Genomic DNA, 922746 nt, shown 5'->3' on the forward strand with positions numbered 1-922746 from the left:
GCCCTCGGTGCCGACGCTCCAACCAACTCGTGGGACTTGCTGTTCAAGCCGGAAAACGCGGCCAAGCTGAAAGCCTGCGGCATCAGCTTCCTCGATTCGCCGACCGAAATGATCCCGGTGGCGCTGCATTACCTGGGCTATCCGACCGACAGCCAGGACAAGAAGCAACTGGCTGAAGCCGAAGCGCTGTTCCTCAAGATCCGTCCTTCGATCGGCTACTTCCACTCCTCCAAGTACATCTCCGACCTGGCCAACGGCAACATCTGCGTAGCGGTCGGCTACTCGGGCGACATCTACCAGGCCAAGTCCCGTGCGGCCGAAGCTGGCGGCAAGGTTAAAGTCAGCTACAACATTCCGAAGGAAGGTGCTGGCAGCTTCTTCGACATGGTCGCCATCCCCAAGGATGCCGAGAACGTCGAGGGTGCCTACAAGTTCATGACCTTCCTGCAAAAGCCGGAAATCATGGCTGAAATCACCGACACCGTGAGCTTCCCGAACGGCAACGCGGCCTCTACGCCGCTGGTCAGCAAGGAAATCACCAGCGACCCGGGCATCTACCCGCCGGCAGACGTGCAAGCCAAGCTTTACGCGATTGCCGACCTGCCAGCCGCGACCCAGCGGATCCTGACCCGCAGCTGGACCAAGATCAAATCCGGTAAATAAGCCGGCCTGAAGCATCTTCCTGTTGTCGCTGCCATCGCGGCGGCGGCAACAGGAGCCATTAAATAACTAAAAGTTTTGCTGGATCGGTTTATCGAGGGTAAGTTGCGCGCCGGTTTTGTTGCAGGGCCTCTCATGGTCAAGTAACGGGGGCAACTTGGGCCCAACTATTTAAGAGGACCTCCACGTGCCAGTCTTTTCTTTGTTACGCAACGCCTTGCTGGTCGGTGCCGGCCTGACGCTCGCCGTCAGCGTCCAGGCCGCCTCCACCGTGCATATTTATAATTGGTCGGACTACATCGGCGAGACCACCCTGGCGGATTTCGAAAAAGCCACGGGCATCAAGCCGGTGTATGACGTGTTCGATTCCAACGAAACCCTGGAAGGCAAGTTGCTGGCCGGGCGTACCGGTTATGACGTGGTGGTGCCGTCCAACCACTTCCTGGGCAAACAGATCAAGGCCGGGGCGTTCCAGAAGCTCGACAAGGCGCAGTTGCCCAACTATGCCAACCTCGACCCTGTGCTGCTCAAGCGCCTGGAAAAGAACGACCCAGGCAACCAGTACGCCGTGCCTTACCTGTGGGGCACCAATGGCATCGGCTACAACGTCGAGAAGATCAAGGCGGTCCTGGGCGTCGACAAGATCGACTCGTGGGCCATGCTGTTCGAGCCGGAAAACATCAAGAAGCTCTCCAACTGCGGCGTTTCGTTCCTCGACTCCGGCGACGAGATGATCCCGGCGATGCTCAATTACCTGGGCCTGAACCCCAACAGCGAAGACCCCGAAGACTACAAGAAGGCCGAGGCCCAGCTCCTCAAGATCCGGCCTTACGTGACCTACTTCAACTCCTCCAAGTACATCTCCGATCTGGCCAACGGCGAGATCTGCGTGGCCGCCGGTTTCTCCGGCGACATCTTCCAGGCCCGCGAACGTGCCAGCGAAGCCGGCAAGGGCGTCGAAATCGCCTATGTGATTCCCAAGGAAGGCGGCAACCTCTGGTTCGACATGCTGGCGATCCCGCGCGACGCCACCAACGTCAAGCAGGCGCATGCCTTCATCAACTATGTGCTCAAGCCTGAAGTCATCGCCCAGGTCAGCGACACCGTCGGTTATGCCAACCCGAACCCGAAGGCTGGCGAGCTGATGGACCAGAAAGTACGCACCGACGAAGCGGTTTACCCACCGCAAGCGGTCGTCGACAAGCTCTACGTCAACTCCGAGTTGCCGCCCAAGATCCAACGACTCATGACCCGCAGCTGGACCAAGGTCAAGTCGGGTAAATAACGTCAACACTCTTAAGGTTCGTCCGCGTGGGGCGAACTGCAAATTCTGTGGGAGTTTCGTAAATGGCAGTTGCCTCCGGCGCCTATAAGAAAGCCCTCGAGGGCGACCAGACACCCAAGCAGGTGTTGGTCAAAATCGACCGGGTCACGAAGAAGTTCGACGAGACGATTGCCGTGGACGATGTGTCCCTGGAAATCAAGAAAGGCGAGATCTTCGCCTTGCTCGGCGGTTCGGGATCGGGCAAATCCACCTTGCTGCGCATGCTGGCCGGTTTCGAGCGGCCTACCGAAGGGCGGATTTACCTCGACGGTGTGGACATCACCGACATGCCGCCGTATGAGCGGCCGATCAACATGATGTTCCAGTCCTACGCCTTGTTCCCCCATATGACCGTGGCGCAGAACATCGCCTTCGGCTTGCAGCAGGACAAGATCCCGAAAGCCGAGATCGATGCCCGCGTGGCTGAAATGCTCAAGCTGGTGCAGATGAGCCAATACGCCAAGCGCAAGCCGCACCAGCTATCTGGCGGCCAGCGCCAGCGCGTGGCCCTGGCCCGTTCCCTGGCCAAGCGGCCGAAGTTGTTGTTGCTCGACGAGCCGATGGGCGCGCTGGATAAAAAACTGCGCTCGCAGATGCAGCTGGAACTGGTGGAGATCATCGAGCGGGTTGGCGTGACCTGCGTGATGGTGACCCACGACCAGGAAGAGGCCATGACCATGGCCGAGCGCATCGCGATCATGCACCTGGGCTGGATCGCCCAGATCGGCAGCCCGATCGACATCTACGAAACCCCGACCAGCCGGCTGGTCTGCGAGTTCATCGGCAACGTCAACATCTTCGAGACCGAAGTGGTGGACGACGCCGAAGGCCACGCGGTGCTGACCTGCAAGGACCTGGACCGCAACATCTACGTGGGCCACGGCATCAGCACCTCGGTGCAGGACAAGTCCGTGACCTATGCCATTCGCCCGGAAAAACTGCTGGTCACCGCCGAACAACCGACCTGCGAGAACAACTGGTCCAGCGGCAAGGTCCATGACATCGCCTACCTGGGCGGCCACTCGGTGTTCTACGTCGAGTTGCCGAGCGGCAAGCTGGTGCAGTCCTTCGTCGCCAACGCCGAACGCCGCGGCCAGCGTCCGACCTGGGGCGACCAGGTGTTCGTCTGGTGGGAAGACGACAGCGGCGTGGTACTTCGCTCATGAACATGCGCAAACTCAAACGCCGACTCGATCGAATAACGCCCGGTGGCCGCCAACTGGTCATCGGGGTGCCCTTCATCTGGCTGTTCCTGTTCTTCATGCTGCCGTTCTTCATTGTCCTGAAGATCAGCTTCGCCGAAGCCGACGTAGCCATCCCGCCGTACACCGAGATCTACAGCTACGTCGACCAGAAGCTGCAGGTGCTGCTCAACCTCGCCAACTACGCGATGCTGAGCGAGGACGAGTTGTACATCGCCGCCTACCTCGGCTCGCTGAAAATGGCCCTGATCAGCACGGTCTTGTGCCTGCTGATCGGCTACCCGATGGCCTATGGCATCGCCAATGCCCGCAAAGAGATGCAGACGGTGCTGGTGCTGCTGATCATGATGCCGACCTGGACCGCGATCCTGATCCGCGTCTACGCGTGGATGGGCATCCTCAGCAACAACGGCTTGCTCAACGGCTTTTTGCTGAGCATGGGTTTTATCAACGAACCGCTGCAGATCCTCAACACCAACCTGGCGGTGTATATCGGGGTCGTCTACTCCTACCTGCCGTTCATGATCCTGCCGCTGTACGCCAACCTGGTGAAACATGACCCCAGCCTGCTGGAAGCCGCGTCGGACCTGGGTTCGAGCACCTTCAACAGTTTCTGGAAAATCACCGTGCCACTGTCCAAGAACGGCATCGTCGCCGGTTGCATGCTGGTGTTCATCCCCGTGGTGGGCGAGTTCGTGATCCCGGAACTGCTGGGTGGCCCGGAAACCCTGATGATCGGCAAAGTGCTGTGGCAAGAATTCTTCAATAACCGAGACTGGCCGGTGGCATCCGCCCTGGCGGTGGTGATGCTGGCGATCCTGATCGTGCCCATCATCCTCTTCAACCGCAGTCAGGCCAAAGAAATGGAGGGCAAGGAATGAAGCGCTTCAGTTTTTCAAGCCTGATGCTGGTGCTGGGTTTGCTGTTCATCTACGCGCCCATGCTGATCCTGGTGATCTACTCGTTCAACGCCTCGAAACTGGTGACGGTGTGGGGCGGTTGGTCGATCAAGTGGTACGTCGGCCTGTTGGACAACAGCCAGTTGATGGGCTCGGTGGTGCGCTCGCTGGAGATCGCCTGTTACACGGCGATTGCCGCGGTGGCCCTGGGGACGCTGGCAGCCTTCGTGTTGACCCGCATCACCCACTTCAAGGGCCGCACGCTGTTCGGCGGCCTGGTCACCGCGCCGCTGGTGATGCCGGAAGTCATCACCGGCCTGTCGCTGTTGCTGCTGTTCGTGGCCATGGCCCAGATGATCGGCTGGCCTCAGGAGCGTGGCATCGTCACGATCTGGATTGCCCACACCACGTTCTGCGCGGCGTATGTGGCGGTGGTGGTCTCGGCGCGCTTGCGTGAGCTGGACCTGTCCATCGAAGAAGCGGCCATGGACCTCGGTGCGCGGCCGTGGAAGGTGTTCTTTTTGATCACCATCCCGATGATCGCACCGTCACTGGCAGCGGGGGGCATGATGTCGTTCGCGCTGTCCCTGGACGACCTGGTGCTGGCGAGCTTCGTCTCCGGTCCGGGTTCGACGACCTTGCCGATGGAAGTGTTCTCGGCGGTGCGCCTGGGTGTGAAACCGGAAATCAACGCCGTGGCGAGCCTGATCCTGCTGGCGGTGTCGCTGGTGACTTTCCTGGTTTGGTTCTTCAGCCGCCGCGCCGAAGAAAGCCGTAAGCGGGCGATCCAGCAAGCCATCGAAGAAAGCGCCGCTGACTCCTGGAAACAACCGGAAGTGCGTCGGGCCGAGACCGCTCCGGTCTAATCGGACGCTGAGGAACTGTGGGAGCGGGCTTGCTCGCGAAAGCGGTGTGACAGTCGACGAAGATGTCGATCGTTCCCACGCTCTGCGTGGGAATGCATCCGGTGACGCTCTGCGTCACCTTGCAGAAGCGGAACGCGGAGCGTCCCTGGCGGCATTCCCACGCGGAGCGTGAGGAACGATCGATACCTGTGGGAGCAAGCTTGCTCGCGATAGCGGCCGGCAGGTTATTGGCCGTTCACTTCTTCAACGCGTCATGGGCCTCCAGCGCGCGCAGGGAGTAGATATAGGCCGCGCCCGCGTTCAGGGACACCGCGGTGGCCAGGGTGGCGGCGATTTCTTCGCGGGTGGCGCCGGCCTTGATGGCGGCGTCGGTGTGTACGCCGATGCAACCGTCACAGCGCGTGGTGATGGCGACGGCGATGGAGATCAGCTCACGGGTCTTGGCATCGAGCACGTCGTTTTCAGCCGCGGCTTCGTCCAGGGCCATGTAGGCCTTGACCATCTTCGGATTGCTTTTGCCCAGGGCGCCAAAGGCGCTCTTGATGGTAGGCAGCAGCTCGGACCAGTTATTGAACATTGCATTGACTCCTGTGAGAGAGGGCGGGGTGTTGAACCCCTGTAGTCTTGACCATCAATGACGATTGAGCTTGTTGGTAATGAAAAATTACACCCGCCAGAATCAGTGCGAGCTCCTCGCCGGTAATAGTTTCAGGGTCGCGCGGGTATTGGCCACCACTTCTTCCTCGGCCAGGTGCGCCTGGTGATAGACCCCTTCGATGTACGCCTCGGCCTGATCCTCGTAATGCTTGTCGAAGGGCACGCCGCTCTGGCCGACCGGATTGATGGTGACGCTATGGGCCGGATCGGCGAAGTCGATGATCCGCCGGGTAGAAGGACCATAGGTCACCGGCCAAGGGGCCGGACCGATTTTGGCCGATTGGTTGTTGGGCACTTCATGGGTGCCGGGGGCCGCAAACGGACCGACATTGAAGATCCGGTCCAGCGGCTTTTGCAGACCCAGCGGATGACCATGGGTCAGGGTATGAGCCTTGCCCCAATGCCATTGCGTGGCATCGTCACCCAGGGTGGTCCGCAGGTGCGCCAGGCTTTTCTTCCAGGCAATGTTCACCGTGTCGGCACGGGTTTCCACGCCCAGCGTCGTGCGGTCATCCCACCACGGTGAATCCTTTGAAGCCGCCAGGCGTGGCAGGGCTGCGTCGATCACCCGGGTCGACAGGGCGGTTTCGAAGAAGCCGTCACCCAGTTCATCGTGCAGGGCGGCGTCGGCCAGGTTGAACAGGAACTGGTTGAACAGCGTGGCGCTGATGGAATCCAGCGGGTAATCGCCTTGCCATTGGGCCAGTTGCTCCACCCATTTGCGCTCCTGCGGATCGCTGACCACCTCACGCAACACCGGCAGCAAAGGCGCGAGCAGGCGCGGGCCGTAGGCGGTGGTGGTGCCCAGTTGCAGTTTCTGGGTGGTTTCGATGTCCCATTTCGCCTGCTTGTCGCTGAGCTGGTGGTTGAGTTGCTGGCCACGGTCGGCGAGGTTGTAATAACCGGGGATCTCGATGCCGCTGGCCGGCACTGGCTGGAAATTGGCCGAGACGATGTAGCCCCGCGCCGGGTTCTCCTCCTGCGGGTTGTTGCTGAACGGATAGAAGCCTTCCTTTTCCGCCTCCGGGCTGCTGCCATCGAGAATGAAGCCGGGCTTCACGCCGACTGGCCGCTTGGGCAGTTGCGCGGCGGCCCACCAGCCGATGTCCCCCTTGGCGTTGGCCCACACCACGTTCAGCCCCGGCGCGTGGATCTTGGCCGAAGCGCCGCGAGCCTTGGTGAGGGTGTCGGCGCGGTTGAGCTGGTAAAAGGCCTCGAGGATCGGGTTGCGGCTTTCCAGGAATCCCCACCACATCGCGACCGGGGTCTTGCCGGCGTTCGCGCCGAGGGCATCGTTGACGATCGGGCCATGGGGCGACTGGCGCAGCACCAGCGTCACCGGCGCCTGGCCCTTGACCGCGATCTGCTGCTCGCTGCGGGTCATGTCCACCCATTTGTCGCGATACCAGACCTGTTCGGGATTGTCCGGGTTGACCTTCTCGGCGATCAGGTCCAGGTCGTCGTTCTGGAACATGGTGATGCTCCAGCCAAAATCCCGGTTCATACCCAGCGTCGCGAAGGGCAGCAGCGCCTGGTATTGCCCGTAGAGTTCGAACCCCGGGGCCGACAAGTGCGCCTCGTACCATACCGAAGGCGTGGAAAAACGGATGTGCGGGTCACCCGCCAGCAACGGCTTGCCGCTGTGGGTGCGGCTGCCGGAGACCGCCCAGGCATTGCTGCCCTCGAACTGCGGCAGACCGTTATCAGCCAGGGCCTGCTCGCTCAGGCGGGCCAGGGCGTCGAGGTCTTTCCAGTCGGCGGCAGCCAGCGGCAGGCTGCCCTTGCGACCTTCGGCCAGCACGCCCTGAGGCTGCCAGTCGAGGTCGAAAATGTTCAGGTAGTTGGCACCCAGCACATCGCGCACGTAGGTCAGCAGGGGTTCGGTGCGAAAGGCGGCGGCGAAGCTGTAGGCCATGTAGCCGGTAATGCTCACGGTGTCTTCGGCGGTGAAGGGGCGCTTGGGAATGCCCAACACGTCGAATTCCATGGGACGGGTGTGGCTGTCCTGATAGGCGTTGATCCCATCCAGATAGGCTTGCATGGCGAGCCAGGCCGGGGATTGTTGGTCCTGCTCGGTCACGTAGGCCGCGGCACGCTCGCGAATGCGCAGGCTGCGCATCAGCTTGTCGGTGTCGAGCAGTTTCGGCCCCAGCACCTCGGCCAGCTCACCACGGGCGAGGCGGCGCATGATCTCCATCTGAAACAGCCGATCCTGGGCATGGACATAACCGAGGGCGCGGTACAGGTCGGTTTCATTCTCGGCGCGGATATGCGGCACACCGCGTTCGTCGTAGCGCACCGTCACCGAGCCATGCAGCCCTTGCAACTGCACCGTGCCTTGGCGGGTGGGCTGCTTGCTGTAGAGGTAGCCACCCGCGACGATGATCGCGGTGACGATCAATGACAGGAAGGCGATGAGGGTGCGTTTCATGGTGATTCCTTATTCTGGGTGACAGCGGTCCCTTGGTGTCGCTGTTGATTCCCTGTGTAGCATAGGGCTGCTTCCCGGCGCATCGTCCGTCGGAGGGATTTTCTCCAAGTCGCCTCGCGGGCCAGAGTATAGGCGGTGGAAGGTTTCAGGCAGCGGCTGGGCTTTGGAGGCCGGCGCCGCGAATCGGAAGGCTATCGTTGATCGGCATGGCAATCACGTCGGTCGTCGTCGAAGCGCAAAGGGATGTGAGTCGGCGTGTGTCGCGAGGGCCGGCCACAGGAGGCTCCTGCGGCCGGCGTAGAAGGACGGTTTCAACCGATGAGCGTCAAGCCAGCGAAGGATGGCCCGGCGAATTCATCAGCTTGGCCGGGTAGTGGGTGCAGGTTCGTTGGACGGCCCGCCCTGGGGCCGCGCTTCGCCTCGCTCTGCCAGTTGAATGTCATCGCCAGAGGCTTTTTTGGGCCGCGGTGCCAGGCTTTGGGCCCATTCGGTACCCAGGTTAAGCCCCGCGATAGCGGTTTGCGGAACGACCTGGGTAAGGCCGCGGGTCACGTGGTAGGTATTTTCCAGGTCGCGCCGCCAGCCTTCCGGCTGGGTGTGGGGCAGGCCGTCTCGGTTTGGATTTGTCACGTTCTGCAGCGGTACGTTTGCTCGCTTGGTCAGGTCGTCTTTGCCGCTCAGCGCCTTGTTTTCGAGCGGTGCCGCCACACTGTTGGCGAAGAACGGAAGCAGGGTCAGGCCGGAGGAGAAGAAGGTTGTGACAATCTGCTCCATTTTTTCCCGCACTTCCGGGTTTTCACCCACCGCGGCTGCGTCGCCCACGGCTGTACGCATGGCGACCCCTTCGCCTACGCCAACGATCCGGTTGGCGAGGTCGCTGACGTTGGCCATGCTGATCGGGTTGAGCTTTCCTGTCGCTTCGGAAAGCGCCTTGGGTAACAGTTCGCCCCAGTTGCGGTTTTCCTTGGTCACCCGGTAGGTGGGAATCTCCTCATCACCGTGGGTTTGCGCATATTTCGCCACTGCCTGGCCCCCCGCCATGAAGGTGCCGCCTACTGCTGAGGCCGTCGTGCGGGCGATGATGCCGCCGGCATTTACCGAGGTGAATTGATCAATGGTATCGCGCACGGCATGGGCGGCACCGAAGGCGAGGTAGCCGGTGAAGTCACCACTCATGGTGCCAAAGTTGTTCGCGTTCTGTTTTAGCTTGAAGTCGTTGCGCTTTTGCTCCTGTGTGAGGTCGAGGGCATCGCGTCCAGCGTTCTCGACCCGACGTCCGTCCTGGGTGACGACTTGCAGGGCCTTGGGATAGACCGACATCGGATCGACTTTTTCCAGGCCGGCGCCGATGGTCTTGTCGACGACGACCTGGACGAATGGGCGGATGCCGTCGCTGATTACCTTGTGGGCGGCGCCTAGGACAGTCGAGGTCGCCGCGACGTGTTTGCCGTAGGAGGCGTCCGCCATTTTTTCATCAATCGACGCTGTGATCGCGCCAAAGTGGCCCGCAGACGCCACGCCCTGCGGGATCCCCGCCCCGGCGAACACCGCCAGGCCGGTTACAAAGCCGCTCTTGGTCTTGAGGTCGGCGACATAGTCCTGGCGTGCGACGTTCTTCAGTGCGGTGTCCAGCACCTCGTTTTTCTTCGTCGCCGTCGCCAGTTCGCTTGGCGTGTTCGGCTTGTCGTCATCGGTCTTGAGCAACTCGCCAAGCTCCCCCTGGACCTCGAGCAACTGATCCAGTTGATCTTTCGCCAGGTCGCGTTCGGGTTGGGAAAGGCTCTCGTTGGTCGCTGCACTCTGCGCGTGCTCGATTCGGCTTTCCATGAAGGTATTCAAGCGCGTGGGCATGTCTTGCGTCATGGCTTGCATGACACCCTTGGCATAACCGCGGAAGGCTTCATGGCTATTTTTCAGCAGTTGGCGATCGTTCCCTTCCGGGGTTTTATCAATGACTTCCTGGCACAACGAATGATAGGCGCCAAGGGTATTACCCATGCGCTCGCAATGTTTGTCCCAGACTGCCTTGAAACCGCCGTCTTCTTTCCGGTCGTCCTCATTCTTGGCCAGGTACTCGTTGAAGTCCTTGACGAATGCCTCGGTTTCTTCGTGGCCCGACAGCATTGGGTGTGGCGTGCCGCCGAGTGCGGCGAGATGCTTCTGTACATCTTGATAACTTGTGCCTGGCGCGTAGCCCAATACCTTGCCTTCCAGGCTCATGTGCTCACGTGCATAGCCAATGGGGTCGCTCTCAGGGTTTTTCTTGCCGAGGCTGGTGACCAGTCCTGTCAGGCGCTGTTGCCTGGTTCGGAGTGTTTGCTGGGTCTTGTCGGTCGCCTGTCCTTCGAAGTGATAAGGCACCAGGGGATTGGTGGAGGGACGAACCTGCCCGGACAGGCTGGTTCCCACTGGCGTGATCCGATCGTCCTGCTGGTGCAACGCCGCCGAGCTGGTGCTTCGTCCTACTGATAAATCTGGCATGTCGTGTTCTCCTAGATTGACAGGGCGCTGTTGAGCCCGGTGCTACGGGGGGTGGGTTTGTGCTGGGTGGTCTTGGCGGTGTCGTTTGGGCTGGCACCGTCGAAGAAGTAGCCATCGCGCCAAATCAGCGCCATGTCGGCAGCACCGCCCATCAGCCCGAGCAGACGCTCGGCCGTGAGGGTTTCCAGGGGGACGTGGCCGATCAGGATCACCTGTTCGCTGTCGCGGTTGTAAGACAGGGAAGGGCAGAACGCGCCGCTCAGCAGGTACAGGTTGGTTTCCAGCAACCGTTGCAGGACCGCTTCCCGATTCGCCACCGGCAATGGTCCGAAGCTGCAGTAGATAAAGACGTCTCCCTCACCCACGCCTGGGGTGTGCTTCAGGGAAAAGTCCACATCCTTGACCGACAGGTTCGCCTGCTCGTAGAACGCTGCCGGGGTAGGAATCATTGTGAGTTCGCAGAGCTGATCGATCAGCTTGCAATAGATGGGTGACGCCATGAGTGACCTCGCATTGTCATCCAGGCGCCGACGAGCGCCTGCTGCCCATGGTGAGTGACAGCTGCGGCATTTCGGTTCCAACCGAGCCCCTGCCGCCCGATGACAGCGTGCCGGACGAGCCGCGTGGAACCGCTGCCTTGCGATCTGCCACCCAATGGCGCCACCTCACTCAAGGTTGACCGCCCATGCCTCGATCAATTGCACCTTTGCCGGCCCTTCGCTTCGTCCCCAAAGGGTTGTCCATGCTGGTCATGGGGACCTTGCTGTATGGCTGCCAGCACCTCGAACCGCAGTTGACCATCGGTGATCCGTTCGCCAACGAGCCTTACCGCTCGCAACTGCGCTGGCTTGAGCCGGCGCCTACGGACACGATCATCCAGATCGGCGAGTCATCCCCGCAAAGCGGCGGCAGCCTGTGGACGCGCATGCGCCAGGGGTTTTCCTTGCAGGCCAAGACCCAGGGTGTGGCGCGTATCGATGAGCAACGCCGCTGGCTGATGGATCGCCCGGCTTTTCTCACCCAGACCGGGCGTGCCGGCAGCCGTTACTTGCATTTCATCGTGGGTGAACTGAACAAGCGCAACATGCCGCTGGAACTGGCGCTGTTGCCAGCCATCGAGAGCGGGTTCAATCCGAACGCCCAATCGCCGGCCCAGGCCCTGGGCCTCTGGCAATTCATTCCCGCCACGGGGCGCCGCTATCAATTGCAGCAGCGGGGCGACTATGACGAGCGCCGGGACATTCCGTCATCGACGCGGGCCGCCCTGGATTATTTGTCCTACCTGCACGATTACTTCGACGGCGACTGGCTGCTGGCGCTGGCCGCCTACAACGCCGGGGAAGGGCGCGTACGCGACGCCATCACGCGCAATCGCGCCCGCGGCCTGGCGACCAACTATTGGAACCTGTCGTTGCCCGGCGAGACCCAGAACTATGTGCCGCGGCTGCTGGCGCTGTCGCAACTGGTGAATGCGCCCGCCGACTATGGCGTGAGCCTGGCGCCCATCGCCGACCAGCCGTATTTCCAGATGGTCGCCTTGGCGCAGCCGGTGGATCTGGCGCACCTGGCGCAGTTGTCCGGTGTTCATGAACGAGAATTGCGCATGCTCAACCCTGCCGCGCGCGGCCGGGCCAGGGGGCGCCTGCTGATGCCCCTAGATGCATCGCGCAGGTTGCTGGCCCAACCGGACATGATCGCCAAGGCCGCGCTGCCCCGCGTGGCCGGTAGCGAAGAACAAGTGGTTGCCTCACCCGATACCGGCACGGCCGAGCCGCAGGTGGCGGAGGTGGTAGTGCCGCCAGGGGTGTGAGCCGATTGCTTCCAGAAGCGGAACGCAGAGCGTCCCTGGCGGCATTCCCACGCGGAGCGTGGGGAACGATCTTCCGCAGCCTGATCTTTCGCTTAAGTGAATAGCATCGAGCCGGTCATCCAGGGTTTACAGGCAGCCCATCGCGACATTGGCCAGGCCGCGCGCGCGTGGGTCCATCAAGACGTAGGAGCCAATGGTGTTGCAGGCGAAGCCGAACGCCACGCCGCGTTCAGGGTCGGCAAACCCGATGGTGCCACCGGCGCCCATGTGGCCGAACGCCTCGTTGCCCATGCCATAACTGCCGTTCGCCACGTCCGGCTGGTTGAGCATGATGCCCAGGCCGAAACGCGTTGGGGTCTGGATGGTCGGGTCGTATTCGGCGCTGTGCTCGCGCAACATTTCGTTGAGCAGCGGTGACTCCAGCAGTTGCCCGTCGAGCAGGCCTGCGTAGAACGCCGCCAGGCTGCGGGCATTGCCGTGTCCGTTGGCCGCTGGTTGGGTCATGCGTTTCCAGCCCGTCTCGTTACTGCGTCCCAGCACCATGGGCGGGTTGGCGAAGGCCAGCGCGCTCATGGCGGTCGGCTCGTTGAGCACGTCCTTCAACACCCGGCCAAACGCTTCGTCGTCGATCTCGTCTTTGGTGCGCGCCATGTAGGCACAGCGGGCGATGGTCGCGTCGTCCAGGCCGAGGTGAAAGTCCAGCCCGAGCGGCACCGCCACGCGTTGGTGAATGCTTTGCGCCGGCGTCAGGCCATCCACCCGGCGTAGCAGTTCGCCGAGGATCCAGCCGAACAGCAAGGGTGAATAGGTCTGCTGTTCCCCTGCCGCGGCCCAGGGAGTTTCCTCGGCGATCAGGTCGGTCATGGTGTCCCAGTCGTAGAGGGTTTCCGGTGCCAGGGGCGTGCGCAGCGCAGGCAACCCGGCACGGTGGCAAAGCACCTGGCGCAGGGTGATCGACGCTTTGCCGGCGTTGGCGAAGGCCGGCCAGTAGTGGCAGACCGGCGCGTCCAGGTCCAGGCGTCCTTCGCCGACCAACTGCATGATCGCCACCGCCGTGAAGGGCTTGGTGCAGGAAAACAGATTGAGCAGCGTGTCGCGCTGCCAATGGCTGTCCGGCTCCGGCCCGGCAGTGCCGGCCCACAGGTCGATAACGGTTTCGCCGTCAATCTGGATGCAAAGGGCGGCGCCGCGTTCGAAGGGGCTTTGCATCAGCCGGATAAATGCCTCTTTGACCGGTTCGAAACGAGTGTCGCATTGGCCATGGATTGCAAGTGCACGCGTCATGTCAGCTTCTCGCAGGGGTTGGTGTTTTCCCTTGAGTGACCGTGGCCGTGCAAACGGTTCACCGGCAGGTAACCCACATGGATCTTTTTTGGCGCGCCCGGCCACTCAGGAGCAACGATTCATGCCCCTGGAGAGTGTTCATGGCTTACGAGCGTACCCTTGATTTGAATAGCGACGCCTTTCGTGGCGAGGCTTATCGGCATTATGCGGCGCTGCGCCAGGCGTCCCCGGTGTTCCTCAGCCAGGCCGAAGGGCAGTTGCCGATGTGGTACGTCACCGGTGCGCGGGAAGTCGAGGAGGTGCTGCTGGACAACGAGCGCTTCGCCCGTGACCCGTCGCGGATCGATGCGCAGTTCGCCGCGATGCTCGGCGGCGAACAATCCATCGCGTTTCTTAACGACCACATGCTCAACCGCGATGGCGACAGTCATCGCCGCTTGCGTCGCCTGGTCAACAAGGCCTTCACCTTGAAGGCGGTGAATGCCCTGCGACCGCGTATCGAACAGATCGCCGAGACGTTGCTGGAACCCGTGTGGTCGAGCGGCCAAATGGACGTGGTGAGCCAATATGCATTCCCGTTATCGATCACTGTCATCGCCGAATTGCTTGGCGTCCCCGCACAAGATCGTGACGATTTCCGCCGCTGGTCCCACATGATCGTCCAGCAGGTGGGGCATGACTTGAGCGAGTTGCAGCATTGCTACAAGGAATTCGCGGGCTACATGCTCGCGTTGATCGACCAGCGTCGAGCACAGCCGGGCGATGACCTGGTTTCGGCGCTGGCGCAGGTCGAGGAAGAGGGCAGCATGCTCAGCCAGAGTGAGCTGTGCAGCATGATCGCGCTGCTGATCATCGCCGGGCACGAAACGTCGGCATCGATGATCGGCAATGCGATGCACATGCTCGTGCAGCACCCGAAGGTGCTGGCGCAATTGCGTGACGAGCCGGCGTTAATGCCTGGCGCGGTCGAGGAGTTTCTGCGCTATGACTCGTCGGTGGAGCGGGCCATGGTCCGCTTCGTTACCCGGGACACCGAACTGGCCGGACAACGCTTGCTACGCGGGCAACTGCTGATTGCGGTGGTGGGCTCGGCCAATCGTGACGAAACGCTGTGTGCAAACCCTGACACGCTCGACATCACTCGTCCGGCCTGCCCGCACATGTCGTTCGGCAAAGGCACGCACTATTGCCTGGGCGCCTCGTTGGCCCGGCAGGAATTGGAAATCGCCTTGAACACACTCCTACGGTGCTGCCCTGGGCTGCAATTGGCGGTCGATCCCGGTGCCGTACGCTGGCGCTACGTGCCCAACTTCAGGGGGCCGGAGGCGTTGCCGGTGTGTTGGTCGGTGGATGGATGACCGAGGTCTTGATGAAAAGGGGGCTGCTGCGCAGCCCAGCGGGAGCAAGCTCCCTCGCCACGGGGTTATCGACTGAACAGCAGGGGCTGCGGGGGCTGTGCAAAAAATGGCATCGGCTCGAATGAGCGCAGGCCCATGCCTTGGAAAGAGGCGGCTCGCCCGACGTCCAGCCGGACGAGCCGTGGACTCACGCCAGGCTGGCCTCCTCGTTTTGCGCTGGCGCTGAAAGGGAGATGGATGCCGTGTCGCCTGGCGTCAGGTGCAGTCCATAGAGCACGACGTCCGCACGGTTATCAGCGAACCGGGCAATCCCTGGGAAGCGTCCCCATTGGGTCGCGCCGAGCCCTTGTACGCCGCGTTTGCTGGCCTCGTTGTGCTCGATGATCCAGGCCACCAGCGTCTCGAAACCATACTGCCTGGCCAACACCACCGCAGCTTGGCCAAGGCGAATGCCGACGCCGCTGCCGATGTGGTCGCTGCGTACGTAGATCGACACTTCACCGGTCAATCGGCAGGCCTGGGCTCCCCAACAGAAGCGGTTGACGATCAACCAGGCGACGACTTCGCCAGCGCGTTCGAGCACATAGATCGGATCACCCTCCTTGACGAAACAGTCGACGAAAAACGTCATTTCCTTCAGGGAAAACGCTCTGAGCACGGGGGAGCTGGTACCTCCCAGAGCGCTTTCGTTGAAGATATCTGTCATCACCGGCAAGTCGTCGGGGGTGTAGCGGCGCACGCCGCGTGGCAGGTCGGGCCGGCTGTTCAAACGATTGTGGGTCATGGCCGGGCTTCTCCATAGACGCTTCGTTTGAGTTGTTCACGCGCGCGAAACAACCTTGAACGCACGGTACCAATGGGGACGCCCAGCCGCTCGGCGGCATCGCGGTAGCTGCTCTCGGTGTCCACGGCGGTCCACAGGGTATCGCGCATGTCCTTGGGCAACTCGTCCATGGCTAACAGCGTGCGGTCCAACAGCCGACGGTTGTCGCACAGTTCACTCAGGTCAATGTCGTCACTGGACTCGCTGAACTCGCTCTCATCGAACGTGCTCAGCGGCGGCTGCGCATAGAAGCGGCGGAAGTGGTTGCGGATCAGGTTGAGGGCGATGCCACACAACCAAGTGTCCTGCTTTGCCAGTCCTTTGAACTTCTGCTGGTTGCGCCAGGCTTCCAGGTACGTGAGCTGGATGATGTCGTCGGCGTCGTCTTGATTGAGTACGCGTTTTTGCACAAACAGACGCAGCTTGCGTTCCTCGCCGAAGCAGATGTCTGGCACACCTGTGGGGGCCGGGGAGGTTTGCGGGGGGGCCATGAGATTCAGGCTGTTCATTAATAAATCCCTCTGAGTAGGTTCCATAGCGCCGATCAAAATGTCGACGTTTCCCCCGTCAGCAGGACCTGTGCCAAGCCGGATTAATGATTTATCTGTCTGATAATTAAGTGTTTTTTGCTAGTGCTTTTGCTCTATTTGTGCAAGGGCATGCACAGCCGTCCCAAGCGCCACTGCATGAAATTGCACCGAGCGAACGCTCGGGCAGGAAACCCTTGCGAAGCGGTCAGAAAGGGCCATGGCCGCTGATGGAACTGAATGCTGGATAGCCGCCACCCACTGAGCGTCCGAAACCACGCTCACGGCCATCATGAAAGTAGAAGCCCCGACAAATGCGCATATTGCCGCCAACCTTGCCCAGGCCGCTTCGGCCGTCGTGGGCATCGGCAAGCCTGTCGAATCGTTTCAGGCCGTGCAGTCCAATTCGATGGAGGAGGTCGGCATGACCTTCAGCCATCATGTGGAGCGCAATACCAAGGCGCTGAGCCAGCGGCGCATCCGCAATGCCCGCAGCGAGGTGGGCCAGGTGCGCGTCGAGACGCGCGAGCAGTTGGAAGAGTGGTACGACCAACTCGGCCACCCAGGCAAGCAGAGCCTGGGGGCAATGGCCGCCCAGGCGGGTTTGTTGTTGTGTGGCGAGCCGGTGCTTGAAGAGGTGGTGCAATCCACCGGTGGTGACCCGGCCCGTACCGACCTGATCCTGCAGCAAGCCTTGCGCGAGGCCGAAGTTCAAGGTCGTCTCGTCGAAGCCCAGCGCGCTCGCGACTACCTGCAACTATTGCGCGAGCGTTATGGCGCGCAGATCCAGGCGGGCATGAACATCGCCGAGGCCTTGCGCGCTGCGGGCGGCGATCCCGAACTGCGCCAGGCGGTACGGCGGCTCTATTACGACACCGTGGTGCTCAAGCAATCGTTGCCCACCATGATGCAGGCGTTGCTTGGCCTGTTCGGCGAGGCGGCCTTCGTGCCGGGGCTGGACATGATGCGCCGGGCCCTGGCTGACGACATCGCGGCGCACACACCGTCACGTCCCACCGCCCTGTTGCGCACGTTGTTGATCGGCCTGGCCGCCTCGACGCAACTGGGCAGTGTCCTGCACAGCTGCCGCCGTTTGCTCGAGCAACTGGCCTGTAGTTGCCCGGCCAGCCAGCTCACGGCGGTGCTGTTGCTCCAACGCATGCTGGGGTTTGTCAGCAGTGGCCTGTCGGCGGCGGAAGTACGGCGTATCGGGCGTGAACTGGGTGGAGAAGAGGAGCGGGACCAACTGGTCTCCCTGAACGGCCTGTACCCTTTGCTCAAGCGTTTGCCGCTACCTCTCTGGCGGGATAGCAAAAGCCGACAGACCGCGCTGAAGAACCTGTTGGTGCTGCTCGATGAGCGTTCCCGTGGCGAGCCCCGAAGCCAGACCGCTGCCCCGGTGATTGGAGCACGCTCATGATCGCCCTGTTGAACAAAGTCGCCAACGAAGCGGTGCGGCGCATCGAGGTGGTCGGGGCGTTCGTGGTGCTCGGCATCGTGTTCATGCTGATCCTGCCCTTGCCGACCTCGGTGGTCGATGCGCTGATCGCGATCAACATCTGCATCTCCTGCCTGCTGATCGTGCTCTCGCTGTACCTGCCGCGACCGTTGGCGTTTTCCTCGTTTCCGGCGGTGCTGCTGCTGACCACGCTGTTCCGGCTGGCGTTGTCGGTGGCGACCACCCGGTTGATCCTGCTCCAGGGCGACGCCGGTCATATCGTCCAGGCGTTCGGCGATTTTGTAGTGGGGGGCAACCTGGCGGTCGGGTTGGTCATCTTCCTCATCCTGACGGTGGTCAACTTCCTGGTGATCACCAAGGGCTCGGAGCGGGTCGCCGAAGTGGCGGCGCGGTTCACCCTGGACGCGCTGCCGGGCAAGCAGATGTCCATCGACAGCGACCTGCGCGCCAACCTGATCGATGTCAGCGAAGCCCGGCGGCGTCGCGAGGAATTGAACAAGGAAAGCCAGCTGTTCGGTGCGATGGACGGGGCGATGAAGTTCGTCAAGGGCGATGCCATCGCGGGTTTGGTGATCGTGGTGATCAACCTCATCGGCGGCTTTTCGGTCGGCATGATGCAGCATGACATGGGCGCATCCGAATCGATGCACTTGTACGCCGTGTTGACCATCGGTGACGGTCTGATCGCGCAGATTCCGGCCCTGCTGATTTCTCTTACTGCGGGCATGATCATCACCCGCGTGTCGCCGCAAGGGGAGCCGGCGGGCAGTAGCGTCGGCAAGGAAATCGCCCAGCAGTTGACCGCCGAACCCAAGGCCTGGGTGATCGCTTCGGTGGGAATGCTCGGCTTCGCGGCCTTGCCCGGCATGCCCACGCTGGTGTTCATCGTCATCGCCTTGATCACCGGCACCGCCGGCATCGTCCAGCTCTACTCGCGCGCCCGGCTGGCCCGCCAGGGCGACCAGCCAGCGGAGGTCGTGGCCCCGGCACAGAACGGCGCCGAAGACCTGCGCAGCTTCGACCCGACCCGTGCCTATCTTCTGCAGTTTTCCAAAGCCATGGAAGGCAACGCGGCCGCCGAGGAAGCCATCCAGGCGATCCGCAAAAAGCGTAACGCGCTGGTGGCCGGCTTTGGCCTGACCCTGCCGCCCTTCGAGATCGAATACAGCGCGCTGCTGGAAGACGACGAGTTCCGCTTCTGCGTGCACGAGGTGCCGATGTTGCGGGCAACTTTCGGAGAGCGCGTGGCCGTGGCGCGCGGGCCGCTGCCGTTGGAACCGCGCGACGGGCAGGTCGGCAGCGAGGTGCGTGACGAGCAGCAGTGGCTCTGGCTGACGCCTGACGATCCGCTGCTGGCGGACGAACGCGTGGAGGCGGTGTCGGCCGCCGAGTTGCTGGTGGAGCGCATGAGCCGCGCGATGTTTGCCACGGGCCCACAATTCTTGGGGCTTCAGGAGAGCAAGTCGATTCTCAGTTGGCTCGAAGCGGGCCAGCCAGAGCTGGTGCAGGAACTGCAGCGGACCATGCCGTTGGCCCGTTTCGCGGCCGTGCTCCAGCGCCTGGCCGGCGAAGGTGTCCCGCTGCGCGCGGTGCGGCTGATCGCCGAGTCCTTGATCGAGCACGGGCAGCACGAGCGCGACGTCGGTGCGCTGACCGACTACGCGCGCATCGCCCTGAAGTCGCAGATCTATCACCAGTACCGCGACGAAGATGGCCTGCACGTGTGGCTGTTGACGCCGGAAACCGAAGGCCTGTTGCGCGATGCGCTGCGCCAGACCCAGACGGAAACCTTTTTTGCCCTGGAAAGCCTGCATACCCGCGCCTTGGTCATGCAGTTGCGCGAAGGCTTCCCGTTGCGCGCCAAGCGCGTGGCCGTGCTGTTGGTGGCGCAAGACCTGCGGGCCCCGCTACGCGATTTGTTGCGTGACGAATTCAATCACGTGCCCGTGCTCGCCTTCAGCGAGTTGCACAGCAACGCCCAGGTCACCGTGCTGGGGCGCTTTGACCTCGAGCAGGAAAAACTACGGATGGAGGATGCCGCGTGACGGGCTTGTCTTGGCACGCCAGCAGCGGCGTCTCCACGTAACGATGCAAATCCAGGTGCGTTCGATGGCCTGGCTGTGACAGAGGACGGGGGCCGCCGGTGCCCCGTCGTACAACCGGATCGTGGGCGAGCGTCTGTCGCCCCTTGAGGAATTGACCATGTTCGAACTGCGAGTCTTGAGTGGTCTGCACCGAGGTGCGGCGTTGCCGCTGGTTGGCGAGCAATGGGTGGTCGGGGCGGCGGAGGAGGCCGACCTGGCGCTATACGATCCGGGTATCTGTGGGCGTCACGTGGGCCTGCGGCAGGTGCAGGGCCAGTGGCTGCTGGAACGGCTGGAGGGCACGGTTTGCGATGGACAAGGCCAGCCCTGGGCCGCGACCGAGCCCTTGCAGAGCAATGCTCCGTTTGCCGTGGCAGGCGTCTGGCTGTGCCTGGCCCCGGCCGATCAGCCCTGGCCCGAAGAGGCGGCGCTGGATGACGCTGCGCATCTGGCGCTGGACCGGGAAGCTCCGAAGCCTGCGGTGCGGCCGTCGTGGCCCAAGCGCCTGGCCATTGCCGCGGCGGTGATCACCGTTGCCTCCAGCGCCTGGGCCTTTACCAGCCAGCCGGCGCAGACCGTGGCGCGCAGCCCGGCCCAGCAGCTCAAGCAGACCAAGGTGGCCTTGGACAATGTCGAGGCGGTCCGCCTGGAGCTGGATCGCATGTTGCAGGAGCGCGATTTGGGCGCCGGTGTGCGGGTCGAGAGCCAGGACGACCGGCTGGTCCTGGTGGGTGAGTTGCCGCGCCAGCGCCTGGCGATGGTCGAACGACTGATCGAGCGCTTCCACGAGCGCTACGAAACGCCGATCGGGATCACGGCCAACGTCAAGGAACGGCTGACGAAACTGCCGTTCCAGATCGCCCAGATCGTGGGCGGCAAGCATGGTCACGTGGTCACCGCCGATGGCCGTCGGTTGTTCCTGGGCGACCAGATCGATGGCCTGCGCTTGACTGCCATCGACAGCGGCAAAGTCACCTTCGAGGGCGACCAACGCTACGAGGTCACCTGGTGATGATGCAGGCGGCCATCGCGCGACTGGAGGCCTGGGAGGCCGGGCAATTGGCGCACTTGCGTCGCTTCGCGCCGGTCATGGTGCGCGGACGGGTGCAGCGGGTCAGCGGCATCTTGCTGCAGTGCCGGCTGCCGGGGGCGCAGATCGGCGACCTCTGCCGGGTCGAGCGCGACGCCCGCGAGCCGCTGCTCGCCGAAATTGTCGGCTTCGACCAGCACGATGCCTTGCTCAGCGCCTTGGGCGGGCTGGAGGGCGTCCGGGTCGGGGCGGCGGTGGAGCCGCTGGGCATGCCGCATCGGGTGTGCGTGGGGCCGCAGTTGTTGGGCCAGGTGCTGGATGGATTCGGCCGGCCGCTGGTGGATGGCGGCGCGGGAGCCTTCGCCGGTGCGCATGTGCCGAATGCATCGCAGGTGATTGGCGAGGCCCCGGCGCCCACCGCGCGACCGCGCATCCAACGGCCCTTGATGACCGGCGTACGGGCCATCGATGGCCCGCTGACGCTCGGCGAAGGCCAGCGTGTAGGGCTGTTCGCCGGCGCCGGCTGTGGCAAGACCACACTGTTGGCGGAGATTGCCCGGAACGTTGACTGCGATGTCATCGTGTTCGGCTTGATCGGCGAGCGTGGGCGTGAACTGCGTGAATTCCTCGACCACGAGCTGGATGATGAACTGCGTGCCCGTGCGGTGCTGGTGTGCGCCACCTCCGATCGCTCCAGCATGGAACGCGCCCGCGCAGCGTTCACTGCGACGGCATTGGCCGAGGGTTTTCGTGCCCGGGGCCAACGCGTGCTGCTGCTCATCGACTCGCTGACCCGCTTCGCCCGGGCCCAGCGTGAGATCGGCCTGGCCGCCGGCGAGCCGTTGGGGCGTGGCGGCCTGCCGCCGTCGGTCTACAGCCTGCTGCCGCGCCTGGTCGAACGGGCCGGGCTGACCAACGAGGGCGCTATCACCGCGTTTTATACGGTGCTCATCGAGCAGGATTCCATGAACGATCCCGTGGCGGATGAAGTACGTTCGCTGCTCGACGGTCACATCGTGCTGTCACGCAAGCTCGCGGAACGCGGCCACTACCCGGCAATCGATGTGCTGGCCAGCCTGTCGCGAATCTTGGCCAATGTGGCCGAGGCGGAGCACCTGCGGGCGGGCATCAATCTGCGTCGGTTGTTGTCGGCCTATGAACAAATCGAACTGATGTTGCGCCTGGGCGAATACCAGGCCGGCGCTGACCCCTTGACCGACCTGGCGGTGGAGTCGCGTGGCGCCCTGGACGCCTTCCTGCGCCAGGACCTGCGTGAGCCGGAGCAGCTTGCTTCCACGCTCGCCCACCTGCAGCAGTTGACCGCCTATGTCCCGGGTTGATCTGGACGCCCTGGCGCCGATACGCCGCCACCGCGAAGCGCAAGCCGAGCGGGCGTGGCGCCAGCAGCGCGAGCTTTTGCGTGAGCGCGAAGCCGCGGCTGCCGCCGCGCGCGCGCAGATGCAGGCGACCCGTGAGCAACAGGCGGTGCAGCGCGAGGCGTTGTACGGCGAGCACCGTGGCCGGGCGTTGAGCGTGTGCGAACTGAATGCCTGGAATACCCAGGAACGTCGCTTGATTGGCGAACTGGCTGAGCAAGCGCGGGCATTGCAGGCGCTGGACGATGAACAGGCGCAGCAGGCCCGGCACACGGCCGCTGCCCAGCAGCGGCTGCAAGGGCGCCGGCGAGATCTGGAAAAGCTCAGCGCAATGATGGAGTACCTGGTGGAGCCCCCCAGCGATGAATGAGCACAGCGTGCGCGGTGGGCCGACACCGCACGGCAATCCCCCGGCGGCCCCCGTCCGGCATCCGCCTCGAGCGTACGAGCAACCGCCTGCCCAGGTGAGTCGGGCAAGCCGTCCGGTGGAGCGCGAGTCCGCCCCTGCCACCGGACGCGACCCCGACCTGACGGCAGGCAGCAGTGACGGTTACTGGTTCCGTCAGTGGGTCGATGCGCCACGGGGCGGCGCGCAGGATGACAGCGCCGGCACCGGTTCGCTGTCGGGCCTGGTGAACCTTTCGAGCGGCGAAGAGGAGGCGTTTGTCGACCAGCTCACGCCACGCTTGCGCGCCACCCTCGACCAGCAATTGGACCTGCTGCTGCATCTGCCCAATCTGGGCCGCATCAAGGTCTCCGCCCGGCGGCCAGGCGGGGCGTGCGGATGGGACGTCGGCCTGAGCAGCGAAAGTGCAGACGTACAGACGCGGCTGTCGAGTCGATCCGGTCGTCTCGAAGAGGCGCTGACCCAAAGCCTGGGCCAGCCGGTCAGCGTGCGCGTAGCGCAGGAAGACGAGGTTAGCGCGACATGACAGTCCATGCATTGGTGCTGCCGACGGTGGGCAGCGAGGACGCCACCGCCCGGCGGCTATTGGGAATTGGCGTCCGGTTGCCCTTCGAGGTGGCGGGCGAGACGGGCTTGCTGGAACTGACTCCGGGCGGCGTTGCGGCTGGGAGCACGCCGTGTGTGCTGGCGTGTGCCCATGGTGTCTTTACCTTGGACGAGGCCGGCGCGGTGCTCAGCCTGTTCGGTGAATGCCCGGTGGTCCTGCCTGCCGAACCCGGGCCGGATGACACGTGGTTCTGGTCGCTGTTCCAGCAAGCCCTGAGCGAGCCCCTGCGCCAGGTCTTCGGTTTTATCAAACCAGCGGCCGGACCCGCGGTGCAGGGCATTGCCTGCCGGCTCGACGTGAGGGTGGGCGCGGCCCGCGTCACGAGCCATCTGGAAATGACCGGTGCGACCTTGCTGGGGCTGCTTCGCACCGATCCCTGGCAACGGCTAGCCGCGCCGGTGATCGAGGGCTTTGCGCTGCGTGTCCCGTTGGAACTGGGACACCTGGCGCTGGCCGCCGGGCAGGTGGCGACGTTGCGCCCCGGTGATGTGTTGGTGCCGCAAACCCCTTTGTTCGATTCATCCGGCCAAGGGCTGATTCGCCTGGGCCGGCATTGTTTGCAGGTGCGGGTACACAGCCGTGCCGCGCCGTTGCGCCTGACCTTGCTCGCTCTGGAGGAGACCGTTATGAGCACCACCGCCGACACCGACATCCTGACGCCGGACTGGGACGATAGCACCGGCTATGAACCTGACGCCCAAACTGGCGAGGCGACTGAGCACCCGCTGTCGGCCTATGCCGCTGAAACCGAGGTGGCACCGATGACGGAGCCGGTCGCTGCCGATCTCCCCGAGCGTTTCGACGACCTGCCGCTGGCGCTGACGATACGCTGCGGTCATTTGCACCTGACCTTGGGCGAGCTGCGCAATCTGGCGCCCGGCGCGGTGCTGCAAGTGCCAGGTGTGGCACCGGGGACGGCGGCGCTGTTTTATGGCGAACGAGCTCTGGCCCAGGGCGAGCTGGTCGAGGTCGATGGCCGATTGGGTCTGCAAATCGCCCGCGTGGATGTGGCTGGATGAGCTTCCAGGGGGTCGACCCCTTTCTGCTGGCGCTGTTCATTGGTGGGATTTCGTTGGTCCCCCTGCTGCTGATTATCTGCAGCGCCTTTCTCAAGATAGCCATCGTGTTGACGATCACCCGTAACGCCATCGGTGTGCAGCAGGTGCCACCCAATATGGCCCTGTATGCCATTGCCCTGGCCGCGACGCTGTTCATCATGGCGCCGGTGGGCCACAACATCGCCGAACAGCTGAAGGAACAGCCGCTGGATTTCAGCAGCACCGAGGCGTTGCAAGGTTCTGCGCTGAACGCGGTAAAACCGTTGCAGGCTTTCATGTCGCGCAACACCAACCCGGACATCCTCGCCCACCTGCTGGAAAACACCCAGCGGATGTGGCCCAAGGAGCGCGCCGAGCAGGCCAGCCGCGACGACCTGATGCTGCTCATTCCGGCCTTCATGCTGTCGGAGCTCGAGGCCGGTTTCCAGATGGGATTCCTGATCTATATCCCGTTCATTGTCATCGACCTGATCGTGTCCAACCTGCTGCTGGCACTCGGCATGCAGATGGTCGCGCCCATGACCATTTCGTTGCCGCTCAAGCTGCTGATTTTTGTCCTCGTGCAGGGCTGGACGCAATTGCTCGACAGCCTCTTCTATTCCTATCTTTGAGGACGTGCGATGGACGCGCTGACGTTGTTTAAGGAAGGCATGCTGCTGGTGGTCCTGCTCTCCGCACCGCCCTTGATCGTTGCGGTGATCGTCGGTGTACTGACGTCCCTGGTGCAGGCCTTGATGCAGATCCAGGACCAGACCTTGCCCTTCGGCATCAAGCTGGTGGCGGTCGGGCTGACCTTGCTGGTGACGGGCCGCTGGATCGGTGTGGAGCTGCTTGGACTGTTGCGTCGGGCATTCGAAATGATGGCCAATACCTGATGACGGCCCAGGCTTTCGTCCCGTATTTCGACTTGCTGCTGTCGATCGCGCTCGGCATGGCGCGGATTTACCCGGTCGCTTACCTGGTCCCGGTGTTTTGCTTCCAGCACCTGCGAGGCTTGCCGCGCCATGCCGTTGTGTTTGCCCTGGGCATGTTGCCGGCGCCCGGTATTCGCCAGGCGCTGATCGATGCCCAGGTCAATTGGCTGTCGCTGGCCGGGTTGATGTTCAAGGAGCTGGTGCTGGGCTTCTTGCTCGGGGTGCTGTTGGCGATGCCGTTCTGGTTGTATGAATCGGTGGGCGCCTTGCTGGACAACCAGCGCGGTGCGCTCATCGGTGGCCAGTTGAATCCGGCGCTCGGCACCGACACCACGCCCCTGGGCCTCTTGTTCAAGGAGATGACGATCTTGCTGCTGGTCACCACCCTGGGCATTGGCACGTTGACCCAGGTGATCTGGGACAGCTACCTGGTGTGGTCGCCCACCGTTTGGTTTCCATTGCCTGGCGCGGATGGCTTCGGCGTGTTTCTCGGGCTGCTCGCCGAAATGTTCATGCACATGATGCTCTACGCGGCGCCCTTTATCGGCTTGCTGTTGCTGGTGGAGTTCAGCCTGGCGCTGCTCAGCCTGTATAGCCCGCAATTGCAGGTGTTCGTCCTCGCCATGCCGGCCAAGAGCCTGATTGGCCTGGGCTTCCTGCTGTTCTACCTGCCCACGCTGTGGGACGCGATGACTGGCCGTCTTGGTCGCTATGGCGAAATCCGGCATCTGCTTCACCTGTTGTTGCAGGCGCCCTGAAGGAGGGCTTCGCCCATGAGCGAAGACAGTGGCGAAAAGACCAAGCGGGCGACGCCGAAGAAGATTCGCGACGCGCGCAACAAAGGCCAGGTCGGCCAAAGCCAGGACTTGAGCAGCCTGCTGGTGCTTGCGGCGATCACCGAAGTGGCATTGACCCAGGCCGACGACAGCATGCAGGCCTTGGGAGACATGGTGGCATTCCCGCTGCATCGGCTGGATGTCGACTTCGTGCGTGCCTTCGAGGAAACCTTGGCCCACGCCGGTGGCGTGCTGCTCAACTTCACCTTGATGACCGTAGGGTTGGCGATCGTCACGCGCCTGGTGGCCGGTTGGATACAGTTCGGTTTCCTGTTCGCCCCCGAGGCCCTTCAGCCGGACCCGAACCGCTTGAACCCGATGAACCAGGCCAAACAGATGTTCTCCGGCCAGGCGCTGATCAACCTGTTCATGGGGCTGGTCAAGGCCGTGTTTATCGGCACCGTGATTTATCTGGTGACCCTGCCGGCACTCGGGTCGTTGATCAGCCTGGTCAACGGCGACCTGCACAGCTATTGGCGCGGGCTGGCCAGCCTGTTTCGGCACATCATGCACATTTGCCTGGGTGTATTGCTGGTGCTGGCGATCCTCGACTTCGGCCTGCAGAAATATTTCTTCGCCAAGCGCCTGCGCATGAGCGAGGAGGAAGTGCGCAAGGAGTTCAAGGAAATGGAAGGCGACCCCCACGTAAAAATGCATCGCCGCAGCCTGGCCCGGCAATTGGTCGACCAGCCCGTCAACAAAGAGACCAAGCCGGTGGAAGACGCCGACATGCTGGTGGTCAACCCCACCCACTTTGCCGTCGCGCTGTTGTATCGTCCCGAGGAAACGCCGCTGCCGCAGTTGATCGTCAAAGGCGTCGATGCCGAGGCCCGGGCGCTGATCGAGCGGGCCAAGGCGGCCCGGGTTCCGGTCATCCAGTGCATCTGGCTGGCGCGCACGATCTACCGTGAAGACGTCGGCGGCTACATCCCCCGGGAAACGCTCCAGGCGGTCGCCCACATTTATCGGGTGTTGCGCGAACTGGATGACGAGGCCAAGGGCGAGGTCATCGAGATACCGGAATTGAACCAGCGTTGAGGTCGATGGAACCGATGCATACGCGGTTGCCACTCAGGGAGTGAGCCAGGCTCGTCCGCAGGATCCGGCCTGCCGACAGTGCACACCACACAGACATCGACCCGTGGAGGATTCCCATGCCCGAACCCAGTTCCCTGACAAGCCCCTTAAGGGGCACAGGTGCCCTGCACGGCACCGACAGCTTATCGCCGTCGCGCTCCCCCTCGCTGAGCCAGCGGCCCCGTGAGGCGCAGCAGCGCGAAGGCACCCAAAGCCTGCATGGCCGGGGACGTTCCTCCTCGACGCCACCGGCAATGCATCAGCGTGGCCGCCCCCGAGCGCGGGACGCCAATCACGCGGCGCCGTCGAATGACACGCAACCGCTGAATGACACGCAAACGTCCAGTCCCGCTTCGGAATCTCGCACGCCGGACTCTTTCATGCGCGAGATGGAAACCCGTCAAAAGCAGTTGATGGAAAAGCAGTTCGAGATGCAGATGGGGATGGAAGAGCGCCAGAGCACCATGATGCTCATTAAAAGCTCCGCCGACATGGCCAAGTTGATGAGCGATACGGTGACGGAGGTCACCAAGGGCTTCATGGACAGTGCAAGGAAAGTCATGCAGGAGGGTGGCGAAGCGATGAAGCTTCGATAAAGCGATGAGCCCACATAAAGCGGCGCAGGAGCTGTCGAGTGCAACGAGGCTGCGATCTTTTCAATGACACTTGAATCTCAAGCGAAAGATCAAGAGATCGCAGGCTTCGCCAGCTTCTACAGGGTTAGCCCAGTCGGGTGCGGTTGGTGTTGAGCGAGGCCGGACGAGGGCTGCCCGGCGGTGCAGGCACCGCCAAGCGCGCTCGAATGTCGCCGACCTGGGCGACGAAACCGACGATCCAATGGCAGAACCGCGCCTCGTCGAGCATCGCCAGCGGACAATGGGCACACAAGCGAACGCTGCCCTTATCGTCCAGGGCCAGCCAGCTGCCGCCGAGCAGATCCAATCGAAAATTGAGTTCCAGCAGCCGCTTGTGCAAGCCGGGCGCGTGGGCGGGTATATCGATGGCGCTATGGAGGATGGCGACATCGCCGTGATCGGGCAACTCGATGACCACGGCTTCGCGGTTGCTCGCGTCATACAGCGCGCACACGCCACCTTCCAACTGCAAGTGCGCATGCAAATGTTCCGCGAGGGCCGAGATCAAGCGCTGGGCAAGCGGTGCGACGGTCATGGAAAACCTCTCTCATAAAGTCTCTGGATGAATCACTGTGGCGAGGGAGCTTGCTCCCGCTGGGCTGCGCAGCGGCCCCAAAACCATTCAACGCGGTGCACCGGGAGATACCGTTTGCGGTAGTTTTTACGACTGCTGCGCAGCCGAGCGGGAGCAAGCTCCCTCGCCACGGGTTCAGTGTTGCTCCTGGGTGAACAGCATTGCCCTCAATACGTGGCCGAGTAATCATCGAGGTCTTCCAGGCCCAGCAGCGACAGCTGACGGGACTGGATTTCATCAAGCAGCTCAGTGGATAGCGGCGCGTCGGGCAGCGCCTGCCAGACCACGAGTGCCCGCTGCGGATCGAGAAATACGAACAGCTGGGCGTAGTCGGCCGGCTGGGCGAAACGCCGTTCGAGGGCATGCTGGATCTGGTTTGCACGCAGCGCCTGGCTTTGTATTTGTAAGGCGAGCCCCACGCTGTGTGGCTCGCGTCGCAGACAGAACTCGATGCCTGGAGCTATTTCCCAATACGTCGCGATGCCGGCGATGATGTTCTTCTGGAAGGCCTGGCGAGTGCTTACGCTGTGTACCGAAAAAGACATAGCGTTTCAGTTCTCCAATGGGACGACCGTATGGTCCAGTGGGTGTTCGGGGGAGCCAAGGCCGCCGCGCATGCCGGGTGACCACCAGATCACCAGCCGACCGTTGTCCGGTTCGGCGCGGCTGCAGGCATCGCCCTGGCAGCCTGAGCGGTACGCGCAGCCGGCGAATACCGGCAGGCTCAGCAATAAAACGAGCAGCAGTGGCGTGCGACTCATGGCAGGGTCCTCGCGCTGGTTTGCAGAAGAGAAGGGCGCTCGCCGCCTGGCGTGCGTGTGGGTTGTTTCATGACCACGAACACTTCCGTTTCCTCACCGGGCTCAAGCCACACCTTCGGCCAGGCGGAGGTGGCCAGGGCCCAGCGGCTGCCGCAGCTCGCTTCGTCGAAGCGCAACCTTTGCTGGCCATCGTTGCGTACCACGCCCACGGCAATGCCGTAATCGGGGCCGGCGAACCATTGGGCCCGGGCAGCGTCCAGCGATAGCCCGGGTTGCAACGCGCACAATGTGTCGGGCGAATAAGGAATCGACGCCGCTTGCTTGAACGTGGCCGGAATGTTGCCGTCGGCGAGTTGGGCGAGCACATCGCTGACCTCGATACGACCGACGGGGCGGGTGCCGTTGCGACGCTCTTCCAGGCGGGCCATGGCGCTGTCGACCTGTTCGCGGTCAAGGGCGGAGATGTAGCGGGCCGGGTCGACCTGGTCACCGATCAGGCGAGGCGTCAGGATGAACACCCGTTCGCGGCGACTGGTCTCGCGCGTGGTCGAGGAAAACAGCAGCGGCCCGATCAGCGGGATGCGACCCAGCCATGGCACCCGTTCGAGGTTGTCGCCGGTCTCTTCGGTATGAAAACCGCCTACCACCAATGACCGGCTTTCCCCCATGACAGCCTGGGTGCTGACCACGCCCCGGCGCACGCTGGGCGTCTGCTGGCCGACTTCCGAGGGCTCGATGCGGCCGTCCTCGATGTCCAGGGACATCTGGATCTGATTGCGGCCCCCGGTCTCGATGGCATGGGGCACGACCTGCAAGCTGGTGCCTGCCGTGATGGGCTCGACGGTGGCGACGCGCTCGCCGATGGCCGAGATGTACTCGGTCCGGCTGAAGTCGATGACCGCCGGCTGGTTCTCCAAGGTCAGTACCGAAGGGTTTGCCACCACCGAGGCCAGGCCACGGCCCTCCAGGGCCCGCAGTTGCGCGGAAAAATCGCCGTAGTCCTGAATGAACACCGTCGAGCTGGCACCAGGGCGAATCATCGAGGCGCCGCCGATCAGGTCGCCGCTCTCGACGTTCCAGTTCGAGGCCAGCTCAGCCAGTTGCGTGCGGTCGATGTCGAGGATGATCGCATCGATTTCCACCAGCTTGCGCGGCACGTCCACATCGCGAATCAGCGGCGTGTAGATTTCCCGTCGCTTGGGTGCGTCGTAGATGAGCACCGCGTTGTTGCGCACGTCGGCTTCGACGCGGATCTTGCCCCGAGCGCCTGCACCGCTGTTCGCGCCGGACGGTACACGGCTGGTGTTCGGCCGACCCATGCCGTTCAACGCCAACTGTTCGATATTGCCCATGGTCATGGACTGCTGGGTCTGCATGTTCTGGAACGATGCTTGGGGCGAGGCCGTCTGCATGCCCCCCGACACGGCGCTGCGACTTTCCAGCAAGCCTTTCAGGATGCTGGCGACCCCGGGGATGACCAGCGTTTCGCCGCGGTACTTGACGTTGCGGTCGGCGGCGGTGGCATAGCGCAGCGGAAAACTGATCACTTCCTGCTTTTCCTCGGGGGTCTTGCGCGCTTCGGCAAACTGCGCCACCAAGCGCACATAGCGTTCCGGGCCGGAGACCAGGACCACGCCTTCGTCGGGTAACTCACCCCAGCCGAAGCGCGGATCCAGCAGGCCGATGTCGGTCAGGGCTTGCTTCATGTCCGGCACGGCATCGGCGGACACTTCCAGGCGCGTGGAGTCCTGGTTCTGCAAGGGGCTGACGTACAGCGTGTTGCCATACATGAACCACTGGAAGCGATTTTCCAGGCCGAGCCTGTCGAGGAACGCCTGGGGACTTTCGGCGCGCATCCGCCCGTCGACGGTGCCTTTCACCGTGCCGTCGATTACCAGTTGCACGGCGAAGGTATTGGCGAAGTCGCCGAGTACCTTGGCCAGCGGTGTGTTCTGGGCGTCGTAGGCGTAAGGCGTGTTCTTCCAGTCGGTCGGTATGGCTGCCTCTGCCGGCATGCCAGCGCCAAGCGCGCCGGCCAATGCCAGTGCGATCAGCGAAGGTTTCGCCCAGCGGCGTGCGATCGACTGGCGAAGGTGTACCTTGCCTGCGGTCATCAAGCGGTACGGTGCAAGCCACCTGTTAGGCATGGCGGATTCCTGTTCCGAGCAAGTGAGAGTGCGAGAGGCGTCGCGCCACAGGCGCGGCAACGGCACGTTGGTCTTTATTGAGAATGGATTGCCAGGTGTCACGCTGGTTGAGCAGTGCTTCGAGCACCTCGATCAAGTCGTCGATGTGCCCGCCCAGCGGCACCTGCGCCAGCAGCCACAACCGACCGTCTTGCGGCGAACGAGCCAGCGCGCCGGGAAATCGCGAGAGGCTTGGGTGCGCCAGCCGAAGCAGGTCTTCCAGAACCACCTCATGGGTCACCGGGACGGTCAATTCGACCGATGCCAGCAGGCCTTCGTCGAGCTTGCTGAACGCTGCTTCGCCATCGTCGATGACAACGGTGAACCGCTCCGGGCCATCGACGTTGGCGTTCCAGCGGGTGAGCTGTGTGCGCAGCTCATGGCATTGCATCGATGATCGCCTTGGCGAGGTTGTGATGGGCTGTGGTCTGTTGAGTCGCTGCGTTTACCGCGACGGACATGCCGTTCATGCTGGTCAGGAATGAGTGCATGTCGTCGAGCGACTGACTTTCTGCTGCGTTCATCGCAGCGTTGTTGACGTTGTCGGTCGCGCGTTGGAAGTAGGTGTCGAGGCGGCGCTGGACGGCATCGGTGGAAGACATGGGCGGTTCCTCTGGGCTTGGGCATATTCACGAGGTGAGTGGTGCCTATGCCGTTGGCGGTTCCGCGTGAATGAGGAAAAAAATGGGCGTCGGGATGTGGGGCGCGGTTCTCTTGTGTGGGCTTGCTCGCGATGGCGGCCTGACAGCCGGCCATGCTCTTGTTGACTGCGTACATATCCATTGCTGCGGTAACGGCCACTTAGGGTTCCGCCCTGACGGCGGCTCACTTTTGAGAAGCGCAAAAGTAAGCAAAACGCTTTTTGCCCCACCACTCGGTGCCTCGCTTAGGCTCGGCATGCCCGAACGCAGGCATTGCTCCGTGGGCCCACTGCGCAATACCTGCGTTCGGCCAGCGTGGTTAACGGGGCGCCGAGATCAACGTCCACCGCGAGGCGGCCTTATAGCCGACCTGGTTCTGGGTGATCGTGTTTCTCCTGTGGGATCACAGGTATGGCAGTCACCAACAATCCTCTGTGGGATCACAGGTATGGCTGTCACCACCAATCCTCTGTGGGAGCGAGCTTGCTCGCGAAAGCGATGGGTCAGCTTGCGGTGATGGGTTGTGGTTCGGGCAGGCGTAGGGTTTCGACGGCGGTGGGCCAGTCGAGCAGGTATGTACCGCCCGGCGTTTCCAGCTTCAGTTGATGTCGTTCCATGTCGACATCGGCCACCGGCGTCCAGGGGCGTCGGTCGTCGATGCCCAGGCTCTGGGTCAGGCTTGCCAGGTCTTCAGGATGACAGCGAAGGGTGGCGCTGACCGGGTCGTCCTGACGCGACGCCAGTTGGCGGACGAGTGCATCGATGCGTGCCTGCTCCGGGACTTCGTTCAACAGCGTTCCCAGGGCCTCGTTGACCACGTGTGCAGCACACGTCTCGATTCGCTCCCACATGGCTTGACGCTGGGCTTCCCAGGCGGCGAGCACGGTTTCGGCCTTTTCCCAGAATTGGGCTTGAGCCACGAGCACGGTCGCGTCCGCCTCTGCGCTGGCGCGTCCAAGCAATTGCGCGGCCTGCGCCTGGGCCTGTTCGAGGATGACCTGGGCGCGGGCACAATCGACCAGGGTTTCGCGAGCGATGTAGGGCTGCGACAGGCCTTGGCCATCGGGGCGCAGTTCAAGCGAACGCCGAGCGAGCATCGTGTCTCTCCGTTTGGATAGGTGCCGAGGGTGCCAGGCTTTGCTCAGCTTTCCAGCAGGCGGACTGCCAAAGCGTATTCAGCTTGGCAGCTGGCGGTTGAGGGGCGGGTGCCGATTCGATGGCGATGATTCTGTCGCGTGGGAACGCCAGGCGCGCCCGTTCCCAGGCTTGTTCGCCCAGCCAGGCACGCAGCAGGGCGAGCGGATCCTGGTCTTGTTCGAGCCAGTGTCCCGGGCGCAGGGCTTTGGCGGTGCGCTCGCACCAGGCCCGGTCCTGCACCGAAAGTGCCTGTGTTGCCGTTAACGGTGCGCAAGTGCTCGCCACCAATTCGTAGGCAAGGGCCAAGGTCCGGGGCGTGCCGCAGAACAGCGATTGCAGCGCCGGGCTGGGTTGGGGGGGCGTGCACGGCGTCATACCGAAGCTGCGGGCAAGCGCGGCATGCTGCGCTCGGGCGAGGGCGTCGATCTGTGGCGCGGTCAGCAGGCAAAGCGCTGACGAATACCAGCCCCGGTCTGCTTCGCGCCAGGCGAGGGTCCACCAGCGAACCCATGCAATCTCCGCCGTCATGCGGCGGTCCCGTTATGGTCGGGTTTGGTCCCTGGGTTTTTCACGGCGAACAGCCCAGGTGGCATGCTGCTTTGGGGGGCGGCGGGCGTCCCGGCCGGTTTGGTGAGCGTGCGATCGAGAAATCGTGGCAGCACCAACACGCCGTTGCGCCACAGCCGATAGAGGCCATACAAGACGCCCATCAGGATGGCGAGCAAGGTGATGCTTGCCGTCACGGTCACCGCTCGCCAATAGCCGATGTCGTCGGCCTGCATGAGGAAGGGGCCGAAATATGCCATCTTGCGCCGTTCCTGATACGGCGCGGCGGGAACGAATACCACCGATAGCTTGGCCGGGTTCTGAGCGGCGTCGGCCATGCCGGGAATCCCGCTGGCGACCAGGTTGCGCACGCGCGGGGTGATGCTGTCGGGGTCCAGCGCACGGGTATGCTTGATAAACACCGAGGCCGATGCGGGTTGGACCGGCTCACCCGGGGCCACCCGCTCCGGCAGGACCACATGGACCCGGGCGAGCACCACGCCATCTATTTGTGACAGCGTCGATTCGAGCTCCTGGGACAGCGCATAGATGTAGCGGGCACGTTCCTCCATCGGCGTGGAAATGACCCCTTCCTTGCGGAAGATCTCCCCCAGGCTGGAACGTGAGCGACGCGGCAGGCCGGCGGCTTCGAGTACCTGGACGGCGCTGTTCATGTCGGCAGGCTCGACCAGCACGGTCAACCCGTCTTTGTCGACTTGCTTGCTCGCCTCCACGTTCTTGTTCGCCAACTCGGCGATCACTTCGTTGGCATCCTGCTCGGAAAGATGGCTGTGCAGCACCGTTCGTTCGTTGCAACCGGTGAGCAGCAGGCACAGCAACAGTGTCGAGAACGCGCGCTTGGACATGACCGGCCTTCCCTTTACTGAAGATTGGTGAGCTTCTCGATGGCCTGGGAGCCTTTGCTGACCACTTTCGCGGTCATCAGGCTTTCCAGGTGGAAGGACGACAGTGAGCGGTTCGACTGCAACATGTCCTGCGGGTCGGCAGTGCGGATGGCCTTGAGCATGTCCCGGTTGGCGCGGTCGTCCAGGCGCTGCAGTTCACCGGAGCGGCTCGACAGCGAGTCAATGATGCGTGCCGCGACATTGTTTTCGCTGTTCGGGGCGGGGGCTTTTTCGCGCATTTGTGCATTGAACCAACTGACATCGCTGGTCTCGGCGCTCGCTTGTGTCTTGGCGCTCGTTTTGGCGGACGTGGAGGCGAGGTTGCTGGGGTCGATGGCGTGTATGTCCACGGAATGTCTCCTGTTTCAACGGTCGGTTTGAAAACTCAAAGGTCGGGTGCCTTCAGGCGCACATCAGCCTCAAGACGTTGCGAGCGCTACCGGTGACGCTCAGGTGAAACTCGATTTCTTCCCGGTTGCGCCGGGCACGTTGACGCGGCGGGGCTTGCTGGCCGGCCAGGCGGGCGAGGGCGAAGTCCAGCTCTTCCAGGGCAAGTTGGAACAACCGGGTTTCGCCAGCATCCAGCGCTGTGCCGCGGGCAATGCGTTCGGTCCATGTCCACCGTTCTGCGTCGAGGGTCGCTGGCGGGGGATAGCGCGTCGGGTGCTGGTCCATGAACGCGGCGATCTCGAACAACAGGTCCTGGTCGTCTGGTTCATACCGCGCCTGGCCGTCACCTTCGTCGATATCCAGCAGCGTCAGCAGTTTCCTGCGGCCCAGGACCGCGATGATCTTGAGCAGCAGCGACAGGCTCGCGTCATGACGACTGCGCCGCGTGGCGTGATCGCCCTCGATCTCCCAGGCGCCGAACAGCGCGCCGCAGAAGGGGTTGTTGGCATTGCCGAAATCGCTTTGGCTGTCGACATCGTTGTCACCGATGGGCTGCCGGCGATAGGCGAACATCTGGGCCAGATCGTTGAACAGGTCTTCATTGGAATAGGCGTCATCGATATCGACGTCGAGATTGGAGCCGGTGCCGCTGTTGATTTCTTCCAGGATGTCTTCCAGTACCAGGCGCAAAGGGTCTTGGGTCTCTGCGGCGAATCCGTCCTGGGGGCTCGGCCAACCAGGTCGAGACTGTCCGCCCGCCGAACCCTTTTCGTTGCCCCACTGGACGAGCGACTCTCGCAACCGGTCGCCGGCTCCGTGCAGCGCCAGGTGCAGGCTTGGCGGAGTCGGCGCAGGACGCAGCGTGGGGTCGTCATGGGACAGGTCCCTGAGAGCTCGAAGGCTGTCTGGCAAGTCGATGTGCATAGGGCCTCCTCGCATCGCGCTTGAGGTTACCCCGCCGGAGCGGGGCTGAAGCGAGAGGGTCAGAATCGTATGTTTTTCGAGGCTTCCCCCATGGCGGTGATGGCTTTGGTTGCGGTGTCCATCGACCCTGCCGCGATTGCGTTCATGGTGTCAGCGACCAGTTTCTTCTGGTCGAATTCGGATTTCATGGTTGTCATCGCAGCCGAGGTCGCGTCCATCTGCTGCATGGCAGCCGTGGAAGCCGCGAGAGAAAGTCCACCAAAACTCATAGTCGTATCTCCGGGTTGTGGAATGGCGAGACGATCGTGAGCGTCTCGCTGGTTAAGTGGCGGCCGTTGCGTAAACGGTTCCACCGATCCCACTCAACTCGTCGATATTTGCAGGCACTTCATCCGGTAATACAGCGTGCGCCGGGCGATACCCAGTTCGGCGATGACCTTGTCGATGCAATGATGGTGGCGGCGCATGCAGTCCTCGATGAGGATTTTTTCGAACTGCTGCAGGTGTTCTTTCAACTTGAGTGTCGAGCTGCTGTGTTCCAGTTGCTCGGCGCGGGGCAGTGCCGGCAAGCCGAGTACGTACCGCTTGGCGGCGGACTGCAGCTCGCGGATGTTGCCAGGCCAGGCGTAGCCGAGCAGTTGGCGCAACAGCGCTGGCGACGGCGCGACGTAGGGCCGGTCAAGTGCCTGGGCCTCCCGGCGCACCAGCGACTGGAACAGCGGCACGATGCGCTCCTTGCGGCTGCGCAGTGGCGGCAGCTTGAGGCTGATGATGTTCAGGCGAAAATAAAGGTCCCGGCGAAACTCGCCACGTTCGACCATTTCTCCCAGCGGGCACTGGGCGGAGGCGATCACTCGCATGTTCACCGGGATGTTCTGGGTCGAGCCCAGGCGCTGGACCGTCCTGGATTCCAGGACTCGCAGCAGCTTGGCTTGCAGGCCCAACGGCATGCTGTCGATTTCGTCCAGGTACAGCGTGCCGTTATGTGCGGCTTCGACGAACCCCGCGCGATTTTGGCTGGCCCCGGTAAATGCGCCGGTGTTGGCCCCGAAGAGCTGGCTCTCGGCGAGGGTTTCGGGAATGGCGGCGCAGTTGATGGCCACGAACTTGCCGGAGCAGCCGGACATGCGATGGATCTTTTCTGCCAGCGTGTCTTTACCGGTACCCGTCTCGCCGCGCAGCAACACATCGATCATGAGCGGAGCGACGCATTGGACGAACGCCTCAAGGTTGAGGGCATCTTCTTTATAGGGATTGGAAAGTGCAGCGCATAGCAGCTTTTGCATCACTGACGATTCCATTTCTTGTTTGGTTAGAAGGGTCGACAAGTTGAACGATGAAAAGGCGTGTGAAACTTCCTCGCGTTAGCGCCGCCGCGCGACTGCACAGGTAATAAACATTTTGCTGGTCACGAGGTTTAGAGAAGAGATTAAAAAAAAGTTCATGCCGGCACGGCCGCTGTTAATCGATTCAGCTAAACGGTCAACCGGGCTGAAATGCCCTGAACAACCCGTCTGGCATGGGGCACAGGCCGAAAATGAGCGGTAATGGCGTCGTTTCGAAAAATTGGATCCGACAAACGGTTCAGCCCAGGCCCTTACTTTGAGCAAGAGCTCTAGAGGCAAGCACTAGTCTCAACTTGTCACCGCCCAAGAGAGGGGTGGGGCAATACGTGTTGTAGTTAATTCGTCAGTTTGAAACCGACCATGGGCAATAACAGCCCACCGCCAACGTGTGTGTCGCACTAACTTCCCGGCCGACACTCAACGCCTCGAGAATCGGCTCGATGAAGCTGTTGTTCGAGTTGCAGGTCAGGCCTTCGCTGTAGGGGCCGAAGTACGCCAGTTTGCCGCTGCGATCCCAGATCGCTACGGCCGGGCTTGCAGGAATCTGGCTTGAACCGGGGAGCGCCGGGAGGGTTTTCAAGTGGCTCAATGTGGCCGGCAGCTGACCTTGGCTGTCGGCTTTTTGTACCGCATAAAACTCGACGCCTTGCGGTACATATTTATCGACCAGCTCGGCAAGGTGTTGCTGGTTGCCGACGTTGCATGGGCACGCCGGGTCCCAGAAATGCACCAGGCGTATTGCGCCGGGGCCGGCCAGATCGGCAGGCAGGCGCAGCGGGTCGCCGGAAAACACCGCGGTGTGTTGGCTGAACGCGCGCAGGAAACGGCCTTGGAACCAGTCGTAGGCCATCCACAATACGACGGCGCATCCGAGGGCGAGCAGGCTGGCGAGCAAGGCTGTGCGGTGGGACGGGCGCATGGAGTCGATCCTCTGAAGCCGCGTAGCTTGCCATGCCTGCCGCGACAGATGAATATCGCAGGCCTACAAAGTCTGTTTCGCGCGATGCGCCTATGCCTGGAAATCTTGATGCCTGCCACTTTCGCCCCCGATCTCCTGCGTGCCAGCCTGCAGCCGCTGGCCCAGTGGCAAGCCCTGTCCGAGCAAGCCCAGGCCTACCAGCGGTTCTATGGCCTGGACTTTCCTCAACGCAGCGTGCGCAAGGGATTGGGGCGTTTCGAGGTGGGTGGGTATGAGCTGGTCAGCCAGGTCTGGTGGCCGGAAAAAGCCGTGGCGACCTTGTTTGTGTTCCACGGTTATTACGATCACATGGGGCTGTATCGCCACTTGATCGAGTGGGCTCTGGAGCAGAAGTTCGCGGTGATCGCTTGTGATCTACCGGGCCACGGCCTGTCCAGTGGCGAGCGCGCCAGCATCGAGGATTTTGCCGAGTACCAGGCCACCCTGCAGGGCCTGTTGGCCGAGGCCGGGACGCTGGACCTGCCGCAACCCTGGCATCTGTGCGGGCAAAGCACCGGCGGGGCCATTGTCGTCGATCACGTGCTCAACCAGGGCGCACAGAGCCCGGCCCAGGGCCAGGTCATCCTGCTGTCACCTCTGGTGCGGCCGCGGGCCTGGGGCTGGTCGCGCCTGAGCTATTACTTGCTCAAACCCTTCGTGACCGGCATCGCCCGGCGCTTCAGCGAGAACTCCACCGACCCGGACTTCCTGCCGTTCCTGCAAGCCGACCCGCTGCAACCACTACGCCTGCCCACCGCCTGGGTGGGCGCATTGGGGCAATGGATCAAGCGTATCGAAGCCGCCCCGAGCAGCCCGCGTCAGCCATTGATCGTGCAGGGGCAAGCGGACATGACGGTGGATTGGGTGCACAACCTGCAAGTGCTGCGCAGCAAGTTCGATCGGCCCCAAGTGTTGATGCTGCCCGAGGGACGCCATCATTTGGCGAATGAGGCGCTGGCGTTGCGGCAGGAGATGTTTGGGTTTTTGACGAAGCGGATGAGCCGGGTTCGGCGGTGACCGGGCTACTGCTATCGCGAGCAAGCTCGCTCCCACAGGGTATTGAGCTGCGAGATCCAATGTGGAAGCGAGCTTGCTCGCGATGGCGGCGCTGAACTACTGCCCGAGATTCTGCCCCACCGCCAACCCCGCCCGAATCGCCGCCAGGGCCGCTTGGTAATAAGCCTGGCCCTCGGTCGATTCGGCGAAGGTGGCGAACTCTTCCAGCTCGGTATCCGTCAGGTCACGGTAGACGTACAGCAGCGTGTTGTTCAGATCCGCGCCGATCTGTTCCATTAACCGCTGGCGCTGGCTGTCGAGCATGCCCTGGGCCTGGCCGCCGCCCAGCAGCCCCGGGATCATCGAACTCAGGCTGTCGGCCGCCACGCCGGCGATCGCCAGGCTGACTTCGGCGCCGGCCTCGCGGGCGGGCAGGGCCTGGGCCAGGTGGCCGATGATCAACAGGCGGTTGTCGCTGGCTGGCATCTTCGGCAGGCCCTTGGCGTTTTTCGCCAATTGATCACGTCGGGTCGCCAGCAACTCGGCCGCCACGACCTTGCGGCCCAGGGGCGACTGGAAAAAGCTCAGGGCCGGGCTGGGGTCACGCAAATTCTTGCGCATTTGCGCCTCGGCCCGCTGGTCCATGGCCTGGGGGGCGAAACGTTGATTGCTGTTGTTCACCAGGGCCTGGAACACCGCCGGCGGCAGGCTGCTCTGATAGCGCTGCTGGGCGGCGCTCAAGGCGTCATTGAAATGCGCCCGCTGTTCCGGCCAGCCGGCGACCTTGTACAACTGGTCGTAGCTGTCTGCCCAGGCGGGCAAAACGCAGAACATCAACAGTGAGAAAAGCAAACGGCGCATAGGGACTCCTGTCAGCAGCCGACTATTCTCCGTGGGGTGTGGGGTCTTGTCGAGAATTCGTATCAAGTTCGTACGACGGTGCTATCTGGCGGCAAAAAACCTGCCGAGCGTCGCTGTCGGTTTTGCAGGCACAGGCATACTATGCGCGCCATGCAAATACCTTCTGATCACCCGCTGCTGTTACGTATCGTCGACGACCTGGCCGAGCGCGGCTGGTCGCAGCAGGACCTCTTTCTGCCGGAGGCGCTGACCCGCGCCCTGGCGGCCGAATGCCGCCAGCGTGCCGCCGAGGGCGAACTGGCCCCGGCAGCGGTCGGGCGCGGGCCGTTCTCGGAGATCCGCGAAGGGATCCGGGGTGATCACATTCAGTGGATCGAACCCGGCCAGGCGCAAGCCTGCGACCATTACCTGGCGCTGATGGACAGCCTGCGCGAGGCGATGAATCGCGGGTTGTTCCTGGGCCTGGAAGACTTCGAAAGCCACTTTGCCCTCTATCCACCTGGCGCGTTCTACCTCAAGCACGTCGACCGCTTCCGCGATGACGACCGACGCACAGTGTCGGCGGTGCTTTACCTCAATGACGACTGGTTGCCGGAACACGGCGGCCAGTTGCGCATGTACCTGGACGAAAGGCTGGAACAGGACGTGGTGCCCATCGGCGGCTGCCTGGTGGTGTTCCTGTCGGGGGACATTCCCCATGAAGTGCTGCCGGCCACGCGTGATCGCCTGTCCTTGACCGGTTGGTTCCGTCGTCGCGGCAACGAGTTGTTCTGAAGATGGAAAAAATCCTGGTCAGTCGCTGCCTGCTCGGGCATCGCGTGCGCTACGACGGCGGCGCCAGTGGGCCGTTCGATCAGTTGCAGCAATGGCTCGACGAAGGCCGGATCGTGGCGCTGTGCCCGGAAGTCGCCGGCGGTTTGCCTACGCCTCGGGCGGCGGCGGAGATTCCTGGCGGGCAGGGCGGGCAAGTGCTCGACGGCCAGGCACTGGTCATCACCAGCGACGGCGAAAATGTGAGTGCGCAGTTTTTGTCCGGTGCGCATCAAGCGCTGGCGTTGGTGCGCGAACACGGCATCCGCATCGCCGTGCTCAAGGCCAATAGCCCATCGTGCGGCAACCTGTTGACCTATGACGGAACGTTCAGCGGTGTGAAGGTCAGCGGCGAAGGCGTGACGGCGGCGCTGCTCAAGCGCCATGGCGTGCAAGTGTTCAGCGAGCTGGAATTGCCTGAAGCGGCGGCGGCCCTCAAGGCCTTGAACAACGATTGACGGATTGCTTTTGTGGCGAGGGAGCTTGCTCCCGCTGGGCTGCGAAGCAGCCCTAAAACCTGACACCTCGGTGCATCAGATCAATCACATTTTGGGGCTGCTGCGCAACCCAGCGGGAGCAAGCTCCCTCGCCACAGGGTTTTGTGTACTTGGCACAAGGTTTTGTGTCGTTCAGAGCTGCTCAGCCAACTGCTCAATCAGTTCCTGGCGTTCTGCCTGGCTCAATCGCGGTTGAGGGTTCAGCGACGACCACTGCGGATGCGCTCGCGCCTTGTTCAAGGCGTCGGGCAGCTTGCCCTCGCGCCAGGTCTTGTCCTGGGGCGTGGCGATGCGGATGCTGTCCATCGCCGCATGGCCGCGCTGGTCGAGGGCTTGCAGCAGTTGGCGTTGGCGCAGGGCCAACAGGCGCAGCACGCTGTCGTCCACGGTCAATTCCCGTTGCCCCTTGAGCTTGCCCATCAGCCGGTTGCCATAGCTACGGGCGGTTTGCAGGGTGCCGCCGACAATGGCCCCGGCCAGGGCGGCGGCGCCAAGGGTCAGGCCGCCCACCAGCAAATCCACGCCAGCCCCCGCCGCCGCACCCGCCGCGATCCCGCCACCGACGCGTACGCCCAGTTGCTTGAGAGTCTCGGGGTTGAACAGGTCATCGCCCCAGCGCCCGTCGAGCAGCGGCAGATCGCTGGCGGCGGCGTCCTGGGGACGAAAAGCGTAAAGCTTGAGCAGGGCCTCGACGCAGCGCTGCTCGCGCTGACGCACCGCTTTGCGCAGTTCACTGATGGCCTCGCGTTCCAGTTCGGCGTCGCTGGCGACGCTGCGTCGGCAGGCGGCGCAGTCGATCAGCAGTTCGGCGATCAAGCGCGCCGCGCTCTGCTGGCGGGCCAGGCGTTGGACCTGTTGATCGGCGACCAGGCGTTCCAGTTGCCCACGGGCGCTTTCCAGCAGCAGCGCGAGGCTCTCATACAGGCGTCGCTCGCCGTCCTCGGGCGGAGCCACGCTGTCAAAACGCACCAGGGCGTGCAGCCCCAAGCGCGCCAGGGCTTCGCGCCAGTCGGGCTCGCGATGGTGGGCGCTGCTGACGAAATTCAACACCGGCAGCAGCGGCTTGCCACAACTGGCGAGGACTTCCAATTCATCGCGGTACTTGGCCAGCACCGGCTCCCGGGCGTCGATCACATAAAGCCCGGCGTCGCTGGCGAGCAGTTGTCGCAGCACTTTGGCTTCTTGTTCGAAGCGTTGCCGCGCCTCGCTGCCCTCGAGGAAGCGGGCCAGGCGCGCCGGGCCGTCCAGGCGTTCGCCAGGACGCTCCAGGCGCTCGAGGTAATCGAGCAGGGCGATGGCGTCTTCCAGGCCCGGCGTGTCGTACAGTTCCAGCAGCGCTTCGCCGTCCACCGACAGGCGCGCACCTTCGACATGGCGGGTGGTGCTCGGGCGATGGGACACTTCGCCGAAGCCGACGTCGCGGGTCAAGGTACGCAGCAGCGAGGTCTTGCCCACGTTGGTGTGGCCGACCACCGCCAGCTTCAGCGGCTTCATGGGCTCAGTCATGGCCGGTCTCCAGCCAGTTCAAGGGCATGCAATCGGCGAACGGCAACTGCAACTGTTGCAGTGCGGTGTGCCAGTCGCCCAGGCGCTCGGCGTCCAGCGCTTCGCCAGGCGGCGCCTGCAACAGCCAGACGCGGGTGGCGCTGGCGCTGCGGGCCAGCTCGGCGATCAGCGCCAGGCTGCCGCGGTCCGGCGAACGGCGTGGGTCGCAGGCAATTGCCAGGCGTGCCGGCGCAAAGCGCGACAATTGTTCGAGAAGTTTGTGGCGCGACTCGCGGCTGTCGAGAATGCCGGCGCTTTTCACGGTTTCGGGCAGCTTGGGCGGCCAGGGCCGATCGTCCAACTCGATTGCCACCAGCAGCGCGCCGTCGCTGTTTATTGCACTGACAGCATTTTCGATGGGATGCAATTGCGCGGGGGCGGCGTCGTTGACGCCCAGTCGCTCGCTGCTGGGCATCAGCCGTTCACGCAATTGGGCGTAGCCCGGCAGGTTCAGGTCCAGGCGCAGCGTGGCGCGGCCGCGCCGCCAGCGCCACAGGCACAGCAGTGCCAGGCACAAGCGCGGCAACAGGCCATAGACCAGCAGCACACCGACCAGCCAGGCAGCCCAGGCCTGGCGCGCGCTCTCGATGTTCAGGGCGGCATCGCCACTGGCGCGGATCATTTCCACCGTCGGCACGCTGAAACCCAGCAGGGCGGGCAGCGCGCCGAGGGCCTGGGTCATGGCGACGAAGGTCTCGCCGCCGAGGATAGTGGTTTCCCAGACGAAGCCGTAGCGCCGGGTCGCCATCAACATCAGTACGATGACCAGCGCGCTGAGCATCGCCAGCAGCCACAGGCCATTGACCAACACGCCGAGGGCCCAGCGATTGAGCTTGTGCCGTTGCAGCAACAGCAGCAGGGCCGGCGCCAGTTGGGCGGCCTTGGCATCGCGGGCAAGTTTTTCGCTGAGCCACAACCACAGGCGTCCCAGCGTGGCACCTTGCTCGCCAGCGAATATCAGGCCCAGGGCCCAGCTGATGAGCAGGATCAGGTTCAGCCCCAACAGACTGCCCAAGGCCCAGAACACATTGACCGGTGCCTGCCCGTCGCCGAGGGCGGCAAATCCCAGGCCGGCGCCGCTGATGATGGCGATCAGCACCAATGCAATCAGCGCCAGGCGCGCCCCTTGCAGCCAATGGCGCAGGGCCTCGGTGAGGCCATCGCGCTCGGCCAGCCAGCGGGCGCGGTGGTGGATGCGAGTGGCTAAGTCGCCGCCGGCCGCACGGGCCAGGCGATTGGCTTCCTGGTCCTCGAGCGGGCCGGCGTGTTCTTCACGCAGGCGTATCGTCTCGGTCAACCAGAGGTTCTGCAGTACTGTCACGAGGGTTTCCGTTGCTCGAATGAGGGTTGAGCATAACCGCTGTGAAGCCTGTCGGGGTACGCCGAGCCTCTGGTATCCTCGCCGCCATGAACAAAACTCTCCCCCTAAGCCTGATCGCAGCCCTCGGTGAAAACCGTGTGATCGGCGTCGACAACAGCATGCCCTGGCACCTGCCGGGGGATTTCAAATACTTCAAGGCCACCACCCTGGGCAAGCCGATCATCATGGGGCGCAAGACCTGGGATTCCCTCGGTCGACCGCTGCCGGGACGCCTGAACATCGTGGTCAGCCGTCAGCCGGGCCTGGTGCTGGAAGGCGCGGAAGTGTTCTCCACCCTGGAGGCGGCGGTGGCGCGCGCCGAGGCCTGGGCGCTGGAACAGGGCGTCGATGAGCTGATGTTGATCGGCGGCGCGCAACTGTACGCCCAGGCGCTGGCGCAGGCGGATCGGCTGTACCTGACCCGCGTGGCCTTGAGCCCGGAGGGGGATGCTTGGTTTCCGGAATTCGATTCGAGCCAGTGGACGTTGGTTTCGAACCAACCGAACCCGGCGGAAGGGGATAAGCCTGCCTACAGCTTCGAGGTGTGGGAGAAGCGTTGAGACAAGCGTAGATCGTTCCCACGCTCTGCGTGGGAATGCAGCCCGTGACGCTCCGCGTCACTGGACGCGGAGCGTCCCTTGAAGCATTCCCACGCAGAGCGTGGGAACGATCAATCGAACGATCAATCGATCAGGTGCCACCCATCAAGCGTGTACCAACTCCCCATGCTCCTCGGCATTCAGCAGCGCCTTGTCAGTCTGCTGCATCACCTGGCTGGTAATCGCCCCGGCGGTGATCGAGCCGCTGACGTTCAACGCCGTACGGCCCATGTCGATCAGCGGTTCGACGGAAATCAGCAACGCCACTAGCGCGACCGGCAACCCCATGGCCGGCAGCACGATCAGCGCGGCGAACGTCGCGCCGCCACCGACCCCGGCCACACCGGCCGAACTCAACGTCACAATCGCCACCAGCGTCGCGATCCACACCGGATCCAGCGGGTTGATGCCCACAGTCGGCGCGACCATCACCGCCAGCATGGCCGGATAAAGGCCGGCACAACCGTTCTGGCCGATGGTGGCGCCGAACGAGGCGCTGAAGCTGGCAATCGTCCGTGGAATGCCGAGGCGGCTGGTCTGGGCTTCAATGCTCAACGGGATGGTGGCCGCGCTTGAGCGGCTGGTGAAGGCGAAGGTCAGCACCGGCCAGATCTTGCGGAAAAAGCGCAACGGGTTGATCCCGGCAGCAGACACCAGCAGGCCATGGACCACGAACATCAGGCCCAGCCCCAGGTACGACACCACGACAAAACTGCCGAGCTTGATGATGTCCTGCAGGTTGGAACCGGCCACCACCTTGGTCATCAGCGCCAGCACACCGTACGGCGTCAGCTTCATTACCAGGCGCACCAGGCGCGTCACCCAGCTTTGCAGGGTGTCGATGGCGTTGATCACTTTCTGGCCTTTCTCCACGTCGTCCTTGAGCAACTGCAGCGCCGCGACCCCGAGGAACGCGGCGAAGATCACCACGCTGATGATCGAGGTCGGCTTGGCCCGGGCCAGGTCGGCAAAGGGGTTTTGCGGAATGAACGAAAGCAGCAATTGCGGGACATTCAGGTCGGCGACCTTGCCGGCGTAGTCGCTCTGGATCACTTGCAGGCGCGCCAGTTCCTGGGGGCCGGCCACCAGGCCTTCGGCGGTCAGGCCGAACAGGTTGGTCAGGCCAATACCGATCAGCGCGGCGATGGCGGTGGTCAGCAGCAGCGTGCCGATGGTCAGGAAGCTGATCTTGCCCAGGGACGAGGCGTTATGCAGGCGGGCCACGGCGCTGAGGATCGAGGCGAAGACCAGCGGGATAACGATCATTTGCAGCAACTGCACGTAGCCGTTGCCCACCAGGTCGAACCAGCCGATCGAGGCCTTGAGCACCGGGTTGCCGGCGCCATAAATCGTGTGCAGGGCGAGACCGAACGCCACGCCCAGTACCAGTGCCAGCAGCACTTTCCTGGCCAGGCTCCCGGTGCGGTGACGGGTTTGTGCCAGGCCGAACAGCAAGGCGAGGAACACCAGCAGATTGAGGGTCAGCGGCAGATTCATCAAAAAGACTCCGACAAGACGTGCCAGTCGCCCGAAGCCGCGACTGTGAGCCGGGAAGCCTAACAGCCTGATAACTAATGAATTAATACTAAAAACGCATGTAGATTGTCGTTTATGGAATAAGGCAGCGACGTTTACGGATATGTCGCTGGCGCAATCAAGACGCAGGCGGTCGCGGGTAGGCGAGGGCTATCACAAGCATTTGTTAGCGTCGAGTTCTTTTGAACCCGGGAGAAATGCCGATGAAACTCGCACCTCGTTTTCTCGCTGTCGCCTTGAGCCTTGGTCTCGCCGGCCAGGCATTGGCCACCGATCTCAAACACTGGCCGGCGGAACAAGCCAAGGCTCTGGAGACGATGATCGCGGCCAACGCCAACAAGGGTAACTACGCGGTGTTCGACATGGACAACACCAGTTACCGCTACGATCTGGAAGAGTCGTTGCTGCCGTTCATGGAGAACAAGGGCCTCATCACCCGGGAAACCCTGGACCCATCCTTGAAGCTGATGCCGTTCAAGGACACCGCCGATCACAAGGAAAGCCTGTTCAGCTATTACTACCGCCTGTGCGAAGTGGATGACATGGTCTGCTACCCATGGGTGGCCCAGGTGTTCTCCGGCTTCACCCTCAAGGAACTCAAGGGCTATGTCGACGAGCTGATGGCGTCCGGTAAACCGGTGCCGACCACCTATTACGATGGCGACAAGGTGGTCCAGTACAACGTCAACCCGCCGAAAGTCTTCACCGGCCAGGCCGAGCTGTACAACAAGCTGATGGAAAACGGCATCGAGGTCTATGTCATGACCGCCGCTTCCGAAGAGTTGGTGCGCATGGTCGCCTCCGATCCGAAGTACGGCTACAACCTCAAGCCGCAGAACGTCATCGGCGTGACCACGCTGCTCAAGGACCGCAAGACTGGCGAGCTGACCACCGCGCGCAAGCAGATCACCGCCGGCAAATATGACGAGAAGGCCAACCTCGGCCTGGAGTACACGCCTTACCTGTGGACCCCGGCGACCTGGATGGCCGGCAAGCACGCGGCGATCCTGACGTACATCGACGAATGGAAAAAACCGGTGCTGGTCGCTGGCGACACGCCGAGCAGTGACGGCTACATGTTGTTCCACGATGTGGACGTAGCCAAGGGCGGCATCCACCTGTGGGTCAACCGCAAGGACAAATACATGACCCAGATTAACGGCATGATGGCCAAGCACGCTGCCGCCCAGGCCAAGGAAGGACTGCCGGTGACAGCGGACAAGAACTGGGTGATCGTCAAGCCGGAAGATATCCAGTAACACGGCATCAAAGAGGCAAGGTATTGCCTTTGTGGCGAGGGAGCTTGCTCCCGCTGGGCTGCGTAGCAGCCCCAAAACCTCCAAATGCGGAGCATCAGACACACCGCACCTGCCGGTTTACGACTGCTTCGCAGCCGAGCGGGAGCAAGCTCCCTCGCCACGGGGAATCATGTGGTTCCAGAGTCCGAACAGGCGCCCAAAAAAATGCCCCGCACTTGGCGGGGCATTTTTATTGCGACGAACGACGCTTACAGGCCGTCGAGCATCGCCTTGTTACGCACCGCGCCCTTGTCGGCGCTGGTGGCGAGCAGGGCGTAGGCCTTGAGGGCCGTGGTGACTTTGCGTGGACGCACTTCCACCGGTTTCCAGCCTTTGTTGTCCTGTTCGACGCGACGCCCGGCCAGCTCTTCGTCGCTGATCAACAGGTTGATCGAGCGGTTCGGAATGTCGATCAGGACCTTGTCGCCGTCCCGCACCAGACCGATGGCGCCGCCTGCCGCAGCCTCCGGCGAAGCGTGGCCGATGGACAGGCCCGAGGTGCCGCCGGAGAACCGGCCATCGGTCAGCAAGGCGCAGGCTTTGCCCAGGCCCTTGGACTTCAGGTAGGAGGTTGGGTAGAGCATTTCCTGCATGCCCGGGCCGCCTTTCGGACCTTCGTAGCGAATGATCACGATGTCGCCGGCCTTCACTTCGTCAGCGAGGATGCCCCGTACGGCGCTGTCCTGGCTTTCGAAAATCTTCGCGTTGCCTTCGAACACATGGATCGACTCGTCGACACCGGCGGTTTTCACCACGCAGCCATCCAGGGCGATGTTGCCGTAGAGCACGGCCAGGCCGCCTTCCTTGGAATACGCGTGCTCGACGCTGCGGATGCAGCCGTTTTCACGGTCGTCGTCCAGGGTTTCCCAACGGGTCGACTGGCTGAACGCGGTTTGCGTCGGAATGCCCGCCGGGCCGGCCTTGAAGAAGTGGTGAACGGCCTCGTCGGTGGTCTGGGTGATGTCCCACTTGGCGATGGCTTCGGCCATGGTCTTGCTGTGCACGGTTGGCAGGTCGGTGTGCAGCAGGCCGCCACGGGCCAGGGAGCCGAGGATGCTGAAGATCCCGCCGGCGCGGTGCACGTCTTCCATGTGGTACTTCTGGATGTTCGGCGCGACCTTGCACAGTTGCGGCACGTGACGGGACAGGCGGTCGATGTCGCGCAGGTCGAAATCGATCTCGGCTTCCTGGGCCGCGGCCAGCAAGTGCAGGATGGTGTTGGTGGAACCGCCCATGGCGATGTCCAGGGTCATGGCGTTTTCGAACGCCTTGAAGTTGGCGATGTTACGCGGCAACACCGACTCGTCGTTTTCGCCATAGTAGCGCTTGCACAGCTCGACGATGGTCCGGCCGGCCTGCAGGAACAGCTGTTCGCGGTCGCTGTGGGTGGCCAGGGTGGAGCCGTTACCTGGCAAGGCCAGGCCCAAGGCTTCGGTGAGGCAGTTCATCGAGTTGGCGGTGAACATGCCGGAGCACGAGCCGCAGGTCGGGCAGGCGCTGCGCTCGTACTCGGCAACCTTCTCGTCGGAGGCGCTGGAGTCGGCGGCGATCACCATGGCGTCGACCAAGTCGAGGCCGTGGCTGGCGAGCTTGGTCTTGCCGGCTTCCATCGGGCCGCCGGAGACGAAGATTACCGGGATGTTCAGGCGCAGGGCGGCCATGAGCATGCCCGGGGTGATCTTGTCGCAGTTGGAAATGCACACGATGGCGTCGGCGCAGTGGGCATTGACCATGTACTCGACGGAGTCGGCGATGATCTCGCGGCTGGGCAGCGAATAGAGCATGCCGTCATGGCCCATGGCGATGCCATCGTCCACGGCGATGGTGTTGAATTCCTTGGCAACGCCGCCCACGCGTTCGATTTCCCGGGCGACCAACTGACCCAGGTCCTTGAGATGCACGTGACCCGGTACGAACTGGGTGAAGGAGTTGGCAATGGCGATGATCGGCTTCTTGAAGTCGTCATCCTTCATCCCCGTGGCGCGCCACAAGGCACGGGCGCCGGCCATGTTGCGGCCATGGGTGGATGTTTTCGAGCGGTAATCAGGCATGGAGCACTCCGGGCGGCTAATCAGATATCAAAGGGGAAGTGAGCTTCTGTTGACGTTCTGGAACACCGGGGATTGGCCGAGTGTCCGGAAGTGGCCGATGACTTTGCAGGATCGCTGCGCGCCTCAGCATGAGCTCATAAACCCGCCGGGGATGAATGGCGATGAATGTCGCGATTCTACACCGCTGGCGCCAGGATGAAATGACGCAAAGCGCTGATCGGGCGCCAATGTCGCGCTTGGGATGACGACTGGCAGCGCTCAGCCTGCCAACAGCGCCCTGTGACGGTGCCGGGCCAGGCTATTGAGCCCCAGCCCCAGGGCGCTGAGCAGCATCAGGCACAGGGCCAGCGTCATCTGCCTGTCCAGCGGGGTGAGGCTGATCGCAGCACTGGTCAGGCCGCCGACGATGAAGATCAGCACGCTACCGGCCGAGGCGGACGTACCGGCTTGCTCCGGGAATCTGTTCATTGCCAGGGTATGGGCCGCCGCCCGGGCAATGGTCGTTCCGGCGGTGCACACGATCATGGGCAGCAGCAGGGTGGTGATCGACAAGCCCAATTGGCTGGAGAGCCCAAGCATCAGGATCCCCGCCGCCAGGATCAGGCCAAGGCCTGTGATGATTTGCGTCTGGGGGGCGATTCGATTGCTCAGCACGGTCGCCACCGCTCCGCCGCCGATATAAGCCAGTCCGTAGCCCAGCAGTGCCCACGAAAAGGCCTCGGGCGAGAGTTGTAACTGATCGATGAGCAGCAGCGGCGAAATGACGATAAACGAAAAGTGGCAGGAAAAGGCCAGTGCCGATGTCAACCAATAGGTCATGAAGCTGAAGTCGCCACAGACGTTTCGATAAGACGCAATGAAGTCCAGGCGCTGGCGTGGGCGACCCGCGGGGGTAGGTTTGAGTAACAGGCTGGCGCCCGCAAACACGCCGACCGCCAGGGCCGCGAACACCAGGAAGCTGCCGCGCCAGCCCATCCAGCTTTGCAGCCCGGTGCCGGCCAGGGGCGAAACGGAAATGAAAATGCCGCCGCAGGTGACCAGGAATATACGCAGTCGCTGCTGCTCCCCGCCTGTGAACAAGTCCTGTATCAACGCCTGGGACAGCACGAAACAACCGCAGCCCAAGGCCTGGACGACGCGGAAAAACAGAAAGGACCAGTAGCCATCGGTGAGTACGCAACCTGTTGCCCCGACCGCTGAAACGCTGATCCCGATCAACAGCAGGTTCTTTCGTCCCATGACGTCGGAGAGTGGGCCAACCAGCAGTTGCGAAAGGGCGATGCCCACCGCGAACAGGCTGACAGACAGGGCAATGTCCGACGATGGACGTTCGAACTGCTCGGACAGGGCGGGGAACGAAGGCAGCACGACGTCGATTGGAAAGACCCCGAGCAGTGTCAGGGTCAGCAATAGGCCGACGGTGGCGGGTTTGCGGGTGGCCAGGTGGTTTTGCGGATCAGTCATCGAACAGTTCCAGGACGTACCTGAGGGTCGCTTTCAATCCTAATGCGTCATGCCAGCCAGGCGAGGGGGAGATTGAGTAGGAAGGTTCTGGTAATGACGTGGGGGGACTCCTACAGACGTTTGCTACTTATTGACTTTTGCGCCAGGGACTTATTCAGGCACGCAAAAAAAACGCAGCCAAGGCTGCGATCAGAATGCAATTGGAGTGCGCGGGGCACAGCGCTACGGCACTGGCCCCGCCTGGCCTCAGCTGTTGGGCAACAGCCGGCAGGTGATGCTCTTGATGTAGCGGGTTTCGGCAATGGCCGGGTGTACCGGATGGTCCGGCCCCTGGCCGCCGCGTTCGAGCAGTTGAATGTTGCGGTCCAGGTGACGAGCGCTGGTCAGCAGGATGTTTTGCAGGTCGTCTTCGGGCAGGTGCATCGAGCACGATGCGCTGACCAGGATGCCGTCCTTGCTGAGCAGGCGCATGGCTTGTTCGTTGAGGCGGCGATAGGCGCCCTCACCGTTTTTCAGGTCTTTCTTGCGCTTGATGAAAGCGGGTGGGTCGGCCACGATCACGTCGAAGCGTTCTTCGCTGGCCTTGAGCTCCTTCAGGGCTTCGAACACGTCGCCTTCGATGCAGGTCAGCTTCTCGGCAAAGCCGTTCAGCGCGGCGTTGCGCTCGACACCGTCGAGGGCAAAGGCCGAAGCATCGACGCAGAACACTTCACTGGCGCCGAACGCTGCAGCTTGCACGCCCCAGCCGCCGATGTAGCTGAACAGGTCCAGGACGCGCTTGCCCTTGGCGTACGGGGCCAGGCGTGCGCGGTTCATGCGGTGGTCGTAGAACCAGCCGGTTTTCTGGCCTTCCATGACCGGCGCTTCGAACTTCACGCCGTTCTCTTCCAGGGCGACCCACTCCGGCACCAGGCCGAACACGGTCTCGACGTAGCGGTTCAGGCCTTCGGCGTCACGGGCCGCGGAGTCGTTCTTGAACAGGATGCCGCTGGGCTTGAGCACCTGGGTCAGGGCGGCGATCACGTCGTCCTTGTGAGCTTCCATGGTGGCAGAGGCGATCTGCACCACCAGGATGTCGCCGAAACGGTCGACCACCAGGCCTGGCAACAGGTCGGAATCACCGTAGACCAGGCGATAGAACGGCTTGTCGAACAGCCGCTCGCGCAGGGACAACGCCACGTTGAGGCGGTGCACCAGCAGGGATTTGTCCAGCGGCAGCTTCACGTCGCGGGACAACAGCCGGGCGCAGATCAGGTTGTTGGGGCTCATCGCAACGATGCCCAGCGGCTTGCCGCCGGCGGCTTCGAGGATGGCCTGGTCACCGGCCTTGAAGCCGTGCAGCGGGGTGGCGGCTACATCGATTTCGTTGCTGTAGACCCACAGGTGGCCGGCGCGCAGGCGACGGTCGGCGTTGGCTTTGAGGCGCAGGCTAGGCAGGGACATGACGTCGCTCCGGAAAAAAGAGCGGGAGTATACCGTGTTGCAACCGTGGCGGGGCTGGTGGTGGACATGTGGTGAGGAAGCGGGCTCCCTCACCACGGTATCGGGCAGGTTTCAGGCGGACAACGCGCTGATCAACTCGCGGTTGAACGCCGGAATGTCATCGGGCTGACGGCTGCTGATCAATGTGCCGTCCTTGACCACTTCCTTATCGACCCAGTTCGCGCCGGCGTTGACCAGGTCATCCTTGAGGGTCTTGTAGCTGGTCATGGTCTTGCCCTTGACCAGCCCGCTCGACACCAGCAACCAGCCGCCATGGCAAATCACCGCAATGGGCTTGCCCGCCGCCTCGAAGCCCTTGACCAGTTTCTGGGCATCGGTGTCGATGCGGATGGTGTCGGAGTTCTGCACGCCACCGGGCAGCACCACGGCGTCGTACTGTTCGACATTGGCCGCCTTGAAGGTCAGGTCGATCCGAAAGTCGTCGGCCGGCTGGTCATGGTTCCAGCCTTTGACCTGGCCTTCGCGGGCCGAAACGATGTCAACTTTGACGCCGGCCTGTTCCAGCGCCTGTTGGGGGCCGGTCAGTTCGGCCTGTTCAAAGCCGTCGGTCACGAGGATGGCGACACGTTTGTTGTTCAGGGAGCCAGGCATGAAAAATCTCCTCAAGCTGAGTGGCTGGGTTGCCGACTCAAGCCTTATGCAGGCTTGGCTGTCGGCCCTGTAAGGTCCGAAGCCAATGCCTGAAGGAAAGTTCCGCCGATCTACCCGGCGGTGTATCGGATCCATCTTTAAGGGTTAGAATCCCCCGCCTGACACCGGAGTGTGTACTCATGTCCAAAGAGCTTTCCGCCGAACAGATCCAACAGTCCTTGCAAGGCATCAGCGTGCCGCCCCAGCCGCAGATCATGGTGGATCTGCAGATGGAGCAGTACATGCCCGACCCGGACCTGGAGACCATCGCCAAGCTGATCTCCCACGATCCTGGTCTTTCCGGGGCCTTGCTCAAGATCGTCAACTCGCCGTATTACGGCCTGCGCAACAAGATCACCTCGATCCAGCGCGCGGTGAATCTGTTGGGCAGTCGTTCGATCATCAACCTGATCAATGCGCAGTCGATCAAGGGCGAGCTGCACGACGACGCCATCGTGACCCTGAACCGCTTCTGGGATACCGCCCAGGATGTGGCGATGACTTGCCTGACCCTGGCCAAGCGCGTCGGCCTGGAGAGCGGTGACGAAGCCTATGCGCTGGGGTTGTTCCACGATTGCGGGGTGCCGTTGATGCTCAAGCAGTTCCCCAACTACATGGGCGTGCTGGAAGAGGCCTACGCCAATGCCAACGCCGAGTGCCGGGTAGTGGACACCGAGAATCGCGAGTTCAACACTAACCATGCGGTGGTCGGTTACTACACTTCCAAATCCTGGCGCCTGCCGGATCACGTCAGCCAGGCCATCGCCAACCACCACAATGCCCTGGCGATTTTCAGCGACGAGTCTTCACGCAATAACAGCCAGTTGAAGAATCTGCTGGCGATCCTGAAGATGTCCGAGAACATCTGTGCGTCCCACCGGGTGCTCGGCAATCAGGCCGAAGACCACGAGTGGGATTGCGTCGGGAGCCTTGTGCTCGATTACATCGGGTTGTCGGAATACGACTTCCAGACCCAGAAACAGGAAATTCGCGACCTCGCCACTCGTTGAGTGCGGGGCTTCGCCTGACTCGAGAGCCTCATGCCAGAACTGCCGGAAGTCGAAACCACCCGTCGCGGAATCGCGCCCCATCTTGAAGGCCAGCGGGTCAGCCGTGTGGTGGTCCGCGACCGCCGCCTGCGCTGGCCGATCCCGGAAGATCTCGACGTGCGGCTTTCGGGCCAGCGCATCGTGCAGGTGGAGCGGCGGGCCAAGTACCTGTTGATCAATGCCGAGGTGGGCACGTTGATCAGCCACCTGGGCATGTCCGGCAACCTGCGCTTGGTGGAAGTCGGCATGCCGGCCGCCAAGCACGAGCACGTGGACATCGAGTTGGAATCCGGCCTGGCCTTGCGCTACACCGACCCTCGCCGCTTTGGCGCGATGCTCTGGAGCCTTGACCCGTTCAATCACGAGTTGTTGATTCGCCTTGGTCCCGAGCCGTTGACCGACCTGTTCGATGGCGAACGGTTGTTCCAGCTCTCGCGGGGGCGGTCCATGGCGGTCAAGCCGTTCATCATGGACAACGCGGTGGTGGTGGGGGTGGGCAATATCTACGCGACCGAGGCCCTGTTCGCCGCCGGCATCGACCCGCGCCGGGCCGCCGGAGGCATTTCCCGGGCGCGTTACCTGAAGCTGGCGATCGAGATCAAGCGCATCCTCGCCCATGCCATCGAGCGCGGTGGCACCACGCTGCGGGACTTTATCGGCGGGGATGGCCAACCCGGCTATTTCCAGCAGGAACTGTTCGTCTACGGACGGGGCGGGGAGCTGTGCAAAGTCTGCGGCACGGGGCTGCGGGAAATCCGCCTGGGCCAGCGCGCCAGCGTCTGGTGTCCACGCTGTCAGAGCTGATTTGTCCTACGGTCTATAGTCAGTAGTACTGATTTAGCCGAAGGATCGCCCGATGAGACTGCTTCGACCTGTCGTTCTAGCGCTGCTGCTGAGTGTCGGTTTGCCTGCCCTGGCAAGCGATGGCAGCGGCGACCCGCGCTACACCATCCAGAACCCGCCGGCCTTCGCCATGCTCGGCGACCTGCTGATTGCTCGTCCGCTGCTGCTCGCCGCCACGGTGATTGGCGCCGGGGCATTCGTAGTGTCGTTGCCCTTTACCGCGCTGGGCGGCGGGGTCGGGGATGCGGGGAAGGCGTTGGTGGTGGACCCGGCGAAGGCCACGTTTGTGCGGTGCCTGGGGTGTATCGGGGAGGGGTTTGAGCGGCAGGAGTGAGGCAGGCAGTTGAATCTTGGGTGTTGCTGCTGGCTTCATCGCGAGCAAGCTCGCTCCCACAGGGGCTTTGCTTCAGGCACAAGTGGTGTAAACACAGCAGATCCCTGTGGGAGCGAGCTTGCTCGCGATAGGGCCCGCACAGACCCTACAGAATAATCTGGCTCAATCCTTACCCGTAATCTTGCGATATTTCGCCATCAACTGCTCTTCAGTTTCCGGATGAGCCTCGTCCAGGGGGATGCAATCCACCGGGCAGACCTGTTGGCACTGGGGTTCGTCGTAATGGCCGACACACTGGGTGCACAAGTTCGGGTCGATGACGTAGATCTCTTCGCCTTGGGAAATGGCCTCGTTCGGGCATTCGGGTTCGCAGACGTCGCAATTGATGCAGTCGTCGGTGATGATCAGGGACATGCGGGCTCCTGCCGGGGCGTTGGGCCCGGGCATATGAAAAACGTATGGGCGCAATTGTGCCGCATTGGCGAGCGCAGTGCACGCGGGCGCGATGGACTGCGCTGTGCCGGGCTGCGCAGCGGGTCGCAGCCCGCGGGTTATTTCTTGAAGCGCAGGGTCAGCGCATCGGCCACGGCCGGGTGGACGAACTTGGTGATATCACCGCCCAACGCCGCGATTTCCCGGACCAGGGTCGAGGAAATGAAGGAATAACGCTCCGACGGCGTCAGGAACAGGCTCTCGACGTCCGGTGCCAGTTGGCGGTTCATGTTGGCCAGTTGGAACTCGTACTCGAAGTCCGAGACCGCCCGCAGGCCGCGCAGGAACACATTGGCGTTCTTTTCCTTGGCAAAGTGCGCCAAAAGCGTCGAGAAGCCGACCACTTCCACGTTGGGCAGGTGCTTGGTGACCTCGCGGGCCAGTTCCACACGTTGTTCCAGCGGGAACAGCGGGTTTTTCTTCGGGCTGGCGGCGACGGCAATGATCACGTGGTCGAACAGGCGCGCGGCGCGTTCGACCAGATCGCCATGGCCCTTGGTAATAGGGTCGAAGGTACCTGGGTACAACACTCGGTTCATCGCGTCGTCCTGGCGGGAGTCCGTTGGGGAGTCGGATGGTATCGCAGCCTTCTCGGTCGGCCAAGTCGGCTGTTGCGTAAGAAAGCACTATAGACGGTGCGAATAATCCGGATATTCAGATGTTCGGTAAGCCCGTGGCGAGGGAGCTTGCTCCCGTTTGAGCGCGAAGCGCTCACAAAATGGGTCTGCTGCGCAGCCCAGCGGGAGCAAGCTCCCTCGCCACGGGTTCGTTGTTTTTCTCAATAAATGGTTCATGGGTTTTTCAGGCGTTCGGCCAGGGCCGTCGCTAATTGCGCGGTCAGCCCGTACACCGATAATTGCGGGTTGGCGCCGATGCTGGTGGGGAACAGCGAGCCGTCATGGATCGACAGGTTGCCCAGTTGGTGATGGCGGCCAAGGCTGTCGGTGACAGCGGTTTTCGGGTCTTCCCCCATGGCGCAACCGCCCATCACGTGGGCGCTGCCCAGGCGTGTGCGGTACAACGCCAGGTCGAGTCCGTCGATCAGTGTGCGGGCTTCGGCCAGGGTCTTAACGTAGCGGGCATCGCTGTGCAAGGGCATGACCGCCTTGGCGCCGCCGGCAAACTGGATCTCGGCCATGCTGTGGAAGGCCCGGCGCAAGCCATCCCAGGCATACGGCGTAACGGGATAATCGAGCACGGGCGTGCCGTCGCTGCGCAATTCGACGCTGCCGCCGGGGCTGTCCGGATGAAAGCCGTCGCGCAACAGTGCCAACATGGCGTGGGTATGGGGCAGTCGGGACATGTGCAACGCGTTCTCGGGACCGAACCCGCCCAATAGCGTCGCGGCCAGGGCCGGGTGCAAGGGCGGGACTTCAAGCTTGTAGGACATTTTGCCGGTGGTGCCGTCCTGCCATTGGAAATGATCCGAATAAATCGATTGCGGCGCGCCGTAGAACGGGTTGATGACCTCGTCGAATTGCCCGGCGGACATGTTCACCAGATGCAGGAAGGTGCGTTTGCCCAGGCGTCGATGTGGATCCGGTGCATCGGAGCGCAGCAGCAGGCCTGGGCTGTTGATGCCGCCGCCCGCCAATACATAGTGCCGCGCCTTGACGGTGATGCGCCGCCCTGTCGGCGCCACGCAACGCTCGTCCATGGCTTGGCACTCGAGGCCGATGACGGCATCGTTTTTGATCGTCAGACGCTCGGCCCGCGCCAGGTAAAGCAGCGCGCCGCCCTTGTCCAGCGTAGCCGGGATGGTGGTGACCAGCATCGACTGCTTGGCGTTGGTCGGGCAGCCCATGCCGCAATAGCCCAGGTTCCAGCAGCCGCGTACGTTGCGCGGGATGACGTGCCAGGCGTAGCCCAATTGTTCACAACCTTTGCGGATCACGTCGTTGTTGGCATTGGGCGGAATCAGCCACGGCGCCACGCCCAGGCGTTGTTCCATCTGCGTAAACCAGGGCGCCATTTCAGCGCGGCCGTGGCCTTTTACGTTGTGCTCGGCAGCCCAGTGGTCGAGGGTCTGGTCGGGCGTGCGGAAGCTGGAGGTCCAATTGATCAGCGTCGTGCCGCCGACGGCCCGGCCCTGGAGAATGGTGATGGCGCCGTCCTTGCTCATGCGCCCCAGGCCTTCCTGATACAGGCTGCTGTAGGCCTGGTCTTCGAGCAGCGTGAAGTCATGACTGGTCTTGAGCGGACCTTCCTCGATCAGCAACACGCGGTAGCCGGCGGCACTGAGGATTTCTGCCGTGGTGCCGCCGCCAGCACCGCTGCCGACGATGGCCACGTCCGCTTCCAGGGTCAGGTCCTGGGTCAGTTGCGCACCGTTGTAGGTGGTCCAGCCACGGGCCAGGCCTTCGCGGAAGGGATCGGGTACGGGCATGTGCAGGGCTCTCTTATTATTATGGATGGACGATGAAGAACCCTGTGGGAGTGGGCTTGCTCCCACAGGAGTTGGGCCTGGCTTTCAAATCTTGGGCGGTCCTGGATACCCGCAGTGCGCCCAGGCTTCGGATTGGGTGTACCAGGCCATCATCACCAGTTGCAGCAACGAGCTATGGCCTTGACGCAGCAGATCCAGCGAACTGTTTTCCCACCGCCCGAGGAACTGGTGGATGTCATCGGCGCTGGCGTTTTCCCACGAGCCCCAGACCCCGGTCAGCGGCCCACGGGTAACGCCCAGCGTGAGCACGTCGAACAACTGGCGCGTGAGTTTGAGCAGGGTGGGGGACAAGTGGGCCAGGCTGCTGTCCAGGCTTCGCAGGGTCGCGTCCGTGGCGGTGCTGATCTGTCCGGCGGCCACTGCGCCGTCCAGCATCACGGGGATGACGCTGCGTAAAAATGGCAGGTCGCTGTCGCGCAGGGCCGCCAGGCCGTTGCTCGGTTGGCTGGGCGAACAACCGCTCAAGCTGGCGCCCAGGCCGACGGTGGCCAGGAAGGCGCTGGCGCCGAGGCTGAACCTCAGCAGGCCGCGCCGTGACAGCGCGGGTGTATCGGTGAGGCTTGGGTTCATTATTGTTATTACCCGGGAAGAGACGCGTCAGCGGACAAACAGCTTCTGGATCAGTTTCTGCAAAGGCTTGCCGTAGGGCGGATAAATCAGCTTCGCGGCGTTGAATCGTTGTTTGGTCAGCACGCCCTTGGCCTTGCTGAAGGTCAGGAAACCCTCATGTCCGTGGTAATGCCCCATTCCCGAGGGCCCGATGCCGCCGAACGGCAAGTCGTCCTGGGCGACGTGCAGCAGCGTGTCGTTCAGGCAGACACCGCCGGAATGGGTTTCATGGAGTACACGGTTCTGTTCGGCCTTGTTGTAGCCAAAGTAGTAGAGCGCCAGCGGGCGGGGGCGCTGATTGATGTAGGCAAGCGCCTGATCCAGATTGTCATAGGGCACGATGGGCAGCAGCGGGCCGAAGATCTCGTCTTGCATGACGGTCATCTCGTCGCTGACGTTGAGCAGCAGGCTGTGGGCCATGCGGCGGTCCTGGCCCTGGTCGAACAGTTCGATCAGCAGCGCGCCCTTGCTGGTGGCGTCGCTGATGTAGCCGTTGAGTCGCGCCAGCTGTCGTTCGTTGATGATTGCTGTGTAGTCCGGGTTGTTCGCCAGGGTCGGATAAAACCCGCGTACCGCCTCGCGATAGGCCTCAACGAACTCGCCGACGCAATTCTGCGGTACCAACACGTAGTCCGGGGCGACACAGGTTTGCCCGGCATTCAGGGTTTTGCCGAAGGCAATGCGTTCGGCGGCATCCTTGATGGGGACATCGACCGACACGATGGCCGGCGATTTCCCACCCAGCTCCAGAGTGACCGGGGTCAGGTTTTCGGCAGCGGCCCGCATGACATGCTTGCCGATGCTGGTGGCGCCGGTGAACAACAGGTGATCGAAGGGCAGCTTGGAAAACGCCATGCCGATTTCCGCCTCGCCAAGCACCACGCAGACCAGGTCCTGGGGGAAGACCCGGGCCAGCAATTGCTTGAGCAGCAAGCCGGTCGCCGGTGTCGATTCGCTGAGCTTGAGCATCACCCGGTTGCCCGCGGCCAATGCCCCTACCAGCGGCCCGATGGCCAGGAACAGTGGGTAGTTCCATGGCACGATGACGCCGACCACGCCCAACGGCTGATAGATCACTTTGGCCGATGCCGGTTGAAAGGCCATGCCCACCTTGCGCCGGGAGGGTTTCATCCAACCCTGGAGATGTCGGCTGGCGTAATGGATGCCGTGCAGGCTCGGCATCAGCTCGGCCAGCAGTGTTTCGTCGGCGCTGCGGTGGCTGAAATCCTGGCTGATGGCGTCGATCACGGCTTGTCGTTCGTTGCTCAATACCTCGCGCAGTGCCTTGAGCCATTGTCGGCGCTGTTCGGCCGGTGGCATTGGATGGGCGGCGTAGGCCTGGCGCTGGGCAACGAAGAGCGACCGCAGCTCGTCCAGTTGTTGTTGAGACTCGTGCAGGTAGGCAACGTCGGCAGGCATCGTCGGGCACCGGATATTATTAGAGTGGGTGTTTTCTAGAGCTTATACTCTAAAAAGTCAATGGCATCCGTAACGGCGATGGGTTTTTCCTGTGACCGATAGGTCGTAAGATGCCGATCAATGCCTTCGTCGAATTAAAGCCCAAACCATGGCCCCACGAATGAAAACCAGCGAGCGCATCGTGCAAAACAGCCTCGAGCTGTTCAACCAGCAAGGCGAGCGCAGCGTCAGCACCAACCACATTGCCGCCCACATGGACATGTCCCCAGGCAACCTCTATTACCACTTCCCCAACAAGCAGGCGATCATCGCCGTGCTGTTCAGTGAATACGAGAACCTGGTGGACAGCTTCCTGCGCCCGCCCCAGGGCCGTGCGGCCACGGTGGAGGACAAGCGCTTCTATTTGCAGGAGCTGCTGGCGGCCATGTGGCGCTACCGTTTTCTGCACCGGGACCTGGAACATCTGCTTGACAGCGATCCGGACCTGGCGGCGCGCTATCGACGGTTTTCCCAGCGCAGCCTGATCCACGGCACCGCTATTTATGAAGGCTTCGTTGCCGCCGGCATCCTGAAAATGGACCGGGTGCAGATCGAGTCCCTGACCCTCAATGCCTGGATCATCCTCACGTCCTGGGTGCGGTTCCTGTGCACCACGCGGGAAAACTTCAGCCACCTGAGCGAGCAGGCCATCAAGCGTGGCGTGTATCAGGTACTGGTGTTGGAGGCCGGTTTCGTGACCGATCAGGCCCGCGAAGAAGTGGATGCACTGTTCAAAGAGTATTACGTCCCCCTGGCCCAGACCCTGGAGGAAGGGCAGTAGGACCGACCCCCCGACTTAGCCACAGGAGTTCACCATGCCCATTGCGCAACTCATCAGCCCTCAAGCCCTCGAAGAGCGGCGATCACGGCCGGGGCTGGTCATCCTCGATTGCCGTTTTGCCCTGGAAGACCCGGATTATGGCCAGCGCAGTTATGCCGAGGGCCACATCGCCGGTGCGTCGTTCGCAGACCTTGAGCGCGACTTGAGCGGGGCGGTGACCAAAGGCGTGACCGGGCGTCATCCGCTGCCGGAGCCGGGGGCCTTGATCGAGCGCCTCAAGGCCTGGGGGATCGATAACGACAGTGATGTCGTGCTGTACGACGACGGTCCCGGCGCCTATGCCGCGCGGGCCTGGTGGTTGCTGGCCTGGCTGGGCAAGCGCGATGGCGTGTACATCCTCGACGGTGGGCTCAAAGCCTGGCATGCCGCCGGCTTGCCCTTGAGCCTGGATCCGCCGCAGAACAGTCGCGGGAACTTCAGCGGGGCACCGGATGCGAGCTTGGTGCTCAGCGCCCAAGCGCTGCAACAACGCCTCGGCCAACCGGACATGACCCTGCTGGATGCCCGGGCGTTGCCGCGTTTCAAAGGTGAAGTCGAGCCCATTGACCCGATAGCCGGGCATATCCCGGGCGCCCAGTGCGCGGCGTTTGCCGATAACCTGGGCGCCGATGGGCGCTTCCTGCCGGCCGACCAGCTCAAGCAGCGCTTCGCCGAAAAACTGGGCGAGCGTTCGCCCACCGACCTGGTGGCCTATTGCGGCTCCGGCGTGACGGCGTGTCATAACCTGTTTGCCTTGTGCCTGGCCGGGTATCCCTTGGGGCGGTTGTACGCGGGCTCGTGGAGCGAGTGGATCACTGATCCCCAGCGGGGCGTGGCGAAGGGCGAGTGATGTGATTGGCCAGGGCGCTTTTGTGTGGCGAGGGAGCTTGCTCCCGCTGGGCTGCGAAGCGGCCCCCCTCAGGTGAGTGCTGCGCACTCAAGCGGGAGCAAGCTCCCTCGCCACAGAAAACCAAGCCACGGTTCAGCCCCGACCCAGATGGGCCAGCCAATCGGGAATCCGCCGCTCCAGGTAATACCCCGGGCGCCGCAGGGTTCCGTCGACAAACCCCACATGCCCGCCCCGGGCGTGCAGTTCAATCCGGGTCGAGGCGGATAATTCGTCCGGTTCTGGCAGGCTGTGAGGGAACACAAAAGGATCGTCGGCGGCCTGGATGACCAGGGTCGGCGTGCAGATGCCCGCCATGAAATAACGGCTGGAGGCACGGCGGTAGTAATCCGCGGCATCGGAGAACCCGTGCAGTGGCGCCGTCACCCGGCCGTCGAAGTCCCAGAAGGTGCGCATGTTTTCCAACGGGCCAAGCGCTGCCAGGGTTGCCAGGCCTTCGTGGCGTCCGTCGTGCTGGAACTGACGTTGCTTGTTGCGCACATAGGCCACGAGCTGGCGCATGAAATGCGCCTGGTAGAACCTGGAGAATCCTTGGCCGATGCGGTCGGCACACTGGTCGAGGCGAAACGGCACCGAGACCGCCACCGCCCCTTGCAACTGGCTGTCGCGGCCGGTTTCCCCCAAATGCTTGAGCAGCACATTGCCGCCCAGTGAATAACCCACCGCAAACAGCGGTGCCAGGGGGCGTCGGGCGCGCAAATGGGTGATGGCGGCGGCGAGGTCTTCGCTGACGCCCGAGTGGTAGCTGCGGGGCAGCAGGTTCGGCTCACCCGAGCAGCCACGCCAGTTCAAGGCCGCACTGGCCCAACCCTGGCGACCGAGAGCCTGTTGCAGTCCGGCCACGTAAGGCGAGTTGGAAGAACCGGTCAGGCCGTGAAGCACCAGCACCAGTGGTGCCTCGGCGCTGTGGGGGCCGTGCCAGTCAAGGTCGAGGAAATCACCGTCTTCCAGCCACAGGCGCTCGCGTTGGCGCTCGATGTGTGTGGTCTTGCGCCATAGCGGGCCCCACAAAGTCTGCAGGTGTGGGTTGCCAAGGCCCGGGGCGGGGACGAAACGCTCAGATGCAGCGGACATCATTATTGTTCTCGATGCACTGGTCAGCCGTTCAGTCAATGTCCTTTGCCAAACGCTGCCACAACGCGTAATACACCCGTCCGGATTTCTGCTCGCGATGCAAGCGCCAATTGCCCGGCAAGCCCAAGGTGGACGGGGCGGTCTCGCTTTCAGTGTAGACCCAGGCATCCTCGGCCAACCACTGGCGTTCCTCGAGCAAGGTGCAGACCGTCGGCAACAGGTTTTGGTTGAAAGGTGGGTCGAGGAACACCAGGTCGAAAGGCGTTGCCGGTTGGCTGTCCAGGTAGCGCAGGGCGTCGGCGGTCTGCACCTGGCCGACGGTGCAGCGCAGGGTGCCCAAATGTTCTTTCAGGCTGGAGACGGCCAGGTTGCTGGCGTCCAGCGCCTGGCCCATGGAGGCGCCACGGGACAGGGCCTCGAGAAACAGCGCGCCGCTGCCGGCGAACGGGTCGAGCACCCGGGCACCCGCCACGTAGGGTGCGAGCCAGTTGAACAGGGTTTCGCGCACGCGGTCCGGGGTGGGGCGCAGGCCCGGGGCATCCGGGAAGCTCAAGCGCCGGCTGCGCCATTCGCCGCCGATGATACGCAACTGGTTCACACCGTTATGCACGGGTTTCTTGCTGGAATTCGATGGGCGGGCCATTAGTGCTCCGGAACTCCGAGCGGCTGCTCGGCAGGTTTGTCAGTGGGGGGCGGCAGCGGCTTTTGCGGCACGCTCGGGCCGGCGGTGACGATGACCATTTTGTCGGTGCTCAGGTGCTTGTTCAGCGCGGCCTTGACCTGATCGACCGTCAGTTCCTGGGACTGACGCATGAAGTCCTCCAGGTAGCTCAGCGGCAAGTCATAGAAGCCCATGGCGCCGAGCTGGCCGACGATGTCGGCATTGCTGGCGGTGGACAGCGGGAAACTGCCGGCCAACTCACGCTTGGCGTCGTCGAGTTCTTTCTGGGTCGGACCGTTCTTGAGGTAGTCGGCGAACACGTCCTGCACCAGTTTCAAGGTACCTTCGCTCATCTCGGCACGGGTCTGCAGGTTGATCATGAACGGGCCCCGGGCCTGCATCGGCGTAAAGCCGGAATACACACCGTAGGTCAGGCCACGTTTTTCCCGCACCTCGGTCATCAGTCGGGTACCGAAACCACCGCCGCCAAGAATCTGGTTACCCAGGGACACGGCGGCATAGTCCGGATCATCGCGGTCGATGCCCAGTTGCGCGAGCATCAGGTTGGTCTGCTTGGACGGGAACTCGATGTGGCCGATGCTTGCCTTCGGTTCCACCGGTGGCGGGGTTTTCGCCAGGGCTGGGCCTTTGGGCAGCGCGGCGGAGACCTGGCTGGCAATCGCTTCGGCTTCGACACGGGACAAGTCCCCCACCAGCGCGATCACGGCGTTGCCGGCGGCGTAGGCCTTGGCGTGGAAAGCTCGGGCCTGGGCCAGGGTGATCGGTGGAATGCTGTCTGCAGTGCCGTCGCTGGAGTGGGCATAAGGATGATCGCCGTACAGGCGCTTCATCAGTTCCAGGCCGGCCAGTTTGCCTGGGTTCTGTTTCTGGTATTCGAAACCGGCGAGCATCTGGTTCTTGATGCGGGCGAAGGAGTCGGCAGGAAAGGTCGGTTTGCCGACGACTTCGGCGAACAGCTTCAATGCCGGCTCACGCTTGTCGGCTGCGCTGAGGCTGCGCAGGGACGCCACGGCCATGTCTCGGTAGGCGCCGTTGCCGAAGTCTGCACCGAGGCTTTCGAAACCTTGGGCAATGGCGCTGACGTCCTTGCCGGCCACGCCTTCGTTGAGCATGGCGTTGGTCAGCAGCGCGAGGCCGGGAGCATCGCCGTCCTGGCTACTGCCGGCGGCGAAGGTCAGGCGCAGATCGAACATTGGCAATTCGCGGGCTTCGACGAACAGTACCTTGGCGCCGTCGGCGGTTTTCCAGGTTTGCACGTCGAGCTGGCGGTGGCTGGGGGCTTTACCGTCCAGTTCCGCCAACGATTGCAGCTTGTTGCCGGACTTGGCGTTATCCAATGCCTGGCTGGCGGTGACGTCGGTGGCCGGCGACAGATAGAACGCCAGGGAGCCGGCCAGGGCGATGAGCGCCAGGCCGATCAATGCCGGGCGCCGTGATTTGCGCTCACTCATGAGCTTTCTCCTCGGGCAGGACATGCGCAACGCTCAGGCGCGAGCGGGTGAAATACAGCTGGGCTGCCTTCTGGATATCTTGTGGAGTCACGCTTTGCAGTTCAGCGAGTTCGGTGTCCATCAGCTTCCAGGACAAACCGACGGTCTCCAGCTGGCCGATGGCGGTGGCCTGGCTGGTGATCGAGTCGCGCTCATACACCAGGCCAGCGATGACCTGGGCGCGCACACGCTCCAGCTCTTCGGCGGTCGGCGCGGTGGTCTTCAGTTGATCGAGCAAGCGCCAAAGCCCTGCCTCGGCCTGGGCGATGGTTTTGTTTTTCTGCGTGTTGGGCGTCGCCGACAACGTGAACAACGTGTCGCCACGGGTGTAGGCGTCGTAGCTCGACGAACCGCCGGACACCAGCTCTTCGCCGCGCTCCAGCTGGGTCGGGATCCGCCCGCTGTAGCCGCCGTCCAACAGGGCCGAGATCAGCCGCAGCGCATTGACCGAACCCTTATCCGTCGCGGTGGCGATGCTCGGGACATTGAAGGCCAGCATCACGCTGGGCAGTTGGGTCTGCACATGCAGGGTGATCTGGCGCTCGCCGGGTTCGGCCAGCTCCAGGGGGATTTTCGCGACGGGCACCGCGCGCCGTGCAATCGGGCCGAAATAGCGCTGGGCCAGGGTCTTGACCTCGTCCGGCGTCACGTCGCCGACCACCACCAGGGTCGCGTTGCTCGGGGTGTACCAGGATTCGTACCAGTGACGCAGCTCCTCGACGGTCATCCGGTCCAGGTCGGCCATCCAGCCAATGGTCGGCGTGTGGTAGCCGCTCGCCGGGTAAGCCATGGCCTGGAAGCGCTCGTAGGCCTTGGACATGGGCTTGTCGTCGGTGCGCATGCGGCGCTCTTCCTTGATCACTTCGATCTCGCGGCTGAACTCCTCCGGCGGCAGGCGCAGGCTGGCCATGCGGTCGGCTTCCAGTTCGAAGGCCACGCCCAGGCGGTCGCGGGCCAGCACCTGGTAGTAGGCGGTGAAGTCGTCGCTGGTGAAGGCGTTCTCTTCGGCACCGAGGTCGCGCAGGATCAGCGACGCTTCGCCGGGACCGACTTTTTCGCTGCCCTTGAACATCATGTGCTCAAGGGCGTGGGACAAACCGGTCTGGCCTGGCGTTTCGTAGCTGGAGCCAACCTTGTACCAGACCTGGGACACCACCACCGGCGCACGATGGTCTTCGCGCACGACGACTTTCAGGCCGTTGTCGAGGGTGAATTCGTGGGTGGGTTGTGGATCGGCAGCCAAGGCTGAAAAGGGCAGACAAACTGTGCTGAGCAGCAGGCCTGCGGCGCGGCGGGCAAGAGCATTCATTCGTGTTTAAACCTGTTGGGTTGCCTGCTTGGCCTTAGCCTCAGCAGGCGAGGAGGTGCTAGGATACTGATCCGTTTTACTGGCGGCCACGCCTATCGGGCCTTTTATCGGCCCGGGGTTGTCTGGGTTCCCCGGAGAAATGTCGGGTTTACTCGTTGATCCCGGCGTTTTCGCCGATGATGCCGTACCAGTCCTTCGAAAAAATCGACTTTGGGGCGTCCTGGGGACGCTTCGACAAAATGTTGCGCGTGAACAAGCTGGATGAAACGCAGTCTGTTCAGCATTGAATATTTATCACCGAGGCGCCCTTGTGGCGCGTCGCTACCGTGAGATAGCCGTCCTCCATGTTTGGTTCCAACGACGACAAGAAGACCCCAGCTGCGGCTGGCGAGAAAAAAGGCCTGTTCGGATGGCTGCGCAAGAAGCCGCAGGAAACCGTCGTCGAACAGCCACAACCGCTGCCTGAATCCGCCGCCGAGGCAGTGGCCGAAGCAACCGCGCCCATCGTCCTGCCGATTGCCGAGCCGGTGCTGCAACCGGTCGAGCCTGAGCCCGTTGTCGAGCCGGTGGCCGAGCAGCCGCTGACCCCGCCCGCCGAGCAAACCCCCTGGCTGACCTTGCCGGTGGCGGAAGAACCGGTCGCGCTGGTCGAGGAAACGGCGCCGCATGTCACCCCGCCGATTCCAGCGCCGACGCAGGTTGTCGAGGCGCCAGTGGTCGACGCGGTCATTGAGCCGCCGGTCGCCGTCGTTGCGCCCGTGGTTGCGCAAGCCGCACCCGAGTCGGCACCTGCGCTGTTGGAAACCATCGCCCCCGTCGAGCCCGTCCGTAGCACCGAGGAAAACAAGGTCGGTTTCTTCGCCCGCCTCAAGCAGGGCTTGTCCAAGACCAGCGCCAGCATCGGCGAAGGCATGGCCAGTCTGTTCCTGGGCAAGAAAGTCATTGATGACGAATTACTGGAAGACATCGAGACCCGCCTGCTGACCGCCGACGTCGGTGTAGAGGCTACCTCGGTGATCATCCAGAGCCTGACCCAGAAGGTCGCGCGCAAGCAGCTGACCGACGCCGATGCACTGTACAAATCCCTGCAGGGCGAGCTGACCAGCCTGCTCAAGCCGGTGGAAAAACCGCTGGTTATCGCCTCGCAGAACAAGCCGTTCGTGATCCTGGTCGTCGGTGTCAACGGTGCTGGCAAGACCACTACCATTGGTAAGCTGGCCAAGAAGCTGCAGCTCGAAGGCAAGAAAGTCATGCTGGCCGCCGGCGACACCTTCCGCGCCGCCGCCGTCGAACAGCTGCAAGTGTGGGGCGAACGTAACAAGATCCCAGTGATCGCCCAGCACACCGGCGCCGACTCCGCTTCGGTGATCTTCGACGCCGTGCAGGCCGCCAAGGCCCGTGGCATCGATGTGCTGATCGCCGACACGGCCGGTCGCCTGCACACCAAAGACAACCTGATGGAAGAATTGAAGAAGGTGCGCCGGGTGATCGGCAAGCTCGACGCCGACGCACCCCACGAAGTGCTGCTGGTGCTGGACGCCGGTACCGGCCAGAACGCCATCAACCAGGCCAAGCAGTTCAACCAGACCGTTGAACTGACCGGGCTGGCCCTGACCAAGCTCGACGGCACCGCCAAGGGCGGGGTGATTTTCGCCCTGGCCAAGCAATTCGGCCTGCCCATTCGCTACATCGGTGTGGGTGAAGGCATCGACGACTTGCGCACCTTTGAAGCCGAGCCCTTTGTCCAGGCACTGTTTGCCGAACGGGAGCATTCATGATTCGTTTCGAACAGGTCGGTAAACGCTATCCGAACGGTCACGTCGGCTTGCATGAGCTGAGCTTTCGGGTCCGTCGGGGCGAGTTTCTGTTTGTCACCGGCCATTCTGGCGCCGGTAAAAGTACCTTGCTGCGCCTGCTGCTGGCGATGGAGCGGCCCTCCACCGGCAAGCTGCTGCTGGCCGGCCAGGACCTGAGCACCATCAGCAATGCCCAGATCCCCTACCTGCGGCGGCAGATCGGCGTGGTGTTCCAGAATCACCAGTTGCTGTTCGATCGCACCGTGTTCAACAACGTCGCGTTGCCGTTGCAGATTCTGGGCCTGTCCAAGGCCGAGATCATCAAGCGCGTGGACTCGGCCCTGGAGCGGGTGGCCCTGTCGGACAAGACCGACCTGTACCCGGGCGACCTGTCCACCGGCCAGCAACAGCGCGTCGGCATCGCCCGCGCCATCGTCCATCGCCCGGCCTTGCTGCTGGCGGACGAACCCACCGGTAACCTCGACCCGCGCCTGGCGGCGGAGATCATGGGCGTATTCGAAGACATCAATCGCTTGGGCACCAGCGTGCTGATTGCCAGTCACGACTTGGCGTTGATCGCGCGTATGCGTCACCGCATGCTCACGTTGCAGCGTGGACGCCTGATTGGTGACGGGGAGGCTGGCGTATGAGTGCTACTCGCAGCCCGAAAGTGGCCGAACGCGTGGCCCCGAAGGCCTCCGATCCGCAGCCGCAAAAGAAAAAACGCGACGATGACGACGGGCCGGACTTCGCCACGCTGCTGCGCGCCTGGATCGAAAGCCATCGCGCCAGCCTGCTGGACAGCCTGCGGCGCCTGGGCAAGCAACCCATTGGCAGCTTCTTTACCTGCATGGTGATGGCGGTTGCCCTGAGTCTGCCCATGGGGCTGTCATTATTGCTGAACAATGTGGAGCGCCTGGGCGGTTCCTGGCAGCGCGCGGCGCAGATTTCCCTGTACCTGCAGATGGACGCGAGCCCCGGTGAAGGCCAGGCGCTGCGCGAGCAGATCAAGGCCATGCCGGGCGTAGCCGATGCCGAATACATCGGGCGCGAACAGGCGCTTGAGGAGTTCCAGCAGCAGTCTGGCCTGGGCGAAGCCCTCAAGGAACTGCCGGAGAATCCGCTACCGGGCGTGGTGCTGGTGACGCCGAATGAGGTCGACAAGCCGACCCTTGAAGCATTAAGACAAAGACTTTCCGAGTTGCCGAAGGTACAACAGGCGCAACTTGATCTAGTCTGGGTCGAGCGTCTTGCGGCGATCCTCAAGCTCGGCGACCGGTTTGTCTTCGGTCTGACGGTGCTGCTGGTTTCTGCATTACTTTTGGTGATAGGCAATACCATTCGTCTTCATATTGAAAACCGCCGCACCGAGATAGAAGTGATTAAACTCGTCGGCGGTACGGACAGTTATGTACGCAGGCCCTTCCTTTATATGGGGGCGCTGTATGGCTTCGGTGCCGGGATTCTATCCTGGGGCGTATTGGCGTTTGGCCTGGACTGGCTGAACGATGCGGTTGTGGGGCTGGCCGGTTTGTACGGCAGTGATTTTGCGCTGGCCGGAGTGCCAGTCGCCGACGGTCTATCGCTCTTGCTTGGCGCGGTGCTGTTGGGTTATATCGGTGCATGGATTGCGGTCGCACGCCACTTGCGTGAGCTTGCGCCAAAATAGAGTTTTTTGCGCGTATTGACCTTTCGGTTTTTGTGGGAACTTGTCCTACGGTTCCCGGTCAATTTTCGCAGTGCTGAACTGCACGAGTTATGTGAGTCGGAGGTTTTTTCGTATGACCACTTCTTTGCAACCTGCTTATGCTCTGGTCCCGGGTGCGAACCTGGAGGCCTATGTGCACACGGTGAACAGCATCCCCTTGCTGACCCCCGAGCAGGAGCGTGAACTGGCCGAGAGTCTCTATTATGAGCAGGATCTTGAGGCGGCTCGGCAGATGGTGCTCGCCCACCTGCGTTTTGTCGTACATATCGCCCGCAGCTATTCCGGCTACGGGCTGGCCCAGGCCGACCTGATCCAGGAAGGCAACGTCGGCCTGATGAAGGCGGTCAAGCGCTTCAACCCGGAAATGGGCGTGCGCCTGGTGTCGTTTGCCGTGCACTGGATCAAGGCGGAAATCCACGAGTTCATCCTGCGCAACTGGCGCATCGTGAAAGTCGCGACCACCAAGGCCCAGCGCAAGCTGTTCTTCAACCTGCGCAGCCAGAAGAAGCGCCTGGCCTGGCTGAACAACGAAGAAGTCCACCGCGTGGCTGAAAGCCTGGGCGTAGAGCCGCGGGAAGTGCGCGAGATGGAAAGCCGCCTGACCGGCCATGACATGGCCTTCGACCCGGCCGCCGAAGCGGACGACGACAGCGCTTTCCAATCGCCGGCCAACTACCTGGAAGACCACCGGTACGACCCGGCACGTCAACTGGAAGATGCCGACTGGAGCGACAACTCCAACACCAACCTGCACGAAGCCCTGGAAGTGCTGGACGAGCGCAGCCGCGACATCCTCTACCAGCGCTGGCTGGCCGAGGAAAAAGCCACGCTGCACGACCTGGCGCAGAAGTACAACGTGTCGGCCGAGCGGATTCGTCAGCTTGAGAAGAGCGCGATGAACAAGCTCAAGGTGTCGATTGCGGCTTGACCTGCGATAGCAGCCATAAAAGCGCCCCGATCAGCGATGATCGGGGCGTTTTTGTTTGTGTGATCGTTCCCACGCTCTGCGTGGGAATGCCTCCACGGACGCTCTGCGTTCGGCTCTTGAGGGGACGCGGAGCGTCTCAGGCTGCATTCCCACGCGGAGCGTGGGGACGATCATAAAGCGAGTGGCTACTGCGCCCAAGGCGCTCGCCGCGAATCATTGAGCCCCAGCAAATAACTGTCGCCCCCCAACTGGCTCATCTGCTGGCGAATCCAGCTCGCCCTGCGCAGCACGTAAGGGCTCGGCCGGCTGGCGCTCCATTTCCGCGGGTTAGGCAAGACCGCCGCCAACAGGCTGGCCTGCTGCCGGGACAACGCGTCGGCGCTGACGCGAAAATGATGCCGTGCTGCGGCTTCGGCCCCGAACACGCCGTCATCCCACTCGACACTGTTGAGGTACACCTCGAGGATTCGCTGCTTGGGCCAGAACACTTCGATCAGTGCGGTGAACCAGGCCTCGAGCCCCTTGCGCAACCAGCTGCGGCCCGACCACAGGAACAGGTTCTTGGACACTTGCTGGCTGAGGGTGCTGGCGCCGCGAATCGAACCGCCACGGCCGTTGTGGGCGAACGCCGCCTGGATCGCGCCGATGTCGAAGCCCCAATGCTCGGGGAATTTCTGGTCTTCGCCAGCAATCACTGCCACTTTCAGGCTATCGGAGATCTGGTCCCAAGGCTGCCAGGTGCGCTGCAGGTCGATCGGTTCGCCGCCGAACCAGGATTCAACCTTGCGCTCGATCATCAGCGCCGTGAACGGTGGCGGCACCACGCGAAACAACAGCACCAGCACAACACTGCCGACGGCGAACCAGAGCAGGGCTTTAACGAATCGTCGAAACAGTAAACGCAGCATAGAGATGGCTTGGCCGAACCCGTCGAGCGGGCCATTATACAGACCCTGCCCACCGAGTCTGATTGGAGTTCTCATGTTGCGTAGCTTTCTGATGCTGGCTGCTTTTTTCGGCTTCACGGGCGTGGCACTGGGAGCATTTGCCGCCCACGGCCTGAAAAACCGCCTGAGCGCCGAGTACCTGGCGATTTTCCACACCGGGGTCACCTATCAACTGGTGCATACCCTGGCGTTGCTGGGCGTTGCGCTGCTGGCCACGCACATCCCCGGGCGCATCGTCACTTGGGCCGGGGTCTCCTTTGTGGTGGGCATCCTATTGTTCTCCGGCAGCCTTTACCTGTTGACGCTTACGGGCATCAGCAAGCTGGGCATCATCACGCCGTTCGGCGGCGTGGCCTTCCTGGTCGGTTGGCTGTGCCTGGGGCTAGCGGCCTGGCGCCTCCAGCTTGCCGCTTGAAGCTTGCCGCTTGTAGCTCTCCCTGACCAAGGGGCTTGGGTCCCCCAGACTGATCGGGCTAGAATGCCAGCCCCTAAAAATGATGACGGCATCCGGCATGCGCATTCAGTTGAACGGCGAACCCCTTGATCTGCCCGACGGTGAAACCGTTGCGGCCCTGCTGACCCGTCTGGAACTCACCGGACGTCGTGTGGCGGTGGAACTCAATCTGGATATCGTCCCGCGCAGCCAGCACGCCGAAACCACCTTGAACGACGGCGACAGCGTCGAAGTGGTCCACGCCATCGGCGGCGGCTAGTCGCCTCGGTTTCGCAGCCTTTCGCAAGAACCTCACCCCAACAGAGGATTTCCCATGAGCATCGTTCGTAGCGACAAGCCCTTCGTCCTGGCCGGTCGTACCTACCAGTCGCGCTTGCTGGTAGGCACCGGCAAATACCGCGACATGGAAGAAACCCGCCTGGCCATCGAAGCCTCGGGCGCCGAAATCGTGACCGTCGCCGTGCGCCGGACCAACATCGGCCAGAACCCGGGCGAACCGAACCTGCTGGATATCCTGCCGCCGGATCGCTACACGATCCTGCCGAACACCGCCGGCTGCTTCGATGCCATCGAGGCCGTGCGCACCTGCCGCCTGGCCCGTGAACTGCTCGACGGCCACAACCTGGTGAAGCTGGAAGTGCTGGCGGACCAGAAAACCCTGTTCCCCAACGTGATCGAAACCCTCAAGGCCGCCGAAACCCTGGTCAAGGAAGGTTTCGACGTGATGGTCTACACCAGCGATGACCCGATCATCGCCCGCCAGTTGGCGGAAATCGGCTGCATCGCGGTCATGCCGCTGGCCGGCCTGATCGGCACGGGCCTGGGGATCTGCAACCCGTACAACCTGCAGATCATCCTGGAAGAAGCCAAGATCCCGGTGCTGGTGGATGCCGGTGTCGGTACCGCCTCCGACGCCACGATCGCCATGGAGCTGGGTTGCGAAGCGGTGTTGATGAATTCCGCCATCGCCCACGCCCAGCAGCCGATCCTGATGGCCGAAGCGATGAAACACGCGATTGTCGCCGGTCGCCTGGCGTACCTGGCTGGCCGCATGCCGAAAAAACTTTACGCCAGCGCCTCCTCGCCGCTGGATGGTCTGATCAAGTAAGAGCCATTGATGACTGAATCGAACGACACGCCGGTCCTGCCGGAAGAAGGCGAAGAGCGCCAGCACCGCCGCATCAAGAGTTTCGTGATGCGCGCCGGGCGCATGACTGAAGGCCAGCAGCGCGGCCTGGAGCAGGGTGCGCCGCTGTTTGTCCTGCCGCTTGCCGATGCGCCGGTGGATTTTGACCAGGTGTTCGGCCGCTCGGCCCCGCGCTCGCTGGAAATCGGCTTCGGCATGGGCCATTCGTTGCTGGAAATGGCCGCCGCTTCGCCGGAGCAGGATTTCATCGGTGTGGAAGTCCACCGTCCCGGTGTCGGTGCGCTGCTCAACGGCGTGCTGACCCAAGGGCTGACCAACCTGCGGGTCTACGATTGCGACGCCATCGAAGTGCTCAACCGCTGCGTGGCCGACAACAGCCTCGACCGACTGATGCTGTTCTTTCCGGACCCTTGGCACAAAAGCCGTCACCACAAGCGCCGTATCGTCCAGGCGTCGTTCGCTGAGCTGGTGCGCAGCAAGTTGAAGGTCGGTGGTGTGCTGCACATGGCCACGGACTGGGAACCCTATGCCGAATACATGCTGGAAGTGATGAATGTCGCCCCGGGTTATCGCAACCTGGCCGAGGACGGCAAGTGCGTCCCGCGCCCGGCTGAACGGCCGATCACCAAGTTCGAGCGCCGTGGCGAACGGCTGGGACATGGGGTTTGGGATTTGAAGTTCGAGAAGTTGGCGTAAAGCCCGAAGATCCTGTTGAAATGGGATCTCCTGTGGGAGCGAGCTTGCTCGCGATGGCGGCATAGCAGTCAACATTGATGTTGGATGTTATGGCCCCATCGCGAGCAAGCTCGCTCCCACAGTTGTTTTGTGGTGTCTGAGGGATCAGCGACGATCCGCCACCACGCCAATCAACACCAGCACCACCAACAACACCGGCGCCAGGCTGTAGTTGTTGAACTGGCTCAAGCCCCGGACGACCCACGGCGTGGCATAGATCAGTGCCGCGCCGCTGCCGATCATGCACAGCAGGGCGATCAACGGTACGCGCAAGGCGCCGGCGATGCTGCCCAGGCGTTGCTCGACCCAGCCCTTGATGTCGGCACCAAACAACACCAGCAGGCAGCCCACCAAGGCCAGGGAGATTTCCGACAGGTTGCTGCGGCTCCAGCGGGACACGGTGGCGAGCAGGTCGAGTACCAGATCCATTCGATTTCCTTGTTTGGGTAATTAGCTCAAAAATGTCTGCAGCAAGTCGTTGAGAAACAGCTGTCCGCGCTCGGTGGCCGCCAGACGTGTCGGTTCGACCTGCAACAGCCCGCTTTGTTCGGCCTCGCGCCGGCCTTCGGCCAGGCTTTGCAGGGGCAGGCCGGTGCGCTGCGCAAACAGTTGCGCGTCAACGCCTTCGGTCAGGCGCAGGGCGTTCATCAGGAACTCGAACGGCAGCTCTTCGTTGGTCAGCGTTTTCTCCCCTGCCAGGAAGCGCTTGGCCGGGTTGAGATAGTCCTTGGGCAGGCGGGTCTTCCAGGTGCGTACGATGCGCCCGTCTGGATGGCTGAGCTTGCCGTGGGCACCGGCACCGATGCCGATGAAGTCGCCGAAACTCCAATAATTGAGGTTATGCCGCGCCGCCCGACCGGGTTGGGCGTAGGCCGAGACTTCGTATTGAGCGTAGCCGTGCTCGGCCAGCAGGGCTTGCCCGGCTTCCTGGATGTCCCACAGCGTGTCGTCTTCGGGCAAGGTCGGCGGCTGGTTCCAGAACACCGTGTTCGGCTCCAGCGTCAGTTGGTACCAGGACAGGTGGGTCGGCTTCAAGGCGATGGCTTGGCTCAGGTCGCCCAGGGCGTCGTCGAGGGACTGGTCGGGCAGGCCATGCATCAGGTCCAGGTTGAAGTTATCGAACCCGGCCTGACGGGCCATGCCGGCGGCGCGCACCGCCTCGTCACCGTTGTGGATCCGTCCCAGGGCCTCGAGCTTGGCCTGCTGGAAGCTCTGGATGCCGATGGACAGGCGATTGATGCCCAAGGCCCGGTAAGCGACGAATTTTTCTTGCTCGAAGGTGCCGGGGTTGGCTTCCAGGGTGATTTCAATGTCCTGGGCGAAGGGTATCCGCGCCTCGACACCCTTGAGCAACCGCCCCAGGGCTTGGGCGCTGAACAGGCTCGGGGTGCCGCCACCAAAAAAGATCGAGCTCAGCGGGCGACCATGGGCCGCATGCAGATCCTGGTCGAGGTCGGCCAGCAAGGCGTCGACATATTCCTCTTCCGGCAACTGCGGGCTGGCGGTGTGGGAGTTGAAGTCGCAATACGGGCATTTGCGCACGCACCACGGGATGTGGACGTACAACGCCAGGGGCGGCAGCACTGGCAGTGGCACCCGAGGTGTTTGTGCACCGCCGTGAATCAGCGGTGCGGGAGAATCAATGGTCATTGCAGGCCCAGGCGTTGACGCAGCAGGGCCATGGCGCGGGCGCGGTGGCTCAGCTGGTTTTTTTCCACCGGGCCCAGTTCGGCGCTGGAGCAATTGCGCTCCGGCACCCAGAACAACGGGTCATAGCCAAAACCGTGCTCGCCGCTGGCTTCGGTGAGAATGCGCCCGTGCCACAGGCCTTCGCAGAGGATCGGCAGCGGATCATCGGCATGGCGGACCAGGGCCAGCACACACACGAACTGCGCGCCGCGCTCGGCTTCGGGCACGTCCTTGAGGGCGTCGAGCAGCTTGGCGTTGTTCGCCGCGTCACCTTTGCCGTCAGCGTAACGGGCCGAGTAAATGCCTGGCGCGCCGCCCAGGAAGTCCACGGCCAGCCCGGAATCGTCGGCCAGCGCTGGCAGGCCCGAGATGCGTGCGGCATTGCGGGCCTTGAGGATGGCGTTCTCGACGAACGACAGGCCGGTTTCTTCCGGTTCCACCTGGCTGAACTCACCAATCGAGCGTAACTGCACCGACCCGCCGAGCATGGCCTGCAGTTCCTTGAGTTTGCCGGCGTTGTGGCTGGCCAGTACGAGTTGGGTGAAATTGATCATTGGCCCGGGAACAGTTCCTGGTTGAAGTTGATGGTGTTGATCTTGTCGCCGGTTTTCACCTTGATTTCAAAGGTGCGGGTTTCCTGTTGGTCCACTGGATACTGGGCGATGTAATAGATCGCGCCTTGTTCGGTGATCTGGCGGAAGGAGAGGGGGACTGTCTTGCTGGTCAGGTCCTTCACCGTGCCGCTGACGTCGGCGATCAATGGCTTGCCGCTTTTGATCACCGAGACATTGATCACGCCTTGGTTCTTGCTGCGAATCAGCTCGGCAGCCTTGGCGATATCCGGCGTCAGGAAGGTGGAGTTGAAGGTGTTGTAGTGCACGGTGATATCACCGAACACTTCCTTGCGCTCGCCCTTGATAGCGTCGGCGGCCATGGCGCCAACGCTCAGGCAAGCGGTGATGAGAAACAACGCTAGACGGTTCATGTCGTGCTCCTGGTGAGGCCGGGGCTCACACCGCGACCTGATAATCGGTAAGGCCTGGGCTGCTGACCCGATAGATGCCTATTTCACCTAACAGATTAGGCCATAGCTTGCTGGCCCACCCGTGGCGGTGCTGCTGGTCCACGGCCAGGCGATCGATGACCTTGGCTTCACGCTCGCGGCACAGCGCTTCGAAATCCTCGAAGGTGCAGAAGTGGATGTTCGGCGTGTTGTACCAGGTGTAGGGCAGGAACTCCGAGACCGGCATGCGGCCTTTGCTCGCCAGGTACCAGCGGCAACGCCAGTGGCCGAAGTTGGGGAAGGTGATGATGCACTGGCGTCCAACCCGCAGCATTTCGTCGAGGATCTTGTCCGGGTAGTGCACCGCTTGCAGGGCTTGGGTCATGACCACGATGTCGAAGCTGTTGCTGGCAAAGTTGCCCAGGCCCTTGTCCAGGTCCTGCTCGATCACGTTGATGCCCTTGGCGACGCACTCGGCAATGTTGTCCGGGTCGTTTTCCAGGCCGTAGCCGCTGACTTGCTTGTTGTCCCGCAGCCAGGTCAGCAGTTCGCCGTTGCCGCAGCCCAGGTCGAGCACGCGGCTGCCGGCGGGGATCCATTCCTGGATGATTTCCAGATCGGCTCTCATGGCGTCCTCACAGCGTTATACGGTTCATGTAGTTGCCGAACGCCTGCAGGTAGCGCGGGATCGGGATCAAAAAGGCGTCGTGACCCTGGGGCGCGTCGATTTCCAGGTAGCAGACGTCCTTGCGCGCGGCCATCAGCGCGTCCACCAGCTCCCGCGAGCGCGCCGGGGAGAAGCGCCAGTCGGTGGTGAACGACATCACGCAGAACTTGGCGGTGGCATTGGCGAAGGTTTTCGCCAGGTTATCGTCGAAGTTTGCTGCCGGATCGAAGTAGTCCAGTGCCTTGGTCATCAACAGGTAGGTGTTGGCGTCGAAACGCCCGGAGAACTCTTCACCCTGATAACGCAGGTAGCTTTCGACCTGGAACTCGACGCTGTGGAAGTCGTAGTTGAGCTTTTCGCTCTTGAGGCCACGGCCGAATTTCTCGCCCATGGAGTCGTCGGACAGGTAGGTGATGTGCCCGACCATCCGCGCCAGCATCAGCCCGCGCTTGGGGATCACGCCGTGTTCCTGGAACGAGCCGCCGTGGAATTCGGGATCGGTGAGGATCGCCTGGCGCGCCACTTCGTTGAAGGCGATGTTCTGCGCCGACAGCTTGGGCGCCGAGGCGATTGCCAGGCAGTGGCGCACGCGGTCCGGGTAGGTGATGGTCCACTGCAAAGCTTGCATGCCCCCCAGGCTGCCGCCGATCACGGCGGCCCACTGGCCGATCCCGAGGCGGTCGGCCAGGCGTGCCTGGCTGTGGACCCAGTCTTCCACGGTCAGCACCGGGAAGTCGGCACCGAAAGGTTTGCCGGTGTCCGGGTTGAGGCTGCTGGGGCCGGTGGAGCCGTTGCAGCCGCCCAGGTTGTTCAGGCTGACCACGAAGAACTTGCTGGTATCGATGGGCTTGCCCGGGCCGATGCAGCTGTCCCACCAGCCGGGCTTGCGGTCGTCGACGCTGTGGTAGCCGGCGGCGTGGTGATGCCCCGACAAGGCGTGGCAAATCAGCACGGCATTGCTCGCCGTGGCATTGAGGGTGCCGTAGGTTTCGTAGATCAGGTCATAGGCTGGCAACGAACGGCCGCAGGCCAGGGCCAGGGGCTCGCTGAAATGCGCCATTTGCGGCGTCACCAGACCAACGGAATCGGGGGGAAAGGCAGCTGGCATCGACCCTGCTCGCGTTGAAATGAGGCGTAAGTCTAAAGACCGCTGTGGCAGGCGGCAAGCAACGGGCGGCGCTGATTGTTTCTTGAGTGAAAACCCTGTGCCGGATGAGTTTCCTTGTGGCGAGGGAGCTTGCTCCCGCTGGGGCGCGAAGCGGCCCTATCAGGCCGATGTCCCGTACCATAGGTAATAGCGCGTTGCCTGGTTGGGGGCTGCTTCACGCCCAGCGGGAGCAAGCTCCCTCGCCACAGGGTTGGTCATTCATCAGGTGGGCCGGACGAGGCCCGGCAACTCCGGCAGCTTCTTCGGCGCATGTATCCGCACCCGCTTCTGCCGGTTCAACTCGCCACTGATCAGGCTGACCTGGCTCTTGGACACGCCAAACGCCTTGGCCAGGAACGCCATCAGGTAGGCGTTGGCCTTGCCCTCGACCGGCGGGGCGGTGAGGCGGATCTTCAGGCGGTCACCGTGCAACCCGGCGAAATCATCGCTGCGGGCTGCCGGTTGCAGGTGACACTCCAGGATCAGGTCGTCGCCATCCCAGCGAAAGTAGCTCACTGGGGTCAGATCAGCAGGCGCAGGATTTCCGGCATCATGGTGATCGCCGCCAGGTTGTTGATCACCAGCATGTCGATCAGCTTGAGCACCATGAACGCCAGGATCGGCGAGATATCCAGGCCGCCAAGGTTCGGCACGATACGACGGAACGGCGCCAGGGCCGGTTCGCAGATCTGGTTGACCAGTTCGGCACCTGGGTTATGGCTGCCCGGCGCGACCCACGACAGGATCACGCTGATGATCATGGCGAAGAAGAAAATCTTCAGGAACAGCGCGGTCACGCCAATGAGCGACCAGATCAGCAGTTGCAACGGGTTGCCGGTGGTGCCGTAGGTCAGCAGCAGGGTCAGGGCCATCAGCGCCAGTTGCACCAGGATCGCCAGTACCAGCGAGGACATGTCCAGGCCGAACACGCTTGGGATGATCCGGCGCAGTGGCTTGAGCAGCGGCTGGGTGGCCTTGACGATGAACTGGCAGAGCGGGTTGTAGAAGTTCGCGCGCACCAGTTGCAGCACGAAACGCAGCAGCACGATCAGCAGGTACAGGCTGCCGAGGGTTTGCAGCACGTAGACCGCTGCAGTGTTCAATCCAATCATGAATAACTCCTTATTGGCCCAGTTGTTCGGCCATTTCGGCCGAGCGGTGCGCGGCGGCGCCGAGTGCTTTTTCCACCAGGGCTTCGAAGCCCCCGGCCTGGAACGATTTGATGGCCGCTTCGGTGGTGCCGGCCGGCGAGGTCACGCGGCGGCGCAGCTCGGCCGCGTCGACGTCGCTGGAGACAGCCATGTGTGCGGCGCCTAGTGCGGTCTGCAAGGTCAGCTGGGCGGCGGTTTCCCGGGGCAGGCCGAGTTTCTCGCCGGCGGCGGTCATGGCTTCGATCAGCAGGAAAAAGTACGCCGGGCCCGAGCCGGAGACGGCGGTGACGGCGTCCAGTTGCTGTTCGGTGTCCAGCCACAGTGCCAGGCCGACAGCCGACAGCAGTTCCTCGGCCTGCTGGCGTTGTGCGGCGGACACTTGGGAAGTAGCGAACAGGCCGCTGACGCCCTGGCGCAGCAGTGCCGGGGTGTTGGGCATGCAGCGTACGATCGGCTGCTCGCCGAGCCAGTTGTTCATGCTGGCGCACGTGATGCCGGCGGCAATCGACACCACCAGTTGATGAGGCTTGAGGCTTGGGCGCAGGGCCGCGCAGACGGTTTTCATCGCCTGCGGCTTGACCGCCAGCACGATGACGTCCGCGCCGTCGATGGCCTGGGCGTTGTCGGCGAAGGTTTGGATGCCTTGTTCGCGGCTCACCCGGTTGCGGGTCTCTTCACCCGGATCGCTGGCGCGGATCAGGGAAGCGTCCAGGCCCTTGGCCCGCAGGCCGCCGATCAGGCTGGCGGCCATATTGCCGGCGCCGATGAAGGCAATACGCGTGTTGCTCATGACAGGTCCTTATAAAGAGATGAGTCGGCCATGTTTCAGGATTGACCGTAGTCGCGGGCACCGAACAGGGCCGTTCCGATGCGCACCCAGGTGGCGCCTTGGGCAATCGCTGACTCAAGGTCGTGGCTCATGCCCATGGAAAGGGTGTCCAGCGGTAGCGCCAGGCTGGCTTGCAAGCGTTGGACCGCGGCGAAGGCAGCATCCTGGGCGGCGCGGTCTTCGGTGGGTTCGGGAATCGCCATCAATCCGCGCAGTTTCAGGCGGGGCAGGGCGCTGATAGCGCTGGCCAGGGCGGGCAGGTCCGCTGGGGTGCAGCCGGATTTGCTGGCTTCACCGCTGACGTTGACCTGAATGCAGATGTTCAGCGGTGGCAAGTCGGCCGGACGCTGCTCGGACAGACGCTGTGCAATTTTCAAGCGATCCACGGAATGCACCCAGTCGAAATGTTCGGCGATAGCGCGCGTCTTGTTCGATTGAATGGGGCCGATGAAGTGCCAGATCAAGGGCAGGTCGGTCAGTTCGAGCTGTTTGCCCAAGGCTTCTTGCAGGTAGTTCTCGCCGAAGTCCCGCAGGCCGGCGGCATAGGCTTCGCGCAGGGCCTGGACGGGCTTGGTCTTGCTCACGGCCAGCAGCTGGACACTGTGTTCGGCACGCTGGGCGGCCTGCTCCGCAGCGCGGATGCGCGAACTAACCTGAGCGATGTTGTCTGCTATCGTGGACATAAAGAAGCGCCAGCGGTGAGGTTCGCGGCATTCTACTGGAATTGAGGAGCGCTATGGATATCACTGAGTTACTGGCGTTCAGCGCCAAGCAGGGCGCGTCGGACCTGCACCTGTCCGCCGGGCTGCCACCGATGATCCGCGTCGATGGCGATGTCAGGCGTATCAACCTGCCGGCATTGGACCACAAGCAGGTTCATGAACTGATCTACGACATCATGAACGACCGGCAACGGGTAGATTACGAAAAGTTTCTGGAGACCGATTTTTCCTTCGATGTGCCGGGCGTGGCGCGGTTCCGGGTCAACGCCTTCAACCAGAATCGCGGTGCGGGGGCCGTGTTTCGGACCATTCCGTCGAAAGTCCTGACCATGGAAGACCTGGGGATGGGCGAGGTATTTCGCAAAGTGACCGAGGCGCCTCGCGGACTGGTGTTGGTGACCGGGCCGACCGGTTCAGGCAAGTCCACCACATTGGCGGCCATGATCGATTACTTGAACAGCCACAAGCACCATCACATCCTCACCATCGAAGACCCTATCGAATTCGTTCACGAACCGCGCAAATGCCTGATCAACCAGCGTGAGGTGCACCGCGACACCCAGGGTTTCTCCACGGCCCTGCGTTCGGCCCTGCGGGAGGACCCGGACGTGATCCTGGTGGGGGAGATGCGCGACCTGGAGACCATTCGCCTGGCGCTGACAGCCGCGGAAACCGGGCACCTGGTGTTTGGCACCCTGCACACCACATCGGCGGCCAAGACCATTGACCGGGTGGTGGACGTGTTCCCCGGCGACGAGAAGTCCATGGTTCGTTCGATGCTGTCGGAATCACTGCAGGCGGTGATTTCCCAGACGCTGGTCAAGAAGATCGGCGGCGGCCGGATCGCGGCGCATGAAATCATGCTGGGCACCTCGGCCATTCGGAACCTGATCCGTGAAGACAAGGTGGCGCAGATGTACTCGGCCATCCAGACGGGTGGTTCGCTGGGAATGCAGACGCTGGATATGTGTTTGAAGGACTTGGTGAGCAAAGGCCTGATCAGCCGCGAACATGCGCGGGAGCGGGCGCGTACACCGGATAATTTCTGAGGCGGGGAAACGGTCAGTAAGGCCTGATACGGTCCCTGTGGCGAGGGAGCTTGCTCCCGCTGGGCCGCGAAGCGGACCCAAAATAATTGGGTCCACAGAGATCATGGGTCTGTTTTGGGGCGGCTGCGCCACCCAGCGGGAGCAAGCTCCCTCGCCACAGGGGGGGCGGTGAGCGCTTCGGATCAGCGCTGAACCACGCGCATCGCACCCGGCTCTTTCGGCAGCACGCGCTTGGCCACCACGTAATGGGTGTCCCAGTACGGTTTGTTCAAGGTGTCGATGCTCACCGACTTGCCACGGCGCGGGGCGTGGATGAAGCGGTCGTTGCCCAGGTAGATGGCCACGTGGTTGACCCGGCGGCTCTTGAGCTTGAAGAAGATCAGGTCACCGGGCTTGAGGTCCTTGCGCTCGACTTTCTCGCCATGACCGGCGGCCATGGCGTTGGAGGTGCGCGGCAGGTCGAAGGTGGCGTCGTTGAAGGCGTATTTCACCAGTCCGCTGCAATCGAAACCTTTACTTGGGCTACTGCCGCCCCAACGATAAGGTGTGCCCAGTACATTCACGGCGCGACTCAACACATTGCTGCTCGCTTTGGTCGCCATCGGCGGGACCAGCTTGCTGTTGGTCGTGCTCACGCGCTGGGCGCTTGGCTTGTCCTTGCTCAAGGAGGCAGAGACATGGGATTTCGGGGTATAGCCGTTGACGTTGGGAAGACGTTGCTCACGATTGGTGGCGTGGGCGGCCAGTGGCAATAATAGGCAAATGGTTAGCCATGTCTTGAAAAATGGACGCATTAGGCAAGGCTCTTAAAGGTTAGCGCGCAACTTTATAACAGCTTTTTTTGCCATTCCGAGGCCGTTTGTCGATTCGAAACGCAGCGCAAAACCCAGCAAAATGCGACAAATTGACCTGATTGTCCGACAGAACCCCGATATCACGGGGCTTTCGCCGGTTCGAGTTGCCCAAGACCGCTTGTCGGCTGGACACGAAAAAGTCACAAAAACTCCGAAAAAATTTATCTATCGAGGCAAAAGAGGCCATTCATGAACAGCTATCAGCAGGACGCAATCCGCGATACCCACAGCAAAGTCATTGGGTATCTGCTGTGGATTTTCGGTTTTACCGGCGCCCACCGTTTCTATTACGGCAAGCCGGTCACGGGCACGATCTGGTTCTTCACCTTCGGCCTGCTGGGCATTGGTTGGCTGATCGACCTGTTCCTGATCCCGGCCATGGATCGCGAAGCGGACCTGCGGTTTACCCCGGGGCCTATCGAGTACAGCGTGGCGTGGATTCTGCTGACGTTTCTCGGGGTGCTGGGCGTACACCGCATGTACCAGGGCAAATGGCTCAGCGGGATCCTTTACTTGCTGACTGGCGGGGTATTTTTCCTGGGGGTGCTGTATGACTTCTGGACGCTGAATGATCAGGTGTCGATCCGTAATGCGCAGAAGCGTGGGGCTTTTCAGTAAGACCTGGTCACCTGCATCGCGAGCAAGCTCGCTCCCACACTGGATTGAGGTGTTCACACATCATGTGTTCACCAAAGATCCACCTGTGGGAGCGAGCTTGCTCGCGATAGGCGCGGCGCGGTATCAGGCCTGGTGGGTAATCCGCCCATCCATCAGGGTGTAGCGCACCGCACCCGGCAGGCTATGGCCGATGAACGGGCAGTTGTCACCCTTGGAGCGCCAGGCTTCACCGGCCACGGTGGACGCGGCGGGGTCGAACAGCACCAGGTCCGCCGCAGCGCCAACCGCGAGTTTCCCCGCCGGCAATTGCAGTGCCTGGGCCGGGCCGTCGCTCAGGCGTGCCAGCAGGGTCGGCAGGTCCAGCAAGCCGTCCTCCACCAGCGTCAGGGCCAGCGGTAGCAGCAGTTCGACACTGCTGATGCCCGGCTCGGTGGCGCCGAACGGTGCCAGCTTGGCATCGCGCTCATGGGGTTGGTGGTGGCTGGAGATGGCCGAGATCACCCCGGATTTCACCGCTTCGCGCAGGCCATCGCGGTCGGCGCGGGTGCGCAGTGGCGGCTGGACGTGGTAGACGCTGTTGAAATCGATCAGTGCTTCGTCGGTCAGGATCAACTGGTACAGCGCCACATCGGCGGTCACCGGCAAGCCGCGGGCCTGGGCCTGGGCGATCAGTGCCGCACCGCGAGCACTGGTCAGTTGGCTGAAGTGGGCGCGTACGCCGCTTTGTTCCACCAACAATAGGTCCCGGGCCAGGGCCACGGTCTCGGCGGTTTCCGGGATGCCCGGCAGGCCGAGGAAGCTGGCGGTCGGGCCTTCGTGGGCCAGGCCACCTTCGGCCAGGTCGTGGTCCTGGGAGTTGAAGATCACCGTCAGGCCGAAGGTCGCCGCGTATTCCAGGGCGCGGCACAGGGTACGGGTGTTGCGGAAACTGTTCAGGCCGTTGCCGAACGCCACGCAACCGGCGTCGCGCAGGGCGATGAGTTCGGCCAGTTGCTCGCCGTCCAGGCCCTTGCTCAGTGCGCCGATCGGGAAGACCTTGGTGTTTCCGGCTTCGCGGGCGCGGTCGAGGATCAGTTCGGCCACGGCCGAGGTGTCCAGCACCGGTTTGGTCTGTGGCGGACAGCACAGGCTGGTCACGCCACCGGCAGCGGCGGCCCGGGTTTCGCTGACGATGCTGCCCTTACGGCTGTAGCCCGGTTCGCGCAGGGCGACGTTCAGGTCCACCAGGCCCGGGGCGGCCACCAGGCCGTGGGCGTCGAGGATTTCAGCCGCCACGAAACCGGTGGGGGCGGCGCCCAGGGCGACGATCTTGCAGGCATCGATATGGATATCAGTCACTTGATCCAGGCCACTGGCTGGATCGATCACGCGTGCGCCGAGAATGCTGAGCTTCACTGGGCGTTCTCCTGGTCGAATTGGCGCTGGGCCGTTTGCCCGCTCATGGCCATGGACAGCACGGCCATGCGGATGGCGATGCCGTAGGTCACCTGATTGAGAATCACCGAGTGCGGCCCGTCGGCCACCGCCGACTCGATCTCCACGCCGCGGTTGATCGGCCCTGGGTGCATGACGATAGCGTCCGGCTTGGCCCCGGCCAGGCGGGCGGTGGTCAGGCCGAACAGGCGGTAGAACTCGCCTTCGCTGGGCAACAGGCCGCCGGTCATGCGCTCGCGTTGCAGGCGCAGCATGATCACCACGTCCACATCCTTGAGGCCTTCGGTCATGTCGGTATAGACCTTCACGCCGTACTGCTCGACGCCGATGGGCAGCAGGGTCTTCGGCGCGATCACGCGGATGTCCGGGCAGCCGAGGGTCTTGAGGGCCAGCATGTTCGAACGGGCCACCCGCGAGTGCAGGATGTCGCCGACGATGGCCACCGACAGGTTCTCGAAGCTGCCCTTGTGCCGGCGGATGGTCAGCATGTCCAGCATGCCCTGGGTCGGGTGGGCGTGACGGCCGTCGCCGCCGTTGATGATCGCCACCTGCGGGCACACGTGTTCGGCGATGAAGTGCGCGGCGCCGGAATCACCGTGGCGCACGACGAACATGTCGGCGGCCATGGCTTCGAGGTTGCGCAAGGTGTCGAGCAGGGTTTCACCCTTGCTCGCCGAGGACGTGGACACGTTGAGGGTGATCACGTCCGCCGACAGCCGCTGGGCCGCCAGCTCGAAGGTGGTGCGGGTGCGGGTGGAGTTTTCGAAGAACACGTTGCACACGGTCTTGCCGCGCAGCAACGGGACTTTCTTCACCGCCCGGGCACCCACTTCGAGGAAGGAGTCGGCAGTGTCGAGGATTTCCGTCAACAGCTCGCGGCGCAGGCCGTCGAGGGACAGGAAGTGCCGCAGCTGGCCCTGATCGTTGAGCTGCAGCGGGCGCTTGGTTTCGAGAGGCGTCATCGCGATGGACTCTTACAAGGGCAGTTAAAGGGCAAGGTCTTGCAGTTCGAGTTGCAGTGGCGACGGCCCGGAGAGCTTGACCCGCTCATGGGCGGCCAGCGTCAGCGTCGCGCCGACCACGTTCGGCCGGATCGGCAGCTCGGCGGCGTCCAGGTCCAGCAGGCACACCAGCGTCACGCTGGCCGGGCGGCCGTAATCGAACAGTTCGTTCATGGCGGCGCGGATGGTCCGGCCGCTCATCAGTACGTCGTCGATCAGCACCAGATGCTGGCCTTCGATCTCGAACGGCAGGGCCGAGGGGCGCACTTGCGGATGCAGGCCGTTCTGGCTGAAGTCGTCGCGGTAGAAGGACACATCCAGGGTGCCCAGCGGCGATTGGCTGCCCAGTGCTTCGAGCAGGGCCTGGGCGACCCAGACACCCCCGGTGCGAATACCGATATAGCGCGGGTCGCTGATGCCGCGGTGTTCCAGGTGTGCCTTGAGACGAATCGCCATCTGGCTGATCAGTTCGGCAGGATTGGGCAGGCTCATGCTGGCTCCTTCAGGTTCCCGGGCCGGTGGTGAGTGGCGCGGCTTATCGCTAAAAGAAAGCGCCTTGGCGGCGCTTTGTAAAAAATCAGGTTTCGAACAGGGCGGCGTTGGCGTCGAGCCAGCCTTGCAACAGCAGGGCGGCGGCGATGGCGTCCACCGGGTTGTCGCGGTAACTGCCTTTCTGCCCACCGCGCACCAGGCGCTCGCCCTTGGCCTCGAAGGTGGTCAGGCGTTCGTCATGGGTATAGAAGGGCAGGTTGTAGCGACCGTTGAGCCGGCGGGCGAATTTTTCGGCGCGCAGGCACATGTCGCTGGGCGTGCCGTCCATGTTCAGCGGCAGGCCGACCACCACGGCATCGGGTTTCCACTCCTTGATCAGCGCTTCGACCTGGTTCCAGTCCGGAACGCCATTCTGTGCCTTCAAGGTGCACAACTCGCGGGCCTGGCCGGTAATGACCTGGCCGACCGCGACGCCGATCTGTTTGGTGCCGTAATCGAAGCCCAGCAGCAAGCGCAAGGCCATCAGGCGTGTCCCGCCTGGCTGGTGAGCAGGCTGAGGTTGACCCCCAGCCGGCTGGCCGCCGCTTCCAGGCGGAGTTCGCTGCTGGTGTTGAACAGGATGTCAGCGTCGAACGGGCAGGTCAGCCAAGCGTTGTCGGCCAGTTCGGCTTCCAGTTGCCCGGGTTCCCAACCGGCATAGCCGAGGGCGATCAGGCTTTTCTCCGGGCCGACGCCGTCGGCGATGGCGAACAGCACGTCCTGGGAGGTCGACAGTGACACTCCGTCCAGGTCCACGGTGGCCTGGTATTTGGGGCCCGACGGGTGGAGCACGAAACCGCGGTCAGTCTGCACCGGGCCGCCGATGAAAATCGGCACGTGCTGGCACAAGAGTGGCGGTTCGACCTCGGGGCGCAACTGCTCCAGGATGTCCGCCAGGTTCAATTCCTGCGGGCGATTGATTACCAGCCCCATGGCCCCATTGGCCGTGTGCTCGACGATGTAGGTCAAGGTGTGGGCAAAATTCGGATCGGCCATGTGCGGCATGGCAATCAGGAAGTGATGCTTGAGGTAGGTGGGGCTGACGTTTTTCATAGGCGCTAGTGTGGCGGGGCGGGGCGAACTGACAAGCTGGGGATGTGCAGGAAATACCCGAAACCGACATGAAACCCCTGTGGGAGCGAGCCTGCCTGATCGTTCCCACGCTCTGCGTGGGAATGCCTCACTGGACGCTCCGCGTCCACCAGGCTGGGACGCGAAGCGTCCCTGGCTGCATTCCTACGCAGAGCGTCACTAGTGTCCGGTAAAAACTGAAGGGGGAGCTTGCTCCCCCTTGCTGTGCCTGCGTCTTAAGCAATAATCAGGTTTTTCAGACTCGATTTTCGCCTATGTTCAGCAGCACGCGATTTGCACAAATGCTCCAGGCCCTTCCTCATCAGCTCTTCAAGGCAGCCGTCAAACGCTGTGGTGCTGATCGTTACGCTAAGCAGTTCACTTCCTGGGATCTACTTATCACGCTGATTTACGGTCAGCTTGTCCAAGCTAAAAGCTTGCGCACGTTGGCGACAGCTTCACAGTCGCTGGAACCCCATCGTTATCACCTAAACGCCAAGAACATGGTGCGTTCAACCCTTTGCGATGCCTTGAGTAAGCGCAGCTCTGAACCGTTTCGCCTGGCCTGCGAGCACCTGCTTCAAGGTGTTGGTCGCAAACAGCGCAAGTCGCTCGAAGCGATGATCACCTTGATCGATTCGACCTCAATCAGCCTGCGTGGACCCGGTTTTGACGAATGGACCACCGCGACGAAAACCCGCATAACTCAAGGCCTGAAGGTGCATGTGGCAATCGATCCACGGCAAACAGCCCCGACTTACGTGAACATCACCGCCGCCAACGTCAACGATCTGAGCGATGCTCTGACCATGCCTCTTGAAGCGGGTATGACATACGTTTTCGATAAGGGTTACTGCGACTACAACTGGTGGTACCAGATCGATCAGTTGGGCTCTTTCTTCGTCACACGGCTGAAAAAAAACGCCAACCTGAAGCAGGTAGAAAGCTTGAGAAAAGACGATGCACCGGAATTCATTGAGGCAGACGAATCGGTGCTGTTCGGTAAGAAATACCTGAACACTCGACGTCCGAATCACTATCAGGATCAGGCTGTGCGCCGGATTCAGGTTCGTCGAGACGACCATGAAACGCCACTGGTGCTGGTTACCAATGACTTCTCTCGCTCATCTGAGGAGGTCGCTGATCTGTACAAACAACGTTGGCAGATCGAGTTGTTTTTCAAGTGGATCAAGCAAAACCTCAAGTTAAAACGATATTTCGGCTTCTCCGAAAATGCCGTTCGTCTGCAGATCTACAGCGCCTTGATTACCTACCTTTTGCTGCACCTTTATCAGCACCGCTCAGGATGTTCGGGGCCTATTTCAGACTTTGCTATTAGGCTGACCCACAGCTTGTTCGAACGCCCATTGAGCATCGAACGCCTTGAAGGCCGAAGGCAGAAGCGAACAGAGCTGAAGGCTACCCAAGGTAACCTTCAGCTCTGAAAAGATTTTACCGGACACTAGTGACGCAGAGCGTAGGAACGATCAATCAATTGCTCGAAAGCCGATCGCCACGGGCAAACTTCCAGGTGCGGATGATTTCCAGTCGGTCGATGTCCGACAAATCCCCGGTAAACGGCGCGAACGGCGCAGCCAGGCGCACGATCCGCTGGGCGGCCTGGTCCAGCAGCGGCTGGCCGGAGGACTCTAGTACCAGCACTTCATACAACGAGCCGTCGCGGTTGATCGAGACCATCAGCCGCAGGTTGCCGTAGATCTGTTTGCGTCGGGCTTCGTCGGGGTAGTTGAGGTTGCCGATGCGCTCGACCTTCTTGCGCCATTCGTCCTTGTACCAGGCGCCCTTGTCGCGCATGGTCGAGGCGGCGCTCAGGCGATGGATGCGCGGGCGCTTGGCGTAGAGCTGTTGCTCCTGGGCCAGTTCGGCTTCCAGGCTGGCGATGTCGCTGGACAACTGTGAGCTGTCGAAAGTGGGTTCGGGGGCCTTGGGCTTGGGATCAGGCTTGACCTCTTCCTTGACCGGGGCCTTTTTCGGTTTTGGCGCCACGGTGGTCACGGCGGCCTTGGGCGCCGTTTCCTGCACCTCGGGCTTGGCGGCTGGCGGCGGGGTGACTTTCTGTACCGTATTGTCCTGGAAGGGGGCGATCTCAGTGGTCTTGGGAATCGCCTTTTTTTCCAGGGTGCCGCTGCCTTGCTGGTTTTCCTGGGCGAGGAAGTCGGCCTTCTTGGGCTTGGTCTCGCTCTTGAAGGTGGCCAGGGTGATTTCCAGGGTCTGGCTGATCTGCTTGGGCTCGACCGTGGCAAACCCGACGCCCAGCAGCAGGGCCAAGTGGATCAGCGCCGCCAGGAACAGGGTAAAACCGAGGCGATCAGCCGGGCGCACGCCACGATGGGCGAGCTCTTGGGGCAGATCGGACGGGAGTGTCATGACAAGGAAACCAACATCGCGTTTTTTTCAGGCCGGGCATGATAGCGCAATGTGGGTTTCCTTCAGCAGGATCTGGATCAACGAGCCTTGAGCTTCTGATCGATGGCATCCATCAGCATCCCGCCGATGTCGGTGCCAAAGGCGTTGTCGATCTCGCGGATGCAGGTCGGGCTGGTGACGTTGATTTCCGTCAGGTGCTCGCCGATCACGTCCAGGCCCACGAACAGCAGGCCTTTCTCGCGCAGGGTCGGGCCGACCTGGGCGGCGATCCAGCGATCCTTCTCGGTCAATGGACGCGCCTCGCCACGCCCGCCGGCCGCCAGGTTGCCACGGGTTTCGCCGGCGGCCGGGATGCGCGCCAGGCAATAATCCACCGGTTCGCCGTCGATCATCAGGATGCGTTTGTCACCGTCGACGATGGCCGGCAGGTAGCCCTGGATCATGATCTGCTGCTTGCCGTGCAAGGTCAGGGTTTCGAGGATCACCGACAGGTTCGGGTGGCCGGCGGTGTGGCGGAAAATCGAAGAGCCGCCCATGCCGTCCAGGGGCTTGAGGATCACGTCGCCGTGGTGGTCGGCGAACTCACGCAACACGTCCGGGCGACGGCTGACGATGGTGGGTGGCGTGCACTGCGGGAACAGCGTGGCGAACAGCTTTTCGTTGCAGTCGCGCAGGCTCTGGGGCTTGTTGACCACCAGCACGCCGGCGTTTTCAGCCTGTTCCAGCAGGTAGGTGGAGTACACGAACTCCATGTCGAACGGCGGATCCTTGCGCATCAGGATCACGTCCAGGTCGCTCAGCAGCGCGTCGCTCTCGGTGCCCAGCTCAAACCACTTCTCGGGGTTGGCGAAGACTTTCAGCGGCTTCATCCGCGCCCGAGCCTGGCCTTCGGCCTGGTAGAGGTCGCGCTGTTCCATGTAGAACAGCTCCCAGCCGCGCTTCTGAGCGGCCAGCAGCATGGCCAGCGAGCTATCCTTTTTATAGGAAATGCTGGCGATAGGGTCCATGACAATGCCGACGCGTACGCTCATGGCTTGGTTCCTCGAAATGTGATGGGCACATAATGGCGTGAAAAAGTGGCGTCAGAGTGGCGCCCGGAAGATTGGCGGTCAAGGAAAAACCACCGCGCCGAGCGGCCGATAGATCGGCGATGGAGACTGTGCTAAAAAGGCTGCCATGTGACGTGCGGGCCTTGAACATCAAGGGTTTGCGCTGTCGATCACACTTACGCGTTAAAAACCGGTTTGCAGTGGCAATGGCAGAGCATCTCACGCAGCAGCAACCCAGCGCCTTGAAGGTCATGGTCATCGACGATTCGAAGACCATCCGCCGCACCGCCGAAACCTTGCTGCGCAACGTGGGCTGCGAGGTGATCACGGCCGTCGATGGTTTCGATGCCCTGGCCAAGATCGCCGACCATCATCCGGGCATCATTTTTGTCGACATCATGATGCCACGCCTGGATGGCTACCAGACCTGTGCCCTGATCAAGAACAACAGCGCGTTCAAGGCCACGCCGGTGATCATGCTGTCGTCCCGCGACGGGCTGTTCGACAAGGCCAAGGGGCGCATCGTCGGTTCCGATCAGTTTTTGACCAAGCCGTTCAGCAAGGAAGAACTGCTGGGCGCGATACAGGCCCATGTCCCGGGCTTTGCCGCTGTCCAGCCGCACCAGGCACATTAATGACACGTGGCCAACGGGCCAGGGGTCAACAAGAAAATGGGGAACACCATGGCACGAGTTCTGATCGTCGATGATTCGCCGACTGAAATGTACAAACTGACCGGCATGCTGGAAAAGCACGGCCATCAGGTCCTGAAGGCCGAGAATGGCGCCGATGGCGTGGCCCTGGCCCGCCAGGAAAAACCCGATGCGGTGCTGATGGACATCGTCATGCCCGGCCTCAACGGTTTCCAGGCCACGCGCCAGCTGACCAAGGACCCGGACACCGGCCACATCCCCGTGATCATCATCACCACCAAGGACCAGGACACCGACAAGGTCTGGGGCACGCGCCAAGGTGCGAGGGACTACCTGACCAAACCGGTGGACGAAGAAACCCTGATCGCGACCTTGAACAAAGTGCTGGCGGGTTGACGGCACGGCCATGAGCCAATCCCTGACTGCATTCGAACTGCTGCTGCAGATCGACCGGCGCTGCCGGTTGCTGGGGGCGGACTTGCCCTCCCAGCCGGCCCATCGCGCCGGTTGGAGCGGCATCGGCTTTCGCATGGGCGAGCACTGGTACGTGGCGCCGATGGGCGAAGTCAGCGAAGTGCTGCACGAACCACGTCACACGCATTTGCCCGGGGTCAAGCCGTGGGTGCGTGGAGTGGCTAACCTGCGCGGGCGCTTGTTGCCGTTGATGGACTTGTGCGGGTTCTTTGGCCACGAGCTGTCGACCGTGCGCAAGCAGCGGCGCGTGTTGGTGGTGGATCACGACGAGGTGTTCGCCGGGTTGTTGGTGGACGAGGTCCTTGGGCTGCAGCATTTTGCCCAGGAAAGCCTGGAACCGACGCTGGTGGACGACCTTGACGGCCCCGAAGCGGCCTTCGTCAAGGGGCGGTTTGGCGGCGAGCGCGAGTGGCAAGTGTTCAGCCCGTTTGCCCTGGCGCGGTCGCCGGGGTTCATGGATGTGGCGATTTGACGAGGTGCAGCGCAGGCCCCTTGTGGGAGCGAGCTTGCTCGCGATTGCGGTGGGTCAGCTAAATCACGGCTGACTGATCCAATGCTATCGCGAGCGAGCTCGCTCCCACATTGGGTCGGCGGTGACTGGGTTGGATTGGGCAGTACAGGCGAGAACCGATGATCAAAGCAAAAACAGGCAAGCCACTGGAAGCGTCGCGCAGTCGTTCGCAGATCATCGTGCTGTTCGTCGCGCTGATCGTCTTCATCATGCTGCTGTTCGCCAACTTCGCTTACCTCAACACCCAGTCCTCCTACGACAAGCAGTACATCGGCCATGCCGGTGAGCTGCGGGTACTGTCCCAGCGCATCGCCAAGAACGCCACCGAGGCCGCCGCCGGCAAGCCCGCGGCATTCAAGCTGCTGAGCGATGCGCGCAATGACTTCGCCCAGCGCTGGGGCTACCTGAAACAGGGCGACCCGGTGACCGGCCTGCCCCCTGCGCCCGCCACCCTGCGCCCGCAGATGCGCGCCGTGCAGTTGGATTGGGAGCGCCTGCTCAAGAACACCGATGCCATCCTCTCCAGCGAACAGACCGTGCTGTCGCTGCACCAGGTGGCGGCGACCCTGGCCGAAACCGTGCCGCAGTTGCAGGTCGAGTACGAAAAAGTCGTCGAGATCCTGCTGCAACGCGGTGCGCCGGCCGCCCAGGTGGCCATGGCCCAGCGCCAGTCGTTGCTGGCCGAACGGATTCTCGGCGCGGTGAATACCGTGCTGGCGGGGGACGAAAACGCCAGCCAGGCCGCCGACACCTTCGGTCGCGACGCCGCGCGTTTTGGCCAGGTGCTCAATGGCATGTTGCAAGGTGACCCGGCCCTGAAGATATCCCAGGTCCAGGACCGCGATGCCCGGGCACGCCTGAGCGAAATCAGCGAGCTCTTCGAGTTCGTTTCCGGCTCGGTGGACGAAATCCTCGAGACCTCCCCGGAGCTGTTCAAGGTCCGCGAATCGGCCGGCAACATCTTCAACCTGTCGCAGACCCTGCTCGACGAGGCTTCGCACCTGGCCACGGCCTTCGAAAACCTCGCCGGCGGGCGGTCCATCAATACCATCGGCGGCTATGTGCTGGGTTTGCTGGCGCTGATGTCGATCATCCTGATTGGTCTGGTGATGGTTCGCGAAACCAACCGCCAGTTGCACGAAACCGCACAAAAGAACGAACGCAACCAGAACGCGATCATGCGGTTGCTGGATGAAATCGAAGACCTGGCCGATGGCGACCTGACTGTCACGGCCTCGGTCACCGAGGACTTCACCGGCACCATCGCCGATTCCATCAACTATTCGGTGGATCAACTGCGCGACCTGGTGGCGACCATCAACCTGACCGCCGGCCAGGTCGCCGCTGCGGTGCAGGAAACCCAGGCCACGGCGATGCACCTGGCCCAGGCTTCCGAGCACCAGGCCCAGCAGATTTCCGAAGCTTCGACTTCAATTAATGAAATGGCCCAGTCCATCGACCAGGTGTCGGCCAATGCCGCCGAGTCGTCGGCGGTGGCCGAGCGGTCGGTGGAAATTGCCAACAAGGGCAACGAGGTGGTGCACAACACCATTCACGGCATGGACAACATTCGCGAACAGATCCAGGACACCGCCAAGCGTATCAAGCGCCTGGGTGAGTCATCCCAGGAAATTGGCGACATTGTCAGCCTGATCGACGACATCGCCGACCAGACCAACATCCTGGCACTCAACGCCGCCATCCAGGCGTCCATGGCCGGTGATGCCGGGCGCGGGTTCGCGGTGGTGGCCGATGAAGTGCAGCGCTTGGCCGAGCGCTCTTCGGCGGCGACCCGGCAAATCGAGACCCTGGTGCGGGCGATCCAGGCCGACACCAACGAGGCGGTGATTTCCATGGAGCAGACCACCACCGAAGTGGTGCGCGGTGCGCGACTGGCCCAGGACGCCGGCGTCGCCCTGGAAGAAATCGAAGGCGTGTCCAAGACCCTGGCGGCGCTGATCCAGAGCATCTCCAACGCTGCGCAGCAACAGACCACCTCGGCGGGGCAGATTTCCTTGACCATGAACGTGATCCAGCAGATCACCTCGCAGACCTCATCCGGTTCCACCGCCACTGCCGAGAGCATTGGCAACCTGGCGAAAATGGCCAGCCAGCTGCGCCGTTCGGTGTCGGGTTTTACCTTGCCGGCGGCGGCAGCGGCTGGCGATGAGGAAAAAGGGTGACTGACCTGTTGGGAGGGAATGTACCTGTGGCAAGGGCGCTTTTGTGGCGAGGGAGCTTGCTCCCGCTGGGTGGCGCAGCCGCCCCGAATATTTTGTGAGCGCTGCGCACTCAAGCGGGAGCAAGCTCCCTCGCCACGGGGTTCTGGGCCGTACCACAGGCATACGACTGTTGATTTGGAGTGGTTATGGGTGATCGGCACGACTATGTGGCCCTGGAATGGGTCAAGGGCGAGATTGCCGAAACGCTGAAGCAGGCTCATCTGGCCCTCAACCGCTTGGTGGACGATCCGCAGGCGTCGGACGCCCTCGGGCAATGCCTGGCCTGCATTCACCAGGTCCACGGCGGCCTGCAGATGGTCGAGTTCTACGGTGCGGCGCTGCTGGCCGAGGAGATGGAGCAGCTGTGCGCCGCCCTGCAGGACAACCGCGTCACCCATCGCGACGAAGCCATCAGCCTGTTGAGCCAGGCCTTGGGGCAGTTGCCGATCTACTTGGACCGCGTACAAGGTGCCCGTCGCGACCTGCCGCTGGTGGTGCTGCCCTTGATCAACGACCTGCGCAGTGCCCGGGGCGAGAGCCTGTTGTCGGAAACCAGCCTGTTCAGCCCCGAGTTGCCCGATATCGCGCCGCTCAGCGACGAGGCGTTGCAGCGCCTCGAACCCGCAGACCTGCCAAACACCTTGCGCAAACTGCGCCAGACCCTGCAAATGGCCCTGGTGGGCCTGTTGCGCGAACAGGATGACGCGACCCACCTGGGTTACCTGGCCAAGGTCTTCCACCGCCTGGAAACCTTGTGCGCTGGGGCGCCGCTCAATGCGTTATGGCAGGTGGCCTCGGCGCTGGTCGAAGGCATGCGCGACGGGCGTATCGCCAACAGCCCGGCGCTGCGCAGCCTGTTCAAGGAAGCCGACAAGGAACTCAAGCGCCTGCTGGACCAAGGCATGCCTGGCATCAATCAGCCGGCACCGCCCCACCTGCTCAAGAGCTTGTTGTTCTATATTGCCAAGGCCGAACATCCCAGCGGGCAGATGCAGATCATGAAAGAACGCTACTCACTGGACGACGCGCTGCCCGACAGCGCCATGGTCGACGAAGAACGCGCGCGCCTGGCCGGGCCCGACCGCGATGCCATGCGCTCGGTGCTTGCCGCGCTGTGCGAGGAGTTGGTACGGGTCAAGGAGCGCCTGGACCTGTTCGTGCGCAGTGACCGCCAGCATGCCTCGGAGCTGGACAGCCTGTTGGCGCCCCTGCGGCAGATCGCCGACACCCTGGCGGTGCTCGGTTTCGGCCAACCGCGCAAGGTCATCATCGATCAACTGGCGGTGGTCCTGAGCCTCGCCCAGGGCCAGCGCGAGCCGGATGACGCGACCCTCATGGACGTCGCCGGAGCCTTGCTCTACGTCGAGGCGACCCTGGCCGGCATGGTCGGCACCGTCGAGCCCGAGAGCCGCGAAGACACCCACCTGCCCACCACCGACCTGACCCAGATCCACCAGATCGTCATCAAGGAAGCCCACACCTGCCTGCAACAGGCCAAGGACATGATCGTCGACTACATCGACGCGGACTGGAACAGCGAGCAACTGCAACCCTTGCCCGCGTTGCTGACCCAGGTGCGCGGCGCGCTGGCGATGATTCCCCTGAGCCGTGCCGCCAGCCTGGTGGAGGCCTGCAACGCGTTCATCCGCGACCACCTGTTGCTGGACCAGGCCCAGCCGGGGTGGGAAGAACTCGACCACCTGGCCGACGTGATCACCGGCCTCGAATACTACCTGGAGCGCTTGAGCGAGGACCCGGAAACCTCCGGCGAGCCGTTGCTCAATGGGGTCGAGCGGAGCTTGGCTGCGCTCGGTTATTTCCCTGACGAAGCGCGGGTGCCGGTGCTCGACGATGTGTTGAGCCCCAACGAAGCCCAGGTCATGCAGGACTTGCAGGAACTGGATGACCCGCAGACGGTGCAATCCTTGGCCGAGGTGCTGGCCAGCCCGATCTCGGCGGTCAATCCGCCGGCCAGGAGCACCCCAGGCAGCCTGTTGCCGCCACCGTCGGATGAACGTCCGGTGGACGACGAGTTGCGCGAGGTCTTCCTCGAGGAAACCGGCGAGGTGTTGGACGTCCTGCGTGAATACCTGCCGCGCTGGAGTGCTCATCCCGACGACCACGGCGCGCTGAGCGAACTGCGCCGGGCCTTCCATACCCTCAAGGGCAGCGGCCGGATGGTCCGGGCGCTGGTGCTGGGTGAACTGGCCTGGGCCGTGGAAAACCTGCTCAACCGGGTCCTGGAGCGCAGCGTCGAGCCGCAGGCCTCGGTCCGCCAGTTGGTTGAAGACACGGTGCAGTTGTTGCCGGCCCTGGTGGCCGAATTCGCGGCCAATCACCAGCGCCAGCGCGACGACGTCGACCGCTTGGCCGCCCGCGCCCATGTCCTGGCCAAGGGCGGCGACGAGGAGGATGAAGACGAGCAGGACGTGGCCGCTCTCGATCCGCTGCTGTTGAAGATCTTCGACAACGAAGCCCAGGGCCACCTCGCCAGCCTCAATCGCTTTCTCGATCAGTCGGCCGACCACCTGCCCTTGCAGGCCAGTGATGAATTGCAGCGGGCCTTGCATACACTCAAGGGCAGCGCTTCGATGGCCGGCGTGCTTCCGATCGCCGAACTGGCCGGGGCGATGGATGAGCTGGCCCGGGAATACCGGGTGCATCTGATTGCCCTCGACCTGGATGAGGTCGAATTGCTGCTGGAAGCCGAAGGGCTGCTGCGCCGGGGCTTGCGCCAGTTGCACAGCGAGCCGCTGGCGGCGATTCCCGGGGCCGAGGATCTGATCCTGCGTGCCCAGGCCCTGCTGGCCGAGCGTCTGCACGCCGCCAACAATGCGCCAGACAAAGTGCTGCGAACCAAGCGCGACCCACAACTGATCAACAATTTCCTCGCCCAGGGCATGGACATTTTGCTGGACGCCGAAAGCCTTTTGCAGCGCTGGCAGCAGCACCCCGGCGAAGGCCAGGAACTGAGTGCGCTGCTCGATGAGCTGACCACCCTCGGCGAAGGCGCGCACTTGGCCGACTTGCACCCGGTGGACGAACTCTGCGAAGCCTTGCTCGACCTCTACGGTGCGGTAGAGGAAAGCAGCCTGGCGGTCAGCAATGAATTTTTCCAGGAGGCCCAGCGCGCCCATGAAGCGCTGATCGACATGCTCGATGAGCTGGCGGCCGGGCAGCATGTGCATCCGCAGCCGGCGCGGGTACAAGCCTTGCGCCGCCTGCTCCAGGAGAGCCTCGACCCGTCGGCCACCGGTCTGATCCGCAGCGACGGCAGCCGCACCCTGAGCATCCGCGAACTGAGCCATGCGACGGCGGAAATGGAGCGTGACGCGCCCGTCGATACCTCGATGGAAGATGACCTCGTGGCGATTTTCCTCGAAGAAGCCCAAGACATCCTCGAAAGCGCCGCCCAGGCCTTGCAACGCTGGTTGGCCGATCCGGATAACGGCGCGCCGTTGTCCTCGCTGCAACGTGACTTGCACACCCTCAAGGGCGGTGCGCGAATGGCCGACATCCGGCCGGTGAGCGACCTGGCCCAGGAGTTGGAAAACCTTTACGAAGGGCTGGTGGACCGGCGCTACAGCTACAGCGAGGAGCTGGCGCAACTGCTCGCCAGCAGTCATGAACGCCTCGACCTGTTGCTCGGGCAGTTGCAGCAGGGCCAGCCGTTGGGCGATCCCGTTGCGCTGATCGACGCCATTCGACGCTTGCGCCAGGACAAGCCGAACGCCATCGAGACGAGCGCAGCGGCCCAGGCCGACGGCGCCGGCCATGATCCCGAGTTGCTGGAAATCTTCCTTGAGGAAGGCTTCGACATCCTCGATAGTTCGGGCGCGGCGCTGCTGCGCTGGCAGGAAGAACCGTCGAATCGCCAGGCCGTGGAAACCTTGCTACGGGATTTGCACACCCTCAAGGGCGGTGCGCGCATGGTGGAAATCGTCCCCATCGGCGACCTGGCCCACGAGTTGGAAAACCTCTATGAAGGCCTGTCGGCGGGTCTGCTGCAGCCGACCCCGGCGCTGTTCACCTTGTTGCAAAGCAGCCATGACCGACTGGCGCAGATGCTCGACGCCGTGCGTGCTGGCCACCCGTGCCCGCTGGCGGACCGGCTGATTGCACAGATCCAGGCGGTGAATCATTCCCAGGAGAATGCCGCGCCGCAGGCTGTCTCGGCGCCGGAGCCGGTGCCTACTCCCATCGTCAGCCCACCCGCGGCGCCTGCAAGACCGGACCCCGGCGCGGCGGGCGACGGTGCGGACATGGTCAAGGTCTCCGCCGAACTGCTCGACGACCTGGTGAACCTGGCGGGCGAAACGTCGATCTTCCGTGGGCGTATCGAACAGCAGGTCAACGACGCGCGCGTGGCCCTGGGCGAAATGGAAACCACCATCGAGCGCATGCGCGATCAACTGCGACGCCTGGATACCGAAACCCAGGGGCGAATTCTCAGCCGACAACAGGTCGAGGCCGAGCGCCTGGGCTATGAAGAGTTCGACCCGCTGGAGATGGACCGCCATTCCCAGTTGCAGCAGCTGTCCCGGGCACTGTTCGAGTCCGCCTCGGACTTGCTTGAGCTCAAGGAAACCCTTGATCGCAGCAATCACGATGCCGAGGTCCTGCTGCAACAGCAGGGGCGTATCAACACCGAGCTCCAGGAAGGCCTGATGCGTACGCGCATGGTGCCCTTCGAGCGCATGTTGCCGCGGCTCAAGCGCATTGTCCGGCAAGTGGCGCAGGAGCTGGGCAAGGACGTGGAATTCCTGGTCGGCAACGCCGACGGCGAGATGGACCGTAACGTGCTGGAGCGCATGGCTGCCCCTCTTGAACATATGCTGCGCAACGCCGTCGACCACGGTCTGGAGCCGGCCGACGTGCGCATTGCCGCCGGCAAGCCGGCACGAGGACGTATCAGCCTCGACCTGTCCCGGGAAGGCGGCGACATCATTTTCGACATCCGCGACGACGGCGCCGGCGTGCCGCTGGAGGCGGTGCGCAGCAAGGCGATCAAGCGTGGCTTGCTGGCGCCGGACAGCGACATCAGCGACCGCGACGTGCTGCAGTTCATCCTGCAACCAGGGTTTTCCACTGCCGAGAAAATCACCCAGATCTCCGGGCGTGGCGTCGGCATGGACGTGGTCCACGAAGAGGTGCGGCAATTGGGCGGCAGCATGGTCATCGATTCCACGCCGGGGCAGGGCGTGCATTTCCGCATTCGCTTGCCGTTTACCGTGGCGGTTAACCGCGCGTTGATGGTGCACTGTCACGAAGACCAGTACGCGATCCCGCTGAACACCATCGAGAGCATTGTCCGGGTATTGCCCGCCGAACTGGACGGCCATTACCAGCTCGATCCGCCAACCTACACCTACGCCGGGCAGCGTTACGAGTTGTGCTACCTCGGTGAGCTGCTGAAAACCGGCGCCCGGCCGAAACTGCTGGGCCAGAGCCAGCCCTTGCCGGTGCTGCTGGTGCAGTGCAACGAGCGGCATGTTGCGGTGCAGGTGGACGCTACCGCCGGGACCCGGGAGATTGTGGTCAAGAGCCTCGGTCCGCAGTTCTCGGCGGTACAGGGCCTGTCCGGGGCGACGATCCTGGGGGACGGCCGGGTGGTGTTGATTCTCGACCTGCTGGCGCCGATCCGCGCCTTGCCCCACCAGGTGCCGCGCCGCCAAGTGCCGGTAGAAGGCGAGGGCGAACCGCAACGGCCGCTGCTGGTGCTGGTGGTGGACGACTCGGTGACGGTGCGCAAAGTCACCAGCCGTCTGCTGGAGCGCCATGGCATGCACGTCCTCACCGCCAAGGACGGCGTGGATGCCATGGCGCTGCTGGCCGAACACGCCCCGGACCTGATGCTGCTGGACATCGAAATGCCGCGCATGGACGGCTTCGAAGTGGCCACGCAAGTGCGCAACGACCCGCGCCTGGCGCACCTGCCGATCATCATGATCACCTCCCGCACCGGCCAGAAACACCGCGACCGTGCCATGGCCATCGGCGTCAACGACTACCTGGGCAAGCCGTACCAGGAATCGGTGCTGCTCGACAGCATCGCCCACTGGAGCAAGACCCATGCATGACCTGCACCACTCGCGTACCGACCACCTCACCGGCCTGCTGCTGCCACTGGCCGACCGCCACCTGATCCTGCCCAACGTGGCCGTGGCCGAGTTGATCGACTATCAGAGCAGCGCCTTCGACATGGACACCCCGCCGTGGTTTCTGGGTTGGGTGAGCTGGCGCGAACGGCAAATCCCGCTGCTGAGCTTCGAATCGGCCTGCGGCCAGAAAACCGTGATCGGCGAAAGAGTGCGCATCGTCGTGCTCAACGCCCTGGGTGGCCGGCCAGAGCTGAGGTTCATTGCGCTGTTGGTGCAGGGCATCCCGCGGTCCTACAAGCTCGACACTCAACTGAGCTACGTCGACGTGCCGCTGTGCGGGTTGGAGCAGGCGGCGGTGCAGGTGGGGGAGCATGTAGCGAAGGTGCCGGATTTGTTGGCGTTGGAGGAGTTGGTGGTGGCTGCGGGATTGGTTCGGCAGCGCAAATCCTGAGACATACGAAGTTCTAATGAGCTTGCCCGCGAGGTGGCCTGACAGTCGTTGACCGGGTACATTTCCATTTCTTCGGTAACGGCCACTTAGGGTTCCGCCCTGACGGCGGGTCACTTTCGAAAAGCGCGAAAGTAACCAAAGCGCTTTTGCCCCACCACTCGGTGCCTCGCCTAGGCTCGGCATGCCCGAACGCAGGCATTGCTCCGTGGGCCCGCCGCGAAGGACCATCCATGGTCCAGCGCGGCTATCCCGGCATCCATGCCGGGATGCCCACTACGCAATACCTGCGTTCGGCCAGCGTGGTTAACGGGGCGCCGAAATCAACGTCCATCGCGAGGCGGCCTTATAGCCGGCCTGGCTCTTGCGGGCGGTGTACATCAATCAGACCTGTTTGGGCTGGATCTGTGGGAGCAAAGCTTGCTCGCGAGGCGGCCTTATAGCCGACCTGTTTCGCCCGCGTGTACTCAATTCCAATGTGGGCTTGCCCGCGAAGGCGGCGGCACATTCTGCATTGATGCGAGCAGAGCCGCCGCCATCGCGAGCAGGCTCGCTCCCACACGGGGCATCGTTGCGCCGTGATTAACCGGCCTACCAATAACCCTGTGGCGAGGGAGCTTGCTCCCGCTCGGCTGCGTAGCAGCCGCGAACCCGGCAATGCGGTCTGCCTGAAAATACACAGGGGCCTGCTCGCAGGCCGGCGGGAGCAAGCTCCCTCGCCACAGGGCGGTGTGTCCATCCCACCATTACTCCAACCGTAACGATCCGCCGCTGAGCTTGATTGATGCCCTCGCCACAACACTCCTAAGGTAACCCCCACGACAGCGAACCCGTGGAGTGGTCATGACAACAACAATATCCCCCGACTCGCGCTGGACGCGGCGACGCAGCGAAAAGCAGCGGCGTCTCGAGCTGGTGAAGGGGCTTGCCGACGGTGTGGTGTTGCCCACCGACAAGATCGTTGCAGCGTTGGAAGCGTTGATCCTGCCCGGCGACCGCGTGGTGCTGGAGGGCAATAACCAGAAGCAGGCGGACTTCCTTTCCCGCTCCCTGGCGAAAGTCGATCCTTCGAAGCTGCACGACCTGCACATGATCATGCCCAGCGTCGGCCGGTCCGAACACCTGGATCTGTTCGAACGCGGTATCGCCCGCAAGCTCGATTTCTCCTTCGCCGGCACCCAGAGCCTGCGCATCAGCCAGTTGCTGGAAGACGGCCTGCTGGAAATCGGCGCGATCCACACCTACATCGAGCTCTACGCCCGGTTGGTGGTGGACCTGATTCCCAACGTGGTGCTCTCGGCCGGTTTCATGGCCGACCGTGCCGGCAATATCTACACCGGTCCCAGCACCGAAGACACGCCGGCGCTGATCGAACCGGCGGCGTTCAGTGACGGCATCGTCATTGTCCAGGTCAACCAGTTGGTGGACGACGTCAGTGACCTGCCGCGCGTCGACATTCCGGCGTCCTGGGTCGATTTCGTGGTGGTGGCCGACAAACCGTTCTACATCGAGCCGCTGTTCACCCGTGACCCGCGCCACATCAAGCCTGTGCATGTGCTGATGGCGATGATGGCGATCCGCGGGATCTACGAAAAACACAACGTTCAATCCCTCAACCACGGCATCGGTTTCAACACCGCCGCCATCGAACTGATCCTGCCGACCTACGGTGAATCCCTCGGTTTGAAGGGCAAGATCTGCCGTAACTGGACCCTCAATCCTCACCCGACCTTGATCCCGGCCATTGAAAGCGGCTGGGTCGAGAGCGTGCATTGTTTTGGCACTGAGTTGGGCATGGAAAACTATATCGCCGCCCGACCGGATGTGTTCTTCACCGGACGTGACGGCTCGCTGCGCTCCAACCGCATGGTCTGCCAATTGGCCGGACAGTACGCGGTGGACCTGTTCATCGGCGCCACTTTGCAGGTGGACGGCGACGGCCATTCCTCAACGGTGACGCGCGGTCGATTGGCCGGTTTTGGCGGTGCGCCGAACATGGGGCACGACCCACGCGGTCGCCGCCACGGCACGCCGGCCTGGCTCGACATGCGCCATGGCGATGGCGAGGCGCCGTTGCTCGAACGCGGCAAGAAGCTGGTGGTGCAGATGGTCGAGACGTTCCAGGAGGGCGGCAAACCGACCTTCGTCGAGACTCTCGACGCGGTGGACGTGGCGAAGAAAGCCGGCATGCCCCTGGCGCCGATCATGATCTACGGCGATGACGTCACCCATTTGCTCACCGAAGAGGGCATCGCCTACCTGTACAAGGCCCGCTCTCTGGAAGAGCGCCAGGCGATGATCGCGGCTGTGGCCGGCGTCACTGCCATTGGCCTGCGCCATGACCCGAAAGACACCGCGCGCATGCGCCGCGAAGGGTTGATCGCTTTGCCGGAAGACCTCGGCATCCGTCGCACCGACGCCACCCGCGAGTTGCTCGCGGCCAAGAGCGTGGCCGATCTGGTGGAGTGGTCCGGTGGCCTCTACAACCCGCCCGCCAAGTTCAGGAGCTGGTAAATGCACGCCTTTAACCTGCAACCGAAAAAACTGTCCTTGGCCGAACGTCTGGCGGACATGGCGGTGGATGCGCTGATCGACGAGGCCGACCTGTCGCCCAAACCCGCCCTGGTGGACCGGCGCGGCAACGGCGCCCACACCGATCTGCACCTGGGCCTGATGCACGCCTCGGCGCTGTCGCTGTGGCCCGCGTTCAAGGCCATGGCCGAAACCGCTCTTGATTGTGGCGAAATCGGCCTGCCATTGCGCGAAGCCCTCGGCCGGATCGGCCGTGAAGGTGAAGCCGCGATGCTTGCCACCACCGGCGGCGTGAACACCCACCGTGGCGCGATCTGGGCCTTGGGCTTGCTCGTGGCGGCGACGGCGCTGGAGCCTGAATCCAATGCTCCAGGCGCAGTCACCCTGAGGGCTGCGCGCCTGGCCTTGCTCAACGACCGCTATGCGCCCCAGCCCTTGAGCCATGGTGCCCAGGTGGCTCAGCGCTACGGCGTACGCGGTGCCCGGGAAGAAGCGCAACTGGCGTTCCCGGCGGTGACCGGCCTCGGCCTGCCGCAACTCAAGCGCAGCCGCGCGGCGGGGGCGGGCGAGCAGAACGCCCGGCTCGATGCCTTGCTGGCGATCATGACTACCCTGGCCGATACCTGCGTGCTCTATCGCGCCGGCGAGCCGGGTTTGCAGGCCATGCAACAGGGTGCCAAGGCGGTGCTCGATGCCGGTGGCAGTGCGAGCCTGGGCGGACGCCGCCAGTTGCACGCCCTGGACCAACAACTGATTGCCTTGAACGCCTCGCCCGGCGGCGCTGCCGACCTGCTCGCCGCCTGCCTGTTCCTCGATCGTATCGAACGCGGCGATGGCCTCTTCCCTGGAGTGTGCTGATGGAAACCTTATCCTTTGAATTCCCCGCCGGGCAGCCGCCACGAGGGCGGGCGCTGGTGGGCTGCGTCGGCTCGGGCGACCTGGAAGTGCTGATCGAACCCGGCCTGGCGGGCAAGTTGACCATTCAGGTGCAGACCTCGGTCAACGGCAGCGAACAACGCTGGCAGCACCTGTTCGCCCGCATGTTCGACGGCCAGACACCGCCGGCCTTGTCTATCGACATCCACGATTTCGGCGCAACCCCCGGCGTGGTGCGTTTGCGCCTGGAGCAAGGCTTCGAGGAGATCGGCCATGACTGACAGTGCAGCGTTGCTCAACAAGCACAGCTTCGTCGAGCTCGGCGCCCGGCAGCGGGCCAAGGCCTTGCTCGATGACGGTACGTTCCGCGAACTGCTCGACCCGTTCCAGCGGATCATGTCGCCCTGGCTGCTGCGCCAGGGCGTGGTGCCGCAAAGCGACGACGGTGTGGTGATCGCCAAAGGCAGCCTCGATGGCCTGCCCGTGGTGATCGCCGCCATCGAAGGCGCGTTCCAGGGCGGCAGCCTCGGTGAAGTCGGCGGGGCGAAGATTGCCGGTGCGTTGGAACTGGCCGCCGAGGACAACCGCAAGGGCATCCCGACCCGCGCCGTGCTGCTGCTGGAAACCGGCGGCGTGCGTTTGCAGGAAGCCAACCTCGGGTTGGCGGCGATTGCCGAGATTCATTCGGCGATTGTCGACCTGCGCCAATACCAGCCGGTGGTCGGCGTGGTGGCTGGCAGCGTCGGCTGCTTCGGCGGCATGTCCATCGCCGCCGGGCTGTGCAGTTATCTGCTGGTGACCCAGGAAGCGCGGCTGGGCCTCAACGGCCCGCAAGTGATCGAGCAAGAGGCCGGGATCGATGAATACGACTCCCGCGACCGGCCGTTCATCTGGAGCCTGACCGGCGGTGAACAACGTTTCGCCACCGGCCTGGTGGATCGTTATGTCGCCGATGATGTGGCGCGGATCCGCCAGCAGGTCAGCCAATTGCTGCACCTGGGCGTTCCCGCGCAACACCGCAGTGGCCAGGCCGAGCTGTTCCTGCAACGCCTGGCCCGTTTGGACACTGAAGTGCAAATCGAGCCGGCCACGGTTCGTCAGCTGTATCAGGGAGAACGCCCATGAACTCGTATTCATTGAGAGGCTTGCGCTGGTTCGAAGCCTTGAGCGGCGGCGCCAAACCGTTGGAAGGCTTGCCTGCTTCGTTGAAGGTCGCGGACGTCACGCTGGGCGGGCAACACGTGCGCCTGCTGGCGGTGGTGGCGGATCCCGACAGTCGTTTTCCCCGTGCCCGCAATGGCGAGGTGGGTTTGCTCGAGGGTTGGGGCCTGGCCAAGGCCGTGGACGATGCCATCGACGCCGACCGCGGTGCCCCTCACAAGCGTGCGTTGATCGCCATTGTCGATGTGCCGAGCCAAGCCTATGGCCGGCGCGAAGAAGCCCTCGGTATTCATCAGGCCTTGGCCGGTGCGGCGGACAGTTATGCGCGCGCGCGGTTGGCCGGGCATCCGGTGATCGGCTTGTTGGTGGGCAAGGCGATGTCCGGAGCGTTTCTGGCCCACGGCTACCAGGCCAATCGGCTGATTGCACTGCGCGATCCGGGGGTGATGGTCCACGCCATGGGCAAGGCCTCGGCGGCGCGGGTGACCCTGCGCAGCGTCGAGGAGCTTGAAGCCCTGGCCGCCAGCGTGCCGCCGATGGCCTATGACATCGACAGCTTTGCCAGCCTGGGGTTGTTATGGGAAATTTTGTCGGTGGAGCAAATCGAACAGCCCTTGGTGGAGGATCTGACGCGGGTAACGGATTGTCTGCTCCAGGCGATTGAAGATGTCGAGGCGGGGCCGCGTGATCTGAGCGGCCGTCTGGGGGCGTACAACCGCATCGCGTCGAGCCGGGTTCGCCAACTGCTGAGAGAGCAGTGGTGAGTACGTATCTGGCCCATGACCTGCTCTGGGGGCTGACCCCGGAGCAGTTGGCTGCGGATGCGCCAACATGGGTAGTCGAGTCGATCACCGCCGGTCAACCGGTGGTGGTGCGGCGCGCACTGACGGCACCGGATCAAATCGCGGTCGGCGTGCGCGGGCGCTTGCGCGAGCAGCGTTATGCAACCTCGATGGCGATCGCGGCAACTGCCCGTCGCGTCATGCCAGAAGACCTTTGTCACGTTGCCTCGACTCGCGACTTGCCAGCCCTGCAAGCGCTGTCCCGCCTGCGTCCGCTGCTCGATGCCAGTGGCTGGACGTGGGGCGTCAGCGGCAGCGCCGGGTTCGAGCTTGCCACGGGTATCGAGGCGCTGCATGAACGCAGCGACCTGGATTTGATTCTGCGGGTGCCGCATTTTCTCGATCGTCTCCAGGCCGGGGAATTGCTGGCGCAACTGGATGCCTCGGTTTGTGCCGTGGATATGCAGTTGCAAACACCCTGCGGTGCCGTCGCCTTGCGCGAGTGGGCGGGTTCGTCGCGGCGGGTCTTGCTCAAGGACGACGTGCAGGCACGGCTGGTGAGCGATCCTTGGCAGCCTGCATTGGAGCAAGTCGCGTGAGCAGTCTCTTTGTCTTTCCCGGCCAGGGTGCGCAGCGCGCGGGCATGCTCCAGGGCCTGGCGCCGCAAGTCCTTGACGAGGCGACTGACGTGCTCGGTGAGGACGTGTTGCAACTGGACAGCGCCGAAGCCTTGCAGTCGACCCGCGCCGTGCAGCTGTGTTTGTTGATCGCCGGTGTGGCGGCGGCCCGTCAACTGCTGGAGCAGGCACCTGCCCCGGACTACGTGGCGGGACTGTCCATCGGTGCTTATCCGGCGGCGGTGGTGGCCGGGGCGCTGGGGTTCGAGGATGCTTTGCGGCTGGTCAGCTTGCGGGGCGAATTGATGCAGCAGGCGTATCCGCAAGGCTATGGCATGACCGCGATCATCGGCCTCGACCTCGCGGCAGTGGAGGCATTGCTGGCGCAGGTGCACAGCGACCACACTCCGGTCTACCTGGCCAACATCAACGCGGATAACCAGGTGGTCATCGCTGGCAACGATGAGGCCATGAACAACGTTGCCAGGCAGGCGCGCAGCCTGGGCGCCGGGAAGGCCTGTCGGCTGGCGGTGAGCGTGCCGTCCCATTGTCCGTTGCTGGAAGCACCGGCCCGGGCATTGGCCCAGGCATTTGCCGACGTGTCGTTGAAGGCACCGGCCTTGGGTTATCTCAGCGGTAGCCGCGCGCGACCGCTGATCGACACCGAGGCTTTGCGCGACGACCTGGCGTTCAACATGTGCCGCGTGGTGGATTGGCGCGGCACCGTGCAAAGCGCCTACGAGCGAGGCGTGCGACTGCAGATCGAACTGCCGCCCGGTGCGGTGCTGACCGCCCTGGCGCGCCGGGTATTCGAGCAGGGCACTGTCATGGCTTTCGACGGCGCCCGGCTCGACACCTTGCAGGCGCTGTTGCGTGAGGAGGGAAACCGCCAACCCTAAACCACCGACTCAAGCTGGCGAAGCACAAAAACAACAACTTCGACGATGCACTTTGAGGACTACAACAATGATTATCTACGGTGTGGCGCTGTTGGCGATCTGTACGCTGACAGGGGTGATCCTGGGCGACATGCTCGGGGTGTTGCTGGGTGTCAAATCCAACGTGGGCGGGGTCGGCATTGCCATGATCCTGCTGATCTGCGCGCGGTTATGGACACAAAAGCGCGGCGGCATGACCAAGGACTGCGAGATGGGCGTCGCCTTCTGGGGCGCCATGTACATTCCGGTGGTGGTCGCGATGGCCGCGCAACAGAACGTGGTCACGGCCCTGCACGGTGGCCCGGTGGCGGTGCTGGCGGCGATTGGTTCGGTGGTGCTTTGCGGTTGCACCATTGCGCTGATCAGTCGGACCCACAAAGGCGAACCCTTGCCCGATGAACCGGCTGAACTCACGCCGCTCGGCACCCCTGTAGGAGGCCGCTGATATGTGGGATCTCATCGAGAAAGGCCTGGAACATAACGGTCTGGTCACGGCGTTCGCGTTCGTGGGCGTGATCATGTGGGTGTCGGTGGTGTTGTCCAAGCGCCTGACCTATGGCCGGGTCCACGGCTCGGCGATTGCCATCGTCATCGGCCTGGTACTGGCCTGGGTCGGCGGAACCATGACCGGCGGGCAGAAAGGCCTGGCGGACCTGTCGCTGTTTTCCGGCATTGGCTTGATGGGCGGGGCCATGCTGCGTGACTTCGCCATCGTTGCCACGGCGTTCGAAGTGCAGGCCACCGAAGCGAAGAAGGCCGGGCTGATCGGAGCCATCGCGTTGTTGCTGGGGACGATCCTGCCGTTCATCGTCGGTGCGAGCATCGCCTGGGTGTTCGGTTACCGCGACGCGGTGAGCATGACCACCATTGGCGCGGGGGCGGTGACGTACATCGTCGGGCCGGTGACCGGGGCCGCGATTGGCGCGACGTCGGATGTCATGGCGCTGTCGATTGCCACCGGGTTGATCAAGGCGATCATCGTGATGGTCGGCACCCCCATGGCGGCACGCTGGATGGGCCTGGATAATCCGCGCTCGGCCATGGTGTTTGGTGGTTTGGCCGGGACGGTGAGTGGGGTGACGGCAGGCTTGGCGGCGACGGATCGGCGGCTGGTGCCCTATGGTGCGTTGACGGCGACCTTCCACACCGGGCTGGGGTGCTTGCTCGGGCCTTCGTTGTTGTACTTCATTGTTCGTGGGATTGTCGGTTAATCGGCGACTGCTTTTGTGGCGAGGGAGCTTGCTCCCGCTGGGCTGCGCAGCAGCCCCAAAAGAGCGGGTGCTACGCACCCGAGCGGGAGCAAGCTCCCTCGCCACAATAAGGTTTCAGGCCTGGCGATTGGCATACATCCGGCACTCAGCCAACAGCGCCAGCAGATTCGGATCACGCTCCTTGGCCTTCAGGAACACCACGCCAATGCGCTGTTGTAGCCGATACCTTTCCTGCAACGGGATCAATTTCACCCGGTTTTCATACACCGCTGCAATTCGTCCCGGCAGCAACGCGTAGCCCACCCCGGAGCTGACCATGCTCAGCAGGGTGAAGATGTCGTTGACCTGCATTGCCACCTTCGGCTCGAACCCCGCCTGCTTGAACACCCGGATACCGTCCTGGTGCGTGGCAAAACCCTGGGTCAAGGTGATGAACGTCTCGTCGCGCACCTCGGCCAGATCGACCTCGCTGCGCTGGGCAAAGGGTGAATCAGCTGGCGTGGCGAGGAAGATGTCGTCGGAAAACAGCTCGATATGCTCACAGTCCGGGTCGTTCACGCTGTCGTCCAGGGAGATCAGGATCGCGTCCACTTCCATGTTCTTGAGCTTGTAGAGCAGGTCGATGTTCGAGCCCAGGATCAGGTCGATATTGAGCTCGCTGCGACGGATTTTCAGGCCCATGATCAGTTGCGGCACGGTCTTGACCGTCAACGAATACAGCGAGCCGAGCTTGAAGCGTTCGGCGGAGAAACCAGCGGCTTCGCGGGTCAGGCGTACGCTTTCGACCACGTCCTGGATCAGCTTCTGCGCCCGCTCTTCCAGCACGTAAGCGCTTTCCAGCGGCGTGAGGTTGCGGCCTTCGTGCTTGAACAACGGGCAGCGCAGGGCGCTCTCCAGCGAGTGAATGGCCCGGTGCACACTGACATTGCTGGTCTGCAACTCGGCTGCCGCCCGCGCCAGGTTGCCGGTGCGCATGAAGGCCAGGAACACCTCGAGTTTCTTCAGGGTCAATTCTTCGTCGATCAGCATGGGGTGGGCTCTTATTCGTATCGCCCGATTGTGCCCCAATTGGCCTTTGTAGCGAGGGGATTTAGCTGTGATGAATATCCAGTGGCGGAACACTAATCTGTGGCGAGGGAGCTTGCTCCCGCGCGGCCGGGCTGGCGCTCCAGTGCGCAGCGCCCGCTCTTTTTGGGGCCGCTTCGCAGCCCAGCGGGAGCAAGCTCCCTCGCCACTGAAACCTCACTGCACTTGAGTATTGGCAGGCTGCAAGCAAACCATTGCACTTTGCCGCGCCAGGCCTGAGCCTTGGCGTCTGCTCTGGAATGTGAGGTGGGACTGGATGTATCACGGAGAACGACTCAATGCCTGGACGCACTTGGTCGGGGCGGTCGCGGCTTTTATCGGGGCGGTGTGGTTGCTGGTGATTGCCGGGATGGCGGGCGATCCGTGGAAGATCGTCAGTGTGGCGATCTACGGGTTCACCCTGCTGGTGCTGTACAGCGCTTCGACGGTTTACCACAGCGTGCGCGGGCGCAAAAAAGCGATCATGCAGAAGGTCGATCACTTTTCGATCTACCTGCTGATCGCCGGCAGTTACACCCCGTTCTGCCTGGTGACCCTGCGCGGGCCGTGGGGCTGGACCTTGTTCGGGATCGTCTGGGGGCTGGCGCTGATCGGGATACTGCAGGAGATCAAGCCACGCTCCGAAGCGCGGATCCTGTCGATCGTCATCTACGCGGTGATGGGCTGGATCGTGCTGGTGGCGGTCAAGCCGCTGCTGGCGGCCCTGGGCAACGCCGGGTTTGCCTGGCTGGCCTCGGGCGGCGTGTTGTACACCGTGGGCATTATCTTCTTCGCCCTCGACCATCGGCTGCGCCACGCCCATGGCATCTGGCACCTGTTCGTGATCGCCGGCAGCCTGCTGCACTTCGTGGCGATTCTGTTTTATGTGCTCTAACCCCTGAGCAACCTGGATTCAATGTGGGACCTGCGGCGGCTTAGAAATCCCCCCACAACTGCTGCGCCACCGCCAGCGCCACCACCGGCGCGGTTTCGGTGCGCAGCACGCGAGGGCCGAGGCGGGCGGCTTGGTAGCCGGCGGTCTTGGCCTGTTCGACTTCGGCGTCCGACAAACCGCCTTCAGGACCAATCAGGAACGCCAGTGTCGACGGTTTGTCATGGCTGGCCAGCGGCTCGGCCACCGGATGCAGCACCAGTTTGAGCTCGGCCTCGGTCTGCTTCAGCCAGTCGGCCAGCAGCAGGGGTGGGTGGATGACCGGCACGCTCGAGCGCCCGCATTGCTCGCAGGCGCTGATTGCCACCTGGCGCCAGTGCAGCAGGCGCTTGTCGGCGCGCTCGTCCTTGAGGCGCACTTCGCAGCGTTCGCTGAAAATCGGCGTGATCTCGCTGACCCCCAGTTCCGTGGCTTTCTGGATCGCCCAATCCATGCGCTCGCCCCGGGACAGGCCCTGGCCGAGGTGGATGCGCAGCGGCGATTCAGGTTGTCCGGCGAACTGCTCGTCCAATTGCACCCGCACGCGTTTCTTGCCGACTTCGGCCAGGGTGCCGCGAAACTCCTGGCCCGAGCCGTCGAACACCTGCACCGCATCGCCTTCGGCCATGCGCAGCACACGGCCGATGTAGTGGGCCTGGGCCTCGGGCAGTTCGTGGTCGCCGAGGCTCAGGGGCGCGTCGATGAAGAAGCGAGACAGTCTCATGTCGGATCTCTGAAAAAATTAACGGTGCTATGAGGCCCCCCACACCTGTGGCGAGGGGATTTATCCCCGTTGGGCTGCGAAGCAGCCCCAAATACATCCAGCGCGATTTGCCTGAAGCACCGGGGTATCCGGTTTTAGGGCTGCTGCGCAGCCCAACGGGGATAAATCCCCTCGCCACAATGGTGTTCCAACAGTGCATCGGAGTGTCAGCCCGGGTCGCGATAACCCGGATGAAAGTCCTTCGGCACCGCCACGCTGACCTTGTCCCGCGTGGCGATGTCGATGCCTTCGCTGGCGACTTCTGCCAGGAAGTCGATCTGCTCCGGGGTAATGACATACGGCGGCAGGAAATACACCACGCTACCCAACGGACGCAGCAACGCGCCGCGCTCCAGGGCATGCTGGAACACCGTCAAGCCACGTCGCTCCTGCCATGGGTAGGCGGTCTTGCTGGCCTTGTCCTTGACCATCTCGATGGCCAGCACCATGCCGGTCTGGCGCACTTCGGCGACGTTCGGGTGATCGGTCAGGTGCGCGGTGGCGCTCGCCATGCGCTGGGCCAGGGCCTGGTTGTTTTCGATGACGTTGTCGTCCTCGAAGATATCCAGCGTCGCCAGGGCCGCCGCGCAGGCTAGCGGGTTACCGGTGTAGCTGTGGGAGTGCAGGAAGGCGCGCAGGGTCGGGTAGTCGTCGTAGAACGCGCTGTAGACCTCGTCGGTGGTCACGCACGCCGCCAGCGGCAGGTAACCGCCGGTCAGGGCCTTGGACAGGCAGAGGAAGTCCGGTGTGATACCGGCCTGCTCACAGGCGAACATCGTCCCGGTACGGCCAAAGCCGACGGCGATTTCGTCGTGGATCAGGTGCACGCCATAGCGATTGCAAGCCTCGCGCAGCAACTTCAGGTACACCGGGTGGTACATGCGCATGCCGCCGGCGCCCTGGATCAGCGGTTCGACGATCACTGCCGCCACCGTGTCGTGGTGCTCGGCCAGGGTCTGTTCCATGGCCGCGAACAGGTTGCGCGAATGTTCTTCCCAACCCATGCCTTCAGGGCGGTGGTAGCAATCGGGGCTCGGCACCTTGATCGTGTCCAGCAGCAACGCCTTGTAGGTTTCAGTGAACAACGGCACATCGCCCACCGACATCGCCGCGATGGTTTCGCCGTGGTAACTGTTGCTCAGGGTGACGAAGCGCTTCTTGTCCGGCCGACCGCGATTGATCCAGTAGTGGAAGCTCATCTTCATCGCCACTTCGATGCAGGACGAGCCGTTATCGGCGTAGAAGCATCGGGTCAGGCCTTCGGGCGTCATCTTCACCAGGCGTTCGGACAGTTCGATCACCGGCTGATGGCTGAATCCAGCCAGGATCACGTGTTCCAGCTGATCGACCTGATCCTTGATGCGCTGGTTGATGCGCGGGTTGGCGTGGCCGAACACGTTGACCCACCAGGAGCTGACGGCATCGAGATAGCGCTTGCCTTCGAAATCTTCCAGCCACACGCCTTCACCGCGCTTGATGGGGATCAGCGGCAGCTGTTCGTGATCTTTCATCTGGGTGCAGGGATGCCACAGCACCGCGAGGTCGCGTTGCATCCACTGGTTATTCAGGCCCATTAACAGTCTCCTCGAGGCGGCTCGCGGCGGGCGCGGGCAAAACAATCGCGCAAGCCTATGCAATGGCGGCCCCGGGGACAACCCATTGTGTCATTGCGGCGACTTTGAGCGAGGCGATAGACGCCGCTGGCGGCGCTTTGATGGCTGTCGTATTCTTCGCGGCTCTTCTGGGCTGTCTGGCTCGAAAAACTGAAATTACCTACGTTTACTCCGGAGTTCGTTGAATGTCTGCTGGTTGGCTGCGCGCCTGTGCGCTGGTGATGATAGGGCTGTTCAGCGTTTCGGCGCTGGCCAAGGACAAGCAACCGACGGCCATCGTCATCGGCGGCGGCCTCGCGGGACTCACGGCGGCCTATGAGCTGCAGAACAAAGGCTGGGTCGTGACCCTGCTGGAAGCCAAGCCGAGCCTGGGCGGTCGTTCGGGCATGGCCACCAGTGAGTGGATCGGCAACGAGAAGACCCAGCCGGTGCTGAACAAATACGTCTCCACATTCAAGCTGAGCACCACGCCGGCGCCGGAGTTCGTGCGCACCCCCAGCTACCTGATCGATGGCACCTACTTCACCGCTGCGGACCTGGCGACCAAACAGCCGGCCACGGCTGAAGCCCTCAAGCGCTACGAAACCACCCTGGACGAACTGGCGCGCTCCATCGAAGACCCGCAGAACCCCGCGGCCAACAACACATTGCACGCGCTGGACCAGATCACCGTGTCCAACTGGCTCGACCGTCTGCAACTGCCGGCCACGGCGCGGCAGTTGGTGAACCAGGAGATTCGCACCCGTTACGACGAGCCTTCGCGTCTGTCGCTGCTGTATTTCGCCCAGCAGAACCGCGTCTATCGTGGCGTGTCCGACCGCGACCTGCGGGCCTCGCGCCTGTTGGGTGGCAGCCCGACCCTGGCCCAGGCGTTCGTCAAGCAACTGAAAACCATCAAGACCAATTCGCCCGTGTCGGCCATTTCCCAGGACAAGGACGGGGTGACCGTCAAGGTTGGCGCCGTTGGCTATCAGGCTGACTACGTGGTGCTGGCGGTGCCGCTGCGGGCGCTGAACAAGATCCAGTTGACCCCGGCCCTGGATGCCCAGCATCAAGGCGCGATCAAGGGCACCAACTACGGCTGGCGCGACCAGATTATGCTCAAGTTCAAGACCCCGGTCTGGGACAGCAAGGCGCGCATGTCTGGCGAGATCTACAGCAACACTGGCCTGGGCATGATGTGGATCGAGCCGGCCATGAAGGGCGGCGCCAACGTGGTCATCAACCTGTCCGGCGACAACGCCCGGGTGATGCAGGCTTTCGGCGACAAGCAGATGGTCGACCAGGTACTGATCCGTCTGCACGCGTTTTATCCCCAGGCCCGTGGCGCGTTCACCGGTTATGAAATCCGCCGCTACAGCACCGACCCGTCCATGGGCGGCGCGTACCTGGCCTTTGGTCCGGGCCAGATCAGCAAATACTGGCGCCTGTGGGAAAAGCCGTTGCAGCGCGTAGCCTTTGCCGGTGAACACACCGACACCCTGTATCCGGGCACCCTGGAAGGCGCGCTGCGCAGCGGCCAGCGGGCCGCCAGCCAGGTTGAAGACCTGGCGGCGGGCAAGTCGTTTGAACCGGCCAAGGTCGCGCCTGCTGCAACGGCGGCAGCTGCCGGTGCCGTGGCGGCGAAGAAGGGCAACTTCTTCAGCAACCTGTTCGGTGGCTCGGATGACGAGAAGAAGCCGGAGCCGGTCAAGGCACCGGAGCCGGTAGCGCCGCCTCCAGCGCCTGCACCGACACCCGCCCCAGCGCCTGCCCCGGTAGCGCCACCCGCGCCTGCCCCGGTGAAAGTCGAACCCGCCAAGAAAGCCACGGCCAAGCCTGCGGCGAAAAAACCGGCGGCCAAGACCCCAGCCAAAAAAGCCCCGGCCAAGGCTCCGGTAAAAAAGGCCGAGCCGGTGAAGAAGCCAGCAGTCAAACCGACGACGGCTACTGAGACGAAGGCTCAGTAACGATCAGGCGGAAAGAACGCGGCTCAAGGACCTAATGCTGTTCACTTAAGGCAATCGACAAACCCGTGGCGAGGGAGCTTGCTCCCGCTGGGCCGCGAAGCGGCCCCAAAACCTGCCAAATGCGGAGCACCAGGCACACCGCACCCGCCGGTTTACGACTGCTTCGCAGCCGAGCGGGAGCAAGCTCCCTCGCCACGGATTCATCGCTTTTCTTAAGTGAGCAGCACACCCAGAGCCCGGCGTTGTACAACGAGCGCCAACGTCCTATACGCCGCGGCGATATATCGGAAACTTCCCACCTATTAACAGGATGGAAGTGATAGAGCGCACCAGTCATCGGCCCTAGGCTCCTTAATACACATGCTTCATGGCACAAAAAACGCCGTGAGCAGGCTGCGATAGGGCCCTTTCAATCACGCGATTACTGCTTGCGCCGGTCGCAATCTCCCACCATCTCCCCTTTAATCTTTCCTTAACCCACCTCTCCCAGACTGATCATCGTATTTCTCGATATTTCAAAGCGAAAATTTCCGCTTTAAATCGATAGATAACTCGCTAGTCTTGGACGCAGTTTTTACAGGATATGAGCAATGCAGCTACGCAACTCTTCTTCTCGTTATGGCTGGGTCAGTATCACCCTGCACTGGGGCATTGCGCTGGTGGTGTATGGGTTGTTCGCCCTAGGCCTGTGGATGGTCGGCCTGGATTACTACAGCACCTGGCGCAAAGACGCGCCAGACCTGCACAAGAGCATTGGCCTGGTGCTGCTGGCAGTCATGTTGCTGCGGGTGATCTGGCGTTTCGTCAGCCCGCCGCCACCGACCCTGCAAAGCTATGGGCGCCTCACCCGTATCGGCGCCAAGCTTGGCCATAGTGCTCTGTATCTCGGGTTGTTCGCCGTGATGATCGCCGGTTACCTGATTTCCACCGCAGACGGTGTCGGGATTCCGGTGTTTGGTTTGTTCGAAGTCCCCGCGCTGGTGTCCGGACTGCCCGATCAGGCAGACGTCGCTGGCGAGATTCACCTGTACCTGGCATGGGCGTTGGTTATTTTTTCCGGCCTCCATGCGTTGGCAGCATTGAAACACCACTTTATCGACCGTGACGCGACCCTCAAGCGAATGCTGGGGCGCCAAGCCTGATGTTCAACCTCGACTCCAAAGGAATAGAAAGCATGTTGAAAAAGACGCTCGCCGCCCTGGCAATCGGTTCTGCCCTGCTGTCGGCCGGCCAGGCCATGGCTGCCGACTACGTGGTCGACAAGGAAGGCCAGCACGCCTTCGTCGACTTCAAGATCAGCCACCTGGGCTATAGCTACATCACCGGTACTTTCAAGGACATCGACGGCAAGTTCAGCTTCGACGCCGCCAAGCCAGAAGACAGCAAGATCGAGTTCAACGTACGTACCGCCAGCGTGTTCACCAACCACGCCGAGCGCGACAAGCACATCGCCAGCAAGGACTTCCTGGAAGTGTCCAAGTACGCCGATGCCAAGTTCGTGTCCACCAGCGTCAAATCCACCGGTAAGAATGCCGCTGGCAAAGAGACTGCCGACGTGACCGGCGACCTGACGCTGCACGGCGTGACCAAGCCAATCGTGGTCAAGGCCACCTTCCTGGGTGAAGGCAAGGATCCATGGGGCGGCTACCGTGCCGGCTTCGAGGGCACCACCAGCATCAAGCGTTCGGACTTCGGCAAGATGATGGACCTGGGTCCACAATCCGACGCCGTTGAGCTGTACATCTCGTTTGAAGGTGTCAAAGCGAAGTAACCTTCGCACTGACAAAAAACGCCCCTGGTCTTGCGATCAGGGGCGTTTTTTATTGCGCGGATTCGGGCAACACAGAGAATCCTGTGGGAGCTTGCTTGCAATGGCGTCTTACCGGTCGACTTGATGTTGACTGACATACCGCTATCGCGAGCAAGCTCGCTCCCACATTTGGAATTGTGTTGGACCAAAAAAAAGCCCCAGGTCGTGAGACCTGGGGCATTTTTCAAGGCTTGGAAAAACTCAGCGATTGCGTGTCAGCAATGCCGGTTTTTCGCCCCGTGGACGGCTTGGCAGTTGATCCAGCTGTTCAGGCGTCGGGAAACGATCGGCTTTCGACTCCTTGTGCATGATCTTCGGCTGGTTGCTGCGCGGGTTCTGCACGGCGGGTTCCTGACGAGGCTGGTCCTCACGGGCCGGACGGCGCGGGCGGGTGTCATCACGGCGAGCCTGACCGTCACGCGGGGCACCGTTGCGTGGGCCGCTGCGCTTGGCCGGTGGCGTGCCGGTGGACGAGCCGTTGCTGTTGCGCGGGCCATTCTGGCGGCCTTGTGGCTGGCCGCTGCGCGGCGCGCCTGCAGCTGCACCCTGTGCCGGGGCACCCGGGCGACGACCACGGCCCTGGGCCGGTTTCTGCTGGGGCACGTAGTCGACGCGGTTACCGAAGTTATCGATATCGTCGTCCAGGAACTCGTCCGGGGCACGATCAGCCGCGGCGCGCGGGGCTGGACGCTGCTGTTCACGGGCTGGCGTGCCTTCGCGGGGCTTCTGTTCGCGGGCTGGGCGTTCGCCGCGGCCGTTGCTGTTGCTGGCTGACTTTTCCTTGCCCTTGTCCTTGCCTTTGTCTTTGCGGCCGCCACCACCACCGCTGCCATTCGGACCGTCGCCACGCGGGCCACGGGCATTGCGCGGATTGCGCACGTCCGGACGTTCGCGCACTTCAGGCTTCTCGGCCTCGATGGTGCTGGCATCGAAGCCCATCAGGTCGCCGTCGGCAATTTTCTGCTTGGTCATGCGCTCGATGCTTTTGAGCAGCTTTTCTTCGTCCGGTGCGACCAGCGAGATCGCTTCGCCCGAGCGACCGGCCCGGCCAGTACGGCCGATACGGTGCACGTAGTCTTCATCGACGTTCGGCAGTTCGAAGTTGACCACGTGAGGCAGTTGGTCGATGTCCAGGCCACGGGCCGCGATGTCGGTGGCCACCAGGATGCGCACTTCGCCGGCCTTGAAGTCGGCGAGGGCTTTGGTGCGGGCGTTCTGGCTCTTGTTACCGTGGATCGCCACAGCCGGCAGGCCATGCTTGTCCAGGTATTCGGCCAGGCGGTTGGCGCCGTGCTTGGTGCGGGTGAACACCAGGACCTGTTCCCAGGCACCGGCGGTAATCAGGTGCGCCAGCAGGGCACGCTTGTGGCTGGCCGGCAGGCGGAAGACGCGTTGCTCGATGCGCTCGACCGTGGTGTTCGGTGGCGTGACTTCGATGCGCTCCGGGTTGTGCAGCAGCTTGCCAGCCAAGTCGGTGATGTCCTTGGAGAACGTCGCCGAAAACAGCAGGTTCTGACGCTTGGCGGGCAGGCGAGCGAGGACTTTCTTCACGTCATGGACAAAGCCCATGTCGAGCATGCGGTCGGCTTCGTCCAGCACGAGGATTTCCACGTGGGACAAATCGACGCTGCCCTGGCCGGCCAGGTCCAGCAGGCGACCGGGGCAGGCCACCAGTACATCGACGCCACGGGACATGGCCTGGACTTGGGGGTTCATGCCCACGCCGCCAAAAATGCAGGCGCTGACGAACTTCAGGTCGCGAGCGTAGACCTTGAAGCTCTCGTGTACCTGGGCCGCCAGTTCGCGGGTTGGGGTCAGGACCAGTACGCGCGGTTGGCGCGGGCCATGACGCTGGGACTTGTCTGGGTGACCGTTGGGGAACAACCGCTCCAGGATCGGAAGGGCGAAACCGCCGGTTTTACCAGTACCTGTCTGCGCCGCGACCATCAGGTCGCGACCTTGCAACACGGCGGGAATGGCCCGCTGTTGCACGGGGGTAGGCTGGGTATAGCCGGCGGCTTCGATGGCGCCGACTAAAGCCTCGGAGAGACCGAGGGAAGCAAAGGACATGAGTAATCCTGTTTTAGTGAGGGCCTGGCCCAATGGGATAGTCTTGCCTGGCGCGAATGACGTTCAACATGGAAACGTCATCCCGTCCGGTCCTGCCGGGTCTGAAAGACGGGTCCGGACAGGGCTCGCGCGGGCTGGAAGCTGCGCTGTAGCGGTGTCGGGATGCCTTTTGCAAGACCGGGCGTCCGGGCGTGAGCCTGGCGGGAAGGCCGGAGTATAACAGAGCAAACGCCGTGCGCCGCTTTCCTGCTGCTCAACGGTTTATTTCAACGTTGACCCAGGCCGGGCGAGATGACCTTGGCCACTGGGCCGGCACCGTAGCGGGCGCTCAGTTCGGCATAGGCGGGTTCGCGCTTGAAACGCTTGAGTTCGGCACTGAAGCGTTGCACCAGCAAATCCATCCCGGCATTGCGCCGCACCGCCAGGTATTGGCTTTGGCGGCTCACGACCATCGGGTTTTCGGTAATCTGGTCGCCCAACTGCATGTGTTCGAGCACATGTCGGCCCACCCTGCGGTCGGTGATGAGCAGGTCGATGCGTCCCAACTGCAACTTGCCGAAATTGGCTTCGTGGGTTGGCGCCGTTTCCCGGGTGAACAGGGTCGACTCACTGAAGGCCTGGCTGTAGAGATAACCGGGTGAGGTGCCGACGGTCAGGCCGCGCAGGTCATCGAGCGTGCGAAACGGATGGGGCCGGGCATTGGCGTAGAACATCACGAACTCTACGTCCGACAGCGGTTCGCTGGGGTAAAGCAGCATGGCATCGCGTTCATCGCTGTGGAAAATGTCCAGCGCACCGTCCGCCAACCCCTGCTCCAGCATCACCAGGCAACGCTTCCACGGCAGGAACTGCCATTCCACGTCGATACCCAGGCGCTTGAAGACAATGGCCGTGGTTTCGTAGTCCAGGCCCAGCATCTTGCCGTTCTCTTCGTAGACATACGGGGCCCAGGGTTCGGTGACAATGCGCAACTTCTCGGCCCGGGCAGTCATGCTCAGGCACAAGAGGAGAAGGGCTGTCAGTAACCGGGCAATAACGGGCATGGCCTGAGGTTACGACGAGAACTCCTCAAATAGCTAGAGCGCTCTGGCTCGCGCCTTAGTTGCCTTTTACTTGCAGTCGGTGCAGATCGAAGGCTTCGCGGTATTTGTCCCGAGGCAAACACATCCATTCGGGGCCGAAGACCCTCACGACAACTGGATAAAAAAAGGCCCTGGTTTTCACCAGGGCCTTTTGTACCACGGTATGGGCTGTTAACGCGGCAGCTTGAGGTTGTTCCATACCGCCAGGCTGGCTTCGGCCTGGTTCAGGGTATAGAAGTGCAGCCCCGGGGCTCCACCTTGCAACAATCGCTCGCACATTTGCGTGATGACTTCCTCGCCGAAGCTTTGGATGCTCGACGTGTCGTCACCATAAGCTTCCAGTTGCTTGCGGATCCAGCGTGGGATTTCTGCACCGCAGGCGTCAGAGAAGCGCGCCAGCTTGCTGTAGTTGGTGATCGGCATGATCCCCGGTACCACAGGAATGTCGACGCCCAACTTGCGTATGCGCTCGACGAAGTAGAAATAACTGTCGGCGTTGAAGAAGTACTGGGTGATCGCGCTGTTGGCGCCAGCATTGGCCTTGCGGACGAAGTTGCGCAAATCGTCTTCGAAATTGCGCGCCTGGGGGTGCATTTCCGGGTATGCCGCGACTTCGATATGGAAGTGCTCGCCAGTTTCTTCGCGAATGAACTCAACCAGGTCATTGGCGTGGCGCAGCTCGCCGCTGGCCATGCCCATGCCTGACGGCAGGTCGCCGCGCAGGGCAACGATGCGCTTGATGCCAGCGGCCTTGTACTGGGTCAGCAGGCTTCGCAGGTCGTCCTTGCTGTCACCCACGCAAGACAGGTGAGGGGCGGCCGGGACTTTGACTTCGCTTTCAAGCTGCAACACGGTGTTCATGGTGCGGTCACGGGTCGAGCCGCCGGCGCCATAGGTGCAGGAGAAGAAGTCGGGGTTGTAGCTGGCCAACTGACGGGCAGTGGCGATCAGTTTTTCATGCCCAGCATCGGTCTTCGTCGGGAAGAACTCGAAGCTGTAGCGACGGTCTTGGGACATGGTCATATCCTTGGAAACTCGTAGGCCGGTGAGGCGCTCAGGCTTGTGTGGGAGCGAGCTTGCTCGCGATTGCCATCGCCTCGCTCCGGCAGTTGGGCCGAGGTGTCTGCATCGCGAGCAAGCTCGCTCCCACAAAGAGCCGGCTCCCCCTGGGGGAGCCGCGCCGATCAGTAGCGGTAAGCGTGCGGCTTGAACGGGCCTTCGACGGTCACGCCGATGTAGTCAGCCTGTTGCTTGGTCAGCTTGGTGACCACGCCGCCGAAACCGCGGACCATTTCCAGGGCCACTTCTTCGTCGAGTTTCTTGGGCAGTACTTCCACGGTCAGGCGCTCGGCTTTCTGGGCCGGCGACAGGTCGGCGTATTTCTGGCCGAACAGGAAGATCTGGGCCAGGACCTGGTTGGCGAACGAACCGTCCATGATGCGGCTTGGGTGGCCGGTGGCGTTGCCCAGGTTAACGAGGCGGCCTTCAGCCAGCAGGATCAGGTAGTCGTCGTTCTGTGGGTCGAAGCTGCCGGTACCGGTGCGGTGAACCTTGTGCACCTGTGGCTTCACTTCTTCCCATGCCCAGTTCTTGCGCATGAAAGCGGTGTCGATTTCATTGTCGAAGTGACCGATGTTGCAGACCACGGCGCGCTTCTTCAGGGCCTTGAGCATGTTGGCATCGCAGACGTTGACGTTGCCGGTGGTGGTCACGATCAGGTCGATCTTGCCCAGCAGGGCCTTGTCGATGCTGGCTTCGGTGCCGTCGTTGATCCCGTCGATGAACGGCGAAACCAGTTCGAAACCGTCCATGCAGGCTTGCATGGCGCAGATCGGGTCGACTTCGGACACCTTGACGATCATGCCTTCCTGACGCAGGGACTGGGCCGAACCCTTGCCCACGTCACCATAGCCGATCACCAGCGCCTGCTTGCCCGACAACAGGTGGTCGGTGCCGCGCTTGATGGCGTCGTTGAGGCTGTGACGGCAGCCGTACTTGTTGTCGTTCTTGCTCTTGGTCACCGAGTCGTTGACGTTGATGGCCGGGATCTTCAGTTCGCCCTTGGCCAGCATGTCCAGCAGACGGTGCACGCCAGTGGTGGTCTCTTCGGTCACGCCGTGGACGTTTTCCAGCACGGCCGGGTACTTCTTGTGCAGCAGCTCGGTCAGGTCGCCGCCGTCGTCGAGGATCATGTTGGTGTCCCATGGCTGGCCATCCTTGAGGATGGTCTGCTCCAGGCACCACTCGTACTCTTGCTCGGTCTCGCCTTTCCAGGCGAATACCGGGATACCGGCGGCAGCGATGGCGGCAGCGGCCTGGTCCTGGGTCGAGAAGATGTTGCAGGACGACCAACGTACTTCGGCACCCAGGGCAACCAGGGTTTCGATCAGCACGGCGGTCTGGATGGTCATATGGATGCAGCCGAGGATTTTTGCGCCCTTCAATGGCTGTTCGCCAGAGTACTTGCGGCGCAGGCCCATCAGGGCTGGCATTTCGGATTCGGCGATGATGATTTCGCGACGGCCCCAGGCAGCCAGGGACATGTCGGCGACTTTGTAGTCGGTAAAATCGGCAGGCGTGATAACAGCGCTCATGAAGAGTCTCCATTCGTAATGTATGCGAATGGGCGCCGTTGTGCGTTTTAGTGTCCGTGCGGGGAGCCCCGTACAAACAACGCCCCATCCGAGCCTGACAGGTCGAGCCTGCTGCAGCGCCCCTCGGACAGGTGGCGGGAACGGTCCAACGGGTGGACCGGGTAAAGCGGTGGCGATTATAACGGGCTAATCGGATCTTCCAAAAGGGTTTCTGTCGGCAAATCGAAATTGCCGATGATCGTCATAGGGCCCGCGACGTAGAGCCGGGCAGCCTGGTCTGCCATGATGCAGGCATTCATCGGCCAGACGCTCAGGAGTGAACATGAATTTCCACACCCGCAAATGGGTCAAGCCCGAAGACCTCAATCCCAATGGCACGCTGTTCGGCGGCAGCCTGTTGCGTTGGATCGACGAGGAGGCGGCGATCTACGCCATCGTCCAGCTGGGTAACCAGCGCGTGGTCACCAAGTACATCTCGGAAATCAATTTCGTCAGCGCTTCGCGTCAGGGCGACATCATCGAGCTGGGTATCACCGCCACCGAATTTGGCCGTACTTCCATTACCCTGACCTGCGAGGTGCGCAACAAAATCACCCGCAAGAGCATCCTGACCGTAGAGAAGATGGTCTTCGTCAACCTCGGCGAAGACGGCTTGCCGGCGCCTCACGGGCGGACCGAGATCAAGTACGTCAAGGATCAGTTCAAAGATGCTGTCGTCGAGTGAGATCGATAGCGGTTTCAGGCCCAGGTGACTGAACAGCTCCGAACGCCGCGTGTCGTAGGTACATCACGCCACCGGTTCAGGAGCTGTATGGACACCCACAAAGACGGCAAGACCCCTGACCTTTCGGCCCAGGAGCAGCACGAAGTCGACCGCAACCAGCCGCCACGGGCCGCGGTGCTGCATGAAATCATCCGCACCCAGGGTAATCAGGAATTGGAGCGCAGTATCGCCGCGCTCTGGTGGTCGGCCCTGGCGGCTGGGTTGACCATGGGCCTGTCGCTGATGGCGATGGGCTTGCTCAACTCCCGGTTGCCGGACCACGAAGGCTTCAAGGTGATCGCCAGTTTCGGTTACTGCGCCGGCTTTCTCGCGGTGATCCTCGCCCGCCAGCAGTTGTTCACCGAAAACACCCTGACCGCCGTGCTGCCGATCATGAGCAAACCCACCCTGGGCAACTTCGGTCGACTGTTGCGGCTCTGGGGCGTGGTGCTGGTGGGTAACCTGTGTGGCACCTTGCTGGTGGCCTACGTGATGCTGCACCTGCCGATTTTCGACCCGCGCACCGACCAGGCCTTCCTGGAGATCGGCCGCAAGGTGATGGAGAACGACACCGGCCAGATGTTCGCCAAGGGCATCATTTCCGGCTGGATGATCGCCACCATGGTCTGGATGATCCCATCCATGGAAAGCGCCAAGATGTGGATCATCACTCTGATTACTTACCTGATGGCGCTGGGGGATTTCACCCACATCGTCGTCGGCTCGGCCGAGGTGTCGTATCTGGTCTTCGCCGGGCAGTTGTCGTGGGAGGACTTCTGGATGGTGTTCGCCGGGCCGACGTTGGCGGGGAATATCATCGGTGGCAGCTTTATTTTTGCGCTGATCAGCCATGCGCAGATTCGCAGTGAAGTGGGCTTGCCCAAAGATAAAGGCGCTGCTGAACCAGCGCGTCGCATCGACCCGGAGTAGGCGGGAGCCGGTTCATAGGCTCCCGGTGGGCGTGGCGGCTATTTGAATTGCATGTCGCGCAGTGTCTGGCGGGTTGTCGACTTCGGATTGAGTAGCCCCGTGGAGCGCGACCTGTACTTCGCGATGACCCGTTCAAGTGAATTGTTGAACGCGATCTTCTGCTCTAATGAATTCTTGGACGCCTTTGGATCTTGCACTTCCTGCAATTCCCGGATGGCCCCGTTGATCAGCTTGATGTTCGTATTGGGCTGGCCGCTGAGAAAGCGCGCAGGACTCAGTACGTGTTGCACGACGTTACGGGCGCGGGTGGCAACGTCCTGCTGGTGCATTTGCTCGACGGCCTGCTGGGTCACCACGGAAATGCCGCTGGGCGCGCCTTTGTCCCATTCGGCGGCGGCCTGCAGGAACTGCATGAAGTCCGGGTCATTGCCGTGATTGAGGCGTTTTGCCAGCCATTCCAACTGGTCGGGTTGATCCGCAAGCTGGTCGAGGGCCCGGATGGCCATGTGCATCTCTGGCGTGGGTTCAAGCTTGGAGGACGTTTCGTTGGCTGTCTTGATCGCTTTCTTTAATTCTTTCAGCGCCACTTGTGCGTGCCGCCTGAAGGCGATCACCTCGGCGCAGGCTTCGTCGTGCTCCAGCTCTGCGCTTAGCTGCTCTAACGTTTCGTCGTCAAACGCCAGCAGGGCCTCCCTGATCGAGGCAAACGAATAGGTTAGCTGAGTGGCGTTGCGCTCGTCCAAATGGGTTTGGACAGCCTTGCGCAGTTCTTCCTGAAGAAAATTCTTTGTCTTCTTGGACATACTGAAATTGACCGTTCCATTCAACAGGTCGGAGTAATTGCCTGTTTTGAATATCAGCGGCACGACGACAGTATGTTCGGCAAAACGCTTCAGTTGCTCGGCATTCCACACAGAGCTGGCCGTATGGGGAGCCTTGAGAAGTCTATCGATCAGGGCTGACATGCCCGTACCCCGCTGGGGTCCCTGGTCTGATTCTTCGGCCTCGAATACCAGGATCAAGTGTTCGCCGTCCGGGATCGGGCTCATGGCGGTAACCGGGTTATAGATAGCGGGTACCGGTGTATTGTTCAGGATGCCACCGTCGGCAAATGCCGTGGTGGTGCCCATGGGTTGGAACGGCTGCCCTTGCAGGGTCGGCTTGCTGAACACCACTGGCAGCGACGCGGAGATATGCGCTGCCACGGCAATGTCCATATCCGGGGTCAGGTCGGCGCTGAAGACCACCGATTGCGTGCCTTCCTCGAACATGGCGGTGCCGGTCATTTCTAACGTCTTGATCTGCGGGATCTCTTTGCTCAGGACCGCCAGGTCGGCAAAAGTGACGTATTTTTTCACTTGCACTTTGGCGACGATTTCTAAGGCCTCCTTGGAAAGTGGAGTCTTGGCTTCGGCACAACGCTGTAGAAACGCCGCGCAGGATTCCTTTCTGATCAGTTCCTCCAGCGGTATCCCCTTGGAGCCCAGACGTGGCAACAAATCACAGAGCAATTGCGCCAGCGGAATATTTTTCAATTGCTCGCCCAATTTCGATAACCTGTTCTGCCAGATGGAAACCTCGGGCTTGCTGCTGTTGAGCAACTCAACGAGGGAGATGTCATCGGAGATCCTGTCGAAGCCCGCATGACTCATGCCGCTGGCGAGTAAAGCGGCCGATATCGCCCCCGCAGAGGCACCTGAAATCTTTTCGATTAGATCCATGACACCGTTGGCTTCGAGTGCATCGACGAAGCCGGAATAAGCCACCCCCTTGGCACCACCGCCACTCAGGACCAGTATTGTGATGGTAGGCCGATTCATACTGACTTGGACGCTACCGTCCTCATTTCGAACGAGGGTGATCGACCGGTCTGTCGCGCCGCAGACCAACTGTTGGGGGCCTTCAGGGGAAGCTTGTTCGGCAAGCAGGTGTACGTTTTCATAAACGCGAAAGGAGGGGGTGTGTTGCGAGATCTCTAGCATTCTGGTTCGTTCCGTGTACCCAAGAGGTGGAGACGAACTGTAAGCAATATCTGAAGGCTAATTGCGTTGTGACTCAACTGGACAAATATCCGCCGGCTGCAAACGGCAGTCGGCGAATCTCGATGAGAAGCGCTCTAGAACAAGGCTTCTAGACGGTCGGTAAAACAGCTCGCACGCATGAGGACAAAATCCTACTGAAAGCGTCGCCCATTCGCTCGCGGGCCGGGTAGGTTTCTCAGGTGATCAAACAGCCACCGCCGCCAAGCGTCGTTGTCGATGAATAAAGAACAAGGCCGTCAATACCGTGAGGCCGCCGACAGCGGCCCCCGTCCACGGCAAGTCCGCCAGATCAGCCCCACTGGCCACCACCAGCCCACCGATCCATGCTCCGGCCGCGTTGCCGAGGTTGAAGGCGCTCTGGTTCAAGGTCGAGCCGAGGTTCGGCGCCTCAAAGGCCTGGTCGATGATCAGCAATTGCAGGATCGGGCACAAGGCGAAGGCGAAAATACCCCACAACACCAGGGTGATTGCCGCCGGAATCACCGACTGGCTGGTCTGGCTGAACGCGGCGAGCACCAGCACCACGGCCAGGGCCATGCCTACCAGCGAGGGCAGCAGGCGCCGGTCGGCCAGGCGTCCGCCGAGGAAGCTGCCCGCCGTCAGGCCGACCCCGAACAACAGCAGCATGACGGTGATGCCATGGGGGCTGACGCCGGTGATGTCTTGCAGGATCGGCGCGATGTAGGTGAATACGCTGAACAGGCTGGTGGAGGCCAGCACGCTCATGCCCAGGGCCAGCAATACGTTGGCCTTGCCCAGGACCTTGAATTCGCTGGCCAGGTTGGCTTTGTCCATGGGGATGTCCTTGGGCAGCCAGACCCATTGGGCAATGGCGGCGATTACGCCGATCACCGACACCGCCCAGAAGGTCGAGCGCCAGCCGGCGTATTGGCCCAAGGCTGTGCCCAGCGGTACGCCCAGCACATTGGCCAGGGTCAGGCCGGTGAACATCATCGCAATCGCCTGGGCCCGTTTGTTCGGCGCCACCAATCCGGCCGCCACCACCGAACCGATGCCAAAGAAGGCGCCGTGACACAGCGCGGTGATGACCCGGGCGGCCATCAGCGTGGCGTAGTTCGGCGCCAGGGCGCAGAGCACGTTGCCGAGGATGAACATCAGGGTCATGCCCAACAGCGTGGCCTTGCGTGGCATGTTGGCGGTGCCAATCGCCAGGATGGGCGCGCCGAACACCACGCCCAGGGCGTAGCCAGTGATCAGCAGCCCGGCCTGGGGAATGCTCACGGCCAGGTCACGGGCGACATCGGGCAATAGGCCCATGATGACGAATTCAGTCGTGCCGATGCCGAAAGCGGCGACGGCCAAAGCAAGCAAGGCGAGTGGCATGCGCAGGGTCTCTGTCTGTAGTCTTGACGCTCTGATCAGGCATACGCATGCCGGCGTCCTGGTTCGAACGAACAGGACAGCAGCAGAATTATTGGAATAGGCTTATGCGCAACTGAGTGCGGCGTGGTCGCTAGCAGTATAAACGGCTGCCGATGGATGGCGAATCAATTCTCTGAATGGATAAGGAGCGTGCCGTGCTTGCAACGGCCTTGGTGTTGGTAGCGGCGCTGTTGCATGCGGCATGGAATACGCTGATCAAGTTCAGCGGCGAGCGTTTGCTGGTGGTGGCTTGCATGGACAGCGTTGCGTTGCTGTTCGTCGCCTTGGCCCTGGGCTTCGTGGCACTGCCGCCGTTGGCGATCTGGCCGTGGATCCTGGCTTCGGCGGCGTTCGAGCTGCTCTATCGCTATTTGCTGATCCAGGCGTATCGGGTCGGCGACCTGGGGTTGGTCTATCCGCTGATGCGCGGCCTGTCGCCGCTGGTGGTGCTGGCCCTGACTTTCATCTTTGCCGGTGAAGCGCTGACCACCCAGCAAATCTTCGGCATCCTGCTGATCCCGTTCGGCATGCTCTGCCTGTTATGGCAGGGAGGTGGCGGGGCGCGGTTGCCCTGGTCGATGCTGCCGGTGGTGGCGCTGATCGGCCTGTGCATCGGTTGCTACACCTTCATTGACGGCCATGCCTTGCGACGCTGGTCCCATCCGTTGGATTACCTGGTCTGGGTCACGCTGCTCAGCGCCTGGCCATTCCCGTTGCTGGCGTTGGTAGGCAAGCGGCCGGCGTTCATGCGGTTCTGGCGTGAGCAGTGGCGGCTGGGGTTGGCGGTCGGATTCTGCGTGTTATTCAGCTACGCTCTGGTGCTGTGGGCCATGCAACTGGGCTCGATCGCCGAAGCGGCGGCCCTGCGGGAGATCAGCGTGATCCTGGTGGTGCTGTTCGGCATGCGTTACTTGAAAGAACCTTTTGGTTTGCCGCGGCTCTTAGCCTGCGGGCTGGTGTTGGTTGGCATGCTGGTGATGAAGTTCTGACCGGCGCCCGAACTCGCGATTTTCTATAAAACTCAAAGAAGGAACTGCGTCAATGACGGTTGCCCTGTGGTGTATTTTGATTGCCTTTCTCCTGCCTTACCTGTGCGTCGCCATTGCCAAGATCGGTGGAAGATACAGGCTGGCAGATAACCACGACCCTCGGGACTTTCTGGACACACTCGAAGGCGCTCCCCGGCGGGCATACGCGGCGCAACTGAACAGCTTTGAAATCAGCCCGTTTTTTGCCGCCGCCGTGATCGTCGCGCACCTGGCCGGCAATGCCGAGCTGGTGACCATCAATGTGCTGGCGGTGCTGTTCATCACCAGTCGCCTGCTCTACATCATTTGCTATCTGGCTGACTGGGCGATTCTGCGTTCGCTGGTGTGGTTCGTGGGGGTGGGGTTGGTGTTGAGTTTCTTCTTCGTTTCTGTCTGAACCTGGCGGCGGAATCCCGGAGTCGGTGCTGGCCCCATCGCGAGCAAGCTGGCGATGGGGCCGACACAGTCAGCCCATTCCCTAGGGATTGGCGGTAACCGTATTCGCCACCTGTGGTACTTGCGGCAACGCCATGCCCTTGGGCCAGAACATCCAGATCTGCCCCTGTTGCTTCATGTCCCCGGCCAGTTGTCCGGCCGCCTCGCCTGTGCCCCAGAACAAGTCCGCCCGCACTTCGCCGGCAATTGCACCGCCAGTGTCCTGGGCGGCGACGGGCCGGTTCAATGCGCTGCCGTCGGGTCGGGTGGTGGATAGCCAGAGCAGGCTGCCCAGCGGAATTACCTTGCGGTCCACCGCCACGCTGTAGCCGGCTGTCAGCGGTACATTCAGCGAGCCTCGCGGTCCTTCGTTGCTGTCGGGGTTACGGTTGAAGAACACGTAGCTGGGGTTGCTGCCCAGCAATTCGGGAATACGGTTCGGGTGGGCCTTGGCCCAGGCACTGATGGCGCCCATGGTCACGTCTTCTTTCTTCAACTCGCCCTGTTCAACCAGCCAGCGCCCGATGGGACGGTAAGGGTGGCCGTTCTGGTCGGCATAACCGATGCGCAGCTGGCGGCCATCGGCGAGTCGAATGCGTCCCGAACCCTGGATTTGCAGGAATTGCAGGTTCATGGGGTCGGTCAGCCAGGCGATGATCGGTGCCTTGACGCCGTTGGTTTCGATGGTGGCCGCGTCGTCGTATGGCTTGAGCACGCGCCCTTCGAGGCGGCCACGCAGGCGTTTGCCCTTGAGTTCAGGGTAAATGCTGTCCAGCGACACAATGATCATGTCCTCCGGCACACCGTAGACAGGGATATTCGCCGTGGCGGTCTGGGTGAGGCTGCCGGGGTAGACCGGCTCGTAGTAGCCGGTAATCAGGCCATTGGGGCTGTTGTCCCCCGAGCGCAGGCCATAGACGTCCAGGTTCTGTTTCAGGAAATTGCGTACATCCTGTGCGGTTTGCGGCACATTGGCCGCCGCCGCGCAGGTCGGCCCCCAGTTCGCGTCGGCCTTGAGCCGGGTGCAAGCGCTGCGCCAAGAACCGAACCCGGCCAGCAGGTCTTCATCGGACACCGCCGGCAAGGCCTCCCACGGTACGCTGACATAGGTGGCGAGGGCGTGGGTCTGAGGTTCTTCGACCTTTTCGCCGCGATTGCAACCGGCCAACAGTGCGATCAGCGGTAGGGTCAACGCCAGGCCTTTGTGCCAGGTCTTGAAGCGGCTGTTCATGAAGATTTCCCTTGCAGTCATTCGAACGCTGTCTAGGGCGCCTGAATAACCCGTATTGTTGATAAGGCCATTGGTCTTTGCCGATGACCCGAGGATACTAACCGCCGTTTCCTGCCCCGAGGCCAAGATGTTTGTAAAACGATTTTCCATGGCAGTGCTGGCTTGCCTGATGTTGTCCGCCTGTGGCGGCGTCGATCCCAATTCTCCCCTTGGCCAGCGCAAGGCGATCTTCAAGCAGATGCTCAAGACCAACGAAGAATTGGGCGGCATGTTGCGTGGCCGGGTCCCGTTCGATGGCCCACGATTTGCCGAAGGCGCGGCGCAACTGGATCAACTCTCCCATGAGCCGTGGAAACATTTCCCGCAAGTGCGCGAGCAAGACCACACCAGCGCCCGGGATGAAGTCTGGCAAAAGCAGGCGCGTTTCCAGGAAATGGCCCGCCACCTTGAAGCCGCCACCGGTGAATTGGTGACCGCCAGCAACGTTCAACCCTACAAGGCCAGTTACTTGGGGCCGGCGGTGCAAAAGGTCGAAGATGCGTGCAGCGCCTGCCATAAAGAGTTTCGCGATCATTGAATGAAAGCAGCTTCAAGCTTCAAGCGGCAAGCTCAAAGCTCCACACTTGCAGCTTGCAGCTGCTACTGATCCAACTCATCCACCGCTTCCTGCAGTTCCTTGCGGGAGGCTGCCAGCTTGTCCTTGCGTTTGTTGATCCGCTCGGCGTCGCCTTTCTTCATGGCCTTTTCCAGGTCGGCCTGACGCCGACTGACCTCGTGCTTGGCATCGAGCACCTTGTTTTCACGCTCCTTGCGCAAGGACGCATCGGTGCAATGGCTGGTGACTTCGTCCAGCGCCGTTTCCAGGCCTGCCTGCTGGTCCTGGTTGCCACGGGACTTGGCCAGTTCGATCTGGTTGATGATGCCCTGGCGCTTGGCCGCGCAACCGGTGAGCTCCGGGGTTTGCTCGTCCGCCATCAAGGGGGCGGCCATGGCACTGCATAAGACCAGCAGGGCAACGGGGGACAGGAAATTCATAGCAACTCCGTAAAAAATCTCGAGCGGTCGGTACAGATGCGCTGTTGGAACGCATGCTTGCCCCTTGGGTTCAACCGCACAGGGCCCGGATTAAAAACCGTCGACCCCGGCAGTGCGTAATACGTCACTCAAGGCCTGTACCTGCGGGTCGCGAAAAAATGCGCTCAGTTGCGCGGCGCGTCCCGGTCCGATACCGGCCTCGGCTTGCCATTGTTCGGTGCTGCGCTCGACCAGCACCTGCCACGGCCCTTCCAGCCGGGCCTCACCAGCGGGCGGCAGGCCCAGGGCCTTGAGCCATTGCGCGAAAGGGCGTTGCCGGGCGCTGTGCAGGCTGGCGAGCAGGCGGGTGCTGCTGTGTTCGCCGAAGCCGGCAATATTAGCAAGCTCGGCGGCATCGAGGGTCATCCAATCCAGCAATCCGTCGAGTCGTCCGGCGGCCAGCAGCTTTTCCCAGGTGCCCGGGCCGACGTGGGGCAGGGCAAGCCCTTGTTTGCCACTGAGCCAGCCCAGTCGTGCGAGGAACTGGCTTTCACAGCCGGCTGTCGGTTGCCAGCAACTCAAGAAGTGATAGTCGGTTTGCGCAGGGACGTTGAGGTCCTGCCGCTCGGCGCTGCGCAGCACGACGCTGTCGAGTCGTGGGATGGTCAGCCCGGCCAGGCTGATAGCGACCCGGTCGCCGGGACGAATGTCCATTTCCTTCCAGCGCTTGAGGGAACTGACGCTTACCCGGCGAATCCACCGGTCGTCGAGCCGGATGCGTTCAAGCTCCAGTACGGGCGTGATGCGTCCGGTACGACCGACCTTGAAGTGCACCTTGCGCACTTCGGCCAGCGCTTGGGCATACGGGTATTTCCAGGCCGCGCTCCAGAACGGCGCCCTGGCCTGCCAGCGGTCGGCGGATGGGCGGCGGCTCTGGTGCAGGACGATCCCGTCGCTGGCGAATGGCAGCGGTGTGCGGTACCAATGGTCGCGCCAGTGTTCGGCATCGGCCAGAACCTGGACAGGCTGGTTGTAATGGAGCGTGTCAGCGAAGCCCAGTTCATTCAGCGCGGCCATCCGTTCCGGCAGGGTGGCCGGCCCTTCAGGCCAGTCCCAGACAAACAGGCCAATGTCTGCCGCCTCCTGCGCCGTCATGTTCGTGCGCGCCATCAGGCCCGCCACGGTCCCCCGGGCGTTGAGGCTGCCGCTGCTGGCCTGGACATGGGTGAGCAAGCGCCAATACAACTCGCCTTGGACGACCAGGTCCAGAGGCTGGCGCAGCCGTTGTGGGATGGCGCCGATCTTGCGCGCATTCGGGGTCCAGTCGTGCCCTTGCACGCCATCGCCGCGGCTGATTGCCTGATGCAGGCGACCCTTGCGATAGGCCAGGGTTACCGCCACGCCATCGACTTTCGGTTGCGCCCAGACGTCCTTGCGACCCCGCAACCAAGCCCCCACGGCGTCGGCGTCCTTAAGCTTTTCCAGCCCGGTGTGGACCACGGGGTGCGGTATCTTCCCGCCCGCTGAGCGCAGCGGATCGTCGGGCGCTGCGAGGTTGAAGCAGTGGCGCCATTGGCCCAACTCTGTGCGGGATTGATCATACAGTTCATCGGCCACCAGCGATTGGCCGAGGCGGTGATAGCTGTCGTCCCAGGTGTCGATTTGCTGTTGCAGCGCGGCGATCTCGGCCTGGGCGCGTTCAGTGGGCCAATCGGGGCAGGGCGCGGCGAGCGCAGGAATGGCAATGAAGACAAGACAGGCGAGTGCATACAAAAACGGTGGCATCGAAGCATCCTTGCTTGGTTGAGTACTGAAGGCTAGCCACCGTCCCGGAAGTTGCGAGGCCCGGAGCGTTACCGGATTTTGCGGGGCTTGGTGGCAAAATCGCGGCGGTACAGTGCGAGGCGATTTAGCCGCGCAACTGTGCCTTGTCCTCGTCAACGGCCGGCGCAGAATGGACTTTCGATTCGCCGCTGCCTGGAATGCTCCCGATGGAACTGTCGACGCTCGCTGTTTTCATCCCGGCCTGCTTCGCGCTGAACATGGCGCCGGGGCCGAACAACCTGCTGTCCATCAGTAACGCCTCGCGTTATGGCTTCGTCCGAGCGTGCAGTGGCGGCATTGGTCGATTGCTGGCATTTGCGATCATGATCGCCCTGGCAGCAGTGGGGCTTACCGCCGTGCTGCACACCTCGGAGTTGCTGTTCCTGGGGATCAAGCTCGTCGGTGCCGGTTACCTGTTCTATTTGGCGGTGCAATTGTGGCGGGCCCAGCCCGAGGCCGGCAGCGAAGCCATGGTTGCGTCGATGAGCCGGGCCGGCCTGGCACGCCAGGAGTTCCTGGTGGCGATCGGCAATCCGAAGGCGATCCTGTTGTTTACCGCGTTCCTGCCGCAATTCGTAGACCGTACAGGCGCCGTCACCCAACAATTCGCCGTGCTGGGTGGTTTGTTCCTGGCACTGGAGTGCATCGCCATCGGCTTGTATTGCTACATGGGCATTTACGCGCGACGGCTATTCGCCCGGCCCAGTGGCAAGCGCCTGTTCAATCGGATGTGTGCGGGGCTGTTGGCCAGTGCGGCGTCGTTTTTGCTGGTGGCACGCAGGACCTAACTTCACTGAGGATCCCCTGTGGCGAGGGAGCTTGCTCCCGCTGGGTTGCGAAGCAACCCCAACTAACCAACCAGGCAACCCAATACTCCTGAGGGTTGCAGGGGGGGCGCTTCGCACCCCAGCGGGAGCAAGCTCCCTCGCCACAGGGTTATCTTTGGCACAAAAAAAGCCCCTGGAGACCCAGTCGCCAGGGGCTTTTTCTTTACGCGCCGGTATTACAGGCCGGCAGCGGCGCGCAGGGCGTCGGCGCGGTCGGTTTTTTCCCAGGTGAACGTGGTGAAGGTATCGTCACCCACGGTCTTGGTCTGCGGCGTACGACCGAAGTGGCCATAGGCGGCAGTGTCCTGGTACATCGGGTGCAGCAGGTCGAGCATGGTGGTGATGGCGTATGGACGCAGGTCGAACACTTCACGGACCAGGTTGATGATCTTGTCATCACCGATCTTGCCGGTGCCGAAGGTATTCAGCGAGATCGACGTAGGCTGGGCCACGCCAATGGCGTAGGACACCTGGATCTCGCAACGCTCGGCCAGGCCGGCGGCGACGATGTTCTTGGCGACATAACGGCCGGCGTAGGCCGCCGAGCGGTCAACCTTCGATGGGTCCTTGCCGGAGAACGCGCCGCCGCCGTGACGGGCCATGCCGCCGTAGCTGTCGACGATGATCTTGCGACCGGTCAGGCCGCAGTCGCCCACCGGGCCGCCGATGATGAACTGGCCAGTCGGGTTGATGTGGAACTGGGTGTCCTTGGACAGCAACTCGGCAGGCAGCACGTGCTTGACGATCAGCTCCATCACGCCTTCGCGCAGGTCTTTGTAGGACACGTCAGGGTTGTGCTGGGTCGACAGGACCACGGCATCGATACCCACCACCTTGCCGCCTTCGTAACGGCAGGTCACCTGGGACTTGGCGTCCGGGCGCAGCCAAGGCAGCAGGCCGGATTTGCGGGCCTCGGCCTGACGCTGGACCAACTGGTGCGAGAAAGTGATCGGGGCCGGCATCAGCACGTCGGTCTCGTTGCTGGCGTAGCCGAACATCAGGCCCTGGTCGCCGGCGCCCTGGTCTTCAGGCTTGGCCCGATCAACGCCTTGGTTGATGTCGGGAGACTGCTTGCCAATGATGTTCATCACGCCACAGGTCGCGCCGTCGAAGCCGACGTCGGAGCTGTTGTAGCCAATGCCGAGGATCACGTCGCGGACGATCTGTTCCAGGTCGACCCAGGCCGACGTGGTGACTTCGCCGGCGATGATCGCCACGCCCGTTTTCACCAGAGTCTCGCACGCCACGCGGGCGAACTTGTCTTCAGCAATGATGGCGTCCAGCACCGCATCAGAAATCTGGTCGGCGATTTTGTCCGGATGCCCTTCAGACACGGACTCGGAGGTGAAAAGGGAGTATTCGCTCATCTCGATGTTTTCCTACAAGTTACCGTTGGTGAGTGTCGCCAGTCGGCCGCTGAAAGTGGCGAACCTGGATCTGGAAACCATTGCGTAAGCCTACATAGAGGCTTTCCCCGGGCACGAGGCCCGCAGCGGTGGCCCAGCGGGCCAGGTCGTCCTGTTCGAATCCGAGCCAGAGATCGCCACAGGCCTCCCTGGCCCAGCTCTGGTTGTGACTGCATAACTCCGTCACCAGCAGGCTGCCGCCCGGTTGCAGCAGGCCGGCCATGTGCCTGAGTGCATCGGCCGGCGCGGCGAAATGATGCAGCACCATGTTCAATACCACGCAATCGGCCTGCAAGCTCATGCCATCCAATGCATCGGCCAGTTGCAGGCTGACATTAGCCAGGGTCTCGCGTTCACACACCTGGCGCGCCAGTTCAAGCATGGCCGGGCTGTTGTCCAGCGCCGTCACCTGGCTGAAACGCTGCGCCAGTTCCGGCAGGAAAGCACCATCACCGGGGCCGACTTCGATCGCCGTGGCCGTGGCTTCGAAGCTTAGTTTGTCGAGCAGTGCCACGACGCTTTCGCGGTATTGCGGCAGACCGGCGATCAGGTCTTGCTGGGCGCGAAATTTCTCGGCGACCCGGGCGAAAAAGTCCTGGCTGGCGGCGGCCCGTTGCCCGTGTACCTGGGCGATGCGAGCCTGCACGTCCGTCGGCAGGTTCAGCGTGTCCACTTCGTCCAGCAGCGCGGCGTGCAGCTTGCCGCCCAGCAGGTCGGTGTGGGGCAGGGCGCGGCGATAGAAAATGGCGTTGCCTTCCCGGCGGGTCGCCACCAGGTCCGCTTGGGCCAAGACCTTGAGGTGGTGGCTCATGCCGGACTGGCCGATGCCGAAGATCTGCGCCAGTTCCAGCACGCCGAACGAGTCGTTGGCCAGGGCGCGCAATACATTGAGCCGCAACGGATCGCCGCCGGCCTTGCAAAGGGCCGCCAGCTCATCGCAGTCGTCATGGCGAATGGAAGGCGCAGGTAAGTTCATAGTGCGGCAGTCTGTTTCATAGTGGGGCAGTCTAGTGAGGGGTTTGGATCACCGCAAGTTCAATATCAAAAAGTTTTGATATTGCTGGATAAATGGCACTTCCCAGCCTGTGCTTGACTCTACAAGCCATCAGCGGAAAGGTTTCACCTGGTGAATGCGACTTTATCTGCCGGAAAAACGCCCAAGGATGACTATCTGTCATTGCCCCGGGGCGGGTGGGTGAGGGAAAATGCTCGCCTTTTTTCAGTTCCATTTTATTCATTCTCGATTCAATACCCGCAGGAGAACAGCGATGCCCAGCCGTCGTGAGCGTGCCAATGCCATTCGTGCCCTCAGCATGGATGCCGTGCAGAAAGCCAACAGCGGCCATCCCGGTGCCCCCATGGGTATGGCGGATATCGCCGAGGTGCTTTGGCGCGACTACCTCAAGCACAGCCCGAGCAACCCAGCCTTCGCCGACCGTGACCGTTTCGTACTGTCCAACGGTCACGGCTCGATGTTGATCTACTCGCTGCTGCACTTGACCGGCTACGACCTGTCGATCGATGACCTGAAAAACTTCCGTCAACTGCACAGCCGCACCCCGGGCCACCCGGAATACGGCTACACCCCAGGCGTGGAAACCACCACCGGTCCATTGGGCCAGGGCTTGGCCAACGCCGTGGGTTTTGCATTGGCAGAAAAAGTCCTGGCGGCGCAATTCAACCGCCCCGGCCATAACGTCGTCGATCACCATACCTACGTATTCCTGGGTGATGGCTGCATGATGGAAGGCATTTCCCATGAAGTCGCCTCCCTGGCCGGCACCCTGGGCCTGGACAAGCTGATTGCTTTCTACGACGACAACGGCATCTCCATCGACGGCGAAGTCGAAGGCTGGTTCACCGACGACACCCCCAAGCGCTTCGAAGCCTACAACTGGCTGGTGATCCGCAACGTCGACGGCCACGACCCGGAAGAGATCAAGACCGCCATCGAGACGGCCCGCAAAAGCGCCCAGCCGACCCTGATCTGCTGCAAGACCACCATCGGTTTCGGCTCGCCGAACAAGCAAGGCAAGGAAGACTGCCACGGCGCGCCATTGGGTGCCGAGGAAATCGCCCTGACCCGTGCCGCGTTGAAGTGGAACCATGGCCCGTTCGAAATCCCGGCCGACATTTACGCCGAATGGGATGCCAAGGAAAAAGGTCGCGCGGTCGAAGCCGAATGGGATCAGCGTTTCGCCGCGTATTCCGCCGAATTCCCTGAACTGGCCAATGAACTGGTGCGTCGCCTCAGCGGCGAGCTGCCGGCCGACTTCGCCGAAAAAGCCTCGGCGTACATCGCTGAAGTCGCCGCCAAGGGCGAAACCATCGCCAGCCGCAAGGCCAGCCAGAACACCCTGAACGCCTTCGGCCCGTTGCTGCCGGAACTGCTGGGCGGTTCGGCCGACCTGGCCGGTTCCAACCTGACCCTGTGGAAAGGCTGCAAAGGCGTCAGCGCTGAAGATGCCAGCGGCAACTACATGTACTACGGCGTTCGCGAGTTCGGCATGAGCGCGATCATGAACGGCGTGGCGCTGCACGGCGGCCTGGTGCCTTACGGCGCGACCTTCCTGATGTTCATGGAATACGCCCGCAACGCCGTGCGCATGTCGGCGCTGATGAAAAAACGCGTCCTGTATGTGTTCACTCACGACTCCATCGGCCTGGGTGAAGACGGCCCGACTCACCAGCCGATCGAGCAACTGGCGAGCCTGCGTTGCACGCCGAACCTGGACACCTGGCGCCCATGCGATGCCGTGGAATCGGCGGTGGCCTGGAAATACGCGATCGAGCGTAACGACGGCCCGTCGGCGCTGATCTTCTCCCGCCAGAACCTGCAGCACCAGAACCGTGATGTCGACCAGATCGGCGACATCGCTCGTGGCGGCTATGTGCTCAAGGACTGCATCGGCGAGCCTGAGCTGATCCTGATCGCCACCGGTTCCGAAGTCGGCCTGGCCGTCCAGGCCTACGACAAGCTGACCGGGCAGGGCCGCAACGTGCGCGTAGTGTCCATGCCTTGCACCAGCGTGTTCGATGCCCAGGACGCCGGCTACAAGCAAGCGGTGTTGCCGCTGCAGGTCAGTGCACGGATCGCCATCGAGGCTGCCCATGCCGATTACTGGTACAAGTACGTGGGCCTGGAAGGTCGCGTGATTGGCATGACCACCTACGGCGAATCGGCGCCTGCGCCAGCGCTGTTCGAGGAATTCGGTTTCACCCTGGAAAACATCCTGGGTCAGGCTGAAGAGTTGCTGGAAGACTGATCCGCAAACAGGTTGTCTGTTCTGTCGCCATCGCGAGCAAGCTCGCTCCCACAGGGATTTTCACAGATCCTGTGGGAGCGAGCTTGCTCGCGATAGCGGTGGCTCAGACGACACTGCCTTAATGGATTCAACCAGGTCAGAGAACCCCATGCCCCAACCGCGTCCCTACAAAGTTGCACTCAACGGCTACGGCCGGATTGGTCGTTGCGTCTTGCGTGCGTTGTTCGAGCGAGGGGCCAAGGCCGGGTTCGAGATTGTGGCCATCAACGATCTGGCCGACATGGCCAGCATCGAATACCTGACACGCTTTGACTCCACCCACGGCCGGTTTCCCGGCGAAGTGCGGGTCGAGGGCGATTGTCTGCATATTAACGGCGATTGCGTGAAGGTCTTGCGCAGTGCCACCCCCGAAGGCATCGACTGGGCGTCCCTGGACGTCGATCTGGTGCTCGAGTGCTCTGGCGCCTACCACACCCGCGAAGACGGCCAGCGTTTTCTCGCTGCCGGCGCGCCACGGGTGTTGTTCTCCCAGCCGATGGCCAGCGAAGCGGACGTGGACGCCACCATCGTCTACGGTGTGAACCAGGATTGCCTGACCGGCGACGAACTGCTGGTGTCCAACGCGTCCTGCACCACCAACTGCGGCGTGCCGCTGTTGCGCCTGCTGGACCAGGCCATTGGCCTGGAATACGTGTCGATCACCACCATTCACTCGGCGATGAACGACCAGCCGGTGATCGACGCCTACCACCATGAGGACTTGCGCCGTACCCGTTCGGCGTTTCAATCGGTGATTCCGGTGTCCACTGGTCTGGCGCGCGGCATTGAACGGCTGCTGCCGGAACTTGCGGGGCGAATTCAGGCCAAAGCCGTGCGGGTGCCGACGGTCAACGTGTCCTGCCTCGACATTACGATGCAGACCGTGAGCGATACCGACGCCACCGAGGTCAACCGGATCCTGCGCGAAGCCGCCACCAGCGGTCCGCTCAAAGGCCTTCTGGCCTACACCGAGTTGCCTCATGCCAGTTGTGATTTTAACCATGACCCGCATTCGGCCATCGTCGATGCCAGCCAGACCCGTGTTTCCGGGCCTCGGCTTGTGAACATCCTGGCCTGGTTCGACAACGAATGGGGGTTTGCCAACCGAATGCTGGATGTTGCCGAGCATTACCTGCAAACCGCTTCAAAAAAACCTGCTCTCTAAACAGTTACCCAGGAATTGCGACCCATGACCGTGTTGAAGATGTCCGACCTCGATCTGCAAGGTAAGCGCGTACTGATCCGCGAAGACCTCAACGTCCCCGTCAAGGACGGTGTTGTCACCAGCGACGCGCGTATCCTGGCTTCGCTGCCGACCATCAAGCTGGCCCTGGAAAAAGGCGCGGCCGTGATGGTCTGCTCCCACCTGGGCCGTCCGACCGAAGGTGAGTTCTCGGCGGAAAACAGCCTCAAGCCTGTGGCCGATTACCTGAGCCGTGCCCTGGGCCGCGATGTGCCATTGGTGGCTGACTACCTGGGCGGCGTGGACGTGAAGGCCGGCGATGTCGTGCTGTTCGAAAACGTGCGCTTCAACAAGGGCGAGAAAAAGAACGCCGACGAACTGGCCCAGCAATACGCCGCCCTTTGCGACGTGTTCGTGATGGACGCCTTTGGCACCGCCCACCGTGCCGAGGGTTCGACCCACGGCGTGGCGAAGTTCGCCAAAGTCGCCGCAGCAGGTCCGTTGCTGGCTGCTGAACTGGACGCACTGGGCAAGGCCCTGGGCTCCCCGGCCCAGCCGATGGCCGCCATCGTTGCCGGCTCCAAGGTCTCCACCAAGCTGGACGTGCTCAACAGCCTGAGCCAGGTCTGCAACCAGTTGATCGTCGGTGGCGGCATCGCCAACACCTTTCTCGCCGCTGCGGGTCACCCGGTCGGCAAATCCCTGTACGAACCGGACCTGCTGGACACCGCTCGGGAAATCGCCGCCAAGGTCAGCGTACCGTTGCCAGTGGACGTGGTCGTGGCCAAGGAATTCGCAGAAAGCGCCACCGCCACTGTCAAGCTGATCGATGACGTAGCCGAGGACGACATGATCCTCGACATCGGCCCGCAAACCGCAGCCAACTTCGCCGAACTGCTGAAGTCTTCCAAAACCATCCTGTGGAACGGCCCGGTCGGCGTGTTCGAGTTCGACCAGTTCGGCAACGGCACCAAGGTGCTGGCCCAGGCTATCGCCGACAGCGCTGCGTTCTCCATCGCAGGTGGCGGCGACACCCTGGCGGCCATCGACAAATATGGCGTGGCCGAGCAGATCTCCTACATTTCTACGGGCGGCGGCGCATTCCTCGAGTTCGTCGAAGGCAAAGTGTTGCCAGCCGTGGAAGTCCTGGAAAGCCGGGCCAAGGCCTGAAGCTGCGTTGACCAGGCAAAGGAGTGTTCTGATGGTCAAGACGATCCCGTTGCTGTTGGCGGCGACGATGCTGGTGGCCTGCTCAAGCGGCCCGCAGGCTCCGGCCCCGCAACCCGGCACGCCGACGCCTGAAGATGGCTGTTACCAGGCCGACTGGCAGGCCGAGACCAACCCGGTGCTGAACAAGCGTTCCGGGCCGGACGGCCTGGACAAATACGAGACGCAAACCCCGACCAAGGAACATGGCTGTCCTTGACGGGTCTGACTCTTAACTCATGGCTGGCGGCGTGTGCCGTCAGTCGAGGAACACGGATGAAAGGCTTGATCGCCGTCGTGGCGTTGGTATTGCTGGGCGGTTGTGCGCAGTTGGACTTTTTACACTCGTCCGAACCTGTTGAAGGTTGGACGACCTGGACCTGTGACAGCGAGGCCAAAGTGCTCTGGCGCTACACCGATACCGCCCACAAGGAAGTCGACGTGCGCCTCGGCGGTGCCGATAAGGTTTATCGCCTGAAGCTTGAGCCGGGTGCTGAAGGTTCGCTGTACAGCGACGACATGCTGGCGTTTCACGTCAAGGGTGAGGAAGGCCTGGTGTATTGGGTCGCCACCAATGACTTGATTGGGCGGGGTTGCAAGGCCAATTGATCCACGGAGACCCAATGTGGGAGCGGGCCTCTATAGTTTTGAGATTTTGTTTCACCGAACACGCAGGCCGGGGCCGACCCCCGATCCGCAATGACTTGAATAGCCGCCGCCGCTCCGGCAGGCTGGCACGATTAACGACCCTCGACCGGGAGAGACACACTAATGGCACTTATCAGCATGCGTCAGATGCTGGACCACGCAGCCGAGTTCGGCTACGGCGTTCCAGCCTTTAACGTCAACAACCTTGAGCAGATGCGCGCCATCATGGAAGCCGCTGACAAGACTGACTCTCCGGTGATCGTCCAGGCTTCGGCCGGCGCCCGTAAATATGCCGGTGCGCCATTCCTGCGTCACCTGATCCTGGCGGCGATCGAGGAATTCCCGCACATCCCGGTGTGCATGCACCAGGACCACGGCACCAGCCCTGACGTCTGCCAGCGCTCCATCCAGCTGGGCTTCAGCTCGGTGATGATGGACGGCTCCCTGGGCGAAGACGGCAAGACTCCGACCGATTACGAATACAACGTGCGCGTCACCCAGCAGACCGTTGCCATGGCCCACGCCTGCGGTGTCTCCGTGGAAGGCGAACTGGGTTGCCTGGGCTCGCTGGAAACCGGCATGGCCGGTGAAGAAGACGGCATCGGCGCCGAAGGCGTGTTGGATCACAGCCAGATGCTGACCGACCCGGAAGAGGCTGCGGACTTCGTCAAGAAAACCCAGGTCGACGCCCTGGCCATCGCCATCGGCACCAGCCACGGCGCCTACAAATTCACCAAGCCGCCTACCGGCGACGTACTGGCCATCGACCGCATCAAGGAAATCCACAAGCGCATCCCCAACACCCACTTGGTGATGCACGGTTCTTCCTCGGTACCGCAGGAGTGGCTGGCGATCATCAACCAGTACGGCGGCGACATCAAAGAAACCTACGGCGTGCCGGTTGAAGAAATCGTCGAAGGCATCAAGTACGGCGTGCGCAAGGTCAACATCGACACCGACCTGCGCCTGGCCTCTACCGGTGCCATGCGTCGTTTGATGGCGACTAACCCGAGTGAGTTCGATCCGCGTAAGTTCTTTGGCGCTACTGTGACGGCCATGCGTGATGTGTGCATTGCGCGTTATGAGGCGTTTGGGACGGCGGGTAATGCTTCGAAGATCAAGCCGATTTCGTTGGAAGCGATGTATCAGCGGTATTTGAAGGGTGAGTTGAACGCTAAGGTCAACTAAGGCTTCAGTGGTGTGAGAAAACCCGCAGTGATGCGGGTTTTTTTGTTTTGGATTTGTGTGTAAATCCCCTTTGACCCTACACAGAATACTGCACGTTAATCGTCCAGTTCACATTGCAAAGCGACTTCAAAGTCCTGCCCCCCATAAAAAACGCCCAAGATGAAAACCTGCTCGGCATCAACGACAAAGGCAATCACGGTCCGCTTGCGGTAGTTTGTGATACGCAGCCCCGGGCGTATGTCGTCCCTCTGGTTGCCTCGGTGCGGGAACGTCCGTAGTTCCTCGCAATAGGTCACGATGGCGTTGGTATACCGTTGCGCGGTTTCTGGCGAAGACGCCGTGGCAATGTAGCTATATAGCGCAGCTAACTGTTCAAGGGCTTCCGGGACAAAATCAACGCTATACGCCATTACGATTTGATAGTGGCATTCTGGTGCTCTGCCGCCAATCGGGAGCGCACTTCATCGATGCTCAGCGCGCGTGAGGGATCAGCTTTCAATGCATCGTAAGCGGGGGCTACTTGGCCTACGAGCCAGTTTTCCAAAGCGCGATCACGGGCCAGCAGCGCCCGGAGGCCATCACGAATGACTTCGCTTTCAGTGGCATATTCACCGGCAGCAACCTTGGCTTTCACCACGTCGGCCATCTGGTTAGGCAGCGTTATGCTGAACTGTTGAGTGCTACGCATAATGGGTATCCTGGATAAGATAGGATTTAATCCTACTCTGCTCTGGAGAATATGCACATGACTTTCCTGAGTCAGCGATGACTGTAGGCGGATGGTAGGCGAGTCCGCTCGCGTTAAAGGCGTGTCAGCCAACAGCCCTTGTCGCTGCGCCAACACTGTCGCGAGCAGACTCATCCCGTAGGATTTTTACTGTCCTTCGAGCCCGCGCTGTTCAATCACTCCAAAAACATCCGCCACATCCTGGACCATGATTCGGGCGATGTTGGTGATGGTGTTGATGTCGGTCTCGGCCGAATCGCGCAGCGTGGTGCAGGCCATGAGCGTCAGGTAGTCGAGGGTGGCGTGCAGGCGTTCGCTGGCGCAGGCGTGGAGTTCGGTCAGTGGGGCGGTTTTATCGATGAACAGGACCGGGTGGGTGGTGGCGGTTGGGGTGAGCGGGGTGAAGCTGCTGGATGATTGCTTTGTTGTCATAAGGTTGAAGTCCTCGAAGAAAAAGAAATGCCACATATTCCTCGATAGGGCTGCGAAACCCTCCGCTGACCAAAGCCAGCAGGTGAATCGAACTATAGAAGGGAATTTTTGACGCAACAACCGACCTGTAGGGCGCCCGCAAACCCCGTGGCGAGGGAGCTTGCTCCCGCTCGGTGGCGCAGCCGCCGTAAATCCTGGGTATGGGGTCGGTCTGACGAAAAGAGGGGACTGCTTCGCAGTCCAGCGGGAGCAAGCTCCCTCGCCACGGTGAGTAAATTCCTACGAGACTTTCAGAAGGCCGGGCGAGCAATTGCTTGTGCTCGTTCCCACGCTCGTGGGAATGCATCCCGTGACGCTCTGCGTCACTTTCCAGAAGCGGAACGCGGAGCGTCCCTGGCGGCATTCCCACGCGGAGTGGGAACGATCAGGTAAATCACCGCCATGGCGAGCAAGCCCGCCCCAACAGGGGGAGCGCGTTCGCGTCAAAAGCGTTGTGATCGTCCCCGCAGGATGAGCGCGTCCACTCCAAGCCAGGCCGGCTATAAGGCCGCCTCGGGCATGCCGAGCCTAGGCGAGGCACCGAGTGGTGGGGCAAGAGCGTTTTGCTTACTTTTGCGCTTCTCAAAAGTGAGACGCCGTAAGGCGGAACCATAAGCCGCCGTTACCGCAGCAATGGATATACACACGGTACCTCTCTATCGAAAGCACCCGATCAAGTGTTGTGATCGATATCCAACTTACTGAACGTCACTTTCCCACCCTCGCTGGTATACCCACTGTTGTCCTGCACATACACGCCAGCCTTGAAGTACAACGGCTTGACCCGCCACGTAGAACTGATGGTGGTGTACCAACTACGACCCGCCGCAGTAATACCCAAGTCGCCGGTTCGATCAAGGTGAAGCCGGTAACTGAAGGACTGAGAAAGCTTCACGCCGCTGGCCACGGTAATAACCCGACCCTCGTCGTCATCGGGGCGCATGCGCACTTTGGCGACGATGTTGCCGGTCTTGCTGTCGTCCTTGTACTGGTACTCCAGCTTCACCATGGGTTTGCTGCTGTCCTTGGCATGAATCTGCCCGATCACGATCTTGCCAGTGCTGGGTACCTGGTTGACCACCAGGGTCGCACTCAATTTATTGTCGGCAGCGGGATACAGCCAGTTGCGCAAGGTGCCGTCTTTATAGGTTTCTCGCAATTCACTGCGCGGGTAAATCGCGTTCTCAGTCTTGGTGCCAGTCACCGGTGACCAGAAATACACCGTGCTGCCTTCGGAATTGAAGTACTTATCTTGGAAGCCATCCAACAGCCGAGGCGTTTCAATGGTTTTCGGTGGGCTGCCCTCGGGGATGCTCAAGTTCCAGGTTGCAAGATCGACCATGTTCGGATCCTTTCTGTACATAAGAAATGATTTACGCCACAGCCGAAGGCTCTAGGACGCGCTTTCACTGAGGCCAGGAGGAAGCGGAGCTCATTTTTTTTCACGGGGCTCCGGCGGAAGGCTGGCGTCAGCAGACCGTCAGAGTGACGTTTGCCGCTTTGGTGCCCGAGACAGATGACCGTTAGTCGGCTAAAGCAGATTTTTTTTGAACGATGGCGATATGGCACTGCTGCGTGCCTTGTGCTCGATTGAGCGTGAGATGGGTTGCCGAGGCGTCGAGGAGGGCCCCGCAAGCAGCATCCGTGCTGCCATGGCGCCAGGAAAAGTGATCAGATGTTGTGTTTGATTTCCAACAAGCTGAACGTCACTTTGCCGCCTTCGGTGGTGTAGCCGGTGTTGTCCTGCACATACGCCCCTGCTTTGAAATACAGGGGCTTGACCTTCCAGCTAGGATCGACGGTGGTTCTCCAGTTGTAGCCCGCTGCGCTGATACCCAGTGCGCCCTTCGGGCTCAGGTGGATCATGTAGGAGAAGCTGCGGTCCAGCTTCACGCCGGTGGCGATGGTAATGACTTGGCCGGTTTCATCGTCGGGACGCAGGCGCACCTTGGCGACGATGTTGCCGGTGGAGCTGTAGGTTTTGTACTGGTACTCCAGTTTCACCATGGGGCTGGTGCTGTCTTTGGTGTGGATCTGGCCGATCACGATCTTGCCGGTGCTGGGTACCTGGTTGACGGTCACGGTCGCGCGCAGGATGTTGTCCGCCGCCGGATACAGCCAATTGCGCAAGGTGCCGTCGCTGTAGGTTTCCCGCAGTTCGCTGCGCGGATAAATCGCGTTGGCAGTCTTGGTACCGGTCACCGGTACCCAGAAGAACAGCGTGCCGGTGTCGGAGTGGAAGTATTCATCCTTGAACCCCTGGGCCAGCCGAGGTGTTTCGATGGTGATGGCGGGGCTGCCTTCGGGAATGCTCAAGTTCCAAGTGTTGAGATCGATCATGGTCGGATCCTGCGTAACGGGCGTAAAAGTGCTGAGTACCAAAGCGGGAGGCTCTACTCCGAGCATTTGGAGTGTGTTGATCGCGCAGGAAGGGGGTTTTTTGAACAGCCATCCGGCGGATGTTTGACGTCAATTGTCCGTCAAGCATGTCAATTGCAGCATTTATGCCTGGATGGATGACCGTTAGTCGGTAGTTTCGAACTCGCGCTGAACTATTACGCGTCTACAGTGTATGGCTGGGCTGGCAGCATTCCGTTGCTGCCCTGGCGCCACGCAAAGCGCCTAGATGTGATCGATATCCAGCAGGCTGAACGTCACGGTCCCACCTTCGGTGGGATAACCGGTATTGTCCTGCACGTACACGCCCGCCTTGAAGTACAGCGGCTTGTCGCTCCACGTGGAACTGATGGGGGAGCTCCACTGGTAACCCGCGCCATTGATGGTCAGGACGCCGGCGGGGCTGAGATGGATCAGGTAAGAGAAGGATTGATTCAGCTTGATGCCCGTGGCGATGGTGATGACTTGGCCTGTTTCGTCGTCGGGGCGCATGCGCACCTTGGCGACAATGTTGCCGGTGGAACTGTAGGTTTTATATTGGTATTCCAGCTTCAACAGGGGGCTGGTGCTGTTCTTGGTATGGATCTGACCAATCACGACCTTGCCGGTGCTGGGCACCTGGCTGACGGCCAGGGTGGCAGCCAGCTTATTGTCCGCCGCCGGGTACAGCCAATTGCGCAAGGTGCCGTCGCTGTAGGTTTCACGAAGTTCACTGCGCGGATAAATAGCATTAGCGGTTGTGGAGCCGGTCACCGGCGCCCAGAAAAAAACCGTGCCGGAGTCGGAGTGGAAATACGGGGCCTGGAACCCCTGCACGAGTTGGGAGGTTTCGATGGTAGCCGGAGGGCTGCCTTCGGGGATGCTCAGGTTCCAGGTTGAGAGATCGATCATGGCGGGATCCTATGTCACTCGATGAAGAAGCTGCACACCACAAGGCAAGGCTCTAGGCCGGTCTTTTCGGGCGTACGAGTAAGCGACGGAAGAAACTGCACGGCAACTTTTCGGCGGGTGGTTGACGTCAATTGTCCGTCGAGGGGGTCTTTGCAGTTTCTGTGCCCGAGGAGGGTGACCGTTAGTCGGCTATTTCGGGCTTTGTCTGGATGATGGCGCGTTGACACCTACTGCTTTTGACAATCCCGGTCTAGAGTGAGGGGACAGTATTTGTCCGCTTTGCTACGTAAAAAACGGACGTGGCGCCCGATAAGAGAAGCAGCATGGAATGCGCGCAACCACCGCTCGGCGAAGACAGCTCTGTCCTTTTGATTGTTGATGATTACCCTGAAAACCTGCTCAGCATGCGAGCCTTGTTGCAGCGTCAGGATTGGCGAGTCATGACCGCGTCCTCGGGGGTCGAGGCGCTTAACCTGTTGCTTGAACACGACATCGATCTGGTTCTGTTGGATGTGCAGATGCCCGACATGGACGGTTTCGAAGTGGCGCGCCTGATGCGCGGCAGCCAGCGTACGCGGCTCACGCCGATCATTTTCCTGACGGCCAATGAGCAATCCCAGGATGCGGTGATCAAGGGCTATGCCAGTGGCGCCGTGGATTACCTGTTCAAACCCTTCGATCCGCAAATCCTCAAGCCCAAGGTCCAGGCGCTGCTCGAGCACCAGCGCAATCGCCGGGCCTTGCAGCGCCTGAGCCAGGATCTCGAAGCGGCCAGGGCCTTTAATGCCTCGGTGCTGGACAACGCCGCCGAAGGCATCCTGGTGGTGGATGAGAATGGCTGTATCCGCTTCGCCAACCCTTCTACCTGCCGGTTGCTCAATGCCACCGCCGAGCAATTACAGGGCATGCCGTTCCTGGACTTCCTGCAGAAACCGCACATCCCCGAATGGCTCGATTCCGATATCCACAACGCCTATCGGCGCGGTGAAACCTGGCGACTGCATGACGCGGTGCTGCGCACGGCGCCTGGCCAGCAGGTGTCGGTGGCCTTGTCCTGTGCGCCGTTGCCGTCGGAGCAGAAGGCGATGGTGGTGACGCTCCAGGACATGTCCGTGGTTCGCCATTTGCACCAACAACTCGAATACCAGGCCGTCACGGACCCGCTGACCGGTTTGCTCAACCGCCGGGGGTTCTACCAGACCGCCGAAAACCTGTTGATGCGCAGCGAGCGCCTGGAAAGCAACTGGGTGTTGCTGTACCTGGATCTCGATGGCTTCAAGCGGGTCAATGACTCGCTGGGACACGATGCCGGGGACCGGGTATTGCGCTGGGTGTCGGAACAGTTGAAGGCGTGCCTGCGCCCATTCGATATCCTGGCGCGCCTGGGCGGGGACGAGTTCACGGCGCTGCTGGACCTGGAGTTCCCCGAGCAAGCGGCCAAGATCGCCGAGAAACTCATCGAGCGGGTCGCGATCTGCCAGCAGATAGAAGGCATGGACGTCGCACTGGGGGCCAGTATCGGCATCGCGACGTACCCCGATTGCGGCGCCAATCTCGATGGGTTGCTGCGGGCGTCCGACATCGCCATGTACGAAGCCAAGCGTGCCGGTCGCCAGCAATACCGCTTTTACGATCATGAAATGAACGGTCGCGCCCGTTCACGGCTGATGCTGGAAGAGAGCGTGCGCTCGGCCATCGAGAACCGCGACTTCAATATGGTCTACCAGCCGCAGGTAAGCATCGTCGATGGGCGGATCCGCGGGTTCGAGGCGCTGTTGCGCTGGCAGCACCCCAGCGTCGGTGATGTTCCGCCGGGCCTGTTCCTGCCCTTGCTGGAAGAGGCGCGGTTGATCAGTCGCCTGGGCAGCTGGATTTATCATCGCAGCGCGGCCCAGCGCAAAGTCTGGGAGCGCTTGTTCGCTGACGACCTGGTGTTGGGGGTGAGCTTGAGTAGTACCCAGTTCGGCATGCCCAACCTGGTGACCGAGTTGCGCCAGGTCCTGGAGCGTCATGCCTTGAAGCCTCGGCAACTGGAGGTCGAGGTGACCGAGGATGCGCTGATGCGCAACCCCGATGAAACCCAAAAGCAATTGCGACTGCTGCGCCACCTCGGAGTGAGGGTGGCATTGGATGACTTTGGTTCGGGGCCCTGTTCATTGACGCATCTGCGCGACCTTGAGCTCGATACCCTCAAGCTTGATCGGCATTTGATCGCCCGCGTACCGGGGTCGCCCCGGGATGCCGCGTTGGCCGCCTCGGTGATTGACCTGTGTACGCAACTGGGCTTGCGGGTGATTGCCGAAGGGGTGGAGACGCGCGAGCAATATGAGTGGCTGCAGGCCCATGGCTGCGAGTATGTGCAGGGGTTCCTCGTGGCGCGGCCCTTGATGGCCGAAGACACCGATGCCTTCGCCACACCGTTCGACTGGAGCGCGGTGCAGGCTTGAATTCGCTACACTGGCGGCCTCTTTTGACTGTGTTGCCCCTTGATGACCGCGCTCAAATACCTCCAGGCCTACCCCGCCGCCCTGCAAGCCCAAGTGCAGCAATTGATCGCCCAGGACCGACTGGGCGATTACCTGCAACAGCGCTATCCGGGCCGACATCCGATCCAGAGCGACAAGGCCCTGTACGGTTATGCGCTGGACCTCAAGCAGCAATACCTGCGTAACGCGCCAGCCATCGACAAGGTGTTGTTCGACAGTCGCCTGGACCTGACCCATCGCGCCCTCGGCCTGCATACCGCGGTGTCGCGGGTGCAGGGTGGCAAGCTCAAGGCCAAGAAGGAAATCCGCATCGCTGCGTTGTTCAAGGACGCGGCGCCCGAGTTCCTGAACATGATCGTGGTGCACGAGCTGGCGCACTTCAAGGAGTCGGACCACAACAAGGCGTTCTACCAACTCTGCGAGCACATGCTGCCGGGGTATCACCAGTTGGAATTCGACCTGCGGGTGTACCTGACCTGGCGGGATCTGCAACCCCACAAGGAATGACCGAATGGATGTCAGCAAGACCAAGAGCAGCTTCTACCGTCGCTTGTACGTGGCTTACCTGATCGACAGCGGTGTCGCCAGCAACGTCCCGGCCCTCACCGAAACCACCGGCATGCCACGGCGTACCGCCCAGGACACCATCGCCGCGCTGGCTGACCTGGATATCGTTTGTGAGTTCGAGCAAGAGGACGGCGCGCGCAACCATGCCGGGCGTTATCGGATTCGCGATTGGGGGGCGATTGATCGGGGGTGGATCGAGAGGAATTTGCAGCGGATCAAGGCGGTGCTGGAGTACCCCTGATTTTTCGGTGCCTGGGCTGGCCCCATCGCGAGCAAGCTCGCTCCCACAGTGGGTCTTTGGTGAGCACAGTAGGCGGGCCAAAGATGATCTATTGTGGGAGCGAGCTTGCTCGCGATGGCCTTCTCAGGGGCGGTGCATACCAATGTGTGGAATCCCATCCTCCATGTACTCCACACCCACCACTTCAAACCCATACCGCCCGTAATACCCTTGCAAGTGCGCCTGGGCCGACAGTGAGATCGAGGTGCCGGGCCAGTGTTTCTCGGCGTGCTTGAGGCCCTGTTCCATCAGTTGATGGCCCAACCCCTTGCCCCGTGCTTCTGGCGCAATGATCACGCGCCCGATCACCACGTCACTGTTTTGCGAGTGCGGGTCGAGCAGGCGCAGATAGGCCACCAGGTGGTTGCCCTGCCAAGCCATCAAATGGCACGTATCGCCCTCAAGGTCCAGGCCGTCAACGTCCGGGTAGGCGCAGTTCTGCTCGACAACGAACACTTCGGCACGCAATTTTAGGATGGCATACAGCTGTTCCTTGCTCAGGTCACTGTGATGTTTACAGACCCACTCGATATCCATTTTTGAATTTCCTGAAGAGCTTGATGCCGATATTAAGCGTGCTTGGCCCGGAAGTCTCTTTCTCGGTCGACTGGAAAATCTGCGATAAAGACCAAAATGCCATCATTCCTCTGTCGCGACGTTGTCGTCTTTGTGTAATCTTCGTGACAGCGCTGCGCAGCGGTTTCAATGAGCTAATGTTAGGACCGGGTGTCTGAGGATGCCTGTTGAGTGTCGGCTAAAAACAAACCGGGCTTTGAACCCGTCAAGGACGTTTGGCATGCCGCGATTGCATCGAGCTCTTGCATTGATCGGATTGCTGTTACTGAGCTATGAGGCCTGCGCGCAAAAGCTGCGTCTGGTCGCCGATGCCTGGCCGCCCTTTACCGATTCCACATTGATCAATGGTGGCCTGGCGACCGATATCGTCAGCACGGCGCTGGCGCGGGCCGGCTATGCCACGGACTTCGAACAGGTGCCTTGGGCTCGGGCGATGCTGGGCATCGGCGAGGGCCGCTATGATGTGCTGGTCAACGCCTGGTACAGCGAGGAGCGCACTCACATTGGCCAGTTCTCGGCTGAGTATCTGCTCAACCGTGTGCGTTTCATCAAGCGCAAGGACGAAACGATCCAGTTTGACAGCCTGCAACAGCTGCGTGCCTATCCCATCGCCGTGGTTCGCGGCTACGCCTACTCCAAGGACTTCGACGAAGACCTGCAAATGCAGAAAGTCCCTGTGCATAACTTTGCGATGGCGGTGCGCATGCTGGCTGCCGATCGTGTGAAGTTGACCCTGGAAGACGAGTACGTCGCCCGCTATTACCTGGCCCGCGAATCCGCCAAGGTACGCAGCGCCGTGGAGTTCCTGCCCAAGCCCTTGAGCGAAAACAGCCTGCACATCCTGGTCAGCCTGAAGAACCCGGAGCATGAGCAGATCGTGGCGGGGTTTGACCGGGAGATCGCGGCGATGAAGGCGGATGGGAGTTATGCGCGGCTGTTGAAGGCGCATGGGATGTAGGGGGGAGCAGCTTCAAGCTTCAAGCCATAAGCTGCAAGCAGAGCGCACGAACTTTGCTTGCAGCTTATGGCTTGAGGCTTGAAGCTGAGGCCGTCAGGCCTTCATCAAATGCGCCGCCAAGGTCCGCAATGGGCCAAGCTGACGGCAAATCAACGCCAGTTGCGTCTGCACCAGGCGCTGTCCTTCGTCGATTTCATCGGGCATCCGCTCAAGCTCGCTGGCCAGGGCTTCTTCTTCGTCGCTCTGGATCGCGATCGGCTGTTTACTTGCCAGGCCCTGGGCGATTTCGTCGATGCTCGCTGCCAGTTTCACCCCGGCACCGTCGATCAACTGTTCGCGCACTTCGGTCGGCAGTTCGGTGCCCCGGTGGGCGCCCAGGCCCGACAGGTAGCTGAGCAGGGTGTGGGACAGCACCAGGAAACGGAACCCTACATCGGCTTCCTTACGGAAATGCCCCGGCTCCATCAGCATGTTGGCCAGGGTGGTGGACAACGCCGCATCGGCATTGTGGGCGTTGCGGCGGGCCAGGCGATAGGCCAGGTCGTCGCTTTTGCCGGCGGCGTACTGCTGCATGATCTGGCGCAGGTAGATGCTGTTGCAGGTCAGCGTATTGGCCAGCACCTTGTTCAGCCGACGGCCCTGCCAGTCGGGCAGGAACAGGAAGACCGCCAGCCCGGCAATCAGGCTGCCGAGCAAGGTATCGAACAGCCGTGGCAACAGCAGCCCGTAGCCGTCGCCCACCTGGTTGAAGCAGAACAGCACCATGATGGTGATCCCCGCTGTCGCCAGGGTGTAGCGGGTCGTGCGGTTGGTAAAGAACACTACCCCGGCGGCAATGGCGAAGCTCGATTGCACCAGCGGATTGGGAAACAGATCGAACAGCGCCCAGGCCACCGTCAGGCCGATGGCGGTGCCGATGATCCGCTGGCCGAGCTTGCGCCGGGTGGCACCGTAGTTGGGCTGGCACACGAACAGTGTGGTAAGGATGATCCAATAGCCCTGGGACGGGTGGATCAGGTGCACCATGGCGTAGCCCACGCTCAAGGCCAAGGGCAAGCGCAGGGCATGCCGGAACAGCAGCGAAGTGGGCGTGAGCTGGGTGCGCAAGCGCAGCCAGACATCCTTGAGGTTGCGCGGCGAGCGGTCGAGCAGGCTGCTGTCGGTGGCGTCGGCCAGGGCGTCGGGGTTGCTCGCGTCGCTGAGCAGGCGGTCCATGGTAGCCAGGTTCACCGACAGTGCCCGCAACGAACGCAGCAAGCCGCGCCAGGCCGGGTTGCTCTGGATGCGCAGGTGTTCGAGGGACGCGTGCAGGTCGTTGAGGGCCTCGGCAAAGGTGTCGTCGTAGACGAACGGCTGGCGCAGTTGGATCGACTCGGCCAGCGCCTGGCAGGCCTTGCCTTGCTGACGCAGCAGGCGTTGACAGCGGAACAGTACGTCGCTGTGAAAGAAGGCCTCGGCCAGGGCGTTGTAGGGATAGTGAGAAGAGCTGGCGCGTTCGTGGATGTCCTGGGCCAGGAAGTACAGTTTCAGGTACCGGCTGACTTTCGAGCCGGGGCGGCCATTGCCCACGCGGTGCAGGATGATTTCCTTGGCGCTGTTGAGCGCAGCGACCACCCGGCCATTTTGCTGGGCCAGTTCCAGGCGTCGGGCTTCGACGTCCAGTTGGCGGATCGGCTCCAGCAGCGACGATTTGAGTTTCAGGTAGCGTCCCAGCTCGCGAAACAGCCGAGCCAGGCTTTGTTGCACCGGTTGGTTGGAAAACAACGCCTGCCACAACACCGACAGCAAGCCGTACCACGCGGCCCCCGTGACCAGTAGCAGGGGTTCATGCCAGAAATCATTGACTGCGCCGCCGCGCTGGTCCACGCCGATCATGGTGTAGACCGACAGAATCAGCGTGGCCGAGGCGATGGCGCCATAGCGCTCACCCAGGGCGCCAAGCATGGTCAGGCCAAAGGCCGCCAGGGCCAGGGCGATGATGAACAGGACGGGATAGGGGAACAATAATTCAACCGACAGTGCCGCGACGGTGAAGCACACCAGGGTCACGGCCAGCGCGTTGAGGCGGCCCTGCCAACTGTCGTCCGTCTCGGCCAGGGCGCTGGCGATGATGCCCAGGAACAAGGGAATCAGCAGCCCCATCTCATCCAGATACCAGCACAGCCCCATGCTGCCGGTCAGGGCGATGAAGACCCGCACGCTATAACTGAACTTATCCAACGCCCAAAGGCGACGCAAAGACTGGCTAAACGAGTTTGCTGACATGAAGTGCACGGGCCTGACGGGCAATGACGCTAAATTGAGGCAGTAATGACGCCGACGCAATGGCGGCGATCACATCCGACAGCAAAAAGTGTTCCGCGATGCACCTGAGGCCACTTCCCCGTGGCGAGGGAGCTTGCTCCCGTTGGGGCGCGCAGCGGCCCTGGAGCCCGGCGACACGGTGGATCAGGTTGATTGAGTGAGCTTGAGAGGGGGGTTGCTGCGCAGCCCAGCGGGAGCAAGTTCCCTCGCCACAAAAGCAGGCTCAACCCAGGTGGGGATCAGACGTACTGCGCGGCGGCATACCCCGAAGCCCACGCCCATTGGAAGTTGAACCCGCCCAGGTGCCCGGTGACATCCAGCACTTCGCCGATGAAATACAGGCCGGGGCTTTTCAGCGACTCCATGGTCTTGGACGAGACTTCCCGGGTATCGACGCCGCCCAGGGTGACTTCTGCGGTGCGGTAGCCTTCGGTGCCAGCGGGGACGACGTTCCAGCTCGCCAGTTTTTCGGCGATGTCTGCCAGCTCCGCATGGGTGTATTGCTTCATGGGTTTGGAGACGAACCAGGTGTCCGCCAGCAGGTTGGCCATTTTCTTGGTGAACAACTCGCCCAGCAACGTCTTGAGCTCGCTATTGGGGCGTTCGCTCTGCTGCTGTTGCAGCCATTGCGGCACGTCGTGGTCCGGCAACAGGTTGATCTGCACCGTGTCCCCCGATTCCCAGAACGAGGAAATCTGCAGGATCGCCGGACCGCTCAGGCCGCGATGGGTGAACAGGATGTTCTCGCGAAAGCTCTGGTCGTTGCAGCTCACCAGGCAATCCACCGACGTGCCCGAAAGTTCGGTGCAGAGGGTCTTGAGCTGGTCGGTGATGGTGAACGGCACCAGGCCGGCGCGGGTGGGCAGCAGTTCATGGCCAAACTGTTTTGCCACCTGATAGCCGAAACCGGTCGCCCCCAGGGTCGGGATCGACAGCCCGCCCGTGGCGATCACCAGGGACTGACAGGCGATGGCGCCGAGGGTGGTTTGCAGCAGGTAGCCGCCGTCGGCTTTTTCGATCTGGGTGATCGACGTGTCGAGGTGCAGGCTGACGCCGGCCTGGTCGCATTCATCCAAGAGCAGGCCGAGGATGTCGCTGGATTTGTTATCGCAGAACAACTGGCCGAGCTTTTTCTCGTGATAGGGCACGCCGTGCTTGGCCACCAGGGCAATGAAGTCCCATTGGGTGTAGCGGGCCAGGGCCGATTTGCAGAAGTGCGGGTTCTGCGAGAGGAAATTGCCTGGCTCGGTGTACATGTTGGTGAAATTACAGCGCCCACCGCCCGACATGAGGATTTTCTTGCCGGCCTTGTTGGCGTGGTCCAGCAATAGCACCTGTCGCCCGCGCGCGGCCGCGGTCAGTGCGCACATCAATCCCGCGGCGCCAGCGCCAATGATCACGACTTCGGTAGAGCGCAAAACGGTGTCCTCTGCATATCTGGGGTCTGACAGGAGTTCGCTCTTGTGGCGAGGGAGCTTGCTCCCGCTCGAGCGCGAAGCGGTCGAAAAGCCAGCGAACTGTCTGAAGCATCGCGTTCATGGTTTTCAGGGCTGCTGCGCAGCCCAGCGGGAGCAAGCTCCCTCGCCACAGGGTGAATCAACAGCGGTCAGAGGATCCGCACCCGCAACGAGCGGCCCTTGATCTTGCCATCGTTCAGGCGTTGCAGGGCCTGTTTGGCAATGCCGCGTTCCACGGCCACATAGGCCTGGAAATCGAAGATCGCGATTTTGCCGACCTGGGCGCCAGGGATGCCGGCCTCGCCGGTCAGGGCACCGAGGATGTCGCCGGGGCGGACCTTGTCCTTGCGCCCGGCGCCGATGCACAGGGTGCTCATGGCCGGCAACAACGGGCCGCCGCCCTGAGACTTGAGGTTGTCCAGTTGGTCCCAGCTCAGCGGTGACTTCTGCAGTTGCTCGATGGCCTGGGCGCGGTGGGCTTCGGACGGCGCCACCAGGCTGATGGCGATGCCTTTCTCCCCGGCACGGCCAGTGCGACCGACACGGTGGATATGGATTTCCGAGTCCCGGGCCAGTTCGACGTTGATCACCATGTCCAGTGCATCGATGTCCAGGCCGCGGGCCGCCACGTCGGTGGCTACCAGCACCGAGGTGCTGCGGTTGGCGAACATCGCCAGTACCTGGTCGCGGTCGCGCTGTTCCAGGTCGCCGTGCAGGCCGACGGCCGAGATGCCCTTGGACGTCAGGTGATCGACGGTTTCCTGGACCTGCTGCTTGGTGAAGCAGAACGCCACGCAGGAGGCCGGGCGGAAATGCGCCAGGACCTTGACCACTGCGTCCATGCGTTCCTCGGGGGCTATCTCGTAGAAGCGCTGCTCGATCTGCGCGTCGGAGTGGAACGCCTCGGCCTTCACTTGCTGCGGGTTACGCATGAACTTGGACGACAGTTGCTTGATGCCCACCGGGTAGGTGGCGGAGAACAGCAGTGTCTGGCGGCGTTCCGGGGTCTGCTGGATGATGTCTTCGATGGCGTCGTAGAAGCCCATGTCGAGCATGCGGTCGGCTTCGTCGAGGATCAGCGTGTTGAGGCCGTCCAGGACCAGCGAACCCTTGCGCAGGTGCTGCTGGATGCGTCCTGGCGTGCCGACGATGATGTGGGCACCGTGTTCCAGGGAAGCGATCTGCGGGCCGAAGGACACGCCGCCGCACAGGGTCAGGACCTTGATGTTGTCTTCGGCGCGGGCCAGGCGACGGATTTCCTTGGCGACCTGGTCGGCCAGCTCACGGGTCGGGCACATCACCAGGGCCTGGCAGCCGAAGAAGCGCGGGTTGATCGGGTTCAGCAGGCCGATGCCAAAAGCGGCGGTCTTGCCGCTGCCGGTCTTGGCCTGGGCGATCAGGTCCATGCCCTTGAGAATCACCGGCAAGCTCTGCGCCTGGATCGGCGTCATCTGGGCATAACCGAGTGATTCGAGGTTAGCCAGCATGGCGGCGGACAGCGGCAAAGTATTAAAAGCGGTGGCGATGGTGGTCACGGGACTGGCCTGCAAAACAAAATGTCGCGCAGTGTAGCAGCCTCGTGCCACTTTCTTCGAAAGTTCTGGACGAGCGTGGTGTGCCCCCTGTGGCGAGGGAGCTTGCTCCCGCTCGGCTGCGCAGCAGTCGTAACCCAGGCGACGCGATATTTCAGGTACACCGTGTCGACCGATTTTGGGGCGCTTCGCACCCCAGCGGGAGCAAGCTCCCTCGCCACAAGAGCCAGCATGTCCCCCGGTTCGGACAGCGCCCCAAGCGCCTGGCTTAGTGCTCGATATGCTCGTCGTGACGCTTCTGCCGCCGCCCATCCTGCTTGGACAACTGGGAAAAAATCGTCGCTGCCAGCATCGCCATGATCCCCACCGTTACGAAGGTCAGCTGGAACGCGCCCAGCACGGTATCGACCCCATCGTTGCCCGCCTGGGCGGTAAAGCCGCCGAGTAGGGCGCCGGCGCAGGCCACGCCGAGGCTCAGGGACAGCTGCGCCACCACCGACAGCAGGCTGTTGCCGCTGCTGGCGCTGGCGTCGTCCAGGTCGATCAGGGTCACGGTGTTCATTGCGGTGAATTGCAGCGAGTTGATCGCCCCCAGCACCGCCAGTTGCGCCAGCAGCAGCCAGTACGGCGTCTGTTCGCTGACCAGGCCCATGCTCGCCAGCATCAGGCCCAGGGCCAGGGTGTTGCCGGTCAGGACGATGCGATAGCCCAGGCGTTCGATCAGTGGCCGGGCCACGGACTTGGCGACCATGGCCGCCGCCGCCAGGGGCAGCATGCTCATGCCAGCCTGGGACGGTGAATAGCCCAGGGCGACTTGCAGCAGCAACGGCACCAGGAACGGCAGGGCACCGCTGCCCAGGCGCGCGAACAGATTGCCAAGAATGCCCACGGCGAAGGTCCGGGTCTTGAACAGCGATGGCGGGAACAGCGCATTCTCGACGTGCCCGGCCCGCAGCCAATAGGCCGCCAGGCAGGCCATGCCGCCGAACAGCAACAGCATCACCCGCAGGTGCGGCAGGTGCAGTTCACCCAGGCCTTCCATGGCAATGGTGATCAGCACCATCGCCGCACCGAACAGCAGGAACCCCAGGCCATCGAACCGGGTGCGCTCGCTGCCGCGCAGGTCGGGGATGAACTTCCACACCGCATAACAGCCGATCACGCCCACCGGCAGGTTGATGATGAAGATCCAGTGCCAGGTCAGGTACTCCACCATCCAACCGCCCATGGTCGGGCCGATCAGCGGGCCGAGCAGGCCGGGGATGGTGATGAAGCCCATGATCCGCACCAGTTCCGAGCGCGGATACGCTCGCAGCACCACCAGCCTGCCCACCGGCAGCATCAGCGCACCGCCCAGGCCCTGGATGACCCGGGCGCCGATCAGCATGCTCAACGAATTGGATAAGGCGCACAGCAACGAGCCGAAGCTGAACAGCAGGATCGCCCCGAAGAAAATCTTCTTGGTGCCGAAGCGGTCGGCGATCCAGCCCGAGGCTGGGATCAGCAACGCCACGGTGAGCATGTAGGCGATGATCACGCCCTGCATGCGCAGCGGGTTTTCCGCCAGGTCGCTGGCCATGGCGGGCAGGGCGGTGTTGAGGATGGTCCCGTCCAGGGACTGCATGAAGAAGGCAATCGCCACCACCCACGGAAGCCAGCGGGCGGTGACGGCGTCGAGCGGTGCGCGGTTGGGCATGGGACCTCTTGTATGAAGTGTTGATCAGGAACAGGTATCGCTGTTGTGGAGGGAGCTTGCTCCCGCTGGGTTGCGAAGCAACCCTGAAACCAGGCACCGCGGTGTTTCAGATGCATTGGGTCAGCAGGGTTTTGCGACTGCTGCGCAGTCGAGCGGGAGCAAGCTCCCTCGCCACAGGGGTACAACTCCGGTCATTACAACGTCAAGGTCAACCGCTTCACCAGCGCCCCCGGCAACAACATCGAGGCCGTGGCCCGCTGGCTGTAGGTGCTGGCCGAGAGCAGCAGTTCCCGCTCTCGGGTCAGGCCTTCGAGTTGCGAGCCGAGCAGGCTGTAGACGCTGTCGTCGAAGCGCATGGTGCTGACCGGCGCGACAATCTGGCCGTTCTCGACCCAGAACGTGGCGAAGCGGGTCATGCCGGTCAGGCGGGCGGCCGGTTGGTCCGAGTAGTTCAGGTACCAGAGGTTGCTGATGTACAGCCCGGTGCCAAGTTGTTCGAGGATGTATTTGTGCTCCAGTTGTCCGGCCTGCATGTCCAGCGCCGTGGGGTATTCGTAGCTGCTGGCGCCGTTGGCGGCGAGGCCGTATTCAGCGGCGCTGCGGGAGTTGACCAACTGCGCATTGGCCGTGCCCTTGGCGATCAGCCCCAGGTCATTGCGGGGATAACCTTCGTCGGAAAACGCCGGGCTCAAGGAGCCGCTGACCTGCTCGCTCAGCCACACGTTGGGGCTCAAGCTTGCTTCGTTGGCGTAGAACTTCTGCAACGGGCTCTGCTTGCTGGCAATCGCCCGGGCCGAGAACCCACCCCAACTGAGCATGCCCATGATCTCTTCAAGGGCGGCCGGCGCCAGGTAGGCGCGGTATTCGCCGGGCGGCAACGTGCGCAACGGCAGGCCGAGAAACGCCAGTTGCTCGCGGGCCTGCTCGAAGCGCCGGGAAAATCCCTCACTGCTCCATTCATGCCCGGCGTAACTGGCTTTCACGGCCTGGCCGTTTTCATGGAACAGGCTGAAATCGAAGTTGAAGCTGTTGGCCTGATGCCAGCCGAACGCCCCCGCAGAACTGGCGAAACCTCGACTGATGGGCCCGGCGGCGTAGAACCCCACCAGGTCCAGGCCTTCGGCGGCGCGGCTGATTTCGGCCACGGCCTGCTCAGTGTCCGGCAACGGATGGTCCTGTACGTTGTGGCTCTGCCAGTGGTTGTGGTTGAGCAGCAGGTACGGATCGCGGGGCAGCAGCGGCAGGGTTTCACGCAGTTGTTGCAGGCCTTCGGCCAGGCGTTGCAAATCCGTCTCGGCTTCGCCGGACAAGGTGATCTGCAAGTCGGCGTGGCGTCCGTCGTCGATCAGTTTGAAACTGACATTGGCCTGTTGCACCTGGCCGGCCTGGCGGACCTTGCCATGGTTGAAACGGACGAAGGCCGAGGACTCGGCGGCGTAGCCGAGGGTGAACTGTTCTGGCGTGTGCAAGGCATCGCGCAGCCAGTCGACCAACGCCTTGAATGCCTCGGCCTGATTCTTGACGGTGCTCATCAGGCATCTCCCCCAAACACATCGACGTTGCTGAACACGCAGGCCGGCGAGGCATGACCGACGCGGATGACCTGGTTCGGTTCGCCCTTGCCACAGTTCGGCGTGCCCAGGACCTGGAAGGTGCTGGCATCGCCCACGGCGCGCAGGCTCTTCCAGAATTGCGCGGAAATACCCCGGTAGTTGGGGTTCTTCACCACGCCCTTGAGCTCGCCGTTCTCGATCAACTGGCCCCACTCGCAGCCGAACTGGAATTTGTTGCGGGCGTCGTCGATGGACCAGGAACGGTTGGTGCGCATTAGCACGCCGTGCTCGGTGCCTTGGATCAGTTGTTCCAGGGATTGGTCGCCGGGTTCGATGTTCAGGTTCGCCATGCGGTCGATGGGCGGGCGATTCCAGCCGCAGGCGCGGCTGTTGGCGACACCGTCCAGGCCAGCACGGAACTGTGACAGTGCGCCGCCCAGTGGACGCAGCAGCAGGCCTTCACGAATCAGGAATTGTTTGCTGGCGGCGCTGCCATCGTCGTCATGGCTGTAGCTCGCCAGTTCTTCGGGAATGTTCGGATCGAAGGTCACGTTCAAGAGGTTGGAGCCGTATTGCAGGTGTCCGAAGTCGCTGGCCTTGACGAAGCTGGTGCCGGCGTAATTGCGCTCGTCCCCGAGGATGCGGTCCAGTTCCAGCGGATGGCCGATGGATTCGTGGATCTGCAACATCATCTGGTCCGGCATCAGCAGCAGGTCGCGGGGGCCTTGCGGGGTGTTCGGCGCCAGCAGCAGTTGCAGGGCCTGGTCGGCGATTTTCAGCCCGGCGCCGAGCAGGCCGCTGCGGCTGATCACATCGAAGCTGCCTTGCTGGCCGAAATTTTCCCGGCCCAGGGTGCGGGTCTGGCTGTCGTTGCCGTCGAAGGCGGTGACTTCCAGGGCCGGGTAGATGAAACGTTGGGCCTGGCGCAATTCAGCGCCGGCACTGTTGAGGTAGATCTGCTCGACCTGGGTCAGGCCGATGCTGGCTTGCCAGTTCACCAGGCGCTCGTCCTGAGGCACTGCGGCTGACTCGTCGCCGAGCAATTGGTAGCAATCGCTCAGTGGTGGGAAGGCCTGGTCGAAATTCGGCGAGAAGTAATCGGCGCGGTCGCTGGACACCGCTTGCTCGCGCAGGTCCAGCAGGGCGTGGGGCTTGAGCCGGCGGGCCTGTTGCTCGGCTCGATCCAGCGCCGCTTGCAGGCCGGTTTGGGACAGATCGTTGGTAGCGGCATACGCCTCGACCCCGTTGACCCGCACCGTGAGCATCGCCCCTTCATCACGGCCCAGGCTGGGCGGTTCGGCGACATTCTTGCGCACCGACAGGTGCTGGCCGGACTCGCGCACGTAACGCAGGGAAAAGAATTCAGCGCCCGTGCGCAAGGCAGCAAAACGCTGCTTGAGCTGGGGGTGGAAGTCGAACATGGAACCTCCTTGTCTGGAGCGAGGGTACGGCGCAGTGCGGTGATTTGACGCGGCGGCTCTAGATTAGGCCTGGGGTGGGGGTGGGATCAAGGTAGAAGGGAATTTGAGGGCCTGGTCGAGCGCCATCGCGAGCAGGATGCTGCTGTGGAGATCGTTGGAGATCGTTCCCACGCTCTGCGTGGGGAATGCTGCCTGGGACGCTCTGCGTTCCGCCTTTGGGATGTGACGCAGAGCGTCACGGGATGCATTCCCACGCAGAGCGTGGGAACGATCTTTATCCAAGCGAGCTTGAGTCTTACTGGGCCATTGGCCCCACTTCCCGCAGTGGCTTGCCGCGCACCGGCGCATCGCCAGCCACGTAGTACGGGGCAGTGCTGCGTGGCAATGGCTTGCGACCACGGATCTTGTCGGCGATTTTCTCGGCGATCATGATCGTCGGCGCGTTCAGGTTGCCGGTGGTGATGATCGGCATGATCGAGGCATCCACCACGCGCAGTCCTTGCATGCCATGCACGCGGCCTTCGCCGTCCACCACCGCCATGTCGTCGGTGCCCATCTTGCACGAGCAGGATGGGTGGAACGCGGTTTCGGCATGCTCGCGGATGAACTGGTCCAGTTGCGCGTCCGTCTGCACCTCGATGCCCGGGCTGATCTCGCGGCCACGGAACGGATCGAGCGCCGGCTGTTGCATGATCTCGCGGGTCAGGCGGATGCCATCGCGAAACTCCTGCCAGTCCTGCTCGGTCGCCATGTAGTTGAACAGGATGCTCGGATGCTGGCGCGGGTCCTTGGACTTGGCCTGGATCCGGCCGCGGCTTGGCGAACGCATCGAGCCCATGTGTGCCTGGAAACCGTGCTCCTTCACGCCGTTGCTGCCGTTGTAGTTAATCGCCACCGGCAGGAAGTGGTACTGGATGTTCGGCCAATCGAATTCCGGGCGGGTGCGGATGAAACCGCCGGCCTCGAACTGGTTGCTGGCGCCGATGCCGGTGCCGTTGAACAGCCATTCGGCACCGATGGCCGGCTGGTTGTACCAGAGCAGCGACGGGTACAGCGAGACCGGTTGGGTGCAGGCGTATTGCAGGTACAACTCGAGGTGATCCTGCAGATTTTCACCGACACCCGGCAGGTCGTGGACCACCGGGATGTCGAGGCTTTCCAGCAACTTGGCCGGACCGACGCCAGAGCGTTGCAGGATCTGTGGCGAAGCGATGGCGCCGGAGCACAGCAGCACTTCCTTGCGCGCCCGGGCTTCGACCCGCTCTTCGGCGGCGCCCACCAGGTAACGCACGCCGACCGCGCGCTTGCCTTCGAACAGGATCTTGTCGGTCAGGGCGTGGGTGACGATGGTCAGGGTCGAACGCTTCTTGGCCACGTCGAGGTACCCGCGAGCGGTACTGGCGCGGCGGCCGTTGGGCGTGACGGTACGGTCCATCGGACCGAAGCCTTCCTGCTGGTAGCCGTTGAGGTCTTCGGTACGCGGGTAACCGGCCTGTACGCCGGCCTCGACCATGGCGTGGAACAACGGGTTGTTGCCGGCCTTGGGGGTGGTCACGCTGACCGGACCGTCGCCGCCGTGGTAATCGTTCGGGCCGATGTCCCGGGTCTCCGCTTTCCTGAAGTAGGGCAGGCAGTCCAGGTACGTCCAGTCCTCGAGGCCAGGCAGTTTTGCCCAGTTGTCATAGTCCAGGGCGTTGCCGCGGATGTAGCACATGCCGTTGATCAGCGAAGAACCGCCCAGGCCCTTGCCTCGACCGCACTCCATGCGGCGGCCGTTCATGTGCGGCTCCGGGTCGGTCTCGTAGGCCCAGTTGTAGCGCCGGCCTTGCAGCGGGAACGCCAGGGCGGCGGGCATTTGCGTACGGAAGTCGAGGCGATAGTCCGGGCCGCCGGCTTCGAGCAGCAGGACGGTGACGCCTTCGTCTTCGGTCAGGCGGGTGGCCAGGGTGTTACCGGCCGAGCCGGCGCCGATGATGATGTAGTCGAATACGTGGGACATGAAATGCACCCTCTTTTGAATTGGGTTCAGGTCGTGGTCGCCGAGTGCCCTTGTGGCGAGGGAGCTTGCTCCCGCTCGGCTGCACAGCAGTCGCCTGTAGAGCGACCATGTTCTGTCTGGATGACCTCGGGGCCTGGTTTGGGGCCGCTTCGCAGCCCAGCGGGAGCAAGCTCCCTCGCCACAACAGCGTTCACTCAAGGCCTGGTGTCAGATCAGAACACCGACGCGTAATCGCCCAACTCGACCTGTACCGATTTGATGCGCGTGAAGTTGTTCAGCGAACTGATGCCGTTTTCCCGGCCCACGCCCGATTGCTTGTAGCCGCCCACCGGCATCTTGGCATCGGACTCACCCCAGGCATTGATCCAGCAGATACCGGCTTCGAGCTGGTGGATCACGCGGTGGGCGCGGTTCAGGTCGCGGGTGACGACGCCGGCGGCCAGGCCGAAGTCGGTGTCGTTGGCGCGGCGGATCACTTCTTCTTCGGTTTCATAAGTGAGGATGCTCATCACCGGGCCGAAGATTTCTTCACGCACGATGGTCATCTCGTCGGTGCAATCGGTGAACACGGTCGGGGCGACGAAAGCGCCCTTGGCCAATTCACCGTCGGTCAGGCGATTACCACCGCACAGCAGGCGCGCGCCTTCGGCTTTGCCTTTCTCGATGTAGCCCAGCACGCTTTCCATGTGGGCGAAGCTCACCAGCGGGCCGAAGTTGGTGTTTTCGTCCTCTGGATTACCGATGCGGATGCGCGCCACGCGCTCGGCGATCTTGGCTTCGAAGGCGGCCTTGAGGTGGCTCGGCACGAACACGCGGGTGCCGTTGGTGCAGACCTGGCCGGAGCTGTAGAAGTTGGCCATCATCGCGGTGTCGGCGGCGCGATCCAGGTCGGCGTCGTCGAAGATGATCAGCGGCGACTTGCCGCCCAGTTCCATGGTCACGTCCTTGAGCGAAGAACTCGAGGCGCTGGCCATGACTTTCTTGCCAGTGTCGGTGCCGCCGGTGAAGGAGACTTTCTCGATGCGCGGGTGCTCGGTCAGCCAGGTGCCGACTTCACGGCCGCTGCCGGTCAGGACGTTGAAGACGCCTGGCGGAACGCCGGCTTCGGTATAGATCTCGGCCAGTTTCAAGGTGGTCAGCGAGGTGACTTCGCTCGGCTTGAAGATCATCGCGTTACCGGCTGCCAGGGCCGGTGCGGATTTCCACAGGGCGATCTGGATCGGGTAGTTCCACGCGCCGATACCAGCCACTACGCCCAGGGGTTCGCGACGGGTGTAGACGAAAGACGTGTCGCGCAACGGGATCTGCTCGCCTTCGATAGCGGGCACCAGGCCGGCATAGTATTCCAGCACGTCGGTGCCGGTGACGATGTCGACGTAGCGGGTTTCTGAATAGGCCTTGCCGGTGTCCAGGGTTTCCAGGGCGGCCAGTTCATCGTTGCGCTCGCGCAGGATGTCCACGGCGCGACGCAGGATGCGCGAACGCTGCATGGCGGTCATGGCGGCCCAGACTTTCTGGCCCTTTTCGGCGCTGACCACGGCGCGCTCGACGTCCTCGAAAGTCGCACGCTGCACTTGGGCAAGGACCTCACCGTTGGCAGGGTTGATGGCTTCGAAAGTGGCGTCGCCGCTGGCATCGCTGTACGCGCCATCGATGTAGAGTTTTTGCAGTTCGAAACGGGCCATAAAGTCCTCGCAAGTGCATAAGTGGTTGGCTGGCCACCGGAGCGTGTCGTTTATAGCTGACTACGCGGTTCGGCGGCGGTTCAGGAGTCGAGCGGTTCTGTGTGCTCTGGTGCCCCTGCTTTGGTCAGTTGGAAATCCATGTATTCGTAAGCGATCCGGTGCGCCTGGGCGGTATCGAAAGCGTCTCCCGACAGCGCTCCGCGCAGCCACAAACCGTCAATCAACGCGGCCAGGCCCCTTGCTGCGCTGCGCGCCTGATCGACGGGCAACACGCGGCGGAACTGGCTACACAGGTTGGAATACAGGCGGTGATCGTTGATCCGCTGCAACCTGTGCAAAGACGGGTGGTGCATGCTGGTGGCCCAGAAGGCCAGCCAGGTTTTCATTGCCGGGCCGTTGACCTGGCTGGCGTCGAAGTTGCCTTCGATGATCACCTTCAGGTGAGCCCGGGGGCTTGTGTCCTCCAGCGCCTGGCGGCGCGCGGTGACGTTCTCGCTCAGGACAGTCATCAGGTACTGGGCCGTGGCCGCGATCAGGCCATTCTTGTCCTGAAAGTAGTGACTGATGATGCCGTTGGAGACACCGGCCAAACGAGCGATCAACGCAATGCTGGCGTCCCCCATGCCGACTTGATCGACCGCTTGCAACGTGGCTTCGATCAGTTGTTGGCGGCGGATGGGTTGCATACCGACCTTGGGCATCTAGCACATCTCCTTAGGCCATCCGGCGGGCGAGAGTCGTCTGCCGGAATGAAAGCCAGTCTATTTTGTTTTGATTGAACGTTCAATCAATAAAAAACAGGTTCTATGACAAGTCATCGCTGTCTGTCGGGATTTCCATGTGTAAAGGGCGCTTGAAGGCACATGGGAAACCCGCCGTGCGGGGCGAGGACTTTTTCGGGATGTCTTTATAACACTCGTTGGCTGTGTGGAGGCCTAACGCCCATTGATAGCTGGAATACTGTTGTGGCGAGGGGATTTATCCCCGTTGGGCTGCACAGCAGCCCCAAAAGCGGCGACCTCATGTTGTCTGACACACCGAGACACCTGGCTTTTGGGGCTGCTTCGCAGCCCAACGGGGATAAATCCCCTCGCCACAACTGTATTTCAGGTCAAGCTTGTCAGTAGTCAGTAGTCAGTAGTCAGTAGTCAGTAGCCAGCAAATGCACAAACAAAAACGCCGCGATCATCTCGCGGCGTTTTCGTGTGCAGGCTTAGCCCAGGTTCTTGCCCAGCAGTGCGTGGTACAGCTCGCTGTCGCCCAGGATGCCGACGACTTGCTGGTTATCGTGGAGCACCAGTTTGTTGCCGGTCTGGTAGCGGATCTGCAGCGCGTCGCGCATGCCGATGTTGGAATCAACCAGGGTCGGACGCCGGCCCAGGTCTTCGACGGCTTGGCCCGGTACCCAGTTCTGCAGGTCCAGCGCCGCGCCATTCTGACGGGCGCCCTTGATGGTGTTGCCTTCGGCCAGGTCGAGCCAGGAGTCGCCGCCCGGGTCCAGGCACACCGAACCGTTGATGCGCTTGCAGTTGTCCAGGGTGCGCATCAGGCTGCGACCGCACAGGACGTTGAGTGGGTTGGTGTGGGCGACAAAGGTGCGCACATAGTCGTCCGCCGGGTTGAGCACGATCTCTTCCGGCTTGCTGTACTGGATGATCTTGCCGTCTTTCATGATGGCGATCCGCGTACCCAGCTTCAGGGCTTCGTCCAGGTCATGGCTGACGAACACGATGGTCTTTTGCAGTTTGCGTTGCAGTTCCAACAGTTCGTCCTGCAAACCCTGGCGGATCAGCGGGTCGAGGGCCGAAAATGGTTCGTCCATCAGCAGGATGTCGGCGTCCATCGCCAGGGCGCGGGCCAGGCCGACCCGTTGCTGCATACCGCCGGACAGCTCGTCGGGTTTCTTGTTGCGCCACTGGGTCAGGCCCACCAGCTCAAGCTTCTCATCCACCAGCTTGCGCCGTTCCTTCTCGGGACGGCCCTGCATTTCCAGGCCGAAGCTGATGTTCTCGCGCACGGTCAGCCAAGGCATCAGGGCGAACTTCTGGAACACCATGGCGATGCGCTTGGTGCGCATCATCTTCAGTTCGGCAGGGGAGCAGGAAGCGATGTCGATCTGCCGCCCTTCATGCTCGACGAACAACTTGCCACGACTGACCGTGTTCAAGCCGTTGATGCAGCGCAGCAGGCTGGATTTACCGGAGCCGGAAAGGCCCATCAGGACGCAGATCTCACCCTTCTCGATGGACAGGCTGGCTTTTTCCACGCCAACGATCAGGCCGGTCTGCTGCAGGATCTCGGGTCGCGATAGGCCCTTGTCCAGCAGGTCCAGCGCGGCCTTGGGGCGGTTGGAGAAAATAACATCGACGTCTTCGAAACGAATGATGCTCATGCGTCACCCCCTACTTTAGCGTCGGGTTGTTTGCAGATTCGGTCGAGCATGATCGCCAGCAATACGATCGCCAGGCCGGCTTCGAAGCCTAGGGCGATATCGGCGGTGTTCAGTGCGTTGACCACGGGTTTGCCCAGGCCATCGGCGCCCACCAGTGCGGCGATCACCACCATCGACAACGACAGCATGATGCACTGGGTGATACCGGCCGCGATGCTGGGCATCGCATGGGGCAGTTCAATGCGCGACAGGAGCTGGCGACGGGAGCAGCCGAAGGCTTTGCCGGCGTCCATCAGTTCGTCCGGTACGTCGCGGATGCCCAGGTAGGTCAGGCGGATGGGCGCGGCAATCGCGAACACCACCGTGGAGATCAAGCCTGGGACCACACCCAGCCCGAAGAGGGTCAGGGTAGGAATGAGGTAAACGAAGGTCGGTACGGTCTGCATCAGATCGAGTACCGGACGCATCATTGTGTAGAACATCGGCTTGTGCGCGGCAACAATGCCCAGCGGCACGCCGATCAGTACGCAAACCAGGGTCGCGAACAGCACCTGGGCGAGGGTTTCCATGGTTTCTTGCCAGTAACCCAGGTTGAGGATCAGCAGGAAGGACGCGATGACGAATATGGTCAGGCCCCATTTGCGCTGGATGAAGTGCGCCAATAGCGCAATGAGGCCGATCAGGGCCAGGGGGTTGAACCAGGTCAGCGCGAACGTCACGCCGTGAATCATCGTTTCCAGGAACAGCGCGATTGCGTCGAATGTGTTGGCGCCGTTTTGCGTCAACCATTCGACAAAGCCCGCGATGTACTGGCCCAAAGGTATTTTCTGATCAATAAGCATGGTAGTGAACGTCCGCATGCAAGGGAATAAACAGCCCGGGCGAGCGAACTCGCCCGGCATAACATCAGCAGTTATTGCGCAAGTTTGGCTTTCACGGCTTCCAGGCCAGGTTTACCGTCAATGGTGGTCACGCCAGCGAGCCAGGTATCGAGTACCTGTGGGTTTTTCTTCAACCAAGCCTTGGCGGCGGCCTCAGGTTTCATCTTGTCATCGAGCACGTTGCCCATCAGCTGGCTTTCCATGTCGACGGTGAACTCCAGGTTTTTCAACAGTTGGCCAACGTTGCTGCATTCCTGGCTATAGCCCTTGCGGGTGTTGGTCGCCACGGTAGCGGCACCGAAGTCGGGGCCGAAGAAGTCATCGCCGCCGGTCAGGTACTGGATCTTGAAACGGGTGTTCATCGGATGTGGTGCCCAGCCGAGGAACACCACGTCGGTGCCACGCTTGGCGGCACGGTCGACCTGCGAGAGCATGCCCGCTTCACTCGACTCCACGACTTTGAAACCGGCGTCCTTCAGGCCAAAGGCGTTCTTTTCGATCATGCTCTGGATCAGGCGGTTGCCGTCGTTGCCGGGTTCGATGCCGTAGATCTTGCCGTCCAGCTCTTTCTTGAATTTGGGGATATCGGCGAAGTCGTGCAGGCCTTTGTCATACAAAGCCTGAGGCACGGCGAGGGTGTACTTGGCGCCCTTGAGGTTGGTGCGCACGGTTTCCACGGTGCCGGCTTCGCGGTAGGCCTTGATGTCGTTTTCCATGGTCGGCATCCAGTTGCCGAGGAATACATCCATGTTCTTGCCATCGGCCAGGGACTTGTAGGTCACCGGCACGGAAATCATGGTGGTCTTGGTCTTGTAGCCGAGGGCGTCGAGCACCACGCTGGTGGTAGCGGTGGTCACGGTGATGTCGGTCCAGCCGACATCGGAGAAATTGACGGTGCTGCACTGTTCGGGTTCAGCAGCGTTGGCCAGCATCGGAAGACTCAGCATGGCGGCCAACAACAACGATGTGGAACCTTTCATGGGTGGACTCCTGGTGTTTTATCGGCGGTGTCCGGTCAGGACAACCGCGCTTATTGGATGTTGCGGTTGGTGGCGCGTGGGCACTCTCTGACACGCGGCCTTGCAAACGAGCCGTAACCGATCATGTACCAGTGCAAATCTGACGCCTACAGGGTGGGTCGTATCCAGTACAGGGAGGGTCGCATCCAGTGTCGGTGACGTCGTTTACAGATTTTTTCCGCCCCTGGCGGGCCTCTGATACGCAGAAAAACGGCGCAAAACCGGGGCCAGGACGGGACGGCGTTGCTGGGCATGATTGCGTCGGTGTCAGACGTCGGACCCCAAGGCAAAAACCGGATGATGCGGCCATCCCGGCGTTGAGCGTAGCAGCTCCGTCACCGGACGCTTCTGCGCCCGGATGTGCCTGTTCTGGAGGTTTTCGGCAATGGCAATCAGCGTTTTCGACTTGTTCAAAATCGGTATCGGCCCGTCCAGTTCCCACACCGTGGGCCCCATGCGTGCCGCGGCGCTGTTCGTTGAAGCGCTGAAGGCAAAGGTCCTGCTCAATGATGTGCGCCGGGTCGAGGTGCAATTGTTCGGTTCGCTGTCGGCCACCGGCATTGGCCACGGCAGCGACAACGCCGTGATCATGGGCCTGATGGGGGAGTGGCCGGACGCAATCGACCCGTCGCAGATCGGCCCGCGTATCGAGCTGCTGCGTGAAACCCAGACCCTGCTGCTCGACGGTCGCCTGCCGGTGCCGTTCGTATGGTCCCGGGACATGCGCCTGATCGACGAGAACCTGCCGTTCCATCCCAATGCGATGACGCTGGTGGCCGAGGGCGCCGACGGCGAGCTGCACCGTGACACTTATTACTCGGTCGGCGGTGGCTTTGTCGTCGATCAGGCCCAGGCCTCCAGCGGCGTGGTGGATCTGGACAGCACTGAGCTGCCTTACGATTTCTCCAGCGCCGAAGAATTGCTTGAGCTGTGCCGTACCCACAACTTGCGAGTAGCCGAGTTGATGCTGGCCAACGAAAAGGTCTGGCGGTCCGAAGAAGAGATCCGCAGTGGCCTGATGAAACTGTGGCGGGCCATGCAGGATTGCGTCGAGCAGGGCCTCAAGCATGAAGGCATCCTGCCGGGCGGTTTGAATGTGCGTCGGCGGGCGGCCAAGTTGCACCGCAGCCTGCAAGAATTGAACAAACCCAATGTCATCGGCTCGACCCTCAGCGCCATGGAGTGGGTCAACCTGTTCGCCCTGGCGGTCAACGAAGAGAACGCCGCCGGCGGACGCATGGTCACGGCGCCGACCAATGGCGCGGCGGGGATCATTCCGGCGGTCCTGCACTACTTCATGAAATTCAGCGAAGCGGTCACCGACGCCAACGTTGTGGATTATTTCCTCGGTGCGGCGGCCGTCGGGATCCTGTGCAAGAAGAACGCATCGATTTCTGGCGCCGAAGTCGGTTGCCAAGGTGAAGTGGGATCGGCCTGCGCCATGGCGGCGGCGGGCCTGGCGGAAATCCTCGGAGCCACGCCGGAGCAATTGTGCAACGCGGCGGAAATCGGCCTGGAACACAACCTCGGCCTGACGTGCGATCCGGTGGGCGGCCTGGTGCAGGTGCCGTGCATCGAGCGCAATGCGATTGCCGCGGTGAAAGCCATCAATGCCGCGCAAATGGCGCTGCGGGGTGACGGCCAGCACTTCATCTCCCTGGACCGGGTGATCCGCACCATGCGTGATACCGGGGCCGACATGCATGACAAATATAAAGAGACCTCGCGCGGCGGCTTGGCGGTCAGTGCGGTGGAGTGCTGATCCACTGTGGCGAGGGAGCTTGCTCCCGCTGGGTTGCGAAGCAACCCCAAGGCCTGATCTCGCAGTGCTTCAGAAAGACCGCGTAGACAGGATTTGCGACCGCTTCGCGGTCGAGCGGGAGCAAGCTCCCTCGCCACAGGTGAATTTAAAACCGCTCGTAAAATGCACACCCACCTCGAAACACGCCACCTTTTAGCGCGTCGCAAACAGACAAGAGACGAACGGTCGGCCCCGCCGTCGGGTGCCACGCGACCGTCCGTCGCCGCACTTGTGGTGATACCTGTTGCGCAAGCCCCGCAGCCCAGTTCCCACAAGTGCTACCGATCTGCTCACGGTGCCGCGTGACGGGGCCCTGACACCCGCCAAAGTCCTGATAACCGTCCCTCGAAATACACCTTGAATAGACAGGTCGCGATGTCGTTTTCAGGATTTATTGAACGCGTATTCAATTTAGGCATGACAATTGCTGTAACACTGTAAAGCCCGTCTCCCTCGTGGAGAGCAATGGCAAATAACCCAATAAAAAGAGCCTCCGCCTGAGGCCATCACCCGCTTTGTGTGAGGAGATACCGCGATGACGACGTCCAACTCCGGGGCCCAACCCCAGAACCGTGCGCCTCAATCCATCGGCTTTTTGCTGCTGGACAATTTCACGCTGATTTCCCTGGCGTCCGCGGTAGAACCGCTACGCATGGCCAACCAACTGTCCGGTCGCGAGCTATATCGCTGGACGACCCTCACAGTCGATGGCGGCCAGGTCTGGGCCAGCGACGGCTTGCAGATCACCCCCGACGCCTCGATGCACAAGGCGCCGGCCCTGGATACTGTCATCGTCTGTGGCGGCATCGGCATCCAGCGTACCGTGACCCGCGAACACGTGTCGTGGCTGCAGAGCCAGGCCCGTCAATCCCGTCGCCTCGGCGCGGTTTGTACCGGCAGTTGGGCCCTGGCCTGCGCCGGTCTGCTGGACGGCTTCGATTGCAGCGTGCACTGGGAATGCCTGGCGGCAATGCAGGAAGCTTTCCCACGGGTATCGATGAGTACCCGCTTGTTCACCCTCGACCGTAACCGCTTCACCAGCTCCGGCGGCACCGCGCCGTTGGACATGATGCTGCACCTGATCAGCCGTGATCATGGCCGTGAACTGTCGGCAGCGATCTCGGAAATGTTCGTCTACGAGCGTATCCGCAACGAACAGGATCACCAGCGTGTGCCGCTCAAGCACATGCTCGGCACCAACCAGCCGAAGTTGCAGGAAATTGTTGCGCTGATGGAAGCCAACCTCGAAGAGCCGATCGACCTGGATGAACTGGCGGTGTACGTCGCCGTGTCCCGGCGTCAGCTGGAGCGGTTGTTCCAGAAATACCTGCACTGCTCGCCGTCGCGCTATTACCTCAAGCTGCGGTTGATTCGTGCACGGCAACTGCTCAAGCAGACGCCGATGTCGATCATCGAAGTGGCCTCGGTATGCGGCTTCGTCTCCACCCCGCACTTCTCCAAGTGCTACCGCGAATACTTCGGCATTCCGCCGCGTGACGAACGCGTCGGTTCCAACACCACGCAGCAGGTGGCGATGATGCCGCTGCCGCAGGCGCTGGTGCTGTCGCCATTGTCCGGCCCGCTGTCGGCGCTGAGCCAGGCGCGTAATGAGTCGACGTTTGCCAGTGTGAGGCTCTAGCAGCTTTCTGTGGCGAGGGAGCTTGCTCCCGCTGGACTGCGAAGCAGTCCCAAAACCGGCCTATGCGGTGTATCAGTCAAATGGCATTCGCTGGTTTTGCGACCGCTTTGCGGCCGAGCGGGAGCAAGCTCCCTCGCCACAGGGTCAGGCGCTGTGGTTCTGCTGATACTCGGCCAGTGCAGGCAACAATTGCTTATCAATCGCCTGGCGCACGGCTGGCAGGATAGTTGCACTGCTGGTGTACATGTTCTTGACCATCAGGCGCAGTTCATTGGCGCGGGCCCTGTCCAGCCCCCGCACGGCGCACTCGCAGGCCTGCTGGGCGGTGGAGCCGCTGGGTATCTGCAACCCCAGGGCCTTGAGCTGGCCCAGCAGGTCTTCCTGGTCGATCAAATCGGCGTACATCATGACGCTTTTCCTTGTTCAGGGATTGGGGTCGTGTCTCGATTCTGGTAGCCGCCCGAAGCGGCGGCAAGGGCAAATGGTCGCAATGTCATGAATGACTATGGAGGCGTCGTTTTCGGCTAACTTGCACGGGGCTGGACTGGGCACACTGACCTCAAGCTGAATCACGATGGTCTGGTCACCCTCGCGCGACAGCTCCTCCAGTAACGCAACCTGCCCCGATCCTGTCACGGCTTGATCGGGGATTTTTTTGCCTGTGAATCAGGGAAAGCTTGGGTGTCCGGCGATGAACGATGACGCGGCCTAGCGCTGCAACACCAGAATCCGCGACAACAACTCATCCCGATCCACATAGCATCCCTGGAAATGCCGGGCCCCGGAGGCCGGGTCGAAGGCATTGCGGGCGTGGAGGGTGCGGCGGTTGTCGAAGCACCAGAGCTGGCCGGGTTCGAGACGCTGTACCAGGCGAAATTGTGGCTCGCGGGTCAGGGCAATGAAGCGGCGGTAGGCGCGGTAAAGCTTGGGCATCTGCTCGACCGTGGTGTCGAACGGCCCACGCAGGAAGTTCGCCATGCGGATTTCCGAAACCTGGCCGAGGGCGTCCAGCGCGATGATTGGCGCCAGGCAGCGGTAGTCGCTGCGACGGTCCTTGTTGCGAAACTCCACGGGGATCCGGCACAGCGCGTCGAAGGCCTCGGGGTCTTCCTGGCGCAGTGCTTCAGCAATGGCAAACCCGTCGACAAAAATGCTCTCGCCACCGTCGGCGTCATTCACCAGGCAATGCAAGAATTGCAGCCCCGGCTGTAATTCCCGGGTCGGCAAATCACTGTGCAATGGCAGGTTGAAAGCGGTGTAGGCGTTGCTGTCGGCATCGGCTTTGGACTGCACATTGAACAGCACACCGAAGTTGCTCTCGCGAATAAAGGAAATGCGCTGGGCAATCCGTGTCAGCGAGCCGGGTTCGGTGGGTACGCCGCGCACCTGGGTCAGGCCGATGTCGCGCACCGCCAGCAACCATTGCAACAACGCATGGGCATCGTCCATCAGTGCCGGGTAGTCGAACACTGGCAATTGCAGGTCGTGCCGCCACAGTTGGCGCCGAGGCTTGTTCGCCAGGCGCTCGGCCCGGGACTGATCATCGTAGGCGTGGGCGCGCAACCAGCCCGGGTCGAAACGGCTCTGGTGACCGTCCTGCCAGTTCACGCACAGGCAGCCTTCGTCGTCGAGGTAGGTTGCGCCGGGGGCAATGTCTTCAGGGACGTCGATGATTTCCAGCACCTGCTCGCGGGTGACGCTGTAGACGCATTGAGGGCAAGGGCAGTTGTCCCGCAGCCACGGGTGATGAAAGGGGCTTGCCCGGCCATCGGCCCACATCACTTGGATCCGGTCGGCCAAGGGTGTGACGGCGGTCAATGGGAAGATCAAGGGGTAATGGCGAAAGTCGGCAAAGGCGGCGGCGGTGTTCATGGCGATCTCCTGTTCGCGGCTTATCGGGGGAGAGGCAGGGCGATGATCCGGCCGATGTACAGCGGCGGCGGCAGGTCGGATTGTTCGTCGAGCAGGGCGCTGAGCCGGTCCAGGGTCTGTTCGGTGAAAGGCGCCGAGCGCGGGCCGGCCAGGTCGACGTGCAGTAGCATCTGTTCATTGCCGGCCAGCTCTTTATCACCGCCGACCAGATGCAGGCTGTGGTAGAGGTGCAGGCGTTTGGCGTCGTGGCCGATGATGTGCGTGTGCACCTCGACCTGGGCGTCGAGCTTCACTTCGTGCAGGTAGTTCAGGTGCAGTTCGAGGGTGAACAACGAGTGGCCGCTGGCTTCGCGGTTCTGGCTGTCCATGCCGAGCCGGTCCATCAGCGCGTCGGTGGCGTAGCTGAAGATCAGCAGGTAGAAGGCATCGCGCAGGTGGCCGTTGTAGTCGACCCATTCAGGGAGGATGCGGGTTTGATAGGTGGTTAGGGTGGGCATGCTGGAACTCCACAAATAGTCGCTGGTGTACACCCTTGTGGCGAGGGAGCTTGCTCCCGCTCGGCCGCGAAGCGGTCGTAAAACCAGCGAATACGATTTGACTGATACACCGCATTTGCCGGTTTTGGGACTGCTTCGCAGTCCAGCGGGAGCAAGCTCCCTCGCCACAAGGGGGGGTTATTCGCTGAACGCCATGCCATGCTTGGCCTTGGTGGCCTTCACCGCCTCCAGCACCGCCAGCAGGCAATCGTCACGATAGCGCTCCAGGGCCGAGATGCTATGGCTGCCCAATTGCGCGCTTGTGCCGTCCACCACATCGTCGATCAGCTTTTCGGTCAGCTCTGGCGCTGGCAGGTAGGTCCACGGCAGTTGCAGCGCCGGGCCGAACTGGGCCATGAAGTGCCGCATCCCGGCATCGCCGCCGGCCAGGGTGTAGGTCAGGAACGTGCCCATGAACGACCAGCGCAAGCCGGCGCCAAAGCGGATCGCATCGTCGATTTCTCCGGTGGTCGCCACCCCGTCGTTGACCAGGTGCAGGGCTTCGCGCCACAGCGCTTCGAGCAGGCGGTCGGCAATGAAACCGGGCACTTCCTTGCGCACGTGCAGCGGCCGCATGCCAAGGGATTCGTACACCTGCATCGCCGCCTGTACGGCTTCGGGCGCGGTGTTTTTGCCGCCGACCACTTCCACCAGCGGCAACAGATAGACCGGGTTGAACGGGTGCCCGACCACGCAGCGCTCCGGATGGGTGGCGCCTTCGTAGAATTCGCTCGGCAGCAGCCCCGAGGTACTGGAACCGATCAGCGCGTTCGGCTTGGCAGCGGCGCTGATCTGGCCGTGCAATTCGAGTTTCAGTTCCAGGCGCTCGGGGGCGCTTTCCTGGATGAAGTCGGCGTCGCGCACGCATTCTTCGATGGTCGCGACAAAGCGCAGCCGATCCTGCGAGGCGCCAGGGGCCAGGCCCTGTTTTTCCAGCGCGCCCCAAGCGTTGGCGACGCGTTTGCGCAATGCCGCCTCGGCACCCGGCGCCGGGTCCCAGGCAATAACGTCGAGGCCATGGGCCAGGGCCCTGCTGATCCAGCCGCTGCCGATTACACCACTGCCCAGGGCGGCGAAGGTCTTGATGTCGGTGATAAAGCTCATGGTGTTTTCCTAATGATTCGCCGATTCCCTGTGGGAGCGAGCTTGCTCGCGATGACGGATTCCAGGTGCAGCAGATGCCCTGGATGTACCGCCGCTATCGCGAGCAAGCTCGCTCCCACATTTGATCTTGGGTGGTCTTGAGAACTGCAGTCACTGCAGATCCAATGTGTACGTTCGGTTCAGCCGCGCTGGGTCAGCCCCATTTTCTTGCGACCTTCAGCCGGGGTGAGCACGCGGGCGCCGAGGCGGCTGAGGATTTCGCCGGCCCGCTCCACCAACTGACCGTTGGTAGCGAGTACGCCTTTGTCCAGCCAGAGGTTGTCTTCCAACCCGACCCGCACGTTGCCCCCCAGCAGTACGGCCTGGGCGGCCATCGGCATTTGCATGCGGCCGATGCCGAAGCCCGCCCACACCGCGTCCGCCGGCAGGTTGTCGACCATGGCTTTCATGGTGGTGGTGTCGGCCGGTGCGCCCCACGGGATACCCAGGCAGAGTTGGAACAGTGGGTTGTCCAGCAGGCCTTCCTTGATCAGTTGCTTGGCGAACCACAGGTGACCGGTGTCGAAGATCTCCAGCTCGGCCTTGACCCCCAGTTCGGTGATGCGCTTGGCGCCGGCCCGCAGTTGCGCCGGAGTGGAGACGTAAATGGTGTCGCCGTCGCCGAAGTTCAGGGTGCCGCAATCCAGCGTGCAGATTTCCGGCAACAACTCTTCGACATGAGCCAGGCGGGTCAGCGGGCCCACCAGGTCGGTGTTGGGGCCGAATTCCATTGGCTGTTCGCCCGCACCGATCTCCAGGTCGCCGCCCATGCCGGCGGTGAGGTTGACGATGATGTCCACGTCCGCTTCACGGATGCGCTCCATCACTTCGCGGTACAGCGCCACGTCGCGGCTGAACTTGCCGGTCTGCGGGTCGCGGACGTGGCAATGGACCACCGTGGCCCCGGCCTTCGCCGCCTCGATGGCGGCGTCGGCGATCTGTTTCGGGGTGACCGGTACGTGAGGGCTCTTGGCGGTCGTGTCGCCAGCACCGGTGAGTGCGCAGGTGATGATGACGTCGTGGTTCATGGTGCGGATTCCTTCAGGCGTGGTAAGTCACTGCGCAGCCCTTTGGTGCTGCGCAGATGGATAGCGGTTGTTCAGTTACTGGTCAGTTTCAGGTTGTCGGCGGCGGGCTTGCCATCGAAGGTAGTGACGCCTTCGAGCCAACGCTGCTTGTCTTGCGGATGATCCTTGAGCCATTGCCGGGCCGATTCGAGCGGGTCCTTGTGATCGAGCAACGGCTGCATCATCCGGCTTTCATCTTCGGCGCTGAACGTCAGGTTGCTCAGCAGGCGACCGACGTTCGGGCATTGTTGGGCGTAGTCCGGCGCGGTGACGGTCCACACGGTGGCCATGCCTTCGTTCGGGCCGAGGGCGTCGTCGCTGCCGGTGAGGTAGGTCATTTGCACGTTGACGTTCATCGGGTGCGGCGCCCAGCCGAAGAACACCACGGCTTCCTTGCGCCGCACGGCGCGGTCCACGGCGGCGAGCATGCCGGCTTCGCTGGACTCGACCAGTTGGAATTTGCCCAGGCCGAACTGGTTCTTGGCGATCATCGCCTTGATCTGGGTATTGGCGCCGGAGCCCGGCTCGATGCCGTAGATCTTGCCGCCCAGTTCTTTTTCGAATTTGGCGATGTCGGCGAAGGTTTTCAGGCCCTTGTCGGCCAGGTAGGTCGGTACCGCCAGGGTGGCGCGGGCGTCCTTGAGGCTGGGCTGCTCCAGCACCTTGACCTGCTTGGCTTCGACGAACGGGGTGATGGTCTGGGTCATCAACGGGTTCCAGTAACCCAGGAACAAGTCCAGGCGCTGGTCGCGGATGCCAGCGAAGATGATTTGCTGGGAGGCGCTGGTTTGCTTGGTCTTGTAGCCGAGGCCGTCGAGCATCACTTGGGTCAGGGCGCTGGTGGCGATGACGTCGGTCCAGTTGACCACGCCCAGGCGCACGTTCTGGCACGCGGCGGGCTCGGCAGCCATGGCGGTGCCATTGAGGAAAGTGGTGCCGCAAAGTGCAAGTACACAGGAGCTGATCAGTCGTTTCATGTCGGGTTCCTCGGCAGCTTATTGTTATGGGTTCCGGCATCTGCGCACCGGTGATGCCAAGTTACGCAGCCCGGCGCCTGGCAAAACGCACAGCGGCGACGTGCTCTTGCACTGCAGCGACTCTTGAATGGGCCTTGCAACTGGCGTATCAAGGTCCGCACGCTACCCGCCAACCGAGTGCGCTCCATGTCCCAGGATTTCTACTTTTTGTTGATGCCGGGTTTTTCGGCCATCGGTTTCATTTCGGCCATCGAGCCGTTGCGGGTTGCCAATCGGTTTCGTGGCGAGCTGTACCGCTGGCATGTGCTGAGTGTCGATGGCGGGCCGGTGCTGGCGAGCAATGGCATGTCGGTCAACGCCGATGCCGCGCTGGAGCCGCTGAAGAAGGGCGCGACCCTCTGGGTGGTGGCCGGGTTCGAACCGCTCGAATTCTCCACCCCGACGCTGGAGCGCTGGCTGCATCGGCTGGACAACGAAGGTGTGACCCTGGGCGGCATCGACACCGGCAGCGTGGTGTTGGCCGAGGCGGGGCTATTGGAAGGGCACCGCGTGACCTTGCATTGGGAAGCGATCGAGGCGTTCAAGGAGTCTTATCCGCAACTCAGCGTGACCCAGGAACTGTTCGAGATCGACCGTCGCCGCATTACTTGCGCGGGCGGCACGGCTTCCATCGACCTGATGCTGGACCTGATCGGCCAGGCCCACGGTTCGGAACTGGCGATCCAGGTCAGCGAGCAGTTCGTGCTCGGCCGCATCCGCCCGCGCAAAGATCACCAGCGCATGGAAATCGCCAACCGCTATGGCATTCGCAACAAGAAGCTGGTGCACGTCATTGGCGAGATGGAAACCCACAGCGAACCGCCCCTGAGCACCTTGGCACTGGCCGAATCCATCGGCGTCACCCGGCGCCAACTCGAACGCCTGTTCCGCCTGCACCTGAACGACACCCCGAGCAACTTCTACCTGAGGCTGCGCCTGGAGAAGGCCCAGCAGTTGCTGCGCCAGACCGACATGAGTGTGTTGGAAGTGAGCATCGCCTGCGGCTTTGAGTCGCCGTCGTACTTCACCCGCAGTTACCGGGCACGGTTCGCGCGCTGTCCACGGGAGGATCGGCGGCGGCAGTTGGTTTGAAAACAAACTTCAAGAGCTCGCTCGCCGACAATAAGTATTTAAATTTTTTGATTTAAATTACTTCTGGCGATTCCCTTGGCTTTTTTAAAGACTGTTCGCTGTTAGTACTGACGAACGGATAGGGAAGTCTGTCCATTCAAAAAACATATTTTAACTCGGGCTGAACAGGTGCCAAGGGAGGTACTGTGCATGAAGGGAAAGGGTTGGCTGTTTTTTGTATTGCTGTTGGTCAGTCGGTTGGCACAAGCAGATTTTTCCCATCCCGGAATTCTGGTGGACTTCAAGCAATTACGATATGTGAAGGAAAATATATACCGAGAACCCTGGAAGAGCGCCTATGAAAAGACTTTGCAAGACTCCTTGGCCGATAGAGATTACGAGCCTAGGCCTTGGGGGACTGTAGAGTGTGGTTCGTATTCCAATCCAAATAATGGCTGTTCGGACGAGACCCGGGACGCCCGGGCAGCCTACACCCAGGCTTTATTATGGCGGTTGAGTGGTGATCCGCGTTATGCGGAAAACGTACGAAAAATCCTTAATGCATGGGCCGATACGCTGACCGGTGGTCACACCAATAGTAATGGGCCCTTGCAAGCCGCATGGACGGCAGGGCTGTTTACTCGGGCCGCTGAAATTGTCAAATATTCCTACGATGGTTGGCCCCAGCCGGAAAAAGACAAGGTAACCAGGTTATTTGCAAGGCAATACTATCCTGATGTGCTGCGCGCTTTTTCCGGAAACTATACTTGCTATAACAAGAACTGGCATGCAAGTGCAGTCGAGGCGATGTTTAATATTGCCGTGTTCAATAAGAACCAGGCGTGGTTGGATGATGCTGTTTCGAAGTGGCGGGGCCTTGTTCCGTCGTATATTTATCTTGCCTCGGATGGCGCACGCCCGAAGGATGCTCCGTGGTGTCGGCGTAGCAATGCGCAAATCAATGCGCACTGGGGCAGCCCGGAAGCCTACTTGGAAGGCTTGTCGCAAGAAAGTTGTCGGGACTTTGAACATGCAGCTTATGGTTTGGCGGCAATCATCAATGTGGCGGAGAGCGCTCGTTTACAGCAGATTGATTTATATGGGGATCAAGCCAGCCAGGCAGCGTTACGCATTGCGGCGGCGATGGAGTTGCACAGTGCCTATCAAAATGGTGACCAAGCAAAATTATGCAAGGCCTACGATGGCCACAAGAACGATACGGTCGGTACGTTCGAGATAGGATTCAATCACTACGCGCTGCGTCAAGGCGCCTCCTTGCCGCAGACGTCGCTTTTTCTGCAAAAGCATCGCCCCGTCAAAGGAAAGTTTCATTACCTTTGGGAAACGCTGACTCACGGGTCCACGGGGACCATTCCATAGAACCAGTCGTATCTGGTTTGAGAGGACCCGGCAGCGATTGGAGGGTGGTCGGGAGCTGGTTTGACAGGCTTTTATACTCAATTATGCCCGGGACTATAAATTATACCTGTCGCCATAATTGGGTATAAAAGCTTGATACCGCCAGTCATCGGTCATTCATCTGTGGCGAGGGAGCTTGCTCCCGCTGGACTGCGTAGGAGGCCCTAAAGGCAGGGCCGCTGCGCGCCCCAACGGGAGCAAGCTCCCTCGCCACGGGGGTGTTTCGTCTGAGAGATTGGCTTACTTCTTTACCAACGCCGAACACGCCGCCTTGTACGCCTCATGTTGATATTTGTTCAGCGTCGCCGGCAAGGCGAAGTCATGTTTCTTGTGCTGCGCGTTGAGGGTCTGCGGCGACAGCAGTGTCACCTCGCAGCCTTCCAGCAACTGGAGAATCCCCTCGATCTTGAACGTGGTCGGTCCGCCGGCGAACTCGCCTTTCTTGCTGCGCTTCTTTATGGCGATGCGTTCGATGCCATTCTCGACCACGAATGCCCGTACCTGGGCGGCAAACGCCTTGACGTTGGCGGCTTCGTCATCGTCGTCCAGGGTGATTTTCTTGGTGTTCAGGGCGACGTGGGTCAGTGTCTGCTGTTCCAGCGAGGCAACGGCGATGATCGCTTCGCTGCCTTTGATTTCGATGCCGCAAATGATCATTGGAACCCTTGATGCCCGGAGGTGTGGAATTGCAGTTTATCCATCTTGGTCTGGAACGCCGCTCTGATTTTTTCATCTGCGGCCCACTCAGTTCATGCTTTGGCGCAGGTCGAGCATGATTTTGTCGAAGTAGTCGACCCGGATGACGCCGAAGCGGGGGTATTCGAAGTCCAGGATCACATACAGCACGCAGACCATGACCGCCGCGTAACCCAGGCTGTGCAGCCAGTTGCGCCGCTTTGTACCGGCCATGCCATAGCCGATCAGCAGGGCGCTGATCAGGGCCATGGTCACCAGCATCAGGTAGATGACCAGCGGTGGGTGGGTTTCATGGGCCACGGCGCGGGTGGTGGTGATATCGATCATTTCATTTTGTGCCTGCAGCACACTGACCCCCAGGGTTGGGGTGGGCATTTGCTGCAGGGCGGCGATCGTGCGTTTCCAGATGATCTGTTGCAAGTCACTGGCGCGATCATGGGCGGCTTCGTCGAGTTCGTCTTCGCGCAGGTCACGGTAATACTCGATGCGGGCGTCGACATAGTCCTTGAACGCCTGGCGCAGGGCCGGTTGCTCGCTGGCCGGTAGCAGGTCCAGGCGTAGCCAGGCGGTGCCCATGGCATTGGTTTCGGCAACGATCAGCGCGCGCCGTTGATCCAGGCGTGTGGCTGCGCCAGAGAAGGTAAAGGCAATCAGGAGTGCCAGCAGGCCGAACACCGCGCCTTCTATTGCACCAATGCCTTGGCGGGCGCCCTCCGGGTCTTGGGCCAGGTGACGGTTGCCGATCCGGCGACCGGCCTCGATGCCCGCCACGATGGCGATAAAAATAGCTAACCCATATAAAGGCAAGGCGGTAAGAGAGAGCATATGAAAATCCCTTGATAGGCAATAACACCGACTAACGTGAGCGCCTGTCATGAGCTGATCCTAAGCCCCTCCTTTCGCTTCGGATACTGTCAGAGTTAACAGTATCCGAAGCCTAATGTCTGTTGGGATATCCCCCGTAGGCCTACAGTTCCAACTGATCAGCATGGATACCAAAGGCAGCGGCAATTTTCTCTCGGGTAGCCCGGCGAGGCTTTGCGACCGATTCCTGTTGGGCAAACGCCGACTGAGAAATACCCAGGCGCCTGGCGACTTCATCCTGAGTCAGGTTCAAGTGTTCGCGCCAGGCGCGGATAGGCGTAGCGCCGTCGACGATACGGCTGACCACTTCGTGAGGGATCAGATCGGGTTCCAGTTTTTGTGCAACGTATTGTGCGTACGGAATGACCACAAATGCCGGGTTTCCGTCTGCATCGTTGATGATCTGAATATCAGTAGGTGCGTTCATCATGGAAAAATATAAGTCTTTTATAAGATTTTCGAATCCTGACTTATATTTTTCCCTGGGCCAACGCATGAAGGGTGTCTGGATATTGCTCCGTGGATAACCTTCAATCCTGCCCAATCGACTCCAAAAACTCCGACCGATCATCGCTTACCTGGGCCATGCAGTCGTTTTCGGCGATCTTGTAGGCTTCGCTGCCGGGTTTGGCCGGGAAGGCGGCGATGGCGCAATCGGCGTCGCGTTGTTTGAGCCACAGTTGTTGGGCGGTCTTGACCTTGGCGGTGATGTCGTTGAGTTGCGCCTTGTCGCTGGCGTAGCGGGTTTGCAGGCGCTCGAAGAGGCTTTGCAGGTTTTCGTTGAGCAATTGTTCGGCGGCGGTCTTGCCATAGGCCGAGCAGGCCAGGGTCTGGACGTCGTTTTCAACTTCGTCGCAGGGGTTGGGCTCGGTGTCTTCGGTTGCGTGTGCCAGGGTGCTGATCAGTGCCAAAGCCAGGAAGAGTGATTTCATTGCGTTGCCGCTCGAGTCCAGTGAAAACCAGTGATGCGGCGGATTCTGGCGCAAGCGTCGGGTAAAGAACAGACGGGTAGGATGGGCCTGTTGTAGTCCATTGTCGTGGATTGACGCTTTCGGCAATTCCCCTGTCGTTTTTGCACCGGGTCGCCACGCCCCTCAGGCATATGCTGGCCCCAAAGCGCCGGCAGACGATTCGGCGCATGAAATCCGATAAAAGGGGACTGCCTGATGAGCCCAGCCGAATTGCACGCCGACAGCATCGTTATCGACGGGCTGATCATTGCCAAATGGAACCGCGAACTGTTCGAAGACATGCGCAAGGGCGGCCTGACCGCAGCCAACTGCACCGTGTCGGTATGGGAAGGCTTCCAGGCCACCATCAACAACATCGCAGCCAGCCAGAAACTGATCCGCGAAAACAGCGATCTGGTGATCCCGGTGAAAACCACCGCCGACATCCGCCTCGCCAAGGAGCAGGGCAAGACCGGCATCATCTTCGGTTTCCAGAACGCCCATGCCTTCGAAGACCAGCTTGGCTACGTCGAGATCTTCAAGCAGCTCGGCGTCGGTGTGGTGCAGATGTGCTACAACACCCAGAACCTGGTGGGCACCGGTTGCTACGAGCGCGACGGCGGCCTGTCGGGCTTCGGTCGTGAGATCGTCGCCGAGATGAACCGTGTCGGCATCATGTGCGACCTGTCCCACGTCGGTTCCAAGACCTCCGAAGAGGTCATCCTCGAGTCGAAGAAGCCAGTCTGCTATTCCCACTGCCTGCCGTCCGGCCTGAAAGAGCACCCGCGCAACAAGTCCGATGAAGAACTGAAGTTCATTGCCGATCACGGCGGCTTTGTCGGCGTGACCATGTTCGCGCCGTTCCTGGCCAAGGGCATCGATTCGACCATCGACGACTACGCCGAGGCCATCGAATACACCATGAACCTCGTCGGTGAAGACGCCATCGGTATCGGCACCGACTTCACCCAGGGCCACGACCAGGCGTTCTTCGAGATGCTGACCCACGACAAGGGCTACGCCCGTCGTCTGACCAGCTTCGGCAAGATCATCAACCCCCTGGGCATCCGTACCGTGGGCGAGTTCCCGAACCTCACCGAGACGCTGCTCAAGCGCGGTCACCCTGAGCGGGTGGTGCGCAAGATCATGGGTGAGAACTGGGTCAACGTCCTCAAAGACGTCTGGGGCGAATAACCGCCGCCGCACCGCTGAATCCTTTACCTGCGGCCTTGTGCGCCGCAGGCAATACCACGCATTTCCGGAGTCAAGTTTTCATGGCCAAAATCGCCCCCCAACTGCCTATCGAAGTCGACAGCGAAACCGGTGTCTGGACCTCCGACGCCCTGCCGATGCTCTACGTGCCGCGTCACTTCTTCGTCAATAACCACATGGGTATCGAAGAAGTCCTGGGCGCCGACGCTTACGCCGAGATTCTCTACAAGGCCGGCTACAAATCCGCCTGGCACTGGTGTGAAAAAGAAGCCGAATGCCATGGCCTGGAAGGCGTCGCGGTGTTCGAACACTATATGAAGCGCCTGTCCCAGCGTGGCTGGGGCCTGTTCAAGATCCAGGACATCGACCTGGACAAAGGCACCGCCAGCGTCAAGCTCGAACACTCGGCGTTCGTCTATGTGTACGGCAAGGTCGGGCGCAAGGTCGACTACATGTTCACCGGCTGGTTCGCCGGTGCCATGGACCAGATCCTCGCCGCTCGCGGCAGCAAGATCCGCACCGTGGCCGAGCAGGTCTACGGCGGTTCCGAAGAAGGCCACGACGACGGCCTGTTCATCGTCAAGCCGTTGTAAGTCGAGGATCGCACCATGGCTTTTGAAGCAATGTTCCAGCCGATCCAGATCGGCAAGCTGACCATCCGCAACCGCGTGCTCAGCACCGCGCACGCCGAGGTCTATGCCACCGACGGCGGCATGACCACCGACCGGTACGTGAAATATTACGAAGAGAAGGCCAAGGGCGGCATCGGCCTGGCGATCTGTGGTGGCTCGTCCGTGGTCGCCATCGACAGCCCGCAGGAGTGGTGGAGTTCGGTGAACCTGTCCACCGACCGCATCATTCCGCATTTCCAGAACCTGGCTGACGCCATGCACAAGCATGGCGCCAAGATCATGATCCAGATTACCCACATGGGCCGTCGCTCGCGTTGGGACGGTTTCAATTGGCCGACCCTGATGTCGCCGTCCGGTGTGCGTGAGCCGGTGCACCGCGCCACCTGCAAGACCATCGAGCCGGAAGAAATCTGGCGGGTGATCGGCAACTACGCCCAGGCGGCACGGCGTGCCAAGGCCGGTGGCCTGGACGGTGTCGAACTGTCCGCCGTGCACCAGCACATGATCGACCAGTTCTGGAGCCCGCGGGTCAACAAGCGGACCGACGAGTGGGGCGGCAGCTTCGAAGGCCGCATGAAGTTTGGCCTGGAAGTGCTGAAAGCCGTACGCGCCGAGGTGGGTGACGATTTCTGCGTGGGCATGCGCATCTGCGGTGACGAATTCCACCCGGACGGCTTGTCCCACGAGGACATGAAGCAGATCGCCAAGTACTACGACGACACCGGCATGCTGGATTTCATCGGCGTGGTGGGCTCGGGTTGCGACACCCACAACACCCTGGCCAACGTCATCCCGAACATGAGCTATCCACCGGAGCCGTTCCTGCACCTGGCCGCCGGCATCAAGGAAGTGGTCAAGGTTCCGGTGCTGCATGCGCAGAACATCAAGGACCCGAACCAGGCCACGCGGATCCTGGAGGGCGGTTACGTCGACATGGTCGGCATGACCCGCGCCCACATCGCCGACCCGCACCTGATCGCCAAGATCAAGATGGGCCAGATCGACCAGATCAAGCAGTGCGTCGGTGCCAACTACTGCATCGACCGCCAGTATCAAGGCCTGGACGTGCTGTGCATCCAGAACGCCGCGACCTCCCGTGAATACATGGGTGTGCCACACATCATCGAGAAGTCCACCGGGCCGAAACGCAAGGTGGTCGTCGTGGGTGCCGGCCCAGCGGGGATGGAAGCGGCGCGTGTGGCCGCCGAACGTGGGCACGACGTGACCCTGTTCGAGAAAAAAGAATTCATCGGCGGGCAGATCACCACCGCCTCGAAAGCCCCGCAACGGGACCAGATCGCTGGTATCACCCGCTGGTTCCAACTGGAGCTGGCGCGGTTGAAAGTCGACCTGCGCCTGGGCGTGGCGGCGGATGCAGCGACCATCATGGACTTACGTCCGGACGTGGTGGTGCTGGCTGTCGGCGGGCATCCGTTCCTGGAGCAGAACGAGCACTGGGGCGCCGCTGAAGGGTTGGTGGTCAGCAGCTGGGACGTGCTCGACGGCAAGGTTGCGCCAGGCAAGAACGTGCTGGTCTACGACACCATTTGCGAGTTCACCGGCATGTCGGTGGCCGACTTCCTCGCCGACAAGGGCAGCCAGGTGGAGATCGTCACCGACGACATCAAGCCGGGCGTGGCCATTGGCGGGACGTCGTTCCCCACCTACTACCGCAGCATGTACCCCAAGGAAGTGATCATGACCGGGGACATGATGCTGGAGAAGGTCTACCGCGAAGGCGACAAGCTGGTGGCGGTGCTGGAGAACGAATACACCGGGGCCAAGGAAGAGCGCGTGGTGGACCAGGTGGTGGTGGAAAACGGCGTGCGGCCGGACGAAGAAATCTACTACGCGCTCAAGGAAGGTTCGCGCAACAAGGGCCAGATCGACGTCGAAGCCCTGTTCGCGATCAAGCCCCAGCCGTGCCTGGAGCAGAGTGGCGATGGCTACCTGCTGTTCCGCATCGGCGACTGCGTGGCCCAGCGTAATACCCACGCCGCCATCTATGACGCCCTGCGGTTGTGCAAGGATTTTTAACGGATTACCACCATTACCTGTGGCGAGGGAGCTTGCTCCCGCTGGGCTGCGAAGCAGCCCCAATCATCAGTCGAGAAGCATCAGGTTTACGCCTGGGGCTGTTTTGGGAGCGCTTCGCGCTCCAGCGGGAGCAAGCTCCCTCGCCACAAGTAGGTGCGTCGCTCTCACTGGCGCGCACATGATCCTGCGTCTTTGGGAGCAACACCTATGCTGAACACCCTTCTTCCTATCCTGCTGTTCGCAGCCCTGGGCCTCGCGGTCCTCGGCGCCTTGCGGCGGGTGAATATGTGGCGCCGGGGGCGACCGTCCAAGGTCGACCTGATCGGCGGCCTCTTCGCCATGCCCAAGCGCTACATGGTGGACTTGCACCATGTGGTGGCGCGGGACAAATACATTGCCAACACCCACGTGGCCACGGCCGGTGGTGCGGTGGCGTCGGTGGTGCTGGCGATACTGGTCCATGGTTTCGGCCTGCATAACCGCTTCCTCGGCTACGCCTTGCTGTTGATGACGGCCGTCATGTTTGTCGGTGCGATCTTCGTCTATCTGCGTCGGCGCAATCCGCCGGCCCGTTTGTCCAAGGGCCCATGGATGCGCCTGCCGAAAAGCCTGTTGGCCTTCTCGGCATCGTTCTTCCTGGTGACCCTGCCGGTGGCGGGGATCCTGCCGGAGAACTTCGGCGGTTGGCTGGTGGCGGCGGTCCTGGGTGTCGGTGTGCTGTGGGGCGTGTCGGAACTGTTCTTCGGCATGACCTGGGGCGGGCCGATGAAGCACGCCTTCGCCGGTGCCTTGCACCTGGCCTGGCACCGCCGCGCCGAGCGTTTTGGCGGCGGTCGTTCCACCGGGCTCAAGCCGTTGGACCTGAACGACCCAGCGGCACCGCTGGGCGTCGAGAAACCCAGGGATTTCACCTGGAACCAACTGCTGGGTTTCGACGCCTGCGTGCAGTGCGGCAAGTGTGAAGCGGCCTGCCCGGCGTTTGCCGCGGGCCAGCCGCTGAACCCGAAAAAGCTCATCCAGGACATGGTCGTCGGCCTGGCCGGTGGCACCGATGCGAAATTCGCTGGCAGCCCATACCCGGGCAAACCCGTGGGCGAACACGGCGGCAATCCTCATCAGCCGATCGTCAATGGCCTGGTGGACGCCGAGACGCTGTGGTCCTGCACCACCTGCCGGGCCTGCGTCGAGGAATGCCCGATGATGATCGAGCACGTCGATGCCATCGTCGACATGCGTCGTCACCTGACTCTGGAAAAAGGCGCCACGCCAAACAAAGGTGCCGAGGTCCTGGAAAACCTCATCGCTACCGACAACCCAGGTGGCTTTGCCCCGGGCGGGCGGATGAACTGGGCGGCGGACCTGAACCTGAACCTGCTCAGCGAGAAGAAATCCACCGACGTGCTGTTCTGGGTCGGCGACGGTGCCTTCGACATGCGCAACCAGCGCACCCTGCGGGCGTTCGTCAAAGTGCTGAAGGCGGCGAAGATCGACTTCGCCGTGCTCGGCCTCGAAGAACGCGACAGCGGCGACGTGGCCCGGCGCCTGGGTGATGAGGCGACGTTCCAGCTGTTGGCCAAACGCAACATCCAGACCCTGGCCAAATACAGCTTCAACCGCATCGTCACCTGTGACCCCCACAGTTTCCACGTACTGAAAAACGAATACGGCGCCTTCGATGGCAACTACCTGGTGCAGCACCACAGCACCTATATGGCGGAAATCATCGACGCCGGCGCCCTGAACCTCGGCCAGCACAAGGGCGACAGCGTGACGTATCACGACCCGTGCTACCTGGGCCGCTACAACGGCGAATACGAGGCGCCGCGCCAGGTGCTGCGTGCGCTGGGTATCGAGGTCAAGGAGATGCAGCGTTCCGGTTTCCGTTCGCGTTGCTGCGGCGGTGGCGGCGGTGCGCCGATCACCGACATCCCGGGCAAGCAGCGGATTCCCGACATGCGCATGGAAGACATCCGCGAAACCGGCGCTGAGCTGGTGGCGGTAGGTTGTCCACAGTGCACCGCGATGCTCGAAGGCGTGGTCGAGCCGCGGCCGATGATCAAGGACATCGCCGAACTGGTGGCCGACGCGCTGCTGGAAGACGCGGCCCCGAGCAAACCGGTGATCCCGGTCAAACGTGAACCCGCGGAGGTGCATTAATGAGCGACATCATCCGCCGCGACCCTCGCGCCGAGTGGATCGCCCGCAACCGCCTGCACCCGCTGCACGCGGCCATGCAACCGGTGCAACACAGCTGGATGGGGCCCAACGGCGTCATTCGCAAAAATGTCCATGGCATCGGTTTCATCGGTCCCAACGGCATCAAGCGCATCGACCGCAGCGGCGCCCAGCAGGGAGGCGCGAGCAAGCGTACTGCCGCCGTTGAAGTGCAACTGCCGTTGCATCAGGTGCCGCAACCGGCGTTCTACATCAGCGTGGTGCCGGACATGGTCGGGGGCCGCTTGAGCAGCCACGACCGCGATCTGTTGGGCCTGGCCCATCAGCTTGCAGGTACGGACGGTGCAGTGCTGGCGGTGGTCTTCGGCGAGCACAAGGAAAACACCTTCGCCACGGCCGGTGTCGACCGCTTGCTGGTGCTCGATGGCGAGGAATTCAGCGGTTATGCACCGGAACAACGGGTCCAGGGCCTACGGGCTGTGGATAACCAATTCAACCCCCGCCATTGGTTGCTGCCCGACAGTCGCACCGGTGGCGGCGAACTGGGCCGGCGCTTGGCGGCGGCCCTGGGCGAACGCCCGGCCACGCGGGTCTGGCAGGTCAAGGGCGAAGAGTGCATCGGCCGCGCCGGTGCCGGCCTGCAAGACCTGGCCCGGCCATTGGCGCGCTTGATCCTGGCAGCGGCCGAATGCGCTGAACCGGTCAGCGAAACCCGCCACGAAGCCTTGCCGGTGGAGTTATCCACAAGCGTGGCCCGCAGCTTGTCGCGTATCGAAGACCTCGGCGCGGTGGCGGTGGACCCGGGGGCGATCCCGATGGCCGAGGCCGAATTCATTTTCTCCGGCGGCAACGGGGTCAAGGACTGGGCACTGTTCCACCAGACCGCAGCGGCCCTGGGCGCCACCGAAGGCGCTTCGCGGGTGGCGGTGGACGACGGCTTCATGGCCCGCGATCGCCAGGTCGGTGCGTCCGGCACTTGGGTTACGGCGCGGGTTTACGTGGCCGTGGGGATTTCCGGGGCAATCCAGCACCTGCAGGGCATTGGCGCCTGCGACAAGGTGGTGGCAATCAACCTCGACCCAGGCTGCGACATGATCAAACGGGCAGACCTGTCGGTGATCGGTGACAGCGCGGCGATTCTCCAGGCCTTGATCGCGGCGGTAGAGACTTACCGCAACGAAGCCAAGCGCGATGCGGCTTAAGAAGGATAAGTTGATGAGTACCCAAGTGATCAGCCTCGTGTCCATCGGCGCCCACCCCACTTCCGGGCGCCCCCGGCGCGCTGAACAGGACGCCCGGGCCGTGGAGCTGGGCCTGCAACTGGCCGGCAGCGACCTGCAAGTGCTGCACGCCGGTGACGTGGCCGAACCGGCCCTGCGCGCCTACCTGGGCATGGGCCTGGATGAATTGCACGTGCTGGAAAACCCCGTCGGCGCCGACGCCCTGCCGGCCCTGACCGATTACCTGCGTGATGCCGGCGCCCAAGTGGTGCTCACCGGTAGCCAGGCGGAAACCGGTGAAGGCTCGGGCATGCTGCCGTTCCTGCTGGCCGAGAATCTCGGTTGGCCGCTGGTGGTGGGGCTGGCCCAGGTCGAATCCATCGACGGCGGTGTGGCCCTGGTGCTGCAAGCCTTGCCTCGTGGCCAACGGCGTCGCCTGAAAGTGCGCCTGCCGTTCCTGGCCACTGTGGATAACGCCGCGCCAAAACCTCGGCAAAGCGCCTACGGCCCGGCCCGGCGCGGGGCGTTGCACGCTGAAGAGGTGGAGGTGCTCGATGACACCTTGCTGGCAGTGGCGACCCTGCAACCGGCCAAGCCACGCCCCAAACGCTTGAAAGTGATCAAGGCCAAGAGCGGCGCCGACCGCATGAAAGCCGCCACGGCCAAGGCCAGTGGCGGAGGCGGGCAGGTGCTCAAGGGCGTGAGCCCTGAGGCCGGGGCCGAGGCGATTCTCAAGCTGTTGATTGAGGAAGGGGTTGTTCGCTAAACCCAGGAACACCTGAGTCCCCCTGTGGGAGCAAGCTCGCTCCCACAGGGGGGCATGTGTTTGCCCGCCGTTGCTGTGGGCCTCTGTGGATAACCTGTCCGGCTTCGCCGCAAAGGCCATCCAGGCCTGCGCTCAAAACACCCGCCTGACCTGCTGCAACATCCGGCCATAAAACCACTGGCCTGGCGGGTTGCCGCGTCTCACGCCTGTGGGTAAAAAAGGTCGTTTCATCGCCAATGGAGTCCCCTCAATGGAAGTAGCAATTCGTCCGGCCTTGCCCACGGATACACACGAGATCGCTCGTTTGTTCCGGATCTCCTCGGAGGGTGCATCGGATTACATCTGGAGCCAGCTGGCGGAGCCAGGCCAGGATCTCCTTGACGTGGGCGCCGCGCGTTATGCCCGGGAAGATGTCGATTTTTCCTACCAGAACTGCCTTGTCGCCGAGGCCAACGGCCAGGTCATTGGCATGATGCACGCTTATGTCACACGTCATGATCCACAGGCGGCCCCCGTGACAGACCCGGTCCTGGCGCCCTACGCCGACATGGAAATCCCCGACACCCTCTATATCTCCAGCCTGGCCCTCCATGAAGGTTGGCGCAGCAAGGGGTTGGGCGTGCGTTTCCTCGAGCGGGCCCAGCAGCGTGCCGATCAGTTGGAGCTCAAGGGCCTGAGCTTGATCGACTATGCCGCGAACACCGGCGCCCGGCGCTTTTACGAGCGCCATGGCTTCAGCATCGTCAAGACCTGTCAGGTTGTCCCGCATCCGATGATTCAGGTAACGGGCGCCGCCTACCTCATGCATCGGCCTTGACCGGCACGGCGCAAACCCTGGCGCGGGGCACAGGTTGGCCCGGTCCCACAGGTAAGTATGGGGTTACCCACAATCCCTGTGCGCGCCTCTGTGGATAACCTGTTCGCCCCTCGCGGTACACCACGCCAATCGGGCTCTCCAGGGCAGTGCTCAAAAAATAGACAGGCTAACCTACGGTTTTTCATGGGTTTTGTGTGTGAATAAGCTCGGGTGCATAACAACACTTGCCCCCAATCTCTGTTGGCGCTTCTGTGGATAAGATGTTCGCTCTACGCTACAAGCCATACGAACCGGGGGCTTCCGTGGGCTGGTCATAAAATGATCAAACAGCCATTTTTATCAGGAAAACCTCCGTGAAACCGCGATTTACAAGCCGTCAGAAGGGTTTTCCACAGAATCGTCAAAACTACCCCCAAACACTGTTGGCGCTTCTGTGGATAAGGTGTTCGCTTACCGCCACACGCCTTGCCAGGCATGGCTTACAGGTATTTGATCAAAAAACAACCGATGGGCCGGTAAAACCGTCATTGTTCATAAGTCACGGTTTTTATTCACTTTGTCGGTGGAAAAATGCCGGACATACACGTACTTGTCCCCATTTGCTGTGGGTGGTCATGTGGATAACTTGTTCGCCAAACGCTGCAAGCCACGGCGGGCATAGCGCAAATCGTGATAGATCAAATTTCATACAGTTCTAAGTCATACCCTTGACGAGGGTCTGTGGGCTGTCTTCACTCCATGGCACAAGGACATCGCTCATTTATCCACATCAGGTTCAGGGAGAACACATGATGGATAGCCAACCCCCTCGCTCGTATTCATTTTCTCCTGCGACGTGCGTCCCGACGCGTCCCACCTCGTTGCCCAAACGGCCCGCTCGCCGTGCCGTCAATCTGCGTGCGCGGCTATAGCGCCCCAGCAGGTTCCCGCGTTTCCCCGTAACACCGCTGACTGCCGCTCGAACCCGTACGGGATAGTGGCCAGGCGTTCGTGCGCCTGTCGATTTGCAGGCAACCGCAGAGTTGCCCCTTCTGCCTTGAGGACTTGAACATGACACGGATCTCGACCCCCATCAGTGATATCCAGGAGCACTACGACGTCATCGTCATCGGTTCCGGCTACGGTGGCGGCATTGCTGCCTCGCGCCTGTCCCGGGCCGGGCGCAAGGTGTGCCTGCTGGAGCGTGGCCGGGAGATCCAGCCCGGCGAATACCCCAACACCCTGCTCGCGGCCACCGAGGAACTGCAGGTCCATGACCCGGACGGGCATATCGGTTCGCGCACCGGGCTGTTCGACCTGCACGTTAACGCCCAGCAGAACGTGGTGGTCGGTTGCGGCCTGGGTGGCACGTCGTTGATCAATGCCAACGTTGCGCTGGAGCCGGAGCCTGGCGTGTTCGACGACCCGCGCTGGCCCCTGGCGGTGCGTGAGCACCGCGACACGCTGCTCAAGGATGGCTACGCACGGGCCCGGGAGATGCTCAAACCCAACGCCTATCCGGCGTCGGAACCAAACCTGCCCAAGCTCGATGCCCACAAGAAGTCCGCCGATTACCTCAAGCAAGGCGCGCATTTCTACAAGCCGCCGATCAACGTGACTTTCGACAAATTGCCCAACAACCTCAACCACGTCGGCGTCGAACAACTGCCGTGCAATGGTTGTGGTGATTGCGTTTCGGGCTGTAACAACAAGGCCAAGAACACCACGCTGATGAACTACCTGCCGGATGCCTGGAACCACGGCGCGGAGATTTTCTGCCAGGCCGAGGTGCGGCACCTGGAGCGCGACGGCGATGGCTGGATCGTGCACTTCCAGTACTTGGACAGCGGTCGCGAGATGTTCTCGGCGCCGACCCTGTTCGTGCGTGCTGACATCGTGGTGGTGTCCGCCGGCACCCTGGGTTCCACCGAAATCATGTTGCGCTCGCGGGACAAGGGCCTGTCCATGTCCGACCAACTGGGCGAGCACATGAGCGGCAACGGCGACATCCTCGGCTTCGGCCACAACTGCGACCAGGTCATCAACGGTATTGGTTTCGGTGCCCATTCGGCCAAGGAACTGGAACCGGTGGGGCCGTGCATCACCTCGGTCATCGACATGCGCACCGAGGGTGACTGGCGCAGCCGCATGGTCATCGAGGAAGGTTCGATTCCCGGCGCCCTCGGTCGGGCCATGGTGCCGAGCATGGCGGCGTTTGCCGGGATGATAGGCGTGCCCACCGACACCGGTTTCGGGGCCAGCCTCAAATACAAAGGCCGGGAGGCCGAGAGTTTCCTGCGCGGCCCTTATTACGGCGCGCTGCATAACATGCAGACCTACCTGATCATGAGCCACGACGACGCCAAGGGCCGCATGGTGCTCGACAACAAGGACCAGTTACGCATCGACTGGCCCGGCGTCGGCGAACAGGAGAACGTCACCCTCGGCAACGAGCGGCTGCACCAGAGCACCAAGGCCCTGGGCGGGATCTGGGTCGAGAACCCGATCTGGACCAAGCTGCTCAAGCACAGCATCGTCTCGGTCCATCCTCTGGGCGGTTGCGTGATGGGCGAGGATGCGACCCAAGGCGTGGTCAACCACAAGGGCCAGGTGTTCAGTGGCGCCAGTGGCACGGATGTCTACCCGGGCTTGTACGTGACCGACGGTGCGGTGATCCCGACGTCCCTGGCGGTCAACCCGTTGCTGACCATCTCGGCCGTGAGCGAGCGCAACATGGGGTTGCTGGCAGCCGACCGCGGCTGGACCATCGACTACACGCTGCCCTCGGCCCCGCGCAAGCCGGTGGCCGCGCCGACCCTCGGCGTGCAGTTCACCGAAACCATGAAGGGCTACTTTTCCACAGCCTTCATCCAGCCCCAGGGCACCGATCTGAGCCTGTACGAAGCAGCGGTCAAGCGGGGCAGGGCCGACAACTCATCCATCGAATTCACCCTGACCATCACCGCCGTCGACCTCAACCGCCTGATCAAGGAGCCGGAACACGCCGCGACCCTGGTGGGCACTCTCGATGCACCGCTGCTCTCACCGCAACCGCTGGTGGCCAGCAATGGGGTGTTCAACCTGTTCGAGCAGTACCAGGAACAGGTTGGCGTACGGCACATGAACTACGACATGAAGTTGACCGCCGAGGACGGCAACGATTACTACTTCAGCGCCTTCAAGACCGTGCCCGAGGACAACGGCGTGCTGAACATCTGGCATGACACCAGCACGCTCTATGTCACGCTCTATCGCGGGCCGGACAAGACTGGCGCGGTGATCGGTTCGGGGGTGATGCACATTCTGCCGACCGACTTCGCCAAGCAAATGACCACCATGAAAGTGCTCAATGCCCGCAATGAACGTGAGCGCGTGGAGGCGCTGGCGCGGTTCGGCAAGTTTTTTGCCGGCATCTTGTGGGAGAGCTACGGCGGTGTCTTCGCCGGCGACGTCTACTTCAACCCGGACGCGCCGCCCCGGTTGAAACGGCCGTTGGATGCGCCGCCACCGATGGTGCATTTCTTCCAGACCGAAGACAACGTCGAGCTGCGCCTGACCCGTTACCAAGCCGGCACCAAAGGCCCGGTGATGTTGGTTCATGGCCTGGGCGTGGGCTCGAATATTTTCTCCACTGACACCATTCACACCAACCTGCTGGAATACCTCTGCAAGCACGAATACGACGTCTGGCTGCTGGATTTGCGGGTGAGCATCCTGCTGCCGGCCAGCAAGCACGAATGGAACGGCGACCAGGTGGCCCAGTACGATTTCAAGGCCGCCATCGAGCAGATCCAGCAAGCGACCCTGGCCCGTGACGTGCAGTGCGTGGTGCATTGCTACGGCGCGACGACGTTCTTCATGTCGATGCTGGCGGGGTTGCAGGGCGTGCGTTCGGTGGTCTGCTCGCAGATCGCCGCCGACACGGTGGTGGCCACCGCCACCGGTCTGAAAGCCGGTTTGCATTTGCCGGGGATGCTCGATGCCATCGGTATCAAGTCCCTCACGGCTTACGCCGACACCAAGGAAAGCTGGTTTAACAAACTCTACGACAAGGCCCTTAACGGCTATGCCCGGATCGAGGCCCAGGGCTATTGCACCAACCCCGTCTGCCATCGCATCACGTTCATGTATGCGTCGCTATACCGCCACGACACCCTCAACGAAACCCTGCACGACAACCTGCATGAGTTGTTCGGCGAGTCGAACATCCAGACCTTCGAGCACCTGGCGCTGATCGTGCGCAAGGGGCACCTGGTGGACTTCAAGGGCAACGACGTCTACATGCCGCATTTCGATCGGTTGAAATTGCCGATCTGCTTCATCAGCGGCGCCGACAACCAGTGCTACCTGCCGCAGAGCACCCTCAAGACCTATGAGCGACTGTGCGATATGCACGGCCCGCAATTGTTCAGCCGCCACGAAGTGCCGGGCTACGGCCACATCGACTGCATGTTCGGCAAGGATGCGGTGGTGGATGTTTATCCGATCATTCTTGAGCACCTGGAGAAGACTGCGCTCGGCTAGGCGCGCAACTGACCCGTGGCGAGGGAGCTTGCTCCCGCTCGGCTGCGAAGCAGTCGTCGCTTCTGAGAGCTGGGGGCCGCTGCGCGACCCAGCGGGAGCAAGCTCCCTCGCCACAAAAGCTTTGCTCTGGGCCAAGAATAAGGAAAAGGATGCCATGAACGCTTACATCCGCTGGTTCCAACGCATCATCTGGGTGGGCATTGTGATGAACATGTTCTTCGCGATCCCGGCGCTGTTCGCGCCGGCGTTGCTGACGTCCATGCTCGGCTTGCCGCCCGTGTTGTCCGATCCCTGGCTGGAAAACGCCGGCATGTTGCTGGTGGGGATCAGCCTGTTCTACATGCCCTCCGGGTTCAACGCGCCGCGTTTCGTCGTGCATTCGTGGTTGTGCGTGCTGTCGCGGCTGGTGGCGGTGGTGTTCTGGATCTACCTGATCAACACCAACAACCAGGGCCAGTTGTTCGTGCCGATGTTGATGGGCGACCTGAGCATGTTCCTGATCCTGGGCGTGCTGCTGTACCTGGGTAGCACGCTGGCCAATCGGCCACTGACCTTGCTCTGCGCCGGTTGGCGAGAGTGGCGCGCCGGCTGGGCGCGGCGCTGGCACAGCCACGGTTTCAAGGTCGGCACGCTGGTGGTCGTGCTGGTGCTGGGCTTCATCGGCTACCAGACCTGGTACCAGATGATCCGCGAAGTGCCGCAGCCAGACTTCGCCTCCGATGAAGACCATTACAAATACGCCGCCATCGGCCTGGGCATCGAGGCGCGGATTCCGTACTACCTGTTCGCCGTGCTGCCGCAGATGTGCCCGGAGAAACTGCCCAAGCCGGGCGGTTACGAGGTGTTCGGCTTCCTCTACGAAAATGGCAACGACCTGCCCATCGGCATGGCCAAGCGGCAGCTCGGCTACCCCACGGTGGAACCGAACTGCGCCCTGTGTCACACCGGTTCCTACCGGGCCAACGCCAGCGACGTCGCCGTTCCGGTCGCCAGCGCACCGGCCAACACCCTGCAACTGCAAGCCTTCCAGTGGTTTGCCTACGATTGCGCCAGCGATCCGAAATTCACCCCGGATGCGGTCATGGCGGCGATCAACGGCAAGTTCCAACTGGGCTTTTTCGAGAAGCTGTACAACCGTTACCTGATCATCCCGATGGCCAAGAGTGCGCTGCTCAAGCAGAAACAGGCCTACGCCTGGCAGAAGCTGCGTCCGGCCCAGGGCCCCGGGCGGACCGACACCTTCAACCCGACCAAAATGGTGGTGTTCGGCTTCCCGGATGACTCCACCATCGGCACTGTGGACCTGCCGCAGGTCTGGAACCAGAAACCCCGCGAGTCCCTGTATCTGCACTGGGATGGCAATAACAACAACATCCATGAGCGCAATTACGCCGCGGCCATGGCCGTGGGCGCGACACCGCAATCGGTATTGCCGCCGAGTTTCAACCGGGTGACCAATTGGCTGTTGGGGCACAAGGCGCCCGTCTGGCCGTTCGCCCTGGACCAGGCGAAAGTCGCCCAGGGCAAACCGATCTGGGAGAAAAACTGCGCCGGTTGCCACGACTTCGGCCGCACCGACACGGGCCAGGTTACTACCAACATTGACCAGTTGGGCACTGATCCCCACCGACTCAATTCTTTCACCGAAGGTTTGGTGACGGCGTTCCACGGCTTCAAGAAACCGCCGTTCGACTTCAACGCCTACCGCAAGACCCAGAGCTACAGCAACACCCCCACCGACGGCATCTGGCTGCGCGCGCCGTACCTGCACAACGGTTCGGTGCCGACCCTGTGGGATTTGCTGCAACCGCCGCAGTTGCGTCCGCAGGTGTTCTACACCGGCTCCGACATCTACGACCAGGAGAAGGTCGGTTTCATCACCAGCGGCGCGCAGATGAAGGCGTCGGCGGATTTCAAATACGACACCCGCCTGGAAGGCAACCACAACGGCGGCCACCTGTATGGCACGCAGCTGCCGGACGTCGATAAACGGGCCCTGATCGAATTCATGAAGACCCTGTAGCCCAGGGCATTGCGAAGGAGCGTTCACATGTCATTACTGCACCATTGGGAGCATGAGTTCGACAAGGTCAAGGTCCGCCTGCACGGGTTGGTCACGCGGTTGGAAATGTCTTGGAAAAAACTCGTCAACGACCTGGAACCCGAGGAGTTCCAGGCCATCGTCAAGCTGCTGCAACGCGGCCACGACCAGGCCCGGCATGTCATCGAGCATGGCGACCTGCCGGACGACGAACCGGCCGTGCCATGGGAATTGTCCCACGGCTTGTCGATCCTCAAGATCGGCAACGTCACGCCCTTGCCGCAAAGCGAGGACGAGCTACCGACCCGGGTACTCAAGGACGGCACCTTGCTCGGCTGCCGCAAATGGGAACTGCTGGACCTGTTGTGGAGCGAGGCGTTGCTCAAGTGGATCGAGAACCTGCGCCACCACGCGTCGTTCGCCACCAACCCGGCGCTGGTGAAAATGGACAGCGACGTGGTGCTGGCCATCGCCGGCGACTGGGGCACCGGGCCGTTCGACAGTCATGCCCCGGCGGTGGCGGTGGCCAACCAGATGCAACTGGCCCTGGCCGATTTCACCATCCACCTGGGTGACGTGTATTACGCCGGCACCCATTCCCAGGAAGACGTCGACATGGTCGGCTGGCCCCAGGGCAAGCACGGCGCGTTCACCCTCAATTCCAACCATGAGATGTACAGCGGTGCCCACGGCTATTTCAAGGAATTGTCCAAGCGTTTCCCGGTGCAGCAAGGCACCAGCTACTTTGCCCTGTACAACGACGACTGGCTGGTGGTTGGCCTCGACAGCGCCTACGCCTCGGACGCCATGAACTTGTACATGGACGGCACCCTCAACACCCAGCAGATCGAATGGATGAAGACCCTGCCCAAGCGCAAGAAACTCATGGTGCTCAGTCATCACCAGGGTTTTGATATTTCCGGGCACCACAAGACGGCGCTTTACCAACCGGTATGCGATGCCTTGGGGCGCGAGCCGGATTATTGGTATTGGGGGCATTTGCACAACGGTATCTGCTACGCGCCGCAAGGCGGATTGCATGCACGCTGCGCCGGGCATGGGGCTATCCCCTACGGCACCACCAGCGAGCTGAACGGGCATGCCGGGGTGTTGTGGTCGGAGACTCAATTGGCGGGTGACGAGGCGTATCCGCAGCGGGTGTTGAACGGGTATGTGAAGGTGCGGCTGAAGGGGGAGGAGATTGTCGAGACGTTTTATGGGGAGGATGGCAGTGTGCGGTGGTCTTCTCACTAATGATCATTCCCACGCTCTGCGTGGGAATGCCTCAACGGACGCTCCGCGTTCGGCTTTCGGGACGCAGAGCGTCCCGGGCTGCATTCCCACGCGGAGCGTGGGAACGATCACCGACCGAAGCGCCTGGTTTTAGCCCTGGACCGGAACGCCCTTGAGGTATGGCGCTGGCTCGGCCCCGAGGTTGTTGAGCATGCGCTCGCTGTACCAATCCACGAAGTTCACCACGCCGAACTCATAAGTCTTGGAGTACGGGCCTGGCTGGTAGGCGGTGGAGTTGATGCCGCGCTGGTTTTCTTCGGCCAGGCGACGGTCCTGGTCGTTGGTGGCGTCCCAGACCTGGCGCATGCGCGCCACGTCGTAGTCCACGCCTTCGACCGCGTCCTTGTGCACCAGCCACTTGGTGGTAACCATGGTTTCCTGGGCGCTGATCGGCCACACGGTGAACACGATGATGTGGTCGCCCATGCAGTGGTTCCACGAATGCGGCAGGTGCAGGATGCGCATCGAGCCCAGGTCCGGGTTCTTGATGCGGCCCATCAGCTTGGCGCAGCCTTGCTTGCCGTCCATGGTCATCGACACGGTGCCCTTGAGCAGCGGCATGCGCACGATGCGGTTGCGCAGGCCGAAACTGGCGTGGGCGTAAGGGATCTTCTCGGCTTCCCAGGCGGCGGCGGAGGCGGCCACGTGGTCCTTGAACGCCTGGTCGGCGCGCGGGTCGGTGACGTCGTCCCATTCCAGCAGGGTCTTGAGCAGTTCCGGGTGCGCGCCGCCGCAGTGGTAACACTCGCGGTTGTTTTCCAGGACCAGCTTCCAGTTGGCTTTTTCCATCAAGGTGGTTTGCACCGCCACCTTGGTGTTTTCCATGTCGTAGGGTTCCATGTAATGGGCCAGGGTCGACAGGAAGTCATCGATGGCCGGCGGGTTCTCCGCCAGGCTGATGAAGATGTAGCCGCCGGCGGTCTTCACGTTCACGGGTTTCAAGCCGTATTGCTTCATGTCGAAGTCGGCGCCCATTTCGGTGCCGGCGAACAGCAGGCGACCGTCGAGTTCGTAGGTCCACTGGTGATAATGGCAAACCAGTTTGGCGACCTTGCCCTTGTCACTGGTGCACAACCGCGAGCCACGGTGACGGCAGACGTTATGGAACGCGTGCACTACGCCGTCGGCGCCGCGAATCACGATGATCGGGTTCTTGCCGACTTGCAGGGTCAGGTAGTTACCCTTGGTCGGGATTTCGCAGGTCATGCCGGCGATCAACCATTCCTTCTGGAAAATTTCCTGCATGTCGATATCGAACAGGCGCTCATCGCTGTAGAACGGCTGAGGCAGCGAGAACGTGCGCTCGCGTTCCTGTAGCATCTGTGCGGTGGCCTTGCGTGCGGGTTCCAGCGGATCGCCCAGGCTCAGGGTAGTGGTGACGTCCATCGTTTTATCCTCATGGCCCTCTACGTGACCATCAAAAAGTGGCTGATCGGTTGTGCTACGCAAGGCAGAAAATTGTGTTTGTCTGTGGGAGCGAGTGTGGGGCCGCGCAGGGGCCGAACCTTATCCATGGGCGACATGGCCCAATCTGTTCCCGACGCGCAAGCCCCGGTAGTTAAGGGCTGGTCGCGATAAGTATGTGAATGTCGCAGATAGGTAAATGGCCGTTCAGGCGCCTGCGCACAATCGCCAACATGAAGGCCGGCAGTCGGCCGTGGAGATCAGCATGTCCAATAACTTCCTGAACCCGGTCACGACCCAGACCTGGGCCAATGGCCGACATATCGTACGTTGCGTCAAAGTCATCCAGGAAACCTGGGATGTGCGCACGTTCTGCTTCATGGCCGACCAGCCAATCATGTTCTTTTTCAAGCCGGGACAGTTTGTCACCCTGGAGCTGGAAATCGAAGGCCAGCCGATCATGCGCTCCTACACCATCTCCAGTTCGCCGTCGGTGCCCTACAGTTTTTCGGTGACCATCAAGCGCGTTCCGGGGGGCAAGGTTTCCAACTGGCTGCACGACACCCTGCATGAAGGTCAGGAGCTGGCGGTGCACGGGCCGGTGGGGTTGTTCAACGCCATCGATTTCCCAAGCCCGAAAGTCCTGTACCTGAGCGGTGGCGTGGGGATCACGCCGTGCATGTCCATGGCGCGCTGGTTCTACGACACCAACGCCAATGTCGACATGACCTTTATCCACAGCGCCCGCTCGCCCAAGGACATCATCTACCACCGCGAGCTGGAACACATGGCGTCGCGGATCGACAACTTCAGCCTGCACCTGATCTGCGAAAAACATGGCCTGGGCGAGCCTTGGGCCGGGTATCGCGGTTATCTGAACCACAAGATGCTGGAATTGATGGTGCCCGACTTCCTCGAGCGCGAGGTGTTCTGCTGCGGCCCGACCCCATACATGACCGCGGTCAAGCGCCTGCTGGAAGCGGCCGGCTACGACATGAAGCGTTATCACGAGGAATCCTTCGGCGCTACACCACCGGAAGCCCGCGCCGACGCCGTGGAACAGGCCGAACAGGCTGCCGACGCGCCGGAAGTCGATGCGGCGGACCTGCACCTGGTGGAGTTCACCTCCTCTGGCAAGAGCATTCGCGTGGGACCGGGCGAAACCGTGCACGCTGCGGCTGCCAAGCTCGGCATGATGATCCCCAAGGCTTGCGGCATGGGCATCTGCGGCACCTGCAAGGTGCTGAAGCTGGGCGGGGAAGTGGAAATGGACCACAACGGCGGGATCACCGAGGACGACGAGGCCGAGGGCTACATCCTGTCGTGCTGCAGCGTGCCGAAGGGGGATGTGCGGATCGAGTTCTGATCCTGCAGTGAGCCCCCTGTGGCGAGGGAGCTTGCTCCCGCTCGGCTGCGTAGCAGTCGTCGCTTCTGAAATCTGGGGGCTGCTGCGCAGCCCAGCGGGAGCAAGCTCCCTCGCCACAAAAGTCCCAAAGCCACCCGGGCTTTGGGAGTCGCCTTAAAGGCTCATCACTTCCCGAATATCCGCCGCCAATTCCCTTACCCGCGCCTCTTCGGTATCCCACGAGCACATGAACCGCGCGCCGCCCTTGCCGATGAAGGTGTAGAAGCGCCAGCCGCGAGCGGTCAGCGCGGCGATGGCCGGTTCCGAGAGTTGCAGGAACACGCCATTGGCCTGGACCGGAAACATCAGTTCCACGCCTGGAATGTCGCTGACCAGCTCTGCCAGCAATTGGGCGCAGTGGTTGGCGTGGCGGGCGTGCTTGAGCCAGGCCTGGTTTTGCAGCAAACCGACCCAGGGCGCGGAGAGGAAACGCATCTTCGATGCCAGTTGCCCGGCCTGTTTGCAGCGGTAGTCGAAGTCCACGGCCAGGTCGTGATTGAAGAACAGGATCGCTTCACCCACCGCCATGCCGTTTTTCGTACCGCCAAAGCACAACACGTCCACACCGGCCTTCCAGGTCAGGTCGGCCGGGGAGCAGCCGAGGAAGGCGCAGGCGTTGGAAAAGCGCGCGCCGTCCATGTGCAGGTTCAGCCCCAGTTCCTTGCAGGTGATGCTGATGGCGCGGATTTCTTCCGGGGTGTAGACACTGCCGACTTCCGTGGCCTGGGTCAGGGTCACGACCCGGGGCTTGGGGTAGTGGATGTCCTGGCGCTTGAGGGCGATCTCGCGGATCGACTCGGGGGTCAGCTTGCCGTTTTCAGTGCGCGCGACCAACAGTTTGGAACCGTTGGAGAAGAACTCCGGCGCGCCACATTCGTCGGTTTCGACGTGGGCGGTTTCCGAGCAGATCACGCTGTGGTAACTCTGGCACAGCGACGACAGCGCCAGGGAGTTGGCCGCCGTGCCATTGAACGCGAAGAACACTTCGCAGTCGGTTTCGAACAAGGCCCGGAAATCATCCGCCGCGCGATGGGTCCACTCGTCGTCACCGTAGGCGCGCTGGTGGCCCTGGTTGGCTTCTTCCATGGCGGCCCAGGCTTCGGGGCAAATGCCGGAATAGTTGTCGCTGGCAAACTGTTGACTCTTGTCGGTCATGGCCTTGCTCCTTGAATAGAGAGTCCTGGGTAAAGAGATCCCTGGCGGAATGCCTGGATGGGGCGTTCCATGGTTCGGCGTGTTTGGGTCCACAGCGCCGTGGTCGATACTGGTGCGCACTTTACCCAAGATTAGCGGGGGAACACACCGGATGTTGCTGTCAGAAAGTCACAAGGTCTTCGGGCCGCTATACACATGAGCCGGCGTGACGGCGCCCTGGACCTGCTCAAGTGGCTGGCTCTTTTGTCGATGGTCCTCGATCATCTGCGATATGTCGGTTTTTCCGTCGATTGGTTGTATGTGCCAGGACGGTTGGCGTTCCCGTGGTTCTGCCTGGCGATGGCGGCGAACCTGGGGCGCGGTGGAACCCACGTCGCTCCATGGCGTTACCTGGGCTGGTTGCTGCTATTCAGTGCCGTCAGTGAAATCCCTTACCGCTTGTTCATTCCCGACCCCACCACCCTGAATGTGATGCCAACCCTGGTGTTGGGGTTGTTGGTGGCGCGCTGCTGGCAGACGCCCACCCTGGAGGCGCGTTGCCTGGCCGCGATGGCGTTGCTATTGGCGGCGCTGTTTTCGTCGCGGCTGATGTTCGGGTTCTTCGGTGTGCTGCTGCCGCTGGCCGCGCTACTGGTGTTGCGCCGACCCTGGTATTTCGCGGCTTTGCCAGGGGTAGTCTGCGTGGCGGCCAATCAATGGCGAGTGTTGTATGGCGCGGCGTGGCTGGGGGATGGGGTGGCGCTCTGGGGGTTGTTGGCTTGCCTGATCGCGCCAGGGCTTGGGTTAGTGGTTTTGCGACAGGCCGGTCGCTTTCATCCTCCAGCGATGCGGCGTTGGGCGTATGGCCTTTATCCGGCGCATTTTCTGGTGTTGCTCGTGGTTCGCCAGATCGCCGCATAACCCCTTGTGGCGAGGGAGCTTGCTCCCGCTGGGCTGCGAAGCAGCCCCAAGGCCTGAGAATACGATTTGTCAGGTCCACCGCGTTTGCCGGTTTTGCGACTGCTTCGCAGTCGAGCGGGAGCAAGCTCCCTCGCCACAGGGTCGGTGTTCCATTCCATTTGAGTGCATGTCGTAAACGCACCTTTGCGTGGCGTCCATAGGCATTTGACATGCCTGCGCCAGCCATACCATCGCATCCAAAGGGCACGACCGAATGGTCCGTGCCTCACCGAGACGAAAGGCGCACCGCCGCCGCTGGGAGAGACGCGATGTTCAGCAAGCAAGACCAAATCCAAGGCTACGATGATGCACTGCTGGCGGCGATGAACGCCGAAGAGCAACGCCAGGAAGATCACATCGAACTGATCGCGTCAGAAAACTACACCAGCAAGCGCGTGATGGAGGCCCAGGGCAGCGGCCTGACCAACAAGTACGCCGAAGGCTATCCAGGCAAGCGCTACTACGGTGGCTGCGAGCACGTCGACAAAGTCGAAGCCCTGGCCATCGAACGCGCCAAGCAACTGTTCGGCGCCGATTACGCCAACGTCCAGCCGCACTCCGGTTCTTCGGCCAACAGCGCCGTATACCTGGCCCTGCTGCAGGCCGGCGACACCATCCTGGGCATGAGCCTGGCCCACGGCGGTCACCTGACCCACGGCGCCAAGGTGTCGTCCTCGGGCAAGCTCTACAACGCGGTGCAATACGGTATCGACACCACCACCGGCCTGATCGACTACGACGAAGTCGAGCGCCTGGCGGTCGAGCACAAGCCGAAAATGATCGTGGCCGGTTTCTCCGCTTACTCCAAGACCCTGGACTTTCCACGTTTCCGCCAGATCGCCGATAAGGTCGGTGCTCTGTTGTTCGTCGACATGGCCCACGTGGCTGGCCTGGTTGCCGCCGGTCTGTACCCGAACCCGCTGCCGTACGCCGACGTGGTCACCACCACCACCCACAAGACCCTGCGCGGTCCGCGTGGCGGCCTGATCCTGGCCAAGGCCAACGAAGAAATCGAGAAGAAGCTCAACGCCGCGGTATTCCCCGGCGCCCAGGGCGGCCCGCTGATGCACGTGATCGCCGGCAAGGCGGTGTGCTTCAAGGAAGCGGCGGAGCCTGGCTTCAAGGCTTATCAGCAGCAAGTGATCGATAACGCCCAGGCCATGGCTGGCGTCTTCATCAAGCGCGGCTACGATGTAGTGTCCGGTGGTACCGATAACCACCTGTTCCTGGTCAGCCTGATCCGTCAGGGCCTGACTGGCAAGGACGCCGATGCTGCCCTGGGCCGCGCCCACATCACCGTGAACAAGAACGCCGTGCCGAACGACCCGCAATCGCCGTTCGTGACCTCGGGCCTGCGCATCGGCACCCCGGCGGTGACCACGCGTGGTTTCAAGGTGACCCAGTGCGTCACGCTGGCCGGCTGGATCTGCGACATTCTCGACAACCTCGGCGACGCCGATGTCGAGGCCAATGTCGCGCAGCAAGTAGCGGCCCTGTGCGCGGACTTCCCGGTTTATCGCTGAGTCGGTTTTGGAGTAATGACTATGCAACGCTATTCGGGCTTCGGCCTCTTCAAACACTCTCTCAGCCATCACGAAAACTGGCAGCGGATGTGGCGTACGCCGACACCGAAAAAAGTCTACGACGTGGTCATCGTCGGCGGTGGCGGGCATGGCCTGGCGACCGCCTATTACCTGGCCAAGGAACACGGCATCACCAACGTGGCCGTGGTCGAGAAGGGCTGGTTGGGCGGCGGTAACACCGCGCGCAACACCACCATCGTGCGCTCCAACTACCTGTGGGACGAATCGGCCCACCTGTACGAACACGCGATGAAACTCTGGGAAGGCTTGTCCCAGGACCTGAACTACAACGTGATGTTCTCCCAGCGTGGCGTCTACAACCTGTGCCACACCCTGCAGGACATCCGTGATTCCGAGCGCCGGGTCAGCGCCAACCGCCTCAACGGCGTAGACGGCGAGCTGCTCAACGCCAAGCAAGTGGCCGACGAGATCCCCTACCTGGATTGCTCGAAAAACACCCGCTACCCGGTGATGGGCGCCACCGTCCAGCGTCGCGGCGGCGTGGCCCGTCACGATGCCGTGGCCTGGGGCTTTGCCCGGGCGGCGGACGCGTTGGGCGTGGACCTGATCCAGCAGACCGAAGTGATCGGTTTCCGCAAGGAAAACGGCGTGTGCATCGGCGTGGAAACCAACAAGGGCTTCATCGGCGCCAAGCGCGTCGGCGTGGTGACCGCCGGTAACTCCGGACACATGGCCAAGCTCGCCGGCTTCCGCCTGCCGATCGAGTCCCACCCGCTGCAAGCGCTGGTGTCGGAACCGATCAAGCCAATCATCGACAGCGTGATCATGTCCAACGCCGTGCACGGCTACATCAGCCAGTCCGACAAGGGCGACCTGGTGATCGGCGCCGGTATCGACGGCTACAACGGCTACGGTCAGCGTGGTTCGTACCCGGTGATCGAACACACCATCCAGGCCATCGTCGAAATGTTCCCGGTGCTCTCGCGGGTGCGCATGAACCGTCAGTGGGGTGGCATCGTCGACACCACGCCGGACGCCTGCCCGATCATCTCCAAGACCCCGGTGCCGAACATGTTCTTCAACTGCGGTTGGGGCACCGGCGGCTTCAAGGCCACCCCGGGCTCGGGCAACGTCTTCGCTGCAAGCCTGGCCAAGGGTGAAATGCACCCACTGGCCGCGCCGTTTTCCATCGACCGTTTCCACAACGGCGCACTGATCGACGAACACGGCGCTGCTGCCGTCGCCCACTAACAGGAGAAATCCCTATGTTGCACATCTTCTGTCCTCACTGCGGCGAACTGCGCTCCGAAGAGGAATTCCATGCATCCGGCCAGGCGCACATCCCGCGTCCGCTGGATCCGAACGCCTGCACCGACGAGGAGTGGGGTGACTACATGTTCTTCCGTGACAACCCACGCGGCTTGCACCATGAACTGTGGGACCACGTCGCCGGTTGCCGCCAGTACTTCAACGTGACCCGTGACACCGTGACCTACGAGATTCTCGAAACCTACAAGATCGGCCAAAAGCCGCAGTTCACCGACAAGGCTGACAGTCCGAAAGCGGCTGCACAGGCTCTGGGAGAGAAGGTATGAGCCAGATCAATCGCCTGTCCAACGGCGGACGGATCGACCGCAACAAAGTGCTGAGCTTCACCTTCAACGGCCAGACCTACAAAGGCTTCGAGGGCGATTCCCTGGCCGCTGCACTGCTGGCCAACGGCGTCGACATCATTGGCCGCAGCTTCAAGTACTCCCGCCCGCGCGGCATCTTCGCCGCCGGTGCCGAAGAGCCGAACGCGGTGCTGCAGCTCGGGGCCACCGAAGCCACGCAGATCCCGAACGTGCGCGCCACGCAACAGGCGCTGTATCAAGGTTTGGTCGCCACCAGCACCAACGGCTGGCCGAACGTGAACAACGACATGATGGGCATTCTTGGCAAGGTCGGCGGCAAGCTGATGCCGCCGGGTTTCTACTACAAAACCTTCATGTACCCGCAATCGTTCTGGATGACTTACGAGAAGTACATCCGTAAGGCCGCAGGCCTGGGTCGCTCGCCGACCGAGAACGATCCGGACACCTACGACTACATGAACCGTCACTGCGACGTGCTGGTGGTCGGCGCTGGCCCTGCTGGTTTGGCCGCCGCACTGGCCGCGGCCCGCAGCGGTGCGCGCGTCATCCTGGCCGATGAGCAGGAAGAGTTCGGCGGCAGCCTGCTCGACTCCCGCGAGAGCCTGGACGGCAAGCCGGCGACCGAATGGGTAGCTTCTGTTGTCGCGGAACTCAAGTCGATGCCCGACGTGGTGTTGCTGCCTCGCGCCACGGTGAACGGTTACCACGACCATAACTTCCTGACCATCCACGAGCGCCTCACCGATCACCTCGGTGACCGCGCGCCGATCGGCCAGGTTCGCCAGCGCATCAACCGCGTCCGTGCCAAGCGCGTGGTCCTGGCGACCGGTGCCTGTGAGCGTCCGCTGGTCTACGGCAACAACGACGTGCCGGGCAACATGCTGGCCGGCGCGGTGTCCACCTACGTGCGTCGCTACGGCGTGGCACCGGGCAAGAAACTGGTGCTGAGCACCAACAACGACCATGCCTATCGCGTGGCCCTGGACTGGTTCGACGCCGGCCTGCAAGTGGTGGCCGTGGCCGATGCGCGCAGCAACCCGCGTGGCGCGCTGGTGGAAGAAGCCCGCGCCAAGGGCATCCGTATCCTCACCGGCAGCGCCGTGATCGAAGCCCGTGGCAGCAAGCGCGTCACCGGGGCACGTGTTGCCGCGATCGACGTCCGTGCCCATAAAGTCACCAGCCCTGGCGAATGGCTGGACTGCGACCTGGTGGCCAGCTCCGGCGGCTACAGTCCGGTGGTTCACCTGGCGTCGCACCTGGGCGGCAAGCCGATCTGGCGTGAAGACATCCTCGGTTTCGTACCGGGCGAAGCACCGCAAAAGCGCGTATGCGTCGGCGGCGTGAACGGTGTCTACAGCCTCGGCGATACCTTGGCCGATGGCTTCGAGGGCGGCGTGCGCGCGGCCAGCGAAGCCGGCTTCAAGGCAGTGGAAGGCGTGTTGCCCAAAGCCCTGAGCCGTCATGAAGAGCCAACCCTGGCGCTGTTCCAGGTGCCTCATGAAAAATCCACCGCACGGGCGCCGAAGCAATTCGTCGACCTGCAGAACGACGTCACCGCCGCCGCCATCGAACTCGCCACCCGCGAAGGCTTCGAGTCGGTGGAACACGTCAAGCGCTACACCGCACTGGGCTTCGGTACTGACCAGGGCAAGCTGGGCAACGTCAACGGCCTGGCCATCGCGGCTCGTTCGCTGAACGTGAGCATCCCGCAGATGGGCACCACCATGTTCCGTCCGAACTACACGCCGGTGACTTTCGGCGCGGTGGCTGGCCGGCACTGTGGGCACATCTTCGAGCCGGTACGTTTCACCGCGCTGCATGCCTGGCATGTGAAGAACGGTGCTGAATTCGAAGACGTCGGCCAGTGGAAGCGCCCTTGGTACTTCCCGAAAAACGGTGAAGACCTGCATGCCGCGGTCAAGCGCGAATGCAAGGCGGTGCGTGACAGCGTCGGCCTGCTGGACGCCTCGACCCTGGGCAAGATCGACATCCAGGGCACGGACGCCCGTGAGTTCCTCAACCGCGTCTACACCAACGCCTGGACCAAGCTCGACGTGGGCAAGGCTCGCTACGGTCTGATGTGCAAGGAAGACGGCATGGTCTTCGACGACGGCGTAACGGCCTGTCTGGCGGACAACCACTTCCTGATGACCACCACCACGGGCGGCGCGGCGCGCGTGCTGCAATGGCTGGAGATCTATCACCAGACCGAATGGCCGGACCTGAAGGTGTACTTCACCTCGGTTACCGACCACTGGGCGACCATGACCCTGTCGGGCCCCAACAGCCGCAAGCTGCTGAGCGAAGTCACTGACATCGACCTGGACAAGGACGCTTTCCCGTTCATGACCTGGAAGGAAGGCCTGGTGGGTGGCGTGCCGGCGCGGGTGTTCCGGATCTCGTTCACCGGTGAGCTGTCGTACGAAATCAACGTGCAGGCCGACTACGCCATGGGCGTGCTCGAGCAGATCGTCGAGGCGGGCAAGAAATACAACCTGACCCCGTACGGCACTGAGACCATGCACGTACTGCGGGCCGAGAAGGGCTTCATCATCGTCGGCCAGGACACCGACAGCTCGATGACCCCGGACGACTTGAACATGGGCTGGTGCGTAGGCCGCACCAAACCGTTCTCGTGGATCGGCTGGCGCGGCATGAATCGCGAAGATTGCGTGCGTGAAGACCGCAAGCAATTGGTGGGCCTCAAGCCGATCGACCCGAATGTCTGGCTGCCGGAAGGCGCGCAACTGGTGTTCAACACCAAGCAGGCGATCCCGATGACCATGGTTGGCCACGTGACCTCCAGCTATGCCCACAACTCCCTGGGTTATTCATTTGCCATGGGTGTGGTCAGGGGCGGCCTCAAGCGGATGGGCGAGCGCGTGTTCGCGCCATTGGCCGACGGCAGCGTGATCGAGGCAGAGATTGTTTCTTCGGTGTTCTTCGATCCGAAGGGGGATCGGCAGAATATTTGATACCTGATCGTTCCCACGCGCTGCGTGGGAATGCATCCCGGGACGCTCCGCGTCCCAAAAGCGGACGCAGAGCGTCCATGGCGGCATTCCCACGCAGCGCGTGGGAACGATCAATCTACGAGACAGGTGCTCCACATGACCGCAGTCAACGTGTACCAACAACGCCCAACCACCGGGGCCAAGGCCGAGTCGTCGCTGCACCATGCCGACCTCGCCAGCCTGGTGGGCAAGGGCCGCAAGAACGCCGGTGTCACCGTGCGCGAGAAAAAACTCCTGGGCCACCTGACCCTTCGTGGCGACGGCCACGACCCGGCGTTCGCCGCCGGCGTGCACAAGGCCCTGGGCCTGGAATTGCCAGGCGCCCTGACCGTCATCGTCAAGGGTGAAACCAGCCTGCAATGGCTCGGCCCGGACGAGTGGCTGCTGGTAGTGCCCACTGGCGAAGAGTTCGCAGCCGAGCAGAAACTGCGTGAAGCTTTGGGCGACCTGCACATCCAGATCGTCAACGTCAGCGGCGGCCAGCAGATCCTCGAACTGTCCGGTCCGAACGTGCGCGACGTGCTGATGAAATCCACCAGCTACGATGTTCACCCAAGCAACTTCCCGGTGGGCAAGGCCGTGGGCACGGTGTTCGCCAAGTCGCAACTGGTGATCCGCCACACGGGCGAAGACACCTGGGAACTGGTGATCCGCCGCAGCTTCTCCGATTACTGGTGGCTGTGGTTGCAGGACGCCGCGGCTGAGTATGGGTTGAGCGTGCAGGCCTGAAAACACGTTCTAAAGCCGAACACTTTTGTGGTGAGGGGATTTAGCGAAACGTCGCACCGCCCCGCTGGGCTGCGAAGCAGCCCTCAACCAGCCAGCTCGGTGTATCAGGCCGATTGCATCAAGCTTTTTGGGGCTGCTTCGCAGCCCAACGGGGATAAATCCCCTCGCCACAGGGTTCTGTGTTCGGCGGGGGTTAGCCATAACAAACAGGAGTCACCGCAATGAGTCGTGCCCCAGACACATGGATTCTCACCGCCGACTGCCCCAGCGTGCTCGGTACGGTGGACGCGGTGACCCGCTTTCTGTTCGAGCAGGGCTGCTACGTCACCGAGCACCACTCCTTCGACGACCGGCTCTCGGGGCGTTTTTTCATTCGCGTGGAATTTCGCCAGCCGGATGGCTTTGACGAGCAAAACTTTCGCACCGGCCTGGCCGAACGGGCCGAAGCCTTCGGTATGGTTTTCGAACTGACGCCGCCCAACTACCGGCCCAAAGTCGTGATCATGGTGTCCAAGGCCGATCACTGCCTCAACGATTTGCTCTACCGCCAACGCATCGGCCAGTTGTCCATGGACGTGGTGGCCGTGGTGTCCAACCACCCCGACCTCAAACCGTTGGCCGACTGGCACCAGATTCCCTACTACCATTTCCCCCTGGACCCGAACGACAAGCCTTCCCAGGAACGGCAGGTGTGGCAGGTGATCGAAGACACCGGTGCTGAGCTGGTGATCCTTGCGCGCTACATGCAAGTGCTGTCGCCGGAGTTGTGCCGCAAGCTCGATGGCAAGGCGATCAACATCCATCACTCGCTGCTGCCGGGTTTCAAGGGCGCCAAGCCGTATCACCAGGCCTACAACAAGGGCGTGAAACTGGTCGGCGCGACGGCGCACTACATCAACAACGACCTGGACGAAGGCCCGATCATCGCCCAGGGCGTGGAAGTGGTGGACCACAGCCACTATCCCGAGGATTTGATCGCCAAGGGCCGGGACATCGAAGGGCTGACCCTGGCCCGGGCCGTGGGGTATCACATCGAAAGAAGGGTGTTCTTGAACGCCAATCGCACTGTCGTTCTTTAGATTTTTGGGGCCGCTTCGCAGCCCATTCGCGAGCTTGCTCGCGATGAGGCCCTTACAGACAACAAAGAAACAAAGACACAAGCACTAACCCGAGCAATCAACGCGCTGCCTGCCTGGGCAACGCAGTTCCACAAAAACAACAGCGAGGTGAAAGCATGTCTGGTAATCGTGGTGTCGTGTATCTCGGCCAAGGTAAGGTTGAAGTACAGAAAATCGACTATCCAAAAATGCAGGACCCGCGCGGCAGGAAGATTGAGCACGGTGTCATCCTGCGCGTGGTCTCCACCAACATCTGCGGCTCCGACCAGCACATGGTGCGCGGCCGTACCACGGCTCAGACCGGTCTGGTCCTGGGTCACGAAATCACCGGTGAAGTGATCGAAAAGGGCAGCGATGTCGAGAACCTGAAAATTGGTGATCTGGTGTCGGTGCCGTTCAACGTGGCTTGCGGGCGCTGCCGTTCCTGCAAAGAGCAACACACCGGCGTCTGCCTGACCGTCAACCCGGCCCGTGCCGGCGGTGCCTACGGTTACGTGGACATGGGCGACTGGACCGGCGGCCAGGCCGAATACGTGCTGGTGCCGTATGCCGACTTCAACCTGCTGAAGCTGCCGGACCGCGACAAGGCCATGGAGAAAATCCGCGACCTGACCTGCCTGTCCGACATCCTGCCGACCGGCTACCACGGCGCCGTGACCGCCGGCGTTGGCCCTGGCAGCACCGTCTACATCGCCGGTGCCGGCCCGGTTGGCCTGGCGGCCGCCGCTTCCGCACGCCTGCTGGGCGCTGCGGTGGTGATCATCGGTGACGTCAACTCAGTCCGCCTGGCCCACGCCAAGGCCCAAGGCTTCGAAATCGTCGACCTGTCCACCGACACCCCGCTGCACGAGCAAATCGCCGCACTGCTGGGCGAGCCAGAAGTGGATTGCGCCGTCGACTGCGTTGGCTTCGAAGCCCGTGGTCACGGCCATGACGGCGTCAAGCACGAAGCCCCGGCCACCGTGCTCAACTCGTTGATGCAGGTGACCCGTGTCGCCGGCAAGATCGGTATTCCCGGCCTCTACGTCACCGAAGACCCAGGCGCGATCGATGCCGCCGCCAAGATCGGTGCCCTGAGCATCCGTTTTGGCCTCGGCTGGGCCAAATCCCACAGCTTCCACACCGGCCAGACCCCGGTCATGAAGTACAACCGCCAGCTGATGCAGGCGATCATGTGGGACCGCATCAACATCGCGGAAATCGTCGGTGTGCAGGTGATCAGCCTGGATGATGCGCCGAAGGGGTATGGCGAGTTCGATGCGGGTGTGCCGAAGAAGTTTGTGATTGATCCGCATAAGTTGTTTAGTGCGGCGTAAGGTTGGAAGCAAGACGGAAAAAAGGGCGACAGTTATGTCGCCCTTTTTTGTTAGTCGTTATTTTCATTGCTCGCCGCATGCATGCACCAGGTCCGAAGCCTATTCATTGGCGGACCTGATTGACTTGAACAGTCATAGGGTTGCGCCTGAAAGAACCATGGTATTTAAATGAAATATCCTCATAGATATGAGGGCGCAAAGACTTTATCCCCTCGCTCATCCCCTTGCCTCGGTAATAGTCAATGTCGAGTGCTTTTGAAGGCATATCGGTTACGTATACTTTTAGTACGACTGTTCGTTCGCTTTTTGAGAGCAATGAACGAGCGTATTCCTCTGCAACTCCGGGATCTGTGGCTATGTAGAATCCTTCACCCAGTACCAAGTCTTCCGGTTTGCTGTTGGCCCCTGCATATCCATCCAGAACTCCGCGGTTGAGCAAATTTCGTGCGCTGCTATCCGTAGTGCCATGGTAACCCACAGCATATTGTTTGGTCGGCGAGGGGGCTTCAGCTTTATGGGGGGATTTTTTTTGGCCCAACAAGTTTCTGAGCCCTTTGAGAGGGTTGAACCCTTTAGGAAAAAAGAAGTGTCCTGTTGGATCCCGCCTATTAAGCGGATCCCCGTCGCAATAGGTATATGCATTCAGCCCACCCTTACCAAACGGACTCAAACTGTCCGGACTGTTAAATCGCATCAACCCCGGATTGAACACCCGATAACCATTGCCCAACAAATAATGCCCCGTCACCGGGTCCGGCCGTTCGCCATTGAAGCCGAGCAGGCTTAGTAAGCCGTTCTCCGCAGGGCGGTGGCCGTACGGGGTATAGGCGAGGGGATGAGGCTGCGTGGCATCGAGCGCGTGTAGCACCGAGCGTTGTTGATCGGTGGCGAGCAAAGTGGTTCCGACGGCGCCATCCTGGCGCTGTTGTTGCGCCAGGAGTTGCTCGTCCTGTTGGAAAATCGACCGCTCTACCGGGCCCTGGATTTCGCTGGTCAGGCGCTCCTTCAGGTAGAAGCGCTGGGCGCGGGCCTGGGTCGGTGGTGTGCAGTCGGTCAAACGATCCAGTGGGTCGTAGTGGTAACGGCAGAGCACGGTTTCATCTGCGGAGGACATGGGCTTTGTTCTATGGAAAATACAGATAGCAACATCATGTTCAGGTAGAAGGTCGGCTGTCTAGCTAGCAGAAGTGTTAGGTTTAGCTGCCCGCAGCAGCCAGCCCTCACTCATGAAATGAAACCGCCCACTGGTGCAGGCGATCATGTGGGACCGTATCAACATTGCTGAAATCGTGTACAGGTGATCAGACTGCATGACGCACCGAAGAAGTTTTTGATTGAACCGCACAAGTTTTTTTGCGCGACGTAAGCGGCAAAGGGCAAGACGGAAAAAAGGACGACAGTGATGTCGCCCTTTTTTCGGGGGTTTCTTCAGTGGAAACGTAGCAACTAATAAATTTCGATTCTATTTTGCTTGGTAAGATAAGATTTAAGTTTGATTGCGTATATGTCGTGAGTGCTGCTCTGCCCACTCGTAAGTTGGAGGGCCACCAGGATAGGTAAAAAAGAACGATGTTGGTTGGAAGGCCTCGTCAGTCATCTGCTTGATTCCCGCTTCATACCTGTGCAGATTAGCTTTGTGAGTCGTTCTAGATTCTAGTGTTTTTTGAATGATTTCGTGAAGGTCTTCTATTTCGGATGTGAGGTTGGCGGAGTTTTTTAGTTGATGGGCTAAGAATCTTTCTTGTTTGATTATTTTGTTGCTGTCTTTCCATAGTTTGAATTCGAATCGGGAAATGCGTGGAATTTCATGTTCAGGGCCTATAGGTAATATTAAAAATTCCTCTGTAGGGGATATGAATATATCTATATTTTTTATGTCGTTCGTTGCAGGAAGTGTTATGCCATGAACGTCTATGATCGTAGCCGGATTCGGTCTTTTTATGATTTTTAGGTGTCTTAGTACAGGCTTTAAAAAGTTAGGTAGATGTCCCGTCGGATCGCTTCGATTCACAGGGTCCCCAACGCAGTATCCATACGCATTCAATCCACCCTTTCCAAATGGACTCAAACTGTCTGGGCCGTTGAACCGCATCAACATCGGATTGAACGCTCGATAACCATTTCCCAATAAATAATGCCCCGTCACCGGGTCCGATCGTTCGCCGTTGAAGCCGAGCAGGCTGAGTAGACCGTTTTCCAGGGCTCGGTGACCGTAAGGCGCATAAGCGATAGGGTGAAGCTGCGTTGCGGCGAGCGTCTGTAATACTGACCGGTGGTGATCGGTGGCGAGAAAAGTGGTTTGGACAGTGTCTTCCTGGCGTTGTTGCTGCGCCATGAGCTGGTCCTCCAGTTGAAAAAAGGAGCACTGCGCCGTCCCCCGAACTTCTGTGGTTAGACGATCCTTGAGGTAGAAACGTTGGGAGCTGACTTGGGCTGTTGGCGTGCAATCGGCCAAGCGATCCAATGGATCGTAATGATAGCGGCAGAGCAGCGTTTCACGGTTCGCTGACATGGGCTAGATCCCTAAATGGACCGGTCTCTATACCGGCGTAACTCTCGTGGCCTGCATTCCTTTTCTTGTAAGGTTGGAAACAAGACGGAAAAACGGGCGTCAGTGATGTCGCTATTTTCTAACAGACAACGATAAAGGACGACCTTGACAGCGCGTGTGAAAATGCAGTTCGCTTGAGGCCATGTTTTTTTGAATAAGGTGTCTTGAATTATCCACGAATGTTTTTAGGCTCTAAAGTATATCTGTTGATGTAATAGGTGCGTAATGCCTCCAAATCAAAAGGAATTGGTCCTAGGCCATACATTGGTAAGTTGGTTATTATATTTGAATTGACCTTTCTACCGGCGAGCGTTACTGCTCGTCGCTCCCTGTATTTTAGTCGATGCACTTCGTCGCTGAATTTAAGTGGAGCAGAGTTTTCTAACTCTTTGTCTGGGAGGTTGGCGCCGCTTTCAATCCAGTTCGGGATGTCTTCGGGATTTGTTCTGTGTGGCGTTTCGGATTTTTCGGCAATCCAGTGTTGAGTGCTTCTTTCACTGTGTTTTTTTTGAGTCTTTGGATTTTTTACATAAGAAATGCGCTCAGGTAAATCCATGGTTTTTTGTTTTATTGGGATGTTTTGGCCAGGTTCTTCAGAGCCTCCTATTATATCTGCCGGGCGACGAGTCGATGGGGTCCTGAACCTGTATTGCTTCATGAGTGGGCGCCAAACATGGCCCGTCGGGTCGTTCCGATTCACCGGATCTGCTGCGCAGTACACATACGTATTCAACCCTCCCTCTCCAAAAGGACTCAAAGTGTCGGGGCTGTTGAACCGCATCAACACCGGATTGAATGCCCGATAACCATTACCCAGCAAATAATGACCCGTCACCGGGTCCGACCGTTCGCCATTGAAGCCGAGCAAGCTAAGCAAACCGTTTTCCGGCGGGCGGTGGCCGTAAGGCGTGTAGGCAAGGGCATAAGGCTGCGTTGCATTGAGTGCGTGCAATACCGAGCGTTGTTGATCGGTGGTAAGTAACGTGGTTTCGACGGCGCCGTTCTGGCGCTGTTGTTGCGCTAGGAGTTGATCGGCCTGCTGGAAAATCGAGCGCCCTATAGAACCTTGTATCTCGCAGGTCAGGCGCTTTTGCAGATAAAAGCGCTGGGTACTGGCCTGGGTCGATGGTGAACAGTCGGCCAGACGATCCAATGGGTCGTAATGGTAGCGACAGAGCGGTGTTTCACGGTTAGCAGACATGGGTTGGCTCCCTGAATGGACCGATTATTCCGGCGTAACTTTCGTGGCCTGCATTCCCTTGCTTCCCTGCTCGATTTCAAAGGAGACGGTTTGTCTCTCTTTCAAGGTTTTATAACCCTCGCCGGATATCGCCGAATAGTGAACGAACAACTCCTCGCCACCTTTGCCACAGGAAATGAAGCCATAGCCCTTTGCATCGTTGAACCATTTAACGGTTCCCTTGATTCGGTCGTTCATTTTTATTGTCCTGATTGCCCGAATGGATAAAGGCGTGGTTGCCCATGGCCTTGTTTTCGTTGACACGACGGGAGCTTAGGATCGGGGCAAATCGTTGCCTACTGTCAGAGTTGACAGTAGGCAATACCGAGAGGGAATAACCGATTGCAGGTGATATTCAGATCACGGTCACGTGGCAGTCATGCCAGGGCTTGCGCCTGCAATCGTCGGCCGATCACGTCCAGCACGTCGCAGCCATCGCGCAACGGAATCGCCAGGAGCAGGGCGAAGTCGTGGAGGACGACGGCGTCGGAACTGATCTCCTCGCGGAAGGCGATGTTTTCCAGTAGTTGGGTGGCGGCACGGATGCGGTAGGCGGCGGTTTCGTAGAGGACGTCGAGGGGGCTTGGGTGTCGATAAGCAGGGTGGCGGGGGTGCAGTCGACGCCGGTGATGGGGATGTATCGGTTCATTGGGTAGATCTCCATGGGTTCGATGATGCCGCCACTCACTCGTCGCCAAACGAATGGGTGGCAGCTGTACGCAGGTTGGCGAACCGGACACCATGGAAGCCGGCAGACCCGAAGGCCTCCCGCGCACAACTGCCATTGAGCAATTCTGCGAGTGCAAAAGCCCGTGCCAAAAAGCAGGGCTTCTGACCATAGTGTATCGAGTCGCCAAACCCGAGTCGCCATGTGGACGACGGGAAGAACTATAGGCATCGCCTATTGGGCTGGGCAAGGCTCGCTGTTGCGGGGGATTTCCCAAGTATTTGTGGGATTTTTGGTCGTGAGTATTCAGGCAGGAACACCGCTTCCATTGTGGTGAGGGGATTTATCCCCGCTGGGCTGCGAAGCGGCCCCCCAAACCAGGCAGCTCGGTGCGTCAGGAGGATTGAGTTCGCTGTTTTAGGGGCTGCTGCGCAGCCCAGCGGGGATAAATCCCCCTCGCCACAGAGGGAGAGCAGTCCCCTGCTTTTCAGATACCAGCGGCGAGCGCTTCGCACTCGAGCGGGAGCAAGCTCCCTCGCCACCCGGTTATTGGTGTGCAGTCGCGGCCTCGACCCGGTCGCAGAATTCAGGGTAGAAGCCCTGGGCGCTGGGGCCTTGGCAATAGTCTTGCGCCTGGGTCAGGGCATCGGCGCTGAAGTCCAGGCTACGGGGCATGCTGGCGAAGGTGACGTAGCCATCCTGTTGCGTCTTGATGGCGTCGAAGCCTTGCATGTCGTAGACCAGCTCCACGTCATCATCGGCCAGCAGGCGCGCCTTGACCGTCACTTGCGTGTACTGCTTACCCCCCGGTGCGCCGTTGAGCGCCGCCAGGCCATGGCCGACAACCCGCAGCAGGTCCGCAACCCAGGCGTTGCTGTCATCCGCGGCGGTGTTTGGACGGTAGCGCAACCTCAGCGTTTGCTGGTCGCGGGTCACATCGGTAAGCGTCGGGGCGGAGCGCTTGATGCGGTGTTCGATGGTCAGCCAGGTCTTTTGTTCTTCGCTGGTGCCGTCGGCCAGTTCCGGATTCAGCGGGCCACGCTGGTACTCGTTGACGCCCAGGACAATGAGCATGCCCGTCAGGATGACGGCGAGGGCCGCGCCGCCGATTTTTACGTTCATAGGCAAACTCTGCAGGAGAAAGCCGCACTGTACGGTAACGGTGCAGGCGATGGCAGGGCGCCTTGAAATGCTGTGCAGGAACAGTGACGCGGTTGCCATTCCCGATCAAAGCAACAGGTTGAAGTAGTCTGCGTCCATTAACCTGCACATTTTGGTGTCCGGGCTTTCGCAGCGATTATTCACCCACCCTGAAAAGGCCGGTTCCAAGATCTGCTGATACTCCATATTCAGATTTATGTCCCCGTACCGGCACGTGACGGTCGCCGTTGTGGCTGCCTGTCTATCCTCGTCGGCTTCATGGATAACGTACTCGGCGCCTTCGAATTGCAGCCTTGCCGGGTCGACCACGTCCACCAGGCTTTCGCTCTCCCATTCGTGGTTGTCTTGTGCCTCGACGAAAAAAACATCTTCCACCGATTCAATGTTTTTATGAATGTCAGTGACGGCAGGGCAGGTTATTTCACCGGCATGGGCGTGGCCGATGATCAGCAAAAGCAACGCCGCGCCTCCAGCCAGTATTTTTCTCATGTGCCAGGCTCCAGGGCTCAGATCAACGATTCACGGCTTTGGTCGGGCGGGCTACTGTCAATGTTGGCAGTTATTTATGTCAATTCAGAACTGTATATGGATGTTTGGTAACTTATAGCTATAAGAAAAAGCGCAGTTTTCATTGAATCAGACACTTCTGACGGGCTTGGAAGATTTTTCTGTAGTGGCTATCGGCCATTCCTGTAATACGTTTAGGAACAATCTGCATCCGCTCCAGTCCAACGCTCGCTTTACGCCGCTCTTGATGAGCGGCTTTTTCATGGTCTAGAGGATGTCCCGGATGAAGGTTTCACGTGGTTTTGCTCTGTCTTGCCTGTTGACGCTGGCTGCCAGCCCAGCCTTCGCGCAGTTCAGTCTCAGTGATGCAGCCAATGTGGTGTCGGCGATGCAGGGCAACCAAGGCGAACAGGGCGAGGGCGCCGTGGCCGCCGCGCCGAAAGCCGCCGGGTTGCTCAACACCTTGGGATCGGAACTCAAGATCACGCCGGAACAGGCCATCGGCGGTGCCGGTGCGATGCTGGGGCTGGCGAAGAACCGACTCAGCGAGCCGCAGTTTTCCGAGTTGAGCAAAAGTGTTCCGGGCCTGGATCAGATCGCTGGGAACAGTGCTATTGGCGGGCTTAATGGTCTGGGCGGTTTGCTCGGGGGCGGGTCGGAGAAGAATGCACTGCTCGACGGCTTGCTGGGCAACGTCAAGGACACCGGCGACCTGAACAATGCCTTCAGTGCGCTGGGCATGGACAGCGGCATGATCGGCCAGTTTGCCCCGATTATCTTGCAGTACCTCGGCCAACAGGGCGTGGCGGGTTCGTTGCTGCAGAATCTGGGGGGATCTGGGGCACGGGGCGGGTGTTTGATGAAGGTGGCGACATCGAAAATCCGCCACGGAACCATCAAAACCTCAAGCTGAAATAGTCGGCGTTCACCGGCTTGCAGGAGTAGGTGTCCCGACTGGCGCAATGGTTGGCCGACCAGGGCAAGGACGCCGGCTCCTGGACGTCAAGATAATCCAGCGTGAGGTTGTTCTCGCCGTAATTGCAGCTAATGATCACTCTCCTCGGCACCTGTTCATCTTCGTCGGGTTCATGGACCGCGAACTCAGCACCGTTGAATTGCTGCACCGCTGGATTGGCCTCCTGTCCAAGGTCCTGGCTCTGCCATTCGCGATCATCCTGAATTTCTACTGTTTCAGTGGTGTCATGGATGAGTGTTGTAGCCGGACAGGTGACTTCTGCGGCATGAACATGGCCGATTATCAGTAAGCAAATTCCTGCGCCGCCATCAGTCATTAAGTTTCTCATGGGCTTGCCTCCACAATGTGTCCCGGCGACATGTTTGCGGCTGTGCTTGGCGAGGGCTACTGTCAATGCTGACAGTTGTTTACGCTGATTTGGAATTAGCTGGTTCTTGCCTGTTAACCTTTGGCGATAAGAACTCAAAACTTCATGAAAAGCGGAAACGTCTGAAGGATTAACAGAAGGGGCGGTTTTTTCAGGGGTCCGAGGATGTTCGGGATGAAGGTTTCACGCGGTTTTGCGCCGCTGCCAACTATCAGAACTGTTAGGAATCCATTGTTTCGCTACGCAACGCCGCAATCCGCCGATCCTTCTCAGTCCACAGCTGGTTAACCCAATCCTGCACATGCTGGCGAAACACCGGGTCGTTCTCGTAATCCCCCTGCCACAGCGCCGGGTCCAGCTCGCGGGTCTGGATGTCGACGATGACCCGGGGCACCGCGCCGCTGATCAAATCCCAGAACCCGGGAATCCGTTCCTGCGGGTACACCACCGTGACGTCCAGTACGGCATCGAGTTGTTCACCCATGGCCGCCAGCACGAACGCCACGCCACCGGCCTTGGGTTTGAGCAGGTGGGTGAAGGGTGACTGTTGCTGTTGGCTTTTGGCGGCGGTGAAGCGCGTGCCTTCGAGGTAGTTGACCACGGTGACCGGCTGGCGCTTGAACAGCTCGCAGGCGGCCTTGGTGATTTCCAGGTCCTTGCCGGCCAGTTCCGGGTTCTTGGCCAGGAAGGCCTTGGTGTAGCGTTTCATGAACGGGTAATCCAGCGCCCACCAGGCCAGCCCCAGGAACGGCACCCAGATCAGTTCTTTCTTGAGGAAGAACTTGAAGAACGGCGTGCGCCGGTTGAGGGTCTGGACCAGGGCGGGGATGTCGACCCAGGATTGGTGATTGCTGATCACCAGGTAAGAGGTGTCGCGACGCAAGTTACCGCCGCCGCGGATGTCCCAGCGGGTGGGGATGCACAGGGCGAAGATCAGCTTGTCGATTTCGGCCCAGGTCTCGGCGATCCACATCACCGCCCACGAGGCATAGTCGCGAAAGCGCCCGGGCAGGATCAGTTTGAGCAGGGCGAACACCATTAGCGGCCCGAACAGCACCAGGGTGTTGAGCAATAACAGCAGCGTGACGAAACAGCCGGTGAGCAGGCGGCGCATACATGACTCTTGCAAGCGGGTGGGCGGGCCATGATAAGCAGCTTCGGGCGGCAGGCCAAATCGGCGTGGACAAATGCTTCACCTTTTGGCGGGTATGCTGGGTTGGCTTTTGTGGCCAGAGATTGCTCCCGCTGGGCTGCGAAGCGGCCCCCCATAGTGGCCATGATCGGGTCGATTTTGCGACTGCTGCGCAGTCGAGCGGGAGCAAGCTCCCTCGCCACAGGTACCCGTCCAACCGAACGAATTCACCCGTCACGGTCTAAACCCCCACCCCACACAGGAAGCCCTATTGCATGAAATCCTTTCTCGCCCTGCTTACCCTGGTGGCCCTTCCAGTGCTGGCCGCCGAGCCGACCCTGTACGGGCGCTACGAATACATCGCGCTGCCGGAAATCGGTGGCGAAGTGCTCAAGGCCAAGATGGACACTGGCGCGTTGACCGCCTCGCTGTCGGCCAAGGACATCGAAACGTTCACCCGCGACGGTGACGACTGGGTGCGCTTCCGCCTGGCGACCAAAGGTGCGAGCAACAAGGTCTACGAACACAAGATTGCGCGCATCAGCAAGATCAAGACCCGCTCTGAAGAGGATGAGGACGACGACGAAAAAATTGCGCCGACCAAGCGCCCGGTGGTGGATCTGGAACTGTGCCTGGGTAACGTCAAGCGCACCGTGGAGGTCAACCTGACCGACCGCAGCAGTTTCAACTACCCGTTGTTGATTGGTGCCAAGGCATTGCGTGAGTTTGGCGCAGCGGTGAACCCGGCGCGGCGGTTTACGGCAGATAAGCCAGATTGTTGAGGGATGAGGGCTAAGGCGTCCAGCAGCGTTGTGCTTGGACGCCATATCCGAATGGTCTTCTGTTTCGATGCTCGGATAATAGGTGGATTTTTGTACTGACGTAGAAGTTTACTTGGCTGGAGATCATCATTATCTGCTTTCTCTTTCAGGCCCTACTTGAATGGAAATGTTATCTCCTGTAAAGGCTCATAGAACGTCCGAATCTTAGCGTGGTTAAATTCATGGCGAAGTCGTGATGTCTTGCGAAGATGTTTGTAGCGTGGGTGGAAAAAGTGGGGGGGTTGGATTTATCTCTCTATCGTATAATATTTATAAAGTCATCTATGGGGCGCACGTTATCGAGTGAAAGCATGTAGAGTCTATTTTCTTGTTTCTTTAGCCCAAAGTCTTGGCGTATTTGTTCGGATAAAGTAGAGATATCCATGCTGTCGCTTAAAAGCAGGAAATCGTAAGTGTTTCTCTGGGTGGGTGTGATCTGTACGACTTCTATAGTTTTATAGTTTTGTGTGTCAATAATTTGAAAACTAAATGCGCCTTGCGATTGCCATTTTTCGACAAATACTTCCGGAATAGATGGGTATGGGTTCGTGCTGCTTGACTGAGAGCTTTTCCTGGGCGCTTGCAACGTACTGCCACTGCTACTGCCGGGCGCTGATGCACTAGATAAAGGTTTGGGGGGCGATGCTTTGTTTGAGGCAACAGTGGCGGTTGTGCTTGTCTGGGCAACAGGTATGCCCTGATTGACCGTAGTAGGAGTGCGGGGCCTCCGAGTAAACAGTGGAAAGCATTTAAGGGGCATGTGCCCCGTCCGATCTTCAAGATTCACCGGATCTCCCAAGCAATATACATACGCATTCAACCCACCCCTGCCAAACGGACTCAAACTGTCCGGGCTATTGAATCGCATCAACACGGGATTAAACGCCCGATAACCATTGCCCAGCAGATAATGCCCGCTCACCGGATCACGGCGCTCGCCGTTAAACCCAAGCAGGCTGGTCAGGCCGCTGTCCGCTGGGAGATGGCCATAGGGCGTATAAATCAATGGTTGATGTGTTTGAGCATCGAGTGTGTGCAACACCGAGCGTCGTAGATCGGTGGCCAGCAGAATTGCATTCGCGACGCTCCCCTGTCGCTGTTGCTGCGCCAATAACTGATCGTCGTGCTGGACAACACTACGCTGCACCGCGCCCTGTATTTCAGTGACCAATCGGCTTTTGCAATAAAAACGCTGAATGGCGGCAGCATTCATGGGGGCGCAATCGCTCAGGCGATCAAGCGGGTCGTAGTGATAGCGGCACCATACGGTTTCGTTAGGGACGGTAGACATCGACTGAGTTCCAGGTAAGGACCAAGAAATCCAGCCTCAGCATCGGTCTTTTTCCGGTGGATGCCAACTATCAGAACTGTTAGGTGCAACAGCGTCCCACCCATAAACTCAACTGCCAATTGACGTGCCCCAAGCCTTGCGGCACCGTTCCGGCAACTTTATTGCCGGGCTCGCAAGCCATGCCTCATATCCTGATTGTCGAAGACGAAGCCGCCATCGCCGATACGCTGGTGTTTGCCCTGCAAGGGGAGGGGTTCGACACCACTTGGCTGAGCCTTGGCGCCGCCGCCCTCGATCACCAGAAGAACACCCCGGCCGACCTGATCATCCTCGATGTGGGCCTGCCGGATATCAGCGGATTCGAGACGTGTAAAAATCTCAGACGTTTCAGCGACGTTCCGGTCATCTTTCTGACAGCCCGGGATGGCGAGATCGACCGGGTCGTGGGCCTGGAGATCGGTGCCGACGATTATGTGGTCAAGCCCTTCAGTCCCCGCGAGGTGGCGGCCCGGGTCCGGGCGATCCTCAAGCGCGTGGCGCCGCGACCGGCGGCGGACTCAAGCACAGCGTTGTTCCAGGTGGACAGCGACCGGGTGCAGATCAACTATCGCGGCAAACCGCTGAACCTCACGCGCCACGAATTTCGCCTGCTGAACTGTCTGCTGGAGCAACCTGAGCGGGTTTTCAGCCGCGAACAATTGCTCGATGCCCTGGGCGTGGCCAGTGATGCAGGCTACGAGCGCAGCATCGACAGCCATATCAAGAGCGTGCGCGCCAAGTTGCGCCTGGTGAGAGCCGAGGCCGAACCGATCCAGACCCATCGCGGCCTGGGCTACAGCTACAGCCCGGGGCACAGCTGATGTCGCTGGGGATCCGGATTTTCCTGGTCTATGTACTGTTTATCGGTCTGACCGGGTATTTCGTGCTCAACACGGTCATGGAGGAAATCCGCCCCGGCGTGCGCCAGTCCACCGAAGAAACCCTGGTGGACACGGCCAACCTGATGGCCGAGATCCTGCGGGACGATTTCAAGGCCGGCACCCTCAACCAGAACCGTTGGCCGCAGTTGCTCAAGGCCTACGGCGAGCGCCAGCCGGCGGCGACGATCTGGGGCTTGCCGAAAAACCAGGTCAGCCATCGCATCTATGTCACGGATGCCAAGGGCATCGTGGTGCTCGACTCCAGTGGCGTGGCGGTGGGCCAGGATTATTCGCGCTGGAACGACGTTTACCTGACCTTGCGTGGCCACTACGGCGCCCGTTCGACCCGCAGCGTTGCCGATGATCCAACGTCTTCGGTGATGCACGTCGGCGCGCCGATCCGCGATAACGGCCGCATCATCGGTGTCGTCACCGTGGCCAAGCCCAACAGTTCGCTGCAACCCTATGTCGACCGCACGGAGCGGCGCCTGCTGGCCTACGGCGCCGGGCTGATCGTCCTTGGCCTGCTGCTGGGGGCTTTGTTGTCATGGTGGCTCAGCGCAGCATTGCGCCGTTTGACGACCTACGCCCAGGCGGTCAGCCAGGGACGCCGGGTGGAAGTGCCGCATTATCGCGGCGGCGAGTTCGAGCAACTGGCGGGGGCGGTGGAGCACATGCGCACCCAACTCGAAGGCAAGGCCTACGTCGAGCGTTACGTGCACACCCTGACCCACGAGCTCAAGAGCCCGCTGGCGGCGATCCGCGGCGCTGCCGAACTGCTGCAAAGTGATATGCCGGCGGCCCAGCACCAGCGTTTCGTCAGCAACATCGAGAGTGAAAGCGTACGCATGCAGCAGTTGATCGAACGCTTGCTCAACCTGGCCCAGATCGAGCAACGACAGGGGTTGGAGGACGTGGTCGCTGTGCCGCTGGTGGCTTTGCTGGATGAGTTGCTGGAGGCGCGCGGTGGCTGGATCGAAAGTCGTCAGCTAAAGGTCGAGCAACGTATTGCCGCCGACCTGACCCTAACGGGTGAGGCATTTCTGTTGCGCCAGGCCCTGGGTAATCTGCTGGAAAACGCCCTGGACTTTACTCCCGCCCATGGATTGCTGCGCATCAGCGCCGAACGAATCGACAACCACGTCGAGATCCGCCTGTTCAATCAGGCCGAACCGATTCCCGACTACGCCCTGCCACGCCTGAGCGAGCGCTTCTACTCCCTGCCGCGCCCGGACAGCGGTCGCAAGAGCACGGGCCTGGGGCTCAACTTCGTGGAGGAAGTGGTGCAGTTGCATGGCGGTGAATTCAGGATTGGCAACGTCGAGGGTGGGGTGGAGGTGGTGCTGCGGTTGCCTTGAGAAAAATTTGATTAATTTTGTTATTGGTTAATTTACATAATCAATTTTTAGGTTTAGTTTTCGCTCAGCACTGACGAACAATAACTAGACCTGTCAGCACGCCCCGCCTTACGGCGAGATGGCTTTCGGTTCGTTGGTCCTATTCGTGGCTACACAACCGGGAGCATGAGCATGGTAAGCCTCTGGCAAAAATTGCAGGCCAAGTTGCTGCGCGCCTTCGCCAAGCGAATGAAGGCGAAGTTCACCTATGACCCCGCGCGGTTTCCGTTGCGCGCCGTGGCCGAACAAACCATTGCAACCCCATGGGGACCCGCGCGGGCGTTGTTCTACTGGCCCCATTCCCAGACCGCGACGACGCTGCCGGTGTATCTGAATTTCCACGGGGGTGGTTTTGTCGCCGGAACGCCCGAGCATGACGATAGCTATTGCCGTCGACTGGCCCACAACCTGAATTGCCTGGTGGTCAACCTGGACTATGCGCTGGCGCCAGAGCAGGTCTTTCCCGCAGCGCCGCGGCAATGTTTTGCGGTGCTCGAGTGGTTGGCAGGCCAGGCCGAAGCGTTGGGTATCGATCCCCAGCGGATCGCCGTCGGTGGTCATAGCGCCGGCGGTAATCTGGCCGCGGTGGTGGCGGGCCTGGCGCGGGGGCATCGAACATTGAAAGTGGTGCATCAATTGATCGATTATGCGGCGCTGGACCTGGCCCAAGACCCGGCGCTGAAGACCTCCACCGTTGCCCGTCCCTTGCTCGGTGTCGGCCTGATGCGCTTCTTCATGCGCTGCTACCTGAGCGATCCGGCACACGCGCTCGATCCGTTGGCGTCGCCCTTGCTGTCGCCGGTCGATGCGCTGGTAGGGATGCCGGCCGCCACGGTGATTACGGCCCAGTACGATATCTTGCGCGGCGAGGGCGAGGCCTACGCCGAGAAATTGCGTCAGGCTGGCGTGCCAGTGCGGTTGCGAATGTTTGAAGGCTGCGACCATATGTTCACTCACCTGGGGCCGGACGAGTCGGCCGAGCAGGCCTGGCAACTGATGGAAGATTCCCTGCGCGAAGCTTTCCAGGCCGTGGACGTGGCGGGTGCCGGCGTTCGTGCTCGACACGACGATGGCAGTCTCCACACAATCTCCACAATCGCTCCATAAGCCCAACACACAGCCACCCCAGACTCTCCCTCATTCGAACAGGGAGAGCCCCACATGAACCGCAGTCTCGCCATAAAACTGGGCATGATCGCCCTATTGATTCTCTTGTTGATGATCCCGTTGTTGATGATCAACGGGCTCATTGATGAGCGCCAGGAACTGCGTGACGGTGTGCTGCAGGACATCGCCCGCAGCTCCAGCTACAACCAGCAACTGATCGGGCCGATGATCGTGGTGCCGTTTCGCAAGAGCGTGAAGGTCTGGAATACCAACGAGAAGACCGGCGTGCGTTTCCTGGAAACCGTCGAGCGAGCAGGTGAGTTGTATTTTTTACCGGAGCAGTTTGAACTCGACGGCCAAATCCGCACCGAAACCCGTGCCCGGGGCATCTACGAAGCGCGTTTATTCCATGCCGATAACCGGATCGATGGCCGCTTCAAGGTGCCTGAGCGCTACGGTGTCGCTGCCAAGGACTTTGCCGACTACCGCTTCGACGAGCCATACCTGAGCGTCGGCATCAGCGATATTCGCGGCATCGAGAATGCGCTGACGCTGACGCTGAACCAACAGACCGTCGATTTCCTGCCTGGCTCGCGGCTCGGCTGGCTGGGGCAGGGTGTGCACGTGCCGCTGCCAATGATCAGCGCCCAGGGCGGCCCTGAGCTGACCTTCGGTTTTGACCTGCGCCTGCAAGGCACCGGCGAGTTCCAGATTCTGCCAGTGGGCAAATCCACCAAGGTGCACCTGTCGGCCGACTGGCCACATCCCAGCTTCATTGGCAACTACCTGCCCACCAATCGCGAGATCAATGAGCAGGGTTTCAGTGCCGACTGGCAGACGTCGTTTTTCTCCACCAACCTTCTGGAAACACTGCAAGCCTGCGAACCAAGCGATAGTTGTGAAGCGTTCCGCAGCCGGGCCTTCGGAGTGAGCTTCATCGACCCGGTGGACCAGTACCTCAAGAGCGACCGGGCGATCAAATATGCGCTGCTGTTCGTCGCCCTGACCTTCGCCGGCTTCTTCCTTTTCGAAGTGCTCAAGAGCCTGGCGGTGCATCCGGTCCAGTACGCCTTGGTGGGTGTGGCGCTGGCGTTCTTTTACCTGTTGCTGCTGTCATTGTCGGAGCACATTGGCTTCGCCTTGGCCTACCTGGCGTCGGCCAGTGCCTGTGTGTTGCTGATCGGCTTCTATGTCTGCCATGTGCTGCGCAGCGTCAGCCATGGCCTGGGGTTTTCGGCGGGGCTGGCGGGCTTGTACGGTTTGCTCTACGGCCTGTTGAGCGCAGAGGACTACGCGTTGTTGATGGGCTCGCTGTTGCTGTTCGGCCTGTTGGGGGTGTTCATGGTGCTGACCCGCAAGCTGGACTGGTACGGGGTTGGCGCGAAGCCGGCGGCGGCGATGAGCTTTGATCTGGGAGAGGTGAAATGAGCCGGTCGCTGGGGTTGCGGGAGGATCAGCGGGTGCGCGAAGTGTTGGTAATGCGTATTGCCGGGTTGTTCCCGCTGGATCCGGTGCGCTGCCATCGCGAGCAGGCTCGTTCCCACAAGGTGCAACACGATTCTATGTGGGAGCGAGCCTGCTCGCGATGAGGCCGGCACAGCTTGTGCAGCGTTAGACCCGGGGCACTGTTTCAAGCATTGATGGCCGCAAACTGACCTCGGCAAACCACGCCGCCAGTTGCGGATTGGCCTTACGCCATTCCAGGTCGGGATGGCGCAGGTCCAGGTAGCCCAAGGCACACGCCACGCTGATGGAGGCCACGTCGAAGTGGCAGGCCAGTTCGGCAATCGCCTCGGCTTCGAGCATGCCCAAGGCGCGGCGAATCTTGTCCCGCTGCGCCTCGAGCCATTCGTCCCAGTGCTTTTCCGCCGGGCGTAGCGCGGTTTCGTAACGGATCATCACCGCCGCATCCATGATCCCGTCGGCCAGGGAGGCCAGGGTCAGGCGCCGCCAGCGGGCCGCGCCATCGCGGGGGATCAGCGGGTTGCCGACGTGCTGGTGGTCGAGGTAATCGAGAATGACCCGGCTGTCGTGGATGACACTGCCGTTGGCCAGGCGCAGGGCCGGGATCTTGCTCAACGGGTTGTCATCGATGAGCGCCCGATCCGGCTTGACCGGCGTGAGCTGGCTGAGCTGCAATGCCACGCGATCCTGCTGACCGGTTTCGTGCAGCAGCACCAGGACCTTGCGAACGAAAGGCGAAGCGGGGTTGTGGAACAGCGTCATGCTGGGGGTGGACATGCAAAGTCTCCTCGATTGGCGGGCAGGACTTAGCCTAGACAGTTCCGGTGCGGCTGGCGAGTGGCCGCGTCCGGCTGAGCTTATCCGCGCTTGAGCAATCCCCAGGTCCCCAGCACCGTCGGAACCCCCAGGCCCACCCAGGCCACTGCATCCCACATCCCATCGCCCAGCAGCGCCGAAAACAACCCTGCTGCGCTCAGTACGCCAATCACCACGGGAATACCAAACACCTTCCAGAAACTCGACTGCCGAGGCCTCACGAGACGACCTCCGTGCCGACGGCTGCGCGCTTGGCCGCTTTACGCCGCACCAGCCACAGGTAGACGCCGCTGCCGAGGACGATGATGGTGAGCACGTCGAGGGTGGCCCAGAAGATCTGCATCGGCCGGCCACCGTAGTCGCCGAAGTGCAGTGGCAGGGACAGGCTCATGACATCCATGTACCACGGCCGCTCGGCCACGGCGGTGACTTCCAGGGTGCTGGCGTCGATCAATACCGGCGTCAGCAAATGCGAGGTCAGGTGGGTGCCGCCTTTCATGAACACGCCGTAGTGGTGTTGGCTGGAAAACAATGTGCCGGGGAAGGCAATGAAGCTCGGTTCCATGCCCGGCGCGACTTCCTTGGCGATGTCGAGCAAGCGGGTAGCCGGAGCCAATTGCGTCAGTGGCGGGGCGTTGCGATAGGGTTCGACCATGGCGCTGAGGCTGTCGTTGCGCCAGGCGGCGATGATCAGGTCGGCGCACGCGGCAATCACGCCGGTGACGCCCACGGTGAGCGCCCAGACCAGCGTGACCACGCCGATCAGGTTGTGCAGGTCGAGCCAGCGCAGGCGTGTGGATTTGTCCTGGCGCACCGTGGCGAACTTCAACCGGCGCATGAACGGCAGGTACAGGACTACCCCGGAAACGATGGCGATCACGAACAGCAACCCCATGAACGCCAGCAGCAATTTGCCCGGCAGGCCGGCGAACATGTCCACGTGCAGGCGCAACATGACCATCATGAAACCGCCGTTGGCCGAAGGCATTTCCAGGGCCTCGCCGGTGCGCGCATCGAGCATGAAGGTATGGGAGGAGTTGGGCTCGGTGTCCGGTGTCGGCGCCATGATGGTGAAGATGCCGTTGGGCTCGTCTTCGTCCCAGCCAAAATACTGGACCACTTCACCCGGACGATGGGCCTTGGCCTTTTCCACCAATTGCTGGAGGTCCAGGTGTGGCGTGTCGGCAGGCATCTCCCGGAACTCAGGCGCGTCGCCCAGCAGATGTTCGATTTCATGGTGGAAAATCAACGGCAGCCCGGTGATTGCCAGCATCAGCAGGAACACCGTACAGATCAGGCTGGTCCAGGTGTGGACAAAGGACCAGCGGCGGATGGTTTTGCTTTTCATGATGGTTCCAAATGCAAAAAGGCCGTTTGCGGCGAGCACACTATTGACTCAAGGCGCCAATCCATTGTGGCGAGGGAGCTTGCTCCCGCTGGGCTGCGCAGCAGCCCCTCTTGGATGAGCGCTGCGCACTCAAGCGGGAGCAAGCTCCCTCGCCACGGATTCATTCACTTCGACGAGCAACATTGCACTCAGCGGCGTGCCCTCAAAAGATTTTGCAAATGCTAACCGTTTACCATTTGTAATTCACGCTGGCGACGACGTTGCGTTGGTCGCCGTAGTAGCAGTAGGAACCGTCACAAGTGGACAGGTAGTCCTTGTTGAAGACGTTTTTTGCGTCCACCGCCACCGATACCCCTTTGAGCGAGTTGTTCAGGCGCCCCAGGTCGTAATGGGCCGACGCGTCATACACGGTATAGGAGCCGACGTGGCCCCAATCGGTGTTGGTGGTGTTGCCATAGGTGTCGCCGACATAACGCACACCCGCGCCGACACCGAAACCGTCCAGCGGGCCGTTGTGCCAGGTGTAATCGGCCCAGGCTGTGGCCTGGTGACGCGGCACCTGGGTCATGCGCTTGCCTTCTTCAGCCACGGTGCCTTTGGTGATTTCGCTGTCGTTGTAGGTGTATGAGCCGATCAGCTTGAGGCTGTCGGTCACGTCACCGGACGCCTCCAGTTCCAGGCCGCGTACTCGTACTTCACCCACTTGGCGGGTGATGTTGTTTTCAGTGACGGAGTTGTTCTGCTGGGTCAGGTCGAACACCGCCGCCGTCAGCAAGGTTTTGGTGCCGGGCGGCTGGTACTTGATGCCCACCTCGTACTGTTCGCCTTCGGTCGGCTTGAACGCGTCGGTGCTGTTGACGGTTGAACCCGCCGCCGCCTGGAACGACTGGGCAAAGGAAATGTACGGCGTCACCCCATTATCGAAGACGTAACTCAGCGCCGCGTTGCCGCTGAATTTCTTGTCGCGCTGGGTGTTGGTCGCACCGGCCTGGTTGTGGAACTCGGTGCCGGTGTGGATCCAGTCCTCACGACCACCGAGGGTCAGGCGCCAGTTGTCCAGGGCGATCTGGTCCTGGACGTAGAGACCGGTTTGCTGGGTCTTCTGGTTGTAGTCGTACATGGTGAAATACTGAACGTTGGAAAAGTCCTGTCCGTAGATCGGGTTATGGATATTGCTGTCGGGAACACCAGTGGAACCCCACAGCCAACGCGAATTGCTGTTGGAGCGCTGGTGATCCAGGCCTAGCAGCAAGGTGTGGCTCAGGCTTGCCGTTTGGAAGTCGGCCTGGAAGTTGTTGTCGACGGCGAACTGGCTGATGTCTTCGTCAACAATCCCGGCGCTGCGCTTGACTGTACCGTCGGGGCTTACTGCTTGATCAGGAGGAAATGTTCCCGCGGTGATGCCTTGGGACTCCAGATCACTCTTGGTATAACGCAAATTCTGGCGGAACTGCCAGGTGTCGTTCAGGCGATGTTCGAAGTTGTAGCCCAGCGCGTAGTAGGTACGGTCGTAGAATTCCCAATCCGGATCGCCGAGGTTCTTGTGGTGGGAAATCTTGCCCGCCGGCGAAGACAGCTTGGTGCCTTGCAGCGGCAAGAACTGCCCGGTGATGCCGGTGTCGTCGCGGGTGTACTGGGACAGGAAGGTCAGGCGGGTGTCGTCGTTGATGTTCCAGGTCAGGCTCGGCGCGAGGTTGTAGCGCTTGTCCGGGATGTGATCGACCTGGGAATTGCTGTCACGTACGGTGCCGCTGAGCCGGTAGAGGAACTGGCCTTCGTCATCGACCTTGCCGGTGCTGTCGAAATTGATCTGCTTGTGTTCGTAGCTGCCGGCCTGCAATTCGACTTCATGGCTGCTCTCGGCTTGCGGGCGACGGCTGACCATGTCCAGCATGCCGCCAGGTGGCGTCTGGCCGTAGACCGAAGACGCCGGGCCGCGCAGCACGGCGATGCGCTCCAGGTTCCAGGGCTCGATTTTCGGCGTGATGTAGTTGCCCTTGGGCAGCGGCAGGCCATCGAGGAATTGGGTCGGGATGAAGCCACGGACCAACAGCCAGTCGTTGCGCGAATCCGAGCCGTAGCCGCTGCTCTGCACACCGGCGGTGTAGCGCAGGGCGTCATTGAGGTTGAGGACCGAACGGTCTTCCATCTGCTGGCGCGTAACCACGGAGACTGAGCGCGGCAGTTCGACAATCGGCGTATCCGTCTTGGTGCCGGCGGCAGTGCGGGTGGCGACGTAGCCCTCGGTCGGGCCCCACGCGGTTTCGCTGAGACCGGCACCGATCACACTGGTTTCCGGCAGGGCCATGACACCTTCGGGCGCCGCCACCAGGCTGTAGGTGCCGGCGCTGCTTTGTTCCAGTTGCAGGCCGGTGCCGCGCAGGGCCTCACGCAAGGCATCCGTGGCGTCGAATTGGCCCTGGACCGGCGCCGAGGTTTTACCCGAGGCCAGGGACGGATTCAGGCTCAGGGCGAGACCGGCCTGGCTGGCGATCTGGTTCAAGGTGCTGGCCAGTGGCGCGGCAGGCAGGTTGTAGGTGCGCACGCTCGAGGCCTGTTCGGCGGCCAGTAGCGGGCCGCTGGCGAAGGGAGTGGCGAAGGCAATGGCGATTGCCAACAGGCTGGGGCGCAACAGGGTGTCTAGCGGGCGGGACATACGGCGGCTCCTGAATGGAAATATTTCTCAATTGCCTGGGTGCCGGATGAAAATTGAAAAGTGATAGGGCTGGATGAAAATAATTTAGATTCGTTTTGCGGGTAGTGGCTTTGTATCAGTGATGGCCTCATCGCGAGCTTGCTCGCGATGAGGCCATTCTCTTCACCACAAAGCCATTCAGGGCTTGGCTTTAGCCCGGGGGCCCACCACCACCCACCACCGCGTGTGATGCTCGACCTGCACCGGCAAGGTCGGCAGCAGGGCGGTCAAGGCCAGGTCGGTGTCGTGCAGCGGGAAACTGCCGGTGATGCGCAAATCCGCCACTTGCGGCTCCACACCCAGGTAGCCGCGACGATAGCGCCCCAGCTCATGGACCAAATCTTCAAGACGGGCGTTATCCACCACCAGCATGCCGCGGGTCCAGGCATCGGCGCCGGGGTTCAAGGCGAGGGTCGGCCCGAGGCCGTCGCGGCGCATCAGCACTTGTTGGCCTTCGCGCAGGATCTGTTCCTGGTCCGTGGCCTGGGGATGCGCCGCCACAGCGGATTTCAACACGCTCAGGCGCGTGCCTTCGTCTTCACGCTTGACCAGGAACCGTGTGCCCAAGGCGCGCAGGCGGCCTTCACGGGTCTCGACGATGAACGGGCGCGGGTCGTCGTGGCCGGTTTCCACCAGGATCTCGCCTTCCTGCAGAACGATACGGCGCTGCTTGTCATCGAAACGCACGTCCAGGGCACTGTGGGTGTTGAGGTTGATCAGCGTGCCGTCGTCCAGGCGCAGGGTGCGCTGTTCGCCTGTCGCGGTGCGCTGATCGGCCAGCCAGTAATCCAGCGGCAGGTAACGATCGCCGGCAAACAGCGCCAGGCCGATGGCCGCGATAACGCTGGCCAGGCCGCTGCCGACCTTGCGTATCCGGCGACGAATGCTCACCCGCGATTGCAGCAACGCGGCGCGCGCCGGCCCGTTGGCCACACTGAAGCGTTGGTCAAGCATGCCCAGCTGTCGCCAGGCCCGGGCGTGTTCTTCGTCGGCGGCATGCCATTGGGCGAAGGCTTCACGTTCCTGGGCGCTGCTCGAGTCCAGGGACAGCTGCCAGGCAATGGCGGCATCCAGCACGCTGGCCGAGACCGGTTTGGCATGGGCCTGACTCATGTCGGCTCACCATAAAGTGCGATGTAGCACTGGCGGATGCCTTGGGCGAGATACTGCCGTACGCGCGGCACCGAAACCCCCAGGCGCTCGGCGATTTCGGCGTGGCCGAGGCCGTCGAGGCGGTTATAGAGGAAGGCTGCGCGGGCCTTGCTCGACAGTTTGCCAAGCAGGCGATCGATGGCCTTGAGGTCTTCGAGGATGATTTGCTGTTCTTCCACCGAGGGCTGCTCGGCCTCGGGAATCAGCATCAGTTCGGTGAGGTAGGCCTGCTCCAATGCCGCTCGACGGAAATAATCGAACAACAGGCCCTTGGCGATGGCCACCAGAAACGCCCGCGGTTCGCGGGGCGCCTTCAGCTCTTCGCGACCCAGCAAGCGCACAAAGGTGTCCTGGCTCAGGTCCTCGGCCCGTTGCGAACACGCCACGTTGCGTCGCAGCCAGGCCAATAGCCAACCACGATGGTCACGGTATAACGCACCAACCAGATCACTGTGGGGGCTAGGGACTGACGACACGGAGCATCACCGATGTTTTAAGTAACGAGAATTGTTCGCGATTGTGTCAGAGGCGGGGGCGGGAAAGCAATTGGCGCTGGTCGGGCGGCGCGGGATAAGGAAATTGAGGCCGGGTTCTGCGTGGGAGCGAGCTTGCTCCCACAGGGTAGTGTGTTCATCTTCAAGGTGAGTCAAAGCGAAGGCGCTTGCTGCCGCCGTTTCCATTGGCCCAGGCGCTGTTGCAGGTCAAGCGGGCTCAGGATCTGTTGCTGGCGGGCGCGGCTGAACAGGATCAGCGCCAGTTCTGCCGTGGCCAGGGCGTCGGCACTGGCGTTATGGCGGTCGAAGACTTGCAGCTTGAACCAGTCGATCCACTCGTCCAGGCCCGACTTGCGCAGGTTGGCCTGGGGACAAAGCATCGGGGCCAGGTCCGCCACGTCGAGGAATGAATGCTGCAGGCGATAGCCCAAGTAGTCTTTCAAGGCGCGCCCGAGCATGTGGGAATCGAACGGCGCGTGAAAGGCCAGCAGCGGACTGTCGCCGACGAACTCCATGAACGCCAGCAGCGCCTCGGCCGGGTCGCTGCCGGCGGCAATGGCGCTGGGCGCCAGGCCATGGATCAGCACACTGGGTCCGAGTTTCTGCTTATCGCATTGCAAGGTGCGTTCGAACTGCTGGCTGAAGTCGATGGCGCCGTCTTCGATGACCACCGCGCCGATGGACAGCACCTGGTCCTTGTTCAGGTTCAATCCGGTGGTTTCCAGGTCCAGCACGACCCAGCGTTGTTCCCGCAGATCGCATTCACCCAAGGCTGAAGCCGTCGGCAGGCGTTCCAGGCGCCTCTGCATTTCTTCGGACAACATTGGTTGGGCTGGGCGCAACCAGGAAAAAATGCTCACAACTGATACCTCAGCGTCAGGCTGCTTTGCAGGCGTTGGGCCTGGCGCAGGGATTCGCGCAGGATGCGTCGGTCCAGATGGTTGAGGCTGTCGGGGTCGACGCGGTTGGAGTAGGGCAGGTTCTCGCGGGTTTGCAATTGATGTTGCTGCATGCGGGTCTGTTGAATGAAGTGATAGGCCTCTTCGTAGGCTGCGCCATCGAGCGGTTCGATCACTTGCTTGTCGACCAATTGCCGCAAGCGCTCCAGGGTATTGTTGGCTTCGATGCCGTTGGCCAGCGCCAGCAGACGGGCGCCGTCGACGAAGGGCGTCAGGCCTTGCACTTTCAAATCGAGGGTGGCTTTTTCGCCGTTCTTGCGACTCAGCACGAAATCCCTGAAGCGGCCCACGGGCGGGCGGTGGCGCAGGGCGTTTTCGGCCATCATGCGTTGGAACAAACGGTTATCGGCCACTTGATCGAGGATCTGCCGGCGCAACTGCTCGCAGCCTTGCTCATCGCCCCAGACCACCCGCAGGTCGAAATAGATGCTCGAGCCCAGCAGGTTTTCCGGGGTTGCTTCGCGAATGAATGCCGAAAAACGCCGGGCCCATTCAGCTCGGGACAGACACAGCTCGGGGTTGCCGGCCATGATGTTGCCCTTGCACAAGGTGAAGCCGCACAAGGCCAGGCTCTGGTTGATCTGCTGGGCGATGGGCAGTAGCAGGCCGCGAATCTGCGCGGCATGGGCGGCGTCCCGGGCCTCGAACAAAATGCCGTTGTCCTGGTCGGTGTGCAGGGTTTGTTCGCGCCGGCCTTCACTGCCGAAGCACAGCCAACTGAACGGCACGCCTGGGTCACCTTTGTCGAGCAGGGTCAGCTCTATGACCCGGCATACGGTGTGATCGTTGAGCAGGGTGATGATGTGGGTGATCTGGGTCGATGACGCGCCGTGGGCCAGCATGCGTTCCACCAGTTGGCCGATCTCGCCGCGCAGGGCTACGAGGTTTTCCACCTTGGGCGCGTTGCGAATGGTCCGGGCCAGGTGCACCAGGTCGACACGCTGCAAGGAAAACAGATCGCGCTCCGACACCACGCCACACAGGCGTTGGTCCTTGACCAGGCAGACGTGGGCGATGTGCCGTTCGGTCATGGCGATGGCCGCGTCGAAGGCGCTGTGGTCCGGCGAGAGGAAAAACGGTGCCTGAGTCATGTGTCCTACGATGGCTTGGGAAAAATCCCCGGCCCCATCGGCCACCACCTGCCGCAGGTCGCGCAAGGTGAAGATTCCCACCGGAGCTTTCTGTTCATTAACCACCACGATGCTGCCGACCTGCTGGTCGTGCATCAGCTTCACGGCTTCGCGCAGCGGCGTGTCCGGGCTGCAACTGACTGGATGGCGCATCGCCAGTTCGCCCAGCCGCGTGTTGAGGGAGTACTGGGTGCCCAGGGTTTGCGCAGACTTTTGCTGGACCTGTTGATTGACCTGGTCGAGCAGGCTGCTGACCCCGCGCAGGGCGAAGTCGCGAAACGGGCCGGACAGGGCGAACAGCTTGATGAAGGCCAGTTTGTTCAACTGCAGGCAGAACGTGTCTTCGCCGGCCCGGTGTTCGGTGCGCGTGGCCCGTTCGCCCAGCAGCGCGGCGAGGGGGAAACATTCGCCGGTGGTGATTTCGAAGGTCGTCTCGGTTCCACCCTTGGCCGTATGCGGACGTTCACCTACCACCCGGCCTTGCTTGACGATGTAAAAGTGCTCCACCGGGCCGTCGGCTGGTTTGATGATGGTTTCGCCCGGGGCATAAAAACGCAGCAGGCATTGCTCCACCAGATAGGCCAGGTGAGCGTTTTCCATCTGGTTGAACGGTGGGAAACGCTGGAGAAACTGCAGTGTCCCCTGGATGTTTTGCAACACCGCGGTTTTCCCTGCCTGGGTGAAGGCGTCCGCTTTTTTCATAACCATTACGCAGTCTTTTTTGAATTGTTGTGGTCGATCTGTTCTCCCATGGTCGGCCCCTCAGAGCGGGGTGCCCATTGGACGTAAGTCTAGGTCGCGGCCTAGGGGTGAACTTACGGAAAAAACCTACGCCAGGCGTCAGAAAAATCTTCATTAAATGTTCTTGGAAAAAAATCCGACGAAGTGCACATTGAAGCGCCGCAGAACGATGTCTGACCACTGTGCCAGGGGATCGATTTAAAGAACGTAGAGAGCACCATGTCCGACCACGATATTTTGAGTGACGCCGAGCGCGAGGCGCTGAGTGCCGTCATGCTGGAACCCGACCTGCCGCCGCAGCGCGTCTTGATCGTCGATGACGACAAGGACGCTCGTGAGCTGCTGTCGGAGATCCTGGCGTTGGACGGGATTCACTGCATGACCGCCGCCAGTGGTGAAACGGCACTCAAGATGCTGGAAACCAAGCCATCGATCGGCCTGTTGATCACCGACCTGCGGATGGGCAATGTTGATGGGCTGGAACTTATTCGCCTGGTGCGCGAGTCTCCGCGGGCGGCGCTGCCGATCATCATCGTATCGGGCGATGCCGACGTGAAGGACGCCATCGAAGCCATGCACCTGAGCGTGGTGGACTTTCTGCTCAAGCCGATCGATACCGACAAGTTGCTGGGGTTGGTCAAGCATGAGTTGGGGATGGATCTCTAGCCTGTCGTGAGAATGGCGCTATCGGGTGCTTTTGTGGCGAGGGAGCTTGCTCCCGCTCGGTTGCTCAGCGACCGCAGTGCAGGTCAATAAGATTCCGAACGCTGGAAAAGGGTCTGCTTCGCAGCCCAGCGGGAGCAAGCTCCCTCGCCACAAAAGCGCTCATGTATTTGCAAATGAAAAAGCCCTGATCTTTCGATCAGGGCTTTTTTCGTTGTCACGGCTGCTCAATCACAACCCATTGGCTGCCTTGAACTCACGACGACGACGGTGCAACACCGGCTCGGTGTAGCCGTTAGGCTGCTTCGTGCCTTCGATCACCAGCTCGACCGCCGCCTGGAAGGCGATGTTGCGGTCGAAGTCTGGTGCCAGCGGACGGTACAGCGGGTCGCTGGCGTTCTGGCGGTCGACCACCGGCGCCATGCGCTTGAGGCTTTCCATCACCTGGTCTTGGGTAACGATGCCATGGCGCAGCCAGTTGGCGATGTGCTGGCTGGAGATACGCAGCGTCGCACGGTCTTCCATCAGGCCGATGTCGTTGATGTCCGGCACCTTGGAGCAGCCCACGCCCTGGTCGATCCAGCGCACCACGTAGCCAAGGATGCCCTGGGCATTGTTGTCCAGTTCGTTCTTGATCTGCTCCGGCGTCCAGTTCGGGTTGACGGCCAGCGGGATGGTCAGGATGTCGTCCACCGATGCTCGCGCGCGCTTGGCCAGCTCGGCCTGGCGGGCGAACACGTCGACCTTGTGATAATGCAGCGCGTGCAGGGCCGCGGCGGTCGGCGAGGGAACCCATGCGGTGTTGGCGCCGGCCAGCGGATGAGCGATTTTCTGTTCGAGCATCGCCGCCATCAGGTCCGGCATCGCCCACATGCCCTTGCCGATTTGCGCACGGCCTTGCAGGCCGGTGCTCAAGCCGATGTCGACGTTCCAGTTCTCATACGCGCCGATCCACTTCTCGGCTTTCATGTCGGCCTTGCGCACCATCGGGCCGGCTTCCATGGAGGTGTGGATTTCGTCGCCGGTACGGTCGAGGAAGCCGGTGTTGATGAACACCACGCGCTCGCTGGCGGCCTTGATGCAGGCCTTGAGGTTGACCGTGGTACGGCGTTCCTCGTCCATGATCCCGACCTTGAGGGTATTGCGCGGCAGGTTCAGTACGTCTTCGACACGGCCGAACAGCTCGTTGGTGAACGCAGCTTCTTCCGGACCGTGCATCTTCGGCTTGACGATGTACACCGAACCGGTGCGGCTGTTGCGACGGCTGGTGTTGCCGTTGAGGCTGTGGATCGCTGCCAGGCTGGTGATCAGGCCGTCGAGAATACCTTCCGGCACTTCGTTGCCGTGCTGGTCCAGGATCGCGTCGATGGTCATCAGGTGGCCGACGTTACGCACGAACAACAGCGAGCGGCCGTGCAGGGTCACGCTCGAACCGTCGACGGCGGTGTAGACACGGTCGGGGTTCATGGTGCGGGTGAACGTCTGGCCGCCTTTGGCGACTTCTTCAGCCAGATCGCCTTTCATCAGGCCGAGCCAGTTGCGGTAGATCACCACTTTGTCATCGGCATCGACGGCGGCGACCGAGTCTTCGCAGTCCATGATGGTGGTCAGCGCGGCTTCCATCAGGATGTCTTTGACGCCAGCGGCGTCAGTCTGGCCGACCGGGGTGCTGGCATCGATCTGGATTTCGAAGTGCAGGCCGTTGTGTTTCAACAGCACGGTGGTCGGTGCCGAGGCATCGCCCTGGAAGCCGATCAACTGGGCATCGTCACGCAGGCCGCTGTTGCTGCCGCCCTTGAGGGTGACCACCAGTTTGCCGTCGACGATTTTGTAAGCAATGGAGTCGACATGGGAGCCGGCCGCCAGGGGCGCGGCTTCGTCGAGGAAGGCACGGGCGAAGGCGATGACCTTGTCGCCGCGGACCTTGTTGTAGCCTTTGCCTTTTTCCGCGCCATCGGCTTCGCTGATGGCATCGGTGCCGTACAGCGCGTCATACAGCGAACCCCAGCGGGCGTTCGATGCGTTGAGGGCGAAGCGGGCGTTCATCACCGGCACCACCAGCTGCGGGCCGGCCATGCGGGCGATTTCGTCATCGACGTTTTGGGTCGTAGCCTGGAAATCCGCCGCTTCTGGCAGCAGGTATCCAATGTCTTGCAGGAAGGCTTTGTAAGCCACGGCGTCGTGGGCCTGGCCAGTACGGGCCTGGTGCCAGGCATCGATCCGCGCCTGGAAATCATCGCGTTTGGCGAGTAGGGCTTTGTTCTTCGGCGCCAGGTCGTGGATGACCTTGTCGGCACCGGCCCAGAACGCGTCGGCGGTGAGGCCGGTTCCGGGAATGGCTTCGTTATTCACGAAGTCGAACAGGACTTTGGCGACCTGCAGGCCACCGACTTGAACGTGTTCAGTCATTGCTTGCCTCACTCTGCTCAGCTATTTCGCTTTTCAGCTCTTCGATTTTGACAATGAAGCCTCGGGACATTTAAAGCACAAACCCCGGAACCAGTACATGCCATCGCTGGCGGCTGGGTGGTAAGCCTTGCTGACGGGGCTTTTCAGGGATGCGACTGCGCCTTAAGCAGACATCGGTACAACGTTATGTAGTGCTCGCTGCGGCATACTACATGATCAATTGCGGTTGTGAAAATTAGACTAATTGCGTCGTTCCGCGACCGACTAAAGCAGTACAGTCACGACGCGGTAGCGGATGTTCTCAAAAAAACGGATCATTGTTCCAGATAAATCTAATTAATGTACACATTTACCGTGGCGAGGGAGCTTGCTCCCGCTGGAGTGCGAAGCGCTCCCCTGTTTAGGGGGCTACTGCGTAGTCCAGCGGGAGCAAGCTCCCTCGCCACGAAAGCAGGGCGGTGCCGATTCATGGCTTGCCTATACTGTCCCTTCCCCAACAAGAGGACTGCGCCATGGACCACCTCGTCATCACTGTTTTCGCCCCGGACAAGCCCGGGCAGGTCGAGCGCATTGCCGATTGCATCGCCGACCACGGCGGTAACTGGCTGGAAAGCCGCATGTCGCGCCTGGCTGGGCAGTTTGCCGGGATCTTGCGAATCGGCGCTCCCGCCGAGGCCCATGAGGAACTGATCGAAGCCTTGCAGGGGCTATCGACTTACGACATCCGCGTGTTGATCGCTGAAAGCGCCCTCGAGGAGTCCTGCACCTGGAAACCCATCACCATGGAGCTGGTGGGCAACGACCGTCCCGGCATAGTGAGGGACATCACCCGGCTGTTGAGCGAGCGGGGCGTCAATGTCGAGCGTCTGGTGACTTACGTCCGGCCGGCGCCGATGAGCAGCGAGCTGCTGTTCCACGCCGAAGCGATCCTGGGGGTGCCCTTGACCCTGTCGCTGGAGACGTTGCAGGAACGCCTGGAGACCCTGGCCGATGAGTTGATGGTGGAGCTCAAGCTCAGCGACGAAGCGTGACGAAGGTTATCCAAGGAAAAACTGCGCCTGCCTGTGGATAACCTGTAGAGACCCGGCTCCAGCCCAAGCCCGCCGGGCCTCGGCGAGGAATGCTCAAAAAATCATCAGTTTTCAAGGGCTTGTGCACAAACGGCGGGGATCACGCTGTGGATAACCTTGGGAAGGATGAGCGCAGGCCACGCCAGACGTGGCCTGTAGAAGGTTGTGCGTTTTTTGATCAGCTGCGCCGACGCATGCTGATCACCGCATCGACGCTGTACACCGCCAGCCCGGCCCAGATAAACAGGAACGCCACCAGTGTGCTGGACGACAGGTGCTCACCAAACAGCATCACGGCGAGCAGCAGCACCAGCGTCGGCGCGATGTACTGGAGAAAACCGATGGTAGTGTAGGGCAAATGCCGTGTTGCGGCGTTGAAGCACACCAACGGCACCAGCGTCACGGGGCCTGCCGCCACCAGCCACCAGGCTTCGGAGGTGGTCCAGAATGCCGCCTGGGCACTGGTGGCCGTGGGATTGAACAGTAACCAGGCGATGGCGATCGGCACCAGCATCCAGGTTTCTACCACCAGCCCCGGCAATGCCTTGACCGGTGCCTGCTTGCGGATCAACCCGTAGAAGCCGAAGGTCAGCGCCAGCACCAGTGACACCCAGGGCAGGCTGCCCACTTGCCAGACCTGCTGCGCCACGCCGACCGCCGCCAAACCCACCGCCAACCATTGCATGCGGCGCAGGCGCTCGCCGAGGATCAACATGCCCAGCAATACGTTCACCAGCGGGTTGATGTAGTAACCCAGGCTGGCTTCGAGCATGCGCTCGTTGTTCACCGCCCAGACGTAGGTCAGCCAGTTGGCTGCGATCAGCGTCCCGCTCAGGGCGAGGATAGCCAGGCGCTGTGGGTTGTCCCGCAGTTCGCGCCACCAGCCCGGGTGTTTCCAGACCAGCAGCAACGCCGCGCCGAACAGGGCCGACCACAGCACCCGATGGATGATGATCTCCACCGACGGCACGCTGGCGATGGCCTTGAAGTAGATCGGGAACAGACCCCAGATGATGTAGGCACTCAGGCCCAGGATATACCCGCGACGCGGGTTGGCGGCTTGCATGCAGAATCCTTGCTTAGGCAGCTAACAAAGGCGTGATTGTAAGGAGATTTGTCGGGTCGTGCTGTGAACCTTTGTGAGCGTTTCACTGCAATTCCTTGCGGGAGCGAGCTTGCTCGCGATAGCGGTGGATCAGTCGACAAGGGCGTCGAATGTTCGATCGCAATCGCGAGCAAGCTCGCTCCCACAGGGGATCCGCGGTGGTCGTCAGAACAGCTTCAACGGCTCTTCATTGAGCGCCGCCAGTTGCTCGCGCAACGCCAATACCTGGTCGCCCCAGTAACGTTCGCTGCCGAACCACGGGAAGCTGCGGGGGAAGGCCGGGTCGTCCCAGCGCCGCGCCAGCCAGGCGCTGTAGTGCATCAGGCGCAGGGCCCGCAGTGGCTCGATCAGTGCCAGTTCTCGCGGGTCGAAGTCGTGGAACTCTCGGTAGCCGTCCATCAGTTCCGACAGTTGGCCCAGGCATTCCTGGCGATCGCCGGCGAGCATCATCCACAAATCCTGCACCGCCGGGCCCATGCGGCAGTCGTCCAAGTCGACGATGTGGAACACCTCGTCGCGGCACATCATGTTGCCGGGGTGGCAATCGCCGTGCATGCGGATGTTCTTGTGGGGCGTGGCGGCGTAGACCTCTTCGACACGCTTGAGCAGATCCCTGGCCACCGACTCGTAGGCCGGCAGCAGGCTACGAGGGACGAAGCCGCTTGCCAGCACAGTGGCCAGTGAATCGTGGCCGAAGTTCTTCACGGCCAAGGCTTCACGATGCTCGAACGGACGGGTCGCCCCGACCGCGTGCAGGCGCCCGAGCAATTGTCCCAGGCGATAGAGCTGATCGAGGTTGCCCGGCTCCGGTGCACGGCCGCCGCGACGAGGAAACAGGGTGAAACGAAACCCGGCGTGTTCGTGCAGGCTGGTGCCGTTGTGGATCAGCGGCGCCACCACCGGCACTTCGTATTCGGCCAGCTCGAAGGTGAAGCTGTGCTCTTCCAGGATCGCTTCGTTGGTCCAGCGCTGAGGGCGATAGAACTTGGCGATCAGCGGCTCGGAATCCTCGATGCCGACCTGATAGACGCGGTTCTCGTAGCTGTTGAGGGCCAACACGCGGGCGTCGCTGAGGAAACCGATGCTTTCAACGGCATCGAGTACCAGGTCGGGCGTGAGGGTTTCAAACGGATGGGACATGCTGACTCCTGCGCAGCGGCAGGGCTGCCGCGTCCGGCCCAGCATGGTAGCGCAAAGCAGCCTGGATTGATCGGTGAGACTTGCATCGTTGTGGCGAGGGAGCTTGCGCCCGAGTGGGTGCGAAGCGCCCATAGAAGAAGGGGGCGCTGCGCAACCCAGCGGGAGCAAGCTCCCTCGCCACGAAGTGTTATGTCCCCGGTCCAGACAAGGGTCAGGCGCCGATGACCCCGCCGTCTTCGCGGGTAATCACCATCACCGATGATCGCGGCTTACCGTTGGGCAGGTGCTCGGGGAAGGTTGAGCCGCCGCTGGGATGCTGGATACCGACAAACATAGCCTTGTAGTCCGGCGAGAAGCTGATCCCGGTCACTTCGCAGCCCACTGGCCCGACCATGAAACGGCGGATTTCACCGCTGTTGGGATCGGCACAGAGCATCTGGTTATTGCCCATGCCGGCGAAGTCCCCGGCGTTGCTCGAGTCGCCGTCGGTCTGGATCCACAGGCGTCCGCCTTTGTCGAACCCCAGGCCATCGGGGCTGTTGAACATGTTCTGGGGGGTGATGTTGGAGGAACCGCCCTTTGGCGTGCCGGCATGTACCGCCGGGTTGCCGGCGACCACGAACAGGTCCCAGGCGAAGGTCTTGGCGGCGTGATCGTCGCGGTCGGTGCGCCAGCGCAGGATCTGCCCGTAGACGTTCTTGGCTCGAGGGTTAGGCCCGTCCACCGGTTGGCCGGCGTCGCCGCGTTTGGAGTTGTTGGTCAGGGTGCAATAGACCTGGCCGTCTTTCGGGCTGACCACGATCCACTCCGGGCGGTCCATGCGGGTGGCGCCAACGGCGCTGGCGGCCAGGCGTGCATGGATGAGAACTTCGGCCTGGTCGGCGAAACCGCTGCTGGCGTCGAGGCCGTTCTTGCCATGGGTCAGCTCGATCCACTGGCCTTGGCCTTTGGGATGGTCCGGGTTGCCGTCGCCGGCATCGAAGCGCGCGACATACAAGGTGCCATGGTCCAGCAGGTTGCGATTGGCCTTGGCGTTCTTGTGATTGATGCGCTCGCGGCTGACGAACTTGTAGATGAATTCGCCACGCTCATCATCGCCCATGTACACCACGGCGCGACCGTCATTGGTTTGCGCCAGGGCGGCGTTTTCGTGTTTGAAGCGGCCCAGGGCGGTGCGTTTTACCGGGGTGGATTGCGGATCGAACGGGTCGATTTCCACTACCCAGCCGTGGCGATTGAGTTCGTTGGGGTTCTTCGCCAGGTCAAAGCGCGGGTCGTGCAAGTGCCAGTTGATTTCACTGCTGGTGACTGTGGCGCCATAGCGTTTCTGGGCCGCGTCGAACTGCAGGTCCGACTTGCTGCTGCCGAAGCAGTCAGTGAAGTTCTCTTCACAGGTCAGGTAGGTGCCCCAAGGCGTCATGCCGTTGGCGCAGTTCTGGAAGGTGCCCAGCACTTTCTTGCCGCTCTTGTCTGCGCTGGTTTTCAGCAGGTCGTGCCCGGCAGCTGGGCCACGCAGGCGAATCGGTGTGTTGCCGTGGATCCTGCGGTTGTAGCGCGATTCCTGGACGAATTGCCATTGGCCGCGCCGACGCTGGATTTCGATCACCGAGACGCCTTCGCTGGCCTGGGCCTTGCGCACGTCTTCGGCCGACTGTGGCTGGCCGCCGTGAGGGAACAGGTATTGGTAGTTGGTGTATTCGTTGTTGATCGCCATCAGCGCCCGGTTGTTGTCGCCGGGGAACGGGAACAGGCTCATGCCGTCGTTGTTATCGCCGAACTGCACTTCCTGTGCGCGGGCGGTGCCGTTGCCACTGGGGTCGAAGGCCGGTGCATTTTTCTGCAGGGGCTGGCCCCAACTGATCAGCACCGAGGCTTTGTAGCCCGGCGGCAAGGTGATGGTGTCAGTCGTGGCGGCGGCGATGCTGTTGAAGCCCAGCAGCCGGCTGTTGCCTTCGCTCACGGCGGCGGCCAGCACGCTGCGGCTCAGCAGGTTGCCGCCCAGGAACATCGCCGCGCCGCACAGGGCGCCGGCGCTGATGAAACTGCGCCGGCTCAGGCCGACGATCTTTTCCAGGTCGGTGGATTGGTTTTCTTCTAATAGGCTCATCTCAGGCTCCCTGCTGGTTTTGGCAGTCACCTTAAAGCGGGTCGATGAAACTATTGTTGCAACACGCTACAGCGGTGTGCCGAGCAGCACATTTGTCGCTGAAAACGTCACTTGCACCGGTGAGCCGCCTTCCAAATGCTGCTTTTGTAGCTCAAGCGGGTCGGCCAGGGCGCACAGCGTCTGGCCGTTGGGCAGGCTGATGCGCACTTCGCTGGGGCCGTCTTCGGCGGTGTCGACCTGTTCGATCATGCCGCGCAGCGTATTGATCCGCGGTTTTTCCACTTGCTCGACAGGGTGTAATTCCAGCCAGCCGGCCTTGATCAGCGCCACCACGTTGGTGCCGACATCCAGCTCCAGGCGCAGCGTGCTGTCGTGGGTAATCTGGGCTTCGATGACCAGGCCCCGGGCCAGCTCCAGGCGTACCCGGTCGTTGTGCCCCTGGGCCTCGATGCCCAGGACCTTGCCATACAATTGATTACGGGCGCTGGTGCGCAGCATCAGGCGACTGAGCAGGCCCAGGTCGTCGGCATCCTCGCTCGCTTCCAATAGTTGTGTCTGCAGCGCTTGCAGGCGCAGATACAGGCGCAGCACGCGTTGGCCTTCCTCCGACAGCCTGGCGCCGCCACCGCCCTTGCCGCCAACACTGCGCTCCACCAACGGTTGGTCGGCGAGGTTGTTCAACTCATCGATGGCATCCCACGCCGCCTTGTAGCTCAGGCCCGCGCTCTTGGCGGCGCGGGTGATCGAACCTTGTTCGGCGATGTGCTGCAACAGGGCGATGCGTTGTGGTCGCCGAGCGATGTGCTGGGCCAGAAGCGTGGGCAAGGACATGACGGAAAACTGCGTGCAAAGGTCGATGAGTGGACGTTGGCGCCTTGGGCGTGGCGCGTCAAGCCGACTCTCCGGGTTTCGGCGTGCGAGCCAGGCAGTACACATCGACCCGCGCAGCGCCGGCATCGAGCAGCAGGGCGGCCAGCGCCTGGGCGGTGGCGCCCGTGGTGAGCACGTCGTCGACCAACGCCAAGTGACGGTTGTGCAACACAGCTTGGGGTGCCAGGGCAAAGGCCTGACGCAGGTTTCGCCGCCGAGCCCTGGCATCGAGTGCCTGTTGGGCGGGCGTGTCCTGGGTGCGTCGCAGCAGGTGTTCTTCGCAAGGGATCGCCAACGGCCCACTGAGCCAGCGGGCCAGCAGCGCTGCCTGGTTGAAACCGCGCTGGCGCAAACGCCGGGTCGCCAGTGGCACCGGGACCAGTGCGTCGGGTCGTTCCAGCCCTTCGTCGAAATGATGTTGCAACGACTGCGCGAGCAGTTCGCCCAGCAGTCGGCCCAGGGGCCATTTCGCCTGATGCTTGAAACGGGTGATCAGGCTGTCCACCGGGAAGTCGTAGGCCCAGGGCGCCAGGACCCGTTCGAAGGCTGGCGGCTGCGTGGCGCATTGTCCGCAACGCAGCCCGGCCATGGGCAGCGGCAAGGCACAGACGCTGCATTGATCGCCGAGCCAGGGCAGCTCGCTTTCACAAGGGGTGCAGATAGGCTGCGGCGTATCGGTGCTTTCGCCGCACAGCAGGCAGGATTGTTTGTTTTTTAACCAGATGTAAACCTGCCCTTTGTATCGTGGTTGACAGCGCATGACTCTTCCTTAAATATGCCGAACATCCGTGTCGCGCCTGTGGGTATTCCATGTCCCCAGGCGCCAGCCAAGCATAATCAAGGAAATGCCCATGAGCGCCAGCACCACTGCCAACCTGCGTCATGACTGGTCTTTGGCCGAAGTCAAAGCACTCTTCGTCCAGCCATTCAATGACCTGCTGTTCCAGGCGCAGACCGTGCACCGCGCGCACTTCGACGCCAATCGCGTCCAGGTTTCCACGCTGCTGTCGATCAAGACCGGCGCGTGCCCGGAAGATTGCAAATATTGTCCGCAGTCCGGTCACTACAACACCGGCCTGGATAAAGAGAAATTGCTCGAAGTGCAGAAGGTCCTCGAAGAGGCTGCACGGGCCAAGGCCATCGGTTCGACCCGTTTCTGCATGGGCGCGGCCTGGAAACATCCGTCGGCCAAGGACATGCCGTATGTGCTGGAAATGGTCAAAGGCGTGAAGGCCATGGGCCTGGAAACCTGCATGACCCTGGGCCGTCTCGACCAGGAACAGACCGAAGCGCTGGCCCAGGCCGGCCTGGACTATTACAACCATAACCTCGACACCTCGCCGGAGTTCTACGGCAGCATCATCACCACCCGCACCTACAGCGAGCGCCTGCAAACCCTGGCCTATGTGCGTGATTCGGGGATGAAGATCTGCTCGGGCGGCATCCTCGGCATGGGCGAGTCCCTGGACGACCGCGCCAACCTGCTGATCCAACTGGCGAACCTGCCGGAGCACCCGGAATCGGTGCCGATCAACATGTTGGTCAAAGTCGCCGGCACGCCGCTGGAGAATGCCGAGGACGTGGATCCGTTCGATTTCATCCGCATGCTCGCCGTGGCGCGGATCATGATGCCCCAGTCCCATGTGCGGCTGTCCGCCGGCCGTGAAGCGATGAACGAGCAGATGCAGTCCCTGGCGTTCCTGGCCGGTGCCAACTCGATTTTTTACGGCGACAAGCTGTTGACCACCGCCAACCCACAAGCCGACAAGGACATGCAGTTGTTCGCACGCCTGGGCATCCAGCCCGAAGCCCGCGAAGAACATGCCGACGAAGTGCACCAGGCAGCGATTGAACAGGCGCTGGTGGAGCAGAAGAGCAGCGAGCAGTTTTATAACGCCGCTGTCTGACCACTCACCGATACCCGGATTGGAATGCAAGACCCTGTGGGGGCGAGCTTGCTCGCGATGGCGATGGAACATTCGCATTGATGTCGACTGACACACCGCAATCGCGAGCAAGCTCGCTCCCACAAGGGGCTTTGGCCAGTCTTTAAACAGTTGAGGCCTGCATGCCCTTCGATCTCGCCGCACGCCTGGCTGCCCGTCGTGCCGACAACCTCTATCGCCAGCGCCCGCTGCTCGAAAGCCCGCAGGGCCCGGAAGTGGTGGTGGACGGCCAGCCGTTGCTGGCGTTCTGCAACAACGATTACCTGGGCCTGGCCAATCACCCGCAAGTGATCGAAGCCTGGCGCGCCGGGGCGCTCCGTTGGGGTGTCGGGGGGGGCGCCTCCCATTTGGTGATCGGCCACAGCGGCCCTCACCATGCTTTGGAAGAAGCCTTGGCCGACCTGACCGGCCGCCCGCGGGCGTTGCTGTTCACCACCGGTTACATGGCCAACCTCGGTGCGGTCACCGCGCTGGTGGGGCAGGGCGACACGGTACTGGAAGACCGCCTCAATCATGCCTCGCTGCTCGACGCCGGCCTGTTGTCCGGTGCGCGTTTCAACCGTTACCTGCACAACGATGCCCAGAGTTTGGCCAGCCGCCTGGAAAAAGCCACTGGCAATACCCTGGTGGTTACCGATGGCGTGTTCAGCATGGACGGCGACATCGCCGACCTGCCGGCCCTGGCCCGTGAAGCCAAGGCCAAGGGCGCCTGGCTGATGGTCGACGATGCACACGGTTTCGGCCCGTTGGGAGCCAATGGCGGCGGTATCGTCGAGCATTTTGGCTTGAGCCAGGATGACGTGCCGGTGTTGGTGGGCACCCTGGGCAAGGCCTTCGGCACCGCCGGGGCTTTTGTCGCCGGCAGTGAAGAACTGATCGAAAGCCTGATCCAGTTCGCTCGCCCCTACATCTACACCACCAGCCAACCGCCGGCCCTGGCCTGCGCCACGCTCAAGAGCCTTGAGCTGCTGCGCAGCGAGCATTGGCGGCGCGAGCACTTGCAGGTGCTGATTCGTCAGTTCCGCCAGGGCGCCGAGCAGATCGGCCTGCAATTGATGGACAGCTTTACGCCGATCCAGCCGATCCTGATTGGCGATGCGGGACGGGCCATGCGTTTGTCGCAAATGCTGCGTGAGCGCGGGCTGATGGTCACGGCGATCCGCCCACCCACCGTAGCGGCTGGCAGCGCCCGTTTGCGCGTGACCCTGACCGCCGCTCACAGCGAGGCCCAGGTGCAGCTATTGTTGAATGCACTGGCCGAGTGTTTTGCCCTGTTGGGACCGGAGCCAAGCGATGCGTGACCGACTGATATTGTTGCCGGGCTGGGGCTTGGGCGTTTCACCGCTGGAGCCGCTGGCGGCAGCGTTGCACGGGCTCGACGAACACTTGCGAGTGGAAATCGAACCGTTGCCGGCGTTGCTATCGAACGACCCGGATGAATGGCTCGAAGAATTGGACGCCATCGTGCCCCAGGATGCCTGGCTGGGCGGTTGGTCCCTGGGCGGTATGCTGGCCTCGGCGCTGGCGGCGCGTCGGGGTGAGCGCTGCTGCGGCCTGCTGACCCTGGCGAGCAATCCGTCCTTTGTTGCCCATGAGCAATGGCCGAGTGCGATGGATGGAGCAACCTTCGATGGTTTTCTCGCCGGCTGTGCGGCCGATCCACGCCAGACCCTCAAGCGCTTCAGTTTGCTGTGCGCCCAGGGCAGCAGCGACCCACGCGGGTTGTCGCGGTTGTTATTGGCCGGGGCGCCGGGCACATCGCCCGAGGTCTTGATGGCCGGGCTCGAACTGTTGGCGCAATTGGATACTCGCGCCGCATTGCAGCGCTTTCGTGGCCCGCAATTGCATCTGTTTGCCGGGCTCGATGCCCTGGTGCCGGCCGAAGCCGCGGGCGAGTTGCTGGTGTTGCTGCCGGATGTCGAAATCGGCCTGATCGAACAGGCCGGCCACGGATTCCTTCTGGAGGACCCGCACGGTGTCGCGGGGGCGATCCAGGCTTTTTTGCATGAGTCCGGCGATGACTGATCTGTCTCTTCCCAAATTGCCCGGTGCCTTGCCCGACAAGCGCCAGGTGGCGGCTTCGTTTTCCCGGGCGGCAACCAGCTATGACAGCGTGGCCGAACTGCAGCGCGACGTGGGCCAACAGTTGCTCGGGCGCTTGCCGTCTTCGTTTATCCCACAACGTTGGCTGGACCTGGGCTGCGGCACTGGCTATTTCACCCGGGCCCTGGGCGCGCGTTATGGCGTGGATTCCGGCCTGGCGTTGGACATCGCCGAAGGCATGCTCAACCATGCTCGTCCCCAAGGTGGCGCTGCGCATTTTGTCGCCGGTGATGCTGAGCGGTTGCCTTTGCAAGCGGCGAGCTGTGACCTGGTGTTCTCCAGCCTGGCGGTGCAATGGTGTGCGGATTTTGCCGCGGTGCTGAGCGAGGCCCATCGTGTGTTGAAACCGGGTGGGGTGTTTGCCTTCACCAGCCTTTGTGTAGGCACTTTGTACGAATTGCGCGACAGTTGGCGTCAGGTGGATGGGTTGGTGCACGTCAATCGTTTCCGTGGGTTCGAGACGTATCAACACCTTTGCGCGGACAGCGGGCTGAATGTCGTCAGTCTGGAAAACCGTCCCCATGTGCTGCATTACCCCGACGTGCGCAGCCTGACGCATGAATTGAAAGCCTTGGGCGCCCACAATCTGAACCCCGGCCGCCCCGGCGGCTTGACCGGCAGGGCGCGGATCCTGGCGCTGGTTGAAGCCTATGAGCAGTTTCGTCAGGCGCTGGGACTGCCGGCGACGTACCAGGTGGTCTACGCCGTTTTGGAGAAACCGCTATGAGCCAGGCCTATTTCATTACCGGCACTGACACCGACGTGGGCAAGACCACCGTCGCGGCAGGCCTGCTGCATGCTGCGCGACAGGCTGGCATGAGCACGGCTGCCGGAAAACCCGTGGCCTCTGGCTGCGACGTGACGCCCAAGGGCCTGCGTAACGCCGACGCCTTGGCCTTGCTGGCCGAATGCTCGATACCGTTGACGTATGCACAGGTCAATCCGGTGGCGTTCGAACCGGCAATAGCGCCGCACTTGGCCGCTCGGGAAGCGGGCGTTGCGTTGACGGTGCAGTCGCTACTCGGCCCGATGCGCGAAGTGCTGGCGCTGGGCGCCGACTTCACCTTGATCGAAGGCGCGGGTGGTTGGCGTGTGCCGCTGGCCGGCCAGGACAATCTTTCCGATCTGGCGATCGCGCTGGGCTTGCCGGTGATTCTGGTGGTGGGCGTACGCCTGGGTTGCATCAGCCACGCGTTGTTGACCGCCGAGGCTATCGCCCGTGATGGCTTGCAGCTTGCCGGTTGGGTCGCGAACATCGTCGACCCGGCCACCTCGCGCCTGGAAGAAAACCTGGCAACCTTGGCCGAGCGACTTCCGGCGCCGTGCCTGGGCAGGGTGGCGCGGATTCAGAGCGTGACGGCCGAAGCCGTGGCCGGGCACCTGCAACTGGACCTGCTGGACTGAGTCCCGCCAAGGTTTTGCCTATGACGCGGCACTGTGCCATTAGTGTTTTTGTCGGGCCTTTTCCTTGGGGTTCTGCTTCAATGGCCACTGTCGACCCTTCAAGAAGACGAGCTCTGCCATGGAAATCTCAGGAAGTACCGCGTTCTATGCCGGTCTGAGCACGATTCAGACAGGGCAGAACCGCGTCGATCAGGCCTCCAGCCAGATCGCCAACAATACGATCGAGCGTTCGGTCACCAGCCAGTCGTCCGAAGTCCAGGTCGATCGCCTGCGTTCGGTGGACCGTAGCCAGCAATCGGACGTGGCCAGCAACATGGTCGATATGGCCCAAGGCAAGTTCCAGGTGCAACTGGGTGTTAATGTCGCCAAGGCATCCGACGAAATGCTCGGTACGTTAATCGATACCTTCGCCTGATCCTGCCCTTCAGATTTACGAAAACGCCGCGATTATTCGCGGCGTTCTTGTCTCTAACGTCTTATTGCTCAACTAATCTTTTCCTACGCGCATCGCGGAATCTTCAGCGCGATAGATTTCCTGTGTCCGACATTTTTCTCAGGCCGATGACGAACGGCAAAAGATCGGCGCTTGACAAGATTTCGGCGTAAACGTATGTTTCAAACAACTGTTTGACCGCTACAACAAATCCACGCGGTCGTTCATTCCCGGTTACATCAGCAGAGGTTTATCGCTATGCCTGACTACAAGGCCCCCTTGCGTGATATTCGCTTCGTTCGTGACGAACTGCTTGGCTACGAAGCGCATTATCAGAGCCTTCCGGCTTGCCAGGACGCAACTCCGGACATGGTTGACGCCATTCTCGAAGAAGGCGCCAAGTTTTGTGAGCAGGTGCTGGCTCCGCTGAACCGTGTGGGCGACATCGAAGGTTGCACCTGGAGCGAGTCCGGCGTGAAGACCCCGACTGGTTTCAAGGAAGCCTACAAGCAATTCGTCGAAGGCGGCTGGCCAAGCCTGGCCCACGACGTCGAGCACGGCGGTCAAGGCCTGCCGGAATCCTTGGGCCTGGCAGTCAGCGAGATGGTCGGTGAAGCCAACTGGTCGTGGGGCATGTACCCGGGCCTGTCCCATGGCGCGATGAACACCATTTCCGAGCACGGTACGCCTGAGCAACAAGAGGCTTACCTGACCAAGCTGGTGTCCGGTGAATGGACCGGCACCATGTGCCTGACCGAACCGCACTGCGGCACTGACCTGGGCATGCTGCGCACCAAGGCCGAGCCTCAGGCCGATGGTTCCTACAAGGTTTCCGGCACCAAGATCTTCATTTCGGCCGGCGAACACGACATGGCCGACAACATCGTTCACATCGTGCTGGCGCGCCTGCCGGACGCACCGGCTGGTACCAAGGGCATTTCGCTGTTCATCGTTCCCAAGTTCCTGCCTAACGCCGACGGCTCCATCGGCCAGCGCAACGCGGTGAGCTGCGGTTCCCTGGAACACAAGATGGGCATCCACGGCAACGCCACTTGCGTGATGAACTTCGACGCGGCCACCGGTTACCTGATCGGCCCGGCGAACAAAGGCCTGAACTGCATGTTCACCTTCATGAACACCGCACGCCTGGGCACCGCGCTGCAAGGCCTGGCCCACGCCGAAATCGGTTTTCAGGGCGGCCTGAAATACGCTCGCGACCGCCTGCAAATGCGTTCCCTGACCGGCCCGAAAGCGCCAGACAAGGCCGCTGATCCGATCATCGTCCACCCTGACGTGCGTCGCATGCTGCTGACCATGAAGGCCTTCGCCGAAGGTAACCGGGCGATGGTCTACTTCACCGCCAAGCAGGTCGACATCGTCAAGTACGGCGTGGATGAAGAAGAGAAGAAAAAGGCCGATGCACTGCTGGCGTTCATGACGCCGATCGCCAAGGCCTTCATGACCGAAGTCGGTTTCGAATCGGCCAACCACGGCGTGCAGATCTATGGCGGCCACGGCTTCATTGCCGAGTGGGGCATGGAGCAGAACGTTCGCGACAGCCGTATCTCGATGCTGTACGAAGGCACCACCGGCATCCAGGCCCTCGACTTGCTGGGCCGCAAGGTGTTGATGACCCAGGGCGAGGCACTCAAGGGCTTCACCAAGATCGTCCACAAGTTCTGCCAGGGCAACGAAGGCAACGACGCGGTCAAGGAATTCGTAGAACCCCTGGCTGCGCTGAACAAGGAATGGGGCGAGCTGACCATGAAGGTCGGTATGGCGGCCATGAAGGATCGTGAAGAAGTGGGCGCCGCGTCGGTGGACTACCTGATGTACTCCGGTTACGCCTGCCTGGCCTATTTCTGGGCCGACATGGCGCGCCTGGCGGCGGAAAAACTCGCAGCCGGCACCACTGAAGAAGCCTTCTACACCGCCAAGCTGCAGACCGCGCGCTTCTACTTCCAGCGCATCCTGCCGCGTACCCGTACCCATGTGGCAACCATGCTGTCGGGCGCCAACAACCTGATGGATATGAAGGAAGAGGACTTCGCGCTGGGCTACTAAGCCTCACGCGTTTCTTCCAAAAGCCGCTGCTTCTTCGGGAGCAGCGGCTTTTTCATGCCACAAATTTGTATTCACCGCAGGCCCTTGTGCGAGCAAGCTCCCACAGGGCCAACCAGGATCCTGAAACAATATTCATCCAACTCGACCCTAAGAAAACCGTCATCTCTGCCGTTACAGCGATGGCAGTGTGACATCTGTCACATCTCGCGTGCCTTACTGCTCCAGTTGCAGGCACAATGCCATCTTTGATCAGCCGGGTCGGAGCTTTACCCTTGCCGCGTTCTTCCGCTGTACGTTTCAGCCATTTCCTGCCGTCATTGCTGCTGTTGCTGGCGGGGCTTGCGGCTGCCTACGTCAAGGATCTCAACGTTTTCTTCACCTCGCTGTTCAACGTGCTCCCGACGCTGGTGTTATTGCTGGGTGGGGCGTATTGCGCGGTCTACCGACGTCAACGTGAACTGTTTCTGATGGTCACGGTGTACATCGCCTATTTCCTTCTGGACACCCAGACTGACTTCTATCGCGATAACGGCAAGGTGCGCGAAGACGCGGCGGTGGTGTTCCATCTCGTTTGCCTGTTGTTGCCGTTGTTGTTCGGGCTGTTCGCCGCATGGCAGGAGCGCACCCATCTGTTCCAGGACATGGTGGCGCGGTTCGCGGTGTTGCTGGTCTTTGGCAGCGTGGCGCTGGCCCTGGAGCAGAGTTACCCCCAGGCCTTGCTGTTGTGGCTTTCGGAGATCCGCTGGCCGGCGTTGCACGGTGCCTGGATGAGCCTGATTCAATTGTCTTACCCGATGTTCGCCGCCGCGTTCCTGCTGCTGGCCTGGCAATATTGGCGCAACCCCCGGCCACTGCATGCTGCGCAATTGGTGGGGGTGCTGGGGTTGTTCTGGATGTTGCCGAAAACCTTCATCCTGCCGTTCACCCTGAACATCATGTGCAGCCAGGTGATGTTGATGATCGCGGCAGCGGTCGCCCATGAGGCCTATCAAATGGCCTTCCGTGATGAACTCACCGGCCTGCCGGGCCGTCGGGCGCTGAACGAACGCATGCAGCGCCTGGGGCGCAATTATGTGCTGGCGATGAGTGACGTGGACCACTTCAAGAAATTCAACGACACCCACGGCCACGATGTGGGGGACCAGGTCCTGCGCCTGGTGGCCAGCAAATTGTCGAAAATCGGCGGTGGCGGTAGGGCGTATCGCTACGGCGGTGAGGAATTTGCCCTGGTGTTCGCAGGCAAGACCATCGACGAGTGCATGCCCCATCTGGAAGTCATTCGCCAGTCCATCGAGACGTACGCCATCCAACTGCGCAACCCTGACAGTCGTCCCCAGGACGACCAACAAGGCCGCCAGCGTCGCTCCGGTGCCGGTGCGTCCAGTGTCTCGGTGACGGTCAGCATCGGCGTCGCGGAACGCCTCGAGCAACGCACGCCTGAAGAAGTGCTCAAGTCCGCCGACCAGGCGCTCTATAACGCCAAGGGCGCGGGGCGTAACTGTGTGATTGCCTTCGGGCAGAACCGCCGCGGTGCGGTACGCATGGAGACTGCCGCGGGTTGAGTGATGACGGCGCATTCAGCGTCTGGACTGTGATTGTGGGCCTGGGTGGCCGGCAGTAGGTTGAAACGATCTGCTACCGGAGAAAACCACCATGCCCGAGTACAAAGCCCCCCTGCGCGACATGCGCTTTCTGATCGATCACGTCTTCGATTTCCATGGTCGCTATGCCGAGCTGGGCGTCAGCGACGCAAGCCCGGACATGGTCAGCGCGATCCTCGAAGAAGCTGCCAGGTTCTGTGAGAACGTGCTGGCGCCGCTCAATCGCTCCGGTGATGAAGAGGGTTGCCACTTCGACAACGGTGTAGTCACCACGCCGACAGGCTTCAAGCAGGCTTTCGCACAGTATGTGGAGGGCGGCTGGCATGGGCTGGCGGCGGACCCGGCGTATGGCGGCCTGGGCTTGCCTAGCTCCCTGGGCCTGGTCATCAGCGAGATGATCGGCTCCAGCAACACGTCTTGGGGCATGTACCCGGGCCTGACTCATGGCGCCATGTCGGCGATCCATGCCCACGGCACGTCAGAACAGAAACAGACCTACCTGAGCAAACTCACCGCCGGCCAGTGGACAGGCACCATGTGCCTGACCGAAGCCCACTGCGGCACCGACCTGGGCATCATCAAGACCCGCGCCGTGCCCCAGGCCGACGGCAGCCATGCGATCTCCGGCAGCAAGATCTTCATTTCCGCCGGCGAACACGACATGAGCGATAACATCATCCACCTGGTGCTGGCCAAGTTGCCGGACGCTCCCGCCGGGACCAAGGGCATCTCGCTGTTCATCGTGCCCAAGTTCCTGCCCGACGCCAGGGGTGAGGCAGGGGCGCGCAATGGCGTGTCCTGTGGTTCGATTGAACACAAGATGGGCATCAAGGCATCGGCCACCTGTGTGCTGAATTTCGATGGGGCCAAGGGGTTCCTCATCGGCGAGCCGAACAAGGGCCTCAATTGCATGTTCACCATGATGAACCACGCCCGGCTCGGCACTGGCATGCAGGGCCTGTGCCTGGGCGAGGCGAGCTTCCAGGGCGCCATCAGGTACGCCAACGACCGTTTGCAGATGCGCGCGCTGACCGGCCCCAAGGCGCCGGAAAAAGTCGCCGACCCGATCATCGTCCATCCCGATGTGCGCAGGATGCTGCTGACCATGAAAGCCTTCAACGAAGGCAATCGGGCGCTGACCTATTTCACCGCGCAATTGCTCGATACCGCGCACCTGAGCCCGGACGAAACCGCCCGCCAGGAGGCCGAGGACCTGCTGGCGTTTCTCACCCCGATCTGCAAGGCCTTCATGACCGACACCGGGCTGGAGGTGACCAACCACGGCATGCAAGTGTTTGGTGGCCATGGTTTCATTCGTGAGTGGGGCATGGAGCAGTTGGTGCGCGATTGCCGCATCGCGCCGATCTATGAAGGCACCAACGGTATTCAGGCCTTGGATCTATTGGGGCGCAAGGTGCTGGGCAGCCAGGGCAGATTGCTGCGAGGTTTCACCAAAATCGTCCATAAGTTCTGCGCTGCCAATGCGCAACATCCGCAGCTCAAGGCGTACGTCGCGCAACTCGACGGGCTCAACCAGCAGTGGGGCGAGCTGACCACTCGGGTTGGCATGGCCGCCATGAAGAATCCAGATGAAGTCGGCGCCGCCTCCGTGGATTATTTGATGTACAGCGGTTACATCATCCTGGCCTACCTGTGGTTGCGCATGGCCTTGGTGGCTCAGTCGCAACTCGACAGCGGCAACGGTGACGGTGATTTCTGCCAGGCCAAACTGGCGACCTGCGAGTTCTACTTCAAGCGCCTGCTGCCGCGTACGACCGCCCATCGGGCTGCGGTCGAGGCCGGGAGCGACTGCCTGATGAAGCTACCGGCAGAGTTGTTTGCCCTCTGACTGAACCTGTGGCGAGGGAGCTTGCTCCCGCTGGGCTGCGCAGCAGCCCCTTTTTTTGTGAGTGCTGCGCACTCAAGCGGGAGCAAGCTCCCTAGCCACCATCACATTCAAGCCTACATGCTGACTAAAAATAACAAAACAGTCATAGGTTGACCCTATGTGTCTCAAAAGTTGTTGGGGTACACTCCAATCCATGTAAAAACCGTTTTCTCACGAACCAACTGTTTAGATCCTGCGAGGTTTGCCATGGCTGACTACAAAGCGCCCCTGCGCGATATGCGCTTCGTCCTCAATGAAGTGTTCGAGGTCGCGAAACTCTGGGCCCAATTGCCGGCGTTGGCCGATGCCGTGGATGCCGAAACGGTCGAAGCGATCCTTGAAGAAGCCGGCAAAGTCACCAGCAAAAGCATCGCGCCCCTCAGCCGCGCCGCTGACGAAGAAGGTTGCCACTGGGCCGACGGCGCCGTCACCACGCCGGCAGGTTTCCCACAGGCCTACAAGACTTACGCTGAAGGTGGTTGGGTCGGTGTCGGCGGTGACCCGGTGTACGGCGGCATGGGCATGCCCAAGGCCGTTTCGGCCCAGGTCGAGGAAATGGTCAACTCCGCCAGCCTGTCCTTCGGCCTGTACCCGATGCTGACCGCCGGCGCCTGCCTGTCGATCAATGCCCACGCCAGTGAAGAGTTGAAAGCAGCGTACCTGCCAAACATGTACGCCGGCGTCTGGGCCGGTTCCATGTGCCTGACCGAGCCTCATGCCGGTACGGACCTGGGGATCATCCGCACCAAGGCCGAACCCCAGGCCGACGGTTCCTACAAGGTCAGCGGCACGAAAATTTTCATCACTGGCGGTGAGCACGACCTCACCGAGAACATCATTCACCTGGTGCTGGCGAAACTGCCGGACGCGCCGGCAGGCCCCAAGGGCATCTCGCTGTTCCTGGTGCCCAAGTTCATGGTCAATGCCGACGGCAGCCTGGGCGCGCGCAACGCGGCCAACTGCGGCTCGATCGAACACAAGATGGGCATCCAGGCATCCGCCACTTGCGTGATGAACTTCGACGAAGCCGTGGGTTATCTGGTAGGCGAGCCGAACAAGGGCCTGGCGGCGATGTTCACCATGATGAACTACGAACGTCTGGGCGTCGGCATCCAAGGCCTGGCCTCGGGTGAGCGTTCCTACCAGAACGCCATCGAATACGCCCGTGACCGCCTGCAAAGTCGTTCGCCAACCGGTGCGCAGAACAAGGACAAGGTCGCCGACCCGATCATCGTCCACCCCGACGTGCGTCGGATGCTGCTGACCATGAAAGCCTCGAACGAAGGCGGTCGGGCATTTTCCACCTACGTGGCGATGCAATTGGACACCGCCAAGTTCAGCGAAGATCCAGTCACGCGCAAGCGCGCCGAAGACTTGGTGGCGTTGCTGACACCGGTGGCGAAGGCCTTCCTGACCGACCTGGGCCTGGAAACCACAGTCCATGGTCAACAGGTGTTCGGCGGCCACGGTTACATTCGTGAATGGGGCCAGGAGCAACTGGTGCGCGATGTGCGTATCACCCAGATCTACGAAGGCACCAACGGTATTCAGGCGCTGGACCTGGTGGGGCGCAAGATCGTCGGCAGCGGCGGTGCGTTCTACAAGTTGTTTGCCGATGAAATCCGGCACTTCACTGCCACCGCGAACAGCGACCTGGCGGAGTTCACCAAGCCGCTGAACGATGCGGTCGGTACGCTGGATGAGCTGACCGAATGGTTGTTGGACCGGGCGAAAAGCAACCCGAACGAAATCGGCGCGGCGTCGGTGGAGTATCTCCAGGCGTTTGGCTACACCGCGTATGCCTACATGTGGGCTCTGATGGCCAGGGCGGCCTTGGGCAAAGAAAGCCAGGATGATTTCTACGCGAGCAAATTGGGCACGGCGCGGTTCTATTTCGCCCGCCTGCTGCCGCGTATTCAGTCCTTGAGTGCTTCGGTGAAGGCGGGAAGCGAGTCGCTGTTCTTGCTGGAGCCCGGACAGTTCTAAAAACTGACATTGTGTAAGCAAACGCTTACACAATGTGCTGGCGTTTTCCCTCTATCGGCAGGTTGGATCCAAGGCTAATCTACTTCACATGGACGCCGCGCAGGATGCGCAACAGTAACAACACGGACACGTAGGATTCTGCCAGGAAGGCGGAGTGAAATGGATGTCAGGGAAACAGTCTGCAAAGCCCCGCTTCGGCGGGGTTTTCTTTTGGCTGCGTTTTTTGTCCCTCGCAGGCGCCCCCCATCGGGGCTGCTTCTGGTTGCGTTTCACTGAACCCTGGCGAGCGGCCTGGGGTCAATGAGCTATATGGCAATTTGGCCATCGTCGATCAGGGAGTCATCCATGGATTTCATTCGTATCATTATCGCCATCCTGCTGCCGCCATTGGGGGTGTTTCTGCAGGTGGGTTTTGGCGGGGCTTTCTGGCTGAATATCCTGCTGACGCTGCTGGGTTACATCCCCGGCATCGTGCATGCGGTGTACATCATCGCCAAGCGCTGAGGCCATGAGGGGATTTATCTGTGGCGAGGGAGCTTGCTCCCGCTGGAGCGCGCAGCGGTCCCAATGTTTTTGCGATTGCTGCGCAATCGAGCGGGAGCAAGCTCCCTCGCCACAATGAGCGCCGTTGTCATAGACCGCAATCGATCACCCTGCGATAAAACAACCACTCATGCTCCAGCGCATGGGCCTGGTTCGCCGCTTTGCGAAAACCGTGGCGCTCATCGGGATAGTAGTGCGCCTCGACCGCCACGCCGTTGGCTTGTAAAGCGTTGACCATATCGCGGGTTTGCTGCGGTACGACCACCACGTCCAGCTCACCCTGGAAAAAGATCACCGGCACGCGGATGTTCCCAGCATGCAGCTGCGGCGTCCGGGCGCGGTAGCGTTCGGCATCCTGTTGCGGGTCGCCGATCAGCCAGTCCAGGTAATCCCCTTCGAACTTGTGCGTCGCGCGGCCGAGGGCGACGGGGTCGCTGACGCCATAGAGGCTGGCGCCGGCCCGGAACACCTCATGGAACGCCAGGGCGCACAGGGTTGTATATCCACCGGCACTGCCGCCCCGAATGAATGCGCAGCGACCATCGATCAAGCCTTGCTCGTCCAGATACGCGACCACCGCGCAAGCATCCTCGACATCCACCACCCCCCAGTTCAAGTGCAGCGCCTGTCGATACGCCCGGCCATAACCACTGCTGCCTCGATAATTGAGGTCGGCGACGGCGAAACCGCGTTGGGTCCAGTATTGGATACGCGGATCAAAGATGGGGTAGCAGGCTGAGGTCGGTCCACCGTGGATAAACACCACCAGCGGCGGTTTCTCGATGGCAGTCATGGCCGGATAAAAGAACCCATGGGCTTCGCTTGAGCCTGAGGGGTATCGCAGGGTGCGGGGCCGACTGATCTGTTCGACGGGCAATGGCGCGATGCCGCCGGCCAGCACGGCCACTTCCTGACTATGCCGCTCGATGGCAATGACCGCCGATGGGCCGGTCGGCGAGGCTGCAACGGCGTAGATGAACCGCTCATCCAGCGCCAGGCTGCGAAAGCGGGTATGGGTGCCGGTGAAGTCCTCATCGACATCGTCAATGTGGCACAGGCCCAGGCGTCCAAAACCCGCTTCGGTCCAACTGGCCAGGTACGTGTGTTGGTCCAGCGGCAGCCAGGTGCAGCCACCCAGTTGCCACGGCGCTGGGGCGTGATCGGCTTGGACGGCAGGCAGCGGTTCCAGGCCCTGGGCCGACTCTAGCCAAGGCTGCCAATAACCACCGCGATCAGTCAGGCAATAAAGACGACTGGCCGCATCGAAGCGCGGTTGCTGGATGGACTCTTCTTCACCGTTGCCCGCGACACAGCGCGGCGCACCCCAACCCGTAGCGTTGCGCTCGGCCAGCATCAAGCGCGTTGCGGTCCAGGGTTGATGCGGGCGGCTCCATTCAATCCAGGCGAGCCGCTGGCCGTCCGGGCTCACGGTGGGTGACGCGTAGAAATCTGCACCTTCGGCCAGCAGATGTCGCTGATGATCCACCAGCCCGATCGACACCAGGCGATGCTGGTTGGCCCGTTCTTCCACTGCCAGTACCTGGCCGTCGGCGAAGCTCAGATCCCCATAACGGCAGTCACCCGAGGTCAGCGCTATGGGGCGTTCGTCGTTCAGGGATTGGTGGTACAGCTGCTGGTCGGCCTCATTGACGAACAGCACACCGTTATGGCTCAGGCAGAATGATCCACCGCCGTATTCATAGACCCGGCTGCGCGCGCTGAACCCGTCCGGTGTCAGGCAGCGGGGCATGGCGTCTTGCCAATGCCAGATCCGGCAGGCACCGTCTGCGGGGCGGTATTCATTCCAGAACAGGCCCAAAGGCCCGAGCTGCAGTTCGGCGAAGTCGGTGCCGGCGGCAACGGCCTGGGCGGCGCTGAAAGGCTCAGCCTTTGGCGATGAGGCGCGAGTTTCGTTCATTGCGAAAGGCCAATTGTTCGATGGTTTGCGTGGCGTGCTCGGCGTCTTCACGCGCCTGCAGGATCACCCCGTGATGTGCGGATTTGCTGCACACCGGGTCGGCGTTGCTGGCGTCGCCGGTGAGCATGAACGCCTGGCAGCGGCAGCCGCCGAAGTCCTTCTCTTTTTCATCGCAGGAGCGGCACGGTTCGGGCATCCAGTCATAACCGCGGAAACGGTTGAAGCCGAACGAGTCGTACCAGATGTGCTGCATGCTGTGGTCGCGCACGTTGGGAAATTGCACCGGCAACTGGCGGGCACCGTGACAGGGCAATGCCGTGCCGTCCGGCGTGACGGTGAGGAAAATGCTGCCCCAGCCGTTCATGCAGCCCTTGGGGCGCTCTTCATAGTAGTCCGGCGTGACGAAGATCAGCTTGCACGGATTGCCTTCGGCTTCCAGCTTGGCGCGGTATTCGTTGGTGACACGCTCGGCGCGTACCAGTTGCTCCCGGGTGGGCAGCAGGCCGACGCGGTTGAGCTGCGCCCAGCCGTAGAACTGGCACGTGGCGAGCTCGACGAAGTCGGCTTCCAGGGCGATGCACAGTTCGATGATGCGATCGATCTTGTCGATGTTGTGCCGATGGGTCACGAAGTTCAGCACCATCGGGTAGCCATGGGCTTTCACCGCCCGGGCCATTTCCAGTTTTTGCGCGAAGGCTTTCTTCGAGCCGGCCAGGAGGTTGTTCACCTGCTCGTCGCTGGCCTGGAAACTGATCTGGATATGGTCGAGGCCGGCCTTCTTGAAGTCGCTGATTTTCTGCTCGGTCAGGCCGATGCCGGAAGTGATCAGGTTGGTATAGAAACCCAGCCTGCGCGCCTCGCCGATCAACTCGGCCAGGTCCTGGCGCACCAACGGCTCGCCGCCGGAAAAGCCCAGCTGCGCAGCGCCCATCTCGCGGGCCTCGCGAAAGACCTTGAACCACTGTTCGGTGCTCAGCTCCTGGCCCTGCTCGGCGAAGTCCAGCGGGTTGGAGCAATACGGGCATTGCAGCGGGCAACGGTAGGTCAGCTCGGCCAGCAGCCACAGCGGCAGGCCGACTTCAGGCTTGGGCGGCAGCCCGGTGGTCTCAGACAAGTTCGATCCAGTGCTGTGCACGGGCGACCTCCATGAATTGCTCGATGTCGTCACCGAGTTCCGGCACGTCGGGAAACTGCTTCGCCAACTCGCCGACGATGGCCGCGACATCCCGTTCACCGTCGATCAGCCCGCCGATCAGCGCAGCGCTGTCGTTCAGCTTGATCATGCCTTCAGGATAGAGCAGCACATGGCCTTTCTGGGCCGGTTCGTACTGGAAGCGATAGCCGGGGCGCCAGCGTGGGGTTTGGCTGCGGTTAAAACTCATAAGGTAATTCCTTTGTGCCAAACCCGTTGGTCGGTCACGCTGTGATAGGGCGGGCGGTTCAATTCATAGGCCATGCTCATGGCGTCGAGCATGCTCCAGAGGATGTCCAGTTTGAACTGGAGGATCTCCAACATGCGTTCCTGCCCTGCGCGGGTGGTGTAGTGCTGCAAGGTGATCGCCAGGCCATGCTCCACGTCACGCCGGGCTTGGCCCAGGCGGGTGCGGAAGTACTGGTAGCCGGTCGGGTCTATCCATGGGTAATGCTGCGGCCAGCTGTCCAGACGCGACTGGTGGATCTGCGGGGCGAACAGTTCGGTCAGCGAGCTGCTGGCGGCTTCCTGCCAGCAGGCCCGCCGGGCGAAGTTGACGTAGGCGTCCACGGCAAAACGCACACCTGGCAGCACCAATTCCTGGGAGCGCAGTTGATCGGGGTCCAGGCCCACCGCCTGGCCCAGCCGCAGCCAGGCTTCGATACCGCCGTCTTCGCCGGGGGCGCCGTCATGATCGAGCAGGCGCTGGATCCACTCGCGGCGGATCTCCCGGTCCGGGCAGTTGGCCAGGATCGCGGCATCCTTGAGTGGGATATTCACCTGGTAGTAAAAACGGTTCGCGACCCAGCCCTGGATCTGCTCGCGAGTCGCGCGGCCCTCATACATCGCCACGTGATAGGGGTGATGGATGTGGTAATACGCGCCCTTGGCACGCAGGGCGGCTTCGAACTCGGCGGGGGACAGGGGGGTGTCAGTCATTTCCGTTGCTCCTACAGTTCAATACTCATGCCGTCGTAAGCCACTTCGACATTGCGCCGCACCAGCTCAGCCCGTTCGACGGAGTCTTCATCGAGGATCGGGTTGGTGTTGTTGATATGAATAAGGATCTTGCGCTGATTGGGCAGTCGCTCCAGCACTTCCAGCATCCCGCCGGGCCCATTCTGTGCCAGGTGGCCCATTTCCCGGCCAGTGCGGGTGCCGACGCCACGGCGCTGCATTTCATCGTCGTCCCACATCGTACCGTCCACCAGCAGACAATCGCTGCCGGCCATGATCTCCAGTAACGACTCGTCGACCTTGCCCAGGCCCGGGGCATAGAACAGTTTGCCTCCCGTGCGAAGGTCTTCGACGATCAGCCCGATGTTGTCGCCCGGGTGCGGGTCGAAGCGATGCGGTGAATAGGGCGGTGCGGCGCTGCGCAGGGGCAGCGGGGTGAAGCGCAGGTTCGGGCAGGCCGGGATGGTGAACGATTGGTCGAGTTCGATACGGTTCCAGCTCAGCCCACCGTTCCAGTGGGTCAACATGTTGAACAGCGGAAAGCCGGTGCTCAGGTCTTCATGGACCATGTCGGTGCACCAGACCTGGTGCGGGCACCCTTCACGCAAGCTGAGCAGGCCGGTGGTGTGGTCGATCTGGCTGTCCATCAGGATGATCGCGCCAATGCCGGTGTCGCGCAGGGCCCGGCCCGGCTGCATCGGGGCGAACGCCTGGAGCTGGGCGCGAATGTCCGGGGAGGCGTTGCACAGCACCCAGTTCACACCGTCATCGGACAGGGCGATGGACGATTGGGTGCGCGCCTGGGCCCGCAGGCTGCCGTCGCGAAAACCTGCGCAATTGGCGCAGTTGCAGTTCCACTGGGGGAAACCGCCACCGGCGGCAGAACCTAGAATCTGGACGAACATGGCTGCTCCATCTGCAAACCGAAATAAAAACGCCTCGGCTGGCCGAGGCGTAGTGCTGCGTGCTTAACCGCCTGCAGCATTCAACGGCTGGCGAAGTACATGGTGACTTCGAAACCGATACGCAGGTCGATATATGCGGGTTTGGACCAGGACATGGGAATACTCCTTTGGTTGGGATGCTTTCGTTAGTTGGAACGGTTGAGACCTATACATATAGTCCACCTCCGCGCGGAGATGTTCAGATGCTTAGGCGGCTATGTTACTAAATCTGACAGATCGTTCGCCGCGATTCTCGAAGAAAGCTCATTACGGCCGCTGCAACGATCACTGCGGCGCTTGCCAGCGCTCTCCCGGACAGGCTCCGTTGCTCAGGCAATACCAGCCCCCTTCAGCTTCGATCAGACGTTGGGCGGCTCTTTGTAGCTGCGTGCGATCCAGGTACACGATGGCGGCGGAGAGTTGTTCAAGATAATCCGACGGGTGGCCGGCCAGCTTGCCCTGCCAGAGCAGCTCGGCGGCCTGGGCGCAGGGCAGGGCGGTGCTCTGGAGTTGGGCGGCAAGCGCCTGCTGCTGGCCGGTCAGGGAAACATCATCGAGTTGCTGGAGCAACGCCGGTAACCCGGCCAGGAACTGTTCGATGTGGGCGCTCAGTTGCGTCGCCGAAAGGCTGGGCGATTGGACGCCGAACAATATCCCGGTTTGCCCGTCGATCTGCTTCAACCCACTGAACACCGCATAGCCCAACTGCAACTCGACGCGCAGGCGCTGATAGAACGGCGTCTGACACAGCTGTGCCAGCAATCCCCAGGCGGCTTCGTCGGCCAGCGTCGGGGTGGCTGTCGGGCAAAACAGCAACACGGCCGATTCTTCGCCGTGAGTCTGGAGCGTATGCCAGAGGCGTTGCCCGCGAGGTGCCGGCGCCAGGCTGGCTTCATCGCCGGCAATGCCCGGCACTCGGGCCAACGCAGGGCCCAACGCCCCTTGGGTGGCCGCCGCCAGGCCGATGCACAGCCCGTCCCATCGGGCCGTTGTCCACACGCTTTGGTCGCTGTCGGGCATTGGCAACGCTGACGCTTGGCGGTTGGGGTGGCAGTGATCTGGCAGCGCCTTCAACAGATGCCGAATCGGCATCGGCGGGGGTTCCTGACTGGCCAGGGCCATTGGCAGCGGTTGCGCAAGCTTCGTCAGAGCGTGTTCGAGCACCAACGGTATCGGCGCCTGTAAGCCGACCAGTTTCAGTAGCCATTGATAACCGGAACGCTGGAAGCTGACATCCACTCCGGCCTGGCGAGCATCCTCTCGCACATCCTGCAGGTGCCGGTCGAGCCTGGATTGAAAGTCCAGTGGTGTCTGGGTCGTCAGTTGCCAGCGCAGGTACACCGCGCCTTCACGACCGTTGTCTGGCAGCGCCTGGCTGAACTGCATGGGTGAGCGTTCCCGGCGACCCCGGGAGCGGTCCTGGGCGAAGGTTCGCAAGCCGCGGTGGGCGCTGGTCTGGCCGCGTATCAGCCCGGCGCGGGGCGCTTCGCTTGGCGTTTGCAGGAACGGATTGGGTGCGGGCAACTGCCAGGGTTCCACGACGTTATCGGCGGGGTGCAGTTGCCTGAGGATTTCCCTGAGCCTCACGAGGTCGTTTGCCAACAGCGGCCCGTCACGTCCTTCACCGTCCCAGCGGGCCACCTGCAAGGCCGATCCTGTCTCCTGCCGGCGCTGCAACCGTGCGGTGAACTCCTGGCGCAACGGCGCCCAGTCGTCCTGGGCGGCAAAGAACCCCAGCCAGTCGTGCAGCAACGGCTGGATTTGCGCCGCTGCCGGAGCGTTGGCGTGCTTGAATTCGAGGTGCAGCAGCGCCTGCCCGGCAAACTCATACAGCGCGGTGGCCTTGAGGCTGTCAGCCAGGCCGCGCTGACGCAACGTGGCGAGCAAGCCGCCCGGTTTGCTGGAGTTCAGCCACATACAGAGAAAGTCCAGGGCTTGACGCGAGGCGGCCGGTAAATCTTCGAAGGCGAACAGCAGATCAAGGCAACCCTCGCGGGCCTGTTGATAACTTGTCGGGGACGATGCCATCAAACTTGGTGGTGCCGGCCTGGCAAGCGCTTCGCCGGCAGGTAGGTGGCTGTCGAACTGTTCAGCCAGCGCTTTCAAGGCGTCGATGCTTTGCGGGCCGGCCAGGCTCAAGGTCATCTGGCCGCTCTGGTAAAACCGGCGATAGAAGTCGTGCAAGGCGCTTTGGAATTCGCTTTGCGCCACCGCGAGGCTGTCGCGATTGCCGGCATGAAAACCCCGCAGCGGATGGGTCGCCGACAGGCCGTCGTGCAGGGCAAGCTGCCGCTGGGCAGCTGCATCCTGGGACCAGGCGATGAACTCGGCGTGCAGCACTTCTCGTTCGCGCAACTGATCGGCCTCATCCAGGCGTGGGTGAGTGAGCATGTCCCCTAGCCGTTCCAGTCCCTCGGCGAAGGTTGCGGGTGGCAATTCGAAGAAAAAATCCGTGGTGCGTTCGCTGGTGCGTGCATTGACCTGGCCGCCATGGCGCTGCACGTAGGCCATCAGGTTCTCCCCAGCGGGAAAACGCTCGGTGCCGAGGAAGAACAGATGCTCGAGCAAGTGCGCCAATCCCGGCCAGGCCAGGGGCGCGTCATGGCTGCCAGCCGCGACTCGCAGTACTGCAGCGCTGCGCTTGAGGCCTGGGACGTGACGCAATGTCACCCGCAAGCCGTTGGCCAGGGTTTCAGTGTGGGGGCGGAGGGAGTCGGGGGCCGGCATGAGCGCTTCCAGAACAAAGATGCGCTCATGCTAGCGGATTAGGCCGCGTTCTCAATCCTCAATCAGTGTTTGTGCAGGTCGTCGTAAAGCTCAGGGCGGCGATCGTGCAGGTAGTTGTAGGCCGCGCGGGAGTCGTCCATCAGTTGTCGATCCAGTTCTGCGACGATCAAGGCCTCATCCAGCCCTGCAAGCGCCGGGCGGCTGCCATTCGGTGCGGCGATACTGCTTTGGCCGCAATACTGCAATTCACCTTCGTGGCCGCAGTAATTGGCGTACGCCACGAAACACTGGTTCTCGATGGCCCGGGCCCGCACGGTGACGTCGGCGATGAACTCGTAAGGTTGCATGTTGGCGGTCGGCACCAGGATCAGCTCGGCGCCGGCCAGGGCCAGGCGTCGGGCATTTTCCGGAAATTCCAGGTCGTAGCAGATCAGCAGGCCAAGCTTCCAGCCATTGAGCTCCACGATGGGCAATGCGGCGTCGCCGGCGCTGAACATGGCGTGATCGAGGTCGCCGAACAGGTGGCTCTTGCGGTAGTTGGCCAGGCGCTCACCCTGGGCGTCGATCAGCTGCACGGCGTTGTAGATCTGCCCGTCTTCGCCGCGCTCCGGATAGCCGTAGACAATCGCCAGGCCGGCGGCCTTGGCAATGCGGGCGATCTGTTGCGCCCACTCGCCGTTGTAGACCTCGGCCAATACATTCACCGCATCGACGCCGATGTTGTAGCCGGTCATGAACATCTCCGGCAGCACCAGCACATCGGCGCCCCTGGCCTCCAGCGCCACCTGGTGCAGGCGGTGCAGGTTGCCGGCCGGATCCAGTGGCAGCGGCGGGCATTGGTAGAGGGCTACACGCATCAATAACTCCTTTTATTCGGGCAGGGCGATCGGACCGATCTCGTGGAACACATCACCAGGACCCGGGTTCTCGGCGTGAGTTTCACCGCCGAAGTGCTTCATGATTCCCCACACGGCATTGAGTGAGGTCTGTACCGCGCCTTCGACCCAGGCCGGTGTCCATGAGACGTCATCACCGGCGATAAAGATCCCGCGTTGTTCGGCCGGCATGTCGTCCTGCATGAAATGCGCATACATGCGCTGGTTGTAGCGATAGTGGCCAGGCAGCGCGCCCTTGAATGCGCCGAGAAAATGCGGGTCGGCTTCCCAGGACACGGTAATCGGATCGCCGATGATCCGCGCGGCGATGTCCACCTTGGGATAGATTTTCTTCAGGGCATCGAGGGCCAGCTTCACGCGTTTTTCCACCGGGTGCGGGAGCATTTTCAGCGCGTCGCTCATCCAGGAATACGATAGGCAAATCACCCCTGGCTTGTCGTCCCCGTTGTCGAACAGGTAGGTGCCACGGGTAAGACGGTCGGTCAGGGTCATGCTCATCAGGTCGCGGCCGGTCTCCGGGTCCTTGTCCTTCCAGAATGGCCGGTCGACCATCACGAAGGTCTTCGACGATTGCATGTAGCGGGTGCGGTCCAGGGCCATCCACATCTTTTGCGAGAACAGCGCTTCTTCACATTCGATCTGAGTGGTCAGTAGCCAACTCTGGCAGGTGACCAGCACAGCGGCGTACTCGCGGGTGTTGTCCCAGACGTCGGTCACGCTGAATCGGCCATCAGCCGCGCGGGCGATGCGCTTCACGCCGCTGCGTGGGGCACCCAGGTGCAGCGAATTCAGGCTGGTCCCTTGCGGCCAGTGCGCGCAGCGTTCCGGCACGTGGTTCCAGATGCCGTGGGGCACCTGCTCGACGCCGCCGACCACCAGGTGCTGGTGGTCGTCGCAGTTGGTCATCACGACCCGGAAGATTTCCAGCATCGAATTGGGGAAGTCCGAATCCCAGCCGCCGGTGCCGAAACCGACCTGGCCGAACACTTCGCGGTGCTGGAAAGAGAGCTTGGCGAAGGCCTTGGAGGTGGCGACGAAGTCGTAGAAGGTGCGGTCGTCCCATAGTGGCACCAAGGTGTTCCACAGCGCCTTGAGGCGTGGCACGTCGCGGTCGCGGATCGCCTGCTGGATGTCGCCGAAGCGCGAACCATCCTCCAGCGCATCGGCCCAGGCGTCGGCGACTTCCTGGAACAGCGCGGGAAGGTCCGCCAGTTTCTGTGCGTAGTAGGTCTGGCCTTCCAGGTCGATGACCGTGCTGCCGGACGCGGGGGTCAGCGGGTTGGGAAAGGGTTTGGTCTCCAGGCCCAGCTTGTCGACGTAATGGTAGAACGCGGTGGAGGACACCGGAAAACGCATGCCGCCCAGCTCGGCGATCACCCCTTCGGCACCATTGAACGCTTGTGAGCGCAGGCGCCCACCCATCTTCGACGCCTCGTAGACCACGGGTTTGAGACCCAGCTTCATCAGCTCGTACGCCGCCACCAGGCCGGCGATCCCGGCCCCGACAATCGCCACTTCGGTACCGTGGTTGTGGGCGGGTATGCTGCCCAGGCCAGCCGGATGCTCGATCCAGTCGTCAAAGGCGAAAGGAAAGTCCGGCCCGAAAATGGTGATGGGCTTCTTACCGTCTGCTGGGTGGCGATTGTTCTTGTTCATGGCTGACCTTGATGGGCGACTCGACGCGGTGTTCGCGTCTGAGTATAGGAAAGATGCCAGCCATTCTAGGGAGGGTGGAACACGTTAATAAGACACAATATGTCGTCGTTTTGAGCGCATGTCAGTCATTTTGACCTATCCATAAATCATAATGACGAAACCTGTCCACTGTGGGAGCGAGCTTGCTCGCGATAGCGGTGCGTCAGTGCATGAAGGTGCTGAGTGCCGTCGCGAGCGAGCTCGCACACAGGTCAAGTGACGCAGGGCTTAGACCGGTTGGCCTCGATCGATCTTGCTGCTGAGGATGATCGAGGTGGTGGTCTTTTCCACGCCGTCCACGCTGCCGATCTGGTCCAGCAACTGGTCCAGCTGTTCCGGCGAGTCCGTGCGCAACCAGGCGACATAGTCGAACTCACCGCTGACCGCGCACAGTTGCTGTACCTGGGCCATGGCGCTCAAGCGTCGCAGCACGTCCTTGCCGGAACGCGGCTGGACCTTGATGCCGACGTAAGCCTGCAAGCCGCCGTCAATCACTCGTTGGCCCAGGCGCACGCCATATCCGGTAATCACTTTAGTCTTTTCCAGGCGTGCCAGCCGCGAGGTCACGGTTGTGCGGGCGATACCCAATTGCCGGGCGAGCATGGCGACGCTTTCCCGGGCGTTGATTTGCAGCGCCGCAATCAGCTGCCGGTCGATTTCGTCGAGGACGGGAGGGCGGGTATCAGTCAAAGTGGGCTCCGGCGCAGGCATTCGATGGCGAGTATGTTACAGGCTCTCATGTGCGAAATAGTCGATGGCAGGCAAAGCCAGTGCGCGCCAGGCGCAGGCCCGGTGTACCTGTGAAGTCCTGAACCAGAGACCGTCCTGGCAAACCAACTGTTCGGTGGGCAACTGCAATAAGAGATCCAGTGAGAATGACTGCACTGAGCCTGGGTCGTCATCGTCTTGCGCTTCCCAATCGCGCTCAAAGCAGCGTACATGCAGCTGTTCGTCGTCGAAGCTTTCAAACAGCGGCCGATTGCCCAGCCACTGCGGATGCACCCGCAACGTGTGTTCCTGGACATCCAGGAGCAGCAATTGCCAGCCTCGATAACTGCCACACTGTTCTGTCACATCGGTTGCCATGCAGGTCAGGGCCAGGTAACGGCTATCCGTCGACCAGATCATCGACGGTGCCAGATCAACCAACGCGCAGCCTGAGGCTGTCAGCAAGTGGCCTCCGAGCCGGGGCGCCTGTGCACGCACCCAACTGTCGGCATATTCCGTTTCGCTGCCGAACAGCCAGGCGGCATCCTGATGGTCGGGGGCAGGCTGGATGAAATCACCGTCGGCGTTGGCCGCTTGCGGACGATCCACCAGGCGCCAAGGGGCAACGCTGTGCAGGTGTGTATCGCTCACCTGCAGCTCCACGGTGTTGTAGAACAGCCGGGATTGTTCGTCGGATTGAAAGAACGAAGGGACGCTATCGCTCTGCGGCGCAGGGATGTTGAAGCGTTGCAGCGCGCTGCTCTCCAGGTCTTGATCAAGACGTCCGGCAACCACTGCCAGGCTCAGCCGGCCGGCGCGGAAATCGAGCAGGCGGGCGACCCACATCGCGGGCCCCTGCAGCAGCTGTCGTTCCTCCATATCGGCAACCACCCCGTGGGTTGCGACCGTCGTGGCACCGTCGAAGGGCAGCAGGGCCAGGTAACGCCCGCAATCGGAGACCCGATGATCCAACAACCAGCGGCCAGGCAATTGCCAGTCGCCGATCTGACAGCGATAACCGCCCAGCCCATCGGGATTATCGCCAAGCCAGGTCAACCGCGCGCGCACCCCGTCCTGCATCGGCTGCGTTTCGATGGATGAATCGCCGCGCTGGCCTTGGCTGTCCAACGGCATGGCGATGGTCATGCGGGTCAGCGCAAATTCGCCCACCTGCACGCGGCCTTGGGCGTCGTGACCGACCTGGGTCTCGGTATCGCCGTGGATGCTGTCCAAGCGGTAGCCATAACGCCCGGAGCCCGGTCGCGGATAGTCAAGGTACGAGCCGATCTGCACATGGCTTGCGTCGAGACCCAGCAGCTGGTGCCAATAGAAGGACGGTTCTGCTTCGCACTTCACCCATGGCGAGGGCAGGGCGCGCCAGCCCAGGTCCAGCTGCCACAGCCAATACTGGTCGCCGTCTGCATGAGGGGTTTGTTCCTGGGCCAGACACACCATGGCGCGTTGATCGCTGCTCCATACCAACGGCGCATCGGCCGCCATCAACAGGCCGGACGGTTGCCCGTTGACGCTGATGGCGTAGCGCGGTGAAACCAGCGGTTCCAGCGGCTGGGCCAGGTCGCGAAATGTCGCGGGCAAGGCAATGTCGCCCCGCAGGCAGTGCTGGCCGTCCGCCGAACGCCGCTCGAAGGTATGTTGAACCTGCTCGGGATGCCAATCGGAGTCCAGCCACAGGTCGGCGAAGGCGACCAGGTGGGTAACGCTGGCCGTCTGGAGCAACTCATCCAGTCGGATTTCGCGAACGCTGTCGTCCACCAGCGGGCTATGGCGCCCGCTCAACACGCCGAGATCAAAAGCGTCCAACTCCCAGAGCTCGCTGTCGGCACAGCGGTACACCTGGCGCTGTTGACGATCGAGGACGACCAGCCCCCAGTTCTGCCGGGACGGTACGGTCGCCGCAAAATAGCGCCCGTCGCGGGAGAACATGGACGAAGAGCCAAGGCCTTGCAGGAGCACGCCATCGGGAAACAAATAGTCGCAATAAGTGGGGCCACCCATGGCGATTTCACTGTGGTTGAACACCCGGATCGGCTCGCCTTCAGGCGTCAGTTGCGGCTCGCTTCCACCCCAAGCACTGGCGCCTTTGCCGGAAACGGACGCCAAACCCAGGCGCCGCTCCCAGGCACTGACACACGCCAGCCCGACGCCAATGCTGGCGATGGCCGCCAGGATGCCCCACCACTCAGGCAAGGCCCGACCCACACTGAAACCCAGGCCGAACACGGCGCCGACGATCAGCCTGCCACAGACTCGCCCGGCCGACAGAAAACCGAATCGCGCGGCAAGCCCCATCAGCAGGCCGAAGAACAACACTGCCAACAAAGCCAATGGAGGCGGCAATATCGTGACGAAAAAAGCCGGCACCAGCAGGATGCCGAGTTGCCAGAACAGTTCAAGAAACAGTCGGGAGAGGCTGGGGCTGGCGATGATGGAGATCTCGCTTGAGGAGGTTGAACGGGCCTCGCCCGTCGTTAATTCCCCAGAGTATTACTTCCAGGTGAGTCGAGGAACAAGGAAAGGGGGCGGCCAGTTGCCAAAGTTGCTATCGCGGTCAAACAACGGCGAGCTTTAGTGCTGGGGGCCCTGGATTGTGAGTTCGCCGTGGTACCGGCTGCGATGCCTACGCTTGAGGAAATCCAGGGAGTGTTCGACTGATGACGACCAGTTGCAAGCACTGGAACAAGTGCTGGCCCGCTCGACTGAACTTTGTGAACAGGCACCGAATGTGGTCGCAGCCATCAGGCAGTGTGCAGAGCTGTTTATGAAGACCTTCGCCTAGGGCGCAAGAGTCAACAGGCTCAAGAACGCAAAAGCCGCACAATGCGCGGCTTTTTGTATGGTGGGCCCACAAGGACTCGAACCTTTATGTGGTGCATGAAATATCTTTTTGCGTACTGTCCGTCCGGCATAAATCCCTGTTAACCCCAATGAAAGCGTATCCATTTGCCAGGGCACGGAATGAAGAAGCACGTTATTATAAATACCACCTATGTGTGACATTTGAATGCTAGAGCGTCATCCTCACCCTCAGAGGCACGGCGGGCTGACAATGGAACGAACCGCTCCTCCCCAGCAGAATTTCTCCGGCGCGTACCGAGCAGAGTAATTACTCAGTAAAATCCGTAAACCGATCTACCTGCCGTCACCTGCCTATGCGCGTGCTTTGTATTATCATTGCGCCAGCACCGGATCGCCGAATGGATAATTTATGAAAATTGACGCAATGATGCGGGATATACGTGTTATCTCCCTGGATCAAATTAAGCTCGACCAGGAGAACGTGCGATTCGGTAACGATGTCGCTCAAAATCAGCGTGAAGCGATAAAGCTGATGCTTTCCAACCCGGAAGATGCCAAGAAAATTCTTCGTCTTGCCGAGCATATTGTTGAGAACGGGCTAGACCCTACCGAGCTGCAACTCGTGACTCCAGAGGACGATAGCAATTTCATTGTCCTTGAAGGTAATCGCCGACTCACCGCTCTCAAGCTGTTGCAGCGTCCCGACCTTTGCCCTGCAGATCGCGGCTACAAGGGGTTCCTAAAAGCTCACCACAATTTGACGAGCGGGGTTCCTGAAAGCCTGCAGTGCAGCGTCGTACCCACACGCGCCGATGGTGACCTTTGGATCGAGCTAAAGCATACGGGCGAGAACCGAGGTGCAGGACGGGTTGGATGGGACAGTGATATACGAGACGAACGCCGAGCACGTCAGACGGGTATTGAGTCGATTGGACGTCAGATCAGAAACCTAATCGTCGACAACCAGCACATTTTTACCAACAAAGCGGCCCTTGATGTTTTCGAAGTCGACGTAACGACCCTCACCCGAATTTTCTCGTCCACACTCGGCCAGAACACCTTCCGTCTTAAGGTCGAAAATAAGATCCTGACTCCGCAGCTGCCACTCGATCAGATTGCTCCCGCACTACAGTTCATGCTGGATATGTTTGTGTCTCATGGGTACAACGTTAACGATGTACGCAAATATGAGAATCAGGTAATTACCCTCGGGCACATCCCACCGGAAATACTGCCCGATAGTTTGGCTGAGGCTGCAAAGGTAAAGGTCAAGCCGGCTCAACCGGACACGACGAATGGTGGGGGGTCAGGGGGCAGTCAAAGCGCTGGCGGCACCGGTGGCTCTGGCGATGAAAAAGGTACTAACGCGCAACCAGGTGGCGGTAACGGTGCTCGACCAGGTGTAGCCAGTGGCCCTCAATCGGGCGGGACTAAGCCGGGCAAGCCAGACGGCTCCGAAAATATAAAACCTGAATCTCAAACTCCACCGGGGATTCGTGCGAAGCCTCAAGCACGCGCTAGAAAATACTTGACACCTTGGTCGCTGAAGATCTCCAACTCTCGTATAAATGCGATATATAACGAGCTTCGGTCGGTTCTACGGGTAGATGAGTGCCCAAATGCAGTCGCAATAACTTTTCGTGTATTTATTGAAACAACTTGCGATGAATACGCGCGAATCCAGAAAGAGGCTGGTAAAACTGTTTTGCGCTGGGATACCAACAATGAGCTTCGAGGGGGAGGAAGTGGTGACAAGTTGGTCATGAAGGTTCAGTCGGTAGTCAAACATCTGGAAGCCGAAAAGAAAATAGCGGCCCCTGCGGCTAAGGCCATTTTCAAGCGTGCCAGTTCCTATGACCAGCCAGGATCGGTTGATCACTTCAACCTGTTCGTGCACGGGACTCACAGCGCACCGCTACCATCCGAGCTGAAGGACATTGCGGAGGAATACCAACCCATGCTTGAAGCCATCTGGCGCTAAGCATTGGAAAATGCCTTAGCATGTGTTCTCATGTACAGCTTGACAAGCTGGGATAAGATTCATGGGCGCTTCTAGGGTATTTTCCACACCGCTACGTTACCCTGGTGGTAAGGGAAAATTTGCTCACTTCATAAAGCAAGTTTTTGAGGTGAACGGCTTGCATGATGGTCATTATGCAGAACCCTACGCGGGCGGAGCTGGTGTCGCTCTGGAGCTTATGTTCCACGAATACGCTTCAGTTATACATATCAATGACTTTGATCCGGCTATCTACGCGTTTTGGCATTCCGTAGTACATCATACTGATGATATCAGTAAAGCTATTACTGACACGCCGGTTACCATGGAAAACTGGCATAGATTTAAGGCCGTGCTTGATAATCCAGAAGATTGTTCAGTCGTGGATCTTGCCATGGCTACCTTCTTTCTCAACCGCACTAATCGTTCGGGAATTTTGAAGGCCGGCGTTATTGGTGGGAAAGAGCAGGCAGGCAAGTGGAAGCTAGATGTTCGCTTCAATAAGCCTGAGCTTATTAAGCGCATAGAGCTGATTGGAAAGTATAAGAATCGAATTAAAATCTATAATGAAGACGCTCTTGGTTTCATTAATAATACAATTCCTACCCTCCCCAAAAAATCCCTCACCTATCTTGATCCTCCCTATTACATCAAGGGATCTGGTCTCTATCGAAATTTCTACGTGCACGACGATCACGTTCAGATCGCTAACGCGCTGGGCAGTATCGACAAGCCTTGGATCGTTTCATATGACAACGTGAGCGAGATAAAAGATATCTATACCAGCTACCGCCAAGATGAGTATTTCTTGAGCTATACCGCTCAACAAAAAAAGAAAGGCTCTGAAGTTATGATCTATGGGCCATCTATTTTAGCGCCTGACAGTGGCCTGAACCGGAAGGCATCGTAGATCAAGTCTCCTATACCTCCGAGATACCTTTGAGCGCTGGTGCCAAACCGTTTTTCCACGTGGACGACGATCTGACCTTTAAATACCCCGGCGGTAGGCAAGTCAGCACGGGCCCTCTGGCCCCTATGAGTGGAAGGATCAGTTGGGACGGACGCTGGCAAGCGTTGTACCCCATCTTCCTGGCGACGAGACTTCGCGCAGGCTGCTACGGCCGATCCTTGAGCAGCCCGATGAGATTGCAATGCGGCTACTCGCCCCGTTCACTGTATCGCTGGTTTGCAGTGAGGTTCTTGATGCGCTGGAGATCCGGGACGACACGTTACATTTGCTGCAGGTCGTGCTCGAACGAACGCTAGAGAGCGATGACCTGCGCCGCTCGCGGTATAACGATGGGCGCATCGGTGGGTTCGACCTGCCGAATCTGATCAAGTCACTATTCTTCGTGATTGTGGAACACGCCTCTGGGGCTGCTCGCTTTGCCAACGGCAATTGGGACGACGTTTCCCGTGTCATGCCATTGATCGACCGCATGGTGCATGCCGCTGGCTGGAACTCCTACGTCATGCGCCAGTTCATTACGTTATGTGAGCGTTCTGGTGCTACCTACCCGGTCGACACATTCGCTGACCAAGTGCTGGAGCAGATCGTTGATGGCCGCTTGCCCACGGGCTGGAAGGGTAGCTCGATACCAGCCGCGATTGCTGCTCTTACATAGGCGCATGCTGATCGCTTGCATCCGCTACCTATCCCTTTGGCCCGTAAGCTGCTTCAAGTGCTTGATGCGCTGGTCGACCTTGGCGATCGCCGCAGTGCCGCCTTGCAGCAAAGCGAGTCGTTTCGCGGAGTGTGTCTCGTTGGGGCAGTTTGAGTCGATCCATGTGTGGCGGTCATAGTCGGGAACCATACTGCGATGTAGGAATGTGAACCTATACACGGTGCATAGCTCACTGGAGTACATCAAATGACGCCATGTCGCACCTACCTAGACATCGAGTTCGCCATTTTTAACCGCTATACCCGCAAATTGATCAGCCTCGCTCTGGCCGTACTTGGTGGTCCGGAGTTCACTACACGTCCGCCTCAACTGCTAGAACCTCGCTCCACAGCTTGTCGAGGTCAACGTCCTCGCTGGCAGGCTGCTTGCTGATTGGCAGCCTGTCAACCTGGATCAGCATTGGCAGTTCAAAGGCGGTGCCAGTGACCACGCAGCACCCTTGTGAGAGTCCCGGGATAAGGTTTCGTGACAGAGTATCCAGCGTAGAGATCGTATTGTCGATCAAGTACAGGTCGCGGTCATTCACCAAGCGGTGAATGAAGAAATTATGTAATTGCGAAACGATGGTGGACGATATGTCTGCCGGGCGCTGGCTAGCGATGGTAATGAACATCCCGAACTTGCGCCCCTCCTTGATGATTTCCTCGAACTGCTCGAGCCGATAGTCCTTCCAGGTTTCGCTTTCTCTCGAAGATTGATCGGAGAGAATGTTGTGCGCTTCGTCGATGATGAGGTGGATGGTGCGGTCGGGAGGATTTGCGACTGTTGTCTTGTGATTGTTGTAATAGTGCTTGGCGAACAGCAGCGGCAGAACCTTCTTGACCTCGTTGTTACAGCGGCGCATGGAAATGACCGTGAGCAGGCGCTCAGGTGGAATATCATCTGAAATCGATAACACCTTACGCAGGCTGGTGAGCGAAGACTCAACACGCTTCAGAAGTGGCTGGATGTGCTCGAACTGCACGTATCCGGCGTTCAGGTCGGATAGGAGTTGAAGATTGACGCGCAGAACTAACTCGTCGAACTTATCGAGATCTTGGGTGCCCAGCGTGTTGACGGTTGGTGCGATGTGTTCTTCGTAATTCCTGCCATCAGGATCGATCCACACCCCACGGCACACGAAGCGAGCCCCATTACGGAACCAAGTTACGTCTGCTAGCAGATCCATTATTGTTGATTCCCCATTCGCCTCGCCACTGTTCGCATCAAGTCCAGAGTCGCAGTCTTGACCTCTCCGGCGCAGAACGACCTCTGAAACATCCGCTTTGCGTAGGTGGCCAGTGATCCTGGATTAGCCCCAAAGCGCTGCTTGCCTGCAATGACGCGGTTTAGGAAAGGCTTTTGCGTGTTGGGAGTGGCTTGAAAAAGCAGCGACATCGTCTCGAGCTCCCAAAACTCATCCGGTGCCAGCGGGAAGCGGGAAGTAGGGTCGTCTAAATCAGGGGAGGTCAGCGTGGACAACTGATATACGGTCTTGTGACCTGCCGCCGCGAGCTGCTCTCCGCCGTATTCACCATTAAAGTCCAGGATAATGAAGCGGCTCTTGCCGGTGATGAGAGGTAGTTTCTGATTGAAGAGAACCGTGTACAGCTGCGCCAGCGTATTAGACTTGCCGCTTCCGGTGTTGCCGAAGATGCCGATGTGGCTATTGAAGAGCCTTTTCCACGGCAGCCCGACCGCAATCTCCTCTTTCAGCATGAGCCCAATTCTGAAATCGCTGTCCGCCTTGCGGTCGAAGATGGATCTGATTTTTTCCTCAGAAAGGAGGTGGGCCGCATCCTGGATCATTGGCAGATACTTTATGCCCTGAGTGAAGCCAGAGCTGTCAAAGTAACCAATCGGCCTCGCCTCTACCTTCCGCACAAACGTCTGCCGGCCTTCATGCATCTCCGTGCGGCCTTCATCCAGGAACTCGCCCTCGACCATGCAGACGATGTCGCGGAAACCGCGCTGGATGGACAAGTATTCGCGGATTGAGACTCCCTTGTATTTCTCGCCCTCATAGAACAGCGTTTCCTTGCTCGACTGCTCGTCGATCTTCAACACCACTTTGGTGCCATGGACTGCGATTACCTCACCAACCCTGATGCTCATATCTGATCCTTGATGTCTGCATGGGCAGCATGGGCAACAGGAGCAAGAGGAGCAAGAGGCGCAGGAGGAACAGGAGGAGGACCTGCAGGCGCCGCAGCTTCTGGCCAGGCCAAAACCTGCTCATTGAACGCGGTGAAGTCCATCACGCTATCCTGCAACATCAGGCATTTGACGCTGCGGTGTCCCTTGAATTTGTCTTCCATCGCGGCGTGCCCTGACTTGCTGTAGCAGCAGACAAACACCTGCAGTCCTGGATTGGAAAGAGAACGCATCACCAAATTGAGGATGTGCTCGTCGGCAAACGAGAAGCCGAAGGTGATGAGTACGGCGTTGGGCTTCTCAAGCTCATAGCTGAGCAACTGCAGCATCTGATAGTAATGTTCCTCGTATACCGTCTCGTGGAACTTCCATTTGGTAGGGTTGACGATAGGGATCTGCTCATAACTTGCCCAGAATGCTTCCAGCTCTGCATCGGAAAAGTCTGTGTCTGGCACGTCGGCAAGTGTTGATGCGGGATTGTTAAGTGCCACCGAAAATGGTCGCAGTAACTCCATCGTGTCGTCATCCAGCAGGCTTTCGCGGCCAGACAGGTCGTAGCCAACCTTAATCGCGGCATCCAACTTGTTCCAGTAGACCGACCCATGCAAATTGATGAGGTTGATCTGAGGGATGCTGTTCTGATGACGCCCAAAGACGCCGGCCTGGCAAAGGTAAGACCCGAAGTTTCGGGCCTGTAGAATGCGTCGCGTGAATCCTCGCGCGCCGTCATTCAGCACGAAGTCAATGTTGCCCTCTTTAATAAGCGCGTCAGCCACGAGTGGGAAACAGCCGTCATAATTAGTTGTGAACACATTGCAGCGACGATCCAGCGCTTTGCGGCGTTTCACCATTTCAAGTGCTGTAGTTAGGAATGTGCGGTAGTTCTTGATAACCGTAGCGCCGGGCTCTCCGGCTAACGCCTGTTCCAGGCTGAGTTGCTCGGCGGGACGTATGCAAGTGGCGTAGTAGTGCATAAACAGCGGGATCAGACGCCGGTCTTTTTCACGTTCAAACTTGGTGGCCAAGTCTTCTAGAGTAAAGCGAGAGTCGCCCTCACCGGTCTGAACCTCCAATTGAAGGGTCGGAAGGAGGCCGAACGATGCGCCCGACCCGAACAGAAAATTGATGTCTTGGTTGTAGATGTCGCCGATAGAAATCACTGGCTGTCCTTCCTGGCTGCGCAGCTAAAGGAATGAATGTTTCTGTTAGACGATACATGCCAGCGTGGGCAGAGTGCCACTGTGGGTTCTTTAGTGACTTTTAGGCGGCAAAAAGTCGGAACCTGTCGCTCATCAGCGACAGGTTGCTTCTGTCCGTTTGCGACGTGTAGGAGCCTCGATTAAATTGAAAGGCGACGACCTATGCACGGTGCATAGCTTATGCGGCTGACTCTTGGATTTTTTGCTGCTCTGGCGTCAGTGCCTTGATTGATCCTTATGACCTCGACGAGAGCCGCGCTATGGCCTCGACGGCTAAGCTGCTGGCGGTGTGATAGCTTCGCTCGGCGTTGCATGGCGTAGGCGTCTAGCGGCCCAGCTTGCGCCGATTGTGGATCCGACTGCATCGGCAAAAAGTTGCTCCCATTGGAGGGTGCCACGCGGTCCGGTGCCATAAACGTCTACGAGTGGCTGGTTGTAGAGTTCCCAGAGCCATGAAATGGCGAGGCAGAACAGCAGTGTGAGGCTCAGTGCGTAGCGACCGGCCGTCCAGGTGAAGATTTCGCCCATGGTCGCGCGCGCAAAGGCGGCAAGAAGCATGGTCATCGTTATTGCTGCGGCCGCGGTGCCGCTCATGATGCCGCTTTGATTCGCCAGCCATACGACCCCAGTCCCTGCCGAGGCTGCCAGCAATAGCCGTGGTAGGCTCTCCTCAAGCCGCTTGCCTTGTGCCTGACTTAGTAGAGGAACCAGGCATGCCGCCATGCCTGCAAACCCAACGAAATGAGCGACTGCTCGCCACCACAACACATTTCCAGCGAACAGAGGTATGGCCGAGAGTGCGATGCTCACAAGCGCAGTTACAAGGCCGATCTGGGTTGTCTGCTTACGAAGTACCACTGCGCTGCTCAACGATGAAACTCCCAGGTGAATAGCGGGCATAAAAAAACCGCCTTAGAGGTTAGAGGCGGTTTTTGGCGGCGGTAATTAACAGGCGCGAGTGCGAGCCCCTGCCATCGGCCCGGCAGGCTCCTGATCACGGCCTCGTGTTGCTGCGATGCGGAACATCCGGCGCTGGCCATTGGTGGTGCCCATCAGGCTAAGAGCTTCAGCTTTGAAAAGCTCAATCATTGCCGGCTTAATCGATTCTTTCTTACGCATAGTCACCTCTGTGCCATGTGTTGGTGGACTCATGTTAGGCGTCTGCAAGTGAAATCACAAGCCGACCCTCGTCGTCAAAGTTGAACCCGAAGGCATTGTAATGCGGAATCGCGGCTTGCCAGGGATCCTCAATCTCAATCGTTTCTAGGCCAAGGGCCCTACCGTAGTTCCCAATGGCAGTCATCGCTAGGGCCAATACGAAGCCCTTTAGCGGGTGTGTCTCATCAGGCTTCCCCTCCAGCAGTATCACCTTAATGCAGATGGTGCTCTTGCGTGGCGATGCATAGCACAAACCACACAGCTCCGGTCCGAACCATAGGGAGATGTCAAAGCCCTTCCGGTCTTTTGTCTTCCACTGAGGGACGGACTCCCATGGAAAGAGGGCGGCTGTCTCGCCCCACAGCGCGGACGCCTCAAGAGCTTCACGTGTGATGGGCTCTAATCGGACCTGATCTACTTGCAAACCAGTGCCCAAAACGTATGGGTCGGCTGAAAATGAGGCAAGAGCTTGCGACATAGCGGTCGAACGAAAGACTTGGTATTTCAGGCTGTTAAATTGGGCCACAGACTGTCCTTGGCAGATTGTCAGGTATCCCAGCTAGAGCCGGGATCACAGAGTAGGGCACTCAACCAGGTGTCAGATCACCATGAGGGCAAGAATGTCGTTGTCGTTCAGCATGAAGACTGGGCATGAAGAGCTGGCGTCTGTCGTACCCATTAGCATTAGGTCTCTGTACATATCCCGCGTGAACGCAAAGCCTTGTTGTGCGGTCGGCGCTGTGTAGCTCCCCAAGAACTCCATACCGGCCTTCTCGTAAAATTCCACTAACTCATTGGAGCAGAGCAGACAAGTCGCGTGGCTTTCTGCGAGTAGCCCTTGCAGCATCTGGCTGCCGATACCATGGCCGCGATACTGCTCATACACAAATATCTTGTGGCAGTAACGTGCAATCGAAGGGTCTGGGTGGACGAAAAGCAGGGCGTAGCCGTACAGCATTCCATGCTCGTGGCTAATCATCACTTTGAGATGTCCGGCGCGATAGCATTCTTCAAGGATGCCTTTCACATGAGCGATCGCTCTGTGGGTTTGCGCCTCGGTAAACCCCATGAAGTGGAGCGCGAGAGCCGGCTGCGCGAGCAGATCAGAAAGGATACCCTTGGCATCATTCTCCAAGATCGTTGGTACATACTTGTCGAAAAGCTCTTGCTCAGATACTGACTGTGGCATTGACGATCGCCCTGTGTTTGGCCCGATACAACGCGCCAAGGGTAGGTGTTTCTACCCGGCGCGGGTTCCTAGTGTGACTCCCCGGCGCGATCTAGGGAAACTTGGCTAGCGCCTGTGAATGCTAACTCATACCAGCAGCCAGTGCGCCCGCTGGATTTTCTAGGGGTTATGCCAGATAACTGAAATACAGCACGAGGCCCGAAAACATCAGGAGCGGGTGACGAATCCAGCCCCAGAACCAGCCCAGCATGCAATGGAGTGCAGCAGAGCATTTAAAAGCGTGGGATCGATCAGCATAAGAGGGTACTCAATAGGCGAGGCGATGCTGCCTCACTCTAAATAGTGCGGAGGCGCTGCCCCCTTTTTCGGCCTTTCTCCCCTGAGAGCCAAAAATATATTTCGACCACCCCTGCCTGATTCGTACCAAGTTTCCCGCAAAATTAGCTTGCTGCGCCCCTGCAGCGCTGTGCCGAAAGCCGCGCAGGGGGATGCCCAGGTATTCCGCGCTTACAGAAGTGGGGACTGAGGCGGGGACCAAAATGGCCGGATACGAAAAAGCCCACCAATGTGGTGGGCTTAAGTCTTTGATTTGTATGGTGGGCCCACACGGACTCGAACCGTGGACCAAAGGATTATGAGTCCTCTGCTCTAACCAACTGAGCTATAGGCCCTCAGTAGGTCGCGGATTATAGCGACGGTTTCTCGGCTGTGCTATCCGAAAAATCCGATACGGCCACACGAAGAAACGTTGCGGCAAACTCATCGGCGCACAGGGGCAGGCTGACGATGTAGCCCTGGATCTGTTCGCAACCTTCCTCGGTCAGGAATTGCTGTTGGGCCAGGGTTTCGACGCCCTCGGCGATGATGGTGAATTGCATGCTGCGGCCCAGGGCGATGATTGCCCGTACGATGGCTGCGTCGTGGGGGTCGTCGGGCAGGCCGCGGACGAAGGATTGGTCGATCTTGAGGATGTCCAGTGGCAGGCGCTTGAGGTAGCTCAGGGAGGAATAGCCCGTGCCGAAGTCGTCGATGGCCAATTGCACGCCGAGTTTTTTCAGCTGGTGCAGCACTGTCAGGGCCTCTTCAGCCTGGCTCATGATGAAGTTTTCGGTAATTTCCAGTTGCAATAAGCCGGGTTCGAGCTGGTGCTCTCGCAGCAGTTGTTCGATACGCCCCAGTAGATTGGGTTGACGCAGCTGGGCTCCGGCCAGATTGACCGAAAGGGGGCCGAGGCTGTCGTAGGCGTCATTCCATTCACACAGCTGCCGGCAGGCGCGCTCCAGCACCCAGTCGCCGATTTGCAGGATCATGCCGTTTTCTTCCGCCAGGGGGATGAAGTGTTCCGGCGGCACGTCGCCAAACGTGGGGTGCGTCCAGCGGATCAATGCTTCGGCACCTACCAGTTGGTTGTCGACGAGGCTGATTTTGGGTTGGAAGGACAATGACAACTCGTTGCGTTCAATCGCCCGCCGTAGCTCATGCTCCAAGGCCACTCGCTCGCTGGCCTGGGCGGTGAGGTCGCGGGTATAGCTTTCCACCCGGTTGCGTCCCTTGGCCTTGGAACGGTACATCGCCGCGTCGGCATTCTTCACCAGCGTGGCGACATCGCAGCCGTCCTGCGGGTAGAGGCTGGTACCGATGCTGGCACTGATGAAGAACTCGTGCTCGCCGGCCTGGAACGGAGCGGCAAAGCAGTTCAACAGTTTTTGGGCGATGTGCTCCGCATCGCTGGGCTGTTGCAGGCCCGGCAGCAGGATAATGAACTCGTCGCCGCCCAGGCGCGCCACGGTGTCGATGTCGCGCAACTGCTCGCGCAAGCGCACGGCAATGCCCTTGAGCAACAGGTCGCCGACCGGGTGTCCGAGGCTGTCATTGATGTGCTTGAAGCGGTCCAGGTCCAGGAACAGCACGGCACCCTGGCTACCGTTTTCCTGCTGGCCATTGAGAGCTGCCAGCAAGCGGCTTTCGAACAGCGTGCGATTCGGCAGGCCGGTCAGCGGGTCGTGGTGGGCCTGGTAGTCGAGACGGGCCTGGGCGTGTTTGAGGCTGGAGATATCGGCGAAGACCGCGACGAAATGGGTGATCTGTCGGTCCCGATTGCGCACCGCGCTGATGGTCAGCCAACTGGGGTACAGCTCGCCGTTCTTGCGTCGGTTGGAGATCTCTCCTTGCCAGTGCCCTTCGGCCGTCAACTGATGCCACATCGCGGCGTAAAACGCGCTGTCGTGCAGGCCGGAAGCCAACAACCGGGGCGTATGGCCCAAGGCTTCGGTTTCGCTGTAGCCGGTGATTTCGGTGAAGGCTCGGTTTACCGCGCTGATGTGCTGTTGCGTATCGGTGATCAGCACGCCTTCGGCAGTGCTTTCGAACACGGTGGCGGCCTGTTGCAGTTTCTCCTGCATGAGATGGCGTTCGGTGATGTCCCGGGCGATGGTCAGCATGCAGTCTTCGTTGCCGATAGGCAGCGGGCGACTGGAGACTTCGCAGAGCCGGATCTGCCCGTCGTTGCGACGGATGTGGCAACTGAAGTCCCTGACGAAGCCGTCCCGCTTCAGCAGGTCGAGCATCTGCTTTCGCTCGTTGAGGTTGACCCAGATGCCCAGGTCCAGGGTAGAGCGGTCCACCGACAGGGCACTGTTGAAACCGGTAATGCGACTGAAGCCTTCGTTGACTTCGATCAGCAGGCCATCGCTTTGCCGGGACAACAGCAGGCCATCGGGCGAGGCGTGGAACGCCTTGGCAAACTTCTCTTCGGATGTCTGCAATTGCTGCTGGGTTTCCTTGAGCTGGCTGATGTCCCGCACCACCACGACCAGGGCTGGCGTCGTGTCGAGGTCGAAGGGCTCGGCGGAGATCAGCCCGGTGAACACCTGGCCATTGCTACGGCGGAAGGGCATTTCCAGGTTGCGAATGCTGCCGGCCTGCAAGCGCTGCAACAGGCCCGGCCCCACGCCCTGGATGCCCCAGATATTCAGTTCGGTTGCGCTGTGTCCCACCACCTCGGCGGCGCTCAGGCCGATCTGCTCTTCGAAGGCCTTGTTGACCTCCAGCAGGCAACCGTCCAACAACCGTGCAATCACCAGGATGTCCGGGCACTGGCGGAACACCGAGGCAAATTTCTGCTCCGAAAGGCGCAGGGCTTCCTCGGTGCGCTTGGCTTCGCTGATGTCGATCATTAGCCCACGCATCACCGGTTCGTGCCCGTGTTCGATCAGGCTGACAATATCGCGCACCCACAGGCAGCGGCCATCGGCAGTGATCACACGATAATCGATGCAGTGGTCGCGACCCGCCAGCACTTCATGATCGCAATAGGTCTGGGCACGGATCAGGTCGGCGGGATGAATGATGTTGCGCCAGAAGCCCGGTATCAGCCAATGGGAAAGGGGATAGCCCAGCAAGTCTTCGGCGTGGGGCGAAACGTAGCTGTAAGTGAAGTCGCTGACCCTTGCCTCCCAGGCGATGGCCGACAGGCTCTCCACCAGCCCACGGTAATGGTATTCACTGCTGCGCAGCTCCTGTTCCAGCTCGACCCGCCGGGCGATTTCCGAGCTGAGTCGGCGGTTGATGCGAATCACCACTGCCAGTATGCCGATCAGGAGCAGCAATGCAGGCAGGCCGTAAAGCAGCAAGTCTGACCAGAGCTGGCGGTAGTCGTGCACATTGCCGACCCACTTCTGCTGGATCTCGGCAACTTCGGCGGGGCTCATGTCCGCCATGACCTTGTCCAGGATGCCCACCAATATCTTGTTGTCTCGAGGGACGGCCATTGCCAACTGATAGCGATACGGCGTTTCCCCGCTGACATAAAGGCCTTCAAGCTTGAGTTGACGCAGGCTCCAGACGCTGGAGGCCAGATCGCCCACTACCGCGTCCACCTCGTCGGTCGCCAGGGCTTGCAGGGCTGAACTGACGTTGGGCAGCGCCACGAGGTTCAGGTCGGGGTGGTGGTTGCGCAGCAATTCATGGGGGGCATAGTTCTCCACCACGGCTATTTTCAGCCCGTACAGTTCCTTGAGGTTGTACGGCTGGGCGCCACCGCGGTGGGCCAGGATGACGATGGGGAAGTCCAGGTAAGGGCGGGTAAATGCCAGGTAATTCTGACGCTCAGGTGTGGACATGATGCCCGGCAAAAGGTCTATCTTGCCCTGTGCGACCTGCTCCAGCACGGCGGTCCAGCTGACCGGCTCGATGGGTGTGAGCTTGATGGCCAGCCGTTCACGAATGATGTCGACGTAGTCGGCGGCCAAGCCCTGATAGCGGCCCTGGTCATCACGAAACTCAAACGGCGGCCATGAGGCATCGACACCCAGGCGCAGGTCGGGGTGGTCCTTGAGCCAGCGGAGCTCCTCGTCGGTGAGCGTCAACGCGCCAGCTGTTGCGGTCCAGGTCATCAATGACAGCAAAAGCGCGGCCGTCAGTCTGGGCATCACTGTCTCGTCATGGCTTGGTGAGGATGATTCGAGTGTAGACGGGCAACAGGGTGCTGAGGAGCGTAGCGAAGGGGATTTTATCTGTGCATAGCAAAACCCCCGGCAGGGCCGGGGGTTTTGAAGGTCACTCGTCGAGGAAGGAGCGCAGATGCTCGCTTCGCGTCGGGTGGCGCAGTTTGCGCAACGCCTTGGCTTCGATCTGACGAATCCGCTCACGGGTTACATCGAACTGCTTACCGACTTCCTCAAGGGTGTGGTCGGTATTCATGTCGATGCCGAAGCGCATGCGCAGTACCTTGGCTTCACGGGCAGTGAGGCCGGAGAGTACTTCGCGAGTCGCTTCCTTGAGACTCTCGACAGTGGCGACATCGATCGGAGACTGCATGGTGGAGTCTTCGATGAAGTCACCCAGATGGGAGTCTTCGTCATCACCGATCGGGGTTTCCATGGAGATCGGCTCTTTGGCGATCTTCAATACCTTGCGGATCTTGTCCTCGGGCATTTCCATGCGTTCGCCCAGCTCTTCCGGTGTCGGTTCGCGACCCATTTCCTGCAGCATCTGCCGGGAAATACGGTTGAGCTTGTTGATCGTCTCGATCATGTGCACCGGGATACGGATGGTGCGGGCCTGGTCGGCGATCGAGCGAGTGATCGCCTGACGGATCCACCAGGTGGCATAAGTCGAGAACTTGTAGCCGCGACGGTATTCGAACTTGTCCACCGCCTTCATCAGGCCGATGTTGCCTTCCTGGATCAGGTCGAGGAATTGCAGGCCGCGGTTGGTGTACTTCTTGGCGATGGAGATCACCAGACGCAAGTTCGCTTCGACCATCTCTTTCTTCGCGCGACGGGCCTTGGCCTCGCCGATCGACATGCGACGGTTGATGTCCTTGATCTCGGCGATGCTCAGGCCAGTCTCAGCCTCCAGCGCACTGAGCTTCTGCTGGCAGCGAACGATGTCCGGTTGCAGGCGGGCAATGGCTTCAGCGTATTTGCTCTTGCCCTTGGCCAGTGCATCGGTCCAGCTTTCGTCGACTTCGTTGCCAGGGAACTGGCGCAGGAAATCGGCACGCGGCATGCGGGCATCACGCACGCAAAGCTGCATGATCGCGCGCTCTTGCTGGCGCAAGCGATCCAGGGCGCTGCGAACACGTTCGACCAGGCCTTCGAATTGCTTGGGTACCAGCTTGATCGGCATGAACAGCTCGGCCAGTGCCAACAGCTCGGCAATCGCCTGCTTGTTGTTGCGGCCGTGCTTTTTCAGCGCCTTGCGGGTGATTTCCATCTGGTCGGCCACAGCGCCGAAACGCTGTGCTGCGATGATCGGATCCGGACCGCTTTCGGCTTCTTCCTCGTCGTCGCTCGCTTCGGCGTCGTCGTCATCGGTGTCGTCGTCGGCCTTGACGGCTTTCGCGTCGATCGGTGGCGGCACTTCGGCGGCAGGCGGCGCAATGCCGTCGTCCGGATCGATATAACCGCTCAAGACGTCGGACAGGCGGCCACCTTCGGTGGTGACGCGGGTGTACTCGGAGAGAATATGGTCAACCGTGCCAGGGAAGTGCGCGATAGCGCCCATCACTTCACGGATGCCTTCTTCAATACGCTTGGCGATTTCGATTTCGCCTTCACGTGTGAGGAGCTCTACCGTACCCATTTCACGCATGTACATGCGCACGGGGTCCGTGGTGCGACCAATGTCGGTCTCGACCGCTGCCAACGCTGCGGCCGCTTCTTCAGCGGCCGCCTCGTCGGTATCGGCGTCGGCCAGCATAAGGGCATCCTTATCTGGAGCAACCTCGAATACGTTGATCCCCATGTCGTTGATCATGCGGATGATGTCTTCCACCTGTTCCGGATCTGAAATATCCTCCGGCAGGTGGTCGTTGACCTCCGCGTAAGTCAGGTAGCCCTGCTCACGACCCAATAGGATCAACTCTTTGATACGAGACTGCTGTTGCGCTTTTCCGGACATAACACCCTATCCACTGAAGGTCTTGGCGGGCAAAAAACAAGCCGAGGATTATACCTGAGCTGTGACCTCACGCGCCAGTTGAGGTCGGGTTTGATGCGCAAACATTGCGGCTGAGTAAGTCGCGCAATTGGTTTTTCTCTTCGCTGGTCAACTCGCTCTGGCGAGCTTTTCGCAGAAGTTGTTCCAGGTTTCGCTCGCGTTGGCGGGCGGACAAGCTAGTAATGGTGTCGAAAAACTGTTGTTCAAGGTTGTCTCCCTCAATCAGCCATTCCTTCTCGGCCAGGGCCTTCAACAGGCGCCCCTGCTCGGTGCCGTGCCACCGTGCAATCAACTGGAAAGAGTTTAGCTTGGGGTTCTTCTGCACGGCTTCAAGGAGTGCGACCAGCAATTGCGTATTGCTGTGGTCCTCGGCGGCGAAGTGCCCGGCGTCCTCTACTTTTTCCGCCAGTTGCGGGTGATGCAGCAAGGTGCGCAAGGCGGCCAGTGTTGGTGGTTCGACGGCGGCCGGCACGCGCGGGGCACGTGGCTGGTCGCGATCGCCGCGCTTGCCGTTCTTGTCCCAGGGTTTCTTGTCCCATTTCTTGCCGCCACTGCCGGTTTTTTTCGGTGTCCATTCCTGCTGGGGGGCGTAATCCTGCTGAGGTTGATGATAGTCGGCGAAATCCGGCATCGCGTCGTAATCGATGCCCGGGTCATAAGCCGGTGGCGCCTCCTGGGGGGCGCTGTGCACCAGTTGATTGACCGCTTCGCTGTTCAGGCCGGTGATCTCGCTCAGGCGCTGGCGCATGAGTGTGCGCAGGTTGGCGCCGGGCACCTTGTCGATCAACGGTGCCGCGAGGGTGGCCATGTGGGCCTTGCCTTCGAGGGAGCGTGGATCGGCTTCTTCGGTCAACTGCTGGAAAAAATAGTCGGCCAACGGTTGTGCGTGCTGGTTGATCCGGGCACGGAACGCATCGGTGCCTTCGGAGCGCACCAGGGTGTCCGGGTCCTCGCCCTCGGGCAGGAACAGGAAGCGTGCCCGCCGGCCGTCCTGCAGGCACGGCAAGGTCGCTTCCAGGGCGCGCCAGGCGGCGTTGCGACCGGCCTGGTCGCCGTCGAAGCAGAACAGCACGTTGGGCACGACACGAAACAGGCGTTTCATGTGCTCTTCGCTGGTGGCCGTGCCCAGGGTCGCCACGGCGTTGCGCAGGCCTTGCTGGGCCAGGGCAATAACGTCCATGTAGCCTTCGACGACAATGATTTCATCGAGGTTGCGGTTGTTCTTGCGTGCTTCGTACAGGCCATAGAGTTCCTGGCCCTTATGGAACACCGGGGTTTCCGGGGAGTTCAGGTATTTCGGCTTGTCGTCGCCCAGCACCCGGCCACCAAAGGCGATGATCCGTCCGCGTGTGTCGCGGATCGGAAACATGACCCGGTCGCGGAAGCGGTCGTAGCGCTTGCCGGTTTCGGCATTTTCAATCAGCAGGCCGGCGTCGATCATGGCGCGCTGTTGCAACGTATCGCTGCTTAGGTGCTTGTACAGGTTGTCCCAGCCGGGCGGGGCGAAGCCGAGGCCGAAGTCCCGGGCGATTTCGCCGGTCAGGCCGCGGCCCTTGAGATAATCCACCGCAGCCTTGCGTGCCGGATGGCTTTTGAGGGCCTGGCGATAAAAATCCGCCGCCGCCGTCAGCAGTGGGTAAAGCGGAGAATCGGTCGGTTGGCGTGGCTTGTGCTGTCGACCGCTTTCCTCCCGGGGTATTTCCATGCCGGCGGCTTTGGCCAGTTCTTCGACGGCCTGGGGGAAGTCCAGGTTGTCGTGGTCCATGATGAAGCCGAGGGCATTGCCGCCAGCGCCGCAGCCGAAGCAATAGTAGAACTGCTTGTCGGGGCTGACGCTGAAAGAAGGCGTTTTTTCTTTATGGAACGGGCAGCAGGCTGTGTAGTTCTTGCCCGCTTTCTTCATTTGCAGGCGAGAGCTGACCACGTCGACGATGTCGGTGCGGTTCAGGAGGTCGTCAATAAAGCTCTGGGGAATCAGCCCGGCCATGGCGTTCTCATCATCACTGCGCGAAATATGGACCCGAAATCGGCAGGCGTAACCGAGTCTGGGTTTGAGGCACGCTAAATCGGTGGCTCGACCGGGTCGTCTGCATCATCGCTGTCGGGAAGTGTATCTGCCGATAATCCACTGACGTTAATAACTATCAGTATTCGACTGTTTGAATGTGTTGCGCTGAGTCCGGTAACGGCTGTTCAGGCCTCGGGTAGCTCATGAAGCGGACACGCAGGCAGGTGCCTTGGGCTGATCGTCGTTAGAGGAATCAGGGTGTGCTCGTCGGTAGCCTTGGAAGGCTCGTCAGGAAAGACGTGCACCGCTGGCAAAAGAGCCAGGTCTGACGCGGTGAAGCAGGTTGTCTATGTCGCGTCTGCGACTTTGACAGTGAAGCATCAAGCGTTATTCCGCAAATGCCATAAGCCCGGCTTGAGGGCCGGGCTTGGCAGAAGCTTGCTACGGACGTCTGTGTATTAGTACAGACGTACGGCGCGGCGCTGTTCGCGCTGAACTTTCTTGGCGTGACGCTTAACAGCGGCTGCTGCCTTGCGCTTACGCTCAGAAGTCGGCTTCTCGTAGAATTCGCGGCTACGAACTTCAGCCAGAACACCGGCTTTTTCGCAGGAGCGCTTGAAACGACGCAGAGCTACGTCGAAGGGTTCGTTCTCTTTTACTTTGACGGCTGGCATCCAGAGCTACCTTCATTCATTACCGGGGTCAACATCCTCGCGGCAAAAGAGCACTTGAAGACGTCGGTTTTTAAGGGTTGCGGATGTTAACCCCTCAACGCTCGGAATGCAAAGCCTCTGATCGAAAACCGCTGGTCGGGGCACAACGCGGCGACTATTATGCGCGCCTTCGAATTCAGCCTCTACAAGGCGCAAACCCATGCTAGTACTGGGATTAGAAACCTCCTGCGACGAAACCGGTGTCGCACTTTACGACAGTGAACGTGGCCTGCTGGCCGATGCGCTGTTCAGCCAGATCGACCTGCACCGTGCCTACGGCGGGGTGGTGCCGGAGCTTGCCTCTCGCGATCACGTCAAGCGCATGCTGCCCTTGATCCGCCAGGTCCTGGCCGAAGCCAACTGCGTGTCGACCGAGATCGACGGCATCGCCTACACCGCCGGCCCGGGCCTGGTGGGCGCGTTGCTGGTGGGCGCCTCCTGTGCCCAGGCGCTGGCCTTTGCCTGGGGGATTCCGGCCTTGGGCGTGCATCACATGGAAGGTCATCTGCTGGCGCCGATGCTGGAGTCGCAACCGCCGCAATTTCCGTTCGTCGCTTTGTTGGTATCGGGCGGCCATACGCAGCTCATTCGAGTCGATGGCATCGGCCAATACGAGTTGCTCGGCGAGACGCTCGATGATGCTGCCGGCGAAGCGTTCGACAAAACTGCAAAAATGATGGGCCTCAATTATCCCGGTGGGCCGGAAATTTCCCGGCTTGCGACGCAAGGGGTCGATGGGCGTTTCGTGTTCCCGCGGCCGATGTGCGACCGTCCCGGCCTGGATTTCAGTTTCAGCGGGTTGAAGACCTTCGCCCTGAACACCTGGCAGCAGTGCGTCAGCGCCGGGGACGACAGTGAACAAGCCCGTTGCGACATCTCGCTGGCGTTCCAGCAGGCCGTGGTGGAGACTTTGACCATCAAGTGCAAGCGTGCCCTCAAGCAGGCCGGGCTCAAGCGCCTGGTGATCGCAGGCGGCGTGAGCGCGAACAAGGCCTTGCGGGCATCGCTGGAGAAAATGCTCGGCGACATGAAGGGCGACGTTTACTACGCCCGGCCGGAGTTCTGTACAGATAACGGCGCGATGATTGCCTTTGCCGGTTGCCAGCGCTTGCAGGCCGGCCAGCACGAAAGCCTGGCGATCAGCGTGCAGGCGCGCTGGCCGATGGAGCAGTTGGCGCCCCTGTGACAGGGCATTTAAAAATGCCGTTCGCGCCCGGCGAACAGGTCGCGTAGATTGCCCCGGTGACGCCAGACGATCAGCGCAACCAGCGCGGTCATCGGTAGCAAGGCCGCCGGTTCCTGCCAGGCCAGTAGCGGCAGGGTCAGCGGCGTGGCGATCAGCGCGGCCAGGGAGCTGGTGCGGGTCAGGTAGAACGTCAGCAGCCAGGCACAGACAGCCAGCAGGGCGGCGGGCGGGTACAGGCCCAGCAACATGCCGGCGGCGGTGGCGACACCCTTGCCGCCACGAAAGCGAAAGTACAGCGGGAATAGATGGCCGATGACGGCGCAGACGCCAATCCAGGCCTGTTGCTGCAACGAGAGCCCTGCGAGGCTGGCGATCAATACCGGGACAAGGCCTTTGCAGAGGTCGCCCAGCAGGGTCAGGATGGCGAGTTTGCGTCCGGCCAGGCGCAGCATGTTGGTGGCGCCGGCATTGCCTGAGCCACTCATTCGCGGATCCGGGCGACCGGTCAGGCGGCTGAGCAAAATGGCGAAGGACAGCGAGCCGAGCAGGTAGGCGAGAATCGCCAGTAACCAAAACATGCTAACTATTCCGGGCGAGGACGCCCTGATTCTAACGGCGCATTGCGCCCTTGTCGTGCTGCGGAGAAGAGTGCTTGGACAGAGTGTTTATCGAGGGCCTGGAAGTCGACACGGTAATCGGGGCCTACGACTGGGAGCGAGGCATCCGACAGTGCCTGCGGCTTGACCTGAGCTTCGCCTGGGACAACCGTCCGGCCGCCGCGGGCGACGACCTGACCCTGGCACTCGACTACGCCAGCGTATCGTCGCGCATCCAGGCATTTGCCGAACAGGCGCAGTTCCAATTGGTCGAGACCTTTGCCGAGCGACTGGCCCAGGAGCTCATGGATGAGTTCAAGATCACCTGGCTGCGTCTGAAATTAACCAAGCCTGGCGCCGTACCGGCGGCCAGCGGCGTTGGTGTGGAGATCGAGCGCGGATGTCGCTGACTCAGGTTTTTCTCGGGCTCGGCAGCAATATCGAGCGCGAAACCCATCTGTGCGCCGGTCTTGAAGCCTTGGCCGGTTTCCTGGTGGACATCCGCTGTTCGGCCGTGTTCGAGAGCCAGCCGGTGGGTATCAAGAGCGGGCCATTCTTCAATTTCGTCGTCTCGGCCTTCACGGATCTGCCGCTGATGGAGCTGGATCGTCGTCTCAAGTTCATCGAGGCGGACAACGGTCGCTATGCGCCGGACCGCAAGGGGCTGCCGCTGGATATCGACGTGTTGTTGTATGGCGAACAGGTCGGCAACTTCGATGGGTTGATCTTGCCGCGTGCGGAAATCCTCAAGAACGCCTTCGTCCTATGGCCTTTGTCGTTGATCGCGCCGGATCGGATTCACCCAGGCGTCGGCAAAAGCTTCGCCACTTTGTGGGAAGAATCGCAGATCGACCAGGTGCTGGCGCCAGTGGCTTTCGAATGGCGTGGCCAGCAGCTTACGCCATCGAATCTGCTGTGAGGCGCCTGCCGTCATCGCGAGCCTGCTCGCGATGGCGGCGTTACATCCGGCCGGAATGCGAACTGACCTGAAAAGCCCGTCAGCTCGCCGCCTCTTTATAGGCCTTCAACGCCTTGAGCCGCTCGCGCTTGATCGCCTCACCCAGCTCCGGTCCCTTGAAGCCTTTCTCCAGCAAGGGCTGCACCGCCACTGCGCGGGCTGCTGCCGCAGCGCCCCGCAAATAATCAGCCTGTGGATAACTTCTGTCTTCAAGCCCTTTGCGCCCCCGCGCATCCATCTCACAGGCTGCGATGAATTCCTCGAAGCGCTGAGGTCGACGGTACACATCGAAACTCTGCAGCAGCTCAAGCAAAGTGGACGCCTTGAGCTCAAGCGCGCGATGACCATGGGTGTGGTATTGGCCTACCAGTAACGCCAATTCCTGACAGTCGCGGGGCGCCTTGAAGCGTTCGTTGACCGCTTTGATCAGCTTCAGCCCCGTGTGCTCATGGGCGATGTGTCGCGGCCATTCGTGTTGGGGCGTCAGGCCTTTGCCCAGGTCATGGAGCAGGCAGGCCCAGCGGACTGTCAGCGGTTGTTGGTGCAGGGCGGCTTGTTCCAGCACGCTCAGGGTATGGGCGCCAGTGTCGATTTCCGGGTGATGGGCTTCAGGCTGGGGTACGCCAAACAGCGCATCGACCTCTGGCATCAGGACCTTGAGGGCCGTGCAGTCGCGCAAGACCTGGATAAATACCTGCGGCTGTTTTTCCATGAGGGCGCGGGAAATTTCTTTCCAACTGCGCTCGGCCGTCAGTGCTTCCAGCTCGCCGGACTCGCTGAGTTGGCGCATCAGTTCAAGGGTTTCGTCCGCCACCTTGAAACCCAGCGGGGCATAACGCGCGGCGAAGCGGGCAACCCGCAGGACTCGGAGTGGATCTTCGGCGAAAGCGGGGGAAACGTGGCGTAGCACCCGGGCTTCCAGGTCGCGCTGGCCGTGGTACGGATCGGTCAGGTTGCCGTGGTCATCCTCGGCCATGGCGTTGATCGTCAGGTCCCGGCGAACCAGGTCCTGCTCCAGGGTCACTTCAGGGCTGGCATGGAACACGAAGCCGCCATAGCCTCGGCCGCTCTTGCGTTCGGTGCGGGCGAGGGCGTACTCCTCGCCGCTCTTTGGGTCTAGGAATACCGGAAAATCGGCTCCCACCGGGCGAAACCCCTTGGCGAGCATTTCCTCGGCGGTGGCCCCCACCACGACCCGATCGATGTCGGTGACGGGAATGCCTAGCAGGCGGTCGCGAACGGCGCCGCCGACTTTATAGATCTGCATAAAAAACCTCCGTTGGTCCGACAGGATAACCTTTGCGTCGGACGTCCGGAGGCGAAAACGGGATCAAAGATGAATGACGGCCAGGTCCAGGCGACCGTAGTCTCCTTCGGCTTGTTCGCCCCTGGGGGGGACGTGATGGGTTTTCATCACCTGGTCGCCTTGCAGGGTTTCCAAGTGGATGTCGAAACCCCAGAGGCGATGCAGGTGCTTGAGCACTTCGTCGGTGGAGTCGCCCAGTGGTTTGCGGTTGTGTGCCTGGTGTCGCAGGGTCAGCGAGCGATCCCCGCGGCGGTCAATGCTGTAGATCTGCACATTGGGTTCGCGATTGCCCAGATTGTACTGCGCCGCCAGGGTTTCGCGAATGATGCGGTAGCCGCCCTCATCGTGAATGGCAGGTACCAGCAGGTCATCTTTCTGATCGTCATCGAGGATGCTGAACAGTTTCAGGTCGCGAATCACCTTGGGCGAGAGGTACTGCAGGATGAAGCTTTCGTCCTTGAAGCTGCTCATGGCGAATTTAATGGCGGACAACCAGTCCGAGCCGGCAATTTCCGGGAACCAGCGACGATCTTCCTCGGTGGGGTTTTCGCACATGCGCCGGATGTCGCGGTACATGGCGAAGCCCAGTGCGTAAGGGTTGATACCGCTGTAGTACGGGCTGTCGAAGCCAGGCTGGAACACCACGCTGGTGTGGGACGTCAGGAACTCCATCATGAAGCCGTCTGTGACCAGGCCCTCGTCGTACAAGTCGTTCATCAGCGTGTAGTGCCAGAACGTGGCCCAGCCCTCGTTCATGACCTGGGTTTGGCGCTGTGGATAGAAGTACTGGGCGATCTTGCGCACGATGCGCACGATTTCCCGCTGCCACGGCTCCAGCAGCGGCGCATGTTTTTCAATGAAATAGAGAATGTTCTCCTGGGGCTCGGCAGGGAACCGGGCATTGTCTTTTTCGTTGTACTTGTCTGCACCTTTGGGAATGGTGCGCCACAGATCGTTGATCTGTTTTTGCAGGTGCTCTTCGCGATCCTTCTGGCGCCGACGTTCTTCCTCGGCGGAAATCGGATACGGCCGCTTGTAGCGGTCCACGCCGTAGTTCATCAGGGCGTGGCAGGAGTCCAGCAGGTCCTCCACCGCGTCGATACCATGGCGCTCCTCGCATTGCATGATGTACTGCTTGGCGAACACCAGGTAATCGATGATCGAGCTGGCATCGGTCCAGGTGCGGAACAGGTAGTTGCCCTTGAAGAAGCTGTTGTGCCCATAGCAGGCATGTGCCACCACCAAGGCCTGCATGCAGATGGTGTTTTCTTCCATCAGGTAGGCGATGCAGGGATCGGAGTTGATGACGATCTCATAGGCCAACCCCATCTGGCCCCGGCTGTAGGATTTCTCGGTGCTGAGAAAGTGCTTGCCGTAGGACCAGTGGTGATAGCCCAGCGGCATGCCGACCGACGCGTAGGCGTCCATCATCTGCTCGGCGGTGATCACCTCGATCTGGTTCGGGTAGGTGTCGAGGGCATAACGGTCCGCGATACGGCTGATTTCGCGGTCGTAGGCCTTGATCAGCTCGAATGTCCATTCGGAGCCGGTGGAAATAGGCTGGCGCTTCTGCTCTTTTTTGGCGGTCATGTCACTAACCTGCGCTGGAAGAGTTCACGGAAGACCGGGTAGATATCCCCGGCCGAGACCAATTGCTGTTGGGCAAATGTGTCGGAAAAAGCTTCGGCAATCCGTTCGTATTCGTACCACAAGGCCTGGTGTTCGCGTGGAGTAATTTCCACGTAGGTGTAGTACTGGACGAACGGCATGATCTGGTTGATCAGGATGTCACGGCAGATCGGTGAATCGTCGTTCCAGTTGTCACCGTCCGACGCCTGGGCTGCATAGATGTTCCATTCGTTGGCGGGGTAGCGCTCGGCCATGATCTCCTGCATCAGCTTCAGGGCGCTGGAGACGATGGTGCCGCCGGTTTCCCTGGAATAGAAAAACTCCTCTTCGTCCACTTCCCGGGCGCTGGTGTGATGGCGGATGAACACTACATCGATCTTGTCGTAGTTCCGTTTCAGGAACAGGTACAACAGGATGAAGAAACGCTTGGCGATGTCCTTGGTGGCTTGGGTCATGGAGCCGGAGACGTCCATCAGGCAGAACATCACCGCCTTGGAGCTGGGGTTTGGCTGCTTCACCAGCAGGTTGTACTTGAGGTCGAACGTGTCGAGGAACGGTACGCGATGGATGCGGGCGCTGAGTTTCTCGATTTCCGCTTCAAGGTCCTGAATGTCGCCAAAATTGTCGGGTTCTTCGCGTTTCAGGCGGGCCAGTTCTTCCTTCACCTCGCGTAGTTTTGCCCGGCTGCTGCCCGACAGCGCGATACGCCGGGCGTGGGCTGAGCGAAGGGTGCGGATGATGTTGATGCGTGATGGATTGCCTTCGTTGCTGATACCGGCACGCACGGTCTTGAAGGTGTCGGTGCCGGTCAGGTTACGCTTGACCAGGTTCGGCAGTTCCAGGTCCTCGAACATGAACTCCAGGAATTCCTCCTGGGTGATCTGGAACACGAACTCATCCATGCCTTCGCCGGAGTTGCCGGCCTTGCCGGGTCCCTTGCCGCCGCCTCCGCCCTGGGGACGGGGGATGTGCTCGCCACTGGTGAATTCCTTGTTGCCGGGGTGTACGACGGTCTGTTTGCCACCGCGACCATGGTGAAGCACCGGCTCGTCGATGTCGCGACCGGGGATACTGATCTGTTCGCCGTGTTCCATGTCGGTAATGGAACGCCGGCTGACCGCCTCTTCGACGGCCTTCTTGATGTGGTCACGGTAACGCCGCAGAAACCGCTGGCGGTTCACCGTGCTCTTGTTCTTGCCATTAAGGCGTCGGTCGATCACATAGCTCATAGGCCCCTCCGGGGGAGCTTCAAGTCGTAAGCCTCAAGCTGCAAGGGGCGTGGCGTCGAGCCATGGGCTCAACGCCGTTCCCTTACAGGCTGTAGCTAGAAGCTTGCCGCTGCTTACTGCGATTTCCGGACCCGCAGATACCACTCGGAGAGCAGTCGTACCTGTTTGTCGGTATAGCCACGTTCGACCATGCGTGTGACGAAATCGTTGTGTTTTTGCTGGTCCTCCTTGCTGGCCTTGGCGTTGAAGCTGATGACTGGCAGCAGGTCTTCGGTGTTGGAGAACATTTTCTTCTCGATGACCACCCGCAGCTTTTCATAGCTGAGCCAGGTTGGGTTCTTGCCGTTGTTGTTGGCTCGGGCGCGCAATACGAAGTTGACGATCTCGTTGCGGAAGTCCTTCGGATTGCTGATGCCCGCCGGTTTCTCGATTTTCTCCAACTCCTCGTTGAGGGCCACGCGATTGAGGATTTCGCCGGTTTCCGGGTCGCGGTATTCCTGGTCCTGGATCCAGAAGTCTGCGTACAGCACGTAGCGGTCGAAGATGTTCTGGCCGTACTCGCTGTAGGACTCCAGGTACGCCGTCTGGATTTCCTTGCCGATGAACTCGATGTAGCGCGGGGCCAGGTATTCCTTGAGGAAACGCAGGTAGCGCTCGCGGGTTTCGGCCTGGAATTGCTCTTGCTCGATCTGCTGTTCCAGCACATACAGCAGATGAACCGGGTTGGCCGCGATCTCGTGAGGGTCGAAGTTGAAGACCTTGGACAGGATCTTGAACGCGAAACGTGTGGACAGCCCGTTCATCCCTTCATCGACCCCCGCATTGTCGCGGTATTCCTGGATCGACTTGGCCTTCGGATCGGTGTCCTTGAGGTTTTCACCGTCGTACACGCGCATCTTCGAATAGATGTTGGAGTTTTCCGGCTCCTTGAGGCGCGACAGCACCGTGAACTGGGCAAGCATCTTCAGGGTGTCGGGTGCGCAATGGGCCTTGGACAGCGAACTGTTGAACAGCAGCTTGTCGTAGATCTTCACCTCATCGCTCACTCGCAGGCAGTACGGCACCTTGACGATGTAGATCCGGTCGATGAAGGCCTCGTTGTTCTTGTTGTTGCGGAAGGTATGCCATTCCGATTCGTTGGAGTGGGCCAGCAGGATGCCGGTGAACGGAATGGCCCCCAGCCCCTCGGTGCTGTTGTAGTTGCCTTCCTGAGTGGCGGTCAGCAGCGGGTGCAGCACCTTGATGGGTGCCTTGAACATTTCGACGAATTCCATCAGGCCCTGGTTGGCCCGGCACAGCGCCCCCGAATAGCTGTAGGCGTCGGCGTCGTTTTGTGGGAATTCTTCCAGTTTACGGATATCGACCTTGCCCACCAGGGCGGAAATATCCTGGTTGTTTTCGTCACCCGGTTCGGTCTTGGCCACCGCGATCTGGTTGAGGATCGATGGGTAGAGCTTGACCACCTTGAACTGACTGATGTCACCGCCGAACTCGGCCAGGCGCTTGGTTGCCCAGGGCGACATGATGGTATTGAGATAGCGGCGTGGAATGCCGAAGTCTTCCTCGAGGATCGCGCCATCTTCAGTGGCGTTGAAAAGCCCTAGAGGCGATTCGAACACCGGTGAGCCCTTGATGGCGTAGAAGGGCACTTTTTCGATCAGTTGCTTGAGCTTCTCGGCCAGGGACGATTTACCACCACCCACGGGGCCGAGCAGATAAAGGATTTGTTTCTTCTCTTCCAGGCCTTGGGCGGCGTGGCGGAAATAGGAGACGATTTGTTCGATGCATTCTTCCATCCCGTGGAAGTCCGCAAAGGCCGGATAGCGGCGAATCACCTTGTTGGAAAAAATTCGCGAGAGCCTCGAGTTGGTCGAGGTATCCAGCAACTCCGGTTCTCCGATTGCCAGCAACAGACGCTCCGCAGCCGATGCATAGGCACTGCGGTCCTGCTTGCAGAGTTCGAGGTATTCCTGCAGCGAGTATTCCTCCTGCCGCGTGGACTCGAAACGTTGCTGGAAGTGGCTAAAAATGCTCATGACGTCACCTCGCTCGATACGTGGAGCCGGTGTCGGATCAATCAGTCGATGCTGGACAGCCGCTGGGAACCCAGTTGCCGTTTTACCCCCCAGAATGCTTTCAAGCATGCAGGCTCTTGAAAGCTGACTCCCGATGACCCGCGCGCCGGTGTACCGGCTCTCCCCTGTTTTGGATGGCCTGAGGCTAAGGATAGTTCGGAATCGCGGAGGTAAAGGTGGAATACGTAATTAGTTATGGCAGACCGTTCGTCTGCCATCGCTCAAGCCCACGGTTCACGCGGGCTTGGACGGCATAAAAAATTATTCGTGATTGTCTTGCGCTGTTTCTGAAGGATAAGTCGCACGCCACAACTCAAAACCGCCGTCCAGGCTGTAGACGTCGCTGAAGCCCTGGCTGACCAGATAGGCGGCTGCGCTCTGGCTGGAGTTGCCGTGATAGCAGACCACGACCGTAGGCGCATCGAGGTCGGCGGCCCGGATGAAGTCGGAGATGGAATGGTTGTCCAGATGCCGGGAGCCACTGATATGCGAAGCCGCAAAAGTGGCTGGGTCGCGGACGTCGACGACGACCGCGCCTTGCTCGCGCAGGGCCTGGGCCTGTTCCGGGGGGATGCGTTTGAATTCGCTCATGAGGGGCTCCTGTAGCTGAAGCGCAACGCCGGTCAAACGGCAGTGCCGGCCGGCAATGGTGCAGTGGTCGGGTGATGGATTTTGGCGTGGCCCTGTTCATCGCAATCGCAATGTAGTTGCTCGCCAGTGTCGACGTTCATCAGGGTCATGGCGCTGCCCCACACGCAACCGGTATCGAGGGCGAAGACGCCGGGTTCGTCGGATTGGCCGCCCAGTGCGGCCCAGTGCCCGAAAATGATCTTCAGGTTACGGGTCTTGCGCTCACTGTGCTTGAACCAGGGGGCATAACCGGGTGGCGCCGTCTCGATACCTTCCTTGCCCTTGAGATCGAGCTTGCCGTCGCGGGTGCAGAAGCGCATGCGCGTGAAATAATTGGTGATGACGCGAAGACGAGCGCTGCCGGTGAGGTCGTTGTCCCACTTGACCGGCTCGTTGCCGTACATGCCATCCAGGTAGGGGGCGAACAGGTTGTCGTCGCGCAATGCCTGTTCGACTTCGCCAGCGCACTTGAGCGCCTTGCGCAGGGACCACTGGGGCGGGATGCCGGCATGGACCAGTGCAAGGTTGCGCGCCTCGTCGTAGTGCATGAGCTTCTGCTGGCGCAACCACTCCAGCAGTTCAACGCAATCGGGGGCGTCGAGAATTTCGCTCAAGGTGTCGGACTTTTTCAGGCGCTCGATGTTCTGCCAGGCAGCCAGCAGATGCAGGTCGTGGTTACCGAGCACGCACACCAGCGACTGGCGGATGCCGTAGAGAAAACGCAACGTCTCAAGGGACTGCGGGCCACGGTTGACCAGGTCGCCCACCAGCCACAACGTGTCTTTTTGAGGATCGAAAGCAACGCGCTCCAGCAAGCATTTGAGCGGGTCGAGGCAGCCTTGCAGGTCGCCGACCGCATACGTGGCCATTAGTGCAGGGCTCCGGGCACGGCCAGGCGAAAGGGTTTGATGACGGCGTCGAAGCGTTTGCCGTCCTCGGCCAGCATCTGGTAGGTGCCTTGCATGGTGCCGACCTTGGTCGTCATCACTGTGCCGCTGCTGTAGCTGTGGCTCTTGCCTGCATCGATCAATGGCTGCTGGCCGACCACCCCTTCGCCACGCACCTCTTCGACATGGCCATCGCCGTCGGTGATGATCCAATGCCGTGACAGCAGCCTGGCTGGCAAGGAGCCGTTATTGCGCACGGTAATGCTGTAGGCGAAAGCGAAGCGGTCATGCTCGGGTTGCGACTGTTCTGCCAGAAAACGGGTGGTGACGCTGACGTCGACCTGGTAACGAGGATCAGACATGCAAATAAGGCCTTAAAAACGAAGCGGGACGCGGGCGCGACTCAGGAGATCAGTCTAGGCCAAGTATCGGGTAGTAGACCAGACTGGCGTACTGCCCGATAGCGATCGTCACCCGTTCAGTTGGCGTCGACTTGCGGGGCGACCTGCTCACTGAGTTTGTCGGCCAGGCGCACGAACGCTGCCAGGTCCAACTGCTCTGGGCGCAGGCTGCCATCGACGCCGGCGGCTTCGATTTCGGTGCTGCTGAGCAATAGTTTCAGGGTGTTGCGCAAGGTTTTGCGGCGCTGGTTGAACGCTTCGCGTACCACCCGCTCCAGTAGGCGATGATCCTTGGCCGGGTGCGGCAGGACGGCATGGGGCACCAGGCGGACAATGGCCGAGTCGACCTTCGGCGGCGGGTTGAACGCGCCCGGGCCTACGTTGAACAGGTGTTCGACCCGGCAATGGTACTGGACCATGATCGACAGGCGACCCCAGTCACCACCGCCAGGGCCGGCGGCGAGTCGCTCGACCACTTCTTTCTGCAACATGAAATGCATGTCGCGGATCAGGCCGGCGTTGCTCAGCAGGTGGAAGATCAGCGGAGTGGAGATGTTGTACGGCAGGTTTCCCACCACCCGCAGGCTGTTCGGTGCAGCGTTCAGGCTATTGAAGTCGAACTTCAGCGCGTCGCCCTGGTGCAGGCTGAAATTGCTCCTGCCGGCGAACTGCTGGTTGAGGATCGGCACCAGGTCCTTGTCCAGTTCCACCACGTCCAGTTGTGCGCCGCTGTCGAGCAGGCCCTCGGTCAGGGCGCCTTGGCCCGGGCCGATTTCCAGCAGGCGGTCGTCGGGCTTGGCCCGGATCGAGCGCAGGATACGATCGATCACGCCGGCGTCATGCAGGAAGTTCTGGCCGAAACGCTTGCGCGCGCGGTGTTGGTATTGCTCGGTCATAAATGGGTCTCGGCCATCTGGTAGGCGGTTTCCAGCGCGACTTGCAGGCTGCCGGTATCGATCTTGCCGCTGCCGGCCAGGTCCAGGGCAGTGCCATGGTCCACGGAGGTGCGGATGATCGGCAGGCCCAGCGTCACGTTGACCGCCGCGCCGAAACCTTTGTACTTCAGCACGGGCAGGCCCTGGTCGTGGTACATCGCCAGCACCGCGTCGCAGTGCTCCAGATATTTTGGGGTAAACAGAGTGTCGGCAGGCAGCGGGCCACGCAGGTCCATGCCCTCGCTGCGCAGGCGCTCCAAAGTGGGTTCGATGATGTCGATTTCTTCACGGCCCAGGTGTCCGCCTTCGCCCGCGTGGGGATTGAGCCCGCAAACGAGGATGCGCGGCCGGGCGATGCCGAATTTTTCCTGCAGGTCGGCGTGCAGGATGCGCGTGACCCGCTCCAGGCGTTCCGGGGTGATGGCGTCGGCGACGTCCCGCAAGGGCAGGTGAGTGGTCACCAGGGCCACACGCAGCCCACGGGTAGCGAGCATCATCACCACTTGCGCGGTGTGGGTCAGGTCCGCCAGGAATTCGGTGTGCCCGGAAAAGGCAATCCCGGATTCGTTGATCACGCCTTTGTGCACCGGTGCGGTGATCATGCCGGCGAACGCACCGTCCAGGCAGCCCTGGCCGGCGCGGGTCAGGGTCTCGAGGACGAACGCGGCGTTGGCCTTGTCCAACTGCCCTGTGACGACCGGAGCACCCAGGGGCGTATCCCAGACATACAGGCTGTTGGCGGGTGCCGGGACGTCCGGCCAGGCCTGCGAGGTCACGGGCAACAGGTTGACGACCAGCCCCAGTTGCGCGGCCCGCTCAAGGAGCAGGTCGCGACTGGTGATGGCAATCAGGGGGTGTGGCTGGGCTTGCGAGGCGAGCAGCAGGCACAGGTCGGGACCGATGCCGGCTGGTTCGCCGGGGGTCAGCGCGAAACGCTTGGGTTTCACTGCGCTGCCTGGTCTGCACCAGGAAGTTTGATTTCAACGTAGGCTTCGTCGCGAATCTGACGCAGCCAGGTTTGCAGCTCTTCGTCGTATTTGCGGTTGCGCAAGACAGTCATTGCCTGCTGTTCGCGAGCCTGGGTGGTGCTGTCAGTGGCGCGGCGGCCAAGGACTTCCAGCACGTGCCAGCCATAAGGGCTCTTGAACGGCTTGGACAACTGGCCTTGCGGCGTGTCGGCCATGACCTGGCGGAACTCGGGAACCAGTGCATTGGGGTCAACCCAATTCAGGTCGCCGCCGTTGAGGGCCGAGCCCGGGTCTTCGGAAAAACTCTTCGCCAGTTCAGCAAAGTCTTCGCCCGCTTCGATGCGGTCGTAGAGTTTCTCCGCCAGGCGCTTGGTCTCGGCTTCGCTGCGAATCTCGCTTGGCTTGATCAGGATGTGGCGAACATGCACTTCGTCACGGACCTGGGTTCCGCCACCGCGCTTTTCCAGCACTTTCAGGATAATGAAGCCGCCTGGGGTGCGTGCTGGCTGGGTGATGTCGCCCACGGCCATGGCGCTCAGTTCACGGTCGAACGGAGGCGGCAGTTGAGCGGGTTTTCTCCAGCCCATGTCACCGCCTTCCAGGGCGTTGTCGCTGCCCGACTTGGCAATGGCCATCTGACCGAAATCAGCGCCTTGCTTGAGTTGCTGGTAGACATCCATTGCCTGGCGATAAGCGCTCTGGATCGCTTCGGAGTTGGCGCTTTCCGGGGTCGGAATCAGGATGTTCGCCAAGTGCAACTCTTCGGAAAGCTGCATCTTGCCCAGGTCCGAGGCGAGGAAGTTTTTCACTTCCTGCTCCGACACCTGGATGCGTTCGGCCACACGGCGCTGACGCACACGGCTGATGACCATTTCGCGGCGGATCTGATCACGGGCGTCCTCGTAGGAGAGGCCGTCGCGAGCCAGGGCGGCGCGGAACTGGTCGATGCTCATGTTGTTGCGCTGGGCAATGGTGCCGACGGCCTGGTTCAGTTCTTCATCGGTGATGCGAATGCCGGAGCGTTCGCCGATCTGCAACTGCAGGTTTTCGACGATCAGGCGTTCAAGCACTTGCTGGTCCAGTACGCCTGGTGGCGGCTGGCCACCGCCGCGCTTGGCGATGGTTTGCTGCACTTCATGGACGCGCTGGTCCAGCTGGCTCTGCATGACCACGTCGTTATCGACAATGGCCACCACTTTATCGATGGACTGTACCGCGGCGTTGGCCGCGGTACCCAGGAACAGCGCGCCCAACATCAGCGGGCGCAGACAATCAGAAAGCTTGGTCTTCACGTTCACGATAACCTTGGATGCCTTTGTCGAGGAAGCTCTCTACCTTGGCGCCGGTCAGGCCGCCGAGTCCCTTCAGAACAATTTGGAGGAAGATGCCGTGGTCGCCTTTTTCGTTTTCCGGGGCGGCTTGACTGAACTCTTCGTAGTCGACCCAGTAACGGTTGATCAGGCGCAGTTTCCAGCAGCAATTGTCGTATTCGAAACCACCGAAGGCTTCCAGGGTACGGTTGCGGTTGTAGTCATACTGCCAGCGGCTGATGAGGTTCCACTGTGGCACGATCGGCCAGATGACCGAGAAGTCGTGCTGCTTGATCTTGTAGTAGTCCTTCACATAGTCCGCATCGCCCGGGCGACCATAGTCGCCACCGCCCACTTGCCATTGGCCGGTCGCCTCGTCGTAGCGGACCTGGTCATTGCGGTAGCGGTAACCGGCATTGATGACCTTGTTCGGGTTGTCTTCCGGCTGGTAATGGAACATCGCGCTACCCGAGCGAGGGCTGCGGGTGTCCGGGTCCCAGTTGTAGGTCGCAGTGGTGCGCCAGTCGCGGTTCCAGTGGTATTCGTATTCCAGTGCGTACGGAGAAACGTCCGACTTGGCGTCTTCTCGAGTATCGAAGTCAATGCCTGGCAATTGGACTTTGCGATCCTTGAAATAAAACGCCTGGCCGACGGCGAGACGTTGGCGCTCAAAGCCGTTCTCTTCAATCCAGCGGCTGGTCACGCCCAAGGACAACTTGTTCTCGTCCCCGACACGGTCAGAGCCGGTGAAGCGATTGTCGCGAAACAACGAGGAATAGCTAAAGGTCGATTCGCTGGTATCGAAGATAGGAATGTCGCTCTGGTCCTTCTCGGGTACATAGAGATAGAACAGGCGTGGTTCCAGGGTCTGACGATAGTTGGTGCCAAACCATTGCGTGTTGCGGTCGAAGTACAGACCGCTGTCGATGCTGGCGATAGGGACACTGCGGTTTGGCGTGCTGTCGTAGCCGTTTCCAACGACGCTCTTGCCCGTACCATCCAGATCCAAATCATATTGGGTGTATTGGTACTTGAGGGACGGTTTGAGATAGCCATAGGACGCGGTCATCGGCAGGCTCATAACCGGCGCGAGGTTCATGCGATTGCCGTTAGCCCGTGCCAGGCCGCGAACGTTGGTATCCAGCCACGGCTCGACGTTGCCGTCCTCATCGGTATAGTTGCCAGTGCGCAAATCACGGTCAAACCGCACCAACTCTGTCTTGTATGCGAAATCCAGCCCATACGGGTGCTCCGGCAGAGCACCGCTGAACGTAATCTGGGGCAGGCGGTTGTACGGTGTGATCTTCGAAATCGTCGCCAACTGGTAGGCCTGTGCATTCAAGCGGGCAACGTAGTTATCCCCCCGATAGCTGACGATCCCTTGCTGATTGACGCGATCATTGGTCTCGATACCAATCTGATCGCTTTTAAGATCCTGGAAATAGTAAGGATCGCTGATCTTGGTGTAGTCGACTTCCGTCAGCACGCGCGAGTCGAGGCCGCCCTTGTGCTGCCAGTTATACATGTAGCGGGTCTTGTCGTAGTCGCTTTGCCCGCTGCGCTCATCGTCCTCGTCGTTGAGGTACGCAGCACCGAACTGACCTTCGCTGGATTTGGTCAGGTAGCGGAATTCGCCTTCCATCAACAGGCCGCGCTTGGCCATGTAGCGCGGATACAACGTGGCATCGTAGTTCGGCGCCAGGTTGAAGTAGTACGGGGTGACCAGCAGGAAGCCGGTGTCGCTGCCGCTGCCGATGGTCGGCGGCAGGAAGCCGGACTGGCGACGGTCGTCGATCGGGAAGTAGATGTACGGTGTGTACAGGACCGGGAAGTCCTTGACCCGCAGCGTCACGTTGGTCGCGGTACCGAAGCCGGTGGCCGGGTTCAGGGTGATGTTGTTGCCCTTGAGCGTCCAGGCGTTGCTGTTCGGTTCGCACGTGGTGTACGTACCGTCCTTGAGACGGATGATCGCATTCTCTGCACGCTTGGCGTACAGCGCGTTACCGCGAATACGCGACTTGTGCATCACGTATTCGGCGTTGTCGACCTTGGCTTCGCCGGTGTCCAGCTGTACATCGGCATGGTCGCCGACGATCAGTGCACCGTTGTCGCGAACGCGGACGTTACCGCTCAGCTCACCGCGGTTCTCAGCCTGGTACAGGCTGGCCTCGTCGGCCTCGACCTGCATGCTGCCCTGGCGCATGACCACGTCGCCGGCCAGGGTCGCCACCTGTTCTTCCTGTTGATAGCGCGAAGCCTTGGCGCCGAGGAAGGTAGGAGCGTCGCTCTTGGCCGTCTTGTCGTTCATGCCAGGACGGGTCGGCTCGATATAGGCACCCGAGCAGTAAGGGCCGGTTTCAGCCAATTGCGCCGGGGTAAGGTTCTCCCGTGGAACCCAATCCAGGTGACTGTAGTCTGCACTGCGCGACTTCAGGCCGCGGCCCTTGGCTTCGGTAACGAGCATCGGCTTTTCGCCGGCTTCCTCGCCCGAGCTGCTGTCGGCCGGAGCCGCGCCGCTGTCGGAAACCGCACTGCCGTCATGCACGGGACGCGGCGGCAACGCGGCGGCCGGTGTCTTGGGCGCACAGTCCCAGGCACCCGAAGCGGAGACGGAGCAGTCATACTGCTGCGCCGCGACGACGAATGAAGAGGCCAGGGGTTGCAGGGCCAGCAGACTGCCGGTGACCAGCAACGGAAATTTTTTACGAAACGCGGGGGATTTCAATGCCATCTTATTAGTCCGGGCTTCCTGCGTGCCATCTGCCCGCGGTGTGGGCCGCACGCCTCTCGATGGTCTGAAAAAGATGCTGGATAATAAAGCATGACCCGCTTGACGGCTAGCGCCGTCGGAGACCCTTGCAATGCCCGACCAAGATGTACGCTTGCAACACCTGAAAGTTTGGCTCGATGAACAACTGCCGATCCTTTTCACTCAACAGGGCTGGGGCCCCGTACCCCCGGCCACGTTGACCGCCGCCAGCAGTGACGCGAGTTTTCGGCGTTATTTCCGCTGGGAAGGCGAGGGTCGCAGTTTGATCGTCATGGATGCGCCACCGCCCCAGGAAAACTGCAAACCCTTCGTGGATATTGCTTTTTTGCTGGCGAAATCCGGCATTAACGTGCCAAAAATTTATGCCGAAGACCTCGAGCGCGGCTTTCTTTTGCTCAATGACTTGGGCAACCAAACCTATCTGGACGTAATCAACGGCGAAAATGCCGACGATTTATTCCGCGATGCCCTGCAAGCCTTGCTGGCTTTCCAGCAGCTGCCAATGGTTGCGCCGTTGCCGAGCTACGATGTCGCGTTGCTGCGTCGGGAGCTGGAATTGTTCCCCGAGTGGTACGTCAAGCGCGAGCTGGGGATCGAATTGGATTCGGCCCAGCAGCAACTCTGGCAGCAGGCCAGCGAGCTGCTGATCGACAGCGCCCTGGCCCAGCCCAAAGTGCTGGTGCACCGGGACTACATGCCACGCAACCTGATGCTCAGCGTGCCGAACCCCGGCGTGCTGGATTTTCAGGATGCCGTCTATGGTCCCGTTACCTACGACGTGACCTGCCTGTTCAAGGACGCTTTCCTCAGTTGGCCCGAGGCGCGCGTGCGCGGCTGGCTGGAGAGTTACTGGCAGCAGGCCGGCGCCCTCGGCATTCCCGTGCAGCCGGACCTCGAGGACTTCCTGCGGGCCAGCGATTTGATGGGCGTGCAGCGTCATCTAAAGGTCATCGGGATCTTCGCGCGCATTTGTCATCGTGATGGCAAGCCACGCTACCTCGGTGATGTGCCGCGATTCTTTGCTTATATAGAAGCGGTCATTGCCCGCCGTCCGGAACTGGCACCGCTCGATGAACTTCTGGGCAGCTTGCGGCAATCGGCTGGAGCAACGGCATGAAGGCGATGATTCTGGCGGCGGGCAAGGGCGAACGCATGCGCCCCTTGACCCTTACCACGCCAAAGCCGTTGATTCGCGTCGGCGGTGTTCCCTTGATCGAATACCACTTGCGGGCGCTGGCCAGGGCCGGATTCACCGAGATCGTGATCAATCACGCCTGGCTCGGTCAGCAGATCGAAGATCACCTGGGGGATGGTGCACGGTTTGGCGTGAGCATTCGGTTTTCCCCTGAAGGCGAGCCGCTGGAAACCGGCGGTGGAATCTTCCGTGCCTTGCCGCTGCTGGGCGATGAAGCGTTTGTGGTGGTGAACGGCGATGTCTGGACCGACTACGACTTCAGCGCTTTGCGCCGACCGCTCGAAGGGTTGGCGCACCTGGTGCTCGTCGATAATCCCGAGCATCACCCAGACGGCGATTTCGTCCTGGTCGACGGAAAGGTTCACGATAGGCACGCCCCTGCCGACAACCTGACCTATAGCGGCATCGCCGTTCTGCACCCGCGGTTGTTCGACGGTTGCGCGGACGGTGCGTTCAAGCTCGCACCGCTGTTGCGCGCGGCCATGGCCGAGGGACGCGTCAGTGGCGAGCACCTCAAAGGGCATTGGGTCGATGTCGGCACCCATGAACGTTTGGCGCAGGTCGAAACCTTGATAGAAGCGAGCGGTTGATATGTGGTGGCCAGGGACTCTGATTGGAGCCGGGGCGGGCTTTGCCATAGCCAACATTCCGGGGGCCATGCTTGGTGCGTTATTAGGACAAGCGTTGGATAGGCGCCTAAACGTGCAAAGCTGGGAGCAGCTTCGTGAGCGTCTGGGCGGGCGCCCAGCATTGCGCAACGATGAATTGTTGTTTGTGTTGCTGGGGCGTTTGGCGAAAAGCGATGGGCGTGTGGTCGACGGTCACATCCAACAGGCTCGCCAGGAAATGCGAGCCCTGGACCTGAGCGAATCGGCGCAACGCCGGGCCATCGCTGCATTCAACCGGGGCAAGTCTGGAGATGTCCGCCTACGTGGTTATCTGCGCCGTCTCAGCACCCAGCCGCATGCGGCGGAAGGCGTGCTGCGGGCCTGCTGGCGAATGGTTTGGGCTGATGGCAAGGCGGGCGTCGGCGAGCGTGAATTGATTGCCCGGTGGGGCAAGTGGCTGGGCTGGACCCAGCAACAGGTCCAGGCATTGGCCAGCGATTACGAACCGCACAAACTGTCGCTGCCCAGCAGTGGGGTGACGTATCAGGAGGCGTTGCGTTTGCTGGGCGTTTCCGCCACGAGCGAACCGTCACAGATCAAGCGCGCTTACCGACGCCTGCTCAGTCGCCACCATCCGGACAAGATTGCCGGTAGCGGGGCAACGCCCTTGCAGGTGCGTGAAGCCACTGACAGGACTCGGGAGTTGCACAACGCCTATCGCTTGATACGGGAACGGCGGAATTTCCGGTAGCGCCACTATCCCCTGTGGCGAGGGAGCTTGCTCCCGTTCGGCTGCGCAGCAGTCGCAGTCCGGGTCTTTATGAAGAACCGCAGTGCTCGCTTTGGGGACCGCTTCGCGCTCCAGCGGGAGCAAGCTCCCTCGCCACAGGAGGGTGGGCGCCGACATCCCGAACGGGTCAGCCTTACTCCCCCGCCTTCTGCGGATTCAACCAACCCCGGACCCGACGAAACAGCTGCTCCTGCTCCGCCGCCGGGTTCGGCAGGGCCTTGAGGGACACCTGGCTGAAGGTCGAGCCTTTCAAGCGTTTGCTCGCCTGCAAGCGCTCCAGCGCCGCGTTTCGATCCAGCGGCTTGTCCATGTAGAAAATGTCGGCGGTCGCCAGTTTCAAGGTCGAGGTCAGTTCGGCCAGGGCCGGCTTGGCGGTGGCCGGGGTCTGGGCGGCCACCATCACGAAGCGTTCGACTTGTGAGGGCTGCTTTTCACTCAAGTAGCGCGCTGCCCAATAGGCGCCAGTGCCATGGCCCAGCAGCACGATACGGCGTGCGCTTTGCTGTTCGGCGTAGGCCAGGGCTGCATCGATACGGGCGAAGATGCGCTCGGCGTCGGCCTTGGCATGTTCTTCATCGGTTTGGTCGACGACGGGATCTGTCGCATCGGCTTCGCCGCCTGCGGCCTGTTCGATCGGCGCCGCAGTGGTGGCGTCCGGTGTTGCGGCAGCGGTGTCGGTCGGCTTGGTCTCGGGCGGTGTTTCTACCACGCGCGGTGCAATGACGTCGCTTTGTAGGTCCGGCAGGGTGATACTCAGGCTGCTCCACTCAACATCGGGCAACTTTTTCCGCAAAGGGCCGATAGCTTGAGGCCAGTCAGCTGTTTCGCCGGCGCCGGGGATTATGATGACTGCGCCTCTGGGGTCGCCGGTATTGGCTGGTTTCCACAGTGCCAGGAAGGCATCGCTGCCGGTCTGTAACTGTTGTTGTTCCTGGGCCGGGACTCTTCGTTCAAGTGCGGTCGCCTCTTCCTGGCTACGCTCGAGCAAGGGTTGGCGCTCGACGGGTTTTTCCTCGGCAGGTTGCTGCGCGGCGGGCGCCGTTTCGCTGGCCTGTACAGAAAAGGCACTTGGCAGGATCAGCGACAGGCACAATGCTGGCAACGCCAGGCGATAAACAGAGGGCATTGGATATTCCATGACCAGAAGTATTTCCGGCAGCCTAATGGGTTGGTCAGTATTTGTCAGTGCATGAGATTTCGATGATGCGTTTTTGCTGCCTGTGGGTTATCGGCTGTTTATGGCTTCCCTTGATGGCGTGGGCCGCGCCCGCGCCGTCGACGCATGGGGTGCAATTGAATGCGGGACAGCGCCAGTGGTTGGTGCAACATCCGCAATGGCGGGTCGGCCTGGTATTGCAGGCGCCCTATGCCCAATACGACCGGCGCCTGCAGCGTTTGTCCGGCACTAACGTCGAGTTGATGCAATGGCTGGGCAAGGCGTTGAACGTCGAGCTCACCTGGCGCAATTTCCAGGACCTGGCACAACTGGAAGCAGCGGTGCGCGCCGGCGAGGTGGACGTAGCTCCGGGCCTGACCCAATCCCCGGGCGGGCTCAAGCTCTGGCAATTTTCCGATCCCTATATGCGCGTGCCGCAACTGATCGTCGGCGCGCAGAAGGGCGCCGAAGGGGTTGAGTTGGAAAAACTCGACAGCCAGGCCCGGGTCGCGGTGCGCATGCCCAGCGCGACGGCCGATTACCTGCGCAGCAACTACCCGACGCTGAATCTGCAAGGTGTGCCGATGGAGCGCGAGGCCCTGCAATTATTGCTGACCCAGCAGGCTCGATACGCGGTGGTCGACGAGGCACAGCTCGGGCGGTTGATGGTCGAGCCCGAATTCGCCGAGCTGGCGGTGGTGGGCGACATCGGCCTGCCGCAGTTGCTGCGGGTTGCCACACGCCGGGACTGGCCGGAACTGGCCGAGATCATCGACAGCGGTTTGCAGGCGATACCGGCCAAGGAGCTGGAGCAATTGCACAGCCGTTGGCTCAAGCCAAAATATCCACGCCTGACCGAGACCCCGGGCTTCTGGCAGAACTTGACCCTATTGATTCTGGCCCTGCTGCTCAGCAGCGTCGCCATCGTGTTCTGGCAGCGCCGCCAGCAACGCGCACTGGAGCGTCGTCTGCGTGCCGCGAGGGAGGACATCGCCCAGCGTACGGCCAGCGAAGAAGCCTTGCGCCTGACGCAGTTTTCCATCGATCAAAGTACGGTCGGCATCCTCTGGGTCAATTGGGACAGTCACGTGCGTTATGCCAACCGAGCGGCTGAAACCATGCTCGGCTATGCCTCGGGCGCCATCATCGACCGCCCCTTGATCGACTTCGAGCCGGGTTTGCACATGGATCGCTGGCTGAACCTGTGGAAGCGCGCCCGGGCCAGCGAAGATGGGCCGCAGAGTTTCGAAACCGAATGCGTGCGAGCCGATGGCAGCATCTTGCCGGCTGACGTTTCTCTGAGCTTCCTGCGCTTTCGCGACGCTGAATACCTGGTGGTCTACCTCAACGACGTGACCGAACGTCGACGTGCGCTGGCGGCGTTGCGCGAAAGCGAAGCACGGTTGCAAGGTATTGCCGCTAATGTGCCAGGCCTGGTCTTTCGCCTGGAGCGGGCGCCGGTGACCGGTCAGATCGACTTTGCCTACATCAGCGAAGGCAGCGAAAGCCTGGTGGGTTATTCCCCTGCAACCCTGGCCCGCAGCGACACCGGGTTGCGCAGCCTGGTGCACCCGCAGGACAAGGCCGATTACCACCGCACTCAGGACCAGGCGCTGGACACCGACAGTGACTGGTCATGGCAAGGCCGCATCCTGACCCGCGAAGGCCAGGAGCGCTGGGCCGAGATCAAAGCGATCACCCGCCGTCTCGAAGATGGCGCCTATGTCTGGGACGGAATCGTCTGGGATATCACCGAAAGCAAACGCATCGAACTGGAGCTGGCCAGCTCACGGGAACAGTTGCGCGAATTGTCAGCGCACCTGGAAAGTGTGCGGGAAGAGGAAAAGGCGCGCATTGCCCGGGAGGTCCACGACGAGCTGGGCCAGATGCTGACGGTGTTGAAGCTAGAAACATCCATGTGTGAATTGGCCTACGCGCAACTCGACCCGGGCCTGCATGAGCGGCTTAATAGCATGAAGCGCCTGATCGCTCAGTTGTTCCAGTTGGTGCGGGACGTGGCAACGGCGCTCCGCCCGCCGATCCTGGATGCTGGCATTGCCTCGGCCATCGAATGGCAGGCTCGGCGTTTCGAGGCGCGTACGCAGATCCCATGCCTGGTGCAGGTGCCGGACAACCTGCCGGCCCTGAGCGACGCCAAGGCCATTGGTCTGTTCCGGATTCTCCAGGAAGCGCTGACCAACGTGATGCGCCATGCCCAAGCGCATACTGTAGAGCTGACGCTGGTTCAGGAGGGCGACGAATTGTGTCTGACCATCAGCGACGACGGTGTAGGATTTATTGCCGATACGAGTCGGCCAACCTCCTTTGGCCTGGTCGGCATGCGTGAACGGGTATTGATCATGGGCGGGCAGTTGACCCTGGAGAGTGAGCCGGGGGAGGGGACGACCCTGTCGGTGCGGGTGCCGTTGCATGAGGCCTGATGGGGTGGGTTGCCTGGGCGGGCCCAATCGCGAGCCAGCTCGCTCCCACATTGATTGAGATCTACACATACACCCTGTGGGAGCGAACTGGCTCGCGATGAGGGATCCTGAATCTGGAGAACAATGTGATCCGTGTACTGGTAGCCGAAGACCACACCATCGTCCGTGAAGGCATCAAGCAACTGATCGGCCTGGCCAAGGATCTGGTGGTGGTAGGGGAGGCGAGCAATGGTGAGCAGTTGCTCGAAACCTTGCGGCATGTGCCCTGCGAAGTGGTGCTGCTGGACATTTCCATGCCCGGCGTCAACGGCCTGGAGGCGATCCCACGGATCCGGGCGCTGAACAATCCACCGGCCATCCTGGTGCTGTCGATGCATGACGAAGCGCAAATGGCCGCCCGTGCCCTGAAGGTCGGCGCCGCCGGCTACGCGACCAAGGACAGCGATCCGGCCCTGCTGCTCATGGCGATTCGCAAGGTCGCGGCCGGCGGACGCTATATCGACCCGGACCTGGCCGACCGCATGGTCTTTGAAGTCGGCCTGACCGACACGCGACCGCTGCACTCGCTGCTGTCCGAGCGTGAATTCTCCGTCTTCGAACGCCTGGCCCAGGGCGCCAACGTCAACGACATCGCCCAGCAGCTGGCCCTGAGCAGCAAGACCATCAGTACCCATAAGGCGCGGCTGATGCAGAAGCTCAACATCACCTCATTGGCTGAATTGGTGAAGTATGCGATGGAGCACAAGTTGCTTTAAATCCCACCGCTATGCCCCTTGTGGGAGCGAGCTTGCTCGCGATGGCGTCGGCACATTCAATATTGATGTCGGCTGATACTCCGCTATCGCGATCAAGCTCGCTCCCACAAGGTTTTGTCTCGGCATATCCATTTGCGACACACCCCAACAGCGCTTTTCGCCCCTGCTTGCCGCTTGCCGCTCATCACTTGCCGCTGCACTTACCCAATCCCGCCATCCCTGTAGGGCAATCCCTACCCCGACTCTTCCATCCGGCTGAGGTGATTCTCTCCTGCGCCCCGATTTGCGCAGGCCCCAGGCTCCACTAGGCTTGACTCACAAGCAGTCATCAATACAAAAGGTGCGGGTATGAGCCAGGTCGATTCAAGCGCGGGGGCCAGTGATGTGCTGGTCAGCTTTCGTGGTGTGCAAAAGAGCTACGACGGCGAGAACCTGATCGTCAAAGACCTCAACCTGGATATTCGCAAGGGCGAATTCCTGACCCTGCTCGGGCCTTCCGGCTCCGGCAAAACCACCAGCCTGATGATGCTCGCCGGGTTTGAGACCCCAACCGCCGGTGAGATCCTGCTGGCCGGGCGCTCGATCAATAACGTGCCACCGCACAAGCGCGACATCGGCATGGTGTTCCAGAACTACGCCTTGTTCCCGCACATGACCGTCGCCGAGAACCTCGCGTTCCCGCTGACGGTGCGTGGCCTGAACAAGAGCGACGTGAGTGATCGGGTCAAGCGCGTCTTGAGCATGGTCCAGCTGGACAGCTTCGCCCAACGCTACCCGGCGCAATTGTCCGGCGGCCAGCAACAACGGGTAGCCCTAGCCCGGGCGCTGGTGTTCGAACCGCAGTTGGTGTTGATGGACGAACCCCTGGGTGCGTTGGACAAGCAGCTGCGTGAACACATGCAGATGGAAATCAAGCATCTGCACCAGCGCCTCGGCGTCACCGTGGTGTACGTGACCCACGACCAGGGCGAAGCCTTGACCATGTCTGACCGCGTGGCGGTATTCCACCAAGGTGAGATCCAGCAGATCGCCCCACCGCGCACGCTCTATGAAGAGCCGAAAAACACCTTCGTCGCCAACTTCATCGGCGAAAACAACCGCCTCAATGGCCGCCTGCACAGCCAGACCGGCGACCGTTGCCTGGTGGAGTTGGGACGCGGTGAAAAGGTCGAGGCACTGGCGGTGAATGTCGGCAAGCCCGGCGAGCCGGTGACCCTGTCGATCCGTCCGGAACGGGTGAGCCTCAACGGCGTCAGCGAACAATGCGTCAACCGCTTCTCAGGGAGGGTGGCGGAATTCATCTATCTGGGCGACCACGTCCGGGTTCGCCTGGAAGTCTGCGGCAAGAATGACTTCTTCGTGAAACAGCCGATTGCCGAGCTCGATCCCGGGCTGGCCGTTGGCGACGTGGTTCCGCTTGGCTGGCAAGTCGAGCATGTGCGTGCGCTCGATCCCCTTCTAGAGGCGAATTGATCGCCCCCTGCTGTACCAACACCAACCCTGCACGTGGAGAGAACAATAAATGTTGAGATCCCTGAAGTTCACAGCCCTGACACTGGGCATGATGGGTGCGGCAAGCGCGATGGCGGCGGGCCCGGACCTGACCGTGGTGTCTTTCGGCGGGGCGAACAAGGCGGCTCAGGTCAAAGCCTTTTACGCACCGTGGGAAGCGGCCGGCAATGGCAAGATCGTGGCTGGCGAGTACAACGGCGAAATGGCCAAGGTCAAGGCCATGGTCGATACCAAGAGCGTTTCGTGGGATTTGGTAGAAGTCGAGTCCCCGGAATTGTCCCGTGGTTGTGACGAAGACATGTTCGAACAACTCGATCCGGCCCTGTTCGGCAAGGCCGAAGACTACGTCAAGGGCGCCATCCAGCCTTGCGGCGTGGGCTTCTTCGTGTGGTCGACCGTGCTGGCCTACAACGCCGACAAGCTCAAGACCGCGCCGACCAGTTGGGCGGATTTCTGGGACACCAAGCAATTCCCAGGCAAACGTGGCCTGCGCAAGGGCGCCAAGTACACGCTGGAATTCGCCTTGATGGCCGATGGCGTAGCGCCGAAAGACGTCTACAAAGTACTGGCTGGCAAAGACGGCCAGGATCGCGCCTTCAAGAAGCTCGATGAGCTCAAGCCGAACATCCAGTGGTGGGAAGCTGGCGCCCAGCCGCCGCAGTACCTGGCTTCCGGTGACGTGGTCATGAGCTCGGCCTACAACGGCCGGATCGCCGCGGTACAAAAAGAAAGCAACCTGAAAGTGGTGTGGAACGGCGGTATCTACGACTTCGACGCTTGGGCCATCCCACGTGGCCTGGACAAGACCCGCGCCGAAGCGGCGAAGAAGTTCATCGCCTTCTCGGTGGCGCCGCAGCAGCAGAAGACCTATTCGGAAAACATCGCCTACGGTCCGGCCAATACCCAGGCTGTACCGTTGCTGGCCAAGGATGTCCTGAAGGACATGCCGACCACCCCGGAAAACATCGCCAACCAAGTGCAGATCGACGTCAGCTTCTGGGCTGACAACGGTGAGCAACTGGAGCAGCGCTTCAACTCCTGGGCGGCCAAGTAACCAAAGCGTCCATGGGTGAACGGGCTTTGTGGCGAGGGAGCTTGCTCCCGCTTGAGTGCGCAGCACTCACAAAATTGGCGTTGCCGACAAAATTTTGGGGCCGCTTCGCAGCCCAGCGCGAGCAAGCTCGCTCGCCACAATGACTCGCTTGCACAGGTTGCGGTTTCAAAAGAACAGAGGCGGCCCGCCGCCTCTGTAACGATCAAAAAGATTCGCGGAGTTCGCCATGGCTATCGCCGTTCCACTGAACGCGGGCACCAGCCCCACCCTCAAGCAACGGCTCAAGCATGCCGAGCGGATCAACCGCTGGAAGGCCCAGGCCTTGATCGCGCCGCTGGTGTTGTTTCTGTTGCTGGTGTTCCTGGTGCCGATCGTGGCGCTGCTGTTCAAAAGCGTCAGCAACCCGGAAGTGGTGGGCGCCATGCCTCGCACTGTCGCCGCCGTCGCTGCATGGGACGGACGCGGTTTGCCGGGCGAGCCGGTGTACAAGGCTGCCAGTGAAGACCTGGCCGAAGCCCGCAAGAATCAGACCTTGGGCGACTTGTCCAAGCGCCTGAACATGGAACTGGCCGGCTATCGCAGCCTGCTGACCAAGACCGCTCGGGCGTTGCCGTTTGCCACCGAGCCGGCTTCCTATAAAGAAGCCTTGGAAAACCTCGATGAGCGTTGGGGCGACCCGGCGTACTGGCAGGTGATCCGCCGCAACACCAGCAACGTCACCCCGTATTACCTGCTGGCGGCCGTCGATCACCGCATCGATGACCTCGGCGAACTGGCCCCAGCTACCCCCGACCAGGCGATTTACCTGGATATCTTCACTCGCACGTTCTGGATGGGCCTGGTGATCACCGCGATCTGCCTGGTGCTGGCTTATCCGTTGGCCTACCTGCTGGCGAACCTGCCTTCGCGCCAGAGCAACCTGCTGATGATCCTGGTGCTGCTACCGTTCTGGACCTCGATCCTGGTACGCGTCGCCGCATGGATCGTGCTGCTGCAGTCCGGTGGTCTGATTAACAGTGCGCTGATGGCCATGGGCGTCATCGATAAGCCCCTGGAGCTGGTGTTCAACCGCACCGGCGTATACATCTCCATGGTCCACATCCTGCTGCCGTTCATGATCCTGCCGATCTACAGCGTGATGAAGGGCATCTCGCCAACCTATATGCGTGCGGCGATTTCCCTGGGCTGTCACCCGTTCGCCAGTTTCTGGCGGGTGTACTTCCCGCAGACCTATGCCGGGGTCGGTGCCGGTTGCCTGTTGGTGTTCATCCTTGCCATCGGCTACTACATCACGCCGGCGCTGCTGGGCAGCCCGAACGATCAGATGGTCAGCTACTTCGTCGCGTTCTACACCAACACCAGCATCAACTGGGGCATGGCCACGGCGCTCGGCGGGCTGCTGTTGCTGGCGACCATCGTGCTTTATTTGATTTACAGCTGGCTGGTGGGCGCCAGTCGCCTGCGCCTGAGCTAAGGGGAGATCGAAAATGGTGAGTCCTTACATGTCCCCCGTCGAGCGGGTGTGGTTCTACTGCTTGCGCACACTCTGCGGGCTGATTCTGTTGTTCCTGATCCTGCCGGTGCTGGTGATCATTCCACTGTCGTTCAACTCCGGCAGTTTCCTGGTGTACCCGCTGCAAGGCTTTTCGCTGCAGTGGTACCACGATTTCTTCGCCTCGGCCGAATGGATGCGAGCGCTGAAGAACAGCATCATCGTGGCCCCGGCGGCGACGTTGCTGGCGATGGTCTTCGGCACGCTCGCGGCCATCGGCCTGACCCGTGGTGACTTCCCAGGCAAGGCGTTGGTGATGGCCCTGGTGATTTCGCCGATGGTGGTGCCGGTGGTGATCATTGGCGTGGCCAGTTACCTGTTTTTCGCCCCGCTGGGGATGGGCAACAGCTTCTTCTCGCTGATCGTGGTCCACGCCGTGCTGGGTGTACCGTTCGTGATCATCACGGTGTCGGCGACCCTGCAGGGGTTCAACCACAACCTGGTTCGGGCTGCCGCCAGTCTTGGGGCTTCGCCACTGACGGCGTTTCGTCGGGTGACCCTGCCGTTGATCGCCCCGGGTGTGATCTCCGGCGCACTGTTCGCCTTCGCGACGTCGTTCGATGAAGTGGTGGTGACCCTGTTCCTGGCCGGCCCCGAGCAGGCAACCTTGCCACGGCAGATGTTCAGCGGCATCCGCGAAAACCTCAGCCCCACCATCGCGGCGGCGGCGACCCTGCTGATTGCCTTCTCGGTGATCCTGTTGCTGACCCTGGAGTGGTTGCGTGGGCGTAGCGAGAAGCTGCGTACTACCCAAGCCTGACGAATATGGGAGCGAGCAAGCTCGCTCCCATAGGGCCTCATCCACAGGCTCCTTATCGCATTCATGGGCTGAATGGCAGACAACCTCCAATACCGAGCTATCCTTGTGCCAGCCCATACTCGAATAAGAGGCCGCGCACATGAGTCTTTCCTCATTCAAGATCGCCCATAAACTGATCACCGGTGCTGCTGCCATCGAGCAACTGGCGGCGGAGTTGACGCGCCTGGACGTCGACAACCCGCTGATCGTGACCGATGCGGCGTTGGTCAAGTCCGGCACCGTGGAACTGGCCTTGCAACATCTGGGCGGACGAGACTACGAGATTTTCGACCGGGTCATGCCGGACCCGGAAATCGCCATTGTCGAGGACTGCATGCAAGCCTATCGCGACGGTGGTCATGATGGCCTGATCGGTCTCGGCGGTGGCAGTGCCATCGACATTGCCAAGTGCGTGGGCGTCTATGCCGGGTACCACGGCGAGCTGCAGGATATGTTCGGCGTCGATCAGGTGCCGCGCAAAGGCCCGCCCATGATTGCCATCCCCACCACGGCCGGTACCGGTTCGGAAGTCACCAACGTGGCGATCCTTTCCGACAAGGCCGCACAGCTGAAAAAAGGCATTGTCAGCGATTATCTGTTGCCGGACGTGGCGCTGGTCAGTCCGCAGATGACCCTCACCTGTCCGCGCGGCGTCACGGCTGCCAGTGGCGTTGATGCGTTGGCACACGCCATCGAGGCCTACCTGTCGCTCAATGCTTCGCCAATCACCGATGCCCTGGCCATCGGCGCAATCAAGCTGATCAGCCGCGCGCTGCCCAAGGCCTATGCCAACCCGGCTCACCTGCAAGCCCGGGAAGACATGGCCACGGCCAGCCTGATGGCCGGCATGGCATTCGGCAATGCCGGGGTGGGGGCGGTCCATGCACTGGCTTATCCATTGGGCGGGCGTTTTCACGTGTCCCATGGCGTCGCCAATGCTATGTTGCTGCCGTACGTCATGACCTGGAACAAGATGGCCTGTGTCGAGCGCATGCGTGACATCGCCGAGGCCATGGGCCTCAAGACCGCGCACCTGAGCGATCTTGAGGCGGCCGATGAGGCTGTGGAGGCGATGATTACGCTGTGTGCTGCCGTGGAAATACCCCAAGGTCTCAGCAGCCTGGGCGTGACCGAGGACGTGATTCCATCCATGGCGGTGGAAGCGGCGGGAATAGAACGGTTGATGCGCAACAATCCACGCAAACTGAGCGCCGCCGATATCGAGAAGATCTACCGCGCGGCGTATTGATCGATTGCCACGGTGGGCGCGCCAAATCTTGAGGTATACAATGCGCGCCATCGTGATTTCGCTCAAAACAGGTGCGTCATGCAGCCCTTCGCTATTGCTCCGTCGATTCTCTCTGCCGACTTCGCCCGCCTGGGCGAGGAAGTGGACAACGTTCTGGCCGCCGGGGCCGACATCGTGCACTTCGATGTCATGGACAACCACTACGTACCCAACCTGACCATCGGCCCGATGGTCTGCGCGGCGCTGCGCAAGTACGGCGTCACCGCGCCGATCGACGCGCATTTGATGGTCAGCCCGGTGGACCGCATCGTTGGTGACTTCATCGAAGCCGGCGCTACCTACATTACTTTCCACCCTGAAGCCACGCAGCACATTGACCGCTCCCTGCAATTGATCCGCGAAGGCGGTTGCAAGGCCGGCCTGGTGTTCAACCCGGCGACGCCCCTGGACGTGCTCAAGTACGTGATGGACAAGGTCGACATGATCCTGCTGATGAGCGTCAACCCTGGCTTCGGCGGGCAGAAGTTCATCCCGGGCACACTCGACAAGCTGCGCGAAGCCCGTGCGTTGATCGATGCCTCGGGGCGTGATATCCGCCTGGAAATCGACGGTGGTGTGAATGTAAAGAATATCCGTGAAATCGCCGCGGCCGGCGCCGACACGTTTGTCGCGGGTTCGGCCATCTTCAACGCACCGGACTACGAAGAGGTGATTGCACAAATGCGCGCCGAACTGGCCCTGGCGCGCCCATGAGCGGTTTCGAGCAGCTGTTCCCCGGCAGCTTGCCACGTCTGGTGATGTTCGACCTCGATGGCACATTGGTCGATTCGGTCCCGGACCTCGCGGCGGCGGTGGACACGATGCTGCTCAAGCTTGGACGCCCGCCTGCCGGCCTCGATTCGGTACGCCACTGGGTCGGCAATGGCGCGCCGATGCTGGTGCGCCGGGCCCTGGCCAATGACATCGATGCCCAAGGTGTCGATGATGCCGAGGCCGAGCGGGCGCTGGCGTTGTTCAATGAAGCCTACGAAGACAATCACCAACTGACGGTGGTCTACCCCGGCGTGCGTTCCACCCTCAAGTGGCTGCAAAAGCAGGGCGTGGAAATGGCCCTGATTACCAACAAACCGGAGCGCTTCGTTGCGCCGTTGCTGGACCAGATGAAAATCGGCCGCTATTTCCGCTGGATCATTGGCGGCGATACCTTACCGCAGAAAAAGCCTGATCCGGCCGCGCTGTTTTTCGTGATGAAAATGGCCAACATCCCGGCCTCTCAATCCTTGTTCGTCGGCGACTCGCGCAGCGATGTGCTGGCGGCCAAGGCGGCAGGGGTCAAATGTGTGGCACTGAGTTACGGCTACAACCACGGCCGCCCAATCGCCGAAGAATGTCCTGCCCTGGTAATCGACGATTTGCGCCTGTTAATTCCCGGTTGCCTGGACCCGGCCGCTGAGATAACGTTGCCCGACGCTGTTCAATCCTCTTCTGGAAACGCCATCGTGGTGGTCACTCGCAAACTCTGGATGAAAGTCATGAAGGCCCTGGCCCGCTGGCGTTGGCGCACCTGATGTGATCCCGGCCGGTTATCCGGCGCGTTTGCATACCTGACTGTCAGCTCCTCTTGCCACGAGGCACTCCATGAACCGCGAAGAATTCCTGCGTCTAGCCGCTGCCGGCTACAACCGCATCCCCCTTGCCTGTGAAACCCTGGCTGACTTCGACACGCCGCTGTCGATCTACCTCAAGTTGGCCGACCAGCCCAACTCCTACTTGCTCGAATCGGTGCAGGGCGGTGAGAAATGGGGCCGTTATTCCATCATCGGCCTGCCGTGCCGCACGGTGCTGCGGGTCCATGACCATCGCGTCAGCGTGACCCACGACGGTGTCGAAATCGAAAGCCTCGAAGTCGAAGACCCGCTGGCGTTCGTCGAAACCTTCAAGGCCCGCTACAACGTGCCGACCATCCCCGGCCTGCCGCGCTTCAACGGTGGCCTGGTGGGGTATTTCGGCTACGACTGCGTGCGTTACGTGGAAAAACGCCTGGGCACCTGCCCGAACCCCGATCCGCTGGGCGTGCCGGATATTTTGCTGATGGTGTCCGACGCGGTCGTCGTTTTCGACAACCTCGCCGGCAAGATGCACGCCATCGTCCTGGCCGATCCGTCCCAGGAAGATGCCTACGAGCAAGGCCAACAAAGCCTGCAAGCACTGTTGGAAAAGTTACGTCAGCCGATCGCTCCGCGTCCCGGCCTGGACTTCAGCAAGCAGTCGGCGACCGACCCGGTGTTTCGTTCCAGTTTCACCCAGGACGATTACGAACGGGCCGTCGATACCATCAAGGAGTACATCCTCGCGGGTGACTGCATGCAGGTAGTGCCGTCGCAACGGATGTCCATTGACTTCAAGGCGGCGCCGATCGATCTCTATCGGGCGCTGCGCTGTTTCAACCCGACGCCCTACATGTACTTCTTCAACTTCGGCGACTTCCATGTCGTGGGCAGTTCGCCGGAAGTGCTGGTGCGGGTCGAAGACAACCTGATCACCGTACGGCCGATCGCCGGCACTCGCCCCCGTGGCGCTACGGAGGAAGCTGACCGGGCCTTGGAAGAGGATCTGCTGTCGGACGACAAGGAAATCGCCGAGCACCTGATGCTGATTGACCTGGGGCGCAACGACACCGGGCGGGTCTCGGAAATCGGCTCGGTGAAGCTCACCGAGAAGATGGTCATCGAGCGCTATTCCAACGTGATGCACATCGTCTCCAACGTCACCGGCCAGTTGAAGGCCGGGCTGACGGCGATGGACGCCTTGCGGGCGATCCTGCCAGCGGGCACCTTGTCTGGCGCGCCGAAAATCCGCGCGATGGAAATCATCGACGAGCTGGAGCCGGTCAAGCGGGGCGTGTACGGCGGGGCCGTGGGTTACTTCGCCTGGAACGGCAATATGGACACTGCCATTGCCATTCGCACTGCCGTCATCAAGAACGGCGAACTGCACGTACAGGCCGGCGGCGGTATCGTCGCCGACTCGGTGCCGGCGCTGGAGTGGGAAGAAACCCTGAACAAGCGCCGGGCCATGTTCCGCGCCGTGGCGCTGGCCGAGCAGACTTCGAACGATTGAAAACCCTTCGACAACTCGATCAGTGTGTGGGAGCGAGCTTGCTCGCGATGAGGCCGTCATATTCAACCAACCAGTTGACTGACAGTCCGCTATCGCGAGCAAGCTCGCTCCCACAGGTTTTCTCGATCAGAAGTCCAGGCTGACGCCCAGGCTTACCCCTTGCTGGGTCATGTCATCATCCTTGCGCAGTGTATAACCACCCCGTAGCGCTAAGTCGTTGGTCAACTTGTGGCTGACCCCCAGGCTCAGGCGATTAAGGTGGCTCTGTGGCGTGTAGCCTTCCAGTGTGAAGTCGTTGGCCGGCAGGCTGTTGAGGGCAATGTTCACCTTTTGCGTGTCGTCTTCGTACTCGCGTTCGTGGGCATACTCGCCAAACACCTGGGTCTGGCGGGTGATGTTGTATTTGCCCTGCAAGCCAATGCCCAGGCGTTTCGAGTCGCGGGTCTGGTCATCGAAGGTCAGGGCCGTGGAGCGGTTGCTCTTTTCCGAGTAGCCGTCGACTTCCACCTTCGCATAGTCAGCGCTGATAAACGGCGAGAGGTGCCATTCGCTGCCCGGTTGGGCAATGTCGTAGCCCACTCGCGTGCTAAATGCCCAGAGATGGCCGTCGGTGTCGCCTTTCTCCTGCGCTTCGTTGACGCCCAGGTCGAACTTGCGCTCCAGGTTGTCGTAGTCGAGCTTGCCGCCGGTCAGTGCCGCATCGGCCCACCAGCGGTTTTGCTGGAACTGGGCGAAAGCGGTCGCCAGGTAGCTATTGAGTTTGTACTTCGAATCGTTGTGGCCTGCTTCCATGTCCTGGCGGTAGAGGCCGGCGGCGACACCTACGCGCCACGCGTCGTTGAGGCGATAGCTGCCGCCAATGTTCAGGCTGTAGCCACTGCCATCGGCGCTGGCGCCGCTGTCCTGGCTGTCCATGTCCAGATGCTGACCACCGCCGGCCACGATGGCCCGCCACTGACCGACGGCCTGCCAGTTCTCCCAGTCCGATTGCCACTGGCTGCGTAACTCGTCCTGGTGAGCGCGCAGGGTCGAGTGGGCCATTTCCGGCAGCAACGTCAGCTCCCATGGTGCCGCGAGCAGGGAATAGGCGTAGTCGGCGATCAGTTTCTGTCCGGCTTCAGTCGGATGGACCGCGTCGTTGTAGATCAGCTTGGTGGGATCAGGCGTGGCGCTGTTGATGCCGTAGGTGGCGTTTTCGGTGCAGCCATTGCCAGTGAAGCAGGTCGCGGTGAGGTTCTCACCGATGGCGAGGCCGAATCTTGCCGGGTCGGCGAAGCTTTCCTTGAGCAACAGCGGAATGTTCAATGGAATGATTTCAGCGTCGATGCCTTGCAGTCGCGTGATCAGCTGTTGGTTGAACTGGTTGCCCAGTTGCGAAAAGAAGTCTTGCGAAGGGCTGCCGTTGAGGAAGGGCGTCAGGCCCAGGTCGGGTAACAGCCAGACCATCACATAGCGGGCTCCGGCCGTTTGCAGCGCCTGGACACTGCTGGCCAGACGGTCCGCGGCTTTACTCGCTTGCTCGGGGGTCAGCACTAGGCCTTGTAGGAAGTCGTTGCCACCACCGGAAATGTAATACAGCGCATTTGGATCGGCGCGCAGGCCATTGGACTGCAGGTAGCCAGGACGGCTGCGCTCGCCGGTGTCGGACACGCCGGTAATCGATTCGAGGATCTGGGCGGTGCGATAACCGCCCACCGCCCAGTTGTTGCCGTCCGCCAGCCCCTGGTCGGCGCGGACCGCCGAAGTGGAAGCGGCAGTCTCGTCGGCGGAATAACCCAGGCGCCCACCGAGCAACTGGGTGGAGTTGGCGGAGTAGGCCTCGCCGCTGCCGTCGGTATAGATCGGACCGGTTCGGTTGGTGTAACGCTCGGTCGAGCCGGGCGGACCATTCGGGTCGGCGAACTGGCCGGCGTCGTTGAGGCTGTCGCCGAACACGATGAACTTGGAATAAGGGTTGGGGGCGGCGCTCGCCTGGGCGCAGGCCATCGCCAGCAGGCAACCGGCAATCGGTACGAACAACGTCTTCTTTATCATGGGAAAGTCCGTTTTTATCTTATTTTTGTTAGAAAACGAAACGACAGTACCAAAAACTTCCGGCATTTTGCCATCCATCTTGAACGTCGCGATTGTTTCAAAGCCCTTCGGGATCGCCCATATTGCGTGCTCCGCCCAGCTAAGCTACTGTGCCGGGACGTATGAACGAGACTTTCCCTGTGTCGATTGTCAGCAAACTTCTGGATCAAATGATCAAGGCACACGCCCGCTGGCGTTGGCGCGCCTGAACATTCTCCGCCGGCTTCGCCGGACCTGTACCGATTTGCCTTCTTTACCCGCTTGTAGAGCCGCTTCGCAGGGGCATCACTTGCCTCGCCAAGCGCAGCAGCGTGCGGGTCATTCTCTGAAGGCTGTATTTAAAGTCAGTGAATTCAATAGGTCGCTTACGCCATGTTGCTGATGATCGATAACTACGACTCTTTTACCTACAACGTTGTGCAGTACCTCGGCGAGCTGGGCTCCGAGGTCAAGGTCGTGCGCAACGACGAATTGACCATCGCCGAAATCGAAGCCCTCAAGCCTGAGCGCATCGTGGTTTCGCCCGGCCCATGCACGCCGACCGAAGCGGGCATTTCCATCGACGCCATCAAGTATTTCGCCGGCAAGCTGCCGATCCTCGGTGTCTGCCTGGGGCACCAGTCGATCGGCCAAGCGTTCGGCGGCGACGTGGTACGCGCCCGACAAGTCATGCACGGTAAGACTAGCCCGGTATTCCACGAGGACAAGGGCGTGTTCGAGGGGCTGAATCATCCGCTTACCGTAACCCGCTACCATTCCCTGGTGGTCAAGCGCGAAACTCTGCCCGACTGTCTGGAGTTGACGGCCTGGACCCAGTTTGAAGATGGCTCGGTCGATGAAATCATGGGCCTGCGCCACAAGACGCTGAATATCGAGGGTGTGCAATTTCATCCCGAGTCTATTCTCACCGAACAGGGCCACGAACTGTTCGCCAACTTCCTCAAACAAACCGGCGGCACGCGCTAAGGACTTTTCATGGATATCAAGACAGCCCTGAGCCGTATCGTCGGCCATCTCGACCTGAGCACCGACGAGATGCGCGACGTGATGCGCGAAATCATGACCGGCCAATGCACGGATGCACAGATCGGCGCGTTCATGATGGCCATGCGCATGAAGAGTGAGAGCATCGATGAAATCGTGGGTGCGGTTTCGGCGATGCGTGAGCTGGCGGACAAGGTCGAACTCAAGACGCTGGACGGTGTGGTGGATGTGGTCGGTACCGGCGGTGACGGCGCCAATATCTTCAACGTTTCCACGGCCTCGTCGTTTGTCGTCGCGGCGGCCGGTTGCACCGTTGCCAAACATGGCAATCGGGCAGTTTCCGGCAAGAGCGGCAGTGCCGATCTGCTGGAGGCAGCGGGCATTTACCTGAACCTGACGCCGGTCCAGGTGGCACGCTGTATCGATAACGTCGGCATCGGTTTCATGTTTGCCCAGACCCACCATAGCGCCATGAAACACGCCGCCGCGCCGCGCCGCGAGCTGGGGCTGCGTACGCTGTTCAACATGCTCGGCCCGCTTACGAATCCGGCCGGCGTGAAACATCAGGTAGTCGGTGTGTTCAGCCAGGCGTTGTGCCGGCCATTGGCTGAAGTCTTGCAACGCCTGGGCAGCAAGCACGTGCTGGTGGTCCATTCGAAGGATGGACTGGATGAGTTCAGCCTGGCGGCGCCTACATTCGTGGCCGAGCTAAAAAATGATCAGATCAGCGAGTATTGGGTCGAACCTGAAGACCTCGGTATGAAGAGCCAGAGCCTGCACGGGCTGGCAGTCGACAGCCCGGCTCAATCGCTGGAGCTGATTCGTGATGCCCTGGGGCGTCGCAAGACCGAGAATGGCCAGAAAGCCGCTGAGATGATCGTGCTCAATGCCGGTGCCGCGTTGTACGCCGCCGACCACGCCAGCAGCCTCAAGCAAGGCGTGGAGCTGGCCCATGATGCGCTGCACACTGGGCTGGCCAGGGAAAAGCTCGAAGAGTTGGGTGCATTTACCGCTGTATTCAAAGTGGAGAACGAAGGATGAGCGTGCCAACGGTTCTGGAAAAAATTCTGGCTCGCAAGACTCAGGAAGTGGCCGAGCGCAGCGCTCGGGTCAGTCTGGCCGAGTTGGAAAGCCTGGCGCGTACAGCGGATGCGCCGCGCGGCTTTGCCCAGGCTCTGATCGATCAGGCCAAGAAAAAACAGCCGGCGGTGATTGCTGAAATCAAGAAGGCATCCCCCAGCAAGGGCGTGATTCGTGAACACTTCGTCCCGGCCGAGATCGCGCGAAGCTACGAGAAGGGCGGTGCTACCTGCCTCTCGGTGCTGACCGACGTCGACTTTTTTCAAGGCGCTGACGACTACCTGAAACAGGCGCGGGCGGCATGCAAGCTGCCAGTGATCCGCAAGGATTTCATGATCGACCCGTACCAGATCGTCGAGGCGCGTGCGCTGGGCGCCGACTGCGTGCTGTTGATCGTTTCCGCCTTGGACGACGTGAAAATGGCCGAGCTGGCGGCCGTTGCCAAAAGCGTCGGGCTGGATGTCCTGGTGGAAGTCCACGACGGTGACGAGTTGGAACGAGCCCTGAAAACCCTCGATACCAAACTGGTCGGCGTGAACAATCGCAATCTGCACACTTTTGAAGTGAGCCTGGAAACCACTCTGGACCTGTTGCCGCGCATTCCGCGCGATCGCTTGGTCATCACCGAAAGCGGTATCCTCAACCGGGCCGATGTCGAGCTGATGGAAGTCAGCGATGTGTATTCGTTCCTGGTGGGCGAAGCGTTCATGCGCGCCGAAAACCCGGGTGTGGAATTGCAGCGACTGTTTTTTCCTGAACGAGGCCTGCCGGTGAGCGGCTCGACGCTGGACTGATCCATGTCGCCTGTGATTTCCCTGACCGTCGAAGCTGGCCTGCAAGCCGAACAGGATCTGCTGGCCAGCATCTGCGCGGGCGACGCCGAGTTCGGCCTGCTGTTCTGGCAGCCCAACGACCGTGCGCTGGTCATGCCGCGCCGTTTGAGTCGCCTACCGGGGTTTGAATACGCCTGTGAAGTATCGGCCGCTCATGGCTGGCCTGTCTTGTTGCGTGAAACGGGTGGCGAACCGGTGCCGCAGTCGGCCGCTACGGTCAATATCGCCCTGGTCTACGCACCACCGCGCAGCGAAGGTGACCACGGACGTATCGAAACCGGGTATCGCCGGTTGTGCGATCCCATCTGTCAGCTGTTGGACGAGTTGGGCGGGGTGGCTTCTCTGGGAGAGGTGGAAGGGGCTTTTTGTGACGGGCGCTTCAACGTCAACCTCGACGGCCGGAAAATGGTGGGCACCGCTCAGCGCTGGCGCCAGAGCAAGGGTGGTCAACGTCCGGTGGGGCTGGTTCATGGCGCGTTTTTGCTGGAGAACGAGCGCGAGTCCATGGTCGCGGCAGTCAATCGCTTCAATGAGGCTTGCGGCCTGGAGCCGCGAGTGCGAGCCGAGAGCCATATTGCCCTGCATGAAAAATTCCCGGCGCCTCACGCGCTGGAGCGGCTCGACGCTTTGTACCGGGAACTGCTGATCAATCTGCTGGGCGCTTAACGCGTTCCGAACACCACCATGGTCTTGCCTTTGACACTGACCAGGTTGCGCTCTTCCAGATCCTTGAGAACGCGACCAACCATTTCACGCGAACAACCGACAATCCGACCAATCTCTTGGCGGGTCACCTTGATCTGCATCCCGTCCGGGTGGGTCATGGCATCGGGCTGCTTGCACAGTTCCAACAGGCAGCGTGCGACACGTCCGGTGACGTCGAAAAATGCGAGGTCGCCGACCTTGCGGGTGGTATTGCGCAGGCGCTGTGCGATTTGTCCGCTGAGTACGTAAAGAATGTCCGGGTCTTGCAGGGACAGTTCTCGGAATTTGGCGTAGCTGATTTCCGCAACTTCACATTCAATCTTGGTCCGCACCCAGGCACTGCGTTCCTGTTCCTTGCCCGCCTGTTCGAATAACCCCAGCTCGCCGAAAAAATCCCCGGAATTGAGGTAGGCGATGATCATTTCTCGACCGTCGTCATCTTCTATGAGGATAGTGACCGACCCCTTGATGATGAAAAACAACGTCTCGGAACGATCTCCCGCACAAATGATGTTGTGTTTGGCTGGATAGCGGCGGCGCTGGCAATGCATCAAGAGTTTGTCGAGATTCTTGATCTTGAACGTGGGAGTAATGGCAACCATGGTTGTATCCCGAAAGACTGCGCAGTGATGGTTTGGTTTTTTTATAGACGCGAATGGCTATTGCTAAAAGCTGGCCATGCGCCAGCGAGTTGGCGTATGGCCAGCTTAACAGAGGCGTCCTTAATTGATTTGAGAATTTACCTACATGCTGGTAGGTCAGGTCTCCTAAGACGGAGGGCGGTCATGCCGGAGCGCTGTGCTAAGCTGGCGACCCTTTTTTAACAGTGGAGTCTTGGCGATGAAGGCACGCATCCAATGGGCTGGCGAAGCCATGTTCCTCGGTGAGTCAGGCAGTGGTCATGTGGTCGTCATGGACGGCCCGCCAGAAGCCGGTGGGCGGAACCTGGGTGTTCGGCCGATGGAAATGCTCCTGCTGGGCGTGGGCGGTTGCAGTAACTTCGACGTGGTCAGCATTCTCAAAAAGTCCCGCCAGGCCGTCGAAAGCTGCGAAGCTTTCCTGGAGGCAGAGCGCGCCACTGAAGATCCCAAAGTGTTTACCAAGATCCACATGCACTTCGTGGTGAAGGGGCGAGCCCTGAAGGAAGCCCAGGTCAAGCGCGCCATTGAGCTGTCCGCCGAGAAGTACTGTTCGGCTTCGATCATGCTCGGCGCCGCTGGGGTCGAAATCACCCACGATTATGAAATCATCGAGTTGGGTTGAGTCGATAGCCGACGGGCCGTATTGAAGTTGTCGGACAGAAAAAAGGCGACTTCCCTTGGGGGAGTCGCCTTTTTAATTTCTGTGGGAATGAGCTGGTCAGTCCCCAATAGCCGTCAAATCCGATAAGTGCTCTTGGTCATGACCTTGGCCAGCAGGCTCATGCCGAACTTGACTGGGGCCGGAAAACGGAAGCCACCGGCCTCAAGTGCACTCTCGGCATGGTGTTCCTCATCCACGCGCATCTGCTCGAGGATCGCCCGGGATTTTTCATCCTCGGCTGGCAGTTGTTCGAGGTGTTCATTCAAATGCTTGCACACTTGATGCTCGGTCGCCGCAACGAAACCGAGGCTGACTTTGTCGCTGATCAGCCCGGCAACGGCTCCGATCCCGAATGACATCCCATAGAACAGCGGGTTCAGGACGCTGGTATGGCTGCCCAGCTGGCGAATCCGTTGTTCACACCAGACCAGATGGTCGATTTCTTCCTCGGCGGCATGCTCCATTGCTTCACGCACTTGCGGTAGCTTCGCTGTCAGCGCCTGGCCCTGATACAGCGCCTGGGCACAGACTTCGCCGGTGTGGTTGATACGCATCAGTCCGGCGACGTGGCGGGTTTGCTCGTCACTCAGTTGCGCGTCCGGCTGCACGATAGCCGGCGATGGGCGGTATGGCTGGCCACTGAAGGGCAGCAGCGTGCGCATCGCGGTATCGGCTTGCAGCAACAGACGGTCAATCGGCGAGTAGTGACGTTGGGTAGTCATGCTTACCTCCGGGAAAAATCACAGCGGCCAGTTTAACCCAATCGACCGCCGAAGATTTGCGTTGGGTCAGGTGTATCAGCCCGGTGGCCAGTTCATCTGGCGCTGCCCCAGCACATGCATATGAATGTGATAGACCGTTTGCCCGCCCAGTTCATTGCAGTTCATCACCACACGAAAACCTTCTTCACAGCCCAATTCAAGTGCCAGGCGCTGAGCAGTGAACAAAATGTGTCCAGCCAGGCCTTTGTCTTCCTCGGCCAGGTCATTGAGGGTGCGAATCGGTTTTTTCGGTATGACCAAAAAATGCACAGGCGCCTGCGGGGCGATGTCGTGGAAGGCCAATACCTGGTCATCCTCGTAAATGATCTTTGCCGGAATTTCCCGGTTGATGATCTTGGTGAACAGAGTATCCACAGCTGTTTTCTCCATTGGGTTCGTCGAGGTCGGGGGGCGTGAAGGCTCCGATTGAGGCGCCTGATAGTTCAACTTGAAGGGATCAGCGCGGGCAATAGGCCTTGTTGATCATGCCGGCGATGGTTCGGACCAGCCATCGCGAGCCCAGGCGCGGCAGTGCGGCCAGCCAGCGGTTGCGGCGTCCGGGAATGATGATGGCGCGGTTGCGGTCCAGCGCGCGCACGGCGTACAGGGCCACTTCTTCGGGGCTCATCAGTAACTTGCTGTCGATGAGCTTCTGTTCGTCCATCTGCGCCCTGGAAAAGAAGCCGGTCCGGGTCGGGCCAGGGCAAAGCACCGAGACCTTGATCGCGCATTTCTTCAGCTCGACCCGCAGGGCTTCGGAGAAGTGCAGCACATAGGCCTTGCTGGCGTAATAGGTACTCATCCAGGGGCCGGGCTGGAACGCGGCGATCGAGGCGACGTTGAGGATCTGCCCGCCGCCAAGCAGCGCCATGCTGTTACCGATGGCGTGACAAAGCCGTGTCAGGGCGAGGATATTGACTTCGATCAGGTCCTGCTCGGTCATCCAGTCCTGGCCCAGGAACGGCCCGCTGGTGCCGATGCCTGCGCAATTGACCAGCAGGTCGATCTGCCGCTCGCCTTCCTCCAGTTCCAGGAGAAAGCCTGAAAGCCTCAGCGGTTCGCTCAGGTCACAAGCCCGGAACAATACCTCCACGCCAAACCGCCGAGTCAGTTCGATTGCAATACTTTCCAGCCGATCACGCTGTCGAGCCACCAGTATCAGGTTGCGGCCGCGCCGGGCCAGCGCTTCAGCCATGGCCAGGCCAATGCCGCTGGAAGCGCCAGTGATCAGTGCGTAACGGGTCATGCAGTTCTCCATCGCAACAGCCCGCCGCCAGTTGACTGGGCTGTCACCGGCATGAAGCGCGCTTATTGTTCCTCTTCTTCTTCATAGTCTACAGAAGGTGGAGCGGGCTCGGCTGCCTCGACGGCGGGCTCTTCAGAGGTTTCGTTGCTGTATTCACTGCTTTCATAGCTGCTCAGGCTGCTGCTGTCGTAGTCCTCCTGAAGGGCCCCGAAGATGCCGGCAAAGGTAGCCATGAAAATCAGGACGATCATCACCAGCCAGAGCGAGGCCAGCAATTTGACCGCAGTGGTATTGCGCGGCGGCGGGGGGCCGTACTGGTTTGCGCCGGTATTGCCCGGAGCGATGATGAGGATGAAGGGGAAGATGCTGCCCACGAAGGGAACCAGGTTGATCAGCCACAACCACCCCGACCAGCCCAGATCATGCAGGCGCTGGACGTTGAACTGGATGCTCACGAAGGCAAAGGCAAGGACGACGACTGCGGCGAGCAGGCCGCCGACGATGAGTCCCGCGACCGAGTCGGAAGCCAGCAGCCAGGCCGTGGCCAACCAGAAGCCTATGCCGACCAAGGGCAGTAGGGCCAAGGTCAACACCATGGTCCAGGCCAGGTAGCGCAGGCGTCCGATACGCCCGTCGAAGCTGAAGGGCTTGAGCGTGCCGTACTCTGCAAGCGCTTCACCGACTTCGGCGCGGGGAGGCGCGTACGGCGAGGCGGGCTCGACGATCGAATCGGGATGGCGTCCACTCGGTTGCCGTGGTGCCTCCTGTACCTCGCCAAGGTTCAGTTGGACGACGGGTTCGGCTTCGATCCTGGCATCGATCCCGCTCTTGTTGAGCGCTTCCAGGTAATGTTGCGCCTCGCTCTGGGACAGGTTGCTTTTGAGGGCTACCTTGCGCCCGGTGAACAGCCGTTCAATGGCGCTGACATCGCTTTTGAACAGCTCGGCGAGGTTGAGTTTGGCGGTGGTGGTATCGACGCCCGGCATCAGGCCGCCGTCGAATACGATGTTGAAACGGGTTTCGCTCATGCCCGGCATCCTTGTCTCTAGAAGTTGAATAGTTGTTTTGTTCAGGCTGATTCAGCGGGGCCATTGCCCGCCAAGCTGCGCCGCCCGGGCATGTGCCTGACGGTATTCTTCATCCAGGCGTGCCACCAACTGATCGACGCTGGGCAAATCATCGATTTCACCCACGCCCTGGCCCGCGGACCATACGGTTTTCCAGGCCTTGGCTTCATCGTTCAGCGGTTTGAGTTTCGAGCCAAAATCCACCTCGCCCTTGCTCTGCAGAGCGGCCAGATCGAAGCCGGCCTTCTCCAGGCTCTGGCGCATGAAACTGGCCGGCACTCCGGATACAGCGGGAGTATGCACGATGTCTGCGGCTCTGGATGTGAGCAACATCTCTTTATAAGCTTCAGGGGCGTGGCTTTCGCTCGTAGCGATAAAGCGCGTACCGAAGTAGGCCAGATCGGCGCCGAGCAATTGTGCAGCCAGAATCTGGTGACCGTGGTTCAGGCATCCTGCAAGCAGTAAGGTCTTATCAAAAAACTGCCGGATCTCAGCAATCAATGAGAACGGGCTCCAGGTCCCGGCGTGTCCGCCTGCACCGGCGGCAACGGCGATCAAGCCATCGACACCGGCTTCGGCGGCTTTCTCGGCATGACGCCGGGTCGTCACGTCATGGAACACCAGTCCGCCATAAGCATGGACGGCATCTACCAACTCCTTCACCGCGCCCAGGCTGGTGATGACAATCGGTACCTTGTGTTCGATGCAGATGGCCAGGTCGGCTTGAAGCCGCGGGTTGCTGTGATGGACGATCAGGTTCACAGCGTAGGGTGCCGGATTTTCCAGGGTCGCCAGGCCTGCTTCGATTTCCGCCAACCAGGCCTTGAAGCCACTGCTTTCGCGCTGGTTCAACGCCGGAAAACTGCCGACGATGCCGTTACGGCAGCAGGCCAGCACCAGTTGCGGATTGGAAATCAGGAACATTGGCGCTGCCACGACGGGCAGGCGCAAGCGTTGTTCAAGCAGAGCGGGCAACGACATCGCAAGTACCCCGCATAATGGACGCTGATTGGAGATTAGAACGGTCGGACGACAACCAGAATTACGATAGCCAGCAATATCAGAACCGGCACTTCATTGAACCAGCGATAAAAGACATGGCTGCGGGTGTTTTCGCCACGGGCGAAGCGCTTTACCTGGGCGCCGCACATATGGTGGTAACCGATCAGCAGCACGACCAGGGTCAGCTTGGCGTGCATCCAGCCACCTTGGGTGAAGTAGGCGCCGGCGTTGAGGCTGAGCAGCCAGATGCCGAATACCAGGGTGGCAATCATCGCCGGGCCCATGATGCCGCGATACAACTTGCGCTCCATGACGCTGAAGCGCTCCTTGCTGACGCTGTCTTCGCTTTGGGTGTGATAGACAAACAGGCGAGGCAGGTAGAACAGGCCGGCGAACCAGCAGACCATGCTGACGATGTGAAGTGCTTTGAGCCACAGATAGAGCATTTTTAGTTATTCCCAGGATTCACGGTAGCCCGATAGTAGAGGTTAGAGCGTCCGCACGTCACCTTGGCGGTTGTCGCCGGGCCCTGCGGCCCCTATCATCGACGGCTTTCCAGTGGGTTCGTTGAGGGCAGGTTTATGGTCAAGGTCGGTATCGTCGGCGGCACGGGGTACACCGGTGTCGAACTGCTGCGTCTGTTGGCACAGCATCCGCAAGCTGAGGTGGTGGTCATCACTTCCCGATCCGAGGCCGGCCTGGCCGTCGCCGACATGTACCCGAACCTGCGAGGCCATTACGACGGCCTGGCGTTCAGCGTTCCGGACGTCAAGACCCTTGGCGCCTGCGATGTGGTGTTCTTCGCCACGCCCCACGGTGTCGCCCACGCCCTGGCGGGTGAACTGCTGGCTGCCGGGACCAAGGTCATCGACCTGTCGGCGGACTTCCGCCTGCAGGACGCTGATGAATGGGCCAAGTGGTACGGTCAACCTCACGGCGCGCCGGATCTGCTCGACGAGGCGGTTTACGGCTTGCCGGAAGTCAATCGCGAGAAAATCAAGCAGGCCCGACTGATCGCGGTACCGGGTTGCTATCCGACGGCAACTCAGCTGGGGTTCCTGCCGTTGCTCGAGGCCGGTCTTGCCGATGCTTCGCGTCTGATTGCCGACTGTAAGTCCGGTGTCAGCGGTGCCGGGCGTGGCGCCAGTGTCGGTTCGCTTTACTCCGAGACGTCGGAAAGCATGAAGGCGTACGCGGTCAAGGGGCATCGCCATCTGCCGGAGATTCGCCAGGGGCTGCGCCGGGCTGCGGGCAAGGAGGTCGGCCTGACCTTCGTGCCGCACCTGACGCCGATGATTCGTGGCATCCACTCCACTCTTTATGCAACCGTCGTCGATCGTTCGGTGGATCTGCAGGCGTTGTTTGAAAAGCGTTACGCCAACGAACCGTTCGTCGACGTAATGCCGGCCGGCAGCCACCCGGAAACTCGCAGCGTGCGCGGTGCGAACGTTTGCCGGATCGCCGTGCATCGTCCGCAGGACGGTGATCTGGTGGTGGTGTTGTCGGTCATCGATAACCTGGTCAAGGGCGCGTCCGGCCAGGCGGTGCAGAACCTGAACATCCTGTTCGGGCTGGATGAGCGCCTGGGGCTGTCCCATGCGGGGATGTTGCCGTAACGACAGTTAAAAGCTGCAAGCTTTAAGCTACAAGCTTGCAGCCTTTAACTTGTAGCTTGCCGCTGCTCTTCAAATAGTTGACCGATTTTGTAGGAGAAGCGGATAATGCCCGCCATCACGCATTATGGCGGCGTAAGCGCCGGGAGATATTCAGCATGAGCGTCGAAACCTTCACCCCCACGGCTTTGCAATTCACCCACGGTGCCGCGCACAAGGTGAAGAGCCTGGTCGATGAAGAGGGCAATGATCGTTTGAAGCTGCGCGTATTTGTTACGGGTGGCGGTTGTTCCGGCTTCCAGTATGGCTTCACTTTCGATGAGGAAGTGGCCGAAGACGATACCATCGTCGAGCGCGAAGGTGTCAGCCTGGTGGTCGATCCAATGAGCTTCCAGTACCTGGCAGGTGCCGAGGTGGATTACCAGGAAGGTTTGGAAGGCTCGCGGTTCGTGATCAAGAACCCAAACGCGACCACGACTTGTGGGTGCGGTTCTTCGTTCTCGATCTGAGACGGCTCCAATAAAAACGCCGCAGTGCCTTACGGCCCTGCGGCGTTTTTTTGTCCATAATCTTTCTCAGGCCGGGTAGATGGCGCCGAGTACGCGCAAGCCACAGGCGCCAGTAACACTCGGACGATTGCCCGGAATGCCTTCAAGGCAGCAATGGGCGAGCCAGGCGAAAGCCATGGCTTCGACCCAGTCCGGGTCCACGCCATACACCGCCGTACTGCTGACCTTGGTATCCGGCAGCAACTCAGCCAGGCGCTTCATGAGCGCCTGGTTGTGCGCGCCGCCGCCACAGACCAGCAACTCTTGAGTATTGGACTGGGCATGTTGAAGGGATTCGACGATGGTCAGGGCTGTCAGTTCGAGCAACGTTGCCTGTACGTCTTCCGGGGCGAAGGCTGGCAACTGCGACAAATGCTGCGTCAGCCAAGGCAGGTTGAATACTTCGCGCCCGGTACTTTTCGGGCCCTTGGTGACGAAGAAGGGGTCGCTGAGCAGTGCTTTGAGCAAGACTGGCTCGACTTTCCCGCTGGCAGCCCATTGACCGTCCCGATCGAAATGCTCGCCTCGTTGTTGGTGTATCCAGGCATCGAGCAATACGTTGCCTGGGCCACAGTCGAAACCGGCTACAGGTTTTGCGGGCTCTATCAGGCTGAGATTGCTGAAACCGCCGACATTCAACACGGCACGATTACCAGCCCGTTCTTCAAACAGTGCTTCGTGAAATGCCGGAACCAGCGGGGCGCCTTGTCCACCGGCGGCGACGTCGCGGCTGCGGAAGTCACTGACGACGGCGATGCGGGTCAACTCACTCAACAAGGCCGGATTGCCAATCTGTACGGTAAATCCGCGGGCGGGTTCATGGCGGATGGTCTGGCCGTGGCTGCCGACCGCCGTGATGTCTTCAGGCTTGAGTTTCTGTTCGTTGAGCAGGGTATGGATACCCTGCGCAGCCAGCTTTACCCAGCTTTGCTGGGTAATGGCGGAGCGGGCGATCTCATCGGGCCCACTGCTGCACAATCCGAGCAATTCGGTGCGCAGTGCGGCGGGCATTGGAATGTAGTGCGTGGCGATCAATTTGATCGCCGGGGTCAGTTCGATCAGTGCGATGTCCAAGCCATCCAGGCTGGTCCCGGACATCACACCGATATAGAGCGCCATGCTTAGCGCTTGCTCGAGGCCAGCATGGTGGCTTTCTCTTGATCCATGCGAGCCATCAAGGGTTGGCTTTGGGCCAGGAAGCGCGCGCGCTCGGCCTTGGCGATCGGATCGGCCATCGGCAGTTTCTGGCCTAGTGGGTCGACGTGGACGCCGTTGACCTGGAACTCATAATGCAAGTGCGGTCCGGTGGACAGGCCGGTAGTGCCGATGTATCCAATAACCTGGCCTTGCTTGACAGTGCCGCCCGTCTTCACGCCTTTGGCGAAGCCCTGCATGTGGCCGTACAGCGTGCGATAGGTATTGCCGTGCTGGATGATCACGGTGTTGCCATAACCGCCACGACGTCCGGCAAGCAATACCTTGCCGTCGCCGGCGGCCTTGATTGGCGTACCACGGGGGGCGGCGTAGTCGACACCTTTATGGGCGCGGATCTTGTTCAGGATTGGATGCTTGCGACCGGCGGAGAACTTCGAGCTGATACGGGCGAAATCAACCGGTGTACGGATGAAGGCCTTGCGCATGCTGTTGCCGTCGGCAGTGTAGTAGCTGCTGTTGCCTTGCTTGTTGGTGTAGCGCACTGCGGTGTACGTCTTGCCGCGGTTGGTGAAGCGCGCGGAAAGAATCGGACCGTTGCCGACACTCTTGCCATTGACCACTTTTTGCTCATAGATGATGTCGAACTCGTCACCCTGGCGAATGTCCTGGGCGAAGTCGATGTCGTAGCCAAATACGCTGGCCATGTCCATGGTCAGGCTATGGGAAAGGCCGGCACGAGCAGCCGACTGGGACAATGAGCTGTTGATGACGCCATGAACGTAGGCCGAGCGAACGGTAGGCTTTGCGGTGACGCGGTTAAATACATAACCCTTGTCGTTTTTGGTCAGGGTGATGCTTTCCAGGTCGCTCAGCTTGGTGTGCAGGTTGGTCAGCTGTCCGTCTGGATTGAGTTCGAATTCGAGTTTCTGGCCGCGCTGCAGTTGAGTGAACTGCTTGGCTTGCTTGTCGCTGGCCAGGATTTCATGGACCGAAGTCGAGGGTAGGCCAACCTTTTCGAAGAGGGTGGAAAGTGTGTCGCCCTTGGCAACAATCACTTCACGATGGTCAGGTCCCTTCTTTTCTTCTGCAGCAGGCGCTTCTACCTGAGCGGCTGCCTCGGTGGTGTCTTGCGGGCTGTTTTCAATCTGCGCAAAAGGAGAGGCGGCCGGTTCGTTTGTGGCTTGAACGGCTTCGGCGGCGTCTTGTTCTTGTGTCAGTTGTTCAGCAGGGCTTTCCAGTTCAAGACTCAGAGTCGTCTTTTTGGCCTCAACATCGCTGGAGGGAAACACCAGGAGCGCCAGGCTAAGGAGGGCTGCGATGCCACTTGCGGCAAGCAGGTGGGTCTTTGGGTAAAGCGGTGGCGCTTTAGACGGTTCTGTGGTCATAGGTAATTTTGACTTTTGAAAAGATGAATTGGAAAAGATGAATGACATGATGAAGATGAAATAACTGTATAAAATATAACCAAATCCCCTGCGAAGCAAGCCCGCGGACGCTCTGTTCTGTGGATTGGCGTCCGCGCGCCGGGCAAACCTTGTATTTGGTGCGCGATCTTGTATGGTTGGGGCCCTTTGAATCTGAGCCTTACGGGTCTGTTATGAAGTCGGTTGAAGAGCAGCTAGCGCTGATCAAACGTGGTGCGGAAGAACTGTTGGTCGAGTCCGAGCTGATCGAAAAGCTCAAGCGCGGGCAGCCGCTGCGTATCAAGGCCGGTTTCGATCCAACGGCGCCCGATCTGCACCTGGGTCATACCGTGCTTATTAATAAGCTGCGCCAGTTCCAGGATCTGGGGCACCAGGTCATCTTCCTTATAGGTGACTTCACTGGGATGATCGGTGATCCAAGCGGCAAGAGTGCTACGCGCCCACCGCTGACTCGTGAGCAGGTTCTCGATAACGCCGAGACCTACAAGACTCAGGTTTTCAAGATTCTTGAACCGGCCAAGACTGAAGTGGCTTTCAACTCCACTTGGATGGATCAGATGGGGCCGGCGGATTTCATTCGCCTGACGTCTCAATACACCGTAGCTCGTATGCTCGAGCGCGATGATTTCGACAAGCGCTATAAATCCAATCAGCCAATTGCCATTCATGAGTTCCTCTACCCGCTTGTACAGGGTTATGACTCGGTCGCGTTGCGCGCGGACGTTGAGCTCGGCGGTACTGACCAGAAGTTCAACCTGTTGATGGGGCGTGAGTTGCAGCGCGGCTATGGTCAGGAGGCGCAGTGCATTCTGACCATGCCATTGCTGGAAGGTCTGGATGGCGTGAAGAAGATGTCCAAGTCGCTGGGCAACTACGTAGGTATTCAGGAAGCGCCCGGCGTCATGTACAGCAAACTGGTCTCCATTCCTGATGTGCTGATGTGGCGTTACTTCGAGCTGTTGAGCTTCCGGTCCATGGATGAGATCAATGCGTTTCGCGCCGATGTCGAGGCGGGGGCCAATCCGCGAGACATCAAGATCAAGCTGGCCGAAGAGATTGTTGCTCGTTTCCACGGTGAGGAGGCTGCGGCCAATGCTCATCGCGCGGCGGGTAATCGTATGAAGGACGGTGAGCTGCCGGATGATCTGCCGGAGATCGAGCTGACTGCTGTCGAGGATATGCCGATTGCGGCAGTCCTTAATAAAGCAGGCTTGGTCAAGAACGCTGCGGTGGCGCGAGATCTCCTGGGTTCGGGTGGTGTGCGTGTAGATGGTGAGGTTGTGGATCGCGCCTATATATATGAGCTGGGTTCTACTCATGTATGTCAGGCCGGCAAGAAGGCTTTTGCGCGTATTACGCTGAAAGCTGAATAAAGCTGAAAATAGGTGTTGACGGCAGATTCTGGAAGTCTATAATTCGCCCCACTTCCGGCGCAGTCGAAACGGAAAACTCCTTTAGATTCAATGAGTTAAGTAAGTTTCGAAGGTGTGGGGCTTCAGTTCATCGAAGTCCGGAAGGAGCGGGTGGAGCGGTGTGGTTTGGCTCTATCGGCGGTTCGATCTTCTCGGTCGAAAGCGGTGAAAAAGAGGTGTTGACAGCAGCGAGTAACGCTGTAGAATTCGCCTCCCGCTAACGAGAGATCGGAAGCGCAAGTGGTTGAAGTTGAAAAGGAAACTTTGAAAACTTCTGAAAATAACCGCTTGACAGATGTACGGGGCGCTGTAGAATGCGCGCCTCGGTTGAGACGAAAGACTCAGCCAACCGCTCTTTAACAACTGAATCAAGCAATTCGTGTGGGTGCTTGTGGAGTCAGACTGCTAGTCAACAGATTATCAGCATCACAAGTTACTCCGCGAGAAATCAAAGATGTAACCAACGATTGCTGAGCCAGGTTTAGGGTTTTCTCAAAACCCAAAGATGTTTGAACTGAAGAGTTTGATCATGGCTCAGATTGAACGCTGGCGGCAGGCCTAACACATGCAAGTCGAGCGGTAGAGAGAAGCTTGCTTCTCTTGAGAGCGGCGGACGGGTGAGTAATGCCTAGGAATCTGCCTGGTAGTGGGGGATAACGCTCGGAAACGGACGCTAATACCGCATACGTCCTACGGGAGAAAGCAGGGGACCTTCGGGCCTTGCGCTATCAGATGAGCCTAGGTCGGATTAGCTAGTTGGTGAGGTAATGGCTCACCAAGGCGACGATCCGTAACTGGTCTGAGAGGATGATCAGTCACACTGGAACTGAGACACGGTCCAGACTCCTACGGGAGGCAGCAGTGGGGAATATTGGACAATGGGCGAAAGCCTGATCCAGCCATGCCGCGTGTGTGAAGAAGGTCTTCGGATTGTAAAGCACTTTAAGTTGGGAGGAAGGGCATTAACCTAATACGTTAGTGTTTTGACGTTACCGACAGAATAAGCACCGGCTAACTCTGTGCCAGCAGCCGCGGTAATACAGAGGGTGCAAGCGTTAATCGGAATTACTGGGCGTAAAGCGCGCGTAGGTGGTTCGTTAAGTTGGATGTGAAAGCCCCGGGCTCAACCTGGGAACTGCATTCAAAACTGTCGAGCTAGAGTATGGTAGAGGGTGGTGGAATTTCCTGTGTAGCGGTGAAATGCGTAGATATAGGAAGGAACACCAGTGGCGAAGGCGACCACCTGGACTGATACTGACACTGAGGTGCGAAAGCGTGGGGAGCAAACAGGATTAGATACCCTGGTAGTCCACGCCGTAAACGATGTCAACTAGCCGTTGGGAGCCTTGAGCTCTTAGTGGCGCAGCTAACGCATTAAGTTGACCGCCTGGGGAGTACGGCCGCAAGGTTAAAACTCAAATGAATTGACGGGGCCCGCACAAGCGGTGGAGCATGTGGTTTAATTCGAAGCAACGCGAAGAACCTTACCAGGCCTTGACATCCAATGAACTTTCCAGAGATGGATTGGTGCCTTCGGGAGCATTGAGACAGGTGCTGCATGGCTGTCGTCAGCTCGTGTCGTGAGATGTTGGGTTAAGTCCCGTAACGAGCGCAACCCTTGTCCTTAGTTACCAGCACGTTATGGTGGGCACTCTAAGGAGACTGCCGGTGACAAACCGGAGGAAGGTGGGGATGACGTCAAGTCATCATGGCCCTTACGGCCTGGGCTACACACGTGCTACAATGGTCGGTACAGAGGGTTGCCAAGCCGCGAGGTGGAGCTAATCCCACAAAACCGATCGTAGTCCGGATCGCAGTCTGCAACTCGACTGCGTGAAGTCGGAATCGCTAGTAATCGCGAATCAGAATGTCGCGGTGAATACGTTCCCGGGCCTTGTACACACCGCCCGTCACACCATGGGAGTGGGTTGCACCAGAAGTAGCTAGTCTAACCTTCGGGGGGACGGTTACCACGGTGTGATTCATGACTGGGGTGAAGTCGTAACAAGGTAGCCGTAGGGGAACCTGCGGCTGGATCACCTCCTTAATCGACGACCGCAGCTACTCCATGAGCTCCCACACGAATTGCTTGATTCATTGAAGAAGACGAAAGAAGCAGCCCGAAATTGGGTCTGTAGCTCAGTTGGTTAGAGCGCACCCCTGATAAGGGTGAGGTCGGCAGTTCGAATCTGCCCAGACCCACCAATTTTGTGTGGGAAACGCCTGTAGAAATACGGGGCCATAGCTCAGCTGGGAGAGCGCCTGCCTTGCACGCAGGAGGTCAGCGGTTCGATCCCGCTTGGCTCCACCACTACTGCTTCGATTGTATAAAGCTTAGAAATGAGCATTCCATCAAACGATGGTGAATGTTGATTTCTAGTCTTTGACTAGTTCGTTCTTTAAAAATTTGGGTATGTGATAGAAAGATAGACTGAACGTTACTTTCACTGGTAACGGATCAGGCTAAGGTAAAATTTGTGAGTTGCTCTTTGAGCAAGATCGAATTTTCGGCGAATGTCGTCTTCACAGTATAACCAGATTGCTTGGGGTTATATGGTCAAGTGAAGAAGCGCATACGGTGGATGCCTTGGCAGTCAGAGGCGATGAAAGACGTGGTAGCCTGCGAAAAGCTTCGGGGAGTCGGCAAACAGACTGTGATCCGGAGATGTCTGAATGGGGGAACCCAGCCATCATAAGATGGTTATCTTGTACTGAATACATAGGTGCAAGAGGCGAACCAGGGGAACTGAAACATCTAAGTACCCTGAGGAAAAGAAATCAACCGAGATTCCCTTAGTAGTGGCGAGCGAACGGGGACTAGCCCTTAAGCTTCTTTGATTTTAGCGGAACGCTCTGGAAAGTGCGGCCATAGTGGGTGATAGCCCTGTACGCGAAAGGATCTTAGAAGTGAAATCGAGTAGGACGGAGCACGAGAAACTTTGTCTGAATATGGGGGGACCATCCTCCAAGGCTAAATACTACTGACTGACCGATAGTGAACTAGTACCGTGAGGGAAAGGCGAAAAGAACCCCGGAGAGGGGAGTGAAATAGATCCTGAAACCGTATGCGTACAAGCAGTGGGAGCCCACTTTGTTGGGTGACTGCGTACCTTTTGTATAATGGGTCAGCGACTTATTTTCAGTGGCGAGCTTAACCGAATAGGGGAGGCGTAGCGAAAGCGAGTCTTAATAGGGCGTCTAGTCGCTGGGAATAGACCCGAAACCGGGCGATCTATCCATGGGCAGGTTGAAGGTTAGGTAACACTGACTGGAGGACCGAACCGACTACCGTTGAAAAGTTAGCGGATGACCTGTGGATCGGAGTGAAAGGCTAATCAAGCTCGGAGATAGCTGGTTCTCCTCGAAAGCTATTTAGGTAGCGCCTCATGTATCACTGTAGGGGGTAGAGCACTGTTTCGGCTAGGGGGTCATCCCGACTTACCAAACCGATGCAAACTCCGAATACCTACAAGTGCCGAGCATGGGAGACACACGGCGGGTGCTAACGTCCGTCGTGAAAAGGGAAACAACCCAGACCGTCAGCTAAGGTCCCAAAGTTATGGTTAAGTGGGAAACGATGTGGGAAGGCTTAGACAGCTAGGAGGTTGGCTTAGAAGCAGCCACCCTTTAAAGAAAGCGTAATAGCTCACTAGTCGAGTCGGCCTGCGCGGAAGATGTAACGGGGCTCAAACCATACACCGAAGCTACGGGTATCACGTAAGTGATGCGGTAGAGGAGCGTTCTGTAAGCCTGTGAAGGTGAGTTGAGAAGCTTGCTGGAGGTATCAGAAGTGCGAATGCTGACATGAGTAACGACAATGGGTGTGAAAAACACCCACGCCGAAAGACCAAGGTTTCCTGCGCAACGTTAATCGACGCAGGGTTAGTCGGTCCCTAAGGCGAGGCTGAAAAGCGTAGTCGATGGAAAACAGGTTAATATTCCTGTACTTCTGGTTATTGCGATGGAGGGACGGAGAAGGCTAGGCCAGCTTGGCGTTGGTTGTCCAAGTTTAAGGTGGTAGGCTGGAATCTTAGGTAAATCCGGGATTCTAAGGCCGAGAGCTGATGACGAGTTACCCTTTGGGTGACGAAGTGGTTGATGCCATGCTTCCAAGAAAAGCTTCTAAGCTTCAGGTAACCAGGAACCGTACCCCAAACCGACACAGGTGGTTGGGTAGAGAATACCAAGGCGCTTGAGAGAACTCGGGTGAAGGAACTAGGCAAAATGGCACCGTAACTTCGGGAGAAGGTGCGCCGGTGAGGGTGAAGCACTTGCTGCGTAAGCCCACGCCGGTCGAAGATACCAGGCCGCTGCGACTGTTTATTAAAAACACAGCACTCTGCAAACACGAAAGTGGACGTATAGGGTGTGACGCCTGCCCGGTGCCGGAAGGTTAATTGATGGGGTTAGCTAACGCGAAGCTCTTGATCGAAGCCCCGGTAAACGGCGGCCGTAACTATAACGGTCCTAAGGTAGCGAAATTCCTTGTCGGGTAAGTTCCGACCTGCACGAATGGCGTAACGATGGCGGCGCTGTCTCCACCCGAGACTCAGTGAAATTGAAATCGCTGTGAAGATGCAGTGTATCCGCGGCTAGACGGAAAGACCCCGTGAACCTTTACTATAGCTTTGCACTGGACTTTGAATTTGCTTGTGTAGGATAGGTGGGAGGCTTTGAAGCGTGGACGCCAGTTCGCGTGGAGCCATCCTTGAAATACCACCCTGGCAACTTTGAGGTTCTAACTCAGGTCCGTTATCCGGATCGAGGACAGTGTATGGTGGGTAGTTTGACTGGGGCGGTCTCCTCCTAAAGAGTAACGGAGGAGTACGAAGGTGCGCTCAGACCGGTCGGAAATCGGTCGTAGAGTATAAAGGCAAAAGCGCGCTTGACTGCGAGACAGACACGTCGAGCAGGTACGAAAGTAGGTCTTAGTGATCCGGTGGTTCTGTATGGAAGGGCCATCGCTCAACGGATAAAAGGTACTCCGGGGATAACAGGCTGATACCGCCCAAGAGTTCATATCGACGGCGGTGTTTGGCACCTCGATGTCGGCTCATCACATCCTGGGGCTGAAGCCGGTCCCAAGGGTATGGCTGTTCGCCATTTAAAGTGGTACGCGAGCTGGGTTTAGAACGTCGTGAGACAGTTCGGTCCCTATCTGCCGTGGACGTTTGAGATTTGAGAGGGGCTGCTCCTAGTACGAGAGGACCGGAGTGGACGAACCTCTGGTGTTCCGGTTGTCACGCCAGTGGCATTGCCGGGTAGCTATGTTCGGAAAAGATAACCGCTGAAAGCATCTAAGCGGGAAACTTGCCTCAAGATGAGATCTCACTGGGACCTTGAGTCCCCTGAAGGGCCGTCGAAGACTACGACGTTGATAGGCAGGGTGTGTAAGCGCTGTGAGGCGTTGAGCTAACCTGTACTAATTGCCCGTGAGGCTTGACCATATAACACCCAAGCAATTTGTATGCTCCGAGCCAAAGGCGAAAGAGACCAGATTGCGGTGTGTGAAGACGAAACGAACCGAAAGTTCGAGAGACTCGATTGCAACACACAAACTATCGCATACCCATTCGCTGGAACGTGACCGCAAGGCACGCGCTGGCTACCGAATTTCTTGACGACCATAGAGCATTGGAACCACCTGATCCCATCCCGAACTCAGAAGTGAAACGATGCATCGCCGATGGTAGTGTGGGGTTTCCCCATGTGAGAGTAGGTCATCGTCAAGATTAAATTCCGAAACCCCTATCTGCTGATGCAGGTAGGGGTTTTGTTTTGCCCGCGGGAAAGTCATTTTGTGTTTCTATGCAACTGTCTTGCGCATGGCTATCATGCGGGCCTCATTATCAGGGCGCAGTCCGCATGCTCACGTTGCTAAAACTTCTGAAGGATGGTCGCTTTCATTCAGGGCAGGCGCTGGGTGCTGCGCTGGGTATCAGTCGTAGTGCTGTATGGAAGCAATTGCAGCACTTGGAAGCAGAAATAGGGCTGTCTGTTCATAAGGTTCGAGGTAGGGGGTATCAGTTGGCTAAGCCCCTGGTGCTTTTGGATGCTGCAGAGATTTGCGCAAAAGGCCTTCACGAGTGGCCTGTCCATATCTTTGACGCTATCGACTCCACCAACGCCGAGGCGCTGCGTTTGATCGAGCGTGGGGCGGCGGCGCCGTTCATGGTTTTGGCTGAGCGACAGATCGCTGGTCGTGGTCGTCGTGGTCGTAAGTGGGTCAGTCCGTTCGCCGAAAACCTCTACCACAGCCTAGTGCTACGCATTGACGGCGGTATGCGACAGATCGAAGGGCTGAGCCTGGTCGTCGGGCTTGCTGTCATGCATGCCCTGCGTGATATGGGGATCGCTGAGGCGGGGCTGAAATGGCCTAATGATGTCCTGGTGGGAGAGAAGAAGATCGCGGGCATCTTGCTTGAATTGGTGGGGGATCCTGCGGACGTTTGCCACGTTGTCCTTGGCGTGGGGATTAATGTGAATATGCAATCGACTGATGAGGTCGACCAGCAATGGACATCCATGAGTCTTGAGGCAGGAAGGGATTTTGATCGAAATGAGCTGGTGGCACGATTGGGTGCGAAGCTTCAGCACTATCTGAGGCTTCATCACGCATCGGGGTTTGCTGCAATACAGTCGGAGTGGGAGCAATACCATCTTTGGCAGGGCAGGGCTGTCTCCCTGATTGCCGGTGTTAATAAAATTGACGGTATTGTGCTGGGCATTGATCACCAGGGTGCGCTGCGTTTGAAGGTAGACGGTGTGGAAAAAAACTTTAGCGGTGGTGAGCTCAGCCTGAGGTTGCGTGATGATTCTTGAGCTTGACTGCGGCAATAGCTTTATCAAATGGCGTGTTCTTCGTGCCGATGGGGTGACGCCGGTCGAAGGTGGCGTGGTCAGCTCTGACAGCGATTTGCTGGTGAGTCTGAGCAATGCCGAGAAGTTCCAGCTCAAGAAATGTCGTCTTGTTAGTGTAAGGACTCCGGAGGAGACGGATTCATTGGTCGCCTCTCTCGTTGATGTGTTTGGGGTGTTGGTGACCCGCGCTGTGCCTGCCCGAGAAATGGCGGGGGTGAAAAACGGCTACCAGGATTACGAACGGTTGGGGCTTGATCGATGGTTGGCCTTGCTGGGTGGGTACCATCTTGCTTCGGGCGCGTGCCTGGTCCTTGATTTTGGTACTGCCATTACGGCTGATTTCGTGGCGTCGGATGGTGAGCATCTCGGCGGATTCATTTGTCCGGGCATGCCTTTGATGCGTAACCAACTGCGTACTCATACGCGAAGAATTCGCTATGACGATATGGCTGCCGAGCGTGCCCATGAAAGTCTCGCTCCAGGTCGGACAACTGTCGAAGCGGTCGAGCGCGGTTGCATGCTGATGCTCAGGGGGTTTGTCCTGACTCAGCTTGAATTGGCGCAGCAATATTGGGGGGAGGATTTTGTGGTGTTTCTCACGGGTGGGGACGCCAATCTGGTTTCCGGGGTTGTTCCTGATGCCAAGGTGGTGCCCGACCTGGTTTTTGTCGGTTTGGCGATGGCCTGTCCCTTGTCTTGAGGTTTTCTATGCGGTGGTTGTTTCTGTTGTTGCTGGTTTTGAATGTCTTCTACTACATCTGGCATCAGCAGGAGGCCCCGCTTCGCGCCAAGGATGTGACTCCGCTCAGTTTGTACCGCGGTTCGCAGCAGGATATTCACCTGTTGAGCGAAACGGCGGATGCGCTTGTCAGGCGCGACCTGGGTAAATCCGGTGAGGCGCAAAAGACTTGTGTTTACTTGGGTGGTTTTGTTCGTCCGGAGCTGGCCAGGCAGTTGGAGCAGCGATTGGCTGCCTCGGGCGTCGTAAGTCGTTCTGCTGCGCCGAACTCGCCAAATGCCCCTGAGGGTGGGGGATTCTGGGTTCAGGTTTCCCAGGAAAGCGTGGGAAAGGTGAATGAAGCGTTGCTTCAAAACCTTTCTAAAGAATTCAATGAGTTAAAACATAAAATAATGCCGTGCGAGGGGGTTGCACCCGCTGGGTAGTTTGCATAGAATGGCGCCCGCTTCGCAGCGAAGACCTTTAAAGGTTAGCGGTACGAAGCGACGTCAACGCAGCTAACCTCAGGTTTTTAATGAGAAAATGCTTGACAGAAGGCTGGCATGATATAGAATGCCGGCTCGCTTAGGAGGGGTTCCCGAGCGGCCAAAGGGATCAGACTGTAAATCTGACGTCTACGACTTCGAAGGTTCGAATCCTTCCCCCTCCACCATTTTTAGCGTGAGCTGCAAGCTCCGCGGGTATAGTTTAGTGGTAGAACCTCAGCCTTCCAAGCTGATGATGCGGGTTCGATTCCCGCTACCCGCTCCAAGTTTGCAGGTTGTGCAAAGTGTTTCGCTCTTGTAGCTCAGTTGGTAGAGCACACCCTTGGTAAGGGTGAGGTCAGCGGTTCAAATCCGCTCAAGAGCTCCATATAACAAGGCAGATATGAAAATATCTGCCTTTGTTTTAATGGCTTGTGTGACTCGCTAAATTCTTCTCCTGGGGGTGATTTCGATGGCTAAGGAAAAGTTCGAACGTAATAAGCCGCACGTCAACGTCGGTACCATCGGTCACGTTGACCACGGTAAAACCACGCTGACCGCTGCTCTGACCCGTGTCTGCTCCGAAGTTTTCGGTTCGGCCAAGGTTGACTTCGACAAGATCGACAGCGCCCCGGAAGAGAAAGCTCGCGGTATCACCATCAACACCGCTCACGTTGAATACGATTCGGCCGTGCGTCACTACGCACACGTTGACTGCCCAGGTCACGCCGACTACGTAAAAAACATGATCACCGGTGCTGCCCAGATGGACGGCGCGATCCTGGTTTGCTCGGCCGCTGATGGTCCGATGCCACAAACCCGTGAGCACATTCTGCTGTCCCGTCAGGTAGGCGTTCCGTACATCGTTGTCTTCCTGAACAAGGCTGACATGGTTGATGACGCTGAGCTGCTGGAACTGGTTGAGATGGAAGTGCGCGATCTGCTGAGCACTTACGACTTCCCAGGTGATGACACTCCAATCATCATCGGTTCGGCTCTGATGGCTCTGAACGGCCAAGACGACAACGAAATGGGCACCACTGCTGTCAAGAAGCTGGTGGAAACTCTGGACAGCTACATCCCAGAGCCAGAGCGTGCTATCGACAAGCCGTTCCTGATGCCGATCGAAGACGTATTCTCGATCTCCGGTCGCGGTACTGTTGTGACTGGTCGTGTTGAGCGTGGCATCGTCCGTATCCAGGAAGAAGTTGAGATCGTCGGTCTGCGCGACACTCAGAAAACTACCTGCACCGGCGTTGAAATGTTCCGCAAGCTGCTCGACGAAGGTCGTGCTGGCGAGAACTGCGGCGTACTGCTGCGCGGCACCAAGCGTGACGACGTTGAGCGTGGCCAGGTTCTGGTCAAGCCAGGCACCGTCAAGCCGCACACCAAGTTCACCGCAGAAGTTTACGTTCTGAGCAAGGAAGAAGGCGGTCGTCACACTCCGTTCTTCAAAGGCTACCGTCCACAGTTCTACTTCCGTACAACTGACGTGACTGGTAACTGCGAGCTGCCAGAAGGCGTTGAGATGGTAATGCCAGGTGACAACATTCAGATGACTGTTACCCTGATCAAGACCATCGCGATGGAAGACGGTCTGCGTTTCGCTATCCGTGAAGGCGGTCGTACCGTCGGCGCTGGCGTCGTAGCCAAAGTCATCGAGTAAACAGTTGTAATGTCTTTTTCGGGCCGGCATAATGGTCGGCCTGATTTTGTTTTAGGTCAGTAGCTCAATTGGCAGAGCGACGGTCTCCAAAACCGTAGGTTGGGGGTTCGATTCCCTCCTGACCTGCCAGATTCACTCGGTGTGTCTGGCTTTCTTTTCACAGGATCTTCATAGATGACTCCTAAAGCTGAAGCTCAAGGCTCTCGCTTCGATCTGCTCAAGTGGCTAGTGGTAGTCGCTTTGGTGGTTATTGGCGTTGTTGGCAATCAGTATTATTCTGCTTCGCCGATCCTGTACCGCGTACTTGCATTGCTCGCCATTGCTGCTGTTGCTGCCTTTGTAGGCCTGCAGACAGCCAAGGGCAAGTCTTTCTTTGTACTCGCTAAGGAAGCTCGCACCGAGATTCGTAAAGTCGTATGGCCGACTCGCCAAGAAACCACGCAGACCACGTTGATCGTTGTGGCTGTTGTTCTGGTAATGGCGTTGCTGTTGTGGGGGCTCGATTCCCTGCTCGGCTGGCTTGTTTCCTTGATTGTTGGCTAAGGGTGTCCCGTGGCTAAGCGTTGGTACGTTGTGCATGCTTACTCGGGTTACGAGAAGCATGTCATGCGCTCGCTGGTAGAGCGCGTAAAGCTGGCTGGCATGGAAGATGGCTTCGGCGAGATTCTGGTCCCCACTGAAGAAGTGGTTGAGATGCGTAATGGCCAGAAGCGCAAAAGTGAACGTAAGTTCTTTCCGGGCTACGTGCTGGTGCAGATGGATATGAACGAAGGGACTTGGCACTTGGTCAAGGATACCCCTCGGGTGATGGGCTTTATTGGCGGTACCGCCGACAAGCCTGCGCCGATCACGGATAAAGAGGCAGAAGCGATTCTGCGTCGCGTCGCTGATGGTAGCGACAAGCCGAAGCCGAAGACACTGTTTGAACCAGGTGAGGTTGTACGCGTCACCGATGGTCCATTCGCTGATTTTAACGGCACGGTTGAAGAAGTTAACTACGAAAAGAGCCGGATCCAAGTGGCAGTGCTCATTTTCGGTCGCTCTACTCCGGTAGAGCTAGAGTTCAGCCAGGTCGAAAAGGTCTGATTGAACAGGCATCCCAACCCCGCAGCCCAAGGCTGTGGGGTTTTGTCGTCACTGGGATAAACGCGCAAGTAACCGGGGAGCCTTTCGAGGCGTTCGAACCCGTAATTGGAGTGCCTCATGGCCAAGAAAATTACCGCTTACATCAAGCTGCAAGTGAAGGCCGCTCAGGCTAACCCAAGCCCACCTGTTGGTCCTGCCCTGGGTCAGCACGGCGTGAACATCATGGAATTCTGCAAGGCCTTCAACGCCCGTACTCAGGGTCTTGAGCCAGGTCTGCCGACTCCAGTGATCATCACTGTCTACAGCGACCGTAGCTTCACTTTCGAAACAAAAAGCACCCCAGCTTCGGTTCTGCTGAAGAAGGCTGCAGGTTTGACCAGCGGTTCCGCTCGTCCAAACACCGTTAAGGTTGGCACCGTTACCCGTGCTCAGCTGGAAGAAATCGCGAAAACCAAAAACGCGGATCTGACTGCAGCTGATATGGATGCAGCCGTGCGTACTATCGCCGGTTCTGCTCGTAGCATGGGCCTTAACGTGGAGGGTGTGTAATGGCTAAGCTGACCAAGCGTCAAAAGGCTATCGCCGGCAAAATCGAAGCAGGCAAGGCCTACAACTTTGTAGACGCCGCCGCTCTGCTGGCTGAGCTGTCGACTGTCAAGTTCAGCGAGTCGTTCGACGTTGCTGTGAACCTGGGCGTTGACCCACGTAAATCCGACCAGGTCGTTCGTAGCGCTACCGTGCTGCCACACGGCACTGGCAAGACCGTTCGTGTAGCTGTCTTCACCCAGGGCCCAGCAGCTGAAGCTGCTCTGGCTGCTGGTGCTGATCGCGTAGGCATGGACGATCTGGCTGCTGAAATGAAGGGCGGCGACCTGAACTATGACGTAGTGATCGCATCCCCGGATGCCATGCGCGTTGTAGGTCAGTTGGGTCAGATCCTCGGTCCACGTGGTCTGATGCCTAACCCTAAAGTCGGCACCGTAACGCCAGACGTAGCCACTGCGGTTAAAAACGCCAAGGCTGGTCAGGTTCGTTATCGCACCGACAAAAACGGCATCATCCACACTTCCGTTGGCAAGATCGGCTTCGATGCCGTCAAGCTGAAGGAAAACGTTGAAGCCCTGATCGCTGATCTGAAGCGTATCAAGCCAGCTTCTTCGAAAGGTATCTACGTCAAGCGCGTTACCCTGAGCACCACTATGGGCCCAGGTCTGGTTATCGATCAGAGCTCGCTCGACGCGTAAGACTCGGATTGGCGCAAGTAATTGCGCCAATCAAAAAAATTGGGGTCCCTGCCTGGCGGGGGCTGTCCAAGACCGTAGGCGACGCAAGTCTTAAACCACAAGCCTACGCAGATGGTGCTCCCGGTTCCTTACCGAATCAGACACCAAAACGACATTCGGTTTCGACCGGATGAAACGGTAACAAGCAGGAGTTAAACCCGTGGCAATTAAACTCGAAGACAAGAAGGCCATCGTCGCTGAAGTCAACGAGGCTGCCAAAGCTGCTCTGTCCGCTGTCGTGGCTGATGCCCGTGGCGTAACAGTAGGCGCTATGACCGGACTCCGTAAAGAGGCTCGTGAAGCTGGCGTTTATGTACGTGTTGTACGTAACACCCTGCTCAAGCGCGCTGTTGCTGACACTGAATACAGTGTCCTCAACGACGTGTTCACCGGCCCGACCTTGATCGCGTTCTCCACCCAACATCCTGGCGCTGCTGCCCGTTTGTTCAAGGAATTCGCCAAAGGTCAGGACAAGTTCGAGATTAAGGCAGCTGCGTTCGAGGGCAAGTTCCTCGCAGCTAACCAGATCGACGTACTGGCAACTCTGCCGACCCGTGACGAAGCAATTTCTCAGCTGATGAGCGTGATTCAAGGCGCAACCAGCAAGTTGGCTCGTACTCTGGCGGCACTGCGCGACCAGAAAGAAGCTGCCGCAGCCTAAGGCTCGACACTCCTTTTCGCGTTTTTTGTTTATTTCGATGGTCGCGTAGGCCGTCCCCCAATCCAGGAATTTAGAGTCATGTCTATCTCTCAAAACGATATCCTCGAAGCCGTTGGCAACATGTCCGTAATGGAAGTTGTTGAGCTGATCAAAGCTTTCGAAGAAAAATTCGGTGTTACCGCTGCTGCTGCTTCCGCTGGTCCAGCTGTTGCTGCTGCCGTTGCTGAAGAGCAAACCGAATTCAACGTCATGCTGACCGAAGCTGGCGAGAAGAAAGTAAACGTGATCAAGGCAGTACGTGAACTGACCGGTCTGGGCCTGAAAGAAGCCAAGGCTGTAGTTGACGGCGCTCCTGCCATGGTTCTGGAAGCTGTTGCCAAAGACGCAGCTGACAAAGCCAAGGCCGCTCTGGAAGAAGCAGGCGCTAAAGTCGAGCTGAAGTAAGCATCGACTTTGCGTCTCCAGCCCGAGCGTTAAGCGACAGGCTGATGGCTGGTGGCTCTTGCCACCGGCCTTTTTCCGTTATTGGCAGCCGACTGGGTCGGTGCCGATAGCGAGCTGTAACCACCCTATGTGGTGGCGCAAACCATGGGGTTTGCACGATTTTCTGGCTGCTCCCGTCGGGAGGGGCCAAACAAGCAGGTGACCAAGCTGGGGAACGCTGATGGCTTACTCATATACTGAGAAAAAACGTATCCGCAAGGACTTTAGCAAGTTGCCGGACGTCATGGATGTGCCGTACCTCCTGGCCATCCAGCTGGATTCGTATCGTGAATTCTTGCAAGCGGGAGCGACTAAAGATCAGTTCCGCGACGTGGGCCTGCATGCGGCCTTCAAATCCGTTTTCCCGATCATCAGCTACTCCGGCAATGCTGCGCTGGAGTACGTCGGTTATCGCCTGGGCGAACCGGCATTTGATGTCAAAGAATGCGTATTGCGCGGTGTTACTTACGCCGTACCTTTGCGGGTAAAAGTGCGCCTGATCATTTTCGACAAAGAATCGTCGAACAAAGCGATCAAGGACATCAAAGAGCAAGAAGTCTACATGGGTGAAATCCCCCTGATGACTGAGAACGGTACCTTCGTAATCAACGGTACCGAGCGTGTAATCGTTTCCCAGCTGCACCGTTCTCCGGGCGTGTTCTTCGACCACGACCGTGGCAAGACGCACAGCTCCGGCAAACTGCTTTACTCTGCGCGCATCATTCCTTACCGCGGTTCGTGGTTGGACTTCGAGTTCGACCCGAAAGACTGCGTATTCGTGCGTATCGACCGTCGTCGCAAGCTGCCTGCATCGGTACTGCTGCGCGCGCTCGGCTATACCACCGAAGAAGTGCTGGACGCGTTCTACACCACCAACGTTTTCCATGTGCAAGGTGAAAACCTCAGCCTGGAACTGGTGCCTCAGCGCCTGCGCGGTGAAATCGCTGTCCTCGATATCCAGGATGACAAAGGCAAGGTTATTGTCGAGCAGGGTCGTCGTATCACCGCTCGCCACATCAACCAGTTGGAAAAAGCCGGGATCAAAGAGCTGCAGGTACCTCTGGACTACGTCCTGGGGCGCACCACGGCCAAGGTCATCGTGCATCCGGCCACCGGCGAAATCCTGGCAGAGTGCAACACCGAGCTGAACACCGAGATCCTGGCAAAAATCGCCAAGGCCCAGGTCGTTCGTATCGAAACCCTGTACACCAACGACATCGACTGCGGTCCGTTCATCTCCGACACGCTGAAGATCGACTCCACCGGCAACCAGTTGGAAGCCCTGGTCGAAATCTATCGCATGATGCGTCCTGGCGAGCCGCCAACCAAGGATGCCGCCGAGACCCTGTTCAACAACCTGTTCTTCAGCCCTGAGCGCTATGACCTGTCTGCGGTCGGCCGGATGAAGTTCAACCGTCGTATCGGTCGTACCGAAATCGAAGGTTCGGGTGTACTGAACAAGGACGACATCGTTGCTGTCCTCAAGACCCTGGTCGACATCCGTAACGGCAAGGGCATCGTCGATGACATCGACCACCTGGGTAACCGTCGTGTTCGTTGCGTAGGCGAAATGGCCGAGAACCAGTTCCGTGTTGGCCTGGTGCGCGTAGAGCGTGCGGTCAAGGAACGTCTGTCGATGGCTGAAAGCGAAGGCCTGATGCCGCAAGACCTGATCAACGCCAAGCCTGTGGCTGCGGCGGTGAAGGAGTTCTTCGGTTCGAGCCAGCTGTCCCAGTTCATGGACCAGAACAACCCGCTGTCCGAGATCACCCACAAGCGTCGCGTCTCCGCACTCGGCCCGGGCGGTCTGACCCGTGAGCGTGCAGGCTTCGAAGTTCGTGACGTACACCCGACGCACTACGGTCGTGTATGCCCGATCGAAACGCCGGAAGGTCCGAACATCGGTCTGATCAACTCCCTGGCTGCCTATGCGCGCACCAACCAGTATGGCTTCCTCGAGAGCCCGTACCGTGTGGTGAAAGACGCCCTGGTTACGGACGAGATCGTGTTCCTGTCCGCCATCGAAGAAGCTGATCACGTGATCGCTCAGGCTTCGGCCACGATGAACGACAAGAAGGTCTTGGTCGACGAGCTGGTAGCTGTTCGTCACTTGAACGAGTTCACCGTCAAGGCGCCGGAAGACGTCACCTTGATGGACGTATCGCCGAAGCAGGTAGTTTCGGTTGCAGCGTCGCTGATCCCGTTCCTCGAGCACGACGACGCCAACCGTGCGTTGATGGGTTCGAACATGCAGCGTCAAGCTGTACCAACCCTGCGTGCCGACAAGCCGCTGGTAGGTACCGGTATGGAGCGTAACGTTGCCCGTGACTCCGGCGTTTGCGTCGTGGCTCGTCGTGGTGGCGTAATCGACTCCGTCGACGCCAGCCGTATCGTGGTTCGTGTTGCCGATGACGAAGTTGAAACTGGCGAAGCCGGTGTCGACATCTACAACCTGACCAAATACACCCGCTCCAACCAGAACACCTGCATCAACCAGCGTCCGCTGGTGAGCAAGGGTGATCGGGTTCAGCGCAGCGATATCATGGCCGACGGTCCGTCCACCGATATGGGTGAACTGGCGTTGGGTCAGAACATGCGCATCGCGTTCATGGCATGGAACGGCTTCAACTTCGAAGACTCCATCTGCCTGTCCGAGCGTGTGGTTCAGGAAGACCGCTTCACCACGATCCACATCCAGGAACTGACCTGTGTGGCCCGTGACACCAAGCTTGGCCCAGAGGAAATCACTGCGGACATCCCGAACGTGGGTGAAGCTGCACTGAACAAGCTGGACGAAGCCGGTATCGTTTATGTGGGTGCTGAAGTAGGCGCAGGCGACATCCTGGTGGGCAAGGTCACTCCGAAAGGCGAGACCCAGCTGACCCCGGAAGAAAAACTGCTGCGTGCCATCTTCGGTGAAAAAGCCAGCGACGTTAAAGACACCTCCCTGCGTGTGCCTACTGGCACCAAGGGTACGGTCATCGACGTACAAGTCTTCACTCGCGACGGCGTTGAGCGTGATGCTCGTGCACTGTCGATCGAGAAGACTCAACTCGACGAGATCCGCAAGGACCTGAACGAAGAGTTCCGTATCGTCGAAGGCGCAACTTTCGAGCGTCTGCGCTCCGCTCTGGTCGGCCACAAAGCCGAAGGCGGCGCCGGCCTGAAGAAAGGTCAGGAAATCACCGACGAAGTTCTCGACGGTCTTGAGCATGGCCAGTGGTTCAAACTGCGCATGGCTGAAGATGCTCTGAACGAGCAGCTCGAGAAGGCCCAGGCCTATATCGTTGATCGCCGCCGTCTGCTGGACGACAAGTTCGAAGACAAGAAGCGCAAACTGCAGCAGGGCGATGACCTGGCTCCAGGCGTGCTGAAAATCGTCAAGGTTTACCTGGCAATCCGTCGTCGCATCCAACCGGGCGACAAGATGGCCGGTCGTCACGGTAACAAGGGTGTGGTCTCCGTGATCATGCCGGTTGAAGACATGCCGCACGATGCCAATGGCACCCCGGTCGATGTGGTCCTCAACCCGTTGGGCGTACCTTCGCGTATGAACGTTGGTCAGATCCTTGAAACCCACCTGGGCCTCGCGGCCAAGGGCTTGGGCGAGAAGATCAACCGTATGATCGAAGAGCAGCGCAAGGTCGCTGACCTGCGTAAGTTCTTGCACGAGATCTACAACGAGATCGGCGGTCGCAACGAAGAGCTGGACACCTTCTCCGACCAGGAAATCCTGGATCTGGCGAAGAACCTGCGCGGCGGCGTTCCAATGGCTACTCCGGTGTTCGACGGTGCCAAGGAAAGCGAAATCAAGGCCATGCTGAAACTGGCTGACCTGCCAGAAAGCGGCCAGATGCAGCTGTTCGACGGCCGTACCGGCAACAAGTTCGAGCGCCCGGTTACCGTTGGCTACATGTACATGCTGAAGCTGAACCACTTGGTAGACGACAAGATGCACGCTCGTTCTACCGGTTCTTACAGCCTGGTTACCCAGCAGCCGCTGGGTGGTAAGGCGCAGTTCGGTGGTCAGCGTTTCGGGGAGATGGAGGTCTGGGCACTGGAAGCGTACGGTGCTGCATACACTCTGCAAGAAATGCTCACAGTGAAGTCGGACGATGTGAACGGCCGGACCAAGATGTACAAAAACATCGTGGACGGCGATCACCGTATGGAGCCGGGCATGCCCGAGTCTTTCAACGTGTTGATCAAGGAAATTCGTTCCCTCGGCATCGATATCGATCTGGAAACCGAATAACACGTGACGCGAATCGAGAGCGGGGCTGTCTTGCCCGCTCTCTGCTCCGCCAGGAGGAAAGGCCTTGAAAGACCTACTGAATTTGCTGAAAAACCAGGGTCAAGTCGAAGAGTTCGACGCCATCCGTATTGGATTGGCATCGCCTGAGATGATCCGTTCGTGGTCGTTCGGTGAAGTTAAAAAGCCGGAAACCATCAACTACCGTACGTTCAAACCTGAGCGTGACGGCCTGTTCTGCGCCAAGATCTTTGGCCCGGTCAAGGATTACGAGTGCCTGTGCGGTAAGTACAAGCGCTTGAAGCACCGTGGTGTGATCTGCGAGAAGTGCGGCGTTGAAGTCGCGCTGGCAAAAGTTCGTCGTGAGCGCATGGCGCACATCGAACTGGCCTCGCCGGTTGCCCACATCTGGTTCCTGAAATCGCTGCCGTCCCGTATCGGCCTGCTGATGGACATGACCCTGCGTGATATCGAACGCGTTCTCTACTTCGAGAGCTATGTCGTTATCGATCCAGGCATGACCACCCTTGAAAAAGGTCAGTTGCTCAACGACGAACAGTACTTCGAAGCACTGGAAGAGTTCGGCGACGATTTCGATGCCCGCATGGGGGCCGAAGCTGTCCGCGAACTGCTGCACGCTATCGACCTGGAGCACGAGATTGGCCGTCTGCGCGAAGAAATTCCGCAAACCAACTCCGAAACCAAGATCAAGAAGCTGTCCAAGCGTCTGAAGTTGATGGAAGCCTTCCAGGGTTCCGGCAACCTGCCAGAGTGGATGGTGCTGACCGTTCTGCCGGTTCTGCCGCCAGACCTGCGTCCACTGGTTCCGCTCGATGGCGGTCGTTTCGCGACTTCCGACCTCAACGATCTGTATCGTCGAGTGATCAACCGTAACAACCGCTTGAAGCGTCTGCTCGATCTGTCCGCTCCGGACATCATCGTGCGCAACGAAAAGCGTATGTTGCAGGAAGCGGTCGACGCACTGCTCGACAACGGTCGTCGTGGCCGCGCTATCACCGGTTCCAACAAGCGTCCTCTGAAATCCCTGGCTGACATGATCAAGGGTAAGCAGGGTCGTTTCCGTCAGAACTTGCTCGGTAAGCGTGTTGACTACTCCGGTCGTTCGGTAATTACCGTAGGCCCGACCCTGCGTCTGCACCAGTGCGGTCTGCCTAAGAAAATGGCCTTGGAGCTGTTCAAACCGTTCATTTTCGGCAAGCTGGAAATGCGTGGTCTGGCGACCACCATCAAGGCGGCCAAGAAGATGGTCGAGCGCGAGCTGCCAGAGGTCTGGGACGTTCTCGCTGAAGTGATTCGCGAACACCCGGTTCTGCTCAACCGTGCACCGACCCTTCACCGTCTGGGTATCCAGGCGTTTGAACCGGTACTGATCGAAGGTAAGGCTATCCAGCTGCACCCGCTGGTCTGTGCTGCGTACAACGCCGACTTCGACGGCGACCAGATGGCCGTGCACGTACCGCTGACACTGGAAGCCCAGCTGGAAGCGCGTGCGTTGATGATGTCGACCAACAACATCCTGTCGCCAGCCAACGGTGAGCCAATCATCGTTCCGTCGCAGGACGTTGTATTGGGTCTGTACTACATGACGCGTGAAGCGATCAACGCCAAGGGCGAAGGTCGTGTGTTCGCCGATCTGCAGGAAGTTGACCGTGTGTTCCGTGCCGGCGAAGCCGCACTGCATGCCAAGGTCAAAGTGCGGATCAACGAAACCGTGAACGATCGTGATGGCGGCAGCGTGACCAACACCCGTATCGTCGACACCACCGTCGGCCGTGCGCTGTTGTTCCAGGTTGTGCCAAAAGGTCTGTCCTTCGACGTCGTCAACCTGCCGATGAAGAAAAAGGCGATCTCCAAGCTGATCAACCAGTGCTATCGCGTGGTTGGTCTGAAAGAGACCGTGATCTTCGCTGACCAGTTGATGTACACCGGTTTTGCCTATTCGACCATTTCCGGCGTTTCCATCGGTGTTAACGACTTCGTTATCCCGGATGAAAAAGCCCGCATCATCGGCGCCGCTACCGAAGAAGTGAAAGAGATCGAAAGCCAGTACGCCTCCGGCCTGGTAACCCAGGGCGAGAAGTACAACAAGGTGATCGACCTCTGGTCCAAGGCGAACGACGAAGTCTCCAAGGCGATGATGGCCAACCTCTCGAAAGAGAAAGTCATCGACCGTCATGGCAACGAAGTCGACCAGGAATCCTTCAACTCGATGTACATGATGGCCGACTCGGGCGCACGGGGTTCTGCTGCGCAGATTCGTCAGCTCGCCGGTATGCGTGGCCTGATGGCCAAGCCGGACGGCTCCATCATCGAGACCCCGATTACCGCGAACTTCCGTGAAGGCCTGAGCGTACTCCAGTACTTCATCTCCACTCACGGTGCTCGTAAGGGTCTTGCGGATACCGCCTTGAAAACGGCGAACTCCGGTTACCTGACTCGTCGTCTGGTAGACGTTGCCCAGGATCTGGTCGTGACCGAGATCGATTGCGGCACCGAACATGGCCTGGTAATGACTCCGCACATTGAAGGCGGTGACGTTGTAGAGCCGTTGGGTGAGCGCGTATTGGGTCGTGTCATCGCCCGTGACGTATTCAAGCCGGGCACCGAGGACGTGATCGTTCCTGCGGGCACCCTGGTTGACGAGAAGTGGGTCGAGTTCATCGAGCTCAATAGCATCGACGAAGTGATCGTACGTTCGCCGATCAGCTGCGAAACGCGCTACGGCATCTGCGCCAAGTGCTACGGTCGCGACCTGGCACGTGGTCACCAGGTGAACATCGGTGAAGCGGTCGGCGTTATCGCTGCCCAGTCCATCGGTGAGCCGGGTACCCAGCTGACGATGCGTACGTTCCACATCGGTGGTGCGGCAAGCCGGACCTCCGCGGCCGACAGCGTTCAGGTGAAGAATGGCGGTACCGTCCGTCTGCACAACCTGAAGCACGTCGAGCGAGTGGATGGTCACCTGGTTGCTGTGTCCCGTTCCGGTGAGCTGGCCATCGCTGACGACTTCGGTCGCGAGCGCGAGCGCTACAAGCTGCCGTACGGTGCTGTGATTTCGGTGAAGGAAGGCGACAAGGTCGACGCTGGTGCCATCGTGGCCAAGTGGGACCCGCACACTCACCCGATCGTTACCGAAATGAAAGGTACCGTGACCTACGTGGGCATGGAAGAAGGCATCACGATCAAGCGTCAGACAGACGAATTGACCGGTATGACCAACATTGAAGTACTCGATGCGAAAGATCGTCCAGCTGCCGGCAAGGACATCCGTCCTGCTGTGAAGATGGTCGACGACAACGGCAAGGATCTGTTGCTGCCAGGCACTGACGTAATCGCTCAGTACTTCCTGCCAGCCAACGCCTTGGTCGGTGTTGCGGACGGTGCACGGATCGCGATCGGTGATGTTATCGCTCGTATTCCGCAGGAAACTTCGAAGACCCGCGACATCACCGGTGGTCTGCCGCGTGTTGCCGACTTGTTCGAAGCTCGTCGTCCGAAAGAAGCCTCGATTCTGGCTGAAGTCAGCGGCACCATCGCGTTCGGTAAAGAGACCAAGGGCAAGCGTCGCCTGGTCATTACACCGAACGACGGTAGCGATCCGTACGAAGAGCTGATTCCGAAGTGGCGTCACCTGAACGTCTTCGAAGGCGAACAGGTAAACCGCGGCGAAGTTATCTCGGACGGTCCGAGCGATCCACACGACATCCTGCGTCTGCTGGGTGTGAGTGCGCTCGCCAAGTACATCGTGAACGAGATCCAGGACGTTTACCGTCTGCAAGGCGTGAAGATCAACGACAAGCACATCGAGACCATCCTGCGTCAGATGCTGCGTAAGGTCGAGATCGCTGAATCCGGCGACTCGAGTTTCATCAAGGGCGACCAGATGGAACTGACTCACGTACTGGTGGAAAACGAGCGCCTGGCGACCGAAGACAAGTTTGTCTCCAAGTTCACTCGCGTGCTGCTGGGTATCACCAAGGCGTCGTTGTCCACCGAATCGTTCATCTCGGCGGCTTCCTTCCAGGAAACCACCCGCGTACTGACCGAAGCGGCGGTAACCGGCAAGCGCGATTACCTGCGCGGCCTGAAAGAAAACGTGGTCGTGGGTCGTCTGATCCCGGCCGGTACCGGTTTGGCCTATCACAGCGAACGCAAGCGTCGCCGTGATGCTGACAAGCCGCTGCGCGTAAGCGCCAGTGAAGTGGAAGCTGCACTGACCGAAGCACTGAACTCGAGTGGTAACTGAGTTCTGCGGTAATTGAGTGCCTGGCCCTGGTCGCCCCGTTCGGCGGATCGAGACAAATTGTCGAGATCCGGCGGGCGGGGAGGTCGGGGCCTTGCCTTGACTGGGGACAAGATCCTCTTTAGACTCTTGATCCCCTAAATTTGGCGGGAATTCGTTCCTGCCATTTTGCTTTTCTTGTAAGACAATAGCGTCGCAAGACAACAGTGGAGCTAGTAGATGGCAACTATCAACCAGCTGGTACGTCAGCCGCGTAAGCGTATCGTCGAGAAATCCGACGTGCCTGCGCTGCAGAACTGCCCGCAACGTCGTGGCGTATGCACCCGTGTGTATACCACCACGCCGAAAAAACCTAACTCGGCACTGCGTAAAGTATGCCGTGTGCGTCTGACCAACGGTTTCGAGGTTTCCTCGTACATCGGCGGTGAAGGCCATAACCTGCAAGAACACAGCGTGGTCCTGATCCGCGGCGGTCGTGTAAAAGACTTGCCAGGTGTTCGTTACCACACCGTTCGCGGCTCTTTGGATACTTCCGGCGTTAAAGGTCGTAACCAAGGTCGTTCGAAGTACGGTACCAAGCGTCCGAAATAATCGGCCGTTTAGCAGTTTTTAATTTTATTGAGTCGATAAGAGTAAGGTCGGGCACGCATCCGCTGTCCCGGGCTAACCTGAAGACCGTTTGAGGGCTTATCAATGCCAAGACGTCGCGTAGCAGCCAAACGTGAGATTCTGGACGATCCGAAATACGGAAGCCAGATTCTCGCCAAGTTCATGAACCACGTAATGGAAAGCGGCAAGAAAGCCGTTGCCGAGCGTATCGTTTATGGCGCACTGGACAAAGTTAAGGAACGCAAGAACAGCGATCCCCTGGAAATCTTCGAGAAAGCTCTCGACGCCATCGCTCCGCTGGTCGAAGTGAAGTCGCGCCGTGTAGGCGGTGCTACTTACCAGGTTCCGGTCGAAGTTCGTCCGTCCCGTCGTAACGCCCTGGCAATGCGCTGGCTGGTAGACTTCGCCCGCAAGCGCGGCGAGAAGTCCATGGCTCTGCGTTTGGCTGGTGAACTGTTGGACGCTGCTGAAGGTAAAGGTGCTGCAGTTAAGAAGCGTGAAGACGTGCACCGTATGGCTGAAGCCAACAAGGCTTTCTCGCACTACCGCTTCTAATTTTAGCGTCACTCAATTTGCGAGGGCTTTATGGCTCGTACTACACCGATTAACCGCTACCGTAACATCGGTATCGTTGCTCACGTGGATGCTGGTAAAACCACCACCACCGAGCGCGTCCTTTTTTACACCGGCAAGAGTCACAAAATGGGCGAGGTGCATGACGGCGCCGCGACCACAGACTGGATGGTGCAGGAGCAGGAGCGTGGTATTACCATTACTTCTGCTGCTATCACCGCCTTCTGGAAAGGTTCCGAGAAGCAGTACGCGCACGAGCACCGCTTCAACGTTATCGATACCCCGGGCCACGTAGACTTCACCATCGAAGTTGAACGTTCCCTGCGTGTACTCGACGGCGCTGTCGTTGTGTTCTGTGGTACTTCGGGTGTTGAGCCTCAGTCGGAAACCGTATGGCGTCAAGCCAACAAATACGGCGTTCCACGTCTTGTTTACGTAAACAAGATGGACCGTGCTGGTGCCAACTTCCTGCGCGTGATCGCTCAGATCAAGCAGCGTCTGGGTCACACTCCGGTGCCTATCCAGTTGGCTATTGGTTCGGAAGACAACTTCCAGGGCCAGATCGACCTGATCAACATGCAAGCGGTTTACTGGAATGACTCCGACAAGGGCATGGTCCCTGTTCGCAAGGAAATTCCTGCCGAGCTGTTGGAAGAAGCCGAGCAATGGCGCAGCAACATGGTCGAGGCTGCGGCCGAAGCCAGCGAAGAGCTGATGAACAAGTACCTCGAAGGTGAAGAGCTCACCAACGAGGAAATCAAGGCCGCTCTGCGTCAGCGTACTATCGCTGGTGAGATCGTTCTGGCTGTTTGCGGTTCTTCCTTCAAGAACAAGGGTGTTCCCCTGGTTCTCGACGCCGTTATCGACTTCCTGCCTGCTCCGACCGACATTCCTGCTATCAAGGGTTCCAACCCGGATAACGAGGAAGAGGAAATGGAGCGTCACGCAAGTGATGACGAGCCGTTCGCGGCTTTGGCGTTCAAGATCGCTACCGACCCATTCGTGGGTACCTTGACCTTTGTTCGAGTTTACTCGGGCGTGTTGGCCTCCGGCGACGGCGTGATCAACTCGGTAAAAGGCAAGAAAGAGCGTGTGGGTCGTATGGTGCAGATGCACGCAAACGCCCGCGAAGAAATCAAGGAAGTGCGCGCTGGCGACATCGCGGCCTTGATCGGCATGAAGGACGTCACCACCGGTGAAACTTTGTGCAACGCTGACAAGCCAATCATCCTGGTTCGCATGGACTTCCCGGAGCCGGTTATTTCGGTTGCCGTTGAGCCTAAGACCAAGGACGACCAGGAAAAAATGGGTATCGCTCTGGGCAAGCTTGCTCAGGAAGACCCGTCTTTCCGCGTCAAGACTGATGAAGAGACTGGTCAAACGATCATCTCCGGCATGGGCGAGTTGCACCTGGACATCCTGGTTGACCGGATGCGCCGTGAGTTCAACGTCGAAGCCAACATCGGTAAACCTCAGGTTTCCTATCGTGAGCGCATCACGAAGAGCTGTGAAATCGAAGGCAAGTTCGTTCGCCAGTCCGGCGGTCGTGGCCAGTTCGGTCACTGCTGGATTCGTTTTGCACCGGCTGACGAAGGTCAGGAAGGTCTGCAATTCCTGAACGAAGTCGTAGGTGGTGTGGTTCCTAAGGAATACATCCCGGCGATCCAGAAGGGTATCGAAGAGCAGATGAAGAACGGCGTTGTCGCCGGTTATCCGCTGATCGGCCTGAAGGCGACTGTGTTCGATGGTTCTTACCATGACGTCGACTCCAACGAGATGGCGTTTAAGGTGGCTGCCTCCATGGCAACCAAGCAGCTGGCCCAGAAGGGTGGTGGTGAGTTGCTTGAGCCGATCATGGCGGTGGAAGTCGTTACGCCTGAAGACTACATGGGTGATGTCATGGGCGACCTTAACCGTCGTCGTGGCATGATTCTGGGTATGGAAGATACGGTTTCCGGCAAAGTGATTCGTGCTGAGGTCCCGTTGGGTGAGATGTTCGGTTACGCGACCGACGTTCGTTCCATGTCTCAGGGTCGCGCAAGCTACTCTATGGAATTCAAAAAATACAATACAGCTCCGTCGCATATCGTCGAGACTGTTACCAAAAAGCAAGGCTGATTCAGCCCCTTTAAGCTAGGAGTTAATTGTCGTGGCTAAAGAAAAATTTGAACGGAACAAACCGCACGTCAACGTTGGCACCATTGGTCACGTTGACCACGGTAAAACCACGCTGACCGCTGCTCTGACCCGTGTCTGCTCCGAAGTTTTCGGTTCGGCCAAGGTTGACTTCGACAAGATCGACAGCGCCCCGGAAGAGAAAGCTCGCGGTATCACCATCAACACCGCTCACGTTGAATACGATTCGGCCGTGCGTCACTACGCACACGTTGACTGCCCAGGTCACGCCGACTACGTAAAAAACATGATCACCGGTGCTGCCCAGATGGACGGCGCGATCCTGGTTTGCTCGGCCGCTGATGGTCCGATGCCACAAACCCGTGAGCACATCCTGCTGTCCCGTCAGGTAGGCGTTCCGTACATCGTTGTCTTCCTGAACAAGGCTGACATGGTTGATGACGCTGAGCTGCTGGAACTGGTTGAGATGGAGGTGCGCGATCTGCTGAGCACTTACGACTTCCCAGGTGATGACACTCCAATCATCATCGGTTCGGCTCTGATGGCTCTGAACGGCCAAGACGACAACGAAATGGGCACCACTGCTGTCAAGAAGCTGGTGGAAACTCTGGACAGCTACATCCCAGAGCCAGAGCGTGCTATCGACAAGCCGTTCCTGATGCCGATCGAAGACGTATTCTCGATCTCCGGTCGCGGTACTGTTGTGACTGGTCGTGTTGAGCGTGGCATCGTCCGTATCCAGGAAGAAGTTGAGATCGTCGGTCTGCGCGACACTCAGAAAACTACCTGCACCGGCGTTGAAATGTTCCGCAAGCTGCTCGACGAAGGTCGTGCTGGCGAGAACTGCGGCGTACTGCTGCGCGGCACCAAACGTGACGACGTTGAGCGTGGCCAGGTTCTGGTCAAGCCAGGCACCGTCAAGCCGCACACCAAGTTCACCGCAGAAGTTTACGTTCTGAGCAAGGAAGAAGGCGGTCGTCACACTCCGTTCTTCAAAGGCTACCGTCCACAGTTCTACTTCCGTACAACTGACGTGACTGGTAACTGCGAGCTGCCAGAAGGCGTTGAAATGGTAATGCCAGGTGACAACATTCAGATGACTGTTACCCTGATCAAGACCATCGCAATGGAAGACGGTCTGCGTTTCGCTATCCGTGAAGGCGGTCGTACCGTCGGCGCTGGTGTCGTAGCCAAAGTCATCGAGTAAGTCTCTTTCAGAGTCAGCTTGATGAGTTGAAAAGCCCCCGCTTAGCGGGGGCTTTTTTATTGGGTTGACACCTATCAGGGGCGTCTATAGAATTGCGCCTCCTTTTAACGGGCGTATTGCGCCCGGTGGGAATAGCAGCCGGAGTCTGAAATCCAATGCAAAATCAGCAAATCCGTATCAGGTTGAAGGCTTTTGACCATCGCCTGATCGACCAATCCACCCAGGAAATCGTGGAAACCGCGAAACGTACTGGTGCTCAAGTGCGTGGTCCAATTCCACTGCCTACCCGTAAAGAGCGGTTCACCGTTCTGGTCTCCCCGCACGTCAACAAAGACGCGCGTGACCAGTACGAGATCCGTACTCATAAGCGCGTTCTGGACATCGTCCAGCCAACGGATAAAACCGTTGATGCTCTTATGAAGCTCGATCTTGCGGCCGGTGTGGAAGTGCAGATCAGCCTCGGCTAAGACTCGGTCTTAGTCGTGTAACGCTCTGAAATGGGCGGCCATAGCGGGTGAAAGCCCCGTACACTCATGAGGTTTACAACATGACTATTGGTGTAGTCGGTCGTAAATGCGGTATGACCCGTATTTTCACCGAAGAAGGTGTCTCCATTCCGGTCACGGTCATTGAGATCGAGCCGAATCGCGTCACCCAGTTCAAAACTGAAGAGACCGATGGCTATCGTGCAGTGCAAGTCACTGTCGGCGAGCGTCGTGCTTCGCGTGTAACAGCAGCTCAGGCTGGCCACTTCGCCAAGGCGAACGTTGCCGCTGGTCGTACCGTAATGGAATTCCGCCTTGAAGAAGGCGAGTACCAGGCCGGCGATCTGATCAACGCTGAAATCTTCGCCGCTGGTCAACTGGTTGATGTAACCGGTCAGTCCAAAGGTAAAGGCTTCCAGGGTACGATCAAGCGTTGGAACTTCCGCGGGCAAGATAACACCCACGGTAACTCCGTATCCCACCGCGTTCCAGGCTCTATCGGCCAGTGCCAGACTCCTGGTCGTGTATTCAAGGGCAAAAAAATGTCCGGTCATATGGGCGCTGAGCGCGTGACCGTGCAGTCCCTCGAAGTAGTGCGCGTGGACGCTGAACGCAATCTGTTGTTGGTCAAGGGCGCTGTTCCTGGCGCTACTGGCGGCAACTTGGTTGTACGTCCAGCAGCCAAGGCTCGCGGTTAAGGGGAAGCTGACATGCAATTAAATGTAAATGACGCTCAAGCGATCGAAGTTTCCGAACTGACATTTGGCGGCGAATTCAACGAGACGCTGGTTCACCAAGCAGTCGTGGCCTACATGGCTGGCGGCCGTCAAGGTAGCAAGCAGCAAAAGACCCGTTCCGACGTTTCCGGTGGCGGCAAGCGCCCATGGCGTCAGAAAGGTACTGGCCGTGCTCGTGCCGGTACTATCCGTAGCCCAATCTGGCGTGGCGGCGGTACCACTTTCGCAGCTCGTCCTCAGGATCACTCCCAGAAGCTGAACAAGAAGATGTATCGCGCAGCAATGCGTTCCATCCTTGCTGAGCTGGTGCGTACTGATCGTCTGGTCGTGGTTCAGGACTTCGCTGTTGAAGCACCGAAAACCAAAGATCTGCTGAACAAGCTGAACGGCATGGGCCTGACTGACGTCCTGATCGTGTCTGACGCTGTTGATCAGAACCTGTACCTGGCTGCTCGCAACCTGCCACACGTCGACGTTCGTGACGTGCAGGGTTCCGATCCGGTCAGTCTGATCGCATACGACAAGGTGTTGATCACCGTGTCGGCCGTGAAGAAATTCGAGGAGCTGCTGGGATGAACCAGGAACGCGTATTTAAAGTTCTGCTTGGCCCGCACGTTTCCGAGAAGGCTACGGTTCTGGCAGACAAGAAAGGCCAGTTCGTTTTCAAGGTTGCTACCGACGCAACCAAGCTGGAAATCAAGAAGGCCGTCGAAAGCCTGTTCAGCGTGAAAGTAGAGCGCGTGACTACCCTGAACGTTCTGGGTAAAAGCAAGCGCACTGCTCGCGGTCTGGGCAAGCGTAATGACTGGAAGAAGGCAGTTATCTCCCTTCAGCCAGGCCAAGATCTCGATTTCAGCAGCAGTGCTGAGTAAGGAAGGGGTGCATCATGGCAATCGTTAAATGCAAACCGACTTCCCCTGGCCGCCGTTTTGTGGTCAAGGTGGTCAACCAGGAGCTGCATAAAGGCGCTCCTCACGCACCGCTGCTCGAGAAAAAATCGAAGTCTGGTGGTCGTAACAACAATGGCCGTATTACCACTCGTCACATCGGTGGTGGTCATAAGCAGCATTATCGTCTGGTCGACTTCCGTCGCAACGACAAGGATGGCATCGCTGCCACCGTCGAGCGTATCGAATACGATCCAAACCGTACTGCTCACATCGCTCTGCTGCTGTACGCAGATGGCGAGCGTCGCTACATCATCGCCCCTAAAGGCGTGAGTGCTGGCGACCAGCTGATCGCAGGTGCCCTGGCACCGATCAAGCCGGGCAACGCTCTGCAACTGCGTAACATTCCAGTTGGTAGCACCGTACACGGCATCGAATTGAAGCCAGGTAAAGGCGCACAGATCGCTCGTTCCGCTGGTGCTTCGGCTCAGCTGATCGCTCGTGAAGGTGTCTACGTGACCCTGCGTCTGCGTTCTGGTGAGATGCGTAAAGTACTGGCTGAATGCCGTGCGACCCTGGGCGAAGTCTCGAACTCCGAGCACAGCCTGCGTTCGTTGGGTAAAGCTGGTGCCAAGCGCTGGCGTGGCGTTCGCCCAACCGTTCGTGGTGTTGCCATGAACCCGGTTGACCACCCACATGGTGGTGGTGAAGGTCGTACCTCTGGTGGTCGTCATCCGGTATCGCCATGGGGCTTCCCGACTAAGGGCGCGAAGACTCGTGGTAATAAGCGTACCGACAAAATGATCGTCCGTCGTCGCAAGTAAATAGAGGGATACGACAGTGCCACGTTCTCTGAAAAAAGGTCCTTTTATTGATCTTCACCTACTGAAGAAGATCGAAGTGGCGGCGGAAAAGAACGATCGCAAACCAGTTAAGACCTGGTCGCGTCGTTCGATGATCCTGCCACAAATGGTCGGTCTGACCATCGCAGTACACAACGGTCGCCAACACGTCCCAGTTCTCGTGAACGAAGACATGGTCGGCCACAAACTGGGCGAGTTCGCCGGTACCCGCACATACCGTGGGCACGTGGCTGACAAGAAAGCCAAGCGTTAAGGGGTAAGGAAATGGAAGTAGCCGCTAAGTTGTCGGGCGCTCGAATCTCCGCCCAGAAAGCCCGCTTGGTCGCCGACCAGATCCGCGGGAAGAAGGTGGGCGAAGCGCTCAACCTGTTGGCTTTCAGCAGTAAGAAAGCCGCCGAGATCATGAAGAAAGTGCTGGAGTCGGCCGTAGCCAACGCCGAGCATAACGAAGGCGCAGACGTTGATGACCTGAAGGTCAGCACCGTTTTCGTCAACGAAGGGCGTTCGCTGAAGCGCATCATGCCACGTGCCAAAGGCCGTGCTGATCGCATCGTCAAGCGGTCTTGCCATATCACTGTCAAGGTTGCTGACAAGTAACGGAGTCGAAGAGATGGGTCAGAAAGTACATCCCATTGGCATTCGCCTGGGAATCGTCAAGGAGCACACCTCCGTCTGGTACGCAGACGGTCGGACTTATGCGGACTACTTGTTCGCTGATCTGAAGGTGCGTGAGTATCTCCAAGACAAACTAAAAAGCGCGTCCGTAAGCCGTATCGATATCCATCGTCCGGCGCAGACTGCACGTATCACCATCCACACCGCTCGTCCAGGTATCGTTATCGGGAAGAAAGGTGAAGATGTTGAGAAACTGCGTCAGGACCTGACCAAGCAAATGGGTGTGCCTGTGCACATCAATATCGAAGAGATCCGCAAGCCGGAGCTCGACGGTATGCTGGTTGCGCAGAGCGTAGCTCAGCAGCTGGAGCGTCGCGTAATGTTCCGTCGCGCTATGAAGCGCGCTGTACAGAACGCAATGCGCATTGGTGCCAAAGGCATCAAAATCCAAGTGAGCGGTCGTCTCGGCGGTGCTGAAATCGCACGTACTGAATGGTATCGCGAAGGTCGTGTGCCACTGCACACCCTGCGTGCCGACATCGACTATGCCAACTACGAAGCTCACACCACCTACGGTGTGATCGGTGTAAAGGTTTGGATCTTCAAAGGCGAAGTAATTGGTGGTCGCCAAGAAGAACTGAAGCCACAAGCACCAGCGCCTCGTAAAAAAGCTGCTAAGTAAGGGGTACGCCAAATGTTGCAACCAAAGCGTACGAAGTTCCGCAAGCAGATGACCGGTCACAACCGTGGCCTGGCATTGCGCGGTAGCAAAGTCAGCTTCGGCGAGTTCGCGCTGAAGTCTGTTGCTCGTGGTCGTCTCACCGCTCGTCAGATCGAGTCAGCGCGTCGTGCTCTGACCCGTCACGTAAAACGTGGCGGCAAGATCTGGATCCGTGTATTCCCGGACAAGCCTGTCACCAAGAAGCCACTCGAAGTTCGGATGGGTAAAGGTAAGGGTAACGTGGAGTACTGGGTTGCCCAGATTCAGCCAGGCAAAGTCCTGTATGAAATCGAGGGTGTTTCTGAAGAGCTGGCGCGTGAGGCTTTCGCCCTGGCTGCTGCAAAGCTGCCGCTCGCCACCTCCTTTGTTAAACGGACGGTGATGTGATGAAAGCGAATGAACTTCGTGAAAAATCAGCACAGCAGCTGAACGAGCAACTGCTCGGCCTGCTGCGCGACCAGTTCAATCTGCGTATGCAGAAAGCAACTGGCCAGTTGGGGCAGTCTCATCTGCTCTCGCAAGTTAAGCGTGACATCGCTCGCGTGAAAACTGTGCTCAACCAGCAGGCAGGTAAGTAATCATGGCTGAAGCCGAAAAAACTGTCCGTACGCTGACTGGCCGTGTTGTCAGCGACAAGATGGACAAAACCATCACCGTTCTGATCGAGCGTCGCGTTAAGCACCCGATCTACGGTAAATACGTTAAGCGTTCGACTAAGCTGCACGCGCACGACGAAACCAATCAGTGCCACATCGGCGACAAAGTCACTATTCGTGAAACTCGTCCGATGGCCAAGACCAAGTCTTGGGCGCTGGTTGATGTTCTCGAACGCGCTGTGGAAGTCTAAGGGCTAGGGGTCGGAGAAATTATATGATTCAGACTCAATCCATGCTCGATGTGGCCGATAACAGCGGCGCTCGCCGTGTTATGTGCATCAAGGTGCTGGGTGGCTCCCATCGTCGTTACGCTGGTATCGGTGACATCATCAAAGTTACCGTCAAGGAAGCAATTCCTCGCGGTAAGGTGAAAAAAGGCCAGGTGATGACTGCTGTCGTAGTCCGCACTCGCCATGGCGTCCGTCGTGCTGACGGCTCCATCATCCGCTTTGATGGCAACGCTGCTGTTCTGTTGAACAACAAGCAAGAGCCGATCGGCACCCGTATCTTTGGGCCAGTGACCCGTGAACTTCGTACTGAGAAGTTCATGAAGATCGTCTCGCTCGCCCCAGAAGTGCTGTAAGGAGATCCGACATGCAAAAGATTCGTCGTGACGACGAGATCATCGTGATCGCCGGCAAAGACAAAGGTAAGCGCGGTAAGGTGCTGAAGGTTCTTGCTGACAACCGTCTGGTTGTTGGTGGTCTGAACCTGGTCAAGCGTCATACCAAGCCTAACCCGATGTCGGGCGTACAGGGCGGTATCGTCGAGAAAGAAGCGCCACTGCACGCTTCCAACGTCGCCATCTTCAACGGCGAAACCAACAAGGCTGACCGCGTTGGTTTCAAAGTAGAAGACGGTAAGAAAATTCGTGTCTTCAAGTCGACCCAAAAAGCGGTTGATGCTTGAACACTGCTAGGTAGAAGACCATGGCACGACTAAAAGAGATTTACCGGAAGGAAATCGCACCGAAACTTAAGGAAGAACTTAAGCTTTCGAACGTGATGGAAGTTCCGCGCGTTACCAAAATCACCCTGAACATGGGTCTGGGCGAAGCGATCGGCGACAAAAAAGTCATCGAGCACGCTGTTGCCGACCTGGAAAAGATCACCGGTCAGAAAGTCGTTGTGACTTACGCTCGGAAATCCATCGCTGGCTTTAAAGTCCGTGAAGGTTGGCCGATCGGTGTCAAAGTGACCCTGCGCCGTGAGCGTATGTACGAGTTCCTGGATCGTCTGCTGTCGATCTCCCTGCCTCGGGTTCGCGACTTCCGCGGCCTGAATGCCAAGTCCTTCGATGGTCGTGGCAACTACAGCATGGGCGTTAAAGAGCAGATCATTTTCCCGGAAATCGATTACGACAAGATCGACGCTCTCCGCGGTCTGGACATTACCCTGACCACCACTGCTCGGACGGATGACGAAGGTCGCGCACTGCTGCGCGCTTTCAAATTCCCGTTCCGCAACTGATTGGAGTAGGAAAATGGCCAAGAAGAGCATGAAGAACCGTGAGCTGAAGCGTCAGCTCACCGTTGCCAAGTACGCCACCAAGCGTGCAGCGCTGAAAGCTATCATCGTTGATCTGAACGCAAGTCCAGAAGCGCGTTGGGAAGCTACCGTAGCCCTGCAGAAGCAGCCACGTGACGCAAGCGCCTCGCGCATGCGTAACCGCTGCCGCCTGACTGGTCGTCCGCACGGCGTGTACCGCAAGTTCGGCCTTGGCCGTAACATGCTGCGTCAAGCTGCAATGCGTGGTGACGTTCCAGGTCTGGTTAAAGCCAGCTGGTAAGCACTGTCAAAGTCGCGGCGTTCGGGGTCAAAAGATCCTGACCGTCGGTGACCTTGAACATGAATCAAGCCCCTATTGGGGCTTGATTCATTTGTGGGGTGTGTCTAGAATACCCGGCTCGCCTGAGCCCGTGTTTTTATTGCACGGATGCGCTCGGCGACACGTACTAGCCGAAAGGCTAATTTTTTGTGTATTAGGAGCGTCTAGCCCATGAGTATGCAGGACCCGTTAGCGGACATGCTAACTCGTATCCGTAATGCCCAGATGGCTGAAAAGTCCGTCGTAAGCATGCCATCTTCTACGTTGAAGGTAGCTGTTGCCAAAGTCCTGAAGGACGAAGGTTACATTGCGGGTTATCAGATCAGCAGCGAAATCAAGCCACTGCTGTCCATCGAGCTGAAGTACTTCGAAGGCCGTCCGGTCATCGAGGAAGTGAAGCGCGTTAGCCGTCCAGGCCTGCGTCAGTACAAGTCCGTCGAGGATCTGCCGAAAGTTCGCGGCGGCCTGGGCGTGTCTATCGTCTCCACCAACAAAGGTGTGATGACGGATCGTGCTGCGCGCGCTGCCGGTGTCGGCGGCGAAGTTCTTTGCACTGTGTTCTAAGGGGGATAAGCATGTCACGCGTCGCTAAGAACCCCGTTAAGCTGCCAGCCGGTGTCGAAGTCAAATTCGCAGGCCAACAGCTTTCGGTGAAGGGTGCCAAGGGCACTCTGCAACTGAACATCCATTCGTCCGTTGAGATCGTTGAAGAAGCTGGTGAGCTGCGTTTCGCTGCTCGCAATGGCGATCAACAGACTCGCGCAATGGCTGGTACCACTCGTGCGTTGGTAAACAACATGGTCCAAGGCGTAAGCCAAGGCTTCGAGCGCAAGCTCCAGCTGGTCGGTGTTGGTTACAAAGCGCAAGCAAAAGGCACAGTGCTGAACCTGGCTCTTGGCTTCTCGCACCCAGTGGATTATGAACTGCCGGAAGGCATCACCGCTGAGACTCCTAGCCAGACCGATATCCTGATCAAGGGCATCGACAAGCAGCTGGTAGGTCAAGTGGCCGCCGAGATCCGCGACTTCCGTCCACCAGAGCCGTACAAAGGCAAAGGTGTGCGCTACGCGGACGAAGTCGTCCGTCGTAAAGAAGCCAAGAAGAAGTAGGGCATAGCAAATGACCGACAAAAAAGTTACTCGACTGCGTCGCGCTCGCAAAGCACGCCTGAAAATGCACGAACTCGAAGTCGTGCGTCTCTGCGTGTTCCGCTCGTCGCAGCACATCTACGCCCAGGTCATTTCGGCCGACGGCAACAAAGTCCTGGCAAGTGCCTCGACTTTGGATAAAGAACTGCGTGATGGCGCCACTGGCAACATCGACGCGGCCACTAAGGTTGGCCAGCTGGTCGCTACGCGTGCAAAAGCCGCTGGCGTCTCGCAGGTGGCTTTCGACCGCTCTGGCTTCAAGTACCACGGCCGCGTCAAGGCGCTGGCTGATGCTGCTCGTGAAGCTGGGCTGGAGTTCTAAGTTATGTCAAATAACGACCAAAAGCGCGACGAAGGCTACATCGAGAAGCTGGTTCAAGTTAACCGCGTAGCCAAAACCGTTAAAGGCGGCCGTATCTTCACTTTCACTGCGTTGACCGTAGTGGGTGATGGTAAAGGCCGTGTTGGCTTCGGCCGTGGCAAGTCGCGTGAAGTGCCTGCTGCGATCCAGAAGGCAATGGAAGCTGCTCGCCGCAACATGATCCAGGTTGATCTGAACGGCACCACTCTGCAGTACGCAATGAAGTCCGCCCATGGCGCTTCGAAGGTGTACATGCAGCCTGCTTCTGAAGGTACCGGTATCATCGCTGGCGGCGCTATGCGTGCCGTCCTCGAAGTTGCTGGCGTTCAGAACGTTCTGGCCAAGTGCTACGGCTCGACTAACCCAGTAAACGTGGTTCACGCCACTTTCAAGGGTTTGAAAGCAATGCAGTCTCCTGAATCCATTGCCGCCAAGCGTGGCAAAAGCGTCAAGGAGATCTTCTGATCATGGCTACCGTAAAAGTTACGCTGATCAAAAGCATGACCGGCCGCATCCCTAACCACAAACTGTGCGTTAAGGGTCTGGGTCTGCGTCGCATCGGTCACACTGTAGAAGTCCTGGATACTCCCGAGAATCGCGGGATGATCAACAAGGCTTACTACATGCTGCGTGTCGAGGGTTAATCGATGAAACTCAATGATCTGAGTCCAGCGCCGGGTTCCCGTCGCGAAAAGCATCGTCCGGGCCGTGGTATCGGTAGTGGTTTGGGCAAGACCGGTGGCCGTGGCCACAAAGGTCAGACCTCCCGCTCCGGTGGCACCATTGCTCCAGGCTTTGAAGGCGGTCAACAGCCGCTGCATCGTCGCCTGCCGAAGTTCGGTTTCGTTTCCCTGAAAGCCATGGACCGCGCAGAAGTGCGTCTGTCCGAGCTGGCCAAAGTGGAAGGCGACATCGTCACCGTGCAGTCCCTGAAGGATGCCAACGTGATCAACCAGAACGTTCAGCGTGTGAAAATCATGCTGTCGGGCGAAGTTGCTCGTGCTGTCACCATCGGAAAGGGAATCGGCGCCACCAAAGGTGCGCGTGCGGCTATCGAAGCAGCTGGCGGCAAGTTCGAGGAATAAATGGCTAAGCAAGGTGCTCTCTCTGCGCTCGGCAAAGGCGGTATGTCTGAACTCTGGGCTCGTCTGCGTTTTCTGTTCCTGGCGATTATCGTCTACCGAATAGGCGCACACATCCCGGTTCCAGGTATCAACCCGGACCGACTCGCGGACCTGTTTCGACAGAATGAGGGGACCATTCTTAGCTTGTTCAACATGTTTTCCGGCGGCGCGCTGGAGCGGATGAGCATCTTTGCACTGGGGATCATGCCGTACATTTCGGCATCGATCATCATGCAATTGATGAGCGCCGTCAGCCCGCAGCTGGAGCAGTTGAAGAAGGAAGGTGAAGCTGGCCGTCGCAAGATCAGCCAGTACACCCGCTACGGCACTGTCGTCCTCGCTCTCGTTCAAGCCATTGGCATGTCCATCGGCTTGGCGGGGCAGGGCGTTTCGTTCACTGCTGACTTCAGCTTTCATTTCGTTGCGGTAACCACTTTTGTGGCAGGCGCGATGTTCATGATGTGGCTGGGTGAGCAGATTACTGAGCGTGGTGTTGGCAACGGTATCTCGATGTTGATCTTCGCAGGTATCGTCGCCGGTCTTCCGAGAGCGATCGGGCAGTCTTTCGAGTCTGCGCGTCAGGGTGATATCAACATTTTCGCCCTGGTTGCCATCGGTCTGCTGGCAGTAGCGATTATCGGTTTCGTGGTGTTCATTGAGCGTGGTCAGCGTCGTATTGCTGTTCACTACGCCAAGCGTCAGCAGGGCCGCAAGGTATTTGCTGCGCAGACCAGCCACTTGCCGTTGAAGGTGAACATGGCCGGCGTAATTCCGGCTATTTTCGCGAGCAGCATCCTGCTGTTCCCGGCTTCGTTGGGTGCCTGGTTCGGCCAGTCTGAAGGTATGGGCTGGTTGCAGGACATCTCGCAGTCGATCGCTCCTGGTCAGCCGTTGAATATTCTGCTGTTTAGTGCAGGGATTATTTTCTTCTGCTTCTTCTATACGGCGTTGATGTTCAATCCGAAAGACGTAGCGGAAAACCTGAAGAAGTCCGGTGCCTTTATTCCGGGCATCCGTCCAGGTGAGCAGTCTGCGCGCTACATTGATGGCGTTCTGACTCGCTTGACCATGTTCGGTGCTCTTTACATGACGGCCGTCTGTCTGTTGCCCCAGTTCCTGGTGGTTGCGGCAAACGTACCGTTCTACCTTGGCGGGACCTCGTTGCTGATCGTGGTCGTGGTTGTGATGGACTTCATGTCCCAAGTACAATCGCACCTCGTTTCGCACCAGTACGAATCCCTGATGAAGAAAGCCAACCTGAAGGGCTACGGCAGCGGCATGTTGCGCTGAGTAGCGTCCATAAGGTTCGAGGAGTTGGTGATGAAAGTTCGTGCATCGGTGAAAAAGCTGTGCCGTAACTGCAAGATTATTCGCCGCGAAGGTGTTGTTCGGGTAATTTGCAGCGCGGAACCGCGTCACAAACAGCGCCAAGGCTGAGTGTGATTGTGCTTTAAGCCCGGCAGCTAGTGCGCTGCCGGGTTGATTATTTGTTATTACAGCGATATTATCTCGCGCCCTATTTCTTGGCTTCCGGGGCGTAGGTAGCTGTCAATTGGAGTCCCACTGAATGGCCCGTATTGCAGGCGTCAACATTCCAGATAACAAGCATACTGTTATCTCGCTGACCTACATCTATGGTGTTGGTCGCACTACTGCACAGAAAATTTGTGCAGTGACTGGGGTCAACCCAGCGGCAAAGATCAAAGATCTGAGCGACGAGCAGATTGAACAGCTGCGTGGCGAAGTGGCGAAGTTCACCACTGAAGGTGACCTGCGTCGCGAAATCAACATGAAAATCAAGCGCTTGATGGACCTCGGTTGCTATCGCGGTCTGCGTCATCGTCGTGGTCTGCCAGTACGCGGTCAGCGTACCAAGACCAACGCGCGTACCCGTAAAGGTCCGCGTAAGCCGATCCGCAAGTAATCGCCCCAGCGAATCGACAGGAATTTAATCATGGCAAAACCTGCTGCTCGTCCTCGTAAAAAAGTTAAAAAGACAGTGGTTGATGGCATCGCCCACATCCATGCTTCTTTTAACAACACCATCGTGACCATTACCGACCGTCAAGGTAACGCTCTTTCCTGGGCTACCTCCGGTGGTTCGGGTTTCCGCGGTTCCCGCAAGTCCACCCCGTTCGCTGCTCAAGTAGCTGCTGAGCGTGCTGGTCAAGCTGCGCTGGAATACGGCCTGAAAAACCTCGACGTCAACGTCAAGGGTCCAGGTCCAGGTCGTGAATCCGCAGTCCGCGCTTTGAACGGCTGTGGCTACAAGATCGCCAGCATCACCGACGTGACGCCAATCCCGCACAACGGGTGCCGTCCGCCGAAGAAGCGCCGCGTGTAATCCAGGAGATTGTAAAGAATGGCTCGTTACATTGGTCCAAAATGCAAACTCGCTCGTCGCGAAGGCACCGATCTTTTTCTGAAGAGCGGCGTGCGCGCGATCGAATCGAAGTGCAACATTGAAGCAGCACCTGGTATCCACGGCCAACGCCGCGGTCGCCAGTCCGACTACGGCACCCAACTGCGTGAAAAGCAGAAGGTCCGTCGTATCTACGGCGTTCTCGAGCGTCAATTCAGCGGCTACTACAAAGAAGCTGCTGGCAAGAAAGGCGCAACCGGCGAAAACCTGTTGCAGCTGCTCGAATGCCGCCTGGACAACGTTGTATACCGTATGGGTTTCGGTTCTACTCGTGCCGAATCCCGTCAGCTGGTATCGCACAAGTCGATCAGCGTTAACGGTCAGACCGTAAACGTTCCGTCCTACCAGGTTCGTGCTGGTGACGTGGTTGCTGTTCGCGAGAAAGCAAAGAACCAACTTCGCATTGTCCAAGCTCTCGATCTGTGTGCCCAACGTGGCCGCGTAGAATGGGTAGAAGTAGACACTGAGAAGAAGTCGGGCGTTTTCAAGAACGTTCCTGCTCGCAGTGATCTGTCCGCCGACATCAACGAAAGCCTGATTGTCGAGCTCTACTCCAAGTAAGGGCTAGAAAATAGGTGCATCCATGCAGATTTCGGTAAATGAGTTCCTGACACCCCGCCATATTGATGTGCAGGTTGTCAGTCCAACCCGCGCCAAGATCACACTCGAGCCTCTCGAGCGTGGTTTCGGCCACACCCTGGGCAACGCGCTGCGCCGCATCCTGTTGTCCTCAATGCCCGGCTGTGCAGTAGTCGAGGCCGAGATTGACGGTGTGCTCCATGAGTACAGCGCCATCGAAGGTGTACAGGAAGACGTAATTGAAATCCTGTTGAACCTGAAAGGTCTGGCTATCAAGCTGCACGGTCGTGACGAAGTTACGCTGACCTTGTCGAAGAAGGGTTCGGGGGTGGTTACCGCTGCCGATATTCAGCTGGATCATGATGTCGAGATCGTTAACCCCGATCACGTAATCGCTAACCTGGCGTCTAACGGCGCCCTGAACATGAAGCTCACCGTAGCTCGTGGTCGTGGTTATGAACCGGCAGACTCGCGTCAGAGCGATGAAGACGAAAGCCGCAGCATCGGTCGCTTGCAGCTTGACTCTTCGTTCAGCCCAGTACGCCGTATCGCATACGTGGTGGAAAACGCCCGTGTCGAACAGCGTACCAACCTGGACAAGCTGGTTATTGATCTGGAAACCAACGGTACCCTGGATCCTGAAGAGGCTATCCGTCGTGCTGCAACCATCCTGCAACAGCAGTTGGCTGCGTTCGTCGACCTCAAGGGTGACAGTGAGCCAGTGGTTGTCGAGCAGGAAGACGAGATCGATCCGATCCTGCTTCGCCCGGTTGACGATCTGGAACTGACTGTACGTTCGGCTAACTGCCTTAAGGCGGAAAACATCTACTACATCGGCGACCTGATTCAGCGTACCGAAGTAGAGCTGTTGAAGACTCCGAACCTTGGCAAGAAATCCTTGACTGAAATCAAGGACGTTCTGGCCTCCCGCGGTCTGTCCCTCGGCATGCGCCTCGACAACTGGCCGCCTGCAAGTCTTAAGAAGGACGACAAGGCGACTGCCTGATCGTCGTAATCACCGAACGTTGTGTTTGGTAAGGAATGAACCATGCGTCATCGTAAAAGTGGTCGTCACCTGAGCCGCACCAGCTCGCACCGCAAGGCCATGTTCCAAAACATGGCGGTGTCGCTGTTCGAGCACGAGCTGATCAAAACTACACTGCCGAAAGCCAAAGAACTGCGTCGCGTTGCTGAGCCGCTGATCACTCTGGCCAAGACAGATAGCCTGGCTAACCGCCGTCTGGCTTTCGACCGTACTCGTTCGAAAGCTATCGTTGGTAAGCTCTTCAACGACCTGGGCAAGCGTTACGCTACCCGTGAGGGTGGCTACCTGCGCATCCTCAAGTGCGGTTTCCGCGCGGGCGACAACGCGCCTATGGCGTACGTCGAGTTGGTTGATCGTGCTACCAGCGGTGAAGCTGTATCCGCTGAGTAAGTCGGCAACATACAAAAAACCGGGCCTTGTGCCCGGTTTTTTGTTGCCTGAAGGAAAAGCAGGCAAGCCGCTTCGACCGGCTTGGCTATTGGCAAGTGTTCAGTGTTAGATAATGACTATCGATGTCCATGATTTAATGAATTTGGATACTGTCATTAATATGATCAATACTCCTTTCCAGCCGATTAGCCGGCAGTTCGAAGACCGACCTAGGAAGATTGAGCATGAGCCAGACCAAAACGCTTACGACCGCCAGCGGCGCTCCTGTCGCCGATAACCAGAACTCTCGTTCCGCCGGCCCGCGCGGCCCGCTGCTGCTCGACGACTTTCACCTGATCGAGAAACTCGCCCACTTCAACCGCGAAAATATTCCTGAACGCCGTGTGCACGCCAAAGGCTCGGGCGCCTACGGTACATTTACCGTGACCCGGGATATCACGCAGTACACCAGCGCCAAGTTGTTCGACACAGTCGGCAAGCAAACCCCAACTTTCCTGCGGTTCTCCACCGTGGGCGGTGAGCGTGGTTCTGCCGACACCGAACGCGATCCGCGCGGTTTCGCCCTGAAGTTCTACACCGAGGAAGGCAACTGGGACATCGTCGGCAACAACACCCCGGTATTCTTCATCCGTGATCCGTTGAAATTTCCAGACTTCATCCACACCCAGAAACGTCTGCCGCAAAGCAATCTGAAAAGCGCCCAGGCGATGTGGGATTTCTGGTCGCATTCACCTGAGGCGTTGCACCAGGTCACCATTCTGTTTTCCGATCGCGGTATTCCGGATGGCTACCGCCACATGCACGGCTTCGGCAGCCACACCTACAGCCTGATCAACGCACAGGGTGAGCGCCACTGGGTGAAGTGGCACTACAAGACCCAGCAAGGGATCAAGAACCTCGCGCCGGCAGAGGCAGCACGCCTGGCGGGGACGGACCCGGATTACGCCCAGCGTGACTTGTTCAGTGCCATCGAGCGCGGTGACTTCCCGAAATGGAGCGTTTGCATCCAGGTCATGACCGAAGCCCAGGCTGCAGCCCATTACGAGAATCCGTTCGATGTCACCAAGACCTGGTCGCAGAAAGAGTTTCCGCTGATCGAAGTCGGTGTGCTCGAGCTCAACCGCAACCCGCAAAATTACTTTGCCGAAGTCGAGCAAGCGGCGTTTGGCCCTAGCAACATGGTGCCAGGGGTTGGCCTCTCGCCGGACCGCATGCTGCAGGGCCGTGTCTTCGCCTACGCTGATGCGCATCGCTACCGTGTGGGCACCAATCACCAGCAATTGCCGGTGAATGCGCCACGTAGCCCGGTCAACACTTACCAGCGCGACGGTGCCATGGCGTTTGGCAGCAACGGCGGGGCGGCACCGAACTACGAGCCGAACAGCTACGTGGAGGCGCCGAAGCAAGCCCCACGTTACGCAGAACCAGCACTGGCTCTCAGTGGCGCGGCGGACCGTTACGATCATCGCGAAGACACCGACTACTACAGCCACGCCGGTGCGCTGTTCCGCTTGATGAGCGATGAGCAGAAGGCGCTGTTGATCAGCAATATCGCCGGTGCAATGGCAGGCGTGTCGGCAGATGTGGTTGACCGTCAGCTGCAGCATTTCTTCAAGGCCGATGTTGCTTATGGAGAGGGCATCGCAAAAGCCTTGGGTGTAGCGCTTAACTAAGTCTAAACGAGAAGCAGAACCGCCCTCATTTGGGCGGTTTTTGCGTTATTTAACCTGGTTTTCTCGGATTTTCTTCGCTTTTGTAGCGTGGAGACAGTGACCTTGCGCTCAGCTTGGTTCAAACTACAACCTTTAAGAGCTTGTGGAGATGTAGGGCGATGCAAGGTCACCCAGACGTAATCGATTACCTCAACACGTTGCTGACAGGCGAACTGGCAGCCCGTGATCAATATTTCATCCATTCGCGGATGTACGAGGATTGGGGTTTTACCGAGCTCTACGAGCGTATCAACCACGAGATGGAAGAAGAGACCCAGCACGCCGATGCGCTGATGCGCCGGATCCTGATGCTCGAAGGCACGCCACGCATGCGTGCCGATGACCTCGACGTCGGTACCACGGTGCCCGACATGCTCGCCGCCGACCTGCGCCTGGAATACAAAGTCCGCGCCGCACTGTGCAAAGGCATCGAGCTCTGCGAGCAGCACAACGACTACGTGACCCGCGAGATCCTGCGGATCCAGCTCAACGACACCGAAGAAGACCATACCTACTGGCTGGAGAAGCAGTTGGGTCTGATCAAGCTGATCGGGTTGGAAAACTACCTGCAATCGCAATTCTGATTGCTGGGAAAGGGAAGGCAGAGCGTCGCAAGCTGCATGCCCACGCAGAGCGTGGGAACGATCAAGCCCCTGTCACCGATGAGATGACAGGGGCTTTTTCGTGCCCGGGTGAAATCAGTCCCGATCACGTTCCAGCAGCGGCTTGAGGTAGTAGCCGGTGTAGGACTGCTTCATCTCGGCCACTTGTTCCGGCGTCCCTACGGCGATTATCTGGCCACCCTTGGAGCCGCCTTCCGGCCCCAGGTCCACCAGCCAGTCAGCGGTCTTGATCACGTCCAGGTTGTGTTCGATCACCACTACAGTATTGCCGTGGTCGCGAAGGCGATGCAGCACGTCGAGCAATTGCTGGATATCGGCGAAGTGCAGGCCGGTGGTCGGCTCGTCGAGGATATACAGGGTCTTGCCGGTGTCGCGCTTGGACAGCTCGCGAGACAACTTGACCCGCTGGGCTTCACCGCCGGACAAGGTCGTCGCCGATTGCCCGAGCTTGATGTATGACAGGCCCACATCCATCAGCGTCTGGAGTTTGCGCGCCAGGGCTGGCACCGCGTCGAAGAACACCCGGGCCTCCTCGATGGTCATCTCGAGGGTTTCGTGGATGTTCTTGCCCTTGTATTTGATCTCCAGGGTCTCGCGGTTGTAGCGCTTGCTCTTGCACACATCGCACGGTACGTAGATGTCTGGCAGGAAGTGCATTTCCACTTTGATCAGGCCATCGCCCTGGCAGGCTTCGCAGCGCCCGCCCTTGACGTTGAACGAGAAACGCCCCGGGCCGTAGCCTCGGGAACGGGACTCCGGTACACCGGCGAACAGCTCGCGAATCGGCGTGAACAACCCGGTATAGGTCGCCGGGTTGGAACGCGGAGTACGGCCAATCGGGCTCTGGTCGATGTCGACCACCTTGTCCAGATGCTCCAGGCCCTTGATGCTGTCGTGGGCGGCAGCTTCCAGGGTGGTGGCGCCGTTCAGGGCCGTGGCGCTGAGGGGGAACAGGGTGTTGTTGATCAGCGTCGACTTGCCCGAGCCGGACACGCCGGTCACGCAGGTCAGCAGGCCGATCGGGATTTCCAGGTCGACGTTGCGCAAGTTGTTGCCACGGGCGCCCTTGAGGGTCAGCGACAGCTTCTTGTTGCGCGGCGTACGTTTGGCCGGAACCTTGATCTTCACCCGGCCCGACAGGTATTTGCCGGTCAGGGAGTCAGGGTGCGCCATGACTTCGGCGGCGGTGCCCTGGGCAACGATATGCCCGCCATGCACCCCTGCGCCTGGGCCGATGTCCACCACGTAGTCCGCCAGGCGGATGGCGTCCTCGTCGTGCTCGACCACGATCACCGTGTTGCCGATGTCCCGCAGGTGCTTCAGGGTTCCGAGCAGCCGGTCGTTGTCCCGCTGGTGCAGGCCGATGGACGGCTCGTCGAGGATGTACATCACCCCCACCAGGCCGGCGCCGATCTGGCTGGCGAGGCGGATACGCTGGGCTTCGCCGCCGGACAGGGTGTCTGCGCTGCGGTCGAGGGTCAGGTAGTCCAGGCCGACGTTCACCAGGAACTGCAGGCGCTCGCGGATTTCCTTGAGGATCTTGTCGGCGATTTCGCCCCGACGGCCGGTGAGCTTCAAGCCGCCGAAATAATCGGTAGCGTCGCCAATCGGCAGGCTGGTCACCGCCGGCAGGGTCTTCTCGCCAACCCACACATGCCGCGCCTCGCGACGCAGGCGAGTGCCACGGCAATCCGGGCAGGGCTGGGTGCTGAGGAACTTGGCCAGTTCTTCGCGCACGCTGGCCGATTCGGTCTCGCGGTAGCGTCGCTCCAGGTTCGGCACGATGCCTTCGAACGGGTGAGAGCGCTTGACGATATCGCCGCGGTCGTTGAGGTATTTGAAGTCGACATTCTGCGAGCCGCTGCCCTGCAGGATGAATTTCTGCTGGTCGGCGGGCAGCTCGTTGAACGGTTTATCCAGGCTGAACTTGTAATGGGCCGCCAGCGAACCGAGCATCTGGAAATAATAGACGTTGCGCCTGTCCCAGCCGCGAATCGCGCCTTCGGCCAGGGTCAGCTCGCCATTGACCAGGCGCTTGGTGTCGAAGAACTGCTTGACCCCCAGGCCATCGCAGGTCGGGCAGGCGCCAGCCGGGTTGTTGAAGGAGAACAGCTTGGGTTCCAGCTCGCTGATGGCATGGCCGCAGATCGGGCAGGCGAAACGCGCGGAGAAAATGATCTCCTCGCCGGGCTCATCGTCCATCGGTGCGACCAGGGCGATGCCGTCGGCCAGTTTCAGTGCCGTCTCGAAGGACTCGGCCAACCGCTGCTGCAAGTCGGCACGGACCTTGAAGCGGTCGACCACCACATCGATCGAATGCTTCTTCTGTTTATCCAGTTTCGGCAGTTCGTCCAGCTCGCACAGCTTGCCGTTGACCCGGGCCCGCACGAAGCCCTGGGCGCGCAGCTCTTCGAACACCATCAGGTGTTCGCCCTTGCGCTCGCGAACCACCGGGGCCAGCAGCATCAGCTTGCTGCCTTCGGGCTGGGCCAGCACCAGGTCGACCATCTGGCTGACGGTCTGGGCTTCCAGGGGAATGTCGTGGTCGGGGCAGCGGGGAATGCCGACCCGCGCATACAGCAAGCGCAGGTAGTCGTAGATCTCGGTGATGGTGCCGACCGTCGACCGGGGGTTATGGGAGGTCGATTTCTGTTCGATGGAAATGGCCGGCGACAGGCCTTCGATGGTGTCGACGTCGGGTTTTTCCATCATCGACAGGAACTGCCGGGCGTAGGCCGACAGCGATTCGACATAGCGTCGCTGGCCTTCAGCGTACAACGTGTCGAAGGCCAGGGATGATTTGCCGGATCCGGACAGGCCGGTGATGACGATCAGCTTGTCCCGTGGCAGGGTCAGGTCGATGTTCTTCAGGTTGTGGGTACGGGCCCCACGAATCAGGATCTTGTCCAAAGTGGCCTCGCTCGGCGGGCGTCGAAAACGTAGGAGTATACGGGCAAATACTGGATGGATGCACACTATTGAAGGCGCGATTGCAGCCATACATGAAGACTGCGCGGCAAACGGTCGCCATATACCCTCTCAATCGATGGGACTGGTAGAATCGCCGCCGGTTCACATGAGGTTTTTCCATGCAAGATCCCCACAGCGAACGCATGAGTCGTGGCGAGACACGCGCAGCAAGCGGTCTGGCCCTGGTGTTCGCCTTCCGTATGCTGGGCATGTTCATGGTGTTGCCGGTGCTGGCGACCTATGGCATGGACCTGGCAGGCGCCACCCCGGCCCTCATCGGCCTGGCGATCGGCGCTTATGGCCTGACCCAGGCGATCTTCCAGATCCCGTTCGGGGTCATTTCCGACCGTATCGGCCGGCGCCCGGTTATCTACCTGGGGCTGATCATCTTCGCCCTCGGCAGCGTGTTGGCGGCCAATGCCGACTCGATCTGGGGCGTGATCGCCGGACGTATCCTGCAGGGGGCCGGGGCCATTTCCGCGGCCGTCATGGCGCTGCTGTCAGACTTGACCCGCGAACAACATCGGACCAAGGCCATGGCCATGATCGGCATGACCATTGGTCTGTCGTTCGCCGTGGCCATGGTGGTCGGTCCTTTGCTGACCCGCGCGTTTGGCTTGTCGGGCCTGTTCCTGGCGACCGGGGCCATGGCGCTGGTGGGAATCCTGATCGTGGCGTTCATGGTGCCGCGGTCCACCGGGCCGTTGCAGCACCGGGAATCCGGGGTGGCGCGCCAGGCATTGATCCCGACCCTCAAGCACCCGGACCTGCTGCGCCTGGACCTGGGCATTTTCGTGCTCCACGCCATGCTGATGTCCAGCTTCGTGGCCTTGCCGCTGGCCCTGGTCGAGAAGGCCGGCCTGCCCAAGGAGCAGCACTGGTGGGTTTACCTGACGGCGCTGCTGATTTCGTTCTTCGCCATGATTCCGTTCATCATCTATGGCGAGAAACGACGCAAAATGAAACGAGTTTTGCTCGGCGCCGTCATGACGCTGATGCTCACTGAGCTATTCTTCTGGCAGTTCGGCGATAGCTTGCGGGCGTTGGTGATCGGCACGGTGGTGTTCTTCACCGCGTTCAATCTGCTGGAAGCCTCGCTGCCGTCGCTGATCAGCAAGGTTTCGCCAGCGGGCGGCAAGGGCACGGCGATGGGGGTCTACTCCACCAGTCAGTTCCTGGGCTCGGCGTTGGGCGGGATCCTTGGCGGCTGGCTGTTCCAGCATGGCGGTTTGTCGGTTGTGTTCCTGGGTTGTGCCGCGCTGGCTGCACTTTGGTTAGCCTTTGCTGTTACCATGCGCGAACCTCCCTATGTGACGAGCCTGCGCTTGCCCTTATCGCCCGAGGCGATTCGTGAGGCTGGCCTGACCGAGCGTCTGAAGGCCGTCGTTGGAGTAACCGATGCAGTGGTGGTCGCCGACGAAGCGGCCGTGTATATCAAACTCGACACCGAATTATTGGATCGCGCGACGCTCGAGCGCCTGGTGAACAACCCGGCCCCGACTACGTGCGAAGCCTAGGAGAACGTTATGGCCCGTGGGGTTAACAAAGTCATATTGGTCGGTACTTGCGGCCAGGATCCCGAAGTTCGCTACCTGCCGAACGGCAACGCCGTGACCAACCTGAGTCTGGCGACCAGCGAACAGTGGACCGACAAGCAGACCGGCCAGAAGGTCGAGAAGACCGAATGGCACCGCGTGTCGATGTTCGGCAAAGTAGCTGAGATCGCCGGCGAATACCTGCGCAAGGGTTCGCAGGTGTACATCGAGGGCAAGCTGCAGACTCGCGAGTGGGAAAAAGACGGTATCAAGCGTTACACCACCGAAATCGTGGTCGACATGCAAGGCACCATGCAACTGCTGGGCGGCCGTCCACAGGGCGACCAGCAACAAGGTGGCAACAACTACCAGCAATCGGCTCCGCGTCAGCAGGCCCCGCGTCCGCAGTCGGCCCCACAGCTACAACGCGAGCGTCCGGCCCCACAACAGGCCGCGCCGCAACCGGCTCCGGATTTCGACAGCTTTGATGACGATATTCCGTTCTGATGACGGGTTGAGACTACTCAGCCAATAGTTTGAAAAAAAGCCCCAAGCGCACTCTGCCCTTGGGGCTTTTTATTTATTGGCGCAGGCCAGGTTCATGACTTGAGGACCCCGGGCAATCCCGGTCATGCTCACAAATCCAGATCCAATACTTCCTGCATCCTCTCGCCAATCGACTGCCTCAACCACTCGGCATGGAACGCCATGTCCCGCACCGTTACCTCCGAAAACCGAAGTTCGATCGGTTTGCCATTGGCCCCGGCGAAGCACACCACAAAGTGACAAAAGTGGGCGGAAGCGGTCGTTATGTAGGGCCTGATGGAGTGGATATCGCTGTACGGCACGCATTCTTCGGTGGTTTGCCGGGCAGGGCGGCGCTGGGTGAAGGTGAGGCGTTGCTGGCGTTCGTCGAAGCAGAAGCCAAGCACCGTAGGCCCGGAGGCGAGCCAGTTGATCACGCAGACGGCCGCGAATGCGCTGATGAACATGAGCGCTAGAATCAGCGGATCTTCGATCATTCTCATGTGAATGGACGACAGGCCTTCGACCTTGAACAGCATCATGGTAAACACTGCCAGCCCGTAGACGGGCAGGGCCAGCAACATCCCCGCAACGTAAATCATGGTGCCCAGGTAACCCGGCCTGGATACGTCGTTTGAGCAATCCCACGTGGGCGGGTGCAGTGACGCTGATGTAGCGGTCGGGAACGGGGATTCGACCAGGCGCGGCGGGCGTTTGCGTTTCATGCGGCTGGCTCTTGGGAAAAATACCCGGCCATTCTTATCGTTATTGCTCAAGTACGCCTAGTAAAAAACACTTCGCCCGAGGTTGGGTTCTTCCTGGTCCCCGCCGTCCAGATTTCTTGCCTGCCGTGCTATCACCCTCACGGTCGGTAATTTGCCGGTAACTCATGCCGTGTCGGCGTCTTCTCTTCGTGATAGTGCGGTTTGCCCTGGGGAGAGCTCATCAAGGTCGAGTTGGCCAGGATCGTCTCCGTCAGCAAACAGTCCTCACCTTCCCCGAACCAGCAGGCCAGCGCCGAGTTTCGGTTGCCGTGCATGTCCACGACGGCTGGCCAGTTTTCGACGCCGTGGGCGTCACTGGGGGCGATGTCGGGGTAGTGCTTGGGCGGCAGGACCAGCGCATCGCCGGGCCGCAGCCACAGGTCGGCCAAATGAATTTCCCTCGACGCAGGCCGCCAACGGGCGACGCTGATCACCAGTGGCAAGCGGCCATAACGGGAAAAGAACGCGTGGGGGAAGTTGTGGTATTCGAGGTCGGTCGGGTTGTAGGTCAGCAGCTCGCGCTGGCGCCCCGGGCCGAGGTAGGGCGATTGATGGCCGGCCCATTTGCCGTAGGTGTATTGGCCCAGGATCAATTGGTCGTACTCGAAACGCAGGCATTCGCCGTTGCCGAGCAGGGTCATGCCAAAGGCCTGCGCCGTTTCCTTGGTTGCCCAGATCGGTGCGTAGTGCACTTCGCTGGCGTGGAAGTCGAACGTCTTGATCCAGTAGGAACCGCTGTTCGTTGCAACCTCACTGTCCCGCCAACTGATGCCCGAGTAGCGAGTACCCAGGGACAGGGCCGGGTTATCGGGGCTGAGCTGGATCAAGTGGCCGCGCTCCTGGACACTCGGTCGTGCCAGGCCATGGTCGTTGAACAGGTAGGGGAACCGGCGGGGATCGAGGGCCGTTTCCACGCCATCGCCGATAAAGGGAACACAGTTGAAGACTTGCATCGTATGGGGACCACGCACGCAAGAAGGCTAGAGAAAGGGCGCTCAATCGCCCAACGAACCTGTGGGAGCGAGCAAACTCGCTCCCACAGGGGTTTCATTATTGGGTATCAGCTATACGGACGATGCTGCTCACGCAACCAGTCCATGCCGTGAGGTAGGCGCCAAGGCCGGACGGCGGCGCGTTTTTCAATCTGGGTCAGGCACAAGGCGTCCCTCCAGTTGTAGACCATCAACAGGTGAAACACCTCATCGCCGCGCCGGTCCCAGATGACGTCGTCCTGCTGGCGACCCGGTTCGATGGGTTTTAGCCGGCAGTCGCCCTGGTCATGCATGCCCTGCAGGCAGGTTCCCGTCTCGTAGTTGATCAGCAGCACCGGGTGGTTGATTTCCGGATAAGGTTTTTCCAGCTCGGGCATGTACCAGTATTGCCCTGGGTTGTGCCTGTCCGGCGTCTGCATGGCGATACGGGTCCGGTTTTGCGGATCGACCGCCAGGGCCGGTTTGGCGTCGGTATTGTTGCGCACGATGTACAGCGCGGTGCGAGGGTCTTCCTCGGTCGTTGCGGTTTTTACCAACTTGACCTTGCCGAACGAGTCGTGGGAAAACCGAGCCTTGACCTTCACCGTTGGGTTGAGGTCCTTGCCTGCCTGGCCAAAACCGGCAATGAGTCCATCGACACCGGGCGCCTCGAAGTCATTTCCCGCCAGCACATAGGTCAGGCCGGACAACGGGTTGGGCTGCATGTGCTTGGTCAGCGTGTCCCAGCGCATCAGCGACACTTCGCTGGCGCCGTTGGACAGCAGGGCCTCACGCATGGCATACGTCGGGTAGTAGCGCGCGTCGCGCGGCCAGCGCTCAGTGGCCATCAGCAATTTTTGCCCGTTTTTTTGTCTCAGCAGCAGGGCCAGCGCATCCCAGAACTGTTCAAATTCCGTGGTCGATGCATTCGCGGCGGGTGGGTAGTGGAAGCTTTCGCTGGTTTCCTTGCTTTTGTTGTCCACGAACACCATTCGCAAGGCCGGGCGGGTTGCTTCGGCCTTGGAGGTGGCTTGCCGCCCGGAGCGGCCGAGGACAACCACCGATTCTTGCCAAGTGGCTTCGATTTCCGCCTTGTAGCTGGTGTACCACTGGTAGGCCTGCTCCAGTGCCGTACGGGTCTCGCCTTCCTTGACGAAGCGATAGACCGGCGCGATTGCCAACTCCACGACGGTCGGGTCGTCGGGCAGCGATTCGCGCCATTTGCCGAACTCCGTATTGCAATTGTTCGGGTCCACTGAGTTGAAAGCGATGGCGTGCGTGCCGCCCCGGGTGGTCAGGTTGGCGTTGCGATGGGCGATGTTTTTCTTGACCGTTTCCGAGACCGAGGTGGTCGCGCTACCGCTGACGAAGGCGCCGTATTCGGCCTTGACCATGGCATCGAGGGTGTTGGTCTTGCTGAGGAAACTCTTGAGTGCGGTCATCGCATAGTTCAGCGAGCCACCGACAGTCACTTCGCTGACGATATCGGCACCAAAGTCGACCAGGAAATTGAAGAACGGCGCCGGATTGCCCGGGTCGAAGGCCTTGGGCAACTCATCGATGCGCTTCTTGAACGCTTCCGTGGCATTGGCGGGGCTGACCTCGAGGGTCAGTTTCCACAACCGCACCGTGTGACTGTAGAGCGCGGCTTCGCGCTCTTCGAGCGTCTTGATGTCGCTGCCGAAGGTGGCTTTGAAACCGGCGGAAAAGGCGCCGTATTTGCCGGAGGCTTCGACACTCGTCTGGGTATGTCTTTCGAACTCATCACGGGAGGCAAACGTCTCGGTGGAGAAATTGTCGTTGGCCACGACCGTGGACATGGTGACGTTTTTCCCCACGTTGTAAGACGTTTTCCGGTATGGCACCGCACGTTTGCCCGATTCGGTATCGCCGACCTTCAGGCACTCCTTGCTGTCGCCGGCCCAATCGAGCCGGTTCAGTCCGCGCCCCAGTAATTGCGAACCGCCGATATCCCGCACGTCATCGCCTGCGTTGCCCTTCAGTCCATCGCTCATCGCCTTTCTCCCATCGCTCAGGTTGTATCAACTGGGTGCCAATTGATGGGAGTGAGTATCGGGAGGGCGGTGATAGGCGGACAGTCCAGAGCGGTGTCAGTCCGGTATCAGTTTGGTATCAGGCAAAATGCCATCTTTTCATTAACCCGGGCGAGGCGCAGGAGTACACTCGATCGGCTGCCGTTGTCCCAGGGTAGAAGGGCTATCGACATGGACTCGCGACCAAACACCTTTGCTGCCCTGCCCAGGCGTGATGCCTCGATATCCGACGGCCGTGTCCTGCTGGACGCCGTGTCGTTGAAAGGCCTGCGCAAACAGCATGGCCTGAGCCAGGAAACCCTGGCCGAGGCCTGCCTGAACCGGCATTTGTGCGTCTCGATCGCCTCCATCAAGCGGGCCGAAACCGGCAAGCCGGTGCTTTACCGCACGGCTCGGCACTTGGCGACGGCCTTCGGGGTCGATGTGAGTGAGCTGCTGAGCACTCCCGCCTCGGTGGCTTTGGCGCAGATCCAACAGACGATGAGCGCGGTGCACCAGACGGCCTTTGCGCAACAGGCGCTGAAACAGGTCGATGACAGCGTCATCCGCTACGTGCTGGAGCTGTCCTTTCGGATCGATGGGCTGCCCGCGACGACGTTCATGGAAGAAATCGAGCGCCTGGTGCGTCAGTTCGGTGGCGTTCCACTGGGGATGACGCAGGATGTGGTGATCGCCCAGTTCGGTTCGCCACAGGCCTATCGCAGCGATAGCGAGCGGGGCCTGCTCTGCGCGTTGGCGCTGAGTCGGGAGCAATTCGTCATGTCCGGGCATGCCTTGTTGCTGCGGCTTGTGCGCCTGAGTGCCGACACCATGGAGCCTGCGGTCGAGCCTGTCTTGCTCGCGCGAAAGCCGCTGTTGGAGCGTCATGGGCACGCGCCGGTGTATGTTGCGCAAAACCTGCTGGAACAGCTCGCCGCACGGTTTGAGTTTTCGTCCAGCGACGATGAGTTTCAGGCCTATCGCAAATGCCTGCGCCCGCGCAGCCTCGACGAAAACGCGCTGCGCCCGTTGGTGGGACGGGCCATTGAGCTCTTGCAGTTCAAGGCTGTGATCGAGGCCACCCAGGAATGCCAGGACGGGCACATCGTCTATGTGCGCGGCATGGCGGGCATCGGCAAGACCCGCCTGGTCAGTGAGTTTTTCGAAATGGCCCGGCAGCGTGGCTTTGCCTGCCATCGCGGCGATGTGCTGGATTTCGGCATGGACAACAGCCTTTGGCCCCTGGGGCAACTGCTGGCCAGCCTGCTCAACCTGGGGGGCGCGGCGTCCGTCAGCGCCTCGCTGTTGGATGCCGCGTTGTCCCGCCTGAAAGTGGCCGCCGAACATCGCATGTTCTTGCAAGTGCTGACGGGGGTGTCGTCTGCCGAGCCTCCGGCCCTGTATGCCGCGATGAGCAACCAGGCCCGTACCCAGGGGCTGTTCCAGGCCTTGCTCGACGTGTTGCTGCGCAGCGCGGTGCAACAGCCTTTGCTGATCTGCGTCGAAGACCTGCACTGGGGCGATGCCAGGCTGTTTATGCTGCTGGGCAGGCTGCTCGATGCCACTGAGGAAGCGCCGGTGGTCTGGCTGCTGACGTCCCGTCCCGAAGGCGATCCGCTGGAAAGCGAAATCCGTACGCATTCCTCCAGCCCCATGAGTCTGCTCGACATCGCGCCGATCCGGGCGCGGGAGGCCACGGTCCTGGCGGAGCAATTCACTGAGGTCGATCCGCGCTACCGGGCCGAATGTGTCGCCCGTGCCCAGGGCAACCCGCTGTACCTGACGCAACTGCTGTCGAGCCAGCAAGGGGTTTTCCCTGACAGCCTGCGGCATCTGGTCCAGACCCGCTTTGACAAATTGGCCCCCGAGCAACGTCGTGCCCTGCACTACGCCGCGGTGCTGGGCAATCGCTTCGAGCTGACGCTGTGGCGCGAAGCGCTGGGGCAGCCCGGATATCTGCCGACCGCGGACATGCGCCAGGGGCTATTGCGGGAGGTCGAGCCAGGCAGCTACCTGTTTGTCCACGACCTGGTCATGCACTGCCTCTACGATTCAATGCCAACGTTGCTGCGCGAGCAGTTGCACGGTGAGGTGGCGAATCTCTATCGCGCGCGCGACCGGGTGCTTTATGCCCAGCACTTGCTGCGGGCCAACGATCCGGCGGCGTTCGACGCACTGTTGGTGGCCATGGGCGAAAAACGACTGGCCTGCCAGTACGACAGCGTCCTTGCGCTGGCGCGGCAATGCTCGGCGTTTGCCGAGCGCGCGCAGGGCAATTTTCCTTTCGCGTTGCTGTGCGGCCAGGCGTGTTCGGGCCTGGGCCAGACCGTGGAGGCCCGGACGCATTTCCAGCGAGCCTTGGTATTGGCCGAGCGGTCGCAGGATCGGATCGAGGCCGCGTTGGGGCTGGCTGCAGTTCTCAATACCCTCGATTGCCTGGACGAGGAGGAGCGCCTGATCGAGGACATGCTGCCCATCGCCCGGTCCATGCAAGCCCATGTGGCGCTTGCCCGGTTGAATCACTTGCGCGGGAATATCTATTTCCCACGGGGTGATTACGCCGAGTGTCGCCGCCTTCATGAAGAAGCGTTGTCCTCTGCTCGCATCGGTCGGGACCTGGAAACCGAGGCCAAGGCCTTGAGTGGCATTGGCGACTCCTACTACGCACAAGGGCGCATGCAGACTGCCTACGAGGTATTCGATCAATGCGTACGCTTGTGCGAGCGCAATGGGTGGACACACGTGGAGGCGGCCAATCGCAGCGCCCGTGGATCGGCGCAGTTGTACCTGGGCCAGCCAGAGCCCGCCTTGCGTGACGCCATGGAGGCCATCGAATGCAGCGCCCGGCTGGGCAATCATCGAGCGCAGGTTTTCTCGCGGCTCACTGCGGCCTGGGTGCTGGTGGCGGGCGGCCAGGATGCCTTGGCGGAACAAGAGCTGAGCAGTGCCCTGACGCTGGCACGCAGCCTTGGCGCCAGCCGTTTCGAAGCGATCCTGCTGGAAGGGTTGGCGCGGGTGGCGTTGCGCCAGGGCGAGCGCGGGCTGGCGCAGACCTTGATCATGGAGGCGGCGAGCCTGGTGGAACGCTTCGAGTTGCAGCACTACATCGGGCCTTGGGTCTACGGCAGCCTGGCGATGATCAGCGATGACGAACCGTTCAGCCAGCAGGCCTTGGCGAAGGGCGAAGCCCAGCTCACCCAAGCCTGCCTGGCCCACAATGCCTTGCGCTTTCGTGTGGCTGCCGCTGAAACCTGCCTGTTGGCGGGTAATACCGAAAAGGCTAACTGGCATGGGCAACAGATGGCGGCGTTGCCCGAGTCGGCGTCGTGCGCCTGGATCAACCATCATGTTCGGTTGATCGATGTGGCGGGGCAGTGGCTGTGCAACGCCGATCAAGCCAGCGGCGAGAAGCTGAAGGGGATGGCGCGCGAAGCGCAGCAGATGGGGTTCGTGGCGACGATGCCGCGGTTGTTGCACGTGCTGGAGACTTGAGCGCTTCCAGGTACACCGTTGGTGCCTGAGACAAAACCGCACTTGGGTGATGAAGCGCGGTTTTTTAGCTGTGCCGTGGGTTTACTGATGGTCGGCCAGGAATTGCTCGGTACTCACCACATTCGCGTAGGCAAACCCCAGCGCCGCCATGAACGCCGCATGCACCTGGGCAGCCGGCACGACGACGCCGTTGAATTCCAGGTCGAGGGTGGCGCAGGCATCGTGGATCACCGTGACGCCGTAGCCCAGGTCTGCCGCCGCCCGCACGACGCCGTCGACGCACATGTGGCTCATGCTGCCGACCACCACCAGTTGTTCGATGCCATGGTGCTCGAGGAGGGATTGTAGTTCGGTCTCACGAAACGAATTGACGAAATGTTTGAGCACCACCGGTTCGTCGGCGCGGTTGAGCACGTTAGGATGCAGTTGTGCGCCTTCCGAGCCTGGGGTGAAGAACGGGGCGTCGTCGGAGGTGAACTCGTGGCGGATGTGCACCACGCGATCACCGGCCTGACGGAAGGCTTCGATCAACCGTACGGCATTGTCGGCGGCGGCTTCGGCGCCGACCAACGGCCATTTGCCCTGGGGGAAGTAGTCGTTCTGGATATCGACTACGATGAGCGCTTGCTTGGACATGGGGGCTTCCTCGATCAGATTGGGTGTGAAGCCAGTATTGGCTTTTACCGTCGCTTCGAGGATTGGCCGCAACGACAATAAGCGAGGGAAAACTGACAATGACGCAGCAAAGGGCAGTCGCCGAGCTTGGGGTGCTCATCTACCCTGGCGCGCAACTGGCGGCGGTGCATGGCTTGACCGATCTGTTCGCCGTGGCGCAGCGGATCGCGGCCGAGCATGCCAGCGTGCAGTTGCCAACGCTGCGGGTGAGTCACTGGCGGGTGGAGGAGGGCGAGGCGCCGTTGCGGGTGTTCGACAGCGAAACAGGCCCGGCGGGCAAGCTGGTGGCGTTGTTGATTCCACCGTCCCTTGCCGGTTTCAGTGAAGGCTTGGTCTCTCAGGCGCTGATGGATTGGCTGCGGGCGCAGCATGCCGACGGCACAGTGCTCGGCGGGGTTTGCGTGGGCTCGATCCTGCTGGCCGAAAGCGGCCTGCTCGACGGGCGCAGCGCCACCACCCACTGGACTTCGGCCAAGACCTTTGCCGCGCGTTACCCGAAAATCAAGCTCAACGCCGACAAACCCATCGTCGACGACGGCGACCTGATCACCACCGCCGGGTTGATGGCCTGGTCGGAGCTGGGGCTACGCCTGGTGGACCGCCTGCTGGGGCCCAGCATCGCCACGCGCACGGCGCAATTCCTGGTGATCGAGCACAGCGACAGCGCGAGCCAGTGCGGCAGTAATTTTGCGCCCATCCTCGGCCATGGCGACCCGGCGATTCTCAAGGTCCAGCATTGGTTGCAAAGCAGCGGCGCGGTGGAGGTTTCCCTCGGTGCGATGGCCGAACGCGCCGGGCTGGAAGAACGTACCTTCCTGCGCAGGTTTCGCGCTGCCACCGGGCTCAAGCCCACCGAATACTGCCAGCATCTGCGCGTCGGCAAAGCCCGGGAAATGCTGGAGTTCACCAATGGCACCATCGACCACATTGCCTGGACCGTCGGTTACCAGGACCCGAGCGCCTTTCGCGCGACGTTCAGGAAAATCACCGGGTTGGCGCCGAGTGATTACCGGGCGCGGTTTGGGGTAAGTCCACCGGGCACTCCCAAAGGCTGACACTGGACCTTTGTGGCGAGGGAGCTTGCTCCCGCTGGGCTGCGCAGCAGCCCCACCATCTCAACTGACTACATCTGGTGTAGGTTCTTTTGGGGGGGGCGCTTCGCACCCCAGCGGGAGCAAGCTCCCTCGCCACAGGGGGCTGTGTCTGCTGTTGGATATCGTGCAATTTGCGGGATGCCTATCATGGGTCGTGCAGAATGAAACAGGCCCGATGCTATCAACTGCGCACTAGACGCCCGTTTGGCTGAGCCATCCTTACCGATGCCACCGTTGGCCTGATCTCTGCACCTTTCCTGATTCACAGGCATATCCAAAGCCATCGAACGCAGGAAAAAGGGCAACGCATGACACCAGTCAATCGCAACAAGCGGGTAGTGGCCTATTCGGTCAATCCACAAGCGCCGCGCCATGAGGTCGAGACCAATCGTGCACTGGCCCAGTGGCTGGCGCAGATCCTGGGTTGGGAGTACGGCGACAGCCATGACCCCAGTGCCGGTCATGATCTTTATCTGTTGCCCACGCAAACCCTGATCGGCACCGAAACCTTGATGCGCCTGGGGGTCAAGGGGCCGGAGGATGTGTGGGGTGGGTATGTCGAGCATGATTTCATCTGCACCAAGGCGATTACCCACGGTCTGTTGAATAAGGATGCCGTGGCGCCCAAAGGCTGGTCGCCGCTGTTTGCCAAGCTCACGCGAGGCGCGGTACTCGATGGCGTGACGGTCTTTTCGCTCAAGGATGCGCGTCCGGCCGCCGAGCACTTGCTGTACACCGGTCCGATTCGCCTCAAGCCGATCCATGCCTGTGCCGGGCGTGGGCAACGGCTGATCAAGAGCCTGGCGCAGTTCGATGAAATTGTCGCCGGGCCGGACGCCCAGGCGCTGTTTCGCGATGGGGTGGCGCTGGAACAGCACCTCAACGAGGTCAAGACCCAGAGCGTCGGCCAGAGCTTCATCAACGGCAAGGTCCTGAGTTATTGCGGTGTGCAACACCTGACCCACGACAGCGAGGGGGTGGAGGTGTACGGCGGGTCGGACCTGCTGATAGTACAGGGCGGTTATATCGAGTTGCTCAGGCTCGAATTGCCCGACGATGTGCGCGAGGCGGTGCGCCTGGCGCAAGTGTTCGATGACGCCGCCAGTCAGGCCTACCCGAGCTTTTTTGCATCGCGGCGCAATTACGACATCGCCCAGGGCCTGGATGCCGCCGGCCAGCCCCGTGGCGGTGTGTTGGAACAGTCATGGCGCATGGGCGGCGCCAGCAGCGCCGAACTGGCGGCGTTGCAGGTGTTCGTCGAAGCGCCGCAAACCAGCGCGGTGCGGGTGTCCTCGGTGGAGACCTACACCGAGCAACCGCTGCCGCCCGGCGCGAGGGAGGTCTATCGCGGCGCGGCGCACAACGGCGACTTCCTTCTCAAATACGTAACGGTTCAATCCTATGACGGCTAGAAGTGAAACCATTCAGATCGAGATTGACGATGAACGCATGAACGGGACGTTCCTGAGTCCCAAGTCGAAGGTTCCTGGCGTGTTGTTCGTGCACGGCTGGGGCGGTAGCCAGGAGCGGGACCTGGAACGGGCCAAAGGCATCGCCGGCCTGGGTTGCGTGTGCCTGACCTTCGACTTGCGTGGGCACACCGGCGGAGCGGGGATCCCGTTGTCGCGGGTCACCCGCGAGGACAACCTGCGAGACCTGTTGGCGGCCTACGACCGCTTGCTCGCGCACCCGGCCTTGGATACCTCGGCGATTGCCGTGGTGGGCACCAGTTATGGTGGCTACCTGGCTTCGATCCTGACTTCGTTGCGTCCGGTACGCTGGCTGGCCCTGCGGGTGCCGGCGTTGTACCGCGACGAGCAATGGCACACCCCCAAGCGCGACCTGGACAAGACCGACCTGCTGGATTACCGCAGCACGCTGGTGCACGCCGGAACCAATCGCGCCTTGCATGCGTGTTCGCAGTTCACCGGCGATGTGTTGCTGGTGGAGTCCGAGACCGATGCCTATGTGCCCCATGCCACCATCATGAGCTACCGGGCGGCGTGCCAGCAGACCCACTCGCTGACTCACCGGATCATCGACGGTGCCGATCATGCCTTGAGCGACCCCGTATCACAGCAGGCCTACACCTCGATCCTGGTGGACTGGATCACGGAAATGGTGGTGGGAGAGCGCTTGAGCATCATCCAGGAACGCTGATCGTGCGGTGTTGGGGGCCCATCGCGAGCAGGCTCGCTTCCACAGGGGATGTGTAGCGATCGAGATAGGTGTGTTCACAACCGATCCAATGTGGGAGTGAGCTTGCTCGCGATGAGGCCAGGCAACCCATCACTTGACACCAGGCTTGACCCGCAACGCCTTGGCCTTCGCCTCGATCACCAGGTACATCACCACGGTAATCAGCAACGGCAGGATGAAATAGATCGCCCGGTAGGCGATCAATCCCGCCAGCAGGCTGCCCCGCGACACTTCATGTTGCAGCAGCGCAACGAACACCGCTTCCAACACCCCAAGCCCCGCCGGAATGTGGGTGATGACCCCCGCAATGCTGCTGATCAGCAACACCCCGAGCACCACCGGATAATCCAGTTTGCCGGGCAGCAACGTGAAGATCACCGCCGCCATCAACGACCAGTTCAGCGCGCCCAACGCCAGTTGCAGCACCGCCATGCGCGGTGATGGCAGGTTGATTTCCATGCCGCGAATCGTCCAGGCGCGGCGCTTGGAAAACCGGCAGGCCACCAGGTAACCGGCACTCACCAGCAGCAACAGCGCGCCGACGCCTTGCAACGCATCGCTGCTGAGTTTCCAGCCCGGCGGCATGGTCACCAGGCCGCTGCTGAACACCACCCCGGCCAAGGTCATGTAGCCGAACCAGTTGGTGGCCAGGCTCAGGCCGAGAATTTTGGCAATGTTCCCGGTGCTGACCCCCAGTCGCGAATACAGGCGATAGCGCATGGCGATACCGCCTACCCAGGCGCTGAGGTTGAGGTTGAACGCGTAACTGATCACCCCCACCGGCAAGATCTGCCGCCAACCGAGTTTCTGGCGGATGTAGGTGCGGCCGATCAGGTCGAAGCAGGCATAGGTGATGAAACTGGTGACGGTCAGCGCGGCGGCGATGATCAAGGTGCGCACCTTGAAGTCCGCCAGGGTGGCGAACACTTCCGACCAATCGATGCGGCGGGCCAAGGTGGTGAACAGCACGATCAACAGCAGGAAAAACGCCAGGGTCAGCGGTCTTTTCCAGCGGCTCCAGCGGGATTTGGGCTTGGACTGTTCCGGCGCATGGGCATCTCTCGGCGCGGCGTGCGCTTCAGAGTGGTTCATGGGGTTCGCTCCGGACCGCCGTCGGCGGTGAAAATGGTTTCAGACGCGGTTTATGGGCCGGCAGCCAGCCGGCCCAGGCCGGGAAATGGCGCAAGAAGTGGAACACCATGAAACCGATGGTCATGCGCCACAACAGGCCCCGGGGGGCGTGGTCCTCGGGCATGGCGGTGCAATGGTTGCGGCTCAGATAGTCGAGGCGCTCGAACAACTCGCGATTGAACGCCCGGTCGCGGATCAGCACATTGGCTTCCAGATTCAGGGACAGGCTCAGCGGGTCGAGGTTGCTCGAACCCACCGTGCTCCAATCCTCATCCACCAGGGCGACCTTGCCGTGCAGCGGTCGCTCGCAATATTCGTAGATCACCACGCCTGCCTTGAGCAGGTAGCTGTAGAGCATGCGCGCGGCGAGCTTGGCGATCATCATGTCCGGCTGGCCCTGCAGGATCAGCCGTACTTCCACGCCCCGCCGTGCCGCGTTGCGGATCTCGCGCAGCAACCGGTAGCCAGGGAAGAAGTAGGCATTGGCGATCACCACCCGCCGCTGGGCGCTGCGCAGCACTTGCAGGTAAACCTCTTCAATGTCGGTCTGGTGTTCGTGATTATCCCGGTAGACCAGGCGCACCTGGCCGTCGTGGTCGCTGAGCGCCAGCTCGTTGCGGCGGCTACGGCGGCGTTGCCACCAGTATTTGGCCCGGGCCGGCCGGCCGCTCTGCAATAGCGCGAAGTGATGGATATCCACCACCGCCGGGCCTTTGACCTCCACGGAATAGTCCTGCTTGGCCTCGGCGCCGAAATCGCCCAGGTGGTCGGCGGAAAAATTGATCCCGCCGATGAAGGCAATCACCCCGTCCACCACCACGATCTTGCGGTGCAGGCGGCGGAACCAGTTGGTGCGGATCCCCAGGCGCCGGGGCGCCGGGTCGAACATCTGCAAGCGCACCCCGGCGTCGCTCAATGAGGCCAGGAAACCGGTGGTCAGCTCACCGCAGCCGAAGCCATCGAGGCTGACGGTGATGCGCACGCCCCGTGCGGCAGCTTCGACCAACAGGTCCCGCAGTTCATAACCGACCTTGTCCTCGAACAGGATGAAAGTCTCCAGGAGGATTTCTGCCTCGGCCCGGCGAATGGCTTCGAAGACTCTGGGGAAATACTCTTCGCCGTTTTCCAACAGCTTGACGCGATTGTTGCCGTGCCAGCCGTATTCGATATCCGTCAGCGCCGGGTTGCGCTCGGTGAGTGGCGCCTCGACCTGCTCAACCGTCGCCTTGTTCATCGTCGCGCTCATAGTTCGATCTCCACCGACAGCGGTGCATGGTCGGACAGGTGCGACCAGGGACGTACGCTCAGCACTTTGGGGTGATGAGCCTTGAGGTTGCGCACGTAGATGCGGTCCAGGCGCAGGATCGGCAGGCGCGCCGGAAAGCTGCGTGCCGGCTTGCCCAACTGCTCGGCGAACACTTCCCGCAGGCCGCAGGGTTCGAGCAGTTCGCTGGCCTTGCCGCGCCAGTCGTTGAAGTCGCCAGCGACGATCACTGGCGCGTCGGGCGGCAGTTCGCTCAAGCGCTGGCAAAGCAGCTTGAGTTGCTCGACACGATGACCTTCGCGCAGCCCCAGGTGCACGCAAATGGCGTGCACCTGCTGTCCATCGCCCGGCAGGCGCAGCACGCTGTGGAGCATGCCGCGGCTCTCATGGCCGCTGATGGATACGTCCAGGTTGTCGTGGCGGATGATCTGAAATTTCGACAACAGCGCGTTGCCGTGGTCGCCCGCCGGGTACACCGCGTTGCGCCCGTAGGCGAACTGCGGCCAGAGGCTGTCGGCCAGGAACTCGTATTGCGGCATGCTCGGCCAGTTGCTGTAGCGCTGGGGGTGGTGTTCGTGAGTGCCGTGGACTTCCTGCAAGAACACCACATCGGCGGACACGCTGCGCACCGCTTCGCGCAGTTCCGGCAGGATGAAGCGCCGGTTCAGGGCGGTGAAGCCTTTGTGGGTGTTGACCGTCAGCACGGTGAAACGGCTGACCCGGTCGAGAACCTGGGCCTGTTGCTGGGTCGGTTCGTGGGTCGCTTCGCTGGTTTCCGGGCGGTTCATGGCAACACCCCTTCGGCCGGGCGCTCGCCGGGCGCGGTGGCGAGGTCCTTGTCCAGATGGAAGTGCTCCAGCAAGTGGCGTGCGTCATAGGGCGCGCGGACTTTGATGTCGTTGTCGAAATAGCAGAACACTTCCCGGCTTTTACGGGCCCGGGGCTTCTTGTCGGGGTCGATCAACTGGGCGTCGGTGGGTTGTTTGCCGTGGCTCCAGGCCTCGATCCGCGCGCCCCAGCGCTTCAACGCCTCGTTGGTATAGCCGCTGGCGTACAGCTGCTCGGCGCCGTGCAGGCGCAGGTAGACGAAATCGCTGGTGACGTCTTCACGATAGGGCCATTTACCGGCGGTGTCGGCGATCACCAGGGCCACGTCGTAGCGCTTGAGCAGTGTGACGAAGTGCGGGTCGATAAAGCTCTCATGGCGGATTTCCACGGCGTGGCGCAGTGGGCGCTTTTTATCAGTGGTGGTGCTGGCATGGCCGTCCAGGCGCGGCTCGTGCTCGCGGGCCAGGGCGGCGGCACCTTCGGTGTCGTGGGGCAGTTGCTTGAGGAAGTCTTCGAACAGCTCGGGGTCGAACTTGAAGCTGGGCGGAAACTGCCAGAGGATCGCGCCCAGCTTCTCCTTGAGCTCCAGCACGCCGGAGGCGAAGAAATTGGCCAACGGCTTGCGGATGTCTCGCAGGCGCTTGATGTGGGTGATGAAGCGCGGGGCCTTGACGCTGAACACGAAGCCGGGCGGTGTCTCGGCGTACCACTGGGCATACCGTTCGGGGCGTTGCAGGGCGTAGAACGATCCATTGATTTCGATACTGTTGACCGCTCGCGAGGCAAATTGCAGTTCCCGTTTCTGGGTCAGCCCCTTGGGGTAGAAATCTCCCCGCCAAGGCGTGTAGCGCCAGCCGGAAATGCCAATGTGGATCGCCGTCATGTATCCCTCCCGTGCCAATGACCTCGTACCGCCTGTGTCTTTTGATGACTGTTGCGCGGCCCGGAAAGTTTCGATGGGGTGCCCGGCGGCAGTGAACCTGTGCCGAGGGATGCGCAGTAAGTCCCAAAAACAGGGCCGCTGCGCGCCCCAGCGGGAGCAAGCTCCCTCGCCACAGGGGTTGTATTGGCCTTGCGAGCGAACTTGCCGGCCCAATATTGATCAGTTCCTTACCGATCCCGTGTGAAGGAGCCTCGCGTCTTGTCTCGATTGAGCACTGTATTGCTGCTGTTCTTGCTGGCGCTGACCGGCACCAGCGCCTACGGCACCGCCGCTGTCCCTGGCACCTCCAAGCCCGATGAACCGCCCGCCGAACCTGCGCCGCTGGTGCAGGGCGGTTTATTGGGGGCCATCAGTTCGAGCATCGACGACGTCCAGGACAAGCTCGATCTCAACCAGAGCCTGGTGGATGCCTGGCGCCTGCGGGCGGACCGGGCGGCGGATGAGGTGGACCGGCTGGTGGACCAGACGTCCCGTTCGTCCTGGCGCGTGGCGGGGGATTTCCTGTTGTTGTCGAGCGTCTGGATTGGCGCTTTTGCACTGATCTGGTCGGGCGCGCGGCTGCTGCTGCGCCATCTGGGCCGGCGCCGCTGGTTGCGCACCCGCCAGCGCCTGCGCGACCTGCTCGGTTATCTGCTGCCGTACACCGCTGCGGCGTTGATCTGCCTGCCGCTGACCCTGTACGTCAGCCACTTCCTGCAGGTGTCGGTCGGTCGCGCCCTGGCGCTGTGCTTCGCCTACGCCACCAGCAGCGGCATTTTCTCCACCTCGGTGTTGCTGTGCGTGATCGTGATGTTCAACGCGGGTCACAAACGCCGGGCGGTGGCGATGATCCGGCGCTTCAGCCCCCGGCCATTGTTCATGATCGGTTTTCTCGCCGCCCTCAGCGATGCCCTGACCAGCCCGCAGATCGCCCGGCAACTGGGCGGCAACATCACCAGCAGCATCGCAGTGTTCACCGGCTTGTTTGCCTCGGTGATCTTTGGCTGGCTGGTGATTCGCATGCGCAGGCCCGTGGCGCACCTGATCCGCAACCGCCCGCTGGCCCAGCGCTTGAAGCAACCGGCCTTGCAGGAGTCGCTGCGGATTTTCTCCGGGCTCTGGTATTGGCCGATCCTGTTGATGGTGCTGGTGTCGGCGGTGAGCCTGATCGGTGTCGGCGAGGACAACCAGAAAGCCCTGCGTTGTGCGCTGTTCACCACCATCCTGCTGATCGCCACGGTGTTCCTCAGCACCGTGTTCCAACACGTCTTCAAGTCGCCCAAGGCCGAGACCATCCAGCGCAACAGCGCCTACAAGGGCCGCCTGTTGAGCCTGCTGCACGCGTTGCTGCGCATCGTCATGGCGGTGGTATTCATCGAAGTCCTCGGACGGATCTGGGGCATTTCCCTGTTCGAGTTCGCCTCGCGCAATGCCATAGGCCGGGCGATCAGCGATTCCTTGAGCCGCATCGGCCTGATCTTCCTGATGACCTGGCTCACGTGGGTGGTGCTCGACACGGCGATCCAGGAAGCCTTGAAGCCGCCGCTGAACAAACGCGGGGCCCGCCAGCCCAGCACCCGGGTCAAGACCATCCTGCCGCTGTTGCGCAACGCGGCGAAAATCATCCTGGTGGTGATTTGCGCGATCACCACCATGGCCAACCTGGGCATCAACGTCGCGCCGTTGCTGGCCGGTGCCGGGGTGGTGGGGCTGGCGATCGGCTTCGGTTCCCAGCAACTGGTGCAGGACGTCATCACTGGGCTGTTCATCATTATCGAAGACACGCTGTCCATCGGCGACTGGGTCGTGCTCAGCTCCGGCCACGCCGGCACCGTCGAAGGCCTGACCATCCGCACCCTGCGCCTGCGCGACGGCAAGGGCTTCGTGCATTCGGTGCCGTTCGGCCAGATCAAGGCGGTGACAAACCAGTCCCGGCAATTCGCCTTTGCGTTTTTCTCCGTGCAATTCACATACGACACCGATGTCGACCAGGCCATCGAGCTGATTCGCGAGGCCGGGCGTTCGATCGCCGAAGACCCGTTCCTCAAGTTCAACCTGCAAGGGCCGTTGGATGTGTTTGGCGTGGACAAGATGGACCTCAACGGCGTGGTGCTCACGGCGCAGTTCCGCACCGTGTCGGGTGGGCAATATGCGGTGAGCCGGGCGTTCAACCAGCAGTTGAAGAAGCTTGTGGATAACCACCCGGCGGTGCACTTTGCGCAGACTTATCCACAGCAGGTGATGTTGCCCAAGCGGTTCGTGGAGGAGCCGAAAGAATCGGGGGAGTCGTGAGCTAATCGGTAACCCTGTGGCGAGGGAGCTTGCTCCCGCTCGGCTGCGAAGCAGTCGTCGCTTTGGGCGGATATTGCCGCGCGCGGATGTATTGTTTGGGGCTGCTACGCAGCCCAGCGGGAGCAAGCTCCCTCGCCACAGGTGTGATGTGTAGGCTAATGGTGTTGGATCAGCTTATTCCGGATCTCAGCCATCCCTTGAGCATCCAACTCCATCCAAAGATGCTGCTTGCCAGCAATCTGCGCCGCCACCGGCAAACCATCACGATACACCAGCCGATTGCCCGCCAGCGCCGGCACTTTCGCCCCCGGCAGCAGGGTGCCGGCCAGGTTCAGCGGGTCGACGCCGCACACCGCCACCAGGCTGCCGTCGGTGGGGCGGCGGCGTACTTCGCGCAGCAGCGGGATGGCTTCGGGCAGGGCGAATTGTTCACCTGCCAGGCCGCTGACGAACCGCCCGCCACGAATCTCGCCCCGTGCCTCCAACCGATGAAAGGTGCGCAGCAGCTCGCGCCAGCTCGGCAACCAATCCGCCTCCCGCTCCAGCAAGCGCCAGAACACCACACCGTAGCGGCGCAGCAGGGTCATGGCGACGTGCTCCAGGGTCTCGGGCGGTGTCGGCGCCGGACGGTTGCCTTCCACCGGCGCGGGTTGGCTACGGCGCAGCAAGGCCCAGCGTCCTGCGTCGTCCATGCCGCCGACAAACGCACCGCGCCCGCGCCGACTGCTGCGGGCCTGGCGTTTGCTGGCGGGGGTGATCAGCGCGCGCAGGCCGGCGAAACTGTCGGCATTCACCAATCCGGCGCCCACCAGTTCCTGCAAGGCGATTTCCAGTTCGCTGCGCAGCAGATGAGCCTCGTGGGCCAGTTCGTCGAAAAACAGCGCGCCGTGTTCGGCGAGGGCCTGATGGACTTTTTGTGTCTTGGGCGACAGCTCATCAAGGGCCGTTTGCCCGGCCAGGCTGCTCCACAACGCCACCTGGCTGCGCGGCAGCAATACCACCGGCGTGCTGCGCAGGGCGCTGGCGGAAGGCTTCTGGTGCGCACTCAGGCGCGTCCATACCCACTTGCCACTGCGGCACAACTCATCGAGCCAACTGGGCGAATAGTCTTTGATCCGCGCCGGCAGCAGGTCGCTGTCCCAGGCTGACGCCGCGGCCGGGAAACCTTCGAACTGGCCGAGGATCGACGGCAGCACGGCATTGCCCCGACCTTGGCTGGACGATGACAGGTGTTGCCAGTCGAACAGGAAACGCATGAAATCCTGCAGCATCACCGGCTCGATTTCCCGGCGCAGGCGCTTGACCGTGTAGCGATGAATCCGCGCCAGCAAATGCCGCTCGCACCATTCCTCCTGGCCGGTGCCCGGCGTGAACCGGCCGCGCAGCACATAGCCTTGCTGCTCGAGTTGCGCCAGGGCTTGGGTGACCTGCGGTGTCGACAACCCCAGCGGGTAGGCAATGGCCTTCAACGGTAGCGGGCCAAAGGCGCTGAGTCGGGCGCGGAGCACTTCCACCAGGGCCTCGTCGCCGTCCCAGGTTTCATCGAAACCGGCCAAGGGCGTCAGCGCTGGTTGCCATTGGGCCTGTGGATAAACCGCTTGCAGACACGTCAGCCGTTCCAGCGCCACCCACAAGCCGCGTTCGGCGCTGATCTGCACATGGCTGGCGCGTCCGCCCTCGGCCAGCGTCTGCAACCAATCCAGCCACGACGCGTGGGCGCTGGCTTCGCTGTCGGCGATGCAGGCCAGGCTCATCAAGGCTTCGTGCATCTCATCGAGATTGGTCGGCGTCGGCCAGGCTTCATCCCGGACCGACTGGATGGCTTCGGCGTCCAGGGCGCCGAGGTCGTCGGTGGCCTGTGGATCGCTCCAGCGCCGGTTGATCACCGCCTGGGTGCGCCGTTCTTCCAGCGGCGCGTCGTCGAGAAAGGTGTAGGGCCGGGCGCTGAGGATTTCTGCCGCCAGCGGCGAGGGCGCCGGCAGATCGCGGCTGATCAGGCGAATCTGGCCGGCTTCCATGCGCCGCAACAGCGTCAGCCAACCTTCGCTGTCCATGGCTTCGTGCAGGCAATCGTCGAGGGTTTGTTCCACCAGCGGATGGTCGGGGATCTCACGCTCGCCGGCGAGGTTTTCCAGGCAGGCGATCTGGTCCGGAAACACGCTGGCGATCAGGTCCTCGCTTTTCATGCGCTGGATCTGCGGGGCGACTTTGCGCCCGCCGGCGTAGCGCGGCAAGGCCAGGGCCACGCCAGCGTTCCAGCGCCAGCGCACGCCGAACAGCGGCGCATCCAGCACCGCCTGGACCAGGATCTGCTCGGCGCTGTGGCTGTTGAGGTAGCGCCACACTTCGTCCAGTTCGAAGCTGTGGCTGGTGGACAGCGAGAGCACGATGGCGTCTTCACTGGCGGCGGCCTGCAATTCGAAGTTGAAGGTACGGCAGAAGCGCTTGCGCAAGGCCAGGCCCCAGGCGCGGTTGATACGGCTGCCGAAGGGCGTGTGGATGATCAGTTGCGTGCCGCCGGACTCGTCGAAAAACCGCTCCATCAGCAGCGTGTCCTGGGACGGCAGGGCGCCGAAGGCCAGGCGCGCGGGGGCGAGGTAATCCACCAGTTGTTCGGCGCTGGCCAGGTTCAGTTGCAGGGTGCCGGTGAGCCAATCGAGGGCCGGTTGCAGGTTGCCCGGCGTGGCGCCGAGCAGGTGATCGAGCTGGGCTTGCAGGCGCGCCACGGCCAGGGACAATTCGGCGCTGCGCCCGGGGGCTTCGCCGAGCCAGAACGGAATGGTCGGCGGCTGGCCCTGGGCGTCTTCGACCCGCACGCGGCCAGTCTCGACGCGAATGATGCGATACGACGTATTGCCCAACTGGAACACATCGCCGGCAATGCTCTCCACCGCGAAGTCTTCGTTGACGCTGCCGATGTTCAGCCCTTGGGGTTCGAGCAGCACGCTGTAGTCGGCATTGTCTGGAATGGTGCCGCCGCTGGTCACGGCGGTCAGCTTGCTGCCCCGGCGTCCGCGCAGGGTCCGGGTCACGGCATCGCGGTGCAGGTAGGCGCTGCGCACGCCCTGGCGGCCATTGAGGCCTTCGGCGAGCATTTGCAACAGCGCCTGGTAATGCCCTTCGTCCAGCTCGGCGTAGGGCGAGGCGCGGCGGAAGGTCTCCAGCAGCGCCTGCTCCGGCCATTCCTGGCAACTGACTTCGGCGACAATCTGCTGGGCCAACACGTCCAGTGGTGCCTTGGGGATGTGCAAAATATCCAGCTCGCCACGGCGCACGCAGTCGAGCAGGGCGGCGCACTCGATCAAATCGTCGCGGGTGGTGGCGAACAGACGTCCCTTGGGCGTGCCGCCGACCTGGTGCCCGGAGCGCCCGACTCTTTGTAGAAACGCCGAGATCGAACGGGGCGAGGCGATCTGGCAGACCAGGTCGACATCGCCGATATCAATGCCCAGCTCCAGGGAGGCGGTGGCGATCAGTACCTTCAGTTCGCCGCGCTTGAGGCGTTGTTCGGCGTCGAGGCGAAACTCCTTGGCCAGGCTGCCGTGATGGGCCGCCACGGCGTCCTTGCCCAGGCGCTCGCTCAGATGCCGGCTCAGGCGCTCGGCCAGGCGCCGGGTGTTGACGAACACCAGGGTGGTGCGGTGTTCCCGGGCCAGCTCGGCGAGGCGGTTGTAGACCAGTTCCCACACGTCATTGGCCATCACCGCCGACAGCGGTACTGGCGGCACCTCTATGTCCAGGTCCCGGGGGCGGGCGTGGCCGATGTCGACGATTTCGCAGCTACGTCCCTCACCGACGAGAAAACGCGACACCGCTTCGATGGGCTTTTGCGTGGCGGACAGGCCGATGCGCATCAACGGTTCGGCGCACAGGGCTTGCAGGCGTTCCAGGCTCAAGGCCAGGTGGCTGCCGCGCTTGCTGGCGGCGATGGCGTGGATTTCGTCGACGATCACCGTGCGGGTGCTGGCGAGCATCTGCCGGCCGGAATCGGAACCGAGCAGCACGTAGAGCGATTCGGGGGTGGTCACCAGGATGTGCGGCGCGGTCTTGCGCATCGCCGAGCGTTCTTTCTGCGGCGTGTCGCCGGTACGCACAGCGGTGGTGATGTGCAGGGGGGGCAGGTCCATCCGCCGCAGCTGTTCGGTGATGCCGGCCAGCGGATTTTGCAGGTTGATCTGGATATCGTTGCTCAAGGCCTTGAGCGGCGAGACGTAGACCACCAGCGTTTGGTCCGGCAGGCCGCCCTGTTCCAGGCCGCGATGCACCAGGTCATCGAGCACGGCGAGAAAAGCCGTCAAGGTCTTGCCCGAGCCGGTAGGCGCCGCCACCAGGGTCGAACGACGCTGGCCGATCAACGGCCACGCTTGGGCCTGGGCGGCCGTGACCGCCGGGAATGTCTGGCTGAACCAGGCGCGAACGGCGGGGTGAAAGCCTGCCATGGCGTGGTCGGCTGCAAGGGGCAGATTCATAGGATCAGTTTATGCGGGCGAGGTGGGGAGGATGCAAGTACTGATACTGTGCCCACAAGTCAGCGACCAGCCTTGTAAGACGCTCAAACCTGGCGATCCACACTTTACGGATGACGGTTGCGCACTAAACCCGCAAAATGCAACGATTCCGACAACGCCTGCGGGCGTGGTCGACCAAATTCTTGTGCCAATAGACTGGGCCTGCTGACTTTATGCGAATGCGCCTTATGTTACTGGGCGGCGGAAATGCCCTTGGGCAGGCGCTGATTCGCCTCGGTGCAGAAGAAGACATCGGTTTTCTTGCCCCCCGCCCGCCCGAAGACGGTTGGGATGCCGCGAGCCTGACGCAACTGCTCGACGACACCCGTCCGGACGCCTTGATCAACCTGGCGTACTACTTCGACTGGTTCCAGGCCGAGGCTGTCAGCGAGCAGCGCCTGGCCAGCCAGGAGCGCGCTGTCGAGCGCCTGGCCGAGCTGTGCCAGCATCACAACATCGTCTTGCTGCAACCGTCGAGCTATCGCGTGTTCGATGGCTCCCGCGCCACGGCCTACAGCGAGAAAGACGAGCCCGTGCCCCTGGGCGTGCGCGGCCAGGCGCTGTGGCGGATCGAGCAAAGCGTGCGCGCCACCTGCCCGCAACACGTGCTGCTGCGGTTCGGCTGGCTGCTGGACGACAGCGCCGATGGCATCCTTGGGCGTTTCCTGGCCCGGGCCGAACAGCCCGAGGAGTTGCTGCTGGCCGACGACCGCCGCGGTAATCCGACGCCGGTGGACGATGCGGCTCGGGTGATCATCTCGGTGCTCAAGCAACTCGATTGCGCGGCGCCGCTGTGGGGCACTTATCATTACGCCGGGCACGAGGCGACTACACCGCTGGCGCTGGGCCAGGCGATCCTGACCGAAGCCCGTGCCCTGCATCCGCTGGCCATCGAGTCGCCCACCCCCCAGGCCCACGCCGCACGGCCGGACGCCGCGGAAGAACCGCAGCACGCGGTGCTGGCCTGCAAGAAAATTCTGCACACTTTCGGGATCAAGCCCCGCGCCTGGCGCGCGGCACTCCCGGGCTTACTGGATAGGTTTTATCGCCATGGCTGAAGGCCCTGTTTTAATCACCGGCGGCGCGGGTTTCATTGGCTCGCACCTGACCGACGCTTTGCTTGCCAAGGGACATTCGGTACGCATCCTCGATGATCTGTCCACTGGCAAGCGCAGCAACCTGCCGCTGGACAACCCCGCTGTCGAACTGATCGAAGGCGACGTCGCCGATGCCGCGCTGGTGGCGCGGGTCATGGCCGGTTGCAGCGCCGTCGCGCACCTGGCGGCGGTGGCTTCGGTGCAAGCTTCGGTGGACGACCCGGTGCGCACGCACCAGAGCAATTTCATCGGCACCCTGAATGTCTGCGAAGCCATGCGCCAGAGCGGTGTGAAACGGGTGCTGTTCGCCTCCAGCGCAGCGGTCTACGGCAACAACGGCGAAGGCGAGTCGATCGACGAAGAAACCCCCAAGGCGCCGCTCACGCCGTATGCCTCGGACAAACTGGCCAGCGAGTTCTACTTCGACTTCTATCGCCGCCAGCATGATCTGGAGCCGGTGGTGTTCCGCTTCTTCAACATCTACGGCCCGCGCCAGGATCCGTCCTCGCCGTATTCCGGGGTCATCAGCATCTTCAGCGAACGGGCACAGAAAGGCCTGCCGATCACCGTGTTCGGTGATGGCGAGCAGACCCGGGATTTTGTCTACGTCGAAGACTTGGTGGACTTGCTGGTGCAGGCCATCGAGAAACCAGAAGTGGAAGTCGGGGCAGTGAACGTCGGCTGGAACCAGGCCACGACCCTCAAGCAGATGCTCCAGGCCCTGGCCGCCGTGGTGGGTGATCTGCCGCCGATCAGCTACGGCCCGGCGCGTTCCGGCGACATCCGCCATTCCCGGGCCGACAATCGCCGGCTGGGGCAGCGCTTCAGCTTTCCCCAGCAAACGCCGCTGAGTGTGGGGCTGGCGCGGTTGTTGGGCCGCTGAACGAAAAAGGCGCCTTTCGAGGCGCCTTTTTCATGAACTTGCTGGAGTGAATACTGTGGCGAGGGAGCTTGCTCCCGCTGGGCTGCGAAGCAGACCCAAAGTATTTGCGACCGCTTCGCGCTCGAGCGGGAGCAAGCTCCCTCGCCACAGGATGTGTTGTCAGCTGTTCATTGCGTTGCCATTTAAAACTTGTAACCCAACCCCACCATGTAGATCCATGGGTCCACATCGACATTCACCTTGGCCCGAGTCCCGCCGGCCACGGCGTTGTTGTCCACATACGCGGTGGTGTCGATGTCGATGTAGCGAATCTGGCCGTTGATCATGACGTTGTCGGTCAACATGTAGTCAGCACCCACTTGCCACGCCATGCCCCAACTGTTGCTCGCGCGGAAATTGCTGAAGCCGTTGGCGCTGGCTTCACTGCCGACGTGTTCGTCGTAGATCCAGGTGTAGTTGATACCGGCGCCGACATAAGGTTGGAACGTCGACTTGGCGTCGAGTGGGTAGTAGACCAGGCTGAGGGTTGGCGGCAGGTGCTTGAGGGTGCCGAGCTTGTTGTTGGCCGCGCCCAGGGCGGTGCCTTTGATTTTCACGTCGTGCTCGAACGGCGAGGCCGCCAGCAGTTCGATCCCCAGGTTGTTGGTGATCATGTAGGCGAAGTTCAAGCCCAACTGCGTGTCGCTACTCATGGTCGCCTTGCCGCCCAGGTCGGCGCCGGCCAGCGGGCCACGGTCGACCTTGACGCTGGAGCTGTCGGCTTCCGGATTGACGGTGATGGCACCGGCGCGAACGATAATATCGCCGGCTGTGTGGGCCTGGGCGAGTGGGGCGGCGAGCGCGAGGGCGGCGAGGGAAGCGCAGAGCAAGGACTTGTTCATGAGGGCTCCAGAGGGCATCGAAATTTGATGTCTCATGGTACGAAGCCGTCTGGTCCGGTCTTTTGACCCAGCTCAATGAGTCAGGGGGTGTTTAATTGACTCAGCTCAATAAAAGCACTGATGAGAAAATTCGAGGGAACCATCGCGAGCAAGCTCGCTCCCACATCATTCGACCGCATGCTTTCTGAAGAAACACGATCAACTGTTGGAGCGAGCTTGCTCGTGATAGCTATCTGACTGACCGCACATCACGACCGGATTCACTCCGGCAGCTCATACACATAAATCTTCTCGGCCTCCATCTGATACCCGGCATCGGCCAGTTCACTGGTGGACGGCTTGACCTGCATCGGCCCTTCGACCCAGTACGGTTGATACAACTCGTCGAGCTTGACCCCGACTTCACTTTTCACATGCACGATCTGGTTGGACGGCGGTGGCGGTACGTGGATACAGGCGCCGAAATACGGCACCAGCAAAAAGTCGGTGGTGCGACCTTCCTCGCTGACTTCCAGCGGCACGATATAGCCCGGCAAACGAATCTGCTGGCCATCGAGGGCCTTGACCACCGGGGCGTTGGGCAAGTCTTGCTTGGCCGCAGGGGCGGATTCGGCGGCCAGGGCGTCGCTCATCTTCGACAAGTCGTGCAGCGGGGTCATGTTCGGCACTTCTGGCGGGGCGTCCGGCGGGATCATTTCCGACCAGGCCAGGTCCCTCGGCTCGGCCGCCCACAGCGGCAGGGCGACCATCATCAACAGCGCAAGCAGGGCGCGGGGCATTTTCAAGGTCCTCATAGACGGATCGACAGGCCGTCGGCCAACGATTGGCGATAGGCGCGCCAGGCCGGCACGCTGCCCATCAGCAGGGCGGCGACCAGGATGCCAGCCAGCAGCGTCCATTCATATTCGCTCGGCCAGCTCAGCGGCAGGTACAAGCCATAGGCCGACTGCACGTAACCCTGGGCGGCAGCGATGCCGATGTACAGCAAGGCCAGCCCGGCGATGACCCCGGCCAGCGCCAGGGCGAAGGCTTCGAGCACCAGCAGCGTTGCGATGTGCCACGGCCGCGCACCCACCGAGCGCAGGATCGCCATTTCCCGGCGCCGCTCGTTGAGGCTGGTGAGGATCGCCGTAAGCATGCCGATCAACCCGGTCAGGACCACGAACAGCGAAATCACGAACAGGGCTTTTTCCGCGGTGCCCATCAGGCTCCACAATTCCTGAAGCGCCACGCCGGGCAGGATCGCCAGCAAGGGTTCGCCGCGGAACTCGTTGATCTCGCGCTGCAAGGCAAAGGTGGAGATCTTGTTGTTGAGGCCGAGCATGAACGCGGTGATCGCTTGGGGCGTGAGGTCCATGTTGCGGGCCTGGTCGGCGCTGATGCGGCCATTGCCCTGGGCCGGCACGCCGTTCTTCCAGTCGATGTGGATCGCCTCCATGCCGCCGAGGCTGATGTGCAGCGTGCGGTCCACCGGGGTGCCGGTGCGCTTGAGAATCCCGACCACGGTGAAGGGCTTGTCGTCATGCTTGACCAGGCTGATCGCCGCCACGCCGTGGGCCAGTACCAGTTTATCGCCGAGCTTGTAGTGCAGCGCCTCGGCCACTTCGGCACCGAGCACCACTTCGAACGGATCGGTTGCGAAAGCCCGGCCGTCGGCCAGTTCCAAGTGCTGCTGGCGGCCGTACTGGTAATGCTCGAAGTAGGCCTCGGTGGTACCCATCACCCGATAACCACGGTGGGAATCGCCTAGGGACATGGGGATCGCCCACTTCACTTTCGGGTTACTGGCGAAGTGTTCAAAGCTGTCCCAGCGGATGTTGTTGGTGGCGTTGCCGATGCGAAACACCGAATACAGCAGCAGGTTCACCGAGCCGGAGCGGGCGCCGACGATCAGGTCAGTGCCACTGATGGTGCTGGCGAAACTGGCTCGCGCCTCGGTACGTACCCGCTCCACTGCCAGCAACAAACAAACAGAAAGGGCGATGGCAAACGCGGTGAGGATCGCGGTGAAGCGGCGGTTCGCCAGGCTGGCCATGGCTAGACGGAACAAATACATCTCAAACCTCGAGTGGCGTGGCGGCGCGATTGAGATCGGCCAGCGACAGGTTGCGGTCGAACAGCGGTGCCAGGCTCTGGTCGTGGCTGACGAACAACAGGCTCGAGCCGGCCTCGCGGCATTCGGCGAACAGCAGTCGCAGGAAGTTTTCCCGGGCGTCGTAGTCCAGGGCCGAAGTCGGCTCGTCGGCGATCACCAGCTCCGGCTGGCCGATCAGGGCCCGGGCGGCGGCGACCCGTTGCTGTTGGCCGATGGACAGCGAGTCGGCGCGCCGCCCCAACAGGTTCGGATCGGTCAAGCCCAGGTGGGCCAGCAGCGTGGCGGCGGCTTGATCGACGCTGCCGTGGCGCTGGATCGCCCGTTGCGCACGCAGCTTGGAAAAGTGACAGGGCAGCTCGACGTTTTCGCGCACCGAGAGAAACGGCAGCAGGTTGAACTGCTGGAAGATATAGCCGGTGTGGTCGACGCGAAAGCGGTCGCGACGGCCTGCGCCCAGTTCGCTGAGTTCCTGGCCAAGCAGGCGGATGCTGCCGCGGTCCGGTGTCTGCACCCCGCCCAGCAGCCCCAGCAAGGTGGTCTTGCCGCTGCCGCTCGGGCCCTTGAGAAACAGCGTCTCACCAGCCTCCAGGCGGAACGCCGGGATATCCAGCAACGGCGGATGCCCGGGCCAACTGAAGCCTAGGTCGGAGAGTTCGATGAGTGCTTGGGTCATATGAAACCGGTCAGATTAAAGATCAACTCCTGTGGGAGCGAGCTTGCTCGCCATAGCGGTTTGTCAGGCAGCATCTGTGTTGGATGTGCCGGCCTCATCGCGAGCAAGCTCGCTCCCACATGGGCTTTCGGTGTACTTAGAATTTCAGGCTGGCCGCCTTGGCCGTCACTTCCACGCCTTGCTGGCCGCTTGGGCTGATCAGTTGTACCTGAATTTTCTGGGTGGCCGGGAAGGTTTTGAACAGGGTCGCCAAGTCCAGGTTCTTCAGTGCACCCGGGGCGGCGCAGGTGAATTGGTAGTGGGCATGAATCTCACTGTGCTCGCCGTGGTGCTCGTCGCCGTCTTCATCATGGTCTTCGTGGTCCGGTTCATCGCCGAACAATGGGCTTTCCAGTTCCTGTTGGGCCACGGTGCATTTGGCGGCGGCCGGCAGGTTGAACAATGCTAGTGGCTTGTCCAGCTGCGCGCGTACGGCGGCGACCTTGGCCTTGTCGGCATCGCTGGTGGCAGCATGTTCGAAGCCCACCAGGTTCATCGCCGGGCTTTCCAGTTCCAGCTCCAGGGTCTGGCCGTCCAGGGCGGCGTTCAACCGGCCCACACCGTGTTCATGGGCACCCAGGCTGCCGTGCTCGTGGTCATGATCATGCTCGACCGCCCCATGAGCGACGGCCAATGGCAGCAGGGCGAACGGCAAAGCGAGAAGCAGACGACGCATGACGAGTCTCCGAAAAGGTTATGTAATCTTATAACGAAAGTGCGGAGAGTTTGACCGTCTGCTTGGCGTCGCGCAAGGGCCATGGGAGCATGCGAACATGAAATATTCAGGAGCACGGTGATGTTGCGGATACGCGGAACCGTCGGCGATTGGCCGGTGGACTTGTCGATCGAAATGGATGAGAGCGACTGGGCGCAGCTCGGCGCGCAATTGCAAGTGGCCAAGTGCGAGAGTGTCGCGGCCCCGGCGACCAAACCGGTGGCCAATCCGGTGAGTCAGGACGATGCCCAGTGGCAGATCGCCAAGGAACTGCTGCGCAAGGCCGGGCAATTGAGCGGTCCGGACCTGCTGGAGCAACTCGAAGGCCTGACCGGCAGCGCCTCGGCGGGCAAACGCCTGTTGGTGCGCTTGCGCCACTGTGCGGAGGTCAAGGTACTGAGCGGCGCCGATACGCCGCTCTACAGTTGGGTGGGAGAAGAAGCGGCAAGCTACAAGCCGCAAGCTTCAAGCTGAAGCAATCTTGCCGCTTGCCGCTTGCCGCTGCCCCCCTAATACAACGCCGCGAACAGCTTGCGACGATAGGTCGTCACCAGGGGATGATCGTTGCCCAGCAGTTCGAACACTTGCAGCAAGGTCTTGTGGGGCAAGCCTTCGCTGTAGCTGCGGTTACGCACGAACAGCTTGAGCAGCGCATCGAGGGCCGCTTCGTACTGCTGGCGCGCCAGTTGCTGGATCGCCAGTTGGTACACCGCTTCATCGTCCTGCGGGTCTTTCGCCAGGCGCGCCTTGAGGTCGGCGGCGTCCGGCAGGTGCTTGGCCAGGCCGAGGAACTGGATTTGCGCCTTGGCGCCCGCGAGCGCGGCTTTGTGCTCGTCGCTTTTTACCGCATCGAGCACGGTCTGCGCTTCGTCCAGCTCGCCGCGTTCAGTCAGGCAACGGGCGTACAGGATCAGCGCCTTGGCGTTGGTGTTGTCTTCACCCAGCAACACCGTGAGCAGGGCTTCAGCGTCGGCGAAACGACCGTCGTCGAACAGCGCCTGGGCTTGTTCGAACGGGTCGGCGGCGGCTGGCGGTGGCATCTGCACGTGGGGTTCGAGCATCGCCCGCACCGCCGATTCCGGCTGGGCCCCGGCAAAGCCATCGACCGGCTGACCGTCCTTGAACAGCACCACGGTGGGCAGGCTGCGGATGCCGAAGCGGGCGACGATATCCTGCTCGATGTCGCAGTTGACCTTGGCCAGCAGCAGTTCGCCCTGATAGCTCTCGGCAATGGTTTGCAGCATCGGCATCAGGGCCTTGCACGGCGCACACCACTCGGCCCAGAAATCCACCAGCACCGGTTTGTGGAAAGAGTTCGCGATCACCGACTGGTCGAAATCGGCGGTGGTGGCGTCGAAGATGTAGGGCGTTTCCTGAGTCATGGGCAATCTCGTAGAGCGCTTGAATGGGGCAACTATACGGCTTGGTGGGGGGTGGCTGAAAGCGGGGTGGTCTTTCGCCCTGTGGTGTCTGACAGGACGCCTTCGCGGGCAAGCCCGCTCCCACAGTTGATCTTCAGTGGGTACAACATTCGCGTTCACTCTAGATCCCGTGTGGGAGCAGGCTTGCTCGCGAAGCTTTTCAGGCGCGCCGCGCGTGATACAGGCTCACATGCCGAAACTCTTCAGGCTCGGCCAGGTCCGGCAAGGTCATGGCCTGGAGCATGTCGATGCGTCGGTACAGCGGATGCTGGAAGTCCCGCACCCGGGAATCGGCCACCAACGCCTCGCGACCACGGCTGAGGAATTGATCGAGCAGCGGCAGGTTGGCCCGGTCGTAGAGCACATCGGCGACCAGGATCAGGTCGAAGCGATCGGCCTCGGCGAAGAAATCCGTTGAATACCCCAGCTCCACGTCATTGAGCGCGGCATTGGCCCGGCACGCGGCAATCGCCAGAGGGTCCAGGTCGCAGGCCACCACCTCCAGCGCTCCAGCCTTGACCGCCGCGATGCCCGCCACGCCGGAACCGGCGCCAAAATCCAATATGCGCTTGCCCTTGACCCACTGCGGCTGTTCGGCCAGATAGCGCGCCATCGCCAAGCCGCTGGCCCAGCAGAAACTCCAATAGGGCGGCTCGTGGAGAATGCGCCGGGTTTCTTCCGGGCTGAAGGCGCGGTCCATGTTGTCGCCGTCGATCAGCCACAACTTCAAGTCGGCGCCGGGTAGCGGGCAGGCCACCAGGCGCGCGTCACCCAGCAATTCACTCAACGCCCGTTGCAGGTCCTGCGGTGCACTCATGGCGCTTTGACGAATTGCAGGGCGCCCAGGGCCTGGGTGGTTGGTTGGCTGATGCGTTGCTCCGGCAGGTGCAGGATCAACTGGCCCGACTGGCTGGCGCGGCCGCGCAGCTCGACGCGAGCGCCGAGCGGGAAGGCATCGGGGTTGAAACGCAGGCGGAAGGGCAGGGCCTGGTTGGTGCCGATCAGGCTGGAACTGGCGAGTAATTGCTGTGGGCGGTCCTTGTCATCGATCACCAGCAACGCCAGTTCGACCTCGGCCCCGGCCGGCACGCCTTGCAAGGTGCCGCTCAATTCGCGCTGATACGCCGGCAGCGGCCCTAGCTCGGCCGCTTGGCGGGCTTTTTCCTGGGCCTGTTTCGGCGCTGGTGCCGGGGCGGGAGCCGCGGGTTTGGGTGCGTCGCTGCTGCACGCCATCAGCAGGCTGAAAAGACTGAGCAAAACGAGCGATCGTAGCGGCATGTGTGGCTCCAGCAAGGTGAATTCCATGGATCTGACGGTAAGCCCGTCTGTATACCGTAAACCCTATGGCTTGTCTTGCCAGTGGGATGCGCTACCATGGCCCTCCCTTTTTTTGTTGCCTGCCACCATGCACTGTCCCTTCTGCGGTGCCAACGACACCAAGGTCATCGACTCGCGACTGGTCGCCGAGGGCGAACAAGTCCGCCGCCGCCGCGAATGCCTGGCTTGCGGCGAACGTTTCACGACGTTCGAGACCGCTGAACTGGTGTTGCCGCGCCTGATCAAAACCGACGGCAGCCGCCAGCCGTTCGATGAAGAAAAACTGCGCGCCGGCATGCAGCGCGCCCTGGAAAAACGCCCGGTGAGCGTCGAGCGCCTGGAAGCGGCGCTGGTGCACATCAAGCACAAGCTGCGGGCGACCGGCGAGCGCGAGGTCAAATCCCTGGTGGTCGGTGAGTTGGTGATGGCCGAGCTGCAGAAGCTCGATGAAGTCGCCTACATCCGTTTTGCCTCGGTGTACCGGCGCTTCCAGGACTTGAACGAGTTCCGCGAAGAAATCGACCGCCTGGCTCGCGAACCGGTGAAAGAATGACCGGCTCGGCGCAGCAGGCCGTCCTCGACGCCCACTACATGGCCCGTGCCCTGGAGTTGGCGCGGCGCGGTCACTACACCACCCACCCCAATCCCCGGGTCGGTTGCGTGATCGTGCGTGACGGGCAGATTGTCGGCGAAGGCTGGCACATCCGTGCCGGCGAGCCCCATGCCGAAGTCCATGCCCTGCGCGCCGCTGGCGAACAGGCTCGCGGCGCCACGGCTTACGTGACCCTCGAGCCGTGCAGCCATCACGGGCGTACGCCGCCGTGTGCCGATGCGCTGGTCAACGCCGGCGTGGCGCGGGTGGTGGCGGCGATGCAGGACCCTAACCCGGAAGTCGCCGGGCGTGGCCTGCAAAGGCTGGCCCAGGCCGGCATCGCCACCGAAAGCGGCGTGCTGGAGGGTGAAGCACGTAAGCTCAATGAAGGTTTTCTCAAACGCATGGAGCAGGGGCTGCCGTTCGTGCGGGTCAAGCTCGCCATGAGCCTCGATGGCCGCACCGCCATGGAAAGCGGCGAAAGCCAGTGGATCACTGGCCCGGCCGCACGTTCGGCGGTGCAACGCCTGCGCGCCCAGGCCAGTGTGGTGCTGACCGGCGCCGATACGGTGCTGGCGGACAACGCCCGGCTGACCGTGCGCGCCGATGAACTCGGGCTCGATGCCGAGCAGACGGCGTTGGTCATGAGCCGCCCGCCGCTGCGGGTGTTGGTGGACGGTCGTCTGCGGGTGCCGCTGGATGCCGCGTTTTTCAAGGCCGGTCCGGCGCTGGTCGCTACCTGCATGGCGGTGGAAGAACAATACGCCAACGGTCCCGAATGCATGATCGTGGCAGGCGATGACGGCCAGGTCGATCTGCGTCGGCTGCTGGTGGCGCTGGCTGCCCGGGATGTCAATGAAGTGCTGGTGGAGGCTGGTCCGCGCCTGGCGGGCGCTTTTGCCCGGCAAGGGCTGGTGGACGAGTTCCAGATTTTCATCGCCGGCAAGTTCCTCGGTTCTTCGGCGCGGCCGCTGTTGGACTGGCCGCTGGCGCAGATGAAGGACGCTCCCCAGCTGAAAATCACCGAAATCCGCGCCGTGGGCGATGACTGGCGAGTCATCGCCGTTCCCGTTCCACCGGCCAGCGTATAATTCCCGGCTTTCGCGCAAGCGGCGGCCTGTTCTCGAGGAGGACTCCATGTTTACCGGCATCATCGAATCCATCGGCAGCATCCGTGCACTCACCCCCAAGGGCGGCGATGTGCGGGTCTACGTCGAAACCGGCAAGCTCGACCTGAGCGACGTCAAGCTGGGCGACAGCATCGCCGTGAACGGCGTGTGCCTGACCGCCGTTGAACTGCCCGGCAACGGCTTCCTGGCCGACGTCAGCCGTGAAACCCTCGACTGCACGGCCATGAACGACCTCAAGAGTGGCAGCCCGGTCAACCTGGAAAAAGCCCTGACCCCCACCACTCGCTTGGGCGGGCACCTGGTCAGCGGCCATGTGGACGGCGTCGGCGAAGTGGTCTCGCGTACCGATAACGCCCGGGCCGTGGAGTTTCGCATCCGCGCGCCCAAGGAGCTGGCCAAGTACATCGCCCATAAAGGCTCGATCACCGTCGACGGTACCAGCCTGACGGTCAACGCGGTGGATGGTGCCGAATTCCTGCTGACGATCATTCCCCACACCCTGAGCGAAACCATCATGGCCTCGTACCGGCCAGGTCGCCGGGTCAACCTGGAAGTCGACTTGCTGGCCCGTTACCTGGAGCGCCTGCTGCTCGGTGACAAGGCCGCGGAGCCTGCATCCGGCAGCAACATCACCGAAAGCTTCCTGGCCGCCAACGGCTACCTCAAATCCTGACCCAAGGGGGTGCCGCGTGGCGCTCAATAGCATCGAAGAACTGGTTGAAGACATCCGCCAAGGCAAGATGGTCATCCTCATGGATGACGAAGACCGCGAGAACGAAGGCGACCTGATCATGGCCGCCGAATGCTGCAAGGCCGAGCACATCAACTTCATGGCCAAGCATGCTCGTGGGCTGATCTGCATGCCGATGACCCGCGAGCGCTGCGAGCTGCTGAAGCTGCCGCTGATGGCACCGCGCAACGGCTCGGGCTTCGGCACCAAGTTCACCGTGTCCATCGAGGCTGCCGAGGGCGTGACCACCGGTATTTCCGCGGCTGACCGTGCGCGCACCGTGCAGGCGGCTGCCGCGAAAGACGCCAAGGCCGAAGACATCGTCAGCCCCGGCCACATCTTCCCGCTGATGGCCCAGGCTGGCGGCACCCTGGCCCGCGCCGGCCACACCGAAGCGGCCTGCGACCTGGCGCGCATGGCCGGCTTCGAGCCCAGCGGCGTGATCTGCGAAGTGATGAACGACGACGGCACCATGTCCCGTCGTGCGGAGCTGGAAACCTTCGCCGCCGAACACAACATCAAGATCGGCACCATCGCCGACCTGATCCACTACCGGATGATCCACGAACGTACCGTTCAGCGGATTGCCGAGCAGCCGCTGGACAGCGAACTGGGCCAGTTCAACCTGGTGACCTACCGCGACTCGGTGGAAGGCGACGTGCACATGGCGCTGACCCTGGGCACCGTGTGCGCCGAAGAGCCGACCCTGGTGCGGGTGCACAACATGGACCCATTGCGCGACCTGTTGATGGTCAAGCAACCCGGCCGCTGGAGCCTGCGGGCCGCCATGGCCGCGGTGGCCGAGGCCGGCAGCGGCGTGGTGCTGCTGCTCGGGCACCCACTCGATGGCGACGTGCTGCTGGCGCACATCCGCGAAACCGCGGATCAAGCCGCCGTGAAAAAACCGACCACCTACAGCATTGTCGGTGCCGGTTCGCAGATCCTTCGGGACCTGGGCGTGCGTAAAATGCGCCTGATGAGCGCACCGATGAAATTTAATGCGATATCCGGTTTCGATCTGGAAGTTGTAGAATACGTGCCCTCCGAATAATGGCCTGCGGATTCCGGCATTATTGTTCACTTGAGGCTTGTTAGATTCATTGTGGCGAGGGAGCTTGCTCCCGCTTGGGTGCGCAGCACCCACAACTGGGCCGCTGCGCAGCACCCACAATAGGGGCCGCTGCGCAGCACCCACAATAGGGGCCGCTTCGCAGCCCAGCGGGAGCAAGCTCCCTCGCCACAAAAGCTTGAAATGGACAGCATGACGGGATCTGCGGGTGCTGTAGATTCGAGACTAATATCACTGAGGAGCGCGTATAGAACGCGCTCCGGCTCTTTAAGAGATCTGACGAATGACCCTGAAGACCATCGAAGGTACCTTCATCGCCCCCAAAGGCCGCTACGCTCTGGTAGTGGGCCGTTTCAACAGTTTCGTGGTCGAGAGCCTGGTTGGCGGTGCGGTCGATGCCCTGGTTCGCCATGGCGTGAGCGAAAGCGACATCACCATCATCCGTGCCCCTGGCGCCTTCGAAATTCCGCTGGTTGCGCAGAAAGTCGCTCAAAAGGGCGAATATGCGGCGATCATCGCCCTGGGCGCGGTCATTCGTGGCGGTACTCCGCACTTCGAATACGTGGCCGGCGAATGCACCAAGGGCCTGGCCCAGGTGTCCATGGAATTCGGCGTGCCAGTCGCTTTCGGCGTACTGACCGTTGACTCCATCGAGCAAGCCATCGAGCGTTCCGGCACCAAGGCCGGTAACAAAGGTGCCGAAGCTGCCCTGTCCGCCCTGGAAATGGTCAGCCTGCTGGCGCAGTTGGAGGCCAAGTGATTAGCGACGAAAGCGATCGTTTCAACCCGCGCGATCCAAAGCCTGCGGATGCCGGCAAGCCGTCGAAAAGTGCCAAGCGCCGCGAAGCCCGTCAGCTCGCGACCCAGGCGCTGTATCAATGGCACATGGCCAAGCAATCGCTGAACGAGATTGAAGCGCAGTTTCGGGTCGACAACGATTTCAGTGATGTCGATGGCGCTTACTTCCGCGAGATCCTGCACGGGGTCCCGCAGTTCAAGACTGAAATCGACACCGCGCTCACGCCTTGCCTGGACCTGACCATCGAAGAGCTGGATCCGGTTGAACTGGCGGTGCTGCGCCTGTCCACCTGGGAGCTGCTCAAGCGCGTCGACGTACCGTACCGCGTGGTGATCAACGAAGGGATCGAGCTGGCGAAAGTCTTCGGCTCCACCGATGGCCACAAGTTCGTCAACGGTGTGCTCGACAAACTTGCCCCGCGCTTGCGTGAAGCCGAAGTGAAGGCGTTCAAGCGCTGATTGGCGTTTGCAGCGGCTATGGGCGAATTTGAGCTGATCCGTCACTACTTCGCCGCCGCGCCTTGTGCGCAGGGCGGCGAGGGCGTTGCGCTGGGGATCGGCGACGACTGCGCCCTGCTGGCCGTTCCTCCCGGGGAACAGCTGGCGGTGTCCACCGACACGCTCGTGGCCGGTGTGCATTTTCCAGACCCTTGCGAGCCGTTCCTGCTCGGCCAGCGCTCGCTGGCCGTGGCGGTCAGTGACCTGGCCGCCATGGGCGCCAACCCTTTCGCCTTTACCCTTGCCCTGACCTTGCCGACGGTGACCGCCGATTGGCTGCAAGCCTATGCCCGCGGTTTGAACCACATGGCCCAGGCCTGTGGCGTGGCGCTGGTGGGGGGGGACACCACACGTGGGCCCCTGAGCCTGACCATGACAGTGTTTGGCCGCGTGCCGTCCGGCCAGGCCCTGACCCGTAGCGGCGCGCGGCCCGGCGACCTGCTGTGTGTGGGCGGCGAATTGGGCAATGCCGCCGGCGCATTGCCGCTGGTGCTCGGCCAGCGCAGCGCCGAACCTGCGATTGCCGAGCCGTTGCTGGCCCATTACTGGTCGCCACGTCCGCAGATCGACCTGGGCCTGGCGTTGCGGGGCAAGGCCAGCGCGGCGATGGATATTTCCGACGGCCTGCTGGCCGATTGCGGGCATATCGCCCAAGCGTGCGGGGTGGCCTTGCAGGTTGAACGGGACCGACTGCCGCTGTCCAACGCTCTGGTAGCGTTTCTTGGCCGGGCGGATGCCGAGCAGGCCGCCCTGAGCGGCGGTGACGATTACGTGCTGTTGTTCGCCGTGCCAGCAAGCCGATTGTCGGCGTTGCAGGCCGCCGGCTGGCCGATCCACGTGATCGGCCGTGTACTGGCCGGGCAAGGCGTCACGCTGGTCGACAGCCTCGGGCACGACATCACCCCGCCAGTGCGGGGCTATCAACATTTTCGGGAGACACCGTGACAGATCATCCCAACCAGGTCCCGGCAGAGTTCGTTCCGCCTTCGGTCTGGCGCAATCCCTGGCATTTCCTGGCATTTGGCTTCGGTTCGGGTACTTTACCCAAAGCCCCGGGCACCTGGGGCTCGCTGGTTGCGCTACCCTTCATACCGTTGTGGCAGATGTTGCCGGACTGGGGCTACTGGTTGATGCTGGGCATCACCATGCTGTTTGGCTTCTGGCTGTGTGGCAAAGTGGCGGATGACCTTCGGGTGCACGATCATGAAGGCATCGTCTGGGACGAAATGGTCGGCATGTGGATCACCTTGTGGCTGGTACCGGAAGGCTGGTATTGGTTGCTGGCGGGTTTCCTGGTGTTCCGTTTCTTCGATATCCTCAAGCCGTGGCCGATCCGCTGGATCGACAGGCATGTACACGGCGGTGTCGGTATCATGCTCGATGATGTGTTGGCCGGGGTTTTCGCCTGGCTGGCAATGCAGGGATTGGTGTGGTGTTTCACCTGAGGGAGTCAGGCATGGGCGTAAGCCGCGCACTACTGCTGTTGCTGTGTTTAGGAGCCTGTTTGGGGGCAAGGGCGGTCGAGTCGACGCCGCTGCCTGACAAGATCCGTGCGGCCAGCGAAGAGTGGGCCGATTACACCCAGGCCGATGGCCAGGGCATGGGCTGGGATATCTTGCGCGCGGTCTTCGAGCCTGAAGGCGTCAAGCTGGAGATCCGCAGTGTGCCCTACACCCGCTCGATCGGGTTGGTGCAGCGCGGCGAGGTCGACGTGCAGGTTGGCGCCTATCGGGATGAATCCGAAGGCGTGCTTTACCCGCATTGGCACTACGACGTCGATCATATCTATGCCTTGGGGCTGGCCTCCAAGCCTTCACCGACGCTGGCGACGATTGGCAACTATCGACTGGTGTGGATGCGCGGGTACGAATACAACAACTACCTGCCCAACATCCGGCGTTTCAATGAGATTCACCGCGCCGTAGGTATCTTGCCGATGCTGGCCCATGATCGTGCCGATTTTTATATCGATGCGTTGATGGAAATCCAGGATGTGCTTGCCAAGGCCGACGATCCCAAGCAATTCAAGTTTTCGCCCCTGATCAATTTGCCGCTGTACCTGGGGTTCGCCAACAACGAAAACGGCCGTACGTTGCGGGCGCTGTTCGATCGACGCATGGAAGTGTTGGTGAAGAGCGGCGAGTTGAAACCGATTTTCGAACGCTGGAAGCAACCCTATCCTTTCGACGAGAATGGCAAGCCGCCGAAGCCATGATCAATCTTATCGATGTTCATTAGCGATAATTCAGCCTAAGCGTCTGTCGGATCGTGCTGTTACAATGCCCGCCTCTGCGAATCTCCAGTACTAGAATCAGGAGCACACCGGTGCCTGTCGTTTTTGTTGCCGCTTCCAAGCTGCCAACGCCCTTTGCGCAATTCACCATGCATGGTTTTCTCGATGAAGCCACCGGCCGCGAGCACGTTGTGCTGAGCCTGGGTGATTTCGCCGACGGTGCACCGGTGCTGGGCCGCCTGCATTCCGAATGCCTGACCGGCGACGCCCTGTTCAGCCAGCGCTGCGATTGCGGTTCGCAACTCGAGGCCGCGCTGCAAGCCATTGCCCGTGAAGGCCGTGGTGTGTTGTTGTACCTGCGCCAGGAAGGGCGTGGTATCGGCTTGTTGAACAAGATCCGCGCCTATGAACTGCAAGATGGCGGCGCCGATACTGTGGAAGCCAACGAACGCCTGGGCTTTGCCGCCGACCTGCGTGACTACAGCATTTGCTTGCCGATGCTCGAACACCTGGGTATCAAGTCCCTGCGGCTGATGACCAACAACCCACGCAAGGTCAAGGCCTTGACCGACATGGGCATCGTGGTGGCCGAGCGTGTGCCGCTGCACACCGGTCACAACCCCCACAACAAACTCTACCTGGCAACCAAGGCCAGCAAGCTCGACCACATGATGGGTAACGAGCACCAAGGCGAGGTTGACCGGGCGTGACGCGCGGTCAGGTTCGGCGGCGGCTATCGGTCAGTTGGTGGAAATACCTGGCCCTGGCCTTGCTGCCGCTGTTCGTGATCAACGCGGTGTTCGGCCAGGGCGAAGCGATTCTGCCGGTGCTGGCGATGCCGCTGTTCATTGCCGGCGTGGCGTCGATGTTTGTCAGCCTGCGATTCTTCGGGCCGTACAAGCAAGCCCTGATCGCCACCCAGAAAGCGCTCGACACGCCCGAAGAACCCCAGGCCTGGATTGACCTGGCGGCCCGTCGCCGCTCAGCCTTCCTGGTGGCCGGGCTACCGGCCTGGGTTGGTGCCCTTGCGGTGTTCGTGGGCCTGGAAGCGGTGCCGTTGATGCTGCTGGCCTTGTCGACCGCCGTGTTGTTCTACCTGTACCGCATCCCGCGCCAACTCGGCTGATGAACCGCTGGCTGGCGGTCTTGCTGCTGGCCCTCAGCGCCTCGACGATGGCGGCTTCGCGGGTCGTCAGCCTCGCGCCGTCGTTGTCGGAAATCGTCGTTGAACTGGGCTCCGCCGACCTCTTGGTGGGCGTGCTGGATGGCGGTGACCGTCCGCCAATCCTTAAGGACCTACCCTCCGTAGGCCGTTACGGCCAACTGGACATGGAACGCTTGCTCAGCCTCCAGCCCGACCTGCTCCTGCTCTGGCCCGGCAGTGTCGGCCCGGCGCAGCGCGAGCAACTCAAGGGCTTGGGTATTGCCGTTTATGTCGCCGAGCCCCGCAGCCTCGACCAACTCATCGCGCAAATTGAAGACATTGCCATGCAGCTCGGCCGCCCGGAGCGGGGCGCGCCGCGGGCGGCGCAGTTGCGTGTGCGTCTGGAAGCGTTACGCCAGCGCTATCGACGGGACCCGCCGTTGCCGGTGTTCTACCAAGTCTGGGACCGGCCGCTGTACACCGTCGGGGGCGGGCAGATCATCAGTGATGCGCTGGCGGTGTGCGGCGCTCGCAACGTCTTCGCTGACCTGAGCGTGCCGGCCCCGCAGGTGAGCGTGGAAGCGGTGCTGCAACGCAATCCGCAGGTCATCCTGGCCACGGAGCAGGCGCAGCTCGATGCCTGGAAAACCTGGCCGGTGGCGCAGGGGCGGTTGTTGCTGGTCAATGACAAGGGGCTGGAGCGGCCCAGTGGGCAGATGATCGAGGCGACGGCGCGGCTATGTGAGTTGATTGCGCCAGACAGATAGATTGCGGCGGGCCCAATCGCGAGCAAGCTCGCGATTGGGCCCGCCCAAACAGCACAAATTCCAGATCAGAGGGCGGGGGTCCAAGTCACCCCAAGCAACCAGGTCCGACCTTCCTCCCGATACCCATACTGGGCTCCATCATGGCTATACAGCGCCCGGCTGTAACCCTTGTCCAGCAGGTTATCCACCTTCATCTCCAGCTTGACCTCCCGGGTCAACGCCCAGCTGCCGCGCAGCCCGAGCAAGGCATAGCCACCCAGGGCATTGCGGTTGTTTTCATCGTCATAGCTGCCACTCACCGCTTGCCAGGTGGCGCCCAGGCCCAGACGGTCGAATTGCCGGTCCAGGTCCAGGCTCAAGGTCCGCCGGGCGCGGCGTGCCAGAGTGTGGCCGCTGTCGCGGTCACGTGGGTCGATGATGGCCAGGCCCAGGTTGCCCTGCCAGCCGAACACATCCTGCAGGTAGGCCATCTCAAAACCGTTGATCCGCGCCGAGGCAACGTTCTGTGGGCGTGAGTTACTGCCAAAGATGATCGCGTCTTCCAGGTCCGTGCGGTAAAGCGAGGTCTCCAGGCGGGCGCTGTCGCTCAGTTGGCTGCGCCATTGCAGCTCGTAGCTTTTCGCCGTTTCAGGTTTCAGGTCAGGATTGCTGAAGTCCGGGTAGTACAGGTCGTTGAAGGTCGGCGCGCGGAAGCTTTCGCTGTAGGTCAGCAACAGGTCGTTGTCCGCGTTGATCGGCAGGGTAAGCGTGCCGCTCCAACTGTTCTGGCCGCCAAACTGTTGGTTCTGGTCGCGACGCAGGCCCAGTTCGGTGGAGAACGTTTCGGCCTGGAAGCGGTGCTGGATGAACGCGGCACGGTTCCAGCGGCTGTCTTCGTCGAACGGCGTGCTGCTGTTGACCCGGTCCTGATACCAGTCGCCGCCGACGATCAGGCTGTTGCGCTCGTTCAGCGTCACGTCGTTCTGCCAGGTCACGGAATCGCGGTAGGTGTTGAACACTTCGCGGACATCGCTGAGCTTGTCGAAGGTTTTTTCACGGTTCTCGCTGTGGCCCAGTTCCAGGCGTGACTTCCAGGCCTCGTTGATTCGCCCGTCCACATAGGTGCTGAAGCTGCTCACCGCAAACTCACTGTAGGGTTGCTGAGGCAGGGATTCGAAAGTGGCCGGGTCGAAGCGGCCGAACGGGTTGTCGTATTCGCTTTTGCCGCGGTTATCCAGCAGGTTCAGGCCAACTTCCACGTCATCGCTGGCCGCATGGCTCAGGCTCAGGCTGAAGGACTGGTTGCGGTTGGCATCGTCGTCGCGATCGCTGGCGTAGGACTCGTGGGTCCGATTGCTTCCGGCGCTGTCGTCGAGGCTGGCGCCGAGGTTGAAACGGGTCTGGTCGTCGCCACCGGACAGGCCCAGGCTGCGCTCCCAGGTCTGATGGCTGCCGACACCCATATGCAGGCGCGGTTGCAGGCCTTGCTCGTTGCCGCGACGGGTGAAAATCTGAATGACACCGCCCACCGCATCGGCACCGTAGATCACCGAGCGCGAACCGCGCAGCACTTCCACGCGCTCGATCTGGTTGATGTTCAGGCGTTGCAGGTTGCTGTCACCGGAGGTGGCGTTACCGATGCGCTGGCCGTCCACCAGCACCAGGCTCTGGGCCGATTTGGTCCCGCGAATGTAAATCCCCGGCAGGCTGCCGCGCCCACCCAGCGGTGCCACCTGCACGCCTGGCACACGGCTGAGCAAGTCAGTGACACTGGCCGGCTGCAAGCGCTCGATGTCGTCGCGGTTGAACACGGTATTGGCGGCGCTGCTGTCGTTGCGGGCCTCGACCTGGCGGTTGGCGCTGATCACGATGTCGGGCAGCTTCAGGGCCTGGTCGCGTTCGAAGGTGTCGGCCAGCAGTTCGTGGGTGGGTAGCAGAGAGAAGGTGAGGGCGAGGCGGAGTTTCATGGGGGTTCCGATCATGTGTGCTTCACACAAGCCAATGTGGGAGCGGGCTTGCTCGCGAAAGTGGTGTGTCAGTCGAATTCGATATTGACTGATACACCACTTTCGCGAGCAAGCCCGCTCCCACAGGGTTTTGTATCGTTTGAGCGTTACAGGCCCAACAACTGCAACCGCTGGCGCACCGCCGCTTCGATCCCCGCCTCGTCCAGCCCGCATTCGGCGAGCATCTGCGCCGGCTTGGCGTGTTCGACATAGAGGTCCGGCAAGCCCAGGTGCAGCACCGACTTGAGGATGTTGTCCCGGGCCAGGAATTCGCTGACCGCCGCGCCGGCACCGCCCATGATGGCGTTTTCCTCGATGGTCACCAGCAGGTCATGGCTGCCGGCCATCTCGCGCACCAGGGCTTCGTCCAGGGGTTTGACGAAGCGCATGTCCACCACGGTAGCGTCCAAGGTGTCGGCGACTTTCAAGGCCTCGGCCAGTTGCACGCCGAATACCAGCAGGGCGGTTTGCTTGCCCTGGCGGCGAATCACGCCCTTGCCGATCTCGATTGGCTCAAGGTCGGGCGAGATCGTCGCGTTCGGGCCGGTGCCACGCGGGTAACGCACTGCCGCCGGGCCATTGAACAGGTGGCCGGTGGTGAGCATCTTGCGCAGCTCGTTTTCATCGCTCGGGGTCATCACCAGCATGCCGGGGATGCAGCGCAGGAACGACAGGTCGAAGCTGCCGGCGTGGGTCGGGCCGTCTTCGCCCACCAGGCCGGCGCGGTCGATGGCGAACAGCACGTCGAGGTTCTGTACGGCGACGTCATGAATCAGTTGGTCGTAGGCCCGTTGCAGGAACGTCGAATAGATCGCCACCACCGGTTTGGCGCCTTCACAGGCCATGCCGGCGGCGAGGGTCACGGCGTGCTGCTCGGCAATCGCCACGTCGAAATAGCGTTGCGGGTAGCGCTCGCTGAAGGCCACCAGGTCCGAGCCTTCCTTCATCGCCGGGGTGATGCCCACCAGGCGCGGGTCGGCGGCGGCCATGTCGCACAGCCATTGGCCGAAGACGCCGGAGTACTTTGGTCCGCCGGCCTTTTTCGGTGCGGCCGCTGGAGCGTCCAGGGGTTCGAGCTTGGTGATGGCGTGGTAGCCGATCGGGTCGACTTCCGCCGGGGCGAAGCCTTTGCCTTTCTTGGTGACCACGTGCAGGAACTGCGGGCCCTTGAGGTCGCGCATGTTGCGCAGGGTAGCGATCAGCGTGGGCAGGTCATGGCCGTCGATGGGGCCGATGTAGTTCCAGCCCAGTTCTTCGAACAGCGTGCCGGGGACCAGCATGCCCTTGGCGTATTCTTCGGTGCGGCGGGCGATTTCCCAGGCGCCGGGCAGGCGCGACAGCACTTTCTTGCTGCCTTCGCGCATGCTGGCGTAGGTGCGGCTGGAGAGGATCTTTGCCAGGTAGTTGGACAAACCGCCAACGTTGCGCGAGATCGACATGTCGTTGTCGTTGAGGATCACCAGCATGTTGGCGTCGACTTCCGGCGCGTGGTTCAGCGCCTCGAAGGCCATGCCCGCGGTCAGTGCGCCGTCGCCGATCACGGCAATCGCCTTGCGCTCGCTGTTTTGCAGGCGAGCGGCAATCGCCATGCCCAGGGCGGCGCTGATGGAGGTGCTGGAGTGACCGACGCCAAAGGTGTCGTATTCGCTCTCGGAGCGACGCGGGAAGGCGGCGATACCGTCCTTCTGGCGCAGCGTGCCCATGCGCTCGCGACGGCCGGTGAGGATCTTGTGCGGGTAGGCCTGGTGCCCGACATCCCACACCAGCCGGTCGTCCGGGGTGTCGAACACGTAATGCAGCGCGATCGTCAGCTCGATGACGCCCAGGCCCGCGCCGAAGTGCCCACCGGTCTGGCCGACCGTGTAGAGCAGCTCCAGGCGCAACTCATCGGCCAGGGTTTCCAGCTCGGCTTCACCCAGGCGACGCAGGCCGTCCGGCGTGTTGGCGCGGTCCAGCAGGGGCGTGGTCGGGCGCTTGCGGGGAATCTCTTGAAACGTCGTGGGCATCAGGCGAATCGTTATAGGTATAGAAAGAGGCGGCAGTTTACCTTATGGATCGCAAGCTGCCCACGCGTTGGCCGGAACTTGGCCGATACGCACTTATGAATGGGTTGACCCTGTATCAGCTGCGTCGTTCGACGATATAGCGCGCCAAGTCGCGCAACGGCTCGGCCGCCGCGTCAAAGGGTCGCAGCGCGGCCAGGGCCTGGTCGCGCAGCTCCAGGGCGTAGGCCTTGGCGGCGTCGAGGCCGAGCAGGGCCGGGTAGGTCGGTTTATCGCGGGCGATGTCGGCACCCTGGCGCTTGCCCAGGGTCTGGGTATCGCTTTCGACGTCGAGGATGTCGTCCTGCACCTGGAACGCCAGGCCGATGGCTCGGGCGTAGGTCTGCAAGGCTTGCAACTGGGCGGGCGTGGCCCGGCCGCTGGCCAGGGCGCCGAGCCGGACGCTGGCCTCGATCAAGGCGCCGGTCTTGTGCCGGTGCATGTATTCCAGGGCGCTCTGGTCCAGCTTCAGGCCCACCGAGCCCAAATCGATGGCCTGGCCGCCGACCATTCCCGCAGGGCCTGCCGCCAGCGCCAGGGCACTGACCATGTCCAGGCGAACCTGCGCCGGGCAATCGCTCAGGGCCGGATCCAGCAGGGCGCTGAACGCCAGGCTCTGCAAGCCGTCGCCGGCCAGGATCGCGCAAGCTTCGTCGAATTGCTTGTGGGTGGTGGGCTGGCCGCGACGCAGGTCGTCGTCGTCCATGGCCGGCAAATCGTCGTGCACCAGCGAATACGCGTGGATCAACTCCACCGCACAGGCGGCGCCGTTGGCTTGCTCGGCCTGGCCGCCCAAGGCTTCGCACGCGGCGTAGGCCAACAGCGGCCGTACACGCTTGCCGCCGTTCATCACGCTGTAGCGCATGGCTTCGTACAGGCGCGCCAGCTCCGGGCTAGGGGCGCTGAACAAGCTATCCAATGCAGCATTGACCCGGGCCTGGCTGCTGGCCTGATAGGCGCCGATCATTCAGGCTGTTCCGCGTCGAAAGGCTCTTCGGTCAGCTCGCCGTCGCGCTCGAGCAGCAATTGCACCTTCTGCTCGGCCTGGGCCAGCGCTGCCTGGCAGTCGCGAGTCAAGCCGATACCCTGCTCGAAGGCGGTCAGCGAGTCTTCCAGCGACAATTCGCCGTTCTCCAGCCGTTCCACCAGCGTTTGCAGGTCGGCCAGAGATTGTTCGAAATCCAGTGCAGCTTTTTTGCGGGCCATGGCGGCTATTCCGGTTGACTGTTAAACCGGCGCGACACTAGCAGACATGGGGTTTTGGGGCAAATCAGGGCAGGGGGATCGAAGCGGGACAACGGGCTTGCACCGACCTGCTTTTGTGGCGAGGGAGCTTGCTCCCGCTCGGCTGCGCAGCAGTCGCAATCCGGTTCAGCCCCCGCAGGTTGGGGCCGCTTCGCAGCCCAGCGGGAGCAAGCTCCCTCGCCACGGAATTTCAGCGGGCCGGATAACTGACCCGATACCGGGTACTGCGCCCACCGCCGGGCATTCGCTCCAGGCAGCCTCTCTCCAGCAGTTCGGCGAGATGGCGGGTTGCCGTCGCCTTGGAAACCTTCGCCACTGCTTGGTATTGGGCTGCGCTGATTCCGCCCTCGAAGCCTTTTTCACCGCCATCGAGCATTCGGTTGAGTACCTTGATCTGCTCAGGCGTAAGCGCGCTGTTGCGATGAACTTGCCAGAATCTCGCTTTGCAAAACACGCTGTCGATCCGCTTCATCGCCTGCTGGAGGCTGCGCAACAACGTCTGCAGAAACCAGGTCAGCCAGGCGGTGATATCCAGTGTGGCCTTCTGGCTGTTCTCCAGAAGCCGGTAATAACCGGCGCGGTCGTCGAGGATGCTCACGGACATGGCGTAGAAACGGATTGCCTGGGCCTCGCCCTGGGCCAGTGCCAGGTCGGTCAGGGTGCGGGTCAGGCGGCCATTGCCATCGTCGAATGGATGCAGGGTGACGAACCAGAAATGAGCGATGCCAGCACGCAACAATGGATCGAGGTCGGCCTGATGACGACTGGTCTTGAACCAGTCGATGAACGTTTGCAATTGCTGTTCAAGACCCTGGCGGGGAGGCGCCTCGAAGTGAACGGTGGGGCGGTCCAACCTGCCAGAGACTACCTGCATCGGTTCGTCACCGCGCAGCGTGCCTACGCGGATCTGTCGGTGGGCAAAGTCGCTGGTTTGATCAGGAAACAACCACTCATGCCATTCCAGCAAGCGTTCGACAGTCAGGGGCTGGTTGAAATGCCGGGTAGCGTCCAGCAAGAGGTTCGCCAAGCCTTCGCTGCGTTGGCTGACCGGCGTGTCGTCGCCTTGTTCCAGGCCGAGGCGGCGGGCCAGGGACGAGCGCACCGAGCCGACATTCAGTTGCTCTCCTTCGATAGCCGAGGAGGTCACGATGTTTTGCAGCAAGGTATCCAGTTCGCTCTGGGCACTGAGCGAAGCCGTGACCGCGCCCGTCATGCCGAGCAACTGGCCTTGGGTCTGCACGCATTCGCGAAGCAGCGGTGCCAATGCTTCAGCTTGCCAGCGGAAGCCGGGCCAGTCGGGCTGTTGCCAGATCCAATGGGGTGCCATGCGCCTGTCCAAAGATGAGTGAGCCGAATAATAGCGCTATTCGGCTCATTTCGTGAGCCGAATACGCCTGCTATTCGGCTCACGCACCTCTCAGTACGTGATTTCCCACACAGAATCGCGCGTTCCCCGATTGTTAATAATTCGCCGAATCGCTAACCTTCGCGCCATCTACAGCCCCGTTGCGACGGGGCCTTCAGACGAAGCCCGAATAATGACAAGCAGCGCTGAGGATCAGCGCCGGGTTGCGTCGTGCATGGCAGGAGGCATACGTGCGTTTTCTTTCTTTATTGATCGTGTTGCTCGGCGCGCCGTTGGCGTGGGCGCAGCCTTCTGCCGAGATGTCGGAGCCGGTGGGCGGTTGGCGCTACAGCGGCTTGCTCGATCGCACTGAAAACCCGCAGGTCGCCTATCCCACGCCGCCCATCGACCGGGGCGTGCAGCGCAACCGCACGATGATCGAGGGCCGGCTCAAGGCCATGGGCACGGCTCGCCAGCCCCATAGCCTGGCGGTCAACGGCAATCCACTGAATCTCTACACCGACGACGAGGGGCGTTTCGCCCGGCCGTATGCGTTCGGCGCCGGCTCCAACAGCGTCGAGGTGCGCAGCTCCGAAGGCCAGTCCCTCAAGCGCGTGCAATTCTATGAAGCCAACAACCTGCGCACTCCCGCGCAGATCCGCGTGGTGCTGGGCTGGGACGACCCCAAGGCCGAACTCGATCTGCATATCGTCACACCCGACGGCCAACATGCGTTCTTCGGCCGGCCGGCGCTGACCAATGGCGGCGGCCTCGACCCGGATGGCGTCGATGGCCCGGGCCCTGAAATGTTCACCATGACCGCGCCGATGCACGGCACCTACCTGGTCTACGTGAACTACTGGGGCAACTACGGCAGCGGTGGCTACAACTTTGACGAGACCAGCAACGACAACGAGGTGATCACCTCGCAGATCAACCTGGTGCTCAATGAAAACACCGTCGATGAAAAACGCGAGACCTTTGTCGTGCCCCTGCGTGCCATTGGCGATCTGCTGCTGGTCAAGACTTTCAACTACTAACGCTCCACGGATGAACAGGCCCTTGTGAATATGAGCGACAACACTGCTTCCCCGACCACGCCGACACCTGTCGCTAAACCTGTGCGCCGTTGGCCGGCGATACTGATCGGGCTGTGCCTGGTAGCAGGTGTGGCCGCCGGGTTGGGCTGGTTCATGACCAAGCCCAAGGCGCCGCCCATGGCGTTGGCGTTGGAAAAGCTCGGCCTGAGCCGCCCCGACGGCTTGCTCGAGGCGCATTCCCTGAGCCAGTTGCCCAAGGACCTGCTGGCGGTGCCGTTCCTCAAGGCCACGCTCACCGAAGACTTCGTCTTCTATTACGAGGCCCACGCCGACCGCCTCGGGCTGATGGGCAGCCTGCGCCGGATCATCTACGAGCATGACCTCAAGTTGCAGGACAGCCTGATCGAGGAGCTTTTCGACCAGCCAGCCGATGTGGCGCTGTGGCGCGGTGCCGACGGTCGCCTCAAGGATTTTCTGTTGGTAATGGATCGCGGCGGGTTGGCCAAGGTGCTGGAGCCATTGGCCAAGGTCGCCCTGGATGATACGCAACTGAGCAAGCTCAGCGACCTGAAAGTCGGCGGTGATGACGTCGCGCTGTACCAGCTCAGCTACAACGCCAGCAAATCCCTGCTCTTCGCTTCCCATGGCGACAAGCTGGTGGTGTTGTCCAACCCGGCGAAACTCTATGACCCGGCCAACGGCCCATCGGATGAGCGCGGCAGCGTGTCGACGACCGCCCTGGCCGCCTTGCTCAATGGCGACAAACTGTTCCCCGAAGCCTTCGGCTTGCCGCCCAAGGCGCCGGAGGTCAAGCAACGTATTTCGGTCAATGCCAATGTGCTGGCCATGGGTTACCAGCGTTTCATTCCGAACTTCGCCGGGCTGCGCTTCGACATGGACGACAAGGGCTGGCACAGCTTCCTGGCCATGGACGAGCTGGAAAACCAACCGGACTTCGACTTCAAGCCGATCTGGCAAGCCATGCCCATGGGCGCCAGCGCCTGCGTTGCCTTGCCGTTGGCCGCAGAACCGCAGAAGCCGCTGTTGGTGAAACTTGGCGCCGACGAAAAAGCCGCCCAGGCCATGGTCGACCATGTGGCCGGCGCGGCAGGTCTGTGCTGGTACGCCGATTCGCGGTTGTATACACCGCTGCTGGTGGCGAGCCTGAACGAAGACGACGGCAAGCTCGACGCGGATTTGGGCAAACTGTTTGGCTCGATGGTGGGCGCCTATGAGAACAATGCCGCCGAGCACGTGTTCCCGGTCGTCGAGAAACAGGAAGGCGCAATGCACCAATGGCAGCGCCAGGTGAGCTCCAACTTCGGCCCTTACCTGGCCAAGGACTCGCTGCAACCGGACGCCATCACCGGCAAGGCATTCCTGCGCGTCAGCCTGGCGCGTCATGGTTCGACCCTGCTGTTCTCCCTCGACGACAAGCTGGTGGACAAGGCCCTCGGCACCCTCGACAAGCGCTTCCCACCCATGGCCGACGTGGTGCCCAAGGATGTGCTGATGCCGATTTATTTCGGCCCCGATGCCATGGCGCAACTGATGCAGCGTGAAACCCTCGACAGCTTGCCCCAGGACATGGAACCGGTGTTCTACAACGCCGCGCAAACCTACCTCATCCCGAAACTGCGCACCCTGGGCGGCTATGGCAAGTACGCCCTGACGTTGCCTGCCGGCAGCGAGCCTGACGGGCACTGGCAGTGGCTGCCACTGGAATGGAAAGCGCTGTGACAGGACTGATCCGCAACCCCGGATGGGCGCTGCTGCTGGCACTGCTGTGGGGTGGGCCGGCGCTGGCCGTCGAGACGCCGCTTTCCGTCGCGGCGCGGCCTTCCGTTGAGACGCCGCCGCTGGATGTGCGGCAATCCCAGGTGTTTCGTGCCTGGTTCGTGCGCATCGCCGAGGAGCAGTTGACCAAAGGCCCGAGCCCGCGCTGGTACCAGCAAGACTGCTCCGGCCTGGTGCGGTTTGCCGCCAACGAGGCGCTGAAGGTCCACAACGATAAGTGGCTGCGCAGCAATGGCCTGTCCAACCGCTACCTGCCGCCGGAGCTCGAACTCAGTGACGCCCAGCGGCGCCTGGCCCAGCAATGGCAGCAGGGCGGCGGCAAGGTCGGGCCCTACGTCAACGCCATCAAGCTGATCCAGTTCAACAGTCGCCTGGTGGGCCGCGATGTCGCCCAGGCCCGTCCCGGCGACCTGATGTTCTTCGATCAGGGCGACGACCAGCACCTGATGATCTGGATGGGCCGCTACATCGCCTATCACACCGGCACCACAACCCCTACCGACAACGGCATGCGCTCCGCAAGCCTGCAACAACTCATGAACTGGAAGGACACCCGATGGATACCCGACGCAGCCAACCCCAACTTCATCGGCGTCTATCGACTCAACTTTCTCTCCCAATGACCGGTGCTCGCATGCTGCGCTTGTGTTCAAAATTGCCCCTGCTGTTTGCCTTGTTGCTGGCCCCCCTCGTGAACGCCGAAGACACGGTGGCGCCCAGCGGCTACACGCCGGTGGCCGGTGAAAGTTTCTTCCTGTTGGCCGACAGCAGCTTTGCCAGCGACGAGCAGGCCATGGTCCGCCTCGAAGCGCCGGGCCGCGACTACCGCCGGTTCCGCATGGAGCCCTACGGCGGCGCCGATATCCGCGTCTACCGCATCGACAAGCCGCTGGATTTCCTCAAGCGCCAGAAGAACCTGCACCGCGTGGTCAGCGACGGCCAGTTCAAGGGCGAAGGCCTGTCGAACACCCTCGCGTACCTGTGGGACAACTGGTACCGCAAGTCTCGTCGAGTGATGCAACGGGCGTTTTCCTACGAGTCCCGCCAGCAAGTCACCGAAGAAGTGCCGGAACTGAAGATCGGTGACGCCCTGGTCGCGCCGACACCGTATGAAGCACCGCCACAATTCGCCTTGATCCCGGGCTTGCCGGTGGTCAGCCAGTTCCGTTATCCGCTCTGGGAAGCCAAGCCGATCCAGCCGCCTGCGGGCGTCAACCTGGCCGGCTCGTCCAGTGAGTTTGTCAGCGTCGCGCCGGGCAACGTCTACGTGCCGCTGGGCCAGTTGAAGCCCGGCCTGTACCTGGTGGAAGCGCTGATCGGCAAATACCGCGCGACCACCATGGTCTTCGTCTCCAACACCGTGGCCGTGAGCAAGATTGCCGGTGATGAGTTGCTGGTCTGGGCCGCACGCAAGCATGAAGGGCGTTCGGTGCCCAAGGTCAATGTGCTGTGGACCGACGGCCTGGGCGTGATGAGCAGCGGTGCCACCGATGAAAACGGCCTGCTGCGCCTCAAACACGTTAGCCCGGAGCGTTCGTTCGTCATCGGTGAAGACGAGGAGGGCGGGGTATTCGTCTCGGAAAACTTCTACTACGACAGCGAAATCTACGACACCAAGCTCTATGCCTTCACCGACCGGCCGCTGTACCGGCCAGGGGATTGGGTATCGCTGAAAATCGTTGGTCGTGAGTTCAAGAACGCCCGTGATTCGGTGCAACCGAGCGCCGCCGACGTCAATGTCAGCGTGCTGGACGCCACCGGCACCGAGCTGCAAACCCTGGCCCTGAAACTCGATTCCAAGGCCGGCACCCAAGGCCGTTTCCAGCTGCCGGAAAACGCTGTGGCCGGCGGCTATGAACTGCGCTTGCGCTACAAGGACCAGCTCTACAGCAGCGCCTTTCGTGTAGCCGAATACATCAAGCCGCACTTCGAGATCGCCCTGAACCTGGCCAAGCAGGACTATCGCACCGGCGAGCCGGTCAAGGGCAACCTCGTGCTGCTGTACCCGGACGGCAAACCGGTGGTGAATGCCACGGTGAGCCTGAGTCTGCGCGCCCAGCAACTGTCGATGGTCGATAACGAGCTGCAATACCTGGGGCAATTCCCGGTCGAGCTGACCAGCAGCGAAGTGACCACCGATGCCAAGGGCAACGCGACCCTCGACCTGCCGGCCGCCGACAAACCGAGCCGCTACACACTCACCGTGTTCGCCAGCGATGGCGCCGCGTATCGGGTCAAGACCACCAAGGAAATCCTCATCGACCGTGGCGCGGCGAATTTCCGCCTGAGTGCTCCCCAGCGGTTCAGCGCCGCCGGCCAGAAGGTGTCGTTCAGCTATGCCAACGAAGGCGGCAACGAACAAGCCAAAGCCGTGACACCCGGCAGCTACGCCTGGGTGCGCCTGGAAGACCAGAGCACTGGCGAAGGCAAGCTGGCGGCCAAGGACAAGGGCTTCAGCCTGACCTTCGACCGCCCTGGTACCTACAACCTGACGCTCAAGGACGACCACGGTCGGGTCATTGGCGCCGCCGCCCATGCAGTGACTGGTGAAGGCATCAAGGCCGTGCCGGGCACGGTCGAGATCGTCTTCGACAAGCCTGAATACAAGACCGGTGACGAAGCGCTGGCGCTGATTACCTTCCCGGAACCGGTCAGCGATGCGCTGCTGTCGCTTGAGCGGGACAAGGTCGAGGCCACGGCGCTGCTGTCCAAGGGCGGCGACTGGCTGAAGATGGAAAAACTCAGCGACACCCAATACCGCGCCCGCATTGCCGTGAGGGATAACTTTGCGCCCAACCTGACCTTCTCGGTGCTGTACACCAAGGGCGGCCAGTACAGCTTCCAGAACGCCGGCATCAAGGTGATCACGCCGCAGATCGACGTTGCCGTCGTCACCGACAAAGCCACCTACCGCCCGGGTGACACGGTGACCGTGGACCTGAGTACCCAGTTCTCCGGCAAGGCGATCCCCGCGCACCTGACGGTCAGCGTGGTGGACGAAATGGTCTACGCCCTGCAACCGGAAGTGGCGCCGACCATCGATCAGTTCTTCTATCACCCGCGTCGCAACAACGTGCGCACCAGTGCCAGCCTGTCGTTCATCAGCTACGACGTGGCACTGCCAGGCAGTCCTGGCGCGCCGGGCAAGGCCAACCGCAGCGAACGCGGGGTCAAGGTGCTGGAGCGGCCGCGGCGTGAAGACGTCGACACCGCTGCATGGCAACCGGAACTGGTCACCGACGCCAACGGCAAGGCCCGCTTCACCTTCAAGATGCCGGACTCCCTGACCCGCTGGCGCATCACGGCCAAGGCAATTGCCGACGACGGCCAAGTGGGCCAGAAGAAGCAGTTCATCGCCTCGGAAAAACCGCTGTACCTGAAATGGAGCGGCCCGACCCGTTTCCGCACGGGCGACAAGCCACAACTGGGCCTGTTCGCGTTCAGCCAGTCTGAAAAACCACTGAAGGCCGAGTTGCTGATCCGCTACGCCGGCGCCGAACAGCGCATGGTGGTGGACCTGAAAAACGGCATCAACTACGTGGCGCTGCCGGCCCTGGAGCTGAGCAGTGGCGACTTGAACGTGCAGCTGCAATTGAACGGCGAAACCCAGGACGCCCTGGCCATGCGCTTGAACGCCAGCGGCAATGGCTGGCAAGTCACCCAGAGCCAGCGCCTCGATGTGGCGAGCGGCGACACCCCGCTGACCTTGCCGGCCGACGCCAGCGATATTCGCCTGCGCCTGGACGACAGCCCGCAAGCGTTGTTCCGTTCGGCCCTGGATGACCTGCTCAGCTACCCATACGGTGGCGTCGAGCAGACCGCCAGCCGCCTGTTGCCGTTGAGCATTGCCTATCCGACCCTGGCGTCGAACCCGCAGATCCGCGACCGCTTGCGGTTGATCATGCAAAACAGCCGCTTGCGCCTGGTGCAGATGGCCGGCCCCTCGGCGAGTTTTACCTGGTGGGGCCAGGACGGTGAGCCGGATGCATTCCTCACCGCCTATGCCTATTACGCCGACTGGCACGCCAGCAAGGCCCTGGACCTGAGCCTGCCGCCGGAACACTGGCAACGGGTGCTGGAGGTCTACGCCAAGCAGGCCGGTGATACGCCGCTGCTGCAGCGTGCGCTGATCCTGTCGTTCGCCAAGCAGATGCAATTGCCGGTGAACACCTTGCTCAGCGGCCTGATGGACGATCTGGCGAAAGCCAGCGAAGACAGCAGCGAGAGCGTGCTGGACAGCGGTGAAGACAGCCTGGTCATGTACGCGCCGGATTCGGCCCTTGGCTTGGCCAGCGCCCGTGTCCTGACCGCGTCCCTGGCGAAACAGGCGAAGGTGCCGTTGCCGGCGGCCTTCAGCCGTCAAGCCGATGCGGCGCAACAGCAACTGGAGCTCAGTTCGCAGCCGTTCGTCGAGGCCCTGGTGTTGTCGTTGCAGGGCTTCGATCAGGCTCGCGCCACTGCATTGCTGGAGCGTGTGTTGCCGCAGCAGTCCACCTTGGAGCGGGCCCTGGCCTTGACCTGGTTGCAGCGCAGCATCGAACAGGCAGCGCCGGCCGTGGCCCTGGCACCGGGCGAAGGCTGGGCAGCCAAGCAGGGCGCGACCGGTGAAACCTACTGGCAGTGGCAGGGCGCGCAGCTTCCAACGATGCTGACCCTGACCGGCGCCCAGGAGCGTCCATTGCAAGCGGCACTGAGCTTCCAGAGCCAGCAACCGCCGGCAGCACCGATGGCCGTGTCCATCACCCGGCGCTTGTCGCGCCTGGTGCCGGGCGATGAGGCTTTCACCTTCAAGCTCGAAGCCGTGGGCAACAAACCGTTGTCCAGCGACAGCCTCTACCTGGATGAAGTGATCATCAACAGCAAGGCTCCGACGCCACTGCGCTACGGCATGCTCGAAGTGCCGCTGCCACCGGGCGCCGATGTGGAGCGCACCACCTGGGGTATCCAGTTGATGGGCAAGGCTGACAGCGAACCGATGTCCCTGGAAAAAGCCCGCTTCGAGCCCGGCCAGATGGCGTATGCGGTGCCGGTGGATGCCCTCAGTGGCGAGCTGCGCCTGCGGCACTTGGTGCGCTTCTCCCAGAAAGGCCAGTTCACCTTGCCGCCGGTGCGCTTCACCCAGGTCTACGCGCCGCAACATCAGGCGCGGGAACAGAAACCGGCGCTCGGTCAGGTCACGGTCAACTGATATGCGTTGGCCGCTGGTTGGGTGGCTGCTGTGCTTGATCCCTGCGCTGGTAACAGCGCAGGACGAGCCGTTGCGCTTGGCCTTCGACGGTCAATTGCTGCGCGTGAGCCAGACCCAGGTGCTGGATCGTCAGCCGTTGCCCGATACCTTGCAGGCGCCGCTGGGCAGTCTGTGGAAGATCTTTGTCTACGCCTGGCTGGTGGACACCGACGCCCGTGAACCGGTGTATGAATGCCGGGGGGAGTCGAAGGAAGAGGTCTATTGCTGCAGTGCCGGGCAGAGCATCGGTCGCGATCAAGCCTTGGTGAAATCTTGCGGCTTGTATTTCGAACCGCAGCGGCTCGGGCTCTTGGCCTCGGATTGGCGCGCCTATTGGCAGGCCCGTCAGGCACCGGCCTGGTTATTGGACTTGTCCATGTTGCAACCCCAGACTCAGGTGCCTGTCGCCGGACTGCTCAAGACCCTGGCCACGCTGCCGGCCCAGGATCAGGCGCGGCGGGTGCTGCTGGACGTGGTGCTCAACGCGGCGGACGGGCGACTGGTCGGTGAGTTGGGCAGCCGTCTGCGGGTCAAGACCTGGAGTTGGCTGGGTGATCAGGGGCCCTCGTCCCGTCAGGGCGGTTTCGCCGGTTGGCTGGCGGACGGCACTCCGGTGTGGGCCGGTGGTCGCGGCACCAGCCAGCAGGTCTTGAAGGTCTACGGCGAAGGCTTGGCGGCGGCGCTGCCATCGCGCTGGCCGGCGGAAACCGGGCGTTGCGTGGAAGTCGGCCTGTTTGCCCGTTATCCGTTGCAACGGGTAATGGCGGGCGACCGTCCTGCCTTGCCGGGCCAACTGCGCGGCGATTACCGCGTCGAATTCAGCAACGGCAATCAATTGGACATCCACAGCGATGGCGAGCTGTTCCTGATGCCCGGCAAGCTGGTGGCGCGTCTGGACCGGGAGGAATACGTCGCCCGGGTCTTGCAGCGCGAAGCCAAGGCCGAGCCTGCCGAAGCCGCCAAGGCACTGGCGGTGGCGATACGCACCTATTTGCTGCAGAACGCCCAACGCAACGGTGATTGCCTGAGCATCGACGACAGCAGCCATCGCCAGCGTGTCGCGCCACGCCCGGCGGCGCCCGAAACCCGCGCCATTGCCGCCTGGACCAGCGACCTGGTCCTGGCCGGAACCGATGTCACCTACCACTCTGACCAGCCTGGCCCGGACAAACTGTCCTGGGCACAAGCGGTGGAGCAAGCCAACGCCGGCCAACGCTACGACGCCATCCTGCTGCACGCCTACCCGCGCGCCAGCCTCAGCCGCTGGGACAACCCGGTGGCATCCTGCGAAGCGCTGCCCGCCGCCCAGGACTGGCTGCTGAAGCAACGGCGGGCCTGGCGTGAGCGGCTGGAAAGTGAAGTGGGCTACAACGAGATCAGCGCTTTTGCCGTCTGCCGCGTCGCTTTCGGCCGGCCTTATGTCGACCGCGAGCGCCAGCGCATCTACGTGCGCGGCGTGCTGTCGCTGCAAGACCGCCTCGACCTGACCCATGAATATCTGCACCTGGCCTTTGAAGCTCATCCCAATGGCCAGGACGAAAACTATATCGAAGGGCTCGCCCGTCACCTCTTGCTGGAATAGACCATGACACTCCGTTATCCACAGGTCTTGTTGTTGCTTTGCGCCTTGACCGCGTTGCCTCCGGCCATCGGCGCCGAGAACATCAAGCTCGACACGCCGGTCGGCGGTTGGCGCAACGGTGCGCCGGGCGGCGAGGATGAAAACTTCAGCCAGACCGTCAACTACCCGGCCTCGTCGGTCAATACGCCCCAGGGCCAAGCCAATACCGCTCGCATCACTGGCCAGATCCAAGGCGCGCCCAAGGGCAATGCGCCGGGCCAACTCATCGTCAACGGCGTGAGCCTGCCGTTGAAGCTCGATGAGCAAGGCCGCTTCGACCGGCCATTTTCATTCCCCAACGGCAGCAACAGTGTGGAAGTACGCAGCCCCGACGGCCAACAGCGTCACCGCACGCAATTTCTCAACACCAGCGGCGGCGCCACCCCGGCCAAGCTGCGGGTGTTGCTGACCTGGGACAGTGACGGCACCGACCTGGACCTGCACCTGGTCACCCCCGATGGTGCGCACATCTGGTACGGCGACCGTGCCGTCGCCAACGGCGCCGCCCTCGACGTCGACGTCACCACCGGCTACGGCCCGGAAATCTTCGCCATGCCGGCGCCGATCAAAGGCCAGTACCTGGTGTATGTGAACTACTACGGCGGCGGTTATCGCTATCAGGACGACGGCGAGGAAGGTGAGGGCGGTGGAGAACAAGCGCAACAAGCCCTGACCACCGCACAAGTCACAGTGATCACCGAAGAAGGCACGCCGAACGAGAAGATGGAAACCTTCGTGGTGCCGATGCGGGCGGTGGGCGAGCTGACGTTGGTCAAGAGTTTCAGTTACCCATAAGGCCATCCCCGGTCCCCTGTGGCGAGGGAGCTTGCTCCCGCTGGGCTGCGCAGCAGCCCCATCTGAAGCTGACTGCACTTTTACCTGACATACCGCGGCGCCTGCTTGGGGGGGCTTCGCGCCCCAGCGGGAGCAAGCTCCCTCGCCACAAGAGCGGTCGGTGCTTGTGATCAATAAAATCTCACGCGTGAGCTATTGTGGGCTTGCGAAACTACCTGTAGTGTTTCTCACGCGTGAGTTTTTCACAGTGGGGTCAGTACCATGTCAACCAGCTCTCCATCAGATCCGCCAGACGGGTCTGTAACCGATTCAGCGAGCCGCACGGGAGAGCGCGCCAAACCCTCCGCGAAAAAGCCGTCGAGCTTCTACATGAAGCAGATGCGCGCGGGCCTGAGTGCCGCCGGGTATGTGAAACACGAGACTTGGGTGCTTCCTGAAAACCGAAGCCTGCTCAAGCAAATGGAGAAACAGCTACGCCAACCGATTCTGGCTGGCTCATTCATGTCGGAGAATTACATGAGCGCAGGTAATAACTGGAACATCGACCGCCTCTACAGCGCCCTTCAGGCCCTGGACGAAGTGGTCGCGAACGACATCACTCTCTCCCTCGTCCAAGGCTCCGAGTCCAGCATCAAGCTGGAAATGAATGATTTTGGCGGCCTGCCGATCTACATCGCGGTGGTGGGTGACCAGATCATCGTCGATACCGTCCTGGTGGACGTCGAGTCGATCAACGATGTCGCGGCATTCAATGACGCCGTGCTGCGCAGCCGGGAAATGTTCCCGCTGTCGTCCATCGGCATCGAGACCATGCCCAACGGGCAAGTCGTCTACAACATCTTCGGTGCGTTGAGCGCCGACTCCAGCCTGACCAACGTCGTGACCGAGGTCAAAACCCTCGTCGACAACGTTCAGCGCGCCAGCGAAGCCTTCGAACGCTTCTTCATTTAATTCACCGAACAGGAACTATCCAATGACTCAGTCCATCTGGAGCAAATTGTTCACCGCACTGCGTGGCGGTGCCAGCGAAGTCGGTGAATCGATCGTCGACCAACAGGCCCTGCGCATCCTCGACCAGGAAATCCGTGATGCCGACAGCGCGCTGGCCAACGCCAAGCGTGAGCTGGTCACCATCATGGCCAAGCACAAGCTGGCGACTGATCGCGTCGGCGAATACAACGCCAAGATCAAGGACCTGGAAGCCAAGGCCCTGGCCGCGATCCAGGCCAACCGCGAAGACCTGGCGCTGGAAGTGGCCGAAGCCATTTCGACCCTGACCAACGAACTGGACGCCGAGCAGAAGCACGCCACCGAATTCGGTGGTTATGCGGACAACATGCGCAAGGACATCACCAAGGCCGAAAGCCGGATCAAGAGCCTGCGCCAGCAAGTGGACATGGCCAAGGCCCGCGAAAGCGTGCAGAAGGCCCAGGTCAGTGCTTCGATCGCCAGCGGCGGCGCCAATGGCAAGCTGGAAACTGCCGTCGGTACGCTCAACCGCTTGCAGGCCAAGCAACAGCAACGTGCCGCTGAGCTGCAAGCCCAGGACGAACTGGCCGAGGCTTCGACTGGCTCCGACCTGGAGCGCAAGCTGCGCGACGCCGGCATCACGCCGAACGAAGGCAGCGCCAATGCGATCCTGGAACGCCTGAAGAAAAAATCGGCTGAGTAATCGCTGAGCGCCCCGAACCCGTGGCGAGGGAGCTTGCTCCCGCTGAGGCGCGAAGCGGCTCCAAAAAAAGGGGCCTGCTGCGCAGTCCAGCGGGAGCAAGCTCCCTCGCCACAATAATGTCCGGCGCTCCTGGATTTAATTGTGACGCAGGTACTTTTATCCAACCCCCGCAACAGGTTTAATGCTGTCCGGCCATTACGCTCGAGCCCTTAGACGCCAGAGCGATGATCCCGCCAGGAACGAAGCCCCACGGAGTCAGGGACGAATGTCGATTTTTCTTTTGTTGCGCACGTACGCGTCGTCCTTCTTCCATCGGTTCGGCTGGGCGGGCCTGGCCATTGCGTTGGGCGTGCACCTGTCCACGGCCTGGATCGGCCTGGTGGTGCTGGGCGAGCAACACCTCATCGCCGCCGCCACGTTTATCTACTTCTATCTCACCACCACGCTCACCGTCGGCTATGGCGATCTGTTGCCACAGACATCCGCCGGGCGAATTTTCGTGGCGACCTGGATCATGCTCGGGGGTATTGCCCTGTTGACGACGGTCATCGGCAAAACCACCAGCAGCGTCATCGATGTATGGAGAAAAGGCATGAAGGGCAAAGGCGATTTCACCGGCAAGGTCGGCCACACGGTTCTCATCGGTTGGGAGGGCGCCTCCAGTGAGCGGGTCATTGAATTGCTGCTGCAGGACGAAACCTCCAATGACAACCTGATCGTCATCTGCGATTGCGATCTCGAAGAAAACCCCATGCCCGGCAAGACATCGTTCATCAAAGGCGACAGCCTGTCCTCCGTCGCGCTGTTGCAGCGTGCCGGCGTGCCGGGTGCCGAACGCGTGCTGGTGCGCACCCACTCCGACGACCTGACCCTGGCCACCGTGCTGGCGGTCAATCAATTGGGCCCTGCCGGGCATGTGGTCGCGCACTTCAATGACAGCGAAATTGCCGCCCTTGCCAGCGCCTATGCGCCGAGCCTGGAATGCACCTCCAGCATGGCCATCGAAATGTTGGTGCGTGCCTCCCAGGACCCGGGCTCGTCCGTGGTCATCAATGAATTGCTCTGTGTCGGCCAAGGCGCCACTCAGTACCTGATGAAACTACCCGAGGCGTTTGAAGCGACGTTCGGCGAGCTTTATGCCCGATTGAAAGAGCAGCACAACGCTACGCTGATTGGTTACCGCGCCAAGGGCGCCCGACACCCATCGATCAACCCGCCCGGCGCCACCCGCGTCGTGGGCGGGGAACTCTTCTACATCGCCTCCACGCGTCTCAAGGAAATTTCCCATGGGGTGGTTTAAACAGTTGATGGGGCTTGAGGCCCCGAACGCGAACACGAAAGCCAGCAATAACGCGCCTGTCACTGGGCCGCTGGGCCTGGCCTCCGGCAAGCAGGTCATGTTCGACTCCACGCTCAAGTTGCTGCTCGACGGCAACAGCACCGTGGTCATTCCGGGCTCCCAACAGATCTGGAGCCTGGGCATCGTCGACCTCGGGCAGTCGAACTGGCTGTCGCGCTGCTACATGAACGACGAAGACTACTGGCTGCAAGTGCACACCAGTGGCGATATCGCCGGGCAGGTCGAGTCGGTGATCCTGTTCAACTACCTCAGCTACGTCACGATCAGCAGTGAAGCGGAGTTACGTCGCCTGGCCGGCCCTGACAGCCTGATCGGCCTGCCGACCTACACCCATGACGGCGTCGAGTACACCCGCGAATGGGGCACCGAGGCTGGCCAGACAGAACTGGTGACGTTGAGCGAGCGCGTGAGCAATCCGGATGAGTCCTACAGCGTCGAACACCGTTCGATGCTGTACGCCCGCGACACCGGCCTGACGGATCGCCGGGAGTTCCTGCTGTTCTCCGTTGAAGAGGACGCCGAAGGCACCGTCAGCCTGAGCACTTCGCTGGGTATTTCGCTGTACACCACTGACCTGAACACTCTTTGAATAAGGAACACGTCCATGCTTGAAGCGCTCTCCATTTCCCTGAACAAAGCCGCCGTGCTTGGCTTTGTCATGTACATCCTCGGCGCCGCCGTGCTGTTCGCGCTGTTCCAGTTCATCTACACCCGCGTCACGCCGCACAAAGAGTTCGAGCTGATCCGTTCGGGCAACGTGGCTGCGGCCATCGCCCTGGGCGGTGCCGTCATCGGTTTCGCGATTCCGGCCAGCAACGTGATTGCCTATTCGATCAGCATGCTGGATTTCGTTGTCTGGGCAGTGATCGCCGCTGTCGTCCAGTTGTTGGCGTTCCTGGTGACCAGCCTGGTGCTCAAGGGCGCTTCCGCGCGGATCAGGAACGGTGAGATCGCCGCGGGTATCTATATCGCCGCCGTGGCCATCAGCGTCGGCATGTTGAACGCCGCGTGCATGACGCCTTCCACAAACTGATTGCGCCACGGAGAACCCGATGAAACGAAGCAAGTACGTCCAGCTTTCGCTGGCCGCGTCGGTCGCCATGGCGATATCCGGCTGCGGGCCGACGGAAAAAACCTACGAGTTGAAAAAGAAGTACAACTTCCAGTCCGTGCAGCAATGTGTCGATGAAAAGCTGCCGGTAGATATTTGTGCTGACGCCTACATGACCGCCATGACGGAGCATCGCCGGATTGCGCCGGTGTACGACAACCAGGCCGATTGCGATGCCGACTTCGTTCCCGATTGGTGCCAGCAGGACTCCGCTGGCAAGTTCATCCCCAAGCTGGGCGGTTTCGAACTGAGTGCCGAGGGCGAGGTTACGCAATCGGAAGTGGACGCTGCCAAGGCCCAATTGCCGGCCTCGGAAGCGATGAATACCGGTGGAGGTTTCAGCAACCTGCTGACCGGGCTGCTGATCGGCAACATGCTGAGCAGCAACCGCAACAGCTATTTCTCCGAGCCGGTCTACCGCTACCGCGATGATCGTGGCAGCTTCGGCTCCTCCACGCTCAGCCAGCGGGTGTCGACAGGCTCGACATTCACCAAGTCCAACCAGGCGCGATACGGCAGCTACACCGACTCCATCAAGAGCAGCAAGGCGATGTCCGTTGCTTCGTCCACGTCTCGCGGTGGTTTCGGCAGCAAGTCCAGTGCCCGCAGCGGTTGGGGCGGTTCGAGCAGCTCCGGCGGCTGAGGAACGAGCGCCATGAAGAAGATCCATTGCGCAGAACGTCATGACTGGAAACAGACGGCCGAGCATCTCGGCTTTCTGTTCCACACCATCGACGACGAACCCTATTGGGACGAAAGCGCGTACTACCAGTTCACCCTCAAGCAGATCGAGGACGACCTGGAAGACCCGACCACCGAGATCCATGATATGTGCATGGACCTCGTGGCCCGCGTGGTCCAGAGCGAAGAATTGCTGGAACGCCTGAGCATTCCCGCGCCGTTCTTCGACCTGGTGCGCACTTCATGGCTCGAAGGCCACCCACACTTGTATGGGCGCATGGATTTCTCCTACAACGGCACCGGCCCCGCCAAGCTGTTGGAGCTCAACTACGACACGCCGACCAGCCTCTATGAGGCGGCGGCGTTTCAGTGGGGCTGGCTGGAGCAATGCATCGAGCGCGGCTTGCTGCCGGCCCATGCCGACCAGTTCAACAGCATCGACACCAAGCTGCACCAGGCTTTTGCCCAGTTGCAGATCAAAGAGCCGTTTTATTTCGCCTCGATGAAAGGCTCGGTGGAAGACAAGGGCACCACGGACTACTTGCGCCTGATCGCGGAAAAAGTCGGCATTGAATCGCGGCACATCGATATCGAAGACATCGGCCTCAACAGTGACGGGCGTTTCGTTGACCTGGAAGAGCGCTGGATTGCCCACCTGTTCAAGCTGCATGCCTGGGAGTTCATCTTCCACGAGCCGTTTGGTGAAGCGATCGCCCAGTGTGATACGCAGTTTTTCGAGCCGGCCTGGAAGTCGATCATCTCCAACAAAGGCATCCTGCCGCTGCTGTGGGAGTTCAACAAAGGCCACCCGAACCTGCTCGCGGCCCACCTGGATACCGACACGAGCAAAGCGGTGCCCAAGGGCTGGGTGCGCAAGCCGTTCTTTTCCCGGGAAGGCGCCAACATCGAGCTGCAAACCGCTGATGGCCTGATGGTAAAAGAAGACGGCCCCTACACGGACGCCCCGTTCATCCTCCAGGAGTTCGCGCCACTGCCACGCTTTGGCGACAGCTACACCCTGATCGGCTCCTGGGTCATCGGCGACCAGGCCGCCGGCATTGGCGTGCGGGAAGACAACAGTTTGATCACCAAGGATTCCAGCCGGTTCCTGCCGCACCTGATCCTTGACTGAGCGATGCCCCCCGCTTTTGTGGCGAGGGAGCTTGCTCCCGCTGGGGCGCGTAGCGGCCCCAAATCCAAGCACCGCGCAGTGTCAGACAGATTGCATAGGCTTTCAGAGGGGGCGCTGCGCAGCCCAGCGGGAGCAAGCTCCCTCGCCACAGGAACTTTGTGCTCCCACAGGGTCAGGTGTTCGCCGCAGGCTTTTTCAGGTCCACCAGTACCGCACCAAATGAAAGAAGATCGGCGCGGCGAAGCACACCGAGTCCAACCGGTCGAGCATGCCGCCGTGGCCTTCGATCATGTGGCCCCAGTCCTTCACGCCGCGGTCGCGCTTGATCGCTGACATGACGATGCCGCCGGCAAAGCCCAACAGGTTGATCAGCAAGGCGATGAGGAACGACTGCCACGGATTGAACGGCGTGATCCACCACAGCGCGCCACCGATCAGCGAGGCCAGGAAAATGCCGCCGACAAACCCCTCCACGGTTTTCGAGGGCGACAGGTTCGGTGCGATCTTGTGTTTGCCGAACAGCTTGCCGCACACGTACTGCAACACGTCCGAGAGCTGCACCACGATCACCAGGTAGGCGATCAGCAACAGGTTGCGCCCTTCGAAACCGGCGATGTCCAGCGTCAGCAGGGCCGGGACGAAGGAGATGCAGAACACCGCGATCATCAAGCCCCACTGGACCTTGGAAGCGCGCTCCAAAAAGTGCGTGCTGTCGCCGCCCAGGGACGCCAGGATCGGCAGCAGCAGGAACACATACACCGGGATAAAGATCGAAAACAGCCCGTACCAGTCGTAGTAGATCAACAGGTACTGCAGCGGCAGCGCCAGGTAGAACGCGGCCACCAACGCTGGATAATCGCTGCGCCGGGTCGGTGTCAGGGTCAGGAATTCCCGCAGGGCGTAGAACGACACCGCGTAGAACAACAGGATCACTGCGGCGTTGCCGAGCCAGAACGCGATGCCGATCACCAGCACCATGATCCACCAGGCGTTGATCCGCGCGTTGAGGTTGTCGATGACGGAGTTCGGCGCGCCGCGGGTTTTCAGCTTGAGAATGAAACCGATCAACGAAGCCAGCACCAGAATGGCGCCGATCCCGCCAAACAACATCAGGGTATATCGATCCATGTCAGACGTGCTCCGGGGCCAGTGCCAGCAGCGCGGCGCGGCTGCGTTCAAGAAATTGCTCTTTGCTTTCATCTTCTTCGATGCACAGCGGCGCGCCGAAACTGGTGGTGCATAACAGCGGCAGCGGTAGTACCCGGCCCTTGGGCATGACGCGGTTGAGGTTGGCGATCCACACCGGGATCACCTCGACCTCGGGGTGTTTTTTCATCAAGTGATAGATCCCGCTCTTGAAGGGCAACAGGCCTTCCTCCGGATTGCGTGTGCCTTCCGGAAAGATGATCAGTGAGTCGCCGTTTTCCAGCGCATCAAGCATCGGCTGCAATGGGCTGTAGGAAGGATCCTTGCGTTCGCGGTCCACCAGCACACCGTTGAACACCCGGTTGATGATGTAGCGACGCACCGGGCTGGTTTGCCAATAATCGGCCCCCGCCACCGGGCGGGTGAGCTTGCGCAGCGCCGGCGGCAGCGAGGCCCAGAGCAACACGAAGTCACCGTGGCTGCTGTGGTTGGCGAAGTAGATCCGCTGCACCGGCGTCGGCGCGCAGCCGAGCCACAGGCTGCGAGCGCCCGTGACCATGCGGGCGGCGGAGGTGATGAGGTTGGCGACCACGGGTTCGAACATGAAGATTCCTTGTCCTGAGAAGCTCGGGTAGTGACGCAATCGTTAACAGCTGACCATTAACTGTGGCGAGGGAGCTTGCTCCCGCTGGGCTGCGCAGCAGCCCCAAGAGGCTGAACACAATTCATCTGATGCACCACAGTGCCTGGTTTTGGGGCTGCTTTGCAGCCCAGCGGGAGCAAGCTCCCTCGCCACCAAAACTATCTAGATACTTGAAGCTAACCAGGGGCTGGCCAGGATGAAGCCCAGCACCAGGACGACTTGTACGGCCAATAATCGTGACTGTCGACGCAGCAGCAACAACGCGCCGTGCCGGCGTTCAGTCCAGAGACGCCCTGCACGTGCGGCCGGTTGCAGGCCCAGGGAGGTGAGGGCTTGATCCAAGGTATAGGTGCGCTCGGCCAGGGACTGGGTGCTGTCAGCCATGCGCTGGAACAGATCGGCATCGAATGCCACGCGCAGCGCCCAGTATTTTTCCAGCATGCCGAGCACCAGTAGCGCCGCACTCAACAGCAGCAACCACGGATCGATGATGCCCACCAACCATTGCCCCAACCCCAGCAGCGCCCCAAGCAGCGTCAACCCGGTGGAAAACTGGTCCAGCGAATGCCCCCGGCGCAACAGGCTCGCCACGGTGTGGAGCTCCATATCAGTGATCATGGACATTCCCCTGTGCTGTGGATAACTGCTCCAACGCGCGACGGTGTGCCGCGTGCAAGACGATACGCGGTCGAGCGCGCTGGATTTGCACGATCGCCGCATCAACGCTCGCTGCCCGCCCGCTGTGCAACAACCAGGCAACCACCGCCGTGGCGCTGCGCGAATAACCCAGGGCGCAGCAGACCAGCACCGGCCCGTGCTGGCGCAGGCTTTCGATGGCCTCTGCCGCTTGCAGGCATTGCTCGGCGGTCGGCGCTGTCAGGTCGAGCACTGGCAATGAGCGATAGGCGACGCCCGTGCTGTCCATGGACAGTTCCGCGCAGAGGTCGAGCACGCCGGTAAACGCACTGTCTTTCAGCTCCATCGGCGTGGGGATACGTCCCAGCCACACGTTATCCGCTATCAGGTCCGGTTGCGGATGCTTGCGCGTCCAGCCGCGCGAATTGATCCACGCCGCCGCCAGGTAAGGCGCCAGCAACCAACGCGCTGCCGGGCTCAAACGACCATCGGCACGCTTCTGGAAACCGTCGGCACCGAACACCAGGTAATTCAGCGCCACCATGAGCACCGCGACCGCCGGCCAGATCAGCCAGAGCCACGCGCCGCCCAAGGCAAACGCCGGGATAAACAGCGCCGCCGCGCCCAGGCCATAACGCAAGGCCAAGCCTCGGCGGGCAGGATCCGTCGCCAGTCGCGCACTCAGCAGCGGACTCGGACGGTCCAGCGGCCACAGCCAGACACACAGCCAACCGGCCAACGCGCCCGTGGGCAGGTCAATGAAGTGATGTTGATACGTGGTCAGCACCGACACGCCGATCAACGCGAACCAACCGTGCATCACCCAGCGCCAGAAGCCCTGCAGATGCCGCTGATAGCAGACCCACAGCACCACCAGCAACGCGATGTGCAGCGACGGCGCCTGATTGAACGGCTTGTCGAAACCCGCCAGCACTTCGAACAACCAACCAAACACCCCGTCCATTTCCGGGCGGGGGAAAGTGAAGCGCAACGGCCAGAGCAAAAAGCAACTGACCGCAATCACCTGCGCCGTCAGCAGGCGCAAGGCGTGGCGCTTGAGTTCTTCGCGGCTGGTGGGCAATAGCAAGGACAGGCCGTACAACAGATCGATCGACCAGTAAGGCACGATGGTCCAGGCCATGAACGGCATGTGGCTTTCCCAGGCGAACACCAACGTGCCGACATCGTCACGCTGGGAGGTGACCCAGGTGGCGAAGCCGTAAGTGGTGAAGAACAGCGGCGCCAACAACAGCAACCACAGCACCGCCGGTTTCAGCAGTGCGGGCTCGCGGGCCGGCGCGATGACGGCGCTCATTACTGCACTCGCTGGGCCAGCGAAACGCTGAAAATGCCCCATTCATCGACCCGCAGGGTGATCTTGCGAAAGCCCGCCGCCTCAACCAATTGATCCATTTCCGCCTGGGTGCGTCGGCGCATCACCCAGGCTTGCCCTGCGCGGTGGCTGGTGAGGGCGCGGGCGATCAGTTCCAGTTGCGGGTGCCATGGCTGGCCGGTGTAGACCAGGAAACCGCCAGGCTCCACGGCTTCGGCCAGGCCCGCGAGGGAACCGCCGACCAGTTGGTTGTCGGCAAACAGCTCGTACAGGCCCGACACCACGGCGAGGGTTGGTTTCGGCTCCAGCGCCGCCAGATCCTGGCGGTCGAAGGCATCGCCCTTGACGAATCGGGCGATGTCGCCCAAGCCTTTTTCCACGATCAGCGCGCTGCCATCGCGCACGTTGATGTCGCTGTAGTCGCGCAGCAGGATCGACTCGGGCAACGGGCTGACGCCTTGCAGCGCTTCGAGAATGTAGCGGCCATGGCCGGCGGCGATGTCGACGATGCGCACCTCGCGGTCTTGCGCACGCAACTCGCCCATCGCCAGGCGCAACAGCTCCTCGACGTGCAGCTTGCGCTGGCGAATGCCGCGCCAGCCGATGGAGTTCAGGTAATTCTGGTCAATCATCTTGCCCAGCGCCGAGGTGCCGGTGGGGCGGTTGCGGTAGACGTAATCCAGGGTGCTGCCAGAGTCGAACCCAGTGTCGAAACCCAGTTTCACCCCGGCGGACAACTTGCTGCCAAAGCGCATGCTGGCGCGGGTCATGCGCCAGTAGAGGTCGCGTAGCGAGTTGTGCGGCAGCGGTGTGGCCAGGGTTTCGGCTTCGGCGCAGGTCGCGCCCAGGCGATCGGCGTCGAGCAGGGAAGGGCGGTCCAGCGCTCGGGCAAAGTTTTGCAGGATGAAGCGGCGCGCACTGGCAATGGCCGGGGCACGGTTCTTCTCGCCGAGGGTGTCGTGGAAGAACCCCGGCAGAATGTGTTTCTCCTTGTGCAAACTGCCCAGGCGCTCGAAGAACTGCTCCTGGGGTTTGCGGTGCACCACGAAGTCCGAGCCGGAGATCAACAGCTGCGTCGGCACCTGGATCGCCTGGGCATCGGCCACCACGCGGTCGGCGGCTTCGTACAGGCCCAGCAGCACGTTCACCGAAATGGCCTTGGTGATCAATGGATCGCTGTCGTAGGACGCCACTCGCTCCGGGTCATGGCTGAGGAACTTCGCCTTGACGTAACTGTTGACGAAAAAGTTGCCGCGAAACTTGCGCATCAACGCCAGGCCCGGACGAGCGAAGGGCACGTAGAGCTTGACCTTGAATGCCGGCGAGGCCAGCACCAGCGAGCGAATGCGCGGCGCGTAGTCGTGGACCCAGGTGGACGCGATCACCGCGCCGACGCTTTGCGCCACTACCGCGATGTTCGCCTCGTCGATCTGGTGCGTGGCGCCGATGTGATCGCAGAAGGTCTGCACATCCCGCGCACTGGTGGCAAAACTCGGGCTGTCGCCCCGTTCGCCCGGCGACTGGCCATGGCCACGGGCGTCCCAGGCAAAGAAGTCGAACCCGGGCAGGTCCAGTTCATCCACCAGGTGCGCAATGCGCCCGGAGTGTTCATGACCACGATGAAACAACAACACAGCCTGGCGGGGGTCACCCGCCGCCGCGTCGACAGCCGGCCAATGCCGGTAGAACAATTCCACGCCGTCGTGGGTAGTGAACGTCAGTTCCTGGGCTTCGCGCATTGCAAGTTCCTTTATGCTGAGGGAGCGTTTTCCTTCACTTGGCCCAGGCCATGACGGACCCGGTTGACCAAGGTATACACCAGCAGGGCGGCAACCACCGCCATCACACCATCGACCCAGAGCGCCCCGAGCCAACCCAGGGCAATGCCGGTCGCCAACACGCCCAACACAAAGGCGCGATCACTCTTGCCCATCGGCCCGTCATACCGCCGCGAAGCTCCCACCATGGCCCCGAGCACGCCGGCATATTCGCTGAACAACGCCAACAGCGTGACGAGCAACACGAGCAACAGACTGGCATCGGGAATCAGGGCAAAAGGCAGGATCAAGGCAGCGTCGGCGATGATATCGCATAGCTCATTGAGGTAGGCGCCCAGATGCGATTGCTGGCCAAACTCCCGCGCCAACATGCCATCCACGGCATTCAACGCCATGCGCAGGAACATCCAGATCGGCACAAGCACGAAGATCCACGGATGATTGGCAAACCAGGCGATGACCGCACCGACCAATACCGAAACGATGCCGGCGAGCACGGTGACCTGGTTGGCGGTGACGCCGTTGTTGTAGAGGCGTTGAACCATGGGGCGCAGCAGGTTTTGAAAGGCGGGCTTGAGTTGGTAGATGGAGGGCATCGGGGTGAGATCTCGGCCGGTTGCGGGGCTGGGCTTATACAGGTGCGAGATTACGATAGGTTGAGGGGTTGCTGGCGGGTATTTCTCGAGAATGCGCGCGGGTAGGCATCTAAAACGCAATTTGCGGGTGTAAACCCCGGTGTGAGCGGGCTCAACCAATAAAGACCGGCCTACGCCAACCCCCGTGGCGAGGGAGCTTGCTCCCGCTGGGCTGCGCAGCAGCCCCCAAAGAAGACAACTCAATTTGCCTGGCCCACCGAGTCATGGGATCCAGGGCTGCTGCGCACCCCAACGGGAGCAAGCGCCCTCGCCACAAGAGCGGTGGTGTGTCAGTTAAGGATCAAACGACGAAAATCCTGTGGGAGCTTGCTCGTGATAGCGGTGGGCCAGAACAGGTCAGCAGTCTGTTAGCCTCCATTCCTCCCTCCAGGACCGCATACATAAGGAGTGTTTCAAATGCTGCGAGTGGATTGGCTCGATAGCCACATGGAGAAATGCGACCAGATGGCCGAATGGCTTTATCGGGAATTCAATCATGAGTATGCCGAGCAATCCCTCGACAGTTGGCAGCAGGAGTTCGCGGCGGGGCAGGGTGATGGGCGTTGGAAGTGCCTGGTCGCCATGGAACACGACCAGTTGCTCGGCGGCGCTTCACTGGCCAGCAACGACCTGCCTGACCGGCCAGAGTTGGGCCCGTGGCTGGCGTGTGTGTTCATCACCCCCGAGGCTCGACGCAGAGGGCTTGCAGCGCAGTTGATCGAAGGCATCTGCAGTCATGCGCGAGAGGCTGGAATCATCACCTTGTTCCTGCACACCCACAGCCAGCGTGATTACTACGCCAGGCTCGGCTGGGAGGTGTTGGAGCGTTTCGAGGCTTGGGGCAAAGAGCAATGGCTTATGTCACGACAGTTATAGCCGCCGCCGGGAGTTGCACGCCTAACGTTTAAATTTAGCGAATCGCCCTACGTCCACCGCTTCTTTCACTGACTTAATTCCTCAGCCATCGTCGGCAAAGTCTCGCGTTCGTCCCTGTCCCGCGAGACTCCCGCATGTTTGCCCCTGACAAACTCCTGGCTTTGAACAACACCATCGGCTCTTTGGTGGTGGCGGCCATGGACCCCGATCAGCCGGATGTCGAAGCGGTACTGGCGGACTTCCGCGCCTGCCTCAACGACTACGACGCCTGGGCTGAAAGCTTTTGGGCCGGCTGGGCGCTGGATCTTGAACAAGTGTTCAAGGTCGGCAACGAGGTGTCCCTGGCGGCGCCGAAGAATCTTGATCAACCCATCAGTGCCACGGTGGTGGCCTGTCCGGCGGGAGGGCCGCTGACGCTGGTGCACATGTTCCAGGCGGCGCGCTTTGTGCCGATTGGCGACACCCCGGTGATGCTGGAACCCGTCACCGGAGGCGAGCCCGGGAAGGAAACGTTTGGCGAGCCGGTGCATCACGTCATTGGCCCAAGCGGCGTCCTGGAGATCCCCGAATGCTGGCGTGGCGGGCGCTACCGCATCACTTTTTTCCCCCATGTGACGGCCGATCACGTCAAGGCGCTGTATGCGTCCTATCAAGGGGTGATGGACGAACTTGAGGGGTGGCTGAAGGCCGAGTGGGACGAGTTTCAACCCCTGTGGGCGGCGTTTTCCGAGGCCGGGTTTCGCGAACGTTATGACCTGGTGCAGCAGGCCGATTGGCGCGGTTTCGAAAACGCCCTGCATCAGCTATGGGATGACGTTAAACAGGTTTTCCAGCTGTTGGCCGATCTGCAGGCCAACAGCGAAAAGCTCCTGGAGTATCTGACCCAGGTAGAACTTGAGCAGTTACTGAGCGCTTCATCCGAGGCCATCGCCAAAGGACTGATGGTGTTGAGTGACGAGCCGTTGCTCTTCGTTCACATGGTGGCATTCGTCAGTTGGCTGCGGATGTTGCCGCCTCAGTACATGGCCGAAGTCGTAGGTGAAATGCGCACTTCGGTGCTGATCAATTTCCTGTTGATGCGCTTGACCGGCGCCCTGGGCATGGGCGTGCGGATGAGCGGAAAGGTACTTGGCCAGCTCCGCTCGGCGCGGGCTCGGGAGTGGTTAACCGCATCAAGCCTGAGGCTGGCCCAACGCTCCACCGATCGGCTCGACCGGCATCCCGATGTGCTCAAACCGTTGGTGGTCAGCGCCCAGCGTGCGCCATTGAAGCCGACGCCTGTCGGACCTCTGCACATCACCCCCGAGCATTCTCCACCCTTGGCGATCAGCAATCCGGCCGCCGTGGCGCGAGAAAAATCCCACGGTTCAACCCGGCTAAGCAAACACGAACCCCACGACGACGCCCCCGCCCAGTCGAAAAACCCCAACGGCGACAGCGCCGACACCGCCGCCCAGACCCAGACCAGCGGCTGCCCGGTGTCGATGGTCACCGGCGAAGAACTGCTGACCCTCGACGATGGCACCCTCGATGGCCGCTTGCCATTCGTCTTCACCCGTTTGTACCGCACCAGCGCCGCTGACCTGGACGTCGGCCTCGGGCGCGGCTGGAGCCATGCCCTGGCCCATCGCTTGGAGCTTAAGGGCGAGCAGGTCACCTGGGTCGACCAGGAAAACCGCCGCACGACGTTTCCCCTGCCCAACGCCCAGCGTCCGGCCATCCACAACAGCCTGGCCCGCGCGGCGATCTACCTGGGGGCCGAGCCGGACGAACTGATCGTCGCCCAGCCCGGGGAAAACGCCCCGTTTCTGCACTTTCGCGACGGTCACCTGACCGCCCTCAGCGACCGCTACGACAACCGCCTGACGCTGCAGCGCAACATCCATGGCGACATCAGCCGCCTGGACAACGGCGCCGGGCGCGCACTGCGCCTGCGTTACGAGCAGCGCCACCTGATCGCCGTCGACTACCAGAGCTTCCATCCCGCCATCACCCTCGACGAAGCCTGGCGGACCGAACAGACGCTGATGTCCTACCGCTACGACGGACGTTTCCGACTGATCGAAGCGACCAATGCCGCCGGTGAAAGCGAACGCTACGACTACGACGACCAGCACGTCATCCTCCAGAGGCAACTGGCCGGCGGGGCGAGTTTCTACTGGGAGTGGCAAGGGGCCGGGCGGGCGGCGCGCTGCGTACGGCACTGGGCTTCGTTTGCGCAAATGGACAGCCGCTACACCTGGGGCGAGCACGGCAGCGTCACGGTCCAGCACCTCGACGGCAGCCAGGAGGTGTATGTCCACGACGACCGGGCGCGGCTGGTGCGCAAGGTCGAGCCTGACGGCGGTGAGCACCTCAAGGCCTACGACGAACAAGGTCGCTTGATTGCCGAGCAGGACCCGCTGGGCGCCGTCACCGAATACCGCTACGACGACGTCGGACGGCTGCTGGCGCTGATTCCCCCCGTGGATGCGCCGACGTCCTACGAATACCGCAACGGTTTCCTGCACACCCGTGCGCGCGGCCAGGCGGTGTGGCGCTACCGGCGCAATGCCCGGGGGGACGTGATCGTCCTCATCGACCCGGCCGGCCGGCGCACGGAATATGCCTACGACGCCCATGGGCAACTGCTGGCGAGGTATGACCCGGACGGCGGCGAACATCGGTTCACCTGGAGTCGCCTGGGCCAACTGACCGAAGAGATCCTGCCCGACGGCAGTCGCCGGCGTTTTTCCTACGACGCCCTGGGGCGTTTGCTCAGCCGCCAGGACGAACATGGCGCGCTCACGCACTACCAATGGGACGCCGTCGGCCGCCTGCTGCAGGTGACCTTGCCCAACGGAGCCACGCGGACCTGGCGCTACAACGCCTACGGCAAGATCACCGCCGAGCGCGATGAACAGGGCCGTCTGACCCGCTACGAATACGCCGACGACCTGCACCTGGTCAGCCGTCGCCTGAATCCCGACGGCAGCGAGCTGAAATACCGCTACGACTCGGCGCGGTTGTTGCTGACCGAAATCGAAAATGAATCCGGCGAAAAATATCAGCTGGACTACACGCCCAACGGCTTGATCCGACAGCAAGTCGGCTTCGACGGCCAACGCACCACCTACGCCTACGACCTCAATGGCCACCTGCTGGAGAAAACCGAGCACGGCGAGGACGGTTCGCAACGGCTCACCCAGTACCAGCGTGACGCGGCTGGGCGGCTGCGAGTCAAGACCTTGCCCGACGGCCAGGCCATCGAATACCGCTACGACGAACTGGGCCGATTGGTCCACGTCAACGACGGCAGCGATCATCCCCTGGCCTTTGAGTACGACGCCCAGGACCGGCTGGTCTGCGAACACCAGGGTTGGGGCACCCTGCGTTATCACTACGACGCTTGCGGACGCCTCAACCACCTGCGCCTGCCGGACGACAGCCAGCTCGACTACCACCATGCCCCAGGTGGCGCACTGACCGCCATCGACCTCAACGGCTCGCGCCTGACCGAACACCGCTTTGTCGGCGGTCGCGAACGGCAACGCCAGCAAGGCCGGCTGCTCAGTGACTACGACTACGACGAACAGGGCCGCCTCAAGGCCCAGACCGTGTGGCAGAGCCAACAGCAGCAACTGTTCTGGCGCGATTATGCCTACAGCGCCAAGGGCAACCTGCAAACCCTTTCCGACAACCGAAGCCGCCGCAGCTACCAGTACGACCCGCTGGATCGCCTGACCCGCATCGACTTTTCCCACAGCGACCCGCCGGAACACTTCTGCCACGATCCGGCCGGCAACCTGATGATGCAGGACCGCCCCGGCCCCGACCACCCTCAAGGGCAACCGCCTGCTGAAAGAGGGCGACCGCCACTATGACTACGACGCCTTCGGCAACCTGATCCGCGAACGCCGCGGCCAGGCTCTGGTCAGCGCCTACCGCTACGACAGCCAGCACCGCCTGATCGGCGTCACCACGGCGGCTGGGCGTGAAACCTCCTACCGCTACGACGCCTTTGGCCGACGCATCAGCAAGACCGTGGACGGCCTGACCACGGAATTTTTCTGGCAGGGCGACCAGGTCGTCACCGAAAACAGCTCGCGCCACCACCGCAGCTACGTCTACGAACCCGGCACCTTCCGCCCGCTGGCGATGCTCGACGGCGAAGGCCCCGACGCCCGCCCGTTCTACTACCACCTCGACCACCTGGGCACTCCCCAGGAACTGACCAACCCCGCCGGCCAGATCGTCTGGTCAGCGCGCTACAACGGCTACGGCCAACTCACCGAACTCCAGCACGGCGGCGGCGAACAACTGGAACAACCGCTGCGCTTCCAGGGCCAATACTTCGACCCGGAAAGCGGCCTGCACTACAACCGCCACCGCTACTACAATCCCGGCACTGGCCGCTATCTGACGTCTGACCCGAGCAAATTGGCGGGTGGGCTCAATGGGTATCGCTACACGGTGAACCCGACGGGGTGGGTGGATCCGTTGGGGTTGGTGGATTGTCCGGGGAAGGGTGGGTGTCGGCCGGCGGTTGGGGGCAGGATCCGGCGGCGAAGGTTGGGGTGGATGAGGGCGAATCGAAGCTCCCTCAAGCCAAGCCTAAAGATATCTATACCTATCGAGGTGACTCACGAGAGCCTTGGGAAATATTTGAGGCAGGATTCGAACCGTTAGGGTGGAGTACCGATCTATTTTTGCATGCTAAAGATAATCGAAATCCGCCTAGTATTTATGTAAGTACAACCCCTTCAAAGACAGAGGCAATAAAATTCGCGACTGGTTTTGGATATGAGCGTGGATACGTATATGTGTTAAAAAATGTGCCGGGTATTGATGTGAATAAGAAACTAGGTGTCATGTCGCCGCATCGAAGGGAGGTGGAAATAGCTGTGCCCGGAGGGATTGATAGAAAAGATATAGTAGGGGCAACCCCAGTGAATGAAGATGGAACCTATGTAGGATACTCGATACCTAATTTTGACAGGTGATGATATGACCTCTAGAGAGGTGGCAATTGAAGTTGATGGCGTCGTTAAGAGCGCGATTTTTGAATGTGACCGAAAAATTATGGCTATGACTGTAACGATGCCAGATGGATTGGTAAAAAGTTACACCGCGACGGATTTATACTTTTGTCTGGGGATGGTTAGAAAAGATTTTCCGGATGTGAAATTTTTATGCAAGGGAGCCAAAATTAATGTGCACCCCTCGAGAATGTCTTCGCAAATGTCTGGTGGCGTAGTGGCCTACGAAGTTCGCTGGGGTGAGCCTGCGGATGATAATGACATAGTAAATATTTTCGACTATGAAGATCAAAATTTAACCAATGATATCGATGAGCAGGCAGATTATTACGAGCGATGGATGAGCTCTCTTTGACAGCCGATGGTTAGACTGCATAGCCAAAATCAATGCAACCCAATGTGGGAGCGAGCTTGCTCGCTCCCACAGGTTCATCGGTGATTCGCCGGTCGCTATTCGCCTCCAGCCATTAAAAAAACCACCCCTTTGGCACCGATAACATCGTTTCTCGGTCGCGCGGCTTTTCCCTATATTGGCCCTCAGATCCGGTGGATGGCTCAACATCCACCCCCTCAGTGTGAGTAGCCTCAATGAACAATAAACCTGACAGCACAGGGCTTGATAATGCGGGAGCAGGAACCCGGGCGGTTTGGGGTGGGGAGCAGGTCAGGCACCCCTACAACGCCACGCAAACCCCCATCGTGGCCAGCGCCGCGTACGGTTACGACGACATCGACGTCTGGTACGACGTCGCCTTGGGCAAGGCCCCCGGTTTTATTTACAGCCGCATGAGCAACCCGACCGTCGAGACCCTCGAAGCCAAGATTCGCGAGTTGGAAATGGCCGAGTCCGCCGTGGCCTTCAGCAGCGGCATGGCGGCGATCAGCAGCGTGCTCTACACCTTCCTGGCCCATGGCGATCGCGTGGTGTCGACCAAGGACAGTTACGGCGGCACCAACAAGATCTTCGAAGAGTTCCTGCCGCGCACCGGCGTGGCGGTGACCTTGTGCGAGACCTTCGATCACGACGATCTGGAGCGTGAAATCGCCAAGGGTTGCCAGGTGCTCTACCTGGAAACCCCCACCAACCCCACCCTGAAAATCCTCGACATCCCGCGCCTGGTGGCAGCGGCCAAGCGTGTCGGTGCCGTGGTCGTGGCCGATAACACCTTCGCCACGCCGCTGAACCAGAGCCCATTGGCCTTGGGGGTGGACGTGGTGATTCATAGCGCGACCAAGTTCCTCAGCGGCCATGGCGATGTGCTCGGTGGCCTGGTGTGTGGCAGCGAAGCCTTGATGGCCCAGGTGCGGCATTATCGGGAAATCAACGGCGCGAGCCTTGACCCGTTCTCGGCCTACCTGATCATCCGTGGCATGAAGACCCTGGCACTGCGCATGCGTCAGCAGCAACACAGCGCCCGGGCCCTGGCCGAATTTCTCTGCACCGAACCGTTGGTGGAGGCGGTGAATTATCCCGGCTTGCCCAGCCACCCGAACCACGCCGTGGCTTGCGCGCAGATGTCCGGTTTCGGCGCCATCGTCAGTTTTGTCCTGGTCGGTGGCATGGACACGGTCAAATTGCTGCTGCCACGCCTGCGCTTCGCCCATTGCGCGGGCAACCTGGGCGCGGTGGAAACCATCTACGGCCCGGCCCGTACCACCAGCCATGTCGAGAACACCTTGGAAGAACGCCTGGCCCTGGGCATCTCCGAAGGCTTGGTGCGGGTTTCGGTCGGCATCGAAGACACGGACGATCTATTGGACGATCTGAAACAGGCCTTCGCCTTCGTCAAAAAGACCCTCACCCCGCAACTCAATGAAGCCCCTATCGAGACCGCAAGCTGAAGTTTGAAAGTTGGTACCCCGCCACAAGGCTGTGAGTGGGGCGTTCATGAATAGGAATAATAATAAAGCTTAGTGGCGATGCACTTTTACTCTGCCCAATAACTTGTCGCGGACGTTAATGCGCGCCCTAACAACTTTCATGAGAACAACCATGTCCATAAAAGAACAACAACTTAATACGCGTGCCGGTTTTAAACAGGAAATGCAGACGCGCCATATTGTCATGTTGGCACTAGGCGGCGTCATCGGTACCGGGCTGTTTCTCACGTCCGGGTATACCGTCAACCAGGCCGGCCCCATGGGCGCGGTGATCGCCTACATCATTGGCGCGCTGATGGTCTACATGGTGATGATGTGCCTGGGGGAACTGGCGGTGCAGATGCCGGAAACCGGTTCGTTCAGCACCTACGCCACACGGTTTCTAGGCCCGGGCACCGGCTACACCGTGGCCTGGCTGTATTGGCTGACGTGGACGGTGGCCATCGGTTCCGAATTCACCGCTGCCGGCATCCTCATGTCGCGCTGGTTTCCCGACACACCGGTGTGGATCTGGAGCGCGCTGTTCGCCGGCGTGGTGTTCCTCTCCAACGTGATTTCGGTGCGTTTGTTCGCCGAGACCGAGTTCTGGTTGTCGTTGATCAAAGTGTTGACCGTGGTGGTGTTCCTGCTGATTGGCGGTGGCGCGATTCTTGGCCTGTTGAACATCGACCAGGCCCACAGCATCGGCTTGAGCAACTTCACCCGCGAAGGACTTTTTCCTACCGGTTTCATGCCGATTGCGATGACGCTGCTGGCGGTGTCCTTCGCGTTTTCCGGCACTGAACTGATCGGCATCGCCGCCGGTGAAACCAAGGACCCGCAACGCAATGTACCGCGGGCCATCCGCACCACGGTGCTGCGCCTGGCGGTGTTTTTCGTCGGGACCATTTTTGTCCTGGCGACACTGCTGCCCCGCGAGCAAGCCGGTCTGGTCGAAAGCCCCTTCGTCACAGTGTTCACCTACATCGGCATTCCGTACTCGGCCGACATCATGAACTTCGTGATCATCAGCGCCCTGTTGTCGGCGGCCAACTCCGGGTTGTACGCCGCCTCGCGGATGCTCTGGACCCTCAGCGACCAAGGCCACCTGCCCAAGCAGTTCTCGGCCCTGACCCGCATGGGCACGCCGCTCAACGCGATCATCGTCAGCATGGCCGGCGGCGCCGCTTCGTTGCTCAGCAGCGTGTTTGCCGCCGACACCATCTACCTGGCGCTGGTGTCGATTTCCGGCCTGGCCGTGGTGGTGGTGTGGATGAGCATCGCCGCGAGCCAGATCGCTTTCCGGCGTCACTATGTGGCCAACGGCGGCGACATTCGCAAACTCAAGTTCCGGGTTCGCGGCTATCCGTGGGTGCCGCTGGGGGCGCTGGTGTGCTGCAGCCTGGCGTGCATCGGGATCGCCTTCGACCCTGAACAACGGGTGGCGCTGTACTTCGGCTTGCCGTTCATCGCCTGGTGTTACTTCGTGTATTACATTACCCGCAAAAGCCGCGAGCGACGCTTGTCGGTTGCCTTCGTGGCACAACCGTCCGACGCGTTCTAAGGCGCGTCGACGGGGCGGGCAAACGTGCCCGGTGCGTGGGGGTCAACGAGGTCCAGATCATGAAGCAAAAAACGTTGCCCCCGTTGAATTGGCTGCGGGCATTCGAAGTGTCGGCCCGCTGCCTGAACTTCACCCACGCCGCCGACGAGCTGTTTTTGACCCAGGGCGCGGTCAGCCAGCAGATCCGCCAATTGGAAAGTCACCTGGGGGTGGCGCTGTTCAAGCGCTTGCCCCGTGGCCTGGGCCTGACCGAGGAGGGCCAGGCCTACCTGCCGGTGGTGCAGGACGCGATCACGCGACTGGCGGTGGGCACCAACGAGATCTTTGGCCAGCACAAGCGCCGGCCAATCAAGGTGCGCGGCAGCCTGGCGTTCTTCGTGCACTGGCTGGCACCGAAACTGGTGGATTTTCGCCAGGTGCATCCGCACGTCGACATCCGCTACATCAGCAACATCTGGGTCAAGGAACTGGACGGCGAGGACGACATGGAAATTCGCTGGGGCCACGGTCAATGGCCCGGCCTGGTGTCGCAACGCCTGACCTGGGACACCTTGTTCCCGGTGTGTTCGCCAGCCTTGATGACGACGCTGAAGGTGCCGGCGGACGTGGCCAAGCATCCATTGCTGCACGTGCTGGGCTACGAAGAGGGCTGGGGTTACTGGCTGAAAATGGTCGGTGCCGACTCGGTGGATTCCTCGACCGGCATGCAGTTCGACACGCTGGTCTGCACCTTGCGCATGGCTGAACTGGGGCAGGGCATCGCCCTGGCGCGGTCGTCGATGGTGAGTGACATGCTCGGCGACGGGCGCCTGGTCGAACCCTTCGCCCAGCGCATCGAGGCCAGCGAATCGTTTTACCTGGTGCGCAGTTCCGGGGCCGAGCAACACCCGGACGCGGCGCGGTTTTCCACCTGGCTGGTGGAGCAGGCGCATCGTTTCAAGTGAGCCGTTTCAAGTGAATATCCGGAGTTGACCATGCGCTATGTGAGTACCCGAAATTCAGCCGTGCAGGTCGATTTCGAAAAGGTTGTGCTGTCGGCCATCGCCGAGGACGGCGGGCTGTTCGTCCCCGTCGAACTGCCGCCGTTCGAACCCCAGGACATCGCCAACTGGTCGACACTGTCCTACGACGAACTGGCCTATCGAGTGATGCGTCCGTTCGTGGGCGAGGCGATCCCCGAGGCCGATTTCAAGCGGGTGCTCAAGGAGGCCGGCAGCCAGTTCAGCCATCGCTCCCTGGCGCCGTTGCATCAGGTGGATCGCAATGAGTGGGTCCTGGAATTGTTCCATGGGCCGACCCGCTCCTCGAAGGATTTTGCCGCGCAATTGCAGGCGCGGCTGGTGCAGTACTTTTTGCGCAAACGCGGGCGCCGTGCCGTGGTGGTCGGTGTCACCAACGGCGACACCGGCCTGGCCGCCATCGAGGCCTTCAAGCACTGCGACGAGACCGATGTGGTGGTGATTTATCCTGAGGCCGGTGTACCGCAAGACCAGCTTCAAGACCTGCAAGCGACGGCCCATCCGCGGGTTCATCAAGTGGCCGTCGATGGCAGTTTTGATGACTGCCAGACCCTGGTCACCCAATTGTTCCGACAGCATGAGGCGATCAGTTTCAATTCCAGCAACTGGGTCAGCGTCATGGCGCAGTTGGTGTTTTATTTCCATGCCGTGCTGCAACTGGGCGGCGGTCAGCGGCCCATCGGTTTCAGCGTGCCGGCGGCGAGCTTTGCCGAAGTCTATGCCGGCTACATCGCGCAGAAGATGGGCTTGCCCATCACGCAGATGATTGTTGCGACCAATCAGAATGACGCGCTGCATCAGTTCTTTTTGAAGAACCATTACTCGCGATTGCGCGCCAGCAAGACCCTGTCGCCGGCCATGGATTTGTCGATTTTTTCCAACCTGGAGCGGTTTCTCTGGGAGCTCTATGGGCACGACGACCAGGCCGTGAGCGCACTGATGCACACCTTCGAAACCCACGGCGAAATGACCATCGCCAACGAGTTCTGGCTACAGGCGCGGATGATCATCGACTCGTACGCGGTCAGCGATGAGCAGACGCTGGAGGAAATCACCTCGCTGCATCGCGACACCGGCTACGTCATCGACCCCCACACCGCCACCGGCGTGCTCGCGGCGCGCTTGTATCGGCGCAGCCTGGTGGCGCCGATGGTGACCTTGGGCGAGATCTCCCCGGTCAAATCGGCGGTGTTGCTCGACGAGTTGGGGATCCACATCGCGGCGCGACAACGCCCGGTTTCCGAGCATGGCCCGGCGCAGATTCATCGCCTCCAGCCGGACGACCTCGGTGCCCTCCATCAACTGCTCGGCGCCCTGTAACCGGAGGCCCCATGAAGCGAATTCTCGACCCCCTCGACGAACGCATCATCGCCGAACTGCGCCTCAACGCCCGCGCCGCCCACGCCGAACTGGCGGCCAAGGTCAACCTCTCGCGCAACGCCGTGCGCCAACGCATCGAACGCCTCGAACGCGACGGCGCGATCCAGGGCTACACCGTGCGCACCGGGGAGGGCGCGCAAGCGTCGTCGAACATCAACGCGGTGATCTTCGTCTACCGCTACGACCGCATGCGCGGTGCCGAGGTGTTGCAAGCGTTGCAGGCCATGCCGGAAGTGCTGCAGTGCGATGTGATGAGTGGCGAGTTCGATCTGATGCTGCGGGTGGGCGCGGCGAACCCGGAGCGGGTGCATAAAGTGTGGAAAGAGATCTCGGCGTTGCCGGGGGTGGAGAACACCGTGACGTCGTTCGTGCTGTCATCGGTGGTCTAGGCGCGCTATCCGCTGCTGATGCCCGCAGACGCCCCAGCCACCACAACCCCCGTGGCGAGGGAGCTTGCTCCCGCTGGGCTGCGAAGCAGCCCCAATCCGATTGACCGCAATCTACCTGACCCACCGCGCTGGCCAATTCCAGGGGCTGCTGCGCAGCCCAGCGGGAGCAAGCTCCCTCGCCACAAGAGCGGCCGGCGGTGCGCCAGCCAAGCAGGTGGATTTCCTGACACCAATGGACCAGGCACCGAGAAAACCTGTGGGAGCGAGCTTGCTCGCGATAGCGGTACACCAGCCACCATCGATGTACCTGACCTGGCCCCATCGCGAGCAAGCTCGCACACAGGAGGAATGTGCCCAACCACCACAACCCCCGTGGCGAGGGAGCTTGCTCCCGCTGGGCTGCGAAGCAGCCCCAACCCGATTGACCGCAATCTACCTGACCCACCGCGCTGGCCAATTGCAGGGGCCGCTGCGCAGCCCAACGGGAGCAAGCTCCCTCGCCACAAGAGCGGCCGGCGGCGCATCAGCCAAGCAGGTGCATGCCCAGCACCAATAGACCAAGCACTGGAAAACCTGTGGGAGCGAGCTTGCTCGCGATAGCGGTACACCAGCCACCATCGATGTACCTGACCTGGCCCCATCGCGAGCATGCTCGCACACAGGAGGAATGTGCCCAACCACCACAACCCCCGTGGCGAGGGAGCTTGCTCCCGCTGGGCTGCGAAGCAGCCCCAACCCGATTGACCGCAATCTACCTGACCCACCGCAGAGGCCAACTCCAGGGGCCGCTGCGCAGCCCAACGGGAGCAAGCTCCCTCGCCACAAGAGCGGCCGGCGGTGCATCAGCCAAGCAGGTGCATGCCCAGCACCGATAGACCAAGCACTGAAAAAAACTGTGGGACCGAGCTTGCTCGCGATAGCAGTACACCAGCCGCAACTGATGTACCTGACCTGGCCCCATCGCGATCAAGCTCGCTCCCACAGGGGAATGTGCCTGGCCAGTGGAACAAGCATGCTTACCGCTTTGCCCACCCCCTGGTCAAAACGCCCAAAAAATAGAGCAAATTGGCATATTTCACTGCCCAGCCCACCCCCCTAACCTAGATCCCAACAACCTCATCACCCGGATCAAGGACATAACAAAAATGACTGAATACAAACTGGCGCTGGTCGGCTTCGGCGGTGTGAACCGGGCATTGGCTCAACTGATTGCCGAGCGCAACCAGCAGTGGAAAACCAACCTCGGCTTCACCCTGAAAATCGTCGGCGTGACCGACCTGTTCCTCGGTTCGGTGATGGACCGCCACGGCCTCGACGCCGCGTCGCTGGCCAAACTGCCAACCACCCAAGGCGCCATGGCTCAACTGCCCGGCGGCACCGTCGACGCCCTCAACGAAGCCGTGATCAAAGACTGCGGCGCCGACATCATCGCCGAAGCCACCTTCACCAACCCGGTGGACGGCGAGCCCGCCACCTCGTTCTGCCGCTGGGCCCTGGAGCGCGGCAAGCACGTGGTCACCACTAACAAAGGCCCCATCGCCCTGCACGGCGCCGAACTCAAAGCCCTGGCCCAGCGCAACAACGTCGCCTTCGAATACGAAGGTTCGGTCATGAGCGGCACCCCCGTCATTCGCCTCGCCAAACAATCCCTGGCCGGCAGCTCGATCACCGGTTTCGAAGGCATCCTCAACGGCACCTCCAACTTCGTCCTCACCTGCATGGAAGGCGGATCGGGATTTGCCGAAGCAGTCAAAAAAGCCCAGGAACTGGGCTACGCCGAAGCCGACCCAACGGCGGATGTCGAAGGCCATGACGTGCGCCTCAAAGTCGTCATCCTTGCCAACGAACTGCTGGACGCCAAGCTCACCGTCAACGACGTCACCTGCCGCGGCATCTCCGCCCTCAGCCTCGCCGACATCGAAAAAGCCCGCCACGACGGCGCCCGCTGGAAACTCATCGGCGCCGCCAGCCGCAACGCCGACGGCTCCATCAGCGCCAGCGTCGAACCGCGCCTGCTGAGCAACGACCACCCACTGGCGAGTGTGAGCGGCGCCACCAACGCCGTGTCGTTCACCTCGGAACTGCTCGGCGCCGTCACCGTCTCGGGCCCCGGCGCCGGCCGCACCGAAACCGCCTTCGCGCTGCTGTCGGACATCATTCACATCCACCAATCGGCAACCCGCAAACAGGAGCACAACCTGTGAACGTATCGCGCCTGGCCCTGGCGGTCGTCGAACCGCACATCGAAGTCCTCAACCCATTTGATGGCAGCATCGTCGGCACCGTCGCCGACGTGTGCGCCTCGGAAGTCCCGCAACTGCTCGAGACTGGACGCAGCGGCGTAAAAGCCTGCGCCGCGCTCCCCCGTCATCGCCGCGCTAGCATCCTCGAACACGCGGCACTGAACATCGAACGCGACGCCAAAGCCTTCACCCGGCTGATCGTCGACGAAGCCGGCAAGACCCTCAAACAGGCCGAAAAAGAAGTCAAACGCTGCGTCAACACCCTCAAACTCTCCGCCGAAGAAGCCAAGCGCAACGCCGGCGAAATCGTGCCATTCGACGCCTACGAAGGCGCCGAATCGCGCCAGGGCTGGTTCACCCGCGAACCCCTGGGCCTGATCGTCGCCATCACCCCCTACAACGACCCGCTGAACCTGGTCGCCCACAAACTCGGCCCGGCCATTGCCGGCGGCAACGCCGTCATCCTGAAACCGTCCGAGCTGGCGCCGTTGTCGGCGCTCAAATTGGTCTCGTACCTGGTCGCCGCCGGCCTGCCTGAATCCGTGGTCACCGTCGCCACCGGCGGCGCGGAACTGGGCAAAGCCCTGGTCGCCGCCCGCGACGTGCGAATGATCTCCTTCACCGGCGGCTTCGTCACCGGCGAACAAATCGCCCGCACCGCCGGCCTGAAAAAACTCGCCATGGACCTCGGCGGCAACGCCCCGGTCATCGTCATGACCGACTGCAACCTCGACGCCGCCGTCGACAGCTGCCTCTCCGGCGCCTTCTGGGCCGCCGGGCAAAACTGCATCGGCACCCAACGCCTGCTCATCCACGCCCCGATCTACGCCGCCTTCCGCGAACGCTTCGTCCACCAGGCCCAAGCCCTCGTCGTCGGCAACCCACTGCTCGCCCACACCGACATCGGCCCGATGATCACCCACCAAGCCGCGCAAAACGCCGAACACGTGGTGAACGAAGCCCTGCAAGAAGGCGCCACCTTACTCTGCGGCCACCGCCGCCAAGGCGCCTGCTACGCCGCGACCGTATTGGAGAATGTCGATCATTCCAGCCGACTCTGGCGCCATGAAGCCTTCGCCCCGGTGGTGGTGTTGCAGCCGTTCGACACGTTCGATGAAGCCATTGCGTTGGCTAACGAACCTGAATACGCCCTTCACGCCGGGATCTTTACCAACGACCTCAGCACCGCGATGAGCGCTGCACGGCGGATCGAGGCGGGCGGCGTGATGATCAACGACTCTTCGGATTTTCGGTTCGATGCGATGCCGTTTGGTGGTTCCAAGTACGGCAGTTTGGGCAGGGAAGGGGTGCGGTTTGCGTATGAGGAAATGACCCAGCCGAAGGTGGTTTGTTTGAATACGTTGGAATAACAGGTCAGGTCGTTGGCCTCGGGCAGGTTTGGTCACCTGCCCGATGCTTTTCTGCACAAACCACACAGCCACCGCATACCCTGTGGGAGATTCTATGGTGCAGGACTACCCCCTAAATGCCTTTCGGTAAGTATTCGCTCTGGTTCTTCAGCAGGGCGAATACCACTCGGGCAAGCTTGCGGGCCAGTGCCACTAATGCTTCGGTTGTGCTGAGTCCCCGGGCCCTTAGTGCCTCATAAAAACCCTTCCATGCCGCTGTGCGCCTTGCCGACATCGCGGCGTTATGCATCAATCGACGGGCCTCTGGGTCACCTCGCTTAGACAGGCAGCGGCGTCCCTTCTTTTTCCCTGAGTCCGATATACGCAGGTCTAGGCCCAGAAAAGCGATGAAGGCATCGGCATTTCTGAAATCCCCACGCTGAAACGACGTGAGCAAACGGGCACCGTTCAACAGGCCAATGCCTTCGACTTTCATGCAACGCTTGAGCTGAGCGCCCAAGCCAGCGGCTTCCAACTGCGTCTGGATTGTTTTCTCGAGCAAGATCTCCAGTCGTTGCATGGCTTTTATCTGGTTCTCAAAGGCCCTTTTGAGCAACGGTTCGTTGGACCAACTTTGCTTGAGGCTGACACGCGCCTGGACCAAGGCTGCCCGACGTCGGAAGAGGCTTATAAGCCGGCAATACAAGGGCGATGGCGGGGTCCACGGGTGCAACTGGTGGCCTTCGTTGTTCAAGTAGCGAGCCAACAACCGAGCATCCAGCGCATCGGTTTTAGCGCGAACTTTCACACCTTTGCGGTAATGGCTGAGCTCGTAGCCGCCGATCATGTAGATCACACAGCCTTTCGCATAAGCCAGGTCGGCGAATTCCTGATGATAGATATTGGTGGCTTCGATGGCGACATCCACTGGCGCGGACAACTCCTTGAGCCACTTTTTGATCGCTGCCTTGGTGTTGGGGATCGCTTCCAGTCGATCTGTTTCTGCGTGATAAATCACCAACTCATCTTTGGCGACATCAACACCCACGATCGGCTTTGCGACAGAAACCGGCATTGCCATTGAAAATCCTCCGGGCTAAGGTTTGAACACTTGAAGGGTTCACCCAGAGGCGCAGGCTTGTTCCTATCGTCGGTCTAGGCCAGATGCATTCTTTATCGGCGCTTGGGTGAAAGGAGGAGGGGTGAAATCTCCCACGGTCTGTACTGCGGCTAACAGTCAGAATCGAGCTTTGTCCCTCCTCCTCCCTTCAAGTCCTACCATACAAGCGAGCTTGCTCGCGATAGCGATACACCCGTCACCCTCAGAACCGCTGACTCCCCGCCTTGTTGAGCTTTGCGCGCGACGCCCAAGCTCAGTCGACCAATCCCTCTATGCATTACTTCCACCTGTTGCCAGTTACGCAAGCTTTCCACTGCATAGCGGCCAAGAGCACCGAGCGTGACGGCAACGTCGTCGATCTTCCCACGAACTAACTTCTGCAAACGCTCAAGGCTGAAACGTATCAGCTTCAAGAAAAAACCAAATTATGCACAAATGCATTTTTTTGCTTGACCCGCATGCATGAGCCTATATAAGGTGGCCTCACTGTATGCGCATCCAGTACTTCTAAAGCATCATTTATTTGAATCCATTCATGGACGAGGTATTACCTTATGAAAACCACCACTGAAAAATTCGGTGTAACCCCCCATCAACCCAGCCTCTGGACCCGCGCTGATGCGCTGAAAGTCCGGGCGGACGATCCCACCACCACGCAGCCGCTGGTCAGCGCGGATTTCCCGGTACTGAACAACGACGTGTTCATCTGGGACACCATGCCCCTGCGCGACTTGGACGGTAACGTGACGTCCGTCGATGGCTGGTCGGTGATCTTCACCCTGACGGCCGATCGTCATCCAAACGACCCGGCGTACCTTGATGAGGACGGCAACTACGACATCCTCCGCGATTGGAACGATCGTCACGGTCGAGCAAAGATGTACTACTGGTTTTCTCGTACCGGCAAGAACTGGGAATTCGGTGGCCGCGTGATGGCCGAAGGCGTTTCGCCGACCGCTCGCGAATGGGCCGGCACCCCGATTCTGTTGAACGACCGAGGTGAAGTGGACCTGTATTACACCGCCGTCACCCCAGGCGCGACCATCGTCAAGGTGCGCGGTCGGGTCGTGACCACTGAACATGGTGTCAGCATGGTCGGCTTCGAGAAGGTCAAGCCGCTGTTCGAGGCCGACGGCAAGATGTACCAGACCGAAGCCCAAAACGCCTTCTGGGGTTTCCGCGACCCATGGCCTTTCCGCGACCCGAAAGATGGCAAGCTGTACATGCTGTTCGAGGGCAACGTGGCCGGTGAGCGCGGCTCGCACAAAGTGGGCGAGGCCGAAATCGGCGACGTGCCACCGGGTTATGAAGATGTCGGCAACTCGCGCTTCCAGACCGCCTGCGTTGGCATCGCCGTGGCCCGCGACGCAGACGGTGACGACTGGGAAATGTTGCCGCCACTGCTGACCGCCGTGGGCGTCAACGACCAGACCGAACGCCCGCACTTCGTGTTCCAGGATGGCAAGTACTACCTGTTCACGATCAGCCACACCTTCACCTACGCCGACGGTGTGACCGGGCCGGACGGCGTGTACGGTTTCGTCGCGGACTCGCTGTTCGGCCCCTACGTGCCGCTCAACGGTTCCGGCCTGGTGCTGGGCAACCCGTCCTCCCAGCCATTCCAGACCTACTCGCACTACGTGATGCCAAACGGCCTGGTGACCTCCTTTATCGACAGCGTACCGACCGACGAAACCGGCACGCAGATTCGTGTGGGTGGCACCGAGGCGCCAACGGTGGGCATGAAAATAAAAGGGCAGCAGACGTTTGTGGTGGCCGAGTACGACTATGGGTACATTCCGCCGATGCTCGACGTTACGCTTAAGTAATAGCAATACAGGGGTTTCAGGCAGCGGGTTTGAGGTCGATGACAAAACCGTTGTGGATATGATCGAGATATCCCGCTTGATTCATTGCGATGTTGGTCGCGAGCCCCGTTGAACAACGAGGAGTAACACTGCTTCGCGACTGGCTGCATGGATGCAGCCGGTCGCGAATGCATTTCCCTGCGACGTATGTACACAAGCGCCTCTGTGGGAGCGAGCTTGCTCGCGATAGCGGTGCATCCGCAACATTCCGGCCAGTTGTTTATCGTGACTCCACGAGACTAGCCGCGACCGACATCGCCTTGCGCCATTGCCTACAACTACGCCAGAATCCGCCGGCTTGTGCGTCTTGGGTCACGTCGGTAGTTTGGGTCCTGTCACTGCTCATCAGTGATCGGGTTTAGTCGCCCAGGGTGAAACAGGTTGTGCAAGGCGTCATCCAGTCAGGATTCCCATCCTGCACTTGATGGTGGCTGTGCGCAGGGCGTCCTCGGACGCGCCGGTTTCTTGTTTCCCCGGTCGACTAACCTGCGTACAGCTGCCTCCCATCGTTTAGTCGCGAGAGGGTGATGGCTCCAACTACAGGAAGCAAGACAATGGCAAAAGATACTCCGAACCCCCCTGATACGAACGAACACGTCTCCCGTGCTCAGTCTGCCCGCAACAAGAAAATCGACGACGCTGCCACGCGAGCGTTGGATTACTACCTGAAGCCTAAGCCTAAGAGCGAAACGTCTGACAAGTCGGACTCCATTTTACGGATTGACCCTGGGGTTGATTCTGAGTGTTTGCTTGCCAATCTCAGTGAAAACCTGGCTTCGGCCAATGCCATGATCAATGATTTGGCATTTGGTCTTGAGGGAACACGACGGCATTTTGCGTTGGGGATTTTGCAGGTGATTGAGGTGAGTGAGCTGTTGGCGAATCGGGCTTTGGATATTGTTGAGGTAAGGTAGAGCGGGGCGTTAACTGCCTTCTGGCGTAAAAAAGGTCTTGCTTGGCAAGACCTTTTTTACGGGGGGCTTGAAATAGCGGCGACATGTAAATGTATGCACTTTAAAGATTAGTCCATCCTATTCTCAGTTATAGGGATTCAATAGTGATCCCTTCCTTGTAATTCGTTTTTTCGCGGTAAGCGATGACGTAGCCCGGAAGAGCTGTGATTTGCCAGTTGGGGCCGAGCGCTGTCTTGACCCTCCGAAGAATGTTCAAAACAGTGTCCGAGTCGTTGGGTAGATGCACCTGTGCGGCGACTAGGTCAGGATGTGGGCTTTTTGATTTAGCAGTTTCGCCTTCAAATCTAATATTGTAAGCAAGCTGCTCCTTTAGCTGGCTTAGCACTTCTGCTGCTGAGGCCATTCCATTTTTTGTGCCCAGATCAACTACCAAATCGAGATCAATGGGGTAGCTCTTATCGAAATGACCAGCTTTAAGTACTGTATGGTCACGGTTTCGGCCCGGGTCATTAGAGCCGAAGCCGCTAAGATTCCAGATTGGTGGGGTAAGCCCATTCTTGTAGTGTTTGATCAGCAGCTCTTCGAGATCCATTGCTGTGAATACAAAGACCCGCACAGCCTTGAATCCGATGGTGTCATGAGAAAGGTTGCGTCGTGATTGAATCTTATTTGCGTGACGTAGCAATCGCGCACGAAGCCCTGCTTGAGCATCGGTTTTCCCGATGTATACCAGCGATCCATTAAAAAAAAGCTGATATACGCCTTGGGCGTCATCAATACTTTGGACAGTGGCTGCATCTAGGGGCCCTTCGGGCATGTCGTCGAATAGCTTCACTAGCTGGCTAAGTAGCGCAGATGGTAGGTCGAATTCCAATTCTTCGAAGCATTGACGAGTAGGCATAAGCTCTCCATGTTTCGAGAGATTATGCCTATTTCTTTTGTGTATCGAAAGGTTGCTAGCCTTGTCCTGCTAATGCCGCAGCTACAGATGAAGCTACGACCTCAGCTAACCGAACCGGTACGGCATTTCCTAGTTGCTTCATCGTGTCGGACCACGATCCGTGGAAAACATAGTCGTCCGGGAATGTCTGGATCCTTGCTGCCTCCCGAACGGTGAAGTAGCGTACGCTGCCATCGGTACGAACTAGCATGTTTTCGCCGCCAGGGACGCCATGATTACCCGCCTTTAGGGTTTTGGCTGGCTCATCTAAAGGGCTGCCAGTATGACCTGGATATGACCTGGCGCCAGGGTTGAATGTGTGGTTTGGCACCGGCAGCAGAGTTGGTTGCTCCGGGTCCGGAAGGCCTGCGATTGCGTCTCGCACCGTCGTCCATCGACGCAGCCTAGCCCGAGTTTCCAAAGACGCTGCTAGTAGAGATATGCGCTTGGCAAGTTTCTCTGGAGGGCGAGGCCTACCGCGTGACCGTATTCTGTGCTCTTCCCAATATGTACCTGTGACCCATTTTGAGATGAGCAGCTCATCTTCGGAGTGCGTAGGCTCAGGAAAGGACCATTGAATCCCTAAGTCAGCCCTGAACCCTACGAGGAATACCCGTTCTCGCTTTTGAGGAACACCGTAGTCGGCAGCGTTCAGAAGTCGAAACACCACGTGATAGGTGGGTTTCACTTTTCCTGATGTGTGCAGCCCTTCCAGGCGCGAAAGATGTTCGGTCCAAGTTTCGCCATGTCGTCTAGCAATTTCTGGGTAGCTGAGCTGAAGGTAAACGTATTCAAAGTAGCTAGCGAAGCTCTGACGTAAGAGTCCTTTTACATTTTCGAAAATGAAAGCGCGTGGCTTGGTCTCACGAACTGCCTGAACTGCTGTGGGGAACATGTCCCTTTCATCCAGGTTGCCTGCGTGTTTTCCACCAAGAGAGAAAGGCTGGCAAGGTGGGCCGCCGGAGATTACCTCTACGCCACCGGCGTATGGTGTGAAATCGAATGTCCGCGCATCCCCTTCATAAAGAAGGAAATCCTGACCCGCCTCGACGTAGTGAGCCTGGTTGTCGCGAATGGTTTGGCAGGCATCGTCATTCCATTCAATAACGGCCGAATGCTGGAAACCCGCCCGGGTCATGCCCATGGCAAGCCCGCCTGCGCCAGCAAATAATTCGATGCTACTCATTCGGGTCCTCGATGGTCTGGCTGAAGGCAAGAGGGGCCTGAGGGCTTCCGCCAAATTTGCCTTCTACCCCAGCGCCCCGTGGCTTCTTGGGCGCGATATCAATGCGCGAAAGCGCTTTTTTGAAGTCCAATTGGTATTCCGCCATCTCTGCCATCAAGGCTGCTATGACTGCTAGATGAGATGGGACTCCACCGCGTATAGAGCAGTTTGTGATCGAGTTAGGGTTCATTCCCAGTAACCCGGCAAACTCTTTTACGCTGATAGCGGCCTTCCCTAGCTGGCGTTGAAATTCTTCATAGGTCATGGCGGCGTAGGATACAGGTAATCAGCAGGAATCACACATTTATATTCTTGTAGCACATTAATATGTGTGTTGCGTGTTCTGTCAGTTTTCCGGCTGATCGGGTGCCTTACTTAAGCTCGGCGGCAGTGCTTGTGTCTGTAGGAAATGAGGCGCTGCCTTCGAAAACAAAATGCCCTTTGGCGTGGCCAGCGTCATAAGCAACCTCCGCCCCGGATAGGTAGATCACAAGTGGTCTGGTCTAGGCGGGGCGAAGGTGACAAGCGCTGCTATTGCTGAGACCCGAAATGCGTTCTTCCATGAAAGCGCTATCCTTTGCGAACAGCTTTGTTTTGATGGCAACATGCCATTTAACTATGTCCCACCACGGAAAGAGGGTATGTATGAGTCTTTATCCACGTCTCAGGGATCGCAGGGGAGATGATGAGCTTTTACAGCAGTGCGTCGAGAGCGTTGTTGATCAGCTAGACACCGCTGATGATCCAAATCGACCAGGCATGCTTCTGGGGAAAATCCAATCCGGTAAAACACGTGCGTTCCTTGGCGTCATTGCAAGGGCTTTTGACCGTGGGTATGACATTGCCATCGTCCTGACGAAGGGTACTAAAACTCTTGCAAAGCAAACGGTTAAACGGATTGGTCTGGATTTTAAAGAGTTCATAGAACAGGATGAAATTTTTCTGTTTGATATTATGTCCGCGCCAGATCGGCTGACTAACTCTGAGCTGCGCAGGAAGATCGTTATTGTCGCAAAGAAACAGTCGCAAAATCTCGCTAGAATTGAAGATTTATTTAATGCCTATTCCTCGTTGAAGCAGAGAAGGGTGTTGTTGGTTGATGATGAGGCGGATATGGCTAGCGTCAGGTTTTCCAAGAAAAAAGGAAGCCGTGAAGTCGCTCAAGGAACAATAGCTAGCCAAATGGATGCACTTCGTGCGGGCTTGTCTCGAATTTCTTTCCTTCAAGTTACAGCTACGCCGTATGCTCTTTATCTTCAGCCTGAAAGTTATGAGCAGGTTAATGAATCGCAAGAAGTCTTTTACCCTAAAAGGCCAATGTTTACTGAGGTTTTGCCTATTCATGGGGCATATATAGGAGGTGATGCCTATTTTGGCGGGCATGGGCCTGAAGATCCGAGGCACTATTTATTTATTGAGGTTGATGAGAAAGAGCATGATGCGCTAAGGTCAAGTGATGGGCGGGTGATCAGAAGTGACCGACTTTGGATAAGTGAAAATATTAAAACATTAAGGCTGAGTCTGATTACATTTATATTGGCGGTGGCCATACGTCGTGAGCAACAACAAGAATTGGACCTTCCGCTGTTGAAATATGCAATGATTATTCATAATGATACACAGCGGGCTGCGCATAGTTGGCAGTGGGATACAGTTCTAAAGTTAATAACGGTGTTTGAAGACGCTGCAGTGAGCGCTGACGAAAGGCTGAAAGCATTATTTGACGAGGCTTATGCGGACTTGAAAAGATCTGTGCATGCAAATCGAGGGCATTTACCTACTTCTCGAAAAGCCTTTAAAGCAGTATGCGAGCTTATTTCTGACGGGGAAGTGAACGTACAAAAAGTTAACTCCGATGTTGAACTTGAGTCTTTGCTAAATCAGGAGACTGCTGAGTTGCAGCTTCGGACAAAGGTTAATATCTTTATTGGGGGGAGTATCCTGGATCGTGGTATAACAGTGCCTAATCTCTTGGCATTTTATTACGGTAGAAATCCCAAGCGAATGCAAGCAGATACGGTGCTTCAGCACTCCCGTATGTATGGGGCTAGGCCAATCGCTGATTTGGCAGTAACTCGATTCTATACTTCACAAGGGGTCTACGCTCGCTTAGGTGTTATCCATGATTTGGAGACTGCTCTTCGGCAGGCCTTTGAGGGTGGCGCTCATGATAGGGGGGTTGTATTCATTCAGCGTAACGCGCAAGGCGGAGTTATTCCGTGTTCTCCAAGCAAAGTCTCATTAAGTGATCTAGTCGCGATTCGGCCGAACGTGATGCACCTTCCCATTAATTTTGACACAGTTGCTCAGTCAAAGCTGAATGTGGTCATGAAAAAAATTGAGGCATTAATACCTTTAGGTTGTGTAGGGACCAAAGTTTTTGTGAAGGTTCCTTTGGTGCAAGCACTTGAGCTAATTGATCTTATATCTAAAACTCTTGTGTCGGATGGCCGTAGCCCTTTTGATTGGGAGGCTATGAAGGGGTTGCTTGAATATTATGTAAGCAAGGCTGATGAAAAAGATCAGTATGTGCTGATAATGGCTGAAAAAGGTAGGCGTCTATCGAAGGATAAGTCGGGAGATCGCTCGGGCCTTTCTATTCTAGGTACTGATGAGTTTCGGAAAATAGCGCTGGCTCCGACTCGAAGGGCTCCAGCTATTATTCTTCTTAAACAGGAGGGTACTCCTGCGCTGGGTTGGAAGGCTGGGCCGTTTTGGTGGCCAATGCTTGCGAGTCCTCCGCAGGCTAAGGCTTGTGTTTTTGCAACAAAATACCCCGTTAGTCAGGCGTAAGTGAGGTGCGGAGTTTTTTGAGACTCCGCATTATTTAGTCTAGGGGGGGAAGTCACTCGGGCAGTATTCCAAGATTGGTTGTTTGGGTTGGAGCCTTATTGGTGATTGGCTATTGGTAGATGTTTATGATTGATACTGTGAGCTCGGCGAAGCGAAGCCACATAATGTCGCTCGTGAAAGGAAAAAATACGCGTCCAGAGATGACTGTGCGTCGTGTTTTGCATGCGGCAGGGTTTCGTTATCGGTTGCACGACAATAGTTTGCCGGGAAAGCCAGACATAGTTTTCGCCAAGAAGCGAAAGGTGATTTTTGTGCATGGCTGTTTTTGGCATAGGCATGTCGGATGTCATCTATGCAGGATGCCAAAAACAAATCAGCTGTTTTGGAGTGAAAAATTTGAAGCGAACGTTATTAGAGATAGTTTAAATAATGATCTCTTGATAGCGAGTGGATGGAGCGTACTTACAGTTTGGGAGTGCGAAATATCCGATTTAGAGCATCTCGAAAAGCGTCTTCGTGATTTTTTGAGTTGATTTGGTTTTTGTAGGCGCCAAGTTATGTTTGCGAAATGTTTGCGAAATGTTTGCGAAATGTTTGCGACAGTTTGCCTGTATTTTTCCGCCCTCTGGGTTCCAGACTTGATTCTCCGCTGGACTCTAGAAATGGCGGATGGAAAAAGAAGGCTAAACCCTGATCTAGTGAGGCTCTAACGGATTTCAGTAGATGAGAGTTTGTTTCAAAAAGACATTAAAAAGCCGGCTTATGGCCGGCTTCTCGTTGACTAACTCAGTTCGTTTTTGACAAACCTCACCAGCCTTCAAAACGTACATCCGGCTCTTGCGGCCGGCTGTGGGACTTGGTCAGAAAGTGATCTGCCTTGTCGGTGCGAGGCGTGGGCTCGCAAATGTGGGGCGGAGGATACGCGGGTTTTCGGCAGAATCCCAGTGGTAAGTGGCGTGGAATCATTGGGTTAGGGGGATTCAGGGTGAAAAGCAGGGGCTGCTGCGCAGCCCAGCGGGAGCAAGCTCCCTCGCCACAAAAGCTCCTCACCATAAAGCTCCTCGGCACGAGGCGCTTTGCCTGTTTGCCCGTTCGGGTGAGTTAGTCGCACACCGGCGGTCTCTGTTTGTTGAGGGTGGACCACCAGAACACCCAGCCGATCACCCGTATGTTCTGCGCGTCGATCTGTTCGGCGCTGAAGACTTCGTCCGGGTAAGCCGCGCTGTTGTGGCTGCGCAGGCGCAGGCGGTTGCCGGGGATGCGGTGCAGGTATTTGATGCGGAGCATGCCGTCGTGTTCGAGGGCGTAGATTTGGCCGTCGACGATTTGGGTCAGGCCGCGGTCGATGGCGAGGGTGGAGCCGTCGGCGATGCGTTCGGCCATGCTGTCGCCGACCATGGTGGTGCAGATGGCGTCACTGGGGTTTATTTCCAGGGAGTCGAGGTGGCTGCGGGGTAGGCGGATGGATTGGTCGGGGATTTCGGTGATGTGGGTTTTGGTTTCGCCGGGGGCGATGGGGACTTCCTTGTAGAAGGGCAGTTCAATGTCCGTGGGTTCCACCACGCTGTAGACGCCTTGGACTTCGGCGGCGTCGTAGGTGGTGCCGGGGCCCAGGCCCAAAGGGGTTTGTGGGCCTTCGCCGTGGGCGAGCCATTCTGGGCTGACGGTCAGCAGGCTGGCGATGCTGTGGATGCGCCGGGGTGGGATGCCACGGTTGAACCAGTTGTTTACGTGCTGGGATTTCACGCCGTATAACTTCGCGAAGTCGGCGGAGCGAATATGGGCTTCTTTTAGAAGGGCTCTGAAGCGGTCGCCACTGGAGATCTTTTTCATAAACGGAAAGTTTAGGGGCGACGATGTTTTCGGCAATAAACAAGTCGTGCAAATATATAAGACGATCTTTCCGTTTGCAGGATTTGAAAGGCGCGGGCTAAACGCAGTTAAACAGTGTTAATACGATTTTGTATTAAGAACCATTAAGACATAAAAAAACCCCGGGGCAAACCGGGGTTCTTTATCAAGTTTGTTTCAGCCTTTGTAGGCGGCAACCGACTTGGTGATCGCTTCGCGGGCGGCGTCTGCACCGGCCCAGCCTTCGATCTTGACCCACTTGCCTTTTTCGAGATCTTTGTAGTTCGCGAAGAAGTGCTCGATCTGCTGGATCAGCAGCGGTGGCAGGTCGGTGTATTCCTTCACGTCGACGTACAGTTGCGACAGTTTGTCGTGTGGCACTGCGATGACTTTGGCATCGCCGCCGCCGTCGTCGGTCATGTTCAGGATGCCGACTGGACGGGCGCGGATGACCGAGCCTGGGGCAACCGGGTAAGGGGTCACGACCAGCACGTCGAGGGGGTCGCCGTCGTCGGCCAGGGTGTTGGGGATGTAACCGTAGTTGGCCGGGTAGAACATGGGGGTGGCCATGAAACGGTCAACGAACAGGCAATCGCTGTCTTTGTCGATTTCGTATTTGATCGGGGCGTGGTTGGCCGGGATTTCGATCGCGACGTAGATGTCGTTCGGCAGGTCTTTGCCAGCCGGAATCTTGCTGTAGCTCATTGGGCGGTGCCCCCGTTAGTTGACCAAATGACTGGTCGGATTGACCAAAAAGTGGCGGCGATTATAGGCATATTCGGCCGCTGATGCCACGTTACCAGGGTCGTAGAGACCTTAGTATGACGCCTGATAGACCGGATCTTCGGCCTGAAGTTGCCGCAGCCGGGCCAAAGGATCCTGGCGGTAGAAGGCCTTGAGCTGTTCATAGACCTTTGGATAGGCCTGGTGCAGCAGGTCTGGGGCGCTGAAGAAGTATTCGCTGGTGACGGCGAAGAACTCCGCGGGGTTTTCCGCGGCGTAGGGGTCGATGAGGGGTTGTGTGTTTGGATGCTGGTCCAGTTGGCGGTCGAGGTCGTCGAAGGCCTGTTGCATGGCGTCGGCCCAGTCGCTGACGCGCATGCCGGCGTGCAGGGGCGGCAGGCCGTTGGCGTCGCCGTTGAGCATGTCGAGTTTGTGCGCCAGTTCGTGGATCACCAGGTTGTAGCCGTCCCAGCCTCCGCTGGCCATCACGCCGTCCCAGGCCAGGATGATCGGGCCTTGGGGCCAGGCTTCGCCGCTGTGTTCGCCGTCCCATTCGTGCTCGATGCCGCTGGCGTCGCGGTAGCGTTGGGGGCTGAGGAAGTCGTCGGGGTAGAGGACGATTTCGTGGAAGCCCTGGTACCAGTTCAAGTCGCCCAGGTGCATCAGCGGCAGTTGGGCCTGGGCGGCGAGGAGCAGGCGTTGTTCCTGGTGCAGTTCGACGCCGGGCAGGGCGGTGAGGTGTTTATCGTGCAGGAACAGCACGCAGGCTTCCCGCAGCCACTGGTCCTCGGCGGCGCTGATGCCGTCGAGGAAGCTCAGTTGATGGCGCACCCGTTGCCAGGTTTCCTCGGGGACGGGGTGTTTGGCGAGGGTGCGCTGGCGGCGCCAGTTGCTCAGGGACCACATGGGCGATCAGGCTTTCGAAGCGCGTTGGCTCAGTTTGCTGCGCACCAGGCTGATGATCATCGGCAGCAGCGACACCAGGATGATGCCCACCACCAGCAACGACAGGTTCTGCTTGATGAACGGCACGTTGCCGAAGAAGTAGCCGAGGGTCACCAAGCCGCCGACCCAGAGGACGGTGCCGAGGACGCTGAAGCCGAAGAAGCGCAGGTAATTCATTTTGCCGACGCCGGCGACGAAGGGGGCGAAGGTGCGGATGATCGGCAGGAAGCGCGCCAGGGTCACGGTTTTGCCGCCGTGCTTGTCGTAGAAGTCGTGGGTTTGCTGCAGGTAGTCGCGGCGGAAGATTTTCGAGTTGGGGTTGCTGAACAGTTTTTCGCCAGCGGTGCGGCCGATGAGGTAGTTGGTGCTGTCGCCGAGGATGGCCGCGAGCATCAGCAGGCCGCCCAGCAGCAGCGGGTCCATGGCGCCACCGGCGGCGACGGCGCCGGCGATGAACAGCAGGGAGTCGCCGGGCAGGAAGGGTGTGACCACCAGGCCGGTTTCACAGAAGATCACCAGGAACAGGATGGCGTAGACCCAGGTTCCGTAGTTGGTCACCAGCATGTCGAGATAGACGTCGAGGTGCAGGATGAGGTCGAGGGGATTGAAATCCATGCATAACACCTGTGGTGGTGGCCTGGCTCGGCAGGCTTTGGGTCGGGCTTGGAGTGGCTACAGAGTGTGTAGCTTTTTCTTACAAGCCGTGAAGAGCGGCATTATACGGGGTGAAGGGCGGGGAGCGGGGTGAGTTTGTAGCTGGGGATTTCGGTGGTGTTGGGGGTGGAGGGCAGGGATGTTGGTGTGCAGATGTTCTGTGGTGAGGGATCAGGATGGTTTTGTGGCTGGTTGAAGGCTCTTGTGGCGAGGGAGCTTGCTCCCGCTGGGGCGCGAAGCGGCCCTAAAGCAGGCGACGCGGTCGGTCTGATACACCGCGTGCTTAGGTTTTTGGGGCTGCTGCGCAGCCCAGCGGGAGCAAGCTCCCTCGCCACAGGGTTGGTGGTGTGTCAGGGGGATGGGTGTGGGTTGGTTTTTGTGGTGAGGGGATTTATCCCCGTTGGGGCGCGGAGCGGTCCTGAATCAGCCGGCTCGGACAATCTGATGCACCGCGTGCTTAGGTTTTGGGGCTGCTGCGCAGCCCAGCGGGAGCAAGCTCCCTCGCCACAGGGTTGGGGGTGTGTCAGGGGGATGGGTGTGGGTTGGTTTTTGTGGTGAGGGGATTTATCCCCGTTGGGGCGCGGAGTGGCCCTGAGGTAGGCGACGCGGTCAATCTGATGCTCCGCGTGCTTAGGTTTTGGGGCTGCTGCGCAGCCCAGCGGGAGCAAGCTCCCTCGCCACAGGGGGGGCTTGCTGCACGCTGAGGGTCAGATGCTTTCGCTGATCGGCAGCACGTAGTTCTTGAACTCGGTGTCTTCCTTGAAGCCGATCGATTCGTAGGTTTTCTGCGCCACTTCGTTGTTGCTGCTGGTGGAGACGCGCATGCGCACGGCGTTGGTTTCCTTGGCCATTTTTTTTGCGGTGCGGATCAGGTTGTCGGCCACCAGTTGGCGGCGGGCGTCTTCGGCGACGTAGATGTCGTTGAGGATCCACACGCGCTTGAGCGACAGCGACGAGAAGCTCGGGTAGAGCTGGCAAAAGCCCAGCAGCTTGTTGTCGTCGTCATCGGGCAAGGCCAGGTAGATCACCGATTCCTTGCGGCGCAGGCGCTTTTCAAGGAAGGCTCGGGACGAGTCCGGGTAGGGCAGGGAGCCGTAGAATTCCCGGTATTTGACGAACAATGGGGTCAGCAGGTCCAGGTGTTCCAGGGTCGCTTGGATAATCCGCATGGTAGGTCTCGTCTGCAGAGGTCGACAGATATTCAGACAACAACTTCGCGCTGCCGTGCTTTTGATGCTGCCTGAAAGCGGATCAAAAACGCAATCGGATAAACGGATCAGTTTCGGGGCGGCATGAGTAGGAAGTTACCTTTCATATCGGCAGTATTTTCCGACTCTAGAGTGTGAACCTGGGCTTCATCCTTCAGATTGACCCCCGAAAGCTGCCGGCGACAGGCCTCGCGCATCAGGTAGATCAGGCGGTGGGCGGCCATGCCGTAGCTCAGGCCTTCGAGGCGGACATTGGAGATGCAGTTGCGATAGGCATCGGTCAGGCCGACCTTGGGGGCGTAGGTGAAATACAGCCCCAGGCTGTCGGGAGAACTGAGGCCGGGGCGTTCGCCGATGAGGATCACCGACATTTTCGCGCCGAGCCGCTCGGCCACTTCATCGGCCACCGCGACGCGGCCTTGTTCCACCAGAATCACGGGCGATACCGACCAACCGTCAGCGACGATCTGTTCTTCCAGGCGCGCCAGAAACGGCAAGGTATGACGATGCACCGCCAGCGCCGACAGGCCGTCGGCCACCACGATCGCCAAGTCCACACCGCCGGGATGGGCCTTGGCGTAGTCATCCAGAACTTGCGCAGAAACGTCGTCGAGCCGCCGACCCAGGTCCGGACGCTGTAGATAGCTGTGTCGGTCAGCCGCCGCACTGTGGAGCAACAGGCTCTCACGGCCGCGCTCGCTCAGTTGCGCGCGAATGCCCTGATGATCGAACGCCAGGTGCACCGCATCGCGGGCCTGGGCGTGGGCGTATTGGAAGTCCAGTTGCGCCTGGGTCGGCAGGCTGGTGCCGGTGCGGCCCAGGGCGATGCGTGCCGGGGTGAGGTTGCGCAGGTTCAGCCAAGGGTTTTGCGGATCGACAGGTTTTTTCTCCATGGGCAGCTCACTTATCCCAAATGTGCCAGGGCGTGACGAAACGCCGGTGGCAGGTTGTCGCCGAACCGCACCCGGCCATCGGCCTGGGTGAAGATGCCCATGTTTGCCAGCCAGGTTTCGAATTCCGGCGCCGGCTTCAGGCCCAGGGTCTGGCGGGCGTAGAGGGCGTCGTGGAACGAGGTGGTCTGGTAGTTGAGCATGATGTCGTCGGAGCCGGGGATGCCCATGATGAAGTTGATCCCGGCCACGCCGAGCAGGGTCAGCAGGGTGTCCATGTCGTCCTGGTCGGCTTCGGCGTGGTTGGTGTAGCAGATGTCGCAGCCCATCGGCACGCCCAGCAGCTTGCCGCAGAAGTGGTCTTCGAGGCCGGCGCGGATGATCTGTTTGCCGTTGTACAGGTACTCGGGGCCGATGAATCCTACAACCGTGTTCACCAAAAACGGCTTGAAATGCCGTGCCACGGCGTAGGCTCGCGTCTCGCAGGTCTGTTGATCGACGCCGTGGTGGGCGTTGGCCGACAGCGCGCTGCCCTGGCCGGTTTCGAAATACATCAGGTTGTTGCCGAGGGTGCCGCGATTCAGGCTGAGCCCGGCGTCGTAGCCTTCTTTCAACACGTTGAGGTTGATGCCGAAACTGGCGTTGGCCGCTTCGGTGCCGGCGATGGACTGGAACACCAGGTCCAGGGGCACGCCACGGTTGGCCGCTTCAATGGAGGTGGTGACGTGGGTCAGCACGCAGCCTTGGGTGGGGATGTCGTAGCGCTGGATGATGGCGTCGAGCATTTCCAGCATGGCGCAGATCGAGGCGGTGCTGTCGGTGGCCGGGTTGATGCCGATCATGGCGTCGCCGTTACCGAAGAGCAGGCCGTCGAGGATGCTCGCGGCGATCCCGGCGGGTTCATCGGTAGGGTGGTTGGGTTGCAGGCGCGTGGACAAGCGCCCGCGCAGGCCGAGGGTGCCGCGGAATTTGGTCACCACGCGGATTTTCTGCGCCACCAGTACCAGATCCTGCACGCGCATGATTTTCGACACGGCGGCGACCATTTCCGGCGTCAGGCCCGGGGCCAGCGCCCGCAGGCTCTGTTCATCGGCGGCGTCGCTGAGCAGCCAGTCGCGAAAGCCGCCAACCGTGAGGTGGCTGACGGTGGCGAAGGCGTGTTTATCGTGAGTGTCGACGATCAGCCGGGTGACTTCGTCGACCTCGTAAGGAATCAGCATTTCTTGCAGGAAATGGCTGAGGGGCAGGTCGGCCAGGGCCATTTGCGCGGCCACCCGCTCGCCATCGTTGAGCGCGGCGACCTCGGCCAGGAAATCCCCGGAACGCGCCGGGCTGGCCTTGGCCATCAGGTCCTTGAGGCTGTCGAAGCGATAGGTCTGGGCGCCGACGGAATGGGCGAATGCGGCCATGGGCGGTGTCCTCCTGATTCTCTAAAAAACTTTAATACACACCCCATAACCCTGTGGGAGCTTGCTCCCACAGGGGGTTGGTGTGCACTTTTAAATGGCAAGCACCGGACCCCCGGCCCGGCGCCGGTGCAACTTTCAGATACCTGTGAGCATAGCGTCCGCCGGTGCATCGGAGCGTTGCTTGGCGGTCAGTTGGAAGTACAGGTAGCCGACAACCATGAACGCCAGGAACACCAGGCCGATCAGCATGTTGAACCACGCCATCGCCACCAGGCACACCACCGCCAGGAACAGCGCAATGCCCGGCACGATCGGGTAGCCCGGGGCGCGGAAGGTGCGTTCCAGGTTCGGTTCGGTCTTACGCAGCCTGAACAGGCTGAGCATGCTGATGATGTACATCACGATGGCGCCGAACACCGACATGGTGATCATCGCCGCCGTCAGCGTCATGCCTTGCAGGTTGACCAGGCCATCGCTGTAGATCGCCGCGATGCCGATCACGCCGCCGGCCAGGATCGCCCGGTGCGGGGTCTGGAAACGCGACAGTTTCGCCAGGCCACGGGGCAGGTAGCCGGCCCGGGCCAGGGCGAAGAACTGCCGCGAATAGCCGAGGATGATTCCGTGGAAACTCGCCACCAGGCCGAACAGGCCGATCCACACCAGCATGTGCATCCACGTTGAATCGTTGCCGACCACGGCCTTCATGGCCTGGGGCAGCGGGTCGTTGATGTTCGACAGGGTGCGCCAGTCACCCACGCCGCCGGCCATGATCATCACGCCGATGGCCAGGAACACTAGGGTCAGGATGCCGCTGACGTAAGCGCGGGGAATCGTGCGTTTCGGGTCCTTGGCTTCTTCGGCGGCCATGGCCGCGCCTTCGATGGCGAGGAAGAACCAGATGGCGAAGGGGATCGCCGCGAAAATGCCCGGGATCGAGGCAAGGCTGAACTCATTGGAGCCGGCCCAGCCGTTGAGCACGAAATTACTGAAGCTGAAGCCCGGCGCGACCACGCCCATGAACACCAGCAATTCGGCGACCGCCAGCACGGTGACCACCAGCTCGAAGGCGGCGGCGATGCTGACGCCGAGGATGTTCAGGGTCATGAAGATGATGTACGCGCCGACCGCCGCCAGCTTGGGGTCCAGTTCCGGGAATTGCACATTGAGGTAGGCGCCAATCGCCATGGCGATGGCCGGGGGCGCAAAGACGAACTCGATCAGGGTGGCGATGCCGGCGATCAACCCGCCTTTCTCGCCGAAGGCTCGTCGGCTGTAGGCAAACGGCCCGCCGGCGTGCGGAATGGCGGTAGTCAGTTCGGTGAAACTGAAGATGAAGCAGGTGTACATCAACGCCACCATGAGGGCGGTGACGAGAAACCCGAGGGTTCCGGCGGTGCCCCAGCCGTAGCTCCAGCCGAAGTACTCGCCGGAAATCACCAGGCCGACGGCGATGCCCCATAAATGCAGGGTGCCGAGTGTGGGTTTGAGTTGGGTGGTAGAAGTCATAAGTCCTCTCTGTCTTTTTTATTGTTTGATCTGTTGGACTTTCGGGTTTGCTGTGGAGCGGGCACGCAAGGCTCATGCCAGAGCGGTGGGGCATTGATTCTGTGTGTGAGAGCGCCCTCGCGAGCAAGGGGTTGTGCCAGTCGATCGTTCCCACGCTCTGCGTGGGAATGCAGCCCGGGACGCTCTGCGTCCCAAAAAGCCGAACGCGGAGCGTCCGTTGAGGCATTCCCACGCAGAGCGTGGGAACGATCCCCTCAACGATCTTTCCGTAGGCTTAGAAGAACCCCAACGGATTGATGTCGTAGCTCACCAGCAGGTTTTTGGTCTGCTGATAGTGATCGAGCATCATCTTGTGGGTTTCACGACCCACGCCGGACTTCTTGTAGCCACCGAACGCGGCGTGCGCCGGGTACAGGTGGTAGCAGTTGGTCCACACGCGACCGGCCTTGATCGCCCGGCCCATGCGGTAGGCGCGGTTGATGTCGCGGGTCCAGAGGCCGGCGCCGAGGCCGAACTCGGTGTCGTTGGCGATCGCCAGGGCTTCGGCTTCGTCCTTGAAGGTGGTGATGCTCACCACTGGGCCGAAGATTTCTTCCTGGAACACGCGCATCTTGTTGGTGCCCTTGAGCAGGGTTGGCTGGATGTAATACCCAGTCGCCAGGTTGCCCTCGAGTTTTTCCACCTTGCCACCGGTCAGCAGTTCGGCGCCTTCGCCCTTGGCGATTTCCAGGTACGAAAGAATCTTGTCGAATTGCTGCTCGGACGCCTGGGCGCCGACCATGGTGTCGGTGTCCAGCGGGTCGCCGCGTTTGATCTGCAGGACTTTCTTCATCACCACTTGCATGAATTCGTCGTAGATCGATTCCTGCACCAGGGCGCGGGATGGGCAGGTGCAGACTTCGCCCTGGTTGAAGAACGCCAGCACCAGGCCTTCGGCGGCCTTCTCGATGAAGCTCGGCTCGGCCTGCATGATGTCTTCGAAGAAGATGTTCGGCGACTTGCCGCCCAGTTCCACGGTGGACGGGATGATGTTTTCGGCGGCGCATTTCATGATGTGCGAGCCCACCGGGGTGGAACCGGTGAAGGCAATCTTGGCGATGCGCTTGCTGGTGGCCAGGGCTTCACCGGCTTCTTTGCCGAAGCCTTGCACCACGTTCAGCACACCGGGCGGCAGCAGGTCGCCGATCAACTCCATGAGCACGCAGATGCCCAGTGGGGTTTGCTCGGCCGGCTTGAGCACCACGCAGTTACCGGCGGCCAGGGCCGGGGCGAGTTTCCAGGCGGCCATCAGCAGCGGGAAGTTCCACGGGATGATCTGCCCGACCACGCCCAAGGGTTCATGGATGTGATAGGCCACGGTGTTGCCGTCGATCTCGGCAGCGGCGCCTTCCTGGGCCCGCAGGCAACCGGCGAAGTAGCGGAAGTGGTCGGCGGCCAGGGGGATGTCGGCGTTGAGGGTTTCACGCACGGCCTTGCCGTTGTCCCACGATTCGGTAATCGCCAGGGTTTCGAGGTTCGCCTCGATGCGGTCGGCGATTTTCAGCAGGATCAGCGAACGCGCCTGGGCTGACGTGGCACCCCAGGCATCAGCGGCAGCGTGGGCGGCGTCCAGGGCTTTTTCGATGTCTTCGGCCGTGGAGCGCGGGAATTCGGCAATGGGCTGGCCATTGACCGGGGAAGTATTGGTGAAGTACTGACCTTTGACCGGCGCGACGAACTCGCCGCCGATGTAGTTACCGTATTTGCTCTTGAACGAAACGATAGCGCCTTCAGTACCGGGGTGAGCGTAACGCATGATGAGTTCTCCTTGGCTTTTGTGCTTATACGGGAGGGCCGCGCAAAATTGAGCGCCGGTAATTAAGCCTAGAGCAAAGGTTGGGCCATTGCCTTGCAGGGCCCGTAAATCAAGACTTTAGGAGGAGTTGGTCGGACAAACGGATGGGTTGTGTGACGCTTGCGATACAGCGGGTGTGACAGTTTGTGCCAGATGCGAGACAGTCTGTGACTGACAGGTCGCGCCAGCATTGCATTGCCGGTTGGGCTGGAGGATGCTGGGCTTCGATCATGAAACTCTGGCAAATATATTTTTGTGACAGGACAGCTTTTGTGGCGAGGGAGCTTGCTCCCGCTGGGCTGCGCAGCAGACCCAAGCTTTTTTGTCGCTTCAACACCGATTGCGCCTTTCGTGGCGAGGGAGCTTGCTCCCGCTGGAGCGCGAAGCGGTCCCAAGGCAGCCAACTCGGTCAGCCTGATACACCGCAAACTCAGGTTTTGGGGCTGCTGCGCAGCCCAGCGGGAGCAAGCTCCCTCGCCACGGGGAATGTGTTGGCAGGTCCAAAGGTCCTTCGGGGAGAATAATAAGAAATGCACAGCAACCACTTGAGTCGCCATGCCCAGCAAGTCCTGACGGTCACCCAGGGCAAGGCCCATTTGCAGGGCCCCGGCAGCGATCCGTCGATTGCCCGTTCCTGGCTGCGCTGCCTCGAGGATTATCACCTCGACCCGGCGCAGAACCTGGCGCCGACGGTGCTCGAACATGGCCGGGTGCTGGAAAGCCGCGAGCGCTTGCAGCAAGTGCTGCACATCGCCGGCACCGAAATGACCAGCCTGCATCAGCAACTCTCCGGCGCCGGCCACGCGGTGTTGCTGACCGACGCCCGGGGCGTGATCCTCAATTGCGTCACCGCCCCCAGCGAGCGCAAGATTTTCGAACGGGCCGGCCTCTGGCTCGGCGCCGACTGGAGCGAAGCCTGCGAAGGCACCAACGGCATCGGCACCTGTTTGGTGGAGCGCCAGGCCCTGACCATCCACCAGGAAGAACATTTTCGTGGCCGCCACACCGGCCTGACCTGCTCGGCCAGCCCGGTCTTCGACCCCCAGGGCGAACTGCTGGCGGTGCTCGACGTGTCTTCGGCACGGCCGGACGTGTCGCGCCAGAGCCAGTTCCACACCATGGCCCTGGTCAATCTCTCGGCGAAGATGATCGAGAGCTGCTATTTCCTGCGTTGCTTCGACAATCAATGGCTGCTGCGCTTCCACCTGCAGGCCGAGTCCGTGGGGCTGTTCAGCGAAGGGCTGCTGGCATTCGACGGCGAAGGCCGGATCAGCGCCGTCAACCAGAGCGCCCTCAACCTGTTGGGGCATATTCGCGGCAGCTTGCTGGGCCAGCGGGTGGAGGATTTTTTCGACTGTTCATTGGACGAGTTGCTCGGTCGCGCAAGTGTAAATGCCAGCGCCAGTTGGCCGCTGCGCACCCGTGACGGCCGGCATTTGTTCGCGGTGCTGCGCGGGCAGCCGCGCAGTGTGCCGGTGCCGGTTGCGCCAGCGCTCAAGATTATTGAGCCCGCCCGCCTGCCGGGCATCTGCCTGGGGGATGCGGCGTTACAGGAACATTTTCGCAAGGCGCTGCGGGTGTTCGAGCGCGATGTGCCGCTGCTGATTCAGGGCGAAACCGGCTCCGGCAAGGAAGCGTTTGCCAAGGCTGTGCACCACGCCAGCCAGCGCGCCGGCAAGCATTTCGTGGCTCTTAACTGCGCGGCCATCCCGGAAAGCCTGATCGAGAGCGAGCTGTTCGGTTATCGCGGCGGCAGCTTCACCGGCGCGCGCAAGGAAGGCATGCGCGGCAAGCTGCAACAGGCCGACGGCGGCACGCTGTTCCTCGACGAAATCGGCGACATGCCCCTGGCCTTGCAGACCCGTTTGCTGCGGGTGCTGGAGGATCGCCAGGTGGTGCCTATCGGCGGTGAACCTGAGGCGGTGAACGTGCGCATCATCAGCGCCACCCACCGGCAGTTGCTCGACCGGGTGCGGGACGGCAGTTTCCGCGAGGATCTGTACTACCGCCTCAATGGCCTGGAAATCCCGCTGCCGGCGTTGCGCGAGCGCAGTGACAAGTCGCAGTTGCTGGATTTTCTGCTGGCTGAAGAGAGTGGGGCCGAGACGGTGTCCATCGACGAACCGGCGCGCCAGGCGTTGCTGGCGTTCGACTGGCCGGGCAACGTGCGGCAGCTGCGTAATGTGCTGCGCACCCTGGCCGCGCTGTGCGACGGTGGGCGGATCGGCCTGGAAGACTTGCCGGCGATGATCCGCCAGCGCCCGGCGGCGGTGATGGTTGAAACGCCGGCCGAGCGACCGCTGGACGATGCCGAGCGGTTGGCCTTGATCGATGCGCTGGAACGCCAGCGCTGGCACATGACCCACACCGCCGAACAACTGGGCATCAGCCGTAACACCCTCTACCGGAAGCTGCGCAAACACGCCATCGCCCGATAAAGTACAGACTGCTGACTGCTGACTGCTGACTGCTGACTGCTGACTGCTGACTGCTGACCGCTGTTGTGGCGAGGGAGCTTGCTCCCGCTGGGGCGCGCAGCGGCCCTGTTTTTTGGGGGGCTGCTGCGCAGTCCAGCGGGAGCAAGCTCCCTCGCCACAAAAGCCGGGTTGTACATTCAACTGTGTGAGCTTGCTCGCGATGACGGCAGCACATTCAACATCGCCGCAAGCTGACCCACCGCTATCGCGAGCAAGCTCGCTCCCACAGAGATTTACGCTGTTTTGATGGTTGTAAGTTCGAAACACAAGGTGCGATTTCCCCCTCCCTACGCTAACCTGCGGCCATGTTTATGAGGTCGACTATGCACATCCATATTCTCGGTATTTGCGGCACTTTCATGGGTTCGATGGCGGTCCTGGCCAAGGAGCTGGGCCATCACGTCACCGGGTCCGACGCCAATGTTTATCCGCCGATGAGCACGCAGCTGGAAGCCCAGGGCATCGAGCTGACCCAAGGCTACGATCCGGCGCAGCTGGATCCGGCGCCAGACCTGGTGGTCATCGGCAACGCCATGTCCCGGGGTAACCCAGCGGTGGAGTACGTGCTCAACAAAGGCCTGCCGTACGTGTCCGGGCCGCAGTGGCTGGCCGATCACGTGCTGCAGGGCCGTTGGGTCCTGGCCGTGGCCGGCACCCATGGCAAGACCACCACCAGCAGCATGCTCGCCTGGGTGCTGGAGCACGCGGGCATGAGCCCGGGCTTTCTGATCGGCGGCGTGCCGCAGAATTTCTCGGTGTCGGCGCGCCTGGGCGGTACGCCGTTCTTTGTGATCGAGGCCGACGAATACGACAGCGCGTTTTTCGATAAACGCTCGAAATTCGTCCACTACCGTCCACGCACGGCGATCCTCAATAACCTTGAGTACGATCATGCAGACATCTTCCCCGATCTGCCGGCCATCGAGCGGCAGTTCCATCATTTGGTGCGCACCATCCCCAGCGAAGGCCTGGTCATCCACCCGACCACCGAGCCGGCGTTGCAGCGGGTGATCGAGATGGGCTGCTGGACCCCGGTGCAAACCACCGGCGCGGGTGGGCAATGGCAAGTGAAGTTGCTCAAGGACGACGGTTCGCAGTTCGAGGTCATGTTCGAAGGCGTGTCCCAAGGCGTGGTCGAGTGGGACATGACCGGTCAGCATAACGTCGCCAACGCCCTGGCCACCCTGGCGGCGGCCCGGCATGTCGGCGTGGTGCCGTCCATGGGCATTGCAGCGTTGAGCGCGTTCAAGAGCGTGAAGCGGCGGATGGAGAAAGTCGCCGAGGTCAACGGCATCACTATTTATGACGACTTCGCCCACCACCCGACCGCTATCGCGACCACCCTCGACGGTTTGCGCAAGCGCATCGGCGATGCACCACTGATTGCGATCATCGAGCCGCGCTCCAACTCCATGAAGCTCGGCGCGCACCGTGATGGCCTGCCGGAAAGCGTGGTCGATGCCGACCAGGTGATCTGGTACGCACCGGCCAACCTCGGCTGGGACCTCGGCGCCACCGCCGCGCTGTGCACGGTGCCGTCGATTGTCAGTGATTCCCTGGAAGGTATCATCGAGCGCGTGAAGAGCCAGGCCCAGCCCGGCACCCACGTGGTGATCATGAGCAATGGCGGCTTCGGCGGCCTGCACGGCAAACTGGCCGAGGCCCTGAAATGAACACTCACTTGGAGGGCAGTGGCCCGGAACGCATTACCCTGGCGATGACCGGTGCTTCCGGTGTCCAGTACGGCTTGCGCCTGCTCGATTGCCTGGTGCGGGAAGACCGCGAGGTGCACTTCCTCATCTCCAAGGCCGCGCAACTGGTGATGGCCACCGAGACCGACGTGACCCTGCCGTCCAAGACCCAGATGATGCAGGCTTTCCTCACCGAATACACCGGTGCGGCGGCGGGGCAGATTCGCGTGTATGGCAAGGAAGACTGGATGTCGCCGGTGGCCTCGGGCTCCGGGGCGCCGGCGGCCATGGTGGTGGTGCCCTGTTCCACCGGGACGCTGTCGGCGATTGCCACCGGGGCCTGCAACAACCTGATCGAACGGGCCGCGGACGTCACGCTCAAGGAGCGCCGCCAGTTGATCCTGGTGCCGCGGGAAGCGCCGTATTCGAGCATTCACCTGGAGCACATGCTCAAGTTGTCGAACATGGGCGTGACCATCCTGCCGGCGTCGCCGGGTTTTTATCACCAACCGCAGACCATCGATGACCTGATCGATTTCGTGGTCGCGCGGATTCTCAACCTGCTGAACATCCCTCAAGACATGTTGCCGCGCTGGGGCGAGCATCATTTGAGCAGCGATGAATAAGCTGCTGATCGTGCTGCTGGCGCTGCAATTGACCGGCTGCGCCACCGCCCGCACCCTCGACGCCGCCAAGCCTGGCGCGCCGGTGGTGTACGCCGGCACGCGCCTGGATCTGTACGCCCTCAACGGCGGCTGCTGCGCCAAGGACCGCTTTGGCGCCGAGGCGCCGAGTTACCCAGGTCTCGATCTGCCGGGCAGTGCGCTGCTCGATACCTTGTTGTTGCCGTTGTCGTTGTTCACGGCGATAGGCGTGGGGTTTCAGGCGACTGGCGGGTTGTAGCGCCAGCTCTCCGGTTGAGAAGATCTAGCTGTGTTGAGGAGATTCCTGTGGCAAGGGAATCTCCTGTGGTGAGGAAGCTCCTCTGGCAGGTGAACGCCTGTGGCGAGGGGATTTATCCCCGCTGGACTGCGAAGCAGTCCCAAAACCGGAGCACGCGGAGTATCAGACTGATCGAGTTAGCTGCCTTAGGGGCCGCTTCGCGGCCCAGCGGGGATAAATCCCCTCGCCACAATTCCCTTACACCACATACCTATTTCCCCAGCTTACGCAACTCATCCGACTCCACCACCCGCACCCCGTCCTGCTCTTCCAGCGCCAGACGCCACATGGCCCGGGCCAGTTGGCAGGCTTCGATGCCGTGGTACTTGCCTGGAATCAGCTTCGACAAGGGCCCGGCCAGTTGCTCGGCCAGGCGCGGTTCAACCCGGTCTCCCAGCAGCAGGGAAGGCCGGCAAATGGTCAGTTGCGGCCAGCCCTGGGCCTTGAGTGCGGCCTCCATTTCGCCTTTGACCCGGTTGTAGAAGATCGATGACTTGGCGTCGGCTCCCAGTGCGCTGATCACCACCAGGTGCCGTGCGCCCAACTCCCGGGCGCGCTTGGCAAACGCCACGACCAGGCCCAGGTCTATCGCGCGGAAGGCGGCTTCAGAGCCGGCTTTCTTGATGGTTGTGCCGAGGCAGCAGAAGGCGATGTCGACCTGGCCACTGAGTTGTGGCAGCACCTGGGCCGGCTCCCCAACCGGATTTTCCAAGTGTGGATGTTCAGCCAGTGGCCGACGTGAAGGCGCCAATACGCGAGTGATGGTCGGCTCATTGAGCAGCCGGTCCAACAGGTGTTCCCCGGTCAGCCCGGTAGCACCGGCGAGCAAAACATGCTGAGGCGTCAAGTACATAGTGTTTCCCCCTTGATACGGTTCAGCTTAGTTGCTCTTTGTGGCCTCGTCGTTCAATGCAGCACTTTGCAACGCTTTACGTGCCTGCTGTTTGCGCAGCAGTTGCCAGTGGGAAAGGACCGTCCTCGGCGCCCACATCTGCGGTTCGGACGCTTCGAAGTTGTCGGCCTGTTCGCGTTCGGCAACGGTGGCCTTGGCTCGCTTGAAGGCCTGCTCCAGGTCGTCGGTCTGGTTCAATGCCTGGGCGAACAGCGCATCGCCAAAATAGGTGAAGTTGGCTTCCTCGGAGCAGCCGAAGGACACTCGGTCGGCCCGGGAGGCGGTCATGATCAATGTGCGTTCATCCTTGAGTGCCGGGATGAAGCCGCCGGAATAACAGGCCGAGATCACCACGATCTTGTCGCGGTTCTTCAGTGGCGCCAGCACCACGGCCAGTTCATCGGCGGGCAGGTCGGCCAGTTCCATGCGCGGCTGGTCGAGCACCAGTTCATGTTCGCTGGTGCCGTGGCTGGTCAGGTAGAGGAAGATAAGGTCTTCCGGACCACTGCGTTCGGCCAGGGTGGCAGCGGCGCGGCGCAGGCTTTCGCGGCTGGCCATGGGCCGGTCGCCGAGGTGATCGCGGTGGTTGACCAGGCGGATCTGCCCGAACGCGCCGAAACGGCTGGCGAGCATGTTGGCGACATAGTCGGACTCGCGCAGGAACACGCTTTGCTTGCCGTCGCCGCCCAGGGTCAGGCTGTACAGCTCCACCGCCGGGGTCGAGGCCGGGATGTTGGCGAGGGCATCGTCCAGCAGGCGACCTTGGGCCAGCAAGCCGAGTTCGAGCACATCCGGCAGCAGCCTGCCATCCGCGTCGCGCACCCGTTGGCCGTTGGCCCAGGTGCCGCTTTGCACGGTGCCGTCGGTCAGCGCCAGGGTGCCGCGCCCGTGGTAGCTGTCGCTTTCGAACTGGCCGACGTAAAAACTGCCGTCGGGCAGGTTCAGACGGCCCTCGCCGGTAAAGCGCCAATCATTGAATTGTCCGAGATAGTGGCTGCCGTCGGCGCCGATCAGTTCGCCCTTGCCGGTCAGCGCGCCATCCTTGAATTGGCCGATCCAGACATCGCCGTCGGCATTTTCGTAGCGCCCGCGACCGTTGAGCTGGTTGTTCTTGAAGCCGCCGATGTAGACATCGCCCTCGGCACTGTTGAAGGTGCCCTTGCCCTGCAGTTGGCCATCGACAAAATGCCCGGTGAACTGGTTGCCGCTGGCGTCGAAGCGCTGGCCTTCACCGTTGGGCTTGCCGTTGGCGAAGGGGCCTTGGTACTGGCTGCCGTCGTCGAGCTCCAGGCGTCCGAGGCCGGAATAGCGGTCGGCCTTGAACTCGCCCCGGTAGGTCATGCCGTTTTCCTTGAGCGTCCCTTCACCGTCCCGCCGCCCGAGCTTGAAGCCGCCGGTGTAGCTGCTGGTCGGTGTGGTCAGGCTGCCCTGGCCATGGAACAGGCCCTGCTGGAACTGGCCGCGATAGACCTCGCCATTGCTGCCATGCCATTCCCCGGTGCCGTGCCACTGGCCTTTGTCGAACTGCCCGGTGTACCAGCTGCCATTGGGGTAATCGATGCGCCCCTGGCCCTGCAGCAAGCCGTCCACCAGGTCGCCGCGATAGCGTCCGCCGTCGGGCAGGCGCGCGTCGGGAGGCAGCGGCGATTCGCCGTTGCCACAGGCGGTGAGCAACAAGATTAGGGTCAGGGGAACAAGTAAGCGCATAACGGGATCCAGGTCATCAGGCCACGAGTATGCCGCAGCTATGCGCGTTGAACATAGAGAAGCGATGCGAAACTGCACGAGCGGTTTCGCGACCGCATAGGTTTACACGAAGCAGAGCGACAGCGGCTCGGCGATGTAGGCCGGTTTTTCCGAGCCTTCGATTTCCAGCGTGGCGGTGGCCTTGAGCAGCCATTGGCCAGGTTTTTTCTCGGTGACTTCCACCAGGTCGACCTTGAGCCGGACCTTGGAATCGACCTTCACCGGTTGGATGAAGCGCACGCTGTCCAGCCCGTAGTTGACGACCATTTTCACGCCCTCGGGCAGGATCAGGATGTCTTCCATCAGCTTGGGCATCAGCGACAGCGACAGGAAACCGTGGGCAATGGTGCTGCCGAACGGGGTCTGCGCGGCCTTGACCGGATCGACGTGGATGAACTGAAAGTCGCCAGTGGCTTCGGCGAACAGGTTGATGCGGTCCTGGTCGATGGTGAGCCATTCGGAACGTCCAAGTTCCTTGCCGACATAATCTTTGAGCGCTGCAACGGGGACGTAGGGCATTGAGACTCTCCTTGGGTTCATCTGTTTTACTTTTTCTGGAGCGGGGATCGGCATCCCCGGAGAACCACTGTAGATCAACATGGCGCGCAAGTAAGGTCACCGAACATGCTTTTTACGAATGCCGACCCATAGCGCGGGCATGCTTATAATGCCGGCGCGTGTGCGTTTGATTCCGTGGCGAGGGAGCTTGCTCCCGTTGGGCTGCGCAGCGGCCCCATTTTTTTATGAGCGCTGCGCACTCAAGCGGGAGCAAGCTCCCTCGCCACACCGTCACGCCGTGAACCGAATTGGCGCGTTCATTGGATCTGTTGCAGGGGGAGAGAGCGGATGTTGCTACGGGGCCTGACCTGGCTGGTGCTGTTTCAATTGCTGGGCACTGCGATCAATCATTTGTTCCTGCCCGTGTTGCCGGGGCCGATCATCGGCCTGCTGTTGCTGCTGGGCTATCTGGTCATGCGCGGCGAAGTCAGCGAGCCGCTGAACCTGGCCGCCGGCAGCCTGCTGCGTTATCTGCCATTGCTGCTGGTGCCGCCTGCGGTGGGGGTGATGGTCTATGCCCGGGCCATTGCCGCCGATTTCTGGGCCATCGTCGGCGCGTTGACGTTGTCCCTGGTGCTGTCCGTGGCGTTGACGGGGGTGCTGATGCAGCGCCTGGCCCGGCGTCACATTGCCGCCCCGGAGGACAGCCAATGATGCTCGACTGGCAAGGTGCCTGGACCTCGGTGATCCACCATCCGCTGTTTGGCATCGGCATTACCCTGGGCGCCTATCAACTGGTGCTGGCGGCGTTCGAAAAGACTCGCTGGGTGTTCCTGCAACCGGTGCTGATGTCGATGGTGCTGTTGATCATCGTGCTGGTCGGCTGCGGCATCGACTATGCCGAATACCGCAAGAGCACCGAGATCCTCAGCATCCTGCTGGGGCCGGCCACGGTCGCCCTGGCGGTGCCGTTGTATTTGAACTTGCGACGGATCCGGCAGTTGTTCTGGCCGATTTTTACTACGCTGGTGATAGCCGGGGTGTTTGCCACGGGCTCTGCTGTGGTGTTGGGCTGGGCTTTCGGTGCCGAGCACATGATTCTGATGACCATGGCGCCCAAGTCCGTGACCTCGCCGATCGCCATGCTGGTGGCCGAGCAGATCGGCGGTGTGGCGGCGATGGCGGCGGTGTTTGTGTTGATTACCGGTGTGCTCGGGGCGATCCTCGGTCCGGGCATTCTGACGAAGCTGGGTGTCCACAGTCCTGAGGCCCGGGGCATGGCCCTGGGGCTGGCGGCCCATGCGGTGGGTACGTCGGTGGCATTGCAGGAAAGCGAGGAGACAGGCGCCTTCGCGGCGCTGGCGATGAGTCTGATGGGCGTGGCCACGGCGGTGTTGCTGCCGTTGGTGGTGTCGATGACGGTTTAAGGAACTGGTTATGAGCTTGCCGCTTTTCCCGTTGAACACCGTGCTGTTCCCCGGTTGCATCCTCGATTTGCAGATTTTCGAGGCGCGTTACCTCGACATGATCGGGCGCTGCATGAAAAAGGGCGAAGGCTTCGGCGTGGTGTGCATCCTCGATGGCGAGGAAGTCGGCATCGCGCCTGAAGGCTACGCGCGGGTCGGTTGTGAGGCGCGTATCACTGATTTCTCCCAGCAGGACAATGGTCTGCTGGGCATTCGCGTGCAGGGCGGGCGGCGCTTTATCGTCCATGGCAGCAGCGTCCAGGCGGATCAACTGACGGTCGCTGAAGTCGAGTGGCTGGAAGAAGAACCGGAGCAACCGCTGCAAGAGGAAGACGCCGACCTGGTGGCGCTGCTCAAGGCCCTGGCCGAGCACCCGATGGTCGAGGCGTTGAACATGGGCACCGAAGCGACCGGTCAGCAGTCGCTGGCCAATCAACTGGCTTACCTGCTGCCGTTCAACGAATTGGACAAGATCGACCTGCTGCAACTCGATGATCCGCAACAGCGCCTGGATGCGATCCAGGCCTTGCTCGATGAACTGCAGGGCGAGCTCTTCGCCTGACTCAACTCATATTTCACTGAGTAACACTGATCCCACATGGATCTCCAGTGTTCATTGGCGCGCCGCTCAATAGGCATACCGCAACATCGCATGCGGCAAGTGCCGTAGCGCGAAGAAGCTGAACACCGCCACCAGCGCGGGCAGGATCAGCCACCAGACTTTCGGCGACATGGCCGGTAGCGGGGTCTGGCGCTGGTTCAGCCACAGGGCGGCCGCACAGATGCTGGCGGCGAGCATCGCCCCGGCGACGATGTCGCTCGGCCAATGCGCGCCCAGGTAAACCCGCGACAGGGCGATGGCCAGCGCCGGCAGGCAGCCCAGCAGCAGCCAGGTCAGGCGCAGGCGTGGCGGTTGACCACGGCCGGCCAGGACGGCGAGGGTCAGGAACAGCGCGAATGCCCCGGAGGAGTGGCCGCTGGGCATGCTGTAGCTGGTCAGCGGGTCGGTGAGGATTTCCGGGCGCACACGGGCAAAGAAGTGTTTGCTGCCCGTGTTGGCCAGGGAGGTGAGCAGCATCGTGCCCCCGGCAAAGATCGCCTGCCGCCATTGCCGTGCCAACAGCAATAACCCGGTCAACAGGCTGCAGACAATCAGCATGTAGCGGAATTCGCCGATCAGCGTGAAGGTCACGGCGATTTCATCCAGCGTCGCGCTGCGATGCTCCTGGACGAGGGCCATCAAGCCTTGGTCGAACGCCGTCAGGTAACGAAAACCGATGAACAGGCCGATCAGGATCACGAGGCCAAGGCCGGCGATCAGCGCCGTGGCATGGCGATGACGACGCAGGCTGCTGTTGACGCTCAGCCCGATCATCACCGCGATGCTGCCGATGACCACGCCGGCCTGTGGCCAGAAGCCTTCAGGCAGCGGCAGGCGAAACGCCGCCCCGGTGGCCCAGCCCGGCAGCAGGTACGCCACGGTCCAGCCCGCCGCGGCCAACACGCTGACGGCGGCGAAGCGTGGGAACGGCATGTCGCACATTCCGGCCACCATCGGCAACATGGGCCGTAGCGGGCCGATAAAACGCCCCACCAGCAGGCTGGCGATGCCGTAGCGCTGGAAATAGTTTTCCGCCGCGCTCATCCATTCCGGGTGATGCCGCAGCCCGGGCAGGCGGCGGATGTTCTGGTGGAAATGCCGGCCGAGGAAGTACGACACCAGGTCCCCGAGCAGCCCGCCAAGCAGGCCCAGCAGCAACGTCTCGCCCAAGGACAACGCGCCGCTGCCGGCCAGCACGGCGATGGCAAACAACAGCACGGTACCCGGCACGATCAGGCCGGCGATGGCCAGGCACTCCACGCAGGCGACGATGAACACCGCCACCGCCAGCCATTGCGGGTTGACGGTCAACCAGCCGGTGATGCTATCGAGCCATGGGCCCATAAATACAACTCCATTGGATATTAAGCAGCATGCTTTTTTTACTGTGGGAGCGGTGTGTTCATCCAAGCAAGAAATAATCGCGACCTTCGACCTGCCCCCGTCGCAGCGGGTTCCGGGTGCACCAGGGCGCGTAGGCGGCGTCGACGAAGCGGTAGGGTAAATGCTCGTCCCGTCCCAAGGGAATGCCCAGGCGGGTGGTCTGGATCACGTTGACCGTCGGCACGCCCACATCTTCCACCAGCAAACGCTCGGGGTCGAAGCGTTTGGCGTCCCAGTCCGGCACTTTCAGCCCCAACGCTTTGCACAGCAGGGTCTGGCCGGCACAGAGCTTTTGCGGCGTACGCGGCCGACCTTGGGCGTCGGGGTTGTTGAGCAGCATCTGCGCCAGGCTCGCCGGCCCGGAAAGGGCGTCGACCCACGGGTACGCCGATTTGATCAACACCGCATTGCCCGGGCCCTGGGCGCTGAAGTTCAGCGAATCGCCGCCCCGGGCGTAGTACATATAGATGTGGCCGCCATCCAGAAACAAAGCCTTACGCTTTTCCGTGTAGCCCAGCGAGGCGTGGCTGCCCTTTTCGGCGAAGTAATACGCCTCGGTCTCGATGATCCGCGCGCTGAGCCACAGGTCACCGACCTTGTGACGGATGACTTTGCCCAGCAGGTCCTTGGCAAGCACCTGGGCGTCGCGATCGAAAAAGGCGTGGGGCAGGGCGTTGGGCGATGGCAAATCGGTCATGGCGATAAACAGAGGGAGGCCAAAGGAAGCGCGATGATAGCAACGGAAAGCTTAATCACCGCTGAACAGTCGCTTCAACCGGCTGTTTACGCCTGTTTTGCTGCTCCGCCGGTCACCACTGTGAGTCCATGCTGTTAGTCGAGGGTTACGACAGCTATAATCTGCCGCTTTCCTCATCGCCAAGACCACACAGACCATGACTGAGTCCGTTCTTGACTACATGACCCGCCTGGGTCGCGCCGCTCGCCAAGCGTCGCGCATCATCGGCCGGGCCAGCACCGCGCAGAAAAACCGCGCCCTGCAGGCCGCCGCCAATGCGCTGGACGCTGCGCGTGCCGAGTTGTCCGCTGCCAACGAACTGGACCTGGCCGCCGGCCGGGCCAATGGTCTGGAACCGGCCATGCTCGAACGCCTGGCGCTGACCCCGGCCCGCATCGACGGCATGATCGTCGGTCTGCGTCAGGTCGCGGCCCTGCCGGACCCGGTCGGGGCGATCCGCGACATGAGCTACCGGCCATCGGGCATTCAGGTCGGCAAGATGCGCGTGCCCCTGGGTGTGGTCGGGATCATCTACGAGTCGCGGCCGAACGTGACCATCGACGCCGCCAGCCTGTGCCTGAAGTCGGGCAACGCGACCATCCTGCGTGGTGGCTCCGAGGCGATCCATTCCAACCGTGCCATTGCCGCCTGCATCCAGCGCGGCCTGGCCGAGGCCGATCTGCCGGCGGCCGTGGTGCAAGTGGTGGAAACCACTGACCGTGCCGCAGTCGGCGCATTGATCACCATGCCCGAGTTCGTCGATGTCATCGTGCCGCGTGGCGGCAAGGGCCTGATCGAGCGGGTCAGCCGTGACGCCCGTGTGCCGGTGATCAAGCACCTGGACGGCATCTGCCACGTCTACGTCAGCGCCCACGCCGAATTGCCGAAGGCCCAGCGCATCGCCTTCAACGCCAAGACCTACCGGTATGGCATCTGCGGCGCGATGGAAACCCTGTTGGTGGATCAGGCCGTGGCCAAGGACTTCCTGCCGTCGATGGCTGCCCAGTTCCGCGAAAAAGGCGTCGAGCTGCGCGGTTGCGAGCGCACCCGGGCGATCATCGAGGCCGTTGCGGCCACGGAAGAAGACTGGGACACCGAATACCTGGCGCCGATCCTGTCGATCCGTGTGGTCGACGGGCTGGACGAGGCCATCGAGCACATCAATCGCCACGGCTCGCACCACACCGACTCCATTGTCAGTGAACACCTGGGTGAAACCCGGCGCTTCGTGGCCGAAGTGGATTCTGCGTCGGTGATGATCAACACCCCGACCTGCTTCGCCGATGGCTTTGAATACGGATTGGGTGCCGAGATCGGCATTTCTACTGATAAGCTGCACGCCCGCGGCCCGGTGGGCCTCGAAGGCCTGACCTGCGAGAAGTACATCGTGGTCGGTGACGGCCAGTTGCGCGGACAGGAGCCAGTCTGACTTGGGCGATCTCGACCCGTCAGCCGCTGTGACGACGACAACTGCGCCCCGGCGCATTGGCATCCTGGGCGGCACGTTCGACCCGGTGCACATCGGCCATTTGCGCGGTGCGCTGGAAGTCGCCGACGCCCTGGCCCTCGATGAGCTACGCCTGACGCCCAGCGCCCGGCCGCCTCACCGGGATACGCCGCAGGTGTCGGCGCAGGACCGCCTGGCGATGGTCGAGTGCGCGGTGGCCGGTGTGGCGCCGTTGGTGGTGGACGCCCGCGAATTGCAGCGGGACAAACCGTCCTACACCATTGATACCCTGGAGCTGATGCGCGCCGAACTGGCCGCTGATGCCCAGGTTTTTCTGCTTCTGGGCTGGGACGCTTTTTGCGGCCTGCCCACTTGGCATCGCTGGGAAGAGTTGCTCCAGCATTGCCACATCCTGGTGTTGCAACGCCCGGATGCCGACAGCGAGCCGCCGGATGCCTTGCGCAACCTGCTGGCGGCCCGCTCGGTGAGCGACCCGCTGGCCCTGAAAGGGCCGAGCGGACAGATTGCATTCGTCTGGCAGACGCCGCTCGCGGTATCCGCCACCCAGATCCGTCAACTGCTGGCCAGCGGTAAGTCGGTACGTTTCCTGGTGCCCGACGCGGTCCTGGCCTACATCGATGCGCACGGGCTTTACCGTGCGTCGAACTGAAAAAGGTGTGCTTCAAGGCACGTGAATGCGTGTAGCGAAGCGCCCGAACATACGAGCAAAACGAGTTTTATATGACTGACAAAGACGTAAACAAAGTAAAGCGCAAAGGCACGTTCAAAAGCGCCCCGCTGCCGGTAGAGGCCCACACCGGCGTCGTACTGGCCGGTGAAGAACTGGTCAAGGTCGCCGTTGCGGCCCTGGAAGACGTCAAGGCCCAGGACATCCAGGTGATCGACGTTCGTGAAAAGCAGAGCATCACGGACTACATGATCATCGCCACCGGTACCTCCAACCGCCAGATCGGCGCGATGCTGGACAAGGTCCGCGAAGCGGTCAAGGCCCAGGGTGTCAAGCCGCTGGGTGAAGAAGGCAAGGGCGACAGCGACTGGGTACTGCTGGATATGGACGATGTCATCGTGCACATGATGACGGCCTCGGCGCGCCAGTTCTATGACCTGGAACGCCTGTGGGCCGGTGCCGAGCAGAGCCGTTCGGCCAGCGCCGCGCACCACAGCCCGGAAAACCCCCATGAGCACTTCACCAAGCTCAACAAAGACCAGCAATAAGGGACCGCTGTGCGACTGCGCCTGATCGCCGTCGGTTCTCGCATGCCCAAGTGGGTGGAAGAAGGCTGGCATGAATATGCCAAGCGTCTTCCGTCCGAGCTGGCCCTGGAACTGGTGGAAATTCCGCTCAATACCCGTGGCAAGAACGCCGACGTGGCGCGCTTCATCCGCCAAGAAGGCGAAGCCATGCTGGCCAAGGTCGGGCCGAACGAGCGCATTGTCACCCTCGAAGTCCATGGCAAGCCCTGGAGCACCGAGCAACTGGCGGTGGAGCTCGATCGCTGGCGGTTGGACGCGCGCACGGTCAATTTCATGGTCGGTGGCCCGGAAGGGCTGGCGCCGGAAGTCTGTGCCCGGGCCGATCAGCGCTGGTCCTTGTCGCCGTTGACGTTGCCACATCCGCTGGTGCGGATCCTGATCGGCGAACAGCTGTATCGTGCCTGGACAGTCCTGTCCGGGCACCCTTACCACAAGTAATCCTGCCCCATGCCCCAGCCGATCCGCATCAAGGACCACGAAAAAGACGCCCGTCTGGTGCGGGGCCGCGTCGTGTTCGGCGCTATTATGGTGGTGACGCTGATCTGTGTGCTGATTGCGCGCTTGTATTTCCTCCAGGTGATCCAGTACGAGTACCACTCGACCCTGTCGGAAAACAACCGCGTGCATGTGCAGCCGATTCCGCCGACCCGCGGGCTGATTTTCGACCGCAATGGCGTGGTGGTGGCGGATAACCGTCCCAGTTTCAGCCTGAGCATGACCCGCGAGCGCTCCGGCGACTGGCAGCACGTGCTCGACGTGATTGTCGAAGTGCTGCAACTGACGCCCGAGGACCGGGCGATCTTCGAGAAGCGCATGCGCCAGGGCCGACGTCCGTTCGAGCCGGTGCCGATCCTGTTCGAGCTGACCGAAGAGCAGATCGCCCTGATCGCCGTGAACCAGTTCCGCCTGCCCGGCGTCGAGGTGGTGGCGCAGTTGGTGCGGCATTATCCCCAGGGGCCGCACTTTGCCCACTCGGTCGGCTACATGGGACGGATCAACGAGAAAGAGCTCAAGACTCTCGATCCGGTCAATTACAGCGGCACCCACCATATCGGCAAGACTGGCATCGAGCGTTTCTACGAGCCCGAGCTGCATGGCCAGGTGGGTTACGAGGAAGTCGAAACCAACGCCCGCGGCCGCGTATTGCGGGTGCTCAAGCGCACCGACCCGATTCCCGGCAAGGACATCGTCCTGAGCCTGGACATCAAGCTGCAAGAGGCCGCCGAAGCGGCGCTGGGTGGTCGGCGTGGTGCCGTGGTGGCGCTGGACCCGAACACTGGCGAGGTGTTGGCAATGGTCAGCCAGCCGAGTTTCGACCCGAACCTGTTCGTCACCGGCATCAGCTTCAAGGCCTACGCCGAGCTGCGCGATTCCATCGATCGGCCGCTGTTCAACCGGGTGCTGCGCGGTCTCTATCCGCCGGGCTCGACCATCAAGCCGGCCGTGGCGATTGCCGGGCTGGACTCCGGCGTGGTGACCGCGTCGAGCCGGGTCTACGACCCGGGTTATTACCAACTGCCGAACTATGACCACAAGTACCGCAACTGGAACCGCACCGGCGACGGTTATGTGGACCTGGAAACGGCGATCATGCGTTCCAACGACACCTACTTCTATGACTTGGCCCACAAGCTGGGGATCGATCGGTTGTCGTCCTACATGAACAAGTTCGGTCTCGGTCAGAAAGTCTCCCTGGATATGTTCGAGGAATCCCCCGGCCTGATGCCTTCGCGCGAATGGAAGCGGGCGACCCGGCGCCAGGCCTGGTTCCCCGGCGAAACCCTGATCCTGGGGATCGGCCAGGGCTACATGCAGGCCACGCCACTGCAACTGGCCCAGGCCACGGCGCTGGTGGCGAGCAAGGGCAAGTGGTATCGCCCGCACCTGGCCAAGACCATCGAAGGCCAGAAACCGGTGGACCCGGACCCGATGCCAGACATCATCCTGCGCAACCCGTCGGACTGGCAGAAGGTCAACAACGGCATGCAGCAGGTGATGCACGGCGCCCGCGGCACCGCCCGCAAGGCGTCCATCGGTGCGCAATACCGGATTGCCGGCAAGAGCGGTACGGCCCAGGTCGTCGCCATCAAGCAGGGCGAGAAGTACGACCGCTCCAAGGTCCAGGAACGCCATCGCGACCACGCCTTGTTCGTCGGCTTCGCGCCGGCCGACAACCCGAAGATCGTCGTGTCGGTGATGGTCGAGAACGGTGAGTCGGGTTCCGGCGTCGCCGCGCCGGTGGTGCGCCAGATCATGGACGCCTGGCTGCTGGACGAGCACGGCCAGCTCAAGCCGGAATACGCAAGCCCCATCACTGCGGAGGCTACGGCCCGTGAAGAATAATTTCGACCGGATCCTCTCCAGCGAAGATGTGATGCGCCGCCGTGCCACCTTGCTGCAGCGCATGCACATCGATGGTCCGTTGCTGATCCTGCTGCTGACCCTGGCCGCAGGCAGCCTGTTCGTGCTGTATTCGGCCAGTGGCAAGAACTGGGACCTGCTGGGCAAGCAGGCCACCTCGTTCGGCATCGGCCTGGTGTCGATGGTCGTCATTGCCCAGCTCGAGCCGCGTTTCATGGCCCGCTGGGTGCCGCTGGCCTATGTGGTGGGCGTGAGCCTGCTGGTGGTGGTGGACGTGATGGGTCACAACGCCATGGGCGCCACTCGCTGGATCAACATTCCCGGGGTGATCCGCTTCCAGCCTTCGGAATTCCTCAAGATCATCATGCCGGCGACCATCGCCTGGTACCTGGCCAAGCGCACCCTGCCGCCGCAGCTCAAGCACGTGTGCATCAGCCTGTTGCTGATCGGCATCCCGTTCATCCTGATCGTGCGCCAGCCGGACCTTGGCACTTCGCTGCTGATCCTGGCCGGTGGCGCCTTCGTGCTGTTCATGGGCGGTTTGCGCTGGCGCTGGATCCTCAGCGTCGTCGCCATCGCGGTGCCGGTCTCGGTGGCCATGTGGTACTTCGTGATGCACGACTACCAGAAGCAACGAATCCTGACCTTCCTCGACCCGGAGAGCGATCCGCTGGGCACTGGCTGGAACATCATCCAGTCCAAGGCCGCCATCGGCTCCGGCGGGGTGTTCGGCAAGGGCTGGCTGATGGGCACCCAGTCGCACCTGGACTTTTTGCCGGAAAGCCACACCGACTTCATCATCGCCGTACTGGGCGAGGAGTTCGGCCTGGTAGGCATCTGCGTGCTGCTGTTGATCTATTTGCTGTTGATCGGCCGGGGGCTGGTGATCACCGCCCAGGCCCAGACGTTGTTCGGCAAGTTGCTGGCGGGCAGCCTGACCATGACGTTTTTTGTTTATGTTTTCGTCAACATCGGTATGGTCAGTGGCCTGTTGCCGGTCGTGGGGGTGCCGTTGCCATTCATTAGCTACGGAGGAACTTCGCTGGTGACACTACTGTCAGCGTTTGGGGTCTTGATGTCGATTCATACGCATCGCAAGTGGATCGCGCAGGTTTGAATAAGGTGAAGAGTTCAATGCAAGCAATGCGTGGCTGGTCGACGCGATATGCGCCGTGGATCGGCCTGGTCGGTTTCCTGGGCGGTGCGCCGCATGCCCAGGCAGGCGAATACGAAGGTTCGCCGCAGGTGGCCGAATTCGTCGGTGAGATGACCCGCGACTACGGTTTTGCCGGTGAGCAACTGATGGGGGTATTTCGCGAGGCCGAGCGCAAGCAGTCGATCCTTGACGCCATCTCCCGGCCCGCCGAGCGGGTCAAGCAGTGGAGCGAGTACCGGCCGATGTTCATCACCGAGGCGCGTATCGCCCGGGGCGTGGACTTCTGGCGCCAGCACGAGGCGGCCCTGGCCCGTGCCGAGCAGGAATACGGCGTACCGGCCCAGTTCATTGTGGCTATCATTGGCGTCGAGACGTTCTTTGGCCGTAACACCGGGAATTTCAGGGTGATCGACGCGCTGTCGACCCTGGGCTTCGATTACCCGCCGCGCGCCGAATTCTTTCGCAAGGAGCTGCGCGAGTTCTTGCTGCTGGCCCGCGAAGAGCAGGTTGATCCGCTGACCCTCAAGGGTTCTTATGCCGGAGCCATGGGCCTGCCGCAATTCATGCCCAGCAGTTTTCGGGCTTACGCGGTGGACTTCGACGACGACGGCCACATCAATATCTGGACCAACCCGACCGATGCCATCGGCAGTGTTGCCAGCTATTTCAAGCGCCACGGCTGGGAAGCCGGCCAGCCGGTGGTCAGCCGTGCCGACGTGCGTGGCGAGCAGGTGGACGAGGGCCTGACCGAGGGCATCGAGCCGACGAAAACCGTCGGGGAGTTGCGGGCGTTGGGCTGGTCGAGTCATGATGCGCTGCGTGACGACATGCCGGTCACCGCGATACGCCTGGAAGGCGAACAAGGCCCCGAATACTGGATGGGTCTGAAGAATTTCTACGCGATTACGCGTTATAACCGCAGCGTGATGTACGCCATGGCCGTATATCAACTGTCTGAAGAGCTGGTCAAAGCACGGGGCGTCAAATAATGCGGGCATTGCCTACCTATCTACCCCTGAAAGCCAAACCCCTCAAGCTCGTGGCGTTGGCCGCGCTGTCGCTGTTGGTCGTCAGTTGTTCGACCAGCCGCGCGCCGGCCCAGAAGAACTCCACCGCCGTGCGCGCGACGCCCGGCCTGGACATCAACCGGGCCCACAAGGACGGCGCGCCGTGGTGGGATGTGGATGTCTCGCGCATTCCCGACGCCACGCCGACCCTGCACACGGGCCCCTACAAGGCCAACCCGTACACGGTGTTGGGCAAGACCTATTTCCCGCTGTCCGACTCCAAGCGCTACGTGGCCTCGGGCACGGCGTCCTGGTATGGCACCAAGTTCCACGGCCAGAACACCGCCAACGGCGAGGTGTATGACCTGTACGGCATGAGCGCGGCCCACAAGACCTTGCCGCTGCCCAGCTATGTGCGGGTGACCAACCTGGACAACAACAAGAGCGTGATCCTGCGGGTCAATGACCGTGGGCCGTTCTATTCCGACCGCATCATCGACTTGTCGTATGCGGCGGCGAAAAAACTCGGTTACGCTGAAATCGGCACCGCCCGGGTCAAGGTTGAAGGTATCGACCCGCAGGAATGGTGGGCCCAACGCGGCCGTCCGGCGCCTTTGATGCTCAACGAGCCGAAAGTGGCGCAAAATGCCGCGCCGACCGTGACGGCGTCCACCGGCACGGTCGAGCAGTGGACGCCACCGCCGCAGCAGCACGCGGCGGCCGTAGTGCCCGTTCAGCTCGACGCAAAAAAAAACGCTTCTGCAACAGCGTCTGGCCAGTTTCTGCAAGTGGGCGCGTTCGCCAACCCGGACGCTGCCGAGCTGCTGAGGTCGAAGCTCAGCTCGATGGTGAGCGCCCCGGTGTTCATCAGCTCGATCGTGCGCAACCAGCAGACACTGCATCGGGTGCGCCTGGGGCCGATCGGTTCTCCGGGTGAAGTCCAGCAAGTGCAGAACAGTGTGCGCCTGGCCAATCTCGGTTCGCCGAGCCTGGTCACCGCCGAGTAATTGATTGAGGCCCGCTCGCGGTTGGAGCGGGTCAGGTTGTTGGCTCCATGAATAACAAAAGCCCGGCAAGGGTTGTGAGTGAGCAACTTAAATGCGCGGCGACCCGTTAGAAGGTTGCCTGTTTCAGTTTTGCCTTCGGGCAGTCCCATTAGCGATTTCGAGAGACGGATGAACATCACCACCTTTGCCAAACGCCTTTGCCTGCTAGTCCCGCTGCTTCTCTCCCCAGCCGCGTTCGCGGTGGAGATGATGCCTGCGCCTCCTCAATTGGCCGCCAAATCCTTCGTGCTCATGGATGCCAGCAGCGGCGAGGTCCTGGTAGAGAACAACGGTGACCAGCGCCTGCCACCGGCCAGCCTGACCAAGCTGATGACCGCCTACATCGCCACCCTGGAAATCCGTCGTGGCCAGATCGGTGAAAACGATCCGGTGACCGTCAGCGAAAACGCCTGGCGTACCGGCGGTTCGCGGATGTTCATCAAGGTCGGTTCGCAAGTGACCGTCAGCGACCTGCTGCACGGCATCATCATCCAGTCCGGCAACGACGCCAGCGTTGCCCTGGCCGAGCACATCGCCGGCAGCGAAGATGCGTTCGCCGACATGATGAACAAGACCGTGGCCGACCTGGGCATGACCAACAGCCACTTCATGAACCCTACCGGTCTGCCGAACCCTGAGCACTACTCGTCGGCTCACGACATGGCGCTGTTGGCACGGGCGATCATTCATGAAGACCCGGCGCACTACGCCATCTACTCCCAGAAGGAATTCTTCTGGAACGGCATCAAGCAGCCTAACCGCAACCTGCTGCTGTGGCGCGACAAGACCGTCGATGGCCTGAAGACCGGCCACACCGACGAGGCTGGCTACTGCATGGTGTCTTCGGCTGTCCGTGACGGCATGCGCCTGATCGCCGTCGTCTTCGGCACCAGCAGCGAAGTGGCCCGTGCCGCTGAAACCCAGAAGCTGCTGACCTACGGTTTCCGTTTCTTCGAAACCCAGACCTTCTACCAGAAGGGCACCGAACTGGCCCAGGCCCAGGTCTGGAAAGGCACCACCAATCAGGTGAAGGCCGGCCTGGCCCAAGACCTGACCATGACCTTGCCTAAAGGCCAGCTCAAGAAGCTCGCTGCCAGCATGACCATGAACCCGCAACTGACCGCTCCCATCGCCAAGGGCGACGTGATCGGTAAAGTCGAAGTCAAACTGGACGACAAAGTGGTGCACAGCGCCGACCTGATCGCTCTGGACGCGGTCGAGGAAGGTGGTATCTTCCGCCGCATGTGGGATAGCATCCGTCTATTCTTCTACGGCTTGTTCAACTGATTGAAGTGTTGACCTGCATGGCCTCGTTCCCATTCGGAGCGGGGCCATGTGCGTTACCACGGCTTACGAGGCCGTTACCCCATGACAGACTCTGAAGTAAAAGCGCCGAAGATCGAATTCCCCTGCGCGGATTATCCGATCAAGGTCATCGGCGACACCGGCGTGGGTTTCAAGGACCGGATCATTGCGATCCTTGAAAAACATGCCACCGTTGACCACAAGACCCTGGCCGAGCGCCAGAGTACCAACGGCAAGTACACGACGATCCAGTTGCACATCATTGCCACCGGCCAGGAACAGCTCTACGACATCAACAGCGAGCTGCGTGCGACCGGTTTCGTGCACATGGTGTTGTGATGCCGGGCACGCTGGGCTTTCGCGAGCTGGGCACGATGGCTTACGAGCCGGTCTGGCATGCCATGCAACGCTTCACGAACGAACGCGGCACTACCGTCGACGATGAAGTCTGGCTGGTGGAACACCCGCCGGTGTTCACCCAGGGCCAGGCCGGCAAGGCCGAGCACCTGCTGCTGCCGGGGGATATCCCGGTGGTGAAGGTCGACCGGGGCGGGCAGGTGACCTACCATGGTCCTGGCCAATTGGTCGCCTACCTGTTGCTGGATGTGCGCAAGCTGGGGTTTGGCGTGCGCGAGCTGGTCACCCGCATGGAGACATGCCTGATCGAGCTGCTGGCCAGCTACGGTGTGACGGCGGCGGCCAAGCCGGATGCGCCGGGTGTCTATGTCGACGGGGCGAAGATCGCCTCCTTGGGATTGCGAATCCGCCATGGCTGTTCGTTTCATGGCCTGGCGCTGAACGTGGACATGGACCTTGAGCCATTTCGACGGATTAATCCCTGTGGCTACGCGGGACTGGCGATGACCCAGTTGAGCGAGCATGCAGGATCGATTGAATTTGCCGAGGTAAGTGCCCGGCTGCGCGCGCAGCTCGTCAAACACCTCGACTATGCTGAGCAGACGACCCTCACGGGCGGAATCGACTGATATGACTACTGATGCAGTGCAAACCATTATCCCGACGCAGGACGTCACCGAGCGTCCGGCCCCACGTGCCAAGGTAGAGGCCGGCGTCAAGCTGCGCGGCGCCGAGAAGGTTGCACGCATCCCGGTCAAGATCATTCCGACCACCGAATTGCCAAAGAAACCTGACTGGATCCGCGTGCGCATCCCGGTGTCCCCGGAAGTCGACCGAATCAAGGCCCTGCTGCGCAAGCACAAGCTGCACAGCGTCTGCGAAGAAGCCTCCTGCCCGAACCTGGGCGAGTGCTTCTCCGGCGGCACTGCCACATTCATGATCATGGGCGACATCTGCACCCGTCGCTGCCCATTCTGTGACGTTGGTCACGGCCGTCCGAAGCCATTGGACACCAACGAGCCGGAAAGCCTGGCCATCGCCATCGCCGACCTGAAGCTCAAGTACGTGGTCATCACCTCGGTGGACCGTGACGACCTGCGTGACGGCGGTGCCCAGCACTTTGCCGACTGCATCCGCGAGATCCGCAAGCTGTCGCCGAACGTACAGTTGGAAACCCTGGTGCCCGATTACCGTGGCCGCATGGACATCGCCCTGGAAATCACCGCCGCCGAGCCACCGGATGTGTTCAACCACAACCTGGAAACCGTACCGCGCCTGTACAAGGCCGCGCGTCCGGGGTCGGATTACCAGTGGTCGTTGACCTTGCTGCAACGCTTCAAGCAGATGATGCCGCACATTCCGACCAAGTCCGGCTTGATGCTGGGCCTGGGTGAGACGGATGAGGAAGTTATCGAGGTCATGAAGCGCATGCGTGAGCATGACATCGATATGTTGACCTTGGGGCAGTACTTGCAGCCTTCGCGTAGCCACCTGCCGGTGCAGCGTTTTGTGCATCCGGATACCTTTGCCTGGTTTGCTGAGGAAGGGTACAAGATGGGCTTCAAGAACGTGGCTTCGGGGCCGTTGGTGCGGTCTTCGTATCATGCGGATGAGCAGGCTAAGTTGGTCAAGGCTGAGCTTCTGGGTTCCTGATCGAGCGTTTGGGTGGTGTGTATATCCGTTTCTTCGGTAACGGCTACTTAGGGTTCCGCTCTTACAGCGGGTCACTTTTGAAGAGCGCAAAAGTAACCAAAACGCTCTTGCCCCACCACTCGGCACCTCGCTTAGGCTCGGTGTGCCCTCACTCCGGCATTGCTCCGTGGGCCGCCGCGAAGGGCCATCCATGGCCCAGCGCGGCTACCTCGGCATCCATGCCGAGGTGCCCACTGCGCAATACCTGCGTTCGGCCATCGTGGTTAACGGGGCGCCCCAGATCAAAAGCTGCGCGAGGCGGCCTTATAGCCGGCCTGGCTTAGAGTGAACGCGTTTCTTCTGTGGGAGCGGGCTTGCTCGGGAAAGCGGAGGATAGGTTTGTGGTGATGTTGGCTGTGCCGATGCATCGCGAGCAAGGTTTTGTGTCGTGTGCAGATGCTGTGATCACCCGCTCCCACAGGTTTTTGCACCTACCCAGATATTGCGAACACCGCAAAGCCCTGTGGGAGCGTAATGCTGTTCACTTAAGAAAAATGATGGACCTGTGGCGAGGGAGCTTGCTCCCGCTCGGCTGCGAAGCAGTCGTAAACCGGCGGGTGCGGTGTGTCTGATGCTCCGTATTTGGCAGGTTTTGGGGCCGCTTCGCGGCCCAGCGGGAGCAAGCTTCCTCGCCACGGGTTTGTCGACTGCCCTAAGTGAATGCCCCGCTTTTGCTTTGCTTTGCTTTGCTTTGCTTTGCTTTGCTTTGCTTTGCTTTGGATCTTGATCTTGATCTTGATCTTGATCTAGGCGCCCCGTTAAACCACGCTGGCCGAACGCAGGCATTGCGCAGTGGGCATCCCGGCATGGATGCCGGGATAGCCGCGCTGGGCCATGGATGGCCCTTCGCGGCGGCCCACGGAGCAATGCCTGCGTTCGGGCATGCCGAGCCTAGGCGAGGCACCGAGTGGTGGGGCAAGAGCGTTTTGCTTACTTTTGCGCTTTTCAAAAGTGAGCCGCCGTAAGGGCGGAACCATAAGTAGCCGTTACACAAAAAACGGATATACACACTAGGCAGGCCAAACCGGGAAACCCATGGAACCCTCCTACACCCTAAGCCCACACCAGCCCGTCCCAGCTCTCCCACCCAAGGGCCTGATCGCCGTGATCGCCCCCGCCGGTCCCGCCCCCCTGGACACGGACAAAGCCATCCAATGGATGCGCGCCCGAGGTCATGAGCTGCGGATCTTCCCAGGCGTCTACGAAAAGAACGACTACCTGGCCGGCAGCGACGAAGTACGACTCAACGACCTGCACACCGCCTTCGCCGACCCAGAAGTAACCGCGATCATCTGCCTACGCGGCGGCTACGGCACGCCCCGGCTACTGGACCGCATCGACTTCGACCTCCTGCGCCGCAACCCCAAACCATTCGTAGGCTACAGCGACATCACCGCCCTGCACCTGGCCATCAGCCGCTACGCAGGCTTCGTGACCTTCCACGGCCCGCTGCTCAACGCCGATCTGCTGGGCGACAAGGAACCCCCAACCGTCACCTCATTTTTCAGCCTGCTGCGTGGCCAGTTGAAGGCCGGCAGCGTGCTAAGCCATCCGGCAACGTATCCATTGACCACCGTTGAACCGGGCATCGCCCACGGACGTCTGCTGGGCGGCAACCTGTCGATGATTGCCGCGACCATGGGCACGCCTTTTCAGATCGACGCCGAAGGGGTGATCCTGTTCATCGAAGACGTCAACGAGCCGCTGTACCGCATCGACCGATTGCTGACTCAACTGCGGTTGGCCGGCACGTTGCACCAGCTACGCGGCGTTTTGGTGGGAGATGTGGCCGGGGTCGACGTCGAGGCGTTGAACCGCTTGCTCAAGCAGACCTTCGAGCCGTTGCGTATCCCGGTGCTGTCCGGCTGGCGCAGCGGGCACTGCGATCCGAATCTGACCTTGCCCATGGGGGCCTTGGTGACGCTCGATGCGGAGGAGAAGAGGTTGGTGCTGGAGCAGGATGTGGTGGTCAGTCGCTAGTCATGTAGCGCCTGGGAGTCAGCCATCGCGAGCAAGCTCGCTCCCACAGGTTGATTGAGAACACCTGTGGGAGCGAGCTTGCTCGCGATAGCGGCAGTCGCCATAAGGCGAATCAGCGGCTACGCAACGCCTCCAGCAACTGCTGCGTCGGATACCCATCCGCCGGCCAGCCGAACGACTGCTGGGCACTGCGGATGGCCTTGCGGGTGTTGGCGCCGATGATGCCGTCGGGGTTGCCCGCGTCGTAGTTGTGCTTGCTCAGCAGTGTCTGCAATTCGATGCGTTCGCTGCGGCTCAGGGGCAGGTCCTCCTTGGGCCACTGGCCATAGACCAGTCCGCCGTCGGTAAAGCGCTTTGACAATAACCCGACCGCCAAGGCATAGGACGACGAGTTGTTGTACTTGAGGATGGCGCGGAAGTTATCGAAGATCAGGAACGCCGGGCCGCGATGGCCGGCCGGCAGGAGCAGAGACGCCGAGAGCTGTTTGTCATCCGGGGTTATTGGCAGGCCGCCATATTCTGAAACCCCCAGTCGCTCCCATTCAGCAACAGGCTTGCGGATCGTGCCATCGGCCAGGGTGTAGTCGAAGCCCTCTGGGAGATCGACCTCGAACCCCCATGGCTGGCCACGCTGCCAGCCGGAGCTTTGCAGGTAATGGGCGGTCGAGGCCAGGGCGTCGGTGGAGCTGCCCCAGATGTCGCGGCGACCGTCGCCGTCGAAATCCACTGCATGGGTGTTGTACGTGGTGGGAATGAACTGGGTCTGGCCCATGGCGCCGGCCCAGGAACCGAGCATTTTTTCCGGTGTGATATCGCCCTGTTGCAGGATTTGCAGCGCGGCGATCAGTTGCGCATGGGCAAAACCCGGGCGCCGTCCTTCGTAGGCCAAGGTCGCCAGGGAATTGATCACCGACTTGCTACCCTGGAACTGGCCGAAGTTGCTCTCCATGCCCCACACCGCCACCAGCGCCTCGCGATCAACGCCATAACGCTGCTCGATACTTTGCAGGACCTGGGCGTTCTGCTGGATCAGGCTCTTGCCTTTGTTGACCCGCAGTGGCGATAGCGCGCCATCGAGGTATTCCCACACGGGACGGGTGAATTCCGGCTGGCTGCGATCGGCCTTGATCACGCTCATGTCCGGGCTGACGCCGACAAACGCACGATCGAACAGGTCGCCACGGATACCGGCGGCCAGTGCCTCCTTGCGAAACCCTGCCTGCCATTGCGCGAAGGTCTGGGTGGGCGCAATGGCCAGGTCTTCACCGGTCGGCACCAGGGGCGGGACGATGGCCGGAGCGGTCACGGCGGGGGCTGTCTGGAGCGGTTGGGCGTCGGCGGCAGTAGGTTTTTCGGCGCAGGCGACAAGCAGGGCAACGCTGGCGGCAATAATCATCTGGCGCAGTGGCCAACGATGGGAAAGACAGAAGGGCATGCACGGGTCCAGAAATACAAATCAGGTGCTGACCTTATCATGCGAAAGGGGTGTAGGGCTTGTCCGGGTGTTTCAAGCTGCCACAAAGCAAGAAGCCTCCCAGTTGTCAGACTGGAAGGCTTCGCGGCGGTAGCTGCCTTTGCCCTTGGCGGGTCGTTCCTGGCGGCTGCGGAACAGGGGCTGGGCGACGATGGATTTGGCCTTGTTGGGGCCATGCCTGGATGGCTTTTTGCTCATGATGGTGTCTCTCGTGGGATGGGGTTTGCGGTGCAAATCATGGTGCAGAGTTGGCGGGCTGTCCAGTCCCTGCATTGTGCAGGGAGTGTCGTTCGGACGGACACACATGGTGTAGCGAGAGATTATCTGTGGCGAGGGGATTTATCCCCGCTGGGGCGCGAAGCGTCCCCCTTCATACTGCCTGACACTGCGCAGTGCCGGGTTTTAGGGCTGCTTCGCAGCCCAGCGGGGATAAATCCCCTCGCCACAGATATGCAGTGTGCTCTTGCTGTGTGTTTACTCGGCAGGCAACGCCAGTCGTTGACCGGCCATCAACAGCGACAAGCGACTGAGGCTCATCCACGGTGAGCCGGCGGCCTGGCCCTTGATCTGCGCGTCGATGCGCTGGGCTTCGAGGAGCAATTGCGCCCAGCGCGATGCGGAATAGCGTTGCAGGGCCTTGCTCATCAGCGGTTTGCGCTTGTCCCAGACGGGTGGTCGGGCCTGGCTGAAGGCTTTGTCCAGTGGGACGCCCTGGCTGTATTGCAGGGACAGGTTGGCCAGCAGGCGTAATTCCCGGGCCAGGGCCCAGAGGATCACCGGTGGCTCGACGCCTTCGCCCCGCAGGCCTTCGAGCATGCGCAGGGCATGGGCGGCCTCACCGTTGAGGATCGCATCGGTCAGCCCGAAGACATCGAAGCGCGCACTGTCGGCCACGGCAGCCTGCACCGTTTCCACGGTGATCTGCCCGCCTTCGGCCATCAGCTTGAGCTTTTCGATTTCCTGGGCGGCGGCCAGCAGGTTGCCTTCGACCCGGGCGGCGATCAGTTCCACCGCGTCCTGGCTGGCCGAGAGGCCGGCCTGGGACAGGCGCTGGCGGATCCAACTGGGCAACTGGCTGACATCCACCGGCCAGATCTGCACGAACTGGGTCTGCGGGCCTTCGACCAGGGCCTTGCCCCATTTGGTCTTTTGCGCGCTGCCGTCGAGTTTCGGCAAGCTGATGAGCAGCACGGTGTCCTCGGCCGGGCGAGAGCAATATTCGATCAGCGCAGCGGCGCCTTTGTCACCGGGTTTGCCAGACGGCAAACGCAGCTCCAGCAGGCGTTTTTCGGCGAACAACGACATGCTCGCCCCGGCCTGCAGCAGCGTGCCCCAGTCGAAACTGGCGTCGGCGGCAAATACCTGGCGCTCGTCGAAACCCTGCTGGCGTGCAGCAGATCGGATGGCGTCGGCGGCTTCCTGGCACAGCAGCGGGTCATCGCCACTGATGATGTAGACCGGCGCGAGGGCGCCTTGCAGGTGTTTGCCGAGTTGGGCGGGAGCGAGCTTCATAAGAGAAGGCGAGCGGGGCGCCGGAACGCCCCGCAAGGCTTATTCAGCCGGGATCTGCATCGGCGACTGTTGCGGGGTTTCCGCTTCAGCCTTGCGTGCCGCTTCCAGCGCATCGGCTTCGGCCTTGGCACGGGCGTTGGCGGTCTGTTGCAGTTGCTCCAGCTGGGCCGGGCTCAGCTGTTGCAGGCGCAGCATCATGCGTTGCACGAGGTCACGACGCATTTCATCGCGCACTTCGCTCGACTCCTGGTCGGAACCGGTGATGTTGTTGCCATCGTGCAGGTAGACCTTCTGCACCTGCAGCTTGTCGTCCAGCAGTACCAGGTCGTTCTGGCCGCGGATCTCATAGCTCAGTACGTTGTTCAGTTCGTACTCGGCGGAACGACCGGCACCGGCATAGCTCAGGCTGCGCTGGCTCTGTTGTTCACGGGCCAGTACCAGCTTGTACGGGGCCCCGCTGTAGACTTTCACGCCACTGTTTTCCAGGGTGTCGCGCAGCAGTTTCACGGTGTCGCCATAGGCGTCCCGTGCGCTGAGGTCCAGTTCCGTGATGGCCAGCTCGGTGGTGCCGGTGCCGCGCAGTTGGAAGCCGCAGGCGCTCAACAGGACCGCCAGGCCCACTACCAGCAGATTACGTTTGATCATCTTGTTGCTCCCCTTGAACCCTATGGGGGTCGACCATGCGACCCCGCAGGTTGTATTCGGCGCCAGGCTTGAGCCTCGCGCCCGATCCAATTAGCTTGCGACGATGTTGACCAGCTTGCCGGGCACGACGATCACTTTGCGAATGGTCAGGCCATCGACGAAGCGCAGTACGTTTTCATTCGCCCGCGCAGCGGCTTCGACTTCTTCGCGAGTGGCGGCGGCCGGCATTTCGATCTGGCCGCGCAGCTTGCCGTTGACCTGGATAACCAGGGTCAGGCTGTCCTGCACCAGCGCGGTTTCGTCCACCACCGGCCAGCGCGCATCAATCACCGGGTCGGCGTGACCCAGTCGATTCCACAGCTCGTGGCTGATGTGTGGGGTGATCGGCGCCAGCAGCAACGTCACGGCTTCCAGGCCTTCGTGAACCAGTGCGCGATCCTGCTCGGTGCCTTGCGCGGCTTTTTCCAGCACGTTCATCAGCGTCATCACCTGGGCGATGGCGGTGTTGAATTTGTGGTTCTGGCCGACGTCATGGCTGGCCTGCTTGATGGCCAGGTGAATCGAGCGACGAACGGCTTTCTGCTCGTCGTTCAGGCTGGCGACGTCCAGTTTGCCCGGCAGGCCCTGGGTGACGTGGGCTTGGGCCAGGCGCCAGACGCGCTTGAGGAAGCGGTGCGAACCTTCGACGCCCGAATCGGACCACTCTGCGCTCATGTCAGGTGGCGAGGCGAACATCATGAACAGGCGGCAGGTGTCCGCGCCGAACTGGTCGATCATCGACTGTGGGTCGACGCCGTTGTTCTTCGACTTGGCCATTTTCTCGGTGCCGCCGATTTCCACCGGCAGGCCGTCGGCGATCAGCTTGGCGCTGATGACCTTGGCTTTGCTGTCGCGTTCGAGTTCGACGTCGCTCGGGTTGAACCAGGTGTAGGCACCGTTGGCTTCGCGACGATAGTAAGTCTCGGCGATCACCATGCCTTGGGTCAGCAGGTTCTTGAACGGCTCGTTGGAACTCACCAGGCCTTCGTCACGCATCAGCTTGTGGAAGAAGCGTGCGTAGAGCAGGTGGAGAATGGCGTGTTCGATGCCGCCGATGTACTGGTCCACTGGCAACCAGTGGTCGGCCGCGGATTTTTCCACCAGGCCGCCTTGATAGTGCGGCGAGGCGTAGCGCGCGTAGTACCAGGAGGACTCGACGAAGGTGTCCATGGTGTCGGTTTCACGCTTGGCCGGTGCACCGCATTTCGGGCAGTTGCACTCATAGAACTCGGGCATGCGCGCCAGGGGCGAACCGGCGCCGTCGGGTACGACGTCTTCCGGCAGGACCACGGGCAGTTGATCTTCCGGCACCGGTACGTCGCCGCAGGTGTCGCAGTGCACGATCGGGATCGGGCAGCCCCAGTAGCGCTGGCGGCTGATGCCCCAGTCCCGCAGGCGGAACTGGGTGCGCGAGGCGCCGAGGTTCTTCTTGATCAGGGCGACTTCGATGGCATCGAATGCACCCGCGAAGTCCAGGCCGTCGAACTCACCGGAGTTGATCAGCTCGCCGTGTTCGCCATAGGCGTCCTGCCAAGGTTCCGGGGTCTGGTCACCGGTGCTGGTGCGCACCACGGTCTTGACCGGCAGGTTGTACTTGTGGGCGAATTCGAAATCGCGCTCGTCGTGGGCCGGCACCGCCATGACAGCGCCGTCGCCATAGTGCATCAGCACGTAGTTGGCGACCCATACCGGCAGTTTCTCGCCGGTGAGCGGGTGCTCGACGAACAGCGAGGTTGGCAGGCCTTTCTTCTCTTGGGTGGCGACGTCGGCTTCGGCGACGCTGCCGCCCTTGCATTCGGCGATGAACGCCTGCAACTCAGGGTTGTTCCGGGCCGCCAGGGTGGCCAGCGGATGCTCGGCGGCCACGGCGACATAGGTGGCGCCCATCAAGGTGTCCGGGCGGGTGGTGAAGACTTTCAGGGTGCCGGCTTCGCCAATGGAGGCGACGTCATACGGGAACTGCACTTCCATGCCCCGGGACTTGCCGATCCAGTTGCGCTGCATGGTCTTGACCTGCTCGGGCCAACCGGTCAGCTCGTCGAGACTCTCCAGGAGCTCATCCGCGTAGGCGGTGATCTTGAAGTAGTACATCGGGATTTCGCGCTTTTCGATCAGCGCGCCGGAGCGCCAGCCGCGGCCGTCGATCACTTGTTCGTTGGCCAGTACGGTCTGGTCCACCGGGTCCCAGTTCACGGTGCCGTTCTTGCGGTAGATCACGCCTTTTTCGAACAGGCGGGTGAACAGCCATTGTTCCCAGCGGTAGTAGTCGGGCTTGCAGGTGGTGACCTCGCGGGACCAATCCACCGCCAGGCCCAGGCTGCGCAGCTGGGTCTTCATGTAGGCGATGTTTTCGTAGGTCCACTTGGCGGGGGCCACGTTGTTCTTCATCGCGGCGTTTTCCGCCGGCATGCCGAAGGCGTCCCAACCCATGGGTTGCAGGACGTTCTTGCCTTGCATGCGCTGGTAACGGGAGATCACGTCGCCGATGGTGTAGTTGCGCACGTGCCCCATGTGTAGCTTGCCGCTGGGGTAAGGGAACATCGACAGGCAGTAGTAAGTTTCCTTGCCTGGCTGTTCACTGACTTCAAAGGACTTTTGCTCGTCCCAGAACGACTGGGCGGCGGCTTCGATTTCACGGGGCTGGTAGTGTTCGTGCATGGCTACTTTTGTACTGAATGGGGTGGCCCAATCCTCTTCGTTGCCATGCTGGACGCAGACGACGCCGAATGCGGCGTTTTCGATGCCCAGCCAAGCTGGAAGTGGAGTTACAGGAAGCGCCGTAGCATACATGACCGCACTCTGCCGAGGGAAACCCTGATTGCTGCCGAACCACCACCGAGCCATTGCCGATCATCGGCGATGAGCCGTGTTCAGGGCCGTTGGTCGCGGCGCACTGCCGGTTTGCCCAGCGAAGCTAAGCTTCTCAATGGGGAGTGAGTCTTATCTTCAATGAGGTGAGGGATGGTTGAATCACAACGAAAAGTCGCTACACCTGAGTTGTACGAAAAACTGATCGATCGTCTCGGGGTGGCCCTGGACGCTGCAAGAACCGCCGGTCGCTTGCGTGATGAGCGCCCGGTAGAGCTGGAACTGCGAGGCTTGAGCCCCGCAGAGTTCGAACTGGTCAAGGCTTACCTTGAACAGGCCGGACATAACCCCCCCACCAGTGGGGCCCAGGTACTCAAGCGTCTCGAAGCGCCCCGTTCGGCCAAGGTTGTGTGGCTCAAGGACCGGACGCCTGATAAGGATGCAGTAAAGATCCGGTCGCTGCAGTTCAAGTAAAGCCGGATTCACGCGTGTCGCTTTTTTGGGTTCAAGGCTTTTTCGAATCTGTTGTCGCTTTGCGTCAACCCCCTTAGGCTTCGGGCATCTATGGAGATGCCCGATGCCCTTTCGCTATTTCATCAAACAACTTCTATTGCCGCCCGGCATTCTTCTGCTGCTGTTGGCGCTCGCCTGGTGGTGGCGCCATTCTCGGCCGCGCCTGGCCCGCCTGTGTTTCGCCGTGGGCCTGGGCGGTTTCTGGTTGATGAGCCTGCCGGTGGTGGTGCAGTGGAGCGCCAAGGCATTGGAGCGTGAGCCGCCGCTGCTGCGCAGTGAATGGGCGACCCTGGCCCAGCGTGCCGACGCCATCGTGGTGCTGGGTTCCGGTCGCGAGCGCGGTGACCTGGCCTGGGGTTCCGACCAGCCTACCGGTGTCGGCCTCGAACGCCAGCGTTATGCGGCGCGACTGGCCAAGGCGTCGGGCTTGCCCGTGCTGACCACTGGCGGCTTGCACTACGGAACCCCGCCCAGCGAGGCCAAGTTGATGGCCGACTCGATGCTGGAGGATTTCGGCGTCAACGTGCGTTGGCAGGAAGGACGTAGCCGCACCACCTGGGAAAACGCCCAGATGAGCGCCGAGATCCTGTTGCCGGAAGGCATCAAACGGGTTGTGGTGGTGACCCAGGCGTGGCACATGCCGCGGTCGGTCTGGAGTTTCGAGCGGTCAGGATTTGAAGTGGTGCCGGCGCCTGTCGGCTTCCTGGGCCCGGACAACGCCCGGCCACTGGGTGGCTGGATGCCGGAGTTCAAGTCGATCTGGCAGTCCGGGCAGTTGATGAATGAGGCGATGGGGTTGTTGGGGTATTGGTTGTTCTATCGCTGAACGGCTTTGCGGTGAATTGTTTATCTGTGGCGAGGGGATTTATCCCCGCTGGGGCGCGAAGCGCCCCCCATTCAAACTGTCTGGCACACCACAGTGTCAGTTCTTTCTTGGGGCTGCTTCGCAGCCCAGCGGGGATAAATCCCCTCGCCACAGGGGCGGGAAAAGGCTTCAAACGGTCTTGGCCATCCGGCTCGCCATCAACGCCCAGCCCAACAGCGACAGGCACAAAATGATCAGCGGCCACGAGCGCCATTGCAGGTACGGCGTCAGGTCGTGCATCGGCACCACTTCGCCGTACAGGATGCCACGCTCGAATTGCGGGATCTGTGCGGTGATCTGGCCGAAGGGGTTGATCAGCCCGGTGACGCCGTTGTTGGTGGCGCGGATCATCCAGCGACCGGCTTCCAGGGCACGCATCTGGGCCATTTGCAGGTGTTGCAACGGGCCGATCGAGGTGCCGAACCAGGTGTCGTTGCTGATGGTCAGCAACAGGTCGCTGCGCGCTGACAAGCTGGCGGCAAATTCCGGATAGACCACTTCATAGCAGATGAACGGGGCGATCTGGTAACCCTTGGCTTGCAGCAGTGGCTGGTCGGCAGGGCCCCGGGCGAAGTCCGACATGGGCAGGTCGAAGAAGGCGATCAGGCCGCGCAGGATGTCCTGCAGCGGCACGTATTCGCCAAACGGCACGAGCTTTTGCTTCAAGTAAGTACCGTCGCCTTCGCCGGTCACGGTGATGCCGTTGAAATAGCGCTTCTCGTGGCGCACCAGTTGGCGAATCGGCACACCGGTAATCAACGCCGAATGCCGCTCGGCGGCGAAGCTGCCCATCATGTCCAGATAGCCCTGGGCAGATTCCTTGAGCACCGGTACTGCGGTTTCCGGCCAGATCAACAGGTCGACGCGCTTGGACGCAAAACTCATGTCGCGGTACAGCGCCAACTGCGCGTTGAGCTGCTCGGGGTCCCATTTCATGCTTTGTTCGATGTTGCCCTGGATCGCCGCGACGCTCAGCGGGTCGCCCGAAGGACTGGTCCAGGCATGGCCCTTGAGGGCCAGGCCGGCCACCCATGGGCCGATCAGCAGCATCACGCCCGCGGCGATAAAGCCCTTGCGTCCGGTGCGGATCAACCGGGGCGCGTTGTACAGCAGCGCGGCCGTCAAGGCCAGGGTGAAGGAGATCAGCCACATCCCGCCCAGCGGCGCGAGGCCGGCCAGCGGGCCGTTGAGCTGGCTGTAGCCGGAGTACAGCCAGGGGAACCCGGTGAGGAACCAGCCGCGGAAAGCTTCCTGGCCCAACCACAGCGCGGCGAACGCCAGGGCATCGGCCAGCGGCGCCTCGTTGCGGCGCAACCAGCGTGCCCACAGCCAGGCGGGCAGGGCGAAGAACCAGGCGATGGCGGCGATGAACAGCAGCATCAATAACCCGGCGAGCAGCACCGAGGCGCCGCCGAAGTTGTGGATGCTGACGTAGATCCAACTGGTGCCGGCACCAAACAGGCCAAAACCGAAACACCAGCCTCGGCCCAGGGCCTGGCGTGGCGAGAGCTCGCGCAGCCCGGCGTAGAACAAGCCGACCGCCAGCAATGCCAGCGGCCAGAAGTCGAACGGCGCCAAGGCCAGGGTGGTGATCGCACCGGCCGCCATGGCCAGCAGGTTACCGGGCCAGCCGGGGCGGGTTATCCAGCGCATTTTTGTCCTTAGCGGGTCTCGCAGGGGTTATCGGCCAATGGGCGACAGGCGCAACAAGTGAATCCGACGGCTGTCGGCATTCAGGATGCGGAAGCGCCAGGAGCCGATTTCCGTGGTTTCGTTGCGCTTGGGCAGATGCCCGAACGCACTCATCACCAGGCCGCCGACGGTGTCGAACTCATCGTCGGAGAATTGGCTGTCGAAGAATTCGTTGAAGTTCTCGATCGGCGTCAGGGCCTTGATCAGGAAGTCGCCGCTGGGCAGGGGCTTGATGTAGCTGTCTTCCTCGACGTCATGCTCGTCCTCGATGTCGCCGACGATCTGCTCAAGGACGTCTTCGATGGTGACCAGGCCGGCCACGCCGCCGTATTCGTCGATGACGATGGCCATGTGATTGTGGTTGGCGCGGAATTCACGCAGCAGCACGTTCAGGCGCTTGGACTCGGGCACGAAGGTAGCCGGGCGCAACAGGTCCTTGATGTTGAAGCTGTCGCCGTTTTCCTGAAGGATCAGCGGCAGCAGGTCCTTGGCCAGCAGCACGCCCATGACGTCGTCATGGCTCTCGCCGACCACCGGATAGCGCGAGTGAGCGGAGTCGACCACGGCGGGCAAAAATTCACGGGGGGTCTGGGTCGCCTTGATGCTGACCATCTGCGAGCGCGGGACCATGATGTCCCGGACTTGCAGGTCAGCGACCTGGATGGCGCCTTCGACGATGGCCAGCGCTTCGCTGTCCAGCAGTTTGTTCTGGTGTGCATCGCGCAGCAGCTCCAGCAGCTCCTGGCGGTTTTTCGGCTCATGGGCAAAAGCCTGGGTGAGCTTGCCCAGCCATGACTTCTGCCCGTTGCTCGATCGATCTTCGCTCATAGCGATTACTCTGAATCCTTTGTCGTTACAGGTTGATGTATCAGTGTTCGTCGCCGGCGTAGGGGTCGGGATGACCCAGCTCTGCAAGCAACGTTCGTTCCAGTGCTTCCATTTCTTCGGCTTCGTCATCTTCTATATGGTCGTAACCCAGTAGATGCAAGCAGCCGTGAATCACCAGATGGGCCCAGTGAGCCTCGGGGGTCTTGTCTTGTTCGGCTGCTTCACGCTCCACCACCGGGACGCAGATCACCAGATCGCCCAGCAGTGGGATGTCGAGCAGTTCGTCGGGGACGTCGGCGGGGAACGACAGCACGTTGGTGGCGTAGTCTTTCTGCCGCCAGGTGTGGTTCAGTTCACGGCCTTCGGGTTCGTCCACCAGGCGGATCGTCAGCTCCGAGTCGGCGCTGCGCTGGCGCAGGGCCAGTTCGCACCATTGGCGGAACTGGGCTTCGCTGGGGGCGGCGTGTTCGCAGGCCACTTGCAGGTCGAGTTCAAGCATTGTGGCGATTGCCTTTGCCTTCGGGTGCATCGTCGGCCTCGCGATGCTCGAAGCGCTCGTAGGCTTCGACAATGCGCTGGACCAACGGATGACGCACCACGTCCTTGGGCATGAAGTGCGTGAAACTGATGCCCGGCACGTCCTTGAGCACCTGGATCACATGGTTCAGCCCGGACTTGGTGCCGCGGGGCAGGTCGACCTGGGTGATGTCCCCGGTGATGACGGCGGTGGAGCCGAAGCCGATGCGGGTCAGGAACATTTTCATCTGCTCGACCGTGGTGTTCTGGCTTTCGTCGAGGATGATGAAGCTGTTGTTCAGGGTCCGACCACGCATGTAGGCCAGCGGCGCGACCTCGATGACCTGGCGCTCGATCAGCTTGGCGACGTATTCGAAGCCGAGCATTTCATACAGCGCGTCATAGAGCGGGCGCAGGTACGGGTCGATTTTCTGGGCCAGGTCGCCGGGCAGGAAACCGAGTTTTTCACCCGCTTCGACCGCCGGTCGCACCAGCAGGATACGCCGCACCTGTTCACGTTCCAGCGCATCGACGGCGCAGGCCACGGCCAGGTAGGTCTTGCCGGTACCGGCCGGGCCGATGCCGAAGTTGATGTCGTTGCCCAGGATTTCCTTCACGTAGCGCTGCTGATTCAAGCCGCGCGGGCGAATCATGCCTTTTTTCGTGCGCAGGGCCACGGCAGGTTCCGACGGGGCATGGTTGTCGAGTTCTTCGACAGCCGACTCCTGCAGGAACAGGTGGACCGTATCCGGCGACAGCTCGCTCCCCTTGGTTTCCCGGTAGAGACGGCGCAGCAGGTTTTCTGCGGAGGTGGTGTGCTTGGGTTCGCCGATCAGTTCGAACTGGTTTCCGCGATTGCGGATCTCGATGGCCAGGCGCTGTTCGATCAAGCGCAGGTGCTCGTCGAATTGCCCGCACAGATTGGCGAAGCGGCGAGCCTCAAAGGGCTCGAGAATAAAGCGATGTGGTTCGATGGGTGCGTTCAAGGTCGTTTTTAGCCGCCCGGGGGCAATTAAGGTGAAATCAAGGATAACGCCAGTAGGCTGGGTGCGAAAGCTCTTAAACAGGCGAATCTGATCACAGGGCTTGGCACGGTCCTTGTGGGAGCGAGCTTGCTCGCGATGGGGCCCTCACATTCAACATTGATATTGACTGTCGCACCGCTATCGCGAGCAAGCTCGCTCCCACAGGAAGTGTGGGGTTACTGGATCAGTGAACCGCGCAGGGAGTGCGGTTGCGCGGCGTCGATGTGCACGTCGGCGAACTGGCCGATCAGGGCCGGGGTGTCGCAGCGGAAGTTGACGATGCGGTTGTTTTCGGTCCGGCCTTGCAACTCGCCCGGGTCCTTTTTCGAGTAATCGGTCACCAGAATCCGCTGGACGGAGCCGACCATTTGTCGGCTGATCTCGAAACCTTGCTGGTTGAGGCGATGTTGCAAGGCGTTGAGCCGCTCCTTTTTCAGTTCTTCGGGCGTGTCGTCCGCCAGGTCGGCCGCCGGAGTGCCAGGACGCTGGCTGTAGACGAAGGAATAGGAGAAGTCGAAGCCCACGTCTTCGATCAGCTTCATGGTCTGCTGGAAGTCTTTCTCGGTTTCGCCGGGGAAACCGACGATAAAGTCCGAGCTGATGCAGATCCCCGGCACTGCTGCGCGCAACTTGCGCAGCTTGGATTTGTACTCCAGCGCCGTGTGGTTGCGTTTCATGGCCGCAAGGATCCGGTCGGAGCCCGATTGCACCGGCAGGTGCAGGTGCTTGACCAGTTCGGGGACTTCGGCGTGGGCCTGGATCAGGCTGTCGGAGAACTCCAGCGGATGAGACGTGGTGTAGCGGATGCGGTCGATGCCATCCACTGCCGCCACGACGCGGATCAGTTCGGCGAGATCCGCCAGGCGCCCGTCATGGGTCAGGCCGCGATAGCCGTTGACGTTCTGCCCCAGCAGGGTCACTTCGCGCACGCCGTTTTCCGCCAGGTGGATGATCTCGGCGATCACGTCGTCGAATGGCCGGCTGACTTCTTCGCCGCGGGTGTAGGGCACCACGCAGAATGTGCAGTACTTGCTGCAACCTTCCATCACCGACACGTAGGCACTTGGGCCGTCGATGCGCGGTTCGGGCAGGTGGTCGAATTTTTCGATTTCCGGGAACGAAACGTCCACTTGCGGCAGCTTGGTGCTGCGGGCGGCGTCGATCATCTCCGGCAGGCGGTGCAAGGTCTGCGGGCCAAAGACCACGTCCACGTACGGCGCGCGATCACGAATGGCCGCGCCTTCCTGGCTGGCCACGCAACCGCCCACGGCGATGACCATTTCCGGGTTGGCCAACTTCAGTTCGCGCCAGCGGCCGAGCTGGGAATACACCCGGTCCTGGGCGCGTTCGCGAATCGAGCAGGTGTTGAGCAGGATCACGTCCGCGTCTTCAGCGCGGGCAGTGACTTCCAGGGCCTGGTGTTCACCCAGCAGATCGACCATGCGCGAGCTGTCGTACTCGTTCATCTGGCAACCGTGGGTTTCGATGTAAAGCTTCTTGGCCATGGACGGGGTCATCACGTGATTCAAAGAACCGCGCATTATAGGGAACAAGTCCCTGGGTTCCTACCGTTGCGCGAGCAGTGGCTATGCTATAGTTCGCGCCCTCATTTTTACCCGCCGATGTGTTTCGCCAGCCATGACCAAACGTGAAGCTCCAATCTACAAGGTGATTTTCCTCAACCAGGGCCAGGTGTTCGAAATGTACGCCAAGCAGATCTATCAAAGTGATCTGTGGGGGTTCCTGGAAGTGGAAGAATTCGTCTTTGGCGAGCGCACGCAAGTGGTCGTCGATCCGAGCGAGGAAAAGCTCAAGGCGCAGTTCGAAGGCGTGGTGCGCAGCTTCGTGCCGATGCATTCGATCGTGCGCATCGACGAAGTCGAACGCCTGGGCACCCCGAAAATCAGCGAAGCCCGCGGCGCGGTCGGCAATGTGATGCCGTTTCCGATGCCGATGCCTGAGAAGTAGGCATCACGGAGTAAGGTCAAGCACAGTCCTTGTGGCGAGGGGATTTATCCCCGTTGGGCTGCGAAGCAGCCCCCATGCTGTTGATTCAATCTCCCAGACACACCGAGTGGCTGGTTTTTAGGGCCGCTGCGCAGCCCAGCGGGGATAAATCCCCTCACCACAGTCAGCTCTTGGCCTTGGTGGACTCAGGGCAGCGGCGAAAAAGGCGTACGCCCATCGGCGTTCTGCAATTCCATCAGGTATTTGCGAAAGATTTGCCCCAGCACCTGGGTGGCCACTTCCAACTCGTCACGGGGCATTTGCTCGGCGACTTCGTCGGCGGTGTCCAGGGCTTCTTCGGCGCCGTTGACCGCGGCCATCTTCAGGACGATATAGGCCTGGACGTTGTTGGCTGGCACGCCTTCGCCATGGAAGAACATGCCGCCGAGCTTGAATTGCGCCTGGGCATGGCCTTGCAGCGAGGCTTTTTCGAAGTAGTCGAGGGCTTTCTTGAGGTCGCGCGGCGCAGCCTTGCCTTCGTAGTAGAACTCGCCCAACTCGTATTGCGCTTGTGCATCTCCTGCGTCCGCCGCTTTTTGACAGGCGTCGAGTGCCGGTGCGAGATCTTGTGGCTGGGTATTGAGCGTGCAACGGCCCAGCGCCGGGATCAACAACGAGTTACCGCCTGCCTGTGCATTCGCGAGCAGGGGCTGAAGGAGCAACAGGCAGCCCAAGGCAAGGGTGCGGCCGGTGCGGTTCATGGGAATCGACTTACCTCTGAGGGGCGCGCGGACCCTCCGGGGGATCCAATAAGCGCGCATTATGAAATAAGCAGGGCCATCCTTACAAAGTCTTTACTCGTTTTTCTGCTGCGAGGGAATGCTAATAGCTGCTTCGGGCATAAATACGTAGGAAAAAGGCGGGAGGTTGTCAGCAATCGCTGACGCCAGCTTCAGCCAGCGTCAGTTATCCACAGGCTTATTTCAGTGCGGCAAACGCCCGTTCGGCCGCATCGAGGGTGATCTTCAGCTCGGTCTCGCCATGGGCGATGGAGGTGAAACCGGCTTCGAATGCGCTCGGGGCCAGGTACACGCCGCCGTCGAGCATCAGGTGGAAGAAGCGCTTGAAGCGGTCGGCGTCGCTGGCCATCACGTCTTCGAAGGTGACGATGTCATCGGCACCGCTGAAATACAGGCCGAACATGCCCCCGGCCTGGGTGGTCACGAACGGAATACCCGCCGCATCGGCGCGGACCTGCAAACCGTCGAGCAGGCGGGTGGTGTAGTCGGTCAGTTCGGCGTGGAAGCCCGGGCGGCTGATCAGGCGCAGCGTGGTCAGGCCGGCGGCCATGGCCAGCGGGTTACCCGACAAGGTGCCGGCCTGGTAGACCGGGCCCAGCGGCGCGATGCATTCCATGATCTTGCGCTTGCCGCCGAAGCAGCCCACCGGCATGCCGCCGCCGATGATCTTGCCGAAGGTACTCAGGTCCGGCGTGACACCGTAATGGGCCTGGGCGCCGCCGAGGGCCACGCGGAAACCGGTCATCACTTCATCGAAAATCAACACCACGCCATGCTGGTCGCACAGACTGCGCAGGCCTTCGAGGAAACCCGGTGCCGGCGGCACGCAGTTCATGTTGCCGGCCACTGGCTCGACGATGATGCACGCCACTTCCTGGCCGACTTCGCCGAGCATCTTCTCGACTTCTTCGAGGTCGTTGAATGGCAGGGTCAGGGTGTGTTTGGCGAACGCTGCCGGTACGCCTGCCGAGCTCGGCACGCCCTGGGTCAATGCGCCAGAACCGGCCTTGACCAGCAGGCTGTCGGAGTGGCCGTGGTAGCAGCCTTCGAACTTGATGATGCTGTCGCGGCCGGTAAAACCCCGCGCCAGGCGGATCGCGCTCATGGTCGCCTCGGTGCCGGAGCTGACCATGCGCACCATTTCCATCGACGGCACGATCGAGCAGACCAGGTCGGCCATCTCGGTTTCCATCGCGGTCGGGGCGCCGTAGGAGAGGCCGTGTACCAGTTGCTTGCGCACCGCATCCAGCACGTCCGGATGGCTGTGGCCGAGGATCATCGGGCCCCAGGAGCCGACATAATCCACATAGCGCTTGTCGTCTTCGTCGGTGACGTACGCGCCTTCGGCGTGCTTGAAGAACAGCGGGGTGCCGCCGACGCTCTTGAACGCACGAACGGGCGAGTTCACGCCGCCGGGGATGTGTTTCTGGGCATTGGCAAACAGGGTTTCGGAACGGGACATGGTTGGGCTCTCGAAAACGGAAAATAGACTATTTGATCTGCAGCAGCTCATTGAAGGCGCGGGCGCGGCGCGTCACTTCAGTGGTGCTGTCGGCGCCGAACAGGCCGTGGACCACCGCCAGCAGGTCGACCCCGTGGGCCACCAGCGGGGCGGCATTGTCCAGGGTGATGCCGCCAATGGCGCACACCGGGATATGCAGTTTGAGGTGCGCCTGTGCGAGCAGTTCAAGGTTTGCGCTGGGGGCGCCGGGCTTGGTGTTGGAATTGAAGAAACGCCCGAACGCGACATAACTGGCGCCCTCGCTGGCGGCCTGTTCGGCCAGTGCCAGGCTGGCGTGGCAAGTGGCACCGATGATCGCCTTGTGCCCGAGCAGTGCCCGCACTGGCGCCAACGGGCCATCGGTCTGGCCCAGGTGCACGCCAACGCCCAGGCGCGCGGCCAGCTCGGCGTCGTCGTTGATGATCAACTGGGTCTTGTAGCGTTCGCACAGGTTGCGCAGTGCTTCGGCTTCCCGCAGCCGGCGGGCCTCGTCGCTGCTTTTGTCGCGGTATTGCAGCAGGGTGACGCCACCTTCCAGCGCCGCTTCTACATAAGCGAGGAACTTACCGGCCAGCAATTGGCTATCAGTGATGGCGTAAAGGCCACGTAATTTCATTCCACAGGCCTCCGGTGCTACGAGCAGAAATCCAGCGGCAGGCGACGCGGTACGAACTGGCCTTTGCCCAGTTGTTCGGCATCGCGCAGGGTGCGCCAGGTGTAATCCAGTGCCGTCTTGACGGCGCTGGCGAGCTGTTCGCCCTGGGCCAGCCGACCGGCCAGGGCGCTGGCCAGGGTGCAGCCGGAACCGTGATAACTGCCGGGCAGACGCTGGCAGGTAAAGGTCTCGCGCCCGCCGTCACGGCTGTACAGGCGATTATGGACTTCATGTTCGTCGCCGTGACCACCGGTGATCAACAGGTGTTTGACGAAGGGCAGCAGTTTTTCCGCGCACTCGTCGGCACTGCCCTCGGGCAATTCAGCAAGGATGCGTGCTTCAGGCAGGTTGGGGGTGGCGATGATTGCCAGGGGCAGCAGGCGTTCGCGCATGGCGTAGCCGACCTCATCCTTGCCCAGGCGCCCGCCACCGCCGGCGCGCAGCACCGGGTCGCAGACCATCGGCAGGTGCGGGTGCGCCTGGAGCAGTTCGACCACTGTGTCGACCATTTCCAGCGAGCCGAGCATCCCCAGCTTGACCACCGCGACCGGCGAATCGTTGAGCACGGCATTGGCTTGCGCCAGCACCCACTCGCGATCGAGCACGCGGAAATCGCTGACGTTGACGGTGTCTTGCACGGTCAATGCGGTAACGGCCGGGGCGGCATGACAGCCCTGGGCGAGCAGGGCTTCGATATCTGCCTGCAAGCCGGCGCCACCACTGGGATCGTGGCCGGAGAGACAGAGGACAACGGGGCGAGAGCTGTAGATATTCATGGTGCGCGAGCTTACCACCAAACCCTTTCGATCGGCGCACGCCCGTAGTAAGGGAAGCAGCTATAGGCAGGATTTATTTGTGGCGAGGGGATAAATCCCCTCGCCACAGAACCCTGGACCTGATCAAACAAACGAGAGCCTGGCTCCCGGGTCGTATTGCAATCTGACCAAAGCAACAGCTCTATTTCAATGCTTAGCGCTGGAACGCCCGTTCTAGAGCCTTCTGTAGGAAAAATTTCAATGGTGCAAATTGGCCATCAACGGCTATGCTAGAGATGGATCCAACTCATAACAGGTAATGCCGGTTTTACGTCTACTCAGGGAATGGGGGGCTTCCTGACTCAACCGGACAGGCCGCGCTGGGGCTTAAATGCGCTATTTGCTGATGTTGTTGCTGTGCTTGTCCCCTCTGGCAAGTGCTCTCGAATTCGATGAATTCACCCAAAACCTGCCCTTGGGCCATGCCCTGCAGGTGTTCGAAGATGCGAGCGGCACGGCCTCTATTGACGATGTCCTGGCCCAAGCTGCCGCCGGTGCTTTCAAAGCCCACGACCAAGCCACGCTGAACGCCGGTTACTCGCGATCAGCCTTCTGGTTGAAAATCGACCTGCACTACCGTCCTGCCAATCCGGACGCCCAGCGTACCTGGCTGCTGGAGCTGGCGTACCCGCCGCTGGACCACCTCGACTTGTATTTGCCCGATGCGTCGGGGAGCTATCGCCTGGTTCGCCAGACCGGTGATGCCTTGCCGTTCGCCAGCCGCGAGATCCGCCAGAACAACTACCTGTTCAGCCTGGCTTTCAAGCCCGAACAACGGCAGACCCTCTACCTGCGCCTGCAAAGCCAGGGTTCGATCCAGGCGCCGCTGACGCTGTGGTCGAGCACCGCTTACCTCGAACAACAACCGGTGCGCTTGTATGTACTGGGGATCATCTATGGCGTGCTGCTGGGGATGCTGGTCTACAACCTGTTCATCTACCTGAGCGTGCGCGACACCAGCTACCTCTATTACATCTTCTACATTGCCTCGTTCGGCCTGTACCAGTTGTCGGTCAACGGTGCCGCCGTGGAGTATTTCTGGCCGGACAACCCCTGGTGGGCCAACGCCGCGACGCCGTTCTTCATTGGCTGCGCGGGCCTGTTTGGCAGCCAGTTCGCCCGCAGTTTCCTGCAAACCGCCCAGCACAGCCGTTGGCTGGACCGCTTGCTGCTGGCGCTGATCGCCTACAGCGCTGTGGTGGTCGGCCTGTCGCTGATGACCAGTTATGCCCTGGCGCTGCGCCTGGCGACGGTGTTGGCGCTGCTGTTCACCGTGGTGATCTTCGCCGCCGGCCTGTTCGCCTGGTGGCGTGGCCTGCGGGTGGCGCGTTACTTCATCATTGCCTGGTCGGCGTTTCTGCTGGGGGGCATTGTCAATACGTTGATGGTGCTCGGTTACCTGCCAAATGTCTTTTTGACCATGTACGCCAGCCAGATCGGCTCGGCCATCGAAGTGGCACTGTTGTCCCTGGCCCTGGCCGACCGCATCAATGCCATGCGCGAGCAGCAGGCTCAGACCCTGTTGGACGCCGGGCAGAAACTCGAAGTGCTCAACCAGCAACTGGCCCACGGCAACAAGCTCAAGGATGAATTCCTCGCCACCCTGACCCATGAACTGCGCACGCCGATGAATGGCGTGATCGGTTCCCTTGAGCTGATGGAAACCGTCGAGATGGATGAGGAGCTGACCCAGTATCAACAGACCGCCGCCGGTTCGGCGCGGGACATGATGCGCATGGTCAACGGCATCCTCACCCTGACCGAGTTGCAGGCCGGCAAGCTCAAGGTCTATCCGGCACCGTTCAGCCTGCGTGGGGTGGTCGATGCGCTGCAGGTGCAGTTCGGCGCCAATGCGGCGGCCAAGGGCCTGGATTTCAAGGTCGACGTGGCCCCTGGCCTGGCGGACCGGTTGCTTGGCGACAGTGGCAAACTGGCCCAGAGCCTGGAATGCCTGCTGGACAACGCCATCAAGTTCACCCGGGTTGGCGGCCTGGCCCTGCGAGTCAGCGGCAGGCCGACGGCGCTTGATCGGCTGATGCTGTCCTTTGCTGTCATCGACACCGGAATCGGTTTTACCGACCTGGGGGAAGCGACCTTGTACCAGCGCTTCTTCCAACTCGACGGCTCGATGACCCGCGAATACGGCGGTCTCGGCGTGGGCCTGGCCATCTGCCGGCAACTGGTGGAACTGCTGGGCGGACGCCTGACCCACACCTCCGAACCCGGTCGTGGCAGTCGTTTCCAGTTGGATGTGGAGTTTGACGTGGCCTTGCTAGCGGCGGTCCCGACGCCGTTTTCCTTCGGTGGCCGCCAAGGCTCGCGTGTGCCGCAGGATTGCACGGTGCTACTGGCCGATGACAACAGCATCGATCAGTTGGTCATGCGCGGCATGTTGCTCAAGCTCGGTTATCGGGTGCGCACCGCCGACAGTGGCCGCGCCGCGCTGGATCTGCTGCACGGCGAGCGCTTTGATGCGGTGCTGCTCGACTGCCAGTTGCCGCCGCTGGACGGCGTGTCGCTCGGCTGCCAGATCCACACCTTGCCCGGCTGCGAGGAACTGCCGGTGCTGGTGGTCAGCCCGAATGTGGCGCGCGAATGCTGCCCCTCGGGCGCTCAGATCGATTACCTGAACAAACCCGTGAAATTCGAGGCACTGCAGGCGATGCTCCAGCGCCGGGTGCTTTGCCCGAGACAGGGTGAAAGCGCCGATATTTAGGCGGATATGACACTTTGTCCGGCTTGGAGGCGGTGCTTAACTGAATCCCTGCCCGATCGAGGAGCCCTGTCATGAACCTGCACCAGTTCGCTGAAACCCACGACGTCACCAACCAACCGCCGTCCCTGGATGGCGCCAACCTGTACCGCATCGACCTGCCGCTGCAGCAGTGGTCGCAGCGCTTTGGGGCGGGCTGGGCGCAGGCGCGGATCGATGCGTATGGGGCGCTGGCCGGCGGGCCGTTGATGGAAGCGGGTTTCCTGGCCAACCAGAACAAGCCGGTGTTCTCCAGCCATGACCGTTACGGCCATCGCATCGACCTGGTGGAGTTCCATCCGGCTTATCACCAGTTGATGCGCACCGCCGTCGAGCACGGCCTGCCCAGTTTGCCCTGGGCGCATCCGCAACCCGGTGCGCATGTCGCCCGGGCGTCGATGACCTACTTGCACAGCCAGGCCGAAGCCGGCACCGGCTGCCCGCTGACCATGACCTTCGCCAGCGTGCCGGCGCTGCGCTTGCAACCGGATCTGGCCGAGCACTGGGTGCCCAAGGTGCTTGCCACCGAATACGACCCGCGCAACGTCGGCATGGCCCACAAGGCCGGGGTGACCCTGGGCATGGCGATGACCGAAAAGCAGGGCGGCACCGATGTGCGGGCCAACACCACCAAAGCCTATCCGGTGGGCGCCAGCGGCCCGGGCCAGGCCTATGAGCTGGTGGGCCACAAATGGTTCTGTTCGGCGCCGATGTGCGATGCCTTCCTCACCTTGGCCCAGACCGACAAGGGCCTGACCTGTTTCCTGCTGCCGCGCCATCGCCCGGACGACACGCGCAATCAGTTCTACATCCAGCGCTTGAAGAACAAGCTGGGCAACTGTTCCAACGCCTCCAGCGAAGTCGAGTTCCGTGGTGCACTGGCCTGGATGGTCGGTGAAGAAGGCCGCGGCGTGCCGACGATCATCGAGATGGTGGCCATGACCCGCTTCGATTGCATGGTCGGCTCCAGCGCCCTGATGCGCCAGGCGTTGACCCAGGCCAGTCATCACTGTGCGCACCGCAAGGTCGGTGGCAAGCTGTTGAGCGAACAGCCGCTGATGCAAAACGTCCTCGCCGACCTGGCGCTGGAAAGCGAGGCTGCGCTGGCCTTGAGCTTGCGCATGGGCCGGGCGCTGGACCACTTGAGTGACGAGCACGAGGCCAAGTTCGCCCGGTTGGTGACGGCGGTGGGCAAGTACTGGATCTGCAAGCGCGCCCCCGCGATGATCAACGAAGCCGCCGAATGCATGGGCGGTGCCGGCTACGTCGAAGACAGCATCCTGCCGCGTCTGTACCGCGAAGCGCCGGTCAACTCGACGTGGGAAGGCTCCGGCAACGTGCAATGCCTGGATGTGCTGCGCGCCTTGTCCAAGGAGCCCGGCGTGCTGGAGGTATTGTTCAGCGAATTGGGCGACGGCCACGGCGACAAGCGCCTGGCCGGCCACATCCACCAATTGCACGCCGCGTTCAAGGACACCGACGACATCCAGTACCGCGCCCGGCAATTGACCGAAGACATCGCCGTGGGCCTGCAAGCCAAGCTGTTGCTCGAGGCGGGCAACAGCGACGTCAGCGATGCCTTCATCGCCAGTCGCCTGGGTTCGGTCGGCCGGGTGTACGGTGCCTTGCCTCGGGGCTTGAATGTCGAAGCGATCGTGACGCGCTCCACCCCACACGGCTTTTAGACACAACACATACCCCTGTGGGAGCTCGCTCCCACAGGGAATCGATCGAGTCCATTACGCCACTGTTCCCGTCGGCCGGCGATGCAGGCAAGATGAAGGCCTGCAAGTCAGAACACAGGAAGCTGATCGTGACCGAAGCGTTTATTGTCGTTCAAACCGCCGAACAAGCCGTGGATCGTCTGGCGGCCCTGCACGAACGTGCGACCACCGCGTTGAACCAGGCGCTGATGCGTTATCTCAAGGATCGCGTCGAGCCGGATGCCGAGCAAAGGGCGTTGTTTCGCTATCCCGCCTTGCGCCTGACCTACCACTGCCACGGCGAAGTCCCGCAAACTACCCGCGCCTATGCCAAGGTCCAGTTGCCCGGCACCTACAGTGTCACCGTCACCCACCCCGGCGCCTTCCGTAAATACCTGCTGGAACAGCTGGTCCCGCTGATGCACGACTTTACCGTCACCGTGGAGGTGGGCGTCAGCGAGCAGAACATTCCTTACCCGTACGTGGTGGAGCAGGGCGACGAACTGGCCGGCTCCGGCGTGACCGCCGCCGTGCTGGCACGAGTTTTCCCCAGCACCGACCTGTCGGCCGCCACCGATGGCATTGCCGACGGCCTCTATGATTGGGAAAACACCGACCCGCTGCCCTTGGCGCTGTTCGACGCGGCGCGGGTGGATTTTTCCCTGCGCCGGCTGGTGCACTACACCGGCAGCGACTGGCGCCATGTGCAGCCGTGGATCCTGCTGACCAACTACCACCGCTATGTCGACCAGTTCATCGTCCATGGCCTGGAGCAACTGCGCAGCGACCCGCGCTTTGTGCGCATGGTCCTGCCGGGCAACGTGATCATCGACAAGAACATGGAGCACAGCGAAGCATCGGCCATTGCCGCCGGTGTGGTCTGGCACCGCTACCAGATGCCGGCCTATCACCTGCAGGCCAACGATGGCCATGGCGTGACCCTGGTGAACATCGGTGTCGGCCCGTCCAACGCCAAGAACATCACCGACCACCTGGCCGTGCTGCGCCCGCATTGCTGGCTGATGATCGGCCACTGCGGCGGGCTGCGGCAGTCCCAGACCATTGGCGACTACGTGCTGGCCCACGCCTACATGCGTCGCGACGGGATCCTCGACCGGGTGGTGCCGCCGAACATTCCGATTCCGGCCCTGGCCGAAGTGCAGATGGCGCTTCAACAGGCCGCAGCGAACATCACTGGCGAGAAGGGCGACGAGCTGAAAAAGCGCCTGCGCACCGGCACCGTGCTGACTTACGACGACCGCAACTGGGAGCTGCGCTGGGCCCAGGAGCGTCCGCTGATCAATCTGTCCCGCGCTGTGGCGGTAGACATGGAAAGCGGCACCATCGCCGCCCAGGGTTATCGCTTGCGTGTGCCCTATGGCACGTTGCTGTGCGTTTCGGACAAGCCGCTGCACAGCGAAATCAAGCTGCCGGGCTCGGCCAACGCGTTCTATGAGCGAGCGGTCAACCAGCACCTGAAGATTGGCATCGAGGCGTTGGACCTGTTGCGCACCGAACTCAACTCGTTGCACTCGCGCAAGCTGCGCAGCTTCGACGAGCCGCCGTTCCGTTGATACGGCGGTGGTTATTTAGCGGTCAGGCCACTAGCATTGGCGGTCCTGACCGTTAGATGCCGTGCCACCATGCCCCGTCCTCCACGCCCCGCTTCCCGTCGCCCTGGCGCGAAGCTTCCAGCCTCCGCCCCGCGCCGTGTGGCCAAGGCCCCGCCGGCCGAGCCGAAGCTGATCCTGTTCAACAAACCCTTCGATGTGCTGACGCAATTCAGTGACGGTGAAGGGCGGGCGACGCTCAAGGATTTTATCGACGTACCGGGCATTTACCCGGCCGGGCGGCTGGATCGCGACAGCGAAGGCTTGCTGTTGCTAACCAATGACGGACAACTGCAAGCGCGTATCGCTGACCCCAAGCACAAGCTGGCCAAGACTTATTGGGTGCAGGTGGAAGGCGAACCGAATGCCGAACAGTTGCAGCGATTGCGCGATGGGGTGGCGTTGAACGACGGCATGACCTTGCCAGCCGAGGCGCGCCAGTTGGACGAGCCGCAATTATGGCCGCGCAACCCGCCGGTGCGCTTTCGTAAAAGCGTACCCACGAGTTGGTTGGAACTGGTGATCCGCGAAGGGCGCAATCGCCAGGTACGGCGGATGACCGCCGCGGTGGGCCTGCCGACACTGCGCCTGGTGCGGGTCAGGATCGGCGACTGGACCCTCGAAGGACTCGATCAGGGCCAGTGGAGGGAAGTGCCGGCGCGCTTATAACGTCCCGGACTCGATCAGGCCGATCACCACGCTCTTGATCACGAACGCCGCCACGCCCAGCCCCAGCACAAAAAACAGAATGAACGAGCCGAAACGCCCGGCCTTGGATTTCTTCGCCAGGTCCCAGACGATGAAACCCATGAAAATGATCAGGATGCTGACCAGGCCGGTCATCATCCACTCTTCGAAAACAGCAGGATCCATCAGGACACTCCGGCGTAAGCGGGGTTGAAAAGGCGCGGCGAGTATAAGGCATGAGGCGCGGGCGCGGGATTGGCCTGCGGCGGTGTGTCGCAGCTATTCATCGGTTGGGCTGTGGCGAGGGAGCTTGCTCCCGCTCGACTGCGCAGCAGTCGCAAACCGGTCCACTGGCAATCCGGCCGAAGCTTGGGGTCGCTTCGCAACCCAGCGGGAGCAAGCTCCCTCGCCACAAAAACGGTCAGCTGCGCAGGTGAGTCAACGGCAGTTCGGTGCTGTTGAGCACCTGATTCAGCACAAAGCTCGAACGCACGCTGGTGACGCCATCGATCCGGGTCAGATGCCCCAGCAGCAGTTTCTGGTAATGGTCCATATCCGGTACCACCACCTTGAGTTGGTAATCCGCGTCCATCCCGGTGACCAGGCTGCATTCCAGCACTTGCGGCAGGTTGCGGATGGCTGCTTCGAAGTTCTCGAAACGCTCGGGGGTGTGACGGTCCATGCCGATCAATACGTAGGCGGTCAGGCTCAGGCCCAGCATTTTGCGGTCGAGCAGGGCAACCTGGCGCGTGATGTAGCCGTCATCCTCCAATTGCTTGACCCGTCGCGAACAGGGGGAGGGCGACAGGCCGATGCGTTCGGCCAGTTCCTGGTTGGAGATGCGCGCATCGCGCTGCAATTCCGCCAGAATGCTCAGGTCGTAACGGTCGAGTTTGCTCATCGGTCGGGCCTTTATCTGGATAATTGCTAAATATTATCTATCCAGGGTTAAAAATTGCGCAAGTGATGTTTATTTCCGCAATCTTAGCAATCCTCTGCCGGCGCCCCAGGCTTATTCTTATCACCAAGATCACTGCTCGGACAAACAGTCCAGTGCAGCCCGCCCAATCAGGCCGGCTGCGGTCGCGGCACCCACCGGTGTTGGCAGACCCCCGAGCTGCACACTGTCCAGAAGACGGCGTGAGGTGAGCCGACGTCATAAGCGTCGAGCACGGACGAAATTCTCAAGGGGAGGCCGACGGGTCTCCCTTTTTTATTGGGTGCAGATTCTGCTTTGGCTAGGGCACGTCATACCCGCAGGCGCGCAAGCGCTGGCGGGTCAGGCGTTTGTCCGGGTAGTCGGCGCCCCAGTTCAGGTGCTGGTCATAGCGGGATTTGACGTGGGCGCAGGCGGCTTTGATTTTTGCGTCAGCCTCGGCCAGGGCGGCATCGGACAGGCGATTGATTTTCAGGCTCTGGAAAAACGGCAGGATAAAGGCCTGATCCAGGTCATAGCCCTTGGTGCCTTCGGCCAAGCGTTGGCCGGCGCGGACATGGAACGGTTGCCTCAGGCCGCTCTGGTTTTCCCAGCACCAGTACTTGACGACCTCTTCCCAGGAGCCCGTCGGGCTGTGCCAAACGTTATGAAAACGCAGGCACCGCATCCCTTGACGAGTGACCCAGTCGATCTCCTGTGGGCGAGGCTCGCTCGAATACAGATCCATCTGAGCCCGTTTGTTTTGCAGAAATTGCTCGGGAGCATAGAGGTCCTCTACGTTCCCATCGAGCATGCCCTCTACGATCAGGAACAGTGACGACGCCAAGACCTCAAGCTCACCGGAACGAAAGCTGCCGGAGGTGCCCGCCGACAGCACGTCGCGGCGTTTGTCGTAGGTAAAGCCACTTTTGATCGTGCCGCACGTGGTGTGTCGCAGCGGCTCGGGCAGGTCATAAGAGAAGCGAGGACTGAGGGTCACCCGCTGTTCTCCCACTTCACATAACATGCGGCTCAACCGCCGATCGTCCTCGTGCACCAACGGTGTCTGCCCGCAGCCCCAAAGGGTCACGGGCAGTAATAGCAGGGCAAGTCGGCTCAGCGTCAAAGTGAAGCGCCGAAGGCATTGCCGTTCTTGTCGATAAAGGTCGGTACGATATAGGTCTTGCTTCTGGTTCCGTCCGGGTTGGTGGTCGTGCCGTTCCTGAAGTCCTGCTGCAATTGACTGGCGCCGTTTCCGCACATCGATTGAACCTGGCACAGGTAGTTGGAATGCGGGCTGTCTTTACCCATGAGGCCAGGGAGGGTGAAGACGGCCCCCAGGAAACGACTGATCGGGTCGCTGGAGTTCATGGCGTTGCGTCCCAGAAGGTCGGACACCGAATCGGTCATCGGCAACATCCCGAAGAACACCTGCTTGTCTGGCCGGTTGACCTGGAACACTGCATTGTCGGTAGTGTTGAAGCCGGCTTTTTCCGCTGCGGTGAAGAATTTTTGCGCGTATACCGGCGCCCCTGAAAGCTGGATGCTGCCGGCGTTTTGGCCAAAATCCAGGCCTTCGAGTGCCCGGTAGGTGAGCAACGCACCCTGGCTATGGCCGACCAGGTCCAGCTTGAAGCCCTGGTCGATGCCTGCCTGGTAGAACTCATGCAACTGCTGGGCGTTGCCGGAGCGCTTGATGCCGCCGAGGTTCACGTCCCATGCCGATTCCAACAGGTCGCCGAGGAAACCATGTTCCGGGTTGTAGGCCTGCATATAGTTGTCACGGCCGGTTTGCATACCGCCATTGACCAGCGCCGCCTCGAATGCATTCTGGATGCCGTTGGTGGCAATCGCTCCCGGCGCGTCGGGACGTAGGATCATGTCGAACTTGGTCTTGGCCAGGTCCAGCAGCGGCTTGCCGGTTTTCGGGTCCATGGCAACGTTGCCCTTGGCATCTTTCTGATAGACCAGTTCGGTGCGGTAGAAGCTCATGTCGCCACTGAGCAGCACGGGTAACTGCGTGGCTACGCCACCGTGGCTGATCACGCCTGGCATCAGGCCCAGGGTTCCGTATGAGGTTTTGTCCATGGCGCTTTGCATCACACCCGGAATCCAGGCCAGAGGTGCCAGGCTCGGATTTTCAGCCAGCGCCTGCTCAGTGGCCTTGGTCAGGTTGCCGTAGTTCTTGAACAGATCGGAGCTGTTCTTGCCATAGTCCTGCAGCCCTTTTTTCCACCGATCCAAGGTTTGCGACGGGTTGCCCACCGAGTTCAGCGACGACTCGCTCACATAGAGTTCGGTACGCTTTTCCTTGTCCTTGGTGATGTCATAGGCCTTGGTCAGATCGCGGTTGAGGCCGCTGGTGGAGTTTTGCCCGGTAACCGCGTCGTTGCGCACGATGATGTTGCCCGCGCCGACGGTGGCGCGCACATCCTGCTCGCGCTCCTTGCGGTAGTCGTAGCCGCTCACGCTCCAGCCATTGAAGCCTTCCTTGGGCGCGCCGCTCAGGCTCTTGTCGCCAGTGAAGGCCACGTCCTTGCCGCCGGTGGCCTTGGCGCCGTTACCCGCGTCCGCGCCCCAACCAAAGGCACCGCCAACGTTGACGTAGTAGCTGTGCTCCTTGTCTACGCCATTGATGTCACGGAAGCCCAGCGTGTTGGTGTCGAGCTTGAGCTTGCCGTTGTCGGCGGCGATCAGCGCACCGTCGATCTGGGTGTGTTTCTCGGTGCGGATATCCACGCCGTTTTTACCGGTGATGCTGGTTTGCTGTTCAACCCAGTTGGTCTTGCCGGTGGTCTTGCCCGCCCCCACTGAACCGCTGACGCCACCGCCACCGGCCAGGCCGATGCTGACGGTGACGCTGGCATCGAACTGCTTGCCGCTGACTTTGCCGGTGTCTGGCACCGACGAGACCAGCAGGTCGCCGCCGACGCGGCCAACCACTTCGTCGGCGCGCAGGTTGGCGCCGGCGATGGTGGTGTCGTTGCCGCTGTTGAAGCGCAGTTGGTTGCCTGCGTACAGGTAGGCGGTCTGCTGTTTCTCGGTTTCCCGTTCCAGCTTGCCCTTGCCCATGTCGACGCTGGCGTAGACAGCGATGAAGTCCTTGCCACCCAGGGCGATGCCGACTTCTCCGCCACCGCTGCGCCGGGTGGATTCGCTGTCGGAGTCGTTCTGTGCGGCGCGGATGGTCAGGTCCTTGCCGGCACGCAAATCGATATCGTGGCCGGCAATCACCTGGGTACCGATCATGGTCAGGTTCTCACTGGCCTCGATGTTGGTATCACGCCCGGAGAGCAGTACGCTCGGGTTGTTAGTGCCCTGGGTCATTTCTTCGCTGGCCACGCCGTTGCTGCCACCGATCCCGGCGCGGGCACTGCCGCCGCCGCTCTGGCCATTGATGCCGCCCTGGCTGCGGGTGGTCTGGCTCTCCTGGTTGATTGCGCCACGGGCCACGTCGAGGTTGACGTTCTTGCCCACCAGGGTGATGTCGCGCCCGGCCTCGAACTGACTGCCGCGCACATTGAGGTTGTTACCGGCCACGGCGTTGATGTCACGCCCGGCGCTCAAAGTGGACGGGACGTTGTCGCGAATTTCCGAACGCGAGCTGGTGCCCTGGCTGGCCGAGCCAAGGTGAGTGGCGCTGGTCGGCCCGGAAGTGAAGGAGTTGATGGCGTCCACGGTGCTGAGCACGCTGGAGGCCTTGCTGACGTTGTCTTCACCTTTGCCGGTGCCGTTGATGGCGTCCATGGTGTTGCCATAGTTGTGGCTGATGTTGGCGGTCAGGCCGTTGCGGTCGCGGGTCTTGCTGCGCTCCTGGATGAAAGTTTCATCGGCGGCATCGACATTGATGTCGCGTGTGGCCTGCAGGCTGATGTCGCGCCCGGCGTCCAGGCCCGCACCTTCGAGGGTCAGGTCGCGCCCGGCCTGGACGGTCATGTCCTGGCCGGCCACCAGTTGGCTGCCGGCGGCAGTCTGCTGGGCGGCGCGGGATTTTTCCTTGGTCGCTTCGCGTCCGGCAAACGCAGTGAAACCGTTGCGATCGCTTTCCAGGGACAGGCCGCTCTGCTTCGTGGATTTCCAGTTGCTCTGGTCCTGGCTGTTACTGCCGGCCAGTACGTTGACGTCGCGCCCTGCGCCCACTTGCAGGTTACGCCCGGCCTGGGCGGTGCTGCCGATCATGTTCACGTCACGGATGCTCTGTACGGTGACATCGCGGCCAGCGGTGACTTGGCTGCCGACACTTTGGGTCTGCAGGTTTGCCTGCCCGGACTTCTTCGCCGAGGCGATGGAAATGAAGTTGCCGGAGGTGCTGAAGCCAACTTTGCTTTTGTACTTCTCGCTTTGACTGGTGGACTCGTTGGCTGCGTCCATCAGGTTGACGTCGCCGTTCTTGTCGACCATCCCGGCGCGCAATTGCGCATCGCGCTTGGCGTCGACACGGCTGGCGGACAGGTTGACGTTACCGCCAGCGACCACCACGGCATCGTTTCCGGCGCTCAGCTCGCTGCCCACTTGGGTGATGCTGCTGGAACTGCGGCTATTGCCGCTTTTGCTCAGGCCGAAGCTGCCTTTTTTCTTCATGCTGTAGCTGCTGTCGGTCTGCTCTTGCGCCGACATCAGGTTCACGTCGCCGGCCCCCCCCACCAGCAAGTCGTTGCCGGCCTTGAGCTGGCTGCCGATTACGCTTACATCGCGGCCACCCGTGAGGCCGATGCGTCCGTCCTTGTCCTGGGTGACGTTGACGGTCAGGTCGTGTCCGGCCTCGATCTGCGAAGCCACGTTGCTGGTCGCCGAGTCCGCGCTCTGGGTGGTTTTGCTTTTGCCCCAGGAACCTTTTTTCTTCTGGTAGAAGGTCGAGGACTGTTCGTCCTGGGCCGAGACAATGGCTATGTCATTGCCTGCATTGAGGGCCAGGTCATGACCGGCCTTGACTTGGCTCGCCACGACCGCCATGTCACGTCCGGCGTTCACTTCCAGGTTGCCGCCAGTGGTCACGCTGGAGCCGAGGGTCTTAACCGTGTTGTTGGTCACCAGGCCACGGCGGATCGCATTCTGGGTGAAGGTGTGATCCTGCACCGCGAGCATTTCCACGTCGCGGCCGGCATTGAGCGTGGCATTGCCGTCGCTGTTGATCTGGCCTTTGTTGGTCAGGTCGCGTCCGGCGCTGACATTCAATTGCTGGCGGGCACTGATCAGGCTGCCCTGATCCAGGTTGGTCCGCGAGCCGGAACCGTAGAGCACTTCCATGACGGCGCGCTCGTTGACGACGTCGCCTTTGACGGCGGTGAGGTCGACCTGATTGCCACGTACTTCGCCGCCCAGGGCGTTGCGAATACTGTTCTGGGCCATCAGGCTCACACGCTCGCTGGCTTGCGTCAGACCGCCCTGATAGAGATTGTTCCCCGCCTCTGCCACCAGGTTGCTGCTGGCCCGCAGGGTGCCGACGTTGGTCAGGTCGTTGCCGGCCATCAGGTTAATATCCCGGGCCTGCACCAGGCTGCCGCCGCGCAGGTTGCGCGACTCGGCCTGGGCCAGGTAGAGCACCGGCACCAAGACTTGCTGGCCCTGCACCTGGCGGGTCTCCATCCAGACAATGTCGTGGGTCAACGCCGCCACTTGCTGGGCGCTCAGGGCTACGCCGACGCTCAGTTGCAACGAGTTCTTGGCGGCGATGGCGTTATCCATCAGGTACTGGTATTGCTCGTAGTCGCTGGTCAGGCTGGCGGCGAGGAAGCGCTGACCGGTCTGAGCCAGCACCGCTTCGCGGATCAGGCGGGTTTCGTACAAGCCATCACCCAGGCGACGCCAACTGCGGTCGTCGTTGTAGCCCAACAGGCCCAGCATGTAGTCGGAGCTCATGAAGCGCGAGAGGTTGGTCAGGTTCGGGTTGGTCTCGATCAGGTAGCGGCTGTCCGGATTCTGGCTACGCACGAACAGGCCATAGTCACCTTCCGGCAGTCGATAGGTGGCGAGCGCTGTGGGGTCGACGGCGGCGAAAGGTACGCCGGCAAAGTCCACCGGTACAAAGCTGAGCTGGGTGCTGCCGTCGGCAGTGACACGCTCGACGCGCCGTACATCTGCCGCCACCTGGGTGCTGCCGCCACTGCCCAGGGCATTGACGGTGATGGTCTGGCCACCGACCAGGCCAACGGTGTTAGTCAGGCTCTGGCCGGTCAACTGGGCGCTGGCCTGTTGAGTCAAGGTGCCGTTTTCCAAGTTGCCGGTGACGGTAAGGTTCAACTGGCGACCGGACTGCAAGGTCGAGGCGTAACCCGTCTGGGTGCCGTTGTGTACGACGCTGCTCTGGCCGATGAGCGGGTACTGGGTGATCGCCGTCGGAATCGGTTGCTGCTGGTCCGGGGCGCTGCCGGCGTTGGCCGCGTTCCAGGCATTGGCGTTGGACTCTGCCCAACGGAAGTCGCCCTGTTTCACCCCGTGCAGGAAGTAAGTGGTGCTTTCGACACGCTGGTCGAGGGTCGCCCCACGGTTGTAGAAGTTTGTCGCGTTGACGAATGCGTCGCGGTTGGCGGCAAGCAGGCTTTGCTTGTTTTCCACGGTACCGGCATTGATCAGCAGGTCACGTCCGGCAATCAGGCGTGCGCCCGGAGAGTCCTGGATGATTTTTCCCAGGTAGGTGCTGTTGACGATAAAAGTCGCGGTGTGGTGCTTGCCGGAGCAGTCGGTACAGTTGATGTCGATGCGGCGGCTGACAAGGGATTCGCCGATCTCGAAGGTGTCCTTGGTGTTTTCCAGGTTGGCGACATTGAGGTTCATGTCGCCTTCGCTTTCGATGTTCGCCGAGCGGTTGCTCAGGCTGTTTGCCTGGCCACCGTCGAGGGCGGCGAAGCTCAGGTTGCCCTTGCTGTAGATGTCGCCGTAGAGGTTGCTCAGGGTGGCGCCGCGCAGGTTCATGTCGGCGCCGCTGTAGATCAGGGTATTGGCTGAGGTGCTGATGCCGTTGCCCGAGAAGATGTCTACTTGGCCAAGGGCACCGAGGGTTCCGCGGTTGCTGACTTGTGCCGCGTGGATCTTGAGATTCTGGCTGGCGATCAGGCGCCCCAGGTTGTCCAGGTTGCCGCGCAGGTTGAGGGTGGTATCACCGGCACTGGCGATACGTCCGCCATTTTGGGTCAGGTTCCCCGCCGAGAGGCTGACGGCCTTGGCCGCCGACAGCAGGCCGTCATTATTCAGGTCGCCGGTGAGCGTCAGGCTCAGGTCGCCGTCGCTGAGTACCTCGCCGCTGTTATTCAGGGTTGTGGCGCTTAACATCAGGTTGCTGGCACTGGCGATGCGGTCACCGGCCAGCAGGTTGAGGTTGTTGCCCACGGCCACATCCAGAGCGCCATTGAACTGCAGGCGCCCGGTGCCATTGATCGAGCCAATGTCCACATCGCCGTGGCCCAGACCCGTGATGCTGCCCTGGTTGCCGCTCAGGCTGGCGAGGTCGATCTTGAGCAGGCCTGCTCCGGTGTGTTCGACGCTGCCGGCAAGGTTGTTCAGCGCGCCAGCCTTGAGGTTGAGGGCCTGGCTGGTGACGCCGATGGAGCCGCTCTGGTTGTTCAGGTCGCCAGTGAGCAGAATCTGACTCAGGTTGCCGCCAATGGCGCGGATACGGCCAGTACTGTTATTCAGGTTGTCGCCGGTTAGCAACAGGTTGCCGCCCGATTCGATCAGGCCGGTCTGATTGTAGGTGCTCACAGCGTTGAGGCTCAGGGTCCTGGCGCTGATCTCACCGCCCGCGCGGTTGTCCAGAACCTGGCCCTGGCTGCTGAGCAGGCCTTGGGCATAGAGGCGGCCCGCCTGGTTGGTCAGGTTGTCGACCAGCAGTTTCAGGTCGCCGACCTGGGCGTTGATGAGCCCGGCCTTGCCTGCCAGTGCGCTGTTGTCCACAGAGGCGGCCACCACTTCGGCGCTGTCACCTTGCAAAGCACCACCCTGGTTGTTCAGTGTGCCTTGATTAAGCTGTAGATCGGCGTGGCCGCCGCGCGCCAGCACCAGGCCTTCGCTGTTATCCACGGTGGTGGCGGTGATTTTCAAACCCTCGGTGCCGGACAGCAGTTGGCCCTTGCGGTTATCCACCACCGTACCCTGCACATCCAGGCGTTTGCCAGCGAGGGTACCGCCCTGATTGTCAAACTGTGTGGCCTGGGTCACGCGAACTGCCGACTCGCCACCGTCGATCAGGCCCAGGGCGTTGTTCAATACGCCTGAGACCACCAGTTCAATCGTACCGCCGGTGGCAATCACCGAACCTTGTGCGCTGTTGTCCAGGCTGGAGGCATTGGCCCCGATACTACTGCCCAGCAGCACGCCGCCGTGGTTGTCGAGGTTGTTGCCATTGATCTGTAAATGCCCGTCGCTCTGCACGCGGCCCTGGTTGTTGAGCAATTGCCCCCGCGTCATGCCCTGGTCCTTGAGCGTCAGCAGCGCACCCCCGGTCCCGGCCAGCAGCAAGCCGTTGGCGCTGTTGTCGATGCGCCCTGCGCCAACGGTCAGTTGATCGCCCACCACGCGGCCGCCGCGGTTATCCAGCAAACCGCTTTGAGTCAACAGCAGTTGCTTGCCGACGATCACACCTTGCTGGTTGTTCAACGCTGCGGCGCTTACGTCGAGGTCGCCGACTTTGGCTTGAAGATGACCGGCGCTGTTGTTCAGTTGCTGGGCCACGACCATTGTCAGTTTGCCGGTCTCGGCGCTGAGCACGCCTTGGGTGTTCTGGCTGAGGCTGTCCAAACCCACGCTGAGCTGGCCGCCGTTGACGTTGCCCTTGAGGTTGTTCAGATCCCGGGCAGAGAGAGTGGCGACACTTGTGCCCTGCAGCAGGCCTTCGGTGTTGTTGACGTCCTGGGCGGTAAGGTCCAGTTGATCGGCGCTGATCTTGCCTTGCTGGTTGTTCAGGGCACCTTGGCTGACCAGGGTCAACTGCTGGCCCACCAGTGTGCCGCCCAGGTTGTCCACGGTCCCGGACTTGACGGTCAGCACGGAGGCCGCCTGGATCCGGCCGCCCTGGTTGATCAGGTCTTGAGTCACGGTCAATGCGTTGTTGCCAAGTTCGGCACTGATCAGGCCATTGGTGCTGTTGTCCAGGCGTTCGGCAGTCAGTTTCAGGTGATCGGCGACGACTTTGCCGCCCTGATTCAGCACCCTGGCGGCGCTGACATCCAGCAGGCTTTGGGCTTGCAGCACGCCGCCGGTGTTGTCGAGTTGGCCGCTGACCTTGAGGTTGGACTGGCCGACACTGGAGGCGATCAGGCCACCTTGGTTGTCCAGGCGCTCGGCGGTCAGTTGTAGTTGATCGGCGATCACCGAACCGCGCAGGTTGGTCAGTTGTCGAGTGTTGAGTTCGAGGTTGCCACCGGCCAGTTCGAGATGGCCGTCGGTGTTGTCCAGGCTGTCGAGATTGAGGGTGGTGGACTGGCCGTCGCCGAAGCGGATCAGAGCGCCCAGGTTGACGATGGCCGGAGTCAATAGAGACAGCGTGTTCAGACCCAGCACCCGCGCCGAGGTGCCCTGGTTGACCAGGCGAGCACTGGTCAGGCCAACGTTGGCGCCCTGGATGATGCCGTTCTGGTTGTCGATCACCTCGCTGGCGTCTACTGCGAGGTTGCGGCTGGCGACGACGTTACCGGTGTTGGTCAGTTGTTTGGCGGTGATGGTGACGTCGCCGCCCTGGTTGCGGGTGTTGTCCGGGTTCACCCCGGCTTCGACGATTCCGTTGTTGATGACCTTGCCGGCGCTGGTGACGGTGACTTTGTCGCGAGCGGCAATGCTCTTGCCCACCGTTACATTGGCGCGGGTGTTTACGCTGACCTGGGTGCCAGCGTAGACCTTGCCTTGTACGTCCAGGCTTTGTCCGTTGACGGTGATGGCCTGGTTGGCGCTGGCGTTGTTCATGCTGACCTTGCCGCTGGCGTCGATCTGGATGTCGCCCACGCTGGCCGCCATGTCGCCCGCCAGGCGCACGCCCACACCTTTTTCGGTACCCACCAGACGAATCGCACCGGCGTACATGCCGCCCAGGGCCGAGCTGTCGATGGCCAGCTCGGGTTTTTCGCTACCATCCTCGGCGCGGGCGGTGGCGCTCAGATTGTCGGCGCTGACGTCGTTGCGGCCAGTCACCACATTGAGGTTCTTCGCATAGATATTGGCGTTGAGTTTGGCGCTGCGGGTAATCAGGTCGAACTGGTCGACGTCACTGGCATCCAGGCCTGCACCTTCGATGCTGATGTCGCCACCGTCGACCTGGAAGCTGTCCAGGCGCTGGCCGTCCATGATGGGCTTGCCGGTGGTCAGGGTGGCGCGTGGCGTGTTGATAAAGCCGCAACCGCTGCAGGTGATGCCATTGGGGTTGGCGACGATGACGCGTGCCGCTTGCCCGGCCACTTCGGTATAGCCGGCCAAGTGGCTGCGATTGCCACTGGTGATTTCGTTGAGGATGACCTGTGCGGCCTGGCCCTTGAGATTGCTGTTGCCGACGATGATGCCACCCAGTTGGGTGCTCTGCGTCTTACCAGTGGCGTTGTTGAGAATCACGCCGTTCTTGCCGACGTTGTAGTCGGTGAACTTGTTGTGGGAAAGCCCGCTGCCATTGGCGCCGTTGATGTTGATCACCGGCACGCCGTTACCCGCCGCCCCAATGGTCGTCTTACCCCCCGCTGCCGCGTCGACCGCAAGACCTGCCGCCGCCGCGACGATGGGATTGAGGAACACAATCGAGGCCAAAGACAGGGCAATACTCTGAGACAGGGGGCTACGAACGTCCATGTGAAAGTCTTCCATTTACAAGAGCGAGTCGGGTGTCAGAAAAACAGATCGACGCGGAAATACACCGGGCGTTCACGTTTTTCGATAATCCCCGGGCGTTCCAGTGAGCGGGCAAAACTCACGGAAGTTGCGAGGTTCTTGCCCCTGGCGTTGAACTCCAGGGCGTTACCGGTGAGGCGACCGCGCTCGTCGGGGTTCGAGGATCTTCCCTCGATCACCCCGACATCGTAGGCAAACGCCACTCCGTACTCCTGCAACAGCGGTTGCAGGGGCTGCCAGGTCACAGCTCGGCGCCAGCGCAACTGGTTACGCCAGTAACCGCCGCTGTCGCCGGTCAAAGTCTGGTCTTGCAGGCCACGTACCGAACTGACACCACCGAGGCTGATTCGTTGCGGGCTGTAGAGTTCATCTTCGCTGCGCTGACCCGTTGCAAGGCTGTCGAAGCTGAAGTTTTCACCCCATAAGCGGAACGGCTGCAGGTAGCTCAGGGTCAGGCTGTATTTGTTGTAGCGCGATTGGGGGCCATGGTGGGAGCTGTCCCGTTGGGCATCCAGCATGCCAATCCCCTGTTGCCAGCCGGCATCCAGGTTGATGAACGCCGAGCCGACGCGCCGACCATGGTTGAGGTTCAATTGGGTCTCGGTGATGGTCACGCTGGAGGTGTCGATGAAGTTATCGTCCACGTAGTTGCGTGTGCGCAGTTGGCTGAGGCCGAAACTGACGCCGGTCTTGCTCACGTTATCGCGATGCAGTACGCGCTCGGCGCGCAATGCGTGGTTCTTGCTGGTACCGTCATAACCGAATGTGTAGCCTTGGGCGTTGCCGCTGGCGCGGTAGAAGCTCTGGCTGTAGGCGTAATTGAAGGTCCACCAGCCGTAGGGCACGCTGTAATACAGGCTCTGATTGTCGGAGTGACGCCAGTGATCGCTGACCGCATCCTGATTGGCGCGCAGGCTCAATTGGTCGGCCAGGCCCAATGGGCTGTCCCAGTCCAGGCCCAGACCCATTTGCTGCTGGCCAGTGCTGCGGTCGCCGTCGTTGTTACGCGTGGCCGATACGCGCCAGGGTTTTTCACGCTCGCCCTTGAGGCCGATACGGCTGCCACCGACCTGCTCGCCTGGTGCCAGTTCGAGCTGGGCCTGACGGGACGGCAAGCGACTGAGCTGATCCACCAATTGTTCCAGTTCCCGCAGGTTCAGCGGCTCGCCGGTCTGACCGGGAAAAGTCATGGCCAATTCGCGAGGGGTGGCCAGGGCGGAGCTGTCGAAGCCTTCAAGTCGCCCTTCGACTACCACTATTTTCAACACGCCGCCCGACAGATCCTGCTGCGGCAGGTAGGCTCGCGTTGTGACGAAACCGCGCTCGAGATAGTGATGGGTCAAGGCTTTGAGCAAGGTATTGATCTGTCCGACCGACAGGCATTGGTTCTGATAGGGTTTGATCAACTGCTCGCGCATGCCCGCGTCTAGGTGGGCCGCGCCCTCAAGCTCGATGGTCTTGATGTCGAAGCAACGTTTGTCGTCGGGGGTGGCAGGGGCAGGCGCGGGCAAGGTCTTGCCGGGCAGTTGTTGGAGTTCGTCGAGGCGTTTTTGTTGTTCTTGCAGCAGCTGCTGCTGACGATCACGAATCAGATCGCGGTCACCAGGTGTTTGGATGGGCGCGGCATGGACCAGGGATGTAAACACCGCACAACAAGCCAAAACGTGCGTAACGCCAAAACGTGACATGCCTTCATTCCCTTGAATGGCTAACTGCGGCGGATGCCGGCGGTTGTTTCAGGCGAATAAGAAGTCCCTGTCGCCTGGCGAAAACGATGGGCATCTTAAGTGGTAACGCTTCCTGTCTTGAAAAATTACTTGTAAATCCGACGAGCGGTAGTTGCCAGGTCATTTTTTGATGATGGCACTTTGCTTTATCTGACGTGGCCTTGCGCAAGGTGCTGGCCTGGTTGGGGGATCAGCAAATGCCTGCGAAATAAACCCCGTGACTGATAACCTGTTGCAGAACCGGCCTGGGCTTTTCCAGTCTTATCATCAGGCCCTGAACCGTTGTGAGGAATTTCATGAAGTCGCGCATCTGGCGTTTGGCAGGTGTTGGTCTGTTGTGGGCAAGTGTCAGTGCGCAGGGAATGGCCGACGATCAGCAAAACCGTGGCGGACCGGACGGCGGTCGTGGTCAGGACGGGCGCGATGGCAGCGGCCAGGGTTATTCGGGCCAGCCGCGGCCACAGAACAACGAAATCATTCGTGGCGACAACAGTCGTCAGTTCGAGGTCAAGCCACTGCCGCAATATCAGGGCGGCCAGTCGTATAACCGTCCGCCTCAAGACCCCAACGGTCCCGGCCGTCCACAGCAGCAACCCGGCAATAACCTGCCGATACAGGGCCGGCCCGACAGCGTGACCCAGACTCAGGAACCGCGACCGGGTTACTACCGCGATATCCCGCGCCGCAGCGATGGCTATCCGAACGGCGGGCCACGCCCAGGTCATGACAATCGCCCCGACCAGCAATGGTCCGGCCGGCCGAGCGGTCATGGCACCGGCTGGGGCCCGGGACCGCAATATCGCCCAGGTTATGTGATCGACCGGTTCCCGGACCGCAACTACCGCGTACCTTATCGTGGCCATGACTATTTCTACTCGGGCGGCTACTGGTATCGCCCGCAAGGGCCGCGCTATGTCGTGGTCGCGCCGCCACGGGGCATCCGTACCCGGTATCTGCCGGATTACGCTCGGGAGGTGTGGATCGGCAGTTCGCTGTTCTTTCTTGCCGCCGGCGCCTATTACATCTACGAAGCCAACACCCAGGATTACGTCGTGGTCGATGCGCCGGTCGCCAACCCGCAGCCGCAACCCCAAGGCAACAGTTTCGATGTGGTGGCGTATCCGGCCAACGGCCAGTCGCCCGAGCAGGTCAACCAGGACGGGTACGATTGCTATCGCTGGGCGGTGCAACAGAGCGGGTTCGATCCGCGCAACTACACCTACCCGCCGGCTCCGGAAGTGGTGCAGACCTATCGCCAAGCCCAGGGCAGTTGCTTGAGCAGTCGTGGGTATCAGGTGACTTATTGAATCTCCATAACCGAATCAGAGTCGGACACTTGCTTCTGTGGCGAGGGGATTTATCCCCGCTGGACTGCGCAGCAGTCCCAAAAAGCAGTTGATTCGATCTGTCTGGCAGACCGAGTGGTGAGGTTTCAGGGCTGCTGCGCAGCCCAACGGGGATAAATCCCCTCGCCACGTTCTGTGTTCGGCATCAAGCGTTGGCGCGCTTCACCACTTCCGACGGATCGGCATGAACCAGCACTTCAGCCTTTGGGTAAGCACGATGGATCGCATCGGCGGCCTGGTCACTGATGCCGTGGGCCACTGACAGGGTCAGTTCCCCCGGCAGTTCCAGGTGCAACTGCACGAACCAGTGGTTACCGGAAATCCGCGTGCGCAGGTCATGGGCGCCCACGACGCCCGGCACGGCACAGGCCAGTTCCAGCATGTGCTGGCTGACGTCGGGCGGCAGTTCCTGATCCATCAGTACGGCGAAACTTTCCCGGGCGATCTGGACGGCGCTCCACAGAATGTAAATGGCGATCCCCAGGCCGAACCAGGCGTCCAGTTGATACCAGCCAAACCCGGCCAGCACCAGCGCCACCAGGATGCTGCCGTTGAGCAACAAGTCGGAGCGATAGTGCAGCGAGTCGGCACGCACGGCGTTGGAACCGGTGGCGCGGATGACCCGATGCTGCAACGCCAGCAGCGCCAGGGTCAGCCCGAGGGAAAATACGATCACCCCGACGCTCAGCCAGGGGGCATCCACCGGCACCGGGTTTTTCAGCCGCTCGAAAGCCTGCAAGGCAATCAATAAGGCACTGCCGCCGATAAACAGCGCCTGGGCCATGCCGGCCAGGGATTCGGCCTTGCCATGGCCGTAACGATGATCATCATCGGCGGGGCGCAGGGCGTAATGCACCGCCAGCAGATTGAGCAGCGAGGTGACGCCGTCCAATGCCGAGTCGGTCAGGCCGGCAAGCATGCTCACCGAGCCGCTCAGCCACCAGGCCAGCGCCTTGGCGACGACCAGGATGAGCGCCACGGCCACCGAAGCCCGGGTGGCCAGGCGCAGCAGGCGGGCGTGTTCGGTGCTGGTGGTCATGGCGCGGTCGTTCCTTCAGTAGCGCTTGTCATGCGGCGGGCTTGAGGCCGAGGGCGGCCAGTTGTTGCGCGCTGCCCTTGTGCTGGATCAGCCGAGGATCGTCCAGCGGGAAGCTGCGGCCCAGTTCGCGTTCCAGGATCGCCTGCAACACGTGGTTATTGACGGTGCCGTCGGGGTTGATGGCCGGCTTGAGTTTTTCTGGCTCGATCTGGACGCTTTTGCCCGGCTCGAAGTAAATGGCGCCGGTGGCGAAGTCCACCGCGAAGGCGATCAGGCCGGGGATGATGTAGAACAGCAGGCCGACGGCATCGAGGGCGGCAATCGCCGGGTCGATCTTGCCGTCGATCTGGCCGCGACGGTCCGGGTAGAAGATCGAGCCACAGGCGCTGATTTGAGTCAGCAGGGCGGCGACCAGGACGCCACCGATCACGCGAAAGGGAATACGCATAGCAATCTCCTGAACAGGTAAAGGCGTTGCTGGTTGGAGTCCAGACCACGCTAAACAGTTCGCCGTTATACTCGGCCCTCTGTTTTGGAGCCAGCATGATTTCTTTGCCGATTGATGAAGTTTTACCCGCCCTGCGTCAAGCCTTGGCATCGCGCCACGAAGCCGTGCTCGAAGCGCCGCCTGGTGCCGGTAAAACCACCCGTGTTCCCCTGGCCTTGCTGAACGAGCCCTGGCTGGCCGGGCAGACCATCCTGATGCTCGAACCCCGGCGCCTGGCGGCACGGGCGGCGGCCGAGCGACTGGCCAGCGAGCTTAAGGAAAAGGTCGGTGAAACCGTCGGCTACCGGATTCGCCTCGACAGCAAGGTCGGCCCCAAGACCCGCATTGAAGTGGTCACCGAAGGCATCCTCACCCGGCGCTTGCAGGACGACCCGGCGCTGGAAGGCGTAGGGCTGCTGATTTTCGATGAATTCCATGAGCGCAGTCTCGACGCCGACCTGGCCCTGGCCTTGAGCCTCAACGGTCGGGAGCTGTTTCGCGAAGACCAACCGCTGAAGATCCTGCTGATGTCCGCCACCCTGGAAGGTGAGCGCCTGGCCGGGTTGCTGGACAATGCGCCAATCCTGCGCAGCGAAGGCCGCATGTTCCCGGTGACGGTGCGCTGGGGCCGGCCGTTCCAGCCCGGCGAGTTCATCGAGCCGCGGTTGGTGCAGACCGTGCTGGAAGCACTGCACGATGAAACCGGCAGCGTCTTGGTGTTCTTGCCCGGGCAGGCGGAGATTCGCCGGGTCCATCAGCAACTGGCCGAGGCCTTGGGCGAGGGCGGCAATGTGTTGCTCTGTCCGCTGCACGGTGAACTGGACCTCGCCGCTCAGCGCGCTGCCATCGACCCCGCGCCGCCCGGCCAGCGCAAAGTGGTGCTGGCCACCAACATCGCCGAAACCAGCCTGACCATCAATGGCGTGCGGGTGGTGATCGACGCCGGACTGGCCCGGGTGCCGCGTTTCGACCCGGGCAGCGGCATGACCCGGCTCGACACCCAGCGCATTTCCCGAGCCAGCGCCACCCAGCGGGCCGGTCGGGCCGGGCGTCTGGAGCCTGGTGTCTGCTATCGATTGTGGTCCGAAGACCAGCATGAACAATTGGCCGCCTATGGCAGCGCGGAGATTCTGTCGGCGGATCTGGCCGGATTGGCCCTGCAGTTGGGCCGCTGGGGCGTGACGCCGGCGCAATTGGTCTGGCTCGACATCCCGCCCACCGCCGCCTATGCCCAGGCCCAGGATCTGCTGCAACGCCTCGGCGCGCTGGAGGGCGAGCAACTGACCCGCCACGGCCAGGCCATGGCCGAGCTGCCGGCCCATCCGCGTATCGCTCATCTGTTGTTGCGCGGTCAGGCGCTGGGGCTGGCGGACATGGCCTGCAACGTCGCCGCACTGTTGGGCGAGCGCGATATTCTGCGCGGCGCCGGCGCGGATCTGCACAGTCGCCTGGCCTTGCTGTCCGGTGAAGAACGAGCAGCGCGCGGTGCCCAGGGCGGGGTGCAGCGGGCACGACAACTGGCCCGGCAATATCGCGGCTATTTACGAGGCAAGGCCGAAGAAGCCGTCGCCGATCCCGATCACCCGCGCTGGCTCGGTGCGTTGCTGGCGTTGGCCTATCCGGACCGCGTCGCCCAGCAGCGCCGCCCCGGCGGCGCTGAATATCGTTTGGCCAACGGCCGTGCGGCGCTGTTTGCCGAGGCTGACAGCCTGATGAAGCAAGCGTGGCTGGTGATCGCCGACCTGGGCAGCCGCCAGGGGCAGCGGGAAGAACGGATCTACTTGGCGACGGATTTCGACCCGGCACTGTTCGACTCGGTATTGGCCGAGCAGGTGCATACGGTGGATCAATTGGATTGGGACGAGCGCGAAGGCGTGCTGCGCGCCGAGCGCCAGCGCAAGGTTGGCGAACTGGTGCTCAGCCGCGAACCGCTGACCGGCCTGGATGAGTCTGCCCGTAGCCAGGCCCTGGTGAACCTGGTGCGGCGCAAGGGCCTGGAATTATTGCCCTGGACCCCGGAACTGCGGCAATGGCAGGCGCGGGTGGCGCTGCTGCGTCGCCTGGACCTGGACGCCAAGGGCGAGAGCCAATGGCCGGATGTCAGCGATAGTGCCTTGCTGGGCAGCCTCGAACATTGGTTGATGCCGTATCTGGGCCGAGTCTCGCGCCTCAGCCATTTCGCCAACCTGGACCTGTCGAGCGTCGTCCACAACCTGTTGCCCTGGCCGTTGCCGCAACGCTTGGACGAACTGGCGCCGCACCATCTGAGCGTGCCCTCGGGCTCGTCGATCCGCCTGGACTACAGCGAGCATCCGCCGATCCTGGCGGTGCGCTTGCAGGAGCTCTTCGGCCTGGCCGACACCCCGCGCATCGCTGGCGGGCGGCAGGTGGTCAAGCTGCACCTGCTGTCACCGGCACGCCGACCGGTGCAGGTGACCCAGGACCTGGCGAACTTCTGGCGCAGCACCTACGCCGAGGTGAAGAAGGACCTCAAGGGGCGCTACCCCAAGCATTACTGGCCGGATGATCCGCTGGTGGCGGAGGCGACGGCGCGGGTCAAGCCGCGTAAGTGAGCTGATTGCGCCACAGATCCATTCGGTGATGACTTCAGATCAAGGCGCAGCCGGCAATAAAAACCGCGCAATCACCGGCAAGTGATCGGAGATGCGCAAGGTATCGTCCTGTCGCACCTGGGCTTCGACCCGCTTGATGCGCGGGCTGTAGAAGAGGTAGTCGACAGTACGGTCGGGGCCGTTGAGGCCGGGGTCGTTCGGGTAGTGGGTCAGCCAGTGTGCGCGGTCGATGCCGCTGGCCTCGTTGTTGGTGGGGATCATCGGGTATTTGTCCCACAACAGGTGCAAGGGGCTGTCGGCGGAGTAGGGCGTGCGTTGCTCGGACGGCAGGCGCCGGTACTGGCCCAGGGGCAGTAGGTTGAAGTCGCCGCCGATCAGCCAGGGTGTGCCAGCGGATTCGAATTTATCCAAGGCCTTGGCCACGGCGGTGATTTGTCTGGGCAGGGTTTCGTCCGGCTCGGTGGCCCGTTCCAGATGGGTGTTGAGCACCGCCAGTTGACCGCCGCCGCTCAGCGACAGATAGCTCACCAACAAGGCATTTTTGGGCTGGAACTGACGGCTGATGATGTTGGCGTCTGCCATCGGCAGTTGTACCCGTTCGGCATGGTCGATGCGGTAGCGACTCAGGGTCGCCAGTTGCCGGCCGACGCTGCCGAAGATGTGTGGATCGGGGGTGAAGTCGGCCTTCCAGTCGAAAGTGCTGGTGCCGCACGGATAGAGGTCAGCCAGCCGCTCCTGCAACAGCTTGAGCTGGTCCTGGTAATCGCTGGCCTTGGCGCCCTTGTCCAGTTCCTGGAGCAGCACGACGTCCGGTTGCTCATCGCGGATGACCCGTGCCACTTCGTCGAGGCTGAAGGCCATGTCTTCCAGGGTCGGGCTTTCATCGTTGCCCTGGGCCAGGTCGTGCCAGAACACGTAGCGTTTGCCGGCGAGGAACTGCACGTTCCAGGTCATCACCTTCAAGGCCTGGCCGGGCACCAGCGGTGCTGCGTTGGCGGTGCAACTGACCGGCAAGGTTTCCCGGGGTTGTGGCCGCCAGGTCAGGCCGTAGATCGACAGGGCGGCCAGGCTGAGGATCAACAGCAGGCCCAGCAAGGTGTAGCGCAGTAGACGGGTCATGGCTCGGCTTATGGGCGAAACGCGAAAGTGCTCCCGAGCATAACCGAGAGCGGTTCTCAAGCCCAAGCCCAGGGCCTTCGCAGTGTGCGATCAGCGGTTGTCAGGCTTGGCTTCGATCAACATGAACATGCGGAACAGCACCACGCTGGTGAACAGTTGCAAGAAGCTGTGAACGCTTTCGATCAGCAAACTGAGCAAAGGATTCTGGGGCGGCGGGTACACCGAGACGCTGACCCCCTTGAGCAGCCACAGCGGGCCCATCACACAGAGGATGCACAGCAGGATCCGCCAGAAGTTGCCGCGGGACATGTTCAGGCTTTCCTTCATCGCCGCCAGGGGAGGCAGTCCCCTGAGGACCAACAGATATTCACTGAAGGCCAGGGTCACCATTAGCCATAAGCCCGGCAGGAAATACAACGATAGCCCCACCAGGATCAACAGCGTGTTGAGCGCCGTCAGCAAGGCAAAGCGTGGCCACAGGGTGAGGGCCGTTGCGAGCAGGTCACGGGTGCGTGGTGCTTCACCGCGGCTGCGGGCGTCGAGGAACAGGATCAACGCGGCGGTGTACAAGGGGTACACCAGCAGCCCGACGATCACGCTGTAGCCGGGGAAACCCTCGGGGCCGACGGCGCTGTCCACGCCTTGCTGCAGCAACGCCTCGAGTATGACCAGCGGCAGGCACAGCTGGGCGATTCGGCCCAGATGGCGCTTGAAGAAATACAAAGAGTCGCGCAGCACGTCAAACGGATTCATGAGTCGGTATCGCAGTTCAAAAGCGGTCCGACACTTTAACCGATCAGGCGCCCGCACAAGCAAACGTAAACATCAGGTAAAGACCATTGAAAGCTTTGCGACGAGCCCCATTACTGGTGGGCACTGGTCTTCAGGACCGGAATGGTATCTACCCGGCAATCTAATGAGGTCGCCATGAACAGCGAAGAACAAACCCTGATCGATGGACTGTTTTCACGGCTGCAACAGGCCGAAAAGGATTCAGCCCCGCGCGACGCCCAGGCCGAGGCGCGGATCAAGGAACACCTGGCCAGCCAGCCAGCGGCGGGCTATTTCATGGCCCAGGCGATTCTGGTGCAGGAGGCCGCGATCAAGCGCCTTGATGAACAGAACAAGCAACTCACTCAGCAAACCGAGCAATTGCAGGCCGAGCTGCAACGGGCCCGTTCCCAGCCATCGGCGCCCAGCGGTGGCGGAGGCTTTCTGTCGAGCATTTTTGGTGGCAGTGCCCGGGACTCACGCCCGGCAAGCGCACCGACATCCAGTGGCGGAGGCTGGCGCGAACCGGCACAGCCGTCCTTCAATGCCCAGCCCCAACAAGGCTTCGGCGCGCCGCCCGGCAATTATGGCGCACCGCAGCAGCAGGCCCCGGCAGCGGGCAGCTTCCTGGGCGGCGCCCTGAAAACCGCGGCGGGCGTGGCCGGCGGCGTGATGCTGGCCCAAGGCATCAGCAGCCTGTTTCACAGTAACCAGCAACCGCAGGAAATCGTCGAGGTCATCAAGGAAGAACCGGTGCAACCGGTCAACGATACCGCAGGCAACGGTTGGGGCGATGACTCGCGCGTGGCTGACAACGACACCTACGGCAACGACCAGGGCGGGTTCAGCGACGCGGACTACAGTGACGATTCATCTTCCTTCGGCGACGACGACTCCTTCGTCTGACCTGCCATTCGTCCGGGGCGCACAGGCGCCTCGGGCCGATTATTCGCGGAACAATCCTTCGGGCTGGCATACTGGGCGACTTTTCGGCCCTGGTGGCCTGTGTGCGTGTGCATCCAAGAGGAAACGCGGTGAAAAAAATTGCAGTGTTCGCCGATGTCCAGAACCTCTATTACACCGTGCGCCAAGCCTACGGTTGCCATTTCAACTACGCCGCGCTGTGGGCTGATGTCAGCAAGCAGGGGCAGATCGTCGAGGCCTATGCCTACGCGATCGATCGCGGTGACAGCAAGCAGCAGCAATTCCAGCAGATCCTGCGCAACCTGGGCTTTGTCGTGAAGCTCAAGCCCTATATCCAGCGCAGCGACGGCTCGGCCAAGGGGGACTGGGACGTGGGCATCACGCTGGACATCATGGACGCCGCCGACCACGTCGACGAAGTGGTGCTGGCCTCCGGCGACGGCGATTTCGACATGTTGCTCGAACGCATCATCACCAAGCACGGCGTGCAGGCCGTGGCCTATGGCGTGCCGGGTCTGACCGCCAACTCGCTGATCCGCGCCGCCAGCCGCTACGTGCCGATCGAAGGCGCGTTGCTGCTCAAGAATTGATTTTCACGGAGTTCAAAAGGTTTGGAACGCATCGCAGTCATCGACTTTGAAACCACCGGCATCACCCCGAGCAGCAGTTGCCGGGCCACTGAAATCGCGGTGGTGATGCTCGAGCAAGGCCGGATCGTCGACCGCTACCAGAGCTTGATGAATGCCGGTGTGCGCGTCCCTGCGTTTATCGAGCAATTGACCGGCATCAGCAACGCCATGCTGCGCAGCGCCCCGTCGGCGGAAAAAGTGATGAACGAGGTCAACGAATTCGTTGGCGTCACGCCGCTGCTGGCCCACAACGCCGCGTTCGATCAGAAATTCTGGGACTTTGAACTGGGACGGATCAAGCGCACCCGCCTGCAGAATTTTGCCTGCTCACTGTTGCTGGCCCGGCGCCTGATGCCGGCGGCGCCGAACCACAAGCTCGGCACGCTCAACGCGTTCGCCGGCCTGCCCCACACCGGTCAGGCTCACCGGGCCATGGCCGATGCCGAAATGGCCGCCAACCTCACCGCACACCTGGCTTCGGAATTGCGGCAAAAGCATGGGCTGCGGGAGTTGTCCCATGATCTGCTGTGCAGTTTGCAGAAAGTGCCGGCGGCGAAGATCAATGAGCACCTCAAGCGGCATCGCGGGTTCTAAACACACCACAACCAACTGTGGGAGCGGGCTTGCTCCACAGTTGATCGTTCCCACGCTCCGCGTGGGAATGCCTCAACGGACGCTCTGCGTTCGGCGCTTGATGGGGCGCGGAGCGTCCCGGGCTGCATTCCCACGCAGAGCGTGGGAATGATCTGGTCAAGGTTGACGGTTATTTCCCATTGCCTTCCAACTGCCCCAACGGCACACGCTTTTCAATGGCGCTGGACAGCACGATCGAAGTCTTGCTGAAGCCGAACTTGGCGATGCGGTTGATCAGTTCTTCCAGTTCCGGCATCGAGCCCACCGCCGCTTGCATGATCACGCACGGGTCGCCTGTCACCCGATGGCACTCGGTCAGTTGCGGGATTTTGCACAGTTCGTCGTAGGTCTTCTGGTTGCCGTGCTGGTTCATCCGCAATTCGATCACGCACTGCACCGGCAGGCCGATCTTCGCCATGTCGACTTTGGCTTGATAACCGGTGATGACGCCGCTGGCTTCCAGTTTGCTGACCCGCTCGGCCACGGCCGGGGCTGACAGGTTCACTTTACGGGCCAGTTCGGCGTAGGACGCACGACCGTTTTCCAGCAGGGCGGCGAGCAGCATGCGGTCGTATTTATCCATGTATTGGCTTCCAAGTGACGTGACTTTCGAAAGCGCGGTTTATAGCGCCAATCTCCATGTTTTGAAAAGTGTATGGGTGGGATAAACAGGTTTTGTAACTTATTTTCCGTCTGTCGCCTTTCTAGAATAGCGACTCTCATTGTCCTGACTTCGAGCTGAACATGCCTGGCCCACGCCGTTTTCCCTTGCCATTGATTGCTGCCTTTTTTGCCTTGTACGTCATCTGGGGTTCGACCTACCTGGTGATTCGCATCGGTGTGGAGCATTGGCCGCCGCTGTTGCTGGCCGGGATTCGTTTTGTGCTGGCCGGTTCGCTGATGTACGGCTTCCTGCGCTGGCGCGGGGCACCGGCGCCGACCTGGGCGCAATGGAAGGCCGGGGCGATCATCGGCGTGCTGTTGCTCAGTTTCGGTAACGGCGCGGTCAGTGTGGCCGAGCACACGGGCGTGGCGTCCGGGGTGGCGGCGTTGGCCGTGGCGACGGTGCCTTTGTTTACCTTGCTCTGCGGATATTTCTGGGGCGCGCGTAACACGCGTCTGGAATGGGCGGGCATTGTACTGGGGTTGATTGGCATCGCGATGCTCAACCTGGGCTCCAATCTGCAGTCCAGCCCGTTGGGTGCGACCTTGCTGGTATTCGCGGCGGCCTCCTGGGCCTTCGGTTCGGTGCTGAGCAAACACTTGCCGTTGCCGGCAGGGGCGATGGCCAGTGCCGTGGAAATGCTGATAGGCGGTGTGGTGTTGTTGATCGGCAGTGTGGCCAGCGGCGAGCACCTGGACAGCATGCCGCCGCTGGAAGGTTGGTTTGCCTTGGCTTACCTGACTTGCTTCGGCTCGATCGTTGCCTTCAATGCCTACATGTACCTGCTCAAGCATGTGCGCCCGGCGGCGGCCACCAGTTATGCCTACGTCAACCCAGCCGTGGCGGTGTTGCTGGGGATCGTGTTCGCGGGTGAAACCATTGGCGCTGAAGAAAGTGTGGCGATGTTGGTGATCATCAGTGCCGTGGTGTTGATCGGTTTGCCGCAGTGGCGCAAACCCAAGCCTGCGCCGGCCGCTTCCTGATTTAGGGTAAACTGCCGCGCATTGCACACCATGCGCTGATTTTTCCTACGGTACTTCCATGACTTTCGCCACTCTTGGCCTGATCGAACCCTTGCTGCGCGCCCTCGAGACGCTCGGTTACCAGACCCCGACCCCAGTGCAGGCCCAAGCCATGCCGGCGGTGCTGGCCGGTCGCGACCTGATGGCCGCGGCCCAGACAGGCACCGGCAAGACCGCCGGTTTCGCCGTGCCGCTGCTGCAGTTGCTGACCACCGAAGGGCCGAAGGTCGCGGCCAACTCGGTGCGAGCGCTGATCCTGGTGCCGACCCGTGAGCTGGCCGAGCAGGTCCATGAAAGCGTGCGTCAGTACGCGCAAAACCTGCCGCTGAGCACCTACGCCGTGTACGGTGGTGTCAGCATCAACCCGCAGATGATGAAGTTGCGCAAAGGCGTCGACCTGCTGGTCGCCACACCAGGGCGCCTGCTCGACCTGTTCCGCCAGAATGCGCTGAAGTTCAACCAGTTGCAGACCCTGGTGCTGGACGAAGCCGACCGCATGCTCGATCTGGGCTTCTCCGAGGAGCTGGCGAATATCTACAAGGCCCTGCCGAAGAAGCGCCAGACGCTGCTGTTCTCGGCGACCTTTTCCGACGCGATCCGCCTGCTGGCCGGGCAGATGCTCAACGATCCGCTGAGCATTGAAGTGAGCCCGCGCAACGTCGCCGCCAACACCGTCAAGCAATGGGTGGTGACGGTGGACAAGAAGCGCAAGCCGGAATTGTTCGTGCACTTGATGCGCAAGCACAAGTGGAAGCAGGTGCTGGTTTTTGCCAAGACCCGCAACGGCGTCGATGCGCTGGTGGAAAAACTCCAGGGCCTGGGCGTCAACGCCGACGGCATCCACGGTGACAAACCCCAGGCCACCCGCCAGCGCGCACTGGACCGCTTCAAGGCCGGCGAAGTGCAGATCCTGGTGGCGACCGACGTCGCTGCCCGTGGTTTGGACATCGAGGATTTGCCGTTGGTGGTGAACTTCGACCTGCCGATCGTGGCCGAGGACTACATCCACCGTATCGGCCGTACCGGCCGGGCGGGCGCTACAGGGCAGGCAATCTCCCTGGTCTGCGCCGATGAAGTGAATTTGCTGTCAGCCATCGAGATGTTGACCCGTCAGACGTTGCCTCGCCAGATGGAACAAGACTTCGAGCCTGAGCACCGTGTGCCCGACACCGATGCCAGCGGCCAGGTGATCAAGAAACCGAAAAAGCCGAAGAAACCGAAAACCTCCGGTGGCGGCGGCAAGCGCAACCTGGGCAAGTGGGTGGACAGCGGCGACTCCTCGCCTGTGGAGCCTTCGGTCAAGCCGGTGCGCAAAGTACCGGTGTTCAATACCGGGCCGCGTAAGCGTAAGCCTTGAAGGCAGCTGCAAGCTTCGAGCTTCAAGCGGCAAGTTGTGTACCGCCTTTAGCTTGCAGCTTGCAGCTTATAACTTGCCGCTGTTTCGCAGAAACTCCTTCATCCCCAACCCCGCCGCCCGGCCACTGGCAAAGCACGCCGTGAGCAGGTAGCCGCCGGTGGGCGCTTCCCAGTCGAGCATTTCCCCGGCGCAGAACACGCCGGGTATCTGCTTGAGCATCAGGCGTTCGTCCAGGGCTTCGAATGTCACGCCACCGGCGCTGCTGATGGCTTCATCCAACGGGCGGGTTTTCACCAAGGACAATGGCAAGGCCTTGATCGCCTGGGCCAGCCGCGCCGGCTCAGCAAAGCAATCAGCTGGCGTGAGTTCGCGCAATAGCGCAGCCTTGACCCCGTCGATCCCCAACTGGCTGTGCAAGTGCTTGGCCATCGAGCGCGAGCCGCGAGGCTTGCTCAGGGCTTGCTGGATTTTATCCACAGGTCGGCCTGGCAGCAGATCCAGATGAATGGTCGCGCTGCCGTGTTGGTTAATGGCTTCGCGAATCGCTGCCGACAGGGCGTAGATCAGGCTGCCTTCGATGCCGGTGGCGGTGATCACGCATTCGCCGAGGCGCGGTACATCGTCGTTCAGGCCGATGGCGATGTTTTTCAGCGGGGCGCCAGCGAATTTGCTGACCATCAGATCGCTCCAGGCCTGCACTTCGAATCCGCAATTGCTCGGTTGCAAAGGCGCAAGGACTACACCGCGCTGTTCCAATGGCAACATCCAGGCGCCATCGGAGCCCAGCCGTGACCAACTGCCGCCGCCCAGCGCCAGCAACGTCGCGTCGGGTTGCAGGGTTTTTTCGCCCTCTGGCGCTGCGATCCTCAGGCTGCCGTCGGGGTGCCAGCCAAGCCAGCGATGGCGCGTGTGAATCGTCACGCCGGCATCGCGCAGGCGCTTGAGCCAGGCGCGCAGCAGCGGGGCTGCTTTCATGTCGGTAGGAAATACCCGTCCGGAGCTGCCGACGAAGGTGTCGATGCCCAGCCCGTGAATCCATGTGCACAACTCATCCGCGCCGAAGGCCCGCAGCAAGGGGGCGAGGTTCGGCGCGCGTTCGGCGTAACGGGACAGAAAGGCCGGAAAAGCTTCCGAGTGGGTGATGTTCATACCGCCGACACCGGCCAGCAGAAACTTCCTGCCTACAGATGGCATCCCGTCGTACAGGTCGACCTGGATCCCGGCCTGGCTCAACACCTCGGCCGCCATCAGGCCGGCGGGGCCGCCGCCGATGATGGTGACGTTTGGGGTGGAGGGCTTGGCGGCTTGGGTCATGGCAAATTGTGGGGCTGTGGAATAAGCGGCGCATTCTATCAGCACAAACTCCTGTGGGAGCGGTGTTGATCAAAAAATAGCCAAGCGTTCGCACGCTATAAGCGACATAGCCTGTAGGCCATTTCACTCAGGTTATCCACAGGCCGCTCCACAGGCATTGTGGGTAACGCGCCCAGACTTCAATGACAACCTGATGACGCCCAGACCTTTTGTGCGCTGTGGTGCAGGATCCCGTGGCGGCGGGCCAGGGCCTGGCGGTCCTTGCTGTAGCCGCCGCCGATCACGCCGACCACCGGGATGTCGCGCCCCAGGCAATGGCGCATGACGCTTTCATCCCGGGCGGCGAGGCCTGCATCGGTCAGCTTCAGATAACCGAGGGCGTCGTCCTTGTGCACATCGACACCGGCGTCGTACAGCACCAGGTCGGGCTGGTAGAGCGGCAGCAGGTAGTTGAGCGCATCGTCCACCACGTTCAGATAAGCGCCATCTTCCATGCCCATCGGCAGGGGAATGTCCCAATCGCTTTGGGCCTTGCGTGCAGGAAAATTCTTTTCGCAGTGCAGGGATACTGTCACGGCGTCCGGGGTGTCATGGAGTATTCGGGCGGTACCGTCGCCCTGATGCACATCGCAGTCGAAAATAAGCACCCGCGAAACTCGGCCGCTGGCCAGGAAATACCGGCTGATCACCGCCAGGTCATTGAAAATGCAAAAACCGGCCGGGTGGTCGTAATGGGCGTGATGGGTGCCGCCGGCCAAATGACAGGCCAGCCCGTGCTCAAGGGCCTGCTCGGCCGCCAGGAGTGAGCCGCCCACGGCGCGAACCGTTCGGCGGGCCAGGGCTTCGCTCCAGGGCAGGCCGAGTCGCCGTTGGTCTTCACGAGACAACTCGCCGCCCATGTAGCGTTCGATATAAGCGCGGTCGTGGGCCAGGGCGAGGATGTCCGGGGGACATAGCGACGGGCGCAGCAGATCCGCATCGCGGGTCAGGCCGCTGTCCACCAGGTGATCGCGCAACAGGCGAAACTTGTCCATGGGGAAGCGATGGTCCGGCGGGAACTCGGGGCTGTAGTCTTCGTGATAGATCAGCGGCAGTGGCATGGTGTTTTCAGCGGTGATTGAGTGACGGATCCTACCAGCGATGTAGACTCTGGGGCATGGAAGGGGAGTGAAAATGGAGCCAATACTGGAACTGGAAAGCGCACGGCTGCTGTTGCGGCAGTGGCGCGATGATGATTTGCCGGAATTTGCCGCCATGTGCGCCGACCCGCAGGTGATGCGGTATTTCCCGGCGCGCCTGAGCCGCCTGGAAAGCGCCGCCCTGATTGGCCGCGTGCGAGGGCATTTCGCCGAGCATGGTTTTGGTTTGTGGGCCCTGGAGCGCAAGGACACTGGCGCTTTCATTGGCTTCACCGGGCTGGGTGTGGTCGGGTTCGATGCGCCTTTCACACCGGCCATCGAAATTGGCTGGCGCCTGGCCCGGGAGCACTGGGGCCTGGGGTATGCCAGCGAAGCGGCCTGGACCGCCCTGCGTTGTGCCTTCGACCAGTTGAAGCTGGACGAAGTGGTGGCGTTCACCGCCGTGGATAACTTGCCGTCGCAAAAGGTCATGCAGGCCATCGGCATGCAGCATGATCCGGCTGACGATTTCGAACACCCGACACTCGCGGTCGGGCATCCATTGCGTCACCATGTGCTCTATCGCATCAATCGTGAGCAGTGGCTACAGACCCTGCACGGTTAGCCGACACGGACGTTTACAATGCCCGCCAAAATGGCCCGGGCCACTATCGATCCGCCGCCGCAGCATAGACTGCGCGGTTTTTGCGCTGTGTGAGGAAAGTCTGAATGAGCCACGTGTTGGAAGATCTGGTCGACCTGCTGACCCTGGAACCGATCGAAGAGAACCTGTTTCGCGGGCGTAGCCAGGACCTGGGGTTTCGCCAGTTGTTCGGCGGCCAGGTCCTGGGCCAGTCGTTGTCGGCGGCCAGCCAGACCGTGGAAGAGGCGCGCCATGTGCATTCGATGCACGGTTATTTCCTGCGTCCGGGCGACGCGGCGTTGCCGGTGGTCTACCAGGTGGACCGGGTGCGTGACGGGGGCAGTTTCAGCACGCGCCGGGTGACGGCGATCCAGAAGGGCAACCCGATTTTCACTTGCAGTGCCTCGTTCCAGTACGACGAAGAGGGCTTCGAGCACCAGAGCAGCATGCCGCAAGTCGTCGGGCCGGAGAACCTGCCGTCCGAGCTGGAACTGACCCAGCAACGTGCGCACTTGCTGCCTGAGCACATGCGCGAAAAACTGCTGTGCCCCAAGCCGATCGAGGTTCGCCCTGTCACCGAAAAAGACCCTTACAACCCGCAACCGGCCGACCCGGTGAAATACGTGTGGTTCCGTGCCGATGGCGCCCTGGCGGATTCGCCGGCCTTGCACAAATACCTGCTGGCCTATGCGTCGGACTTCGGCCTGTTGACCACTTCGCTGCTGCCCCACGGCAAATCGGTGTGGCACAAAGATATGCAGGTCGCCAGCCTCGATCACGCCTTGTGGTTCCATGCCGACCTGCGCGCCGATGACTGGTTGCTCTACGCCATGGACAGCCCGTGGGCCGGCAACTCCCGCGGGTTCTCCCGTGGCAGCGTGTTCAACCGCGCCGGACAACTGGTGGCCTCGGTCACCCAGGAAGGCCTGATTCGCCATCGCAAGGACTGGGCATGAGCCTGGCCGAGGTTCGTCACTGGGTGTTCGACATGGATGGCACGCTGACGATCGCCGTGCATGACTTCGCGGCGATTCGCGTGGCCCTGGCGATTCCGGCCGAAGATGACATCCTGACCCACCTGGCCGCGTTACCGGCGGATGAGGCAGCGGCCAAGCATGCTTGGCTGCTGGAGCATGAACGGGACCTGGCGCTGGGCTCCAGGCCAGCGCCGGGGGCGGTTGAGCTGGTGCGGGAGCTGGCTGGGCGCGGTTATCGCCTGGGCATCCTCACCCGTAACGCCCGCGAGCTGGCCCACGTCACCCTCGAAGCCATCGGCCTGGCGGACTGTTTCGCCGTGGAGGATGTGCTGGGCCGCGACGAAGCACCGCCCAAGCCCCACCCCGGTGGCCTGTTGAAGTTGGCCGAGGCCTGGAGCGTGGCGCCCGAGGCGATGGTGATGGTGGGCGATTACCGCTTTGACCTGGACTGCGGGCGTGCGGCGGGGGCGCGGACGGTGTTGGTGAACTTGCCGGATAACCCGTGGCCGGAGCTGACGGATTGGCATGCGCGCGATTGTGGGGAGTTGCGGCGGATGCTGTTGGCTTGAGCGCTGGGTTGACTGATCGATCGCTATCGCGAGCAAGCTCGCGATAAGTCCCTGTCATTCGCGACAAAACTTACTGCCCAAACAACACCTTCAGCCCCTCAGGCGAAGTCAACATCCCATCCCCGTTATGCCCAACCCCCGGCACTTCGATCAGCCGCTGGTTCAACCCCTCGGGATGACGTCGGGTCAGGTAGTCAAAAAAGAAATGCCCGCGCAGTAACCGATACGGCCCCTGGGTTTGTGCTTCGCAGCCTTTATCCAGCGCTGGATGTTCCGGGTCGGTGTCTTGTTGTCCGAGCAAATAGACGATGTCGCGCTTGACGTAGTTGTCTTCCAGTTGCGCGGGTGTTTGCCCCGCCGCGTAGGCTGGCAAGTTCTGCAGGCCGTACTTCCAATGATTGAAGCCAGGGCAACCGGCAGGGTCGAAAGCCATGGGCCGTTGCGCATCGAAGTAGGCATAGGACGACGGGTTGGCAATGACAAAACGTGGGCTGACCCGGTATTGGCCGTGGGCGAGCAGGGCATAGCGCTGCACGACCTGGGCGCCGCCGGAATGGCCGGCGATGACGATCTCTTTCACTTCGGGAAACTGCTGTCGGTCACTGACTCGCGCAACGATGTCGTCGAGTACCTGGAAGGAACTGATGGGATGGGGCCCTGTGGATAAGCCACCGGCCATCCAGTCGTTGCCTTGCCAGCGCAGGAGGTCATTGGGCAATTGATGGCGCACCACGTCCTGTTCGTTGAGAAACTGCGGGGCGATGATCAGGGTGGTACCCAGTTGCCCGGCCTGCCCGGCGGCCTTTTCCGCGCTGTGCAGGTAGGTGTCGGCATTGCGCAGCCGACCGTGGAGGATGATCAACACGCGCTGGATGGACGCTGGCGCGGGGCTTACGCCGACGGCCATGGCGCCGCCCTTGAACTGCAGTCGCCCTTGGGCGACCACGTTGACGCCGTGTTCCTCGGCCTGGGCAACGGCGCAGCACAGCACCAGCCCAACCAACGTCCCCCACTTCATCTACAGGGTTTTCGCCGCGAACGTGTCGCACTGGCTGACCTGGCCCTGGGCGAACCCGGTCTTGAACCAGCGCACTCGCTGCGCCGACGTGCCGTGGGTGAAGGAGTCCGGCACCACGCGGCCCTGGCCTTGTTGCTGCAAGCGGTCATCGCCGATGGCATTGGCGGCGTTCAAGGCTTCCTCGATGTCTCCCGGCTCAAGCCAGTTCAGGCGTTTTTGCGCATGGTTGGCCCACACACCAGCCAGGCAATCAGCTTGCAATTCCTGGCGTACCAACAAGCCGCCATCGCCCTCCATCTGCCGGCCTTGCTGGCGCGCTTCCTGGATTTTCGCCGACACGCCGAGCAGCGTCTGCACATGGTGTCCGACTTCGTGGGCAATGACGTAGGCCTGGGCGAAGTCCCCGGCGGCGGCGAAGCGTTGGGACATTTCCTTGAAGAAACTCATGTCCAGGTAGACCTGGCGGTCTGCCGGGCAATAGAACGGACCGGTCGCCGACGAGGCCAGGCCGCAGGCCGAGTTGACCCGACCACTGAACAACACCAGTTTCGGTTGTTGGTATTGGCGTCCGGCCTGCTGGAACACCTGGCCCCAGGTGTCTTCGGTATCGCCGAGGATCGAGCGCACGAACTCGGCCTGTTCATCGTTGGCCGGCGGTGCCTGGCGGGTCTGTGAAGAGGTGGGTGCGGATTGATCCATCTGCCCGGCCAGTTGCCCGAGAATCTGCATTGGGTCCTGGCCGGTGATCCAGCCGATGCCGACGATCAGGAGGACGGCCGTCAGGCTCAAGCCCTTGCCGCCGCCGAAACGCATCCCGCCACCGCCCCCACCGTCACCGCGAGCGTCCACCACGTTGTCACTGCGGCGACCTTTTTTCCATAACATGTGGGAAGTCCTCTGAATGACCCTGCTAAAAATGACTGCTGTGGCGGTGAGTCTAGCTTTTAGGCGCCCAAGGTGCGCGCCGCGCTTGAGCTGTCAGGCAACGGACACGGGTTTTGGTTCAGCGGTGAGCCAATCCTGCCTGGCTGCGGAATTTTCATTACACTTCGGATTCAGAACTTATCGCTATGCTCGCTGGCCCAATAACTGCAACGTGCGTCACGGCCCCTACATCAAGCAACGCAGGTTTTCCTCATGACCGTCAGCACCCCGCTCTCCGGTGTCAATCAGGCTTTCAAGGGCATCGTGCTTATTCTGGTCGCAACGTTCCTGTTCACCAGTCATGACGCTTTAGCAAAATATCTCTCGGGTTTCTATCCGATCGTCATGGTGGTGTGGGCCCGCTATGTGGTGCACACATTGTTGATGGCGGGTATTTTCCTGCCCCGTTCTGGGCTGCGGGTCCTACGTACCAAGCGCCCGTTGTGGCAGTTGGCCCGGGCGTTGTGCCTGCTGGGTACCAGTCTGTTTTTCACCACCGCGTTGATGTTCATTCCACTGGCGGAGGCGACGGCGGTCAACTTCCTCGCGCCCGTGCTGGTCACCGCGTTGTCGGTGCCATTGCTGGGCGAACACGTGACGCGCGGTCAATGGGTCGCGGTGATCTTCGGTTTTATCGGGGTGCTGATCATCGTTCATCCCGGTGGCGATCTGTTCACCCCGGCGGTGTTGTTGCCATTCTGTTCGGCGTTGTTTTTCTGCTTCTACCAACTGCTCACGCGCAAGCTCAGTGAGATCGACAGCCCGACCACCAGCAACTTCTTCGCCGGCCTGTGCAACACCTTGGTGATGAGCGCGTTGGTGCCGTTCTTCTGGCAAGTGCCGAGCCTGTTGCACGGAGCGATGATGCTGGCGCTGGGCGCCTGCGGGATGACGGCGCACCTGATGCTGACCCAGGCCTTCCGCTTTGCCGCCCCGGCGCTGCTCGCGCCGTTCGGGTACTGCCAGATCGTGTTTGCGGGGCTGCTGGGCTGGTTGTTTTTCAGCCATACGCCGACGCTGACCACCGTGGTGGGCATCGCCCTGATCTGCTTGAGTGGGTTGGCGGCGGCGTGGCAACAGCGGCGCAAGTGACCGTCCCACAGAACCCTTTGTGGCCAGCCCAGTCCCGCGTGGCTAGCACAGCCCACTGTGGCGAGGGAGCTTGCTCCCGCTGGGCTGCGAAGCAGCCCCCGCTTTCAGGCGATTGCTGCGCAATCGAGCGGGAGCAAGCTCCCTCGCCACAGTCTTCTCCAGCCGTATCAGTTTTCCAGGGTCGGCACCTTGCGCGGCGCCATGAAGTACAACCAGATCAGCGCCGTGAAGTACATCGCCGGGATCAGGGTGAACAGCACGGTGTAGTTATTGTTGGTCACGGTGAGGATGTGGCCCACCAGCTGGGTCATGAACATCCCGCCGATGGCCGCGCACATGCCGCCGAAGCCGAACACCGTGCTCATCATGTGCTTGGGCGTGTAGTCCATGACCAGGCTCCAGATGTTGGCGGTCCAGGCCTGGTGCGCGCCGATGGCCAGGGAAATGGCGAACACCGCCATCCACAGGTTGCTTGCGCCGGCGGCCATGATCACGCCGATGATGCAGCAGGCGAACAGCAGCATGGACACCAGTCGCGCCTTGATCGGATCGAGGCCGCGACCGATCAGGAACGAAGACAGGATCCCGCCACCCACGCTGCCGAAGTCGGCGGTGAGGTAGATGATGATCAACGGGATGCCCATCTGGGTCACGTTGATGCCCAGGTTGTACTGCTGGTTCAGGAACGGCGGCAACCAATAGAGATAGAACCAGAACACCGGCGCGGTGATCGAGTAGGCCAGGGCGAACGCCCAGGTGCCGCGCATGCGCAGGATGCGTGAGAACGGCACGCGGACTTGGTCCGGTTCGTCCTGGGCCTGGATGTAGTCCAGCTCTGATTGTTTGACGGTGGGATGGTCTTCGGGGTTGAAGTATTTCAGGCCCCAGAACACCAGCCAGATCCCGCCGAGAGCGGCCATGCACAGGAACGCGGCCTGCCAGCCCCACACGTGCAGGACCAGCGGCAACAGCATCGGGGTGAACATCGCGCCGACGTTGGTCCCGGCGTTGAAGATACCGGTGGCTACGGCCCGTTCGCCCGCCGGGAACCACAGTCGTGTGGTTTTCACGCAGGCCGGGTAGTTGGCGGCTTCGGTGAGGCCGAGGATGAAGCGGCAGACCATGAAGCCCACCGCCGAGGTGGCCAGGCCGTGGGCGCCGGTCGCCAGGCTCCAGAGCAGCACGGCGCAGAAGAACACTCGCTTGACGCCGATCCGGTCTATCAGCCGTCCCTGCAACACGAAACCGACGGCATAACCGACCTGGAACCAGAAGTTGATGTTGGCGTAATCCATCGCCGTCCAGCTCATCTCCTTGGCCAGGATCGGCTGCATGACGCCCAGGGCGGCGCGGTCGATGTAGTTCAGGGTGGTGGCGAAAAACACCAGGGCGAGCATGCCCCAACGGGTCTTGCCCACGGTCATGGCGCCGCGGATCTTGTCTCCGACGCCGCCGGTGGAGGCACTCAGGCCAGTGGCCAGGCGGGAACTTTGGGAAGGAATCATAGCGTGTACCCGTTTTTGAAATTCTTATGGTCGGTCTGGGGCTGTCCATCGACGTCGGCGATCAGGGCTTGCGTCGATGTGGGGAGCGATGGTGCGCAGTGAGCAAAAAATCGTCAATTCGGCCATCGGCATTTTGTTCGATAATCGCCCAAAAAACTAACCGGATGGTACATATTAAATTGCTGAAAGAAACCGGCAGCTCAATAATCGGCTGACTCTTTAAAAAGCGGCGCACCTTTTGTAGCCGATGCCTGTCCCGGGAGCCGAAGTCATGCAGCGTTCCATTGCCACCGTGTCGTTGAGCGGTACCCTGCCGGAAAAACTCGAAGCCATTGCCGCCGCCGGTTTTGACGGGGTGGAAATCTTCGAGAACGACCTTCTCTATTACGATGGCAGCCCGCGGGAAATCAGGCAGATGTGCGCCGACCTGGGCATCGCCATCACCTTGTTCCAACCGTTTCGTGACTTCGAAGGCTGCCGCCGCGATCGCCTGTCGCGCAACCTGGAGCGGGCCGAACGCAAGTTCGACCTGATGCAGGAACTGGGCACCGACCTGGTGCTGGTGTGCAGCAATGCCTCGGCCGATAGCGTCGGCGATGAACGGATTCTCATCGATGACCTGCGCCTGCTGGCCGAACGCGCTGGCGCACGCGGCTTGCGTATCGGTTATGAAGCGCTGGCCTGGGGGCGGCACGTGAATACTTATCAACAGGTCTGGAACATCGTGCGCCAGGCCGATCACCCAAGCCTCGGGGTGCTGCTCGACAGCTTCCACACCTTGTCCCTCAAGGGCGATCCGAGCGCGATCGCCGAGATTCCCGGTGACAAGATCTTCTTCGTGCAAATGGCCGACGCGCCGATCCTGGCCATGGACGTCCTGGAGTGGAGCCGGCATTTCCGTTGTTTCCCGGGCCAGGGCGAGTTCGACTTGCCGGGTTTCCTGGCGCCGATCATCAAGAGTGGCTACACCGGACCGCTGTCGCTGGAAATCTTCAACGACGGTTTCCGCGCCGCGCCGCCACGGGCAAATGCCGCCGATGGCCTGCGCTCGCTGCTGTACCTGGAGGAGAAGACCCGCCAGCGCCTGGCTGCAGAAGCGCCCTCCATGCGCAATACCGACATCCTGTTCGCCACGCCGCCGGCCAGCGAATACGACGGCATCGAATTCCTTGAGTTTGCCGTGGACGATAGCCTCGGCGCCAAGCTGTCCCATTGGCTGGAGCGGCTAGGGTTCGTCAAGGCCGGTCAGCATCGTTCCAAGAATGTCAGCCTGCTGCGCCAGGGCGATATCAACCTGATTCTCAACAGCGAACCGTATTCCTTTGCCCACAGCTTTTTCGAAGCCCATGGGCCGTCGTTGTGCGCCACCGCGGTGCGGGTCAAAGACAGCGCCAGCGCCCTGGAACGGGCCGTGGCCTACAAAGGCCAGCCCTATCGTGGGTTGGTAGGCCCCAATGAACTGGAGCTGGCGGCGGTGCGCGCACCGGATGGCAGCCTGATCTATCTGGTGGACCAGCAGGCGGATGTCTACGGCACTGATTTCAATCTACAGCCGGGCGCGGTCATTGGGGCCGGGCTCAAGCGCATCGACCACATGGCGATGGCGCTGCCGGCCGACAGCCTCGACAGTTGGGTACTGTTCTACAAGAGCCTGCTGGATTTCGAGGCCGACGACGAAGTCGTCCTGCCCGACCCTTATGGCTTGGTAAAAAGCCGTGCGCTGCGCAGCCGCTGCAGTACGATCCGCTTGCCGCTGAACATTTCCGAGAACCGCAACACCGCGATCTCACACGCGCTGTCGAGTTATCGCGGCTCCGGCGTGCATCACATCGCCTTCGACTGCGACGACATCTTCGCTCAGGTCAGTCGTGCCAAAGAGGCGGGCGTGCCGTTGCTGGACATTCCGCTCAATTACTACGACGACCTGGCGGCGCGTTTCGATTTCGACGATGAGTTCCTCAGCGAGCTGGCCTACTTCAACGTGTTGTACGACCGTGACGCCCAGGGTGGCGAGCTGTTCCACGTCTACACCGAGCCGTTCGAAGGGCGGTTTTTCTTCGAGATCATCCAGCGCAAGAACGGCTACGTCGGTTATGGCGCCGCCAATGTCGCGGTGCGCCTGGCGGCCATGGCCAAGTCCCGCAGCGGTGGTTTGCGACACGCCAAGTTGTAGGGAAATCGTAAACGTGGCGGTAATGGGCCGTGTCGTGGCTTCCTTCAGTGCACGGTGCGGCCCATAATCGCCAGCCTGTGCAGTGATGGCCGTGAGCCCCGCAATGACTATGAATCCAGAGCTTTCCGCAGCCCTCGACGAACCCGTCGTCGCGCCGCGCAAGAGTCGCAAGAACAACCCGGAGAAGACCCGGGAGAACATTCTTCAGGAAGCCATCGTCGAGTTCGTCCAGCAAGGCCTGGCCGGTGCCCGGGTCGACGCCATCGCCGAGCGCATCCACACCTCCAAGCGCATGATCTACTACTACTTCGGCAGCAAGGAGCAGTTGTACGTCGAGGTGCTGGAAAAACTCTACGGTGATATCCGCACCACCGAGAGCCGCCTGCACCTGGCGGAACTGGCCCCGGTCGATGCGATCCGGCGCCTGGTGGAGTTCACCTTCGACCACCACGATCGCAATGTGGATTTCGTGCGCATCGTCTGCATCGAGAACATCCACAACGCCGAGTACGTGAAACAGTCCGGCGCGATCAAGGCGATGACCAATACCATCCTTGACTCCCTGGGCGTGATCCTGCGTCGCGGTGCCGAAGAGGGTGTGTTCCGTCCCGATCTGCAACCGCTGGATGTGCACTTGCTGATCAGTTCCTTCTGCTTTTACCGGGTGTCCAACCGCCAGACATTCGGTGAGATCTTTCAGATCGATTTGTCGGACGAAGCGATCAAGCAGCGGCATCGGCAGATGGTTTGTGAGTCGGTGTTGCGCTACCTACAGCCCTGACCCAAACTTTTGTGGGAGCGAGCTTGTGTGGGAGATTCTATGGTGCAGGACTACCCCCTAAATGCCTTTCGGTAAGTATTCGCTCTGGTTCTTCAGCAGGGCGAATACCACTCGGGCAAGCTTGCGGGCCAGTGCCACTAATGCTTCGGTTGTGCTGAGTCCCCGGGCCCTTAGTGCCTCATAAAAACCCTTCCATGCCGCTGTGCGCCTTGCCGACATCGCGGCGTTATGCATCAATCGACGGGCCTCTGGGTCACCTCGCTTAGACAGGCAGCGGCGTCCCTTCTTTTTCCCTGAGTCCGATATACGCAGGTCTAGGCCCAGAAAAGCGATGAAGGCATCGGCATTTCTGAAATCCCCACGCTGAAACGACGTGAGCAAACGGGCACCGTTCAACAGGCCAATGCCTTCGACTTTCATGCAACGCTTGAGCTGAGCGCCCAAGCCAGCGGCTTCCAACTGCGTCTGGATTGTTTTCTCGAGCAAGATCTCCAGTCGTTGCATGGCTTTTATCTGGTTCTCAAAGGCCCTTTTGAGCAACGGTTCGTTGGACCAACTTTGCTTGAGGCTGACACGCGCCTGGACCAAGGCTGCCCGACGTCGGAAGAGGCTTATAAGCCGGCAATACAAGGGCGATGGCGGGGTCCACGGGTGCAACTGGTGGCCTTCGTTGTTCAAGTAGCGAGCCAACAACCGAGCATCCAGCGCATCGGTTTTAGCGCGAACTTTCACACCTTTGCGGTAATGGCTGAGCTCGTAGCCGCCGATCATGTAGATCACACAGCCTTTCGCATAAGCCAGGTCGGCGAATTCCTGATGATAGATATTGGTGGCTTCGATGGCGACATCCACTGGCGCGGACAACTCCTTGAGCCACTTTTTGATCGCTGCCTTGGTGTTGGGGATCGCTTCCAGTCGATCTGTTTCTGCGTGATAAATCACCAACTCATCTTTGGCGACATCAACACCCACGATCGGCTTTGCGACAGAAACCGGCATTGCCATTGAAAATCCTCCGGGCTAAGGTTTGAACACTTGAAGGGTTCACCCAGAGGCGCAGGCTTGTTCCTATCGTCGGTCTAGGCCAGATGCATTCTTTATCGGCGCTTGGGTGAAAGGAGGAGGGGTGAAATCTCCCACGGTCTGTACTGCGGCTAACAGTCAGAATCGAGCTTTGTCCCTCCTCCTCCCTTCAAGTCCTACCATACAAGCGAGCTTGCTCGCGATAGCGGTCGATCAGCCAACACCGATTGCGACTGACACACCGTCATCGCGAGCAAGCTCGCTCCCACAGGTAATTCCTGCAAGGGATTATCACCAGGCTTTAGTGATTCATCGCCTGGAAGTGTTCCAGCATCCGCTGTGCATCTGGCGCGACGCCGCTGAACAGCTCGAAGGCCTTCACCGCCTGGAACACTGCCATGTTGCCGCCATCCAGTGTGCGGCAGCCAAGGGCGCGGGCGTTGCGCAGCAGTTCGGTTTCCAAGGGAAAGTAAACGATTTCCGCCACCCACAATTGGCCGTGCAACAGCTCGACCGGCACCGGCATGCCCGGTAGTTTCGCCATGCCCATGGGCGTGGTGTTCACCAGGCCATCGGCCTCGGCCATGGCGGCGGACAGGTCATGCCCGGCCCGGGCACGACCAACGCCGAAGTGTTGGTTCAGGTTGTTGGCCAAGGCCTCGGCACGACTGACCTCGACGTCAAAAATGCTCAGCGTCTGTACGCCTTCTGCCAAAAGCGCGTGGGCAACCGCCGCGCCAGCGCCTCCGGCGCCCATCTGTACCACGCGCCGACGCGCAACATCACCCAGGCCGCGGCGAAAGCCCTCGGCGAACCCCAGGCAGTCGGTGTTGTGACCGATGCGCTTGCCATCCTTGAGCACCACGGTATTCACCGCGCCAATGCCCCGGGCCTCGGGCGACAGCTCATCGAGCAGCGGGATGATCGCCTGCTTGCAGGGAAAGGTGATGTTCAGGCCGGTAAAGCTCATGCGCTCGGCGGCCTTGAGCAAATCGGGCAGGGCGCCGCTGTCGAGTTTCAGCGCATCGAGGTCGATCAGCCGATAGAGGTAACGCATGCCTTGGGCATCACCCTCATGCTCATGGAGTGCCGGCGTGCGAGAGGCCTGGATGCCCGCGCCGATCAGGCCGGCCAGCACAGTGATATTCGACATGCTCATAAACCCTTCAACCGCTGACTGAAATGTTCAAGGGCCAGGCGATAACCATGGCTGCCAAACCCGCACATCACGCCAATGGCGACGGATGAGACGAAGGAGTGATGACGGAAGGTTTCACGGGCGTGGACGTTGGACAGGTGGACTTCGATGACCGGTACTTCGCTGGCCACCAGGGCATCGCGGATCGCCACGGAGGTGTGGGTCCAGGCCGCCGGGTTGATGACGATACCGGCACACCGGCCACGGGCGCCGTGAATCCAGTCCAGCAGCTCGCCTTCCTGGTTGGTCTGGCGAAATTCCACCGCCAGGCCGAACTCTTCAGCGGCGCGGCCGCACAGTGCCGAGATGTCAGCCAGGGTTTCATGGCCATAAGTCGCCGGCTCGCGGGTGCCGAGCAGGTTCAGGTTCGGGCCGTTGAGCACCAGAACGATCGGAGGCATCGCAATTTCTCCACATTTTTATTGTTGGTGTCGGCCAGGTTTCAGCCGTTGGAGATAAATTGTACTAGATGGTTAATTTGGTCAAATAAAGCCGACGTCATTGGCCATTAAGTGTTCGATGATCGAACAGGAGGCTCAGACTCGGTAGTTTGGAGACAGCAACTGTGGCGAGGGAGCTTGCTCCCGCTCGGTTGCGCAGCAACCGCAAAAAGCTTGGGGCTGCTGCGCAGCCCAGCGGGAGCAAGCTCCCTCGCCACAGGGTAATCCTTCACCCCAAAAGGAGGGCTTACCGCCGAGTCAGCAACACCCCGGACTCCATATGATGGGTCCAAGGGAATTGATCGAACAACGCGCAACGCGTAATGCGGTGGGTGTCGTGCAGTTGCGCGATGTTGGCCGCGAGGGTTTCGGGATTGCAGGAAATGTACAGGATGTTGTCAAAACGGCGGGTCAGCTCGCAGGTGTCCGGGTCCATGCCGGCGCGAGGCGGGTCGACGAAGACGCTGCCGAATTCGTAGCTTTTGAGGTCGATGCCATGCAAACGACGGAACGGCCGGACTTCGTTCAGGGCTTCGGTCAGCTCTTCGGCGGACAGGCGCACCAGCGTGACGTTATCCACCGCGTTTTCGCTGAGGTTGCTCAGCGCGGCGTTCACCGAGGTCTTGCTGATCTCGGTGGCCAGCACTTTGCGCACACGGGTGGCCAAGGGCAGGGTGAAGTTGCCGTTGCCGCAATACAACTCCAGCAGATCGTCGCTGCGATCGCCCAGCGCGTCATAAGCCCAGTTGAGCATCTTCTGGTTCACCGTGCCATTGGGCTGGGTGAAGGCGCCTTCGGGCTGGCGATAGCTGAAGGTACGACCGCCCACTTCGAGTTTCTCCACCACGTAGTCATGGCCGATCACTTCGCGCTTGCCCTTGGAGCGGCCAATGATGCTCACGCCCAGGTCGCTCGCCAGCTTCGAGGCGGCGGTGTGCCAATGCTCGTCCAGCGGGCGGTGATAACACAGGGTGATCATCGCATCGCCGGCCAGGGTGGTCAGGAACTCCACCTGGAACAGCTTGTGGCTCAGGGGCGCGCTGGCTTGCCAGGCGGCCTTGAGTTGCGGCATCAATTGGTTGATGCGCAGGCTGGCGATGGGGAATTGCTCGATGAGGATCGGCGTGCGCTTGTCGTCCTGGGAGAACATTGCGTAATGCCGTTCGCCGGCCTCGCGCCACAGGCGGAATTCGGCGCGCAGGCGGAAGTGCTCCAGCGGCGAATCGAACACCGCAGGTTCTGGTGCATCGAACGGTGCCAACAGGTCACGCAAGCGGGTGACCTTGTCCTGGAGCTGAGCGGTGTAGGCGTGGGAATCAAAAGTCATGCGTTGAACCAACCCAACTTGATCACGAACAGGATCGACAGGATGACCAGCGCCGGGTTCAACTCACGGCCACGGCCGGACACCAGTTTGATGGCGGTCCAAGCGATGAAACCGAAGGCGATGCCGTTGGCGATGGAATAGGTGAACGGCATCGCCAGGGCGGTGATCACCACGGGGGCGGCCACGGTGATGTCGTCCCAATCGATTTCCGCCAGGCCCGAAGTCATCAGCACGGCGACGAACAGCAAGGCCGGCGCGGTGGCGAAGGCCGGGACGCTGGCGGCCAGAGGCGAGAAGAACAGCGCCAGCAGGAACAGGATCGCCACGATGACGGCGGTCAGGCCAGTGCGCCCACCCGCGCTGACACCCGCTGCCGATTCGATGTAGCTGGTGGTGGTGGACGTGCCCAGCAGCGAACCGGCCATGGCGGCGGTGCTGTCGGCGATCAACGCACGGCCCATCTTCGGCATGTGCCCGTCCTTGCCCATCAGCCCGGCGCGCTTGGCGACGCCGATCAACGTGCCGGAGTTGTCGAACAGGTCGACGAACAGGAAGGCGAAGATCACGCTTACCAAGCCGATGTCCAGGGCGCCCTTGATGTCCAATTGCAGGAAGGTCGGGGCCAGGGACGGTGGCATGGAAATCACGCCGCCGAACGGCGTGAATCCCATCAGGATCGACACGATGGTGACCGCCAGGATGCCGATCAGCACCGCGCCGCGCACTTTCAGTGCTTCGAGGCCGACGATCAGGACGAAGCCGAGGGTCGCGAGGATCGGCGCCGGTTGTTTCAAGTCGCCGAGGCCGACCATGGTCGCCGGGTTTTTCACCACGATGCCGGCGTTGTTCAGGGCGATCAGCGCCAGGAACAGGCCGATACCGGCGGCTATGGCCGAACGCAGGGGCAGCGGGATGCTGTTGATGATCCACTCGCGGATGCGAAAGATCGAGAGCAGGAAGAACAGCACGGCGGAAATGAACACCGCGCCCAGCGCCACTTGCCAGGTATGGCCCATGTGCAGGACCACGGTGTAGGTGAAGAAGGCATTCAGGCCCATGCCCGGTGCGAGGGCGATCGGGTAGTTGGCGATCAGGCCCATGACCGTGGAGCCAATGGCCGCTGCCAGGCAGGTGGCGACGAACACCGCGCCCTTGTCCATGCCGGTTTCACCGAGGATGCTCGGGTTGACGAACAGAATGTAGGCCATGGCCAGGAAGGTCGTGACGCCCGCCAGGATCTCGGTCCGCACGTTGGTGTTGTGTGCCTTGAGTTGAAACAGCCTTTCCAGCATGTCTGCTCCCCGTGGCGCGCCCGGCGCCGTGAATGTATCGACCTCAACAGCAAAGCACAGGTCGCCAGCGGCGCCCGGGAATTTTCTGCGGGTCGGAAAAAGCCGCGCATCATACCAGCAGCGTAGCGTTGTGGCTGCGATCGTCGTCGATGTTTTGCCAACGCGCCAAGTGGGCCATACTGCGCGCGGTTCCGGGAGGTCTCTATGTATTGCATGAATAAAAAGCTGCTGGCGGCGGTGGGTTGCATGCTGGGTGGGTGGTTGTCCGGACAGGCCGCCAATGCCGCGTCGGCGCCGCCCTTGAGCGAGGTCAAGGTGCTCAAGGTCGAGTCGCCGGCCTGTGGCTTCGAGGATATCGCGCCAGGGCAGGCACAGACCCGTTGCGATCACAATGGGCCGAGTATCAAGGTCTACGTGCTGGAGGTCGGCTACGGTCGGCAGCCCAATGTCACGCTGGACGGTTTCGAGGTCGATGGCACCCGCTCGCCGGTGTGTGCGTACAGCAATGGCAATCTCAACGATTGTTCGGCCCAGACCAGAATCGTCGGCTATTTGTACATCTTCGATCTGAAGGGCAAGCAGGAAGGCACCTTCAACTTCAGCAACATTTCGATCAATGCACCGGGCAATCGGATGTCGGCCCAGCTGTACATTAAATGACCTGTCGGCATGACAAGCTGAACGCGGCCCGGCAAACCTGACTAGGCTTCAGGAACCACCCCATCGGAGAGCGCGCCCATGATGCCTGGAACCAAGCTGCCTCGAGCCCTGATTACGGTCGCCGAAGGTGTCGATGACCTGCAGACAGTCACCCTGATCGACGTGCTGCGTCGAGCGCAGATCGAAGTGGTGGTGGCAAGCATCGAAGGGCGGCGGATGCTCACCTGTGCCCGCGGCACGCGCCTGACCGCCGATGGCATGTTGGTGGACATGCTTGTGCAGGATTTCGACCTGATCGTTCTGCCCGGCGGCATCATCGGTGCCCAACACCTGGCAAACCATCAGCCGCTGCAACAGCTGGTCAAGGACCAGGCCGCCACCGGACGGTTTTTCGCCGCCATCGCCGAAGCCCCGGCCCTGGCGCTACAGGCCTTTGGCGTCCTGCGCCAGCGGCGCATGACCTGCCTGCCGGCGGTGAGCCAGCAACTGTCTGGTTGCAGCTTTGTCGATCAACCCGTGGTGGTGGATGGCAACTGCATCACGGCCCAGGGTTCGGCCGCCGCCCTGGCATTTGCCTTGACGTTGGTGGAACAACTCTGTGGCAAGGGTGTGAGGAACGTAGTCGCGGCGGAGTTATTGGCCTGACACTCTTCAGCCATACCGGCCTGTGGTGAGGGCGGTCCCCATCACCCTCGACGAGCGGCGCTAGGCTTTCACTTCTTCCACCGGTTCGTGCATCCGGTCACGGTTGGCCAGGGTCGGGAACAGCTTGATCCAGGTCCCGGTCACCAGCAGCGTACCGACGCCGCCCATGACCACCGCCGGCACCGTGCCGAACCAGTGGGCGGTGAGGCCGGATTCGAACTCGCCCAACTGGTTCGAGGCGCCGATGAACAGCCCGTTCACCGCGCTGACCCGGCCGCGCATTTCATCCGGTGTTTCCAGTTGTACGAAGGAGGCGCGGATCACCATGCTGATCATGTCCGCCGCGCCCAGCACCACCAGCACCGCCAGGGAAAACCAGAACGAGGTGGAGAGGCCGAAAGCAATGGTGGCGACGCCAAACACGCCTACCGCCGTGAACATCACCCGGCCGACTTTGCGCTCCACGGCAAACCGCGCCAGCCACAGCGACATCAGCAAGGCCCCGACCGCCGGTGCCGAGCGCAACAGACCCAGGCCCCAGGGGCCGGTGAGCAGGATGTCCTTGGCAAACACCGGCAGCAACGCCGTCGCGCCGCCGAGCAACACCGCGAACAGGTCCAGGGAGATCGCCCCGAGAATGTCCGGGCGACTGCGGATGAAGCGAATCCCGGCCAACAACGAATCCAGCGTTGCCTTGCCTTTGTTCAGTGGCGTCTGCCGGGCCGGCAGGTTGAGCATCAGGCAACAGGCGATGATGTAGAGCAGCACCGTCGGCCCATAGACCCAGACACTGCCAAAGGCATAGAGCAAGCCGCCGAGCGCCGGGGCGACGATGGTGGCCGACTGCTGGGCCGATTGCGCGGCGGCCACGGCACGGGGAAACAGCGCAGCCGGCACGATGCTCGGCAGCAGCGCCTGGGTGGTGGGCATTTCGAAGGAGCGGGCGGCGCCCAGCAGGAAGGCGAGGATGAAGATCATCTCCCGCGTGACGTTGTCAGTGGCGCTGCCGATCACCAGCGCCAAGGCAATCATCGCCTGCAATGTCTGGCAGATGGCCGCCACCTTGCGGCGGTCATAACGGTCGGCCACATGCCCGGTGTGGAGCATGAACAGCACGCGCGGGGCAAATTCCACCAACCCCACCAGGCCAAGGTCCAGGACGTTGCCGGTCAGTTGATAGAGGTTCCAGCCGATGGCCACGGTGAGCATCTGGAAGCCGCTGGCGGTGAATATCCGGGCCAGCCAGAAGGCGATGAAGGGACGATGGTGACGGAGCAGCAGCGGCGCTTGGCTGGGCATCTATGACGGGTCCGGTGAGGAAGGCCATGAGATTATCACCGAGCTGTAACCGGAAATTACGTCGGGCGGAAAAAATAGTTAGCCAAACATCTACTTTCGCCTGTGGACTGTTCAGGTCAAGGGCATCACGGACACCTGTGGCGAGGGAGCTTGCTCCCGCTGGGTTGCGAAGCAGCCCCAGGATTTTGCGGTCGCTGCGCAACCGAGCGGGAGCAAGCTCCCTCGCCACGGGTCCTGTGTACTCTGGAACGTTATGGATCGATCTGAGACAACCTGCCACGCGACAAACGACCACGCCGTTCATCGACGAGAATGCGGCTACTCTTTGAGCATTGCTTGATCCAGATCAATGCCTTTCGGGGCGTTGGGTTGGCGGCCATCCGGCCAGCGTCCTGCGTTGTGACGGTTTTAAAAAAAGAACGATTTGAAAAGCATCGCACTCCATATCCCTGGAGGCTGGTGCAAGCCCCGCCCGCAGCCGGTTTTACCTGACAGAGGAAGACTTATGTTCGGTTTGGAGGCGCTCGATCTCGCCCGAATCCAGTTCGCGTTCACCATCTCGTTCCACATCCTGTTCCCGGCCATCACCATCGGCCTGGCGAGTTACCTGGCGGTACTCGAAGGCTTGTGGCTCAAGACCCGCGATGACACCTACCGCGACCTGTACCACTTCTGGTCGAAGATATTTGCCGTCAATTTCGGCATGGGGGTGGTGTCCGGGTTGGTCATGGCCTATCAGTTCGGGACCAACTGGAGCCGTTTCTCGGACTTCGCTGGTGCGGTGACCGGGCCGTTGCTGACCTACGAGGTGCTCACGGCGTTTTTCCTCGAGGCGGGTTTCCTGGGCGTGATGCTGTTCGGCTGGAATCGCGTCGGCCGCGGTTTGCATTTCTTTTCCACGGTCATGGTGGCGATCGGCACCCTGATCTCGACCTTCTGGATCCTGTCCTCCAATAGCTGGATGCAAACCCCCCAGGGTTACGAAATCATCGACGGTCGGGTGATCCCGGTGGACTGGCTGGCGGTGGTGTTCAACCCCTCGTTCCCTTATCGATTGCTGCACATGTCCACCGCGGCGTTTGTCGCCACGGCGTTCTTCGTCGGCTCGTCGGCGGCCTGGCATTTGCTGCGCGGTCGCGACACCCCGGCCATCCGCCGGATGCTGTCGATGGCGATGTGGATGGCCTTGCTGGTGGCGCCGATACAAGCGGTCATCGGCGACTTCCATGGCCTGAACACCCTCAAGCACCAACCGGCGAAAATCGCCGCTATCGAGGGCCACTGGGAAAACGTCGGCAATGAACCGACCCCGCTGATCCTGTTCGGCTGGCCCGACATGCAAGCGGAAAAAACCAAGTTCGCCGTGGAAATTCCTTACCTGGGCAGCCTGATCCTGACCCACAGCCTGGACAAGCAGGTGCCGGCCCTCAAGGAATTCCCGCCTGAGGACCGACCGAACTCGACCATCGTGTTCTGGTCGTTCCGGGTCATGGTCGGCCTCGGCTTGCTGATGATTTTCACTGGGCTGTGCAGCCTGTGGCTGCGCCGCAACGATCGGATCTATCAATCCCGGCCGTTTCTCTACATGGTGCTGTGGATGGGGCCGTCCGGTCTGGTTGCGATCCTGGCCGGCTGGTTTACCACGGAGATCGGCCGCCAGCCGTGGGTGGTCTATGGCTTGATGCGCACGGCCGATGCTTCGTCTGGCCACAGCTTCACTCAGATGAGCATCACCCTGGTGCTGTTCGTCGTGGTGTATTTCGCGCTGTTCGGTGCCGGCCTGAGTTACATGATGCGTCTGGTGCGCAAGGGGCCGGAGGCTCACGAAACCGAGCCGAGCGACGGGGGGCCGGGTCAGAAACGTACGCCGGCCCGGCCATTGTCGGCCGCCGATGACGGCGACGACATGGACCATAACCAACGCTCGAACAAGGGGAATTGAATCATGGGTATTGATCTTCCGCTGATCTGGGCCGTGGTCATCATCTTCGGCATCATGATGTACGTGATCATGGACGGCTTCGACCTGGGGATCGGCATTCTCTTCCCCTTCGTCAAGGGCGAGCGCGACCGCGACGTGATGATGAACACCGTGGCACCGGTCTGGGACGGTAACGAAACCTGGTTGGTGCTGGGCGGTGCCGGGCTGTTCGGAGCGTTTCCGCTGGCCTACTCGGTGGTGCTTTCGGCGCTGTACCTGCCGTTGATCCTGATGCTCATCGGCCTGATCTTCCGCGGCGTGGCCTTCGAATTCCGCTTCAAGGCCAAGGCTGAGAAGCGTCACCTCTGGGATAAGGCATTCATTGGTGGCTCGCTGACGGCCACCTTCTTCCAGGGTGTGGCGCTGGGGGCGTTCATCGACGGATTCGAGGTGGTCAATCGCCAGTTCGTCGGCGGCTCCCTGGGCTGGTTCACGCCATTCGCGATGTTCTGTGGCCTGGCGTTGATCGCCGCCTATGCGCTGCTCGGCTGCACCTGGCTGATCATGAAGACCGAGGGCAAATTGCAAGAGCAGATGCATGACCTGGCCCGGCCGCTGGCGTTCGTGGTGCTGGCGGTGATCGGCATCGTCAGCATCTGGACGCCGCTGGCCCACGCGGACATCGCGGCCCGCTGGTTCACATTGCCGAACCTGTTCTGGTTCCTGCCGGTGCCGATCCTGGTGCTGGTGACCCTGTACGGACTGTTCCGCGCCGTGGCGCGCAATGCCAACTACACGCCCTTCATCCTGACCCTGGTGCTGATCTTCCTCGGCTACAGCGGCTTGGGCATCAGCCTGTGGCCGAACATCGTGCCGCCGTCCATCTCGATCTGGGACGCCTCGTCACCGCCCCAGAGCCAGGGTTTCATGTTGGTAGGCACACTGTTCATCATTCCGTTGATCCTGGTGTACACCTTCTGGAGTTACTACGTGTTCCGCGGCAAGGTGACCCATGACGACGGTTACCATTGAGGGCGTCGAGCATGGGCAAACCTGACTTGAAAGACATCGAGGCCGCCGAGCGCAAGCCACTCTGGCAGCGGCTCGGTTGGCTGGCGCTGATCTGGGCCGGCAGTGTGCTGGCGCTGTTCATCGTCGCCAGCCTGATGCGGATGTTCATGAATGCCGCGGGCCTGACCACTCACTGATTGCCCTGTGGGAACCGAGGTGCTTTGCTTGCGCAGGGACGATTTATTTACGGGCTTTGAGGATCACGAACTTCGGCGTGGCGGCCACTTGCTCGACACCGCGGAACAATCGCGCCAGTTTGCTGTGGTAACCCAGGTGCCGGTTGCCGACGATGTACAGCGCGCCACCCACCACCAGCGCTTCGCGAGCCTGCTGGAACATCCGCCAGGCGAGGAAATCGCCCACCACTTGCTGCTGGTGGAAGGGTGGATTGCACAGCACCACGTCCAGTGATTGCGCCTCTTGTCCGGCCAGGCCATCACCGGCCCGCAGGGTCACTTCACGCTCGCCCAGGGCCGCACGCCAATTCTCGGCGGCCGACTGCACGGCCATGTATGACTCGTCCACCAGGGTGTAATGGGCCTCGGGGTTTTGCAGGGCACTGGCGATGGCCAGCACACCGTTGCCGCACCCCAAGTCCGCGACCCGGGCCGTCCCGAGGTTTTTCGGCAGATGTGGCAGGAACGCGCGGGTGCCGATGTCCAGGCCTTCGCGGCAGAACACATTGGCATGGTTGAGCAGCTCGATCTTCGGCTCGTCCAGCCAGTAACGCGTGGGGTAGGGCGATATGATCGGCGCACTGCCTTGTGAAGCGCCGGGTTGTGGCGTAGCAATCAACAGCCGCGCTTTTTTTACCGCCAGGGAGGCCTGCACCGGGCCGATATACCGCTCCAATAAATCGCCAGCGGCCCGGGGCAGGTGCTTGATCATGGCCCCGGCGATCACCTGGGCACCTGGTGCCAGTTGGCCTTGCAGGCGAATCAGCTGTTCCTCCAGCAGGGCCAGGGTTTTTGGTACTTTGACCAGGACACGATCGAATGGGCCAGTCAGTGGCGCGCTGGCGGGCAACGTCGGCACCGCATCGAAGGGGCGGCCGTTGCGCACCAGGTTTTTCTCCAGTGCCTGCAACGCGAGGAAGGAGTCACCGCTGCTGGTGACATTGGCCTTGCCGGCCAGGCTGGCCGCCAGGGCACCGAAGCCATCATTGAGCACTAGGACCCGAGTCTGCTCGCTTGGCTGTTGTTCGGCCAGGTACGCGAGCAGGTATTCATCGGCCGCATCGAAGGCTTGCAGTGGTTCGTTCTGCTGTTCGGGTTGGCGGATCAGGTCGAGTTGGGCGAAGGGGCTGTCGAGCAGGGGCATGGCTGGGGACTCTGGAAATCAACGAATGTCCCGCTGCCTGGAGGTAGGTGTCTGTGCGGGACCGCCTGAATGAACGGCGTCGCGTGCAAGAAGCGGCATCATTCAAGTGGGACCGTAAATGGTACGTTTTTTTGTTGCACATTACTCGCGGGTTTTTCAGCCGGGTGGTGTCACTCCACTGTTCAGATCACATGGATTTGGGCTGCTTTTGCCACCGCTGAAATTTTATTGCTGACGTTCAGTTTTCGCATGCAACTGCATACATGGAAATTCACGGTTCGTTCGGAAAGACAGAGAATCCTGCCCACTTCCGACGCGGTCTTGCCTTCGGCAGACCACCTCAACACTTCGATCTCCCTGGGTGACAGGTGGCATTTAGGCTGGACTGCCAGGGCGTCAGACAGTTTTTTGCTGGCGAGTGCGTGCAGCTTTTGACTGGCGAAGATGGCGTAGCCGAGATTTGCATAGTGCTCCTCGATATCAATGGGACAATGGGACCGAGCCAGGCTGAACAGGCTGCAACGTGCCCCTTGGTCATCATGAACGGCTTGGGTCCAGCCGTACTTGAGTCCCTGCCGATTAAGTTCTCGCCATAACTTGGGGGCTTGAGCAAAAACAGTCTCATCCCACAAGATGGGGAGCGGTGATTGATTGCAATGTGCTACTAATGGATCGTTCGACGCATAGCCATTTTGTTCATAAAGTCTGTCCCATCCATAAGGGTAGTTATTCAGGTTCACCTTGCTAGTGTGCTTGTCGGGGCTTCCTAGATAGGTTGCAAATGCGCAATATTCAAATCCCTGATTGTTAAAGAAATTCAGGACCAGACGATAGGCCGTCTGCAGGTCCTTCTCGTAGGATAACTTCCTCAATAACAAGTCCTTCCACTTGTCCATCGCTCTCTCCTGGGTTTGATTCGTCCATGCGGATCCAATCCATGATGCGAAATTTGAGTGTAGGACTATTCTTAATTGGTAGTGAGTTTTTTTTAGTTTGCTTACATTTTGAAATGTTTAAGAAGTTAAACTTTTTAGTTGGCTTTTTTTACAGTTTTGTGAGTTTTGTATAAGTTAAGTAAAAGATTTTGATGGTCAGACGCTGTTTGTGGCTAAAGTGCCATTACTCGTCATCGGTGGTGAAGACGCTCGCTTTGCGGGACACTGCAAGTCTTGTCCCATTGGAGTGGCTCATGACCGACAGTGCAGAGAAGTTCACCCGCCAAACCCTGCTCGATGTCCAGCCGTTGACGCCTCATTTGTTTACTTTGCGCACGACCCGGGATCGAGGCTTTCGCTTTCGGGCGGGTCAGTTTGCCCGGCTGGGGGTCGTCAAGGCGGACGGAACCACCGTCTGGCGGGCGTATTCCATGGTGTCTTCGCCGTTCGATGAGTTCCTCGAATTCTTTTCCATCGTGGTTCCCGATGGCGAGTTCACCAGTGAGCTCAGCCGCCTGCAGCCGGGTGACGAACTGTTGGTGGATCGCCAGGCTTTCGGCTACCTGACGCTGGATCGCTTTGTCGATGGTCGGGATTTGTGGCTGCTGTCCACCGGGACGGGGGTGGCGCCGTTTCTTTCTATCCTCCAGGATTTCGAGGCCTGGGAAAAATTCGAGCGGATCATCCTGGTGTACAGCGTGCGCGAGGCGCAGGAGCTGGCGTATCAGGCGCTGATCAAGGAACTGCCCCAGCGCGATTACCTGGCCGAGTACGCTCACAAGTTTCGTTTCATTGCGACCGTGACCCGTGAGCAGCATCCGGGGGCGCTCAATGGGCGGATCACCACGCTGATTGAAAATGGCGAGTTGGAGCGGGCGGCCGGCGCAGCGCTGGCGCCGGAGCATTCGCGAGTGATGCTGTGCGGCAATCCGCAGATGATCGATGACACGCGCAAGTTGCTCAAGGCCAGGGGGCTGCAACTGAGCCTGACCCGTCGGCCGGGCCAGGTGGCGGTGGAAAACTACTGGTAGTCTGTCAGTGACTGACTGCCTCAGGGCCGCTCGTTCTGGGCCTTGAGCAGATCGCGAATCTCACTCAGCAGCAGTTCTTCCTTGGTCGGGACAGGAGGCGCGCTGGGGGCTACGGCTTCTTCGCGCTTGAGGCGGTTGATCGCCTTGACGCCCATGAAAATGGCGAACGCCACGATGATGAAGTCGATGGTGCTCTGGATGAATTTACCGTAGGCCAGTACCACGGCAGGCGCATCACCCTGGGCGGCCTTGAGGGTGATGGCCAGGTCACTGAAATCCACTCCACCAATCAGCAGGCCGATGGGAGGCATGACCACGTCGCCAACGAATGACGAAACGATTTTGCCGAAAGCGGCACCGATGATGATCCCGACGGCCATGTCGACGACATTGCCTTTGACCGCGAAGGCCTTGAACTCGCTTAGCACGCCCATGAGCTATTCCTTGTAACAAATGAAAGATGACTGGCAGTGTAAATCAGCCCAACGAGTCCTGCTCGAAACGCCTGCCTACAAAGCTTCAATTATCGACCTGGTCCTGGGTGAAAAGTTTTCAAAGTGCCATCAATCGCGCGTGATACGCGGTTTCAGCCTGGCACCCCACAACGTTTTTTCTATCGACGCGGTACGGCATTTCTATTTAGGTTTTCCTTTTTCGAGCACTAGCCTCTGGATGGCGCACATGGATGCGCTCTATAACATCAGAGGAACACGCCTATGAACACTTCCCTTGGCCACGGGGCTTATTCCCATCGCCGTGCTTTTTTTGTGCTGACCGCGAGCCTTTTGTCCTTGTCTGTCAACGCGGCCACCCTGACCCGGGACAACGGTGCGGCTGTCGGCGACAACCAGAACTCGCAAACGGCAGGTCCCAACGGCCCGACCTTGCTGCAAGACGTGCAGTTGATCCAGAAGCTCCAGCGCTTTGACCGTGAGCGCATCCCCGAGCGCGTGGTGCATGCCCGCGGGACCGGCGCCCACGGTACCTTCACGGTTTCCGACGATCTCAGCGATCTGACCAAGGCCAAGGTCTTTGCCGCAGGCCAGGTCACGCCAGTGTTCGTGCGTTTTTCTGCCGTGGTGCACGGCAATCATTCGCCGGAAACCCTGCGCGACCCCCGTGGTTTCGCCACGAAGTTCTACACCGCCGACGGTAATTGGGACTTGGTGGGTAACAACTTTCCGACCTTCTTCATCCGCGATGCCATCAAGTTTCCGGACATGGTCCACGCCTTCAAACCCGACCCTCGGACCAACCTGGACGATGATTCACGTCGCTTCGATTTCTTCTCCCATGTTCCAGAATCGACCCGCACCCTGACCGAGTTGTATTCCAACTCCGGGACACCGGCCAGTTACCGCGAGATGGACGGTAACGGTGTACATGCCTACAAACTGGTTAACGCCAAGGGTGAAGTTCACTACGTGAAGTTTCATTGGAAAAGTTTGCAGGGCCTGAAAAATCTCGATCCGAAAGAAGTTGTGAAAGTTCAGGGTCAAGATTACAGCCATATGACAAATGATCTGGTGAATCATATTAATAAGGGCGACTTCCCGAAGTGGGACTTGTATGTCCAGGTGCTCAATCCACAAGACCTTGCCAAGTTCGACTTCGACCCATTGGACGCGACCAAGATCTGGCCGGGTGTGCCTGAGCGCAAAGTCGGGCAAATGGTCTTGAACCGCAATCCGGCGAATGTCTTCCAGGAAACCGAGCAGGTGGCCATGGCGCCAGCGAATCTGGTGCCAGGCATCGAGCCTTCCGAGGACCGCCTGCTCCAAGGACGGGTGTTTTCCTATGCCGATACGCAGATGTACCGCATAGGCGCCAATGCCCTGCAACTGCCGATCAATGCCCCCAAGGTGGCGGTGAACAACGGTAACCAGGACGGCGCGATGAACCCAGGCAGCACCAGCACCGGTGTGAATTATCAGCCGAGCCGCCTGACGCCGCGTGAAGAACCGCAAGCGGCACGCTACAGCCAGGCCGCGCTGAGCGGTAGCACCCAGCAGGCGAAGATCCAGCGTGAGCAGAACTTCAAGCAGGCCGGTGATTTGTATCGTTCGTTCAGCAAGAAAGAGCGTGATGACCTGATCGACAGCTTCGGCGGCTCTTTGGCGACCACCGATGACGAGAGCAAGCACATCATCCTGTCGTTCCTCTACAAGGCTGACCCTGAGTACGGCACTGGCGTGGCCCGTGTCGCCAAAGGTGACTTGGCCCGGGTCAAGGCTCTGGCGGAAAAACTGACTGATTGATGCACCTGTGGGAGCGAGCTTGCTCGCGATTCAGGCGACTCGGTCTGGCTGTGCACCGCAGCGCCTGCATCGCGAGCAAGCTCGCTCCCACAGTCTTTAGTCATGGGGAGACGTCATGATGCGCAGATTTCTTTTATCGATGTTTGCGACCTGGTCACTGAGCGTACTGGCCGATCAGCCAATACCCACCGAACCGGCCGCCGTACAAGAACAGTTGCAAAACTATTACTTCGACGCCGCTCGCCGCGGCGATGTGCCGATGCTCGAGACTTTTATCGAGGCCGGTTATTCGCTCAATACCCAGGATGAAAAGGGCTACACCGCGCTGATCTTGGCGGCTTATCACGGCCACGGCCCAGCGGTGGAGCGGCTGCTGGCCGCTGGCGCCGATGCCTGTGCCCAGGACAAACGCGGTAACACAGCGCTGATGGGGGCGATTTTCAAGGGTGAAGTGCGGATTGCGCGTCGTTTGCTGTCCACCGATTGCAGCCCGGACCAACGCAACGGTGCCGGGCAGACCGCGGCGATGTACGCTGGTCTGTTCAAGCGTGATGAATTGCTCGATGCCTTGAAGGCCAAGGGGGCGGATCTGCAGGCCCAGGACCCGTTGGGCAATACCCCGGTGGGTCTGGCGAAGGGTGAAATCAGAATGCCGGCCCCGCGCTAGCCACTGCCTGGGCTATCATCGCGGTTTTTCTCCGGGAGTTCAGATGGCCAAGGCAAAGCGCATGTACGGCTGCACCGAGTGCGGCTCGACCTTTCCCAAATGGGCCGGCCAGTGCAGCGAATGCGGGGCCTGGAACACCCTGACCGAAACCATGGTGGAAAGCGGCGGTGCGGCGGCACCCACCGGTCGCACGGGCTGGGCCGGTCAGCAGGCGCAGATCAAGACCCTGGCCGAAGTCAGCGTTGAGGAAATCCCGCGTTTCTCCACCGCGTCCGGTGAACTGGACCGCGTGCTCGGCGGCGGCCTGGTAGACGGTTCGGTGGTGCTGATCGGCGGCGATCCGGGCATCGGCAAGTCCACCATCTTGTTGCAAACCTTGTGCAATCTCGCCACCCGCATGCCGGCGCTGTACGTCACTGGCGAAGAATCCCAGCAGCAGGTCGCCATGCGTGCCCGGCGCCTGGGCTTGCCCCAGGACCAGTTGCGGGTCATGACCGAGACCTGCATCGAGACCATCATCGCCACGGCGCGCCTGGAAAAACCCAAGGTGATGGTGATCGACTCGATCCAGACCATTTTCACCGAACAGCTGCAATCGGCCCCGGGCGGCGTGTCCCAGGTGCGCGAAAGCGCGGCGTTGCTGGTGCGCTACGCCAAGCAGAGCGGCACGGCGATTTTCCTGGTAGGCCACGTCACCAAGGAAGGCGCGCTGGCGGGGCCGCGTGTGCTGGAGCACATGGTCGATACCGTGTTGTATTTCGAAGGCGAATCCGACGGACGCCTGCGTTTGCTGCGAGCAGTGAAGAACCGCTTTGGCGCTGTCAACGAACTGGGTGTGTTCGGCATGACCGACAGGGGCCTTAAAGAAGTCTCAAACCCTTCGGCGATCTTTCTGACGCGTGCCCAGGAAGAAGTCCCTGGTAGCGTGGTCATGGCAACGTGGGAAGGCACCCGGCCGATGCTGGTCGAAGTGCAAGCGCTGGTGGACGACAGCCACCTGGCGAACCCGCGCCGGGTCACCTTGGGCCTGGACCAGAATCGGCTCGCGATGCTGTTGGCCGTCCTGCATCGACACGGTGGGATTCCGACTCACGACCAGGACGTTTTTCTCAACGTGGTCGGTGGGGTCAAGGTATTGGAAACCGCCTCCGACCTGGCGCTGATGGCGGCGGTCATGTCCAGCCTGCGCAACCGGCCGCTGCCCCATGATCTGCTGGTGTTTGGCGAAGTGGGGTTGTCGGGGGAAGTGCGACCGGTGCCCAGCGGGCAGGAGCGGCTCAAGGAAGCGGCCAAGCACGGCTTCAAGCGCGCCATCGTGCCCAAGGGCAACGCGCCGAAGGAAGCACCGCCGGGGTTGCAGATCATTGCCGTGACGCGCCTGGAACAGGCGTTGGATGCGTTGTTCGAATAACCCTAAAGGCTGTACAAAATCCTTTGTGGAGAATGGGCTTATCTGTGGCGAGGGGATTTATCCCCGCTGGGCTGCGCAGCAGCCCTAAAACCTAACAACTCGGTGTGTCAGGTCGATTGCCGTCGCTTGTTTGGGGACTGCTGCGCAGCCCAGCGGGGATAAATCCCCTCGCCACAAGGGATCGGCGTTGATTCAGATATGGATCAACGCCGCCAACTCCCGCTCCAACTCGTCCTGGTCGCCCACGTTCAGCGCTACCAGCCGGCGTAGGTGTGCGATGGAGTCCAGGTCAATGTGCTCGCAGGCGAAGCCCAGGTGACCATGGTCATCATGGGCCAAACGAACTTCCATTTTGATCTCAGCATCAGGGCTCAAATGAATATCGGCCATGAAGGGTCGCTCGATATCGCCAAGCCAGGGTTCGGGTTTCTTGATCAGCAACCCCTTCAGGGACAGATCCAGCAACTCTACCGGCCAGATGAACGGGCCCTGGCTCAGCTCGGTCCTGGCATTGAAGTCAACTCGTACGAAGCGGCGACGTTCGCTCATTACGCATTCCCTCTGGAGATTCACTGACTATAGACCCAACTGACGGGGCATCGTCACCGTTCGGCTGCCGACAGACGAATGTCGGGTATGGCCTTTGCCCGGGTTAGCGCTAAACTCCAATGGCTGTCTTTCTTGTCACCCTGGCTGGAATATAAAAATGAAAAACAATAATAGCCTGCTGCGCCATCTACCCTGGCTACTGCTGGCCGTCGTAGGAGCGTGCGCCCTGGGCGTCGTGGCATTGCGTCGAGGCGAGGCGATCAACGCCTTATGGATCGTCGTCGCAGCCGTGGCCATCTACCTGGTCGCCTACCGCTACTACAGCCTCTTCATCGCCAACAACGTGATGCAACTCGATGCGCGCCGGGCCACCCCCGCCGTGCTCAACAACGATGGCCTGGACTACGTCCCGACCAACAAACACATTCTCTTCGGCCACCACTTCGCGGCCATTGCCGGCGCGGGGCCGCTGGTCGGGCCGGTGCTGGCGGCGCAGATGGGCTACCTGCCCGGCACGCTCTGGCTGATCGCCGGCGTGGTGCTGGCCGGTGCGGTGCAGGACTTCATGGTCCTGTTCCTGTCCACCCGCCGCAACGGGCGCTCCCTGGGCGACATGGTCCGGGAAGAAATGGGCCGTATCCCCGGCACCATCGCGCTGTTCGGCTGCTTCCTGATCATGATCATCATCCTCGCGGTGTTGGCGCTAATCGTGGTCAAGGCCCTGGCCGAGAGCCCGTGGGGCATCTTCACGGTAATGGCGACCATCCCGATCGCGATGTTCATGGGCATCTACATGCGCTACATCCGCCCGGGCCGCATCGGTGAAATCTCGGTGATTGGCGTGCTGTTGCTGCTGGGCTCGATCTGGCTGGGCGGGCAGATCGCTGCCGATCCGGTCTGGGCCAAGGCCTTTACCTTCACCGGAATCCAGATCACCTGGATGCTGATCGGCTACGGTTTTGTCGCGGCGGTGCTGCCGGTGTGGCTGATCCTGGCGCCGCGGGACTACCTGTCGACCTTTCTCAAGATCGGCACCATCGTCGCCTTGGCGATCGGCATCCTGGTCACCATGCCCGAGCTGAAAATGCCGGCGCTGACCCAGTTCACCGACGGCACGGGACCGGTGTGGAAGGGCGGTCTGTTCCCGTTCCTGTTCATCACCATCGCCTGCGGCGCGGTCTCGGGCTTCCATGCGCTGATCTCCTCGGGCACCACGCCCAAGTTGCTGGATAACGAAACCAACGCCCGCTACATCGGTTACGGCGGCATGCTGATGGAGTCCTTCGTGGCGATCATGGCCATGGTCGCGGCTTCGGTGATCGAGCCAGGCGTGTACTTCGCCATGAACAGCCCGGCGGCGATCGTCGGCGGTGACGTGGTGGCCGTGGCGCAAACCGTCAGCAGTTGGGGTTTTGCAATCACCCCCGAGGCCCTGCAAGCGGTGGCCAAGGACATCGGCGAGACCACCGTGCTGGCCCGTGCCGGCGGTGCGCCGACCCTGGCGGTCGGTATCGCGCAGATCCTGCACTCGGTGCTGCCGGGTGAGAACACCATGGCGTTCTGGTACCACTTCGCGATCCTGTTCGAAGCGTTGTTCATCCTCACTGCGGTGGACGCCGGCACCCGTGCCGGGCGCTTCATGCTGCAGGACTTGCTCGGCTCGTTCGTGCCGGCCCTCAAGCGTACCGAATCCTGGACCGCCAACCTGATCGCCACCGCCGGTTGTGTGGCACTGTGGGGTTACCTGCTGTATCAGGGCGTGATCGATCCGCTGGGCGGCATCAACACCTTGTGGCCGCTGTTCGGCATCTCCAACCAGATGCTGGCCGGTATCGCCCTGATGCTCGCCACCGTGGTACTGATCAAGATGAAGCGCCAGCGCTACGTCTGGGTCACGCTGCTGCCGGCGAGCTGGCTGCTGATCTGCACCACCACCGCGGGCCTGATCAAGCTGTTCGACGCCAACCCGGCGATCGGCTTTTTGGCCCTGGCGCGCAAATACAACGATGCCCTGGCCGCTGGCCAGGTCCTGGCCCCGGCCAAGAGCATCGAGCAGATGCAGCACGTGGTGTTCAACGCCTACACCAACGCAACGCTGACGGTGTTATTTCTGTTCGTGGTCTTCAGCATCCTGTTCTACGCCCTCAAGGTCGGCATCGCCGCCTGGGGTACGAAAGAACGCACGGACAAGGAAGCGCCATTCCAGGCCGTGCCGGACGCTTGATAGAGGATTGCAACGATGTTCAATGACTTGAGTCGCCTGGGTAAATACCTCGGTCAGGCCGCCCGCCTGATGGTCGGCATGCCCGACTACGACAACTACGTCGAGCACATGCAAACCAAGCACCCGGACAAACCGTTGATGGACTACGAGGCGTTCTTCCGCGAACGCCAGGAGGCCCGTTACGGTGGCAAGGGTGGGCCCAAGTGCTGTTGAGTTGAGGTCGCCTCAAACCCCATGTGGGAGCGGGCTTGCCCGCGATGGCGGTGGGTCAGTTACGATCATGTTGACTGACACTCCGCCATCGCGAGCAAGCCCGCTCCCACAGTTGTTTTTGGGGCGCTCAGAATTTGTATGCGCCACAGATCCCTTGTGGCGAGGGAGCTTGCTCCCGCTGGCATGCGAAGCAGGCCCCGGCGGTCCTTCAGGCCGGCCGTATCAGCCGGTTCTGCGACTGCTGCGCAGCCGAGCGGGAGCAAGCTCCCTCGCCACAGGGTGGTTGCCTGGCTTGATTGCGCTGTTGGTTACGGCGGCAAGGGTGGGCCCAAGTGCTGTTGAGTTGAGGTAGCCTCAAACCCATGTGGGAGTGGACTTGCTCGCGATGGCGGTGGGTCAGTAGCATCGATGTCAACTGACCCGACGCCTTCGCGTGCAGGCTCGCTCCCACAAAACCGCTTCCCTTTCAGGCATCAAGGAGATTCAGTTTGTCCTCTCCCATCCCGGTCACCATCCTCAGCGGCTTCCTCGGCGCCGGCAAGACCACGCTGTTGCGCCATCTGCTCAAGGCCGAGCACGGCCTGAAAATCGCCGTGATCGAGAACGAATTCAGCGATGCCGGTATCGACACCCAACTGCTGGGCGACGAGCCGGTGCAAGTCATGACCCTGGCCAACGGTTGCGTGTGCTGCACCATCCACACCGACCTGACCAAGGCTCTGTATCTGTTGCTCGAGCGGCTGGACAGCGGCGAGATTGCCTTCGATCGCCTGGTCATCGAGTGCACCGGACTGGCCGACCCAGCGCCGGTGGCCCAGACGTTTTTCATCGATGAGGACCTGCGCGAGCGTTACATCCTCGATGGGATCCTGACCCTGGTGGATGCTGCTCATGCCGATGTCCACCTGACCCAGGCCATCGCCCAGGCCCAGGTTGGATTTGCCGACCGCCTGCTCTTGAGCAAAACCGATCTGGTGGACGCAGCCCAGGTCCAAGCCCTTGGTGAGCGCTTGACGCGCATCAACCGGCGGGCACCTATCAGGGTGGTGGAACACGGCAAGATCGACCTGGCCGAACTGCTCGATATCCGTGGCTTCAATCTCAATGCGGACCTGGGCGCAGGGTTCAGCTTGCGGCCGGTCGGCAAGGCCACCACGGGCGATCGGATCAGCAGCCTCGTGCTGCGCACTGACAAACCACTGGATATCGAAAAGCTCAGCGAGTTCATGAACCAGTTGCTGGAAGAGCACGGCAAGCAATTGCTGCGCTACAAAGGGGTGCTGAACATCGCCGGCGAACCCCGTCGACTGGTATTCCAGGGCGTACTGAAACTGTACGGTTTCGATTGGGACACCGAATGGGCTCCGGATGAACCCCGGGAAAGCGTGATCGTATTCATCGCCGACGAACTGCCCGAAGAGAAAATCCGTGCAGGCTTCGATGCCATCCTGCTTTGATGTTCCGCTGCCTGAGGCTTTCAACTTGCCCAAGGTGAGTTGTTGAAGGAGAAACTGCCCACCGTAGAGCCTTGTGGCGAGGGAATATCCTGCGCCACAAGAGCTATCTGGTTATTTGTCTTTTACGAGATTTACATGCCTTAGTGCAGGCTTAAGATAAAAGTTATCTTTGATTTTTCTTCGGTCTCGGCCAGATAGAGATACGGCGAGCCAGGCACTCTTAATCCCCCGACATATTTATGGGTTGCGGTCATGAGTGAGAGGGGAGTGTGCTGGGTGTTGATGTTTTTCCGAGTGATGATGTTGTGTTGTTGATCGACCAGGATGAAACGCGTCGGGTTGGCAGTGTTTGGATGTACTGCACCAAGTACTTCAAGCCAACTCTTGCTAATCAGCCTGTTGTAGTATTCCCCGGGGTTTTTCAGGGTCAGGATGTAGCCATTGGGCGTAGGCCGGAAATGCAGCATCAATTGGGTAGAGGCCGTGCCCTGGGCTTCGGCGCGCATGCCGAGCAAATGCGAGTGATCATGGGTTTGCGGTTTGCCGGTAAAGAATCCGCCGCTGAATGAACTGACGGTCGCCATCGCAGGTTTACCATGCAGCGTTTCAAGTAGATTGACGTGGGCATCAAACATGCGAAGTGTTGCATGAAAAGATTTTTCACTGTCCATGTGATAATTGAATCCTGTGTTGAGTTAGTAAGTATGAGATGGGGCGGATGGGATCTTATTAGTTTTGTTGGGGGTGGGTGGTATTATCTGTATTGCAGAAAGTTAAGTGCGATAACAACCAGTGAATGGTGTAAGGATGAACGGGTAAGTTGGCGTTAGCTTTTTAACAGCCCATAAAAAAGGCCCGCCTCGAAGAGGCGGGCCTTTTGGCTACGGTCTGACGGGCTGATTAAGCGCCGTACACCGGCAGCTTCTTGCAAATAGCCTTGACCTTCTCACGCACGGCGTCGATGACCGCTTCGTTGTTCAGGTCCGCCAGGATGTCGCAGATCCAGCCAGCCAGTTCCTTGCACTCGGCTTCCTTGAAACCGCGAGTGGTCACGGCCGGGGTACCGAAGCGCAGACCCGAGGTGACGAACGGAGAGCGTGGGTCGTTTGGCACCGAGTTCTTGTTGACGGTGATGAACGCCTTGCCCAGCGCCGCGTCGGCGTCTTTGCCGGAGATCTCTTGCTTGATCAGCGAGAGCAGGAACAGGTGGTTTTCAGTACCGCCGGACACCACGTCGAAGCCGCGCTCGATGAACACGCCGGCCATGGCCTTGGCATTCTTCACCACTTGTTGCTGGTAAGCCTTGAACTCAGGTTGCAGGGCTTCCTTGAAACAGATCGCCTTGGCCGCGATCACGTGCTCCAGCGGGCCACCCTGGGCGCCCGGGAAGACGGCGGAGTTCAGCCTCTTCTCGATGTCGGCATTGGCGCGCGCCAGGATCAGGCCGCCACGTGGACCGCGCAGGGTCTTGTGGGTGGTGGTGGTGACCACGTCGGCGAATGGCACCGGGTTCGGGTAGACGCCAGCGGCGACCAGGCCCGCTACGTGAGCCATGTCGACGAACAGGTAGGCACCGACCTTGTCGGCAATCTCGCGGAAACGCGGGAAGTCGAGGACCTGGGAGTAGGCGGAGAAACCGGCCACGATCATTTTCGGCTTGTGCTCGAGGGCCAAGCGCTCGACTTCGTCGTAGTCGATCAGGCCGTTGCCGTCGATGCCGTACTGGACGGCGTTGTACAGCTTGCCGGAGGAGGAAACGCTGGCACCGTGGGTCAGGTGACCGCCGTGGGCCAGGCTCATGCCCAGGATGGTGTCACCGGCCGACAGCAGTGCCAAGTACACGGCGGAGTTGGCTTGGGAGCCTGCGTGCGGCTGGACGTTGGCGTAATCGGCGCCGAACAGTTGCTTGGCGCGGTCGATGGCCAGTTGCTCGACCACGTCGACGTACTCGCAACCACCGTAGTAACGCTTGCCTGGGTAGCCTTCGGCGTACTTGTTGGTCAGTACCGAGCCTTGAGCTTCCATCACCGCGGGGCTGGTGTAGTTTTCCGAAGCGATCAGCTCAATGTGCTCTTCCTGGCGCTGAGCTTCTTGCTCCATGGCGGCAAAGAGATCGGCGTCGTACTTGGCAATAGTCAAATCACGGCTGAACATGGCGGTCCTCAAGGATCGGGGGCAGAAAAGGGGGGCATTCTACCTCAACCGGTTTTGGAAGGCATATGAAAGGGCGTCATGTCGCGGACAAATGGGTTTCACTCAGAACTCAGCGATGCCCGGACTGGCACCTTCGCGAGCAAGCCCGCTCCCACATTTTGAAATGCGTTTCCCTGTGGGAGCGGGCTTGCTCGCGAAGAGGCCCGCCCAGCCACCACAAGATTTCAGTCGAGCATGAACAACGCATCATTGCTGAACTGCGCTTCGAACCGATTGGCCGGCATCGGCCGGCCGAACAGGTAGCCCTGGACTTCGTCGCAGCCGTGCTCGCGCAGGAAGTCCAGTTGCTCATGGGTCTCGACACCCTCGGCGATCACCGCCAGGTTGAGGCTGTGGGCCATGGCGATGATCGCACGGGCGATCTGCGCATCCTGCTCGCCGGACGGGAGGCCGTCGACGAAGGTGCGGTCGATCTTCAGCACGTCGATGGGGAATTGCTTGAGGTAGTTGAGCGACGAATAACCGGTGCCGAAGTCATCGACGGCGATGCTCAGGCCCAGGTTTTTCAGCCCGGCCAGGATCTGCATCGCCTCGCTGACTTCGCGCATCAGGATACTTTCCGTCAGTTCCAGCTCCAGGCAGGCCGGCGGCAGGCCGGTGCTGCGCAGGATATTGGCGATGCGCGTGCCCAACTGGCCGTCGGAGAACTGCCGGGCCGAAATGTTGACCGAGACCTTCGGCACCCGGACCTTGGCCTGGTGCCATGTCCTGAGCTGCCGACAGGCCTCGGTGATGACCCAGTCGCCGACGTCCACCACCAAGCCGAGTTCTTCGAGTACCGGGATGAAATCCCCTGGCGGCACCAATCCGCGTCGCGGATGGCGCCAGCGCAGCAGGGCTTCGGCACCGGTCAAACGTTTGCCATCGCCGCTGAACTGCGGTTGGTAATACAGCACGAACTCGTTCTGTTCCAGGGCGTGGCGCAGGTCGCTTTCCAGCTCCAGGCGCTCCAGGGCGCTGGCGTTCATGTCGGCCTGATAGAACTGGAAGTTGTTCTTGCCCCGCTCCTTGGCGTGATACATGGCTGTGTCGGCGTTCTTCATCAATTGGCTCAGTTCGTTGCCGTCCTGGGGGCTCAGGGCGATACCGATACTGGCGGTGACGAAGAACTCCCGGCCTTCGAGCACGAAGGGCCGCACCAGGCTGGCGAGGATCTGCTCGGCTACGTTGATTGCCCGGTTCAGCGCCATTTCGCGACTGGCGCGCGGTTGCAGCAGCAGGGTGAATTCATCGCCACCCATGCGTGCCACAGTGTCGTCGTCGGCGACGCAGCCGAGCAGGCGCGTGGCCATTTCCTTGAGCATCCGATCGCCGGCGGCATGGCCCAGGGAGTCGTTGATCGGCTTGAAGCGGTCCAGGTCGAGGAACATCAGCACGACCCAGGTCTTCTGTCGGTCGGCCGATTGCAGCGCGGTGTGCAGGCGATCCTGGAACAGCGTGCGGTTGGGCAGGTGAGTCAGGGCGTCGTAATAGGCCAGGCGATGAATGCGCTGCTCGCTGGCCTTGCGCTCGCTGATGTCGCTGAAGAAGCATACATAGCTGGCCAGGTCGCCTTCGTCATCCAATACGGCCGTAATGCCGACCCAGGCCGGGTAATGCTCACCATTGCGGCGCTTGAGCCAGACTTCGCCTTCCCAGGTGCTGTGCTGTTGCAGCTGCTTGAGCACGTAGCGCAAGTGGGCTTCCTGCTGTTCGTCCACGGTCAGCATGTTGGGCAACTGGTCCAGCACTTGCGACACGGCATAACCGCTGACGCGACTGAAGGCTTCGTTGGCCTGGACAATGTAGCCGGCCGGGTCGGTGATCAGGATCGCCGAGGTCGAGTGCTCGAAGACCGTAGCGGCCATGCGCAGGTCTTTTTCAGCGCGACGCTGCTGGCTGATGTCGCGACCGACGCCGAGCACGCCTTCGAACGCGCCGTGTTCATCCCACACCAGTACCAGTCGCAGCTCGATGGGAATCTTGCGCCCATCGGCACGCAGGCAGTCGAACAGGAACAACTGGGTCTGCATCTGGTTGCGTAGCTCGGCCAGTTGATCGGGCTTGTCGAGGGCCTTGCTGACCCGGTCCATCAGGCTGTAGATGCCGGTCAGTTGTTGCGGATTGGCGATGATCGATTGCCAGCCGTTCTGGAAGATCCAGTCGGCGGTGTAGCCCAGCACCGCTTGCACCGACGGGCTGACGTAGTTGAGCGAAAGCTTGTTGTCGGTGGAGAAAATCACGTCGCTGATGCTTTCGGCGAGCATCCGGTAGCGTTGTTCGCTGTCACGCAGCGATTCACTGGCCTCGATCTGCTCGGTGACGTCCTTGGCCACGCCGATGATTCGTGTCACCTGGTTATCCCGGTCCCGGGCCAGGGCCTGCTCGCGGATGTCGAAGCAGCGCCATTTGCCATTGCGGTGGCGAAAGCGCAGTTGGCATTGCAACAATTGCGTGTACCCGCCCCGCCGCTGTGCCTGGCGCAGGCTGTGGTAGTGATCGGCATCGTCGCTGTGCAGCAGGATTTCCCAGAAGTACTCGCCCATCTGGTGCAGTTCGGTGCGGTCGTACCCCAGGGTCTGGCCCAGGTGGTGGTTGCTGAAAATCATCCGCTGACTGATGACGTCCTGCACATAGAGATGATCCGGCACGGTGCGCACCACGTCCGACCAGAAACCCTCGCGTTCGAGCAGCGAGAGCTCGATCAGCTTGCGGCTGGTGATGTCGCTGATGCTCAGGATGACCGCGTTATGGTCTTGCTGTTTTTCCGGCAGGCGCAGCACCAGCCACAGGTGCTGGTCGCGGCCATGGGCGTCCTGGAGCTTGATTTCCAGCTCCAGTTGCTTGTGTTGATCGAGCAGCGCCTCGAGCAGCTTCGAGCCGACGGGGTTGTTGTCCTGCGTACCCTTGCCGACCAGCAGTTGCCAGGCCTGATCGCAGGAATCGACATTGAGCAGTTTCAACGCCATCTGGTTGACTTCGGTGACGTGAACTTCCTGGCGCAATTGCTCGAGTTGATGGGGGGTTTTTGTCCATGCGCGCAATTGATCGCCCGTGTGCAGGCCGGCCCGCTCAAAAAAAGCCTTGAGCCCCGACAGGTCGAGCACGCACAAGGCCACGCCAGTGCCTTCGAAAATATCCTGGTAGCGCCGCCGACCTTCATGCAACTGCCGCTGACGTCGGCGCATGTTCAAGAGCGCAATCACCGGCAACAACGAAAACGCCAGGCCCAGCAGGCATTTGCCGATGAAGGCCGGCAACAGTTGTTCGATCACCTGGCGGCGGTCGAACAGCCCCCGCAGTTGCCAGTCGCTGCTGCTCAAGGGCACGGTCAGTACGGTGTTCTCCAGGTCATCCGGGGACAAGTGGGTAGGGCTGCTCGAGGGCAGGCTTTCGTCGCGGCTGATGATCTGCTGGTTGAGACGGTTTTCTACCAGCCACAGCGGGCGCAGCCCCATATCGGCCTGCTTGGTCAGGGTGGAGAAAAAGTTCGGGCTCAGGCGCAGGGCCCAGTAGCCACGGCTGCTACCGCTGGCCTGGTGCAACAATAGGTGCACCACGGAGCCGTCTTCGGCATTGCTGAAATAATGGGCCTGGGCCCGGCTGCGCCGCACCAGGTCGCCCAGGTAGTCGGCGTCGTGGCTGTCGGCGTCGCTGTCACTGAGCACTCGGCCGGAGGGGCTCAGCAGGACCAGGCTGCGCAATTCGGGGAGCGATTGCTGGAGTTTGCGCACCAGGGCCCGCTGTTCGTCGCCCGTTTGGGGTTGTTCGACGATCGGTAGCAGGTTGAGGGCGATTTGCGCGTTCAGGGCCATGTTCAGGCTGACTTGCGCGGCGAGATCAGCGGTGTAGTCGATGGTGTATTGGCGTTGTTGCTGTTGGGTTTCGCGCAGTTGGTCGAGCAATTGCCAGAACAGCAAGCCGAGCAACAGCAACACCAGCGTGGCCAGTGCGCTCTTCAATGTCCCGCGCAGGGGCGAGCCGGGCACGACTGCGGGTGCGCGAGGGGACAGGGGCGGAGTGACGTTGGACAAGCTGTAATCCTGCAGTTTGCTGGACTGGCGCGACGTGCACTATAAGCCGGACGCCCGAAGGGCGGCTAGCATGCCTTGACTTGTGGCAAAGTGCCAGCCCTTGGCGGCTGGACCTTGACCGACGGTTGAGGTAGCTTTGCCGGTCAAACAAGAGCGTTCCAGCTCCAGATTCCCAGGCTCTATCCGCGTGCAGGCATTGATGACCGTCAAGTGCCGGTGCCGCGCATGGCCTGGCTCGTTCTTTTCACCTGTCACTGACGCTAGGTTCACCATGGCTCAATACGTCTTTACCATGCATCGGCTGAGCAAAGTTGTTCCGCCGAAGCGGGAAATCCTGAAAAATATTTCACTGTCCTTCTTCCCCGGCGCCAAGATCGGCGTACTGGGTCTCAACGGTTCGGGTAAATCCACGCTGCTGAAAATCATGGCCGGCGTCGATAACGAATTCGACGGCGAAGCCCGCCCGATGCCGGACCTGAACATCGGCTACCTGCCCCAGGAGCCTCAGCTGGATCCGACCAAGACCGTCCGTGAAGTGGTCGAGGAAGCGGTCAGTGTGATCAAGGACGCCCAGGCGCGCCTCGACGAGGTCTATGCCGCCTACGCCGATCCGGATGCCGACTTCGACAAGCTGGCCGCCGAACAGGCCAAGCTCGAAGCGATCCTGCAGGCCAGCGACGGCCACAACCTGGACCGCCAGCTGGAAGTCGCCGCCGATGCGCTGCGCCTGCCGGCCTGGGACGCGAAGGTCGAACACCTGTCTGGTGGTGAGAAGCGCCGCGTGGCCCTGTGCCGCCTGTTGCTGTCGGCCCCGGACATGCTGCTGCTCGACGAACCGACCAACCACCTGGACGCCGATTCCGTCGCCTGGCTCGAACACTTCCTGCACGACTTCCCAGGCACCGTGGTTGCGATCACTCACGACCGTTACTTCCTGGACAACGTCGCCGGCTGGATCCTCGAACTTGACCGCGGTGCAGGCATTCCATACGAGGGCAACTATTCGGGCTGGCTGGAAGCCAAGTCCGATCGTCTGGCCCAGGAATCCAAGCAGCAGTCGGCCCATGAAAAAGCCATGAAGGAAGAACTGGAGTGGGTGCGCAAAGGCGCCAAGGCCCGCCAGTCCAAATCCAAGGCACGTCTGCAACGCTTCGAGGAAATGCAATCCCAGGAATTCCAGAAGCGCAGCGAAACCAACGAGATCTACATCCCGGCCGGTCCGCGCCTGGGTGACAAGGTCATCGAGTTCAAGAACGTCACCAAGGGTTATGGCGATCGCGTGCTGATCGACAACCTGTCGTTCTCCATGCCCAAGGGCGCCATCGTCGGCGTGATCGGCGGTAACGGTGCGGGTAAATCCACGCTGTTCCGCATGCTGATGGGCAAGGAAACGCCGGATTCGGGCAGCATCGAAATCGGTGAAACCGTGCAACTGGCCTGCGTCGACCAGAGCCGCGAAGACCTGGACGGCAGCAAGACCGTGTTCCAGCAGATCTCCGACGGTTCCGACCAGATCCGCATCGGCAACTATGAAATCCCGTCGCGCACTTATGTGGGCCGTTTCAACTTCAAGGGCGGCGACCAGCAGAAGTTCGTCAAGGATTTGTCCGGTGGTGAGCGCGGTCGCTTGCACCTGGCGTTGACCTTGAAGGAGGGCGGCAACGTCCTGCTGCTCGACGAACCGTCCAACGACCTCGACGTGGAAACCCTGCGTTCCCTGGAAGAAGCCTTGCTGGACTTCCCGGGCGCCGCCATTGTGATCTCCCACGATCGGTGGTTCCTCGACCGCGTGGCGACCCACATCCTGGCATACGAAGACGATTCCCAAGCGGTGTTCTTCGAAGGCAACTACACCGAGTACGAAGCCGATCGCAAGAAGCGCCTCGGCGAAGCGGCTGCCCAGCCGCACCGCGTACGGCACAAAAAACTGGCCTGAGTCGGTTGGTTGCATGAAAAAACGGAGCCTTCGGGCTCCGTTTTTTATGGGGGTTACGCCGGCACCGCGAATTCAAGGGAGAGAATGTTGGGGAGGGTCGGGTCCATCTCGTACAGCAAGGCATAACCCGCCCCCGTGATTCCGGTCAACAGGCTGACGTCGGGTACCCGATCGTTGTCGAGCCATGGTCCCTCGAAAAACTGCCGGGCGATTTCGTCGAGTATCTTTCTGACCCTGCTCATGCCTTCGGGATTATCCGAGTGCCGATACAGGTCATGCAGACAGATCAGATTGCCGAAATCGCCGTGACACAGGTTGTAGCCCTCGCCGAAACCGTGCTGCCAGAGATTGTTCTCGCATCGCTGTATATCGTCGAGCACGGTCTGCCTGGCCGCGTCGTCCAGGGCGTCCCCCATCGATGCCATGAGCTGTCGCCTGGCGATAAGTATACCGCCGTCGCCGTGGCACCACTTGGACGTATGGTCCGCCGGCCCGAGGTTTCGCAGGTCCAGCCAGAAACCGTCCCGGCTCAAGCGGTTTTCGCCTTCGAGCACCTGGATGGCCAAGGGCACCAGGGTCGCATCGCCGGTCACGTCATAGGCTTTACACAGGGCATGGATGACCCCCGAGAGGCCGTGGGACAAGCCTGTCAAAATGACCGAGCGATCATCGCGCCGCAGCAGTTGGCCATCTTCAATCAGGACTTGATCCTTGATGTAGCCAACCATGCGTTGGATGGCTGGCAGCACGTCCTCCTGTGCAGACAATGCATGGATATTGGCCAGCAGGGTCACAGCCCCACAACAGCCTCCGAGGAAGTCGAAATCATAGTCTTCAGGAGGGACTTCAATCAGTTGGCGCAGCAGGCCGGCAATTTTTTCATCATGCTTGGCGTCTCCAGTGACTTGGCGACGATTGATGAGCAGATAGAGGTAAGCCCCCAGCCCGTGATAAGCACTGACCGTCAAATCGGTTCTGAAAAAGCCGAAGCGTTGTTCCAGTGAGTGCAGCACCTGATCCATGCGCGACAGACAGTGCGGTTCGCCGCTCACCTTGAACAGGCCCAGATAAAACAAGCCAATCCCGGCGATACCGGAATACAACCCGTGATCCATGGGCGACGGGTATTTTCTCTGGGTCGTGGGGTGCGTATGGAAAGACAGCCAGCTTACATCTTCCGTCATGCCCACTACCGCCAGCTCCTCGAGGCGGGCGCTGATGGTCTGTAGCGCGTCGAGTCGGTTCGCCAGGGGCGCTGTTTCAAGGTTCGCCAGCGTCTGCGGAATAGGGGAGGGGGGATGTCCGTTCGGTTCTGGGAACAGACAGATTTCGAGTAAGGTGCGTTGTAAGGCCCAGTCTTTGCGGGACAGGTTGGCTATTTTTTGTAGACAGCTTTTTACCGGTGGTTCCACGGCTGCCATTTCAATTGTTTCACCCTGTGCGCTCGTAAAATAGTTGCCGTTCAGCGGCATGGTAAAGCACGGGATACTGGATCGTTGCAGGTCGGCTATTTCATAGCGGGGAATGCCCTTTTCCCGATAGGGTTCTTTCAGGTCTTCCCACAGGGTGGCGAGCAGAAGTTCCCGGTCGAGCATATTCTGCATAAAGCGAGGGTGGCGGATCAGCCCGATAAAATCAGCGTAGCGCTGAGAGTTTTTGAGCAACACCCGGGTTGACAGTTCCCCTGCGGATTGTTCAAGCATCTGCATGATCGCGCGCCGATGAACCATCAGTTCGCCATAGGCCTTTTCAAAGCCTTGGAAAAGTTCTTTTTTATAAGCTTCAGGTCCCTTGCGCTCACCCTGCAAAAGCGGCAGATGTTTTTGCATCAGGTGATGTTCGAATTCGACTTTGCGCAAATGGTAAAAACCATCGTCGAAAATCAGGGAATGGCGGGTGGAGATGAATAGCGCTTGCCGGGTCAGACCGCTCTGGTCGTTATTGGGCTGTTGTGAAAAGGGTACGAATCCGCTGGAACAGACTGACTGCTGGACCAATTTAAAACTATTGGACAGTGCGCAACCTGCGGGCAGGTCAGTGAGCAGGTCGCTGGTGGAAGCCGTGAACAAACACTCGAGGTCAATCATGACCGGGCTGTTGCCGCACGCAATAATATTTTCGTAGTGAAAGTCGATGCCATTCAACCCATGGATGACGGCTATTTGTGCCCCCATTTTTTGATAGAACAGCCCAATGTCTGTTTCGCTATCGCAAGGGAGGTTCTCGACTTTCTCTACCCAGCTGTGCCGTTCGCGGCTGAGGATTTTTGGCGTATGGATAGAAAAACAATCGGCGCCTGTCCACTCATGCAATTGGCCAAGAAGGCCATAGAAAAACAGTGCCTCCTGGCTTGCCCTTGGCTTGTAGACCAATGCCGTGGTGCCGATATTGACTTGGCAGACCGTTTCGCCACGACCGTGAGGGTCGCCCAGGCCGAGCTCAATAGCGTCGATTTTCCGCGAGGGGATCGAAAACGCTGTCTCCAACCATTCAGCGTCGTCGGCAAAGTTATGAATGACCGTATAAAGAAAATGGAGGGTGTCGTCCAGTAGGTCAAACAGCAATGTCGCCAGCACTGGGTAGGATTCGAAAAACTTCAGCAACGGCAGCGTGCGTAGAAGGTGATTGAATCCTTCCAGGTCAATGTCATCGCCGTCCGCAATCCGTGTATTCAAATAATGGACCAGGCTTTGTTCCGAGGTGCGTCCAACCCGGGCCAGGACATAGCGTTCAAGGCTGGCAAACAAGGCGGGTTCATCAATGTGCCTTGACGCATTCGAATAGCGCGCATCTGCCTTGAAGGTATCGATGAAATAAAGAAAAAAGCGATAGCCAAACCAATAAAAATTGTCCTTGTTACTTGAGCCTTGTTTCATGTCGACATTCACGCTGTCGAGATGAATCAATTTCTCTTTCAACGTATTCAAGGCGTCTTCGCCTGCGGAGGGCAAGGGCTGCTGATTGACGGTTTCCTTGATATACGAGACCAGTTGTTCCCTGTTCAGGCCAAAGTGATCCAGCACGGTTTGATCATCGGCATGCAGGCGGGTCAGGTTGTTTTCAAAAAGGGCGATGTCGCCGTCTGAAGCGTACCGGTACTTCCCTCGCTGATCCAACTTCAAAGCGTTAACAAGCATGCCATAGCTCCTGACATGGATAGAGCAGGCAATGCCTGCTCTATGTTTATAGGTGTTGCCTGTTTCGATGTCGATTAAGCGGGATTAGCACCCGAGTGTCGAGCATCCAATATTGGTGCAAGTTCCAAAGGTGTTGCATTCCATCGTCGTTGCCAGCATGCCCACGATGTTGTTAGCGGGCGCTTGGTAGGCGTTGAACTCGAGATAGAAGTCACCGGACATGTTCAGGATTTTTTCGCTCATGATATTTCCTCATCAGTTATTGAATATCGCGTACAGCGGCCTGCGGCCAATCGGATGCCAATCACTGTATCCGAACTGTAGGATGTCAAATGAAGTTGTCTATGAATGGGATTAGGGATATCAAAGTCGCCCTGTGCAGGTCGACCTTGAAAGTGGGATTAGCACAAAATGGCGGTGCACTCTGCGGTGCCACATTCGACAATGGTCAGCGCTGCTGACTCAATGCCGCGACTGACGAGTTGGTAGGACTTGAAGTCACCATCGAAGTCACCGGACATTGCCAGTATGTGTTCGCTCATCATGTTTCTCCTCTGTTGTTACGCACCTGTTTTGGTGCGGGAAAAACAATAGCACGCTGCCGATTAAGCACCAACTTGTCGTTATGACCTTATGTTGCAGTTACATGTTGCTACAGGTATGTAGTTACTGTTGCGACGCTCTAGCGCTAGAGGCTTTATTGCTCTTGTTCGAGTCTGCAGGAAAGGTTTAAGTGTTTTCTCATGGTACTAACAAGTGCTGCTCGCTCAGTTCGTTAATCAAGCGCTATGGCAATGACTTCAATGGCGAGATTGCCCATCGGTCGCTCCCTGATCACCTCATCCCCCACCTTCGCCCCCAGCAACGCTCGCCCCAGCGGCGAACCCCAGTTGATCAGTCCACTGGCCGCATCAGCTTGGTCTTCACCCACCAATTGCACCCGCTGCTCGTGATCATGCTCATCGACGAAGGTCGCCCAATGCCCAATCCGCACCTGGTCCGTTGATGTCGGCACGACGATCTGGGCGCTTTGCAAGCGCTGATTGAAATAGCGCAGGTCCCGTTCAATGTCGGCGATGCGCTGTTTGTCTGCCTGGTCGCCTTTGGCTGCGTGCTGGCCATGCAGTGCCTGCAACTGGGCGACGCGGGCCTGCAACTGGGCAAACCCGGACGGTGTCACGTAATTGGGCTGGGCACTGACCTGGCGTTCGACCGGTTGATCGGCCTGGGCTGCGGCGGTGTCTTCGTTGACGAAAGCGCGACTCATGGTGTTCTCCTCTATTGGAGTTTGGGCCATGGTCGCAGGCTTTTGGTTTCGATGAATGTCTGTGCGCGACTTACGGCGAGCGATAAGCCCGGGCGGCATCCTGGTCTTTCTGCTGTTGCCAGGCCCGTTCACGTTCATCCCAGTGACGTTCGCGATAGGCGTCACGCTCCTCGCTTTCGCGCATGGCCTGACACTGACGGAAACCATCGCTCCAGCCTTCGGCGTAGCGCGGGTCCTTGAGATAGCGCGGCACGTCTTTCCTGAACTGGCCGGTGATCACCCCGGCGGCTTGCCGGCCGCTGCTGCAACCGTCGTCGTAGCCGTCGGCGAACGCTGGTGGATAACCCCGGGCGATCAGGTCTTCGTGGGTGGTTTCACAGCCGCTGACCAGCAACATCACACTCAATACCGCTACCGCACGCCACATGCCTGTCTCCCTGCCGCATTGGCGGCCTTACCAGGAGAATTTAGAAGCGCAGTTGTAGGCGGGAGGTGAAAGAATGATCAAAAAATCTGCGGTTGCAGGTAAATGAGGCCGCCTTCATAGGGCGGCTTTTTCAACGGCATCGGCAATCAGCGGCGCCACTTCACGGAGTCCTTCGAGCGTCAGCTTTTTTTGTTTGTACATGTTGTACCAACTCTGGCGCCAGCGAATGACGCGCTCACCGTCACGCAATTTGAGTCGCTTGAGTGTGTACTCGGCTTTGTCGCGATAAGCCGGAGGAATCGCTGCTGTGGTGCGCATCTGAAGCGACGGCAAAATGATTTCGAACCAGCCTGGGCCCACGTCATGGGGATCGAGCACCGTGTCATCAGCTGTTTTCTTGCTGGAATTCAGCGTGCCGGAGGCGAAGCGGTAATTGCTCCATTCGTAGGTCAGGCCCGGGTAGTGCTTGTAGCTGAGGTAGTGATCGACCGTTCCGCCGGTAGGGTCAAGCATGGCCGCGTAGGCACACAGGTTTGCGTAATGATCGGCCAGCTCTCGCGAGCATTTGTTCCAGAGCGGCGAGGGACGAGGAGCGCCCGGATTGTCAGTGAGCCATTGTTTTCCCGGCGTTCTGACGTCTTTATCAAAATCGGCGGGTTCCTTTGGCCTGGTCACCGGGATCATTGATGGCCCTCGCCATTGAGCTTCAGGAGGCCGCTCTCGATCAGCCAGCGTGGCCAGAACTCATCATGGGCCGGAAGCAGCTTTTGCAGCGCCTTATGGATGGAGGCTCGGGTCTTGAGTCCTTCAGGCAGTTGCTTCTCGCCACGCATGAATGCTTCGGCGGCCTCAATGGCTTTTTCTGCCTCCAGCGAGCGCGCCTGTTCCAGCCCGAACGTGTCAGAGACCAACCAACTGCTGGCGTCACCCTGGGCTGCCCAGTGTCCTTGTGTCAGCGTGACCTTCTGGTCCCGGATCGACAATTGAATCTGATCGTCCTGTTCTGCATCGAATACCGGTTCAAGGGAGGCGGCGACAAGGGGGGGAGTGCGTGGCAATCAGGAGTTGGGGGGGGAGCGGCACCGTGGTTCCCGCGCAAGGTCTTGATAGCTTGCAACAAACTGGGCATCAGCGTGCGCTGCCACCTTGGATGTAAATGAGTCTCGGGTTCGTCGAACAGAATGACAAACCGGCGCTCGGGCTTTTTGTCGAGCAGTGCGGCCGCTGCCTGGTGCTCATACCAGGCCCACACGAGAAAATAGGCCAGCCCCAAGATGCGTCTTACACCCGCAGAGGCCAGCGCGACCGGAACGTTCTGATTGCCGATGGTAAGTGTCGGTCGTTCTCGACCCTCGCCCAGGTAGACTCGTCTGGGTGCCCCGACGCATAACGGTTCGCTGGCGGGAGAGAGGTCGCGCAATGCGTTTTCCAGCGCTTCGAATTGGGGTTTTCGACCGTTTTGCCAGTTGACCCAGTCGCGCTCCAGGCCTTCACAAACCCTTTGCCCATTGACGTCGAGGCCATCCCATACGTCGTCGGCGGAAAAGTGATATGCGGCGGGTCGATCCTTATCGGAGCGCCAGTAATTGCGGGCCGGATCCCATACGGAAAAGCCGCCGTCGATGCGTACGTAAACCACGATGCCGGGCATGGTGGGACGACTTTGTTTCAGAGGCCAGGAGCTGTCTTCCCGCTTGTAGGTCGATACCACAGGCTGGGCGACGCCGGATTTACCTTTTACAACGTATTCAATGGAGGACTTGCCGGGGTTTACAGGCAGGGCTGGCGTATTGGCCCAGGTGCGCGTCAGCGCCCACCAGGCCAGGTCCAGCAAAAAGCTTTTGCCCAGTCCATTGTCACCTGTAATCAGATTGATTCGTGGCGCCCAGTTAACTTCGAGCTCAGGAGCAGGCCCCACGTTTTTCATGTGCAGATAATCAAGCATCGCAGCATTCAATTCCGATTAAAGGTTGATCCGGGCCAATCTACTTGATTTTGGCTGACTTCGAAACGAGCCCGGAAACGCGCCTGCCATTCGACCTGGGATTGGGCCTTGATCCTCTCTCTGGCTCAGATATCAATAGTGATACCACTTCACCTCAAGCATCACTTCGTTCTCCGGCGAGGCCAATTGGCTGAATTCCCGCTGGGCACTCAGGCGCAGGCCGAGGTTGCGGGACAGCTCCCATTGCTGGTTCAAGCTCAGGCTGCGGCGCACTTCGCCGTTGACGAAATAATCACCCTTGGCTTCCAGGCTCAGGTTGCCCAGCGGGTTTTTCCACAGCACACCGCTATTGAAACCGGCGGCCGGGGCGATGAACTGGGCGAAGTCATTGTTGTGTTCGACCCGCACCGTGCCCAGGGCAAAGCCGAGGACATCCTCGCCCAGCGCCCAGGTGCCGCCGGCGCCGCCGTTGACGTGGCTGACCAGGGTTTCGTCGTCGTGTTTGCCTGGCACCCGCTCCAGGCCGCCGGTGACCTGCCAGGACAGCGGTTGCAGCAACTCGTTGCGCGGCGTCAGGGAGCGAATGGTCGCCAGGTCCAGTTGTTGCACCTGCCAGTCATTGCCTTCGTACTGGCGCAGTTTCAATTGCAGGATTTCGATCTGTGCGCCCAAGGGGAAGCTCTCGGCGTTGTCGTTGAGATCGTGATAGGCCATGCGCAAGCCATACTCGCCGAACGCCCGGTCGCCCCGCGTGCCGAGGCCAGCCTGCCAGGTGCGCGATTGGTGACCGTCCTCGGGCAGGCCCGGTTGCGGGATATCGAGCTCCGGCGCCGGGTTCTGGTTGATCGCCCGCAACAGTTCGAAACTGCGCTGGGCGCGCTGTGGGTCGCGCTCCTGGCCGTTGGCGCGATAGCGTTCCAGGCGGTAGGCCGCATCGATGATCAGCGCCTGGCGTTCGCGCGGCAACGCCTTGAAGCCGGGGGCTTGCAGTTGCTGCTGGTCGGCGCTGGCTTTCAGTACCCATTGCTGTTCTTCGTCGCTGAGCGGTTCGGCGCGGCTGAGCAGTTCCCGTTCACGGGACGGTCGATACTGGATGCTTTCCACCAGGCCGGCTTCTTTCACGGCCTTGACGGTGTCGGTGGGAATCGCAGTCAGCGGGAATTGTTCGGTCAGGCGCAGGCTGGGGCGAGCCACTTGCAGCAATTCGAGCAGGCGATAGGAGCAGTTTTCGTCGAAGAAAAAATAGTCGAACTGAATCTGCTTGAGTTCCCAGACGTGCTCGACCATGCGCTCGGTTTCCGCCTGGCTCAGGTTCAGGCGGTATTCCCACAGGTCGCGGTTCTCCAGGCTACGGTACTCGGAGAGTTTTTCCTGGTACGGCACCAGGGCAAACAGGCCGGGATAGCCGCCCATCAGGCCCTTCCAGGCATAGAGGATACTGTTGTCCGAGCCTTCGATGTAGGCGCCGAAATTGATCGCATAGCTGAGCAGGGCGGTCTTGTCGCTCTGCACATCGGCCTGGTCGATGCGCAGCAGGGTGTGGCCGAACATCGAGGACGGGCTGTTCAGGTACGCGGCGGGGAAGATCATCACCGCGCTGTGGGGCGAGACGTCCTTGAACCATTGGTTGAAGTCGCTGCAGTCAACGGCCGGCAGATCCGTCAGATTGAGCTGGGCCTTGAGCCAGCGCGTTCGCGCCGGGTACACGCACTGGGCATGCTGCTGGCCGGCGCTGGCCGGGCCGTACAGGGCTTTTAGCGTGGCACTCAGTTCACGCTCGGGATGTTCGTTGCCATCGGGCGCGAGGAAGAATTTCTTGTCGCTGATATAGCTGCGCCAACCGCCAAGCTTGGCGGTTTCGTAGTGGCCCAGGGAAATCCAGAAGCGGTCATTGGCCAGTTGCTGCAAACGTTGAGGGTCGACATGAGGCGCGGCGGACAGCGGGGCGCACACACAGAGCGCCAGCCAGGCAAGGCGTTTGAGCATAGTCGGCTACTTGGAAAGGCGAAAAAACAAAGACCGAAGGGGCCCCGAAAAGAAAACCCGCTCCCCGAGAGGAGCGAGTGGTGTCGAGCTTAAGCTTGAGTGGCGTACTTGGCCAGGCGAGGATCGCTTTTCAGCACGGCCAGGGTGTTGGTATGCACATCTTCCGCCGTCACGTCAGCCTTGCTGAAGATCTGCTGGAAGTGCTCGTGGGTAACGGCGGAGAAGTGTGCGCGATCTTCCGGCGCTACGCCCAGTACCACGGCATAGGTGGTCAGCGCTTCGCCCTGACCCTTGGCCATGTCTTCGGACAGCTCGTTCATCATGCCATTCATGGCCAGCCAGGACTTGCCGCCGTAAGTCAGTGCCGCGTTGGTCGAGCAACCGTTGGTGCCGGATGTCATGCCGAAGGTAGCGTTACCGGAAGTGCCGTTGGTGGTGGATGCCAGGAAGTGTGCCGGAGTGCCACGCTGACCTTCGAACAGCATGTTGCCCCAGCCGCAATCCGGGCCGCCCGGCGCCTGAGCCATGGCGTTGATGGATACAGCGGTGAAGAGAGTACCGAGAAGAATCCGTTTCATAGCTATGTTCTCTTTATGTGCATACCGATGGACAGGGTCTGGCCCCTACAGCTGCCAGTGGGCCGGTTATTGTTCCAGCCGCGCAGTTTGGAGTTTAGGCACGATCTGAGGGTTCCGTGACATTTTGCAAAAACATCACTGGAAGATCGCCTGTCTACCGGGCCCGACCGCGGTTTCCCCTTTGACTATGCTTTGGGCAGAGGCGCTCCTTGCCAGTCAGGTACAGGCGGCGCCAGAATGCCGCTATCTGCCCCGCCTGATGTAAGGAAGCCCGATGCCTGATCCTGTTGCTGCCAGCTTGCGTCTAGCGCCCGAAGCGCTGACCCGTCCGTTTTCCGCTGAACAGTTCAGCTTCTCTACCACCAATGATCTGGAGCCCTTCCGCGGTGTGCTTGGCCAGGAACGTGCGGTCGAAGCCTTGCAGTTCGGCGTGGCCATGCCGCGCCCCGGTTACAACGTATTCGTCATGGGTGAGCCCGGCACTGGCCGGTTTTCGTTCGTCAAACGCTACCTCAAGGCCGAAGGCAAGCGCCTGCAGACCCCGGCGGACTGGGTCTACGTCAACAACTTCGATGAGCCCCGCGAACCCCGTGCCCTGGAACTGCCGTCAGGTACGGCCGGTGCTTTCATCGCCGACATCAACGGCTTGATCGACAACTTGCTGGCGACGTTCCCGGCGGTATTCGAGCACCCGTCCTACCAGCAGAAGAAAAGTGCCATCGACCGCGCCTTCAACCAGCGCTATGACCGCGCCTTGGATGTGATCGAGCGCCTGGCGCTGGAGAAGGATGTCGCGCTGTACCGTGACAGCAGCAACATCGCCTTCACGCCAATGAGCGAAGGCAAGGCCCTGGATGAAGCGGAATTCGCCCAGTTGCCGGAAGCCGAGCGCGAGCGTTTCCATGAGGACATCTCGGGCCTGGAAGAGCGCTTGAACGAAGAACTCGCCAGCCTGCCGCAGTGGAAGCGCGAGTCGAGCAACCAGTTGCGCCAGCTCAACGAAGAAACCATCACCCTGGCCCTGCAACCGTTGCTGGCGCCACTGTCGGAGAAATACGCAGAGAACGCTGCGGTCTGCGGCTACCTGCAGGCCATGCAGGTCTATCTGCTCAAGACTGTGGTCGAGCAATTGGTGGACGACAGCAAGACCGACGCCATCGCCCGCAAGCTGCTGGAGGAACAGTACGCCCCGAGCCTGGTGGTCGGGCATCCGTTCAGTGGCGGCGCGCCGGTGGTGTTCGAGCCGCACCCGACCTACGACAACCTGTTTGGTCGCATCGAATACAGCACCGACCAGGGCGCGCTCTACACCACGTACCGGCAGTTGCGTCCGGGCGCCTTGCACCGGGCCAACGGCGGTTTCCTGATTCTCGAAGCGGAAAAAATGCTCGGTGAGCCGTTCGTGTGGGATGCGCTCAAGCGCGCCCTGCAATCGCGCAAGCTGAAAATGGAATCGCCGCTGGGGGAACTGGGGCGCGTGGCCACCGTGACCCTGACGCCGCAGCACATTCCGCTGCAGGTCAAGGTCGTGATCATCGGCGCCCGCCAGCTCTACTACGCCTTGCAGGACCTGGATCCGGACTTCCAGGAAATGTTTCGCGTGCTGGTGGATTTCGACGAAGACATCCCGATGGGCGACGAGAGCCTGGAGCAGTTCGCCCAGTTGCTCAAGACCCGCACTTCGGAGGAGGGCATGGCGCCGCTGACCGCCGACGCGGTGGCGCGCCTGGCGACCTACAGTGCGCGTCTGGCCGAACACCAGGGGCGCTTGTCGGCGCGTATCGGTGATCTGTTCCAACTGGTCAGCGAGGCGGATTTCATTCGCCAACTGGCCGGTGACGAGATGACCGACGCCGGTCATATCGAGCGCGCCCTCAAGGCCAAGGCCACCCGTACCGGGCGTGTCTCGGCGCGAATCCTCGACGACATGCTCGCGGGGATCATCCTGATCGACACCGCCGGCGCGGCCGTGGGCAAATGCAACGGGCTGACAGTACTCGAGGTCGGCGACTCTGCGTTTGGTGTACCCGCGCGGATTTCCGCCACGGTGTACCCGGGCGGCAGCGGCATCGTCGACATCGAGCGGGAGGTCAACCTCGGCCAGCCGATCCACTCCAAGGGCGTGATGATTCTTACCGGCTACCTGGGCAGTCGTTATGCCCAGGAATTCCCGCTGGCGATCTCGGCCAGCATTGCGCTGGAGCAGTCCTACGGTTACGTGGACGGCGACAGCGCGTCCCTGGGCGAGGCGTGTACGCTGATCTCGGCCCTGTCGAAGACGCCGCTCAAGCAGTGCTTCGCCATTACCGGCTCGATCAACCAGTTCGGTGAAGTGCAGGCGGTGGGCGGGGTCAACGAGAAGATCGAAGGCTTCTTCCGCCTCTGTGAAGCCCGCGGGTTGACCGGTGAGCAGGGGGCGATCATTCCCCAGGCCAACGTCGCGACCCTGATGCTCGACGAGAAAGTGCTGGCCGCCGTGCGCGCCGGGCAGTTCCATGTCTATGCGGTGCGCCAGGCCGACGAAGCCCTGAGCCTGTTGGTGGGCGAGCCTGCTGGCGAGCCGGACGAAAACGGCGAGTTCCCCGAGGGCAGCGTCAATGCCCGGGTGGTGGAGCGGCTACGGGTGATCGCGGAAATGATCAGCGAAGACGACATCAAGGAAGCGGAAAAGGAACTGGCACAGCAGGCATTGACGGAGGCCAAGCCGGCTTGATGTTTTCCTGACCGCAGCAAGACCTCCTGTGGGAGCGAGCTTGCTCGCGATTGCGGAGTTTCAGTCACGGTTTTCTCGACTGTCACACCACAATCGCGAGCAAGCTCGCTCCCATACTGTTTTGTGGGTTATTTCTAAAAAAACGCCACCACTTTGGCGTCAATATTCACACTGTGACCGCTCGGCGTATTCTGGTCTCGAAAGTCCTTGCGACCGGAACTTTTCTTCTATCCTCAGCTCAAGGATAACGAGAGTCATCATCGGATCGAAACAGCCTCCTCCCGGGGCTGAATACCGGATCTACCGAGGGGCGCCGCCATGTCGCGCAACCTTTGCCTCACTCGTCAATGCCTGGGTCTTGTCACCCGTATCGAATGCGCCATCCGCCCCCTGGCGGGAGATACCGGTATGTGGACCTTGCTCTTCGCCGCCGGAATGGCCGGTGAACAACCTTCTGCCATCAAGGCCCAAGGGCCATTTCCCGGCCCGACTGCCGCCGAATCCATCCTCGATACCATTGTGCAAAGCCTGACGCTGCACGGCTACGAGCTGGCCGATGACCCGCAGATATGGTCCCTGCACATGCAAGCCCAACTGCGTGAAATCAATGGAGGTCGTTGTCGCAACGTCGGCGGCTTCGAGTTTCGTCCGCTGCATTGAAGGCCATCACCGCACGGGCATCGACAGTAAAATTTTGACACAAGAGCAGGGACCTGGGACGGTCCCGGCGTTTGTGGGGCCGGTCGTGGCTGATATACTCGCCGCGATTTTTCAGCCCTGGTGTGAGATTCAATGGAACGCTTTATCGAAAACGCAATGTACGCCTCCCGTTGGCTGCTGGCGCCGATCTACTTCGGGTTGTCCCTGGGCTTGCTGGCCCTGGCGCTGAAGTTCTTCCAGGAAGTCTTTCACGTCATCCCCAACGTGTTTTCCATGGCCGAGTCGGACCTGATCCTGGTGCTGCTGTCGTTGATCGACATGGCGCTGGTGGGCGGGCTACTGGTGATGGTGATGATTTCCGGCTACGAGAACTTCGTCTCGCAGTTGGACATCGGCGACGACAAGGAAAAGCTCAACTGGCTGGGCACCATGGACTCTTCATCGCTGAAGATGAAAGTCGCTGCCTCGATCGTGGCCATTTCCTCCATCCACCTGCTGCGCATTTTCATGGACGCCAAGAACGTCGATCCCGAGCATCTGATGTGGTACGTGATCATTCACATGACTTTCGTGGTCTCGGCATTTGCCATGGGCTACCTGGACAAACTGACCAAGCACTGAGGTCCGTTCTCCACGCTGGCGCAACGCCCGCCTGTAGAATTGCAGGCGGGCGTTGTCGTTTCTGGCGGCTTGCTTTGACGTAGGGGGCTCGTCACCCGCGGTGGCATCTGTGCTAGTCTGCTCGCCCTTTTGGTTCCGGGCGCTCCGGGAGGCGCTGTGTCACGCACGGCAACTCTCGAGCCGTCCGCACAGCGGAGCAGCATCATGTCCGAAGTTAACCTGTCCACCGACGAAACCCGCGTCAGCTACGGCATTGGCCGTCAGTTGGGCGACCAACTGCGCGACAACCCGCCACCGGGCGTGAGCCTGGACGCCATCCTGGCCGGCCTGACCGACGCGTTCGCCGGCAAGCCAAGCCGCGTGGGCCAGGACGAGATGTCCGCCAGCTTCAAGGTCATTCGTGAAATCATGCAAGCCGAAGCCGCTGCCAAGGCTGAAGCCGCAGCTGGCGAAGGCCGTGCGTTCCTGGCCGAAAACGCCAAGCGTGAAGGCATCACCACCCTGGCTTCCGGCCTGCAATTCGAAGTGCTGACCCAAGGTGAAGGCGCCAAGCCGACCCGTGAAGACCAGGTGCGTACCCATTACCACGGCACCCTGATCGACGGCACTGTGTTCGACAGCTCCTACGATCGTGGCCAGCCAGCCGAATTCCCGGTTGGCGGCGTGATCCCAGGCTGGACCGAAGCCCTGCAACTGATGAATGCCGGCAGCAAATGGCGCCTGTACGTGCCGAGCGAACTGGCTTACGGCGCTCAAGGCGTTGGCAGCATTCCACCGCACAGCGTGCTGGTGTTTGACGTCGAGTTGTTGGACGTACTGTAAGACCTTGTCCGGTTTTACAGCCGGACAAAAAACTGTGGGAGCGAGCTTGCTCGCGAAAGCGGACAGTCAGTCGACACTTTCGTGACTGACATGCCGCCATTGCGAGCAAGCTCGCTCCCACAGGGTCAGGTGCTTCATCCGTGGAACCTGCCACTGAAATCACCCGTCGGGCGCAATGCCCGGGCGTAGCAGAACAGGAACAGATTGCGCACCAGTTCCTTGAGCACCAACGGTTCACTGGAATTGAGGCTGTTGAGGTCCAGATCCCCCTGGTCCTGCAGCTCGTTCAAGGCTTCTTCTTCAAGCACTGCACAGACTTCCCCGGTTTCCCGATGCAGGATCCTGAGATAGGGATGTGGGCGGTCCAGCCAGGCATCGATCAAATAAGTCATGGTTCTCATCTCCTTGATGGGTTTCGATGAGAATAATTCTTATTCGCTAAATAGCAAGGCTCTATTGGTGTTGCGATTGTTTTTCTGACGGTGGGTTATGGCCGCTCAGAACGGCTGGCAGTTGGCTAGCGTCCGAGAAATGGGGCCGAAGCGGAGAGGGCGAGGCTCCATCCCACACGCGGGGTATGGGATGGAATACAGCAGTATCAGACTTTTCTTACGAACTCGGACTTGAGTTTCATCGGGCCGATGCCGTCGATCTTGCAGTCGATGTCGTGGTCACCCTCGCACAGGCGGATGTTCTTGACCTTGGTGCCGACCTTGACCACCAGCGACGTGCCCTTGACCTTGAGGTCCTTGATCACGGTGATGGTATCGCCGTCTTGCAAGACATTGCCGACCGAATCTTTCTTCACGGTATCGTCGGACACTGTTTCAGCTTCGCCGCTGGCAGACCATTCGTGGGCACACTCCGGGCAGACCAGTTGAGTACCGTCTTCGTAGGTGTATTCGGAATTGCATTTCGGGCAGGGAGGCAACGTGCTCACTAAGGTTCCTTGGGTATCAGGAGGGCAAAAGGGCGCACATTATATAGGGTTTTGTGGCTGGAATGGGAGTTCGCCGTCCTGTGGCGAGGGAGCTTGCTCCCGCTCGGTTGCGTAGCGACCGTGGATACTTTTGAAGGGGCTGCTGCGCAGCCCAGCGGGAGCAAGCTCCCTCGCCACAGGAAAACCTTGTATCAGTGGGTACGGGCGACCGCAAACTCGCTCAGCTCCACCAGCGCATCGCGGTATTCGCTGGCCGGCAGGGCGTCGAGGCATTTGATCGCGCGGGCAACATAGTCCCGGGCCAGTTTCGCGGTGTACTCCAGCGAACCGGATGCTTCGACCGCGACACGGATGCTTTCCAGGTCTTCGATCCCGCCTTTCTGGATCGCCTGGCGCACCAGTGCTGCCTGTTCAGGCGTGCCCTCGCGCATGGTGTAGATCAGTGGCAGGGTCGGCTTGCCTTCGGCCAGGTCGTCGCCGACGTTCTTGCCCAGGGTTTCTGCATCGCCCTTGTAGTCGAGCAGGTCGTCCACCAGTTGGAAGGCCACGCCCAAGTGGTCGCCGAAGGTGCGCAGCGCTTCGCTCTGCTCGACGCTGGCACCGGCCAGGGCGGCGGCGCTGTGGGTCGAGGCTTCGAAGAGCATCGCGGTCTTGCCGCGGATGACTTCCATGTAGGTTTCTTCGGTGGTGCTGGCATCGCGTACCTTGGACAGCTGCAGCACTTCGCCTTCGGCGATGATGCGCGTGGCCTGGGACAGGATTTTCATCACCGGCATCGAGCCCAGCTCGACCATCATTTCGAATGAGCGCGAATACAGGAAGTCGCCCACCAATACGCTGGGGGCGTTACCCCACATGGCGTTGGCGGTCGAACGGCCACGGCGCATGCCGGACATGTCGACCACGTCGTCGTGCAGCAGGGTCGCGGTGTGCAGGAATTCGATGGTGGCGGCCAGCAGGCGCATGTCATCGCCTTCGCGACCCAGGGCCTTGCCGCACAGCAGCACCAATAAAGGACGCAGGCGTTTACCGCCGGCCGAAGTGATGTAGTCGCCGATTTTCGATACCAGAGGCACGCGGGAAGTCAGCTGCTTCTTGATGATGCCGTCGACGGCGCTAAAATCGTCCGCCACCGCGCGGTAGAAAGCTTGGGGTTGCATCAGCGACAGGTGCTCCAGAAGGGTTGCGCGGCATGCTAGGACCCACGTCCGCAGGTGTCAAGGCGCGATAGACGGCTACTTGCAAGGCTCTCGCGGCTTGCGTACAATCGCGCACCCTGAACTTCCTGGGCAGCACCTGCCTTACGCAATTGCATCCGGGCCTTCCAGCCCATGCAGCCATGCCAGCCAATACCTCTTCTTATAAAGCGCTGGGTGAGCAGGATTATCGGAGAAATACCATGTCGTACGCAGTAATTGTTACTGGTGGCAAGCAATACAAGGTCGCCCCAGGTGAATACCTGAAGATCGAAAAACTGGAAATCGCTACCGGCGAATCCGTGACTTTTGATCGCGTTCTGTTGGTCGCCAATGGCGATGACGTGAATATCGGCGCTCCAGTCGTTGCTGGCGCTACCGTTGTGGCTGAAGTGATCTCCCAAGGTCGTCACGATAAAGTCCGCATCATCAAGTTCCGTCGCCGTAAGCACCACATGAAGCGCATGGGCCACCGCCAGTGGTACACCGAGATCAAAATCACCGGTATTCAGGCTTAATTTCAGCCTAATTCCTCACTAGGAGAATTGAACTCATGGCACACAAAAAAGCTGGTGGTAGTACCCGTAACGGTCGCGACTCAGAAGCCAAACGCCTTGGCGTGAAGATGTATGGCGGCCAGGCTATCAAAGCAGGCAACATCATCGTGCGTCAGCGCGGCACCCAATTCCACGCTGGCTACGGCGTGGGCATGGGTAAAGATCACACCCTCTTCGCTAAAGTCGAAGGCGTGATCAAGTTCGAAGTAAAAGGCGCCTTCGGTCGTCGTTACGTAAGCGTTATCGCAGCTTAATTGCGAGACCGCTGGAAAAGCCCTGTCTTGCGACGGGGCTTTTTCGTTTGTGGGGTGAGTCTCTTGCAAAACTGTTTGTATGGGCTGTCGGCGCTGCGGTTGGGGCGTGTCATCAGGTCGCTGCGCTCATTTTTGCAAGAGTCTTATGTCTTGTTTTTTTTGGCTCGTCCGTATGGCGAGAGGCGTGTGTCATGAAGTTTGTTGATGAAGTATCGATTCGAGTAAAGGCCGGCGACGGCGGCAATGGTTGCATGAGTTTCCGTCGGGAAAAGTTCATTGAAAATGGTGGCCCTAACGGCGGTGATGGGGGCGATGGTGGCTCGATCTACATGCTCGCCGACGAAAACCTCAACACCCTGGTGGACTACCGTTACACCCGGCACTTCGATGCCGAGCGTGGCTCCAACGGCGGCAGCACCGACTGCACCGGCAAGAAGGGCGAAGACCTGATCCTGCGCGTGCCAGTCGGCACCACGGTGATCGATTCGGCCACCCAGGAAGTGATTGGCGACCTGACCAAGGCTGGCCAGCGTCTGCTGGTCGCCCATGGCGGCTGGCACGGCCTGGGCAACACCCGTTTCAAATCCAGTACCAACCGTGCGCCGCGCCAGACCACGCCAGGCAAGCCAGGCGAGCAGCGTGACCTGAAGCTGGAAATGAAAGTGTTGGCCGACGTGGGTCTGCTGGGTTTGCCGAACGCCGGTAAAAGTACTTTCATTCGCTCGGTGTCGGCGGCCAAGCCGAAAGTGGCCGATTACCCGTTCACCACCCTGGTGCCGAACCTGGGCGTGGTCAGCGTCGACCGCTGGAAGAGTTTTGTAATCGCCGACATTCCAGGTTTGATCGAAGGGGCTTCCGAGGGTGCAGGCCTGGGGATTCGTTTCCTCAAGCACTTGTCCCGTACCCGTCTGTTGTTGCACCTCGTGGACATGGCGCCGTTGGATGAAACCAGTGCCGCCGATGCCGCCGAAGTCATCGTCAACGAACTGACCAAGTTCAGCCCGGCCCTGGCCGAGCGCGACCGTTGGCTGGTGCTGAACAAGTGCGACCAGATCCTTGAAGAAGAGCATGAGGAGCGGGTCAAGGAAATCGTCGACCGCCTGGAGTGGGAAGGTCCGGTCTACGTGATCTCGGCCATCGCCAAAGAGGGCACCGAGCGCCTGTGTCACGACATCATGCGTTATCTGGAAGATCGCGCCGACCGCCTGGCCAATGACCCGGCGTACAAGGAAGAGCTGGCCGAGCTCGACCAGCGCATCGAAGACGAGGCCCGTGCCCAGTTGCAGGCGCTGGACGACCAGCGTGCCCTGCGTCGCAGTGGTGTCAAGTCGGTCCATGACATTGGTGACGACGATTGGGACGAAGAAGATGTGGATGACGAAGACGGTCCGGAAATCATCTACGTTCGCGACTGATGCTGCTCAGTTGAAGTCAAGGCCTGTGGGGGTTAGCTTGCTTGCGATAGCGGTGTGACGCCGGTATCAATAATTGCTGGCCCCATGCAATCGCGAGCAAGCTCGCTCCCACAGGTTCAAGTGTTTCGGCGCGGTGTTATCATCGCATCCAGCCGGTTTCCAAGGCGCCGCTCATTCGAGCGGCGTTTTGGTATCTGTAAAACGCAAATACGAATAATCCCATGGGCGGCGCTGGGTCGCGCCGTTCGCTGGCAAAGGTTGAAGATGATGCGGAGCAAGGTGACGGGTGCGCAGCGCTGGGTCGTGAAGATCGGCAGCGCACTGCTGACGGCGGATGGCAAGGGCCTGGATCGCCAGGCAATGGCGGTGTGGGTCGAGCAGATGGTGGCCTTGCATGAGGCTGGCGTCGAGCTGGTATTGGTCTCTTCCGGGGCTGTAGCCGCCGGTATGAGCCGCCTGGGCTGGACGTCGCGACCCAGCGCGATGCATGAGCTGCAGGCTGCCGCCGCCATCGGCCAGATGGGCCTGGTGCAGGCTTGGGAATCAAGCTTCGCCGAGCACGGTCGCCATACGGCGCAGATCCTGCTGACCCACGATGACCTGTCCGACCGCAAGCGCTACCTCAATGCCCGCAGCACCTTGCGCGCGCTGGTGGAGCTGAAAGTCATCCCGGTGATCAACGAGAACGACACGGTGGTCACCGACGAGATCCGTTTCGGTGATAACGACACCCTGGCCGCGCTGGTGGCGAACCTGGTGGAGGCGGATCTGCTGGTGATCCTCACGGATCGCGACGGCATGTTCGATGCCGATCCGCGCAACAATCCCGACGCCAAGCTGATCTACGAAGCCCGTGCCGACGATCCGGCGCTGGACGCGGTGGCGGGTGGCACGGGTGGTGCGCTGGGTCGTGGTGGCATGCAGACCAAACTGCGCGCTGCGCGTCTGGCGGCGCGGTCCGGGGCTCACACCATCATCGTGGGTGGGCGCTTGGAGCGGGTGCTGGACCGCCTGAAGGCCGGCGAACGCATCGGCACCTTGCTCTCGCCGGAGCGTGGCATGTTGGCGGCGCGCAAGCAGTGGCTGGCTGGGCATCTGCAGACCCGTGGCACCTTGGTACTGGATGCTGGTGCGGTGGTGGCCCTGTCCCAAGGCAACAAAAGCCTGCTGCCGGTGGGCGTGAAGTTGGTACAAGGCAGTTTCCGTCGGGGCGAAATGGTCGTGTGCGTGGCCCCGGATGGTCGCGAGATCGCCCGTGGCCTGGCCAACTACAGCGCCCTGGAAGCACAGAAAATCATCGGTCAGTCGTCTGATGCGATTGTCGGTCTGTTGGGTTACATGGCGGAGCCCGAGTTGGTTCACCGTGACAACCTGATCCTCGTCTAAGGAAAAATCATGGGTTTGGCAAAAGGATTGATCGGCTTGCTGCTGGCTGTGCCGCTGCTGGCTTCGGCCGAAGAAATTGGCCAAGTGTCGACGGTGTTCAAGTTTGTCGGGCCGAACGATCGGATCGTGGTCGAGGCGTTCGACGATCCCAAGGTGGATGGCGTGACCTGTTACCTGTCGCGGGCCAAGACCGGCGGCGTGAAGGGTGGCCTGGGCCTGGCCGAGGATCGCGCCGAGGCGTCCATCGCCTGCCGCCAGGTCGGGCCTATCAGCTTCAAGGGTGAGCTCAAGGACGGCGAAGAGGTGTTCCGTGAGCGCACTTCGCTGGTGTTCAAGACCATGCAAGTGGTGCGATTCCTCGACAAGAAGCGCAATACGCTGGTGTACCTGGTCTACAGCGATCGCGTGATCGAGGGCAGCCCGCAGAACGCGGTGACGGCTATTCCGATCTTGCCTTGGCGTTAAGTCGCGAATGACGGGCGAGCCGATCGGCTCGCTTTTTTATCTACATGGATGTGTTGTGCTTTTGGCGCGAAGGGATTCGTATGCGTGCGTTTTTGCTGCTGTTTGTATTGGGTTGTTCGGTGTCCGTCGGGGCTTTGGCCGAGCCGTTTTATAGCGAAAAAAACCTGGCCCATCCGCTGATAAAAACTTCCCAGGAGAGTGGGGCGACGCTGGCATTTATCCGCGAAGCCGAGGGTGTCGTAGGCTATTCATGCCTGTGTGATTCGCCGGATGGCGTCCCGAAAGTGCTCGACAGGTATGGCGATGCGAGTGTCGAGTCGGTGTTCTACGCCAGTCTCGACAGTGATCTCCAGACGTTGGTCGTGCTGTCACGGGCAAAGGGGCGGTACGCTCTTCATGGTTATCGGTTCGTGCCGTCCACTGGCGGGTATCGCCGGCTCGAGACACTGCAGCCGGTATTGGATCGTATCGCCGCGGATCGCAAGGTCCTCACTGCTGCGCTGGTCCAGAAAGAGCTGGGCAAGTTGCCGCCCTACGATTACAGCGCCGTGTTGCCCAAGACCGGTATCGCCGAGTTCGACATGCTGGAGCCTGCGAGTGGCACGCTGGTGGGGTACTTCGGCGTCGACGGTGTCCCGGCGTCAGTGGGGCAACCGCCAGAGGACCCTCATCGCGACACCTACAAAAAGACTTTCCAGCAGCGCGAAGGACGCTGGCTCACGCTGACTTATGAGCGCGTGCCGCCTCGGGACGAGGATGTGGGCTCTGCCTATCGTGTCAGCAGGATGGCCTGGGAAACCGATCCAGCGGTGTACCAGGGCTCCGAGGATGGGGCCTGGGCAGTCTTGGGCAATGGGCGGCTCTGGGCGCTGGGTGCTTATGTCCAGGGCAAGAGATCGGGCAAGTGGGCGGAGTTCGACGAGTCGGGCTACGCGTCCACCGGTGCCTATGTGGATGGACTGCGCCAGGGGCCGTGGGTCGTCAGTGACGGGGGTGCGGTTTCCAAGGGCATGATCGTCGACGATTTCTATGAGGGGCGCTGGACGATCGAGGCGCGTGACGATGAGGAGCAGATGTCCGGCTTCGATACTTACAAACATGGTGATCTCGACGGGCCTTCCGAGCGCGTGCGTCATGGTGAGGTTGTCCAGCGCGGCGATTTCGTGGCGGGGCAGCAGCACGGAGATTGGATAATGCCCTGGGGTGAGGGGCGTTATGTGCAGGGCGTCCGGGAAGGTCGTTGGACCTTGAGAATGGACGGCGGTGGTGTCCAGGTTGTGGATTTTGTTGCTGACAAGAAGCACGGCGAATTGCGCGAAGTGGATGCCGCAGGTGTGTTGCGGCTCGTCGAGCATTACCGCGCGGGTGTCCTGGATGGATTGAGAGAAACCTACGCGGCCAATGGCAAGCTCACCTATTCGGCCAGCTATGCCAACGGCCAGATCGAGGGGCGGGCGCTGACCTACACCGATGACGGTGCCGTGCTGCTTTCGGATATCTCGTGGCGCCATGGTTCGCGAGAGGGCGCCTTGCGTCTCTATCACCCCAATGGTCAGCCCGATACGGTGGCAACGTACGAGGGGGATGAGCCCATTGGTAACGTGCAGTCATTTGATGCGACTGGGGTGTTGATAGCGGACAGGAACTATTGTCACGTGCCTGATGGGAAATACACCCGTATCAGGCTTTGCGGCAAGCAGCGCGGGGCTTTCAACAACGGGCATTTCGACTCGGAGAGTGATTACCTGTTCGGTAATGAGCAAAGTGCCCGCCACACCCGGGAGGGGCGCAAGGTCCGGGAGGTGCTGCTGGGGCCTGATGATCGCGTGACTCACAACGAGTACTACCCCGATGGCCAGTTGAAGTACTCTGAAGCCAAGCAGGGCTTTCGCCTGATAACGGTCGAGGGGCGCGAATACAAGGACTACTCGTACGCCAGGCGCGAAGGTGAGACGGTCTACTACTACTACCCGACGGGTGTGGTTGAGCGCCGCATGAGCTTCAAGGATGACAAGATAGTGGGTTGTTACACTGGATACGACGAGGCGGGTGTGCAGAATTTCCCGCCGCCGGGAGGCTGTCCTCCGCCGAAGCCGGTGGTTTTCAATTTTGGGGAATAATGTGGGGGCGAGCCTGCTCGCGATGACGTCGACATAGTCGGCATCTCCATCATCTGGCCCGCCGCCATCGCGAGCAAGCTCGCTCCCACAGGGTTTAGTGGTCTGGTTGGGGGCAAATCGCAGGCAATAAAAAACCGACCCTGAGGTCGGTTTTTTAACGAGCGTGTCGCTTAGGCAGCAGCGGCAACGTTCAGGGCCTTTACGTGGCCATTCAAACGGCTCTTATGGCGAGCAGCCTTGTTCTTGTGGATGATGCCTTTATCGGCCATGCGGTCGATAACTGGCACAGCCAGAACGTAAGCAGCTTGAGCTTTTTCAGCGTCTTTTGCGTCGATGGCCTTGACTACGTTCTTGATGTAGGTACGGACCATGGAACGCAGGCTGGCGTTGTGGCTGCGACGCTTCTCAGCCTGTTTTGCACGTTTTTTGGCGGAAGGTGTGTTGGCCACCGTCGAGCTCCTCGAAAGACTTTTTGGGAAATAGCAAACAAAATAGGCCGCGAATCATGCCGATGAGTTGAAGTCTTGTCAAGGGCGGGTGACGCGTTCCGCTGAATGGCAGGTACCGCGCACCGAAGGATTTCTTTCCGGCGTGCGACCTGTAAACTCGCGGGCTTTGGCTCTGCACTGTTTAGCGGCGCGGAGTATCGCACAAGTGGGCGCGTTGTTCGCCTGCTGTTTATCGACAGGCAAATACTCTTTTCATGAATCTGCTCAAATCGTTGGCTGCCGTCAGCTCTATCACGATGCTTTCCCGTGTCCTGGGGTTCGTTCGCGACACACTGATCGCACGGATATTCGGTGCCGGAATGGCCACCGACGCCTTCTTCATCGCCTTCAAGTTGCCCAACCTGCTGCGGCGGATCTTCGCCGAAGGGGCGTTCTCCCAGGCCTTCGTGCCGATCCTGGCGGAATATAAAAGCCAGAAGGGCGACGAAGCGACCCGCACATTCATTGCCTACGTCACCGGCCTGCTGACGTTGGTGCTGGCGCTGGTCACGGCGGCCGGCATGCTCGCCGCGCCATGGGTAATCTGGGCCACGGCCCCGGGCTTCACTGATACGCCAGAAAAATTCCAGCTCACCTCCGACCTGCTGCGGGTAACCTTTCCTTATATATTGCTGATTTCCCTGTCGTCCCTGGCCGGGGCGATCCTCAATACCTGGAACCGCTTTTCCGTACCGGCCTTTGTGCCGACCCTGCTCAACGTCAGCATGATCGTGTTCGCAGTATTCCTGACGCCGTATTTCGATCCACCGGTGATGGCCCTCGGCTGGGCAGTGCTGGTGGGTGGCCTGGCGCAATTGCTCTATCAACTGCCGCACCTGAAAAAGATCGGCATGTTGGTCCTGCCACGGCTGAACCTGCGCGACAGCGGCGTGTGGCGGGTGATGAAGCAGATGTTGCCGGCGATCCTCGGGGTGTCGGTGAGCCAGATTTCCCTGATCATCAACACCATCTTCGCCTCGTTCCTGGTGGCCGGCTCGGTGTCGTGGATGTATTACGCCGACCGCTTGATGGAACTGCCGTCCGGCGTGCTGGGTGTGGCCCTGGGGACGATCCTGCTGCCAACCTTGGCCAAGACCTACGCCAGTCAGGACCGTCAGGAATACTCGCGCATCCTCGACTGGGGCCTGCGCCTGTGTTTCGTGCTGGTCCTGCCTTGTTCCCTGGCCCTGGGGATCCTGGCCGAGCCGCTGACCGTTTCGCTGTTTCAGTACGGTCAATTCAATGCCTTCGACGCCCTGATGACCCAGCGTGCGCTGATTGCTTACTCAGTGGGCCTGCTCGGGATCATCGTGATCAAGGTGCTGGCGCCGGGGTTCTATGCCCAGCAGAACATTAGCACGCCAGTGAAAATCGCCATTTTCACCCTGGTGATGACCCAATTGTTCAACCTGTTGCTCATCGGCCCGTTGGCTCACGCCGGCCTGGCCCTGGCGATCAGCGCTGGCGCGTGCCTCAACGCCGGGTTGCTGTTTTATCAACTGCGCAAGCAAAAGATGTATCAGCCGCAGCCGGGCTGGGGCAAGTTCGGCCTCAAGCTGCTGGTGGCCGTGGCGGTGATGTCGGCGGTTTTGCTGGGGGCGATGCATTTCATGCCGGCGTGGGGCGAAGGGCAGATGCTCGCGCGTTTCCTGCGCCTGGGAGCGCTGGTGGTTGCCGGCGTGGTGGCGTATTTCGGCATGTTGCTGCTGATGGGGTTCCGTCTGCGTGACTTCAACCGCAAGGCCTTGAGCTGAGGGCAAGCTCTCGATAATCCCGGGGCGGGCAGTGGTTTTGTCGGTTCGATCACTTTGGGGTGCGGTGTTGCCTGTCGTCGGCCGCCGGGTGTGGTTATAATCGGCCACTTTATGAGCAAGAAGCGCGTTATGCAGCTGGTTCGAGGCCTCCACAACCTGCGCCCCCAACATCGGGGCTGTGTCGCCACTATTGGCAACTTTGACGGTGTTCACCGTGGCCACCAGGCTATCCTGGCGCGGCTGCGCGAGCGTGCGCTGGAATTGGGTATGCCGAGCTGCGTGGTGATCTTCGAGCCGCAGCCCAGGGAGTTTTTCGCCCCGGACACCGCCCCGGCCCGTCTGGCCCGGTTGCGGGATAAACTGCAATTGCTGGCCGCCGAAGGCGTCGACCGGGTCCTGTGCCTGGCCTTCAACCAGCGCCTGAGCAAGCTCAGCGCCGCCGAGTTCGTCGACACGATCCTGGTGGACGGTCTGGGCGTAAAGCATCTGGAAGTCGGCGATGATTTCCGGTTCGGCTGTGACCGCTCGGGGGATTTCGACTACCTGCAACAGGCCGGTATCGTCCAAGGCTTCACCGTCGAAGCGGCGCAGACGGTCGAGATCGATGGCCTGCGCGTCAGCAGCACCCAGGTTCGCAATGCCCTGGCGGCTGCCGACTTCGAATTGGCCGAGCGCTTGCTCGGACGGCCGTACCGGATTGCCGGACGGATCCTGCACGGGCAGAAGCTGGCGCGCCAATTGGGCACGCCGACGGCCAACGTGCAACTCAAGCGTCGTCGTGTGCCGCTGACCGGGGTGTTCCTGGTGAGCGTCCAGATCGACGGCAAGACCTGGCCCGGTGTCGCCAATATCGGCGTACGGCCCACGGTCCAAGGGGATGGCAAGGCCCACCTCGAAGTACATGTTCTGGATTTTGCCGGCGATCTGTATGACCGGCGTTTGACGGTGGTTTTCCACCAAAAGCTGCGTGAAGAGCAGCGTTTTGCCTCTCTGGAGGCGCTCAAGACGGCGATCCATGCAGATATCGCCGCCGCCCGTGCCCTTGTCGCAACCAGCGCCAATCGCTAATGAAGAGCCTTAAATGACCGACTATAAAGCCACGCTAAACCTTCCGGACACCGCCTTCCCAATGAAGGCCGGCCTGCCTCAGCGCGAACCACAGATTCTGCAGCGTTGGGACAGCATTGGCCTGTACGGAAAGTTGCGCGAAATTGGCAAGGATCGTCCGAAGTTCGTCCTGCACGACGGTCCTCCGTACGCCAACGGCACCATTCACATCGGTCACGCGCTGAACAAGATTCTCAAGGACATGATCATCCGCTCCAAGACCCTGTCGGGTTTTGATGCGCCTTATGTCCCGGGCTGGGATTGCCACGGCCTGCCGATCGAGCACAAGGTGGAAGTGACCCACGGCAAGAACCTGGGCGCGGACAAGACCCGCGAGCTGTGCCGTGCCTACGCCACCGAGCAGATCGAAGGGCAGAAGTCCGAATTCATCCGCCTCGGCGTGCTGGGCGACTTCGCCAACCCGTACAAGACCATGGATTTCAAGAACGAAGCCGGCGAAATCCGTGCCCTGGCGAAAATCGTCGAGGGCGGCTTCGTGTTCAAGGGCCTCAAGCCAGTGAACTGGTGCTTCGATTGCGGTTCGGCCCTGGCCGAGGCGGAAGTCGAGTACGAGAACAAGAAGTCCTCGACCATCGACGTCGCGTTCCCGATCGCCGATGAAGACAAGCTCGCCGCCGCCTTCGGCCTGGGCAAGCTGGCCAAGCCGGCGTCGATCGTGATCTGGACCACCACCCCGTGGACCATCCCGGCCAACCAGGCGCTGAACGTCCACCCGGAATTCAACTACGCCCTGGTCGACGTCGGCGACAAGCTGCTGGTGCTGGCCGAAGAACTGGTCGAATCCTGCCTGGCGCGCTACAACCTCGAAGGCTCGGTGCTGGCCACCGCACCGGGTTCGGCACTGGAACTGATCAATTTCCGTCACCCGTTCTATGACCGCCTGTCGCCGGTGTACCTGGCCGACTACGTGGAACTGGGCGCTGGCACTGGCGTGGTTCACTCCGCACCGGCCTATGGCGTCGACGACTTCGTGACCTGCAAGAAATACGGCATGGTCAACGACGACATCCTCAACCCAGTGCAGAGCAATGGCGTGTACGTGCCGTCGCTGGAGTTCTTCGGCGGCCAGTTCATCTGGAAAGCCAACCCAGCCATCGTCGACAAACTGACCGACGTCGGCGCGCTGCTGCACACCACCGTCATCGAACACAGCTACATGCATTGCTGGCGCCACAAGACCCCGCTGATCTACCGCGCCACCGCGCAGTGGTTCATCGGCATGGACAAGCAGCCCACCACTGGCGACACCCTGCGCCAGCGTTCGCTCAAGGCCATCGAAGAGACCCAGTTCGTGCCCGCCTGGGGCCAGGCGCGCCTGCACTCGATGATCGCCAACCGTCCAGACTGGTGCATCTCCCGCCAGCGCAACTGGGGCGTGCCGATCCCGTTCTTCCTGAACAAGGAAAGCGGTGAGCTGCACCCGCGCACCGTCGAGCTGATGGAAGCCGTGGCCAAGCGCGTCGAAGTCGAAGGCATCGAAGCCTGGTTCAAGATGGACGCCGCCGAGCTGCTGGGCGACGAAGCGCCGCTGTACGACAAGATCAGCGACACCCTGGACGTCTGGTTCGACTCCGGCACCACCCATTGGCACGTGCTGCGCGGTTCGCACCCGATGGGCCACGAGATCGGCCCGCGTGCCGACCTGTACCTGGAAGGTTCGGACCAACACCGTGGCTGGTTCCACTCGTCGTTGCTGACCGGTTGCGCCATCGACAACCACGCGCCGTACCGCGAGCTGCTGACCCACGGTTTCACGGTCGACGAGTCTGGCCGCAAGATGTCCAAGTCCCTGGGCAACGTGATCGCGCCGCAGAAGGTCAACGACACCTTGGGCGCCGACATCATGCGCCTGTGGGTGGCGTCCACCGACTATTCCGGCGAGATGGCCGTTTCCGAGCAGATCCTGCAGCGCAGCGCGGACGCCTACCGGCGGATCCGTAACACCGCGCGCTTCCTGCTTTCCAACCTGACCGGTTTCAACCCGGCCACCGACCTGCTGCCGGCCGAAGAAATGCTCGCGCTGGACCGTTGGGCCGTGGACCGTACCCTGTTGCTGCAACGCGAATTGCAGGAGCACTACGGCGAATACCGCTTCTGGAACGTCTACTCCAAGATCCACAACTTCTGCGTGCAGGAACTCGGTGGTTTCTACCTCGACATCATCAAGGACCGCCAGTACACCACCGGCGCCAACAGCAAGGCCCGTCGTTCGTGCCAGACCGCGCTGTTCCACATCAGCGAGGCGCTGGTGCGCTGGATCGCACCGATCCTGGCATTCACCGCCGACGAGCTGTGGCAATACCTGCCGGGCGAGCGTAACGAATCGGTGATGCTCAACACCTGGTATGAAGGCCTCACCGAGTTGCCCCAGGGCTTCGAGCTGGACCGCGCCTACTGGGACCGGATCATGGCGGTCAAGGCAGCGGTCAACAAGGAAATGGAGATCCAGCGCGCGGCCAAGGCCGTCGGTGGCAACCTGCAAGCCGAGGTGACCCTCTACGCCGAAGAAGCCCTGGACGTCGACCTGGCCAAACTGGGCAACGAACTGCGCTTCGTGCTGATCACCTCTACCGCTAGCGTCGCGCCTTTCGTGCAGGCGCCGGCCGATGCGGTGACCACTGAGGTCAGCGGTTTGAAGCTCAAGATCGTCAAGTCGAACCACACCAAGTGCGCCCGTTGCTGGCACTGCCGCGAAGACGTCGGCGTGAACCCGGAGCATCCGGAAATCTGCGGGCGTTGCGTCGACAACATCAGCGGCACCGGTGAGGTTCGTCATTATGCCTAACACGGCGGGCCGTTTCGGACGGCTGGGCTGGCTGTGGTTGAGCGTGCTGGTACTGGTCATCGACCAGGCCAGCAAGTTCTACTTCGAAAGCTCGTTGACCCTGTACCAGCAGATCGTGGTCATCCCTGACTACTTCAGCTGGACCCTGGCCTACAACACTGGCGCGGCGTTCAGCTTCCTGGCCGACAGCTCGGGCTGGCAGCGCTGGCTGTTCGCCCTGATCGCTGTCGTGGTCAGCGCTGTGCTCGTGGTCTGGCTCAAACGCCTGGGCCGCGACGAGACCTGGCTGGCCGTGGCACTGGCGTTGGTGCTCGGTGGCGCACTGGGCAATCTTTACGACCGGATTGCTCTGGGCCATGTGATCGATTTCATCCTGGTGCATTGGCAGAACCGCTGGTATTTCCCGGCGTTCAACTTTGCCGACAGTGCCATCAGCGTGGGCGCGGTGATGCTCGCCCTGGACATGTTCAAGAGCAAGAAAACCGGAGAAGCCGTCCATGACTGAGCAGCGTATCGCTCAAAACACTGAAGTGAAGCTTCACTTCGCCCTGTACCTGGAAAACGGTGACACCGTCGACAGCACCTTCGACAAGGCGCCGGCAGTGTTCAAGGTCGGTGATGGCAACCTGCTGCCAGGCTTCGAAGCAGCGATCTTCGGCTTCAAGGCCGGCGACAAGCGCACCGTGGTCGTACCGCCAGAAAACGCCTTTGGTCAGCCCAACCCGCAAAACGTGCAGACCATGCCACGCTCCCAGTTCCAGGACATGGAACTGTCCCAGGGCTTGCTGGTGATCTTCAACGACGCGGCCAATACCGAGCTGCCAGGTGTGGTGAAGGCGTTCGATGACGCCCAGGTGACCGTGGATTTCAACCATCCATTGGCCGGCAAGACCTTGAACTTCGAAGTGGAAATCCTTGAGGTCAAGGCGGTTTAACATTTGACGGGCGGCTTCTGCTGCCACCCGATCCAGTGTGGGAGCGAGCTCGTTCCCACAATGGATTGCACTGATTCAATTTCTTGCGCGCAAGACACGAGGCACAGCATGCAAATCAAACTCGCCAACCCCCGTGGCTTCTGCGCCGGTGTGGACCGGGCGATCGAAATCGTCAATCGCGCCCTGGAAGTCTTCGGACCGCCGATCTACGTGCGCCACGAAGTGGTCCACAATAAATTCGTCGTCGAAGACCTGCGCAGCCGTGGGGCGATTTTCGTCGAGGAACTGGACCAGGTGCCCGACGACGTCATCGTGATCTTCAGCGCCCACGGGGTTTCCCAAGCAGTACGCACCGAAGCCGCCGGCCGTGGCCTGAAGGTCTTCGACGCGACGTGCCCATTGGTGACCAAGGTGCACATCGAAGTGGCGCGCTACAGCCGTGATGGTCGTGAATGCATCCTGATCGGTCATGAAGGCCATCCGGAAGTCGAAGGCACCATGGGCCAATACGATGCCAGCAACGGCGGTGCGATCTACCTGGTCGAAGACGAGGAGGACGTTGCGGCCTTGCAGGTTCGCAACCCTGAGAGCCTGGCTTTTGTCACCCAGACCACTTTGTCCATGGACGATACCAGCCGTGTGATCGATGCCCTGCGCTCGCGCTTTCCGGCCATTGGTGGTCCGCGCAAGGACGACATCTGCTATGCCACTCAGAACCGTCAGGATGCCGTCAAGCAACTGGCGAATGAGTGCGACGTGGTGCTGGTGGTCGGCAGCCCGAACAGCTCCAACTCCAACCGCTTGCGTGAACTGGCCGAACGCATGAACACCCCGGCCTACCTGATCGACGGTGCCGAGGACATGCAGCGCAGTTGGTTCGATGGGGTCGAGCGCATCGGCATCACCGCTGGCGCTTCCGCGCCGGAAGTATTGGTGCGCGGTGTGATCCAGCAATTGCAGGCCTGGGGTGCTACCGGGGCCGATGAGTTGGCCGGTCGCGAGGAGAACATCACTTTCTCCATGCCCAAGGAACTACGCGTTCGCTCCCTGCTTTAAGCCTTTTCCGCACAATGCCTGCTCGGCTTTCTCGCTGCGCAGGCTGATGCGTCCGCTACGCGCCAGCACCACCTGATGGTGACTGACCGGCTCGCGTTTGGCGCAGACATGCAGTGTGCCGGCCTGGAATGCGTCGCTGGGCAGTAACGCTTGCCCTTGGCTGCCGAACCTCACCGAACGCTTCACCGGCCGGTTGCCTATCACTCGCGCGCGACCGCTGCGCTCCATCAGCAAGGTCTTCTCCTTATCGTCCAGGGTGATGCGCCAACCTCGGCCCCAATCGTTGTCTATCCCTCTGATCACGACGGTCCGGCTGCGCGTGATGGCTTCGCTGCGGGCAATGCGCAAACCACTGGCCAGCAACTGCGCGGCGTCTTTGCGCTCGGTGGCTTCGACCAGCGCTGTATAGCTTGCGCTGGCCCACGGCAGAACAATTGCCGCAATCGCCAGTCCCATGAGCAGTTCGATGAGGCTGAAGCCCTGTTGGTGCATGGCATCTCCTCCCTGGAGAATATGAAGCGGATTCAGGTTTTATAGCCCATTGTGGCGAGGGGATTTATCCCCGTTGGGCTGCGCAGCGGCCCCAGACCAGCCTCCGCAGGGTGTCAGGTTGGATCGTAATCAGCTTCATTGGGGCTGCTGCGCAGCCCAGCGGGGATAAATCCCCTCACCACAGGGCAGTATTGGGCACACGGCAGTGGTTTGTTCTAGCGTGTAGAGGCAGGTATAGCCGACGGCAACGGAGGGCACCGATGGATCTTCGTACAAAAGGTTTCACGCTGATCGAGGTGCTGGTGGCCCTTGGCGTGCTTCTGATCCTGATTACCATGGCGGTGCCGTCATTCACCGGCTCGCTGCAGAGCACCAAGGCCGACACTGAGGTTGATGACTTGCGTCGGGCGCTGAACTTTGCCCGGATGGAGGCGATCGATCGGGGTACCACCACTCGAATTCGCCCCACGGTCGACGGCGCGGCCTGGAGCAGCGAACTCACGGTGTACGACAGTACTGGCTCGTCGCCCAGTGTATTGCGGGTTGTTCCAGCGATGAGCAGCGGCGCGACTCTGACGCTAACCTCAGAGGTGAGCAATATTGATTTCAACAACCTCGGTGGGTTGTCGGCCCCGGCCACGCCGGTGAGTTTCAATTATGTAAGGGGGGCGCAGAGCCGGACGCTGAATGTTTGCCTCAATGGACGAATCGTATTGGGTGGAAGTTGCGGATGAAGGGTTGCAGTAACAGCGCGCAGGCAGGCATGACGCTGATCGAAGTGCTGGTGGCGGTGCTGATCCTCGGTGTTGGTTTGCTGGGGGCGGCGATGATCCAGCTCAATGCGCTCAAGTACACCGACAGTTCGCGCATGACCAGCCAGGCCAGTTTCATTGCCTACGACCTGCTGGACCGCATTCGCGCCAACTCCGGCGCCGACTACACCATCACACCGCCCAGCTCGCCGAACCTCAACGTGGCCCGGGACCAGGACCTCTACGATTTCAAGACCAACATCGTTGCCTTCGGCGGCGCCACAGCCACGGGCACCATTGCGCTGAACCAGCGGGTCTACACCATCACCATTTCCTGGGACGACGCCCGGGCCGCCAACACCACCGACGCGACCGAGGCGCGACGCAGCTTTGTGCTGACCAGCCGCGTCGCCGTCGATCCGGTGGGGACGCCGCCATGAACCGGCATTGCCGGGGATTCGGCCTGATTGAGTTGATGATCGCGCTGGTGCTCAGCCTGATCGTCGTGCTGGGTGTCGTGCAGATTTTCATTGCCGCCAAAAATACCTACGTCAGCCAGAATGCCGCCGCGGTGATTCAGGAGGATGCGCGGTTTGCCTTGAGCAAAATGGTCCAGGAAATTCGCATGGTGGGCATGTTCGGTTGTGTGGGGACCATCATCGATGCCTCAACGGATAACAGTTTCGCTGCCAGCCAGACCACTCCAATCCGCTGGGATAACGCCAACCGGAGGTTGACCCTGGTCACCGCGGACATTGGGAATGGCGGTAGCGCGCCGACCTGGACCGTCGTCTCCGATTGCCGTACCTCGGCGACGGCCTACTCGAACGCGCGGGTGCCGGCGACGGGGCAGTTGGCCTTCCCGATCCGTCGGCTGGTCTACAGCTTCAACAACAACCAATTGCTGTTGGGCAGCGGCACCGCCAATCCGCCGACCCTGTCGGTGCTGGTAGACAACGTTCGGGCATTCGACGTGACGTTTGGCGTGGCTGCCAGCGCCACGGACATCGCAGCGTCAAGCTACACCGGCAACCCGGCAGACCCGGCACTGATCCGCAGCGTGCGCCTGAGCCTGACGCTCTTTGATCCAAGGAACACGGTACGCGAGCAGACCTTCAATGTAGTTGCCGCCTTGCGCAACCGGCTTCTATGAGGGGGCGATCGATGAGTTCGATGGATCTCAAGCATCGCCAGCATGGCATGGCACTGCTGGTCAGCCTGGTGTTCCTGTTGCTGCTGACGCTGATCGGCCTGTCGTCGATGCAGAGCGCCACGCTCCAGGAAAAGATGACCAGCAGCGTCATGCAACGCAACCAGTCCTTCCAGATCGCCGAGGCTGCGTTGAGGATGGGTGAGAGTGCGGTGCAGGTCGAGACCTATTCACTGGCGGTCTGTACCACCGCGACTCAATGCGCGCCGCCGGCCGAGTCGGCGACCATCACGGCGGCGGGGCGCAATTCGTCGTCGGGAGTGCTCTGGGTTGCCGCTGCCGGTGGGTTTTATGGCGTGCAGAACATCGGTACTACGCTTGCTGCGGTCAACGTGCCGGTCAATACCTCGGCGACGTTGTACCGGATCACGGCGGTGGCGGTGGTGGGCAATAACCAGCGCAGCGTGGTGGAGAGCATTTATGCGAAGTACTAAGGTGCGCCGCAATTGGAGGCAGGCGCTGTGGGGCGCGTTGCTCAGCCTTTACCTGGCGGCCCCGGCCTATGCGTTCACGCCCTCGGATTCGCCGCTGTTGAGTGCGGCTGCGGTTACGCCGAACGTGATGCTGCTGATCGATGATTCGGGGAGCATGAACAACATTATCTGGGCGGCGGGGTTTGATCCGGCGGCGACGCAGACGCGCACTTATGCCTGCAGCGCCAGTAACAACTGTAACGACAGGTATGAGCTGGACCTGGAAGATTCGAACATCCTGTTGGTAGGTCTGTTGCGTGGCGGCTGCTCGTCTGGCTGGTACGGTTTCTATCGACCCAGCATTGGGCGGGTGTGCCTTCGGTTGCCAGACCCTGTGGGAGGCGGCAATACCCGTTATACCGGTAAGTACCTGGCGTATCTGGTAACCCTGGCCAACGGATCGAGCCGGGATTTCACCACCGGCACGATTCCCAACGATTATCGAATCAACGTGGCACGGGATGTCTCCAACGACCTGGTCGCCAGCAACCGCGCCTTGCGCATTGGCCTCGCCACGTTCAACCCGCCCAACAGCAGTAACTCTGGCCCGGGTGGCTACATCGCCCGCGCCATCAGCGACCTGTCACCGGTTAGTGGCAGCGTGACCCAGACCCAGGCCAACACCAACTACAGCGCCCTGATCAATGCCATCAACGCCCTGGGCGCCGTCGCGAATACGCCGTTGGCCGAAAGCTATTACGAAGTCATCCGTTACTTCAGGGGCATGGCACCGTACTACAACAGCACACCGACCACCTACACCAGCCCGATCCAGTACCGTTGCCAGAAAAATTTCGGCGTGGTGATCACCGACGGGTTGCCCACCTATGACCGGACGTTCCCCACCAACGACCCGCAGGGCTTGGCCCGGCTACCGAACTGGGATGGTATCAACAACGATGGCGCCGATCTCAGTGGTAACGGCGAGGGCGACACGCTTTACCTGGACGACATCGCCAAGTTCGCCTTCGACATCGACATGCGCTCCACTGGCACCGACGCCACCGGCCAGAGCTGGAACGCCACGGATTTTCCCCGGCAGTACCTCAATACCTACACCGTGGGTTTTGCCGTCACCAATCCGATGCTGTCCGACGCCGCCCGTTACGGCGCGGGTAAGTATTATCCGGCGACCGACAGCGAAGGCCTCAACTCAGCGTTGGCCTCCGCCCTGAGCGACATTACCTCCAAGGCTGGATCCGGGGGCGCCGGCACGACCAATGCCGCCACGTTGTCCAGCACCTCCAGTTACTACCAGACCACGTATGACCCCAAGGATTGGCGCGGCACCATCCGCGCGTTCGGCTTCACCTCGGCAGGCACGGTCAACAGGGCCGCGGTGCAATGGACCACCGACACGGCCATCGTGCCCGGCGCCACGGCGCCGATTTATCAGTCGTGGAATACCGCGACCAATGCGCCTGTGACCCTGGCTTACGCTAACCTTTCACCTGCCCAGCAAAGCAGCCTCAGCCAGAACCTGCCTACGGGAATCACCGGCAACGATCTGGTGGAGTGGAGCAAGGGCGTCAATAAAACCGGCTTGAAGGTGCGCAATGTGTTGCTGGGGGACATCATCAACTCGCCGTTGGTGCTGGCCTCACCCAATGAACAGACCGCCGCGGATTTGCTCAACGACACCAGCTACAGCACGTATCTGACGACCAAGGCGGCGAACATGAATACCAGCCTGGTGGTGAACGCCAACGACGGTTTTTTCAGCGTCATCAACAGTGCGAACGGTACGCGGCGATATGCCTATATGCCGTCGAGCGTGCTGCCATCGCTGCAGAACATTGCCGACACCAACTACGTCAATGGCGTGAGCCACAAGTTTTTGGTGGATGGGCAGGTCGGCGTATTCGATACGCAATCGGGGAGTGTCTGGAAGACGGTGGCCCTGGGCGGCACTGGTGCTGGGGGCAAGACGTTCTATGCGGTTCAGCTGTTCGATGCGACGGCGGGCAATGTGTTGCGGGCATTGTGGGAAATCAGTGCGCCAACCGTTGCCAACACCACCAACGCTTTCAATGACCTGGGCTACGCCTACGCCCGCCCCGAAGTCGCCCGCCTGGCGGATGGGCGCTGGGCGGCGTTCATCTCCAACGGCTACGGCAGCAATAGCGGTGTCGCGGCGCTGTACGTGGTGGATATCCGCGACGGCTCGTTGATCAGGAAAGTCGTCATCAACAGCAGCGAGACCGGTAATGGCTTGTCGTCGGTCAAGCTGCGGGTCAACTCCCAGAACGTGGTGCAGGCCGCGTACGGGGGCGACTTGAGAGGGCGGCTGTGGAAGTTCGACCTCAGCGGCACTTCCCCGACTGCTTGGGGTGTGGCGTTTGCCGGCCAGCCATTGTTCACCACCTCCGGTGGCGCGACTCAGCCGATCACCGTTCAACCGCTGCTGGCGGACAACCCGCAGGGCGGTACCCAGGTGTTTTTCGGCACCGGCAAGTTCAACGAAACGGCGGATAAACTCAACAAGGACCTGCAAGGGTTCTACTCGATATGGGACGCCACCGGCGGTGCCGGGCAAATCACCGTGTCGAACCTGCAAGCCCAGTCGATCACGGGGGTGTTCTCGGGCAGCACGGGGCAGTTCGTGACGACCAGCCAGACCGACGTGGCTTATCCGACGAAAAAGGGTTGGTACCTGCCGTTGGTGTACAACAATGCGCTGACCGGGGAGCGGGTGATCAACCCTGCAAATCTGGTGAGCGGGCGCGTGGTCTTTACCACGGCCGCCGTGGACACCACCGACCCTTGTGCCAGCTTCGGTACCGGCAAACTGATCGAATTGGATGCGTTCAACGGTAAGATGCTCAACTATGCGGTGCTCGATACCAACGGCGATGGCACGATCAACAGCTCCGACACGATTTCCAGCGGGGTGGTCTTCACGGGGGGAATCCCGACCTTGAGCGCCGTCGTCAGCGCCAGCGGGGCCACCAACATGATCGTCAACGACTCCAGCGGCAACATCACCGAACTGCTGGAAAAATCCGTGGGCGGCAGCCGCCGCATCATGTGGCGACAAATACAATGAAGAGGCAAGGCATGCGCAGATCCAACCGAGGTTTCACCTTGATCGAAATCATGATCGTGATTGCGATCATCGGTATCGTGATCACCGTCGGCTATCCGAGCCTGACCGAATACATGAAGAAGGGCCGACGGGCTGAAATTGCCGGGCTGTTATCGGAGCAGGCGCAAATTCTCGAGCGCTACTACTCGAAGAACAACCGCTACACCGATGCGACTGGCCTGAGCAGCGGCAACGATTTCTATACCATTACCCAGACTTTGACGGATCAGAGCTTCATCCTGACGGCTGTGCGCAAGAGCGGCTCGTCCATGGCCACGGATAAATGCGGTGACTTCAGAATCACCAATACCGGCGCACGAACTGTGGAAAACACCGCCGCCGGGATGACCGCCAAGGATTGCTGGGGCCGCTGAGTTTCTTTTTTCGGGTGCAGCCTTGCGCCCTCTGTCTTATGAGTCGAATCAGAACATGACCAGGCAACAGCAAGTGGTGATTGTCGGCGGCGGAGTCATTGGCCTGCTGACGGCGTTCAATCTGGCGTCCGAAGGGCAGCGTGTGGTGTTGCTGGACCGTTCCAGTCTCGGCCAGGAGTCGTCCTGGGCCGGCGGCGGTATCGTGTCGCCGTTGTATCCCTGGCGCTATAGCCCAGCAGTCACGGCGCTGGCCCATTGGTCACAGGATTTTTATCCACAGCTGGGCGAGCGTTTATTCGCGGCGACCGGGATTGATCCGCAAGTGCATGTCACCGGTCTGTATTGGCTGGACCTGGACGATCAGGATGAGGCGCTGGCCTGGGCTGAGCGGGAAGGGCGCCCGCTGCGAGCTGTGGATATCTCCGCTGTTCATGATGCTGTGCCGGTACTGGGTCCTGGTTTTTCCCGGGCGATCTACATGGCCGATGTGGCCAACGTGCGTAATCCTCGCTTGGTGAAATCCCTCAAGGCGGCCTTGTTGGCGCTGCCCAACGTCACGGTTCATGAGCACTGTGAGGTCAGTGGGTTCATTCGCGAGGGGGCGACTGTTATCGGGGTGGACAGTTCGGCGGGCCCGATACGTGGCGACCAGGTGGTGCTGGCTGCAGGTGCCTGGAGCGGTGAGTTGCTCAAGACGCTGGGGCTGAAGTTGCCGGTCGAGCCGGTCAAGGGCCAGATGATTTTGTACAAGTGTGCGTCGGATTTTCTGTCGAGCATGGTTCTGGCGAAGGGGCGTTATGCGATTCCCCGTCGCGATGGGCATATCCTGGTTGGCAGTACGCTGGAGCGTGAGGGCTTCGACAAGACGCCGACCGATGCTGCCCTGGACAGCCTGAAGGCTTCGGCGCAGCAGTTGATTCCGGCGCTGACGGGGGCTGAGGTGGTTGGGCATTGGGCTGGGCTGCGGCCGGGGTCGCCAGAGGGCATTCCCTATATCGGCGAAGTGCCGGGGGTTGGCGGTTTGTGGTTGAACTGTGGGCATTATCGCAATGGGTTGGTGTTGGCGCCGGCTTCGTGTCGGTTGTTTACGGACCTGATGTTGGGGCGGGAGGCGGTGATTGATCCTGCGCCTTATGCGCCGGCGGGGCGCTTGTAAGGTCCGGTTTTTCCTGTGGAGCGGGCTTGCTCGCGACGGCTGTGTGTTGATTGAGTACATATCCATTCCTGCGGTAACGGATATACACACTCCCGATGCCCTGACAGCCAAACCAGATTTGTGAGAAAGGTCGGACAAAACTCTGAGTCGAGCTGAATTTTCCGACGATCTCTGGCGGTTGCCGAGCGGGAAGGGCTCTCGCTAACCTTTCCCCGTCGCTGCCAATTCAGCGTCCGGGCGTCGCGGCCCGCTAACTTGGTGCATAATCCAGCCCTCGACGGTGCTTCGGTATTTGTCGTTTTGTCATGGCTGGCTGTACGTGGGATACCTTCGGGTATGCCGGGTATCCAAGTTCTCGGTCCGCGAACCTGCGTACAGCTGCCACCTCCAATCGCGTCGCGGCGATCGGTGGCAGCTCCAATAACTTGGAGATGCACGATGATCAAGGTTACACCCAATCCTCCCGAAACCGATTCCACATCAGCTCAAAACGGGCTCGATTCTCAAAAACTCGACGAAGCCGCCCAGCGCGCTCTCGACTATTACCTAGCCCCAAAGCCAAAGCCAAAGCCAAAGCCTGAAGCCAAAAAGAAACCACCCTCAAACCAGCTATTCACCGTCGTGGAAGGCATCGACGTCGAATGCCTCCTCGCCAACCTCAGCGAAACCCTGGCCTCAGCCAACGCAACAATCAGCGACCTGGCCTTCGAACTCGACGGCTCGCGACGGCATGTTGCATTGGGCGTGCAACAGCTGATCGAGTTGAGTGAGTTGCTAGCCAATCGTGTGCTGGACGAACAGGTGCCGGTGCCGAAGGGCTAAAAAGCTGCCAAGGCGAACACAGCACCTGTGGTGAGGGGATTTATCCCCGTTGGGCTGCGAAGCAGCCCCAAAAAGTAGCTACTCAAACAACCTGATACACCGAGGTGCCAGGTTCGGGGCTGCTGCGCAGCCCAGCGGGGATAAATCCCCTCGCCACACAGTTCGGTGTAGCCCCAGCCATTCGGTGCAACCCAGCCATTGGTTGAGCTGAGCCGGCCACATGCTCAATCCAACCCGAGTTTCTTCAACCGATAGCGCATCGACCGAAACGACAACTTCAACCGCTGTGCCGCGGCCGTGCGGTTCCAGCGGGTTTCCTCCAGGGCCTGGAGGATCAGCTTGCGTTCGACGTCTTCCAGGTAGTCTTCCAGGTTATCGACCTGCATCAGGTCGGGATTGCCCGGCTCTGCGCTGCCATTGCCCTCGGCCAAACGCAGATCATCTGCTTCGATCTGCTGCTGTTCGCAAAGGGTGTAGGCCCGTTCGAGCATGTTCTCCAGTTCACGCACGTTGCCCGGGAAGCGGTAACTCCTGAGAGCGTCCAGCGCCTGGGGATGCAACTTGACCGGTGGACTACCTGTGTTGGCTGCCAGGCGCTGAAGCATGTGATTGGCCAGCAGCTCGATGTCTTCGCGGCGTTCACGCAATGGCGGGACGCGCAGTTCGATGACGTTCAGCCGGTAATACAAATCCTGGCGAAAGCGTCCGGCGGCCACTTCGCCGTCCAGATCCTTGTGGGTCGCGCAGAGGATACGCACATCCACCACTTCTTCCTGCTGGCCGCCAACAGCGCGCACGGCCTTTTCCTGGATCGCCCGCAACAGTTTGACCTGCATCGCCAAGGGCAGGTCGGCCACTTCATCGAGGAACAAGGTCCCGCCATGGGCGGCCTGGAACAAACCTGGCTTGTCCTCGATGGCGCCGCTGAAGCTGCCTTTTCGATGGCCGAAAAACTCACTTTCCATCAGCTCCGTGGGAATTGCCCCACAGTTGACCGGTACAAAGGGCAGGTTGGCACGGGGGCCTTGTTCGTGGATCAGCCGGGCGACCAGTTCCTTGCCGCAGCCCGATTCCCCGCTGATGTACACCGGTGCCTGGCTGCGGGCGAGTTTTTCGATCTGCTTGCGCACGCTGAGCATGGGGGGCGAGTCGCCCAGCAGGCTGCGCTCGAGGGTGGTCCCAGGCGTGGCGACCGGCGGCAGGCGCAGGGCACTGGTGACCAGCTCCCGCAGCCGACCCAGGTCTACCGGTTTGGTCAGGAAGTCGAAGGCGCCGGCCTTGAGGGCGTCGATGGCGGTTTCCAGGCTGCCGTAGGCGGTGATCATTGCCACGGGGAGCTGGGGGTAACGCTGCTGGATGTGTTGCACCAGTTCCAGGCCGGTGCCGTCGGGCAGGCGCATGTCGGTCAGGCACAGGTCGAAGGCCTCGCCGGCCAGCAGGTTCTGGGCTTCGGCGAGGTTCTTGGCGCTGCGGGTGTCGAGTTTCATCCGGCCCAGGGTGATGTCCAGGAGTTCGCGGATGTCCGGTTCGTCATCGACGATCAGGATTCGTTGCCGTGAGCGTGTATTCAAATCTGTTTCCGTCCGTGAGCAAAGGTGATGCGAAAGCAACCGCCGCCTTGGCGTGGTTTGAAGTCTAGGCGGGCCTGGTTGCTTTCGCACAGCTCACGGGACAGATAGAGCCCAAGGCCGGTGCCCTGGCTGCTGGTGGTGAAGAAGGGTTCGAACAAATGTGCTTGTTGCTCTGGCGTCACGCCAGGGCCGTTGTCGATGATGTCCAGGGTGGATAACTGGCTGTGGGGGTCGATGAACAGTTTCAGCCAGGCCTCGGCCTGTTCGTGGGCCATGGCGCTGTGGCGCCAGGCGTTGCGCAGCAGGTTGTCGAGTACCTGGGTCAACTGGTCGGGGTCCATCAGCGTGGTGTAGTCACCCGGGTCGATGCTCAGGTGCAAGTGCTGGTGCTCGGCCATGCTTTCACGGGCCTGCCGGACGAACTGGTCGAGCCAGGTCCGCAGGTCGAGGCGTTGGGGGGTGGTTTGCTGGCGGCGAGACAGCTGCAGGACGTTTTCAATGACGCGGTTCATTCGTTGGGAGTGATCTTGAATAATCTGCGTCAGACGCCGATCCGCGTTGTTCAGTTCCTCGGATTCGCGCAGTAATTGCGCTGCGTGGCTGATGGCGCCCAAGGGGTTGCGGATTTCATGGGCGATGCCAGCAGTGAGGCGCCCGAGGGAAGCGAGTTTCAGTTGCTGGGCCTGCTGCGCAACCTGGGCCAGGTCCTCAAGGAATACCAGCAACTGCTGTTGATCGTAATGCCCCAAGGCGATGAAGCTCGGTTGCAGGGTCAGGCCTGTGCCGGTCACGGTCAGGCTGGGAGGGCGCAGGCTGGGGTTGTTCAGCCACAATTGCAGGCGTTCGACCAAGGCGGTGCAATAGTCATCGATTCGCTGGCCGACCAGGTCGTGTATGCCCAGCAGGTTCAAGGCGCTTTCGTTGGCCAATTGCACGCGCCGCTCGCGGTCGAGCACCAGGATACCGGTGCGCATGCGTTGCAGGATCAGTGCGTTGAGCGCTTCGAGGCCGATCACCTCGCTGGCCCGTTGCTCGGCCAGGGTTTCACTGGCTTCCAGTCGCCGGGTCAGGCCCTGTACCAGCAGGGCGGCGGCAAAACACAGTGCCCCGAGGGTGCCGGCTTGCAGATAACTGCTGGGACGGTTTGAATCGCTCAGGCCGAGGAAAAAAGTCGACCCGACGATACCGATCGTGGCGACAGCGGCGATCAACAGGCCGACCCGGCTTCGCAACAGCGTATTGCCGATGGCTACCGAGACAATGAGCAGGTTGCCGATGGCACTGGGCACACCGCCCGCGGCGAAGAACAGCCACGAAAGCAGCAGAACGTCGGTGAGGGCCAGGCCGAACAGCCGGGCGGGGCGGCGAATGTTCTCAAGGAACACCACCAGCAGGATGTTCAGCACCAGGTACAACCAACTGCCGTTGCGCAGCAGGTCGTCGTTGGCGAACTCCAGCAGGCGGTTGTCCAGCTTGCTGGAGATCAGCAGCACCAGGGTGATGCCGATGCTCAGGCGATACAGGTGATAGAGACGCAGCAGGCGCTGCGCCTGTTTTTCGCGTGGGCTTGAGGCCTCAGCGATCACGAGTGCCCGGGCCTTGCTCGAGATGAGCCTGGCTGCAATACCATTGTTGTTCGAGGGCCAGGGCCCGGTCACGGGGCAGATGTACGCCGCAATGGGCGCAACGAACCATGGGTGGTGCGTCCTGCTCCCGGGGAGCGTTCGGCGCGGATGAGGTGCTCTTGAACTTGCGCCAGAACCATACCGCGGCGGCAATCAGGGCGATCCAGAACAGTAAACGAAGCATGATGGGCGGCTTTTTGGCTAGAGATCAGGCAGTTTAGCCAAGGACAGGAACGGCGCACAGCGCAATAAAACCCAGGCATAAAAAAGGGAGACCCGTGGGTCTAATGCCAGTCAGTTAAGCTGACTGGCATTTTTATTTCTGATCGGATATTTCGGTGATTTCAGCCGAATCGCCCGAGGATAAACGCGCTCCTCACGTCGATGCGGCAGCACGTAGTGCGGCGCTGAAGCATGAAGCTCGGCCAAATACTTGGGGATGTTCCCGGAACGGTCGGCGGAGACGCTGTTGATAAACCCGAGAATCGCCCAAGTGCAGGCGGTGAAGCTCATTTCGCACGGGTAAATGCCAGGACAGTGGCGACTCATTTCCACCATCTGATAGCGCAACAAGTTGTAGCCCAACAACACGCCCCACAACTCTTGCTCGATCATCTCTGGCGTCTTGCTGCGCAGCGTATAACTGCTGTTGAGCAGCGTCTGTTTCATCTCCCGAAATCCGAGTTCGATCTCCCATCGCTGGCTGTACAGATCGACGATTTCGTCGGATGGAAAGCGCAGCGGATCGGCCATCGACGTCAGGATCTGACACACCTTGCCCTCGACGGTTTTGCTCAGCAGTCGCGCGGTCAGCTGCTCCGGCAACCCGGGCCATTGCTTGCGGGCCTGCGGCGAAGTGCTCAGCGAAACAATCGCATCCTGGCGCCCCAAACGCTGGATCACCTCGTACTGCGAGCCTTTTTTCAGCGGCATCAGCCAGTGGCGTTCGACGCCTGCTTGCTGCCATTGATGCAGTAAACCTAACGAGTAAAAACCACGATCAAACAGCGTCAGCGAGTGATCGGGGGTGGTTTCGATCAGTTGCTCGGCCAGTTTCATTTCGTTGCTGCGGTAGCCGTCAAACGCACTTCCAATCAGCAAGTGGCTGGTCAACTCCATTTGGCAGACCATGCGCACCTGAGGAAAACCGGTGTCGCCATGCTGGTTGCTGGCGGAGTCATAGCGCGCCCGATTTTCCGGCGTGTCGGGTGTGCGCCAGACAACGCCATCGACGCCCAACAAACGCAGACCGGCCCAAGTCGGATGACCGGCCGCCTCATGCCAACTTTTCTGGGTCAAATCGAAGACTTGTCGTACAGCTTCGCTACCCAATCTCTGACGGGCCTGGACTACGGCGCTGGGGGCCACCAACGGGCGCTGGCCCGGCAACATGATGTTCATGCGACTGACCACATCCCAAGCAGACATGCGCCGGAAGAACGCCATGGAAATCACGCACCAGAGCATCATTTCCAGCGGCAAACGACGCTTGCGCAGCGTCGCCACACCGGCTTGTTCAAGCGCCTGTTCGACCAAAGAAGGATCGAGCAAGGCATCTAATCCCTCGATGGCGTTGGGGGTAGAGGCGATGTTGTGGGTCAGTTCCAGTGCCCGAGCGAGACGCATAAAAAAATCCGATGCCAGTACAGGCATCGGATTTTGATTTCTTGCGGCCAAAGGTCAAGCGAGAAGGCTTAACTGACTGGCATTAGACCCGTGGGTCTCCCTTTTTGCTGAGGCCTTGGCCTCAGTCGAACATACCGAAGGTCATGTAGCTGAACCAGGAGCGATCGGTGGATTCGTTCTCAGGCTCTTCTTCTTCGATCACGTCGCCATTTTCGTCCTTGGGCTTGAGCTCGTTTGGAATGGCTTCCTTGGCGTCCTGGAACTGACGCTGCACGTCCTGGTTGGCGCGGGTTTCGCCCGGCGGCAGAGGTGGACGGGACTCGATCAGGCCCAGGGTCGCCTTGCTCAGCCACGAACGGTTGTCCGCTTCGTCGACCCGTGGGGTGAACTGGCCATCGACCAGGGATGGGTGATCCGGGTAGTTCAGCTTGAGGGTTTCCAGGCTGGTGGCCGCCAGTTCGTCCAGGTGCAGGCGCTGGTAGGCTTCGGTCATCACCGCCAGGCCATCACCCACCGAAGGGGTTTCCTGGAAGTTTTCCACTACGTAGCGGCCACGGTTGGCGGCGGCGACGTAGGCCTGACGCGTCAGGTAGTAGTCGGCCACGTGGATTTCGTAGGAGGCCAGCAGGTTGCGCAGGTAGATCATGCGCTGCTTGGCGTCCGGCGAGTAGCGGCTGTTGGGGAAGCGGCTGGTCAGTTGGGCGAACTCATTGTAGGAGTCGCGCGCGGCGCCGGGGTCACGCTTGGTCATGTCCAGCGGCAGGAAGCGCGCCAGCAGGCCGACGTCCTGGTCGAAGGAGGTCAGGCCCTTGAGGTAATAGGCGTAATCGACATTCGGGTGCTGCGGGTGCAGGCGAATGAAACGCTCGGCGGCGGACTTGGCTGCTTCCGGCTCGGCGTTCTTGTAGTTGGCGTAGATCAGCTCCAGCTGGGCCTGATCGGCGTAGCGACCGAACGGATACCGCGACTCCAGCGCCTTCAGCTTGGCAGTGGCGCTGGTATAGCTGTTGTTGTCCAGGTCGTTCTGCGCCTGTTGGTACAGTTCGACTTCGCTCAGGTTTTCGTCTACGACTTCCTTCGACGAGCAAGCAGCAGTCAATGCGAGGATGGCGATCAGCAGCAGGTGTTTCACTTGCATGGCGGCTTGCGTCCCTATGACGGCCGCTGTCTTGGGCGGGGCCGTCCTGTTATGATGAGCGCCCCGTTGAAAGCCTCGGGGCAAAAGACGCCGTATTTAACCACAAGCGCGCAGCCGAAACCAAAGGCTGTGCCGACGCCCAGTCCGAGCATGTCCGATAAAATAGAACTTCGCGCAGAGGTGCCGTCCGAATTGGGCGGCCAACGCCTCGATCAAGTCGCCGCACAACTCTTTGCCGAGCACTCTCGCTCGCGCCTTTCCGCCTGGATCAAGGACGGCCGCCTGACTGTGGATGGGGCGGTGATCCGCCCGCGCGACATCGTCCACGGCGGTGCCATTCTCGAGCTGACTGCCGAACAGGAGGCCCAGGGAGAATGGGTCGCCCAGGACATCGCCCTGGACATCGTCTATGAAGACGAAGACATCCTGGTGATCAACAAGCCTGCGGGCCTGGTGGTGCACCCGGCGGCTGGGCATGCTGATGGCACCTTGCTCAATGCCCTGCTGCACCACGTACCGGACATTATCAATGTGCCGCGTGCCGGCATCGTCCATCGCCTGGACAAGGACACCACCGGTCTGATGGTGGTGGCCAAGACCATCCAGGCGCAGACACAGCTGGTCACACAGCTGCAAAGCCGAAGCGTCAGCCGTATCTATGAATGCATCGTGATCGGGGTTGTCACCGCCGGTGGCAAGATCAACGCCCCTATCGGTCGTCACGGCCAGCAGCGCCAACGCATGGCGGTGATGGAGGGCGGCAAGCAGGCGGTCAGCCATTATCGCGTGCTCGAGCGTTTCCGCTCCCACACCCATGTGCGGGTCAAGCTGGAAACCGGCCGGACCCACCAGATCCGTGTGCACATGGCCCACATCAACTTCCCGTTGGTGGGTGACCCGGCCTACGGCGGTCGTTTCCGCATTCCGCCGGCTGCCAGCCAGACCATGGTCGAATCGCTGAAGAATTTCCCGCGCCAGGCGTTGCATGCACGTTTCCTGGAGCTGGATCATCCGACGACCGGCAAGCGCATGAGCTGGGAGTCGCCGTTGCCGGATGACTTCGTCTGGCTGCTGACGTTGCTCAAGCAGGACCGCGAGGCGTTCATCGGATGAGTGACTGGCTGATACCCGACTGGCCCGCGCCGGCCCGGGTCAAGGCCTGCATCACGACCCGTGAGGGTGGCGTCAGCCTGGCGCCGTTCGACAGCCTCAACCTGGGCGATCATGTGGGCGACGATCCTGCGGCCGTCGCCGAAAACCGTCGTCGCCTCACCGATCAATTCGCCATCACCCCGGCCTGGCTACAGCAGGTCCACGGCATTGCCGTGGTCGAGGCTGATCCGGCCCAGGTGGCGACCGCCGATGCCAGTTGGACCGACACGCCCGGTATCGCCTGCACCGCGATGACGGCGGACTGCCTGCCTGTGCTGTTCTGCAACCGTGCCGGCACCCGCGTCGCGGCGGCCCATGCCGGCTGGCGCGGGCTGGCGAACGGCGTGCTGGAAGCCACCCTCGACAGCCTTGCCGTGCCCGCGGATGAAATCCTCGCCTGGCTCGGCCCGGCCATCGGCCCGCAAGCGTTTGAAGTCGGGCCGGAAGTCCGTGAAGCCTTCATCGCGCAACTGCCCCAGGCAGCCCAAGCCTTTGCCGCGAGCCCAAACGCCGGCAAGTTCCTCGCCGATATCTACGCGTTGGCACGGCTGCGCCTGGCCGCACGTGGTGTCACGGCCGTCTACGGTGGCGGTCTCTGCACCGTGACCGACCCTCGTTTCTTTTCCTACCGCCGCAACCCGCGCACCGGTCGCTTCGCTTCGCTGATCTGGATCGAACGCTAGACTTCTCTGATCTGTATCAAGGGCGCCCGGCTTGAATCTTCCAGAATCGACCACATCTATAACGGTATCTGGCAGGTTTCTTCATTCAGGATGTTTCCAAGGTCCGGCCTGCTCATTAGGAAGGTGACCCATGCGTATTGATCGTTTAACCAGCAAATTACAGTTGGCCCTGTCCGATGCCCAGTCCCTGGCCGTCGGTCTGGACCATCCCGGTATCGAACCGGCGCATTTGATGCAGGCCATGCTCGAACAGCAGGGCGGCTCCATCAAGCCCCTGCTGATGCAGGTCGGCTTTGACGTCAACAGTCTGCGCAAAGAACTGGCCAAGGAACTCGACCAGTTACCCAAGATCCAGAATCCCACCGGTGACGTGAACATGTCCCAGGACCTGGCGCGGCTGCTCAACCAGGCCGATCGCCTGGCCCAGCAGAAGGGCGACCAGTTCATTTCCAGCGAGCTGGTGCTGCTCGCCGCCATGGACGAGAACAGCAAGCTTGGCAAATTGTTGCTCGGCCAAGGGGTGAGCAAGAAAGCGCTGGAAAATGCTATCAACAACCTGCGTGGCGGCGAGGCGGTCAACGACGCCAACCACGAGGAGTCGCGCCAGGCGCTGGACAAATACACCGTCGACCTGACCAAGCGTGCCGAGGAAGGCAAGCTCGACCCGGTGATCGGCCGCGACGATGAAATCCGCCGTACGATCCAGGTGCTGCAACGCCGCACCAAGAACAACCCGGTGCTGATCGGCGAGCCAGGTGTGGGTAAAACCGCCATTGCCGAGGGCTTGGCCCAGCGCATCATCAACGGCGAAGTGCCGGACGGCCTCAAGGGTAAACGCCTGTTGTCCCTGGACATGGGCGCCTTGATCGCCGGTGCCAAGTACCGTGGCGAGTTCGAAGAACGGCTCAAGGCTTTGCTCAATGAACTGTCCAAGCAGGAAGGGCAGATCATCCTGTTCATCGACGAACTGCACACCATGGTCGGTGCGGGTAAAGGCGAAGGCTCGATGGACGCCGGCAACATGCTCAAGCCTGCGTTGGCCCGTGGCGAGTTGCACTGCGTCGGCGCGACCACGCTCAACGAATACCGCCAATATATAGAGAAGGATGCGGCGCTGGAGCGGCGCTTCCAGAAAGTGCTGGTGGAGGAGCCGAGCGAGGAAGACACCATTGCCATCCTGCGCGGCCTCAAAGAACGCTACGAAGTTCACCACAAGGTGGCGATCACCGATGGCGCGATTATCGCGGCGGCCAAGCTCAGCCACCGCTACATCACCGACCGCCAGTTGCCGGACAAGGCCATCGACCTGATCGACGAGGCCGCCAGCCGCATCCGCATGGAAATCGACTCCAAGCCCGAAGTGCTGGATCGGTTGGAGCGCCGCCTGATTCAGCTCAAGGTCGAATCCCAGGCCCTGAAGAAAGAAAGCGACGAAGCGGCGAAGAAGCGTCTGGAAAGGTTGCAGGAAGAGATCGTTCGTCACGAGCGTGAGTATTCCGACCTCGAGGAAATCTGGAACTCGGAGAAAGCCGAAGTCCAGGGTTCTGCGCAGATTCAGCAGAAGATCGAACAGTCTCGCCAGGAGCTGGAAGCGGCCCGTCGTAAAGGCGACCTCAACCGCATGGCCGAGCTGCAGTACGGGGTGATCCCGGACCTGGAGCGCAGCCTGCAAATGGTCGACCAGCACGGCAAGAGCGAAAACCAGTTGCTGCGCAGCAAGGTCACCGAGGAAGAGATTGCCGAAGTGGTCTCCAAGTGGACCGGCATTCCGGTGTCGAAAATGCTCGAAGGCGAGCGCGACAAGCTGCTGAAGATGGAAAGCCTGCTGCATCAGCGTGTGATCGGCCAGGAAGAGGCAGTCGTGGCAGTGTCCAATGCCGTACGCCGCTCCCGTGCCGGGCTGTCGGACCCTAACCGGCCGAGCGGCTCGTTCATGTTCCTCGGCCCTACGGGGGTCGGTAAAACCGAACTGTGCAAGGCGCTGGCCGAGTTCCTCTTCGACACCGAAGAGGCCATGGTGCGCATCGACATGTCCGAGTTCATGGAGAAACATTCCGTGGCGCGGCTCATCGGTGCGCCACCGGGTTATGTCGGTTATGAAGAGGGCGGTTACCTGACCGAGGCAGTGCGTCGCAAGCCGTACTCGGTGATCCTGCTCGATGAGGTCGAGAAGGCGCATCCGGATGTGTTCAACATCCTGCTGCAAGTGCTGGAGGATGGTCGCCTGACTGACAGCCACGGGCGCACGGTGGACTTCCGCAACACGGTGATCGTGATGACCTCCAACCTGGGCTCGACGCAGATCCAGGAACTGGTGGGCGACCGCGAAGCGCAGCGTGCGGCGGTGATGGACGCGATTTCCACCCACTTCCGGCCGGAGTTCATCAACCGCGTCGACGAAGTGGTGATCTTCGAGCCATTGGCCCGTGATCAGATTGCCGGCATTACCGAGATCCAGTTGGGTCGCCTGCGCAGTCGCCTCACAGAGCGTGAGCTGAAACTGCAATTGAGCGACGAGGCATTGGACAAGCTGATTGCGGTGGGTTACGACCCGGTCTATGGCGCACGGCCGCTGAAGCGGGCGATCCAGCGCTGGATCGAAAACCCGCTGGCGCAGTTGATCCTGTCGGGTCGCTTCATGCCGGGTGAGACGGTGACCGGTACAGTGGAGAACGACGAAATCGTCTTCAACTGAGGCGATTGTCTGGGCTTTTGTGGCGAGGGAGCCTGCTCCCGCTGGGTCGCGTAGCGGCCCCTCAAAAAGCGAGGAGTGCTTCGCGCTCCAGCGGGAGCAAGCTCCCTCGCCACGGCCGGTGTTCTTTTCCTGATTTATGGGGGGGCTCGCTTCCAAGCGCCATTTTTTTCATCAGGCCGTTGAACTCAAAGGAAAAGGCTTGTAAAGTGCGCCCCGCAGTCAGTCACCCCAAGGGTTACTTCTCGCTGAGAAGGAATCCAAAATAAGTTGCAAATCATTGTCTTGAAAGCAATTTAAGGGGTTGACAGAGGTTTTGAAGATTGTAGAATAGCGCGCCTCAGACACACGAACGCAGCGATGCGTAAGGGTAGAAGAGGTTGAAGCTAGCTTCAACGTTGTAACTTGAAATATCAGTTCCGTGATAGCTCAGTCGGTAGAGCAAATGACTGTTAATCATTGGGTCCCAGGTTCGAGTCCTGGTCACGGAGCCATTTCAATCGGGGTATAGCGCAGTCCGGTAGCGCGCCTGCTTTGGGAGCAGGATGTCAGGAGTTCGAATCCCCTTACCCCGACCATTTTTGGGTCGTTAGCTCAGTTGGTAGAGCAGTTGGCTTTTAACCAATTGGTCGTAGGTTCGAATCCCACACGACCCACCATTTTTGAAACCAGTTCGCTGGAATCGAATCTTAAGATCAGAGGCCAAAAGCGCTGATCGAGAAGGCGACTTGCGAAGGTCGCCTTTTTTTTACCGGGGTATAGCGCAGTCCGGTAGCGCGCCTGCTTTGGGAGCAGGATGTCAGGAGTTCGAATCCCCTTACCCCGACCATATTGAAAATCCTCGTATCGAAAGATACGGGGATTTTTTTTTGCGTGCGATAAAGCGGATTTGACTTAAGACATCGTACAACCTGCCGATAACCCGCCGACAGGGGCCTTGCCCCACTTCAGGCCAATAATAAAAAAGGCATTCCCTATGGTTCTTCGTCAGCTGAATATCGCCCCTCGTGCCGCGTTGGGTTTTGCCTTGATCGCCGTGCTGGTGGCATTGCTCGGGGTGTTCGCGCTGGGACAGATGTCGAGTATCCGTGACAGTGAAGTCGCGGTAGAGACCCAGTGGCTGCCGAGCATTCGCGGTGGTGATGAGATCCGCGAGTGGATGTTGCGCATCCGCACCATTTCCCTGCGCATGGCCCTGGACCAGGACCCGAAGAATATTGCGGTGTATCGCGGACAGATGGATACGCGCGACAAGGAGCTGAGCGAAAAAATCGCGGCCTACGAAAAGCTCGTCGTGACGCCTGAAGGCAAGGCGCTTTATGACCAGTTCAAGCAAACCTTCGCCGCTTATCGTACGGGTATCGCCCAATCCTTCACCCTGGCAGAGCAAGGGCGTCGGGACGAGCTGATCAAGCTGCTGCTGGTGGACATGAAGACCGTGGTGGACGGTTCCGGCAAACAGCTCAACGACCTGGCGGAGCTGTTCTCCAAGCAAGTGTCCATCGAGAGCCAGAAGTCCCAGGAGCACTACGCCAATTCCCGAATGGTCGTCAGCCTGTTCGTTGTGTTCGCCGCCCTGGCCACGGTAGCCCTGGCCATGCTGCTCACGCGCAGTATCGTCAAACCCTTGGGTGAGGCGCTTAATGCTGCGGAGAACGTCGCCCGGGGTGACCTGACCCGGCCAATCGAGACCCATGGCAACGACGAAGTGAGTCGCTTGCTCAAGGCGTTGGCGGCCATGCAGCAGAATCTGCGTGAGACGTTGCAGGGCATCAGCGGTTCGGCCGCGCAACTGGCCACCGCAGCCGATGAACTGAACGCCGTCACGCTCGACAGCACCCAAAGCCTGCAGCAACAGAACAACGAAATTGAACAGGCTGCCACGGCCGTCACCGAAATGACCACCGCCGTGGAAGAAGTCGCGCGCAATGCGGTTTCCACTTCCGATGCCACGCGTCAGTCCAGTGAGTCGGCGTCCCTTGGGCAACAGCGAGTCAGCGACACGGTCGACGCCATCGGCGCCCTCGCCAGCGACGTGCAAGTGACTGGCGGCCTGGTGCAATCCCTGGCCAACCAATCGCAGGATATCGGCAAGGTGCTGGACGTGATCCGCGCCATCGCCGAGCAGACCAACCTGCTGGCCCTCAACGCGGCCATTGAAGCGGCCCGGGCGGGTGAGAGCGGGCGTGGGTTTGCAGTGGTGGCCGATGAGGTGCGGGCGCTGGCTTATCGCACGCAGCAATCGACCCAGGAAATCGAGCAAATGGTCCAAGGCATGCGCAGCGGCGCCACCCAGGCACTCGACTCCATGCAGGCCAGCTCCAGTCGCGCCGCCAGTACCCTGGCCATGGCGGAGCGGGCGGGGGACGCGTTGCAGACCATCACGGCGTCGGTCAATGAAATCCATGAACGCAACCTGGTGATTGCCAGCGCCGCCGAAGAGCAGGCACAAGTGGCCCGCGAGGTGGATCGCAACCTGGTGAACATTCGTGATTTGTCGGTGCGTTCGGCTTCCGGCGCGGACCAGACCAGTGCGTCCAGCCATGAGTTGTCGCAACTGGCCAATTCGTTGCGCACGATGGTGCAGCGATTTCAGGTTTGATTATTGAAGGGACATGAAGGGGTGATCACTCCCACGCTCTGCGTGGGAGTGAATCCAGTGACGCTCTGCGTCACAAAGGACGCGGAGCGTCCCGGGCTGCATTCCCACGCAGAGCGTGGGAACGATCGTCAGTAAGGTCTCAGTGCAACTTCAGCCGTGGCTCGGTCCCGCGCCCGATCTTGCTGCCCAGCATCAGCATGGCCGTGCGGAACATGCCGTACAGAGCCATCTGGTGCATGCGGTAGAGCGAAACGTAGAACATCCGCGCCAGCCAGCCTTCGAGCATCACGCTGCCGGTCAGGTTGCCCATCAGGTTGCCGACTGCCGAGAATCGCGACAGCGAGATCAGCGAGCCGTAGTCGGTGTATTTGTATTCGGGCAGGGCCTTGCCCTCGATTCGCAGCTTCAAGGACTTGGCCAGCAGCGAGGCCTGCTGATGCGCGGCCTGGGCACGGGGTGGGACGTTGCGCTCGCTGCCGGGTTGCGGGCAGGCGGCGCAGTCGCCGAAGGCAAAGATGTTCTCGTCGCGGCTGGTCTGCAACGTAGGCAGCACTTGCAGTTGATTGATCCGGTTGGTCTCCAGCCCGTCGATGTCCTTGAGGAAGTCCGGGGCGCGAATCCCGGCGGCCCAGACTTTCAGGCTCGCGTCGATCACTTTGCCATCTGCCGTAATCAGGCTGTCGGCGGTCACTTGGCTGACGGCGGCGTTGGTCATGACGTTGACGCCGAGTTTCTCCAGGGTCTTGTGCACCGGTCCGCCGATACGTTCCGGCAGGGCTGGCAAGACGCGTGGGCCCGCTTCGATCAGAGTGATGTGCATGTTTTCCGGTTTGATCCGGTCCAGGCCGTAGGCGTGCAGTTCGTGGGCGGCATTATGCAGCTCGGCCGCCAGTTCGACCCCGGTCGCACCGGCTCCGACAATGGCGACGCTGATGCGCTCGACGATATCGGTCTGCCCGGCGTGGGCGCGCAGATAGTGATGAAGCAGTTGCTGATGGAAGCGCTCGGCCTGTTTGCGGGTGTCGAGGAACAGGCAATGCTGCGCTGCGCCTTCGGTGCCGAAGTCATTGGTGGTGCTGCCGACGGCAATCACCAGCGTGTCGTAGCCCAGTTCCCGGGCCGGCAATAGCTCGACGCCCGCCTCATCGTAGGTGGCGGCCAGTTGGATTCTCTTGCGCTCGCGATCCAGGCCACTCATGCGCCCGAGCTGGAACTCGAAGTGGTTCCATTTTGCCTGGGCGACATAGTTGAGTTCGTCTTCGGAGGAGTTCAAGGAGCCTGCGGCCACTTCGTGCAGCAGCGGTTTCCAGATGTGGGTCAGGTTCGCGTCGACCAGCATCACACTGGCCGTGCCGCGCTTGCCCAGAGTCTTACCCAGACGGGTAGCCAACTCCAGACCGCCGGCGCCGCCGCCAACGATGACAATACGATGAGTCATGGGGATATCTCGCAAGGCTAAAGGAAATCGGTGCCGTTACCCGAGCGAGCGGCAGTGTGACTGGGCGGCTCATAGCGTCAGGTAACTGATCAGTCGGCTCAACAGGCCCAGGCCGATGGTCACGGCCAGTACCACCACCAGGAGCATCCACGGCCGGAAAGGCCGGCGCTCGACTCGGTGCTGGGACAGTTGCAGGTACTCTTCGACATGCTTCTGGTCTTCTGGGTTCAGGCGGCTGGTCATAAAGGCCTCGTCAGGTAGACGTTGCGGAATGTGAAGACGTTACAGCGTCCGGCTAGCCGGCATTGAAAGCAGCGTAGCCGCTCGCCGGAACGGGTTCGACGATCAGGCTGTCGTCCAGGCGAATGATTCCACTTTTTAACACCCGGGCGGTGATTCCGCCATGGCCGCGTACGGCCTGGAACGTACCTTCGCCGAGGTTTCGCTCCAATCGGGCACAAGGCTGGCACCAGCCGGTGGTTTCAAAAATGGCTTGGCCAATGCGAAAGCGCCGGCCCTTGAGGCTGAACAGATTGATGCCGCTGACCACAATGTTGCGTCGCAGCGCCTGTGGCAGCACGGGCCGGTCCTCGGGACGGCCCATCAGCGAGCCGATCACGGCCAGGTGCTCCCATTGGATCAGCGTCACTTGTCGCGCATTGCGCACGCCGGGGCGAGCGTGATCGCCGGTCAGCCCAGCCTCCAGGCGGGCCTCCACGGCGTCCAGTTCGATCATGGGCGCATGACCCTGAGGTCGTACGCCAATCCAGCGTACGCGGCCCTGCTGGGGCACAGCGGCAATCAATTCCTGCAGTGGGCTCACAGGCTGATCCCGACATCGAACACAATGCTGCGACCCAGGTTGCTGCGCAGGAAGTCCGGCGCGTCGGGGTGGGCGAACAGCACCCGGGCAAACGTCGGCCCCACCAGTGACAGCGAGCGCCAGCCCTGGCGCAGGTATTCGGTCGGCGGTGGGAAGTGACTGTTGAGGTCCAGCACTTCGCGCTTGAGGCTGGCGAAGGCGATGATGTCCAAGTCACCCAGGTCCATGCCGCGCTCGGTGTAGTTGTGAGCTTTCTTGCGCAGGGTCGGGGCCAGCCGCATCAGGAACTCATTGGCCGGAATCCGCCGCGGCTTGGCCTCGCGACGTACCAGTTGGCTCAGGGAGAAGGCGCTGCGGCGGCGTTGCAGTTCATCGCGCCATTCGTCATTGAGGCGTCGACCTTCGTCGAGCACGAAAAACACTTCGAAATTGGCATCGCGAAACAACACGTCCGGCGGCTCGCCGGCCGGCGCGAACTCGTCGGCGCGATAAGGTACGTTCAGCCCTTGCAGCAGACGCTGGCAAACCCAACGCTCACGCTCCCATTTGCGGGCATTGGAGAGAAAGGCGTTGGCTTGCTCGGCCGCGATGGTCAGCAGGCGTAAGTAATCGGAGTCATCCATGAGCCCAAGCTTAGCGTTCAATTGCGACAAGCTGAAAGCGTTGCGTTGATTAATGGACGTTATGGGTGAGGTGTAGACTGCTGGTTTGAAATACCGTGGCGAGGGAGCTTGCTCCCGTTGGGCTGCGAAGCAGACCCAAAGCATTTGCGAACGCTTCGCGCTCGAGCGGGAGCAAGCTCCCTCGCCACAACAGCCTGTTTGATGCAGGGGCAAGCGAAAGGAGTAGACCCATGATCGGTGCCGAGCTGCTATCACCGCAGACCCTGGCGAGCGGCTGGCTGATTTATGTACCGATGCTGGTTTGGGCGGTATCGCGGGCACCGTGGGTCGAGTTGTTCACCGACAGCCGTCGCCAGCATCTGCTGTTTGGCACGGTGCTGGCGCTGTTTCTGTTGTGGTTGGTGCGACGGGATTTCGACACGGGCGTCTCGTACCACTTTATCGGCATGACCGCCGTGACCCTGCTGCTGGATTGGCCGCTGGCGATCCTCGGGGGACTTTTTGCCCAACTTGCGCTGGTGCTGCTGGGCCGCCAGGACATGGCGGCGGTAGGGGTCAACGGTGCGCTGCTGATCCTTATGCCGGTGCTGGTCACCGAGTGCTGCGCGATCCTGGTGGAGCGCGCCCAGCCGCGCAATCTGTTTGTGTATATCTTCTGTTCGGGGTTTCTCGCGGCCGCGCTTTCGGCGTTGGCGTGCCTGCTGCTGGGGCTTGGCCTGCTGTGGTACGACGGTATATTCGCCATGCCTTACTGGCTGGAAGATTTTGTCGGCTACCTCTGGTTGATCATTTTTCCCGAGGCCTTTATCAACGGTATGGTGATCAGTGCATTGGTGGTGTTCAGTCCCGAATGGCTGGAGACCTTCAACCGCACGCGCTACCTGTCGGCTCCGTGGAACGATGATGACAAGCCTTGATTCACGTCAAGGCTGCCCCACCACACGCCATTCATGCTTTGGAAAATTTCCAGGAGCACAACCATGAGTGTTTATGAGTGGGCCAGACAAGAGATCAGGCGTAGCCACGATGCCGCAATGGAGATCGGTTTTGACCCAGGCTTGAGCCTGCGCGCCTTGCTCAGTGCGATCGTGCAACAGAGCAAGACAGTGCGCAGCCCTGAAGACCTGGCCGATGAGTTGAGTTTCCTGGCGGAAAACCTCGACGATGAACAGGACTACGGTTTCATGCGGCCTTAATGGCGAATGCCGTACACCCAAGAAAACGATGACTCTGTGGCGAGGGGATTTATCCCCGCTGGGCTGCGTAGCAGCCCTGAAACCTGACACTGTGGTGTTTCAGATCGACTGCATTCAGCTTTTTGGGGCAGCAGCCCAGCCCAGCGGGGATAAATCCCCTCGCCACAATGACTCAGATTTTTCCTGAGTGAGCGACACTGCCTTAATGGCGGGGCTCGAAGTCTTCGCTGAACAGCTCGTCCTCGGCGTCGGGGCTGACCGGAATCTTGTGTTCTTCCGACGCCCAGGCGCCGAGGTCGATCAGTTTGCAGCGGTCAGAGCAGAACGGCCGGAATTTGCTCTCCGGGGTCCATTCCACAGGGGCGCCACAGGTTGGGCAATCAACGATTGGGGTCTGGCTCATGATTGGCCTCCACGCAAAGTAAGGTAAAAGTGATGCAGGCGCTCGACCTCGCTGTGCAGCCAGGCGAGGTCGCGATCATTGACCACCACGTCGTCGGCATGGCTCAGGCGATCCTGGCGGCTGGACTGGGCCTTGAGAATCGCCTGGACCTGTTGTTCGCTGGTCTGGTCGCGCTGCAATGTACGTTCGATCTGCAGCTGTTCCGGCGCATCGATCACCAGGATCCGCTGGGTCATGGCGTACTGCCCTGACTCGATCAGCAGCGGCGATACCAGGATCGCATAGGGCGATTGTGCCTGGGCCAGATGATGGGCGATTTCCTCGGCGATCAGCGGATGCAGCAGCGCCTCGAGCCAGCGGCGCTCATCGGCATTCTCGAAGATCAGCTTGCGCAGCGCCGCCCGGTCCAGGGCGCCGTCGGCCTGCAATACGCCGGGGCCGAAGTGCTCGGCGATTTTCGCCAGCGCCGGGCGTCCGGGCTCGACCACCCAGCGCGCCGCATGATCGGCGTCGATGACGTGCACGCCCAGGTCGATGAAATGCTGCGCCGCCGCGCTCTTGCCGCTGCCGATGCCACCGGTCAGGCCGAGAATCCAGGGCTTTTTCACTGAGGTATTCATTAAAACCCGACAGACTGCCAATAGAAGTCGGTTATTTGACCACCCCAGAGCAAGGCAATCCAGCCGGCAATGGCCAGATAAGGTCCAAAGGGAATCTGCGTCGACTCGGGAGTATCACGCAAGCGCAGCATAATCACCCCGACAACGGCGCCCACCAGCGACGACAGCAGCAGTGTCAGTGGCAGGATCTGCCAGCCACCCCAGGCGCCGAGCATCGCCAGCAGCTTGAAATCCCCGTAGCCCATGCCTTCCTTGCCGGTGACCAGCTTGAACACCCAGAACAGTGACCACAGCGCCAGATAGCCGGCCACCGCGCCCCACATCGCCTGGTTCAAGGGCACGAAGAGTCCGAAGCTGTTGATGATCAAGCCCAGCCACAACAGTGGCAGCACCAGGGAATCGGGCAGCAATTGATGCTCGGCGTCGATCAGACTCATGCCCAGCAGGCCCCAGGTCAAGACCATCACCATCACGGCGTGCCAGCCAAAGCCGAAATGCCAGGCGACGAATGCCGATAACGCGCCGCAAGCCAATTCGGTCAGGGGGTAACGTCTGCCGATGGGCGCGGCGCAGCTCGAACAGCGACCGCGCAGCATCAGGTAGCTGAGCAGCGGAATGTTTTCCCAGGCGCGGATGCGATGGCCGCAGTGCGGGCACTGGGAGTGGGGCAGCATCAGATTGTAGACCGGGCCCGGGGTTTCGGCCGGCAGGCCCAGCAGGTCGTGAGCCTGCAGGCGCCATTCGCGGTTGAGCATCTTCGGCAGGCGCCACACCAGCACGTTGAGGAAGCTGCCGATGATCAGGCCGAGCAGTGCTGCAACGAGCACGAAAGCCAGGGGATACAGCACGAAGAATTCGCTCAGGGGCATGTCAGATCGCAGAGCCGAGTTGAAAGATGGGCAGGTACATGGCAACCACCAGGCCACCGACGACCACCCCCAGGACCACCATGATGAAGGGTTCCATCAGGCTGGTGAGGTTGTCCACCAGATTGTCCACCTCGGCCTCATAAAAGCTCGCCACCTTGTCGAGCATGTCGTCCAGTGCTCCGGACTCCTCGCCGATGGCGGTCATCTGGACCGCCAGGTTCGGAAAGATCCCTGAGGCACGCATGGAAAAATTCAACTGCATGCCGGTCGAGACCTCCTGCTTGATGCGCTGCACGGCATGTTTGAACACCACGTTGCCGGTGGCGCCAGACACCGAGTCCAGGGCCTCCACCAGCGGCACGCCGGCGGCGAAGGTGGTGGAAAGCGTGCGGGCGTAGCGGGCCACGGCGGATTTGTACAGCAAGGTGCCTATCAGCGGCAGCTTGAGCAGCCATTTGTCGCGCCAGTCGCGAAAGCGCTCCGAACGCCTGAGCGCGTACTTCACGCCAAAAAACGCCCCCATCAACCCGCCCAGCATTACCCACCACCATTGCTGCATGATTTCCGACAGGCCGATGACCATCACCGTGAAGGCTGGCAGTTGCGCGCCGAACCCGGAGAATACCGACTCGAATTGCGGCACGACCTTGACCAGGAGGATCCCCGTGACCACTGCGGCAACGAGGACCACGGCCGCCGGGTAGGTCATGGCTTTCTTGATCTTGGCCTTGAGCGCTTCGCTCTTTTCCTTGTAGGTCGCGACCCGGTCCAGCAGGGTGTCCAGGGCACCGGCCTGTTCGCCGGCATCCACCAGGTTGCAGTACAGCTCGTCGAAATATTGTGGGCATTTGCGCAGCGCCGCGGCGAAGCTGTTGCCGGCGGCGACTTCCTGCTTCACCTCGTCCACCAGCTTGCGCATGCTGGGGTTGTCGAAACCTTCGCCAATGATGTCGAACGCCTGCAGCAGTGGCACGCCAGCCTTGAGCATCGTGGCCATCTGGCGGGTGAAGAGGGCGATATCCAGTGGCTTGATACGCTTGCCCTTGCTGAATATCGAAGTGGATTTCTTGCGCACCTTCTGCGGGTTGATGCCTTGTTTGCGCAGCTGTGCCTTGACCAGCGCCGGGCTCTGGCCCGTCAGCTCGCCACTCATTTTTGTGCCTTTGCGGTCCTTGCCTTCCCAAGTGTAAACATCGGTTTTGACTGCCTTGACCGCCATGTTCAATCCTTGGTGACCCGGTTGATTTCTTCGAGGCTGGTGACGCCCTGCATCACTTTGAGCAGGCCCGACGTGCGCAGGTCATTGAAACCGTCCTTGCGCATTTGCAGATCGATCTCCAGCGAGTTGCCCTCGGCCATGATCAACCGTTGCAGCTCGGGCGTGTTCTTGACCACTTCGTAAACTCCCACGCGCCCTTTGTAACCGTTGTTGCACTGTTCGCAACCGACCGGCTCATAGATCGTGAATGTGCCGAGGTGTTCCCGAGGGAAACCTTCCTTGAGCAAGGTTTCCTCGGGAATATCGATGGCTTTCTTGCAGTGACTGCACAGCTTGCGCGCCAGCCGCTGGGCAATGATCAGGTGCACGGCGGTGGCGATGTTGAACCCCGGAATGCCCATGTTCTGCAGGCGGATCAGGGTTTCGGCGGCGCTGTTGGTGTGCAGGGTGGAGAGCACCAGGTGCCCGGTCTGGGCGGCCTTGATGGCGATCTCGGCGGTTTCCAGGTCGCGGATCTCGCCGACCATGATCACGTCCGGGTCCTGGCGCAGGAACGAGCGCAGGGCCTGGGCGAAGTCCAGCCCCTGGCGCGGATTCACGTTGACCTGGTTAATGCCTTCCATGTTGATTTCCACCGGGTCTTCGGCGGTGGAAATGTTGATGTCCACGGTGTTGAGGATATTCAGCCCGGTGTAGAGCGACACGGTCTTGCCCGAGCCGGTCGGACCGGTCACCAGGATCAGCCCTTGCGGTTGCTTGAGGGCGGCCATGTACAGGTCTTTCTGGTCCGGTTCGTAGCCCAGGGCATCGATGCCCATTTGCGCACTGGAGGGGTCGAGGATCCGGATCACCACTTTTTCGCCCCAGAGCGTGGGCAGGGTGTTGACCCGGAAATCGATGGACTTGGTTTTCGACAGACGCATTTTCAGCCGCCCGTCCTGGGGTTTGCGCCGCTCGGAAATATCCAGGCTGGCCATGACTTTCAGGCGGGCGGCGATACGGTTGGCCAGTTGGATCGGCGGCCTGGCCACTTCCCGCAGTATGCCGTCGGTGCGCACCCGCACCCGGTAGATTTTTTCATAGGGTTCAAAGTGCAAGTCGGAAGAGCCGCCCTTGATCGCGTCCAGCAGCATCTTGTTGACGAAGCGCACCACCGGCGTGTCGTCGGTGTCTTGACCGCCGATGGAGTCCTGCTTGGAATCGTCGATCGACTCGATGTCCAGGCCATCGAGATCGACATCGCCCATGCCTTCCAGGCCTGTACTGCTGGATTCGAAAAACTTTTCGATGGCGTCACTGAGCTTGTTGTCCTCCACCAGGATGGCTTCGGTGGTCAGGCCGGTACTGAACTGGATGTCATTGATGGCCTGGTGATTGGTCGGGTCGGAGATGCCTACGTACAATTTGTTGCCACGCCGCCACAGCGGCAGGGCGTGGTGCTGGCGCACCAGTTTTTCACTGACCAGGCCGCTGGGTTGGGTTTCTTTGTCCAGGCTGTTGAGGTCCAGCAGGGCGACGCCGAAATGCTCCGAGGCGATCTCCGCGACCTGGCGGCTCTGGACCAGTTTGTTCTGCACCAGATAGCTGACCAAGGGAATGCGACTGCGTTGGGCCTGTTGATACGCCTGTTGCGCACTTTGCTCGGTGAGCAGTTCGGCCAGCACCAATTGCTTGGTCAGGCCGCTGAGGGCGATGTCATTCATGGGAATCCCGGCGACGAACAATTCATGACTTATAGCCTAGTCAAGCCTCGACGCCAAACCAGCGGGGCAGGGTGACAAAAAACGTCAGATAGTGCGGTTGTTGAGGTAGGACGTCGCCGTTGTGCGGGGGCAACCCCCTTTATTGATGAGACTTGAGGGTTGGCATGTGCCCTGCAATGGCTATTTCAGGTCATGAGATTTCGACTCATGCGTGGGAGATGTCTATGAATAAGCAGAGTGGCTTTACCTTGATCGAGCTGTTGATCGTCGTGGCGATCATCGGCATTCTGGCGACGTTTGCGTTGCCGCAATATTCGAAGTATCAGGCGCGGGCGAAGGCGACGGCGGGGTTGGCGGAGGTCTCTGCGTTGAAAGTGCCGTTTGAAGACGTCATGAATCAGGGTACCAATCCATCGTTGGCCAACATCGGTGGGACCTCGCCCACCAGCAATTGCACCTTGACGGCTTCAGGAACGGCAGCGGACGGAGCGGGCACCATTGCGTGTACCCTTTTGAATGCACCCGCTCCAGTGCTTGGCAAAGCGATCACCCTGACGCGCTCTACTCAAGGCGTGTGGACCTGCGGTTCGACCGCCGCTCAGGAATTCCTGCCGGCTGGTTGCACAGGTGCAGCGAATCCGTAATTTGAGTACACGTATCGAGGCAGTGAACTGTCTCGATACAGAAAACCTTCGCAATTCATAAGCTTAGAAATAGGCCAAAACCCGCAAGTTGCATGTCCAGAATCAGCGCTTCATGCATTTTGCATGATCACGAAAATCACCGTTTCGCTTAACTTGCTGATTTATAAGAAATTAATAATTTTTTCAAAGCTGGCACAGCCTTCGCACTACTCCTGATAACCCTGCCGGGATGCACCTCCGGCAGTTTTTGAGAAAAACAGGAGTTACTCGTATGAAGAAGTTCGCTATCACTGCCGCCGCTGCTACCGCTCTGACCCTGACTATGGCTAGCGCATTCGCCGAGACCACTCAAGCAACTCAGGCGCCAATGATGCTGGCTGCGGGCGAAGTGACAGAGGCCAAGGAAGACGTTTCCGATACCTGGATCACCACCAAGGTCAAAGCTGACCTGGTCACCGAAAAAGGCATTCCAGGCACTGATATCAAAGTCGAAACCAACAAAGGTGTTGTGTCCCTATCTTCGATGACCAAAGTCACTGAGGCACAAAAAGACACCGCTGTGGCGATCGCCAAGAAAATCAAAGGCGTCAAGGCCGTATCGGCTGACGGCCTGAAAGCCGAATAAGGCTAAGACTTCTCGCCTGGACTGGGAGAAGGCGCGGCAAGCGGGCCAGGATATACGTTTGCCGTCGCTTTGGAGTTCATGCGAAAGGCCACACGGACGTGGCCATTACAGGCCCCCGGCATTCGTGCCGGGGGCCTGTTCTATTGTGGGGTGGATCAATTGGGGGGCAGCGGTTGTGGATGAGTCTGTAGGATCGCCATCGCGAGCAAGCTCGCTCCCACATTGTTCTGGGTGATCTCAAAATCAGTGCTCATCGCCATCCTCCTGTGGGAGATTCTATGGTGCAGGACTACCCCCTAAATGCCTTTCGGTAAGTATTCGCTCTGGTTCTTCAGCAGGGCGAATACCACTCGGGCAAGCTTGCGGGCCAGTGCCACTAATGCTTCGGTTGTGCTGAGTCCCCGGGCCCTTAGTGCCTCATAAAAACCCTTCCATGCCGCTGTGCGCCTTGCCGACATCGCGGCGTTATGCATCAATCGACGGGCCTCTGGGTCACCTCGCTTAGACAGGCAGCGGCGTCCCTTCTTTTTCCCTGAGTCCGATATACGCAGGTCTAGGCCCAGAAAAGCGATGAAGGCATCGGCATTTCTGAAATCCCCACGCTGAAACGACGTGAGCAAACGGGCACCGTTCAACAGGCCAATGCCTTCGACTTTCATGCAACGCTTGAGCTGAGCGCCCAAGCCAGCGGCTTCCAACTGCGTCTGGATTGTTTTCTCGAGCAAGATCTCCAGTCGTTGCATGGCTTTTATCTGGTTCTCAAAGGCCCTTTTGAGCAACGGTTCGTTGGACCAACTTTGCTTGAGGCTGACACGCGCCTGGACCAAGGCTGCCCGACGTCGGAAGAGGCTTATAAGCCGGCAATACAAGGGCGATGGCGGGGTCCACGGGTGCAACTGGTGGCCTTCGTTGTTCAAGTAGCGAGCCAACAACCGAGCATCCAGCGCATCGGTTTTAGCGCGAACTTTCACACCTTTGCGGTAATGGCTGAGCTCGTAGCCGCCGATCATGTAGATCACACAGCCTTTCGCATAAGCCAGGTCGGCGAATTCCTGATGATAGATATTGGTGGCTTCGATGGCGACATCCACTGGCGCGGACAACTCCTTGAGCCACTTTTTGATCGCTGCCTTGGTGTTGGGGATCGCTTCCAGTCGATCTGTTTCTGCGTGATAAATCACCAACTCATCTTTGGCGACATCAACACCCACGATCGGCTTTGCGACAGAAACCGGCATTGCCATTGAAAATCCTCCGGGCTAAGGTTTGAACACTTGAAGGGTTCACCCAGAGGCGCAGGCTTGTTCCTATCGTCGGTCTAGGCCAGATGCATTCTTTATCGGCGCTTGGGTGAAAGGAGGAGGGGTGAAATCTCCCACGGTCTGTACTGCGGCTAACAGTCAGAATCGAGCTTTGTCCCTCCTCCTCCCTTCAAGTCCTACCATACAAGCGAGCTTGCTCGCGATGGCGGTAGTACATTCAACGCCTCTGTACGGACAAGCTCAGCGCCCCCGCTTGCTGGTGATCTGCACCAGCCGATTCCCCTCGAAGCGCAGGTATTGGTACATGCCGCTGTTGGGGCCGTAGGTCCATTCCTCCACCGGGTATTCTTCCCGGCGATTGACACTGCGCTTGTAGCCCAGGTCATCCCGCGCCACAGGCTGCCCGCACTTTTGCAGCACTTCGCTCGAGCGGTCGCCGACGCTGATCAGCTGGCTGCCGCAGCGCAGCGTGTCTGCAGCCGCGGCTTGGCCGGTGGCCAGCGATAGACCCAGGCAGAGTCCGAACCAGGGTTTCATCTATTCGGCATCCAGATGCAGCGGGGTAATCACCCGGCCATCGCTCTCGGCCTGGCCGAGGTTGGCGTCGATGAAATACACGCGGTCATCGGCCAACTGGCCTTTGTCCACCAGGAAGTCCTTGATGCTACTGGCCCGTTCCTGCCCCAGTTGGCGCAAGAGCACGTCACTGCCGCTCCAGAACTTGATCACGCCTTCACGCAGTTTCTCGATACGCGCCTTTTTATCCAATTGTGTCCATTCGGCGGGCGGTTGGGTCTTGAGGCGGGTGCGGTAGATGCCTTCGAGCAGCGGCGCCTTTTCGTCCTCGGGCACCTGTATCAGCGAGGCCTGGGCAGGAACTTTGTCGCCCCGACGCTGCAGCATCTTGTAGTAGTTGTATTGATATTCGCGCTCCAGGCGTTGGGCGGCGAGCAGTGGGCCGTCGCTGCTTTCGGCGGCGGTGCCTTCGATCTCCAGGCGCAGCTCCGGACGTTTGCCAAGGGCCTCGGACAGTTTGAGCAGCACGCCTTCATTATCTTTGCTCAGGTCGCTGGAGCCCGGCGCAAACGCCACGCTGCCCAGGTCTTCCGAGCCGCCGCCGGCCACCAGCCCACCGATAAGCTTGAACGGCGCCTGGGCCGCTCGTACCACCAGGTTGCGCAGGGTCTGCCAGATGATCGGCATGACGCTGAATTGCGGGTCGTTGAGATCGCCGGACACCGGTAGTTCGATGGAAATCTTGCCGTCGGAATCCTTGAGCAAGGCGACGGCCAATTTGAGTGGCAGGCTCACGGCGTCCGGGCTGTCGACTTTCTCCCCCAGTTGCAACTGCTCGACCACCACTTTGTTCTCCGCCTGGAGCTTGCCCTGGGTGATTCGGTAATGCAGATCGAGATTGAGCCGACCCTTGCGGATGCGATAGCCGGCGAACTTGCCGGAGTAGGGCGTCAGGGTGGTCAGCTCGACCCGTTTGAAACTGGTGGCGATGTCGAGGCTGGCCATCGGGTTGAAGGGGTTGACCGCCCCTTTGATGGTGACCGGTGCATAGCGATCAACCTTGCCCTTGATGTCGACACTGGCCGGTTTGGCCTGGCGACTGTCGATCGTGCCGATCGCACCGTTGAGCTGTTGGATAGCCGTGGCGAAATTGGGGGTCAGGCTGAAGTCGGCGAAGTTGGCCGAACCGTCATTGATGGCGATACCACCGATGTGGATGCCCAGCGGTTTTTCCTGGGGCGCCGGTTTTGCCGCGGTGTTCTTCGTGCCGCTGTCGGCCGGTTGCGGGATCAGCAGGTCATCGACGTTGGTGGTGCGGTCGTCGTTGATCATGAAGCGCGCGTACGGTTGGAACAGGTTGACCTTGTTGATGGAAAGGCTGTCACCGTGCTGATAATTCAGGCCTTCGAGGACCAGGCTTTGCCACTTGAGGAAGTCGCGGGTCTTGAGCGTGTCGAGGGTGTGCAACTGATCGACCTGGGCGCGGCCGGTGACGGCAAATGCCAGCGGTTCGGTACTTTTGAGGTCGACCGCCAGGTCACTGCCGAGCATCCCGGAGCGTAGCTCCAGGCGAATGAACGGGTTGATGTACGACTGGGCGACGCGCAGGTCGATGTCCTGGGTCTTGACCTTGAGCTTGGCGGTGATCGGGTTCAGGTTGACCTCGCCGTCGGCCAGGATCTTGCCCTGCTTGCCTACCCCGGTGTCCAGCTTGAGGGTAAAGGGTGAGCCGTTGAGGGTGTCGTAGTTCTGCAGGTCGAGGTTCAGCGGGCCGACCTCCAGTGCCACGGCGGGCTGGGCCTGGCGGTCGGCCAAGTGCACCTTATAGTCGCGCAGTTGCACATCCTTCAACATCACCTGCCAGGGTTTGCTGGGCGGTGCCGGTTCAGCTTTTGGCGAGTCTGCCGCTGCCGGGGCGGATGCCGGTTCAGCCTTGACCTGCGGTTTGGCCGGCTGGCTGGCGAAAAGTTTCTGCCAGTCCAGCTGCCCGTCCGCCTCGCGAGCGGCCCAGGTTTCCAGCTTCTGGCTACGGACCTTGCCCACGATAACTTGCTGCTTGGCCAGGTCCACCGAGGTTTCGCTCACGTCCAGGCGTTCGAGCTTCACCAGTGGACGGCCATCGGGTGCCTTGATGGCGAAGGGCGCGACACTGACCGCGGCGTTGTTGAGCAGCAGTTCGGTGCCCTTGGCCAGGTTGAGCTTGTAGTCGGTGCTGAGGTTCAGGACGCCGTTTTCCAGAACCAGCGGCACGGCGTCGCGCACATAGGGCCACCAGGCTTTCATTTGGCCGCCAGTGACTTTGAGAGTGCCTTGGGAGGCAATCGGCGTGAGGCTGAAATTACCGGTCCAGTCGATCTGTCCGCCTTCGGGGCCAGCAGCCACCAAGGTCATGTCGGCATTGTCGTCGGGCAGGGTGCTGAGGTTTTTCAGCTCGAAATCGAGGGTGTCGTAGAGAAACTCAATGGGTTCGCTGGGGCGCAGGTCCTGAAAATGCACATAACCGCCGGCCAACTTGATTCGGTCGACCCGCAGGGGGAACGGCTTGGCCTCGGGGTCGGCGGGCGTTGGCTCGCTGGCCGGCAGCTTGAACAGGCCCAGCAGGTTCAACTGACCGTCCTTGGCGAACATCACTTCGGTCTTGGGCTTGTCCAGCTCGATGTCGACCAGATGCAGGGCGCCGGACCACAGGCTGTCGAGCTGCAGGTTGGCATACAGCCGTTCGAAGCCGACCTGTTCCTTGCCTGGATCGCCGATATTCAGGCCCCAGAGGGTGACTTCAAGGCTGAAGGGATTGAGTTCGATGCGCTGGATCTGGGCCGGCACCGTCGCAAGGGTGGCCAGTTGCTGGTTGGCGATGCGCAAGGCGATGCCCGGCAAAATCAGAAAGCCCAACAGGCTGTAGAGGGCCAGTGCGGTCAACAGAGCGCCGATGGCGCGAATCAATCCTTTGGGCATGTGCGGCTTCATCTTGGTGTGAATTCGGAATGCCTTGGAGTATGGCATGCGTTTACGGTTCCGAAGCCACTGTGATTTATGAGATTTGTCCGTTTTTTGCGTGAGAATTCTGAGCCTGGCTTAGAGCTGGAGGACCAGGGTCTTGAGTGGCGGTTGCTGGTCGAGGGAGGGGAAATCGCTGCCGGGCGTCAGCACGCTCCACTCGCGCACCGGGCGACCGGCTTTTTCCGCACAACGCAGTACCTGTTCGCGCCAGTCGTCCATGGACACTTTTGCCAGGTTGTTGCAGCAGATCAGCACGCCATTGTCGGCGGTGGTGAGCAATGCCGGTTTCAGCAGGCTTTGATAGTCGCGCAACAGGTCGACGGTGCCGAACGCACTTTTGGCCCAGGCCGGTGGATCGAGCAGCACCAGGTCGTACTGGCGTTGTTCCAGGCGCACGTAGTTGGGCAGTTTCTGCCCGCGCCGCTGGCTGATGGGCAGGCCGGCCAGTTGGCGGATCGCCGGAAAGTAATCCGACTGCACGAACGCCATCGGCGGCAAATCGGGGTTGAGCAGGCCGTTTTCGCGGCCCACCGCCAGGTTGCCTTCGGCGAAGTCCAGGTTGCACACTTCCCGCGCGCCGCCGGCCGCAGCGCTCAGGCCGACGCCGCAGGTGTAGGCGAACAGGTTCAGCACACTTTTGTTGCGGCTGTGTGCCTTGACCCAGCCTCGGGCGTTGCGCAGGTCGAGAAACAGCAGTGGGTCCTGCCCGGCATGGCGACCGCGGACGCGATAATTCAAGCCCCATTCATGCCCGACCAGGTCTTGCAGGGCGGCCTCGTCCGCCTGATAGACGGTGTCCTGGCGGTCGACGCGCGAATTGCCCCGGGCGCGGTCGTTGTAGACCAATAGCGTCTCCAGGCCCAGCCGTTCGTTGACGATGCCGTGCAGTTGCAGCAGGTCGTCGCGCTCCAGCGCTTTATGGAAGCTCTGTACCAGCAGTTGCGGGCCGTAGCGGTCGATGGTCAGGCCGGGTGCGCCTTCCTGGCTGCCATGGAACAGGCGATAGCAGTCGGTGCCTTGCTGGTGCAGTTGGTCGAGCAACTCGTGGCGCTGGTCGAGGGCGGCGCGCAGCGCCTGATTCAAGGAAGACATGCCGGGCGCGCCTTAGAGAAATGAGGCGCGGGAGTTTAGCAGTTATACAAACCCAGGTTGGGGGATTGCATACGGATCTGGAGCCGGGCACCGATCTGTGGCGAGGGAGCTTGCTCCCGCTGGGCTGCGCAGCGGCCCTATCATTTTTGGGAGCGCTACGCACTCCAGCGGGAGCAAGCTCCCTCGCCACAAAGGCACGGTGCTTCTGGGAAGCCAAGTTGTTTGGCTCAGCGATTCAGGCGCTTGTCGATCAGCCCCTCCACCACACTTGGATCGGCCAGGGTCGAGGTATCACCGAGGCTGTCGAGTTCGTTGCAGGCGATCTTGCGCAGGATGCGCCGCATGATCTTGCCCGAACGGGTCTTGGGCAACGCCGGCGCCCACTGGATCAGCTCCGGTTTGGCGAAGCTGCCGATTTCCTTGCTGACGTGGGCCAGCAGTTCCTTCTTCAACTCGTCATTGGCCTCCACACCGTTCATCGGCGTGACAAAGGCATAGATGCCCTGGCCCTTGAGGTCGTGGGGGTAGCCGACGACGGCTGCTTCGGCAATGTTGTCGTGCAGCACCAGGGCACTTTCCACCTCGGCGGTGCCGATGCGATGCCCGGAAACGTTGATCACATCGTCGATGCGCCCGGTGATCCAGTAATCGCCGTCTTCGTCGCGGCGCGCGCCGTCGCCGGTGAAGTAGTAGCCGGGGTAGGGTTTGAAGTAGGTGTCGACCATGCGTTGATGATCGCCGTAGACGCTGCGAATCTGCCCGGGCCAACTGGATTTGATCGCCAGTACGCCGCTGCCGGCGCCGCTGATTTCCTTGCCCACTTCATCCAGCAAGACCGGTTGCACGCCGAACATCGGCCGGGTGGCGCAGCCTGGCTTGAGCCGTGGGGCGCTCACCAACGGGCTGAGCATGATGCCGCCCGTCTCGGTCTGCCACCAGGTATCGACAATCGGGCAGCGCTGTTCGCCTACCGTGTTGAAATACCATTCCCACGCTTCCGGGTTGATCGGCTCACCAACGCTGCCGAGTAATCGCAGGCTTTTGCGGGACGTTTCCTGCAACGGGCCGGCACCTTCGCGCATCAGCGCGCGCAGGGCGGTCGGTGCGGTGTAGAAGATATTGACCTGATGCTTGTCGATCACCTGCCAGAAGCGCGAACTGCTCGGGTAGCTCGGCACGCCCTCGAAGATCAGCGTGGTGGCTCCATTGGCCAGCGGGCCGTAGACGATGTAGCTATGACCGGTGACCCAGCCGACATCGGCGGTGCACCAGAACACTTCGTTGTCGCGGTAATCGAGCACGTACTTGAACGTCATCGCCGCTTGCAGCAGATAGCCTCCCGTGGTGTGCAGCACGCCCTTGGGTTTGCCAGTGCTACCGGAGGTGTAGAGGATGAACAACGGGTCTTCGGCGTCCATCGGTTCGGGTGGGCAGTCGTCGCTCATCTCGTGCATGGCCTGGTGGTACCACAGGTCACGGCCTTCAACCCAGTTCACCTCGCCCTGGGTGCGCTCGACCACCAGCACGGTGCTGACGTTCGGGCAACTTTCCAGGGCCTTGTCGACGTTACGCTTGAGCGGTACGAAGCGCCCGCCGCGCACGCCTTCGTCAGCGGTGATCACGGTGCGGCAATCGGCGTCGAGAATCCGGTCGCGCAGCGAGTCCGGTGAGAAACCGCCGAACACCACTGAATGCACCGCGCCGATGCGGGTACAGGCGAGCATGGCGTAGGCGGCCTCGGGGATCATCGGCATGTAAATGCAGACCCGGTCGCCTTTCTTCACGCCACGGCTTTTCAGCACGTTTGCCAGGCGGCACACATGGTTGTGTAGTTTTTTGTAGGTGATTTCTGCCGATTCGGCGGGGTCGTCGCCTTCCCAGATGATTGCCGTCTGGTCGCCGCGTGTTTGCAGGTGACGGTCGAGGCAATTGGCGCTGACGTTCAGCTTGCCACCGGCGAACCAGGTCGCGTCGCCGTTCTTGAGGTCATAGCGCTGGACGGTTTGCCAGGGCGTCATCCAGTCGAGAAAGCGTGTGGCCTGCTCGGCCCAGAAGGCGCTGGGGTGTTCGATGGATTCTTTATAGAGCCGCTTGTACTCGTCCTGACTCAGTTGCGCAGCCCGGCGGACGGCATCGGCTTGGGGGTACTGGCTGATATCGAACATGACGGTTCCTTATTCTTGTTTTTGCGACAAGTGATAAAGATGCGCCGAGTAGCCGGAGGGTTCAAGTCATGCACAAACAACTGTGGGAGTGAGCTTGCTCGCGAAGGCGGTGTGTCAGTCAACATGAGTGTCAACTGATCCACCGCCTTCGCGAGAAGCTCGCTCCCACAAAAGTAAGTGCTTGGTGTTCGACCTGCGATCAGCCGCGATGACGCCCGCGGAAGTAGTTGATCAAGCCCTGGGTCGAGGCATCTTCGGCCGGGTTTTCTTCACTGCCCACCAGACGGTTGTAGACGCCCTTGCCCAGTTCCTTGCCCAGCTCCACGCCCCATTGGTCGAAGGCGTTGATGCCCCAGATCACGCTCTGCACGAACACCTTGTGTTCATACAGCGCTACCAGTGCGCCGAGGCGACGTGGGCTGATGCGTTCGACCACCAGGGTGTTGCTCGGACGGTTGCCCGGGATCACCTTGTGGGAGGCCAGTTTCTGCACCTCTTCTTCGCTGGCGCCCTTGTCCCGCAGCTCGGCTTCGGCTTCGGCGCGGGTCTTGCCGAGCATCAGTGCCTGGCTCTGGGACAGGCAGTTGGCATACAGCCATTGGTGATGATCGGAAACCGGGTTGAAGCTGACGATCGGCACGATGAAGTCGGCCGGAATCAGCTGGGTGCCCTGGTGCAGCAACTGGTGGTAAGCGTGCTGACCGTTGCAGCCGACGCCGCCCCAGATGACCGGGCCCGTGTCGGTCGACACCGGTGTACCGTCCTGGCGCACGCTCTTGCCGTTGGATTCCATGTCCAATTGCTGCAAATGCTTGGTGATGTTACGCAGGTAGTGGTCGTACGGCAGGATCGCATGGCTCTGCGCACCCCAGAAGTTGCCGTACCACACACCCAGCAGTGCCAGCAGCACCGGCATGTTCTGCTCGAACGGGGCGCTCTGGAAATGCTGGTCCATGGAATAGGCCCCGGAGAGCAATTCCTTGAAGTTCGACATGCCGATGGCCAGGGCGATCGGCAGGCCGATGGCCGACCACAGCGAGTAACGCCCGCCAACCCAGTCCCACATCGGGAAGATGTTCTCTTCACGGATGCCGAAGGCCACGGCGGCGGCATTGTTGCTCGACACGGCGATGAAGTGGCGATACAGCTCCGCTTCGGAGCCACCCTGGGCCAGGTACCAGGCCCGGGCGGCCTGGGCGTTCTTCAGGGTTTCGAGGGTGTTGAAGGATTTCGACGAGACGATGAACAGCGTGGTCTCGGCGCGCAGCTTCATGGTCAGCTCATGGAACTCGCTGCCGTCGATGTTTGCCAAGTAGTGGCAGCGAACGCCTTTTTGCGCGTAGGACAACAGTGCTTCGGACACCAGTTCCGGGCCGAGGAAAGAACCACCGATGCCGATATTCACCACGTCGGTGATGGGCTTTTCGGTGTAGCCGCGCCACAGGCCGTCGTGAATGCGGCCCACCAGGTCGGTGATCTGGTTCAGCACTTTGTGCACGTCCGGCATCACGTTGACGCCGTTGACCAGCAACTTGTCGCCCACCGGCCGACGTAGGGCGGTGTGCAGGGCAGGGCGGTTTTCCGAGGCGTTGACGATTTCGCCTTCGAACAGCGACTTGATCGCGCCCTTGAGGTCGACTTCGTTGGCCAGGCCCACCAGCAGATCGCGGGTCTGGGCGTTGATCAGGTTTTTCGAGTAGTCGAGAAACAGGCCGCAGCTCGACAGGGTGAATTGAGTGAAACGCTGCGGATCGGCATTGAACGCTTCGCGCATGCTGAAATCCTGCATGGCTTTGCGGTGGTCATTCAGCGCTTGCCAGGCTGGCAGAGCGGTCACGTCATGAGGGGTTCGGTAATACGCCATCGCTGCGGGTTTCCTTTTTACTTGAACGACCTTTTGTACACTAAAAATTCCGGCGCGGCTCGAGGTGGGCGTCCGGACACTGCATCGACACGATCGCCGGACGCAGGGCGAATACAGTAAACCTCGCGTTGCGATCTGTCTTGACTTTGTCTGACCGGTTCCCGGTACTTTTTTATACAGCTGGGCGGGAAAAGGTCCGACAAACGGAAACGCAGATTGCTTACTGTGGGAGCGAGCTTGCTCGCGATAGCGGTGTGGCAGCCGGCATCTGTATCAAGGGGTCCGCCGCCATCGCGGGCAGGCTCGCTTCCACAGGGGAAAGCGGTGACGCAGGTGTTTCGATCAGGCCAGTTGGACCGGAATCGCATTGCTGGTGTGGCTCAGTTCATTGCCTGGCGCCATGTACAGCATGCGGGGCTTGAAGTTGACCAGCTCGGCTTCGCTGTAGTGGGCGTAGGCGCAGATGATGACACGATCCCCCACCTTGGCCTTGTGCGCTGCGGCGCCGTTCACCGAGATCATCCGCGAACCTTCCTCGCCACGGATGGCGTAGGTGGTGAAGCGTTCGCCGTTGTCGACGTTGTAGATCTGGATCTGTTCGTATTCACGGATCCCTGACAGGTCCAGCCACTCTCCATCGATGGCGCAGGAGCCTTCGTAGTCGAGCACCGCGTGAGTGACTTCGGCGCGATGCAGCTTGGCCTTGAGCATGATGGCGTGCATGAATTTTTCCTCTGGTCGGGTCCGAACGGCGGGCAGTCTGCCTGAAGCCTGCCGAGGCGGCAATAACACCGCAGGACCCTTGTGGGAGTGAGCCTGCTCGCGACAGCGGTGGGTCAGTTGACCGATAGGCTGGCTGACGGATTGCTATCGCGAGCAAGCTCGCTCCCACAGGGTTTTGTGATGCTTAGGCGGGCGTGTCGAGATCCAGGTGCAGGTTGTCGATCAACCGCGTAGTGCCCAGGAAGGCCGCTACCAGAATCACCAGGTCACGGTCCTCGCTCAATGCCGGGCGCAAGGTCTTGGCGTGACGGATCTCCAGGTAATCGGGACGCAGGCCGGCGGCTTCGAGCTGCTTGAGCTGCTCGTCGATCAGCGCCGGGAAATCTCGTCGGCCCTGTTTGATGGCCTCGGCGATCTGGCTCAGGACGCGATAGACCACGGGCGCGATGGCACGTTGCTCCGGGCTGAGGAAGCCGTTGCGCGAGGACAGCGCCAGGCCGTCCTCGGCGCGCACGGTCGGTTCGCCGATGATCTGGATCGGCATGTTCAGGTCATGGACCAGTGCGCGAATCACCGCCAGTTGCTGGAAGTCTTTCTGGCCGAACACCGCCAGGTCGGGCTGGACCATGTTGAACAATTTGCTGACCACCGTCGCCACGCCCTCGAAATGCCCCGGGCGACTGGCGCCGCACAGGCCTTCGGACAATTGCGGGACGCTGACCCGGGTCTGCCCGGCCATGCCGTCGGGGTACATCTCTTCGACGCTGGGTGCGAACAACAGATGGCAGCCGGCCTGGAGCAGTTTCTCCTGGTCGGCCGCCAGGGTGCGGGGGTATTTGTCCAGGTCTTCGCCAGCACCGAATTGCAGTGGGTTGACGAAAATGCTCGCCACCACGAAGTCGGCCCGTTGCGCGGCCTTAGTGATCAGCGCCACGTGACCACTGTGCAGGTTGCCCATGGTCGGCACGAAGGCAATGCGTTTACCTTCGCCGCGGGCACGGGCCACGGCGGCCCGCAGTTCGCGTACGGTTTTGACGGTATTCATGCAGAAAACCCGTGTTCGGCGCCCGGGAAGGTCACGGCCTTGACCTCAGCGACATAGGCACTCAGGGCGCCTTGGATAGACGTTTGCCCTGCCATGAAGTTTTTCACGAACTTGGGTGCGCGACCGGTGATCGACAGCCCGAGCATGTCGTGCAGCACCAGTACCTGGCCATCGGTGGCGTGGCCGGCGCCGATTCCGATCACCGGGATCTTCACTGCCTGGGTGATTTCTTCCGCCAGCTCGCTGGGCACGCATTCGAGCAGCAACATCGCCGCGCCAGCCTGCTCCAGTGCAATCGCATCGGCGCGCATCTGCCGCGCCTGGTTCTCATTGCGGCCCTGGACCTTATAGCCACCGAGGATGTTCACCGCTTGTGGGGTCAGGCCCAGGTGCGCGCACACCGGGATGCCCCGCTCGGCCAGCAGCCGAATCGAATCGGCCAGCCACAACGCGCCTTCGACCTTGACCATGTGGGCACCGGCCTGCATCAGCATGGCGCTGTTGGTCATGGTTTGTTCAAGGGTGGCATAGGCCATGAATGGCAGGTCGGCGAGAATCAGCGCATCGGTGTTACCGCGTTTGACGGCGGCCACATGGTAGGCCATCTCGGCGGTGGTCACTGGCAGCGTGCTGTCGTGACCTTGCAGCACCATGCCGAGGGAATCGCCCACCAGCAACACTTCGACACCAGCCTCATTGCAGGCGTGGGCGAAAGTTGCGTCATAGCAGGTCAGCATGGCGATTTTCTCACCTTTTTGCTTGAGACCTTGCAGCGTGGTCAGGGTAATAGCTGGCATGAAAAAGTCCTCATTAGGCGCTCTTGAGCTACTGCGAGTAACGCGCATGAATCGTCATCTATACAGGCGCACCCTCTATGTGTGGTGCTTGTAAGGCCTGGATTGCGCCCTTTAAACGCCGCGTTGGCGGCATCGGGACGCCTATAGTCGTGAGGAGCTCTCGGGAAGTCAATTGGATGTGTTACCGCCGGGTGTTACCGGGGTTACTGATGCGTTTCAGCGTAGAGGCGTGTCTCGGATCTGACTGCCGGGTCCCTGATCCTGTGGGGGCTTTGTCAGATAGGCGGCAGGCGTTCCAGGCCAACGAATGGGCACGCCGCGAGCAGATCCTTGAGCAAGCGCCCATCGGCCAGGCGCAGGTCGGCGGGCGCCAACTCGGCCAGTGGGTACAGCACAAAGGCTCGGGCCTGCATGTGGTAGTGAGGGACCTTGAGGCGAGGCTCGTCGATCAGGTGATCGCCGAACAGCAGGATGTCCAGGTCCAGGGTGCGTGGGCCCCAGCGTTCCAGGCGTTCGCGACCTTGTCCGGTTTCGATGGCTTGCAGCGCATCGAGCAGGTCCAGCGGTGCCAGGCGGCTGTCCAGCACCGCCACCGCGTTGGTGTAGCGCGGCTGGCCGGGCAGCAGGGAATCGCTTTGATAAAACGCCGAGACCCCCACCAGTTGGGTATCGGGCAATTGCGCCAGCGCCTGGATGGCACTGCGCAATTGTTCGGCGGGTTCGGCCAGGTTGCTGCCCATGCCGATGTAGATGCGTTCCATCGATTACTCGCCCGATGCGCTCGGTACACCGGCACGCTTGCGCTTGGCACCGCTGCTGCGGCGGCGCTTGCGCGGGCCGCTGGCGCCGTCATCCTTGCCGCTGAGCTCGCGAATCATGTCACGGCGCTCGCTGTCATTGGCGTCCTGGTAATCGGTCCACCATTCACCCAGGCCATCGGTCTGCTCGCCCGCGCTTTCACGCAGCAGCAGGAAGTCGTAGCCGGCGCGGAAACGCGGGTTGTCCAGCAGCAGGTCGGCACGCTTGCCGCTGCGCCGTGGCAGGCGTTCCTGCATGTCCCAGATCTCGCGGATCGGCATCGTGAAGCGTTTTGGAATGGCGATGCGCTGGCACTGTTCGGCAATCAGCTCGTGGGCGGCTTCCTGCATTGCCGGGATCGGCGGCATGCCACGCTCTTGCAGGCGCAGCACCCGAGCCGGCAGGGCAGGCCAGAGCAAGGCGGCGAACAGGAACGCCGGCGTCACCGGCTTGTTCTGCTTGATGCGCAGGTCGGTGTTGATCAGTGCTTCGCTGATCAAGGTGTGGGTGTAGGTCGGGTTGTGCTCCAGGGCCTCGGCGCTGGCGGGGAACAGCGGATCGAACAACTGCAGGTCCACCAGCATCTCGAAGGTGTCTGCGGCGTTGCCCGACAGGAACAGCTTGAGCACTTCCTCGAACAGGCGCGCCGAAGGGATTTCCCGCAGCATCGGCGCCAGTTCACGAATCGGCAAGGCGCTGTGTTTTTCGATGCCGAAATCCAGCTTGGCGGCGAAACGTACGGCCCGCAGCATGCGCACCGGGTCTTCCTGATAGCGCTGCTTGGGGTCGCCGATCAGGCGGATCAGGCGATTGCGAATGTCGTGTACGCCGTTGGCGTAATCGAGGATGCGTTCGCTGACGGGATCGTAATACAGGGCGTTGATGGTGAAGTCGCGGCGTTGCGCGTCTTCTTCCAGAGTGCCGTAGACGTTATCGCGCAGGATGCGCCCGCTTTCGTTACGGGAAGACTGGTTGCTGTCTTCTTCTTCATCGTTTTGCGGGTGATTGGCGCGGAAGGTCGCCACTTCGATGATTTCGCGACCGAAGTGGATGTGGACCAGTTTGAAGCGCCGGCCAATGATCCGCGCGTTGCGAAATTCGGCCCGTATCTGTTCCGGCGTGGCGCTGGTGGCGACGTCGAAATCCTTTGGGGTGATGTTGAGCAGCATGTCGCGCACGCAGCCACCGACCAGGTAAGCCTGGTAACCGGCGTTCTGCAAACGTTCGACGATGTTCACCGCATAACGGCTGAACTGGGCCTTTTGCAGTGAATGCTGGCCGCTGTTGAGCACTTCAGGCGTGCTGCGAATGTGTTGCGTACGACGCAAGGGAGAACGGAATGACTGGAACAGCTTCTTCAGCATGGGATGCACTGTTTGAAGGAATATTCGGCCAAAAACGAAGAATGGCCGCATGATGGGCCGAGATTCTAGCATTTAGTCGAGGGATGGTGTAGGACGCAGCAGTTTTGAGCTGCAAGCTTCAAGCGACAAGCTTTGTAGGCTGCGGGGAGGCGGAACGACAGAAACCACAAGGGGAGCCGAAGCTCCCCCAGAATTAGTTACGTGCTCTGTTTTTTATTATTGGTTTTGGGCTTCTTGTTTTTGTTGAGTGCCCGCGCCACGAGGTTTTCCCTTCGTGACCCTCCCAATCGGGAGCCAAGAGCAAACGGATTGCTTTGGTCGCTGTGTTGCAGTGATCAATCGATCCAACCAGTTCAGGCACCTGTCTTGAGACAGTTTTTATTGTTCTCGGCCTGGTTGTGGGGCAAGCCCCAAATACAACGCCTCTCCAAAAGAATCAGTTAGCTGCGCCTCTCGCCGTCTTGTTTTTATTGTGCGTGAGTCGATTCGTCTTATTTTTATTGTCTTTTGCATTGCTTGTTATTGTTCTTGTACCAAAGCTATAGCAGGGTGCGTGCCAACTTTTGCGAGGGCCAGCGAAACCGGGGGGTTCCAGGGTTATAACCATTTTTCCGAGGCGAAAAAAAGCCGGGGTTTCGTTACCGTAAACCCCGGCTTCTGTTACGTGAAAAAGCTGAGGTAACAGTTTTTTCACATTCGGCGGTGTTACCCCCACACCTCAGCTTTCGCTGGTCGCTCCGGTCTTGCGCCGTGGAATCCCCAGGCGCTGGCGCCGTTCCCACAGGCACTTGCGGCTTACGCCCAGTTTGCGTGCCAGTTCGGTCTCGGTCATGTGGTCCTGGTGCTCCAGGACGAAGTGTTGGAAGTAGTCCTCCAGGGACAGGTCTTCGGTGGGCTCGTGGCTGGTGTTGTTGGCAGCGCCGCCCTGTTGCGGGGCCAGGCCGATGAACTCTTCGTCGTCCAGGTCGCTCAGTTCGATGTCGATGCCCAGCAGGTCGGCAGAGATTTCCGGGCTCTCGCACAGGATCACCGCCCGCTCGACCGCGTTTTCCAGCTCGCGAACGTTACCCGGCCAGGCGTAATGACGGATGGCCTGTTCGGCGTCCGGGGCGAACTTGAGATCGGTGCGGTTGACCCGCGCGCTCTGGCGAGCCAGGAATGCCTGGGCGATTTCATTGACGTCCGCGCCACGTTCGCGCAGGGCGGGCAGCTTCAAGGCGATCACGTGCAAGCGGTAATACAAGTCTTCGCGGAACTGGCCGATCTTCGCCAGGCTCTTGAGGTCACGGTGGGTGGCCGCGATCAGGCGGACATCGACCTTTTGCGACTGCACCGAGCCGACGCGGCGGATTTCGCCTTCCTGGAGCACCCGCAGCAACCGCGCCTGGGCTTCCAGCGGCAGTTCGCCGATTTCATCGAGGAACAGCGTGCCGCCGTCCGCCGCTTCCACCAAGCCTGCGCGCCCGGCGCTGGCGCCGGTGAACGCACCTTTTTCGTGGCCGAACAGTTCGGACTCGATCAGGCTTTCCGGGATCGCCGCGCAGTTCACCGAAATCATCGGTGCCTTGGCCCGGCGTGACAGGTTGTGCAGGGCCCGGGCTACCAGCTCCTTGCCGGTACCGGACTCGCCCTGGATCAGGACATTGGAGTCGGTCGGGGCCACTTTGCGGATCTTGCTGTACAGGTCCTGCATGGGCGGGCAGGAACCGATGATGCCAATTTCGCCATTATTGTTACTGGCGCCGGCTTTCGTCGAGGCACTGGCCTTGCCGGCGGGTTCCGCCGGGTTGCTGGTCGCCGCCTGTCGGTCGCGCAGGATGCGGGCCACGGCCTGGAGCATCTCATCGTGGTCGAACGGTTTGGCGATGTAGTCCACCGCACCCATTTTCATGGAGTCGACCGCCGAGCGCAGGCTGGCGTAACTGGTCATGATCAGCACGGGGGTGCCCTGGCCGAGCTTGATCAGCTCGGTACCCGGGGCGCCAGGCAGGCGCAGGTCGCTGACGATCAGGTCAAACGTTGGAATGCTGAAACGTTCTTGTGCTTCCTGCACTGAACCGGCTTCGCTGACCTGGTACTGGTTGCGTTCCAGCAGGCGGCGCAAGGCGGAGCGGATAATTGTTTCGTCTTCGACGATCAAAATGTGCGGCATTGATTCGATTCTCTCGACGGTCTCAGTTCACAGCGGACGTCGCTTCGACATGACGCGGCAAGGTCACCCGGATACGGGTGCCGCGTTGGCTCTGTACATCGGCCGGGCTGTCGATGGTGATTTGTCCATAATGCTCTTCAACGATGGAATAGACCAGTGCGAGGCCCAGACCGGTGCCTTCGCCAGGATCCTTGGTGGTGAAGAAAGGTTCGAACAATCGGTCCATGATGTTCTGTGGGATACCGCTGCCTTCGTCTTCGACGATCAGGTCGACCGTGTGTTCGAAGGCTTCACTCTTGACCCGCACCGCGCTGCCGGCCGGTGAGGCGTCGCGCGCATTGGATAGCAGGTTGATCAACACCTGGGCGAGCCGCTGGGGGTCGCCATCGACCCAGTGGTCCGGATCGCACAGGTTGAAGAATTGCACTTCGAAATTGCGTCGGTTGAGCGCCAGCAGACCAATGGCATCCTGGGCCACTTCGGCCAGGCAGACGGGCTCGTCGTTGTGCTGGTGACCGCCGGCATGGGCGAAGCTCATCAGCGACTGGACGATGCGCGACACACGCTTGGTCTGTTCGAGGATCTGGCCGCTGATTTCCGTCAGCTCGCCGTCGTCCTCGCGTTCTTCGCGCAGGTTCTGCGCCAGGCAAGCGATGCCGGTGATCGGGTTGCCGATTTCGTGGGCCACCCCGGCGGCCAGCCGGCCGATGCTTGCCAGTCGTTCGGAGTGGACCAGTTTGTCTTCGAGCATCTGGGTATCGGTCAGGTCTTCGACCAGCAGCACCAGGCCGCTGTTACCGGGTGCCAACGGCTCGTCGATCGCGGCCTTGTGCAGGTTCAGCCAACGGGTCTGGCCGTCGAGGGCCAGGTGCTGTTTGTGCAAGTGCTCGTCCGGCAGGTCGATGAAACCTTGCAATAAGCCTTTCCACGGCTCGCCCAGGGTGCTCAGGCGTGAACCGACCACGCGCTGGGCGGCGATCCCGGTGAGTTCTTCCATGGCTTTGTTCCACATCAGGATTTCCTGGTCCTTGGCCAGGGAGCACACGCCCATTGGTAGTTCCTGCAGGGTCTGGCGATGGTAACGGCGCAAGGCGTCCAGTTCGGCGGCCAGGCCCGTGAGGCGCGAGTGGTAATCCTCGAGGCGGCTCTCGATGAAGTGGATGTCTTCGGTGACGTAGTTTTCGCCGCCGGCCTTGTAGGGCAGGAACGTCTCGACCATGTCCTGGGCCACGCTGGGGCCCATCAGGCCGGACAGGTTGGCTTCGATCCGGTCGCGCAGGCGACGCAGGGCATACGGGCGACGTTCATCGAAAGGCAGGTAGAGGTCTCGCAGGGCCTGTTCGACTTCCTTTTGCGCGGCCTTGGCGCCCAAGGGCTTGGCCAGTTGCGTGGCGAATTCCTGGGGCGAGGCGGCGTGCAGTTCGCGACGCTGCGGGCGGCGGACATTGTCCACCGCGCAAGCTTCGGCGGCGCTGGCCTCTTCGCTGCTGGCGTTGGTGAACAGCGAGATCAGGGTGAACATCAGCACGTTCGCCGCCAGGGAGGCGATGGCCGCCATATGCCAACTGGTGTCGTCGAGCACGTAGATCATGTTCAGCAGCGGAATATAGAAGCCCTGCAGGTTGCCCATCAGCGGCAACAGCATCGCGACCAGCCACACCAGGATCCCTGCCAGCAGGCCGGCGATGAAGCCGCGGCGGTTGGCGGTCGGCCAATACAGCACCGACAGTACCCCGGGCAGGAACTGCAAGGTGGCCACGAAGGCGACGATGCCCAGGTTGGCCAGGTCCTGCCCCTCACCCAGCATCAGGTAGAAACCGTAGCCGGCCATGATGATCGCGACGATCAGCGCCCGCCGTGTCCACTTCAGCCAGCGGTAGATATTGCCTTCGGCCGGTGGCTGGTAGAGCGGCAGCACCAGGTGGTTGAGGGCCATGCCCGACAATGCCAGCGTGGTGACGATGATCAAGCCGCTGGCCGCCGACAGGCCGCCGACATACGCCAGCAACGCCAGGGCCTTGCTGTTGGCGGCGATGCCGATGCCCAGGGTGAAATATTCCGGATTGGTACTGGCGCCCAGCTTCAAGCCGGCCCAGAGGATCAGCGGTACCGCCAGGCTCATCAGTAGCAGGAACAGCGGCAGGCCCCAACTGGCGCTGACCAGCGAGCGCGGGTTGAGGTTTTCGGTAAACGTCATGTGGTACATGTGCGGCATCACGATGGCCGATGCGAAGAACACCAGCAACAGCGTGCGCCATGGGCCTTCCTGCAACGGTGTGTGCAGGGCGGCGAGGGCCGTCTGGTTCTGCAACAGCCAAATTTCCAGCTGTTGCGGGCCATCGAACACGCCATACAGGGCATAGAGACCGACACCACCGATGGCGATCAGCTTGATCACCGATTCGAAAGCGATGGCGAACACCAGGCCTTCGTGTTTCTCCCGCGTGGCGATGTGTCGGGAACCGAAGAAAATCGTGAACAGGATGATCAGTACGCAGAAGCTCAGCGCCACCCGGTGCTGCACCGGCTCGCGGGTCAGGATGCTGATGGAGTCGGCCACGGCCTGGATCTGCAGGGCCAGCAGCGGCAATACCCCGACCAGCATGAAGATCGTGGTCAGCGCGCCGGCCCAGGTGCTGCGAAAACGAAAGGCGAACAGGTCGGCCAGCGACGACAGTTGGTAGGTGCGGGTGATTTTCAGGATCGGGTAGAGCAACACCGGCGCCAGCAGGAACGCCCCTGACACCCCCAGGTAACTGGAGAGGAAACCATAGCCGTACTGGTAGGCCAGCCCGACCGTGCCATAGAACGCCCATGCGCTGGCATAGACACCCAGCGACAGGGTGTAGGTCAGCGGGTGGCGGATGATCGCCCGGGGGATCATGCCTCGTTCGCTGATCCAGGCTACGCCGAACAGCACTGCCAGGTAGGCGGCGCTGATCAGGACCATCTGGGTCAGGCTAAAGCTCATCGGCATCTTTTTGGCTCTGCAGGATGAAGGTCACGACAATCAGGATCAGCCAGAGCAGATACGGCCGATACCAGGCACCCGTGGCATCGATCCACCAATCCATGATGGCCGGGGAGAACAGATAAATCCCCACTACCAGGAGCAGGACCAAGCGATAGATATACATCCCGGCCTCTCTAATTTATGCGCGTGCCCAAAAAACGTGCGGCGATGGTAACGGATGGGCGCCAAGCTGCAAGGGCCGTCAACGTATTTGCGCTTCGGGCAGGCTCAGTGTGCGCGGGATCTTGCCTGCATCCCAGTGGCGAATGCCCCAAGCCAGCAGTTCCCGTGGGCTGGCGTCGACCAGTTCGAGGCCCGGTTGCTGGCCCAGTGCGCGCAACGCCCGTAACAGCAATGGCGTGGCCTGATCGGCCGCCAGGGGCGGTGAGCGGTAGGATTTACCGAGCTTGTGCCCGTCGGGTTGGGTGATCAGCGGCACGTGCAGGTAACGCGGTTGCGGCAACCCGAGCAGTTCTTGCAGATAGAGCTGGCGCGGCGTGGAGTCCAGGAGGTCGGCGCCGCGCACGATATCGGTCACCCCTTGCCAGGCATCGTCCAGGACCACGGCCAATTGATAGGCGTAGAGCCCGTCGCGGCGGCGGATCACGAAGTCGCCGACCTCACGGCCCAGGTGCTGGCGGAACTCGCCCTGGACCCGGTCGGTGAAATGGTACTCAAGCTCGGGGACGCGCAGACGGATGGCGGCGTCCTCGGTGCCGTGCCCGGCATTGCGGCACAGCCCTGGATAAATGCCCTGGTACGCTTCCAGTTGTTTGCGCGAACAGGTGCAGGCGTAGGCCAGGCCTTGGCTGAACAATCGGTTGATGACTTGATCATAGGCGTCATGGCGTTCGCTCTGGCGAACCATCTCGCCGTCCCATTCGAACCCGTAGCTTTCCAGTGCCTTGAGAATCGCCGCTTGCGCGCCCGGTTCTTCCCGGGGCGGATCGAGGTCTTCCATGCGCAGCAACCAACGCCCGCCCATGGCGCGGGCATCCAGGTACGACGCCAGTGCGGCGACCAGTGAGCCGAAGTGCAAGTGGCCGCTGGGGGTGGGGGCGAAGCGTCCGATGTAGGCAGTCATAGGGCGAATGTTACTGGGTCCGGGCGGTGGGCATGCAATCTCGACAACAAAGCATATCCCCTGTGGGAGCGAGCAGGTTTTTCAGACTTGGAGAAAATATCGGAAACAAAAAACGGAGCGTATGAACGCTCCGTTTCGGTGACAGCGCCGGCGATTACTTGCCGACCTGTTTTTCCTTGATTTCCGCCAAGGTCTTGCAGTCGATGCACAGATCGGCCGTCGGGCGGGCTTCCAGGCGGCGAATGCCGATCTCGATGCCGCAGGACTCGCACCAACCGTATTCTTCGTCTTCGATCAGCTGCAGGGTCTTGTCGATTTTCTTGATGAGCTTGCGCTCGCGATCACGGGCACGCAGCTCGAGGCTGAACTCTTCTTCCTGGCTGGCACGGTCGGCCGGGTCGGGGAAGTTGGCCGCTTCGTCTTTCATGTGATCCACGGTGCGGTCGACTTCCTGCATCAAATCCTGTTTCCACTTGTTCAGGATCTTGGTGAAGTGCGCGCGCATGGGGGCGCCCATGTACTCTTCGCCAGCTTGCGGGACGTAAGGCTCAAACCCGCTGAGCGACTGATTTTGATTTTGCTTTGCTTGGGTGGGCATGAATGGACCGCCTCTACTCTTGTAATCCACTACGCAGGATTGCTCCATCACCGACACCTGCCGGCCCTGCGGCTGCAAGCGGGCGAACTTACCAGATCAAATCGGGCCGCGCTACTCCCGGTTGTCGAGCCTGCGGCGGCCGGGGCTTGTAAAACATGGCCGGGTTCGCTTCGGTGGGGATTTAAACCTGCTCAATGCTTGATTCTAGTCAAGCCTGGGCCAATCGCGGGAGTCATTTCCTGCAATCCACGGGCTCAGACCATTTGTGGTTCGCACCTGTTCCCGCAGTTGTTTCTGACTTGGCTGGATAGTTGGGTAGAATCGGTTCTTTTTTCCCCTGAAGGAAGGCCAATGGCTCAGCCCTACAGTGCGCGCAGCCGCGCCATCGAACCTTTCCATGTGATGGCGTTGCTGGCCCGTGCCAACGAACTGCAGGCCGCCGGGCATGACGTCATCCACCTGGAGATCGGCGAACCGGACTTCACCACCGCCGAGCCAATCATCCAGGCCGGCCAGGCCGCGCTGGCGGCGGGCAAGACCCGTTACACCGCGGCCCGTGGCATTCCAGAACTGCGCGAGGCCATCGCCGGTTTCTACGGCCAGCGTTATGGGGTGGAGATTGACCCCCGGCGCATCCTCGTGACCCCGGGCGGGTCCGGCGCGTTGCTGCTGGCCAGCGCTTTGTTGGTGGACCCAGGCAAGCATTGGCTGCTGGCCGACCCCGGTTATCCGTGCAACCGTCATTTCCTGCGCCTGGTCGAAGGGGCGGCGCAATTGGTGCCGGTGGGGCCCGAGGTGCGTTACCAATTGACGCCAGACCTGGTGAACCGCCATTGGGACCAGGACAGCGTCGGTGCGTTGGTGGCCTCACCGGCCAACCCGACCGGGACGATTCTCACCCGGGACGAATTGGCTGGGCTGTCCAAGGTCATCAAGGGCCATAACGGCCATCTGGTGGTGGACGAGATCTATCATGGCCTGACCTACGGCACCGACGCCGCCAGCGTGCTGGAAGTCGATGACGATGCCTTTGTCCTTAACAGTTTCTCCAAGTATTTCGGCATGACCGGCTGGCGACTTGGCTGGCTGGTGGCCCCTTCGGCGGCTGTCGGCGAGCTGGAAAAGCTCGCGCAGAACCTCTACATCAGTGCGCCGAGCATGGCCCAGTACGCCGCCCTGGCCTGTTTCGAGCCGGCGACCATCGAGATCTTCGAACAGCGGCGGGCCGAGTTTGCTCGGCGCCGTGACTTTCTACTGCCGGCCTTGCGTGAATTGGGCTTCGGTATTGCGGTGGAGCCGGAAGGGGCGTTTTACCTCTATGCCGACATCAGTGCGTTCGGCGGCGATGCCTTTGCGTTCTGCCAGCACTTCCTGGAAACCGAACACGTGGCCTTCACGCCGGGCCTGGATTTCGGTCGCCATCAGGCCGGTCACCACGTGCGCTTCGCCTACACCCAGAGCCTGCCGCGGCTGGAGGAAGCGGTGGCACGAATCGAACGTGGACTACGGAGCTGGCAAGGCTGATGCAATTTTCCCCTGCGTTGGAAGAAGGTCGCCTGATTCGACGTTACAAGCGTTTTCTCGCCGATATCGAGACCGTTCATGGCGAACTGCTCACTATTCACTGCCCTAACACCGGCTCGATGCTCAATTGCATGGCTGAAGGCGCGCGTGTCTGGTTCAGTCGCTCCAGCGATCCCAAGCGCAAGTTGCCCGGCACCTGGGAAATTGGCGAAACCCCTCAAGGGCGGCTTGCCTGCATCAATACCGCGCGGGCCAACGCGTTGATCGAAGAAGCCTTGCGCGCCGGGGTCATCAGCGAGCTGAACGGGTTTACCGGGCTCAAGCGTGAAGTGGCTTATGGGGTGGAAAACAGCCGTATCGATTTTCGCCTGGACTACGACCACGGCTCGGCCTGGGTCGAAGTCAAAAGTGTCACGCTGGGGTTCGATGGCACGAATGTGGCGGCGTTTCCCGATGCGGTGACCCTGCGCGGGGCCAAGCACCTGAGGGAGCTCGCCTGCCTGGCCCGGGACGGTGTGCGGGCGGTGCAGTTGTATTGTGTGAACCTGAGCGGCATCGAAGCGGTGCGCCCGGCACAGGAAATCGACCCGGTATACGCCGCTGCGCTGCGTGATGCGGTGGCGGCGGGTGTGGAGGTGCTGGCCTACGGGGTCACGCTGACGCCCGAGCAGATGTGGGTGGATCGCGGGTTGCCGGTGCTGCTAGAGCTCGACCCAGATGCCTTGCTCGTCCTCCCGGCTGTCTAGGGCAGCGAGGAACCGACCAGCGCAGGGGCCCGCCACGCATTCGCCACTTTCTATCAGGAACAGCGCGCCGTGGGTGGCGCACTGGATCAGGCTGGCGCTGGGGTCGAGGAACTGGTCCGGTTGCCATTCCAGTGGCACGCCCCGGTGCGGGCAGCGGTTGAGATAGGCATAGACCTGGCCGGCGCGTCGCACGGCCAGTACTTTGCGCCCATCGAGGTCGAAACCGCGACTGCCGTTGTCGGGCAGTTCGACGGCGGTACAAAGAAACTTCATGTGTGTCTCTATATGTCTGACGGAGTGAGGCTCTGCGGGAACGAGCTTGCTCGCACATGGGCTTCATGTAGCAAAAGATCCACCCTTGACGGTCAAATGAAAACAATTATCAAATGGCGTCTCCTTCGCAGGTGATTGAGGATACTTGCCCGGCCCGCTCCTGCGAAAAACTTCTTTGAGGAAGCTGCCCGATGCGCCTGAACATCCGCGTTGTTGCGCTCTGTGTCGCACTGTTGGTCAACCAGGGAACCAGCGCGGCTGAATCGCCGCAACGTTGGGTCAGCGCCGGCGGCGCCGTGTCGGAGTGGGTCAGTGTGCTGGGGGGCGAGTCGAAACTGGTGGGTGTGGACACCACCAGCCAGCATCCTGAATCCTTGCGAGCCTTGCCCAGTGTTGGCTATCAGCGACAGCTGTCGGCGGAGGGCGTGCTGAGCCTGCGTCCGCAGATCCTGGTGGGCACCGAGGAAATGGGGCCACCGCCCGTGTTGGCGCAAATTCGCAGCGCCGGTGTGCAGGTCGAACTGTTCTCGGCTACACCAGACCTGTTGGCCCTGCAGGGCAATCTGCGGCACTTGGGACAATTGCTGGGGGCTGAGGCCGAGGCGGCGCGGTTGTTCGACCTTTATCAAAAACAACTCATTCAGCAACAGGCCCGGGTGGCCGCGGCCCAGCGCAAGCAAAAGGCCCCTGGCGTATTGCTGTTGGTGGGCAGTTCCGGCGGCAAGCCACTGGTCGCCGGTAAGGGCACTTCGGCTGATTGGCTGTTACAGCAGGCCGGCGGTCATAACCTGGCGACCCACAACGGCTACAAGTCTTTTTCCGTGGAAACCCTGGCCGGCCTGAATCCGCAAGTGCTGGTCTTTGCTGACCGTGCCTTGAGCGGTGAAGAAGCGCGTGCGGCGCTGTTCAGGGAAAACCCGATTCTTTCCTCGACCCAGGCCGCCAGGGACGGGCGCGTCATTGAGCTTGATCCGACGCTGTTGGTAGGCGGATTGGGCCCGCGGTTGCCACAAAGCCTGGTGACACTGACGGCGGGCTTCTATCCGGCTGCGTCGGCCACGGCGCCATGACCTCGTTGGTCAAGCCACGCACCTTGTTCATTGGCCTGGGCCTGCTGTGTCTGCTGGCAACCTGGCTGTCCCTGGCCCTGGGGCCGGTGAGCTTGCCGCTGCTCGACACCTTGCGCGCCGCCTTGCGCCTGTTGGGCTTGCCGGTGGCGGCCGATGGCCTGGAGCAGGCCGAACTGATCCTCGGCCAGATCCGTTTGCCACGTACCTTGCTGGGGTTGGCGGTGGGCGGGGTGTTGGCGTTGTCCGGTGTGGCGATGCAAGGACTGTTTCGCAACCCACTGGCGGACCCGGGGTTGGTGGGCGTGTCCAGCGGTGCGGCACTGGGTGCCGCGTTCGCCATTGTCGGTGGCACGGCGCTGGGTGGGTTGCCCGAAGCCTTTGGTCCCTACGTGTTGTCGTTGTGTGCATTCCTTGGCGGGCTCGGCGTTACGGCGTTGGTCTATCGTTTCGGGCGACGCAACGGCCAGACCCATGTCGCGACGATGCTCCTGGCCGGTATTGCCCTGACCGCGCTATCCGGTTCGGCCGTCGGTCTGTTTACCTACCTGGCGGATGACGCGACCCTGCGCACCCTGACGTTCTGGAACCTGGGCAGTCTCAACGGCGCCAGCTATGCGCGGTTGTGGCCGCTGTTGCTGGTCAGTGCCGCAGTGGCGCTCTGGCTGCCACGCCGGGCCAGGGCACTCAATGCGCTGTTGCTAGGGGAGTCCGAGGCTGCCCACCTGGGCGTTAACGTCGAAAGCCTCAAGCGTGAACTGGTGTTTTGTACGGCCTTGGGGGTTGGCGCGGCGGTGGCGGCTGCGGGCATGATCGGCTTCGTCGGGCTGGTAGTGCCGCATCTGGTGCGGCTGGTGGCCGGCCCCGATCACCGTGTGTTGCTGCCTGCTTCGGTGTTGGCGGGCGCAAGCCTGCTACTGTTCGCCGATCTGGTGGCACGCCTGGCATTGGCCCCTGCGGAATTGCCGATCGGCATTGTCACGGCCTTCATCGGCGCGCCGTTCTTCCTTTATCTATTGGTGCGAGGGCGCGCCTGATGCTGCGAGCGCAGAACCTGCACATTCAACGTGGCCGCAAGACGGTGCTGGCGGACGTCGATCTCGCGCTCAACCCTGGTGAAGTACTCGGAGTGCTTGGGCCCAACGGCGCAGGTAAAAGTACTTTGCTGGCGGGCCTGTGCGGCGAACTGCGCCCGGCCCAAGGGCAGGTCTGGCTCGATGATCGGCCACTGGCCCAGTGGCAGGGGGCCGAGCGCGCCCGGCGCCTGGCAGTCTTGCCGCAGTCCTCGACCCTGGATTTCGCCTTCCGTGTCGAGGAAGTCGTCGGCATGGGGCGCCTGCCGCACCAGAGTGGTCGAGTGCGCGATGAGCAAATCGTCGCCTCGGCGCTGCAAGTGGCAGACGCTGCGCATCTGCACGGCCGCAGTTACCTGGCGTTGTCCGGCGGCGAACGTCAGCGGGTGCATCTGGCCCGGGTGTTGGTGCAGTTGTGGCCAGGTGAAACGGGGCAAACCCTGTTGTTGGATGAGCCGACCTCGATGCTCGATCCGCTGCATCAGCACACCATCCTCCAGGCGGTGCGTGAGTTCGCCAGTCGCGGCGCTGCGGTGTTGGTGATCCTGCATGACCTGAACCTGGCGGCGCGTTACTGTGATCGCCTGTTGCTGCTCGCGTCCGGTCGGCCAGTGGCCCTGGACACGCCCCGGCACGTGCTGCGCCCGGAACCGCTCAAGGCGGTGTTTGGCCTGGAGGTGCTGGTGCAAGACCATCCGGAGCGCGGGCATCCATTGATCATTGCCCGCTGAGGGCGCCCTGGAGGATATGGACGTGCGCCTGCTTCTGATTCTGGCATTGAGTGTACTGACGGCGTGTCAGAGCATCGCACCGCCCCCACTCGGCGGACGAATCCGTGATTTGCACAATGACCAGGCCGTGACACCCCAGGCATTGGTCGAACGTTTGGCAACGGCGCCCCGGGTGGTGGTGGGGGAGCGGCACGACAATCGCGATCACCACGCACTGCAGGTCTGGCTGCTCCAGGCCCTGGCCGGGCAGCGGGCCCAGGGCAGCCTGTTGCTGGAAATGCTCACCCCCGCCCAGCAACCACGCGTTGATTCGGTCCGCCAGTTACCCACCTTGCCGAAGGACCTGCCCGGCGCACTGGACTGGTCGCCGGGCTGGGATTGGAGCTTGTATGGCCCCGTCGTCGAGTTTGCCCTGGCGCAACGTTATCCGTTGTTGGCCGCCAATCTGGACGCCGCCGAGATCCAGCGTTTCTATCGACAAGCCCCTAGCTTGATGGGCACTCGCTCCAATGCAGCCACTGTGAAGGATGAGTTGTTGGGGCAAATCCGTGAATCCCACTGCGGTTTGCTGCCCGAGTCGCAAATGCCGGCGATGCTGGCCGTGCAGCAGCAGCGTGACCGGCGCATGGCCGAACGCTTGTTGCAAGCGCCGACACCGGCACTGTTGTTCGCCGGTGCCTGGCATGCGCGCAAGGATGTCGGTGTGCCGATGCACGCGTTGGATCTTGGCGCCAGTGAGGCACCCATCGTCTTGATGCTGGCCGAGGAGGGCAGCGAGGTGACGTCGGCCATGGCGGATTACGTGTGGTACACGCCGGCCGTGCCGCCACAGGATTACTGCGCGCAGATGCGCGAACACGCCGGGAAGTGATTTTCTACAGGCAAAAAAAGACCCGGCAAAAGCCGGGTCAAATAACCGTGATTAGCCTGATGAGGAGATATCTGAGAGTCCGAACCAAGGGCTGTTCAAATATCGACCAGTCTCGCGACCGGATGTGCTAATCATAGCGATTCTCATTACCATGTCAAACATTGTTTTACGATTCACCGAAATAACCGCGCGACCAGGGTTCGCGCTGGAAACGAAAGGGGCGTCAGGTCTTATGGCGCATTGAAATGGCGTCCAGCTGCTTATTCAGGGCTTCTTTGCGCTCGGCGGGGATGTCATTCCAATGCACATCCATCAACGCGCCCTCGATGGCGTACAGCAACACCTTGGAGGCCCGGAAGCCCCGAGTGCGTACGGCGCGATAGGCGTCCACCGCGCCAAGCCGGCGTAGATCCGAGGCACTGTGAATGCCCACGGCGTGCAGCCACTGGGCTGATGTCTTGCCCAGATTCTTCAGATGTTGCAGTTCATCATTCATCGAGCCTCCTTGCGAATGGCCGATTGGTGCAGTGGGCAAGCTTCTGAGCAGTGTAGCGGTCAGTAGGAAAAGCGTGATTGTTTGGTCGGATTCGACGCAAAAGCTTCTAATGCATTACGCACGATGGGGTGGGAAAAGGCTGCAAACTACATGCTCCAGCGCAAGCGGGGGCGCTGGAGGTCCATTTCAGTCTGTGGCGGTTCCGCTCGCTGGCCGACCCGCTTCAAACAGGTTCAGCGAGTGCGGTAGCGCAACCGGGTGCCGAAGTTCATCGACATCAGGATCTCGTCCGCAGACAGCTCCGGCGGGAAGTAGGCACCGGAGATTTGCGCGTGGGCCAGGCTCGCGCCTTCCAGTGACGACTTGCGAAAATCGATGCCACGCAGATCGGCGGAGCGGAAGTAGGCGTCGCTGAAGTCAACGTCGTCCGCATTCAGTTCCCGCAGATCAAGGCCGCGAAAGTCGCCACCACGCATGTCGACCGGACCTTGTGGGCGTTCGCTGTTGAACCCGGCGATATCGTCTTTGCGTAGCAAGGCATACAGCGGGGTGTTGAGAAGCTTGGGAAGGCTCATTTCATATCACCTGTTGGTTTTATGACGCCAGTATAGTGCCACTATTTGTCGGCCGTGAAGCCGGGCATCGCTTCACGGCCGAAATAGTTACAGGCCTGGCAGGCGCTGGCGGATCTGCGCGACCACGATGTCGAGTGTGCCGCTTTCGTTGGTTTGGACCCGTTTGCTGCAGAGAATTTCCGCCGGGGTCAGGGCTTCACGGCTGGACTGTTGGGCGGCAATGACTGCCAGATTCGCATCGGAGGGGTCTTTCTGGTCGGCCTGACGTTGTGCCAGGCGGCTTTCGATGACCGCTTGCGGCGCATTGCAGTCGAGGATCAGGAACGGAGCACCGGTGGCTTCGGCGATTTTCGCTGCTGCGTCGCGTTGATCGCGCTTGAGGTAAGTGGCATCGATCACCACCGGGAAGCCGGCGCGCAGGATCACCGCGGCGATTTCATGCAGGCGGGCGTAGGTAGCGCTGCTGGCGTCGCTGCTATAAATGCCGGCCTGTGGATCGTTGGGTACTTGTTGCTGGCCGAACAGACGCTTGCGCTCCACGTCCGAACGCAGGCGAATGGCGCCCAGCGCCTCTACCAGGCGCATCGCGACATGGCTTTTGCCGACGGCCGAGACACCGTGGGTGATGGCCAGGAAGCGCGAAGGAATGGTGCTGTAGCTTTCGGCCAGGTTGGCGTAGTTGCGGTACTGGCGCAGGGTGGTGGCGCGCTGCACCGGATCGGCTTCGGCCGGCATGCTGAACAGCGCAACTTTTGCCCGGACCAGGGCACGATAGGCTTTATAGAAGTTCAGCAGCTCCAGGCCCTGGTAGTCACCGGTCAGTTCCAGGTACTGGCTGACGAAGCGCCGTGCCAGCGATTTCAGACCGCGGTCCTCCAGGTCCATCGCCAGGAATGCGGTGTCGGCATAGACGTCGGTGAAACGGAACGGCTCGTTGAACTCGATGCAGTCGAAAATCACCACCTTGCCGTCGATCACGGTGGCGTTGCCCAGGTGGATATCACCGTGGCATTCGCGGATGAAGCCTTCGGCCTTGCGTTGGGTGAACAGCGGCTTGAGGCGTTCGAAACTGCTTTCGGCCCAGGCTTGCAGGGCTTCGAGTTGCAACAGGTCGGCCTTGTCGTTGAGGAACGGGCGGATCTGTTCGAAGTTCTGCAGCACCGGTGCCATCACGCTTTGCGGGGTGCCGGCGTCGTTTTCGGCGGGCACCTTGGGCGTGGCGAGGTGGAATTGGGCGATCTGCGCGGCCATCTCGTCGATGTGCGCGGTGGTCAGTTCGCCGTTGGCTTGCAGCGTGCTGAGCAGTTCGCTCTGCGGGAACTGACGCATCTTCAGGGCATACTCGATGGCCGGGCCGTCGCCACCCAGCTGCGGCGCTTCGGCGCTGCCGGTAATGGGTAGGACGTCCAGGTACAGGTCCTGGGTCAGGCGCTGGTTGAGGCGCAACTCCTCACCACAGAAGTGCTTGCGCGCCTCGAGGCTGGTGAAGTCGAGGAAGCCGAAGTTGACCGGTTTTTTGAATTTGTAGGCGTATGGCCCAGTGAGCAATACCCAGGAAATGTGGGTCTCGATGACCTGGAACCCTTCGACGGGATGCGGGTAGAGGGCCGGGTTTTGCAGGGCAGCGATCAGGGATTGGCTCACGGGCGGTCCTTCATAGACTGGAAAAATTCAGGCCGTCATTATGGCCGCAAGCCGCGCTAACGCAAACCGCGTGGAGGGCTCATGTTGAACCCCGACAAAGTGCGTATAATCCGCCGCCATGACTCGTACCCGATCCCCCCGTACCCCCAAGAAACCACCCGCCAGCCGCCTGCGGCCCTGGCTGGGCTGGGCCCTTAAACTCAGCCTGGTGGGCCTCGTCGTGCTCGCCGGTTTTGCGGTCTATCTCGATGCCGTGGTCCAGGAGAAGTTCTCCGGCAAGCGCTGGACCATTCCGGCCAAGGTCTATGCCCGGCCGCTGGAGCTGTTCGTCGGACAAAAGCTGAGCAAGGATGATTTCCTGACCGAGCTCGATGCCTTGGGTTATCGCCGTGAAAGCGTGGCCAATGGTCCGGGCGCGGCCTCGGTCAATGGCAATACCATCGACCTCAATACCCGTGGCTTCCAGTTCTATGAGGGCATGGAGCAGGCACAACCGGTGCGGGTGCGTTTTTCCGGCGATTATGTCGCTGCGCTGACCGGCGCCAACAACGCAAGCCTGTCGGTGGTGCGCCTTGAGCCGCTGCTCATTGGTGGCCTGTACCCCAAGAACCTCGAAGACCGGATCCTGATCAAGATCGACCAGGTGCCGCCGTTCCTGCTCGATACGCTGATCGCCGTCGAAGACCGCGACTTCTACCATCACTTCGGCGTCTCGCCCAAGTCGATTGCCCGGGCCGTCTGGGTCAATACCTCCTCGGGCCACATGCGCCAGGGCGGCAGCACGCTGACCCAACAGTTGGTCAAGAACTTCTACCTGACCAACGAACGCAGCCTGACCCGCAAGCTCACCGAAGCCATGATGGCGTTGTTGCTGGAGCTGCACTACGACAAGCAGGAGATCCTGGAGGCATACCTCAACGAGGTATTTATCGGCCAGGACGGTCAACGGGCGGTGCACGGTTTCGGCCTCGCCAGCCAGTTCTTCTTCAGCCAACCGCTGTCCGAGCTCAAGTTGCATCAGGTGGCGTTGTTGGTGGGCATGGTCAAGGGACCGTCTTCCTATAACCCGCGTCGTAATCCGGAACGCGCCCTCGAACGGCGCAACCTGGTGCTCGACCTGCTGCAACAACAGGGTGTGGCGACGGCCGAGCAAGTCGAGGCGGCGAAAAAGATGCCGTTAGGCGTGACCAAGCGTGGCAGCCTGGCAGACAGTTCGTTCCCCGGTTTCATGGACCTGGTCAAGCGTCAGCTGCGGGAAGACTACCGCGACGAAGACTTGACCGAAGAAGGCCTGCGCATCTTCACCAGTTTCGACCCGATCCTGCAGATGAAAGCCGAAGCCTCGGTCGAGGACACCTTCAAGCGACTGGGTGGGCGCAAGGGCGCTGACGAAGTCGAAGCGGCCATGGTGGTGACCAACCCGGAAACCGGCGAAGTCCAGGCCATGATCGGCAGCCGGCAGGCCAGTTTCGCCGGTTTCAACCGGGCGCTGGATGCGGTGCGCCCGATTGGCTCGCTGATCAAGCCGGCGGTGTACCTCACCGCCCTGGAAAAGCCGAGCCAATACACGTTGACCAGCTGGCTGTCGGACGAGACGTTCTCGGTCAAGGGGGCCGATGGCCAGGTCTGGAAACCGCAGAACTATGATCGTCGTTCCCACGGCACGGTGTTCCTGTACCAGGGGCTGGCGCATTCCTACAACCTGTCGACGGCTCGCCTCGGACTTGAGGTCGGCGTCCCGAACGTACTCAAGACCTTGGCGCGCCTGGGGGTGAGTCGCGAACTCCCGGCGTTCCCATCGATGTTGTTGGGGGCCGGTGGCCTAACGCCGATCGAAGTGGCGGCCATGTACCAGACGCTGGCCAACGGCGGTTTCAATACGCCGATGCGCGGGATTCGCAGTGTGCTAACCGCCGATGGCGAGCCGCTCAAGCGTTATCCGTTCCAGATCCAGCAGCGTTTCGATCCGGCCTCCATTTACCTGATCCAGAGCGCGATGCAGCGGGTCATGCGTGAAGGCACCGGCAGTTCGGTCTATAACGTGCTGCCCCGGACCCTGACCCTGGCGGGCAAGACCGGCACCAGTAACGACTCGCGCGACAGTTGGTTCGCCGGCTTCAGCCAGGACCTGCTGGCGGTGGTCTGGCTCGGACGTGATGACAACGGCAAGACCCCATTCACCGGTGCTACCGGTGCGCTGCAGGTCTGGACCAGTTTCATGCGCAAGGCCGACCCGCTGCCGCTGGACATGCCGCAACCGGACAACATCGTCCAGGCGTGGGTCGATTCGCGCACGGGGCAAGGCTCCGATGCCAATTGCCCGGGCGCTGTGCAGATGCCGTATATTCGCGGCAGCGAACCGCCACCTGGTGCTGCCTGTGGCGGCACGAATCCCGCCGAATCGGTGATGGATTGGGTCAAGGACTGGATGAATTAAGCAAAGAGGGTTTCAAGTGAACAAGTGGTTGATTCCAGCGGTAACAGCCGTGGCTTTGCTCAGTGGTTGTTCTACCGTACAACGTGGTTCGATTCCGGTCGTTGACTCCGGCACCGCTGTTTCCAACAGTGAGCGGGTCTCGGCCAACGGCGGTTTCCGTCAGACGACGGTAAAGCGGCCGGTGCAGGGCCAGGTCCAGGCAATCCCGCAGGGCGACACCGGTGTCGTCGTGATGGTGCCAGGTGGCGGCGCGACGACCTCGGCGCCGATCAGCAGCACGCCGATCACGCCGGGCCCGATCACCCCCGGGCCAATCGAAACCTCGCCGATCGATCAGGGCAGCTACAGCATGCCTTCGACGCCGAGCAGCATTCCGTCGGCAGGAGCCGGTGGTCTGTCCGCCGATGAACAGCTCGACGGCCCGGTGCTGGCCCTGCTGACCACCGCGCAACAGCAACAGGCCGGCGGTGACCTCAACGGTGCGTCCTCCAGCCTGGAGCGCGCCCAGCGTGTCGCGCCGCGCGAACCCCAGGTGCTTTATCGCCTGGCCCAGGTGCGCATGGCCCAGGGCGACGCGCCGCAAGCCGAACAGCTGGCCCGTCGTGGCCTGACATTCTCCAGTGGTCGTCCGGCGCTCCAGGCCAGCCTGTGGGAATTGATCGCCCAGGCCCGTGAGAAACAGGGCGATTCCGCTGGCGCGGCATTGGCCCGTCAGAAGGCCAAGGTTTCGCTCTGATGGATACGCGTTTTCCTCGAGTCGCCGATCAGTTGCTGTTGATCGAGCGGGAACTGCGGGTCCAGGGCTGGTGGAGCGATGTGTCGCCTTCGGCGCAGGCGCTGGCCAGCGTCGAGCCGTTCGCGGTCGACACCCTGGACTTCGAGCAATGGCTGCAATGGATCTTCCTGCCCAGGATGAAAACTATCCTGGAAAACGACCTGCCGCTGCCCAACGCCTCGGGCATCCTTGCCATGGCCGAGATGGTCTATGCCCAGCGGCCAGGGCAGGGCATCGAGTTGCAGCGGCTGCTGGCGCAGTTCGATCAGTTGATCAGCAACGCCGGCTGACCGGCGTTACTGACAGTTCTCCTCGATTTGCTTGCGGGTCTCGTCGATCCGCAGGCGCCGCTCCTCATCGGTGAGGCGGCGCATTTCCCCCTCCACGTCTTCACGTACCCTGGGATTGTTCTGCAATTGCGCCAGGTTGGTCCGCGCCTGTTCGCAGAACGCCTTTAGTTGGGCTTCCTGCTCGGCAATCTGTTTCTTGACCTGTTGGTCGATGGCCTTTTGGTCGCCAATGACTCCGCCAGACGGCGGTGCCGCCGGTTTGGCGGGCGGCTGGGCGGACTTGATCACTGTCGTGGCCTCCGTGCCTTCCGGCGGCTGGGCGCCGAAGTGGGTAACGCCTTGGGCGTCCACCCATTTGTAGACCTGGCCGGCCATGCACATCGGGCTCAGGCCAACCAGCAGGCTGGCCGTCAAGAAGATCATTCGCATGCTGTTTCCTTGTCATGGGTTGCGCAATTGAAGCTAACACAGTTGCCGTTTAAAGGTTTTTTCTTGCGTTCTCATGCGCTTACTTCGAATAAAACACATAGACGACTTGACTTGAAGGAGGCGAAACAGAAGAATCCAAAGTCCGCTGTAGAGGGACTGCCAGAAGCAGACCCACTCAGCAGATCATGAGGCGCACATCCGCGCCGACCTGTTACACCCGCAACGCGTTACCTCGCGCTGGGTGGGAAAGGCCCGCAACACTTGGGACGATCCCAATACTTGCTCAGTCAGTGCTGACGTAGTCGGCGACCACCGTCGCTCATGCTCTGCCGAGAAGTAAACCTATTAAGACCCGTCCCTTTCTTGTGGGTCGGTATTCTGGCGTTTTAGAGGTGAACAACGTGGAGCTTTTATCTGGCGGTGAGATGCTCGTCCGCTTTTTGCGTGACGAAGGCGTCAAATATATCTACGGGTACCCCGGTGGTGCTCTTCTTCATGTCTATGATGCCCTGTTCAAAGAACCGGAAGTGACCCACATCCTGGTTCGTCACGAGCAGGCGGCCACCCATATGGCTGACGGCTATGCCCGTGCCACCGGCAAGGCCGGCGTGGTACTGGTGACTTCCGGTCCAGGCGCCACGAACGCCATCACCGGTATCGCTACCGCGTACATGGACTCCATCCCGATGGTGATCATTTCCGGCCAGGTGCCCAGCACCATGGTGGGGACCGATGCATTCCAGGAAACCGACATGATCGGTATCTCCCGGCCGATCGTGAAGCACAGCTTCATGATCAAGCACGCATCGGAGATCCCGGAAGTCATGAAGAAGGCCTTCTACCTGGCTGAATCCGGTCGTCCTGGCCCGGTTGTGGTCGATGTCCCGAAAGACATGACCAACCCGGCCGAGAAGTTCGAATACATCTTCCCGAAAAAAGCCAAGCTGCGTTCCTACAGCCCGGCCGTACGCGGCCACTCCGGGCAAATCCGCAAGGCAGCCGAAATGCTCCTGGCGGCCAAGCGCCCGGTGCTGTACTCCGGTGGTGGCGTGATCCTCGGCGGTGGCTCCGCGCCGCTGACTGAACTGGCAAAAATGCTCAACCTGCCGGTCACCAATACGCTGATGGGCCTGGGCGCGTTCCCTGGCACCGACCGTCAGTTCATCGGTATGCTTGGCATGCACGGCAGCTACACCGCCAACCTGGCGATGCACCACGCCGATGTCATCCTGGCGGTCGGCGCACGTTTCGACGACCGCGTTATCAATGGGCCGGCGAAATTCTGCCCGAACGCCAAGATCATCCACATCGACATCGACCCGGCGTCCATCTCCAAGACCATCAAGGCAGACGTGCCGATTGTCGGTCCTGTAGAGAGCGTGCTGACCGAAATGGTCGCCATCCTCAAGGAAATCGGCGAGGTTCCTAACAAGGAGTCCGTGGCCAGCTGGTGGAAGCAGGTCGATGAATGGCGCGGCGATCGTGGCCTGTTCCCTTATGACAAGGGTGACGGCAGTGTGATCAAGCCGCAGACCGTGATCGAAACCCTGTGCGAAGTGACCAAGGGCGATGCCTTTGTGACCTCCGACGTGGGCCAGCACCAGATGTTCGCTGCGCAGTACTACAAGTTCGACAAGCCCAATCGCTGGATCAACTCCGGCGGCCTGGGCACCATGGGCTTCGGTTTCCCGGCGGCCATGGGCATCAAGTTGAGCTTTCCAGAGGCTGATGTCGCCTGCGTCACCGGCGAGGGCAGCATCCAGATGAACATCCAGGAACTGTCCACCTGCCTGCAATACGGTTTGCCGGTGAAGATCGTGATCCTGAACAACGGTGTGTTGGGGATGGTTCGCCAGTGGCAGGACATGAGCTACGGCAGCCGTCACTCGCACTCGTACATGGAATCGTTGCCTGATTTCGTCAAGCTGGCGGAGGCCTACGGTCACGTTGGTGTGCGCATCACCGAATCGAAGGATTTGAAGTCGAAGATGGAGGAAGCGTTCGCCATGAAGGATCGCCTGGTGGTGATCGATATTGCGGTCGACACCAGCGAGCACGTCTACCCGATGCAGATCAAAGACGGCTCCATGCGCGATATGTGGCTGAGCAAGACGGAGCGTACCTAATCATGCGACACATTATTTCCTTGCTTCTGGAAAACGAACCGGGTGCGCTGTCTCGTGTTGTAGGCCTGTTCTCGCAGCGCAACTACAACATTGAAAGCCTGACCGTGGCGCCAACCGAAGACCCGACCCTGTCGCGTCTGACGCTGACCACCGTGGGGCACGATGAAATCATCGAGCAGATCACCAAGAACCTGAACAAGCTGATCGAGGTGGTCAAGCTGGTGGACCTGTCGGAAAGCGCTCACATCGAGCGTGAACTGATGCTGGTCAAGGTCAAGGCCACCGGCGCCCAGCGCGCCGAGATCAAACGTACTACCGATATTTATCGTGGGCAGATCGTCGATGTCAGCGCCAGCGTCTATACCGTTCAGTTGACCGGTACCAGCGACAAGCTCGACAGCTTCATTCAATCGATCGGCACTGCCTCGATTCTGGAAACCGTACGCAGTGGCGTCACCGGGATTGCCCGTGGCGACAAAGTACTGAGCATCTAAACCAAATTAGCGAATGGCCTGAACGGCCGGATAGAGGGGAAATTCATGAAAGTTTTCTACGATAAAGACTGCGACCTGTCGATCATCCAGGGCAAGAAAGTCGCCATCATCGGCTACGGTTCCCAAGGTCACGCCCAGGCGTGCAACCTGAAAGATTCCGGCGTTGACGTGACTGTCGGCCTGCGCAAAGGCTCGGCCACCGTTGCCAAGGCAGAAGCCCATGGCCTGAAAGTGGCTGACGTGGCTTCCGCCGTTGCCGCTGCCGACCTGGTCATGATCCTGACGCCGGACGAGTTCCAGGGCGCTCTGTATCGCGACGAAATCGAACCGAACATCAAGAAAGGCGCGACCCTGGCCTTCTCCCACGGTTTCTCGATCCATTACAACCAGGTCGTGCCGCGTGCCGACCTCGACGTGATCATGATCGCGCCGAAGGCCCCGGGCCACACCGTGCGTTCCGAGTTCGTGAAAGGCGGCGGTATCCCTGACCTGATCGCGATCTACCAGGACGCTTCGGGCAATGCCAAGAACGTGGCCCTGTCCTACGCCGCTGGCGTGGGTGGCGGTCGTACCGGCATCATCGAAACCACGTTCAAGGACGAGACCGAAACCGACCTGTTCGGCGAGCAAGCCGTTCTGTGTGGCGGTACCGTTGAACTGGTCAAGGCCGGTTTCGAAACCCTGGTCGAAGCGGGCTACGCGCCAGAAATGGCTTACTTCGAGTGCCTGCACGAACTGAAGCTGATCGTTGACCTCATGTACGAAGGCGGTATCGCCAACATGAACTACTCGATCTCCAACAACGCCGAGTACGGCGAGTACGTGACCGGTCCGGAAGTGATCAACGCCGAATCCCGTCAGGCCATGCGCAACGCCCTGAAACGTATCCAGGACGGCGAATACGCCAAGATGTTCATCAGCGAAGGCGCCACCGGCTATCCTTCGATGACCGCCAAGCGTCGCAACAACGCTGCGCACGGTATCGAAATCATCGGCGAGCAACTGCGTTCGATGATGCCGTGGATCAGCGCCAACAAGATCGTCGACAAAGCCAAGAACTAAGTCGCGAACTTGAGTCGAAAAACGCGGCCTTGGCCGCGTTTTTTCGTTTGGGCGGTGGCTTCTGGTATAAAGCTGCATCGTTTGCGGCCGAACCGTCGTCCCAGACATCTGTCGAATTTTTTCACACCGTTGCAAGGTATTGTCCATGAGCGAACGTCCCGACGAGCCAAACCAGGCTCCTGACGCCGAAAGCCTGCTACCCATCGATGAACACGTCGAAGAAGGCCATGACGCTGAAGGCCGTAAGGTCCGGCATCGTGGCATCTATCTATTGCCGAACCTGTTCACCACCGCGAACCTGTTCGCCGGTTTCTATTCCATCATCAACTCCATGAGTGCCCAGGCTGCCTTGAGCGCCGGGGATGGCGCAGGGGCGAGCCGTTACTTCGCGTTCGCCGCCATTGCGATCTTCGTCGCCATGGTGCTCGATGGTCTGGACGGGCGCGTGGCCCGCATGACCAATACCCAGAGTGCGTTTGGCGCTGAGTATGATTCACTGTCCGACATGGTCGCCTTTGGCGTGGCTCCCGCCTTGCTGGCGTTCGGCTGGGCGCTGGGAGACATGGGCAAGGTCGGCTGGATGGTTGCCTTTATCTATGTGGCGGGGGCGGCGTTGCGCCTGGCGCGTTTCAACACCCAGGTTGGCAAGGCTGACAAACGTTACTTCATCGGCCTGGCCAGTCCGGCCGCGGCGGGTGTCGTGGCAGGTGTCGTCTGGGCATTCAGCGACTACGGCATCCAGGGGTCGAAAATGTCGTTCCTGGTGGCGTTGCTGGTTGCGGCGGCCGGGATGTTGATGGTCAGCAACATCAAATACAACAGCTTCAAGGAGCTCGACCTGAAGGGGCGTGTGCCGTTCGTGGCGATTCTGGCGGTGGTGCTGGTGTTCGCAGTGGTGTTCAGTGATCCACCGCGTATCCTGTTGTTGGTTTTCCTGGGCTATGCCGCTTCCGGACCGGTGCAATACTTGTTGCGTCTTCGCCGACGCTAAACGTTGCCTTAATGTAATTTCCCCCATACTCCGCAGTCTATTGGTGCACCTGCCCTCCAATACTGCGGAGTTGTCATGCTGATCAAGATCCCTAAGTCGTCCGACTGCCGTGAATCGGACGTCACGCCCGAATCCCTCTATCTATCCCGTCGGCAAATGCTCGGTGCGTCCCTGGCTGGTCTCGCCGTCAGCGGCTTGCCTCAATGGGCCAGTGCTGCCGATGCGGCGCGTTATGCCGATGTCGAGCCCGGCAAGGCGCCGTCCTGGTTTGCCGAGAAACTGCCCTCGGTCCAATGGGGCGTGGTCACGGTCAAGAATGAACCCATCACGCCGTTCAAGGACGCAACTCATTACAACAACTTCTATGAGTTCGGAACTGACAAGGGAGACCCGGCAGCCAATGCTGGATCGTTGAAGACCGAGCCCTGGAGCGTGGTCGTGGACGGGGAGGTGGGCAAGCCGGGACGCTACGGGTTGGAAGACTTCATGAAGCCTTATCAACTGGAAGAGCGTATCTATCGATTGCGCTGTGTCGAGGCTTGGTCGATGGTCATTCCGTGGATTGGCTTCCCCATCTCTGCCTTGCTCAAGCAGGTCGAGCCGACCTCCAAGGCCAAGTACATCCGCTTCGAAACCCTGCAGGATCCCAAGGTCATGCCGGGGCAGCGTTCCGGTTTCGCCTTGATCGACTGGCCGTATGTCGAAGGCTTGCGATTGGATGAGGCCATGAACCCGTTGGCCATTCTGGCGGTGGGAATGTACGGGCGGGAGTTGCCGAACCAGAACGGCGCGCCGCTGCGGTTGGTGGTCCCATGGAAATACGGTTTCAAAAGTGTGAAGTCCATCGTGCGTATCAGTCTGGTGAGTGAGCAGCCAAAGACGACTTGGCAGAGCATTGCGTCTGACGAATACGGTTTTTATGCCAACGTCAATCCGACGGTCGATCACCCGCGGTGGACCCAGGCGCATGAGCGTCGTTTACCGAGCGGGCTGTTCAGTCCCAATGTCCGCGATACGTTGATGTTCAACGGCTATCAGGATGAAGTCGCTTCTTTATATGCAGGGATGGACCTGAGGAAGGACTACTGATGCGTTTTCCCGTCTGGCGAGTCGGCGTCTTCATTGCGGCGGCGATCTGGCCCTTGTTCTGGCTTTACGAGGCCTTGATGAACTCGCTGGGTCCTGACCCGGGCAAGGTGCTGGTGGATCGGCTCGGGTTGGGCACGTTGATCCTGTTGTTGATCACCTTGAGCATGACGCTGCTGCAAAAGCTGACGGGATGGGCGGGGTGGATTGCGGTCAGGCGGCAGTTGGGGTTGTGGTGCTTTGCTTATGTGGTGCTGCATTTGAGTGGGTATGCGGCGTTCATATTGGGCTTCGACTGGTCGCAGTTGGGCGTCGAGTTGAGCAAGCGGCCTTACATTATCGTCGGGGCGCTTGGGTTTCTCGGCCTGCTGGCGTTGGCGGTCACATCCAATCGCTACAGTCAGCGGCGGCTTGGCATGCGTTGGAAGAAATTGCATCGCCTGGTTTATCTGATCCTGGGGCTTGGGTTGCTGCATATGCTGTGGATCGTGCGTGCAGATCTGAAGGAGTGGGCGATATACGCCTTTATAGGGGCTGTACTGTTGATGCTAAGAGTCCCGCCGGTTATGCGCCGGATCCCGCGTTTGCGGGGTAGGAAAGTCTCTTCTGCAACAAAAGCGTAATTAAGGGTTGACGGCAGATTCTGGAAGTCTATAATTCGCCCCACTTCCGGCGCAGTCGAAACGGAAAACTCCTTGAGATTCAACGAGTTAAGTAAGTTTCGAAGGTGTTGGGCTTCAGTTCATCGAAGCCCGGAAGGAGCAGGTGGAGCGGTGTTGTTTGGCTCTATCGGCGGTTCGATCTTCTCGGTCGAAAGTGGTGAAAAAGAGGTGTTGACAGCAGCGAGTAACGCTGTAGAATTCGCCTCCCGCTAACGAGAGATCGGAAGCGCAAGTGGTTGAAGTTGTTGATGTTTCCGAAGCGAAACTTTGAAAACTTCTGAAAATAACCGCTTGACAGATACACGGGGCGCTGTAGAATGCGCGCCTCGGTTGAGACGAAAGACTCAGCCAGCCGCTCTTTAACAACTGAATCAAGCAATTCGTGTGGGTGCTTGTGGAGTCAGACTGCTAGTCAACAGATTATCAGCATCACAAGTTACTCCGCGAGAAATCAAAGATGTAACCAACGATTGCTGAGCCAAGTTTAGGGTTTTCTCAAAACCCAAAGATGTTTGAACTGAAGAGTTTGATCATGGCTCAGATTGAACGCTGGCGGCAGGCCTAACACATGCAAGTCGAGCGGTAGAGAGAAGCTTGCTTCTCTTGAGAGCGGCGGACGGGTGAGTAATGCCTAGGAATCTGCCTGGTAGTGGGGGATAACGCTCGGAAACGGACGCTAATACCGCATACGTCCTACGGGAGAAAGCAGGGGACCTTCGGGCCTTGCGCTATCAGATGAGCCTAGGTCGGATTAGCTAGTTGGTGAGGTAATGGCTCACCAAGGCGACGATCCGTAACTGGTCTGAGAGGATGATCAGTCACACTGGAACTGAGACACGGTCCAGACTCCTACGGGAGGCAGCAGTGGGGAATATTGGACAATGGGCGAAAGCCTGATCCAGCCATGCCGCGTGTGTGAAGAAGGTCTTCGGATTGTAAAGCACTTTAAGTTGGGAGGAAGGGCATTAACCTAATACGTTAGTGTTTTGACGTTACCGACAGAATAAGCACCGGCTAACTCTGTGCCAGCAGCCGCGGTAATACAGAGGGTGCAAGCGTTAATCGGAATTACTGGGCGTAAAGCGCGCGTAGGTGGTTCGTTAAGTTGGATGTGAAAGCCCCGGGCTCAACCTGGGAACTGCATTCAAAACTGTCGAGCTAGAGTATGGTAGAGGGTGGTGGAATTTCCTGTGTAGCGGTGAAATGCGTAGATATAGGAAGGAACACCAGTGGCGAAGGCGACCACCTGGACTGATACTGACACTGAGGTGCGAAAGCGTGGGGAGCAAACAGGATTAGATACCCTGGTAGTCCACGCCGTAAACGATGTCAACTAGCCGTTGGGAGCCTTGAGCTCTTAGTGGCGCAGCTAACGCATTAAGTTGACCGCCTGGGGAGTACGGCCGCAAGGTTAAAACTCAAATGAATTGACGGGGGCCCGCACAAGCGGTGGAGCATGTGGTTTAATTCGAAGCAACGCGAAGAACCTTACCAGGCCTTGACATCCAATGAACTTTCCAGAGATGGATTGGTGCCTTCGGGAACATTGAGACAGGTGCTGCATGGCTGTCGTCAGCTCGTGTCGTGAGATGTTGGGTTAAGTCCCGTAACGAGCGCAACCCTTGTCCTTAGTTACCAGCACGTAATGGTGGGCACTCTAAGGAGACTGCCGGTGACAAACCGGAGGAAGGTGGGGATGACGTCAAGTCATCATGGCCCTTACGGCCTGGGCTACACACGTGCTACAATGGTCGGTACAGAGGGTTGCCAAGCCGCGAGGTGGAGCTAATCCCACAAAACCGATCGTAGTCCGGATCGCAGTCTGCAACTCGACTGCGTGAAGTCGGAATCGCTAGTAATCGCGAATCAGAATGTCGCGGTGAATACGTTCCCGGGCCTTGTACACACCGCCCGTCACACCATGGGAGTGGGTTGCACCAGAAGTAGCTAGTCTAACCTTCGGGGGGACGGTTACCACGGTGTGATTCATGACTGGGGTGAAGTCGTAACAAGGTAGCCGTAGGGGAACCTGCGGCTGGATCACCTCCTTAATCGACGACCGCAGCTGCTTCATGAGCTCCCACACGAATTGCTTGATTCATTGAAGAAGACGATAGAAGCAGCTTTAAGCTCCAAGCTGATAGCTCATAGCTAACAGTTACAAGCTCGAAATTGGGTCTGTAGCTCAGTTGGTTAGAGCACACCCCTGATAAGGGTGAGGTCGGCAGTTCGAATCTGCCCAGACCCACCAATTTTGTGTGGGAAACGCCTGTAGAAATACGGGGCCATAGCTCAGCTGGGAGAGCGCCTGCCTTGCACGCAGGAGGTCAGCGGTTCGATCCCGCTTGGCTCCACCACTACTGCTTCGATTGTATAAAGCTTAGAAATGAGCATTCCATCAAACGATGGTGAATGTTGATTTCTAGTCTTTGACTAGTTCGTTCTTTAAAAATTTGGGTATGTGATAGAAAGATAGACTGGACGTTACTTTCACTGGTAACGGATCAGGCTAAGGTAAAATTTGTGAGTTGCTCTTTGAGCAAGATCGAATTTTCGGCGAATGTCGTCTTCACAGTATAACCAGATTGCTTGGGGTTATATGGTCAAGTGAAGAAGCGCATACGGTGGATGCCTTGGCAGTCAGAGGCGATGAAAGACGTGGTAGCCTGCGAAAAGCTTCGGGGAGTCGGCAAACAGACTGTGATCCGGAGATGTCTGAATGGGGGAACCCAGCCATCATAAGATGGTTATCTTGTACTGAATACATAGGTGCAAGAAGCGAACCAGGGGAACTGAAACATCTAAGTACCCTGAGGAAAAGAAATCAACCGAGATTCCCTTAGTAGTGGCGAGCGAACGGGGACTAGCCCTTAAGCTTCTTTGATTTTAGCGGAACGCTCTGGAAAGTGCGGCCATAGTGGGTGATAGCCCTGTACGCGAAAGGATCTTAGAAGTGAAATCGAGTAGGACGGAGCACGAGAAACTTTGTCTGAATATGGGGGACCATCCTCCAAGGCTAAATACTACTGACTGACCGATAGTGAACTAGTACCGTGAGGGAAAGGCGAAAAGAACCCCGGAGAGGGGAGTGAAATAGATCCTGAAACCGTATGCGTACAAGCAGTGGGAGCCCACTTTGTTGGGTGACTGCGTACCTTTTGTATAATGGGTCAGCGACTTATTTTCAGTGGCGAGCTTAACCGAATAGGGGAGGCGTAGCGAAAGCGAGTCTTAATAGGGCGTCTAGTCGCTGGGAATAGACCCGAAACCGGGCGATCTATCCATGGGCAGGTTGAAGGTTAGGTAACACTGACTGGAGGACCGAACCGACTACCGTTGAAAAGTTAGCGGATGACCTGTGGATCGGAGTGAAAGGCTAATCAAGCTCGGAGATAGCTGGTTCTCCTCGAAAGCTATTTAGGTAGCGCCTCATGTATCACTGTAGGGGGTAGAGCACTGTTTCGGCTAGGGGGTCATCCCGACTTACCAAACCGATGCAAACTCCGAATACCTACAAGTGCCGAGCATGGGAGACACACGGCGGGTGCTAACGTCCGTCGTGAAAAGGGAAACAACCCAGACCGTCAGCTAAGGTCCCAAAGTTATGGTTAAGTGGGAAACGATGTGGGAAGGCTTAGACAGCTAGGAGGTTGGCTTAGAAGCAGCCACCCTTTAAAGAAAGCGTAATAGCTCACTAGTCGAGTCGGCCTGCGCGGAAGATGTAACGGGGCTCAAACCATACACCGAAGCTACGGGTATCACGCAAGTGATGCGGTAGAGGAGCGTTCTGTAAGCCTGTGAAGGTGAGTTGAGAAGCTTGCTGGAGGTATCAGAAGTGCGAATGCTGACATGAGTAACGACAATGGGTGTGAAAAACACCCACGCCGAAAGACCAAGGTTTCCTGCGCAACGTTAATCGACGCAGGGTTAGTCGGTCCCTAAGGCGAGGCTGAAAAGCGTAGTCGATGGAAAACAGGTTAATATTCCTGTACTTCTGGTTATTGCGATGGAGGGACGGAGAAGGCTAGGCCAGCTTGGCGTTGGTTGTCCAAGTTTAAGGTGGTAGGCTGGAATCTTAGGTAAATCCGGGATTCTAAGGCCGAGAGCTGATGACGAGTTACCCTTTGGGTGGCGAAGTGGTTGATGCCATGCTTCCAAGAAAAGCTTCTAAGCTTCAGGTAACCAGGAACCGTACCCCAAACCGACACAGGTGGTTGGGTAGAGAATACCAAGGCGCTTGAGAGAACTCGGGTGAAGGAACTAGGCAAAATGGCACCGTAACTTCGGGAGAAGGTGCGCCGGTGAGGGTGAAGCACTTGCTGCGTAAGCCCACGCCGGTCGAAGATACCAGGCCGCTGCGACTGTTTATTAAAAACACAGCACTCTGCAAACACGAAAGTGGACGTATAGGGTGTGACGCCTGCCCGGTGCCGGAAGGTTAATTGATGGGGTTAGCTAACGCGAAGCTCTTGATCGAAGCCCCGGTAAACGGCGGCCGTAACTATAACGGTCCTAAGGTAGCGAAATTCCTTGTCGGGTAAGTTCCGACCTGCACGAATGGCGTAACGATGGCGGCGCTGTCTCCACCCGAGACTCAGTGAAATTGAAATCGCTGTGAAGATGCAGTGTATCCGCGGCTAGACGGAAAGACCCCGTGAACCTTTACTATAGCTTTGCACTGGACTTTGAATTTGCTTGTGTAGGATAGGTGGGAGGCTTTGAAGCGTGGACGCCAGTTCGCGTGGAGCCATCCTTGAAATACCACCCTGGCAACTTTGAGGTTCTAACTCAGGTCCGTTATCCGGATCGAGGACAGTGTATGGTGGGTAGTTTGACTGGGGCGGTCTCCTCCTAAAGAGTAACGGAGGAGTACGAAGGTGCGCTCAGACCGGTCGGAAATCGGTCGTAGAGTATAAAGGCAAAAGCGCGCTTGACTGCGAGACAGACACGTCGAGCAGGTACGAAAGTAGGTCTTAGTGATCCGGTGGTTCTGTATGGAAGGGCCATCGCTCAACGGATAAAAGGTACTCCGGGATAACAGGCTGATACCGCCCAAGAGTTCATATCGACGGCGGTGTTTGGCACCTCGATGTCGGCTCATCACATCCTGGGGCTGAAGCCGGTCCCAAGGGTATGGCTGTTCGCCATTTAAAGTGGTACGCGAGCTGGGTTTAGAACGTCGTGAGACAGTTCGGTCCCTATCTGCCGTGGACGTTTGAGATTTGAGAGGGGCTGCTCCTAGTACGAGAGGACCGGAGTGGACGAACCTCTGGTGTTCCGGTTGTCACGCCAGTGGCATTGCCGGGTAGCTATGTTCGGAAAAGATAACCGCTGAAAGCATCTAAGCGGGAAACTTGCCTCAAGATGAGATCTCACTGGGACCTTGAGTCCCTGAAGGGCCGTCGAAGACTACGACGTTGATAGGCAGGGTGTGTAAGCGCTGTGAGGCGTTGAGCTAACCTGTACTAATTGCCCGTGAGGCTTGACCATATAACACCCAAGCAATTTGTCACCTCCAAGCCAAAAGGCGAAAGAGACCAGATTGCGGTGTGTGAAGACGAAACGAACCGAAAGTTCGAGACGCTCGATTGCAGCACACAAACTATCGCATACCCATTCGCTGGAACGTGACCGCAAGGCACGCGCTGGCTACCGAATTTCTTGACGACCATAGAGCATTGGAACCACCTGATCCCATCCCGAACTCAGAAGTGAAACGATGCATCGCCGATGGTAGTGTGGGGTTTCCCCATGTGAGAGTAGGTCATCGTCAAGATTAAATTCCGAAACCCCTATCTGCTGATGCAGGTAGGGGTTTTGTTTTGCCCATCATAAAAGTCTGCGAACGCTCGTGATAAATTTGCACAGTTATTTCCGAGCCGGAGCACTAGAATAGCCCCACCTTAGCTGAGCCAGAGCTGTTTATGCCCGATCCGTCAGACATTGATAGGTTGTCAGATCTGCCCCTGAGCGATCTGGTGGCGTGTCATGAGTGCGACCTGTTGATGCGCAAGCCTCGACTGGCCCATGGTGAAAAAGCCGAGTGCCCCCGTTGTGGCTATGAGCTCTATGCTCACCGGCACAATGTAGTTGAACGTAGCCTTGCCTTGGTTATCGCGGCCCTGCTGTTATATGTGCCGGCCAACTTCTTACCCATCATGGAGCTCAATCTGCTTGGGCAGTCCTCCCAGGACACCGTTTGGAGTGGGGTGGTCGGTCTGTTTGATACCGGCATGCAAGGCATCGCGGCAGTGGTGTTCCTGTGCAGCATGGGCATTCCGCTGCTCAAGTTGCTCTGTCAGTTGGTGGTGCTGTTGTCCATTCGCTTGGACTTTGGCCGTAGTTACGGTTTGTTGCTGTATCGCATTTATCACCATCTACGAGACTGGGGGATGCTTGAGGTCTACCTCATGGGCGTGTTGGTGGCCATCGTCAAGTTGGCAGACATGGCGGCCATCACTGTAGGCCTTGGCCTGGTGTGCTTCATCAGTTTGTTGCTGGTCCAGGTCTGGCTGGAGGTGGTGATGTCACCCCATCAGATCTGGCAGGCGTTATCAGGAGAAGATGCCCATGCGGGCGATTGATGCAGGGATTCTGATCTGTACGGAGTGTCACGAGTTGAATCGGCAGGATGCTGAGGTCGACAACCAAACCTGTACTCGCTGCGGCGCGCTGGTTCACCCCCGTCGCCCGAACAGCTTGATGCGGACCTGGGCGTTGTTGATCACCGCCGCGATTCTTTATATTCCGGCCAACATGTTGCCGATCATGACTATCAACTCGCTGGGCCAGGGCGCCCCGAGCACCATCATGGCTGGCGTCATCGAGCTGGTTCAACACGGCATGATTCCTATTGCCGCCGTGGTGTTCATCGCCAGCATCGTTGTACCCACTTTCAAACTGGTGGGCATCGCCTTGTTGTTGTTTTCCGTGCAGCGGCATCAGCCTATGTCGGCGCAGCAACGCATCCTTATGTACCGTTTCATCGAGTTCATTGGCCGCTGGTCGATGCTGGATATTTTCGTGATCGCCATTTTGGTGGCCGTGGTGAATTTCGGACGGCTCGCCAGTGTTGAAGCCGGTCTCGGCGCGATCGCTTTCGCCAGCGTAGTGATTTTGACAATGATTGCCGCAGTAACCTTCGATCCCCGACTGATTTGGGATAACACGGAGTCGGATGACGACCATGACTGATTTGCCTACCGCTAAAACTCGACCGGCTTCGAACTGGTCGGCCATCTGGGTCCTGCCGTTGATTGCCTTGATCATCGGCGGCTGGCTTGGCTGGCGGGCTTATAACGAAACCGGAATCGAGATCAACGTGCGCTTTGAGAGTGGAGAAGGCATTCAGGTCAACAAAACCGAAGTCGTTTACAAAGGGATGACGGTCGGCAAAGTGACGGCCCTTACCCTCGATGACGAAGGCAACTCCAAGGGAGTGGTCGCGACCATCGAGATGAACAAGGACGTCGAGCAATACCTCAAGACCGGAACACGTTTCTGGCTGGTCAAGCCGAGCGTGAGCCTGGCCGGGATCACGGGTCTGGAAACCCTGGTATCGGGTAACTATGTGGCTATCAGCCCAGGTGAAGGGGAGTCGACCCGTAAGTTCAAGGCCCTGGCCGAAGAGCCGCCGCTGTCGGACGCCAAGCCGGGTTTGCACCTGACCCTCAAGGCTGATCGGTTGGGTTCGCTGAACCGTGGTAGCCCGGTGTTCTACAAACAGATTCAGGTCGGTCAGGTGAAGAGTTACCTGCTGTCCGAGGATCAGAGCAAGGTCGAGATCAAAATCTTCATCGAGCCGACCTATGCCAGCCTGGTGCGCAAACACACGCGTTTCTGGAACGCCAGTGGCATCAGCATCGATGCCAACCTCTCGGGCGTCAAAGTGCGCAGCGAGTCCCTGGCCAGCATTGTGGCCGGAGGGATTGCCTTCGCCACGCCGGAAAGCCGCAAGGACAGCCCGCCGACGGACCCAAGCCTGCCGTTCCGTCTTTACGAAGACTTTGACGCCGCTGCGGCGGGCATTCGGGTGAAGGTCAAGCTCAGCGATTTCGAAGGGTTGCAGGCCGGTCGTACGCCGGTCATGTACAAAGGTATCCAGGTCGGCAGCCTGAAGAACCTCAAGGTCGATCCGGACCTGGCCAGCGCCACGGCTGAATTGACCCTGGACCCCTTGGCCGAAGATTACCTGGTAACCGGCACGCAGTTCTGGGTCGTCAAGCCATCCATCTCCCTGGCGGGTATCACCGGCCTGGAAGCCTTGGTCAAGGGCAATTACATTGCCGTGCGTCCGGGTGACAAGGGCGGCGCGCCGCAACGCGAGTTCGAAGCTCGGGCAAAAGCTCCACCGCTGGACTTGCGTTCCCCGGGGCTGCACCTGGTCCTGCTGACCGAAAACCTCGGATCGCTGGAGGTCGGCAGTCCGATCCTCTACAAGCAGGTCAAGGTCGGGTCGGTGCAGAGCTATCAGTTCTCCCGCAAGAAGAAACAACTGATCATCGGTGTGCACATCGAGAAGGAGTACGAAGGGCTGGTCAACGGCTCGACCCGGTTCTGGAACGCCAGTGGTATCACCCTCACGGGCGGTTTGACGGGCGGGATCCAGGTCAAGAGCGAGTCCCTGCAAAGCCTGATGGCCGGCGGGATTGCCTTTGAAACGCCGGAACCGAATGTGCCGCTGAAAAGACGTATTCCGCGTTTCCGCCTGTTCGCCGATCACGAAGCCGCACAGCAGCGAGGCACTGAGGTCACGATCAAGGTCGATCGCGCCGATGGTTTGCGCAGTGGTACACCGATCCGGTTCAAAGGGTTGGATGTGGGCAAGGTCGAGGATGTTGATCTCAGTGCCGATATGCAATCGGTGCTGCTCACGGCGCGTATCACCGAAGTGCCCGAGCGCATCGCCCGGGTCGGGTCCCAGTTCTGGGTGGTCAAGCCGGAGTTGGGGTTGATGAAGACCTCCAACCTGGAAACGCTGGTCACCGGCCAATACATTGAAGTGCAGCCTTCGGCGAAAAACCTCGGGCCGCAGAAAAACTTCGTGGCCCTGGCCAACCCACCGCAAAGCGCTGTGCCCGAAGCGGGATTGAGCCTGGTGCTGAGCGCGGCCCGCCGTGGTTCGTTGAAGATCGGCGTACCGGTGACCTACCGCGAGATTACGGTGGGCAAGGTCACGGGTTATGAACTGGGCCAGACCGCGGACCGGGTGTTGATCCATATCCTGATCGAGCCCAAGTACGCGCCGCTGGTGCGCAGCGGCACGCGTTTCTGGAATAGCAGTGGCTTCGGTCTGGACTTCGGGCTGTTCAAGGGCGCGACGGTGCGAACCGAGTCGCTTGAAACGCTTATCCAGGGCGGCATTGCGTTTGCAACGCCGGATGGCGAACGAATGGGCAATCCGGCTCGACCGGAGCAGACTTTCCCGTTGTTCGATAAGTTTGAAGATGAATGGCTGACCTGGGCGCCAAAGATCAGTCTCGGCAAGTAAGCATAATGGTCGGTAATACCCGTGGCGAGGGAGCTTGCTCCCGCTGGACCGCGTAGCGGTCCTAAAGCCAGCGGCTGCTGCGCAGCCGAGCGGGAGCATGCTCCCTCGCCGCAGATTATGTATTAACCATGAAAAAGGCCGCGATCCATTAGATCGCGGCCTTTTTCATGCCCGTGTCTCACATCACACCGGATCCAGCTCCGGCTCGTCGGCCTGGACATTCACCGTGGCCTTCACCGCATCGTGACGACGGATGTATTTCCAATCCGCTTCGTCTATGTAGATGCCGTTCGGCCCGCTGCCGCCTTCCAAGTCGATGGCGACACTGGCGCAGACTTGCGGCTTCACACTGGCGAGGATCGGCACGAAGCCCAGTTGCAGGCTGGTTTCCAGCAATGCGGCCTGGTTCTTCTCGTCGATGTCCGCCGCTTCGTCCAGGTAGTACGGCAGGCGCACGCGGCCGGCCTGTTCGCGGTCCATCAGGTGCAGCAACAAGTACATGTTGGTCAGCGCCTTGATGGTCATGGTGGTGCCGTTGGACGCCGCGCCGTCGATATCGGTGTGGATCACGGGCTGACCGTTGACCTTGGTGATCTCGAACGCGAGTTCGAACAGGTCCTTGAGGCCGAGCTGGTTGTGGTTCGCCGCCACCAGCCGCGCCAGGTACTCCTTGGCTTCTTCGTTCTTGTTGTCCTGCTCGGCGCTCTGGCTGAGGTCGAACACCGACAGCGTCTCGCCTTCTTCGTACTGGCCGGCGCTGTGGATGATCTGGTCGATGTGCTTGAGCGCTTCCTTGTTCGGCGCCAGGACGATGCGGAAGCTCTGCAGGTTGGACACCTGGCGCTTGTTGATCTCGCGGTTGAACAGCGCCAGTTGATGCTCGAGGCTGTCGTAGTCGCTGCGGATGTTGCGCAAGGTCCGGGCGATGTCGGTCACGGCCGCGCGGCGCGCCTTGCCCAGGGTCAGGGCCTCGTCGGTGCGGTGGGCATAGGCGTTGATCAGCAGTTGCAGGCGGCGTTCCATGTCGTCTTCGCTGTCGAACTTGGCCACGCCCTTGAGGCGCACCTGGGCATACAGCGCTTCGATCTGGCCGTCGACCCGCAGCAGCCCTTGCCAGCTGTCCTGGTAGTCATTGAGCAGCGGCAGCAGGTTGTCCATGGAATCGTCGACCGGGTCCATGAACGGCGTGCCGAACGGCAGGTCCGCCGGCAGCAGTTGGCGGCGGCGCAGGGCGTCGTCGAGGGTGCGTTGCTTGGCTTCCATGTCGGCGATCTGCCGGCCCACCAACTGCAACTTGGCGGACAACTGCTGGACGCGCTCGGTGAAGGCATCGCTGGAGCGCTTGAGTTCGTCCTGGGCGGCTTCCATTTGCGCCAGCTGTTCGAGCTTCTCGCCTTCCTCGGCGCTCAAGGTCTGGGTACGGCGGAAGTCTTCCAAGGCCTTTTGCGCATCCAGGACCTGCTGGTACAGCGCTTCGGTCTGGGTCTTGCTCGCGGCGCGGTCGGCGGCCACGGCTTGCTGGGTCTTGAGCTGTTTGAGTTCTTTTTCCAGGCGTTCTTTCTGGTCCCGCAGCGCGGCTCGGTCGGCCAGGGCTTGCAGGGCAGGTGGCTCGATGTGGGACAGGTCGATGGACAGGCCCGGCACTTCAAAACGCTCGCCCTTGAAGCCGTCGAGGATCAGCTCCATGGATTTGACCCACTCGCCGTTCTCGTCCAGCGCGATGCCGTGTTCGCCCAATGGCAGGCTGAACAAGGCGCTGTTGAACAGACGCATCAGGCGTTCGACGTCCTGCTGCGAGAACTCTTCCCGCAGGCGGGCGTAGCTGTTGTTGTCGGCGTGATCGAGTTGCTGCTTGACCGACTTCAGGCGTTTTTCCAGATCCCGCAGACGCTCTTCCAGGTCTTCGGCGCTAAATTGCCGGGACTGGGCCAGGGCGCCGGCCAGTTCGTCGTGGGCGTCCTTGGCGGCGAGCAGTTGCTGCTCCAGGACCTTGACGTCATCCACCAGGGCAAACCGATGCTTGAGCACCGACAGCTCGCCGAGCCAGCGCTGGATGCCGCTGATTTCCCGCTCCAGGCGCATCAGCTCCTGAGTGCCGCCGCGCTGGTCGTTCTGCAGCGAATCCTGTTCGTTGCGGTAGTGTTCGGCCTGGATGGTCAGCTCTTCCTTGCGCGCACTGGCGTAGTCCGACCAGGTGCCCAGCAACGAATCGAGCAGTGGCGAGAGGCGATGCAATTTGCCGCGCAGGATATCGCGCTGCTTCACGCCATTGGCCAAGGCTTCCACCAGCGGACCGGCCGCCACCAGGGAGTTGTAGTCCTGCTCCATGCGGCGTACGTCGCGGAAGGCTTCTTCGCACGCGGCGATGTAGTCCACGCTACCGGAGCGCAGGCTGTGCTCGAACGCGTCGAGGAACAGTTGCTTGAGCTTGGCTGCGGTGATTTCGCGCATGTGCAGCAGGTTGATGAACAGCGCGCGGAAGGTCTTGAGGCTTTGCTCGCTGGTGGAACGCAGCGGGATCAGCGTCAGGTCCAGCGGGATCGAGGTGTGACCACCCACCAGCAGGCGTCGCAGCTCATCCGGCTTGAGTTCGTAGGCTTTCAGGCCTTCGCGCTCCAGGTTGGTGAACAACTCTTTCTGACGCAGACAGGTGTCATTTTTCTGATAGTGGGCCAAGTCCAGCTTGCCAGCGTAGGCAAAGAACTGGTGACCGAAACCGCCGCCAGGGCCGCGACCGACCACGCCAATCACGTGCGGGCCATGGGGCAGGGCGACTTCCACCAGGATGTAGCTGGTGTCCGAGGCAAAGTAGAAACGTCGGGACTGTTCCAGGCTGTACTTGCCGAAGCTCATGTCCGACATGCGCGCCAGGATCGGGAACTGCAAGGCGTTGATCGAGGCGGATTTACCGAGGTTGTTCGCGCCATAGACCGACAGCGGCTCTTCCAGCGGGAACAAACCGAGGCTGTAGCCGGCGGTATTCAAAAGGGCAAAGCGGCGGATGCCGTAGCGTTCCTTGCTCATGCGTCGGTCTCCTGTTCTTCGGCAATGGCACGGGCCAGTGCGTCTTCTTCGCTTTCACCTTCGAATTCGCTGAGGTCCAGCGGATCATCGGTCTGTAGCAGTTTCTCGTCGCTGTCTTCGTCGATCAGCACCGGCGCGGGCAGCGGCAGCACACTGTGCAGGCTGGCGGCCAGGTCGCGGTCCTGCTGGACCGACAGGCACACGTCGAGGAAGCGATGCATCGGCGGCAGGAAGCGGTACACGCCGTTGTCTTCGCTGGCGAAACCCAGTTGGGTCATGCGCCGCATGATTTTTTCTTCCAGCTCTTCCTGGGTCTGTACTTCGGCCTGGATGAACAGGTCGCGGTATTTTTCCAGCAGCGAAGGCAGCTCATCGCGGCCCAGGCTGCCGCCGTCGAGCACGGCAATCGGGTCGCGGCCCTGGTCGGCCAGGTGCTCGACCAGGATGAAGGTGAACAGGGCCAGGCGCTGGGCGGTCTTGTTCACCGCCGCGGCGGCCAGGTCCGGGACGAAGTAGTAGAAGCCACGGGTGTCGCACACCAGCTCGAAGCCCAGGGCCTTGAACAGGGTGCGGTACTGGTCCTGGAAGTTCGACAGTTGGGCGTACAGCTCCGGGTCGCGGCGGCTGACGTGGTAACCCTTGAACAGTTCGCGGAAGATCGGCGCCAGCTGGGACAGTTCGGATAGATCAAGATGCATGGGGGATGCTCGCAGAATCCTCGGCGGCGGTGTCGCCGGCCGAGAGCAGGGCGAAGGAGCGCAGGCTGACCTGATGCTCGTGAGTGTGGTAGTCGCGGCGCTCCAGGCGCTCGCGCTTGAAGCGTTTTTCCCGCGACAGGCGCGAGAACCAGTACAGCAATTCGTCGGTGGCGCCGTCCGGTTCCTGTTCCAGCAGCCAGGTCATCAGGTCCGGCATCGGCAGGGCGTCTTCGCAACGCTCGACCATCTCGCGCACGGTGCGTGGTGCGCGCGGCGCCTCGCCGCCCTTGTGGGTCTTGTGGGACTTGGGGAAACGCGCCGGTTTCGGTTCGAAGCGGGCCAGGGCATAGACGTAGGCTTCGACCTGGCTGGCGCTGCCCAGGAAGGTGCTTTGCGGCCGGGTGAACAGCGGCATGGCGGCCTGCGGCACGGCATCGATGCCTTTGCGCCGAATGGCGGCCAGGGCCAACGCAGCGCCACGGGTCACCGCGTTATGGCGGCGAGCCTCTTCGCGCAGTGGCAGGAGCAGTTCACGGGCATGGCGCAGGGTCAACTGGGCGCTGGTCTGCATTTCAAGGATGCGCGCGTGGGTGCGCAGCAGCATGTCGTCGTCCACCAGGTGGCCGAGGCGCTGCTGTTCGGTGAGCATGCGCAACAGCACGTTCTCGACCTTGCGCACGCCTTGCTCGAACGCACCGTCGGCGTTCACCAGTTGGATCATCGGTTCGACGTATTCGTCCCAGGTCGCCAGCACTTCGGCATAACGCTGACGCAGCGGGATCTGCCGGTCGCTGGTCTTGGCCCGCTCGGCCACGGCCACCAGGGCCTGTTCGTCGTTGGCGAGTTTCTTGAGCACGTCGCGCACGCGCATGTCCAGCAGGCGCAGTTGGCGGGCCAGGTCGTTGCCGTCGCGAATGTCGAAGGCATCCTGGATATAGCCGGCCAGGCGCTCGAGGTGGCGCAGGTAGGCTTCGATCTCCAGGCACAGGCCCAGGCGGTGTTCGCGGCGCAGGTAGGCGAGGAAGTCATGGATCTGGGCGTTGAGCTCGAAGCGGTTCGGGCTCTTCGCCACCGGTACGAGAATGTCCAGGCGGATCCACACATCCAGCAGGCTGGTGATGTCCTGGGGCGTGCTGTCCAGTTGTTGGGCGGCCAGCTGTGAACGCAATTCGTTGAGGCTCAGGGTGCCCTGGTCGAAGTGCTCGCACAAAGGTTCCAGCAATGCCCAGTGTTCAGCGAGGGCGCGCAAGACGCGCTTGGGTTCGATCATCGCAATGGCCGTCGGGTTGGCAATTAAAAGCGGCGATTGTACTGCATCGAGCCGGTTGCGATTCACCCCTTGGACGGACTGTCGTTCGCTATCGATCAACTATTGGCTCAACAGGGAAGCGATCCGCCTCGAAGGGCGGTAGAATCCCTCCCACTTTCAGTTATCCACAAGTGGCCGACCCTTGCTTATCGAGTCCCGTCGCCGCGCCTATCTGACCGCCATGCAGGTGGTCAACTGGCTGCCGCGTACCGAATTGCCGTTCGCCGCCCCGTCGCGGCCCGAGCTGTTGGAAGCGCCCGAACCGGTAGAGAGCGTGCCGGTCGTGACGGCGCCTGTGGCCAAGACCGTGGCCGAGCCGGTGGCTGCGGTGGCGGAGCGGCCGAAAATCGAGGTGCCACGCCCGAGCCTGGCCTCGACCCGTACCAACGCCAAGCCGGTGGAGGAGGTTGTCGAGGCGCCGCCCAAGGCCCCCTACGTCGTCCCGCCGCGTTTCGCCCTGCAACTGCTGCGGGCCGGGCGTTGCCTGCTGTTGGTGGAGTTGCCGACGGGTGAGCCGTTCCAAAGCCGCGATCCAGCCTACTTGCTGCTCAAGGACATGCTGCGCGCCGCCGGTCTGCCGGACAGCCCGCAGATCATTGGCGAGCCGGTGCGCTGGCCGCTGTTGTCGCGCGGCACCATGGACCAGGGGCCCGAAGCGGCGCGGGATTTTGTCCAGGGGTTCGTTTCGGCGCGGCTCGAAGACGAGCCCTGCGTGTGCCTGTGGCTGATCGGCCTGCCAGCGGTGAAGTTTGCCGGCGAGGCGGATGCCGAGGCGTTCAATCGTGAACTGCAGGTCGAAGGCCTGGGCTCGGCCTGGGCGTTGCCCGGGTTGGAACTGTTAATGGAAACGCCACAGCGCAAGGCTGATGTCTGGCAAGCCATGCGCCGGCTGATGGCGCGCTGGAAAGAATCGAATGAGTGACGCTGTATCGTTCCGCCCGATGACCGAGGCGGACCTCGACGCTGTGCTGAAAATCGAATATGCAGCCTACAGCCACCCGTGGACCCGCGGGATCTTTCTCGACGGGCTGGGCAAATACCAGATCTGGCTGATGTTCGAAGGCCAGCAGCAAGTGGGCCATGGCGTGGTGCAGATCATCCTGGATGAGGCGCACCTGCTCAATATCACCGTCAAACCGGAAAACCAGGGCCGTGGCCTGGGTTTGCGCCTGTTGGAGCACTTGATGTCGATTGCCTACAAGGCTGAGGCCCGAGAGTGCTTCCTGGAAGTGCGAGACAGCAACCGCACGGCGTTCCGGCTGTATGAGCGCTATGGCTTTAATGAAGTGGGCCGGCGCCGGGATTACTACCCGGCGGTGGGCGGGCGCGAAGACGCGGTGGTCATGGCCTGCACGTTGGTGGACTGAAGCACCGCGACCCCTGCGGGAGCGAGCTTGCTCGTGATGGCGAGTGCCGGGTCAACGCTTGCCATCCAGTGGATCGATATCGGCCATTTCCGCTTCGTCCAGCCCGTCGCCCCCGCCAATATCATTTTCATCCACCACGCTCAGGTCCCAGTCCGCCCGCTCGTCGGCTTCGGTTTCGTGGGTGTCCCGGGCGCCGTCTTCGCGAATGAGCGTTTCCGGGCTCATGTCGTCGTCGGTCGGTTGGTGATCGTCCGTCGAAGCCCCCGTCAGGCCGGCCTCACGAACGCGCTCACGCGGCATCAGTTGCTCGCGCTCGTTGTCCGGCAGTTCATCGCCGATTTTCGCGCTGGGTTCTTCTTCGTCGAATTCCAGTTCATGCATCGAGCCCATGCGATCTTCATTGTCGTCGATGGGTTCCGGTTGCACCGCATCGAAAGGGCGTCGTGAATCATTCATGGCAATTCCTCATACTGTGGGCCTTACTGGGTGGACCCGCAGCCGTGCCGGGAATTCCAACGGCATCATCGAAGTGACCTCGACAGGCGGTCGACTGTCAAAGTTGCGCACTATTCTCGAGGGCTAGACAGCATGAACGAATTACAAGATCTGATTGATAACAACGCGCGTTGGGCCGATGCGATCAAGCAGGAAGATCCTGACTTCTTCTCCAAGCTGGCTCGTCAGCAAACCCCGGAATACCTGTGGATCGGCTGTTCCGATGCGCGGGTGCCGGCCAACGAGATCGTTGGCATGCTGCCGGGCGATCTGTTCGTACACCGCAATGTGGCCAACGTAGTGTTGCACACGGACCTCAACTGTCTGTCGGTGATCCAGTACGCGGTGGACGTGCTCAAGGTCAAACACATCCTGGTCACCGGCCATTACGGCTGTGGCGGTGTGCGTGCCTCGATGCAGGACCGGCAACTGGGCCTGATCGACGGCTGGCTGCGCTCGATTCGCGACCTGTACTACGAGCATCGCGAGGCGTTGGGCCAATTGCCGACCGAGGAGGAACGTGTCGACCGCTTGTGCGAGCTGAACGTGATCCAGCAGGTGGCCAACGTCGGCCATACCAGCATCGTGCAGAACGCCTGGCACCGCGGGCAGAAACTGTCGATCCATGGCTGCATCTACGGCATCAAGGACGGACGCTGGAAGAGCCTGGACACCACGATCAGTGGTTTCGAACAGTTGCCGCCGCAGTATCGGCTACGGCCGGTCGGCGCGCCCTGAGTCCGGTTCGTCAGTCGCGGTGACATTGACGGCGCCAGTGCCGTAGAAACTTCATTCCCTGTTCATTGGGCGGTTCGTCATAGCCGGTAATCCAGCCATGACAGTTGTACGAACCGCACCGGCAGGCGAACTGGCGGTACAGTTTCTGTTCGGTACTGGCGTAGTCCATCGTCAGGCAGTCGCCTTCATCGATACGGCCCAGTGACCACAGCCACAATTCGCTCATGTCGAGGAATACATTCGGGTTGCAGGAGTGCCGCAGCAATCCGGCGAAGCGTGGGTCATACATGTGCACGTCCGGCAGGATCTGCAACGTGTGCAGGCGCCGTCGGCTCACCAACAACCCCGAAACCCTGCACATCCTCGTCATGGGAGCGAATGGTTTACGGGCGATGATGCCGTTGCCGCGACCGTCGGTCGTGTGATGCACTTCGAAGTCGTGCACCGATGGGTAGCCCAGGCGGGTGCTGAGTTGTTTTTCCGGGTAGATGCAATCCCGGTGCTGTGAACAGGCGCTATCTGTGATGAACGTAGTCATGACAGTCCTTGTCGGTGCTAAACACTCGACTTGCTGGCGCTGGCGATCCTGCCGGCGGTCGTTGAAAAAACCTTGATAGCTTCGCCCAAGTCGGGGGCGTCATCTACTGTCGACTCTGACAGGTGCCAAAGGCGCTTTCCCGCGTCAGCGCCAGCCTACGCGGGAAGACGCCTCAAGGTTTAGACCGCCTCGGCTGGCAGCGGCATGGGTACCTTCAGTTGTGGAAGTTGCGACTTGATCGCCGGTGTTTCGCATTTTTTCGCTGCGTCTTCCTCGCTCAGTTTCCGAACCGAGGTGTAGAACAACTCGCAGGTTTTCTCCTTCTGCGTGACCTGCCAGGTCTGCGTGCACTGGTTCAGCAGGGTGTTCGGGTCGGTGCCCGGCTTGCTGCCCATGCCGGCCTGCCAGCATGCAGCACTCAGGTCCTGGCCCATGACTTTCAGGCCGGCGGCATCAGCCTTGGCTTCGTCGCCGTCGTAGTTGTCCTTGTCGGCGGCGTACCAGATGTAGCTCGGATGGTTGGAGCCCAGGACCGGAACCTTGACCCCGCTACCGGTTGTGATGGTCGCCAGGCTGAGCACATTCACGGTCTGGCCGTACTGAGTCTTGATCCAGTTCCGAACGGGCGCTCCGAAGGCGACCATCGGCAATGCGGCGCCGCTGGCGGTTTGGGTGACCTGTGTGACCATGGTGGTTTGGTAATCGTTGAAGTAGCTATAAAGCCCCTCCAATGTGCTGCCAGCATTGGACGGCGCTGCGATGGGCGCAATGTCGATGATGGTCTGGTAGGCCGGCGTCTGTTCAACCGCAATGCCGTTGACGGTCAGCAGTGTGGCCCAACGATCGGTGGTCGCCGACTCCAGGTAGTCCTGGGCCTGGGTCAGGGAGTAATCCGGCGGGAAGTGCAGCAACTCGACACTCTTGCGGTTTTCCAGGGCCATGCCCAGCGGCAGGAACAGGTACCAGTTATAGGACCATTTCTTGTCGCTGTTGAGTTTGGATGCGCCGTTGTACGCCAGGTCCCCGGCGTCAAGCAGGGCCTTGAGCGGTTGGCCGTAGCTCTTCGGTACGCCACTGATGCTGGCATAGACCTTGTCATTATCGATTTTGACGTGGACCTTGGCCGTGCCGTAGCCGTCGCGCTGCACGCTTTGGGTCAGGTAGTGCTCGACGGTCTGCTCCAGGGTCCAGTCGCGAAAGCAGATGACATTGCAGTTGTTGGGGTAGGCGAAGAGCCGAGTGACGCGTTCGGTGCTGCCCAGTTGTACGTCAATGTCGGTGGCGTGGGCGGCGGCACTGAAGGCCAGGGCGGCAAAAGAAAGTACGGCGAGTTTGGACATGCTCAGATCCTTTTCAGCGTGTGGGCCCCTCAAAACAGGGCGCATCCATACTGAAACAGACCGGGCCGAAGAAGAAGTGGGCCGATGGAAATTTCGGCCCTTTTTTATGGCTTTATGGCATCACTGGCGGCAAATAACTCAATGTCGTCCCCAGCGCCCATAGCAGCACCAGCACCAACGGCGTATGCACCAGCAACTGCACGAAGGAAAAACCGATCAGGTCCCTGGCCTTCAGCCCCAAGACCCCGAGCAACGGCAGCATGTAGAAGGGGTTGATAAGGTTCGGCAGCGCTTCGGCGGCGTTATAGATCTGCACCGCCCAGCCCAGGTGATAGTTCAGGTCGTTGGCCACCTGCATGACGTAAGGCGCTTCAATGATCCACTTGCCGCCGCCAGAAGGAATGAAAAAGCCTAGTACCGCCGAATAGACACCCATCAACAGGGCGTAGGTGTCATGGGAGGCGATTTGTACGAAAAAGGTCGAGATGTGGTGGGCCAGGGTCTGGGCATCGCTGCCTTTGACCGTGGTCAGCAACGCGGCGATCGAGCCGTACAACGGAAACTGGATCAACACGCCGGTGGTCGTCGGCACTGCACGGGCCACGGCGTCGAGAAAGCTGCGCGGCCGCCAGTGCAGCAAGGCGCCCAGCATGATGAACAGGAAGTTATAGGTGTTGAGCCCGGAAATGGCACTGATCGCAGGCTTGCTCGAAAACTCGTGGAACAGCCAGCCGGCCGCCAGCAGCACCAGGGCGATGATCAACAGTGGACTGTGTTCCAGCCATTCCCCTGGGCGGGTACGGGGCTGCAGCGCCGGCATGCTGAAACTGGGGTCGATACCACAAGCGGCAGCGTCACGGGCACTGTTCGGCCCGGGAGCGGTGGCGTAGGCGACGATCAGGGAAATCACGATCAGCGCCAGCAACATGACCCCGGACTGCCAGAGAAAAATGGTCTGGGTAAAGGGAATGACGCCAGTAATCGACAGGATCGAAGGCGGGAGGCTGGCCGGGTTGGCCTGCAATTGCGCTGCCGAAGAAGACAAGCCCAGGGCCCACACTGCGCCCAGGCCCAGGTAAGCAGCGGCCCCGGCGGCGCGATAGTCCATTTTCAAGTCGGTGCGCCGGGCGAGGGCGCGCACCAGCAAGCCGCCAAACACCAACGACAGGCCCCAGTTGAGCAACGACGCGACCATGGAGATCAGCGCCACCCAGGCCACGGCGGAGCGACCGTTGGTCGGAAGTCGTGCCAGGCGGTCAATCAATTTGACGGCCGGTGGCGAACTGGCGACCACGTATCCGCCGATCACCACGAAGGCCATTTGCATGGTGAACGGGATCAGGCTCCAGAAGCCGTCGCCGAACGCCATGGCAGCCGCCGTGGGCGTGGCGCCGATAAATTGTGTCGCCACGGCGACCACCAGCACCGCCAGCGCGGCGAAGACCCAGGAGTCGGGAAACCAGCGTTCGGCGAAACTGGAACAGCGCAAGGCGAAGCGGGCGGAACGGCTGTCTTCGATGTCGGTGGTCACGGCAATTACCTCGTTTTTATGGTTATGGGTATTGATGGCGGCAAAGGCTTCAAGGGTCAGGCGCAACAGTAGAACAATCCAGTGACCATGGGAGGCTTATCGGGTTCGAGGGTGTCCTGGAATATTTTCATTGGTGGCTCCAGGCGCTCTTTAGAAAAAAATCGCCGGGCCGATGGCAAGGGAACAGCATTTAATTTTCCTGCTGTCGGAGCTGCCCATGTTTAACAACCGCCTGAAGCAGGAGCTGCTGGCTCTTCGCCAAGAACTGTCCAGCCTTGTGCAAGTCAAGGAAAGCCTGGATCGTGAAATGCTTGGCCTCACCCTGGACGCCGATGGACGGATTCAATCGGTCAATCAGAATTTTCTCGACGAGATGCGCTACAAGAGCCAGGACTTGATTGGCCGGGCTGTGGATGAGCTGGTCCCTGGGTATTTGAAAACCAATGAGTTCCAGGTTCGCTTCAAGTCGGCGTTGACCCGTGGCGAGCACTTTTCCGGCGCCGTGCGCCTGCTGCGAGGCAATGGCCAGGAAGCCTGGCTGCGTTCGATCCTCCAGCCCGTACAAGGGGCTGACGGGCGGGTTCGCTTTTTTTCGATGTACTCCAATGACCTGACCCGCACCATCGAGGCGTCCCGCGAGCATGAAAACCTCATTGGCGCGTTGGTGCGTTCAACGGCGGTGATCGAATTCGATCTGGGCGGTCACGTACTGACGGCCAATGATCGTTTCCTCAACGCCATGGGTTACAGCCTTGCGCAAATCAAGGGCAAGCATCACCGCATGTTTTGTGAACCTGAGGAATACAACAGCGCGGCCTACGAGCAGTTCTGGAAGCGCCTGAACAGTGGTGAATTTGTGGCCGGCCGCTTCAAGCGTATCGACAGCAGTGGTCGTGAGGTCTGGCTGGAAGCCTCCTACAACCCGGTGCTCGATGCCAATGAGCGGCTTTACAAAGTGGTCAAGTTCGCCACCAACATCACCGACCAAGTCAACCAGGAAAAAGCCGTCGCCGAGGCGGCCAACATCGCCTACAGCACCTCGTTGCAGACTGACAACAGCGCCCAGCGCGGCACGACGGTGGTAACCCAGGCCGTGGACGTGATGCGCGACCTGGCCCGGCACATGCAAACCGCTGGCGAAGGCATCGAGGCGCTGAATGAGCAATCCCTGGTGATTGGTACCATCGTCAAGACCATCAGTGGTATCGCCGAACAAACCAACCTGCTGGCGCTCAACGCTGCAATCGAAGCGGCCCGGGCCGGCGAGCAAGGTCGCGGCTTTGCGGTGGTGGCCGATGAAGTGCGACAACTGGCATCGCGTACCAGCCAGGCGACCGATGAAATCGTTGGCGTGGTCCGTCAGAACCAGGACATGGCCCGCAACGCCGTGGCCCTGATGACTGACGGCCAGCACCAGGCCGAACACGGCCTGGCCTTGGCAGCCGAGGCGGGAACGGTGATCGTCGAGATCCAGGACGGGGCGAAGAAAGTGGTCGATGCGGTGAGCCAGTTTGCCAATCAGCTATCGACCTAAGCTTCGATTATTATTGTTTTTTACATATTAATTATTGTTTTGCGATAATTTCATGGCTATGTTCTGGGCTCCTCTTATTCTGTTGGAGCCTCAACATGCGTACGAATCGTCTTGCCCTGTACAGCCAGCGCATGGCTGCCATAACGCTTTTCTTCATCGTCGCGATGATGGCCGTCAATGCCGCGGCCTGGCTCTTTCCTGATGTTGCATCACGATACGGCCTGGGATTTGCCCTGACCGAACGACAGCTGTCGAGTTTGTCCGAAGAGGCGCTGCACTTGACCGGCTGGCAATCGCTAGGCGGCATTTTGCTGTCGAGTATTCCTTTGTTGGCGTTGGCGGCTGGCCTGGCCAACTTGCGGCAGTTGTTCAAGCGGTATGCCCATGGCCAGTATTTTTCCAGCGAAGCGGCTGTCTATCTGGGTAAGGTCGGGCGCGCGGTTGCGCTATGGGTGCTGTTGGATTTCCTGTGCGAGCCGTTTCTCAGCCTGCTGATGACAATCCATGCGCCGGTTGGCCAACGATTGTTGACCCTCAGTATTACCGCCCCCTCCTTTGTGGCTTTGTTTCTTGCGGCCTGTATTGCGATCATTGCCCGGATCCTGTCCCAAGCCAGTGAAGTCGACTCAGAAAACCGAACTTTCGTTTGAGAACCCCATGCCTATCGTGATTCAACTCGATGTAATGCTGGCGACACGCAAGGTCAAATCCAAGGACCTCGCCGCCGCCATAGGCATTACCGAAGCCAACCTTTCCTTGCTCAAGCAAGGAAAGGTCAAGGGTATACGCCTGGCGACCCTCGAAGCCATTTGCAGTTATCTGCAATGTCAGCCCGCCGATCTGCTGGTCTATCAGCCCCAGAGCGAGGTTGATCAATCCCCCAGCGCTTGACCCTCACGCCGTGGATCCGCCCCGCCAGCCAGTGTGGTTTTCCCTTGCGCATCGCGCACCCGGACAATCGCCTGGGTGCCACTGGTCATGTCAATTTCGCTCACCTCATGGCCTTTGTCTTTCAGCGCCTGGATCAGCGCCGGGCTGAATTGGCCCCGCTCCAGTTCGGTAGGGCCGTTGCGGCTGCCGAAGTTGGGAAGGTTGATGGCGGTTTGCGGGTCGAGGTCCCAATCCAACAGGCCAATCATTGACTTGGCGACGTATTCGATGATCTGAGAGCCACCGGGGGGAGCCGACAGCGGCCACCAATTCCCCCCGATGATCGAAGATCAGCGTCGGTGCCATGGACGAGCGTGGGCGCTTGCCCGGTTCGACGCGGTTGGCGACTTTTTGCCCATTCTCTTCGGGGATGAACGAGAAATCGGTCATCTGGTTGTTGAGCATGAAGCCCTGGACCATCAAGTGTGAGCCGAACGCCGATTCCACGGTCGTGGTCATGGACACGGCGCCACCCTGGTCATCCACGGCCACCACTTGCGAGGTGGAAATACGCAGGGGGGAACGGTCCGGGGCGTAGGCCACCTGGATACCCGGTGGTGTGCCGGGCTTGGCGACGCCCATGCTACGAGGGCCGATCAGGCTGGCGCGGCTGGCCAGGTACCCGGCATCGACCAAGCCGCTGAGCGGCACGGCGACAAAATTGGGGTCGGCAATGTATTGGGCGCGGTCGGCATAGGCCAGCCGCTCGGCTTCGGCGATCAGGTGCACCGCTTCGGGGATGGGTTCAATGCCGGCGGGCTTGTCGGTCTTGACGGGTTTCAAAGGTGCGAGGGCTGCGTGGCTGTCGCGCTGTTCCAGGGCCTGCAACGTCCCGAGGATCTGCGCCACGGCAACCCCGCCCGAAGACGGTGGTGGCATGCCGCAGACTTGCCAGCGCTTGTAGTCGGTGCACAACGGTGCTCGTTCCCGCGCGGTGTAGCCCTGGAGGTCGTTCAGCGAAAGGCTGCCGGGGTTGGCGTGGCCTTGCACCTTGGCGACGATCTCCTCGGCGATCGGGCCTTTGTACAACGCGTCGGGACCTTCGTTGGCGATGCGCTTGAGCACGCCGGCCAATGCTGGATTTTTCAGCACGGTGCCAACCGCCTTCGGGCTGCCATCGGCATTGAGAAAGTAAGCGGCCATGTCTGGCGAACCCGGCAGGGAGGCGTCGGCGGCGATCAGCGAGTGCAGTCTGGGCGAGATCGCGAAGCCCTGTTCCGACAGCGTGATGGCCGGCTCGAACAGCGTCGCCCATTTGAGGCGGCCATGTTTGCGATGGGCCAATTCCAGCCCGCGCAACACCCCCCGGTGTACCCACGGAACGACCGCCGATCTGCGCCGCCGTAAAGGGCATGGGTTTGCCGTCGGGTTGCAGGAAAAGTCTTTCGGTGGCGCCAGCCGGTGCCGTTTCGCGCCCGTCATAAGTGCTCACAGCCTTGCCGTCCCACAACACAATGAATGCACCACCGCCGATGCCGGAGGATTGTGGTTCCACCAGGGTCAGCACGGCCTGCATCGCAATGGCCGCGTCGATAGCCGAGCCTCCGCGTCGCAACATCTCCCGCCCGGCCTCGGCCGCCAACGGGTTGGCCGCGGCCGCCATGTGCTTGTCGGCGTAGCGGGTCTGCAGATCGGTACGGAAGCCGGAGACGACCTCTGGTGGAGCGGGCAATGCCGGTGTCGCTGTGGAGGAGGGTGGCGCCTTACAGGCCGCGAGTGTTAGAGCGACAGCCAGCAGCGAAACGGCTGACAGGCGATGGAGGTTCGGTTTCAGATCTGTAAGCACGTGTCGCTCCATCCGTGGACTTGGGGGTATAGGGATCGACTGTAGCGATGCGAGGCGTGGGGCGCAAATCAACACGAGGCTGGTCGCCTTGATTTCCGGCTTGCCTGGCTGCACCGTGGTGAGGGAGCTTACTCCCGCTGGGCTGCGCAGCAGCCCTTTTTTTTGTGAGCGCTGCGCACTCAAGCGGGAGCAAGCTCCCTCGCCACGGTGGAGCGAACAAATCCGAGAGCGCAGGCGTTTTCTTGAGGCATAAAAAAACGGCCTATCTTTCGATAGGCCGTTTTTAGTACTTGGTGGCTACACAGGGACTTGAACCCCGGACCCCAGCATTATGAATGCTATGCTCTAACCAACTGAGCTATGTAGCCAAGTGGCGCGCATTATTCGCCGGTAACGAAGATGTGTCAAGCGTAAATCTGAAATATTTCTCTGCGCTTTCAACCGCTTAACAATCCTCGCTGCAAATCGCTATCAACCGAGCTGAAATCTCCCTGTGTTGGCACTCAGGGCCCGGCTTCCCTGGCTCAGGGTATCCGCCGCCAGGTTCACGGCCCTTGCGCCTTCAAGCAAACGCATTGCTGCCTGGTCGACCTGCTGGATATTGCCGCTGACCTCGTCGGCGGTGCTGGCTTGCTCATCCACGGCGGTGGCGATTTGCGCCAGGGTATCGGTGACGCTTTGCACCGCGCTGGCAATTTCTCCCAGCCGTTCGCCAAGACCGGTGACGGCTTGGGCGTCGGTCTGGGCCTGGCCGCAGGCGGCTTCCATCAGGCTGACGGCTTCGTTGACCGTGGCGCGCAGGCTGTCGACGGTGGCGGCAATCTGTTGTGTGGAGGATTGGGTGCGTTGCGACAGGCTGCGCACCTCGTCGGCCACCACCGCGAAACCACGGCCCTGTTCCCCGGCGCGAGCGGCTTCGATGGCGGCATTGAGGGCCAAAAGGTTGGTCTGCTCGGCCACGCCACGAATGGTATCGACCACCAGTTGGATCTGTTGCCCCTGTTCGCTGACCCGTCCCAGTGCGGCGGCGGTTTCGTTGAGGCGCTGGTTGAGCTGCTGGATGCTGGCCGTGGTGCGTTGGCTGTCGTGGCTGCTGTCGGTGGCGATGCGGCGGGTCTGCTGCGCGCTATCGGAGGCCTGTTCACAACTCTTTGCCACGCCCTGGGAGGTGGCGGCCAGTTGTGTCGCGGCGGCAGCGATCTGGCTGATCTGCATCTGCTGGGCCTCGACTTCGCCAAGGGCGCCGCTGGAATGGGTATTGAGGGTGCGTACAGCGTTGCTCAACTGCAACGTTTCGTGGTCGACCCCCAGCAGGCTGTTGCGCAATTGCACCACGGCGACGTTGAGAGCGGTGCTGATGGCCGCCAGTTCATCGCGCCCTTGCACCGGCACTTGCAGGCTGAGATTGCCGTCGCGCAGGGCTTCGGCCAGCAGGGTAATGCCGCTGGCGCTGCGCCGGATCGACGCTTGCAGGCAAACAAAAAGATACAGCGCCGCCAGCAGCAGGCAGCCCAGTACCGTCGCCACCAGGGTGAACTGGCGAATCGCCGAACCGTGGTAGTGGTCCAGCCGCGTATCCAGTGCCACCAGTGACTGTTGCCGCAGGGTCGCCAGGTCGGCGAGGAGGGCGTCCATGTGTTTTTCGAAGTCTTCGGGCTTGAGATTGATGGAACCGCCGAACACGCCGTCATCCAACACTTTCAGGCCAGCATCCAAGTGCTTGAGGCTGCCCTGGTATTGTCCGGCCCAGGTTTGCAGATCGCTGGGCAGGCGGGTTTCCAGCAGCGCTCCGGTCTTGACCAACTGGTCCCGGGCGTCGCCGATACGGCTGCGCAGGTCCCGCAGTTGCAGGCGACTCTGCAACGTGAACTGGCCTGATACCACGGAGGCTTGTCCAACGCTGGCCAGGCGACCGACCCGTTCGATCAGGTCCGGCGTCTGTTGGGTGGAAATCTGTGTCAGCAAATACGTTTCCAGCCAGGAGGCGAGGGTCAGGCGGTTGTCCATGACCATCTGTTCGCGCAAGGCTTGCAGGGCGCTGAGGGCGGCGGTGAAGCGGTCGTAGCCATCCGGCCACCAGCCCACGCTGCCCAGGCTTTTCGAATCCAGACCGTTGAGGCTGGTTTGCAGGGCTTGATAGCGGGCGAGGGTATCGGCTTCGGCGCCTTCGGTTTGCAGGGCGTTGCCCAGGTCACTGGCGGCCTGGGTAAGGGCCGGTTGCACTGCGTCATACGCTGCCATGGCGGCCAGCGTCGCGGGTGTCGGCTGCCGATTGGTTTCGGTGGCACGCCAGCGGGCTGCGCGGTTGCGCTGCGCGGTGAGCAGGTTGTCCAGGTTATCCAGGGCCAGCAATTGGCGCACCCCGGCGCGTTCCCCGGAAATCAGGCTGAGTTTGTCGCGATAGTCCTGGCCGATAAGCCATAGGCTGCCCATGAGCGGCAGGATAAAAAGCAGGAACAGCAATTGGAATTTGCGGGCGAAGCCGAAATGCCCCAACAACCTGATTCCAGGTGATAAAAAAGCCTGCATGCCCATACTCCCCTGAACACCCTTGCACTATTTTTGTGCGTTTTCTACACAAGTGTCGAAACAGGTGCTCTTTTAAAAGGCCTCGAAAGTTTGTCCAAATCGGCTCGGTAGGCCAGCTCTGTAGCGAAACTTCCCATTCTCGGTCTCCTTTGTAAGGAGCCGTGTTGTAGACCGTTAACAAGGCAAGATTCAGACCATGGCGTTGGGCTATCACCTTGGATTTCGACAATTTTTCGAGGTCGATAGCTAGCTAAGGGGATAGCCTGGCCGCACCGAAAAATGGCACATTGACGCACTTGCCCGTGTGCACCCTCTGTCGTATGGAAACTCCCATGGTTATCAGCAATACCCAGGCCGAGACCCCACTCGTTGCCACCACTGCGCAAAGCAGCCCGTTGGTCATGCGGATCATCGGCGCCGTGGCGCTGGCGCATCTGATCAACGACTTGATCCAGGCCGTGCTGCCCTCGATTTATCCAATGCTCAAGGACAGCTATGGCCTGACGTTCACTCAGGTTGGCTTGATCACGCTGACGTTCCAGTTGACCGCCTCTTTGTTGCAGCCTTGGGTCGGCTATCACACTGACCGGCACCCCAAGCCCTGGCTGCTGCCGGCCGGGACGGTGTGCACGTTGATCGGCATTGTGATGATGTCCATGGTCGGCAGTTTTGCCTTGATCCTGTTGGCGGCGGGATTGATCGGCATTGGCTCGTCGACCTTTCACCCGGAAGCGTCGCGGGTGGCGCGATTGGCCTCGGGCGGCCGTTATGGGCTGGCGCAATCGACGTTCCAGGTGGGCGGTAACGCCGGCTCAGCGTTCGGCCCGCTGCTGGCGGCGGCGATCATCATTCCCTATGGGCAAGGTAATGTGGCCTGGTTCGGCTTGTTCGCCCTGTTAGCGCTGTTCGTGCTGTACCGCATCAGCCGCTGGTACGCCAACCACCTGAACTTGTTCAAGCTCAAGCAAGGCCAAGCGGCCACGCATGGCTTATCCAAAGGCCGGGTCTTGAGTGCGCTGGTGGTATTGGGGCTGTTGGTGTTTTCCAAGTATTTCTACATGGCCAGTTTCACCAGCTACTTCACGTTCTACCTGATCGAGAAGTTCGACTTGTCGGTGGCCTCTTCGCAATTGCACCTGTTCCTGTTCCTCGGGGCAGTGGCGGCGGGGACGTTCTTCGGCGGACCGATTGGCGACAGGATCGGGCGCAAGGCGGTGATCTGGTTCTCGATCCTCGGCGTGGCACCGTTCACCCTGATCCTGCCTCACGTTGACCTGTTGTGGACCAGCATCCTCAGTGTGGTCATCGGCTTCATCCTGGCCTCGGCGTTCTCGGCCATCGTGGTGTATGCCCAGGAGCTGGTGCCGGGCAATGTCGGGATGATCGCCGGCGTGTTCTTCGGGCTGATGTTCGGTTTCGGCGGGATTGGCGCCGCGCTGCTGGGGCATCTGGCGGACATCCGTGGCATCGAGTATGTGTACTGGTTGTGCTCGTTCCTGCCGCTGTTCGGGGTGTTGGCGATTTTCTTGCCGAGGACTCGAAAGGCTTGAGGCGCGAAGGTCCATGTAGCTGAGCCGACGCCAACGCGAGCTTGCTCGCGAAGGCGTCGGCACATCCAACATCATTGCAAACCGACCCAGCGCCTTCGGCGCAAGCCCGCCTGTCAACGCGGCTTTTTCTTCGAGCGCAATTCCCGCTCCTCATGCCTGCGATTCACCCCTCAAGGACGGTAGATACTGGCCTGGATGGCGCCGGGGTATTGCTTGTACCCGCCCGAGTTGCACAGTGGAGTCGACAGTTGATAATCGCCCGCCGTCGTGGCGTTGGCGGTGCGCACATTCCCGGCCGCGAACCCAGAGTAATCCTGAAAGGCATCGAACGAGGCGATTGGCTCGTCGAAGTAGTTGCCACGGGAAGGGTCGAAGATCGAGAGCGTGATCGCTACGCCACCAGGATATGCAGCTTCGGCCTCGATCAACACCGTCTCGTAGGGATACAGGGTTTGTGGGGACGGCCCGGCGGAGGTGGGGGACGGATTGAACACCGTGGCCACCAGCGTGTTCGGGCTCAGGTTGGTAAGTGCGATTACCAGGTAATTGGCGGCGTTGCCGCTGTAGGTGTAGGGCCGCGTCAGGGCGAACGCCCAACCGTTCCTGTTGTTAAAGAAGTCGTCCTTCGAGCCGCCGTTGTCCCAGACCTGGGTGAGCGCGATTTCTTGTGGATAGATTGACCAATCCGTCGAATCGGCGATCCAGTATTTGAAGTAGGTCCCGTCGATCGCGGGTGTGATGTACTGCGCATAGGCGGGCACACCGTCGATGGGGTTGTTATTGACGTCCAGGTATTGGTAGATCTGGTATTTGGCCGGCAGCAGCATCTGCATCACCGACAGCACGTAACCTTGCTTGGCGGCTTTCACCATATTTCCAGTTTCACCGGAGTTCCAGAACAACCCGTCGGGCGCAGTGGAAGCGATCAGCGTATAGGTGATCTTCAGCTTGGCCCAGTCGGTCAGGATCGTGGATTCCATGGTGCCGAAAGTGTCCAGCAACCCTTCGAAGGTAGTGCTCAATTGTCCCCACAGGTCGGCATAGGCTACCTGGAACAGGCTGGGAGAAACACTCGAACTCTGGGCCGCGACCGCCACATTGATGCCGCTCTGGAGAACGTTGGCCGCGACGGCGAAATAATTGATCTCGCCTTCCATCGTTTCAGCCGAGAGCACGGTGTAGATGACGCCCGAGAGCACCGCCAGGATGATGCCGCCGATATTGGTCGAGTCACCGTCCTCGAAGCTAGCATCCAGGCCCAGTTCGGAGAGCAACGCTCCCTGGTCTTCGAACAACAGGGTGTGGAAACTGGTGTAGCAGGCGAACAGGCTGTTGACGGCGCTCGCCGCGCTGAGCTCCAACTTCAACTGGTCCACTACGGGTTGCCAGACTTGCGGTGGGAACGCGCTGTAGTCCAGGCCGAGCATGTCTTGCCGGTAATTGTCCAGGGTGCTGGCGCCGTTGGTGTACTGCTCGCGCAGGATCAAATGGCGCTGATTGTTCATGGCCGCCAGTTTGTTGTTGATCCAGTCATAGACAGCCTGTTGGTCAGGCGTAAAGGCCGGGAAGGCCGGGTCGGACGCCGGCAAGGCCATGATGCTGTCCAGGGGCGTGGTAGGCATGAAGTACCATTGGCTCGAGGTGTCGGTGTCTTGCATCTGAACCGAGCCCCCCGTGATATCGACACTCAGATACTGATTCGAGGCGCTGTTCTGGATGGTCGTGGGACCGAGTCCCGTTCCCCACAGCCAGGTCTGCTCGACCGGGACGGGTACGCTCTGTGTGGTGTTGATTGGCGTACTGCTGCCGGCATCCTGACCCAGCACCAACCCGGCGAGCAGGCCGCTGAGCAGCCGTCCATCGGCGGTGACTTGCCAGATCTGGTTTGGCGAACCGGCCATGAAGGGGCTCAGCGTCACGCCGTCGGAACTGGCGGTGAGCACAAAGGGCACACCTTTCTCGGGCGCGATGAGGCGGCTTTGTACATTGACCCAGCGAGTCGGCGGCCAAACCTGATAGTGATTGCTGCTCGACGCCCAGCAGGCTTGGTTGAGGGTGTTGTACAGCACGAGGTTGCCGTCGGTCTGGACGAGCAGTTCCTGTGGGTCGATGCCGTTGGTGTAGGGTGACCATGCCACGTTGCCGTCGCTGGTACCCAGGACCAGGTTGCCATCGGTCTGGACATCGAAGTAGGCACCGTTGTTGGTGCCTGTGGCCCAGATCGCGCTACCGGTGAACGAGCTGTTGGCCGCCACGGGACCTGTGACGACCTGGTACAGCACCAGGTTGCCGTCAGGCTGCAGCAGCAACACGTAACCGTTGTCGGCCGCTGCCGCCCACTGGCCGGGCAGCATCCGCGTGTTGGGTGGAATGTTGCCGTTGTCAGCCTGGACCGGATCGCCGAGCGGGACCGTGAGGAAGGCGCTGGGGTTGGTGGATGTTGCCAGCGTTATATCGCTCAGGTTGTTCATGTGGATCTCCTTTTCACGACATTGGGTGGACGCCTTGCGGTTGTTTTCACACGTGAGCGCGCGCAGTGCATGGGTACGGCTGCGCTCCCAAGAGTCCGGCGCGCCGGTGCCTGCTACGCCGATGCATTGATCGGGAAGTCTTTTCAAGTGTCGGGTTGCGAAGTCCCGGAGCGAATCAATCGTTCCCGGACTTGAGGTGGCCGAGGGAATGCTCAGCCAGGGAGGTGCCGTTCAATGTCGCCAGTGGCTGGCAGCACTGCACAAATGGTGGGGGCGGGTCTCTTCGTATATCCGTGGTTTGCGAGACGGTGCATGAGAATCTCCCTATCTATGCGGAAGAAGGCGTTCGAGCGTTGTGCCTTGCTGGGCGCGCATGGAGTGTAGCCCGGCGCCCATATCTTGCCTGAGCCCTCCCTTTTGCGCGGTGGTGGCCAGTGCCGTGCAAGGAGTGAGTCCAAACTTGAAACGCTGTGAATCTTGTACTTGATGAGTACGTTGCTGTTGCGACTAAAGTACTGGTTTGTATAAGCCTTAAGTGGGTATTTGTATAAAGGTTGGTCGTGTTAATTTGCTGTTGTGGTTAATGGTTAGAAGGGAATCTGCAGCATTATTCAAGGGTGACCCCTGTGGTGACTGAAAAAGCAGGTTTTCACATTCTTTCCAGCTATCGCCCTTATTGTCCCGGACATAAGGCCTTCGATTCTTGGTTTGATGACCTCTTCTGCGCTGCGGGCGGACAGGGGTTGCGCCCCCCATCTGCCATATTGAAATTCTTATAAAGAGCTGTATCGCCAAGTTCTTCCAAGGTGTTTGCCTCGGGGGCGGCGTAGCAGCCGTAATCGATTGTCATGCCGTGTCGTGCATACGTTAGATGCTGCCGTCTTTTGACGTTGGCCATAAATAGAATCAGGTGGGGAATGATATGAAGTTCAAGTCATTGCAGGCACGCATTTGTGTCACGGCAGGCGTATGCCTGTTTGTTTCATCCATCAGCCTGATTGTCTACGGGCTCTTCAGCGCCCGGGCCAACGAGCAATATGTTTCGACCGAGGTCAGCGCACTGGTTGAAAAATCAGCGATCCGGGAAATCCAGAACCTGGCCGAGTCCCGGGCCAACGCCATCCAGGCCAAGTTGCAGAATGCGCTGGATGCAGCCCGCACCATGGCCAATGCCTTTGCCGCCAGCAAGGCCTCGCAAAGCCCCCTGGCATTGGGCCGTGAACAGATCAACAGCGTACTGCTCAGCGTCCTCAAGGATAACCCGGACTTCAACGGCACCTACTCCTGCTGGGAACCGAATGCGTTGGACGGGCAGGATCCGGCGTTCCGCAATGCAGAGGATGGCAATAACCCGCTGACCGGGCGCTTCACGCCTTACTGGACGCGCAGCGCCGATGGCCACATCGCGGTGCAACCATTGGTCGAATATGACTCCCCGGACCGCCATCCCAACGGTGTGCCCAAGGGCGGCTGGTACAGCGGCCCGCGCGACACCCTCAAGGAAAGCGTGCTCGACCCGATTCCTTATGTGGTCCAGGGGAAAAACGTCTGGCTGACCACCTTGTCGGTGCCCATCGTATCCAACGGCAAGTTCTACGGTGTGGTCGGGGCTGACTTCGATATCGCGTTTATCCAGAAACTCAGCGAGCAGATGTCTGCCGATCTCTACGGCGGCAAAGGCACGGTTTCGATCTTGAGTAACCAGGGCTTGGTGGTTGCGGACAGCCAGCGGACCGACCTGATTGGCCAGCCGATCAAGGCCTTGTTGCCTGACTCCTGGGAAAAAGTGCTCCGCGATATCCAGGGCGGTCGGAGTGATGGCCTGCTCAATGCGCAAACACAGAACATCGAAGTGCTGATGCCCATTGCGCTCGGTCGCACGGGCAAGCCCTGGGCGGTGTTGATTCGCCTGCCCAAGGCTGTGGTCATGAGCCAGGCCATCGCCCTGGAGCAGGAACTGCAAGCGCGCAGCCTCAACAACAGCATCTGGCAGGTATCGGTAGGGTTGGTCATTTCGTTGTTGGCCCTGGCTGCCCTGTGGTATGCTGCGGCAAAAATCGTTGGGCCGATTCGCGAAGCCGCCGCCTTGGCCGCCACCATCAGCCTGGGGGATTTCTCTCGTCGCCTGGTGCAGAAATCCGAAGATGAAGTCGGGCAGTTGTCTGCGGCCCTCAACGACATGTCTGAAAGCCTGCAACGGCAGGTGCGGGTGGCCGAGCGTATTTCCGAAGGTGACCTGGATCTGGAGGTCCGCTTGTCTTCGCCCCATGACACCCTTGGCAAGTCATTGGAGAAAATGGTCAGCAACCTGAACCAGCTGATTTCCGAGGTTCAAATCAGCGCCACCCAGATCACCGGCAGCTCGGCGCAGGTCACCGACTTGAGTCAGTCACTCTCGGACGGAGCTTCCAATTCCGCCTCGTCCATCACCGAAATCAGCGCGGTGATGACGCAGATGGCCGCCCAGACCCGGGACAATGCCGCCAACGCCAAGAAGGCCGATGAGCAATCCCAGGCCTCGCGGGCCGATGCCGGGGAAAGCGACAAACTGATGAGCGAACTGATTGCCGCCATGGCCGAAATCGACAACTCGGGCAAGGACATCACCGCGATCATCACCACCATCGACAACATCGCCGCACAAACCAACCTGCTGGCCTTGAACGCGGCGATCGAGGCTGCCCGGGCTGGTGAGCTTGGGCGCGGTTTTGCCGTGGTCGCCGATGAAGTGCGTAGCCTGGCCGCCCGCAGTGCCGAGGCCGCCCAGCAGACTGCCGCGCTGATCGCCGATTCATCGAGCAAGACTCAGCGTGGCATGATCATCGCCGGCCGGACCGCCGAATCGCTGAAGAACATCGTCAGTGGAACGGGCGCGGTGTCGAGCCTGGTTTCGCTGATCTACCAGGCCTCCAGCGAGCAGGCTTCAGGCTTGCAGCAGGCCAGTATCGGGCTTGAGCAGATCGACGAAGTGACGCAGAAAAACCAGTCGAATTCGCAAGAGTGTGCAGTGGCGGCCAAGGACCTCTCAGAGCGAGCTTCCCTGATGCAGCGGGTGTTGGGACGCTTCAAGGTCAAAAGAGGCTAATGGGCATCCGTGGCGAGGGCGGAAATTCCCTCGCCACGGCGATCACAAACCTCGAATGAACCGCATTACGACATAGCAGGCTTTTTGTTATCCTCCCCGCCTTCTTTCATGGACGAATACCGGGACAAGCTATGGCTAACAACCCCCCGTCACGCACCGGGACGATACTGCTGGGCCTGCTTTTTGCGCTGATCGGCATTGGCTTGCTGGGCATTGCCGTCAATCTCACCCTCGACCGTCGCGACTTCCTCGCCCGGGCACAGACCGTCGATGGCATCGTCAGCCACTTGAATGCCGGTGGTTCGCATCCTGAGATCGCCTTCACCACCGTCAGTGGTGAAAAAATTTCCTACCCCCAGGGCGGCTTTATCTTCGGCTATCAGAAGGACCAGCCGGTGCGGGTGCATTACCTGCCCGAGCAGCCGACGGCCAGCGCCATTGTCGATGCCCCGGCGGCACTGTGGGGCACTTCCGGTGTACTGGGTTTTATCGGCCTGGTGTTCACTCTTGTCGGCCTGCTGAAAGCCACCCGTCAACGCGGTCGCGATGCGGTTCATTCACATAAAGGACTTTGAACGTATGAGCTACAACATCCCACTCCCGGTTAATGAAAGTCGCTGGCAGTACCAGACCGCTAGCGGTGGTGGCCTGACCGTGGTCATGGTGGCGGGCAGTGGTGGCTCGATTATCCTGCGCTCGCCCCAGGGCGAAGACGTCAGCTACCGCTATGGCGGGGTCGGCGTGGGTGTCGGGTTTGGCGCCAGGCTGCCGCGTTTCGGCAAGATCAATATCCAGATCAAGGGCAAGGGTGTGGCTGCGGCCGGTGCGGCAGAGGCGTTTCCCAGCACTGGCAAGGTGTTTGTCAGCGACGCCCTGGTCGATCGCGACCTGACCAGTGACGATATCACCGGCCCTTGCATGTATACCGAAGTGGGCGTGGGCCTGGGGATCGGCGGTTCGGCCACAGCGCTGCTGTTCGGGCTCGATCCCAAGTTGCTGGCGCTATCGGTGGCCCTGAGTTCCAACCCGGCAACCTCGCTCATCGCTTCGACCACGGTCAACCGGCAACTGGCACGCTCGGCCAAGGGCGCGGTGGTCATGGCCGGGGTGAACGCTGGCCTGCAGGCCGGTGGTGGCGCGGCGATCTACATGGGCTATCTATTCTAGTCGGATTGTGCGAGCGAACAACAATCCCGGCATCTAAAACCTGTGGGAATGAGTTTGTTCCCGCAGGGAGTTGCACCCATAAAAATTGGCATGTGCCGAAAGCATAATGAAAATATCAGTCATCGCTTCGCTAGGGTTTTTATCGCTCATTCAAACATCACTGGCCTTTGCGGATAATGCCAATGGGAAAAATCTCTATCTACAGAGATGTGCCATGTGTCATGGGGCGGATATCAAGGGGACAGGGCCGTTGGCTCATAAAAGCAATCCTCCTACGCCTGACCTTACAACGTCCGCTTTCAAGAAACGACTGAGTGATTATCCGGGTGTCATCGTGTCGTCGATAATACTGCGACCCAATGGGGATTTGATTCCGAGGACCTTGCGAGAGAATGGTGTGAAGCTGCCGCCGCATTCTTGGAGTGTTAAGGAATTTCGCGATTTGAATCAGTATATGGATGGCGTGATTTCAAAGAGCCGATGATCTCTGGGTGCGATAGAGACGGTTTGGGAGGGTGTGTGTATCCGTTTCTGCGGTAAGGGCTACTGGCGGCCGATACTGGCAAGAAGAATCTAATAAACAGCCTCATGCAGGCTGCCCATGCGTGATGGTTCGTATGGATCAATTGCCGTGGTGACGGTTCGCCGGCAAAGCCAGCGCGATGCCCCCCAGTACCACGGCTGAGACCATCAACAAGCGGATCGACATAGGCTCGCTCAAGAGCCAGACGCCCCCCAGCGCAGCAATGATGGGTACGCTTAATTGAAGGGTTGCCGCTTGCTGCGAGCTGATTTGCTTAACCGTGCCGTACCAGAGCGCATAGCCGCAACCTGACGCCAATACACCTGAAGCCAGCGCGTACAGCACGCCAGGCGAACTCATGTGAGCACCACTTCCGAAAGCCATGCCGGGGCCAAGCAAAAACAGCAACGGAAGGCTTCTTGCAAAATTGCCCGTGGTGTCGGCGAGCGGGTTGGCGGACCTTTTGCCGAGCACCGAGTAAATGCCCCACGACACTCCCGACATCGCCATGAGCAATGCGCTGCCAATAGGCGGCGCATCAGCGCCCGGCAGCAACATTGCAAGCAGACCGCAGAACGCCGTTATCATGCCTATCAGCACTTTTTTCTGAATCTGCTCTCCTTCTTGCCAGGAACGGATGAACATCGTGATTTGCACCGCTCCAAACAGGATCAGGGCGCCCACGCCTGCACCTAGCTGAACATAGGCAATGGAGAAAAGGTAGGCGTAAAGAAAAAGAGAAAGGCCACCCCTCCAGCTACCGCCGATGCTTGGACGAGGATTACGACGCCAGATCAAGAGCAGCAGAAATACCCCGCCACTGAGCAACCGAATCGCCGTGAATGAATCGGGGTCAATTTGACCGTTCATCAGTGCCTGGCGGCAAAAAATCGAATTTGCGGCGAAGGCAACCAGGCACAGAATCGCCTGCAATGCCCAGATCGAACGGCTGGTTTCATTGCGGTCTGGGTCAGTTATCGCAGTCATCAGGCAAACGCTCCAACCAATAGAAAAACTTTACTGACTTGCTCTGTAGTTGCCGAAATTGAGCTCAACAATTCAGAGCTAATGGAATCTTTGGAGATCAGTAGGGTTCTCCACAACGAAGATTTTCTATGTCGGATGCGTAGATTTAATCAGTCGCGATGCGGCGTTTGTTTTCACACCATGACTTCATTCGAGCTGAATGCACCCCCCTACATAGCCCAGCTCGCAACAGGAGTCTTATATGCTCACCGGTAAAACAGCGTTGATCACTGGCGGTAACTCAGGCATCGGCCTGGCCACGGCGAAGGTGTTTCTGGCTCACGGTGCGCGCGTTGCGATCACCGGCCGCGATGCGGATAAATTGGCGGCGGCGCGCAGAGAGCTTGGCCCAGGTGTTATCACGTTGGTCGCTGATGTAAGTTCAAGCGAGCAACTCCGGCAAATGGCGAAGGTTGTCGAGCAGGAGTTCGGCGGCTTGGACATCTTCTTCGCCAATGCTGGAGTCGCGTTTGGAACGCCGCTGTCCAGCACGACCGAAGAGCAGTACGACAGGCTTATGGATATCAACGTGAAGGGCGTTTTCTTCTCGGTACAAGCCATTGAACCGATCATGCGCCCGGGCGGCTCTATCATCCTTTCCACATCCTGGCTCAATCAGGTTGGTGCTCCGGACCGGACGCTGTTATCGGCTTCCAAGGCTGCTGTCCGCTGTTTCGCGCGTACCCTTTCGGCAGAGTTGTTGGAGCGTCGCATTCGAGTCAACGCGGTCAGCCCCGGTGCTATCGAAACCCCGATTCACCATCAGCCAAACCAAAGTGAAGAGGAGTACCGTGCTTATGCCGAGCGAGTGGGTGCGCAAGCGCCCATCGGCCGTATGGGGCGCGCTGAGGAAGTTGCGGCGGCGGTGCTCTTTTTAGCCAGTGATGCTTCAAGCTACATGCTGGGTGCTGAAGTAGTCGTCGATGGTGGCAGGGCAGAGTTGTGATGGAGGAGCTTGTTAACGACGACCGCCAAAAAAGGGCAATTGTGCATAGCTCTACGCTGCCATGGATTCATAGCCCGATCGCAGGAGTGGATCGGCGCCCTTTGTATCGGGTCGGTGGCGAACAGGCGCGGGCAACTTCAATGGTGCGGTACGCTCCCGGCAGTGCGTTCAGCGCGCATGTTCACTCGGGCGGAGAGGAGTTCCTGGTGTTGGAGGGTGTCTTTGAAGATGAACACGGCCGATATCCCGCAGGTACTTATGTACGTAATCCTCCTGGCAGCCGGCACGCTCCAGGAGCGAGCTGCGGCTGCACAATCTTTGTTCGCTTGCGCCAGTTCCATCCCGCAGACCGGCACCCGGTAGTCTTGCGTATTGGAACTCAAAACAATCAGCTTCTGTACGAGAGTGAGCATGAGCGCGTCTGGGTGGAGGCTATACCGGCTGGAACCCAGCAGACTCGAGCTAATCACAGAGGACTGGAGTTGCTGGTGCTGGAGGGCGAATTGATAGGCGAAGGTTTCCTGCTGCAACCACTCAGTTGGTTGCGTTTACCGCAGGGCGAACACTTTGTGGTGAAAGCGGGCACGCAAGGTGCTCGCGTCTGGATCAAGGATGCTTCGCCAGATCTAGGCGTGTGATCCGGCTTGCTCTGCCTCGGCAATCAACCAGTCCCGGAAGGCTTGGATTTTCGGTAGTTCACTGCACTCAGCGCGGTAGACGACGTAATAGGCCTGGGTCAACGGGCAGTCCAGCCCTTTGTCCGCAAACGGCCGTATCAGGCGGCCCGTCGACAAATCATCGCGCACCATCACGCTGCGGGCGAGCGCCAAGCCTTGGCCGTCTATCGCGGCTTGCAGGACTGAAGCCGAGTTGTTGATCCGCAATCCGTGGTCAGACTTGATGTGCGTAAAACCAGAGGCGTCCAGCCACATTCGCCACGTGGGATAGTCACGATCGTTGGCCATGGATAGATCATGGATCAGCGTGCAATCGGCCAAAGCCTCGGCTATCAGCTTGCCGTCCTTGAGCAGAGGGAAGTCGGGCGCGCAGACGGGGAACATCACCTCATCCATCAAGTGCACGGCGATGAGACCTGGCCACTTTCCTGCACCGTATCGCACTCCGACATCGATGCGCTCGACCTGAAAATCCACGGATCGAGCGTTCGTGTCCAGCAGTACATCCAGATCCGGGTGGTCCTGCTGAAAGCGCTCGATTCGTGGCAGTAGCCACTTGGATGCGAAGGCCGGGCTCACCGTGACCGTAAGCCCGGCATGTACGCTGGCATCCTTTAGCCGGGCGAGACCAATCGACAGCCGATCAAAGCCCTCTCTGATATCCGGCAAGGCCACTCGGGCGACGTCCGTGAGCATCAGGCGCGCAGTACCGCTACTCGCGCGCGTGAACAGGGAAATACCCAGCCACGACTCCAAGTTACGGACCTGTTGCCCCACGGCGGCTGGCGTGACGTTCAGTTCGGCGGCGGCTGCGGAGAAGCTTTGGTGCCGCGCGGCGGCTTCGAATGCACGCAGGGCGTTTAGATAAGCGGGAGTGGTCATTGATAGTTTTTCTATCTCTTAAAACAAAATCTTCTGCGTTGTCGCTGTGAGCGCAGCCGTGAAGAATGCACACCAAGCCAACGGATTAGTACCCAGAAGATAGCAGAAACAGGGTCAATTCCAAGGCGTAGTTGTTTCTCACCCCTTGCGCTCAGTGTCACTGAGGAGATCAAAGCATGAATAGTTTTTCTAACAAGATTGCGATTGTTACCGGCGGTGGTTCAGGCATTGGTAAGGAAGTAACCAAACGGCTCGTTGAAGCGGGCGCCAGTGTTGTCATCGGTGGTCGAGATGCTGTGAAACTGGCCCAGGTTGCCCAGGAAATTGATGCCTCGGGTCAAAAGGTCCGCTTTCATGCGGGGGATATCGCCAAGCCTGCCACCGCGCAAGCACTGGTTGACCTCGCAGCGAGCAGCTTCGGCGGCGTAGACATCCTCATCAACAACGCCGGCATCTTCAACCCTAAGCCATTTCTTGAGGTGAGCCCGGAGGAATATGACGCGTTTCTGGACATTATCCTCAAAGGCAAGTTTTTCATGGCCCAGGCTGCGGCCAAAGCCATGCTGAAGCGCGGCGGCGGCGCAATCGTCCAGACCGGTTCTTTGTGGGCGATCCAGGCCATCGGCGCGACGCCCTCGGCTGCCTATTCCGCCGCGAATGCGGGCGTCCACGCCCTGACTCGCAACTTGGCGCTTGAGCTGGCCGGCTCCAACATCCGCATTAACACGGTGGCGCCCGCAGTGGTTGAAACTCCGGTCTACGGGACCTTCATGGACGCTGATCAGGTCAAGGAAGTCTTACCGACCTTCAACGCTTTCCACCCGCTTGGCCGCAACGGTCAGCCAGCAGATGTGGCCCAAGCGATGTTGTTCCTCGCCTCGGATGAAGCCTCGTGGATCACCGGCACTGTATTGCCAGTCGATGGCGGCGTGACTGCCGGTCGTAACTAATCAGGAGAGATGCAACATGATGAACTGGAATGAGTATTTTGCGGGCCTGATGGGTAACGTCAGTGAGTTCGCCAAACTGGCCCCGGAAACCATGCGTGGCCTCCACACCATCGGCAGCGCCCCGGCTAAGCACCTGGAGCCGAAGATCCATGAGCTGATCGCCTTGTCCGTGGCAATCACCACACGTTGTGACGGCTGTATTGCCTCCCACGTCCAGGCTGCGCTCAAGCATGATGCAACCCGCGAAGAAATCGCTGAAGCGCTGGGCGTAGCCATCTCGCTCAATGCTGGGGCGGCACTGACTTACACCGCGCGGGTATTCGATGCCGTGTCTGCCTTCGAGAAACACTGATATAACTGGGCGCCGGATGGCGCCCTTTTTTTGTCCCGGAGGGCACCCATGACTACACAGAAAATTGCCATCATTGGAGGAGGTCTGGCTGGTGTTTATGCAGCCTATCGCCTTCGTGGTCTTGGCATAGACTTCGATCTGTTCGAAGCACAAGGTCGACTTGGTGGAAGAATTCTTTCAACGGAGGTGGGTGGCTTTGATCTCGGGCCGACGTGGTTCTGGCCAGACTGCCAGCCTCGCATGCAAAGCCTGGTCGAGGAGTTGGGCTTACCTACGTTTCAGCAACACGAAGAAGGGGATGCGCTGGTAGAGCGCTGGGCCACTGATCTGGTTCGTAGAGAGGGGTATCGCTCGGGCAACGTTTCGATGCGTATAGAAGGGGGAACAGGCCGCTTGGTTAAAGCGCTCGCGGCTTCATTGCCACAAGCATCTGTCCACGTCGATGCAGCGCTGACGGACATCCAAATCGACGATCAGGCTATACGCTTAACGCTCTCTGAAGGCCGAGTTCACTCTTCGATTTACTCACAGATTTGGCTGGCTATACCTCCTCGGCTAACAGGGAAAATTCATTTTACGCCGCCCCTCTCTCGGCAAAAATTGCAGCAGATGAACAGCATGCCGACATGGATGGCGTCACACGCTAAATACGTTGCACGATATGCCAGGCCATTCTGGCGTGAGCACGGTCTCTCGGGCGATGCGTTCAGCGGTGTTGGCCCACTAGGTGAAGTTCACGACGCCTGTAATGAAAGCGGGGCAGCACTCTTCGGTTTTCTAAGTATGAATGCGGCTCGACGCCAAAGCATGAATATGTCGGATTTGAAGGCGTTATGCCGGGAACAACTGAAGCGTCTCTTTGGCGATGAAGCGCTCAATCCAATTGAGGACTTCATACACGACTGGGCAACCGATCCATTTACTGCGACAGACGAGGATCAGGTTTCGCTGGGGTGGCACGGACGGCATGAGTTCACGCTGTCGCTCGATTCACCATGGAGCGATATATTTCATTTGATCGGCAGCGAGGTAGGTGGCGATCAAGGCGGCTACATGGAGGGCGCATTGGCAGCCGTCGATAAAGCACTGGGCGGGCTTATCAGCAGCGACATTCGTACTGGATTCGGTTTGGAGGAGCGGTTAGGTCGAAAGCACAACTGTACGGGCTGAATGTCGGTTATGTGAATCTCTACTGGCAACGCTCGGATCTCAATGGATGGGGATGGTGGGGCTTAGACGCGAAACCCCCGTATCGCTTAACGATGACGGGGGGTCTGAGGTCCATCAAGTACCGTGGAGAGCCACGGAAAACCGTCAGACGTTAAAGCGGAAGTGCATCACATCACCGTCCTTGACGATGTACTCCTTGCCTTCCAGACGCCATTTACCAGCCTCCTTGGCACCCGCTTCGCCCTTGTACTGGATGAAATCGTCATAGGCGATGACTTCGGCGCGGATGAAGCCTTTTTCGAAGTCGGTGTGGATCACGGCCGCGGCTTGTGGCGCGGTGGCTCCGACGCGAACGGTCCAGGCGCGGACTTCTTTTACGCCAGCGGTGAAATAGGTCTGCAGGTTGAGCATTTCATAGCCGGCGCGAATCACGCGGTTCAGGCCGGGTTCTTCAAGACCCAGGGCCTCCAGGAACATGTCCTTTTCTTCGCCATCTTCAAGCTCGGCGATTTCCGCTTCGATCTTGTTGCAGACCGGTACGACCATCGCGCCTTCTTCTTCGGCGATGGCTTTCACCACGTCCAGCAGCGGGTTGTTCTCGAAGCCGTCTTCGGCAACGTTGGCGATATACATGACCGGTTTGGTGGTCAGCAGGTGGAAGCCGCGGATGATCTGTTTCTCATCGGCGCCCATGTTCTTGATCAGGCTGCGTGCCGGCTTGCCCAGGGTGAAGTGAGCGATCAGTTGCTCGAGCAGGGCTTTCTGGGCGACGGCGTCCTTGTCGCCCCCCCTTGGCATTGCGAGCGACTTTCTGCAGCTGTTTTTCGCAGCTGTCGAGGTCGGCGAAGATCAGTTCCAGATCGATGATCTCGATATCGCGTTTCGGGTCGACGCTGTTGGAAACGTGAATCACGTTCTCGTCTTCGAAGCAGCGGACCACGTGGGCGATGGCATCGGTTTCACGGATGTTGGCCAGGAACTTGTTGCCCAGGCCTTCACCCTTCGAGGCGCCAGCCACCAGGCCGGCGATGTCGACGAATTCCATGGTGGTCGGCAGCACGCGCTCCGGGATCACGATGGCCGCCAGGGCGTCCAGGCGTGGATCGGGCATCGGCACGATGCCGCTGTTCGGCTCGATGGTGCAGAAGGGAAAGTTCTCGGCCGCGATACCGGATTTGGTCAGGGCGTTGAACAGGGTGGACTTGCCGACGTTAGGCAGGCCGACGATGCCGCAATTGAATCCCATGGTGTTTCCCCTCGGATAAGTGTCAGGCCTTCTGGCTGTGCAGGTTTTTCATCGCGCGGTTCCATTCACCGGCGAGGATATCCGGCAGCACGCCGAGGGCGAAGTCGATGCTGGCATCGAGTTTTTCCTGTTCGGCGCGAGGCGCACGACCCAGGACAAAGTTTGAAACCATACTGGCGACGCCTGGGTGGCCGATGCCGAGCCGCAGGCGGTGAAAGGTATTCTGATTACCCAGTTGCGCGATGATGTCGCGCAATCCGTTGTGACCGCCATGGCCGCCGCCTTGCTTGAGCTTGGCAACGCCCGGAGGCAGGTCGAGTTCGTCGTGGGCCACCAGGATTTCTTCAGGCTTGATGCGAAAGAAACCGGCCAATGCCGCTACGGCCTGGCCGCTGCGGTTCATGTAGGTGGTGGGAATCAACAGGCGAACATCCTGACCCTGGTGCGAGAAGCGACCGGTCAGGCCGAAATACTTGCGATCGGCTGCCAGGCTGACGCCTTGTGCTTGCGCGATGCGCTCAACAAAAAGGGCCCCTGCGTTATGCCGGGTCTGTTCGTATTCAGCGCCTGGATTTCCCAAGCCAACGATCAGTTTAATGGCAGTCACGATAGGGGCCCTTCCTGGAGTGTGGATAACGATGTCGCAATCAGGCGGTGTTGCGGCAATGGACGAAAATGGCGGATTTACCGTTAAGTAAACTTCGCGTTCTCGCCCGCTGTCTCGCTACGTTCCAGTCCGCGATGTTTCCGGCCACTCCGGCGACAGAGTGAAATTACTCTGCAGCGCCTTCTTCAGTAGCTTCTGGAGCAACACGTGGAGCGTGGACGTTGGCAACAGCCTTGTCATCGCCGTGTGCCAGAGCAACAAACTCAACGCCTTTAGGAGCCTTGAGGTCGGACAGGTGAATGATCGTGCCGACTTCGGCGTTAGCCAGGTCGACTTCGATGAATTCAGGCAGGTCTTTCGGCAGGCAGGTCACTTCGATTTCCGAAACAACGTGCGAAATTTCGCCGCCTTTCTTGATCGGAGCAGCTTCACCAACGAAGTGCACAGGCACGATAGCGGTCAGTTTCTGGCCGGCGACTACGCGTACGAAGTCAGCGTGCATCACGTGGCCTTTGGCCGGGTGACGCTGCAGGGCCTTGATCACGACGTTCTGCTTGGTGCCGCCAATGTTCAGCTCGATGATGTGGCTGTAGGCCGCTTCGTTTTCGAGCAGTTTGGCAACTTCTTTGGCCAGCATGCTGATGGACTCAGGGGCTTTCTCGCCACCGTAGACTACAGCTGGAACCAGGCTTGCGAGACGACGCAGGCGGCGGCTCGCACCTTTCCCCAGGTCGGAACGCACTTCAGCATTCAGAGTAAAATCGTTCATGTTGTATCTCCAAAGTAACCACATTCACCCCAGCGCTTGCGACCAGCGCTTAAGGCGATATGGGCAAAAAAGCCCCGCCCCGACAGGTAATGCCGGGGCGGGGCGCTTTTCGTCAACGAGATGTCCTGGAAAGGGCAGGGCCCTTAGCGGAACATCGCACTGATCGATTCTTCGTTGCTGATGCGGCGAACCGCCTCGGCAACAACCGGTGCGATATCCAGTTGGCGGATACGCACACAGGCTTGTGCTGCAGCGGACAGCGGGATGGTGTTAGTGACCACCAGCTCGTCCAGCACGGAATTTTCAATGTTCTCGATCGCTCGACCCGACAGCACAGGGTGTGTGCAGTAGGCAAAGACCTTGGCAGCGCCATGCTCTTTCAGGGCCTTGGCCGCATGGCACAGGGTGCCGGCGGTATCGACCATGTCATCGACCAGAATACAGGTGCGCCCTTCGACGTCGCCGATGATATGCATCACTTCGGAGTGATTGGCTTTCTCACGGCGTTTGTCGATGATACCCAGATCCACGCCCAGGGATTTGGCAACTGCTCGTGCACGCACGACGCCGCCAATGTCCGGGGACACGATCATCAGGTTTTCGAAGCGCTGATCTTCAATATCATCCACCAGAACCGGGGAGCCGTAGATGTTATCCACGGGAATATCGAAGAAACCCTGGATCTGGTCAGCATGCAAATCAACCGTGAGGACACGGTCGATGCCGACTACGGTCAGCATATCAGCCACGACTTTTGCGCTGATTGCCACACGTGCGGAACGCGGACGGCGATCCTGACGGGCATAACCAAAGTAAGGAATAACAGCAGTGATACGAGTAGCCGAGGAGCGACGGAAGGCATCAGCCATCACGACGAGTTCCATCAGGTTATCGTTGGTCGGGGCGCAAGTCGGCTGAATAATGAAAACGTCTTTACCGCGAACGTTTTCATTGATCTCGGCAGTGATTTCGCCGTCGGAAAACTTACCGACAGAAATGTCACCGAGAGGGATATGCAGCTGACGTACAACACGCCGAGCCAGATCGGGGTTAGCGTTCCCCGTAAAGACCATCATCTTGGACACGCGCAGTACCTGAAGGCTGAGGGTATACCTGGATGAGTATAGGAAAATGGCAGGGGCGGCTGGATTCGAACCAACGCATGGCAGGATCAAAACCTGCTGCCTTACCGCTTGGCGACGCCCCTGTATCTGTTGCTGCGAGTGCCCAGCACTCGATTCCTTTTAGAGCAGGTCTTGCAGCTTGCGATGCAACATCGAAACGTTGCTTCCTTTTGCTACAAACCCTGTAAGGGTCTCTGTCAGAAGGGCCGAGACTTTATCAGCTTCAGCTTTGCTTGGGAAGCCCCCAAACACACAACTTCCAGTTCCGGTGAGTTTTGCTTCGGTAAATTTACCTAACAAATTCAAAGCGTTACGAACATCTGGATAACGCCTTGCTACCACCGGTAAGCAGTCATTTCGACTGTTTCCCTTGGGAACGGGGCGCACTTTAATGGGAGGAGAGTTACGTGTCAACAGTGGATCTGAAAAAATTTCTGCTGTACTTACAGAGACTTGCGGCACCAGTACCAAGTACCAGGGTTCTTCAGGGTCCACCGGGGTGAGTTTTTCCCCTACGCCCTCAGCGAAAGCGGCGTGGCCACGCACGAAAACCGGCACGTCGGCGCCCAGTGTCAAGCCCAGGGCGGCCAGGCGATCCGCGTCCCAACCCAGCTGCCACAAGTGGTTGAGACCGAGCAGCGTGGTAGCCGCATTCGAGCTGCCGCCACCGATGCCACCACCCATGGGCAGGATCTTGTCGATCCAGATATCGATGCCCTGCGTACAACCGGATTGCGCCTGGAGTTTTTTCGCGGCCTTGACGATCAGATTGTTGTCGTGGGGAACGCCTTCGAATTCGGTGTGCAGGCGAATCACGCCGTCGTCGCGTACGGCAAAGGTGATTTCGTCGCCGTAGTCCAGGAACTGAAAAATCGTCTGCAACTCGTGGTAGCCGTCCGGACGACGACCGAGGATGTGCAGCATCAGGTTGAGCTTGGCCGGGGAGGGCAGGGTCAGGCGTGCGGCGCTCATGTCATTGCCCCAGCTTGCGCGGCTGCCATTGCTTGATCACCAGCGTGACGTCGAGGTTGCTGCCGTGCAGCTTGATGCGTTCGGGCAGCCAATAGCCGTTCTGCTGGGCATAGCTTAAGTACTCGATCTGCCAGTCATCCTGTTCCAGGTTGGACAGGCGGCTGTCGGCATCGAGGGTCAGACGGCTTTTGCTGTCCGGTGCCGGCAGCCCGCGAACCCACCAGGTCAGGTGGGAAACCGGCAGCTTCCAGCCCAGTTGTTCTTCCAGCAACGCTTCGGGCGTGGGTGCCTCGTAGCGTCCCTGGTTGGCGACTTCCAGCGATACCTGGCCCGGCCGACCGGTCAGGCGGGCCGCACCGCGACCCAGTGGGCCCGACAGGCGGATGTCGTAGTAGTCCTGGCGTTGCAGCCAGAACAGCGTGCCACTGCCGGAGTCTTTCGGGGCGCGAATGCCGATCTTGCCGTCGATCTGCCAGCCGTCGAGGCCGCTCAGTTGTTGCTTGTGCTCGCGCCATTGGGCCTGGTTGCCCTGGCCCTGGACGGATTCACGGGCGCCGAAGCCCGCGCAGCCGGCGAGCAGGGCAATGAAGCTGAAAACGATGAGATGGCGCAAAAACATAATCTTAAAGAGTCTCGGATCCGGTCAGGCGTTTGATGGTGCTGCGCAAGATTGGGCTGTCAGGCTGATCCTTGAGGAACTTGCTCCAGATCTGCCGGGCTTCGCGTTGTTTGCCGTTGGCCCACAGGACCTCGCCCAGGTGAGCGGCGACTTCCTGGTCGGGGAAGCGCTCCAGGGCCTGGCGCAACAGGCGTTCGGCTTCGTCGAGATTGCCCAGGCGGAAATTCACCCAGCCAAGGCTGTCGAGCACCGCCGGGTCTTCCGGATTGATCTGGTGGGCCTGTTCGATCAGCACCTTGGCCTCGTCATAGCGGGTGGTGCGATCCGACAACGTATAGCCCAGGGCGTTGAGGGCCATGGCGTTGTCCGGGTCACGCTGGATGATCAGGCGCAGGTCTTTTTCCATCTGGGCCAGGTCATTGCGTTTTTCCGCCAGCATCGCACGGGTGTACAGCAGGTTCAGATCGTCCGGGTACTGCTTCAAGGCTTGTTGCAACACGTTCCAGGCTTTGTCGCCTTGATTGTTGGCCGACAGGGTTTCGGCTTCGATCAGGTACAACTGGATGCCGTAGTCTGGCTGGGAGTCGCGCTGTACGGCGAGGCGGCTCTGGGCCTCGGCGGTCTTGCCGTTGCCCATCAGGATATCGGCCTGGCGCAATTGCGCCGGCAGATAGTCGTTGCCCGGGCCAACCTGGGCGTACTCGATCAGTGCGCTCTCAGGGTCATTGCGTTCCTCGGCGATGCGCCCCAGGTTCAGATGGGCCGAGTCGACGTGGCTTTCCCGGGCGATCAGGTCCTCCAGGTAACCCTTGGCCTCTTCCCAGGCCTTGGCTTCCAGGCAGACCAGCGCCAGGGAATAGCGCAACTCGTCGTCTTCCGGGTATTGCTGGACCAGGCTGGAGAACTCCACCTTGGCGTCGTCCATGCGGTTGTTTTCCACCAGCATGCGGGCGTAGGTGAGGCGCAGGCGTTTGTCGTCCGGGTATTTCTTGATGCTTTTTTCCAGCAGCGGCAAGGCTTCGTCGCCGCGGTTCAAGCCTTGCAGCAGGCGGGCACGCAGCAGGATCGGCGCCACTTCGCCGGCTTCCGGCGGGTTGTCTTCCAGCAGCGTGAGGGCGCCCTGGGTGTCGCCATCCTGTTGCAGCAGCAGGGCCTTGCCGAAAATCAGCTGGCCGTTGTTCGGGTGGCGCTGCAACAGGCGATCGAAGCTTTTCATCAGGCCGTTGCGGGTTTCCTGGTCGGTATCGGCGGCGGACAGGGCCAGGAAGTCGAAATGGGTGTCGCCCTTGCCCAGCAGGACTTTCTCCATATAGACCATGGAGTCGTCGTAGCGCCCGGCCCGGGCCAGTTGCACGGCGGCGGCGCGCTGCGCTTCCAGGTCATCGGGGGCATTCCTGGCCCAGATCAGCGCGGTATCCAGCGCGGGCTGGTCGGCGCCCAGGTATTCGGCAATGCGAAATGCCCGCTCGGAGATTCCCGGGTCCTGGGTATTGATGGCCTGGGTCACGTAGTTGTCCAGCGCAATGTCGAAGCGATTGCGCTGGCCTGCCAGTTCGGCGCTCAACAGGCTGAAGATGGTTTCTTCGCTGAACGAGCCGTAGACCTTGGGTTTTTCAGGTGCCTGCACGCTGTCTTCGACCGGCGGCGTACCGTCCGTCGAAACGGGGGCCATGGACTGGCAGCCGCTGAGCAAGGCAAGGGCGAGGAGCAACGCGGAAGATCTATTCATATAGGAAGAGGACGACTAACCTGCGGTCGGATCATCATGACACAAGCCTTGGGTCAAACATAACCGCCCCGTCGATTTACAAGCCAGGGCAGGGCGATAGAGATCGAGTGGTTGTTCTGAATCTGACGAAGTAGGACAATTGCCGGCTTCACGTCACTATCAGCGACCTTGAATGGCCTTCCTTGCACTCGGTATTAACCACAAGACTGCTTCAGTAGACGTCCGCGAGCGCGTGGCCTTTACGCCTGAGCAACTGGTTGAGGCCCTGCAGCAGCTCTGCCGACTCACCGACAGCCGCGAAGCTGCGATCCTCTCCACCTGCAATCGCAGCGAGCTTTATATAGAACAGGATCACGTTTCGGCGGATTCGATTCTGCGCTGGCTGGCCGACTATCACGACCTGAGCCTCGAAGAACTGCGCGCCAGTGCCTATGTGCATGAAGACGATGCGGCCGTTCGTCACATGATGCGCGTCGCCTCGGGCCTCGATTCGCTGGTGTTGGGCGAGCCGCAGATTCTCGGCCAGATGAAGTCGGCCTACGCTGTGGCCCGCGAGGCCGGCACCGTCGGTCCGCTGTTGGGCCGTCTGTTCCAGGCCACCTTCAATGCCGCCAAGCAAGTGCGCACCGACACCGCCATCGGCGAAAACCCGGTGTCCGTGGCGTTTGCCGCTGTCAGCCTGGCGAAACAGATCTTCAGCGATTTGCAACGCAGCCAGGCGCTGCTGATCGGCGCCGGTGAGACCATCACCCTGGTCGCCCGCCATCTCCACGACCTGGGGGTCAAGCGTATAGTCGTCGCCAACCGGACCCTGGAGCGGGCCAGTACCCTGGCCGAGCAGTTCGGCGCCCATGCGGTGCTGTTGTCGGACATTCCCGCGGAGCTGGTGCACAGCGACATCGTCATCAGTTCCACCGCCAGCCAGTTGCCGATCCTTGGCAAGGGCGCGGTGGAAAGTGCCCTGAAACTGCGCAAGCACAAGCCGATTTTCATGGTGGACATTGCTGTCCCCCGGGACATCGAGCCGGAAGTCGGCGAGCTGGACGACGTGTATCTCTACAGCGTCGACGATCTGCACGAGGTGGTCGCCGAGAATCTCAAGAGCCGACAAGGCGCGGCCCAGGCGGCGGAAGAGATGATCACCATCGGCGCCGACGACTTCATGGTCCGCCTGCGCGAGCTGGCGGCGGTGGATGTGCTCAAGGCCTATCGTCAGCAGAGCGAACGCCTGCGCGACGAGGAGCTGCAAAAGGCCCAGCGCCTGCTGGCCAACGGCGGCAGTGCCGAAGAGGTGCTGGTGCAACTGGCTCGCGGCCTGACCAACAAATTGCTCCACGCCCCCAGTGTCCAGCTCAAGAAGCTGACCGCCGAAGGCCGCCTCGATGCGCTGGCCATGGCCCAGGAACTCTTCGCCCTCGGTGAGGGCTCACCGGATAGCTTTTCGGATAAAAAACCGCAATGAAAGCGTCACTGCTCAACAAGCTGGATATCCTCCAGGACCGTTTCGAAGAACTGACCGCCTTGCTGGGCGACGGCGAAGTCATTTCCGACCAGAACAAATTCCGCACCTATTCCAAGGAATATGCGGAAGTCGAGCCGATTGTCGCCACCTATAAACAGTTGCTCAAAGTGCAGGGCGACCTCGAAGGCGCCCAGGCGCTGCTCAAGGACAGCGACCCGGACATGCGTGAAATGGCCGTGGAAGAAGTGCGCGAAGCCAAGGAGCAGTTGCTCGAACTGGAAAGCAACCTGCAACGCATGCTGCTGCCCAAGGACCCGAATGACGGGCGCAATGTGTTTCTTGAAATCCGTGCCGGCACCGGCGGCGACGAGGCGGCGATTTTTTCCGGCGACCTGTTCCGCATGTATTCGCGCTACGCCGAACGTCGCGGTTGGCGGGTGGAGATCCTGTCGGAGAACGAAGGCGAACACGGCGGCTATAAAGAAGTCATCGCCCGGGTCGAAGGCGATAATGTCTACGGCAAGCTGAAATTCGAATCGGGTGCCCACCGTGTGCAGCGTGTGCCGGCCACCGAATCCCAAGGGCGTATCCACACCTCGGCTTGCACCGTGGCGGTATTGCCCGAGCCGGACGAGCAGGAAGCCATCGAGATCAACCCGGCGGACCTGCGGGTCGACACGTACCGTTCCTCCGGCGCGGGCGGCCAGCACGTCAACAAGACTGACTCGGCGATCCGCATCACGCACTTGCCCTCGGGCATCGTGGTCGAGTGCCAGGAAGAACGTTCCCAGCACAAGAACCGCGCGCGGGCCATGGCCTGGTTGTCGGCCAAGCTCAACGACCAGCAGACCAGCGCCGCTGCCAATGCCATCGCCAGTGAGCGCAAATTGCTGGTGGGCTCGGGGGATCGTTCCGAGCGGATCCGTACCTACAACTTCGCCCAGGGCCGGGTCACCGACCATCGCGTCAACCTGACCCTGTATTCCCTGGACGAGATCCTTGCCGGTGGGGTCGATGCGGTGATCGAGCCGTTGCTGGCCGAATACCAGGCCGACCAGTTGGCGGCGATTGGCGAGTAAGCACAGGTGAATAAATGACCATCATCGCCAGTCTGTTACGCGCCGCCGAGTTGCCGGATTCGCCCACGGCACGGCTGGACGCCGAGTTGTTGCTTGCCGCAGCCTTGGGCAAGTCCCGCAGCTTCCTGCACACCTGGCCCGAGCGGATCGTACCCAGTGAGGCAGCGTTGCTGTTCTCCGAATACCTGCGGCGGCGTCGCTCCGGCGAGCCGGTGGCGTATATCCTCGGGCAACAGGGCTTCTGGAAACTCGACCTGGAAGTCGCGCCTCATACCTTGATCCCGCGTCCCGACACCGAGCTGCTGGTGGAAACCGCGCTGGCGTTGTTGCCGGCCACACCGGCCCGGGTCCTGGATCTGGGCACCGGCAGCGGTGCAATTGCCCTGGCATTGGCCAGCGAGCGCCCTGCCTGGAAAGTCACCGCGGTCGACCGGGTGCTGGAGGCCGTCGCCCTGGCCGAACGCAATCGCCAGCGCCTGGATCTGCACAACGTCACGGTGCTGAGCAGCCACTGGTTCAGTGCGCTGGAAGACACGCGTTTCGAGTTGATCATCAGCAACCCGCCATACATTGCAGCCAGCGATCCGCATCTGGCCGAGGGTGACGTGCGTTTCGAGCCGTCCAGCGCCCTGGTTGCCGGGCCGGACGGGCTCGATGATTTGCGCCAGATCGTTGCCCAGGCCCCGGCTCACCTTGAGCCGGGTGGCTGGGTGATGCTCGAGCACGGCTACGACCAGGCCGAAGCAGTGCGCGATTTGCTGCGTACCCAAGGCTTTGTCGAAATCCACAGCCGCAAGGACCTGGGTGGTCATGAGCGCATCAGCCTGGGGTGCCTGCCGTGCTGAACGATCAGGAGTTGTTGCGCTACAGCCGGCAGATTCTGTTGCAGCACGTCGACATCGACGGCCAATTGCGTCTCAAGCAAAGCCGCGTGCTGATCATCGGCCTTGGTGGTCTCGGCGCCCCGGTAGCGTTGTACCTGGCCGCCGCTGGGGTGGGGGAGATGCACCTGGCGGATTTCGACACCGTCGACCTGACCAACCTGCAACGCCAGATCATTCACGACACGGACAGCGTCGGCCTGAGCAAGGTCGATTCAGCGATGCGACGCCTGGGGGCGATCAACCCTGAGGTTCGGCTGATGCCTCACCGGGTGGCCCTGGACGAAGACAGTCTGGCCGCGGTGGTCGCGACAGTGGATTTGGTGCTCGACTGCTCCGACAATTTCTCGACCCGCGAAGCGGTGAACGCGGCCTGTGTCGCGGCGGGTAAGCCGCTGGTCAGTGGCGCGGCGATTCGTCTGGAAGGGCAGTTGTCGGTGTTCGACCCACGCCGCCCCGAAAGCCCTTGCTACCACTGCCTTTATGGTCACGGCAGCGAAGCCGAGCTGACCTGTAGCGAGGCCGGTGTGATCGGACCGCTGGTGGGATTGGTGGGCAGCCTGCAAGCCCTTGAAGCCTTGAAGTTGCTGGCCGGTTTCGGTGAGCCGCTGGTGGGGCGCTTGCTGTTGATCGATGCCCTGGGCACGCGTTTCCGTGAACTGCGGGTCAAGCGCGACCCAGGTTGCAGCGTCTGCGGTGGCCAACATGAGTGAAGCGCCGATTGGTGTGCTTGACTCGGGTGTCGGCGGGTTGTCGGTGCTGGGGGAAATTCGCCAGTTGCTGCCCAATGAGTCGCTGTTGTATGTGGCGGACTGTGGGCATATTCCCTACGGCGAGAAGACCCCGGAATACATCCGGCAACGCTGCGCGATCATTGCCGACTTTCTCCTGGGCCAGGGCGCCAAGGCGCTGGTTGTCGCCTGCAACACCGCAACGGTTGCTGCCGTTGCCGATCTACGCCGTGATTTCCCCCATTGGCCCATCGTCGGGATGGAGCCGGCGGTCAAGCCGGCGGCTGCCGCGACCCGCAGCGGTATCGTCGGTGTGCTGGCCACCACCGGCACCTTGCAGAGCGCCAAGTTCGCCGCTTTGCTCGACCGTTTCGCCACCGATGTGCGAGTCATCACGCAACCGTGTCCGGGCCTGGTTGAACTGATCGAGACGGGTGATTTGCACAGTCCGGCCTTGTATCAATTGCTGCAACATTACGTCGACCCCTTGCTGGCAGCCGGCTGCGATACGCTGATCCTGGGGTGCACGCACTATCCGTTCCTCAAGCCATTGCTCGCGCGGATGATTCCGGCGCACATCAGCCTGATCGACACCGGTGCCGCCGTGGCCCGGCAACTTCAGCGTCTTTTGGCTGAGCGAGAGCTGCTGGCTGAGGGACCAGCCGGCGAAACGTATTTCTGGACGAGTGCAGACCCGATACATTTAAGAAAAATCCTACCTACGCTATGGCATTCGTCCGGCGTTGTGCGAAGCTTCGATCTGTAAGAAAAATGTGAAAGCTGTGTGAAACGGGCTGAACTTCTGTTTGGGGGCAGATTTCTATAGCTTTGTCTGTTTGTAACAAAATCAACTAAGTCTGTTCGGAAAAGGATGTTTCTAATGAAGCGCTTATTCTGCTTCGCCGCGTTTGCGGCTGCATTGTTGGGGCACACTTACACTGCACAAGCAGCGGGTGTGGAATTTGGGGTTGGCCAGACCAGCGATTCGACCATGACCTATCGCCTGGGCATGCAGTTCGACTGGGACAAGAGTTGGCTGCAAAGTGATGTCGGTCGCCTGACCGGCTACTGGAGCGGTGCCTATACCTATTGGCAAGGGGACGAGACATCCAGCAATCACAGCCTGTCGTTTTCGCCTGTGTTTGTGTATGAATTTTCCGGCCAGAACGTGAAGCCTTACATCGAGGCGGGTGTCGGTGTGGCGTTGTTCGCCAATACCGAAGTGGAAGACAACAAGCTCGGTACGGCTTTCCAGTTTGAAGATCGTATCGGCTTCGGCCTGCGCTTCAACGGTGGACATGAAGTGGGCATTCGCGCCACTCATTACTCCAACGCCGGCATCAAGTCGACCAACGATGGTGTAGAAAGCTACTCGCTGCACTACACGATGCCGCTATAACAAAACAGTTTGAGAGCTGTGGGAGCGAGCTCGCTCCCACAGTAGATCAGACCAGAGCTTTATCGATACGCCGTCGCAATCCCTTGGCGTTCTTCCAGGCACTCCGGTGCGCCCATCTCGAACTCCCGGCAGATCAGCGGGCGCTTTTCGTAGATGGTGCACATCATGCTGTCGCGATCCAGGGCCGCGCACCAACCGTCATCAAGCCGCAGCATCACTTCCCCACCCCAGTCGTCCGTGTCGATAAAACGCTCCGGAACCCCTGTGTCGGTGATCAGCATCACTTCCAACTGGCAGCAGCACGCCGCGCACGTCGAGCACGTGACTGCCGGTGCCGGGATTTCATGGACAGGGATGGTTTTCATGGCGCGCAGTGTAAGGCAATCGGCGGCTCAGGGTTGTCCCTTGATCGGATAGCCGTTTTTCGCCTGGCATGAGTCAATGTCGGGCGGCACGGTTTCGGTCGACGAAGGCAAAGGCCAGAGTGCGGTCATGGACGCAATGGGGAGCGCGACTTCCCGCGGGCGCTTGACCAGCTGATTCAGCACATGTTGCGCTGCTTCGTCCGCCGACCAGTGAGCCGGGGTTGGGAAGCTGTCTTCGGTCCCCTGCAATGGGCCGTCGTAGCCAGGGTGTACCAATGTCGCATCAACACCCGCGCGCGCCAGGTCTGCCCGAGCCGATTCGAACAGATGACGCATCCCGCTGCCACCGGCTTCGGTTTGCGAAGGCGGCAGGTAAGTCGCCGGGCTGGCAATACCCACCAGATGAGGTTCGGTCCCGGCGCGCAACAAGGGCATGGCCACTTCGATGCAGAAACTGGCAGCCAGCAGATTGCTGCGCACAATATGCTCGATCAATGTGTGATCAGCCGGCTGCCCGTCAATGTACTCAGCCGTCCCGGCATTGACGATCACCTGATCCAGGGCGCCCCATTGCCGGGTGATCTGTTCGCCGATCTCGCGCACGGCCCGGCTGTCGGTCAAATTGCCGGGCACGGCCAGCACTTGTCCTGGATAACGTACCGAAAGGGTTTCGCATGATCGGGTCGAGCGCGAACTGACGGCCAGGTATGCACCTGTCTCCAGTATCGCTTCAGCCAACGAAGCGCCGATTCCGTTGCCAGCCCCGGTGAGCCAATAGCGCCGTGGCAGTCTGAGACCCATTCCCTTCTCCTTTCGATTGGACAGCATACTGATCCGTGGCTTTTCAGTAGAGTCCGTACGATTAGTAAGACTATATGTTATCGGGTAAATGATGCATCCCCTAGACCGGCAATTTCGTGTTCGCTAATCGCCCATCCCTTCAACGGCTGCATCCTGTCGCGCTGGCAGGTTTCTGAACGCTGCCAGCGCACGCGCCCTGGATTGGCTCAAGTCGACAATCGGTGCCGGATAATCCACGGCGCCAAACAAGCCGCCCTGGGTATTTGGGCTATGGACCTGTTGCCTGTCCAGATCGTTCAGTTCAGGTAACCAGTGCTTGATGAACAAGCCCTCGCGGTCAAATTTTTCCGACTGGCTCAACGGGTTGAAGATGCGGAACCAGGGTGCCGAGTCGGTGCCGGTGGAGGCGCTCCATTGCCAGCCGCCATTGTTGGCGGCGAGGTCGCCGTCGATCAGGTGCTGCATGAAAAAGCGCTCGCCTTCGCGCCAATCGATCAACAGGTTCTTGGTCAGGAACATGGCTACGACCATCCGCAAGCGGTTGTGCATCCAACCGGTCTCCAGCATTTGACGCATGGCTGCATCGATAATCGGCAGGCCGGTGCGTGCTTGCTTCCAGGCTTCCAATTCTGCGGGGGCCTTGCGCCATGCCAGCGCCTCGGTTTCGGGGCGAAACGCACGATGGCGCGACACGCGTGGATAGCCCACTAGAATGTGTTTATAAAACTCGCGCCAGAGCAATTCATTGATCCAGGTCACAGCGCCGGCATTTCCGCTCTCGAATTCACCTTGGTTGGCTTGCAGCGCGGCGTGCAGGCACTGACGCGGCGACACCACGCCGGCCACCAGATAGGCCGAGAGCTGGCTGGTGCCGGGCCTGGCGGGGTAATCCCGTTCGCCTTGGTAATCGTCGATGTGCTGGTCGACGAAGGTGTCCAGGCGCCGACGGGCTTCGGTTTCCCCGGCGGGCCAGAGGGCTCGTAGCGCTTCGCTGGGCGGGGCGAAGCCATCGACTTGTGTCGGCACCGGGTCGCGGGCAATGCCGGTGGAGGCCTGCCGGGCCGGCGTGGCGACCAGGCTCGGCAATGAGAGGTGCAGACGGCTGTAGCAGACTTTGCGGAACTGACTGAACACTTGGAAATAATTGCCGGTCTTGGTCAGCACGCTGCCAGGCTTGAACAGCAATTGATCGAGGTGGCTGTGAAATTCAACGCCCTGGTCATTCAGCGTGCGGGCGACTTCGGCGTCGCGTCGTGTTTCATTCAGGCCGTACTCTTCGTTGACATGCACGGCGTCGACGTTCAGTTCGCGACACAGCTTGAGCAGTACCTGCGGTGCCTGGTGCCAATGCGCAGCGGCGCGGATCAGCAGTGGGATGTTCAATTCGGCCAGGGCCGCACTCAACGCGCTGAGGTTGCGCAACCAGAAATCGATCTTGCACGGTGCGTCGTCATGGGCGCGCCATTGTTCGGGGCTGGTCAGGTACACCGCCACGCAGGGGCCTTGGGCTGCGGCCGCCGTGAGGGCGGTGTTGTCGTGTAGGCGCAAGTCGCTGCGCAGCCAGATCAGTTGCATGCTGTCTTCCATCTAAAGGAGTTCTCGACGACTCAGTTCGCGGTGAGCCGATAACGGGTCTTCGGCCCAGGACACGTCAATCATCGACACGCCTGTGGATAACCTGGCTTGGTGGATCGACGCAGCCGGGCCGGCAATGACGATCGGGCAATCGATTCCGCCCAGCAGCCTGGGCAGTTGGGACAGGTTGAGTGCGTGACTGGAATACAGCAGGACGCCGCGGGCCTTGAGGCGCTCGACCGCCAGGGCCAGTTCGCCGGCCGGTAGAGGGCAGTCGAACACTTCCACCGGGCAGTCGGCGCTGCTGGCCAGCCAGGCGGTGAGCCATAAGTGCGGCTCCTGGGGCGAGTCCGAATGATTGACCAGCAACAGTGGCGCGCCGCGCAACTGACGGTTGTTGTGGTAGATCCGGCTGCCGAACTTGCTGCGCAGCCACGAGTACAGGAAGACCCGTTCCAGCTGCGCACCGAACTGGCCTTGCCAGCGCAAGTGCAACTCGGCCAGCAACGGCAAGAGCAATTGCTCGCACACAGTCCAGGGTGGGTACAGCGCCATCGCCTGGTTGACCAGGTCATCGATCTGGCGCTCGGCCAGTTGCGTCACCGCCAGCACCAAGGCGTGGCGCTGGCGCTGCCAGTCATTCTCCGGCACCTGTGTGGGTTCGGTCGGTGGCTGCGGTGTGTCCAGCAAAGGTTTGATCTTGCTCACCGCAACGCCACGGTCGATCCAGGTGAGAATGCTCAGGATCCGTTGCACATGGTCGGCATTGAACAGTCGGTGGCCCTTGGGGGTACGGTGCGGCACGATCAGGCCATAACGGCGTTCCCAGGCTCGCAGCGTGACGGCGTTGACACCGGTTTGCCGGGCGACCTCGCGTATAGGCAGCCAGCCTTGCGCCAAGGCCTTGGCAAAGTCGGCTCCCAGGTCTTCGCTGGCGCTGGAGTCGGGTTCGTTCTTCATCAAATAGCGTTTCGCAAGCTGAGGTTTTCCGGGTGTGGTTGCAGGTAGACCTGCTGCGTCAGGTAAGGATCGGGGTGCTGGCGCAGGTGATGCTTGAGCAACGTCAGTGGCACCACCAAGGGCACGATGCCGAGGCGATATTGCCCGATCAGATGCTGTACTTCCTGTTTGTCATCGGCGTCGATGGCGCGCTTGAGGTAACCGCTCAGGTGTTGCAGCACGTTGGTGTGGGTGCGACGGGTGGCGCATTTCTTCAAGGCGGCCATCAATGCGCTGAAATAGCGTGGGCCCAACTCATTGGGGTCGGCCTTGCCCATGTTGCCCAGCAAATTGCCCAGGGCCTTGTATTGCACTGGGTTGTGGGCCATCAGCAGGTATTTGTAGCGCGAGTGGAATTCGATCAGGTCGCGACGGGTCAGTCCGTCGCGACGCAAAGGTTGCCAGGCGGCATAGGCGAACACCCGGGTCAGGAAGTTCTCGCGCAGCACCGGGTCGTTGAGGCGACCGTCTTCCTCCACTGGCAGGTCGGGATGGCGTTCGCAGAAGGCCTGGGCATAGATCCCGCGGCCGCCGCCGTCCTGGGTCACGCCGTTGTGGTCGTAAACCTTGACCCGCTCCAGTCCGCAGGACGGCGATTTCTGCATGAAGATATAGCCGCAGATGTCATCCAGTTCCCCAGCCATTTGCTTTGCGTAGTCGGCCAGTGGCCGGGTCGCGTTGAGCTCGCGATTCACCGTGCCGAGCGCCTCGGGATGTTTGGGGTCGCCCACCAGGCGAATCGGCTCCCGGGGGATACCCAGGCCGATGGCCACTTCGGGGCACACCGGCACGAAATCGAAATAGTCGACGAGGGTGCGGCTGCACAACTGCGATTGCTTGTGCCCGCCGTTAAAGCGAACTTCAGCCCCCATCAGGCAGGCGCTGATGGCGATTCTGGGTTTGGCGATGGCTGTGCTGGACATAGGCGACCTCTGATTGCTAAATCTTGTACAGATTTGTGTTTCTGTACAATATTTTCATCATAGGTCCGAACGTGCACAAGTCAACCGGATTGTGTGGCGAGGCGACGTCAATCTGTGTCGCAGGCAGGCTGCTGTCTCTTTCGACAGCAGCGAATATCGATGGGGGATGCGCTTACTGCAGGCTTGCGTGCAGACGGCGTGCGGCCTCCTGGCCGCTGAGCCATGCGCCTTCGACCCGGCCGGACAGGCACCAGTCGCCGCACACATACAGGCCCAGGTCGGCATCGGCCAAGGCGCCCCATTCGTGGTTGCCGGCGGGGCGGGCGTAGAGCCAGCGATGGGCCACGCTGAAGCTCGGTGCGGGCATCGCGCTGTGCAGCAGTTCGGCGAAGGCGCCGTGCAGGTGTTCGATCACCGCTTCCTTGGACAGGTCGATGTGCTGCCGGCTCCAGTCGCTGGTGGCGTGCAGTACCCAGGTGTCGAGCGTGTTGTCGCGTCCCGGCTTGCTGCGGTTGCGCGCCAGCCAGTCCAGGGGACTGTCCTGCACGAAGCAGCCTTCCATGGGCGTATCCAGCGGTGTTTCGAAGGCCAGCGCCACGGCCCAGGTCGGGTCCATCTTCACGCCGGCGGCCACTGCGGCCAGCTTCGGTACGGCCGCCAGCAATGCGGTGGCCTGGGGCGCGGGCGTGGCGATCACCACCTGGCCGAAGGGGCCGTGGGTGAAACCTTCGGCGTCCTGCAAATGCCAGTGTTCCTGGCCGCGGTACACCTCGGTGATCCGGCAGGAAAACTGCACCTGTAACTTGTCGAGCAAGGCGCGGGTGATGGCGCTCATGCGCGGCGTGCCGACCCAACGGGTCTGTTCGTCCGGCGATGGGCTCAGTTGTCCGTTCTGGAAGTTGTAGAGTTGCGGGTTCCATTCCGCCGCCCAGCCGTTGGTTTGCCAGCGCTGGACCTCCGTGACAAAGCGGCGATCACGGGCGGTGAAGTATTGCGCGCCCATGTCCAATGCGCCGGCGTCGCTGCGTTTGCTCGACATGCGTCCGCCGCTGCCGTGGCTTTTATCGAAGAGTTGAACGATATGCCCGGCCTCCGTCAGGGCCTGGGCGGCTGAAAGTCCGGCGATGCCGGTGCCGATGATTGCGATAGGTACAGTCATGAGGGCCTCGTTTACCTTTCTGTACAGACTACGCCGTCGTTTAAACCTGTACAATTCGGGTTTCTGGTATAAGTTTTACCGTTCGCGTTTGGACAGCTTGTCCTATTGTTAAACACAGACCCTGTCCGATACGAAAAATCCCTGCTTATAAAAATAGACTAATGGGCCGGGTAAAACGCGTTGCGAGGAACATCTCATGCACATATTGCTGACCGGCGGTACTGGTTTGATCGGACGTCAGCTCTGCCGCCTCTGGTTGGGGCAGGGACATCGCTTGACGGTATGGAGTCGCCGGCCCGAAGAGGTGGCGAAAATCTGTGGGGCAGATGTACGAGGCGTTGCCAGGCTCGATGAGGTTGTCGAGCCGGTGGACGCAGTGGTCAACCTCGCGGGAGCGCCGATTGCCGACCGGCCCTGGAGCCACAAGCGCAAGATGTTGTTGTGGAGCAGTCGCATCACGTTGACGGAAGTTTTGCTAGCGTGGCTGGAGCGTTGCGAGCAGAAACCGCAGGTGTTGATTTCCGGTTCCGCGGTAGGCTGGTATGGCGACGGTGGCGAGCGTGAGCTGACTGAGGAGTCGGGGCCGGTGAGTGAAGATTTCGCCAGTCAGTTGTGTATCGCCTGGGAAGAAACCGCGCAACGGGCCGAGGCGTTGGGCATACGCGTGGTGCTGGTTCGTACCGGCCTGGTCCTGTCTGCCGAGGGCGGCTTTTTGTCGCGGCTGCGGCTGCCGTTCAAACTGGCGCTGGGCGGGCGTATCGGCAATGGTCGGCAGTGGATGCCGTGGATTCATATTGACGATCAAATCGCCCTGATTGATTTTCTTCTGCACCGCTTTGATGCCAGCGGTCCTTATAATGCGTGCGCTCCGAACCCGGTGCGCAACCGCGATTTTGCCAAGGCCCTGGGGCATGTATTGCATCGGCCAGCCGTGGTGCCGATGCCGGAGCTTGCGTTGAAAGTCGCGCTGGGGGAGCTGTCCTTGCTGTTGCTCGGCGGCCAGCGCGCCACGCCGGCCCGATTGCAGGCGGCGGGTTTCACATTCCGGTTCACTGATTTGCCCGCGGCCTTGGAAGACTTGTCCAGCCGCCTTTGAAATAGGACGTTGCATGACCGATCACGCGTTGCTTCTGGTGAATCTGGGTTCGCCTGCCTCCACTTCGGTGGCCGATGTGCGCCGCTACCTCAATCAATTCCTGATGGATCCTTATGTCATCGACTTGCCATGGCCCGTGCGGCGCTTGCTGGTGTCGCTGATCCTGATCAAGCGTCCCGAGCAGTCGGCCCATGCCTATGCCTCGATCTGGTGGGAGGAGGGTTCGCCGTTGGTGGTGCTCAGCCGCCGGCTGCAACAGGCCATGACCGCGCAGTGGACCCAGGGACCGGTAGAACTGGCAATGCGTTATGGCGAGCCGTCCATTGAGTCGGCGTTGGTGCGGCTGGCGAGCCAGGGTCACAAGAAGATCACGTTGGCGCCGTTGTATCCGCAGTTCGCCGACAGCACCGTGACCACGGTGATCGAAGAGGCCAAGCGGGTCGTGCGGGAAAAGAGACTCGATGTGCAGTTCTCGATTCTCCAGCCCTTCTACGATCAGCCCGAATACGTTGACGCCCTTGTGGCCAGCGCCAAGCCGTACCTGATGCAGGAACACGATCACCTGTTGTTGAGTTTCCATGGTTTGCCGGAGCGGCACCTGACCAAGCTCGACCCAACGGGCTTTCATTGCTTCAAAGACGCCGACTGCTGCAAGAACGCGCCGCCGGAGGTCATGGCGACCTGTTACCGCGCCCAGTGCATTCGCACCGCGCAACTGTTTGCCGAGCAGATGGGGCTGGCGGATGGTAGTTGGTCGGTATCGTTCCAATCGCGACTGGGCCGTGCCAAGTGGATCGAGCCTTACACTGAAGCACGCCTGGAAGAGTTGGCTAAAAGTGGCGTGAAGAAGGTGCTGGTGATGTGCCCGGCGTTCGTTGCCGACTGCATCGAGACCCTGGAAGAAATCGGCGATCGCGGGCGCGAGCTGTTCCGTGAGGCCGGAGGGGAGGAGTTGGTGCTGGTGCCTTGCCTCAATGATGAGCCGCAGTGGGCCAAGGCGTTGAGCACGCTGTGTGAGCGGGCGCCGATCGCGCTGTAATACAAAACCTGTGGCGAGGGAGCTTGCTCCCGCTTGGGTGCGAAGCGCCCACAACAGCGGGACTGCTTCGCAGTCCAGCGGGAGCAAGCTCCCTCGCCACAATAGAAGGACAGGCTGATTTATAGCAGCGGCTCATCCGCCTTCTTCTGCTTCCAACTGTCATTGCCCGGCAGCAGCAGGTTCAGCGCGATCGCCACCACCGCGCACAACGCGATGCCTTTGAGGCCGAAATCGTCCGGCCCAGTGCCGGTGCCCACCAGCACACCACCGATGCCGAACACCAGCGTGACCGAAACGATCACCAGGTTGCGCGCCTCGCCCAGGTCGATCTTGTGGCGGATCAAGGTGTTCATGCCCACTGCCGCAATCGAACCGAACAACAGGCACAGGATCCCGCCCATCACCGGCACCGGAATGCTTTGCAGCAGCGCACCGAACTTGCCGATGAATGCCAGGCTGATGGCAAAGATCGCCGCCCAGGTCATGATCTTCGGGTTGTAGTTTTTGGTTAGCATCACCGCGCCAGTCACCTCGGCATAGGTGGTGTTGGGCGGGCCGCCGAACAGGCCGGCGGCGGTGGTGGCAATGCCGTCACCGAGCAGTGTGCGGTGCAGACCGGGTTTTTTCAGGTAGTCGCGACCGGTCACGCTGCCCACGGCAATCACGCCGCCGATGTGCTCGATGGCCGGCGCCAGCGCCACCGGGACGATGAACAGGATCGCCTGCCAATTGAACTCCGGTGCGGTGAAGGCCGGCAGGGCGAACCACGGCGCGGCGGCGATTTTCGCGGTGTCCACGACGCCGAAGAAAAACGCCATGGCAAAGCCCACCAGCACGCCGGAAATGATCGGCACCAGGCGGAAAATGCCTTTGCCGAACACCGCCACGATCAGGGTGGTGAGCAGCGCCGGCATCGAGATCATCATCGCGGTCTGATAATGGATCAGCTCGGTACCGTCGCCGGCCTTGCCCATCGCCATGTTGGCGGCAATCGGCGCCATGGCCAGGCCGATGGAGATGATCACCGGGCCAATCACTACCGGCGGCAGCAGCCGGTCGATGAACCCGGTGCCCTTGATCTTCACCGCCAGGCCAAGAAAGGTGTAGACGAAACCTGCCGCCATCACGCCGCCCATGGTCGCGGCCAGGCCGAACTGGCCCTTGGCGAGGATGATCGGCGTGATGAAGGCAAAGCTCGAAGCCAGGAACACTGGCACCTGGCGCCCGGTGACGATTTGGAACAGGATCGTTCCCAGGCCGGCCGTGAACAGCGCCACGTTAGGGTCCAGCCCGGTGATCAGCGGCATCAGTACCAGCGCGCCGAAGGCGACGAACAGCATCTGCGCGCCGGACAGCACCTGGCGCCAGAGCGGATCGTTGAACTCATCCTGCATGCTCAAGCGTCCTTCTGCTTGGTGCCGAAGATCTTGTCGCCGGCATCGCCCAGGCCCGGGATGATGTAGCCGTGCTCGTTGAGTTTCTGGTCAATGGACGCGGTGTAGATGGTCACGTCCGGGTGGGCGTCCTGCACGGCCTTGATGCCTTCGGGCGCGGCGACCAGCACCATGGCGCGGATGTCCCGGCAACCGGCTTTTTTCAACAGGTCGATGGTGGCGACCATGGAGCTGCCGGTGGCGAGCATCGGGTCGATGATCATCGCCAGGCGCTCGTCGATTTCCGGCACCAGTTTTTCCAGGTAGGTGTGCGCCTGCAGGGTCTGCTCGTTGCGAGCCACACCCACGGCGCTGACTTTGGCCCCTGGAATCAGGCTCAGTACGCCCTCGAGCATGCCGATGCCGGCGCGCAGGATTGGCACCACGGTGATCTTCTTGCCGGCGATTTTCTCCACCTGGACCGTACCGGCCCAGCCGTCGATTTCATAGGACTCCAGCGGCAGGTCCTTGGTGGCCTCGTAGGTGAGCAGGGCACCGACTTCCTGGGCCAGTTCACGGAAGTTCTTCGTGCTGATATCGGCGCGGCGCATCAGGCCGAGTTTGTGTCTGATCAGCGGATGGCGGATCTCGAGGATGGGCATGGGGAAGGCTCCGGCGGCGGGCAAAAAAACCGGCCTAGATTAATCTATCCGAGGGTGTTGTCCTATAGACAATACAGAACGTTAGTCCACAAACGCTTGATCTGGCCGGGCGGGATGCGTACCTTTGCCGGCTTTTCCGAACCCTGCCACCCCTGGAGAGCGCCATGTCCGCTGATCTCGAGCATATCCGTCAAATCATGCGAGAGGCTGACTGCCTGTACACCGAAGCCGAAGTCGAAGCGGCCATCGCCCGTGTCGGTGCGCAAATCAATGAACAGCTGGCCGATGCCAATCCGGTGGTGTTCTGCGTCATGAACGGCGGGCTGATTTTCTCCGGCAAGCTGCTGACCTATCTGAACTTCCCATTGGAAGCGTCCTACCTGCACGCCACCCGTTATCGCAACGAAACCAGCGGCGGTGACTTGTTCTGGAAGGCCAAGCCGGAAGTCTCGTTCATCGACCGCGACGTGCTGATCATCGACGACATCCTCGACGAAGGTCACACCCTGGGCGCGATCATCGACTTCTGCAAACACGCCGGTGCCCGCGCCGTGCACACCGCCGTGCTGATCGACAAGGACCACGACCGCAAGGCCCGTCCGGACTTGAAAGCCGATTTCGTCGGCTTGCCGTGCATCGACCGCTACATCTTCGGCTACGGCATGGACTACAAAGGTTACTGGCGCAACGCCAATGGCATTTTCGCCGTCAAGGGAATGTAGTCGATGACCCGGCCAAGCTTTCTGGATCATGCACTGTTCGATGGATTGGCCGAAAAAGCCGCGGCCAGCCCTCGCGGACGGCAGCACCATAACTTCCACGAAATGGATGAGCCGTGCCACCGCATGGCGGTGGGCTTGCAGCCTTCGACCTACATCCCGCCGCACCGCCATCTGAGCGCCGACAAGGCGGAAACCTTGCTGGTGCTCAAGGGCCGGCTGGGGATATTGATCTTCGATGAAGCTGGCGCGGTGGTGGACAAGCGCATCCTGCAGGCCGGTGGCGATTGCCTCGGCGTCGACCTGCCGGCCGGCGTGTATCACGGATTGGTGGTGCTGGAAGCCGACAGCCTGATGTTCGAATGCAAAGCCGGCCCCTACCGCCCCGTGGGCGAGGGCGAACTGGCCCACTGGGCGCCCCGTGAAGGCGAGCCAGGCGTCGCCGAGTACCGGGCCTGGATGCGTGCCCAGTTCGACTGAGCACCGAATCAGTCGCCGGCACGGAGCTTTTGTGGCGAGGGAGCTTGCTCCCGCTTGGGTGCGTAGCACCCACCTGCAATTGGGGCTGCTGCGCAGCCCAGCGGGAGCAAGCTCCCTCGCCACAGTTCAAGCAAGTCGTGGATGAGCGTTGCTGCCGCTAGCCAACCACTGCTCGCTCTTGACCCGCGCCTGCTCCAGGGTCTGCACATACGCCAATTGCCGCTGTTCGCGATGAATACCGGCGCGGCGCAGCTTCAGGCGCACCCTGGGCGCCGTCGCGACCAGGATCAGGCCGATGCCCTGCTTGCGGTAATCCTTCAGGATGTTTTCAAACGCAGCCAGCGCGGTCATGTCCAGCATGGGCACGGCGCTCATTTCCACCACCACCACGCGCACCCCCGGATCGAACTTGCGCAGCACGTCCAGGGCTTTTTCTGCCGCACCGAAGAACAGCGGCCCACGAATTGCGTAGCAGCGCACATGCTCGGGCATGTCCAGAAGGGCCTGGTGGAAGTGGCGAGGCAGTTCGGCGCTGTCGGTCAGTTCGCTCATGCGCTTGATGAACAGCCCGGCGGCCAGCAGCAGGCCGACGGCGACGGCCATGACCATGTCGAACAGCACGGTCAGGCTAAGGCAGGTCAGCAGCACCAATACGTCGCTGCGCGGGGCGATGCGCAAGGTATGCAACACGTGTCCGGCTTCGCTCATGTTCCAGGCCACTATCACCAGTAGCGCCGCCAGGGCTGCCATGGGCAGGTAGCTGAACAGGGGCGCCAGCAACACCATCGCCAGCAGCACCACAAGGCTGTGAATGATCGCGGCCAGCGGTGAAGAGGCGCCGCTGCGCACATTGGTCGCGCTGCGGGCAATGGCCGCCGTGGCGGTGATACCGCCGAACAGCGGCGCCACGAGGTTGCCCAGGCCTTGGCCGATCAGCTCGGCGTTGGGGTCATGCTTGCTGCCGGTCATGCCATCCGCCACCACGGCGCACAGCAGCGATTCGATGGCGCCAAGCATGGCAATGGCGAAGGCCGGGCCCAGCAATTGGCGGATCAGATCATAGGAAAGCGTCAAGGGATGCCCCTGGCCATCTGGCAGGTTCCAAGGCCACTCGAAGCTCGGTAAAAACGGCGGGATACCGGGGTGGCTGATGCCATCGACCATGTAGCTGAAACGCTCACCCAATGTCGCCACCGGCCAACCGCCGCGTTCCAGCGCCAGTCCCAATAGCGCCCCGACCAGCAAGGCAACCAAATGCCCGGGAACCCGCGGTACCCAGCGTGGCCAGGCAAACAGCACCGCCAGGCACGTGACGCCGATGATGCCATCGCCGAGCCGGGCACTGGGCAATGCCACGATCAGTTCGCCCAACTGTTCGATGTAGTGCTTGGCTTGCCCGACGGTGGTCAACCCCAGCAGATCCTTCAGTTGCAAGGTGGCGATGACCACGCCGATCCCGGCGGTGAAGCCGAGGATCACCGGGTAGGGGATGTATTGGATCAGCCGTCCGGCGCGCATCAGGCCCAGGGTGATCAAGATCAGACCAGCGAGCATGGTGCACAACAACAGGCCGCCCAGGCCGTGCTGTTGTGTGATGGGCAGCAGGATGACCACGAACGCCGCCGTCGGCCCGCTGACGTTAAAGCGCGAGCCGCCGGTGAGGGCGATCAAGGGCGCGGCCACCAACACCGTGTACAAGCCATGTTGCGGCGGCACGCCAACGGCAATCGCCAGGGCCATGGCCAGTGGGATGGCGATGATGCCGACGGTGAGCCCGGCCACCAGGTCGCCACGCAAGCGCTCCAGGGTGTAACCGGCGCGCCAGGCCTGGCGCCAGGCGGCAAACAACGGTGGGGCGGAGAAAGACATGAATACTCCTCGCAAGGGGGACACTGGCACTGGCCCTGTGGCGAGGGAGCTTGCTCCCGCTCGAGTGCGTAGCGCTCGAAATATTATGGGGCGGCTGCGCCACCCAGCGGGAGCAAGCTCCCTCGCCACAAAGGCATGCGCCGGTAGGCCGGGGCTGATGGCTCTTTGAGTATGCCGTGCTCGTTGCGCGGATGTATTGATCTGGATCGTTATTTTTACCATCCAGGCTCATGCTAGAGTGCTCGGCCAAGACCCCGGAGCTTGTCATGCGTGTATCGATCCGCCGTAGCGCTACTTTGCTGTTGATCTCCAGCCTGCCCTTGGCGGTCGTGGCTGCACCGATGCACAGCCAGTTCCTACCGCCTGATGACCTGGTGGTGCGCCAGGAGCAGCCTGAACAGCAGCAGTTGCTGCAAGTGACCGAGTATTCGGTGGTGCTGGGTAACCAGCGTCAGTCCAACCAGCAACCGATTCCGGTCACTTCGCCCTTGCTGGTCCGTCTCAAGGGCAAGCCGATGAACAAGGGCGCGACCCTCAGCCAGGTGATCCTTAACTTCGACGGCGAAAGCAAAAGCCTGAAGAAACCGGTTTTCGACGAGGCGAGCAAGACCCTGACGCTGTCTTATCCTCAGGCTCAGTACCGGGTGGTCATCGATCTGCTGCGCAACAACACGGTCTATGTGCAGTTTCTCACTTACGCCAACGGTCATATCTGGGCCGACCTGCACACCGGTGCCGAACGCCCGCGTTGAGCCGCGAGGCCTGCCGGGGGTAAACTGCCCGCCCCGTGAACTGTGCGAGCTGGAGCCGGCAATGCGTAAAGACAAGAAACAAGTGATTGGCGACGAGATTGGCGATGAACAGATCAAGCTGTTCCTCAATTTCGAACCGGTCGATGCCACGTCGCCGTCGCTGCACAAACTGATCAAGGCCTACCGTGGGCTGCGGGTCGATGACTTCGAGCGGTTCCTGACGTTTTTCGTCGAGGCCGGTTACGACCTTAATGGCAAGGATGAGCAAGGCAAGGATTTCGTGGCGTTGATCCAGGACCAGCGTAACGCCGAGGAATACATTGAACTGATCAATAAGGCGCGTGGCTGATCGCGTTAATGTCATGTCCGCGCCGTCGCGGCGTTTGAATGTCTGCATCAGTATTTCATGACGTACTCAACTAAGCCCGAAAGGTTATGTCACCATTCGGGCTGTTTTGTTTTATCTGGATTTCCATTACTTTTGGGTTGAAACCAAGGGGTTTCATTTCAATCGTTAAATGGAGTTTTATTTATCATGGAAGATAAAGGTAAATGTATCGCCGGGTGTTTATTGGCCCTGATCGGCTGTCTGGCAAGTTCGGTTTCCAATGCGTTCGATGAGATCGTCAATGTGGAAATATTCAACGCAACGTCAGCGGTCATTGTGCCGGGTAGCGATTTCACGTGGTCTCTGGCCCCGGAAAATGCGGGCCACAGCTTTTCGATAAGTCCTGGGGAACGCCAGGAGCTAACCTATTATCTGCCCCAGGCGCGTGCCGAGCGGGAGTCATTTACCTACACCCAGGGAAACCGCACCTGCCATTTCAGTTTCGGGCATATTCCTGGCGTGCCGGTGAGTGACGGACAGACAATGCCTTATCGTCGCTGGGTTGAAGCGAAACCGGCAGGTGCCTGTGTTGCGGAGTTACTAGAGGTTGAAGATGACGATGATTATGTTCGTCATGGCGGAACACGCGTCAAGTTCAGTATGAAGTCGTAATACGGGTAATAAAAAGCCTCCTGTTTGCACGGGAGGCTTTTTATCAGTACACAGTATCAGGCGTAACTTTGAGCCTTGCTGTCTTCAACCAACTCCAACGCAATGTTGTTCTGCGCGTTGATTTTGCGATACAGCGCCGCGTCGGTTTCCAACACTTTTTCCCGGGCCGGGAAGATCTCTGCGAGCTTGGCAGCCCACTCGCCCTTGGCTTTGTCCGGGAAGCAGCGCTCGATCAGTTCCAGCATGATCGACACGGTCACCGAAGCACCCGGCGATGCGCCGAGCAGGGCGGCGAGGCTGCCGTCCTTGGCCGCCACCAGTTCGGTGCCGAACTGCAGGACGCCACCTTTCTTCGGGTCTTTCTTGATGATCTGCACCCGCTGGCCGGCCACTTCCAGGCGCCAGTCCTCGGCTTTCGCCTCGGGGTAGAAACGACGCAGGGATTCCAGGCGCTGCTCCATGGACTGCATCACTTCGCTGATCAGGTACTTGGTCAGGTCCATGTTGTCCCGGGCCACGGCCAGCATTGGGCCGATGTTGCCGGCACGTACCGACAGCGGCAGGTCCATGATCGAGCCGTGCTTGAGGAACTTGGTGGTGAAACCGGCGTATGGCCCGAACAGCAGGGATTTTTTGCCATCGACTACACGGGTGTCCAGATGCGGCACCGACATCGGCGGCGAGCCCACGGCGGCCTGGCTGTAGACCTTGGCCTGGTGGTGCTTGACCACTTCCGGGTTGTCGCAACGCAGCCACTGGCCACTGACCGGGAAGCCGCCGAAGCCCTTGCTTTCCTCGATGCCCGAGGCTTGCAGCAGCGGCAACGCCGCACCGCCGGCACCGAGGAACACGAACTTGGCGTCGACATCGCGGCTGCTGCCGGAATTGACGTCCTTGATGCTCACGGTCCAGCCACTGCCGTTGCGCTTGAGACCGGTGACGCGCTTGCAGTATTTGACCTGAGTGTCCGGGGCGCTGGTCAGGTGCTTGAGCAACTGGTTGGTCAGGGCGCCGAAGTTGACGTCGGTGCCGTTCATGACGCGAGTGGCGGCGATGACCTCATCGGCCGGCCGGCCGGGCATCATCAGCGGCATCCACTCGGCCATCCGGGCCTTGTCCTCGGTGTATTCCATGTCGGCGAAGGCGTGATGCTGGCGCATCAGCTCGAAGCGCTTCTTCAGGAACGACACGCCTTTCTCGCCTTGCACGAAGCTCAGGTGTGGCACCGGGGCGATGAAGGACTTGGAGGAGCCGAACGTGCCTTTTTTGGTCAGGTACGTCCAGAACTGCTTCGACACCTCGAACTGGGTGTTGATGTGCACGGCTTTCTTGATGTCGACATTGCCGTCGGCTGCCTGGGGCGTGTAATTGAGTTCACACAGCCCGGCGTGGCCGGTGCCGGCGTTGTTCCACGGGTTGGAACTCTCCGCGGCACCGGAATCCATCAGCTCGACGACTTCCAGCGAGATCGCGGGGTCGAGCTCCTTGAGCAGTACGGCCAGGGTGGCACTCATGATGCCGGCCCCTACCAGAACTACATCGACTGCTTCGTTATGCGCCATTTAACGCGTCTCCAAAATCTGCAGCACCAAATTGTCGGCATAGCGGCCAGGAGTGGCGGGGCAGGTCAGTTGCGCCCCAGTTATCCATGGCCAGGATCGCCATGTCCGAATCTTCGCAATTTTTCGCACCTACTGCGGATGCATGCAGCCTGGCCTCAAGAGTCACATGAACTCATTTAAGCGCCGGGCAGGCAATTCGACTTATGGCCGAGACATCCGTTCGTGCAACCAAATCCGTAGCGGACAGGCTTCAGGCGCCGGTTCTTGAGCGATATCCGGTCCTGTGTCGTTGGGCTGTTTCAGACGCTAATGGTGCTTGTTCAGACGCAAAACTCTTCATTTGCTCGCCACACTCTCGTGAAGTTGTGAAAACCCGTTTTTTCACGCTCTTTTGAAGACGTGAACCTCAAAAAAGGGCTGTCCCAGCCTGGCACTGCGCCCGCTTTGGTTGCCCCCATGGAGTACATGACAGGCAAAACGGGCAGACAGCTCAGTGACCGAGCGTAATGACAGCTCTGCAGATTCGCGAAAAGTGGTGATTTGCCTGGAGGAACAGCAAGCGCGCCAGCTTCACTCGATCTGTGTGGGCGGCTCTCTGTGGGCGTTGCGGGGTGCCAATACCAGCGCATCAGCGGTGTTGCGAGGCCCGATCAGGAGACGTCCTTATAATCGGGGGGAGATTGTATCGAAGAAACGCAGGGAAATGGTCGTGTTTAATGACTTTTATTAGCCGTCCGGTCAGATGGTCAACAGCTGCCGGTTACGTGCGCGGGCAGGAAGCGGTTGCACGCGGGCGCTGGCGGGCAATGGCTGGTGCAGCCAGTTGAGACGGATCTCTTCGATTTCCACCCAGCCTTCGCCCATGGGTTGCAGGCTGCACTGTTTGAACGCCTGGCAACGGCCGTTGCGATCGAGCAAGGCGAAGCTGCGGTGATGAGGGCGAGGGGTGAACATGGAAATAAGGAAGCGCATGAGCGGATACCGGGTCAGGGAGCTTGGGGCAAGCCTGACAGCGGGCTATGACATGCCGGTGTAAGGACCGTGACAATGGGGTGACAGGAACCGGCAACCACGGCCCGTGTCAGACATTTCAGTATTCATCGTGCGACGCTAGTTCACGGCGATGGCGCACCGCTATACTGCCGGCCTGTTTGTGCCCGATTCTGGAGAGAAGAGCATGTTGCAACGCCTGTTGTTCGGTTTGATCGCTGTGACCAGTCTGACCCTCGTCGGCTGCGCCCACAGCCCGCAACAACTTAACCCGGAGCCCAAGCTCAATGCCCAACTGGCGCCCGTGGGGCGTGGCCAGCCGGTGGTGGTGCGAGTGGTGGACGGTCGTCCGTCGCCGACGCTCGGCACCCGTGGCGGGCTGTATCCGGAAACCAGTGTGATCACGGTGCAGGGCGCGCAGATCCTGCCCAAGCTGCAGGCCCAGGCTGAAGCTGCCGTGCGTTTGCTGGGCTTCACGCCGACCGCCAATGCCTTGAATGCACCGCAACTGACCGTAACCCTGGCCGAGCTCAAGTATCAGTCGCCCAAGGAAGGCATGTACGTGACCGAAGCCACCATCGGCGCGACCTTCCGCTCCGACGTGCAGAACGCCAACCGCCGCTACAGCGGTCGTTACGGTGCTTCCCTGGACCAGCGTTTCGGCATGGCGCCTAACCAGGACACCAACACCAAGCTGGTCAGCGACGTCTTGAGCGATGCCCTGACCCGGCTGTTCAAGGATCCGACCATTGGGCAAGTGCTGGCTGAATAAGTAACAAACCTCACAACCCCTGTGGGAGCTTGCCCCACAGGGTTTTTTTTATGGGCGATGTTCTCAGGCGGCCTGGGAATAGAATTCCAGCACACTGATCCCGGTCAGCAGGTCGGTCTCTGGAAGGTCGGCATGTTGATGGCCGCCGAGGGCGCAATACACCAGCCAATGTCGGTCCTGCACGTTGAAGGACAGGCTGTCGACGAGGTTCTGTTGTTCGTCGCTTGGGCTGATGAGATAGAGGCGATCCTGGTTTTCGGCGTGCAACATGAGGGGTTCCGGGCAGGTTTGAAGGGCGACAGAGTGGCCTAATCAGATGACGAAACCGTGACGGGGGAAATTAACCCGAGGATTGATTACGGACCCTGTGGCGAGGGAGCTTGCTCCCGCTGGGCTGCGCAGCAGCCCCCGACTAGCGTCTCGGTGTGTCAGGTTAATCGTGCAAGCTTTTTTTGGGACTGCTTCGCAGTCCAGCGGGAGCAAGCTCCCTCGCCACGAAGTCACCAGGCCATTATCCCAGCCGATCGTTACTGGTCGGAAAAAACGGTGCAGGGCGGCAGGCTTTCGGTAGAATCCGCGCCCTGTTCGTAGGCCACGGACGTGTCCTGTCCGTTTTTCGCTTGAGGTTCGTGATGTCGCTGCATCTGCTTTCGTTGTTCGCCGCCCACCCCGCCAAACTGATCAACTTGCTTGCGTTGCTGTTTGCCTGCCCGGGCGGCTGGGTGCTGCATGCGACGCGCCGCCGTGAGCAACGGGCGCGGGCTTGCCTTGAAGCGCGCAATCGCGATGGCAACGAACGCTTCGAAGCGCTGCTGGACCTGGCCACTCAGCGCATGAACCGGTTTTTCTACCGGTTTGGCTTTGGCTGCCTGGCGCTGGCGTTGCTGATGTCGTGGATCAGTACGCAGTTCTGACTGCGTAGCCGTGGCAGGGTAAGTGAGGTTTGTCAGGCAGAGATGCTTTTGTGGCGAGGGAGCTTGCTCCCGCTGGGCTGCGCAGCAGCCCCCCCTCGAACGGTCAACCCCAAGGCTCTGACTAACCGCAAGCCCGTTTTGCGATTGCTGCGCAATCGAGCGGGAGCAAGCTCCCTCGCCACAGGGAACCCGTGTCCTCAGACCTGTCGCTTAAAGCGCCAACCCCGCCTTGACCCGATACTGATTTCGCACCGGCGTCGCATATTGCAGCACCAGGAACGGCCGGTGTTCCGGCGGGCAAGCGTCCAGCCGGCGCTGCCATTCTTCCTGGGCCTTGACCAGCTCCTCGGCACCGAACACCTCGGCCGCCTTGGGCACCTGCAACTGCGGGTCGGCGTCGGCCCATTGGGCATAAGCCAGGTAGTGCACCGGGAACAGGCGGTAGCCGCCGAGAATCTGCCGATCCATCTCCTGGGCCAGTTGCTTGGTGTCCTCGAACAGCTCGGTGATGGGCGCGGCGAAGTTAACGTGGACCCGGCCCTTGTAGCCGGTGATGCCCTTGGCGATGCTCACGTCGTCCTCGCCCGGAGCCTTGGTGTAGGTGCCGGTGGTTGCGCGGATGTACAACTCGCGGGCCTTGGCCTGGTCGCACGGGTCGTATTCGTAGCTGATCGACACCGGGGTGAGGTTCAGTGACTGGATCACCTCGCCGAACGGCTCGTCCTTGCGGCTCATGTGGAACATCTTGAGGATCGCCGATTCGGTCCGGTCGTCACCGTCCTTGGCCCGTCCTTCGGCCTGGGCGATCCAGATTGAGGCGCAGTCGTTGCGGATCGAATGGTTGATGTACGCCGACAGCAACTGGTACGCCGCCATTTTTTCCCGCCGTCCGGTGATGGAGCGGTGCACGATGAAGCTCTTGTTCAGGCGCATCAGGTCGCTGACAAAAGGTTTTTGCAGCAGGTTGTCGCCAATGGCGATGCGCGGCGTCGGCAGGCCGGCGTGGTATACGGCGTAGTTGACGAAGGCCGGGTCCATCACGATATCGCGGTGGTTAGCGATGAACAGGTAGGCGCTGCCGGACTTGAATTGCTCCACGCCGGTGTAGGTCACGCCATCGGTGGCGCGCTCGATGGTGTGGTCGACATAGAACTCCACCTTGTCCTGCAAAGTGGCGACCGACGTCACACCGGCGAACTCACGGCGCAATCTTTGCGCTATAAGGGGTTTGAGCATCCAGCCGAAGGCGCCGGCCAGGCGTGGGAAGCGGAAGTGGGTGAGGATATCTAGAAACGCCTTGTCGCCGAGCAGCCGTGCCAGCACCGCTGGGACTTCGCTGTCGTCGTAAGGTCGGATGGCATCGAATTCGCCCATCATGCTCTCTTGTTGGAAACGGCTAGGGTAAGTAAAGGTTCGATCGAAAAAACGACGGGGCACGGCCTGGAAGATAAGCCAGACGAAAATAGCCCTGCAAATAGACCGGCGATTATACGCACAAGTCACTTGGGAGACCGCGATGCTGGAGCAGGCTCATTATGATTGTCCCTATTGTGGGGAGGATGTGGAGACAACCGTGGACTTGTCCGGCGGCGACCAGACCTACATCGAGGACTGTCAGGTGTGCTGTCGACCGATCACCTTTGTGCTGCAGGTCCATGGCGAGGAATGGCATCTCGAGGTCTTCAGCGAAAACGAATGAAGGGGCGCCCATGCAGCGAATCTACGAGCTGGAAAACCTGATGGAAGGCGAGTTGTTGCAAGGGATGCTTGCGAGCGAAGGCATCACGGCGCATTTGGTGGGGCGTGATTTGCTCGGCGGCGCGGGGGAGTTGCCCATGCAGGGCCTGCTGGGGCTGGCGGTGGAGGACGAGCAGGCGCAATACGCCCGTGAGTTGATCGCCGCGTACAATGTCGCGCTGCCGCTGCCCGGCGATGAACCGGACAGCTATCCCGGTACGCTGGTCTGTTAGGCTGGCGGCCGTTTGTTCGATCAAGAGTCGTGTTGCCCCATGTGTGGACGTTATGCCCTGTTTCGCTGGAACCCCACCTTCGCGGCCCTGCCCGGTTTTCCCGCCGATCAGAAGGCTCAATGGAACATTTCGCCCAACGATTCGGTGTTGATCCTGCGGGCCGACGCCGAGGGCCAGCGCGAACTGGCCCGGGCGCGTTGGGGCCTGACGCCGCCTTGGTTGACCGACCTGTCCCGCACGCCGGCCCATGCCCGGGCCGAAACCGTGGCCGAGCAGCCGATGTTCCGCGAGGCCTTGCGCCTGCGCCGTTGCCTGCTGCCGGCCAATGGTTTCTATGAATGGCGCGGCGGTACGCGCAAGCGTCCGTACTGGTTGACGCCGGGGGAGGGTTCGTCGCTGTTTTTCGCCGCGATCTGGGAAGCGTATCCGGTGCAGGAACAGGTGTGGCTGAGCACGGCTGTCATCACTCAACCGGCGGCGGGCCAGCGCCGGCCGTTGATTCTGGACGAAGAAGGCCAGCGCCTGTGGCTCGACCCCGAGACACCGCTGCATGCTTTGCAAGGGCTGCTGGCAAGCGAGCCGGCGCCATTGCGCGAGCGGGTATTGGCCAATATGGTCAATGATCCGAAACTCAATGGGCCGGAGTGCTTGACTCCGGCTTGAGCGTTGCGGTGATTGTGCCGGCCTCATCGTCGGATCGCCGCCCGGAGCAAGCTCGTTCCCACATTAGGTTCTGGGCGTTACTCGTGATGCGGCTCACCCAGGAAGGTCAATGAGGTGAACACGCCACGGGTGGCCACGTCCTTGTTGTCCTTGAGCGCAATTTCCATCTGCGCCGCGATCACATTCAAGCCTTCGTTGCGCACCAGCACCTTGGCCCGGCCTTCTGCGTCGGTTTCAGTCGATACGGTGTTCGGCATGCTGCGGTAGTCGCCCACCAGTTTCACACCAGCCGCGGGTTTGCCGTCCAGCAGCACCCGTACCGGCAATGACTGGCCCGGGCCAACGGTCAGTGGGTCGACTTCCGGCAGGATCACGAACTTGATCGGTGCAAGCGCCGGCAGTTTCGCCCCCGGCTCATAGATCGCCAGGCTGTATTTGAACGTATGGGTCGATTCGATCGCCCCGGGTACTTTGCTGCGGCCTTCGTTGATCCACTTCTTGTCGGCCGTCTGGGACCACATGCCGTTGTCCAGCGCCACGGCCAGCACCGCTGGCGGCTTGAGCGGTTGCAGGCGGGCGTGGTCCGGCAGGCGCTCTACGGTGACGGGGATCATCTTGCCGCCCAGGTCATAGGCCCAGGCACCGCTGATTTTCTGCGCCTTGAAGGCGTTGTCTTCGGCGCCGTGGCCGTAGATCACTTCGACGTTGCCGCGACGCTGTTCGGTCCACAGGCCATGGGCCGAGGCCTGCGCGGCCAGGAGCAGGCCAAGCAGGGCGAAGGTCTTGGGGTATTTCATGCTGACTTCCTTATAGATCGAGGGTGAGGCTGACAGTGAAGTTGCGCGGATCGCCGGGAGTGACCCAGTAATTGCTGTAGGAGCGTTCGTAGTATTTTTCGTCGAAGACGTTATTCAGGTTCAGGCCCACGGTGACCTCATCGCTGGCCTTGTAATGGGCCAGCAGGTCCACGGTGTGGTAGGCCGGCAGTTCGAAATCCTTGCCGGCTTCGCCCGAGCGATCGCCGACGTAAGTGAACGCCGCGCCAACATCCGAGCCGCGCAGGTGCCCATCTTGGAATTCGTAGACCCCCAGCAGGCTGCCGCTGTGTTTAGCGACGCCGAGGATCCGGCTGCCAGTGGGGTTTCCCGGGTCACCCTTGGTCACTTCGGCGTCGATGTAGGCATAGGCGCCGATCACCCGCACGGCGTCGGTCACCTGCCCGGTCAATTGCAAGTCGATGCCCTGGCTGCGGGCCTTGCCAATGGCGCGGCTGAAGTCGGTGCCGGCGACCGGGCTCAGGACGTTTTCCTTCTCGATATGGAAGGCCGCCAGGGTGGTGCTCAGGCGATCGTCGAACAACTCGCTCTTGATCCCCACTTCATAGCCGACCCCTTCCTCGGGATCGAAAGTCTTGCCGCCGGCATCCAGGCCGTTGTTGGGTTTGAACGAGGTGGAGGCGTTGGCAAACAGGCCGACCTCGGGCGTCAACTGATACAGCAGGCCGGCCCGTTGCGTCAGAGCGTCGTGGCGTTGGCGGCTGGTGAGGTGGGTGTTGTGGTCGTCGATGCTTTGCTCGAAATGCTCATAGCGCACGCCGAGCATGCCTCGCAGCTTGTCGGTGAAGACGATCTGGTCCTGCAGGTTCAGTGCGCGGCTTTGTACATGTTCGAAAAAATCGGGGCCGGTGCGTTTGCCATCAGGTTTTGGCTGGCCATAAATCGGTTGATAAATGTCGATGGGATAAGCGCTGCCGTTGATGGTGGTCACGCGCTCGTTCTTGCGATAGTCCTCATATTCCGTGCCGATCAACAGTTCGTGCTGCCAGGGGCCGAGGTCGAACATTCCACGCAATTCAAGTTGGGTGATGCTGTCGTGCCAATTGTTGTCGCGCTCGCGGTAGCGGCGGTTCACCGTGTGGCCGTCGGCATTCAACGGGCGTGCTTCGGAAGCGAATCCCCAGAGCTCACCCTGCTTGTAATGGCTGGCCAAGCGTAACTGCCAGGCGTCGTTGAGCTGATGCTCGAGGGCGGCCTGGAGCATGTTGTTGTGATTGTCGATGTCGCCGTCGTTGGGCTCGCCCAGGAACGTCGATCGGGAAACGCCGCTCCAGCGATTGTTCGGAGCGACGATGCCGCGGTCGAACGTCGAGCTGTGGCGCACGATTTCGCTTTCCACCAGCAACCGCGTATCGGGGCTCAGTTGCCAACTGATGGAAGGCGCAACGAAAACACGTTTGCTGCCGACATGGTCGCGAAAGCTATTGTTGTCCTCGACCGCCAGGTTGACCCGCGACAGCAGGTTGCCTTCGGTGTCCAGTGGCGTGTTGACGTCCAGCGCAGTGCGGTAGCGATCCCAACTGCCAGCGCTGGTTTGCAAGGTGGTGAAGGCTTCGGGCTGGGGTTTCTTGGTGACTATGTTCACCGTACCGCCGGGATCGCCCCGTCCATACAGGCTGGCGGCTGGGCCCTTGAGTACTTCGATGCGTTCGATGTTCGCGGCGTCTGGGGTGCTTGGATAACCGCGGTTGGCGCTGAAGCCGTCCTTGTAGAATTCCGATGTGGTGAAGCCGCGCACGCTGTATTCGTAGAGCGTCAGGCCACCGAAGTTGTTCTGCTTCGATACACCGCCGGCGTATTCCAATGCCCGTTCGACGCTGGTGCTGCCCAGGTCCTTGAGCACGCTGGCGGGAATCACGCTGATCGATTGCGGGATGTCGCGCAGGGCGGTGTCGGTTTTGGTGGCGCTGGCGGAGCGGGTGGCGCGATAGCCTGTGACGGGCCCGGTGGGGGATTCGTAGTCGGACGTCACGGTGATGGCGTCCAGCTCCAGAGGCTGGAGGTCTTCGGCGTAGGCCGGGTCGCCCAAAAGGCCGAAGGCCAGGCTGGCGAGAGAGAGCCGTTTCAAGGATGACATGTTATGTTGTTCCAAATCTTATAATTGAAACAATATAACACTACTAATGAGAATTTATGCTATCTGTAATTTCAAGTGAAATCTGGATGGGTTTGCCAAGGGGATCACTTGGAAATGCAGGTAGGAATCTTTGTGGCGAGGGGATTTATCCCCGTTCGGCTGCGCAGCAGCCGTAGACCAGTTGGTGCGGTTCATCTGATGGACCGCGGTGTCTGATTTTGGGGTTGCTGCGCAACCCAGCGGGGATAAATCCCCTCGCCACAGGTTTTTGCCAGGCCACAGGATGTGCTTCGCGGCTACTGCTCTTCCTTGAGCACTGCCGGTGCCGGCGGTGGGCGCAGGCCGATTTCAGCGGTGAGCTTGAGCTCCTTGCCGTTGCGCATGACCTGGATCGTCACCTTGTCGGTGGGCTTGATCCGCGCCACCTGGTTCATCGAGCGGCGGCCATCGCCGGCCGGCTCGCCATCGATGCTCAGGATCACATCGCCCAGTTGCAGGCCGGCCTTCTGCGCCGGGCCGTCGCGGAAAATTCCCGCCACCACGATACCGGGCCTCCCGGACAAGCCGAAGGACTCCGCCAGTTCCTGGGTCAGCGGTTGGACTTCAATACCCAGCCAGCCACGGATCACCTGGCCGTGCTCGATGATGGACTTCATCACCTCCATCGCCAGCTTCACCGGAATGGCGAAGCCGATGCCCTGGCTGCCGCCGGACTTGGAGAAGATCGCCGTGTTGATCCCAGTGAGGTTGCCGTTGGCATCCACCAGCGCGCCGCCGGAGTTGCCCGGGTTGATCGCGGCGTCGGTCTGGATGAAGTCTTCGTAGTTGTTCAGGCCCAGCTGGTTGCGTCCGGTGGCGCTGATGATGCCCATGGTCACGGTCTGGCCGACACCGAACGGGTTGCCGATGGCCAGGGTGACGTCGCCGATGCGGATGCTGTCTGAGCGGCCGATGGTGATGGCCGGCAGGTTCTTGAGGTCGATCTTCAGCACCGCGAGGTCGGTTTCCGGGTCGCTGCCGATCACTCGCGCCAGTGTTTCACGACCGTCCTTGAGGGCTACCACGATCTGGTCGGCGCCGCTGGTGACGTGGTTGTTGGTCAAGATATAACCTTCCGGGCTCATGATCACGCCCGATCCCAGGCTCGACTCCATGCGCTTCTGCTTGGGCGAGTTGTCGCCGAAGAACCGCCGGAATTGCGGGTCTTCGAACAGCGGATGGCTGGGCTTGTTGATGACCTTGGTGGTGTACAGGTTCACCACGGCTGGCGCGGCGGTGGTCACGGCGTCGGCGTAGGACACCGGCCCCTGTTGCACAGCCTTGGTTTGCGGCGCCTGCTGCAGGTTGACATCAAGGCTTGGCAGGCCGACCCATTCCGGGTAGCGCTGGATAATCAGTAGAGCGACAAGCACGCCGGCCAACAGCGGCCAGCCGGAAAAACGCAGCGCCTTGAGCATTAAGCACGTCCTACAAAGGTTGCAGGCGGTATGAGACCGCCCATAATGTCGCGCATTATACGAGGCCGCGCGTGCCTCTGAACGGGATATTTAGGAGTCTTTTCATGGCAGTAGCCCTGAACACCCTGGTCGAAGAAGCGGACCGTTACCTGGTCAGCAGCCGGATTGCCGATTACTGCCCCAACGGCCTGCAGGTCGAAGGTGCACCCCAGGTGATGCGCATTGTCAGTGGTGTCACCGCCAGCCAGGCCTTGCTTGACGCTGCCGTCGAGGCCGAGGCCGACCTGGTGCTGGTGCATCACGGTTATTTCTGGAAGGGCGAAAACCCTTGCATCACCGGCATGAAACAGCGTCGTCTCAGGACCTTGCTCAAGCATGATATCAGCCTGTTGGCCTATCACTTGCCGTTGGACCTGCACCCGGAGGTGGGCAATAACGTGCAACTGGCCCGCCAGTTGGACATCACGGTCGAGGGACCGCTGGATCCGGACAATCCCAAGATCGTCGGCCTGGTCGGCTCCCTGTCCGAACCGATGACGGCCCGGGATTTCGCGCGCAAGGTCCAGGAAGTCATGGGGCGTGAGCCGTTGTTGATCGAAGGCGAGCAGATGATCCGCCGGGTTGGCTGGTGCACCGGTGGCGGCCAGGGCTATATCGATCAGGCGGTATTGGCCGGCGTCGACCTGTATCTCAGCGGCGAGGCGTCGGAGCAGACGTTCCACAGTGCGCGGGAAAACGGCATCAGCTTCATCGCCGCAGGGCATCATGCGACCGAGCGCTACGGTGTCCAGGCATTGGGCGATTACCTGGCGCGACGCTTTGCCCTGGAGCACATCTTCATCGATTGCCCGAATCCCATTTGACTCACTCAGATCCCTTGTGGGAGCAAAGCTTGCTCGCGATGACGTTGGCCACAGGCAACGCCGCTATCGCGAGCAAGCTTCGCTCCCACAGCGTTCACTGCAATACCCGAACCACCAGGCATATCCATATGCTGTTTCGATCTAGTTGGCGCCCTGATTAGAAGAGGTCGCTGTGCTAGGATTCCCCGCTCGAACACGGCCCGCTGGCCGTTCATAAGAAAGTTTTCGTGAGTAGCCATGGTCGACAAACTGACGCATCTGAAACAGCTGGAGGCGGAAAGCATCCACATCATCCGCGAGGTGGCCGCCGAGTTCGATAACCCGGTGATGCTGTACTCCATCGGTAAAGACTCCGCCGTGATGCTGCACCTGGCACGCAAGGCGTTCTTCCCCGGCAAGCTGCCGTTTCCGGTGATGCACGTCGACACCCGCTGGAAATTCCAGGAAATGTACAAGTTCCGCGACCGCATGGTCGAGGAACTGGGCCTGGACCTGATCACCCACGTGAACCCGGACGGCGTGGCGCAGGGCATCAACCCGTTCACCCACGGCAGTGCCAAGCACACCGACATCATGAAGACCGAAGGCCTCAAGCAGGCCCTGGACAAATATGGTTTCGACGCCGCGTTCGGCGGTGCCCGTCGCGATGAAGAGAAATCCCGCGCCAAGGAGCGCGTGTACTCGTTCCGTGACAGCAAGCACCGCTGGGACCCGAAGAACCAGCGCCCGGAACTGTGGAACGTCTACAACGGCAAGGTCAACAAAGGCGAGTCGATCCGCGTATTCCCGCTGTCGAACTGGACCGAGCTGGACATCTGGCAGTACATCTACCTCGAAGGCATCCCGATCGTGCCGCTGTACTTTGCCGCCGAGCGTGAAGTGATCGAGAAGAACGGCACGCTGATCATGATTGACGACGAGCGCATCCTCGAGCACCTGTCGGATGAAGACAAAGCCCGTATCGTCAAGAAGAAAGTGCGTTTCCGTACCCTTGGCTGCTACCCGTTGACGGGCGCGGTGGAGTCCGAGGCCGAGAGCCTGACGGACATCATCCAGGAAATGCTCCTGACGCGAACTTCCGAGCGCCAGGGCCGGGTCATCGACCACGATGGCGCAGGCTCGATGGAAGATAAAAAACGTCAGGGTTATTTCTAAGGGGTTGTCATGTCGCACCAATCTGATTTGATCAGCGAGGACATCCTCGCCTACCTGGGCCAGCACGAGCGTAAAGAGCTGCTGCGTTTCCTGACCTGCGGTAACGTCGACGACGGCAAGAGCACCCTGATCGGGCGCCTGCTGCACGACTCCAAGATGATCTACGAAGATCACCTGGAAGCCATCACCCGCGATTCGAAGAAAGTTGGCACCACCGGTGACGACATCGACCTGGCGTTGCTGGTCGACGGCCTGCAGGCCGAGCGCGAACAAGGCATCACCATCGATGTCGCGTACCGCTATTTCTCCACCGCCAAGCGCAAATTCATCATCGCCGATACCCCGGGCCATGAGCAGTACACCCGCAATATGGCCACCGGTGCGTCCACCTGTGACCTGGCTATCATCCTGGTGGACGCCCGCTATGGCGTGCAGACCCAGACCCGACGCCACAGCTTCATCGCCTCGTTGCTGGGCATCAAGCACATCGTCGTCGCCATCAACAAGATGGACCTCAAGGACTTCGACCAAGGTGTGTTCGAGTCGATCAAGGCCGACTACCTGAAGTTCGCCGAAGGCTTGAAGATGAAGCCCACCAGCATGCACTTCGTGCCGATGTCGGCCCTCAAGGGCGACAACGTGGTGAACAAATCCGAGCGCTCGCCGTGGTACACCGGCCAGTCGCTGATGGAAATCCTCGAGACGGTGGAAGTGGCGGGCGACCGTAACTTCACCGACCTGCGTTTCCCGGTGCAGTACGTCAACCGTCCGAACCTGAACTTCCGCGGTTTCGCCGGCACCCTCGCCAGCGGCATCGTGCACAAGGGCGACGAAGTGGTGGTGCTGCCGTCGGGCAAGAGCAGCCGCGTGAAATCCATCGTCACTTTCGAAGGCGAGCTGGAACACGCTGGTCCTGGCCAGGCAGTCACGCTGACCATGGAAGACGAGATCGACATCTCCCGTGGCGACCTGCTGGTGCATGCCGACAACGTGCCGCCGGTCACCGACAGCTTCGAAGCGATGCTGGTGTGGATGGCCGAAGAGCCGATGTTGCCGGGCAAGAAATACGACATCAAGCGCGCCACCAGTTACGTGCCGGGCTCGATTGCCAGCATCGTCAACAAGGTGGATGTGAACACCCTTGAAGAAGGTCCGGCCAGCGCGTTGCAGCTCAACGAAATCGGCAAGGTGAAGATCGCCCTGGATGCGCCGATTGCCCTGGACGGTTACGAGAGCAACCGCACCACCGGTGCGTTCATCGTCATCGATCGCCTGACCAACGGCACAGTCGGTGCCGGCATGATCGTCGCCCAGCCGCTGGCTCACGGCAGCAGCACGCACCACGGCAAACAGGCCCACGTGTCGGTGGAAGAGCGCGCCCAGCGCTTCGGCCAGCAGCCGGCCACGGTGTTGTTCAGCGGCTTGTCGGGCGCGGGTAAAAGCACCCTGGCCTATGCGGTGGAACGCAAGTTGTTCGACATGGGGCGTGCGGTCTTCGTCCTCGATGGCCAGAACCTGCGCCATGACCTGAACAAGGGGCTGCCGCAGGATCGTGCCGGACGTACCGAGAACTGGCGCCGTGCGGCTCACGTCGCCCGTCAGTTCAACGAAGCCGGCCTGCTGACCCTCGCCGCGTTCGTTGCGCCAAATGCCGAAGGGCGTGAGCAGGCCAAAGACCTGATCGGCAAGGAGCGTCTGTTGACGGTCTACGTCCAGGCCTCGCCAGCGGTGTGCGCCCAGCGTGATCCGCAAGGGTTGTATGCCGCCGCTGGCGACAACATCCCAGGCGAATCCTTCCCGTATGACGTGCCGCTGGATGCCGACCTGGTCATCGACACCCAGTCGCTGACACTGGAAGAAAGCGTCAAGCAGGTGCTGGATCTGCTGCGCAAGCGTGGGGCGATATAAAGAGGTGCAGCTGTAAGTTTTTAGCTGCAAGCGGCAAGTAAAAGCCCGCAGGTGAGTGATCATCGGCGGGCTTTTTGTTGTCTGGAGGGACGCTATCGCGGGCTTGCTTGCGATGAGGCCAGTACAGACACCTCAAGACTTAGAGGGATACTCGCGGTGCATCTGCGAAAGCAACGCATCCTTGTCCTGCCACAACTGGTTGATCCAGCCCTGGAACTCCAGGCGATACACGCCGTCCTGATCGTAGTTCTTGCCAATGAACTGCGGTGGGATCTTCAGTTCCTGGAAATGCACCACCACCTCGTCCATCTTGCCGCACAGCAGATCCCAATACCCCGGACGCCCGCCCGGATAATGGATCGTCACGTTGATGATCGACTCCAGTTGTTCACCCATGGCGTCGAGCACAAACGCGATGCCGCCGGCCTTGGGTTTGAGCAGGTAGCGAAACGGTGACTGCTGCTGGGCATGCTTGCCTTCGGTGAAACGCGTGCCTTCGACGAAATTGAAAATACCCACGGGATTGTCGCGAAACTTCGCGCAGGTCTTGCGGGTGGTTTCCAGGTCCTTGCCTTTCTTTTCCGGATGCTTTTCCAGGTAAGCCTTGGAGTAGCGTTTCATGAACGGGAAGCCCAGCGCCCACCAGGCCAGGCCGATCACCGGTACCCAGATCAGTTCCTGCTTGAGAAAGAACTTCAACGGCCGGATGCGTCGGTTCAGCACGTACTGCAACACCATGATATCGACCCAGCTCTGATGGTTGCTGGTGATCAGGTACGAATGCTGGTAGTCCAGGCCCTCCAGGCCGCTGAGGTGCCAGCGGGTACGACGCAGCAGGTTCATCCAGGCCTTGTTGTTGCTGATCCAGGCTTCGTGGATGTGGCCCATCAACCAGTCAGTGAAGCGCTGGGCAGCGGGGAAGGGCAGCAACAGCTTGAAGATCGCCACGATGAACAGCGGTGTGCAGCAGGCGATGGTGTTCAGCGCCAACAGCAGCGAGGCAATGACGCCGCGCAAGGGGGCAGGCAGAAAGTCCAGCATTTAAATGTCCAAAGGTCGGTTGGCGGCTTGGATCGCGGTCAGGGCGATGGTGTACACGATGTCGTCGACCTGGGCGCCGCGCGGCAAGTCATTCACCGGTTTGCGCAAGCCTTGCAGCATCGGCCCGAGGCTGACGCAATCGGCGCTGCGCTGCACGGCCTTGTGGGTGGTGTTGCCGGTGTTGAGGTCCGGGAAGATGAACACCGTCGCCCGACCGGCCACCTGGCTGTTGGGCGCCAATTGCCGTGCCACGGTTTCGTTGGCGGCGGCGTCGTATTGCAGCGGACCATCGATCAACAGGCCGTGCTGGGCCTCGTGGGCAAGCAGGGTGGCTTCGCGAACTTTTTCCACTTCTTCGCCACTGGCCGACTCACCGCTGGAGTAGCTGAGCATGGCCACCCGCGGCATGATGCCGAACGCGGCGGCCGAGTCGGCACTTTGCAGGGCGATTTCCGCCAGCTCCGCAGCGCTGGGGTGCGGGTTCATCACGCAGTCGCCATAGACCAGCACTTCTTCGGGAAACAGCATGAAAAACACCGAGGACACCAGGGAGCAGCCTGGCGCGGTCTTGATCAGTTGCAACGCCGGGCGGATGGTGTTGGCGGTGGAGTGGATGACACCCGATACCAGACCGTCCACTTCATCCAGGGCCAGCATCATGGTACCGATGACCACGGTGTCTTCCAATTGCTGCTCGGCCATCGGCGCGTTCAGGCTCTTGCTCTTGCGCAACCTCACCATGGGTTCGACGTAGCGTTCGCGAATCGAATCCGGGTCGAGAATCTCCAGCCCCGGCGGCAGTTCGATGCCTTGGGCGCGGGCCACCGCTTCGACGTCGGCCGGTTTTGCCAGCAACACGCAGCGGGCAATGCCCCGGGCCTGGCAAATGGCGGCTGCCTGGACGGTCAAAGGTTCGCTGCCCTCGGGCAGCACGATACGTTTGTTGGCGGCCTGGGCGCGCTGGATCAACTGATAGCGGAACACCGCTGGCGACAGGCGCATTTCCCGTGGCGTGCCGCAGCGCTGGTGCAGCCATTTGGCGTCCAGGTGGCTGGCGACAAAATCGGTGATGATCTCTGCACGTTCACGGTCATCAATGGGGATTTCCTTGTTCAGGCCGTTGAGCAGGTTAGCGGTGTCATAGGAGCCGGTGCTGACCGACAGAACCGGCAACCCCGCCTGCAAGGCGCCGCGGCACAAGTCCATGATGCGCGGGTCGGGCAGGGTGTCGCTGGTCAGCAGCAGGCCGGCCAGCGGCACGCCGTTGATCGCTGCCAGGCTCACGGCCAGGATGATGTCGTCGCGATCGCCGGGGGTCACCACCAGCACGCCGGGCTTGAGCAGTTCCACGGTGTTGCGCATGGTGCGGGCGCAAATGATGATGTTGCTCATGCGCCGGGTTTCGTAGTCGCCGGCATTGAGCACCTGCGCGCCCATCAGGTCGGCCACGTCGCGGGTGCGCGGGGCATTGAGTTCGGGGCGAAACGGGATGCAACCGAGCAGGCGGAAATCGCCGCTGCGCAGCAAGGGCGAGTGCTCCTTGAGGCGTGCGGAAAACGCCTCCATGCTTTCGTCGGTGCGGACCTTGTTCAGGATCACCCCGAGAACTTTCGGGTCCTTCGGCCCGCCAAACAACTGCGCCTGCAACTCTACCCGGCCAGACAGCTCGGTCAGCACTTCGTTTTCCGGTGCCGACACCAGGATGACCTCGGCGTCCAGGCTCTTGGCCAGGTGCAGGTTGACCCGGGCGGCGTAGCTGGCGTTGCGGGTCGGGACCATGCCTTCGACGACCAGCACGTCCTTGCCGATGGCCGCCTGCTGATAAAGGGTAATGATTTCCTCCAGCAGCTCATCGAGCTGGCCGTCGCCGAGCATGCGCTCGACGTGCGCCAGGCCCAGGGGCTGCGGCGGCTTGAGGCCATGGGTGCGGGCCACCAGCTCGGTGGAGCGTTCCGGCCCGGTGTCGCCGGGATGAGGTTGGGCAATGGGTTTGAAAAAGCCGACTTTCAGCCCGGCCCGTTCAAGGGTACGCACCAGCCCGAGGCTGATGGAGGTCAGGCCCACACCAAAATCGGTGGGCGCGATAAAAAAAGTTTGCATGCGGATTCTCTAAGGGAGCATGGCAAGGGTGTGACCTATGACTGGTCATCTACCATCAATTCCAGTCGCCAAGGTTATCGCTAACCGGGGCCTGTGCGCACCAGCCGCAGTCAAAGGGCTGGCCTATTTTTTCAATGCGTTGCGCAGGGTCCAGTACCCAGGCCCGGGACTGCCAGGGTGGCTGGTGGCGCAGGTGTTGGGTATGGCCACAGGAAAGCTCGGCCACCCAGTGCCCGTCCTCGTCCTGATGGAAACCGGTGACCCTCGGTCTGTTCGGGCAAGTCCGTTTGTCCGGGTTCCGTTCGCTTTCGGGCAAATCCTTGTTTAGACTTGTCCGTTCTTCATTCTTATGCAAAAGGTCTCGCCCCATGCTGATCGCCGCCAATAAGGCTGTCTCCATCGACTATACCCTGACCAACGACGCTGGTGAGGTCATCGACAGCTCTGCCGGCGGCGCTCCGCTGGTCTACCTGCATGGCGCAGGCAACATCATCCAGGGCTTGGAAAAAGCCCTGGAAGGCAAAACGGTCGGTGACGACCTGAACGTTACCGTCGAGCCGGAAGACGCCTATGGCGAGTACTCCGCCGAACTGGTCAGCACCCTGAGCCGCAGCATGTTCGAAGGCGTTGATGAGCTGGAAGTGGGCATGCAGTTCCACGCTTCCGCCCCCGATGGCCAGATGCAGATCGTCACCATTCGCGACCTGGAAGGCGACGACGTCACCGTTGACGGCAACCACCCGCTGGCCGGCCAGCGTTTGAACTTCAAAGTCAAGATCGTCGACATCCGTGACGCCAGCCAAGAAGAAATTGCCCATGGTCACGTCCATGGCGAAGGCGGCCATCACCACTGATTTGTGCGCTACGCTCAAATGACCAGTGAACTGGAAAGGCGCCATACGGCGCCTTTTTAGTCGGTTGCTGTTAGCATCAACCATGGCTGTTTCGAAAAGATCCGCAAACCTGGAGTTCGTCATGAGTGCTTTCCACGACCTTAAACTCAAAGCCCTGGATGGTCAGGAGCTTGCTCTGGCGCCGTTCAAGGGGCAAGTCGTGCTGGTGGTCAACGTCGCCTCCAAATGTGGCCTGACGCCTCAATACGCGGCGCTGGAAAACCTCTATCAGCAATACAAGGCCAAGGGCTTCAGCGTGCTGGGCCTGCCTTGCAATCAGTTCGCCGGGCAGGAACCGGGAACCGAGCAGGAAATCCAGGACTTTTGCAGCCTCAACTACGGCGTGACGTTCCCGCTGTCCAGCAAGCTGGACGTGAACGGCCATGATCGTCACCAGTTGTACCGCCTGCTGGCGGGCGAGGGGGCCGAGTTTCCCGGGGACATTACCTGGAACTTCGAAAAATTCCTGCTCGGCAAGGACGGCCGGGTGCTGGCGCGTTTCTCGCCGCGCACGGCGCCGGATGACCCCACGGTGATCCAGGCGATCGAAAAAGCGTTGGGTTGAAAGCCCGGCGCTGCCCCCCCTGTGGCGAGGGGATTTATCCCCGCTGGGCTGCGAAGCAGCCCCAAGAGCAAGCAACTTGATTAGGCTGACACACCGAGATATCAGATTTTAGGGCTGCTGCGCAGCCCAGCGGGGATAAATCCCCTCGCCACAGGTTTTGCATCCGGCTGCGCGGTCGGGTCAGTCCACCCAATCGCGATCCGCTCGGCTCCCTTTTAATCCTTAATCATTCCAATCAATAGTGCTACCCAGCACTCGGCACGGCACATATTATCGCCGTCATATCGACCTGCGACCTTGTCCCGTGGAGTGCCCCCATGCCTGTAAAAGCCCTGTTCAAACCCTTCCACCTCGGCACGCTCGAGCTGCCGACCCGCGTGGTGATGGCGCCGATGACCCGTTCCTTTTCGCCGGGCGGCGTGCCGAACAGCAAGGTGATCGAGTATTACCGTCGTCGTGCGGCGGCCGGGGTTGGCCTGATCATCACCGAGGGCACGACGGTGGGGCACAAGGCTTCCAACGGCTACCCGAACGTGCCGCATTTCTATGGTGACGCCGCGTTGGCCGGCTGGAAAAAAGTGGTTGATGCGGTACACGCCGAAGGCGGCAAGATCGTTCCACAGCTGTGGCATGTGGGCAGTGTGCGACGCATCGGCACCGAGCCGGACGCCAGCGTGCCGGGCTATGGCCCGAGCGAAAAGCTCAAGGACGGCCAGGTGGTGGTCCACGGCATGACCCAGGCGGACATTGACGAGGTTATCGCCGCGTTCGCCCAGGCGGCAAAAGACGCTCAAAGCATCGGCATGGACGGGGTGGAAATCCACGGCGCCCACGGCTACCTGGTGGACCAGTTCTTCTGGGAAGGCAGCAACCAGCGCACCGACGGTTACGGCGGCAGCCTGGCCAACCGTTCGCGCTTTGCGATCGAATTGATTCGTGCCGTGCGCGCGGCGGTGGGCGAGGGTTTCCCGATCATTTTCCGCTTCTCCCAATGGAAACAGCAGGACTACACCGCGCGTCTGGTGCAAACCCCTGAAGCCTTGGGCGAATTCCTCAAGCCATTGTCCGAGGCGGGCGTGGATATTTTCCACTGCTCGACACGGCGCTTCTGGGAGCCGGAGTTCGAAGGCTCCGAGCTGAACCTGGCCGGCTGGACCCGCAAGCTCACCGGCAAGCCCACCATTACCGTCGGCAGCGTCGGCCTGGACGGCGAGTTTCTGCAGTTCATGGTCAACACCGACAAAGTCGCGCAACCGGCCAGCCTGGAGAAATTGCTGGAGCGCCTGAATAACGAGGAGTTCGACCTGGTGGCGGTGGGGCGTGCGCTGCTGGTGGATCCGGACTGGGCACAAAAAGTGCGCGAAGGACGGGAGCAGGAGATCCTGCCGTTCAGTCGCGAGGCGTTGATGACCCTGGTTTAAGCGGCGCCTGATCTGACGCTATTGCGAGCAAGCTCGCTCCCACATTTAATCTTCAGCGAGCATGAGTCTGGTGTTCGACAAAGATCCCCTGTGGGAGCGAGCTTGCTCGCGATGGCGATCTCAATATCGCCGAAGACTCAGCGCACTGTCGGCGCAGCGGGTATCACTGATTCGCCGACACAAACCCCACGCAACTGCGCCTCGAATTGCTCGATCACCGCCGCCCAACCTTGGCGACTGGCATGTTGGCGCGCATTGAGCCTCACGCAACGCAAGGCCTCGCGCTCTTCCAGCAGCCAACGGGCCCCCTCACAGAACGCTTCTTCATCCCCCGGCATTGCCAGCACACCGTTGTACCCATGGCGAATGTGCTGCGCGGCGGCGGCCTGGTCATAGGCCACCACGCCCAGCCCGGACGCCAGCGCCTCCAGCACCACGTTGCCGAAGGTTTCGGTCAGGCTCGGAAAGACAAACACATCCCCGGACGCATAGTGGCTGGCCAGCGCCTCGCCGCGTTGCGAGCCGCAAAAGATCGCCTCGGGCAATTCCTGTTCCAGCTCGGACCGCTGCGGGCCGTCGCCGACCACCACCAGCTCCATCCGTCGCCCCGGGAAAGCGCTGCACAGCGTGTCGAAACTGCGCTTGAGCAGCCCCAGGTTTTTTTCCGGTGCCAAGCGTCCGACATGGAGCACGGCGATGTCATCGTCGTCCAGGCCCCACGCTTGGCGCAGGCTCGACGAGCGCTTGACCGGGTGAAACAGTTGACTGTCCACGCCGCGGGACAACAACGCCACGCGCTCGAAATGTCGTCGCTCCAGTTCCAGGCGCTGGCTGAGGCTGGGCACCAGGGTCAGGCTGGAGCGGTTGTGGAACCAGCGCAGGTAATGGGTGAGTACGCGACTCAACAGCCCAAGGCCGTACTGCTGGGTGTATTGCTGGAAGTTGGTGTGGAAGCCGCTGACCACCGAGATACCCAGGCGTCGGGCTGCGCGCAGGGCCGACAGACCCAGGGGGCCTTCCGTGGCGATGTACAGCACGTCCGGACGATGGCGTTTCCAGCGTCTGAGCAGTTTGTGCATCGACGCCTGGCCCCACTGCAAACCCGGATAGCCCGGCAGCGGCCAGCCCCGGCACAGCAGCAACTGCTCGTCACTGGCCTGGCGTTGGTCGTCGACCTGGCGCGGTCGTATCAGCTCGACTTGATGCCCGCGGGCGAGCAGGCCGTCGTACAGGCGGCCCAGGGTATTGGCCACGCCATTGATTTCCGGCGGGAAGGTTTCGGTGATCAGGGTAATGTGCAGAGGTGTGGTCATGACCCCAGTGTCGACCGGGGCCATTTCGTCATTGTGACGCCAGGATGATGGATTTGTGACGGGCTCAGCCCTGGCGGGCCAACGCGGTCTCGGCACCTTGCTCACGGACCCAGAACAACGTCGCGCCGGCCACCGCTGCCGGCATCATCAGGATGTTCACCACCGGGATCAGCAACACCAGGTACACGCTGCCGCCAAAGCCCAGGCTCTGCCAGCGCTTTTCCCGCAGCCAGGCGAGCATTTCGTTCCAGCCCAGCTTGTGGTTGTCCGCCGGGTAGTCGATGTACTGGATCGCCATCATCCACACGCCGAACAGCAGCCACAGCGGTGCCGCCACCAGGTTGACCACGGGGATGAACGACAGCACGAACAACCCCAGGGCGCGGGGCAGGAAATAGCCAAGCTTGCGCGCTTCCCGCCCGAGGGTCCGCGGGATCATGGCAATCAACTCGGCCCAACTGAAGGCAGGGAAGTCGTCGGTGCCACGGATGACCACTTCGACTTTTTCCGCGAGAAAGCCGTTGAACGGGGCGGCGATGACGTTGGCGAGCATGGTGAAGGTGAAGAACACCATCAGCACGACGAGCACCACGAACAGGGGCCAGAGGACATAGCTGAGGAAACTGAGCCAGTCCGGTAGCGACGGCATCAGCGTATCGACCCACAGGCTGAACTGGTGGCCGGCCAGGTAAATCAATCCGACGAACAGCACCAGGTTTATCGCCAGGGGCAAGAGTACAAACAAGCGCAGGCCCGGGCTCAAGACCAGCTTGAGGCCCTCTCGCAAATATTGCGGGCCGGACAGGACGGGGGCGGGCATAGGTGGCTCCGAGCGAAGGTGAACGCGCCGACCTTACCGGCTTTGCCCCGCCCGGGAAAGCGGCGACATGGCGTGTAACAACGTTTCTTGAGGCGAAGGCGCCTATTGAAAGGGCCGCTGGGGATAGAGCTCACCTATGAGCTGGATTGTTAATCCGTATTTCCTTAATCTTCGCTCCCTCGATACGCTGCACCCATTCTTTTCCAGGACTGTCGAACCCAAGCCTTCCCCAAGTGCGTCAACGGTCCTTTTTATTCACGCCGCTCACCCGGCGTTCCGGCCCGCAAGGTCCGGTCAACAGGAGCAGGTCATGTCTGAAGTGCGTCATTCGCGAGTGATTATTCTCGGTTCCGGCCCTGCCGGTTACAGCGCTGCGGTTTATGCGGCCCGCGCCAACCTCAAGCCACTGCTGATCACCGGCATGCAGGCCGGCGGTCAATTGACCACCACCACCGAAGTCGATAACTGGCCGGGCGATGTCCATGGCCTGACCGGCCCGGCCTTGATGGAGCGCATGAAGGAACACGCCGAGCGCTTCGAGACCGAGATCGTTTTCGACCACATCAATGCCGTGGACTTCGCCGCCAAGCCATACACCCTGACTGGCGACAGCGCGACCTACACCTGCGATGCCTTGATCATTGCCACCGGTGCCAGCGCTCGTTACCTGGGCCTGCCGTCGGAAGAAACCTTCATGGGCAAAGGTGTTTCCGCCTGCGCCACTTGCGACGGTTTCTTCTACCGCAACAAGCCTGTGGCGGTGGTCGGTGGTGGCAACACTGCGGTCGAGGAAGCACTGTACCTGGCCAACATCGCCAGCACGGTCACCCTGATCCACCGTCGCGAGACTTTCCGCGCCGAGAAGATCCTGATCGACAAGCTCAATGCCCGCGTCGCCGAAGGCAAGATCATTCTCAAGCTCAACGCGACCCTGGACGAAGTGCTGGGTGACAACATGGGCGTGACCGGTGCCCGCCTGAAGAACAACGACGGCAGCTTCGACGAGATCAAGGTTGACGGTGTCTTCATCGCCATCGGCCATACCCCGAACACCTCGCTGTTCGAAGGCCAGCTGGAACTCAAGGACGGCTACCTGGTGGTCAAGGGCGGCCGCGACGGCAATGCCACCGCCACCAGCGTCGAAGGTATCTTCGCGGCCGGAGACGTGGCCGACCACGTCTACCGCCAGGCGATCACCTCGGCCGGTGCCGGTTGCATGGCAGCCCTGGACACCGAGCGCTACCTGGATGGCCTGCAGAACGCTTCGTTCTGATCCATCAGGCATTAAAAAACCGGCTTCGGCCGGTTTTTTAATGGGGGGATGTTTATCAGTGGTCTCCTGTGGGAGCTGAGCTTGCTCGCGATCGCGGTGGGTCATGTGCAGTCATTTTTGAATGTGCCGCCGTCATCGCGAGCAAGCTCGGCTCCCACAGGGTGAGTGGGGATGTCTAGACCAGCTTCGCCAGGCACGCCTCCAGAATATCCAAGCCTTCCTCCAACACGTTCGGCTCGGTCGTCAATGGCGCCAGCAGCCGCACGATGTGTCGCGACTTGCCACTGGGCATCAGCAACAAGCCCGATTCCCGCGCCAGGGCCAGCAGTTGCGTCAATTGTGCCGAAGCCGGGGTGCCGTCGGCGTGGGTCAGCTCGATGCCGCGCATCGCGCCGACGCCGGTCAGGCGGCCCAGGTAGGGCGTCAGCCCACGGTTGCGCCAGGATTGGTAGCGGCTGACGATCGCCTCCTCCTGTTGCGAGCCCCAGGCATGCAGGTTGGCGTCGGTCATTTCATCCAGGGTCGCCAGGGCGGCGGCGCAGGCGATGGGGTTGCCCGAGTAGGTGCCGCCCAAGCCGCCCTTGGGCAGGTTGTCCAGCAGCGCCTTGCGTCCCACCACCGCGCCCAAGGGCACGCCGCCGGCAATGCTTTTACCGAGCAGGACCAAGTCAGGCTCGATGCCGAGCCGTGAGAAGGCAAAGCGCTGGCCGGTGCGGCCGAAGCCGGACTGGATCTCATCGACGATCAGTACAATGCCCTTGTCGTCGCAGAACTGCCGCAGGGCCTGGGCGAAGAGCACATCCATCGCCAGGAAGCCGGCTTCGCCCTGCACCGGTTCGACAATGAAACAGGCCACGTCATTCACGTCGATTTCGACGCTGAACAGCCGCTCCATGGCCCTCAAGGCTTCTTCGCGAGTGACGCCGTTGTCCTTGCTGGGGTACGGCAGGTGATACACCGGCCCGGGCAGTACGCCGACTTTCTGCTTGTAAGGCGCGACCTTGCCGTTGAGGTTGAGGGTCGCCAGGGTGCGGCCGTGAAAGGCGCCATCAAACGCAATCACGGCGGTACGGCCCGTGGCGCCGCGTACGATCTTCAAGGCGTTCTCTGCTGCCTCGGCGCCGCTGTTGGTGAGCATACCGCTGACCGGATAATCCACCGGGACGAACGCCGCCAGCCGTTCCATCAATTCAATGTACGGCGTATGGGGGGCGGCATTGAATGCGTAATGGGTCAACCGGGTGGCCTGTTCACGGATCGCCTCGACGATGCGCGGATGGCAATGGCCGAGGTTCAACACACCGATGCCGCCGACGAAATCGATGTAGCGTTTACCGTCGGCGTCCCAGACCTCGGCATTCTTGCCGTGGCTGAGGCTGACGGGATGCACGATGGAGATCGATTGGCTGATGGTTTCGCTGCTCATGGATGACGGCCCGGACGATGGAGAAATTTCCGTTATCTAAGCCGCGAGCAGAGGGGCCCGGCAAACGAAATAAAGTTGCCGGGTCAATCTTAAAAGTCGGGATGTGGTGAGGCGCCGCTCACTTGGACTCAGCCTGTGGCGAGGGAGCTTGCTCCCGCTGGGGCGCGAAGCGGCCCCCCAAACCTGGCAACGCGGTGTGTCAGGCAAATTGAGTTTGACTGTTTGGGTCTGCTGCGCAGCCCAGCGGGAGCAAGCTCCCTCGCCACAACAGCGGGCCTCGTCGTAATGGAAGGGGCGATCAGCGCCGTTGCAGCGGCGGCGCCTCGAACTTCACCCCGGCCAACCCATGGGTCATCAGCGCGCGGATATTACCGTGATCGTTGCCGTCAGGCGTGGCCAGCACCGAACGGTAGTGTTCGCCAAACGCCAGCAGCGCTTCTTCATCGCTCAAGCCCTCAAGCAGCGCCAGGCCCAGCGTCTTGCAGGATCCTTCGTTCTGCCCCGCGGCGTTTTGCACGCCACCGTTGTTGAAGGCCTGGGGCTGGTAGTCGTAACCGGCGGCGATAAAGGCCAGGGTGTCGGCGAAGGCATGTTCGCCGCTTTTAAGACGGGTACGCAGGGTATTGAGATCAGGCATCGGGTTTTCCTTTGGCGAACGCCGCTTGTTGTTCGGCGCTGGCTTCTTTCTGGTATTGGGCTTTCCACTCGGCGTACGGCATGCCGTAGACCACTTCGCGGGCGTCATCGAGGCTGACCTCGATCTGGCGTTCATCGGCGGCGGCCTTGTACCACTTGGACAGGCAGTTGCGGCAGAAGCCGGCGAGGTTCATCAGGTCGATGTTCTGCACATCCTTGCGGCTGTCCAGGTGGGCAACCAGCCGACGGAAAGCGGCGGCTTCGAGTTCGAGGCGTTGTTGGTCGTTCATGGGGATCTCTGCGAGGCAGCTTCAAGGGGCGAGCTTCAAGCTGCAAGTTTGGATTTGCGGTGGTCAGGCTTGAAGCTTACCGCTTGAGGCTTGCAGCTGCTACGAAGTAGCCCGACTTGCCGCAAGCGTGATCGACACCGACTCGGCAAATCGCAAGGCGTGGGGTTTGTCGACTTCGACTTCGGCGTATTGCACCGACTCGTTGGTCATGACCAGGTCGAGCAATTCCTGGGTCAGGCGTTCGAGCAGGGCGAAGCGGTTGCCTTCCACGTGGGCGATGATCGCCTTGGTGATGGTGCGGTAGTTCAGCGCGTGGTCGATGTCGTTGTCGCGTACTGCTTCCTGGGCGGCGTAGAGGATGGTCAGGTTGATCAACACATCCTGTTTGTTGAGGATTTCATCTTCGTTGATGCCGATGAAGGTGCGCAGGCGCAGGTCCTTGACCTTGATGCGTGCCATGGCTGGCTGAAGTTGTGGCATTTACTTGCTCCGTCGAATCAATTGCAGGAACTCCTGGCGCGTGGTGCTGGAATCGCGAAAGACGCCGAGCATCACCGAGGTGTTCATGGTCGAGTTCTGTTTTTCGACACCGCGCATCATCATGCACATGTGCTGGGCTTCGATCACCACCGCCACGCCGGCGGCCTGGGTGACCTGCTGCACCGCGTCGGCGATTTGCCGGGTCAGGTTCTCCTGGATTTGCAGGCGGCGGGCGAACATGTCCACCAATCGGGCGATCTTCGACAGCCCCAGGACCTTGCCCGTAGGAATATAAGCCACATGGGCCTTGCCGATGAAGGGCAACAGGTGATGTTCGCAGAGTGAATAGAGTTCGATGTCGGCGACGATCACCATTTCATCGCTGTCAGAGGTGAACAGCGCGCCGTTGACGATCTGCTCGACGCTTTGTTCATAACCATGGCAGAGGTACTGCATGGCCTTGGCGGCACGGACCGGGGTATCGAGCAGACCCTCGCGTTCGGGGTTTTCCCCCAGGCCGATGAGGATCTCGCGGTAGTTCTGGGGCAGGGATAGCGTCATGGTGCATCCTCGAAACAAGGCTATTTGACGTGCCGCCCGCCGTTGACGGTCAGGGTCGTGCCGGTGACATAAGGGTTGTCCAGCAGATAACGCAGGCTCTGGTAGATCACTTCGCTGCCGGGTTCGATGCCCAGTGCGGACTTGGCCAGGGCCTTGGCGCGGTAAGCCGCGTCGTCTTCGGGGTTGAACAGTAGCAGGGCCGGGGCGATGCCGTTGACCTTGATCGCCGGGGCGAACTTGGCCGCGAACGACAGGGTCAAGCTTTCCAGGCCGGCCTTGGTGGCGCAATAGGCGATATGCCGGGCGCTGCCCTTGCGGGTCACATCATCGCTGATGTGCACGATATCCGCCGGGGTTGAACGCCGCAGTAGCTCGGCGCCGTGCAGGTTGATCAGGTAAGGCGCCAGCATGTGCACGCCGAACATGGCCTTGAAGGCCGCGGCTTCGCAGCCCGGGCCCTCGGCCAGCCAGGCCGAGGCGTTGTGTACGATGGCCCGCAGCCGGTCGGTGTGCTGCTTGAGTTGCTCGATAAAGGCCAGGATCCCCGCTTCGCTGGAGAAGTCGGCAAACAGCATGACCGCGCCCAGGTCCCGCAACGTTTGCACGCCTGGACGTTCGGTCCGGTAGGTCGCGATCACCGGTTGCCCGTCTTCCAGCAATCGCCGGGCACAATGCAGGCCGACGCGCTGGGCTGCGCCAGTGATCAGGATCGGAGCGGTGGCGCTGGACATAGGACGGCTCGGTTCACGGCTAGAGCAAAACTATAACAGCGACGCGGGGCGCCTCCTATGTACAAAGTTGAATCCAGAGTTCCCCTGCGGGAGCGAGCTTGCTCGCGATAGCGCACTCATAGGCAATACCTGGTGTGGATGTACCGGCCTCATCGCGAGCAAGCTCGCTCCCACAGGTTTTTTGTCGCCCATGAAGCTGGCGACATCAATGATTCTGCGTAGCCGGCAACGTCCGCTGTGGCGCGCCGTTGAGCCAGTTCGCCAGCAGATGGGTCGACATCGGAATAAACAGGTAGACCATCAGTGGCGTCAGGATCAGCGTACTGATAAACACGCGGCTCAACAGGCCCAGTTCGCCCAGCAGCGGCCCCAACAGGAAATTGAACAACAGCGAGACGGGAAAAAACGCCAGCCAGATGGCCACGGCCTGTTTCCAGCGTGGCGGACGCTGACCGACCGCGCCGAACCAGCCATCGATGCCACGCACGCGGTGTTCGGAGGGATGGGCAAACAGATCGCTGCCCCGTCCCAGCCAGGCCGTGCGGGAGGCAGAGTGTTCCCAGGCGTACAGCGTCTGCTCGTCGGCAAAACGGAAGATGATCTGGAATTCATCGTCCTGGGGCGGTGGCGCGAGCACGCCTGAGCCCAGGTAGCCGGGAAAATCGGTTGCCAGTTGTTCGCCTTCGCGCAACCAGGCGATCAGATCCTGATAGCGTCCATGGGCGACGCGGCGGGCAACCATCAGGGTGACGGGTGAGGTAGACATTATGCATCTCCGTAAGACAGGCGCGGCACTCCGGGTAGGAGGTTCGCGGGGGACGCCCCCGGGGTGGTGGGCAGCGTCTGGTCGCCAAAAAACAGGCAAGGATTATTCCTGATTGTGCGTAAAACAACAAAAACGCACATCGAGTACGTTTGTCCTTGTCATGACATGTCCTGGGAGGGGTAAACTAGGATCCAATTTCCCAGCCGGAATTGTCTGCCAAAATGAGTGTAATCACAGAGGATGGCTTCGTTTTCCAGGCATCAGGCGCCTTGAAACGGGAAGACCTGTTTCCCATTCGCGAAGTCGCGCGCATGACCGGCGTTAACCCCGTGACCCTGCGAGCCTGGGAGCGGCGCTACGGTTTGATCCAACCCACCCGCACCGAAAGCGGGCATCGCCTGTACTCGTTGGGCGATATTGAAAAGGTGCGCAGCATCCTGGCTTGGATCGAGCGCGGGGTGGCCGTCAGCAAAGTGGGAAAGATCCTGGCGAAGACCGAGTCGGTGCAACCGGTCTCCACGCTGATTTCATCCGATCTGGTCAGGGCCGATCATGCCCACTGGCAACAACAGGTGGCGGACGCGGTTAGCAACTTTGACGATGTGGAGCTTGATCGTGTCTACGGCCAGATCTTTTCCACCTATACCGTGCCGATCGTCTTCCAGGACATCCTGATGCCGCTTTGGCGACAACTACTGCAACGCCAGCAGACGTTTGGGCAAGCCAGCGAATGGGTGTTTCTTGATGGTTTCCTGCGTTCGCGCATCATCCAGCGGCTCTTGTTCAAGCGCGAAGGTACGTCGCCGCGTGTCCTGGTCTGCGCGATTGCCGATCATTGCCATGAACTGGAGTTGCTGGTCACGGGGCTTTTCCTGTCCAAGGCGGAAGTGGGCGTCAGGCTGTTGTCGATCGGCCTGCCGTTCGAGGAGCTGACCCTGGTGTGCCAGAAGATCCAGCCGGTGGCATTGGTGCTGGTTTCCAATCACGCGCCGGCGCCAGACTTGCCCAAGCGCCTGGGCAAATTGGCGATGAGCCTGGATTGTCCTTTGATGCTGGCCGGTGATGCATCCGATCTGGCACAGGAGAGCCTGGTTGGATCGTCGGTCGGTTGCCTGGGGAATGAGGGGGCAGTGATGCGCCAGCGCCTGCGTCAATTTCTGGCAGGCAACCTGGATACCTGAATGGTGTGTCCTGTATCACCAGTACTGTTGCTTTTTGACGGCGTCTGTTGCCGTCATGCTGCGTCGGGCTATGACTCGTCGCGGCGTCTTGCCTGACGACAACAGCTACTCGTCAAAAAGAAACGTATTGGCGAAACAGGGCACTAGAGGTGCATGGTCGGATGGGTCAGGCGATGTTGCTGCAGGATGTACTGGCGCAGGCGCTCCGTCTCGTCCTGGTCATTCTGGCTCAAGTGGTAGGCAAACAGGCCGCGATCGGTTTCCCGTTCGAAGGTGCCTCGCAGCGAAATTCTCTCGTAGCCTGATGGGCTGAACCATAAGGCAAACTGCTTCGGCGGTTTGGTCCGACTGCGGTTTTCCAGCAATACGCCTTTGCAGGAGACTTCGTGGACCCACAGCGGTCCCGGCTGACCCTTGATGTTTTCCAGCGCCACCGGCTCTTCGAGCGCCAGGCGCCATGGGCGTATCTTCGGTCCGTCCTCGTAGATGCTTGGCACACCCAAGCGCAGGTGCATCGCGTGGAATTCGTCTTCCACCAGATGCAGCGGAAAGGTCATTTGCTGGTTTTCGAAATTGGCTTGCAGCGTAACCTGCTCATTTGCCGCCAGACGTGTCAGCAAGTCACGGATCTGCGACCCACCGTTTACCAGCAAGCTCGACGTGACATCCCGCTCGTTCAACTGCGGGTTGTGTTGCATGGTCCGGATGAAATCCAGTTCATCCTGCGTCAGGAGGGCATCGCGCTGCATGATCTGCTCGAAATGATAATTTACGTGTTCACTGGTGATTGTAGTGACTGACCATTAATTCGTGGTTTTGTTTGAACCGTCCGTCGCTTCGAGTCGGGCAATTGTCTGCCGCGCTTCGGCCAGCTCCTTTTCCAGCTGGGCGACGCGTTGTTGAGCCTTGACCTGGGTCGTGACGTCTTTTTGCACACCCACGAAATAGGTATGCCCGTCAGCCTGGTTTTTTACCGTGGACAGTGACAACTCATTCCAGAACGGCGTGCCGTCCTTGCGGTAGTTGCGCAGCACCTCACGACAGGTACCGCCCTCTTTCAAGGCTTTGCGAATGGGCTCCAGCGAGGGCTGGTCCCGATCACCCGATTGCAGGAACCGGCAATCCTGATAAAGGATTTCGTCGCGGTGATAACCGGTCAATCGTTCGAAGGCCGGGTTCACGTAGATCAGGATATTGTCTTCACCTTCTTTTTCGGCGATGACAATCCCATCGTTCGAAGCATTGATGACCAGTTGCATCAGTTGAGCGTTGATCATGGGGAGAACCCTTTGAACATCCTTGTAGAAGCAGCATTCTAAAAGAAATCGATAGGCTGTCCACTGGCCATTAGGGCCGTTGAGAGCCATTCGCAGCCTGACAGGTGCAACTGTTACTATCCTGGCTCTTTTTTCAGGTTCAGGATCAGATCGATGAAAGTCGCCATTCTTTCCGGCTCAGTGTATGGCACCGCCGAAGAAGTCGCCCGGCACGCCGCCAAACTGCTTCGCGAGGCAGGCTTTGAATCCTGGCACGACCCTCGTGCGACCCTGGCGGATGTGCAGGCATTCGCACCGCAGGCCGTGCTGGCAGTGACTTCCACGACCGGCATGGGTGAGTTGCCGGACAATTTGATGCCGTTGTATTCGGTCATCCGCGACCAGTTGCCCGGGTTCTTTCGCGGTTTGCCTGGCGCGGTGATCGGCCTGGGCGACGCCAGCTATGGGGATACCTTCTGCGCCGGTGGCGAGCAGATGTGCGAGCTGTTCGTCGAATTGGGCGTACGTGAGGTGCTGCCGATGCTGCGTCTGGATGCCAGCGAGAGCGTCACGCCGGAAACCGACGCCGAGCCATGGCTTGCTGAGTTGATTGACACGCTGCGCCCTTGAAGCGGATGCGCTGACTCGTTCGGCCAGTAAGCTGGCTGCGAACGCAACTACCGCCTCTGAAAGAGCTGACTAGACTGATTTTCTTGCGTAAGACGTTTCGATCGAAACATATAACAAGAAACCAGAGGTCAGAGCCGTGAGCGTAGCGCCCGTCCAAACGACACTCAGCATCAAAGATCAGGTCAGTGCGGCCGAATGGCAAACCCGGGTGGACCTTGCCGCCTGTTATCGGCTTGTTGCGCTGCACGGTTGGGATGACCTGATCTTCACCCATATTTCCGCAAAGGTTCCCGGTACCGAGGATTTCCTGATCAACCCGTTCGGGATGATGTTCCATGAAATCACCGCCTCGAGCCTGGTCAAGGTGGATCAGGCCGGCAACAAATTGATGGACAGCCCCTACGAGATCAACCCGGCTGGCTACACCATCCACAGCGCGGTGCATGAGGTACGCCATGATGTGGCTTGTGTGCTGCACACCCACACCGCTGCTGGCGTGGCGGTATCGGCCCAGAAACAGGGGGTGCTGCCGATCAGCCAGCAATCGCTGTTCGTGCTGTCGAGCCTGGCCTATCACGCCTACGAAGGGGTGGCCTTGAATCACGAAGAAAAGGCTCGCCTGCAGGCGGACCTGGGCGAGAGCAACTTCCTGATGCTGCACAACCATGGCTTGCTGACCTGTGGCGGTACCATCGCCGATACCTTCCTGATGATGTTCACCTTCCAGCGGGCCTGTGACATCCAGGTCCTGGCGCAGAGCGGCGGGGCCGAGCTGATTGCCATCGAGCCGCAGATCCTGGCTGGCGCCCGGGCGATGATCGCCGGGGTGACCAAAAGCGCCCAGGGCATGGGCGGCGCGTTGGCCTGGCCGGCGTTGTTACGCAAGCTCGATCAACAAGACGCCGGGTATCGAAGCTGATGCCCCTGGCCCAGATTCCCCTGCGTATCTGGCGCCAGCGCAGCCAGATCTTCATGTTCCGAGGTCATGCCATCCGTTACTGGGTGGCCGGGCAGGGCGAGCCGCTGCTGCTGATCCACGGGTTCCCCACAGCCAGTTGGGATTGGCATTACCTGTGGCAACCGTTGGCGCAACGCTACCGGGTGATCGCGTGTGACATGCTCGGTTTCGGCGACTCCGCCAAACCGACGGATCACGTCTACAGCCTGCTGGAGCAAGCCGATCTGCAACAGGCCCTGCTCGCGCACCTGAATGTGAGGGGTGCGCTGCATGTGTTGGCCCACGATTACGGTGATAGCGTGGCCCAGGAACTGCTGGCGCGGCATTACGAAGCGCGCATCCATCTCGCCAGTTGCGTCTTTCTCAATGGCGGCCTGTTCCCGGAAACTCACCGCCCAGTCTGGGCCCAGAAACTCTTGCTCAGCCCCCTGGGGTGGCTGCTGGGGCGGGCGTTCTCCCGGGAAAGCCTGGTCAGCAGCTTTCGGCAGATTTTCGGCCCCCGGACCACCCCTACTGAAAGCGAGCTAGATGATTTCTGGAGTCTGGTAGAAGCCCATCGTGGTCCGCGGATCATGCACAAGCTCATTGCCTATATTCCCGAACGCCGTGTGCAGCGGGATCGCTGGGTGCAGGCGATGCAGCGCGGCGACGTGCCGTTGCGGGTGATTGACGGCGCGGTCGACCCGATTTCCGGAGAACACATGGTGGCGCGCTACGAGGCCCTGATCCCGAGCCCGGACACGGTGTTGTTGCCCGACATTGGTCATTACCCGCACACCGAGGCGCCGGTGCAGGTGCTCAAGCATTACCTGGCGTTTCGCGAAGCCATCGCCGCGCCGCACAGACAAATGGCCTGTTCATGACGATACCTTGTGGGAGCGAGCTTGCTCGCGAACGCGTCAGCACATCCAGCATCTATTCTGATTGAAAGACCGCTATCGCGAGCCTGCTCGCGATAGCGGTGCCTCTGCCAGCAGGAAAATCGAATAGGCCGCTGTGGCTTGGGCCCGCATCATCCCCTCACCTTATCGCCCACCATTCACTTGCAACCGTGTTGATTGTGACCGGTCGACTTGTGCCGGACACTCGTGCCCATTGTCCTGTCCGCCTGCTGGAGTTCTGCCATGAGTGAGTCTGTGCGCTTCGAAGATAAAGTCGTGATCGTCACGGGAGCCGGCGGGGGCCTGGGCCGCGCCCATGCGCTGCTGTTCGCCAAGCAAGGCGCAAAAGTGCTGGTCAACGACCTTGGCGGCTCGGCTCAAGGGGAAGGGGCCAACGCCTCGGCAGCAGACCGGGTGGTCGCCGAAATCCGCGAGGCGGGCGGCATCGCCGAGGCCAACCACGACTCGGTGACCGATGGCGACAAGCTGGTACAAAATGCCCTCGACGCGTTCGGCCGGGTCGATGTGGTGGTCAACAACGCCGGGATCCTGCGGGACAAGACCTTTCACAAAATGGACGACGCCGATTGGGACCTGGTCTACCGCGTCCATGTCGAAGGCGCCTACAAGGTCACCCGCGCCGCATGGCCGCACCTGCGTGAGCAAAACTACGGGCGGGTGATCTTCACCGCGTCCACGTCCGGCATCTACGGCAACTTCGGCCAATCCAACTACGGCATGGCCAAGCTTGGCCTGTATGGCCTGACCCGCACCCTGGCCATCGAAGGCCGCAAGAACAATATCCTGGTCAACGCCATCGCCCCCACCGGCGGCACGCGCATGACCGAAGGCCTGATCCCGCCGCAGGTATTCGAGCAACTCAAACCTGAACTCGTCAGCCCGCTGGTGGTGTACCTGGCCAGTGAAACCTGCCAGGAAACCTCCGGCCTGTTCGAAGTGGGCGGCGGCTGGATGGGCAAGGTGCGCTGGGAGCGCAGCCTGGGGGCGGGCTTTGATCCGCGCAAAGGTTTTTCGCCCGAAGACGTCGCCGCCCATTGGCAGCAGATCTGCGACTTCGAGGGTGCGGTACACCCGAACGACAATCTGGAAGCCTTGAAAGAAATGATGGCGAACTTGCAGCGCTACGCTGTTTGACTCGCCGCCTCGACCGGTTGCCGTCAGCGACGGCAACGCCGGTCAGGGAATGTATTTCTTCACCAGCGCTGCCAGGTTGGCAGCGGTCTCGATATCCATCACGCCGTCATGTTTTGCCGGACGAAAGTGCAGCTGAAACGCGCGTACCAGCCTCTGAAAACCCGCACCTGTCGTGGCGGCCGACGTGTCATATCCATATTTCTTGAACAGCCCGAGCAGTTGCTCGCGAGTCGGCAAACCGTTGCATTGGTAAGCCTGCGAGTAGGCCTTTTGCGTGGGTTCATCAAACCACGCACCTATCGAGAAATAACCCGCAAATAAAAAAGGCCGCTGCAAAAAGCAGCGGCCTAAGCGTGACGTTGCAAAGGAGCTACAAACCAACGTCGGTAAACACGGGATGATGGACCGATACGCCAATCCATCCGAAGACGGTGTGCCAGGCATGAGGGATGCCATGAGGCTTGTGCTTGCAGGCCCGTTGCCCTGAAAGCCCGGCCAGCATAGGCATCGAGCCCCGCGGGAAACAGCCCGGATTCAGACATGCACCGTTGCAGGGCGCGTAACAGTCGAAGGCTGGGCATGGGTATGCGCGGCGCTGATGACCCATCATCCAGTCCATCCATGCACGGCGCAAAGGCCTGCGCCGCATGGGCTGTAATCCTTTTTAGGTACAGCGCGAATACCTCCTTGGTGCGCTTATCGCCCCTGGCGTGCGGCAGTAGGGTGAAGCCTCTGTCACTCACCGGGGAAGACGCATGACAACAATAACAATGCGCGCCATCTTCAAGCCGCAGGCGCTGGCCGTCGCGGTGGCCTTGGGTTGCTGTGCCCAGGCGCAGGCCGTTTCATTCAACATTGGCGAGATCGAGGGTCAGTTCGATTCGTCGTTGTCCGTGGGCGCAAGCTGGGGCATGCGCGATGCCGACAACGACCTGGTTGGCACGGTCAACGGCGGTCGGGGCCAATCGTCCACCGGTGATGATGGGCGGCTGAATTTCAAGAAGGGCGAGACCTTTTCCAAAATCTTCAAAGGCCTGCACGACCTTGAACTCAAGTACGGCGATACCGGCGTGTTCGTGCGTGGCAAGTACTGGTATGACTTCGAACTCAAGGATGAAGGCCGCGAGTTCAAGGACATCAGCGACAGCAATCGCAAGGAAGGCGCCAAGTCCTCGGGGGCGCAGATTCTCGATGCCTTCGTCTATCACAACTATTCCATCGCCGATTTGCCGGGCACCGTGCGCGCCGGCAAGCAGGTGGTCAGCTGGGGGGAAAGTACCTTCATCGGCAACTCGATCAACAGCATCAACCCGGTGGACGTGTCCGCGTTCCGTCGTCCTGGTGCGGAGATCAAGGAAGGCCTGATCCCCGTGAACATGCTGTTCGCCTCCCAGGGCCTGACCGACAAGCTCACCATCGAAGGTTTTTATCAGTTGGAGTGGGACCAGACCGTGGTGGATAACTGCGGCACGTTCTTCGGCAACGACGTGGTGGCCGATGGTTGCACCAGTGGGTACACGGTGGGCAGCCCGGCGATTGCGCCGTTCGTGCCCTTGACCCGGGCATTCGGCCAGGAGATCCAGGTGTCCAGCGAAGGGGTGATCATTCCCCGTGGCGGCGACCGCGACGCCCGCGACTCCGGCCAGTGGGGCACGGCGTTGCGCTGGCTCGGCGATGATACCGAGTACGGCCTGTACTTCATGAATTATCACAGCCGTACGCCTACCGTCGGGACCACCACGGCGGGGCTGTCGACGCTGGCGGCGTTGCCGGGAATGGTCACGATCGCCAACGGCCTGGCCCCTGGCAGCGGTGCGGGTCTGGCGCAAAGCGTGATGCTGGGCCGTGGTGGGTACTACCTTGAATACCCGGAAGACATCCGCCTGTACGGCGCCAGTTTCTCCACGACGCTGCCCACCGGCACCGCCTGGACCGGGGAAGTCAGCTACCGTCCCAACGCACCGGTGCAGGTCAACACCAACGACCTGACCCTGGCGCTGCTCAACCCGATTGCCGGTGGCGCGACATCGCCCATCGCGACCTCGGCCGGGGCGGATAACACCGGCTACCGGCGCAAGGAAGTGACCCAGGTCCAGAGCACCCTGACGCACTTCTTCGATCAGGTGCTGGGGGCTGATCGCCTGACGCTGGTTGGCGAAGCGGCAGTCGTGCATGTCGGTGGCCTGGAGTCCAAGGACAAGCTGCGTTATGGCCGTGACTCGGTCTATGGCCAATACGGCTTCCAGGGCGACACCGATGGTTTCGTCACCTCGACGTCATGGGGCTATCGCGCCCGGGCCATCCTCGATTACTCCAACGTGATCGGCGGGGTGAACTTCAAGCCCAACGTGTCCTGGTCCCACGACGTGGCCGGCTATGGCCCCAACGGTCTGTTCAACGAAGGCGCCAAGGCCATCAGCGTTGGTGTCGATGCCGACTACCGCAACACCTACACCGCCAGCCTGAGCTACACCGACTTTTTTGGCGGCGATTACAACGTTCTCGAAGACCGCGACTTCCTCGCGTTGAGCTTCGGCGTGAACTTCTGATCTGGCTGACAAGGAAAACCCAATGCGCAAGATGATCCTGCAATGCGGTGCCCTGGCCCTGAGCCTGCTGGCCGCGAACGTGATGGCGGCGGTCTCGCCGGATGAAGCGAATAAACTGGGTACCAGCCTTACGCCGTTGGGCGCGGAAAAAGCCGGCAATGCCGATGGCTCGATTCCGGCCTGGACCGGCGGCATTCCGAAAAACGCCGGTGCCGTGGACAGCAAGGGCTTTCTGGCCGACCCGTTCGCCAATGAAAAACCGCTGTTCACCATCACCGCCGCGACCGTGGACAAGTACAAGGACAAGCTGTCCGAAGGCCAGGTCGCGATGTTCAAGCGCTACCCGGAAACCTACAAGATCCCGGTCTATCCGACCCACCGCAGCGTGGGCCTGCCGCCGGAAATCTACGAGTCGGCCAAGCGCAGCGCCCTCAACGTGAACGCCATCAACGACGGCAATGGCCTGGCCAATTTCACCGGCAACCGCTACTACGCCTTCCCGATTCCCAAGAGCGGCGTGGAAGTGCTGTGGAACCACGTCACCCGTTATCACGGCGGCAACCTGCGCCGGGTCATCACCCAGGTGACGCCGCAGACCAATGGCAGCTTCACGCCGATCCGCTTCGAAGAAGAAATCGCCGTGCCGTTCCTGATCAAGGACGCCGATCCGGAAAAGGCCAGCAACGTGCTGACCTATTTCAAGCAGGAGGTCACTGCCCCGGCACGTCTGGCCGGTAACGTACTGCTGGTGCATGAAACCCTCGACCAAGTGAAGGAGCCACGCCTGGCCTGGATCTACAACGCCGGCCAGCGCCGGGTGCGTCGTGCCCCGCAAGTGGCTTACGACGGCCCGGGCACCGCCGCCGACGGGTTGCGCACCTCCGACAACTTCGACCTGTTTTCCGGCGCCCCGGATCGCTACGACTGGAAGCTGGTCGGCAAAAAGGAAATGTACATCCCGTACAACAGCTACAAGCTCGATTCGCCCAGCCTCAAGTACGACGATGTGATCAAGGCCGGCCATATCAATCAGGACCTGACTCGTTATGAATTGCACCGGGTCTGGGAAGTGGTCGGCACGGTCAAGCCCAGCGAGCGGCACATCTATGCCAAGCGCCACATGTACATCGACGAAGACAGCTGGCAGGCGGCGCTGGTGGATCACTACGACGGTCGCGGCCAGTTGTGGCGGGTGGCCGAAGGTCATGCCCAGTTCTACTACGACCATCAGAACCCGGGCTACACCCTCGAGGCGCTCTACGACATCATTGCCGGCCGCTACATCGCGCTGGGCATGAAGAACGAAGAGAAACACAGCTACGAGTATGGCTTCGAAGCCCGGGCCGCCGACTACACACCGGCAGCGCTGCGTTCGACCGGGGTTCGCTAACCCTTCGGACGGACACCGCATCTGTGGCGAGGGAGCTTGCTCCCGCTGGGGCGCGCAGTGGCCCTGAAACCAGACGGCTCGATGTATCAGGTGCATTGAGTGGACCGTTTTGGGGCTGCTGCGCAACCCAGCGGGAGCAAGCTCCCTCGCCACGGGACCGAGTCTGATTTGAACCCGACATGACGACCGGCAGCAAACCTGCCGGTCGTTTTTTTATGGGCGCCAATCAGCGCGCTGAATACTTCTCCAAAGCTCGGCGACACAGGACTAGGGTGGTGAAATAACAATAAACAGGATCACCCCACATGACCGCCATGACCCCGTGTCCGGACCGTCCAGGATTGTTGCCTCGCCTGTCCTCGACGCACGTGCCGCGGCGGTCCCTGAGTGAGTCTTTGCTGACGTCCGAAGCGCGGGTAAAACTGCTTTGCGCGCCAGCGGGCAGTGGCAAGAGTGCGTTGTTCGCCGAGTGCTTCCTGCAGGCTCCCGCCGGGTGTCGGTTGCATTGGTTGCCATTGGGAGGCGCGGCGTTGAGCGCGGTGCAACTGTGCGAGCGCCTGGCCCAGGCCCTCGGGTTGCCGATGCTTGATGAAGCGGGACTGCTGGCCCACCTGGCGCGTTTGCAGACACCCACGTGGTTGTTCCTGGATGACTACTGCCGGGTGCCGAATCCCGAACTGGACCAGTTGCTCGACCGTCTGTTGAACACCAGCAGTCCGGCGTTGCACCTGTGGCTCAATAGCCGCCGCCGTCCCCAATGCAACTGGCCGCGGCTGTTGCTCGATGACGAACTGCACGAGTTCGATGCGCAGGCGTTGTTCTTCACCCCGGACGATGTCCTGCCATTGCTGCGTCATCTGCCCGGCCCCCAGGCTGCCCGCACTGCCCGCGAGGTGATTCAACGTAGTGGCGGCTGGTGTGCCGGGGTGCGCATCACGCTGCTGGAACGTTGCGATTGGGCGCGCAAACATGCAACGCCCGGACGGCCGGGGACCTTGGTCGACTATCTGGAGTACGAACTGTTCAGCGCGCTGACTCCAGACCTGGCGCAGGCCTGGCATGTGCTGGCGCATCTACCGCGCTTCAATGCCCGGCTATGCGAGCATCTGTTCGGCGACACCGTGGGCGTGCAATGCCTGCCCTTGTTGCTGGACCTGGGGTGTTTCATCGAACCATGGGAGCAGACGTCGGACTGGTTGCAGATTTTTCCGGCGCTGGCCCGGCTGGTACGTGAAGAGCCCTGGCCGCAGGGGCGTTCCTGGCATCGACGGGCCTGCCAGTGGTTTGCTGCCGAGCAGGACTGGCAAATGGCGTTCGAGCAAGCCATGTTGGCCGAGGAGTTCGAGACTGCTGTGAGTTTCTTGCAGCATTTGAGCTTCGAGCACGTCTTGCAGCGTCGCAACGTGGTGCTGTTGCTGGGCCTGCACGATCAACAAGGTGAAGCGCTGACCCTCTGTACGCCGCAATCGGTGGGGTTGCTCACCGCTGCGCTGTTGTTCGCCGGACGCTTCAACCAGGCGTCGACATGCATTGAGCAGTTGGCCAGGTTCATGCCGCAGCCTTCGGCCTGCCGGCAGCGACAGCTGCTGGCCAGGTGGCAGGTCTTGCAAGGCTGGTTGCTGCACCTCTCGGGCGATGGCGAACAGGCGCGCGAGCACTTTCTCCAGGCCCAGGCCAGCCTGGACCCCGAGGCCTGGGCCCAACGGTTGCTGTGCCTGGGTGGGCTGACGCAGCAGGCGCTGCTTGAAGGCGAACTGGCTTCCGCGCATCGGATCAACCGCCAGGCGCTGTGCCTGGCGCGCGCACAGGGTTCGCTGGTGTTCGAAGGATTGCTGGAACTGGACCACGCCCAAGTCCTGGAGCAACGTGGCGCGCCTCATCGGGCCGATCATCTGCTGGCCGCTGTCCAGGCGCTGCTGGATAAACCAGGCCAGGACTTTTCCCCGTTGTTGGGGCGTATTGCCCTGCGGCGCGGGCGCCTGGCATTGCGCATGGGGTTTGAAGAGCGCGCCGCCGAGCAGTTTCAAGCGGGTCTGGAAACGGGCCTGCACAGCCTGGACAAACAGGTGCTCTACGGATTTCTCGGCAAGGCCAGCCTGGCTGCCAACCAGGGCGATTATGGCGAGGCCTTCATGCAACTGCGCGATGCCGAGCGGATCATGCAGCAGCGGCACATCCCCGACACCGTTTACCGTGGCGTGTTATTGCAAACCAGCTGTCAGTTCTGGTTGCAACAGGGGCGGGCGGAATTGGCCCATGAAGCCTTGACCCGCGTCTTGCGCCACTTTCGTGGGCCGCAGGCCAAGCACGCGCCTCCCGCGACGCTGGAATTGATTGCGCGACTTGAATACCTGCTGGTGCTGGCCGAGGTCTACCTGCAACGGGCACAGGAGCCGCAGGCGTGCCTGCAAGCCATGATCACCCGGGCACAGCAGAGTGAAATGCACAGCCTGGAGACCGAACTGCATCTGGTGTTGACGGAGGTTGTCTGGTTGTCCGGCGATCGCTCCCAGGCCCGGACACTCCTGCAAGAAGGGCTCAAGCGAGTCACGTGCTGGCGGGCCCAGCAAGCCTTGTGCGAGCTGCGCTTGCGCCAGCCCGAGCTGGGCCACTGGACGCAATCGGCAGCGCCCATCGAACCATCAACGACTGGCGCCGAAGATACGTTACTCAGTCACCGAGAGCTTGAAGTTCTGCAATTGATTGCACAAGGTCATTCCAATCAACAAATTGCCGAGCAACTGTTCATATCGTTGCACACGGTAAAAACCCATGCGCGTCGCATACATAGCAAGTTGGGGGTGCAGCGGCGTACTCAAGCAGTTGCGAAGGCTAAAGTCATGGGGGTGATGGATTAGATTGAAAACAACTCCCGAAGGTCTTTACGCACGCTTACATTTGTCTTTTTACAGTATGGGGTTTGTCTGATGTATAACTAAGCCTGCGGATCGAACAGGAAGTTCGGTCTATGACATGACAAGGATGTCTTATGAATACCAAGTTGTTTTCTTCTTACTCTGAAAAACTGCTCGCACTGAAGAATACCCGTGTGGATTTTGCCGTGCAGGTGTTGTTGGGGCGCTATTTGGAAGCGCTGGGTGTCAATCCGTTCAGCAGTTATCTGAATACATTGGCAGACTTTCCGAATCCCGAAGTTGGCTCGTCCGAAACCCTGTTCGATGAAGCATTGGCCTGGGTTGAAAAGCAGCGGGTGCCCATCTACAAACAAGGCGTCAGTAACGTGTTCAACAAGCGTTATTCTTTTGCCGTTGAAGACCGTGTCAGGACGCTGGATTTGATCGCGTTCGAAAAAATCGTTTCGGATATCGTCACCCAACTGACTGAAAAACCTGCAATGGATTTATCCTGGCGTTCCATCAAGCCTTTGTCCGTTGAGGATGTTCATGGTGCATTGAAACTGCACTTGCCCGGAGTCGATCTGGATAAAGTCTACGTCACCGGTTTTGTAACCCATGGCGCTGGTGAGCGCGTGGTGTCTTCTTCTGAACCGCTGATCGACTATCTACTGGGGCATTTCGACAATAATGAGATTCCCTACCACTCCAAAGGCGATCACCAAGCTATTTACATGGTGCCCTTCAGTGGGGATGACCGCCATCTCCATCCGCGACTGGCCCCCGCTCACCTTAATGATCTAATGATCAAGATTGTCCCGGATTTCCTGGGCTGATTCCGAACTCGCTTCATAGCCCATTCGCCAACTCACGGCCTGGGTCGCTGCCAGCAGGCGTTGCGCCGCCGGGCCGTTCTCGTCGGCATGGAACAGCGAGGCCGGGCCAACGATGGTCATGACCGCCGTCACTTGGCCGACGGCATTGAATACCGGGGCGGACAAGGCATCCACCCCCGGCATCAGCAAGCCATGCACATGGTGCAGGCCGCGGCTGCGAATCTGCTCGCATAACACGGCATAAGCGCGGTCGTCGGCGAGGGCGTGGTGCTCGGTGCCTTGTACTTCCTGTTCGCGCAAGCCGATGGTCTCGCGCTCCGGCAGATAAGCGCTGAATACCAGCCCCGTGGACGAACTGAGCAGTGGCAATACCGAGCCCAGTTGCGTTACCACGGTCACGGCCCGCACGGCGGGTTCGATGCGCACCACGGTCGCGCCATGGTTGCCCCACACCGCCAGGAAGCAGGTTTCGTTCAAGTCGTCGCGCAATTCGGCCAGGGGCAGGGCGGCCACTTGCAGCACGTCCATGCCGTTGAGCGCTGCCAGGCCTACGCGCAAGGCCTCGCGGCCCAGGCCATAGTGGTTGGTGGCGGCGTTCTGCTCGGCAAACCCGCTGGCGATCAAGGCTTGCAGATACCGATGAACCTTGCTCGCCGGCATTTGCACGTGTTCGGCCAGCCGCGACAGCGACGTGGAGGGCGACAGTTCGGCCAGGGCCTTGAGGATGTCGGTGCCGACTTCGGCCGAGCGGACTTTCTGTTTACCGTTGCTGAGCGGGGTTTCCATGGAGGCGCTGGGTCCTGAGGCGAATGGGCGTCTTTATAGCTTGACGGTCGCCGTCGAGCAAATTACGTTATGCGTAATTGAATTACGATAAAAACAACCCGGTACGCCTCAACCACTCTGTTGAGTGACGGGCCGCATTCCTGGAGGCTCCATGAACCTCGTTTCCCCCGCGTCGGACCTGGCTTACCAATCAGGCTTCGGCAATGAATTTGCCAGCGAAGCCTTGCCCGGCGCCTTGCCCGTCGGCCAGAACTCGCCGCAGAAAGTCCCATACGGTCTCTATGCCGAGTTGTTCTCCGGTACGGCGTTCACCATGGCTCGCAGCGAAGCGCGGCGTACCTGGATGTATCGCATCCGACCGTCGGCCAATCATCCGGCCTTCACCAGGCTCGAACGGCAACTGGCGGGTGGCCCATTGGGCGAGGTCACGCCCAATCGCCTGCGTTGGAACCCGCTGGAGATCCCCGCCGAGCCCACCGATTTCATCGACGGCCTGGTGTGCATGGCGGCTAATGCCGGTGCGGACAAACCGGCCGGCATCAGCCTTTATCAGTACCAGGCCAACCGTTCCATGGAGCGGGTATTTTTCAATGCCGACGGTGAATGGTTGATCGTGCCGCAACTGGGACGGCTGCGGATCACCACCGAGTTGGGTGTGCTGGAACTGGCACCGCTGGAAATCGTCGTGCTGCCCCGGGGCCTGAAATTTCGCATTGAACTGCTCGACCCGCAGGCCCGTGGTTATCTTGCCGAAAACCATGGCGCACCGCTGCGCCTGCCGGATCTCGGGCCCATCGGCAGCAATGGCCTGGCGAACCCACGGGACTTCCTGACACCGGTCGCCCATTACGAGAACCTCGCGCAACCCACCTCGCTGGTGCAGAAATTCCTCGGTGAGTTATGGGGTTGCGAGCTGGACCATTCGCCCCTCGACGTGGTGGCCTGGCACGGCAACAACGTGCCGTATAAATATGATCTGCGCCGCTTCAACACCATCGGCACGGTCAGCTTCGATCATCCGGACCCATCGATTTTCACCGTGTTGACCTCGCCCACCAGCGTCCACGGCCTGGCCAACCTCGATTTCGTGATTTTCCCGCCTCGCTGGATGGTGGCAGAGAACACCTTCCGTCCACCATGGTTCCACCGCAACCTGATGAACGAATTCATGGGCCTGATCCAGGGTGCCTACGATGCCAAGGCCGAAGGTTTCCTGCCGGGTGGCGCGTCCTTGCACAGCTGCATGAGTGCCCATGGCCCGGACGGCGAGACCTGTACCAAGGCGATCAACGCTGAACTGCAGCCGGTGAAAATCGACAACACCATGGCCTTCATGTTCGAGACCAGCCAGGTGCTGCGCCCAAGCCGTTTCGCCCTGGACTGCCCGCAATTGCAAACCGACTACGATGCATGTTGGGCCTCGCTGCCTGTCACGTTCGACCCGACCCGGAGATAACCCATGACTCAACTTTCCCCTGCCCGTAGCTGGGTCGCCTGTGCCAACGGCCATGCGGACTTCCCGTTGCAGAACCTGCCCTTGGGTATCTTCAGTGTCGATGGTGGTGCCCTGCGCAGCGGCGTGGCGATTGGCGAGCGGATTTTCGATCTGCAGGCGGCGCTGCACGCGGGCTTGTTTGACGGCGCTGCACGCCAAGCTGTCGAAGCCATGGCCGACGGCCAGTTGAATGGGTTTTTCGACCTGGGCCGAGGCGCCCGGGTTGCCCTGCGTGAGCGACTGCTGGAACTGCTGCGCGAGGACAGCCCCCTGCGGGGCGAGGTCGAAGCCCAGGGCGCGAAACTGCTGCTCCTCGCTGCCGACTGCCAGATGCACCTGCCGGCCAGGATCAACGACTACACCGACTTCTACGTCGGTATCGAGCACGCGCAGAATGTCGGCAAGCTGTTCCGCCCCGACAATCCGTTGCTGCCCAACTACAAATACGTCCCCATCGGTTACCACGGTCGCGCCTCGACCATTCGCCCGTCCGGCACCGACGTGCGCCGCCCCAAGGGCCAGACCCTGCCGGCCGGCCAGACCGAGCCGACGTTCGGCCCGTGTGCACGGCTGGACTATGAGCTGGAGCTAGGCATCTGGATCGGCAAGGGCAATGCCTTGGGCGAACCGATCCCCATCGGCGATGCCGCCGAGCATATTGGCGGGTTCTGCCTGCTCAACGACTGGTCGGCCCGGGATATCCAGGCCTGGGAATACCAGCCTTTGGGACCGTTTCTGTCGAAGAGTTTCCTGACCAGTATTTCGCCATGGGTGGTAACGGCTGAAGCCCTGGAACCGTTCCGTCGTCCGCAACCGGCACGCCCGCAAGGCGATCCGCAACCGCTGCCGTATTTGCTGGACAAGCGTGACCAGGCCGGTGGTGCCTTCGACATCGAATTGGAAGTCCTGTTGCTGACCGAGGCCATGGGCGAGCAAAACCTGCCGGCCCAGCGCCTGACCCTGAGCAACACCCAGTATATGTACTGGACCGTGGCGCAAATGGTCGCGCATCACAGCGTCAACGGTTGTCAGTTGCAGGCCGGCGACCTGTTTGGCTCGGGCACCTTGTCGGGCCCTGAAAACCATCAATTCGGCAGCCTGCTGGAAATCACCGAAGGCGGTAAAAAACCGATCGAATTGGCGTCTGGCGAAGTGCGCCGATTCCTCGAGGACGGTGACGAAATCATCTTGCGGGCCCGTTGCCGCCGCGAGGGCTTCGCGTCCATCGGCTTCGGCGAGTGCCGGGGCAAGATCCTGCCGGCGAGTTGAGGGGCAGGGCATGGAGCTCTACACCTACTACCGCTCCACCTCGTCCTATCGGGTGCGCATTGCGTTGGCGCTCAAGGGGCTGGATTACCAGGCCTTGCCCGTCAACTTGATCGCTGCGCCTGGGGGCGAGCATCGCCAGCCGGCCTATCTGGCGATCAACCCCCAGGGCCGGGTACCGGCGTTGCGTACCGATGAGGGCGCGCTGCTGGTGCAATCGCCCGCCATCATCGAATACTTGGAGGAACGCTATCCACAGGTGCCGCTGCTCAGCGCCGACCTGACGGTGCGCGCCCATGAGCGTGGCGTCGCCGCGCTGATCGGTTGCGATATTCACCCCCTGCACAACGTCAGCGTGCTCAACAAATTGCGGCAGTGGGGCCACGATGAAACGCAGGTGACGGAGTGGATCGGGCACTGGATCAGCCAGGGATTGGCGGCCGTGGAGCAGTTGATGGGTGACGACGGTTATTGCTTCGGTGCAGCGCCGGGGCTGGCGGATGTGTACCTGATCCCGCAGTTGTACGCGGCTGAGCGGTTCAATGTGTCTTTGCAGGCGTATCCACGGATTCGTCGGGTCGCGGCATTGGCGGCTGGGCATCCGGCGTTCCAACAGGCGCACCCGGCGAATCAGCCGGATACCCCCTGAGGGCCCGCACGGGTCTGAAGGCCAGGTGATCTTGTGGCGAGGGAGCTTGCTCCCGCTCGGTTGCGCAGCAACCGCCGAAAAGCTTGGGGCCGCTTCGCGTCCCAGCGGGAGCAAGCTCCCTCGCCACAGGGCCGTCATCGCTCCTGAACAAAGTCCACCGGTTCAATGCACCACAGAATTCGGCGGCAAATGCCCCAGCCGCTCCGTCAGTCGGATTCGCTGGATCGGATCGTCGCTGAGCATCAGGGCGTGCTCCAGGTCGAAGCGTTCGGCGTTGGGGCAATCGAGTCGCTGGTACAGGCTGGCGCGGGCCAGGTAGTCGGCGGCGCTGGCGTTTCCCAGTTCCAGTACCCGTTCGGCGTCGATCAAGGCGGCGATGTAATCGTCGTTCGCCAGATGCAGTTGACGCAGGTTGCGCGACAGGCGCTGCAGCATCTGCATCGGCTCGGCATTGACCAGGTGTTCAGCCTTGAGCTGCATGTTCGCGCCGTATTGGCGCTGTAGCAGTTCCCGACAGTCATTGGGGTACAACCGACGGCCGCCGCACGGATCGAGCAGGTGATCGGCGCCGGGTACCTTCAACAGGAAATGCCCGGGGAAATTGACACCGACCATCGGAATTTCCAGGCCTCGGGCCAGTTCCAGAGCAATCAGCCCGAGAGCCAGGGGCTGCCCGCGTTTGCGTGCCAGGACTTTGTCCAGCAACGCCGCTCGTGGTCGCAGAGGCGTGAAGTCGTCCTGGGCGAAGCCCAAGTCATTGAGCCGTCGCAGCAAGGGCTGGCCCAGTTCGCTGACAGGCAGCATCGGCAGGCCATGGCTGACCCGCTGTTGCAGCTCCTTGAAATCCTTCAGCAAGGCCGGTACGTCGACCTCGCGATCATGTTCGGCGGCGATCCACAGCGCCGCTTCGAACAGCGCCGGTGGGGAGCGGTGCAGACAATCAAAAAAGGCTTGGCGCGGTTTCATCGAACTCTCCGGGCTACGCTCCCGTTTTAGCCCTGCCGTGGATTTTCGTCCAGTCTCGGACAGAGGCTATGACAGGTTATGCCGAAAAAGACTGAGCACCGTGGCGACTTATTCCTGCGTGCTCCAGCAAATTTCGACTGCGCGCCTATACTGGCGAAACAAACAAAAGTGATTCGGGAGCCTTTCGATGTTTGCTCTCATGCAAAGCTCCCGCCTTGAATCGCTGCACCTAAGCGTAGACCCGGCAACCGGGTTGAAGGCGGTGATTGCCATTCATTGCAGTCGTCCGGGGCCCGCCCTGGGGGGTTGTCGTTATCTTGCCTACCCCGACGACGAAAGTGCCGTGGCTGATGCCGTACGCCTGGCCCAAGGCATGAGTTACAAGGCGGCGCTGGCCGGCTTGCCGGTGGGGGGCGGGGTGGCGGTGATCATGCGCCCCGCCCATGTCGAGAGTCGGGCAGCGTTGTTCGAAGCCTTTGGTCGTTGTATCGAGCAGTTGGACGGTCGCTATATCACGGCCATCGACAGCGGCACGTCAGTGGCCGACATGGATTGCATCGCCCAGCAGACTCGCCATGTCACCAGCACCACCGCCTCGGGAGACCCTGCGCCCCACGCGGCGATGGGGGTTTTTGCCGGTATCCGTGCCACCGCCATGGCCCGCCTGGGCAGCGATAACCTCGAAAGCCTGCGGGTGGCGATCCAGGGCCTGGGCAACGTCGGTTATGCCCTGGCCGAACAACTGCACGCCGCAGGTGCCGAGCTGCTGGTCAGTGACATTGACCCAGGCAAGGTGCAATTGGCGATGGAGCAACTCGGCGCCCATCCGATCGCCAACGACGCGCTGCTCAGCACGCCCTGCGACATCCTTGCTCCTTGCGGGCTGGGTGGGGTGCTCAACAGCCAAAGCGTGGCACAACTGCGCTGCTCGGCCGTTGCCGGCTCGGCCCATAATCAGTTGAGCAACCTGCAAGTGGCCGACCAGTTGGAAAGACGTGGAATCCTCTATGCGCCGGACTATGTGATCAACTCTGGTGGCCTGATCTACGTCGCCCTGAAGCATCGCGGCGAAGAGCTGTCGACGATCACCGCGCATTTGTCGAAGATCGGTGCCCGGCTTACGGAAGTCTTTGCCCACGCCCAGGCGGAGAAGCGCTCACCGGCCCGGGTGGCCGATGAGCTGGCGGAGCGTTTGTTGTACCGCTGAAAAGCCAATTGTGGGAGCGAGCTCTCACAGGTTTTTCTGGTGCTCACAGACTGACTATTCCCGCCAACAAAACACCACCCCTGTGGCGAGGGAGCTTGCTCCCGCTCGGCGGCGCAGCCGTCGTAAAACCGGCTGACGCGGTCTGCCTGAACGGTCGCAGTGATCCAATGGGGCCGCTTCGCAGCCCAGCGGGAGCAAGCTCCCTCGCCACGGTTTGTGCTCGCCTCTATTGCATTGCGCTTAACCGACGGGTGTTGGCTTACCTCAACAGATACACCGGAAAGCATTCGCACAAATGCATCACTCGACGCCGGGTGTTGTCCAGGCGTGCTGCGTTGTCCGGCTGTTCCAGCAGGTCGGCGATCAAGTTCGCGACTTCGGCACATTCCGCTTCACCAAAGCCACGGGTGGTCAGCGCCGGCGTGCCGATGCGAATGCCGCTGGTGATGGCCGGTTTCTGCGGATCGTTGGGGATCGCGTTTTTGTTCAAGGTGATATGGGCGCTTTCCAGCAACGCTTCGGCGTCTTTGCCGGTTATGTTCATCGAGCGCAGATCGAGCAGGAACATGTGGCAATCGGTACCGCCGGACACCACCCGCAAGCCGCGTCGGGTCAGGACGTCGGCCATGACGCGGGCGTTGTCGATCACCCGCTGCTGGTAATGCTTGAACCCGTCGCCCAAGGCTTCGTTGAACGCCACGGCCTTGGCGGCGATGACGTGCATCAGCGGGCCGCCCTGGTACACCGGGAAAATCGTCTTGTCGAGCAGGGCTCCATATTGCGCCTTGGCCAGAATCAGGCCGCCGCGCGGGCCGCGCAAGGTCTTGTGGGTGGTGGAGGTGATGAAGTCGGCGATGCCAACCGGCGACGGATAGACGCCCGCGGCGATCAAGCCGGCGTAGTGCGCCATGTCCACCATCAGGTAGGCACCGATTTCATCGCAGATCTTGCGAAAGCGCTGGAAGTCGATGGTCCGCGAATAGGCCGAGGCCCCGGCGATGATCATCTTCGGCCGGTGTTCCCTGGCCAGGGCTTCCATTTCTTCGTAGTCGAGGGTTTCGGTTTCCGTGTCCAGGCCATAGGAAAATGCCCGGTAGATCTTGCCGGAAAAATTCACCGAGGCGCCGTGGGTCAGGTGGCCGCCATGGGCCAGGGACATGCCCAGGATGGTATCGCCGGGTTCAAGTACCGCCAGGAAAACCGCCTGGTTGGCTTGGGAGCCGGAGTGCGGCTGCACGTTGACGTATTCGCAGTTGAACAGCTTGCGAGCGCGTTCGATGGCCAGGTTCTCGATTTCATCGACGACCTTGCAGCCGCCGTAGTAACGCTTGCCCGGATAGCCTTCGGCGTATTTGTTGGTGAGCACGGAACCCTGGGCCTGGAGCACTTCCTCGCTGACATAGTTTTCCGAAGCGATCAGCTCCAGGTGGGTTTCCTGGCGGTTGCGCTCGCGGTCGATCAGGCGGGCAAGGGTGGGGTCGAAATTTTGCAGGCTCATGGTGCGATTCCCTAGATAAGCGCCTCGGCCAGCGGCGCAGTCACGTGATGCGGCAACACCCGTGGCTGGCTTTTGGTCGAGTCGGATAGAAAAATGGAGGTGTCTTTCAAACCGCTGCCGGTGATCAGGATCACGGCGGTTTGCGGTGTGTCGGGGTGTATTTCGGCGTACTTGAGCAGACCGGCGAAGGCACTGGCGGCGCCGGCTTCTGGAAACACGCCGGTGCTGGCGGCCAATCTCGAGGCGGCGGCGACAATGCTCGGATCACTGACACAGATGAACTCACCGCCGCTGGCGGTGACCGCACGCATGGCCTTGAGGCGATCACGCGGCAGCGCCACATTGATGCTGCTGGCCAGGCTGGTGGGGGGGCGGCGCTCGGTTTTCTGCATCGAGCGGTCGTTGCGCCAGGCGCGGTACATGAAGTTGCTGTGCTCGGCCTGCACGCCGATCAGGCGTGGGATGCGTTCGATCCAGCCCAATTGCAGCAAGTCGAAAAAGCCTTTGTAGACCGAGCCCAGGATGCAGCCGTTGCCGACGGGCACGAACACCAGGTCCGGCACTTGCCAGTTGAGTTGTTCGCACATCTCGAAGGCGACGGTCTTCTTGCCTTCGCTCATGTACGAGTTGATCCCGGTGGTGCGATTGTACCAGCCGTGCTCTTGGCAGGCGTTGAGACATTGTTCGAAGGCTTCGTCATATTGCCCGTCGACCAGCACGATCTCGGCGCCGTAGCCCTGCATCTGCGCGAGCTTTTCGCGGGGCGCGCTCTTGGGCAGGTAGATGACGTTGTGCAAGCCCAGGCTGGCGCTCATCCCGGCCAATGCCGAAGCGGCATTGCCGGTGCTGGCCACTGCCACGGTGCGTGCACCGGATTGCAGGGCGTGGGCCACCGCCAGGGCGCTGGCGCGATCCTTCAACGACCCGGTCGGTTGCCGCGATTCGTCTTTTACGAAGACTTTGATCCGGGCGCCCTTGCCGAGCAATTCCGGGCGCGAGTACAGCGGCGTGTTGCCCACCAGTAACGGTGGAATGAACTGCGTCGAGCTCAACGGCATCAAGCGGTCATAGCGCCACATGCCACGGGCGTGGTCATGGGCCAGGCTGTCCCGGGACCATTCGCGCTTGAGTGCCGGGTAATCGTAAAGCGCGTCCAGGGCACCATCGACTTTGCAATGAGGGCAGTAATAGCTGACCTCATGGGGCTGGTAGCTTCGATCGCAAACCAGGCACTGCAATACATACTCTCTGTACGAATTTTTCATGTCACCCTCCGAAAGTACGCTGTGCTGGTGCTTTCCTTGCCAACGTCGGTCCAGCTCACCAGACCGACGGGCACTCCGCTGACAGAAGGTGTTTCAGATCACCATGATGGCGTCGATGGCAACCAGGGTGTTGCGTGCCAGTGCACTGGCGCCCGCGGTGGTGCGGGCCGGGTAGGGCTTGGTGAAGTACTCTTCCATGACGCGGTTGAGGGTCGGGAACTCACTCAAGTCAGTGATGAACGCCGTGACCTTGACCACGTTCGCCAGGGTGCCACCTGCCGCTTCGGCCATTTGCACCAGGTTGTCGAGGGTCTGGCGCAGTTGGCCTTCGAAATCCTTGGCCAGCACTTCGTTGTTCAGCGCCGAGACCGGGGTCTGTGCCGACAGGTAGATGGTCTGCCCGTGGCTGACCTTGATGCCCTGGGAATAGGTACCCAGCGGCAATGGCGCCTTGTCGGTGAAAATGACGTTCTCTTCGCCCAGGAAAGGTTTGGCGGCGGGCTGGATTTGAGCGGTGGTTTGCATAGTGACGTTCCTTGTTAAGTGGGATGGGGGTTAGTGCAAATCGGCAACCTGCTTGACGGCCTGGCTGGAAAATTCCTCATCGCGGCAACGGGCCGGGGAAAAATGCTGATAGTTGAGCTGCAGCGCCGCCAGGTCGTCCGGCATGGCGATGCCCAGCGCCGCATGGCTGCACAGGCGTGCAATGGCGGGCGCAGCCTGGATGCCGTAGCCACCGAGGGCGGCGAGCCAGATAAAACTCTCTTGCTGTGGGTCCTGGCCGAGCACCGGCGAGCGGTCGGCGACGAAGGTTCGCAGGCCCGCCCATTTGTTGATGATCGAACGCGGACGCAGGCGCGTGGTGTTTTGCAGGCGATCCATGGTGATGGCCAGGTCAAGCTCTTCCGGCAGTGCGTCGCAGGGCAACGAAGGGCTTTCATCGCAGGGGGAGACGATCAGCCGCCCGGCTTCAGGCTTGATGAAAATGTCCTCGTCGACCGTGCCCAGGTAGGGCGTGTGGTGCACGTCGCACTGTGGATCGACCGCCAGTACGGTGCGCCGCAATGGTCGGACACCAACCTTGGGCACGCCGCAGCGCTCGGCGAATTCATCGGCCCAGGCACCGGCGGCGTTGACCACGACGGCTGCTTGCAATTGCTGGCCGTCCTGGGTGTGCAAGCGCCAGTGCCCGTCGCGATGTTCGCCACGCAGCACTTCGGTCTCGCGCTTGATCACGCCGCCGCGGGCCCGCAGCCCACCGAGGTAGGCGCCGTGGATGCCATGCACATCCAGATCGAAGGCGCTGGGCTCGTAGATCCCGGCGCTCCAGGCGCCTTCGGCGAGGTAGGGGACCAGCTCCTGCACTTGCTTGTCGTCGAGCAGCTCGGCCGTGGGCACTTGCCCCAGGACGGCGCTGAAACGCGCTTTGAGTTTGTCCACCCGTGCCGCCTGGGCCACGATCAGCGCGCCCCGGGGCGACCATAGCGGATGCTCGGCCAGGCCCTCGGGCGGGTTCTCGAAAAAGCGCCGGGATGCGCAGGTCAGTGAGCGGATCTGTTGGTTGCCGTAGCTTTCCATCGAGATCGCGGCTGAACGCCCCGTGGTGTGATAGGCCAGTTGCTGTTCCTGTTCGAGCAGGCAGACGCTGCCATGGGCTGCCAACTCATAAGCGGCAGACACGCCGGCGATGCCGCCACCCACCACAATGAAGTCGTAACGAGTGGTCATGGTCGGCTGCCCTCGGCAATAACGGCGGCTTTGCGTTCGCGGGTGTAGGTCAGCACGAAGTGCGCCACGAGGCCGAAGATCAAGCCCCAGAACGCGGCGGCCAGGCCGAGGAAACTCATGCCCGAAGCCGTTACCAGGAAGGTGATCAGTGCCGCTTCGCGTTGTTTCTCGTCAGCCATGGCGCCGGTCAGCCCGGCACTGATCGCGCCGAACAAGGCGAGACCGGCGAGGGAAGCGATCAATTCTTTTGGCAGTGCGGAGAACACCGAGGCCAGGGTGGCGCCAAAGGTCCCCATCAGAATGTAGAACACCCCGCAGGCGATCCCGGCCATGTAGCGTTTGTCGCGGTCTTCGTGGGCTTCGCGGCCGGTGCAGATCGCTGCGGTAATGGCCGCCAGGTTCAAACCGTGGGAACCGAACGGGGCCATCAGGATCGAGCCAATCGCGGTGACCGAAATGATCGAGCGTGCTGGCGTGTTGTAGCCCGAGGTGCGCAATACCGCCATGCCTGGCACGTACTGGCCGGTCAAGGTCACCAGCGCCAGTGGCAGGCCGATGTTGATGATTGCATGCCAGTTCCATTCAGGGGCGATGAAGACCGGTTGGGCCACGGCGATGGTGATCGAGGTGCTGTTGAGTTCGCCGAACGAGGCGGCCACCGCGCAACCGACGATCAGCACCGACAGGATCGCGTAGCGTGGCGAAAAGCGCTTGAAGATCAGGTACGCCGCGATCATCGCCAACACCAGCGCCGGCTGCAGTTTGATCGACGTAAACAGCTCGGCGCCGAAGCGGAACAGGATCCCGGCGAGCATGGCGGCGGCAATGGCCTTGGGCAGGCGGCTCATCAGTTTGTCGAACGCACCGGACAGGCCGACCAACGCGATGATCATCGACGCCACCACATAGGCACCGATGGCCTGGGGCAGGGTCACGGTGGGCAGCATCGACACCAGTAACGCTGCACCCGGTGTCGACCAAGCGGTAATGACCGGAACACGCAGGCGCCAGCTCAGGAACAAGCCGGTAATCCCGCTGCCAATGGAAATGGCCCAGATCCATGAAGACACCACGTCATTGGGCAGGTGCGCTTCCTTGGCTGCCTGGAACACGATGATAAGTGGGCCTGCGTAGGAAATGATCACGGCGATGAAGCCCGCGATGATCGCCGACAGAGATAGATCCTTTCTGAATGTGTCCATGATGTCTCGACTTGGCGCGACAGGAGCGCGCAGTGAATGATTGAGTCGATTGCTTCGATTCGAGATCAGTGTATTTGAATGAATTGAGTTGATTCAATAGGGGGCGGGATTGTTACGAGATATTTTTCTGCCATGACAGGCTATTTTTGCGATTTTTATGAGTTAACTATTTGATTTTAAATAATATTATTTCTAATAAATTTTTCTTCATGTCGCATTGAAAAACGATTCAATAATCGTATCAATCGATTCAATGTGTCGATTGTGTCGAATTATTAGTTGCCTAACCTCCATGTGATATGCTCGGATATTCATCATTTCTACGATGGGCAGTGATCATTCATGTGGGTTCCCCAGCTAAGCGAGTTCAGCCAACCGATGTATTTGTCGATTGCCGATGCGTTGGCGCGCGATATCAACAACGGCGTGCTGAACGAGGGCGATCGCCTGCCGACCTTGCGGGAGTTGGCCACCACCTTGAATGTCACGCCGGGCACCATCAGTCGGGCCTATAGCGAGGCCCATCGGCGTCGGTTGGTGCAGGGGGAGGTGGGGCGTGGCACTTACGTGCTCAACCAGAAGCAGCTGGAGCTGCCGGCCAGCAACAGTGCCGCCGCGCCGCTGAACCTGGGGCAATCCGAGCTGCTCGATCTTTCGATCATCAAGCCCTACAGCGAAACCCTGGAGTACTGGTTGCGTGGCGCCCTGGTGGGCATGGCCAAGAGCACCGATTTCGCTCGCGCACTGGATTACGCGCCGGATGGCGGTCACCCGGCGCATCGCGAGGCGGGGGCGCAATGGTTGCGTCATTCATTGCCCGACGCGCAATGGCAGCAAGTGGTGATTACGGCAGGGGCCCAGCATGGCTTGATGGTGGCGATGAGCGCCCTGACCAACGCCGGTGACCTAGTGCTCTGCGAAGCGCTTTGCTACCCGGGCATCATTTCCCTGGCCCACGGTCTTGAGCGTCGCCTGCGTGGCGTGCCAATGGATGACGAAGGCATCATTCCCGAAGCGTTGCGCGAACTGTGTCTGCGAGAGAAGCCGGCGATGCTGGTCTGCGTGGCGACCTGCCAGAATCCGACGGCGGCGATCATGTCGCAGAAGCGTCGGGCCCAGATCGCCGCGCTTGCCGAGGAATTCGACTTCATCATCCTGGACGATGATATCTATGGCTTCCTGGCCACCGATCCGTCGATCAAGCCACTGTCGGCCTTTGCGCCGGACCGTTCGGTGTACCTGACCAGCCTGTCGAAATCGGTCATGCCGGCGCTTCGCGTCGGTTATATCTACAGCCCGCCGAAACTGCTGTCGCGCCTGACCTCGATGGTGCGCAGCAGCGTCTGGATGCCGTCGCCATTGACCGCGCAGTTGGCCAGCAATGTGATTACCGAAGGCCTGGACAAGAAACTGATTCGCATCCAGCGCAACGAGGCGGCGGGGCGACAAGCGATCGCCCGGGAAATCTTTGCCAATTTCGAGCTCAAGACCCAGCCATATTCCTATCACGTCTGGTTGACGCTGCCGGAGCCATGGACCAGCGATGAGTTCACCATGCTCGCCCGGGCCAACGGCGTATTGGTGCTCAGCGGCACCCAGTTCCAGGCTGAGCGCTCAGGCACCACTCGCTGTGTACGGCTGGTGTTGATGTCCCCCACCAGCCAGGACGAACTGCGTTTCGCCCTGACCAAGCTGGCGAGCCTGATCGATTCGGATCCGCGCCGTTATTACTAGAAAGATCGCAGCCTTCGGCAGCTCCCGCACGGTGTATTCCCTGTGGGAGCTGCCGAAGGCTGCGATCTTTTTAGTTACTCGTTCGACGGATTGAGCAGTTCGGACAAGGCGTCCGGCTGGCTCTTGAACGCCTTGGCGAACACATCACGATTCTTCGCCATGTAGATCCCGGCTTCCTCGACCTGTTGCTCGCTCAGCGATGGAACGGCTTTTTGCAACACTTCTGCCAGTAATTCGGCGAGTTCCAGCATTTTGTCATGACGGTCAGCTTCGGCTTTATCCATGAACAAGCGCTCCAGATCTCGGCTGCTGCGGTATACCACTTCGACGGCCATTCACCACCTCACATGCCTTCACATTGGTTGTCTTTGTGACTACTGTATTTATATACAGGCAAAAGAATAAGCGAATCCTGTTGCTTTGGATAGTGGCTTTTTAATGTAGACCGGTTTCGGCATGTGAGGGCAAAGCTTGTGGGAGCAAAGCTGGTGTGGGAGCTTGCTCGCGATACGGCGAATGAAGCTCCCAAAAGTGCCGGATACCAGCCTATCGCCATCTCACCTTCAGTCGCTGGCCTTTTTTCTGCATGCAGAACAACCGTCACGTCCAACCCGCATCATCCGGTCGAGTCGACCTAAGGAAACTACATCGTGAAAATCAACTGGGCCGAGACCCTGCGCCAGAACGTCCATCAACTGGCCGAGTCCCTGGGGAACCTGTTCGTCGAGACCTTCCATTACCTGGCCCTGTTCGCCATTGGTGCGGTGACCGCGTGGGCGGCGGTGATGGAATTCTTGCAGATGATCGAAGCAGGACACATCAAGATCGATGACATCCTGCTGCTGTTCATCTACCTGGAATTGGGGGCGATGGTCGGGATCTACTTCAAGACCAACCACATGCCGGTGCGGTTTTTGATCTACGTGGCGATCACGGCGCTGACGCGGCTGCTGATTTCCAACGTTTCCCATCACAGCCCGCCAGACCTGGGGATCATCTACTTGTGCGGTGGCATCCTGCTGCTGGCGTTTGCGATCCTGGTGGTGCGCTACGCTTCGTCGCAGTTCCCCTCGGTGAAGATCGAGCACCCGCACCGCAAGGTCGGCGCGGGTTCCAGCGAACATGCCGAGGTGGAGAAAGGAGAAATCTAGATCCCGGCGGCAGAGGGCGCCGGCCCCTGTGCGTGCGGTGGTGGCAGCTTGATGCTGTCACCGCCGGTCATGGCTTCGAGGATGGCCACGGCGCTGTGGCCCTGCTCAATGGCGATGCCGAACTGAATGCTTTGCACCAGGCGCTTGAGGCGCTCCGGGTCGTTGCGCTGCAGGGCGCTGATCATGCGTTTGGCGACGATGCGCCCGCTCTTGGACAGGGTCAGCATGATGCTGCCGTCCAGGCCCTGAATGCTCAGGTTGATTTGATAATGCGGCGCAAAGGCGTCGGTAATGATCTGAAAAGGGTTGTCCATGATGCGTCACCGCCTGATTGAACGTGCAGTTGTTGACCGGCCATGATCGGGATTAGTTCGCAACGCCGGACCACCGGCCATTCCATGATCGTGTTCAGCTCAAGATTCCAGGGGCCAGGCAGGCCTCAGGATCAAAAGATCGCAGCCTGCGACAGCTCCTACAGGGAGTTAGCAAGTGGCATGCCGGAAAAACTGTCGGACAATGATCACGGAGCCTGGGCGCCGAACGCTCTGGAATGCGGCTGTGGTCGCTGCCCGTTTCGGGGCAATAACGCGCGGATGTTCGCTGACGGTGCAGGTGGGGAGGCGATTTACGGTGGGTAGGCAGGGCGGGGCAACTCCCGACATTAACAGCGCTTTTGCCTGTTGTCTGGCTTTATTTGCGTATGAATATTTATCTTTTTTTAGGGTTGAATTGTTCTTCCGCCAGCCCGACTCTGTATTCAAGGGGCCGTTGCATCAACGTCGACGGCCCCCGGCGAGCTAGCTGAAATAAGGGATGAACTATGCAAATCCAAGTCAATAGCGATAACCATATTCAAAGCAGCATCCGACTGGAGGAGTGGGTACGTACTACCATCGAAAGCACGCTCGAACGTTATGAAGAGGACCTGACACGGGTCGAGGTTCATTTGCGGGACGAGAACGGCGACAAGCCGGGTCCCCATGACCTGCGTTGCCAGCTTGAAGCACGGCCGAAGGGCCATCAGCCGATTTCCGTGACGCACAAGGCCGAATCGCTGGAACTGGCGATCGAAGGCGCGGCCGCCAAACTTGAAAATGCCCTGGAGCATTTGTTCGGCAAACTGCGCGGCAAGCGCGCCGCCGTTGAGAAGCCGAGTGAATCCGTAGCCTTGGCCGATGCGATGCTGGAAGAGGAATTCCTGGAAAACGAACGCGCCGCGCTTCACGGCTGAAACCTCGTTCACTTCACGTACCGAAAAACGGGCCTGCAATCGCAGGCCCGTCTTGTTTCAGCGGTTCACCGTAGCCCCGAATCAAAACGCCACGGACGTCTGCACATACACCGTGCGCGGTTCCCCCACGTACTTGCCTCGGTTGTTGTCGTCGAACGAGCGGGTGAAGTATTGGGTATTGAAGATGTTCTTCACGCCCACCGCCACGTTCAGGTCCGACAGTTGCGGGCCGAAATCATAGGCAGCGCGGCTGCTGAACAGCATGTAGCCGGGGATATTGCCGGTACTGCCGTCGGCGCTTTCAGCCCGGGTGTTGGCGTTGTCGGCAAACTGCGCGCTCTGATAGGTGCTGTCCAGGTTCAGCTTCCACGGCCCGTCTGTATAACCCACGCCCAGTGTGCCTTTGTGCTTCGAAGAGAATGGCACGCGGTTGCCTTTGTTCGGTCCGTCTTCACGAATGGTGGCATCGACGAAGGCATACGTGGCATACACGTCGAAACCGGCCAGTGCAGGGCTCAGGACATCAAGGGCGTAGTTGATGCTGGTTTCGATGCCTTGGTGGCGAGTCTCGCCTCGGGCGATCACCGAATCGTTGGTCTGATTGCTTTCATACTGGTTGTCGAAGTTGATCAGGAACGCGCCGATCTCCGCCCGCAGGTTGCCATCGTCATAGCGGGTGCCAAGCTCCCAGGTGCGGGCCTTTTCCGGTTTCACTTCGCCGCTGCTGACACGGTTGGGCATCTGGCTGTACTGCACACTGCCGAACGAGCCTTCGGTGTTGGCATACAGATTCCACTCATCGGTCAGGTGATACAGCACGTTCAATGCCGGCAAGGCCGTGTTGTAGTCGCCCTTGTACTTCACATTCGTCAGGTTGTTGGTCTGCTGGGATTCGATCATTTCGTAGCGAACACCCGGCGTGATGGTCCATTTTCCGATGTCGATCCGGTCATCGATGAAAAATGCATTGGCCTCGGTGCCCCCGCGCGTATCACGGTCGTTGCGGCTGGAGGTTGTCGGCAATTCGTTGCTGGCGATCGGCGTGCGGTATCGCAGTTCGTGGCCGGCCTCGTTGATGTAGCGATAGCCGATGCCAACCTCGTGGCTGGTCGGGCCGAGGTCGAAACCCTGGGCGAAACGGGTTTCCAGGCCGCGTACCCAATATTCACGGGGTGACAGGGACAGGAAGGTGCCTTGGTCCAGGTAGCCGCTGCGCAAGGTCTTGGTGAAGAACGTGCTGGCGGTGAATTCCCGGCGGTCCTGTTGGTAGCGGTAGCCGACATTGACCAGGGTGCGACGGCCCCAGAAACGGTCGTTCGGACGCGTGGATTGATAGGGGTCGGCATTGTAGTCGGCCACATTCAGGCCGCCGGGCATGTCGGCCTCGCCTTCGTAATACTGGGCCATGGCATTGAAACTGTTGGCCTCGTCCAACTGGTAGTTGCCCTTGAGGATCAGGTCATCGATTTGTGTGTCGCTGTGTTCGCGCCAGTCGCCGCCGCGGGTGCCGGAATACAGCAGGGCACCGCCCAAGCCGTTGTCGGCGGTGCCGCCGGCCAGCAGATTGGAGGAGGTCTTGAAGCCGTCATGGCTGGAGGACGGGCTCGTCTCGGTCTGCAAGCCCCCTTTTACCGTGGGTGCATCGGGAATCGCCCGCGTCACGAAGTTGACCACGCCGCCGACGTTTTGCGGGCCGTAGCGCACTGCGCCGCCGCCGCGCACGACATCTACCGCGTCCATGTTACCCATGCTGACCGGCGCGAACGATAGCTGCGGTTGGCCGTAAGGTGCGAAAGGCACCGGGATGCCGTCCATCAGCACCGTGGAGCGTGAAGCCAGGCGAGGGTTGAGCCCGCGAATACCGAAGTTCAGCGCCATGTCATGGCTACCAGTGCCATTGTTTTCCGGTGCATTGACGCCGGGAATGCGATTGAGCACATCCCGCGCCTGCGTCGCACCCTGGCGTTCGAACGTTTCACGGCGGATAACGTCACGGGCGCCGGGGTGTTCGAAGACATTGGCCTGCGCGGCGTCGCCGAGCCAGTCTCCGACCACGGTGGTGGTGCCGATGTCCAGCGCGGTGGTGGTGGCCGGCTGCAGGCTGAAGGCATTATCTCCCTCGGGCCGGGCTTGCAGGCCTGTGCCTTCGAGCAGCGCACTGAGCCCTTGCTCTGGGCTGTAGCTGCCTTCCAGGCCACGACTCTGCAGACCAGCGGTCGTCTGCGAGCCGAAGGAAATCAACACCCCGGCCTCCCGCCCGAACTGATTGAGGGCATTTTCCAGTGACGACGGCGCGATGTGATAGGCCTTGGCATCTGCAGCCTGTACGCAAGGCAGTGCGACGAAACTCAAGCTGGCCCCCAGGAGCCATTGACGCACGGTACGGGCGAGCGGGGTGAGGCGGGTAGGTTGCTGCGGCATGGATGAGGATCCCGAGAAGGTTGTATCGAAGTGGCTTTCCTTCTCTGTCACCCGAGTCCGGGAAAACGGCTCACGGTTGCGTGTTTTTTTCTGGCAAGACGATCATGGTTCAAGCGCGAGCCTCGACCGAGACCCAATAGCGAGTAAAGCGGCGTACGTTTACCGGCAGGCTGACCTCCAGCAGATCGAGGATTCGTTCGCTGTTGTCCAGCGGATAAGTTCCGGAGATCAACAGGTTGGCGACCGCCTCGTCGCAGCGCAATTGGCCGCGGCGATACCGGCCGAGTTCGTCGAGAAAGTCCGCCAGGCGCATGTGCGCAGCTATCAGCATGCCTTCCGTCCAGGCACCGCTGTTGGCATCCAGCGCCGTGGCGGGCCCGGCGCCGTTGATGCCAAGGCTCAGTTGCCGTGATGTGCCCAGCAACGAAGACGGGCCGTTTCGGCTGCGAATGTCCACCTCGCCGTCAAACACCGCCACTTGGGTGTGTTCCGGATATTCACGTACGTTGAACCGGGCGTTGCGGCTTTCCAGCCGGCCATGGGCGGTCAGTACGTACAGGGGCCTGGGGTCCCGGGCCGCAGTCAACAACAGTTCACCCTCCAGCAGGCGGATCAAGCGACGCTGAGCGTCGAAGCGAACGTCGACCGCGCTGCCGCTGTTGAGCTGCAACTGGCTGCCGTCATCCAGCATCAGGCGACGCCGTTCGCCCACCGGGCTGCGGAAATCGGCCATCAAGGGTGGCAGCCATTGGCGCTCACGCAGGCCCCAGGCCAACGTTGAGCCGGCCCCCAGTACCAGCAACGTCTTGAGTGCCCGCCGCCGCATGGCGGACTTCGGTGCATTGAGGGCCGCATGGGCTAACGCAGGGGATACGCTACGCAGCCGTTGATTGACCCGTTGGATATGTTCCCAGGCGCGGCGATGTTCGCTATGGGCATCGAGCCATTGCTCCCAGGCTTGCTGCTGGCGGGTGTCGAGTGGACCTTGCTGTATTTCCAGGAGCCAGTGCACGGCCTGCTCGGCGACTTGGGTGCTGACGTCAGGTGCGCCATTGATCGACGGGGTCATAAAGCAAAGTAGCAGCGCATCGCTGCCTTGTTCAGATGGCGCTTGACCGTTGCCAGGGAAATCCCCAGTTCACGGGCGATTTCGTTGTAGGTCAGGCCATCGACCTGGGCCAGCAGAAACGCCTGCTTGACCGCTCGCGGCAACCCATCGAGCAGTTGATCCAGTTCCGTCAGGGTTTGCAGGATGATTGCCCGTTCTTCCTCCGACGGCGCCACCTGCTCCGGCAGTTGGGCGAGGGTGTCGAGGTAGGCGCGCTCCAGGTCCTGGCGGCGGTAATGGTTGAACAGTACGCGCTTGGCAATAGTCGTAAGGAACGCGCGGGGTTCCAGGATAGGCTGCGGATCGCGCGTCGTCAGTACGCGCATGAACGTGTCCTGCGTCAGGTCGGCGGCACTGTCGGGGCAGCCGAGTTTTCTTCGCAACCAGCTGTTGAGCCAACTGTGATGGGCGTTGTAGAGCACTTCGACGGTGTGTGCAGGCGGCAACGAGGAACATCCCGACAGCGCTGAGCTGTGCTAGAGAACAAGAATTGTTCGCATTGTAGGGGCGCGGCAGTAGCTACGGCAATCGGGATCAGTGCCTGGTTGTTTCATTTGACCGGAGCGCGGTGGTGCCTAGCGCAAGAATGCCTGTCGATATTCCCCGGGGCTTGCCCCCAAGGTCTGGCGAAAACGATTGGTGAAGTGGCTGGCGCTGGCAAATCCGCAGGCCAGCGCCACGTCGCCCAGTGGTTGTGAGGTGGTGCGCAGCAAATGCCGCGCGCAGGTCAAGCGTCTGGCCAGCACATATTGATGAGGAGGCAGCCCGAAGCTTTCGCGGAACATTCGCGCGAAGTGGTATTCGGACAACGCACACAACGCCGCCAATTGGCCGAGGCTGATGGCATCGGCCAAGTGGCTGTCGACGTAATCCACCAGCAACCGCCGCTGATGAGCGGCCAGGCCGCCTTTGAGGCGAAGTCCCTGGCGCTGGCCGACCTGGCTGAGCAGCAAGTGGTTGAGCAGGTCATGGGCCAGGCTGGTGGTCAACAGGCGTTCCCCGGGTTCGTCCCAGTTCAGCGCGATCAACTGGCGAAAGCGATGCGCCTGTCGCGGGTCGTCGAGGAATGTCTCCTCGTGCAATTGCACCTGCCGCGGTTCGCGGTCCAGTAGCGTGATGCACCCAAGGGCGAATTGTTCAGCGCTGAAATACAGATGGGCGAGGCGAATGTCGCCGTTGATGACCCAGGCCGATTCATGCCCGGCCGGCAGGATGCAGAGTTTGTCCGGTGCCCCCGTGGTGTCGGGCCGCTCGCGGCGAAACGTACCGGTGCCGCCAGCGATGTAGCACGACAGCGTATGGTGCGTTGGCGCCTCGTAGTCCCGGGCGTCGTGGTGGTTGCTCCACAAAGCGGCCGCCATGCCGTCTCCGAGCTCGGCGCTGTGCTCCAGGCGAGCATTGGGTGAGCTGTTGAGGGCTTGAAAGACTTGTAGGGTTTGCAGTGTGGACATGATCGGTTCTCCAACGCTTGCATCCTACTCTGTCGGTCGATCCGTGCCAGCCTGTCAGCCGACAAAACCGCAAGTTTACGCAAGCGCCGGGTCAATGGCAGCGGGACACTGAGCGTCATTGTCAGGAGCCGTCACCATGAACCTCTCGTTGTACCTGCTTACCGTGCTCATCTGGGGCACCACCTGGATTGCCCTGAAATTGCAGTTGGGCGTCGTCGCCATTCCCGTGTCGATTGTCTATCGCTTCGGCCTTGCAGCCCTGATCCTGTTTGCGATGCTCTTGCTCAGCCGGCGCTTGCAGGTGATGAATCGGCGCGGCCATTTGATTTGCGTTGCCCAGGGCCTGTGTCTGTTCTGCATTAATTTCATGTGCTTCCTGACTGCCAGCCAGTGGATTCCCAGCGGGTTGGTCGCTGTGGTGTTTTCCACCGCCACGCTCTGGAACGCCCTCAATGCCCGCGTGTTCTTCGGTCAGCGGATTGCCCGTAACGTGCTGTTGGGGGGCGGCCTGGGGCTTTCGGGGCTGGCCTTGCTGTTCTGGCCGGAACTGGCCGGCCACAGCGCAAGCCCGCAAACGGTGCTCGGTTTGGCACTGGCGCTGCTGGGGACGTTGTGTTTTTCGGCGGGCAACATGCTGTCGAGCCTGCAGCAGAAGGCGGGCCTCAAGCCGTTGACCACCAACGCCTGGGGCATGGCCTATGGCGCGGCGATGCTGGCGGTGTGGTGTGCGTTCAAAGGCATTCCGTTCGACATGGAATGGAACACGCGCTACATCGGCTCGCTGTTGTACTTGGTGATCCCAGGTTCGGTGATCGGCTTTACGGCCTATCTGACGCTGGTGGGACGCATGGGCCCGGAGCGAGCGGCGTATTGCACCGTGTTGTTCCCGGTGGTGGCGTTGAATGTCTCGGCGTTTGCCGAAGGGTATCAGTGGACCGCGCCGGCGCTGGTCGGGTTGGTCCTGGTGATGCTGGGGAACGTGCTGGTGTTCCGCAAGCCGCGGCCGGTGGCGACGAATGTCGCGCTGGGTGCCCGCTGAGACAGAACGCCTGGCGATAACCCCGTGGCGAGGGAGCTTGCTCCCGCTGGGCTGCGCAGCAGCCCCCTGCGGTTTATCTGACGCTTTGCGGTGGTAGACAGACCTTGGGGTTGCTTCGCAACCCAGCGGGAGCAAGCTCCCTCGCCACGGTGTGTTCCGCCGGGGACTTTTGCGGAAGGTTTACTTCCAGACTTGCGGGTTGACCAGGTTCTTTGGTCGCTCGCCCAACAAGGCACTGCGCAAGTTATCCACAGCCAGATTGGCCATGGCCTCACGGGTTTCGTGAGTCGCCGAGCCAATGTGGGGCAAGGTCACGGCGTTTTTCAGCTGGAATAGCGGCGATTCGGCCAATGGCTCTTTCTCGTAGACATCCAGCCCGGCACCGCGGATGCGGTTGTTCTGCAACGCTTCGATCAACGCGGGTTCGTCGACCACAGGGCCCCGGGAAATGTTGACCAGGATGGCGCTCGGTTTCATCAGGCCCAGTTCACGCTGGCCGATCAGGTGGCGGGTCTTCTCGCTCAACGGTACGACGAGGCAGACGAAGTCCGCTTCGGCCAGCAACTGATCCAATTCTCGAAACTGTGCGCCCAGTTGGTTTTCCAGTTCAGTCTTGCGACTGTTGCCGCTGTAGAGGATTGGCATGTTGAATCCAAGTCGGCCACGCCGGGCAATGGCCGCGCCGATATTGCCCATGCCGACGATACCCAGGGTCTTGCCATGTACATCGCTGCCGAACAGTTGCGGGCCGACTGTCGCCTGCCATTGGCCAGCCTTGGTCCAGGCGTCCAGCTCTGCCACGCGCCGGGCGCTGCTCATCAGCAGGGCGAAGGCCAGGTCGGCGGTACTTTCGGTGAGTACGTCGGGGGTGTTGGTGAGCATGATCCCACGTTCATTGAAGTAGGCCAGGTCATAGTTGTCGTAGCCCACCGACACGCTGGAGACCACTTGCAGGTTCGTGGCGCTCTGCAGTTGCTCGCGGCCGAGCTTGCGACCGACACCGATCAGCCCGTGGACGTGAGGCAAGGCTTCGTTGAACTGCGCGTTGATGTCGCCGTTCGACGGGTTGGGGACGATCACGTCGAAGTCCTGGCGCAGGCGTTCGATCATGGGGGGCGTGATACGGCTGAAGGCAAGTACGGTTTTTTTCATCGTGCAAGGCTCATCTGCAGGGAATACCAAGCACGCTAACATTCATGGCGCGGGTTAGGCGAGAGGGGAGAGTGTAATCGCAGCGCCGCCAGTCCTCTGGGGGATCTTTACAGACTCAGGCGGCTCGCAGGGAAATGAACGCGTAGGTGACCGGTGCTTCAGTGACCACCCGCGCGCCGCTGGCCGAGACCTGGTTGGCCACATCCTCGCCGGACAGGTGGAACTGCCATTCGCCAGGCGCTTGGTCCAACGGCCGAGAGCGGGCTTGATCGATGGCGGCGGCAAACGCAGCCATGTTCGGCAGGTAGGCCGTGAATCCGTCGCCCTTCAACGCCGTCGTGTGGATACCCAGGGACATGCAGATGCGTTCCTTGATCGCGATTTCCTCACGATCGGCCTGGCGTGAACGCTCGATCAACCGGGCCAGTTCCTGGTCCACCAATTCACCGCCAAGTATCAACTGCGGCCCCGTTCCCCACGACTCCGGTGGGCAATCCTTGGCGGCGGTATTGAGCGGGATGTGTGGGTTGATTTCCATGGGATAGATGCGGCACACCAAGGGTCTGCGCTCATAGATGCGGCACAGGTTTTCGTCGTCCAGATTATGGCAACGACCCACGTTATAAGCGGCGAACGTGATCGCCACCAGCGCGTCGCTCGTGCCGCTACGGACCACCGCCGAGCGTCGTTCTGCATGCTCGCGTTGCCCTGCCGGCAGGCCGAGGCCATTGGGCAGGAAGGCTTCCACCAGGACAATCACCTGGCCGCCGTCGTCCGCCCACATCCGGGCCTCGTCGAGGGTCAGGGGGACGTGGTGATCGGTGCAGCATTTGCCGCACCCTACACAGGAAAACGTTGTGTTCATTGATCGACCGAAGGCAATAGGCTGAAAGCAGCGCCGGAAAAACGCCGCGATAAGCCCTGCGAAGCAAGTTATGCGCCATTCATCGAGGGGCATCGGTCGAGCGGATCGAGTCCCATTCGGTGACGAAGGCGGTCCTGGTTTTCTTACGGTAGAGGCACAACTCGGTGCCGGTTGCGCCTTTCATGTGTTTCTGTGGGTATTGGCCTTGCAGCAACACAGCGGTGTAGCCCACCCGATCGTCGAATTGCGCGGCGGTGCCGACGGGTTCGGGGTCTTTAAGGCCGCTGGCCTTCAGGCAACTGGCGAGCACTTTTTTGTCGTAGGCGGCCCAGGCGTCGGGGCTGGAAGCCTGAGCCTGAAAGGTCATGGCGACAGTGAGGCCGAGGAGCATCAGCACAGAAGCTTTCATCAACAATGTCCTTGTTCAGGGGAACCAGGACAGGAGTATGCCTGAGGTCGGAACAGTGTTCAGAGGCCGCGAGAATCGCAGCCTCCCGGTGGGGTCAGCGCCCTTGTTCGGCGACGGCCTTGGCCGCGGTGATCAGGTACTTGGTCAATTCAGGCGACGAGAACTTGGTGAGCACCCCGTTTGCGCCGGCCAGTCGGGCTTTCTCACTGTTCATGGCGCTGTCGAGCGACGTGTGCAGCAACACGTAGAGGTGCGCGAAGTCCGGCGTTTCGCGCAGGGTCCGGGTGAGGGCGTAGCCGTCCATTTCCGACATTTCGATATCGGAAACGATCAGGTTGATCTCCTGCGCGGTGCCCTGCAGTTCCAGCAGGCAGTCGATGGCTTCCTTGGCGCTGCGGGCGGTGTGGCATTGCAGGCCCAGGTTGCGCAGGGTGTGTACCGATTGCTGCAGCGCGACCTGGCTGTCATCGACCACCAGGATCCGTGCGTTGCCCAGCACCTCGGCGTCTTCCATGCTCAGTTCGGTCGGCGCGGTTTCGATCTGCGCTGGCGCGATGCCGTGGATGACCTTTTCGATGTCCAGCACTTGCACCAGCGTGCCGTCCACCGAGGTCACGCCGGTGATGAACGAACGCACACCGCCGGAGCCGTAGGGCGGTGGTTTGATGTCGGTGGTCAGGCAATGCACGATCTTGCTCACGGCCTGCACATGCAAACCCTGTTTGGAGCGGCTCACGTCGGTGACGATCAGGCAGCCGCCGTCCGGATCTTCCAGCGGCCGCTCGCCAATGGCGCGGCTCAGGTCGATCACCGACAACGATGTCCCGCGCAGGGTGGCGATGCCTTTGACGTGCGGATGGGACTCCGGCAGTTTGGTCAACGGTGGGCAGGGAATGATTTCACTGACCTTGAGCAGGTTGATCGCCATCAGCTTGCCGCTGCGCAAGGTAAACAGCAGAAGCGAAAGTGAATCTGCGCGGGCTTTGTTGGAAGACATAAAAACCTTCTGTGGAAAAAGGTGGGGCGAGCATGCCGCTCGCCAAAACAGCTTTTGATATTGGGTTATCGACTTGTCGGGGGCAGGCTTTAGGATGAAAGCTGTCGATAACAGGGGGCGTTGTAACAAGATCCCGGTGGTGAGGCGTTTTTGTGGCGAGGGAGCTTGCTCCCGCTCGAGCGCGTAGCGGTCGCCAAATTCGACCTCCCACCGCGTCTGATGGGAGTGCTTCGCACTCCAGCGGGAGCAAGCTCCCTCGCCACAGGGCCGATCACTTCAGCCCCAACCGCCGGGCCATCCGCCCCAGGTTCGCCCGGTCCAGCCCGAGCTCCCGGGCGGCGCTGGCCCAGTTGTGTTGGTGACGCTCCAGGCAGGCAGCGATCAGCGTGCGCTGGAACTCGTCCACCGCTTCGCGCAAGTCCCCCGTTACGCCCTGCGCGGTCGACGCCGGGCTGATGGACGAAGGCGTGGGGTTGTCCACAGGCGCCTGGGGCAAATCCAGGTCCTGGGCGCTGAGGCTGAGGATTTTCGGGCGCGTCGCGCACCGGCCCAAGGCCTTCAAGGCGCTGCGGCCGATCAGGTGTTCCAGTTCGCGCACATTGCCTGGCCAGTCGTAGGCCAGCAGCGCGGCCTGGGCGTCGCCGGTCAGGCGCAGGCTGCCCAGGCCCATGCGCGAGCGGTTGTGCTCCAGGAAAAATCCGCTGAGCAGCAGCACATCACGTCCACGATCGCGCAGCGCCGGCACCTGGAGCGGGTACACACTCAAGCGATGGTAGAAGTCGGCCCGATAACGGCCGTTGCGCACTTCCTCGGCCAAGTCGCGATTGGTGGCCGCGATCAGGCGCACATCGACCCGGTGTTCCTTGTCCGAGCCCAGGCGTTGCAGTTGGCCGCTTTGCAGTACCCGCAACAACTTGGCCTGGACGGCCAGGGACAACTCGCCCACTTCGTCGAGAAACAAGGTGCCGCCGTCGGCCAGTTCGAACTTGCCGCGCCGGTCGTTCGTGGCCCCGGTGAAGGCGCCTCGTACATGGCCGAAGAGTTCACTTTCCACCAGGGTATCGGGCAGGGCGGCGCAATTGAGACTGATGAGTGGCTGCTCGGCACGTTCTGACGCGGCATGGATGGCCTGGGCGACCAGTTCCTTGCCCACGCCGGTTTCGCCGGTGATCAATACCGTCAGGTCGCTGCTGCCCACCAGCGTGATCTCTTCCACCAGGCGTTTGTGGGCCTTGCTCTGGCCGACCATGTCGCGAGGTTGCTGGCCGCTGGCCTGGCGATAGACCTCGGCGCGGCGGTGCTCGTCCTCGGCCTTCAGGGCCAGGCGCTCGATGCGCTCGGCGGCGCTGACCGTGGCGGCGGCGAGGCTGGCGAAGGCTTGTAGGGCACTCAGGTCGATGGGCTCGAAGCGCTCCGGATCCAGCGAATCCAGGGTCAGCAGGCCCCAGGGCCGCTCGTCGACGAACAGCGGGCAGCCCATGCAGTCGTGAACCTCCAGATGCTCGGCGAGCCCCTCGACCAACCCGTCGTATGGATCGGGCAGGCCGCTGTCGGCGGCGAAGCGGGTGGGCTGAGGGTTGGCCAGCAGCGCTTCGAAGCGCGGGTGTTCGCTGACCCGGAATCGCCGGCCCAGTGTATCGGTGCTCAGGCCATCCACGGCGAGCGGCACCAGGCAGTCGCCGTCCAGGCGCAACAACGCCGCCGCATCGCAGGGCAGCAGGGCTCGCAAGGTGCCGAGCAGGCGCCGATAACGTTCGCCTTCAGGCAGTTCGCGGGACAGATCGGCCACCAGTGGCAGCAGGGAGGTCAGCAGGGCGGTTGCGGTCATAATGACTCCATGTAGTCGTAACGACTATAAAACGACTTGTGTCAATATGACTACATTGTTTTTAAATGACTGATATTTAAGATAAAAATTTATGGCATGGAAACTGATAAGGCTTAGGTAACTGTTATCGATCATTCGCCAGGAGTCACCTTATGCTCAGTCAAGAAGAACGCGCCATCATTCGCTCCACCGTGCCATTGCTTGAAAGCGGTGGTGAAGCGCTGATCACTCACTTCTATCGCATGATGCTGTCCGAATACCCGCAAGTGCGCCCACTGTTCAATCAGGCTCACCAGGCCAGTGGCGATCAACCCCGTGCGCTGGCCAACGGCGTGTTGATGTATGCGCGGCACATTGACCAGCTCGACCAGTTGGGCGACCTGGTGGCGAAGATCGTCAACAAGCACGTTGCCTTGCAGATCCTGCCGGAACATTACCCGATTGTCGGTGCGTGCCTGCTGCGAGCCATTGCCGAGGTGTTGGGCGCAGAGATTGCCACGCCCGAGGTGATTGCGGCGTGGGGCGCTGCCTATAACCAATTGGCCGATATCCTGATCGGTGCCGAAGCCGGCATGTACGACAAGAAGGCCGAGGCGCCGGGCGGCTGGCGTGGCGAGCGTGAATTCATCCTGGCGGCCAAGGTCCAGGAAAGCTCGGAGATCACCTCGTTCTACTTCGAACCGGCGGACAAGGGCCCGATCCTGTTGGCCGAGCCGGGCCAGTACATCGGCATGAAGCTCATGCTCGATGGCGAGGAAGTACGCCGCAACTACTCATTGTCAGCCCTGGCGGACAACGGTCAATACCGTATCAGCGTCAAGCGCGAGCCGGGCGGGCGGGTGTCCAACCACCTGCATCATCATTTCGACGTCGGCAGCCGCATCCAGTTGTTCCCGCCGTCCGGGGATTTCTACCTGACTGCCAGCGACAAACCGCTGGTGCTGATCAGTGGCGGCGTCGGCATCACCCCGACCCTGGCCATGTTGCAGGCGGCGCTGCAAACCGAGCGGCCGGTGCATTTCATTCATTGCGCGCGCAACGGCCGTGCCCATGCTTTCCGCGACTGGATCGACGACCTGGCCAAGCGGCATCCGCAGCTCAAGCGTTTCTACTGCTACGACGAAGACGACGGCTTGAGCCCGGCGGCCGACAAGGTGGGGCTGCTGAGCCAGGAACAACTGGCGCAATGGCTGCCGCAGCAACGTGACGTGGACGCCTATTTCCTCGGCCCGAAGGGCTTCATGGGTGCCGTCAAGCGTCACCTCAAGGCCTTGGGCGTGCCGGAGCAGCAGAGCCGTTACGAATTCTTCGGCCCGGCGGCAGCGCTGGAATAAGGTCTCCACACCCGCCACAGATCCCTTGTGGGAGCGGGCTTGCTCGTGAAGACGGCGGCACATCCAACATTGATGCAAGCTGACCCATCGCTTTCGCGAGCAAGCCTGCTCGCGATGGCGACGGCAGGTCCATCCTTGTCCAGCTGCCAGAATTAATCCGCACTTAAGCTTCTTGCGGTCTATTCCCCTTCAATGTCGACGCCCGCTGCTCGTTCACTGTCATGGTCTGCGTGTAGACTTCGGGCATCCGACCGCGCGCCCGAATGTTGCCGTGCCGCGCGTCGATCCATGCAGACAAAGGGAAACGCAATGAGTGAGGAAATGATGCGGTTAGGGCGTGAGCGGCGCTATCTGGTGCTGCTGGGGCTGATCTGCCTGGCGCTGATTGGCGGTGCGCTGTATATGCAGGTGGCCCTCGGTGAGGCGCCGTGCCCGCTGTGTATCTTGCAACGCTATGCGCTGTTGCTGATCGCAATCTTCGCCTTCATCGGTGCCGCCATGCGCACCCGCCGCAGCCTGACGATCTTCGAAGGCCTGGTGGTGCTCAGCGCCCTGGCCGGTGCTGGTGTGGCAGGGCATCACGTGTACACCCAGTTCTTCCCGGCGGTCAGTTGCGGCATCGACGTGTTGCAACCGATTGTCGATGACCTGCCGTTGGCGAAGATCTTTCCGTTGGGATTCCAGGTCGACGGCTTTTGCTCCACCCCCTACCCACCGATCCTGGGGCTGTCCCTGGCACAGTGGGCACTGGTGGCCTTTGTGTTGACAGTGGTGCTGGTGCCGTTGCTGGTGTCACGTAACCGCAAACCGCTTCGCTGAAACGCCTCGATGAAACGCCCCGGTTCTCTTCTGGAGAGCCGGGGCGTTTTACGTTTCACGCTCAAGCCGGAGCGTCCTTGATCCGAGGCAAGAATGACCTGCGGCAATGTGCGACACGTTGTCACACATCTTGCGGCGCTCAGCCCTTGCGAGGGAGATAAAGCACGCTTTCCTGTAACAAAAAAATGTCTGGTTTCGCAATCAGGGTATCGCCTGCAGCAGGCATTTTTAACAGCGCCGCGTCAGGCGCCGCAGGCCCCGAAAACTGGGCGCTTGCCGGGCAAAAAACCTCTTGATGATCCTCTCGAGCTGTCTAAATCGGGCGTAGTAGGCCTACGTTTTTTGGGGTTCTTGTTGAGAATGAATTTCGATAACATGCTGGCTCGTTGCAATATCGGCAAGAGATTGTTGCCGGATCGGATAAAAATTATTTCGAGATGAGACATGGTCTACAGCGCGTCAGCTCACTACAATCGCCCGCACCGATTTTCCGACCCGGCTCAAGCTTGAGCACGAGAGTGGTCGAAGGGCGCCAGCGCCCCATGCGACCCCAGGTGTCGGTGCCTCCAACTACCCGCACCAAATGGAATTGGGCTTGAACTAGGCCTTTGACCAACGAATAAGAACTCACTGCTGGCCCAGGATGTGTCGAACTGCCGCTGACGTTCGACGGGCAGCCCTTATTCAATCCAAGAAAATGCCAACCCTTGGCAGGGTGAAGTGTTGGCGATCAAAACCCAACTGCATTGCGCAAGCTGCTTTAGAGGTCGTGAGATGAGTAAAAACAGGTACCCCCGATTACTAGGCTTGTTGCCGCTGCTCGGCACGTTGCTGCTGGGAGGCTGCAACATGACCTTGCTCGATCCCAAGGGCCAGGTCGGCCTGGATGAACGAAACCTGATCATCACCGCTACGCTGCTGATGTTGCTGGTCGTTGTGCCGGTCATCGTCATGACCTTCCTGTTCGCCTGGAAGTACCGCGCAACCAATACCAATGCCACCTACACGCCGAAGTGGTCGCACTCGACCAAGATCGAAGTGGCGGTGTGGACCATCCCGGTGCTGATCATCATTGCCCTGGGTTACATCACCTACAAGTCGACCCACGCCCTGGACCCCTATCGTCCGCTGGATTCGGACGTCAAGCCGATCACCATTGAAGTGGTCTCCATGGACTGGAAGTGGCTGTTCATCTACCCGGAACAAGGCATCGCCACGGTCAACAAGATCGTGTTCCCGGCCCACACGCCGATCAATTTCAAGGTCACTTCCGACACCGTGATGAACTCGTTCTTCATCCCGGGCCTGGGCGGCCAGATCTACGCGATGGCGGGCATGCAGACCAAGCTGCACCTGATCGCCAACCAGAACGCCGAACTCGACGGTATCTCCGCCAACTACAGCGGCGCGGGCTTTACCGGCATGAAGTTCAAAGCAATCGCCACGACCCAGGAAGATTTCGACGCCTGGGTCAACGATGTGAAGAAGGCACCTAAACAGCTTGAAAAAGCTGAATACGAAGCCCTTTCCAAGCCGAGCCAGAACAACCCAGTCGAACTCTACTCGTCGGTTACGCCGAACCTGTTCCAGACCATCATCGACAAGTATGAAGGGATGAATCCGGGCAAGCCGATGCACCACGAGAAGAACGAGAAGGAAGTGGCTCACAACATGGAAGGGATGGACATGAGCTCGCATTCAGCTGCCGGGGCAGAGGAGTAAACGATGTTTGGTAAATTAAGTTGGGAAGCGATCCCGTTCCACGAGCCGATTGTCATGGTGACCCTCGCCATCATCGCGCTCGGTGGTCTGGCATTGTTTGCAGGCATCACTTATTTCAAGAAGTGGACCTACCTGTGGACCGAGTGGCTGACCTCGGTCGACCACAAGAAAATCGGCGTGATGTACATCATTGTCGCCATGGTCATGCTGCTGCGTGGTTTTGCCGACGCCATCATGATGCGTACCCAGCTGGCCATGGCCACCGAGGGTTCGCCTGGCTACCTGCCGCCTGAACACTATGACCAGATCTTCACCGCCCACGGTGTGATCATGATCATCTTCATGGCGATGCCTTTCTTCACCGGCCTGATGAACCTCGCAGTGCCGCTGCAGATCGGCGCCCGTGACGTGGCCTTCCCGTTCCTGAACTCCTTGAGCTTCTGGTTGCTGGTGTCCGGCGTGGTGCTGATCAACCTGTCCCTGGGCGTTGGTGAGTTCGCCAAGACCGGTTGGGTGGCCTATCCGCCGCTGTCGGGCCTGCAATACAGCCCGGGCGTGGGGATGGATTATTACATCTGGGCGCTACAGCTATCCGGGTTGGGTACGACGCTGACGGGGGTCAACTTCCTGGCCACCGTGGTCAAAATGCGTACCCCGGGCATGAAGCTGATGGACATGCCGATCTTCACCTGGACCTGCACCTGGGCCAACGTGCTGATCGTCGCTTCCTTCCCGATCCTGACCGCTACCCTGGCCCTGCTGACGCTTGACCGCTACATGGATTTCCACATTTTCACCAATGAACTGGGTGGAAATCCGATGATGTACGTCAACCTGTTCTGGGCTTGGGGTCACCCCGAGGTGTACATCTTGATCCTGCCGGCGTTCGGCATTTTCTCCGAAGTCATCTCGACCTTCTCCGGCAAGAAACTGTTCGGCCACCACTCGATGATCTACGCTTCCGGCGCGATCTCGGTACTGGGCTTCATGGTCTGGCTGCACCACTTCTTCACCATGGGTTCGGGTGCCAGCGTCAACGCCTTCTTCGGCCTGGCGACGATGCTGATTTCGATCCCGACGGGGGTGAAGCTGTTCAACTGGCTGTTCACCATCTATCAGGGCCGTCTGCGTTTCACCAGCCACGTGATGTGGACCCTGGGCTTCATGGTGACCTTCGCCATCGGCGGCATGACCGGTGTATTGCTGGCCATCCCGGGTGCTGACTTCGTGCTGCACAACAGCCTGTTCGTGATCGCGCACTTCCACAACGTGATCATCGGCGGTGCGGTGTTCGGCTACATCGCCGGCTTCGCCTTCTACTTCCCGAAAGCCTTCGGCTTCAAGCTGCACGAAGGCTGGGGCAAGGCAGCGTTCTGGTTCTGGATCACCGGCTTCTTCGTCGCGTTCATGCCGCTCTATGTACTGGGCTTCATGGGCATGACCCGTCGCCTGAACACCACCACCAACCCTGAGTGGGTGCCGTACCTGTACGTCGCCATGTTCGGTGCGGTGATGATCGCTGTTGGTATCGCCTGCCAGCTGATCCAGTTGTATGTCAGCGTGCGCGATCGCAACAAGCCAGAGAACATGTGCGAACACGGCGATCCGTGGAATGCCCATACCCTGGAATGGTCGACCTCTTCGCCACCGCCGTTCTACAACTTCGCCGTGCTGCCAAAAGCAGACGTCATCGACCCGTTCACCGAAGCCAAGGAAAACGGTACCGCGTACCCGGTCCCGGCCAAGTACGAGCCGATCCACATGCCCAACAACACGGCTACCGGTGTGGTCATGGGCGCGCTGCTGACCGTGTTCGGTTTCGCGATGATCTGGCACATCTGGTGGCTGGCCATCGCCAGCCTGGTGGGCACCGTGGTGTATTTCGCTATCCATGCTGCCCGTGACGATCAGGGCTACATGGTGCCGGTGGATGTCATCGAGCGCATCGAAGCCGAGCAGCACAAACGTCTGGTAGCGGCCGGGAAAGTCCCAGCCACCGCCACCCGTGTTGAAACCTCGTTGGAACAGGCTTAAACCATGTCGAACTTAGTGACCACTGTTGGACACGCCCATGGTCATGACCATGGGCACGATGACCATCACCACGACTCGGGCGAGATGACCGTATTCGGTTTCTGGCTCTACCTGATGACCGACTGCATTCTGTTTGCGTCGATCTTCGCAGCGTACGCGGTGCTGGTTAACAACGTCGCCGGTGGCCCATCGGGCCACGACATCTTCGAACTGCCGTACGTACTGGGCGAAACCGCGCTGCTGCTGTTCAGCTCGATCACCTACGGCTTCGCCATGCTGGCGTTGTTCAAGGGCAAGAAAACCCAGGTACTGGGTTGGCTGGCCATGACCTTCCTGTTCGGTGCCGGCTTCATCGGCATGGAGATCAACGAGTTTCACATCCTGATCTCCGAAGGCTTCGGTCCTAGCCGCAGCGGTTTCCTGTCCGGGTTCTTCACCCTGGTCGGCACCCACGGCCTGCACGTGACCAGCGGCCTGATCTGGATGGCGATCATGATGTACCAGGTCCACAAAAACGGCCTGACCGCCACCAACAAGACGCGCCTGAGCTGCCTGAGCCTGTTCTGGCACTTCCTGGACGTGGTGTGGATCTGCGTATTCACCGTTGTTTATCTGATGGGGACCCTGTAAATGGCTAACGCACATTCCCATGATGGCCACGACGCCGGCCACGGCAGCGTCAAGTCCTACGCCATCGGTTTCATCCTGTCGGTGATCCTGACCGTCATTCCGTTCGGCCTGGTGATGTACCCGTCGCTGCCCAAGAGCCTGACCCTGTGGATCATCCTGATCTTCGCCGTGGTCCAGGTATTGGTGCACCTGGTGTACTTCCTGCACCTGGACCGCTCCGCCGCCCAACGTAACAACGTGGTCGCGTTTGTCTTTGCCGCGATCGTGATTGTCCTGCTGGTCGGCCTGTCGTTGTGGATCATGTTCAGCATCCACACCAACATGATGGCGCACTGAGGAAAGTCCGGATGTCCCTGAAGCACTTTATCCAAATCACCAAGCCGGGGATCATTTTCGGTAACGTGCTTTCTGTGGCAGGCGGGTTTTTCCTGGCCTCGAAAGGGCATGTCGATCTGGCCATCTTCCTGGCGGCGATGATCGGCACTTCCCTGGTGGTGGCGTCCGGTTGCGTGTTCAACAACTGCATCGACCGCGATATCGACATCAAGATGGAGCGCACCAAGAATCGGGCGCTGGTCCAAGGCCTGATTCCGGTGCAACTGGCCCTGGCATTCGCCACGGTGCTGGGCGTGGCCGGTGTGGCGCTGTTGTACTGGGTGGCCAATCCGTTGGCGGCGCTGTTCGCGGTGATCGGTTTTGTCATCTACGTCGGCCTCTACAGCCTGTACCTCAAGCGCAAGTCGGTCCACGGCACGCTGGTGGGCAGCCTGTCGGGGGCGATGCCGCCGGTGATCGGCTACGTGGCGGTGAGCAACAGCTTCGACATGGCGGCGCTGACGCTGCTGGTGATGTTCAGCCTGTGGCAGATGCCGCATTCCTATGCCATCGCGATCTTCCGCTTCAACGACTACCTGGCAGCGTCGATTCCGGTGTTGCCGGTCAAGCGCGGTATCCTGGTAGCCAAGAAGCACATCCTGCTCTACATCCTGGCCTTCCTCGTGGCGACCTTGATGCTGACTTTCAGCGGTTACGCCGGCATGAGTTACCTCGCCGTCGCCGCCGCCATGGGCATGTACTGGCTGTACATGGCCTGGACCGGCTACAAGGCGGTGGATGACACGGTCTGGGCACGCAAGCTGTTCGTGTTCTCGATCTTCACCATCACCGCCCTGAGCGTCATGATGTCCCTGGACTTCAAAGTGCCGAGTGAGCTGCTGCTGACGTACGCGCCTTAAGCTTCAGAAGCTGCACGAAAAGCCCCGCCTTCGAGAGAAGCGCGGGGTTTTTTCATGGGGCGCTGTTCCTGGACAGCGTGGCATGTCATCTGAAGCAAAAAAACTTGGTTGTTTAACTGTAAGCAATTTGCCTATAGTTTTTGGCATGCGAATCCTATTTATTGAAACGTCTTTGTTCGAGTGAATAGGAGCTGAGTTGAAAGTGCGAGGTACCTTATGAAAAAACGTGATCTGTTTGCCGAGATGATGCAAGGCGTCGAGGAGATGGCTGCTCACCGTGAGGGCAAGATTACCCTTCGCCAGATATCGATCGAAGACAAACCGGTTCCCGAGGTGTCGGCGCAAGAAATCGTAGCGTTGCGCGACAAGCTCCATATGTCTCAGGCCGTTTTTGCCAAGAGCATCAGGACCAGTCCTGGCACCCTTCGGAACTGGGAGCAGGAGAAGTCCAAACCCAATGCCCAGGCGGCTCTTCTGATCAGGCTGGTCGAGAAGTTTCCAGACATGGTTGAGCGGCTCGGAGCGGTTTGAGACGATCTCTTCATCCCCATGAAAAAGCCCCGCCTTTGAGAGAAGAGCGGGGCTTTTTCATGGGCGTTGCCTGGACGCTCTGCGTGGGAATGCAGCCAGGGACGCTCTGCGTCCCAAGAAGCCGAACGCGGAGCGTCCGAGGAGGCATTCCCACGCGGAGCGTAGGAACGATCGTTGGGCGATGGCTTATTGCTGGGCGATGCTGTAGCCGTCGAATGCCTTTTGCTGTTGCAAGGCGGTGACGATGCTTTTGCGGGTGGCCTGTTGTTCGGTGCCGTCATTGTCCAGGAAGGTTTCGCTTTCCAGCTCGGCTTCGTCGCCTTCGCCTACGAAGTTGAAGCCCAGGAACTCGAAGGCCTCGCGGTCGACGTTCGGCTTGGAGCGTGGTGTGCGCAGGGGCAGGGTGACGCTGATGCCGTCCTTGCTGATGACAAACACTTCGGCTTCTTTCTTGGCCCGCGAGGCCTTGCCCTTGCTGCCGCTCGGATTGCTGATGGCCTGATGGGTCTGGTTCAGTACTTTCAGGGCCAGGCCGTAGACCAGTTCCTGAAACGACGGGTCGTCCTTGTAGCTGGAGAGGATACGGCTGATGGGGAAGCGGCTGCTCAGGTCTTCCAGGGCCGCGAAATCGGCGGCTTCGGCGTCTTTGAGTTGTTTGAGCTGGCCCATCAGTTCGTAGGCCTTGTCGTCGTCGAACGCATCGTGAGCCTGGCGGATGGCGTTGCGCAGTTCGCGGATCTGGTCGCTTTCGCGATTCGACTGGAACGCATCGAGGACCATCTCACTGATGTTTTTGGCCTGGGGCAGATGCTGTGAAAGATTGATGGAGTTTTCGTATTCCGCTTTGGACGACAGGGTGACTACGGATTCAGCGGTGTTGGAATCGGACATTGAAATTTCACTACTTCTGTTAGCGGGATGAGGCGAGAAAGGCATTGAGCTTTTTTCCGGTCGCCTAATCTATTGGACGCGGGCGGTGTTGTCACGGTCGGACCTCATTCACAAATCACATTCTTGCCCGACATTTTGGAGCGATACAGCGCCTGATCCGCCCGGTGCAGCAACGTCGCGTGCTGTTCATTCTCGAGTCGCTGCACCACGCCAAAACTCATGGTGATCTGGAAGTCGCCCACCGGCAACAGGTCGGACAGACCCCGGCGAATGCTTTCCGCCAGCAGGCGGGCGTCGGCCAGGGTGGTATTGGGCAAGATCATGATGAATTCGTCACCGCCCCAGCGCACCAGCAAATCGCCGTCGCGCTGGCAACGCTTGACGCTTTGCACCACTTGCACCAGCGCTGCGTCGCCAAAGGCGTGGCCGTAGCGGTCGTTGATGTCCTTGAAATCATCCACGTCCATGGCGATCAGCGACAACGGCTCGCGGAAACGCTGTGCCCGCTCACAGGCCAGCGGCAGTGCCTGCTCCAGGCGATAACGGTTGGCGACCCGCGTCAGGGCATCGGTTTCGGCAAGCCGGCGATTCTCGTCGAGCTGGATCTGCAACTGATGGTTGACCCGGGACAGTTCGCGGGTGCGTTCTTCGATGATGGCTTCCAGGGATTTGTTACGCTGTTCCAGTTGTTCGAACAGACGCTTTTTGTCGTCGATACTGCGATGGGCGCCGATCATGCGCGCCACCGTGCCGTCCGGATTACGGGCGATCACGTAGCCGCGATCCTCGATCCAGATGTAGGTCCCATCGCGCGTGCGGCAGCGGTATTCGGCCTGGTAACCGTGGGATCGTTGTTCCAGGTAGTCGTCGAACAACGCCATGACCCGTGGATAGTCATCCGGGTGAATCACGCTCTCCCAAGTCAGCACGTTGTTGTCCAGTGAATGAGGCAGGTAGCCAAGCATCGTGTACCAGCCGGGGTTGCGGTAGACGAAGCCGGTGCTGGCATTCCAGTCCCAGATGCCATCGCTGACCAGTTCCAGGATGGTGTGCAGTACGCCTTCGTCCAGATCGGACAGGTCGAACCGCAGCATATCGATGTTCGAGGCGTCTCCCATCGTCGTTTCCCCATCGGCCTTGATATCAAAATGCTCGTCCAAGGAGGAAGAGTAGCTGATGGGGGGGTGGGGAACTAGCGGCGGATGTTCAGACGGGGTTTGCTTTTGTGGCGAGGGGATTTATCCCCGTTGGGGCGCGTAGCGGCCCCCAAAGTCCTCGAACCCGACATCACTTGCGATGTGAACCGACAGTCTTGGGGTTGCTGCGCAACCCAGCGGGGATAAATCCCCTCGCCACAGCATCATTGGGTTAGGGTTTGCCCCATTTCTCCAGTGCGAACTCGACAAAACTGCGCAGTTTCGGCAAACGGTAGCGGTCCTGCGCGTACATCAGGCTCATTGGGCGATGGGGCAACTGATAGTCCTGCAACAACGCCACCAGGTGACCATCCTTCAGGTCCTGGGCCACCAGCGCATCGGGCAGCATCACCACGCCCATCCCGGCCAAGGCGGCGCGATGCAGGCCCGAGGAGCTGTTGATCAGCATCGGTCCGTTTACCGGGACCTTGATCTCGCCGTCCGGGCCGTTGATGGGCCAGTGTTCCTGGGCGAAGCGCCATTCGTCTGCTGCCGAATAGGCGAACGACAGGCAGTCGTGTCGTTGCAGGTCCGCCGGTTGTTCCGGCGTGCCGCGCCGGGCCAGGTAGGCAGGGGAGGCGCAGATGGTCAGGGTGTAGTCCACCAACGGACGGGCAATCAGTTTCGGGTCGGGATGGCCGAGGCGAATGGCGACATCGAATCCATGTTCGAGCAGGTCCAGCCGCTGATTGGTCAGCATCACGTCGAGCTTGACCTGGGGGAAGCGCTGGCTGAATTCGGCCAGCGCCGGCGATAGGCGTTCGGTACCAAAGGTCAGCGGCGCGGTGATGCGCAGGGTGCCGCTGGGCTCGCCTTGGGTCTGTTCGGCCAGGCGCTCGGAATCGGCCACCAGCCCCAGCACTTCCAGGCAACGTTGGTAGTAGGTCGAGCCAAACTCAGTCAGGCGCTGGCGCCGCGTCGTACGGTTGATCAGGCGTACGCCGAGACGTTGCTCCAGTGCACGAAGATGATTACCCACCATGGTGGTGGACATTTCGCACGCCTGGGCCGCCGCCGTCAGGCTTCCGGTTTCTACTACCTTCACGTAAACGGTCATTGCTTGGAACAAGTCCATTATCAAGCTCGGCTTTTAAATGATTGAAGTAAAGCAGCGTTTATCCAGCCTTGGTGGCTAACCATACTGGAAAAAACCAACCCAATGGAGCTTGATGCCATGACCGCTGCCTGCCTGATGACCACTTACCAACCCCTGGCGCTGAGTTTCACCCATGGTTTGGGTACGCGCCTGTGGGACCAGGATGGCCGCGAGTACCTCGATGCGGTGGCGGGCGTGGCGGTGACCAATGTCGGCCATTCCCACCCACGGTTGGTGGCCGCCATCAGCGAGCAGGCCGGCCTGCTGTTGCACACGTCGAATCTGTACAGCATCGATTGGCAACAACGCCTGGCGCAAAAGCTCACCCAGCTGTCTGGGCTGGAGCGGGCGTTCTTCAACAACTCAGGCGCCGAGGCCAACGAAACCGCATTGAAACTGGCGCGCCTCTATGGTTGGCATAAAGGCATTGAGCAGCCGTTGGTAGTGGTCATGGACAATGCGTTCCACGGGCGCACCTTGGGCACGATGTGCGCCAGTGACGGCCCGTCCGTGCGGCTTGGTTTCAATCGGTTGCCGGGGGATTTCATCAAGGTGCCGTTCGGCGATCTGGCGGCGTTGGAAGCGATCCAGCAAGCCCATGCCGAGCGCATCGTCGCAGTACTGGTAGAACCGATCCAGGGCGAAAGCGGTGTGCAACTCGCACCGCCGGGCTATCTCAAGGCCTTGCGTGAACTGTGCAGCCGGCGCGCCTGGTTGTTGATGCTCGACGAGATCCAGACCGGCATCGGTCGCACTGGCCAATGGTTCGCGTTCCAGCACGAGGGCATCGTGCCGGACGTCATGACCCTCGCCAAAGGCCTGGGCAATGGCGTACCCATTGGTGCCTGCCTGGCGAGGGGCAAGGCTGCCGAGCTGTTTACCCCTGGCAGCCATGGCAGCACCTTTGGCGGTAATCCGCTGGCCTGTCGAGTCGGCTGCACGGTGCTGGAGATCATCGAGCAACAAGCGCTGGTGGACAACGCCAGGCACCAGGGCGACCAGTTGCTGGGCCGGCTGCGCATCGAGTTGGCGGACAACCCGAATGTCTTGGCGATCCGCGGCCAGGGGTTGATGATCGGCATCGAACTCAAGCAACCGGTCCGCGACCTGGCCCTTCGCGCCGCCCGGGATCACGGCCTGCTGATCAATATCACTCGGGGCCAGACCATACGCCTGCTGCCGCCGTTGACGATCGATGGGCGGGAAGTGGAGATGATTGTCAGGGGCGTGAGCCGCTGTCTGGCGCAGGGGTGAGGGGCGCTCGCCGGGGTGCCGGTTTTTTATCGGTCAGCCGGGCGAAGCGCAACGCAGCGCGACGGAATTTTTAACGATTGCCGTGTTCCAACGCCTGCCAGAGTCGATTGCCTACACTTTGGCATTCAGACTGAAAACCCAGGAGCATCTTCATGTTCACCTCGCGTCGCTTGATCGTTGTCGCTACTGCTGTGGCCTTGTTGTCCGGCTGTGCGTCGCCTAACCCCTATGACAATCAGGGCCAGGCCTCTACCGAATCTTCGGGCATGAGCAAAACCGCCAAGTATGGCGGCCTCGGTGCACTGGCGGGGGCGTTGGCCGGTGCGGCCATCGGTCACGATAACCGTGGCAAGGGCGCGTTGATCGGTGCAGCGGTGGTGGGGGCTTCCGCGGCCGGTTACGGCTACTACGCCGACCAGCAGGAAAAGAAGCTGCGCGCCAGCATGGCCAATACCGGCGTTGAAGTGCAGCGCCAGGGCGACCAGATCAAGCTGATCATGCCGGGTAACATCACCTTCGCCACCGACTCGGCGAACATCGCGTCCAGCTTCTACCAGCCGCTGAATAACCTGGCCAACTCCCTCAAGGAGTTCAACCAGAACCAGATCGAAATCGTCGGCTACACCGACAGCACCGGCAGCCGCCAGCACAACATGGACCTGTCCCAGCGTCGTGCGCAGAGCGTGGCGACCTACCTGACGTCCCAGGGCGTGAGCGGTGCCAACCTGTCGGCCCGTGGCGCCGGCCCGGACAACCCGGTGGCCAGCAACGCCGACGTCAATGGCCGTGCGCAGAACCGTCGTGTCGAGGTCAACCTCAAGGCGATTCCGGGCCAGCAATATCAGGAGGCGCCGCAGCAGCAGGGGCAGACTTACCAGCAGTACCCTTGATCGCTGGGCAGTAAATGAAACGGGGGCCATGCAGACATGGTCCCCGTTTTTTTTATGGCTGCCATTTCCCTTGAGTTGACACCAAACCCTGTGGTGAGGGGATTTATCCCCGCTGGGCTGCGAAGCAGCCCCAAGATCATTCGCCTCGGTCTCCCAGGCACACCGCGTTCGCTGATTTGGGACTGCTGCGCAGTCCAGCGGGAGCAAGCTCCCTCGCCACAACGGATCTGAAACCCATAAAAAAGCCCGCCCGATCACATGATCGGGCGGGCTTTTGGTTGTTGCTTGGCGATTACTTCTTCAAACCGTAATGCTCATCGAGCATGCCGGGCGAATTCGGGGCCTTGGGGGCGTAGTCCCGGGGCGGTTCCTGATCCTTTGGCGGGGTCAGGCGTTCCCGTGGAGCCTGCGCCGAATCGGCGTGCAGGGCAGCCAGCAGGCGTTGGCGAGTCTGCTCGTCCAGGGCCAGGCGATTGGCACCCTCGGACAAGTGATCCTGGACTTCCTGGTAGCTCTGGGTGAGTTTTTTCACCAGGGACGCGGTGCTGTTGAAGTGAGTGACCACTTCATTCTGATAACTGTCGAAACGTTCCTGGATGTCGTCCAGCTGACGTTGCGTGCTGTTGGGCACCGCGTTGGGCAGCAGTCGGGCAAGCAGGAATCCAATGGCGACACCGGCAACCAGGGCAAGAGTCGGCAACAACCAAACTAAGAGCGAGTGTTCCACGAGTCCTTCCTCTATAAACGGCTTTGCTTTACGTTAACGGCTCGGACCTGCGCTGTATACCGCGAAGAACATCGCAATCATGCCAGGCACAGACTTTAGCTAGACGAGTCGACCCTATTCGAGGTCACGGAGTTCTTTCCCTTGCTTATGCGCGAAACCCCTGTAGTCATCGATGGCCCGGTGGGCCAACTGGAAGCCTTGTACCTGGACAGCGAGGCTCCCCGTGGCCTGGCGCTGATCTGCCACCCGAACCCGGTGCAGGGTGGGACCATGCTCAACAAAGTGGTCTCGACCCTGCAACGCACTGCCCGCGATGCTGGCCTGGTTACGTTGCGTTTCAATTATCGTGGCGTAGGTGCCAGTGCCGGCAATCATGACATGGGCACCGGAGAAGTGGACGACGCCCAGGCTGTCGCGCAATGGCTGCGGGAAAAATACCCGCAATTGCCCCTGACACTGTTCGGCTTTTCCTTCGGTGGCTTCGTCGCCGCCAGCCTGGGCGGGCGCCTGGAAGCCCAGGGTCAGCCGGTCAAGCACCTGTTCATGGTGGCCCCGGCGGTGATGCGCCTGGACGAGCAGTCGCCCTTACCGATGAGCGGCCAGTTGACCGTGATCCAGCCGGAAACCGACGAAGTGGTCGATCCGCAATTGGTTTACGAATGGTCCGACACGCTCCAACGTCCCCATGAGCTGCTGAAAGTGGCAGAATGCGGACACTTTTTTCATGGCAAGCTGACCGATCTCAAGGATCTGATCCTGCCGCGCCTCTCGAATTGACAGCAGTCTGACAAGCGATAACCCATGACGACGCGTACCCGTATTCTGACCGGCATCACCACCACCGGCACCCCACACCTGGGCAACTATGCCGGCGCCATCCGTCCGGCGATCCTCGCCAGCCGAGACAGCAACGCCGATTCGTTCTACTTCCTGGCTGACTACCACGCCCTGATCAAGTGCGATGACCCGCTGCGTATCCAGCGTTCGCGCCTGGAAATCGCCGCTACGTGGCTGGCCGGTGGCCTGGATGTGGACCGCGTGACGTTCTATCGCCAGTCCGATATTCCCGAGATTCCGGAGCTGACCTGGCTGCTGACCTGTGTCGCCGCCAAGGGCTTGCTCAACCGTGCCCACGCCTACAAGGCGTCGGTGGACAAGAACGTCGAGGCCGGCGAAGACCCGGACGCTGGCATCACCATGGGGCTGTACAGCTACCCGGTGTTGATGGCCGCCGACATCCTGATGTTCAACGCCCACAAGGTGCCGGTCGGTCGCGACCAGATCCAGCACGTGGAAATGGCCCGCGACATCGGCCAGCGCTTCAACCACCTGTTCGGCCAGGGCAAGGAGTTCTTCACCATGCCCGAGGCGCTGATCGAAGAAAGCGTCGCCACGCTGCCGGGCCTCGATGGCCGCAAGATGTCCAAGAGCTACGACAACACTATCCCGTTGTTCAGCAGCGCCAAGGACATGAAGGACGCGATCTCGCGGATCGTCACCGACTCGCGTGCCCCGGGCGAAGCCAAGGATCCGGACAATTCGCATCTGTTCACCCTGTTCCAGGCTTTCGCCACTGCCGAACAGTCCGCCGAGTTCCGCAACGAACTGCTGCAGGGCCTGGGTTGGGGCGAAGCCAAGAACCGCCTGTTCCAGTTGCTCGACAGCGAGCTGGGTGAAGCGCGCGAGCGCTATCACCAGTTCATCGAGCGCCCATCGGACCTTGAAGACATCCTGCAACTGGGCGCGAAAAAAGCCCGGGCCGTGGCAACGCCGTTCCTCAACGAACTGCGCGAGGCCGTTGGCCTGCGTTCGTTTGTCAGCCAGGTCCAGGTGGCCGCCAGCACCAAGAAGAAAGCCGCCAAGACAGCACGCTTCGTCAGTTTTCGCGAAGACGACGGCAGTTTCCGCTTCCGACTGCTGTCCGCCGACGGCGAGCAACTGTTGCTGTCGAACCATTTTGCCGACGGCAAGACCGCGGGGCAGGTGACCAAGCAATTGCAGTCCGGCCAGCCCTTGGATGTACGCAGCGACGACCTGGGTTTCAGCGTCTGGCTCGACGGCGAGTGCGTGGCGAATAGCCCGGCTTTTGCTGACAGCGCCGCGCGGGATGCCGCCGTCGATGCGCTGCGTGTTGCCTTGACGCCTGCCCAGGACTGATCCGGCACGTCATCCGACCATCGGCCCGAGTAAGGGCCGATTGCCATTCCTCTGGGCCGTCGCTACAGTGACGGCCCGTTTTTGTTGCCTTGCTAACGAATATGACGCCCCTAGAACGATATCAAGCTGATCTGAAACGCCCGGAGTTCTTCCACGACGCAGCCCAGGAAACGGCGGTGCGGCATTTGCAGCGCCTGTACGACGACCTGGTCGCGGCCTCGAACAACAAGCCGGGTCTGTTGGGCAAACTGTTCGGCAAAAAAGACCAGGCACCGGTCAAGGGCCTGTATTTCTGGGGCGGCGTGGGCCGTGGCAAGACCTACCTGGTGGACACCTTCTTCGAAGCGCTGCCGTTCAAGGAAAAGACACGCACGCACTTCCACCGCTTCATGAAGCGCGTGCACGAGGAAATGAAGACCCTGGGCGGCGAGAAGAACCCGCTGACCATCATCGCCAAGCGGTTTTCCGACGAGACCCGGGTGATCTGCTTCGATGAATTCTTCGTTTCCGACATCACCGACGCCATGATCCTCGGCACCTTGATGGAAGAGCTGTTCAAGAACGGCGTGACCCTGGTCGCCACCTCGAACATCGTGCCGGACGGCCTGTACAAGGACGGCCTGCAGCGGGCGCGCTTCCTGCCGGCCATCGCGCTGATCAAGGAACACACTGAAATCGTCAACGTCGACAGCGGCGTCGACTACCGCCTGCGTCACCTCGAACAAGCGGAGCTGTTCCACTTTCCGCTGGATGCCGCTGCCCAAGAGAGCCTGCGCAAGAGCTTCCGCGCCCTGACGCCGGAATGCACCCAGGCCGTGGAAAATGATGTATTGGTCATCGAAAATCGCGAAATCCGCGCCGTGCGTACGTGCGATGACGTGGCCTGGTTCGACTTCCGCGAACTGTGTGACGGGCCCCGCAGCCAGAACGATTACATCGAACTGGGCAAGATCTTCCACGCCGTGCTGCTGAGCAATGTCGAGCAGATGAGCGTCACCACCGACGACATCGCCCGCCGTTTCATCAACATGGTCGACGAGTTCTACGACCGTAACGTGAAGCTGATCATTTCGGCCGAAGTCGAACTCAAGGACCTCTACACCGGCGGTCGCTTGACCTTCGAATTCCAGCGGACCCTGAGTCGCCTGCTGGAAATGCAGTCCCACGAATTCCTGGCGCGGGCGCATAAGCCGTAGGGCGATTCGCAAAGCAAAAAAAAGGCCTGCGATCGCAGGCCTTTTTTTGTACGCTCGAAATCAGTCATTCACTGCAAAACCCTGTGGGAGCGGGCTTGCATTCAGCTCAGGTTCATGCCGCCTGCTGAAACTGCTGCCGATACTGGTTCGGCGACAGGTCGGTATGTTGCCGGAACAGCCGGGCGAAAAAGCTCGCGTCGTCATAGCCAACTTCATAGCTGATGGTCTTGATGCTCTTGCGGCTACCGGAGAGCAGGCCCTTGGCGGTTTCGATCCGCAGCCGTTGCAGGTAATGCAGCGGTTTGTCGCCCGTGGCGGTCTGGAAGCGGCGCATGAAATTGCGGATGCTCATGCCATGTTCCCGGGCAACATCCTCGAAGCGGAATTTATCGGCGAAGTGCTCTTCGAGCCATTGCTGGATCTGGAGGATGATCACGTCCTGGTGCAGTTTCTGCCCGCCGAAGCCGATCCGTCCTGGCGAATAGCTGCGTTGCACCTCATACAAGATGTCCCGCGCTACGGCCTGGGCGACGTTGGCGCCACAGAAGCGTTCAATGAGGTAAATGTAGAGGTCGCAGGCTGAGGTCGTGCCGCCGGCGCAGAACAGGTTGTCGGCGTCGGTCAGGTGCTTGTCCTGGTTCAGGTGTACCTGGGGGAAGCGTTCCTTGAAGGCATTGAAGAAACGCCAGTAGGTGGTGGCTTCCTTGCCGTCGAGCAGCCCGGCCTCCGCCAGCCAGAACACCCCGGTGGCTTCGCCGCAGAGTACCGCGCCGCGCGCGTGTTGTTCTCGCAGCCAAGGCAGGACCTGGGGATAACGTTGGCAGAGGGTGGCGAAATCATCCCAGAAGGCCGGCAGGATGATGACATCAGTGTTATCCAGGCCACCGTCCACCGGCATGATTACATCGCTGAAGCTGTTCACCGGTTTGCCATCGGGGCTGACCAGTCGGGTTTCAAAAGCCGGCGTCAGGCCGTGGCCCAGTTGTTTGCCATAGCGCAGGCTGGCCAGGTGGAAAAAATCCTTGGCTTGCATGAGGGTCGAGGCGAAGACCCGGTCGATTGCCAGGATGCTGACGCGCCGCAAGGGCGTGGAGGCGTGCATAGACATAATTCATCTTTATTTTTATAGGGGAAAGTGGTCACCAGACGGCTGGATCGTCTTATTTTTTGTCGGATGTGTCCAGTGTCCTGTCGTACCCCGCAGGCTTAGGCTCTGTCGGATAACCACGCCCAACAAAAACCAAAGGTGCGCCATGATCCCCAGAACACTGTTCAGTCCCGAACACGAATTGTTTCGCGACAGCGTACGAACCTTCCTCGAAAAAGAAGCCGTGCCGTACCACAGCCAGTGGGAAAAACAGGGACATGTCGATCGCCAGCTCTGGAACAAGGCAGGGGAGGCGGGCATGTTGTGCTCGCACCTTCCAGAAGCCTATGGGGGGCTGGACGCCGATTTTCTCTACAGCACGGTGGTGATCGAGGAAATCGGCCGCCTGGGGCTGACGGGGATCGGGTTCTCGCTGCATTCCGACATCGTCGCGCCGTACATTCTGCATTACGGCAGTGAGGCGCTGAAACACAAGTACCTGCCGAAACTGGTGTCCGGCGAAATGGTCACGGCCATCGCCATGACCGAGCCGGGCGCCGGTTCCGACCTGCAAGGGGTGAAGACCACGGCGGTGCTGGACGGCGACGAATACGTCATCAACGGCTCGAAGACGTTCATCACCAATGGTTTCCTGGCGGACCTGGTGATCGTGGTCGCCAAGACCGATCCGAAGGCCGGCGCCAAGGGCACCAGCCTGTTCCTGGTGGAGGCGGGCACGCTGGGTTTTGAAAAGGGCAAACGCCTGGAAAAAGTCGGCATGAAGGCCCAGGACACGTCGGAATTGTTCTTCCAGGATGTCCGCGTGCCGAAGGAGAACCTGCTGGGGCAGGCCGGCATGGGCTTCGCCTACTTGATGCAGGAGCTACCCCAGGAGCGCCTGACCGTCGCCATCGGCGGCCTGGCATCGGCTGAAGCGGCGCTGCAATGGACTCTGGACTACACCCGCGAGCGCAAGGCATTTGGCAAATCCATCGCGGACTTCCAGAACACCCGTTTCAAGCTCGCGGAAATGGCCACCGAAATCCAGATCGGCCGGGTCTTCGTCGACCGCTGCCTGGAATTGCACCTGCAAGGCAAGCTGGACGTGCCGACGGCGGCGATGGCCAAGTACTGGGGCACCGACCTGCAATGCAAGGTGCTCGACGAGTGCGTGCAGTTGCATGGCGGCTACGGCTTCATGTGGGAATACCCGATTGCCCGGGCGTGGGCGGATGCGCGGGTGCAGCGGATCTATGCCGGGACCAATGAGATCATGAAGGAGATCATTGCGCGGTCGCTTTGATGCGGTGGTGAACTTGGGGCCTCTATCGCGAGCAAGTTCGCACACAGGCGATTTGTGTCTGATCACTGTGTTGTAACCAGCACAGAACCCTTGTGGGAGCGAGCTTGCTCGCGATGGGGCCTATGAATCGATCAAGGGGCCGGGTTCGGCTGATCCTTGTGAATCGCCTCGATCCCCGCCAGCACTTCGTCCGACAGCTTCAGGTCGAAGCTGGCAATGTTGCTGTCCAGTTGCTCCAGCGTGGTGGCGCCAATGATGTTGCTGGTCACGAACGGCTGCCGGGTGACGAACGCCAGGGCCATCTGCGCCGGGTCCAGGCCATGTTCGCGGGCCAGGGCCACATAACGGCTGCACGCCGCTTCCGATTGCGGGTTGAAGTAACGCATGAAGCGGCTGTACAGCGTCAGGCGGCCCTTGGCTGGCCGTGCGCCGTTTTCGTATTTGCCCGACAGAAAGCCGAACGCCAGTGGCGAATAAGCCAGCAAGCCGCATTGCTCGCGAATGGCGATTTCCGACAGGCCGATCTCGAAGCTGCGGTTGAGCAGGTTGTACGGGTTCTGGATCGACACCGCTCGCGGCCAGCCACGGGCCTCGGCCAGGGCAAGGAACTTCATGGTGCCCCACGGCGTTTCGTTGGACAGGCCGATATGGCGGATCTTGCCGGCGCGAACCTGTTCGTCCAGGGCTTCGAGGGTTTCCTCCAGCGGGGTGAACGTTTCGTCGGCCTTGTGCTGGTAGCCCAGTTGACCGAAGAAGTTGGTGCTGCGCTCGGGCCAGTGCAACTGATAGAGGTCGATGTAGTCGGTTTGCAGGCGCTTGAGGCTGGCGTCCACGGCTTCGACGATGTGGCGGCGGTTGTGCTTGAGGTTCTTGTCGCGGATGTAGTCGATAGTGTTGCCGGGGCCGGCGATCTTGCTCGCCAGGATCCAGTCGGCACGATCGCCGCGACTCTTGAAGTAATTGCCGATGTAGCGCTCGGTGGTGGCGTAGGTTTCGGCCTTGGGCGGCACCGGGTACATCTCGGCGGTGTCGATGAAATTGATGCCGGCACCCTTGGCGCGTTCGATCTGGGCGAAGGCCTCGGCCTCGCTGTTCTGCTCACCCCAGGTCATGGTTCCGAGGCACAGGGCACTTACGTTCAGATCGGTACGGCCTAGCGGGCGATAGTCCATCGGGAACTCCTTGGGCAAAACAATCATAAAAGCAGGTTGAAATATTTTTCGCAATCTGCATAATTGCGCACCTCTTTCTGCAGTGGAAGTGATGCGCCGCCGCCGAAGAATCTTGCCGTTGAACGGACGCGCCGACCCGAGCCCCCGAAAGCGTCTGTATCCGGCTGCCTTTGACTTGTCAAAGTACGCACTATTCAGTAAGATCCGCCGTCTAATTTACAGGGCGGCCCCTGAGGCTATAAAGAATGAAAACTTTTACTGCTAAACCGGAAACAGTAAAGCGCGACTGGTTTGTCGTCGACGCTGCTGGTCAGACCCTGGGTCGTCTGGCCACCGAAATCGCGAGCCGTCTGCGTGGCAAGCACAAGCCTGAGTACACCCCTCACGTTGACACCGGTGACTACATCGTCGTGATCAACGCTGAGCAAGTACGTGTTACTGGCGCTAAAACCACTGACAAAATGTACTACTCCCACTCCGGTTTTCCTGGCGGCATCAAGTCGATCAACTTTGAAAAGCTGATCGCCAAAGCCCCTGAGCGCGTGATCGAGACCGCGGTTAAAGGCATGCTGCCTAAAAACCCACTGGGTCGCGACATGTATCGTAAGCTGAAGGTTTATGCGGGCGCTGCTCACCCTCATACTGCTCAGCAGCCCCAAGAACTGAAGTTTTAACGGAATAGTTCATTATGTCGGCGACTCAAAATTACGGCACTGGCCGTCGCAAGACTGCAACCGCACGCGTTTTCCTGCGTCCGGGCACTGGTAATATCTCCATCAACAACCGCTCCCTGGATAACTTCTTCGGCCGCGAAACTGCCCGCATGGTAGTTCGTCAGCCGCTGGAACTGACCGAGACCGTCGAAAAATTCGACATCTACGTCACCGTTATCGGTGGTGGTGTAAGTGGTCAAGCTGGCGCAATCCGCCACGGCATCACTCGCGCCCTGATGGATTACGACGAGACTCTGCGTGGTGCTCTGCGCAAAGCCGGCTTCGTAACTCGCGATGCTCGCGAAGTTGAACGTAAGAAAGTCGGTCTGCGTAAAGCGCGTAAGCGTCCGCAGTACTCGAAGCGTTAATTTCGCTTCCGCTTTCAAAAGGCGCCCAGTTCCTCACGGAGCTGGGCGTTTTTTTATGGGCAAAAGAATTGCTCTGTGACAACTTGCCACATTCGTAGAGCCCCTATACTACAAGGCTTGGCGGTTTGGCCGCTTGGTAATTACCTTGTCAGAATTGGGGCTTTTCATTACCATTCGGCAAAATTTTTATAAGTTCAGATTTTTACTTAGTAGACGCCTGATCTAACAGGCCACAAAGCTGATGGGAGAGGACTGAATGAGCAATGACGGCGTGAATGCAGGCCGGCGTCGCTTCCTGGTAGCAGCCACATCCGTGGTGGGTGCTGCAGGAGCGGTGGGGGCTGCGGTCCCGTTCGTGGGGTCATGGTTTCCCAGTGCCAAGGCGAAAGCCGCAGGTGCACCGGTGAAAGTGAATGTCAGCAAGATCGAGCCAGGCCAGCAGATGATTGCTGAGTGGCGCGGCCAGCCGGTGTTCATCGTCCGCCGTACAGAGGAAATCCTGGGGAATCTGAAAAAGATCGAGGGTCAGTTGTCCGACCCGTCCTCCAAGAACTCTACGCAACCGACCTATGTCGACCCGCAGACGCGTTCGATCAAGCCAGAGGTCCTGCTGCTGATCGGGATCTGTACGCACCTGGGTTGCTCGCCAACGTTCCGCCCTGAAGTGGCGCCTGCCGACTTGGGCAAGGACTGGGTCGGTGGTTATTTCTGCCCTTGCCACGGCTCCCACTACGACCTGGCCGGTCGCGTCTACAAGTCGCAGCCTGCACCTCTGAACCTGCCAGTTCCCCCGCATTCCTATGAGACCGATGACATCATTGTCGTTGGCGTCGATACGGAGAAAGCGTGATGAGCAAATTCATGGATTGGGTTGATGCGCGCTTTCCCGCGACCAAAATGTGGGAAGACCATCTCAGCAAGTACTACGCTCCGAAGAACTTCAACTTCTTCTACTTCTTTGGCTCCCTGGCGCTGCTCGTTCTGGTCAACCAGATCGTCACCGGTGTCTGGCTGACCATGAGCTACACCCCGTCGGCGGAAGAAGCGTTTGCCTCCGTCGAATACATCATGCGCGACGTCGAGTACGGCTCGATCCTGCGTCTGCTGCACTCCACCGGCGCTTCGGCGTTCTTCATCGTGGTCTACCTGCACATGTTCCGTGGCCTGCTCTACGGTTCGTACCAGAAGCCTCGCGAGCTGGTGTGGGTCTTCGGCATGCTGATCTACCTGGCGCTGATGGCCGAGGCCTTCATGGGCTACCTGCTGCCGTGGGGCCAGATGTCCTACTGGGGTGCCCAGGTGATCATCTCGCTGTTCGGTGCGATCCCGGTCATCGGTGACGACCTGACCCAGTGGATTCGCGGTGACTACCTGATCTCGGGCATTACCCTGAACCGCTTCTTCGCCCTGCACGTGGTCGCCCTGCCGATCGTGATCCTTGGCCTGGTGGTTCTGCACATCCTGGCCTTGCACGAAGTCGGCTCGAACAACCCCGATGGCGTGGACATCAAGAAGCACAAGGACGAGAACGGTGTACCGCTGGATGGCATCGCCTTCCACCCGTACTACACCGTGAAAGATATCGTCGGCGTGGTGGTCTTCCTGTTCATCTTCTGCTCCATCGTGTTCTTCTTCCCGGAAATGGGTGGTTACTTCCTCGAGAAGCCGAACTTCGAGCAGGCGAACGCGTTCAAGACCCCTGAGCATATTGCCCCGGTCTGGTACTTCACGCCGTTCTACGCGATTTTGCGGGCGATCCCGGACAAGCTGATGGGCGTTATCGCCATGGGCGCGGCCATCGCAGTGCTGTTCGTCCTGCCGTGGCTGGACCGCAGCCCTGTCAAATCGATGCGCTACAAAGGCTGGCTGAGCAAGATCTGGCTGGTGGTGTTCTGCATCTCGTTCGTGATCCTGGGTGTGTTGGGTGTGCTGGCGCCAACGCCGGGTCGGACGCTGCTGTCGCAGGTCTGCACCTTCCTGTACTTCGCCTACTTCATTCTGATGCCGTTCTACACAAGGCTCGAGAAGACCAAACCGGTTCCGGAAAGGGTGACTGGCTGATGAAAAAGCTATTTGCTGTACTGATTCTTGCTGCCATGCCTGTATTGTCCTTCGCGGCTGAACACGGTGGTCCAGAGCTGGAAAAGGTCGACATCGACGTTTCCGACAAAGCTGCCATGCAGGACGGCGCACGTACGTTCGCCAACTACTGCATGGGTTGCCACAGTGCCAAGTTCCAGCGCTACGAGCGTGTTGCCGATGACCTGGGCATTCCTCATGAAGTGATGCTCGAGAAACTGGTGTTCACCGGTGCCAAGCTGGGCGATCACATGACCATCGGCATGCAGCCTGCGGATGCCAAGACCTGGTTCGGTGCCGCGCCGCCGGACCTGACCCTTGTCGCCCGTGTGCGTGGGACTGACTGGCTTTATGGTTACCTGCGTTCGTTCTACGAAGATCCTGCGCGTCCATGGGGCGTGAACAACAAGGTCTTCCCGAACGTCGGCATGCCTAACGTACTGGTCGGCCTCCAGGGGCGCCAGGTGGTAGGCTGCAAACAGGTTCAGATCGTTGAGGGCGGCAAAAAGCAATTCGACCCGCTGACCGGCACCGCTTTGACTCATGAAGCCTGCGACCAGCTGACTGTATTGCCGAATACCGGCAGCCTGACGCCGGAGCAGTTCGACGAGAAGGTCAAGAACCTGGTGACCTTCCTGGCCTACTCGGCCAATCCGGTGAAGCTGGAGCATCAGCGCATCGGTACCTATGTATTGCTGTACCTGGCGTTCTTCTTCGTATTCGCGTACCTGCTCAAGCGTGAATACTGGAAAGACGTGCATTGATAAAGCTGTAAGCCGTTGCTGTTAATCGTGCGCGCCCAAGGGCGTCTCTAATGTAACGAGCCTGGCCAGCCAGGTGTTACGGGAGACGCCCTCTGGGCGCGCTCGTTTTTCCGTTTTTCGATAATTTCAACAAGCGAGGAGGATCGCCATGGGCGTGACCAATCGGTTGGCCTGTTACTCCGACCCCGCCGACCACTATTCCCACCGGGTACGCATCGTACTGGCAGAGAAGGGTGTCAGCGCCGAGATCATTTACGTCGAAGCGGGCCGTCAGCCGCCGAAGCTGATCGAGGTGAACCCTTACGGCAGCCTGCCTACGCTGGTCGATCGTGACCTGGCATTGTGGGAGTCGACCGTGGTGATGGAATATCTGGATGAGCGTTATCCGCATCCGCCTTTGCTGCCGGTGTACCCTGTTGCACGTGCCAATAGCCGTTTGCTGATCCATCGCATCCAGCGTGACTGGTGCGGGTTGGTGGATCTGATCCTGGATTCCCGGACCAAGGAGCCGGCGCGGGTCGTGGCACGCAAGGAATTGCGTGAAAGCCTGACGGGCGTATCGCCGCTATTCGTCGATAAGCCGTTTTTCCTCAGTGAGGAACAAAGTCTGGTGGATTGCTGCCTATTGCCCATACTCTGGCGTTTGCCGATTCTGGGTATCGAACTGCCGCGGCCTGCCAAGCCGCTGCTTGATTATATGGAGCGCCAATTCGCGCGTGAGGCTTTCCAGGCGAGTCTGTCTGGTGTCGAACGTGACATGCGCTAAGGCTTAGGGAGCCGCTATGAACTCCAGTCGACCTTATCTGGTCCGCGCGCTCTACGAGTGGATTGTGGACAATGATTGCACCCCGCACATGTTGGTCAATGCCGAATTTCCGTCGGTGCAGGTGCCGCAGGGTTTTGCCAATGATGGGCAGATTGTCCTGAACGTGTCGCCAGCCGCTGTGCGTCACCTGCACATGGATAATGACGCCGTCAGCTTTGAAGGGCGCTTCGGTGGTGTGCCGCACACCCTGTACGTGCCAGTTGCTGCGATTCTGGGGATTTATGCCCGGGAGAATGGCCAGGGCATGGTGTTTGAGCTGGAAGCGCCGTTGGACGGTGAAGAAGAGTTCGAGCCGGATGATGACCTGCCACCACCGGATGACGAGCCGCCGCGTCCTAGCGGTAGGCCTAGTCTTAAGGTGGTGAAGTAGCGGAGCGGGTGATCTGTTCGCTGTTCGCTGAGGAAAATGCCTGTGTCGTGAGATGTGGGCATTTTTTTTGGCTGCATTTATTGGTGGATTGGTGTGAATATCCGTTGCTGCGGTAACGGCTACTTATGGTTCCGCTCTTACAGGGGCTCACTTTTGAAAAGCGCAAAAGTAAGCAAAACGCTTTATGCGGTATGCCCCACCACTCGGTGCCTCGCTAGGGCTCGGCATGCCCGAACGCAGGCATTGCGCAGTGGGCAACCCGGCATGGATGCCGGGTTAGCCGCGCTGAGCCATGGATGGCCCTTCGCGGCGGCCCACGGAGCAATGCCGGAGTGAGGGCACACCGAGCCTAAGCGAGGTGCCGAGTGGTGGGGCAGGAGCGCTTTGCTTACTTTCGCGCTTTTCGAAAGTGACCCGCCGTCAGGGCGGAACCCTAAGTGGCCGTTACCGCAGCAACGGATATACACCCAAAACCCGAAAAACCCGCCCATAAAAAAACGGCGCCTTCCCACCCTGGAAGAAGCGCCGTTTTTTAAGTGATCAACATGGCCAACAAGCTGCGTCTCACAAAGCCCGCAACCGCCCCCTCTTAATCGATATATTCAAACAACTTGACGATCTTCTGCACCCCGGACACACCCTGCACCAGGTTGGTCGCCTGGGCGGCCTCTTTCTTGGTCAGCAAACCCAGCAGATAAACGATGCCATTCTCGGTCACAACCTTGATGCGTGAGCCAGGAATGCTGGCATCGGTGAGCATCTGGGTCTTGATCTTGGTGGTCAGCCACGCATCGTTCTGGCGAGCCAGCAGCGAGGAAGGCTGCAAGACCTGCAATTCGTTATGCACGGTCTTGACCCGCTGTACAGCGCTCGCTTCCTGCTCGGCCTTGGCCTTGAGGTCTGCGCGTGGGGTCTGGCCCGCCAGCAACACGACACCGTTGAAGCTGGTGACGACGATGTGCGAGTTGTTGTCCAGGTCCGGGTCGGCCTTGGCGATGTTCACTCCCACTTTGGTTTCGATCAGGGAGTCGTCGATCTTGCTGCCGAAGGTGCGGGTGCCACGGTCATCTTCAATCGGCTTTTCCCGGCTGGCGTTAACCACCGATGTGCAGCCGCTGATGCCGAGGCACAGGGTCAGGGCCAGAAGGCCTAGGCGATTAGGGGTCATTCTTCACTCCCGAACAGTTGGCTGTCGATCAAGTCGCAAAGGCAGTGGATCGCCAGCAGGTGGACTTCCTGGATACGTGCGGTGACATTGGCCGGTACGCGGATCTCGACGTCTTCTGGCAATAGCAGGGACGCCATGCCTCCGCCGTCACGACCCGTCAATGCTACGACAATCATTTCGCGATCATGTGCGGCCTGGATCGCTTGAATAATATTGGCCGAGTTGCCGCTGGTGGAAATCGCCAGCAGTACATCGCCGGGTTGGCCCAGGGCGCGGATCTGTTTGGAGAATACCTCGTTGTAGCTGTAGTCGTTGGCGATCGAGGTGATCGTCGAGCTGTCGGTGGTCAGGGCGATCGCTGGCAGGCTCGGGCGCTCGCGTTCGAAGCGGTTGAGCAGTTCCGAAGAGAAGTGCTGGGCGTCGCCGGCCGAGCCGCCATTGCCGCACGAAAGCATCTTGCCCTCGTTGAGCAGGGCGTTGACCATCACTTGGCTGGCTTGCTCGATGTGCGGTGCAAGTACGTCCATCGCCTGTTGTTTGGTGTCGATACTGGCCTGAAAAAGCTGGCGAATTCGCGATTGCATGTCCATCTGTGTGACCTTAAGTAGCGCGGCTTATCGGCACAAACATGTGCGGCGCGCAAAGCAAAGAGCAAAAAAGTTAGGTGAAGGTGTCCGGCTCGGCATGGGCGCTCAACTGTCGAAGGCGTTCTGCAGCCAGTTCAACTGGGCGGCGTTGCTGTCGATGGCAACCACGTCGAAGCGGCAGGGATGATCGGCCCAGCGAGGCTCGCTTTGCAGAAAATACTGTGCGGCCAAAACCAGCTTCTGGCGCTTGCGCTCGTCAATGCTGTCGAGCGCGCCACCCCATTGAGTATTTTTTCTGTAGCGGACTTCGACGAATACTACTGTATCGCCGTCAAGCATGACCAGATCAAGCTCGCCGCGTTTGCACAACCAGTTCTGCGCCACCAGCCGCAGGCCGTGTTGCTGGAGATGCGCGAGGGCTTGGCCCTCGGCATCCCGTCCGCTTTGCTGGCGTGATCGGTCGGGCATCAGCGCTGGGTATCCGGCAGGCGCTGCACCTGGCCGTTGAGGAACTCGGCCCAAGGCAGTTGACGCTGTACGCGCTGGGTGGCAGACACGGCCAGGCTGCCCGACAGGCCTTCGATGCGGCTGTCCGGCAGCGTCTTGAGCTGGCCCAGGCGCGGTGCCAGGCGATAGGCGTCTACACCCATCGCGTACAACCGGCCCAGGCTGCCGCCTGCCTGGGGCCACTGGGCGGTGACCTGCTTGCGCAGCGGGTCATTGGCGTCGAGCAGCCACGGGGTTTCGCAGAAGCGGATGCCGCTCATGTCGTTGTACTGGTTCTGGTCGCCGCTGGCGCTGAACACTGAAGAAGTGGCGTAGACCGGCACATCACCTGCGTACTGGAAGTTCAGGGTGGGCTTGATCTGCTGGGCCTGTTGCGGCGTCGAGGCCAGGAAGATGAACTCGATGTCCTGGCGACGGGACGGCTGGGCTGCGACCGTGGTGCCAACGGTGCTTTGCAGGCTCTTGGCGCGACCTTCGCTCTGGCGCAGCTGGAACATGTCGGCGATCTGCTGGGCCAGTTGGACCGGCTGGTCGACCCGTTCGATTGCGATGATGGTGCCGCCATTGGCCTGCCAGTCCTGGCTGAAGGCTTTCAGGACGCGATCGCCCCATTCACCCTTCGGTACCATGGCGGCGGCACGATGCAGGCCGTCGGCGCGGGCGCGACGGGAGACTTCGCGGGCTTCATCCTCGGGTGCCAGGCCGAACTGGAACAGTTGCGGCGGCCCTTGTTCACCTTCGCTGTAGTTCAGCGCCAGGGTGGTGATCGGCAGTTGCGGGCGGGTGCTGATCTGCTTGACCAGTGGTTTTTCCAGCGGTCCGACTACCAGTTGCACGCCGTCGGCCTGGGCCTTGCGATAGAACTCGTCCATGGAGGTCAGGCTGGAGCTGTCGTAGAACTGGATGCTTGGCGGCTTCTGGCCGGCCTGTTGGGCCTGGTAGTGCGCGGCCATGAAGCCCTCACGCAAGGCCTTGGCAACCGCAGCCAGCGGGCCATTTTGTGGCAGCAGCAGGGCAATCTTGCTCAGCGGCTGGCTCGCCAGTTCCTTGAGCTTGACCAGTGGTATCGGCAGTTGCAGGGCGGCGGGGTGCTTCGGGTTCTGTTCGCGCCAGTGGTCGATCGCCGCCTGCTGTTGTTCCAGGGTGCCGGCGGTCTTGACGGCCTGGGCCAGGCTCAGCCAGCCGCCAAGGTCGTCGTTGGAGCTTGGCTGCAACTGGTCGGTGGGCAGCGAGGCGATCAACGACCAGATGGATTCGTGGTTTTTTGCCGCAGCGTCGTTTTCCAGCAGGGGCGCGATGAAAATGCGCTCCTTGGCGGCGGCCAGGGTCTGGCCATCGGCCTCCAGGGCGCGGGCGCGGACGGTACCGGTACGGACCTGCTGCTCCACCGGCATTTCACTCAGGTGTTGCAGGCTTGGGTGGCCCAGGGCGGTCAGTGCCGCCTTGGGCTGGTTGCGGGTCATCGCCAGTTCAGCCGACAGCGTGCTGGCGAAAATCTGCTGGCCGGGCTTGAGTTGTTCCATCGGCACTTGTTGCAGGATCTGTGCGGACTGGCCGGCATTGCCCTGGCGGTAGGCCAGGTCGGCAGCGCTCAGGCGCAGCAGGGCGGCTTTTTCCGGATTTTTGCTTTGGGTGGCCTGTTCGAGCAACTGCTCGATACTGGCATCCGGGGTGCGTGGAAGTTCGCCAAGGCTGGACGAGGGCGAGCTGGCGCAGGCCGCCAGGAGGGCAGCGAGGCAGAGGGCGGAGAGCAGCCGCAGGCAAGCGATCATGTAAGTGTTCCTGATACGAGATCAAATTAGCGTCGAATTGTACCCAAGCGCTGGCCGGGGCGCGATGTTAGTGGTGTGAATCGATCAATTTAGGTATTGCAAAGAGTGCGGCACAGCACAAAGGCACTGCCCTCCGTGGCGAGGGAGCTTGCTCCCGCTGGGCTGCGCAGCAGCCCCAAACCCATTCAACACGGTATATCCGGGGGGGACGGCTGGCAGATTTTACGGCTGCTGCGCAGCCGAGCGGGAGCAAGCTCCCTCGCCACAATGGCTGATGTGAACAGCCGAGACGGCCTGCACACGCTACAATGGCGGTTTTTACCGATCATGAGGTATGTGTCTTGACTGCTCCAGGTGCTTTGAATTCCGCTGCCGGCGCGCTTTATGTGGTGGCGACGCCCATCGGCAACCTGGACGATATCAGTGCCCGTGCGCTGAGAATCCTGCAAGAGGTTGCCCTTATCGCAGCCGAAGACACCCGTCATTCCCAGCGCCTGCTGCAGCATTTCGGCATTTCCACGCCGTTGGCGGCCTGTCATGAACACAATGAGCGGGATGAGGGCAGTCGTTTCATTACCCGGCTGTTGGCGGGCGATAACGTCGCGCTGATTTCCGATGCCGGTACGCCGCTGATTTCCGACCCCGGCTATCATCTGGTGCGTCAGGCTCGGGCGGCGGGCATCAGCGTGGTGCCGGTGCCGGGCGCTTGTGCATTGATCGCGGCGCTGTCGGCGGCGGGCCTGCCGTCGGACCGTTTCATCTTCGAAGGTTTCCTGCCGGCCAAGGCGGTGGGGCGTCGGGCGCGCCTGGAGGCTATAAAGGAAGAACCGCGCACGCTGATCTTTTATGAGGCGCCGCACCGCATTCTGGAATGCCTGCAAGACATGGAACTGGTGTTCGGCGCCGAGCGCCCGGCACTGCTGGCTCGCGAGTTGACCAAGACCTTCGAAACCCTCAAGGGGTTGCCGTTGGCGCAGCTGCGAGCCTTCGTCGAAAGCGACAGCAACCAGCAGCGCGGCGAGTGTGTCGTGCTGGTGGCCGGGTGGACAGCCCCGGAAAGTGAAGACGCTGTCAGCAGCGAAGCGATGCGCGTCCTGAACCTGCTACTCGAGGAAATGCCGCTCAAGCGTGCCGCGGCCCTTGCGGCGCAAATCACTGGCGAGCGCAAGAATGTGCTGTACCAGGTCGCACTGGAAAAACAGAAAGGCCAGTGAAACCAAGGCGTGGGTCTGGCCCAAGGCTTTTAGCGCTTGTTCTTCAAGCGCTCTACCGTTAACCTTCGCGGCGGAGAGTCGATCGGACAGTCGCTGCCCTCTATGAGAATTAGGGGGGGGAGGAAAGTCCGGGCTCCATAGGGCGAAGTGCCAGGTAATGCCTGGGAGGCGTGAGCCTACGGAAAGTGCCACAGAAAATAACCGCCTAAGCGCTTCGGCGCCGGTAAGGGTGAAAAGGTGCGGTAAGAGCGCACCGCACGGCTGGCAACAGTTCGTGGCTAGGTAAACCCCACTTGGAGCAAGACCAAATAGGGTCCCAAGGCGTGGCCCGCGCTGGGACCGGGTAGGTTGCTAAAGATGTCCAGTGATGGCCATCGTAGACGAATGACTGTTCAAGACAGAACCCGGCTTACAGATCGACTCTCCACCTTTTCCCTTCCTGCTGGAATCACTGGCAGACGCAGTTCCTAATACCAAAAAAATCTTACTCTTAACAAATCACTTTAACTTGTGCGCGCAGCCTCCTGTGCTTCCTCGGGTTGAGGTGAAATTTCCTACGTCAGATTCTTGTTACCCCTCCTGAAACGCTCCTAAATCTCCGATCTATAAGGCTTTTCCTTCAATCCGCGCCTTGACGGTGCGGTGGGCGCATTCCTATAGTGTGCGCAAGTGGCGGAAAGTGGCATGAAGTGGGTTTTTTTGAAGGTAAAACGCCAAAAAGTGGAGAAACGCAGACGTGTTTCGCGGAGCTAACGCTATCAGTCTCGATGCAAAAGGCCGTCTCGCCATGCCGAGCCGGTATCGTGACGAGCTCGTTTCGCGAAGTTCGGGGCAGTTAATCGTCACGATCGATGCCGTTGACCCATGTTTGTGTGTTTACCCTCTTGATGAGTGGGAAATCATCGAAACCAAACTGCGCGCACTGCCCTCGTTGCGTGAAGAAAACCGCCGTTTGCAACGTTTGCTGATCGGCAATGCCGTCGACCTTGAACTCGATGGCAGCGGTCGTTTCCTGGTTCCGCCGCGCCTGCGCGAATACGCCAAGCTGGACAAGCGCGCGATGCTGGTAGGCCAACTGAACAAGTTCCAGCTGTGGGACGAAGATGCCTGGAATGCGGTTTCTGCCGCCGACCTCGCTGCTATTCAACAACCGGGCGCCATGCCTGATGAACTGCGTGATTTGATCCTGTGACTATTGATAGCGGCTTTAACCACATCACCGTACTGCTTGACGAAGCCGTCGAGGCTCTCGCCGTACGTCCTGATGGCTGCTATCTGGACGGCACATTCGGGCGTGGCGGACACAGCCGGTTGATTCTCAGCAAGCTCGGTCCGGGTGGCCGGTTGCTGGGGTTCGACAAGGATCCTCAAGCGATTGCCACCGGGCAAGCGCTGGCGGCCGAAGACGGCCGCTTTGTCATTGTGCAACGCAGTTTTGCCGAGCTGGCTTCGGAAGTCGCCGAGCGTGGCCTGGCCGGCAAGGTCAGTGGCGTGCTGCTCGACCTGGGCGTGTCTTCGCCCCAACTGGACGACCCGGAGCGCGGTTTCAGTTTCCTCAATGACGGCCCGCTGGACATGCGCATGGATCCGTCCCGTGGCATCAGTGCCGCCGAATTCGTCAATACCGCCCCGGTGGAAGAAATCGCCCGTGTCTTCAAGGAATACGGCGAAGAGCGTTTCTCCGGCCGCATGGCCCGCGCCGTGGTCGAACGCCGCGACATCAAGCCATTCGAGCGCACCGGCGACCTGGCCGAGGTGCTGAAAGTGGCCAATCCGGCCTGGGAAAAGGGCAAGAACCCGGCGACCCGGGCTTTCCAAGGCTTGCGCATCCACGTCAATAACGAGTTGGGCGATCTGGAAGTCGGTCTCGAAGCGGCGCTTGAAGCGCTGGAGATCGGCGGTCGGTTGGTGGTGATCAGCTTCCATTCCTTGGAAGACCGCATCGTCAAGTTGTTCATGCGCAAACTCACCAAGGGTGAAGCCGATAACCTGCCGCGCAACCTGCCGGTGCGTTTCGAAGCCTTCGTGCCAAAAATCAAGATCCATGGCAAAGCGCAGTTCGCCTCCGAGGCTGAACTCAAGGCCAACCCACGTGCCCGTAGCGCCGTCATGCGCGTCGCGGAGAAGTTGCGGTGAGCAAGCTCTTCGCCAGGCCTCTGCCCGGCGGCAGCTTTTTCATGCTGCTGCTGTTTATCGGCGTGCTCGTGTCGGCCATCGCCGTGTCCTATAGTGCGCACTGGAATCGGCAGCTTCTCAATTCCCTTTACAACGAGCTGAGCGTGCGTGACAAGGCGCAGGCCGAGTGGGGCCGGTTGATCCTGGAGCAGAGCACTTGGACTGCCCATAGCCGTATCGAAGTGTTGGCCACCGAACAGCTGAAAATGCGCATTCCCGGCGCCGCCGAAGTGCAGATGGTGGCGCCATGATGAAACTCGAAGGGGCGCTGTTCCCGTGGCGGTTTCGTCTGGTCCTGGGCTTGCTCGGGATCATGGTGGCGGCGATTTCGTGGCGCATCATCGACCTGCAAGTCGTCGACCGTGATTTCCTCAAGGGGCAGGGCGATGCGCGCAGTGTGCGGCATATTCCGATCCCGGCTCACCGTGGCTTGATCACCGACCGCAATGGCGAACCCCTGGCCGTGAGCACCCCGGTGACCACCTTGTGGGCCAACGCCAAGGAAATGCAGCTGGCCAAGGAAAAATGGCCGGCACTGGCCGCTGCCCTCGGGCAGGATCCCAAGGCCCTGGCCGAGCGCCTCGAAGCCCAGGCCAACAAGGAATTCATTTATCTGGTGCGCGGCTTGACCCCCGAACAGGGCCAGAGCGTGCTCGATCTGAAAGTACCTGGTGTCTACGGCATCGAAGAGTTCCGGCGTTTCTATCCGGCCGGTGAAGTCACGGCCCATATGGTCGGGTTTACCGACATTGATGACCGAGGGCGCGAAGGTGTCGAGCTGGCCTATGACGAATGGCTCGCCGGGGTCGCCGGCAAGCGCCAAGTCATCAAGGATCGGCGCGGCAGGCTGATCAAGGATGTCCAAGTCACCAAAAACGCCAAGGCCGGCAAGCCCTTGGCGTTGTCCATTGACCTGCGCCTGCAATACCTGGCCAACCGTGAACTGCGCAATGCCATCGTCGAGAACGGTGCCAAGGCCGGCAGCCTGGTGATCATGGACGTGAAGACCGGCGAGATCCTGGCGATGGTCAACCAGCCGACCTACAACCCGAACAACCGTCGCAACCTGCAACCGGCGATGATGCGCAACCGCGCGATGATCGACGTGTTCGAGCCCGGTTCGACCATGAAAGCCGTGTCCATGGCCGCCGCCCTGGAAACCGGGCGCTGGAAACCAAGCGACACCGTCGAGGTGTACCCGGGCACCCTGCAGATCGGCAAGTACACCATTCGTGACGTGTCCAAGACCGAAGGCCCGGTGCTCGACCTGACCGGCATCCTGATCAATTCCAGTAACGTGGGCATGAGCAAGATCGCCTTCGATATCGGCGGCGAGACGATTTATCGCCTGGCCCAGAAAATCGGCCTCGGCCAGGACACCGGCCTGGGCTTCCCGGGCGAGCGTGTCGGCAACCTGCCGAACTACCGGGACTGGCGCAAGGCTGAAACCGCTACGTTGTCCTATGGCTACGGTGTTTCCGTGACCGCGATCCAACTGGTCCACGCGTTCTCCGCGTTGGCGAACAACGGGCGTATCGCCCCGCTGACCCTGATCAAGACCGACAAGGCGCCGCAGACCACCCAGGTGATCCCGGAGAACGTCGCCAAGACCATGCAGGGCATGCTGCAACAGGTGATCGAGGCCCCGCGCGGAGTCTATCGCGCCCAGGTGCCGGCCTATCACGTGGCAGGTAAATCGGGTACCGCCCGTAAAACCTCCGTGGGCACTAAAGGCTACGCCGAGAATTCCTACCGTTCGCTGTTTGCCGGCTTCGGCCCGATGAGCGACCCGCGCTACGCCATCGTTGTGGTCATCGATGAGCCGAGCAAGGCGGGCTACTTCGGTGGCCTGGTCTCGGCACCGGTGTTCAGCAAAGTGATGTCCGGCACCCTGCGCCTGATGAACATTACCCCGGATAACCTGCCGCCGACCCAGCAAGCCAATACCGCACCGGTCGTGCCCTTGAAAGCCGAAGGAGGGCGTGGCTGATGTCCCTGAGCCTGAACAAGATTTTCGCCCACGCCGGTCACGATCTGCTGATTCGCGAACTGGCCCTGGACAGCCGCAATGTCCGCGCCGGGGACTTGTTCCTGGCGGTGCCGGGTGCCCGTTTCGATGGCCGTGCCCACATCGCCGATGCCTTGAAGCGTGGCGCGGCTGCCGTGGCGTATGAAGTGGCCGGGGCGACCGTGCTGCCGATCACCGACGTTCCGCTGATTCCGGTCAAGGGCCTGGCGGCCCAGTTGTCGGACATCGCTGGGCGTTTCTATGGCGACCCGAGCCGTCACCTGAACCTGGTGGGCGTGACCGGTACCAACGGCAAGACCAGCGTGACCCAACTGGTGGCCCAGGCCCTGGACCTGCTCGGCCAGCATTGCGGCATCGTCGGGACCCTGGGCAACGGCTTCCATGGCGCGCTGGAAAGCGGCCTGCACACCACGCCGAACCCGATTGCCGTGCAAGCGACCCTGGCGGACCTGAAGAAGGCCGGTGCCAAGGCCGTTGCGATGGAAGTTTCTTCCCACGGTCTGGACCAGGGCCGTGTAACCGCGCTGGCGTTCGATGTCGCGGTGTTGACCAACCTGTCCCGGGATCACCTGGATTATCACGGCACCATGCAGGCCTATGGCGAAGCCAAGGCCAAGCTGTTTGCCTGGAATGACCTGAAGTGCCGGGTCATCAACCTCGATGACGAATTCGGTCGGCAACTGGCTGCCGAAAAGCGCGAGTCGCGATTGATTACCTACAGCCTGGAAGATGCCAGTGCCTACCTTTATGTACGCCAGGCGCAATTCAATGACGAAGGCGTGCGCGCCACGCTGGTCACGCCCCAGGGCGAGCACCACTTGCGCAGCACTTTGCTTGGCCGCTTCAACCTGAGCAACGTATTGGCGGCCATCGGCGCCTTGCTCGGCCTGGACTACGCGCTGGACGAAGTTCTCAAGGTCTTGCCGAAGCTCGAGGGCCCGGCCGGTCGCATGCAGCGTTTGGGCGGTGGGACTCAACCATTGGTTGTGGTCGATTACGCCCATACGCCTGACGCGTTGGAAAAAGTTCTCACGGCCCTGCGTCCTCACGCCAAGGGCAGGTTGCTGTGCCTGTTCGGCTGCGGTGGCGATCGTGACCGCGGCAAACGCCCACTGATGGCTGAAGTCGTGGAGCGGTTGGCAGACGGCGTGCTGGTCACCGACGACAACCCTCGTACCGAAGATCCGCAGCGGATTTTCGACGACATCCGCGCCGGTTTTACGGCTGTGGATAACGTCACCTTCGTCGCCGGCCGCGGTCAGGCCATTGCCCAGTTGATCGCCAGCGCCTCGGCGGACGATGTCATCGTCCTGGCCGGCAAGGGCCATGAGGATTATCAGGAAATCAACGGCGAACGCCATGCGTTCTCCGACCTGGTGGAAGCCGATCATGCCCTGACCGCGTGGGAGGTGGCCCATGCTTAAGGCCCTGAAGCTCAGCGAACTGACCAACGCCCTGAACGGGCGCCTCATCGCGGCGGACGCCAGCTTCGACGGCGTCAGCATCGACAGCCGGGCCATTGCTCCGGGGCAGCTGTTCGTCGCCCTGGCCGGCCCGCGTTTCGACGGCCACGATTACTTGAACGAAGTCGCCGCCAAAGGGGCGGTCGCGGCACTGGTAGAACGGGAAGTGACCAACACTACGCTGCCGCAGTTGCTGGTCGCTGACACCCGTCAGGCCCTGGGCCAACTGGGCGCGTTGAACCGCGCCGGGTTTGACAAGCCGGTGGCGGCCATCACCGGCTCCAGCGGCAAGACCACCGTCAAGGAAATGCTCGCCAGCATCCTGCGCACCCGCGGCCCGGTGCTGGCGACCCGTGGCAACCTGAACAACGACCTCGGCGTGCCGCTGACCCTGCTGGAGCTGGCGCCGGAACACAGCGCCGCTGTCATCGAGCTGGGGGCTTCGCGGCTCGGCGAGATTGCCTACACCGTGGCCATGACCAAGCCTCATGTGGCGGTGCTCAACAACGCCGGGACTGCTCACGTCGGCGAGTTCGGCGGCCCGGAAAAAATCGTCGAGGCCAAGGGCGAGATCATCGAAGGGCTGGATGCCGATGGCGTCGCTGTGCTGAATCTCGACGACAAGGCCTTCGAAATCTGGAAGACCCGGGCGGGCGAGCGCAAGGTGCTGACTTTTGCCCTGAGCAACCTCGCCGCGAATTTCTACGCCAGCGACCTGGACCGCGATGCCCGCGGTTGCCCGGCCTTCAACCTGCACAGCCCGGATGGCGCCGAGCGGGTGCAATTGAACCTGCTTGGCACGCATAACGTGGCCAACGCCCTGGCCGCGGCGGCTGCCGCCCATGCGCTGGGCGTGTCGCTGCCGGGCATTGTCGCCGGGCTGAACGCCGTGCAGCCGGTCAAGGGGCGCTCTGTTGCGCAACTGGCCAGTAATGGCATGCGCGTGATCGACGACACCTATAACGCCAACCCGTCGTCCATGTGCGCAGCCGTGGATATCCTCGCCGGTTTCTCCGGCCGTACCGTGTTGGTGCTGGGGGATATCGGTGAGCTGGGCGAATGGGCGCAACAGGGGCATCACGATGTCGGTGCCTATGCGCGCGGCAAGGTCGACGCGCTGTATGCGGTCGGTCCGATGATGGCCCATGCGGTCGCCGCGTTTGGCGAGCACGCACGGCATTTCACCACTCAGGCCGAGTTGATCCAGGCCCTGGGCGCCGAGCAGGATCCGAACACCACCTTATTGATCAAGGGCTCACGCAGCGCAGCGATGGAAAACATCGTCGCGGCGCTGTGCGGCGCCTCCACGGAGAAACATTAATGCTGCTGCTGCTAGCGGAGTACCTGCAACAGTTCCACAAAGGCTTCGCGGTCTTCCAGTACCTGACCCTGCGCGGGATCCTGGGTGTGCTGACCGCGCTGTCGTTGTCGCTGTTCCTGGGCCCGTGGATGATCCGCACCCTGCAGAACCTGCAAATCGGCCAGTCGGTCCGTAACGATGGCCCGCAATCGCACCTGTCCAAATCCGGCACCCCGACCATGGGCGGCGCGCTGATCCTGTCGTCCATCGGCATCAGCACCCTGCTCTGGGCCGACCTGGCGAACCGGTATGTCTGGGTCGTGCTGTTGGTGACCTTGTTCTTCGGGGCCATCGGCTGGGTTGACGACTACCGCAAGGTCATCGAGAAGAACTCCCGTGGGCTGCCAAGCCGCTGGAAGTATTTCTGGCAGTCGGTGTTCGGCCTCGGCGCGGCGATCTTCCTTTATATGACCGCTGCTTCGCCGGTGGAGACCACCCTGATCCTGCCGATGCTCAAGGACTACAGCATTCCGCTGGGCGCAGGTTTCATCGTGCTGACCTACTTGGTGATCGTCGGTTCGAGCAACGCGGTCAACCTCACCGACGGCCTCGATGGCCTGGCGATCATGCCTACGGTCATGGTCGGCGGCGCCCTGGGGATCTTCTGCTACCTGTCGGGTAACGTGAAATTCGCTGAATACCTGCTGATCCCTTATGTACCGGGGGCGGGTGAACTGATCGTGTTCTGCGGCGCGCTGATCGGTGCCGGCCTGGGCTTCCTGTGGTTCAACACCTACCCGGCACAAGTCTTCATGGGCGACGTCGGCGCGCTGGCGCTGGGCGCGGCCCTGGGCACCATCGCGGTCATCGTTCGCCAGGAAATCGTCCTGTTCATCATGGGCGGTGTGTTCGTGATGGAGACCCTGTCAGTCGTCATTCAGGTTGCTTCCTTTAAATTGACCGGCCGCCGCGTATTCCGCATGGCGCCGATCCACCACCACTTTGAACTCAAGGGCTGGCCCGAGCCGCGTGTGATCGTCCGTTTCTGGATCATCACCGTGATTCTGGTACTGGTCGGCCTTGCCACCCTGAAGCTGAGGTAGAACGAGTGTCCCTGATCGCTTCTGACCACTTCCGCATCGTTGTCGGCCTCGGCAAGAGCGGCATGTCCCTGGTTCGCTTCCTGGCGAGCCGGGGCGTGTCGTTTGCCGTCGCCGATACGCGGGAAAATCCACCTGAGCTGGCCACGCTGCGCCGTGACTATCCCCAGGTGGACGTGCGTTGTGGCGAGCTGGACGTCGAGTTCCTGTGCCGCGCCGATGAGCTCTACGTGAGCCCCGGCCTGGCCCTGGCGACTCCGGCCCTGCAGGCGGCCGCTGCCCGTGGCGTGAGATTGTCCGGCGACATCGAGCTGTTCGCGCGCAACGCCAAGGCGCCGATCGTTGCTATCAGCGGCTCCAACGCCAAGAGCACCGTCACTACCCTGGTGGGCGAGATGGCTGCGGCGGCCGGCAAGCGCGTCGCCGTGGGCGGTAACCTGGGCACCCCGGCACTGGACCTGCTCAGTGACGACGTCGAGCTGTACGTGATGGAGTTGTCGAGCTTCCAGCTCGAAACCACCGACCACCTGGGCGCCGAAGTGGCGACCGTGCTCAACATCAGCGAAGACCACATGGACCGCTACAGCGGCCTGCCGGCTTATCACCTGGCCAAGCACCGGATCTTCCGTGGTGCCCGGCAAGTGGTGTTCAACCGCCAGGATGCCCTGACTCGTCCATTGTTGGGCGAGGGCATGCCGTGCTGGTCCTTCGGCCTGGGTGTGCCGGACTTCAAAGGCTTCGGGCTGCGCGAAGAGAATGGCGAAAAATACCTGGCCTTCGAATTCCAGAACCTGATGCCGGTGCGCGAACTGAAGATTCGTGGCGCCCACAACCAGGCCAATGCCTTGGCCGCGTTGGCCCTGGGACATGCGGTCGGCCTGCCGTTCGATGCCATGCTCTCGGCCCTGCGCACGTTTGCCGGTCTCGAACACCGCTGCCAGTGGGTGCGCGACCTCGATGGCGTGGCCTGGTACAACGACTCCAAGGCCACCAATGTCGGTGCCGCGCTGGCGGCCATCGAAGGGCTGGGGGCGGACATCGCAGGCAAGCTCGTGCTGATCGCCGGCGGCGACGGCAAGGGCGCCGACTTCAAGGACCTGCGCGACCCGGTGGCGGCCAACTGCCGTGCCGTGGTGCTGATGGGCCGCGACCGTGAATTGATCGCCCAGGCGCTCGGCGATGCCGTGCCGCTGGTTCGGGTCGGTTCGCTGGACGAGGCGGTGCAACAGTGCCGCGCCCTTGCGCAACCAGGCGATGCGGTGCTGTTGTCGCCGGCCTGCGCCAGTTTCGACATGTTCAAGAACTATGAAGAGCGCGGGCAGCTGTTCGCCCGGGCCGCGGAGGACTTGGCATGAGCCTGATGAACATCATCAAGCCGTACCCGTCGCCGCTGATCACCGGGCGCGGCATCGACCTGGATTTCCCGATGCTTGCCGGTTGCCTGGCACTGCTGGGCCTGGGCCTGGTGATGATCACGTCCGCCTCGTCGGAAGTGGCCGCCGTGCAGTCGGGCAACACGCTTTATCACATGATCCGCCACCTGATTTACCTGGTGATCGGCCTGGGCGCATGCATCGTCACCATGATGGTGCCAATCGCTACCTGGCAGCGCCTGGGCTGGATGATGCTGCTCGGTGCCTTCGGCCTGTTGGTGATGGTGCTGGTGCCGGGTATCGGCCGAGAGGTCAACGGCTCGATGCGCTGGATTGGCTTCAGTTTCTTCAACGTTCAGCCTTCGGAGATCGCCAAGGTCTTCGTGGTGATTTTCCTGGCCGGTTACCTGGTGCGTCGCCAAAAAGAAGTGCGCGAGAGCTGGATGGGGTTCTTCAAGCCGTTCATCGTCTTGCTGCCGATGGCGGGCCTGCTGCTGATGGAGCCGGACTTCGGCGCCACGGTGGTGATGATGGGCGCCGCGGCGGCGATGCTGTTCCTCGGTGGGGTCGGGCTGTTTCGCTTCATCCTGATGGTGGCGTTGGCGGTGGCGGCCGTGACCGTGCTGGTCCAGGCGCAACCGTACCGGATGGCGCGTTTGATCACCTTTACCGACCCGTGGGCCGACCAGTTCGGCTCCGGCTATCAATTGACCCAGGCCTTGATTGCCTTCGGTCGCGGCGAATGGCTGGGCGTGGGCCTGGGCAACAGTGTGCAGAAGCAGTTCTACCTGCCGGAAGCCCACACCGACTTCGTGTTCTCGGTCCTGGCCGAAGAGCTGGGCGTGGTCGGCTCCCTGTGCACCGTCGCCCTGTTCGTGTTCGTCTGCGTACGCGGCATGTACATCGGCTTGTGGGCCGAAAAGGCCAAGCAGTTTTTTGCCGCTTACGTGGCGTATGGCTTGTCGTTCCTGTGGATCGGCCAGTTCCTGATCAACATCGGCGTGAACGTTGGCCTGTTGCCGACCAAGGGCCTGACGCTGCCGTTCCTCAGTTATGGCGGCAGTTCCCTGGTGATCTGCTGTGCCTGTCTCGGCCTGTTGCTGCGCATCGAATGGGAGAGCCGAACCCACCTGGGCAGCGAAGAGATGGAATTCCAGGAGAGCGACTTCGCCGAGGAGCCGATTCATGGGCGCTAACGTGCTGATCATGGCGGGCGGTACCGGCGGGCACGTATTCCCGGCGCTGGCCTGTGCCCGGGAGTTCCAGGCGCGCGGCTACACCGTGCACTGGCTGGGCACGCCACGGGGCATAGAGAACGAACTGGTGCCAGCTGCCGGCCTTGAGCTGCACCGGATCGACGCCAGCGGCCTGCGGGGCAAGGGCAAGTTGTCGTTGCTCAAGGCGCCGCTGATGCTGCTCAAGTCGATCAGGCAGGCGCGGGCGATCATCCGTCGGTTGCGCCCGGTGTGCGTGGTCGGGTTTGGCGGTTATGTGACCGGTCCTGGTGGTGTTGCGGCGAAATTGGCCGGTGTGCCGGTGATCGTTCACGAACAGAACGCCGTGGCCGGTACCGCCAATCGGTTACTGGTGCCGTTGGCCGCCCGGGTCTGTGAAGCCTTTCCCGACACCTTTACCCTGTCGGGCAGCCGCCGCACCACCGGTAATCCGGTGCGTACCGAGCTATTTTTTGATGCGCCGCGCCCGGCCCTGGCTGGACGCAAGGCACGTCTGCTGGTCTTGGGCGGAAGCCTGGGGGCCGAACCGTTGAACAAATTGCTGCCCGAAGCCCTGTCGCAGGTTGCCCCCGAGCTGCGGCCGGAAGTGTTTCACCAGGCTGGCAAAAACCACGATGAAGTGACCGCCGAGCGCTATCGCGCGGCCGGCGTCGAGGCGCAAGTACAGCCTTTCATCAACGACATGGCCCAAGCCTATGGCTGGGCCGACCTGGTGGTCTGCCGCGCAGGCGCGCTGACCATCAGTGAACTGGCTGCCGCCGGTCTGCCCTCGATGCTGGTGCCTTTGCCCCACGCCATCGACGATCACCAGACCCGTAACGCCGATTATTTGGCCCGTGAAGGCGCTGCCTTCCTGATGCCGCAAAGAACGACTGGCGCCGCGGATCTTGCCGCCCGCCTGACAGAGGTTTTGATGCAGCCGCAACGACTTGAAGACATGGCCCGCGCCGCCCGCCGCCTGGCCAAACCCGATGCCACGAGCCAAGTGGTCGATACCTGCCTGGAGGTGGCCCATGGTTGAGAATCGCAAAGCCATGCCGCAACCGGAAATGCGCCGTATCCGTCGCATCCACTTCGTCGGTATCGGCGGCGTGGGCATGTGCGGGATTGCCGAAGTGCTGCTGAACCTGGGTTATCAGGTTTCCGGTTCCGACCTGAAAGCCTCCCCGGTCACCGAGCGCCTGGAATCCTTCGGCGCCCAGATATTTATCGGCCACCGTGCCGAGAACGCCGCCAATGCCGACGTGCTGGTGGTTTCCAGTGCCGTGAACACATCCAACCCGGAAGTCGCCACCGCCCTGGAGCGCCGTATCCCCGTGGTACCACGGGCCGAGATGCTGGCCGAGCTGATGCGCTATCGCCACGGCATCGCCGTCGCCGGTACCCACGGCAAGACCACCACTACCAGCCTGATCGCTTCGGTGTTCGCGGCCGGTGGCCTGGACCCGACCTTTGTGATCGGCGGTCGCCTGAACGCCGCGGGCACCAATGCCCAGCTGGGCACCAGCCGCTACCTGATCGCCGAAGCCGACGAGAGCGATGCGAGCTTCCTGCACCTGCAACCGCTGGTGGCCGTGGTCACCAACATTGACGCCGACCACATGGCGACCTACGACGGCGACTTCAACAAGCTGAAGAAAACCTTCGTCGAATTCCTGCACAACCTGCCGTTCTACGGTTTGGCGGTGGTGTGCCTGGACGATCCGGTGGTGCGCGAAATCCTGCCGCTGATCAAGCGTCCGACCGTGACCTACGGTTTCGGCGAAGACGTCGACGTGCGCGCCATCAACGTGCGCCAGCAGGGCATGCAGACGTTCTTCACCGTACTGCGCCCCGATCGCGAGCCGTTGGATGTGTCGGTGAACATGCCCGGCAACCACAACGTACTCAATGCCTTGGCCACCATCTGCATCGCCACCGACGAAGGCGTCAGCGATGAAGCCATCGTCCAGGGCCTGTCCGGGTTCCAGGGCGTGGGCCGACGGTTCCAGGTTTACGGCGAACTGCCGGTGGACGGCGGCAACGTGATGCTGGTGGACGACTACGGCCACCATCCGACCGAAGTCGCGGCGGTGATCAAGGCCGTGCGCGGTGGCTGGCCGGAGCGGCGCCTGGTGATGGTCTACCAGCCCCACCGCTACAGCCGCACCCGCGACCTGTACGACGATTTCGTCCAGGTGCTGGCCGACGCCAACGTGCTGCTGTTGATGGAAGTCTATCCGGCCGGTGAAGAGCCGATCCCGGGGGCCGACAGCCGCCAGCTGTGCCACAGCATTCGCCAGCGCGGTCAGTTGGACCCGATCTACATCGAGCGTGGCGTGGAGTTGGCGCCGCTGGTCAAGCCGCTGCTGCGCGCCGGCGACATCCTGCTGTGCCAGGGTGCCGGTGACATTGGTGGCCTGGCCCCGAAACTGTTGAAAAGTCCGTTATTCGCCGGGGCAATCGTGGCTTCCAGCGAGGGGAAACTGAAATGACTGCAGCCTACGCCAACCTGGTCTCGACCCTTGATCCGAAAGCCTTCGGCCGCGTTGCCGTGCTGTTCGGCGGCAAGAGCGCCGAGCGCGAGGTGTCCCTCAAGTCCGGCAACGCCGTGCTGCAAGCCCTGCAAAGCGCCGGTGTCGACGCCTTCGGCATCGACGTGGGCGACGATTTCCTGCAGCGCCTGTTGAACGAGAAGATCGACCGCGCGTTCATCATTCTCCATGGTCGCGGCGGCGAAGACGGCAGCATGCAAGGCCTGCTCGAGTGCCTGGGCATTCCCTACACCGGCAGCGGCATCCTGGCTTCCGCCCTGGCGATGGACAAGCTGCGCACCAAGCAGGTCTGGCACAGCCTTGGCATCCCGACACCGCGTCACGCCGTGCTGGCGTCCGAGGCCGATTGTATTTCGGCGGCCACGGAACTGGGCTTCCCTTTGATCGTCAAACCGGCCCATGAAGGTTCAAGTATCGGCATGGCGAAAGTGAATTCGCTGCCTGAGTTGACCGCGGCATGGAAAGACGCCAGTTCCTACGATTCGCAAGTGTTGGTCGAACAATGGATCTCCGGTCCCGAGTTCACCATCGCCACCCTGCGTGACCAGGTGTTGCCCCCGATTGCGTTGGGCACGCCCCACACGTTCTATGACTACGACGCCAAGTACGTCGCGAACGATACCCAGTACCGCATTCCCTGCGGGCTGGACGCCGCCAAGGAAAAAGAACTGATGGACCTCACGGCCAAGGCCTGTGAGGCGCTGGGTATCGCCGGTTGGGGCAGGGCAGACGTGATGCAGGACGCCGATGGGCAGTTCTGGTTCCTGGAAGTCAACACCGCGCCCGGCATGACCGATCACAGCCTGGTACCGATGGCGGCCCGCGCCGCCGGTCTGGATTTCCAGCAACTGGTGCTGTCGATCCTGGCCGCCAGTGTCGGCCATCAAGAGCCAAGAGGTTAAGCCATGCAAGGCGCATCGCTTCGTCATCAGCCATCCGCACCCGGTCGCAAGCCGGTGCCGCGGGGTGCCAGCCGAATGGTGGCCAAAGAGCCGATGTCGGCGCGCTTGCCGAAAGCCAATTTTGGTTTTCTCAAGAGCTTGTTCTGGCCGGTGCTGCTGGTGGCGTTGGGGTTCGGTACGTATGAAGGCGCGCAACGGTTGCTGCCTTATGCCGACCGGCCGATTGCCCGGATCAACGTCCAGGGCGACCTGAGCTACATCAGTCAGCAGGCCGTGCAGCAGCGGATCGCTCCGTTCGTCGCGTCGAGTTTCTTCACCATCGACCTGGCGGGCATGCGCAAAGAACTGGAGCAGATGCCTTGGATCGCCCACGCCGAAGTCCGCCGGGTGTGGCCCGACCAGGTGTCGATCCGCCTGGAAGAGCAATTGCCGGTGGCCCGTTGGGGCGACGAGTCGTTGTTGAACAACCAGGGCCAGGCGTTTACGCCGCGGGAACTGGCCAACTATGAACATTTGCCACAACTGTTCGGTCCACAGCGGGCCCAGCAGCAAGTGATGCAGCAGTACCAGGTGTTGAGCCAGATGTTGCGGCCATTGGGCTTCTCCATCGCGCGCCTGGAATTGCGTGAGCGCGGCAGTTGGTTCCTGACCACTGGCGCGGGTAGCTCGGGGCCGGGCATCGAGCTGTTGCTCGGGCGCGGCAACCTGGTGGAAAAGATGCGCCGCTTCATCGCCATCTATGACAAGACGCTCAAAGAACAGATTACGAACATTGCGCGCATCGATCTGCGCTATGCCAACGGCCTGGCCGTTGGCTGGCGGGAACCTGTAGCGCCGACGACGGCCGAACCCGCCGTCGCGAAGAATTAAGAAGAGGCAGGACCCATGGCAAACGTGCAAAGCGGGAAAATGATCGTCGGTCTTGATATCGGCACTTCCAAGGTGGTGGCGCTGGTAGGCGAAGTCGCGGACGACGGCACGCTGGTCATCGTCGGGATCGGTACACACCCGTCCCGTGGCTTGAAAAAAGGCGTGGTGGTGAACATCGAGTCCACCGTGCAATCGATCCAGCGCGCCATCGAAGAGGCGCAGCTGATGGCCGGTTGCCGGATCCACTCGGCGTTCGTCGGCGTGGCGGGCAATCACATCCGCAGCCTGAACTCCCACGGCATCGTGGCGATTCGTGATCGCGAAGTCAGCTCCGCCGACCTTGAGCGCGTGCTCGACGCGGCCCAGGCCGTGGCGATCCCGGCGGACCAGCGTGTGTTGCACACCCTGCCGCAGGATTACGTGATCGATAACCAGGAAGGCGTGCGTGAGCCCCTGGGCATGTCCGGCGTGCGCCTGGAAGCCAAGGTCCACGTGGTGACCTGTGCAGTGAACGCGGCGCAGAACATCGAGAAATGCGTGCGCCGTTGCGGCCTGGAAATCGACGACATCATCCTCGAGCAACTGGCCTCGGCCTACTCGGTGCTGACCGACGACGAGAAAGAACTGGGCGTGTGCCTGGTGGACATCGGCGGCGGCACCACCGACATCGCGATCTTCACCGAAGGCGCCATTCGCCACACGGCGGTGATCCCGATTGCCGGTGACCAGGTGACCAACGACATCGCCATGGCGTTGCGTACCCCGACCCAATACGCCGAGGAAATCAAGATCCGTTACGCCTGTGCCTTGGCGAAGCTGGCGGGTGCCGGTGAAACCATCAAGGTGCCGAGTGTCGGCGACCGTCCACCGCGCGAGCTGTCGCGCCAGGCCCTGGCCGAAGTGGTCGAGCCGCGCTACGACGAGCTGTTCACGCTGATCCAGGCCGAACTGCGTCGCAGCGGCTACGAAGACCTGATCCCGGCCGGCATCGTGCTGACCGGCGGTACGTCGAAGATGGAAGGCGCGGTCGAGCTGGCCGAAGAGATTTTCCACATGCCGGTGCGCCTGGGCGTGCCCCATGGCGTCAAGGGCCTGGATGACGTGGTCCGCAACCCGATCTATTCCACTGGCGTGGGCCTGTTGATGTACGGCCTGCAGAAGCAGTCCGACGGGATTTCGTTCTCAGGCATCGGCAGCCGCGACAGCTATAGCAGCGACGAGCCGAAGGCTCCGCTGTTCGAGCGGCTCCAGGCTTGGGTCAAAGGCAACTTTTAAACAGTTTCAAAGCTTCAAGCGGCAAGTTTCAGGCTTGGTGCTGGAAGACGCAGCAAACGCAGTAGGCGAAAAAACTAGAGAATGAAAGGAGAGGGAAAATGTTCGAACTCGTAGACAACATCCCCGCTAGCCCGGTTATCAAGGTAATCGGTGTCGGCGGTGGCGGCGGCAACGCTGTCAACCACATGGTCAAGAGCAACATTGAAGGCGTTGAATTCATCTGCGCCAACACTGATGCCCAGGCGCTGAAATCCATCGGCGCGCGGACCATCCTGCAACTGGGCACTGGCGTGACCAAAGGCCTGGGCGCCGGCGCCAACCCTGAAGTCGGTCGTCAGGCCGCTCTCGAAGACCGTGAGCGTATCGCTGAAGTCCTGCAAGGCACCAACATGGTGTTCATCACCACGGGCATGGGCGGCGGTACCGGTACCGGTGCGGCGCCAATCATCGCCGAAGTGGCCAAGGAAATGGGCATCCTCACCGTTGCGGTGGTGACCCGTCCGTTCCCGTTCGAAGGCCGCAAGCGCATGCAGATCGCCGACGAAGGTATCCGTCTGCTGTCTGAAAGCGTCGACTCGTTGATCACCATCCCCAACGAGAAGCTGCTGACCATCCTCGGTAAAGACGCCAGCCTGCTGTCGGCTTTCGCCAAGGCTGACGATGTACTGGCCGGTGCCGTTCGCGGTATCTCCGACATCATCAAGCGTCCGGGCATGATCAACGTCGACTTTGCCGACGTACGGACGGTCATGAGCGAAATGGGCATGGCGATGATGGGCACTGGCTGCGCCAGCGGTCCGAACCGTGCACGCGAGGCCACCGAAGCGGCCATTCGCAACCCGTTGCTCGAAGACGTGAACCTGCAAGGTGCGCGTGGCATCCTGGTGAACATCACCGCCGGTCCTGACCTGTCCCTGGGTGAGTACTCCGACGTGGGTAGCATCATCGAAGCCTTCGCTTCCGAGCACGCGATGGTCAAGGTCGGTACCGTTATCGATCCGGACATGCGCGACGAGCTGCACGTCACCGTGGTTGCCACCGGTCTGGGCGCCAAAATCGAGAAGCCTGTGAAGGTCATCGACAACACCGTTCACACTTCCATGGCTTCGCAACCGCAACAACAAGTGTCTGCCCGTCAGGAAGCGCCTGCGGTGAACTACCGTGACCTGGACCGTCCGACCGTCATGCGCAACCAGGCCCAGGCCGGTACTGCGACTGCCGCGAAGATGAATCCGCAAGACGATCTGGATTACCTGGACATCCCGGCTTTCCTGCGTCGTCAGGCCGATTGATGAAATGTATCAGGGGGATACGGGTGATTGGTGTTCAGCAAAGGTCTGGTCTGCTATCATCGCCAGCCTTTGTTGATACCAGTTCGCAATTTGCGCTGAAGCGGCCCATGCCATGATTAAACAACGCACCCTGAAGAATATTATCCGTGCCACAGGTGTCGGCTTGCACTCCGGCGAGAAGGTCTACCTGACCCTCAAGCCCGCGCCTGTCGATACCGGCATTGTGTTTTGTCGTGCCGACCTCGACCCTGTGGTGCAGATTCCTGCTCGCGCGGAAAACGTTGGTGAAACCACTATGTCGACCACTCTGGTCAACGGTGACACCAAAGTGGATACGGTGGAGCATTTGCTCTCGGCCATGGCTGGCCTGGGCATCGATAACGCCTACGTCGAGCTCTCCGCGTCCGAAGTCCCGATCATGGATGGCAGTGCCGGACCCTTCGTATTCCTGATTCAATCGGCTGGCCTGGAAGAGCAGGACGCAGCCAAGAAGTTCATCCGCATCCTGCGGGAAGTGACCGTGGAAGATGGCGACAAGCGCGCCACTTTCGTCCCTTTCGAAGGTTTCAAGGTGAGCTTCGAGATCGATTTCGATCACCCGGTTTTCCGTGACCGCACCCAGAGTGCAAGCGTGGATTTTTCCAGCACTTCGTTCGTAAAAGAAGTCAGCCGCGCCCGTACCTTTGGTTTCATGAGTGACATCGAGTACCTGCGCAAGCACAACCTCGCACTCGGCGGCAGTGTTGAAAACGCGATCGTGGTCGATTCCGATGGTGTATTGAACGAAGACGGTCTTCGTTATGAAGACGAATTCGTCAAGCACAAGATCCTCGATGCAATCGGCGACCTCTACTTGCTGGGCAATAGCCTGATTGGTGAGTTCAAGGGCTTCAAGTCCGGCCATGCACTGAACAACCAGCTGCTGCGCAAGTTGATTGAGCAGAAAGATGCTTGGGAAGTCGTGACGTTCGAAGACGCCAGCACCGCACCAATCTCTTACATGCGCCCTGTTGCGGCCGTGTAGGCAAAAAAACCTCTCTAGTTTTTGAAGGCTGCCTTTGGGTGGCCTTTTTTTATGGGTGTTTCCTGAGGATCAGATGAGCCCCTGTGGCGAGGGGATTTATCCCCGTTGGACTGCGCAGCAGTCCCACCCACTGCAACTCGGTGCGCCAGGCTGATTGAGTCGTCTGCATTGGGGCTGCTTCACGCCCTGAGCTCTTCCGTCAACATGCTTTCGTTGCCTCCGGTGCTCTTATCAAAGGCGAGTCGTGGCGGGCCAAGGCTTGTAAATAGACGCTCTCGTCATACTGGGATCCAGCATTCCAGCACCGATAAACGATCCTGATCCATTTAAAAGCCAGTGCCCTCAGGGCTGCTTGATGAGAGCAGCCTTTGGCCTTCTGCTGGCGATAGTACGCCCCTGCCCATACCGATTGATTGATGCTGTGGGCAGCCCACTCGACAAATGTCTGGCGCAAAAAGGTTGAACATTGATAGCGCCAGCGAACGATTTTCTTCTTGCCACTGCGCTCGGTAACCGGAGCGATCCCGGCATATCGCTGCATAGCACCAGCATCCTTGAAGCGATCACGTTGCTCACCAAAAGCTACCATTAGCCGTGGTGCAAGCTGTTGCCCGGCTCCAGGCAAGGATTTGAAGAGGCTGTAATCGGCCAGGGTATTGGCCGTTTCTTCGATCGCCGCATCAAACTGCTTGATCGCCACCAGCATCCCACTCAGTTGCGATGCCAGGGTCCGCACATACAGCGCTGAAGGGGTAACAATCCCCGGATCCTCTGTCAGCGGCGTGGCCTTGAGGATCAAGGCCAGGCGCTGCTGATTGAGTTCTGCATGGCGAACATTGTGCGCGTTAAGAAACTTCAAAACGCTTGTAGGCCGAGCACGTTTAAGTGTTTCCAACGTCGACCAGCGCTCCAGGAAATCACAAAACACCTGTGTGTCATGGTCGTGGAACAACTCCAGCGCCAACGGATAGTACTGCTTGAGCATGCAAACCAACCGATTACTGGTTCTTACCCGCTCATCAACCAAGGTTCTCCGATGTTCAGTCAAGCTAGCCAGAGAGCGTATGGCAGGACTTTGTTTCTCCTGCAGGGGAAATCTGTCGGGATGCTTGAGCAATAGCTCAAGTGCCCACTGGGCATCGCTCGGATCGTCCTTCGCACCGCTGGGAACAAAGGCCTTACGCTGCTTGGCTAAGGTGGCGGGGTTGATTGGGAACAAACAAAAAAAATCATATTTTTGCAGGGCCGCTATCAACGGTCCTTTGTCTAACTCCACGGCAATGGCGATAGGACCGCCATAACGCTGATACAGCGCATGAGCCCATTGATCAATAGCTTCGGGGTTGTGTCGGATGACCGAGAAGCACCGCTGGGCTTGCCCAGCAACCTGCAAGCAGACGTCATGTTTGGTATCGGCCCAATCAATTCCGATATAAGCAGTGAATTTCTGAGACAAGAGCGTTTGCATTGCACACCTCCACAGACGCTAAAGTACATGCAGGAACATGCATGCTTGCGTCCAGCGAAGGCGATATAGAGAGCCGTGCCCGGCTTTCCCTGAGTGTTCGTTAGAGGGCGCAAGCGCACCTGCTGGGCTCGAAGGTGAAGCAGTAATCATCGAAATGCGTTGCAGCCCTATTCGTAGCTCGCAGGTGCATGTTCCTTCCTCGCGACAACCGGACTCCAGCGAGTATCAGTATGGGGGAGCAAGGAACGGACTACCTATATCGCAGCCCAGCGGGGATAAATCCCCTCGCCACAGAGAGCACCCTATCCTACCCAGAGGGCATCCTATCCATGCACAGAGGGCGTCATGCCCATCGCCTTTGGGTGCTCCGGTGTCACATTGCGCAAACCACACGATTACGCCCACTGGCCTTGGCCTGGTAAAGCGCCTTGTCCGCGGCGAACAAGAGTTGTTTGAGTTCGCTGTACGGTCCCTGAGTCCAAGTGGCGATGCCGATACTGACCGTCATGGGCGCTCCTCCCTCGGACACAGGTGGCAGTTGTTCGACCGCGTCGCGAATATGCTGGGCCATGGTGAAGGCGCCAGCGGTGGTGGTCTCCGGCAGCACCACCGAGAACTCCTCACCGCCATAGCGCGCTGCCAGGTCGGCGGGGCGTCGGACATGCTGGCCGATCAATTGCGCCAAGGTGCGCAGGGCCTCGTCACCCTTTTGATGACCATGGCGATCATTGAACGCCTTGAAATGATCGGCATCGATCATCAGCACAGACAACGGTTGGCCCGAACGTTGGGCGCGCAGCCATTCCTGTTGCAACGTCTCGTCCAGTGTTCGTCGATTGGCCAGTCCTGTGAGGGCGTCGATGGACGCCAGTTGGGCCAATTCCCGTTCAGCTCTGTAGCGGCGTCGCAATTCGCGGCGTAGCAGCCAGGTAAGCCAGAGCAAACCGATGCACAGCGCGCCGGTGGCGCCGCTGACCAACAACGCCGTGCGTTGCCATGAGGCGAAGACCTCTTGGTAGGAGAGCGCTACCACGACAATCAATGGCAGGTCGCCCACCTGGGAAAAGGTGTAGAGCCGCTGTGTCTGATCGACACTGGAGATGCCGGTAAAACTGCCGTTACCTTCTCGCAGGATGCGTACGAAGTTCGGTCGGTTGCTGAAGTCCTTGCCGATCATGTCGTCGGCCAGGGGCGGTTCCTGGGCCAACAGAATCCCATCGCGGCTGATCAGGTTGACCGTCCCGTGGCCGATGTTCAGGCTTTTGAACAACTGGCTGAAGTAGTTCAGGCGCATTGCGGCCTCGGCCACGCCCATGAACTCACCCCGCTCGTCGCTCAGTCGATAGCTGAAACTGATGCGCCAATCGTGGGCGGCACTCCTGGAGCGGAACGGGCGACTGATCATCATGCCCAGACTCGGGTCCTGGACATGGGACTGGAAATATTCCCGGTCGGCGTAATTGCCTTTGCGCGGTTCGAGCGAGGCGGAGTCGGCGATTACATCGCCACGCTTGTCGAGCAGCAGGATGTCGCCTTTGTAGGGGGCGGCGGTGGCGCGGTCGAACAGCGCCAGATGGCGAATCGCCGGCGAAACGTCTTTCAGGTCGTCGCGTTTGGCGGCGGCGGCCAAACCTTGCAGCGACAGATCGTAGAGCTCCACGTTACGCAGCACATCGGCGTCAATCAATTGCACGATATTGGTCGCCGCACGGGTCGCCGCCTCTTGTGCGGCGGCATGTTCGCGGATCAGCAGAAACGTCACGATGCTCAGGATGGCAATGACAACCAGTGAGCTGGCCAGTACGAATACCCGTTCCGAACGTCTCGAAAGCGGGGTGTTGCCGGGTGTCGCACTGCGCGCGCTCATGGTTCCGATGTCTGCATTGTCATGTGGCTGGGGTCCGTCCCAAAGGGTTGCAAACCGGCAATGAACCAGATGCTGGCCTTTTGCTGATTGTGCTTGGATCAATGAGAGCGGGCAATCAGTGTTTGCGCAATAACTGGGTAGGAGCTGCCGAAGGCTGCGATCTGTCGATTTTGATCGAGTTGGCTTTCGCCCAGCATTCAATGCTGGAAAGATCGAACCTTGTGAAGGCCTCAGGCTGGCAAGCGGATCCCGAACGTGTTGGCACCCTGGTCGCTGCGCACGAACACATCGCCACCGTGCATCAGTGCAATGGCCTTGACGATGGCCAGCCCCAGTCCATGGTTGGCGCCACTGTTGCTGCGCGAGGCATCGACGCGATAGAAACGTTCGAACAGGCGTGGCAAGTGCTCGCCGGCGATCGGTTCGCCGGGGTTGGTGACCGCGAGGGTGATCTGGTCGCCAAGGGCTTCGATGTGCACGTCGATCACTTGCCCGGGCGCGGTGTGTTGTACGGCGTTGCTCAGCAGGTTGATCAGCGCCCGTCGCAAGTGGGCGATCTCGATGTTGGCCTGGGCATCGCCGCTGACCCGGACCTGGACCTGGGCATCTTCCAGTATGAAGTCCAGGTAATCGAGGGTGGTCGCCACTTCGCCGGCCAGGGATGCGCTGGTCAACTTGGTGGCCTTGCTGCCTTGGTCGGCGCTGGCCAGGAACAGCATGTCGTTGATGATCGAACGCAGCCGCTCCAACTCCTCGAGATTCGATTGCAGCACTTCGAAGTAGTGTTCGGCCGAGCGTCCACGGGTCAACGCAACCTGGGTCTGGCCGATCAGGTTGGTCAGGGGCGAGCGCAATTCATGGGCGACGTCGGCGTTGAACGATTCCAGCCGCGAGTAAGCCTGTTCGACCCGGTCGAGGGTGGCGTTGAAGGAACTGACGAACTGGCTCAGCTCCGGCGGCAAGGGCGACAGCTGCAAGCGCCCGGAGAGGCGGGGCGGGGCCAGGCGTCGGGCTTCATCGGACAGCTTGATCAGCGGTTTGAGGCCGATGCGCGCGACCCAGTAGCCCAGCAACGAAGCGAGGAGCACACCGACAATCGCCAGGCTCACCAGCGCCACCAGCAGGCGATGCTGGGTCTGGTAGAAGGTCTGGGTGTCAATGCCGATCATGAAGCGCAGCGGCGGGCGTTGGTCCTTGGCCGGGAATTGGCTCACCAATACTTTCATCGGGTAGTCCCGATGGGGCAAGGTCAGGTCGCGCTTCCCCAGGGCGCCTTGGGCAAAGGCACGGATCTGTGCATCGGGAGCGCCGTATTCAAAGCGCGGATCGTCGCTGACGATCCAGAAATGGATGCGTTTGTCTTCTTCACCGAGCAGTCGCAGCTTGTTGTTGATCTTCACCCAGTGTTCAGGCGTGCCGTAGCGGCCAACGGTGGACTCCAGGACACTGTAGCGGGCATCGAGCTCGGCTTCGGGCAACAGGCCCAGGCCCTTGCCGACCTGCTGGTATAAAGCGCCACCGATCAACAGGAACACCAGCGCCGCCACCAGCGTGAACATGCCGCTCAGGCGCAGGGCGATGCTGTCAGGGACGCTCATCGCTGCGACTCTCCAGCACATAACCCATGCCGCGAATGGTGTGCAGCAACTTCTGTTCGAATGGCCCGTCGAGCTTGGCCCGCAAGCGTTTGATCGCCACTTCCACCACGTTGGCGTCACTGTCGAAGTTGATGTCCCAGACCATTTCGGCAATGGCGGTTTTCGAGAGGATTTCACCCTGGCGGCGGGCCAGGACGCTGAGCAGGGAGAACTCCTTGGCCGTCAAGTCCAGGCGCTGGCCGGCCCGTGTGGCCTTGCGGCTGATCAGGTCGATCCACAGGTCGGCGATGCTCACCTGCACCGGCTCATGGCCGCCGCTGCGGCGGGTCAGGGCTTGCAGGCGGGCCACCAGTTCGAGGAAGGAGAAAGGTTTGCCCAGGTAGTCATCGGCGCCGTCGCGCAAGCCCTTGATGCGGTCCTCGACCCGTTCCCGGGCGGTGAGCATGATCACCGGTGTCTGCTTGCGGGCGCGCAGGGCCCGCAGTACGCCGAAGCCGTCCAGGCCCGGCAGCATCACGTCGAGCACGATCACCGCATAGTCGGTTTCCAGGGCCAGATGCAGCCCTTCGATACCGTCCGGCGCCACGTCCACGGTATAGCCCTGTTCGGTCAGGCCGCGGTGCAGGTAGTCCGCAGTTTTTTCTTCGTCTTCGATAATCAGAACGCGCATGGCCCTGCCTCAGTGGTCTGTGCTCGCCAGCGCCGCCGTCGGCGCCGACCCTGGCTGATGGGCGGGCCGATGGAACAGTCGCTCCAGCCACAAGTATATGACCGGTGTGGTGAACAGCGTCAGCGCCTGACTCACCAGCAGGCCGCCCACCACCGCGATGCCCAGGGGCTGGCGCAGCTCCGCGCCGGGGCCATAGCCGAGCATCAGCGGCAAGGCGCCGAGCAGGGCGGCCAGGGTGGTCATCATGATCGGTCGGAAGCGTGTCAGGCACGCCTGGAAAATCGCCTCCTGGGGCGCCAACCCTTTGTTGCGCTGGGCGTCGAGGGCGAAGTCGATCATCAGGATGCCGTTCTTCTTGACGATCCCGATCAGCAGCACCAGCCCGATCAGCGCCATGATCGAAAAATCCTGGCCCAGCAGCCAGAGCATGATCAGCGCGCCGAGGCCGGCCGAGGGCAGGGTGGAGATGATCGTCAACGGGTGCACGAAGCTCTCGTAGAGCACGCCGAGGATGATGTACACGGCCACCAGCGCGGCGAGGATCAGCCATGGCTGGCTCGCCAGCGAGCTCTGGAAGGCCTGGGCCGCGCCCTGGAAATTACCGGTGATGGCGGCGGGCATGCCGATTTCGTTCTTCGCCTGGTCGAGCAGGCGCACCGCGTCTCCCAGGGCGACGCCGGGCGCCAGGTTGAACGACAGGTTGGCGGCCGGGAACATGCCGTCGTGGGCAATCGACAGCGGGCCGTTGCTCGGCGCATCGAAGCGGGCCAGGGCCGAGAGCGGCACCATTTCTCCACTCAGGGGGGAACGCAGGTAGAAATACGCCAGGCTTTCGGCCTTGCCGCGTTGCTGGGTGTCGAGCTCCAGGATCACGTTGTACTGGTTGGTCTCGGTCTGGAATTCATTGATCTGACGTTGGCCGAAGGCGTCGTACAGGGCCTGGTCGACATCGGTGGCGGTGAGGCCGAAGCGCGCTGCCGCGCTGCGGTCGATGTTGATGTGGGTGATGCTGCCGCCCAGTTGCAGGTCGTTGGAGATGTCACGGAACGCCGGGTTGCCGCGCAGCCTGTCGGTGAGTTTTTGCGTCCAGGCGTTGAGGCTCGGCCCGTCGTTGCTCTTGAGCACGTATTGATATTGGGCGCGACTGGGGCCGGAGCTGAGGTTGATGTCCTGCCCGGCCCTGAGGTACAGCACTACACCGGGGATTTTCAGCAATTGCGGGCGGATTCGGTCGATGAAGCCGCTGGCCGACACGTCACGCTCGCTCCGGGGCTTGAGGGCGATCCAGAAACGGCCGTTGGCGATGGTCTGGTTATTGCCCGAAACACCGACGGAATGGGAGAAGGTCTGCACCGCCGGGTCGGCGGCGACGATGTCGGCCAGGGCCTTGTGTTTGGCGACCATGTCCGGGAACGACACATCGGCGGCGGCTTCGCTGGTGCCCAGTACCAGGCCGGTGTCCTGTACCGGAAAGAACCCCTTGGGGATGAACACGTAGCCCACCACCGCCAGTGCCAGGGTCAGGCCGAACACGCCTATCATCAGTTTTTGATGGGCCAGGGCCCGACGCAGGCCGCGCTCGTACCAGCCCAGCAGACGCTCGCCGAATCCCATCTTGCTGTGGGCATGATGTACCGGGGCACGCATGAACAGCGCGGCCAGGGTCGGTGCCAGGGTGAGCGACACCACCACCGAAATCAGAATGGTCGAGGTGGCGGTCAGGGCAAATTCCTTGAACAGGCGCCCGACCACACCGCCCATGAACAGCAGCGGGATGAATGCCGCTACCAGCGAGAAGCTGATGGAGACCACGGTGAAGCCGATCTCACCCGCTCCCTTGATCGCCGCTTCGCGCATGCCGTCGCCGGCCTCCAGATGCCGGTGGATGTTCTCCACCACCACAATCGCATCGTCCACCACGAACCCGACCGAGATGACGATTGCCACCAGGGTCAGGTTGTTCAGGCTGAAGCCCATCACGTACATCAGGGCGAAACTGGCGGTCAGCGACACCCCCAGCACCGCCGAGACAATCAGGGTTGCCGAGAGCTGGCGCAGGAACAGCGCCATCACCGCGACAACCAGCAGCACCGCGATCAGCAAGGTGATCTCCACTTCGTGCAACGAGGCGCGGATAGTCTGGGTGCGGTCGATCAGTACCTTGACCTGTATGGCAGCGGGCAGCATGGCTTGCAGGGTGGGCAGGGCCGCCTGGATGCGGTCGACGGTCTCGACGATGTTCGCCCCCGGTTGCCGGAAGATCACCAGGTTGACCCCTGGTTCGCTGTCGGACCAGGCCTGGACGTAAGCGTTTTCCGAGCCGTTGACGACCTTGGCGATGTCCTTGAGGTGAACCGGTGCGCCGTCCTTGTAGGACACGATCAGCTCACCGTACTCCTCAGGCTGGAACAGCTGGTCGTTGGTGGACAGGGTGGAAATGCTCGAATCGCCGTACAGGGCGCCCTTGGCCAGGTTGAGGCTGGCCTGCTGGAGCGCCAGGCGGATGTCCGCCAGGGTCAGGCCGATGGCGGCGAGCCGGTCGGCCGAGGCCTGGACCCGGATCGCCGGACGCTGCTGGCCGGTGATGTAGATTTGTCCTACGCCGTCGATCTGGCTGATCTGGCGCGAGAGCAGGGTTTCGACGTAGTCGCTCAGCTCGGTGCCGGGCATCAGGGAGGAGCTGATGCTGAGGATCAACACCGGGCTGTCGGCGGGGTTGACCTTGCGCCAGGTCGGCAGGTTCGGCATGTCGTTGGGCAGTTTGCCGGCGGCGGTGTTGATCGCCGCCTGCACTTCCTGGGCGGCGGTGTCGATGCTTTTATCGAGGCTGAATTGCAGGATCAGGTTGGTCGAGCCCAGGGCGCTGCTGGAGGTCATCTGGGTGATGCCGGGGATGGCACTGAATTGCACTTCCAGCGGCGTCGCCACTGACGAGGCCATGGTTTCGGGGCTGGCCCCGGGCAACTGGGCGTTGACCTGGATGGTCGGGAATTCGGCTTCCGGCAACGGCGCGACGGGCAGGCGAGGAAACGCGATCATCCCCAGCAGCACCAGGGCGAACGTCAGCAACACCGTGGCGATGGGGTGGTCGATGCACCACGCTGAAACCGAGCCGCGGCCCTTCACGGTTGCGGCTCCGCGGTCTTGGCCAGGGCGGGCGGGGCACTGAGCACCTGGATGTGGCTGCCCGGCTTGAGCCGTGACTGACCATCGCTCACCAGTTGATCGCCAGCGTTCACCCCTTTGATGATGTGTATGTCGCTGTCCTGGTAAACCATGACCACCGGCACGCTCTCGACCTTGTCGCCCTTGATCCGGTACACGAAGTGTTGCTCCAGCCCGCGCTGGACCACGGAGGGAGGCACCACCAGGGCGTCCTTGTCGAGGGCGGTCTGGATCTTCAGCGTCACCAGTTGCCCGGGCCACAGCCGTTGCGCGGCGTTGTCGAATTCAGCCTTGGCCCGCAGGGTTCCGGTGTTGGCGTTGATCTGGTTGTCGATGAGGCTCAGGCGCCCCTCGCCGAGCAGTTCCCCGCTAGCGCCATCGGCACCGAGATAGGCCTTGACCAAGGCTTGCTCGGGTGCCGCGATCAAGCGTTG

General features: G+C 60.9%; 828 protein-coding genes, 15 tRNA genes, 6 rRNA genes, 1 other RNA gene, 13 pseudogenes and 1 riboswitch (2 of these 864 only partly in view). Of the genes and pseudogenes, 464 read left to right on the plus strand and 399 right to left on the minus strand.

Translation table 11 applies throughout. The features are described 5' to 3' along the window. The 5 genes from TK06_RS22600 to TK06_RS22620 form a co-directional block, all read left to right on the plus strand. A protein-coding gene (locus TK06_RS22600) for a polyamine ABC transporter substrate-binding protein (RefSeq protein ID WP_063323899.1) crosses the window boundary here: on the plus strand, positions 1 to 663 show its 3' portion. 435 nt of this gene lie to the left of the window's left edge; only the last 663 of its 1098 coding nucleotides appear in the window; its start codon lies off the left edge, out of view; its stop codon occupies positions 661 to 663. A 184-nt stretch (positions 664 to 847) separates the two neighbouring features. Continuing rightward, on the plus strand, positions 848 to 1945 hold the full coding sequence (locus tag TK06_RS22605; protein WP_063323900.1) for a polyamine ABC transporter substrate-binding protein: 1098 nt from the start codon (positions 848 to 850) through the stop codon (positions 1943 to 1945). A 62-nt stretch (positions 1946 to 2007) separates the two neighbouring features. Then, on the plus strand, positions 2008 to 3150 hold the full coding sequence (locus TK06_RS22610) for an ABC transporter ATP-binding protein (RefSeq protein ID WP_063323901.1): 1143 nt from the start codon (positions 2008 to 2010) through the stop codon (positions 3148 to 3150). Next, positions 3147 to 4067, plus strand: a complete 921-nt coding sequence (locus TK06_RS22615; protein WP_063323902.1) for an ABC transporter permease subunit — start codon at positions 3147 to 3149, stop codon at positions 4065 to 4067. Before TK06_RS22610 ends, TK06_RS22615 begins: the two co-directional genes overlap by 4 nt. Continuing rightward, positions 4064 to 4951: an ABC transporter permease subunit gene (locus TK06_RS22620; RefSeq protein ID WP_063323903.1), complete on the plus strand. Its 888-nt coding sequence runs from the start codon at positions 4064 to 4066 to the stop codon at positions 4949 to 4951. The genes TK06_RS22615 and TK06_RS22620 overlap by 4 nt, the downstream gene beginning before the upstream one ends. 235 nt (positions 4952 to 5186) lie before the next feature. Here TK06_RS22620 and TK06_RS22625 read toward each other — a convergent pair whose 3' ends face one another. The 4 genes from TK06_RS22625 to TK06_RS22640 all read right to left on the minus strand — a co-directional run bounded on the left by TK06_RS22625 (position 5187) and on the right by TK06_RS22640 (position 11020). Beyond that, a complete protein-coding gene (locus TK06_RS22625; RefSeq protein WP_003206631.1) occupies positions 5187 to 5528 on the minus strand; it encodes a carboxymuconolactone decarboxylase family protein in 342 nt (113 codons plus the stop codon). A 102-nt stretch (positions 5529 to 5630) separates the two neighbouring features. Then, positions 5631 to 8039: a penicillin acylase family protein gene (locus TK06_RS22630; protein WP_063323904.1), complete on the minus strand. Its 2409-nt coding sequence runs from the start codon at positions 8037 to 8039 to the stop codon at positions 5631 to 5633. Positions 8040 to 8396: 357 nt separating this feature from the next. After that, entirely contained in the window at positions 8397 to 10520 is a 2124-nt protein-coding gene (locus tag TK06_RS22635; protein ID WP_063323905.1) for a hypothetical protein, read from the minus strand. Between the two features lie 11 nt (positions 10521 to 10531). Continuing rightward, positions 10532 to 11020, minus strand: a complete 489-nt coding sequence (locus tag TK06_RS22640; RefSeq protein WP_063323906.1) for a CesT family type III secretion system chaperone — start codon at positions 11018 to 11020, stop codon at positions 10532 to 10534. A 185-nt stretch (positions 11021 to 11205) separates the two neighbouring features. On the opposite strand from TK06_RS22640, the gene TK06_RS22645 reads away from it, so the two are divergent. Continuing rightward, complete coding sequence (locus tag TK06_RS22645; protein ID WP_086936700.1) at positions 11206 to 12330, plus strand: transglycosylase SLT domain-containing protein; 1125 nt, start codon at positions 11206 to 11208, stop codon at positions 12328 to 12330. A 126-nt stretch (positions 12331 to 12456) separates the two neighbouring features. Here TK06_RS22645 and TK06_RS22650 read toward each other — a convergent pair whose 3' ends face one another. After that, on the minus strand, positions 12457 to 13614 hold the full coding sequence (locus TK06_RS22650; RefSeq protein WP_063323908.1) for a serine hydrolase domain-containing protein: 1158 nt from the start codon (positions 13612 to 13614) through the stop codon (positions 12457 to 12459). A 140-nt stretch (positions 13615 to 13754) separates the two neighbouring features. Between TK06_RS22650 and TK06_RS22655 the strand changes: the two genes are divergently transcribed. Further along, entirely contained in the window at positions 13755 to 14972 is a 1218-nt protein-coding gene (locus tag TK06_RS22655) for a cytochrome P450 family protein (RefSeq protein WP_063323909.1), read from the plus strand. 187 nt (positions 14973 to 15159) lie between these two features. Here TK06_RS22655 and TK06_RS22660 read toward each other — a convergent pair whose 3' ends face one another. Beyond that, positions 15160 to 15756 carry a GNAT family N-acetyltransferase gene (locus TK06_RS22660; RefSeq protein ID WP_063323910.1) on the minus strand — a complete coding sequence of 199 codons (597 nt, stop codon included), beginning with the start codon at positions 15754 to 15756 and terminating at the stop codon, positions 15160 to 15162. Further along, complete coding sequence (locus TK06_RS22665) at positions 15753 to 16304, minus strand: RNA polymerase sigma factor (RefSeq protein WP_063323911.1); 552 nt, start codon at positions 16302 to 16304, stop codon at positions 15753 to 15755. Before TK06_RS22665 ends, TK06_RS22660 begins: the two co-directional genes overlap by 4 nt. A 310-nt stretch (positions 16305 to 16614) precedes the next feature. Here TK06_RS22665 and TK06_RS22670 point away from each other — a divergent pair, with 310 nt between their 5' ends. The 12 genes from TK06_RS22670 (at position 16615) to TK06_RS32780 (ending at position 27765) form a co-directional block, all read left to right on the plus strand. After that, complete coding sequence (locus tag TK06_RS22670) at positions 16615 to 17742, plus strand: TyeA family type III secretion system gatekeeper subunit (RefSeq protein ID WP_063323912.1); 1128 nt, start codon at positions 16615 to 16617, stop codon at positions 17740 to 17742. Continuing rightward, positions 17739 to 19826 carry a type III secretion system export apparatus subunit SctV gene (gene sctV, locus TK06_RS22675; protein WP_063323913.1) on the plus strand — a complete coding sequence of 696 codons (2088 nt, stop codon included), beginning with the start codon at positions 17739 to 17741 and terminating at the stop codon, positions 19824 to 19826. The genes TK06_RS22670 and sctV overlap by 4 nt, the downstream gene beginning before the upstream one ends. A 157-nt stretch (positions 19827 to 19983) precedes the next feature. Next, positions 19984 to 20877, plus strand: a complete 894-nt coding sequence (locus TK06_RS22680) for an FHA domain-containing protein (RefSeq protein WP_063323914.1) — start codon at positions 19984 to 19986, stop codon at positions 20875 to 20877. Beyond that, positions 20877 to 22235, plus strand: coding sequence for a FliI/YscN family ATPase (locus tag TK06_RS22685; RefSeq protein ID WP_063323915.1), 1359 nt, complete (start codon positions 20877 to 20879; stop codon positions 22233 to 22235). Before TK06_RS22680 ends, TK06_RS22685 begins: the two co-directional genes overlap by 1 nt. Next, on the plus strand, positions 22222 to 22641 hold the full coding sequence (locus tag TK06_RS22690) for a hypothetical protein (protein WP_063323916.1): 420 nt from the start codon (positions 22222 to 22224) through the stop codon (positions 22639 to 22641). Before TK06_RS22685 ends, TK06_RS22690 begins: the two co-directional genes overlap by 14 nt. Beyond that, a complete protein-coding gene (locus TK06_RS22695; protein ID WP_238992562.1) occupies positions 22634 to 23203 on the plus strand; it encodes a type III secretion protein in 570 nt (189 codons plus the stop codon). The genes TK06_RS22690 and TK06_RS22695 overlap by 8 nt, the downstream gene beginning before the upstream one ends. Then, positions 23200 to 24303, plus strand: coding sequence for a type III secretion system cytoplasmic ring protein SctQ (gene sctQ / locus TK06_RS22700; RefSeq protein ID WP_063323917.1), 1104 nt, complete (start codon positions 23200 to 23202; stop codon positions 24301 to 24303). The genes TK06_RS22695 and sctQ overlap by 4 nt, the downstream gene beginning before the upstream one ends. After that, positions 24300 to 24953, plus strand: a complete 654-nt coding sequence (gene sctR / locus TK06_RS22705; RefSeq protein WP_063323918.1) for a type III secretion system export apparatus subunit SctR — start codon at positions 24300 to 24302, stop codon at positions 24951 to 24953. The genes sctQ and sctR overlap by 4 nt, the downstream gene beginning before the upstream one ends. Positions 24954 to 24962: 9 nt before the next feature. Beyond that, positions 24963 to 25217, plus strand: coding sequence for a type III secretion system export apparatus subunit SctS (gene sctS / locus TK06_RS22710; protein ID WP_003206603.1), 255 nt, complete (start codon positions 24963 to 24965; stop codon positions 25215 to 25217). Beyond that, on the plus strand, positions 25217 to 26014 hold the full coding sequence (gene sctT, locus TK06_RS22715) for a type III secretion system export apparatus subunit SctT (protein ID WP_063323919.1): 798 nt from the start codon (positions 25217 to 25219) through the stop codon (positions 26012 to 26014). The genes sctS and sctT overlap by 1 nt, the downstream gene beginning before the upstream one ends. Before the next feature lie 15 nt (positions 26015 to 26029). Continuing rightward, positions 26030 to 27130 carry a type III secretion system export apparatus subunit SctU gene (gene sctU, locus TK06_RS22720; RefSeq protein WP_063323920.1) on the plus strand — a complete coding sequence of 367 codons (1101 nt, stop codon included), beginning with the start codon at positions 26030 to 26032 and terminating at the stop codon, positions 27128 to 27130. Positions 27131 to 27246: 116 nt separating this feature from the next. Further along, entirely contained in the window at positions 27247 to 27765 is a 519-nt protein-coding gene (locus TK06_RS32780) for a type III effector (RefSeq protein WP_170846014.1), read from the plus strand. A 124-nt stretch (positions 27766 to 27889) separates the two neighbouring features. Here TK06_RS32780 and TK06_RS22730 read toward each other — a convergent pair whose 3' ends face one another. The 14 genes from TK06_RS22730 to TK06_RS22795 form a co-directional block, all read right to left on the minus strand. After that, entirely contained in the window at positions 27890 to 28339 is a 450-nt protein-coding gene (locus TK06_RS22730; RefSeq protein WP_063323921.1) for a type III secretion system chaperone, read from the minus strand. A 206-nt stretch (positions 28340 to 28545) separates the two neighbouring features. Continuing rightward, positions 28546 to 28923 (minus strand): hypothetical protein, encoded by a 378-nt coding sequence (locus TK06_RS22735; protein WP_063323922.1) that lies wholly within the window; start codon positions 28921 to 28923, stop codon positions 28546 to 28548. Between the two features lie 6 nt (positions 28924 to 28929). After that, entirely contained in the window at positions 28930 to 29139 is a 210-nt protein-coding gene (hrpT, locus tag TK06_RS22740) for an HrpT family type III secretion system protein (RefSeq protein ID WP_063323923.1), read from the minus strand. Next, positions 29136 to 31286 carry a type III secretion system outer membrane ring subunit SctC gene (sctC, locus tag TK06_RS22745; RefSeq protein ID WP_063323924.1) on the minus strand — a complete coding sequence of 717 codons (2151 nt, stop codon included), beginning with the start codon at positions 31284 to 31286 and terminating at the stop codon, positions 29136 to 29138. Before sctC ends, hrpT begins: the two co-directional genes overlap by 4 nt. Beyond that, complete coding sequence (locus TK06_RS22750) at positions 31279 to 31716, minus strand: type III secretion system chaperone (protein WP_063323925.1); 438 nt, start codon at positions 31714 to 31716, stop codon at positions 31279 to 31281. The genes sctC and TK06_RS22750 overlap by 8 nt, the downstream gene beginning before the upstream one ends. Then, positions 31703 to 31927 carry a type III secretion protein gene (locus tag TK06_RS22755; protein WP_014340714.1) on the minus strand — a complete coding sequence of 75 codons (225 nt, stop codon included), beginning with the start codon at positions 31925 to 31927 and terminating at the stop codon, positions 31703 to 31705. The genes TK06_RS22750 and TK06_RS22755 overlap by 14 nt, the downstream gene beginning before the upstream one ends. Positions 31928 to 32469: 542 nt before the next feature. After that, entirely contained in the window at positions 32470 to 33063 is a 594-nt protein-coding gene (gene sctL / locus TK06_RS22760; protein ID WP_063323926.1) for a type III secretion system stator protein SctL, read from the minus strand. Further along, entirely contained in the window at positions 33041 to 33631 is a 591-nt protein-coding gene (locus TK06_RS22765) for a hypothetical protein (RefSeq protein WP_063323927.1), read from the minus strand. The genes sctL and TK06_RS22765 overlap by 23 nt, the downstream gene beginning before the upstream one ends. After that, complete coding sequence (gene sctJ / locus TK06_RS22770) at positions 33628 to 34515, minus strand: type III secretion system inner membrane ring lipoprotein SctJ (RefSeq protein ID WP_063323928.1); 888 nt, start codon at positions 34513 to 34515, stop codon at positions 33628 to 33630. Before sctJ ends, TK06_RS22765 begins: the two co-directional genes overlap by 4 nt. 14 nt (positions 34516 to 34529) lie before the next feature. Next, the gene (gene sctI, locus TK06_RS22775) at positions 34530 to 34904 is read right to left on the minus strand and encodes a type III secretion system inner rod subunit SctI (protein WP_063323929.1); all 375 of its coding nucleotides are present in this window, start codon (positions 34902 to 34904) and stop codon (positions 34530 to 34532) included. Between the two features lie 52 nt (positions 34905 to 34956). Beyond that, positions 34957 to 35868: a type III secretion protein gene (locus TK06_RS22780; RefSeq protein ID WP_063323930.1), complete on the minus strand. Its 912-nt coding sequence runs from the start codon at positions 35866 to 35868 to the stop codon at positions 34957 to 34959. A 59-nt stretch (positions 35869 to 35927) separates the two neighbouring features. Continuing rightward, positions 35928 to 36137: a type III secretion apparatus protein RspA gene (locus tag TK06_RS22785; protein ID WP_003177441.1), complete on the minus strand. Its 210-nt coding sequence runs from the start codon at positions 36135 to 36137 to the stop codon at positions 35928 to 35930. A 93-nt stretch (positions 36138 to 36230) separates the two neighbouring features. Further along, positions 36231 to 37154 (minus strand): sigma 54-interacting transcriptional regulator, encoded by a 924-nt coding sequence (locus TK06_RS22790; protein WP_063323931.1) that lies wholly within the window; start codon positions 37152 to 37154, stop codon positions 36231 to 36233. 403 nt (positions 37155 to 37557) lie between these two features. Continuing rightward, complete coding sequence (locus TK06_RS22795) at positions 37558 to 38133, minus strand: DUF6436 domain-containing protein (RefSeq protein ID WP_063323932.1); 576 nt, start codon at positions 38131 to 38133, stop codon at positions 37558 to 37560. 108 nt (positions 38134 to 38241) lie between these two features. Between TK06_RS22795 and TK06_RS22800 the strand changes: the two genes are divergently transcribed. After that, entirely contained in the window at positions 38242 to 39189 is a 948-nt protein-coding gene (locus TK06_RS22800) for an alpha/beta hydrolase (RefSeq protein WP_063323933.1), read from the plus strand. Positions 39190 to 39285: 96 nt separating this feature from the next. On the opposite strand, the gene TK06_RS22805 is transcribed toward TK06_RS22800, so the two are convergent. Further along, on the minus strand, positions 39286 to 40029 hold the full coding sequence (locus tag TK06_RS22805) for a DUF2059 domain-containing protein (RefSeq protein ID WP_063323934.1): 744 nt from the start codon (positions 40027 to 40029) through the stop codon (positions 39286 to 39288). Between the two features lie 141 nt (positions 40030 to 40170). Between TK06_RS22805 and TK06_RS22810 the strand changes: the two genes are divergently transcribed. Together TK06_RS22810 and TK06_RS22815 are read left to right on the plus strand one after the other, a co-directional pair. Then, on the plus strand, positions 40171 to 40803 hold the full coding sequence (locus TK06_RS22810) for a 2OG-Fe(II) oxygenase (protein WP_063323935.1): 633 nt from the start codon (positions 40171 to 40173) through the stop codon (positions 40801 to 40803). A gap of 2 nt (positions 40804 to 40805) precedes the next feature. Continuing rightward, positions 40806 to 41297 (plus strand): DUF523 domain-containing protein, encoded by a 492-nt coding sequence (locus TK06_RS22815; protein ID WP_063323936.1) that lies wholly within the window; start codon positions 40806 to 40808, stop codon positions 41295 to 41297. A gap of 171 nt (positions 41298 to 41468) precedes the next feature. On the opposite strand, the gene TK06_RS22820 is transcribed toward TK06_RS22815, so the two are convergent. Both TK06_RS22820 and TK06_RS22825 read right to left on the minus strand, forming a co-directional pair. Beyond that, a complete protein-coding gene (locus tag TK06_RS22820; protein ID WP_063323937.1) occupies positions 41469 to 42842 on the minus strand; it encodes a GTPase/DUF3482 domain-containing protein in 1374 nt (457 codons plus the stop codon). Next, positions 42835 to 44202 carry a DUF2868 domain-containing protein gene (locus tag TK06_RS22825; RefSeq protein ID WP_063323938.1) on the minus strand — a complete coding sequence of 456 codons (1368 nt, stop codon included), beginning with the start codon at positions 44200 to 44202 and terminating at the stop codon, positions 42835 to 42837. Before TK06_RS22825 ends, TK06_RS22820 begins: the two co-directional genes overlap by 8 nt. An 86-nt stretch (positions 44203 to 44288) precedes the next feature. Here TK06_RS22825 and TK06_RS22830 point away from each other — a divergent pair, with 86 nt between their 5' ends. Further along, positions 44289 to 44801 (plus strand): dihydrofolate reductase, encoded by a 513-nt coding sequence (locus TK06_RS22830; protein WP_063323939.1) that lies wholly within the window; start codon positions 44289 to 44291, stop codon positions 44799 to 44801. Positions 44802 to 44945: 144 nt separating this feature from the next. Here TK06_RS22830 and TK06_RS22835 read toward each other — a convergent pair whose 3' ends face one another. Further along, positions 44946 to 46337 carry an L-cystine transporter gene (locus TK06_RS22835; protein ID WP_063323940.1) on the minus strand — a complete coding sequence of 464 codons (1392 nt, stop codon included), beginning with the start codon at positions 46335 to 46337 and terminating at the stop codon, positions 44946 to 44948. A gap of 242 nt (positions 46338 to 46579) precedes the next feature. Here TK06_RS22835 and TK06_RS22840 point away from each other — a divergent pair, with 242 nt between their 5' ends. Further along, on the plus strand, positions 46580 to 47635 hold the full coding sequence (locus tag TK06_RS22840; RefSeq protein WP_063323941.1) for a hypothetical protein: 1056 nt from the start codon (positions 46580 to 46582) through the stop codon (positions 47633 to 47635). 248 nt (positions 47636 to 47883) lie between these two features. On the opposite strand, the gene ilvD is transcribed toward TK06_RS22840, so the two are convergent. From ilvD to TK06_RS22860, 4 genes are all read right to left on the minus strand, one after another. After that, the gene (gene ilvD, locus TK06_RS22845; protein ID WP_063323942.1) at positions 47884 to 49725 is read right to left on the minus strand and encodes a dihydroxy-acid dehydratase; all 1842 of its coding nucleotides are present in this window, start codon (positions 49723 to 49725) and stop codon (positions 47884 to 47886) included. Positions 49726 to 49983: 258 nt separating this feature from the next. Next, complete coding sequence (locus tag TK06_RS22850; protein ID WP_063323943.1) at positions 49984 to 51189, minus strand: MFS transporter; 1206 nt, start codon at positions 51187 to 51189, stop codon at positions 49984 to 49986. 246 nt (positions 51190 to 51435) lie between these two features. Next, positions 51436 to 52632: a class I SAM-dependent rRNA methyltransferase gene (locus TK06_RS22855; protein WP_003206543.1), complete on the minus strand. Its 1197-nt coding sequence runs from the start codon at positions 52630 to 52632 to the stop codon at positions 51436 to 51438. A 111-nt stretch (positions 52633 to 52743) separates the two neighbouring features. After that, positions 52744 to 53283: a type 1 glutamine amidotransferase domain-containing protein gene (locus TK06_RS22860; protein ID WP_063323944.1), complete on the minus strand. Its 540-nt coding sequence runs from the start codon at positions 53281 to 53283 to the stop codon at positions 52744 to 52746. 233 nt (positions 53284 to 53516) lie between these two features. On the opposite strand from TK06_RS22860, the gene TK06_RS22865 reads away from it, so the two are divergent. The 3 genes from TK06_RS22865 to TK06_RS22875 are packed head-to-tail and all read left to right on the plus strand — an operon-like array spanning position 53517 to position 55548. After that, positions 53517 to 54332, plus strand: a complete 816-nt coding sequence (locus tag TK06_RS22865; protein WP_203417446.1) for an HDOD domain-containing protein — start codon at positions 53517 to 53519, stop codon at positions 54330 to 54332. A 30-nt stretch (positions 54333 to 54362) separates the two neighbouring features. Then, entirely contained in the window at positions 54363 to 55175 is an 813-nt protein-coding gene (mutM, locus tag TK06_RS22870) for a bifunctional DNA-formamidopyrimidine glycosylase/DNA-(apurinic or apyrimidinic site) lyase (protein WP_003206537.1), read from the plus strand. A gap of 52 nt (positions 55176 to 55227) precedes the next feature. Continuing rightward, the gene (locus TK06_RS22875) at positions 55228 to 55548 is read left to right on the plus strand and encodes a hypothetical protein (protein ID WP_063323946.1); all 321 of its coding nucleotides are present in this window, start codon (positions 55228 to 55230) and stop codon (positions 55546 to 55548) included. Between the two features lie 162 nt (positions 55549 to 55710). Here the strand turns inward: TK06_RS22875 and TK06_RS22880 are convergent, their stop codons facing one another. The 5 genes from TK06_RS22880 to TK06_RS22900 all read right to left on the minus strand — a co-directional run bounded on the left by TK06_RS22880 (position 55711) and on the right by TK06_RS22900 (position 60514). Beyond that, entirely contained in the window at positions 55711 to 55962 is a 252-nt protein-coding gene (locus tag TK06_RS22880) for a YfhL family 4Fe-4S dicluster ferredoxin (protein WP_060740180.1), read from the minus strand. 137 nt (positions 55963 to 56099) lie between these two features. Further along, positions 56100 to 56579, minus strand: coding sequence for a pantetheine-phosphate adenylyltransferase (coaD, locus tag TK06_RS22885; protein WP_003177462.1), 480 nt, complete (start codon positions 56577 to 56579; stop codon positions 56100 to 56102). 251 nt (positions 56580 to 56830) lie between these two features. Then, positions 56831 to 58426, minus strand: coding sequence for a GMC family oxidoreductase (locus TK06_RS22890; RefSeq protein ID WP_063323947.1), 1596 nt, complete (start codon positions 58424 to 58426; stop codon positions 56831 to 56833). A gap of 84 nt (positions 58427 to 58510) precedes the next feature. Beyond that, entirely contained in the window at positions 58511 to 59056 is a 546-nt protein-coding gene (locus tag TK06_RS22895; RefSeq protein ID WP_063323948.1) for a hypothetical protein, read from the minus strand. 27 nt (positions 59057 to 59083) lie between these two features. Further along, a complete protein-coding gene (locus TK06_RS22900; RefSeq protein WP_063323949.1) occupies positions 59084 to 60514 on the minus strand; it encodes a coniferyl aldehyde dehydrogenase in 1431 nt (476 codons plus the stop codon). Positions 60515 to 60662: 148 nt separating this feature from the next. On the opposite strand from TK06_RS22900, the gene TK06_RS22905 reads away from it, so the two are divergent. Both TK06_RS22905 and TK06_RS22910 read left to right on the plus strand, forming a co-directional pair. Next, positions 60663 to 61334, plus strand: a complete 672-nt coding sequence (locus TK06_RS22905) for a TetR/AcrR family transcriptional regulator (protein WP_003206524.1) — start codon at positions 60663 to 60665, stop codon at positions 61332 to 61334. Positions 61335 to 61368: 34 nt separating this feature from the next. Then, positions 61369 to 62223 carry a sulfurtransferase gene (locus TK06_RS22910; protein ID WP_063323950.1) on the plus strand — a complete coding sequence of 285 codons (855 nt, stop codon included), beginning with the start codon at positions 61369 to 61371 and terminating at the stop codon, positions 62221 to 62223. 132 nt (positions 62224 to 62355) lie between these two features. Here TK06_RS22910 and TK06_RS22915 read toward each other — a convergent pair whose 3' ends face one another. The 4 genes from TK06_RS22915 to TK06_RS22930 are packed head-to-tail and all read right to left on the minus strand — an operon-like array spanning position 62356 to position 66835. Next, complete coding sequence (locus tag TK06_RS22915) at positions 62356 to 63354, minus strand: hydrolase (protein ID WP_063325207.1); 999 nt, start codon at positions 63352 to 63354, stop codon at positions 62356 to 62358. A gap of 31 nt (positions 63355 to 63385) precedes the next feature. Continuing rightward, positions 63386 to 63997 (minus strand): 16S rRNA (guanine(966)-N(2))-methyltransferase RsmD, encoded by a 612-nt coding sequence (rsmD, locus tag TK06_RS22920; RefSeq protein ID WP_063323951.1) that lies wholly within the window; start codon positions 63995 to 63997, stop codon positions 63386 to 63388. Beyond that, the gene (locus tag TK06_RS22925) at positions 63997 to 65487 is read right to left on the minus strand and encodes a M16 family metallopeptidase (RefSeq protein WP_063323952.1); all 1491 of its coding nucleotides are present in this window, start codon (positions 65485 to 65487) and stop codon (positions 63997 to 63999) included. Before TK06_RS22925 ends, rsmD begins: the two co-directional genes overlap by 1 nt. Further along, positions 65480 to 66835: a M16 family metallopeptidase gene (locus TK06_RS22930; RefSeq protein ID WP_063323953.1), complete on the minus strand. Its 1356-nt coding sequence runs from the start codon at positions 66833 to 66835 to the stop codon at positions 65480 to 65482. The genes TK06_RS22925 and TK06_RS22930 overlap by 8 nt, the downstream gene beginning before the upstream one ends. A gap of 344 nt (positions 66836 to 67179) precedes the next feature. On the opposite strand from TK06_RS22930, the gene ftsY reads away from it, so the two are divergent. From ftsY to rpoH, 4 genes are all read left to right on the plus strand, one after another. Further along, complete coding sequence (gene ftsY / locus TK06_RS22935) at positions 67180 to 68613, plus strand: signal recognition particle-docking protein FtsY (RefSeq protein WP_063323954.1); 1434 nt, start codon at positions 67180 to 67182, stop codon at positions 68611 to 68613. After that, a complete protein-coding gene (ftsE, locus tag TK06_RS22940) occupies positions 68610 to 69281 on the plus strand; it encodes a cell division ATP-binding protein FtsE (RefSeq protein WP_003177474.1) in 672 nt (223 codons plus the stop codon). The genes ftsY and ftsE overlap by 4 nt, the downstream gene beginning before the upstream one ends. Next, positions 69278 to 70300 (plus strand): permease-like cell division protein FtsX, encoded by a 1023-nt coding sequence (gene ftsX, locus TK06_RS22945; RefSeq protein ID WP_063323955.1) that lies wholly within the window; start codon positions 69278 to 69280, stop codon positions 70298 to 70300. Before ftsE ends, ftsX begins: the two co-directional genes overlap by 4 nt. Positions 70301 to 70412: 112 nt before the next feature. Then, the gene (rpoH, locus tag TK06_RS22950) at positions 70413 to 71267 is read left to right on the plus strand and encodes an RNA polymerase sigma factor RpoH (RefSeq protein WP_003177476.1); all 855 of its coding nucleotides are present in this window, start codon (positions 70413 to 70415) and stop codon (positions 71265 to 71267) included. A gap of 185 nt (positions 71268 to 71452) precedes the next feature. Here the strand turns inward: rpoH and mtgA are convergent, their stop codons facing one another. After that, entirely contained in the window at positions 71453 to 72175 is a 723-nt protein-coding gene (mtgA, locus tag TK06_RS22955) for a monofunctional biosynthetic peptidoglycan transglycosylase (protein WP_063323956.1), read from the minus strand. Between the two features lie 73 nt (positions 72176 to 72248). Here mtgA and TK06_RS22960 point away from each other — a divergent pair, with 73 nt between their 5' ends. From TK06_RS22960 to trmB, 4 genes are all read left to right on the plus strand, one after another. After that, the gene (locus TK06_RS22960; protein ID WP_063323957.1) at positions 72249 to 72629 is read left to right on the plus strand and encodes a DUF423 domain-containing protein; all 381 of its coding nucleotides are present in this window, start codon (positions 72249 to 72251) and stop codon (positions 72627 to 72629) included. A 97-nt stretch (positions 72630 to 72726) separates the two neighbouring features. Then, positions 72727 to 72927: a sulfur carrier protein ThiS gene (gene thiS / locus TK06_RS22965; protein WP_018609493.1), complete on the plus strand. Its 201-nt coding sequence runs from the start codon at positions 72727 to 72729 to the stop codon at positions 72925 to 72927. 54 nt (positions 72928 to 72981) lie between these two features. Then, positions 72982 to 73776: a thiazole synthase gene (locus tag TK06_RS22970; protein ID WP_003177480.1), complete on the plus strand. Its 795-nt coding sequence runs from the start codon at positions 72982 to 72984 to the stop codon at positions 73774 to 73776. Between the two features lie 9 nt (positions 73777 to 73785). Beyond that, complete coding sequence (gene trmB, locus TK06_RS22975; RefSeq protein WP_018609495.1) at positions 73786 to 74511, plus strand: tRNA (guanosine(46)-N7)-methyltransferase TrmB; 726 nt, start codon at positions 73786 to 73788, stop codon at positions 74509 to 74511. A gap of 144 nt (positions 74512 to 74655) precedes the next feature. Here the strand turns inward: trmB and TK06_RS22980 are convergent, their stop codons facing one another. The 10 genes from TK06_RS22980 to TK06_RS23025 form a co-directional block, all read right to left on the minus strand. Beyond that, a complete protein-coding gene (locus TK06_RS22980; RefSeq protein WP_003177482.1) occupies positions 74656 to 74979 on the minus strand; it encodes a DUF3392 domain-containing protein in 324 nt (107 codons plus the stop codon). Positions 74980 to 75000: 21 nt separating this feature from the next. Continuing rightward, on the minus strand, positions 75001 to 76200 hold the full coding sequence (gene hemW / locus TK06_RS22985) for a radical SAM family heme chaperone HemW (RefSeq protein WP_063323958.1): 1200 nt from the start codon (positions 76198 to 76200) through the stop codon (positions 75001 to 75003). Next, positions 76197 to 76793, minus strand: coding sequence for an RdgB/HAM1 family non-canonical purine NTP pyrophosphatase (rdgB, locus tag TK06_RS22990; protein WP_013694468.1), 597 nt, complete (start codon positions 76791 to 76793; stop codon positions 76197 to 76199). The genes hemW and rdgB overlap by 4 nt, the downstream gene beginning before the upstream one ends. Further along, entirely contained in the window at positions 76790 to 77224 is a 435-nt protein-coding gene (locus TK06_RS22995) for a DUF4426 domain-containing protein (RefSeq protein ID WP_063323959.1), read from the minus strand. The genes rdgB and TK06_RS22995 overlap by 4 nt, the downstream gene beginning before the upstream one ends. 25 nt (positions 77225 to 77249) lie before the next feature. Next, positions 77250 to 77870, minus strand: a complete 621-nt coding sequence (metW, locus tag TK06_RS23000; RefSeq protein ID WP_003206492.1) for a methionine biosynthesis protein MetW — start codon at positions 77868 to 77870, stop codon at positions 77250 to 77252. A gap of 7 nt (positions 77871 to 77877) precedes the next feature. Then, a complete protein-coding gene (gene metX, locus TK06_RS23005) occupies positions 77878 to 79017 on the minus strand; it encodes a homoserine O-succinyltransferase MetX (RefSeq protein ID WP_063323960.1) in 1140 nt (379 codons plus the stop codon). Positions 79018 to 79278: 261 nt separating this feature from the next. Further along, positions 79279 to 79572: a DUF167 domain-containing protein gene (locus tag TK06_RS23010; protein ID WP_063323961.1), complete on the minus strand. Its 294-nt coding sequence runs from the start codon at positions 79570 to 79572 to the stop codon at positions 79279 to 79281. Between the two features lie 5 nt (positions 79573 to 79577). Then, positions 79578 to 80168, minus strand: a complete 591-nt coding sequence (locus TK06_RS23015; protein WP_063323962.1) for a YggT family protein — start codon at positions 80166 to 80168, stop codon at positions 79578 to 79580. 10 nt (positions 80169 to 80178) lie between these two features. Then, positions 80179 to 80997, minus strand: coding sequence for a pyrroline-5-carboxylate reductase (gene proC, locus TK06_RS23020; RefSeq protein ID WP_063323963.1), 819 nt, complete (start codon positions 80995 to 80997; stop codon positions 80179 to 80181). Between the two features lie 35 nt (positions 80998 to 81032). After that, on the minus strand, positions 81033 to 81719 hold the full coding sequence (locus TK06_RS23025; protein ID WP_063323964.1) for a YggS family pyridoxal phosphate-dependent enzyme: 687 nt from the start codon (positions 81717 to 81719) through the stop codon (positions 81033 to 81035). Positions 81720 to 81772: 53 nt separating this feature from the next. Between TK06_RS23025 and TK06_RS23030 the strand changes: the two genes are divergently transcribed. Continuing rightward, positions 81773 to 82807, plus strand: coding sequence for a type IV pilus twitching motility protein PilT (locus TK06_RS23030; RefSeq protein WP_063323965.1), 1035 nt, complete (start codon positions 81773 to 81775; stop codon positions 82805 to 82807). Between the two features lie 182 nt (positions 82808 to 82989). Here the strand turns inward: TK06_RS23030 and TK06_RS23035 are convergent, their stop codons facing one another. After that, positions 82990 to 83601 carry a C40 family peptidase gene (locus TK06_RS23035; RefSeq protein WP_063323966.1) on the minus strand — a complete coding sequence of 204 codons (612 nt, stop codon included), beginning with the start codon at positions 83599 to 83601 and terminating at the stop codon, positions 82990 to 82992. Between the two features lie 249 nt (positions 83602 to 83850). Here TK06_RS23035 and TK06_RS23040 point away from each other — a divergent pair, with 249 nt between their 5' ends. Then, positions 83851 to 84279, plus strand: coding sequence for an NINE protein (locus tag TK06_RS23040; RefSeq protein ID WP_003206477.1), 429 nt, complete (start codon positions 83851 to 83853; stop codon positions 84277 to 84279). A 123-nt stretch (positions 84280 to 84402) separates the two neighbouring features. Here TK06_RS23040 and TK06_RS23045 read toward each other — a convergent pair whose 3' ends face one another. The 5 genes from TK06_RS23045 to TK06_RS23065 form a co-directional block, all read right to left on the minus strand. Next, positions 84403 to 85674: a dihydroorotase gene (locus TK06_RS23045; RefSeq protein WP_063323967.1), complete on the minus strand. Its 1272-nt coding sequence runs from the start codon at positions 85672 to 85674 to the stop codon at positions 84403 to 84405. Continuing rightward, positions 85671 to 86675, minus strand: coding sequence for an aspartate carbamoyltransferase catalytic subunit (locus TK06_RS23050; protein WP_003177495.1), 1005 nt, complete (start codon positions 86673 to 86675; stop codon positions 85671 to 85673). Before TK06_RS23050 ends, TK06_RS23045 begins: the two co-directional genes overlap by 4 nt. A 24-nt stretch (positions 86676 to 86699) precedes the next feature. Further along, positions 86700 to 87206: a bifunctional pyr operon transcriptional regulator/uracil phosphoribosyltransferase PyrR gene (pyrR, locus tag TK06_RS23055; protein WP_003206474.1), complete on the minus strand. Its 507-nt coding sequence runs from the start codon at positions 87204 to 87206 to the stop codon at positions 86700 to 86702. A gap of 85 nt (positions 87207 to 87291) precedes the next feature. Beyond that, a complete protein-coding gene (gene ruvX / locus TK06_RS23060; protein ID WP_003177497.1) occupies positions 87292 to 87729 on the minus strand; it encodes a Holliday junction resolvase RuvX in 438 nt (145 codons plus the stop codon). Further along, positions 87729 to 88298, minus strand: a complete 570-nt coding sequence (locus tag TK06_RS23065) for a YqgE/AlgH family protein (protein WP_003206472.1) — start codon at positions 88296 to 88298, stop codon at positions 87729 to 87731. Before TK06_RS23065 ends, ruvX begins: the two co-directional genes overlap by 1 nt. A 293-nt stretch (positions 88299 to 88591) precedes the next feature. On the opposite strand from TK06_RS23065, the gene TK06_RS23070 reads away from it, so the two are divergent. Further along, entirely contained in the window at positions 88592 to 89761 is a 1170-nt protein-coding gene (locus tag TK06_RS23070) for an IS4 family transposase (RefSeq protein WP_063321703.1), read from the plus strand. A gap of 46 nt (positions 89762 to 89807) precedes the next feature. Here the strand turns inward: TK06_RS23070 and TK06_RS23075 are convergent, their stop codons facing one another. Then, positions 89808 to 90704 carry an energy transducer TonB gene (locus tag TK06_RS23075; protein WP_063323968.1) on the minus strand — a complete coding sequence of 299 codons (897 nt, stop codon included), beginning with the start codon at positions 90702 to 90704 and terminating at the stop codon, positions 89808 to 89810. A gap of 77 nt (positions 90705 to 90781) precedes the next feature. Beyond that, complete coding sequence (gene gshB / locus TK06_RS23080; RefSeq protein ID WP_063323969.1) at positions 90782 to 91735, minus strand: glutathione synthase; 954 nt, start codon at positions 91733 to 91735, stop codon at positions 90782 to 90784. Between the two features lie 224 nt (positions 91736 to 91959). Here gshB and TK06_RS23085 point away from each other — a divergent pair, with 224 nt between their 5' ends. The 15 genes from TK06_RS23085 to madM all read left to right on the plus strand — a co-directional run bounded on the left by TK06_RS23085 (position 91960) and on the right by madM (position 110279). Further along, positions 91960 to 92388: a response regulator gene (locus TK06_RS23085; RefSeq protein ID WP_003206467.1), complete on the plus strand. Its 429-nt coding sequence runs from the start codon at positions 91960 to 91962 to the stop codon at positions 92386 to 92388. A gap of 48 nt (positions 92389 to 92436) precedes the next feature. Then, positions 92437 to 92802: a twitching motility response regulator PilH gene (gene pilH, locus TK06_RS23090; protein ID WP_063325209.1), complete on the plus strand. Its 366-nt coding sequence runs from the start codon at positions 92437 to 92439 to the stop codon at positions 92800 to 92802. Between the two features lie 10 nt (positions 92803 to 92812). Next, entirely contained in the window at positions 92813 to 93352 is a 540-nt protein-coding gene (locus TK06_RS23095) for a chemotaxis protein CheW (RefSeq protein ID WP_063323970.1), read from the plus strand. 158 nt (positions 93353 to 93510) lie between these two features. Then, positions 93511 to 95574 carry a methyl-accepting chemotaxis protein gene (locus tag TK06_RS23100; protein WP_063323971.1) on the plus strand — a complete coding sequence of 688 codons (2064 nt, stop codon included), beginning with the start codon at positions 93511 to 93513 and terminating at the stop codon, positions 95572 to 95574. A gap of 185 nt (positions 95575 to 95759) precedes the next feature. Further along, positions 95760 to 101693 (plus strand): Hpt domain-containing protein, encoded by a 5934-nt coding sequence (locus tag TK06_RS23105; protein ID WP_063323972.1) that lies wholly within the window; start codon positions 95760 to 95762, stop codon positions 101691 to 101693. Further along, positions 101686 to 102165 carry a chemotaxis protein CheW gene (locus TK06_RS23110; protein WP_063323973.1) on the plus strand — a complete coding sequence of 160 codons (480 nt, stop codon included), beginning with the start codon at positions 101686 to 101688 and terminating at the stop codon, positions 102163 to 102165. Before TK06_RS23105 ends, TK06_RS23110 begins: the two co-directional genes overlap by 8 nt. A gap of 840 nt (positions 102166 to 103005) precedes the next feature. Then, complete coding sequence (gene mdcA, locus TK06_RS23115; RefSeq protein WP_063323974.1) at positions 103006 to 104676, plus strand: malonate decarboxylase subunit alpha; 1671 nt, start codon at positions 103006 to 103008, stop codon at positions 104674 to 104676. After that, positions 104677 to 105552, plus strand: a complete 876-nt coding sequence (locus TK06_RS23120) for a triphosphoribosyl-dephospho-CoA synthase (RefSeq protein ID WP_063323975.1) — start codon at positions 104677 to 104679, stop codon at positions 105550 to 105552. Continuing rightward, the gene (locus tag TK06_RS23125) at positions 105552 to 105851 is read left to right on the plus strand and encodes a malonate decarboxylase subunit delta (RefSeq protein ID WP_003206454.1); all 300 of its coding nucleotides are present in this window, start codon (positions 105552 to 105554) and stop codon (positions 105849 to 105851) included. Before TK06_RS23120 ends, TK06_RS23125 begins: the two co-directional genes overlap by 1 nt. Beyond that, positions 105844 to 106695 (plus strand): biotin-independent malonate decarboxylase subunit beta, encoded by an 852-nt coding sequence (locus tag TK06_RS23130; protein WP_063323976.1) that lies wholly within the window; start codon positions 105844 to 105846, stop codon positions 106693 to 106695. Before TK06_RS23125 ends, TK06_RS23130 begins: the two co-directional genes overlap by 8 nt. Further along, the gene (gene mdcE / locus TK06_RS23135) at positions 106692 to 107495 is read left to right on the plus strand and encodes a biotin-independent malonate decarboxylase subunit gamma (protein WP_063323977.1); all 804 of its coding nucleotides are present in this window, start codon (positions 106692 to 106694) and stop codon (positions 107493 to 107495) included. Before TK06_RS23130 ends, mdcE begins: the two co-directional genes overlap by 4 nt. Further along, entirely contained in the window at positions 107489 to 108112 is a 624-nt protein-coding gene (locus TK06_RS23140) for a malonate decarboxylase holo-ACP synthase (protein WP_063323978.1), read from the plus strand. The genes mdcE and TK06_RS23140 overlap by 7 nt, the downstream gene beginning before the upstream one ends. Beyond that, entirely contained in the window at positions 108109 to 109029 is a 921-nt protein-coding gene (gene mdcH / locus TK06_RS23145; RefSeq protein WP_063323979.1) for a malonate decarboxylase subunit epsilon, read from the plus strand. Before TK06_RS23140 ends, mdcH begins: the two co-directional genes overlap by 4 nt. Positions 109030 to 109096: 67 nt before the next feature. Further along, positions 109097 to 109513 carry a malonate transporter subunit MadL gene (madL, locus tag TK06_RS23150; RefSeq protein WP_063323980.1) on the plus strand — a complete coding sequence of 139 codons (417 nt, stop codon included), beginning with the start codon at positions 109097 to 109099 and terminating at the stop codon, positions 109511 to 109513. Between the two features lies 1 nt (position 109514). After that, positions 109515 to 110279: a malonate transporter subunit MadM gene (madM, locus tag TK06_RS23155; protein WP_063323981.1), complete on the plus strand. Its 765-nt coding sequence runs from the start codon at positions 109515 to 109517 to the stop codon at positions 110277 to 110279. 114 nt (positions 110280 to 110393) lie between these two features. Here the strand turns inward: madM and TK06_RS23160 are convergent, their stop codons facing one another. Beyond that, a complete protein-coding gene (locus TK06_RS23160; protein ID WP_014340651.1) occupies positions 110394 to 111308 on the minus strand; it encodes a LysR family transcriptional regulator in 915 nt (304 codons plus the stop codon). A 313-nt stretch (positions 111309 to 111621) separates the two neighbouring features. Between TK06_RS23160 and trhA the strand changes: the two genes are divergently transcribed. Continuing rightward, positions 111622 to 112239 carry a PAQR family membrane homeostasis protein TrhA gene (gene trhA / locus TK06_RS23165; protein WP_063323982.1) on the plus strand — a complete coding sequence of 206 codons (618 nt, stop codon included), beginning with the start codon at positions 111622 to 111624 and terminating at the stop codon, positions 112237 to 112239. A gap of 40 nt (positions 112240 to 112279) precedes the next feature. On the opposite strand, the gene TK06_RS23170 is transcribed toward trhA, so the two are convergent. Together TK06_RS23170 and TK06_RS23175 are read right to left on the minus strand one after the other, a co-directional pair. Then, positions 112280 to 112999: a 16S rRNA (uracil(1498)-N(3))-methyltransferase gene (locus tag TK06_RS23170; protein ID WP_063323983.1), complete on the minus strand. Its 720-nt coding sequence runs from the start codon at positions 112997 to 112999 to the stop codon at positions 112280 to 112282. A 206-nt stretch (positions 113000 to 113205) separates the two neighbouring features. After that, positions 113206 to 114612 carry an adenosylmethionine--8-amino-7-oxononanoate transaminase gene (locus TK06_RS23175; RefSeq protein WP_063323984.1) on the minus strand — a complete coding sequence of 469 codons (1407 nt, stop codon included), beginning with the start codon at positions 114610 to 114612 and terminating at the stop codon, positions 113206 to 113208. Positions 114613 to 114836: 224 nt separating this feature from the next. On the opposite strand from TK06_RS23175, the gene TK06_RS23180 reads away from it, so the two are divergent. From TK06_RS23180 to TK06_RS23190, 3 genes are all read left to right on the plus strand, one after another. Continuing rightward, the gene (locus TK06_RS23180) at positions 114837 to 116600 is read left to right on the plus strand and encodes a flavin monoamine oxidase family protein (protein WP_063323985.1); all 1764 of its coding nucleotides are present in this window, start codon (positions 114837 to 114839) and stop codon (positions 116598 to 116600) included. Between the two features lie 590 nt (positions 116601 to 117190). Continuing rightward, the gene (locus TK06_RS23185) at positions 117191 to 117742 is read left to right on the plus strand and encodes a cytochrome b (RefSeq protein WP_063323986.1); all 552 of its coding nucleotides are present in this window, start codon (positions 117191 to 117193) and stop codon (positions 117740 to 117742) included. Between the two features lie 32 nt (positions 117743 to 117774). Beyond that, positions 117775 to 118371, plus strand: a complete 597-nt coding sequence (locus tag TK06_RS23190) for a YceI family protein (RefSeq protein WP_063323987.1) — start codon at positions 117775 to 117777, stop codon at positions 118369 to 118371. A gap of 240 nt (positions 118372 to 118611) precedes the next feature. On the opposite strand, the gene TK06_RS23195 is transcribed toward TK06_RS23190, so the two are convergent. The 4 genes and pseudogenes from TK06_RS23195 to ahcY all read right to left on the minus strand — a co-directional run bounded on the left by TK06_RS23195 (position 118612) and on the right by ahcY (position 124156). Then, the gene (locus TK06_RS23195) at positions 118612 to 120480 is read right to left on the minus strand and encodes a DEAD/DEAH box helicase (protein WP_063323988.1); all 1869 of its coding nucleotides are present in this window, start codon (positions 120478 to 120480) and stop codon (positions 118612 to 118614) included. A 261-nt stretch (positions 120481 to 120741) separates the two neighbouring features. Further along, a pseudogene (locus TK06_RS23200) lies at positions 120742 to 121523 on the minus strand (substrate-binding periplasmic protein). Positions 121524 to 121733: 210 nt separating this feature from the next. After that, positions 121734 to 122579 carry a methylenetetrahydrofolate reductase [NAD(P)H] gene (gene metF / locus TK06_RS23205; protein ID WP_063323990.1) on the minus strand — a complete coding sequence of 282 codons (846 nt, stop codon included), beginning with the start codon at positions 122577 to 122579 and terminating at the stop codon, positions 121734 to 121736. A 167-nt stretch (positions 122580 to 122746) separates the two neighbouring features. Beyond that, entirely contained in the window at positions 122747 to 124156 is a 1410-nt protein-coding gene (ahcY, locus tag TK06_RS23210; protein WP_063323991.1) for an adenosylhomocysteinase, read from the minus strand. A gap of 23 nt (positions 124157 to 124179) precedes the next feature. Continuing rightward, positions 124180 to 124287, minus strand: a riboswitch (S-adenosyl-L-homocysteine riboswitch). A gap of 191 nt (positions 124288 to 124478) precedes the next feature. Here ahcY and TK06_RS23215 point away from each other — a divergent pair. After that, a complete protein-coding gene (locus TK06_RS23215; protein WP_003206420.1) occupies positions 124479 to 124880 on the plus strand; it encodes an acyl-CoA thioesterase in 402 nt (133 codons plus the stop codon). 87 nt (positions 124881 to 124967) lie between these two features. Beyond that, positions 124968 to 125849, plus strand: coding sequence for a formate/nitrite transporter family protein (locus TK06_RS23220; RefSeq protein ID WP_063323992.1), 882 nt, complete (start codon positions 124968 to 124970; stop codon positions 125847 to 125849). A gap of 38 nt (positions 125850 to 125887) precedes the next feature. Here the strand turns inward: TK06_RS23220 and TK06_RS23225 are convergent, their stop codons facing one another. Together TK06_RS23225 and TK06_RS23230 are read right to left on the minus strand one after the other, a co-directional pair. After that, positions 125888 to 127831, minus strand: coding sequence for a patatin-like phospholipase family protein (locus tag TK06_RS23225; RefSeq protein ID WP_063323993.1), 1944 nt, complete (start codon positions 127829 to 127831; stop codon positions 125888 to 125890). A 243-nt stretch (positions 127832 to 128074) separates the two neighbouring features. Beyond that, positions 128075 to 129235 (minus strand): MFS transporter, encoded by a 1161-nt coding sequence (locus tag TK06_RS23230; protein WP_063323994.1) that lies wholly within the window; start codon positions 129233 to 129235, stop codon positions 128075 to 128077. A 194-nt stretch (positions 129236 to 129429) separates the two neighbouring features. On the opposite strand from TK06_RS23230, the gene TK06_RS23235 reads away from it, so the two are divergent. Together TK06_RS23235 and TK06_RS23240 are read left to right on the plus strand one after the other, a co-directional pair. Further along, a complete protein-coding gene (locus TK06_RS23235; RefSeq protein ID WP_063325210.1) occupies positions 129430 to 130263 on the plus strand; it encodes an EamA family transporter in 834 nt (277 codons plus the stop codon). Positions 130264 to 130315: 52 nt separating this feature from the next. Next, the gene (locus TK06_RS23240; RefSeq protein WP_063323995.1) at positions 130316 to 130699 is read left to right on the plus strand and encodes an MAPEG family protein; all 384 of its coding nucleotides are present in this window, start codon (positions 130316 to 130318) and stop codon (positions 130697 to 130699) included. An 81-nt stretch (positions 130700 to 130780) separates the two neighbouring features. On the opposite strand, the gene mltA is transcribed toward TK06_RS23240, so the two are convergent. Beyond that, entirely contained in the window at positions 130781 to 131968 is a 1188-nt protein-coding gene (gene mltA / locus TK06_RS23245; RefSeq protein WP_063323996.1) for a murein transglycosylase A, read from the minus strand. Positions 131969 to 132095: 127 nt separating this feature from the next. Here mltA and TK06_RS23250 point away from each other — a divergent pair, with 127 nt between their 5' ends. Further along, positions 132096 to 132545 (plus strand): c-type cytochrome, encoded by a 450-nt coding sequence (locus TK06_RS23250; RefSeq protein ID WP_063323997.1) that lies wholly within the window; start codon positions 132096 to 132098, stop codon positions 132543 to 132545. Between the two features lie 62 nt (positions 132546 to 132607). Here the strand turns inward: TK06_RS23250 and TK06_RS23255 are convergent, their stop codons facing one another. Together TK06_RS23255 and ligB are read right to left on the minus strand one after the other, a co-directional pair. Beyond that, positions 132608 to 133003 carry a DUF1090 domain-containing protein gene (locus TK06_RS23255; RefSeq protein WP_063323998.1) on the minus strand — a complete coding sequence of 132 codons (396 nt, stop codon included), beginning with the start codon at positions 133001 to 133003 and terminating at the stop codon, positions 132608 to 132610. 90 nt (positions 133004 to 133093) lie between these two features. Continuing rightward, positions 133094 to 134767 carry an NAD-dependent DNA ligase LigB gene (gene ligB, locus TK06_RS23260; RefSeq protein ID WP_063323999.1) on the minus strand — a complete coding sequence of 558 codons (1674 nt, stop codon included), beginning with the start codon at positions 134765 to 134767 and terminating at the stop codon, positions 133094 to 133096. Between the two features lie 206 nt (positions 134768 to 134973). On the opposite strand from ligB, the gene TK06_RS23265 reads away from it, so the two are divergent. Then, complete coding sequence (locus TK06_RS23265; RefSeq protein ID WP_063324000.1) at positions 134974 to 135594, plus strand: LysE family translocator; 621 nt, start codon at positions 134974 to 134976, stop codon at positions 135592 to 135594. A gap of 215 nt (positions 135595 to 135809) precedes the next feature. On the opposite strand, the gene metK is transcribed toward TK06_RS23265, so the two are convergent. The 3 genes from metK to TK06_RS32485 are packed head-to-tail and all read right to left on the minus strand — an operon-like array spanning position 135810 to position 138277. Next, positions 135810 to 137000 carry a methionine adenosyltransferase gene (gene metK, locus TK06_RS23270; protein WP_003177547.1) on the minus strand — a complete coding sequence of 397 codons (1191 nt, stop codon included), beginning with the start codon at positions 136998 to 137000 and terminating at the stop codon, positions 135810 to 135812. Positions 137001 to 137019: 19 nt separating this feature from the next. Continuing rightward, a complete protein-coding gene (locus TK06_RS23275) occupies positions 137020 to 138015 on the minus strand; it encodes an ArsR/SmtB family transcription factor (RefSeq protein WP_063324001.1) in 996 nt (331 codons plus the stop codon). Between the two features lie 31 nt (positions 138016 to 138046). Then, positions 138047 to 138277: a hypothetical protein gene (locus TK06_RS32485; protein ID WP_139197653.1), complete on the minus strand. Its 231-nt coding sequence runs from the start codon at positions 138275 to 138277 to the stop codon at positions 138047 to 138049. Positions 138278 to 138307: 30 nt separating this feature from the next. Between TK06_RS32485 and tkt the strand changes: the two genes are divergently transcribed. The 6 genes from tkt (at position 138308) to fba (ending at position 144569) form a co-directional block, all read left to right on the plus strand. Further along, the gene (gene tkt / locus TK06_RS23280) at positions 138308 to 140305 is read left to right on the plus strand and encodes a transketolase (RefSeq protein WP_063324002.1); all 1998 of its coding nucleotides are present in this window, start codon (positions 138308 to 138310) and stop codon (positions 140303 to 140305) included. A gap of 148 nt (positions 140306 to 140453) precedes the next feature. After that, positions 140454 to 141509, plus strand: coding sequence for an erythrose-4-phosphate dehydrogenase (epd, locus tag TK06_RS23285; protein WP_063324003.1), 1056 nt, complete (start codon positions 140454 to 140456; stop codon positions 141507 to 141509). A gap of 24 nt (positions 141510 to 141533) precedes the next feature. Continuing rightward, positions 141534 to 142697: a phosphoglycerate kinase gene (locus tag TK06_RS23290; RefSeq protein ID WP_063324004.1), complete on the plus strand. Its 1164-nt coding sequence runs from the start codon at positions 141534 to 141536 to the stop codon at positions 142695 to 142697. A 31-nt stretch (positions 142698 to 142728) separates the two neighbouring features. Then, positions 142729 to 142953, plus strand: coding sequence for a hypothetical protein (locus TK06_RS23295; RefSeq protein ID WP_063324005.1), 225 nt, complete (start codon positions 142729 to 142731; stop codon positions 142951 to 142953). Positions 142954 to 143009: 56 nt separating this feature from the next. Continuing rightward, entirely contained in the window at positions 143010 to 143342 is a 333-nt protein-coding gene (locus TK06_RS23300) for an MliC family protein (RefSeq protein ID WP_063324006.1), read from the plus strand. 162 nt (positions 143343 to 143504) lie between these two features. Further along, positions 143505 to 144569, plus strand: coding sequence for a class II fructose-bisphosphate aldolase (gene fba, locus TK06_RS23305; RefSeq protein WP_003177554.1), 1065 nt, complete (start codon positions 143505 to 143507; stop codon positions 144567 to 144569). A 95-nt stretch (positions 144570 to 144664) separates the two neighbouring features. Here fba and TK06_RS23310 read toward each other — a convergent pair whose 3' ends face one another. From TK06_RS23310 to TK06_RS23335, 6 genes are all read right to left on the minus strand, one after another. Then, the gene (locus tag TK06_RS23310; RefSeq protein WP_063324007.1) at positions 144665 to 144979 is read right to left on the minus strand and encodes a type II toxin-antitoxin system RelE/ParE family toxin; all 315 of its coding nucleotides are present in this window, start codon (positions 144977 to 144979) and stop codon (positions 144665 to 144667) included. After that, positions 144979 to 145257, minus strand: coding sequence for a ribbon-helix-helix domain-containing protein (locus tag TK06_RS23315; protein WP_063324008.1), 279 nt, complete (start codon positions 145255 to 145257; stop codon positions 144979 to 144981). Before TK06_RS23315 ends, TK06_RS23310 begins: the two co-directional genes overlap by 1 nt. A gap of 186 nt (positions 145258 to 145443) precedes the next feature. Beyond that, positions 145444 to 145728: a hypothetical protein gene (locus tag TK06_RS23320; RefSeq protein ID WP_063325211.1), complete on the minus strand. Its 285-nt coding sequence runs from the start codon at positions 145726 to 145728 to the stop codon at positions 145444 to 145446. A 712-nt stretch (positions 145729 to 146440) separates the two neighbouring features. Next, complete coding sequence (locus TK06_RS23325; protein WP_063324009.1) at positions 146441 to 147109, minus strand: polysaccharide lyase family 7 protein; 669 nt, start codon at positions 147107 to 147109, stop codon at positions 146441 to 146443. A 329-nt stretch (positions 147110 to 147438) separates the two neighbouring features. Next, positions 147439 to 148107, minus strand: coding sequence for a polysaccharide lyase family 7 protein (locus TK06_RS23330; protein ID WP_063324010.1), 669 nt, complete (start codon positions 148105 to 148107; stop codon positions 147439 to 147441). 282 nt (positions 148108 to 148389) lie between these two features. Then, positions 148390 to 149055, minus strand: a complete 666-nt coding sequence (locus TK06_RS23335) for a polysaccharide lyase family 7 protein (protein WP_063324011.1) — start codon at positions 149053 to 149055, stop codon at positions 148390 to 148392. Positions 149056 to 149378: 323 nt separating this feature from the next. Between TK06_RS23335 and TK06_RS23340 the strand changes: the two genes are divergently transcribed. From TK06_RS23340 to TK06_RS23350, 3 genes are read left to right on the plus strand one after another with little or no spacing between them, the layout of a single operon-like run. After that, a complete protein-coding gene (locus TK06_RS23340; protein ID WP_063324012.1) occupies positions 149379 to 151502 on the plus strand; it encodes a putative bifunctional diguanylate cyclase/phosphodiesterase in 2124 nt (707 codons plus the stop codon). A gap of 42 nt (positions 151503 to 151544) precedes the next feature. Next, a complete protein-coding gene (locus TK06_RS23345) occupies positions 151545 to 152048 on the plus strand; it encodes a M48 metallopeptidase family protein (RefSeq protein WP_024619094.1) in 504 nt (167 codons plus the stop codon). A 4-nt stretch (positions 152049 to 152052) separates the two neighbouring features. Then, complete coding sequence (locus tag TK06_RS23350; RefSeq protein WP_063324013.1) at positions 152053 to 152349, plus strand: winged helix-turn-helix domain-containing protein; 297 nt, start codon at positions 152053 to 152055, stop codon at positions 152347 to 152349. Positions 152350 to 152472: 123 nt separating this feature from the next. Here TK06_RS23350 and TK06_RS23355 read toward each other — a convergent pair whose 3' ends face one another. Beyond that, the gene (locus tag TK06_RS23355; protein ID WP_063324014.1) at positions 152473 to 152925 is read right to left on the minus strand and encodes a GNAT family N-acetyltransferase; all 453 of its coding nucleotides are present in this window, start codon (positions 152923 to 152925) and stop codon (positions 152473 to 152475) included. 259 nt (positions 152926 to 153184) lie between these two features. On the opposite strand from TK06_RS23355, the gene TK06_RS23360 reads away from it, so the two are divergent. Beyond that, entirely contained in the window at positions 153185 to 153922 is a 738-nt protein-coding gene (locus TK06_RS23360; protein WP_063324015.1) for a substrate-binding periplasmic protein, read from the plus strand. A 93-nt stretch (positions 153923 to 154015) separates the two neighbouring features. On the opposite strand, the gene yccS is transcribed toward TK06_RS23360, so the two are convergent. The 12 genes from yccS to TK06_RS23420 form a co-directional block, all read right to left on the minus strand. Next, the gene (yccS, locus tag TK06_RS23365) at positions 154016 to 156187 is read right to left on the minus strand and encodes a YccS family putative transporter (RefSeq protein ID WP_063324016.1); all 2172 of its coding nucleotides are present in this window, start codon (positions 156185 to 156187) and stop codon (positions 154016 to 154018) included. A gap of 278 nt (positions 156188 to 156465) precedes the next feature. Further along, positions 156466 to 157644 (minus strand): NAD(P)/FAD-dependent oxidoreductase, encoded by a 1179-nt coding sequence (locus TK06_RS23370; protein ID WP_063324017.1) that lies wholly within the window; start codon positions 157642 to 157644, stop codon positions 156466 to 156468. A gap of 188 nt (positions 157645 to 157832) precedes the next feature. Next, the gene (gene dbpA, locus TK06_RS23375) at positions 157833 to 159170 is read right to left on the minus strand and encodes an ATP-dependent RNA helicase DbpA (protein WP_233459556.1); all 1338 of its coding nucleotides are present in this window, start codon (positions 159168 to 159170) and stop codon (positions 157833 to 157835) included. A gap of 313 nt (positions 159171 to 159483) precedes the next feature. Continuing rightward, positions 159484 to 160911: a multidrug transporter subunit MdtD gene (mdtD, locus tag TK06_RS23380; RefSeq protein ID WP_063324018.1), complete on the minus strand. Its 1428-nt coding sequence runs from the start codon at positions 160909 to 160911 to the stop codon at positions 159484 to 159486. 194 nt (positions 160912 to 161105) lie between these two features. Further along, the gene (locus tag TK06_RS23385) at positions 161106 to 162443 is read right to left on the minus strand and encodes a TldD/PmbA family protein (protein WP_063324019.1); all 1338 of its coding nucleotides are present in this window, start codon (positions 162441 to 162443) and stop codon (positions 161106 to 161108) included. Beyond that, positions 162443 to 163885: a TldD/PmbA family protein gene (locus tag TK06_RS23390; RefSeq protein ID WP_063324020.1), complete on the minus strand. Its 1443-nt coding sequence runs from the start codon at positions 163883 to 163885 to the stop codon at positions 162443 to 162445. Before TK06_RS23390 ends, TK06_RS23385 begins: the two co-directional genes overlap by 1 nt. A gap of 295 nt (positions 163886 to 164180) precedes the next feature. Further along, positions 164181 to 165884, minus strand: coding sequence for a choline dehydrogenase (gene betA, locus TK06_RS23395; protein WP_063324021.1), 1704 nt, complete (start codon positions 165882 to 165884; stop codon positions 164181 to 164183). Between the two features lie 212 nt (positions 165885 to 166096). Then, positions 166097 to 167569, minus strand: a complete 1473-nt coding sequence (betB, locus tag TK06_RS23400) for a betaine-aldehyde dehydrogenase (RefSeq protein WP_063324022.1) — start codon at positions 167567 to 167569, stop codon at positions 166097 to 166099. 80 nt (positions 167570 to 167649) lie between these two features. Further along, positions 167650 to 168270 (minus strand): transcriptional regulator BetI, encoded by a 621-nt coding sequence (gene betI / locus TK06_RS23405; protein WP_063324023.1) that lies wholly within the window; start codon positions 168268 to 168270, stop codon positions 167650 to 167652. A gap of 512 nt (positions 168271 to 168782) precedes the next feature. Continuing rightward, entirely contained in the window at positions 168783 to 169961 is a 1179-nt protein-coding gene (gene choV / locus TK06_RS23410) for a choline ABC transporter ATP-binding protein (RefSeq protein WP_063324024.1), read from the minus strand. Then, positions 169958 to 170803, minus strand: a complete 846-nt coding sequence (gene choW, locus TK06_RS23415) for a choline ABC transporter permease subunit (protein WP_063324025.1) — start codon at positions 170801 to 170803, stop codon at positions 169958 to 169960. The genes choV and choW overlap by 4 nt, the downstream gene beginning before the upstream one ends. Positions 170804 to 170874: 71 nt before the next feature. Then, positions 170875 to 171822 carry a choline ABC transporter substrate-binding protein gene (locus tag TK06_RS23420; RefSeq protein WP_063324026.1) on the minus strand — a complete coding sequence of 316 codons (948 nt, stop codon included), beginning with the start codon at positions 171820 to 171822 and terminating at the stop codon, positions 170875 to 170877. A gap of 424 nt (positions 171823 to 172246) precedes the next feature. Here TK06_RS23420 and TK06_RS23425 point away from each other — a divergent pair, with 424 nt between their 5' ends. Continuing rightward, entirely contained in the window at positions 172247 to 173623 is a 1377-nt protein-coding gene (locus TK06_RS23425) for an L-serine ammonia-lyase (RefSeq protein ID WP_063324027.1), read from the plus strand. 574 nt (positions 173624 to 174197) lie between these two features. Beyond that, positions 174198 to 175301 (plus strand): GlxA family transcriptional regulator, encoded by a 1104-nt coding sequence (locus TK06_RS23430; protein ID WP_003177576.1) that lies wholly within the window; start codon positions 174198 to 174200, stop codon positions 175299 to 175301. Between the two features lie 144 nt (positions 175302 to 175445). Here the strand turns inward: TK06_RS23430 and TK06_RS23435 are convergent, their stop codons facing one another. The 6 genes from TK06_RS23435 to TK06_RS23460 all read right to left on the minus strand — a co-directional run bounded on the left by TK06_RS23435 (position 175446) and on the right by TK06_RS23460 (position 180896). Continuing rightward, a complete protein-coding gene (locus tag TK06_RS23435; RefSeq protein WP_063324028.1) occupies positions 175446 to 175709 on the minus strand; it encodes a hypothetical protein in 264 nt (87 codons plus the stop codon). Between the two features lie 300 nt (positions 175710 to 176009). After that, positions 176010 to 177173, minus strand: a complete 1164-nt coding sequence (locus TK06_RS23440; protein ID WP_063324029.1) for a gamma-butyrobetaine dioxygenase — start codon at positions 177171 to 177173, stop codon at positions 176010 to 176012. A gap of 20 nt (positions 177174 to 177193) precedes the next feature. Beyond that, positions 177194 to 177670: a thioesterase family protein gene (locus TK06_RS23445; protein WP_063324030.1), complete on the minus strand. Its 477-nt coding sequence runs from the start codon at positions 177668 to 177670 to the stop codon at positions 177194 to 177196. Positions 177671 to 177847: 177 nt separating this feature from the next. Then, complete coding sequence (locus TK06_RS23450; RefSeq protein ID WP_063324031.1) at positions 177848 to 178813, minus strand: L-carnitine dehydrogenase; 966 nt, start codon at positions 178811 to 178813, stop codon at positions 177848 to 177850. Positions 178814 to 178992: 179 nt separating this feature from the next. Next, the gene (locus TK06_RS23455) at positions 178993 to 179880 is read right to left on the minus strand and encodes a 3-keto-5-aminohexanoate cleavage protein (protein WP_063324032.1); all 888 of its coding nucleotides are present in this window, start codon (positions 179878 to 179880) and stop codon (positions 178993 to 178995) included. Positions 179881 to 179951: 71 nt separating this feature from the next. After that, positions 179952 to 180896: a choline ABC transporter substrate-binding protein gene (locus TK06_RS23460; protein ID WP_063324033.1), complete on the minus strand. Its 945-nt coding sequence runs from the start codon at positions 180894 to 180896 to the stop codon at positions 179952 to 179954. A gap of 186 nt (positions 180897 to 181082) precedes the next feature. Here TK06_RS23460 and TK06_RS23465 point away from each other — a divergent pair, with 186 nt between their 5' ends. Next, entirely contained in the window at positions 181083 to 182027 is a 945-nt protein-coding gene (locus tag TK06_RS23465) for a GlxA family transcriptional regulator (RefSeq protein ID WP_063324034.1), read from the plus strand. 189 nt (positions 182028 to 182216) lie between these two features. Next, positions 182217 to 183386 (plus strand): alginate lyase family protein, encoded by a 1170-nt coding sequence (locus TK06_RS23470; protein ID WP_063324035.1) that lies wholly within the window; start codon positions 182217 to 182219, stop codon positions 183384 to 183386. A gap of 279 nt (positions 183387 to 183665) precedes the next feature. Here TK06_RS23470 and TK06_RS23475 read toward each other — a convergent pair whose 3' ends face one another. From TK06_RS23475 to TK06_RS23490, 4 genes are all read right to left on the minus strand, one after another. Next, positions 183666 to 184082: a DUF3010 family protein gene (locus TK06_RS23475; RefSeq protein ID WP_063324036.1), complete on the minus strand. Its 417-nt coding sequence runs from the start codon at positions 184080 to 184082 to the stop codon at positions 183666 to 183668. A gap of 87 nt (positions 184083 to 184169) precedes the next feature. Beyond that, positions 184170 to 184946 carry a hypothetical protein gene (locus tag TK06_RS23480; protein WP_063324037.1) on the minus strand — a complete coding sequence of 259 codons (777 nt, stop codon included), beginning with the start codon at positions 184944 to 184946 and terminating at the stop codon, positions 184170 to 184172. Positions 184947 to 185088: 142 nt separating this feature from the next. Continuing rightward, positions 185089 to 185412 carry a helix-turn-helix domain-containing protein gene (locus tag TK06_RS23485; RefSeq protein WP_060740283.1) on the minus strand — a complete coding sequence of 108 codons (324 nt, stop codon included), beginning with the start codon at positions 185410 to 185412 and terminating at the stop codon, positions 185089 to 185091. Positions 185413 to 185515: 103 nt separating this feature from the next. Beyond that, positions 185516 to 185917 carry a lysozyme inhibitor LprI family protein gene (locus TK06_RS23490; RefSeq protein WP_063324038.1) on the minus strand — a complete coding sequence of 134 codons (402 nt, stop codon included), beginning with the start codon at positions 185915 to 185917 and terminating at the stop codon, positions 185516 to 185518. Positions 185918 to 186151: 234 nt separating this feature from the next. Between TK06_RS23490 and TK06_RS23495 the strand changes: the two genes are divergently transcribed. The 10 genes from TK06_RS23495 (at position 186152) to TK06_RS23540 (ending at position 202592) form a co-directional block, all read left to right on the plus strand. Next, a complete protein-coding gene (locus TK06_RS23495; protein ID WP_063324039.1) occupies positions 186152 to 187129 on the plus strand; it encodes a dipeptidase in 978 nt (325 codons plus the stop codon). 80 nt (positions 187130 to 187209) lie between these two features. Further along, positions 187210 to 187740, plus strand: coding sequence for a 4-vinyl reductase (locus TK06_RS23500; RefSeq protein WP_003177589.1), 531 nt, complete (start codon positions 187210 to 187212; stop codon positions 187738 to 187740). A 15-nt stretch (positions 187741 to 187755) separates the two neighbouring features. Beyond that, positions 187756 to 189816 carry a dimethylglycine demethylation protein DgcA gene (gene dgcA, locus TK06_RS23505; protein ID WP_047230382.1) on the plus strand — a complete coding sequence of 687 codons (2061 nt, stop codon included), beginning with the start codon at positions 187756 to 187758 and terminating at the stop codon, positions 189814 to 189816. Positions 189817 to 190023: 207 nt separating this feature from the next. Then, the gene (gene dgcB / locus TK06_RS23510) at positions 190024 to 191973 is read left to right on the plus strand and encodes a dimethylglycine demethylation protein DgcB (RefSeq protein WP_063324040.1); all 1950 of its coding nucleotides are present in this window, start codon (positions 190024 to 190026) and stop codon (positions 191971 to 191973) included. Then, on the plus strand, positions 191973 to 193193 hold the full coding sequence (locus TK06_RS23515; RefSeq protein WP_063324041.1) for an electron transfer flavoprotein subunit alpha/FixB family protein: 1221 nt from the start codon (positions 191973 to 191975) through the stop codon (positions 193191 to 193193). The genes dgcB and TK06_RS23515 overlap by 1 nt, the downstream gene beginning before the upstream one ends. 13 nt (positions 193194 to 193206) lie before the next feature. Then, positions 193207 to 193977, plus strand: coding sequence for an electron transfer flavoprotein subunit beta (locus TK06_RS23520; RefSeq protein ID WP_063324042.1), 771 nt, complete (start codon positions 193207 to 193209; stop codon positions 193975 to 193977). Positions 193978 to 194227: 250 nt separating this feature from the next. Then, the gene (locus TK06_RS23525; protein WP_063324043.1) at positions 194228 to 194794 is read left to right on the plus strand and encodes a GNAT family N-acetyltransferase; all 567 of its coding nucleotides are present in this window, start codon (positions 194228 to 194230) and stop codon (positions 194792 to 194794) included. Between the two features lie 1050 nt (positions 194795 to 195844). After that, positions 195845 to 199297, plus strand: coding sequence for a GMC oxidoreductase (locus tag TK06_RS23530; protein WP_063324044.1), 3453 nt, complete (start codon positions 195845 to 195847; stop codon positions 199295 to 199297). Positions 199298 to 199451: 154 nt separating this feature from the next. Beyond that, the gene (locus TK06_RS23535; RefSeq protein ID WP_063324045.1) at positions 199452 to 201320 is read left to right on the plus strand and encodes a cytochrome c; all 1869 of its coding nucleotides are present in this window, start codon (positions 199452 to 199454) and stop codon (positions 201318 to 201320) included. 27 nt (positions 201321 to 201347) lie between these two features. Next, positions 201348 to 202592 (plus strand): metallophosphoesterase, encoded by a 1245-nt coding sequence (locus TK06_RS23540; RefSeq protein WP_063324046.1) that lies wholly within the window; start codon positions 201348 to 201350, stop codon positions 202590 to 202592. A gap of 129 nt (positions 202593 to 202721) precedes the next feature. On the opposite strand, the gene gbcA is transcribed toward TK06_RS23540, so the two are convergent. Further along, entirely contained in the window at positions 202722 to 204017 is a 1296-nt protein-coding gene (gene gbcA, locus TK06_RS23545; protein WP_063324047.1) for a glycine-betaine demethylase subunit GbcA, read from the minus strand. A gap of 283 nt (positions 204018 to 204300) precedes the next feature. On the opposite strand from gbcA, the gene gbcB reads away from it, so the two are divergent. After that, positions 204301 to 205401, plus strand: coding sequence for a glycine-betaine demethylase subunit GbcB (gene gbcB / locus TK06_RS23550; RefSeq protein WP_060743118.1), 1101 nt, complete (start codon positions 204301 to 204303; stop codon positions 205399 to 205401). 153 nt (positions 205402 to 205554) lie between these two features. Here the strand turns inward: gbcB and TK06_RS23555 are convergent, their stop codons facing one another. Continuing rightward, positions 205555 to 206595, minus strand: coding sequence for a low specificity L-threonine aldolase (locus tag TK06_RS23555; protein WP_063324048.1), 1041 nt, complete (start codon positions 206593 to 206595; stop codon positions 205555 to 205557). Positions 206596 to 206790: 195 nt separating this feature from the next. Between TK06_RS23555 and TK06_RS23560 the strand changes: the two genes are divergently transcribed. The 8 genes from TK06_RS23560 (at position 206791) to fdhA (ending at position 216889) form a co-directional block, all read left to right on the plus strand. Continuing rightward, positions 206791 to 207495 (plus strand): TraX family protein, encoded by a 705-nt coding sequence (locus tag TK06_RS23560; protein WP_086936706.1) that lies wholly within the window; start codon positions 206791 to 206793, stop codon positions 207493 to 207495. Between the two features lie 308 nt (positions 207496 to 207803). Then, positions 207804 to 209057, plus strand: coding sequence for a serine hydroxymethyltransferase (gene glyA / locus TK06_RS23565; protein WP_003206308.1), 1254 nt, complete (start codon positions 207804 to 207806; stop codon positions 209055 to 209057). Between the two features lie 21 nt (positions 209058 to 209078). Next, the gene (locus TK06_RS23570; RefSeq protein WP_003206307.1) at positions 209079 to 210329 is read left to right on the plus strand and encodes a sarcosine oxidase subunit beta; all 1251 of its coding nucleotides are present in this window, start codon (positions 209079 to 209081) and stop codon (positions 210327 to 210329) included. Positions 210330 to 210343: 14 nt separating this feature from the next. Then, complete coding sequence (locus TK06_RS23575; RefSeq protein ID WP_014340581.1) at positions 210344 to 210673, plus strand: sarcosine oxidase subunit delta; 330 nt, start codon at positions 210344 to 210346, stop codon at positions 210671 to 210673. After that, positions 210670 to 213687: a sarcosine oxidase subunit alpha gene (locus TK06_RS23580; protein ID WP_063324050.1), complete on the plus strand. Its 3018-nt coding sequence runs from the start codon at positions 210670 to 210672 to the stop codon at positions 213685 to 213687. Before TK06_RS23575 ends, TK06_RS23580 begins: the two co-directional genes overlap by 4 nt. A 135-nt stretch (positions 213688 to 213822) precedes the next feature. Next, positions 213823 to 214455, plus strand: coding sequence for a sarcosine oxidase subunit gamma (locus tag TK06_RS23585; RefSeq protein WP_057450497.1), 633 nt, complete (start codon positions 213823 to 213825; stop codon positions 214453 to 214455). Positions 214456 to 214676: 221 nt separating this feature from the next. Next, the gene (gene purU / locus TK06_RS23590) at positions 214677 to 215534 is read left to right on the plus strand and encodes a formyltetrahydrofolate deformylase (protein ID WP_063324051.1); all 858 of its coding nucleotides are present in this window, start codon (positions 214677 to 214679) and stop codon (positions 215532 to 215534) included. Positions 215535 to 215689: 155 nt separating this feature from the next. After that, entirely contained in the window at positions 215690 to 216889 is a 1200-nt protein-coding gene (gene fdhA / locus TK06_RS23595; protein ID WP_063324052.1) for a formaldehyde dehydrogenase, glutathione-independent, read from the plus strand. Between the two features lie 103 nt (positions 216890 to 216992). On the opposite strand, the gene TK06_RS31205 is transcribed toward fdhA, so the two are convergent. After that, on the minus strand, positions 216993 to 218003 hold the full coding sequence (locus TK06_RS31205; RefSeq protein ID WP_086936707.1) for an RHS repeat-associated core domain-containing protein: 1011 nt from the start codon (positions 218001 to 218003) through the stop codon (positions 216993 to 216995). A gap of 121 nt (positions 218004 to 218124) precedes the next feature. On the opposite strand from TK06_RS31205, the pseudogene TK06_RS32090 reads away from it, so the two are divergent. Then, positions 218125 to 218255 (plus strand): annotated as a pseudogene (locus TK06_RS32090) (formaldehyde dehydrogenase, glutathione-independent); the annotation flags it as partial. Positions 218256 to 218375: 120 nt separating this feature from the next. On the opposite strand, the gene TK06_RS31210 reads toward TK06_RS32090, so the two are convergent. The 6 genes and pseudogenes from TK06_RS31210 to TK06_RS23620 form a co-directional block, all read right to left on the minus strand. Continuing rightward, positions 218376 to 219401 carry an RHS repeat-associated core domain-containing protein gene (locus tag TK06_RS31210; RefSeq protein WP_086936708.1) on the minus strand — a complete coding sequence of 342 codons (1026 nt, stop codon included), beginning with the start codon at positions 219399 to 219401 and terminating at the stop codon, positions 218376 to 218378. Positions 219402 to 219609: 208 nt separating this feature from the next. After that, positions 219610 to 220641 (minus strand): RHS repeat-associated core domain-containing protein, encoded by a 1032-nt coding sequence (locus tag TK06_RS31215; RefSeq protein WP_086936709.1) that lies wholly within the window; start codon positions 220639 to 220641, stop codon positions 219610 to 219612. A 24-nt stretch (positions 220642 to 220665) separates the two neighbouring features. Beyond that, complete coding sequence (locus TK06_RS23605) at positions 220666 to 220878, minus strand: cold-shock protein (protein WP_063324053.1); 213 nt, start codon at positions 220876 to 220878, stop codon at positions 220666 to 220668. A 179-nt stretch (positions 220879 to 221057) separates the two neighbouring features. Continuing rightward, positions 221058 to 221329, minus strand: a pseudogene (locus TK06_RS23610) (hypothetical protein). A gap of 564 nt (positions 221330 to 221893) precedes the next feature. Beyond that, complete coding sequence (locus TK06_RS23615) at positions 221894 to 222469, minus strand: hypothetical protein (RefSeq protein WP_063324054.1); 576 nt, start codon at positions 222467 to 222469, stop codon at positions 221894 to 221896. A gap of 105 nt (positions 222470 to 222574) precedes the next feature. Continuing rightward, complete coding sequence (locus tag TK06_RS23620; RefSeq protein WP_063324055.1) at positions 222575 to 222997, minus strand: DUF3757 domain-containing protein; 423 nt, start codon at positions 222995 to 222997, stop codon at positions 222575 to 222577. A gap of 301 nt (positions 222998 to 223298) precedes the next feature. Here TK06_RS23620 and TK06_RS23625 point away from each other — a divergent pair. Further along, a pseudogene (locus TK06_RS23625) lies at positions 223299 to 223933 on the plus strand (DUF2780 domain-containing protein). Here the strand turns inward: TK06_RS23625 and TK06_RS31220 are convergent. Together TK06_RS31220 and TK06_RS23635 are read right to left on the minus strand one after the other, a co-directional pair. Further along, positions 223912 to 224307: a DUF3757 domain-containing protein gene (locus tag TK06_RS31220; RefSeq protein WP_109790783.1), complete on the minus strand. Its 396-nt coding sequence runs from the start codon at positions 224305 to 224307 to the stop codon at positions 223912 to 223914. The pseudogene TK06_RS23625 and the gene TK06_RS31220 overlap by 22 nt on opposite strands. 271 nt (positions 224308 to 224578) lie before the next feature. Next, on the minus strand, positions 224579 to 225472 hold the full coding sequence (locus TK06_RS23635; RefSeq protein ID WP_063324057.1) for an acyltransferase: 894 nt from the start codon (positions 225470 to 225472) through the stop codon (positions 224579 to 224581). 293 nt (positions 225473 to 225765) lie between these two features. Between TK06_RS23635 and TK06_RS23640 the strand changes: the two genes are divergently transcribed. Beyond that, entirely contained in the window at positions 225766 to 226272 is a 507-nt protein-coding gene (locus TK06_RS23640; RefSeq protein ID WP_063324058.1) for an ATP-dependent zinc protease family protein, read from the plus strand. A 295-nt stretch (positions 226273 to 226567) separates the two neighbouring features. Here the strand turns inward: TK06_RS23640 and TK06_RS31225 are convergent, their stop codons facing one another. After that, on the minus strand, positions 226568 to 227602 hold the full coding sequence (locus TK06_RS31225; RefSeq protein ID WP_086936711.1) for an RHS repeat-associated core domain-containing protein: 1035 nt from the start codon (positions 227600 to 227602) through the stop codon (positions 226568 to 226570). Positions 227603 to 227781: 179 nt separating this feature from the next. On the opposite strand from TK06_RS31225, the gene creB reads away from it, so the two are divergent. The 5 genes from creB (at position 227782) to TK06_RS32785 (ending at position 232615) form a co-directional block, all read left to right on the plus strand. Then, positions 227782 to 228462, plus strand: coding sequence for a two-component system response regulator CreB (creB, locus tag TK06_RS23645; RefSeq protein ID WP_063324059.1), 681 nt, complete (start codon positions 227782 to 227784; stop codon positions 228460 to 228462). Continuing rightward, positions 228462 to 229880, plus strand: a complete 1419-nt coding sequence (creC, locus tag TK06_RS23650) for a two-component system sensor histidine kinase CreC (protein WP_063324060.1) — start codon at positions 228462 to 228464, stop codon at positions 229878 to 229880. The genes creB and creC overlap by 1 nt, the downstream gene beginning before the upstream one ends. 171 nt (positions 229881 to 230051) lie before the next feature. After that, on the plus strand, positions 230052 to 231026 hold the full coding sequence (locus TK06_RS23655) for an alpha/beta hydrolase (protein ID WP_063324061.1): 975 nt from the start codon (positions 230052 to 230054) through the stop codon (positions 231024 to 231026). A 54-nt stretch (positions 231027 to 231080) separates the two neighbouring features. Continuing rightward, the gene (gene creD / locus TK06_RS23660) at positions 231081 to 232454 is read left to right on the plus strand and encodes a cell envelope integrity protein CreD (protein ID WP_063324062.1); all 1374 of its coding nucleotides are present in this window, start codon (positions 231081 to 231083) and stop codon (positions 232452 to 232454) included. Continuing rightward, positions 232451 to 232615, plus strand: coding sequence for a hypothetical protein (locus TK06_RS32785; protein WP_170862082.1), 165 nt, complete (start codon positions 232451 to 232453; stop codon positions 232613 to 232615). Before creD ends, TK06_RS32785 begins: the two co-directional genes overlap by 4 nt. A gap of 22 nt (positions 232616 to 232637) precedes the next feature. Here the strand turns inward: TK06_RS32785 and TK06_RS23665 are convergent, their stop codons facing one another. From TK06_RS23665 to TK06_RS23700, 8 genes are all read right to left on the minus strand, one after another. Further along, complete coding sequence (locus TK06_RS23665; RefSeq protein ID WP_063324063.1) at positions 232638 to 233267, minus strand: glutathione S-transferase; 630 nt, start codon at positions 233265 to 233267, stop codon at positions 232638 to 232640. An 80-nt stretch (positions 233268 to 233347) separates the two neighbouring features. Continuing rightward, positions 233348 to 233527: a hypothetical protein gene (locus TK06_RS23670; RefSeq protein ID WP_063324064.1), complete on the minus strand. Its 180-nt coding sequence runs from the start codon at positions 233525 to 233527 to the stop codon at positions 233348 to 233350. Next, entirely contained in the window at positions 233524 to 234654 is a 1131-nt protein-coding gene (locus TK06_RS23675; RefSeq protein WP_063324065.1) for a PepSY-associated TM helix domain-containing protein, read from the minus strand. The genes TK06_RS23670 and TK06_RS23675 overlap by 4 nt, the downstream gene beginning before the upstream one ends. A gap of 229 nt (positions 234655 to 234883) precedes the next feature. Beyond that, a complete protein-coding gene (locus tag TK06_RS23680) occupies positions 234884 to 237310 on the minus strand; it encodes a TonB-dependent siderophore receptor (protein ID WP_063324066.1) in 2427 nt (808 codons plus the stop codon). A 177-nt stretch (positions 237311 to 237487) separates the two neighbouring features. Continuing rightward, positions 237488 to 238462 (minus strand): FecR domain-containing protein, encoded by a 975-nt coding sequence (locus tag TK06_RS23685; protein WP_063324067.1) that lies wholly within the window; start codon positions 238460 to 238462, stop codon positions 237488 to 237490. Continuing rightward, positions 238459 to 238977, minus strand: a complete 519-nt coding sequence (locus TK06_RS23690; RefSeq protein ID WP_046064522.1) for an RNA polymerase sigma factor — start codon at positions 238975 to 238977, stop codon at positions 238459 to 238461. Before TK06_RS23690 ends, TK06_RS23685 begins: the two co-directional genes overlap by 4 nt. Before the next feature lie 170 nt (positions 238978 to 239147). Next, a complete protein-coding gene (locus TK06_RS23695; protein ID WP_063324068.1) occupies positions 239148 to 239855 on the minus strand; it encodes a 3'-5' exonuclease in 708 nt (235 codons plus the stop codon). Continuing rightward, positions 239852 to 241786: a putative nucleotidyltransferase substrate binding domain-containing protein gene (locus TK06_RS23700; protein ID WP_310650560.1), complete on the minus strand. Its 1935-nt coding sequence runs from the start codon at positions 241784 to 241786 to the stop codon at positions 239852 to 239854. Before TK06_RS23700 ends, TK06_RS23695 begins: the two co-directional genes overlap by 4 nt. 258 nt (positions 241787 to 242044) lie before the next feature. Here TK06_RS23700 and TK06_RS23705 point away from each other — a divergent pair, with 258 nt between their 5' ends. Further along, positions 242045 to 242491, plus strand: a complete 447-nt coding sequence (locus TK06_RS23705) for a response regulator (RefSeq protein ID WP_003206256.1) — start codon at positions 242045 to 242047, stop codon at positions 242489 to 242491. Positions 242492 to 242719: 228 nt separating this feature from the next. On the opposite strand, the gene TK06_RS23710 is transcribed toward TK06_RS23705, so the two are convergent. Further along, positions 242720 to 244897, minus strand: coding sequence for a malate synthase G (locus TK06_RS23710; protein WP_063324070.1), 2178 nt, complete (start codon positions 244895 to 244897; stop codon positions 242720 to 242722). Between the two features lie 512 nt (positions 244898 to 245409). On the opposite strand from TK06_RS23710, the gene TK06_RS23715 reads away from it, so the two are divergent. Then, a complete protein-coding gene (locus TK06_RS23715; RefSeq protein ID WP_063324071.1) occupies positions 245410 to 245928 on the plus strand; it encodes a glycine cleavage system protein R in 519 nt (172 codons plus the stop codon). 217 nt (positions 245929 to 246145) lie between these two features. Here TK06_RS23715 and rarD read toward each other — a convergent pair whose 3' ends face one another. The 5 genes from rarD to TK06_RS23740 all read right to left on the minus strand — a co-directional run bounded on the left by rarD (position 246146) and on the right by TK06_RS23740 (position 251949). Then, positions 246146 to 247033: an EamA family transporter RarD gene (rarD, locus tag TK06_RS23720; RefSeq protein WP_063324072.1), complete on the minus strand. Its 888-nt coding sequence runs from the start codon at positions 247031 to 247033 to the stop codon at positions 246146 to 246148. Positions 247034 to 247237: 204 nt separating this feature from the next. Further along, the gene (locus tag TK06_RS23725) at positions 247238 to 248212 is read right to left on the minus strand and encodes a serine/threonine protein kinase (protein WP_063324073.1); all 975 of its coding nucleotides are present in this window, start codon (positions 248210 to 248212) and stop codon (positions 247238 to 247240) included. Positions 248213 to 248423: 211 nt separating this feature from the next. Further along, the gene (locus tag TK06_RS23730) at positions 248424 to 250319 is read right to left on the minus strand and encodes a PhoX family protein (RefSeq protein WP_063324074.1); all 1896 of its coding nucleotides are present in this window, start codon (positions 250317 to 250319) and stop codon (positions 248424 to 248426) included. Between the two features lie 66 nt (positions 250320 to 250385). Then, the gene (locus tag TK06_RS23735) at positions 250386 to 251150 is read right to left on the minus strand and encodes a TOBE domain-containing protein (RefSeq protein ID WP_063324075.1); all 765 of its coding nucleotides are present in this window, start codon (positions 251148 to 251150) and stop codon (positions 250386 to 250388) included. 58 nt (positions 251151 to 251208) lie between these two features. Further along, positions 251209 to 251949: a ComF family protein gene (locus TK06_RS23740; RefSeq protein WP_063324076.1), complete on the minus strand. Its 741-nt coding sequence runs from the start codon at positions 251947 to 251949 to the stop codon at positions 251209 to 251211. A gap of 91 nt (positions 251950 to 252040) precedes the next feature. Here TK06_RS23740 and bioB point away from each other — a divergent pair, with 91 nt between their 5' ends. The 11 genes from bioB to TK06_RS31230 all read left to right on the plus strand — a co-directional run bounded on the left by bioB (position 252041) and on the right by TK06_RS31230 (position 265118). Beyond that, a complete protein-coding gene (bioB, locus tag TK06_RS23745) occupies positions 252041 to 253096 on the plus strand; it encodes a biotin synthase BioB (protein WP_063324077.1) in 1056 nt (351 codons plus the stop codon). A gap of 161 nt (positions 253097 to 253257) precedes the next feature. Beyond that, entirely contained in the window at positions 253258 to 254436 is a 1179-nt protein-coding gene (gene bioF, locus TK06_RS23750) for an 8-amino-7-oxononanoate synthase (protein WP_063324078.1), read from the plus strand. After that, entirely contained in the window at positions 254429 to 255160 is a 732-nt protein-coding gene (locus tag TK06_RS23755) for an alpha/beta fold hydrolase (RefSeq protein WP_063324079.1), read from the plus strand. The genes bioF and TK06_RS23755 overlap by 8 nt, the downstream gene beginning before the upstream one ends. Continuing rightward, complete coding sequence (gene bioC, locus TK06_RS23760) at positions 255153 to 255965, plus strand: malonyl-ACP O-methyltransferase BioC (protein ID WP_063324080.1); 813 nt, start codon at positions 255153 to 255155, stop codon at positions 255963 to 255965. Before TK06_RS23755 ends, bioC begins: the two co-directional genes overlap by 8 nt. Next, a complete protein-coding gene (bioD, locus tag TK06_RS23765) occupies positions 255962 to 256642 on the plus strand; it encodes a dethiobiotin synthase (RefSeq protein WP_063324081.1) in 681 nt (226 codons plus the stop codon). Before bioC ends, bioD begins: the two co-directional genes overlap by 4 nt. A gap of 118 nt (positions 256643 to 256760) precedes the next feature. After that, complete coding sequence (locus TK06_RS23770; protein ID WP_063324082.1) at positions 256761 to 257057, plus strand: hypothetical protein; 297 nt, start codon at positions 256761 to 256763, stop codon at positions 257055 to 257057. A gap of 276 nt (positions 257058 to 257333) precedes the next feature. Then, positions 257334 to 259139, plus strand: a complete 1806-nt coding sequence (locus TK06_RS23775) for a phenylacyl-CoA dehydrogenase (protein WP_063324083.1) — start codon at positions 257334 to 257336, stop codon at positions 259137 to 259139. Between the two features lie 272 nt (positions 259140 to 259411). Beyond that, a complete protein-coding gene (locus tag TK06_RS23780; RefSeq protein WP_063324084.1) occupies positions 259412 to 260701 on the plus strand; it encodes a GGDEF domain-containing protein in 1290 nt (429 codons plus the stop codon). Positions 260702 to 260792: 91 nt separating this feature from the next. After that, entirely contained in the window at positions 260793 to 262589 is a 1797-nt protein-coding gene (locus TK06_RS23785; RefSeq protein ID WP_063324085.1) for an acyl-CoA dehydrogenase C-terminal domain-containing protein, read from the plus strand. Between the two features lie 246 nt (positions 262590 to 262835). After that, the gene (locus TK06_RS23790; RefSeq protein WP_063324086.1) at positions 262836 to 264614 is read left to right on the plus strand and encodes an acyl-CoA dehydrogenase C-terminal domain-containing protein; all 1779 of its coding nucleotides are present in this window, start codon (positions 262836 to 262838) and stop codon (positions 264612 to 264614) included. 345 nt (positions 264615 to 264959) lie between these two features. After that, positions 264960 to 265118, plus strand: a complete 159-nt coding sequence (locus TK06_RS31230) for a YqaE/Pmp3 family membrane protein (RefSeq protein WP_003177654.1) — start codon at positions 264960 to 264962, stop codon at positions 265116 to 265118. Between the two features lie 127 nt (positions 265119 to 265245). Here the strand turns inward: TK06_RS31230 and TK06_RS23795 are convergent, their stop codons facing one another. The 11 genes from TK06_RS23795 to TK06_RS23840 all read right to left on the minus strand — a co-directional run bounded on the left by TK06_RS23795 (position 265246) and on the right by TK06_RS23840 (position 278576). Next, a complete protein-coding gene (locus TK06_RS23795; protein ID WP_063324087.1) occupies positions 265246 to 267075 on the minus strand; it encodes a S9 family peptidase in 1830 nt (609 codons plus the stop codon). Continuing rightward, on the minus strand, positions 267041 to 268210 hold the full coding sequence (pqqE, locus tag TK06_RS23800) for a pyrroloquinoline quinone biosynthesis protein PqqE (protein WP_063324088.1): 1170 nt from the start codon (positions 268208 to 268210) through the stop codon (positions 267041 to 267043). The genes TK06_RS23795 and pqqE overlap by 35 nt, the downstream gene beginning before the upstream one ends. Then, on the minus strand, positions 268182 to 268457 hold the full coding sequence (gene pqqD / locus TK06_RS23805) for a pyrroloquinoline quinone biosynthesis peptide chaperone PqqD (protein WP_063324089.1): 276 nt from the start codon (positions 268455 to 268457) through the stop codon (positions 268182 to 268184). The genes pqqE and pqqD overlap by 29 nt, the downstream gene beginning before the upstream one ends. Beyond that, positions 268454 to 269206 (minus strand): pyrroloquinoline-quinone synthase PqqC, encoded by a 753-nt coding sequence (pqqC, locus tag TK06_RS23810; RefSeq protein WP_063324090.1) that lies wholly within the window; start codon positions 269204 to 269206, stop codon positions 268454 to 268456. The genes pqqD and pqqC overlap by 4 nt, the downstream gene beginning before the upstream one ends. Before the next feature lie 11 nt (positions 269207 to 269217). Next, the gene (gene pqqB / locus TK06_RS23815) at positions 269218 to 270129 is read right to left on the minus strand and encodes a pyrroloquinoline quinone biosynthesis protein PqqB (protein ID WP_063324091.1); all 912 of its coding nucleotides are present in this window, start codon (positions 270127 to 270129) and stop codon (positions 269218 to 269220) included. 80 nt (positions 270130 to 270209) lie between these two features. After that, positions 270210 to 270284 carry a pyrroloquinoline quinone precursor peptide PqqA gene (gene pqqA / locus TK06_RS31235; RefSeq protein ID WP_003177660.1) on the minus strand — a complete coding sequence of 25 codons (75 nt, stop codon included), beginning with the start codon at positions 270282 to 270284 and terminating at the stop codon, positions 270210 to 270212. Positions 270285 to 270453: 169 nt separating this feature from the next. After that, the gene (gene pqqF / locus TK06_RS23820; protein WP_063324092.1) at positions 270454 to 272895 is read right to left on the minus strand and encodes a pyrroloquinoline quinone biosynthesis protein PqqF; all 2442 of its coding nucleotides are present in this window, start codon (positions 272893 to 272895) and stop codon (positions 270454 to 270456) included. 62 nt (positions 272896 to 272957) lie between these two features. Beyond that, positions 272958 to 273752, minus strand: a complete 795-nt coding sequence (locus tag TK06_RS23825; RefSeq protein WP_063324093.1) for a carbon-nitrogen hydrolase family protein — start codon at positions 273750 to 273752, stop codon at positions 272958 to 272960. 12 nt (positions 273753 to 273764) lie between these two features. Next, complete coding sequence (locus TK06_RS23830; protein WP_063324094.1) at positions 273765 to 275447, minus strand: flavin monoamine oxidase family protein; 1683 nt, start codon at positions 275445 to 275447, stop codon at positions 273765 to 273767. A gap of 267 nt (positions 275448 to 275714) precedes the next feature. Next, complete coding sequence (locus TK06_RS23835; RefSeq protein ID WP_018607342.1) at positions 275715 to 276176, minus strand: Lrp/AsnC family transcriptional regulator; 462 nt, start codon at positions 276174 to 276176, stop codon at positions 275715 to 275717. 36 nt (positions 276177 to 276212) lie between these two features. After that, positions 276213 to 278576, minus strand: a complete 2364-nt coding sequence (locus tag TK06_RS23840; protein WP_275260895.1) for a hypothetical protein — start codon at positions 278574 to 278576, stop codon at positions 276213 to 276215. A 201-nt stretch (positions 278577 to 278777) separates the two neighbouring features. On the opposite strand from TK06_RS23840, the pseudogene TK06_RS33110 reads away from it, so the two are divergent. The 4 genes and pseudogenes from TK06_RS33110 to TK06_RS32790 form a co-directional block, all read left to right on the plus strand. Continuing rightward, positions 278778 to 278867, plus strand: a pseudogene (locus TK06_RS33110) (transcriptional regulator); the annotation flags it as partial. A 553-nt stretch (positions 278868 to 279420) separates the two neighbouring features. Next, positions 279421 to 280992, plus strand: a complete 1572-nt coding sequence (locus TK06_RS23845) for a hypothetical protein (protein WP_203417389.1) — start codon at positions 279421 to 279423, stop codon at positions 280990 to 280992. A 61-nt stretch (positions 280993 to 281053) separates the two neighbouring features. Then, positions 281054 to 281920 carry a DNA adenine methylase gene (locus TK06_RS23850; protein ID WP_063324096.1) on the plus strand — a complete coding sequence of 289 codons (867 nt, stop codon included), beginning with the start codon at positions 281054 to 281056 and terminating at the stop codon, positions 281918 to 281920. Positions 281921 to 282161: 241 nt separating this feature from the next. Continuing rightward, positions 282162 to 282635: a hypothetical protein gene (locus tag TK06_RS32790; protein ID WP_063324097.1), complete on the plus strand. Its 474-nt coding sequence runs from the start codon at positions 282162 to 282164 to the stop codon at positions 282633 to 282635. A gap of 352 nt (positions 282636 to 282987) precedes the next feature. Here the strand turns inward: TK06_RS32790 and TK06_RS33115 are convergent, their stop codons facing one another. From TK06_RS33115 to rpsU, 12 genes are all read right to left on the minus strand, one after another. Continuing rightward, positions 282988 to 283863 (minus strand): ATP-binding protein, encoded by an 876-nt coding sequence (locus TK06_RS33115; RefSeq protein WP_238992564.1) that lies wholly within the window; start codon positions 283861 to 283863, stop codon positions 282988 to 282990. Then, positions 283863 to 284789 (minus strand): helicase HerA domain-containing protein, encoded by a 927-nt coding sequence (locus TK06_RS33120; protein ID WP_238992565.1) that lies wholly within the window; start codon positions 284787 to 284789, stop codon positions 283863 to 283865. Before TK06_RS33120 ends, TK06_RS33115 begins: the two co-directional genes overlap by 1 nt. Then, positions 284786 to 285988 (minus strand): hypothetical protein, encoded by a 1203-nt coding sequence (locus TK06_RS23870; RefSeq protein WP_063324099.1) that lies wholly within the window; start codon positions 285986 to 285988, stop codon positions 284786 to 284788. The genes TK06_RS33120 and TK06_RS23870 overlap by 4 nt, the downstream gene beginning before the upstream one ends. Before the next feature lie 312 nt (positions 285989 to 286300). Further along, on the minus strand, positions 286301 to 286927 hold the full coding sequence (locus TK06_RS23875) for a hypothetical protein (protein ID WP_063324100.1): 627 nt from the start codon (positions 286925 to 286927) through the stop codon (positions 286301 to 286303). A gap of 45 nt (positions 286928 to 286972) precedes the next feature. Continuing rightward, the gene (locus TK06_RS32795) at positions 286973 to 287146 is read right to left on the minus strand and encodes a hypothetical protein (protein ID WP_203417390.1); all 174 of its coding nucleotides are present in this window, start codon (positions 287144 to 287146) and stop codon (positions 286973 to 286975) included. Between the two features lie 34 nt (positions 287147 to 287180). Next, positions 287181 to 287711, minus strand: a complete 531-nt coding sequence (locus tag TK06_RS23880; protein ID WP_238992566.1) for an N-acetyltransferase — start codon at positions 287709 to 287711, stop codon at positions 287181 to 287183. A 72-nt stretch (positions 287712 to 287783) separates the two neighbouring features. Further along, positions 287784 to 288374 carry a GNAT family N-acetyltransferase gene (locus tag TK06_RS23885; RefSeq protein WP_063324101.1) on the minus strand — a complete coding sequence of 197 codons (591 nt, stop codon included), beginning with the start codon at positions 288372 to 288374 and terminating at the stop codon, positions 287784 to 287786. A 594-nt stretch (positions 288375 to 288968) separates the two neighbouring features. Further along, a tRNA-Ile gene (locus TK06_RS23890) sits at positions 288969 to 289045 on the minus strand. 15 nt (positions 289046 to 289060) lie between these two features. Next, a complete protein-coding gene (locus TK06_RS23895; protein ID WP_063324102.1) occupies positions 289061 to 292804 on the minus strand; it encodes a bifunctional diguanylate cyclase/phosphodiesterase in 3744 nt (1247 codons plus the stop codon). A 127-nt stretch (positions 292805 to 292931) separates the two neighbouring features. Further along, a complete protein-coding gene (gene rpoD / locus TK06_RS23900) occupies positions 292932 to 294779 on the minus strand; it encodes an RNA polymerase sigma factor RpoD (RefSeq protein ID WP_063324103.1) in 1848 nt (615 codons plus the stop codon). A 67-nt stretch (positions 294780 to 294846) separates the two neighbouring features. After that, positions 294847 to 296805, minus strand: coding sequence for a DNA primase (dnaG, locus tag TK06_RS23905; protein WP_063324104.1), 1959 nt, complete (start codon positions 296803 to 296805; stop codon positions 294847 to 294849). Between the two features lie 479 nt (positions 296806 to 297284). Next, a complete protein-coding gene (gene rpsU, locus TK06_RS23910; RefSeq protein WP_002551877.1) occupies positions 297285 to 297500 on the minus strand; it encodes a 30S ribosomal protein S21 in 216 nt (71 codons plus the stop codon). A 199-nt stretch (positions 297501 to 297699) separates the two neighbouring features. On the opposite strand from rpsU, the gene tsaD reads away from it, so the two are divergent. After that, positions 297700 to 298725, plus strand: coding sequence for a tRNA (adenosine(37)-N6)-threonylcarbamoyltransferase complex transferase subunit TsaD (tsaD, locus tag TK06_RS23915; protein ID WP_063324105.1), 1026 nt, complete (start codon positions 297700 to 297702; stop codon positions 298723 to 298725). Between the two features lie 8 nt (positions 298726 to 298733). Here tsaD and plsY read toward each other — a convergent pair whose 3' ends face one another. Continuing rightward, positions 298734 to 299303, minus strand: coding sequence for a glycerol-3-phosphate 1-O-acyltransferase PlsY (gene plsY, locus TK06_RS23920; protein ID WP_003206189.1), 570 nt, complete (start codon positions 299301 to 299303; stop codon positions 298734 to 298736). Positions 299304 to 299377: 74 nt separating this feature from the next. Here plsY and folB point away from each other — a divergent pair, with 74 nt between their 5' ends. Continuing rightward, entirely contained in the window at positions 299378 to 299731 is a 354-nt protein-coding gene (folB, locus tag TK06_RS23925; RefSeq protein ID WP_003206187.1) for a dihydroneopterin aldolase, read from the plus strand. Further along, positions 299722 to 300240, plus strand: coding sequence for a 2-amino-4-hydroxy-6-hydroxymethyldihydropteridine diphosphokinase (gene folK / locus TK06_RS23930; RefSeq protein ID WP_057449623.1), 519 nt, complete (start codon positions 299722 to 299724; stop codon positions 300238 to 300240). The genes folB and folK (TK06_RS23930) overlap by 10 nt, the downstream gene beginning before the upstream one ends. Before the next feature lie 79 nt (positions 300241 to 300319). On the opposite strand, the gene TK06_RS23935 is transcribed toward folK (TK06_RS23930), so the two are convergent. From TK06_RS23935 to TK06_RS23985, 11 genes are all read right to left on the minus strand, one after another. Beyond that, on the minus strand, positions 300320 to 301546 hold the full coding sequence (locus TK06_RS23935; RefSeq protein WP_063324106.1) for a multifunctional CCA addition/repair protein: 1227 nt from the start codon (positions 301544 to 301546) through the stop codon (positions 300320 to 300322). 63 nt (positions 301547 to 301609) lie between these two features. After that, a complete protein-coding gene (locus TK06_RS23940; protein ID WP_063324107.1) occupies positions 301610 to 303175 on the minus strand; it encodes a SpoVR family protein in 1566 nt (521 codons plus the stop codon). Continuing rightward, positions 303172 to 304443 (minus strand): YeaH/YhbH family protein, encoded by a 1272-nt coding sequence (locus TK06_RS23945; RefSeq protein WP_025215799.1) that lies wholly within the window; start codon positions 304441 to 304443, stop codon positions 303172 to 303174. Before TK06_RS23945 ends, TK06_RS23940 begins: the two co-directional genes overlap by 4 nt. 113 nt (positions 304444 to 304556) lie before the next feature. Next, positions 304557 to 306479, minus strand: a complete 1923-nt coding sequence (locus TK06_RS23950) for a PrkA family serine protein kinase (RefSeq protein WP_003206178.1) — start codon at positions 306477 to 306479, stop codon at positions 304557 to 304559. Between the two features lie 300 nt (positions 306480 to 306779). Then, positions 306780 to 307109 carry a thiosulfate sulfurtransferase GlpE gene (glpE, locus tag TK06_RS23955; protein WP_063324108.1) on the minus strand — a complete coding sequence of 110 codons (330 nt, stop codon included), beginning with the start codon at positions 307107 to 307109 and terminating at the stop codon, positions 306780 to 306782. Positions 307110 to 307141: 32 nt separating this feature from the next. Beyond that, positions 307142 to 308017 (minus strand): symmetrical bis(5'-nucleosyl)-tetraphosphatase, encoded by an 876-nt coding sequence (locus TK06_RS23960; protein WP_063324109.1) that lies wholly within the window; start codon positions 308015 to 308017, stop codon positions 307142 to 307144. After that, the gene (gene apaG, locus TK06_RS23965) at positions 308017 to 308397 is read right to left on the minus strand and encodes a Co2+/Mg2+ efflux protein ApaG (RefSeq protein ID WP_003206172.1); all 381 of its coding nucleotides are present in this window, start codon (positions 308395 to 308397) and stop codon (positions 308017 to 308019) included. The genes TK06_RS23960 and apaG overlap by 1 nt, the downstream gene beginning before the upstream one ends. 116 nt (positions 308398 to 308513) lie before the next feature. Further along, positions 308514 to 309332: a 16S rRNA (adenine(1518)-N(6)/adenine(1519)-N(6))-dimethyltransferase RsmA gene (rsmA, locus tag TK06_RS23970; RefSeq protein ID WP_018607222.1), complete on the minus strand. Its 819-nt coding sequence runs from the start codon at positions 309330 to 309332 to the stop codon at positions 308514 to 308516. Continuing rightward, on the minus strand, positions 309329 to 310318 hold the full coding sequence (gene pdxA, locus TK06_RS23975) for a 4-hydroxythreonine-4-phosphate dehydrogenase PdxA (RefSeq protein ID WP_063324110.1): 990 nt from the start codon (positions 310316 to 310318) through the stop codon (positions 309329 to 309331). Before pdxA ends, rsmA begins: the two co-directional genes overlap by 4 nt. Next, positions 310315 to 311631, minus strand: a complete 1317-nt coding sequence (gene surA / locus TK06_RS23980) for a peptidylprolyl isomerase SurA (RefSeq protein ID WP_013694355.1) — start codon at positions 311629 to 311631, stop codon at positions 310315 to 310317. Before surA ends, pdxA begins: the two co-directional genes overlap by 4 nt. Next, positions 311612 to 314380 carry an LPS-assembly protein LptD gene (locus TK06_RS23985; RefSeq protein WP_063324111.1) on the minus strand — a complete coding sequence of 923 codons (2769 nt, stop codon included), beginning with the start codon at positions 314378 to 314380 and terminating at the stop codon, positions 311612 to 311614. The genes surA and TK06_RS23985 overlap by 20 nt, the downstream gene beginning before the upstream one ends. A gap of 130 nt (positions 314381 to 314510) precedes the next feature. Between TK06_RS23985 and TK06_RS23990 the strand changes: the two genes are divergently transcribed. Genes TK06_RS23990 through TK06_RS24000 form a run of 3 tightly spaced genes read left to right on the plus strand, consistent with a single transcriptional unit; the run spans position 314511 to position 316973 of the window. Beyond that, positions 314511 to 315536 carry an aminoglycoside phosphotransferase family protein gene (locus TK06_RS23990; protein WP_063324112.1) on the plus strand — a complete coding sequence of 342 codons (1026 nt, stop codon included), beginning with the start codon at positions 314511 to 314513 and terminating at the stop codon, positions 315534 to 315536. Next, entirely contained in the window at positions 315533 to 316204 is a 672-nt protein-coding gene (gene murU / locus TK06_RS23995) for an N-acetylmuramate alpha-1-phosphate uridylyltransferase MurU (RefSeq protein WP_063324113.1), read from the plus strand. Before TK06_RS23990 ends, murU begins: the two co-directional genes overlap by 4 nt. 1 nt (position 316205) lies before the next feature. Further along, positions 316206 to 316973 carry a TerB family tellurite resistance protein gene (locus tag TK06_RS24000; protein WP_063324114.1) on the plus strand — a complete coding sequence of 256 codons (768 nt, stop codon included), beginning with the start codon at positions 316206 to 316208 and terminating at the stop codon, positions 316971 to 316973. A gap of 172 nt (positions 316974 to 317145) precedes the next feature. On the opposite strand, the gene TK06_RS24005 is transcribed toward TK06_RS24000, so the two are convergent. Next, a complete protein-coding gene (locus tag TK06_RS24005; RefSeq protein ID WP_063324115.1) occupies positions 317146 to 318138 on the minus strand; it encodes an alpha/beta hydrolase family protein in 993 nt (330 codons plus the stop codon). Between the two features lie 74 nt (positions 318139 to 318212). On the opposite strand from TK06_RS24005, the gene TK06_RS24010 reads away from it, so the two are divergent. The 10 genes from TK06_RS24010 (at position 318213) to trpE (ending at position 330650) form a co-directional block, all read left to right on the plus strand. Then, a complete protein-coding gene (locus tag TK06_RS24010) occupies positions 318213 to 320609 on the plus strand; it encodes a PAS domain-containing sensor histidine kinase (protein ID WP_063324116.1) in 2397 nt (798 codons plus the stop codon). Between the two features lie 125 nt (positions 320610 to 320734). Further along, positions 320735 to 321364, plus strand: coding sequence for a response regulator (locus TK06_RS24015; RefSeq protein ID WP_003206156.1), 630 nt, complete (start codon positions 320735 to 320737; stop codon positions 321362 to 321364). Between the two features lie 348 nt (positions 321365 to 321712). Continuing rightward, positions 321713 to 322837 carry an ABC transporter ATP-binding protein gene (locus TK06_RS24020; protein WP_063324117.1) on the plus strand — a complete coding sequence of 375 codons (1125 nt, stop codon included), beginning with the start codon at positions 321713 to 321715 and terminating at the stop codon, positions 322835 to 322837. A gap of 49 nt (positions 322838 to 322886) precedes the next feature. Further along, positions 322887 to 323930, plus strand: a complete 1044-nt coding sequence (locus TK06_RS24025) for an ABC transporter substrate-binding protein (RefSeq protein ID WP_003206153.1) — start codon at positions 322887 to 322889, stop codon at positions 323928 to 323930. 226 nt (positions 323931 to 324156) lie between these two features. Further along, positions 324157 to 325404 (plus strand): ABC transporter permease, encoded by a 1248-nt coding sequence (locus TK06_RS24030; RefSeq protein WP_063324118.1) that lies wholly within the window; start codon positions 324157 to 324159, stop codon positions 325402 to 325404. A gap of 13 nt (positions 325405 to 325417) precedes the next feature. Continuing rightward, the gene (locus tag TK06_RS24035) at positions 325418 to 326242 is read left to right on the plus strand and encodes an ABC transporter permease (protein WP_063324119.1); all 825 of its coding nucleotides are present in this window, start codon (positions 325418 to 325420) and stop codon (positions 326240 to 326242) included. A gap of 139 nt (positions 326243 to 326381) precedes the next feature. Further along, positions 326382 to 327530 carry an iron-containing alcohol dehydrogenase gene (locus TK06_RS24040; RefSeq protein ID WP_063324120.1) on the plus strand — a complete coding sequence of 383 codons (1149 nt, stop codon included), beginning with the start codon at positions 326382 to 326384 and terminating at the stop codon, positions 327528 to 327530. Between the two features lie 78 nt (positions 327531 to 327608). After that, positions 327609 to 328283, plus strand: coding sequence for a ribulose-phosphate 3-epimerase (gene rpe / locus TK06_RS24045; RefSeq protein WP_063324121.1), 675 nt, complete (start codon positions 327609 to 327611; stop codon positions 328281 to 328283). Further along, the gene (locus tag TK06_RS24050) at positions 328280 to 329098 is read left to right on the plus strand and encodes a phosphoglycolate phosphatase (protein ID WP_063324122.1); all 819 of its coding nucleotides are present in this window, start codon (positions 328280 to 328282) and stop codon (positions 329096 to 329098) included. The genes rpe and TK06_RS24050 overlap by 4 nt, the downstream gene beginning before the upstream one ends. Positions 329099 to 329168: 70 nt before the next feature. Then, a complete protein-coding gene (gene trpE, locus TK06_RS24055) occupies positions 329169 to 330650 on the plus strand; it encodes an anthranilate synthase component I (protein WP_063324123.1) in 1482 nt (493 codons plus the stop codon). A gap of 126 nt (positions 330651 to 330776) precedes the next feature. Here the strand turns inward: trpE and estP are convergent, their stop codons facing one another. Next, a complete protein-coding gene (estP, locus tag TK06_RS24060) occupies positions 330777 to 332684 on the minus strand; it encodes an esterase EstP (protein ID WP_063324124.1) in 1908 nt (635 codons plus the stop codon). Positions 332685 to 333095: 411 nt separating this feature from the next. Between estP and TK06_RS24065 the strand changes: the two genes are divergently transcribed. Genes TK06_RS24065 through TK06_RS24080 form a run of 4 tightly spaced genes read left to right on the plus strand, consistent with a single transcriptional unit; the run spans position 333096 to position 336286 of the window. Then, entirely contained in the window at positions 333096 to 333689 is a 594-nt protein-coding gene (locus tag TK06_RS24065; protein ID WP_063324125.1) for an aminodeoxychorismate/anthranilate synthase component II, read from the plus strand. 9 nt (positions 333690 to 333698) lie between these two features. Next, entirely contained in the window at positions 333699 to 334748 is a 1050-nt protein-coding gene (gene trpD, locus TK06_RS24070) for an anthranilate phosphoribosyltransferase (RefSeq protein ID WP_063324126.1), read from the plus strand. Beyond that, positions 334745 to 335581 carry an indole-3-glycerol phosphate synthase TrpC gene (gene trpC / locus TK06_RS24075; RefSeq protein WP_063324127.1) on the plus strand — a complete coding sequence of 279 codons (837 nt, stop codon included), beginning with the start codon at positions 334745 to 334747 and terminating at the stop codon, positions 335579 to 335581. The genes trpD and trpC overlap by 4 nt, the downstream gene beginning before the upstream one ends. 3 nt (positions 335582 to 335584) lie before the next feature. Further along, positions 335585 to 336286, plus strand: coding sequence for a lipoate--protein ligase family protein (locus tag TK06_RS24080; RefSeq protein WP_063324128.1), 702 nt, complete (start codon positions 335585 to 335587; stop codon positions 336284 to 336286). Here the strand turns inward: TK06_RS24080 and crp are convergent. Beyond that, entirely contained in the window at positions 336283 to 336927 is a 645-nt protein-coding gene (crp, locus tag TK06_RS24085) for a cAMP-activated global transcriptional regulator CRP (protein WP_060740379.1), read from the minus strand. The two genes, TK06_RS24080 and crp, sit on opposite strands and share 4 nt — an antisense overlap. 238 nt (positions 336928 to 337165) lie before the next feature. On the opposite strand from crp, the gene TK06_RS24090 reads away from it, so the two are divergent. Next, positions 337166 to 337588: an OsmC family protein gene (locus tag TK06_RS24090; protein ID WP_003206127.1), complete on the plus strand. Its 423-nt coding sequence runs from the start codon at positions 337166 to 337168 to the stop codon at positions 337586 to 337588. A gap of 113 nt (positions 337589 to 337701) precedes the next feature. Here TK06_RS24090 and coq7 read toward each other — a convergent pair whose 3' ends face one another. The 6 genes from coq7 to hemJ all read right to left on the minus strand — a co-directional run bounded on the left by coq7 (position 337702) and on the right by hemJ (position 342149). Continuing rightward, a complete protein-coding gene (coq7, locus tag TK06_RS24095; protein ID WP_014340488.1) occupies positions 337702 to 338349 on the minus strand; it encodes a 2-polyprenyl-3-methyl-6-methoxy-1,4-benzoquinone monooxygenase in 648 nt (215 codons plus the stop codon). Between the two features lie 75 nt (positions 338350 to 338424). Then, positions 338425 to 338763, minus strand: a complete 339-nt coding sequence (locus tag TK06_RS24100) for a histidine triad nucleotide-binding protein (RefSeq protein ID WP_003206124.1) — start codon at positions 338761 to 338763, stop codon at positions 338425 to 338427. 82 nt (positions 338764 to 338845) lie between these two features. Then, positions 338846 to 339634, minus strand: a complete 789-nt coding sequence (locus tag TK06_RS24105) for an SDR family NAD(P)-dependent oxidoreductase (protein ID WP_063324129.1) — start codon at positions 339632 to 339634, stop codon at positions 338846 to 338848. A gap of 62 nt (positions 339635 to 339696) precedes the next feature. Continuing rightward, the gene (locus TK06_RS24110; protein WP_063324130.1) at positions 339697 to 340662 is read right to left on the minus strand and encodes a DUF805 domain-containing protein; all 966 of its coding nucleotides are present in this window, start codon (positions 340660 to 340662) and stop codon (positions 339697 to 339699) included. Between the two features lie 51 nt (positions 340663 to 340713). Beyond that, on the minus strand, positions 340714 to 341682 hold the full coding sequence (locus TK06_RS24115) for an NAD(P)H-dependent flavin oxidoreductase (RefSeq protein ID WP_063324131.1): 969 nt from the start codon (positions 341680 to 341682) through the stop codon (positions 340714 to 340716). A gap of 35 nt (positions 341683 to 341717) precedes the next feature. Further along, complete coding sequence (gene hemJ / locus TK06_RS24120; RefSeq protein WP_063324132.1) at positions 341718 to 342149, minus strand: protoporphyrinogen oxidase HemJ; 432 nt, start codon at positions 342147 to 342149, stop codon at positions 341718 to 341720. 135 nt (positions 342150 to 342284) lie between these two features. Here hemJ and argC point away from each other — a divergent pair, with 135 nt between their 5' ends. Both argC and erpA read left to right on the plus strand, forming a co-directional pair. After that, a complete protein-coding gene (gene argC, locus TK06_RS24125; RefSeq protein ID WP_057449595.1) occupies positions 342285 to 343319 on the plus strand; it encodes an N-acetyl-gamma-glutamyl-phosphate reductase in 1035 nt (344 codons plus the stop codon). 155 nt (positions 343320 to 343474) lie between these two features. Then, positions 343475 to 343825 carry an iron-sulfur cluster insertion protein ErpA gene (gene erpA, locus TK06_RS24130; protein ID WP_003177727.1) on the plus strand — a complete coding sequence of 117 codons (351 nt, stop codon included), beginning with the start codon at positions 343475 to 343477 and terminating at the stop codon, positions 343823 to 343825. Between the two features lie 66 nt (positions 343826 to 343891). On the opposite strand, the gene TK06_RS24135 is transcribed toward erpA, so the two are convergent. Next, a complete protein-coding gene (locus tag TK06_RS24135) occupies positions 343892 to 344983 on the minus strand; it encodes an anhydro-N-acetylmuramic acid kinase (RefSeq protein WP_063324133.1) in 1092 nt (363 codons plus the stop codon). Between the two features lie 2 nt (positions 344984 to 344985). Continuing rightward, positions 344986 to 346404 carry a peptidoglycan DD-metalloendopeptidase family protein gene (locus TK06_RS24140; protein ID WP_063324134.1) on the minus strand — a complete coding sequence of 473 codons (1419 nt, stop codon included), beginning with the start codon at positions 346402 to 346404 and terminating at the stop codon, positions 344986 to 344988. 212 nt (positions 346405 to 346616) lie between these two features. Here TK06_RS24140 and tyrS point away from each other — a divergent pair, with 212 nt between their 5' ends. The 56 genes from tyrS (at position 346617) to bfr (ending at position 390295) form a co-directional block, all read left to right on the plus strand. Continuing rightward, a complete protein-coding gene (gene tyrS, locus TK06_RS24145; RefSeq protein ID WP_063324135.1) occupies positions 346617 to 347816 on the plus strand; it encodes a tyrosine--tRNA ligase in 1200 nt (399 codons plus the stop codon). 550 nt (positions 347817 to 348366) lie between these two features. Beyond that, positions 348367 to 349902 (plus strand): 16S ribosomal RNA (locus TK06_RS24150). Between the two features lie 81 nt (positions 349903 to 349983). Then, positions 349984 to 350060, plus strand: a tRNA-Ile gene (locus tag TK06_RS24155). Between the two features lie 30 nt (positions 350061 to 350090). Then, a tRNA-Ala gene (locus TK06_RS24160) sits at positions 350091 to 350166 on the plus strand. 244 nt (positions 350167 to 350410) lie between these two features. Then, a 23S ribosomal RNA gene (locus tag TK06_RS24165) occupies positions 350411 to 353302 on the plus strand. A 169-nt stretch (positions 353303 to 353471) separates the two neighbouring features. Next, a 5S ribosomal RNA gene (gene rrf, locus TK06_RS24170) occupies positions 353472 to 353587 on the plus strand. Together the 16S, 23S and 5S rRNA genes with 2 tRNA genes alongside form the textbook arrangement of a ribosomal RNA operon. A gap of 133 nt (positions 353588 to 353720) precedes the next feature. Then, on the plus strand, positions 353721 to 354677 hold the full coding sequence (gene birA, locus TK06_RS24175) for a bifunctional biotin--[acetyl-CoA-carboxylase] ligase/biotin operon repressor BirA (protein WP_063324136.1): 957 nt from the start codon (positions 353721 to 353723) through the stop codon (positions 354675 to 354677). Further along, the gene (locus TK06_RS24180; RefSeq protein WP_063324137.1) at positions 354667 to 355416 is read left to right on the plus strand and encodes a pantothenate kinase; all 750 of its coding nucleotides are present in this window, start codon (positions 354667 to 354669) and stop codon (positions 355414 to 355416) included. Before birA ends, TK06_RS24180 begins: the two co-directional genes overlap by 11 nt. A gap of 8 nt (positions 355417 to 355424) precedes the next feature. Continuing rightward, complete coding sequence (locus TK06_RS24185) at positions 355425 to 355880, plus strand: hypothetical protein (RefSeq protein ID WP_063324138.1); 456 nt, start codon at positions 355425 to 355427, stop codon at positions 355878 to 355880. A 142-nt stretch (positions 355881 to 356022) separates the two neighbouring features. Continuing rightward, a tRNA-Tyr gene (locus tag TK06_RS24190) sits at positions 356023 to 356107 on the plus strand. Between the two features lie 24 nt (positions 356108 to 356131). Then, positions 356132 to 356205 (plus strand) — tRNA-Gly (locus TK06_RS24195). Between the two features lie 26 nt (positions 356206 to 356231). Beyond that, positions 356232 to 356307, plus strand: a tRNA-Thr gene (locus TK06_RS24200). Positions 356308 to 356391: 84 nt separating this feature from the next. Next, a complete protein-coding gene (tuf, locus tag TK06_RS24205) occupies positions 356392 to 357585 on the plus strand; it encodes an elongation factor Tu (RefSeq protein ID WP_003186103.1) in 1194 nt (397 codons plus the stop codon). A gap of 53 nt (positions 357586 to 357638) precedes the next feature. Next, a tRNA-Trp gene (locus tag TK06_RS24210) sits at positions 357639 to 357714 on the plus strand. Positions 357715 to 357759: 45 nt separating this feature from the next. Further along, positions 357760 to 358128: a preprotein translocase subunit SecE gene (gene secE / locus TK06_RS24215; protein ID WP_003206102.1), complete on the plus strand. Its 369-nt coding sequence runs from the start codon at positions 357760 to 357762 to the stop codon at positions 358126 to 358128. Between the two features lie 9 nt (positions 358129 to 358137). Next, entirely contained in the window at positions 358138 to 358671 is a 534-nt protein-coding gene (nusG, locus tag TK06_RS24220) for a transcription termination/antitermination protein NusG (RefSeq protein WP_003186097.1), read from the plus strand. 117 nt (positions 358672 to 358788) lie between these two features. Continuing rightward, a complete protein-coding gene (gene rplK, locus TK06_RS24225) occupies positions 358789 to 359220 on the plus strand; it encodes a 50S ribosomal protein L11 (protein ID WP_003176435.1) in 432 nt (143 codons plus the stop codon). Further along, positions 359220 to 359915, plus strand: a complete 696-nt coding sequence (rplA, locus tag TK06_RS24230) for a 50S ribosomal protein L1 (RefSeq protein ID WP_003186095.1) — start codon at positions 359220 to 359222, stop codon at positions 359913 to 359915. The genes rplK and rplA overlap by 1 nt, the downstream gene beginning before the upstream one ends. A gap of 199 nt (positions 359916 to 360114) precedes the next feature. Beyond that, positions 360115 to 360615, plus strand: a complete 501-nt coding sequence (gene rplJ, locus TK06_RS24235; RefSeq protein ID WP_003206099.1) for a 50S ribosomal protein L10 — start codon at positions 360115 to 360117, stop codon at positions 360613 to 360615. Between the two features lie 78 nt (positions 360616 to 360693). Beyond that, positions 360694 to 361059: a 50S ribosomal protein L7/L12 gene (rplL, locus tag TK06_RS24240; RefSeq protein ID WP_007970414.1), complete on the plus strand. Its 366-nt coding sequence runs from the start codon at positions 360694 to 360696 to the stop codon at positions 361057 to 361059. Positions 361060 to 361279: 220 nt separating this feature from the next. Next, positions 361280 to 365353, plus strand: a complete 4074-nt coding sequence (rpoB, locus tag TK06_RS24245) for a DNA-directed RNA polymerase subunit beta (RefSeq protein WP_013694338.1) — start codon at positions 361280 to 361282, stop codon at positions 365351 to 365353. 64 nt (positions 365354 to 365417) lie between these two features. Next, positions 365418 to 369617 (plus strand): DNA-directed RNA polymerase subunit beta', encoded by a 4200-nt coding sequence (gene rpoC / locus TK06_RS24250; RefSeq protein WP_047230482.1) that lies wholly within the window; start codon positions 365418 to 365420, stop codon positions 369615 to 369617. 216 nt (positions 369618 to 369833) lie between these two features. Further along, positions 369834 to 370205: a 30S ribosomal protein S12 gene (gene rpsL, locus TK06_RS24255; RefSeq protein WP_003186084.1), complete on the plus strand. Its 372-nt coding sequence runs from the start codon at positions 369834 to 369836 to the stop codon at positions 370203 to 370205. Positions 370206 to 370307: 102 nt separating this feature from the next. Next, positions 370308 to 370778 (plus strand): 30S ribosomal protein S7, encoded by a 471-nt coding sequence (rpsG, locus tag TK06_RS24260; protein ID WP_003186074.1) that lies wholly within the window; start codon positions 370308 to 370310, stop codon positions 370776 to 370778. 30 nt (positions 370779 to 370808) lie between these two features. Beyond that, positions 370809 to 372914: an elongation factor G gene (gene fusA / locus TK06_RS24265; protein ID WP_063324139.1), complete on the plus strand. Its 2106-nt coding sequence runs from the start codon at positions 370809 to 370811 to the stop codon at positions 372912 to 372914. A gap of 31 nt (positions 372915 to 372945) precedes the next feature. Continuing rightward, on the plus strand, positions 372946 to 374139 hold the full coding sequence (gene tuf, locus TK06_RS24270; RefSeq protein WP_003186103.1) for an elongation factor Tu: 1194 nt from the start codon (positions 372946 to 372948) through the stop codon (positions 374137 to 374139). 155 nt (positions 374140 to 374294) lie between these two features. Then, complete coding sequence (gene rpsJ, locus TK06_RS24275) at positions 374295 to 374606, plus strand: 30S ribosomal protein S10 (RefSeq protein WP_003186070.1); 312 nt, start codon at positions 374295 to 374297, stop codon at positions 374604 to 374606. Positions 374607 to 374686: 80 nt separating this feature from the next. Continuing rightward, positions 374687 to 375322 carry a 50S ribosomal protein L3 gene (gene rplC / locus TK06_RS24280; protein WP_003186059.1) on the plus strand — a complete coding sequence of 212 codons (636 nt, stop codon included), beginning with the start codon at positions 374687 to 374689 and terminating at the stop codon, positions 375320 to 375322. A 12-nt stretch (positions 375323 to 375334) separates the two neighbouring features. Further along, a complete protein-coding gene (gene rplD, locus TK06_RS24285) occupies positions 375335 to 375937 on the plus strand; it encodes a 50S ribosomal protein L4 (RefSeq protein WP_003186057.1) in 603 nt (200 codons plus the stop codon). Continuing rightward, entirely contained in the window at positions 375934 to 376233 is a 300-nt protein-coding gene (gene rplW / locus TK06_RS24290) for a 50S ribosomal protein L23 (RefSeq protein WP_002555488.1), read from the plus strand. The genes rplD and rplW overlap by 4 nt, the downstream gene beginning before the upstream one ends. A 14-nt stretch (positions 376234 to 376247) precedes the next feature. Next, positions 376248 to 377072, plus strand: coding sequence for a 50S ribosomal protein L2 (gene rplB, locus TK06_RS24295; RefSeq protein ID WP_003186055.1), 825 nt, complete (start codon positions 376248 to 376250; stop codon positions 377070 to 377072). A 16-nt stretch (positions 377073 to 377088) separates the two neighbouring features. After that, complete coding sequence (rpsS, locus tag TK06_RS24300) at positions 377089 to 377364, plus strand: 30S ribosomal protein S19 (protein WP_002555486.1); 276 nt, start codon at positions 377089 to 377091, stop codon at positions 377362 to 377364. Positions 377365 to 377375: 11 nt separating this feature from the next. Continuing rightward, a complete protein-coding gene (rplV, locus tag TK06_RS24305; protein ID WP_003103908.1) occupies positions 377376 to 377708 on the plus strand; it encodes a 50S ribosomal protein L22 in 333 nt (110 codons plus the stop codon). A gap of 13 nt (positions 377709 to 377721) precedes the next feature. Next, the gene (gene rpsC, locus TK06_RS24310; RefSeq protein WP_003176422.1) at positions 377722 to 378408 is read left to right on the plus strand and encodes a 30S ribosomal protein S3; all 687 of its coding nucleotides are present in this window, start codon (positions 377722 to 377724) and stop codon (positions 378406 to 378408) included. Positions 378409 to 378420: 12 nt separating this feature from the next. Further along, positions 378421 to 378834, plus strand: a complete 414-nt coding sequence (rplP, locus tag TK06_RS24315; RefSeq protein ID WP_003186052.1) for a 50S ribosomal protein L16 — start codon at positions 378421 to 378423, stop codon at positions 378832 to 378834. Next, a complete protein-coding gene (gene rpmC / locus TK06_RS24320) occupies positions 378834 to 379025 on the plus strand; it encodes a 50S ribosomal protein L29 (RefSeq protein ID WP_002555481.1) in 192 nt (63 codons plus the stop codon). Before rplP ends, rpmC begins: the two co-directional genes overlap by 1 nt. 2 nt (positions 379026 to 379027) lie before the next feature. Then, positions 379028 to 379294, plus strand: a complete 267-nt coding sequence (gene rpsQ / locus TK06_RS24325) for a 30S ribosomal protein S17 (RefSeq protein ID WP_003194644.1) — start codon at positions 379028 to 379030, stop codon at positions 379292 to 379294. A gap of 23 nt (positions 379295 to 379317) precedes the next feature. Continuing rightward, positions 379318 to 379686, plus strand: coding sequence for a 50S ribosomal protein L14 (gene rplN, locus TK06_RS24330; protein WP_002555479.1), 369 nt, complete (start codon positions 379318 to 379320; stop codon positions 379684 to 379686). An 11-nt stretch (positions 379687 to 379697) separates the two neighbouring features. Beyond that, on the plus strand, positions 379698 to 380012 hold the full coding sequence (gene rplX, locus TK06_RS24335) for a 50S ribosomal protein L24 (protein WP_003186046.1): 315 nt from the start codon (positions 379698 to 379700) through the stop codon (positions 380010 to 380012). 20 nt (positions 380013 to 380032) lie between these two features. Then, positions 380033 to 380572, plus strand: a complete 540-nt coding sequence (rplE, locus tag TK06_RS24340; RefSeq protein WP_003186044.1) for a 50S ribosomal protein L5 — start codon at positions 380033 to 380035, stop codon at positions 380570 to 380572. A 13-nt stretch (positions 380573 to 380585) separates the two neighbouring features. Further along, positions 380586 to 380891 carry a 30S ribosomal protein S14 gene (rpsN, locus tag TK06_RS24345; RefSeq protein WP_003186042.1) on the plus strand — a complete coding sequence of 102 codons (306 nt, stop codon included), beginning with the start codon at positions 380586 to 380588 and terminating at the stop codon, positions 380889 to 380891. Between the two features lie 210 nt (positions 380892 to 381101). Next, positions 381102 to 381494 carry a 30S ribosomal protein S8 gene (gene rpsH / locus TK06_RS24350; protein ID WP_017848802.1) on the plus strand — a complete coding sequence of 131 codons (393 nt, stop codon included), beginning with the start codon at positions 381102 to 381104 and terminating at the stop codon, positions 381492 to 381494. Positions 381495 to 381505: 11 nt separating this feature from the next. Continuing rightward, the gene (gene rplF / locus TK06_RS24355; protein WP_003186039.1) at positions 381506 to 382039 is read left to right on the plus strand and encodes a 50S ribosomal protein L6; all 534 of its coding nucleotides are present in this window, start codon (positions 381506 to 381508) and stop codon (positions 382037 to 382039) included. Positions 382040 to 382049: 10 nt separating this feature from the next. Further along, the gene (gene rplR, locus TK06_RS24360; RefSeq protein WP_003186037.1) at positions 382050 to 382400 is read left to right on the plus strand and encodes a 50S ribosomal protein L18; all 351 of its coding nucleotides are present in this window, start codon (positions 382050 to 382052) and stop codon (positions 382398 to 382400) included. Positions 382401 to 382403: 3 nt separating this feature from the next. Next, positions 382404 to 382904 carry a 30S ribosomal protein S5 gene (gene rpsE / locus TK06_RS24365; RefSeq protein WP_003186035.1) on the plus strand — a complete coding sequence of 167 codons (501 nt, stop codon included), beginning with the start codon at positions 382404 to 382406 and terminating at the stop codon, positions 382902 to 382904. Positions 382905 to 382906: 2 nt separating this feature from the next. Beyond that, positions 382907 to 383083 (plus strand): 50S ribosomal protein L30, encoded by a 177-nt coding sequence (gene rpmD / locus TK06_RS24370; RefSeq protein WP_003186033.1) that lies wholly within the window; start codon positions 382907 to 382909, stop codon positions 383081 to 383083. A 3-nt stretch (positions 383084 to 383086) separates the two neighbouring features. Further along, positions 383087 to 383524 (plus strand): 50S ribosomal protein L15, encoded by a 438-nt coding sequence (gene rplO, locus TK06_RS24375; protein ID WP_063324140.1) that lies wholly within the window; start codon positions 383087 to 383089, stop codon positions 383522 to 383524. Then, positions 383525 to 384853, plus strand: coding sequence for a preprotein translocase subunit SecY (gene secY, locus TK06_RS24380; protein WP_003186029.1), 1329 nt, complete (start codon positions 383525 to 383527; stop codon positions 384851 to 384853). It begins immediately after the preceding gene. A 30-nt stretch (positions 384854 to 384883) separates the two neighbouring features. Beyond that, positions 384884 to 385000, plus strand: coding sequence for a 50S ribosomal protein L36 (gene rpmJ / locus TK06_RS31255; RefSeq protein ID WP_002555468.1), 117 nt, complete (start codon positions 384884 to 384886; stop codon positions 384998 to 385000). Between the two features lie 130 nt (positions 385001 to 385130). Further along, complete coding sequence (gene rpsM / locus TK06_RS24385; protein ID WP_003186020.1) at positions 385131 to 385487, plus strand: 30S ribosomal protein S13; 357 nt, start codon at positions 385131 to 385133, stop codon at positions 385485 to 385487. Positions 385488 to 385517: 30 nt separating this feature from the next. Then, the gene (gene rpsK, locus TK06_RS24390) at positions 385518 to 385907 is read left to right on the plus strand and encodes a 30S ribosomal protein S11 (RefSeq protein WP_002555466.1); all 390 of its coding nucleotides are present in this window, start codon (positions 385518 to 385520) and stop codon (positions 385905 to 385907) included. Positions 385908 to 385925: 18 nt separating this feature from the next. Next, positions 385926 to 386546: a 30S ribosomal protein S4 gene (rpsD, locus tag TK06_RS24395; protein ID WP_003176404.1), complete on the plus strand. Its 621-nt coding sequence runs from the start codon at positions 385926 to 385928 to the stop codon at positions 386544 to 386546. Positions 386547 to 386568: 22 nt separating this feature from the next. After that, complete coding sequence (locus TK06_RS24400) at positions 386569 to 387570, plus strand: DNA-directed RNA polymerase subunit alpha (protein WP_003186012.1); 1002 nt, start codon at positions 386569 to 386571, stop codon at positions 387568 to 387570. Between the two features lie 42 nt (positions 387571 to 387612). After that, entirely contained in the window at positions 387613 to 387999 is a 387-nt protein-coding gene (gene rplQ / locus TK06_RS24405) for a 50S ribosomal protein L17 (RefSeq protein WP_003186009.1), read from the plus strand. Positions 388000 to 388223: 224 nt separating this feature from the next. After that, on the plus strand, positions 388224 to 389672 hold the full coding sequence (locus TK06_RS24410; RefSeq protein WP_063324141.1) for a catalase: 1449 nt from the start codon (positions 388224 to 388226) through the stop codon (positions 389670 to 389672). A 158-nt stretch (positions 389673 to 389830) separates the two neighbouring features. Then, a complete protein-coding gene (gene bfr / locus TK06_RS24415; RefSeq protein WP_014340470.1) occupies positions 389831 to 390295 on the plus strand; it encodes a bacterioferritin in 465 nt (154 codons plus the stop codon). A gap of 114 nt (positions 390296 to 390409) precedes the next feature. On the opposite strand, the gene uvrA is transcribed toward bfr, so the two are convergent. After that, complete coding sequence (gene uvrA / locus TK06_RS24420; protein WP_063324142.1) at positions 390410 to 393244, minus strand: excinuclease ABC subunit UvrA; 2835 nt, start codon at positions 393242 to 393244, stop codon at positions 390410 to 390412. 179 nt (positions 393245 to 393423) lie between these two features. Here uvrA and TK06_RS24425 point away from each other — a divergent pair, with 179 nt between their 5' ends. Further along, the gene (locus TK06_RS24425) at positions 393424 to 394821 is read left to right on the plus strand and encodes an MFS transporter (protein WP_063324143.1); all 1398 of its coding nucleotides are present in this window, start codon (positions 393424 to 393426) and stop codon (positions 394819 to 394821) included. 9 nt (positions 394822 to 394830) lie between these two features. Beyond that, entirely contained in the window at positions 394831 to 395346 is a 516-nt protein-coding gene (locus tag TK06_RS24430; RefSeq protein WP_063324144.1) for a single-stranded DNA-binding protein, read from the plus strand. Between the two features lie 128 nt (positions 395347 to 395474). Here the strand turns inward: TK06_RS24430 and TK06_RS24435 are convergent, their stop codons facing one another. The 3 genes from TK06_RS24435 to TK06_RS24445 all read right to left on the minus strand — a co-directional run bounded on the left by TK06_RS24435 (position 395475) and on the right by TK06_RS24445 (position 399114). Further along, complete coding sequence (locus TK06_RS24435; protein WP_203417391.1) at positions 395475 to 396089, minus strand: hypothetical protein; 615 nt, start codon at positions 396087 to 396089, stop codon at positions 395475 to 395477. Positions 396090 to 396226: 137 nt separating this feature from the next. Next, a complete protein-coding gene (locus tag TK06_RS24440) occupies positions 396227 to 397081 on the minus strand; it encodes a hypothetical protein (RefSeq protein ID WP_063324145.1) in 855 nt (284 codons plus the stop codon). Positions 397082 to 397188: 107 nt separating this feature from the next. Continuing rightward, positions 397189 to 399114: an MAC/perforin domain-containing protein gene (locus tag TK06_RS24445; protein WP_063324146.1), complete on the minus strand. Its 1926-nt coding sequence runs from the start codon at positions 399112 to 399114 to the stop codon at positions 397189 to 397191. A 210-nt stretch (positions 399115 to 399324) separates the two neighbouring features. Here TK06_RS24445 and TK06_RS24450 point away from each other — a divergent pair, with 210 nt between their 5' ends. Further along, positions 399325 to 402624 carry an ATP-binding protein gene (locus TK06_RS24450; RefSeq protein ID WP_063324147.1) on the plus strand — a complete coding sequence of 1100 codons (3300 nt, stop codon included), beginning with the start codon at positions 399325 to 399327 and terminating at the stop codon, positions 402622 to 402624. An 81-nt stretch (positions 402625 to 402705) separates the two neighbouring features. Here the strand turns inward: TK06_RS24450 and TK06_RS24455 are convergent, their stop codons facing one another. Next, on the minus strand, positions 402706 to 403260 hold the full coding sequence (locus TK06_RS24455; RefSeq protein WP_063324148.1) for a cysteine hydrolase family protein: 555 nt from the start codon (positions 403258 to 403260) through the stop codon (positions 402706 to 402708). Between the two features lie 98 nt (positions 403261 to 403358). Here TK06_RS24455 and TK06_RS24460 point away from each other — a divergent pair, with 98 nt between their 5' ends. The 3 genes from TK06_RS24460 (at position 403359) to TK06_RS24470 (ending at position 406553) form a co-directional block, all read left to right on the plus strand. Next, on the plus strand, positions 403359 to 404354 hold the full coding sequence (locus TK06_RS24460) for a GlxA family transcriptional regulator (RefSeq protein ID WP_063324149.1): 996 nt from the start codon (positions 403359 to 403361) through the stop codon (positions 404352 to 404354). A gap of 347 nt (positions 404355 to 404701) precedes the next feature. After that, positions 404702 to 405805 carry a DUF3182 family protein gene (locus TK06_RS24465; protein ID WP_063324150.1) on the plus strand — a complete coding sequence of 368 codons (1104 nt, stop codon included), beginning with the start codon at positions 404702 to 404704 and terminating at the stop codon, positions 405803 to 405805. Further along, a complete protein-coding gene (locus TK06_RS24470) occupies positions 405795 to 406553 on the plus strand; it encodes an alpha/beta hydrolase family protein (protein ID WP_063324151.1) in 759 nt (252 codons plus the stop codon). The genes TK06_RS24465 and TK06_RS24470 overlap by 11 nt, the downstream gene beginning before the upstream one ends. Positions 406554 to 406682: 129 nt before the next feature. On the opposite strand, the gene TK06_RS24475 is transcribed toward TK06_RS24470, so the two are convergent. From TK06_RS24475 to TK06_RS24490, 4 genes are read right to left on the minus strand one after another with little or no spacing between them, the layout of a single operon-like run. Then, complete coding sequence (locus TK06_RS24475; protein WP_063324152.1) at positions 406683 to 407684, minus strand: lysylphosphatidylglycerol synthase domain-containing protein; 1002 nt, start codon at positions 407682 to 407684, stop codon at positions 406683 to 406685. Further along, positions 407671 to 408969, minus strand: a complete 1299-nt coding sequence (gene clsB, locus TK06_RS24480; protein WP_063324153.1) for a cardiolipin synthase ClsB — start codon at positions 408967 to 408969, stop codon at positions 407671 to 407673. The genes TK06_RS24475 and clsB overlap by 14 nt, the downstream gene beginning before the upstream one ends. Continuing rightward, complete coding sequence (locus tag TK06_RS24485) at positions 408966 to 409775, minus strand: endonuclease/exonuclease/phosphatase family protein (RefSeq protein WP_063324154.1); 810 nt, start codon at positions 409773 to 409775, stop codon at positions 408966 to 408968. Before TK06_RS24485 ends, clsB begins: the two co-directional genes overlap by 4 nt. Then, a complete protein-coding gene (locus tag TK06_RS24490) occupies positions 409772 to 410698 on the minus strand; it encodes a DUF72 domain-containing protein (RefSeq protein WP_063324155.1) in 927 nt (308 codons plus the stop codon). The genes TK06_RS24485 and TK06_RS24490 overlap by 4 nt, the downstream gene beginning before the upstream one ends. A 258-nt stretch (positions 410699 to 410956) precedes the next feature. Between TK06_RS24490 and TK06_RS24495 the strand changes: the two genes are divergently transcribed. Beyond that, positions 410957 to 413029 (plus strand): mechanosensitive ion channel family protein, encoded by a 2073-nt coding sequence (locus TK06_RS24495; RefSeq protein ID WP_063324156.1) that lies wholly within the window; start codon positions 410957 to 410959, stop codon positions 413027 to 413029. Positions 413030 to 413184: 155 nt separating this feature from the next. Here the strand turns inward: TK06_RS24495 and TK06_RS24500 are convergent, their stop codons facing one another. Further along, on the minus strand, positions 413185 to 417498 hold the full coding sequence (locus tag TK06_RS24500) for a DEAD/DEAH box helicase (protein WP_063324157.1): 4314 nt from the start codon (positions 417496 to 417498) through the stop codon (positions 413185 to 413187). A 212-nt stretch (positions 417499 to 417710) separates the two neighbouring features. On the opposite strand from TK06_RS24500, the gene TK06_RS24505 reads away from it, so the two are divergent. After that, the gene (locus TK06_RS24505) at positions 417711 to 418595 is read left to right on the plus strand and encodes a sugar nucleotide-binding protein (RefSeq protein WP_053188636.1); all 885 of its coding nucleotides are present in this window, start codon (positions 417711 to 417713) and stop codon (positions 418593 to 418595) included. Further along, a complete protein-coding gene (locus TK06_RS24510; protein ID WP_063324158.1) occupies positions 418588 to 419517 on the plus strand; it encodes an NAD-dependent epimerase/dehydratase family protein in 930 nt (309 codons plus the stop codon). The genes TK06_RS24505 and TK06_RS24510 overlap by 8 nt, the downstream gene beginning before the upstream one ends. A gap of 182 nt (positions 419518 to 419699) precedes the next feature. On the opposite strand, the gene TK06_RS24515 is transcribed toward TK06_RS24510, so the two are convergent. The 5 genes from TK06_RS24515 to TK06_RS24535 form a co-directional block, all read right to left on the minus strand. Continuing rightward, on the minus strand, positions 419700 to 420398 hold the full coding sequence (locus tag TK06_RS24515) for an OmpW/AlkL family protein (protein WP_063324159.1): 699 nt from the start codon (positions 420396 to 420398) through the stop codon (positions 419700 to 419702). 260 nt (positions 420399 to 420658) lie between these two features. Continuing rightward, positions 420659 to 421177: a DUF3299 domain-containing protein gene (locus tag TK06_RS24520; protein ID WP_013694320.1), complete on the minus strand. Its 519-nt coding sequence runs from the start codon at positions 421175 to 421177 to the stop codon at positions 420659 to 420661. A gap of 11 nt (positions 421178 to 421188) precedes the next feature. Beyond that, positions 421189 to 422454 (minus strand): ABC transporter permease, encoded by a 1266-nt coding sequence (locus TK06_RS24525; protein ID WP_063324160.1) that lies wholly within the window; start codon positions 422452 to 422454, stop codon positions 421189 to 421191. A 1-nt stretch (position 422455) separates the two neighbouring features. Then, positions 422456 to 423166: an ABC transporter ATP-binding protein gene (locus TK06_RS24530; RefSeq protein ID WP_063324161.1), complete on the minus strand. Its 711-nt coding sequence runs from the start codon at positions 423164 to 423166 to the stop codon at positions 422456 to 422458. 136 nt (positions 423167 to 423302) lie between these two features. Next, positions 423303 to 423881 carry a DUF2796 domain-containing protein gene (locus tag TK06_RS24535; protein ID WP_063324162.1) on the minus strand — a complete coding sequence of 193 codons (579 nt, stop codon included), beginning with the start codon at positions 423879 to 423881 and terminating at the stop codon, positions 423303 to 423305. 120 nt (positions 423882 to 424001) lie between these two features. On the opposite strand from TK06_RS24535, the gene TK06_RS24540 reads away from it, so the two are divergent. Continuing rightward, positions 424002 to 424394 (plus strand): hypothetical protein, encoded by a 393-nt coding sequence (locus tag TK06_RS24540; RefSeq protein ID WP_063324163.1) that lies wholly within the window; start codon positions 424002 to 424004, stop codon positions 424392 to 424394. A gap of 35 nt (positions 424395 to 424429) precedes the next feature. Here the strand turns inward: TK06_RS24540 and trxA are convergent, their stop codons facing one another. The 3 genes from trxA to TK06_RS24555 form a co-directional block, all read right to left on the minus strand. Continuing rightward, positions 424430 to 425302, minus strand: a complete 873-nt coding sequence (gene trxA, locus TK06_RS24545; RefSeq protein WP_063324164.1) for a thioredoxin — start codon at positions 425300 to 425302, stop codon at positions 424430 to 424432. Positions 425303 to 425501: 199 nt separating this feature from the next. After that, positions 425502 to 426158: a class I SAM-dependent methyltransferase gene (locus tag TK06_RS24550; RefSeq protein ID WP_063324165.1), complete on the minus strand. Its 657-nt coding sequence runs from the start codon at positions 426156 to 426158 to the stop codon at positions 425502 to 425504. Beyond that, positions 426155 to 426619, minus strand: a complete 465-nt coding sequence (locus TK06_RS24555) for a YbaY family lipoprotein (protein WP_063324166.1) — start codon at positions 426617 to 426619, stop codon at positions 426155 to 426157. Before TK06_RS24555 ends, TK06_RS24550 begins: the two co-directional genes overlap by 4 nt. Positions 426620 to 426746: 127 nt before the next feature. On the opposite strand from TK06_RS24555, the gene nrdR reads away from it, so the two are divergent. From nrdR to TK06_RS24615, 12 genes are all read left to right on the plus strand, one after another. Then, positions 426747 to 427211 (plus strand): transcriptional regulator NrdR, encoded by a 465-nt coding sequence (nrdR, locus tag TK06_RS24560; RefSeq protein WP_013694316.1) that lies wholly within the window; start codon positions 426747 to 426749, stop codon positions 427209 to 427211. Beyond that, entirely contained in the window at positions 427208 to 428341 is a 1134-nt protein-coding gene (gene ribD, locus TK06_RS24565; RefSeq protein ID WP_063324167.1) for a bifunctional diaminohydroxyphosphoribosylaminopyrimidine deaminase/5-amino-6-(5-phosphoribosylamino)uracil reductase RibD, read from the plus strand. Before nrdR ends, ribD begins: the two co-directional genes overlap by 4 nt. 46 nt (positions 428342 to 428387) lie before the next feature. Then, positions 428388 to 429053, plus strand: a complete 666-nt coding sequence (locus TK06_RS24570) for a riboflavin synthase (protein ID WP_041022468.1) — start codon at positions 428388 to 428390, stop codon at positions 429051 to 429053. A gap of 16 nt (positions 429054 to 429069) precedes the next feature. Beyond that, positions 429070 to 430161 (plus strand): bifunctional 3,4-dihydroxy-2-butanone-4-phosphate synthase/GTP cyclohydrolase II, encoded by a 1092-nt coding sequence (gene ribBA, locus TK06_RS24575; RefSeq protein ID WP_063324168.1) that lies wholly within the window; start codon positions 429070 to 429072, stop codon positions 430159 to 430161. 301 nt (positions 430162 to 430462) lie between these two features. After that, a complete protein-coding gene (ribH, locus tag TK06_RS24580; protein ID WP_003206025.1) occupies positions 430463 to 430939 on the plus strand; it encodes a 6,7-dimethyl-8-ribityllumazine synthase in 477 nt (158 codons plus the stop codon). After that, positions 430936 to 431436 (plus strand): transcription antitermination factor NusB, encoded by a 501-nt coding sequence (gene nusB, locus TK06_RS24585; RefSeq protein ID WP_057713127.1) that lies wholly within the window; start codon positions 430936 to 430938, stop codon positions 431434 to 431436. Before ribH ends, nusB begins: the two co-directional genes overlap by 4 nt. Positions 431437 to 431454: 18 nt before the next feature. Further along, the gene (gene thiL / locus TK06_RS24590; RefSeq protein ID WP_063324169.1) at positions 431455 to 432420 is read left to right on the plus strand and encodes a thiamine-phosphate kinase; all 966 of its coding nucleotides are present in this window, start codon (positions 431455 to 431457) and stop codon (positions 432418 to 432420) included. Continuing rightward, positions 432417 to 432920, plus strand: coding sequence for a phosphatidylglycerophosphatase A family protein (locus TK06_RS24595; RefSeq protein ID WP_003206020.1), 504 nt, complete (start codon positions 432417 to 432419; stop codon positions 432918 to 432920). Before thiL ends, TK06_RS24595 begins: the two co-directional genes overlap by 4 nt. 11 nt (positions 432921 to 432931) lie before the next feature. Beyond that, on the plus strand, positions 432932 to 433690 hold the full coding sequence (locus tag TK06_RS24600) for a substrate-binding periplasmic protein (protein ID WP_063324170.1): 759 nt from the start codon (positions 432932 to 432934) through the stop codon (positions 433688 to 433690). A gap of 110 nt (positions 433691 to 433800) precedes the next feature. Beyond that, on the plus strand, positions 433801 to 434418 hold the full coding sequence (gene ribA, locus TK06_RS24605; RefSeq protein ID WP_030140454.1) for a GTP cyclohydrolase II: 618 nt from the start codon (positions 433801 to 433803) through the stop codon (positions 434416 to 434418). Continuing rightward, the gene (locus TK06_RS24610; RefSeq protein ID WP_063324171.1) at positions 434415 to 434834 is read left to right on the plus strand and encodes a hypothetical protein; all 420 of its coding nucleotides are present in this window, start codon (positions 434415 to 434417) and stop codon (positions 434832 to 434834) included. The genes ribA and TK06_RS24610 overlap by 4 nt, the downstream gene beginning before the upstream one ends. Further along, on the plus strand, positions 434834 to 435619 hold the full coding sequence (locus TK06_RS24615) for a cobalamin-binding protein (RefSeq protein WP_063324172.1): 786 nt from the start codon (positions 434834 to 434836) through the stop codon (positions 435617 to 435619). The genes TK06_RS24610 and TK06_RS24615 overlap by 1 nt, the downstream gene beginning before the upstream one ends. A gap of 65 nt (positions 435620 to 435684) precedes the next feature. Here the strand turns inward: TK06_RS24615 and TK06_RS24620 are convergent, their stop codons facing one another. The 5 genes from TK06_RS24620 to TK06_RS24640 all read right to left on the minus strand — a co-directional run bounded on the left by TK06_RS24620 (position 435685) and on the right by TK06_RS24640 (position 442218). Continuing rightward, a complete protein-coding gene (locus TK06_RS24620; protein ID WP_063324173.1) occupies positions 435685 to 437565 on the minus strand; it encodes a TonB-dependent receptor domain-containing protein in 1881 nt (626 codons plus the stop codon). Positions 437566 to 437711: 146 nt separating this feature from the next. Beyond that, a complete protein-coding gene (dxs, locus tag TK06_RS24625) occupies positions 437712 to 439610 on the minus strand; it encodes a 1-deoxy-D-xylulose-5-phosphate synthase (protein WP_063324174.1) in 1899 nt (632 codons plus the stop codon). A gap of 115 nt (positions 439611 to 439725) precedes the next feature. Continuing rightward, complete coding sequence (gene ispA, locus TK06_RS24630; RefSeq protein ID WP_063324175.1) at positions 439726 to 440613, minus strand: (2E,6E)-farnesyl diphosphate synthase; 888 nt, start codon at positions 440611 to 440613, stop codon at positions 439726 to 439728. Further along, positions 440610 to 440852, minus strand: a complete 243-nt coding sequence (locus tag TK06_RS24635) for an exodeoxyribonuclease VII small subunit (RefSeq protein WP_003185917.1) — start codon at positions 440850 to 440852, stop codon at positions 440610 to 440612. The genes ispA and TK06_RS24635 overlap by 4 nt, the downstream gene beginning before the upstream one ends. Positions 440853 to 441081: 229 nt before the next feature. Further along, complete coding sequence (locus TK06_RS24640; protein WP_063324176.1) at positions 441082 to 442218, minus strand: Fic family protein; 1137 nt, start codon at positions 442216 to 442218, stop codon at positions 441082 to 441084. A 269-nt stretch (positions 442219 to 442487) separates the two neighbouring features. On the opposite strand from TK06_RS24640, the gene TK06_RS24645 reads away from it, so the two are divergent. The 13 genes from TK06_RS24645 to TK06_RS24705 all read left to right on the plus strand — a co-directional run bounded on the left by TK06_RS24645 (position 442488) and on the right by TK06_RS24705 (position 458672). Continuing rightward, the gene (locus TK06_RS24645) at positions 442488 to 443276 is read left to right on the plus strand and encodes a YfaP family protein (protein ID WP_063324177.1); all 789 of its coding nucleotides are present in this window, start codon (positions 442488 to 442490) and stop codon (positions 443274 to 443276) included. Between the two features lie 30 nt (positions 443277 to 443306). Beyond that, the gene (locus TK06_RS24650; protein WP_063324178.1) at positions 443307 to 445016 is read left to right on the plus strand and encodes a DUF2138 domain-containing protein; all 1710 of its coding nucleotides are present in this window, start codon (positions 443307 to 443309) and stop codon (positions 445014 to 445016) included. After that, positions 445013 to 445696, plus strand: a complete 684-nt coding sequence (locus TK06_RS24655) for a DUF1175 domain-containing protein (RefSeq protein WP_203417392.1) — start codon at positions 445013 to 445015, stop codon at positions 445694 to 445696. Before TK06_RS24650 ends, TK06_RS24655 begins: the two co-directional genes overlap by 4 nt. Next, the gene (locus tag TK06_RS24660) at positions 445693 to 450261 is read left to right on the plus strand and encodes an alpha-2-macroglobulin family protein (RefSeq protein WP_086936713.1); all 4569 of its coding nucleotides are present in this window, start codon (positions 445693 to 445695) and stop codon (positions 450259 to 450261) included. Before TK06_RS24655 ends, TK06_RS24660 begins: the two co-directional genes overlap by 4 nt. 1 nt (position 450262) lies before the next feature. Next, positions 450263 to 451882, plus strand: coding sequence for a DUF2300 domain-containing protein (locus tag TK06_RS24665; RefSeq protein WP_063324181.1), 1620 nt, complete (start codon positions 450263 to 450265; stop codon positions 451880 to 451882). A 3-nt stretch (positions 451883 to 451885) separates the two neighbouring features. Next, the gene (locus TK06_RS24670; protein ID WP_063324182.1) at positions 451886 to 452716 is read left to right on the plus strand and encodes a YfaP family protein; all 831 of its coding nucleotides are present in this window, start codon (positions 451886 to 451888) and stop codon (positions 452714 to 452716) included. Positions 452717 to 453085: 369 nt separating this feature from the next. Then, complete coding sequence (locus tag TK06_RS24675) at positions 453086 to 453667, plus strand: YjfI family protein (protein ID WP_086936714.1); 582 nt, start codon at positions 453086 to 453088, stop codon at positions 453665 to 453667. A gap of 22 nt (positions 453668 to 453689) precedes the next feature. After that, positions 453690 to 454388, plus strand: a complete 699-nt coding sequence (locus TK06_RS24680) for a PspA/IM30 family protein (RefSeq protein ID WP_003205987.1) — start codon at positions 453690 to 453692, stop codon at positions 454386 to 454388. Positions 454389 to 454653: 265 nt separating this feature from the next. Continuing rightward, the gene (locus TK06_RS24685; RefSeq protein WP_063324184.1) at positions 454654 to 455688 is read left to right on the plus strand and encodes an ion channel; all 1035 of its coding nucleotides are present in this window, start codon (positions 454654 to 454656) and stop codon (positions 455686 to 455688) included. Continuing rightward, complete coding sequence (locus TK06_RS24690; protein WP_063324185.1) at positions 455675 to 456337, plus strand: DUF2491 family protein; 663 nt, start codon at positions 455675 to 455677, stop codon at positions 456335 to 456337. The genes TK06_RS24685 and TK06_RS24690 overlap by 14 nt, the downstream gene beginning before the upstream one ends. 15 nt (positions 456338 to 456352) lie before the next feature. After that, positions 456353 to 456781 carry a DUF350 domain-containing protein gene (locus TK06_RS24695; RefSeq protein WP_063324186.1) on the plus strand — a complete coding sequence of 143 codons (429 nt, stop codon included), beginning with the start codon at positions 456353 to 456355 and terminating at the stop codon, positions 456779 to 456781. 19 nt (positions 456782 to 456800) lie between these two features. Continuing rightward, entirely contained in the window at positions 456801 to 457502 is a 702-nt protein-coding gene (locus tag TK06_RS24700) for a DUF1190 domain-containing protein (protein ID WP_063324187.1), read from the plus strand. Positions 457503 to 457514: 12 nt separating this feature from the next. Next, complete coding sequence (locus TK06_RS24705) at positions 457515 to 458672, plus strand: glutathionylspermidine synthase family protein (RefSeq protein WP_063324188.1); 1158 nt, start codon at positions 457515 to 457517, stop codon at positions 458670 to 458672. A gap of 195 nt (positions 458673 to 458867) precedes the next feature. Here TK06_RS24705 and TK06_RS24710 read toward each other — a convergent pair whose 3' ends face one another. From TK06_RS24710 to TK06_RS24735, 6 genes are all read right to left on the minus strand, one after another. Continuing rightward, positions 458868 to 459800, minus strand: coding sequence for a phosphatidate cytidylyltransferase (locus TK06_RS24710; protein ID WP_063324189.1), 933 nt, complete (start codon positions 459798 to 459800; stop codon positions 458868 to 458870). 1 nt (position 459801) lies between these two features. Continuing rightward, positions 459802 to 460422 carry a lysophospholipid acyltransferase family protein gene (locus TK06_RS24715; RefSeq protein ID WP_063324190.1) on the minus strand — a complete coding sequence of 207 codons (621 nt, stop codon included), beginning with the start codon at positions 460420 to 460422 and terminating at the stop codon, positions 459802 to 459804. A gap of 201 nt (positions 460423 to 460623) precedes the next feature. Continuing rightward, positions 460624 to 461079, minus strand: coding sequence for a hypothetical protein (locus tag TK06_RS24720; protein WP_063324191.1), 456 nt, complete (start codon positions 461077 to 461079; stop codon positions 460624 to 460626). Beyond that, positions 461069 to 462412, minus strand: coding sequence for a phosphatase PAP2/dual specificity phosphatase family protein (locus TK06_RS24725; RefSeq protein ID WP_063324192.1), 1344 nt, complete (start codon positions 462410 to 462412; stop codon positions 461069 to 461071). Before TK06_RS24725 ends, TK06_RS24720 begins: the two co-directional genes overlap by 11 nt. Further along, positions 462412 to 464169 (minus strand): bifunctional alpha/beta hydrolase/class I SAM-dependent methyltransferase, encoded by a 1758-nt coding sequence (locus tag TK06_RS24730; RefSeq protein ID WP_063324193.1) that lies wholly within the window; start codon positions 464167 to 464169, stop codon positions 462412 to 462414. Before TK06_RS24730 ends, TK06_RS24725 begins: the two co-directional genes overlap by 1 nt. An 11-nt stretch (positions 464170 to 464180) precedes the next feature. Further along, positions 464181 to 464804, minus strand: coding sequence for a CDP-alcohol phosphatidyltransferase family protein (locus TK06_RS24735; RefSeq protein WP_063324194.1), 624 nt, complete (start codon positions 464802 to 464804; stop codon positions 464181 to 464183). 456 nt (positions 464805 to 465260) lie between these two features. Here TK06_RS24735 and TK06_RS24740 point away from each other — a divergent pair, with 456 nt between their 5' ends. From TK06_RS24740 to TK06_RS24785, 10 genes and pseudogenes are all read left to right on the plus strand, one after another. Next, a complete protein-coding gene (locus TK06_RS24740) occupies positions 465261 to 465719 on the plus strand; it encodes a GNAT family N-acetyltransferase (RefSeq protein WP_063324195.1) in 459 nt (152 codons plus the stop codon). A 134-nt stretch (positions 465720 to 465853) separates the two neighbouring features. Further along, positions 465854 to 470701: pseudogene (locus TK06_RS24745) on the plus strand (RHS repeat-associated core domain-containing protein). A 4-nt stretch (positions 470702 to 470705) separates the two neighbouring features. Further along, on the plus strand, positions 470706 to 471092 hold the full coding sequence (locus tag TK06_RS24750) for a hypothetical protein (protein WP_063324196.1): 387 nt from the start codon (positions 470706 to 470708) through the stop codon (positions 471090 to 471092). Positions 471093 to 471325: 233 nt separating this feature from the next. Further along, positions 471326 to 472579, plus strand: a complete 1254-nt coding sequence (locus TK06_RS24755) for a cystathionine gamma-synthase family protein (RefSeq protein WP_063324197.1) — start codon at positions 471326 to 471328, stop codon at positions 472577 to 472579. A 151-nt stretch (positions 472580 to 472730) separates the two neighbouring features. After that, the gene (locus TK06_RS24760; RefSeq protein WP_063324198.1) at positions 472731 to 474161 is read left to right on the plus strand and encodes an amino acid permease; all 1431 of its coding nucleotides are present in this window, start codon (positions 472731 to 472733) and stop codon (positions 474159 to 474161) included. Between the two features lie 59 nt (positions 474162 to 474220). Further along, positions 474221 to 475105 (plus strand): LysR substrate-binding domain-containing protein, encoded by an 885-nt coding sequence (locus TK06_RS24765; protein ID WP_063324199.1) that lies wholly within the window; start codon positions 474221 to 474223, stop codon positions 475103 to 475105. Positions 475106 to 475135: 30 nt separating this feature from the next. Continuing rightward, entirely contained in the window at positions 475136 to 476500 is a 1365-nt protein-coding gene (gene thrC, locus TK06_RS24770; protein ID WP_063324200.1) for a threonine synthase, read from the plus strand. Positions 476501 to 476511: 11 nt separating this feature from the next. Further along, positions 476512 to 476949, plus strand: a complete 438-nt coding sequence (locus tag TK06_RS24775) for an Lrp/AsnC family transcriptional regulator (RefSeq protein WP_053125728.1) — start codon at positions 476512 to 476514, stop codon at positions 476947 to 476949. Between the two features lie 1145 nt (positions 476950 to 478094). Beyond that, complete coding sequence (locus TK06_RS24780) at positions 478095 to 479153, plus strand: homoserine dehydrogenase (protein ID WP_063324201.1); 1059 nt, start codon at positions 478095 to 478097, stop codon at positions 479151 to 479153. Further along, the gene (locus tag TK06_RS24785) at positions 479150 to 480562 is read left to right on the plus strand and encodes an aldehyde dehydrogenase family protein (RefSeq protein ID WP_063324202.1); all 1413 of its coding nucleotides are present in this window, start codon (positions 479150 to 479152) and stop codon (positions 480560 to 480562) included. The genes TK06_RS24780 and TK06_RS24785 overlap by 4 nt, the downstream gene beginning before the upstream one ends. Before the next feature lie 112 nt (positions 480563 to 480674). Here the strand turns inward: TK06_RS24785 and TK06_RS24790 are convergent, their stop codons facing one another. Continuing rightward, positions 480675 to 481622: an IS110 family transposase gene (locus tag TK06_RS24790; protein WP_063320545.1), complete on the minus strand. Its 948-nt coding sequence runs from the start codon at positions 481620 to 481622 to the stop codon at positions 480675 to 480677. Positions 481623 to 482215: 593 nt separating this feature from the next. On the opposite strand from TK06_RS24790, the gene TK06_RS24795 reads away from it, so the two are divergent. Next, positions 482216 to 483490, plus strand: coding sequence for a glycoside hydrolase family 68 protein (locus tag TK06_RS24795; RefSeq protein ID WP_063324203.1), 1275 nt, complete (start codon positions 482216 to 482218; stop codon positions 483488 to 483490). Between the two features lie 593 nt (positions 483491 to 484083). Beyond that, positions 484084 to 484443 carry a DUF6124 family protein gene (locus TK06_RS24800; protein ID WP_063324204.1) on the plus strand — a complete coding sequence of 120 codons (360 nt, stop codon included), beginning with the start codon at positions 484084 to 484086 and terminating at the stop codon, positions 484441 to 484443. Positions 484444 to 484570: 127 nt separating this feature from the next. On the opposite strand, the gene TK06_RS24805 is transcribed toward TK06_RS24800, so the two are convergent. From TK06_RS24805 to TK06_RS24810, 3 genes are read right to left on the minus strand one after another with little or no spacing between them, the layout of a single operon-like run. After that, positions 484571 to 485344, minus strand: a complete 774-nt coding sequence (locus tag TK06_RS24805) for a GIY-YIG nuclease family protein (protein ID WP_063324205.1) — start codon at positions 485342 to 485344, stop codon at positions 484571 to 484573. Between the two features lie 55 nt (positions 485345 to 485399). Then, the gene (locus TK06_RS31265) at positions 485400 to 486569 is read right to left on the minus strand and encodes a DNA cytosine methyltransferase (protein ID WP_072345454.1); all 1170 of its coding nucleotides are present in this window, start codon (positions 486567 to 486569) and stop codon (positions 485400 to 485402) included. Continuing rightward, positions 486562 to 486873, minus strand: coding sequence for a hypothetical protein (locus TK06_RS24810; protein WP_063324206.1), 312 nt, complete (start codon positions 486871 to 486873; stop codon positions 486562 to 486564). The genes TK06_RS31265 and TK06_RS24810 overlap by 8 nt, the downstream gene beginning before the upstream one ends. Before the next feature lie 380 nt (positions 486874 to 487253). Here TK06_RS24810 and TK06_RS24815 point away from each other — a divergent pair, with 380 nt between their 5' ends. Together TK06_RS24815 and TK06_RS31270 are read left to right on the plus strand one after the other, a co-directional pair. Then, the gene (locus TK06_RS24815) at positions 487254 to 489401 is read left to right on the plus strand and encodes a Z1 domain-containing protein (RefSeq protein ID WP_063324207.1); all 2148 of its coding nucleotides are present in this window, start codon (positions 487254 to 487256) and stop codon (positions 489399 to 489401) included. A 125-nt stretch (positions 489402 to 489526) separates the two neighbouring features. Further along, positions 489527 to 489934, plus strand: coding sequence for a very short patch repair endonuclease (locus TK06_RS31270; protein WP_072345482.1), 408 nt, complete (start codon positions 489527 to 489529; stop codon positions 489932 to 489934). A 568-nt stretch (positions 489935 to 490502) separates the two neighbouring features. Here TK06_RS31270 and TK06_RS24820 read toward each other — a convergent pair. The 9 genes from TK06_RS24820 to exaC all read right to left on the minus strand — a co-directional run bounded on the left by TK06_RS24820 (position 490503) and on the right by exaC (position 500382). Continuing rightward, positions 490503 to 491234, minus strand: coding sequence for a LexA family transcriptional regulator (locus tag TK06_RS24820; protein ID WP_063324208.1), 732 nt, complete (start codon positions 491232 to 491234; stop codon positions 490503 to 490505). 195 nt (positions 491235 to 491429) lie between these two features. Continuing rightward, positions 491430 to 491957: an inorganic diphosphatase gene (gene ppa, locus TK06_RS24825; RefSeq protein ID WP_003205933.1), complete on the minus strand. Its 528-nt coding sequence runs from the start codon at positions 491955 to 491957 to the stop codon at positions 491430 to 491432. A gap of 111 nt (positions 491958 to 492068) precedes the next feature. After that, entirely contained in the window at positions 492069 to 492881 is an 813-nt protein-coding gene (locus TK06_RS24830) for a zinc-dependent peptidase (RefSeq protein ID WP_063324209.1), read from the minus strand. Between the two features lie 6 nt (positions 492882 to 492887). Beyond that, positions 492888 to 493535, minus strand: coding sequence for a DedA family protein (locus tag TK06_RS24835; protein WP_063324210.1), 648 nt, complete (start codon positions 493533 to 493535; stop codon positions 492888 to 492890). 746 nt (positions 493536 to 494281) lie between these two features. Beyond that, positions 494282 to 494743, minus strand: coding sequence for a GNAT family N-acetyltransferase (locus TK06_RS24840; protein ID WP_063324211.1), 462 nt, complete (start codon positions 494741 to 494743; stop codon positions 494282 to 494284). A gap of 107 nt (positions 494744 to 494850) precedes the next feature. Next, the gene (gene eutC / locus TK06_RS24845) at positions 494851 to 495675 is read right to left on the minus strand and encodes an ethanolamine ammonia-lyase subunit EutC (RefSeq protein WP_063324212.1); all 825 of its coding nucleotides are present in this window, start codon (positions 495673 to 495675) and stop codon (positions 494851 to 494853) included. An 11-nt stretch (positions 495676 to 495686) separates the two neighbouring features. Continuing rightward, positions 495687 to 497081 carry an ethanolamine ammonia-lyase subunit EutB gene (locus TK06_RS24850; RefSeq protein ID WP_063324213.1) on the minus strand — a complete coding sequence of 465 codons (1395 nt, stop codon included), beginning with the start codon at positions 497079 to 497081 and terminating at the stop codon, positions 495687 to 495689. A gap of 135 nt (positions 497082 to 497216) precedes the next feature. Then, positions 497217 to 498587: an ethanolamine permease gene (gene eat / locus TK06_RS24855; protein WP_063324214.1), complete on the minus strand. Its 1371-nt coding sequence runs from the start codon at positions 498585 to 498587 to the stop codon at positions 497217 to 497219. Between the two features lie 274 nt (positions 498588 to 498861). Further along, a complete protein-coding gene (exaC, locus tag TK06_RS24860; RefSeq protein ID WP_063324215.1) occupies positions 498862 to 500382 on the minus strand; it encodes an acetaldehyde dehydrogenase ExaC in 1521 nt (506 codons plus the stop codon). 569 nt (positions 500383 to 500951) lie between these two features. On the opposite strand from exaC, the gene TK06_RS24865 reads away from it, so the two are divergent. From TK06_RS24865 to TK06_RS24880, 4 genes are all read left to right on the plus strand, one after another. Next, the gene (locus tag TK06_RS24865) at positions 500952 to 502859 is read left to right on the plus strand and encodes a sigma-54-dependent Fis family transcriptional regulator (RefSeq protein ID WP_063324216.1); all 1908 of its coding nucleotides are present in this window, start codon (positions 500952 to 500954) and stop codon (positions 502857 to 502859) included. A gap of 362 nt (positions 502860 to 503221) precedes the next feature. Beyond that, on the plus strand, positions 503222 to 504571 hold the full coding sequence (mpl, locus tag TK06_RS24870) for a UDP-N-acetylmuramate:L-alanyl-gamma-D-glutamyl-meso-diaminopimelate ligase (RefSeq protein ID WP_063324217.1): 1350 nt from the start codon (positions 503222 to 503224) through the stop codon (positions 504569 to 504571). Next, positions 504568 to 505215, plus strand: a complete 648-nt coding sequence (gene ubiX / locus TK06_RS24875) for a flavin prenyltransferase UbiX (RefSeq protein WP_063324218.1) — start codon at positions 504568 to 504570, stop codon at positions 505213 to 505215. Before mpl ends, ubiX begins: the two co-directional genes overlap by 4 nt. Beyond that, complete coding sequence (locus tag TK06_RS24880) at positions 505208 to 505492, plus strand: YceK/YidQ family lipoprotein (RefSeq protein WP_003205913.1); 285 nt, start codon at positions 505208 to 505210, stop codon at positions 505490 to 505492. The genes ubiX and TK06_RS24880 overlap by 8 nt, the downstream gene beginning before the upstream one ends. Before the next feature lie 250 nt (positions 505493 to 505742). Here the strand turns inward: TK06_RS24880 and TK06_RS24885 are convergent, their stop codons facing one another. The 3 genes from TK06_RS24885 to TK06_RS24895 form a co-directional block, all read right to left on the minus strand. Then, on the minus strand, positions 505743 to 506384 hold the full coding sequence (locus TK06_RS24885) for an oxidoreductase (protein ID WP_063324219.1): 642 nt from the start codon (positions 506382 to 506384) through the stop codon (positions 505743 to 505745). A 27-nt stretch (positions 506385 to 506411) separates the two neighbouring features. After that, the gene (locus tag TK06_RS24890; protein ID WP_063324220.1) at positions 506412 to 508130 is read right to left on the minus strand and encodes a C13 family peptidase; all 1719 of its coding nucleotides are present in this window, start codon (positions 508128 to 508130) and stop codon (positions 506412 to 506414) included. A 102-nt stretch (positions 508131 to 508232) separates the two neighbouring features. Beyond that, positions 508233 to 508688, minus strand: coding sequence for a MaoC family dehydratase (locus TK06_RS24895; protein ID WP_003185804.1), 456 nt, complete (start codon positions 508686 to 508688; stop codon positions 508233 to 508235). A gap of 327 nt (positions 508689 to 509015) precedes the next feature. On the opposite strand from TK06_RS24895, the gene TK06_RS24900 reads away from it, so the two are divergent. Genes TK06_RS24900 through TK06_RS24910 form a run of 3 tightly spaced genes read left to right on the plus strand, consistent with a single transcriptional unit; the run spans position 509016 to position 510695 of the window. Further along, positions 509016 to 509381 carry a CidA/LrgA family protein gene (locus tag TK06_RS24900; protein WP_063324221.1) on the plus strand — a complete coding sequence of 122 codons (366 nt, stop codon included), beginning with the start codon at positions 509016 to 509018 and terminating at the stop codon, positions 509379 to 509381. Next, positions 509378 to 510094 carry an LrgB family protein gene (locus TK06_RS24905; protein WP_063324222.1) on the plus strand — a complete coding sequence of 239 codons (717 nt, stop codon included), beginning with the start codon at positions 509378 to 509380 and terminating at the stop codon, positions 510092 to 510094. Before TK06_RS24900 ends, TK06_RS24905 begins: the two co-directional genes overlap by 4 nt. A gap of 10 nt (positions 510095 to 510104) precedes the next feature. Next, entirely contained in the window at positions 510105 to 510695 is a 591-nt protein-coding gene (locus tag TK06_RS24910) for an LON peptidase substrate-binding domain-containing protein (RefSeq protein ID WP_014340384.1), read from the plus strand. Between the two features lie 66 nt (positions 510696 to 510761). On the opposite strand, the gene TK06_RS24915 is transcribed toward TK06_RS24910, so the two are convergent. Both TK06_RS24915 and TK06_RS24920 read right to left on the minus strand, forming a co-directional pair. Beyond that, positions 510762 to 512078, minus strand: coding sequence for a bifunctional DedA family/phosphatase PAP2 family protein (locus TK06_RS24915; RefSeq protein ID WP_063324223.1), 1317 nt, complete (start codon positions 512076 to 512078; stop codon positions 510762 to 510764). Between the two features lie 58 nt (positions 512079 to 512136). Further along, positions 512137 to 512814: a DNA-3-methyladenine glycosylase gene (locus TK06_RS24920; RefSeq protein WP_063324224.1), complete on the minus strand. Its 678-nt coding sequence runs from the start codon at positions 512812 to 512814 to the stop codon at positions 512137 to 512139. 196 nt (positions 512815 to 513010) lie between these two features. Here TK06_RS24920 and TK06_RS24925 point away from each other — a divergent pair, with 196 nt between their 5' ends. From TK06_RS24925 to lipA, 12 genes are all read left to right on the plus strand, one after another. Next, positions 513011 to 514282, plus strand: coding sequence for a glutamate-5-semialdehyde dehydrogenase (locus TK06_RS24925; RefSeq protein WP_063324225.1), 1272 nt, complete (start codon positions 513011 to 513013; stop codon positions 514280 to 514282). A 1-nt stretch (position 514283) separates the two neighbouring features. Then, a complete protein-coding gene (nadD, locus tag TK06_RS24930) occupies positions 514284 to 514970 on the plus strand; it encodes a nicotinate-nucleotide adenylyltransferase (protein WP_063324226.1) in 687 nt (228 codons plus the stop codon). 71 nt (positions 514971 to 515041) lie between these two features. Then, positions 515042 to 515536: a ribosome silencing factor gene (rsfS, locus tag TK06_RS24935; protein WP_003205895.1), complete on the plus strand. Its 495-nt coding sequence runs from the start codon at positions 515042 to 515044 to the stop codon at positions 515534 to 515536. 9 nt (positions 515537 to 515545) lie between these two features. Beyond that, positions 515546 to 516013, plus strand: a complete 468-nt coding sequence (rlmH, locus tag TK06_RS24940) for a 23S rRNA (pseudouridine(1915)-N(3))-methyltransferase RlmH (protein WP_047229490.1) — start codon at positions 515546 to 515548, stop codon at positions 516011 to 516013. A 9-nt stretch (positions 516014 to 516022) separates the two neighbouring features. Beyond that, positions 516023 to 517918 carry a penicillin-binding protein 2 gene (mrdA, locus tag TK06_RS24945; RefSeq protein ID WP_063324227.1) on the plus strand — a complete coding sequence of 632 codons (1896 nt, stop codon included), beginning with the start codon at positions 516023 to 516025 and terminating at the stop codon, positions 517916 to 517918. Between the two features lie 31 nt (positions 517919 to 517949). Beyond that, entirely contained in the window at positions 517950 to 519053 is a 1104-nt protein-coding gene (gene rodA, locus TK06_RS24950) for a rod shape-determining protein RodA (RefSeq protein WP_063325216.1), read from the plus strand. 17 nt (positions 519054 to 519070) lie between these two features. After that, positions 519071 to 520081 carry a lytic murein transglycosylase B gene (gene mltB, locus TK06_RS24955; RefSeq protein ID WP_063324228.1) on the plus strand — a complete coding sequence of 337 codons (1011 nt, stop codon included), beginning with the start codon at positions 519071 to 519073 and terminating at the stop codon, positions 520079 to 520081. Then, on the plus strand, positions 520081 to 521106 hold the full coding sequence (locus TK06_RS24960) for a septal ring lytic transglycosylase RlpA family protein (RefSeq protein ID WP_063324229.1): 1026 nt from the start codon (positions 520081 to 520083) through the stop codon (positions 521104 to 521106). Before mltB ends, TK06_RS24960 begins: the two co-directional genes overlap by 1 nt. A gap of 168 nt (positions 521107 to 521274) precedes the next feature. Next, a complete protein-coding gene (locus TK06_RS24965) occupies positions 521275 to 522432 on the plus strand; it encodes a D-alanyl-D-alanine carboxypeptidase family protein (RefSeq protein ID WP_063324230.1) in 1158 nt (385 codons plus the stop codon). A gap of 81 nt (positions 522433 to 522513) precedes the next feature. Beyond that, positions 522514 to 522789, plus strand: coding sequence for a DUF493 domain-containing protein (locus TK06_RS24970; protein ID WP_003185772.1), 276 nt, complete (start codon positions 522514 to 522516; stop codon positions 522787 to 522789). Beyond that, complete coding sequence (gene lipB / locus TK06_RS24975; protein ID WP_063324231.1) at positions 522789 to 523436, plus strand: lipoyl(octanoyl) transferase LipB; 648 nt, start codon at positions 522789 to 522791, stop codon at positions 523434 to 523436. The genes TK06_RS24970 and lipB overlap by 1 nt, the downstream gene beginning before the upstream one ends. 1 nt (position 523437) lies before the next feature. Next, the gene (lipA, locus tag TK06_RS24980) at positions 523438 to 524460 is read left to right on the plus strand and encodes a lipoyl synthase (RefSeq protein ID WP_003205886.1); all 1023 of its coding nucleotides are present in this window, start codon (positions 523438 to 523440) and stop codon (positions 524458 to 524460) included. 797 nt (positions 524461 to 525257) lie between these two features. Here lipA and TK06_RS33235 read toward each other — a convergent pair. Then, positions 525258 to 525383 carry a hypothetical protein gene (locus tag TK06_RS33235; protein ID WP_256572709.1) on the minus strand — a complete coding sequence of 42 codons (126 nt, stop codon included), beginning with the start codon at positions 525381 to 525383 and terminating at the stop codon, positions 525258 to 525260. Positions 525384 to 525534: 151 nt separating this feature from the next. Here TK06_RS33235 and TK06_RS24985 point away from each other — a divergent pair, with 151 nt between their 5' ends. Further along, positions 525535 to 526479: a S66 peptidase family protein gene (locus TK06_RS24985; protein WP_063324232.1), complete on the plus strand. Its 945-nt coding sequence runs from the start codon at positions 525535 to 525537 to the stop codon at positions 526477 to 526479. 112 nt (positions 526480 to 526591) lie between these two features. On the opposite strand, the gene TK06_RS24990 is transcribed toward TK06_RS24985, so the two are convergent. From TK06_RS24990 to leuS, 5 genes are all read right to left on the minus strand, one after another. Continuing rightward, a complete protein-coding gene (locus TK06_RS24990; RefSeq protein WP_063324233.1) occupies positions 526592 to 527914 on the minus strand; it encodes a lytic murein transglycosylase in 1323 nt (440 codons plus the stop codon). Between the two features lie 72 nt (positions 527915 to 527986). Next, entirely contained in the window at positions 527987 to 528151 is a 165-nt protein-coding gene (arfA, locus tag TK06_RS24995; protein ID WP_063324234.1) for an alternative ribosome rescue factor ArfA, read from the minus strand. Between the two features lie 276 nt (positions 528152 to 528427). Continuing rightward, positions 528428 to 529465: a DNA polymerase III subunit delta gene (holA, locus tag TK06_RS25000; protein WP_063324235.1), complete on the minus strand. Its 1038-nt coding sequence runs from the start codon at positions 529463 to 529465 to the stop codon at positions 528428 to 528430. 39 nt (positions 529466 to 529504) lie between these two features. After that, a complete protein-coding gene (lptE, locus tag TK06_RS25005) occupies positions 529505 to 530110 on the minus strand; it encodes an LPS assembly lipoprotein LptE (protein WP_063324236.1) in 606 nt (201 codons plus the stop codon). 90 nt (positions 530111 to 530200) lie between these two features. After that, positions 530201 to 532807, minus strand: coding sequence for a leucine--tRNA ligase (gene leuS, locus TK06_RS25010; protein ID WP_063324237.1), 2607 nt, complete (start codon positions 532805 to 532807; stop codon positions 530201 to 530203). A 303-nt stretch (positions 532808 to 533110) separates the two neighbouring features. Between leuS and TK06_RS25015 the strand changes: the two genes are divergently transcribed. Next, entirely contained in the window at positions 533111 to 533431 is a 321-nt protein-coding gene (locus TK06_RS25015) for a hypothetical protein (protein ID WP_063324238.1), read from the plus strand. 103 nt (positions 533432 to 533534) lie between these two features. Continuing rightward, positions 533535 to 534296 carry a YdcF family protein gene (locus tag TK06_RS25020; RefSeq protein ID WP_063324239.1) on the plus strand — a complete coding sequence of 254 codons (762 nt, stop codon included), beginning with the start codon at positions 533535 to 533537 and terminating at the stop codon, positions 534294 to 534296. A 168-nt stretch (positions 534297 to 534464) separates the two neighbouring features. Here TK06_RS25020 and lnt read toward each other — a convergent pair whose 3' ends face one another. The 5 genes from lnt to miaB form a co-directional block, all read right to left on the minus strand. Then, positions 534465 to 535988: an apolipoprotein N-acyltransferase gene (gene lnt / locus TK06_RS25025; RefSeq protein ID WP_063324240.1), complete on the minus strand. Its 1524-nt coding sequence runs from the start codon at positions 535986 to 535988 to the stop codon at positions 534465 to 534467. Between the two features lie 27 nt (positions 535989 to 536015). Then, the gene (locus TK06_RS25030) at positions 536016 to 536855 is read right to left on the minus strand and encodes an HlyC/CorC family transporter (protein WP_003205870.1); all 840 of its coding nucleotides are present in this window, start codon (positions 536853 to 536855) and stop codon (positions 536016 to 536018) included. 40 nt (positions 536856 to 536895) lie between these two features. Beyond that, the gene (gene ybeY, locus TK06_RS25035) at positions 536896 to 537354 is read right to left on the minus strand and encodes an rRNA maturation RNase YbeY (RefSeq protein WP_003205868.1); all 459 of its coding nucleotides are present in this window, start codon (positions 537352 to 537354) and stop codon (positions 536896 to 536898) included. After that, positions 537347 to 538357 carry a PhoH family protein gene (locus TK06_RS25040; RefSeq protein ID WP_063324241.1) on the minus strand — a complete coding sequence of 337 codons (1011 nt, stop codon included), beginning with the start codon at positions 538355 to 538357 and terminating at the stop codon, positions 537347 to 537349. Before TK06_RS25040 ends, ybeY begins: the two co-directional genes overlap by 8 nt. A 215-nt stretch (positions 538358 to 538572) precedes the next feature. Then, entirely contained in the window at positions 538573 to 539901 is a 1329-nt protein-coding gene (gene miaB, locus TK06_RS25045) for a tRNA (N6-isopentenyl adenosine(37)-C2)-methylthiotransferase MiaB (protein ID WP_161951742.1), read from the minus strand. 133 nt (positions 539902 to 540034) lie between these two features. On the opposite strand from miaB, the gene TK06_RS25050 reads away from it, so the two are divergent. Next, positions 540035 to 540364: a DUF1820 family protein gene (locus TK06_RS25050; protein WP_003185742.1), complete on the plus strand. Its 330-nt coding sequence runs from the start codon at positions 540035 to 540037 to the stop codon at positions 540362 to 540364. 185 nt (positions 540365 to 540549) lie between these two features. On the opposite strand, the gene TK06_RS25055 is transcribed toward TK06_RS25050, so the two are convergent. The 4 genes from TK06_RS25055 to TK06_RS25070 all read right to left on the minus strand — a co-directional run bounded on the left by TK06_RS25055 (position 540550) and on the right by TK06_RS25070 (position 544075). After that, entirely contained in the window at positions 540550 to 541104 is a 555-nt protein-coding gene (locus TK06_RS25055; RefSeq protein ID WP_003205863.1) for a tetratricopeptide repeat protein, read from the minus strand. 217 nt (positions 541105 to 541321) lie between these two features. After that, positions 541322 to 542605: a glutamate-1-semialdehyde 2,1-aminomutase gene (hemL, locus tag TK06_RS25060; RefSeq protein WP_058546736.1), complete on the minus strand. Its 1284-nt coding sequence runs from the start codon at positions 542603 to 542605 to the stop codon at positions 541322 to 541324. Between the two features lie 28 nt (positions 542606 to 542633). Next, positions 542634 to 543260: a thiamine phosphate synthase gene (gene thiE / locus TK06_RS25065; RefSeq protein WP_063324243.1), complete on the minus strand. Its 627-nt coding sequence runs from the start codon at positions 543258 to 543260 to the stop codon at positions 542634 to 542636. Between the two features lie 17 nt (positions 543261 to 543277). Then, the gene (locus TK06_RS25070; RefSeq protein ID WP_063324244.1) at positions 543278 to 544075 is read right to left on the minus strand and encodes a hydroxymethylpyrimidine/phosphomethylpyrimidine kinase; all 798 of its coding nucleotides are present in this window, start codon (positions 544073 to 544075) and stop codon (positions 543278 to 543280) included. 370 nt (positions 544076 to 544445) lie between these two features. Between TK06_RS25070 and TK06_RS25075 the strand changes: the two genes are divergently transcribed. The 4 genes from TK06_RS25075 (at position 544446) to TK06_RS25090 (ending at position 550848) form a co-directional block, all read left to right on the plus strand. Then, entirely contained in the window at positions 544446 to 546830 is a 2385-nt protein-coding gene (locus TK06_RS25075; RefSeq protein WP_063324245.1) for a hybrid sensor histidine kinase/response regulator, read from the plus strand. Positions 546831 to 546901: 71 nt separating this feature from the next. Beyond that, a complete protein-coding gene (locus TK06_RS25080; protein WP_063324246.1) occupies positions 546902 to 548551 on the plus strand; it encodes an acyl-CoA dehydrogenase family protein in 1650 nt (549 codons plus the stop codon). A gap of 92 nt (positions 548552 to 548643) precedes the next feature. After that, positions 548644 to 550143, plus strand: a complete 1500-nt coding sequence (gene amn, locus TK06_RS25085) for an AMP nucleosidase (RefSeq protein ID WP_161951743.1) — start codon at positions 548644 to 548646, stop codon at positions 550141 to 550143. A gap of 138 nt (positions 550144 to 550281) precedes the next feature. Further along, a complete protein-coding gene (locus tag TK06_RS25090; RefSeq protein WP_161951762.1) occupies positions 550282 to 550848 on the plus strand; it encodes a pseudouridine synthase in 567 nt (188 codons plus the stop codon). Here the strand turns inward: TK06_RS25090 and TK06_RS25095 are convergent. The 5 genes from TK06_RS25095 to TK06_RS25115 all read right to left on the minus strand — a co-directional run bounded on the left by TK06_RS25095 (position 550843) and on the right by TK06_RS25115 (position 564273). Further along, complete coding sequence (locus tag TK06_RS25095) at positions 550843 to 551052, minus strand: DUF2788 domain-containing protein (RefSeq protein ID WP_007937369.1); 210 nt, start codon at positions 551050 to 551052, stop codon at positions 550843 to 550845. The genes TK06_RS25090 and TK06_RS25095 overlap by 6 nt on opposite strands. Positions 551053 to 551287: 235 nt before the next feature. Beyond that, entirely contained in the window at positions 551288 to 551767 is a 480-nt protein-coding gene (locus TK06_RS25100) for an Lrp/AsnC family transcriptional regulator (RefSeq protein ID WP_025215622.1), read from the minus strand. 337 nt (positions 551768 to 552104) lie between these two features. Continuing rightward, a complete protein-coding gene (locus TK06_RS25105; RefSeq protein ID WP_238992568.1) occupies positions 552105 to 552782 on the minus strand; it encodes a hypothetical protein in 678 nt (225 codons plus the stop codon). A gap of 122 nt (positions 552783 to 552904) precedes the next feature. After that, entirely contained in the window at positions 552905 to 562546 is a 9642-nt protein-coding gene (locus tag TK06_RS25110) for a hemagglutinin repeat-containing protein (protein WP_086936716.1), read from the minus strand. A 35-nt stretch (positions 562547 to 562581) separates the two neighbouring features. After that, positions 562582 to 564273, minus strand: a complete 1692-nt coding sequence (locus TK06_RS25115; RefSeq protein ID WP_063324250.1) for a ShlB/FhaC/HecB family hemolysin secretion/activation protein — start codon at positions 564271 to 564273, stop codon at positions 562582 to 562584. Between the two features lie 335 nt (positions 564274 to 564608). Between TK06_RS25115 and TK06_RS25120 the strand changes: the two genes are divergently transcribed. Continuing rightward, the gene (locus tag TK06_RS25120) at positions 564609 to 565619 is read left to right on the plus strand and encodes a DUF6515 family protein (RefSeq protein WP_063324251.1); all 1011 of its coding nucleotides are present in this window, start codon (positions 564609 to 564611) and stop codon (positions 565617 to 565619) included. 184 nt (positions 565620 to 565803) lie between these two features. Here TK06_RS25120 and TK06_RS25125 read toward each other — a convergent pair whose 3' ends face one another. Both TK06_RS25125 and TK06_RS25130 read right to left on the minus strand, forming a co-directional pair. After that, positions 565804 to 566697 carry a cation diffusion facilitator family transporter gene (locus TK06_RS25125; RefSeq protein ID WP_063324252.1) on the minus strand — a complete coding sequence of 298 codons (894 nt, stop codon included), beginning with the start codon at positions 566695 to 566697 and terminating at the stop codon, positions 565804 to 565806. A gap of 28 nt (positions 566698 to 566725) precedes the next feature. Next, positions 566726 to 567145, minus strand: a complete 420-nt coding sequence (locus TK06_RS25130; RefSeq protein WP_063324253.1) for a hypothetical protein — start codon at positions 567143 to 567145, stop codon at positions 566726 to 566728. Positions 567146 to 567240: 95 nt separating this feature from the next. Between TK06_RS25130 and hrpB the strand changes: the two genes are divergently transcribed. Further along, on the plus strand, positions 567241 to 569757 hold the full coding sequence (hrpB, locus tag TK06_RS25135) for an ATP-dependent helicase HrpB (protein ID WP_063324254.1): 2517 nt from the start codon (positions 567241 to 567243) through the stop codon (positions 569755 to 569757). Between the two features lie 39 nt (positions 569758 to 569796). Here the strand turns inward: hrpB and TK06_RS25140 are convergent, their stop codons facing one another. Together TK06_RS25140 and TK06_RS25145 are read right to left on the minus strand one after the other, a co-directional pair. Beyond that, on the minus strand, positions 569797 to 570876 hold the full coding sequence (locus TK06_RS25140; protein ID WP_063324255.1) for an endonuclease/exonuclease/phosphatase family protein: 1080 nt from the start codon (positions 570874 to 570876) through the stop codon (positions 569797 to 569799). 90 nt (positions 570877 to 570966) lie between these two features. Next, on the minus strand, positions 570967 to 571629 hold the full coding sequence (locus TK06_RS25145; protein WP_063324256.1) for a YciC family protein: 663 nt from the start codon (positions 571627 to 571629) through the stop codon (positions 570967 to 570969). 174 nt (positions 571630 to 571803) lie between these two features. Between TK06_RS25145 and TK06_RS25150 the strand changes: the two genes are divergently transcribed. The 3 genes from TK06_RS25150 (at position 571804) to TK06_RS25160 (ending at position 573794) form a co-directional block, all read left to right on the plus strand. Continuing rightward, the gene (locus tag TK06_RS25150; RefSeq protein WP_063324257.1) at positions 571804 to 572553 is read left to right on the plus strand and encodes a DUF2076 domain-containing protein; all 750 of its coding nucleotides are present in this window, start codon (positions 571804 to 571806) and stop codon (positions 572551 to 572553) included. A 128-nt stretch (positions 572554 to 572681) separates the two neighbouring features. Next, a complete protein-coding gene (locus TK06_RS25155; RefSeq protein WP_063324258.1) occupies positions 572682 to 573161 on the plus strand; it encodes an NYN domain-containing protein in 480 nt (159 codons plus the stop codon). Positions 573162 to 573182: 21 nt separating this feature from the next. Continuing rightward, on the plus strand, positions 573183 to 573794 hold the full coding sequence (locus TK06_RS25160; RefSeq protein WP_063324259.1) for a 3'-5' exonuclease: 612 nt from the start codon (positions 573183 to 573185) through the stop codon (positions 573792 to 573794). 169 nt (positions 573795 to 573963) lie between these two features. Here the strand turns inward: TK06_RS25160 and TK06_RS25165 are convergent, their stop codons facing one another. Beyond that, a complete protein-coding gene (locus tag TK06_RS25165; protein WP_025215612.1) occupies positions 573964 to 574416 on the minus strand; it encodes an Lrp/AsnC family transcriptional regulator in 453 nt (150 codons plus the stop codon). 161 nt (positions 574417 to 574577) lie between these two features. Between TK06_RS25165 and yedA the strand changes: the two genes are divergently transcribed. Next, a complete protein-coding gene (yedA, locus tag TK06_RS25170) occupies positions 574578 to 575480 on the plus strand; it encodes a drug/metabolite exporter YedA (protein WP_063324260.1) in 903 nt (300 codons plus the stop codon). Positions 575481 to 575538: 58 nt separating this feature from the next. Next, on the plus strand, positions 575539 to 576876 hold the full coding sequence (locus tag TK06_RS25175; RefSeq protein ID WP_063324261.1) for a DEAD/DEAH box helicase: 1338 nt from the start codon (positions 575539 to 575541) through the stop codon (positions 576874 to 576876). A 66-nt stretch (positions 576877 to 576942) separates the two neighbouring features. Here the strand turns inward: TK06_RS25175 and TK06_RS25180 are convergent, their stop codons facing one another. Both TK06_RS25180 and TK06_RS25185 read right to left on the minus strand, forming a co-directional pair. Continuing rightward, positions 576943 to 578190 carry a TIGR03862 family flavoprotein gene (locus TK06_RS25180; RefSeq protein WP_063324262.1) on the minus strand — a complete coding sequence of 416 codons (1248 nt, stop codon included), beginning with the start codon at positions 578188 to 578190 and terminating at the stop codon, positions 576943 to 576945. Between the two features lie 179 nt (positions 578191 to 578369). Then, on the minus strand, positions 578370 to 579290 hold the full coding sequence (locus TK06_RS25185; RefSeq protein WP_063324263.1) for a histone deacetylase family protein: 921 nt from the start codon (positions 579288 to 579290) through the stop codon (positions 578370 to 578372). A 73-nt stretch (positions 579291 to 579363) separates the two neighbouring features. On the opposite strand from TK06_RS25185, the gene TK06_RS25190 reads away from it, so the two are divergent. The 3 genes from TK06_RS25190 to TK06_RS25200 all read left to right on the plus strand — a co-directional run bounded on the left by TK06_RS25190 (position 579364) and on the right by TK06_RS25200 (position 581497). Continuing rightward, entirely contained in the window at positions 579364 to 579933 is a 570-nt protein-coding gene (locus TK06_RS25190; RefSeq protein ID WP_063324264.1) for a GNAT family N-acetyltransferase, read from the plus strand. A 104-nt stretch (positions 579934 to 580037) separates the two neighbouring features. Further along, complete coding sequence (gene tesB, locus TK06_RS25195) at positions 580038 to 580907, plus strand: acyl-CoA thioesterase II (RefSeq protein WP_003205823.1); 870 nt, start codon at positions 580038 to 580040, stop codon at positions 580905 to 580907. Further along, positions 580904 to 581497, plus strand: a complete 594-nt coding sequence (locus tag TK06_RS25200; protein ID WP_063324265.1) for an HAD family hydrolase — start codon at positions 580904 to 580906, stop codon at positions 581495 to 581497. The genes tesB and TK06_RS25200 overlap by 4 nt, the downstream gene beginning before the upstream one ends. Positions 581498 to 581567: 70 nt before the next feature. On the opposite strand, the gene TK06_RS25205 is transcribed toward TK06_RS25200, so the two are convergent. Together TK06_RS25205 and ypfJ are read right to left on the minus strand one after the other, a co-directional pair. Next, positions 581568 to 582515 (minus strand): alpha/beta hydrolase, encoded by a 948-nt coding sequence (locus tag TK06_RS25205; protein WP_063324266.1) that lies wholly within the window; start codon positions 582513 to 582515, stop codon positions 581568 to 581570. After that, positions 582516 to 583400: a KPN_02809 family neutral zinc metallopeptidase gene (gene ypfJ, locus TK06_RS25210; RefSeq protein WP_003205817.1), complete on the minus strand. Its 885-nt coding sequence runs from the start codon at positions 583398 to 583400 to the stop codon at positions 582516 to 582518. A gap of 252 nt (positions 583401 to 583652) precedes the next feature. Between ypfJ and TK06_RS25215 the strand changes: the two genes are divergently transcribed. Continuing rightward, positions 583653 to 584531 (plus strand): DMT family transporter, encoded by an 879-nt coding sequence (locus TK06_RS25215; protein WP_063324267.1) that lies wholly within the window; start codon positions 583653 to 583655, stop codon positions 584529 to 584531. Positions 584532 to 584698: 167 nt separating this feature from the next. Here TK06_RS25215 and TK06_RS25220 read toward each other — a convergent pair whose 3' ends face one another. Then, complete coding sequence (locus TK06_RS25220; RefSeq protein WP_063324268.1) at positions 584699 to 586036, minus strand: MFS transporter; 1338 nt, start codon at positions 586034 to 586036, stop codon at positions 584699 to 584701. A 271-nt stretch (positions 586037 to 586307) separates the two neighbouring features. On the opposite strand from TK06_RS25220, the gene quiC reads away from it, so the two are divergent. Beyond that, complete coding sequence (gene quiC / locus TK06_RS25225) at positions 586308 to 588209, plus strand: 3-dehydroshikimate dehydratase QuiC (RefSeq protein ID WP_063324269.1); 1902 nt, start codon at positions 586308 to 586310, stop codon at positions 588207 to 588209. 103 nt (positions 588210 to 588312) lie between these two features. Next, on the plus strand, positions 588313 to 588990 hold the full coding sequence (locus TK06_RS25230; RefSeq protein WP_063324270.1) for a TetR/AcrR family transcriptional regulator: 678 nt from the start codon (positions 588313 to 588315) through the stop codon (positions 588988 to 588990). A gap of 57 nt (positions 588991 to 589047) precedes the next feature. Here the strand turns inward: TK06_RS25230 and TK06_RS25235 are convergent, their stop codons facing one another. The 5 genes from TK06_RS25235 to TK06_RS25255 form a co-directional block, all read right to left on the minus strand. Continuing rightward, positions 589048 to 589995 (minus strand): IS110 family transposase, encoded by a 948-nt coding sequence (locus TK06_RS25235; protein WP_063320545.1) that lies wholly within the window; start codon positions 589993 to 589995, stop codon positions 589048 to 589050. A 319-nt stretch (positions 589996 to 590314) separates the two neighbouring features. Beyond that, positions 590315 to 591166 carry a shikimate dehydrogenase gene (locus TK06_RS25240; protein ID WP_409077388.1) on the minus strand — a complete coding sequence of 284 codons (852 nt, stop codon included), beginning with the start codon at positions 591164 to 591166 and terminating at the stop codon, positions 590315 to 590317. Positions 591167 to 591168: 2 nt separating this feature from the next. Next, entirely contained in the window at positions 591169 to 591612 is a 444-nt protein-coding gene (aroQ, locus tag TK06_RS25245; protein ID WP_063324272.1) for a type II 3-dehydroquinate dehydratase, read from the minus strand. 286 nt (positions 591613 to 591898) lie between these two features. Continuing rightward, positions 591899 to 592978, minus strand: a complete 1080-nt coding sequence (gene trmA / locus TK06_RS25250) for a tRNA (uridine(54)-C5)-methyltransferase TrmA (RefSeq protein ID WP_063324273.1) — start codon at positions 592976 to 592978, stop codon at positions 591899 to 591901. Continuing rightward, entirely contained in the window at positions 592975 to 594270 is a 1296-nt protein-coding gene (locus TK06_RS25255) for an NCS2 family permease (RefSeq protein WP_063324274.1), read from the minus strand. The genes trmA and TK06_RS25255 overlap by 4 nt, the downstream gene beginning before the upstream one ends. A 204-nt stretch (positions 594271 to 594474) precedes the next feature. Between TK06_RS25255 and TK06_RS25260 the strand changes: the two genes are divergently transcribed. Next, positions 594475 to 594930 carry a DUF4879 domain-containing protein gene (locus TK06_RS25260; protein WP_063324275.1) on the plus strand — a complete coding sequence of 152 codons (456 nt, stop codon included), beginning with the start codon at positions 594475 to 594477 and terminating at the stop codon, positions 594928 to 594930. A 78-nt stretch (positions 594931 to 595008) separates the two neighbouring features. Beyond that, on the plus strand, positions 595009 to 595575 hold the full coding sequence (locus TK06_RS25265) for a DJ-1 family glyoxalase III (protein WP_063324276.1): 567 nt from the start codon (positions 595009 to 595011) through the stop codon (positions 595573 to 595575). A 60-nt stretch (positions 595576 to 595635) separates the two neighbouring features. On the opposite strand, the gene TK06_RS25270 is transcribed toward TK06_RS25265, so the two are convergent. Then, entirely contained in the window at positions 595636 to 596874 is a 1239-nt protein-coding gene (locus TK06_RS25270) for an MFS transporter (RefSeq protein WP_063324277.1), read from the minus strand. A gap of 505 nt (positions 596875 to 597379) precedes the next feature. Here TK06_RS25270 and TK06_RS25275 point away from each other — a divergent pair. The 3 genes from TK06_RS25275 to TK06_RS31275 are packed head-to-tail and all read left to right on the plus strand — an operon-like array spanning position 597380 to position 600003. Further along, a complete protein-coding gene (locus TK06_RS25275; protein ID WP_063324278.1) occupies positions 597380 to 598816 on the plus strand; it encodes a cytochrome ubiquinol oxidase subunit I in 1437 nt (478 codons plus the stop codon). A 3-nt stretch (positions 598817 to 598819) separates the two neighbouring features. Continuing rightward, the gene (gene cydB, locus TK06_RS25280) at positions 598820 to 599827 is read left to right on the plus strand and encodes a cytochrome d ubiquinol oxidase subunit II (RefSeq protein WP_063324279.1); all 1008 of its coding nucleotides are present in this window, start codon (positions 598820 to 598822) and stop codon (positions 599825 to 599827) included. Between the two features lie 11 nt (positions 599828 to 599838). Beyond that, positions 599839 to 600003 (plus strand): DUF2474 domain-containing protein, encoded by a 165-nt coding sequence (locus TK06_RS31275; protein ID WP_086936717.1) that lies wholly within the window; start codon positions 599839 to 599841, stop codon positions 600001 to 600003. Positions 600004 to 600046: 43 nt separating this feature from the next. Here TK06_RS31275 and TK06_RS25285 read toward each other — a convergent pair whose 3' ends face one another. After that, entirely contained in the window at positions 600047 to 601186 is a 1140-nt protein-coding gene (locus tag TK06_RS25285) for a methyltransferase (protein WP_063324280.1), read from the minus strand. A gap of 182 nt (positions 601187 to 601368) precedes the next feature. Next, positions 601369 to 602082, minus strand: a complete 714-nt coding sequence (locus tag TK06_RS25290) for an autoinducer binding domain-containing protein (protein ID WP_063324281.1) — start codon at positions 602080 to 602082, stop codon at positions 601369 to 601371. Between the two features lie 293 nt (positions 602083 to 602375). On the opposite strand from TK06_RS25290, the gene TK06_RS25295 reads away from it, so the two are divergent. Beyond that, on the plus strand, positions 602376 to 603152 hold the full coding sequence (locus tag TK06_RS25295; RefSeq protein ID WP_063324282.1) for a ferredoxin--NADP reductase: 777 nt from the start codon (positions 602376 to 602378) through the stop codon (positions 603150 to 603152). 20 nt (positions 603153 to 603172) lie between these two features. Here TK06_RS25295 and mscL read toward each other — a convergent pair whose 3' ends face one another. After that, a complete protein-coding gene (gene mscL, locus TK06_RS25300) occupies positions 603173 to 603586 on the minus strand; it encodes a large-conductance mechanosensitive channel protein MscL (RefSeq protein WP_003205779.1) in 414 nt (137 codons plus the stop codon). A 282-nt stretch (positions 603587 to 603868) separates the two neighbouring features. Here mscL and katB point away from each other — a divergent pair, with 282 nt between their 5' ends. The 3 genes from katB (at position 603869) to radA (ending at position 607488) form a co-directional block, all read left to right on the plus strand. Then, positions 603869 to 605410, plus strand: a complete 1542-nt coding sequence (katB, locus tag TK06_RS25305; protein WP_063324283.1) for a catalase KatB — start codon at positions 603869 to 603871, stop codon at positions 605408 to 605410. Between the two features lie 118 nt (positions 605411 to 605528). Then, positions 605529 to 606077 carry an ankyrin repeat domain-containing protein gene (locus TK06_RS25310; RefSeq protein ID WP_063325218.1) on the plus strand — a complete coding sequence of 183 codons (549 nt, stop codon included), beginning with the start codon at positions 605529 to 605531 and terminating at the stop codon, positions 606075 to 606077. Between the two features lie 43 nt (positions 606078 to 606120). Then, positions 606121 to 607488 carry a DNA repair protein RadA gene (radA, locus tag TK06_RS25315; protein WP_003185644.1) on the plus strand — a complete coding sequence of 456 codons (1368 nt, stop codon included), beginning with the start codon at positions 606121 to 606123 and terminating at the stop codon, positions 607486 to 607488. Between the two features lie 192 nt (positions 607489 to 607680). Here radA and TK06_RS25320 read toward each other — a convergent pair whose 3' ends face one another. After that, a complete protein-coding gene (locus tag TK06_RS25320; RefSeq protein ID WP_063324284.1) occupies positions 607681 to 608037 on the minus strand; it encodes a PilZ domain-containing protein in 357 nt (118 codons plus the stop codon). A gap of 157 nt (positions 608038 to 608194) precedes the next feature. On the opposite strand from TK06_RS25320, the gene TK06_RS25325 reads away from it, so the two are divergent. The 3 genes from TK06_RS25325 (at position 608195) to yjiA (ending at position 611931) form a co-directional block, all read left to right on the plus strand. Beyond that, on the plus strand, positions 608195 to 610261 hold the full coding sequence (locus TK06_RS25325; RefSeq protein ID WP_063324285.1) for a carbon starvation CstA family protein: 2067 nt from the start codon (positions 608195 to 608197) through the stop codon (positions 610259 to 610261). Positions 610262 to 610276: 15 nt separating this feature from the next. After that, complete coding sequence (locus TK06_RS25330) at positions 610277 to 610474, plus strand: YbdD/YjiX family protein (protein ID WP_003201656.1); 198 nt, start codon at positions 610277 to 610279, stop codon at positions 610472 to 610474. A gap of 488 nt (positions 610475 to 610962) precedes the next feature. Next, a complete protein-coding gene (gene yjiA / locus TK06_RS25335; RefSeq protein ID WP_063324286.1) occupies positions 610963 to 611931 on the plus strand; it encodes a GTPase in 969 nt (322 codons plus the stop codon). Positions 611932 to 612071: 140 nt separating this feature from the next. Here yjiA and TK06_RS25340 read toward each other — a convergent pair whose 3' ends face one another. From TK06_RS25340 to TK06_RS25350, 3 genes are all read right to left on the minus strand, one after another. Further along, positions 612072 to 612602: a hypothetical protein gene (locus TK06_RS25340; RefSeq protein ID WP_063324287.1), complete on the minus strand. Its 531-nt coding sequence runs from the start codon at positions 612600 to 612602 to the stop codon at positions 612072 to 612074. Between the two features lie 229 nt (positions 612603 to 612831). Next, positions 612832 to 614085 (minus strand): serine hydroxymethyltransferase, encoded by a 1254-nt coding sequence (gene glyA / locus TK06_RS25345; protein WP_063324288.1) that lies wholly within the window; start codon positions 614083 to 614085, stop codon positions 612832 to 612834. Between the two features lie 224 nt (positions 614086 to 614309). Further along, positions 614310 to 618158 (minus strand): sensor domain-containing protein, encoded by a 3849-nt coding sequence (locus tag TK06_RS25350; RefSeq protein ID WP_063324289.1) that lies wholly within the window; start codon positions 618156 to 618158, stop codon positions 614310 to 614312. 271 nt (positions 618159 to 618429) lie between these two features. Between TK06_RS25350 and ettA the strand changes: the two genes are divergently transcribed. Further along, on the plus strand, positions 618430 to 620094 hold the full coding sequence (ettA, locus tag TK06_RS25355) for an energy-dependent translational throttle protein EttA (RefSeq protein WP_030140297.1): 1665 nt from the start codon (positions 618430 to 618432) through the stop codon (positions 620092 to 620094). 53 nt (positions 620095 to 620147) lie between these two features. Here ettA and lanM read toward each other — a convergent pair whose 3' ends face one another. The 10 genes from lanM to TK06_RS25395 form a co-directional block, all read right to left on the minus strand. Continuing rightward, a complete protein-coding gene (gene lanM / locus TK06_RS25360) occupies positions 620148 to 623231 on the minus strand; it encodes a type 2 lanthipeptide synthetase LanM (protein ID WP_063324290.1) in 3084 nt (1027 codons plus the stop codon). A gap of 84 nt (positions 623232 to 623315) precedes the next feature. Next, positions 623316 to 623474: a hypothetical protein gene (locus TK06_RS32800; RefSeq protein ID WP_203417393.1), complete on the minus strand. Its 159-nt coding sequence runs from the start codon at positions 623472 to 623474 to the stop codon at positions 623316 to 623318. A 158-nt stretch (positions 623475 to 623632) separates the two neighbouring features. Continuing rightward, positions 623633 to 623773: a hypothetical protein gene (locus tag TK06_RS32805; RefSeq protein WP_170845994.1), complete on the minus strand. Its 141-nt coding sequence runs from the start codon at positions 623771 to 623773 to the stop codon at positions 623633 to 623635. A 233-nt stretch (positions 623774 to 624006) separates the two neighbouring features. Then, positions 624007 to 624498 (minus strand): GreA/GreB family elongation factor, encoded by a 492-nt coding sequence (locus TK06_RS25365; RefSeq protein ID WP_063324291.1) that lies wholly within the window; start codon positions 624496 to 624498, stop codon positions 624007 to 624009. 70 nt (positions 624499 to 624568) lie between these two features. Then, positions 624569 to 624925 (minus strand): hypothetical protein, encoded by a 357-nt coding sequence (locus tag TK06_RS25370; protein ID WP_063324292.1) that lies wholly within the window; start codon positions 624923 to 624925, stop codon positions 624569 to 624571. A gap of 114 nt (positions 624926 to 625039) precedes the next feature. Then, on the minus strand, positions 625040 to 625609 hold the full coding sequence (locus TK06_RS25375; RefSeq protein WP_063324293.1) for a hypothetical protein: 570 nt from the start codon (positions 625607 to 625609) through the stop codon (positions 625040 to 625042). Next, positions 625606 to 625908: a hypothetical protein gene (locus TK06_RS32810; RefSeq protein ID WP_063324294.1), complete on the minus strand. Its 303-nt coding sequence runs from the start codon at positions 625906 to 625908 to the stop codon at positions 625606 to 625608. The genes TK06_RS25375 and TK06_RS32810 overlap by 4 nt, the downstream gene beginning before the upstream one ends. Continuing rightward, on the minus strand, positions 625878 to 626870 hold the full coding sequence (locus tag TK06_RS25385; protein WP_063324295.1) for an AAA family ATPase: 993 nt from the start codon (positions 626868 to 626870) through the stop codon (positions 625878 to 625880). The genes TK06_RS32810 and TK06_RS25385 overlap by 31 nt, the downstream gene beginning before the upstream one ends. Positions 626871 to 627002: 132 nt before the next feature. Further along, positions 627003 to 628856 (minus strand): DUF4105 domain-containing protein, encoded by a 1854-nt coding sequence (locus TK06_RS25390; protein ID WP_063324296.1) that lies wholly within the window; start codon positions 628854 to 628856, stop codon positions 627003 to 627005. 89 nt (positions 628857 to 628945) lie between these two features. After that, positions 628946 to 629434, minus strand: coding sequence for a DUF3015 domain-containing protein (locus TK06_RS25395; protein WP_003185616.1), 489 nt, complete (start codon positions 629432 to 629434; stop codon positions 628946 to 628948). 274 nt (positions 629435 to 629708) lie between these two features. On the opposite strand from TK06_RS25395, the gene TK06_RS25400 reads away from it, so the two are divergent. The 4 genes from TK06_RS25400 to TK06_RS25415 all read left to right on the plus strand — a co-directional run bounded on the left by TK06_RS25400 (position 629709) and on the right by TK06_RS25415 (position 634250). Further along, complete coding sequence (locus tag TK06_RS25400) at positions 629709 to 632147, plus strand: Lon protease family protein (RefSeq protein ID WP_063324297.1); 2439 nt, start codon at positions 629709 to 629711, stop codon at positions 632145 to 632147. A gap of 318 nt (positions 632148 to 632465) precedes the next feature. Further along, positions 632466 to 632807 carry a hypothetical protein gene (locus TK06_RS25405; protein ID WP_013694243.1) on the plus strand — a complete coding sequence of 114 codons (342 nt, stop codon included), beginning with the start codon at positions 632466 to 632468 and terminating at the stop codon, positions 632805 to 632807. Positions 632808 to 632939: 132 nt separating this feature from the next. Then, complete coding sequence (locus TK06_RS25410) at positions 632940 to 633428, plus strand: TIGR00645 family protein (protein ID WP_003205748.1); 489 nt, start codon at positions 632940 to 632942, stop codon at positions 633426 to 633428. Between the two features lie 204 nt (positions 633429 to 633632). Then, entirely contained in the window at positions 633633 to 634250 is a 618-nt protein-coding gene (locus tag TK06_RS25415) for an FKBP-type peptidyl-prolyl cis-trans isomerase (protein ID WP_003205746.1), read from the plus strand. A gap of 134 nt (positions 634251 to 634384) precedes the next feature. On the opposite strand, the gene TK06_RS25420 is transcribed toward TK06_RS25415, so the two are convergent. The 3 genes from TK06_RS25420 to TK06_RS25430 form a co-directional block, all read right to left on the minus strand. Further along, positions 634385 to 634642 carry a PA4570 family protein gene (locus tag TK06_RS25420; RefSeq protein WP_003205743.1) on the minus strand — a complete coding sequence of 86 codons (258 nt, stop codon included), beginning with the start codon at positions 634640 to 634642 and terminating at the stop codon, positions 634385 to 634387. Positions 634643 to 634848: 206 nt separating this feature from the next. After that, complete coding sequence (locus TK06_RS25425) at positions 634849 to 635190, minus strand: zinc ribbon domain-containing protein YjdM (protein WP_063324298.1); 342 nt, start codon at positions 635188 to 635190, stop codon at positions 634849 to 634851. Between the two features lie 191 nt (positions 635191 to 635381). Next, on the minus strand, positions 635382 to 636350 hold the full coding sequence (locus TK06_RS25430) for a polyprenyl synthetase family protein (protein ID WP_063324299.1): 969 nt from the start codon (positions 636348 to 636350) through the stop codon (positions 635382 to 635384). Between the two features lie 239 nt (positions 636351 to 636589). Here TK06_RS25430 and rplU point away from each other — a divergent pair, with 239 nt between their 5' ends. From rplU to TK06_RS25460, 6 genes are all read left to right on the plus strand, one after another. Continuing rightward, on the plus strand, positions 636590 to 636904 hold the full coding sequence (gene rplU / locus TK06_RS25435) for a 50S ribosomal protein L21 (protein WP_003176051.1): 315 nt from the start codon (positions 636590 to 636592) through the stop codon (positions 636902 to 636904). 35 nt (positions 636905 to 636939) lie between these two features. Next, the gene (gene rpmA, locus TK06_RS25440) at positions 636940 to 637197 is read left to right on the plus strand and encodes a 50S ribosomal protein L27 (protein WP_003205738.1); all 258 of its coding nucleotides are present in this window, start codon (positions 636940 to 636942) and stop codon (positions 637195 to 637197) included. Positions 637198 to 637388: 191 nt separating this feature from the next. Next, positions 637389 to 638612, plus strand: a complete 1224-nt coding sequence (gene cgtA, locus TK06_RS25445; RefSeq protein ID WP_003205736.1) for an Obg family GTPase CgtA — start codon at positions 637389 to 637391, stop codon at positions 638610 to 638612. A 267-nt stretch (positions 638613 to 638879) separates the two neighbouring features. Continuing rightward, complete coding sequence (proB, locus tag TK06_RS25450) at positions 638880 to 639998, plus strand: glutamate 5-kinase (RefSeq protein ID WP_063324300.1); 1119 nt, start codon at positions 638880 to 638882, stop codon at positions 639996 to 639998. A gap of 9 nt (positions 639999 to 640007) precedes the next feature. Then, positions 640008 to 640463 carry a CreA family protein gene (locus tag TK06_RS25455; protein WP_003205733.1) on the plus strand — a complete coding sequence of 152 codons (456 nt, stop codon included), beginning with the start codon at positions 640008 to 640010 and terminating at the stop codon, positions 640461 to 640463. Between the two features lie 80 nt (positions 640464 to 640543). Beyond that, the gene (locus TK06_RS25460) at positions 640544 to 642583 is read left to right on the plus strand and encodes a toxin-antitoxin system YwqK family antitoxin (RefSeq protein WP_063324301.1); all 2040 of its coding nucleotides are present in this window, start codon (positions 640544 to 640546) and stop codon (positions 642581 to 642583) included. Positions 642584 to 642753: 170 nt separating this feature from the next. Here TK06_RS25460 and rpsT read toward each other — a convergent pair whose 3' ends face one another. After that, on the minus strand, positions 642754 to 643032 hold the full coding sequence (gene rpsT / locus TK06_RS25465; RefSeq protein ID WP_003185593.1) for a 30S ribosomal protein S20: 279 nt from the start codon (positions 643030 to 643032) through the stop codon (positions 642754 to 642756). 254 nt (positions 643033 to 643286) lie between these two features. Here rpsT and murJ point away from each other — a divergent pair, with 254 nt between their 5' ends. The 6 genes from murJ to ispH all read left to right on the plus strand — a co-directional run bounded on the left by murJ (position 643287) and on the right by ispH (position 650729). After that, the gene (murJ, locus tag TK06_RS25470; protein ID WP_063324302.1) at positions 643287 to 644825 is read left to right on the plus strand and encodes a murein biosynthesis integral membrane protein MurJ; all 1539 of its coding nucleotides are present in this window, start codon (positions 643287 to 643289) and stop codon (positions 644823 to 644825) included. A 129-nt stretch (positions 644826 to 644954) separates the two neighbouring features. Further along, entirely contained in the window at positions 644955 to 645893 is a 939-nt protein-coding gene (gene ribF, locus TK06_RS25475; RefSeq protein ID WP_063324303.1) for a bifunctional riboflavin kinase/FAD synthetase, read from the plus strand. A 13-nt stretch (positions 645894 to 645906) separates the two neighbouring features. Then, the gene (gene ileS / locus TK06_RS25480) at positions 645907 to 648738 is read left to right on the plus strand and encodes an isoleucine--tRNA ligase (RefSeq protein WP_063324304.1); all 2832 of its coding nucleotides are present in this window, start codon (positions 645907 to 645909) and stop codon (positions 648736 to 648738) included. Next, positions 648731 to 649243 carry a signal peptidase II gene (gene lspA / locus TK06_RS25485; protein WP_063324305.1) on the plus strand — a complete coding sequence of 171 codons (513 nt, stop codon included), beginning with the start codon at positions 648731 to 648733 and terminating at the stop codon, positions 649241 to 649243. Before ileS ends, lspA begins: the two co-directional genes overlap by 8 nt. Continuing rightward, entirely contained in the window at positions 649236 to 649673 is a 438-nt protein-coding gene (fkpB, locus tag TK06_RS25490) for an FKBP-type peptidyl-prolyl cis-trans isomerase (protein WP_063324306.1), read from the plus strand. The genes lspA and fkpB overlap by 8 nt, the downstream gene beginning before the upstream one ends. A 108-nt stretch (positions 649674 to 649781) precedes the next feature. Then, positions 649782 to 650729, plus strand: coding sequence for a 4-hydroxy-3-methylbut-2-enyl diphosphate reductase (gene ispH, locus TK06_RS25495; protein WP_063324307.1), 948 nt, complete (start codon positions 649782 to 649784; stop codon positions 650727 to 650729). On the opposite strand, the gene TK06_RS25500 is transcribed toward ispH, so the two are convergent. Further along, positions 650706 to 651221: a GspH/FimT family pseudopilin gene (locus TK06_RS25500; protein WP_063324308.1), complete on the minus strand. Its 516-nt coding sequence runs from the start codon at positions 651219 to 651221 to the stop codon at positions 650706 to 650708. The genes ispH and TK06_RS25500 overlap by 24 nt on opposite strands. 260 nt (positions 651222 to 651481) lie before the next feature. On the opposite strand from TK06_RS25500, the gene TK06_RS25505 reads away from it, so the two are divergent. The 8 genes from TK06_RS25505 to TK06_RS25540 all read left to right on the plus strand — a co-directional run bounded on the left by TK06_RS25505 (position 651482) and on the right by TK06_RS25540 (position 659093). Then, complete coding sequence (locus TK06_RS25505) at positions 651482 to 651955, plus strand: GspH/FimT family pseudopilin (RefSeq protein WP_063324309.1); 474 nt, start codon at positions 651482 to 651484, stop codon at positions 651953 to 651955. Further along, on the plus strand, positions 651952 to 652413 hold the full coding sequence (pilV, locus tag TK06_RS25510) for a type IV pilus modification protein PilV (protein WP_063324310.1): 462 nt from the start codon (positions 651952 to 651954) through the stop codon (positions 652411 to 652413). Before TK06_RS25505 ends, pilV begins: the two co-directional genes overlap by 4 nt. Then, on the plus strand, positions 652410 to 653126 hold the full coding sequence (locus TK06_RS25515) for a PilW family protein (RefSeq protein WP_063324311.1): 717 nt from the start codon (positions 652410 to 652412) through the stop codon (positions 653124 to 653126). Before pilV ends, TK06_RS25515 begins: the two co-directional genes overlap by 4 nt. Before the next feature lie 20 nt (positions 653127 to 653146). Beyond that, complete coding sequence (locus TK06_RS25520; RefSeq protein WP_371856188.1) at positions 653147 to 653617, plus strand: pilus assembly PilX family protein; 471 nt, start codon at positions 653147 to 653149, stop codon at positions 653615 to 653617. Then, the gene (locus TK06_RS25525) at positions 653604 to 656702 is read left to right on the plus strand and encodes a pilus assembly protein (RefSeq protein WP_063324313.1); all 3099 of its coding nucleotides are present in this window, start codon (positions 653604 to 653606) and stop codon (positions 656700 to 656702) included. Before TK06_RS25520 ends, TK06_RS25525 begins: the two co-directional genes overlap by 14 nt. An 11-nt stretch (positions 656703 to 656713) precedes the next feature. Further along, complete coding sequence (locus tag TK06_RS25530; protein WP_063324314.1) at positions 656714 to 657115, plus strand: type IV pilin protein; 402 nt, start codon at positions 656714 to 656716, stop codon at positions 657113 to 657115. Positions 657116 to 657170: 55 nt separating this feature from the next. Next, a complete protein-coding gene (gene thiO / locus TK06_RS25535; protein WP_063324315.1) occupies positions 657171 to 658271 on the plus strand; it encodes a glycine oxidase ThiO in 1101 nt (366 codons plus the stop codon). Between the two features lie 438 nt (positions 658272 to 658709). Continuing rightward, positions 658710 to 659093 carry a DUF6124 family protein gene (locus tag TK06_RS25540; RefSeq protein WP_063324316.1) on the plus strand — a complete coding sequence of 128 codons (384 nt, stop codon included), beginning with the start codon at positions 658710 to 658712 and terminating at the stop codon, positions 659091 to 659093. 224 nt (positions 659094 to 659317) lie between these two features. Here the strand turns inward: TK06_RS25540 and TK06_RS25545 are convergent, their stop codons facing one another. The 5 genes from TK06_RS25545 to TK06_RS25565 form a co-directional block, all read right to left on the minus strand. Beyond that, positions 659318 to 660664, minus strand: a complete 1347-nt coding sequence (locus TK06_RS25545; RefSeq protein WP_063324317.1) for a sigma-54-dependent transcriptional regulator — start codon at positions 660662 to 660664, stop codon at positions 659318 to 659320. Beyond that, positions 660661 to 662250 (minus strand): two-component system sensor histidine kinase NtrB, encoded by a 1590-nt coding sequence (locus TK06_RS25550; protein WP_063324318.1) that lies wholly within the window; start codon positions 662248 to 662250, stop codon positions 660661 to 660663. Before TK06_RS25550 ends, TK06_RS25545 begins: the two co-directional genes overlap by 4 nt. Further along, a complete protein-coding gene (locus tag TK06_RS25555; RefSeq protein WP_063324319.1) occupies positions 662240 to 662473 on the minus strand; it encodes a PP0621 family protein in 234 nt (77 codons plus the stop codon). The genes TK06_RS25550 and TK06_RS25555 overlap by 11 nt, the downstream gene beginning before the upstream one ends. A gap of 110 nt (positions 662474 to 662583) precedes the next feature. Next, on the minus strand, positions 662584 to 663915 hold the full coding sequence (locus tag TK06_RS25560; protein ID WP_063324320.1) for an IS4 family transposase: 1332 nt from the start codon (positions 663913 to 663915) through the stop codon (positions 662584 to 662586). A 121-nt stretch (positions 663916 to 664036) separates the two neighbouring features. Then, a complete protein-coding gene (locus TK06_RS25565; protein ID WP_063324321.1) occupies positions 664037 to 665053 on the minus strand; it encodes an outer membrane protein assembly factor BamD in 1017 nt (338 codons plus the stop codon). A gap of 150 nt (positions 665054 to 665203) precedes the next feature. Here TK06_RS25565 and rluD point away from each other — a divergent pair, with 150 nt between their 5' ends. The 9 genes and pseudogenes from rluD to TK06_RS33610 all read left to right on the plus strand — a co-directional run bounded on the left by rluD (position 665204) and on the right by TK06_RS33610 (position 672182). Further along, a complete protein-coding gene (rluD, locus tag TK06_RS25570) occupies positions 665204 to 666166 on the plus strand; it encodes a 23S rRNA pseudouridine(1911/1915/1917) synthase RluD (RefSeq protein ID WP_063324322.1) in 963 nt (320 codons plus the stop codon). Continuing rightward, positions 666163 to 666888: a peptidoglycan editing factor PgeF gene (gene pgeF, locus TK06_RS25575; RefSeq protein WP_063324323.1), complete on the plus strand. Its 726-nt coding sequence runs from the start codon at positions 666163 to 666165 to the stop codon at positions 666886 to 666888. The genes rluD and pgeF overlap by 4 nt, the downstream gene beginning before the upstream one ends. A gap of 130 nt (positions 666889 to 667018) precedes the next feature. Then, on the plus strand, positions 667019 to 669583 hold the full coding sequence (gene clpB, locus TK06_RS25580) for an ATP-dependent chaperone ClpB (protein WP_053125348.1): 2565 nt from the start codon (positions 667019 to 667021) through the stop codon (positions 669581 to 669583). Between the two features lie 415 nt (positions 669584 to 669998). Next, positions 669999 to 670074: transfer RNA gene (locus TK06_RS25585), tRNA-Asn, on the plus strand. Positions 670075 to 670081: 7 nt separating this feature from the next. Further along, a tRNA-Pro gene (locus TK06_RS25590) sits at positions 670082 to 670158 on the plus strand. Positions 670159 to 670163: 5 nt separating this feature from the next. Continuing rightward, positions 670164 to 670239 (plus strand) — tRNA-Lys (locus tag TK06_RS25595). 93 nt (positions 670240 to 670332) lie between these two features. Further along, positions 670333 to 670409 (plus strand) — tRNA-Pro (locus TK06_RS25600). Positions 670410 to 670556: 147 nt separating this feature from the next. Continuing rightward, a pseudogene (locus TK06_RS33605) lies at positions 670557 to 671327 on the plus strand (MCP four helix bundle domain-containing protein); the annotation flags it as partial. Continuing rightward, positions 671319 to 672182, plus strand: coding sequence for a methyl-accepting chemotaxis protein (locus tag TK06_RS33610; RefSeq protein ID WP_371856982.1), 864 nt, complete (start codon positions 671319 to 671321; stop codon positions 672180 to 672182). The pseudogene TK06_RS33605 and the gene TK06_RS33610, both read left to right, overlap by 9 nt. A gap of 139 nt (positions 672183 to 672321) precedes the next feature. Here TK06_RS33610 and TK06_RS25610 read toward each other — a convergent pair whose 3' ends face one another. The 4 genes from TK06_RS25610 to TK06_RS25625 form a co-directional block, all read right to left on the minus strand. Continuing rightward, entirely contained in the window at positions 672322 to 673620 is a 1299-nt protein-coding gene (locus TK06_RS25610) for an NAD(P)/FAD-dependent oxidoreductase (protein WP_063324325.1), read from the minus strand. Between the two features lie 69 nt (positions 673621 to 673689). Then, entirely contained in the window at positions 673690 to 673863 is a 174-nt protein-coding gene (locus TK06_RS25615) for a DUF3094 domain-containing protein (RefSeq protein WP_003205686.1), read from the minus strand. A gap of 52 nt (positions 673864 to 673915) precedes the next feature. Beyond that, a complete protein-coding gene (locus TK06_RS25620) occupies positions 673916 to 674443 on the minus strand; it encodes an MOSC domain-containing protein (RefSeq protein WP_063324326.1) in 528 nt (175 codons plus the stop codon). After that, the gene (locus TK06_RS25625) at positions 674440 to 675066 is read right to left on the minus strand and encodes a DUF1780 domain-containing protein (RefSeq protein ID WP_003205682.1); all 627 of its coding nucleotides are present in this window, start codon (positions 675064 to 675066) and stop codon (positions 674440 to 674442) included. Before TK06_RS25625 ends, TK06_RS25620 begins: the two co-directional genes overlap by 4 nt. Before the next feature lie 230 nt (positions 675067 to 675296). On the opposite strand from TK06_RS25625, the gene TK06_RS25630 reads away from it, so the two are divergent. Together TK06_RS25630 and TK06_RS25635 are read left to right on the plus strand one after the other, a co-directional pair. Further along, complete coding sequence (locus TK06_RS25630) at positions 675297 to 675983, plus strand: energy-coupling factor ABC transporter permease (protein ID WP_063324327.1); 687 nt, start codon at positions 675297 to 675299, stop codon at positions 675981 to 675983. A 63-nt stretch (positions 675984 to 676046) separates the two neighbouring features. Continuing rightward, positions 676047 to 676262 carry a hypothetical protein gene (locus TK06_RS25635; RefSeq protein WP_013694234.1) on the plus strand — a complete coding sequence of 72 codons (216 nt, stop codon included), beginning with the start codon at positions 676047 to 676049 and terminating at the stop codon, positions 676260 to 676262. A gap of 202 nt (positions 676263 to 676464) precedes the next feature. Here TK06_RS25635 and yacG read toward each other — a convergent pair whose 3' ends face one another. From yacG to pilB, 5 genes are read right to left on the minus strand one after another with little or no spacing between them, the layout of a single operon-like run. After that, positions 676465 to 676665: a DNA gyrase inhibitor YacG gene (gene yacG / locus TK06_RS25640; protein WP_063324328.1), complete on the minus strand. Its 201-nt coding sequence runs from the start codon at positions 676663 to 676665 to the stop codon at positions 676465 to 676467. Then, entirely contained in the window at positions 676662 to 677285 is a 624-nt protein-coding gene (coaE, locus tag TK06_RS25645) for a dephospho-CoA kinase (protein ID WP_063324329.1), read from the minus strand. The genes yacG and coaE overlap by 4 nt, the downstream gene beginning before the upstream one ends. After that, complete coding sequence (locus TK06_RS25650; RefSeq protein ID WP_063324330.1) at positions 677285 to 678154, minus strand: prepilin peptidase; 870 nt, start codon at positions 678152 to 678154, stop codon at positions 677285 to 677287. Before TK06_RS25650 ends, coaE begins: the two co-directional genes overlap by 1 nt. Position 678155: 1 nt before the next feature. Further along, positions 678156 to 679373 carry a type II secretion system F family protein gene (locus TK06_RS25655; protein WP_063324331.1) on the minus strand — a complete coding sequence of 406 codons (1218 nt, stop codon included), beginning with the start codon at positions 679371 to 679373 and terminating at the stop codon, positions 678156 to 678158. A gap of 2 nt (positions 679374 to 679375) precedes the next feature. Then, positions 679376 to 681076, minus strand: a complete 1701-nt coding sequence (gene pilB / locus TK06_RS25660; protein ID WP_063324332.1) for a type IV-A pilus assembly ATPase PilB — start codon at positions 681074 to 681076, stop codon at positions 679376 to 679378. Between the two features lie 224 nt (positions 681077 to 681300). On the opposite strand from pilB, the gene TK06_RS25665 reads away from it, so the two are divergent. Beyond that, positions 681301 to 681720, plus strand: a complete 420-nt coding sequence (locus TK06_RS25665) for a pilin (protein ID WP_014340250.1) — start codon at positions 681301 to 681303, stop codon at positions 681718 to 681720. 271 nt (positions 681721 to 681991) lie between these two features. Beyond that, complete coding sequence (locus TK06_RS25670; protein ID WP_063324333.1) at positions 681992 to 682345, plus strand: BON domain-containing protein; 354 nt, start codon at positions 681992 to 681994, stop codon at positions 682343 to 682345. 296 nt (positions 682346 to 682641) lie between these two features. Here TK06_RS25670 and TK06_RS25675 read toward each other — a convergent pair whose 3' ends face one another. The 16 genes from TK06_RS25675 to dksA all read right to left on the minus strand — a co-directional run bounded on the left by TK06_RS25675 (position 682642) and on the right by dksA (position 703818). Beyond that, positions 682642 to 683589 carry an IS110 family transposase gene (locus TK06_RS25675; protein WP_063320545.1) on the minus strand — a complete coding sequence of 316 codons (948 nt, stop codon included), beginning with the start codon at positions 683587 to 683589 and terminating at the stop codon, positions 682642 to 682644. 258 nt (positions 683590 to 683847) lie between these two features. Then, on the minus strand, positions 683848 to 684144 hold the full coding sequence (locus TK06_RS25680; protein WP_063324334.1) for a DUF2845 domain-containing protein: 297 nt from the start codon (positions 684142 to 684144) through the stop codon (positions 683848 to 683850). Continuing rightward, the gene (locus tag TK06_RS25685; protein WP_063324335.1) at positions 684145 to 687078 is read right to left on the minus strand and encodes a DUF748 domain-containing protein; all 2934 of its coding nucleotides are present in this window, start codon (positions 687076 to 687078) and stop codon (positions 684145 to 684147) included. It abuts the gene before it with no gap. A 120-nt stretch (positions 687079 to 687198) separates the two neighbouring features. Beyond that, the gene (locus TK06_RS25690; protein ID WP_063324336.1) at positions 687199 to 688215 is read right to left on the minus strand and encodes a class I SAM-dependent rRNA methyltransferase; all 1017 of its coding nucleotides are present in this window, start codon (positions 688213 to 688215) and stop codon (positions 687199 to 687201) included. Positions 688216 to 688442: 227 nt separating this feature from the next. Then, positions 688443 to 690380, minus strand: a complete 1938-nt coding sequence (acs, locus tag TK06_RS25695; RefSeq protein ID WP_063324337.1) for an acetate--CoA ligase — start codon at positions 690378 to 690380, stop codon at positions 688443 to 688445. Positions 690381 to 690579: 199 nt separating this feature from the next. Beyond that, the gene (gene pgi / locus TK06_RS25700) at positions 690580 to 692244 is read right to left on the minus strand and encodes a glucose-6-phosphate isomerase (protein WP_063324338.1); all 1665 of its coding nucleotides are present in this window, start codon (positions 692242 to 692244) and stop codon (positions 690580 to 690582) included. Between the two features lie 342 nt (positions 692245 to 692586). Beyond that, positions 692587 to 692967 carry an aspartate 1-decarboxylase gene (gene panD / locus TK06_RS25705; RefSeq protein WP_003205654.1) on the minus strand — a complete coding sequence of 127 codons (381 nt, stop codon included), beginning with the start codon at positions 692965 to 692967 and terminating at the stop codon, positions 692587 to 692589. A 184-nt stretch (positions 692968 to 693151) separates the two neighbouring features. Further along, the gene (gene panC, locus TK06_RS25710) at positions 693152 to 694012 is read right to left on the minus strand and encodes a pantoate--beta-alanine ligase (protein WP_063324339.1); all 861 of its coding nucleotides are present in this window, start codon (positions 694010 to 694012) and stop codon (positions 693152 to 693154) included. After that, on the minus strand, positions 694009 to 694809 hold the full coding sequence (gene panB / locus TK06_RS25715) for a 3-methyl-2-oxobutanoate hydroxymethyltransferase (protein ID WP_063324340.1): 801 nt from the start codon (positions 694807 to 694809) through the stop codon (positions 694009 to 694011). The genes panC and panB overlap by 4 nt, the downstream gene beginning before the upstream one ends. A 275-nt stretch (positions 694810 to 695084) precedes the next feature. Continuing rightward, a complete protein-coding gene (folK, locus tag TK06_RS25720; protein ID WP_063324341.1) occupies positions 695085 to 695570 on the minus strand; it encodes a 2-amino-4-hydroxy-6-hydroxymethyldihydropteridine diphosphokinase in 486 nt (161 codons plus the stop codon). Positions 695571 to 695573: 3 nt separating this feature from the next. Then, positions 695574 to 696971: a polynucleotide adenylyltransferase PcnB gene (locus TK06_RS25725; RefSeq protein ID WP_057450877.1), complete on the minus strand. Its 1398-nt coding sequence runs from the start codon at positions 696969 to 696971 to the stop codon at positions 695574 to 695576. A 718-nt stretch (positions 696972 to 697689) separates the two neighbouring features. Then, entirely contained in the window at positions 697690 to 699123 is a 1434-nt protein-coding gene (locus TK06_RS25730) for a sigma-54-dependent transcriptional regulator (RefSeq protein WP_063324342.1), read from the minus strand. A gap of 22 nt (positions 699124 to 699145) precedes the next feature. Then, positions 699146 to 702100 (minus strand): sensor histidine kinase, encoded by a 2955-nt coding sequence (locus TK06_RS25735; protein ID WP_161951744.1) that lies wholly within the window; start codon positions 702098 to 702100, stop codon positions 699146 to 699148. Beyond that, the gene (locus TK06_RS31280) at positions 702084 to 702260 is read right to left on the minus strand and encodes a hypothetical protein (protein ID WP_003176118.1); all 177 of its coding nucleotides are present in this window, start codon (positions 702258 to 702260) and stop codon (positions 702084 to 702086) included. The genes TK06_RS25735 and TK06_RS31280 overlap by 17 nt, the downstream gene beginning before the upstream one ends. Before the next feature lie 78 nt (positions 702261 to 702338). Further along, a complete protein-coding gene (gluQRS, locus tag TK06_RS25740) occupies positions 702339 to 703220 on the minus strand; it encodes a tRNA glutamyl-Q(34) synthetase GluQRS (protein WP_063324344.1) in 882 nt (293 codons plus the stop codon). 154 nt (positions 703221 to 703374) lie between these two features. After that, the gene (gene dksA / locus TK06_RS25745) at positions 703375 to 703818 is read right to left on the minus strand and encodes an RNA polymerase-binding protein DksA (protein ID WP_003205639.1); all 444 of its coding nucleotides are present in this window, start codon (positions 703816 to 703818) and stop codon (positions 703375 to 703377) included. Positions 703819 to 704169: 351 nt separating this feature from the next. On the opposite strand from dksA, the gene TK06_RS25750 reads away from it, so the two are divergent. After that, the gene (locus TK06_RS25750) at positions 704170 to 705342 is read left to right on the plus strand and encodes a pyridoxal phosphate-dependent aminotransferase (RefSeq protein WP_063324345.1); all 1173 of its coding nucleotides are present in this window, start codon (positions 704170 to 704172) and stop codon (positions 705340 to 705342) included. Further along, positions 705342 to 706088, plus strand: a complete 747-nt coding sequence (gene sfsA, locus TK06_RS25755; RefSeq protein WP_063324346.1) for a DNA/RNA nuclease SfsA — start codon at positions 705342 to 705344, stop codon at positions 706086 to 706088. Before TK06_RS25750 ends, sfsA begins: the two co-directional genes overlap by 1 nt. Here the strand turns inward: sfsA and TK06_RS25760 are convergent. Beyond that, the gene (locus TK06_RS25760) at positions 706044 to 706361 is read right to left on the minus strand and encodes a Rieske (2Fe-2S) protein (RefSeq protein ID WP_063324347.1); all 318 of its coding nucleotides are present in this window, start codon (positions 706359 to 706361) and stop codon (positions 706044 to 706046) included. The genes sfsA and TK06_RS25760 overlap by 45 nt on opposite strands. Positions 706362 to 706552: 191 nt before the next feature. Between TK06_RS25760 and TK06_RS25765 the strand changes: the two genes are divergently transcribed. Genes TK06_RS25765 through TK06_RS25780 form a run of 4 tightly spaced genes read left to right on the plus strand, consistent with a single transcriptional unit; the run spans position 706553 to position 710103 of the window. After that, positions 706553 to 707431 carry a heme/hemin ABC transporter substrate-binding protein gene (locus TK06_RS25765; protein ID WP_063324348.1) on the plus strand — a complete coding sequence of 293 codons (879 nt, stop codon included), beginning with the start codon at positions 706553 to 706555 and terminating at the stop codon, positions 707429 to 707431. Positions 707432 to 707481: 50 nt separating this feature from the next. After that, positions 707482 to 708465 carry a FecCD family ABC transporter permease gene (locus TK06_RS25770; protein ID WP_203417449.1) on the plus strand — a complete coding sequence of 328 codons (984 nt, stop codon included), beginning with the start codon at positions 707482 to 707484 and terminating at the stop codon, positions 708463 to 708465. Next, entirely contained in the window at positions 708465 to 709232 is a 768-nt protein-coding gene (locus TK06_RS25775) for a heme ABC transporter ATP-binding protein (RefSeq protein WP_063324350.1), read from the plus strand. The genes TK06_RS25770 and TK06_RS25775 overlap by 1 nt, the downstream gene beginning before the upstream one ends. 16 nt (positions 709233 to 709248) lie before the next feature. Next, positions 709249 to 710103, plus strand: coding sequence for a ChaN family lipoprotein (locus TK06_RS25780; protein ID WP_063324351.1), 855 nt, complete (start codon positions 709249 to 709251; stop codon positions 710101 to 710103). A gap of 223 nt (positions 710104 to 710326) precedes the next feature. On the opposite strand, the gene TK06_RS25785 is transcribed toward TK06_RS25780, so the two are convergent. From TK06_RS25785 to TK06_RS25795, 3 genes are all read right to left on the minus strand, one after another. Further along, a complete protein-coding gene (locus TK06_RS25785; RefSeq protein WP_063324352.1) occupies positions 710327 to 710599 on the minus strand; it encodes a TfoX/Sxy family protein in 273 nt (90 codons plus the stop codon). Between the two features lie 233 nt (positions 710600 to 710832). Continuing rightward, complete coding sequence (locus tag TK06_RS25790; RefSeq protein ID WP_063324353.1) at positions 710833 to 711174, minus strand: pentapeptide repeat-containing protein; 342 nt, start codon at positions 711172 to 711174, stop codon at positions 710833 to 710835. Between the two features lie 87 nt (positions 711175 to 711261). Next, positions 711262 to 712818, minus strand: coding sequence for an AAA family ATPase (locus TK06_RS25795; RefSeq protein ID WP_063324354.1), 1557 nt, complete (start codon positions 712816 to 712818; stop codon positions 711262 to 711264). A gap of 118 nt (positions 712819 to 712936) precedes the next feature. On the opposite strand from TK06_RS25795, the gene mrcB reads away from it, so the two are divergent. From mrcB to TK06_RS25810, 3 genes are read left to right on the plus strand one after another with little or no spacing between them, the layout of a single operon-like run. Then, positions 712937 to 715255 (plus strand): penicillin-binding protein 1B, encoded by a 2319-nt coding sequence (gene mrcB, locus TK06_RS25800; RefSeq protein WP_063324355.1) that lies wholly within the window; start codon positions 712937 to 712939, stop codon positions 715253 to 715255. A gap of 16 nt (positions 715256 to 715271) precedes the next feature. After that, positions 715272 to 715991: a tetratricopeptide repeat protein gene (locus TK06_RS25805; protein ID WP_063324356.1), complete on the plus strand. Its 720-nt coding sequence runs from the start codon at positions 715272 to 715274 to the stop codon at positions 715989 to 715991. Continuing rightward, entirely contained in the window at positions 715991 to 716320 is a 330-nt protein-coding gene (locus TK06_RS25810) for a YqcC family protein (RefSeq protein WP_063324357.1), read from the plus strand. Before TK06_RS25805 ends, TK06_RS25810 begins: the two co-directional genes overlap by 1 nt. A gap of 6 nt (positions 716321 to 716326) precedes the next feature. Here TK06_RS25810 and TK06_RS25815 read toward each other — a convergent pair whose 3' ends face one another. Then, a complete protein-coding gene (locus TK06_RS25815) occupies positions 716327 to 716749 on the minus strand; it encodes a DUF4124 domain-containing protein (protein ID WP_063324358.1) in 423 nt (140 codons plus the stop codon). A 401-nt stretch (positions 716750 to 717150) separates the two neighbouring features. Here TK06_RS25815 and TK06_RS25820 point away from each other — a divergent pair, with 401 nt between their 5' ends. The 14 genes from TK06_RS25820 (at position 717151) to TK06_RS25885 (ending at position 732660) form a co-directional block, all read left to right on the plus strand. Beyond that, positions 717151 to 718875, plus strand: a complete 1725-nt coding sequence (locus tag TK06_RS25820) for an acetolactate synthase 3 large subunit (protein ID WP_003205612.1) — start codon at positions 717151 to 717153, stop codon at positions 718873 to 718875. A gap of 2 nt (positions 718876 to 718877) precedes the next feature. Beyond that, positions 718878 to 719369: an acetolactate synthase small subunit gene (gene ilvN / locus TK06_RS25825; RefSeq protein ID WP_003205610.1), complete on the plus strand. Its 492-nt coding sequence runs from the start codon at positions 718878 to 718880 to the stop codon at positions 719367 to 719369. A gap of 45 nt (positions 719370 to 719414) precedes the next feature. Further along, a complete protein-coding gene (gene ilvC, locus TK06_RS25830; RefSeq protein ID WP_024779611.1) occupies positions 719415 to 720431 on the plus strand; it encodes a ketol-acid reductoisomerase in 1017 nt (338 codons plus the stop codon). A 145-nt stretch (positions 720432 to 720576) separates the two neighbouring features. After that, positions 720577 to 721422 (plus strand): CDP-diacylglycerol--serine O-phosphatidyltransferase, encoded by an 846-nt coding sequence (gene pssA, locus TK06_RS25835; protein WP_063324359.1) that lies wholly within the window; start codon positions 720577 to 720579, stop codon positions 721420 to 721422. Between the two features lie 75 nt (positions 721423 to 721497). Then, on the plus strand, positions 721498 to 722511 hold the full coding sequence (gene msrP, locus TK06_RS25840) for a protein-methionine-sulfoxide reductase catalytic subunit MsrP (protein ID WP_063324360.1): 1014 nt from the start codon (positions 721498 to 721500) through the stop codon (positions 722509 to 722511). Further along, positions 722511 to 723131, plus strand: a complete 621-nt coding sequence (gene msrQ / locus TK06_RS25845) for a protein-methionine-sulfoxide reductase heme-binding subunit MsrQ (protein WP_063324361.1) — start codon at positions 722511 to 722513, stop codon at positions 723129 to 723131. The genes msrP and msrQ overlap by 1 nt, the downstream gene beginning before the upstream one ends. Positions 723132 to 723684: 553 nt before the next feature. Then, positions 723685 to 725221, plus strand: a 16S ribosomal RNA gene (locus TK06_RS25850). A 123-nt stretch (positions 725222 to 725344) separates the two neighbouring features. Continuing rightward, a tRNA-Ile gene (locus TK06_RS25855) sits at positions 725345 to 725421 on the plus strand. Positions 725422 to 725451: 30 nt separating this feature from the next. After that, positions 725452 to 725527, plus strand: a tRNA-Ala gene (locus TK06_RS25860). Between the two features lie 244 nt (positions 725528 to 725771). Beyond that, positions 725772 to 728660, plus strand: a 23S ribosomal RNA gene (locus TK06_RS25865). Positions 728661 to 728830: 170 nt separating this feature from the next. Next, positions 728831 to 728946: ribosomal RNA gene (rrf, locus tag TK06_RS25870) — 5S ribosomal RNA — on the plus strand. A gap of 148 nt (positions 728947 to 729094) precedes the next feature. Further along, the gene (locus tag TK06_RS25875; protein ID WP_058546013.1) at positions 729095 to 729754 is read left to right on the plus strand and encodes a paraquat-inducible protein A; all 660 of its coding nucleotides are present in this window, start codon (positions 729095 to 729097) and stop codon (positions 729752 to 729754) included. Then, entirely contained in the window at positions 729741 to 730364 is a 624-nt protein-coding gene (locus TK06_RS25880) for a paraquat-inducible protein A (RefSeq protein ID WP_063324362.1), read from the plus strand. The genes TK06_RS25875 and TK06_RS25880 overlap by 14 nt, the downstream gene beginning before the upstream one ends. Continuing rightward, on the plus strand, positions 730357 to 732660 hold the full coding sequence (locus TK06_RS25885; RefSeq protein WP_063325219.1) for a PqiB family protein: 2304 nt from the start codon (positions 730357 to 730359) through the stop codon (positions 732658 to 732660). Before TK06_RS25880 ends, TK06_RS25885 begins: the two co-directional genes overlap by 8 nt. Positions 732661 to 732843: 183 nt before the next feature. Here the strand turns inward: TK06_RS25885 and mksF are convergent, their stop codons facing one another. The 3 genes from mksF to mksB are packed head-to-tail and all read right to left on the minus strand — an operon-like array spanning position 732844 to position 737652. Continuing rightward, positions 732844 to 735684 carry an Mks condensin complex protein MksF gene (mksF, locus tag TK06_RS25890; RefSeq protein ID WP_063324363.1) on the minus strand — a complete coding sequence of 947 codons (2841 nt, stop codon included), beginning with the start codon at positions 735682 to 735684 and terminating at the stop codon, positions 732844 to 732846. Continuing rightward, positions 735681 to 736382 (minus strand): Mks condensin complex protein MksE, encoded by a 702-nt coding sequence (gene mksE / locus TK06_RS25895; protein ID WP_063324364.1) that lies wholly within the window; start codon positions 736380 to 736382, stop codon positions 735681 to 735683. The genes mksF and mksE overlap by 4 nt, the downstream gene beginning before the upstream one ends. Next, positions 736372 to 737652, minus strand: coding sequence for an Mks condensin complex protein MksB (mksB, locus tag TK06_RS25900; RefSeq protein WP_063325220.1), 1281 nt, complete (start codon positions 737650 to 737652; stop codon positions 736372 to 736374). The genes mksE and mksB overlap by 11 nt, the downstream gene beginning before the upstream one ends. Positions 737653 to 737833: 181 nt before the next feature. Between mksB and TK06_RS25905 the strand changes: the two genes are divergently transcribed. Together TK06_RS25905 and rimI are read left to right on the plus strand one after the other, a co-directional pair. Next, the gene (locus TK06_RS25905) at positions 737834 to 738613 is read left to right on the plus strand and encodes a hypothetical protein (RefSeq protein WP_063324365.1); all 780 of its coding nucleotides are present in this window, start codon (positions 737834 to 737836) and stop codon (positions 738611 to 738613) included. Further along, entirely contained in the window at positions 738606 to 739058 is a 453-nt protein-coding gene (gene rimI / locus TK06_RS25910; RefSeq protein WP_047229376.1) for a ribosomal protein S18-alanine N-acetyltransferase, read from the plus strand. The genes TK06_RS25905 and rimI overlap by 8 nt, the downstream gene beginning before the upstream one ends. 51 nt (positions 739059 to 739109) lie before the next feature. Here rimI and TK06_RS25915 read toward each other — a convergent pair whose 3' ends face one another. Next, a complete protein-coding gene (locus TK06_RS25915) occupies positions 739110 to 739514 on the minus strand; it encodes a hypothetical protein (RefSeq protein WP_063324366.1) in 405 nt (134 codons plus the stop codon). A gap of 132 nt (positions 739515 to 739646) precedes the next feature. On the opposite strand from TK06_RS25915, the gene can reads away from it, so the two are divergent. Beyond that, on the plus strand, positions 739647 to 740291 hold the full coding sequence (gene can, locus TK06_RS25920) for a carbonate dehydratase (RefSeq protein ID WP_058546018.1): 645 nt from the start codon (positions 739647 to 739649) through the stop codon (positions 740289 to 740291). A 10-nt stretch (positions 740292 to 740301) separates the two neighbouring features. On the opposite strand, the gene TK06_RS25925 is transcribed toward can, so the two are convergent. From TK06_RS25925 to TK06_RS25935, 3 genes are all read right to left on the minus strand, one after another. Beyond that, positions 740302 to 740829 carry a hypothetical protein gene (locus TK06_RS25925; protein ID WP_063324367.1) on the minus strand — a complete coding sequence of 176 codons (528 nt, stop codon included), beginning with the start codon at positions 740827 to 740829 and terminating at the stop codon, positions 740302 to 740304. Between the two features lie 179 nt (positions 740830 to 741008). Then, positions 741009 to 742169: a hypothetical protein gene (locus TK06_RS25930; RefSeq protein WP_063324368.1), complete on the minus strand. Its 1161-nt coding sequence runs from the start codon at positions 742167 to 742169 to the stop codon at positions 741009 to 741011. Positions 742170 to 742281: 112 nt separating this feature from the next. Further along, positions 742282 to 743700: a short-chain fatty acid transporter gene (locus TK06_RS25935; protein ID WP_063325221.1), complete on the minus strand. Its 1419-nt coding sequence runs from the start codon at positions 743698 to 743700 to the stop codon at positions 742282 to 742284. A 307-nt stretch (positions 743701 to 744007) separates the two neighbouring features. On the opposite strand from TK06_RS25935, the pseudogene TK06_RS33615 reads away from it, so the two are divergent. From TK06_RS33615 to TK06_RS25950, 4 genes and pseudogenes are all read left to right on the plus strand, one after another. Continuing rightward, positions 744008 to 744694 (plus strand): annotated as a pseudogene (locus tag TK06_RS33615) (PAS domain-containing protein); the annotation flags it as partial. A 108-nt stretch (positions 744695 to 744802) separates the two neighbouring features. Next, a pseudogene (locus tag TK06_RS33620) lies at positions 744803 to 745234 on the plus strand (methyl-accepting chemotaxis protein); the annotation flags it as partial. Between the two features lie 95 nt (positions 745235 to 745329). Next, positions 745330 to 745884: a DUF2975 domain-containing protein gene (locus tag TK06_RS25945; RefSeq protein WP_063324370.1), complete on the plus strand. Its 555-nt coding sequence runs from the start codon at positions 745330 to 745332 to the stop codon at positions 745882 to 745884. A 7-nt stretch (positions 745885 to 745891) separates the two neighbouring features. After that, the gene (locus TK06_RS25950; protein WP_063324371.1) at positions 745892 to 746125 is read left to right on the plus strand and encodes a helix-turn-helix domain-containing protein; all 234 of its coding nucleotides are present in this window, start codon (positions 745892 to 745894) and stop codon (positions 746123 to 746125) included. On the opposite strand, the pseudogene ggt reads toward TK06_RS25950, so the two are convergent. The 3 genes and pseudogenes from ggt to TK06_RS25965 form a co-directional block, all read right to left on the minus strand. Beyond that, positions 746107 to 747962 (minus strand): annotated as a pseudogene (ggt, locus tag TK06_RS25955) (gamma-glutamyltransferase). The gene TK06_RS25950 and the pseudogene ggt overlap by 19 nt on opposite strands. Positions 747963 to 748241: 279 nt before the next feature. Then, a tRNA-Met gene (locus TK06_RS25960) sits at positions 748242 to 748318 on the minus strand. 103 nt (positions 748319 to 748421) lie between these two features. Next, on the minus strand, positions 748422 to 750479 hold the full coding sequence (locus TK06_RS25965; protein ID WP_063324372.1) for a methyl-accepting chemotaxis protein: 2058 nt from the start codon (positions 750477 to 750479) through the stop codon (positions 748422 to 748424). A gap of 332 nt (positions 750480 to 750811) precedes the next feature. Between TK06_RS25965 and TK06_RS25970 the strand changes: the two genes are divergently transcribed. After that, complete coding sequence (locus tag TK06_RS25970; protein WP_063324373.1) at positions 750812 to 752029, plus strand: MFS transporter; 1218 nt, start codon at positions 750812 to 750814, stop codon at positions 752027 to 752029. 170 nt (positions 752030 to 752199) lie between these two features. On the opposite strand, the gene TK06_RS25975 is transcribed toward TK06_RS25970, so the two are convergent. Beyond that, the gene (locus tag TK06_RS25975) at positions 752200 to 754500 is read right to left on the minus strand and encodes a calcium up-regulated protein (protein ID WP_063324374.1); all 2301 of its coding nucleotides are present in this window, start codon (positions 754498 to 754500) and stop codon (positions 752200 to 752202) included. A 1162-nt stretch (positions 754501 to 755662) separates the two neighbouring features. On the opposite strand from TK06_RS25975, the pseudogene TK06_RS33625 reads away from it, so the two are divergent. The 5 genes and pseudogenes from TK06_RS33625 to TK06_RS31290 form a co-directional block, all read left to right on the plus strand. Beyond that, positions 755663 to 756685, plus strand: a pseudogene (locus TK06_RS33625) (HAMP domain-containing protein); the annotation flags it as partial. A gap of 111 nt (positions 756686 to 756796) precedes the next feature. Then, the gene (locus TK06_RS33630) at positions 756797 to 757585 is read left to right on the plus strand and encodes a methyl-accepting chemotaxis protein (protein WP_371103541.1); all 789 of its coding nucleotides are present in this window, start codon (positions 756797 to 756799) and stop codon (positions 757583 to 757585) included. 131 nt (positions 757586 to 757716) lie between these two features. Further along, positions 757717 to 758160 carry a DUF3592 domain-containing protein gene (locus tag TK06_RS25985; protein WP_063324376.1) on the plus strand — a complete coding sequence of 148 codons (444 nt, stop codon included), beginning with the start codon at positions 757717 to 757719 and terminating at the stop codon, positions 758158 to 758160. 4 nt (positions 758161 to 758164) lie between these two features. After that, positions 758165 to 758752 carry a hypothetical protein gene (locus tag TK06_RS25990; RefSeq protein ID WP_014340199.1) on the plus strand — a complete coding sequence of 196 codons (588 nt, stop codon included), beginning with the start codon at positions 758165 to 758167 and terminating at the stop codon, positions 758750 to 758752. Positions 758753 to 758858: 106 nt separating this feature from the next. Further along, positions 758859 to 759236: a c-type cytochrome gene (locus TK06_RS31290; RefSeq protein ID WP_086936721.1), complete on the plus strand. Its 378-nt coding sequence runs from the start codon at positions 758859 to 758861 to the stop codon at positions 759234 to 759236. Between the two features lie 138 nt (positions 759237 to 759374). Here TK06_RS31290 and TK06_RS25995 read toward each other — a convergent pair whose 3' ends face one another. Further along, positions 759375 to 760265, minus strand: coding sequence for a DMT family transporter (locus tag TK06_RS25995; RefSeq protein ID WP_409077391.1), 891 nt, complete (start codon positions 760263 to 760265; stop codon positions 759375 to 759377). Positions 760266 to 760503: 238 nt separating this feature from the next. On the opposite strand from TK06_RS25995, the gene TK06_RS26000 reads away from it, so the two are divergent. Together TK06_RS26000 and TK06_RS31295 are read left to right on the plus strand one after the other, a co-directional pair. Continuing rightward, on the plus strand, positions 760504 to 761247 hold the full coding sequence (locus TK06_RS26000; protein ID WP_063324378.1) for an SDR family oxidoreductase: 744 nt from the start codon (positions 760504 to 760506) through the stop codon (positions 761245 to 761247). Then, positions 761247 to 761885: a cupin domain-containing protein gene (locus TK06_RS31295; protein WP_086936722.1), complete on the plus strand. Its 639-nt coding sequence runs from the start codon at positions 761247 to 761249 to the stop codon at positions 761883 to 761885. Before TK06_RS26000 ends, TK06_RS31295 begins: the two co-directional genes overlap by 1 nt. Here TK06_RS31295 and gcvA read toward each other — a convergent pair. Beyond that, positions 761874 to 762806, minus strand: coding sequence for a transcriptional regulator GcvA (gcvA, locus tag TK06_RS26010; RefSeq protein ID WP_063324380.1), 933 nt, complete (start codon positions 762804 to 762806; stop codon positions 761874 to 761876). The two genes, TK06_RS31295 and gcvA, sit on opposite strands and share 12 nt — an antisense overlap. A gap of 176 nt (positions 762807 to 762982) precedes the next feature. Here gcvA and TK06_RS26015 point away from each other — a divergent pair, with 176 nt between their 5' ends. The 3 genes from TK06_RS26015 to TK06_RS26025 are packed head-to-tail and all read left to right on the plus strand — an operon-like array spanning position 762983 to position 765278. Next, on the plus strand, positions 762983 to 763756 hold the full coding sequence (locus tag TK06_RS26015; protein ID WP_063324381.1) for an SDR family NAD(P)-dependent oxidoreductase: 774 nt from the start codon (positions 762983 to 762985) through the stop codon (positions 763754 to 763756). Positions 763757 to 763772: 16 nt separating this feature from the next. After that, complete coding sequence (locus tag TK06_RS26020; protein WP_063324382.1) at positions 763773 to 764108, plus strand: carboxymuconolactone decarboxylase family protein; 336 nt, start codon at positions 763773 to 763775, stop codon at positions 764106 to 764108. Positions 764109 to 764156: 48 nt separating this feature from the next. Beyond that, a complete protein-coding gene (locus TK06_RS26025) occupies positions 764157 to 765278 on the plus strand; it encodes a flavin monoamine oxidase family protein (protein WP_063324383.1) in 1122 nt (373 codons plus the stop codon). A 144-nt stretch (positions 765279 to 765422) separates the two neighbouring features. On the opposite strand, the pseudogene ychF reads toward TK06_RS26025, so the two are convergent. The 8 genes and pseudogenes from ychF to TK06_RS26065 all read right to left on the minus strand — a co-directional run bounded on the left by ychF (position 765423) and on the right by TK06_RS26065 (position 772344). Then, positions 765423 to 766524, minus strand: a pseudogene (gene ychF / locus TK06_RS26030) (redox-regulated ATPase YchF). Positions 766525 to 766546: 22 nt separating this feature from the next. Continuing rightward, on the minus strand, positions 766547 to 767131 hold the full coding sequence (gene pth / locus TK06_RS26035) for an aminoacyl-tRNA hydrolase (RefSeq protein WP_003205533.1): 585 nt from the start codon (positions 767129 to 767131) through the stop codon (positions 766547 to 766549). A 166-nt stretch (positions 767132 to 767297) separates the two neighbouring features. Then, complete coding sequence (locus tag TK06_RS26040; RefSeq protein WP_014340196.1) at positions 767298 to 767900, minus strand: 50S ribosomal protein L25/general stress protein Ctc; 603 nt, start codon at positions 767898 to 767900, stop codon at positions 767298 to 767300. A 143-nt stretch (positions 767901 to 768043) separates the two neighbouring features. Beyond that, a complete protein-coding gene (locus TK06_RS26045) occupies positions 768044 to 768985 on the minus strand; it encodes a ribose-phosphate pyrophosphokinase (RefSeq protein WP_003205529.1) in 942 nt (313 codons plus the stop codon). 47 nt (positions 768986 to 769032) lie between these two features. Then, positions 769033 to 769107, minus strand: a tRNA-Gln gene (locus tag TK06_RS26050). A gap of 37 nt (positions 769108 to 769144) precedes the next feature. Beyond that, positions 769145 to 769996 carry a 4-(cytidine 5'-diphospho)-2-C-methyl-D-erythritol kinase gene (ispE, locus tag TK06_RS26055; protein ID WP_063324384.1) on the minus strand — a complete coding sequence of 284 codons (852 nt, stop codon included), beginning with the start codon at positions 769994 to 769996 and terminating at the stop codon, positions 769145 to 769147. A 1-nt stretch (position 769997) separates the two neighbouring features. Then, the gene (gene lolB, locus TK06_RS26060) at positions 769998 to 770615 is read right to left on the minus strand and encodes a lipoprotein insertase outer membrane protein LolB (RefSeq protein ID WP_003205525.1); all 618 of its coding nucleotides are present in this window, start codon (positions 770613 to 770615) and stop codon (positions 769998 to 770000) included. A 4-nt stretch (positions 770616 to 770619) separates the two neighbouring features. After that, positions 770620 to 772344: a tetratricopeptide repeat protein gene (locus TK06_RS26065; protein ID WP_063324385.1), complete on the minus strand. Its 1725-nt coding sequence runs from the start codon at positions 772342 to 772344 to the stop codon at positions 770620 to 770622. Positions 772345 to 772516: 172 nt separating this feature from the next. Between TK06_RS26065 and hemA the strand changes: the two genes are divergently transcribed. The 6 genes from hemA to TK06_RS26095 all read left to right on the plus strand — a co-directional run bounded on the left by hemA (position 772517) and on the right by TK06_RS26095 (position 777896). After that, positions 772517 to 773806: a glutamyl-tRNA reductase gene (hemA, locus tag TK06_RS26070; RefSeq protein WP_063324386.1), complete on the plus strand. Its 1290-nt coding sequence runs from the start codon at positions 772517 to 772519 to the stop codon at positions 773804 to 773806. Then, a complete protein-coding gene (prfA, locus tag TK06_RS26075) occupies positions 773803 to 774885 on the plus strand; it encodes a peptide chain release factor 1 (RefSeq protein WP_063324387.1) in 1083 nt (360 codons plus the stop codon). Before hemA ends, prfA begins: the two co-directional genes overlap by 4 nt. Positions 774886 to 774899: 14 nt before the next feature. Next, a complete protein-coding gene (gene prmC, locus TK06_RS26080; protein ID WP_063324388.1) occupies positions 774900 to 775730 on the plus strand; it encodes a peptide chain release factor N(5)-glutamine methyltransferase in 831 nt (276 codons plus the stop codon). Continuing rightward, positions 775724 to 776479 carry a molybdopterin-synthase adenylyltransferase MoeB gene (locus TK06_RS26085; RefSeq protein ID WP_063325222.1) on the plus strand — a complete coding sequence of 252 codons (756 nt, stop codon included), beginning with the start codon at positions 775724 to 775726 and terminating at the stop codon, positions 776477 to 776479. Before prmC ends, TK06_RS26085 begins: the two co-directional genes overlap by 7 nt. Next, a complete protein-coding gene (gene murI, locus TK06_RS26090; RefSeq protein ID WP_063324389.1) occupies positions 776472 to 777263 on the plus strand; it encodes a glutamate racemase in 792 nt (263 codons plus the stop codon). The genes TK06_RS26085 and murI overlap by 8 nt, the downstream gene beginning before the upstream one ends. Before the next feature lie 114 nt (positions 777264 to 777377). Further along, complete coding sequence (locus tag TK06_RS26095) at positions 777378 to 777896, plus strand: acyloxyacyl hydrolase (protein WP_063324390.1); 519 nt, start codon at positions 777378 to 777380, stop codon at positions 777894 to 777896. A gap of 59 nt (positions 777897 to 777955) precedes the next feature. Here TK06_RS26095 and TK06_RS26100 read toward each other — a convergent pair whose 3' ends face one another. From TK06_RS26100 to TK06_RS26125, 6 genes are all read right to left on the minus strand, one after another. Then, positions 777956 to 778261 (minus strand): YkgJ family cysteine cluster protein, encoded by a 306-nt coding sequence (locus TK06_RS26100; protein ID WP_003205513.1) that lies wholly within the window; start codon positions 778259 to 778261, stop codon positions 777956 to 777958. A 27-nt stretch (positions 778262 to 778288) separates the two neighbouring features. Then, entirely contained in the window at positions 778289 to 779062 is a 774-nt protein-coding gene (locus TK06_RS26105; protein ID WP_063324391.1) for an SDR family NAD(P)-dependent oxidoreductase, read from the minus strand. A gap of 123 nt (positions 779063 to 779185) precedes the next feature. After that, a complete protein-coding gene (gene phrB / locus TK06_RS26110) occupies positions 779186 to 780637 on the minus strand; it encodes a deoxyribodipyrimidine photo-lyase (RefSeq protein ID WP_063325223.1) in 1452 nt (483 codons plus the stop codon). Between the two features lie 12 nt (positions 780638 to 780649). Beyond that, positions 780650 to 781597, minus strand: coding sequence for a MerR family transcriptional regulator (locus tag TK06_RS26115; protein ID WP_063324392.1), 948 nt, complete (start codon positions 781595 to 781597; stop codon positions 780650 to 780652). Continuing rightward, a complete protein-coding gene (locus TK06_RS26120; protein ID WP_063324393.1) occupies positions 781597 to 782559 on the minus strand; it encodes a YbgA family protein in 963 nt (320 codons plus the stop codon). Before TK06_RS26120 ends, TK06_RS26115 begins: the two co-directional genes overlap by 1 nt. Before the next feature lie 172 nt (positions 782560 to 782731). Then, positions 782732 to 783718: an NAD(P)/FAD-dependent oxidoreductase gene (locus TK06_RS26125; protein WP_063324394.1), complete on the minus strand. Its 987-nt coding sequence runs from the start codon at positions 783716 to 783718 to the stop codon at positions 782732 to 782734. 196 nt (positions 783719 to 783914) lie between these two features. Here TK06_RS26125 and TK06_RS26130 point away from each other — a divergent pair, with 196 nt between their 5' ends. Together TK06_RS26130 and hemH are read left to right on the plus strand one after the other, a co-directional pair. Next, positions 783915 to 784814 carry a TIGR01777 family oxidoreductase gene (locus tag TK06_RS26130; protein WP_063324395.1) on the plus strand — a complete coding sequence of 300 codons (900 nt, stop codon included), beginning with the start codon at positions 783915 to 783917 and terminating at the stop codon, positions 784812 to 784814. Positions 784815 to 784827: 13 nt separating this feature from the next. Further along, positions 784828 to 785853, plus strand: a complete 1026-nt coding sequence (hemH, locus tag TK06_RS26135) for a ferrochelatase (protein WP_063324396.1) — start codon at positions 784828 to 784830, stop codon at positions 785851 to 785853. Between the two features lie 119 nt (positions 785854 to 785972). Here hemH and TK06_RS26140 read toward each other — a convergent pair whose 3' ends face one another. Together TK06_RS26140 and upp are read right to left on the minus strand one after the other, a co-directional pair. After that, on the minus strand, positions 785973 to 787247 hold the full coding sequence (locus TK06_RS26140) for a uracil-xanthine permease family protein (protein WP_063324397.1): 1275 nt from the start codon (positions 787245 to 787247) through the stop codon (positions 785973 to 785975). Positions 787248 to 787249: 2 nt separating this feature from the next. Next, positions 787250 to 787888 (minus strand): uracil phosphoribosyltransferase, encoded by a 639-nt coding sequence (gene upp, locus TK06_RS26145; protein WP_003185330.1) that lies wholly within the window; start codon positions 787886 to 787888, stop codon positions 787250 to 787252. 164 nt (positions 787889 to 788052) lie between these two features. Here upp and TK06_RS26150 point away from each other — a divergent pair, with 164 nt between their 5' ends. Beyond that, positions 788053 to 788610 (plus strand): hypoxanthine-guanine phosphoribosyltransferase, encoded by a 558-nt coding sequence (locus TK06_RS26150; protein WP_053125250.1) that lies wholly within the window; start codon positions 788053 to 788055, stop codon positions 788608 to 788610. 3 nt (positions 788611 to 788613) lie between these two features. Continuing rightward, positions 788614 to 789087 carry a WbuC family cupin fold metalloprotein gene (locus TK06_RS26155; RefSeq protein WP_063324398.1) on the plus strand — a complete coding sequence of 158 codons (474 nt, stop codon included), beginning with the start codon at positions 788614 to 788616 and terminating at the stop codon, positions 789085 to 789087. Positions 789088 to 789213: 126 nt separating this feature from the next. On the opposite strand, the gene dauA is transcribed toward TK06_RS26155, so the two are convergent. Further along, the gene (gene dauA / locus TK06_RS26160; RefSeq protein ID WP_063324399.1) at positions 789214 to 790956 is read right to left on the minus strand and encodes a C4-dicarboxylic acid transporter DauA; all 1743 of its coding nucleotides are present in this window, start codon (positions 790954 to 790956) and stop codon (positions 789214 to 789216) included. A 266-nt stretch (positions 790957 to 791222) separates the two neighbouring features. On the opposite strand from dauA, the gene TK06_RS26165 reads away from it, so the two are divergent. From TK06_RS26165 to TK06_RS26175, 3 genes are all read left to right on the plus strand, one after another. Continuing rightward, on the plus strand, positions 791223 to 791708 hold the full coding sequence (locus TK06_RS26165; protein ID WP_063324400.1) for a hypothetical protein: 486 nt from the start codon (positions 791223 to 791225) through the stop codon (positions 791706 to 791708). 61 nt (positions 791709 to 791769) lie between these two features. Beyond that, complete coding sequence (locus tag TK06_RS26170) at positions 791770 to 792057, plus strand: PA4642 family protein (RefSeq protein ID WP_063324401.1); 288 nt, start codon at positions 791770 to 791772, stop codon at positions 792055 to 792057. A gap of 186 nt (positions 792058 to 792243) precedes the next feature. Next, complete coding sequence (locus TK06_RS26175; protein ID WP_063324402.1) at positions 792244 to 792708, plus strand: hypothetical protein; 465 nt, start codon at positions 792244 to 792246, stop codon at positions 792706 to 792708. 56 nt (positions 792709 to 792764) lie between these two features. Here the strand turns inward: TK06_RS26175 and mqo are convergent, their stop codons facing one another. Continuing rightward, positions 792765 to 794270 (minus strand): malate dehydrogenase (quinone), encoded by a 1506-nt coding sequence (gene mqo / locus TK06_RS26180; protein WP_063324403.1) that lies wholly within the window; start codon positions 794268 to 794270, stop codon positions 792765 to 792767. A 738-nt stretch (positions 794271 to 795008) separates the two neighbouring features. Beyond that, complete coding sequence (locus tag TK06_RS26185) at positions 795009 to 795242, minus strand: hypothetical protein (RefSeq protein WP_063324404.1); 234 nt, start codon at positions 795240 to 795242, stop codon at positions 795009 to 795011. Positions 795243 to 795447: 205 nt separating this feature from the next. On the opposite strand from TK06_RS26185, the gene TK06_RS26190 reads away from it, so the two are divergent. Then, entirely contained in the window at positions 795448 to 796032 is a 585-nt protein-coding gene (locus TK06_RS26190; RefSeq protein WP_003205489.1) for a YajG family lipoprotein, read from the plus strand. Between the two features lie 63 nt (positions 796033 to 796095). On the opposite strand, the gene TK06_RS26195 is transcribed toward TK06_RS26190, so the two are convergent. After that, the gene (locus TK06_RS26195) at positions 796096 to 796302 is read right to left on the minus strand and encodes a hypothetical protein (protein WP_003185312.1); all 207 of its coding nucleotides are present in this window, start codon (positions 796300 to 796302) and stop codon (positions 796096 to 796098) included. 362 nt (positions 796303 to 796664) lie between these two features. On the opposite strand from TK06_RS26195, the gene TK06_RS26200 reads away from it, so the two are divergent. Next, complete coding sequence (locus tag TK06_RS26200) at positions 796665 to 796946, plus strand: hypothetical protein (RefSeq protein WP_063324405.1); 282 nt, start codon at positions 796665 to 796667, stop codon at positions 796944 to 796946. A gap of 210 nt (positions 796947 to 797156) precedes the next feature. On the opposite strand, the gene TK06_RS26205 is transcribed toward TK06_RS26200, so the two are convergent. Then, entirely contained in the window at positions 797157 to 798323 is a 1167-nt protein-coding gene (locus TK06_RS26205) for a 1-acyl-sn-glycerol-3-phosphate acyltransferase (RefSeq protein WP_063324406.1), read from the minus strand. A 139-nt stretch (positions 798324 to 798462) separates the two neighbouring features. On the opposite strand from TK06_RS26205, the gene TK06_RS26210 reads away from it, so the two are divergent. The 3 genes from TK06_RS26210 to TK06_RS26220 are packed head-to-tail and all read left to right on the plus strand — an operon-like array spanning position 798463 to position 799579. Then, positions 798463 to 798645, plus strand: a complete 183-nt coding sequence (locus TK06_RS26210) for a CPXCG motif-containing cysteine-rich protein (protein WP_060740674.1) — start codon at positions 798463 to 798465, stop codon at positions 798643 to 798645. Positions 798646 to 798655: 10 nt separating this feature from the next. Further along, on the plus strand, positions 798656 to 798916 hold the full coding sequence (locus tag TK06_RS26215; protein ID WP_024619861.1) for a putative signal transducing protein: 261 nt from the start codon (positions 798656 to 798658) through the stop codon (positions 798914 to 798916). A 39-nt stretch (positions 798917 to 798955) separates the two neighbouring features. Then, complete coding sequence (locus tag TK06_RS26220) at positions 798956 to 799579, plus strand: SOS response-associated peptidase (protein WP_063324407.1); 624 nt, start codon at positions 798956 to 798958, stop codon at positions 799577 to 799579. A gap of 77 nt (positions 799580 to 799656) precedes the next feature. Here the strand turns inward: TK06_RS26220 and TK06_RS26225 are convergent, their stop codons facing one another. The 3 genes from TK06_RS26225 to algW form a co-directional block, all read right to left on the minus strand. Beyond that, positions 799657 to 800376 carry a DUF4198 domain-containing protein gene (locus TK06_RS26225; protein ID WP_063324408.1) on the minus strand — a complete coding sequence of 240 codons (720 nt, stop codon included), beginning with the start codon at positions 800374 to 800376 and terminating at the stop codon, positions 799657 to 799659. A 10-nt stretch (positions 800377 to 800386) separates the two neighbouring features. Next, entirely contained in the window at positions 800387 to 802492 is a 2106-nt protein-coding gene (locus TK06_RS26230; RefSeq protein WP_063324409.1) for a TonB-dependent siderophore receptor, read from the minus strand. Positions 802493 to 802788: 296 nt separating this feature from the next. Further along, positions 802789 to 803949, minus strand: a complete 1161-nt coding sequence (algW, locus tag TK06_RS26235) for a Do family serine endopeptidase AlgW (protein ID WP_063324410.1) — start codon at positions 803947 to 803949, stop codon at positions 802789 to 802791. A 104-nt stretch (positions 803950 to 804053) separates the two neighbouring features. On the opposite strand from algW, the gene TK06_RS26240 reads away from it, so the two are divergent. From TK06_RS26240 to cysN, 3 genes are all read left to right on the plus strand, one after another. After that, a complete protein-coding gene (locus tag TK06_RS26240) occupies positions 804054 to 804812 on the plus strand; it encodes a Nif3-like dinuclear metal center hexameric protein (RefSeq protein WP_063324411.1) in 759 nt (252 codons plus the stop codon). 237 nt (positions 804813 to 805049) lie between these two features. After that, complete coding sequence (gene cysD, locus TK06_RS26245) at positions 805050 to 805967, plus strand: sulfate adenylyltransferase subunit CysD (RefSeq protein ID WP_003178041.1); 918 nt, start codon at positions 805050 to 805052, stop codon at positions 805965 to 805967. Positions 805968 to 805976: 9 nt separating this feature from the next. Further along, the gene (gene cysN / locus TK06_RS26250; RefSeq protein WP_063324412.1) at positions 805977 to 807875 is read left to right on the plus strand and encodes a sulfate adenylyltransferase subunit CysN; all 1899 of its coding nucleotides are present in this window, start codon (positions 805977 to 805979) and stop codon (positions 807873 to 807875) included. 132 nt (positions 807876 to 808007) lie between these two features. On the opposite strand, the gene TK06_RS26255 is transcribed toward cysN, so the two are convergent. Genes TK06_RS26255 through TK06_RS26265 form a run of 3 tightly spaced genes read right to left on the minus strand, consistent with a single transcriptional unit; the run spans position 808008 to position 811416 of the window. Continuing rightward, positions 808008 to 808916, minus strand: a complete 909-nt coding sequence (locus TK06_RS26255; RefSeq protein WP_063324413.1) for an acyltransferase — start codon at positions 808914 to 808916, stop codon at positions 808008 to 808010. Beyond that, on the minus strand, positions 808917 to 811016 hold the full coding sequence (pta, locus tag TK06_RS26260; RefSeq protein ID WP_063324414.1) for a phosphate acetyltransferase: 2100 nt from the start codon (positions 811014 to 811016) through the stop codon (positions 808917 to 808919). A gap of 55 nt (positions 811017 to 811071) precedes the next feature. Next, positions 811072 to 811416, minus strand: coding sequence for a DUF3565 domain-containing protein (locus TK06_RS26265; RefSeq protein ID WP_086936723.1), 345 nt, complete (start codon positions 811414 to 811416; stop codon positions 811072 to 811074). On the opposite strand from TK06_RS26265, the gene TK06_RS26270 reads away from it, so the two are divergent. From TK06_RS26270 to TK06_RS26280, 3 genes are all read left to right on the plus strand, one after another. After that, positions 811385 to 811870 carry an FKBP-type peptidyl-prolyl cis-trans isomerase gene (locus TK06_RS26270; protein WP_003205467.1) on the plus strand — a complete coding sequence of 162 codons (486 nt, stop codon included), beginning with the start codon at positions 811385 to 811387 and terminating at the stop codon, positions 811868 to 811870. The two genes, TK06_RS26265 and TK06_RS26270, sit on opposite strands and share 32 nt — an antisense overlap. 121 nt (positions 811871 to 811991) lie before the next feature. Further along, positions 811992 to 812474, plus strand: coding sequence for a glutathione peroxidase (locus tag TK06_RS26275; RefSeq protein WP_063324415.1), 483 nt, complete (start codon positions 811992 to 811994; stop codon positions 812472 to 812474). 317 nt (positions 812475 to 812791) lie between these two features. Further along, complete coding sequence (locus TK06_RS26280; RefSeq protein ID WP_063324416.1) at positions 812792 to 813895, plus strand: NADH:flavin oxidoreductase; 1104 nt, start codon at positions 812792 to 812794, stop codon at positions 813893 to 813895. A gap of 137 nt (positions 813896 to 814032) precedes the next feature. On the opposite strand, the gene TK06_RS26285 is transcribed toward TK06_RS26280, so the two are convergent. Further along, positions 814033 to 815232 (minus strand): glycosyltransferase family 4 protein, encoded by a 1200-nt coding sequence (locus TK06_RS26285; protein WP_063324417.1) that lies wholly within the window; start codon positions 815230 to 815232, stop codon positions 814033 to 814035. A gap of 40 nt (positions 815233 to 815272) precedes the next feature. After that, positions 815273 to 816028, minus strand: a complete 756-nt coding sequence (gene cysZ, locus TK06_RS26290; RefSeq protein ID WP_063324418.1) for a sulfate transporter CysZ — start codon at positions 816026 to 816028, stop codon at positions 815273 to 815275. Positions 816029 to 816338: 310 nt separating this feature from the next. Here cysZ and trxB point away from each other — a divergent pair, with 310 nt between their 5' ends. After that, positions 816339 to 817301, plus strand: a complete 963-nt coding sequence (gene trxB, locus TK06_RS26295; RefSeq protein WP_030139882.1) for a thioredoxin-disulfide reductase — start codon at positions 816339 to 816341, stop codon at positions 817299 to 817301. A 175-nt stretch (positions 817302 to 817476) separates the two neighbouring features. Here the strand turns inward: trxB and TK06_RS26300 are convergent, their stop codons facing one another. The 7 genes from TK06_RS26300 to TK06_RS26330 all read right to left on the minus strand — a co-directional run bounded on the left by TK06_RS26300 (position 817477) and on the right by TK06_RS26330 (position 822191). Further along, positions 817477 to 818727, minus strand: coding sequence for a 2-aminoadipate transaminase (locus TK06_RS26300; protein ID WP_063324419.1), 1251 nt, complete (start codon positions 818725 to 818727; stop codon positions 817477 to 817479). 298 nt (positions 818728 to 819025) lie between these two features. Then, positions 819026 to 819364: a HopJ type III effector protein gene (locus tag TK06_RS26305; RefSeq protein WP_063324420.1), complete on the minus strand. Its 339-nt coding sequence runs from the start codon at positions 819362 to 819364 to the stop codon at positions 819026 to 819028. Next, positions 819357 to 819653 (minus strand): DUF1244 domain-containing protein, encoded by a 297-nt coding sequence (locus tag TK06_RS26310; RefSeq protein WP_063324421.1) that lies wholly within the window; start codon positions 819651 to 819653, stop codon positions 819357 to 819359. Before TK06_RS26310 ends, TK06_RS26305 begins: the two co-directional genes overlap by 8 nt. Before the next feature lie 99 nt (positions 819654 to 819752). After that, positions 819753 to 820133, minus strand: coding sequence for a dihydroneopterin triphosphate 2'-epimerase (gene folX, locus TK06_RS26315; protein WP_063324422.1), 381 nt, complete (start codon positions 820131 to 820133; stop codon positions 819753 to 819755). After that, complete coding sequence (folE, locus tag TK06_RS26320) at positions 820134 to 820694, minus strand: GTP cyclohydrolase I FolE (RefSeq protein WP_063324423.1); 561 nt, start codon at positions 820692 to 820694, stop codon at positions 820134 to 820136. A 20-nt stretch (positions 820695 to 820714) separates the two neighbouring features. Then, the gene (gene folM / locus TK06_RS26325; protein ID WP_063324424.1) at positions 820715 to 821425 is read right to left on the minus strand and encodes a dihydromonapterin reductase; all 711 of its coding nucleotides are present in this window, start codon (positions 821423 to 821425) and stop codon (positions 820715 to 820717) included. Positions 821426 to 821630: 205 nt separating this feature from the next. After that, positions 821631 to 822191: an antibiotic biosynthesis monooxygenase gene (locus TK06_RS26330; protein WP_063324425.1), complete on the minus strand. Its 561-nt coding sequence runs from the start codon at positions 822189 to 822191 to the stop codon at positions 821631 to 821633. 221 nt (positions 822192 to 822412) lie between these two features. Here TK06_RS26330 and TK06_RS26335 point away from each other — a divergent pair, with 221 nt between their 5' ends. Continuing rightward, complete coding sequence (locus tag TK06_RS26335; protein WP_063324426.1) at positions 822413 to 823372, plus strand: MerR family transcriptional regulator; 960 nt, start codon at positions 822413 to 822415, stop codon at positions 823370 to 823372. A gap of 143 nt (positions 823373 to 823515) precedes the next feature. On the opposite strand, the gene TK06_RS26340 is transcribed toward TK06_RS26335, so the two are convergent. Further along, on the minus strand, positions 823516 to 824121 hold the full coding sequence (locus tag TK06_RS26340; RefSeq protein ID WP_063324427.1) for a hypothetical protein: 606 nt from the start codon (positions 824119 to 824121) through the stop codon (positions 823516 to 823518). A gap of 54 nt (positions 824122 to 824175) precedes the next feature. Next, positions 824176 to 824649 (minus strand): PAS domain-containing protein, encoded by a 474-nt coding sequence (locus TK06_RS26345; protein ID WP_063324428.1) that lies wholly within the window; start codon positions 824647 to 824649, stop codon positions 824176 to 824178. 153 nt (positions 824650 to 824802) lie between these two features. On the opposite strand from TK06_RS26345, the gene TK06_RS26350 reads away from it, so the two are divergent. The 4 genes from TK06_RS26350 to TK06_RS26365 all read left to right on the plus strand — a co-directional run bounded on the left by TK06_RS26350 (position 824803) and on the right by TK06_RS26365 (position 828252). After that, positions 824803 to 825258: a flavodoxin gene (locus TK06_RS26350; protein WP_063324429.1), complete on the plus strand. Its 456-nt coding sequence runs from the start codon at positions 824803 to 824805 to the stop codon at positions 825256 to 825258. Positions 825259 to 825394: 136 nt separating this feature from the next. Next, on the plus strand, positions 825395 to 826177 hold the full coding sequence (locus tag TK06_RS26355; protein ID WP_063324430.1) for a class II aldolase/adducin family protein: 783 nt from the start codon (positions 825395 to 825397) through the stop codon (positions 826175 to 826177). Continuing rightward, the gene (locus TK06_RS26360) at positions 826177 to 827079 is read left to right on the plus strand and encodes an alpha/beta fold hydrolase (RefSeq protein WP_063324431.1); all 903 of its coding nucleotides are present in this window, start codon (positions 826177 to 826179) and stop codon (positions 827077 to 827079) included. The genes TK06_RS26355 and TK06_RS26360 overlap by 1 nt, the downstream gene beginning before the upstream one ends. 261 nt (positions 827080 to 827340) lie before the next feature. Further along, the gene (locus TK06_RS26365) at positions 827341 to 828252 is read left to right on the plus strand and encodes an SDR family oxidoreductase (protein ID WP_063324432.1); all 912 of its coding nucleotides are present in this window, start codon (positions 827341 to 827343) and stop codon (positions 828250 to 828252) included. Between the two features lie 42 nt (positions 828253 to 828294). Here TK06_RS26365 and TK06_RS26370 read toward each other — a convergent pair. Next, positions 828295 to 828552, minus strand: a pseudogene (locus tag TK06_RS26370) (N-acetylmuramoyl-L-alanine amidase); the annotation flags it as partial. 455 nt (positions 828553 to 829007) lie between these two features. Between TK06_RS26370 and TK06_RS26375 the strand changes: the two are divergent. From TK06_RS26375 to TK06_RS26390, 4 genes are all read left to right on the plus strand, one after another. Next, entirely contained in the window at positions 829008 to 830801 is a 1794-nt protein-coding gene (locus tag TK06_RS26375) for a DUF1302 domain-containing protein (protein WP_063324434.1), read from the plus strand. Positions 830802 to 830823: 22 nt separating this feature from the next. After that, the gene (locus TK06_RS26380) at positions 830824 to 832191 is read left to right on the plus strand and encodes a DUF1329 domain-containing protein (RefSeq protein WP_063324435.1); all 1368 of its coding nucleotides are present in this window, start codon (positions 830824 to 830826) and stop codon (positions 832189 to 832191) included. Between the two features lie 305 nt (positions 832192 to 832496). Next, on the plus strand, positions 832497 to 835049 hold the full coding sequence (locus TK06_RS26385) for a helix-turn-helix transcriptional regulator (protein ID WP_063324436.1): 2553 nt from the start codon (positions 832497 to 832499) through the stop codon (positions 835047 to 835049). A 131-nt stretch (positions 835050 to 835180) separates the two neighbouring features. Next, a complete protein-coding gene (locus TK06_RS26390; protein WP_063324437.1) occupies positions 835181 to 835882 on the plus strand; it encodes a hypothetical protein in 702 nt (233 codons plus the stop codon). Here the strand turns inward: TK06_RS26390 and TK06_RS26395 are convergent. Then, complete coding sequence (locus TK06_RS26395) at positions 835847 to 836668, minus strand: IclR family transcriptional regulator (RefSeq protein ID WP_063324438.1); 822 nt, start codon at positions 836666 to 836668, stop codon at positions 835847 to 835849. The genes TK06_RS26390 and TK06_RS26395 overlap by 36 nt on opposite strands. Positions 836669 to 836819: 151 nt before the next feature. On the opposite strand from TK06_RS26395, the gene hmgA reads away from it, so the two are divergent. From hmgA to maiA, 3 genes are read left to right on the plus strand one after another with little or no spacing between them, the layout of a single operon-like run. Continuing rightward, positions 836820 to 838124, plus strand: a complete 1305-nt coding sequence (hmgA, locus tag TK06_RS26400; RefSeq protein ID WP_063324439.1) for a homogentisate 1,2-dioxygenase — start codon at positions 836820 to 836822, stop codon at positions 838122 to 838124. Positions 838125 to 838127: 3 nt separating this feature from the next. Next, positions 838128 to 839432 carry a fumarylacetoacetase gene (gene fahA / locus TK06_RS26405; protein WP_063324440.1) on the plus strand — a complete coding sequence of 435 codons (1305 nt, stop codon included), beginning with the start codon at positions 838128 to 838130 and terminating at the stop codon, positions 839430 to 839432. A gap of 10 nt (positions 839433 to 839442) precedes the next feature. Beyond that, positions 839443 to 840078: a maleylacetoacetate isomerase gene (gene maiA / locus TK06_RS26410; protein WP_063324441.1), complete on the plus strand. Its 636-nt coding sequence runs from the start codon at positions 839443 to 839445 to the stop codon at positions 840076 to 840078. Positions 840079 to 840240: 162 nt separating this feature from the next. Here maiA and TK06_RS26415 read toward each other — a convergent pair whose 3' ends face one another. After that, positions 840241 to 841044 (minus strand): SirB1 family protein, encoded by an 804-nt coding sequence (locus TK06_RS26415; protein WP_063324442.1) that lies wholly within the window; start codon positions 841042 to 841044, stop codon positions 840241 to 840243. A gap of 187 nt (positions 841045 to 841231) precedes the next feature. Here TK06_RS26415 and TK06_RS26420 point away from each other — a divergent pair, with 187 nt between their 5' ends. Continuing rightward, on the plus strand, positions 841232 to 842251 hold the full coding sequence (locus tag TK06_RS26420) for a Glu/Leu/Phe/Val dehydrogenase family protein (protein ID WP_003205422.1): 1020 nt from the start codon (positions 841232 to 841234) through the stop codon (positions 842249 to 842251). Positions 842252 to 842510: 259 nt separating this feature from the next. Here TK06_RS26420 and glyA (TK06_RS26425) read toward each other — a convergent pair whose 3' ends face one another. The 5 genes from glyA (TK06_RS26425) to TK06_RS26445 all read right to left on the minus strand — a co-directional run bounded on the left by glyA (TK06_RS26425) (position 842511) and on the right by TK06_RS26445 (position 847944). Continuing rightward, on the minus strand, positions 842511 to 843749 hold the full coding sequence (gene glyA, locus TK06_RS26425; RefSeq protein ID WP_063324443.1) for a serine hydroxymethyltransferase: 1239 nt from the start codon (positions 843747 to 843749) through the stop codon (positions 842511 to 842513). Between the two features lie 11 nt (positions 843750 to 843760). Then, the gene (gene thrC, locus TK06_RS26430) at positions 843761 to 845014 is read right to left on the minus strand and encodes a threonine synthase (RefSeq protein WP_063324444.1); all 1254 of its coding nucleotides are present in this window, start codon (positions 845012 to 845014) and stop codon (positions 843761 to 843763) included. Between the two features lie 93 nt (positions 845015 to 845107). After that, positions 845108 to 845539: a Rid family detoxifying hydrolase gene (locus TK06_RS26435; protein ID WP_003205417.1), complete on the minus strand. Its 432-nt coding sequence runs from the start codon at positions 845537 to 845539 to the stop codon at positions 845108 to 845110. Positions 845540 to 845569: 30 nt separating this feature from the next. After that, complete coding sequence (locus TK06_RS26440) at positions 845570 to 846742, minus strand: NAD(P)/FAD-dependent oxidoreductase (protein WP_063324445.1); 1173 nt, start codon at positions 846740 to 846742, stop codon at positions 845570 to 845572. After that, on the minus strand, positions 846739 to 847944 hold the full coding sequence (locus TK06_RS26445) for a benzoate/H(+) symporter BenE family transporter (protein ID WP_063324446.1): 1206 nt from the start codon (positions 847942 to 847944) through the stop codon (positions 846739 to 846741). The genes TK06_RS26440 and TK06_RS26445 overlap by 4 nt, the downstream gene beginning before the upstream one ends. Before the next feature lie 342 nt (positions 847945 to 848286). Between TK06_RS26445 and TK06_RS26450 the strand changes: the two genes are divergently transcribed. Beyond that, positions 848287 to 849678 (plus strand): PLP-dependent aminotransferase family protein, encoded by a 1392-nt coding sequence (locus TK06_RS26450; RefSeq protein WP_058543599.1) that lies wholly within the window; start codon positions 848287 to 848289, stop codon positions 849676 to 849678. A 74-nt stretch (positions 849679 to 849752) separates the two neighbouring features. Here the strand turns inward: TK06_RS26450 and TK06_RS26455 are convergent, their stop codons facing one another. Then, positions 849753 to 850013: a YebG family protein gene (locus tag TK06_RS26455; RefSeq protein ID WP_063324447.1), complete on the minus strand. Its 261-nt coding sequence runs from the start codon at positions 850011 to 850013 to the stop codon at positions 849753 to 849755. A 315-nt stretch (positions 850014 to 850328) separates the two neighbouring features. On the opposite strand from TK06_RS26455, the gene TK06_RS26460 reads away from it, so the two are divergent. Continuing rightward, on the plus strand, positions 850329 to 850829 hold the full coding sequence (locus TK06_RS26460; RefSeq protein WP_063324448.1) for a phosphate-starvation-inducible protein PsiE: 501 nt from the start codon (positions 850329 to 850331) through the stop codon (positions 850827 to 850829). On the opposite strand, the gene TK06_RS26465 is transcribed toward TK06_RS26460, so the two are convergent. Beyond that, positions 850826 to 851143 carry a DUF3509 domain-containing protein gene (locus TK06_RS26465; RefSeq protein WP_063324449.1) on the minus strand — a complete coding sequence of 106 codons (318 nt, stop codon included), beginning with the start codon at positions 851141 to 851143 and terminating at the stop codon, positions 850826 to 850828. The genes TK06_RS26460 and TK06_RS26465 overlap by 4 nt on opposite strands. Before the next feature lie 506 nt (positions 851144 to 851649). On the opposite strand from TK06_RS26465, the gene TK06_RS26470 reads away from it, so the two are divergent. Then, positions 851650 to 852060 carry an HPF/RaiA family ribosome-associated protein gene (locus TK06_RS26470; RefSeq protein ID WP_063324450.1) on the plus strand — a complete coding sequence of 137 codons (411 nt, stop codon included), beginning with the start codon at positions 851650 to 851652 and terminating at the stop codon, positions 852058 to 852060. A gap of 81 nt (positions 852061 to 852141) precedes the next feature. Here the strand turns inward: TK06_RS26470 and fecA are convergent, their stop codons facing one another. The 4 genes from fecA to TK06_RS26490 form a co-directional block, all read right to left on the minus strand. Further along, positions 852142 to 854481, minus strand: coding sequence for a TonB-dependent Fe(3+) dicitrate receptor FecA (gene fecA / locus TK06_RS26475; protein ID WP_063324451.1), 2340 nt, complete (start codon positions 854479 to 854481; stop codon positions 852142 to 852144). Positions 854482 to 854590: 109 nt separating this feature from the next. Continuing rightward, positions 854591 to 855550, minus strand: coding sequence for a FecR domain-containing protein (locus TK06_RS26480; protein WP_063324452.1), 960 nt, complete (start codon positions 855548 to 855550; stop codon positions 854591 to 854593). Next, complete coding sequence (locus TK06_RS26485; RefSeq protein WP_063324453.1) at positions 855547 to 856035, minus strand: sigma-70 family RNA polymerase sigma factor; 489 nt, start codon at positions 856033 to 856035, stop codon at positions 855547 to 855549. Before TK06_RS26485 ends, TK06_RS26480 begins: the two co-directional genes overlap by 4 nt. Positions 856036 to 856164: 129 nt before the next feature. After that, entirely contained in the window at positions 856165 to 857040 is an 876-nt protein-coding gene (locus TK06_RS26490) for a helix-turn-helix domain-containing protein (RefSeq protein ID WP_063324454.1), read from the minus strand. Positions 857041 to 857176: 136 nt separating this feature from the next. On the opposite strand from TK06_RS26490, the gene TK06_RS26495 reads away from it, so the two are divergent. Beyond that, complete coding sequence (locus TK06_RS26495; protein ID WP_063324455.1) at positions 857177 to 858079, plus strand: DMT family transporter; 903 nt, start codon at positions 857177 to 857179, stop codon at positions 858077 to 858079. Between the two features lie 180 nt (positions 858080 to 858259). Here the strand turns inward: TK06_RS26495 and TK06_RS26500 are convergent, their stop codons facing one another. The 5 genes from TK06_RS26500 to norR form a co-directional block, all read right to left on the minus strand. Then, positions 858260 to 859231, minus strand: a complete 972-nt coding sequence (locus TK06_RS26500; RefSeq protein WP_063324456.1) for a 2-hydroxyacid dehydrogenase — start codon at positions 859229 to 859231, stop codon at positions 858260 to 858262. Positions 859232 to 859346: 115 nt separating this feature from the next. Continuing rightward, the gene (locus TK06_RS26505) at positions 859347 to 860096 is read right to left on the minus strand and encodes a YkgJ family cysteine cluster protein (RefSeq protein ID WP_063324457.1); all 750 of its coding nucleotides are present in this window, start codon (positions 860094 to 860096) and stop codon (positions 859347 to 859349) included. 79 nt (positions 860097 to 860175) lie between these two features. Next, a complete protein-coding gene (locus TK06_RS26510; RefSeq protein ID WP_063324458.1) occupies positions 860176 to 860505 on the minus strand; it encodes a hypothetical protein in 330 nt (109 codons plus the stop codon). 94 nt (positions 860506 to 860599) lie between these two features. After that, the gene (locus TK06_RS26515; protein ID WP_063324459.1) at positions 860600 to 861502 is read right to left on the minus strand and encodes a chemotaxis protein CheV; all 903 of its coding nucleotides are present in this window, start codon (positions 861500 to 861502) and stop codon (positions 860600 to 860602) included. Positions 861503 to 861773: 271 nt separating this feature from the next. Further along, a complete protein-coding gene (gene norR / locus TK06_RS26520) occupies positions 861774 to 863330 on the minus strand; it encodes a nitric oxide reductase transcriptional regulator NorR (RefSeq protein ID WP_063324460.1) in 1557 nt (518 codons plus the stop codon). 152 nt (positions 863331 to 863482) lie between these two features. Between norR and hmpA the strand changes: the two genes are divergently transcribed. The 9 genes from hmpA to TK06_RS26560 all read left to right on the plus strand — a co-directional run bounded on the left by hmpA (position 863483) and on the right by TK06_RS26560 (position 871635). Further along, a complete protein-coding gene (gene hmpA, locus TK06_RS26525; protein ID WP_063324461.1) occupies positions 863483 to 864664 on the plus strand; it encodes an NO-inducible flavohemoprotein in 1182 nt (393 codons plus the stop codon). A 309-nt stretch (positions 864665 to 864973) separates the two neighbouring features. Next, positions 864974 to 865483 carry a disulfide bond formation protein B gene (locus TK06_RS26530; RefSeq protein ID WP_033062546.1) on the plus strand — a complete coding sequence of 170 codons (510 nt, stop codon included), beginning with the start codon at positions 864974 to 864976 and terminating at the stop codon, positions 865481 to 865483. Positions 865484 to 865576: 93 nt separating this feature from the next. Beyond that, on the plus strand, positions 865577 to 865924 hold the full coding sequence (locus TK06_RS32495; RefSeq protein WP_153044852.1) for a hypothetical protein: 348 nt from the start codon (positions 865577 to 865579) through the stop codon (positions 865922 to 865924). Positions 865925 to 866257: 333 nt separating this feature from the next. Beyond that, on the plus strand, positions 866258 to 867205 hold the full coding sequence (gene cyoA, locus TK06_RS26535) for a ubiquinol oxidase subunit II (protein ID WP_057451773.1): 948 nt from the start codon (positions 866258 to 866260) through the stop codon (positions 867203 to 867205). A gap of 3 nt (positions 867206 to 867208) precedes the next feature. Beyond that, entirely contained in the window at positions 867209 to 869239 is a 2031-nt protein-coding gene (gene cyoB, locus TK06_RS26540) for a cytochrome o ubiquinol oxidase subunit I (protein WP_057451772.1), read from the plus strand. Positions 869240 to 869242: 3 nt separating this feature from the next. Continuing rightward, the gene (locus TK06_RS26545; protein WP_063324462.1) at positions 869243 to 869869 is read left to right on the plus strand and encodes a cytochrome o ubiquinol oxidase subunit III; all 627 of its coding nucleotides are present in this window, start codon (positions 869243 to 869245) and stop codon (positions 869867 to 869869) included. Further along, entirely contained in the window at positions 869870 to 870205 is a 336-nt protein-coding gene (gene cyoD, locus TK06_RS26550) for a cytochrome o ubiquinol oxidase subunit IV (RefSeq protein WP_014340102.1), read from the plus strand. 11 nt (positions 870206 to 870216) lie between these two features. After that, positions 870217 to 871104: a heme o synthase gene (cyoE, locus tag TK06_RS26555; RefSeq protein ID WP_063324463.1), complete on the plus strand. Its 888-nt coding sequence runs from the start codon at positions 870217 to 870219 to the stop codon at positions 871102 to 871104. Between the two features lie 216 nt (positions 871105 to 871320). Continuing rightward, complete coding sequence (locus TK06_RS26560) at positions 871321 to 871635, plus strand: helix-turn-helix domain-containing protein (RefSeq protein ID WP_063324464.1); 315 nt, start codon at positions 871321 to 871323, stop codon at positions 871633 to 871635. A 186-nt stretch (positions 871636 to 871821) separates the two neighbouring features. Here TK06_RS26560 and TK06_RS26565 read toward each other — a convergent pair whose 3' ends face one another. The 3 genes from TK06_RS26565 to TK06_RS26575 all read right to left on the minus strand — a co-directional run bounded on the left by TK06_RS26565 (position 871822) and on the right by TK06_RS26575 (position 874797). Then, positions 871822 to 872526: a hypothetical protein gene (locus TK06_RS26565; protein WP_063324465.1), complete on the minus strand. Its 705-nt coding sequence runs from the start codon at positions 872524 to 872526 to the stop codon at positions 871822 to 871824. A gap of 104 nt (positions 872527 to 872630) precedes the next feature. After that, positions 872631 to 873644 carry a sensor domain-containing diguanylate cyclase gene (locus TK06_RS26570; protein WP_063324466.1) on the minus strand — a complete coding sequence of 338 codons (1014 nt, stop codon included), beginning with the start codon at positions 873642 to 873644 and terminating at the stop codon, positions 872631 to 872633. 250 nt (positions 873645 to 873894) lie between these two features. Continuing rightward, the gene (locus TK06_RS26575; protein WP_063324467.1) at positions 873895 to 874797 is read right to left on the minus strand and encodes a LysR family transcriptional regulator; all 903 of its coding nucleotides are present in this window, start codon (positions 874795 to 874797) and stop codon (positions 873895 to 873897) included. A gap of 99 nt (positions 874798 to 874896) precedes the next feature. On the opposite strand from TK06_RS26575, the gene TK06_RS26580 reads away from it, so the two are divergent. Both TK06_RS26580 and TK06_RS26585 read left to right on the plus strand, forming a co-directional pair. Then, complete coding sequence (locus TK06_RS26580) at positions 874897 to 876072, plus strand: aspartate aminotransferase family protein (RefSeq protein ID WP_063324468.1); 1176 nt, start codon at positions 874897 to 874899, stop codon at positions 876070 to 876072. Between the two features lie 152 nt (positions 876073 to 876224). Beyond that, positions 876225 to 876962, plus strand: a complete 738-nt coding sequence (locus TK06_RS26585) for an OmpA family protein (RefSeq protein ID WP_063324469.1) — start codon at positions 876225 to 876227, stop codon at positions 876960 to 876962. Positions 876963 to 877254: 292 nt separating this feature from the next. Here the strand turns inward: TK06_RS26585 and TK06_RS26590 are convergent, their stop codons facing one another. Next, on the minus strand, positions 877255 to 877689 hold the full coding sequence (locus TK06_RS26590) for a YhcB family protein (protein WP_046063603.1): 435 nt from the start codon (positions 877687 to 877689) through the stop codon (positions 877255 to 877257). 147 nt (positions 877690 to 877836) lie between these two features. On the opposite strand from TK06_RS26590, the gene TK06_RS26595 reads away from it, so the two are divergent. From TK06_RS26595 to zapE, 3 genes are all read left to right on the plus strand, one after another. Further along, positions 877837 to 878466, plus strand: coding sequence for an alpha/beta hydrolase (locus tag TK06_RS26595; protein WP_063324470.1), 630 nt, complete (start codon positions 877837 to 877839; stop codon positions 878464 to 878466). A gap of 24 nt (positions 878467 to 878490) precedes the next feature. Continuing rightward, entirely contained in the window at positions 878491 to 879846 is a 1356-nt protein-coding gene (locus TK06_RS26600) for a tryptophan--tRNA ligase (protein WP_063324471.1), read from the plus strand. 101 nt (positions 879847 to 879947) lie between these two features. Beyond that, positions 879948 to 881042, plus strand: coding sequence for a cell division protein ZapE (zapE, locus tag TK06_RS26605; protein WP_063324472.1), 1095 nt, complete (start codon positions 879948 to 879950; stop codon positions 881040 to 881042). A gap of 112 nt (positions 881043 to 881154) precedes the next feature. Here the strand turns inward: zapE and TK06_RS26610 are convergent, their stop codons facing one another. After that, positions 881155 to 882051: a GlxA family transcriptional regulator gene (locus tag TK06_RS26610; RefSeq protein ID WP_203417450.1), complete on the minus strand. Its 897-nt coding sequence runs from the start codon at positions 882049 to 882051 to the stop codon at positions 881155 to 881157. 244 nt (positions 882052 to 882295) lie between these two features. Between TK06_RS26610 and TK06_RS26615 the strand changes: the two genes are divergently transcribed. Further along, positions 882296 to 883432, plus strand: a complete 1137-nt coding sequence (locus tag TK06_RS26615) for an acyl-CoA dehydrogenase family protein (RefSeq protein ID WP_063324474.1) — start codon at positions 882296 to 882298, stop codon at positions 883430 to 883432. A gap of 131 nt (positions 883433 to 883563) precedes the next feature. On the opposite strand, the gene TK06_RS26620 is transcribed toward TK06_RS26615, so the two are convergent. After that, positions 883564 to 884604, minus strand: a complete 1041-nt coding sequence (locus tag TK06_RS26620) for an NADP(H)-dependent aldo-keto reductase (protein WP_063324475.1) — start codon at positions 884602 to 884604, stop codon at positions 883564 to 883566. Between the two features lie 245 nt (positions 884605 to 884849). Here TK06_RS26620 and rplM point away from each other — a divergent pair, with 245 nt between their 5' ends. From rplM to TK06_RS26655, 7 genes are all read left to right on the plus strand, one after another. Next, positions 884850 to 885278, plus strand: a complete 429-nt coding sequence (rplM, locus tag TK06_RS26625; protein WP_003205365.1) for a 50S ribosomal protein L13 — start codon at positions 884850 to 884852, stop codon at positions 885276 to 885278. 14 nt (positions 885279 to 885292) lie between these two features. Then, positions 885293 to 885685, plus strand: a complete 393-nt coding sequence (gene rpsI / locus TK06_RS26630) for a 30S ribosomal protein S9 (RefSeq protein ID WP_003205364.1) — start codon at positions 885293 to 885295, stop codon at positions 885683 to 885685. 256 nt (positions 885686 to 885941) lie between these two features. Next, positions 885942 to 886535 (plus strand): ubiquinol-cytochrome c reductase iron-sulfur subunit, encoded by a 594-nt coding sequence (gene petA, locus TK06_RS26635; RefSeq protein WP_060740746.1) that lies wholly within the window; start codon positions 885942 to 885944, stop codon positions 886533 to 886535. After that, complete coding sequence (locus TK06_RS26640) at positions 886535 to 887746, plus strand: cytochrome b (protein WP_063324476.1); 1212 nt, start codon at positions 886535 to 886537, stop codon at positions 887744 to 887746. The genes petA and TK06_RS26640 overlap by 1 nt, the downstream gene beginning before the upstream one ends. After that, positions 887746 to 888528 (plus strand): cytochrome c1, encoded by a 783-nt coding sequence (locus TK06_RS26645; protein WP_063324477.1) that lies wholly within the window; start codon positions 887746 to 887748, stop codon positions 888526 to 888528. Before TK06_RS26640 ends, TK06_RS26645 begins: the two co-directional genes overlap by 1 nt. A gap of 148 nt (positions 888529 to 888676) precedes the next feature. Next, positions 888677 to 889294 carry a glutathione S-transferase N-terminal domain-containing protein gene (locus TK06_RS26650; protein ID WP_003178195.1) on the plus strand — a complete coding sequence of 206 codons (618 nt, stop codon included), beginning with the start codon at positions 888677 to 888679 and terminating at the stop codon, positions 889292 to 889294. A 16-nt stretch (positions 889295 to 889310) separates the two neighbouring features. Continuing rightward, complete coding sequence (locus TK06_RS26655) at positions 889311 to 889724, plus strand: ClpXP protease specificity-enhancing factor (RefSeq protein ID WP_053124982.1); 414 nt, start codon at positions 889311 to 889313, stop codon at positions 889722 to 889724. 589 nt (positions 889725 to 890313) lie between these two features. On the opposite strand, the gene TK06_RS26660 is transcribed toward TK06_RS26655, so the two are convergent. The 4 genes from TK06_RS26660 to TK06_RS26675 form a co-directional block, all read right to left on the minus strand. Further along, positions 890314 to 890892, minus strand: coding sequence for a BON domain-containing protein (locus tag TK06_RS26660; RefSeq protein WP_003178201.1), 579 nt, complete (start codon positions 890890 to 890892; stop codon positions 890314 to 890316). Further along, positions 890889 to 891482, minus strand: a complete 594-nt coding sequence (locus TK06_RS26665) for a phosphoheptose isomerase (protein WP_007928463.1) — start codon at positions 891480 to 891482, stop codon at positions 890889 to 890891. The genes TK06_RS26660 and TK06_RS26665 overlap by 4 nt, the downstream gene beginning before the upstream one ends. Before the next feature lie 102 nt (positions 891483 to 891584). Next, entirely contained in the window at positions 891585 to 891947 is a 363-nt protein-coding gene (locus TK06_RS26670; protein ID WP_063324478.1) for a YraN family protein, read from the minus strand. Next, positions 891947 to 893758 (minus strand): penicillin-binding protein activator, encoded by a 1812-nt coding sequence (locus tag TK06_RS26675; RefSeq protein WP_063324479.1) that lies wholly within the window; start codon positions 893756 to 893758, stop codon positions 891947 to 891949. The genes TK06_RS26670 and TK06_RS26675 overlap by 1 nt, the downstream gene beginning before the upstream one ends. A gap of 308 nt (positions 893759 to 894066) precedes the next feature. On the opposite strand from TK06_RS26675, the gene rsmI reads away from it, so the two are divergent. The 18 genes from rsmI (at position 894067) to lpxC (ending at position 913544) form a co-directional block, all read left to right on the plus strand. Then, the gene (gene rsmI, locus TK06_RS26680; RefSeq protein ID WP_086936725.1) at positions 894067 to 894972 is read left to right on the plus strand and encodes a 16S rRNA (cytidine(1402)-2'-O)-methyltransferase; all 906 of its coding nucleotides are present in this window, start codon (positions 894067 to 894069) and stop codon (positions 894970 to 894972) included. A 74-nt stretch (positions 894973 to 895046) separates the two neighbouring features. Then, an RNA gene (gene rnpB, locus TK06_RS26685) (RNase P RNA component class A) lies at positions 895047 to 895400 on the plus strand. A 308-nt stretch (positions 895401 to 895708) separates the two neighbouring features. Beyond that, positions 895709 to 896164: a division/cell wall cluster transcriptional repressor MraZ gene (gene mraZ, locus TK06_RS26690; protein ID WP_003205355.1), complete on the plus strand. Its 456-nt coding sequence runs from the start codon at positions 895709 to 895711 to the stop codon at positions 896162 to 896164. Continuing rightward, on the plus strand, positions 896161 to 897108 hold the full coding sequence (rsmH, locus tag TK06_RS26695; protein ID WP_003205354.1) for a 16S rRNA (cytosine(1402)-N(4))-methyltransferase RsmH: 948 nt from the start codon (positions 896161 to 896163) through the stop codon (positions 897106 to 897108). Before mraZ ends, rsmH begins: the two co-directional genes overlap by 4 nt. Continuing rightward, on the plus strand, positions 897105 to 897398 hold the full coding sequence (gene ftsL / locus TK06_RS26700) for a cell division protein FtsL (RefSeq protein ID WP_063324481.1): 294 nt from the start codon (positions 897105 to 897107) through the stop codon (positions 897396 to 897398). Before rsmH ends, ftsL begins: the two co-directional genes overlap by 4 nt. Further along, positions 897398 to 899137: a peptidoglycan D,D-transpeptidase FtsI family protein gene (locus TK06_RS26705; RefSeq protein ID WP_162893922.1), complete on the plus strand. Its 1740-nt coding sequence runs from the start codon at positions 897398 to 897400 to the stop codon at positions 899135 to 899137. Before ftsL ends, TK06_RS26705 begins: the two co-directional genes overlap by 1 nt. Then, positions 899137 to 900600 (plus strand): UDP-N-acetylmuramoyl-L-alanyl-D-glutamate--2,6-diaminopimelate ligase, encoded by a 1464-nt coding sequence (locus TK06_RS26710; protein WP_063324482.1) that lies wholly within the window; start codon positions 899137 to 899139, stop codon positions 900598 to 900600. The genes TK06_RS26705 and TK06_RS26710 overlap by 1 nt, the downstream gene beginning before the upstream one ends. Next, a complete protein-coding gene (locus tag TK06_RS26715) occupies positions 900593 to 901960 on the plus strand; it encodes a UDP-N-acetylmuramoyl-tripeptide--D-alanyl-D-alanine ligase (protein WP_063324483.1) in 1368 nt (455 codons plus the stop codon). The genes TK06_RS26710 and TK06_RS26715 overlap by 8 nt, the downstream gene beginning before the upstream one ends. Continuing rightward, positions 901960 to 903042 (plus strand): phospho-N-acetylmuramoyl-pentapeptide-transferase, encoded by a 1083-nt coding sequence (mraY, locus tag TK06_RS26720; RefSeq protein ID WP_063324484.1) that lies wholly within the window; start codon positions 901960 to 901962, stop codon positions 903040 to 903042. Before TK06_RS26715 ends, mraY begins: the two co-directional genes overlap by 1 nt. Before the next feature lie 5 nt (positions 903043 to 903047). After that, positions 903048 to 904394: a UDP-N-acetylmuramoyl-L-alanine--D-glutamate ligase gene (gene murD, locus TK06_RS26725; protein WP_063324485.1), complete on the plus strand. Its 1347-nt coding sequence runs from the start codon at positions 903048 to 903050 to the stop codon at positions 904392 to 904394. Further along, positions 904391 to 905608 carry a putative lipid II flippase FtsW gene (ftsW, locus tag TK06_RS26730; RefSeq protein WP_063324486.1) on the plus strand — a complete coding sequence of 406 codons (1218 nt, stop codon included), beginning with the start codon at positions 904391 to 904393 and terminating at the stop codon, positions 905606 to 905608. Before murD ends, ftsW begins: the two co-directional genes overlap by 4 nt. Next, entirely contained in the window at positions 905598 to 906668 is a 1071-nt protein-coding gene (gene murG, locus TK06_RS26735) for an undecaprenyldiphospho-muramoylpentapeptide beta-N-acetylglucosaminyltransferase (RefSeq protein WP_063324487.1), read from the plus strand. Before ftsW ends, murG begins: the two co-directional genes overlap by 11 nt. Next, positions 906661 to 908121: a UDP-N-acetylmuramate--L-alanine ligase gene (gene murC, locus TK06_RS26740; RefSeq protein WP_063324488.1), complete on the plus strand. Its 1461-nt coding sequence runs from the start codon at positions 906661 to 906663 to the stop codon at positions 908119 to 908121. The genes murG and murC overlap by 8 nt, the downstream gene beginning before the upstream one ends. Then, on the plus strand, positions 908118 to 909083 hold the full coding sequence (locus TK06_RS26745; RefSeq protein WP_063324489.1) for a D-alanine--D-alanine ligase: 966 nt from the start codon (positions 908118 to 908120) through the stop codon (positions 909081 to 909083). Before murC ends, TK06_RS26745 begins: the two co-directional genes overlap by 4 nt. Before the next feature lie 3 nt (positions 909084 to 909086). Further along, positions 909087 to 909953 carry a cell division protein FtsQ/DivIB gene (locus tag TK06_RS26750; RefSeq protein ID WP_063324490.1) on the plus strand — a complete coding sequence of 289 codons (867 nt, stop codon included), beginning with the start codon at positions 909087 to 909089 and terminating at the stop codon, positions 909951 to 909953. A 15-nt stretch (positions 909954 to 909968) separates the two neighbouring features. Then, entirely contained in the window at positions 909969 to 911228 is a 1260-nt protein-coding gene (ftsA, locus tag TK06_RS26755; protein ID WP_003205342.1) for a cell division protein FtsA, read from the plus strand. Between the two features lie 98 nt (positions 911229 to 911326). After that, positions 911327 to 912520: a cell division protein FtsZ gene (gene ftsZ / locus TK06_RS26760; RefSeq protein ID WP_063324491.1), complete on the plus strand. Its 1194-nt coding sequence runs from the start codon at positions 911327 to 911329 to the stop codon at positions 912518 to 912520. Between the two features lie 112 nt (positions 912521 to 912632). Continuing rightward, a complete protein-coding gene (gene lpxC, locus TK06_RS26765) occupies positions 912633 to 913544 on the plus strand; it encodes a UDP-3-O-acyl-N-acetylglucosamine deacetylase (RefSeq protein ID WP_030139673.1) in 912 nt (303 codons plus the stop codon). 199 nt (positions 913545 to 913743) lie between these two features. Here the strand turns inward: lpxC and TK06_RS26770 are convergent, their stop codons facing one another. From TK06_RS26770 to TK06_RS26795, 6 genes are all read right to left on the minus strand, one after another. Further along, positions 913744 to 915012, minus strand: a complete 1269-nt coding sequence (locus TK06_RS26770) for an IS110 family transposase (RefSeq protein ID WP_063321205.1) — start codon at positions 915010 to 915012, stop codon at positions 913744 to 913746. 373 nt (positions 915013 to 915385) lie between these two features. After that, positions 915386 to 916879, minus strand: coding sequence for a sensor domain-containing diguanylate cyclase (locus TK06_RS26775; protein WP_063324492.1), 1494 nt, complete (start codon positions 916877 to 916879; stop codon positions 915386 to 915388). Between the two features lie 230 nt (positions 916880 to 917109). Further along, positions 917110 to 918477, minus strand: coding sequence for a heavy metal sensor histidine kinase (locus TK06_RS26780; RefSeq protein ID WP_063324493.1), 1368 nt, complete (start codon positions 918475 to 918477; stop codon positions 917110 to 917112). Beyond that, positions 918464 to 919147, minus strand: coding sequence for a heavy metal response regulator transcription factor (locus tag TK06_RS26785; RefSeq protein ID WP_060740762.1), 684 nt, complete (start codon positions 919145 to 919147; stop codon positions 918464 to 918466). The genes TK06_RS26780 and TK06_RS26785 overlap by 14 nt, the downstream gene beginning before the upstream one ends. A 9-nt stretch (positions 919148 to 919156) precedes the next feature. Then, positions 919157 to 922273: a multidrug efflux RND transporter permease subunit gene (locus TK06_RS26790; RefSeq protein WP_063324494.1), complete on the minus strand. Its 3117-nt coding sequence runs from the start codon at positions 922271 to 922273 to the stop codon at positions 919157 to 919159. Beyond that, positions 922270 to 922746: the 3' portion of an efflux RND transporter periplasmic adaptor subunit gene (locus TK06_RS26795; protein WP_063324495.1), read on the minus strand. The gene runs 681 nt beyond the window's last position; the window shows 477 of its 1158 coding nt (coding positions 682-1158); its start codon lies beyond the right edge, outside the window — the gene reads right to left on this strand; the stop codon is at positions 922270 to 922272. The genes TK06_RS26790 and TK06_RS26795 overlap by 4 nt, the downstream gene beginning before the upstream one ends.

This window comes from Pseudomonas fluorescens (genome assembly GCF_001623525.1).
In the GTDB taxonomy this organism is placed as follows: Bacteria; Pseudomonadota; Gammaproteobacteria; order Pseudomonadales; family Pseudomonadaceae; genus Aquipseudomonas; species Aquipseudomonas fluorescens_Q.

Coding starts and splice junctions, on each gene's coding strand:
- TK06_RS22610 (WP_063323901.1), top strand. CDS start 2,008: ATGGCAGTTGCCTCCGGCGCCTATAAGAAAGCCCTCGAGGGCGACCAG.
- TK06_RS22615 (WP_063323902.1), top strand. CDS start 3,147: ATGAACATGCGCAAACTCAAACGCCGACTCGATCGAATAACGCCCGGT.
- TK06_RS22620 (WP_063323903.1), top strand. CDS start 4,064: ATGAAGCGCTTCAGTTTTTCAAGCCTGATGCTGGTGCTGGGTTTGCTG.
- TK06_RS22625 (WP_003206631.1), bottom strand. CDS start 5,528: ATGTTCAATAACTGGTCCGAGCTGCTGCCTACCATCAAGAGCGCCTTT.
- TK06_RS22630 (WP_063323904.1), bottom strand. CDS start 8,039: ATGAAACGCACCCTCATCGCCTTCCTGTCATTGATCGTCACCGCGATC.
- TK06_RS22635 (WP_063323905.1), bottom strand. CDS start 10,520: ATGCCAGATTTATCAGTAGGACGAAGCACCAGCTCGGCGGCGTTGCAC.
- TK06_RS22640 (WP_063323906.1), bottom strand. CDS start 11,020: ATGGCGTCACCCATCTATTGCAAGCTGATCGATCAGCTCTGCGAACTC.
- TK06_RS22645 (WP_086936700.1), top strand. CDS start 11,206: ATGCCTCGATCAATTGCACCTTTGCCGGCCCTTCGCTTCGTCCCCAAA.
- TK06_RS22650 (WP_063323908.1), bottom strand. CDS start 13,614: ATGACGCGTGCACTTGCAATCCATGGCCAATGCGACACTCGTTTCGAA.
- TK06_RS22655 (WP_063323909.1), top strand. CDS start 13,755: ATGGCTTACGAGCGTACCCTTGATTTGAATAGCGACGCCTTTCGTGGC.
- TK06_RS22660 (WP_063323910.1), bottom strand. CDS start 15,756: ATGACCCACAATCGTTTGAACAGCCGGCCCGACCTGCCACGCGGCGTG.
- TK06_RS22665 (WP_063323911.1), bottom strand. CDS start 16,304: ATGAACAGCCTGAATCTCATGGCCCCCCCGCAAACCTCCCCGGCCCCC.
- TK06_RS22670 (WP_063323912.1), top strand. CDS start 16,615: ATGAAAGTAGAAGCCCCGACAAATGCGCATATTGCCGCCAACCTTGCC.
- sctV (WP_063323913.1), top strand. CDS start 17,739: ATGATCGCCCTGTTGAACAAAGTCGCCAACGAAGCGGTGCGGCGCATC.
- TK06_RS22680 (WP_063323914.1), top strand. CDS start 19,984: ATGTTCGAACTGCGAGTCTTGAGTGGTCTGCACCGAGGTGCGGCGTTG.
- TK06_RS22685 (WP_063323915.1), top strand. CDS start 20,877: ATGATGCAGGCGGCCATCGCGCGACTGGAGGCCTGGGAGGCCGGGCAA.
- TK06_RS22690 (WP_063323916.1), top strand. CDS start 22,222: ATGTCCCGGGTTGATCTGGACGCCCTGGCGCCGATACGCCGCCACCGC.
- TK06_RS22695 (WP_238992562.1), top strand. CDS start 22,634: ATGAATGAGCACAGCGTGCGCGGTGGGCCGACACCGCACGGCAATCCC.
- sctQ (WP_063323917.1), top strand. CDS start 23,200: ATGACAGTCCATGCATTGGTGCTGCCGACGGTGGGCAGCGAGGACGCC.
- sctR (WP_063323918.1), top strand. CDS start 24,300: ATGAGCTTCCAGGGGGTCGACCCCTTTCTGCTGGCGCTGTTCATTGGT.
- sctS (WP_003206603.1), top strand. CDS start 24,963: ATGGACGCGCTGACGTTGTTTAAGGAAGGCATGCTGCTGGTGGTCCTG.
- sctT (WP_063323919.1), top strand. CDS start 25,217: ATGACGGCCCAGGCTTTCGTCCCGTATTTCGACTTGCTGCTGTCGATC.
- sctU (WP_063323920.1), top strand. CDS start 26,030: ATGAGCGAAGACAGTGGCGAAAAGACCAAGCGGGCGACGCCGAAGAAG.
- TK06_RS32780 (WP_170846014.1), top strand. CDS start 27,247: ATGCCCGAACCCAGTTCCCTGACAAGCCCCTTAAGGGGCACAGGTGCC.
- TK06_RS22730 (WP_063323921.1), bottom strand. CDS start 28,339: ATGACCGTCGCACCGCTTGCCCAGCGCTTGATCTCGGCCCTCGCGGAA.
- TK06_RS22735 (WP_063323922.1), bottom strand. CDS start 28,923: ATGTCTTTTTCGGTACACAGCGTAAGCACTCGCCAGGCCTTCCAGAAG.
- hrpT (WP_063323923.1), bottom strand. CDS start 29,139: ATGAGTCGCACGCCACTGCTGCTCGTTTTATTGCTGAGCCTGCCGGTA.
- sctC (WP_063323924.1), bottom strand. CDS start 31,286: ATGCCTAACAGGTGGCTTGCACCGTACCGCTTGATGACCGCAGGCAAG.
- TK06_RS22750 (WP_063323925.1), bottom strand. CDS start 31,716: ATGCAATGCCATGAGCTGCGCACACAGCTCACCCGCTGGAACGCCAAC.
- TK06_RS22755 (WP_014340714.1), bottom strand. CDS start 31,927: ATGTCTTCCACCGATGCCGTCCAGCGCCGCCTCGACACCTACTTCCAA.
- sctL (WP_063323926.1), bottom strand. CDS start 33,063: ATGCTCGCTCGGCGTTCGCTTGAACTGCGCCCCGATGGCCAAGGCCTG.
- TK06_RS22765 (WP_063323927.1), bottom strand. CDS start 33,631: ATGACGGCGGAGATTGCATGGGTTCGCTGGTGGACCCTCGCCTGGCGC.
- sctJ (WP_063323928.1), bottom strand. CDS start 34,515: ATGTCCAAGCGCGCGTTCTCGACACTGTTGCTGTGCCTGCTGCTCACC.
- TK06_RS22780 (WP_063323930.1), bottom strand. CDS start 35,868: ATGCACATCGACTTGCCAGACAGCCTTCGAGCTCTCAGGGACCTGTCC.
- TK06_RS22785 (WP_003177441.1), bottom strand. CDS start 36,137: ATGAGTTTTGGTGGACTTTCTCTCGCGGCTTCCACGGCTGCCATGCAG.
- TK06_RS22790 (WP_063323931.1), bottom strand. CDS start 37,154: ATGCAAAAGCTGCTATGCGCTGCACTTTCCAATCCCTATAAAGAAGAT.
- TK06_RS22795 (WP_063323932.1), bottom strand. CDS start 38,133: ATGCGCCCGTCCCACCGCACAGCCTTGCTCGCCAGCCTGCTCGCCCTC.
- TK06_RS22800 (WP_063323933.1), top strand. CDS start 38,242: ATGCCTGCCACTTTCGCCCCCGATCTCCTGCGTGCCAGCCTGCAGCCG.
- TK06_RS22805 (WP_063323934.1), bottom strand. CDS start 40,029: ATGCGCCGTTTGCTTTTCTCACTGTTGATGTTCTGCGTTTTGCCCGCC.
- TK06_RS22810 (WP_063323935.1), top strand. CDS start 40,171: ATGCGCGCCATGCAAATACCTTCTGATCACCCGCTGCTGTTACGTATC.
- TK06_RS22815 (WP_063323936.1), top strand. CDS start 40,806: ATGGAAAAAATCCTGGTCAGTCGCTGCCTGCTCGGGCATCGCGTGCGC.
- TK06_RS22820 (WP_063323937.1), bottom strand. CDS start 42,842: ATGACTGAGCCCATGAAGCCGCTGAAGCTGGCGGTGGTCGGCCACACC.
- TK06_RS22830 (WP_063323939.1), top strand. CDS start 44,289: ATGAACAAAACTCTCCCCCTAAGCCTGATCGCAGCCCTCGGTGAAAAC.
- TK06_RS22835 (WP_063323940.1), bottom strand. CDS start 46,337: ATGAATCTGCCGCTGACCCTCAATCTGCTGGTGTTCCTCGCCTTGCTG.
- TK06_RS22840 (WP_063323941.1), top strand. CDS start 46,580: ATGAAACTCGCACCTCGTTTTCTCGCTGTCGCCTTGAGCCTTGGTCTC.
- ilvD (WP_063323942.1), bottom strand. CDS start 49,725: ATGCCTGATTACCGCTCGAAAACATCCACCCATGGCCGCAACATGGCC.
- TK06_RS22850 (WP_063323943.1), bottom strand. CDS start 51,189: ATGACTGATCCGCAAAACCACCTGGCCACCCGCAAACCCGCCACCGTC.
- TK06_RS22855 (WP_003206543.1), bottom strand. CDS start 52,632: ATGTCCCTGCCTAGCCTGCGCCTCAAAGCCAACGCCGACCGTCGCCTG.
- TK06_RS22860 (WP_063323944.1), bottom strand. CDS start 53,283: ATGCCTGGCTCCCTGAACAACAAACGTGTCGCCATCCTCGTGACCGAC.
- mutM (WP_003206537.1), top strand. CDS start 54,363: ATGCCAGAACTGCCGGAAGTCGAAACCACCCGTCGCGGAATCGCGCCC.
- TK06_RS22875 (WP_063323946.1), top strand. CDS start 55,228: ATGAGACTGCTTCGACCTGTCGTTCTAGCGCTGCTGCTGAGTGTCGGT.
- TK06_RS22880 (WP_060740180.1), bottom strand. CDS start 55,962: ATGTCCCTGATCATCACCGACGACTGCATCAATTGCGACGTCTGCGAA.
- coaD (WP_003177462.1), bottom strand. CDS start 56,579: ATGAACCGAGTGTTGTACCCAGGTACCTTCGACCCTATTACCAAGGGC.
- TK06_RS22890 (WP_063323947.1), bottom strand. CDS start 58,426: ATGCCCGTACCCGATCCCTTCCGCGAAGGCCTGGCCCGTGGCTGGACC.
- TK06_RS22895 (WP_063323948.1), bottom strand. CDS start 59,056: ATGAACCCAAGCCTCACCGATACACCCGCGCTGTCACGGCGCGGCCTG.
- TK06_RS22900 (WP_063323949.1), bottom strand. CDS start 60,514: ATGCCTGCCGACGTTGCCTACCTGCACGAGTCTCAACAACAACTGGAC.
- TK06_RS22905 (WP_003206524.1), top strand. CDS start 60,663: ATGGCCCCACGAATGAAAACCAGCGAGCGCATCGTGCAAAACAGCCTC.
- TK06_RS22910 (WP_063323950.1), top strand. CDS start 61,369: ATGCCCATTGCGCAACTCATCAGCCCTCAAGCCCTCGAAGAGCGGCGA.
- TK06_RS22915 (WP_063325207.1), bottom strand. CDS start 63,354: ATGTCCGCTGCATCTGAGCGTTTCGTCCCCGCCCCGGGCCTTGGCAAC.
- rsmD (WP_063323951.1), bottom strand. CDS start 63,997: ATGGCCCGCCCATCGAATTCCAGCAAGAAACCCGTGCATAACGGTGTG.
- TK06_RS22925 (WP_063323952.1), bottom strand. CDS start 65,487: ATGAGTGAGCGCAAATCACGGCGCCCGGCATTGATCGGCCTGGCGCTC.
- TK06_RS22930 (WP_063323953.1), bottom strand. CDS start 66,835: ATGAATGCTCTTGCCCGCCGCGCCGCAGGCCTGCTGCTCAGCACAGTT.
- ftsY (WP_063323954.1), top strand. CDS start 67,180: ATGTTTGGTTCCAACGACGACAAGAAGACCCCAGCTGCGGCTGGCGAG.
- ftsE (WP_003177474.1), top strand. CDS start 68,610: ATGATTCGTTTCGAACAGGTCGGTAAACGCTATCCGAACGGTCACGTC.
- ftsX (WP_063323955.1), top strand. CDS start 69,278: ATGAGTGCTACTCGCAGCCCGAAAGTGGCCGAACGCGTGGCCCCGAAG.
- rpoH (WP_003177476.1), top strand. CDS start 70,413: ATGACCACTTCTTTGCAACCTGCTTATGCTCTGGTCCCGGGTGCGAAC.
- mtgA (WP_063323956.1), bottom strand. CDS start 72,175: ATGCTGCGTTTACTGTTTCGACGATTCGTTAAAGCCCTGCTCTGGTTC.
- TK06_RS22960 (WP_063323957.1), top strand. CDS start 72,249: ATGTTGCGTAGCTTTCTGATGCTGGCTGCTTTTTTCGGCTTCACGGGC.
- thiS (WP_018609493.1), top strand. CDS start 72,727: ATGCGCATTCAGTTGAACGGCGAACCCCTTGATCTGCCCGACGGTGAA.
- TK06_RS22970 (WP_003177480.1), top strand. CDS start 72,982: ATGAGCATCGTTCGTAGCGACAAGCCCTTCGTCCTGGCCGGTCGTACC.
- trmB (WP_018609495.1), top strand. CDS start 73,786: ATGACTGAATCGAACGACACGCCGGTCCTGCCGGAAGAAGGCGAAGAG.
- TK06_RS22980 (WP_003177482.1), bottom strand. CDS start 74,979: ATGGATCTGGTACTCGACCTGCTCGCCACCGTGTCCCGCTGGAGCCGC.
- hemW (WP_063323958.1), bottom strand. CDS start 76,200: ATGACCATTGATTCTCCCGCACCGCTGATTCACGGCGGTGCACAAACA.
- rdgB (WP_013694468.1), bottom strand. CDS start 76,793: ATGATCAATTTCACCCAACTCGTACTGGCCAGCCACAACGCCGGCAAA.
- TK06_RS22995 (WP_063323959.1), bottom strand. CDS start 77,224: ATGAACCGTCTAGCGTTGTTTCTCATCACCGCTTGCCTGAGCGTTGGC.
- metW (WP_003206492.1), bottom strand. CDS start 77,870: ATGAGAGCCGATCTGGAAATCATCCAGGAATGGATCCCCGCCGGCAGC.
- metX (WP_063323960.1), bottom strand. CDS start 79,017: ATGCCAGCTGCCTTTCCCCCCGATTCCGTTGGTCTGGTGACGCCGCAA.
- TK06_RS23015 (WP_063323962.1), bottom strand. CDS start 80,168: ATGATTGGATTGAACACTGCAGCGGTCTACGTGCTGCAAACCCTCGGC.
- proC (WP_063323963.1), bottom strand. CDS start 80,997: ATGAGCAACACGCGTATTGCCTTCATCGGCGCCGGCAATATGGCCGCC.
- TK06_RS23025 (WP_063323964.1), bottom strand. CDS start 81,719: ATGTCCACGATAGCAGACAACATCGCTCAGGTTAGTTCGCGCATCCGC.
- TK06_RS23030 (WP_063323965.1), top strand. CDS start 81,773: ATGGATATCACTGAGTTACTGGCGTTCAGCGCCAAGCAGGGCGCGTCG.
- TK06_RS23035 (WP_063323966.1), bottom strand. CDS start 83,601: ATGCGTCCATTTTTCAAGACATGGCTAACCATTTGCCTATTATTGCCA.
- TK06_RS23040 (WP_003206477.1), top strand. CDS start 83,851: ATGAACAGCTATCAGCAGGACGCAATCCGCGATACCCACAGCAAAGTC.
- TK06_RS23050 (WP_003177495.1), bottom strand. CDS start 86,675: ATGACGCCTCTCGAAACCAAGCGCCCGCTGCAGCTCAACGATCAGGGC.
- pyrR (WP_003206474.1), bottom strand. CDS start 87,206: ATGAGCCTGCCCAATCCTGCCGAACTGATCAGCCAGATGGCGATTCGT.
- ruvX (WP_003177497.1), bottom strand. CDS start 87,729: ATGGCCTTGCGCTTGCTGCTGGGCTTCGATTACGGCACCAAACAGATC.
- TK06_RS23065 (WP_003206472.1), bottom strand. CDS start 88,298: ATGAAAAACGTCAGCCCCACCTACCTCAAGCATCACTTCCTGATTGCC.
- TK06_RS23070 (WP_063321703.1), top strand. CDS start 88,592: ATGTTCAGCAGCACGCGATTTGCACAAATGCTCCAGGCCCTTCCTCAT.
- TK06_RS23075 (WP_063323968.1), bottom strand. CDS start 90,704: ATGACACTCCCGTCCGATCTGCCCCAAGAGCTCGCCCATCGTGGCGTG.
- gshB (WP_063323969.1), bottom strand. CDS start 91,735: ATGAGCGTACGCGTCGGCATTGTCATGGACCCTATCGCCAGCATTTCC.
- TK06_RS23085 (WP_003206467.1), top strand. CDS start 91,960: ATGGCAGAGCATCTCACGCAGCAGCAACCCAGCGCCTTGAAGGTCATG.
- pilH (WP_063325209.1), top strand. CDS start 92,437: ATGGCACGAGTTCTGATCGTCGATGATTCGCCGACTGAAATGTACAAA.
- TK06_RS23095 (WP_063323970.1), top strand. CDS start 92,813: ATGAGCCAATCCCTGACTGCATTCGAACTGCTGCTGCAGATCGACCGG.
- TK06_RS23100 (WP_063323971.1), top strand. CDS start 93,511: ATGATCAAAGCAAAAACAGGCAAGCCACTGGAAGCGTCGCGCAGTCGT.
- TK06_RS23105 (WP_063323972.1), top strand. CDS start 95,760: ATGGGTGATCGGCACGACTATGTGGCCCTGGAATGGGTCAAGGGCGAG.
- TK06_RS23110 (WP_063323973.1), top strand. CDS start 101,686: ATGCATGACCTGCACCACTCGCGTACCGACCACCTCACCGGCCTGCTG.
- mdcA (WP_063323974.1), top strand. CDS start 103,006: ATGACAACAACAATATCCCCCGACTCGCGCTGGACGCGGCGACGCAGC.
- TK06_RS23120 (WP_063323975.1), top strand. CDS start 104,677: ATGCACGCCTTTAACCTGCAACCGAAAAAACTGTCCTTGGCCGAACGT.
- TK06_RS23125 (WP_003206454.1), top strand. CDS start 105,552: ATGGAAACCTTATCCTTTGAATTCCCCGCCGGGCAGCCGCCACGAGGG.
- TK06_RS23130 (WP_063323976.1), top strand. CDS start 105,844: ATGACTGACAGTGCAGCGTTGCTCAACAAGCACAGCTTCGTCGAGCTC.
- mdcE (WP_063323977.1), top strand. CDS start 106,692: ATGAACTCGTATTCATTGAGAGGCTTGCGCTGGTTCGAAGCCTTGAGC.
- madL (WP_063323980.1), top strand. CDS start 109,097: ATGATTATCTACGGTGTGGCGCTGTTGGCGATCTGTACGCTGACAGGG.
- madM (WP_063323981.1), top strand. CDS start 109,515: ATGTGGGATCTCATCGAGAAAGGCCTGGAACATAACGGTCTGGTCACG.
- TK06_RS23160 (WP_014340651.1), bottom strand. CDS start 111,308: ATGCTGATCGACGAAGAATTGACCCTGAAGAAACTCGAGGTGTTCCTG.
- trhA (WP_063323982.1), top strand. CDS start 111,622: ATGTATCACGGAGAACGACTCAATGCCTGGACGCACTTGGTCGGGGCG.
- TK06_RS23170 (WP_063323983.1), bottom strand. CDS start 112,999: ATGAGACTGTCTCGCTTCTTCATCGACGCGCCCCTGAGCCTCGGCGAC.
- TK06_RS23175 (WP_063323984.1), bottom strand. CDS start 114,612: ATGGGCCTGAATAACCAGTGGATGCAACGCGACCTCGCGGTGCTGTGG.
- TK06_RS23180 (WP_063323985.1), top strand. CDS start 114,837: ATGTCTGCTGGTTGGCTGCGCGCCTGTGCGCTGGTGATGATAGGGCTG.
- TK06_RS23185 (WP_063323986.1), top strand. CDS start 117,191: ATGCAGCTACGCAACTCTTCTTCTCGTTATGGCTGGGTCAGTATCACC.
- TK06_RS23190 (WP_063323987.1), top strand. CDS start 117,775: ATGTTGAAAAAGACGCTCGCCGCCCTGGCAATCGGTTCTGCCCTGCTG.
- TK06_RS23195 (WP_063323988.1), bottom strand. CDS start 120,480: ATGTCCTTTGCTTCCCTCGGTCTCTCCGAGGCTTTAGTCGGCGCCATC.
- metF (WP_063323990.1), bottom strand. CDS start 122,579: ATGTCCCAAGACCGTCGCTACAGCTTCGAGTTCTTCCCGACGAAGACC.
- ahcY (WP_063323991.1), bottom strand. CDS start 124,156: ATGAGCGCTGTTATCACGCCTGCCGATTTTACCGACTACAAAGTCGCC.
- TK06_RS23215 (WP_003206420.1), top strand. CDS start 124,479: ATGAATTTCCACACCCGCAAATGGGTCAAGCCCGAAGACCTCAATCCC.
- TK06_RS23220 (WP_063323992.1), top strand. CDS start 124,968: ATGGACACCCACAAAGACGGCAAGACCCCTGACCTTTCGGCCCAGGAG.
- TK06_RS23225 (WP_063323993.1), bottom strand. CDS start 127,831: ATGCTAGAGATCTCGCAACACACCCCCTCCTTTCGCGTTTATGAAAAC.
- TK06_RS23230 (WP_063323994.1), bottom strand. CDS start 129,235: ATGCCACTCGCCTTGCTTGCTTTGGCCGTCGCCGCTTTCGGCATCGGC.
- TK06_RS23240 (WP_063323995.1), top strand. CDS start 130,316: ATGACGGTTGCCCTGTGGTGTATTTTGATTGCCTTTCTCCTGCCTTAC.
- mltA (WP_063323996.1), bottom strand. CDS start 131,968: ATGAACAGCCGCTTCAAGACCTGGCACAAAGGCCTGGCGTTGACCCTA.
- TK06_RS23250 (WP_063323997.1), top strand. CDS start 132,096: ATGTTTGTAAAACGATTTTCCATGGCAGTGCTGGCTTGCCTGATGTTG.
- TK06_RS23255 (WP_063323998.1), bottom strand. CDS start 133,003: ATGAATTTCCTGTCCCCCGTTGCCCTGCTGGTCTTATGCAGTGCCATG.
- ligB (WP_063323999.1), bottom strand. CDS start 134,767: ATGCCACCGTTTTTGTATGCACTCGCCTGTCTTGTCTTCATTGCCATT.
- TK06_RS23265 (WP_063324000.1), top strand. CDS start 134,974: ATGGAACTGTCGACGCTCGCTGTTTTCATCCCGGCCTGCTTCGCGCTG.
- metK (WP_003177547.1), bottom strand. CDS start 137,000: ATGAGCGAATACTCCCTTTTCACCTCCGAGTCCGTGTCTGAAGGGCAT.
- TK06_RS23275 (WP_063324001.1), bottom strand. CDS start 138,015: ATGAACTTACCTGCGCCTTCCATTCGCCATGACGACTGCGATGAGCTG.
- TK06_RS32485 (WP_139197653.1), bottom strand. CDS start 138,277: ATGAATAAAATGGAACTGAAAAAAGGCGAGCATTTTCCCTCACCCACC.
- tkt (WP_063324002.1), top strand. CDS start 138,308: ATGCCCAGCCGTCGTGAGCGTGCCAATGCCATTCGTGCCCTCAGCATG.
- epd (WP_063324003.1), top strand. CDS start 140,454: ATGCCCCAACCGCGTCCCTACAAAGTTGCACTCAACGGCTACGGCCGG.
- TK06_RS23290 (WP_063324004.1), top strand. CDS start 141,534: ATGACCGTGTTGAAGATGTCCGACCTCGATCTGCAAGGTAAGCGCGTA.
- TK06_RS23295 (WP_063324005.1), top strand. CDS start 142,729: ATGGTCAAGACGATCCCGTTGCTGTTGGCGGCGACGATGCTGGTGGCC.
- TK06_RS23300 (WP_063324006.1), top strand. CDS start 143,010: ATGAAAGGCTTGATCGCCGTCGTGGCGTTGGTATTGCTGGGCGGTTGT.
- fba (WP_003177554.1), top strand. CDS start 143,505: ATGGCACTTATCAGCATGCGTCAGATGCTGGACCACGCAGCCGAGTTC.
- TK06_RS23310 (WP_063324007.1), bottom strand. CDS start 144,979: ATGGCGTATAGCGTTGATTTTGTCCCGGAAGCCCTTGAACAGTTAGCT.
- TK06_RS23315 (WP_063324008.1), bottom strand. CDS start 145,257: ATGCGTAGCACTCAACAGTTCAGCATAACGCTGCCTAACCAGATGGCC.
- TK06_RS23320 (WP_063325211.1), bottom strand. CDS start 145,728: ATGACAACAAAGCAATCATCCAGCAGCTTCACCCCGCTCACCCCAACC.
- TK06_RS23325 (WP_063324009.1), bottom strand. CDS start 147,109: ATGGTCGATCTTGCAACCTGGAACTTGAGCATCCCCGAGGGCAGCCCA.
- TK06_RS23330 (WP_063324010.1), bottom strand. CDS start 148,107: ATGATCGATCTCAACACTTGGAACTTGAGCATTCCCGAAGGCAGCCCC.
- TK06_RS23335 (WP_063324011.1), bottom strand. CDS start 149,055: ATGATCGATCTCTCAACCTGGAACCTGAGCATCCCCGAAGGCAGCCCT.
- TK06_RS23340 (WP_063324012.1), top strand. CDS start 149,379: ATGGAATGCGCGCAACCACCGCTCGGCGAAGACAGCTCTGTCCTTTTG.
- TK06_RS23345 (WP_024619094.1), top strand. CDS start 151,545: ATGACCGCGCTCAAATACCTCCAGGCCTACCCCGCCGCCCTGCAAGCC.
- TK06_RS23350 (WP_063324013.1), top strand. CDS start 152,053: ATGGATGTCAGCAAGACCAAGAGCAGCTTCTACCGTCGCTTGTACGTG.
- TK06_RS23355 (WP_063324014.1), bottom strand. CDS start 152,925: ATGGATATCGAGTGGGTCTGTAAACATCACAGTGACCTGAGCAAGGAA.
- TK06_RS23360 (WP_063324015.1), top strand. CDS start 153,185: ATGCCGCGATTGCATCGAGCTCTTGCATTGATCGGATTGCTGTTACTG.
- yccS (WP_063324016.1), bottom strand. CDS start 156,187: ATGTCAGCAAACTCGTTTAGCCAGTCTTTGCGTCGCCTTTGGGCGTTG.
- dbpA (WP_233459556.1), bottom strand. CDS start 159,170: ATGCTGGCTAACCTCGAATCACTCGGTTATGCCCAGATGACGCCGATC.
- mdtD (WP_063324018.1), bottom strand. CDS start 160,911: ATGCCCAACCGCGCACCGCTCGACGCCGTCACCGCCCGCTGGCTTCCG.
- TK06_RS23385 (WP_063324019.1), bottom strand. CDS start 162,443: ATGAGCACCGTCAAGAATCAGGCCGAGGCATTCAAGGCGTTGGTCGAC.
- TK06_RS23390 (WP_063324020.1), bottom strand. CDS start 163,885: ATGTTCGACTTCCACCCCCAGCTCAAGCAGCGTTTTGCTGCCTTGCGC.
- betA (WP_063324021.1), bottom strand. CDS start 165,884: ATGTCCCACGTATTCGACTACATCATCATCGGCGCCGGCTCGGCCGGT.
- betB (WP_063324022.1), bottom strand. CDS start 167,569: ATGGCCCGTTTCGAACTGCAAAAACTCTACATCGATGGCGCGTACAGC.
- betI (WP_063324023.1), bottom strand. CDS start 168,270: ATGCCCAAGGTCGGTATGCAACCCATCCGCCGCCAACAACTGATCGAA.
- choV (WP_063324024.1), bottom strand. CDS start 169,961: ATGAGCATCATTCGTTTCGAAGACGTCGATGTTATTTTCTCCAACCGC.
- choW (WP_063324025.1), bottom strand. CDS start 170,803: ATGCTTATTGATCAGAAAATACCTTTGGGCCAGTACATCGCGGGCTTT.
- TK06_RS23420 (WP_063324026.1), bottom strand. CDS start 171,822: ATGAAAGGTTCCACATCGTTGTTGTTGGCCGCCATGCTGAGTCTTCCG.
- TK06_RS23425 (WP_063324027.1), top strand. CDS start 172,247: ATGGCAATCAGCGTTTTCGACTTGTTCAAAATCGGTATCGGCCCGTCC.
- TK06_RS23430 (WP_003177576.1), top strand. CDS start 174,198: ATGACGACGTCCAACTCCGGGGCCCAACCCCAGAACCGTGCGCCTCAA.
- TK06_RS23435 (WP_063324028.1), bottom strand. CDS start 175,709: ATGATGTACGCCGATTTGATCGACCAGGAAGACCTGCTGGGCCAGCTC.
- TK06_RS23440 (WP_063324029.1), bottom strand. CDS start 177,173: ATGAACACCGCCGCCGCCTTTGCCGACTTTCGCCATTACCCCTTGATC.
- TK06_RS23445 (WP_063324030.1), bottom strand. CDS start 177,670: ATGCCCACCCTAACCACCTATCAAACCCGCATCCTCCCTGAATGGGTC.
- TK06_RS23450 (WP_063324031.1), bottom strand. CDS start 178,813: ATGAGCTTTATCACCGACATCAAGACCTTCGCCGCCCTGGGCAGTGGT.
- TK06_RS23455 (WP_063324032.1), bottom strand. CDS start 179,880: ATGAACCACGACGTCATCATCACCTGCGCACTCACCGGTGCTGGCGAC.
- TK06_RS23460 (WP_063324033.1), bottom strand. CDS start 180,896: ATGAAACGACTGATCAGCTCCTGTGTACTTGCACTTTGCGGCACCACT.
- TK06_RS23465 (WP_063324034.1), top strand. CDS start 181,083: ATGTCCCAGGATTTCTACTTTTTGTTGATGCCGGGTTTTTCGGCCATC.
- TK06_RS23470 (WP_063324035.1), top strand. CDS start 182,217: ATGAAGGGAAAGGGTTGGCTGTTTTTTGTATTGCTGTTGGTCAGTCGG.
- TK06_RS23475 (WP_063324036.1), bottom strand. CDS start 184,082: ATGATCATTTGCGGCATCGAAATCAAAGGCAGCGAAGCGATCATCGCC.
- TK06_RS23480 (WP_063324037.1), bottom strand. CDS start 184,946: ATGCTCTCTCTTACCGCCTTGCCTTTATATGGGTTAGCTATTTTTATC.
- TK06_RS23485 (WP_060740283.1), bottom strand. CDS start 185,412: ATGAACGCACCTACTGATATTCAGATCATCAACGATGCAGACGGAAAC.
- TK06_RS23490 (WP_063324038.1), bottom strand. CDS start 185,917: ATGAAATCACTCTTCCTGGCTTTGGCACTGATCAGCACCCTGGCACAC.
- TK06_RS23495 (WP_063324039.1), top strand. CDS start 186,152: ATGAGCCCAGCCGAATTGCACGCCGACAGCATCGTTATCGACGGGCTG.
- TK06_RS23500 (WP_003177589.1), top strand. CDS start 187,210: ATGGCCAAAATCGCCCCCCAACTGCCTATCGAAGTCGACAGCGAAACC.
- dgcA (WP_047230382.1), top strand. CDS start 187,756: ATGGCTTTTGAAGCAATGTTCCAGCCGATCCAGATCGGCAAGCTGACC.
- dgcB (WP_063324040.1), top strand. CDS start 190,024: ATGCTGAACACCCTTCTTCCTATCCTGCTGTTCGCAGCCCTGGGCCTC.
- TK06_RS23515 (WP_063324041.1), top strand. CDS start 191,973: ATGAGCGACATCATCCGCCGCGACCCTCGCGCCGAGTGGATCGCCCGC.
- TK06_RS23520 (WP_063324042.1), top strand. CDS start 193,207: ATGAGTACCCAAGTGATCAGCCTCGTGTCCATCGGCGCCCACCCCACT.
- TK06_RS23525 (WP_063324043.1), top strand. CDS start 194,228: ATGGAAGTAGCAATTCGTCCGGCCTTGCCCACGGATACACACGAGATC.
- TK06_RS23530 (WP_063324044.1), top strand. CDS start 195,845: ATGACACGGATCTCGACCCCCATCAGTGATATCCAGGAGCACTACGAC.
- TK06_RS23535 (WP_063324045.1), top strand. CDS start 199,452: ATGAACGCTTACATCCGCTGGTTCCAACGCATCATCTGGGTGGGCATT.
- TK06_RS23540 (WP_063324046.1), top strand. CDS start 201,348: ATGTCATTACTGCACCATTGGGAGCATGAGTTCGACAAGGTCAAGGTC.
- gbcA (WP_063324047.1), bottom strand. CDS start 204,017: ATGGACGTCACCACTACCCTGAGCCTGGGCGATCCGCTGGAACCCGCA.
- gbcB (WP_060743118.1), top strand. CDS start 204,301: ATGTCCAATAACTTCCTGAACCCGGTCACGACCCAGACCTGGGCCAAT.
- TK06_RS23555 (WP_063324048.1), bottom strand. CDS start 206,595: ATGACCGACAAGAGTCAACAGTTTGCCAGCGACAACTATTCCGGCATT.
- TK06_RS23560 (WP_086936706.1), top strand. CDS start 206,791: ATGAGCCGGCGTGACGGCGCCCTGGACCTGCTCAAGTGGCTGGCTCTT.
- glyA (WP_003206308.1), top strand. CDS start 207,804: ATGTTCAGCAAGCAAGACCAAATCCAAGGCTACGATGATGCACTGCTG.
- TK06_RS23570 (WP_003206307.1), top strand. CDS start 209,079: ATGCAACGCTATTCGGGCTTCGGCCTCTTCAAACACTCTCTCAGCCAT.
- TK06_RS23575 (WP_014340581.1), top strand. CDS start 210,344: ATGTTGCACATCTTCTGTCCTCACTGCGGCGAACTGCGCTCCGAAGAG.
- TK06_RS23580 (WP_063324050.1), top strand. CDS start 210,670: ATGAGCCAGATCAATCGCCTGTCCAACGGCGGACGGATCGACCGCAAC.
- TK06_RS23585 (WP_057450497.1), top strand. CDS start 213,823: ATGACCGCAGTCAACGTGTACCAACAACGCCCAACCACCGGGGCCAAG.
- purU (WP_063324051.1), top strand. CDS start 214,677: ATGAGTCGTGCCCCAGACACATGGATTCTCACCGCCGACTGCCCCAGC.
- fdhA (WP_063324052.1), top strand. CDS start 215,690: ATGTCTGGTAATCGTGGTGTCGTGTATCTCGGCCAAGGTAAGGTTGAA.
- TK06_RS31205 (WP_086936707.1), bottom strand. CDS start 218,003: ATGTCCTCCGCAGATGAAACCGTGCTCTGCCGTTACCACTACGACCCA.
- TK06_RS31210 (WP_086936708.1), bottom strand. CDS start 219,401: ATGTCAGCGAACCGTGAAACGCTGCTCTGCCGCTATCATTACGATCCA.
- TK06_RS31215 (WP_086936709.1), bottom strand. CDS start 220,641: ATGTCTGCTAACCGTGAAACACCGCTCTGTCGCTACCATTACGACCCA.
- TK06_RS23605 (WP_063324053.1), bottom strand. CDS start 220,878: ATGAACGACCGAATCAAGGGAACCGTTAAATGGTTCAACGATGCAAAG.
- TK06_RS23615 (WP_063324054.1), bottom strand. CDS start 222,469: ATGAACGTAAAAATCGGCGGCGCGGCCCTCGCCGTCATCCTGACGGGC.
- TK06_RS23620 (WP_063324055.1), bottom strand. CDS start 222,997: ATGAGAAAAATACTGGCTGGAGGCGCGGCGTTGCTTTTGCTGATCATC.
- TK06_RS31220 (WP_109790783.1), bottom strand. CDS start 224,307: ATGACTGATGGCGGCGCAGGAATTTGCTTACTGATAATCGGCCATGTT.
- TK06_RS23635 (WP_063324057.1), bottom strand. CDS start 225,472: ATGCGCCGCCTGCTCACCGGCTGTTTCGTCACGCTGCTGTTATTGCTC.
- TK06_RS23640 (WP_063324058.1), top strand. CDS start 225,766: ATGAAATCCTTTCTCGCCCTGCTTACCCTGGTGGCCCTTCCAGTGCTG.
- TK06_RS31225 (WP_086936711.1), bottom strand. CDS start 227,602: ATGTCTACCGTCCCTAACGAAACCGTATGGTGCCGCTATCACTACGAC.
- creB (WP_063324059.1), top strand. CDS start 227,782: ATGCCTCATATCCTGATTGTCGAAGACGAAGCCGCCATCGCCGATACG.
- creC (WP_063324060.1), top strand. CDS start 228,462: ATGTCGCTGGGGATCCGGATTTTCCTGGTCTATGTACTGTTTATCGGT.
- TK06_RS23655 (WP_063324061.1), top strand. CDS start 230,052: ATGGTAAGCCTCTGGCAAAAATTGCAGGCCAAGTTGCTGCGCGCCTTC.
- creD (WP_063324062.1), top strand. CDS start 231,081: ATGAACCGCAGTCTCGCCATAAAACTGGGCATGATCGCCCTATTGATT.
- TK06_RS32785 (WP_170862082.1), top strand. CDS start 232,451: ATGAGCCGGTCGCTGGGGTTGCGGGAGGATCAGCGGGTGCGCGAAGTG.
- TK06_RS23665 (WP_063324063.1), bottom strand. CDS start 233,267: ATGTCCACCCCCAGCATGACGCTGTTCCACAACCCCGCTTCGCCTTTC.
- TK06_RS23675 (WP_063324065.1), bottom strand. CDS start 234,654: ATGAAAAGCAAAACCATCCGCCGCTGGTCCTTTGTCCACACCTGGACC.
- TK06_RS23680 (WP_063324066.1), bottom strand. CDS start 237,310: ATGTCCCGCCCGCTAGACACCCTGTTGCGCCCCAGCCTGTTGGCAATC.
- TK06_RS23685 (WP_063324067.1), bottom strand. CDS start 238,462: ATGAGTCAGGCCCATGCCAAACCGGTCTCGGCCAGCGTGCTGGATGCC.
- TK06_RS23700 (WP_310650560.1), bottom strand. CDS start 241,786: ATGAAAAAAGCGGACGCCTTCACCCAGGCAGGGAAAACCGCGGTGTTG.
- TK06_RS23705 (WP_003206256.1), top strand. CDS start 242,045: ATGTCCGACCACGATATTTTGAGTGACGCCGAGCGCGAGGCGCTGAGT.
- TK06_RS23710 (WP_063324070.1), bottom strand. CDS start 244,897: ATGACTGAACACGTTCAAGTCGGTGGCCTGCAGGTCGCCAAAGTCCTG.
- TK06_RS23715 (WP_063324071.1), top strand. CDS start 245,410: ATGGACCACCTCGTCATCACTGTTTTCGCCCCGGACAAGCCCGGGCAG.
- rarD (WP_063324072.1), bottom strand. CDS start 247,033: ATGCAAGCCGCCAACCCGCGTCGCGGGTATATCCTGGGCCTGAGTGCC.
- TK06_RS23725 (WP_063324073.1), bottom strand. CDS start 248,212: ATGTCCCATCCGTTTGAAACCCTCACGCCCGACCTGGTACTCGATGCC.
- TK06_RS23730 (WP_063324074.1), bottom strand. CDS start 250,319: ATGAGCCTATTAGAAGAAAACCAATCCACCGACCTGGAAAAGATCGTC.
- TK06_RS23735 (WP_063324075.1), bottom strand. CDS start 251,150: ATGTCCTTGCCCACGCTTCTGGCCCAGCACATCGCTCGGCGACCACAA.
- TK06_RS23740 (WP_063324076.1), bottom strand. CDS start 251,949: ATGCGCTGTCAACCACGATACAAAGGGCAGGTTTACATCTGGTTAAAA.
- bioB (WP_063324077.1), top strand. CDS start 252,041: ATGAGCGCCAGCACCACTGCCAACCTGCGTCATGACTGGTCTTTGGCC.
- bioF (WP_063324078.1), top strand. CDS start 253,258: ATGCCCTTCGATCTCGCCGCACGCCTGGCTGCCCGTCGTGCCGACAAC.
- TK06_RS23755 (WP_063324079.1), top strand. CDS start 254,429: ATGCGTGACCGACTGATATTGTTGCCGGGCTGGGGCTTGGGCGTTTCA.
- bioC (WP_063324080.1), top strand. CDS start 255,153: ATGACTGATCTGTCTCTTCCCAAATTGCCCGGTGCCTTGCCCGACAAG.
- bioD (WP_063324081.1), top strand. CDS start 255,962: ATGAGCCAGGCCTATTTCATTACCGGCACTGACACCGACGTGGGCAAG.
- TK06_RS23770 (WP_063324082.1), top strand. CDS start 256,761: ATGGAAATCTCAGGAAGTACCGCGTTCTATGCCGGTCTGAGCACGATT.
- TK06_RS23775 (WP_063324083.1), top strand. CDS start 257,334: ATGCCTGACTACAAGGCCCCCTTGCGTGATATTCGCTTCGTTCGTGAC.
- TK06_RS23785 (WP_063324085.1), top strand. CDS start 260,793: ATGCCCGAGTACAAAGCCCCCCTGCGCGACATGCGCTTTCTGATCGAT.
- TK06_RS23790 (WP_063324086.1), top strand. CDS start 262,836: ATGGCTGACTACAAAGCGCCCCTGCGCGATATGCGCTTCGTCCTCAAT.
- TK06_RS31230 (WP_003177654.1), top strand. CDS start 264,960: ATGGATTTCATTCGTATCATTATCGCCATCCTGCTGCCGCCATTGGGG.
- TK06_RS23795 (WP_063324087.1), bottom strand. CDS start 267,075: ATGAACGAAACTCGCGCCTCATCGCCAAAGGCTGAGCCTTTCAGCGCC.
- pqqD (WP_063324089.1), bottom strand. CDS start 268,457: ATGAGTTTTAACCGCAGCCAAACCCCACGCTGGCGCCCCGGCTATCGC.
- pqqC (WP_063324090.1), bottom strand. CDS start 269,206: ATGACTGACACCCCCCTGTCCCCCGCCGAGTTCGAAGCCGCCCTGCGT.
- pqqB (WP_063324091.1), bottom strand. CDS start 270,129: ATGTTCGTCCAGATTCTAGGTTCTGCCGCCGGTGGCGGTTTCCCCCAG.
- pqqF (WP_063324092.1), bottom strand. CDS start 272,895: ATGCCGGCCCCCGACTCCCTCCGCCCCCACACTGAAACCCTGGCCAAC.
- TK06_RS23825 (WP_063324093.1), bottom strand. CDS start 273,752: ATGCGTGTAGCCCTCTACCAATGCCCGCCGCTGCCACTGGATCCGGCC.
- TK06_RS23830 (WP_063324094.1), bottom strand. CDS start 275,447: ATGAACAAGAACAATCGCCACCCAGCAGACGGTAAGAAGCCCATCACC.
- TK06_RS23845 (WP_203417389.1), top strand. CDS start 279,421: ATGAAAATTGACGCAATGATGCGGGATATACGTGTTATCTCCCTGGAT.
- TK06_RS23850 (WP_063324096.1), top strand. CDS start 281,054: ATGGGCGCTTCTAGGGTATTTTCCACACCGCTACGTTACCCTGGTGGT.
- TK06_RS32790 (WP_063324097.1), top strand. CDS start 282,162: ATGCGGCTACTCGCCCCGTTCACTGTATCGCTGGTTTGCAGTGAGGTT.
- TK06_RS33115 (WP_238992564.1), bottom strand. CDS start 283,863: ATGGATCTGCTAGCAGACGTAACTTGGTTCCGTAATGGGGCTCGCTTC.
- TK06_RS33120 (WP_238992565.1), bottom strand. CDS start 284,789: ATGAGCATCAGGGTTGGTGAGGTAATCGCAGTCCATGGCACCAAAGTG.
- TK06_RS23875 (WP_063324100.1), bottom strand. CDS start 286,927: ATGCCCGCTATTCACCTGGGAGTTTCATCGTTGAGCAGCGCAGTGGTA.
- TK06_RS32795 (WP_203417390.1), bottom strand. CDS start 287,146: ATGCGTAAGAAAGAATCGATTAAGCCGGCAATGATTGAGCTTTTCAAA.
- TK06_RS23885 (WP_063324101.1), bottom strand. CDS start 288,374: ATGCCACAGTCAGTATCTGAGCAAGAGCTTTTCGACAAGTATGTACCA.
- TK06_RS23895 (WP_063324102.1), bottom strand. CDS start 292,804: ATGCCCAGACTGACGGCCGCGCTTTTGCTGTCATTGATGACCTGGACC.
- rpoD (WP_063324103.1), bottom strand. CDS start 294,779: ATGTCCGGAAAAGCGCAACAGCAGTCTCGTATCAAAGAGTTGATCCTA.
- dnaG (WP_063324104.1), bottom strand. CDS start 296,805: ATGGCCGGGCTGATTCCCCAGAGCTTTATTGACGACCTCCTGAACCGC.
- rpsU (WP_002551877.1), bottom strand. CDS start 297,500: ATGCCAGCCGTCAAAGTAAAAGAGAACGAACCCTTCGACGTAGCTCTG.
- tsaD (WP_063324105.1), top strand. CDS start 297,700: ATGCTAGTACTGGGATTAGAAACCTCCTGCGACGAAACCGGTGTCGCA.
- plsY (WP_003206189.1), bottom strand. CDS start 299,303: ATGTTTTGGTTACTGGCGATTCTCGCCTACCTGCTCGGCTCGCTGTCC.
- folK (WP_057449623.1), top strand. CDS start 299,722: ATGTCGCTGACTCAGGTTTTTCTCGGGCTCGGCAGCAATATCGAGCGC.
- TK06_RS23935 (WP_063324106.1), bottom strand. CDS start 301,546: ATGCAGATCTATAAAGTCGGCGGCGCCGTTCGCGACCGCCTGCTAGGC.
- TK06_RS23940 (WP_063324107.1), bottom strand. CDS start 303,175: ATGACCGCCAAAAAAGAGCAGAAGCGCCAGCCTATTTCCACCGGCTCC.
- TK06_RS23945 (WP_025215799.1), bottom strand. CDS start 304,443: ATGAGCTATGTGATCGACCGACGCCTTAATGGCAAGAACAAGAGCACG.
- TK06_RS23950 (WP_003206178.1), bottom strand. CDS start 306,479: ATGAGCATTTTTAGCCACTTCCAGCAACGTTTCGAGTCCACGCGGCAG.
- glpE (WP_063324108.1), bottom strand. CDS start 307,109: ATGAGCGAATTCAAACGCATCCCCCCGGAACAGGCCCAGGCCCTGCGC.
- TK06_RS23960 (WP_063324109.1), bottom strand. CDS start 308,017: ATGGCCACGTATGCGGTCGGCGACCTGCAAGGCTGCCTCGACCCGCTC.
- apaG (WP_003206172.1), bottom strand. CDS start 308,397: ATGTCTGATCCTCGTTACCAGGTCGACGTCAGCGTCACCACCCGTTTT.
- rsmA (WP_018607222.1), bottom strand. CDS start 309,332: ATGACCGAGCAATACCAACACCGCGCGCGCAAGCGTTTCGGCCAGAAC.
- TK06_RS23985 (WP_063324111.1), bottom strand. CDS start 314,380: ATGGCATTGAAATCCCCCGCGTTTCGTAAAAAATTTCCGTTGCTGGTC.
- TK06_RS23990 (WP_063324112.1), top strand. CDS start 314,511: ATGCCCGACCAAGATGTACGCTTGCAACACCTGAAAGTTTGGCTCGAT.
- murU (WP_063324113.1), top strand. CDS start 315,533: ATGAAGGCGATGATTCTGGCGGCGGGCAAGGGCGAACGCATGCGCCCC.
- TK06_RS24000 (WP_063324114.1), top strand. CDS start 316,206: ATGTGGTGGCCAGGGACTCTGATTGGAGCCGGGGCGGGCTTTGCCATA.
- TK06_RS24005 (WP_063324115.1), bottom strand. CDS start 318,138: ATGCCCTCTGTTTATCGCCTGGCGTTGCCAGCATTGTGCCTGTCGCTG.
- TK06_RS24010 (WP_063324116.1), top strand. CDS start 318,213: ATGATGCGTTTTTGCTGCCTGTGGGTTATCGGCTGTTTATGGCTTCCC.
- TK06_RS24020 (WP_063324117.1), top strand. CDS start 321,713: ATGAGCCAGGTCGATTCAAGCGCGGGGGCCAGTGATGTGCTGGTCAGC.
- TK06_RS24025 (WP_003206153.1), top strand. CDS start 322,887: ATGTTGAGATCCCTGAAGTTCACAGCCCTGACACTGGGCATGATGGGT.
- TK06_RS24030 (WP_063324118.1), top strand. CDS start 324,157: ATGGCTATCGCCGTTCCACTGAACGCGGGCACCAGCCCCACCCTCAAG.
- TK06_RS24035 (WP_063324119.1), top strand. CDS start 325,418: ATGGTGAGTCCTTACATGTCCCCCGTCGAGCGGGTGTGGTTCTACTGC.
- TK06_RS24040 (WP_063324120.1), top strand. CDS start 326,382: ATGAGTCTTTCCTCATTCAAGATCGCCCATAAACTGATCACCGGTGCT.
- rpe (WP_063324121.1), top strand. CDS start 327,609: ATGCAGCCCTTCGCTATTGCTCCGTCGATTCTCTCTGCCGACTTCGCC.
- TK06_RS24050 (WP_063324122.1), top strand. CDS start 328,280: ATGAGCGGTTTCGAGCAGCTGTTCCCCGGCAGCTTGCCACGTCTGGTG.
- trpE (WP_063324123.1), top strand. CDS start 329,169: ATGAACCGCGAAGAATTCCTGCGTCTAGCCGCTGCCGGCTACAACCGC.
- estP (WP_063324124.1), bottom strand. CDS start 332,684: ATGATAAAGAAGACGTTGTTCGTACCGATTGCCGGTTGCCTGCTGGCG.
- TK06_RS24065 (WP_063324125.1), top strand. CDS start 333,096: ATGTTGCTGATGATCGATAACTACGACTCTTTTACCTACAACGTTGTG.
- trpD (WP_063324126.1), top strand. CDS start 333,699: ATGGATATCAAGACAGCCCTGAGCCGTATCGTCGGCCATCTCGACCTG.
- trpC (WP_063324127.1), top strand. CDS start 334,745: ATGAGCGTGCCAACGGTTCTGGAAAAAATTCTGGCTCGCAAGACTCAG.
- TK06_RS24080 (WP_063324128.1), top strand. CDS start 335,585: ATGTCGCCTGTGATTTCCCTGACCGTCGAAGCTGGCCTGCAAGCCGAA.
- crp (WP_060740379.1), bottom strand. CDS start 336,927: ATGGTTGCCATTACTCCCACGTTCAAGATCAAGAATCTCGACAAACTC.
- TK06_RS24090 (WP_003206127.1), top strand. CDS start 337,166: ATGAAGGCACGCATCCAATGGGCTGGCGAAGCCATGTTCCTCGGTGAG.
- coq7 (WP_014340488.1), bottom strand. CDS start 338,349: ATGACTACCCAACGTCACTACTCGCCGATTGACCGTCTGTTGCTGCAA.
- TK06_RS24105 (WP_063324129.1), bottom strand. CDS start 339,634: ATGACCCGTTACGCACTGATCACTGGCGCTTCCAGCGGCATTGGCCTG.
- TK06_RS24110 (WP_063324130.1), bottom strand. CDS start 340,662: ATGAGCGAAACCCGTTTCAACATCGTATTCGACGGCGGCCTGATGCCG.
- TK06_RS24115 (WP_063324131.1), bottom strand. CDS start 341,682: ATGTCGTTGCCCGCTCTGCTTGAACAACGCTTGCGCCTGCCCGTCGTG.
- hemJ (WP_063324132.1), bottom strand. CDS start 342,149: ATGCTCTATCTGTGGCTCAAAGCACTTCACATCGTCAGCATGGTCTGC.
- argC (WP_057449595.1), top strand. CDS start 342,285: ATGGTCAAGGTCGGTATCGTCGGCGGCACGGGGTACACCGGTGTCGAA.
- erpA (WP_003177727.1), top strand. CDS start 343,475: ATGAGCGTCGAAACCTTCACCCCCACGGCTTTGCAATTCACCCACGGT.
- TK06_RS24135 (WP_063324133.1), bottom strand. CDS start 344,983: ATGGCGCTCTATATCGGTGTGATGTCCGGGACCAGCCTGGATGGCTTG.
- TK06_RS24140 (WP_063324134.1), bottom strand. CDS start 346,404: ATGACCACAGAACCGTCTAAAGCGCCACCGCTTTACCCAAAGACCCAC.
- tyrS (WP_063324135.1), top strand. CDS start 346,617: ATGAAGTCGGTTGAAGAGCAGCTAGCGCTGATCAAACGTGGTGCGGAA.
- birA (WP_063324136.1), top strand. CDS start 353,721: ATGCTCACGTTGCTAAAACTTCTGAAGGATGGTCGCTTTCATTCAGGG.
- TK06_RS24180 (WP_063324137.1), top strand. CDS start 354,667: ATGATTCTTGAGCTTGACTGCGGCAATAGCTTTATCAAATGGCGTGTT.
- TK06_RS24185 (WP_063324138.1), top strand. CDS start 355,425: ATGCGGTGGTTGTTTCTGTTGTTGCTGGTTTTGAATGTCTTCTACTAC.
- tuf (WP_003186103.1), top strand. CDS start 356,392: ATGGCTAAGGAAAAGTTCGAACGTAATAAGCCGCACGTCAACGTCGGT.
- secE (WP_003206102.1), top strand. CDS start 357,760: ATGACTCCTAAAGCTGAAGCTCAAGGCTCTCGCTTCGATCTGCTCAAG.
- rplK (WP_003176435.1), top strand. CDS start 358,789: ATGGCCAAGAAAATTACCGCTTACATCAAGCTGCAAGTGAAGGCCGCT.
- rplA (WP_003186095.1), top strand. CDS start 359,220: ATGGCTAAGCTGACCAAGCGTCAAAAGGCTATCGCCGGCAAAATCGAA.
- rplL (WP_007970414.1), top strand. CDS start 360,694: ATGTCTATCTCTCAAAACGATATCCTCGAAGCCGTTGGCAACATGTCC.
- rpoB (WP_013694338.1), top strand. CDS start 361,280: ATGGCTTACTCATATACTGAGAAAAAACGTATCCGCAAGGACTTTAGC.
- rpsL (WP_003186084.1), top strand. CDS start 369,834: ATGGCAACTATCAACCAGCTGGTACGTCAGCCGCGTAAGCGTATCGTC.
- rpsG (WP_003186074.1), top strand. CDS start 370,308: ATGCCAAGACGTCGCGTAGCAGCCAAACGTGAGATTCTGGACGATCCG.
- fusA (WP_063324139.1), top strand. CDS start 370,809: ATGGCTCGTACTACACCGATTAACCGCTACCGTAACATCGGTATCGTT.
- rpsJ (WP_003186070.1), top strand. CDS start 374,295: ATGCAAAATCAGCAAATCCGTATCAGGTTGAAGGCTTTTGACCATCGC.
- rplC (WP_003186059.1), top strand. CDS start 374,687: ATGACTATTGGTGTAGTCGGTCGTAAATGCGGTATGACCCGTATTTTC.
- rplD (WP_003186057.1), top strand. CDS start 375,335: ATGCAATTAAATGTAAATGACGCTCAAGCGATCGAAGTTTCCGAACTG.
- rplW (WP_002555488.1), top strand. CDS start 375,934: ATGAACCAGGAACGCGTATTTAAAGTTCTGCTTGGCCCGCACGTTTCC.
- rplB (WP_003186055.1), top strand. CDS start 376,248: ATGGCAATCGTTAAATGCAAACCGACTTCCCCTGGCCGCCGTTTTGTG.
- rplV (WP_003103908.1), top strand. CDS start 377,376: ATGGAAGTAGCCGCTAAGTTGTCGGGCGCTCGAATCTCCGCCCAGAAA.
- rpsC (WP_003176422.1), top strand. CDS start 377,722: ATGGGTCAGAAAGTACATCCCATTGGCATTCGCCTGGGAATCGTCAAG.
- rplP (WP_003186052.1), top strand. CDS start 378,421: ATGTTGCAACCAAAGCGTACGAAGTTCCGCAAGCAGATGACCGGTCAC.
- rpmC (WP_002555481.1), top strand. CDS start 378,834: ATGAAAGCGAATGAACTTCGTGAAAAATCAGCACAGCAGCTGAACGAG.
- rpsQ (WP_003194644.1), top strand. CDS start 379,028: ATGGCTGAAGCCGAAAAAACTGTCCGTACGCTGACTGGCCGTGTTGTC.
- rplN (WP_002555479.1), top strand. CDS start 379,318: ATGATTCAGACTCAATCCATGCTCGATGTGGCCGATAACAGCGGCGCT.
- rplX (WP_003186046.1), top strand. CDS start 379,698: ATGCAAAAGATTCGTCGTGACGACGAGATCATCGTGATCGCCGGCAAA.
- rplE (WP_003186044.1), top strand. CDS start 380,033: ATGGCACGACTAAAAGAGATTTACCGGAAGGAAATCGCACCGAAACTT.
- rpsN (WP_003186042.1), top strand. CDS start 380,586: ATGGCCAAGAAGAGCATGAAGAACCGTGAGCTGAAGCGTCAGCTCACC.
- rpsH (WP_017848802.1), top strand. CDS start 381,102: ATGAGTATGCAGGACCCGTTAGCGGACATGCTAACTCGTATCCGTAAT.
- rplF (WP_003186039.1), top strand. CDS start 381,506: ATGTCACGCGTCGCTAAGAACCCCGTTAAGCTGCCAGCCGGTGTCGAA.
- rplR (WP_003186037.1), top strand. CDS start 382,050: ATGACCGACAAAAAAGTTACTCGACTGCGTCGCGCTCGCAAAGCACGC.
- rpsE (WP_003186035.1), top strand. CDS start 382,404: ATGTCAAATAACGACCAAAAGCGCGACGAAGGCTACATCGAGAAGCTG.
- rpmD (WP_003186033.1), top strand. CDS start 382,907: ATGGCTACCGTAAAAGTTACGCTGATCAAAAGCATGACCGGCCGCATC.
- rplO (WP_063324140.1), top strand. CDS start 383,087: ATGAAACTCAATGATCTGAGTCCAGCGCCGGGTTCCCGTCGCGAAAAG.
- secY (WP_003186029.1), top strand. CDS start 383,525: ATGGCTAAGCAAGGTGCTCTCTCTGCGCTCGGCAAAGGCGGTATGTCT.
- rpmJ (WP_002555468.1), top strand. CDS start 384,884: ATGAAAGTTCGTGCATCGGTGAAAAAGCTGTGCCGTAACTGCAAGATT.
- rpsM (WP_003186020.1), top strand. CDS start 385,131: ATGGCCCGTATTGCAGGCGTCAACATTCCAGATAACAAGCATACTGTT.
- rpsK (WP_002555466.1), top strand. CDS start 385,518: ATGGCAAAACCTGCTGCTCGTCCTCGTAAAAAAGTTAAAAAGACAGTG.
- rpsD (WP_003176404.1), top strand. CDS start 385,926: ATGGCTCGTTACATTGGTCCAAAATGCAAACTCGCTCGTCGCGAAGGC.
- TK06_RS24400 (WP_003186012.1), top strand. CDS start 386,569: ATGCAGATTTCGGTAAATGAGTTCCTGACACCCCGCCATATTGATGTG.
- rplQ (WP_003186009.1), top strand. CDS start 387,613: ATGCGTCATCGTAAAAGTGGTCGTCACCTGAGCCGCACCAGCTCGCAC.
- TK06_RS24410 (WP_063324141.1), top strand. CDS start 388,224: ATGAGCCAGACCAAAACGCTTACGACCGCCAGCGGCGCTCCTGTCGCC.
- bfr (WP_014340470.1), top strand. CDS start 389,831: ATGCAAGGTCACCCAGACGTAATCGATTACCTCAACACGTTGCTGACA.
- TK06_RS24425 (WP_063324143.1), top strand. CDS start 393,424: ATGCAAGATCCCCACAGCGAACGCATGAGTCGTGGCGAGACACGCGCA.
- TK06_RS24430 (WP_063324144.1), top strand. CDS start 394,831: ATGGCCCGTGGGGTTAACAAAGTCATATTGGTCGGTACTTGCGGCCAG.
- TK06_RS24435 (WP_203417391.1), bottom strand. CDS start 396,089: ATGAAACGCAAACGCCCGCCGCGCCTGGTCGAATCCCCGTTCCCGACC.
- TK06_RS24440 (WP_063324145.1), bottom strand. CDS start 397,081: ATGCAAGTCTTCAACTGTGTTCCCTTTATCGGCGATGGCGTGGAAACG.
- TK06_RS24445 (WP_063324146.1), bottom strand. CDS start 399,114: ATGAGCGATGGACTGAAGGGCAACGCAGGCGATGACGTGCGGGATATC.
- TK06_RS24450 (WP_063324147.1), top strand. CDS start 399,325: ATGGACTCGCGACCAAACACCTTTGCTGCCCTGCCCAGGCGTGATGCC.
- TK06_RS24455 (WP_063324148.1), bottom strand. CDS start 403,260: ATGTCCAAGCAAGCGCTCATCGTAGTCGATATCCAGAACGACTACTTC.
- TK06_RS24460 (WP_063324149.1), top strand. CDS start 403,359: ATGACGCAGCAAAGGGCAGTCGCCGAGCTTGGGGTGCTCATCTACCCT.
- TK06_RS24465 (WP_063324150.1), top strand. CDS start 404,702: ATGACACCAGTCAATCGCAACAAGCGGGTAGTGGCCTATTCGGTCAAT.
- TK06_RS24470 (WP_063324151.1), top strand. CDS start 405,795: ATGACGGCTAGAAGTGAAACCATTCAGATCGAGATTGACGATGAACGC.
- TK06_RS24475 (WP_063324152.1), bottom strand. CDS start 407,684: ATGAACCACTCTGAAGCGCACGCCGCGCCGAGAGATGCCCATGCGCCG.
- clsB (WP_063324153.1), bottom strand. CDS start 408,969: ATGAGCGCGACGATGAACAAGGCGACGGTTGAGCAGGTCGAGGCGCCA.
- TK06_RS24485 (WP_063324154.1), bottom strand. CDS start 409,775: ATGAACCGCCCGGAAACCAGCGAAGCGACCCACGAACCGACCCAGCAA.
- TK06_RS24490 (WP_063324155.1), bottom strand. CDS start 410,698: ATGACGGCGATCCACATTGGCATTTCCGGCTGGCGCTACACGCCTTGG.
- TK06_RS24500 (WP_063324157.1), bottom strand. CDS start 417,498: ATGAATCTGCCCCTTGCAGCCGACCACGCCATGGCAGGCTTTCACCCC.
- TK06_RS24505 (WP_053188636.1), top strand. CDS start 417,711: ATGCGAATGCGCCTTATGTTACTGGGCGGCGGAAATGCCCTTGGGCAG.
- TK06_RS24510 (WP_063324158.1), top strand. CDS start 418,588: ATGGCTGAAGGCCCTGTTTTAATCACCGGCGGCGCGGGTTTCATTGGC.
- TK06_RS24515 (WP_063324159.1), bottom strand. CDS start 420,398: ATGAACAAGTCCTTGCTCTGCGCTTCCCTCGCCGCCCTCGCGCTCGCC.
- TK06_RS24520 (WP_013694320.1), bottom strand. CDS start 421,177: ATGCCCCGCGCCCTGCTTGCGCTGTTGATGATGGTCGCCCTGCCGCTG.
- TK06_RS24525 (WP_063324160.1), bottom strand. CDS start 422,454: ATGTATTTGTTCCGTCTAGCCATGGCCAGCCTGGCGAACCGCCGCTTC.
- TK06_RS24530 (WP_063324161.1), bottom strand. CDS start 423,166: ATGACCCAAGCACTCATCGAACTCTCCGACCTAGGCTTCAGTTGGCCC.
- TK06_RS24535 (WP_063324162.1), bottom strand. CDS start 423,881: ATGCGTCGTCTGCTTCTCGCTTTGCCGTTCGCCCTGCTGCCATTGGCC.
- TK06_RS24540 (WP_063324163.1), top strand. CDS start 424,002: ATGTTGCGGATACGCGGAACCGTCGGCGATTGGCCGGTGGACTTGTCG.
- trxA (WP_063324164.1), bottom strand. CDS start 425,302: ATGACTCAGGAAACGCCCTACATCTTCGACGCCACCACCGCCGATTTC.
- TK06_RS24550 (WP_063324165.1), bottom strand. CDS start 426,158: ATGAGTGCACCGCAGGACCTGCAACGGGCGTTGAGTGAATTGCTGGGT.
- TK06_RS24555 (WP_063324166.1), bottom strand. CDS start 426,619: ATGCCGCTACGATCGCTCGTTTTGCTCAGTCTTTTCAGCCTGCTGATG.
- nrdR (WP_013694316.1), top strand. CDS start 426,747: ATGCACTGTCCCTTCTGCGGTGCCAACGACACCAAGGTCATCGACTCG.
- ribD (WP_063324167.1), top strand. CDS start 427,208: ATGACCGGCTCGGCGCAGCAGGCCGTCCTCGACGCCCACTACATGGCC.
- TK06_RS24570 (WP_041022468.1), top strand. CDS start 428,388: ATGTTTACCGGCATCATCGAATCCATCGGCAGCATCCGTGCACTCACC.
- ribH (WP_003206025.1), top strand. CDS start 430,463: ATGACCCTGAAGACCATCGAAGGTACCTTCATCGCCCCCAAAGGCCGC.
- thiL (WP_063324169.1), top strand. CDS start 431,455: ATGGGCGAATTTGAGCTGATCCGTCACTACTTCGCCGCCGCGCCTTGT.
- TK06_RS24600 (WP_063324170.1), top strand. CDS start 432,932: ATGGGCGTAAGCCGCGCACTACTGCTGTTGCTGTGTTTAGGAGCCTGT.
- TK06_RS24615 (WP_063324172.1), top strand. CDS start 434,834: ATGAACCGCTGGCTGGCGGTCTTGCTGCTGGCCCTCAGCGCCTCGACG.
- TK06_RS24620 (WP_063324173.1), bottom strand. CDS start 437,565: ATGAAACTCCGCCTCGCCCTCACCTTCTCTCTGCTACCCACCCACGAA.
- dxs (WP_063324174.1), bottom strand. CDS start 439,610: ATGCCCACGACGTTTCAAGAGATTCCCCGCAAGCGCCCGACCACGCCC.
- ispA (WP_063324175.1), bottom strand. CDS start 440,613: ATGATCGGCGCCTATCAGGCCAGCAGCCAGGCCCGGGTCAATGCTGCA.
- TK06_RS24635 (WP_003185917.1), bottom strand. CDS start 440,852: ATGGCCCGCAAAAAAGCTGCACTGGATTTCGAACAATCTCTGGCCGAC.
- TK06_RS24640 (WP_063324176.1), bottom strand. CDS start 442,218: ATGGCACCCCATTGGATCTGGCAACAGCCCGACTGGCCCGGCTTCCGC.
- TK06_RS24650 (WP_063324178.1), top strand. CDS start 443,307: ATGAGCGACAACACTGCTTCCCCGACCACGCCGACACCTGTCGCTAAA.
- TK06_RS24660 (WP_086936713.1), top strand. CDS start 445,693: ATGACCGGTGCTCGCATGCTGCGCTTGTGTTCAAAATTGCCCCTGCTG.
- TK06_RS24665 (WP_063324181.1), top strand. CDS start 450,263: ATGCGTTGGCCGCTGGTTGGGTGGCTGCTGTGCTTGATCCCTGCGCTG.
- TK06_RS24670 (WP_063324182.1), top strand. CDS start 451,886: ATGACACTCCGTTATCCACAGGTCTTGTTGTTGCTTTGCGCCTTGACC.
- TK06_RS24675 (WP_086936714.1), top strand. CDS start 453,086: ATGAAGCAGATGCGCGCGGGCCTGAGTGCCGCCGGGTATGTGAAACAC.
- TK06_RS24680 (WP_003205987.1), top strand. CDS start 453,690: ATGACTCAGTCCATCTGGAGCAAATTGTTCACCGCACTGCGTGGCGGT.
- TK06_RS24685 (WP_063324184.1), top strand. CDS start 454,654: ATGTCGATTTTTCTTTTGTTGCGCACGTACGCGTCGTCCTTCTTCCAT.
- TK06_RS24690 (WP_063324185.1), top strand. CDS start 455,675: ATGGGGTGGTTTAAACAGTTGATGGGGCTTGAGGCCCCGAACGCGAAC.
- TK06_RS24695 (WP_063324186.1), top strand. CDS start 456,353: ATGCTTGAAGCGCTCTCCATTTCCCTGAACAAAGCCGCCGTGCTTGGC.
- TK06_RS24700 (WP_063324187.1), top strand. CDS start 456,801: ATGAAACGAAGCAAGTACGTCCAGCTTTCGCTGGCCGCGTCGGTCGCC.
- TK06_RS24705 (WP_063324188.1), top strand. CDS start 457,515: ATGAAGAAGATCCATTGCGCAGAACGTCATGACTGGAAACAGACGGCC.
- TK06_RS24710 (WP_063324189.1), bottom strand. CDS start 459,800: ATGGATCGATATACCCTGATGTTGTTTGGCGGGATCGGCGCCATTCTG.
- TK06_RS24715 (WP_063324190.1), bottom strand. CDS start 460,422: ATGTTCGAACCCGTGGTCGCCAACCTCATCACCTCCGCCGCCCGCATG.
- TK06_RS24720 (WP_063324191.1), bottom strand. CDS start 461,079: ATGATCACTGATATGGAGCTCCACACCGTGGCGAGCCTGTTGCGCCGG.
- TK06_RS24725 (WP_063324192.1), bottom strand. CDS start 462,412: ATGAGCGCCGTCATCGCGCCGGCCCGCGAGCCCGCACTGCTGAAACCG.
- TK06_RS24730 (WP_063324193.1), bottom strand. CDS start 464,169: ATGCGCGAAGCCCAGGAACTGACGTTCACTACCCACGACGGCGTGGAA.
- TK06_RS24735 (WP_063324194.1), bottom strand. CDS start 464,804: ATGCCCTCCATCTACCAACTCAAGCCCGCCTTTCAAAACCTGCTGCGC.
- TK06_RS24740 (WP_063324195.1), top strand. CDS start 465,261: ATGCTGCGAGTGGATTGGCTCGATAGCCACATGGAGAAATGCGACCAG.
- TK06_RS24750 (WP_063324196.1), top strand. CDS start 470,706: ATGACCTCTAGAGAGGTGGCAATTGAAGTTGATGGCGTCGTTAAGAGC.
- TK06_RS24755 (WP_063324197.1), top strand. CDS start 471,326: ATGAACAATAAACCTGACAGCACAGGGCTTGATAATGCGGGAGCAGGA.
- TK06_RS24760 (WP_063324198.1), top strand. CDS start 472,731: ATGTCCATAAAAGAACAACAACTTAATACGCGTGCCGGTTTTAAACAG.
- TK06_RS24765 (WP_063324199.1), top strand. CDS start 474,221: ATGAAGCAAAAAACGTTGCCCCCGTTGAATTGGCTGCGGGCATTCGAA.
- thrC (WP_063324200.1), top strand. CDS start 475,136: ATGCGCTATGTGAGTACCCGAAATTCAGCCGTGCAGGTCGATTTCGAA.
- TK06_RS24775 (WP_053125728.1), top strand. CDS start 476,512: ATGAAGCGAATTCTCGACCCCCTCGACGAACGCATCATCGCCGAACTG.
- TK06_RS24780 (WP_063324201.1), top strand. CDS start 478,095: ATGACTGAATACAAACTGGCGCTGGTCGGCTTCGGCGGTGTGAACCGG.
- TK06_RS24790 (WP_063320545.1), bottom strand. CDS start 481,622: ATGGCAATGCCGGTTTCTGTCGCAAAGCCGATCGTGGGTGTTGATGTC.
- TK06_RS24795 (WP_063324203.1), top strand. CDS start 482,216: ATGAAAACCACCACTGAAAAATTCGGTGTAACCCCCCATCAACCCAGC.
- TK06_RS24800 (WP_063324204.1), top strand. CDS start 484,084: ATGGCAAAAGATACTCCGAACCCCCCTGATACGAACGAACACGTCTCC.
- TK06_RS24805 (WP_063324205.1), bottom strand. CDS start 485,344: ATGCCTACTCGTCAATGCTTCGAAGAATTGGAATTCGACCTACCATCT.
- TK06_RS31265 (WP_072345454.1), bottom strand. CDS start 486,569: ATGAGTAGCATCGAATTATTTGCTGGCGCAGGCGGGCTTGCCATGGGC.
- TK06_RS24810 (WP_063324206.1), bottom strand. CDS start 486,873: ATGACCTATGAAGAATTTCAACGCCAGCTAGGGAAGGCCGCTATCAGC.
- TK06_RS24815 (WP_063324207.1), top strand. CDS start 487,254: ATGAGTCTTTATCCACGTCTCAGGGATCGCAGGGGAGATGATGAGCTT.
- TK06_RS31270 (WP_072345482.1), top strand. CDS start 489,527: ATGATTGATACTGTGAGCTCGGCGAAGCGAAGCCACATAATGTCGCTC.
- TK06_RS24820 (WP_063324208.1), bottom strand. CDS start 491,234: ATGAAAAAGATCTCCAGTGGCGACCGCTTCAGAGCCCTTCTAAAAGAA.
- ppa (WP_003205933.1), bottom strand. CDS start 491,957: ATGAGCTACAGCAAGATTCCGGCTGGCAAAGACCTGCCGAACGACATC.
- TK06_RS24830 (WP_063324209.1), bottom strand. CDS start 492,881: ATGTGGTCCCTGAGCAACTGGCGCCGCCAGCGCACCCTCGCCAAACAC.
- TK06_RS24835 (WP_063324210.1), bottom strand. CDS start 493,535: ATGGATTTCAATCCCCTCGACCTCATCCTGCACCTCGACGTCTATCTC.
- TK06_RS24840 (WP_063324211.1), bottom strand. CDS start 494,743: ATGCGGATTATCCAAGCGACCCTGGAACACCTGGACCTGCTGACCCCA.
- eutC (WP_063324212.1), bottom strand. CDS start 495,675: ATGGAGAAAAAACCTGTCGATCCGCAAAACCCTTGGCTGAACCTGCGC.
- TK06_RS24850 (WP_063324213.1), bottom strand. CDS start 497,081: ATGGCCGCATTCGCCCATTCCGTCGGCGCCCAGACCTATCGCTTCGAC.
- eat (WP_063324214.1), bottom strand. CDS start 498,587: ATGACTTCTACCACCCAACTCAAACCCACACTCGGCACCCTGCATTTA.
- exaC (WP_063324215.1), bottom strand. CDS start 500,382: ATGCGTTACGCTCACCCCGGTACTGAAGGCGCTATCGTTTCGTTCAAG.
- TK06_RS24865 (WP_063324216.1), top strand. CDS start 500,952: ATGCACAGCAACCACTTGAGTCGCCATGCCCAGCAAGTCCTGACGGTC.
- mpl (WP_063324217.1), top strand. CDS start 503,222: ATGCACATCCATATTCTCGGTATTTGCGGCACTTTCATGGGTTCGATG.
- ubiX (WP_063324218.1), top strand. CDS start 504,568: ATGAACACTCACTTGGAGGGCAGTGGCCCGGAACGCATTACCCTGGCG.
- TK06_RS24880 (WP_003205913.1), top strand. CDS start 505,208: ATGAATAAGCTGCTGATCGTGCTGCTGGCGCTGCAATTGACCGGCTGC.
- TK06_RS24885 (WP_063324219.1), bottom strand. CDS start 506,384: ATGTACTTGACGCCTCAGCATGTTTTGCTCGCCGGTGCTACCGGGCTG.
- TK06_RS24890 (WP_063324220.1), bottom strand. CDS start 508,130: ATGCGCTTACTTGTTCCCCTGACCCTAATCTTGTTGCTCACCGCCTGT.
- TK06_RS24895 (WP_003185804.1), bottom strand. CDS start 508,688: ATGCCCTACGTCCCCGTTGCAGCGCTCAAAGATTATGTCGGCAAGGAA.
- TK06_RS24900 (WP_063324221.1), top strand. CDS start 509,016: ATGTTGCTACGGGGCCTGACCTGGCTGGTGCTGTTTCAATTGCTGGGC.
- TK06_RS24905 (WP_063324222.1), top strand. CDS start 509,378: ATGATGCTCGACTGGCAAGGTGCCTGGACCTCGGTGATCCACCATCCG.
- TK06_RS24910 (WP_014340384.1), top strand. CDS start 510,105: ATGAGCTTGCCGCTTTTCCCGTTGAACACCGTGCTGTTCCCCGGTTGC.
- TK06_RS24915 (WP_063324223.1), bottom strand. CDS start 512,078: ATGGGCCCATGGCTCGATAGCATCACCGGCTGGTTGACCGTCAACCCG.
- TK06_RS24920 (WP_063324224.1), bottom strand. CDS start 512,814: ATGACCGATTTGCCATCGCCCAACGCCCTGCCCCACGCCTTTTTCGAT.
- TK06_RS24925 (WP_063324225.1), top strand. CDS start 513,011: ATGACTGAGTCCGTTCTTGACTACATGACCCGCCTGGGTCGCGCCGCT.
- rsfS (WP_003205895.1), top strand. CDS start 515,042: ATGACTGACAAAGACGTAAACAAAGTAAAGCGCAAAGGCACGTTCAAA.
- mrdA (WP_063324227.1), top strand. CDS start 516,023: ATGCCCCAGCCGATCCGCATCAAGGACCACGAAAAAGACGCCCGTCTG.
- rodA (WP_063325216.1), top strand. CDS start 517,950: ATGCGCCGCCGTGCCACCTTGCTGCAGCGCATGCACATCGATGGTCCG.
- mltB (WP_063324228.1), top strand. CDS start 519,071: ATGCAAGCAATGCGTGGCTGGTCGACGCGATATGCGCCGTGGATCGGC.
- TK06_RS24960 (WP_063324229.1), top strand. CDS start 520,081: ATGCGGGCATTGCCTACCTATCTACCCCTGAAAGCCAAACCCCTCAAG.
- TK06_RS24965 (WP_063324230.1), top strand. CDS start 521,275: ATGAACATCACCACCTTTGCCAAACGCCTTTGCCTGCTAGTCCCGCTG.
- TK06_RS24970 (WP_003185772.1), top strand. CDS start 522,514: ATGACAGACTCTGAAGTAAAAGCGCCGAAGATCGAATTCCCCTGCGCG.
- lipB (WP_063324231.1), top strand. CDS start 522,789: ATGCCGGGCACGCTGGGCTTTCGCGAGCTGGGCACGATGGCTTACGAG.
- lipA (WP_003205886.1), top strand. CDS start 523,438: ATGACTACTGATGCAGTGCAAACCATTATCCCGACGCAGGACGTCACC.
- TK06_RS33235 (WP_256572709.1), bottom strand. CDS start 525,383: ATGCCCGAACGCAGGCATTGCTCCGTGGGCCGCCGCGAAGGGCCATCC.
- TK06_RS24985 (WP_063324232.1), top strand. CDS start 525,535: ATGGAACCCTCCTACACCCTAAGCCCACACCAGCCCGTCCCAGCTCTC.
- TK06_RS24990 (WP_063324233.1), bottom strand. CDS start 527,914: ATGCCCTTCTGTCTTTCCCATCGTTGGCCACTGCGCCAGATGATTATT.
- arfA (WP_063324234.1), bottom strand. CDS start 528,151: ATGAGCAAAAAGCCATCCAGGCATGGCCCCAACAAGGCCAAATCCATC.
- holA (WP_063324235.1), bottom strand. CDS start 529,465: ATGAAGCTCGCTCCCGCCCAACTCGGCAAACACCTGCAAGGCGCCCTC.
- lptE (WP_063324236.1), bottom strand. CDS start 530,110: ATGATCAAACGTAATCTGCTGGTAGTGGGCCTGGCGGTCCTGTTGAGC.
- leuS (WP_063324237.1), bottom strand. CDS start 532,807: ATGCACGAACACTACCAGCCCCGTGAAATCGAAGCCGCCGCCCAGTCG.
- TK06_RS25015 (WP_063324238.1), top strand. CDS start 533,111: ATGGTTGAATCACAACGAAAAGTCGCTACACCTGAGTTGTACGAAAAA.
- TK06_RS25020 (WP_063324239.1), top strand. CDS start 533,535: ATGCCCTTTCGCTATTTCATCAAACAACTTCTATTGCCGCCCGGCATT.
- lnt (WP_063324240.1), bottom strand. CDS start 535,988: ATGCGCTGGATAACCCGCCCCGGCTGGCCCGGTAACCTGCTGGCCATG.
- TK06_RS25030 (WP_003205870.1), bottom strand. CDS start 536,855: ATGAGCGAAGATCGATCGAGCAACGGGCAGAAGTCATGGCTGGGCAAG.
- ybeY (WP_003205868.1), bottom strand. CDS start 537,354: ATGCTTGAACTCGACCTGCAAGTGGCCTGCGAACACGCCGCCCCCAGC.
- miaB (WP_161951742.1), bottom strand. CDS start 539,901: ATGGCCAAGAAGCTTTACATCGAAACCCACGGTTGCCAGATGAACGAG.
- TK06_RS25050 (WP_003185742.1), top strand. CDS start 540,035: ATGACCAAACGTGAAGCTCCAATCTACAAGGTGATTTTCCTCAACCAG.
- TK06_RS25055 (WP_003205863.1), bottom strand. CDS start 541,104: ATGAACCGCACCGGCCGCACCCTTGCCTTGGGCTGCCTGTTGCTCCTT.
- hemL (WP_058546736.1), bottom strand. CDS start 542,605: ATGTCCCGTTCCGAAACCCTGTTTGCCAATGCCCAGAAACACATCCCC.
- thiE (WP_063324243.1), bottom strand. CDS start 543,260: ATGAAATTACGTGGCCTTTACGCCATCACTGATAGCCAATTGCTGGCC.
- TK06_RS25070 (WP_063324244.1), bottom strand. CDS start 544,075: ATGAATATCTACAGCTCTCGCCCCGTTGTCCTCTGTCTCTCCGGCCAC.
- TK06_RS25075 (WP_063324245.1), top strand. CDS start 544,446: ATGCGCTATTTGCTGATGTTGTTGCTGTGCTTGTCCCCTCTGGCAAGT.
- TK06_RS25080 (WP_063324246.1), top strand. CDS start 546,902: ATGAACCTGCACCAGTTCGCTGAAACCCACGACGTCACCAACCAACCG.
- amn (WP_161951743.1), top strand. CDS start 548,644: ATGAAGGCCTGCAAGTCAGAACACAGGAAGCTGATCGTGACCGAAGCG.
- TK06_RS25095 (WP_007937369.1), bottom strand. CDS start 551,052: ATGGATCCTGCTGTTTTCGAAGAGTGGATGATGACCGGCCTGGTCAGC.
- TK06_RS25100 (WP_025215622.1), bottom strand. CDS start 551,767: ATGAGCAAACTCGACCGTTACGACCTGAGCATTCTGGCGGAATTGCAG.
- TK06_RS25110 (WP_086936716.1), bottom strand. CDS start 562,546: ATGGACGTTCGTAGCCCCCTGTCTCAGAGTATTGCCCTGTCTTTGGCC.
- TK06_RS25115 (WP_063324250.1), bottom strand. CDS start 564,273: ATGTCACGTTTTGGCGTTACGCACGTTTTGGCTTGTTGTGCGGTGTTT.
- TK06_RS25120 (WP_063324251.1), top strand. CDS start 564,609: ATGAAGTCGCGCATCTGGCGTTTGGCAGGTGTTGGTCTGTTGTGGGCA.
- TK06_RS25125 (WP_063324252.1), bottom strand. CDS start 566,697: ATGACCACCAGCACCGAACACGCCCGCCTGCTGCGCCTGGCCACCCGG.
- TK06_RS25130 (WP_063324253.1), bottom strand. CDS start 567,145: ATGCGTATTCCCTTTCGCGTGATCGGTGGCGTCCTGGTCGCCGCCCTG.
- hrpB (WP_063324254.1), top strand. CDS start 567,241: ATGATTTCTTTGCCGATTGATGAAGTTTTACCCGCCCTGCGTCAAGCC.
- TK06_RS25140 (WP_063324255.1), bottom strand. CDS start 570,876: ATGACCCGTCTACTGCGCTACACCTTGCTGGGCCTGCTGTTGATCCTC.
- TK06_RS25145 (WP_063324256.1), bottom strand. CDS start 571,629: ATGAATCCGTTTGACGTGCTGCGCGACTCTTTGTATTTCTTCAAGCGC.
- TK06_RS25150 (WP_063324257.1), top strand. CDS start 571,804: ATGAACAGCGAAGAACAAACCCTGATCGATGGACTGTTTTCACGGCTG.
- TK06_RS25165 (WP_025215612.1), bottom strand. CDS start 574,416: ATGGATAAATACGACCGCATGCTGCTCGCCGCCCTGCTGGAAAACGGT.
- yedA (WP_063324260.1), top strand. CDS start 574,578: ATGCCTGGCCCACGCCGTTTTCCCTTGCCATTGATTGCTGCCTTTTTT.
- TK06_RS25175 (WP_063324261.1), top strand. CDS start 575,539: ATGACTTTCGCCACTCTTGGCCTGATCGAACCCTTGCTGCGCGCCCTC.
- TK06_RS25180 (WP_063324262.1), bottom strand. CDS start 578,190: ATGACCCAAGCCGCCAAGCCCTCCACCCCAAACGTCACCATCATCGGC.
- TK06_RS25185 (WP_063324263.1), bottom strand. CDS start 579,290: ATGCCACTGCCGCTGATCTATCACGAAGACTACAGCCCCGAGTTCCCG.
- TK06_RS25190 (WP_063324264.1), top strand. CDS start 579,364: ATGGAGCCAATACTGGAACTGGAAAGCGCACGGCTGCTGTTGCGGCAG.
- tesB (WP_003205823.1), top strand. CDS start 580,038: ATGAGCCACGTGTTGGAAGATCTGGTCGACCTGCTGACCCTGGAACCG.
- TK06_RS25200 (WP_063324265.1), top strand. CDS start 580,904: ATGAGCCTGGCCGAGGTTCGTCACTGGGTGTTCGACATGGATGGCACG.
- TK06_RS25205 (WP_063324266.1), bottom strand. CDS start 582,515: ATGAAGTGGGGGACGTTGGTTGGGCTGGTGCTGTGCTGCGCCGTTGCC.
- ypfJ (WP_003205817.1), bottom strand. CDS start 583,400: ATGTTATGGAAAAAAGGTCGCCGCAGTGACAACGTGGTGGACGCTCGC.
- TK06_RS25215 (WP_063324267.1), top strand. CDS start 583,653: ATGACCGTCAGCACCCCGCTCTCCGGTGTCAATCAGGCTTTCAAGGGC.
- TK06_RS25220 (WP_063324268.1), bottom strand. CDS start 586,036: ATGATTCCTTCCCAAAGTTCCCGCCTGGCCACTGGCCTGAGTGCCTCC.
- quiC (WP_063324269.1), top strand. CDS start 586,308: ATGCAGCGTTCCATTGCCACCGTGTCGTTGAGCGGTACCCTGCCGGAA.
- TK06_RS25230 (WP_063324270.1), top strand. CDS start 588,313: ATGACTATGAATCCAGAGCTTTCCGCAGCCCTCGACGAACCCGTCGTC.
- TK06_RS25235 (WP_063320545.1), bottom strand. CDS start 589,995: ATGGCAATGCCGGTTTCTGTCGCAAAGCCGATCGTGGGTGTTGATGTC.
- TK06_RS25240 (WP_409077388.1), bottom strand. CDS start 591,166: ATGTCGAATATCACTGTGCTGGCCGGCCTGATCGGCGCGGGCATCCAG.
- aroQ (WP_063324272.1), bottom strand. CDS start 591,612: ATGCCTCCGATCGTTCTGGTGCTCAACGGCCCGAACCTGAACCTGCTC.
- trmA (WP_063324273.1), bottom strand. CDS start 592,978: ATGACTTTTGATTCCCACGCCTACACCGCTCAGCTCCAGGACAAGGTC.
- TK06_RS25255 (WP_063324274.1), bottom strand. CDS start 594,270: ATGCTGGAAAGGCTGTTTCAACTCAAGGCACACAACACCAACGTGCGG.
- TK06_RS25260 (WP_063324275.1), top strand. CDS start 594,475: ATGTATTGCATGAATAAAAAGCTGCTGGCGGCGGTGGGTTGCATGCTG.
- TK06_RS25265 (WP_063324276.1), top strand. CDS start 595,009: ATGATGCCTGGAACCAAGCTGCCTCGAGCCCTGATTACGGTCGCCGAA.
- TK06_RS25270 (WP_063324277.1), bottom strand. CDS start 596,874: ATGCCCAGCCAAGCGCCGCTGCTGCTCCGTCACCATCGTCCCTTCATC.
- TK06_RS25275 (WP_063324278.1), top strand. CDS start 597,380: ATGTTCGGTTTGGAGGCGCTCGATCTCGCCCGAATCCAGTTCGCGTTC.
- cydB (WP_063324279.1), top strand. CDS start 598,820: ATGGGTATTGATCTTCCGCTGATCTGGGCCGTGGTCATCATCTTCGGC.
- TK06_RS31275 (WP_086936717.1), top strand. CDS start 599,839: ATGGGCAAACCTGACTTGAAAGACATCGAGGCCGCCGAGCGCAAGCCA.
- TK06_RS25285 (WP_063324280.1), bottom strand. CDS start 601,186: ATGCCCCTGCTCGACAGCCCCTTCGCCCAACTCGACCTGATCCGCCAA.
- TK06_RS25290 (WP_063324281.1), bottom strand. CDS start 602,082: ATGGACAAGTGGAAGGACTTGTTATTGAGGAAGTTATCCTACGAGAAG.
- TK06_RS25295 (WP_063324282.1), top strand. CDS start 602,376: ATGACCGACAGTGCAGAGAAGTTCACCCGCCAAACCCTGCTCGATGTC.
- mscL (WP_003205779.1), bottom strand. CDS start 603,586: ATGGGCGTGCTAAGCGAGTTCAAGGCCTTCGCGGTCAAAGGCAATGTC.
- katB (WP_063324283.1), top strand. CDS start 603,869: ATGAACACTTCCCTTGGCCACGGGGCTTATTCCCATCGCCGTGCTTTT.
- TK06_RS25310 (WP_063325218.1), top strand. CDS start 605,529: ATGCGCAGATTTCTTTTATCGATGTTTGCGACCTGGTCACTGAGCGTA.
- radA (WP_003185644.1), top strand. CDS start 606,121: ATGGCCAAGGCAAAGCGCATGTACGGCTGCACCGAGTGCGGCTCGACC.
- TK06_RS25320 (WP_063324284.1), bottom strand. CDS start 608,037: ATGAGCGAACGTCGCCGCTTCGTACGAGTTGACTTCAATGCCAGGACC.
- TK06_RS25325 (WP_063324285.1), top strand. CDS start 608,195: ATGAAAAACAATAATAGCCTGCTGCGCCATCTACCCTGGCTACTGCTG.
- TK06_RS25330 (WP_003201656.1), top strand. CDS start 610,277: ATGTTCAATGACTTGAGTCGCCTGGGTAAATACCTCGGTCAGGCCGCC.
- TK06_RS25340 (WP_063324287.1), bottom strand. CDS start 612,602: ATGGACAGTGAAAAATCTTTTCATGCAACACTTCGCATGTTTGATGCC.
- glyA (WP_063324288.1), bottom strand. CDS start 614,085: ATGTTCAGCCGTGATTTGACTATTGCCAAGTACGACGCCGATCTCTTT.
- ettA (WP_030140297.1), top strand. CDS start 618,430: ATGGCTCAATACGTCTTTACCATGCATCGGCTGAGCAAAGTTGTTCCG.
- lanM (WP_063324290.1), bottom strand. CDS start 623,231: ATGCTTGTTAACGCTTTGAAGTTGGATCAGCGAGGGAAGTACCGGTAC.
- TK06_RS32800 (WP_203417393.1), bottom strand. CDS start 623,474: ATGAGCGAAAAAATCCTGAACATGTCCGGTGACTTCTATCTCGAGTTC.
- TK06_RS32805 (WP_170845994.1), bottom strand. CDS start 623,773: ATGAGCGAACACATACTGGCAATGTCCGGTGACTTCGATGGTGACTTC.
- TK06_RS25365 (WP_063324291.1), bottom strand. CDS start 624,498: ATGAGTCGCGCTTTCGTCAACGAAGACACCGCCGCAGCCCAGGCCGAT.
- TK06_RS25370 (WP_063324292.1), bottom strand. CDS start 624,925: ATGTGGCGTGCGGTAGCGGTATTGAGTGTGATGTTGCTGGTCAGCGGC.
- TK06_RS25375 (WP_063324293.1), bottom strand. CDS start 625,609: ATGATCCCGGTGACCAGGCCAAAGGAACCCGCCGATTTTGATAAAGAC.
- TK06_RS25385 (WP_063324295.1), bottom strand. CDS start 626,870: ATGCTTGATTATCTGCACATGAAAAACGTGGGGCCTGCTCCTGAGCTC.
- TK06_RS25390 (WP_063324296.1), bottom strand. CDS start 628,856: ATGCTCAAACGCCTTGCCTGGCTGGCGCTCTGTGTGTGCGCCCCGCTG.
- TK06_RS25395 (WP_003185616.1), bottom strand. CDS start 629,434: ATGAAACGGATTCTTCTCGGTACTCTCTTCACCGCTGTATCCATCAAC.
- TK06_RS25400 (WP_063324297.1), top strand. CDS start 629,709: ATGCCTGATCCTGTTGCTGCCAGCTTGCGTCTAGCGCCCGAAGCGCTG.
- TK06_RS25405 (WP_013694243.1), top strand. CDS start 632,466: ATGTCGCGCAACCTTTGCCTCACTCGTCAATGCCTGGGTCTTGTCACC.
- TK06_RS25410 (WP_003205748.1), top strand. CDS start 632,940: ATGGAACGCTTTATCGAAAACGCAATGTACGCCTCCCGTTGGCTGCTG.
- TK06_RS25415 (WP_003205746.1), top strand. CDS start 633,633: ATGTCCGAAGTTAACCTGTCCACCGACGAAACCCGCGTCAGCTACGGC.
- TK06_RS25420 (WP_003205743.1), bottom strand. CDS start 634,642: ATGACTTATTTGATCGATGCCTGGCTGGACCGCCCACATCCCTATCTC.
- TK06_RS25430 (WP_063324299.1), bottom strand. CDS start 636,350: ATGCAACCCCAAGCTTTCTACCGCGCGGTGGCGGACGATTTTAGCGCC.
- rplU (WP_003176051.1), top strand. CDS start 636,590: ATGTCGTACGCAGTAATTGTTACTGGTGGCAAGCAATACAAGGTCGCC.
- rpmA (WP_003205738.1), top strand. CDS start 636,940: ATGGCACACAAAAAAGCTGGTGGTAGTACCCGTAACGGTCGCGACTCA.
- cgtA (WP_003205736.1), top strand. CDS start 637,389: ATGAAGTTTGTTGATGAAGTATCGATTCGAGTAAAGGCCGGCGACGGC.
- proB (WP_063324300.1), top strand. CDS start 638,880: ATGCGGAGCAAGGTGACGGGTGCGCAGCGCTGGGTCGTGAAGATCGGC.
- TK06_RS25455 (WP_003205733.1), top strand. CDS start 640,008: ATGGGTTTGGCAAAAGGATTGATCGGCTTGCTGCTGGCTGTGCCGCTG.
- TK06_RS25460 (WP_063324301.1), top strand. CDS start 640,544: ATGCGTGCGTTTTTGCTGCTGTTTGTATTGGGTTGTTCGGTGTCCGTC.
- murJ (WP_063324302.1), top strand. CDS start 643,287: ATGAATCTGCTCAAATCGTTGGCTGCCGTCAGCTCTATCACGATGCTT.
- ribF (WP_063324303.1), top strand. CDS start 644,955: ATGCAGCTGGTTCGAGGCCTCCACAACCTGCGCCCCCAACATCGGGGC.
- ileS (WP_063324304.1), top strand. CDS start 645,907: ATGACCGACTATAAAGCCACGCTAAACCTTCCGGACACCGCCTTCCCA.
- lspA (WP_063324305.1), top strand. CDS start 648,731: ATGCCTAACACGGCGGGCCGTTTCGGACGGCTGGGCTGGCTGTGGTTG.
- fkpB (WP_063324306.1), top strand. CDS start 649,236: ATGACTGAGCAGCGTATCGCTCAAAACACTGAAGTGAAGCTTCACTTC.
- ispH (WP_063324307.1), top strand. CDS start 649,782: ATGCAAATCAAACTCGCCAACCCCCGTGGCTTCTGCGCCGGTGTGGAC.
- TK06_RS25500 (WP_063324308.1), bottom strand. CDS start 651,221: ATGCACCAACAGGGCTTCAGCCTCATCGAACTGCTCATGGGACTGGCG.
- TK06_RS25505 (WP_063324309.1), top strand. CDS start 651,482: ATGGATCTTCGTACAAAAGGTTTCACGCTGATCGAGGTGCTGGTGGCC.
- pilV (WP_063324310.1), top strand. CDS start 651,952: ATGAAGGGTTGCAGTAACAGCGCGCAGGCAGGCATGACGCTGATCGAA.
- TK06_RS25515 (WP_063324311.1), top strand. CDS start 652,410: ATGAACCGGCATTGCCGGGGATTCGGCCTGATTGAGTTGATGATCGCG.
- TK06_RS25520 (WP_371856188.1), top strand. CDS start 653,147: ATGGATCTCAAGCATCGCCAGCATGGCATGGCACTGCTGGTCAGCCTG.
- TK06_RS25525 (WP_063324313.1), top strand. CDS start 653,604: ATGCGAAGTACTAAGGTGCGCCGCAATTGGAGGCAGGCGCTGTGGGGC.
- TK06_RS25530 (WP_063324314.1), top strand. CDS start 656,714: ATGCGCAGATCCAACCGAGGTTTCACCTTGATCGAAATCATGATCGTG.
- thiO (WP_063324315.1), top strand. CDS start 657,171: ATGACCAGGCAACAGCAAGTGGTGATTGTCGGCGGCGGAGTCATTGGC.
- TK06_RS25540 (WP_063324316.1), top strand. CDS start 658,710: ATGATCAAGGTTACACCCAATCCTCCCGAAACCGATTCCACATCAGCT.
- TK06_RS25555 (WP_063324319.1), bottom strand. CDS start 662,473: ATGCTTCGTTTACTGTTCTGGATCGCCCTGATTGCCGCCGCGGTATGG.
- TK06_RS25560 (WP_063324320.1), bottom strand. CDS start 663,915: ATGCGTCTCGCTCGGGCACTGGAACTGACCCACAACATCGCCTCTACC.
- TK06_RS25565 (WP_063324321.1), bottom strand. CDS start 665,053: ATGCAAGTGAAACACCTGCTGCTGATCGCCATCCTCGCATTGACTGCT.
- rluD (WP_063324322.1), top strand. CDS start 665,204: ATGTCCGATAAAATAGAACTTCGCGCAGAGGTGCCGTCCGAATTGGGC.
- pgeF (WP_063324323.1), top strand. CDS start 666,163: ATGAGTGACTGGCTGATACCCGACTGGCCCGCGCCGGCCCGGGTCAAG.
- clpB (WP_053125348.1), top strand. CDS start 667,019: ATGCGTATTGATCGTTTAACCAGCAAATTACAGTTGGCCCTGTCCGAT.
- TK06_RS33610 (WP_371856982.1), top strand. CDS start 671,319: ATGCAGCAGAATCTGCGTGAGACGTTGCAGGGCATCAGCGGTTCGGCC.
- TK06_RS25610 (WP_063324325.1), bottom strand. CDS start 673,620: ATGACTCATCGTATTGTCATCGTTGGCGGCGGCGCCGGCGGTCTGGAG.
- TK06_RS25615 (WP_003205686.1), bottom strand. CDS start 673,863: ATGACCAGCCGCCTGAACCCAGAAGACCAGAAGCATGTCGAAGAGTAC.
- TK06_RS25625 (WP_003205682.1), bottom strand. CDS start 675,066: ATGGATGACTCCGATTACTTACGCCTGCTGACCATCGCGGCCGAGCAA.
- TK06_RS25630 (WP_063324327.1), top strand. CDS start 675,297: ATGATCGGTGCCGAGCTGCTATCACCGCAGACCCTGGCGAGCGGCTGG.
- TK06_RS25635 (WP_013694234.1), top strand. CDS start 676,047: ATGAGTGTTTATGAGTGGGCCAGACAAGAGATCAGGCGTAGCCACGAT.
- yacG (WP_063324328.1), bottom strand. CDS start 676,665: ATGAGCCAGACCCCAATCGTTGATTGCCCAACCTGTGGCGCCCCTGTG.
- coaE (WP_063324329.1), bottom strand. CDS start 677,285: ATGAATACCTCAGTGAAAAAGCCCTGGATTCTCGGCCTGACCGGTGGC.
- TK06_RS25650 (WP_063324330.1), bottom strand. CDS start 678,154: ATGCCCCTGAGCGAATTCTTCGTGCTGTATCCCCTGGCTTTCGTGCTC.
- TK06_RS25655 (WP_063324331.1), bottom strand. CDS start 679,373: ATGGCGGTCAAGGCAGTCAAAACCGATGTTTACACTTGGGAAGGCAAG.
- pilB (WP_063324332.1), bottom strand. CDS start 681,076: ATGAATGACATCGCCCTCAGCGGCCTGACCAAGCAATTGGTGCTGGCC.
- TK06_RS25665 (WP_014340250.1), top strand. CDS start 681,301: ATGAATAAGCAGAGTGGCTTTACCTTGATCGAGCTGTTGATCGTCGTG.
- TK06_RS25670 (WP_063324333.1), top strand. CDS start 681,992: ATGAAGAAGTTCGCTATCACTGCCGCCGCTGCTACCGCTCTGACCCTG.
- TK06_RS25675 (WP_063320545.1), bottom strand. CDS start 683,589: ATGGCAATGCCGGTTTCTGTCGCAAAGCCGATCGTGGGTGTTGATGTC.
- TK06_RS25680 (WP_063324334.1), bottom strand. CDS start 684,144: ATGAAACCCTGGTTCGGACTCTGCCTGGGTCTATCGCTGGCCACCGGC.
- TK06_RS25685 (WP_063324335.1), bottom strand. CDS start 687,078: ATGCCCAAAGGATTGATTCGCGCCATCGGCGCTCTGTTGACCGCACTG.
- TK06_RS25690 (WP_063324336.1), bottom strand. CDS start 688,215: ATGTCTTCCTTGAATCAGGCGCTGCGCGCCGCCCTCGACCAGCGCCAC.
- acs (WP_063324337.1), bottom strand. CDS start 690,380: ATGTTCGATATCAGCCAGTACCCCCAAGCCGATGCCGTCCGCCGGGCT.
- pgi (WP_063324338.1), bottom strand. CDS start 692,244: ATGGCGTATTACCGAACCCCTCATGACGTGACCGCTCTGCCAGCCTGG.
- panD (WP_003205654.1), bottom strand. CDS start 692,967: ATGCACGCCATCATGCTCAAGGCCAAGCTGCATCGCGCCGAAGTCACT.
- panC (WP_063324339.1), bottom strand. CDS start 694,012: ATGAATACCGTCAAAACCGTACGCGAACTGCGGGCCGCCGTGGCCCGT.
- panB (WP_063324340.1), bottom strand. CDS start 694,809: ATGCCAGCTATTACCCTGACCACGCTGCAAGGTCTCAAGCAAAAAGGT.
- folK (WP_063324341.1), bottom strand. CDS start 695,570: ATGGAACGCATCTACATCGGCATGGGCAGCAACCTGGCCGAACCCGCC.
- TK06_RS25725 (WP_057450877.1), bottom strand. CDS start 696,971: ATGCTGAAGAAGCTGTTCCAGTCATTCCGTTCTCCCTTGCGTCGTACG.
- TK06_RS25730 (WP_063324342.1), bottom strand. CDS start 699,123: ATGCCGCACATTTTGATCGTCGAAGACGAAACAATTATCCGCTCCGCC.
- TK06_RS25735 (WP_161951744.1), bottom strand. CDS start 702,100: ATGCCGATGAGCTTTAGCCTGACCCAGATGGTCCTGATCAGCGCCGCC.
- TK06_RS31280 (WP_003176118.1), bottom strand. CDS start 702,260: ATGTATATCTATCGCTTGGTCCTGCTCCTGGTAGTGGGGATTTATCTG.
- gluQRS (WP_063324344.1), bottom strand. CDS start 703,220: ATGACTGCCTACATCGGACGCTTCGCCCCCACCCCCAGCGGCCACTTG.
- dksA (WP_003205639.1), bottom strand. CDS start 703,818: ATGCCCACCCAAGCAAAGCAAAATCAAAATCAGTCGCTCAGCGGGTTT.
- TK06_RS25750 (WP_063324345.1), top strand. CDS start 704,170: ATGGCTCAGCCCTACAGTGCGCGCAGCCGCGCCATCGAACCTTTCCAT.
- sfsA (WP_063324346.1), top strand. CDS start 705,342: ATGCAATTTTCCCCTGCGTTGGAAGAAGGTCGCCTGATTCGACGTTAC.
- TK06_RS25760 (WP_063324347.1), bottom strand. CDS start 706,361: ATGAAGTTTCTTTGTACCGCCGTCGAACTGCCCGACAACGGCAGTCGC.
- TK06_RS25765 (WP_063324348.1), top strand. CDS start 706,553: ATGCGCCTGAACATCCGCGTTGTTGCGCTCTGTGTCGCACTGTTGGTC.
- TK06_RS25775 (WP_063324350.1), top strand. CDS start 708,465: ATGCTGCGAGCGCAGAACCTGCACATTCAACGTGGCCGCAAGACGGTG.
- TK06_RS25780 (WP_063324351.1), top strand. CDS start 709,249: ATGGACGTGCGCCTGCTTCTGATTCTGGCATTGAGTGTACTGACGGCG.
- TK06_RS25785 (WP_063324352.1), bottom strand. CDS start 710,599: ATGAATGATGAACTGCAACATCTGAAGAATCTGGGCAAGACATCAGCC.
- TK06_RS25790 (WP_063324353.1), bottom strand. CDS start 711,174: ATGAGCCTTCCCAAGCTTCTCAACACCCCGCTGTATGCCTTGCTACGC.
- mrcB (WP_063324355.1), top strand. CDS start 712,937: ATGACTCGTACCCGATCCCCCCGTACCCCCAAGAAACCACCCGCCAGC.
- TK06_RS25810 (WP_063324357.1), top strand. CDS start 715,991: ATGGATACGCGTTTTCCTCGAGTCGCCGATCAGTTGCTGTTGATCGAG.
- TK06_RS25815 (WP_063324358.1), bottom strand. CDS start 716,749: ATGCGAATGATCTTCTTGACGGCCAGCCTGCTGGTTGGCCTGAGCCCG.
- ilvN (WP_003205610.1), top strand. CDS start 718,878: ATGCGACACATTATTTCCTTGCTTCTGGAAAACGAACCGGGTGCGCTG.
- ilvC (WP_024779611.1), top strand. CDS start 719,415: ATGAAAGTTTTCTACGATAAAGACTGCGACCTGTCGATCATCCAGGGC.
- pssA (WP_063324359.1), top strand. CDS start 720,577: ATGAGCGAACGTCCCGACGAGCCAAACCAGGCTCCTGACGCCGAAAGC.
- msrP (WP_063324360.1), top strand. CDS start 721,498: ATGCTGATCAAGATCCCTAAGTCGTCCGACTGCCGTGAATCGGACGTC.
- msrQ (WP_063324361.1), top strand. CDS start 722,511: ATGCGTTTTCCCGTCTGGCGAGTCGGCGTCTTCATTGCGGCGGCGATC.
- TK06_RS25875 (WP_058546013.1), top strand. CDS start 729,095: ATGCCCGATCCGTCAGACATTGATAGGTTGTCAGATCTGCCCCTGAGC.
- TK06_RS25880 (WP_063324362.1), top strand. CDS start 729,741: ATGCGGGCGATTGATGCAGGGATTCTGATCTGTACGGAGTGTCACGAG.
- TK06_RS25885 (WP_063325219.1), top strand. CDS start 730,357: ATGACTGATTTGCCTACCGCTAAAACTCGACCGGCTTCGAACTGGTCG.
- mksF (WP_063324363.1), bottom strand. CDS start 735,684: ATGAGCAAGGAACGCTACGGCATCCGCCGCTTTGCCCTTTTGAATACC.
- mksE (WP_063324364.1), bottom strand. CDS start 736,382: ATGCATCTTGATCTATCCGAACTGTCCCAGCTGGCGCCGATCTTCCGC.
- mksB (WP_063325220.1), bottom strand. CDS start 737,652: ATGATCGAACCCAAGCGCGTCTTGCGCGCCCTCGCTGAACACTGGGCA.
- rimI (WP_047229376.1), top strand. CDS start 738,606: ATGAGTGACGCTGTATCGTTCCGCCCGATGACCGAGGCGGACCTCGAC.
- TK06_RS25915 (WP_063324366.1), bottom strand. CDS start 739,514: ATGAATGATTCACGACGCCCTTTCGATGCGGTGCAACCGGAACCCATC.
- can (WP_058546018.1), top strand. CDS start 739,647: ATGAACGAATTACAAGATCTGATTGATAACAACGCGCGTTGGGCCGAT.
- TK06_RS25925 (WP_063324367.1), bottom strand. CDS start 740,829: ATGACTACGTTCATCACAGATAGCGCCTGTTCACAGCACCGGGATTGC.
- TK06_RS25930 (WP_063324368.1), bottom strand. CDS start 742,169: ATGTCCAAACTCGCCGTACTTTCTTTTGCCGCCCTGGCCTTCAGTGCC.
- TK06_RS25945 (WP_063324370.1), top strand. CDS start 745,330: ATGCGTACGAATCGTCTTGCCCTGTACAGCCAGCGCATGGCTGCCATA.
- TK06_RS25950 (WP_063324371.1), top strand. CDS start 745,892: ATGCCTATCGTGATTCAACTCGATGTAATGCTGGCGACACGCAAGGTC.
- TK06_RS25965 (WP_063324372.1), bottom strand. CDS start 750,479: ATGCAGGCTTTTTTATCACCTGGAATCAGGTTGTTGGGGCATTTCGGC.
- TK06_RS25970 (WP_063324373.1), top strand. CDS start 750,812: ATGGTTATCAGCAATACCCAGGCCGAGACCCCACTCGTTGCCACCACT.
- TK06_RS25975 (WP_063324374.1), bottom strand. CDS start 754,500: ATGAACAACCTGAGCGATATAACGCTGGCAACATCCACCAACCCCAGC.
- TK06_RS33630 (WP_371103541.1), top strand. CDS start 756,797: ATGGTCAGCAACCTGAACCAGCTGATTTCCGAGGTTCAAATCAGCGCC.
- TK06_RS25985 (WP_063324376.1), top strand. CDS start 757,717: ATGGCTAACAACCCCCCGTCACGCACCGGGACGATACTGCTGGGCCTG.
- TK06_RS25990 (WP_014340199.1), top strand. CDS start 758,165: ATGAGCTACAACATCCCACTCCCGGTTAATGAAAGTCGCTGGCAGTAC.
- TK06_RS31290 (WP_086936721.1), top strand. CDS start 758,859: ATGAAAATATCAGTCATCGCTTCGCTAGGGTTTTTATCGCTCATTCAA.
- TK06_RS26000 (WP_063324378.1), top strand. CDS start 760,504: ATGCTCACCGGTAAAACAGCGTTGATCACTGGCGGTAACTCAGGCATC.
- TK06_RS31295 (WP_086936722.1), top strand. CDS start 761,247: ATGGAGGAGCTTGTTAACGACGACCGCCAAAAAAGGGCAATTGTGCAT.
- gcvA (WP_063324380.1), bottom strand. CDS start 762,806: ATGACCACTCCCGCTTATCTAAACGCCCTGCGTGCATTCGAAGCCGCC.
- TK06_RS26015 (WP_063324381.1), top strand. CDS start 762,983: ATGAATAGTTTTTCTAACAAGATTGCGATTGTTACCGGCGGTGGTTCA.
- TK06_RS26020 (WP_063324382.1), top strand. CDS start 763,773: ATGATGAACTGGAATGAGTATTTTGCGGGCCTGATGGGTAACGTCAGT.
- TK06_RS26025 (WP_063324383.1), top strand. CDS start 764,157: ATGACTACACAGAAAATTGCCATCATTGGAGGAGGTCTGGCTGGTGTT.
- TK06_RS26040 (WP_014340196.1), bottom strand. CDS start 767,900: ATGAACGATTTTACTCTGAATGCTGAAGTGCGTTCCGACCTGGGGAAA.
- ispE (WP_063324384.1), bottom strand. CDS start 769,996: ATGAGCGCCGCACGCCTGACCCTGCCCTCCCCGGCCAAGCTCAACCTG.
- lolB (WP_003205525.1), bottom strand. CDS start 770,615: ATGTTTTTGCGCCATCTCATCGTTTTCAGCTTCATTGCCCTGCTCGCC.
- TK06_RS26065 (WP_063324385.1), bottom strand. CDS start 772,344: ATGAATAGATCTTCCGCGTTGCTCCTCGCCCTTGCCTTGCTCAGCGGC.
- hemA (WP_063324386.1), top strand. CDS start 772,517: ATGGCCTTCCTTGCACTCGGTATTAACCACAAGACTGCTTCAGTAGAC.
- prfA (WP_063324387.1), top strand. CDS start 773,803: ATGAAAGCGTCACTGCTCAACAAGCTGGATATCCTCCAGGACCGTTTC.
- prmC (WP_063324388.1), top strand. CDS start 774,900: ATGACCATCATCGCCAGTCTGTTACGCGCCGCCGAGTTGCCGGATTCG.
- murI (WP_063324389.1), top strand. CDS start 776,472: ATGAGTGAAGCGCCGATTGGTGTGCTTGACTCGGGTGTCGGCGGGTTG.
- TK06_RS26095 (WP_063324390.1), top strand. CDS start 777,378: ATGAAGCGCTTATTCTGCTTCGCCGCGTTTGCGGCTGCATTGTTGGGG.
- TK06_RS26100 (WP_003205513.1), bottom strand. CDS start 778,261: ATGAAAACCATCCCTGTCCATGAAATCCCGGCACCGGCAGTCACGTGC.
- TK06_RS26105 (WP_063324391.1), bottom strand. CDS start 779,062: ATGGGTCTCAGACTGCCACGGCGCTATTGGCTCACCGGGGCTGGCAAC.
- phrB (WP_063325223.1), bottom strand. CDS start 780,637: ATGCAACTGATCTGGCTGCGCAGCGACTTGCGCCTACACGACAACACC.
- TK06_RS26115 (WP_063324392.1), bottom strand. CDS start 781,597: ATGAAGAACGAACCCGACTCCAGCGCCAGCGAAGACCTGGGAGCCGAC.
- TK06_RS26120 (WP_063324393.1), bottom strand. CDS start 782,559: ATGTCCAGCACAGCCATCGCCAAACCCAGAATCGCCATCAGCGCCTGC.
- TK06_RS26125 (WP_063324394.1), bottom strand. CDS start 783,718: ATGACTGTACCTATCGCAATCATCGGCACCGGCATCGCCGGACTTTCA.
- TK06_RS26130 (WP_063324395.1), top strand. CDS start 783,915: ATGCACATATTGCTGACCGGCGGTACTGGTTTGATCGGACGTCAGCTC.
- hemH (WP_063324396.1), top strand. CDS start 784,828: ATGACCGATCACGCGTTGCTTCTGGTGAATCTGGGTTCGCCTGCCTCC.
- TK06_RS26140 (WP_063324397.1), bottom strand. CDS start 787,247: ATGCAGGATGAGTTCAACGATCCGCTCTGGCGCCAGGTGCTGTCCGGC.
- upp (WP_003185330.1), bottom strand. CDS start 787,888: ATGCCCATCCTCGAGATCCGCCATCCGCTGATCAGACACAAACTCGGC.
- TK06_RS26150 (WP_053125250.1), top strand. CDS start 788,053: ATGTCCGCTGATCTCGAGCATATCCGTCAAATCATGCGAGAGGCTGAC.
- TK06_RS26155 (WP_063324398.1), top strand. CDS start 788,614: ATGACCCGGCCAAGCTTTCTGGATCATGCACTGTTCGATGGATTGGCC.
- dauA (WP_063324399.1), bottom strand. CDS start 790,956: ATGTCTTTCTCCGCCCCACCGTTGTTTGCCGCCTGGCGCCAGGCCTGG.
- TK06_RS26165 (WP_063324400.1), top strand. CDS start 791,223: ATGCGTGTATCGATCCGCCGTAGCGCTACTTTGCTGTTGATCTCCAGC.
- TK06_RS26170 (WP_063324401.1), top strand. CDS start 791,770: ATGCGTAAAGACAAGAAACAAGTGATTGGCGACGAGATTGGCGATGAA.
- TK06_RS26175 (WP_063324402.1), top strand. CDS start 792,244: ATGGAAGATAAAGGTAAATGTATCGCCGGGTGTTTATTGGCCCTGATC.
- mqo (WP_063324403.1), bottom strand. CDS start 794,270: ATGGCGCATAACGAAGCAGTCGATGTAGTTCTGGTAGGGGCCGGCATC.
- TK06_RS26185 (WP_063324404.1), bottom strand. CDS start 795,242: ATGCGCTTCCTTATTTCCATGTTCACCCCTCGCCCTCATCACCGCAGC.
- TK06_RS26190 (WP_003205489.1), top strand. CDS start 795,448: ATGTTGCAACGCCTGTTGTTCGGTTTGATCGCTGTGACCAGTCTGACC.
- TK06_RS26195 (WP_003185312.1), bottom strand. CDS start 796,302: ATGTTGCACGCCGAAAACCAGGATCGCCTCTATCTCATCAGCCCAAGC.
- TK06_RS26200 (WP_063324405.1), top strand. CDS start 796,665: ATGTCGCTGCATCTGCTTTCGTTGTTCGCCGCCCACCCCGCCAAACTG.
- TK06_RS26205 (WP_063324406.1), bottom strand. CDS start 798,323: ATGATGGGCGAATTCGATGCCATCCGACCTTACGACGACAGCGAAGTC.
- TK06_RS26210 (WP_060740674.1), top strand. CDS start 798,463: ATGCTGGAGCAGGCTCATTATGATTGTCCCTATTGTGGGGAGGATGTG.
- TK06_RS26215 (WP_024619861.1), top strand. CDS start 798,656: ATGCAGCGAATCTACGAGCTGGAAAACCTGATGGAAGGCGAGTTGTTG.
- TK06_RS26220 (WP_063324407.1), top strand. CDS start 798,956: ATGTGTGGACGTTATGCCCTGTTTCGCTGGAACCCCACCTTCGCGGCC.
- TK06_RS26225 (WP_063324408.1), bottom strand. CDS start 800,376: ATGAAATACCCCAAGACCTTCGCCCTGCTTGGCCTGCTCCTGGCCGCG.
- TK06_RS26230 (WP_063324409.1), bottom strand. CDS start 802,492: ATGTCATCCTTGAAACGGCTCTCTCTCGCCAGCCTGGCCTTCGGCCTT.
- algW (WP_063324410.1), bottom strand. CDS start 803,949: ATGCTCAAGGCGCTGCGTTTTTCCGGCTGGCCGCTGTTGGCCGGCGTG.
- TK06_RS26240 (WP_063324411.1), top strand. CDS start 804,054: ATGGCAGTAGCCCTGAACACCCTGGTCGAAGAAGCGGACCGTTACCTG.
- cysD (WP_003178041.1), top strand. CDS start 805,050: ATGGTCGACAAACTGACGCATCTGAAACAGCTGGAGGCGGAAAGCATC.
- cysN (WP_063324412.1), top strand. CDS start 805,977: ATGTCGCACCAATCTGATTTGATCAGCGAGGACATCCTCGCCTACCTG.
- TK06_RS26255 (WP_063324413.1), bottom strand. CDS start 808,916: ATGCTGGACTTTCTGCCTGCCCCCTTGCGCGGCGTCATTGCCTCGCTG.
- pta (WP_063324414.1), bottom strand. CDS start 811,016: ATGCAAACTTTTTTTATCGCGCCCACCGATTTTGGTGTGGGCCTGACC.
- TK06_RS26270 (WP_003205467.1), top strand. CDS start 811,385: ATGCTGATCGCCGCCAATAAGGCTGTCTCCATCGACTATACCCTGACC.
- TK06_RS26265 (WP_086936723.1), bottom strand. CDS start 811,416: ATGGAGACAGCCTTATTGGCGGCGATCAGCATGGGGCGAGACCTTTTG.
- TK06_RS26275 (WP_063324415.1), top strand. CDS start 811,992: ATGAGTGCTTTCCACGACCTTAAACTCAAAGCCCTGGATGGTCAGGAG.
- TK06_RS26280 (WP_063324416.1), top strand. CDS start 812,792: ATGCCTGTAAAAGCCCTGTTCAAACCCTTCCACCTCGGCACGCTCGAG.
- TK06_RS26285 (WP_063324417.1), bottom strand. CDS start 815,232: ATGGCCCCGGTCGACACTGGGGTCATGACCACACCTCTGCACATTACC.
- cysZ (WP_063324418.1), bottom strand. CDS start 816,028: ATGCCCGCCCCCGTCCTGTCCGGCCCGCAATATTTGCGAGAGGGCCTC.
- trxB (WP_030139882.1), top strand. CDS start 816,339: ATGTCTGAAGTGCGTCATTCGCGAGTGATTATTCTCGGTTCCGGCCCT.
- TK06_RS26300 (WP_063324419.1), bottom strand. CDS start 818,727: ATGAGCAGCGAAACCATCAGCCAATCGATCTCCATCGTGCATCCCGTC.
- TK06_RS26305 (WP_063324420.1), bottom strand. CDS start 819,364: ATGCCTGATCTCAATACCCTGCGTACCCGTCTTAAAAGCGGCGAACAT.
- TK06_RS26310 (WP_063324421.1), bottom strand. CDS start 819,653: ATGAACGACCAACAACGCCTCGAACTCGAAGCCGCCGCTTTCCGTCGG.
- folX (WP_063324422.1), bottom strand. CDS start 820,133: ATGCCACAACTTCAGCCAGCCATGGCACGCATCAAGGTCAAGGACCTG.
- folE (WP_063324423.1), bottom strand. CDS start 820,694: ATGACGCTATCCCTGCCCCAGAACTACCGCGAGATCCTCATCGGCCTG.
- folM (WP_063324424.1), bottom strand. CDS start 821,425: ATGTCCAGCGCCACCGCTCCGATCCTGATCACTGGCGCAGCCCAGCGC.
- TK06_RS26330 (WP_063324425.1), bottom strand. CDS start 822,191: ATGTCTACCTCACCCGTCACCCTGATGGTTGCCCGCCGCGTCGCCCAT.
- TK06_RS26335 (WP_063324426.1), top strand. CDS start 822,413: ATGAGTGTAATCACAGAGGATGGCTTCGTTTTCCAGGCATCAGGCGCC.
- TK06_RS26340 (WP_063324427.1), bottom strand. CDS start 824,121: ATGCAGCGCGATGCCCTCCTGACGCAGGATGAACTGGATTTCATCCGG.
- TK06_RS26345 (WP_063324428.1), bottom strand. CDS start 824,649: ATGATCAACGCTCAACTGATGCAACTGGTCATCAATGCTTCGAACGAT.
- TK06_RS26350 (WP_063324429.1), top strand. CDS start 824,803: ATGAAAGTCGCCATTCTTTCCGGCTCAGTGTATGGCACCGCCGAAGAA.
- TK06_RS26360 (WP_063324431.1), top strand. CDS start 826,177: ATGCCCCTGGCCCAGATTCCCCTGCGTATCTGGCGCCAGCGCAGCCAG.
- TK06_RS26365 (WP_063324432.1), top strand. CDS start 827,341: ATGAGTGAGTCTGTGCGCTTCGAAGATAAAGTCGTGATCGTCACGGGA.
- TK06_RS26375 (WP_063324434.1), top strand. CDS start 829,008: ATGACAACAATAACAATGCGCGCCATCTTCAAGCCGCAGGCGCTGGCC.
- TK06_RS26380 (WP_063324435.1), top strand. CDS start 830,824: ATGCGCAAGATGATCCTGCAATGCGGTGCCCTGGCCCTGAGCCTGCTG.
- TK06_RS26385 (WP_063324436.1), top strand. CDS start 832,497: ATGACCGCCATGACCCCGTGTCCGGACCGTCCAGGATTGTTGCCTCGC.
- TK06_RS26390 (WP_063324437.1), top strand. CDS start 835,181: ATGAATACCAAGTTGTTTTCTTCTTACTCTGAAAAACTGCTCGCACTG.
- TK06_RS26395 (WP_063324438.1), bottom strand. CDS start 836,668: ATGGAAACCCCGCTCAGCAACGGTAAACAGAAAGTCCGCTCGGCCGAA.
- hmgA (WP_063324439.1), top strand. CDS start 836,820: ATGAACCTCGTTTCCCCCGCGTCGGACCTGGCTTACCAATCAGGCTTC.
- fahA (WP_063324440.1), top strand. CDS start 838,128: ATGACTCAACTTTCCCCTGCCCGTAGCTGGGTCGCCTGTGCCAACGGC.
- maiA (WP_063324441.1), top strand. CDS start 839,443: ATGGAGCTCTACACCTACTACCGCTCCACCTCGTCCTATCGGGTGCGC.
- TK06_RS26415 (WP_063324442.1), bottom strand. CDS start 841,044: ATGAAACCGCGCCAAGCCTTTTTTGATTGTCTGCACCGCTCCCCACCG.
- TK06_RS26420 (WP_003205422.1), top strand. CDS start 841,232: ATGTTTGCTCTCATGCAAAGCTCCCGCCTTGAATCGCTGCACCTAAGC.
- glyA (WP_063324443.1), bottom strand. CDS start 843,749: ATGAGCCTGCAAAATTTCGACCCCACCCTTGCCCGCCTGATCGACCGC.
- thrC (WP_063324444.1), bottom strand. CDS start 845,014: ATGAAAAATTCGTACAGAGAGTATGTATTGCAGTGCCTGGTTTGCGAT.
- TK06_RS26435 (WP_003205417.1), bottom strand. CDS start 845,539: ATGCAAACCACCGCTCAAATCCAGCCCGCCGCCAAACCTTTCCTGGGC.
- TK06_RS26440 (WP_063324445.1), bottom strand. CDS start 846,742: ATGACCACTCGTTACGACTTCATTGTGGTGGGTGGCGGCATCGCCGGC.
- TK06_RS26445 (WP_063324446.1), bottom strand. CDS start 847,944: ATGGACACATTCAGAAAGGATCTATCTCTGTCGGCGATCATCGCGGGC.
- TK06_RS26450 (WP_058543599.1), top strand. CDS start 848,287: ATGTGGGTTCCCCAGCTAAGCGAGTTCAGCCAACCGATGTATTTGTCG.
- TK06_RS26455 (WP_063324447.1), bottom strand. CDS start 850,013: ATGGCCGTCGAAGTGGTATACCGCAGCAGCCGAGATCTGGAGCGCTTG.
- TK06_RS26465 (WP_063324449.1), bottom strand. CDS start 851,143: ATGGACAACCCTTTTCAGATCATTACCGACGCCTTTGCGCCGCATTAT.
- TK06_RS26470 (WP_063324450.1), top strand. CDS start 851,650: ATGCAAATCCAAGTCAATAGCGATAACCATATTCAAAGCAGCATCCGA.
- fecA (WP_063324451.1), bottom strand. CDS start 854,481: ATGCCGCAGCAACCTACCCGCCTCACCCCGCTCGCCCGTACCGTGCGT.
- TK06_RS26480 (WP_063324452.1), bottom strand. CDS start 855,550: ATGACCCCGTCGATCAATGGCGCACCTGACGTCAGCACCCAAGTCGCC.
- TK06_RS26490 (WP_063324454.1), bottom strand. CDS start 857,040: ATGTCCACACTGCAAACCCTACAAGTCTTTCAAGCCCTCAACAGCTCA.
- TK06_RS26495 (WP_063324455.1), top strand. CDS start 857,177: ATGAACCTCTCGTTGTACCTGCTTACCGTGCTCATCTGGGGCACCACC.
- TK06_RS26500 (WP_063324456.1), bottom strand. CDS start 859,231: ATGAAAAAAACCGTACTTGCCTTCAGCCGTATCACGCCCCCCATGATC.
- TK06_RS26505 (WP_063324457.1), bottom strand. CDS start 860,096: ATGAACACAACGTTTTCCTGTGTAGGGTGCGGCAAATGCTGCACCGAT.
- TK06_RS26510 (WP_063324458.1), bottom strand. CDS start 860,505: ATGAAAGCTTCTGTGCTGATGCTCCTCGGCCTCACTGTCGCCATGACC.
- TK06_RS26515 (WP_063324459.1), bottom strand. CDS start 861,502: ATGTCTTCCAACAAAGCCCGCGCAGATTCACTTTCGCTTCTGCTGTTT.
- norR (WP_063324460.1), bottom strand. CDS start 863,330: ATGACCGCAACCGCCCTGCTGACCTCCCTGCTGCCACTGGTGGCCGAT.
- hmpA (WP_063324461.1), top strand. CDS start 863,483: ATGCTCAGTCAAGAAGAACGCGCCATCATTCGCTCCACCGTGCCATTG.
- TK06_RS26530 (WP_033062546.1), top strand. CDS start 864,974: ATGAGTGAGGAAATGATGCGGTTAGGGCGTGAGCGGCGCTATCTGGTG.
- TK06_RS32495 (WP_153044852.1), top strand. CDS start 865,577: ATGACCTGCGGCAATGTGCGACACGTTGTCACACATCTTGCGGCGCTC.
- cyoA (WP_057451773.1), top strand. CDS start 866,258: ATGAGTAAAAACAGGTACCCCCGATTACTAGGCTTGTTGCCGCTGCTC.
- cyoB (WP_057451772.1), top strand. CDS start 867,209: ATGTTTGGTAAATTAAGTTGGGAAGCGATCCCGTTCCACGAGCCGATT.
- TK06_RS26545 (WP_063324462.1), top strand. CDS start 869,243: ATGTCGAACTTAGTGACCACTGTTGGACACGCCCATGGTCATGACCAT.
- cyoD (WP_014340102.1), top strand. CDS start 869,870: ATGGCTAACGCACATTCCCATGATGGCCACGACGCCGGCCACGGCAGC.
- cyoE (WP_063324463.1), top strand. CDS start 870,217: ATGTCCCTGAAGCACTTTATCCAAATCACCAAGCCGGGGATCATTTTC.
- TK06_RS26560 (WP_063324464.1), top strand. CDS start 871,321: ATGAAAAAACGTGATCTGTTTGCCGAGATGATGCAAGGCGTCGAGGAG.
- TK06_RS26565 (WP_063324465.1), bottom strand. CDS start 872,526: ATGTCCGATTCCAACACCGCTGAATCCGTAGTCACCCTGTCGTCCAAA.
- TK06_RS26570 (WP_063324466.1), bottom strand. CDS start 873,644: ATGGGAGACGCCTCGAACATCGATATGCTGCGGTTCGACCTGTCCGAT.
- TK06_RS26575 (WP_063324467.1), bottom strand. CDS start 874,797: ATGGACTTGTTCCAAGCAATGACCGTTTACGTGAAGGTAGTAGAAACC.
- TK06_RS26580 (WP_063324468.1), top strand. CDS start 874,897: ATGACCGCTGCCTGCCTGATGACCACTTACCAACCCCTGGCGCTGAGT.
- TK06_RS26585 (WP_063324469.1), top strand. CDS start 876,225: ATGTTCACCTCGCGTCGCTTGATCGTTGTCGCTACTGCTGTGGCCTTG.
- TK06_RS26595 (WP_063324470.1), top strand. CDS start 877,837: ATGCGCGAAACCCCTGTAGTCATCGATGGCCCGGTGGGCCAACTGGAA.
- TK06_RS26600 (WP_063324471.1), top strand. CDS start 878,491: ATGACGACGCGTACCCGTATTCTGACCGGCATCACCACCACCGGCACC.
- zapE (WP_063324472.1), top strand. CDS start 879,948: ATGACGCCCCTAGAACGATATCAAGCTGATCTGAAACGCCCGGAGTTC.
- TK06_RS26615 (WP_063324474.1), top strand. CDS start 882,296: ATGATCCCCAGAACACTGTTCAGTCCCGAACACGAATTGTTTCGCGAC.
- TK06_RS26620 (WP_063324475.1), bottom strand. CDS start 884,604: ATGGACTATCGCCCGCTAGGCCGTACCGATCTGAACGTAAGTGCCCTG.
- rplM (WP_003205365.1), top strand. CDS start 884,850: ATGAAAACTTTTACTGCTAAACCGGAAACAGTAAAGCGCGACTGGTTT.
- rpsI (WP_003205364.1), top strand. CDS start 885,293: ATGTCGGCGACTCAAAATTACGGCACTGGCCGTCGCAAGACTGCAACC.
- petA (WP_060740746.1), top strand. CDS start 885,942: ATGAGCAATGACGGCGTGAATGCAGGCCGGCGTCGCTTCCTGGTAGCA.
- TK06_RS26640 (WP_063324476.1), top strand. CDS start 886,535: ATGAGCAAATTCATGGATTGGGTTGATGCGCGCTTTCCCGCGACCAAA.
- TK06_RS26645 (WP_063324477.1), top strand. CDS start 887,746: ATGAAAAAGCTATTTGCTGTACTGATTCTTGCTGCCATGCCTGTATTG.
- TK06_RS26650 (WP_003178195.1), top strand. CDS start 888,677: ATGGGCGTGACCAATCGGTTGGCCTGTTACTCCGACCCCGCCGACCAC.
- TK06_RS26655 (WP_053124982.1), top strand. CDS start 889,311: ATGAACTCCAGTCGACCTTATCTGGTCCGCGCGCTCTACGAGTGGATT.
- TK06_RS26660 (WP_003178201.1), bottom strand. CDS start 890,892: ATGACCCCTAATCGCCTAGGCCTTCTGGCCCTGACCCTGTGCCTCGGC.
- TK06_RS26665 (WP_007928463.1), bottom strand. CDS start 891,482: ATGGACATGCAATCGCGAATTCGCCAGCTTTTTCAGGCCAGTATCGAC.
- TK06_RS26670 (WP_063324478.1), bottom strand. CDS start 891,947: ATGCCCGACCGATCACGCCAGCAAAGCGGACGGGATGCCGAGGGCCAA.
- TK06_RS26675 (WP_063324479.1), bottom strand. CDS start 893,758: ATGATCGCTTGCCTGCGGCTGCTCTCCGCCCTCTGCCTCGCTGCCCTC.
- rsmI (WP_086936725.1), top strand. CDS start 894,067: ATGGCGGTTTTTACCGATCATGAGGTATGTGTCTTGACTGCTCCAGGT.
- TK06_RS26705 (WP_162893922.1), top strand. CDS start 897,398: ATGAAACTCGAAGGGGCGCTGTTCCCGTGGCGGTTTCGTCTGGTCCTG.
- TK06_RS26710 (WP_063324482.1), top strand. CDS start 899,137: ATGTCCCTGAGCCTGAACAAGATTTTCGCCCACGCCGGTCACGATCTG.
- TK06_RS26715 (WP_063324483.1), top strand. CDS start 900,593: ATGCTTAAGGCCCTGAAGCTCAGCGAACTGACCAACGCCCTGAACGGG.
- mraY (WP_063324484.1), top strand. CDS start 901,960: ATGCTGCTGCTGCTAGCGGAGTACCTGCAACAGTTCCACAAAGGCTTC.
- ftsW (WP_063324486.1), top strand. CDS start 904,391: ATGAGCCTGATGAACATCATCAAGCCGTACCCGTCGCCGCTGATCACC.
- murG (WP_063324487.1), top strand. CDS start 905,598: ATGGGCGCTAACGTGCTGATCATGGCGGGCGGTACCGGCGGGCACGTA.
- murC (WP_063324488.1), top strand. CDS start 906,661: ATGGTTGAGAATCGCAAAGCCATGCCGCAACCGGAAATGCGCCGTATC.
- TK06_RS26745 (WP_063324489.1), top strand. CDS start 908,118: ATGACTGCAGCCTACGCCAACCTGGTCTCGACCCTTGATCCGAAAGCC.
- TK06_RS26750 (WP_063324490.1), top strand. CDS start 909,087: ATGCAAGGCGCATCGCTTCGTCATCAGCCATCCGCACCCGGTCGCAAG.
- ftsA (WP_003205342.1), top strand. CDS start 909,969: ATGGCAAACGTGCAAAGCGGGAAAATGATCGTCGGTCTTGATATCGGC.
- ftsZ (WP_063324491.1), top strand. CDS start 911,327: ATGTTCGAACTCGTAGACAACATCCCCGCTAGCCCGGTTATCAAGGTA.
- lpxC (WP_030139673.1), top strand. CDS start 912,633: ATGATTAAACAACGCACCCTGAAGAATATTATCCGTGCCACAGGTGTC.
- TK06_RS26770 (WP_063321205.1), bottom strand. CDS start 915,012: ATGCAAACGCTCTTGTCTCAGAAATTCACTGCTTATATCGGAATTGAT.
- TK06_RS26775 (WP_063324492.1), bottom strand. CDS start 916,879: ATGAGCGCGCGCAGTGCGACACCCGGCAACACCCCGCTTTCGAGACGT.
- TK06_RS26780 (WP_063324493.1), bottom strand. CDS start 918,477: ATGAGCGTCCCTGACAGCATCGCCCTGCGCCTGAGCGGCATGTTCACG.
- TK06_RS26785 (WP_060740762.1), bottom strand. CDS start 919,147: ATGCGCGTTCTGATTATCGAAGACGAAGAAAAAACTGCGGACTACCTG.